The organism is Litorilituus sediminis (genome assembly GCF_004295665.1).
GTDB classification, from domain to species: Bacteria; Pseudomonadota; Gammaproteobacteria; order Enterobacterales; family Alteromonadaceae; genus Colwellia; species Colwellia sediminis.
The window spans coordinates 2,652,887-3,575,632 of record NZ_CP034759.1 but is presented as its reverse complement, the minus strand read 5'-3'; the positions used below and the strand labels follow the sequence as shown (position 1 = coordinate 3,575,632).

Sequence of the window (922,746 nt, the reverse complement as noted above, 5' to 3'; positions counted from 1 at the left end):
TAAGACATACATTACCTGATTTGAATATTAGGTGATGTATTTATCTCTCCGTCTTCAGTGATAACAGCGACACCACCGCTACAAGTTAATACAGCCAAGCTTCTTCCTTGCTCATTACGTACGAAGGATAATTCGTATCCAAATTTCCCTAAGCTACTAGCTGAAAACTTTTGCGCAAGTGAAAGCTTTTCCCACCAAACTGACTGCTCAGGCGCTTCTCGTCTACGCTCTAGCATTGGCTTTGCCTGTGGTTGCATTTTAATCTCCTAGCGACACTTATACCAATTGAATTAATTATTTCACTTGGTATTTATACTAATCTGCACCTTATCAAACTAAGTGTAGACTAGAATTTTTAAAAATAGGAAATAAAGCCAGAGTAAATATTTTGCCCAAAGCTGATGTCAACTTAGTAATTAAAGCTAAGCTATTGGTAAACTTTGAGAATTTTCTAACAGTTATATATAAAAATAAATGTTAAATTTTTGTGTATCACTACGCTGATAAGATAACAAAAGCCGTAGCATACATGCGCTCATCAGCAATTGAGATATGCCAAGAGCTAGCGCCAAGTGAAGTAGCAAGTTCTAGCGCACGCGATGATAATTGTAATTGTGGTTGTCCTGTCGGCAGAGAAACAATATCAAAATGTTGGAAGGAGACACCATCAGCAATACCACTGCCAAGCGCTTTTGCTGCAGCTTCTTTGGCTGCCCAACGCTTGGCAAGATATTGATCGGCGTGCTTAATAGACTGATAGTGAGCAAGTTCCCTCGGGGTTAATACGCGTTTTGCTAGTCGACTCTTTGCCGAGTCATTCATCTCGCGAATGCGACTTACCTCAACAATATCTGTGCCAATACCTATAACAGCCACTTAAGCCTCCTTAGTCACTTAATTCAATTGTTATTAAGCTCTTGCCTCTAACATTAAGCGTTTCATATCTCGAACGGCTTTATCTAAACCATCAATTGCCGCTCTAGCAATAATGGCATGGCCAATATTAAGCTCAATAATTTCTTTAATGGCAGCGATAGGTTTAACGTTAAAATAATTTAAACCATGGCCTGCATTCACTTTCAGCCCTTTACTGTGTGCGTATTCAATACCCTGCTTTAAACGTGCTAGCTCTGCTTGCTGTTCAGCTTCATTGCTAGCATCAGCATAATGACCTGTGTGAATTTCAATATAAGGTGCTTTACTGGCAATTGCCGCATCAATTTGCGCAGTATCAGCATCGATAAATAAACTTGCCTCAATACCTGCTTCAGATAAACGTGCCACCGCAGCAGTTACCTTATCTAACTGACCAACAACATCCAAACCACCTTCAGTGGTTAACTCCTCTCTTTTCTCTGGTACCAAGCAACAAAATGCTGGTTTTACTTTGCAGGCTATATCTAACATCTCATCTGTTACCGCCATTTCAAAGTTCATACGCGTATGTAGCGTCTCTTTTAAAACAAAGATATCTCTGTCTTGAATATGACGTCTATCCTCACGCAAGTGCACAGTGATACCATCTGCACCCGCATGCTCAGCAACACTCGCTGCATAGACAGGATCTGGGTAATTAGTGCCCCTAGCTTGTCTTAATGTGGCAATATGGTCCACGTTAACACCTAATAAAATATCGTTCATAATTAATCTCTTTTCTTATAATTTAGATAATCTAGCTAATGTAAACGCTTTAACGGCTCGATAGAAATAATTTTCGGCTATTTAAAGGTTTATTCCCTAATAGTTGCGCAATGACATGCCGCATAAGCCGCTTAAATGTTCGCTCAACTGCGTCATTACCTTGGAGTTCATTTGTGCTAATTTGCTCGGCAATCTGCTGCAAATGCTGTTTATCAAAGTAATTGGCTTGTGGTGAATTAAAGCTCTGGTGATATTGATAAATCGCAACAAAACCTTGCTCTGGAATATAAGAGAAAGCTATCGCTTCTTGCTCAAATACCGGCGAAAAATCAAATGATAAGCCAAGCTCATCGAGCAAAGCTAACTCAAATTGCCTTAAAACAGGTGCTATCGCCTGCTTTTGCGCTAACTTTACTAGCGTTTCACCATAGTGGTTAAATAGTACTTGGCAGTTTATACCATCAGTAAGTAACTTGATTAACAGCTCATTGATATAAAAAGCGCTGTAAAGGTGGTCTTGTTGTAAAACCAGTGATTTAGCGCTGCTTTCTATCTGCGAAATTTTCTTTAACGCTGATAAGTTTTTCAAACTGACCTTTAACGGCAAAAAGGGCTGTAATAAGCCCTTTTTAATCGATCGTTTTGACTGACCAACATAAACTAACGCAGAAACTTTACCGTCTTGCTCTGTTAATAAATCAACAAGTAATTGGTTATCACGATAAGGTCGACTATGAAGAACAAAAGCAGATTGTTCTACCATAAGCTACCCTGAATAATCATCGCCATAGCCTAAGCTACGTAAAGCGCGTTCATCGTCAGCCCAGCCTGATTTTACTTTAACCCAAGTTTCAAGAAACACTTTGCTTTCAAACAAGTTTTCCATATCTCGTCTTGCTTCTTGTCCTATGGTTTTTAATCGCTCACCTTTATTACCAATCACCATACGCTTTTGGCTATCTCGCTCAACCAACACCAGCGCATTAATATGGATAACACCTTTATCATCCATCTTAAATTGCTCTATTTCTACCGTAGTTGAATAGGGTAATTCATCACCGGTAAAACGAATTAACTTTTCACGAATAATTTCTGATGCCATAAAGCGGCTTGAGCGATCGGTGATATGATCTTCAGGAAACCAAAAGCCTCCTTCAGGTAAAGCTGCCAAGCAAAGATCACGAATAGTATCGACACTATGGCCTTTGCTCGCTGAAATAGGCACGATATCTTTAAAATCATGCATGGCGGAAAGCTTTTGCAGATGCGGTAATAACTCATCTTTATCTGCAATATTATCTGTTTTATTGACCACTAAAATACAAGGTGCGCCGGAATTTTTTACCTTGTTCAGAACTAAATCATCATCAGCTGTCCACAGTGTTCCTTCAACTAAAAAGATCACTAACTCAACTTCACTAATTGAGCTACTGGCAGCGCGGTTCATTAAGCGGTTTATCGCCCTTTTTTCTTCTGAGTGTAAACCAGGGGTATCCACCAAAATAGCTTGCCTATTTGCTTCAGTTAAAATACCTAAGATTCGATGACGCGTTGTTTGCGGCTTTCGAGAGGTAATACTAATTTTTTGACCCAGTAACGCATTTAACAAGGTAGACTTGCCCACATTAGGGCGGCCAACAATAGCCACTAAGCCCGCATAAGAGTCAGCGTTATACTCATTTTCTTGACTCATTAAGATTTCCTCTTGTTACTTGCTTGTTCAATCAAGGCTAATATTTGCTCTGCTGCTGCTTGCTCTGCTTTACGTCGGCTAGTACCTTTGGCAATGACTTCATCAGCCATTACTTCGGTAAGACAGCGTACGGTAAATTGCTGATTATGAGACTGGCCAGTGGTATCGATGACTTCATAGCTTGGCAAAGCAATTTTTCGACCTTGCAAATACTCTTGTAATCTCGTTTTTGGATCTTTTTGTTCATTGCCAGGTTTAATGACGTTTAAACGCTTTTCAAACCAAGTGAGAATTAATCGCTTACAGTTAGTAATATCTGAATCTAAATAAATAGCACCTATGATGGCTTCAATAGCATCTTCTAAAATAGATTCACGTCTGTGACCACCGCTTTTTAACTCACCCGGACCTAAAATTAAACATTCACCTAAATTAAAGTCACGAGCTATCTTAGCTAAAGTAACCCCTTTAACAAGACTAGAGCGCATACGGGTTAAGTCGCCTTCATCATGAGAGGGAAACTTTTCAAATAAAGCCTCAGCAATAACAAAGCCTAATATAGAATCTCCTAAAAACTCTAGACGCTCATTATGACGCCCCTTAGCGCTGCGATGAGTAAGCGCTTGTAGCAATAATGATTCATCATTAAAGCTATAGCCAAGCTTCTTTGTTAGCCTTGCTAAATCATGTGGATTATTTTTCACTTTGTTACTCAGTTTAGTTTTCAATGAATTAGCCAAGTTAGTTGATAGCACCTAAACGCTCAAATCTCACCCCAGTTGGAATCCAACTAGGTAAAAAGCTATCGCTAGGTCTATCAAAATCAAAGCTCATCCATATAGCAACCGCTTCACCAACTAAGTTTTCCTCTGGAACAAAGCCCCAGAAGCGACTATCTAAACTATTATCTCGATTATCTCCCAAAACAAAGTAGCTATTCGCCGGCACAATAAACTCATCTGGTGCAGTACCTGCCTGTGGGAAGAAATGTCTTGTTCTCGGTAGGGTTTGACTATTATTTAAAATATTGAATTCTCTACCTAACATATTTGCTTGATATTGATTCATATCAGACTCAGCATCAGGTCCTTGGTATTTAGCAGTAAAATCATGAATTACTTGCGTATACTCTGGGCATTTAGCATCACTTTCTTGACAAGCAGGCTTAATGTAAAGTGACTTATTACGGTAAATAACTCGATCGCCAGGTAAGCCAATAACACGTTTAATGTAATCAATTCTCGTATCTTCTGGGTACTTAAATACCACAACATCACCACGCTCTGGCATGCCATTTTCATAGAACTTAGTACGAGTTACTGGGTCTTTTAAACCGTAATTAAACTTATTTACTAAAATAAAATCGCCGTCAAGCAAGGTAGGCATCATTGAACCTGATGGTATTTGAAAAGGCTCATATAAAAATGATCTTAAAATCAGCACAAAGGCTATAACAGGAAAAATTTGCACCGAAGTATCTACTAATGCAGATGGCTCAGAGAGCTTCTCTGCTACATCAGCAGGTAATTCACCTTGGCATTGGCTTTTAGCATCAGCTAGGTTTAACCTGCGCTGAGGTGCTAAATAAAGCTTATCCATCAACCAAACAATACCTGTTACAACAGTAATTGCGACTAAAATAATCGAAAAATATGCAGCCATAAATCCTTACTTCTCTAGTTTAAGCACAGCTAAAAACGCTTCTTGAGGTACTTCTACGTTACCTACCTGCTTCATACGTTTTTTACCTTCTTTTTGCTTCTGTAGTAGTTTCTTCTTACGACTAACATCACCACCATAACATTTAGCTGTTACGTTCTTACGTAATTGTTTAACCGTAGTACGAGCAATAACGTTATTACCTATTGCCGCTTGTATCGCAATATCAAACATTTGACGGTGAATTAGCTCTTTAAGCTTTTCTACCAACATACGACCACGAGAAACTGAGTTAGCGCGATGCGTGATCATCGCCAATGCATCAACACGATCGCCATTAATCATTACATCGACACGCACCATATCTGCCGCTTCAAAACGAACAAAATGATAATCTAAAGACGCATAGCCACGACTGGTTGATTTCAATTTATCAAAGAAGTCCATTACCACTTCAGCCATAGGTAGCTCGTACGTCACCGCGACTTGATTACCATGGTACATTAAGTCTTTTTGGATACCGCGCTTTTCAATACATAAAGTAATCACATTACCTAAAAATTCTTGTGGTACTAAGATGTTGGCTTGAACAATTGGCTCACGAATTTCATCAATATTATTAATTGCCGGTAAATCAGCAGGATTATCAATTGATAACACCTCGCCATTTGTACAAGCTATTTCATAATTTACTGTCGGTGCTGTGGTAATTAAATCAAGATCATATTCTCTGGCTAAACGCTCTTGAATAATTTCCATGTGCAGCATGCCAAGGAAACCAATCCTAAAACCGAACCCTAATGCAGATGAGTTTTCTGGTTCAAAAAATAGCGAGGCATCATTTAAGCTTAACTTATTGAGTGCGTCCCTAAAGTTCTCATAATCATCTGAGCTAATCGGGAATACACCAGCGTACACTTGTGGTTGTGCTTTTTGGAAACCAGGTAAAGGGGCATCAGTTTCTTTTTTGCTGATAGTGATGGTATCACCAACAGGCGCACCGTGAATTTCTTTAATACCAGCAATAATAAACCCTACTTCGCCTGTTTTTAATATACCGGTTTCAGTTTGCTTAGGTGTGAAAATACCCACCTTATCGATAATATGTGTCTGCCCCGTTGACATAACTAACATTTTATCGCCTTTTTTCACTTCACCATTCATAACACGAACAAGTGAAACAACCCCTTGGTAATTATCAAACCAAGAGTCAACAATAAGCGCTTGAAGGTTAGCATCAGGATCGCCGACAGGCGCTGGAATATTCTTAACGATTGTTTCTAATACATCGTCAATACCTATACCTGTTTTAGCTGAACAGGTAACCGCGTCTGTAGCATCAATACCAATAATATGTTCAATTTCTTCGCAAACACGCTCAGGGTCAGCCTGTGGCAAGTCAATCTTGTTTAAGATAGGTAAAACTTCCAAGTCCATCTCAATCGCGGTATAACAGTTCGCCACCGTTTGTGCTTCTACGCCTTGACCTGCATCAACTACGAGCAAAGCACCTTCACATGAGGCTAACGAGCGCGACACTTCATATGAAAAATCAACATGACCCGGGGTATCAATAAAGTTTAATTGATAAGTTTCACCATCTTGCGCTTTATAATCTAAGGTTACACTTTGCGCTTTAATGGTAATGCCGCGTTCACGCTCAAGGTCCATCGAGTCAAGTACTTGCGCTTCCATTTCACGCTCTTGCAACCCGCCACAGTGCTGAATCAAGCGATCCGATAAGGTTGATTTACCATGATCGATATGGGCAATTATTGAGAAATTTCGGATATTTTTCATACGAGGGAAGTTAAATAAAACAGGGTTAAATAATATAATGACGTGATTTTAACGAATTTACTGCGCTGGGGCTATCTTTTGTTCAGATATCTTTTGTAAAAAAGTATGCGCAAGCAAACGGCTGCCTAACATTAAGACAATTAATGATGAGGCAAAACTCGCAGAATTTTAGGCTGTAACGCTCGTGCTTTTTTACTATAAGACTGACGATATTTTGCTAGCCGATATCCTAAATAGCCGCCGAGTACGCCAACTGCCAATGCAATTAGTTCATGTTCAAGGACGTTAATCTCAACAAGCCATTGACCAATGGCCGAGAAAGTAAGCAAACCAAGCAATGGCATCAAATATACTTGTGCAGCACTTAGCAGCATATCGCCTTCTGTTATACCTAAAACGACACAGTCGCCAACCTTAACGTCTATTTCATTTCTCTTAACTTTAAAGGTTAATTTTTTACTGGGCAAGGCTTTCGCTACTTGTCCATTGGCACAACTATCTACTTGCGAGCAACCACTACAGGTACTCTTTATTTGGCTTTCTAAGATAACACTATCACCTTCTAGGGCGACTACATGCGCTATTTCTTCAGTCATGGCTTTTGCTCACTATTTGCATGTACAGGCACAACTGAAACAAGACCATTGGCAATTTTTTTCGCCGTATTTAAAGGTATTTTACCGACAACACTGACTTCAATAGCATTATTCACCTGATTTAAGACGATAGTTGCACCATCGTGAGCATATTCAAGCGGCCTTTGTTTATCTTCGCTGGGGTTAACATAAACTGAAATATCAACCAAGCCATCACTAAAGTGCATAAACTCAACCGCTTTTTTATTACTGTACATTCGATGTCGATCAACCTTAAGCGCAGTAAAACCATCTGGTAACCAGCTCGTTTGCCACATCAAGTTTGCTTCATGCTCTTTAACAGCAACAGCTTTTGGCAGCTCGGTTGCCTTTAGTTGTAGTAAATTCTCAGAAAGCGAATCTGTTATATCTAAATGAGTAAATTGTACTTGCTCTAATAACTTACCTTTACGGGAAATTATTGCCAGCTTCAGTAGCATGGCGCTGTGCTGATCTAACCACAACCAATAGCCAAATCTATGATTGTCTTTGGGCACGACACGAATAAGTTGCGCAGCTCGTCCTAAAACACGACTTCGACCAACGGAAATAAAACGGTAATTACTTTCTAATTCGGTAATATCTGAACTAAATATGGCGGGGATTGGACCCGTTAATGAGCTAGCATTAACCGAATAAACCTCTTGCTCTGGCTCAATGTAGCTAACAGTATTGCCCTTACGCAAGATATCTCGTCTAGGACCATTTAACCTAGCTAAAATTTCAAGCTCAAGGCTATTTTCATCTACGCCATGTAACCAGTGATAAGGCTCTGCTTGATTATTTTTAACCACAACAAAAGAGGTGTTGAAGTTTAATTGACGTAACGATTGTGATAAGCGCTCTAACCAAGCCTTGGCATTTTCGCTATCTGCCGCCAAAACATAGCTAGATGAGAAAAAACTACACAGAGCAAATAACGTGAGGAGAAATTTCATATAAACTCATTAGTTGATAAAAATTACCTAAGCTGAAGTAACAATTATCAACTAATCCAACATGAGAGTTAAACTATTTTTTTTCTAATAGTTCAGATGCTTTATTACCAGCGGTTAATTTAACTTGCTGTTGATGATCAGCAAGTAGCGCTTGAAAACGACGCTGTTGTTCCATCAGCTGCTCATTTTTCTTCTGGTTAGCAACTTGTTGCTGTAATTTTCTATTTACCTGTTGATTTTGACTGCTAGCGTTAAAGCTTACTGGGTTAGCAAACCCGGTTAATGGCATAGTTTGTACCACTTGATTTGGTACCATTGGGCTTTCAATGGTATTATTGGCACTGTTTTGTTGAACCCCAACAATCATAAGACCAGCTGCAGAAGCTGCAATAGCTACCTGGCCAAGCGGCTTAAATAATTTCACTACTTTTGCTTTAAAACGGTTTTCTGCTGAGATGACTTGGCTATTTTCAAGTTGATTATCTTGTTGTGGCGTTGCTTGGTTATCAAGGGTATTGTCTTCTGGGGAGTTATTTGCGCCAGCAGCATTAATAGGGGATAAAATCGTTGCTTCTTTAGCAATGGCATCTGCGATTTGTTCAGTTAAATCGAGCTGTAGTGACTGGGCAACTTCATCTCGCATAACATCGCCAATAAGGTGATAATTTTGCCAACTGGTGGCAAGCTCGTCATCTTTAAGTATTTCATCTATTGATAAATCAACCAACATTTCATCTTTCGAGGCTTGGTGATCATCAACCAATGATGACATACTCTCAAATTTACCTTCACTCATATCTTTAACCTTAAAACACCTTAAAAAAACACATTTCTAACAAGCTATTACTGCTCAATTATTTATTTTGCAATAATGGTCTTATCTTTTTATCAATTGCATCACGGGCTCTAAATATTCTTGAGCGAACCGTACCCACAGGGCATTCCATTATGGTTGCAATCTCTTCATAACTTAATCCTTCAAGCTCGCGAAAATTAATTGCCAACCTCAAATCTTCAGGTAAAGATTCAATGGTATTGAAAATAACCTGCTTAATTTCCGCTGTTAACAATACTTTTTCAGGTGAAGCATTTTCTCTTAATGCATCGCCACCATCGTAAAACTCTGCATCTTCTACTTCAACATCAGTGCTTGGCGGTTTTCTACCAAGCGCAACACTGTGATTCTTTGCACAATTTACTGCAATTCGATATAACCAAGTATAAAACGCACTTTCGCCCCTAAAGTTTGGTAAAGCGCGGTATGCTTTAATGAATGCTTCTTGCACAATATCAGGTACGTCACTGTGATTTTTCACATAGCGACTAACTAAATTTGCCACCTTATGCTGATATTTAGACACGAGTAAGTTAAACGCGTTTTTATCCCCGCGCTGTACTCGTTCAACCAGCTTTTGGTCGACATTTTGTTCGCTCATCCGAGCCTTACCTTCTGTAATTGGTATTTGCTTTACACTCATATTTTCCATTTGGCTCATCACAAACGCATCAAGTAGGACTACACATTTGCAAAAAAGTTCTGCCTTTTTTAAATTTTTTCTTGTTTTAGGTTAAATTCCCTAAATATGACAGCAATAATGCTACCCCAATATGTCAACACAGGGTAAAATTCAAGCCACTATCACTCTATATTATAGAATACCTGAAACGTGCCAACTTATAAATCAGCGAATATAAGCGAATAAGGTACGTTAACACTAGCGACAAATATATGACCCGACAAAATAATTGTGACGTACTGATCATTGGCAGTGGAGCCGCTGGCTTAACTCTTGCCCTACACTTAGCTAAAAATGCAGATGTTGTTATTTTAAGTAAAGGCCCGCTCAATGAAGGCTCGACCTATTACGCTCAGGGTGGTATTGCCGCAGTCTTTGACGAGAATGACAGTATTTCAGCCCATGTGCAAGACACCCTAATTGCCGGCGCCGGCCTTTGTGATGAAGAAACGGTTAACTACACCGCAGAAAATGCTAAAGCCTGTTTAGAGTGGCTAATTGAACAAGGGGTCACCTTTGATAAAGAGAAAGATAGTGACGGTGAAACAAGGTATCACCTTACCCGCGAAGGTGGTCATAGCCACAGGCGTATATTGCACGCTGCAGATGCTACCGGCCAAGCGATTCAAACAACCTTGGCAGATCGCGTTAAGCAACACTCACGCATTAGAATATTTGAACGCTACAATGCAATAGACCTTATTTGTGAAGGTAATGAAAACGATGGCTCAACTAAGCAATGTATTGGTGCTTATATTTGGAACAGAAACAGCGAAAAAGTTGAAAGCATCTATGCGCAAAAAACCATTTTAGCCACGGGTGGTGCTAGCAAAGTATATCAATACACCTCAAATCCTGACGTTGCCAGTGGTGACGGTATTGCCATGGCTTGGCGCGCTGGTTGTCGGGTTGCCAATATGGAGTTCAATCAATTTCATCCCACTTGTTTATTTCACCCTGACGCGGGAACATTCCTTCTAACCGAGGCATTGCGAGGTGAAGGTGCAAAACTCAGACGCCCTGATGGTAGTCGCTTTATGCCAAGCTTTGATGAAAGAGCAGAGTTAGCACCGCGCGATATTGTTGCCCGCGCTATCGATTATGAGATGAAACGTCTCGGTGCTGACTGCATGTACTTAGATATCAGCCATAAGCCAAGTCAGTTTATCAAAGAGCACTTTCCAACCATTTATGAGAAAACTAGGTCATTAGGCATAGATATTACCAAGCAGCCAATTCCTGTTGTACCAGCTGCGCACTATACCTGTGGTGGTGTTATGGTAAATCATCAAGGGCAAACCGATATTGCCCAGCTCTATGCAATAGGTGAAATGTCTTATACTGGCTTACATGGCGCAAATCGTTTAGCAAGCAACTCTTTATTAGAATGTTTAGTTTTTGCCCGCGCAGCCGCAATTGAGATTAGCAATAGCCTTAAAGTAAATAATCGCTATAAAAACCTACCAGAATGGGATGAGAGCCGCGTAACTGACTCCGATGAAGAAGTGGTTATTCAACACAACTGGCATGAGTTAAGACTCTTTATGTGGGATTATGTTGGTATAGTTCGTACAACTAAGCGCCTAGAGCGCGCTTTGCATCGCGTTGAACTGTTACAGCGAGAAATAGACGAATACTATCGCAACTTTAAAGTCAGTAATAATTTACTAGAGTTAAGAAATTTAGTGCAAGTAGCTGAGCTGATTATTCGCTGTGCAATGGAAAGAAAAGAAAGCCGAGGCCTGCACTACACGTTAGATTACCCTGACACGCTAACAGAATCTAAGGCGACCATTTTACAAAACAGTAGCAATGGTTAACTCCTACAGATTAGTTAAAAAATAATACCAATAGTTGCCAATAACTATTTTAGCTTTTGGCAACTACAAACTTCTAATAACTCGCACTAGCCTAGAGTAATTCTGTGCTGAGACACTGTCTTTAAAGATAAAGCCATTACGCCGCTGTTCTTGCCCGTCAGCCAAAGACACCTGAGCAACTAACCAACAGCCCAAGGCGCTAGCTCTGCTTTTATCCAACAATTGCATTGGCTTTGATACCTGTCCACGATTATCAATAAACTGGATACTGCCTTGAGTAGTCACCAGCATTCGATACTGAGGCTGCTTTGTATGAAAGCTATTCGCTAAATAGATATTTACCGCTATAACACTGAAAACAACCAATGCTATAGCTAGATGGAACAAGTAACTTGACGTTAAAATAAAGGTAATAATGGCAAGAGAAAACCCTGCGAATAAAACACAGTATTTTATTTTTGAGGTATATACAGCAATATTATACTTTGACGCGCTGCAATATATGCTGGACCATAGCGTTGAGTTCAGTGTCTTCACAGGTTTCATGTCCCATAAACCAAGCAAACAACTCAGGGTCTTGGCACGTTAATAGACGCTCAAATACACCTTGCTGCTCTGCAGGAAGATCATCGTATGCTTCATCAACAAAAGGAATAAACAGCACATCCAACTCTAACATACCGCGACGACATGCCCATTTTAGGCGCGCCTTATTTACTCCAGGTTTGTTTGATTCACTTTCATTTATATTTTCTTTTGCTGACATAAAGCACCATTACAGAATTAACACTAGCGCTATTCTAGCAATAACACCAGTTGTTTGGGTAGTCATGCGCTGCGCTAATAAAAAAATAGTTATGATTTAGCCGTTTTATCCTTGTTTTTGTCGAATACATCCCCATAAACTGCTACAAACATCAATTCAATTGGTCTCACTTTATGTCAATTTCCATTACGCAAGATTTACCGTCCCTAGCAGAGCTGCCTGACAGTTATTTAATGCAGCTAAATGATTACTCAGCCATATCACTATCTGGTGAAGAGCAAAGTAAATACTTGCAAGGGCAAGTAACCTGTGATGTTAATGCCAGTACAGAAAGCAGCCTTTTACACGGTGCTCACTGTGATGCCAAAGGTAAGGTTTACAGCGTATTTAGATTAATTAACCGCTCTTCTTGTCACCTTTTAGTACAACCTGAAGCCTGCCTATCTGAATCATTAGCAGCCCTACAAAAATTTGGCGTATTTTCAAAAGTTGATATCAGCAAAACAGAGAATTTAGCTTTTTATGGTTTAGCTGGAGATAAAAGTACTAAGGTATTGACTGAAAGCTTTACACAAATCCCTGATAGTTTAACGCCAGTAGTTCAACAAGATACAACAACGCTTGTTTATATTGCTGGTGATAGCCCGCGCTACCTTATCATTGACGAACAAGACAATATTGAGCACTTGCTTACTAAGCTTGCTCTACCTATATATTCACATAAAGTATGGCAATTACTTGAAATAACTCAGGGCTTCCCTGTTTTAACAAAAGAGGCCTGTCAGCAGTTCGTTCCACAAATGCTAAACTTACAAGCAATTAACGGTATTAGCTTTACTAAAGGTTGTTATTTAGGGCAAGAAACCGTTGCCAGAATGCAGTATTTAGGTAAAAACAAGCGCGCTCTATTTTCTCTTGCAGGACAGCTAACAGAAAAACTAAGCAGCGCTGATAGTTTAGAAAAACAACTTGGCGATAATTGGCGTAAAGCAGGTGAAATAACCACAAGCTATCAAGCCGACAATGGCAGCTGCTATATACAAGCAGTATTGGCTAATGATGATGAAATCACGTCATTAAGATTAAAAGCCCAGCCAAGTGCATTATTTACCGTTAAAGAGTTACCTTATTCTTTAACAACTGATCAGTAGAAATAAAGAATTTAACTTAAGGAAACTCCTATGAAAATTACCAATAACACAGTTGTAGTTATGCACTACGCCGTATCTGATAGCGAAGGTACATTAATCGACAGCTCTTATGATGGCCAACCTATGGCTATCATCCAAGGTACAGGCTACTTGATTCCTGGCTTAGAAAACGCCTTAGAAGGTCACCAGCAAGGTGATAAGTTTGAAGTTAGTGTTAGCTGTGAGCAAGCTTATGGTCCTCGTCATGACGAATACGTACAAACGGTGCCGAAAGAGGTAATGCAGGGTGTTGAAGAATTAGCGGTAGGTACACAGCTACGTGCGACAACCGATGATGGCGAACAAACGGTAATTGTTATCGATGTTACAGAAGATGAAGTAACCGTTGATGGTAATCACCCGCTTGCTGGCATTGACTTAAGCTTTGACGTTGAAATACTTGAAGTACGTGAAGCAACGGCTGAAGAACTAGAGCATGGTCATGTACACGCTGAAGGTGGTTGTGGTCATAACCACTAATTAGTCGGTAACGACAGGTCATACTTACAACTAAAAAAGGTGCTCCAAGCACCTTTTTTAGTTCTCAATACACTAACGCTATGATTAGTCTTTAAAATTATTAAACTGGAATGATTGGCTCAGGTCAGCTTCTTTTACTAAGCGCATTACGGCTTGTAAATCATCACGCTTTTTACCTGTTACACGTAACTTATCACCCTGAATCGCTGCTTGAACTTTCATTTTTTCAGCTTTGATCAGTTTTACAATTTTCTTAGCGACATCTTGCTCAATGCCTTCTTGAAAAGTCACATGCTGAGTAAAAGTTTTTCCGCTGTGATCGGTATTTCCTAACGACATCGCCTTGGCATCAATTTTACGCTTAGTTAATTGACTACGTAAAATGTCGCACAATTGCTTAACCTGAAAGTCACCTTCTGCTTTTATAATAACATTAGGTTTTTTCCACTCAAAGCTTGCTTCAACACCATTAAAGTCAAAGCGTCGGCTTAACTCTTTAGTCGAGTTTTCAACCGCATTACGTACTTCTTCTAAGTTAATTTCCGATACAATATCCATTGAAGGCATAATCAATCTCTTTCTAGTCTTTTCAATATGCCAGCTATTATACGCAAGCTTTAAGAGCGAGCAAGAAAAGTCATAAAAACCATGTTACCATTTAAGCAACATAATTAATTGCGGCCTGAGTTTTTTGAAAATTCGTCAGCCTTTTTGGCTTATTTCACTTGTTTTAGCTGTTTGCTTTATCTCTGTGGTAGTGGCGTTATCCCCTAACTTACTCAATATATTCACGAGTAATATTCGCTATCCACAAATTGATACCATAGGTCACTTTACCAGTTTTTTTATTCTCTCATGGTTAGTTCACTCTCTTATTAAAGTGCCACTGACAATCACAATCTTAACCTTAAGTTTTTACGGCGGATTAACTGAGCTAGGGCAACTTTATTTAGGTTTTAGAAATGGTGAGCTTATTGATTTTCTAGCTGATGTTGCCGGTATACTCTTTTTTGCCTTCACCAAATTAACTTACAGCTACCTAGTTAAGTTAACTCGACAAAAGAAAGCCTCAGCCAAGCACATTAATCTATCAAACTAAGACACTAAATGAATAATACAATGCAGAATATGGTAATTGTTGGTCAAGGTGCGATGGGCTTACTTTGGTACCACCATATTAATCAAGCGATAAAAAACAATAAACAAGCAAGCATAAATAAGCTGAGCTTACTCTCATCTAAACAAGACAAGCAAACACTTGATACCTACCAGTTTACCCCCTATCAAAGTAAAGCTAGCTTCACGGGTGATATCCACTATACGCTAGCAGCTGATATTGCCTGTGCAGATGTTTTTTTGTTATGTGTAAAGTCTTACCAAACCCTTACTACCATAAAGCAACTAGCCAATAAAACCGATAAACCAGCACTATTTATTTTAGCGCATAACGGTATGGGTACCTTTGAGCAAATTTCTAAAAAAGTACTATCTACACATGCATTTGCCGCTTTACTAACGACCCATGGCAGCCTTAAACAAGCGCCATTAACAATTAAGCACACTGGCTTAGGCGTTAGCGACTTTGGCTTTTTGCATAACAACAGTAAGATAATAACTAAAGAAGCCTACAACCAACTCATTCAACTACTTAACACCGCACTGCCAGAAGTCAACTTTCAGGAAAAAATAGCAGAAAAACAGTGGCTAAAACTTGCCATAAATTGTGCCATTAACCCGATAACGGCAATTCACAATATTCCCAATGGCGATGTTGGCAAAGCAATTTACCGCGAAGAAATAACGGCAATAATTACAGAAGTATGTGCCGTTGCCCATAAAGAGCACATAGTACTGAGCAGCGAGCAATTGCTAACAAAAGTATATGAGGTTGCCAAAGCAACGGCGACTAATTGTTCCTCTATGCGTAGCGATATCTTAGCTGGTAGAGAAACTGAGGTGGATTACATTAACGGCTATATTCACCGTTTAGGTAAGAAACACCATGTTGCCACCCCGCAAAATTCACTCATGTGGCAACAAGTAAAGTCGTTAAGCTAACAAGTTTACGGACGGTAAACCTTAACGTTATTAAAGCCGTTATCGTGTAAGTATAGCGCTTGCAGTTTACTCATCACGCCGTGATCACAATAAAGAAGATATTCTTTACTCATATCTAAATCACCAAACTGAGTCGCTAGCTTATAAAATGGGATGTGTTTTACATCAACGCCATCGATTTCCAGCGGATTTTCATCTTCTTCTTCTGGGCTACGAATATCAAGCACAACTGCGTTTTCAGCAATATGCTCTACTTGCTCAACTGCGCGCACTTCTTCTTCGGTTTCTTTACCTATATCACGAATATCTAATACGCGTGTTTCTGCAACAACCTTATCTAGAATAGTAAAATCGAAATTATCTTCTTCTGCTTCAACTTTAGATAAAACCGCTTTTACCGTTGGTTTCTTTGAAATAACACCACAGTACTCAGGAATAGTTTTCGCAAAATCTTCAGTACCAATATCACGTGCTATATCAATAATATCTTGCTTATCGTAAGCCGCTAGCGGTCTTAATATTAAGGTATCGGTAACGCGATTAATTACATTTAAATTTGTTAAGGTTTGACTAGAGACTTGCCCTAAACTTTCACCGGTAACTAAGGCTTGTATTTTTGCTTTTTCAGCTACTTTCGCAGCGGCACGCATCATCATACGTTTTAAGACAACGCCCATTTGGCCGTTTTCTACTTTCTCTAAAATTTCAGCAACAACAGGCTCAAAATCAACAGCAAAAAACTTCACTCGGTGTGATGCGCCAAACTTATTCCATAAATAATAACTCACCTGCTTTACACCAACCTCATGTGCAGAACCGCCTAAGTTAAAGAAACAGTAATGGGTACGAGAGCCTTTTTTGATCATTTGGTAGCTAGCAACACCAGAATCAAAGCCACCTGACATCAAAGATAAAACGTCTTCTTGCGTGGCAATAGGGAAACCACCTAAGCCTTGGTGACGCTCAGTTACAATAAATAGGTCATTATTTTTCACTTCAAGACGAATGGTTACTTCAGGTTTACGAAGCTGAACTCGGGCAGAATCAACCGCTTGATTTAAACCACCGCCAACATATTGCTCAATTTTAAGCGAGTTAAAGTCGTGGCTACCTGTGCGCTTAACACGAACACAAAAACTTTTATTTTCAATAGTTTTTGCATGAACAGCTAACGTTTTCTCAAAAATGTCATGTAAATCAGTAAAAGGAGTTTGTTGCACCTCTAAGAACATAGGTACGCCCGGAATACTTTTTAAAGCATCAACCAAACGTTCACGGTTTTCAGGACTATTGTCTTTAGTATTCACTTCAACATTATCCCAATTCATACGTGTAGTTACCTGCTCATCAACACGACGTAAAACATTCTTAATATTTGACTCAAGTATCTTAGTAAAACGTTTACGAACAGGGCGAGATTTAATGGTGATCTCTGCTTGAAGCTTAACGATAAATTTCATCGACGACTGACCTAACATGACAAAAAAATAATGGCGCGCATTATAGCAGAGAATAGCCAAGGGCTAGTAGTTAATTTAAACAATCAAAGGCAGGCATAAAAAAAGCGCCTGATAACTGAGTCATGAGGCACTTAATAATAATTAATTTACGATTAGTTAATCACTTCAATCGGCTCAGTTTCTTTTGCTTTACCTTGATTAATTGATATTTCAACACGACGATTACGACGTCTATTTAACGCATTAGTATTCGGCACTAATGGTCTTGTATCAGCGTGTCCAGCAACAATTAAACGTCTAGGATCAAATCCAGGTACTTTAATTAGCTCATGGGCAATGGCGACAGCACGTTTACTAGAGAGCTCCCAATTTGAACTAAATAACTCAGAATCAACACCGCGATTATCGGTATTACCCGACACCATAATTTCACCTGGAATGGTATTGAGTAACTCTCCAATTTCACGCATTATTGGCTTAAACTTAGGCTGTAAAAATGCAGATCCTGATGGGAAAGAACCATTCTCTCGTATACGAATAATAATTTGTTGTCCCAAAGACTCCAACTCAATGGCACCATCTTGAATTTGCTGCTCCATTTGTTCAGCAATCTTCTTCACCAGCTCGTTAACCTGCTCTTGCGCCGCATTCTCCATTTGCTCTTTTGCTTGCTCTAGTGCTTGTGCAGAAAGCGCATCTTCAGTGTTTTGCGATTGACCACCACGCTCGGTACCGCGCTGCTCTTGTCTACCACCAGCCGAGGTTTCATCACCCGCCTGAAATTCTAACATTTGCTGCGTCATTTCCATGGTTTGCTGCTGGATTACTTCTATTGGTGTTGGCTCTGGTTTGCCCGGCCTAAACTCTTGCGCAATAATACTGGTGCCTTTAGGGATATCTTTTACTTCAATTTTATTTTGTACACCAAAAGCAAATTTCATCGAACCGGCAATTTGCTTAAACTTAAGTACATCCATCTCAGAAAAAGATAGTAACAATACGAAGAAGCACATTAACAGTGACATTAAGTCAGCAAAGGTGCCCATCCATGCGGGAAGCCCAGGTGGTGGACACTTACACTTTTGTTGTTCAGCCATAGTTAGCGCTCCTACTCTTCAGTGGTATCGATTTTTCTCTTACCTTCAGCTAAGTAGTTTTTCAACAAGCCTTCAATAACACGCGGGTTTTGACCATCTTGAATACCAAGAACTGCATCAAGTACTAGCTCTTGGTTCATCTTTTCTTCTTCTAAACGCAGCTTTAATTTTGATGCTAAAGGAATGGCAACAACATTCGCTAAAAACGCACCATATAGCGTGGTTAATAAGGCAACCGCCATCGCAGGGCCAATTGATTTTGGATCATCCATATTAGATAACATGGCAACCAGACCAATTAGCGTACCTATCATCCCCATAGCTGGGGCAACATCAGCTAGCGCCATTAACATGCCAGCGCCTTTTTCATGACGCTCTGTGGTTAAGTTGATATCTTTTTGTAAAGTCGCTCGTACTACATCAGCATCATGACCATCCACCAACATATCTACACCTTTTTGCATAAAAGGGTTGGTAATTTCTGCTTCCTCTAAGGCTAAAAAGCCCCCTTTTCTTGCCGCATCAGCCATATCAACCGCTTTTTCAATAAGCTCTTCTGGCTTTTCAAGCTTAAACATAAAGGCTTTAACAATCACTTTACCAATACCGAAAAATTGCCCTAAGGTATAATTTGATAAAACAATGAAAATGGAGCCACAAAATACAATTAACACCGATTGGGTATCGGCAAACATCATAATGTCACCCGATAGCACCATTGCCATAATTAATAAACCAATAGCACCGAGAATACCTATAAGGGTTGCTAAATCCACAAAACTCTCCTAAACCACGAAATACTAACAGCCAATAAAAAGCATAGTACAATATGCTAAAACTATTCGCTATTACTTATATTGTCACTCTAAGCATATTATCGTCCATATACTCAATAACTTAACTGAAATCATAAAAAAAGCACTTAGTTAAAACAAGGACAATAAATATAGCACTGGTATTTGACCAATGACCTCAGCTAAGGTAAGTTTGCGCGCAGACATTAAATTCATTGGCAAAGCTAACTAAGCGGCATCAAAATGGCGAAAAAGAAACTCGAAAACCTATCATTTGAAGAGTCATTAACAGAACTTGATCAAATCGTACAAAACTTAGAACAAGGCGAGCTCAGTTTAGAAGAGTCTATGGCGTTATTTGAACGAGGTTTAGGGTTAAGTAAAGTCAGCCAAGAAAAGCTTCAAGCCGCAGAACAAAAAGTTCAAATACTGCTTGATAATAATGGCCAAGCACAATTGTCTACTTTTAAGACAAGTGAGAGTGAGTAATGACCAGGCTGAGCAACCATGCCAACATAGCTGAGCGAATTAATGCTTTTCTGCTAGAGAAATTAAACCAACTTGCCGTGAATGATGAAAAGTTACTTGAGGCAATGCGTTATGGACTACTTATTGGTGGTAAGCGCATGCGTCCCTACTTAGCTTACATCACTGGCGATATGCTAGCGGCAAATAGGCAAGATATTGACGCTGTAGCAGCGGCTTTAGAATGTATACACGCCTACTCATTGCTACATGACGATTTACCCGCAATGGACGATGACGACTTACGTCGAGGTCAACCAACTTGTCATAAAGCCTTTGATGAAGCAACCGCGATATTAGCTGGCGATAGCCTGCAAACCTTGGCCTTTGATATTCTAGCAAATCATGAATTTTCGCCTGAAATAAAGCCTAAGCAAATCAAACTCATTCAACAACTCGTTAATGCCTCTGGTTATCAAGGCATGTGTGGTGGCCAAGCATTAGATTTAGCAGCAACAGATAAGGCCATCAGTGTAACGCAACTACAGCACTTGCACTCTTTAAAAACAGGGGCTCTACTTGAAGCATCTGTGCTAATGGCAGCAGAATGCTCTAGCAAAACAACCGAGTCTGATAAAGCAGCGCTAAGTCAGTACGCACAGCTCGTCGGCTTAGCTTATCAAGTGCAAGACGATATTATTGATATCACTTCAACCGAAGAACAGCTTGGTAAACCGGCTGGCTCTGATCTAGAAGCGAATAAAAGCACTTACCCTGCATTACTTGGTTTACAGGGCGCACAAGAAAAAGCTCAGCAGTTATATCAACAAGCACTTCAAGCTTTAAGCACTTTGCCTTACAATAGTCAGTCTTTAGCTGAATTTGCTACTTTTATAGTCAAGCGTAGCCACTAAGCTAGACTTGAATATTTATTAATAGATAAAAAAACTAAGAAACCATGACAACAAACCTTGCTGATTACCCTTTACTTGCACAAATTAACTCACCAAAAGACTTGCGCAACATACCGCAAGCGCAATTAAGCCGTGTAAGTAACGAGCTACGTAATTTCTTGCTTAATTCAGTGAGCAAAAGTAGTGGTCATTTTGCTTCAGGTTTAGGCACAATCGAATTAACCGTCGCCTTACATTATGTCTATGATACACCGTTTGATCATTTAATTTGGGATGTTGGTCACCAAGCTTATCCTCATAAAATTATTACCGGCAGACGCGATCAATTACACACCATCAGACAAAAAGAAGGTTTACACCCTTTTCCGTGGCGCGAAGAAAGTGAATATGACACCTTAAGTGTTGGCCATTCAAGTACCTCAATCTCAGCAGCACTTGGTTTAGCAGTTGCCGCCGAAAAAGAAGGTAAAGATCGCAAAACGGTTGCCGTTATTGGTGATGGCGCAATCACTGCTGGTATGGCATTTGAAGCTTTAAATCATGCCGGTGATATCAACAAAGATATGCTGGTTATCTTAAATGATAATGAAATGTCTATCTCAGAGAATGTTGGCGCGTTAAATAACCATTTAGCAAAAATGCTCTCTGGCAGCTTATACACTGGCCTTAGAGAGGGCAGTAAACGCATACTAAAAAACATTCCACCCATTAAGGAACTCGCCAGCCGAGCCGAAGAGCATTTAAAAGGTATGGTTGTGCCAAGCACCTTTTTCGAAGAATTAGGCTTTAATTACATCGGCCCTATTGATGGTCACGATGTCAATGGCCTAGTGGATACCATCAAAAATATGCGTAGCCTTAAAGGGCCACAATTGCTGCATATAGTGACTAAAAAAGGTAAAGGCTACCAAGCCGCAGAGCAAGACCCAATTAAATATCATGCTGTGCCTAAGTTTAATCCTAGCGAGGTTAACTTGCCTAAAAGTAAACCTAGCTTACCTACCTACTCACAAATCTTCGGTGACTGGCTGTGTAAAACCGCTGAAGTTGATAAAGATTTAGTCGCAATTACACCTGCTATGCGTGAAGGCTCTGGCATGGTGGAATTTAGCCAGCGTTTTCCTGAGCAGTACTTTGATGTTGCTATTGCCGAGCAACACGCAGTAACTTATGCTGCCGGGCTTGCCATTGGCGGTCAAAAGCCTGTTGTCGCTATTTATTCAAGCTTCTTGCAACGTGGCTACGATCAACTTATTCACGATGTGGCTATTCAAAATTTACCAGTGCTGTTTGCTGTAGATAGAGCGGGTATTGTCGGCGCTGACGGTGCAACGCATCAAGGTAGCTTTGATTTAAGCTTTTTACGCTGCATTCCAAATATGGTTATTATGGCGCCTGCCAATGAGCGTGAGTGCCAATTGATGTTAAATACTGGCTATCAATTACAACAACCTGCAGTAGTAAGATACCCACGTGGTAGCGGTACTGGCGAATCACTACCGAGTATTGATGAGACCATTGAACTGGGTAAAGGCGTAGAAATACGTCAAGGTAAGAAAGTCGCCTTACTTAGCTTTGGCACTATGCTAAAAGAAGCTAATATTGCAGCCGACGCATTAGATGCTAGCTTAGTTGACATGCGCTTTGTTAAGCCGCTAGATGAATCCTTAATTGACGAATTAGCCAATAGCCATGACTACTTAGTTACCGTAGAGGATAATGCCATAGCAGGTGGTGCTGGCTCAGGTGTTAACGAATACCTTTTAGCGCAAGGTAAAGCCATTAAGGTATTAAATATTGGTATTCCTGATCAATTTATTAAGCACGGTACTCAAGAGCAAATGCATCATGAGCATGGCCTAGACGCTCAAGGCATTATTGATAAAGTAAATGCTTTTATAGCATAAGTTAATAATGCTTATTCAGACACGAAAAAGGCTAATGTACAGACATTAGCCTTTTTTATGGATAATTCGCAGGTATTGAACGATTAAAGCTTAGATATTCTTAACACTAATACTGTCATTAGCATTTAGCTTTTGTTCTGCTTCAAGCTTAGCTGCTGCTTCTCGCTCAAGCCTTGAAGAGCAAGGGTTATCGCAATCACATTCTTTTTCAATACCAACATCGGCCAAACCACCACAGCTACCGGCTAGCTCTTTCTTTTGAAAAATATACCCTACTGCCATGGCTAAACCAATCACAAGGAAAAAACCAAAGGTAATGATAAAAATTGTCATAAATTTACTGCTCTCTTATGTTGAAGCTTGCATTTATTACACAAAGCATGTGTATTTCAGGACAAAATGCTATTTCAAAAACTGCTTAAATTTTACCGTATATTGCTCGCTAAAGCCATTTTCTGTTTTAGAAATAAAATAAGCCGCTAAGTCATGCTTTTGCGCAAACGCCATACCTTGTTCTGCACCCATCACCATTAACGTAGTCGATAAGCCATCGGCCGTCATAGACGACGGGTGAATCACAGTAACTGAAACCAAGTTATGACGAATCGGTTTACCTGTATGAGGGTCGATAATGTGTGAATATCTCACGCCATCAGACTCAAAATAAATACGATAATCACCTGAGGTAGCAACCGCGTTATCTTTAGGAATAACCACTTCATGAACAGCTCTTTGCTGCCCTGTTGCATCTATAATCGGCTTCTCTATGGCAATAGCCCATAACTCACCAGTACTCTTGAAACCTTTAAGGCGCATCTCACCACCAATTTCAACTAAGTAGTGATTAAAACCATTTTGCTCAAGTAACTCTGCAACTACATCAACACCGTAGCCCTTTGCTGTGGTAGACAAATCAATTGCCAATTTAGGTAATTTCTTCGATAGCTGGTTACCAACCAATGATAAATACCCTAAACCGACCTTGGCTTTAGTTTCAGCTAATAGCGCCTCTGACGGTACTGTTTCAGGCCTGTGCTCTGGGCCAAAGCCCCATAAGTTAATTACTGGTCCTAAAGTGATGTCCAGCTTACCGGCGCTAATTTCACCCAATCGAATCGACTCAGCTAAAACACGCGCAAAGCCATCAGAAATCGTCATAGCTTCAGTAGAGTGCATTTTATTAAAAGTTGATATTTCCGATGTCGGGATATAAGTAGACATGGCTTGATTGACTTGCTTTAAGGCATCATCAATTTGCTGTTGCAGTTTTAAACTTTCAATCTGCTCAGCGGTTGAGACCACTTTAATATTATACGTCGTGCCCATAGTACGACCTTGCAATAACACTTCGGTTTTACCTGAGGTATTACTCGGAAAACAACCACTCAGCACAAAAGCAATTGCCAGTAGCATGATCAGTTTAAATTTTTGCATTGTTTACTATTCCATAAATTTTATTTATCTCAGTTAACTTGCCTCAAATTAACTAAGATAAATATCATCAAGTAGAAATAATAAAGACGACCTAAGTCGCCTTTATTTTATCATCTAACATATATTGTCGCTTAACGTAGGATGTTAGTTTCATTTCTAGGCGGTTGCGCGGAGTTGACGATAGTCAATGAGCACAACCAACAACGAAATTAAGCTAACAGACCAGTTGAAGGCAATATATTAGCCACCGAAGTCATCTAGAAGTATATTCTCATCTTCTACACCAAGATCTTTCAACATGCCAATTACAGCCGCGTTCATCATTGGAGGCCCACACATGTAGTATTCACAATCTTCTGGCGCTTCGTGATCCTTAAGGTACTGTTCATACAATACGTTATGGATAAAGCCAGTTAAACCGTCCCAGTTATCTTCTGGTTGCGGGTCTGATAATGCCACATGCCACTCGAAGTTATCATTTTCAGCCGCTAAGCCGTTGTAATCATCTTCATAGAACATTTCACGAAGTGAACGGGCACCGTACCAGAAACTCATCTTACGCTTAGACTTAAGACGCTTAAGCTGGTCGAAGATATGAGAACGCATTGGCGCCATACCTGCACCACCACCGATAAATACCATTTCATTATCAGTTTCTTTCGCGAAGAATTCACCAAATGGACCTGAAATCGTTACCTTATCGCCTGGCTTAAGGTTAAAGATGAATGAAGACATCTTACCTGCTGGCAAGTGAAGTTTTCCAGGAGGCGGCGTAGCAATACGCACGTTAAGCATAATAATGCCTTCTTCTTCTGGATAGTTCGCCATTGAGTAAGCACGTAGTGTATCTGTATCAACTTTAGATTCTACATCAAAGAAACCAAAGTGTTCCCAGTCACCACGATATTGCTCTTCAATATCAAAGTCTTTGTATTTAACATGATGCGGTGGCGCCTCAATTTGAATATAACCACCGGCTCTAAATGGTACTGACTCACCATCAGGAATAGCTAATTTAAGCTCTTTAATGAAAGTGGCTTTGTTATCATTCGAGATAACTTCACATTCCCACTGCTGAACACCAAAGATTTCGTCTTCTACTTCAATTTCCATGTCTTGCTTAACAGCAACTTGACAGGCTAAACGACAACCTTCTTTTGCTTCACGCTTAGTAATATGACTTTGCTCAGTAGGAAGAATATCACCACCACCTGAATGCACTTCTACGCGACACTGGCCACAAGTACCACCGCCACCACATGCTGAAGGAATAAAGATACCTTGATCAGCAAGTGCGCCTAATAATTTGCCACCCGCAGCAGTTGTCACTGCTTTTTCTGGATCGCCATTAATACTTATCGTAACGTCACCCGAAGAAACTAGCTTAGATTTAGCAAATAAAATCACTAAAACAAGTGCTAGCACTATCGCGGTAAACATCGATACGCCGAGAATAATTTCCATCGACCTTTCCTTTACACTTATTAAGGGTGTAACACTAAGGTGTTAGCATTACACCGACCAAACTTATAGGGAAATACCACCGAAAGACAAAAAGCCAAAAGCCATTAGTCCAGCAGTAATAAATGTAATACCTAAACCTTTCAAACCATCTGGTACATCAGAATACTTCATTTTCTCACGGATACCCGCAAGTAAAACGATTGCTAATGCCCAGCCGATACCAGAGCCAATACCGTAAACAACAGACTCACCTAGCGTTAAGTTTTTCGCTACCATGAAAGACACAGCACCAAAAATCGCACAGTTAACGGTAATAAGTGGCAAGAAGATACCTAGTGCTTGATATAAAGCAGGGAAGTATTTATCTAGTACCATTTCAAGAATTTGAACAAGCGCAGCAATTACCCCAATAAAGGTGATAAATGATAAAAAGCTTAAATCAATAGATTGTGTTGGATCTGTGATGCCTAACACACTATCTAAAGCACCAGGCGCTAATATTGCTTGGTAAATGATTTGGTTTGCAGGAACCGCAACACCTAATACCACAACAACAGCAACACCTAGACCAATAGCAGTATCAACCTTTTTTGAAACCGCAAGGAAAGTACACATACCTAAGAAAAAAGATAGTGCAATGTTTTCGATAAAAATCGTTTTAACTAATAGACTTAAATAATGTTCCATTACGATTAGTCCTTCTCAACTTGTTCTGGTTTCCATTGGCGAATCGCCCAAATAATGAAACCAATAATAAAGAATGAGCTAAATGGTAAAACTAATAAACCATTTGCTTGATACCAACCGTCATTTTGAATTAATGGTAAAATTTCGATACCGAAAAGCGTACCAAAACCAAATAATTCACGGAAGAAAGCTACAGTCATTAAGATAAAACCGTAACCTAAACCATTACCAACACCGTCCCAAAAGCTCACACCCGGTTTTTCTTTCATGGCAAAAGCTTCGGCACGTCCCATAACGATACAGTTAGTGATAATCAAACCAACAAATACTGATAGTTCTTTTGATAACTGATATGAGAATGCTTTTAACACTTGGTCAACCACGATTACCAATGAGGCAATAATTGCCATCTGTACGATAATACGTACGCTTGATGGAATATGGTTACGAATTATCGAAATAAATAAGTTTGAAAACGCAGTTACAAGCACAACAGCTAAAGTCATTACTAGCGCATTAGCCATAGAGCTAGTTACCGCTAGTGCAGAACAAATACCTAATACTTGTAGCGCGATAGGGTTATTATCAACAATAGGTTGAGTTAAAACCTTTTTTGCTTCAGATGACATTAGTTAACACCCCCTGCACGATATTTAGCAATAAAAGGTGCATAACCTTCTTCGCCAAACCAAAATTGTAGCGTACGTGTTACACCGTTACTGGTTAACGTAGCACCAGATAATGCATCAACACCGTGAATATCACCGGCTTTTGCACCACCTTTAACTAAGCTAGCTTTCACTTCACCTACACTATTGTAAATTTTCTTACCTGGCCATAATGCTTTCCACTTAGGGTTCATAACCTCTGCACCTAAGCCCGGAGTTTCCTTATGATCAGAATAAACAACGCTACGTACCGTATTTAGATCAGACTCTAAGCCAACATAACCGTACATTAAGTCCCATAAGCCTGAGCCCACGATAGGTAATACCACAGTGTCAACTTTACCTGACTCATTACGTACTAAGTAAACAACCGCATCATGAGAACGACGGTTAATACCAGCGATATCGTTTTTAGGCTTATCAGATTTTGTTAAGTCACGAGCATTACGACGCTCGTCAAATAACTCTGGGTTACCTTCAATAAAGTCACCTGAATCTAAATCAATCATTTTCGCTTCAACAAACTCAGCAAAGGTTGCTTTGATTGCTTTAGAGCTGCCATCTGTTTTTGCTAATAAACCAGAAGCTTCTAAAATTTTTGTTTGTTTATCTAACAGCTTATTCTCAATTTGTAGCGGTTTAAGCTGTACCGCAGCAATAGATACAAGCGCCGCACAAACTAAACATACAACCAGAACAAAACCAAGCGTTTTGCCGAATGTTTCTTTATTACTAGACATTACGTGCAAGCCTCCGTTTAATGTTGCCTTTAACTACAAAGTAGTCAAACAATGGAGCGAACAAGTTAGCGAATAAAATAGCTAACATCATACCTTCTGGGAAAGCAGGGTTTACTACACGAACTAACACCACCATAACGCCGACTAATGCACCAAACCAGTACTTACCAGTATTAGTGAAAGACGCTGAAACAGGGTCAGTTGCCATAAACATCATACCAAAGGCAAAACCACCAACAACTAAGTGCCAGTACCAAGGCATAGCGAACATAGCATTAGTGTCACTACCAATAGCATTAAATAACATTGAAGTAACAACCATACCAGCGAACACACCTAATACGATGCGCCATGAGGCAATACCTTTATAAAGGATGTAAGCACCACCAAGTAAGATTGCAAATGTAGATACTTCACCAACAGAACCTGGGATAAAGCCCCAGAAAGCATTCCACCAGTCAGCATTCATTGAGTAATCAACTAAACCTTGGCTAGCAGCACTTAATGCAGTTGCACCAGAGAAACCATCAGCAGCAACCCAAACAGCATCACCTGAAATTTCAGCTGGGTATGCGAAGAATAAAAATGCACGACCCGCTAATGCTGGGTTTAAGAAGTTTTTACCAGTACCACCAAAGATCTCTTTCGCAACAACAATACCGAAAGTAATACCGATAGCTACTTGCCATAATGGAATACTTGCAGGCAAAATAAGTGCGAAAAGAATTGATGAAACGAAGAAACCTTCATTAACTTCATGCTTACGCACAGCGGCAAATAATACTTCCCAGAAACCACCAACAGCAAAAGTTACAGCATAAATAGGTAGGAAGAAACAGGCGCCGTATAACATCAAGCTAAACCAGCCTGAGTCAGCCGTTAACGTACCACCAAGCATAGTGAACAAGTCTACTTGCCATGAGTTAGGTAAAGCATAACCAGCCGCTAATGCATCAACAGCTTGATAACCAATGTTATACATACCAAAGAACATTGCCGGGAATACTGCAAGCCAAACGGTAATCATAATACGTTTTAAGTCAATGCTATCACGTACGTGAGTTTTACCTTTGTTTACATAACCAGGTGTAAATAAACCAGTAGCTACCGCTTCATAAAGCGCAAACCACTTCTCGTGTTTACCGCCTTTCTCAAAATGCGGTTCAATATCTTCAATAAACTTTTTCAAGCCCATGTCTAACCTTCCTTCTCAATTGTGGTTAGGCAATCACGAAGATGCACTGTGTAATCTGTTTTGCCAGGGCAAACAAATGTACATAAAGCTAAATCTTCTTCGTCAAGCTCTAAGGCACCAAGTTGTTGCGCGCTGTCGGTATCACCGGCTACTAAGTCACGTAATAACAAGGTAGGTAAAATATCTAATGGCATAACACGTTCAAAGTTACCAATTGGCACCATGGCACGAGCACTACCGTTAGTAGTTGTTGTCATGTTGAATAACTTCTTAGGGAAGAAGTGAGACATAAAGGCACGTGTTACTGAGAATTTATTAGGGCCTGGGTACATATAGCCTAAGAATTCTTTATCACGGCCTTCAAGAATCAAGGAAACTTGTACGTGATAACGTCCTAAATAGCCATGAACAGCTGTTGCTGTAGCACCCATTAATAATGAGCCAGAAACAACACGTAATTCACCGTCAATCGCTTCACCAGCAGTTAACTCGTCAGTGCTAGCACCTAAAACAGTACGAACTAAACGAGGGTTTTTCGCTGCAGGACCTGCTAAAGAAATTACACGTGTATTATCAAGTTCACCAGTAGTAAATAACTTACCTACCGCGATAACATCTTGATAACCCATGTGCCAAACAAATTTTTCAGCACTTACTGGCTTTAAGAAGTGAATATGTGTACCAACTAGGCCGGCTGGATGTTTACCAGAAAACTCAGTAACAACCGCTTTACCATCTGTTGGGATGCTAGCACTTGGTGATTTGCCAACAAATACTTCACCTTCAGTTAAGCGAGATAACAAGGTTAAACCTTGTTTGAATGCTTCACTTTGCTCAGCTAAAACCACTGCTGGATCTGCTGCTAATGGATTAGTATCCATTGCGCTAACAAAAATCGCTTCAGGGGTGCTGTCAATCGCAGGAACCTTGCTAAATGGACGAGTTCTAAATGCAGTCCAAAGGCCTGAATCAACTAAGTTCTTCACTACGTCTTCACGAGCAATATTAGCTAATTCTGCTGCGGGATATGAAGCAAACGTTTCTTGCGCAGAGCCGTCAACTTCAATAACGACCGATTGCAATACGCGCTTTTCACCACGGTTAATTTCTTTAACAACACCGGCAGCTTGAGCTGTGTACTTCACGCCAGGATTTTTTTTGTCCTCAAAAATCACCTGACCTTTAGTAACGCGATCACCCACTTTTACAAACATGGTTGGACGCATTCCCACAAACTCTTCACCTAATGTTGCTACGGTTTTGATGGTCGGACCATCATGGATTACCTGCTGGGGAGCACCTTTAACAGGAACATCCAAGCCTTTTTTTATTGTAATCATAAACACTTGCACTACTTTTGATGGGAGTATAAAACCAGTTTGTTAGCTTATCTAATGAATATCGTCAAAATAACTTATTAAATATCAATTAGATAAAAGATAACTCACCGATTTCAGTGTATTTCAGTAAGTTTTAATTTTAATCAATAAGAAAAACCCATTGATTAAAAAAAGACCCACTGGCTCTAAGTTAAAATTTTCTGGCGCGAATACTAGCACAAAATGGCCTTTTTATTCTACGGTCAGACGAAACTTTTCATTACAATTTAGTAGAATAATTTAAATTTTGTTGTGCAAGATTAAAAAAAATATTCTTGTATATTTTTCTTTCAATCCAAATCGCTTATTTATAGCGCAAGATCAGCTAAAAACCCAAAATTGTATACAATAAAACCATGATTTAGACTGATTTATGGCTAAGCTTATGCAAGGATCTTTACTGATCAAGCTTTACTTGAATTAGATCAAACGACTGTCATTAGTTTTAATTAATCAAAAATTCCTTTGTGCTATAACACTAATACTTAAAATTAAAAATATTGAGATGCCTATGATTGAGCTTGATAAAGAAAAAATGTCCAGCGTTGTCGCCAGTTTTCAGGTGCCCGTTAAACCTGAAATACTGAGCGAAATACAGTCACGAATGGATGAAGAATACCCCAATATAGATGAAATAGCCCACCTCATTAGCAGTGATGTAGGTTTATCAGCCGCGATACTGAAAATTATTAACTCGCCATTTTATGGCATGAATAGACGCATTTCTGAGATAAAACAAGCGGTGATGATGCTGGGGCTCAATACCATCAACGCTTTAGTCACCGCGGTACTACTAAAATCATCTTTTCAAGGCAATGCCAGTATCTCTTTAGAGCGCTTTTGGGATGACGCCCTTGATGTGGCCAACGCAATGACCTTCATCGGTAGTAAAATTAAAGCCCAGATCCCTATTGAAATGCTCTACACCATAGGGCTATTTCACGACTGTGGTATTCCACTGCTCGCGTTAAAATATAATGACTATAAAAGTATTTTAATCGAGGCTAACAGCCAAGGTGTCAACTCAATCGCATTGGAAGAAAAAAACTACCGCACTAACCATGCCGTTTTGGGTTTCTATGTGGCCTCGTCATGGCATTTGCCCAAAGAAATCTGTCAACTCATCCTTCAACACCACGATGAAAACTACTTGCAACAACTTGATGGTAGCCAAGAGCAGTTAGCCTTTTCAGCACTTAAAGCGGCTGAAAACATGGTAGAGCGAGTAAAACGTTTTAAACTTGCGCCAGATTGGCATTATTTACAAACGGATGTATTAAACATCCTTGGTATTAGCCAGGAAGACTATACTGACTTAGAAGAAGACTTTAACGAGATTTTTTAAAAAATCTGACAAAAAAAGCCTCTTACAAGTAAGAGGCTTTCAGGTTTATAAATCTGATTGATTAAAACTTAAAGTAAGTTGTTAATTTCAGCTAACGGCGTTACATCGGCATCGTAATCAACACCATCAACATCAAAGCCGAATAACTTTAAAAACTCTCTATGATAACCAACATAGTCTGTTAGCTCATCAATGGTATCGGTATCAACGGTGTTCCAAATCTCAGTCACACGTTGCTGTACGCTATCTTCAAGCTCTTTATAGTTTTGACGAAAACGTCCTTGCTCATCAATGCGCGGAGAATCGCCATAAATATTTTCAATAAATAAATTCGCGATTTGCTCAATACAACCTTCATAAGTGCCATCAGCTTTCATCACTTTAAACATAGCTGAAATGTATAGTGGCATAATTGGAATCGCTGAACTGGCTTGAGTAACAACCGCATTAAGTGACGTAACACGAGCTTGGCCATTAAGCGCAGCTGTTGCTTGGTTAATCGCATTAGCTGCTCTGTCTAAATCTTCTTTTGCTTTACCGATAGTCGCTTTACCATAAATTGGCCAAGTTAACTCTTTACCTATATAAGTATAAGCAACAGTTTTCACACCATCCGCTAACACATCGGCATCTTTAAGGGCGTTCATCCATAATTCCCAATCAGCGCCACCCATAACATCAATAGTACCTTGAATTTCAGCTTCATTAGCTGCTTCAACAGATACTTCATCAATAACACGCTTAGAAGTGTTTAAGTTTTTAGTGGTTACGCTCTGGCCAATAGGCTTTAACGTTGAAGAGTAAACTTCACCCGTATCAGGATCAGTTCTGCGTGGTGAAGCTAGTGAGTAAACTACTAAATCAATTTTACCCATGTCAGCTTTAATGGCTTCAATAGCTTGTGCTTTTACTTCATGAGAGAAAGCATCACCGTTAATATTTTTAGCGTAAACACCCGCTTCATCGGCAGCTTTTTGAAATGCTGCTGTGTTATACCAACCAGCGCTGGCTGTTTTCTTTTCTGTTGGTGGCTTTTCAAAGAAAATACCTAAGGTTTTAGCGTTATGACCAAATGCTGCGGTAATGCGAGATGCTAAACCGTAGCCAGTTGAAGAACCAATAACCAACACATTTTTAGGACCATCTTGTGTAAACGTTTGCGCTTTTACATAAGAGATTTGCTCATTCACATGAGCTTCACAACCGACAGGGTGTGCATTTGTACAAATAAAACCACGAATTTTTGGCTTAATAACCATAAGAAAACCTTTTATTTTTGGCGCCAAGTTAACAGTTTGGCTAGAGAATAAAAAAATTGCTGCTAGTTTACCTTGCTTTTACACCAAAGAGGTACGAGCAGTTGATTATATCAATTAACAAAGTGTAAAAAATATTGATATAACAGGCAATCACTAGCACACCTTACTTAATCTGAACTCGGTTTAAGAGATAAATTAACATATTGAAATATAAAAAGTTATAAAAACATGTACTCTCTAGCTTGATAGTTTTACTTAATTCAAGGCAAATTTCGCGTCAATAGCCAGTCTATTGCAAGTAAATTTAACGCCGAAGTAAGCAAAAATAGCTGCTAGAGAGCTATTTATTAAGCCGAGCTTAGGTTACTTACCACCACCTAAACAATTTGGCGATAATGGCGTATTATCGGCGTAATAATCACGCCACTCCTTTTCTGTATAAGTGTGTAATGCCAAGGCATGAATATTATCTGATAACTCTTGTGCTAAAATAGCATTAACAGCGCGATGACGTTTTATTAAACGTTCACCTTCAAAATCTTTAGCAACAATAATCACCTTAAAGTGTGACTCACTGCCAGGTGGCACATTATGTTGATGACTTTCATTAACAACGTCTAAAAAGGTAGGGGAAAATGCAGAAAGCAGCTTCTGCTCAATGATGGCTTTAATAGTCATTAGGGTTCTCTAAACAAAATCTTTATCAAGGCTAATTCTAGCGCATTAAAATTTTTCTATCAGAAAAAACTCTGCTAGAAAAGCGAATAGCGATAAGAAAAAATGTAGAATTTTGTCTGCCAAGTGCCCTATCAAGTTATTAATATGGCACAATAGCATAAAATTTTTTACAGCTATGTTTTATGATCAGCCCATTTATAATCAAAGATAAAAACCTCTTCCTTTCACGATTTCCTGTGGCGCAAGTCAACAGAAGTTTGCAGGCTTGGGATGCCGCAGATGAATATCTCATAAACTATATAAATGAACAGCAACTCATCACGAATAATACTAACCTGGCAATTTTTAACGACAGCTTTGGTGCGTTAAGTTGTAACTTTTGCACAAGTGATGATTTTAACGGTCAAGTTTATAGCATTTCAGACTCTTATATCAGTCAACAGGGCATGCTCAATAACTTAGCGCAAAACAATCTTGATGCCAGTAATATTACCTTGCTAGATAGCTTAGCAGCGCTTCCTGAAAGCATTAACGTTATTCTATATAAAATCCCTAAAAGTAAGTCTTTACTTACTGAGCAACTCATCAAGATTAAAAACTCTGTAACCAGTGACACTGTCTTTATTGCTGCAGATCGCGCCAAAGAAATACATAGCTCAACATTAAAAATATTTGAAAAGTACTTAGGAACAACGACAACATCATTAGCGGTAAAAAAAGCGCGTTTAGTTTTTTGTCAGCTCAACAACAAACAGCGACAACAATCACCGTTCCCAACCCTTTGGCAAATTAACAACCCCTATCAAGATGGCGATTCAACTTTTAGCATAGCTAATCATGCCAATGTTTATTCTAGAGAAAAGCTTGATATTGGCGCACGCTACTTTATTGAAAACCTACCTAAGGTTAAAGAAAATAGCCAAGTGATTGATTTAGGTTGTGGCAACGGCGTCATCGGCTTACACGTATTAGCACAACAGCCTAGCGCCAAAGTTCGCTTTTTTGATGAGTCTTATATGGCGATCAACTCTGCTCAAACCAATATTACACATAATTTGCCGCAGCTCACTGAGCAATGTCAGTTTCAGCTCAATGATTGTTTAGCGGGTGTAGACAGCAATAGTGCTGATTTAATTCTCTGTAACCCGCCGTTTCATCAGCAAACGGCAACAACAGACCATATTGCTTGGCAAATGTTCAATGATAGCTTTCGGGTATTAAAAAAAGGCGGCGAGTTAAGGATCATAGGTAACCGCCAACTAGGCTATCACATCAAATTAAAAAGAATTTTTGGTAATGTTAAACTCATTGCCAGCAACGACAAATTTGTCACTCAATCTGCTATTAAACGATAACAAATATTCGAGACTAGTATTATGAAGCGTAACTTTATTTACTCCCTGTGTTTAGCCGCAACTTTAAGCGCCTGCTCTTCAGCACCAACTCATCTGATCGTGGCACCTGATCTTCAAGTAGCAGCCAGTAACCTTTATGCTGACAAAAGTGCCCAACTCAAAGTAACCGATATGCGTACAAGCAATCATATTGTACAAATCCTTAAACCAGGTGAAGCCGCAACAATTCTATCTTCTTCAGAGCGCCTAGAAAAAATTATTGAAAATACGTTACAAGATAATTGGCAAAAACAAGGCTTAACATTTAGCAACTTAGCTAATAATCAAATCGATATTAGTATAGAAAAAGCCATTATTAGCGTTGAACAAGCGACCATGAGCTACAACACACAAAGTGAAATTATTTTACAGGTGCGTATTAATAATGGCAGTCAAACCCTAACAAACACCTTCAAAAGTCGAGCAAATAGTGAAGGCGCTCTTAAAGCTGATATAGCTGTACTTGAAAGAGACTTTAACCAAAACTTAAACACCCTTTTACAGCAAGTCATGCAAAGCAAAGATATCAAAGCATTTTTATAACTTTAGGGAGAAAATTATGAAACAAGCAATCTTTTCAGCCATATTACTGTGTGTGCTAAGCGTTAGTTTTCAAAGCTTCGGACAAAACAAAGCCATTGACCCCACCAATATTTACCCACAAGTTAAACTAGAAACTTCCATGGGTACTATTATTGTCGAGCTTGACCGAGTTAAAGCGCCTATTACCGTAGATAACTTTCTCACCTACGTGGTAACCGGTGAATATAACAACACCATCTTCCATCGTATTGTTGAAGACTTTGTTGTACAAGGTGGTGGCTATGATAAAGACTTTATTGCCAAGAAAACCAATGACGATATCATTAATGAATCTGGTAACGGCTTAAAGAATGACATAGGCACTATTGCCATGGCCAAAGAGAGTCGCCCACACACAGCCAATCGTCAATTTTTCTTTAATGTTGCCGACAATACCAGCTTAAATCCAGGAAAACGTTGGGGCTATGCGGTATTTGGCGCAATTATTGAGGGAGAAGAAGTCTTAGAAGCCATGGCTAAAGTTAAAACGGATTATAATGAAGCGCTTGGTTGGGAAGATGTTCCCCTTGAGCCGATAATATTGATTAAAGCAACCTTATTGCCTGCGCAATAATAAAAGCATGATGTAGCGCAACTAAAAGTCCTTAAATCTAAATAATTTACATTTAAGTGACAAAATAAGCGGATTATTTTTTGACAAATAGTGCTTTTTCTATAATAAATTAAAGTAGCAATCGATAAGTATTTTCAAACTGATAATTTAGATTAAAACAATTTTAACTCGATAAGAATAAAGACTTTTTCATCGCTAATTTCATCAAATGATTCGATCATTTTTATACATCAGGACATAAGGAAAACGTTTATCAGGAAGCAGGGAGCATCCTAGGGGACTTCATGATAATTGAGCAGTTTATCAATAGCAAAATTACGCAAATGCACGCATATGTTAGCGCTGTCATTAATGAAGAATTACATTACACAGAATTAGATCAATTTATTTTAGACACTATGGCAGAGTGGACCTTATTAAAAGTAAGTGATGAAACACCACACTCTGCACAAGAAAGAGTTTTTTGGCACTTAATGCACGAAGTGAGCTTACATGGCGCAAAAGCATTAACACAAGACCTTTTCTTTAAAAGTGAAATGAATACTTGTTTAGACTTTTTCAAAGGAACGGGTAGTTATCCAATTGACTGTATTGGTTGGCGACCTATTGCCTAAATTTTATTTTGGGACTTCTGGTGGTGCTAAGTCTTTGATAAGCTAATGCCTAACTCTCTAACTCAAAGCAAATAGCCTCAATGCCAACTACCTCGTTTAAACAAGCTATTTTCAATAAGCGCATGCTTATTTGTATTTTCACCGGCTTTAGTTCTGGTTTACCGCTATTTGTTTTATACCAGCTTGTACCAGGCTGGCTTCGCTCTGAAGGGGTAAGTCTAACCGAGATAGGACTATTTTCCCTTATAGGTATTCCTTACGTGTGGAAATTTCTGTGGTCTCCACTAATGGATCGCTATTCATTTGATGGTTTCGGCAGAAGGCGAAGTTGGATGCTTAGTACGCAAATACTACTCTTAGTTGGTATCGCTTGTTTTGGATACATCAATCCTCTAGAAGATATTTGGTCAGTTGCCTATTTAGCAGCGGCCGTCGCCTTTTTTAGTGCCAGCCAAGATATTGTCCTTGATGCCTACCGACGAGAACTACTACCTGACAATGAACTTGGCTTAGGTAATTCCATTCATGTGCAAGCTTATCGGTTATCCGGCCTAGTACCTGGCTCACTCGCCTTTATTCTAGCAGATCATATAAGTTGGCAATCTGTTTACATGATAGTCGCCGCATTTATGATATTCGGTATTTTACTGACCTTGTTTATTCGTGAAATTGAAACTGAACATGCTGCACCAAAATCATTGCAAGAAGCAGTAGTACTACCTTTTAGAGATTTCATTCAAAGCAATGGCTTTAAAACCTCTGCTTATATATTAATGTTTCTGTTTCTTTATAAGCTTGGTGACAGTATGGCAACAGCACTGCAAACACCATTTTTTATTGATATGGGCTTTAGTAAAACAGAAATAGGTGTAGTAGCTAAAACATCATCACTTGTTGCCATGACCATAGGTTTAGCAGTAGGCGGCATAGTGATGATTAAACTCAGCATCAATCGCGCACTCTGGTTATTTGGCTTAGTACAAATCGTCAGTATTTTAGGTTTCGCTGCGTTAGCAGAAGTTGGTCATAACACTTATGCGTTAGCACTTGCCATGGGATTTGAATACTTAGGTGTTGGTTTAGGTACAGCTGCTTTTACCGCGTTTATTGCCCGAACAACTAACCCAGCCTTTGCAGCAACACAATTTGCGCTATTTACCGCATTAACGGCATTACCACGAACCTTTGCTAACGCAACAACAGGGGTAATTGTTGAACAAATTGGTTGGACTAATTTCTACTTTCTTTGCACAGCACTGGCTGTCCCAGGTATGCTAATGTTATTAAAGGTAGCCCCTTGGCATGAACCTAAAGACAATAAACCTATAGAGCAACACGCATGATCAGATTATTCTTTTTATTACCCATTCTAATGTGCGCGATTTGGTGGTGGTACTTAAACCAGCGAGGCTATACCGCTAAGCAAGGGCTTAAAGGCTACCTTTATATATTAGCCTTTAATACCATTATTATAGGCTTTTTTGCCTTAATGATATGGGTGACAAACTATTAGCAATTTTATACAAATATACAAAAATTGATTAAATATTGTTAAACTCCCATGGCTTTAATTTAAATTGTGATGACTTTTTCCTATGTTAATTGTTGACCAATCAGTATTAGATGATATCAGTAAAGGCTTTTCCGTTCCCGCACAGCCAAAATTGCTCCTTAAACTTTTAAAATTGATGGCTGAGCATGAGCCAGATATAAAAGAAATTGCCCACACAATAAGTCAGGATGTTGCCGTTAGTGCCGCAATTTTAAAAGCGATAAACTCACCTTTATATGGTTTAAGTAGAACGGTAACTGATATCCAAATGTCAGTAAACTACATAGGTTTATACGGCATTATTATGCTAGTTACCGGTAGCCTTATTAAAAAAAGCTTTGACCCTAAAAGCTGTAGCATTGAATTAGAGCCGTTTTGGCAAATGTCTACTGATGTATCGACTATTACGGTGTTATTAGGTCGACAATTTAAAAGTAATTTAGCTGCGGATAAGTTATTTAGTTTAGGTTTATTTCATGACTGTGGCGTGCCCGTTATGGCGATGAAATATAGCAATTACCAAGCAACGTTAGATAGCGCTATCACTGCACCTGAAACATCATTGATTGATTTAGAAGAAAATAACTACAAAGCTAATCACGCGGTTATTGGCTATTATGTCGCGAGCTCTTGGCGTTTGCCTAAAGATATCTGCCAAATTATTTTGCAACACCACGACAGGTACTTTTTGGATAGATTAGATAACTCTGACCTACAAGACTACTACGCAATCCTTAAATTAGCAGAACATATTGTGCACCTAAAATACCACGAAGTGCCTTCAGCAGACTGGGCATTTGTTCAAGATAATGTCCTTTATACCTTAGGAATTAAAGAATCAGGGCTTGATACCTTAATTAGTGATATGCAGCAAAAAATCTAACGAAACTTTCTCAGAGCGCTAAAAGTGAAGGTTATTGGTAAATTTTGCCCATGAAAGTAACAGTTGCCTAAAGTCATCTAAACCACAGCCTGCCACCTCATTTTGATCAATATTTATATGCTCTGAGGTAAACATATCAGGCAAAGGATCTGCGCCATTTAAGCTGGCATTAGTTTGAATGGCAATATCTTCATGATTAATTGCTACAGAGTATTCTTGACCTGTAATTAAAATTTCCGCTTGCTGACCTTTTTCAACTTGATCTATTGCCGTGAGTAATTGCGCCAATTTATCACAACTATGACCTACTTCGGTTTCAATCCACGGACCTATCACTTGATGTTCCAGCGAAAATTGCGCCCTTGCCTGCCCCGTTACTGCATCATGTATAAATTCATATTCCATCGTCTTTCCAAGCAGTACTTGTCTTACCTAAGTGTAGCAAAACTGCATTCAAATATGGTTAATTTCACCACCAAGTTAAAAATAAAATTACTGAGCTAACCACTCAACATTGAGCAATGTTTGCTTGCTATTATTCGCTTCAACGAGTACTTGTCCAGAAAAGCTATCAGACACATTGACAACGCCGACTCCTTTTGGTGTGCCCGTCATCACTATATCGCCATCTTCTAGGTGAAGAAATGTTTGCAGCTGGGCTAAAATATCCTCTGGCTTATACATCATTAGCTCAACGCCGCCGTGTTGTTTTAACTCACCATTAATAGAGAGTGATAAGCTAAGCCCTTTAAGTTGCTCACCAGTTAAATTTTCAATAGAGACAAACTGGCTAAACACTGCCGAACCATTAAATGCTTTAGCACGTTCCCAAGGTAAACCTTTTTTCTTTAAATTAGACTGTGTTGCGCGCTTGGTTAAATCTAACCCAAGGGCAACTGCACTAAACTTACCTTGCTGATATAAAAAGCATAACTCTGCTTCATAATGCAAAGCTTCGTTTAAATGCTGTGCTGATAAGCGAGATGAAATCGCTGAATTAGGCTTGAGAAAAACCACCATTTCATCGGGAATCTCATTCGCTAGCTCATGTATGTGCTCAACATAATTGCGACCAATACAAATAACCTTAGAGGGCTCAATACGCTGAGCTTGCGCTGACGAAGAAGATAACAATGATATAGCTTGCATGGTGTGCCTTTTTTATCTGCCAAAAAACAATAAGATCCTACCAGCTAACGTTGACAGGACAAGCTAATTTTTTTATCTACGGCAAAATAAAGGCGCATGGTTTTTATCATAATAAAAAGCAACCATAAAAACTCTACCAGTAAACTACAGGCAAACAGCCAATAAACACTTGGTGACAGTATCGCGCTAACGAGAGCCAAACATGAAAGTATATGAAGATAAAATAGCCAACTCCCATGTCGCTTATGCAAAAATTCATGCATATGCGGAATAAACTGCATGGCATTAAAGTCAATTAAGCAGCGTTGTTGCAAATGAGTGTAACTTAAAAAGGGCAATATTTTTAATAGCATACCCTGAATAACAGAAACCAAAAAACCAAAGATAAACAACGCGGTTAACAGCATGGTTTTCTTAAGCACCAGCACATTTAGCAAGGCTGACGATATTTCTAGTTCAGAGATAAAATATAAACAGCTTATTAATAACAAGATTATCGCGCTAAATTGCCAATATTGAATGCTAGTATCAGCGACCTTGCGCTTACGTTTGCCCAAAACATACAATAAACAGAGTGCAAACAGGGCATGTAAAATCATCAAAAGATAAAGAGCAAAGTCATACTGATAAAAAAGCAATAATATTGATAACAAAAATAGCCAAGGCAAACTCTTAGTAAACCAAGTAGGAAAGTTAGGGGCAACATGAAACATAGGCACCACCTGAAAGCTTACCGACATAAGTAGCAAACTAGCCCATGCCCCTAAGCCGAGTACTGCATGTATATTAGTAAAAAACTTATCACCACTAATAAAGTAAAAAGGCAGTTCTAAATAGCGAGAAATTAGCAAAAGCCCCATAATCACTAGGGCAAGTAACGCAGCTACAGCCAAACGAATGCCAATAATAATGTGACCTTGGCTTAACTTTTTTAACAATACTGCACACAGTGCAAATATATAAACGGCAAAGCTTAATGATAAACAAATAGCAGCAACACTATATAACCAAGCGCCATAATGTAGAAATGCTGCCATTAAGGCCAGCGTACCCAGACAGTGAAAAAGATGACAAAAGCTAGCAACTAGCCTAGGTTTACTAATACCAACACCGCCTATTACTGGTAATAATTGCAGCAACGCCCCCATCATTACCGACGTAATAAAACCTAAGGTAAAACCATGAGTAATACTGAGCATACTCGGCGTCCAACGACTCAACCACAATGATTCACCAAAGCTCAGCATAATCAATGCTGAGATGATAATAAAAATAGGCGCGGTAAAGAAAAATCGAAAAGGTAAGTCTATTGGTGGTAGTGCATTAAATGACAGAGAAGACAGGTTCATCAATCCTTACTCTGACATTGCTTTAAAATAAACTTGTCCATAACTTGTTGCAAACAAGGCTTGAAAATATAAAGCAAAATATGATTATTTTCGATTTGCTGACAATGATATTGCCAATTTGCTTGCCCTAATTTCTCATATAATGGAAACGGCTGCCTACTGTGTTTTACTTGCAAACACTGCTCAGGCGCTAATTGAGCCAATGACTTTAGAATAGCCGTCATCGGCTCTGGCGGAGGTAAGTCGCTAACATCAATTTGCACAAAATCAATCATAGAAACTCCTAAAACACTTTTTATGCAACGCTCACGCTAATTTTTTCAAGCAATTGCTCAGCATTACTTAAATGTTGCTGCATCATAGGATAAAGCATCATTTCTTCTTTCATATTATGCTGTTGCATCATTACCATCAAGGTTTCTGATAAACCTAAATACTCATCTTTTGCCTTAGCAGCTAAAGCATTATCAAGATCTTGCACTAAGGCACGCATTTGTTGATGTTCCATGCGCATCACTTGCGTTGGCCCTGCCGTCATTCCGGTTGCTTGCTCAAACTGTGGAAATAACAGCTCTTCTTCTTGGCTAAGGTGCTCATGCAATTCTTTTGCAAACGCTTGCCACTTAACTAAAGCAAGTGACCAATCTTCTGCAGCTACAGCACTTTCTGCTTCAGTAAAAACATCATCACACTCTCTATGCTTAGCTGTCATATATTCAGGTATAGAAGTCATAAAATTCCCTAAACTTGGCAGTTATACCAAGTGAAGTAATTGGTATTACGCCGATAAATACAAAGTAAGAAAATTATAAGAAAAGCAAGCAAACTTAGTTTTGACCTAAAATAATAAAGCGATATTTGCTAACAAAAACTAGCTCATTTATGCAAAGTGATACACATATGAGCAAACTGAAGGTAGAATAAAAAATCATCGTTAATTCAGTGTGGTAACAAGGTTCTGATTTATGCCCTTAAGCAAAGTGAAAGGTTTGAGTTTAAAAACCCAAATTTATGGCTTAGTTATTTTTCTAGGAATGCTATCTTTTATTGGCGCCTTGCTAGTCAGTGTTGATCACACCAAAGAATATTTAAATGAACAAATGAGCAGCCATGCTCAAGATACAGCCACCAGCTTAGGGCTTTCCATTGCGCCATACCTTGCCAGTGACGATATCATTATTGTCGAAACTATGGTGTCAGCTATTTTTGATTCCGGCTACTATGCCGCCATGACGCTAACAAGCACTGATGATAACAGCGTTATTTTGACAAGAGAGGCACCCAGTACAATAGAAACGGTACCTAATTGGTTTATCAACATGTTTAAGTTGACGCCACCAAGTAAAGAGAGCCAAATTAATACCGGATGGCGCATCGCCGCTAAACTCACAGTGACTAGCCATGCCGGTGTTTCTTATTATCAATTATGGCAATATGCCAGCAAAGCATTTATCGCCTTTGCTTTTATCTTAGTGATTAGTTTAGTGTTGGCTTACTTCATCTTAAACGCAGTACTTAAGCCATTATCTTTAGTAGAAAAACAGGCCATTGCGGTAAGTAAAAAGCAATTTACCATCAACCCTAAGCAGTCTTTTACCCGTGAGCTAAACGTTGTCGTTAACGCCTTAAACTCTATGGTTGAAAATGTACAAAAGAACTTTAATTCACTGACAGGGCAAGCAGAAAAATTTACCAAAGAAGCCTATTTAGACACCTTAACTGGCCTTGGCAACAGACGCGCTTTTGATAATCAATTTACCAGCCATTTAGAAGAAAGTGACGAGGCCTTAATTGGCACTATCGCTTTAGTTGAATTACCGTCATTACAAGGTGTTAACCAAAGTCGAGGTTACCAAGCGGGTGACTTATATGTGAATAATATGGTTAACCTGGTTCAGGAAAGCTTTAAAGACGTAAGCGACTTTAGTTTTTATCGTATTAACGGCGGTAGCTTTATTATTGCAATTGCGCAACCATTTGCCCTGTGTCAGCAAGATATACAAAGACTTTTAGAAGCCTTTAAGCAAAAAGAAGGTGATGATTACCCTAATGGTTTTGCTAAATTGGTTTCCACCTCCTATAACAAGTCAGATTCAGTAAAAAAACTACTGATGAACCTAGACACCCTGTTAACGGAAAAAGCACCTCAACAGCATGCGGAGCTTGCCAGTATTGCCGACAATAAGGGCTTATCGTTAGGTTTACAGCAGTGGAAAACGCTCATTAATGATCTTATTCAAAATGGCCATATCGCTTTTCTCAGTCAGCCTGTGCATCAATGTCAGCATGATAAAACCGCTATCAATAAGCAAAAGCCTTTATATAATGAATTATTAGCTAAGTTTTATTATGACAATGAAGTCATCCCAAACAATCAGCTATTTGCCATGGCTGAGCGCTTAAAGCTAACAGAGCAGCTCGATAAAAAACTTATTACAGCGGCCGCCAATCTAGTAAAAGATGATATGAGCAGCCCAATAGCCATTAACTTAAGCCAGCAGTCTTTATTAAGCACTAGCTTTTGCCAATGGTTAACAGGTTTTATCAATAACAATAAGCATTGCCAAGAACAAATCTACTTTGAAATCAACGAGTCTGCCTTACTTAAAAATATTACGCAAGCAAGCAAACACATTCACAGCTTTAAAGCACTAAATATTGGTATTTGTATCGAGCGATTCGGTACTAGCTTCACATCATTTAAATATATCAATGGCTTAGATCTTGATTACATTAAAATTGATGGTAGCTACATTCGTGATATTGAGGCAAATAGCGACAACAAGCACTTTATTCAAGCTGTAAACCAGATATGTCATGGCTTGGGCATAAAAGTAGTGGCCTGTCATATTGAAAATGAAAATACCTTAAATATCGTCAAAGAATTAGACTGTGATGCTGCTCAAGGTCAGTTTATTCAAGCACCTGAAGCATTAAATTGATGCATTAAATTGAGATTAAGGAATAAAGAGCGGCGTTTTAAGCTCTGTACTATTAAAGCGCGCTCTTAACTTATTCCAGCTTTTTAAACGGCTCGACTTACCCGCTAGCTTACCTTGCCCTTTCGCTTTACTTAACCACAGGCTTTCACCGTTAAAACTGTAAATAGGGATTAAGTCTTTTCGTTGATCCGCGGGGAGTATTTCTCCTTTAATATTATCAAGTATTAAAGGTACAGCATTAGGCTTAGGGTAGTATGCCAATACCATATGGTATTGATTAAGGCTAAGCGCCTTTACATACGTAATGCGCATCTTGTCTTCATTTACGCCCATTGACAGTAAACTAAAGTACTTGGCAATACTAAAATCTTCACAATCACCCGCATTAGCACCTAAAAACTCCAACGGCGTCGCCCAGTAATCTTTTTGCCCCCACAAAGGTGCATCATCAACAAAGTTCAGTAAATTGAAAAAGCGGTTAACACGAGAGAGTTTATCAAGATCGGTAACAAGCGAGTCATCATTAAGGACTTTTTGCCATGCCCTTAATCTAAGACCAGCTTTATCGCCGTATTTGTTGATAAGTTTTACTTCCAGCTTATCCCAGTCTAGCTTGTTGTGTTGATTCACTGCCAATAACGGCAAGATAATCATCAACACCAACATAAAAGCTAGTTTAGCGGGAAGTTTAACCATAAAAAGGCAGTTACCTTAGGTAAAATGGCAACTTAATAACCTCGCGTTGAGTTATAGCAATTCGGTTATATTAGTTGCCACATAGCATGTTAGTTATTTTCTGTACTATAAATGTTCCAGCGTAATAAATCTTCTTGTTTATTTATTTCAATATGAGCAACAACACGACGATTTAGGCTGTGATCGGTTTCATCACTTCCCTTAGCAACCAGCTTACTTTCCCCGAAAGCAACCGCCGAAAGCTTTGTTTTATCAACGCCGTACTCTGCTATTAAGGTATTCATCACGCTGTTTGCGCGTCTTTGTGATAATGCTAGGTTATACTCAGCTCGACCAATCGCACTAGCATGACCTTCTAATTCCACTTTTATGTCATTACTTTGCTTAATCGCATGAGCAAAGCTTGCTAACTCAGGCAAATAGCTCGCCTTAATCTCAGAAGAGTTATTATCAAACAGTAGTTGTAGATTAACTGAAACAACGTAAGTACGAACTTCGCCACAGCCATCATTATTAATTTCTGCGCCCTTGACCGTCTCAGGACATAAGTCTCGCATATTGATAACGCCGTCATTGTCATCATCAGCTAATCCAGGGTTCTCTTCTAGGTGATAACTAAGGTCTTTTTGCGCACAACCAGACAAGACAAAAATAGCCAACAAGCTGGCTAAGCTTAGCTTAAAAAAACGATTCATCATTACTTCTCACTCCACTGCTTAGGCTTATCAACTCTTAACGCGTCGAGTAAACGCCCTGTAGCCGCTAAAATACGAAACTGAGCGAACAACTGTGAATGTTCAACCGAGGTATAAGTTTTGCGTGCTTCAAACAACTCATTACTGGTATCAAGTAAATCAAGCAAACTACGCTTACCTAAGAAAAACTGCTCTTCATATATGCCTTGAGCCGCCTTTGCTGAGTCAACGTGCAATTGTAATAGTGGAAACTGCTTTTTCAAATACTCCTCTGCACGCCATGACAGCTTAGTGGTTTGAATAACTTGGCGCATTGATTGCGCATAAATATCTTTGCTTTGTTCTTTCTGATAGGCCGCCTTTAACTTATTGGCGCTATCTGAGCCACCTGAGTATAGGTTATAACGCATTCTCAACATCGCTGTTATATCTTCATTGTAACCACGAGTACCGTCGATATTATTGTTGTGCGAGGCGCCTAATTCTAAACTCAGTTTTGGGTAATAATTGCTATTACTTAATTCCAACTGCTGCTCTGCTGCTTTTACATCACTGTATGCAGATAACAGGATAGGATGATCACGCCTAGCTATGGTTAATGCCTCGTCCAATGTTTTTGGCAACAGTGCGTTATCAGATACCGGCCAGACTAAATCTTTAGGCGCTTTATCAACAACTTCGATAAAGCGACTTTCTGCATCTAATAGGTTGTGTTCAGAAGAAATAACATTCACTCGAGCTCTGGCTAATCTGCCTTCAATTTGTGATAAGTCAGCACTTGAGCCTAAGCCTTGTTCGACGCGATCTTTAATTTGTTCATATACTCTTTGGTGTTTATCAAAATTTCGTTCTGATAACTCCAGAATCTTCTGAGTTTCCATCACCTTTAAGTACACTTCTGCCACTTTCAGTGCCCGCTCTTGCGCTAATCCAAATAGAGCATACTGTGACGCAGTTGCTTCAAAACGGGTTCTTTCAACGTTATCCATAACGGCAAAACCATCAAATAGCTTTTGCCTAATTGATACCGACAATTCACCACGATCTAGCTCTCTTTTATCATCACCAACAATACGGGTTGTCGGGCTATTCGTTAACTCATAACCATAACCTGCTTGTAGGTCTACCGTAGGTAAATAGCCGCTTTGTGCCACTCTTACATCTTGTAAGTTTGCTCTATACAAGTGGAAAGCTTCCGCTATTTGAGGCTCAGTTATCAAAGTAGCCTCAACAGCTTGCTCTAACGATTGAGCAAAAGTGTTATGGCTAAACACTGTGCCAAGTAAAATAAATGCGCTTAAAACCTTATTGGTTTTTCTCGTGGTCATTACAGTTCTCTTTTGGTTTACATTATTACCTTTCCCGTAAAGCGCTGTTATGCGCTCTTAGGATAGGCTTTAATAAATATTCTAAAACGGTTTTTTTGCCTGTCATTACATCCACTGTGGCAGTCATTCCTGGAATAATTGGGAGGTTTTTATCTTTATCCTTTTTACTCTTTAAAAAGTTTTCTTTAGTGCGTACTCTTATTAGGTAATAACTATTACCCTCTTCATCTTCAATTGAGTCCGCACTAATATGTTCTAAAGTGCCATCTAAGCCACCATAAATGGCAAAATCATAAGCACTAAAGCGTACAACAGCATTTAAGCCGGGTCTTAAAAAAGCAATATCTCTAGGTGATACTTTAGCCTCAATTAATAGCTGATCTTCATTAGGGACAATTTCTAATAAATCCATCCCCGGCTGAATAACACCACCTTGAGTATTGATATTAATGGTTTTTATTGTGCCAGATACAGGTGATAATACCGAGGTTCTCGCCACTTTATCTTTTAAATTAACCTGCTTTTCCGATAACTGTGCTAGCTGCGCTTGCACCTTAGTTAAAGTTTCCTGGGTATCTTTTTGGTATTGACTAACCAATTCTTGACGCTTACCAATTGCCTCACGCAAGGCAGTTTTACTTCTAGGCAGGGCTAGCCTTGCCTCCTCAACCTCTTGCTGAAGCTGATTTATTTGCCTTTTAAGCTTTAAAAATTCTACTGGCGATATCACGCCTTTTTTGGCTAATGGTTCAGTTAATTTTAACTCTTCCAAGCCCAGTTCATAACTGGTACTGACATGCGTTAATCGAGACTCTATAGAGTCAATTTCTTGCTCTTTTTGTTCAATTTGATGATTCATTACCTTAATTTGTTGTGACAAATTACTGACATTGGCTTTAAAACCAGCAACCGCAGTACGGTAAATCCTCGGGTACTTCGCCTGATCTTCAGATGAGATATCTAGCGCTTGTTCTATTATTTGAAATTGTTCTTTCCAGTTAGCTCCGTTAAAGTCAGCCGACCACTGCACACTGGCAAGCTCAGCTCGTAAACGTGCCGACATCGCTTTAAGTAACATCGCCTCTTGTTGCTTTTCCCTAAAGTCGGCTAAAAATCTTGTATCATCTAAGCGTAACAGCTCTTGATTTTTCTTAACTTGCTGGCCTTCTTTAACAAAAATCTCGGCTAAAATGCCCCCTTCTAAGTTCTGCACAATTTGCACTTGTGAAGAAGGTATCACTTTACCATCACCTACCGTTACTTCGTCTAATGAGGCAAAACCTGCCCACAAAAGAAAACTAAAGCAAAAGCCACAAACAATATAAAGGACTAGACGAGATCTATATGGAGCAGCCGTTAGTAAAGCTGCATTAATATCGTCAATATAATTTAAATCTAAATCTGCTGACTTTTTCACTACAAACTCGCCTTAATTTGACCACTCTTTAATGCCGCTAATACTTTATCTGTTGGCCCATCGGCAACTAAGCGCCCTTTTTCCATAACAAGCACTCTATCGACTAAAGATAACATGCTCGCCTTATGGGTAATTAACAAAAAGGTTTTACTCTTGGTAATTGCCGCCAATTGCTTTTTCACTTGGGCCTCTGAGTAGTTATCCATATTGCTGGTTGGCTCATCCAAAATTAACATGGGTGGATTAAACAATAGCGCTCGAGCCAATGCCACGGCTTGACGTTGACCGCCGGACAAGTTTTGTCCGCGCTCACCAACTTGTTTATCTAGCCCTTCTGGGCTGCCATCAGTAAACTGACTCACCCCAGCAACTTTGGCTGCACGCATAATATGTTCATCATCAACATGCGGTACACCTAAAGTAATGTTGTCTCGAATTGAGCCATAAAATAAATTAACATCTTGCGCTAAACAACCAATTTTCTGACGTAAATCAGCCGGGCTAATTTGCTTGATGTCTATACCATCAACTCTTATTGCCCCTTCATTCGGCTGATAAAAGTTCATCAATAGCTTTTCAATAGAGGTTTTACCTGCACCAATTCGGCCAATAATGGCGACTTTTTCTCCCGCTTTTATTGAAAAGCTAACATTGGCAATGGCTGGCACTTCAGTATTTGGGTAAGCAAAGGTAACATTATCAAAAGTAATATCACCGTCAAAATGGTTCCTATGAAGGTAGCGATCCATATTCTCTGCCGGTAATTTCATTATTTCATCTAAGGTAACTAAGGCAGATTTTGCTTGGTTATATCGGGTAATAAGTAAAGCCACTTGTGAAAATGGCGCTAAGGCTCGACCACTTAACATAACCGCAGCGATCAGAGCTCCCATACTGATGTTACCTTCACTAATTTGATAAACACCTAAAATAACAATAAAGACTGTTGAAGCTTGCGTTAACAGGCTATTAAAAGTACCAACCGACGTTGCATACTTTTTCACCTTAATGTTCCAATTAGCTATATGACCAACAAGCTGCTCCCACTTAGATTGAAACTGACTCTCAGCACCAGTTTGTTTAATAGTCTCAACCCCTTGTAAAGACTCAACCAGATGAGCATTCTTTTGTACTGAGTAACGGCTGCCTTGCTCAACTTCAAACTTAATTTTATTCTTCATCCAAAAAGAAAAAATCAACATTAAAATAACCAAGAATACTGGCACCCAAGCTAAAGGCCCGGCGACAATCGCGATAATAATCATAAAGATCAGCGAGAAAGGCACATCAAGAATCGCGGCAATGGTAGCAGAAGTGATAAATTCCCTTATGGATTCAAACTCTTGTACTTGTTTAGCAAAAGCACCTACTGAAGCAGGTTTATAGCTTAAATTTAAATTGAGTACTTTTTCAAAAATCCGTGAAGATAACAGCAAATCAGACTTTTTCGCTGCTATTTCAAGTAAGTGGGCTCGCACCTCTTTTAAAACAAAATCAAAGAGCAGTAAAATAAACATGCCGATGGCTAATACCCATAAGGTATCTAACGCTTGGTTGGGCACTACCCTGTCATAAACATTCATAACAAAAAGTGGGGATGCCACTGCAAACAAATTAATAAAGAGAACTGCGAGTAAGACATCTTTATAGATAGGGGTTGAACGACGTAGCGTACTCCAAAACCAATGCTCATTGGTTGTTTTTAAGGTCTGCTTTGAGCGCTCATCAAAACGATAGCGTTTACGTACGTAAAAGCAATAACCAGAATACTCTTGTTCGAGTACTTCTTTATCAATGATATCGTGACTCGATGGTAGTTCAGGCCAAACTATTTGCAGCTTTTCTTTGGCAGGGTTTGACGGCTCATCTTCATCTTTAACATAAGATAGCAGCACACAAGCTCTACCATCTTTAAGTAATAATACGCAAGGTAACAATAACTTAGGTAATTCAGCAAGCGCCTTCTTTTCTAGCTTGCTCTCCATGCCGCCACGTAACGCAGCCCTAGGCATTAACTCTGGCGTTAACTTACCATTTTCCAGAGGCAAACCACTACTCATAGCATCTGCTGAGAAAGGCTTACCATAAAATTTAGACAAGAAAACTAAACAACCCAATAAAGGGTCTTTGTGGCGAATTTGCTGTTCCAAATCTTGCGCCAAATTACTTTGATTATGATTCATTAATTATTCTTTTATTAAAAACGACCTTATCAAGCATGCAATGAAACTTGATAAGGTCGTTAACAACTCACCTTAATCTACGTTTAATTTTGCTTCATCGAGCAACTTCTGAATAATCGCAGCATCATCTACAGCACCGTCAACTAAATTAACATCATTTAATTTGATGGTTAGATCGGTTGTGCCATTCTTATCTTTATCAACACTGATAAGGGTATTAGTGCCATCAAATGAGAAATGTAGATATTCAGCTAAGCTATCTGCACCATCAGTTTCACCGTTAAGTAAGTCTGATAGGTCTATGCTATCGCCATTACTAAATTTGGTAATAGTGTCAATGCTACCATCTGCTGCATCACTACCAAAGTAATATGTATCTGAACCACCATTACCTCGTAAGCTGTCACTGCCAGCGCCACCAATGAGTAAATCATCACCAGAGCCACCTTTTAAAATATCGTCTCCAGCAAAACCGTATAATACATCATTCCCTCCTGCACCACTGATTGTTTCACTTGCCGCACTTCCATATAAAACATCTGTTAAGTCAGTGCTTTGTGTATGAGAAGGGAAACCTACATTCACACTAAAGGTAGATGTTGCCGAATCGCCATCACCATCAGTAATACCAACAATAAATTCTTCAACATAATCTTGGCGACCATTTGAGTTTGTTTTTGCCGAATAAGAGTAAGTGCTATCATCAAAATTAATAGTTAATTCACCACCTTTATTGGTGTTAATGACTAACATGCCATTAGTCGCATCAGCAAGGGTATAAGTATTACCATCTATAGTGATAGATAAGGTTGCACCTTGGGTATCAGCACCTATATTGCTATTTCCAGCAATTAAATCGACAAGTAAATTACCTGTTTTCTCAACAGCAACGGTATTAAGTAAATAATTCGCCATATCACTTGCTGAGTGAACTAAGGTAGTTGCCGTATCAACACCATTCGCATGTGCAGCAATATCTAGGTATTGCGTAGGTACGTTACCAATTCCAATAGCAAAAGATTCATTAATATTGTTCTCTGCTAAGAAACGCTCCCAGTCATCTTCAAAATTCAAGGCTTTTTGCTGATAAGTTGGTTCACCATCAGAAATGAAGTAAGCATAGGTAGCGCCATTGTTATTTGGCGCAGAATAGTTATCAATTGCTGCCTGTAAGCCTGCCGCATAATCAGTACCACCATCTGGCGTAGTATAGGTATCTAGCCATTGCTTGGCATCAGCTAAATTTAACCACACTCCTTGACCACTCGTTGTAGTACTATATTCAAAGCCAACCAACTGCACATTGACAGAGCCAAGTTCATCATAAGCATCAAGTAATTGCTTAATAGCGTCAATGGCAACCTCCATTCTTGAAGTGTCATCAGAACTACTCATGTCGTAGTCCATACTGCCTGAGGTATCTAATACAATAATTAGATTAGTAATCTGCTCACCAAATTGAATAGATTGCATATCACCAGAAACACTTGGAGCATCATCAACAATGGCAATATTAAAGCTACCATCAACACTACCTTGTGAATTGGTTGCTTTCACCGTGATAGTATCGTTAATAATATCGCCAGAATTATGTGCTTGCGCAGCAGAGAGTTTATAGCTGTAGCTCACTTCACCTGTATTAGCATCAAAGCTAGTAATAGTAATAACACCTTCACCAGTATTGACAGAAACATTTCCTGCAGCTAAGTCGGCTGAAGTAATCGTTTGACCGGCAATTTCTAAACTGGTAATTCCACCACCAGAGACGAAGAAACTACCACTGGTATACTCAGAGCCAGAATTAGCATCACCATCAACTAAGCCTTGCTCATTAACAGTTCCATCCGTTAACAATGATAAGCTTGGCGCTTCATTGGAGCCAGTAACTAATATTTTTACTGTTGCTGTATCTGATTGTGCAGCACCAGCATTAGGTTGATCAGTAATGGTATAATCAAATATCACTTCTGTTGACTCACCATCATTCATTGCCTGTAAAGCCGCAGAAGGAGTAAAGACAATTTGACCGGCAACCAGTGTTGCAATGCCAACTACAACACCATTTTGCTTGATTTCAACACTGTCACCATTGCTAACCGCTTGCCCTTCAATATGGGTAACAGCAATTGGATCACCATCAGGATCATAGTCATTTGCCAGTACATCTACGGTGATTTGACTATCTTCATCAACAACCAGTTCATGGCCTGCTTCACCAGTCACAAATGAAACATTATCAAAGAATGCATCTGCATAACTGTCACTATCTGAGTTACTGTCATACATATGCATTTCTATTGTCGCAGTAACGGCACCAGCAGGTATGCTGTTTGAAATTTCATACCACTTCATCACACCAAGTTGAGTGATTTTTCCTGTCGAGAATTCGCCAACAATATCGCCATTGATATCTCTAAACACTACTTTTAATTCAGCTTCGTCTGAGCCCGAGGTTCCCAGGTCGCCAGAAAGCGTAAATTCCTCTGCTAAGCCTAAATTCACCGTTTGAGAAGAAACGACATGACTGCCAGAGCCATAAAAATAACTACCATTATCGGTACTTGAATTGCCCTCTATATACGAGCCATAACCTTCCTCGTAAAGAGAACCTCCAGTAACTTGCCAACCATTACCGCCCTCGGTTTCAGCGTCACCGTTAACAAGTAAATTATCTCCCCAAACAATAACGCCACTGCCTTCACCATCATTGCTTGCTATTGGCGAGTAATCATTTAAATCTGTTTCAGATAGGGTAACAGTAAACGATGTTGAGTTACCAACTGAGTCTGCAGCTACGACAGTATAAATACCGCTGTTTGCGCCTTGCTCAAAATCATTCACATGCGCTGCTACACCTAAAGCAGTGATACTGATTTGGCCATCATCATTAATTGCATAAAAACCATCATCAGATAATTGAGTACCATTGCTAAAAGTATAGCTAGCTACATCTATATTTAGCGCTAGCGTTGCTACCACAGCATCCGCCACTTGATTCTCTTCGTAGCTAAAGCTTTGATCGGCTACCGTTGGCGCGGTGTCATCAAGGTTAGTTTCACTTAAGGTTACTGTAATGGTGGTTTCATTACCCGCAGCATCGGCAGCAATCACGGTATAATCACCCGTGTTCGCGCCTTGCTCGAAATCATTGACTTCAGCTAACACACCGGCTGCCGTAATGGTGATCACGCCATTGTTATCAATTTGATAGTAGCCATCAGCTGATGTGGTGCTGCCATTACTGAAGGTGTAGCTAGCAACGTCAGGGTTATTTGTAAGCGTACCAACCACGGCATCTGCTACTTGATTCTCTTGATAGCTAAAGCTTTGATCCGCTACCGTTGGTGCCGTGTCATCAACATTAGTTTCACTTAAGGTCACGGTGATGGTGGTTTCATTACCGGCGGCATCGGCGGCAATCACGGTGTAGTCACCTGTATTCGCGCCTTGCTCAAAGTCATTGACTTCAGCAAGCACACCGGCTGCCGTAATGGTAATAACGCCATTATTATCAATTTGGTAGTAGCCATCAGCTGATGTCGTGCTACCGTTACTGAAAGTATAAGTCGCGACATCGCCGTTTGCGGCAAGCGTACCGACAACCGCATCCGCCACTTGATTCTCTTGATAGCTAAAGCTTTGATCGGCAACGCTTGGCGCGGTGTCATCAAGGTTAGTTTCACTTAAGGTCACGGTGATGGTGGTTTCATTACCCGCGGCATCGGCGGCAATCACGGTATAGTCACCCGTGTTCGCGCCTTGCTCAAAGTCATTCACTTCAGCTAACACACCGGCGGCGGTAATAGTGATCACGCCATTGTTATCAATTTGATAGTAACCGTCTTGAGAGGTTTGGCTGCCGTTACTGAAAGTATAAGTCGCGACATCGCCGTTTGCGGCAAGCGTACCAACAACGGCATCAGCCACTTGGTTCTCTTGATAGCTAAAGCTTTGATCGACAACCGTTGGTGCGGTGTCATCAACGTTAGTTTCACTTAAGGTCACGGTAATGGTGGTTTCATTACCCGCAGCATCGGCGGCAATGACGGTATAATCACCGGTATTCGCGCCTTGCTCGAAATCATTGACTTCAGCAAGCACACCGGCTGCGGTAATCGTAATAACGCCATTGTTATCAATTTGATAGTAGCCATCAGCTGAGGTCGTGCTGCCGTTACTGAAGGTGTAGCTAGCAACGTCAGGGTTATTTGTAAGCATACCAACAACGGCATCAGCCACTTGATTCTCTTGATAACTAAAGCTTTGATCGGCAACGGTTGGCGCAGTGTCATCAACGTTAGTTTCACTTAAAGTCACGGTAATGGTGGTTTCATTACCCGCAGCATCAGCGGCAATCACGGTATAATCACCGGTATTACTGCCTTGCTCAAAGTCATTGACTTCAGCAAGCACACCGGCTGCAGTAATGGTAATAACGCCATTGTTATCAATTTGATAGTAGCCATCAGCTGATGTGGTGCTGCCGTTACTGAAAGTATAAGTCGCAACATCGCCGTTTGCGGCAAGCATACCAACAACCGCATCCGCTACTTGATTCTCTTCGTAGCTAAAGCTTTGATCAGCAACGGTTGGCGCAGTGTCATCAACATTAGTTTCACTTAAGGTCACGGTGATGGTGGTTTCATTACCCGCGGCATCGGCAGCAATCACTGTGTAGTCACCCGTGTTTGCCCCTTGCTCGAAATCATTTACTTCAGCTAACACACCTGCGGCTGTGATAGTGATCACGCCATTGTTATCAATTTGATAGTAGCCATCAGCTGATGTCGTGCTGCCGTTACTGAAAGTGTAGCTAGCAACGTCTGGGTTATTTGTAAGCGTACCAACAACCGCATCCGCTACTTGATTCTCTTCGTAGCTAAAGCTTTGATCCGCTACCGTTGGTGCCGTGTCATCAACATTAGTTTCACTTAAAGTCACGGTGATGGTGGTTTCATTACCGGCGGCATCGGCAGCAATCACAGTATAATCACCGGTATTTGCGCCTTGCTCAAAGTCATTGACTTCAGCTAACACACCCGCTGCAGTAATGGTAATAACGCCATTGTTATCAATTTGATAGTAGCCATCAGCTGATGTGGTGCTGCCGTTACTGAAAGTATAAGTCGCAACATCGCCGTTTGCGGCAAGCATACCAACAACCGCATCCGCTACTTGATTCTCTTCGTAGCTAAAGCTTTGATCAGCAACGGTTGGCGCAGTGTCATCAACATTAGTTTCACTTAAGGTCACGGTGATGGTGGTTTCATTACCCGCAGCATCGGCTGCTATCACGGTGTAATCACCCGTGTTCGCGCCTTGTTCAAAGTCATTGACTTCAGCTAACACACCGGCTGCTGTGATAGTGATCACGCCATTGTTATCAATTTGATAGTAACCATCAGCTGAGGTGGTGCTGCCGTTACTGAAAGTGTAACTAGCAACGTCAGGGTTATTTGTAAGCGTGCCAACAACGGCATCTGCTACTTGATTCTCTTGATAGCTAAAGCTTTGATCGGCAACGGTTGGTGCGGTGTCATCAACGTTAGTTTCACTTAAGGTCACGGTAATAGTAGTTTCATTACCGGCGGCATCTGCGGCAATCACGGTATAATCCCCGGTATTTGCGCCTTGCTCAAAATCATTCACTTCAGCAAGTACACCCGCTGCGGTAATGGTGATCACGCCATTGTTATCAATTTGATAGTAACCATCAGCTGATGTCGTGCTGCCATTACTGAAGGTATAAGTTTCGACATCGTCGTTTGCGGCAAGCGTACCGACAACCGCATCAGCCACTTGATTCTCTTGATAACTAAAACTTTGATCGGCAACCGTTGGTGCAGTGTCATCAACGTTAGTTTCACTTAAGGTCACGGTAATGTTGGTTTCATTACCGGCGGCATCGGCAGCAATCACCGTATAATCACCCGTGTTCGCGCCTTGCTCAAAGTCATTCACTTCAGCAAGTACACCTGCGGCTGTGATGGTAATAACGCCATTGTTATCAATTTGATAATAACCATCAGCTGAGGTCGTGCTGCCATTACTGAAAGTATAAGTCGCAACATCGCCGTTTGCGGCAAGCGTACCGACAACCGCATCCGCCACTTGATTCTCTTGATAGCTAAAGCTTTGATCAGCAACGCTTGGTGCGGTGTCATCAACGTTAGTTTCACTTAAGGTCACGGTGATGGTGGCTTCATTACCAGCAGCATCAGCAGCAATCACCGTATAATCACCCGTGTTCGCGCCTTGCTCAAAGTCATTGACTTCGGCTAACACACCGGCTGCTGTGATGGTAATAACGCCATTATTATCAATTTGATAGTAGCCATCAGCTGATGTCGTGCTGCCGTTACTGAAGGTGTAAGTTGCTACATCGTTATTATTAGCTAGTGTACCCACCACGGCATCCACCACTTGGTTCTCTTGATAGCTAAAGCTTTGATCAGCAACGCTTGGTGCAGTGTCATCAACATTGGTTTCACTTAAGGTCACGGTAATGGTGGTTTCATTACCGGCGGCATCGGCAGCAATCACAGTGTAATCACCGGTATTTGCGCCTTGCTCAAAGTCATTGACTTCAGCTAACACACCGGCTGCTGTGATGGTAATAACGCCATTATTATCAATTTGATAGTAGCCATCAGCTGATGTCGTGCTGCCGTTACTGAAGGTGTAAGTTGCTACATCGTTATTATTAGCTAGTGTACCCACCACGGCATCCGCCACTTGGTTCTCTTGATAGCTAAAGCTTTGATCGGCAACGCTTGGTGCAGTGTCATCAACGTTAGTTTCACTTAAAGTCACGGTGATGGTAGTTTCATTGCCCGCAGCATCGGCAGCAATCACGGTATAATCACCAGTATTCGCGCCTTGCTCAAAGTCATTGACTTCAGCTAACACACCGGCTGCTGTGATGGTAATAACGCCATTGTTATCAATTTGATAGTAACCATCAGCTGAGGTCGTGCTGCCATTACTGAAGGTGTAGGTTGCAACATCGCCGTTTGCGGCAAGCGTACCAACAACCGCATCCGCCACTTGGTTCTCTTGATAACTAAAGCTTTGATCGGCAACCGTTGGCGCGGTGTCATCAACGTTAGTTTCAATTAAGGTTACTGTGATGGTGGTTTCATTACCGGCGGCATCGGCAGCAATGACGGTATAATCACCCGTGTTCGCGCCTTGCTCGAAATCATTCACTTCAGCTAACACACCCGCGGCGGTAATGGTAATAACACCGTTGTTATCAATTTGATAGTAACCATCAGCTGATGTGGTGCTGCCATTACTGAAGGTGTAAGTTGCTACATCGCCGTTTGCAGCAAGCGTACCAACAACCGCATCCGCCACTTGGTTCTCTTCATAACTAAAGCTTTGATCGGCAACCGTTGGTGCAGTGTCATCAACGTTAGTTTCACTTAAAGTCACGGTGATGGTAGTTTCATTACCCGCAGCATCGGCGGCAATCACGGTATAATCACCGGTATTCGCGCCTTGCTCAAAGTCATTGACTTCAGCTAACACACCGGCTGCTGTGATGGTAATAACGCCATTATTATCAATTTGATAGTAGCCATCAGCTGATGTCGTGCTGCCGTTACTGAAGGTGTAAGTTGCTACATCGTTATTATTAGCTAGTGTACCCACCACGGCATCCGCCACTTGATTCTCTTGATAACTAAAGCTTTGATCGGCAACGGTTGGCGCGGTGTCATCAACGTTAGTTTCACTTAAGGTCACGGTAATGGTGGTTTCATTACCGGCGGCATCGGCAGCAATCACAGTGTAATCACCGGTATTTGCGCCTTGCTCAAAATCATTCACTTCAGCAAGTACACCGGCTGCAGTAATCGTAATAACGCCATTGTTATCAATTTGATAGTAACCGTCTTGAGAGGTTTGGCTGCCATTACTGAAGGTGTAAGTTGCTACATCGCCGTTTGCAGCAAGCGTACCAACAACCGCATCAGCCACTTGGTTTTCTTGATAGCTAAAACTTTGATCAGCAACCGTTGGTGGTGTTACATCACCAGCTGCATTAACATTCAAAGTAACTGTGGCTGTATCTGTACCACCGTTACCATCGCTAATGGTATAAGTAAAAGTCACTTGACCATCAAAATTTGCTTCAGGAATATAAGTAACAACACCATTCACTAAGGTCACAGTACCATTTGCGGGTTGAGTTACCCCAGTAACCGTTAAAGTATCACCGTCTAAATCCGTATCATTGCCAAGCACATCAATCACAGTTGCGCCATCTGCTTCATTAATTGATACGATGTCATCTACTGCAACAGGGTCATTATTTTGTCCATTAACAGTCAAAGTAACTGTGGCTGTATCTGTACCACCGTTACCATCGCTAATGGTATAGGTAAAAGTTACTTGACCATCAAAGTTAGCTTCAGGAATATAAGTAACAACACCATTCACTAAGGTCACAGTACCATTTGCGGGTTGAGTTACCCCAGTAACCGTTAAAGTATCACCGTCTAAATCGGTATCATTGCCAAGCACATCAATCACAGTTGCGCCATCTGCTTCATTAATTGATACGATGTCATCTACTGCAACAGGGTCATTATTTTCTCCATTAACAGTCAAAGTAACTGTGGCTGTATCTGTACCACCGTTACCATCGCTAATGGTATAAGTAAAAGTTACTTGACCATCAAAGTTTGCTTCAGGAATATAAGTAACAACACCATTCACTAAGGTCACAGTACCATTTGCTGGTTGAGTTACCCCAGTAACCGTTAAAGTATCACCGTCTAAATCGGTATCATTGCCAAGCACATCAATCACAGTTGCGCCATCGGCTTCATTAATTGATACGATATCATCTACTGCAACAGGATCATCGTTTTGCGGATTAACATTCACTGTAACTGTGGCAGTATCTGTACCACCATTGCCATCGCTAATAGTATAAGTGAATGAAGTTTGACCTGAGAAGTTTGCATCTGGAATGAATGTCACTACACCATTCACTAAAGTAACCGTACCATTGGCAGGTTGAGTTACCCCGGTAACCGTTAAAGTATCACCGTCTAAATCAGTATCATTAGCAAGTACATCAATAACGGTAGCACTCGCATCTTCATTAATAGCTAATGAGTCATCTACGGCAATAGGGCCATCATTAGCACCATTTACGGTGACAACAATAGTATGAGATTGACCATCAATCGTTTGCACAGTAAAGGTTTCAGTAAAACTCTCACCTGCAGCCAAGTCTTGTACTTGACTTAAAGAGTTATCAATATTGTATTGCCAATTACCATCAGCATCGATTGTAAGCGTACCTAAGGTGTTATTGCTTACAACTGAGTTAGGATCAAAGGCAGCAACATCGCTCGCATCAACATCGGTTACCGTTAAATGGCCTGAAGTCGTTAATTGGTTTTGACCATTAACATTAGCATCTTCCGTTACTGAGCCAAGATCACTGTCACCAGCTTCTAGGCTGATAACAGAGACATCATCAACACCGTTAACTGTCACGGTAATTTCATGCGTTTGACCATCAATAGTTTGTACGGTGAAAGTTTCAGTAAAACTCTCGCCTTCATCTAGCGATTGAACTTGGCTTAAGCTGTTATCAATATCGTATTGCCAGTTACCATCAGCATCGATTGTTAACGTACCTAAGGTGTTAGTGCTTGAAACTGAGTTAGGCTCAAAGGCGGCAACATCGCTAGCATCGACATCGGTTACCGTTAAATGACCTGAAGTCGTTAATTGATTTTGACCATTAACATTGGCATCTTCGGTTACTGAGCCAACATCGCTATCGCCAGCTTCTAGGCTAATAACAGAGACATCATCAACACCGTTAACTGTCACGGTAATTTCATGCGTTTGACCATCAATGGTTTGTACGGTGAAAGTTTCAGTAAAGCTCTCGCCGTCATCTAGCGATTGAACTTGGCTTAAGCTATTATCGATATTGTATTGCCAGTTGCCATCAGCATCGATTGTTAACGTACCTAAAGTGTTATTGCTTGAAACTGAATTTGGATCAAAAGCAGCAACATCGCTAGCATCAACATCCGTTACCGTTAAGTGGCCTGAAGTCGTTAATTGGTTTTCACCATTAACATTAGCATCTTCCGTTACTGAGCCAATATCACTGTCGCCAGCTTCTAGGCTAATAACAGAGACATCATCAACACCGTTAACTGTCACGGTAATTTCATGCGTTTGACCATCTATGGTTTGTACGGTAAAAATTTCAGTAAAACTCTCGCCATCATCTAGCGATTGAACTTGGCTTAAGCTGTTATCAATATTGTATTGCCAGTTGCCATCAGCATCGATTGTTAACGTACCTAAGGTGTTCGTACTTGATACTGAGTTGGGATCAAAGGCAGCAACATCACTAGCATCAACATCGGTTACCGTTAAGTGGCCTGAAGTCGTTAATTGATTTTGACCATTAACATTAGCATCTTCCGTTACTGAGCCAAGATCGCTATCGCCAGCTTCTAGGCTAATAACAGAGACATCATCAACCCCATTAACTGTCACGGTAATTTCATGCGTTTGACCATCAATAGTTTGTACGGTGAAAGTTTCAGTAAAGCTCTCGCCATCATCTAATGATTGCACTTGGCTTAAGCTGTTATCAATATTGTATTGCCAGTTGCCATCAGCATCGATTGTTAACGTACCTAAGGTGTTAGTACTTGATACTGAGTTAGGATCAAAAGCGGCAACATCGCTAGTATCAACATCAGTTACCGTTAAATGACCTGAAGTCGTTAATTGGTTTTGACCATTAACATTAGCATCTTCTGTTACTGAACCAACATCGCTATCACCTTCAGCTAGTGTAATTTGTGAAAGGTCATCAGTGCCTTGAATTTCAATGGTGATTGTATGTTCAGTACCATCCACTGAAGTCACAGTAATGGTTTGAGTTAAGGTATCTTGTTCGCCAAGCGCTTGAATTTCAGCTAAGTCATTGGCTAGTTCAAATTGCCACTGACCTTGTTCATCAATGACTAAGTCGCCATATTGGCTTGTAATAGTTTCAGCAATAAATTGAGTTTCATCTGCGTTGGTATCAATAATATCAAGCTTGCCACTGATACTTGTTGCGCTATCTTCAACAACTATGCCCTGATCTTCACCTGATATAATCGCAGGTCTTGGTTCATTGTCATCAGACGAAGCGGCAATATTAGTTGCCGTTGTTGCTGCGTAGCTAGTGTCATAACCTGCGGTTACCGCAACTTCTTCAATAGTGGCATCCACTTTCGGAGAAATAGAAGAGCCTTGTCGCCCTGATTCGCCTGCGGCGGCTGCTTCAAATGTTTCTGCTGAGGTAGGATCAATACCTTGTTCAATTAATGCTTGTAGGTTTTCAATGTCGTCGTTATCTGTTGCTGTCGGATCTACACCCGCTAAGATTAAGTTTTGCAGTTGCTCTACATTGGCTTCTTCTAATACTAATACATCACCGGCAACTTCCTGTACATGAACTGTGGCACTATCGTTAGTATCCATAGCAATACAAGCAGCACAGGAAGAATCAACCGTTACAGGGCCATTATGTTCTTCAAATTGAACAACCGCTTTCGCTTGTTGCGAGGTAAGAATAATATCACCAGGGTTTACCTTATCCCCAACTTTTAAAGTACGCTTAATTCCTTCAGCAGTAATGATAGAAACGTTGCCAACAACAGAAACAACAACCCCAACTTCCACTAACTTAACTTCTTGCATGCTTAATATCCTACAACAACGAAAAACAGACGAATTTATTACATGTACATAGCGACAATCCTATCAATTTTCGCTGCCAAATTAAACAATTTAACAAAAAATTAAAGCTTTCCCACAAAAAAGTTAAGGATTTTAACAAAGTCAGTAAACCCCTTATAAAGCTTACTATTTAAAAATCTTTGCTTTTCTATCAACAAACAGTTCATAACCTCAAATTAACTTGATATTTACATTAAAGCGGCAAAATAACATATAACTGCTTATTAGCACTTGAACAAAGCGATTTTTAGAGGTTAGTATGGCGCTATTAGCAACTAACACATGAGCTTGCCATGAAAAAATTTATATACCTTATCTTGTCGTTTATTTTTACAACAACTGCCTATGCCTCAGATGTAGAGCACACAATCAATACCTTTAAAAAATCACCGCAAGTGGCAAAGTTTTTTAAAAACTCATATGGCTATGCTGTTTTTCCTACCATAGGAAAAGGCGGTGTTGGTTTAGGCGGTGCTTATGGCGAAGGTACTGTTTTCAAGCAAGGTAAGAAAACTGGCACAAGTACAATGACACAAGTTAGCTTTGGCTTGCAGTTAGGCGGCCAAGCATTTAGTGAAATTATTTTCTTCAAAGATAAAGCAACTTACTATGCCTTCACCAAAGGGAACTTTGAATTTAGTGCGCAAGCGTCAGCTGTGGCAATTAATGTCGGAGCGAATGCTCAAACCAGCACAACAGGTACATCGGCAGGTGCATCTGCAAGTTCAGATAAAAATAAGCAAAAAGGCTTTTACCAAAATGGCATGGCGACCTTTACTTATACCAAAGGTGGTTTAATGTATGAGGCTGCCTTAGGCGGACAAAAATTTAGCTTTACGCCGATAAAAAAATAGCAGCTTATTTGCTACTATGATGATAAGTATCGATAACCTCCCATGGCAGGTTATCGATACTTTTTGAAGATAAAACTACTTTGATTGCGCTTCAAAGCGCTAATTTAATGCTAATCTGCCAGCTTAACCCCTAATAACTGACGAATTGATAAGGTAATTTGTTCAATATTGTGTACATCATCTGGTGCGATAAAAATAGTATCATCGCCAGCTAAAGTACCAAGTATTCCTGCCGACTCCCCCATGCTGTCTAGCATACGAGAAATTAGCGGAGCACCACCTATCCCGGTTTTGACAATAATCTGCATATTATTGTGCTTAACACTTAACACTACTGATTCAATCGATTGCTTCGATTTAGGTACAGCTAACTCATCAGGCAGAATATAAATCATTTCATTGTTAGCATTACGTGTTTTTACTGCGCCAAGCTTTGATAAAAGTCTCGAAATTTTAGCCTGCGACATATTAACAAAGCCCTGCTCTGCCAAGGCATCCGCTAATTGCCCTTGCGAGCCATAACACTGCTCTTTCAACAACTTTTTAAATGCTTGCACTAAGTTTGATTCGTTTTGTTTTCGGCTACTGGTCATCTAGCTATTTCACATAATTCACGCTTAAAAAAGTCTATTCTACACTATTTGTTACTAATTAGGACAGCCTACATTGCTTGCTTGACTGTGTAAGGTATGTCGCGCAAAATTCATGGGGATTTGAAAGATTAACAATATAATAACATTTACTATTGAGAACTTTTCTATGAAAAAACTTACCAAGTTACTAATGTTACCTGCGTTAGCATTAGCTACAAATACCGCCACTGCCGATGAAGGCATGTGGCAACCTCACCAACTACCAAGTATTGCCAAGCAACTAACCCAAGCAGGTTTAAAGTTAAACCCTAATGATTTAACTGATTTAACTGGCTTTCCTATGGGCGCTATCGTAAGCCTAGGTGGCTGTACCGCTTCATTTGTTTCAGATCAAGGCTTAGTTGCAACTAACCACCACTGTGTCTATGGTTCAATTCAATACAACTCAACTGAAGATAATAACTTACTGAAAAATGGTTTCTTAGCAAAATCATTTGCTGAAGAAGTGCCTGCGACACCAGGTAGTCGCATTTATGTTACTGAAGAAATTACTGAAGTTACCGATTTAGTTAAAGCTGGCTTAAACGACAAGATGTCAGGTAGTGATCGTTACAAAGCCATTGATAAAAACTCTAAAACCTTAGTAGCTGAATGTGAGAACGATGATAGATATCGTTGTAGCGTGGTTAATTTTCACGGCGGCTTAGAATACTATTTATTTAAGCAATTGATGATCCGTGATGTCCGCTTAGTACACGCACCAGCAAGCAGTGTTGGCAAATACGGCGGTGATATTGATAACTGGATGTGGCCACGCCACACAGGTGACTATGGTTTCTACCGCGCTTATGTTGGTAAAGATGGTCAACCAGCCGACTTTAGCAAAGACAACGTACCTTACAAGCCTAAGCACCACCTGAAAGTAAACAAAAGTAGTGTTGATAACGGCGACTACATCATGGTGTTAGGCTACCCAGGTAGAACTAACCGTTACCGCACAGCTTATGAGGTAGAAAACACCTTTACTTGGACTTACCCGCAAGCGAAAGCTTACCGTGAAGAAATTATTGATTTAATTCATACACACTCTGAAGAAGGTAGCGATGCCCGTATAAAGTATGAAAGCACTTTAGCAGGCTTAGCTAACTACGCAAAAAACTATGGCTCGATGATCCACAGTTTCAACAAGGGTACTTTCTTTGAGCGTAAAAAATCGTTAGAAGCAAAACTTGCCAAGTGGGTAAATAGTGATAGCCAGCGTAAAGCTAAATATGGTGACGCATTATCTGGTTTAGACAAGCTATTAAAAGAAGATGATAAGCAACAAGCTCGCGACTTAATCTTAGGTTACATGCGTTACAACAAAATGTTATCTACAGCACAAAGATTACACCGCTTAGCTGTTGAAAAGCAAAAGCCTAACTTAGCGCGTGAACGTGGTTATCAAGAGCGTGATATTGCTCGCTTCGAACAAGGCATGAAATCTGTTGATCGCCGCTACGACGAGCAAATCGATAAAGAAATCTTAATCGCTATGCTAACGCATTACGTCGCTTTAGAAGGAAGTGCTCGCATCACAGCCTTTGACAAATTCTTTGGCTTAAGTGGTGTAACCGCGAAGAACTTTGATGAAAACGCGCTACGTAACAAGCTTGATAAAATGTACAAGAAAACTGAACTTGCCTCACAAGAGCAACGTTTAGCTTGGATGAATAAATCAGTCGCTGATTTTGAACAAAGCCAAGACCCATTTATCAAGTTAGCAGTAGCTAGCTTTACGGAGCGCAAAGCTATAGAAGATACCGCCAAAGAGTTATCAGGTAATATTCAAGCTTATCGCCCTAAATACATGGCGGCATTAATTGCCTACTTTAACGATAATAACTTACCTGTTTACGCTGATGCTAACAGCACACTGCGTATTACCTACGGTAATGTTAAAGGGTATGCACCACAAGACGGCATGGTAGCACTGCCTTATACCACGCTTGAAGGTATCGTTGCTAAAGATACCGGCGTAGCACCATTTGATGCACCGAAAAAGCAATTAGATTTAATCAACAAAAGATATTACGGTGGTTATGAGAAGCCAGCTATCGGTTCAGTACCTGTAAACTACTTAGGTACACTTGATATTACTGGTGGTAACTCAGGCTCACCAACATTAAACGATAAAGCTGAATTTGTTGGCTTAGTGTTTGATGGCGTATACGAAAGTATTATCGGTGATTGGGATTACGATACTAAATTAAACCGTTCAATTCACGTTGATGTGCGCTACATGCTTTGGGTTATGGAGTATGTTGATGGTGCTACCAACTTAATTGAAGAAATGGATATTGTTGAATAAGCATCCCCAAAATATAACAATAAAAATCCGGACTTAGCCGGATTTTTATTGTTAAGTGCATTTCAGCTTAACGCCGTAAACCAACTAACCTCAGTTACACACCCTTACTGGCAGCCAGCTTTTCTTCATAAGCCGCGATGAGTTGGCTATTTAACTCCATTAATTGCGCTGTCAGCGCTTCTTTTTGACGTTGTGCCGCTTCAGACTCATCTGACTCTAACTTAGCCAGTTGCTCTTTTACTTCGCGAATTTGCTCCTTTAATTGCTTTATGATTCTGTCATAAGGATCTAGGCTAGCTTCATCCGTTTCTTCGCTTTTGTTTGAACTCGAACGTAATTGGCTAGAAATCTCTTGTCCTAGCCTACGCTTTTCTTCTCGTAACTGCTCTTGCCCCTGCTCAGACAATTGCACTTTAATACCACTCTCCCTTTTGACTGACTGGGTACTTTCTTTTACTTGCTTTTCTTCGCTAACTTTTGCTGTCACAGCTGTGCTTGATGCGGCGCTTGCGAGGGAGTAGTTAGCTAAATATGATGTGCTACTAACATTATCCATAATGTAAAGCTCTTACTAAGGTGATGATGAGTTATATATCGGCTAATTAGTCATTCTCTTGAGTTTTTCTTAAATCACTATGGCGTGTACTCGACTTTTTTCTTGCCGGTTGTTCTATTACCGTTTCTATGGTTTTTTCTACCATAGGATCAGGCGCAAACATCTGGACAAGCAGGCCAAAAGCAACGGCAACTGAGCGGCGCTTTTTAGCAAAACTAATCAGCAGCTTTGCCAAAAAAGCAAACACACAAAATGCTAGCCAAGGGGCTAACGCCAAAAAGAAAAAATCCTGCATTGTTTTATTCCTAACATTACTAATAATCACAAAAATCACAAAGCGCACGCGCTAAGTCGCGTGAGCAAAAATTGAAGATGTATTAAGTTAGGGAGTGCTCTGGAGTCTCTAGAGGTGCTTGAAAACGTACGGGTAAGTCAGCTAGTTGATATTGACGGGTTTTTAATGAGGTAAAGACATCCGCTTGAACCTTGATGGCAACCAGTTGTTGCTGCCAATGTAATTGAGCTTGCTTTACCTGCTCATCAAACGGCAGAGTTAACTGGGCAATAAGCTGGCCAAGCAAGGTTTGCTGCGCTTGTTTTTGCTTTAGCCAATTAGCAAGGCTTACCTTTAATGGTGACTTATCTATACAATGAATAACTTCAACATTGTTTAGCTTGTTATCCGTTAAGGCTAAGCTGGGGTAATTTACTTGAACAAATGAGGCGACTGTCGCCGCCAAAGCAGGATTAACACTGAGAGAAACCAAAAGTACAATAACTATTTTGGCAATAAGTTGCTGCATTTTTCCCCTCATTCGTTAATTAGTTGCTTGTTTAGATACCATTAGAATGAGGGCAAGTTATATTTTTTCAAGAAAAAGCCTCAATCATTTGAGGCATTCGAGGCATTTGAGGCTTTTTCATTGAAACTCAGCATTATTAAGTCAAACTAATACTATACCTCAGTGATTGCTTGCCATTTAGCAATAGCATCTGGATGACAGTTTTTAGATTTAATATAAAGATTAAGCAACTGCAGTTCATTACTTTGCTTTTCTTCCACAGGGTTTGCTAAAACTTCAATTAAGGAAATACCATCAACATTAAGTGTTGTTAAGAAGTAATCACTAAAATCAGCCACGCTCTTACAGGTTGTACTTTGTCCTTGATACGCGGCAATAAGTTTATGAACGTCAAATTGTGCATCATTGCAGTGATAAATATCGCCATCACCGCTTTTACCTAAATGAAATATATTATTGCGCATATAAACAATCGTGACATTAGTCTGATCTTTTAAAAAGTGGATCAATTCATTTAACTGAAAGTGAAAACCACCATCACCAATAATAACCACCGCACGCTCTGTATCACCTAATGATTTTAACCGCTGTGCAATCACCCTAGCATAAGGTAAGGCTGTTCCCATCGCGCCATACCAAGGGTTAGTTAACCAGCTACGTCCTAACTGAGAGTCACGTACTTTTAAGCTATAACTGGCAAAATAGGAGTTACCCACTTCTGGCAAATACACTAAGGTTTTATCCGTTTGCTGCTGAATGCTATTTAAGGTATGCGCCAGATTATTAAAATCAATCTCTTCCGTTGAGCTCGCTGCTTTTTGCGCTTTTTCGGCATTAGCTTGGTAAGCAAATGGTTGAATATCACAAGTTAGTAACTGTTTAAAAATCTCTACTAAGTCTTTTTCCAGTAACGAGCCACCTTTTAGCAAGGTTTTATTGGCAAAACTTTCTATTTTATGAGTGCCTGTGGCAAAGGCAATATTACAATCTTGCGCGAAAATACTGGTAGCAACATCAATAACATAATCAACTTCTTTTTCAATATAGTCTCGACCTGATGTTTGCGTAAACACGCCATTATAAGCCCCTAGTGACAATGGCTCATATTCATCAAATAACCCTTTAGCAAACCAAGATGTTGCATAAGGAATATTAAATTTGTTAGCAAACTCAATAACTAATGCTTTTAAAATACTATTGTGTTTAAGCCTGTCACCTATATAGAGTATAGGTTTTTTAGCATGTTTTAGTTTATCAACAATACTTGCGACAACCAGCTCTGTACCGCCTAATATGTTACCGCCACAGCAAATATTATCTAAACTACTAGGTAACTTTAATGATTGCGTTTTAGCAAACACTTGATCTCTTGGTACTTCAATAAATACTGGTTGTTTATTTTTATAGGCTTCAGCAACAATCTGATAAAAACGCTGCCCGGCAATATTAGGGTGCCCTGCTAACCTTTGCCCTTGCAAACGCTCTACGCGCATGCCCAAAGCAGAAAACGCTTCTAAGGCATTATCATATTCAGCTTTCCAAGAAGCATTAGGGTGAATGGTGTGATGAATAGCCAGTTTATTTACCTCACTTTCTGCCGGAGCACCTGAAATAAATACCACAGGTAAACCTTCAGTAACCGCTAATGCCGCCGCACTTGTACAAGGCAAACTTCCGACCATATAGGTTGTTAAGCAAAAGCCCATACCATCGACTTCTGCTTGCGCACAGGCAGAAAAGCCAGCATGCATTTCATTACTCGATGGACAAATATCCAGATCTTTATCCAAAGCGGCAATTAAGTTTGCGGCAAAATCACCACCAACACCATAAATGTGCTTACCACCAAAAAAGCGAATGACTTCGCTCATTGCTTCTCCTAATGTTGGCAGCTGATCGCTGTAGGCTTTACCAAAATTCAATTCATATGACATAGATAACCCAATTCAAATGTTTTAACTGATGCGCTAACTTTAAAAGGGATGACAATATTGAAGATGATCGAGATCATAGTTTGTTAATTTGCCTTAAAAGCAAGCAATGTTTGGGTGTTAAGACAGTTTTACACTGTTTGTAAACAAGGCTTACAGGCCATAAAAAAGCCAGCGATGACTGCAACGCTGACTTTTAGTTTGAATTGAATGAAATGTTGAATTTCGGTTAGTTAGCCTCAGGTTTGCATAAGAAATAGTGCTAAACTTTTTCAAATAGCAAAACAAAGCGATCGGTTTTTCTACGCAGCTCAGGAGTAAATACCGATTGGGTATAATCATCAGCAAGGTTTTCTAACATATTTGAGCGCTTAATGAGCTTAAAGCCACGCTGCTCTAACTCTTTAATGGCAAAATCAACTTCTATGCGATGAAGAGTTTGCACATCACGAATACCCGAGTCTTTTTCTGCATTATGATCAATAACCAAGAGTTTACCGCCTGGCTTTAACGACTTGAGTACCTGAGGCATCACTACATCAGCGCTAAAGTTCCAGCCCGCTTGTTGAAAAAACATATCGTGAAAACCTAACACCAAAAAGGCACTATCATATTGCTGACTTTTAAGCTTAAGATCATCAGCTTCACTTAATAAATAATCAACATTCTTGAGTCGGTTATTAGCAAGTCGCTCATCTAAACTTTTCTTGGCATACGTTAGGTAAGCGTTCGGAATCTGCAAGGTTACCCGCCCTTGCTCTCCTACTGCTCGTGATAATAGCTCTGAGTAATAGCCGCCACCGGCCAATAAATCCAGCACCTTATCCCCTTGCTTTACTTGGGCAAATTGAATTATTTCAATCGGTTTTCTACCTGCATCTTGCGCCATATCACTAGCGCTACGGTTTGATAAATCAACGAAGGCAAAACTGAATGTCGAAGCACTGGCTAAGCCAAATAGCAAAAGGCTGGCGAATGTTTTAGCTAAAGTATTTTTTGTCATTATTATTGTCCTTGGCTATGAAAATTGCACAACAAATTAAACCAGGTTAATTTGTTGCTATAAGGACAGTCTATAACAAACTTTTATTTCAATGGCCGCTAAGATGTTTCAAGGTATGTAGCTAAAGCTTAACGTTCTCGAACAAAAGTACTTTTTACTAAGCTATTTAACAGCAGCTCTGACTTAACACAGCTAAATTTTAGCTTGTTAGTTAAACGAGAAAATAGCGGAATTCCACCGCCTAATAATACTGGAATGGTGGTGATAACCATTTCATCAATTAAATCTGCTTTGAGAAAATTTTGTATGGTGACACCGCCATCTATGTATAAGTTTTTAAAACCCGCATGATTTAAATTAGTGACAATATCTTTAATATCACCTTGTAGTAAGCTCGCTTTATCTTGATAGTCCGCTGGAAGTTGCTCTAGGGAATGAGATAAAACAAAAACAGGTTTACTATAAGGCCAATCGCCAGCAAAAGATGCAACTAACTCAAAGGTATTTCTCCCCATAATCAGCGCATCGACTCTTGCCATATGTTCGCTAAAACCTAAATCTGAATTACCTGGGTTATCAACTTCATGCAGCCAATCAACAGCATTATTTTCATCGGCAATATAACCATCTAAACTGGTGGCGATATAAACTATATTAGCCATAGTTAATTCCTGTATTTGCTCCTATATTTACCATTAATATCCAGTGACATAATTAACCTCAACTAGCTATAACCTCTTGACTTAGTTCGATTTAGCACTATTTATTATGCAAACCTGAGGTTATTAGAAAAATGCCTGTATACCCGTTTGCGCTCTACCTAAAATAAGTGCATGGACATCATGGGTGCCTTCATAGGTATTAACCGCTTCTAAATTCATAACATGACGAATAATATGAAACTCATCACTAATACCATTACCGCCATGCATATCTCTTGCTTGTCTTGCTATTTCAAGTGCTTTGCCACATGAGTTACGTTTTATCAACGATATTGCTTCAACCGCTAACTCATTAGCGTCCATTAGTCGGCCAACTTGTAAACAGGAAAGTAAACCTGTGCTAATTTCAGTTTGCATATCGGCAAGTTTTTTCTGGATAAGCTGAGTCGCGGCCAGCGGTTTACCAAACTGCTCTCTATCTAAGGTATATTGTCTGGCGCCATGCCAGCAAAATTCTGCAGCACCAAGTGCCCCCCAAGCAATACCGTAGCGTGCTTTATTTAAACAGCCAAACGGGCCTGATAAACCTTTAGCATGCGGCAACATATTCTCTTCTGGCACAAAAACGTTATCCATCACTATTTCGCCAGTTATTGATGCCCGTAATGAAAACTTACCTTCAATTTTAGGTGCCGATAAGCCAGCCATGCCCTTCTCTAAAATAAAGCCACGAATAACATCATCAAGTTTAGCCCAAACAATAAAGACGTCAGCTACCGGTGAGTTAGTGATCCACATTTTACTGCCGTTAACTTGATAACCACCATCAACCTTCACCGCTTTTGTTGCCATACTGGCAGGATCTGAGCCTGAATTAGGCTCAGTTAAACCAAAACAGCCAATAAACTCACCACTCGCAAGTTTGGGCAGATATTTCATTTTTTGCGCTTCGCTGCCGTAAGCATGAATAGGATGCATAACCAAAGATGATTGTACGCTCATAGCGCTGCGATAACCGCTATCAACACGCTCTACCTCTCGGGCAATTAAACCGTAACTTACGTAGTTTACATTAGCGCAGCCATACTTCTCTTCAATGGTTGCCCCAAGTAAACCAAGTTCGCCAAACTCTTTCATAATATCAACATCAAAGTGTTCGTCTCGGTTTGCCATTAAAATACGTGGCATCAATTTTTCTTGGCAATATTGATGAGCACTATCTCTTATTAAGCGCTCTTCTTCACTAAGCAAAGAATCCAATAACAAAGGGTCTTGCCAATTAAAGGCGACTTTTTTAGCTGATTTTGTTTGAGAAGAGGTAGTTGACATAAATATTGCCCTTGTTGACTGGCGAAACTATCGAGCCTGAAATAGTAATTGAAATCCCCCCTAAGTCAATTTAAAGCAGCCGACATCATGCGATAGAACAATAAATGCAGCAACATTGTCGCAAACAAACCTAAGCACTTCTTACACTTTCTTACCAAGCTCAGACAGTTTCTCGACATTTAGGTTACTGAAACAAACACCCCCTATCGGCAAAATATCGCTATAACCTAACGACACTAACTCGCACATTCAATACATCAGGGAAATTATGAATACTCTTAGCATATCAACACTAGCCTTTGCTATTAGCGCGGCTCTTCTTAGCCCACAAAGCTTAGCTCAATCTCAATCGAGTGACGGCACAGATAGCGGCAAAGGAAAAAAAGACCAAGGTATTGAAGTGATTGAGGTTACCAGTAGACGCAATCAAGCCAATACCGAAATGACCGAAGAAACAGAGTTACTGCTCAATGTAGCAGGTATTGGTGGCGATCCGCTGTCTGCGGTTTATAGTATGCCCGGCATAGTTTACGCGGGTGGCGATGCCGGTGGTGAGCCAGCCGTACGCGGCTCATCTCCCGAAGATAATGCCTTTTATATCGATGACATGCCGGTGGGTTATATTTTTCACTTATTTGGCGACAGTATTTTTAACGAAAACCTTATTCGTGACTTTCAATTACACCCTGCTGCCTTTGGCAGTGAATATGGCAATGCTACCGGCGGTATCTTTGACGTACAATTAAGAGATCCTCGCCATCAAGACATTACCACGACCCTTGATTTAAGTATGCTTAGAAGCGGCATTATGCTCGAAGGGGAAGTCACTGAAGATCAAGCCTTTTATCTATCGTATCGCCGTAGTCAAATGCATTTATTCTTACCAGAAGGCGAAGAAGATGAAGGCTATACCATATTTAAAGCGCCCATTAGTGACGACTATCAAGCAAAATATCAATGGCTAGCAGGTGATAAGCACAAGTTAACCTTTAGTGCGGCTGGGGCAAGTGATGTTGGCGGCGTTAATATTTCTGAGCAATCAGAAGCTGGTCGCATCGATCCTGACTCCATTGGCGATTTTAAAATGAAAACTAAGTTCGACAGTCAAAGCCTTTCTTGGCAGTACTTTGGTGATGAACAAAAAATTATGCACTTAGTCGCTGGTCATAATGTCGAAAAAACCGATGAGTATTTTGGCCAAGAACAATTTATTAAAATTGATGAAGAAGAATATAGCCTAAGGTTTTTCTATCAATTAGCCTGGTTAGAAAACCATAAACTCGGTTTTGGCTTGGATTACAACAAAACTGATGTTGACTATAGCTTTGATATCATTCCCTACTACTGTACTGATCACGATGCTGACTGTAACGAACAAAAAGGCGAACGAATTCAGGATAACACTAACTTAAGTGTTGAGAATATTGCCGTCTATTTAGATGAAACCTGGAACATTAACCCACACTGGCAAATGGTTTTAGGCGTTCGTGCTGAGCGTAATGATTACACCGAGCAAAGCTTTGTTCACCCGAGATTTTCACTCAGCTGGTTTACCACTGACAATCTCACCATTACCGCCAAAGCCGGTAGCTATAGTCGCTTCCCCGATATATCAACCGCACTAAGAAAAATCGGTAATCCGAAAATAAAATCACCGCAAGCTGAGCATTACTCGCTCGGCTTTGAATATCAAGTCACTGATTTATGGTTTACCAGTATCGATATTTATCATAAAGAATTAGGCGAGCTAGCACGCTCAGTTGATGAAGATGCAGATAATGCCGACTTGCGTTACACCAATGATTTATCAGGCAATGCCCAAGGGGTTGAGTGGGTAGTTAAACGCGAACGAGATAACGGCTGGTATGGCTGGGCATCACTGAGCTGGTCAAAAAGTGAAAGAACCGATGATATTACCAAGGTTACCAGCGAGTACTACTTAGATACCCCGCTACTGGCCAATGTAGTTGCCAATTATCAGCTGAACGAGCAATGGAACTTTGGTCTTCGCTTTACCCTGCGAAGTGGCGCCAAGTACACGCCTATTGTCGGCTTAAGGCAAAACCCAGATTATCCCGAGCACTACTTACCTAATTATGGCGAACTTAACTCGAAAACACTGCCTGTTTATCACAGATTAGATTTAGAGGCCAAGTATAGCACTCAATACTGGGGACAAAATGCCGAGTGGACCTTTGCAATGATCAATGCCATGGCACAGGAAAATATCTCTGGTTACTATTATGAGCCAAAAGATGGCGACAGCCCAGAAAACTACACTATCTCAGGAGAAGAAAATATTGGCATCTTCCCTTATATAGGTTTAAAAATGACCTTTTAGGCGATGCCTTAAGTAAGGCGCTTACATTTTTTAAACAATAAAGCAGCACGGGATAAAGCACGTTTTAGTTACATTGTGATAACATGTTGTCACTTTCTAACTAATAATACGTGCTCATGATCCGCAAAACATTACTGTCTATTATAGCTCCCTTGCTGCTGAGCTTTTTATCATTAATTTTTTGCCCTAACAGCTATGCAGAGCAAACCGAGCAAGCAAGCGACACAGCAGCTGAGCAAAACAGTAATGGCCCCGTTGTTAAAGATGAGTTTGAATGGCAATTTATTTTAGATCTATCCGTAGTATACGATCCGAAAATTATTGCCGGTATAGAGCAAGAAGATCCTTGGCACTATTTTATGCCGGGCGTGTTGGTTGATTTATCTTATAAAGGCTTTTTTTTACAAAGTAACCAACGCCGCTCTAACATGCTGTTTGGCGGAATTGAATTTGGCTATCAACTATTAGTTAAAGACAATTGGCAGCTAGATCTGATCGGTAAAGCCTATATGCAGGGCTATGATTCAGAGTCATTAATTGAATATGGCGGCGGCGATGAAGATCTTATTGAGGGCTTGCGCGAGCGAGATGGTACGGCAGGCATAGCGCTAAGATATTCCTATTATTTTCCAGATGCACTTTTCACCCTAGATTTAGCATCAGCTCATACCGGTGATGATGAAAATGGCGATCATGTGCAAGGCTTTATCTTTGATAGTTTCTATAGTTACTTACTACCCTATCGAAACTGGGACATTTATTTAGGCGCCGGACTCACTTATTACAGCCAAAATATAGTTGATTATTATATTGGTGTTAGCGCCAGCGAAGTCAAAGAAGGTAGACCTGAATATACCGCAGATGATGGCTTTCGTACCCAGCTAGAAATCTATGCACAACATCCAATCTCTGCCAATTGGTCATTTAATACCGGTATTACCCACAGCATCTTTTCAAGTAATGTAAAAGATAGCCCTATTGTCGACACTAATCACATTACTCAGGTAATGGTCGGGGTACTTTATGTATTCTAGTGCTGGCAAAGGATTTGCCTTATTAATACCCATATTTGCTTATCTTAGTCATAGCACTGTATGGGCAAATAGTCAGGTGCAAACTGACAATATGCCGTTAGCCGCGGCTTTAGCACAGGTAAGTAAAGATAAACAAGCAAAGCTTAATGATGTCAGCAAAGTTAACTTTGTCGCTCAACCGGCGCAATGCGTCACTCTGCGCCAAGGCAGGGATTGCTTTGCCAGCATACAACTAACTTGGCAAAGTGAAAACAGCCAAAGCATTTGCCTTTATCAGCAAGGTAAAGAGCAAGCATTAAAATGCTGGCAAGGTTTAACACGAGCGCAATATGCGCTTGAATTTGAATCAAATGAAAGCGTCATTTATCAACTAAGAACGCCGACAAACAGTCAAGTGATTGCAGAAACAGATATAACCGTCAGCTGGCTTCACAAGCGCACAAGTCGCAAACGTCGCTGGCGATTATTCTAACCGTAAAAGAGAAATTATTATGGCACATATATTATTGGTTGAAGATGACATAAGTTTAGCTACTTGGGTACGTGAATATCTACAAGAACAAGAGTTCACTGTGACTCATGTCGCCAGAGGCGATCAAGTAATGGATGTTATATTAGAGCACACCATAGATTTAGTGCTATTGGATGTCATGTTACCCGGCTTAAACGGCATCGAAGTATGTCGTTTAATTCGTCAGCATAAGCAACTGCCCATTATTATGCTGACGGCTCGCGCCGATGAATTTGATGAAGTTATTGGCCTAGAAGCCGGCGCTGATGACTATGTAATAAAACCTGTCAGACCAAGAGCCCTATTAGCAAGAATTAATAGACAACTTAGTAGCAATCAAAGCCAAACACATTCACCACAGGAATTAGTGTTTGGCGAGCTTTGTATCAATCAAGACGCTAAGCGGGTAACCTATCAAGGTAAAGAGATTGACCTGTCGACAAGTTTATTCTCATTCCTTAGCTATTTAGCAGAACGAGCTGGCACAGTGGTAGATCGTGATTCAGTATTTAAAGCACTGAAAAAGCGCGAATATGACGGCCAAGATCGCCGCTTTGATGTTATGCTGTCCACGTTAAGAAAAACCTTTAATGACGACCCACAAAAGCCACAGAAATTTAAAACGGTTTGGGGCAAAGGTTACTTATTTGTTAGTGATGCCTGGCAAGATAATACACAAAAGAGTGAATAAGTAACGTTTATGCGCGCACTGTATCTGAGTATTATCTTTACCGTATTAGGATCGCTGTTTTTTATTGGCTGGGGCCTAGACAAGCTTGCTGAATATGCTGAACAAACCCAAGAGAGCATACAAGATAGCTCAAGTGCGCTGGTCTCTATTTACCGTCAAGTCATTAACGGCTTCGTTGAAGAACTCAACTTAACGACTGAAGCAGATTTACCCGCGAAATTAACGCAATTAACCCAGCAGTATCAAGTCTCGGCAACCATAGTGCTGGCAGAAAATGTCGCACTGCCAGAATCGCTTGCTAAAGAGTTAAAACTAAAGGGTGGCCTACTGTTAGCGAGTGATCAACGACAATACTTGTTGGAAGAAATCAGCGCTTACCCCAAATACTTAGTACAGCTCAACTTACCTGCTGAGCCAGAGCACAATAGTCCATTTAATTTTATTTTAACGCTAGCGCTTTACTTAGGTATTTGTATTATTTTGATTTTATGGCTATTTCCTTTAACAAGACGCCTTTACTTACTTAATAGTGCAGCAGCAAAAATTGGTGCAGGACAACTCGACGCACGCATCAACCCCAGCCGTTTTTCTTATATAAAAATGCTAGAGAAAAGTTTTAATAATATGGCGGCGCAAATAGAAAAACTGGTGGCTGATAATAAAATTTTAGCGCGAAGTTTATCCCATGATATTCGCACCCCCATGGCTTGTTTACGTTTTGGTTTAGAGGCTGCAATTGACACCCCTAAGCTAGAAAAAAAGAACCATTACCTTAACCGTATGGATCATGAATTAACCCGCATGGAAGATATGACCAGCGCTTTTCTCGACTACGCCTCAATGGAGCGCCAAGCACTACACCTTAAAAAACAAAGTGTTGTGCTTGAGGAGTTATTACAATCTGTCATTTTTGATTGTCAGCCATTAACGCAAGACGATATTACCTTAGACTTAGTATCGCTTGTGCCTGATAATCTAACCTGCTCTCTCGACTACCATTGGTGCTATCGAGCCTTAACCAATTTAGTGTCTAATGCCATCAGCTATGCTCGTAGCCAAGTGTTGATAACCCTGTTTATTCGTCAAAAGAAAATTATCATCACCATAGAAGATGATGGCAAGGGTATTGCGCCAGATAAGCTAGATATTATCTTTACACCATTTGTAAAATTAGATGCGGAAAGACCAAGAGAGCATGGCCACTTTGGTTTAGGGTTAGCCATTTGTGCCAAAGTAATGCATTGGCACCAAGGCACTATCAAAGCCAGTGCCAGTAAACAATTTTCAGGGGCTTGCTTTACCTTAACTCTACCGAATAAATAATGCCTTACTACGCTAACCTAAGTAACGCTAGCCTAACTAACAGACAAAAATCATTCTCCCGACTCGCCTTGAGGGCTGCAAATAAAAAACTACTGCAATTCGCAATAAAAAAAATGTAGAATGTTGTAACAAACCATTGGGAGCGTAATAAGGTCTTTTAACCAACCTTGCTATCAGCCCTGCAAGAACAACCTCAATATAGATTTATAAAAGCAATAATATGGATAAGTTTAATTCATCAATTAGCCAGGATATAGCGCTACTATTAACGCACTATGCTTATGACTTTTCACAGGCAAGCATCTCACCATTAGGAAATGGCCATATCAACAGTACCTACAAGCTATCAACGCCAGAGCATGAGTTTGTTTTACAAAGAATCAATCATGACGTGTTTCCACAGCCAGTTGCACTATGTCAAAATGCCCAGCTGATTAATGATTACCTTGCTAAACAAAAGTTACTGAACGAGTATCCTTTACAGGTGCCAAAGCAATTATTAAGCAATGCTGGTGACAGCGCTGTCAAGGTTAATGATTACTACTGGCGCTTAATGGAGTTTATTCCTGAATCTCACACGCTTGAGCAAGTATCAACACCTGAGCAAGCAGCCTTGGTTGCCCAAGCATTTGCGCAATTTAGTTGTACTTTATCTGATTTTTCCGCTGAAAAATTAACCGTTATCATTAAAGACTTTCACGATATTCGCTTTAGAATGGCACAGCTAACACAAGCTGTGGCAGATGATCACTGTAATCGTTTAGCCCAATGTCAGTATTTGGTTGATTTTTGTTTTGAACAACAAGCATTTATCGAACAAGTTATCAGTATTAGTGACAAATTACCTGTGCATGTTACTCATAATGACACCAAGATAAACAACCTATTATTCTCACGTGCAAGCAATCAACCATGTGCTGTTATTGACTTAGATACCTGCATGCCAGGCCTACTAATGCATGACTTTGGCGATATGGTACGTACTTGCTGTAGTAATCTAGCTGAAGATGATACCAGTACTGAGGAAATGGAGTTAAATCTCGATATTTTTCAAGCGCTCATCATTAATTATCAAAATACCTTTGGCGATAAAATGACACCATTAGAGCGTGAAAGTCTTATTATTGGCGCACGTTTACTACCCTTTATTATTGGCACGCGATTTTTAACCGATCACCTTAATGGCGATAACTATTTTCATGTTAGCCGAGAGAACCACAACTTAGATAGAGCGATAAGCCAAATTCAACTATACAAGTTAGTAACACAAGCAGAGCCGAAACTACGCGAGCTTGCGCAATATCAATTAACCAAAGCTAGCTAGCTTACTACTTATCAACTTAGCACTGAGTTTGCGCAGTCAGTGCTAAAATATTCTGCTGAGCATCAACTAACTGCTGACTTACCAATTTACCCTGCTTTATCGCCTCTGCTAACGTTATATGGCACATAGCACTGTGCTGCTCAGCAATCATAATATTACTTTTGCTTGATATGAGTGCTTGTACTGCGGCAACACCCATTTTAGTCGCTAAAATCCTGTCTTTTGCCACAGGTGAGCCACCTCGCTGAATATGCCCTAAAACACAAGCGGTGCACTCTATTCCTTGTTGTTGCAATTGCTGTGCTAATGCCGTGGCGCCGCCTTGCCATAGATTTTCGGCAATAACAATAATATAGCTAGAATGACGTTCTTGTTGCGCTTGCTTTATTTCTTTAGCAATAGTCACTAAGGTTTGCGTGGCATGCTGCGGTGAAAAGTTTTCAAATGAAAGCACCTGCTCTGCGGCACAAGCAATACCAACATTAAAAGTGATATGGCCACTGTGTCGTCCCATAAGTTCAACAATAAAAGCGCGTTCAAAGGCATCTGCGGTATCACGTATTTTATCTATTGCCTCAATAGCAGTATTAACCGCTGTAGCAAAGCCAATGGTAAAGTCAGTACCAGCTAAGTCATTATCTATGGTGCCTGGAATCCCTATAACCTGACCTTGCCAATATGCTTGTAAGGCTATAAGGCCAGTAAAGGAGCCATCACCTCCAACGACCACTAAAGCATCGATATTTTCTGCAGCTAAGGTATCTGCAGCAGCTTGCAAGCCTTGCTCTGTATGCATTTTAGGACAACGGGCACTTTTTAAAATAGTGCCACCACAATGAATAATGCCATTAACATCAGCTAAGGTGAGCACTTTACTTTGCTGCACGTATTCAGGCTCAATTAAACCATTGTAACCGTGATAAAAACCAACAACGTCAATATGGTAATGATGTGCAGCTAAAACCACAGAGCGAATTGCAGCATTCATACCTGGTGCATCACCGCCACTCGTTAAAATACCAATACGTTTCATATTCGCTTTTGTCATACCTCTTCCTTTTGCCACAACAGACTTTTCTTTTTAATACACCTGACACTAATACCAAATTGCTATAATGCATTGCAAGTAACTATGTCCAACTTATTAGCTCGCGCATAAAAAAGCTGATAACACCTAAGGCACTATCAGCTTTTATCATCATGTTTAGATTTCAACTAGCTATAGGTAACTTTGACACTTAAGGTGAGGATCTTTTGTCCTTGATACTTTAACCAATAGTAAATGGCGGCAAATGCAGCTATAACAAGCATAATTGCTACGCTTGAGCTAACAGGTGAGCTGAAAAAAGTGCCCACTTGATAGCATAAAGTCGCTGTTAAATAAGCCAGAGTAAAACTCCATAGGGCTGCAAAACTTGCCCAACGGCTACCTACCTCACTTTTTATCGCCCCCATTGCCGCAACACAAGGGGTATACAGCAAAATAAATAATAAGTAGCTAAATGCGCCTAGCTTACCAGCAAAGGCTGCCTGCATAATATGGTAAGTACTAACCTCTACCTCTTGCTCTTGTGCAGCTACAGATAAATCACTAACTTCACCAACCGACATGCTTAAAGGATCTTCCGGTGCTATACCTAATAAATTCTCTTTAATTGTGCCAATGGCTTCATGCCAACTGTCAACTAGCGAAGGGGCAGACTCTTCTTCACCATCCTGCGGAGAATATAAATTATTAAAGGTGGCCACTAATACTTCTTTAGCAAAAATCCCGGTAATAATACCAACGCCAGCCTGCCAGTTCTCTTCTTTTACGCCTAACGGTGCTAAAACTGGCATTACCACTTTAGCTCCTTGGCTTAAAATCGATTGCTCACTGTCCTGATGACCAAACTGGCCATCGCTGCCAATAGAGTTTAAAAAGTTAAGCAAGCAAACCACGATAACAATTGTTTTACCAGCTCCAGTTACAAAGCCTTTAGTACGTTGCCAAACTCGTTTACTGATATCCATTAGGGCTGGTACTTCATATTTTGGCAGCTCCATTATATTTAATGAACTGCTACCTGCTAACACAGTTTTCTTTAATAAAAACCCGGTAAAAATAGCGGCGGCAATACCAATTAAATACAGTAAAAAGACTAAGTTTTGACCATTATCAGGGAAAAATGCCGCAGCAAATAATGCGTAAACAGGCAGTCTTGCCCCACATGACATAAAGGGTGACATCATCACGGTAGTGATACGCTCTCGCTCACTATCTAGTACTCGCGTAGACATGACTGCCGGTACAGTACAGCCAAAGCCAACAATTAGGGGAACAAAAGCTTTACCTGGTAAACCTATCTTTTGCATTACACTGTCAACAACAAAGGCAGCTCTAGCCAAATAGCCTGATGACTCTAATAACGACAAACCAATAAACAGGCAGGCAACAATAGGGATAAAGGTTGCTACTGTTTGTAAGCCGCTACCTAAACCTTCCACTATGGTGGTTATCCACGCAGGTAAATTTAACGGACTTAAAATATCTAAAGGATAAGCAACAAATAATGTACCACTGAGAATATCAAAGAAATCAATAAAGGCGCCGCCAACATTAATAGCAAACATAAACAGCAAATACATCATCAGTAAAAACACTGGAACACCAGTCAGCGGATGCAAAACAAAATTATCTAATTTATCAGAAAAGCTTGCAGACTCTGATTGCGAAGCCTTTGCTCTTGCCAGCATATCAGCGACATAATCATGACGAGCCTGAATACTTGATAGCTTCTCTTTGCTTTTAGGCGCTATGCTGGCATCTGTGTACAAAGGCTGGTTGTTAAGTGGTTTTCTGCCCGTTGCTTCTGATGTGATCTCACTTAACTGCTGCTGAACTTTACTTAAGCCCTGCTCCTTTTTTGCCGATATAGCAATAACCGGACAATTTAATTCCTGCGCCAACATATCAATATCTATCGATAAGTTATCTAAGTTATCAACTTTATTTAATACCACCAGCATAGGTACGCCTAACTCTAATAGCTGGCTGGTTAAATACAGTTGTCTTCTTAACTGGTTGGCATCAACCACGTTAATCAAACAATCAATATCGTTAGTTTGTAAAAACTCTTGTGATATGGTCAGGTCTTGGCCTTGTTCTGTATGCTGATTTAATGAGTTTAAGCCTGGTAAATCGGTCAATAAGGCGCTTTCACCAGCAATTGAACAAGCGTTTTTTTTGGCTGCAACGGTTACACCTGACCAGTTACCCACTTTTTGCTGACTAATATTAGCCTTAGTATCGGCGCCATCGCGTTGCAGGGCGTTAAATAATGTGCTTTTACCTGAATTGGCAAAGCCGACAAGAGCATAATGCTTGCAGCGAGTCATGAAATAAACCTATAGATAAAGAAACGGCTAAGCATCCACTTTAATTTGCGCAGCAATATCGCGCTGCAAACTAATTTTAGTGTTGTGTAAACGAAATGCTAAAGGGCCATTAAAAGGTGCTTTATGGGCAAGAGATACTTCAGTACGTAAAGCAAAGCCCTGCTCAAGCAGCTGAGCAGCAATGGCTTCATCGTCAGGTAAGGCGGCAATTTTTACGCGCGTATTTTTTGGCAAATCTGCTAAGGTCATAACTGAGCCCAATACAAACAGTGAATGAGAATTACTTTTGTTTGTATCATATCACTTTGTTGTCTTGAACAACAGCGCCTGCATTACACTTCCTTGATGGTGATCAAGCAAGTGTTCAACAACTCACAATAATTATCTTTGATAGAATATATAAGCGATACCGAAGCCAAAAGAGAAGTTGCTATTTTGTTTAACCAAGGGGCTATCAAGATACTCAGCGCCCGAATAATTATAATAGCGAGTAAAGCCGCCAAACCACCATTGGTTTAGTTTATAGGTTAAGCCAAATGAGATATCTGAGCCTGCATAACCACCATCGCTATCAAAGCTCGCTCTTTGCGCCGTAGCATATTGCTCTGGCACGCCGTAATAATAGTTTAAGTACCTATCATCAGAAAAGTTAACGTTAGCACGCACGGTAAACTCTATTTCGCCATTACCTGAAGGTAAAAAGCCTGATGGTAAAAGGCCGGCGAGTTCATTTTGTCTAAAAGCTTTTTGATAAGTCACGCTAGGGCCATATCGCCAACCGACATTGGTTAATGATTTAAAGTCGGTCGCGGTTGCTTTGCGCGTGAAAAACTCAGCATAAAAAAAGCTATCTTGCTGAGGATCACCCTGAAAATAGTATTTTATCGACGGGCCCAGCTCAAACACCCAATCTAAATCTGACATCCCAGCTCGTGCATCATTATCTTCGCTGTTAACCTTCACGCCTCCTGATGCAGAGACATCAAGATAAAAGTGATTATCTTGCCAAAGCTTACCTGTGAATTGATTTCTATCCACTTTAAAGTGTTCATCGCGATAGAAAACATAGGGTAAAGGTACGAGGTAAGCATCACTTTCATCTGAGCCTAAATATTGCGGAATTTGCATGGCAAATGCGCCGCCGCCAATTTCCAATTGACTACGCTTGCTAGTCGTTTTATTTGAACTTTGATTAGGCTCAGCAGCAAAACTACTTAAAGAGACAAGTACCGCGAAGATAAAGCCAAGAACTTTTAACATGACTCTGCTGTCCAACGCTTAAATATCAACGAAGTATTAATACCACCAAAAGCAAAATTATTATTCATCACATAATCGGTATGAATAGTACGCCCTTGCCCTGTAATGTAATCTAAATCACCACAGGCACTATCAACATCGGTTAAATTTAGCGTTGGAGCAAACCAATTATCTTGCATCATATGAATGCTTGCCCATGACTCAATACTGCCACAAGCACCTAAAGTATGCCCTAAATAGCTTTTCAATGAACTAATAGCAACCTTACCAAACACCTTTTCTGTTGCGGTTGACTCAGCAATATCACCTTTATCTGTCGCTGTACCATGGGCATTAACATAACCTATGTCTTTCGCAGATAAATCAGCATCAGCTAACGCCTGCTCCATCGCAACTTGCATAGTTTCAGCCGTAGGTTGGGTTACATGCATACCGTCAGAGTTACAACCAAAACCAACCAACTCAGCTAAAATGGTTGCGCCGCGTGCTTTAGCATGCTCTAACTCTTCTAAAATCAGCGTGCATGCCCCCTCACCAATAACTAAGCCATCGCGATTTTTATCAAATGGTCGTGGCGTTTGTTTAGGCGCGTCGTTTTTAATACTGGTTGCATATAAGGTGTCAAATACCGCAGCTTCTGTAACGCAAAGCTCTTCGGCACCGCCAGCCACCATAAGTTTTTGCTTACCATATTTAATCGATTCATAAGCATAACCTATACCTTGAGAGCCAGAAGTACAGGCCGAACTTGTGGTAATAACTCGACCTTTTAAGCCAAAATAAACCCCGACATTGACGGGTGCGGTATGCGACATCATTTGAATATAGCTAGTTGCCGTAACACCGTTCATGTTACCGTTTTCAAGCATTTGCCCAAATGATATTAGCGGCTCAGTTGAGCCAATTGACGAGCCATAAGCAATACCTGTGCGGCCATCAGTTAATGCTGGGTCATCAAGCAAATTGGCTTGCTCTAAGGCTAACTCAGTCGCTCGCGTTGCCATTAGCGATACTCGCCCCATAGAACGAACTTTCTTGCGCTTAAAGTGCTTAGGTTTTTCGAAATGGGTGACAGGCGCAGCAACTTTAGTGTTTAAACCATCCATTTTATGCCAATCGGGCATAAGTTGAACGGCATTTTCACCTTGCTCCAACGCTGAGCGAAAGGTAGGCCAATCGTCACCTAAAGCCGTTATAGCTGACATGCCTGTAACAACAACTCTATTCATTTTTGTTCCCGTAATTCACTACTATTGCCAACACTTCGCGGCATATTTACAACCAAGTTTTCGCGGCACAATTACAACCAAGTTAAATCAATGGCGCGATATTACCACTTAATTAATTAAGTTAAAAATGCCTTATACTAATTGCATTAATTAATTTTTGACTGGATTGACATGAAAGATAAAACATCAAGGCAAAATCCAACGGCCAAAGCCAGTAAAAGTGATCTTATTGAAATGCAAACAGAGTATGCTTTATTAAAAGCTATGCTTAAATCGAAAACGCTCGTAGCTATGCTACTGATAGGCCTGTCTTTATTTGCTGGCTTGATTTACTTTCTGATTAGTATGGCAAGCTAATGACAATGACAAGCTCTATTAAATATCACCTCGAGAGGAATAATTGTGAAACTCATTTATAGCAACGAAAGTATTCTCTTAGTCACTAATATGAAAAATCTCATCAAAAGCGCTGGTATAGAGGTGAACATACCAATTGAATTAACTATTTGATCATTCAGCGAGAGTTAAAAGGCTTATAGGCAAGGCATTGATTGCAGAGAATGGTTATTCCCTTGTCAAAATCAATAACACAGCATATATGCCTTTTAAACTCGCCCTTGGGAGCTTGTCAGGAAGATGATAATTTTACAAATTTCTTGGCTGGAGAATGACTACAGCGGCATAAATTTGCTTTATTCTCACCTCCCTGACATAGCTCTGAACTGGTCAAATAATTATTTCACTTGGTATCACTAAAAATGAATATGCTCATGGAGCTATTGGAGAAATAGCTGCGTTTGATACTTGGCCAGAACTTTGGCTAGTAAATGAGTCTGATTTGGCAGCGGCCAATGCTATTATTGAGTCGAGTAAACAACAAAGTAACAGCCAATGGCAATGCCAAAATTGCCAAGAGTTCAATGCTGATTCATTTGAATTATGCTGGCAATGTCAGCAAGAAAAACCATAATAACTTAAAAGCCAGCGTACTTTAAAAACCAAGGTACTTAAAAAACAAAGTTCTTTCTTACTAACATAACATAGGCAGTTAATTGCTTAACTGCGTCAATAAGTGAAGACTAAGCCATGCCACCGTTAACTGAAATCACTTGTCTGGTGATATAGCCTGCACCTTCTGACATTAAAAAGCTTACCGTATGCGCGACTTCTTCCGCTGAGCCAGCACGCTTTAACGGGATCATCTTTTTGATCTCATCCACAGGTAAATCATCTGTCATCCCGGTATCAATAAGCCCAGGTGCTACACAGTTCACGGTTATTTTTCGCTTAGCTAACTCAAGAGATAATGCTTTAGTTGCGCCAATAATACCCGCTTTAGATGCGCTGTAATTGACCTGACCACGATTACCAATTACGCCAGACACAGATGCCATAGTAACAATTCTTCCGCCTTGTCTCATTTGTACCATAGGCATCACTAACGGGCGTAAAACATTATAAAAGCCGTCTAAATTGGTGTGAATAACTTTATCCCACTCTTCATCCATCATTGCCGGAAACGCGGTATCTGCGGTAATACCAGCATTACAAACAACACCATAAAAAGCACCGTTATCAGCAACATCTTGCTCTAAAATCGCTTTAGCTGCCTCTCTATCACTGACATCAAATTGCAATAAATTTGCTTGTACGCCTAATGCCATTATTTCAGCTACCGTTTCTTTAGCTGCTTCAACACCTGAACGACAATGTACTGTGATATCAAAACCATCGTTTGCCAGTTTAACGGCAATGGCCTTGCCTATACCTTTACTTGAGCCGGTAACTAAAATACGTTTTGACATACTGATTGCTCCATTTACTCAGCATTTTTTGCTGTAGTGTTGTTGTTATTTTGTATTTATTGAATAAGTTATTGCTGCGCTAAAAAAGCTTCAGCATCGTTTGGTTGGAAAATATTGATTTTCGCTTGTGCTACGACCTCGTTGTCTTGCTCAACCTTACAATCAAACGCAGATAAGCCACTATCTTCAAGGTAAAGTTGCTCAACCGAGACAATAAGTTTGGCATCAAGCTTAAATTCACTGACATGTACCTTAAACTTTCTACTACTTACCAAAAAGCCAATCGAAACCTCGCCACCTTTATCTTTCTCATTGGCATTAGCAAATGCGGCAATACTTTGCGCCATATATTCAATCGCCACATGACTTGGCACGCTTTGCTTTGCTTGGTTATAAAAATTGCTCTTCGGGGTAATAGTTAACTGACAAACCGCTTTTTCATCGTCATAGCTAAGTAGTTCATCAATTAAAATCATCGGGTGATCGTGCGGAACCACCTGCTCTATTGGGTAAGTATTTTGTTTCATATCTCAATATTTATAATGTAAAAGACATCTAACTTAAGCCAAGCAATACACTGACATTATTGCCACCAAAAGCAAATGAGTTAGATAAACAGCTGCGAATAGGTGATGGCTTTCTCTGGCCAAGTGTTGTTAAATTTAATACTGGCATACTGTCATCTACAACTTGATCCCAAATATGTGGCGCATAATGATAATTATCTTGATTATCATCGCCTCCTAATAACAACCAACATAAACCGACTTCAGTAGCCCCAGCGGCACCTAAAGTATGACCATGCATGCCTTTGGTTGAGCTACAAGGTGTTTGCCTACCAAATACTTTATCAATGGCTAAGGCTTCCATTGCATCATTTTTAGGGGTTGCTGTGCCATGTAAATTAACATAGTCAACATCCGTAGCAGCAAACTTCGCTTGCGCTAACGCTGACTGCATTGCTGCAACTGCACCCTCGCCTTCTGGGTGTGGTGCTGACATATGATGGGCATCACTTGATTCACCCACAGCAAGCAACTTAACTCTACTAGGTTGTTTGCTGACAATAGCAATGGCGGCAGCTTCGCCAATATTAATGCCATCTCGATTAGCACTTGAAGGCTGGCAAATCCCTTGCGAGGTTGAACTTAGGGCATGAAAACCATTAATAGTCATGGCGCATATAGAATCAACACCACCAACAATCGCTGCATCAGCCATATCTGAATCAATCAACTCTTGTGCTGTTTTAAAGGCTTTTGCACTAGAAGAGCACGCCGTAGAAATAGTAAAGCACACACCACAAGTACCTAGCTCTTGGGCAATAAACTCAGCGGTATTATAAATTTCCTGCTGACTATAATGATAATGCCCTGGAAATTCCCCCTGCTGTTGAAGCTCTGCCATCGCAGATTCACCATCACTAATGCCTGAAGTACTAGTACCCATAACGATAGCAATACGGCTTTTCCCGTATTGATTTATGAGCGCTAAAGCCTGTGTTTTAATTTGTGATAACGCAGCTAATGCCAGTTGATTATTACGAGAACGCAAGTGTTTTGCTTTATCTGCTAATGAAGGCAATTCTGACTTCACACCAGCAACGGTAATATCACCTTCAAGTAATAAATCACTACGACGCGATAACCCTGCTTGGCTACCGGCAAGCAGGTTAGCCTTAATGGTTTTATTATCATTACCTAGTGCATTGACTAGGCCAAAGTCACTAATATAAAGTGCTTGTTTCATAAAATGCTCTTCTGTGTTTGAACTAGCTGCTTGGGTCTAGTATTCACTGCTCATAGCGATACGCTACTGGTATTACTGCGCTGTTAACTCAGTATCCGTTAGTCTTTTAATCTGTAAACGATAACCTATCGTTTTTTGCTCAAAGCTAACAACTTGCTCTTGATAGCGGATAATTATAATAACTTGTTCGTCTTGATAAAAGCGTCGTATTCTCATTCCATCAACAAAGGACTCATTAAAAGAAAACCCCGGTAATAGCGCTGTATTTACTGTAGTTGTAGGCCAATTAATAAGTTGCAAATCATGAATAACTTGCTGACCATCAAAATGAGTCGCGGCCGCCATGTCTGTATAAACCTTTTGGCTATCACTTTGCCAGTTAACTTGCGCCAAAGGAACACCGGCAAAGGTCATTGCCGCTAAATTAATACCTTGAGCTGTTAATTCGGTTTGAATTAACATGGCTTCATTACTGAGCTGAGCAAGTGCATGCGCTAAGTGGCTAGCGGTAAAAGCAAAATCAAATTGCTCAAGCCATAGTTTATTTTCTAATGCTTGTGGCACTGGCTGAAAGCGAATCACTCGTTGGCCATAATCCTTATTTTCATCCACTTTTTTAACGCTACAAGAAAACAATAAGGCCGTTAGCACTATGATGCTCAAAGTCTGCACTAAATTCACTAAGCTCGTTACCCTGGGCTGCTTCACTCAGTATGCTCCTTTGCTGGTCGCGCTTTACTCGCCGTTAAGGTGACTATCGGCGCAAAAACAAAGGTGATCAACACACCAACAAAAACAGTCAAGCCAAAACTATTAATCGCTGGCATCGAACTTAGCATTAAAATAGCAAAAACAAAGATAGAACTTAATGCTGACATTAATGTTGTTAAAGTGATTTTTTTACATAACCCATGCTCGGCATAAAACACCGAGTAATCCAGCCCCAAGGCTAGAATAAGTACGCCCGCAACAAGGTTAAATATATTTAAATGCCCCTGTAGCAAGAAGCTAATACTAAAGGCACATAGCAAAGCAAATACTGGCGTTAAAATAGCAATTAACGCGCGATTTAAACCATAGCGCCAAATAAACACAGCTAAAGCAGCAATAATAGCAGCGACAATAACCAGCAATAACTGCTGGGAAAACTGATTTAGTTGTTTGGAAATTTGACCTGTTTTATCAATAAAATAAACCTTATTGTCAGATTCTATTTCCGGCACTAGGCGTGACAATTTTTCACTGAGCAAACTTAACGCGCGAATATCTTTAATGCCTGATAACTTCACTATCGCATAATAGTTATCTTGTTTTTGAAACCACTGTGCTTGATAAACTTTTCCTAAAGGACTAGCGAGCCATGATTGCGGCAATAAAGGCGCTTGCTCTTTATTAAACTGCCAGTTAGCTTGAGCAAGCAACTGCCTAATTTGTTGAAAAGCGCCTTGCTCTAGCGCTGAATTGATCAAGGTTTGATTTTCTTGCTGACGCTTTAAGGAGGGCACAAACTGACTTACCGCTGAGTAAGCACCTAACTCGCCTTGTTCAATTAATGGTACTAAGGCATCCGTTAGTTGTTCTTCTAATTGCAATAACGACTGCTCAGAGTCAGAGCGAAGTAAAAAGTATTGTAAATCCCACTTTTGCTTGAGCGCCGCTTTAACCTCGGCCTCATTTTTTGCTAAATCACTATCAACTCGATAATAATCACGCACATCATCATCAATCACTAACTCAGCAGTATAAGCTAATATTAAGGCAAATAAAATAATACAAACGTGCTTAAAACGTAGAATGAATGCCACTAGCGTTTGCTGCATACCGTGAATAGCAAAAGCAATTTTAGGCAGTGGTTTACTTTTTTCACTGGCACCATCTAGCAGCGGGGCAACTAAAGGATAAAGTAGCAATACTGTTAACAAGGCTCCTAGCAAACCAAATAAAGTAAAAATGGCAATTTGTTTAAATAAAATAAAAGGCGCTAATAATAACAAGGCATAACCAGCACCTGTGGTGATATAGCCCATAGTTAAAGATGAAGTAATATTGGCTATAGGGTTACCCTGCTCAAGTTTAGCGTTCTGCTGACGATAGCGCATTTCGGTTAAAGCATGAAAACTGTAATCTGCGGCAATACCAATTAAGGTGATAGAAAAAACCAAGGCAATGACACTGACTTGCTGATAACAAATTGATAATGCTAAATAGCCATACAAAAAGCTAATAACAATCAGGGAGCTTGTCATTACCATAGCGATAAAACTACGATAAACCAGCGCCAGTAATAACAAGGTAGCTACAATTGAAATAGAGCCATATAACTGCATTTCACTTTGCCCGACTTGGCTCGCCTTACTGGTATAAAACATCGCTCCCGTATATAAAAAAGCCTCGCTATCTTGAGCAATAAGCTGATGAAACTGTGCGACTAATTGCTGAGCGGCATCAATGTTAATGCTAGCTTGACTGCTAACAAAGGAAACTAAAACAAAATACTCACCTTGATATTTAGCAACTAAATGCTCCTGCTCAAGTTGCAGCGCACCGCCAGTGGTTGCAGGTTGAGAAAGAAAATCCGCTAAAGATAAACTTGGATCTTGCGCAGCCGTTAAGGCAACTGCTTGGTTTGAAGGCTGGCTTAATAAAGCAAACTGATAAGCAAAAATGTCATCCTTATCACCTTGTAACAAACGCTGTTTAAACGCTCTGGTTATCACCTGATGCTGATACGGCTGATATTGTTCAACGATCTGTTCAAGCGTAGGAATTTCAGAAAACCTTACCTGTACACTATCTATTAACGGCAATGCCCGTAGTGACTGGGCAAATTCATCAGCCTTAGCAATCGCTTTATTGACCTCATTAGCACTAACCAACACGATTTGCTTATGGCTTGCTTGTTGGCTCACCCGCTCAGTTATTTGCTCAATCGGGCTTAATTTATTAGCTCGCTGTTTGGTTTCAAAGATCGATAATAAGTCAGCATTAAGGCTTAATTTCTCAGCCGATGGAGAAAATTGAATATAGAGTAAGGCTGCAACAACCAATAAAAATTGGCCCAGCCAAAGGTATGCTTTTTGCGATGAAGAAAAGTTAACAGCCTTAATCATAACTAGCCTAAGGAATTAATGCCGCTTGCTCCTTAGAGCTTAAGCTTGTCGCGGTAACTGACATATGTATATCTGTTTTATTGCCTTTTGCTTCTGTCAGATATATCCAGCGCTGGTACATATTTTCCTGATCTAATGATAAGCATAAAGATACCTGCTGAAATAGCTGCTTAAGCACATCAACTTTTGGCTTAATGGCTAAACACTGTTGGTTATTTTGCACGCTAATATTTGGTTCAATCTGCCAATTAGACTCATTGATATCGCCAGTAAATATTGTTGTAAGTACCGAGGTAATATCACTACTTTGCGCTATTTTTTGATAGGTATCAGCTAAATTTAATCGTCTAAAAATTGCCTGTGGTGTCAATAACAATTGCGAGAAAACTGGCTGCTCTCCCTGCCATAACGCTGATTCTTGATGAACGATAAAACTACCAGTAGAAACAATTGGCTGAGTTAGAAAGCTGAAATGCTTCGCTTGTTTAAACGTACCTTTACCTTGGCTTAGAGCAAGCTGTTTAATAAACGCTTGGTAAGTTAATGTACTTTGTGAGGTGTTGTGCTGAGCAATTTGCCCAGCACTTGCTTGCGCCGGTTTAAAAGGCAATAAAGCCAGATACAGCAAGACATGCGAAAGTGCTAGATATACAATTTTTTTCATAACAGCTTCCTTATCAAGCTATGGGTATTCATTAACCAAGCTGTTTAGTCACTTTATCAACAAATACACTAGGACTTTCAAATTGCATTTCTTCATTAGCAATATTAACAGCCACTTGTACGGTATGCGCTTTATTAAGTATCACGCTAGATTCAAGATCATACACTTCATATTCAATTTTCATGCGCGATTCATACTCAAGCAAATGAGCAAAAACACGTACCGTATTGCCAAACTTCGCAGAAGCAACATACTTTAAGCGCATATCAACAATAGGCCAAATATAGCCAGACTCTTCCATAGCTAAATAGTTATAACCTAACTTATCCAGCAATTCACAGCGTGCATCTTCAATATATTTAACATAATGACCATGCCAAACAACGCGCATAGAATCGACATCGTAAAACGGCACTTTGATATCAACAAACGCTGATATCAAAGCTTTTTTTGCCATTTTACTTGGCTTAATGTCAAACGACTCAGCAGGTTTAGTCATATAAAGACCAACGTTGTGTTTGAATATAAGCAACCGTTTGTCTTAATAGCTTGTCTGTTGGTCTATCTTCTTCAAGCAAATCAAAAAACTCGCTAATATCATCTATCATATTGGCAATAGCTGGTGTTAACGAGTCTTTATTTAACTCGCCATTTAGCATACGAATACGAATACCCTGCACTGACGCTAATAAGGTTGCTGCCAGTACTTGCTCAGTTAGCTCAAGTACGCGTAAACAATCACGAGCCGCAATCGTACCCATGCTGACTTTATCTTGGTTATGACACTCAGTTGAACGAGAGAAAACGCTCGCAGGCATAGTGAGTTTTAATGCTTCAGCTGTCCAGGCTGAACAACCAATTTGAATTGCTTTAAAACCATGATTAATAAAACGACGCTCAGCAGTTGCCGCACTTAAATTAGACGGTAAGCCGTGATTCATTTTAACATCAACTAAGGTGGCAATTTGTCTATCGGCAAGGTCGGCCAAGTTCGCCACACAGTTTTTCATCGAGTCCATTGCCATAGCAATATGACCACCATAGAAGTGACCGCCATGTAATACATGCTCGCCAATACCGTCGATTATTGGATTATCATTGGCGCTGTTTAATTCATTTTCAATCATGCTGCGCAGCCAAGGTAAGCTGTCTTCTAGTACACCAATAACATGTGGCGCACAACGAATAGAGTATCTATCTTGCAAGCGATGAGAATTGCGCGGATGTTCATGATGGTTTAAATCATTTTGCACCCGTTTAGCGACATTAATTTGTCCTGGGTGTGGTTTAACACTAAATAAAATATCATCAAAGTGATGGCTATTACCTTTAAGCGCTAAACTCGATAATGCCGTAATTCGGGTCATTAACTTTGATGCATATTGCGCGCGATCGTAAGCTTGACAAGCTAATGCCGTCATAACTGCCGTGCCATTCATAATCGCTAAACCTTCTTTAGGTCTAAGCTTAATAGGCTTTAAGCCTTCTTTTTCAAATGCTTCACCCGCATTAACGATTTCGCCTTGGTAATAAGTATCACGCTCACCAAGTAAGGTACCGGCAACATAAGAAAGTGGCGTTAAATCACCACTTGCACCAACAGAACCTTCTTCTGGAATAACCGGAACAATATCACGATTGACTAGTTCGACTAGTAGATTAAGTAAGTCCCAACTAACGCCAGAGAAACCTTGCGATAAAGATGCTAGGCGCGCAGCTAAAATCATCTTACCTTGCTCTATGGTAAAAAACTTACCTAAGCCACAGCCGTGAAAACGAGTTAAGTGCATTGGCAACTCTTCCACCAATGACATAGGCACTTCAACCGTACAGGAGTCTCCATAACCTGTGGTTACTCCATAGATATGGCCTTCTTCTTCTAAAAGCTTATCTAAAAAGGCAACACCTTTATCCACTTTTTCACAAAATTCAGCATCATCACTTAAGCTAACTTTAGCTTTGTTTTTAACGACACTTACAATATCTTCTATGGTTAATCGACCTTGACCAAAGACGATATTAGCTTGCTCTGTTGTACTCACTTACTTCTCCATATGATCTTGTGCTGATCAAAATGCTATCAGGCATTTCTACGGCCTGTAACTTTAATCCAGTTACTCTTCATTACCCTGAGGTTCAGGCTTTTTAACCGTATGCCAAAAATTAAAAAAGTTATACCATTGATAAGGGGCTAACTTTACATGTTTTTCTAAGCACTTAGCAAAGCGCTCAGTTAAATCTTTAAAATATGCTTGTCTTTCTTTACGTTTCACCTTGATAGGATCTGCTAACTTATCAATATAAGTACGGTATTTACCGTTTTCGTTTATACAAAACATGGTAAACACCTTACATTCCATAATACTTGCTAAGGCAAATGGCCCAACAGCAAAAGGCGCTTGCTCACCTAAAAACGGGGCAAAGTTAACACTATTTGGGTTATTAACCGAAGTTCTATCGGCAAATATTACCACCGATTCACCGTCTTCAATTTTTTGTTTTAACTTAATGGTGTCATCAGGACCAAAGTTATTGATATGAACAAAGTTCACCGCAGACTCAGCATTAACTTTTTTTAAGAAGTTATTAAACGACGGCGTGTGTTCATTATAGGTAATGACATTAAGTGGTCTTTTATTATCACCGCTACTAAAAATAGCGCGGCACACTTCCATATTACCTAAATGGGCACTGAAAATTACGCTGCCCTGTGCTTCTAACAATTCCTGATATGCCGCTTGGTTAACAATATCTATATCATCAATATTGACCTTGCCAAGCCAAGCATCAAATTTATCGACAATAGATAAACCAAATGAGAAAAACACCTTAAAGCCTTGGTTAAACTTAGCTAAGCCATTAAGTTTCGCTAAGCCCTGACTAGCATTGTAATTGGCTAAATAATACCAAGTGGCATGACGCGCTTCTCGGCCAGTAAGGTAAAAATAAAACATCACAGGTGTTAAACACACCTTAAAAAAGCCTTTACCGAACACCTTATAAACAAAGACTAAGGTTTCAATGCCAAGCATAGAGCCGCGCTCTTTAACTTTTGACCAATGCTGCTGTGAACTCATGTTACTTTCAACCTAAGTAGCTAGCGGCGAAAATTTACGCCATATTAATTTTGGTAAACGCCACAACATGCCGAAGAATAATCGAGTATGCATCAAAGAAATCAAGACGTTATCATCAAACACATGAAAATGAGAAACACCATTTTCTGGGTAATGCACTTTAGTGGCAATAAAGTGGATTGGCACATTTTGCCAATGCATTTTCACCATCACCTCAATATCAAAGTCCATTTTATTTCCCAAGCGAGTTTGCTTAATCAACTCACCATAAGCGCCTAACGGATAAACCCGAAAGCCACACATAGAGTCTTTAATCTCTGTCGATAATGTTTCAACATAAACCCAAAAGTGCGTTATAAAGCGGCCATAGTAGCGCCCTTTAGAAATACTCTCATCATAGATAGGTTGACCGCTAATCAGTGCCTTGGGCTGCAATAAAGAGGCAGATAACATGCGAGTAACATCATTTAAATCATGCTGACCATCTGCATCCACTTGCAGAGCATGGCTCCAGCCAGCATCAATAGCCGCTGCTAATCCTGTTTGTACCGCCGCGCCTTTGCCGCCATTTTGTTCACGCCTAATCAAGGTTACTAAGGCGTACTGCTGATCTATGTCTGCTAAGACTTGTTGCGTTACTTCATTACTGCCATCATCAACTAAAATAATCGGTAAACCAAAGGCAACCAGCTCAGCAATCGTTTGCGCTATCACTAAGTGATGATTGTAATTTGGAATAACAAAACCATAGTTAAAATGTGCAGCATTAAGTTGATTAGTTATCTCTACTAAGGTTTCACAAGAGAGTGCCATTAAGCCAATACCACCTTACCTGATGCATGCTGACCATGCGCTGAATGATAACTAAACGCAAATTTATTGTACTTTATTTGACTTAACTCTAGTGTTACTTGGTAATTTGGCCTAACAATATGTTGAAACTTCAAGGCATCAACACTTTGCAAAGTGCTGGTATCAACAGAAAAATATTCAGCTAAGTACTGCATAACCCAATCTAATTGAGCAACACCAGGCAAAATAGCAGCCTGTGGGAAATGCCCCTGAAAATAATATAAATTCTCGGGTATAGTTAGCAATAACTCAATACGCTGTTCGCTCTGAGTAAGCACACTAAGTTGAGGCTTATAAACGAAATCAGTCAAACAATGTCTCCAAATGCTTTTTATTTAGTTTTCCTTGGCTGTTAAAAGGCAGTTGCGTCAAATAGCGAAACTTCCTTGGGATAACAATCGCCTCGAAGTACTGTTTTAAATGCGCTTTAAGTAATCGATCAAACTTAAACTTTACACTTGTTGCAAGCGCTTCTTGGCCTGCCTCAGTTAATTCTACTACCGCCGCTAAAGTTCGTCGTTTATCTGCATCACCAACAACAAGAACATAGGCTTGTTCAACAAAGCTATGTTCAACTAAGCGCAGGCCAATTTCATCAAGTGAACAGCGCTTTTCTTCAATTTTGACAATTCTATCAGCACGGCCTAGCAGTTTAAATCTTTGTTTATCAAGTAGCTCAACTCTATCATCGGTTCGATACCAATGAGCGCTATCAACATAAGGAGATAAAATAGATAAACGCTGCTCGCTATCGTCGTTATGACATTGAATGGCAGAAAATACCTGCCATATATCATCATCAATGCTTTGACGTTGTCGCCAAGCAATACCACCGGTTTCAGTGCTGCCATACACTTCAATTGGCGTTATACCTAAACTTTGCTGCAAATCAATCGCCGCTTGAGCATTTAATGGCCCACCAGAGGAAAACAATACTGACAATTGAGATTTAATATCAGCTAAAACGTTATCAGCCAATAAGCGATGATAATACGCTGGGCTTGATATTAAACAAATGCTTGCATTTGGCGTTTGCTTGACCTGATGTACTAAGTGCTCTGGGTAAGCAAATGTTTTTAAATATAAATCTCGCCCTGCCCACAAAGGCCACAACAATTTAAACAGTAAACCATAGATATGTTGATGCGATACCGTCGCCATAACAATACAGTTATCAGCAAAATGCGCGGTAAATGTTTGCTCTAATTGTTCAACTTCAGTTACAAGTTGTCCGAATGATTTTTCAATCGCTTTAGCTTGTCCACTCGAACCTGAAGTAAAAAAGCTTATCTTACTGTGTAGATCAAATGACAGCTCATCATGACTGGTCATGTCAATACCAGCTAATTGCTCAATATCAAAGCGAGGGTAGTCTAAGTCAGTATCAGCTTCGCCATCAAGATCGCCAATAAAAATATCAGCATGTGCCATACATTGCTTAACTTGCAAAGGCTGACCGTTTGGCGGCAATATCAACTGTTTTTTCGCGGCAATTAAAGCAAAGAATAACAAAGAAAACTGATAACTATCTTCAACGAATAATAACCAACGCTGCTGATTTTGTTTGGAAAAAAAGTCGCGATAAGCAACAAGTTGTCGCTGCCACTGGGCAAAATCAACACCTTGTTCGATAAACTGACTTGATTGCTGGGGAAATTTCATAATATTAATTAGTTTCTATGCCTTACTAGCATTACGCCGCTTTATTCTTTTTCTTATCAAAAACTCTACTGCCATCAATAAAGCCATTAAAATATATGAAATCAAACCGTTGTACATTAACCATAAGGTTTGATCTTCATGGAAAATGGTCCAGGTGGCGATCAGCGCGTTTATTATAAAGTATACACACCAAACTTGGGTAACTTTACGCGTATATTTTACGCCATTGTCATCGAGTTGCTCTTGCCTGCTGGCAATGATCTGCACTACGCTCGGCGGCTTTACTAATGAATAAGCAAAAATGCTAAGAAAGCTTAAGCTGACAACAACCGGATAAAACTTTAATGCCAGCTCAGAGTTCGCAATAGCGCTATAAGCTAACAAGGCAAGTACGGTAAATAGCAATACATTTAAATGAGGTATTTTGCCTTGATATTTAGCTTGACTAAAATGTCTAAAAATAAATAACAAGGCAAAGAGGGCGGCTAATACACTGGGTTTTACATAGTGTAAGCCAAAATAGACAAGTACAGGGTAAGCTAGAAAGAGTAAAGCTATAATCGCATTTTTCATAAAGCTGTATTAACTGCGCTAATTAGCAATTAATTAGCTTGATTATTAACTCGTTGTTAATCAAGTAGCTTTTTAATCGCTACGATGACATCGTCTACTGTACGTACCTGTTTAAAGTCATTCGGCTCGATTTTTTTACCGGTTTTTTCTCTTAGTTTAACCACTAAATCAACCGCATCTATGCTGTCTAAATCAAGATCTTCATATAGGTTTGCATCTAAAGTAATATCTTCTTCGTCAACTTCAAAAGCATCGACTAAGATATCCTTTAACATGGCAAATAATTCGTCGTTATTCATCATTCACCCACTTAAGCGCGATTTTCAGCAATAAACTCACATAGAGTTTTCACTGAATAAAAGTGCTGTTTGCTGTCTTCTGAATTATTGTCAATCTTAACGTTATACGCTTTCTTAATGGCAACACCTAACTCTAGCGCATCGATTGAATCCAAACCTAAACCATCAACAAATAATGCATCTTCATAATCAATATCGGCTGGTTCAATATCTTCTAGATCTAAGGTATCAATGATCAATTGTTTTACTTCATCGCTAAGCGCATTCATTTTAAAAAATTCCTTAATTTACTTCTGGTCAGCTATTCTAGCTAGACGCCATAAATGACGTTTAGATTCAACCAACGTTTGCAGGTTATCGCTGTAATAAAAGGCTAAGAAGTCAAGCACTTGCATGCGTGCGCTTTCATTAGCTTCAGCACTATTTTCCTGCGGTATTTTTTCTTCAATAGCTAGTTCAAACACTGTCTGTTGTGACTGGTGATGACTTTCCTGCTCACTTTCAATTAATAGCGCACAGGCAATATCTAACTCATCTTGCTGTATATATTGCTGATATATCTCTGGTACTTTTGTTTCAGTAAACACCAATAAAATTTGTTTATAATCATTGCTGTTTAATTTACAAAGTGCATCTAAAAGCGCAGTGAAAAAAGTATCTTCACCCGCAGACACTGCCGACATTGGCGCCTTATTACCAGTATAAATACTAAATAAGCCACCAACGGCATTATGTACAGATAAACCAAACTGGGTCGGCGAAAGCACTTCTTTGCTTGCGACATCACTGATAAGTTTACTCGTTTTTGCTAAATCGCCATGGCGAGAGGCAAAAACACTCGGCACTGTCGTTAAACAATCATCAGCAGCCTCAAGCGCACAATGTAGCGACAACTTGGCAAACGGGCTTAAACGTCTACGTTGCATCGCTGGCATTTGCTTTAATGCCGGTAATTCTTGTGTTTGCGATAAAGATTGCTCGTGTTGAGCAAAGGCTTGCCAGTCTTGCGCTGTGGTAAGACCACCACCCCAAGCAACACACTTTTTAATGGTAAATCTCAACTAAATTACCCTTAATCGCTTTTGACACAAAAAATAAGATGGCAGATTTTACCTAAGCTAGAGCAGCGATTCAAGTGAAATAGCGCTTTTACTTTAGATTAAAATCTCGCATTTTAATTGCATAAGTGTGCAACTTAGTAAACTTTCTAAGCAAGTTACCTCACCTATCATATAATAGGGTTTACTGTTTAAGGTCGTTTTGATTTGGCACAAATATAAATCCAAGCTTGCTTACCTGAGATAAATTTTGCTTTAACACGAACATAATCATCAACCTCATAGGCATCTGACTGGGCTAGCTCTTCTGCGGTAATGTGAAAAATAGTCCCTTCTACTTTATCCGTTTGCTTGCCTGTGTACTTAACAATTGGATGAAAAGCCTTACCACTACTTGCCAACACTTGCGGGTCTGTTATTTCTACCTCAGACAACTCAAAGCCTATCAAGGTATCTAATTGCCCTGTTAATTTTCTGCCAAAGGTATCTTTTTGCACCTGCTCAAGCTGCAAAGTGCCATAAGAAAATAACTGCTCCATACTGTTTCCTATTATTTAAAAGTAACCTACAGATAAGTATCTTTAAACTTACCGTAATGAAAATAACCCCATTGCCCTAATCGCCTTAATGGCGCGAAGGGAAATTTAGGCAAAGGCGATTGATATAAAGGTAAATTTGGCACGGCTTGCCCAGCAACTTTTTCAGCTAAACGTTTACCCGCCTGAGCAGAAAAAGACACGCCGCTACCACAATAACCCATGGCATAAAAAACACTGCCGTCATCGTTTTGATATATATGCGGTATATCATCTAACGACATACAAATCCAACCTGACCACGCATATTGATAGTTAAGATTTTTTAATGCCGGGAAACTTGATTTCAGCACTGATAACAAGCGTTTTGGATAATAGGGATCATCTGCTTTCTTACCCGTTATCGCGCCCCGACCACCAAAAAGAATGCGATTATCAGGCAACTTGCGATAGTAATACTTCAACGCCCTAGTATCCATTACGACATTAGCGGTGAGCCAATTACATGCAGCAATTTGCTCATCAGTTAAAGGCTCAGTAACAATAATTTGCGAGAGTACAGGTAAGGTTTTACTTTCAGTTAAAGAGTGAAAGCCTTTTGGTGTATAACCATTAGTGGCAATCACCACCTTATCTGCGGTAACTATACCTTTAGGGGTTATTAATCTCTGCTTCTTGTTAACGGTTTGCCAATCTATAACAGGAGAGCTGGTATGTATTTTCGCCCCAGCAGCTCTTGCTAGCTGATGATAACCCCAAGCTAATTTTAATGGGTTTAAGCCAAAACCATCGTTAAAACGAAGGGCACCATAAGCATTTTGATCATCCATGTACTGCTGTCGTACCTGCGTTTGTGATAAACACTCTATATCGTAAGCAAACATATCCTGTTGTAGCTTAGCTTGCGCCTGCAATGCTCTATACATGCTTGGTTTATGAGCAACTTTTAAATAGCCAGGTGTTTGAACTTGGCAATCAATCCCCTCCGCAATCAAGGCATTAACGGTATCAACACCGGCACACATTTCCGCGTAAATACCGCGCATGACCTCCTCACCCCACTTAGCCTGCATGCTAGCGTAAGTTTTTCTACCCGATGACTTTAAAATAAAGCCAGCATTTCGTCCGCTACAACCCCAAGCGGTTTGATTCGCTTCAAGTACATGCGCGTTAATATGATGCTCTCTGGCTAAATGCAAAGCACAGGATAACCCGGTATAACCAGCGCCGATAATAGCAACATCAACACTGATATCCGTTGTGATAGCACCATCATCTTCAGGCGGTGCGTTATCGGGAGCTGACGATTGTAAAGCGGTTTCAGCCCAGTAACTATTTGGGTAAGCTTCACCATGACCAGGAAAAGCATGATGTAAAGGATCGTACATAGACACTCTTTAAACTATGTTAGTAAATGATTACCAAGATAAAATACTCTCAAAATAACCAGTTTTTACCATTAATTACTACTACAATTAATACAGTTATGGTACTTATATGAATAACAAACATATATAAAAAAAACAGACTAGCTCTAACTAAGCTAGCTAATTTGTCCCTGTTAAGATAAATCGTGATGAGAGCTATGTCTATGACAAATAAAGTTCGTAAAAGCAGCATATCTCAACGAATTTACTTTTTGTTGTCTTTATTATTGTGCCTAACGTTTGCCATACCAAGTTATGCCATTAATGCTCACCCGCCCTGGTTACAACAATCTTTCGATCAAGTCGATATTTTAGATAAAAAAGACCCTAAGCTCGCCCTAGACTTTGCGCAAAAGTTATTGGCAGAGAAGGGTGATAGTATGAGCGATTATGACAAAACGGCTTTATATGAACGCTTAGCGCGCTATTGTACCTATTTAGGCGAATTCACTTTAGGACAAGAGTACATAAAGCAAGGTTTTGCTTTAAAACCGGATCCTGCTAGCAGCATTGGTATCTCGCTCAAGTTATCGCAAGCAAGTATTCTCGATGAACTTGGTAACTCAGAGCAAGCGTTAAACCTCTACTTTGAAGCGGAACAACTGGCAAAAGATAGTGAAAACTCTAAGATGCTAGCTGATACCTACTCATACTTGGCCAATTCCTATTCATTAAACCACAATGATATCGAGGCGCTAAAGTATTTTCACCAAGCTTATTTGCTGTTGGAAAAGTTAGGCGATGACCTTGAACTAGCCTACCTAAAAGCGCAAATGGCAACCTCTTACTCTTTTATCAATGATGATGAAAAAGCCATATCGCTTGCAACCGAAGTTATCCAATACTTTTTAGCAAACGAATATTACTTCGATGCTTTATATGCACAAAGTGGCTTAGCCAATGACTATTTAAGGATGAAAGATTATCAACAAGCGGAAATAGAATTTAAAAAAGTTATTGAGCTAACTAAAAAGCTTGGTAAATCTGATTCAATCTACACGGCCTATATTGGTTTAGCCAAAGTCTACTTCCATCTAGAACAAAATGATAAGGCGAGATATTACTACCAACTCTATGAATCTAAAAGACACCAAGCACCGCCCCCTTATACGGTAATTCATGATGCAATTTTTGTAGCGCAAGTTGAATTAGCCGATGAAAATATAGATAAGGTCAAGCAAGCTATCAGTATAGCTGAGCAAGCATTAACAAAGTTTGAACAAGAAAAAGCCCTATCTTGGTACTCTTCTCTCTATGACCTTAAATCTAAGTTGGCTAAGCTGGAAAACAATTATCAAGCCGCTTATGAGTATCAATCTGAATATATTCGCATTAAGGCGCTCTATCATAATGAAGAACGTGAACGAGTGCGCTCAAAATACAAGGTCATGTTTGATACCGACCAAGCGCTACTTCAAAATCAATTATTAGAACGTGATAAGCAATTAGATAAAATTGCCTTAGAGAATGCCCAAAATAAGCAATGGCTACAGAACATTATTATTATCGTGGCGATTATCTTCGTAATAATTTTGAGTGCTTTTATCTACCGACAAGTGCGCACCAGTAAAACACTACATAAATTAGCGAACACAGATACTTTAACTGAGCTAGCCAACAGACGTTTTAGCTTTCTTTATGCTGAAAAAATGATGTCGTTGGCAATTCGTGAACAAGAAGATTTTGCCATTGTTGTTTTTGACGTTGATCATTTTAAGCAAGTTAATGATAAGTATGGTCATGCTGGAGGAGATATAGCACTGAAAGCCCTCGCCATAACTGCCAGTGAATATGTAAGAAACAAAGATATCTTAGGGCGTATTGGCGGTGAAGAATTCTTACTTGTCTTACCTAATACCTCTGCTAAACAAGCAACAGTAATCGCCGAACGAATACGCTTAGCAATTGCCAATAAAGTGCTAACAATTAATGAGCAACAAACCAATATTACCGCAAGCTTTGGTGTTGCCGAGCTCAGCGCAACACGCGCTAGCTTTAATCAATTATTTTATGATGCTGATATTGCCCTTTATCAAGCAAAAGAGAAAGGGCGAAATCAAGTGGTTGTTGCAACTAGCTAGCTGCAAACGTTAGATTAACAAAATATAGCAAATTACTGCGACTATGCTCGAAACTAAAATACTTAGTATTGCGCCTTCTTTTACCATATCTTGAATAGCAACCTCACCCGTACCATAGGCAATTGCATTTGGCGCAGTAGCAACTGGCAGCATAAAAGCACAACTTGCCGCCATAGCAGCAGGGATCATAAAGATAACCGGATCTAAACCAGCAGAGATGGCCGCAACCGCCAAAATTGGCATTAATAAAGTCGCGGTTGCTGTATTACTGGTAATTTCAGTTAAATAAGTGACCACCAAACAAATTGTTAGCATCATCAATATCGGCGATAAATCAGACAAAGAGGTTAGCCAGTCACCTAAAATACTACTTAAGCCAGATGCAGTAAAACCTTTAGCTATCGCGATACCACCAGCAAATAATAATAGCATTCCCCAAGGAATCGTTTTCGCCGTATTCCAATCGAGTAACTTACCACCTCGGCCATTAGGAACAAGAAACATAACAACTACAGCAAAAAGTGCCACTGTACTGTCACCCGCTATTGGCACATCTAATACACCAGACCAGCCACCAAACGGCTCTTTACGGGTAATCCAAGCTAAAGCCGTCAAACCAAAGACCCATAAGGTACGCTTTTCCTCAATACGCCAAGCGCCCAATTTAGGTAACTCAATGTTATGCTCTAATTTCACCTGTCGCGTTAACCAAAGTGCCATAACAGGTAATGAAATAAGCACCACAGGCACACCTATTTTCATCCAATTTAAAAAGCCAAACTCTTGTCCAGTATGTTCTTCATAAATACCAGCAAAAATAACATTCGGCGGTGTACCTATTAAGGTGCCTAAGCCACCAACACTTGCAGCATAGGCAATACCTAAAATTAACGCCACTTTCAATTTATCATTATCAATACGGCTTAAAATAGCTAAAGCCATTGGCAGCATAATCAAGGTGGTGGCAGTATTGGAAATCCACATACTTAAAAAACCAGCTGCCAACATAAAACCCAACACTAATCGTCGACCACTTGAGACACCAACTAAACGCACCATATAAACGGCAAGACGCTCATGAGCTCCGCTTTTTTCTAGCGACTTAGACAACATAAATGCGCCCATTAACAGCAAAATCACATGACTGCCTAACGAGGAGGCAACGGTTTTATGATCAACAATGCCAAACAAGGGCAATAATGCAAACAGCACCAACGAAGTTGCCGGAATAGGAATAGCTTCGCTAATCCACCAAACCACGGTCAGTAAGGTAATTGCCGCCGCTGCTGCGGGTTTTGCATCTAAACCAAATGAATTTAACAGAATATAAAAAAGAACGGCCAACAAAGGGCCAATTAGAATAAAGTGCTGACGGGTTATGCTCATTGTTATTATTATGTAAAGCAATTTAAGGTAAACGGCACTATAGCGCCATTTACCGGCAAACTACAAGCATCAGTTGTGCTTAATAAGCTCCTTAAAATCTACCTCTTGGGTCAACTTTTCCTTGGCGCCAAAGACAATACGGTGTGTACCATGACATCTAGCACAAGCTAACACGGCTAGCGTTCCTAAGTGCCTACCTTGCTCTTTGGCACTACCGCTACTGATTGCGGTTTTCAAACTTGCCATGGTTGCCTGCATAGTTTCATCTGGATATTCGCGTCTATCGCGTTTATGACAATCAACACAAGCTTCACCCAATATATTCATATTACCCTCAAGCTGAGAAAGCGAGCTAAGCGCAGCCTCTGTATAACCATCTTGTGAAAATATTTTCACTTGATTGACTTGCTTAGTTAAGGTGTTCATATGCGTTTTAAAGAGAGTATTATTATCGCCTAAGGTAATATTCGAAAAGTCAGGCGTTCGATACATAAGTGCAGTAATTGCTTGATAATCATTATGGCAAGTATCACAGGTTTCTTGAATCTGAGATAGCTGAGTTAATACGCCGTTATAATCTTGAGCTAAACCAGCATTTGCTAATGCTGTCATCGCGGGTATGTTTAATTTACTTTGCCATTGCGGCACCATGTCGGCAATTTTGCCGTAATGCTCACTTAACTGACCAATCCAAGCAAGTAAGTTCTTATCGTTTTGCACATTGGCATAGTGCTCTACCGCCTGCATTTCACGACGTAACTTAAACATATTATGTAGCCATTCATGGCGTTTGTTTTCTGGCTTATACCATTTAGCCAACTCTTTAGGCGGTGTCTTAACCAGTGTCACCTTGTCTTGATGAAAATAGACGCCAGCAGCAACTAGTGACAAAATAATAAGCTGTAGAATAACAAAGTAAAACCAACGCATATTCGCTCTCTAAATATTGGTGGGGTTTTTATGTAAGTATAATCAAAAATACTGTTATCACTTTGATCCGGCATAAAAAAAGCGCCATGAAGCGCTTAATCTTATAAAAATAACAGCAAAGTTGTCGCTATTACTACTCAGACCAAACATTAACCTGTTCATCGCTAGCAAAGTCATCACGCTGAGGTTGCACCACACAAAAGTTGTGACCACTTGGCGCCTGCATTACCGTCCAGCGCGGCATGACCTTAATCACTTTAGCACCTAGCTTAGTTAGACGCTTTACTTCCGCTTCGATATTATCGGTTTCAATATCAAGGTGAACGCGACTGGGGTGCGTTACTTTTTGAATCAAAATATGTGGTTGATTATTTGGTGTCTCAAGCTGGGCATAACGATCTTGCCATGCTTCATCAGCCTCTAGGCACGAATAACCAAGCGCCGACTGCCAAAATTGCTTCGCTTGCTCAATATCGTCTACCTTACTATCAATAACCAAGGCTGCTAATCGACTCTTGTGCATAGTATTTCCTTCAATTGTTCACCCTAATTTACCGGTATCAGACTATTAACATCCTTACCACCGAGAAAATTTTCTCTAGGTGTGTAATTTATCCAATCCGTTTGCTTGATAATCTTATGGTTGTTATCAAACTCTAATGTGATAGAAAAAAACCATGGCCCCATCGTTTCGCCATTATAACTAAAGCGATGAAAGTAGCCTTGTGTGATAACCGTATTAGCTTGGCTTGTTTGCTTACTTACAGTAAGAATATTATCTCCCTTAAGTAAAACAAACTCACCCCGCTGCCAATCTAAAAATTGTCTAATTTCAGTTTTTGATTGAGCGTGATGACCATAAACAACATCAATCAATTGAGCATGCTCAGCATAAAAACTCATAAATGTTACGAAGTCTTCACGCTTAGCGTAATGTTGAAAAAACTGTTGAGCTACTCGCGCGTTTTTATCACTGCCCGTACCAATATTGGCACAAGAACACAGTGATAATAGCAAGATAGCAATAAATACAATGCGCATTATTAGGCTAGTCAACTGAGGTATGATTTAAAGAGTAATTCCACACTTTATAGGTATAAAACACATAACCTAAACCAAAGGTGAGTAATGAAATTATCATCCACAAAATGACATGACCTAAATTACCAAACATATCAGTATGACAGGTCATTTGTCGGGCAACGCCACGCTCATCGATAATGAATGAACGATTAATGACAAACTTTGAAAAAGAGTAAGGGAAAAAGAACAAGGCTATACCAAACGTTATAACAACCAGTATAAACCACATAATCAAATGCCCCAAAATATCTATGGTGGCAACATCAGCTTGTACTCTCATATTTTATCCTTTTTGTTTATATTGTATGTATGTTTTTGTGCAACACAGCTTATGCTACACCTTGCTTTACATGTATTTGATAGTAACCATAAAAGCACAAAAAACCTGTCACTCCCCACAGTAAACTCGCTATAGCATTCGTTACTGTCACCATCTCAGGAGCAATGATAGGCGCAATTAAAAACATGCCACTTCGTACCATGCAAAGACCAGATAAACAATACATGGCAAGGGCAAGAAAGGGTAATCTTTTTATCACGTTAGCAGCAGATAACGCATACAAGGCGGCAAGCACAAATAATAAAGAAACTATGGTTGTTGCGACAGGTGCAAGCCAAGTGCCCGCTATGGCAGAGTCGACAATAAGTTGCGGCGCCATTTGTGCGCTATAGCACTGTGGGCCAAAATAAATACAAGATAAATGCGCTAACGCCGTTGCTGTGGCAATAAAAGCCACGATAAATAAGGAAAGAAGTCCTTTTGTCATGAATATTAAGTCCTTGTAGTGAATATTCTCAGCTTCACATAAGCTATATAAGTAACTTAAGCGCTGACGATTACATCATTTTACCGCCAATAATAGCATATCACTTTCTGTAAACATTAATTCTCTTTAGGGGTGATCTCGGTTAAGGATAATAGTTTATTTTCATTAGCAATTAAGATCTTATCGATATAATTGGCCGGACACTGTAAATCACTCACCCCTATAGCTCGATTTCTGCCAGTCGCTTTAGCAACATACAAGGCCTTATCTGCTAAGTTCATTAAATCGTCCAAATCATTTTTACTGCTCGCTTTATCTACTGGTACATAGCCAATACTGATAGTGATTTTTTGCGGTGTATCTTCAATAACAACAGGGGTTTGACTAACAAGGCGTAAAATACGCTCAATGACCACATCTACGCGTAAGTTTTCATTAGGAGGTAGCACAATAAGAAACTCTTCACCGCCCAGTCGCACAACATTATCGTTAAACCTTGAGTCTGTTTGCAGGTTCTTTACTAATTCTTTTAACACCTTATCACCAGCACTATGGCCAAAAGTATCGTTAAATGATTTAAAGTGATCAATATCGATTGCTACTAAATAACTGGTTTTTTTATTTAGGCTATTAGCAATAATTTTTTTACTAATAATTTCATTAAAGTAGCGGCGATTAAAACACTGCGTTAACGGGTCAAAATACAGCTGCCTATTAATTTCTGCTTTTTTCTCTTTATATTTTGCTAATAAGGTCCAGACAAACTTAATCAATATAATCATCAGTAAGGCTGCTAATAATAACACCCCAATTAATAACATTTGTCTATTTTCACTGAGTTGATCTTTTTGACTGGTCGCTTGGCTTAACTTTTGTTCGGCAATCACCTCATCATCTTGGCGAATATTCTCATAGGTCGAGATAAGCAAAGTTTGAATCGCTTTATTATCTCTCGTTAAGGTCGCTTCAATAAGTTGAGCATAGCTTTGGTTAGCTTGATAGCCGACCTCAGCTAAGTTAGCCAGATTTGCAATTTCTATACGCTGCTGCCACGCCTCTAATAGAGGATTTTGATAATTATTTACCTTAAGATAATCAACCGCATGAGTAAAGTTGGTATGACTTTCAGGTATTGCTCCTGTTAATAATTGATAATAGCTCTTTAACAGCAATACTTGGTTTTTAAGATAGACATCATCATATTCTTCACTATAGGTTTCTACCTTAGTGATAACAGCAAGCGCTTGCTGATATTCTTGCAACAAAAGCTGCAAATATGCCTTATCAAGTAAGACAAATTGCACAGAGCGGTGTGCATTAATGCGTTTGGTATCAACTTCTGCTTGGTTAAAATACGTTTTCGCTTCAGCTAAGCGGCCAAGCTTTACTAGGGTTTTCGCTTTATTGGTGTATAACTCTCCCTGATACCATTTATCTGATATTTTATCTGTGGCTTGCTGTGCTAATTCATTATGAGTTAATGCCTGCGGGTATTGCTTGGTTTGATAATAGAGCTCCGCTAATAATTGGTGTGTTGTTGCTAGCCTGTTAAAGTCTTGATTGGCTTTAGCAACCGTTAAGCCGACCTTCAGTGCTTTTTCAGCATTTTGATAATCATGAAACTGACTAAACATGCTGTAAATATTTAAGCTTATCCAATAACGCAGTGTTGCCAGCTCTGCTTTTTCAACAAAAAGAAAGGCCTTAAAGATGGCTTGTTGATAGTTACTGTCATTTTCATGAAAGCTGGCAACATTAGCTTCACAAAGCGCTGTTGCTGCTCTGACTGAATTATTCTTGCTGTGTATTGAAGAAAAAGAGCGTAAGTCATTCAATCGACTTTCAGCTAAGGTTGACGCAAGACCAGCTCTTAAAGCGCAGTCATAAGTCATAAACAAGGCTCGCTCTGCAGCCGTTGCTGTTGGAGTGTTTTTCAGCAAGGTATCCATTTTTTCTAAGATGGTAGATGTATCACCAGAGTACTCATTAGCAATACGATCCATTTCTAACTCTAGCACTGTAAACTTATATTGTTCCTGCGCCACAAGCTGAAAAGAAATTAATATTAAAAACCACTTAATTAAAAGTTTAATTATCATTACGACCTTATACTCCAGTAAAACTGACCTGGATAAAATTACAATCACAACCTAATTTAGCTTATCTCCATATAACTAAAAAAATTTACCATAGACAAAATAGCATATTGTATTCAGGCATTATTGAGCACAACATGGCTTAAAACAAGCTGTTTTTTGAACAGTTTAAACAATAAGTTACCCTGCAATAACTCATTAACAAAGCATCAACTTACAATTAACGATAAAGTACATTGATCTTCCGGTATGCTTTTGCAGTAAATCATTGAGGATTCTTACCAGGCAAAGCCTAAGACAAAAGCCTAGGACAAATTCCAACAAAACTTATACCCTAATGACCAACACGCTCTTGTTACTATTTTGTACCAAACAAACGAAAATGCCAGTTTTCTACCTGATTATTCTGCAATCGTTTAATAACATGTGCTTTCCAATTATCAGATAACTTCTCTTGTGCAAGTAAAGTTTCCAATCCCTCTCGGTTAAGTGGTTGATTAAAAAAGTAATCACACACTTGTTGTACTGAAAGCGCATGCTTTTCACGTGAAATAAGTACTAAATCAGTAGCTGGGTTCACTGCACCTGGCTTTAACACACGATACAACCAGCCACAACGACCTTGCTGCTGAATAGCTTCAGCAAAATCAGCTAGCCCCCATTGCTCATTTAACTTAAAGCAAGGTGATCTTGGTTGGCTTAGCTCAATTATCGCCTCGCCTAACTGATATTGATCGCCAATATAAACATTAGCCTCAGTCATACCATAACTACTAATATTCTCTCCCATGCCCGGAGCTAACCAGTCTCGTTTAGCATTAGGGTACTGTGCTTGCCAATGCTCATAGTGCTCAGCTGGATATTGATGCAGCGCTCTTTCTAAACCGCCATGATGACGATTATCAGCACATTCATCGCCTGCTAAGCCTAGCTTAGACAAATACAAGGTCTCAGCAACAGCCTGCTTATTGATGGCACTTGCTATTTGCCCGAGAGTACCAACTTTTCCTGTAAATAATCCTGCTATTTTTCCTGCTGCTGTCACAATACCTTTGCTCCTGTGTTGGTTATCATTTTATCTGCAAAAAACGCAGTATTAACGCCAATTAAATACGTCGCCACAGCGCTCGACTGATCATACGCGCTTTAGTCGGTAACTTCATGCGCGATAAGTTGGTTTTGATAATACCTTGGGTAAATCGCGTGCGTTTGCTGTAGTCAATATTAACATCTAATACAACAGGAATATTCTGTTTTGCTAAGGCTAAGGCTTGCGCTACTCTGTCATTAACTTGTTCATTATTTTCTATCATCAAATAATGACAGCCGGCCGCTTCCACCATAGCTTTAATTTTAATGTTCGCCATCTTAGTACAGGTTTTACGGTTATATGGGGTTTGCTGTGCTTGTGATATTTGCGCAAGCTCGCCATCACTAAACACAGTAAAAATAGCGCCCAGTTGTCTATCGCTCGCGGTAAATAGTTCGGTATAACTCATTAAAAAAGCGCCGTCACCAATAATGCCTATCACTTGCTTATCAGGGTTAGCCAGCTTAGTGCCAATAACCGCTGGGGTAGCATAGCCCATACAGTTAAAATCAGTAGGACTAAAAAAGTGTTTAGCTTGATAACAAGGCATTAACTCTGCAGTTAAAAAGGTATGATTACCATCATCAGCAATAACAAAAGCATCATCCTCAATACTGTTTCTTAACTCATTAAAAAATACCGCCGGATTAACCTTATCTTTACTATCGTGCTCAAGCCACTCTTTCTGGTAAGCTAATTTATCTTGGGCAATTTGTTTGGCGATATCAGCCGGTTTTTTCACAATATCGCTATCAGCTAATAAGCGATTAAGCTCTGCCAGAAGCACCTTAGCATCACCAGCCATAGCAAGCTTAGCAGCATAATTGGCATTAAATACATTCGGGTTAATATCAATATGAATCAGGTTTTTCGGCACTTTAACGCCAAAACTACCCGTAGCAATTTCCGCAAAGCGCGTACCAACAGCAAGCAAGCAATCACACTCGGCAAAAGCATTACTTGCCGCTGGCACAGCAGCAGGGCCAAAGCCCATACCTGTATGCATAGGATGTTTGCCGCTAAAAGCACTTAACCCTTGTAAGGTGGTAGCAACAGGCGCATTCAGTAAGCTGGCAATTTGCTCACTTTCAGCACTTGCTTCAACAGCGCCCCAACCGAGAAAAATGCCCGGATTTTTAGCACTCGCCAATAAGTTAGCAGCCTCAGCTAATTCTGCTTGATAATGCGCTACCACACTGGCATCAGCAGCCAGCACACTAGGCTCAAATATAGGTAAATGGGAAACTTCTCCTTTATCTAGTTGCAAATTCACAGGGATCTCAACAAATACAGGGCCTGGCTCGCCAGAATTGGCTAACAGATACGCCTCAAATAGCGTACTAACAACCTCTTGGTGAGACGTCACTTTATAGGTTTTTTTAGTGATTGGCGCCATCATGGCGTGTTGATCCATATCGTGCAGTTGATAATCAAAATGAGAGTCTGTACGCACGCCCCCTGTAATCACCAACATGGCAATACCATCAAGCGATGCTTCGGCAATCCCACTAGCGGCATGGGTCGCCCCTGCCGCAGGTACAATCACTAAAGTGCCCGTGCTATCGCTACTTCGACTAATAGCATCTGCCATAAAAGCGCCATAGCCTTCGTGCGTTACAAGTACAGGCTCAATAGAATCTGAATTTTCCAGCTCATCATAAATTTCTGTATTATGCACACCAGGAATTCCAAAGGTATGACTGACATTAAGCTGCTCTAAGGCGTATCTTACTAACCATGCTGCTGTTTTTTTCATAGCGACCTCTTTTAGTTGTTTTTATTTGCTTGGCTATTTGCTTCACTTTTTGCTTCAATTATAGCTGCGGCGGCATTTTGAGCCGTTAAAATACAGCCAGATAAAAACGTGCCTTCTAATGAGCGTTTACCACTTGCGCCGCCTCCGCCAAAGCCTGCGGCTTCACCAACACAATATAAGTGCTCGATAACCTCGCCTTGCTGATTAAGTACTTGGCTCGATAAGTTAGTTTGCACACCGCCAAGACTTTTACGACTGATAAGCTGTAAACGAATGGCAATTAATGGCTCCGACTCTTTTGCTAAAATGGCTTTAGGTTTACAAGTACGTAATTTATCGGGTCGCCACTGGCGGGCATGACGAATTCTTCTTAACTGATCGTCATTTTCTAAACCTGAGTTGATTTGTTGATCATAGTGATTTACTTCATTTGCCAAGGTGTCATAAGCAATATAACTAGCATCAGTCTTAGCATTCATCTGCTGACATAAAAGCTCAAGGTTATCGGCACAAACAAAATCATCTGATTCAGCGACCAGTTGCTTCACTAAGCGATGATTCCCCAGCAATAGCTCTTTTAATAAGGTAAAGAATTTTTTATCTCGAATTGCAGGGTTATGCTGCGAGCCAGAAACGGCTAGCTCTTTCGCGGCAATTTTCCAGTTGAGGATTTGCCAAGTCCAAGGTTTTGCTTGCCTTGCCACTTGCTGGCACATGTAATTAGTATCAAAGCCGGTAACAAGCGGTACTGGCCCTATACGTTTACCGCTATGATCTAACCACAAGGCAGATTTACACGGGATCAAACTTAAGCCATGACCTTCAAACTCTGCTTGTGGGTGCTTGATTCCCGCAGCATAATTCCACATATCATCAAGACGAGTTAAGTTACTACCAATCGATGCTAAATGATCATGTAACTTACCATCTGATAACGGGTTAGCACCATTGAGTAAGCTTTCTGGTGCTTTACCCCAAGCTTTACACCAATTCGCTTTTACTCGCTCAGTGCTACCATTAATGCCACCACAGGCAATGACTAAGTCTTGGCAATGCATAGCAAAGGGATCACTTTGATTTTTTTCATCCATAATAAGTGCGCCAACAACACGCGCTTGCTCAATGATTGATGAAACAACTTTATGCTGATGAAGAAAGTGCAGCTTTTTAGTTGCTACATAGGGTGCTAGCTTAGCTAAAATGGTTTCAATTAAATGCCAGCCCGTTCCCCAAAGTACGTGGTATCTCGGCATTGAATTACCTGGGGTATACAAACCGCGCTCGACCCAGTTTACTGCCGGTAAAAAGCTCAATCCTAAATCTTTTAGCCACAGATAAACCTTTTGATAATTATTATCTGCGTATTCTTTCGCCCATGCCTTTGGCCAGAAATCATCAGCAGTAAACTCAGCAAAACTATGCCAGTCTTTTAATAACACACTCGGGTTATCGGCTATCGACATTTTCTGCTGCTCTTGGGTTTGACAAAGTGCCATGCCACCAAACGCCCAACGCGCTAAGCCGCCAATGCGCTGCGGCGTATCTCTATCGACAATACAAACCTGTTGACCCGCTTGTAATAACTCTAGTGCTGTCACTAAACCGGCGATACCGCCACCCGCAATTAATGTATCGACTCGTTTCACTGTCATAATCTACACCTAATAGTTATCAATGAATTGAGTTTGTGCTATTCAAATCAACCTGACCATGGTAAAAATTACCTAATAGCGTTTCCTTTGTGAGTAACACATTGATCAATAAACAGCTCAGCATAGATGAATTTATCAGCCGACTTTATTGCAAAGCCGCGAGCATTCCGTTAGAAAACTTCTCCGTGTGGGCATTAGATTTATTACAGCAAGTGGTGCCATTTGATGGTGCTATTTGGGCAACAGGTCATGTTGCCACCGAGCAATTTCATACCCATACCTGTGTTGATGTTTCACCTGAGTTATTAACTAAACTCAAGCAACATTTGGCTATTAATCCGATTTTTCCAACCTTACTAGAGAACAAAGGCAAAGCCATTGATATGGCAGATGTTATTGAAGATAAAGACTTTTATCAATCTAAGCTCTATTTACACTGCTTTAAGCCTTTTGATATTGAAAGAATTCTCAGTTCCATTCACTTAGATGAGCGCAGTGGTATCTTCACCTTGCTCACCCTATATCGCTTTGATCGCAATCACAATTTTACCGAGCAAGAAAAGCTACAGCAAAACCAGCTGCTATTTCACTTACTTAAAGCTGCCTCGCATAGGCAAATTATCGCTCTTAGCGAGACTGAATCAAGTAGTGAGGCAAAGCAAGTAGCAGAGAAAAAAGGAGTTGCTAGTGCGCTATGTGATAGCCATGGCATATATCATGCGGTTGAGGCGAGCTTTCTCGATTTAGTTAAGCCGTTAGGTGATGGCAATGAGCAAGCGTTACCTTTTACCTTAGCGGATAAAGCCAGTGAGTTCACCATTGGTAACCTGCACGTAAGTGTACAAAAAAACGCAGATTTATTTCGCCTTACCCTGCGTAGTAAAAGTCTGATAGATGATTTAACCGCAAGAGAAAAACAAGTGGTGGCTGGCATTTGCCAAGGCAGCACTTTTAAACAAATTGCCAAGCAACTTGAAATATCTCCCTCAACGGTATCAAACCACCTTTACCGTATTTACGATAAGTTAAACATTAATAGCCGCAGTGAGTTAGTTGCTTTAGTGCAAAGTAACTAACCCAGCTCTTAAATTAAACTCAAGAAAGTTACACTTGAGGCGCAATTAAATACGCATGACAAGTAAACTGCTCTGCTTGCTGTTGCCAGTGCACTAACAAAGCATAATCAATCAAGTTTAAATTAAGGTCTTGCTCAATAAGCAAACGGGTACGTTCAAGTGCTTGCTCACTGGCGCCGTTAAATAAATTAACGCCTTCCACATTAAATTGCTTAGCAATATAAAAGTTTGCGGCATTACCTACGGTCGAGATAAAATCAAACGGTCTAATATCGTGCCCTTGCTCTACCGTTTCCACTAGCGATTGTAGCAGCTCAACAGAAAGGTAATCGGCAACACCATAAAGCCCTAGCTGTGCTTGGGCAAGCGGTTTAACTTGTTCGCTATTACTATTGCTGTTATTAGCAAAATATACCTCAACCTCTTCACTCGCTAACAATTGCGCCGCTGCTTGCAAGGCAATTAAGGTAAAGCTATCCATGCGTCTTACTTCAAAACCTGTTATCGCTTTAACTTGTTTGCGAATAGCTTTATTTGTTTCATCACTTGCATAACTTACACACGTGCTCGCTAAAATTGATGCGCTATTCTTTATCGCGTCTTGTTTATTTGCTCTGTTTTTTTCCGCGCTTTTACAGTCAGTGCTTTCGCGGTCAGAGCTATTACAGGTAGCAGCATTTAAATGCTCAACCACTAAGGCGGCATTATTACCACCAAAACCACAGTGGTTTAGCAAAATATAACGAATATCAGTAAATGATTGGCCACTATTAGCTAATGGTACTAAAGGGTTTAACTCGGTATGTTGATAATGCGCTTGAGGCATCATATTTAAATCGATAAGCTGATTTAAAATTGCAAGCTCTAATGCACCACAGGCACCTAAGGTATGCCCTACATAAGGCTTTAGTGCTAAGGTATTGATTCTATTTTGAAATAAGCTATTTAATGCCTGTGCTTCTGCCTGATCACTGGCAGGTGATGCTGTACCATGCGCCTTTATTAGGTCTATATCACTTAACTTAACATCAGCTAAAGCGACAGCTTGTTCAATCACCTGCGCGATTTTATCGCCATCTTCTTGAGTTGTCGTTAAGCTATAGGTATCACAAGAAGAATAGCCTTCAAGTAAGGCAAGCTTTGCTTTCGTAGCGTTAATTTTTTTAGCTTTCGATAACAATATTGCGCCAACACCTTCGCCGAGCACCATACCATCACGAGATGGGCTAAAAGCAAATAATCCTTGCTTGGAGAGTAATTCTAATGAATCAAAGCCTTTTAGGGTCAGTTGATTATAAAACTCACAACCAATCACTAAGGCCTGCTTTATTTTATCGGCTTTAATTAAACGATTCGCATAAAGCAAAGCATTAGCGCTAGAAGTACAAGCGGTATTAAAGGTGTAGTGCAGCTGGGCAAATGCATACTTAGCCCGTAAGTGCTGATTAATATGCTCAAGCGGGTTTAACCAAATCGCCTTGCTTGCATCACTTTCAATACAACCTATATCGAGTGATGACGAACCTAAAAAAAGACAGGTATTGGCTAATTGCTCGGCGTCCAAGGCAAGTTTTGCAATAATCTTATCAATAACATGCGTTAATAATTGATAAATACGTTGCTCGCTTTCATTTAGCGGTGCTAGCGGTATTGCTTGATAAAAACATGATAAAGGCGCGCTAAGGCGATTAAGCTGTTGTGCCTTGGTAAAATCACTTATATCTGTAATTTCCTCACCTAAAGCACTTAAGCTAGCACTAGCGTTCACATAAACTTTCGCCATGGTGTCATTCGCCGAAGCAGTCATATTATGCCTGCTTCGCAAGGATCAATTGCGCTATGGTATCAACCGACTGTAAGTGCTTACGTGACTCCTTTGAGCCTTCAATGCTAATGGCAAACTGCTTCTTTAATACCAAAGACAGTTGCAATGCGTCTAAAGAGTCAAGCGCAATGCGAGATTTACGACCAAACAATGGCTCTTCGTCTAAGATATCTTCTGGCTCAAAGTCGTCTTCTTTATCGCATTCTTCAACAATTAACTGCTTTATCAACAAGGTTAACTGCGCTTTACTTAATGAATTAATGTCCACAATCACATCCTAATAATGAAAATACTACCAATCTAAACTTGTTCGCTTTAGCTCCACGACAAGTTATTGGTTTTATGATTAAAAATGGCTAATGCTGCGATATAGCATAAACCGCCAAAGCCAAGTAATCGCAATAAATACGGTAATGCTTGGGCAAAGTTTTCTCCGCCAAGGCCAAGCTTAAGTAATTCAGCCGACCAATACATAGGGGAGTAATTTGCTATTTGCGCTAAGGCCTCTGGCATAATATCAATTGGCACCATAAAACCACTTAAGGCTGCCAGTAATATATTAATACCGCCACCAAGCACTATGGCTTGTTCATAGGTATTAACAATAGACGCCATTAAAAAGGCAAAACCTATGGCTGCAAAAATAATAAACAGTGCTGAAAATAGGTAGAGTAATGGCCCATGAATTGCCAATAGGGCCTGTTCCGTTAACCAAGGGACAAACAACAAACCAACAGCAGATAACAACAGCCACTGAAAAACACTAACGACACCGTACGATAACGCTTTATTAAAAAAATAGGCTTGGTTGGTAATCGGGTAGGTTTGAATACGTACTAAGGTGCCATTATCTTTTTCTTTAATTAAGGTGGTTGAAATAGGTAAAACAATAAAATAAATACCAAAAATCAACCAAGATGGAATGCTATATAAGGTCGGTGCCGCAAAGATTTGCTGCTCTTGTTGCTGAGTTAATAAATGATCAACACTGGCGCTATTATTTACTAGGGTAACTTTTTCAGCTAAGGATAACTCTTCATCAAAGTCACCTACATCTTGCATATAAGCATGTAATTTTAATTTTGAAATAGCCACCTTAACTAATTCAACCACCATGGCGCGGGTTTGTGGTGATAGTTCATCGCTATAGCTTAAGGTGATAGCGCCACTGCCTTGGCGCATTAACAGGTTATCTTGAAAACCTTGCTCTATGGTAAGACTGGCATCAACCGCATCCGCTTGATTGACCCGAAAACCACTGGCCTCTAAATAGGCAGCTAAAAGGGCTTGGCTGCTTTCACCTTCAGCAGAGCTAAGCTGTAAGTTAATTTTCTTCACCAGATTATCTTGCTGCTCGCCCATAGCTAAGGTCATGATAATCATAAAGGTTATTGGCAGTAACAAGAGTACGGCTAAAGAGTGCAAGTCATTCGCTATGATAATGGCTTCTTTTTTAACGCTTTGAATTAACATGCCACATCCTTACTCGACTGAGTGTTTTTATAGGCATCAAAGTACAATTGATCAATGGAATTTTGCGCAAAGTGTAAGCTTTTAATACTACTCATATCTTGACTAACTATCTGCATTATCTGTTGTAACTGACTAATATCAGCCACCTTAAGCCGTAAATGTTGCTCATTAGATGAATCCTTTTCAGAGGCAGGGCTTGCCGCTGAGTTTAGCTGAGCAATAAAACTGGCATTGATTTTATCAGCAAAAAACTCAAGGTTAATTTGCATATTCTGTCTTTGGTTATTGCTAATATCTGTTACGGCAATCGCCTTACCTTGCTCAAGTAAAATAATGTCATCACATAACTGTTCCACTTCATTCAACATATGCGAGGTATAAATTAAGGTTTTACCTTGTGCTTTTAATTGCTCTAATAAATCAACAATATCTTGGCGAGATACTGGGTCTATACCTACAGTTGGCTCATCAAGAAAAATAACTTCCGGGGATTTACTTAACGCGATGGCAATATTTAATCTGCGTTTATAACCACCGGAAAGACTGTCAGCTTTTTGTTTGGCAACATGCGTTAGCTGACACTGATTCAATGCCTGTTCTAACAATTGCTTTTGTTTTTTCCGATTAGGCTCGCTAATAGCAATAAAATACTCTAAATTTTGCTTAATACTCAGCTCAGGATAAAAGGCATATTCTTGTGGAATAAGGGCAACATACTTTTCAATACTTGCCTGCCAAGATAGCGGCTTTTCATCAGCTAAAGAAGCAAAGTCAACTTGGCCCTGCTCAGCCTTTAATAAACCACATAATAAAGAGATTAACGTTGATTTACCTGCGCCATTGGGGCCGATAATGCCTAAACACTGGCCGCGTTTAATATCAAGCGAGACTTTATTTACCGAATAATAATCATTATTTGGGTATTTAAACGACAAGTCTTTCGCGTGAATAATACTGGTGTGATTTAGCTTGTTTTCTGATTGCACATTTATGTCCATGTTTATCTTTATATTATTAGTGCTAATTGCGCAGCTTGGTAAATAGCGCGCTCTGCATCTAAACCACTGGCATCGAGCGCACCACCAATTAAATGGCAAGGTTTATCGTTAATAAACTGCGCTAAACTATTTTCTTCAGTTTGCCCTGTGCAATTTATAATATGATCAACCGCTAATAGGCGCGGCTTACCTTTGACTGAAATATGTAAACCTTGTTGATCAATTTTTTCATAGCTGACGCCAACCATCATTTTCACTTGTTTATTTTTTAAATGCTGACGATGAATCCAGCCAGTGGTTTTACCTAAGTCAGTACCGGGTTTACGCAAACGCCTTTGCAGCATAGTAATTTCTCTCGCGGCAGGGGTAATTTGTTTGGCAACCAAACCGCCCGGGTGAGATAAAGACAAATCAATGCCCCACTCTTGGGTAAAGCTTTCTTTTTCATCAGTTACGCTAGCTGGTTCTTGGCTGTTATCAGATAAATACTGGGCAACATCAAAACCAATACCACCAGCACCGATAATGGCAACTTTATTACCCACCTTAACTTCACCTTGTAACACTTGCTCATAGCTCAGCACCTTACCTGCAGCTATTGCCTGTTCAATACCGAAAATATTAGGAATACGCGGATTAACGCCCGTAGCTAAAATCACTTCGTCAAAGCTTGCTAAGTCATCTGCTGACACCGCTTTATTTAGCTGTAATGTCACCCCAAGCTGGCTTAAGCGTTTATTAAAATAACGGATTGTATGTAAATACTCACTTTTACCAGGCACTTTGCCTGCTAAATTAAATTGACCACCAAGCTTGTTAGACTTTTCAAATAAGGTCACTTGATGACCTCGCTCAGCGGCATATTTAGCAAAGGCTAATCCTGCTGGCCCTGCGCCAACAACAGCAAGCTTTTTAACTCGATTTGCTTTAACAAAATTCATCTGAGTTTCGTTACAAGCTCTTGGATTTACTAGGCAAGTAGCCGTTTTTCTAACAAATATTTTATCTAAGCAGCCTTGGTTACAGCCAATACAGGTATTAATCTCATCTGACTTATCCGCTATCGCTTTATTAACAAATTGGCTATCAGCTAAAAAAGGTCGCGCCATAGAGACTAAGTCCGCTTTATCGCTAGCAATTATCGACTCGGCAAGCTCAGGGGTATTAATGCGGTTACTGGTAATAACGGGTACACTCACTTGCTGTTTTAAATTTTCACTTAGCCCAGAAAAATAACCCGCTGGCACATTTGCTGCTATGGTAGGCACACGCGATTCATGCCAACCTATGCCAGTATTAATAATATTGACGCTGAGTTTTTCTAGCTGTTTTGCTAACGTCAGTACTTCATCACGGCTTGCGCCTTGTTCAACTAAATCAATGAGTGATAAGCGAAAAATAATCAAAAAATCATCGCCCACGCCTTGTCTTGTTTGTTTGACAATTTCCAAAGCAAAACGCATACGATTTTCAAAACTACCGCCCCATTGATCTTGCCTTTGGTTAGTCGCCTTAACTAAAAATTGATTAATCAAATAGCCTTCTGAGCCCATGATCTCAATGCCATCGTATCCTGCTTGTTTAGCAAGCCTAGCGCTATGGACAAAATCATTTATTTGCTCAATGACTTCGTCATGAGCAAGCGCTCTTGGTGAGTAAGGGCTTATTGGCGCCTGAATAGCTGAGGGCGCAACCTGCTCTGGCACATAGGCATAACGACCCGCATGTAAAATCTGCATACAGATTTTACAATCATACTGATGAACAGCTTGGGTGATCAGTTGATGATCTTTTACATCTTGTGCTGTTTGCATTACTGCACGGTTTGGCGCCAGCATACCGCTGTTATTTGGCGAGATACCGCCGGTAATAATTAAGCCAACGCCACCTTTAGCTCTTTCTTGGTAGAAAGCCGCCACCTTTTCAAAACCACGTTCAGTTTCTTCCAAGCTCGTGTGCATAGAGCCCATAACAACTCTATTTTTTAGCTGGGTAAAACCTAAATTGAGTGGTTTTAGTAAATGAGGAAAAGGCATAAAAATACACAGACCTTAAAAGTATTGCCTAGATAAAAGTAAAATAACTCAACACGCTAGCGTTATAATTGACGGAATAAAAACCGAGCTAGACTAGCAAATATAGGGGTTAGGTGCAAAAACTATCAACAGTTTAAAACTAAAGTAATGCTCTTTAGTCACGTTTTCGTCGTTGACGCTTATTGTTCATCTTGACTTTCACTGTGCTGATATTTTGCCAATTCACACAAGCATCTAGTGGTTTGGGCATACCTAGCATTAAATTAGGATTATTAGCAAAGGCCGTTGGCTCTTTGGGCACACCGTTACTGGCATAATCTAACTGACCATTATTGTTTAAGTCTTGATAGGCGCGAAAAATAACCTCACTGCTTGCCACAGCAGCTAAAGGCAAGTCGACAGTATTGTCTGTAATAGCTACTTGTCCTTGGCTAAGTAAAGTCAACTCATTCCAACCATGCATATCATCATCTGGGCAAGCGAAAAGTTGGTAATGCAATTGCCCTGAAACATTTTTAATTCTGTCAATCTGCACTTGCATTAGTGCTTGCTGAGTCACTTTTTCCTCTTCAGTACTTGCCAAAGCTGCTTGGTGAAACATGTTGAGAAAAAGCAAAGTTACGTAGAGAAATTTCATTAAAAACCCTAACTTTGTGTAATGGTAATAGTTCCCATTTTAAGGGAATAACGTATAATACCCCACTCTTTTTTTACTTGGATTGTTTAAGTGCGCAAAGTTCTTGTTATTAATTATTCGCAAACGGGTCAATTAACACGTATCGTCAACGCTATCATAGCGCCCATGCAAAAAAGCGACGAGATTGAGCTTGAGTACTTAACGGTTAAACCAAAAGAAGATTACCCTTTTCCTTGGCCATTTTTCCGTTTTTTTCATGTTTTTCCTGAAACAGTAAAAATGACCCCACAAGCCTTAGAGCCAATTGACAGCAATATTGTTAATAACGCTGATGATTACGATTTAATTATCCTTAGTTATCAAGTGTGGTTTTTATCACCATCAAGGCCTATTTCTTCATTGTTACAATCAGATGAAGCCAAGAAAATTTTTAAAGACAAACCTGTTGTTACCGTGATTGGCTGTCGTGGTATGTGGCTAAACGCACAAGAAAAAGTAAAAGGGTTATTAAATCAATTACAAGCAAAACTGGTAGATAATGTTGCCCTGATTGATGATTGTGGCGCAGCATTTAGCTTTTTAGCAACACCACTTTGGATGTTTACTGGCCGCAAAAAATCTTATAGCTGGGTACCTAAAGCTGGCGTGAGTGATGAAGATATTGAAAACTCAAGCCGCTTTGGTGATGCCATCAAAAACCGTTTACTCAGTGATAACAGCAAAATCACCGAACCAATGCTGAAAGGTTTGTCTGCGGTAAAAATCAATGAAAAGCTTATTGCTAGTGAACGTGTTGGCAGTCACAGTTTTCGCATCTGGAGTAAACTACTTAGTGCTCTAGGGCCACAAAACTCAATACGTCGAAGTTGTGGCCTTACTGTCTATGTGTTATTTTTGCTGACCTTGATTTTAACGGTTGTGCCAATTTCTGCACTGATCAAAAAACTCATCAAACCCATTACCCAAAAGCGCACCAATGCGCAAAAGGCATACTTTGCCGAGCCTTCTGGAGAGTAGTTGTACACCATGGAATTCAAAGCCTTAGAAAACGCTGTTTATATTAATAATTTAAGTGCTGTTATGCCCAATGATCCTGTCAGCAATGCTGATATGGAAAAGGTTTTAGGTCAAGTAGGCGGACAACGCTCTCGAGCTAAATCAATTATTCTTCGTAGTAACCAAATTAAATCGCGTCATTACGGTATAGACCCAGAAACGGGTGAATTCAATTATACCAATGCTCAGCTTGCCGCAGAAGCGGTAGAAAAGCTGTTACCTTCAGCATCAGAATTGGCGCAAATTGATACCTTAGTAGCCAGTACTTCACTCCCTGATCAAAGCCTGCCAAACCACGGCGTTATGGTACATGGCGAACTAAAAAATCCGCCTTGTGAAGTCATTTCAACCTCAGGTATTTGCTTATGCGGTGTTACAGCATTGAAGTATGGTTACATGGCAATCAAAGCAGGTGAAAGCAAAAAAGGTGTGGTGGTTGCCAGTGAGCTGGCTTCAAGCGTGATGCACGCCCGAAATTTTACCGGCGAGAGCGACTATAAAATCAAGCAACTGGAAGCTAAGCCAGAGCTTGCTTTTGAAAAAGATTTTTTGCGTTGGATGTTATCAGATGGCGCAGGTGCTGCATTACTCTCTAACGAGCCATCGGCCACAGGCTTATCACTAAAAATTGATTGGATAGACGTACTCTCGTTTGCTAACGAACTAGAAGCCTGTATGTACGCAGGTGCAGAAAAAGAAAACGGACAATTAAAAGGTAGTGCTTTTTATTCGAGCCAAGAACGTGAGCAATTGTCATTATCAGCGATTAAACAAGATGTAAAATTGCTTAATGAAAACATTGTTAAAGTCACTGTAGAAAAAGCCCTTAGCCAAATCGCTGCTAAACGAGATATTAAGCCGGAAGATTATGATTTCTTCCTACCGCATTATTCATCAGGCTATTTCCGCGAGCGCTTATTCCAAGGCCTGCAAAATATTGATTTTGAAATTCCATTTGAAAAATGGTTTACCAATTTACCAAATAAAGGCAATACCGGCTCAGCCTCTATTTTTATTATGCTTGATGAGCTTTTCCACAGTGGTAACTTAAAGCAAGGACAAAAGCTACTGTGTTACATTCCTGAAAGCGGTCGCTTTTCAAGCGCCTTTATGCAACTTAGCGTGGTGTAATTATGGATAAAAAAGACGTTCCACAAGATAACAGTGCTACCTACCAAGGGCAAAAAAAGCTCATTTATGCGGTTGATGAATCAGGGCATTATCAAGGCGTAACCTCAACTGGTTGGGAAGTTGAAAGTTTTGCCACGCAAATGGCAGTAGACGAGCTGCAACAGCAAAGTGATGAAGCCTTAATCAAAGCACAAAATGGTGAAGTATCATCGTTAGCTTACCATATGTTAAGACTTCGCTTTGACCTAGTATCGCTTGCACAAACTACTGGCTTTTTTCAATGGCAAATTAAGCGTCATTTAACGCCAAAAGTGTTTGCTAAGCTTTCAGATAAAAAGCTTGCCATCTATGGTGATGTCATGAAAATGACCATAGCTGAGCTTAAAAGCCTGCCAAACCATAATGATTCAACTAACTAACTCAACTAACTGAGCCACGCCTAAGCTAACAGCCTATGAAAGATATAATTATTGATATTAAACACCAGCAATCATCACACTGTGAAACCGGTGTTGTTTCCACTTTATTGCGTAGCAAAGGTTTAGATATTTCTGAGCCTATGGCGTTTGGTTTATCCTCTGCAATGACCTTTGTTTACCTTCCTATGGTAAAAATTGGTGGCTTACCGTTAATTGCTTATCGTATGCCGCCAAAGGCCATTATAAAGTCTGTATGTAAAAAACTTAATATTGAGCTGGAAACCCGTAAGTTTTCTGATCAAGCAAAAGGCATGCAAGCCTTAGATGATGAATTAGCCAAGGGTAACTTAGTTGGCCTGCAAACCTCAGTGTATTGGTTGCCGTATTTTCCTGAAGATATGCGTTTTCATTTTAATGCTCATAACCTGATTGTTTACGGTAAAACAGCGCAAGGTAACTACTTAATCAGCGACCCTGTATTTGAACATGTAGTAGAATGCCCGGCAGAAGACTTACAACGCGCCCGTTTTGCTAAAGGCGCATTAGCTGCTAAAGGCTTAATGTACGTAGTGCGTAATGTACCTAAGCAAGTTGATTTAACACCGCACATTTATGCTGCCGTTAACAAAACAGCCAAAATGATGAATGGTTTATTATTACCTTTCTTTGGTAACAAAGGCATCAGACACTTAGCGAAGAAAATCAATAAACTTACAAAAGAAAAGCCTAAATATCAAAAGCTTTTTCTTGGTAATATCGTGCGTATGCAAGAAGAAATTGGTACTGGCGGCGCAGGTTTTCGCTTTATGTTTGCCAGCTTTCTTGATGAAGCAGCCAAGCTAACTGGTGATAAACAACTTCAAGCCGCGGCTAAGCAAGGCACTGAGGTAGGTGATAATTGGCGTGAATTTGCTATGGATGCGGTATTATTTTGTAAAAAGCGTAAAGATTTAAGCTTAACTCAAGTCTCTGAAAAGCTTATTAGCTGTGCCGACCAAGAAAAATCGCTAAGAGAAAAGCTGCTATCAATAAAAGCAGCTTAGGCTTCAGTAAACAATTAACAATAACAGCTAAGCTCAGTGTCGTTGCACTGAGCTTTTTTTATTGTTATTGCTAACCCGCTTTTAACTGCTCGATAATCTTTTCTGCTACTGCCGCTGACGACACATAATTTTGTCCTGTGATCACCCGACCATCCACTTCAACATGCACTTTGTTTCGAGCGCTAAAGCGAAAATCACCGCCTCTGTCTTCAATGGTTTTTTGGATCCAAAATGGAAATTGCTTAAAGTATGCCGCCTCTTTGTTTTCATACTCATCTGGGTAGCCACTAATGCGCTTACCGGCAACCAAATATTGACCATCTTTAGTTTTTAGATGCGCAATGCCTGCCGTACCATGACACACAGATGAAATAATGCCCTTGTGCTGTTCGTATATTTCCATGGATATTTGCTGTATCAGCTTATTATCAGCAACACCATACATGGCGCTACTACCACCAACATAATGCACTGCTCGATACTTAGCAGGCTCAATATCCTCTGGCTTTTGAGTATTGGCTAAGGCATACATAAAATCCTGATCATAAATATACTTTTTATGAAGTGGCTCAGAGGTATTAATGTAAGCTAGCGGTACCGCGCCACCTTGCGGACTAACAAAATCAACCGTATATCCTGCCGCTTTAAAGGTATCAAAGGCATTAACAATTTCTGAAAAGCTAGCCCCTGCTGGCTTATTCAAATTACCATGAAAATGAGCATTCGATAAGATGAATAGTATCCGCTTACCGTGATGATTACTGGTTTCGCTCGTCGCTGTTTTGCTGATAATTTGCCATTTGTTATCAATGTTTTTCAGCAAAAATAAATCGACATAACGAAGACCTTTTGTCGGTATTAAAATCTCAGCCTTGGCGGTGGCAACATCGCCAACATAATCAATTGCCAAAATCTCACCAATACGGCCATTAAACTTGCCCGCTTGGGCTTTAGTAAACCAACTGGCATATTCATCTACTGGCACTTGCCAAAAAGGCACATCAGCTTTTGCCAGTAATAAATGAGCCTTAGGATGGAAGGCGCGCTTAATTTGCGCAGCTTGATTATAAGAAGAGCCATTTAGATAATCATTCAGGGCGACACGTATCGCTTTGTCGTGTGACTGACCGTAAGCTGAAAAAATGGATAAAAAATTCATTATTCCAGCAATAAAAATTAGCAGTTTAAGTTTAGCTTTCATTGGTACTCCAAATTAATTTTCTTTAATTTGCAGCAAGCCTAACCTGCTACACTTTGCTAAACAGCCAGCAATTATAATCTCGCACTACGAAATTATAATTTCGCATAACACATCTTTTAATTTACTGATTTTCCTTACGATATTTAGCAGGTGTTTTTTCCGTAAATTTTTTGAAGGTGCTATAAAAGGTTGATTGAGAATTAAAGCCACAACGCTCAGCAATTAACTCCATCGTTAATCGGTGTTCACTGATTAATAAATTTTTTGCCTCTTCAATACGAAAGCTATTTATATAGTCAGCAAACGATGATTTAACATTATCATTGAGTAACTGCGACAAATAAGGCACCGATACCCCTAAGCGTTTCGCTAGCATAGGCAAGGTCAAATTGGCATTTTTGAACAACTGCTGCTCTTGCATCATAGCATCTAATTGTTGCAATTTTTGCTCGGCTTCGTTGGCCGATATTTCCTTATTTGCATACTTCTTTGTTTGTTGCTCTACCGCTTTACTTTTAATGGTAAAGGTTAATAACCCAGTTAAATAAAGAATAAATGAAAATGATAAAGCACCAACAATGTATGAGGTATAAGACGCGGTAAAATAAGCCAGCCAAATAATGATGTTACCGATAAAAACACTCAACAACCAAATATCTTGTTTATTACGCGCTTTTTTAGCCGTTAAGCCTTTAAAAAATGGCATTAACAGCCTGGCAGACAATAAAATATAAAGCAGCCAAATGTAATTAATGAACCGATAAAATACGCCCCATAAGGCTTCATTATCTTGGTAGGGGTAAATAAAACCAATAAGCAAACTAGTGCTGGCTAATAAAGCTATGTGCAGCTGCCAAGGTAGCGGCTGCTTAGCCAATTGCTGCATCTTGCTAGCACAATAGAGAAATAGAAATGGTCCGATAAAAAAGCATGCCGTTAAACCAACTTGCAAAATCACCTTGTCTATTTCTGGATTAAAATAAAACAGTACTGACTTCAATATCCTAACACTGAACATTAATAACATCAGCGCTAGAAAACGATTCGCTAAGTTCACCGGTTTAGTGAAAAAAAAGTACGCTGATATTAAAAAGCCATTAAGCGCACCAAGCGCGCTCAACATCAGTAACAACTGGCTATTGATAGTCATTGTGATGGTTTACACCTAGATGCTAGCGCTGCTATTTGCATTAGTTAACTTAGTTTCACCATCAGGCTGTGATGCTCTGTAACTCGATTTAACACCTGAGTAACCAAGCTGAGTAGCAAAAATCGATAATAAACAATAACCAACAAAGTAATAAAAGCCTTGTCCTATTGCTGATAATGTTTGACTTGATATCAGTAAATCAATTTTAAAACCAAATAATACCAGCTGCTGACTTGAAGCGGTTTCCGCATGATTTGTTGACAGCACAGCCAACAATACCGCCACGACAAAGACATCAGCCATTGACCATTTACCAATGGCACTAACAAAGCGATAAATGCTGCGTTCAAGCTGAGTATTACGCTTAAAATAAGCCAATGTGATCAGCATAGATTTAAATATTGGAATACAAATAGAGAATAGAAATATCAAAGCAGCAACCAGTATTCTCTCATCTTTATAAAGTTCTTCTACTGTTTGCAGTAAAGACAATTGCTTAGCAAATAAATCAGTATTTAAACTGGCATTAGCCACTTGTGCTGTCATATCCATGCTCAAGGAAAACATTGGCAGTAAGATACCCGGAATAAAAAGCCCAATGGCGACAAGATTTAAAAAGAAGCCTAAGTGTTTTTTCATCATATTTATGTATTAGTCAAAATTTCTCTGCATTATCTGACATAATAACCTATCAGCTCAATGAGTAATTTAGCGGCTGTAAATTTTGCTTACAAATACTCTTTTAGGTAAAAGCTTCTCAATACCTTTTGCTTTAACTACTTGCCTGAAGAAAGAATGACTCTAAAGTGTTATTTAACTCTCGTACTTGCTTTGACACGTTTTCTGGCTGTAAGGGCGGAATTTCAATCTCATTTGCCATAATTTCAGCGGCAAATTGCGCCTTTCTCTCTGGCACTTGATACCAAGATTCAGACTTGGTTAAGGTTGATGGAACTAAGGTAAGTAACACTGTGGTTAACTGCAAAGGCTGATTTTCATTAGCATTACAACGCAAGGCAATATTAGCGGCGCCACGTTGGAACTTTAACTTTTTGCCTGGTGTAGTACGGGTACCTTCGGGGAAAATAATTAAGTTATTACCTGCTGCCAGTGATGCTTGGCAATCCACCAATAAGCCCTCAGGATCAGCATTACTAATATAGCCAGTATTTTTCACCACGCCACGTAAAAATGGGTTTTTAAATAAATGCGCTTTCACCACACAGTCAGCATTTGGAATAATAGAAATCAGCACAACAACATCAATTAAGGACGGGTGATTTGCCAAGACCAGATGGCCATTTAGCGCTTTAAGTTGTTGTGCCTTGGCTAAATCAAATTCAAATATGCGACACCAAGCCATCAAGCCAATAAAAAATTTAAAGGTATAGTGCACCGTTTTACGGGCAAGCTGCTTTTTTTTATCTTGATCGCGAATAAGTAATTTTTGCAGCGGGAAAACAAACAGGGTTAAAAACACGCCACCTAAACCAAACATGGCAAAACAAAAACCTGTCGCTAATATACGCCAGAGATGATTTAGAGTTTTCAACATAGGATTACTTAAGAATTTTTATTATAAAACAAGGTGCTTACCGCAATGGCTGAATATACTACCTAAATAGCTAGGCTAAGCAAATGATTAATCATAGCTTATGAAAATAAATCAGCAATATCAGCCCAGTGACATAAATATACTGAGTTAATGCTTCCTGCTTGACTGGCGACAATACTGATATCATATAAGGCATCCTCATCTGGCAGTGAAAACACTCCACTGCAGGTCTGATAAAGCATTAGCCTTGATGCGGTATTTTGCGCCAATAAATCTGCCACCCCTTGCTTACTTGCTTTCGCTAATGCTTCTTTTAATGTCCATAAACGATAAAAGGCACTATCACCGGCTTGCTTAACTAAAGCGCTTTCAAGGGGATGATAAAAATGCTCAGCCAAGGTCAATATATCTCGCTTAGCCTTATATTTTTCAATATCAACCCCGACAGCAAACGACTGAGTTGACAAATATAACAGAACATAACCTCCGCTATGACTAAGGCAGATATTAAGCGGTAATGCTTGCTTAGCGTAAACAAGCTGTAAGCTTAATGTTTGTTCATCAAAGTAAACCTGAAAATCGCTTAATGTTAGATGGTTAGCCAGTGACTTATGCTGTCGTAAAAAACACAAAGCAAAAGATTTTATCAATAAACGGCTGGTGACAAACTCCTTTTTCGCCTGAATCGCCCTGCGAGCTGAAAATGTTGCATATTCTGCTGCTTGCAAGTGCTGCTGTGCTAATGCATTTGCTTGGCTGATGCTAAGCGTGTTGGCATTAACCAACAAACACATGGTTTGTTGCGCTTTCATTAAGCTTTCAAGATCTTGAAAGCTAGCGTCAATGGCTAATGTATTCGCTAAAGTTATCTGCTGCAAAGGGGTAGCTGCTTATCTAATTAGTGTGCCTAGCTTAGTTTTTTTAAGCAAAAAAAACCACCTATAAGCAGGTGGTTTTTAATTTATCTTAACGAAGACAATAACTAAGCAGTGACTGTTTCAGCCTTATCTTGCTCAACTTGTTTTTTCTTTTTCCGAGAAAACAAAGAGCGTATATCTTCAATAATCAAGTACAAGCAAGGGATCAAGCCTAAAGTCACTATAGTGGCAAACAATACCCCGAAAGATAATGACACCGCCATAGGAATAACAATTTGCGCCTGCATACTGGTTTCAAAGAAGATGATAGGCACTAAACCAATAAAGGTGGTTAATGAGGTGAGCAATATCGCACGAAAACGCTTAGTACCGGCATGAATAACGGCATCCTTTATGGTTTCTCCCCGTTTTCTGGCATTATTGACATAATCCACCATAACCAGGGAATCATTTACGACAACACCTGCCGCCGCCAGTATCCCCATCACAGAAAGGGCATTTAAATCCATGCCTAAAATTAGGTGACCAAATACTGAGCCAATAATACCAAATGGAATAACCACCATAATCATCACAGCTTGTGAGTAAGACTTTAATGGAATCGCCAATAACGAGAATATCACCATCAAGGAAATAGCAAAATCACGCAATTGATTGTTAATGCTATCCATTTCCTCTTGGATGCTACCTGTAACTTCACTCTTAACCAGCGGGAATTGACGCAGTAATTGCGGAATAAAGTTATCACGAATATCGTTAGCCACTTTAAATGGCTCTACTTGTTCAGCGTCAACACTCGCCCAAACATTAATGGTACGGTTACCATTTTCACGTCGAATACGCGTAACACCATCGGTTAAGATAATATCGGCCAACTCAGACAGCGGTAGTTCAGCACCATTTGGCGCTTGAATCATGACATCGTCAACATGACCGACAGAGCTACGCTCAGCTTGCGGGTAACGTACCATAACTTTAATTTCTTCGGTATCACGTAAAATACGTTGCGCCTCTAAACCATAGAAGCTGTAACTAACTTGTGATGCGATATCCGCTAAAGTTAAGCCCATTGAATAAGCCAATGGTTTTAACTCAAACTGTACTTCTTTAGCGCTAGTTTGACGTGAGTCATTAACATCACCCACCCCTTTTAGTGAGTTAAGCTTAGCTTTAAGCTCTTTCGCTGCTGCAAGTAACTGGGCATCGTTTTGAGACTCTAGTCTAAAGGCAATATCACCATCATCACGACCACCACCAAATAAATTATCACTGATGGTTAATGACTTAACGCCCGGGTAATTAGGTATCGCATTACGCCATTTATCCGCTAACTGGAAAGTATCCATAGCACGTAATTCAGGATCAACTAACTTCACCATTACCTGACCACTGGTGCGACTTTGTAAGTCCACCTGCATATCAGAGATCATGCCATTACCATGCTCAGCTTCAATTTCTTGGTCAATGCGATATAGTACATTTTGAATATTTAATACCGCAGCTAAAGTCGCCTTTTCTGAGGCATCTATGTTCATTTCCACTGAAATACGAGGGAAATCGTGTGGAATTTTAGGTTGACCGATAAAGCGCACCATTCCACCTTGGAAAAGTCCGGCACTTAACAGCATGATGCTAATAAAGAACATCAATACACCATAACGATATTTAATACACACAGTTAAACTTGGACGATAAACATTATCAATGAAACGTTTTAATGAACCATCAACTACGGCACGTAATCTATCTAATGGATTTTTAGGGTTGAATTTTTTCACCTTCATTTGCGCTAAATGCGCCGGCAAAATTAATTTTGACTCTATTAGTGAGAAGATCAGACAAAATACCACAACAAAACCAATGGATTTACTAAAGGCTGCTCCGGGATCATTATCAAGCACAAATGGTAAAAATACCGCGATAGTAGTTAATACGCCAAAGGTTGCCGGCATAGCGACACGCTTTACACCACGAATAACATTATCGACACTATGACCACGTTGCTCGATTTCATCATGGGCACTTTCCCCCATAACTATGGCATCATCAACAACAATACCTAGTACTAAGATAAAGGCAAACAAGCTGGTAATATTAATGGTGACATTAACGAACTCCATTGGCATAACCAATAAAGTACCTAAGAAACAAACAGGTAAGCCCATCATTACCCAGAAGGCTAATCGCACACGTAAGAATAACGCTAACATTAAGAAAACCAGCACAGCACCACTTTTCATGTTATCCATCATCATATCGAGACGACCTTCAAGGTAGTAGGTCATATCAACCCAAGTCTCTAACTTGACACCTTGTGGTAATGCTTCAGATTTCTTTTCGACAAACTTATTAACAACAGCAGCAACATCAGTGATGCTTTGGTTTTCCGCCGCGCCAATAAAGAAAGTTACTGAGTTCTTACCATTAAATTTAGAATACTGTAGGCCTTCTTCGAAACCATCTATGATGGTTGCTAAATCACCTAATAAGATTTTAGTACCATCTTCTAAGGTCACTACTGGGATCTGTTCAAATTCATGACCGCGATAAGCTTGCTCTTCAACACGTAAGTTAATATAGCCATTTTCCGCGCGAATTTGCCCTGCTGACATATTACGCGAGTGACCTCGTACCGCTTCAGCAACATCCCTAAAGCTAAGATCGTACTCACGTAGCTTATCTTTACTCACTTCAACTGAGATTTCATAGCTTAAGCCACTAAAAAACTCTGAAACATTAATTAAGGGTAATTGTTGAATTTCATCATGAATCTTACGCCCTAATTCCTTAAGCTCTATATTAGATAAGTCGCCATATAAACTAATATACATGACTTCCTGACGATACTTTTCGCGCTCAACCTTGATACGTTCCATACCTTCAGGGAAGGTTGAAATTGAATCGATCGCCGATTTGACTTCCTCTAGCACTAACTGAGGATCATAATCAGTATCAACCTCAAACCAGCCATTAGAGTAGCCACGATTTGAATAGGTGATTACTCGCTTTAAGCCTTGAATAGACTCTAACGCTTCTTCAATTTTTATGGTGATCCCTTCTTCCACCTCTTGTGGTGCAGCGCCAGGATAAGGCGCAGCATAAGAAATCCAGTTAATTTTAACCTGCGGGAACATTTGTTTATTAATGGTGTTAATGGTTAAAAAGCCACCCACCAAAATAAATACCATTAATAAGTTTGCCGCAATACTATTGCGAGTAAACCAAGCGATAAGGCCTTTATTGGTATCTATATTATCAATATTATTGCGATTTAAATTTTCAGCATCATTTAAATCATGCTGTGATTTATCAGAAGTGCTCATCCCTACTCTCCTGAATCATTGTTAGCGACTTGTGTTTCACTTGATTGCTCTTCAGAGCTTTCTTGTTGTGTTTCTTCACCTGCTAACGCTAGTTTCATGCCATCAATAGGGTAATCTAATGCTGATATAATTAACTGATCACCATCAGCTAAACCATTAGCAACAATAACATTACTACCTTGCTGGCGAATAACATCAATCGGCGCATAATGTAATTTTGATTCAGCATCTAATAAGGCAACCTTACCATCAACCACTAAGTAACGAGGAATAACACTTGCTCGTGCCACTTGAGTGCCAACAATTTCAGCATTAACGTAACTACCAAAACGAATTGGCGCAATGTCACTGTTTGAGGCTTGTAATCGATAAGGATCATTAATTTCAGCAACCAGATAACTCATACGGCTCTTGTTATCAACAACACCTTCGCTGCGAGCAATTTGTGCTTGCCACTGGGTTGCTTTACCAGCAAAAACACCATTTAAATGCACATTAGCTTGTTCGCCTTTATTCACCAAAAATTGCAATTGGTTATCGGCAACCGGTAAACGCACTTCAGCAACTGCGGTTCCTAACACATGACCAATGCGTGTGCCAGTAGTTACAAATGAGCCTAAACCAATATCTCGGCTATCAATCATGGCATCATATGGCGCTTTAATTTCCGTTCTTTCTAAATTACGCTCAGCTCTTAAAATTGCCGCTTGCGCTGCCTTAACACGTGCTAACTCTTGTGCTAATTGTGGCTTACGTAAACTCAATTCAGTTGGCGAGCTATCAGTAATTTGCTTCCACTCACGTTCAGCAACCTTACCTTGTGCAACCTCAGTTTCTAATGCCGCTCTTGCCGTAGCCATAGTTGCTTGAGCATCAATCAAGGCAGCTTGATAATCACTCGGATCAATACGTGCTAAGAGTTCACCTTTTTTAACAAAACCACCGCGAACAAAAACATCGCTCAATTCAACAATTTGGCCACTCACTTGCGCAACCAACTGGGTTTCATATTTAGGTTTAACAATACCGTATGAACTAACCTCTAAGGTCATTGGCGCTACTGAAATATTTTCAACAGCAACGATAGGTGTATTATCTACTTTAGGCTTTTCTTCTGGTGGTTTTCTCATACTAGAGAAACCAATCATGGCGGCAACACCGACGCTTAAAATGACAATAGGTATAATTATTTGTTTTTTTCGAGCCACTTTTCTAATTCCCAAGACAAAGTTTAGACAAGAGTGTCATATTAATACTGTGTAGAATAACGAATTATTAGTTACATGTATTAACAAAGATGTAACGCAGTATTACAAAATATAGGCCAAAACTAAGACCGTTATTTTTCTAACCTAGAATCCTCACAATATTCACATAAAAATCATAAACTTAAATAATATTTATTTTGAAACATTTTGCAGGATTATTTCACCACTAAGGTGAAATAAATGTGAAATTAGTCGATTTGACCAATTAATTACACTTTTTATCTTAGTTCTTTGTTAATTTAACCACTCGCACTTGTATTTCAATCGAATAGCAATAAGCTAATAATTAAGCTTTCAACCGAGGTGATTATGTTTACCAAGTTAAATCAATTTTTTAGTCAACTAGCCGCCGACTCTCAGCCTAAGCAAAATGAAGTCTCATTAGAAATAGCGTGTGCCGTGCTTTTATGTGAAGTGATGCGCGCAGACAGTGCATTTACTGAAAGTGAGCAAAATAAAGTCGCGCAATTACTAATAAAACAGTTTTCCTTAACTGAGCATGAAGTTGATGAAATACTGCAACAAGCAGTCAAGTTGAGTGAAAACGCCAGTGATTTCTACCAATTCACTTCGCAAGTAAATCAACATTACACTTTAGAGCAACGTATTGAAATTGTTAGCTTACTTTGGCAAGTTGCTTATGCTGATGGTGAGCTTGCCAGTATTGAAGAACACATTATTCGCAAAATAGCTGATTTACTGCATCTTCGCCACAGCGAGTATATTGCCACCAAAATCAGCGCTCAATCGCACTATGAAAGAAAATAACTCGCTTTTGCTTATCGCTCGCATGTCAATTTAAGTTACAATAACGCTAGATTTTCTTCTTTGGCTGTATCCATGACACATTCTATCGCAACAACAAATCCTGAAATTGGTAAAACCTGTACATTAAGCGTAGTCGCAATAGCAGATAATGGTGCTTACCTAGATGCAGGTAATTTAGGTGAAATCTTACTACCAAATCGTTATGTGCCTGAAAACTGCCAAGTTAATGACCCTGTTGATGTGTTTCTTTATCTCGACTCTGCTGATCGCTTAGTGGCGACAACACAAAAGCCTTTAGCTCAAGTGGGAGAATTTATCTCTCTTAAAGTCGTGCAAGTAAACAAAATGGGCGCCTTTTTAGATTGGGGCTTACCAAAAGACCTACTAGTACCATTTAATCAACAACACAAAAAGATGGAAGTAGGCAAATACTATCTTGTTCGAGTGTTTTTAGATCAGCGCACTGAGCGTATTGCCGCATCGAGCAAAATTGATAAGTTTATTGACATCTGGCCTGGCGAATATCAAGAAGGTCAGCAAGTTAAGCTTACTATTGGCGGCAAAACAGACCTTGGCTTTAAAGCCATTGTCAATGATTTACACTGGGGCTTGTTATATGACAATGAAATATTTCAGCCACTTAGAGTTGGTAGGCAAATTACCGGCTATATAAAACGAGTTCGAGAAGATGGACGCTTAGATCTGATGCTCACCCGCCCCGGTAAAGGAAAAGTTATCGACTTCAGTGATAAGCTTATTGCATACTTACAAGACAATAATGGTTTTAGCCCATTGCACGATAAAAGCTCTCCAGAGCAAATAAAACAAATTTTAGGGGTAAGTAAAAAGACCTTTAAAGCCACGGTTGGTAATTTAATGAAAAAAGGAATTCTGCAAATAGAGAAAAACGGTATTAAACTGAAATAAATGCTACGCAATTTACTTTTACCTTTACTTTTATTTAGTTGTTTAGTTGTACAGATACCTCAACAGGCATGGGCAGTTAAGGTCACTTATATTGCCGATACCAACCAGCTAACCAGTTATTGGCAAAAAGTCTACGACATTGCTAATGCCGCCGCACAAGACTTAGATATAGAGCTGACTTTAATTGAAGGTCAGGGTCATCGTATATTACAAGCAAAAATAATCGAAGAAATTAGCAAACAAACCAACAAGCCAGATATGTTGGTTTTTATGGGCCATCAAGAAAACGCCCGACAAACCTTTGCGCTATTAGAGCAAGCAAAAATCCCCTTTATTACCTTATCAAACTTTGAAGCTAGCAATGAAAACAACCAAGGTAATAAGGTGGGCTTTCCTCAAGAAACTTTCAAATACTGGCTAGCGGAGCATTACGATGATCATGCCCAAGGAGCCTATAAATTACTTGATGAACTCATTAAGCAGGCACGAAAAGTACAGCCAGAAAAACCACTTAAAGTACTTGCCATACAAGGTGATTTCAGCTCTCAAGCGCGGCAAAAGCACCAAGGCATACAACAAAGATTAGCCAAAGAAAATCAAGTGATATTGGTACAAGAAATCGTCTCTTACTGGCAATACACTACCGCTAAATCACATTTTAAGGCGCTATATCAGCGTCATAAAGGCGTAGACATTGTTTTAGCCGCATCTGATACCATGGCGATTGCCGCAATGGAAGGCGCCAAAGAGTTAGGTTTAACCCCGAATCAAGATATTTTTATCGCGGGTTTTGATTGGAACACTCGCGCAATGAGAGCAATAAAGCATGAGCAGTTAGCTGCATCAGCAGGTGGCCATATGTTTAGCGTGGCTTGGTTGTTAGTAAAAATATATGATCACTTTAATCATCATGCTGTGTTTTATTCAGGCAAGCAAAAACCAAGTAGCCAATTTGATATTATCAATTTTAAAAATCTACAAGCATTTGAACCATTAGCCTACGAAACTGACTTAGATAAAATCAATTTCTACTGCTTCAGTAAAACCTATACTCAACAAGCTGAATATAACTTCTCAGTTAACGCGCTACTCACGCAATTAGCAAGAACATCGAATGCTAACTGCGTAAGTAAAAGCGAGTAATCACGAAGTATCGCAATTAAATTAAAAGCTGCCTCGAATACCTATACTAAAGCTTCTACCCGGCAATGGCGCAACATCTTTTAAAAATGATGAGTGAACGCGCGCGTTCTCATCAGCCAAGTTTAAGCCTTTTAGGTAAACAACAAAGTCATCACCTAAACCATCAACATAATAGTTAAAATGAGCATCAACCATAGTATAACCGTCGGTTTCAGTTTCCAATGAAGCCACATCATCTTGTTTAAAGTACTGACTAACACTGAGCTCGGCATCATAGCTTTCTGCTTGATAATTTAATAGCGCCCCTAAGCGCATTGGTGGAATGCGCGGTAAGTTAGCATTTTCACCTGCTTCTACATCGGTAAGTTTGGCGCGAATATAATCAGCAAAAATAGTTGCTTTAAGTGGTGATGAAATTTGGTAAACCAATTCTGCTTCAACACCATATAACTTAGCATCATCTTGCTGATAGCTTAAAATTGGTAAACCTTCTTCTTCACCTTCATGCTCGTCTTCGTGACCTGCCTCATGGTCATGCTCATCAACAAAGGTTAATCCAGTGTCTTTTTGGTAGTAATAATCATCAACCTGATTATAAAAAGCACTAACAACAAAACCAAAGTCCCCTTCAAATTTACGCCAAGTAATATCAAAGTTTACCGAGGTTTCAATCGCAGGCTCTTGCTCTGCTAATTCAACATGAATTTCATCACCTTCTTGCTCAACCGTGAACATAGCACCAACTTCAAAGGTATTTGCCCCGATATGCGGGCCAAATGAGAATAACTCTGCCGCAGATGGTGCCCGTTGAGAAAATGCGGTTGATAAGCCAATGTTATAGCCCGGCGCGTAATCCCACACTAAACCAACAGAGCCACTAATCGGTGTAAATGATTGCTTATCAAATGATACTAACTCTTGATGATGAACATCCACTTCATCATGTCCGTGGCCGTCATGCTCTTCTTCAAAGCCGATTAGCGTATCATCAGCTTCAATATCTACTTGTTCAACACGTGCACCCAATTGCAATAACACAGGGCCAAAATGGCGCTCCTCTAACCAAGCCAATGCGACTGTTTGCGATTTAGATGGTGGCGTAAATGCCTCATCACCTAAAGCTTTAAAGTCTGACTGTTTAAAGTGAAGGGTCCAAGCCCCCTGCCAGGCATTAAAATCTCTATGATAGATATCTGCTCTAGCTTCATAGCTTTGATTTGTGAAGGTTGTACCAACAAGGCCAGCTTCAATTTCTTGGTGCTGATAATCGGTATAGGCCAGCTTAGTCGCGAGTTTATTAATAAAATTACCATCAAAGTTCAGCTCACTTAATAGCTGTAATCTGTCTTGTTCCATTTTGGCATAAACACTTTCTTCATGTTCCTCATGGCCTTCGTGTTCATCATGCTCGTCTTCATCGTGCTCTTCATGGCCGCCATGACTATGACCTGGAATGCCATATTCTCTTTCCATGCGGCCGTAAGATAAGCCAACAAAGCCATTATCAAGTAAATAGCTGCCACCTAAGGTAAAACCATGCGATTGCGATGCGCTATTTTCTAAACGGTTAGAAGAAGCCTCATGCTCTTCGTGTTCTTCATGTTCCTCGTCATGATGTTCTTCATCGTGATGCTCTAGCTCTGCTGGGCCTGCTAGCTTGTAGTCTTTGCTGTCTCGCCAGAAGCCATCTACATGAAATGCAAAGTTATCTTGACCAGTTGTTAAATTAATAGCGCCCTGATTTTCATTGGCAGCATCGTTATACTGTAACAGCCAATCTGCTTGGAAATCATTGCTCGTTGGTACGCGTTCATCAACCACGTTAACCACGCCGCCTATAGCACCGCTACCATAAAATAAGGTTGCCGGGCCGCGTAACACTTCAATTTGGCTAGCAGTACTTGCCTCTGCCGCCACTGCGTGATCTGGGCCAACACGTGAGGCATCCCCAACATCTAAACCATTTTGAGTAATTAAAACGCGAGGACCATCTAAACCACGAATAATTGGTGTGCTAGCTACACCACCATAGGCACTAGAGTGAACACCCACTTCATTTTTTAAGGTGTCACCTAAAGTTGATGCTTGCTTCATTTTTAATTCATCAGCGGCAATAACATTTACCGGCAAAGCCGATTCAATTGATGATGAATGTAATGGCGTCGCATGCACATCAATTACTTCCATAACCGAAGGTGCCAAGACAATGGTGACATTATCAATATCATCACTGCCAATAGTTAATTCAGTATTTTTATGACTATAATTTTGCGCGCTGGTATGTAGCTCTAGCTGTCCTTTTGCTAAGTTATCAAAAACAAAACGTCCATTTTTATCCGTTACAAGCTGTATTTTGTTGCCATCAATGCTAACAACAGCGTTACTAATAGCTTGTCCCTGTCTATCGACCACTTTACCCGAAACTTGCTGGGCCATAACTGCTTGCGTAAATAGCACACTGGCAGCCGATAAAGTCACCGCGCTAGAACGAAGTAACTGAGTAATAATATTCTTTTTTGCTCTCATAGGAGCGACACTGCTCATCGCAGCAGTATTTTTTGACGATAAAAACATGATTGTTCCAATAATTTTCAAATAGTACAGCAACCCCTCCTAAAGACACTTAGCTTAAGGAGTGAGTAAATTTAAATAACCTCAGCTTCACATAAGCCATGCGTTTCTAGCAGCTATTTTTACTGACTTCTTCGTTATTTTGAAGTGAAATAGCTAGCTATTCCTACTTCAAAAAGCCTTGAATTCAGACAAAAATATCTAGCTAGAAATCAAAAAAGATAGGTAGCCTATTGATTAGGTTTGGCGCTATTTCTTATGCAAACCTGAGGTTAGATAACAAGAAAATTATTGACCGGTGGTGCTCTAAGTTGGGCTAAACCATAATAAGGTGATTGAAATACTTCACTTAACGCTGTTTCACTGCTATCAAAACTAACGATAACCACAGCTAATGCTATGCTTGAAGAAGTGACTGCAGAATCTAACCCTTGATGGCAAACATGACACTCTTGTAAGCCATTACCAGCAGAATATTCAGATACATGATGGCTATGGAGTAAAAAGGCACAGAAAAACATCATCAGTGTGAATACACTAATGATTTTAAAACCCTTACTCTCTCTTAGGCTGATAGTCATCATAACGGGTGTGATAATATAACACCACCTTAGCGTATTCAATAGTCTTTATATGCTTAAGTTTTCTAAGCTAGTCTTCGCATAAAACCACAATTAGCGCTAAGCTTATAACTGTTGATAGCCTTAAATTATCAATAAAATCATACCCTAATTTACTCATGGACTTTACTAGGATCAGCTATGATAACTAATACTAATAAGCTCAAGCTGGCAAAATTATTAGCAGTAAATGCAATAATTTTTACCTTTTTTATCAACAAATCGTGTTTTGCTGAAAGCTTTAGCGCTAAACGTGCAGGTCAAGGCTTTACTAATATCACTCAAGATTTCACCTCATCTTTAAGTAATCCGGCACTTTTACCTAAGTTCGATCGTGATGACGATGCCTTCTTTTCACTTAACTTAGGCATTATGGGTTCTGATAAATATGAGGTTATTGATAACAGTGAAAATATTGCCATGAATTTGCAGCAACTTGCTGATGACATCAACAGTCTAAATATCGACCAAGCAATAAGTTTGGATGACTTTGCTCATCACAGCGATGATTTAAATCAGCAAGTAGATAAAATTGTGACTGATTTAACCGCCATAGACCAAAAGGTAGTTAACACGCAAAATGGCATTAACTTTCAAGTGATTATTCCAAATAAATATCTAAGCTTTGGTTTATTCACCAACCAATATGGTCGCGTTGGCGGTGCGGTTGATTATGTTGAAACCGATGAAATTTTGTTACGTGAAGCTATCAACAAAGGCTACTTAGATCTCAATGATGTGAAATCTTCAGCACGAGGTATTGGCTACTCCATTGTTGAGGCAGGCATCATGACTGGCGGCTCAGTTGCAAGCAACAAGCACTATGATGTCAACGCAGGCATGAAAGTAAAATACCAGCGCATCGACTTATTCTATAACAGAGTGAATATCAGTGAGTTTGATGAAGATGAATTTGATTTAGACAATGAAGAAAACTTAACTAAAAAATCAGTTACTAATTTTGATCTTGGTCTCTATATTAGTTGGGGTGATGAACGTCAATGGCATGGCGCCATCGTGACCAATAATATTATGTCGCAACAAGTAGTACACCAAGAAAATAATCTGACTTTTTCATTAGAAACCAGCTCAACCTTAGGCTTTAGTTATCAAGTTGACTGGCTAACAGTGGCTACGGAAATCGACCTAACCGATAGGGAACACTTTGCCAGCTTAGCCGCATCAAAGTATGCCAGTGTTGGCGCAGAGTTTCGCGCAGGAGAAGACTTTCAACTTAGATTAGGTTATCGCGCTGATTTAAATGATGTTGATGCCAACATTATTACCGCCGGTATTGGCGTTTCACCTTGGGATGTGTTTTCTGTGGATATCGCTGGCTTTATCGGCGAAAAAGACACCTATGGTGCAGCCATTGAGTTTGGTCTAAAAATCTAAAAACGTTAGCGACCTAAACAAAAGCACGCTAATCGCGTAATGCCGATCAGTTAAGGCAAAAAAGTTTGGGGATCAATTGAACGATCCCTACAATATGTAAGAATCCGATAAATAAAGTTTATCGGATTTTTTTATGCGCTTTGAAAGTGAACTTGCTACAGCCTTTAGTTCTTGTAATACCTTCCACACCTTTGAGAAATACGCAGAGTTGCTCTCCCCTGAGTTGATTAAACAAGGCTTTAAACAAGCTGGCGTCGCCACAATTAGAAAAAGGCGCCTACCACTTGAAACCGTGCTTTGGTCAATTATCGGTATGGCACTATATCGTCAGAAGTCGGTTTGGGATATAGCCACTCAGATGGATATCATGTTGCCTGATAAAAAGCCATTAGTGGCACCAAGCGCACTGGTTCAAGCAAGACAAAGGTTAGGCGCAGATGCCGTTAAAGAAGTGTTTAAAGTGATGGCACAGCATGGTTATGAATCGAACCAGTTTGAAACATGGGCGGGCTTGAACCTGCTAGCCGTTGATGGTGTCGTATGGCGAGTCGCCGATACTGCTGAAAACCACAAAGTATTTGAAACGCAAAGTAACCAGCATAGAGAAAATATTTATCCTCAAATCCGTATGGTTTGTCACATGGAAATTACGAGCCACCAGCTAATCAACAGCGTATTTTCAGGTTACCGAACTAATGAAATGAAATTAGCAGAAGGGCTAATAGAAACGACACCAGATAATACATTAACTATCTTCGATAAAGGCTATTACTCGCTTGGTTTGCTCAATCGATGGCATCAAGCAGGAGAACAAAGACACTGGATGATACCAGCTCGTAAAGACTTAAATTACGATGTCATCCAGAGTTTGGGCAAGAATGATAAACGTATTCGGTTAACAACAACGCCTCAAGCTCGTAAAAAATTTAATGACCTACCAGAACATATTGAAGCCAGATTAGTGAGTAAAAAAATTAAAGGTAAAGAGTACCGTATTCTGACCTCAATGGTCGACCCAATACGCTTTCCAAGCGAAGAAATGGTTGAGTTATACCGGTATCGCTGGGAAATAGAATTAGGCTATCGAGAGATGAAACAATCGCTACTTAACAGCGCTTATACTTTAAGAAGCAAGCGACCAGATATGATTGAACAGGAGTTATGGGGACTCCTTCTGTGCTACAACTTGATAAGGCAAGGGATGACAGCGGCAGCAAGAAAGCTTAATAGCACTTGGCCTAATCAGCTTAGCTTCACGAGTTGCTCAATGGCAATTACTCAGTTCTTTGCCACATTGCCTCTGTCTAGCCCTGGCAATATTCCCAAACACTATGAAGCTTTACTGACACAAATGACTTATTTTAAATTACCAGAGCGGCGTGAAGAGAGGCAATACCCAAGGTGGGTTAAGGCAAAACCCCAAAGGTATCCAAGGAATACAAAAAATGCCAATCAGCTTAACTGACTGGCATTACGCTAATCGCGTGCTTTTATTGCTTTAACATACAAGTGTCATTACAGCTTAAAGTAATTGGTAAACACTTTATATAATTCCGTCCCTTGATTTACGCTTGCTGAAGCAAAATGCAAAATAGGGATAACATCATCATCTAGTGATATGTAATGTAAAGGGTCGCCATCACCATAATTATCCATACGTAAAATCCGCGCTAATGGCTGACCAGCAGTTAATGGCTCACCAAAAGGTGCGAGAAAATCAATCATGCCCCCCATTGGCGAGTATAACGCCTTATAGTCTTTTAAATAGCAAGCATAGCGAGTCATTTGTTGCGGTGTAAACTCAGTATCTGCTACCACGCCCTTATATTTCAAATAACTTAAGATACCTAAGGCATCTTGGTGAGCTACATCTAAATCAATTTGCTCTTGTGAGCCTAATTCGACGGTAAAGCTCTCTTTATTAAATAAGCCCTGCCCCATAGTAAAAGGACGACCTAAGTTTTGATAAGCTTGCTGCAACTGCCACCAAGGACAAAATGTTGCTTCATCCATAGCGCCGTCAAAAATATTCGGTATTAAAATCGTATGAGGAATATCAAAATAACTAGCGCTTGCTTGTGCATATTCAGGGCAGTATAAATGCTTACTCGATATTGGCCCCGTGTGTAAATCTAGCACCAGATCCGCTTGATGGGCTAAACGTTGCAACTGATAAGCAATACGTTGCCCCGTGGTTAGACCGTAAATATTGTGATCTAACTTTTGCTCAATCTCATCCAGCATAAGCTGTTTGAATTTAGCTTCAATAGCCTCGTCACTTTCATCAATATTTTCTTGCGCAAAAGGCTCAATAACCCCTTGATCAAAATGGTACATTCTATTCCAATTCACCCCTGTAATTGGGTCAAATCGGCCTAAGGTGTACTCACCATTTTTATGATTACAAGCAACGGGATTGGCATAAGGCACTAAGGTTATATTGCTGTTAATATCACAGCGTTTAAGTAGCTCCAGTAATTGAAATATTACCGCATTGCCTTGTACTTCAGCGCCATGCATATTTGCTTGAATATAGACACTCGGCCCCTCAGATTGCTCTGCTTTAAAGGAGTACACAGGTACGGTAAGCTTAGCGCCACTGGCCATTTCACCTACTGACATAACAGTTTTAGTAAAATTATTATTAATACTCATGGTAAATTTCCACTACATCTTACAGGGTTATAACTAAGCTAAATAGCTTGTTGCCGATTGCGCGACTCTCACTACGGACAGCTGCTCATTTTCAATGACATATTCAGCGGCTAACTGATGACATAAGAAAAACGGCATACTTTCTGTAAAGCCATAAGCACCGCAATAACCAAAAACTAATTGATCACCAACAACAACATCTTGTGGCAATGCCAAGTGACCCAGTTTATCCATACTGGTACAAAGCGGGCCATGCAAATCAAAGTGCTCAAGCTCAGCACTGGATTGTCGAAGCAACTGCACAGGGAATGGCTGATCAGTTATTGCTGGGCGTAATAAATGATTGATACCTGCTGCTAACACCAGCTGCTCTTGCTGGTAATTCACTTTTCTATCAACAACAGGAACAACATAATAACCACATTCAGCCACGGCAAAACGCCCTAGCTCAAGCCACAACTCTTCCACGCCAGCTTCTGATTTAATCTTGGCTAAATCATCGACAATTTGTTGCCATGAAAGCGTTTTACCTTCACCTAAATAATCAATGCCTAAGCCACCACCTAGGTCTAAAACTTTTAGTGACATACCTATGTCATTCGCTAAAGCCACTAAAGGCGGTACCATTTGCGACCACAGTGAAAACATTTTTTCATTACTGAGCATATTGCCCCATTGAAAAATATGTAAACCACAGATATCTAACGCAGGGAAGTCTTTAACCTGCACGCTTTGCCACTGCTCAACTGACAAGCCAAATGGCGTCAGACTATTACCGCCTAACGGGTTTTTCTCGCCTTCTTGCCACTGAAGCTGCACGCGAAGCAAGACCTTAATTGGCAAAGCCGTGTTATGACTACGGTTATAGTCTTGCACTACTTCATGTAACCAAATGAGCTGGTTTAAACTTTCAACAACAAAAGTTTGCACACCTTGGTTAACAAAGTCAGTTAACTGGGCCTTAGATTTTGCCGGCCCAGTATTTAATACTCTATTAGCTGGCACGCCTTGAGCCAATACTTGTGACAATTCACCCGAGCTTGCTACATCAAAGTCAAAGCCTTCACTGTCCAAGGTTTGAATTATCTTTGAAAGCGGATTTGCTTTAACAGCGAACCATAACTTCACCACATCTTGCTGTTGTAGTTTGGCTAAGTGCGCTTTTAATGCATCAAGTTGATACACAAAATAAGCCTGCTCATGCTCTGGAGAGTCATGCGCAGCCAATAATGGCAATATGCTCTTGTCTAACCAATCTGGAGTTGTTGTCATGGTATTGTTAACCTCTTCTATCGTGCAAACCAATAAGAATCAGCGTTAGTCAACTAACGTAAAATTGATTCTAACTCTAATGCGGCATCACTTTTTTCATCGCGATACTTAACAATTAGAGCACAAGCCATATTTAAACCTTGGCCTTGAGCCCAGTCACCTTGTACTGGTCGTGTGCCCGGAACAACAATGGCATTTTCAGGAATTTCAGCACCTTTAGGGCGCATCTCCTGGTTAACACAGTCATAAACAGGCACAGATTTAGATAGCGATACGCCCGGAGCTAACACGGCGCCTTTCTTAACAACAATACCTTCAACAACGACAACACCAGCACTTAAAAAGGCATTATCTTCAATAATCACTGGGCTAGCGCCTACCGGCTCTAACACACCACCAATTTGCACAGCAGCAGACACATGAACATTCTTACCCACTTGCGCACATGAGCCAATCAGAGCATGGCTATCAACCATAGTACCGCTATCTACATAGGCACCAACATTGATATAAGCAGGCGGCATAATAATGACGCCAGGTGCTACGTAAGCACCAGCTCTTACTGAAGAACCACCAGGAACAAGTCGTACATTATCGCTTGGTGTAAACTGCCTTGCCGGTAAGTTGTTTTTATCAACAAAGCCTTGGTAGTTTTCAGAAAATGCGACATTTTCACCTGCTTTAAATGCCGCTAATATGCCTTCTTTTACGGCAACATTTGCTTGCCAATTGCCTGATTCATCTTGGTTAGCCGCGCGTAATGTGCCTGCTTCTAACTGTGCTAATACATCTTGCCAGTTCATAAAATACTCCAATATTCAATTTCTTAATTTAATAAAGCTTCTGAGCCTGCTGTTGTCGGCACAGATAAATGAGGGTTGTTGGTTTGCTCGCTTGCTAGCCATTGATTAATTTGCTTGTCAAAGTCAAGCAAGGCTGCTGTCTCCGTCAGCTCTTCGTGCGTCAAAGGTGCGCGCAAAACAGGGCTATTGATCACGCCTTGTTGGTGCATAAGCACTTTGACAGGAATAGGATTTGCTACAGAAAAAAGCGCCGCTACCGCGTTATTCCATAAAGGAAATAGCTGATAAACCTGTTCAGGTTTACGGTTTAAACAAATATCGACATAGCGATTCGTCGCTTGCGGCCAAGCATTAGCGCAAACAGAAACTAGCCCTTTAACGCCAGCCGGCGCTAAATAAGGCATCATGGCATCTTCACCGCTAAACAATGCGATATCTGGACAGTGCTGCTGGTAAGCCAAAAAGGTATTGATATCACCACTGGCTTCTTTCATGGCCCAACAATTTTCATGATGCTGTAGTTGTTTGATAGTGCTGATTGGAATATCGACACCACTACGTGAAGGTACGTTATAGAGCATACATGGGAAGTTGGCAGTATCAAGTAAGCGCTCAAACCACTGCTGCTGACCTAAAGCGCCAGGCTTGGCATATAGCGGACTGCCAAGTAGATAGGCATCAATGGTAAGCTCGTTACACTGTTCTATCCAGCGAACTTGTTCAGCTAAGTTATAACCACCTACAGCCACCATGATGGGTGTGTTTAGCCCTAATTGACAGACAAAACTGACAATGGCTAACTGCTCATCATAATTAAGCGCCAAACCTTCGCCTGTGCTACCTAATAACAATATACCATTGCCAGCTTGCGCTTGTTCAGAAGCAATAGCTTTCAAGCTAGCATAGTCAATTTCACCGTCTTGATTAAAGGGCGTAACTAATGCTGTCCATAAAGCACATTGATTTGCTCGTACAATACGAGCAGAGATTGAATTATTTTGATTCATTACTCTCGAACTCAAATAAAACCACAACGGCTAGTTGTAGTTGCGTTAGTTCGGAGAGTTCTAGGCGTTTACAAAGAAGAGCAACATCGCCACAGAAGAGCGAAGGCTGCCTGATAATGCAAAGGCCAGAAGCTCTCCACTCAAATGCCTCAACAGGCAATAGGTGACAATTGTTGGGATTCAGCCCACTATTCTTAACTTACTTAAGAATAAACAACCGACAAAAACAGTATCAAACCTTGCTTTTGCCTCGGCGTTAATCCCCCTCATTATCACTAACAGAGTTTGATCTCTGTGTTTTCTCCTTAGAGAAAACAGCAATAACTACCTGGTTAACGCTCCTCTTCTGACCCCTTTTAGCTTATTCGTTATTTAACTAAGTAACTTAGCTAACCAACAAATAAGTAATAATAGGGACGAGCGCTATTTAATCACTTTTTGCATACAAGTTCAATGTCATTTACGTTAAAAGTTCACGCGGCTTGTTTAGTAAAGTCGCTTTCAGGTAGAATGCTTTCTTCTATCTTATGATGAACGCGAATGCGTTTACCTCAATGAATTTCTAGGTTTGGTATGGCTAATTTTTCAGCTAGCATGAGTAATGCAAGTCAAGTTTTAATGCGAAATACACAATGGCTAGCAGGGCAAAAGCCGCTTTTTGTCAATATGCCTGAAGATGGCTTTATTGATGCTTATCTGCAATTAAATCCCCAAAGCCATATCAGTTGCTTTAATAGCAACTTTATTGATTATCAAGCTATTCAGCATAAGCATCAAAGTAAGCCGCAAAACAAGGTGAGCTCACAATTTTCAGCGGTTTATCAAAGTGATATAACACATGATTTAGTCATTATCGCTTTTCCTAAAAGTAAAGCTGAGCTGGCTTTTACCTTGGCAATGATAGCGCCACATATCACAGAACAAACAAGGATATTATTTGTTGGCGAGAAAAAAGGCGGCATACAATCGACCCTAAAACTGACACAACACTTTATAACTAATGGCCAAAAAATCGATGCCGCACGCCATTGCATGCTTTTTGCGGGTTTTGCTCAAGCTGAAGCATTAGAAAAACCATTTAACTTAGATGATTGGTTTAAAAAATACCCGCTAGAAATAGATGATATAAAGCTTACTATCGCCTCTTTGCCCGGAGTATTTAGTCAACAAAAACTGGATGTTGGCACTCAGTTATTGCTTAACAATTTACCTGAAGATATGTGCGGAAAAGTGCTTGATTTTGGTTGTGGTGCTGGGGTTATCAGTTGCTTTATCGGCAAAAAATTCACTGATACCAAGTTATCCTTATTAGATGTCAGTGCACTAGCGCTGACTTCGGCAGAAAAAACACTGCAATTAAACGACCTTACAGGAAATGTCTTTGCATCCAATAGCCTGTCCAATGTAACAGAAAAATACCAACATATAGTTTCAAACCCACCATTTCACCAAGGCTTGAAAACCCATTATCAGGCAACGGAACAATTTTTAGCGGGTATTAAAAATTATATGGCTAAACCAAGCGATATCACTATTGTTGCTAATAGCTTTTTACAATATCCACCTATCATGGAGCAGCATATTGGCAAAACAAGCACTCAAGCTAAAGCAAACGGCTTTAGCATTTATCAGGTGAAGTGTTAAGACGGGTTTAACTTCTAGGCTGGTGACGTGTTCACAAATGTCTTGGCCTTGTATAAATGCGCATTAAATTAGCGGAAAAGCAATCTCAAAAAATCAACTTATCTTAACGATAAACTAAAGATAAAGGTTGAATTATTGAGCTTTTTCAACAATCATCAAGGTATGACTTATTTCTCACAATGTTGCCTTGGTCAAAGCAAATAATGCCACAATTAGCCAAAATTAAATCTCTGCGCAGTTTATTGCTTAACTCAATTATTGGGTTAGTCGTGTTATCACTACTAATTACCTCAATTGTCTTAATTCAAAAAAGTCAGCAGCATGAAAATAAATTTATTGAGCAAGAAACCTTATCTTGGGCTAATTACCTTGCTAAGCAAAGTGCGCCTTTTTTACAAGATAACAATGATAAAACCCACAGCGAACTCAAAGAAGATTTAAAAAGTCTCATCATCACGCCACTGATTAATCGTGTGCATGTATACAGCATAAGCGAAGATAACAGCGCTGAATTTTTCACCAGTTACAACAAGAATCATAATTTCCCGGCCATCAAAGATAAAACCGATGAAATTGACCAGCTAAGCCAATTTCGCTACCAAGAAACCTACTTAGAATTGATGGTAAAAATAACCAGTCAAGATAAGCTATTAGGTTATCTATATATTCAAGCAAGCTTAAATAGCAGCAAATCACTGGTAAACCGATTAAGTTATTTAGCCATTTCTTTAACTGTCGCCGCGTTAATTATTGCCTTGTTATGGGCAATGTGGCTGCATAGAAAAATGCACGAACCCGTTGTTGAAGTAATTGAATCAATTCAGCAAGTGTCACAAAGCAAAGACTACAATATTCGTGTTAATAATCAGATATATAAAGAATTTGATATCTTAGCTCAAAATATCAATATATTACTGAGCAGAACACAAAAACACATTAACAAAATCGAAGATGCACACCAGCACGCCTTGCTACAAAACGATGAGCTGAAGGAAAAAGTAAACTCGCGAACTGATGCTTTAAAAGAGTCGAATCAGGAGTTGCTGTCAACACTCGAGAAGCTGCACCAATTCCAGGGGCAATTGGTTGAAACTGAAAAGATGGCATCGCTTGGTGATATGGTTGCCGGCATTGCCCATGAAGTAAACACTCCTATTGGTTTAGGTGTTACCGCCTCGAGTTTGCTCTCTGATAAACTCAATGAAATTAAAGCAGCCTTTGAAAGTAAAACACTCAAATCTAGCCAATTGAAGAAGTTCTTAAATGATGGTGAAGAAAACGTTGCCATTATTTTTCGTAACCTAGAAAGAGCAGCCAAACTCATTTCTAGTTTTAAAAAAGTAGCGGTAGATCAATCCAGCGCAGAAACTAGAACCTTTAATGTTCGCGAATTAATGGAAGAGATCTTACTTACCCTAGCAGCGAAGTTAAAGTCTGCCAATGTCACCTATCACTTAGACTGCCCTAGTGACTTAGTGGTTACCAGTAAACCCGGACCAATAAACCAAATATTGATTAACCTGATCCTCAACTCTATTTACCATGCCTTTGAAGGTGTAGACAATGGTGCTGTTGATATTAAAGTGATGAGCTTAAGTGATCAGCTACATTTAAACTATAGTGATAACGGTGTAGGTATAGATGAAGGTATCAAAAGCAGAATTTTTGAGCCCTTTACCACAACCAAGCGTGGCTCAGGCGGTAGTGGCTTAGGTATGCACTTAGTATATAACCTAGTAACACAAGCGCTTGATGGTCATATCAGCGTCGACAGTGAGTTAGGACAAGGTGTTAAGTTTGATATTACCTTCCCTGTAGAGCTCGTTTCAGATCAATAAAGCCATAACTAATCTACTGACTTAATTGTTTTTTTAACATGACTTAGCTACCATAGTTAAATAAATGTTAATAAGTACTGGCACAGCCAGACTAACCCAGGTGAACTGTCAAAATGGAAACTTACCAAATTCTTGTTGTTGAAGATGAAGATGTAACACGCTTTAACTTACGCAATCTATTTGAAGCTGAAGGCTATCAGGTCTTTGAAGCGACTGATGGTGACACCATGGAAAGTGAGCTTGAAAAAAACAACATCAACCTGGTCATTATGGATATCAATTTACCCGGCAAGAATGGTCTTTTACTTGCTCGAGAGCTGACAAAAAACAAAGATTTAGGCTTAATCTTCCTAACAGGTAGAGACAGTGATATTGATAAGATCTTAGGTTTAGAAATAGGTGCAGATGACTACTTAACTAAACCTTTTAATCCGCGTGAATTAACCATTAGAGCGCGCAATATTTTAAGCCGCATTGGTCAAAATAAAACCGAAGCACCACAAAGTATCATTACTTTCAATCAGTGGACTCTCGATGGTAACTCGCGTCAAATGACCAGTCCTACAGGTGAAGTGATTGCCATTCCTCGCGGCGAATACCGCGCATTAAATTTACTGATTCAAAATGCCGGCAAAATTATTTCTCGCCAAGAGTTAATTAAAGAAATGACAGGTAGAGATTTACGCTCAAATGATAGAACGGTAGACGTAACCATTAGAAGACTGCGTAAACACTTTGAATCTGTTGAGAACTCGCCAGAGCTAATTAACACCATTCATGGTGAAGGTTACCGCTTTGTTGGCACCTTAGATTAACACCTAACCACCTAACCATTAAGGTAGCTCGCAAGCTACCTTAAATTAATTCAAGTTCGCTATGATTGCTCAGCTAACCATTGGCTAAATGCTGTCATAGCTTGTTGATTACCTGCTTGCAAATCCTGCAACAATTGCGCTTTTTCCTGCTGCGTAGCTGTAATTTTTTCTAGTACAACCAGCTGCTTATGAAGCTCGACTAAACCGACACTTGCTGCTGCACCTTTCATTTTGTGGCAGTGCTCTTGCCAATCTTTTGCATTATCTGCTAATTGCGCTTTTTCAATATCCGCCAAATAAATCGCCACTTGTTGTGAGTACAACGCAAACATTTTCTCAACGGTCGCTTTTCCTAAGCTATCTAGATATCCCTGCAATAATTCAACATCAAGCAAAACTACAGTTTGTGCTGTCATAATCACCTCTTAACAACGACGAAATAAGCAAACACTGTACATAAAATCACTGACAACAACAAGCACACTTATCTTAGCGGGCGTGTTTATCTTTATTTAATTATGCAGCTAAGAGATAAAATCACTTGTTAACTTCATAGCCTTTAACCCATAAGCTTTGTAGGGGTACTGATGTTTTTAACCCGTTAAATTGTTTTTACTATCGTTATACGTCAACAATAATTATAACGATAATGATCCGCATCAAAAAATAGGCTAGAATATGCGCCCTTAGATTTACGTATTGCTGATTCTTAGTCAATTTCAAGCGACTCAACCAGCAATATATTAATATTATTTAGTTTAAAGCGGAGTCGTAATGCCGACATCAATGCCAGATATTGCCAACCATACCACAGCCCAAACAGAGGGAGCACTTGATTGGGTCGGCATGAGTAAAATTGAAATGCCAATTATGCTTGCGTCAAAAGGTGAAAATGATCGTATGGTTTCGACTCACATTGATGCCTTTGTTAATCTAAAAGACCCGCAAGCAAAAGGCATACATATGTCTCGCTTGTATCTTATACTAGATGAGCTTTCCACCAGCAATACCTTAAGCTATCAAACGCTAGTCAGTGTGCTTGATAGCTTTGTTTCTAGCCATGATGATTTAAGTGATCAAGCCAAAGTGGAATTTAACTTTGAGTATCACTTAAGACGTAAATCACTTATAAGTGGTAAAGAAGGTTGGAAAGCATACCCAGTTAAGCTAACGGGTTTATTAAATCAAGGTAAGCTCACTATTGAGCTTAGTGTTGAGGTGCGCTATTCATCTACTTGTCCATGTTCTGCTGCCCTATCACGACAATTGATCCAACAAGCGTTTCAGCAAAAGTTTTCAGGCAGTGAGCAAGTTGCTTTAAATGATGTCCATGAATGGCTAGGAACCAGTGAAGGTATTGTTGCAACCCCACATTCACAACGCTCAATTGCTGAAGTAAAAGTAAAGCTTAACAACAGCCTAAATGAGTTTCCTATTACAGAATTAGTTAATTTACTTGAAGACGCATTACAAACCCCAGTACAAGCAGCTGTTAAACGTGAAGATGAGCAGGAGTTTGCACGCTTAAACGGTCAGAACTTAATGTTTTGTGAAGATGCTGCCCGTCGGGTTCAGCATTGCCTAAATCAAAATGAACAATATGATGATTTCTGGCTACGAATAAATCATTTAGAATCTCTGCACGCACATGATGCGGTAAGCATCACCACTAAAGGCATTTCAGGCGGATATCAGCCCTAATATCTAAGTGATTTAACGTTTAAACAAATTTATCTAAAACCAACGGCATCTGCTGTTGGTTTTTTTATACCTAAATTTTGCCAGTAGTATCGGCTTCTACTAATATTAAGCAAAGATAAACATGGCCTAATAAGAACAACACTGTTGTTTATCTTACCTGTTAAACAATATCACTGCTCACACATCATAAAATGAATAAATATTGAATATTCCATTTATTTATATCAGCAAGCAAAATGTAATAAAATTCCAAAACCTTTTCACTTTATTATCATCAAATACTCCTAAAAAATATCATAACCATTATAAATCATACAATTAAAGCTGTTGGATATTTTTTATTTTGATAAAGACACCAAAAAACATGAAAATAAATTACGAGCAAAAGCTCTATTTTAATTGACCTTTTATTAATAACTGGGTAATGTTGAAATTTCCACTTATAGCAAAGAAGATTAATTATGCACTTTTATCGAGCCTTTATTCTTCTTTCTCTGTCCTGTAGCTATAAATGGCATAAGAAACTAGAACTAAATAGCTAGTTTCAATAAGGAAAGAGCAAGGTAACTAATACAGTGTTAGGCAATGCTAAAAACAACATAATAAGCACAACCTAGCCCCTTGTTAAACCACCCTTCTCAGGCTACGAGTTATCCTACTCATCTTTGCCTGTGTATTGGGGAGCACCATTAATACAAAGCGATGCCTCATGCAGTTTAATATCGGCATCCATCGACTCACTTTGTACGGTAAGTGAGCCTAGAGAGGAGATTACAATGCAGCTTTATGATCATAGCGTCCAAAAAGACAACTGTGGTTTTGGTTTGATTGCCCATCAACATGGAGAAACCAGCCATAAGCTAGTAAAAACCGCTATTTCAGCGCTTGATCGCATGCAACACCGTGGTGGTATTGCCGCAGATGGCAAAACTGGTGATGGTTGCGGTTTATTGCTGCAAAAGCCTGATAGCTTTTTCCGCGCAGTTGCCGAAGACAACGGCTGGAAGCTAGGTAAGAAATACGCTGTAGGCATGGTTTTCTTAAATACAGATCCCATTGAAGCTGCTTTATCAAAAAAAATACTTGAAGAAGAATTAGCCAGCGAAAGCCTAACATTAATTGGCTGGCGCGAAGTGCCAGTAGACACCTCAGTGTTAGGTGAAATAGCCTTAGGTAATTTACCTAAAATAGAGCAAGTATTCGTTGATGCTCCTCCGGGTTGGCGTAATCGTGATTTAGAGCGCCGCTTATATATGGCACGTCGTCGCGCTGAAAACCGCATTACAGATGAAAAATTCTATGTCGCGAGTTTATCTTGCTTGGTAACCATCTACAAAGGCCTAATGATGCCAGTAGACTTACCAAACTTTTACCTAGATTTAGCTGATATTCGCATGCAAACGGCTATTTGTGTATTCCACCAAAGGTTTTCAACCAATACTTCACCACAGTGGCATTTGGCACAACCATTCCGCTATCTAGCGCACAATGGTGAAATCAATACCATTAATGGTAACCGCCAGTGGAGTCGTGCCCGTACCTATCGCTTTAAATCACCTTTATTACCCGATTTACAAGATGCCGCTCCTTTTGTTGGTCAAACTGGCTCAGACTCCTCTTCATTAGATAATATGTTAGAGCTATTTTTAGCTGGCGGCATGGATTTATACCGCGCCATGCGTTTATTAATGCCACCTGCTTGGCAAAATAACCCACTAATGGATGATGATTTACGTGCCTTTTACGAGTTTAACTCTATGCACATGGAGCCGTGGGATGGCCCAGCCGGTGTGGTAATGACCAATGGTCGCCACGTAGCCTGTAACTTAGATAGAAACGGCCTGCGTCCGGCACGTTATGTTATTACCCGTGACGGCTTTATCACCTTAGCCTCTGAGGTCGGTATTTGGGATTACGGCGAAGATGAAGTCGTGGAAAAAGGTCGTGTTGGCCCAGGCGAAATGCTGGCAATCGACACTTATACCGGCAAGCTATTTAACTCTAACGATATAGATAATGACTTAAAAGAGCGTCACCCTTATCGAGATTGGTTAAACAAAAACATTCGCCGTCTCATTCCGTTTGATGAGTTAGAAGCAAACCTTATTGGTACCCGCGTCTTTACTGATGAAGAAATGGCGCAGTTCCATAAAATGTTTAACTATAGCTATGAAGAAATAAACCAAGTTATTAAAACCTTGGCAGAAAATGGTCAAGAAGCGACTGGCTCTATGGGTGATGATACGCCAATGGCAGTACTTTCTTCCCAGCCGCGCACTTTATATGACTACTTCCGTCAGCAGTTTGCTCAAGTAACTAACCCACCAATCGATCCATTGCGTGAGCGTTATGTTATGTCATTAGGCACCTGTATTGGCCGTGAGCATAATGTCTTTAATGAAACCTCTGGTCATGCTGATCGTATGCTATTTTCAACGCCTGTACTAATGTACACAGGCTTGAAGCAATTACGTGATTTAGATCCTGAACATTACCGCTCAGACACGCTGACACTCAACTATGATGCTGAAGAAGGTTTAGAAGCCGCCATACGTCGACTTTGTAATGAAGCAGAAGATCTGGTGCGTAACAAAGGCACGGTAATACTGGTGCTATCTGATAGACAAATTCATCCGGGCTTATTGGTGATTCCAGCGGCTATGGCCGTTGGTGCGGTACAAAAACGCTTAGTTGATCAGCAACTTCGTTGTGATTCAAATATTATTGTTGAAACCGCATCAGTGCGTGATTCACATCAATATGCGGTATTACTTGGCTTAGGTGCAACCGCAATTTATCCATACCTTGCTTTTGAAACTATTGAACAACTCGTAGATCAAGGGCAAATTACCATCAGCGCCCGTGATGCTATCGTCAATTACCGTGAAGGTATTAACAAAGGCTTATTAAAAATACTGTCAAAAATGGGTATCTCAACCATAGCAAGTTACCGCTGTGCCGGTCTTTTTGAAGTAGTAGGCTTAAACGATGACATTATGGAGCTGTGTTTTAGCGATTTACCAAGTCGTATTAAAGGCGCAAACTTTAAAGATATCGAGCAAGATAACATTAACCTAGCGCGCAAAGCTTTCTTACCTCACCAAAAGATGAGCCATGGCGGTCTATTAAAATATGTCCATGGTGGCGAGTACCATGCCTTTAACCCAGACGTGGTTAACTATTTACAGCGTGCGGTACAAAATGGTGAATACAGCGACTATCAAAAGTATGCCGCTGAGGTAAATGAGCGCCCTATCGCTATGCTGCGTGATTTACTTAAATTTAAAGCAGATACCAAAGCCATCAATATTAATCAGGTTGAAAGTGAAAGCGACATGTTTAAACGCTTTGACTCTGCCGCTATGTCAATTGGTGCATTAAGCCCAGAAGCACACGAAGCCTTAGCTATTGCCATGAACCGTTTAGGTGGTTTTTCCAATTCAGGTGAAGGTGGTGAAGATGAGCGCCGCTTCGGTACGGTGAAAAACTCTCGTATCAAACAAATTGCCTCAGGTCGTTTTGGTGTGACACCACACTACTTAGTTAATGCTGATGTCTTGCAAATTAAAGTCGCGCAAGGGGCAAAACCAGGTGAAGGTGGCCAATTACCGGGAGATAAAGTATCGCCGTTAATTGCTAAGCTACGTTACTCTGTACCTGGCGTCACCTTAATTTCGCCACCGCCACATCATGATATTTATTCAATTGAAGATTTAGCTCAGCTAATTTTCGATTTAAAACAGGTCAACCCAAAAGCGGTTATTTCAGTCAAACTGGTATCAGGCCCAGGCGTTGGCACCATAGCATCTGGCGTCGCGAAAGCTTATGCTGATTTTATTACCATATCAGGTTACGACGGTGGTACTGCTGCTAGCCCATTAACATCAGTAAAATACGCAGGTTGTCCTTGGGAATTAGGTTTAGCAGAAGCACATCAATCATTAGTGGCCAATGGTCTTCGCCATAAAGTTCGCTTACAAGTTGATGGCGGTTTAAAAACCGGTGTCGATATAGTTAAAGCGGCAATTTTAGGTGCGGAAAGCTTTGGTTTTGGTACTGCGCCTATGGTTGCGCTAGGCTGTAAATTCTTACGAATTTGTCACTTAAATAACTGTGCAACAGGAGTTGCCACGCAAGATGATGTCTTACGTGAGCAATTCTTTAAAGGCTTGCCTGATCAAGTAATGAACTACTTTAAGTTTATTGCCCGCGATGTCCGTGAAATTCTTGCTAAGCTAGGTGTTGAAAGCCTAACGGATATTATTGGTAGAGTGGATTTACTTGAACAAGTTGATGGCATTAGCGCTAAACAACAAAAACTAGATTTATCACCTGTGATTGCACCAGTTGTTGCCGGTGAAAATACCGCTTTACATCAAACAGAAGAAAACACTGCTTTTGATGAAGGCCAGTTAAATCAACAAATTTTATCCGCTACGAGCGATGCCGTAGCACACAGCAGCGGTGGCGAATATAGGTTCACGATTCAAAATACCGATCGCTCTGTTGGCGCTACTTTATCAGGTGAAATTGCCCGACATCATGGCGACCAAGGTATGGCGGCCTTCCCTATTACCTTACACTTTAACGGCACCGCCGGACAAAGCTTTGGTGTTTGGAATGCTGGCGGCTTACATATGATCTTAACGGGTGATGCCAACGACTATGTAGGTAAAGGCATGACTGGCGGTAAGCTAACCATCAAGCCACCACGCGGTGTTGAGTATCAAAGCCATAAAACCATGATTATGGGTAACACCTGTTTATACGGTGCAACAGGCGGAAAATTATATGCTTGTGGTCGCGCTGGTGAACGTTTTGCTGTGCGTAACTCTGGCTGTCACGCCGTTGTTGAAGGTACAGGTGATCACGCTTGTGAATATATGACAGGTGGTGTGGTAACTATCTTAGGTAAAATCGGCGTTAACTTTGGCGCAGGTATGACAGGTGGTTTCGCTTACGTACTGGATGAATTAGGTGATTTAGATGTGCGCTTAAATAAAGAATCTATTGAAATCTTGCCTATTGATGAACTTGCTATTCACCAGGAGCACCTGCGTGGAATTATCAATCAGCACTTTGAAGAAACGGGTAGTTTACGCGCGCAAGAAATCTTGCATGATTTTGATAAATTCGCGCCGCAATTTAAGCTAATTAAGCCAACAGCTACCGATGTGAAAACCTTATTGGGCCATCGTAGCCGCTCAAGTGCTGAACTTCGCGTTCAAGCACAGTAATTGGTAAGTTGAGAACAGAGGAAAAAGATAATGAGCAAAAATGTTTATCAATTTATTGATGTAAAAAGAATTGAGCCGGCGAAAAAGTCTATTGAAGAGCGCAAAATCAACTTTGTTGAGATTTACCAGCCGTTAGGAAAAGAGCAAAGTATTGGTCAGGCTGATCGTTGCCTAGATTGTGGTAACCCCTATTGTGAGTGGAAATGTCCTGTCCATAACTATATTCCACAATGGTTAGAGTTAGTCACCGAAGGTAAGATTTTTGAAGCGGCTGATTTATGTCATCAAACCAATAGCTTACCTGAAATGTGTGGCCGTGTTTGCCCACAAGACAGGTTATGTGAATCAGCTTGTACCTTAAATGATGAATTTGGCGCAGTAACCATAGGTAATATTGAAAAGCACATTACCGATACAGCGATTAAACAAGGCTGGAAGCCTGATTTATCCCATGTGGTTAAAACCGGCAAACGTGTTGCTGTAATTGGTGCCGGCCCTGCTGGTCTTGCTTGTGCTGACGTATTAACCCGCAACGGTGTTGATGTCGTTGTGTATGATAGACACGCACAAATTGGTGGCTTGCTCACCTTTGGTATTCCATCATTCAAGTTAGAAAAAGATGTTATTCAAACCCGCCGTGAAATATTAGAAGGCATGGGTATAGAGTTTCGTTTAAATACTAATGTTGGCACAGATGTAAGCTTTGCCGATATTAGCGATGAATTTGACGCGGTGTTCTTAGCCTTAGGTACATACAAGGATATGACTGGCGGCTTTGAGCATGAAGGCGCAGCTGGTGTCTATAACGCCTTAGATTTTCTTATTGGTAATACCCAAAAGCTGATGGAAATCACCAGCGAAAACTCTAGTCAAGCTAAGCCATACGTTAACTTTAGTGGTAAAAAAGTGGTGGTACTTGGTGGTGGTGATACCGCCATGGACTGTGTGCGTACCTCTATCAGACAAGGGGCAACCGAGGTGACTTGTGCTTATCGTCGTGATGAAGCCAACATGCCAGGCTCGCCTCGCGAAGTGCAAAACGCCAAAGAAGAAGGGGTGAACTTTGAATTTAACCTACAGCCGCTTGATATTGCCGTTGATGACAAGGGTAAAGCCATTGGCGTTAAATTCGTGAAAACCCAACTAGGCGCACCAGATGCCAATGGCAGACGCAACCCTGAGCCAATTGCCGGCTCTGAATTTGTGATGCCAGCAGATGCCGTGGTAATTGCCTTTGGTTTCTTACCTAGCCCACCACAATGGATGATAGATGCCGGTGTTGAACTTGACCCGAAAGGTCGTGTTATCGCCAAAGACAATACAGAGTTTGCCTTACAAACCAGCAAGCAAAATATCTTTGCCGGTGGTGATATGGTACTCGGCTCAGACTTAGTGGTTACCGCTATTGACCAAGGCCGCAAAGCTGCGATCGGTATTTTGGATTATGTTTTAACGCCCTAGCCTAGAATACGGATAAAATAAAAAGCTGATAATTAAAACTTATACCAAGTGAATTAATTATCAGCTTTTTTAATGAAAATAATCTACTTTCTATTTACGTTCATAAACACAAAAATCTAGTTGGTAAGCATTTTTCTCATCGCTATCGCGCACTTCGCTGCTAACTTTTTGCCAGCTGCCATCATCATAATCAGGAAAACGGGTATCCCCCTCAATGCTTGCTTTAATATGGGTGATGTAGAGCCTTGTCGCCGCAGGTAAACAATGCTTATAAATAGCACCGCCACCAATAACCATGATCTCTTCAACATCTTGCACTAGTGCCAAAGCTTGCTCGACTGAGGTTACCGTATCAATCCCCTCTTTTTGATAGTTTTCATCGCGTGAGATAACAATATTTCTACGCCCCGGTAGTGGTCTGCCGATTGATTCATAGGTCTTTCTGCCCATAATAACCGGCTTACCTAAGGTAACCTTCTTAAAATAAGCTAAATCAGCAGGTAAGTGCCACGGCATATCATTGTCTTTACCAATCACGTTATCATCTGCAGTTGCCACTATCATGGATAAAATGGTCATGGTTACTCCCTAGTTATTCTTTTCATTAAAAAAGGCTGCGATTAAGAAAATCACAGCCTTTTTATTATATCTTGCGGTTACTGACGATATTCAACTTCAACGTCGTAATCGTCTTCATCCCAATCATCGTCATCTAGATCATCGCCAAAATCATCCATGGCATCTTGATGATAGCTATCCCATTTGAAATCAACGGCTTTTTCTTCAACCGTTTCAGCTTCTTCCTCAGGTAGCTCCTCAATAAAGGTCATCAGTTTTTGGCATAGTTCTTCAGTACCCATTTTATTATATGCTGAGATACTATAAACCTCACCTTGCCAATCTAAACCTTCAATGATCGACTTCGTTAATTGTTCTGCTTCTTCTTCCAGTAAAAGATCCAACTTATTGAAAACGATCCAACGCGGCTTACCTGCTAACTTGTCATTGTGTTGCTCTAACTCACTGATAATGGTTTTAGCATTCTCTAGTGGGTCTGAGCCATCCACCGGCATCACATCAATTACATGCAATAAAATACGACAACGTTCTAAGTGCTTTAAGAACTGAGTGCCTAAACCCGCACCGTCTGCAGCACCCTCAATAAGACCTGGGATATCAGCAATAACAAAGCTGCGCTGTGAGTCTAAACGTACTACACCTAAGTTTGGTACTAAGGTGGTAAACGGATAATCCGCTACTTTCGGCTTGGCAGCAGAAACACTGCGAATTAAGGTTGATTTACCTGCATTCGGTAAACCAAGCAGGCCAACATCTGCTAGTAATAATAACTCTAGCTTGAGGTTGCGAATTTCACCCGGCGTACCATCGGTTTTTTGTCGTGGCGCACGGTTAGTACTACTTTTAAAACGCGTGTTACCTAAACCATGCCAGCCACCTTTGGCAACCATCAGCTTTTGCCCTTTCTGGGTTAAATCGCCAATTTGCTCGCCTGTATCTTGGTCAATGGCGCGGGTACCCACAGGTACTTTTAGATACAAATCGTCGCTACTTTTACCGGTACAATTACGGCTTTTACCGTTTTCACCACGTTTAGCACGATGAAATCGCTCAAATCTATAATCAATTAAGGTATTTAAGCCTTCGTCAGCAATTAAATATACATCGCCGCCATCACCACCATCGCCGCCATCTGGGCCGCCAAATTCAATATATTTTTCTCTTCTAAAACTGACACAGCCGTTGCCGCCATCGCCTGCTTCAACTCTGATTTCAACTTCATCAACGAATTTCATGGTGTTTAAACAACCTTAATTTGTTAGTACATTAACCTGTACTAGTATAAACGATTTAGATCTGATACCAAATGATCTAAATTAATTAATCACAAGCCAAACTTAAATGATCTTATATGCAAAAAAAAACCTCGCTAAGAAGCGAGGTTTTTATCAAATCTATCTAAATATTAGTCAGCGATGATGCTAACGTATTTACGATTCTTTGGACCTTTTACTTCAAATTGAACTTTACCGTCAGATAAAGCAAATAAAGTGTGATCTTTACCGATACCCATGTTGTTACCAGCGTGGAACTTAGTACCACGTTGACGAACAATGATGTTACCAGCTAGAACTGATTCGCCACCGAAACGCTTAACACCTAGGCGTTTGCTTTCTGAATCGCGACCATTTCGTGTACTACCTGCAGCCTTCTTATGTGCCATGTCAAAATGCTCCTAATTAGCCGTTAATACCAGTAATTTTCACTTCAGTGAACCATTGACGATGGCCCGCTTGCTTGCGTGAATGCTTACGACGTTTGAACTTAACAATAGTAACTTTGTCTGCACGACCTTGGTTTACCACCTCAGCTACTACTTTACCACCAGCAACGTAAGGTGCACCTACGTTGATGTTATCGCCATTAGCGATCATTAATACGTTATCAAATTCTACTGTTGCGCCTACTTCAAGCTCTAGCTTTTCAAGACGAACTGTTTGCCCTTCGGTTACACGATGTTGTTTACCACCGCTTTGGAATACCGCGTACATAGCTACTCCGTAATGCGTCGTTTACTTATAAATATAAAGTTTTTTGACGCTAAATTTAAAAATATAGGGCGCGAATTCTACGCGAAGATGGCAGATAGGGCAAGTACAAATACGATGATTTTTCTGTTTTTTCCAATTTTTATTATTTTCCTTAACAGAATTAAAACAAAGCGTCGACAAAACTTCTCTCAGAGTAATTTTAGTGTACACTTTGCCTCATATTATACAGTTTAAAGAAGTTGGTTTCTATTTAATCGTTATGGATGTAAAAGCAATACAAGCATTAGCACAAAATGATATGAGCGTGGTTAATGATCTTATTTATGATCAATTACAATCAGATGTCGCTTTAATCAACCAGTTAGGTATTTATATCGTTAACGGCGGCGGTAAAAGAATGCGCCCCATGCTGACAGTTTTAGCGGCAAGTGCATTAAATTATCAAGGTAAAGATCATTGTGCGATCGCCGCGATCATAGAGTTTATCCATACCGCTACTTTACTACACGATGATGTTGTTGACGAGTCAAATATGCGTCGTGGTCGTGAAACGGCCAATGCCCTATTTGGTAATAGCGCCAGTGTATTGGTCGGTGATTTCCTTTACACACGCTCTTTCCAAATGATGACCAAGCTAAATAATATGCGCATTATGGATATTTTATCTGATGCCACTAATATTGTTGCTGAAGGTGAAGTTTTACAATTAATGAATTGTAATGATCCTGATACCACCGAAGAAAGCTATATGCAGGTTATCTACTGTAAAACAGCCAAACTATTTGAAGCTGCCACACGATTAGCTGCCGTTGTTGCCGATCAAGATGAAACCATTGAAAATGCCATGGCTGATTACGGCAAGTATTTAGGCACAGCTTTTCAACTTGTTGATGACATTATGGATTACACTGCTGATGCCAAAGAAATGGGCAAAAATGTCGGTGATGATTTAGCTGAAGGTAAACCAACCTTACCGCTACTTTATGCCATGAAGCATGGTAATGAACGCCAAAAACAATTAATTCGTGATGCCATAGAACATGGCAATGGTATGGATCATTTAGATGAGATCCTACAAGCCATGGCAGAGACAGGATCGTTAGTGTATACGCAAAAGCAGGCTGAAATTGAAGCGGATAAAGCCATAACAGCGCTGAATGTATTAGCTGATTCTGAATATAAGCAAGCATTGATATCACTGGCACATATTGCCGCAAATCGCAGTGCATAATACTTTCAATTAACATGCCCTTTATATAAAGCGAGGTTAATTAGCCTCGCTTTTTTGATCTACATCAACACCGACTCTAATTAATTTCTCCATGATGATTTGCCAAGTCGATTGATTTTTAATCAGGCTATACTTAGTAATGAATCAAACAAATTTACAATGATAATAAAATCGAATAATGGAGTGGTAGATATGGCGTTAATAGAATGGTCCGCAGAACTCAGTGTTGGCATTGACAGCATAGATCAGCAGCATAAAGAGCTCATGAATATAATCAACCGATTAGATGAAGCCATGAACAATGGTGACTCTATTGAAGTACTTCGAAAAACCTTTACCGACCTAACTCATTACACGCAAAAACACTTTGCCTACGAAGAAAAGCTCTTTAACTTACATGATTATGAAGGCGGCACAGAGCACAAGCGTCAACATGACGAGCTAATCGTCCAGCTAATTGAATTAAAAGAGAAGTTTGATCATTACCAAAAAGAAAAGCTTACCGAACAAGTGATGGCATTCTTAAAAAACTGGCTTACCTATCATATTTTAGAAACAGATAAAGCCTATAGTGAGCATTTACAAGCACAAGGGGTTAATTAACAAACCTTGTCGGTTAAGTTAATACTTGTTGGTTAACTTAGAGATAAAAAAAGCGCATTGCTGATATCAGCAATGCGCTTTTTTGTATAAGGCTTTAGGGCTTTTGCTAGCGCAAATTAGCTAGCCATAAAGTCAACACCTTCTTGGATGTCTTTGTTTAATGTTTCAAGCATGTCATCTTTTGCTTTTTGTTCGAAAGCACTTAGCTCGCCATAAGATAAGATTTCTTCAACACCACCTTTACCTAAACGCACTGGGTGTGCGAAGTATGGTGCGTCACCGCCTTCAACTTCAACGTAAGCGTAATCAACAACGTCTTCACCTTGTAAGCCTTTCACTAAAGACATACAGAAACGCGCAGCTGCAGCGCCCATAGAAAGTGTCGCACTACCGCCACCAGCTTTAGCGTTAACAACTTCAGTACCAGCATTTTGAATACGTGGTGTTAAGGCAGCAACTTCTTCATCAGTAAAGCTAACACCTTCAACTTGTGAAAGAAGCGGTAAAATTGTAGTACCTGAGTGACCACCAATAACAGGAACTTTCACTTCAGAAACATCTAAACCTTTAAGCTCAGCAACAAATGCTTCAGAGCGGATAACATCTAATGTGGTTACACCAAATACACGGTTTTTATCGTAAGTACCTGCTTTTTTGAATACTTCAGCAACAATCGGTACAGTGCCGTTTACTGGGTTAGTGATGATACCAACTAAAGCTTTAGGACAGTTCTTCACAATGCCTTCGGCTAATGTTTTGATAATACCAGCATTAACATTAAATAAGTCAGCACGATCCATACCAGGCTTACGTGGCATACCAGCTGGAATTAACACGATATCTGCATCTGCTAGCGCAGCATCTAAATCATCACGACCAAAACCAGCTACATTTACCGCCGTTGGGATGTGTGATAAATCAACAGCAACACCTGGAACTACTGGCGCAACATCATATAATGATAAGTCAGAGCCTGCTGGTAATTGAGTTTTTAGAAGTAATGATAATGCTTGACCAATACCGCCAGCGGCACCTAAAACTGCTACTTTCATGTGATTTCTCCGAAATTTAGTGGGGTTAACCTGCAATTATTGCTTTACTCAAGACAAAACTTGAGTAAATACGTAAAAAATTTGTTGCGCAAAAGATATAGTATAAGCAAGTAAAAAACAATTATTATTAACTTGTCATGCGATAACGTATAATAAATTTAAATACGCGACTTAAAAACTCAACTTTAGTATTAATTTTCAACAAATGAGGCTATTTGGATCAATTAATGATGATCTAAAGCGCTAATGTATAAAAATGAATACTCGATGTGTAGTAACAATCATTAAAAATAAAGCAGCGTTTTAATAAAACAACAAGTAAAGGTTTAAATTTTAGAATATGAGTGGTCAACAAAAGCAAGAAGCATTAGTACAAGCATTTAAAGACTTACTAAAACAAGAGCAATTTGGCTCACAAGGCGAAATTGTTGATGCCTTAAAGGCAAGTGGTTTTGATAACATCAGCCAATCAAAAATATCTCGCATGTTAAGCAAATATGGCGCAGTGCGAACACGTAATGCTCGTCAAGAAATGGTCTATTGCTTGCCAGCCGAGTTAGGCGTACCGACAGCACAAAGCCCGTTAAAACAGCTGGTATTAGAGATTGAACACAATGATGTTATGATCATCATTCAAACCAGCCCAGGTGCTGCACAACTTATTGCCCGTTTACTTGACAGTTTAAGTAAAAGCGATGGTGTATTGGGTACTATTGCTGGTGACGACACTATTTTTATCGCGCCAACCGATGTCAGTAAAATAAAAGAAACCATCAATAAGCTCGAATTACTTTTCTCAAAAAGTCTAAGCTAACAGCTAGCTTTGCTCATCAGCTAAGTTAATTACTTGGCTGATGCTTTGATAAAGCACCTGTTCAGTGACAGGTTTTGAAATATGTAAGTTCATGCCAACCGCCAAACTACGTTGTTTATCTTCTGGTCTGGCATGAGCTGTCATTGCAATAATAGGCAAGTGTGCAAAGCAAGGTTGCTCACGTATCTTAGTCGTAGCCGTTAAGCCATCCATAATTGGCATTTGAATATCCATTAGCACCACATCAAAGCTATCTTCAGTTAAAATATCAAGCGCACTTTGACCATTATCTGCAATGGTAACGCGCGCAGCCATTTTAATAAGTAACTCTTTGGCAACCAATTGGTTTACTAAGTTATCTTCAACCAACAAGATATTAACTCCAGCTAGAGTCGCTTCACTACTTTCTGATACTTCCCTTGTTGAGCTAATATTTTCCTTATTAACTTCACTGTGCTCTATTGCCGCTTGCTGACTATCAAAATCTCGAGAACTCTCTCTAACCGTGTCTTGGCTTATTTTTTTAGCACTAGTCTTACTTGCTAACTTAGCAACAAGCTGATCAAGCGAAAATCGATATAAAGGCATATCAAGTAAAATATAAGGCATCGCTAATGCTTCAAGTAATTCACTCACCTTAGGCGTTAACTGAGTCATTGTTGGCTGACAAAGCGCTAATAAACGTATACTGTTATCTGTCAGTAAGTTTTGATAGAAATCTTCAGTTAATTGTTCTTGATTTACGAGCAACACCCTAGTGTTATTATCACTAAGCTCACTTGGCGCTTCTCCCTGTGACAGTGTCTCAAGCTGCCAATTGTAATTAGGTAAGTTATCAATAAATGTCTGAGGTAAAACAGGTAAAGCTGAACATAAAGTAACCTTATCAACCTGCTGGTTATTACTTACAGCAACGACCTTAAAAGGTAATACAAAGCTCAGCTCACAGCCCTTACCCAACTCACTGGTTAAGTTAATTTCTCCCCCCAGCAACTTAATAATTTGCTGACAAATAGACAAACCTAAACCTGAGCCACCATATTTTCGAGTCATGGACTCATCCGCCTGACTAAAAGCCTGAAAAAGATGACCTTGCTTCTCTTTAGCTATGCCAATGCCGCTATCTAGCATGCGAAAACGTACTAGTGTATTGTCAGTACCTGAGGCAATGCTATCTATGCTTAGCTTAACAAAACCTTGCTCGGTAAATTTTATCGCATTGTTAAATAAGTTCGCGATAACTTGCACTAAACGCATTTCATCACTAATCACCTGATAAGGCACATCAGCAGCAAGCTCAATCTCTAAACTCACTTTATCGCTATCAACATTAGCAATATTGAGTTTAACGGCTTTATCCACCACCTCGGCCAAATCTACGGTTTCTTTTGAGATCACCATTTTGCCCGCTTCAATTTTAGATAAATCTAATAGTTCATTGACTAAGTGCAATAACGTTACTGACGCGGTTTGGGCATTGTGTAAATAATGAGCCTGGCGCGAATTAAGCTTGGTATGACTTAACAAGTCCATCATGCCTTGCATCGCATTTATCGGCGTTCTAACTTCATGACTCATGTTGGCAAGAAATTGGATTTTTACTTGGTTAGCATATTCCGCTTGGTTCTTGGCTTTTTCCAGCGCCTTTTGTGTCGCTTGCTGCTTAGTTACATCCCGTAATATGGTAATGGTCCCTAGTACTTGACCTTGCTCATTAATAAATTGTCCACAAAATCCTTGGTAAATATAATCACCTGCCTCTATTAATGCTTGTTGCGGGTAAACATCATCACTGCTGGCGTTTAAATAATTAATTTCTTTCGCTAACGCCCTTGGCATAAAAGTCACTGCTTTTTGCCCTAACATATCTTGCTCTTGGTGCTGAGTTAATCGCTCAAAGGCTTGGTTACAACCTATCAATAAACCATTAGGATCATTAAAGACAATCAACTCAGGAATGGCATTCATAACTGAGCGAAGTAAGACATAATCTCGTTGATGCTGAGCACTGGTCTCTTGTAGCGCTTTGGTTTTTTCAATGACCCGGCTATCCAAGACATCATTTTGCTCTTTTAATTGCAGCAATAAACTTCTGTTTTGCGTAAATATATCTTCAACTACTTGAAACCAATGCAGCCAATCAGCGGTTGGTTTTACTTTGCCAGGATCACCCTCTGCGCAATATTCAATATGACGAATAAATTCAGTGGTCGGCTTAATAAATGTCCGTCTTGTCATGGCGTTTACTAGCATCAAAAAGGCTAATAAACCAATAAATAACATGGCAAAAATAAATAAAAAGCGATTGATTAACGGCTGGGTAAAATCATCATATGACTGATACTTCAGCAAAGTCCAACCATTGACTTCTAATGCTTGCTTCTCAATTAACCAATTCCCTAAACGGATAGAATCCCCTAACTGCGCTAAATTTAAAGCACTTAAATGGTTTAATGATTCCGGCACTAACTCCTGCCAAGAAGCACGATAACTAAGCGGCTCTCTACCTAAACGCTTAAACAGTAAAATATGATTCTCTTGGTTATAAAGCACTAAGCCTTGATTGGCTTTGCTTAACTCAGGCAAACTTCGATGTAATCGAGCTAAGTTGATATCAATGACGATTGAGCCAAGCAACTTGCCTTGATAAAACACGCCTTTGCCTAAGGAAGCATTCATACCACTACCAGCAGAGTCTAAATAAGGCGGAGACCATAACAAGCGATTAGTTTCTTCGGTTAACTGCTTCAGCGCAGTATTATGAGGGTTTGAGAGCATTTCAGTATTAAACTGCCATATATCCCTATCAACCCAAGGGTATAAACCAACAAAGTTTTGATAAGAGACATAATAAAACCACGTAGCTTCTTCAATCACTTTTTGCGCCGACATAAAGGCGGGCATTAGCGCATTTGCCATGGCAATTTCAGAACGTTTAAGCTCATTAAACTGTGATAGTTTCCCTATACCAGTAATATTCCCCGTAAGACGCTTCCCCTGCACTAATACGTCATGGTTACGTTTAGATAAATAAAAGGACTCGCCATCTTGTAATAACGGCGGAGAATAATTTGGCAATGCTTCGGGCGTTGCTAATAAGTATTGAGCATACTCTTGAATTCCGTTTACTGCCTGTACACTTTTTAATAATATGGCATTTAGCTGCGAAGCATCTTGCGCTAATTCCGCAAGTCCTTGCGCTTTATGCTCAGACAATTCGTTATAGTAACGAATAGAAGCGACACTTAAGGCAATGAGAATAATAACAACAAAGGTAATGACAACGGCAAAATTGTATCGTCTAAAAACCGTATTTTTTGTTGCTTGATAGAACACTATGCTTGCCTATGCCAAAAATAAATGAAGTGTGTTGGGGTAATAACTTAAATGACTCACCGACAAGAGACAAGCAAAACTGCTACAGGCAGTGAATATGCTATTTAGCTCGGTTTAATCGCAATAATTTGCGCAATGGCTTGCTTAGTATCATTTTGTTCATTATCAACAACCCCTTCGTAATAATGTAAAATATTCCAATCAGCAAATTGCGCTTTTAACTCCTGAGGTTTTAATAAAAAGTCAGGATTAGTTGGCCGACCATACTGTGCTTGCGCTTGGGTAAAGGTTTCATAAACAATAGCACCGCCAGGTACTATCGCTTGCTTAATTTGCGGAAATAATGCTCGGTGCAAATAACGAAACACCACAATAGCGGCAAATTGTTTTGCTGCTAAATCAGTAAAATTTTCCTGCTCAAAATCTACAGACCAAAACTTAGCATAGTCTCGACTTTCCTGATATTGCTCAGTCAACAATTGCTGTTTAATTTGCGCTAAGCTCTCTAGGTTTTTATCAGCAAAAACAACATCATGACCATTATCTAGCAAGCACAAACCATTGCGGCCAGTCCCGCAAGCTAAATCTAAAATAGGTAAATCATCAGAAAGTGGCGTTAAATACGCTAAACTTTGCATTAACAAATCACTCGCTTGCATCTTCCTTTACCCCTTAATATCGTGAATTGATTTAACTTTTTTAAAGTGCAGAAATGAATAATAACGCACTGAACTTGGCGCATGAGAAATAATTCCTGAAAGGATAATCATACTAATAAAAAAGTGCCAAGCATATTGTGGATAGATAAAAACCGCTACAAGTAAAACAAGCTTAATATACATAACCAAAGCACGTACTTGTACAAACCAAACAAGATTAGATAAGGCCTCAAGCACAAGTAAGCCAACACCTGTAATTATAGTAATAAACCAATAATGCACTTGAGCTTCACCGATAAGCGCATAAGAAAATACCCCAGCGACACCAACTAAATGACACGTTCTTAAGAGTATTTTTAGCCAGCGTTTGCCCGTAAAGGGTGGAATAAGTGCATGATTTGATTCAGCCAATTATCTCGCCTTTAGTTTTTAACTGAGTTCAGTGTAAAAAACCAAAAAGCCATTGTCAAAGCTACTGAATCACTACCAGCTCACCGTCTGATAATCGTTCAGCGCCACGCACAGCAACTTGATCGCCATGACTCAGCTCTCCGGTAACTGATACGCGTTCTTTATTTCCTCGACCAACTTTGACCTGTATACGAGTCACTTTATTGTCTTTAGCTACTTTCACCACATAGGTGCCATCTTTTCTCAATATCAATGCATCTCTGTGCACAGTAATGCTCTCCACTGCACTTTGTGTTGGTACAGTTACGCGCACTAATTGACCTGCTGCCCAATGCTTATTGAACTGACTTGGAATGATTAACCTAACTTCAAAGGTTTGTGAGCGCGGATCCGCTCTGGGTATTTTCGCATTTACCACGGCCGCAATATGCTTACCATTGGCAGTTACAGTGAGGGCATCACCTTTATTAACATAAGCTAAATATTTAATCGGTATATATAAACGCGCTTCTAAGTTTTGCGTATCAAGCAGCTTAACCAGTTCATCACTGCGATTCACATCTGCGCCTGCGCGCACTAAACGCTCTGTTATCACGCCAGCAAAGGGCGCTGTAATTGTCGCTCTAGCAAGCTGATCCTCAATTTGTTTTAACTTAAGCTGAGCGATTTCTAAATCTGCACTTGCCAGCTCGTATTCAGAGCGGGTTTGATCTAATTGAAACTGCGACGTTGCTTTGGTTTGATTTAATCTTTCTAATCGAGATAACTCATTTTTTAAGTAGGCAAGATTAATTTGCTCACGTTTAATTTGGGCTAATTGCTCGGCTTGACGTAATTGCAAAGGCACTAAATCCATTTTCACCACGACATCACCACGGGCAACATAATCACCCGGTTCAACAACAAAATCGAGCTTACCACTGACACCTGCGGTAATAGGAATATGCGAGCGACTATAAAGTGTGGCATTAAGATCTGTAGTAGCTGCCAGCGACATTTTAATGACTTTATCCACTTTCACAGGCTTTGCCGCAGGTGCTTGTGCCATAACAGGCATAATATTGATACTGCTAATTAAACTGATAAAAAAGCACAGAAAACCTAACTGAGTTTGCTTAAAAAACATCATATCTCCTAATGATTGCTTACGCGTAATGTCTGCTCTTCTGGGGTAATATTGACAATACTTGCAAGAGGTTTATTACTCGATTTTTGCGAAAAACGCAGCAAGCTTGGAAACAATATTAAGGTAAAAATAGCGCTGATGGTCATGCCACCAACAATAACGGTTGCTAAGCCGCGATAAATCTCACTACCTACCCCAGGCATAAGCATTAATGGCAGCATGCCAAACAAGCTAGTTAAGGTACTCATATATACAGGCCTTGCACGAATACGAATAGCTTGTGCTACCGCATTGCAGCGCGATAAACCACTTAGCTCAGCTTGTCTGGTTTGATCAACCAATAAAATGGCATTATTCACCACTAAACCAAGTAGAATAATAAAACCTATCATGGTTAATAAATCGAGCGACTGGTAGGTAAACAGGTTCAAAATACTTAAACCTATTACACCACCCGCAACAGCAAGTGGCATCACTAACAGTACTAATAAACTGTCTTTGGCTGATTTAAATAAAGCCGTCATTAATAAGAATAAAATAACTAAGGCTAAGATAAAATTTTTCACCATATCAGATATAGCTGACGCCATTTTATTAGCATTGCCGCTTAACATAATGGCGGCACTTTCTGGCAAATTTTCTGTCATCACAGGGATGATTTTCTCATTCAGTAGTGCTATTGCTTCCTCAAGTGACATATCCGCAGGCGGTGAAACCTGAATACTGATAGTACGTCTGCCATCAACTCGCCTTAATTGCGTAGGACCTGCCGTACGCGTGATTTCGGTCAACTCACCTAACGTTTGGCTACCAGCAATAGGTGAGTAAATAGGTAGTGAGGCAAGCTCATCTGGCGTATCCCATTGCTGACCACGTAAAATAACATTAACCCTGTCATTACCATCAAAATACTCGCCAATAAACAAGCCACTGGTGTATGCACGTACGGCATTGGCAACATCGCGACGGGTCAGTCCTGCTTGCGTAATACGTTGATCATTAGGAATTAAATTCAGCTCTGGCTCAGCTAAACTTAAACTTGGCATCGGGAATGCTGTAGTATTTGCCATCTGGCTATTAATTTCATCGATACCAATTTGTGCTACTTGCATTAAGGCTTCAATATCAGTGCCGTTAATATCAATATCAATAGTTCGGCCATTACCACCGCCAGAGACATTAATCATTGAACCACGAAATAAGAACACTTGTGTATCAGGTAAGCCTGATAACACTTCTTCTCTCACCACCTGCATTAACTCTTCTACGCGGGTCGGATCATCTGAGTATATAAAGCCCCCTGTAGAGCCAGCACCATAAGAATAAAAATTATAACTTTTGATTTTCGGCGACTTTTCGCCTGATAAATAGGGGGCTAATCGCTCTTTCACCAAAATAGCCATTTCATGCTCAATAAAGTCAACATTGCCACCAGGCGGCATATTTAAGCTATAGAAAAAACCATCAATTGGCGCACGCGGCATAAAATCAGTTTTAGGCAACAACATAAGGGTAACGGCTATCGAGCCACCGAGTAATAAACTTACCCAAGTAATACGCTTAACACGCGAGTTAGTTAAGCGCATAACAAACTTAGTTAAATGTTGCCAATAATGTTCATAAGGGTCGGCATCATTGACATTTTTTAGCCAGTATTTACTGGCAATAGGCAATACGGTTATCGCTGCTAGCAAAGAGGAAATAACGGCAATAGACAAGGTTAACGCCAAATCAGAAAATAACTGCCCTTCAACACCTTTCATAAACAGTATTGGTAAAAATATCGCCACACTGGTTGCGGTTGAGGCAAACAAAGCACCAGTGACCTCTAATGTGCCTTTTAGTACGGCTTTATGATTTTCAAAGCCTTGGCTTTTAAGGCGAACAATATTCTCTTGCACAATAATCGCGGCATCAAGCACTAGACCAACAGAAAAAGCCAAACCCGCTAATGAGATAACATTTAGCGTGCGGTCAAAAACCGTTAAGGCAACAAAAGCCACCAATAAGGAGATGGGGATTGTTGTTGCAATAATTAAGGTATTTCGCCAGCCCCGCAAAAATAGCCATAAAATTACCAGTGCCAACAACACACCTAGGCCTAAATTTCCTTTCACCAGCTTTAAGGCATTTCGAATATGCACAGAAGAATCAAAGCTCAAGTCTATAGTTAGCCCTGCCGCTTTAAGTGGCCCTTCATTAAGCTCTTTAATGGCGATATTAATTTCATCCATTAAAGCAACCGTATTGGCATCACTTTGTCTTTTAAGGGTGAAATAGTACGAAGGCTGACCACTACGTAAGTTAAAACCAAAGCGATCCACTAAGGTATTTTCTACCTTAGCTATATCTTTAAGATAGATAGGTCTGTCACCACTATAGCCGATAATCATTTCAGCTAAGTTCTCTAAGCTATATTGACCGGAAAAGCGTACAGTATATTGGCGTCGACCAACATTAGCCGTACCACCCGAAACATCATTAGAGCGAGAAATAGTTGAGCTAATATCACCGATAGATAACCCCAATGATGCAGCTCGTACGGGGTCAAATGTTACCCGTAACTCTCTTGGCCTGTGGCTGGCTAAATTAACTTGCCCCATACCGGGAATACGGGCAAATCTTGGCTGAACAACATCTTCAATTAACTTTTGGTATTGGCCTAAATCTTCTACCGGGTTATCAGGCAAAGTTTTAATCATTAACGAAGCGGTATTTGGACCACCTCGACCACCACCAGCAGAAACCACAGGCTCAAATGCATCGAGTGGTAGCGGCGGCGCTTGATTAAGGTTATTAATAACATCAAGCATGGCCTTTTGCATGTCCGCGCCAACATCAAAGGTTAAGGTGATATCACCAAAGCCTTGACCAATACTGGTGGTTACTTTAGTCACCCCTTGGGTATTTTTTACGACATTTTCAATTGGCTCAATGATCACCGACTCAAGCTCAGCAGGGGCAGCGCTTCGCCAGCCAGTAAAAATACTAATTTGTGGTTGCTCTATATCTGGCGTTAACTGTAAAGGCAGCTTAAATATACTCAGTAAACCAAACACCATAACAAGTGCAACAATGACAATAACTGCAGCGGGATTTTTTAACGCGGTACGCGTGTAATTCATACGAGTTTCTCAGTCCGTTTATTGATATTAAGCTTTCCCTAATGCTCAAATTTTTAGCATCAAAAACCCCAATGTTAGTCAAGCGGAAAGCTTGCCAAAAGTATAGGTAAGATATCTTTAAAAATGAAAGTTAATTAGGCAGCTTAACAAGAAAACACGACAGAGTGTCTAAGAGAAACATAGTGTTACATTTCTTTAGGTAAGATTGTGATAGTACGTAAGCATTAATAGGCTAACGCTAACGCTTACGCACTTAAATGCAGATTAGATTTTAATGAGAATATCATCTAACTCAAAGCGAGATTTAGGTAAGTTAGCATTAAAGTCATCTTCTTCATGATGGTAGCCAATAGCCAAAGCAACATCACATTGATATCCCGCTAGCTCATCAGCAAACTCTTTATTTACTAACTCAGTATCAATGCCCTCTAGCGGCGTTGCATCAATTTTAAGACGAGCCAAAGCATGCAAGGTATTGCCTAAAGCAATATAAGTTTGTGCCTTGGTCCAGCTACTGGTATCACCATCTGCTGCTGTATTTTGCTCGGCAAATAAAAATACCGCAGAGGCCGTTTCTTTCTTTTCTTCTGTTAGGCGTTTATCAGCAATACTTTTATCGAGTACTTTTTCAAAATCAGCCCGAGTGTATTTAGGGTTATAGGCAAATAAAATAATGTGCGAGCTATCAAAAACATGTGGCTGATTATAATGATGCATACGAGCAAAAGTACTATCCATTCTTGCTTTGGCCTCATCACTTTCAAGTACAATAAATTTCCAAGGCTGAGAATTTATTGATGAGGGCGATAGCCGCATTGCTTCAAATAAAACCGCAAGATCATCTGCCGAGACTTTGCGACTGGCATCATACTTTTTGGCAGTATGTCGCCATTGTAAATCCTTAATAATAGGGTGCTTCATGTTGGGGCCTTTTATAATTCAAACTTGCGTTTAATTTTTGCCTATACTGACACGCTCTTAACTTGGTAATCAAGCTTGTTTAGCTTTTTTCTACTGTTTTAACAATTGATAGGCCTTTGCCCAAAACTGGCTCGAGATCATATTAATCGCGTTAGATTCGGCATTGATGAGTACGGCAAAGCCAATGCCTAAACTGGGTGAGTAACCAATATCAGCTCGAAAGCCTGCCACCCAGCCTGAGTGATAAATAATCGGCGTATCTTGAAATTGATATATACGCCAGCCATAGCCGTAATGCGCATCAGTTAAGTATTTACGCCAATGCCTTCTACGCAAATCTTTTTTGGTTTTGATTCTTGGCGTGGTCACTTCATTAAGCAAGTTGTCTGACAGGACACTGGGATTATGCCCAAGGTTAGCAATAAGCCATTTTGCCATATCATTGATGCTAGCATTCACACCTGCTGCGGTTGCCACCTTATAAAAATCAGGTTCTACTTTCACTGTGCGCCACACATAGCGTTTAATGTGTTTACCTTGCTTATCTCGCTTGCCAGTATTAACGCGCTTTCTCAATATATGTGGCTTAGCGGTATTCTCTTGCAGTAAAAAAGGCTCAATACCCACTGATGCGGTCATCATATTAAGCGGCGTAAACACTCTATCTTGCAACAGCTGTTCGTAACTCTTTTCTTGACTTGATTCAATTGCCGGCTGCAATAAACCATAAGCAATATTTTGATAACCATAACAATGTTCTGGCTGACAAATGGGTGTTACGCGCTCAAAACGTTTAACAATTTTTTCCATGCTCCAGTTTTCATGCAGTAAATTATCATAAGCATTAGGCATTAAACCGGTGGAATGGCTAAGCAAATGCTTTAACTGTATTTTTTGCGCAGCGCCTTGAGTCGCTAATTCAAAATGAGGGACATATTTAGTGATAGGGTCTGATAAATTTAAACGTTGCTCTTGAGATAGCATAGTGGCAAGGGTGGAAGCAAACGTCTTAGAAACTGACGCTAAACGAAATACAGTATTAGCATCAACATGACGAGTTTTCGCCTTATCAGTATGACCAAAGGTTTCCAATGCAACAATACTATCTTGCTCAACAATAACGTAAGCAGCGCCAGGAATACTGTATTTTTTCAGCTCTTTAGCGACGGTTTTCTCAAAAGATTCATTAAGATAAATAAGCGGGCTAGCATGTATTGATAAGGAGACAATACAACTTAGCAAAACAACTAAGCGAACAAATAACATACTAGCAGCTCGTATAGGAAAAGCCGGATATTCTAACGATCCTTAAAAATATTTCAATGCGCAATAAGTCGACTTATCTTGCTAGACCATAAGATAGCAAACTAGCAATCTCAGCATTTTCATTTCAGCCGTTTAAGGGTGCTAGTCAACTAGAGAGAATTAATTAGCTGGCGTTAGCACGTTGCGCAGTAATTCATTCATTTTACGCCATTCATCTTTGCTGATAAGTGCATCTAACTGTTGCGCGCCCACAAAATGGGCATAAGCAAGCTTAGCAATTAAATTAGCTCCGTCCTTATTAGGTAACTGAGGCGCAATAATCAATTCCAAATATTCAACACGCTTTTCATCCACCTGTTGCACAAATTCAGCAACAGTAGCATCTGTTTGTGCCCATGCACGAAATGCTTTTTCAGGACCTGTTTCTGCAGCTAATGTTATAGCATCTAATGCCGCACTTCTTTGCGGCAAAGATGCTATATGCTCGACCTGCGCTATAATATCTTGCGTATTCTGTTGCTGCCAAAAGGCTAATAACTGCTGAATGTAATCTAGTCTATTATTAAAATGATGATAAAAGGAGCCTTTAGTTACCCCTTGGTATTTACATAAAATATCGACCTTTAAACTGTCAGGACCTTGTTCCGTAAGAATGGCTAAACCTGCGCTTAACCATTCTTCTTTTGTTAGCTTCATGCAACGGCTCTTTGCTGTATACCTCTAAAATTATCGAGCACAATAACAACTCCTTGCGGCAGAAACAACCAAGCACCAGAGGCAGGCAATAAAATGCAGGTCACGCCACCAAGTAAAATAAAGCCATAGCCAAGTACATTGGGTAAAGGTTTCTTAAGCTGCTGTAACCAAGCGTGCATTAAATACCCCAACAGCATCCAGAAAAAGCCCACCAATAAAAACCATAAAATGGCACTGCGATCAAACTGAATACCTGCGCTAGACTCTATGGTGTTAAACCAACCATCTTGATGAATACCAAGTAAAATGGGCCACGCCATAATAAAGCCGATTAGATTGTGAATTACGCCAGTTAAGATTAAATAAATACCACTGTACTTTGACCAAAAAATCATTGTTTACTCCTTGTGTAAATTACATACCATACGGTACGGTATGTAATTTACAGAAACGAATCATAAAGATCAACAAGGATCATTCGATAGCAACAGACTAGGGGTTGTTGATCTTTGCTGTACATATCTTGTTCAGCAGTACATCGGTAGCCACATTAACATAAATGCCAGCGATACCATGCTGGCATAATTCCTTCCTAATTTATCATATCTCGTTGAAATAGCTCTAAAATGCTTGATTCTCGCAAATGCATTTTCAACCAAATGACGATATTTGTATAAGCACCAATCCATGCTTGTTTTATCTATGTCTTGTCCGTAATTACGTTTGGCAATAACCGTTACCCCGCCCAGCTCTCGAACAAATTTGCGAAATGGCTCACTGTCATACCCTTTATCACAAACTACGGTATTTACATCATCTAACTGCGCTACCAAACTTTCTGCATGAACGATGTCGTGTCGTTGACCTTCTGATAGCTCAAAGCAAATTGGCAAACCACCACTATCCACTGCCAAGTGAATTTTAGTTGAATTTCCCCCTCGACTTTTTCCTATTTGTTCAGAATTGTCAGTAGCAGCCCCTGTACTGTGTTGGTGTGCTCGAACTATAGAACCATCAAGAAAGACCCAATCATAATCTGAAAGTTTGGCTAACTCATTGAATAGCATATTCAATAAGCCTTTCTTCGACCACAAATTAAAGCGACGATAAATGCTACTCCAGCCGCCAAACTCTGTTGGTAAATCGCGCCACGGGATGCCTGTTCTCAGTCGATATAATATCCCCTCAAACGTCATTCTGTGTTTTGGTTTGTTGTATATGCGGCCAGTGCTCTTCATTACTTGAAGTAGCTTTAACCACCGCTTATCAGTTAGCATTAGTCTAGGCATGGTATTGAGTTGTTAGTTTACTTTTGGCGAAGCAAATTATAACGCTTTACCATGCCGCTCAAAAAACACTCGCGAAAGATCAACAGCCCCTAACAACACAAACAAAAAAGCCAACTCAATTTGAGCTGGCTTTACAGTTAATCTCTTTACGGCTGATTTTTACAAGTTTTCTTCAGCAAACGATGCTAAGCGACTCCGCACTACACCATTTAAATTTATGGTTGCCGAGCCAGGGAAGTCTTTAAATCGTTCGACGATGTAAGTTAAACCTGAAGTAACAGCGGTTAAATAGTTACTATCGATTTGCGCTAAGTTACCACTACAAATTAATTTTGTGCCTTCACCACAACGAGTAATGATGGTTTTTAATTGCGACGCAGTTAAGTTTTGACACTCATCCAGTAGCACTAAGGCATTTTGAATACTACGGCCACGCATAAAGTTTACCGACTTAAACTGAATGTTAGCCTTATCCATAATGTAATTTAAGCTACCGTGCATGTTTTCATCTTGCTGATGCAGCACTTCGAGCGAATCAGTGATTGCCGCTAACCAAGGCGCCATTTTTTCTTCTTCCGTTCCCGGTAAAAAGCCAATTGATTCGGCAATTTCTGGCGTGCTGCGAGTAACAATAATTTTATCGTACAAGCCACGCTCTACCACTTGTTCAAGCGCGCTAGCAAGTGCTAGCAAGGTTTTACCACAACCAGCAGGGCCAGTAAGAATAACAAGATCAATATTAGGATCTAACAAAGCATCCATCGCCATGCCTTGGTAAATATTTTTAGGCTGAATACCCCAAGCATTTTTACCCATTAAGCGCTCATGGCTTAAATCAAGAATCGATATTTTTTCATCATCAAAACCCGTCACTTTTGCGGCAAAGTGCTCACCTTCATCAATAAGGTATTCATTAATATAAGTTAACGGCAAGGTATCTCGATCAATTAAGTGGGTAGTGTTTCGGCCTTCTGTTTCACTTTCACAAGCAGTTACTTGTTGCCAAAAGTCTCCTTCAAATCTATGGTAGCCTTTGGTTAAGAACTTCACATCATCAATTAATTGGTCGGTTCTATAATCTTCAACATGCGCAAGACCTGCTCCCTTAGCTTTCAGGCGCATATTAATATCTTTAGTTACTAATACAATTTTCTTGTTGGGATTTTTCTTTTGAATATATAATGCCGCATTAATAATGCGATTATCATTCTCGTTAAATGATAAGATCTGTGCGGTTTGCTCTAAGGCATAATCATTGATAATAGATAAACAGCCACTTGGGTGTAAATCATCATTTTCGGGCAGTTTCACACCGGCAAGCACTTGCTCTGGTGTAGCATTGCTTAAGGTATCTTCTAAAGCCCGAATGGCAACACGCGCATCTCGACTGACATCTTTTCGTCTATCTTTTATCGAATCAAGCTCTTCAAGTACCGTCATTGGCACAACAACGTCATGTTCTTTAAAAGATAAAAAGGCAAAGGGTTCGTGTAAGAGGATGTTGGTATCTAGTATGTAGATGATGGACTGTTCGTTTGCAGGGGCAGATGGCGCGGTTTCATTATTCAAATTCTTTTCAGCCATAAGCAATCTCCGTGATTAGCTGGTAAACATTGACCGATTTTCCTAGTCAAAAGAATGTACACAAGAAAATAAAAACATAAAAAATATAAGCTTATAAACTTCAACCTCCACTATAAGTATAGCGTATTACAATTTTATGACTAAGTACTACAACACAGTAACACCTTCATAATTACACTAAAGCTAAACTTTACTTGCCTACAGTCTTTACATTGCCAGCTTATACCTAAGCTGGCAAGGACTATTTTTTGGCAAATTTAGTTAATTTTTTGATGATCACTTCTATGATTAGGAGTACTATAGCGCCCCCTTTTTATCCATGCGATAAATACGGTTTTTAATAATAGTGTTATAAGTAGTTGGAGAATATAGTCTATGCCATTTCAGCCCGGTCAACGTTGGATCAGTGACAGTGAATCAGATCAAGGATTAGGCACCGTTACGGGTGTTGAGCATAGGTTCGTCAATATTGTATTCACAGCTACTGGTGAGTCTCGTCAATATGCTAAAGACAATGCGCCATTAACCCGAGTCATGTTTAATACTGGTGACATTATTCCAAGCCATGAAGGCTGGATGCTTAAAGTCAGCTCTACCAGCGAAAGCCACGGCTTATTAACTTATCACGGTGTGCGCCAAGATACGGGTGAAGAAACCTCACTAAAAGAAGTGATGATAGATCACTTCATTAAATTTAATAAACCACATGACAGATTACTCAACAGCCAAGTTGATCGCTTAGATTGGTTTCGTTTACGCAAAGATTGCTTGCAACACCAATACCAGCAACAACAGTCAGATTTAATGGGCTTAACTGGTGGTCGTGTTAGCCTTATTCCTCATCAACTTTATATTGCCGATGAAGTAGGTAATCGCTTTGCTCCTCGTGTTTTATTGGCTGATGAAGTGGGCTTAGGTAAAACCATTGAAGCTGGCCTTATTATTCACCAACAATTAGTTAGCGGCCGAGCCAAACGAGTATTAATTATTGTTCCTGAATCATTGATGCATCAATGGTTGGTAGAAATGCTACGTCGCTTTAACTTAAAGTTCAGCATTTTTGATAATGATAGATGTGTTGAAACTGCTGGCGATCAATACGTTGATGGCAAAGCTTTAAACCCATTTAGCACAGAACAACTGGTGTTAGTTAACCTTGACTTTATTACCGACAATCCAGAATGGTATGAGGCCATGATCAGCGAAGACTGGGATTTAATGGTAGTGGATGAAGCGCACCACTTAGGCTGGCAACAAGATGCGCCAAGCATTGAATACCAATGTGTAGAGCAATTAGCACAAGTGATCCCTGGCGTGTTATTACTGACGGCGACACCCGATCAATTAGGCCATGAAAGTCACTTTGCTCGTTTACGCTTACTTGATCCAGACAGATTCTATGACTATCAAGCCTTTATTGAGGAAGAGTCCCACTACAGTGAGGTTGCTGATGCCGCCAATGCGCTAGTTGAAGGTGAAAAGCTTAACCAAGAGCAAGAAAATACCCTTACGGCGCTATTAAAAGAGTCTGATATTAGTGAGCAATTAACACAGCTTAATGATAGTGACGAAAGTGTGCAAAAAACAACACGTTCACAACTACTGGCACAACTGCTTGACAGACACGGCACTGGCCGTATTCTTTTTAGAAACTCTCGTAACACTATCAAAGGTTTCCCAGCAAGACAATTACTGCCTACGGCATTAGAAATGCCAGAGCAATACCAGCAAAGTCTTAACGACTTTATGCTAAGTGATTGCCCAGAAACACTGGTTAACTCTAAGCAAGCAAAAACCGTGTTCACACCTGAAATTCTGTTTGCTTTAGAGCACCAAGTTGATAACTGGACTGACTTTGACCCGCGCGTTAACTATCTAATCGATTTATTAAAATCCCTTAATAAAGAAAAGCTACTGGTTATTTGTGCACATGCGCAAACCGCTATCGATTTAGAAGCAGCACTTCGTGTTAAAGAAGGCATTCGCTCAGCAGTATTCCACGAAGGCTTATCAATTTTTGAGCGTGACAGAGCTGCTGCATATTTCGCTCAAGATGAAGACAGCGCGCAAGTACTACTATGCTCTGAAATTGGTAGTGAAGGTCGTAACTTCCAATTTGCTCATCATTTGGTTTTATTTGATTTACCAAGTAACCCTGACTTACTAGAGCAACGCATTGGTCGTTTAGATCGTATTGGTCAAACTGAAATTATTCGTTTGCACGTACCTTATTTTGATAATTCACCACAATCACTGCTGTTCAACTGGTATCACCAGGGTATGCAAGCTTTTGAACATACCTGCATTACAGGCCGTGTTGTCTTTGAAGCCTTTGGCAAGCAATTACTCTCATTAGCGTTAAGTGGCGAGCAAAGCTCAGCCAAGGCAGAGCAGCTTATTCAGGATAGTTTTGATAAGCATTTAGCAATCAAAGCAGAGCTTGAATCAGGTCGAGATAAGTTATTAGAGCTTAACTCTTCAGGACAAGGGCGCGCCCATGAATTGGTCGAGCAAATTGCTGATGTTGATAGACAAATTGATTTACCTCAGTTTATGTTTCAAGCGCTAGATGTATTTGGCGTGCAACAAGATGATAAGGCAGATAATGCAATCGCCCTAAACCAAAGCGAGCACATGCTAAATAGCAACTTCCCTTACTTACCTGAAGATGGCACCACAGTTACCTTTGATCGTGACACCGCTTTAGTCAATGAAAACTATCAACTACTAACATGGGATCACCCTATGGTTCGCGGCGTGATGGATTTAGTACTCAGTGATGACATAGGTAACGCCAGCATCGGCTTATTGAAAAATGAAGCCTTACCTGTAGGTACGTTTTTCTTAGAGTGTCTATTCACCGTTGAAGCAACAGCGCCAGAGCACTTACAGTTAGGTCGTTATCTACCAACAACGCCAATTCGTATTTTGGTTGATAAAAATGGTAATAACCTTGCTGATAAGGTCAGCGAAGCTGCTCTTGATAAACAGCTTACGCCAGTTAAAAAGCAGATGGCCTTGCAACTGACCAAAGCATTGAAAGCCCAAATTGGCCCATTAGTGACCAAGGCAGAAGCGCATGGTGAAAAACACATTGCCCAAGTACAAGAAAAAGCCCTAGCGAGCATGCAGGAAAAGTTAACGCAAGAGCACCAAAGGTTAACCGCATTAAAAGCAATTAACCCAAGTGTTCGTCAAGCAGAATTAGACTTTATTTTGCATCAGCAAGAAGAGTTAACTCACTATATTGATAAAGCACAACTAACCTTTGAAGCTATTCGCATGATAGTCGTTACTCACTAGGTTTAATAGGAACTAACCAGTGCCGGCAAACCCTGACTTTATTTATCAACCACCGATGACGCCTTATCTTGATATCATCTATCAGGATGATGATATTGTCGTGATAAATAAAGCCAGTGGCATTTTAACCGTGCCAGGGCGCTTACCTGAGCATAGAGATTGTGTAGAAACACGTGTGCAACGAGTTTTACCTAGCGCGACTATTGTGCACAGATTAGATATGGCCACCTCGGGCATTTTGATCATGGCACTAAATAAAGCTGCTCATGTGCGCATTAGCCAACAATTTGAAAAAAGAAAAACACAAAAGCGTTACATTGCACGGGTGTTTGGCTTGGTACAACAGCAAGCAGGCAGTATTGACCTGCCGCTTATTTGTGACTGGCCAAATAGGCCAAAACAAAAAGTAGACCATGAAAACGGCAAAAAAGCGTTAACTCACTACAAAGTACTGAGCCAAAATAACACTAGCAGCTTAGTTGAGCTTTCCCCTGTGACTGGCCGCTCTCATCAGCTTAGAGTGCACATGCTCTCCCTTGGCCACCCCATTCAAGGGGATAAACTTTATGCCACAGGTGAAGCGCTAAATAGTAGCCCTAGACTACAACTACATGCGCAAGAGCTATCCCTTTATCACCCTGTTAGCAATGCTGCTTTGCACTTTGTCGCTCCCTGCCCGTTTGACTAGATGTATTAAACCTATGCTCAAGTTCTAGCTCAGGTTTATGAAGAAAAGCGTTACCAAGGCATTTAAGTTTGCTGATTTGCTGTCGATAAATTCATTAGTATCTGATAAACCTTGATATATGCTAAGTAAACAGTAAGGTTAATACATCTGAATAAGCTTAGTTCAAAAATTATAGGAATCTGTGTGAGCATTCAAACGGCTGTTATTATTTGTATTATTACCTTGCTAGGTTTTGCTGCCAATACTGTGCATGGCCAACAAAGTGAGCCTGAGAAAACACCCGAGACGACTCCCGCAAGTAATGCAGCCCCTGAGAGCACAAATAAGTCTGAAAATACCGATGGCATTGTTATGCCAATCCCACGCATTAAGCAACAAAAACAGGATATAAATCATTATTTGGCGAAAGAAAAAGTATCACCAATTTTAGCCGGCCCTGATGATTACCTCACCATAGTCAATAGATACACAAGCGCAAACAGTAAAGGCGTTGCCATTTTATTACCTGATTGGCAGCAAGGGGCAACCAACCCTAAAGCCATACACTTTTTACAAGAAAGTTTACCAAGTCACGGCTGGACTACGATTACGGTTCAGCCTGACAATAAACCGGCAAACTTTCCCTCAAGCGCTATTGATTCAAACGAGCAAATTGAAGCAGATAAAGCAACAATTCAAGCCTATAAAACTAAGTTAAGCACTATGTTTAAGGTATTAATGACGAAAGCAAAAGAGCACCCAGGCGTTGTGCTAGTTATTGCTCAAGGAAACCATGCGGCTATGCTAGTGGATTTAATCGACAATGAGCAAAATGAAGCAGCAAATGCCCTTATCATGCTAAGTAGCTTTTTAGATGCTAATCCGAGTCAACAATCTGCTATTAATAACGCCTTTGCCCAGCAAGTGGCTCAAAGTGAATACCCTATTTTTGATGTCTTATTAAACTATGATCACCCTTTAGCGATAACAGGTGCAAAAGAGCGATTGATGTATGCTAAGCAGGAAATGAAAGTCTATTACCGACAAAGGCAACTCAATAATAGCAACACAGGTTATTACCCTGAAAAAGAGTTAATCAGACAAATAAATAGCTGGCTGCGCGCTATTGGTTGGTAGTTAACACAACAAACATAAACACTTATCGCAAGTTAAGCTATGCTTAGTAAATGATAATATCAATTGAATTAACTAGTTAATCATGCCAAGGGAATTACTTTACTTGATATTACTCAAGGGATTTGATTTTTTAACTTTCCAAATGAGTATTCCGTATGACAGCTAATGCCGATTCCACCATAAAAAAAATCCCATTAAGCCAACTAAAACCTGGCATGTATGTGTTATCTGTGATCAGTAAAGACAAAACAGTCACAGTTAAAACTGAAGGCTATATACGCTCAAAAGAGAATATAAATAAACTCAAAAAAGCCGGAATAACCCACCTAACAGTCGACCCTAGCAAGGAAAAGCAAGCAGAAAAAATAGATAAAATACTACCTGATATTAATACCTCGCTAAAAGACAAAGCTAAAAACAACAAAGCCAAGGGGGTATCACTAGATCAAGAAATGAAAAAGGCCAACAAGCTTTATGATGATGCCAAAAGCCTACAGCACAAAATTTTAACGAGTTTAGGTGAACAAAAAACCATTGATATCTCTGAGGCGAAAGCATCAACCGATGCCATAGTCGAATCAATATTTTGCAATCAAGATGCATTAAGCTGCATGACAAGGCTAAGAATTAAAGACGAATATTTAGTCGAACATTCGCTGAATGTTTCTATCTTAATGACCATTTTTGCTAAACATCTAGGCTTTGAGCGCAGTTTAATTGAAGACTTAGCGCTTGGTGCATTTTTACATGATATTGGCAAAGTACTTATTCCGCCTGAAGTACTACATAAACCGGGCAAGTTAACCGAACAAGAATACCAAGTCATTAAGACTCACGTTAATTTAGGTATAGATGTCTTAAAAGAAAGCCCTGAGTTACCAGAGATAGCACTAGAAATTGTCAGGCAACATCACGAGCGACTCGATGGCAAAGGTTACCCCAATCAAATAGCTGCTGATGACATTAGCCAATATGGTCGCATGATTGCCATTGTTGATAGCTATGATGCTATGACAGCGGAAAGAGTGTACAAAGCAGGCATGCACCCTATCAAAGCTTTTAAAATATTAATGAAAGAATCACCAAACAGCTATGATAATAACTTAGTAGAGCAGTTTGTAAATTGCTTAGGCATATACCCTATAGGTACCTTAGTAAAACTCACCAGTGGTAAATTAGGACTTATTAGCCAACTCAATAAAAGCAAACCATTACAGCCATTTATACGTGTGTTTTATAACACGCGTCTTAATCAAGCTATCGCCATGGAAGAGCTTGATTTAAGCCAAGCGAAATACAAAGATCAGATCGATTGCTGTATTAGCCCCGATGAATTCAATATTAACTTATTACGCTTTTTTAAAGCAGCGTTTATCAATTAAACCCCGCCTTTGCTAGGTCTTTTTATTTATTATGCTTATTAATTAAATCGTACGCTGCCTGAATATCTTGCGTTTTTTGTTTAGCACTTTCCATCATTTCTGGCGGTAGACCTTTAGCAATCAATTTATCTGGGTGATGCTGCGACATTAACTTCTTATAAGCCTTTTTGATATCCTTCATCGGCGCCTCTTTACTCACGCCCAGCACCTTATAGGCGCTTTCTAGTTGCGTAGCACTGGCAGGTGCAGAGCTTGAATGACCGTAACTTTGGCCACCTTGTTGATGAAAAGCCGCACCAGCAATAATCATTTCCAGTAAATTATCTAACTCTCTGGCAGAATAGCCTAAATATTTTGCTATGGTATGTAATACTGCGCGCTCGTGTTTATCTAACTGACCATCAGAAAATGCCACTTGAATTTGAATTTCTAAAAACATTAATAGCAAATCATGGCGATTGCCCATTAAACGTTTAAATTTACGCAGCCGCTCTTTTAATGGAAAGTTAAGTGATTTACCTTCACGAAAAGCATCTTGAGCTTGTTGTTTAAGCTCATTAGTTAAACCCAACTTATTCATGTAAGCGCTAGCAAAAGCAATTTCATGGCTAGTAACTTGCCCTTTCGCCTTAGCGACATTGCCCATCACAGAGAAGGTGGTATAAAAGAAGGCCGCCTGACGAGAAACATCATCTTCTTTGCCAGCTGCTATGCCATCAAAATCAAAACCCCTGCCTTTATCAAATAAATGACCAAGCCATGTTCCAATTAGGGCGCCAATAATAGTTTTACTTAACATAAAACCAAAAATAAACCCGAGTATTTTTCCCCAAAAACGCATAGTAAAACTAACCCATTAACATTTAAAACTTGGCTTGCAGCCAATAAATCAACACGACTGAACGAAATAAAATTGCGCAACTAATCCTGACAGATTAGCACGATTAAAAAAATTGCTATATCATAATGCAATTAGCCGTTAAAATGCTTGATTCATCATCATAAAAACTAAAATTATAACCATTTTCGCTTATTTTTCGGACATTAAATGTTTTTTTCCCGACAATCATTGTTGATTATCTCCTTTGTCAGCACATTAATTATTTTTTCAGATGAATTATTGGCAAATAATCATGAATTAAAAAGCCAAGGGCCAGCTACTATGCCGATGCTCTGCCCTATCCCAACCTATAAAGAAATAGCTACCGGTAGAGCAAATGTTACTGATGACACCATTAACATCTTCTCAAAGTACGCCAGTATTGAACGAGATCTCATCACGCAATTTAGTGGCGGCGTTACCTTAATTGATAAAAGCCAGAAAATATTAGCCGATGAACTGGCCTTTAATCGCTTATCTATGGAACTAAAAGCCATTGGTAATATCCACTACCAAAGCAATAATATTAATATCTTTGCCGACGCACTAAGCGCGAGCAAAGCTCAAAACTCAACCACCATGACATCGGCGTCCTATCAACTTGATGGCAACCCAGGTCATGGTAGTGCGGCACAATTATTGGTAACCACTGACGGCCAATTAAATTTAATCGACTCAACCTTTACCACCTGTTTAGATGAAACTCCGGATTGGCAAATAAAAGCCAGTGAAATTAACTTATCCGCAACAGGTGATTTTGGTGAGGCTTATCATGCACAATTTCGCGTTCTTGATGTACCGGTTTTATATATTCCGTACTTCTCGTTTCCAGTTTCGCAAAAGCGTACTACGGGCTTTCTCTACCCGAAAATATCAAGTTCTAGCAACTCAGGTTTAGAAGTAGAAACGCCATTTTACTGGAATATTGCCGAGAATTATGATGCGACCATTACACCGCACTATATGTCTAAGCGCGGCCTACAACTACAAACAGAATTTAGATATTTAGTCGGCTTACAAGCAGGCCAAATCGATATTGAGTATTTAAATAAAGATAAAGCCTTAAAGGCAAATGACGATCCAAGATATTTAGCTCGCCTTCAACACGTTGGTACCTTTTCTGATAACTTCCGTGCTTATGTTGATTACACCACCATGAGTGATGATAACTACTTAGTTGATATTGGTAGTCGCCAATACAACTCAAATGATGCCTACTTATACCAAATTGGTGAACTGGCCTATTTCGGTGAAAACTGGCAAACCACATTTAAATTACAAGATTTCGAGGTTTTAGGTAATCACCAACCCAGCTATAAAACACTACCTCATATTGAAATTGCCGCCCAACAACCACTCAACTTTCTTTCAAGTCAGTTAGAGTTATATTCTGAGTTAAGTAGCTTTCAATCAGCAGAAGAAAACCAAGTTGAGGCAAATCGCTATCACGTTGAAGCAGGATTAACCTTGCCAGTATCAACACCAGCCTGGTTCTTTAACTCAGAGCTGCGTTTAATGCACACCTATTACCAACAAGATAATATTCAGTTAGGTAGTGACTTAGAAGATACGGTACAACGAACCTTGCCTAAAGTACGTTTTCACGGTGGCATTAATTTTGACCGCCAGATGACAGCATTTGGTAGCAACTACCGCCATACTTTTGAGCCACAGCTTCAGTACCTTTATATTCCAGATAAAGATCAAAGCAATATTGGCTTATACGATACAACCAATTTACAAGATGACTTTAACGGTTTATTTAGAGACAGACGCTTTAGTGGTTTAGATAGAATTGCTGGTGCAAATCAATACACTTGGGGTATCACTAGTAGAATTTTAGACGAGTCTAACCTAGAGGTCTTTCGCTTAAGTGTAGGTCGCATTCAGTACCTTTCTGAGAATGAAAAGTCGCAAGACAGTGAGTTATTAAACCTTAGCAGCACAAGTTTCGCCCTTGAAAATCAAGAATCATCGGTTGCTGCTGACGTGTTTTATCGTATCAACCATCAATGGCAAATAAGCGGTGACATTCAATATAACACGCAAGAAAACTTCACCAACAAAGGCCAAGTGAACCTAGATTATCAATTTAACAAATATAACACAGTTCAATTGAACCATAGATATGCACGCAATGTCTCAGGTAATAGCCTTGAACAAGTTTCTTTACTAACCAGTGTTGCTATCAACACCAATTGGGCGTTTGTTGGTCGCTTAACACAAGATTTAAGACAAAGCCGTAGTCTGGAAAGCTATGCAGGTTTTCAATATGAAAGTTGTTGTTGGGCAATTCGCTTAGCTTATCATCGTCATATTAATTCAAACTTAGACGATGAAGACTTTATCAATGAAAACCGCGATGAATTTGATAGTGGAATTATGGTACAGTTCATTATTAAAGGGCTTGATGGCAAACAATCTGCAATTGGTACACAGGAAATGTTTAACGACAGTATATTTGGTTATAAACGACCATATTACTTAAACAATTAGCCTTGCCTAGCAGCTTAACCTATTAAACAAGAAGATATAATATTCACATGAAAAACTCAGTTAAAATTTTAGCCTTAGTCAGTTCACTTATTGTTGGCACATTGACACCCGCTCATGCTGATGAAGCGCTCGTTGATCGCGTTGCTGCCATAGTCAACGGTGGCGTTGTCCTTGAGTCAGAAGTTGCTGGCTTACTGGCAAGTATCAAGCAACAGGCAAAGCAAAATAACCAAAGCTTACCTTCTGATTCTGCGCTAAGAACACAAGTTATGGATAAACTCATCAATGATAGTTTATTAATTCAAATGGGCGAACGTATGGGTATACAAGTTAGCGACGCGCAACTTGATCAAACCATTGCCCGTATGGCACAAGACAATAAATTATCAATAGAACAATTTCGCCAGAATATTATTGCCGATGGTACTAACTATGAAGTATATCGTGAAAGTATTCGTACCGAATTAATCGCAGGTGAAGTGCGTCGCAACAGTGTTGGTCGTCGGGTATTTGTTTCTCCGCAAGAAATCGATAATCTACTTTCGTTAATGAAAGAACAAACCAATAACGACGTAGAATATAACTTAGGCCATATCTTAATTGAGTTTCCAGCAGACCCTACGCAACAAGATATGGAAGATGCCAAAACTCGCGCCAATAAAGTAATTGAGCTATTAAATAATGGCTCAAACTTTGCCAAAATTGCCATTGCTTCTTCTGGTGATGCCAATGCCCTTAAAGGGGGTGAGTTAGGTTGGAAAAATATTAACGAGATGCCAACCCTGTTTGCCGATTTAATTGATGGCAAAGCCAAAGATACCGTAGTAGGACCAATTCGTACCGGCCTAGGTTACAGTATTGTCAAAGTACTGGATATTCGCGGTAGACAAGTAGTAGAAGTAGAAGAAGTCAGAGCAAGCCACATTCTTATCGAACCTTCAATAATTTTAAGCGATGATAAAGCAAAAGAGTTACTACAAGGCTTATTAGAGCAAGTTGAAGCTGGTGAAGCTGACTTTTCAGAATTAGCTAAAGAACATTCTGATGGCCCTACCGCTATTCGCGGTGGTGATTTAGGTTGGGCTGACCCCAAAAGCTATGATCCTGCCTTTAGAGATGCCTTAGCAAGCATGAAAGTGGGTGAATATCATAAGCCATTTCGCTCTTCATTTGGCTGGCATATTATTCAATTAAACGACAGACGTATGATAGATGCCACTTCACAAATGAATGAGAAGCGAGCGTACCAAATTTTACACAGCCGAAAGTTCGGTATTGAAAGTGCACGCTGGATGAAAGAAACCCGTGACGAAGCGTATATTGAAATTTTTGAACAGGATGAAAAGTAATGACTAAGCGCATTGCTATTACCCCCGGCGAACCTGCTGGCATAGGCCCAGATCTCGTCATAACCATTGCTCAGCAAGCTTGGCCTGTTGAAATGGTCGTCGTTGCCTCAAAATCACTGATGTTAGCAAGAGCCAAGCAATTATCTCTGCCCCTTAAGCTAATTGATTACGATGCAACTAAACCTGCACAAGCACAAGCAGCAGGCAGTATTACCATCTTAGACGTTGAACTTGCTGAGCCATGTGTTGCAGGTGAACTGAACAGCAATAATGGTGCGTATGTCGTCGAAACATTAAGAGTTGCCAGCGATAAAAATATCTCAGGTGAGTTTGATGCCGTTGTTACAGGACCTGTACATAAAGGTTTGATCAATAAAGCTGGCATTGCATTTAGCGGACACACAGAATACTTTGCTCATCAAGCAAACTGTAGTGATGTTGTTATGATGTTAGCGACTGAAGGCTTACGTGTTGCTTTAGTCACAACCCATATACCGCTTGCTTATGTATCAAAAGCGATCACCTTTGAGCGCCTACAAAAAGTCACTCGCATTCTCCATAAAGACTTAAAAGATAAGTTTGCCATTGAGTCACCGAAAATCTTTGCATGTGGTATTAATCCTCATGCAGGTGAAGGTGGGCACTTAGGCCGAGAAGAAATTGAAGTAATGGAGCCCGCATTTGCTGAACTCAGAGCTGAGGGCATAGATATTGTTGGTCCGCTACCAGCTGATACTATTTTTCAGGAAAAATACCTTGAACAGGCCGATGCCATATTAACAATGTACCATGATCAAGGCTTGCCGGTATTAAAATACAAAGGTTTTGGCGCTTCGGTTAATATCACCCTAGGTCTACCTTTTATCAGAACCTCTGTGGATCACGGTACCGCGCTCGAGCTGGCAGGCAGTAATCAAGCTGATTCAGGTAGCTTTATGGAAGCGATAAAAAACGCCATTAAATTAGCCAACAATAGTTAATCGACTCACAATAGCGATTAAAATCGTCAGACTATACTAACTGACATAATGCAAAAATTTAGAGTAGCAAGGTATGAGCAGTAACGCCCATTTAGGCCATCAGGCCAAAAAACGATTTGGCCAAAACTTTTTACATAATGATGCCATCATTAGCAGTATTGTCGATGCGATTAACCCTGAGCCTAATGAAAGCTTAATTGAAATTGGTCCCGGCTTAGGAGCGCTAACAGAGCCTGTTATTGAGCGTGCTGGTAAGCTATCGGTAGTTGAATTAGATAGAGATCTGGCACATCGTTTACGTCATCACCCATTTTTAGCGCCGCATCTAACCATTTATGAAATTGATGCACTCAAATTTGATTTCGCTAAATTAGCTACGGATGACAAGCCATTAAGAATTTTTGGCAACTTGCCGTACAATATTTCCACGCCACTGATTTTCCACCTACTAACCTTTAAAGATAAAGTACAAGATATGCACTTTATGTTGCAAAAAGAAGTGGTAGAACGTATGGCTGCTGGTCCTGACTGTAAAGCCTATGGCCGTTTATCTATTATGACGCAATACCAATGCCAAGTTGTGCCTGTGATGGAAATAGGCCCAGAAGCATTTAAACCTGCGCCTAAAGTTGACTCGGCTATTGTGCGACTCATCCCACATAAAGAGATCAAAAACCCGGTAAAAGATATTAATGCTCTTAATACGGTATGTTTAACGGCCTTTAATCAACGTAGAAAAACCATACGTAATAGCTTTAAAAACCTGATAACTAGTGAGCAGTTAACGAGTCTAAATATTGATCCGAGTTTACGCCCTGAAAATTTATCTATCGATGACTATATAAAACTAGCGAATTTTATCGTCGATAACCCACCTGCTGTGCCTGAGTCAAAAGCGAAAAAACGTGCAGCCAAGCATTTAAGTGAATAACAGAGCCTGTGGCATATTATATTGTTGGTGATATTCAAGGCTGTTTTTCAGAGCTAAGTGCATTATTAGCGCAAGTGAATTTTGATCGCCAACAAGATACCCTTTACTTTGCTGGCGATCTTGTCGCTCGCGGCCCTGACTCACTTGCAACACTCAGGTTTGTTAAAAGTTTAGGCGCTCGCGGCAAAGTAGTGCTAGGTAATCATGATCTACATCTACTTTCCGTTTATGCTGGTATTAAAAAAGTAAAAGCAGCAGACAAACTTGATGAGTTACTCGCAGCTGATGACATCAATGAACTGATGACATGGCTCGCCCAACAACCACTTATTCAAAAATTGCCGACCTCAGATAATGAGCATGCCTATTTAAGCCATGCTGGTTTATCTCCTCAGTGGCAAATTAAAGAAGCCCTAACACAAGCAAATTTAGCTCAGCAAAAGTTACAATCACCACAAAGAGACTATTGGCTCAAGCAAATGTATGGTGAGCAACCCAATAACTGGTCAGATGCACATAACGATATTGAAAAGTTTCGCTACACCATCAATTCACTCACTCGCATGAGATATTGCTTTGCCGATGGTTCACTCGAATTTCTGCAAAAATCAGCCCCTAGTACATTAATAAATCAGTCTAACCCAAGCCAACTGACGCCTTGGTTTAATTTAACTAAACTACCTGATGATCATTATTGGTTATTTGGCCATTGGGCATCACTCATGGGCAAAACTCATAAAGCTAATATGCTTGCGCTAGATACAGGCTGCGTTTGGGGAAATTACTTAACCATGTTACGCTGGCACGACAAAAAAGTATTTATTGAAACAGCTCATAAAAAATAAACTAAAAGGCAATAAAACCTGTATCTTAAGGTGAAAAAGCAGTTTAGCTTGTTATAATGAAGAAATAATGCTTAATATAATTCAATAATTGTCGATATAATTTGGCATTAGTTAAAAATAACTATAAGTATTCAAACGCATAACAATAACGCATTGGCTTTAAATCAATTGGTGGTATCTATGAATCTAACTGTAGCTAGGAAAATTATTGGTGGTTTCACCATAATTTCACTATTACTTGTAATAACCAGCGTATTTTCTTACAAAAACTTTAGTACTATCAATGACTCCACTAGTCAACAAAATGAACTGGCTATCCCTACCTTAAAAGCCAGTAACAAATTAGCCATTGAAATTAGCCAGCTGAGTAAATTGGCTCTAAAAGGCTACTATCAAAGTGATTTAACTAAACTAGCGCAAGAATTAGCTGAATATAAACGTATTGAGCAAATGTTTTCCAAAGAGTTAGCGCAACTCAAAACTATTGTCGCTCAAGAAAATAATCTACTTAGTAACCTAAAGCGCGTAGATAGTGAATTTAAAGTATTTAACGAATCTTCTCTCGGGGTTTTTGAAAACCACAAGCTTAGTATTGAACAGAAAAACCTGTTAGATGGAAAAGTCGATTCATTAGAAGAAAAAGCTGATGACACTGTGATGCTATTACTTGATCTGGCTGATCATGATTTAGCAGATACTAAACTACAACGAGCTATTAGCTTAAGTGAGCAGCTTGAAAACCAGTTTAACGCCTTAGTATCTTCTACATTTGAATACAGAGACACCTTATCTGACTCCACTGCTGAATTAATTGAAAGTGAGCTTAACTTTAGCTTAACCGAAGCGCAAAAGTCCCTTGAAGAAATCCTAGCTGAACTAAATCAACATAATGTCGATGATATTTCAGAAGAAATTAGCTCTACTTTGGCAGACATCCAAGACTTACTATCAACGTCAACGGGTATTATTGCTCATAAACGTGCGCAATTATCAGCAAATCAAACAGCGGCAGAACTATTAGCAAAAGAAGAGCTTAGTGCAACTAAGGTAAATGAAGTACTAAACAAACAAGTTGAATTAGCGAATCAAACGACGATTGAAGCGACTAAGTTAGTGGAAAAATCAGTGAGTGATGGTACCAGTCAAACAATTACCATAGTGATTATTTCTATTGTTATTGCAGTGTTTATTGCACACCGTACTCTTATCAGCATTATTCGCCCACTAGCTAGAGTAAATGACATGCTTAAAGTAGTCGCTTCTGGTGATTTATCTCGTAAGCTTGATGACAGTGGTCATGATGAATTTGCCCAGCTTTCAGCTAACTGTAACTCACTTATCGAGAGCTTACGTACCCTAATTCAAAGTATTGTGAGTCGTTCAACTCAATTAGCTGCCGCGGCTGAGCAAACTTCTGCGGTAACCTCGCAAAGTACCAGTGCGATTGAAGAACAACGTAACCAAGTTGAACAAGCTGCCTCTGCGACAACCGAAATGAGTAGCACTTCACAAAGCGTATTATCGAGTGCCAATGATGCCTTAGGTGAAATTAAGCATGCTGATGATGAAGCAGAGCGCGTGAAAGTCATTTCAGAGCGCAATCGTCATACTATCGAAGAGCTGGCAGGAGAAGTTGATTCAGCCGCACAGGTTATCAACCAATTACAACAAGATAGTGCCTCAATCGGCGGTATTTTAGATGTAATTCGAGGTATTGCAGAGCAAACCAACTTACTTGCCTTAAACGCCGCAATTGAGGCCGCACGTGCTGGTGAGCAAGGTCGTGGTTTTGCCGTAGTTGCTGATGAAGTAAGAACATTGGCAAGTAGAACACAAGAGTCTACATCAGAAATTCAAACCATGATTGAAGCACTACAATCAGGTGCAGGTAAAGCCGTAACCGTCATGGATACTGGTAAAGCAAAAGCAGCTGATTGTGTTCATCAAAGTGAAGAAGCAGACAGAGCACTTGAAACTATTACCCATGCTGTACATGAAGCCTTTGATCGAAGTTCACAAATTGCTACCGCAGCAGAAGAGCAAAGTGTTGTTGCCCATGAAATTAGTGAAAACCTAGAATCAATTGTTGCCATTGCTGAGCAAACGACTGCTGGCTCTCAACAAACCGCTTCATCAAGTAGTGAAGTAGCAAAACTTGCTGAAGAACTACAACAATCGGTACAAGAGTTTAAGTTATAATTGCAACCTAGGTGTTAACCTCTTATAAGCCCGCACTTCAACTGCGGGCTTTTTTATGCATAGCAGCTAGCACGTTTTCATTGACATAAAAGCATCAAGCTATATAATCCAGTGGCTTGAAGTTAGTTTTATATTGTTGTACACCATTTCGTTGTAAATATTTTTAGATATATCGCACGTCCTGATTTATAAGTAATAGCAACTCTTTTTAGCAAACCGCTTTTTGTTTGCACCTTTCAGTTAGCTAATTGAATTTCAAATATTAAGCACATTACTCAATAAATTTAATAGGATAGAATTATGTCTACTACTACTGGTACAGTAAAATGGTTTAACGAAGCAAAAGGTTTTGGTTTCATCGAGCAAGAAAATGGCCCAGATGTTTTCGCTCACTTCAACGCTATCGTTGGTGAAGGTTTCAAAACACTTGCTGAAGGTCAAAAAGTTGAATTCACAGTTACTGATGGCCAAAAAGGCCCTCAAGCTGAGAACATTGTTGCGCTTTAATCAGCCACTAAATGGCTAATCAAGGCCATATGAATAATAAAAAAGACAAGCAATACGCTTGTCTTCAGACTGATGACAAAGTCCTAGACAGTAGTCTAGGACTTTGATCTAATAAAAACATGGAAAATTACAAAAATTAACCATGTTAAGAGAACCTTCCCCGCAACAACATGAACTCGAAATGGTCACGCTAGACCAGTTAGTTCCAGCCAACCATCTAGTTCGTAAACTCGATAAGTATATTGACTTTGAGTTTATTCGAGATGAAGTCAAAGACTTATATTGCACTGATAATGGTCGTCCTCCGGTGGAGCCAGTCCAGCTATTTAAAATTATGCTACTTGGGTACTTATTTGGTATTAAAAGTGAGCGCCAAATCATCAAAGACATCGAAGTAAATGTCGCGTATCGATGGTTTCTCCGCATGGGGCTTACCGAGAAAGTTATCGATGCCTCAACACTTAGTCAAAATCGTATTCGTCGTTTCAATGGCACAGATGTATTTGAACGTATATTTAATCACATCGTCCAACAAGCCATTAAACATGGTCTAGTTGGGGGCAAAGCCTTATTCACCGACAGCACACACTTAAAAGCAAACGCCAATAAACGAAAGTTCACCAACAAGCTCAAACCCGTCTCAACCAGTGCCTATATTAAGCAAATCAACAAAGCTGTGGAGGCAGACCGTAAAGCGGCTGGAAAAAAGCCACTCAAGGATAAAGGCTATTGTGAGATAAAGCGGAATAAGGTAAGTAAAACCGATAGTGATAGCGGTTATATGCACCGAGATGAAAAGCCAAAAGGTTTTTTCTACCTAGACCACAGAACCGTAGATAACGACTATAACATTATTGTAGATACGCATATTACGCCAGGTAATGTCCACGATTCTCAACCATACATTGCTCGCCTTGATGCCATTGAAAATCGCTTTGCACTATCCCCTGAATTTGTTGGTATTGATGCAGGCTACTTCACAGCGCCCGTCTGTTTTAATCTGGAACAACGTAACATCCAAGGGGTGTTTGGTTACCGTCGTCCTTCACGAACGAAGAATGCCATTAAGAAAAAGCACTTCAAATACGACGAGAAAGCAGATACGTATACCTGCCCGCAAGAGCAAACGTTAATCTACTCGACCACCAGTCGAGAGGGTTACCGAGAATATCATTCTGACCCCAAGGTATGCGTTAATTGCCCTCAATTAAAAGATTGCACTAAGAGTAAAAGTCATAAGAAAGTGATAACACGCCACGTAATGGCTGCGAGTCAAGATCGGGCTAATGAATTTCGCTTAACAAGCCTTGGTAAATACCTTTACAAACGACGATGCGAAACCGTTGAAAGAAGTTTTGCTGATGCAAAGCAACACCATGGTCACAGGTATGCAAGATACCGAGGTAAGCATAATGTTCAAATGCAAGCATATATGGCTGCGGCAGCACAAAATATGAAGAAGATAGCAATGACGCTATCAAATATTCCCCAAATAATGGCAATCTAAAAAGGATAGCCCTTTAAAAGCTCAATTCGAGACATTAACACGCCAAATAGGGAAGATAAGCCCCAAACAAGTCCAGAAAAACCAAATAAAATAGAAAAGACGTGGCTAGAAAAATATCGAGATCGCAGCCTACGGCTGCTCATAAAAGACAAACCCCGAACAGAATGACGGGGTTTGTCAGTAATCTGAAGACAAGCAATACGCTTGTCTTTTTTGATTAAGCAGCAATAACACCCTGGCAATGTAACTTTTCGCTAAAACACCATAGCAGCACCTGGGCTTAAAATTGAAAGCATATCAAGACGCTCTAAATCACAATAATCTACCGCTTGAGCCAAAGTATTAACATCAAGATTGAGTTCATCTAATAGTGTTTTATCTATTAGCTCATCATATTTGCTCGACTTAATCACATGAGTTTTAGTCATCACTCTTTTGGCAATATAAAGCAACTGGGTTTCCACATTATACTGGTTTACATCATCAACATCTTGATACCTTATAGGTGCAAATAAACCATAAGGTAATTGCCAAAGTTTAAGTAATTCAGCTGAACATTCACCGAAAGTAAAACCTAAAACTTCACGTTGCTTTTGCCAAGGTGGCTTAGCGGTATCACTAGAAACACACTCACCAATCAATTTTGGTGTTATCTGTAAAACCACCAACTCACCTAAGTTGTGTAATAAGCCTAGAATAAACAATCGCTCTGCATTGGCTACATTTAAATGAGTGCCTAAAAACTTAATCAACAAGGCGCAATCAACACTTCTTAACCAAAAGTAATCTAGGTATTTTGAATTGGCATCAATTGCCTTAAAAGCTTCTGTGGTAAAGTAAGCAATCACTAAATTATAAACCTCGGTAATACCGAGTACTAAGACAGCCTTAGAAATCGTATCGATTTTACCGGGATAATTAAAGAAAGAGCTATTGGCGAGCTTAAGCACTGTCGCCGCCAAAGCAGGATCTAATAATATAACATCTGAGATATCATCTATAGTTGATGACTCATCATCAATTAACTCTTTAATACGAATAAAGGAGTCTGATAAAACAAAAATATTACTCGCTTTATCAGCGTATGTTTCAGCATTCATAACCTATGGATCCTACGTGGCGTTTTTGTTTAAACACTTCTTATTTGAATGAATTAGCCGCAACGAAAAGTTAAAGCCGTCAAAGCCTTACATTAAAGGCTGCTAGCTACCATAACTCACTCAATGTTTAGTATAGCTTACTGTATTATATTCGAATTAATATTCTACCGATATTTGATAGGAACTAAATTTTCGCATATTTATTACGCCATTATCGAAAATCAGATACTGACCTTTTATCCCCAACAACACACCTGAAACTAAAGCCGTTTTATCAAAGTTATATGATGATATCTTTGTTAAGTACTGCTCAACAGGATAATTAATTTCAGTCACTGGTTCATCCAGCTCAACAAAGGCATCTTCACCATAGGTTAATTTCAGCTCAGCAAGCTTAGTTGCAATCTCTGGCTTTAGTCTTTCAGCTTGAGCTTTTAAATCAATTGGCTCTGCAACACCTTTTAGCATAGCGCGCCAGTTGGTTTTATCATTAATGAATTCGGCCAAAGCTACTTCTACTAATCCAGATTGCAAGCGAGTGCTTACTTTAAATATTGGTAAAGCTTGAGTTGCCCCTTGATCAATCCAGCGTGTTGGTACTTGACTATGACGAGTAATACCGACTTTTAATCCAGAGCTATTCGCTAGATAAACAAAATGATCTATCATGCAATGCTTTTGACCCCACTCAGGCTCACGGCAGGTACCAAGGTGATGATGGCAAGTTTCAGGCTTCATTATGCACATATCACACTGCGCTAACTTGGTCATACACGGGTAACAAAAACCTTGTGAATAACTCTTCTTGGTTTTCTTGCCACAGTGCTTACAGGCGATGGTACCAGTAAAATGCAAACTCAATTGCTTACCTATTAACGGGTTCAGGGCAATTAACTGCTTTTGCTGTCCTTCATTAATAGCGGCTAGCGGCAATTGATACTGCACTTGATTAGTTTCATCTAGCTTAGCTACGAGTTTCTCTATAGATCCTACTTCACTTACAAACATATGCTCTCTTTTTTTGCATGATTAACATTGGCTAATCAAAATCTGATGGTTAAAATTTTACTTTTTGTCGACTCTGTTTTACTTGCTTTCGGTTGGCTTTTTGCAGTAAACGCCGCTTAACTGATGCCTTAGTTGGTTTAGTCGTCTTACGTTTTTTCACGGTCTTATTTGCTGCTTTGATCAATTGCCCTAGCTTTTCTATGGCATCAAGGCGATTCTGCTCTTGACTACGTGAACCTTGAGCTTTAATTACCACAACTCCCTCTTTAGTAATACGCTGATCACTAAAGGCCAGTAAACGTTCTTTATAAACATCTGGCAAACTGGATTTGTGAATATTAAAACGAAGGTGTACCGCAGTTGATACTTTATTAACATGCTGACCGCCAGCACCTTGGGCTCTTATTGCCGTTATCTCTATTTCATCACTTGTCAGGACAACATTGTGTGATATAACTAGCATAGCTTTACTTCTACTCTTATATTTTTAAATTAACTATGTCAGATAACTGGTATGTTTACCTAATGCGTTGCAGTGACAACAGCCTATATGCAGGTATCACTACTGATTTAACACGTCGCCTCAATGAACATAATAACAGTAAACTTGCTGCCAAATATACTCGAATTCGTCGCCCTGTCAGCTTAGCTTATGCTGAAAGTAGCGAAAATCGCAGTTTAGCCAGTAAAAGAGAGTACCAATTACGTAAACTCAGTAAAGCCAAAAAAGAGCAACTAGTTGCTGACTATCTTGTCCAAGTAGAGAAATTAAAACCAAGCTAGTGGTCTGCTGAGTATTAATTTAAGTGTGTTTTTTTCGATTTAGCAGCGAACTACTGTTAGAATGCTGCGTTTTTGTTAAAAATTGAAGTTAGAAATTACTATGTCTACAGAAAACCTGACCACGCAAGCGATGTTCATAGAAAAATACTGTGCTATTGATAGCAACCAAATTAGCTTCACTCGCCAACAAGGCAGTGACTTTGCTAAACAAGTAGCCGACGACTTTAACCCACTGCACGATATTGATGCAAAAAGATTTTGTGTTCCGGGTGATTTGTTATTTTCTATCATAATTGCCAAATCAGGTTTACATAAGAAAATGACCTTTGACTTCTCAGGCATGGTGAATGACAGCGTTGAACTGAACTTTCCAAATGAAATAACTGATAGCGTTGATATCACTGACAATAATGGCAAAACTTATTTAAGTGTCAGCGCTAGCGGAGAAAAGACCCACTGCCCAGCACTTATCAATGCCCTAACCAAAGCCTATGTTGATTTTTCCGGCCATACCTTCCCAGGCATCTTGGTTAAGCTCATGGCTGATAATGAAGTTATGATCAACCCAGCTCGACCTATGATCATGTACCAAAGCATGTCGATAGATCTTATCGATATTAATATTGATTCACTGGAATTAAAGCTGGCAGAAACCAGCTTAACAATCGACGGAAAACGTGGCGATGCTTGGTTAGAGTTTGATTTAATTTCCAATGGAAAACATGTAGGACATGGAAAAAAACATATGCTACTTAGTGGCTTACGTGCCTACGAGCAAGAAAGCATTGACGCTATGGTTGAGCAATACCGCCAAAGTAAATTGGCTTACCAAGCTTAGTTGCGCAGATACAAATAATTAATCAATTTGCTATCACTCAGGTAAATACACTTGCTCAAACGCCAACCTTTGCTGCTGCTTATTTTCACTGCAATAAGCAAAAACAGATAAATTTTTAGGCTTATGACATTTGCTTGGTCGCTGATAAAATCGCAGCCAAGCATGTTTTTTCTCCCCTTGGTAAGCCGTTTTCACTTGAATATTACTGTTATTCACAAAGGGGGAATCATTTATTTTAATTACCTGATAGTTTTTCTTCCTTGATTGGCTAGTGTTAACGAGCTTGGCCTGGCTTTTTTTCTTAGACGATTGACTCAGTTTCTTGCGCTTTTCTCTACCGTATGAAGGGTTTTCACACTGCCACCACTTCTCTCTTGCTTTATCTTCTCGCTGGCGCAAACTTTGACCACGCTTATTAGAGTAACCTGCACGTTGCTGCGCCTGAATATCATAGAGTTTTTGTTTAAGTGCCTGACATCGCTTTTTAGCATGAGCTGAAGAAATAAACATAACAGTACACATAAGCACTGCGATTAAATGCATTAATCCTTGTTTCATAATAGCCATCCTTGCCATATAAAATCCCTTAGATGTATTTCATTGTAGTCTATTATTAATAGCATGCAGTTGTATTTGCTTAAGTAAATACCTTAAACCCTCTTAATTTAAGTAATAAGGATGTTACTTATGAACACCATAATAAAATTTTCGCTACTACTATTAATTAGCTTACTGTCAACGTCGTTATCGGCAAAGGAAAAGCCCGCAATTCAGCATGCTATTCACTATGGCGATATCAATCAAAACAGCTTTGAGATACAAAATTATCTGGTCTCTGAAAAGTTAGATGGCATGCGTGGTTACTGGAATGGCAGCCAGCTTTTAAGTCGCCAAGGAAACCCAATTAATGCCCCAGCATGGTTTACAAAAGGCTGGCCCAATACCGCCATTGATGGCGAGCTTTGGATTGCGCGCAATACCTTTGAACAGCTTATCTCCTGTGTAAAACAACAAGCCGCAAACGAAACGCCAGCAAGCAGCTGTTGGTCAAAGGTAAAGTTTATGATGTTTGACTTGCCGCAAAGCAGGAAAACATTTGCCCAACGATATAAACAAATGCAAGCCATCACTCAAGAAATCAAGTCACCGTATTTATATTTTGTTAAGCAGTACCGATTAGCAACGATCAATGAACTAGAAACTAACCTTAAGCACATCATAAACAAGCAAGGTGAAGGGCTTATGCTTCATTTAGCCAAGGCTAAATATAAATCAGGGCGAAATTCAGCACTCATAAAAGTAAAAAAACATCAAGATGCTGAAGCAACTGTCTTAGCTCATATTCAGGGCAAAGGAAAATATCAAGATGTCATGGGGGCACTTTTAGTGCAAACCAGCGATGGTCTTCGCTTTAAAATTGGCACAGGTTTTAGTGATTTTGAACGCAAATACCCACCAGAGATAGGCAGTATTATTACCTTTAAATACAATGGTAAAACAAAAAATGGCATCCCTAGATTTGCTCGGTTCTGGCGTGTTAGAGAAACTAGTAACAAGAGCTAGTAACTTGAAAGATAATGGTTAAACGGCATCGTTTTCGCTAAGGCAATATTTGCGTATAATGGCATAGTTTTCCTTTTAACTGTTTAAGACTCTATGCTCTCCTATATCTCAGCTACTGATTTTTCCCAATGCCAGCGTTTATTTCATGGCAGAGGACACGCTTATCCCAACCTTGCGCATGTGAATGTCGACTGGTTTGCTCCGGTTATTCTGATCACCTTATATCAGGAAGTAGCGCAAGACTGGCTAGAAAGTCTAGCTCAAGAGTTAAAAGAAAGAGTGCCACCATGTCGCTCTGTTCAAGTGCAGTTTCGCTGCCGTAAATTTGCGCCCACGCAAGTCCTGCTTGGCGAAGCCATTGAACAAACTGTGGTAGAAGAACAAGGACAAAAATACAACATTAGCTTTGCTAAAGCACAAAACTCTGGCCTGTTTCTCGATATGAGAAATGGCAGGCAATGGCTAAAAGCCAATGCCAAAAATAAAAACATTTTAAACCTCTTTGCTTATACCTGCCCTTTTTCTGTTGCCGCGATTGCAGGTGATGCTCAGCAAGTCGTTAATATTGATATTAGCAAGTCATCGTTAAGCAAGGGCAGAGAAAATCATCGCCTTAACAATCACCCGCTTGACAAGGTAAGGTTTGAAGGGGTTGATATTTTTAAGTCAAATAGCCGCATTAAAAAGTATGGCCCTTATGATGTTATTATTTCTGATCCACCGACATTACAGTTTGGCAGTGTCAATATCGTCAAGGACTACGCAAAAATTATCAAAAAAGTGCCGCAATGGTTAAAACCCGGTGGACAAATTATGCTGTGTTTAAACTCACCTGACTTAACAGAAGAGTTTATCCATGAGCAAGTACAATTACACTGCCCTGAGTGCCAATTTGAACAACAAATTTTTCCACCTGAGGTATTTAAAGAAGCTCATCCAGGCAAAGGCTTAAAGGTCCTTATTTTTACTTATTTGCCCAAGCCTGAATAAAGCGTTTGCCAGTATCACCACTGACCTCACTTGTTTGAAAAATTGTTCTATACTCAAATATTAGTAGCCTTGTAGCATCGGCTACTTTTTCAACTTTATCGTCATAGTAACTCAAACAAGAGCGCCTGTTATGACAGCAAACGATGCTGAAATAGAATACTCAATCTACCGTTTATTTGAAATAACACCAACTCCCATAGTGCTATCCTATCCAGATGGCAAATTGGAGTATGTTAATCCGGCATTAAAAGCCATGTTAGGCTACCAAGATGATGATATATATGAAGATGACGTTGTTATTACCTATCTTGACGATATTCATCTCAACAAAAAAATTCGCCAACAACTGCTTGAAAAACCCTTTACCCCGATACAGATAGAAAAGCGCTATCAACATAAACTAGGTCATGCCATATACACGCAATTAAATATTGTCGCGCAAGCGAATGAGCAAGGCATAGTTAAGCGCTATATCGCACAACTTGTCGATCTTACTTCGATCAAAAAGCTCGATGCCGCTGAAATATTACTTAATCACTTAGTGAACCAATCTAATGACGCCATTTATGTTGTCGATCCTAAGTTTGGTCAATTTCTAAACTGCAATGAACTGGCACATCGTCGCTTAGGATACAGCAAAGACGAGTTACTTAAACTATCGGTAGCAGACATTCGAAGCGATATAGAAAGACCCGAGCACTGGCAAGCATTTATCGACAAAATCAAAGCAAAAGGCAGCCTGATTATCGAATCAGAACATGTTCGAAAAGATGGTACTAGTTTTCCTGTTGAAGCCAATATTAGTTTTACCCATCATCACAATAGTGATTATTTATTGTCTATTGTCAGAGACATTTCACGCAGAAAACAAAAAGAGCGAGAGGCAATAGAGCGCTCCAATTTAGACCCATTAACTAAACTCCCCAACCGGCGAATACTAGAGAAAAAGTTAGAGGAAATGTTTGCTAAGGCAAAGGCTAAACAAAGTATCATCGCTTTTATGTACGTAGATCTAGATAACTTTAAGCAAATTAACGACAACTTTGGTCACTCTATAGGGGACGATATTTTAGTCGGAACGGCAAATCGTTTAAAAAACTGCGTACGTCAATCTGATATCGTTACTCGCCTAGGTGGCGATGAGTTTCTCATTGTGATGAGCAATATCGACAAGGAAGCTTATGTTGAAGTTATGGCCGCGAAAGTACTAAAAGAATTTGCCAGTCCATTTAAAGTGCAAAAGCAAATGATTCAGGCTGATGCCAGTATCGGAGTTTCAATTTACATGAATAACAATAATGATGCCCATACCTTAATACAACTAGCTGATGAAGCCATGTATCAAGCTAAAAAGCAGTCAGGCTCATCTGTTTACTATCTTTAAACTAGCCATAAAAAAGCGACCTTAATCAGCCGCTTTGTTAAGAAAATCAAGTTAAACTAAAAACCAAACAAGCTATAACCAAAAAACTTAATAGCCACGGTATTAATAAAGATCAGTAAAACAATCACCGGAATAAAAGTCCCTAAAGAGAAATTAATATACTTCTCAACCCAAGAGCCAGCATAGCTTTCATTACCTACACTTAACTCCTCTGATAATTGCTTTTTCTTCCAGCGATAACTAACAAAAACACATAATAAAAAGCCATTTAACGGCAAAATAGTGTCGTAAAACACATCATAAATGACATCGAAGAAAGACTTACTACTGCCAGCATAACTGGTAAATTCAGTAAAAAATGACACCATGCCAAATGAGGTCGTGGCAAATAAGGTTAAAACACCTGCGGTAAAAGATAAGTAAAATAGCGCTTTCTTACGGCTTTGCTTTTTCTCGGTCACTAAATACGATACTGGCACTTCAATAATAGATACCAGTGAAGTTATCGCAGCAAAAAAGACTAAGACAAAGAAGAAGGTTGCCACCGCACTTGCGCCAACATAACCAATTGAGCTTTGCAGGGCTAAAAATATTTTAGGTAAGAAAGTAAAAATTAAACTTACCGAGCTATCACTTAACTCGCTTGGATTAACATTAGGGTTAAAGGAAAACACTGCAGGTAAAATCATTAAACCGGCAATAAAGGCGACCGCAGTATCAGTAATAGCCACTAATTTAGCTGAGTTAGGAATATCCGTTTGGCGATTAATATACGAGCCATAGGTAATTAAAATACCCATACCTAAAGATAGAGAGAAGAACGCCTGCGATAATGCGCCATTAACCACACTTGGCGTAATTTTACTAATATCTGGCACTAAGAAAAACTCAATACCAGCAAAAGCATTATCTAGTGTTAACACAAAAACTACCATCACCATTAACATAATTAATAATGAAGGCATCAATATTTTCGCCGCTTTTTCTATGCCGTCTTTAACGCCCGCAACCAGGATAAAGTTAACAATACCTGCGACAACCATCATAGCGACAAATAAATATGGGCTATTAATAAACTCACCAAAGCCCGCGCCACTAGCCAAGTAATCTAATTGTCCGCCAACCGTGAGTGCGATATAACCAAAAATCCACACCGTTAATACCATATAAAAAACGGCTATCATAAAAGGTGTAAGCACGCCTAAAAAGCCAGCAGCTCCCCAAAATGAACTGCCTTGGCTTAACGCTTTATAGGCACCTACTGGCTCTTTTGCCGTTTTTCGCCCAACCGCCATTTCAGCAATCATCACTGGCAGACAAATCAAAAAAACAAACAAGGCATACATGATTAAAAACGCGCCACCACCATTTTTGGCAGCATTGACGGGAAATCCGACTAAATTACCTATACCTACCGCAGAGCCTGCGGCAGCTAATATAAAACCGATGCGTGAGCTAAAATTCTCTCTAGGTGCGGCCATAAGCTTCCTTCGTTATAATTATTTTATTTATTAAATTTGCTTAGCTCTCGATGCTAGCAAGCTTTATCGCACTTGTCTTGCCTGAGTTATAATTTTTTGTCTAGCAAAATGTAAACAAGTTTATGATTTAGTAAAGAGTTTAGGATTCATCATAGTTAAAATGGCTGATGCTTCTGTATTAGCACAATCAGCCACATGATTAAGATCGTCAGCAGTAACAGATAAATTTTTACATATATCAGCATCGATTACCTCATCAAAATCAAACTCATCTTGGTGACTGTCAATGAGGGCTAATCTTGATGCTAAATTTAATACTTTGACATCTTTATTAATTTGAATCGTTTTCGCTTCGTTAAAGTGCCTGATAGGTAAAATAATTTTCTCAGGTATTTGCCAAATCTTGAGTAACTCGGCAGAAATGTCTGTGTAGGTAAACCCCAATGCCAGCTCTTGCAGTTGCCATGGTAAATTGTCTTGACTGTACTTTTCACAGCGCTGCGCCACTTCTGGCGTAATTTTAGCCACTAAAAGCTCACCAAAGTTTTGCAATAAGCCGGCAACAAATAAACGTTCAATATCTCGAATGCCGACATGAATTGCTAAATATTTACTCGTTAAGCCACAAAAAACACTCATACGCCAAAAGCGCTTTAAATCTATCGCTTGATTTGCAAAGTGCTTAAAGGCCGACGCTGCCACATCAACCAGCATCATATTGTAAATAGCTTGCGTACCTATAATGGTAATGGCGCGAGAGATAGTACTAATTTCTCCAGGAAAACTATAAATAGCACTATTGGCTATTTGTAGTAAACGTGAAGTCATTGACGGGTCAACACCGATAACATCAGCAAAGTCGGCAATCTCTGAGCTATCATCTTCCATTAAGGCTTTTACTTTAAAGCAGGCGTCAGGTAAGGCAAATGAGCCATTAGCTTGCAGTGCGTATTCGTGTGCGTTCATCTATATCCCTTAAATTAGTCTATTTAATCAATTATGTAGCTTTCGTCTGATTAATCAAATGGTACGCCACTATCTTGTTTAATATGTTCAGTTACCATGTAAGTTTGCGTTTGTGAAATAGAAGGTAAAGCAGATACTTTTTCAAGCACTAAACGATAACTTTCCATACCACCAAAGCGAATTTTAAGTAAGTAATCATAGCCACCGGCGATTAAATTACACTCCACCACTTCTTTAATTTTAACCACTTCATTTTTAAACAGTTTAAATACATCTGTGGTGGTTCTATCTAAGGTCACCTGAATAAAAGCTGTCATGCCGTAATTAAGCTTACTGGCATTTAAAAACGCACCATAACGCTCAATATAACCTTCAGCTTCAAGCCGTTTTACTCTATCTAAGCACGGACTAGCACTTAAATTCACTTTCTTGGCTAAATCGACATTAGAGATGCGGCCATTTTCTTGTAGCGTAGACAAAATAACTTTATCGATACGATCTAAGGGTTTTATTTTGTTATTTGACATTTTTTTACTATTAAATTCGACATAAATCGACTTGATGGGTAATTAATACTGGCACACAATTGAGATAAAAAAAAGCGAACATCCTAAGATGCTCGCTTTTTCAATACATTAACGTATTAATTAGTTGATAATCTAACTAAATAATTACTCGTCTTCTTCTACTAAAGTCATTAACGATGTATTACCACCTGATGCTGTAGTATCAATACTGATGGTTTTCTCTGTTAATAAACGCTGAATTAAGTTGTCAAAGTATTCAGATGAAATCACAGGTAAAATTGCACCTTGACGTTGTGCTAGTCTGTCACTCATATAATGCTTAGTTTCACAGTGGCTATCAACAACAACACCAGCAAGGGTTGGGTGAGCTAACATAGTATCTAAATGGCTAAGCTTGGCCACTTGTAATACACCTTTACCAGCACCAGTAGCAACAAACTTATCTCTAAAAGCAATCGCCTCATCGTAAAATAAATCTGAAACCACAGTAACGACAGTATTACCTGTTGCAAGTGCCGTTACAATTGACAATACCCAGAAGTGGAAAGAAACATTTTGATCCGCGTAACAAATCACAATACCACGGTTTTCCAAGTAGATGATGTTAGATTCACCTGTTGGACCTGGTAGCTCAATTGGCTTTTTCATGTGTTTTTCAATGTTAATTAACTGTGCACGTGATGCCGCTAAAGTACGGTTTAAGTCATCCGCTAAGTCATCAACAATTTCTACATGAGCAATTTTTGCAAGCAACTGACGAATACAAGAAATACGGGTATTTAAATCAGTTAAACGCCATTCTTTTTCCGCCCACTCGGCTTTAGTCATGATCTGTGTTGCTTCATGCTTAGCCGCACTATCGCCAGTAAAGGCAACTGCATGTTCAGCTAAGGTTTTAGTCTTAGTTTCAACTGGCGTTGCTTTTTCTTTAACAAGACGAGTTAAGTAGTTTGGACCACCCGCTTTTGGACCTGTACCAGATAGGCCACGGCCACCAAATGGTTGTACACCAACAACAGCACCAATCATATTACGGTTAATGTAAATGTTACCCGCACGTGATAATTTCGCCAGCTCAACCGCTCTGTGCTCAATACGAGTATGAATACCCATAGTTAAACCAAAGCCTGTGCTATTGATTTTATCAATAACACTTTCAATCTCTTCGCCTTTAAAACGGACAACGTGTACACAAGGACCAAAGACTTCATTCTTTAACACGCTAATATCATCAATTTCATATAAGCGCGGCGCAAAGAAGTAATGATCATTACCCGCGACTTCTTCCGAAATAGGGCATTGATAAACCAATTTACCGTGAGATTTCATGTAATCAGCATGGGCATTTAAGGCATCTAAGGCTTTTTGGTCAATTACCGGGCCAACATCGGTACTTAAATTTGCAGGATTACCTACGTGTAATTCAGTTAAAGCACCTTTGATCATATCAACCACTTGATCAGCAATATCTTCTTGGATGAACAATACACGCAATGCTGAACAACGTTGACCAGCACTTTGGAAACCTGAAGAAATGACATCATCAACCACTTGCTCAGGTAGTGCTGTCGAGTCAACTACCATACAGTTTTGACCACCAGTTTCGGCAATTAATGGCACTTGATCGCCGCCACGCTCTGCAAGGGTTTGTGAAATACGTGTACCTGTTTCTGTTGAACCAGTAAACATCACCGCTTGCACGCGAGGATCAGGAATAACAACACTACCTACCTGGCTACCGCGAGCAATAACCGCTTGCACAACATCTTCTGGTAAACCAACTGATTGCATTAACTCAATTGTACGTAAAGCAATTAAGCTGGTTTGCTCAGCAGGTTTTGCCAATACGGTATTACCTGTAGCTATGGCTGCTGCTACTTGACCTAAGAAAATCGCTAATGGGAAGTTCCACGGGCTAATACAAAGTACAACACCACGAGCTTCTAAGCGCTCATCTTCATTTAACTCAATAGCGCGCGCTGCATAATAACGACAAAAATCTACCGCTTCACGTACTTCATCAATACCATCTTGGGCAACTTTACCAGCTTCTTTAATACATAACGCGATAAGCTCTTCAGAGTGACGCTCTAAGACATCACCAACACGATTTAATAAGTCAGCACGCTCTTTTACATCTGTTTTTGACCAAGTTTCAAAGGCAACTTGTGCTTTATCAATTTGCGCTTGCATTTCTTCGCTAGTTAAATGCGTTTGATAACCAATAATCTCGCTGTGGTTCGCTGGGTTCTTAACTGGGTTAGCTCCTTCAGGAACATCATTTTTGTTTAATAGATTATCAACAAACCAGTTATCCAATGCCGCTTTTAATGGCGTAATTTCATTGATATCCGTTAAGTCTAAACCTTTTGAGTTATCACGCTCATCGCCAAACATATCAATTGGCATAACAATTTGGTTGTTGTATTTCTCTTTTAAGCGTTGCGTCTTCTCAACCGGATCTTCTAACAATGACTCTACTGGTTGTGTTTCATCAACAATGGCATTTACAAATGATGAGTTAGCGCCATTTTCTAATAAACGACGTACTAAATAGGCAAGTAAGTCTTCATGATGACCAACAGGTGCGTAGATACGACACTGAATGCCTTCTTCGCGAACAATTTGATCATATAGTGAATCACCCATGCCATGTAAACATTGGAATTCAAAGCCTTCTTTATCATCGCCTGCAAGCTCAACAATGGTTGCTGCCGTATATGCGTTATGGGTAGCAAATTGTGGATAAATGCTATCGCGATAGTCTAATAATTTGTTCGCACAAGCATGGTATGACACATCAGTTGATGATTTACGGGTAAATACAGGGAAATGCGCTAAACCATCTTTTTGCGCATTTTTAATTTCAGTATCCCAGTATGCACCTTTAACTAAACGCACCATCATCTTACGATCAACACGTAATGTTAGCTCGCGTAACCAGTCAACCACGTGAATAGCGCGTTTTTGGTAAGCTTGCAGTGCAATACCAAAGCCTTGCCAATCACCTAAGTCGCTATCAGAAAATACCGCTTCGATAATATCTAATGATATATCTAAACGCTCTGATTCTTCAGCATCCACAGTTAAACCAATATTAAAGGCTTTTGCTTGTAAACAAAGTGCTTTTAATTTTGGTACTAACTCTGCCATAACGCGCTCTTTATGGGTGAACTCATAACGCGGGTGAATAGCAGACAGCTTAACTGAAATGCCTGGCGTTTTACGCGGGTCATTTTTACCCATACCTTTACCAGCAGCTACTTTACCAATTTCATCAATGGCATCTTGGTACGACTTAAAGTAGCGCTCAGCATCTTTCATGGTGCGCGCACCTTCACCTAACATATCGTATGAATATACGTAGCCAAGTTGCTCTTTTTTCGCTGCACGTTCTGTGGCCGCGGTAATGTTTTCGCCCATAACAAACTGTTTACCCATGACTTTCATGGCATAGTTCATTGATTTACGAATAACAGGCTCACCTAAGCGACCGACCGTTTTCTTTAATAAACCAAATCTGTCTTGGTTACGCTTATCAGCATAGCCAGTTAATGAACCCGTCACTAATAAGCCCCATGATGAGGCATTGACAAATAATGAGTCACTTGAGCCTAAGTGAGAGCTCCATTGCCCTTGAGAAATCTTATCGCGGATTAATTCATCTTGTGTTTCTTTATCTGGTACACGTAATAGCGCCTCAGCTAAACACATCAGCACCACACCTTCTTCTGATGAAAGTGAGTACTCGTTTAGTAAAGCATCAATAGCACCATTACCTTCTTGGTCTTTACGTATTTGTAAAACCATTTTGCGCGCTCTTTCCCACGCTCTACTACGTGCACTTACATTCACTTCAGCAACAGGTAAAATATGATCAACGGCGACATTTTCGTCAATGCGATAAAACTCGCGAATCTTCTGACGAATTGGGCAGTCAGTCTGTAATGAACCAGTAAATAACATCTAAATTTCCTCAATAGCAAACAGTTCAAACCAAGCAAGGTTGGCGTCCTGTAATAGTTATAGTTGATATCTATAAGAATAACTAACCACTAAGTGGTTAACTGATAATATACAATGTGTGGGCGAATTCTAGATAAAAAACCACAGAATGTGCTGGGTTTTTTCGGGATTTTACACTATTTTACGCGGAGAATTGCAATAATCACCATATAAAATACTGCAACTTTTGAGCAATTACTTTAATGAAGAGAAAACAATCAACTAGAAATACTAGCCTAACTTGGCTTTTAAATAACTGGCGCAGTCACTTGCTGACATAGGTTTAGCAAAGTAATAACCTTGACCATAATTACAATCCATTTGCTGCAATAATTCTGCGTCGGCTAAGTTTTCAATGCCTTCACCTACGGTTGCCATATGTAAATTAGTGGCCAAATCAATAATGGTTTTAATAATGGCTTGGTGGTTATCATGCTCATGGACATTATTAATAAACGAGCGATCTATTTTAAGTACATCAATAGGAAAACGATGCAAATAGCTTAAACTCGAATAGCCTGTACCAAAATCATCAAGCAATATTTTAACGCCCATTAACTTTAATGCCTGCATATTAGCTAAGACGATATCGGTGTTTTCTAATAACGCCCGCTCTGTTAACTCTATACGTAGGCTTTCAGGCTTTAAGCCAGTATTCTGTAATATTTTCGCAATATCATCAGGTAAGCTAGGACTAAAAAAGTGCTTACAAAATAAATTACAGCTCACATAAATAGCGCTATCGTTGAAGGCTTCTTGCCATTGTTTTATTTGCTGACAAGACTTTTCAATAATTTGTAAATCAATCGCTTGAATTAAATCTGTCTCTTCAGCTAGCGGAATAAAATCATTAGGGAAAACAAAGCCACGCTTGGTGCTTTGCCACCTAGCTAAGGCTTCAAAACCTTTTAACCCTTGATTATCAAGACGCAAGATAGGCTGGAAATAAGGCTGAAATTCTTGCCACTCTATCGCTTCACGAATATCTGCTTCTAAGCTCAGCGCATTTTGTACTTTTCTGTGCATGCTAGCATCAAAGACTTCATAACGACCTTTACCACTGTCTTTGGCATGGTACATGGCGGTATCGGCATCTCGCAGCATAAGATCGGCATTATCATAGCGATCATCACTAAATAATATGCCGATACTGGTGCCGGTGAACACCAGTTGGTTTTCTATAGTAAAAGGTTGCTGTAAAAATTCAGTAATGCGTTTAGCAATATCAAATGCTTCTTCTTTAGACTCTAAGTCTTCAATCAAGACGACAAATTCATCACCACCTAAGCGGGCAACCGTGTCTTTATCACGCACCATAGATTGCAATTCAGCCGCGATTATTTTTAACAGCATATCGCCGGCGTGATGGCCCAAACTATCATTGACCACTTTAAAGCGATCTAAATCGAGAAATAGCACCGCAAATTCAAACGCTGGTTTGCGCTTTTTACAGGCAATGGCATGATTAAGTAAATCAATAAATACGGTACGGTTGGGTAAGCCAGTTAAGCTGTCATGCGCTGCGGTATGCTTGAGTAACTTTTCAGCTTGTTTACGCTGACTGATCTCTTCTTCTAAAGCTAAGGTTCTTAGTTTAACCTGTTGCTCTAGTAGCTCATGGCTTTGTCTTTCAAATTCAGCTAATTCACGACGTTTAATGGCAGCCGATACGTGATTAGATACAAAGTTTAATAAATCAGCATCTTGTTGGTTATAGCTAACTTTTTCACTATAACTTTGAATCACCATAACCCCTAAAAGCTGACCTGAGTATATAAGAGGCACACCTAACCATGAATGGGTTGAATCTTGTGGTTTTGCCGTTTTACCTTGTTGATATAGCGCCAGCATTTCTTGATAAGAGAGCAGTAGACTTTGTTTACTACGCAACACTAATTCAGAATAGCCATTTGCTAGCTTTCTCGGCTTGAATTCATCGGCTAAATTTTCTGATTTTTCATCAACATAATAAGAAAAGTTAAGCATTTCATTTTCTTTATCATACTTAGCAATAAAGAAGTTAGTGGCGTTAATTAACTGACCAACAATATTATGGACATTAGCGTAGAACTCATTGATATCGAGCTCAATTTCATTGGTTAATTCTGAAATACGATAAAGTGATTCTTGCAATAACTCAGATTTTTCACGCTCCCTAATTTGCGCCATTAGCTCTTTAGTGCGCGAATTCACCGCATTTTGCAGTCGCTGCTGATCTTGTAAACGCACCATAGCACTCACGACATGCTGTGCCGCAAAGGTTAACATATGTAAATCTGGCTCAGTATAACGGATACTTTCCGAGTAACTTTGTACCGCTATCACCCCAATAACTTCATCATTGTGCAGTAAAGGTACACCTAACCAGTCAGTTCCGCGTGAACCAAACGACTTGGTTTTATAGTTATCACGTAATTGCTTTTCTAATGATGGCGTCACTAGTAGCGGTTGTTTCGACTCGATCACTAAGTTAGTAAAAGAGCCTTCAAATTCCTTAAAGTCGATAACCCCTTCTGGGCGTTCATCTTTTTCATCAACGTAATAAACGAACTCTAAGGTATCAAAGGTTTGATCGTACAAAACAATATACAAGTTTTCTGCCGTCATTAATGAGGCAATGGTACGATGTACTTGAGGATAAAAATTAATAAGCTGATCACATTCTTGCGATAGCTGATTTAGATGAAAAAGCGCGGTATATCTTGCTTGAAGCTCTTGGTTTTCTTGCTGTAACTGGGCAAATGCTTTAGCTAACTCTGTGACATCTTGTGGCTTACCGTTGCTATCATTACAACCAGTATCAGCTTGTTGAATCCCAGCTTTTGTCATAAAAATGCTTAATTGAAAATGAAAATTTAACTACTATCTTTGCATAATGACCGCTTATAGTGAAAAAATCCACTAATCCTGATAAAGATTAGTGGAATATACAGTATAACTGAACAGGGCCGCTTTATTGCTGCGCTTCTCTTTTTACTGCTTCTCTATACTCTTTGGCTTTGTGTTTATTGCCACAAATTGCCGCTTGTTGATCATCACGGTAGTAACGAATATCAATACAGTCATTTTGATAACGACGCTCTAATTCAGTGCGAATGATCGGCTGACCTTTGGCATTAATGATTTTTTTGTGCAGTGCCTGACACTGCTGAATTTGCTCTGAGGCTAAGGTAATGTCTTCACAGGTATTTTCTGAGCTTGAGCATGCGGCTAATACCGTCACTGAAAAAGCGGCTAAAAAGAATGGTTTTATCATTTGAGAGTTCACTTTCATGCAAGAATATCATTATTATTAATAACATCATTATACGCAAACCAACCTAAGATGCGAGTAATACCAATTGAATTAACTATTTAATCATTCAGCGAGAATTAAAAGGCTTATAGGCAAGGCATTGATTGCAGAGAATGGTTATTCAGGAGAATATGCTCCTGCATTCTCTAATAAGCTGCATCCATGCAGCGTCCTTGTCAAAATCAATAACGCAGCATATGAGCCTTTTAAACTCGCCCTTGGGAACTTGTCAGGAAGATGATAATTTCACAAATTTCTTGGCTGGAGAATGACTACAGCGGCATAAATTTGCTTTATTCTCACCTCCCTGACACAGCTCTGAACTGGTCAAATAGTTATTTCACTTGGTATAGGTGTTAAATACTGTATCTTTCGTTTTAAAATATATCTGCAACTTCTTGCTCTGTTAGCAATCTACTTTGCCCCTCAGGTAATAGTGGGTCAAGCTGCAACTGCCCTATCGCTTGACGATGCAAAGCAACAACAGGGTTGCGAAAACGACCAAACATACGCTTAATTTGATGATATTTGCCTTCAACTAATCTCACTTGAGCTTGGTACTCATTGATAATTTTAAGCTTGGCTGGTTTAGTGATGATATCTTCATAGGCAAAGTGCATTCCACCAGCAAAAGCACTAATATAATCAGCGGTTATTGGCTTAGCTAAGGTAACCAGATAACGCTTTTCTACTTTACTTTCAGGCAAGGTGAGCGCTTCAGACCAACGGCTATCATTAGTAAGTAACACTAAGCCTGAGGTATTTAAATCTAAACGGCCAACAATGTGTAAACTTGCTTTATCTTGGTGATCTAATAAATCAATCACGGTTTTATGTTGCTCGTCTTTGGTAGCACAAACAACACCAACAGGTTTATGCAACATAAGGTAAATTGCGGTATTTTGCTGCAAAATAATGTCATCAAGACTCACTACTGAAAACTTATCAATAATTTGCTCAATGCTAGTGGCAAGGTCACCATCCACTTTAACACGCTTTTGCGCAAGCAATAACCGCACTGATTTTTTATTATAATCAGTATGTTTAGCTAAAAAGCGGTCCAAGCGCGAACGACTAATTGACATAAGAATAGATAAAACAGGTGGCTCAAATTGGCGTAAGGGCATGCTTGGCAGCAATTTCATTAAGCACTTTTGTTAATTTCATCTGTAGTAAGCCAGCAACAAGTGGTGGTTTTTCTTGCATAAGCCCTGCCTCTTTGTCCGTTAATGCAACATAGTATTGCAGCGGCTCAGAGTCTAACACCGTTAAATAAAAAACATCATCACTTAAAAATGTTATTGCCGACGAACTTTCACTTTGTAACACCTGCACCTTGTCATTAAAGCTTATGGCACTTTCAATAAACAATTCAATCGATAAAATCGCCTCTTCATCACCAAACCAATTTGCAGTTAAGGCATGAAAATTCAGTTGCGCTTCAAGCTTATTTACTTGTGAGTGAATCTTGGCAAACTGTGCTCTCAGTTCATCGTTTGCTTTTAATCTAATGGGCAATTGCTCTGTCATCTTTTTACCCTTGTATCAAAAACGATAGCCAATTTGCATCATAAACTGCTGCCTATCACTAAAGGCAAAATTCGTTTCCGCAATAACCGCCCATTCTTCGGTAATGTTCCACTGTGCCCCCAGTAAATAATTCACAGGGGAGCTAGTATGCTGATCTATGACTACCGCTAAGTCAGTACTAGGTATTTTCACGTTGATCACTTGCTCTATATCTTGCTTCATCGCGCCAACCCAGATTTGCCCCTGAAAAATGCCCACAGCACCATTCCAACCTAATCTTGCTGAATACACGGTTTGCTGAGTCTTTTCTACGGCAATATTAATATCAGCCTCTGAATAGTTAACATCAAACATACCGAAAAAGTCACCGTAACCACCAGCAACTGTAGTGCCATAACCTAACACGGTACCGTTAAAGCTCAATGATGTTGGCACATCTGTCGCATTAACATGACAAGCCCCAGGTGCAGGACCTTTATAAGGTAAATTAATACTGGCACAGCGATTAGCATTTAAACCACTGCCAACGCCTGAAACAATAAGTAATGGTGTCGGTAAATCAAAATCAAAGTCTAGTTCTAACTCGGCCTTGCCTTCAGTACGACCAACTAAGCCGTAAATATTCCAAAAAGGTAAAATCCAAGCATCAAAGCGTAAATTAAAGGTGGTATCAGACACTTCTAAATTTTTTGCCGTGATACTGCCGTCAATAAAATCATTTATTTTGTCATCTTCTTTACCATCAAGCGCTAAGCCTATTTTTGATACGGTAAAAGGTTGCTTTTGCGTTAAACCAACAACAGAGATGCCAAAAGGCAAAGGCAATAGATAGCCTTCTTCGCGTGCTTCTTTACCCCATATAGGCAAAAAGTCTGACCAACGATTTCTTGGTGGCAAAGCTTTTTTATTGACCGGCTCATAACCGATACTCGATACCGAGTTTTGCCTTTGTTCTACCTGAACCTCATAGCTGTTATCTGTGCTTTTTTGTGATTGGCAATAAGCTTGGCATTGAGATAACTGCTTAGCATCTTGAGCAACCTCTTCTGTGCTTTGCTTAATTTGCTTAGTTTGCTGCGCTTGCTCATTTTGGGCTAATGCAGCAGCACTTTGTAATAACAATAAGACAGTGCTATATCTTACCAAGCCATTCATAAATTATCCTTTAAGCTTAGGAATTGTAAGTAATAGCAATAATATCAATAATAGCGAAATACAACTACAAGCTTTTGTTATTAAATAACTTACTAGGGGCTGTTAACCTGTGTTGATTATTGCCCGTAACTTTGCTGTTGAGCGAGATGATTAATATCCCCACCTTTTTCAGCCAGTAGTGTTAACAGTTCTTCTGGGGGGACAGGTTTACTAAACCAATAACCTTGAATTTCATCGCAATGCAGCAATGTTAAAAAATCAACATGGCTTAGCTCTTCAACACCTTCAGCAATCAATGATAAACCAAGACTTTTTCCTAACGAAACAATAGTTTTAACAATGGCTTTATCATCGTCATTATTGTGGCAATCGCGAATAAATGATTGGTCAATTTTTAATTTATCAATAGGAAAACGCTTCAAGTAAGATAATGACGAATAACCTGTTCCAAAGTCATCAATCGACATTTGCAAACCAAAAGACTTAAGCTTATTTAAAACCGCCAAGGTGTTGGCTTCGTTATGCATAAACACCCCTTCAGTGATCTCCAGCTCTAAATTAGCTGCTGGTAAACCCACTTGAGATAATACACTTTGTACTGTGTTGCAAAATTGTGGATGACTAAATTGTCTTGGCGAAACGTTAACCGCGACGATAATATCGTCATAACCCAATTCAACTAACTGTTTGGCAAACACACACGCCTGCTCTAATATCCACTGCCCTATGGGTACAATCAAACCAGACTGCTCAGCTAATGGAATAAACTCCGCCGGCGATACAATTGCGCCATCATGCTGCCACCTAACTAAGGTTTCAATACCCGTCACTCGCTTGCTGGCAAGTTCTAATTGCGGCTGAAACACTAAAAACAGCTCTTTATTGGCTAGTGCATGTCTTAGTTTATCGGTTAAATCATTATTTCGCTCTATACCTTCAATAAATGCTGGGTCATATATTGAGAAGTTCTCATGTTCACTTTGATTGGCTACGACCAATGCAAGGTGAGCACATTTAATTAATGTATTTCTATCATCACCATGAATAGGAAAACAGCTATAACCAAAATCAAGTTCAATAAAGAACTCACCACTTGCGGTGATAATAGGCTGTTCAGCCACAGCAGTTAAGGTCATGGTTAACTTTTGCAAAGCTAAGCTACTAATATTCTTAGCGCACAATAGCGCAAATTGTCCTTCAGCAACTTGATAAAAGCGTACCCCTGACGGCAGCGCATGGGCTAATATATCAGCCAGCTCGACCACTAATGTCGCTACCGACTCTCCGCCTAGGCTACTGACTTTGTTTTCATAATCACGAATAGCCAATACACCTAAAGAAAACTTATCCCCTTTGCTTATCATGCCATCAATATCTTGGTTAAATTTATATTGATTGGGTAAGTTAGTTTCTTGATTGTAAAAAGCTAAATGATTTACTTTTTCTTCTGCCAGCTTGCCTTCGGTAATATCTTTAATATGAATATCATAAGCATCTATCTCTTCATGCCAATAGATACTAATTTGCAAAATCCGCGCTTTAATACTTTGCTCAATCACTAAGGTATGATCTTGCTGCTGACTCACGGCTTGCCTTAACGATAAAAAATTACTTGGCAATAAATGCTCTGTATCATCTTTATGGTAACCTACGCGCACTAACAGTTTGCCACAAGCTGGGTTGGCAAAAACTACCTCACCTAAATTGTTAACGCTTAAGATGGGATTAGGGTTTTGTTGTGAGAATAAAGCTAACCGAGTATTCTTTGCCTGCGTTAAAATGTACTGACGGATATGCCATGAGACCACACCAGCAATCAAAACAATCGCAACACCATAACTTAACACCAACCAATGAGATCTCGCCATTTGCGTTAAGGTAGCACTATGACCTTCTGCCACGGTTTGTTGCGTTTGTTGTTCAATTGACTTTAATGTCGGCAATAACTGAATACGAATAGCTGATACTTGACTCAAGATTTCGCGCATATCATCCCAATTATCTTCATTTAACTGCATCGCCTGATAAAACTCTGCAAAGAGCCGTTCAATAGTTTGCTGACCTTTAGCGATAATTTTCGCTTCTTCTTTAAAGCGCGGCTGCGCTAAAATGGCAGCAAAGTGCATATTAAACACTTGCTTTATCTGTTGAGATGATTGTAAAAATACCTCATTTTCTTGTGAGCGATAATACTCGTAAATAATGCGTTCTTGCTCACTTAAATCGGCAATCAATTCACTAATGCTGATCAAAATAGGAATACGATGTTCAACTAAGTCAATGGCATTAGATTTTACTTTAGCGCTGGAGTGATAAACGATAAAAGATAAGGCAAGCCCCATTACAATAGCGATGGCGGCTAACAAAGATGCGCGTAATAAATAAGGTGTGGTGATAGACTTCATGGCTTTATAATTGTTCCCTTTCTTTAAATGGACACGCATAACCTACAAAAAATTACATGGATAAATTAACTCCATGAAAAGAGTAAAGTTGTTAGGCTAATTAATTGCAAACTTTTAACTAAATAAATTTACATTTTATAAGCGCTATACTATTGATATAGTTACTTTAACAGGAAATCGAAATGACAGAAGTACCTTCGCCCTGCGTTAGAAATTGTTGCTTAAACGAAAGCGACATTTGTTTAGGCTGTTTTCGTAGTTTAGACGAAATTATCGCCTGGGGTAGTGCGTCTATAGCCGATAAACAAGCAACTTTAGCTGCCGCAAACGCGAGAAAAATAGCGCACCAAGCTACGCGAGCTTCTTTCAACAAAAAACATAGATAATTCCCCTCATCTGATAAGATTACCAGCAATAAACATAGAGAGCATAACACTGTGATAGACGTAATAATTTTAGCCTTGGCTTTAAGCATGGATGCCTTTGCCGTGGCAATTGGCCTAGGCTCAAAACGCCTTAAACAAACCTCCTCCCTCGCTATAATTACCGGGATTTATTTCGGTATTTTCCAAGGTGCTATGCCACTTGTCGGCTATTTAGCTGGCAAAGGCTTACTCGGCTGGCTGAGCCATTATACTCCTTGGGTTGCCTTTATTTTGTTAACACTCATTGGCGCGAAAATGATCTATGAATCAATGACCACAGGGATAGAGCAAGACATCACCAAAATTAGCCATAAAATTATGCTGATGCTAGCCATCGCCACCAGCGTGGATGCCATGGCGGCAGGTTTTTCTCTTAATTTATTAACCGTTAATGTTTTTATTGCTGCTGCTATTATTGCTTTTACCACCTTTAGCGCCAGTGCTATTGGGGTATTTATAGGCGCAAAAAGTGGCACTTGGCTAGAGCATAAAGCTGAGCTACTCGGCGGTATTGTCTTAATAGTCATTGGCCTAAAATTACTATTAATAAGTAGTTAACCTGATCTCGGCTTAATAAATAGCTCTCTAGCAGCAACTTTAACTTATTTCGGCGTTAAATTTACTTGCAATAGGCTGGCTATTGACGCGAAATTTGCCTTGAATTAATTGCTCAAGCTAACCCCGGTTGACCTTTGTTGCTATTTAAACAAAGATAAACACACTAGTATCAACTACTGCAATTAATGTACATGACGCTTAAGATAAGCTTAATCAGATAAAACACTAAGGAGAGAAATCATGCCACATCATGAAAAGCTCAACTATGTTGAGTTTCCAGCAAAAGATTTAAACGCCACTAAACAATTCTTTAAGCATGCTTTTGGCTGGAACTTTGTTGATTACGGCCCAGAATATACTGCATTTTCCGAGCAAGGCCTTGATGGTGGTTTTTATCAAGCTGAGTTATCGTCAACGACAGCCAATGGCTCGGCTTTATTAGTGTTACTTAGTAATAATTTAGAAACCAGCTTAGAAAAAGTAAAATTAGCCGGTGGTGAAATCTGCCAAGAGATTTTTTCATTTCCCGGCGGACGACGCTTTCATTTTATCGAACCAAGCGGTAATGAAATGGCGGTGTGGTCAAAAAGCTAGAAAGATAACGATAAATAACGAAAAGCAGCTGAGACAGCTGCTTTTGTTAAATTCACTTATCAGTGACCATATTGCTATTAGTGACTAAATTAGTGGCTATGTTGCTTACTAATATTATCCCCTTGGCTATTATAAAAACCAGTGGCCTTATGCTCAACAAAGCCCTGATTGATCATCTTAGCTAGAAAGGGATCATTTTCATTGTCACCAATATCGGCATAATCTGTAGCGCGGTAATCACTTAACTTAGCAATATAATCAGCAATATGCTTTTTATTTACCTGATAATTCACTAATTGCCATTGGGCAACTTTTTCATCACCACGAAATACTTGGTAAGAAGTCACTAAAGACCATTTTGGCAACCAAGTTAATTGATAGCTATAGTCACCTTGAGTTAAAGCACGTTGCTGACTTTGCTCGCAGCCGGTTCCTGTTTCTTTTACCACAACCATATTATTAATGAAGTCGCTATTAAGTAGTTGGTACTTACTTTGCCAAGAAATCTTACTGCTTAGCTCATCAGCCTGATATTCAATCACCCGTTGATTATCAGGAAAAAACCGATTCAACATTAAGCGATTATTGGCTGTTTTAGTCCACCAATCGCCATAATGACTGTCAGGGTACATATGCACCACCTGATTATTATAACGATGCAAAACAAGCTGCTGCTTGTTAAAGCTCTGGCCTTTATCATGAGCATGCTCATGTGTATGGCTATCATGCCTTGTATGTGAATCTGCTACTCGCTGGCTAATCTCATAATTTGCGCTTAAGTACAGTTTATCATTTGCACAACTTTGTGCCTGTGCACTACTAGCAAGCAAGGCGCTACCTAGAGTGAATGCTAATGTCATTAAGTTTTTCATAATTCTTCCACAAAAAGCGGTATATCCATCCTTTTGATATACCGTAAACCCTACTAATTTAACCTAGCTTCAGCTTTTGTTGTTAATGCCGCAGCGTGGTTAATGATATGGAAAATAAGGCTTTGCTCATTGGTTCCTGTCACTAAATGACTGCCTGGACCCATGGCATAAACACCAACATCTTCACCGGCATGCGTTTCAGAACTTCTTGGTACGAGTGCTTCTTGGTGGAAACCAGGCGCGGTAGTATCAATCGCGCTTAAGTCTTGACGAGTCGATACAATCTCATGGTCATAACCAACATCAGCATCGGTTTCCGCACCTAAGTTCTTAAAACCACGACCATTGGTATAACCTAAGGTGGTATACGGTAGGTTATCTTTCGCAAGCGTCGGTTCAGTACTACCAACACCAACCACTTTACCTAAGATAGGATTACCACGCTTAGGGTAGCCAGCAATGGTAAATACATGGCTATGATCAGCAGTAACGATAATAAGCGTCTCCTCTGGATTAGTGCTATCAACCGCCGCTTGTACCGCTTTAGCAAATTCAACCGTATCAGTTAAGGCGTTATAAGCACTGCCAGCGTGATGACCATGGTCAATACGTCCTGATTCAACCGTTAAGAAAAAGCCTTGCTCGTTATTATCAAGCACATCAATGGCTTTTGCTGTCATTTCACTTAAGCTTGGCTCACCAGCTAAATCATTGTGGCGATCAGCTTCATAGTGCATATGTGACTCATTGAATAAACCAAAAACACGCTCAGCGTTATCAGCATTAATAGCGTTAAAGCTTGCTTTATCAATTACATAGTTACCCATAGGGTAGCTTGCTTGCCATTCAGCCGTTAAATCTCGACCATCAGTACGGTCACCTTCAACACTACTTGAAGCGTCAGCACTGTTAAAGGCGGCATCTTTTGGTAAGAAATGACGACGACCGCCCCCCATAACCACTTCAATACCATCAACATCAACACCGGCAAAGCGTGCTTCTAGGTTAGCTTCAAAGTTAACTAATTGAGAGGCAATGTCTTCACAGCCTTGAGTCACTGCTTCAGCTGGCATATCTGAGATATCTTCCCAGTTTCTATCGGCTGATTTTGCGTACGTTGCCGCAGGTGTTGCATGGGTAATACGTGCTGTTGAAATAACACCAGTAGACTTACCAGCAAGTTCGGCAAGCTCTAGCGCACTCAACATTTCATTACCGGCAACGCTGGCACAATTACCACGCTCAACCGCTTCGGCAACACCTAAAACGCCGATATCTGTTTTTACCCCAGAAACAATTGCCGTCATAGTACCAGCTGAATCTGGCGTTTGTGCATCAACGTTATAAGTTTTTGAAAAGCCTGAATACGGAAATTTATCAAAACTTAATTGATACTCTTCACCGCTGCCACCTAATTGTTGACCCGCTAAAATACGAGCCGCGGTAACGGTAGAAATACCCATACCATCACCAACAAACAAGATAACATTCTTGGCTTTACCTGCGGCATTAACAATGGCATCACTGTTAGTGACTGCTTTTGCCATTTCTTTTTGTCCAGCATCAAACCAAGCATTGGTTACCGTAGCATTCACCCCTGCACCACTTGCTTGGGTTAACGTAGGAGAACAAACATACTCGCTGCTAGCCACTTCATCGCTTTCTAATGTGCCATTGCTATTGGCATCAATGCCAGAATCAATACGAACACCTGAGTTTAAGCAGTTTTCATTACCCACAGGTACAAAGGTTTGCTTCACTAAACTGGTTAAACCATTACTACCATTTGCGCCATCAATACCATTATCACCGTCATCACCAGTACAACCAGCTAAGGCAACAACCACAGATAAAGAGATTAAATTTAATTTTTTCATGAGGTACTCCTAGTTGTTAGCCATTAAGCCAAGTGATTTATTGATAATATGGAAAATAACACTTTGCTCGATAACACCTTGGCTTAAGTGCGCGCCAGGGCCAGAAGCATGTAAAGCAACATCTTCACCCGCATGTGTTTCTGAGCTGGTTGGGATCAATGCTTCTTGGTGATAGCCTGAAGATTGGGTATCTACTTGGCTTAAATCTTGACGACCAACAACAGGATCATCGTTATAAGTTGCATCAGCATTAGTTTCATCACCTAAATTACGGTAACCGCGACCATTGGTGTAACCTAAGGTGGTATATGGCATATCATCACTTGCTAGTGTTGGCTCAGTTTCACCAACGGCAACCACTTTACCTAAAATTGGGTTACCACGTTTAGGGTAGCCAGCAATAGTAAATACATGACTGTGATCAGCAGTGACTAAAATTAAAGTTTCTTCTGGATCGGTATTATCAACCGCCGCTTGAATTGCTTTAGCAAACTCAACCGTATCTGTTAAGGCGTTAAAAGCGCTACCAGCATGATGACCATGGTCAACACGACCTGACTCAACCACTAACATAAAACCTTTGTCGTTATTATCTAATACATCAATCGCTTTGGTGGTGATCTGAGTAAGCGAAGGCTCACCCGCAATATCATTTGCTCTATCCGCTTCATATTGCATATGCGATTCATTAAATAAGCCAAACACCTTGCTCGTGCTACTTGCATCTAAAGCATCAAAACCAGCTTGGTCCATCACGTATTGACCTTCAGGGTATTGCGTTTGCCACTCAGTCACTAAGTTACGACCATCAGTACGGTCACCTTCAACTGAGCTTGCTGCATCAGCACTATTGGCTGCTTCATCTTTTGGTAGGAAATGACGACGACCACCGCCCATGGCAACTTCAATACCATCAACATCAACACCAGGGAATCGTGCTTCTAAGTTTTTCTCAAAGTTAATCAATTGCGAAGCGATATCTTCACAGCCTTGAGTAACCGCTTCTTCTGGCATGTCAGAAACATCTTCCCAGTTTCTATCGGCTGATTTTGCATAGGCCGCTGCTGGTGTTGCGTGCGTAATACGCGCTGTTGATACCACACCTGTGGCCAAACCTTTAATTTCAGCTAACTCTAATGCGGTAACTAATTCATTGCCAGCAACTGAGTTACAGTTACCACGTTCAGCTTTTTCGCTAACACCCAGCACACCGATATCTGTTTTAACACCCGACATCATAGCCGTCATGGTACCGGCTGAATCTGGTGTTTGCGCATCAACGTTATAGGTTTTAACCTGTGCAGAATAAGGGAACATTTCAAAGCTTAAGTAACCTTCTTCCCCTGAGTTTCCTTTCATTTGACCATCTAAGATACGGGCAGCAGTTAAGGTTGAAACCCCCATACCATCGCCAACAAATAAGATGACATTTTTTGCCTTGCTCTTATTCACTTGCTTAGTTTTATTGGTCACGGTTTGCTGTGCATTGCTAAACCACTGGTTATCTGTTTGCACTTTCGGCAATACTGCAGACGCAGCCACCGAAGAGAACAAAAGCGTTGATAATGCTGAAGCTGTAACCCAAGGTGAGTTCATAGCGCTTTCCTCTATTGATTATTGTTAAATTTATATATTTTTAATGTACATTTCTTAGCCAACAGAAGAATTAGAACCATCTGTAAACTAAGGATTTTTTAGGCAGGAAAATGCTAAAAACTCTTGATGACAAAAAGATTTAACAAGTATGACCAGTTGATGAAAGATTTATAGCAAAAAGATGACAATCACTGTCATAGTCTCAATATTCACAAACGAACAAATCCGAACATGAGTTATTTAAAAGCGAACAAACGATAGGGATAGATAAGGCGCAAAAGCACACAAACCGTTGATAAATAGCATCTTTTACTTTTGGCACGGTAATTTCATTGTGAAGCGATAAGTCTCACAACTTAGTCATTACAATGAAAATAGAATTAGCTCCCAACAGAAACCTGAAAAAAATCTTTGCCCTGAGTGCTTTTGTATTACTGCTTGGTTATGCAGGCTATGCGGTTAGCTCAAAAGCCAACAAAGCGATACCTTTATCGCAACTTAGCTTTGAACAAGTAAAACAAAGTGATTTAGATATTTACACCAATGCCTATGGCGAATTTGCTTCTGCTAAAGAAAGGCTTTTAACCGCTCCAGCCCAAGGAAAAGTGGCAGAAATACTAATACGCCCTGGTACTAAGGTGACTGAAGATACCGTTATTTTGCAACTGGTTAACCCGAGATTAGAGCAAGAAGTTAATGCCGCAAAAGGCGAGCTTGCCCAACAGCTTGCGCAATTAGAAGCCTTTAAATATGAGCAGCAAAATGATCGCTTAAACTACCAAGGCAGAATTGCCGACATTGAAGCAGAAATAGAGCGAGCACAATTAGAACTATCAGTGAATGAAGATTTATTAACCTTAGGTGTTTCTTCAAAAATTGAGCTAAAACGCGCCAAGTTATCAGTAAAACAAGAAACCAAAAAGCTTGATTTTGAAAAGAAAAAGTTTGCTCAGTTTACTGAAATGCAAAGCTTTCAATTAACGCAACGCAATATCACCATTGAGCAACAACAAGCTCAAGTTGCCCTATTAGAGCAGCAGCTAGATGACATGAAAGTTAGAGCTGGCATCAGTGGCTCATTGCAAGAATTAGATATTGAATTAGGTCAAAGTGTACAGTTAGGGCAGTCATTAGCCAAAGTAGGTAGTGATAAAGAGTTAATCGCCCGCATTCGCTTACCACAAAACCAAGCAGATCAAATAGATATCAATGCCCCTGTGATTATCGATACACAAAAAGGTTATGTAAAAGCTCATATCAGCCGCATTGAATCTGTGGTAACTAACGGCACAGTGTTAGCCGAAGCCGTTTTAGATGAAGCCTTAACATCAAATGCTCGCCCAGCGTTATCAATATCAGCTCAAGTATTTGTTAAACATCAACAAGCAGCAACACATATTCAACAAGTTCCCGGATTAAGACCCCGCAGTAAACAAGCGGTATTTATTCGTAACAAGCAAAATGAACTTGTACAAAGACAAGTCACCTTTGGCGACTTATCCAATGACCAATTATTAATTCAAGCAGGGCTGAATACGGGTGAAGAGATTGTTAGCTCAGATATCAGTAATTATCTTGCTTATCAAACATTAACAGTGGTTGAGTAAATAAACACTTAACCTTTACTATATACCTATAACAACGCAAAGGATGACCCGATGAAAAACGTCGTTACCATGAACAATATTCATAAACGCTATGATGGCCAACAAATAGAAACCCATGCTTTGCAAGGTGTTTCTTTAGAAATAAATCAAGGTGAATTTGTTGCCATTACCGGCCCGTCAGGTTGCGGTAAATCAACGCTACTGTCGATTATGGGCTTAATGGATAGCGCCAGTGAAGGTGAATATCAACTGGCTAATATCACTACATCGGGCTTAAAGGTTGATCAACGCACACAAATTCGTAATGAACATATTGGTTATGTTTTTCAATCATTTAACCTAATTGATAACTTAACCGTGTTTGAAAATGTTGCCCTGCCACTAGAACACAGAGGTTGTAAAAAAGCAGAAATAAAGCAACGTGTTGAAGAGGCATTAACTCACGTTGATATGCTACATCGCCAGCACTACCGCCCTAACCAGCTATCGGGTGGTCAACAACAACGTATCGCTATAGCTAGAGCCTTAGTAGGCAAGCCTGATCTTATATTAGTGGATGAGCCAACAGGTAACCTTGATAGTAAAAATGGTGACCAAGTCATGTCTTTACTTGAGCAGTTAAACAAAGAAGGTTCAACCATAGTCATGGTAACGCACGATAGCCGTTACTCCCGTTGTGCTAGTCGCCAAATTCAACTGCTTGATGGTCAAATCGTTGCAGAAGTTAATACTGACAAGCAAGAGAAGCTAGAAGGTGCAGCATGAGTTTATTTAACAAAGCACTAAGCCAAGGGGTTGCCCGTATTTTTGCCTTACCTAGGTTAAGTATTCCGCTGATTTTAACCTTAGGCCTTACTTTAGGGGCTGTGTTAAGTGTTATCGCCATTTCATCAAGCCTACTGATGAAGCCATTACAAGGAGTACCTAACGAAGCAAACTTACAAACCTTTGAATATCGTTTTAAAATGTCTGACACCTTAAGTGTTTCCTACTGGAACATGAACCGTTTAGTCGCCTTTAGTGAACGCTTTAAAGATTTAGGCGAATGGGCAGGTATTACACCTTCAGAGCAAGATGTGGTTATTAATAATACCACCTTTGCTACCACACGTTACGATGCTTCCAGCAATATTTTATCTATTCTAGGCAGCCGCTTAATTCACGGTGATGATGTCACTATCGCCTCACCTGAAAAATATGTTTGGATTTCACAGAGTCTTTGGCAACAAGCCTACGGCGGCGCTAAATCTGCCATTGGCAAGCAGTTAACCATAGCAAATCAAAACTTTATTATTGCGGGTGTTATTGAAGATGTAATGGCAGTAAAAAGTAATCAAGCATTGCTGCCACAGCAAGTATGGTTTATCGCTAACCTTGAGCAAGTACAGCAGCAAACCGATAATGTTGGCGCTATTCGTAATGAGATTGATTTTCTTATTTTAAAATCTGCTAATGGCCAAGCAAGGCTACCAACTTTAGAACAAGCCAATGAATGGCTGACCGATTACGTCAGTAGCAACCTTTCTGGCGATCAAGTACAAATGTTTTTGGACTTTTTAAATAGTACAGACAAAGTTGCTATTGGCAGTAACTATCGCAGTAACTTGCTTGGTGAAACTGAAACCATGATCATCGCGCTTTTCTTTGCGGTAATTGGTTTATTGCTAATGGCAAGTTTAAACCTACTGAATCTATTTATCGCCCATTACCAAGGCCGCACTAAAGAATTTGCAATTCAAATTAGTTTAGGCTCTAGCTTAAACAAAATGCGCTTACTGGTGCTGTTAGAAAACTTACCTAGCTTTATTTTAGCGGCTATTACCGGCTTACTTGTTGCAGGCTGGGCACTGAAAAGTTTACCGCTTATCGCAGGCGATAGTTTACCTATGATAGATACTATCAGTATCAATACCACAACCCTTGTTGCCTCGATTGTGATCATTTTACTGTTAAATATTTTATTTAGTGCTTTAGCCTTAGTAGATATAAATAAGCAAGCACTTGCTAACAATTTAAACAGTAGTGGTAAAGGTATTCAAGCACAAAGCAATCAATGGCTTAGCCGTATGTTGATGGTTATTCAACTATCAATAGCATCTGTTTTGTTAACCGCTTCAGTCATGGTAGCAATGCAAAGCTATCAAGCAGTATACCGAGATCTAGGTTATGACATAGGCAATAGTTATAATATTTCTTTGTCTATTACCGATGATAAATATATTGAGCAACTTAATGATTTTGACTCATACCAAGCAAGTGAAACTAATCAGTTATTAAAAGACTTAAGCGCAATGGTTGAAGCCACTGTTGCCGATAGCAAGGTTGTAGTGCCAGATTACGGGCCAATTTCTGCGTCACTGCAAGTGAATGCTTTTAGCAATAGTAATAACGGCGGCCAGCGGGTAGTGCACCAAGTGAGAAGTTTAAGTGCGACACTATTCTCCAACTTTAATATTCCTTTTTTAGCTGGTAGCAACTTAACCCAAGCTCAAATTGATAATGATGAAGACAGAGTGGTGATTGATGCCAATATGGCAAAGTTGCTGTACCCTAACTTGAGCTTAGACGAAGTGATTGGCAAAACTATTGCTGTTAGCCCTAACCCTGAAACACCTCCAGTTATCATCAATGGGGTTGTTGCCAATACAATTAGCCAAACGGGTACCTCAAACCCATTAACCTTGCCAGCATTATATTCACACCGTATTCGTATTGGTGGCAATGTGCAGTTAACTGTGATGATGCCTCAGGGTAAAACACTGACAGAAGCCATGTTAGCTGATGAGTTAAAGCGCCAATTTCCACGCTTAACTAACTTGCAAGTAAGCTCATTACAAGAAATTTGGGGCATACAAACCTTAAATCAACGAGTGAGTTTATGGGTAGTATTAACCATGACAGCACTGACGCTATTTTTAGCGGCTATTGGTGTTGCCGGTTTAACGCAAATGACCACCAATCATAGAAAATATGAACTGGCAGTGCGCATGGCAACGGGCGCTAAACAATCACGCCTGGTTAATTTCATCCTAAAAGATGCCTTAACCATGCTGATATTAGGTTTAGGCTTAGGCTTTATTGTCGCGGTTTTCACCTACCAAAATTTAAGCCAAACCTTAACTATGCTGCCTGATTTTAACTGGTCGGCCATGATGGCTTTAGACAGTGCACTTATTGCCATCGTTATTCTCTCTGTCATAATGCCTGCATGGCGAGTTATTCGTAGTGATCCTATGAAGGCATTACGACAAGAATAGCGTTTCAGGTTTAACCTTAAGGGGTTATTTGCTTAACCCCATATATGCAACAAAAAGGGATATGGGTTACTCATCTCCCTTTCTGTATTTTTACGAGATACCCAATTATGTCCAATGCCACTATATTAATCGCCGATGACGATGAGGATATTCGCTTAGCGCTTAATTTACTGCTTAGCAGCGAAGGCTACCAAACGGTTGAAGCCAGTAATAGCAAAGAAATTACCATCACTGCCAATAACCAAAAGCCTGATCTTATCTTACTTGATATGAACTTTAGCCGAGATACCACCAGTGGTCAGGAAGGTTTAGCGATTCTAGAGCAGCTTGCGCCACTTAACATTCCTATCATTTTGATGACTGCCTGGGGCTCTATTGAGCTTGCGGTACAAGGCTTGCGACAAGGAGCGGTAGACTTTATTGAAAAGCCATGGAACAAACTCAAGTTACTCAACAGCATTAAACAACAACTTAATAGCGCTACATTAAATCAGCAAAACCAAGGCTATAGGCAATTACTGTCAACCGAGCACAGTAAACCTTGGTTAGCTCAAGCCAAAAGCATGCAGGCCATTGAAGCGATTGTTGAACAAATTGCACCAACCGATGCCAACGTGTTAATACTCGGTGAAAATGGTACGGGTAAGTCATTACTGGCCGAGCGCATTCATCAGTTATCGCAACGTAAACATGCACCACTGATTTCTGTCAATATGGCCGCTATTCCGGATAATTTATTTGAAAGTGAATTATTTGGTCACCAAAAAGGCGCCTTTACCGACGCCAAACAAAACCGTGTTGGTCGCTTTCAGCTTGCCGATAAAGGTACGCTATTTTTTGATGAAATCGGCTCTCTGCCGCTTTCTTTACAACCTAAATTACTACGTGTTTTAGAAACAGGTCAGTACGAGGTGTTAGGTTCAAGTCAAACACAAACCGCCAATGTCCGTTTAATTAGTGCCACCAATGCAGACCTAAACAACTTAGTGCAAGAACAAGCCTTTCGCCAAGATTTACTGTACCGCTTAAATACCATGGTGATCACTCTACCACCGCTTAGGGAACGCCTTGAAGATATTGAGCCACTGGCAAACAGCTTCATTGACAAGTTTTCAGCCAAATACCAAAAAACCGCGGCTAAGCTGAGTGAAAGTGCGATAAAGCAACTAAAACAACACCAGTGGCCCGGCAATATTCGAGAATTAAGCCATGTCATTGAACGCGCGGTATTACTCACATCTAGTGATGAAATCAGCCCGCAAGCATTACTTATTGAAAGCAATCAAAATCAAGTCAATGCCGTGACCTTACAACCATTAGAGGTTGCTGAACAACAACTGATTGAAAAAGCCATGTCGGTATGTAATGGTCAAGTCAGTGAGGCAGCAAAAATTCTTGAAATATCAAGGAATGCTTTATATCGCCGCTTAGAAAAGTTCAATATCAGTTATGAGTCGTAAGTTATGAGTGACGCCCGCAAAGGCATAATACAGCGTATTTCTAGCAAATTAAGTCATGAGCAATGGCTTATTCTTGCCTTGACTAGCCTAGTTATTATCATACTTAGCCTTAGCGGCGCATTACTTTATACCTTAAACTGGAGTAAGCTAGCCATTGCCACTTCAGTATTTTTTCTTTGTTACCCGCTTATTTGGTGTGCTTGGCGCAGTTATCACTTTTGGCGAGACACCATAATGCAGCTCACCACGTACACACAAATACTTGGTGAAGGAGAAACTAACTTACGCTTTAAGCCGCAGCATCAAGATAACTTACTGGCAGAGTTACAACGAGAAATAGCACAATTAGCCAGCTCTCATAGTGCTAAACAAAACCAAGCACAAACCATGGAAAGCTTACTCAGCCATATTCTTGATTCCTGGCCAATTCCCGTGTGTTTATTTGATGAAAACAACCTATTGCGCTATCGCAATTCAGCCATGAAAGAGCATATGCAACAACCTATGCTGCTTGGCACTAGCGCCACAGATTTAGGTTTTCAACTGACTAATGATAAATTAAGCCATACTCACTTTGCCCATCAGTGGCAATGTCAAAGTATTAGTTACTTATTTCAAGGCAAGCGCTGCCATATATTTTCAGCTTTAAATATTTCCAAGCCTTTAAATCAACAGCAAAGCACCACGCAAGCCAACTTAATTCGCGTACTAGCCCATGAGCTGAGAAATTCATTAACTCCCATGGCCTCTATGGCAGATACGTTATTAAGTACACAAAACTATAACCAACAACAAATAGAGCTAGTATTAAATAGAATACAACAACGCAGTAACCGCTTACTTAGCTTTATTGAGCAGTACAGCCAACTTAGTCAACTACCAACACCTAAATGCACTTGGTTCAACTTCAGCGACCTTATCGAAGAAGCCAAGGCGATGACCTTAGATAAGTGCCAAGTAAACATTCAAGGAAATAACCAATGTTATGGTGATAACCAACAATTGGCCCAGATATTTATTAATCTTTTTAAAAATGCTCAAGAAGCCTGCACGCAAGATACCTGTATTATCGATGTCAGTATTTATTATCAAAACAATGAACAAGTCATTGAAGTGACTGATAATGGCCCAGGCTTTGCCAACTTAGATAATGCACTTACGCCCTTTTACACCACCAAAAGCCAAGGCTCAGGCATTGGCTTATCTCTTTGTGCTGAAATTACCCGTAATCACGGGGGGGAACTTAGCCTAGTTAACTTAGCTGATAGCGGAGCACGAATTACCATGACTTGGCCGATAGACAGCCATGCTAAGCCTTAATACTAAATTAAGCGATAAAAAGTAAATTACTTGTAATAAAAATTCTTAATTAACGACTATAGACAGTAACTAGTAATTCGTTATGAAGGTATTAACATGAAAATAATCATCAGACTTATCTTAATCGCAACCATTGCCATAGCCAATTATATTGGTTTTATCAGCCAGAATTGGACGCTAGCTATCGGCATTAGTGCATTATGTTGCCTAGGGATTTTAGCTACATTGAAACCACGAAAAAGCTGTAAAATAGACAAAGCCTCAACCTCAGTGATAGCAGCCAGTGCTAGTACTACATTTTTTGGAGATGGTAATTGATATAAAAGTTATTGAATACACTTCTTTTTAGCCATGACTTTAGCAGTCAAACTACAAAAGAAATTCAATATGCTAAGCTAGTCAAAACTCAAGTAAATTATACCTGCATCAATCACCTATCAGCGGTGGTTTAATCACGAAATATTTATTTAACAATTTCACAAGCGTAAGCATGAAGCCAAACTTCTGCTTGGTATGACGACGAGAAAAAAACACAACCGTATCTGTTTCAGGGGAAGTATAGAGACACTGGTCTATTCGCCCAGACTTATACAGGTCCCCATCATCAAAAACAGCATCCCATTGATATAAAGCCTAATACTTAGTAACAATTAAATAGTAGCAGTTTTATTACGATAGCCATATGTTATCGGCTCTACCTAGTAAATATAACAATGTGAAGCGCATGCGATATCAAAGGTGTAATACAAAAGCCACATGCAACGCTTAACCCAAGCTTAAGGACAACAATGGTAACTCAACACAAAAAATTAGAAACACTTGGTTTTATCTTGGTATTGCTAATGGTACTACTGCAAGGGTTCTATGGTATCTTTGCTTATATTGAGCCTGCTAACTTCGCCGACATCAGAGGCACAGCCTTGATATCAGAAAGTGACCAAGACTGGGTAAAAATATATGGTTCACGCACGATATTCATCACCTCTATATTAGCTTATCTGCTTTATAGCCGAAATTTTGTCATATTAATGTGGTGCGCGCTACTAGGCATAGTAATGCCAGTATCAGATGCACTACTGGCATACAACGCAGAGGCAGCAACTAAAGTGATAATCAAACATTTAGCTACCATTATTTATCTATTACTAACCTATTTCGTCTTAAGGCGAATAAACAGCCAAATAAAGTCAAAACATCAATGAAGTTAGATAAAGTTACCGATAAAGCAGAAATAAAAAAGTACATAACATTACTTTATAGCGAACTCTTTGGTGCTTCATCAATACCTACTGATGAAGCATTCGAACAAATATTCGCTCAATTAGATAATCCAAATAATCCACATGAAGCCTATACCTTAGTTGATGGCTCAACAGTGATCGCCTTTTTTACTTTAGTAGAATCCTTTGCCATTTTTGCCCAGGGAAAATACGGTATAATCAATGAGCTATGGGTTAATCAGGCTTATAGGTCACAAGGTGTTGGCCAAAAGGTTATCAGTGAGATTTGTAACATAGCGCGTCAGCGCCACTGGCAAAGAGTAGACGTTTCCGCGCCAGCAGATGCTAAATGGGATCGTACCTTCAGCTTTTACCAGAAAAATGGCTTTACCTTTACGGGTAGAAAATTAAAAATATCTCCCTAATATTAGGTACTTGCGCAAATGCACCTCATTTACATGGGTTAAGCATGATAATAATCCGAGAATTTCAACCGGGCGATGAAGCAAGCCTAAGAGCACTCTTTTATCAGACAGTTAGGCATATTAATCGTAACGATTATTCGCAAGCGCAAGTAGAAGCTTGGGCACCTGACGAATATGATGATAAGCAATGGTCTGCGCGTATTCGTGCCTTAAAGCCCTTTATTGCCACCATAGACAATAACCTTGCTGGTTATGCTGACCTACAAGATGATGGTTATATCGATCATTTCTTTTGCCATAAAGACTACCAAGGCATGGGCGTAGGTAAAAGCTTAATGCAGCAGATAGTTAATTCAGCCAAGGCACGCAAGATAACCAGACTGCATGCGCAGGTTAGCATCACAGCAAAACCATTTTTCCAGCACTTTGGTTTTCAGCAGATAAAAGCCCAACAAGTTGAAATTCGCGGGCAAGTATTAACAAACTATGTCATGGGAAGGCTGATTTAACTGGCGTATTAACAACTGACTTGCAATCACGCTTTTGTCGAAAACTTTATACTATGTCTGACTTATCTTCCCGTATTAAAATTTGATTGTGTTACATCAACTCCCCTAAAAGCCCCCCGCTCCTCCAAGCTATAGATTAAAAACAGCGGGAATTGAAGATAAACTCATAATCGCTTTTCATCCCAACTGGATATATCTTGATTAAATGTAACTGCACCAGAAAACATTTCTTGCATATTGATTACAGAGCTTATATCCCAATTACCAATATCTTGATTGAAATTTCTTGCACTTTTAAACATATAAGCCATGTTGGTTACTGAGCTGACATTCCAACTGGAGATATCTTGATTGAATTTATCTGCATTAGAAAACATTTCCTGCATATTGGTTACAGAACTTACATCCCAACCACCAATATCTTGATTGAACTCATCCGCACTTGCAAACATCAGTTTCATATTCGTTACTGAACCCACATTCCATGTAGCAATATCTTGGTTAAATTTTTTAGCATGAGAAAAAGCAGCCTGCATATTAATTACTGAGCTAACATTCCAAGCACTAATATCTTGATTGAAATTCCTTGCATTTATAAACATATATGCAATGTTTGTGACTGAACTTACATCCCAAGCGCTAATATCTTGGTTAAACTTGAAAGCATGAGAAAACATCCCTTTCATATCTGTGACCGAACTCACATCCCAAGAACCAATATCCCGATTAAAATCTCTGAGGCTACTAAAAAGTTCGACCATATTAGTTACTGAGCTAACATTCCATGCACCGATATCTTGATTAAATTTAGAAGCGTAAGCAAATAACTCTTGCATGTTTATTACTGAACTAACGTCCCAACTTCCAATCTTTTGATTAAACTCTAGCGCATAATAAAACATTCTTTTCATATTGGTCACTGAGCTAACATCCCAAGTGCTAATATCTTGATTGAATGTACGAGCGTTATCGAACATCTGCTGCATATTTGTTACTGAGCTAACATCCCAAGCGCTAATATCTTGGTTGAATGTACGGGCATTACTAAACATCTGCTGCATATTAGTCACTGAACTAACGTCCCAAGCGCTGATATCTTGGTTAAATGCACTAGCGCCATCGAACATCTGCTGCATATTTGTTACCGAGCTAACATCCCAAGCATTTATATCAAGATTAAATAACTTTGCATCATTAAACGCTTTCTCCATATTCGTTACAGCGGATAAATTCGGCGAATCTATTGCTTGGCTAGTCAAATTGCCACATCCAGCAAAAGCCTGCTCAAAAGATAACCAAACTCCATCTCCCCACTGTTTAATAGTCAGTAACTTATTGCTATCAGATGATTGGGAATACTCAAAATATGTTTGAGGAAAAGATCCACTAATACTTACTTTATATATGCCTGGTTTAGCATAGCTATGAGTATAATCGCCAGTTAAATTATGACTTGAACTACCATCACCCCAATCAACACTATAGTCGTAAGAAGAAAACTTTGGATTAGTAGTAATAGTGATTTGATGATCAGAGCTTCCCCCCTCATTATCTGTTTTCCAGGTAGTTATAAATGGTCTTTCTTTTAGTAGGCTTATTACAGCAACAAAGAATAGAGAAATAATAGAGATGAACAATACTGCTTTGAACAGTTTTAAATAAAAAATTGACGATAGGTAAAACAATTGAGATGACTTCATTAAACATCCTTGAATAATGGTTTCTAAAATAAATAAAAGCTTTTACATAAAATACAGTTCTAAATTCATTAATTGAGTATTAAATACGTATACCCAATAACTGATGCTCACAATTCAAATAAAAACAGCGAATCAACCTCTGCTTAAATGCAGGTTAAATATCTTTAGATGCAAATGACAGAACTATTGAAGTCTACTAAATACACCTGTTCATTCATACCGATTTGTCAGGTGAAGCTATTTTTTTCATCGATACTACAAAAATCGAGCATAAATCATAGCGTAAAAATACTCACATCAATATTCATCATGCCTTGTATACCAAGGACTGTAGCCAGCATCAGGTAAAAGTCAGGAAAAAGTCATGGATAAATCATGTATTCGACCTTCATTGCACTATATTCCTCTGACATACAACTCATAACAAGGTCGAATACATGCAAAACAAAACATTTCCACTATTAAAATCACTCTGCTTTTCTGCGTTTTTATTATCGCTGACAACTGCATGGCAAGTGAATAGCGCTGAGCCGAAATTGCCTTTATCCATAATTTATGGCGGCATAGAAAACAATAAAAAAACCCTATTTATGACTGATGAAAAAGGAATTAGGCAAGTCAAGGTGGGGAATTCGCCGGACATCTTAGCGATTGGTTACCCGTCAGTTTCACCTAACGGTAAACACATTGCTTTTTATGGTAAGTACGATAAATATAAAACTTGGTCTATTCATACCGCAGATATCAATGGCAAAAACATAAAACGTTTAACTCATGTTAAGCATGTATGGGACAGCGCGCCTACTTGGTCTCCTGATGGTAAAAGCATTGTCTTTGCTAGAGAATATACAGCTGAAGATGGCACACCTCAGGAAGAAATGTGGTTAATGAACCCCGATGGTTCTAACAAGCATAAAATCCCGCACTTACAAGGGCGCTCACCTGAATTTATGCCTGATGGACGACTGCTATTTCAAACCATCGCAGGGCCGAGTCAAATCGCTATTGCTAATATTGACGGAAGCAACATAATCCAGCTTACTAACGATAAAACTAAGAGTATATCGCCAAAAATATCGCCAGACGGTAAACAAATTGCGTACGTTGCCAATCGAGATGGCAACCAAGAAGTGTACATTATGGATATTGATGGCACTAACAATAAGCGACTGACCAAAAACTCGATTGCTGATTGGGGGCCAGTGTGGTCTTTAGATGGCTCAAAGGTATTATTTTCATCACAAAATGTTCATGGTTTTTATGATATTTATAAAGTGAACAAGGATGGTTCAAACATTGAAAAAGTGCTTAAAAATGGCTCTCAAGCGAGAAGTTTATTTCACGTTAATAGTGAGCATTTGGAGCAACAAGTTAAACAAAATACTGCTGTGTTAATCAAACAGTAACGCCGTTTTAAGCGGCAAATTGCAGCTGGCTAAAATAAGTGAGGCACGAACAAAAAGCCAACTGTAATTTGTCGGAGTTGAAAACCTTTGTTATGTCGTTAACTCTAATGTCATTAATTTGGAATAATCCCCATAACTCGGACAAATTAACGCATTAGGTATAACTTTAAATCCAAACTTAGCCCAAAACATATCTGATCCTTGAACAGCTACCAAAAATATTTTAGCGAAGCCCTGTGATTTGGCCTTATCTATCAAGTTAGTTACTAAGTTCTTAGCTATACCTTTGCCTCTTGCCTCTCGCGCTAAAGCCAAATCATGTAAATATAGATTTATGCTATTTGTAATCTGGATATTTTCATGTAACTTAGGTGGTACTTCACTCGCCCATGGGTGGGCTAATAGATAAGCTAAAATCTTATTGTCATTATTTAAATAAACTGCACAAGTATTGGGGGATGAAATCCACTTACTTTTAAGTACATTTATATCTTCAGGTAATATATCGGTATAAGCCTCTTCTTGAATTTTTAGAATACTATTCCACGAATTTTCTGAAATTAAGCTAATAGACATAATTAATCTCCTGAGACCAGCGCCGTATTCAGCGGCTTGTCCGCTGTAATGTCTTGATACTTATTGAACCTTCTCCCCGAAGCTTAGCGAGCAGCTAAACTTCAAGGCGACAAAACCAAAAGGAGAAAGCTCAATGAAATTCTACACCAAATTACATGATTTTTATTGTGGGATCGACCTACATGCGCGAATTCTTTATGTCTGCATCTTAAATCATCATGGTGAAAAGGTACTTCATCAAAAAATTAAAGCAGAGCAAACCTTACTAAATCAGCTTATTGCACCTTATCTTGGCAATATCGTTGTCGGTGTTGAATGTATGCACCGCTGATACTGGGTCAGTGAATGGTGTGAGCAACAGGACATTGATTTTGTCCTCGGTCATGCGCTTTATATGAAGGCGATTCATGGCGGTAAAGCTAAAAATGACAAAATCGATTCGTATAAAATTGCCTGCTTGCTTAGAGGAGGGAATTTCCCACTCGCATATAACTACCCACAAACCATGCGCTCAACTCGCGACCTATTGCGCAGAAGAACTAAGTTAGTACGTCATGGTCCACAAGCTTAAAGCGCATATTATTAATACCGACAGTCAATACAATTACCCTGCACTTGAGTTGCACATGAAGAATCGTTTACACCTTGGCTGAGCCTGAAACTAACTGAACATGGCTAATAGGCTGAATCATTCGCTTGAATAGTGATAGCAAAGGTTAACCGATAACTGTCTAGTGCCCCAACATGGCTAAAGGATTAAACATGTTGGCAGTGATGAGATCACACTAAGAGAGCCTCAATATGTGTTTGTCGTAAATGATTTTAACGACTAACTGACAGAGCGAAGTAATTGGTTTTGTTGATTGAAAAAATTAGCTGTCTAACGGCAGCTAAAAAAATAAATTTATCTTTCCAGTTATAAAGCAGCTTCGTTGTAATGCCTAACGAGTTAGCAGCTTCGGTTACGCTATAACCTTGTTCTGTAACGAGCTTTACAGCTTCTTCTCTGAACTCATCTGTATATTTCCTTGGTTTTCTTCTTTGCGTCATTTTCACACCTTTATTGTTGGATTAATTATCCTTCATAAAAGTGTGCGGTGCTATTAAATCAGATCAACTCTTGCCTATTGACGGGAAGAAGGTTCATATGTGTTTATTGGGGTAATTGCTCATATGATTTGATGTTTTCTAACCCACAATCCCAATTTGCACGACTAGATGTAAAAATATGTGCATTGGCTTTAATTGATATATCTTGATTGAGACTACCCGCAGGAACAACGAGTAATTTATCATTCATTTGCAAACTTGGTAACGCAGAACCACAGTTAGAACAAAAGCTTTTAATGTGCCTAGTTGAAGGTAATTCATAAGTTTTTATTTTTTCTTGGCCAGATTGCCATACGAGCTTTGCTACAGAAGAAAATAAATTTGAAGCATGCGCTGAACCTGTATCTTTTTGGCAATACTTACAGTGGCAAAGATAAAAGCTTTCAAAATCCCCATCGATTTCAAAATTAACTTCACCACATAGACAAGAACCTGATACGCTCATTCAGTTTGTATCCTCTCTTCTTCATACCAACGGTTAGCTTAAAGGGCTAATAATGCATGGCTATAATCGTGAGGAACGAACGTCAGCCATGCGTTAGACGTCCACACCTTAAACGGCTTGTTAGTGAGCTATTGTGCAATATTTATCAGAGTACTGCATAAAATTAGCTTGATATTTATTTAGCAATAACGCTCTTAATTTGGCCGAGAGTTCTTGGGCAAAAACTTTACCTTTGTGTTCTTTATCGTAAGTTGCGACCGAAAAACAGTCTTTATTTAGGACATTGTTTACCAGAAACTCATATCCGTTCTGATTTTTATATGCTGCCATCATAAAATTTGCTTTTTTATCGGGTAGCATGCCTTCGCCACCTTCAGATGTTTTTTCAAAATCCTCTGTAATAGAGAAGTTATCTAAAACAGCCATTAATTCTGACTGATCTGGTCAAGCTAGGCCGCACACTTTCTCCTTACACTTTCAAACTCGATTGGCGACATATCGTTTAAGGTCGTATGTAATCGAACTGAGTTATAGTATTTGATGTATTTTTCAACATCGATTTTCATGCTTTCTCTTGTTAAGTGATAAACATTTAATAGCCATTCATTTTTCAAGCTTCCGAAGAACCTTTCAACTACAGCATTATCTAAGCAAGCCCCACAACCACTCATGGATGGTGTAATTCGATTAGCCCATAGCTGAGCTCGATAGCGCTTGCTGGTATATTGTGAACCTCTATCGCTATGGAATATTAAGCCTGCTTTGGGTTGGCGTAGGTTAATTGCCATCTGCATAGCTCTCATTGTTAAATCAACGGTCATACGCTTACTTAAAGCCCAACCAATAATACGGCGAGAATGTAAATCCATTACTACAGCTAGATACATCCAGCCTTGGTGAGTTCTCAAGTAAGTAATATCACCAGCCCACGTTTGGTTAGCGCTAGCTGGATTAAACTTACGCTTAAGCAAATTATCTGCAATAGCATGACTATGCTTTCGCATGGTCGTCACTTTGTAAGCTACTCGTTGTTTTACTTGTAAGCTGAGTAACTTCATCAAACTTTTTACTCGGAAAATTCCAATATTAAAACCTTCTTTGCGTAGCAGCTTCATCAAGGTTCTGGCACCAGCACTGCTTCGGCTATCATCAAATAGTCGCTTTATACGACGATATAGTCTTAGCTCATCTGGTGTGATGATTTTAGCTGGCCGCTTAAGCCAAGCGTAATAGGCTGAGCGACTCACTTTTAAAACATTACATAGCGCACTGATTGGAAAGCGCCATTGCTGCTCTTTAATATATTCGAACTTTACTTCATTTCTTTCGCAAAGAAGGCGCTGGCTTTTTTTAGGATTTCACGCTCCATTAGCAAGCGTTTGTTTTCTTTTCTAAGCTTAACCAGCTCAGCTCTTTCATCTTTACTTAATGTTTCGCCTGAAGCTTGCTTAGCAAATTTATCTTTCCAGTTATAAAGCAGCTTCGTTGTAATGCCTAACGAGTTAGCAGCTTCGGTTACGCTATAACCTTGTTCTGTAACGAGCTTTACAGCTTCTTCTCTGAACTCATCTGTATATTTTCTTGGTTTTCTTCTTTGCGTCATTTTCACACCTTTATTGTTGGATTAATTATCCTTCATAAAAGTGTGCGGTGCTATTAAATCAGATCAGACTTAGTTAACCCCTCAACCGAGAAGAAAAAACCATCTACAGCATAATGAGTCTCTCTACTGCATGAAGATAGAATTGAAATTAAACAAATTATCAATAGAACTCGCATACTTCCCTTGCTCACTAACGGTTAGCTTAAAGGGCTAATATACGTGTTGTGGCAGCTCGCTGCCAACGTATATTAGTCCTTTCTTTAAAGCTTTTGTTATATTTTGGGAAAACTAATAAGAGAGATCAGTTTAAGTGCTTGAGTTTTATTAAACTCTCCACCGATGTGATAAATAAACTCTTTTCTAGTAGTATTTAATATAAAGATCTCATCAAATGATCTGGTGGTGCTAATCAAAGTGTAAACCCTCCAGTCACCGTAACTTAATTCAGAAATATCTTTCACAGATTTTAATTCATGAACCTCAAAAGCAGTTTTAATATCAAACCTTTCTGTACCGTTCGCGAGAGCAGAAAAGTACTCTGTTAATGTTAAGTTGTACTTTAAATGTAAGTTCCCATTAACATTTTCTGCTAATTGTTTCATGAAAATATATTCATTGTTATCGTAAATCAATGACATAGATGGCAAGTCAGAATTCATTACATTAACAGAGGAAACATTATTTTTTTGCAGACAAAATTTTAACAGGCTAAATTCAAGCCAATATTTATCATTACATGAGCTAGCTGGAAAACTGTTGGCACATGCAGTAAACGAGAATATAGAAATAAAAAATAATATATTTCTTATCATTATCACTAGACTCCCATAGATGCCAACTTTAAAGGAGACTTAAATTGTAAAATAGCTTTCTTGGCACATGTTAGGGATTGCCCTTCCTCCAGTTGCCTTAACACACTTTTTGTAAAGTTTTTGGCTACCCAAGCAATAGTTGCTCGCCCTCCAGTTGGTCTTGGAACCCAATTTAATGCAGTAGTGCATTTTTGTGTTTCCAAAATCATTTTTCCAAAAACCTCTGCTACTTTTTGGTTTGCATCTCCCGTAAATTTAATATTAAGACCTGCACCTTTATAAAATGCATTGATTGCTTCTTTTACTGCTAATTGTTCGTTCATTTTGAACTCCTTTTCTTTTGATTTAAATATAACACCCGCATCATGCGGCTGATAATAGCTTGCTAAAATGTGCAACGAAGCGAAACTGAGCCAACTGTTACGAATCCGCCTTTAACGCTTTGTTATATTTTTAGTACTTTATTTTCGAGAGAATACTTAATAGCTCTTTGCTGCTAAATTCACCTGTAACTTGATAAACAATATCGCTTCCTTTTTTATTTAAATATATTCTATCGTAATCAACATTACTTCCTATTATGACAAAGGCATATAAATTTCCATTGCTATAAACGGATAGCTTATTTTGAGAATTTATATCAAATGCCGATTTGATAGCACTGAAGTTATCTACATCTATATCCTCACTATACAAGCCCATAAAAAATTCATGAACGGTAAGCCCCAACTTTTTATGTAAATTAGATATTGAGATTTCTGGGGGATTCAACCCAATTGACAACTCTAGACCGTCTTCTTTGATTATCGCAGTAGTTGAACTTATACCTAGAAGATTTACTTCTTCTATTTTTTGTTTCGACACACAAAACGAAAGGTCAACCACTCTTATGCTAAAATAATTACCATTACATTTAGTGCTTGGTAACTTCAATATTGGATTTGCAAATATTGAATGTGACGTCATTAATAAAATGATAAATACACCAATTTTCATAGCTTATTGCCCCATCGATGCCATTTGTAAGTCCGTACGGAAATTTCTAATCACGACTTTTGCACAAGTTAATGATTGTTTATCACTTAATTGGCTAAGTATTCGTTGAGTAAAGTTTCTTGCAACCCACGAAATTGTCGCCTTACCGCCTGCTGGCCTTGGAACCCAATTTAATGCTGACGTGCATTTTTGAGTTTCAAAAACCATTTTTCCAAATACTTCTGCGACCCTTGGGGTTACAGTGCCACTAAATTGTAAATTTAAACCTGCCCCTTTATAAAAAGCATTAATGGCATTTTTAACTGCTGCTTGTTCCTTCATATATGTTCTCCTTGGTTTGATAAAAATATAACACCCTGATAAATGTTTGGCTAAACTTGTATAACGAAGCGAAACCGAGCCAAACTTTACACAGTCCCGCTTGAACAGCTTGTTATACGTAATTTTTATAAAGCATCATCTTCCATTGCCGCTATTGCGCTGTTGCATTGTTCTTCATTTGTAAACGAATAATCGACGGCTAAATATCCAGCACTTTTGCTAGAGGGTTTTGCAGCCATTGCAATGGCTGCAAGGTTATTTTTTAAAGTCGCCTTTGATTCAGCATCCCAGATAGCAAATAAATAACGTTCCTTTTTGATTAAGCCCATCATCCAGTCATTTGGCTCATTCCAAATACTGCCTGAAAGTAACATATCGGTAACTTTACTAGAGCCGTAGGCTTTTTCTAGTTTACCTTGTAGGTTATAGAACGAAGATTTTAACTCAACCCCATAGGTGCTAGTTGATATATCTTTACCTATTGCTTTGATGTAACAAAGCCCTACATCAGGTGCAACTTGGACAATATAAGTATCAAACAACGAATGAGGTTTTGGAACTGAAGATACAGAATATTTGCCTGGAGCAATTTGCTTTGCCTCTCCTCCAATATCTTTCAAAGACATTCCCATTTCCAACCCGAAAGGACCAGCAGCATTTGCAGCACTAGATAGTGCTAATGATAGTAATAACGCTTTTGTAAATTTCATTTTAATTCAACTCCATGTGATGATTATTCTTTTGCGTATAACGCTTTGCTAAGCGGCAATAAAATTGTTGGCTAAAATTAGCGAGGAACGAGCAAAAGCCAACTGTTTTTTGTCCGTTTAAGCAACTTGTTAACTCTCGACTTATATTAACTGATTAAAATCAATTTGATAGCCTGCAGATTTCATTTCCTTGGCAATATCAATTTGCCAATCCTTGTCACTAATATAAACGATACCACTTATATCATTTGGAAGCTCAATTGAACCTTCTACTAAAGGAGCAACATTACTTCTACCTAGTTTGCCAATTAAATAGCCATGTTCAAAGACAACATTTTGCCTTGCTCTAAAATTAAGTTCGCCACTCTCTGCAGATGACTTAACATTACCTAAATCATCTGGAGTATATAGCACAACACCAAAGCTGACTTCATTAGAATATTGCTCAATTTTTTCAATTATAGTCATACCTTTACTTGCTTTTTCATGTAGTACAATTGCTTCAAAACCAAGTTTTTCAATAAAACGAGCTACTTTCTCTTTCGACTCACCATCATGACCATGAACAATAAAAACTTTATTTTTTAGTTTACTTTGTTTGTTATTATCTTGAGCTAAATTTTCTTTAATCTTAGGTGTCGTGGCAACCTCATATTCGTCGTTTTGAATATCCAAGATCAATGAATCTAGATAAGAAAGTATTGTGTCACCGTCCTGTCTCCAAAAGTGTTGAGCATCACTTTCAAGGCTTCTTTGAGCAAAGTAAACAGACCGATTTAATTTTGAATTTAATCTCGATGATTCTCCAGCTAGCTCTTCATCAAGGAATTGACCAAATTTACGTCGCCATGTGTTAAAGCGATCCCTACCGTAAGCTCTTCCTCTAGTTTCAAATGCTTCAAGAACCTCTCCAGTTAAGCGATCTTTAAATGCAGTGATTGATTCGATAATTGAAGTTTTATCCATGATTGATCCGTAAAGAGAGTTAACAGTATATTATGTAGACTTCTCAGTAATGTCCGCCTACTTTCATCCTCTTAATTTAACAGGAAAGTTAAAAGATTCAAATCGTTAAGTGTTCTCTTTGTGGTTGATACCGGCTGTTCAGGGGGATTACTGAAAATTCATAGTAATATCCCACTGAATGACTGCTATTTAATTGCTATAAAATGCGCCTACTAATTGCAGGTGTAAGAAGTGACTTTCCACTGAACGAGCCTGATGCGAATATATGTGGGATTTCCAGCGTAGTTTCCCCGAAAAAACGGTTAGAAATAGTCGACACTGAGCTTTGCCAATGGCAAGTAAAGCTTGATGAAAAGGTCACGCCAAAATTAGGTGATATTTCTCGACTGTGCAAACTTTAACTAATTATTTAATGGAAAAGCATCTTTAAATAACATACTAACCACTTATGCTTGGCTAAACCTCTAGTGTGAAAACCCTATGGTTTAGCCTACTGCTCTTTAGAAAATGTAAGATAGGCTCTTGTTACAGGAATGGCAATTTGCGAAATTAATGCAGTGCCCCATAGTAGATTACCAACAAGTGCAGGTACGTAAGGTAATACCAACAAGGTTGCTAACGCCAAAGCCACACCAAACATGCGTACTTTAGCGGTTGCAAACCTGTGAGCTATACGCGCTTCGATGTTGTATTGAATCCACAGCAAACAAAGTAAGTAAGATGCAAGCCCAAGACAACCTATAACGCCGTACTTAAGTGGGTACGGGTCCCAAAAGCCTACTTTCACTTCACCTGCAAGTGCAACACCCACCATAACAGCAGAAAGCATAAGGAACAAATGCGCTAACCACCAGTTCACTAGCGTCCATTTTTCTTGGTTTTTAGGTTTGCCATTACCGACAAAGTCGAAGTAAATCCAGCAATGAACAAATACGGCGATACCACCAAAGATAAAGTTAAATAATACTTCGGGGGTGACTTTATATACCCCTTTTTCTGACAGTGTAATCACTAATTTAAAAAAGCCTTCTCCTACCACGATTAATAAAAGTAACGCAAAGCGCTCCGACATATGGCCTAATCGAGGCAAAAACCGCTTACATTCGAGAACGCCAATTTTAGGCAGCATATACAGTAATTGAATAGACAAAATGGCCAGCGCGAATAAAACAAAGCTGTATGGTGCAGGTAAAAAAGCGCTTATGGCAAAGACAATAGCAAGGATAAAGAAATTCCGACTTACGGTACGTGACAGCACAGTCGCTTCAACACCTAGCCTATTTGTTCGATGATATAAGTAGGCGGTTATCATCCTATTAGCTGCATAGGCTAATGCGAAATAGAGCCAACCTTTACCTAACACATGAGGAATTGATGCTGCCATCACCATTGCAGTAACAATTTGGCAAGACATGATTAATCTGTGCTTTACGTCAGTGCTGACATAAAGCGAGTTAAATACGCTGGAGTCGGCCCATGCAAACCACACGGCAATAAAAAGCCCTACAAAGGCTAGAAAACCATCCACGCTTAAGTGGTCACTTAAAAAATTACCTAACAAGAAGATGATGACCACATGGATCAAATCATAAAACAACTCTACCCAATGTACATGGTCATGCGCATCTTCATGATCTAAGTGGTGCTTTGGTAATCGCCACATTGGATGGTTTTCTAATGGCATACTATTTCTCCGGCTTTTCCCACGCATAAGCTTTCATCGCCTCATCTACGTCTGTATGGGTTAAGGCATTAGTGAAGTTAGAAATGAGTTTAGCAGCCAATCCCGTCAATACTTCTAGTGCTTGGCGTTTGCTATAACCTGCGCTTAAAAATGCATTTAACTTGTCATCGCCGATATGGCCTCTAGTGTCCAATAGTGCTTTAGTAAAATCATGAAGCGCCTGAAGTTTTGTATCAGGTAGTTCAGTTCCATTTCTTAAAGCATTAATAACATCATCAGGCATGTTAGCTGACTTCATCATCCAAGTATGACCAGGCACACAATAGTGGCAATTATTTTCAAAGTTTGACGTCATAAATACCACTTGTTGCTCAAGCGGAGTAAATGTTGTCTCTTTCATAAAGCTGGTAAATGTTTGGTTGTACGTTTTATAGGTTGCTGGCGCTTCAGCTAAGATTTTATGAAGGTTAGGAATCATGCCAAAGCCAGCTAAAGATTGCTCCATTAACGGCTTTGATTCTTTAGGTGCCGTATCAGGCTCGTAATAAGTAAACATAATAACTTGTCTCTATTTTAAATATTAAGGTAGTAATGCGATATGAGCAGATTCAACGTTCGCGTCTTTTACAAATGTATTACTCGCTACCACTCGCTAGTAGAGTCTTTCTCATCACTACTTATGCATACCACGAATAGGGTAATTGTTATCTGGGTTGCGTATCCAACCTAAGCCACTGATTAAAGACTGAAGCTCTGGTCTGACAAACGGGTTATTGGAAATATCCACTACCTGTACTTTACCGTCACGATTAACGACAAAAAGTCCCGGCTCAGCAAATGGATGATCTGTCTCTTGTGGCGATCTGGGATCAGATATATACAAGCCAAGCTTTTGCATTTGTTCAACGGTCAAGCCATAAGCGATAGGGAAACTCACATCAAGTCTTTCCATATGACTTGCTAGTTGTTCCTTGCTATCGCCTGAGACGGCGATTAAATCTACGCCTGTTTGTGCGAGTAAGCTTTTCGCGCTTTCCAATTGGTTCAGGTACTTTGTACAAAGAGGGCAATGCTGACCTCTATATACAACAACCATTTGCCAATCTAAGCCATTTTCAGGTGTGGATAGTGTTTTCACATCACCGTTTAATAACTTGGCTTCAATATTGGGAAAATAAGATCCAGCGTGAAGTTTATTGGTATATTCAATGCTCATCTTAGCCTCCTAAAAATGTTTGTTAATGTGGTTTTCAAAGCGTTTGAAGTCATTTTCAACATCAGCATTTTTCATCACATCGAAACAGGCAAAGCTTTCCATTGCTTTCATGCCAAAAAACTTAAAGTTCATGTGCATAGGGAACATTAAATCGTCGATTGATTTACCATCAAAAAACTCATCTTTATCATTAAAAGCTTCTTCTGGCGCATTAAAGGTAAGCGACATCATGTATTGGGTATTCGTTAACGTGCCGCCCATGCCATAATTTTTCTTAGGTGCGTCTTCACTACGGCCGTCACCAACACATAATGCGCCCCCCATACCTGCAGTATAGACTTCATCCATATATTTCTTAAATGACCAAGGACCCCCCATCCAATTACTTGGTGATTGCAGCAAGACAACATCTGCCCATTGATGATGTGCTAATTGCTCTTCAACATCATACTCATCGCTCATGGTAACTACGCGAGTGTGGTAACCTTTACCTTCAAGCATGGTTACTGCTTTATCAACTAAGGCAGCATTTAGCTTACCTTCTGAGAATGGGTAGTATTGGTGGGCATTAATAATTAATACCTTCTTTGGCTCAGTAGTGCTCATAAAATCACTCCAAAATAAATGTCAGTAAAAATAAGTAAGAGAAGCACTCTCTCACTCAACCAATATGTGGTATATTTTAGTTACCTGAAGTGTATTATCAATTAGTATACTTTTAGTAACCTAGTAGTTTTGTAAGGAGAAGTAATGGAAAGTGTTGTAAAAACAGATAGTAAAGGTAGAAAAAAAGTTTTAAACGCATGCACTGAACCTTGCGCTATTGAAAAAGGTATGCGTTTAATTGGCGGAAAGTGGAAAGGCTCGATTATTTATCATCTTAAAGATGAGCCTGTACGATTTAATGACTTAACTCGTATGCTTGGCGGTGCTAGCAAAAAAATGGTCGACCAACGCCTAAAAGAACTAGAAAGTGAGGGAATGGTTCTTAGAAAAGTGATAAGCGATAGGCCTGTTGCTGTAACTTATGAGTTAACCGATTTTGGTAAAACCGCACTGAGTATTTTAGATGAGCTAAGGGTTTGGTCAGAATCCCATCAAATATAGTTGAGAATACTTGATTGATAAACTTATTGTTTGCGCTAAGATTAAGCTAACTACTCTCTTTAAATTAATCAAAAATATGCACTATATATTGAGGTTATTTATTTACCTGTTATCCATGCTGCCCATCAATTTAATCGCAATGGATATTAATATTAGTGCAGCTCATTGGCCAAACTACACAGAACAAGATGGCAAAGGAATTTATTTAGAACTGATATCAGCTGTCTACCCAGATGATAAGTTAACTTTTGATATTAGTAGTTTTGCTAGAGCCAAAAGACTGTTCAATCAAAATAAATCAGATATTTTAGTGGGTGTTTATATGGATGATAAAAATGAGCTCAAGCAGGTGCTATACCCAAAATTCCACATTGATATCGATGCGCCAATCATAGCCATATACAACCCTCTGTTCAATAACATAACGACAAAAGACGATATCCAATTTAAAACCGTCAGTTGGTATGAAGAATATAGTTTTAACAAATATCTGCCCAACAATATTACTCAATATCTGTTTAAAGACCTAGATACAGCATTTAGCCTTTTAGAGAAAGGAAGAACAGATGTTGTGGTTGACTACAGGCACAATTTAAAAGAAAAACAGTTAGCCATATTCAAAACCATCACACTCACTTCGAACAAGCAGTTATTTATTGTTTTTAAAGATAATAAAAAAGGACACGAGCTAAGTAGGCAATTTGAAATTGCCATGCCTAGGCTAAAGTCATCTGGATTTCTACAAGAACTGTACGGCGCTAACTATCATTTAGCTAAGTTCAGGTGCATTAGTTCAAGCAACTGCCAGTGAGCAATTAACCATAGATATCATCAGCCGATAATAACTAAAAGTAATTAAATAACAAAACTACTCTCTTCTATCGATAAAGCATATTCTCTAAATTCCATATCGGCTTTTAAAATATGTTTAGCTAGCCAGTTATACAAGAAAATGCCAATTTTATGATGTACATCGGCATCATAATCCTCAAGTTTTTCCTGAATAAGTAAAAACTTTTTCCTTAATTCATCATGCTTTTTCACATGCTCAGTCGTGTTTGGGTAATTAATTTGTCTTAACAAGTTTTCTTCACAATCAAAATGTAAATCGATATAAGCGCTTAAGCTTTGAAACAATGCCAAAGCGGCTGACTTTCCTTCTTGATGAAAAAATTCATTAATCATAGAAAACAACATTTTATGCTGTTCATCTATTTCATGATTACCTACGCTATATTCAGGTAACCACCTGATATCTCCCGTTGCTGGATCCGGTTGCTGATGTATCACATGTGCTGGTTCTTTCACGGCTTTAGCAACACTTTTTAAAATGGCACTTTTCTTCGAGGGTTTAACTAAATAGCCACTTAACCCAAGAGGTATCCACTGTTTTAATACCGACTTATCTCGCTCATGGGTATAAGCAATAACAGGGACATTATTTTCTATTTTTCTTAGATGTCTAGTAACATCTAAGCCGCTAACATCAGGCAAATCGTAAGCTAATAACACAACATCAGGTTTGAATGCCTCAATTTGGCTGATGGCTTCTCGCCCCCGATTAACAAGCAAATACTTAAATACAGTTTCAGCAAAAATCTCCTCAATAACGCGAGAAAATAAATCTGAAGGCTCTGCGATTAATATTTTATAACTTGCAGACTTACTGTGTTCATCAGATAAGGCTTTTGGGTTAACCCCTAATGCGCTTTTACGTTTGGGGGCATGATAACTTTCAATATTTTGCTTAAGCGATTGATTATTGATTTTTAGCTCAATCAACTGTTCTACAATAGAATCAATACTTTGACTAACGCTATCATTCATTTCATTAAGACTAATACCGGCAATATTTTGCAATGCGGCTTTCGTTTTTCCTGCATCTTCTAGCTTATTTGCAGCTTCAACAATATTGTTCTCGCACTTTTGCACTTGATGCTGAAAAGAGCGCTTTAATGCAACGCCATGTTCAATACATGAGGCTAGTTGCTCCTCTCCACCTTCAATAAGCCGCTCAATGCTGTTATTTTTATGACTCTCTATTATTTTCAACTCATGCAGTAATACCAGCTTTAATCTAAATGGCTCATTTAACGGATTAATAATGGCATAGTTATCAAATAAGCCATTTTCACACGCTAAATAAGCACAGGCAGTTTCCCGGTTATTAATTAATAATATCGCGCTATGCGGGGCAATGTTCTGCTCGTATTCTTCAAGGTACTCAATATAAAACTCAATAGTGCTTTTCACATTGTTAGAAGATAGCAAAACCACTTTCGGCTTCATTTCAACAATGTCATGCAGTGTGTTGGTGTCGAACTTATAGGTTTTAAAATTAAGCTCTAGTGACATTATCTGCTCTATAGCAGACTCTACACTGTCTTTATCTTGATAAATCATCACCACATCAGGCTGATTAGCGCTAATCATATGCTTCATTTTTCTCCCCAAACTTAGATAGCTGACATTCCTTATGATAATTTGTTAACCATAATTCAAACTGCTCGGCTGGTAAGGGCTTGCTATAAAAGTATCCTTGCTGATTAAAGCAGCCTAACTTAGTTAACTTTTTAGCCTGTTGCTTAGTTTCAACCCCTTCAGCAATAAGGCTGACATTAAAGGTTTTTGATAACAGTATTAACGCCTGAATAATCGCTTCATCTTTTCTAGAGTAGACAATCCTATTAACAAAGCACTTATCAATTTTAACGTTATCAATAGGCATATTTTTTAAGCGCTGCAAAGAAGAATAGCCAGTGCCAAAATCGTCAATCGCTACTTTCACTCCAAGCCCTCTAATAGCTGATAATATTGGACTATGATGACAATTACCTTCAGAAAAAACTGACTCGGTAACTTCTAGTTCTATGGCATCACCAGGGATCATCTCTTTAATTAACGTTTCCCTTACCTGGGCAAGTAGATCATTGCGTTCAAACTGCCTTAACGACACATTAATAGCCATAATGCCAGTAAAAATATTATTAATGCGCCATTGCCTTAATTGCTTGCAGGCAGTTTCTAAAACAAAACTTCCTAGCTCTTTAATGGCTCCGCTTGCTTCTGCTATCGGTATAAATAAATCTGGCCCTATCATGCCTTGAGTCGGGTGATTCCAGCGTAGTAAACATTCAATGCCGTACACTTCATGAGTTAGCGTATTAATTTGTGGTTGATACCAGACTTCAAAATTCTTATTTGCTATGGCAGTAGAAATTTCTGCCTCTAACTCAAGTCGTTGGGTGATCTTCGCTTTTTCTCTTGCATCGAATAAGCTGTAATGATTACCGCCTGAGTTTTTTACTTTCGACATGGCGACATCAGCAAAAGAAATCAGCTCTCTAATATCATAAGAATCTTTAGCAAACTGACTTACTCCAATACTGATACCTATCTTAAATTCACCAAATTTAGTTTGAAAAGGCGCTTCAAAAAGCAATAAAATTTGTTGGCATATTTTGTCTATATTACTTAGCGCCTTTTCCCCCTCAATAACGACAATAAACTCATCACCACCGCTGCGGGCAATTAAATCATTATTACGTAACTTAGCTTCAAAGCGCTGAGCCACCGATTGCAGCAGGGCGTCACCTACATCATGGCCTAAGGTGTCATTGATAACTTTAAAGCGATCTAAATCACAAAAAAGCACGGCAAAATGTACAGGTGAACTATGATGGAGTGAGCAAAGGTGTTTTAACCGTTCAAACAATAGATAACGGTTAGGCAGGCTAGTTAAAGAGTCATGATAGGCTTGAAAATGTCGCTCTTCTTCTGTTTTTTTGCGCGCACTAATATCTGTGAATTGCGCAATATAATGAGTTATATGCTGATGCTTATCTCGGATAGAAGAGATATTTAACCACTCAGGATAGATATCACCATTTTTTCGTTTATTCCAAATTTCTCCTTGCCAATGGCCTTTAGATTTTAGCTCGCGCCAAAAGCTTTGATAAAAATACTTATCTTGTTTACCAGAATTAAGAATAGCAGGCGTTTTGCCTATCACCTCAAGCTCAGTGTATCCGGTAATTTTGTAAAAACTATGATTAACAGTCTGAATGATGCCGTCAGCATTAGTAATTACAATTGCTTCATTTGACTGATTAAAAATTTGCTCAGAAATAGAAAAGCTAAATTTCGCTTGTTCAGGCAAATTACTTACCTTAAACACTAATAAAATATACGCCTTTTGTGCTATTTGTTGAGTAAAGAAACATACCTCAACGGGTAGTTTATCTGCATCTTTTCTTGTTAAACTGGAGAAGTAATGTCCAAATGCAAAACCTTTGCTTTGGCTTTTAAGTGTGGTTAAAAAGTTATCATCTAAAAAGGTAATATTTTCGTTTAATAATTCTGCCCGATTAAAAAAGCTCATAGCAAGCAGTTGCTGATTTATATCAACAATATTATGTTCTGCATCTATGGTTACTACACCAGCTGATAACTCTGCTGCTACGGCAGTACTAAGTAAAGACATGGCTTACTATTCCTTTAAGCGAAGAATTATTATCATCTCCTTAAATTAATAGCAAAAATATCTTATTTTTCAACCTTACTTACCCCAAGGATTAGCAGGTTTATTTCCCCAAGGGTCAGCTTTGCCAGCATTTTTTTCTCTGGTTTTCTTTGCACGTTTAAGGCGCAAGTTTTCCGCATCTTCCAAACTTAACTCTCTTGGCTCACCTACCTTTTGGTGCAGTGGCACAATGCGATCACGCGGTGGCAGTTCAAATTGCTTGCTATCAGCTTTAGGTAAGCTTTTGTATTGATACATATAAAAAGCTTCTACTTTTTCTTTCGCCCATTCCGTTTTCTTCAAAAACTTTAAGCTGGAAGCAATACTTGGCTTGGTTTTAAAACAATTTAAATTTAAGTATGCATACAAGATTTCCCAACCATAATGAGCCACCATTTGTTTTAAAACGTCTTCTAAACTGACGCCATGTAATGGGTTATTCTTATATACTTCTTCACTATGTTTCATCTTGCTACTCAGCTCACCAAAATTTTGCTCATTATAAGTTTTAGCAAGGTTAATAGATAGCCGTTTTGCTCACCCTGCCATAATTTTGCCTGATTTGCGCTTAACATTGCCATAATGCCGTCAGTCGCAAGGCCAAGTTGCTTGTTTTAATTCTCTGAACCAACTTAAGGAGAATTATTGTGATACGGCCAATAGCAAAAGAAAAACCTTCAATTTACCACGACTCTTTTTATCGTTATAAAAAAAAGCGCTCCCCCTTGATATGGCTTATTGTCATTATTCCTGCCATTGTTTTTGCAGTGCTATTTATCAACTCAAGTTCAGCGTCTGAGTTTCGCCAAAACTCGCAAACGAAACAGGCAATACTCAATGAGCTAACAAGTGGTCAGCTACTACTTGGCTCAGCAAGTGATGCTCATTCGGCATTATTAGTTAACTCTGATGCTAAATTCGATATCAATGGGCTAGTTGCAACAGTTACCCTGACTCAGTCTTTTATTAACCCAAACAACACTCAGCTAGATGGCTTATATGCCTTTCCCTTACCTGATAACGCCGCCGTTAATTACCTTCATATACAAATTGCTGATCGCATTATTGAAGGTAAGATTATGGAAAAAGCGCAAGCAGTGGCCGCTTTTCAAAAAGCGAAAAAACAAGGCAAAAAAGCCAGTTTGCTAGAGCAGCACAGAGCAAACTTATTCACTAATAAAATTGCCAATATTGCCCCTCATGAGCAAATTACTGTCACTATCAAGTATTTTCAACATATTGATTATGCTGATAATACTTTTAGCTTACGTTTCCCTATGACATACACGCCGAGGTATCAACCACTCGATGCCAGCATGACATTATCAACACCATTACCTGCTTTTTTTAGCAATAAAATTAAGCAGGTACCAGGTAATATCAGCCTAAAGGTCAGCTTAAATGCTGGTGTTGAATTGCAAGCAATAAAGAGCCCATCGCATGCAATTAAACTCACTAACATTGAAAATAGCGAACAGGCATCTTCCCCCTTCCCAGCCTCACAAATAACACAAGTTAACGTAGGAAACGTGCAAGTCCCTATGGATAAAGATTTTATTTTGCAATGGCAAGCTACACCTAGCAATGAGCCAAGATTAAGCGTGTTTAAAGAGAAGAAAGATAATGCCATTTATGCGCTGGCAATGTTAATACCACCGACGCAAACCAATGCCTATTCCATCGCTGATTTTGCCGAGCAAGCAACGCAATTTCCCCGAGACATTACCTTTATTATTGATACCTCTGGCTCTATGCAAGGCGCTTCAATTGAGCAAGCTAAGCAAAGTCTATTCTTTGCCTTAAAAACCTTAGCGCCAACCGATAGCTTTAATATCATCGCCTTTTCATCGCGCTTTCAACAAGCGTTTAACAGCACGGTTATGGCAAACCAAGCCAATATTTATCACGCCAGAGAGTTTATTCATAAGCTCAACGCCAACGGTGGAACGCAAATGTATCAACCACTGGCACAGGCACTGCAAATGCCATCCGCCGCAGAACAAACAGCCAAAGCGATTAAGCAAATTGTCTTTATTACCGATGGCGCCGTCAGTAATGAACTGGATTTATTTCGCTTATTACATCAAAGCCGAGATATTCCACGACTTTTCACTGTCGGTATAGGCGCTGCGCCTAATGGCTTCTTCATGCGTAAAGCAGCGGAGTTTGGTCGCGGTAGTTATACCTACATAGGCAAGGTAACCGAAGTGAAAGAGAAAATGTCAGCCTTGCTTGGCAAGATCACTCAGCCCGTATTAAAAGATATTAAGCTGCAATTTCAGCCCTTACACTTAGGCTCAATTGAACAATACCCAAAAAAGATCCCTGATTTGTACCAAGGTGAACCATTACTTATCACCTTTAAAAGCGCATTAATGCCCAATAGCATGCAAGTATTTGGCGAGCAAGCAAACTCACCTTGGCATCAAGAGCATAGCTTTGCAGAGCAAAAACAAAGCTTAGGTATCACGCCAATTTGGGCGCATGCCAAAATTGAAGAATTACTCGACAGTATAGTCACCGGCACACCACAAGAGGTAGTGAAACAACAAGTGATTGCTACATCACTGAGTCATCAAGTGCTATCGCCCTACACTAGCTTTATTGCTATTGAACAAACACAGGCACAGTCAGATGAAAACACAACGAACGCTAAGAGCAAAGCTAGCAATAAAAAGGCAACACCCGTACCGCAAACCGCCTTAGATTGGCAACCTTCGTTATACGCGGGACTGCTTATGTTGCTAATTTCTATGGTAATGCAAGCAAGGCGCAGTATCGCCATCAGTAAAAAATCTTCAGCGGCGAACAAAGGCACGCTATGACACGCATTAGCCTACCGCTATGCCTAAGCGCCCTGGCATTGAGCTTAGTACTTTATAGCGCTTGGTTACCAGCTAAGGCTTGGCTAGCCCATGCGCTAATAAAACATAGCTGGCAGCAAAAACAACGAGAAGGCGGCCAATTCAAGCCTTGGCCTTGGGCAGATATGCATGCCATCGCCAGCTTAAAGCTTGCCAGACTCAATCAAGAAATCATTGTTTTACAAGGCGCAGATCCCAGCAGTTTAGCGTTTTCAGCCGGGGCAATGCATGGCTATAGCGAACTAAACCGTCATTCACCTGTGGTCATTGCTGGCCACAAAGACAGTCATTTTAGTTTTTTACAGGACATACTTATGAAAGATGTTATTTCTTTAACCAATGCCAAAGGCATCAATCAGCTTTACCAAGTAGAAAACATCGATATTATCGACACAGCTGATACCGATATTGTCTTGGCAGAGAACCAGCCGAACCTCATCCTTATCACCTGTTACCCTTTTGACAGCTCAACCGCTGGCGGCACAATGCGCTATGTTATAACTGCTAAACTATTAGGTGAATCAGGATAAATAAGCCCTGAGCTCGGTTTAATAAGCCCTGAGCAATTAAGGGCTCAGGGCAATACCACTAGAATTGATAAGCGATTGGCTCATTACCATCCCAAGGTATGATGGCAGCGCTACCATCAGCTTTGCGAATTTCAATACTAAATTGCTCGCCATCACGTTTTGAGCAAATATCAAAATTTTCGCCAAAGGCTTGTATCTTGCGCAAACACATTTGGTTCCACGTACTTGGCAAATAAGGTGCTAACTTAAAACGTTTAAAGCCAGTTGGCTCAATACCAAAGATACCTTCAGTCACCACACGGGCATACAGTGCACTTTCTGCCGATAAATGACGCTGATCCCCTTCAGGCCAAGCTTCTACCGCATAAGGTACATGCTCGCCTAGTAAACGTTTACGTGAATAGTATTTAAAATAGCGCATGGCGGTATCAGTTTCTTTGGCAGCAAAAATACCGCGAAAGGCATAAAGCGTAGCTCTATCCCAAAAAGTTTTGTTACCTGCTTCACTATAAATGCCATCGGCACTCCATAAATGTTCAGATAACACTGCCGCAAGCGTGCCTTCTTTACGATCAAACACGCCAAAAGAAAATGGTAGCGCTATCCAGGCACGTAACTTGTCATTACCTTGATAATATTGATAGGTTTCAAAACCTTGCACAGTCGCAGCAAAATAGCTATTTATAGCTTGTAACAAAGCTGCTGCTCTTGCTTGATAATCATTTGCTTTGCTATCGTTGCCTAGTTCTTGATGTACATAACTGCCTGATATTAAAGCGCCATAAGTAAGCATATTAGTACTTAAATTAACATCACCCGCTGGAAAACGTCCTTCTAATTCATCACTATCTGAGGCAATAACGCCCTCTTCGGTTTGCTGAGCAAAACTGTAATCAATACACCAATCAATTAACGGTACTAAGGCTTTTGCTTGAACTTTATCAGCTCTTGCAAGGGCATAGCGACTTGCGCCATAGGCTATCATGGCGCAATCACCGCGATCACCGGCACCATCCCAAATATCTGTGCCTTCAGCAATAATTGATGATGGAATATATTTACCTTCATCATTCATAAAGCGAGCAAAGTGGCGGAAACTATTTATGGCAGATTCATTACCATTAACATCACCTAAAAACGGGAAAAACGGATTAATGTACTCAGCCTGATCATTCGCCCAAATCGCCGCATAATAACGACCGCCACCTGGGCCGTGCATCAAGCCACCTTTGGTATTATAAATACTTTCAGCCGCTCTAATTTTGGCGAAACTAAACATATTATTAAGAATAGGATCTGGCGTTTCTAACTGAAGTTTACTTTGTAAACTGGCAAGATAAGCACGACGATTTTTAATTTCAATATCACTATTAATATCTCGGCTTTCCCCTTGCTTAATGGCTAAATACTGGCTGTTAACTTGAATACTTTCCCCAGGGGCAAGTTCAAACGCGCCCGATTTATCCGATTGAGCAATAATACTGTAGCTGCCGTAAACACCTTTATCTGCGGGGGTTTTCACTAAGTAGTTCAGGCTGCCAATGCTTAGCTGTTGTCTTTGCTGACCCCAGTTGGTAAAAGTGAGCTGTTCTATTAACGCCGGCTTTGTTGTACTCGGTGACAAGGTTCGCGTTAAGGTGACCTCATTGCTTAACTCACCCACTAAGGTTAATACGCCATCAAACGAGACTTGCTTTAAGGTTTCTTGCGCAATAATTTCTCCGTTGAGGGATATTTGTGGCGATACTTCAATAGGAAAATCATGAATTAAACTAGCATGAGTATCATTAGGAATGGTACGCAGCATAGGCCAAACCAACTTACGCTTTAAGGTGAGTTTGCCAGCACTGTCACTACCATAGTAAATAATGGCAGAAACACGTTCACCACTGAATTCAAGATGATCTTGATGACTATCAGATACTTGCCAGTTAATCTCATTACTTGATAATTGCCAGCGATCACTCAAGGTATCTGCCAAGCTATCTAAGTACTCAGACTTTACGCTTTCATTGACTTTTTCTTGTACTGGTTGTTGATCTTGCGCACATGAAAACAACTGGCTGGCAATAACAACAGCCAAGGCGGCTCTTAACATCATCTCTTCCTCACATTAAAACCTCGGGTTAGATTTAATGTATAAAGAGTAACCGAGCAATACTTATTATAAAGTCACTAAAGCTTCTTAAAAAATAAGCAAATAAGAAAATAGTTAGCTTAAAAGAGTACACCTTATAATTTAAGTTAATAGCCTGATATGACTTATAGTATTTATATGGTCAGACTTAACGCTGACAGCGGTTTTTTAATTTATCTTTGTTTATAACTGACATTTCAAGCATTGATGTGTCAGCTATTTTTCTGCATGAGTTTGTCGAAATCGAATATCAAACTGCAAACTTATGACTTTTTGAACTAAAAACGCTTCCTTGCAGGTCTATACTGTCACCTTATACATCAATGAATAATTTAAGATGACAGCAAGCAAAAATAATCTAGTCCTAGGGCTAATCGCCATTTCAACCATGCTACTAGGATTAAGCGTGCTACTTATGGGGCATCATAAGCAGTTATTATTAACCACAGATTTCTACCACCTAACAAAACTATTAAGTGGCAATGCCTTTAGTTATCTAGCTGGAGCTATATTTATATTTTGTGCTCTGCTAAGTATCATGTGCATAAAAAAACCTGAGTTAAACAAAGCTTTAGCCGTGTTACTTATTATAATGAGTGCAGTGCCATTGTTGAGTTTATTCTCTGCCAGCATGTGGATTGAATCTTTAGGTGGTTTTCCAGTCATAGGCTCAGGGCAAGGGGTAATAAAATACTTTGCTTTACTATCCATAGGTATCTTACTTACCAGCAATAAGCTGGCAAATAAAAGCCAACAGTGGTTAGCTATTTTGCCTGTGGTTATTGTGCTTTTGTGGATTGGCGGCATGAAATTTACCGCGCTTGAAGCAAAAGGCATAGAGGATTTAGTGCAAAGTTCACCCTTAATGTCATGGATGTACCTATTGTGGGATGTACAAACCACCTCAAACATTATTGGTGTTTACGATATTATGGCACTGCTGTTATTAATTGCTGCTATCTACAAGCCAAAATTACTCTGGCCAGCATTGTTGATGTCTGGTGCTGTTTTCGTAGTAACCCAAACCTTCTTAATCACTTGGTCTGGTGCTCTGTCTGCTGAAACTCTACTCTCTACTGGCGGGCACTTTTTAATCAAAGATTTATGGTTTATTGCCAACCTTATTATGTTTTATCAGCTAAACCGACAAGGTCTGACTAACAAGGCTAGCAATTAGCCATTGTAAATAAGTGGCTACAGTTCAGGTAACACTATTGATACTGCTTAAGTGCCAACTGCCATAAGCAGTCCTGATCAAGCTCAGTGATCAGTGCTTGCAAGTGACTAAAGATAGCCCGTTGAGATTTAGGCACAAGTACGCGTCGATTATAGCTATCATGCGGCTTTTCAGATAAATGAAAGGTATTTCCCAAGGCTGAGCCTTTTACTAAGTAATCATACATAGAGCGGCCAATAATAGCGGCATCAACACGCCCTTTAGTTAACATAGTTAATAGCGCTGCTTCACCCGCGGTATCGACACGACTCACCTTACCGCCAGCCACTAACTCATTAATACCTGCGTAATAAAAGCCGCGAACACCCCCTATCACTTTGCCCTTTAATGAGTCAGGTGACTGATATTCTAGTGGGGTTGCTTTTAATGAGACAATTTCATCGCGGTCGGTAAATACCGTGCTGGTCCACAGATATTTTTGTTCAGCTTTATCCTTAAACCACTTAGGATTCACGCCTAACAAAATTCCTGGCATCTCATCTCGCTGTAACATGGCTTCAAGGCGCTTTCTTGGTACAAAAGCTAACTCAAATTGATAATTATCGCTCAGCTTATTTAACTGACGAACAAAATCAAAATACAAGCCAGTTTGGTTATCAATATCAATAATCAAAGGAGGCTGCAGATGATACGCATAAACCGTCATTTTAGCTTTAGCTTGAGCTGCAAATGCCGTAGGACAAAGCAATAAAAAAATTAACCAGTACTTTACCATAGAGTCCTACAAGCGAAAAAAAGAGAAAAGATATTACCCTACTAATTAAAAACAAAATTTATAAGATAAGCAAGGTGATAAGCTATCACCTTGCTTATCTTACACCAATTGAATTAACTACCAAGTGCCAATTAAAGTATGATAGTCACTAGCATAGCGCGTGTAATCTAACGCTTGTTGATGATGATCTTGCATATAATTAGCAAAGCTTTGCGCAAACACCCATGAATAGTTAGTCGAAAAACTTTCCCCTGAGTATTTACCATGCATAGCCGAAAACAAGCCTTTAATATTAGCTAAGCCTGAATTCTCATGAATATAAGAATAAGCTAAGCCATAGTGTTGGTACGCTTCACTGGCATCGCCATATTCATCAGAAAATGAATTGACCGATAACGGCTCGTAATTAGCATGTTGCGACTTACTTGCTACCGTTTGACCACTTAAATAAACTGCTTGGCCTTCTAACAACCAGCGAGGTAAGTGGCTAAAGGTGTATGGTGAGCTAGTATATGCCATTTGAATAGTATGAATAAGCTCATGAACGACCACTTGTTGCGGATTTTGACGACTAAACACCGACGGAGCAGAGAAAGAAATACCTAAATTAGTACCTTCACCCCAGCCAATATTTGAGTTGTTATTGGTTAAGCACACATAAATTTTATCTTGATAAATAGCCTCATCTATACTCGATACATAGGGTAATTTGGCATTAAAATGTGCTAATGCTGCTTCTTGTTCAGCGCGAGATAACTTAACAAACTCTGCATATAAATAGTTTTCCAATGGCCGTGAATCACGGCTTTCCATCGGCTGAAAATAACTTCGATCGGCCCATAAATCAAAATCATTTGGCAGAGTCATATTAACTAAGTATTCAGAGGTAACTGCCAGCTCACTTTCATCGCTGGCAATTTGATTAATCCCGTCGACAATCGACAACAATTGTTCATCTTGACTTAAGCTAGCGTAGTTTTGAGGCAAAAGCGCAAGTAACTCTGAGTGATATGAGTTAACGCCTGAATTGTTTATATAAACCAAAGCACGTAATTGCCCTTCAACATAGCTTTTATCTTGCTCAGTTAATGTACCTGCGCTCACCATTTCGGCATACACATAAATATGGGGATTGAAAACTCGCTGCTTTTCAATAGAGCCGCTGGCCATTGAAAGAAAAGCGTTCACCACAAGTGGGGAATATCTTTGCCTGCTATCAAAATATTCACTATTAGAAATGGTAAATGCCGAAGTTGCCGCTTTTAGCCCAGTTTCAACCCACTGTGCCGCTTGGGTAAAATCACTTTCGGGCAAGGACTCTTGACCATAAATTAATGCGTTGTCCGTTTCGTAATAGCGGCTATTAGCATTATTGGCACAATGCTCGCCATTCCAACCAAAGTTTTGCGGCGCATTGGTATTGTTATAAAAAATACCGGTTTGATTGGCATCTTTAAATGTACCAGCGTACTCACTTGGCGTCAGATCAGGCAAGTTAGCGTCGCTTGAAGAGTCATCACCGCCGCCGCTACCGCCACAAGCACTTAGCAATGAAACCAACACACAAGGTAAAACTTTATTTAAAGCAAAGTGTCGCATGAATACTCCTTAGACTACATGCACTTCTTATGAGGAGTAAACAACATAGTAATTTTTAATAAGTATTACAAGCGATTATCTTATACCAAATTGATTAAGTATTTGATCATTTAGCGAGAGTTAAAAGGCTTATAGGCAAGGCGCTAATTGCAAATAATGGTTATTCAGGAGAATATGCTCCTGCACTCTCTAATAAGCTGCATCCATGCAGCGTCCTTGTTAAAATTAGCAACGCGGCATATAAGCCTTTTAAACTCGCCCTTCGGGAGTACAAGAATAACATAATAACTGCACAATATTTATTTGATGTAGAACGACTATATCTTCATAAATCTTGTTTGTTCTGATGCTATTCTTGTAACTCTAAGTGACTAAATATTTAATCAAATTGGTATGACAGAACAAACGTACAAAAACAAATCAATTATGCCATAAACAATATTTGTAGCTGATTAATGGTATTGCTATCAGCAAACAAGCTACAGCCAAGATGCTGCGTAAATTAATGCCGCTTGTAACACTAACACAGTTGCAAAAGCACTTTTTAATACCTTGTTTTTAATATCTGTCATGATTACTCCTTTACTGCATTAACCTTTATCGCAATTGATTAAAAGGGGTTAATGCTATCTGTCTAACTTAGGTTGACTAGAGCAAGCCTTATACCAAAAACTCAACGCATTGATTTATATAAATAAAATAAAAAGCCACTCAGTTAAGTGAGTGGCTTTTAGTGAATTTGACTAGCTATTGGTGAATTTAATCACTACTTTTACGCGAAAGCTTTAGCTGATAGCAGTTTTGTCCGCTCGCTAAATACTTGGCTTCAAAAGGCGTTAATGCTGGCTCTTGCGAGTCACTCTCATGCTCAACTAAGCTAATATCACCCAATAAACCAACCTGACCTGCCGCTTGTTGAAACTCCTCTAGGTACAAGCGCCAATTACTGCGTAATATCAGCTGTTGGCCTATGCTGGTCATTTGCGGGAACACTGCACTGCCATGCCAGCGACGTTGAATATGCTTCGACTTTGGCCAAGGATTTGGATATAAAATATAGTGTTTGCTTACTGGCCAGTTAGCCGCTTTAACCAAACGATAAAAATCATTCAAATCAGCGCGCACCAAGTGATAATTATCAGCCTGGTAACTATCGGCATGTTGATGATCTTCGACATTGCGGTTAATACGATGTGCTGATTTATCTACACCAATGACCAAGCCGTTTGGATTTTGCTTAGCAAGTAAACGCGTACTTTGACCAACGCCACAGCAAGCATCCAGTATCACTTCACCTTGAGGATTTTTCGCCAAAAATGCCTGTACTAAGGCATTCATTTCATCAAAAGCTGCTTGCGTATGTGCTTGGTAGGGCTTTTTAAATTCATGACTTAAATGTTTTGCGACAATTTCATCTAACTTTTCATGTATACCGGGTTGATTGGTAACAATGGCCTTTGAATCACCCAACATATCATTGCAATCTTGCGAACTCATATTAACTTCTTAACCCTATACCTTTGTTAATTAATACCATAGCCGTAACAAACAAGGTCACGATAAAAAAGCCAATTACAGCAAATGCCGTAACTAAATTGACATCAGAAATCCCCAAAAAGCCATACCTAAAGGCATTAACCATATAAACAATCGGGTTGGCTTGCGAGACACCTTGCCAAAATTCGGGCAATAAACTAATCGAGTAAAACACTCCGCCTAAATAAGTTAATGGCGTTAAGACAAAGGTTGGAATAATAGAAATATCATCAAAACTGCCAGCAAAAATGGCGTTAATTAAACCGCCTAAAGCAAAGGTTGCTGAGGTTAAACTGACAGTAGCAATAATAACCCAAATATTATGTACTTGAATATCAACAAACAATAAAGACACTAAAGTAACAATGAGGCCAACTAGCATGCCACGGCACATACCGCCACCGACATAACCGGCAACAATCACCCAATTTGGCACAGGCGCAACCAGCATTTCTTCGACGTTACGCTGCCACTTTGCACTAAAAAACGATGAAGCCACATTAGAATAAGAGTTAGTGATCACACTCATCATAATTAAGCCGGGCACAATAAACGACATATAATCAAAGCCGCCCATTTCACCAATGCGCTTGCCAATTAACGAGCCAAAAATAACAAAGTACAAACTAATGGTAATGGCCGGTGGTACTAAGGTTTGTACCCAAATACGCATAAAGCGATGAATTTCTTTATGTAAAATACTTTTTAAAGCGATGCTGTTATTCATTTAGGCTGTCACCTCTTGTGTTGATGATTCAGCGGCTTGTTCATTAATCAGGTTAACAAACAAGGCCTCTAAACGATTACTTTTATTGCGCATACTAAGCACCTCTATGCCTTGCTCTGATAACTGAGTAAACACCTGATTTAACGCTTGGTTTTTATTTAAATCTACTTCTAAGGTGTGATCATCAAGTAAGCGCGATTCAACACCGCTTAACGTCACCTCCCCTTTAACGGGCACTAAATCTAAGACAAAGGTTTCAGTGTCTAATTGCGCAAGTAAGCCTTTCATGGTGGTGTGCTCAACAATTTTACCGCCATCAATAATGGCAATATTTCGACACAGCATTTCTGCTTCTTCCAAATAATGAGTCGTTAAAATAATGGTAATACCTTGCTTGTTTAATTCACGTAAGAAATCCCACATAGCGCGGCGTATTTCTATATCAACCCCCGCCGTTGGCTCATCTAAAATCAGCATTTTTGGCTCATGCATTAAAGCACGGGCTATCATTAAACGACGCTTCATACCACCTGATAAAGCGCGCGCAGGTTCGTTACGTTTATCCCATAACTCAAGCTGCTTTAGGTATTTTTCAGCACGTACCATAGCGGTTTTTCTATCAACGCCATAATAACCTGCTTGGTTGATTAGTATTTTAGTGAGCGGCTCAAATTGATTAAAGTTAAATTCTTGCGGCACTAAACCAATACAGCTTTTCGCCTTATCAAGTTCAAGGTCTATATCATGGCCATAAACCTTAACCTGACCTTGAGTTTTATTAACTAAAGAAGTTATCACACCAATTGAAGTTGATTTACCAGCACCGTTTGGCCCAAGCAAAGCAAAAAAATCTCCTTGCTGAACTTTAAGCTCAATGCCTTTCAGTGCCTGAAAACCGCCTTTATAAACCTTCTTTAAGCCGCTAATTTCTAACGCATAGGTCATAGTTTTACCTGATACAAAATAACTAAGTGGACTCTTAATATGGAGTCAATGCAGATAATTTCAATAGCGAGCAAATGATAATTGCTCACACCAAATAACCATCTATCAGAAAACTCAGGCTATTCATCGACTATGCTTATAGCTGCTCTTGTGCCAATTAAGTATACAATTTATAGTGCTTAGCAAAATAATCACCTAGGGTACGCCCTCATTATTGCTTACCTAAGTTAAAGCAGCTAAAGGAAAATGCATGTTTACCAATCATCTGAAGAAATCTTGCGGCAAATTATTTATTGTCAGCGCATTAGCTTTACCGCTTGTTGCCTGTAATACCTTACCAAACCAACAAAATACCGTAGCAGAAAAAAATCAACCGCTAACCTTAAAAAGCATTTATCAAGACAAAGCCTTTAAATCGGATCGCATAGGTCAAATTCGCTGGTTAGAAAAAGGCGATGGTTATTTAGCCGTTGAAGCCAGTAAAAACGGTGAAGGCGAAGATATTGTTCAATACAATGCCAGCACTTTAGCACCGCAAGTATTGGTTACCGCGAAACAGTTAACACCTGCTGGGGCAAGCGAAGCACTGACTATTGATGACTATGCTTTTTCTAACGATGGCAACAAACTGTTAATTTATACCAACAGCAAAAAAGTTTGGCGCTCAAACAGTCGTGGCGATTATTGGTTATATGATCTAAAAAGCAACAAACTCGTGCAATTAGGCGGCAAAGATGTACCCGCTAGCCAGTTAATGTTTGCTAAATTCTCGCCAGATGCCAGCAAAGTTGCCTATGTATTGCACAACAACATTTATGTGCAAGACTTGAGCTCAATGCAAGTCACTCAACTAACCGACAGCGCCGGCAATGGCATTATCAACGGTGTCTTTGATTGGGTTTATGAAGAAGAGTTTATTATTCGTGATGGTTTTCGCTGGAGCCCAAACGGCAAGAAGATAGCTTACTGGCAGCTAGATACCAGCGGCAGTAAAGACTTTATTATGATCAATAATACTGATTCTTTATACCCTACCCTAACCAAGTTCCCTTACCCTAAAGTCGGCGAAACCAACGCTTTGGCAAACGTAGGTATTGTCGATATAGCCGACAAGCAAACCACGTGGGCTAAGCTGCCAAACAATTCACGCAATATGTATATTCCACGCATGAATTGGTCAGGTAATAGCGAAGAAGTACTGGTTCAGCATGTTACCCGCAAACAAGATATTAATCGCTTGTATCTAACCAATGCAGAAACCGGCAATAGTAAGCTTGTTATTACCGAGCAAGAAGAGCACTTTCTTGACTTCTTTGATGATGCCCGCTGGATAAACAATGGCAAAAACTTTATCTGGACCAGCGAGCGCAGCGGCTGGCGTCATCTGTACAATATCTCACGTGATGGCAAAACTGTCATAAACTTAACCAAAGGTGACTTTGATATTACTGACATTAAAGCCGTTGATGAAGAAAATGGCTGGCTGTACTTTATTGCCTCGCCAGATAACGTTGCCCAGCGCTACCTATATCGCAGTAAATTAGACGGCAGTTTAAGTAATCAACGCGTCACGCCAAAAGAATATGCTGGTTTTAACCGTTATCAAATGTCCAGTGATGGTAGCTGGGCCATCCATAGTCACTCAAGCTTTGCTACACCTACATCAAAATATTTAGTGAATGTATCCGCTAAGCCGAATAGCCGGCACCAGAAAAAGCACACCTTAATGACTAATGAAAAGCTTAACGCTAAATTAGCCAAAATGGATGTAGCGCCAACAGAGTTTTTCCAAGTTACAGCGCAAGACGGTGTCGTGTTAGATGGCTATATTACTCGCCCAGCTAACTTTGACGCCAGTAAAAAATACCCAATTCTTTTCTACGTATACGGTGAAGCTTGGGGACAAACGGTACAAGATAAATGGCGCGGCAATGCCTTTATTTGGGATCAAATGCTAACTCAGCAAGGCTTTATCGTGGCATCAATTGATAACCGCGGCACTCGCGCACCAAAAGGTCGTGACTGGCGTAAATCAATTTACGGTGGCGTTGGCATTTTATCATCACGGGATCAAAGCGATGCTTTAAAAGCCATGGCAAAACGTTGGTCTTATATTGATACTGACCGTGTTGGCATTTGGGGACATTCAGGCGGCGGTTCTATGACTTTAAACATGCTGTTTAGATACCCTGAGCAATATCATGTCGGTATTTCATCAGCCCCAGTTGCCGATCAATTACTGTACGATACCATCTACCAAGAGCGTTACTCTGGCCTGTTAGAAGATCACGCTGAAGGTTACAAGCAAGGCTCACCAATCACTCATGCCCATAACCTAAAAGGTGAATTATTACTGGTACACGGCACAGGAGATGACAATGTACATTACCAAGGTGCAGAACGATTAATTAACGAATTAATCAAACACAATAAGCAGTTTGAGTTTATGTCGTACCCTAATCGCAGCCATAGCTTGCGTGAAGGCGAAGGCACTACCTTGCATTACAAAACCATGAAAACTAACTTCTTTAAAGAGCACTTATTAGCTAAATAATACCTACCACAAAATACAAAGAGCAACCTATATTGGTTGCTCTTTGCTATAAACCTTAAATCATTAGTCCCTGCTAGCAGCCATTTTTATCGAAACATTTCCTGACAAAAAGCAGATTGCACTTTATCTTAATAGCGCGAAGAATTGTCAGCCAAAAGCAAAATCAATCGGAATGATAATATGATAAAAACAATACTTTTTTGCTCCGCGATACTTCTTACTACAACGAATGTTCACGCAGTACCCAAAGCTGCAACCAAAGCTGATTATGATAACGTACTGCAGTCATACGTCGACAAAGATGGTCCAGGTGTGGCGGCTATTGTTAGTCAACATGGCAAGGTACTTTATAAAGGTGCCCGAGGCATGGCAAACATAGAGCATAATATTCCATTAGAAACTGATAGCATTTTCAGATTAGGCTCTATCACCAAACAGTTTACCGGCGCCGCCATTATGATGCTGCACGAGCAAGGTAAGCTATCAATTAAAGACGATATTCATAAATATGTGCCTGACTTTCCAACAGAAGGCCAAGTAATAACCATTGAGCATCTATTAACCCACACCTCAGGTTTAGCAAACTACACCGAAGACGAACATGTATGGAATAAGCTAATCCCAACAGCAACAACATTAGATGAGATGCTAATTGAGTTTGCCAAACACCCAATGCCACTAAAAACTGGCGAAGCCATGCGCTATTCCAACACAGGTTACGTATTGCTAGGTAAAATCATTGAAGTAGCCAGTAAACAAAGCTATGCCGACTATATAGAGCAACATATTTTTGCCAAATTAGGCATGAAAAACAGTATGTTCGGTGGCACTCAGCTTATCGCTAACAGAGCCAGTGGCTATAGCTTAGCAGATGGTGAAATCGTTAACGCCTCGCCAATCAACATGATGTGGCCACATGCTGCTGGTTCATTGCTTTCAACCGTAGATGACTTGAACATCTGGTATAGCGCTCTAAAAAGTGGCAAGCTTATTTCCAAAGCAGGTTACCAGCAAATGATCACACCTTTTACCCTGAACGACAACACTAGCTCTGATTATGGCTATGGCTTAGGTTTTTACAAAGTGAACAAATATAATGCCATAGGTCACGGCGGCGGTATTCATGGCTTTGTAACCAACGCATTTTATTTACCAGAAAAAGATTTATATGTCGCTGTATTAAGCAATACTGATGCTGGCTCACCGGGGGATATAGCATTACTTCTTGCCGCGAAAGCAGTTAACATTGATGTACCAGAGTTTAAGGAAATTAAACTTTCTAAAAAGAGTGCCAAGCACTTACTAGGCAGCTATGCCGTATCAAATGATTCAAAGCGTGTTATTGGCTATGAAGATGGCAAGTTCTTCTCGCAACGTGATGGCGGTCACAAGTGGTTAATCAAGCCAATGTCTAACAATAGCTTTTTCTATGATGCCAGCTTGTCATATTTTACTATTGATAAAAACGATAAAGGCGAACAAGTTATGAACTTTTATAGTGGTCTAGCAACCACACCAAGTGTTGCCATTAAAACAAAATAACTCGCTGTTTAATTAAATTTTAACTCATAAATAAGGGCTGCTAGTTACAAAACCAGCAGCCCTTTTTTCATATTGGTAGCAGCTTAAATCGCAGTAAAATAACTAAGTCATTATTTGTTAGAGAAGTTGTTAGGAAATTTCAGCTGCTGTATTTCTCGCCACGAAATCAATTTAATGCCTTGTTCTGCTAGCATCTTACTTAGCTTAGGATCACTAACATAATCCATATCTCGTTGACGCCACTTCGCGCCATAATCATTATCTCTGCCCGTGGTTGAAATCATATCTTCATCATCATAACCGAGATGAAAGGTTACTTGGCTTACCTGAGCAGGCTTAGTATTTACCACGAGCTTATCATAGGCTTGATGCCAATCTTTAGCGGCTGTATTTCCTGTAACAAACAAATAACTGTCTAAGCCATAATCCTGCTCATTAAGTAGCGCCATATATTGAGCATTGCCGGCTATAAAGTTAAGGGAAATAACTGCTGGTAATTGATAAGCTCTTGCTAGCTTTAAATAAAGCGCAAACAAATCGGCATTTTGAAACAGGGCAGCCATATGGGTATCAATATGACTCGGTTTAATGCCTGCCTCTAGCGCTCTTTCGATTTGCGCTGTAATCTCCTTCTCCACCTCATCTAATTTGGCATGTTTTACAAAGTCAGCGGTATTTGCATAGAAATAACCCTGCTCATTCAATAAGCTTGGTATTTCTTTTTTCGATAATACGCCGCCCCAGCGCATTTGTGGCCACTCTGAAGTAAACGTAAGATGTATGCCTAAGTCAAATTGAGGATTCTGCTTAGCGTAACTCGCATAATCAACAAACTTAGGCGCCGGCACCATAATACTGGCGGAGTTGATATAGCCATTCTCAAACGCTGCTTTCACCGCGCTATTAGTAGAAGCATTTAAGCCAACATCATCCGCATGTAAAATCAGTAATTTATCCTGAGCTTTATAGCCCAACTGCTCTATTACGTTCACAGACTTGGCAATTGGCTCTGCAGATAGAGGCTGAATAAAGACAGCACCCAAACATAAACACACACTAGTAACATTAAATACTCGAGATAACTTGCCTGTGATTAAATCCATATACTTACTAATATCCTGACATTTAACTTCTATAATTGCCCAATGCCTGTTAATAACCAACAAGCTCAGCATAGCCTAAACCATTAAAGCCGCCAGAGGCTTTAACGCGCCCTTCCCAGTAAGGAATTGTAAGCTGATTACGAGAGTCTTTAGTGATGGTTTCTAAAATAATATCATCTCGATTAGGCAAACTAGCGCGCCACTTACTTGGGTATTTTTGGCCTTCTAAGCTAACTGTTTCAAGTACAGCTAATGTGATATCTTCTCTGGCTATCGCGCTTGCTTTACCATCAGGTGCGATTTCTGTAGCGCTACAATAATCATACCCCTGATCACTACCACGAATACAAAATAGCATTAAACCTTGCTCGCCTGAGGCCTCATCAACCAAGCTAAACCAATCCCAGCCGAGCTGACTTTTATCCAATAAACTTGCCGACCATTCTCTGTCATACCAAGCATTACCCGTTACCTGATATTCTTTACCAGCAAAGGTAATTGCGCCCTCTACCTTTAAAAAAGGATAACTAAAATAATAAGATGCATGACCACTTTCAGTTTTTTGGCTATAGCCATTATCTCCGTGCAAGGTCATTGGGCTATCGCCGAGTGTTAAGTTAACGGCAAAGTTATCTTCAACAGCGCTTAAATTCAGTGGTAAAAACGCCTGGCCTTGGCTTTTTAACTGCCAATCATCAATAGCAGCAGTAAATGGCGCAGTTACTACCTTGGCTTGATTAGCACGAGCAAGGCCACGTTCAAAGGCAACATGAGTTTGCTGGTGCTGAATAGCAAAGTGAGCAAAATAAATATTATTATCCCACCATGTTGAAGCAAGCGTGCTTGGCATTAACGTACGAAATAACGTCCATTGTACGCCGAAGGTTTCACCGGTATCGCTTTGTAAGTTTGCTGTGATATACCACCACTCAATCCCCTGTGCCTGATGAATACCATGGTCTTGCGGAAAAACTAACTTAGCGCCAGGTTTAACCGCTGCACCACTTGCCATTTGAAAAGCCGTAGGTGCGCTTTCTTGTTGTGCTGGCTGACAAGCAACTAACATCAAAATAGTAATAAGCAAGAACCATAGCTTGAGTAAACTAGCCTTTAACATCTTAATACTCCCCCTGCACGCGAATAAGCTTTCTTACCGGAAGATAAGCACAGACTACCGATACAAGCACTAAGGTTAAGCAAGTAAATACTAAGGTGGCTAAATCTAAGCTAAAGTGAATTGTCCAGCCAAAGGCAATCGGCATAACAAACTTTAATAAGGCAAAGCCTAAAGCAAAACCGAGCGGCACAGCAAACAAGGCAGTAAAAAATACCACACCAGCAGTTTGTAATAACTTCATAATTAATAACTGCTGCCCAGTTACCCCTAAGTTACGCAGAATAACCAATTGCTTTAATTGGTTAGCACTTAAGCTTAATAAGCTAGTACATAAGCTCAGCAAAGCGATAGCGAGAATAAAGCCATTAAGCGCTTTAGTAACAACAAAGGTGTCATCAAATAAGGCATTGGCATATTGTTTAAAGACCTTGTTGGGCATAATTTGCGTGCTATCTTGGTTAAATTCACCGACTAAGCGTTCAGTAAATTTCGCCACGCTTTCATCTGTTTTTAAACGAATGGAATAGCCATAAGGTTTACTATTTAAACCCGCTTGTTTAAGGCGTTGCTCTAAGGTGAGCAAAAACATGCTTGGATTACCATAGTCATAGAAAAAGCCAGTAATTCTACAACTAAACTGTGTGGCATTTTGAGTGAAAGTTACCTCGCTACCAAGGGCAATACCAAATTTAATATAACTTTGCTCATTGGCAAGGCAGCCGTTATTGGCAAAACTAGCCACACTGGCAACACCGCCTGCTGTTAGCGAAATATGCTGATAATGCTTAGCGCTATCACCAAAGCTGGCTAATTGCGCGGGTAAATTATTTAGCTTACCTTCGCTTTGAGTATAAACACTTAATAGCGCCACTTCTGGCAAGGCAGATAATTCATTTCTTAAGGTGTGATTAAGCGTTTCTGAGCGCAAATAAATATCGGCACTTAACTGTTTTTCAAGGTGGGCATTTAGGGTATTGCTAAAACTTTTCACCATAATTTGCATACCAATAGCACTGCCAAGTGCCACCAAAATAGCAATAATGGCAATATGTAAATCTTTGATATGAAAGCGCGTATCGGCATGTAACCACTGATTAAGCGGATTATTCAATTTAAAAGGAATAGCAACCAGCGCAGACAACGCCTTAGGCACTAATAAAATAAATAACAGCAATAAGGTAAAACAAAGCAGTAAGGCTTGAAATTCACTCGCGGCATAGTTAACTAACCATAATAGCGCTAAACCAGTTGCCACCAACATGCCATAAAATGCCCACTGACCTTTATTGGCAAGGTACTTAGCTTGAGCGATTAAAATTACCGCTAAGGCGAACATATTTAAGGCAAAGCCGAGTAAGACATTGCCCCATTGCCAGCTAATAACCAAGGCTTTATCTAACTGATACAGGCCAACCAAGGTGCGGTTTACATCTAACACTAAGGCATTGGCAATAAAGTAACCGCCTGCCGTGCCTAAAAGCGCAGTAACGGCACTAACAGCAACGAGCTCAATGGTTAAACTTAATTGAATACCTGACTTACTACAGCCAAGTAAATGCATTTGCGTCAGCAGTTTTTTACGTGCGGTTAAGGTAAGTTTTATCGCATTAAAACTTAAAAAAGCGGCAACAATATAACCTAGCATGGCAAGCGCAGTTAAATTAAAAAAGAACGCTTGCGAGAGCACATCAAACTCTTGCTGCTCAGCATCAACTAGCTGCGCCCTGCCTGCGAGTAATGTTTCTATCTGGCTAAGTTGCTGCTCACTTAGCTGTAACAATTCAATAAAGCTCAATTGCCCGTTTGCTGATAACAAGTAATCAGCATTGGCAAGATCGGTTATCGCCCAAAGGCCGATATCATCAACTAAGTGAATATCTGGCTGTTGCTGGCCTTTGTTTAGTTCAAATTCAAGCTGTTCACCCGCCTCATTAAATAATCGACTAGCAAATTGCGCATCAACTAACAAACTGGTTAACGAAATCAGACTATTAGAGGTGCTATTGCTTTGCTCTTCTTGCTTTTGTAATTGACTATTTTGCGAATGCTTTGGTTGTGACTGACTAAACCACAATAAGGTATCAACCCCTTGAATTGATAAGGTACGCCCAGCCTTAGTTTTTAATTGTCCCCGTAGCACAGGCTGTGCATTGGTAAAACCTTGTCGCCTTAACTCTAACCACAACTCGCCAGCAATATACTCTTCACCCGTTAATGGTTTAATTAGATGACTAACAGGGTTAGTCATTAATGCCGAAGATTCTTGATAGCGAGATTTTGCCTCTTGGTTAAGCCCTGCAATCGCCGTTAGCAAGGCACTGCCTAAACTAAAGCCCAGAATAAAGAGCGCCATTAACCAAGGGTGGCGACGATAAAAAGCAATATGGCTGGCAAGTATTAGTTTAATTTCGTTAGTCAAAAAGGCCATCTCGAAGCACTTTTACTTGGTCAAAATAATCCGTTAATTGCTGACTATGGGTTACCATAACCAAGTTGATTTCACGCGCTTTACAAAGCTTTGTTAGTAACTCGACTACTTGATGAGAGCGGGTTTGATCTAAATTGCCGGTTGGCTCATCAGCAAAAATAATTTGTGGCTTATTTAACAACGCCCGAGCAATACCAACACGCTGCTGCTCACCACCAGAAAGCTGATGCGGTAAAGCGTTTAATTTTTGGCTTAAACCTAATGAGTCAACCAAAGAATCAAATTCAGTAGCCGCTTTACCTGCGTAATTCAACTTGTGCTGAAAAAGAATATTTTGTTTAACCGTTAAGCAATCAAGCAGTTGATATTGCTGAAATATCAAACCAATTTTACGACGATACAAAGCGAGCTGTTTATCGTTTAACTGGGTTAATTCTTGATTATTAACATTGACCGAGCCGCTATCGGCTTGCAATAAGCCTGCAAGAATATGTAAAAAAGTGGTTTTTCCTGAGCCGCTATCCCCCAATAAGGCAAGGTGCTGCGCGGCAGGAACAGATAGGTTGAGCTGATTTAAAATATTGTGTTTACTATCGCCATCGGTGCGACTAAAACACAAATCCTTAACTTCAATCACGTTAACTCCTTGTTTCAAGGAGCTTAGTTTAACGTGATTGATTAGGGTTTACTAGGTAGGTGCAAACCAAATATCAACCTAAGATTTCTCTATAACCAAGGTTACTTTTTTAGTTTCATCATGATTATAAGCTTGCGCTCACATTATCACGCTCTACCTGTCTTTATATAAGCAATAGTTTTCTTTGCATGATCTTGTAATAAACCTTTGGTTGAACCAACAGCCTTGTTATTTTCAGAAATTACTCTAAATTTTGAAACAGCTTCGCCTGAAGATTTATCGTAAATGACAACTTGGGTGACAACATAGTCAGAGCCAGCAAACACACCTAACATTGCTCTTTTAGCACCATGTCTTACGTTATAGCTAGTGAAAGTAATATCAAGTAACTTATTCGCTACATTCTCATTTAGCTTTGATTCCGCCAAACTTTTACCAATTTGTTCAGAAAAGATCGCAAGAGCATTTTCTTTAACCTTCACTTTCTGTGAAATTTTATACTCAAAAGAATCAGCTGACGTTGGCATATATGGCTGAGTAATAAACATCCGTGGAGCAGCACAGCCACTAATTACTAATGAAATCAAAAGTAAAAAAACTGCATTTCCATATTTCATAAATAAATATTCCTTGTTCGTAATCGTAGATAAAATTGAAATTAACTAAAATGTGGTTTTTCCTGAGCCGCTATCACCCAATAAGGCAAGGTGCTGCGCCGCAGGAACAGATAGGTTGAGCTGATTTAAAATGTTGTGCTTGCTATCGCCATTAGTGCGGTTAAAACACAAACCTTTAACTTAAATCACACTAACCCCTTGCTTTAAAAGAGCTTAATTTAACGTGATGTATTTGAGAAAGCTACGAGTAAATTAGAAGTGAATGTTGGAAACAGTCTAAACTACCACAGCTAATTCACCAAGTTACTTTATAAATCTATGTATGAAAAATATAAACTATCGCCGCACATATTTTTAACGTCAGCGACAGCCAACTTCCATAAACTACTAAGCTGAAGCTTTACTTACATAACCTTTGTCGATTAACCACCACTCAGGTGCCCAAGACGTTCCGCCTGACTCTCCATCATACGGGTAAGATCTCTTAAGTTTTTCAAGCACTTCTTTATCTTGACCAAACCTCAATAACCAATACCCGAAATATGTTTTAAAATTAATGTGTTCCCCGATTTTATGGGCACTATTATCCATTAAAGATCGATAATAATGACCAATTGATACTAGGATATTACCTAATATTTTATCTTGCTCTGAATCACTCTTTAGAGCAGCATATCCATAGTTTTTAATTGCTTCTTTATCTATTTTACAACGAGTTAATTGCTCAATATGCTGTATATCAGAGTCACTGGAAATATTAGCAAATAGTAAATCCCAAAGTTCAGGAACTAGCTCATCTTCAACAGCACAATTAGCGATTACTGTCTTAATAATATCTGCATGGGCATCAATAAAATATGGATTTAAGGGTATTTCTTGCTTTTGTTCTTTGTTTTTTTGCTTCAAATCGAAGTAATCACGAAACCCTTTTTCTTGAGCAATTTCGTCTAAACATTGACAATGCTTTTTCTCAGGTGAGCTTTTTTGTAATTGCTTTGCTTTTTTCTTAACATGTACTATTAAATTTTGGTGTTCTGTAGGCATATCGTTCTCCTCACTTCCATCGATTTATGTGCACCCCTCACCATACTCAATGGTAGAAAAAAACGTTAAATTCGGAATTTTGGTTCTCTGAGAGATTTGCCTTCGGGGTGGGCTGGCATCCATGAAACACCGACGGCAATTATTGCGCCTTTTTGCTGAGGGTGTCAACATTTTATTGACTAGACTTGAACTCCCTTAAAGTTTCAATATCAGAACAGTCAAATAGCTCTCTTTAACAGTACCAGTGTATAATTATTAAATTATATAAATTCAATACTTCATCTTACTAACTATTAAATTCATTCCTATATACCTGCTTCCAACTCTTCACTCAAATACTGATAAAAGTCTTCACGCTTGCGTAACACTTCACCTTTCAAACGCTTCATGAGTATCGGGTAAAAACTTTTGAACTAATTCTGTTTGCGATAATTGATCTGAGTAATTGCCAACACAGAAACATAGCTCACAGTTTCTCAATTTGAGCATATTAGCCATGTTCGAATTGCCTCTTAATACGTCTATCAATGCTTTTTTTGATTCAATATGCAGGTCAAGCTCATTATTAAGCTTAACCTTTGGATTATCCAAAGTTATGCTTTCAAGATAATCAAACAGAATGGGCTTGCTGGGTTTTCTTATGGTTACCATCATTTTTTGTCTATCGTGTTTATTCCATTCATCAGAAAGCTCTCTGACACTGTCGAAATAATTATCTGAAGCTTGGCTGTTTGCTGACCAATATATAGGATTATCTTTTGTTACCCAGATTTCAAAACCATTATTTAACAGTAATTCCGAACTAAATTGAAAAAGAACAGGGCCGTAATGATTCTGGCGACAGAAGTGTTGATGTAAGTCAGTGGTATCCAGAAATATATCGTCAAAAACAGCAAACTTTTTGTCTATATCATCTGATTGCTGAGGTGTTTGATACAAGCCTTGCCTTTCAATATACTCGCGTGAAAGTAAGCCACCTTCTTCAATAAAAGTCATTGACGTGGCAACTGTATTAGCATGGTAAAGGCTCGTTATATTGTTACTTTTTAAAAACTCATATAACTTTCGGTTATCCAACTTCATTTTTAAATCCACTTAATTACAATTTCTATTTGATGACTTAGATTGGTTTTTACACAGTAGCTACCGTCAAATATCCACATCCAACTCTTCACTCAAATACCGATAAAATTCTTCTCGTTTGCGTGGTACTTCAATGGTGGCACAGGCAGCATCTAAGGCATCAATCGCCGCTTGTTTGCTGATAATGCCGGCTTCAACTTTAGGTAAAAGGTGTGTGGTGTAGATGTAACTTAATTCGTTATAGCTGCCATTTTGGCCGCAAGAAACCACAGCAGCATCGCCGTTTTTGGCAAAATACACGTCTTCGTAATCGTATTTGTCGTTAATCTCTTTAATCGACTCTGGACGTTCTAGTAACTTGTTAATCAATGACATGTACATGCCTTGTAACGATTGAAAAACACGAATATGAGCTCGTTTGCATAATAAATTTCCTAACTGCATGGAAAACAACTTATTAATATTGATGGATCTTTAGGTTATTAAAACCTCACAAGTTTGGGCTTGGTCAACGCTAACCAGTGTTACTTGATAATTTAACTTAAACCTAACAACTTGGCTGTTGCAGGCATGACACAAAGGGGCAATGTGTTCACCTGCAACAGCCGGATTGTCAATAATTGCACCTAAGGTAGGTACTTGCAGACAACCATATACGGAACAATAAGGCGGCCAAGTAACACCTGAAAAGACGAGCCAGTGGTCTTTCCATGTACCACTACTGCAGGCTCTATCAGACTTACCTGGTTTAATCTTCCAACCTGTTACTACTGCTTTTGTCATTAGGTTTGTAAAACCATTTGAGCGATCTGTCGTAAAACAAAACTATACGTATTTGCAAACAAAACACCATTACACGGCATTACAAGCATGTTGACATTGCTGTTATCAAGAAAACTTAGGCTGAGAATCTAGGGAGTTAAAGATGACACGTCATGACAGCACATCCCTTATTACATCATTACTTTAAAGCTGTTTAATATTTACTCATTTAGCTAGTACTTTGTTAAACAAATACTTTTCAAGATAAAAACACACCAAGCAAACAAAGCACATTCACAAGCCAGTACTTGTAATGCGTTGTCATGGTTCAAGCAGACTGAGCTTATTAAGTTTCTGTTCGATTCTCGCGTGAATTCATCCTGAATTTCGCCTTTACTGAATAGGAACCACTATGAAAAATACCTTAAAAGTACTTTCTATCGCGTTGGCATTTACCGCAAGTATTTCTCTGCCACAAGCGCATGCTGAATCATCTACTAGCATGTTAATCAGCCTAGCTGAAACTAAGCCAGCTTTGGTAGAGCAACTAAACAACCTAGCGCTAACCGATGCTAAGCTACTCGCGCAATTATTAACTTTGTCGGAGTCTAAACCTGAGCAATTACAACGTTTATTGGATTTAAAAGCGCAAGACCCAACCGCGTTTGAGCATTTAGTGACCATAAAGCAAGCCGAAGCTAAACAAAAGCAAGGGGAAGTTGGTGAGAATGGCACCATTAGCGACGGTGGTGTGATTAGAACCTAATTGTTACATCGCCCAGTATTAGCGTGGCTATCCATCAATTTTTTAAATTGAGCTTCACGGCATAATGCGTCAAACCAAGGAAGGTTATACCAAACAGCTCCGACATTATTTTTTAATGCCACTTTAACATGATGGATAGCCGAAGATTTTTCATTTAACAAGCTATAAACCAAGGCGGAAGCGTAAGACACCTCCCCGTTATCAGAAGTCAATTCCTGCGCTTTATTTATCGTTGCTATAGCTAAGTCAGCTTGCCCTAATTGCGCGTACGCCTGCGCTAAATTGGTGAGATATTTCACCTCATTTTTACCAACTAACAAGCTTACAACTTGTTGATAATGAGATTTAGCCAATTGCTTATCGCCCATCATCATTTCAATATCAGCCAAATTCAACAAGTTAAAAGGATGCTTAGGAGCTTTTGCTAATGCTTTTTGCGCAAACTCTAATGATTTTTTATATTGCTTATTTAATGCGTACGCCAAAGCCAAGTTAGTTAAATCACTGCTTTGAGGATTAATGTTAACAATAGCCTGATAAGCCGCTATTGCTGATGCCAGCTGACCTTGCAACAGCCAAATATTAGCCTGTAACCTTTTACCTTTAATGTTATTAGGGTATTGCTTTAACAGGCTTTCAATGGTCTTTTCCGCCTCACTCAACGCCCCCATACGCCAATAACTAAAAGCGCTGTTGTAGAGCAAACTTAAACTAGGTCTAAGCTTGTAAGCATCGGTGTAGGCTTGTGCTGCTTTGTCATAATGTCCGCTGCTAAAATGCATATAAGCTTGCTGCTCTAGTATTAGCAAAGCATCTGCACCGCGATGCTTTGCCTCGGTAATTTGCTGCTGAGCGACGTCCATTTGCCCTAGATCTGACGCCAACCAAAACCTATCAATCGCTTCATAGACGCTGTAGCGATATTCAGGTGGTGCATTTTGTAGCAAGCTATCAAGTTGCTGTAGATATTTTTTGTCTCGTGAATCTAGGTATAAGTCTAATGCGGTATCTCGATATAAGGCATAAGCGGCATACAAATAGGGCGACCTTGTTAAAAGCTCAGCAAGTTTAGATAAGCTGTGTTCATTATATTGTCTTTGCTCTTTTATCTCGTGGTAAAGATTAATATAACGCTGATAGTCTGATTCTTTTATTGGCTTTTGTAGTAAACCCGCTTTATTTACTGCTAACTCTTTGGCAAACAAAGCAGCAAATTGCCCTTGGCTGGCACTGTACATAACGCTAAATTTCTCAATAAGTAAAAACCAATGATTCTCGGCACTAACCGATAAGTGTTCAGCATTATTTGGTCTGCTAGTTAACCGAGCAAAACGAACGTTACAACGATTAGTATCACACTCTAACGAGGTGGTAATAAGGTCTGATGCCCCTAGTGCTTGTTTAAGCTTAGCTAAATTGTCACCGAGCAAAGCGGTTGTTGCCATGACTTCTCGCTGCGAGATCAAATACATGTTTTTAGTATTGATAACCGCTTGGCGCATGGCATCTTCAACTGTTGATAACACCAAAGCTTGTTGCGCTGCAGGCATAGCAGAGTTTTCTATCAGCCTAGGCTTTAAAATAGCCACATGCTTGTTGTCGCTCTCATCTTGGCTGACAAAGTAAAAGGCAAACAACACCAACAAACACAGTAAACAAGCACCCGAGAATAACTTAATCGCGCTAAAGCCATGCTGCTTTTTCGTTATTGGCTCGGGCAAAGGTAAAGTCGCTTGCTCACTGTCTAGGTTTTGCTGCCACTGCATTAATATATGGCCTAATCTATTTTCTATCTCCGCTGCTGTTAACGTGCGCTTTGCAACAGGCTTAACCAGCATTGCCATTAATAAATCGGTTAATGCAGCAGGCGCATCACAGAGCAAGTTTTTTGCATGTTCCGGCACTTGCTGACAAATACGCTCTGCCACTTGGTTTGCTGAGCCTTGACCAAAAGGATGACTGCCAACGAGTAATTGATAAGCAATAATCCCCAATGAGAAGATGTCTGTTCTATAATCGAGTGCTTGTCTTGCAATATGCTCTGGCGACATATAAAACAAACAGCCATAACCAGCGCTACTGTCAGACTCAATACCTTGCTCCTGACCTGCCAAACGCGCAATACCAAAGTCAGCTATTTTTAGCTGCCCTTGCTTATTAATTAAAATATTACTTGGCTTAAGATCACAATGAATAATGCCATGTTGATGTGCTGCTTTCAGACCAGATGTTAATTGCCGTAATAGCTCAAGCTTTTCAACCATAGATAACTGGTTTTCTTTTTGATACTGGCTTAGCGATTGGCTATGAAAATATTCCATAACCAAAGCAGCTTGGTTATTTTGTTCATAGACATTGTAAATTTGAATAATATTAGCGTGACTTAATCGCGCTAAAATACGCGCCTCAGCTAAAGCATGCTCAAGCGATTGCTCGCCAGATAAAGCGGTAAGCTCTTTAATGGCAACTTGTCGTTCTAGTTTGTTATCTTGGGCAAGGTAAACCTTACCCATACCACCCTCGCCCAATAGGCGAATTTTACTGTACTGCCCTTGCATATTAACCATGCAGTACCGTTAGCGACGCTTTACCTTGGCCTCGATTAACAATAAGTTCATTACCTTTGTAAATCCTAAAAAAGCTGCCAGCAAAACGAATTCTTCGCCCTTGACGCTCAATCAATTCATCACCATCGCAGGCACCGCCAAGTATCTGCCTAAATTGCTTTTTCGCTCGGCACACATGGGTGTTAAACAAAGAGATATCATAGCCTAGCTCCTGCGCTAAAATTTCTGGTAATACCCAGCCTTGATCGCATTCAGCTAAGCCCTTTCTAGCATCACTATCGCGATACCTCGCAAGGTTTAAGGTTAAATAATGATGAGCATTGTTCGACAAGGAGTGCTGTTCATCTAAGGTGGTGATATGCAGCTCAGTGTTTTCTTCATCTAAACTGAGGTTAAAGCGATACTTAATTTGGCTAGCTAACAACTTAGGTTTTGATAATTGCAGCGTCTGTTCGCTTTGGCTATTGAGATTAATTTGCCAATTTTGTTCGCTAAAACGTAGCGTGTCTAAATCATTCACTGGATAGGCATGACCGTTAGCATCGTCTATAAACTCTTTATACCACTGCCCTTTACATTGAGCATAAAACAGCACTATTTCTGGCTTGTCTTCATTGGGCAATAAGTTGTAATCCGTTAATATAATAGGTGCTTGGCTTGTTTGCTGAGCGCGCTCATCAAGTGCTAATAACATATTTTGCGGTGGTGCTAAATCAGCTACCTTCATGCCATAAGTTTCACCTGAGGCAAAGGTAACTATATCGCCGAGCTCTAGCTTGCGGAAGGTGTCTTTTAGCAACTTTTCATTATTTACCCAAGTGCCATTATGACTAACATCGCGAATAAACCATTGCTGTTGAAACCATTCAATAACGGCATGTACCCTTGAGACTTCTGGGGCACTAATCACAGTATCTGCATTAGTCGCTGACCGACCAATACAGTGATAGGCATTTAAATACTTTAAAATGGTCGAGGTTTCGCTTAAATCTAAAATAGCAGCCATATAAACAACGTATGCAAGTGATGTTACTAACAGTAAATATATCAAAGCATTGAAAGACAAATTGTATAAAATTACAAGAAACTCATATAAAAAAGATTTTTTGTATGAATGTCATCCTAGCATAACGCGGCTGTAAGGTTGTTTGTTTTCGCGCAAATAAAGCTTGTTCACAGACTTATCTAATCAAAGCATTTTGCCTATTTAACAACCAGTTAATAGCTATACAAACCGCCAAAGTTAATTTTAAAGAAATTAGCAAAAGTAATATTCAAACACCAGTATCTAGCTAACAGAAGAAAGTAAACCACTAAGTAACGGTTAATACTAGCTAAATTCATGAAGGCTTATCAAAGCAATAAGGTTTTCAAACAAGAACGATGACAAGCAAACTACGACAATTATCAATCAAGTCATTTTACTGCGTCAAAACAAGGTTTTTACTAGTCTTCATGCTACAATTTGTCTTATCTAGGTTGTAACTTTTCAGATTTATCATGGCTAAAAAAGCGCTCACTATTCATGAAAAAACCATCTTTGACGGTGTCTTTACCAAATATTTTTTAAAGTTTATTTTCTCTATCTGGTTCAAACTGGCTGGCTGGAAAATTTGCCAACCAACACCTGAAGGTGCAGGAGTAACCATTGCCGCGCCACACACCTCCAATTGGGATTTTATTTACGCACTTGGTGCGGCTATTTTGCAAGATGTGAAAATTTACTTTTCCATTAAAGATAGTTTATGCAAAGTACCGGTATTAGGTTCATTTTTAATGTATCTTGGCGCTATCCCGATCGATCGCTCACCTAATGGTGCTGGTCAAGTTGAACAAATTAAAAATTTCATTAAAAGCCAAAAACTCAACCGAGTGTTTTTCTTATTTACGCCAGAAGGCACACGCAGTGGCGTACAAAAATGGAAGACAGGCTTTTATCACGTTGCTCAAGGCTGCGATTTACCTATTTTTCTTGCCAAGGTTGATTACCTAAGTAAAGAAGCCGGTGTATTCCATACCTTTTCCTTAACCGGTGATAAAGACAGTGATATTCAAGCAATGCAGGCTTCTTACAAAAGCATTCAAGGTAAATTCCCTGATGAGCAATTCCCTGAATACACGGGCCAAATGCCTGAGATTAATGAAACCGAAGCAGCAATTATTCGCGCCATGTATTCTTTTAAAGGCGTAGCCACTAAAATGGAAATCACTGCCAAGGCTAAGCTAGGTGAACTTTCTACTTCTATGCTGGACTTTCTTATTGAAAAAGGTTTACTTGAAAAGGCTAAGCTTTTAACGGAAAAGAATGAGCCAACTTATCAGTTAACCTTTGCTGGTCGCGGCTGCTTCTTACATTTAACGCCACGTGCCTAAAGCAAAATTCTTGCTGCAATTCATGCATAAAAAAAGCGCTAATCGCAGTATGTGATTAGCGCTTTTTATTTAACCTGGCTGAGGTTACTGTTAACTATCTTTTCTCAACAAACACCACAGACGATAAAGGTGCAATACTAAAGCCTTTATCCGTTGCCTTGCTTTGTTTTAATAGCGTATCTTCACCTTGCTGTTGAATCGGGTGAAGCTGATAACTCGCTGCTGACTCATAAGCAAAGAACTGCGCTTTATCGCTAGTATTAAAGATAACCATAATACGCTGATAATTATCATCAACGGCCTCACCTTGGTTATCATCTAGTTGCATCACTAACAAGCCAAGTTGCTGCGCTTTACCTTGGTTTAAAAAGGCAATTTTCTCCAATACTTGTTGTTCGCTGGTTAGCCTAAATAAAGGTGAGCTCATGCGAATAGCTAACATGTCTTTAAAGGCCTTGCTAGCAAAAGCAATATCTTCACTAGTTACCTGATCGCGCCCTTGATGACCTGCCATAACTTCCTGTATTAGCGGCCAATTCTCCTTATCTTTTACCGCGGGTGGTAAGCCAACATTGTAATAATTATTTTGCTTAGAAAAATCGACACGGTTAAACCAATCGCTGTAATCATAACTATCACGTAGGAATGACTTAGAGCGCATAAATTCGCTACCCATATGTAAGAATGGAATACCTTGGGCAAACAGCGCGAATGACAGGCTTTGCACATGCATACGCACACGATTTTCTGTGGTTACATCAAAGGCTAAACGATACTGGCTATTATCCCAAAGCGTTTGATTATCATGTTTTGACACATAGTTGATGGTATCAGCAGGATCTAACGCATAACCCGTTGGTTGGTCGCCATAAGGAATATCTTTACCTAGCACAGCTTCACCCTGGGCATTCTCTAGTGGGTAATTAACTAAGTTGCCAGCCAAACCAATACGCAGTTGATCCATGCGTAAATGATAGTCAGCCAAACTTTGCTTAGCGTCAGCTCGCTCATTTGGCTGCATTAATAAGCCATTGCCTATGCCTTGGCTATCACGAGTATTATTTCCACCTCCGCGAACTGCGTCACGCAATCTATCGGTAAAGGTACCTATTTCTGTGCCGCCTAATTCCAGTTGGCTTGCTTGAGTAAATTGACTGTTATTAGCCACTTCACCAAAATTCCAACCTTCCCCATAAAAGTAGGTATCACTATCAACTGCTCGCACCGCTTCGCGCGCTACCAGCATAGCTTGTTTGGGTTGATGACCCATTAAATCAAAGCGGAAACCATCAATTTTATAATCACGCGCCCAAACCACCAGTGAATCAGTCATAAGCTTAGCCATCATCACACGTTCGGTTGCGGTATTATCACAACAGGTAGATTGCTCAATTGCCCCTGTAACTGGATGCAACCTGTGATAGTAATGTGGCACGATTTTATCAAGCACAGATTTATCTTCTAAGCCTGATTGATAGGTATGGTTATAGACGACATCCATTATCACCCGAAAACCTAACTCATGTAGGTTTTGCACCATCTCCCTAAACTCAACAATACGTGCTTTACCTTGTGGATTTAGCGCGTAACTACCTTCAGGCACAGTGTAATGGAAAGGATCATAACCCCAGTTAAAGTTATCTACTTCACGTAATTCACTCACTAACTGCTGTGCTTGACTACCACTAACATCAAAGCTCTCTAATACCGTTTTAAGTGACGTTTGAGAAGAAACGTTATTATCACTACATACGCTGGTATTTGGCGCTATAGTACATACTTTTTCAATACTGTCATTGAGGGAAATCGCTTGACTGATATCTTCATTGACCGTGCCAATATCAAAGGTCGGCAGTAAATGTACCGTATTTAAACCGGCATCACGCAATGATAATAAATGCTTCATGCCATAGGAGTTTTGTTCACTAAAGGCTTTATATTTTCCTTGGTAGCGGCTATCTGATAACGCAGTGTCATCTGAGCTGAAGTCACGAATATGGGTTTCGTACAATACATGATCTTCTGCATTATTAATCGATGGAATGTTATGTTGTTGCCAGTTGCTAGGTTGAGTGTCTGCGCTATTTAAATCAACCACTTGTGAGTACTTACTGTTCACTGACAAACTCAATGAATAAGGATCTGTAGTAACTAGAGTTTCAACTTGCAGACTGATTGGGTGATAGACAGTAATTTGATATTGATAATAAGCGCCATTTAGTGTTTTATCACCGACAACAGACCATACACCAGTCGTGTTATCTTCCACCATGGCAAGTTTTGCCGGGCTTGCCGGGCTTAAATCATCATTAAAAACTAATAGCTCAACCTGTTGTGCTGTAGGCGCCCATAATTTAAAGCTAACTCCTTGAGATGTAATAGTTGCGCCTAAGTCGGTTACTTCATTGGCATCATCTTTACCTTGGGTGTACAAGGCATCAATAACCGCGCCAGTTTGTAACCAAGAAACCTGCTGGCTTTGTTGTGCTTTATCTAAGCCGACAACCATTAACTGCTGCTTTAACCATGCCTTAGCCTGATTCGCGGACAAATTCATTTTATAGGCCTGAAAGTCAGCCAAATGTGGGAATTTCTTGGCTAAATGCTCAGGTAAATCTGTAGCAATTAAGGTTATGGCATCATAAGCATCAGGGTTGGCATTAACCAGCTGATACAATAACTTAGTTTGCGACTTGGGCAGCACTAATAACTCTGGCGTTAACCAATGAGCAGCACTATCAGATGCCTGTTTAACATAGTCGCTCACCATAGCGGCATTCGCTTGCTGGCTCGACAATGAGCTCTGCTCAGCTTGATTATTATCACCACATGCTACAAGCCCTGACACAAACACTAAGGCTGAAGATAAGGCGGCAATACGATACAAGGAAGAAGGTTTTGTCATAATGAATTTTCTTTAAATACTCATAAATACTACGTTACTTGCTAACGTCATGGAAAAGAACTTATTTTGTCATTTTGCATACGTATTCACGTACACATTCACGAACTAAAGCCCTAGCTCAAACACAAAAAAAGCTTGTTGAAGTGTAACCTCAACAAGCTTGTTATAAATTCACCAAATGATTAGGGCTGACATTGCTGAATAATCAAACTGCCAACATTAGCACCACGCGCTGGGTTAGCCTCATTAAGTGTCAGTAAGAAACTGTAACTACCTGCTGCTAAACTAGTTTGATTATTGGTGGTACCTGCGTCGTTATAGGCCACTTGATAATTAACGCCAAGTTCAAGGTTTTCAGTATTAATGTCACTGCCCCCTTGTGCTTGTGCCCATAATTGCGTTGTCCAACTACCATCATCTGAGGCAAGTTTAAACTGCATATCGCCGTCAAAATTAGCCACAGCCTGATAGGTATTATTCCCCTTGTAGTGAAGTCGATAGGCTTCATCAGCGCCCCAGCCAGAATGATCGCCCCGCACATACAGTTGACCACCGCCAGCAATAGCAAATGGAATATCATCATTTGAATCAGTGAGTGCAGCACAATCTACTGTTAGCGCAACACTGGTTAGTGATAGCACAGGCTTATCTTGTGATGCATCTAAGCTAAACTGATAACTAGCATCACTTGCTGCAACAAAGGTTAAATTACCGTTATCATTAGTGATGCTAATGCTGCCAGAGGCTAAGCTAATATCATCAAAACCTAAATCAAGTGCTATGGCATCTTGTGAGGTGATTCTAAAGCTTTGGCTACCTGCAGTTAAATCAATCGCTAAGTCATAAACGCCATTACCTTGATAAGTAAAACTATGCTCTGGCAATAACTCATTGTCTAACCAGCTCGACATACTGCCACGTAAGTACAAGCTAGTATCACCATAAGGAGCAACATCTGGTGCATCTCGGGTTACATTTGCTGCTAATCCCGCCCCTTGACTAGCACCTTGTTTTTTAACAAATACCGCGGTTGTTAACGCTGGCACAGTGAAAGCGCCATCATTTAAACCTTGAGTGAAACTCGCCATTTGCACATTAGCATCAGCAGAGTTTTGTTGAATGCTATGTAGCTCAAAATCAGCGGCGGTTAAGATACTGTGAGTTTGTTCGCTATCTGTGCCGTTAATTACCACCACAATAGCATCGTATTTGTTATCTAAATCAGTTAAACCAATACCATCATCTAAGCTCATAACAATTAAACCTGGCGTTTGCTTACTACCCGTATTGTGAAAGCCAAGTCTATCGATTACATCTTGTGCTGTGGTTAATCTAAACAGTTTGCTATCAGCACGAATGGCTAAAAACTCGCTAAATATTGCCGATGAGAAGTCAATATCATTAGCGAATACTGTCGTTTGGTTATCGGCAATTAAACTACCGATAGTTGACCACTTGCCTTCGTTATCTTGGGCAAGCGGCAAGCCAACATGCCAGTTATTTCTTTGCTTAGTAAAGTCGACTTTGTTAAACCAGTCGCCAGCATCATAGCTGTTTCTATCCATCGACTTTGAGCGAATTAAATCACCGCCCATTTGCAAAAATGGAATACCTTGGCTGATTAGCGGTATGGTTCCCGTAATATTCTGTATTCTTACTCGCTGCTCTCGAGATGTACCGCTTTCAATGCCGTACTGTAGCTGATCCCATAAGGTTTCATTATCATGTTTTGATACGTAATTAATAATGTCAGCAGGATCTTTGCCATAGGAAGCATGGTTAGCAAAATCACCACCTTTCTTGAGAGTATCGCTTCTATCTTGTAGCAAGTAATCAGCAAGCGTGCCTGCTAAGCCTAAACGTATGGTGTCTTGATTATTTAAATTAGCAGATGAGGCAAAAAGTGACGCACTGCGAATTACATCACGCGGTCTATCATTAAAAGTACCCACTTGTGAGCCTGCCATATTCAGTTGATGCGCTTGCTGATAACCTTGCTCACTACGTTGCCAACCTTCGCCATAAAAGTAGTTATCAGCATCAATTGCTTGTACTGCATCACGTGCTGACAAGATTGATTCAACAGAGTTGTTACTCATGATATCGAAGCGGAAGCCGTCGAACTTATAGTGCTGAGTCCACAGCACCAGTGAGTCAGCCATCAGCTTATCCATCATGCGATGCTCTGGCTCAGTATCCTGACAGCAAGTCTCATTAAATACTTGCCCTGTAGTTAAATCGCGACGGTGATAATAACCGGGCACCACTTTATCAAGTACCGAGTTATCCCATAAACCTGATGAGTTAGTATGGTTGTAAACCACATCAAGCACTACGCGTAAACCCATTTCATGTAGCGCTTGGTTCATGGCACGCATCTCTTTAATTCGAGCAACACCATCAGGGTTCGATGCATAGCTACCATCAGGGGCAGAGAAATGCTTAGGATCATAACCCCAGTTAAAGCTATCTAGGCCGCGCATGTCTTGAACTAAGGCTTGTGCCTCACTTGAGCTAGCATCGTAACCTTTTAAGACATCATGCAAAATGGCGCTATGGCTTTCGCTAGTACAAACACCAGCGCTACTATTTAATGCGCATAAATCAGCCACTGTATCGGTTAAATTAACTACTTCGCTGTCATCTTCATTAATGCTGGCAATATCATTTGCTGGTAACATTTGAAAATGCGTTAGCCCAGCTGCCACCAGAGATTTAAGGTGCTGCACAGGTGCAGAGTCCGCTTCAGTAAACGCCATATACTTACCGCGATTGGCCGCGCTGGTACTGTCATCTAAAATACTAAAATCGCGAATATGCCCTTCATAAATGACCGCATCTTCGGGATTAGCAATACTAGGTATTTGATGGTTATCCCAATTTTGTGGCTTTAAATCGGCATCATTTAAGTTAACAAACTGCGAATAGCTACCATTGGTTGATAAAGATAGCGAATAAGGATCGGTTGTTTGAATGGTTTCAAATGCTTGATTTTGTGGGTGATACGCTAGCAACTCGTAACGATAAAACAATCTATCATTGCTCTTTGGCAGGCTAACAGACCAGATGCCCGTGTCGCTATCTAGGCTCATGGCATGTGTTGTTTGTAGCGTTTTATCCGAGTTATACACCTTTAATGAAACTTGCTGAGCGGTTGGCGCCCAAACATTGGTGGTGATGCTGGTATCAGTGTAAACAAGGCCTAGGGTCGCTTCATCGGCGTCATTGCTGCCTGACGTATATAAATCATCGATAACACGCGGAGTTTGTACATAAGTAGCAGCGAGCACTTTATCACTCGCATCATAAGCGATTGCCAATAATTTGCCGGTTAGCATTTGCTTTGCTTTGTCAGCTTGCGCGCTTGTTGCAGTAAAGGTAGATAAATCGCTATATCGCGGCATGCCTAAGGCAGTGGCGCTGTTATTAGTTTGTGGTAAAAATTCAATAAAATTATCACCGGCAATGCCAGTTTCACCGTCAAAACCTAGCTCATCTGTTGGCGCGCTATAAACACGTACTTTACTGACGGCATCTGAGCTATTAACTTGCCAAAACACTGTCTCTAATCTTGCCCAATGTGCAGCAGTATCGGCAATTAAAACGCCACTAGGGTATAAGGTCGCTTGGCTGTAGAGCTCATCAATACCTGATAATGTCCAGATCATACGATCGCCACTGAGATCCGCCTTGTGATCAATACCACCTAAGTCTTTTTCATCACCTTTATGCACAATAAAGTTCGCGCAATCACTATAATCTGCTTTTAAGTCAATCAACCAGTAAGCACCGTAGTTAGTATCAATGCCCGATTGCGCCTGACCTGTTGCCCAGTCTGTGCCGCCATCACTGGCAAAATCAGCATAGCTATCACACTCGTTGTTATTCCATAAGTGTAGAATCCAACCATCATAATTAGCATCAGGTCGATTATAAAAGATCACTAATTGCTTATCGCCGGCAACCACGGATGGCTCAGGTAGAGCGGTATCATCAATTAGTTCAAAGTTAGTGCTTGCCTTAGCATTGGCATTACTAGGGTCAGAAACCGTTAAGCTAGCGGTATATTCACCGTAGGCAGGATAAGTTATTGAGCTAGAAGTTGTCGCACTGCAATCAGCAATTTCAATATCCGCTTGGCCATCTCCAGAAGATAATACGCATGACAAGGCATCATTATCACTATCACTAACTTGCCAAGTAAAGTTAACCGTTAAGGCTGAATTATCATCTGCCGTAGCAGAAAAACTAGCTATGGTTGGCGCATTATTACTCGGTGCTGGCGGTGTAACTGGGTCTGTACCACCATCGCCTGAGCCGCCCCCGCCACACGCTGCTAAAGTGAGTGTAAGCGCGCTTGAAATGAATACCTTAGTAACACTTGTCGTTATCTTCACAACTTTATCCTAATTGTTATTATCGTTGTTTTACAGCAACAAAAAGTAATCACTTACTTACAGTAACTGTAAATATATTATTCAATCATGCTAGCGCTTTGTTTAATTGCTGAACAGTGATTACATACGTATTCAATACAGTATTTTCTTAATGATTTTCAGGCATAAAAAAAGCCCTACCTTTAGGTAGAGCTTTTCACTTGGTATACGCTAGTACTTTCTAGTGATTTTCTATCAAAACTTGAAACTACTTAGCTGTCACTGTCATGGTTTTTGTTAAACCATCTTCAAAAGCAAAGATGTAAGTACCTGCTGGTAAATCAATGCCAATGTTATTGTTAGATATAGCTAACTCTAACGGCACACCAAGCTCAACTTTAGTTCCTGCTACTTCAACACCGTAATTATAGCCTAAAGATCCGCCCCAACCTTCGTCAGCTACTTTAAATTGACCAACACCAGAGAATGTTACTTCAATAGAGTAAGTACGTGATGCTTCTGCTGTGTTGGCGTCATTAGAGGCAACAAACATTAACTGGTTGGCATCAGATGCACTCCAATTAGTAATATCACCAAGCAAATACAGTGGTGCTTCAGATACTTTGACAACAGGGTCTGCGCCATCAAAAATTACTTCAAATTTATAAGACGTTGACTTAGCAACAGTCACACGCATGTTGCCGCCATCATCAGTGACCGCAATTGAGTCATCGGCAATAGTTACCTCATTAAAACCTAGATTAACAGTGCCCCAAGTTTCATCAGCAAATTTAAAGGCGTGATTACCACCCGCTTCTAAGCCGTATAATACGCTGTAGCTACGCTCATCAGCATTCCACTTGATTTCATCTGTCGCAGGAGACGACCAACCGTTAAGTGAGCCACGAACATACACAGGCGTTGTGCCAAATGGTAATGCTGGTTTAACTTCTATGGTCGGCATTTCTGGATTAGATAAGTCTAATACAAAATCATATTCAGCAGCACTTGCTGGTGTAAATGACAAGGCACCACCGTCAGCAACTAAGGCTAATGGTACACTTTGCGTGATGACATTATCGTTGCCAATGGCGCCTACTGCAAAACCTGCTGCTTCATCAGCAATGGTGAAGCTGTACTCTTCGGCCATTAGGGCTTTTCTGATTACGTATAAACCTTCACCGCTATATGTAAGCTCAGTGGTTTCACCCGCCATAGTAATTGCAGGGAATGCCGCTACTGGCACTTGATTAATAGTTAATTCAACAGCAGTTGGATCAGCAGCATTAACTAAGAATTGATAAATCTCTTCTTCTGCCATTTCCACCGACATATTTTGACCAACGCCAGAGCCAACAGTCATGGTAATTGTTTTGCCAACACCTGATTGCTCGCCACCTTTAATGCTACCGAAGCTTGCTGGCTCAGACCAAGATTCATCAGCTACTTTAAATTGATGGATAACAGTACAATCATCACCTTCACAATCAGTATCGTACAAGTAGTTTAAGCGGTATTGACCATTACCAGTGTATTCAAACTTGGCATCTTCTGGCGCTTTCCAATCATTAAAACCACCTTTAATGTAAAGGTCAGTTTCTTCTGGGTTAAACACGACAACACATTTAGAGGCAATATCAATTTGACCTACACCTACTGCTACCGTGTCATCTGGACAAACCAAGGCTTCACCTAAACATTGCTCACCTGACTCGTCAGCTGCCATACCCCAACCACAGGCTTTAAAACCAGAAGACGCTTCTGCGCCTAAATAAGGGTGTTGGTTAATCAGTAATAAGCCATCTAATGCGTTCGCAGGGAAGTCATCATGAGCGAAAGCATTCTTATCTAAGTTATGAAAAACCACATTACCTGATGGGCCAATTGGCATAACTAAGTCATTATCAGAGATTTTTTTACCTTCGGCGGTATCATTAAAAATGATATTACCGCAATTTGAATGACCTTCAACTAAGTGTAATTTCCAGTAATGACCATAGTTATCATCAATACCTTTGTTTTTATTGGCATAATCCGAATTCGATCCCCAGTTTGATAAGGTATCCTTTTGATAGGCAGTACAATCATCATTATTCCACGTGTGTACTACCATATTTTCATATAACGCAGAGTTATCTGCACCAGTGACATGATTTTTATGACGATAAAAAGCGATTGCTTCATCAGGACCTGCAGTCACAATTGGATCTGGTACACCTAAGATAGGATTTAATTCAGGTACGATACATTCATAAGTGCCCGTTTCATCAATCACTTTATAATTTGGACACGATAATGGTGGCGTGTAGCAAATTTCTTCACCATCCATTTCTGGCGTTGTTGCGTTTGCAGAACGTTCAATACGCTGAGACGGGCCTAAATAGTTTGCTGGAGGAATAGCGGCGAACCAAGCTTCAAACCACTCATCAAAGCCTTCACCGTAAATAACGTCTTGGCCTTGTTCAATTTTAAATGCGCGCGCTTCTTCTTTAGCTATCGCTTGGCGCTCTTGCTCTTCTAGCGTTAAGCCTAAAATGGCGTATAAATCTAAGCTTTGATATTTAAATTCTGCTTCCCAAGCAGCTTCATCCCAATCATCCCCTTGCTCTGCTTCAGCGGCTGCTTTTGCCTCTGCTTTAGCTGTAGCTAAATCAGCATTTTCTTTATCGGTAAGAGGGTATGAATCAGGACTGGCAATTTGCACTATATCAGGACTTTTACACCATAAACCTACTTCTTCAAATACGTCAGTAATTTCAGGCTGCTCTGCATCACTGCCACAGCCAGTAAGCACTGTACTTACGGCCATAACAGACCCAAGCATGAGGGTCGTTAAATTATATTTCATGAGTTTATAACTCCATAACTAGTTGTTTTTAGTTTATGTGTATATAAGTTTTGTGCTTACCCATTGTTTTGGTTGATTTTATATAACCAAAATTACTTCGCTGCCTAAGTAGGGTGCTACATTTTGTTACCTAGTATTCCGATCGCAGGGGCTGTTGGCCTTTAGAGGTTTGCTTTTGCAACAGTCTACTTGCTGTTATTTCAAGGCATTGCAAGTGTAATGTGGTTTTCCACATCAACGAGCAATAACGCTGAAATAATAACAAGTAGGCGTTGCCCTTCGGGTTCAATTAAAAATCATTTCTTTTTCGTTGCTCGCTATTTGCATGGATTACCATGCTACATAGCAAGCGCCTTAAACAAATGAATTTTATCTTGAACAAAAACTAAACCTATAAAGAACAATAGCCCCTAACTTTTAGTAACATCAATAAAGCTACACAAAGAAGTCTACTATGTATATATAGCAAAACGTCTGAATAGCCATGAATACGTATGCAAACCTATGCAGGGTTATGAATACGTATGCATTTAACTATTGCTTGTTTTTTGAGTAACAAGTTTTTACACTTAATTTGCTTGCCTAGAAAAATAAAAATAAATACCAATTAAAACAATACGATAGTGTATATAATAATTAAATTCCGATAATAAAAAACAGCAATATTAATTGCGACAATGCAGAAACATTTAGCATAAATACAAACTTGTATTTATTAAGGAATACACATGAAAAACTTTAATCTCAGTGCACTATCCATTGCGCTTATGATAGGTGGGATTCAGCTTGCTGCAGTACCAAACTATGCTTATGCTGCTGAAGCAGATGCCGCCGCAGAACAAGCCAAAAAAGATAAAGAAGAAGCTAACATCGAAGTCATCGAAGTTACCGGCTTTAAAGGCAGTGTAATCAAATCCCTCAATACCAAGCGTTTCTCAGATACCGTTGTTGATGCCATATCAGCTGATGATATCGGCGGCCTACCCGACGTATCAATTGCTGACTCACTAACGCGCTTACCTGGTGTTACCTCAGTACGTATTGACGGTCAATCAAGTGAATTAAACGTTCGTGGTCTTTCAGGCGGTTTTGTTTTCTCAACCCTAAATGGTCGAGAAATGGTATCTACCAGTGGCGGTCGTGCCGTACAATTTGATATTTTCCCATCTGAGCTGGTCTCACAGGCACAAGTATATAAATCGCAAAAAGCGTCATTAATCGAAGGTGGTATTGCTGCAACCATTAACCTAGAAACAGCCAATGCCCTTGATAATGAAGAAGATCACTCATTCCGCGCATCACTGCACGGCAACTATAATGAAGCCGCGGCTGATAATAATGACTCAGATACCTTTGGTCGTCGTTTAACCTTGTCTTATCAAGGTAAATACTTAGAAGATACCTTAGGTGTAGCGGTAGGCTGGGCAAATATGTTCCAACCAACGGTATCAAGCCGTTTTGTAAACTACCAATTTGATAAAAAAGAGAATTTTTCTCAGGCCTACAATGGGGCTCCAGAGGAAATATACCTGTCTTCAGGTTTTGAAATTAACGAACGTGGCGGTGAAGATAAGCGTGATGCTTTTGTTTTAGCATTAAACTACGAACCACGTGATGATCTAAGATTCCAAGTAGATGGTTTCTATTCTAAGTTTGATTCTGAAAAATGGGATCGCGGTTTACGTGTTTCAGGCATTAATAATATTGCAGAGCCTGGGTCAACCTTATTAATTGATAACCCGCTGATGGTGGGTGACGCCATAGTGGGTGGTACAATTTACCGCGATCCAGATGGCTCAGCTGTTGCTCCTCCATTCCCTGGCGCATCGAAAGATCTTAATGTTCAAACCCAAGCGGATGACAACACCACAGAAAGTGAAATGAAAGCGTTTGGCTTTAACGCCGAATGGGATATTAGTGATGATTTACTGATGTCTGTTGATATTTCTCACTCTGAAGGCAACGAGACCTACAAAGATCAGGTTATGCGTATGGCCTACTTTGACGACTCAAGCGTAGAATACCCAGTTATTGATGATAACATTATTCTTAGTTACCAACTTAATGGCCTGAATAACCCTTATATAGAGTTTAATCAAGATTTTACCGACACTGCCCACATGATGGTAACCAGTGCTGAATCATACCCGCACATTGAATCAAATTCATCTGATGCTATTCGTGTTGATTTTGCTTACCAACTTGAAAGCGATATTTTCTCATCATTAGAGTTTGGCGCACGTGCCTCACAGCGTGATTATGAACTAAGCCGTGGTCGCTTCTTATATGGTACAACTGACTTTAAGATGCGTAATGGTCAATACATTACTTTTGGTACAGATGCCGATGGTAATACCATTATTGTTGATAGCTTTAATCCGTTCCCATTAAATGACAGTAACTCTTCTGTTACCACTATCGGTGGTGATTTATCGGGTATGCCAAGTTTCTTAACGGTAGATAACAATGCCATTTTAGATGCATGGATCCCAAATGTAGATCGCACGCCAGTGAGAACATGGGAACACGACTGGACCATGACCCAAGGTAATTTGGTTGAAGAAGATGTACTGGCAGCCTACTTACAAGTAAACCTAGATACCGAAGTTTTCGGTTTACCGTTAACGGGTAATATTGGTGTTCGTTACGTACATTCAGAGCAGTACAGCACAGGTTTAGTCAGCGTTGGCACTGACAATGGTGACCCAATTGCTGATGACTTAGGGGTGATTAACAGTAACTGGCAGCGTAAGAAAGTTGGCGGCAGTTATAGCGATGTATTGCCATCACTTAACTTGAACTTCGGCTTAACGGATAACGATCAACTACGCTTTGCTTATGCCAAAGTAATGTCTCGTCCTGATATGCCTAAAATGGCTAACAGCGGTAACTTTGACTGGGTTGAAGACAAAGATGTAGGTCGTTATCAAATTAACCTAGACAGCTCAACTAGCCCGTTCTTACGTCCGTTTTATGCGCATCAGTTCGACTTATCATTTGAGCACTACTTTACTGAAACTGACGGTGCCTTTGTTTTCGCTATTTGGTACAAAGATATTGAAAACATGGTAGGTGATGGATTTGAAGATGACTTCGACTACGCCGCTGCTGGTATTGAAGTACCACCAACACCTGAAGACAAGCTATACGACCCAGCGACAGGTGAGTTAATTGATTATGCTAACGGTACCTACACGTTTGCAGATAATAATGCTGATGCCGGTTATATGCGCGGTGTTGAAATTGGCTATACGCAAACCTTTAACTTCTTACCAGGTTATTTATCTGGTTTAGGTGCTAACGTGAACTTCTCTTACACAGACAGTGAAATTGAAGTGGAATCAAAAGTACCAGGTGAAGATGGCGCGCCAGCCCCAATTGAAGGTTTATCGCCACGTGTTATCAGTGCAACCTTATTCTACGATTGGGAAGAGAAGTTTAGCGCACGCATTAGCGGTCGTTACCGTAGTGCTTACTTAAGTGAGCAAATTGCTATTGGTAGTGCGCAGTCTGCTTACTTTGAAGAAGAAACCATTATTTCAGCGCAAATGTCTTACAACTTCACAGAGAACTTCCAAGCTGTAGTTTCTGTTGATAACTTAACTGACGAACCAAATATCTCTTACTTCGGTGATACCTCGCGTACCGGTACCATTCAGTATTTTGGTCGCACTATTTACTTCGGTGTTAACTACTCAATGTAATACGCTAAAGTAAAGAAAAATAACAAAGTGTCTTGGGAAACTAAGGCACTTTTTTTATTTTAATACATTGAAAAACTTTATAAATGCTTACAAATTTTGTCGTAAAATTGTAGCACCTTATCAAATGAGTCATTAAGATAATGCTTTTCATTAGCTAAAAATCAAACCCTGCTAAAACTAAAAGATATCAAAATGAAAAAAATTGCCTTACATAAAACAGACTCTCAAACACTGATAGATTCTAGCCGCCTAATATACGGCTGTATGCGTATCTCGGGTGATAATACTCAAGCCGATAAAGTGAAAGGGAAACAAGCGATTGAGGCAGCGCTAGCCGCTGGTTACAACCACTTTGATCATGCTGATATTTATGGCGGCGGCCAGTGTGAAAGCTTATTTGGCGAGTTACTAAAACAAACACCAAGTTTGCGAGATAACATCATCATTACCTCAAAAGCAGGTATTAGACGCAATCCTCAGCATTATGATTTTTCTCATGACTACTTAACTCAAAGCGTTGATAACTCGTTAACTCGGTTAAATACTGACTATTTAGATTTATTCTTATTACACAGACCAGATTATCTGTTTAATGCCGAGCAAGTCGCTGATACCTTCAAACAGCTAAAAGCCAGCGGTAAAGTAAAACACTTTGGTGTCAGTAATTTTAAGCCGTCACAAGTTACCTTATTGCAATCGGCGATGGATGAGCCATTGTTGGTGAATCAAATTGAAATCAATATTCACAATATTTCCAGTCTGTTAGATGGTACTTTAGATCAATGTCAACAGTTAGGGATCACCCCGATAGCTTGGTGCCCGTTAGGCGGAGTTGCCTACCCTGCCTGGGGAAATACCTTTACCGCAGCAGATGAGAAGAGAATAAGTGTCGAAATCAATAGACAAGCTGAAAAGTACCAATGCCAAGCTTGGCAAGTTATCTTAGCTTGGTTATTAAAACATCCAGCAAATATCAGCCCTATTATTGGCTCAACCACGCCTGAACGAATCCAAGCAGCCACAGAGTCACTAACCATAGAGTACAGTCATCAAGATTGGTATCATTTACTTGAAGCAAGAAATGGTTACCCACAACCATAACTCCCCAACAAGGATAAGCAACCAATGAAACTGATTTACTTAACAACTTTGCTAATTACGCTGGCAGGATGCAGTGTTAACAATCAGGTTGAAACCATTCAACCTGAGCAGTCAGTCGTTAAGTATCAAAAGCAAAGCTTAGAAAATAACGATCCTCGCTTTAGCAATCTATACCCAGGTGAAAAAAGTTACCCAATAACCTGTGAAAAGGATTGCTACCCTGAATCGCCACTTGTTGTTTGTAAAAGCCCAGCTGAGAACTGCAGCTATACTGGCAAGCAATTTAGACCTAAACTTGCCACAGACTTTAAGGTGCGCTGGCTAGGTCATGCGAGCTTTTACATTGAGAGCAACGATGGCAGCAGCTTCTTATTTGACCCTGTCAGCGAGCAATTTGATTGGCCGGTGAATTGGGCCTTTAGATTAAGCGCCGGCTTTAATCGCCAACCTGGCGCATGGCCGACACAGCAACAAGTTGAAAATGTTGATGCAGTGATGTATTCACATATTCACTATGATCATTTTAATAAAGATGACATTGCCTTAATTGGTAATAAGCCTGAATATCTCGTACCGCTTGGTTTTGCCGAACACTTTCAGCAAGATGGCTATAAAGTCAATGAAATGACTTGGTACGCTGCAAAAACTATTGGTGAAACCACAGTTCACTTTGTACCAGCCCATCACTTTAGTAGCCGTATTTGGCTGCCTTATCTCTATGAAGATAATAATAAATCACTGTGGGGTGGTTGGGTTATTGAACATCAAGGTAAGCGATTATTTTTTGCCGGCGATACTGGCTATTCAAAACACTTTACGGATATCGCCAAAACTTATGGCGAAATGGACGTGTGTTTATTACCTATTGCATCATATCACCATAACGAGCATGGCAAATGGTATCGCTATGTACACACTACCCCAGAAGATGCATTAGTTGCGGCAAAAGATCTTAACTGTAAAGTGATGATCCCTTGGGGCTATGGCAATGCAAGCTGGAAAATGGGCGATCATAGCTCTCACTCTGCCTTGCTACGCTTATTACACATGCATAAAACGGTAAATCCAGACCTACCTTTATATATTCTTAACGAAGGTGACGAGATCCATTTATAGATCCAAATATGACAGTTATATTACATTTTGTTATATCAGGTTCTCTGCCTGATATACCTCAAACTTATAACGAGTAAATAAAAACTAATTATCAATAATTTATACTGGCTAAGCGAATAGTTTTAGCTTAATAATCGCAGCTATATTCACGCCTCAGGCATAGCAAAATAGTATACAAAATGCACAATTAGCTAGATCCTAGCAAAATTTCATGTTACAAACAGTTAACGCAAATTCAAGGATCATTTAATAATAACGCTTAAAAACTGTCCAGGAAGGCATAGTAAAAGCCACGCTGTAATATAACTATAATAACTATGCACAATGAATTATCTGCTGATCTTGCCCCGTTTAAAGGCATAATATTAAGCTTAGTATCCTATGCTAACCATCATAAGCTAGATACCTTAATTGAAAAGTTGACCCCCAATGTCAAACATGCTGTCCGCTTTTTGATAAAAATGGAAATTAAGCGCATTGCTAAGCCCTGCACCTTAGTTATGGACTTTCGTTCCATGTTTTCTCACTGCGAGCCAGTGCAGCACAATGAGCAATGTCATTATCTAGATAAAACCTCTAAAAAGGCCTTTTTGCAAAGCGTTAAACAAAACCAAGACAACTTTTGCGTTTACATGTACAACGAGCTTACGGAGAAGGCTAAGCATCGCTATTTAACTAAACAAGCTAAGCAAGGTGACGAAGCTCAAAGCATAAAAAGCTCCCTCAATATCGCGGTTGCCAATGCAATTAATTTAAGTAACCAAAACTATTTTCATGAAGAGCCTGAGAGCTTTCATTCTCAATACAAGGTATTTACCTATGATCCTTTAGGTATGTCTGACAATGGCAAGCGCAGCTTAGGCATTACCGTAACGCTAACCGAACTAAGCTTAAATCAATGTGTACTCAAGTCTGCTATTAACATTCCAGATATTGTTAATGATGAGCTATTTCTTTGGTTCTACCAGCACGACGAAAGATTAGAGTTCGAACCCGAGATCACTTTAGCCTACAAAGTGATAAAGCAAGAACAAGAGCACGGCCATTATATTTACCAGCTTAGTTTAGCCAATCAAAATACTAAGGATATGTTGAGCTTGCTATCACGTTTACAGCAACAAAAGCATATTGCTAATGAGCCGTATCGACAAAAACAAGTAGAGCCGTTAATTGACTCTGTTATGGCAAAAAGCCATGAGCAATTTCTCACCTCAAGAATCAACGACATCCCATTAATGTGCGCTAAATTTACCTCTGGCTGGCGACCTGACAGTGGCTTATATACCCAAGCTAATAAGCAGCTGTGGCAGTTTTTCAGCCAAGAGGATGATCTTGCGCCATTTTCACGCTTATTTGGCTATGAAAAACTTCAGCAAGCACTCGATAATAATCAAAGCTTTGACGATTACGCTTATATTTTAAAACATCAATATGCAGACAAAACGCAATATTTAATTATTTGGCAACAACAGTTAGAACAAGATAATAAAGCCAGAAAATTACTACAAAAGCACTTTTTAAATGGCAACTATCGCTATATCAGACTAACAATCAATGCCATAAATGCCTTAGAAGATGCCTATTTACCTAGCGCAGTAGCAAGCTCAATGAGCTCAGCCATGGCCTTTATGAATAGACCCTTGTGTAAAGCAACAGCTAAGTCTTTAAAAGCATACAACCACTTAGCTGTGATAGCGGATATTACCGAGCTTAACAATACCCTTTCCATTGCCGAGCAATTAAAAGTAAAAGAGCAACCATTACATGAAGTGGCGGCAATCAAATGTTCTAAAGAATTTGTTATGCCACGCTTGCAGCGTAAATCACAAATGAAAAAGATCAGGCTTGATTTAAACGATGCCCGCCGAGAAGAGCGCTTTGATTTAGCCTTAGATGTGGTCGTGACCCGATATGGTAGCCAGCCTTGTAGGATAAAAGGTAAAACCAACAATATTTCTTCGCGCGGCCTATCGATTAACTTAACCAAGCCACTGAAGTACAAAGCAGGTGAAAATATCGCCCTTACCTTACGTGTTCCTGATAACATATGCCAACCTGAAAAACTGATATCGCTTGATAATCAAGCCTATCAATTACTTGGTGGCAGCGACACTCACTTAAGGTTAGTCATTAATGGCCTTGAACGAAAACACCAAGCTTGCCAGTATTTGCGCAAGTTGATCTTTCATCATCTTGATGATTTAAAACTCTCTGGCGCTAAGGCTAATGAAATTTACGGCATGTCAAAAGCACTGCGTAATATCTATTGTCTGTGCCGTTTTTTATTCACCAAGACAAACGCCAATGGTATATCAACTCATTTGCCTTAAGTGATAATTCACAGTTCCCATCACTAGGTAATGGTGATGCCTGCGCACAAGAAATGCTTATTAAGCTGATTAACCAAGAAAAGTTTCGCGATTATTGTTTATTAAAACTCAACAAAATTGCTAAAAAAGAAGATTTTAATGTTTTTTACATGGTCACTGTGCCCCATGATAATAGCCAAGATAACGATACATTATTCTGGCTAGGGGATTTAGAGCAGCTACAGCAATCAGGCAAGCTTAACGATATTATGAAAAAGATATACTCATTAGGCAGGCCAACAGTATTGCGTGTGCAGATTTCTAAACCACAGGGAATTTTTGCCAAAGGCTTTATTGATGAATTGCACTACTTACGCAAAATATCGCCAAATAATGCCAATGAGTTGATTCAAACCATAGAACAGGTGTCAGGTATTGGCGAGGTAACTGATCATACCGAACAAGTGTTAGCGCTATACAATAGCTACTTCGCCAAAAAATCACAGCAAAACCTTGCTAAAGCGGGTTAGCAAGGCAAAGCAGGGTAAGATTTTACTTTAAGGTAAACAGGTAAGTAATAAGGTTCTTATAATCTTCAATAAAGTTATCTTGGTTTAATGATTTAGCGTTAATTGCATACTTGCCATTAACAACAAAGGTAGGTACGCCACCAAGGAAACGGCCTTGGCTTAACTTATCTTGAATTTTCTTGTTACGCTTGGCTTGGCTAACAATAGAAAAACTCTTCATGCCTTTATCAAATTTAGCGCCATCACCACCTGCGGCAATAAATATCTTACGCACATCAGCTTCACCGGTAATAGGCTTTCTTAGTGTTTGAATATAGTTAAATACTTCTGCATTGAATTTTTTATCTAGGTTAAATTTCTCTGCGATAATGGCCGCTTTACTTAACAGAAACTGAATCTCAGGTGAAGCACCGCGCATAAAATCAACATGGGTTTTAGTTAGTTTAGCGCTCGGTGGAAGAACTTTCTCAAAGTCAGGTAAAATAGACTCAAATTGACGACAAGCAGGACAATAATACGAAAAGTATTCACGTAACTCTGGCTTTTTCGTTAACTCACCTGGTATTACTTTATAGTGCTTACCTTCAACATAATCAGCAGCATTTGCCGCAAAAGGTAAAGCAATAATAGTTAACAGGGTTATTAAAATTTTCTTCATAGTTCACTCTTTATTGTGATGTGCAAAAATAAATTGCCATGGATAGTAGCACTAATTATTTGCTCTGATAATGCTAGTCGATAACAAAAAGGTAAAAACTTGTTACCTTTAACGATTAGCGACTTAATCTCGCTGCGATACTTTGCTGTAGTGCCGCTAACTCGTTAAGCCTAACGATATAATCATCAACATGACCATAACCTGAACAAACATTTTACCAGTTAATGGCTTTCACTGGCTTAGAAAATATTCCTGATGACATAAAAAATATCCTTATATGCAACGCTTAACTTAATTAAGTATCGAGCATATAAGGATATTAAGGTTTAGTCTATAACAGCTGCTGACACGCTAATGTAGCGCTCAGCTGTGAAACTTTACTGTTGTAGATACAAAGAAAAACTTAAAGGCGCAATGGCTGCTTTGCTAGAATCATCAGATGACTGATGCACTAAAACAAAATCACCTTGTGCAGCAATAAAATCAAGCTTTTGCATTTGCGTTGACGTATTAAATACCACCAACACATTTTGCTCTTTATCTTGGCGACTAATAGCAAAAATACCTGGCTTATCTTGCGCATATAAAGTTTGCTGCTGACCAAAACGTAAGGCTGGATAGTCTTGATATAGCTGAGCGTACTGGGCTATTTCTAAATAAAACGGATGGTTAATATCAAAGTTATCATCGGCCGTGGTTTTATCTGTCGCGAGTAAATCATCATCGTTATAGCTAGCAACTTTTGACGGCATCATATCTTGGCGAGAAGCCTGATCGCCACCATCACCAACAAAACCTTGCTCATCGCCGTAGTAAATTACCGGTACACCACGGGTAAAAAAGATCATGGCATTAGCCAATGACTGACGCTGTATTTGTGCTTGCTCAGAGTAGTTAAAATCACTCTTGTGTAACGAATATGCGAAGCGCCCCATATCGTGATTACCAGTGAAATTAACTAATTGATTGGCATCATTGGTTTCACTGGTATAGAGATGATCTTTAGCAAACAGCTTAGCAAGTTCATCTGTGCCTTGTTGTTTTACCAACACCTTTTCAATGGTACTTTGCAAAGCGAAATCTAGTACCGAAGGAAGTTTTGCTTCACGAGTGAAGACGCTTAAGGCTTCTGGCTCAAAGCTATATACTTCACCAAACATTAAAAAGTTATCTATGCCCTGCTTTTTCGCATGAGCCATTAACGCCGGAGAAAACTGCTGCCAAAATTCAATATTAACGTGCTTAACGGTATCAATACGAAAACCATCAGGCTTAAATTCATCAATAATATCTTGGTAGATTTTGATCATGCCATCAACAACGCGCTTATCTTCGGTTTTGATATCATCAAGACCAGAAAAATCGCCATTGAGGGCACTTTCGCCTTGCCAGAAAGAATCACCTTGGTTGTGATATAAATCGATATCATTTAACCAAGCCGGTGTTTTAAGCTGTTCATTACCTGCTGGAATTAAGGGGGTATAACTGTCACCTTTAGCCAGTTGCGCCAGTGACTTATATGGGCAGCTATCACCTTTTACCAACCAGCCTAAACCGTCTTTACCGTGACATTCTTCATACTTAATAACGTCTGCGGTATGGTTAGTAATAATATCGAAAAATACTTTCATATTGCGCTGATGTGCTTGTTCAATAAAGTACTTTAACTCGGCATTACTGCCTAAATGTGGGTCAATTTCGGTAAAATCTAAAATCCAATAGCCATGATAACCAGAACTGCCGGTTTGCACCGCTTGGTTACGTAGAATCGGCGTAAGCCAAATGGCGGTGATGCCCATATTATCTAAGTAATCTAACTTTTTAGTTAACCCGGCTAAATCACCGCCGTGATACATACCTTTATGGCTGACATCTAAGCCACCATGAGATAAGGCACGTTTTTTATCATCAGCCTTAGCGCCTAAATCATTAGATTTATCGCCATTATAAAAACGATCAGGTAAAACAAAATAAAAGACTTCATCTTGGAACGAGCGCTCAGCGTACGGAGCCAAACTCGCTGCTTTTGCTTGTTTAACCGCATCAGAGTGATCATGCGCAAGGCTCGATGCTGATAGCAGCAAGGCTGAATAGGCTAATGCTGTTACTATTTTTTTAGTTATAAACGTCATTAACACATCCTCAATTAACTGGACAATTTACCATAAAAACTGGCAAAGGCTGGCAGTAATAACTTGTCTGCTTCAATACTTGCAGTCACTAATTGATGCTCAGTTAAAGCTGTTATCTGCTGCTCATTCATTTGCAATGAAGATAAGGTTAACTGCTGTGCTTTATCTGATAAGTTAAAACAAACAACAAGTGTTTCATCTTGATAGCTGCGCGTAAATGCCAAGATAGGCTCAGGACAATCAAGCAATTCTATATCACCGTATAATAAACTCGGGTGTTTTTTACGCCATTGATTAAAGTGACGGTAACTATTTAAAATAGAGTCCACTTGTGTTTCTTGCACATCAACGGCTTTGTCAGCATGCTCTGCTGGTACAGGCAACCAAGGCTTAGCTTGACTAAAGCCAGCATTAACTTGCTCTTTATGCCAAGGATGCGGCGTACGACAACCATCACGTCCTTTAAACTGTGGCCAAAAGGTAATACCGTATGGGTCTTGAATGTCTTCATAGGCGATATCAGCCTCAGTTAAGCCCAACTCTTCACCTTGGTAACTACACACACTACCGCGCAATGAGGCAATCATAGCAAATAACATTTTAGCAAATTCGCCTTGTTGATAGCCGCCCCAACGGCTTACCACACGTTGAACATCATGATTTGAAATCGACCAACAAGGCCAACCATCTGAAACACGCGACTCAAGTGAGCTAACCACTTGCTTTATATAGCCAGCAGTAAAATTATCGGTTAATAAATCAAAGCTATAACCCATATGCAAGCGATGATCGCCCTGGGTGTATTCAGCCATAGTTTTTAGTGAATCTTCAGATGAAATTTCCCCTAAAGCCACAGTGCCTGGGTACTTATCTAATAAGGCACGGATTGATTCAATAAAGCCTAGGTTTTCATCTTGGGTATTATTGTAGTAGTGATACTGGTATGCATAAGGATTCTTCTCATCAAAACCAATACTTTGTCTTAATTCTTTTGGTTTTGCTGGGTTATCACGTAGCTGGGCATCATGAAAACAGAAGTTAATTGCATCTAAACGGAAACCATCAACACCGCGCTTTAACCAAAATTCAACATTATCTAATACTGCTTGGCGAACTTCTGGGTTATGGAAGTTTAAATCTGGCTGACTTGATAAAAAGTTATGTAAGTAATATTGCTGACGACGCGGTTCCCATGTCCAGCCTGTACCACCAAAAATTGATAACCAGTTATTTGGCGCTGTGCCATCTGCTTTAGCATCGGCCCACACATACCAATCTGATTTATCGTTATCTTGGTCTTCTCGACTTTCTAAAAACCACTGGTGCTGATCTGAGGTATGACTTAGCACCTGATCTATCATGATCTTGATACCTAAAGCGTGCGCTTTTACCACCAGCTCATCAAAGTCAGCTAAAGTGCCAAAAATTGGGTCAATATCGCGATAATCACTAATATCGTAACCAAAATCTTTCATTGGAGATTTAAAAAATGGCGAAATCCATATTGCATCAACACCTAGGCTGGCAATGTAGTCTAATTTAGCAATGATACCGGGTAAATCACCAATACCGTCATGATTTGCATCATTGAAGCTACGCGGATAAATTTGGTAAATAACAGCGCCACGCCACCACATTTGTTCACTCATTTAGAAACCCCAGTATTATTTGCTAGGTATCAGCTAGCTGTACCCAATTATTCTTGTCTTTAACCTTGTTAGCTTATCTAGGGCGTATTTATCTTTGTTTAATAATTCAGCTGAGAAATAAAATCCCTTTAATCAAGGCAAACGTTGCGCAGTTTAGCCAGCTAAATTAGCAACTTTTAACGCAGAGTAAATGGATTTTAGCCTCAGCCCCTAGGGCAATGGCTATTTTTAACACTAGCGGCATTAGTATTCACTCATTTGGAACAACCAAACGGCGTTCATACTGCTTTGCTATTGATAAAAATAGCTCATTGCTGAAAATATCAACAAAGGTCAACACGCCCTAACAAGGCTGTAAAAAGAATACGCAATTAAAATTACCGGTAACAGCCTTTGCATACGTATGCATGGCTTTTCCCACAAATTACATACGTATGTATTACTTGCAACTAATGACTCATTCCACATAAACACTTTGCATACGTATTCAAGATATCACTGCAAGCGGTCTGGGGTTATTATCAAGCAGTTAATGACATTATATAAGGGTAATGCTTTGTTGTATTTTGCTATAAGAAAATTCGCCTTGTTAATCAAAAATATCTTTTTAATCAGTGCTTTTGTTGGAGCCTTTAGTGCTTGGGCAACCAGCCAAAGTAACCATTATCTCAGCCACAAAGTAACCGATCAGCAAGTTATAATTGCCACTAAACAGGCGCAAGTTACTCTAACTAGTTATGGTCATGGTATTGAGGTGCATTACCAAGATAATGATAAAAAAACTTCCACGCTGCCATCGTTTGCCATTAAAGAACAGGCAAAACGCCAAGCATTTACCTTAAGCAGTGATAAAGATTCATTAACCCTTAAACAAGGTAACTTAAGCGCAATTGTCACAAAACAGCCATTTAGCATACGTTATTTACACAATAATCAGTTATTAGTTGCTGAAGAAGCAGGATTTCTATCAGAAAAAGCCCTTGCTAGCCACACTCAAGACAAACAAGCATTAGCGTCACTTAGCCACGGTTTTCGCTTTAAGCTCAAGCAAAGCGAAAAGCTTCTTGGTACTGGCGAGCGTGTACTAGGTATGGACAGGCGCGGACATCGCCTGCCGTTATACAACAAAGCACATTATGGCTACACAACCGAATCTAGCCAAATGAACTTTTCTATTCCGGCGGTTATGTCTTCTAATAAGTACATTTTATTATTTGATAACTCAGCTAAGGGCTGGCTTGATTTAGGTAAAACCGAGCAAGATATCCTACAATTTGAAGCCGTTGGCGGCCGCGCTTCTTATATCATCTTTGCTGGAGAAAATTACCCTGAGCTGATTAATAATTACGTTAATTTAACTGGCAAACAGCCAATGCCACCGCGCTGGGCACTAGGTAGCTTTGCCTCTCGCTTTGGCTATAGAAATCAGCAAGAAGTGCTGAGCACAGCAAGTAAGTTTTTAGATTTAGATATCCCACTTGATGCCATTATTCTTGATTTATACTGGTTTGGCGCAGACATCAAAGGTCATATGGGCAACTTAGCCTGGGATAACAACACTTTTGCTGAGCCAGAGAAAATGATTACAAAACTGAATGAGCAAGGGGTTAAAACGGTATTAATCACTGAGCCTTTTATCTTAAACAGCTCTAAACGCTGGCAAGAAGCTGTGGAGCAAAACGTTTTAGCTAAAGCAGCTAACGGCGAGCCTAAACGCTTTGATTTTTATTTTGGCAATACCGGGTTAATTGATATTTTTAATCGTGACGCCACCAGCTGGTTTAATAAAATCTACACAACATTAGCTGAGCAAGGCGTTGCAGGCTGGTGGGGCGATTTAGGTGAGCCTGAAGTGCACCCTAGCGATACCTTACACACCTTGGATGATGGCACAGTTGTCAATGCCGACGAAATTCACAATGCCTATGGTCATCAATGGGCTAAAATGCTTTATGAAAATCAATCAGCCCACCAGGCCAATAGCCGACCTTTTATCTTAATGCGCTCTGGCTTTGCCGGCTCTCAACGATACGGCATGATCCCATGGACAGGTGATGTTAGCCGCTCTTGGGGCGGGCTAAAACCGCAAGTTGAGCTCAGTTTACAAATGAGTTTATTAGGTATGGGCTACACTCACTCAGATTTAGGCGGCTTTGCTGGCGGGGAAGAATTTGATCAAGCCCTGTACATTCGCTGGTTACAATACGGCGTCTTTCAACCAATATTTCGCCCACATGCACAAGATAACATCGCCTCAGAAGTGGTTTATCACGACAAAAAAACGCAAGATATTTTGCGTGAATTTATTAAGCTCAGATACCAATTATTACCTTATAACTACACGCTAGCCTATGAAAATTCAACAACCGGCATGCCGTTAATGAGGCCACTATTTTTTGAAGATGAAACTAACTTAAGCCTAATTAATAACAGCCACAGCTACTTATGGGGGGATGCTTTCTTAGTAACTCCTGTCGTTGATGAAAAGCAAAAATCAGTGAGTGTTAACTTACCACATGGCGTATGGTTTGATTACTTTACAGGTAAACGTTACCAAGGTGAGCAAAGTATTCAATTAACGCCAACACTTGCCACTTTACCTGTATTAGTCCGTGCAGGTGCTTTTGTTCCCATGATTGATAGCATACAATCTACAAAGGATTACAGCAGTGAAAAGTTGACTCTGCACTATTATGCCGATAGCTCGGTAAAACAAAGTGCTGGCAAGATGTTTGAAGATGATGGCAAGAGTCGAGACAGTATTGCTAATAATCAATATGAATTACTGCAATTTGCTGCCAAGCATATTGATGATGAGCTTTCGATTGCCCTGTCTCAGCAGGGCGACTATGCAAGCAGGCCAAATGCGCGAGAAGTCACCTTAGTTATTCATCATTTAGCGAGCAAACCCGAAAAAGTAGTGAGTCAGCATATCACTATGAAGGTAAGTGACAATAAAGTAAGTAAGGCTTATTGGAATAATAAAAATAACACATTGTCGGTGACTTTCACTTGGCAGCACCAACCAATGACTTGGAAAATAAAATAAATGACAACCCCTAGTACACAACAGCCCGTTAACCTCATTGCCGATATTGGCGGAACGAATATCCGCTTGGCTTTGGCTGATATCAACCACAGTGATAAGTTTACCGACTTACAAACCTTTCGCTGTGCAGATTATGACAGTTTAGCCGATGTTATTAGCCAGTATATCGCCAGTAAAAACCTACAAGATAGCCAGATTAACGCCTGCTTAGCTATCGCATGCCCGGTAGATGATGATCTAATTTCTATGACTAACTTGCCTTGGCAGTTTTCCCAGCAAGCGTTAAAAAAGCAATTAGGCTTAAAGCAGCTGACGCTAATTAATGATTACACTGCTATTGCCATGGCTATCCCCTTGCTTAAAGCAGAGCAAAAAGTACAAATTGGCTCAGGCGAAGCAACCGCTAACAAACCTATTTCAGTGTGCGGGCCTGGTACTGGCTTAGGTGTGGCTAACTTAATATCAGTAGATAACAAGTGGCACTGTATTAGCGGTGAAGGTGGTCATGTCGATTTTGCCCCGGTTGATGCCATAGAAATTGAAGTCCTTGCTTATTTAAAAACCAAAAAAAGCCGAGTGTCATACGAGCAACTCTTATCTGGCTATGGCTTAGAGCAGATATATCAAGCCTTGATGTTTATTCAACATGGTAAGGAATGCGATAAATTAACGGCACAAGAAATTAGTGCTAATGCCATCAATAAGTATTGTGCGGTTTGCCAACAAAGCTTAACCATATTTTGCCAAGTACTCGGTAGTTTTGCCGGTAATCTTGCTTTAACACTCAATAGCCAAGGCGGTGTATATATTGCTGGTGGCATAGTTCCGCGCTTTATCGATTATCTAAAAGCAAGTCAGTTTAGAGCCAGATTTGAAAGCAAAGGCCGTTTGTCTCATATTCCTAAACAAGCACCGACGTATGTTATCACCGAACAACAGCCAGGTTTGTTAGGTGCAGCGGCTTATATTCTGCAATCGTGATTGAATACGATTGAATACGTATGTAATAGATAGCTGTTAATTGGCAGAATTAGTATATTGAGGAGATTAGGCGGTTTACGATGTTAGCCTCCTGAGACACACTATGTTTGATTTTTTGCCATCCTCTTTTGGCATAAGCACTCTAAATCCTTAGGTTTGGAGTGCTCTTTTATCAAACACTCAACAATTATTATAAGAGTTAGATGTTATGACCACAGCAAGCAAAAACCAATCTAAACCGCGTCTTAGTTTTTGGCAAATTTGGAATGTGAGTTTTGGCTTCCTGGGCGTTCAATTTGGCTTCGCGCTGCAAAACGCCAATGCCAGTCGAATATTGTCGGATCTCGGCGCAGATTTACACTCACTCTCACTGTTTTGGCTAGTTGCCCCTGTGATGGGCTTAATTATTCAGCCGCTTGTTGGTTCAGCATCAGATAAAACCTGGAACCGCTTAGGTCGACGCACGCCCTATATTCTAGCCGGTGGTATAGCAGCCGCTATTGGCATGACATTAATGCCAAATTCAGCAACGCTGGCAAACTTTATAACACCACTTATTTTTGGCGCCATGATGTTAGCCATTATGGACGCTTCATTTAATTTAGCATTTCAGCCATTTCGCGCTTTAGTTTCTGATATGGTGCCAGCCGAGCAACGCAATATCGGCTATTCAATTCAGTCTTTTTTAATCAATATCGGCGCGGTACTTGGCTCTATTTTACCTTTCGTGCTTACCAATGTAATTGGCCTTGAAAACACAGCAGAAGCCGGAAAAGTTGCGCCATCAGTCATTTGGGCGTTTTACCTTGGCGCTTCGGTAATGCTCGGCTCTGTGTTATGGACAGTATTTAGAACCAAAGAGTATGCACCTGGTACTAACGGTTTAGCGCAACTTGATAGCCAGCAAAATAATTTAACTATTTGGCAAAAGCTCTGTGGATTTTTTGCCCTAATGAAAACCATGCCAAGCACCATGAAGCAACTGGCTATTGTGCAATTTTTCTCGTGGTTCGCACTATTTATTATGTGGGTTTATACCATGCCAGCCATCAGCCAACATATTTGGGGTGTAGAGGCAAAATGGTTTGATCCAAGCTATTTAGCGTCTGTTAGTCATATTCCAGCAGACATTGCCGCAGCTAAAGGTACCGCGGGCGATTGGGTCGGCATTATATTTGCTGCTTACTCATTATTTGCCGCTATTGCCTCATTGTTTTTAGCCAAAGTAGCCAACAGCATTGGTCGTAAACTTACCTACTCACTATCTTTACTTGCTGGCGGCATAGGGTATTTATCGATTATGTTTATGCAAAACCCTGAGCCAACGCTGGTAAACCTATTTATTACCCAAATTGAAGTGCCAAAAGGCGCGGTATCATTATTCTTACCTATGGTAGGCGTGGGTATCGCTTGGGCAGCAATATTGGCTATGCCATATGCAATATTAGCAGGCTCATTACCAGCGAAACAAACCGGCGTTTATATGGGAATTTTTAACTTTACCATAGCAGCACCACAAATTATTTCCGGCATTTTCGCTGGTTGGATATTAACGTCGGTATTTAACAATCAAGCCATCTATATCATTATGCTTGCAGGTATCGCTATGATATTGGCAGCAGCATCAGTATTTTTTGTTAAAGAAGGTGTAGAGCAACCAAGCTCAGCAACAGCTAAAGCCTCTGCCTAACTAAACTTATTTACAGCAAATTTCTGACACTAAAAAAGGAGTTATCCGCCAAGATAACTCCTTTTTAATTTTGCCAACCAAAGGTTACTAGCTTCCACAAGACTTTCGAATAACTAACTCTGGTTTTATCTGGGTAGTTTTTGTTGATTCTCCGGCAATTAAATCCAGTAGGCTATCAACCAGTAATTCACCAGCTAATTTGGTATCTTGTTTTACCGTTGTTAGTGGTGGAAAGGTAAAACTCGCAATAGCAATATCATCGAAGCCCACCACAGCCACTTGCTCTGGTATGCTAATACCGTGCTCTTGTAGTGCGCGCATAGCACCAATGGCAATAAGATCACTGGCTGCACAAATGGCATCAAACTCCTGCTTAGATTCAATTAATTTACACGCAGCTTTATAACCGGCATCTTCGGTATAAAGGGCATTAATTTGCATGCTATCGATTACAGCCAAGTTGGCTTCTGTTAACGCCTGACAATGACCTTTATAGCGTTCAAAAAATTCTGGTGCGTGGCTTGAAGCACTACCTAAAAATGCTAATTTATTATAGCCTTGTGCAATAACGTGCTCAGTAATTTCCTTGCCACCTTGAAAGTTATCACAACCAATTGACACTAAAGGCAAGTTTTCTACTTCTGCGCCCCAACGAACAAAATGAGTACCCTGCTCAGTTAATTGCACTAGTTTTTCTTCAAAATCAACAAAGTCGCCATAACCTAGTAAAATTAAGCCATCAGCCTTGTTACTGTCTTCAAAATCAGCGTGCCAATCATTACTGGCTTGCTGAAAAGAAACCAATAAATCATAACCTTTTTGTGCACAAGCACGGGTAATACTACCTAGCATAGACAAAAAGAACGGATTAATTGCCGAGTCATCATTGGTGGGGTCTTCAAACAGCAATAAAGCAATGGTATCACTTTGCTGCGAACGCAAGTTACTGGCGTTTTTATCTACCTTGTAATTCAACTCTTTCGCAATTGCTTGGATTTTTTCTCTGGTTGCAGCATTAACTAAAGGACTATTTCGCAATGCACGAGATACGGTTGATTGAGAAACGCCCGCTTGGTATGCAATATCAAATGAGGTAGCTTTTTCTTTCACAGTGTCACATCCAAAACAATAATATTAACAAGAATATACTTGCTCGAATTAGAATGAAAGTAACAAATGCAAAAAAGCCAGAGCGATAATGTAAACACTCTGGCTTTTTAGCAATGCATTTTATCAACTAGCTTAAAACATAGAGCCAATTTCTAATCGAACCATACCTAAACTTAAATCTTCAGAATGACTTAAATCTGTCCACGTTTGCTGGTAGCTAGCACGAAAGAACATGCTGTTATCTAACTCGTAACGAACACCTGCGGCAACATTATAGCTAACACGTGAATCACTATAAGTGTTTTGATAACGCTCACAAATATAACCCCACCATGGATCCCACCAGCAAATTTCAGTGGGTGGACCATCGGCAATATTACTGTCAACAAAGCTCCAGCCAAGGCCAGCTTGAACAAAAGGAGTAAATTGCTCAGCCATTAAGTTATAAACAATATTGAACTGACTTTGATAAATATTCATCTTGTGATCAATTTCATATTCATCACCGTCATCTTCAATCAAGGTTGCTTTATAATCAGGCGTTACTGAAGCGAAATCAAAGTTTAGCAATATATGAGGATTTAAGTTATAGCCTAAAGTGAAACCCCAGCCAATATCACTGTCTAAATCCAGTTGCGAGCCATTTTTACCGTCAACATCGGCAGACAAGCTATTAAGCAATTGAAAACTGGCTTCCCAGCGTCCATCACGTTTAGTGTAGTTAGCTAGGCTATCAAAGCTCATACTTGAAAGCATTAACCCTGTTAGTAGCGCAAAGCCAAAAACTTTTTTCACTATCATCACACCCTCCCTTGATTAAAATATGACTAATTACTTCGTTGCGCGTGAAACGTACTCACCTGAGCGCGTATCTATTTTCACTTTTTCACCAATTTGGACAAATAAAGGTACACGTACTACCGCACCTGTAGTTAACGTTGCTGGCTTACCACCTGTACCCGCAGTATCACCTTTAAGACCTGGATCAGTTTCAACAATATCAAGTTCAACGAAGTTAGGCGGGGTAACTGAAATAGGCGTGCCATTCCATAAAGTAATTGTACAAATATCACCTTCAACTAACCATTTTACCGCATCGGCAACGGCTTTTTCTTCTGCGCCAATTTGCTCAAAGGTATCGTTATTCATAAAGTGCCAGAACTCGCCATCAGCATAAAGGTATGCTAATTCAACGTCCATTACATCAGCACCTTCAACAGATTCGCCTGATTTAAAGGTTTTCTCTAATACCTTACCAGAGACTAGCTTACGAATTTTAACACGGTTAAATGCTTGGCCTTTACCCGGCTTTACTAATTCATTTTCTAGAATGTTACACGGTTCGCCATCAAGCATGATTTTTAAACCAGCTTTGAACTGGTTAGTACTGAAATTAGCCATAAATGTACTCTTTTTTTATTAATTGGATCTCTGTTGCGGTATCATTCACATATCACGATAGTCGTAACCGAAAAATTGCACAGAGACGATAAATTGAATTTAGAATTGCCGCAGATAATACCCCAAATAGAAAATAATTTGCACACTTCTTGGCAAAAAGATTTAGCAAATGTAGTCACAGATCCTAAAGTGCTACTGCAAATGCTAGATATTGAACCGAGCGATTATCTACAGCATTTTAAAGCCCGCAAGCTCTTTCCAGTTCGAGTGCCTATTTCATTTATTAAACGCATGAAAAAAGGCGATATTAATGATCCTTTATTAAAACAAGTGATGCCATTAGCTGATGAATTTGTGGTAACACCAGGATATAGCACTGATCCGCTAGAAGAACACGACACAGTCGCGGAAGGTTTACTGCATAAATACAACAATCGGGTACTAATGATAGTTAAATCAGGTTGTGCGATTAATTGTCGCTATTGTTTTCGACGCCACTTTCCCTATCAAGATAACAGCCCCAATAAAAAGCGCTGGCAAGCCGCATTAGCTTATATTGCAAACAATTCAAGCATAGATGAGGTAATTTTCAGTGGTGGCGACCCGCTGATGGCCTCAGATGAACACTTAACCTGGTTAGTACAACAGATTGAAGCAATTGCCCATGTTAAGCGTTTACGTATTCATACACGCTTACCTGTGGTGATGCCTAGCAGAGTTACAGAAACTTTAGCGAATATGCTAAAACAAAGCCGACTTAAAGCCACTATTGTTTTACATGTAAATCATCCAAATGAATTAAATGAAGAGTTTGCCCAGGCGATAGAGCCCTTGCGCGCCGCGCGCATTCCACTATTTAATCAAAGCGTGCTTTTAAATGGCGTAAATAATGACGCTAAGGTACTAATTGCCCTAAGCCAGCAACTCTTTGATATTGGCATTCAGCCTTATTATTTACATTTATTTGATCCCGTACAAGGGGTTGCCCATTTTGATGTTGACGAACAGCAGGCAAAAGAGATTGCCACTGAAATGATGGCGAACTTATCCGGTTTTCTAATGCCCAGGTTAGTACGGGAAATTGCCGGAGAAGCTAACAAAACCCCAATAAATCTGGCATAATCGCCACAAATTTACCGACAGCAGAGTAATCATGAGTAAGGCTATTGAACAACAATTAATAGAAAATATTTCTATTATCTTAAAAAAATCACTAAGTGCTGATGCCACCTTAGCTGATTTACGTGAACACAAAAAAGCAGGCTTTGAAGCGGTATTTAAAAAAGATGCGGGCTTTACTTGCAGCTCCAACACTTTTCAACCTTATGTTGAAGAAGTTGCCAACGACTTAGTTAAATGGCAGCAAAGCCATGATCAACAACTACTTATCGCTTTAGTGAAAAAAATTGAGCAACTTTTTACCGTACTAGGCAATTTAGAAAAAAGCTACAGCCAAGAATAACGCTTGGCTGCTTCCCTTATACGCTAAGCTATAAGCTTGCTAAGCTACGCTCAGACACTACTTGTAATTGACAATGGTGCTGCTCTAGCAAGCTTAAAATGGTTAGATTAAGTTGATTAATTTCATTTAAGTAGGCATCAAAGTCTGTAGTTTTCACATAAGCAAGAATATCTAACTCTAAGCCCATTACCGTATAAGCTTTAAAATGCACTCTAAGTGGTTCATCGGCAATATTTTCTGCCGCGAGTAAATGCTGTTTTAACGCTTGTAAAAAATTATCTATATTTTCTCTTTTACAATCGGGCGTTAGCATTAATTTAGGTCTAAAGGCGATTTTTTCTCGCTCAGAAAAGTTCTCGATATCCATATCAATAAACTTGGCATTGGCAACATAAATCACGGTACGCTCGAGCGTGCGAATTCTGGTTGAGCGCAATCCGATTTCTTCAACAACGCCATAGCTATTGCCAAAGCGGCAGAAGTTACCAATTTTCACCGGTGCCGAGGTATACAAAGTAATAGCACCAATAATATTTTCTACGGTTTTTTGCGCTGCCAATGCCAGCGCTAAACCACCAATACCTAAACCAGCCAGTAAGGTTGAAGCATTAAAACCTAAGTTTTCTAACCACATCAGGCTAGCAACGACCAGGATAATTAATTTAGCAACCGTACCAGCAGGTCGTAATAAATAGACGGCTAATGGCTTATCTTGAGCAACAAATTTTTCCGCTAAAATCACCTTAAGCAAGTCAACAAAGCGAAAGAATACCCAGCACCAAGCAATAATTAAGGTGGTTGCTCCTTCCATTACCGCACGAACCGCAACGGTGACATTGGTGTCATCAATAAGCTGTCGTGCAATAATAATAGCAAGAAGAAAGGCTACCGGCCCTTGAATAAAGGCTGCGGTATCTTTAGAAAGGGTTGAATGTACGCGTTTAATCGCTCTTACAAATAACCAAGTAAAGACAACCGAGGCAAGGTAAGTGCCAGCCAACATCACCAAGAAATACAGCCATTGCCAAAGCATTACCCCGAAAAAATCCACTGCGGGTAAGCTTTTTGCCAAAAACTCGCCTAAGGCAGAATAAGAATAAGCTTGAAAAAGATAAGGAATTTTTTCTACGGTCGCATTAGATATTTTCCAAATACGCACTTTATCTTTTTCTCTTGGTACACGCTGCAACAAGACATTAAGTTCAGTGTCTTCACCAACTTTTACCTTACCAATCAATTCTCGATACGAAGGTAGGCCATCACGCAAATCTCCTAAATGTTGATCGCTGATGCTAGTTAAATCGACCCATAAGGTACGTTGAAACACCACATAAAGCTGGCGCGCTAACTCTTCTTTGCCAACCGCTAAGGTTTTTTCAGAAATATTGCGATAATCGAGATAATTTGTCGCTAGCTCTACATCACCAGCACGCATTGCCAATAAGTAACCCGCTATCGCACCGCGCGGTTGGCCGCGTTCAAACTCATCTATAGGCACGGAACTATCATCACTGCTAGCAGCCTCTTGCAAGGTTTGCTCTGACTTTTCTTTTTGCTCAATAATCTTTTTAACTGATACATCTTGCTGATCATTCACTTGCGTAGCATTGAGTGCAAATGCACATAAAAGTACAGCAATAAAACTAAACAAGGTAAGCAAGTTTAATGAACACTTTTTCATCAATAAAAATCCCTTTCAAAATCTAACAGGGTGGATAGCGCATGCTAAAATAATAACGTCAGATGTAACTGTTACAGAATTAACAGCTGTTGTAAATTTCAGCCATAAAAAAAGCCGCATAAAATGCGGCTTTTCAATGTTATAACAAGCAATTACTTCTTAACAATTAAGTCAGCGAAGGTTTCTTCAAACCACTCATCTAACATACGCTTTTCATAGCTTAAAGACTGATTGCGGTATTTTAAATTAGATTTGCGCATAAAGTTCATATCTTTCACCACCACAGTATCCGCTTTGATTTCTTTGCCATTAGCATCAACTAACTGATATGAGAAGTTCATGCGAGGAAAGTACAAATCTTTCAATATACGAGTACGATTAATACCTGCAGCATTTGTATCACCTGCTAAATCAACATCAGTTACCACTATTTTTAACACCTGATCTTCAGGTAAACTTTCAGCCATTTTAGCAAAGTGCTTTTCAAAATTTTTGAAAGTACGCTCTCTAAAGCTTTTACGGCCCTCATCTCCTGAGTCTATATCTCGGTAACTTTTATAATCTTTCCACTCAACTTCACTGGTTGCAGCAGTAACAGTTGGCGTGATTAATAACGTTGATAGAACTACAGCTAAAATAGAAAATGATTTATTCATGGCAAAATCCTCTTTTAATGTTTACAACTCTATTAGACCTGATTTATCCGTCTTTATTTGCACATTTATGTAATTTCAATGTATTAATTTGTAGCGTAAAACTGTTTTAACACACTAGCAACTATATTTTCCGCCCTTTGCTTTCTCTCTTCTTTGCTTATATCAAGATGAGCAAAACCTTGTACAGCACCACGCCAAACTCTTTTCCCTGTCAGTGCATCTTCAATGTAAATTAAAAAACTGCCTTTTTCTAAACCATCAGACTCAGGCAAGCCAGGTGAAACGCCAAATTTTTCATTAATGGTTTCATCAGGCAAATCATCTGTTAAAGCAACACCAAAGCCAACATGAAACTTTACTTCGCCAGCCAAAGGTTTTGATATAAAGCCATGTTGTTCTAAATCAGCGACAATCGCATCAGCATACAGCTTATAAATAGCTTGGGTTTGTGCCGGCTTTAATGAGGTCTCTTTCACATATTTAGGCGCTAATGAAAATTCACTGCCCTGTGCATAAGATACTGGAATATCGCGCACACTAGATATAGCTAGCTTACTTTGCTGAGATAGCGACTCTTGTGGCACTTGCACACAGCCGACAAGTAAAGTAGCAAGCACTACAGATAATGTAATATTTTTCATAAAATTGCGTCCTGACAATAAGTTACTTTGCTTCATTAACCTGAACTCGGTTTAAGAGATAAGTTAACAGTTTGAAATATATAGTTAGTATGCACATCTACTCTCTAGTTTGATAGTTTTACTTAATTCAAGGCAAATTTCGCGTCAATAGCCAGTCTATTGCAAGTAAATTTAACGCAGAAGTAAGTATAAGTAGCTGCTAGAGAACTATTTATTAAGCCGGGCTCAGGTTCATTATACTGAGTTAAATGTAGCAAGATAATACATTTCGTCATAAAACTGCAACGCTTTGTTATTAAGCTATGCGCCAAGTTAGTAATCATAGGAATGTGACCAATATGAAAAAGGTGTTCACTGGCGCTTGGCAAGCAAATAATGCAGATTTAAACCAAGCTTTAACTAAGTTAGCGAAAATAGCTGAAATTGACTTTGAAATCGAAATATCTATCGACAAGATGTTAAAGGAAACCAATTACCGCGAGCTTGTTCTCAGTGAGTTATCACAACTTGGTCATGATGAATTAAACACCATTATACATTGGTTAAACTCTCCAGCTGCCAGTGAGCAGTCACCAACAGCGACAACAAGTAAATTACCGTTACTGTTATCGGCTATCGCCTGTATTGCGGTGGTTATTTCGGTTGTTTTTTTCTTTTTACCTCAACAACAGCAACTAGAAACTATCGCACAACAAACGCCTGCTAATACCGTAAAAACGGTAGCAACTCAACCAGCTGTAGCTCCGCAAGACACCGCAATTAAAAAGCCTGAAATAACTGAAAAGACTAAACAGAAGCTACTGTTTCGCCTACACGGCTCAAACACTATAGGTGAAAAATTAGCACCTGCATTGCTTGAAGGCTACTTAAAGCAACAAGGTATTATAGATTTCACCTGGATTCAGGGTGATAGCCCAGTTGAGCGCCAACTAAGCTATCAACAAGGCAATACTAATTACTTTATCGAGCTACATGCACATGGTTCAAGCACCGCTTTTGCTGATCTTAGTATGGATAAAGCCGATATAGGTATGGCTTCAAGACGAATCAAAGCAAAGGAAATTACCGAACTACAAGCTAAGCTTGGGACGTTAAACAGTGTCGGTAATGAGCATATTATCGGTTTAGACGGATTAGCCGTTATCGTTAATCAAAATAACCCTATCAAGCAGCTTTCTAGCGCTACACTGGCAAAAGTTTTTTCTGGCGAGATTAACAATTGGTCACAACTTGGCGGCCAAGATCAAGCCATCACTATATTTTCTCGTGATAAACACTCGGGTACTTGGGACACTTTCAAAAACCTAGTACTTAAAAAGCATAATAAAAAACTCGCCAGTAACGCTGTGCGCTTAGAGTCTAGCTCAGAGCTTTCCACGCGTGTTTCACAAAACGAAGGCGCTATTGGCTTTATTGGCTTAAATTACGTACTTCATAACAAAGCACTGGCTATTTCGGCGGCAAAAAATACTGCGGCAATATTCCCAACTCGCTTTACCATAGGTACAGAAGATTACGCCTTAGCTAGACGTTTATATTTTTATACGCCAACCAGCGCTTCTAATACCGTAAAGAGTTTTGCCCAATACGCTATCTCTGCGCAAGGACAAGACATAGTGGCTGCAACCGGATTAATTTCTCAAAACATTAAACTAGAAGAAACCTATCCACGTAACGATGCGCCTGAACGCTATAACTATTACGTGAAAAATGGCAAGCGACTATCACTTAACTTTCGTTTTGACTATGCCACTAAAGATTTAGATAACAAGGGTAAGCGTGACTTAGAGCGTTTAGTTAGCTTTATGGAGCAACATCAAGGACGCAGAATTGCCCTACTTGGCTTTTCTGATAGCGTAGGCGCTCAATTAAAGAACCAAAATTTATCGCTAAGTCGAGCTAAGTCAGTTGAGCTCGAACTGACCTCGCGCGGAATACCTGTGATGGCGGTTGAAGGCTTAGGTGAAGCTTTACCTATTGCAAATAACAACACTGAAGCAGGTCGAAAACGCAATCGTCGTGTAGAAGTTTGGTTGCTTTAATATTTTTGCAATATTACCCCAATACAATAGGCGCATCAGTTGCATTATAGGGATAACAAAATGTTTAATTTATTATCAAATCAAATTCACTTAGTTGAGCATTTAAACGCGTTAAACGAACAAGAGTTAGCGCAAGCAAAAGATAATTTAGAACAGCTTGTTTCCTTACTTAGCGTGCCAGCAGCTAAATTGCTAATGAATCGCAAAGCAACTGGCAACATGCTAGCGCAACATTGTGAGCTGGCTGAAAATGTCAGCTCAATCAGTGAAATATTGCTCAGTAAAGACGCGTTAATTAATCAAATTAATCAGCTGTGCTTAACTGAAGCAGTTGTTGTCAGAGATACCTTTGAAAATTGCCTCGAAGTGATTACTAGCCAAGTAACTATCACTAGTCAAGTAACAACTGCTAGTCATCAAGCTATCCCAGCTCAAGAAGCTACAGCGCAGATTAGCAACAGAAAGCCATTAACAGAGCAAGCTACAGCTGAAGTTACAGTCATCAAGCCGTTAAATAAAAATAACGTTTCACCAATTCGTTTAGGTGAAATAAAGCAACGTTTAGCGCAAGCCGTTGAAACCGACAACCATCAAAAGCAAGCGGTAAAAGCTAAGCTTAACGGCCTACTCAAGCCACAAAGTGATAGCATCAGCACGCCTTTACCTAAGCAAGCTTAACACCTCAATATTTTACTACGACAAAATAACTCACCGAGAAAATAACCTAATAGCCTTATCAATATTTAACCGATAAGGCTATTCATTAGACAAATCTAGTAAAAAACTCCCAAAAACTAAGCTAATCAGGCTATATTGAAGTAACATGTGCCAGCAAAACACATGTACTTTAACCTCGTACGAAATTACGTCTTGGACAAACTATCAATGAAACGACTAAAGCAACTAATGCTGTTAGGTACTCAAGATATGGTGAAATCTAATGCTGAAAAGCTCAAGATCACTAACTTGGTTGCCCTAGTAACTTGTGTCATTGCTTCCCTATATACCAGTTATTTTTATTTTGTTTTAGGGCAAAACAAACTTACTTTGCTTAATATTGGCTTTGTTTTTAGCTACGGCATCACTTTATATCTGTCAGCGAAAGGCTTTGTCTGTGCAGCAAAAAGCTGGTTTCTCAGTGTGCTTATGGTGCATATATTTATTCTCACCTTAGTGGTGTTTACACCCGCAGCTGGCTTTCATTTTTATTACTTACTTTTACCGCCCGGCGTATTATTACTATTTGAGGATAAAGATAATTTAGCCAAGAACACCTTAATGTTCACTGGCGTTGTACTCTTCTTTATTTGCGACTTATTGGGTAATAGCAGCCCATTAATAGCATTGACCGCAGATGCCGAAAAGGCACTTTTTCTTTCTACCATTTTCGTAGTTATGGTAGAAGTTTACTTTATTATGCTAATTTTTAGCCGAGCTATCGCCCGTAATGAAGCAAGGCTGCAGGAGCTAGCAACCCTAGATGTATTAACCGGAGTAAAAAATCGCCGTAGTTTTATTGAGCTAGGTGAAGCCCTTATTGCCAGAACTCAACGTTACCAAAGACCTTTGACACTATTACTTTTCGATGTTGATCACTTTAAACGTATTAATGATACTCACGGACACCTCATAGGAGATAAAGCCCTTAAAATCATCGCTCAAACGCTTGAAAAAAATCTACGTAGCAGCGATACCATCGCCAGATACGGTGGCGAAGAGTTTGTAGTGCTATTACCTGAAACTAAATCTGGCGAAGCAATAAAGTTAGCAAATCACTTAATTGATAAAATTCAGCAAGTTAACATTAATATTGACCAAGATACTAGTATTCATTGTACCGTCAGTATTGGCCTAGCTGAATTCAATGAGGCAACGCCATCACTTATGGCACTGGTGCATTGTGCTGATATTGCCCTTTATCAGGCTAAAAAACTAGGGCGTAATCAAGTTGTCACTTATACAGACAGGTTTGAAGATAGCATTAAAACTTGCTGATCTTTTTAAAACTTGTTGCGCCTTCTTGCAACAAGCTAGGCATAGCTAGCCTGCACTCCGTTCTCAACAATCTTCGCCCCCACTTGATAATGCGAATCATTCTCGATATCATCACCAAATATCGGTAAGTGAATAAAAATCACTCACCTTGTGGCCAACAACAATGCAGGGAAAAGTCATGAATACAGGCCAAATCGAACAAACTGCTAATGCTAAGCTAATACTTAAAGAAAAAATATTACTGCGCTGGCGGTACTTTTTTCCTGTAGTTATTGTAGCACTCATTATGGCGCCAACAACACGCTCACTCACATTCAGCGTGATCAGTGATGCTTTTTTTCAAGTAGGTGTTTTTGTACTGGCAACGTTAAGCCTTTATCACCTAGTCGCAGGTTATTTAGCTAAAAAACCAAGTATTCCGCTAGCAAAACAGCCTATCACTCAAGTAGGCTTTGCTGCTTTTTTGGGAGCAATTCCTGGTTGTGGTGGCGCTATCATAGTCATAACACAGTTTATTCAGGGGAAATTTAGCTTTGGCTCAGTTGTTGCTGTGCTAACCGCGACCATGGGGGATGCCGCTTTCTTGCTGATTGCCAGTAAGCCAGTCGATGGCCTAGTGTTAATAGCAATCAGTGTTACCACAGGTACTATAACAGGCTATGTAATCGACCTATGCTTTGGCAGAGATTACTTACGTGTTGAACCACAATCTAACTCCCAACAACATTATGCTTGTAGCAGTAATACAGTCGAAGCAGCTACCTATCTCTGGAAGATTATATTAATACCCGCCATGGTTATTTCACTATTATATGCTTTTCAAATTGACCCTAACGAATTCCTTGCTTTACCTGAAGGTACAGTAGAGTTTTTTGGTGGCATTTTTGCCCTAATTGCCATTATTACTTGGGCTAAAGCAAAAACAAACGCTAAGAATCAATATCAAGAATTTGTTGCTGAACAGCAAAAAAACTGTGATAGCAATTGGTTTTCTTGTGCGGTGCAAGATACAAATTTTGTCTTAACGTGGGCCGTGGCAGCATTTGTTATGTTTGCGCTACTCAATCAGTTTAGTGGTTTTGATTTAGCCATATGGTTTCATCAATATGCAAGCTTCACCCCTTTTGCTGGTGTGCTAATTGGCTTACTACCGGGCTGCGGACCACAAATTATAGTTACTAGCTTATATATTCAAGGCGCAATTCCATTTTCAGCCCAATTAGGAAACGCCATTTCTAACGATGGCGATGCCTTGTTTCCGGCAATTGCCTTAGCACCAAAAATCGCTATTTATGCCACTTTATTCTCTACCATTCCGGCATTGATAGTTGCCTATGGCTACTTTTTCTTGTTTGAATTTTAATACCAAGTGAAATAAATATTATCTTTACTAAGACAAGGCTTAGTAATATCAACAAAATTTGTCTAACCTTTGAATGATATAAGAAAAATACGTTAAAAAGGTGATTTGACGTGAAATACAATATTAAGCAATGGACTAATACTTTTTTTACTCTCGTGTTGCTACTCAGCATTATTAATATATCAATCTTTTTATACGGCCAACACAAAGATCAAGAAAGTGAATATTGGATTATTCATACCCATACTGTGATTCAAGTTAGTACTGAATTACTAAGTTATCTTAAAGATGCCGAAACAGGCCAACGAGGTTTCTTGCTCACCAATGACACTCACTATTTAGCACCATATAATTCCGGCATTACTGATGCATTAGCCACACTTGAGCAACTTAAAGAGTTAACAGCTGACAATCCTGCTCAACAACAACGTTTAATAAAGCTCAAAACCCTTATTGATGCAAAGTTTACCGAGTTACAACAAACCATAGATTTAGCCAAGCAAGGAAATCACAGCAAGGCACTTAACCTAGTAAAAACCGACCTTGGCAAAAATATTATGAATAACATGCGTCAGTTACTTGCCGAGTTTGTCGAGGTAGAGCAGGCATTACTTAAACACAGAAGTGATTATCATCAATCCTTTAAAGTTCAAAGTCGAAACATTAATTTTGCCACTATGGTTATTTTAATTGTCACCTTATTATCCATGGCCTTTTTCCTTAGAAGAAAAGTGATACATCCTATAACCACCTTGAGCCAAAACGCCGTAGATTTTAGCCAAGATTATAAAACCATACAGAGCCAAGAAAGCAACCTAGAGGAAATACAACAACTATCAACAGCCTTTAAAAGCATGAGTGAAGATATCAGTTACTCTATGCACACTTTAACAATTCAAAAAAGTCTGTTAGAAAAAGCTAACAATGCCAAAAGCGATTTTTTAGCCAATATGAGCCATGAAATACGCACACCAATTAATAGTATTTATGGTGGTTTACAGCTATTAAAACAAAGACAATATACAGAGAGTCAGGAATATAAAGACTTAGTCAATCAATCCTTATTTGCTTGTAAATCACTGTTAACCATAATCAATGATATTTTAGACTTTTCCAAAATAGAAGCAGGAAAACTCAAGCTAGAATCAATTCATTTCAATTTTGAAAAAATCGTCAATCAACTTATCCAAACGCTAACATCTGAAGCAAACCACAAAAACATAAAGCTTCAGGCGATAAGAGACGACAACTTTATTGATGGTTGGTTAGGCGACCCGGTAAGAGTTCAACAAATATGCCTGAACTTATTATCTAACAGCGTAAAATTCACCCCAAAAGGCTCAGTTGAATTACGTTATGGTACGGTAGAATTTGCTCATAGAAATTGCCTACATATTCAAGTGAAAGACACAGGTATAGGTATGTCGCCCGACGCTTTAGCTAGGTTATTTACGCGCTTTGAACAGGCTGATAATTCAATCACAAGAAAGTTTGGTGGCACAGGCTTAGGTGTTGCTATAACCAAACAATTAATTGAGCTTATGGACGGCACACTGCAAGTAAACAGTGAGCTAAATAAAGGCACAGAATTTAATATTTACCTGCCGCTAGAGCAAAATCAAACTACAAGCGTTGATGAGCAAGAGCTTAATAACATAAAAGTACCAAATTTAGCTGGCGTTAGCCTTGTCTTAGCAGAAGATAACCGAATTAATCAGACCATATTTAAGGCCATGATGAAAGATAGCCAAGCAAGGATTTATATTGCTAATAACGGCGAAGAAGCGATAGCACAAACTAAATTACATTCACCGGAACTTATCTTTATGGATATTCAAATGCCAATAATGGATGGCATAAGTGCATTTAGGGAAATAAAAAAACACTGGCCGCATATTCCAGTTATTGCCTTAACCGCCAATGTAATGGCGTCTGATATAAAACAATATAAAAGCGAAGGTTTTCACAATTATTTAGCTAAACCCATTGAAGTAAGCAAGCTGTATGGTTTCTTAACCCGCTACATCAATACTTAATCTCAACATCAACCATTCGCTAGCAATACAAAAACGGCCAATTAATGCTGAACATGGCCAGTAATTAATAATCACTACTTAGACAAATACGCCATAGCTTGTTCTAAACCATTCACTGTCATCGGATACATATGCTCCTCAAGCAAGTCTTTGGTAATATCAATACTTTGGGTGTACCGCCAATGGGCTTGCGGCACAGGGTTTATCCAAGCAACTTTATCAAAGCTATCAGTTAAACGTTTAAACCAAGTAGCTCCTGACTCTTCATTCCAATGTTCAACGCTGCCACCAGGCATGACAATTTCATAAGGCGACATCGAGGCATCGCCAATAAAAATCACCTTATAATCGCTGGTAAACTTATGCAAAATATCGGTTAAAGGAATGCGCTCTTGATGACGCCTAACATTGTTATGCCAAACAGACTCATAAATAAAGTTATGGAAATAATAATATTCCATATGCTTAAATTCAGAGCGGGCGGCTGAGAACATTTCCTCACATATTTGCACATAAGGGTCCATCGAACCACCAACATCAAAAAATAGCAGCACTTTAACGGCATTATGACGCTCTGGTACCATTTTTAAATCAAGATAACCGGCATTATTGGCTGTACTGCGAATGGTGTCATCAACATCCAGCTCTTCATTGGCACCAGTACGGGCAAATTGACGCAATCTTCGCAAGGCAACTTTAATATTACGTGTACCCAGCTCAATATTGTCATCTAGGTTTTTAAAATCACGGCGTTCCCATACTTTCACGGCACGTTTATGACGGCTGTCACCGCCAATTCTTACCCCTTCAGGGTTATAGCCACTATGACCAAAAGGCGATGTTCCCCCCGTGCCTATCCACTTATTGCCACCTTGATGTTTGGCTTTTTGTTCCTCTAAGCGCTTTTTCAGAGTTTCCAGTAGTTTTTCTAAGCCACCTAAAGAGTCAATTTTTGCCTTTTCTTCCTCACTTAGCTGCTTGATTAATTCAGCTCTAAGCCAGTCTTCTGGAATTAACGCTTCAATAATGTCATCAATATTCGCTAGCTCAGTAAAACATTGTGAAAAGGCTCTATCAAAGCGATCAAAGTACTTTTCATCTTTGACTAAAATAGTGCGACTTAAATAATAAAATTCATCAATATCAGCAAACACTAAATGCTGTTCTAATGCCGAGATTAAATCCAGTAACTCTTTAATGGTTACTGGGATCTCATGCTTTTTAAGCCCTTGAAAAAAATTGATTAACATTAACGCTGCTCACGTCGATGCATAAAAGCTAAACGCTCTAACATATGCACGTCTTGCTCATTTTTTAATAATGCGCCATACAGCGGTGGAATGGCCTTTGAGTTATCTCGGTTTTTCAAAATTTCATCAGGAATATCATCCGCCATTAACAGTTTTAACCAATCAATAAGCTCAGAGGTTGAAGGCTTTTTACGTAAGCCATTTATTTCACGCACTTCAAAGAAAATATCTAAGGCTTCGTTCACTAAATTCAATTGAATATTCGGGTAATGAACGTCAATGATCTGCTTCATGGTGTCGCGATCAGGAAAATTAATAAAATGGAAAAAACAGCGGCGTAAAAAAGCATCAGGTAACTCTTTTTCATTATTACTGGTAATAATAATAATAGGTCTATGCTTAGCTTTTACCGTTTCACCCGTTTCATAAACAAAGAACTCCATCTTATCCAGCTCCACCAATAAGTCATTGGGAAACTCAATATCAGCTTTATCAACTTCATCTATCAGTAAAACTACTTGCTCGTCTGATTGAAATGCTTGCCACAACTTACCTTGGCGGATGTAGTTATTAATATCATGTACCTTGTCATCACCCAGTTGTGAATCTCTCAGTCTAGACACGGCATCGTATTCATATAAACCTTGTTGTGCCTTAGTGGTCGACTTAACATGCCACTGAATTAAGCGCATGCCTAAAGAAGCGGCAACCTCCTCAGCCAGTAAGGTTTTACCGGTACCAGGTTCACCTTTTATCAACAAGGGTCGTTGCAAGGCAACCGAAGCATTTACCGCCATTTGTAAATCATCCGTTGCGACATATTTGTCAGTGCCTTTAAATTTCATAAGCTCACTATCTATCTTCTTATAACTGATAGCAGCATAACTGGTTGTACCATTAAGTACAATGCACTTGAGAAACACTTAGCAAAGTTATTTATCACTCTATCGCTAATGTTCCAGCTAAAGATCTAGAGACACACAAACACATTTGCCTGCTGATTTTTTCTGTTTATAGCAAATTGATTAAGTGCTTGAGCATCCTTAAAGCACAATTGATCTATACTGCATCTTACCTCGTATTAATAACTAATGTTTAACACAGGTAGTGCAAATGAAAGTAACAACACGACTCGTTTGCTTGGGATTTTTTCTAGCAATGTTAACAAGTAGCCAATCTTTTGCTGGTGACATTACATTCGATGCCGTTGAAAGCAAACATTGGCTCACCGTAAATGATAATGTAATGGGCGGAATATCGTATAGCCACTTTACTTATCATCAAGGTTATAGCACTTTTTCAGGTTACCTATCGCTTGAAAACAATGGCGGTTTTGCCTCAGTTAGACGTTTAATTTCTCCTGATTTTTCTGCTGCAAGTAGCATAAAATTAATCATTAAAGGCGATGGCCGACGCTATCAATTTCGCTTAAAAACCCATAATTTATATGAAGGTGCGGCTTATGTAGCCGAATTTACAACAACACCTAACCAATGGCAGACAGTGCAATTTTCAGAAGCTGACTTTTCTCCACGTTATCGCGGTAAAGCCCTTTCCTCAATGCCTGCGCTAAACTTCTCCGATGCCATGCAAGTGAGTTTGCTGATCGCTGATAAGAAAGCAGGAAAATTTAAGCTCAGCATAAAATCAATCCAGCTTTTACAATCAATATAATGAATGCTATCTCACCTAAAAAATTACTTCATTCAAAATGGACAAGCGTTCATCCTCGCAACAAAGAAAAGCACTTTACCGTAATCACGGTAAAATTTGACCATGATATGAAGGTCGAACTATGTGAAATTCAAGCAATCTTTACCAACAGAATTCAACAAATAAACTGGCGTGAATTAAAAAATTCACACCAATGGCAGCAAGGCTGGCGCTAACAAGCACGCTTTTTCTCTCCTACTCTTACCTACACAATTCAGCTTAGCAATTAAAAATGTGATACTATCACACAAATTTTATGTTACAGTATCACATCAAGTATATTGCAAAACAGCTAAAACCAAGAAAAATTAGCATCGATAATTATTACAAAATAACAAAACTATGAATAATTTAGCCATCAAAGATCAACCTGAATTAACTCAAGTCACCGCCAGCAAGGCGGTATTTTCTGAGCATGCCAGCAAGCTAACTGACATATATCAAGACGATGTTAAGCTCATTGTTTGGCAAAACAATACACCAAAACAGTTAACGCAAATAGCGCAAGCGCTAATTAACCAACGCCCTCACCTTAAAGCGGTACTGACAGTCACGCCAGAAAATTGTTTCACTCAACTCAGCGAGTATTTAGCCGATTTAGAAGATAGTCATGAGCTATGCAAACACATTAGCTTACTGGTTGATATGTTTTGCACCTTATTTGAGCTTAAAGGCGCAGGGTTACGTTTAACGGCATTAGATAGACCTATGTGCCCTAAATTTCATGTTGATAAAGTGCCTTGTCGATTGATCACTACCTTTGTCGGTAGCGCGACACAATGGCTAAGTAATGATGTTATCGATAGAACGAAATTAGGTAAAGCAAGTACCGGCAAAACCGATGCCGAATCAGGCTTATATCGAGACAACAAGGATATCCAGCAACTCAATGCTGGCGATATTGCCTTAGTGAAAGGTGAAGGCTGGATAAATAACGAGGGTGCTGGCTTAGTGCATCGCTCCCCTGAGCTTGCCGCCGATGAGAGTCGCTTATTGCTAACACTAGATTTTATTGATTAACAGCATGAAGCTTGCACACCAAAATAGGGACATAAATTTACTTATGAATAACTTAACTGAGCATTTATGCGCTGCTGAGCAACAATGCCTGCAACATGGCGGTAAACTGACCGAAAAACGAAAATACGTTTTATCTATTTTACTTCAAGCAGATAAAGCGCTTTCAGCCTACGAAATAATCGAAACCTATAATACTGAATGTAATGAAAAAATGGCGCCAATGTCAGCCTACAGAATACTCGAATATCTCGAACGTATGCATTTAGCTCACAAAATAAATCTTGCCAATAAATTTGTTGCTTGCGCGCATATTGGTCATCAACAAAATCACCATGCCGCGCAATTTTTATTTTGCCAACAATGTCAAAAAGTAACAGAAATGCCAATGAGCACAAATGTCTATCAAGAGTTAACCAATGAAGTTGAACAATCAGGCTTTCAGTTATGCTCAGAACAAATCGAATTGACTTGCCTTTGTCAGGCATGCCGATAACAGCACAAATCACATATATTGCAAAACTAAGGTTACACCATGAATTTTAATTCCCTTTTTATCGACAAACTTGCCATTAGCATTTCTGGGCTCTGTGTTGCTCACTGCCTGTTATTTCCGGTATTAGTAGCTTTATTGCCGAACTTATTAAGTTTAGGTATTGACCCTGAATTTTTTCACCAATGGATGATAATTTTCGTTATTCCTACCAGCATTTTTGCGTTAACCTTAGGCTGCAAAAAGCACGGCCGCATTACCATTATTGCCACAGGATTAGTTGGCCTGAGCTGCCTATTATTAGCGTTTGCTTTAGGTGCAAATCTTTTAGGTGAAGTGGGTGAGAAACTGCTCACCCTAATTGGCGGGCTAATTATTGCCTATGCACATTTCAACAATTACAAATCATGCCAGCACCATGACAAATGCGCGCATTAAATTACTGATACTAACATTTAGACAACTGAATTATTCTCTATGAGCAATGAAAAAATTATCGCCGTACCAACCAATATTATTACCGGCTTTCTCGGCGTAGGAAAAACCTCAGCCATATTGCATTTACTTAAGCAAAAACCGAATCATGAAAGGTGGGCAATACTTGTTAATGAGTTCGGTGAAATCGGCGTAGATGCAAGCCTAATGCAAGGTAGCTTAGCTGATAATAATGACGTTTATATTCGCGAGGTGCCGGGTGGCTGTATGTGTTGTGCATCAGGTCTGCCGATGCAAATTACGCTGAATCAATTACTGACAGAAGCGAAACCGCATCGACTGCTTATTGAGCCGACAGGCTTAGGTCACCCAAAAGAAGTACTGCAAGTATTATCAAACCAATATTACCAAGAAGTCCTAAGTTTAGAGAAAACCATCTGCTTAGTTGATGCCAGAAACTTAAACGATCAGCGCTATCACCAGCACCCAACCTTTAATCAACAGTTAGAGATTGCCGATATTATCGTCGGTAGTAAGCTTGATCTATACAAAGCAAACGAGCAAAGCCAACTAACCGACTTTATTCAAACAAAAGCGCTCTCGCCTGAAAAAGTAGACTTTATCGAACACGGTCAACTGCCGCTCGCTTGGTTAGCAGGCAAAACGAGTTTCAACGTGTCAAATAAATCAGCGCACAAGCATCAGCCAAGAACAACATCAATAGCGCCAACACCACTTCCTAAAGAGGGCTATATTCAGGCGACTAATCAAGGTGAAGGTTTTCAAAGTATTGGCTGGCGCTTTGCTCCGAGTAAACAATTTAACCGCAAAGAACTACATAGCTTTTTAAGTACAATCAAAGCAGTGCGCATCAAAGCAGTTTTTATCACCCCTGAGGGCATTTTTGCCTACAACACCCTTGATAATGACCTAGTTGAAATCGAATTAGATGAATGCAATGAAAGCCGCATTGAAATTATTTGCCATGACATTGATGAAAGCTGGCAAGATACTTTACTCAACATCGTGATTAGCAATTAGCAAACGCTAAACAGCCTGTATTAGCATAACCCCTAACTTTTTAATCAGCCAGAAATATCAGGTGATTAATGGGACAGTTTAATGTTTTTTTCGAATGGTCAGTAAAACTTGATTCGATATATTGAATCAGTACATCCATCGCTTAACTTAGACGTTTCAACGAGACTGACTCGAATATTAAGGCAAAAATCGTTAAAGTGATGGGCTTTTGCCCAAGAATAACTAAATAATTTAAATCAATAAGTAGCTTAATTCCTATGAAAAACTCCATTATTTCAGCATGTTTATTGACTGTAGCTTTAGCTTCATCTGTTCATGCCTCTGCAATCAAGCAGACTAAAGGTGACTTTGAAGATAAGTTTCGTCAACTTGAAGAGGTGTTACCAACGCCTAACGTATATCGCAATGCCTCAGGTGAACCAGGCGAGCGTTATTGGCAGCAGCAAGTCGATTATAAAATTAAAGTGTCACTTGATGAAAAGCTGCGCCGAATTAACGCTACTGAAGATATTCGCTACCAGAATAATTCGCCCTACCGTTTAAAGTATTTATGGGTACAGTTAGATCAAAACCGTTTCAAAGATGATTCAATTGCTAATATGGCAAATAACTTTGGCGGTATGGGGCGTCGTGGTCCTGTCAATACGGTTGGTGATGCCAACACAGCCACTAAATTAAACCTAAATGAATTACGTGCTATGCACTTTAAGGCTGATAATGAATTAGGTTATGAAATTAAAGCAGTTAAAGACAGTCGAGGTAATAAATTAGCCTTTACTGTGGTTGGCACGCAAATGCGTATCGACTTACCTAAGCCGTTAAAATCAGGTGACGATATTGATTTCACTATTGATTTTGCTTTCAATATTGTTGAAGAGAATGCCGTATCTGCCCGTTCTGGCTATGAAAAATTTGACGATGGCAACGATATCTTCTTGCTTGCGCAATGGTTCCCGCGCCTACACGCCTATACAGATTACGAAGGCTGGAATAACAAAGAATTTTTAGGCCGTGGTGAGTTCACTTTAGAGTTTGGTAACTATGAAGTTGAAATAGACGTACCGGCTGATCACATCGTTTCTTCTACCGGTGTTTTAAGCAACCCGAAAGACGTACTCACTAAAACCCAACGTAAACGTTTAGAAAAAGCAAAAACAGCCAAACGCCCTGTCTTTATTGTGACTGAAGAAGAAGCCTTAGCAAACGAAAAAGAAGGTACTAACAAGCGTAAAACTTGGGTGTTTAAAGCAGAAAACGTACGAGATTTTGCTTGGGCTTCATCACGTACCTTTATTTGGGATGCCAAGGGTTACCAACAAGGTGGCGATAAAATGCCACATGTAATGGCGATGTCTTTCTACCCAGTTGAAGGTGGCGACTTATGGAAGAAGTATTCTACCGAATCGGTTATTCACACCATGGAAGTCTATTCACGTTTTTCATTTGATTATCCTTACCCGACAGCGCAATCAGTGAATGGCCCTGTGGGCGGTATGGAATATCCGATGATCACCTTTAATGGCCCACGTACCGAGTTACAAGATGACGGCGACCGTACTTATTCACAGGCAGAAAAGCGTTTCCTTATCGGGGTCGTTATTCATGAAGTAGGACATATCTACTTCCCTATGGTCGTTAACTCAGACGAACGTCAATGGACTTGGATGGACGAAGGTTTAAACAGTTTCCTTGACGGCGTAGCAGGACGTGAATGGGACCCAACTATCCCTTGGGGCGTTGAGCCGCGTGATATTACCGGCTATATGAAATCGCAATACCAAGTGCCGATTATGACGCAATCTGACAGCATTTTACGTATTGGCCCTAATGCTTATACTAAGCCTGCTGCAGCACTTAATATTCTGCGCGAAGTTATCTTAGGGCGCGAATTGTTTGACTTTGCCTTTAAAGAATACGCTGAACGTTGGATGTTTAAACGCCCTACGCCATCTGACTTTTTCCGTACTATGGAAGAAGCCTCAGGTGTTGATTTAGATTGGTTCTGGCGTGGCTGGTTCTACTCTACCGACCATGTTGATATTTCTATCGATAAGGTTTATCAAATGCGCTTAGACACCCATAACCCAGATATTGATTTTGCTCGTTTACGTGATATTGAAAATGATAAGCCATCATCACTGTTTGTTGAACGCAACAAGGCAGAAGGTAAAGAGTTATGGGTTGATCGCAACCCAGATGTACGTGACTTTTACGATGATAACGATCGCTTCACCGTAACTAACAAAGAGCGCAACAAGTATCAGAAATTCCTTAAAGATTTAAAGCCTTGGGAACGTGAAACTTTAGCGCGCGCCATTGAAGAAGATAAAAACTACTATGTATTGGAGTTCTCTAATCTAGGCGGTTTAGTTATGCCAATATTACTTGAGCTAACTTACGCTGATGGCAGCAAAGAAAACCAGTATATTCCTGCTGAAATCTGGCGTCGTTCGCCTAAGCAGGTACGCAAACTGATTGTTACCGAGAAAGGTAAACAATTAGTCAGTGCTGTGGTTGATCCAGGTTGGGAAACGGCTGACGTAGATGTAGAGAATAACCATTACCCACGTCAGATCATTCCATCGCGTATTCAAGCCTACAAAGCGAAGAAGAGCAAAGACAAAGTTAAGCGCGATATTATGCAAGATATCAAAACTAAGCTTAAAACTGACGATAAAGAAGCGAAGGATAACTAATGGCTAAGCACCTGTTATTACTCTTAATAGGCTGTTTAATGGTGTTGGCAAATCCAGTGTTTGCCCACCAACAAAAAGCCGCTGAAACTACGGTTTTATTTAATAAGCGCTCTGGCCACCTTGAGGTAATGCATCGTTTTTATTTGCACGACACCGAACATGCGGTGCAAAAATTATTTGATAAACATGCTGATATTATTAGCTCAAATAAAACCCAGCAGCAATTTGCCGATTATGTTGCCAAGCAATTTCTTGCCCGCACTTTGGCTGATACAGCAATAACCTTAAATAGTGTCGGTTATGAAGTGGAAGGTAAGTTTTTCTGGGTCTATCAAGACGCTAAGCTACCTAACGAATTAAAAGGTATTAAGCTCTATAACGGCAGCCTACGTGATCTTTGGCCGACGCAAATTAATATGGTAAATATTGAAGGTAAAGGACAAGTAAAAACCTTGTACTTTAGCGATAATAAAGATTGGTTAATCAGTACGTTTTAATAGGCTAATAAGTTATTAAGAGACAACAAAAAAGAAGGGAAATCCCCTTCTTTTTTTTGGTCATCACTTGGCTAGCTTAGCACTATGTTTTATGCAAACCTGAGGTTAAAGAAATACTACTTTTTCTTAATAAAGTCTTTAATTTCTTTTACAGACTTAAATCTCTTATAGCCTGACGCTTCTAACTCTGCATTTACACACTGCAAAATTGCATTTTCTGTATTTTCTTCACCTTGAGCATATTCAACACAATACGCATAAGAGTCTGCAACAAAATCTACACTCACTACTTCTTCTTCAGCCATCACAGTCGTACTCATTAGGATTAAGGCTAATAAAATATGCTTCATACACATATCCTTCTTATATTGTTATTCATTACTTGCTTCTACAAGCTTGTGAAAATTAATCTTGTTATCGCTTGAAGTAAAACTAAAAAATATTATCGGTAAGATAAAAAATTTATTCGCGTCAAAAATGAAAACAAAAAAAAGTAAAATGGCAGCAACTTTCTCTATAAACTTGAGGCAAAACAACAACACTTACTCGCATAATGGCTAAGCTAGTATCATCCCGCATCCCATAGCTAACCGGCACTGAAGCGTATATGAGTAAAAAGCCAGATCGCAGCACAGCAATGAAAAATCTTATTGCAGCAGTGCGCAATGATTTCCCCTTCAATGAGCCAGATGCCAATATCTGTGGCATCTCCTGTATCGGCTGCCCCAAAAAATTACTTGAAATTGTTGATACTGAGTTATGTGACTGGCAAGTAAAACTTGAGGATAATATTACGCCAAGCTTTGGTGAAATCTCTCGACTGGCAAAACTATGTAAAAATGTTAGACGCGGCTTAAAACGCAACGGCTTGGTTGAATAATGGAAAAATCAATCTTTGCTAGCATTATACCAAGTGAAATAATTATTTGACCGATTCAGAGCTATGTCAGGGAGTTGAGAATAAAGCAAATTGATGCCGCTGTAGTCATTCTCCAACCAAGAAATTCCTGAAAAGATGGCTCATAGCAACGGCATGTTTTAATTGTAATTTTTAAAAGAGCCTAAGATAGGCTCTTTTGCTTTTATATTAAAGCTTTTATCAATAAACAAGCTTATCTTAGTTATTAGGCTGACAACCTTTACTAGCCATTCATTATCATATGCACCCATATACTGGCGCCATAACCTAAGGCAATTGCTGGCGTCCATTTTAAATGGCTGAAAAAGGTATATTGACCTCGCGCCTGCCCCATTAAGGCGACCCCCGCTGCTGAGCCGATTGATAATAAACTGCCACCAACACCTGCAGTTAAGGTAACCAATAGCCACTGCATATGTGACATATCAGGATTCATGGTTAATACCGCAAACATAACCGGAATATTATCAACAATGGCTGACAAAACTCCCACCAAAATATTGGCATTGGTAGCGCCCAACTCGCCATACATATAGCTAGACGCAAGACTTAAATAACCTATAAAACCTAAACCACCAACAGCTAAAATAACACCATAGAAAAAGAACAGCGTATCCCATTCAGCATGAGCAATTTTAGCAAAAACATCAAAGTCATATTCATTGTCTTGAGAGCCTGGAGGATTCTCACTGCCGTGCGTCCAAGCTTTTGATTTTTGGCGCAGGTAATAACCATAAAACTTCAAATACGCTAGACCCGTCATCATGCCAAATACGGGCGGAACATGAAGAAAGTTGTGAAAACTTACCGCAGTGATAATAGTAAGTATAAACAAGCCAACAATAGTCAAACCGCCATACTTCATGGCTTTTGTCGATGTTTTTGCTGCTGGCGGAATACCTTGCGGTAAAGCAAATTGCATTATCATTGCTGGGATAACAAAGTTAATCACAGCAGGAATAAAGAGTGAGAAGAACTCAATAAACTCTATAATGCCTTTTTGCCAAACCATTAAGGTGGTGATATCACCAAAGGGGCTAAATGCACCACCGGCATTGGCAGCAACAACCACATTCACACAAGATGTCGCGACAAAACTCGGTTTACCTTTACCTACAGCTAAAATGACCGCGCACATAATAAGTGCCGTTGTTAAATTATCAGCAATGGGTGAAATAAAGAACGCCAGAATACCTGTTAACCAAAACAAGCTGCGGTAGCTAAAACCTTTTGCCACCAAATAATTACGTAAAGCTTCAAACACGCCGCGCTCTAACATGGCATTGATATATGTCATGGCAACAAGTAAGAAAAAGAATAGTTCAGTGTACTCAAGAAAGTTATGTCTTATTGCCACTTCAACACTATGAGGCTGTCCCATACCGCTATAAACTAAGGCAATCAGAAACCAAATAATGCCCGCTGCTAAAATAACAGGCTTAGACTTTCTCAGGTGCAGTTTTTCCTCCAAAATAACTAAGATATAGGCAAGTGAAAAAACGCCTAGCGCGACAGGACCGAGCCAGTGATTTGTTAAATCGATGGTATTTGCCACGCTTTGTGATGCCTGCGCATAAAAAGGCATAGACAGGCCTAACACTAGGCCTAATAAATATTTCATTAAGATGTCTCCAATAAATAACGTTACTTTTTAATTTTGTAAAACGATTATCAACGGATTTCTCTGACACAAAAAAGATGCACAGCCAAAGGGCACAACAAAACCTTAAGTGATGAGCGAATAGTGCAATATGTGATTGAAAATACCGTTGAAATTATTGCGGTGGAGCGCGTATTAAATTACTTGAAACATCATGACTAGCCAGTTGTAGCTGCCATAATCTGTTGTTGAAATCACTTAGTGATAACGGTGGAAATGTGAAGGAAAAGGTAAGAAAGTCACAGTCGCTAGGTTCGCAAGATAAGTTATCTACCGAGTTACTTTGCCCTTCGCTAGCCACAGCCATTTTTACATCTGAAAATAGCTCGCTATAGCTATTCTTATCTGCTGCCGTTAGCGCGCTAGCATGTAAAAATAAGCAAAGTAATAAAAACTCTAGTATCGCTTTCAACTGCAAGTGCTCGATAAAGTGCTAATGGGCTTAGCCATGCTTTTAACTATGACATAACGCTTGGTATGAAGTGATACCAAGATGCAGTATTATCACGCTAATCGCCCAGTGATGCAATGAGTTCCTGTCGAGTATTCTCAAGAGTAGGGTCAGACTTATCAGTCAAGTTCGGGTGCCTTAATCTTACTTTCGCGAATGGCATTAAGCTTAATTTCTCTTTGCGTTACCAAGTGCTTTTTCGCCAAATTAGCGCCAAGTCGATAACCAACATAAGCAACCAATATCCAAGCAATAAAGTTTGGCGTATCAAACACATCTGGCCAATAGGTAAACCAAATAGCCGCGGCAACCATATTTTTAATAGCATCAACAAACATATTAATTAAAGAATCTAGGGTAAATAAGGCGGCAATATCATGCCAACCAGTCACCCCCAGCCAAAAGTTGCTAAATTGCAGTAACTCGATGATGATAAAAGTTAATAGTGCCACTAAACCATAAAAGCCGCCGCCAAAAGATATCCATTTCGAGTGAAAATAGCGTAGCTCTTTTTTGTTCTTTCTCGATAAACTGACATATTCTTGATTATGCTTTTTAAAAGCATCTTCTATGGCGATATCTGTTGTTAAATAGCCATTTTTATAGGCGTAATACATCATAACAAAGCTAAATGCGCCAACTGGGATGCCTACAAACAAAATAGCTTTAATGATATCAATTAGCATTTTTACACATCATCCTAATGGGTCGAATTAAACCAGTGTAATCGATAGAGTTGATAAAATATAGCCTGCACAGCAAGTAAGGTGTAGCGCAGCAACTAGCCTTGCCACAGTACTACTGATGACAACGCTTAATTTCATCAATCACCGCATTAGCTAACGGTGATATGGCATGATTTTTTGATGAAATAAGCACTACAGGAATTTGGTACGAGTATTTCTCTGGCAAAATTGATCGAAACAAGCCTTTATCAACCCAATGGTTGGCATAATGCTCAGGCAAATAACCGATAAACTCACCTGACAAAATAAGATGAGCAATGCCCTCATCGTGATAAGCAGTGGCCGTATTTTGGTAATTCAAGCCATCGTTACGTACTTCTTTATCGCGCATATAATTACTGGTGATCACTTCCGATGTTTCAAGTAACTTAGCTATTTGTGATGGCTGACAATTAAATAACGGGTGTCCTTGGCCGCAATATAAGTAATTAGTTTCATTATGCAGAGGGTAATACTCTAAACCACGTAAATGATGGCGACTCACGCCTAAACCGACCAAAGATCGACCATTAGCGACAGCAGTCTCCACTTCTCGCGCTTCACATACATTGATATCAAACTGAATGTTATCGCCTTTGGCTTTAAGGGATGAGATAACTTTAGCAATACCGCAACGAGGATCACTGACTAAAGTATCGATAGTGGCAATCGTTATTCGCCCTGACAATTCATTTTTTGCACTCGCTACAGTACTCGCAAAAGCCTCGCATTGCTGTAATAGCTCAAGCGATGCTTGATAGGTAACTCGCCCAGGCTCAGTGAGCTCAAAGCCACTTCTGCCACGTTTACACAACTTAACGCCTAAACGTACTTCTAAGTCCGATAAATGCGAACTTATGGTCGAACGACCAATATTTAAGCGCGATTCCGCGGCAGATAAACCGCCACATTCCACAATTGCGACAAAAATACGTAATAAGCGTAAGTCTACGTCATGAATCTGCATACTTTACCCGCCCTATAGTTTGATAAAACCGGAATGAATTACGATAATTATGCATCTATAAAACATCTAGAACAAGCTAGAATAAATAAATCATAAGTAAAGCATACAGATTTTAGGAGCATTAAGATGACCTTTAACTATGGTATTGACCATCTAGATGTTGATATTGTCAACGGTATTGCCAGTGGCGATATCAAAGCAGAACTAAGCCAAGAAGCAATAGATAAAATTAATACTAGCCGAGCGCGCGTTGAAAAAATGGCTGCCTCAGACAAAGCCGTTTATGGTATTAATACTGGCTTTGGCCCACTATGTGATACGCAAATTACCCCAGAAGAAACCAATCTTTTACAAAAAAACCTGTTAATCACCCACGCGGTTGGTGTTGGCGAGCCGATTGCCAAAGCGATTTCAAAATTAATGCTTATCACTAAAGTACACGCATTAAGCCAAGGTTTTTCCGGTATTCGTCTTGAAACCGTGCAAAGAATGTTAACCTTTATTGAGCTTGACCTAATTCCAGTAGTGCCAGAGCAAGGCTCTGTAGGCGCATCAGGTGATTTAGCACCACTTTCTCATTTATTCTTACCTTTATTAGGTGAAGGTGAGTTTTGGCTTACTAAAGCAGGAGAAGGCGATAAAATTGTACCTGCTGCGCAAGCACTAAAAGAACACAACCTGGAGCCTATGGAGCTGCACGCCAAAGAAGGCTTAGCATTAATTAACGGCACGCAATTTATTTTATCGCATGCCATTACTGCCTTAACTAAAATGCGCTACTTACTTGATTTAGCAGATTTAACTGGTGCTATGAGTATTGAAGGTATGCAAGGTAGCGAGCAACCATTTAGAGCGGAATTACATGCCACTCGCCCATTCGTGGGTAACCTTGAAGTAGCAAGTCGCATGAGAAGCTTCTTCAAAGGCTCACAAAATATGGCAGCTCATGAAGAATGTGATCGCGTACAAGACCCATACTCACTGCGCTGCATTCCACAGGTACACGGCGCTTCACGCAATGCCTATAACCACTTAAAAGAGCTTACTGAAATTGAAATGAATTCAGTAACCGATAACCCCATAGTTATCAGCGCTGAAGAAGCTATTTCTGGTGGTAGTTTCCACGGTCAACCACTGGCAATGGTGCTAGATTACGCTTCAATTGCGGCAGCTGAGCTAGGTAATATTTCTGACAGACGTTGTTACTTATTACTGGAAGGTTTACACGGTTTGCCTCGCCTACTCACTACCTCTGGTGGTTTAAATTCGGGCATGATGATCCCTCAATATGCTACCGCAGCTTTAGTAACAGAAAACAAATCACTATGTTTTCCACCATCGGCTGATAGTGTGCCAACCTCTATGGGTCAAGAAGATCATGTCTCTATGGGTAGTATTTCTAGCCGTAAACTTAACCAAATCTTAGGTAACTTAGAGAAGATTTTTGCCATTGAACTAATGTACGCGGCACAAGCAATTGACTTTAGACGTCCAAACAAGTGCTCAGAGATTATTGAGCAAAACTTTGCCATTATCAGAGCAAAAGTCGCTAAGCTAGAAGAAGATAGACTACTCAAACCAGATATTGATGCCATTATTGCATTAGTTAAATCACAAGCCTTCAATGTTAATGTAAATGCCGACGCCGCTGTAGACTAAGGGGAGACTTTTATTATGGAAACCGTATTAAACTTTCAAGCACAAATAAAACAGGGTATCCCAAGCGAGTTACCAGCAGCAAAACCGTACCCTGCTGATGCTAACCGCGCGCCAAAACGTAAAGATATTCTTAGCGTTGAAGAAAAGCTATTAGCAGTACGAAATGCACTACGTTATTTCCCTAAAGCCTGGCATCAAGAGTTAGCAGTGGAATTTGCCCAAGAGCTTAAAGATTTTGGCCGTATTTACATGTATCGCTTTAAGCCAAGCTATAACATGAAAGCGCGCTCAATTGCCGATTACCCTGCAAAGTGCCAACAAGCTGCTGCCATTATGCTAATGGTTGATAACAACTTAGATCCAGCCGTCGCTCAGCACCCTGAAGAATTAATCACTTATGGCGGTAACGGTGCCGTGTTCCAAAACTGGGCACAGTACTTACTAGCGATGAAGTATTTAAGTGAAATGGAAAGCGACCAAACTTTACATATTTACTCAGGTCACCCTATGGGCTTATTCCCATCATCTGTTGATGCTCCACGTGTGGTTGTCACTAACGGTATGATGATCCCGAACTACTCTCAGCCAGATGATTGGGAGAAGTTTAACGCACTAGGTGTTACTCAATACGGTCAAATGACTGCTGGCTCATTTATGTACATTGGCCCGCAAGGCATAGTACACGGCACCACCATTACGGTAATGAACGCATTCCGCAAGGTGTTCGCAGCCCAAGGAAAGAAAGATGAATCACCGAAAGGTAAAATCTTCCTTACCGCAGGTTTAGGCGGCATGAGTGGCGCACAACCTAAAGCGGGTAATATTGCTAACTGTATTACCGTGTGTGCAGAAGTAAATGCTCATGCTGCAACTAAGCGTCATCAGCAAGGTTGGGTTGATGAACTTATCGATAATATGGATGAGCTAGTTGCCCGTGTTCGCACAGCTCAAGCCAATGAAGAAGTCGTGTCTATTGCTTACATAGGTAACGTAGTTGATGTTTGGGAAACTTTTTACGAGCAAGAGATTTTCGTACACTTAGGCTCAGACCAAACCTCGCTACATAACCCATGGTCAGGTGGTTATTACCCGGTTGATATCTCTTATGAAGAGTCAAATCGACTAATTCGTGAACAGCCAGAATTATTTAAAGAAAAAGTACAAGCAACGTTAAGACGTCATGCTGACTCAGTGAACAAGCATGCTGCCCGTGGTACCTACTTCTTCGATTACGGTAATGCCTTCTTACTTGAAGCATCTCGTGCTGGTGCTGAAGTAATGAGCGATAACGGTATTGATTTTAAATACCCGTCATACGTTCAAGATATTTTAGGCCCTATGTGCTTTGACTATGGTTTTGGTCCATTCCGCTGGGTATGTGCTTCAGGTAACCCTGATGATTTAGATAAAACCGATGCTATCGCCGCACGTGTGTTAGAAAAAATCATGGCTGATTCACCTGAAGAAATTCAGCAGCAAATGCAAGATAACATCACCTGGATTAACGACGCTAAGCAAAACAAGCTCGTTGTTGGCTCGCAAGCACGTATTCTTTACGCCGATGCACAAGGTCGTATGGAAATTGCCAAAGCCTTTAACGATGCCATTAACGCCGGCGAAATTGGCCCTGTTGTGCTAGGTCGTGACCATCACGATGTTTCAGGTACAGATTCACCGTTTAGAGAAACATCTAACATTTACGATGGCAGCCGCTTTACCGCCGATATGGCGATTCACAATGTTATTGGTGATAGCTTTCGCGGTGCTACTTGGGTATCAATCCACAATGGTGGTGGCGTTGGCTGGGGTGAAGTTATCAATGGTGGCTTTGGTATGTTACTTGATGGCTCAGAAGCTGCGGAGCGTCGCTTAAAATCTATGTTACTGTTTGACGTAAACAATGGTATCGCCCGTCGTAGCTGGGCACGCAATGAGGAAGCAAACTTTGCCATTAAACGTGAAATGCAGCGTACACCTAAGTTAAAAGTCACTTTAGCGAATCTAGTTGAAGATGATATTTTAGATAACTTATCTTTCTAGTCAGTTAAGCTTATAACTTGCTTTAGAGCTAGCCTTGTTATTTAGGCTAGCTCTTGTATTTTCCTGACTTTCCTTTCGATAAAGCTAAGAATACAGTCTACTCACAAAAACTCTGAAATGTTCTTTGTGGACTCCCTTAGGCTCTACCCCCCTTTTATTCACTTTTATCTGCAGTTGAGAGTACAAACCATATGACTTCCTCCTGTCATGACACAAGAAGTCGAACATGTTTTGCCCGGTTGGTAACTACCAACATAACTATAGTTGCCCACATAATCCATATAATTTTGAAAGTCTACATAGTGCCCAGGACCTACTATTGAGAATTGACCTGTGGCTTCTGATTTCAATGCAGGGATATTATTATTCGCGCAATCTCTAGCAGCTGAGATATCAAAGCCACTTTTATTTGAATTAATCGTTACTTTAACCCATGAACCATCATTAAAGGGCAGTGTCACTAATTCTTTCTTTAAAAATTTGATACCTAAATTCCCACTAATAAACTTAGCGTCAACTCCTACTTGTAAACTGTCAACCGTAGCGGAATAAGACGATTTATGCATTTGATAGTTATGATTTTGCCCAACCAAGGCATCAAAAACATTATTCCTATAACTACTATTACTCATAAAGTTATATGCATTATTACCTGAGCTGTTTTCACAATTACTAGTAGCGTTAGTGTAGCTTGTTGCATTTTTGGTTATTGTTTGAGGAATCCCTGCAATACTGTCTAGTGGAATAACTAGACCAGGGTAACTTGCTTTGAGGTTACCAATAAACGTATTTTTATACTGAATCGTGTCATTGAAGTAATCTGCAACATTGTTTGGCAAACTACGTTCCTTTGCTGTCACCACTTCAATTTCATCGTCTTGTATTTGAAGCCTAACATCATAGACTTTAATAGTTGAGGAAACAGTATCTAAAACGGCAACGGTAGAATTTCTAATGACATCCTCTGCTTTGCTTTTCATTTGTTGAGCAGAGCAATTATCACATTGTTTGATATATAAAGGTAGTTGAGTCGCGTTTACATGCGCAGCAAATAAAAAAAATGCCAGCAGGCCAGTATAAATGAAGAGTTTTTTCATAATTAATTCCTTTTAATTTTTTGATTACATCATTGTATCGACGATATCTAATCATAAATATATATCATAATCAATTTCTATATGAGTAAAAAATCTCTATATAAACTCTTTTTGACAAAAAGCGCCGTTAACTCTAGCTATTTATCATGGTGTTTTTTTATTACTTATCCACGAAACAGCGATGGCAGCCAAAACGCAATAAGTATCAATACCGCATATGTTGATATGCCATTTTCGAGCAAATGAACAGATAAGAGTAAGCAAGAACAAACTGCAATAAGGAAATAAAACACCTTATACTTGCATAAGAGCAAAAGCTCTATATACTGCGCAATTTTTACATATGGATATCACTCACATGACACGATTTAACCTATCAGCTATCACGCTTGCTGCTACTGCGGCACTTTCATTAAGCTTTACAGCCGTTGCCGAACAACCACTAGCCAAAGATTTAGTTGGCAAATTTTATGGCGGCGGTCACTTAATGCACATTAAAACAGACAATGAGCGTTTAATGACCGACGATTTACGCTCAGATGTCGACCATGGCTCAGGCTTGGGCGCAGAGTTTGGTTACCGCTACAGTGAAGCGCTAGAGTTTCGCTTTGCCCACAGCGAAATAAATTTAGTAAAAGAAAATGGCGGCTTTAAAGAGCCTGATGCCTCAGCAACAGCTTTTGATGTTTTATATTTTCTAAATAAAGAAAACTTCTATCTAATGAGTGGTTTAAACTCAATGGATATAGTTGATAGAAAAACCTCAGTAAACTTAGGTGCAGGTTATAGATATCACTTAACTAACAACGCCGCTCTTTACTTTGAAGGTAAAACTCACTACCAATTCTCAGAGCACTTTACTGACTATACTGCTCAGCTAGGCTTTATCTACTTTTTTGGCGAAAGCAAAAAGTCAGCACCAGCAAGCAAAATAGCGCCAGTAGCCGTTGTTGCAGAGCAAGCGAGTGCTCAAGTAATAGATAGCGACAATGATGGTGTAGCCGATAATAAAGATCAATGCGCCAACACGCCTAAAAACGATAAGGTAGACAGCGATGGCTGTACTGTTTTCACTCAAGAGAACTTAAGAATTCAACTTTTAGTGAATTTTGATAACAACAAAGCTGAAATCAAGCCAGAATACTTTAATGAAATTAAAGAAATGGCTGACTTTATGAAAACTTACCCGCACACTAAACTGGTAGTTGAAGGCCATACCTCATCACAAGGCTCAGCAAAACATAATAAAAAGCTATCACAAGCTCGTGCCCAAGCGATTGTTAATAGATTAACCCAAACGCATGGCATCAAAGCAGAGCGTCTATCTGCTGTAGGTTACGGTGAAGCGCGTTTATTAAATACAGCTAACAGCAGCCAAGCCCACAGTGAAAACCGTCGTATTGAAGCGGTTATCGAAACAACACGAAAAGTTGCTATAAAACAGTAATTATTTCGCTATAAAAAGCCTCAACACTTATGCTGAGGCTTTTTCTTCTGTTCAGCCATTCGCCACTAGCTTACGCTTTCACTGATTAACACAGCTCTTTAATTACTTACAACTACATCACCTAAAGACTGTTAGCCAATCCCTTAGAACTAGCTTCAGCTTTAACGCCATCATTTCTGCTTTGCTTTAGTTGATAACTATTCAACAACAAATATTCAACAACAAAACCTAGCTTATTTATCGACGTAATGAATTTGTTACAAATTAGTTGACTAAATATGCTCACTAGCTGAATTAATACCAACAACAAAGTGTTACTATATAACATTATGGTGATTATCTAATTGCCAAAAAAATTACAACCTTATAATAATAAAGGGAATATCAATGCAAAAAATAAAGTACGCTTTGTCTGCTTTAGCCTTGCTTTGCACGTCAGCGCATGCTGATAAAAGCGAAGAATGGTTCCTACATAGCAGCATTTCGCCCGACGGCAAAAAAATCGCTTTTTCATATAAAGGTGATATTTACACAGTTTCAGCAAAAGGTGGCACAGCAAGACCATTAACCCTACATAGTGATTGGGATGGTCACCCTATTTGGTCTCGTGATGGTAAAAGCATTGCCTTTGCCAGTGATAGAAATGGCAACTTAGACGTATATTTAATGCCAGCAACAGGCGGTAAAGCCAAGCGCTTAACCTATCATTCAGCACATGATATCCCACAAGATTTCAGTAAAAACGGCAAAGAAGTATTATTCACTTCTGCTCGCCAAGACTCGGCTGCCTCAACCTTATTTCCAACATCACGCTTAACAGAAAGCTATACGGTTTCTGTGAAAGGTGGCACACCGTCGATGTTGTCAACCATCGCCAGCTCAGAGCTGCAATACTCGCCAGATGGCAACAAACTACTTTATCGTGATGAAAAAGCCTATGAAAACCAATTTAGAAAGCATGATGTCTCAGCGTTTGCGCGCGATGTCTGGCTTCACGATTTAAAAACCGGCAAACACACTCAGTTAACTACGTTTGCAGGTGGCGATCACAACCCAGTATGGCAAGATAAAGACACTTTCTACTACACCAGTGAAGAAAAATCTGGCGCATTTAATGTCTGGCGTTCAGATTTAGACGGTGACAACAAAAAGCAAGTTACCAAGTTTAAGCAACACCCGGTACGCAGCTTATCCATTAGCGACAAAGGTACACTAGCCTTTGTTCACCATGGCAGCATTTATACGCAAAAAGGCAATAAGCTAAACCACGTTGAAATCAATATCGCTAACGATATTCAAGAAGATGAATTATTGCCTAAATCATTAGGTGGCAAAATTAGCGAATACTCAGTATCGCCTGATGGTAAAGAAGTCGCCTTTATTGCCCGCGGTGAAGTCTTTGTTGCCAGCACAGAGTTTAAAACCACACGAGCCATCACTAACACACCACAGCAAGAGCGCTCAGTGTCATTTCATAAAGATGGCAAAACCTTACTCTATACGGCCGAACGCAATGGTCGTTGGGGTTTATATGAAAGCTCTATCGTTAATGATGACGAGCCATATTTCTTTGCTGCTACCACATTAAAAGAAGAGGCTGTTCATGTAGCCGATACCGACAGCTTCCAACCTGTGTATTCTCCAGACGGTAAAAAGATTGCCTTTTTATCTGGCCGCGATGAAATTCAAGTATTCAATCGCGAGACTAAAAAAGTCAATGTTGCCCTTGGTAAAGAACACAACTACTCATATGCAGATGGCGATATCAGCTTTGCCTGGGCACCCGATAGCTATTGGATGACCGCAGACTACGCGCCAAGAAGTCGCTTATTTATCACCAATGTTGGCGTATTCCCATCTGATGGCTCAAAACAGCCGGTAGATATCAGCCTATCTGGCTACAGCGATGGCGGTCCTACTTGGCACACTGATGGTGAAGCCGTGCTATGGTTTAGTACCCGTTACGGTCAACGAGATCATGGTAGCTGGGGACGTGAAGCTGATGTTATGGCAGCGTTTTTAACGCAAGATGCTTATGACAAATTCAGCATGTCTAAAGAAGAATATGCCCTACATAAAGAGCTAGAAAAGAAAAAAGAAGAGAGCGAGGCAGATAAAGAAGGCTCTGATAAAAAAGAGAAGGCGAAAAACGGCAAAGACAAAAAAGATGCTAAAGAAGAAGTTAAAGAGCCAGTTAACATAGCGTGGGATAATATTGAACGCCGCACTGCTCGCTTAACGGTTCATGCATCAGACCTTCGCGATGCCTACCTAACCAAAGACACCAAAGAGTTGTACTACCTTGCTCGTTTCGAGAAGGGTTATGACTTATGGCGTCATAACATTCGCGAGAAGAAAACTGAGCTTATCGCTAAGTTAGGTGCTCGCTCGGTTAGCATGTCATTTAGCGACGATGAAAAGCAGTTATTCGTACTAGCTGACGGCACATTAAAGCAAGGTAAAGTTGGCAAAAAAATCACCTTAAAACCTATCAGTGTTAACCCGGTAATGCAGCTTAAAACAGCGCAAGAGCGAGCGTTTATGTTCGATCACAGCTGGCGCATCATTAAAGATAAATTCTACCGTGACGACATGCATGGCATCGATTGGGATGACATGGGCGACTCATACCGTAAGAAGCTAAACGCTATCGGCCATGGTCGTGATTTTGCCAATATGTTTGCTGAAATGACTGGCGAATTAAACGCCTCTCATATCGGCTCATCTTATCGTCCGAAAAAACAAGCACATCATGATGCTACCGGTCGTTTAGGTTTATTCTTTAACAACAGCAGCGACTTTGAAGTTATTGAAGTATTAGCAAAAGGCCCTTTTGATAAAGATAATAGCGCAGTCAAACCTGGCGTTAAACTAAAAGCAGTGAATGGCGTTAAATTAACGAATACGCAAAACCTACATCAATTACTTAACCATAGCGCTGATAAACGCGTGAGATTCACCTTTGAATCAGCTGATGGCGACAGCTTTGATGAAGTGGTTAAACCAATTCGCTCTACCAGTAATTTAATGTATGAACGTTGGGTGGCCTCACGCGAAGCCTTGGTTGAAGAGCTGTCAGGTGGTCGATTAGGTTATGTGCACGTACGTGGTATGAATGATCCAAGCTTTAGAGCGGTATACTCACGCTTATTAGGTAAGCACTTTGATAAAGAAGCTGTGGTGGTTGATACTCGCTTTAACGGCGGTGGTTGGTTACACAACGACTTAGCTAAATTATTAAGTGGTAACGAGTACTTCACTATGCACGTACGTGGCCGTAAATACCACGGTGACCCATTAGATCAATGGAACAAACCTTCAGTATTAGTGATTAACGAAGGTAACTATAGTGACGCACACGCATTTGCCTATACTTACGATGAACTTAATTTAGGTGAAATGGTGGGTATGCCAGTACCAGGTACTATGACCGCAGTATGGTGGGAAACCGGTATTTCTGGTGATTTCCGCGCTGGTGTACCACAAGTGGGTATGAAAAATACCAAAGGCGAATACTTGGAAAATAACCAAACCATGCCAGATCACTTAGTGAAAAACGACCCTGAATCAACCGCTAAAGGTCGCGATAAGCAAATCGAAAAAGCCGTTGACGTATTACTGAAAAAATTAAAGTAGTAAGCGAGTAAAACTGCTTAGAACGATTAAAAGCCGCATCTATCAATGCGGTTTTTTTCACCCTAAAAGAATTTCCACAAAAAAAGCCTCAATATTTCTACAGAGACTTTTTTAAGAATATCTGAGCTGACTTAAAGATCAGCTTTAGGTCAAGACACAAAATCATTGATGCAGCTATAAAGAGGGCGTTCAGAATTCTGTGTCAGCCTAAATTGCTAAATATCTAGCACGCCATCTAATCTACCTTCGAAGTGGATGGCTAATTGCGACAATGTCAGGTTCCAACTGCGGATTGGCATTGTCCATTTCTTCGAAGCATTCAATATGCCCGCATACAATAATTTCATCAAGCTATTTTCATTCGGGAATGCGCCTTTAGTCTTGGTTAATTTCCTAAACTGACGATGTACAGCTTCAATAGCGTTGGTGGTGTAAATGGCTTTGCGCACGTAATCTGGGTACTTGAAGTAAATCGATAAATTAGCCCATTTGCGACGCCAAGACTCAATTACGATTGGGTATAGACTACCCCATTTAGCCTCAAGTTCATCCAATGCAGACTCGGCAGCATCTTTGGTAGCTGCACGGTAAACAGGTTTTAAGTCAGCCATGAATGCCTTCTGGTGCTTTGAAGCAACGTACTTCATCGAGTTCCGAATTTGGTGGATTACACATTGCTGTACTTCGGTTTCAGGATAGATAGTGCCAATGGCTTCAGGGAAGCCTTTAAGCCCATCAACACAGGCGATTAAAATATCGGATATGCCACGATTGTGTAAATCAGTTAACACTGATAACCAGTAGTTAGCACCTTCGCTTTCTGACACGTATAGGCCGAGCAGCTCCTTACGGCCTTCGATATTAATACCGAGCACGGTGTAAACTGCCTTACTAACATAACGGCCACTTTCCTTGATTTTATAGTGGATAGCATCGAGCCAGATGAACGGATACAGCGTATCAAATCCAAGCGCTTCGGCTCTTGGATTTTTTTATGCACTTGTTCTGGTGTTTTCATGCCTAAACTTAAGTGCGGCCTCTTTTCATTATATATCTGAATTGACTCCTGAACGAGTTGCCTAAGCTCATGGATAGTATTGCAGTCATATATAAGGAATTCTTGTTTTAGAATACCGTTTACTCGCTCTGCTAATGCATTTTGATAGCAGTCATAGCCATCTGTCATCGATGAGAGTATCCCGTTATTAAAGAGCTTAGCTTTATAATCGTAAGCACAATACTGAAGCCCCCTGTCTGAGTGGTGTATTGCTAAATTTTGATAGACGCGATTATTAATGGCCCTGGTTAGTGCTTTCTTAACATCACTTGTTTCCATCTCATTACTTAACTCATATCCCATAATCTTTCGGCTATATGCGTCTGTAACAAGTGATAAATAGTGAATGCCTTGACTGGATTTTAAATAAGTGATGTCGCTAACAAACACCTGCTCAGGCGCACTTGCCTTGTGCACCTTGAGTAGGTTCGGCGATGATTTCATCCAATGCTTACTATGCGTTGTTTTGATAAATGACTTTATTGGTGGTACCAATAATCCATGCGTTCGTAAATAATCAAACAAGCCGTCGCGCCCCAGTTTTATTTGCGCTTCCTCTAGCTGTGGTTTAATCAATTTGTACAGCTTTTTACCACCAACTCGTGGCATAAACTTGCGCCAGTACATCACATGCGCTTTTACGGGAGCAAGCTCTATCGCTCGATGCTTGATACGTTTAATTGCTTGGTAGATACCTTGTGGGGAACGCTCAAATACCCGGCATATACGCGCTAACTTTTGGCCTGCTTTTTCTTTGGTTTCCCAGATACTTCGGATAAGTACTTTTTTCTTAAACTAGCTCCATGCTCATTATCCATAATATCGACCATTCGATTTAACACGAGATTCTTAATGCGCTCATCTTCAAGCTCTCGCTCTAAGCGTTTGATTTTCTGGGCGGGTGTTTCTTTTGATTTAGGCATATCGCGCATATAAATAGCTTTAGACCAATCCAACTTACCATGCTTTCTTAGCCACACTAAGACAGTACTTCTACCTTGTATGCCATAGTGCATTTGCGCTTGCTTGTAAGTAAAATCGCCTTTTTCTACCTGCTCCACAACTGATAATTTAAAGCCTAAAGTATAGTCGCGTTGCGTACGTTTAACTCTTTTGTTGTTTGAAGTGCTCATAATAAAGCCCTAAAAGTGTAAACACATTTCAGGACGGGACATATGTGAGCTAACCGATAAACTCACTTGATTTAATTAGTTTTACAGATAAAACAATTGCAGTTTGTGCTACACTGCCCTCAGTTATCAAATGCGCTGCTTAAGGAATCAACATTGGAAAAGTACGAAGAACTTTTAGTCTCTATTCGTAAAGTAATCAGAGCAATTGATTTGCATTCTAAGCAATTAAATAAATCATCAGGTTTAACTGGCCCGCAGTTACTCATTATGCAGGAAATCGCCAGAATAAAAGGAGTAACAGCAAGCCAAATAGCGAAACAAATTAACTTAAGCGCTGCAACTGTAACAAACATTCTTGATCGATTAGAAAATAGAGGATTAATCACTCGCGTAAGAAGTGACAACGACAAGCGTCGAGTCAGTTTATTTTTATCAGAACAAGGCAAGGTCTCATTAATTGATGCGCCACAACCGCTGCAAGAACATTTCATTCAAAAATTTTGCAGCTTAGAACCATGGGAGCAATCACTATTATTATCTTCAATGCAGCGCATTGCCTCTATGATGGATGCCAACGATCTTGATGCTGCTCCAGTATTGGAAATAGAGCCGATGGATAAAAGTGCCGAACAAACAACAAAAAGCCCTGCTAAATAACCTCAGTTTCACATAAGCCATGCGCTTCTAACCATTATTTTTACTGATTTATAGGTTATTTTTCAGTGAAGTAACCTGCTATTCCAACTTTAAAAATCTTTAAATTCAGACAAAAATATCTAACCAGATCCCCCTGTAACCTATTGATATTTAAATCTTAATAAATAATCACTTTCTTTTATCAGCACCAGATATATTACCTATTTTCTAATAACAGAATTACCTCCAACAAACAAAATTAATTTCACCACTACTAATTAGAGTTCAAATTAAATTAATTCAAACTAGCTAAAAAAAGCCAAAAAAATGGCTTTGTAATATCATAATTTGGAATTTTGAACATTTAATCACCATATGATATAGTTAGAACTCAAACCATTTAAAAGGTAATGACAATGGAACACTATATATGCGAAACATTGGATGAGCTCGCACAAAAAATTGATGCCGTTTATGTTGAAGACCGTAAAGCACAAACGCTTAGGTTTGAGAGTGTCGGTAATGCAGAGCTTTCCTCATTTGTGCCATTTATTAAACAACATGCCTACAAAAAAGATATTAAAAAACTATCCGTCAAAGTATCAGAAGCACAGGCAATTTACTTCTTTCAACATGGTTTCAAAATCGAAGCATCAATCTTGGCTTACTATGGATTACAAGACGCTATTTTTCTGGTCTATTTCTTAGATGATGACACAAGCCAAATAAATGAAAGGCAAAATGAAATTATAGACAAGGCTCTGGCACTGCAAACTAAAGCTATTGATGTGACTTACCCAGAAAAAATCGAGATCACACCAGACGCTAATATTGATAGTCCTCAGCTCAATAATGACCAAGTCATTAGCTTTTCAGGTCGACTTAAAACAAGCGAAAATGATGATGTCATGGTATTTAACGCAAGCAAAAATAATGAAGTGATTGCTTCAGCCACAGCGCAGTACAACCCTGAAGACAGTGCAGTAGAGTTTGCAGCCTTTATGGTTAACCTTGGCGAAGATATCCATACAGTGATTAGCGCACTTATCAACTACATGCAAATGCATTACCGTGCTAAGGGCTGTGAAACGGCATTTACTATCGTAAACGCCAACAGTTTAACCATTAATAGTGTTTGTGCTGAAAACCAATTTGATTTTGGCGGCACATTAAAAAATGAATCATTTATCGATGGCAAGCTAACCCACTTAAACACATGGTTTAAAAGACTTTAATTATTATGAATTTTCCTGACATTTTAGATATTAAAGCAGTAAAAAATCATATTGCGATAAATGAAGCAGCATTTAATCGCACATTTTTCGACACTAAAATTGAACAACTACAGCAGCAACGAGCGCAATTGTTTAATCATTTATTGGTTGCATTATGGCAAGCATTTAACTTAGATAAATGGCAAGACTTATCTCTTAATGCTGTCGGCGGTTTTGGCCGACAAACCTTACACCCTAAGTCTGATATTGATCTGTGTATTCTGTCAGATAAAACGCTTAACAAAACTCAAGAGCAAGCTATTTCACAGTTTTTAACTAAGTTGTGGGATTTAGGTGTCGATATTGGTTACTCGGTTAGAACCGAAAAAGAAAATATTCAAGCTGCACGTTGCGATGCCACCATAGCCACATGTTTGCTTGATATTCATACTTTGTACGGCAATAAGCAACATGCGCAAAACATTCTTACGCTACTATATTCAGATAAAATAACCTCCAGCGCTGATTTTTTTACCGATAAGGTTGCTGAACAAGAAGCTCGCCACAACAAAGCCAAAAACACCGCATTGTATCTAGAGCCAAACATGAAGAATAATCCGGGTGGCATGCGTGATGTACAAACAATCATTTGGATAGCCCGAAAGCACTTTCACGTTGATGACGCAGAGTCTTTAAAGCAACTTGGTTTTCTGCAACCGGATGAATATCAAGAATTACTTGAAGCCTATCAATTCATTTGTCGAATACGTTGGGCGCTGCACGTGGTCGCGGGTCGAGCCACTGAAGAATTATTATTTGAGTACCAAATAGAGGTTGCCAAATTTATGCAATTTGGTCACGGCGACAATGCACAGCTTGCGGTTGAAAAAATGATGCGCCAACTGTTCAGAGCAATGACCCGTATTCGCGAGCTTAATCAAATGATGTTACGAATAATCGAACGGAGAATATTTATTGAACCGAAAGCACTTAATAACAAAATCGATTTAAACGAGCATTTCTTCATTGTTAATCACATGATACAAGCTAAGTATGATGAGGTATTTTTAAATAAAGCCAATGTGCTGACCTTATTCCATCTGATTGCACAGCACAGCGAAATAAGAGATATTGCCCCAGAAACCTTACGATTGCTGAGACAAACCAGGCGCAGTTTATTAGGGGAACTGCAAGACTACCAAGCCTGTAGAACCGAGTTTATAGCAATTTTGCGTCATAATAATGGCTTAAAACGCGCCTTTAGTTTAATGCATCGCTACGGAGTTCTGGCATCGTATTTTCCCGAGTGGAAATCAATTGAAGGCCAAATGCAGTTTGATATTCATAACGCTTATACCGTCGATGAGCATGCCTTTAAATTATTACAATGTGTTGATGGCTTTAGCGATAAATCAGCAAACAAAAAGCTGATCTCAAGCATCTACCAAGAGAAAAAACTTAAACTTATTTTAACCGTAGCTGGCTTGTGCCATGACTTAAGTGGTAAACAAACGCACGAAGCCAATGAATTCAGCGCCATGTACGCTAAAGAATTTGCCCAGCTGCATGATCTTAAGCGATCAGAAGTTGAGTTAATTTATTGGTTAGTGGATAACCAAGACTTATTGATCAGTACTGCTCAATCACGAGACATTCAAGATCCCGAGGTGATTCGTACCATAGCTAAACGCATCAGAACAGAAGCTAAATTAAACGCGCTTTACTGTTTTACCGTGGCAGATTTAATGGCAACTAATGATCAATGCTGGAACGAATGGCAAGAAAGCTTACTAAATGAATGGTATTTTTCACTGCGTAAAGCACTAAATGATGGCATTGAAAATGTGTTTGAGCAGCGTATTGTGATTCGCGAAAACAAGCAAGAGTCACTTGAGGCATTAGTTGAATCAGGTATTCCAGAACATGAAGTGATGTCACTTTGGTCTGTATTTCCCTCAAGCTTTTTTAGCAATAATCAAGTTGAAGAAATCGTCGAATTTAGCCAACAAATATTGACAAAGAATAAACAAGCACACCTTGCCACCCTGTCACAAAACCCTAATTTAGAGTGCAATAATCTGCTAGTTTACTCACCTGACAGGAGCATGTTATTTGTTGATCTTTTTAACTGCTTATCAGCGCTAAAAGTTAAAGTGAAAGAAGCGCAACTCTATAAGACCAAAAGCGGCAACGCGCTCGAAGTTATAAAAATTCTAGACTATAACGATGAGCCAATTACCGACACATATCGAGAACAGCGCGTTATTTCATGCATTAATAAGGTGTTAACCAGTGAACAGCTTAATGATAAACCTGATAAACCTAAAGAGCCGAAACACTTTTCGACCTTTGAAAATTCGCCTGACATTGATTTTCTACCCACGCAGAAATCTAGCAGAACACTATTAAAAATTAGCGCGCTTGATAACCCGCAGTTTATTGAAAAGATTTGTGAAGTATTTCGTAAAAAACAACTTACTGTTCATTCAGCAAAAATAACCACGATTGGTGAAAGCGCCGAAAACGTATTCTCAGTTTCAACCATTGATAATGAAGTGATGACAGAGCAAGACAAACAAGAACTATCTGAACTGCTCATTGATAAAATAGCCTAGGTAAATATATCATTAGTTACTTGGCTAGCCAGTTTATGGTGTCCCATTTTCCGCCAAGATAGCACCGACACTTTAATTTAGCTATATGCGAAGTGGACAATTGGCCACAAAAAAGCCTCAACATTTCTGCTAAGGCTTTCTTAAAGGAGATATGAGCTGACACATAAGCCGGGTTTTGTCGTGGACAATCATTCGTCTAGGCCTTAAATCGCTTTAAGGCTCAAGCAACCTACCCGGTTTCCGCGCGAGCCACGCGTATACTATTTAAAGTAATGAAACCCTATTTGGTCTTGCTCCGGGTGGAGTTTACCCTGCTGCGAACTGTTACCAGTCGCCCGGTGCGCTCTTACCGCACCCTTTCAGCCTTACCTGTTCCATCACTTATAAATAAGCGCGGTCATCGGCGGTCTTCTCTCTGCTGCACTTGTCGTCGGCTTGCGCCGCCCAGGTGTTACCTGGCACCCTGCTCATTGGAGCCCGGACTTTCCTCCCCTCTATCTGTCTACCCTTTGTCGAAACATTGGGCACAACGATAAAGCAGCGATTGTCTGGTCAACTCAGCGCGCATTCTAGCGGAATGCTTAGCGCTAGCCAAGTAAATTGTGCAATGATAAAAATGAACAATAAAGCTTAATAGGATTATTTAAGCGACAAAGCAATATCATATAAAGCATTTTTCTTCACGCCGTGTATTTCTGCGGCAATGGCACAGGCTTTTTTCGGCTTCATTTCGGCTAATAATAACTTTAAGGTATTAATGGCTTGTGGTGGAATATCATTAGCATCCGCTTTATAGCCTTCAATTATGAGTACCATTTCACCTTTAAGCTGATTGGCATCTTGCTCAAGCCAGATAAGAAAATCATCGGCTTTATCTGAATGTATGGTTTCAAAGGTTTTGGTTAATTCTCTGGCTATCACTAAATAACGCTCACCACCTAAGGTTGACACGATATCTTTTACTGTATCAATCGCTCTACGCGGGGCATCGTAAAACACCATAGTGCGCTCTTCATGCTGTAAAGATTCAAGCACTGCTTTTCGTGCGCCTGATTTAGACGGTAAGAAACCTTCAAAACTAAATCTATCTGTTGGCAGGCCTGCAACAGACAAAGCGGAAATAGCGGCACAAGCCCCCGGTACAGGAGATACAGGTAAACCTAGGCTTCGACAATGCCTTACAAGATGAAAACCTGGATCACTAATCAGTGGTGTTCCTGCATCAGAAACCAAGGCAATACTTTTTCCTTCCTGCAATAAATTGGCAATATGCTCTTGTCGTTGCCTTTCATTATGATCATGCATCGACATGGTGGAGTTCTTGATAGAAAAAGCAGACAACAGCTTGCCAGTATGGCGAGTATCTTCACAAGCAATTACATCAACCTGTGATAAAACATCAAGCGCGCGTTGGCTAATATCTGCTAGGTTTCCGATTGGTGTGGCGACTATATATAAGGTGCCGGAATTAACGCTAGTTTCATTCATTTATCTTACTTCACTCGATTTAGTTGAGACCTTAACAGATGACGTTTATTATAAACCCATATTGATAGCAAATAGCACGGATTTATTCATTGTGGCACTAACAAAATTCGCCTCCTCTTCCATAAACTCATCTTACAAGCGCAAATTACCACAAGCATTTACTCAAGCTCATAGTTCGCTTTGCCTGTTAGTCATGGTTATGCTGATTATTTTTTCTCTAGCAAGCTGTAGTACTAAGCCAGTTAAAAAAGTAGAAAAAGAGTCTGTACAGCAAGAACTACCTAAAGAAGAAGTTGTCACAGGAGAAAGCAGTTTAGCCAAAGCGGCAGAATTACCTATAGAGCAAGCGGGACTTCAATTGCTAGAGTCCAGCCAGCTATTTTTAGCAGAGCAAAACTACAATAAGGCACTGTGGTTAGCAGATAAAACTATCACGCTTTTTTCGGCAGACCATAGCAATTACCAAATTACCCAGGAACTAATGCTAGTTAAAGCAGCGAGTTTATTAGCGTTAAACTATATAGAGTTAAGTTATCAACAGTTAAAAGCGATTGCACAATATACCGCTGATAGGGAGCTATTACTGCCTTTAGCTTATTATCAAACGTTAAGTTCGGTATTGAGCGCTAAATCTTGGCCTGTTGAAGCACTGCAAGCAGATCTGCACGCATTTTCATTAAATACCGAGCAATCAAAGGAACAAGCCTTAGCAGCTGTCAATGTACTGTGGAATAAACTGCAAAGTTTATCAACATGGCAATTACAGGCGCTAGAAAAAATGCCTGCGCCTTATGCTAAGGGCTGGTTACAGCTGACCAAATACGCGCATAAATTTGGTAGCGACAATGCTCAATTACATCGCTATATAGAGCAATGGCAAAGGCAATTTCCTACGCATCCTGCTACACCAATTGCTCAGCAATTACTAGCAACAAACCTAACTAAAAAGCCAGTAGAGCATATTGCCGTTTTACTACCATTAACGGGTAAGCAGCAGGCTGCAGGTATTGCTGCACAGCAAGGGGTATTAGCTGCCTATAATGGCGATGAATTTAAGAAACTGCACTTTTTTGATACTGCACAGCTTAATTGGCAAACGTTACAGCAAGATTTAGCCGCGCTAAATATCGACTTTGTTATTGGCCCCTTATTAAAAGCAAACGTTGCCCAGTACTTAGCTTTAACAGCCAACCTTGATGAACAAGCAAGTGTAGATAAAGATGGCGGGACAACAGCAATCCCTAGCATTATTTTAAACTTACCAGGGCAAGAAACATTGAAAGCTCACCAAGTGGCTTTATCAATGCGCCCTGAAGATGAAGCAATTCAAGCAGCGAGCACCTTAAGTCAAAGCAACTATAAACAACCTATTGTTTTAAGCCACCAAGATGCGGTGAGCAAACGTATTGCCAACGCATTTACCAATCAGTGGCAACTCATGACAGGACAAAATATAGACATTGTTTATTTTGCTAAAGGTAAAAAAATGCAGGCGAACCTTAAATCAAGCTTAGACGTTGATGTTAGCCAAGAAAGAATTAACGAACTCAAAAGCAGAGTAAAACAAACGATAAAATCGGAAACCCGCAACCGACGCGATATTGATATGATTTATGTGGTTGGCTCACCGAAACAAACGCGGCTGGTTAAACCTTATATTGATGTAAATATCAGCCCATTTGCCTCTGTTATCCCGGTTTATGCAAGCTCTCGCAGCCATAGCATCAAAAACGATAACAGCAGTAGTCGTGATTTACACGGCCTAACCTTTACTGAAATTCCTTGGTTATTAGCTTCAGAACAGCAAAATCAAGCACTGGCTCAAGTCAGCAAACAGCTTTGGTCTAAACGCAGTGATAGCTTACATAGAATTTTTGCCATGGGCTATGACAGTTACCACTTGGTAGAAAATATCACCTTAATGCAACAAGCACCTTATATCAGGCACTACGGGCAAACTGGTGTGTTAAAACTAAATGACGATAATATCTTAACCCGCAGTTTATTATGGGGTAAGTATCACAATGAAGGAGTGAAAGAAATTGCCATGGACTAGGCTATTTAGCAAAAAAGACTTAGATATAAACACAGAGCAATCCACAAGAAAGATAGGCGAGCAAACAGAGGCAATTGCCAGTGATTACCTAAAATCACAAGGGCTAAGCTTAATTGAAAAAAACTATCACTGTCGTGGTGGCGAAGTTGATTTAATCATGCAAGAGCAAAACACACTCGTCTTTGTTGAAGTAAAGTATCGCCAATCAACAGGTTATGGCGGCGCAGCCGCGGCAGTTTCAGCTGCTAAGCAGAAAAAAATTAAACATTGCGTAACATTTTACCTGCACCAAAAGGGATTAAATGAATATAATACCCCTTGTCGACTCGATGTCGTCACTTTAGAAGGCAATTTAAAAGAACCTCATATTCACTGGTTTAAAAATGCGTTTTAACAAATAACAATAAAAATTATCAAGTATATTTCGTCTTCTCTTGGAGTTCATCAAGCCATGTTAGAGCAAATTAAAAACAACTTTACTGAAAGTATTCAAACTCAAATTGCCGCCAGTGAAATGCTTGCTTCATCCATTGAACAAGCCGGTATGGTTATTGTTCAAGGTCTATTGGGTGGCAATAAAATCATTGCCTGCGGTAACGGTGGCTCAGCAGGCCATGCACAGCACTTTAGTGCTCAATTACTCAATAAATATGAAACTGAGCGCCCTAGCCTACCTGCTATTTCATTAAGTAGTGACAACTCAACCATTACTTCCATTGCCAATGATTATCAATATGATGAAGTGTTTTCTAAGCAAATTCGGGCTTTAGGAAATAACGGTGATGTTTTACTTGCCATCTCAACCAGTGGCAACTCAACCAATATTATCAAAGCGGTTGAAAGTGCTGTTTCTCGTGATATGCCCATTATTGCGCTAACGGGTGATGACGGTGGTGATATTGCCGGTTTACTGGGTGAAAATGATGTAGAAATACGGGTACCTTCTGCACGTACTTCGCGAATTCAAGAAGTTCATCTCATTGTATTACACTGCTTATGCGAAATTATTGATACCACTTTATTTCCCCAAGGAGAGTCTTAAATGTTAGTAACAACCCTTAGCGGTAAAAAAGCCAAACTAGCAGCATTATTAATGCTTGTGGCCACATTACAAGGCTGCGCAGTAGCTACCGTTGCCGTAATTACCGTTGGCGCCACTATGGCAACAGACAGACGCACTATTGGTAAACAAGTGGATGATCAAACCATAGAATTTACCGCCCATAATGAGTTAGCAAAGCAAAAAGCATTATCAGAAAATACTAATTTACATGTGGTTAGCGTTAATGGCTCGTTATTAATTGTCGGTCAAACACCCAATACCTACCTTAGAGATCTTGCCGTTAAAACTGTCGGAGAGGTGCAAGGCGTTGTTAGAGTTCATAATCAAATACGTATTAGCTCAACTACATCAGTTACCACGCAAACTAATGATATTTGGCTAACCTCTAAAGTTAAATCAGCCTTATTTGCCAGCGATAAAGTTAACGTGAAAGATATTAAAGTGGTTACTGAAAATGCCGAAGTCTTTTTAATGGGCTTAGTATCGAAAGCAGAAGCTGACGCTGCTGTTGATATCACCAGAAATATCAGCGGCGTTAATAAAGTATTTAAGGCTTTTGAGTATATTTAACCTCAGCTTCACATAAGCCATGCGTTTCTAGCAGCTATTTTTACTGACTTCTTCGTTATTTTGAAGTGAAATAGCTAGCTATTCCTACGTCAAAAAGCCTTGAATTCAGGCAAAAATATCTAACTAGAAATCAAAAAAGATAGGTAGCCTATTGATTTGATTAGGTTTGGCGCTATTTCTTATGCAAACATGAGGTTATTTAAATTTAAGTAAATAAAACTTAATTTTAGACACAAAAAAGCCCCTGAATGAGATTCAGGGGCTTTTTAATGCGCATTAAAAATGATTATTTGATCACTTTTAAGCTAGCTTTACTTTTGCTCTTCTTTTTAGTTGAGCTATCAGCCTTGCTGCTTTGTTCTGTAGAAGAAACACTACTTAAGCTTGCTTTAGGCTTTTTCGTTACTTCTTCCAGCGCTTCTTGCTCTTCTGGCGGGTGTTCAATAGGCAGTGATGTACCTGCGCCATTTTCTTTCGCGTAAATGGCACCAATAGCGCCATATGGCACGGTAATATGTTCAAGCTTGCCACCAAAGCGAGCGCTAAACTCGATGGTGTCTGAACCCATAACAATATGACCAACCGCAGAAGATGCAATATTTAGGACTATTTGTCCATCAGCGACATAATTCATTGGCACAAGCACACCATAGACATTGACATCAACAACAATGTAAGGTGTCAGCTCATTATCTGAGATCCAATCATAGAAAGCCTTAACTAAATAAGGCTTGTTCGAACTCATTGAAGCAAGGCTTGAATCTGTCATTATGCTGGACTACCAAAACGTAATTCACGCTCAGCTTCTGTTAATGAAGCTTGGAATGATTCACGCTCAAATAAGCGAAGCATATAGGTTTTCAGCTCTTTTGAACCTTGACCTGCTAACTCAATGCCAAACGCTGGTAAACGCCATAATAATGGTGCTAAGTAACAGTCAACTAAGCTGTACTCTTCACTCATAAAATACGGTGCTTCATTTAAGATAGGAGCTACACTTAATAAGCTTTCTTTTAGCTCTTGGCGTGCTTTTTCAGCTTCTGTTGCAGAGCCTTTTAAAATGGTTTCAGCTAACGAGTACCAATCATTCTCAATACGGTGCATCATTAAGCGGCTGCGACCACGAGAAACAGGATAAACAGGCATCAATGGTGGATGCGGGAAGCGCTCATCTAAGTATTCAATAATGATCTTAGCTTCATATAAAGCCAATTCACGATCAATTAAGGTTGGTACTGTCCCGTATGGGTTCAAGTCCAATAGATCTTCCGGTAAATTCGCTAAGTCAACTAAGTGAATATCTACACCTACGCCTTTTTCCGCCAACACAATACGTGCTTGATGGCTATACATATCATCAGCATGTGAGTATAAAGTCATCACTGAACGTTTGTTTGCTGCTACGGCCATAAAGCCTCCTATTCCAACAATTCTTTAATTTACAATTCTAAAAACTAACAAAGGGCTATTTGATAATTTATATCAAATAGCCCTATCAATACTTTAGCTTAGCGTACACAAATTCTAGTGTACGTCTCTCCAGTATTCTTTCTTCAAGAAGTAAGAAATAACAAAGAAGATAAAGATAAAGATTAATACTTTATAACCTAAGCTCTTACGCTCAAGTTTATTCGGCTCACCAACATACTCTAAGAAGTTAGTTAGATCGCGTACTACTTCATCATACTCTTCTGCTGTTAAGGTACCACCTTGAGCTGGTAATAGTTTACCATTTTCATCGATAGTGCTGACACCTTGTAAGTCTTGTAATACATGCGGCATACCAACATCTTTAAATAAAGTATTGTTTACGCCAAATGGACGAGACTCATCAATATAGAAAGAACGTAAATACGTGTAGATCCAATCTGGGCTACGTAAACGCGCTTCTAAGGTTAAGTCAGGTGGCGCAGTACCAAACCAAGCAGCCGCTTCTTTCGCTGGCATAGTGTTGGTAATGTGATCACCTACTTTCTCACCTGTGTACATGTACTCAGCTTTACCTTCTTCCTCTGAAATACCTAAATCAGCAAAAGTGCGGTTATAACGTTGGTACTGTAACTGGTGACAACCTAAACAGTAGTTGATATAAGTTTTAAAGCCACGCTTTAACGACTCTTTATCGGCTAAATCATTATTTGCTGCATCTACAGGTAGTTTAGGACCAGCAGCAGAGACTAGTAATGGTACTAGTGCGAAAATCGCAATAATTAACTTTTTCATTATTTACAAACCCTCTCTGGCACTGGCTTAGTGTTCTCATTCTTACTGTAGAACCATAAAGCAACGAAGAAACCAAAATAACCAAAGCTTGCAATAGTACCAACTAAGTTAGCGGTTGGTGTTGCAGGCATAGTACCTAAAATACCTAGTACGATGAAACAAATAGCAAATTGGATTAGGTTAAGTAAATGAACTTTAGAACGATATCTAACAGATTTCACTGTACCACGGTCAAACCAAGGTAAAGCAAATAACATAATAATCGCACCGAACATGGCTACAGCACCTAATAACTTATCAGGTACAACACGTAAAATGGTATAGAAAGGACCAAAGTACCAAACTGGTGCAATGTGCTCAGGCGTTTTCAAACCATTTGCTGGTTCAAAGTTTGGCGCCTCAATAAAGTAACCACCACCTTCTGGAGCAAAGAACATTACCCAACAGAAGAAGAATAAGAAGAATGCTACGCCCATAATATCTTTAACTGAGTAGTATGGGTGGAACGGAATCGCATCAACAATATCGTACTTATCTGAATATTGTTTGTGGAATTTAAATTTGCTTAATTCTTCCGGCTTAACACTACCTTTTTTCTTCTTAATCTCAACACCTTCTGGGTTGTTAGAACCTACTTCATGTAGCGCAAGGATGTGTAAGAACACAAGAATAACTAATACTAATGGTAAAGCAATAACGTGTAATGCAAAGAAACGGTTTAAGGTAGCACCAGAGATAACATAGTCACCCTTGATCCAAATCGTTAACTCTTCACCAACAACAGGAATAGCACCAAAGAGCGAGATAATTACCTGTGCGCCCCAGTATGACATATTACCCCAAGGTAATAAGTAACCCATGAAAGCTTCAGCCATTAATACTAAGAAAATTAGCATACCGAAGATCCACAATAATTCACGCGGCTTTTGGTAAGAGCCGTACATTAAACCACGCATCATATGCAGATAAACTACAACGAAGAACGCAGAAGCACCTGTAGAGTGCATGTAACGTAATAACCAACCGTAATCAACATCACGCATGATGTATTCGATTGACGCGAAAGCACCATCGCCTGATGGTTCATAATTCATGGTTAACCAAACACCAGTTAGGATTTGGTTTACTAGTACTAGCATGGCTAATGAGCCAAAAAAGTACCAAAAGTTGAAGTTCTTTGGTGCTGGGTATTGAGCTAAATGCTTGTTCCAGCAGTCTGTTACAGGTAAACGCTTGTCAATCCAAGCCATAAAATTAGCAAACATTAGGCATCTCCCTGACCAACACCTACTAATAAGGTGTCTTCATTTGGAAACGAATGCTCAGGAACCATTAAGTTTAATGGTGCAGGAACCCCTTGGAATACTCGGCCTGCCATATCAAACTTACTACCGTGACATGGACAGAAGAAACCTTGGCTAACGCCTTCAACAAATTGATCAAAGTCGCCATTGTGATGTGTTGGAGCACAACCTAAGTGAGTACAAACACCTAGAGCAACCATGAACTCTGGTTTAATTGAACGATACGCGTTAGTAGCATAGCTAGGCTGTTGCGCCATCTCAGAATTAGGATCACGCAATTGATCATCGTGCTTCGCTAAATCTTTTACTGTCTGCTCTGTTCTACGCACTACGTAAACAGGTTTACCACGCCATTCAGCACGGATTAATTGACCAGGCTCTATTTTGCTTACATTGACTTCAACTGGAGCACCCGCAGCTTTCGCACGCGCACTTGGATTCCAGGAACCAATGAAAGGCACAGCCACACCGACAACACCAGCACCACCAACAACTGCCGTAGCAGCAGTTAAGAAGCGACGGCGGCCGTTATTCACAGGCACATTGCTCATTCATACTCTCCAACTAAGACACTAACCAAACAATTATTTTTTTGTACTTACTTCAAAAAACACGAGCAAAAATAAGCACAATATTTGTTTTAATTAGCTCAAATTCATACCTAGCGGTATATCGATAAAAAAATTTTTCTGATCATAAAGAAATACCCCCTTTTTTACAAGGCAAAAAGGCCGCTAAGTACACTAAATACCGAAAAAAAATGAAATCGTTTTATCGAAAAGATTTTCTTGTTTGCAAGTGGGAATAATTACTATTTCAATGCCACTGAAAATGTATAGATTAAAGCCGTAATACAGCAGGGGTAACAGTTTGAATTTTTGATTATTTTAGGGTTGGATGCGTAAAGCATAATCTCTTTTAATTAGATGCTTTATTTCAGCCATAAAAAAAGCCGACACAAGGTCGGCTTTTTGTACATATATTCGAAAAGAATATTAACGTTTTGAGAATTGTGGACGTTTACGCGCTTTGTGTAAACCAACTTTCTTACGTTCAACTTTACGCGCATCACGAGTAACGAAACCAGCTTTACGTAGGTCACCACGTAATGTTTCATCGAACTCCATTAATGCACGAGTAATACCGTGACGAATTGCACCAGCTTGACCAGAAATACCACCACCAACTACAGTGATGTTGAAGTCAAACTTCTCTAGCATGTCAACTAACTCTAATGGTTGACGAACAACCATACGAGCCGTTTCACGACCAAAGTATACAGAAATGTCACGCTTGTTAATTGTGATTGCACCGTTACCAGCTTTCATGAACACACGAGCAGTAGAGCTCTTGCGACGACCAGTACCGTAATATTGATTATCAGCCATTGTCTACAGCTCCAAAAGTTGTGGTTGTTGTGCAGCATGCTTGTGCTCTGGGCCAGCATACACTTTAAGCTTGCGGTACATTTCACGACCTAAAGGACCTTTAGGAAGCATACCTTTAACAGCAAATTCAATCGCACGTTCTGGTGCTTTATCAATTAACTTTTCAAAGCTAATTTGCTTAAGGCCACCAGGGAATTCAGTATGCGAGTAGTAAATTTTACCTTTCGCTTTGTTACCAGTAACACGTACTTTCTCAGCATTAACAACAACGATGTAATCGCCTGTGTCTACGTGAGGAGTGTATTCTGGCTTGTGCTTACCGCGTAAACGGCTAGCAATTTCAGTAGCGATACGACCAAGAGTTTTATCTTCGGCGTCCACTAAGAACCATTCGCGTTGTACGCTTTCTGGTTTAGCTACAAAAGTTTTCATTAAAAAACCCAATTTTAAAAATGTTACTTAAATAACAAACAATCTATTGATTATTTGTCGGTTAAAAAGACTACGCAATTGCCCCTTCGAGCATCGAGTCCAGCGCCCATATTTACTGACAATTCATTAATTATGCTTAATGAAATTAATCAAAAATAATAGACATTTGTAACGTAGGGAGCGCGGATTATACAGAATAACTTAACTAAGATCACGCACATTTTTTAATCTTTTGTGATTTATTTCATATTAATCCTATTCATATAAAATCGCGCCAAAATATAAGATTTACATCTATTCCCATTAATCTTTTTATTTGTGCGATATCTGAATTATGTTAGTTTAAAGGCAGGAGTATTTTAACTGAACATATCAGTTAAACACTGAAATAAACAAACAATGGATACTATGTTTTACAACTATTACAACACCATAATGCGAAATACGGGATTTGATCATAAAATTAATCAGTTTTTGCACTTAAACATTCCAACAAAAAACAACAACTATAAAATCATTGAATTCGGTTGCGGAACAGGCGTAACAGGGCTAACTCTCCTGCAAATTTTTCCTCAAGCAAATTTGGTCTCTACAGATATAAAAAGCCACTTTCTTGAAAAGCTCGAGAAAAACATAGATAAATTAAATGTTAATAGTGAGCGAATAAGTATAGGTGTTTCAGATATTTCTCAACCTCACGTGATTACACTTGCAAATGGAGAAAAAATAGTTCAAGTAAAGGAAGAGTTCGATTTTATATGTGCAGGCGCCAATATTGGCTATGGCGACAATCCGAAAGTATCGATAGAAAAGCTATACGAAATGCTAAAGCCTGGTGGCTCAATTTTGAATTTAGAAATGAATTCAAAATTTTGGGGGCGTTCTATCTCTGCACTATATAACTATGAGATCATTCCAGAAGAGATATTTTCAAATCTTGCATCAAAGCTGGGCGCAGAGATCACCATAACTAAAGTGCCTCTAAAGTTTTTTCCTTTAAACTTAACGCGCACTTTTATTCAAATAAAAAAACCTAAATAAAGCCATATAGGCTTGAATTTTAGTAAGTTATCATCCTCTACTGTACCTGCAAAACAAGGTTAAATACTTAATGCTACATAAAAAATTACTGCCATTTTTAATTTTGTTATCTATGCTGGCGTCGGCAGGCATCTATTTCTTTAATAATTATTCGCTCAAGCTGGTCGTTACACATACACTATTTTGTCTCGCCATTTATTCCTTATGTGCTGCATACACTAAACTCTATGATTCATTTAATGTGATTAATAACTCACCACTATTTAAATCACTCTTATTTGCTTTAGCTTCCACTATATTAATTTTCCTTTATACGGGAAACGCCATTAGCAATTACTTTTGGAAAGCAAATTTGAATCTAAATTTAATTAATCGAATGCTGGAACATTATTATTATCTTAAACCTCTTATGACAGGTTTAATTATGATAGTCATTCCTTTCATTGTTTATATTGTAGTTTTATGCGGCTACATAAGAATATTTAAGTCAATGCGAAAGCCAAATTATAGCGCTAAAAAAGCGGCTTTCTATTACCTCTCAATTTCCTTAATTATTTTTATTCAATTATCAAGTTCAAATATAAGTCGTTCAAAAAATGACCTTAAGGAGTATTTTGTTGGTGAAATGTTCGTAGATCTTATATCAGAATATACAGATCCCCATTTAGATTATGTTAATGATGCCGGTGGCATTAAAGATGAAGTAGCGCAATCACTAGACTATGTGACACAAAGCGAAGAAAATATCGATTATAGTAAGAAAAATATTATCATGATTGTCGTAGACTGCCTCCGAGCCGATAGGTTACAAAGCTATGGTTACCACCGAGATACTACGCCTTTTATTAATAATTTAATTTCACAACACACAAGCCATCAAGTAAAGCATGCTTTTGCTTTATGTGACGAGTCCAAATGCGGAATTCGCTCAATTTTAACATCACGTAATATTGAAGCACAAAATTCACTTGAGTCGAGCCAAAATAGTTTACACCAAAAATTGAAAGACAACGGTTATCAAGTTAATTTTCTACTTAGCTCAGATCATGCGTTTGGCGGCCTTAAACGGGTATACTATCCAAATGATTTCTACCTAGATGGTATAGGGTTTGATGCCTACCCGTTGAATGATGACAGAGGCTTGATATCAGTTTTAGAAAAGTGGCCAAACTATAATGGCAGTCCAAATTACTTTCATTTTCATTTATTTTCTGCACACGAAGCTGGAATATCTTATGGCAAATATTTAGGTAAAGGTGTACATGGCATTAAACCAGGTTTTCTACAAGGTGAACCAATCGAGGCTAGATTTTCCACCACTGATGCCTCTAGTGAGCAACTCAAACATGATGAAATGGATAACGCTATTTATCAAGCTGATTTAATTATTTATCGCATCCATACGCTACTAAAGCAGAAAGGTTACATTGACAATGCTTTGATTATTATTACAGGCGATCATGGTCAGGGATTAAATGAACATGGCTACTACGGCCACATTAAAGGGCTTTATAACGAAAGTCTACGTGTACCATTGATGATAATTGATACAGCTAATAATTCATTAAATTTAACAGAAAGCAATTACGCCAATCAACACGATATTGCACCAACCATTGCAGATATAGTCAATATTGCAAAAGCTCCTACTTGGAAGGGAAAATCATTACAGCAACAAAAATCAGGGGTAACTATTACTACCCATGTTATTCCTAATCGCTCCGCATCGTTTGCTAAAACTATTTATAATCCTAGTGATGGCAGTCTATTTAAATACATCTTTTTATCAAAATATAATGGCTTAACAGAAAGTAGATACCTCTTTAACTTAATTGACGATCCAAAAGAAGAAATTAACCTCTTAAAATTAGCTAACCCAAAAGTCGATTGGCATAATTTTATTAAACAGCATCAACTTGATATTAAGTAGATTTGAACTAGCTATATTTCTGCTCAATTAAAAACCAAAATATGTATTGAACTGACAAAAAGTAAAATATATGCAAATAAAAGTTAACTTGACGTTAAGAATGCGTTATAAACATGCTGCTTATTGAAAAATCAGCAAAAAAATAAAAAAAATACGCAACAAAGTTTTACATTTGTAAAAAATTGTCGCAGTATTAAATCAGCCCCCGTAAAAAATAATGGAAATATTAATTATGAAAAATTTACAACAAATGAAGAAATCAGCTCAAAAGGGTTTCACGTTAATTGAATTAATGATCGTTGTTGCGATTATTGGTATTTTAGCATCAGTTGCCTTACCTGCCTATCAAGATTACACGGTACGTGCGCAAGTTACTGAAGGTGCTGTTGCAGCAGCAGCCTTACGTACTGGTGTAGTAGAAATGTTTGGTACGGATGGTCTAGCTGGCATCGGTCGCTATAAAACAGAAATTGCAAACGATCAGACTAATATTAAGACTAATAGAATAAATGGAGCGACTATCGGTGATGAGGGTCAGGTGACCATAGACTTATCACTTATTAAAGGTGTGGATACTGGTAAAGAGATGCTTCAATTTGTTCCAACAATAAATGGTAATCCGTTAAGTGATACTAACATAACAGGTAGTGTTGAATGGGACTGTAAAGGCACAGGCACTACTATTGAAAAACGTTTCTTACCCGCTGAATGTAGATAACTCTTTATTCTACATAAACAAAAAGCCCCTGAGGGCTTTTTGTTTATCCCCCTTAATTTACCTATATAAATTTTCTCAATATCTGCCTATTCATTACGAACGCCAGTACCGTATAGTAAACGTAAATATCAAATCCTTATGTGCTTTTACCTATTTATAAGTTACACTCAGATGTAGTAATACAAATTTATAATTTCCAAAAGGTTATCTCTAAGACAATGAAAGGAAGCCATCAACAATCGAGCGTTTTCTCTGCGCTTGCCAAACAAAATCTTGTTCCGTTAGAGATGGCCGACGAGATTTGGGCAGACTTTGCCGATAAGAAAAAGCCCTTCATACGCTACTTAGTTGAAAATAGAGACATAGATGCTCAGCAAATCGCAAAAGCATTATCTAAAAACTTTGGTTACCCACAAATACAGCTTTCAAGCTTTGATACCAGCTTAATTCCTGAAGGCATCCGCAACGAAAAATTAATTACTAAGCACAATGCTCTGCCATTATATTTACGCGGCAAAGTGCTATTCGTTGCCATGTCAGATCCAACCAACTTGGATGCCTTAGAGGAAATACAATTTAACACTGGCTATAGTACAGAGCTTGTTCTTTGTGATGAGCCGAGCTTACAAGCTTGCATTGAAAAAGTACTAGAAGATGAAAGTGATGCCCTTGATATCAGCGATATTGATTCAGATGAACTTTCTGGCTTAGATGTACAAGAAACTAAGCAAGAGGAAAGTTCCGTTACTGGTGAAGACGATGCGCCCATTGTTGTCTTTATCAATAAAATACTGTTAGATGCGATAAAAAAAGGCGCTTCCGATTTACATTTTGAGCCTTATGAAAAAGCCTTTCGTATCCGTTTTCGTGTTGATGGTATATTAACTGAAATTGCAAGACCTCCTGTTTCACTTGCAGCGAGAATGGCTGCTCGCTTAAAGGTTATGTCAAAGCTAGATATTGCCGAACGCCGAGTGCCACAAGATGGTCGTATTAAGCTAGCGCTATCGCAAAAAAAATCAATAGATTTTCGTGTAAGCACCCTACCCACTATGTGGGGTGAAAAAATCGTAATGCGTATTTTGGACTCTTCTAGTGCCATGCTAGGTATTGATATGCTCGGATATGAAGCCGATCAAAAAGCCATTTATATGGACGCATTAGCACAGCCTCAAGGTATGATTTTAGTAACAGGGCCTACCGGTTCAGGTAAAACAGTATCACTTTATACCGGTTTAAATATTCTAAACACCCCAGAGCGCAATATTTCCACCGCAGAAGATCCAGTCGAAATTAACTTGGAAGGTATCAACCAAGTACAAATTAATACCAAGGCGGGTTTAACTTTCCCAAGTGCACTACGCTCTTTCTTACGACAAGATCCAGATATAGTTATGGTTGGTGAGATTCGTGACTTAGAAACCGCCGAAATTGCCATAAAAGCAGCGCAAACTGGTCACTTGGTTTTATCTACACTACATACCAACTCAGCAGCGGAAACTTTAACCCGTTTACTTAATATGGGCGTTCCATCCTATAATGTTGCTAGCTCAGTTTCTATTATCATTGCCCAACGTCTTGCCAGACGATTATGCCCACAATGTAAAGGAGAAGAAAATTTATCAGAAGCACAATTAAAAGAGCAAGGTTTCCCTGAAGATAAATTATCAGAAATCACCTTATATAAACCTGTAGGCTGCACTCATTGTACTAATGGTTATAAAGGTCGTGTCGGTATTTATGAGGTCATTGAGATAACACCGACCATAGCAAGTATTATTATGGAAGGTGGCACCTCTCTTGATATAGCTACTCAGTGCCAAAAAGAAGGCTACAATAACTTAAGACAATCTGGCCTAGTTAAAGCGATGAATGGTATGACTAGCTTAGAAGAAGTAAACCGTGTCACAAGTGGTTAATTACCTTATGTTAATTCACTAGCCATAATGCGGGATTTAAGGTAAGTTTACAGCAAATGGATTAATCACTTTCAACTAGCTATTATTTAATAATATCTTAAAAGAAATATAATTGACTAGGTACCAATATGGCAGTATCAGCAAAAAAAGCCGCAAATAAACCCAAAGAACTCGATGTTTTTATCTGGAATGGCGTAAATCGCAAAGGTAAGAAAATAAATGGTGAGCTTCCTGCCAATAATATTATCGAACTAAAAGCCCAGCTTAGAAAACAAGGAATCACGCCAAGTAGGGTAAAGAAAAAGCCTAAGCCTTTATTTGGCATTGGCGGTGGCGACAAAGCTATAAAGCCTGCCGATATTGCTGTTATTACCAGACAAATAGCTACCATGTTGGGTGCGGGTGTACCATTAGTGCAAAGCATTGAAATGATAGGCAAGGGACATGATAACGGTAATATGCGCAAACTTTTGGCAGAAATTGGTACTAAATTGGCCTCCGGTATACCACTATCTGACTGTTTAAGAGAACATCCTAAATACTTTGATGATTTGTATTGTGACTTAGTCGCCTCTGGTGAACAATCTGGTGCTTTAGAAACCATCTACGGCCGAATTGCTACGTACAAAGAAAAAGCAGAAGCGTTAAAAGCAAAAATTAAGAAAGCCATGACCTATCCTATCTCAGTCTTAGTCATTGCTGCCATCGTCACCTCAATTTTACTTATTTTTGTAGTGCCTGTTTTCCAAGATATTTTCAATGGATTTGGTGCTGAACTACCTGCATTTACCTTATTAGTTATTGCCATATCAGAATTTATGCAGGCGTATTGGTATATGGGTCTAGGGGCTATATTTGCCTTTATATATCTATTTAAGCGAGTTCATCGAAGCAATCAAAAATTTAGAGATAACGTTGATAAAGCTATCTTGAAATTGCCTGTTTTTGGCGATTTATTGGAAAAAGCTGCTGTTGCTCGCTATGCACGAACTTTATCAACTACCTTTGCTGCCGGGGTACCGCTGATAGATGCTTTGGAATCTGCCGCAGGAGCCTCTGGCAATGCCGTTTTTCGTGATGCCATTTTAGAAATTCGTAATGAGGTAGCCTCAGGTATGCAAATGAACTTAGCGATGCGTAACTCTAGCATTTTCCCTGATATGGTTATTCAAATGGTAGCAATAGGTGAGGAGTCAGGTGCAGTAGATGATATGCTATCTAAGGTAGCTAATGTGTATGAAGCAGAAGTAGACAATGCTGTTGATAACTTAACCGCATTATTAGAGCCTATGATTATGGCTTTCCTTGGTGTAGTAATTGGTGGGCTTATCATTGCAATGTACTTACCTATCTTCCAAATTGGCTCTATTGTTTAATATCAACTCCTTATTGAGGCTATATTTGCTTTTTACGCTTATAGCCTCATTATTCGACTTCAATTTCAAGAAGGCTTTCCGTGTTTAATTTCTCGTTTTTAAATGACATTACTGAACTCTTTCAACAGTCACCCGCCTATTTTTATGTTTCAATTGCCTTACTTTCCCTTTGCATCGGTAGTTTCTTAAACGTGGTTATCTATCGTTTACCGAAAATGATGGAATATACCTGGTACCATGAATGCCGCGACTTTTTATATGATGAAGTTAAAGATATTAAGCCTAAAGAAATGCAAGAAGTCACCCTCTCTAAGCCAGATTCAACTTGCCCAAGCTGTGGACATAAAATCAGATATTACGAAAACATTCCTGTATTAAGCTGGCTATTTTTAAGAGGTAAATGTAGCCAATGTAAGACTAAGATTTCAGCGCGCTACCCCATAATAGAAGCAACAACCACTGTTTTAAGCCTTGTTATCGCTCAACATTTTGGTGTTAGTGCACAAACATTTTGGTTGCTGATTTTAACTTGGTGTTTAATTGCGCTTACTATGATTGATTTTGATCATATGTTGCTACCTGATCAAATCACCTTACCGCTATTATGGCTTGGTCTATTACTAAACATTAATGAAACCTTTGTCCCCTTGCAAGATGCAGTAATTGGTGCCGCAGCTGGTTATATGAGTTTATTTAGCGTTTTTTGGCTATTTAAATTACTGACAGGCAAAGAAGGTATGGGCTTTGGTGATTTTAAACTTCTTGCTGTATTTGGTGCTTGGGCAGGCTGGCAATTACTGCCTTTACTTATTTTAATGGCCTCAGTTGTCGGCGCTATAATAGGTATCGCGCTTATGGTTTTCAACAATCATAAAAAAGAGCAAGCAATTCCTTTTGGTCCTTATATAGCCATTGCTGGGTGGATAACCATTCTTTGGGGTGAAAGCATTTGGTCTTGGTATTTGCTCCAACTTGGCGGCTAAGGTAATACTCTAATGTCAAACCTCATTATAGGACTTACAGGTGGTATTGGCAGCGGTAAAACCACTGTTACCAATATGTTTCAGGCTTTAGATATAGATATTATCGATGCCGACATTATCGCTAGAGAAGTTGTCGCACCAAACAGTTATGCACTAGAAAAAATTGTTGAACACTTTGGTAATAATTATTTAACAGAGCAAGGCCAATTAAATAGGGCTAAGTTACGCTCTACCATCTTCTCAAGTCAAGATGCAAAACAGTGGCTAAACAACCTACTTCACCCATTAATTCGCGATGAAATAATTAAACAAACTAAAGCAGCAAACAGTAATTACTGTATTTTAGTTGCACCTCTTTTGGTTGAAAATAATTTATTACATTTAGTCGATAGAGTTTTGGTGATAGATGTAGAAGAATGTACTCAGCTAAAAAGAACCTTAGCACGTGATACTAGCTCCGCTGATGAAATAAAAGCCATCATGGCAAGCCAAGCATCCAGAGAGCAGCGCTTAGCTAAAGCAGATGATATTATTAATAATGATGGCGACAACCTTGCTCAAGTTCAGCAGCAAGTTAGTGAACTTAATACAACTTATCATACTTTGGCAGCGAAGCTTTAATCACATAACACAGTACTGCCTAAAAGATAAACAATAAAAAGGTCGCCATTTTTGTGCGCAATGGTTAGTATTAACAAAAACAATAATTTGAGTTATTAAAGTAATTTACGATGTCATCAGTTTTATATGAACACCCTCTTAACGAGCGTATCAGAAACTACCTAAAATTAGAGCAGCTATTTGCTTTGACATCTCACTGTATTAACAAGCAAATTACTATTAATCATCAAGTTTTCTTTAATTCATTGTTTGCTATTCAAGATACCCTAGAACGTAACGACGTCAGAGGCGATTTAATTAAAGATCTTGAAAAGTTAGAGCAAAGCTTAGTTATTTGGTCTAAAGCCCCAGATATAGACACCACAGCGCTTGAAGAGAACTTAGCGCAAACAGTAAAGCTCATTGGTAAACTAAAAATCTCAACGCCAAATTGGTATCAGCTAAAAGAAGATAAGTTTCTTGCCGGCTTGAAGCAGCGCTTTGCTATTCAAGGAGGTAGTTGCTCTTTCGATTTACCACAATTGCAATTTTGGTTGCATCAAAGTGAAGAGCAATTAACAGAAGACGCCACACAATGGTTAACAGCATTAAATGAAATAAATGACTCGCTAACCTTGGTACTTAGATTTGTTCGTCAACGCGCTGATTTTGAAACGATTGAAACTGATAGTGGCTTTTATCAGGATAATGGCGAAGGACTCTTATTATTGAGAATAAAGCTGCCAACTCATTGTCCTTTTTATCCTACCGTAAGCGGTAATAAATACCGCTACTCTATACGCTTTATGCTACCTTGCCAGCATACTGGTCGACGATATTCTAACCAAGCAACCAGCTTTCAACTAGCTCGCTGTTAGAAAATAGCCTTAATAAACGATATAATAATAGCTATCACTAATTATTACCGCTATACATTATGACACTAACCGTATCTTGCCCTACCTGCCAACAACAAGTCACTTGGCATGAAAAGAGCGAATTTCGCCCTTTTTGTAGTAAGCGCTGCCAATTAATCGACTTAGGCGACTGGGCAGAAGAAACCCATAAAATAAGCCAGCCAATGCAAAGTCATACTCCTTTAAGTGAAGACATGATAGATGCACTAGAAGATGAATTTTTACTTAACAACAAGTTCTTTGTCGAGCCTGAATAACCTTCAATTATTGAGCGCTACTTAAGGTCTCTAAAATAGCCTTGTTAGCTGCGGGTAAGTCTAACTCATGTAACTGGGCTAACGTAAACCAAGCCTGTTGCTGTCCTTCTTGTGCTGTAGGCTTACCTTGATAATTATCAACAAGAAAAACATCTAAGCACACTTTTTTATCGCCATAATCATGCATGATTTCAATTAACGGCTGACAAGATAAAACCTCTATCGCCACTTCTTCTTTTAACTCTCTAGCAAGCGCTTGTGCCACAGTTTCATTCGCTTCAACCTTACCGCCGGGAAACTCCCACTTACCGCCTTGATGAACATGTTGGTGGCGCTTGGTTAAAAAGTACTGCTTAGCTTCTTGCTCAGTTTCTTGCTCTGTTTGCTGGCTGCAAATTACACCGACAGCGACATGAACCGTTTGCGTCATTATTAACTCCGTTTTTCCAATAATTTAAAGCATAAAAAAAGCTGCCGTAAGTAGGCAGCTTTCTAGTAAACAACATTAAGCTAGCTTAACTTACCATGACATTGCTTATATTTCTTACCTGAGCCACATGGACATGGCTCATTACGACCAACACGTGGCATTTGCGGCTTATCGCTCACTGCATTAGTAGACTCATGCTGGAAGTCTTTAGGTACTTCCTCTGCTTTTCTATGTTGCTCTTCTACCGCTTCCACATCTGATTCAGCACGAATTTGCACTTTAGATAAAATACCTACCACATCAAATTTTAAGTTATCTAACATATCAGTAAATAACTCAAACGATTCACGCTTATATTCCTGTTTAGGATTCTTTTGTGCATGAGCACGTAAACCAATACCTTGACGTAAGTGATCCATCGCAGATAGATGATCTTTCCAATGTGAATCAAGGCTCTGCAGCATAACAGCTTTCTCAAACTGTCTTAATACTTCAGGGCCCACTGCTTCTTCTTTTTCTTTATATGCTTGCTCAAATGCAGCAATAATTTTCTCACGTAAAGTTTCTTCATGAAGTTTTTCATCTTCCTCAAGCCACTTTGCGATAGGTAAATCTGTAGCAAACTCACCTTTTAGCTGATCTTCTAAACCACTTACATCCCACATTTCAGCTAATGATTGTGGTGGAATATGTTGATCTATAATGCTATTGATTACATCACTACGAATAGCAGCTACTACTTCAGCAATATCTGACTCATCAAGTAATTCATTACGTTGCTCATAAATAACACCACGTTGATCATTGGCAACATCATCATACTCAAGTAACTGCTTACGCATATCAAAGTTTCTACCTTCAACTTTCCGCTGAGCATTTTCGATACTACGTGTCACCCAAGGGTGCTCAATGGCTTCGCCACGTTCCATGCCCAATTTACGCATCATATTTGAAATTCGCTCTGACGCGAAAATGCGCATAAGTGAATCTTCCATGGATAAGTAAAAACGTGTTGCGCCTGGATCACCTTGACGGCCCGAACGGCCACGTAGCTGATTATCTATACGACGAGATTCATGGCGTTCAGTGGCAATAATTTTTAAACCGCCAAGAGATTTAACGCGCTCATGATCAATTTTCCACTGCTCTTTTACTTTCGCAATTTGCTCTTCGGTAGGATTATTTAACTTCGCGATGGCAGCATCTAAATTACCGCCTAAAACAATATCAGTACCACGACCCGCCATGTTCGTAGCTATAGTTACCGCACCTTCTTTACCGGCTTCGGCAACAATTTCTGCTTCTTGTTGGTGGAACTTAGCATTGAGCACTTTATGCTTAATCTTAGCTTTCTTTAAATAGTTCGATAAAAATTCTGAGGTTTCAATGGCTATGGTACCAACTAATACTGGCTGACCACGCTCGACACAATCTTTGATATCTTCAAGAATTGCTTCAAATTTCTCTTCTGCTGTAAGGTAAATCAAATCTGCCATATCATCACGAATCATGGCTCTATTGGTTGGAATAATGACTGTTTCCAAACCATAAATATGATTAAACTCAAACGCTTCTGTATCAGCAGTACCTGTCATACCTGACAGTTTTTCATAGATTCTAAAGTAGTTTTGGAACGTTATTGACGCTAATGTTTGGTTTTCATTTTGAATAGTTACACCTTCTTTTGCTTCAACGGCTTGATGTAAACCTTCTGACCAACGACGCCCTTCCATTGTACGACCTGTGTGCTCGTCAACAATAACAATCTCACCATCCTTAACAATATAGTCGACATCTTTTTGGAACAACTTATGTGCTCGAAGCGCAGCCATGACATGATGTAACAAGGTAATGTTTGCTGCAGAGAAAAGCGTATCACCTTCCTTAAGCAAACCTTTTTCAGTCATGATCTCTTCAATACGAACTTGACCACGCTCTGTTAAATAAATCTGCTTAGCTTTTTCATCAATGGTGAAGTCACCCTCAACAAAGTCTGCCGACTGACCAGTATCTGCGTCTTTATCTTCTTCGCTTTGTACTTCTAATGTCGGTACTATGGTATTAATGCTCTTGTATAATTCAGAGCTATCTTCAGCCTGGCCAGAAATAATCAGCGGTGTACGCGCTTCATCAATTAAGATTGAGTCAACTTCATCGACAATGGCAAAATGTAATGGTTTTTGTGCGCGTTCATTCGGTGAAAACACCATATTATCGCGAAGATAATCAAAACCAAATTCATTGTTAGTACCGTAAGTAATATCGGCTTGATAAGCAGCTTGTTTTGCCTGTGTAGATAAACCTGGAATATTACAGCCAACCGTTAAACCTAAAAATTCAAATAAAGGACGACTCCAATCGGCATCACGTTGCGCAAGGTAGTCATTCACAGTAATAACATGAACACCTTTACCTGTTAACGCATTTAAATAAGATGGTAGCGTAGCTGTGAGTGTTTTACCTTCACCGGTACGCATTTCAGCAATTTTACCGTCATTTAACACCATACCGCCGATCATTTGTACGTCAAAATGGCGCATACCAAAAACACGCTTGCTTGCTTCTCTAACAACCGCAAATGCTTCAGGTAGTATCGACTCTAAAGTATCACCGTTTGCTAAACGCTCTTTAAATTCTGCTGTTTTTGCCTTTAACTCTTCATCACTTAGGGCTTCAATAACCGGCTCTAGTGCATTTATTTTTTTTACTTCTTTGCGCATTTGCTTTAGTAATCTGTCATTGCGACTACCAAACATTTTTGTTAACAAGTTTACAAACATCTTTTTTAAACCATTTATTGAATTTACTACGTGGAACTCATTTCCATCGATTGTGAATATTATGACTAAATTATTTTTTCTTTGCTTTGCGATAAACGTACTTTATCGGATTTATCTGGGTATTATTTCTTAAAATTTCATAGTGAACATGCGGGCCAGTTGAACGGCCTGTACTGCCCATTTTTGCTATTATTTGTCCTTTAGTTACCACGTCGCCCACTTTAACTAAAATAGTTTTATTATGGCCATAACGGGTTTTGTAACCATCACCATGATCAATTTCAATAAGCTGACCATAACCATAACGCTTGTCAGCCCAACTTACCACGCCCGCACCCGTTGCAATCACGCCTGTACCTTCTTTACCTGCAAAATCAACTCCCTTATGCATGGTAGGTCTTCCATGAAAAGGATCTTTACGCATACCGTAATAAGAAGACAACCAACCTTTTACAATAGGGCGGCCTGATAAATACAAACTATTTTCTATATGGTGACCAAAGTTGAGAGATTCAAGCATTTGCAATTGTTTTTCTTCATGCCTTAATTGATTTTCAAGATCAAGGGTATCAGCTAATAGCTGAGTCATTGATTTCTTTTCAACGTCACTTGGACTAATGGCAGGGCCACCACTTGGTGGTAGTTGAGAAAAGTTAAATTCTTTTTCCGGAATATTAGCATCATCAGCCAAACGCTCTCCCAGAGCATTCAATCTCAATACTTGACTTTGTAACTCAGCAAACTTAATAGTCAGCGCTGCTATTTGTTGCTCTTTTGCTAAAGAGTTTGATGCAGCTATTTGCTGCTGTTCCATGTTACCTGTTGAGCTAGGCACTGGCTGTATTTCATTAGTACTCGCATGATACTGCGATTCAAATTGATTCATCGGCATCATCAGGTGCACAACAAGCCCAGATAGCAATGCAAACACCACAACAGCCGATAGCCAATGCGCTTTCTTAAGCTGCATTGAAAATCTAACATTTTTTCCTCGGTATAGTAGTGTTAAACTCATAGTTAACTTAGTGACTAATCACTTCTTAATTTTTGGCTGTATCTTTGGGGAAGTATTTATGGCTCGAAAGCCAAAAAAACCACTGAATATGACGACGCTGCTGCAATCGACGACAGGCACTTTGGCACATATTCAGGCAAAAACCAACTCTTTGACGATATTAGCCGACATTGTACGACAAATTTGCCCTGATTTACCAGAAGAGGTATGGCATATTGCTAACTTTCATCAGGAAACCTTAGTAATTGAAATAAAATCTCCCGTGTGGGGACAAAGATTACAATTTGAACGCAATAGGATATGTCAGCAGCTAGCACAACAAACGCATGGAGAACTCAGTAAAATAGCCATTAGAGTCAACCCTAAGGGCTTTGTTGCCGAGCAAAAGCTGCAAACTAAGGCGAGTCAACAGTCACTAAACCAAACGGCTCAAAGTGAATTTAGGCCAAATAAACAAGCTGGCGAACATTTTGCTGAGATAGCGCAAACAGCGCCGAAAGGCTTAAAAGAAAAGCTAGAGAAATTAGCGCGAGCGGCTAAAAACAAGTAATAGCCTGTAAAATACAGGTAATAGCCAGTAAAACTGGCTCGCTACAAAAACGAAAAAAGCCAAGTAACAACTTGGCTTTTTAATAGGGATCGAATATCTAGCTAACGGTTAAAATGCCGCCACGTTAATTTCTTGATACTCAATAGGTGATTGCACATCACCTTCATACGTAACCCATTCCCAAGCATCTTCACGCTTAAACACTTCTCTAAGCAACATGTTGTTAAGACCATGGCCTGATTTATAAGCGTTTAACTCACCTAAAATGCTTGCACTACCCATATATAGATCACCGATAGCATCTAAGATTTTATGCTTAACAAACTCGTCATCATAACGAAGTTCATTCTTGTTAAGCATACGGTATTCATCTAATACAATCGCATTTTCCAAACTACCACCTAATGCCAGATTATGTGAGCGTAAAAACTCAATGTCTTTCATAAAACCAAAGGTTCTAGCACGGCTAATTTCTTTAATAAAAGAACAGCTAGAAAAGTCCATGGTCATGGTTTGACAAGTAGCAGCAATCACAGGGTGATCAAATTCAATAGCAAAATTAACTTTAAAGCCTTCATAAGGCAGTAACTCTGCCCATTTATCACCTTCTTCTACTCTAATTGGCTTTTTGATACGTAAAAAACGTTTCGCTACGTTTAAGGTTTCAATACCAACAGATTGAATAAGGTAAACAAAAGGTAAAGCACTGCCATCCATAATTGGGATTTCAGGGGCATCAACATCAATAATAAGATTGTCGATACCTAAACCTGCAACTGCAGATAATAAGTGCTCAACCGTAGAAATTTTTACATTTTGCGGGTTAACTAAACAAGTACATAAGGTTGTTTCACCAACTGCTTCAGGTGTTGCTTTAATATCAACAACTGGATCTAAATCAACACGGCGAAAGATAATACCGGTGTTTGCTGGCGCAGGACGGAGAGTGACCTGCACTTTTTCACCTTTATGTAATCCAACACCTACGGTTGATACGCTATTTTTTAATGTACGTTGCTTAATCATATTAGCCTCGCTTCAATCCAATATATTTCGCCAGCGCTTAAGCGCATACTAATCTAAATGCGATACAAATCAACACTCTTCAGACCAGTGCGTTTTGACGGGCGCACAATATATCAAAAAAAACTAAATAAATCAAAACCTATAGCAAATCACACTAACTTACCTAGTATTTTAATTCTTTGTTTCCTTTGTCAGCATACTATCACTAACTTGTAACTTTCTACGGTTACTTTGTCGTTATTTTGTAAGAATTTAAATTAGTCCGCTTGCTTTCTTAAAAACGCCGGAATATCTAAATAATTATCTAAATCTGCTGCTGCTACCTTCTGGACATTGCTATCAGTCATAGTCACAGTTTCAGTTACTGGCTGAGATTGCGGCGCTGCTGTTGGCGTATAATCAGCGCCAACTACTTTCGCCTCAACCGCAGGCATAGGGTTCACTAAAGTAATATCAGGCTTAACCTCTGCACCAATACCTGTAGCAACAACAGTAACACGTAACTCTTCAGTCATTTCAGGATCAATAACTGCACCGACAACAACAGTGGCATTTTCTGAAGCAAATGCTTTTACCGCATTACCAACGGTTTCAAACTCATCAATGCTGATATCCATACCCGCAGTAATATTAACTAAGATGCCACGCGCACCAGCTAAATCAACATCTTCTAGTAATGGACTTGAAATTGCAGCTTCTGCCGCTTCTTCAGCTCTATCTTCACCAGAAGCAATACCTGAGCCCATCATAGCTGTGCCCATTTCAGACATCACCGTGCGAACATCAGCAAAATCCACGTTGATTAAACCAGGACGTGTAATTAATTCAGCAATACCTTGAACAGCGCCAAGTAAGACATTATTTGCCGCTTTAAAGGCATCTAATAAGCTTGTACCTGGTCCAAGTACTTTAAGTAACTTTTCATTAGGAATGGTAATTAATGAGTCAACATTTTTACCTAAGAACTCAATACCTTGATCGGCATAGTTCATACGCTTTTTTCCTTCAAATGGGAATGGCTTAGTCACTACAGCAACGGTCAAAATACCCATTTCTTTAGCAACTTCAGCAACGACAGGTGCTGCACCAGTACCTGTACCACCGCCCATACCAGCAGCAATAAAGATCATATCAGCACCTTCTAAGGTTTGTCTGATAGTTTCTCTATCTTCTTCTGCCGCACAACGACCAATTTCTGGGTTTGCGCCAGCACCTAAGCCTTTAGTTACATCAGCACCAAGCTGCAAAGTAACATTAGCAGATGAATTACGCAGCGCCTGAGAATCAGTATTTGCCGTAATAAATTCAACACCTTCAATAGTTTGCGATACCATATGCTCAACAGCGTTACCGCCACCGCCACCGACACCGATAACTTTGATTACCGCCTCTTCGTTATGATCTTCCATCAATTCAAACATTTTCTCTCTCCGTTTTCACTTAACAATTTGTTTTACTCAATACTAAAAAACTCGGTTTAAAATTCGCCTTTAAACCAGGCGTGAATGCGCGACCATAAATCGCCGACACCTTCACTTTTATTCTTTTCATTACTCTCTAAACTACTTGCCTGCATACCATAGTGCAGTAAACCAACCACAGTGGCGTAACTTGGATCATTGACATATTCCTTAAGCCCCTGCACAGCCAGTGGGTTAGCAATACGCACAGGCATCTGAAAGACTTCTTCAGCAAACTCAACCACACCTTCCATTTTTGCCGTACCACCTGTTAGTACATAACCCGCGGCAATTTGATCTTCTAAGCCAGATTCACGTAGCTCTTCTTGAATCAGTTCAAATAACTCATGATATCTAGGCTCGACCACCTCAGATAATGTATGACGAGACATAGAACGAGCTGGACGACCACCAACGCTCGGTACATCAATATTCTCTTCCATACTGACCAATTGCTTTAATGCACAGGCATATTGCACTTTAATATCTTCAGCATGACTCAGTGGCGTTCTAAATATTTTCGCTATATCACTAGTAACTTGATTACCGGCAACAGGAATAACCGCAGTATGGCGTAAAGCACCGCCAGCAAAAACTGCAATATCCATAGTACCGGCACCCATATCAACCACACAGATACCTAGCTCTTTTTCATCTTCAGTTAATACTGCATAGCTTGATGCTAAGGCAGAAAAAATCAGCTGATCTGCTGATAAATCACAGCGTTCTACACACTTAACTAAGTTTTTAGCCATATCATTGGCACAAGTGACAATATGTACTTTTGCTTCCATACGTACGCCAGACATGCCAATAGGGCTCTTAATGCCCTCTTGCACATCAATACTGTATTCTTGCGGCAGTACATGTAGCATTCTTCTCTCTGCTGAAATAGGAACAGAGCGCGCAGTATGAATGACGTTATCTACATCTTCTTGAATCACTTCTTTGTCATTGATTGGCACCATGCCATTTTCATTTTGACAACTGATGTGCTTACCTGAAATACCTAAATAGATTGAACTGATCTGGCAATCTGCCATTAGTTCAGCTTCATTAATGGCACGTTGAATCGATTGAATTACCAAATTCAAATCATTTACACCGCCTTTGTCCATACCTCGCGCAGGCTGATTGCCAACACCAACAATACTTAATTGATTGTCAGGTGTAATCTCACCGACGGCGACTGATATCTTCGATGTTCCGATATCTAGCCCTACGACTAATTTCCTTTCTGCTGCTTTAGACATTTAGGTTTTTCTCTTGCTCTTTAACTTGCTGCTGCATACTAGTTGTTTCTATAGTTTTCCACCCGACAGCCAATCCGGTATCATACCGCAAATCAATATAATCAACTGCCTGATTTTTATCTTTTTCTGTTTTAATTTGTGCCTTGATCAAAGAATAAGCATCCATAAATCTTTGCACACGCTCTACTCTTTCTTCACGCCCTAAATTTAGGGTAACGCCATCACTTAAGGTCAGTTGCCATGAAAAACGCTCACTTAGCACCAACTCATCAATTGCCAGTGCTTTATACTCCAGTAAATCACTTAAGTTACTGTAATTTTCTAACGCCAATAACTCCGAGCCTTCAGGGCCAAAAAATTGCGGAATATGATGAGCAATCCTGCTGATATCCGCTTGAAATGCTTTACCAAACTGATTCAATAAAAAGTCACCATTCCACTGAGCTACCGGTGTTTGATCGACAACATATATTTTCAATTCATTAGGCCACTGCTTTCTTACCGCAACCGAATAAACCCATGGCAATGCTAAAACTTTCGCTTGAATATCATTAACATTGACCTTAAAAAAATTACCTAAATCAATACTGTCTATTGCCGTAATAACATCGCTACGTGTACTGTAGGGCATCTCGCCAGAAACCACGATAGAGCTTACTGGCACACTTTCTTGCCCTAAAAAGCGCTGACTTAACCACCAACTGGCACTAATCAAGCTAAAAAGCACAATAAGAAAAAACGCTAAGCCTAAGCCAAACGTCCAAGCAGGTGCTTGATTCGTTTCGCTGTGCTTTTGCTCTGTCTTATCTTGCTTTGCCATAGTTAATCACCAGCTAAATAGCACTTAATAATAAAATGCGCTCAACCAAGGCTTTAAAGCTAAGCCCATATTGTTTTGCTGCTTTAGGCACTAATGATGTTTCCGTCATACCTGGCACAGTATTAACTTCTAATAACTGCCATTCGCCACTTGGTTGACGCATTAAATCTACACGTCCCCAACCTTTAGCACCCGTAGCTCTAAATGCTTTTAATGCCAAGCCTTGAATCGCTAATTCATCTTTTTCATCTAAGCCACATGGGCAATGATATTGCGTTGAATTTGATTGATATTTAGCTTCATAATCATAAAACTCACGTGGCGTTTCCATATGAATCGCGGGTAAAGCCTCATCACCTAAAATACTTACCGTATATTCAGGGCCATCAATCCAAGCTTCTAATAGCACTTGCTCATCAAAACCAAATGCCTCTGTTAAAGCATTACCTAATTGCTCTGCGGTTTGTGCCTGCGCCATGCCAATGCTAGAACCTTCATTGGCAGGTTTAACCATAACTCGGCCACCTAATGAAGACAGCAGCTCGGTTAATAACGTGGCATCATCTACTCGCTCTTCAAAACTAGTTTTATCTACAACTTTAAAGGCAGCGGTAGGTAACTCATTGGCAACAAAAATCTGTTTACTACGCACCTTATCCATAGATAAAGCCGAACCAAGCACATTAGAGCCGGTATAAGGCAAGCCCATATACTCAAGCGCGCCTTGCAAACAACCATCTTCACCACCACGACCATGTAAGGCGATAAATACCCTATCAATACCTTGTTGAGTAAGTTCAGTTAACGAAACAGCCTTGGTATCAAACAATTCAGCGTTATAGCCTGACTCGATTAAGCCTTTCGCAATCGCCTTACCTGAATTTAAAGACACCTCTCGCTCTGCCGAGGTACCGCCGTATAAAACGGCAATTTTTTCTTGTTTTAACTGGGCAATTTTATCTTGACTAAACATTAGCTATCCTGCCCTCGTAACAAGCTATGCTCTGATAAATTACGGGCTACAGCGCCAATGCTACCTGCGCCTTGCGTGATAACCATATCATTATCTTTAAGTTGAGCTGCCAACAGCTCAGGTAATTTATCAACATCGCTGACGTAAATTGGTTCAACTTGACCACGTTGACGAATTGAGCGCGCCAAGCTTTTACTGTCTGCCGAAGGTACACTCGCTTCACCAGCGGCATACACATCAAGCAAGAACAGGCAATCAACTTCAGATAGCACTTCGACAAAATCTTCGTATAAATCTCGGGTTCTAGAGTAGCGATGTGGCTGAAAAACCATAACTAAGCGCTTATCAGGCCAACCCGCTCTCATGGCTAAAATAGTTGCCTTTACCTCGCTTGGGTGGTGACCATAATCATCAACTAAAACCATGTTGCCTGCTGGTGTCGATAAATCTGCCAATTGCTCAAATCGACGCCCTATACCAGCAAAGTCAGTAAGAGCCTGACAAATGGCTTCATCACTAACTCCTTCATCTTTGGCTACAGCTATGCCAGCTAGAGCATTTAAAACATTATGTTGACCAGGTAAATTCACGCTCATATCAAGTGGCGCTTGACCATCTATCTCAACAGTAAAGTGGCTAATGCCACCTTGTTGCTGATAGTTGACTGCGCGAATATCTGCATCTTCAGAAAAACCATAAGTAATCACCTGACGACTAATTCGAGGTAAAAGCTCGCGAACTACCGGGTTATCAATACAAACCACCGCTAAACCATAAAAAGGTAAGTTATGTAAGAACTCAATATAAGTATCTTTTAACTTTTCAAAATCCCCTTGATAGGTTTCCATATGGTCTGCATCAATATTGGTGATCACCGCAACCATAGGTTGTAAATGCAAGAATGACGCATCACTTTCATCTGCTTCAGCCACTAAATAGCGGCTACTACCTAAACGGGCATTAGTACCAGCGCTGTTAAGCAAACCGCCAATGACAAAGGTAGGATCAAGCTGCCCTTGCGCAAAAATACTGGCGATAAGGCTGGTTGTCGTGGTCTTGCCATGGGTACCCGCAATAGCAATACCATGACGAAAACGCATTAACTCAGCTAACATTTCTGCGCGACGTACAACCGGAATACGTAACTGTTTTGCCGCAATTAACTCAGGGTTATCCGCGCTAATGGCGGTAGAAACGACAATCACGCTTGCCTGCTCAACATTCGCGCTGTCATGACCAATAAATACCTTAGCCCCCAAGGCAGTTAAACGCTTAACCACTTGGTTTTCACCTATATCTGAGCCAGATATTTGGTAACCTTCATTAAGCAATACTTCTGCTATACCGCCCATACCGGCGCCACCAATGCCAACAAAGTGAATGCGCTTAACTCGGCGCATTTCTGGCACTTTGCTAGTATGGTGACCAGATATGTTGTTATTTGTAAGTGATTGCTTTGTCATCATTTCTCTTTCTTTTTTATTTAATGCGAATTAATCGCTGACAAAAGTTTGCTACTTTTTGCGTTGCATCTTTATCTGCCGCTAAACAAGCTGCTTTTGCCATATCTTTTAAAGTATTTTCATCAGCAAATAACTCACTTATTTGCTTAGTTAAGCTTTCTTTGGATAGCTTACTTTGGGCGATTAACTTCGCCGCACCGCGCTCAACTAAAAACTGCGCATTTTTTGTTTGGTGATCATCGACCGCATGCGGTAAAGGAATAAATATCGCAGGCGTTGCAGCCATTGCCAATTCTGATACGGTAAGCGCACCAGCCCGACAAATCACAATATCAGCCCATTGATAAGCAAACGCCATATCATCGATAAATTCAGTTACCTGCACCTTACCTGTATCAATATCAGCACTATCATAATTAGCCTGTACATCAGCTAAGTTACCTTTTCCGGTTTGATGCCAAATACAGTAGTCCTGCGCTTGTTTTGCTAACTCGTTATATACAAACGGCAAAGTGTTATTGAGTACTTGAGCACCTAAGCTACCGCCAACAACTAATATGTTTTTTGTCTCGTGCCTCGCTTTAGTCTCGCCCTGGTTACCTATGGCAGAGCGCAGCGGATTGCCAACCACTTCAACAGTAACTTTTTCACTTAACTTGCCAGCAAAAGCCCCTGGAAAGGCACTACAAACCACGGTAGCGATACGAGCCAATAAGCGATTAGTTAAACCGGCAGCCGCATTTTGCTCATGCAAAACGACTGGCTTACCCATTAGCCAAGCAGCAATGCCACCGGGACCACTTGCATAACCGCCCATGCCTAAGACAACATCAGGCTGCACGCTTTTAATGACTGAAATTGCCTGCCATAACGACTTAGCCAATTTAAATGGCATGATCAGTAAATCAATGATTTTCTTATTTCTTAAACCTTTGATATCAATAAAAGAAATATCATAACCATGCTTAGGCACAATTTGCGCTTCCATTCGCTCTGCAGTGCCTAACCAGTGTATATTCCAGCCTTGTTGCTTTAACTCATCAGCTACAGCTAGCCCTGGGAAAATATGTCCACCTGTGCCACCGGCCATAACCAGTAATGTTGGCGCTTTTACTGTCATGATTTGCGCCCCTTTCTCTTAGTACTGGTTGCCTGAATGCTTTGTAGGCGAATTTCATGATCAATACGAATAAGCAATACAAGGGCTATGGTCATAGTAATCATTGAGCTGCCACCATAACTGATCAGCGGCATGGTTAAACCTTTCGTCGGCACTATACCGGCACTAGCGCCAATATTTACCGCCGCTTGGAAACACATCCAAATTCCAATGGCATAAGCTAAGAAACCTTCAAAATACTTCTCTTTTGATAGTGCCTTTCGCCCTAAATTAAGCGCTTTAAAAACAACAATCATACTTAAAATAAGTACCAGTAAGATCCCAACAAAACCAAACTCTTCAGCGAGTACTGCCATAACAAAATCAGTATGAGCTTCAGGTAAATATTCCAGTTTTTGAATACTATTACCTAAGCCTTGTCCAAAAAGCTCACCGCGACCATAAGCCATTAATGACTGTGTTAATTGATAGCCACTACCAAAGGGATCTTGCCATGGATCTAAGAAGCTCGTAATACGACGCCAACGATAAGGCTCAAAAATAGCTAACATAGCAAGTAGAAAAACACCCACCGAGGCTAAACCTATAAATTGCCACAATTTAGCGCCAGCTAAGAAAAGCAAGCCAAAGGTAGTCACAAACATAACAATGATGGTGCCTAAGTCTGGCTGTAAAAGTAATAAACCAGCAAGAATAGCAAAGACAATAAGAGGTTTAATAAAGCCTTTTAAGTTCTCCATCACTTGGTCACGACGACGTACTAAATATGCAGCTAAATAACAGAAGAAAAATAATTTAGCTGGCTCTGCAGCCTGTACTGTTATTGGCCCTAAAACTATCCAACGAGTCGAACCATTGACTGAACGACCAATAATTAATACCGTCACAAGCAATAAAATAGCAAAGCCAAGTAAGTAACTACTATTACGTTGCCACCACGACATAGGAATTTGCAATGCCACACCAGCAATACCCATACTCAGCACTATGTAAATACCGTGACGAATAACAAAGTGGAATGGATTATTAAATAACCTTTCAGCAACAGGCATAGATGAGGTTGCTACCATCACCAAACCTGTCATATACATGATCAAGCCTAAGACGACAAAACTGCGATCAAAGGTTTCATTGCTATTATTTGACGGTGTAAATACCTGATACAACCATTGTGGTACTTGCGGCAGAGTTACTTTAGCGGCGACAGTCATTAAGCACCTCCCGCCACAGCATGAACCAAAGCAATATACTTATCACCGCGCTCCATATAATTCTTAAACATATCAATGCTAGCGCAAGCTGGTGATAATAAAACCATATCGCCTGCTGTTGCTAGCTCGTGTGCTTTAGCAACAGCATCATCTAAGCTTTCAACTAAAGTGCCACCTAGTAATTCAACAATTTGACTGCCATCTTTGCCAAGAGCAATCACCTGAGCGCCTGATTCATTAATTGCTTTTGATAGCGGGCTAAAATCAGCGCCCTTGCCTTCACCACCCAGTATCAAAATCAGCTGGCTGTCTGCTGCTTTAGTTTGTGATAAACCATTAATTGCCGCTAGCGTAGCACCAACATTGGTTGCTTTAGAGTCATTAATCCAGGCAATGTCATCATTGGTCTCAATCAGTTGGCATCTATGTGCTAAGCCTGAAAAACCTTTTAAATTCTCCACCATGGCAGATAAAGACCAACCGGCACTATAGCCTAACGCCAATACCGCTAAATAATTTAACGCATTATGCATTCCAGCTAGCGGCAACTTATCTAGTGGTATAAGCATTTGCTCACCAAACCTTAAGGCTTGTTCACCTGCTTCACCAGCCACGCCAAAATTACCTACTGTAGGTTTATCAGAGCCAAAACTAATCATTTGTTGTGAGCTATCTAAAGTGACAGTCGCTTGATCATCTCGATTAATCACCGCAATTTTAGCCTGCGGGTAAATACGCTGCTTAATGGCTTGATAATTAGCCATGGTTTTATGTCTATCTAAATGATCATCACTTAGATTAAGCACACTGGCAGCAATAGCCTTCATGCTATTCATTGTTTCTAGTTGGAAACTCGACAACTCCAAAATAACAAGATCGGGTTGACTACTGTGTACCATATCTGTCGCTTGCTCTGGCATCAGTAGATCAAGCACAGGCTGACCTATGTTACCGCCAAGCTGGGCATTTTCCCCCAGTACTTTAGCTAAATAAGCCAGCATAGATACCACGGTTGATTTGCCATTCGAGCCTGTCACCGCCAAAATAGCCATAGGATTTACTCTGGCATTATTTACCTGACAAAATAACTCAACATCACCAATAACTTGGCAACTATCGTTAATCCAACTATGGATACCACTGCTGTGTAAATCTATACCTGGGCTGGCAATAATAAGGTCAGCTAAAGCGATACTTTCTTGGCACCAACAGCCAGTAACAAGTTTCGCATGACTAAAATCTTGCTGAAAATTAGACTCGCTATACTGACCCGCTGCAAAAGGCTTTTCTCGACTGTCATTCACAGTAAAAGAAAGCCCTTGTGCGTGTAAATAGCGAGCACAGGACAAACCTGTTAGTCCCGCGCCTAACACGACAATACGCTTATCTTTTAATGTTGATAACAATGTCATTACTTTATAAAGACCCTAATTAACGTAACTTCAAGGTAGCTAAACCGACTAAAACTAACACAATAGAAATAATCCAAAAACGGACTATAACTCTAGGCTCTGGCCAACCCTTAAGTTCATAATGGTGATGTATTGGCGCCATACGGAAAATTCGCTGGCCGCGCATTTTGTAAGAGCCGACTTGCAAAATAACTGACATGGTCTCCATTACGAAAACACCGCCCATAATAAATAGCACTAGCTCTTGTCGCACCAATACCGCAATTACACCTAATGCAGCACCAAGGGCAAGCGAGCCAACATCCCCCATAAAAACTTGAGCTGGGTAAGTGTTAAACCATAAAAAGCCAAGACCTGCGCCAACTATGGCTGTACATACCACAACCAACTCACTGGTAAGCGCAATATGGGGAATATTCAAATAGCCAGCAAAATTTACATTACCAGTTACATAAGCAAACAAGGCAAAAGCACCGGCAACCATAATGGTCGGCACTATCGCTAAACCATCTAAACCATCAGTTAAATTCACTGCATTAGAGGTTCCGACAATGACAAAGTAAGTCATCACTACGTAAAAAATGCCTAGCTGCGGTAATACATCTTTAATAAACGGGATTAAAAGCGCGGTTTCTTCTGGCGATTGAGCATACCAATATAAAAAGAAAGCTGTCGCTAAGCCGGCGATTGTTTGCCAAAAGTATTTCCATTTAGCAATAAGCCCTTTAGAGTCTTTGCGAATCACCTTGCGATAATCATCAACAAAACCGATTAAACCAAAACTCACGACAACAAACAGTACCACCCAAACATATACATTGGTTAGGTCAGCCCAAAGTAATACGCTAGTTACAATCGAAGCTAATATTAAAATGCCTCCCATAGTCGGTGTCCCCGACTTAGAAAGATGGCTTTCAGGGCCATCATCACGCACTGTTTGTCCAATTTGCATTGTTTGCAAATAACGAATCAGCTTAGGGCCAAAATAAAGTGAAATTAACAGTGCTGTTAACGTACTGATGATAGCGCGAAACGTTAAATATGAAAAAACGTTAAATGCTGAATAAAATTGAGTTAAATACTCACCTAACCACAATAGCATTATGAAATTTCCTCTTGGCTCTGGGTATTTTTGGCCTGTTCGAACCAAGTAATAATTGCTTGTGCAACCTTTTCCATATGAGCACTACGGGAGCCTTTTACTAAAATGGCTACCTCCTGCTCAGTATTTTCTAGTACGCTGTTTAACAACGAAAATAACGCTTTAAGCAAACAGTCACGCTGGTTAAAATGTTGACCTTTCGCCAAATCATTATTCGCATTGAAGCCATCACTGGCACTTTGACTTAATACGCCTAACGTCAGTAGATGCTCTATATCTAATTGCTGAGCAAACTCACCGACTTCTTGATGATAACTTCTCGCCTCACTACCAAGCTCGCCCATATCTCCTAAAATCAAAATGGTTTTACCTGGGTAGCTAGAAAGTAACTGAGCCGCCGCCTTGGCTGACTCAAGGTTGGCATTGTAGCTATCATCAATTAACTTAACGCGACTTGCCAGTTGATGAAGGTTTAAGCGACCTTTTACAGGCTGCATTTTGGCAAGACCTAAACGAATATCTTCTAAGCTTGCGCCAAACTCCAGAGCAATACTGGCTGCAGCAACAGCGTTACAAACATTGTGTTTTCCTGGGATATTTAACTTAATCTGACAATTACCTTGATGCGTATGTAAGGTAAAATCTGCGCAGCCTAGTTCATCTAAGCTAACATCACTGCTATAACAATCTGCTTGGTTAACACAAGAGAAAGTACGTGTTGTCTTTCCTTCCAAGCGCCATTGCCATTTATTAGTATATTTAGTGTCTTGGTTGTATAAGGCAACGCCATTATCACCTAAGCCAGAGAATATTTCGCCTTTTGCTCTTGCTACACCGCACAAATCACCAAAACCTTCTAAATGGGCGGCGGCAATATTATTAATTACCGCAACATCAGGCTTAACCAAACCTGTGGTATAGGCAATTTCCCCCATATGATTTGCGCCCATTTCAATCACGGCAAAATCATGAGAGTTATTCAAGCGCAATAGGGTTAAGGGTACACCAATATCATTGTTAAAATTTCCTAGTGTGGCTAATACATTACCTAGCCTTGATAAAATAGCAGCCACCATTTCTTTCACTGTGGTTTTACCGCTACTGCCAGTAATACCAACGGTTTTTGGTGCTACTTGCTGCTTCACATAGGCAGCAATCTCACCTAAAGCAATTCGGGTATCAACGACAACAAGCTGAGCAACATTAGCTTGTGCAAGTGCTGACTCTGCTTTTGCAACCACAACCACTTTACAGCCTTGTGCTACGACTTGTGGTACAAATCGCTGAGCATCAAAATTTGCACCTTTTAGCGCCAAAAATGCCGTACCTGCATGCTCTGTTTCATTACAATCAAAAATACGGCTATCGGTCACTAATTCTGTTACTGACAAGCTAGCAAGCGACTTGTCGCCTACAAGTGTTGCCTGTGTAACATCCATTAGCTCTTGCACTGTTAAAGTGATCATCGTTTGACCTCTCCAGTATGACTTTGATTATGTTGCATAATGTCTTGATAGTACTGCTCAACAATAGCTCGTTCGTTATATGGATATTTTTTATTGCCTAAAATAACGTAATCTTCATGCCCCTTACCTGCGAGCAGCACCACATCGCCCTCTTGTGCCTTAGCTAGTGTTGATAAAACCGCAGTTTTTCTATCTAAAATAACACTGACTTGCTCACTACCGTCTAGGCCAGTTAACATATTATCGATAATGCTTTGCTCTGATTCAGTTCTAGGATTGTCATTGGTTAATACTAAATAGTCAGCGTTATCAGCTGCAGCTTTTGCCATTAGTGGGCGCTTACCTTTATCTCGATCACCACCACAACCAAAAACGGCATAAAGCTTACCTTGACAGTGTTTTCTACAGGCAATTAATGCTTTTTCTAGGGCGTCTGGGCTATGGGCGTAATCAACGACCGCAGTACATTTATTATCAGCAGCAAAAGCTTCCATTCGACCGGGAATAGCAACCAAGTTTTCAACCGCATTTGCTAGCAAGGCTAAAGTTTGCCCTTGTTTTTCAGGTGCGCTTGCTAAAACAACAGCAATAGCAGCAAGTAAATTCTCCACATTAAATAGCCCTAACAGTGGGCTGTTTATGGCAATGTCACCTAAGTGGGTTGCCAATATAAAACGAGTGCCTTGATGATGAGGCTCTATCGATTTTGCTTGTAGGTAATATTTATGTTGCGCGATATCTTCATTCAGACCAAATAGCCATAATTCTTGCTCTGCAGGCCAAGTATTTAACCACTGTTTAGCTTGGTCATCATCACCATTCACTACGGCTATTTGCTGATCATTACCAACAAATAAAGCACGTTTTGCTTTAGCGTAATTTTCCATTGAGCCATGATAATCAAGATGATCCCGACTTAAATTAGTAAAGACCGCGATATCAAATAGCTCACCGGTAACCCGTCCCTGTTCAAGGGCGTGCGATGACACTTCCATCGCAGTATGAGTGTAATCTTGTTGAGCAAACTGATAAAACAATTGATGTAATTCACTGGCACTGGGTGTTGTATTAGCGAGCTCTTTTAAGTTACCTACCGCGCCAGCACCATTTGTACCAATCACAGCGCATTGTTCTGGTGAGCTACACTGTTGCGCTAAGGCATTAATTAGCTGTGCAACTAATTGGCTAGTACTGGTTTTACCATTGGTTCCTGTGATACCAATCATAGTCATAGCGCTTTGCGGACTTTGATAATAAGCTTTAGCTAAAGCAAATAAATGCTTGTTAAGTTGGTAAAAATGAATAACTGCAGCTTGCTCCATACTGGCCTGTTCAACTAAGCCGTGCTGCTCTGGGCTTTCGCACTCAGCCAACACCATAGATGCTCCGCTTTGTATAGCAGATTCAATAAACTTACGGCCATCTAAGCTATGACCAATCACAGCACAAAAAATATCTCCGCATTCTAGTTGACGACTGTCATTGACTAAATGCCCACAACTTTCTGTCACTAAGGCATACTGGTGACAGTCAATTGCAAAACTTGTTAATGCTGAATAAATATTCTTAGCGGCTGGCTTATGCATCATGGCCTCCGTTATGACTTTTTGGAGTTTGCACTGCCATATTGCTTGCATCTGGGGCAATATTTAGCACCCTAAGAGCACCTTTCATCACTCTAGAAAATACCGGCGCTGCCACTTCGCCGCCGTGGTACAAATCACCACCGGGATCATTAATGACAACGACAACCACTATTTCAGGGTTGGAAATTGGTGCAATACCAGCAAACAGGCCAACATAGTCGTTACCATAACCACCAGGCACCGCTTTAAATGAGGTGCCCGTTTTACCACCAACTCGATAACCTTCAACTTTGGCTCTAGGTACATGGTCGTCAACTACTGCTTCTAGCATGTTGACAATAGCTAAGCTATTTTCTTTAGAAAAAATGCGCTCACCTTCTGAAGGCTTGTCTGTTTTGACAATAGATAATTCACGTTTAACACCACCATTAGCTAACGCAGAATAAAAACGCGCTAATTGCAACGGGGTGATCGCTAAACCATAACCCCAAGATAGTGTCGCCAATTCAAATTGCGACCAACGCTGGCGGTCATGCATCATGCCAGTACTTTCACCAACCAACTCCGTGCCGGTATCTTCGGCAAAACCAACATCGAAGAACTTATCTAGCAAGTAATTTTTCGGTACAGATAATGCCAATTTGGTAGTGCCCATATTAGATGAATGAATCAAGATTTCTTCAATCGATAATTCACCACGGTTAATTGGATCACTGACCCTTCTGCCGCCTAAACGCATCCAGCCTGGGCTAGTATTAATTACGGTATCAGCCTCAGCTGAACCAAACTCTAGCGCTGTTAATGCCGTTAACGGTTTCATGGTTGAGCCGGGCTCATAAATATCAGTAATTGCTCGGTTTCTAAATCTATGTAGTGCAGTATTACGTCTATTATTTGGGTTATATGATGGGCTATTGGTCATCGCCAATATCTCGCCGGTATGAGCATTAGCAACAACCACTGAGCCTGATGCTGCTTTAAACGCCTGCACAGCCCCTTTAAGCTCTTTGTAGGCTATGGCTTGAATACGTTGATCTATGCTTAAAGTGATATCTTGAGCGTGCTCTGCTTCTTCTACCGATAAGATCTCAATTTTTCTGCCCTTGGCATCTTTTCTAAAGCGTTTTGCACCACCTTTACCTGTGAGTAACTGATCATACAAACGCTCGATACCTTCAATACCTTTATCGTCAACATTAGTAAAACCAACTAAATGTGCGCTGATTTCACCGGCCGGATAAAAGCGTTTAGACTCTTTACGTAAATGAATACCTGGTATCTTCAATTCTTTTATGTAATTAGCCATTGCTGGCGATATTTTTCGCTCTAAGTAAACAAAGCGCTTTCTTGAATTTTTTACGATACGAGTAGTTAACTCACTTATATCTTGATCGAGTACATCTGCCAAGGCTTGCCAGTGCTCCGTCATTGCTAGAGCATTGTTATCCATAATAATCTTAGGATCAGCCCATACCGTTTCTACAGGGACACTGATAGCAAGCTCCGCACCATTGCGATCAACAATTGAGCCGCGCTGCACACTATCTGCATGAACACGAAGTGAGCGCATATCCCCTTGCTTTTTCAACATTTCAGGCTCAATAACCTGAATATATGCAGAGCGAGCCATAAGGCCAAGATAGATCAAAGCCACAACCACAAGCACCAAGTAATAACGCCAGGCAGCGGTACTTGGTTGACTTGTTTTGTTACTTCGATTTGTAGCAGTTTTCTTGCTCACACTCTTGGTCACTTTTGGTTACTTATTCACTTAACCTAACCAAGCGTTTGCTATGGTAGGCTGATAATTACTTCTGATTTACTGTCTGGGCGCTTCATATTAAGCAGCCGCTTAGCTTTACTTTCTATCTCGCTATGTTCTGCAAGGCTATTTTGTTCTAATAATAAGTTTCGCCACTCAATATTTAATTCATCTTTTTGACTTAACAATACTTCCAATTCACTGGTCGTTTGGCGATTTACATGGGTATAGTAAATTACCGAAAACGCCGAAATAACGACTAAAATCAACAATATATAACTAAAACTGTATCTAACTATATCTTGCCAAATATCAAAAACTAGCGCAGCCCTTCGCACCGCCATAACAAGTTACTCAACTGGCCTAGGTAAGCGCTGTGCCACTCGTAAAACGGAACTTCTCGAACGCACGTTTTCTTCTACTTCTGCCTTGCTTGGCTTTTGTTTTTTGCCAATTAGCTGTAATTTTTTGCCTTTATTTAACTCTTCATCACTAATAGGTAAACCACGCGGTACTTTTTTAGCCTGCGAGTGTTTTTTCATAAACTGTTTTACTAAACGATCTTCAAGCGAGTGAAAGCTAATAACGACTAAACGACCTTGCTCTGCTAAAACATCAAGCGATGCGGCAAGTGCTTTTTCAATCTGCTCAAGCTCGCTATTGATATACATACGAATCGCTTGAAAGCTACGTGTTGCCGGATGCTTTTTAATTTCACGCTGTGGTGCTGTTTTTTTAATAAGCTCAGCTAGTTGGCTTGTTCTTAGCAAAGGGGTTTCTTCTCTGGTATCAACAATAGCGTTTGCTATCCGCCAAGCGTGTTTTTCTTCACCAAAGGTTTTTAATACCCAACTAATATCTTCAACATCTGCTTGTGCAAGCCACTCTGCCGCTGTTTGCCCACGACTAGTGTCCATGCGCATATCAAGCGGACCATCTTTCATAAAGCTAAAACCACGCTCAGCTTCATCTAATTGCGGGGAAGAAACGCCTAAGTCCAATAAAATGCCGTCTACTTTGCCGCTAATATTATGTTTATCAGCAATACTCTGTAAGTGAGCAAAACCTTGGTGATCAATATGAAAACGAGCATCATCGGCAAATTTTTTAGCCGCAGCAATTGCCGTAGGATCTCGATCAATTGCAAATAAGCGCCCTTGCTCTGAAAGCCTAGATAAAATCACAGTCGAGTGACCGCCACGACCAAAAGTACAGTCAATATAGCAGCCGTCAGCTTTCACATCTAAACCATCTACAGCTTCAGACAATAAAACCGATATATGAGACTTATCTAGTTCCATGTTGTTATTTTTATTACCTATTATTCGTTATATAACTTACAGTGATAAATCAAGCAGTCGTTCTGTCAGCTCAATTTCACCTGATTGTATTTTACTAATACCTTGCTGCATTTGCGCTTGCCATGCTGCTTCACTCCATATCTCAAACTTTTTCAGTTGACCAACCAACATGACGTTTTTTTCTAAGCCTGCATGAGTGCGCAACGGGCCATTAAGCAACAAGCGACCATTTTTATCCATATCACAGTCAGTGGCATTACCTAACAACACCTGCTGTAATAACCTTTCCTGAGGATCCATACTGGAAAGCTTACAAAGCTTTAATTCTATTTCTTCCCATTCAGGTAATGGATAAAGCAATAAACATGGGTGCTGAATATCAACAGTACAAACCATCTTGCCTTGGCAATCAGCAAATAGCTCTTCACGATACCGCGTAGGGATCGTGATCCTATTTTTGCTATCAAGCGTTATTGCGCTAGTGCCTCTAAACATGAAGGTTGTTTCTTACTTTTTTGTTGTTTATTTAAACAAAAGTGATTAGCTGCTGATCAAAGATCCACAATTTCCCACTTTTTTCCACATTGATACAGTTTAGTGAACAAAGCAAGGAGATGTCAAGCAGATAATCCGGAAAAGGGGCACGGTTAAGCAAGGCATAAGACCAGTAAAATTAAGGCCTTCAAGGAAGTTTATGAATTTGTGGAGTTTTGTGGAACATTACAACAAAAAAGTGGCGAGAAAATAGTTATTTGTGGCTAATTTTTTCAAAATTTACTATCAGTGTGTCATAACAGGTAGTCATTTGCCCAAAACCTGTCACTTAAAGTATCTCCTGTAAAAACAAAAAGCCTAACAAGGATCTGTTAGGCTTTGATTATACGTGTTGTCATCGTTAATTATAAGGTTATTTTTCGCTAAAATAACTCATCACTGATATCAAAAACACTATCAGCGCCAGATCTTGCCAATGCAATTAAAGAGATCCGTCTAGGTAATAATCGCTTAAAGAAATAACGTGCTGTATGTAATTTACTTTGATAAAACTCTTCACTTATCTGCTCACTGGCAAGTACAACTTGCGCCATTTTTGCCCATACAAAAGCCATTGCCGTATAACCAAACACATGAAGGTAATCATTGGCACTTACGCCTAGCTCATCAATATTGTCTTGCGCTTTGCTGAGCAATTCCAAAGTTAGATCATTTAGATCTTCCAAGGCATCAGATAAAGGCTTAACAAACTCTTGCATGCTATCTTGGTGCTCAACCGATTCAATAAACTCTACCACTTCGTTATAAAAGGTAGTGAACATAGCGCCTTTAGAGCCTGCAACTTTACGCAATAGTAAGTCCATTGCTTGAATACCATTAGTGCCTTCATAAATTTGCGTAATACGGGCATCCCTAACTAGCTGTTCTTGCCCCCACTCTCTGATATAGCCATGTCCACCAAAGACTTGCTGACCTGTAACTGTATTCTCAAAGCCTAAATCAGTGAAAAAGGCTTTAGCTATCGGTGTTAGTAATGCTGATAAAGTCTCGCCTTTTGCTTGCTCTTCTCCTTCAGCATAGGTGGCATAGTCAAGCTGCATAGAGATATAGGTAGACAATGCTCGTGAGCCTTCATTGAGCGCTTTCATGTTAAGGAGCATACGACGAACATCACCATGCACCATAATTGAATCGGCTGTCTGTTTAGGGCTTTTGGCACCAGTAAGGGCGCGTCCCTGCTGTCGATCTTTCGCGTATTCCAAAGCATTTTGATATGACTTAACTGCCGCACCTAAGCCTTGAATACCAACACCTATACGTTCAAAGTTCATCATGGTAAACATGCAAGCTAACCCTTTATTAAGCTCGCCAATCAGATAACCTTGTGCTCCATCAAAATTCATAACACAAGTCGCCGAAGCATGAATCCCCATCTTGTGCTCAATTGAGCCACAACTTACATTATTTGACTCAGCTAAGCTGCCATCATCATTGACTTTAAACTTAGGCACTAAAAAAAGTGAAATGCCACGAGGGCCAGCAGGAGCATCAGGCAACTTGGCTAAAACTAAATGAATAATATTCTCTGTTAAGTCATGCTCGCCGCCAGTGATAAAGATTTTATTACCTGAAATATCATAGCTGCCATCATCGTTTGCTACTGCCTTAGTTCTGATAATGCCTAAATCAGAGCCAGAATGTGCTTCCGTTAAGCACATAGATGCAGCCCATTGGCCCGAATACATTTTCGTTAGATATTTTTCTTTTAACGCTTCACTACCGTGTTTTGCCAAAGATAATGCTGCGCCAGCGGTAAGAGATGGATATAAAGCAAAAGAAATATCAGCACTACACAACATTTCTTCATGCATTGCGGTCAGCATTTTTGGCATGCCCATACCGCCATAGTCAACATCACCACCTAACGCAGGCCAACCACCTTCAACATAGGTATTAAAGGCTTCTTTATAACCAGGTGCGGTAATGACTTTACCTGCATCATAACGAACCCCGGTTTCATCCCCCTGACGTGCTATTGGTGCAACTTCTTGTTCAGCAATTTTGGCACACTCTTGTAAAATAGCTTGGGCAGTATCTTTATCAACTTGCTCTGCAAGTTTTGGTAATTTTTGCCAAATGTCATCAGCTTTAAAAACCTCAAATAATAAGAAATCCATATCAGCTAATGGAACTTTATACTCAGCCACAATTATCTCCTCAACAAAAAACAAACATCCAATTAAAACACCTGTTTGAATATACCCTAACAACGAAGAAAGTAAAGTGATTTCCTCGAACTTAATATGCGTTGTGATAACAGGTACGATTAAAAAGAGTTAAATAATCAGTGTAGCTAACATAAAAAATTAGCGTTAATATGAAGTTATAATGAAATTATCAGGAGCATTAACACTATGCTAGCAAAGCGCTCATCATATGCTGATAAGTTTGCTCTACTCTTCATCTGTGTATTTACGCTTGCTCTTATCTGTGCGCCAGTCAAAGGCAAACAAATCAGCTTTAATAAAAAAGCGACCGATACTGGTTATCAATTTTCCTATCAATGGCTTGATATTAATAACAACACACAAGCCATGAACTTTACCTTATCAAACAAGGCGCTTTTTCAGCGATTTAGAGAGCTAAAACCCTATCAAGCCAACTTTGCGAGAAAGGCAATTATTCGAAAAATAAAAAAAACTGTTCAGCAACAACCAATACCTGGTGTGCAAGTACAATTTAAACAAGTTAATAACGACTTCACCATAGAAGTGCTAGGTACTGATAGCGATAAGGTTAATCAGGCCTATCAGCAACTTGCTCAGCTTGAGCAGCAAGCAAGGCAAGATTATTTCAACGAGAATTACTATCAAGCTTTTACCAATCACGATCAACAAACAGGAATAAAAGTTGATCACGTCAGAATCGCAAATGGCAACGTGATGGATTTAAAACCACTAAAACCTACTATTTTAGAAAAAGCTTCAATTCAAAACGTACGAGAAGTAACAAACTTTGTTCTAGGTTTTGTTCAAAGTATCCCTTATGCAACCTTAGAAAATAGATTAACCTCATCAGGGGCAGGCTTTAATCCACCATTAAAAGTATTGTGGGAAAACCAAGGTGATTGCGATAGTAAAATGACATTAACGGCGGCATTACTTCGCTCATTAATGCCTAGAATAGAAATGGCTTTCGTCTTTATTGATCAGCATGCTTTTATTGGCATTGCTATACCAGCAAATGCAGGTGAAACCAGCGTAGAGTATCAAGGTATAAATTACTTACTGGCAGAGCCTACTGGCCCCATGCTGTTACCCTTAGGTAAGTTAGCACCTGAGTCTGAGTTAGCTATTAATCAGGGGCGTTATGTAATAGAAACCTATCATGCTGCTATTACGGTTTTATCCCCTGAAAATGATGACAGCTCAAGCAACTAAACTGAGCTTGGCTTGGCTTGGCTTGGCTTGGCTTGGCTAAGATTAAGATTCTTTTTCCAATTCAGCTAAAAAGTTTAAGCTTGGCGCAAAAAAAGCAGCGCCCGTTTCTGCTTGTGTATACTTTAATAGATGATCAACATTGCCAGATTCATCACCATTAATCATGCTATTAAGCATAGTTTCAAATGGCTCTGGTGAATGACAATAAGAAACAAACATCAAGCCTTTTCGCTTTATATCACCATAAGGCATACTTTGTCTTAATATTTCAATACTCTTGCCGTGCTCATCTTTTAAGCTAGTACGCTTGGTATGTGCGGTAAGCGCTTTATCTTCACTGGCATATTCAATATTATCAACCTTGGTTCGACCATAAACATCCTCTTGTTCGCGCTCAGTAATCGAATTCCACAAAACTAAATTGTGTTGATACCTTTGAATATGTAAATAGCTGCCACCAGTAAAAAGTTCATCTTGCTCTGGGGTAACTAAGGCAACTTCTCTACGGTGAATACCTTGTGGATTTTCAGTACCATCAACAAAACCGGTTAAGTCTCTGCCGTCTAAAAAACGAAATGCTTGAGTTTGTTCCATTAGCTCAACACTATCACCCAATAACTGACAAACTTTTGAACTAACAATATGGTTTACATCAGCACGATCACTACGTATTTCAACATAGATATCGAAGCTTGTGGATGGCGCAACCCTATCATCACTATCCATTGCGGGAAAAGGCCTTAACTGCAAAGGTCGTGCCTGAGGGTAAAATTCATCCCAATAATTAGCACCAATAGCAACCACACCAATTAAATTTGCTTCAGAAAATTGCTCGGCATAATTATCAAATAATGTTGGTAAACGAGACACTGCTGCACGAATAAAGGCGTTTCTATCATCAAGCGCATTAAACAATAAATAACTGCCATGCAAATTAGGCTCAGCACAAATGCCAAATTGTTCTCTAGCCATTTGAAATCCCATAGTAAAATGTTGTTATTACTTTATTGTACACAAATTAATTAGCTTTGGCTTGCTTCTCAGTAGCTAGTTTGCTCAAGGCGCTAATCAGTAATAATTAGATAACCTGCCACAAGCCTTGATCATTTTTACACATCAACTCTTTAAGGGTTTCTTTCTGCCCTTTAAAGTGATTAATAAAGGTTAATTCATGGCAGGGCTGTTTATCACGGTGCTTTAAATTACCTTTTAAAATACGACCACGATTACCTGTTTCCACGTTTTGCCAAATAGTTTGACTTTGCGCCTGACTCTCTAACAGCGCTACGGCATGTTCTTGAATTAAGGTAACATCAGTTGCGGTTAAATATTTTGCTGATTTAGACTTAGAGTCAACAATACCCGTCAGGCCAGAAACCACTTCAAAAGGTAAGGAGATAACCCCTTTAAAAAAACCTGACACTAAGCCACTACTGGTTTCTTTACCTAGGGTTTTAGCATCAGCAACTATGTGTTCAACGCGCGTTAAATATTGGGGTATATCTTGGCGAGCATGTGCCAACTCTTCAATATACTTTTGTGAATGAGGTCGCCACTTAGCCACTTCAGCAGTAGTTGCTTGTGTTGTTAGCACGACATCATCAACAAGCTGATAAATCTGTGGTAATTGTGTTTGCACATTAGCTACTTGCTGCTCTATTTTTTCTAATTGACGTAATAATTGTGGAATATGACTTGAGTAGCGCTGACTTTCTGCCAGCACTTGTTCAACAACTGGTAAGGTATCTTGCACTTGGGTTAAAATCGCTGGCGTCTGCTTGGCAACAAGCTGACGAACTTGAGAAATTTCCTCTCTTATTAAAGCAACTTCTTCAGTAATGCTCTCTACTTTCGGGCTTATATCATCAACCAAAGTGATAATTGCCGGCAGCTCGCGAGTAAAACTCAATATCGCATACGCTAAATAAGCCATTGCTAGCGCTAAAAGTAACTGCGATATAGACAAAGATTTCATTAGCTAGACTCACCCTTGGCTTTATGTTCAATAACACTTATTTCATCAAACAAACATGATAATAAGTCTTGTATAGTCGCAAGCTCTGCTGCTGTTCGCTCAGGCTGACCTTTTAATTTTAGCTCTAATTCCCTCGCTAATTGACTTAATTCAACATAGCCAAACATTTGCGCTGCACCCGCTATTTTATGCACTAAACGCCCTGCGGCATTATAGTCTTTGGCCTCAGTGCATTGCTGTAAAAGTGCTCTATCTTGCGATAAATTTTGCGTAAACTCATTAGCTAAATCAGCTAGTTCAACTGTGGCTAAGCGCTGGCTAAGTTGTACATCACTATACTTATCAAGTTGATAATATTTTCTGATCACCGAGATAAACTGCTCTCGTTCAATAGGCTTTTTCAAGTGGCCATCAAAACCCAAAGACATATAATGTTCAATTTCATGTGACATTGCATTGGCTGTAAGGGCATAAATAGCACCTTGATAACCAAGACTTCGCAATTTTGTCAGCGCCTCAATACCATCCATTTCGGGCATTTGAATGTCTAGCAGTAATAACTTGGCTTGGTGCTCAAGCGCCAATTCAACCGCCTGAATGCCATTGCTAGCTGCAATAACCTCTAAGCCTATACTAGATAATAATCGAGCGATTAAGCGACGGTTATCATAATGATCATCAGCCAAAATGATCTTACCTGAAAATAAGCCAGCTTCCTCTTCAAGCGAATCTTGCTTAGCCTCTTGATAATGTGTGAATTCAGCAGCAAATTCACTTTGCTGACATGGTAATGTTAATTGAAATTTACTACCTGCTGCTAACTCACTTTCTACTCGAATACTACCTGACATAAGCACAGCCAGCTGATTTGATAAATACAAACCTAACCCTGAACCGCCAAAGCGACGACTTATACTATTATCAGCCTGACTAAACAGTTCAAATATATGTTCAATTTGCTCTGCACTCATGCCAATACCAGTATCAATTACCTGTACATACAGCTGGCCTTGTTGCCATGAGAAAGTTAACTTAACTTCGCCGTGTTCAGTAAACTTAATTGCGTTCGCACATAAGTTGATCAGGATTTGCTTTAATCTAAAACCATCAATATTAAGGTAAAATGGCTTAACTAGGTTTTCTTCAACTGTAAATAACAGTCCTTTTCTAACGGCCTGATCTTTAAAGATGTCCACTAAATCATTAATAATGCAGTGTAAGTTATATTGCTTAACTTCAAGCTCTAACTTGTTTGCTTCAATTTTACTTAAATCTAAAATTTCATTAATAAGATGTAATAAATGCAAACTATTGCCGTGAATAATATCAACTTCATGTGCCAAGTCATTCGGCTCAACATCACCGGATATAATGGCTTCTGCTTGTCCGACAATAGCAGTTAATGGAGTGCGAATTTCATGACTCATATTGGCCAAAAACTGGCTTTTTATTTGATTCGCTTGTTGCAGCTCCTTAGTTAAAGCCTCTAGCTCCAAGGTACGCTGAGTCACTCTAGCCTCAAGCTCTTTAGTAATTCTAGCTTCAAGGTGTCTGCGATACATAAGAAAAGTAAGTACTAACAACAAAACTAAAGCAATTAAAATAAACTTACGTTGCTGCTCAGCTTTGGTTAACTGTAATTGCTGCAACTTTTTATTTTGCTCTAAACGAAAAACCTGCTGTGATAACTGCTCTGATTCAAATCTGGCCAAATGCTCATTCAGCATAGCGTTTGTGGCATTGTGTTTTTCATTCTCGTATTCATTAAGGTTTTTCGAGGCTTGAATATAGTTTTGTTGAGCCGCCATAATCAAAGCAGACCAAGCCAAGTTATCCGTATGTAAGGACTTATAATTGAGTTTACTGGCAACCTGTGTAGATAAGGTGATATTTTCTAGAGCTAGCTGAAGCTCTCCTTGATAAAAGTAGGCTTTAGCCAAACTTTGCAATGCGCCAGCATAAGCTCTTTGATGGCTAATTTCTTTACTTAACTCAATAGCTTGTTTAGCGTAATCTATGGCTAAATCAGCTTGTTGCAATTCATTAAAGACTTCTGAAATATTATGAAGCTGAGAGGCGGTATTAAATTTATCACCGCGCTGTTGAAAATACTTAAGCGCATTCATAACATGCTCTTTGGCAAGCTCATACTGACCAGAGTCCTTATAAGCTACCCCCAAATCTGCTCGCGCGGTTGCCACACCGTGCTCATCACCCAATTCATTGCGCTTGATAATCACTTCTTTAAGCATATTGATAGCGATATCAAAACGCTTTAAGTTAATATGCAAAGCGGCAATGTTATAGCGAATATCAATCTTATCCATATCATCGCCATAAGCCTGATATAAAGGCTCAGCTTGTTGATAACTTTCTAGTGCTAATGTGCTATTGCCTGTAGAGCTATACACCAAAGCGATATTATTATGTAAGTTTGCTCGGCTGATGGTGTTATCAGCCAATGCTTGCTCAGCTAAGTCAACCGTTTCACTTAAATTCTGATAATACTGTATCGACAGCTGATAATAGTTCAGTGCCTGCGCATACTCGCCTAAGAAGTAATAAAAAATACCAAGTAGTTTATTTGCCTGGGCCAGTTTTTCCGCGAGATTATTTTGCTGCGCTAACTTTGCCGCTTGTAAGGTAGGCGCTATCGCGCGGTGATAATCCGTTTGAGCAAAAAAGAGTTTACCTTGCTCAATCAGTAGAGTATAACGCTGCGCTGTAGCTAATTCATTTGAAGATAACAGTTGCTGAAGCTGAGTAATCGCCAGGCTTTTATCAGATATCTCAGCAATTTTCGCCAACTCAGCTTCAATATCTAGCTGATTATTTTCGGCTGCTACTTGGCTAGGAAAATACAGCCAAATAAAAAGAGCACAGAATAATAACGGTTTAAATCGTTCCATCGTCAACAATCCAAAACTGAATTGTTCTCATCACCCAAGAACATCAACAGCCGCGTAGTAGAGTTTTAAGTACTTATAGCATTAATTACCTTATAAAAAAACTCCTTGATTTGACAATAGTCGCTTTTAGTTAAAGTTGATATTATGCCACCGTTATTAGTATTAACTTAGCCAGCTGAAGAAAGTGGCTGGGCAAGCTCTCGATTTACCCTAGCTAAATATTCCAAGCGCGGTCAAGTTTACACTGGCAGCTTCAGTACTATGATCTGCTATAACAAGTTAAAACCAGTAGACGAATGCTACCTATCAGGCAATGTTAGAATCAAGTTAACACTTAGTAAATAACAGAAGATAACCGCAACTTTTCGACATTTCGCTACAATTAGGTAACATAATCCCCTTGCCAGAGACTAATACAAGATTTAACATGCCTGCACATTAATTTAACCAAGACTATGTCATTCAACGCCCATGTTAAAAAAAGTAATCTCTAGTTTATTATGCTGCTACAGCCTTGTCTCACTGAACAGCGCTCAAGCAACCATCGTCGAATTTCAAACTTCTCAAGGTAACTTTCAGGTAAACCTATTTGATCAAACAACACCTATTACCGTAAATAACTTTCTAAATTACGTTAATGAGCAAAGTTATACCAATAGCCTGATTCACCGAGCTGTACCCGGTTTTGTAGTACAAGGTGGTGGCTTTGAATTTGCCGGTGATTGGCCTTTAAGCTCATTAGCAAGTAATGGCGCAATTAATAACGAACCTGTGTACTCAAATGTTAAAGGCACCATTGCCATGGCCAAGCTTGGTGGCATTGTCAATAGTGCTTCAAACCAATGGTTCTTTAATTTACAAGATAACAGCAATAACTTAGACACTCAAAATGGTGGTTTTACTGTTTTTGGCCAAGTTATCGGTGATGGTATGGCCGTGCTTGAAAAAATTTCAGCATTGCAATTATGTAACAACAATGGCTTAAACGATATTCCTATGGTTGATTACACTAGCCAAGAATGTACAGATAAAGCGGTTCCTGGTTTAGAAAACTTTGTTGTAGTTGAACAAATTACTATTGTTGACTCTTCTGAGGTAACAGATGCCGATTTAACTAAGATTGAAAACACCTTAATTGATCAAGTCACTCCACCAACGCAACCTGAGCCAAGCTCTGGTGGTGGCGCTATGTATTGGCTGTTAGCTTTACTAAGCTTGCCTTTATTGCGAAAAAAATAAACAAGTAAAAGACAAAAAGCAGCCTAGGCTGCTTTTTCTTATATTAGCAATGAAGCATTAAACTCAAGTAAATTCAGGGTATGCTTCCATACCACAGTCTGCTTGATCAACACCGCTATACTCATCTTCAGCGCTAACGCGAATACCAATGATCTTTTTCAAAGCAAACCAAACAATAAAGCTAGTTACAAAAACCCAAGCAAAGATGGTAGCAGCACCAATTATCTGACCAACAAAAGTAGAGCTAGTATTGGTAATTGGCACTATCAATAAGCCAAACAAACCAACCACACCGTGCACTGAAATAGCACCAACAGGATCATCAATACGCAGCTTGTCTAACGCTAAAATAGACAAAACCACTATCACACCAGCAATGGCACCAAATAATGTCGCCTGAATAGCTGTCGGCGTTGAAGGCTCTGCGGTAATTGCCACTAAACCTGCTAGCGCACCATTTAATGTCATGGTTAAATCTGCCTTTTTAAACAAAACTTTAGCAAAAATAAGTGCTGATACAGCACCGGCAGCAGCTGCAGCATTAGTGTTTAAAAATACCATAGCAACTGAGTGAGCATTAGCAATATCACCAAGCTTTAACACTGAGCCGCCATTAAAACCAAACCAGCCCATCCATAAAATAAATGTACCTAAGGTAGCAAGTGGTAAATTAGCACCAGGAATCGCATTAATTTTACCATCTTTAGTATATTTACCTTTACGAGCTCCCAGTAATAACACACCGGCTAGTGCTGCAGCAGCACCTGCCATATGAACAATGCCTGAGCCAGCAAAGTCAGAAAAGCCTAAATCAGCGAGCGTATATAAGCCAAACACCGCATTTCCGCCCCAAGTCCAACTACCTTCCATTGGATAGATAAAAGCGGTCAACACAACAGTAAAGGCTAAAAATGCCCAAAGTTTCATACGTTCAGCAACAGCACCAGATACAATTGACATGGCCGTTGCCACAAAGACCACCTGGAAGAAGAAATCAGATGCGGCAGAGTAAATTGCACTGCCAGTAAAACCATCTTCGCGCGCAGAAAAATCTGCTAAGACTTTACTTGGGTCAACAGTCTCGATACCTGATAAAAATACCCCGCCACCATACATGATGTCATAACCTATGGTTAAATAGGCAATACACGAAATAGCGTACAATGCGACATTCTTCGTTAAAATTTCTGTGGTATTTTTTGCTCGAACTAAGCCGGCTTCTAACATAGAAAAACCAGCTGCCATCCACATAACTAAAGCACCACAAACCAAAAAGTAGAAGGTATCCATGGCGTATTGAAGTTGAAAAATATTTTGTTCCATAATACCTCCTAATTAAATTGCTTCAGCATCTTGCTCGCCAGTACGAATACGAACCGCTTGCGCTAAGTCATAAACGAAGATCTTGCCATCACCTATTTTTCCGGTATAGGCCGCCTTAGCTATAGTATCGACTAAGCGTTGAACAACATCATCATTGACAGCAATTTCTAATTTAACCTTAGGTAGAAAGTCCACCTGATATTCTGCGCCACGATACAGCTCAGTATGTCCCTTTTGGCGACCAAAACCTTTCACTTCACTAACAGTGATACCTTCAATACCAATTTCCGATATCGCTTCCCGCACATCGTCTAATTTAAATGGCTTTATTATTGCGTTTATTATTTTCATTTAGACCTCTAATAACATGTTCAATCTGACTGATATAAACAATACAATTGACATGCCAAAAGAAAATAAGGCTATTAATCAGCCAGTTAAGAGTTAGAGTGACGTAGTAAAAGCTGAGGTTGCACCAAAATGGCGCACAATAAGATATGGCTGTTTATCGCTGGTGCACTTGTACTAGTCACCAAAGCAGAAATTGAGTTTAGCTGATTAAGTTTGCGAACTTTGGTAGGGGTGACGCATATGCTGACGATATTGTATTACACAGTTTTTGCCATTATGTTTTGCCTGATACAAGGCTTTATCTGCTTGCGCATATAAATTTTCACTATCAGGTGCCGTGTCACTACGTTGGGCAACACCGATACTTAGGGTGACTTTAACCGCTTGTTTGTGTTCATCAGTAAACTCGTGCTCTGCCACTTGGCTAACAAGCCTATTGGCAATATCCATCACTTGATTAATATCTAAACGCGATAAAATGCACATAAACTCTTCACCGCCAATACGCCCGAGCACATCTTCACTTCTAAAAGTTTTTTGAGCAATATCAGCAACTTCTCGAATGACATAATCACCAAAAGGATGACCATAGCGATCGTTAATCAATTTGAAATCATCAATATCAATTAACAGCACAGCAATACTACCGCGACTGCCAGACGAGTTTATTAAAAAACGATCTAAATAATTAAAAATATAACGGCGATTGAATAACTTAGATAGTGGGTCTATCACAGATAAAGCTTGAATCTTTTCATGGCTTTTACGCTGCATCACCAAGACAAAGGCAGCAAAAATAACTAATATACCCGCCATAATAATAATATAGCTTTGTAGCTGATTTTTTTGCTCTTGCTGTTCAACCTGAAGCTTTAACACTTTGGCTCTTTGTTTGAGCAACGAGCTTTCCACACCTTGTCGCTCCATTTCCAAATTAGTTCTAAGCTTTGCTAAGCGCTCAGATGACTTAGCTTCTAATAAAGCGTTATTCTTTTCATGATAAGCCAATAATAACTGATAGGCTTTATTGCCATCACCTTGAGCAAAAGCCAAGCTTGATGCTATTTTATCGACTTCAATTTGCCAGCGCGTATTAGTCAGCTCAGGCAATTGCGCAAAGATATCACTAGCGCGCTTTAAGGCTTGTTCAGCTTGTTCCAGTTCATTTAAAGCAATAAGGCACTGCGCCTTGCGCTTTAATAACTCAGCATCATAATCAATCAGACCATCTAGCTGCAGTGCTCTATCAATAACAATAATTGCCTGCTGGCAGTCGCCTTTTTCGGCATAAGACATACCTAAGCCATAATCAGCAAAATACAATATTTCACCACTGTGAAATTGACTAACCACTTGTCGATATTTTTTATAGTATGCAATTGCTTTATCGTACTTCTGCCAATAACGAAATGTTGCCGCTAAACCATTGTAAGCTTCTGCGGTATAACTTGGATAATTTAATAATTGATAGCTTTTTAATGCTTTTTGATAATACTCAATAGATTTGCCATATTCTTGCATATAGCCATAAATCGCTCCGTATACTTCATTAATGGTTGCGATTAAAAACTCATCATTAAGAGCAAAAGCGTCAATATAAGCCGCCTGCATATCTGACAAAGACGCCTCATAGTGTTCAGTTAAACTAAGCGTATATGCTAACTCTTGCTTAGAGCGAATAAATAAGTAAGATAAATTTTCCGCTTTTGCTTGCTCAAGCGCTAAAGTGAGTCGCTGTCTTGCTTCTTGATAGCGGCTTTCTTTTTGAAAATAAATCCCCAAAAACAAATTTACACTGATCACTTGTTCACTGCTAAAATCATCTTTGCTTGCATCGACAAGTAATTGCTCAGCGGCGGTTACTGTCTCAACATATTGGGGATATAAGTAAAGGAGGTGCTCTGCTTCAGCTTTTCGCAATAACCACCACAAATGAGTTTGCTTATCCATCGCTGGGTACGTATCTGGTAAAGCAACTAACTGCTGATAACTATGCCAGGGCTTTAAATAAATATTTTTACTGTAGTCTTTAAGTTCAACACCTTCAATCGTCACCTGCGCTTGTGCCATGCCCATAAACGAACATAGCCATAACAACACAATTAATTTATTTAGTATTGAGTTAAACAAAGATATTTTCATCCGTGATAAAAGCAGAGTTACAGCTAAACTAGCAAAATAAAACCAGTTGCTAGCCTAACAGCGATAAAGATTAATACCGTGAGCTTGACACTTAATAGTACACATTTTTAATGAGCATTACTTTAACAGTTTGCTCATAAAAAAACCTCTTCTTAGAAAATTTAATTTTTTGCCGAAATAGTTAAGTGACTTAGCTGTATTAGTATTTTAGCCCCGACAGTTAAACTCAAAAAATATCACTAACAAACAATAACTTAACTAAGACCCATGTTAAGAAACAATACTTATTTACATTTAGAGTATTAGTCTTGTTTTTAATTGCAGTTCATTTGTTGAATTAACTTTTTCGACTAAAGTAGTAGAAAAACTTGATGTATATCAAGTTAAATCATCTATTAGTTAACTTACTTTAACAACTTGATTTAAATCAAACTATCTTTGCTTGCGCGGTGCAAGAATCGACGCAGTTAGCGAAGCATGGTTACCAATAATAACAATAAAAACCGAATAACATATTTTTTACAAAACATGAAATTAGGATATTATTATGAAAACAAATGTAGGTAAATTTGCATTATCTCTAGTCGCTGCCTCTATTCTAGCAGCACCTGCAATGGCTGGCGAAACAGCACACGGTAAAGACATCACAGCCGCACTTTCAGATAGCAAAGTCAATGTAAACTTCCGCGCTCGTTATGAAGGCGTAGACCAAGATGGCATTGAAAAAAATGCTGATGCGCTCACATTAAAAAGCCGTATCACAGTAAAAACCGGTTCATACCAAAATTTCTCACTCGGTTTAGAAGTTGACAAAGTGCATGCCTTTGTTGATGACTATAACGTTCCTGGTGGCAGCAATGGCCAATACCCTGTAGTTGCGGATCCAGAAGGTACCGATGTAAACCAAGCGTTCGTAAAATATGCAAACAATGGTTTTAGTGCCATTGTTGGTCGTCAACGTGTTTTACATAACAACGAGCGTTTTGTTGGTGGTGTAGGCTGGCGTCAAAACGAGCAAACCTATGACGGTGCTCGTGCGCAATATAAAGGTAAAAACTTCGCTGTAGATTATAGCTATATTCACAATATCAACAGCATCACAGGTGGTAACGTTGGTGGTGACTTCCATTTAGTTAATGCTACCTACAAATTCAACAAGCAACACAAGGTTGCAGCGTTCACTTACATCTTAGATTACGACACAGCTCATGCTAACTCTAGCAGCACTTACGGTGGTCTTTATAACGGTAAGTTTGGTCCTGTTTTTGTTAATGCTAGCGTTGCTTCACAAAGTGATAATGGTGATAACCCAAATAGCTACACGGCTTTATACTTAAACGGTGAAGTAGGCTCTAAATTTGGCCCGGTTACTGTTTTAGGTGGCTATGAGTTATTAGGTAGCGATAATGGTGTTGGTTTTAACACACCACTAGCAACTAAACATAAGTTCAACGGTTGGGCTGATAAATTCTTAGGCACTCCTGGTAACGGTTTAGAAGATATTTACCTAACAGCTAAAGGTAAACTTGGCGGCGTAGCATTATCTGCTACTTACCATGACTTCTCATCTGATGAAGGCAGTGTTGATTACGGTGATGAAATCGATTTAGTTGCTAAATATGCCTTTAACAAAAACTACGGTGTATTAGTTAAGTATGCAGCTTACGGTAAAGGCGACAATGCAACAGCTCAAACTGATACCGACAAAGTATGGGTACAAATGACTGCTAAATTCTAAACACAGCAGTTAAAAGTAAATCATCTCCACTAAAAGTAAGAAGCTGGAACACACGCCGGCTCCTTACTTTTTTTATGCCTGTAAATAAAAGGCCTGCACAGTAATTGCCAGCCCTCACTAAAAACATTAGAATAGCCGCGCTTTTTTCTTGAGATGTATAGGTACTTAATTTGATTTTAATGATCGATAATTACGATTCATTCACCTTCAATTTAGTGCATTACTTTCAAGCACTAGGAGAAGAGGTTTATGTTTATCGCAATGATGAAATTAGTATCAAGGAAATAATCTCACTTGCACCAAGCTATTTGGTTATTTCACCTGGCCCATGTGATCCAGACAGTGCTGGTATTTCGCTTGATGTTGTTAAGCACTTTGCAGGAAAAATTCCTCTTTTAGGTGTTTGCTTAGGCCATCAATGTATCGCACAGTATTTTGGCGCAACCGTTGAAAAAGCCAAACAAGTGATGCATGGCAAAACCAGTGCTATTGAGCATACAGAAAAAGGCCTATTTGCCAACTTGCCTAAGCCATTAACCGTGACACGATATCACTCCTTAGTGGTAAATTCGGCAACATTACCCGACGAGCTAGAAATTAGCGCCTGGAGTCTTGATAATGAGGGTCAGTTTGATGAAATTATGGCGCTGCAACATAAACACCTGCCAATTTCTAGTGTACAATTTCACCCAGAGTCTATTTTAACTGAGCAAGGCGCACAACTTTTACAAAACTTCATTAAGGAAAATCAAGATTTTCCGATAAACTTAAAGAATCTATAGCAAAATACTGACGGCGCATATTAATTAATCTCTATGGAAATATTTCAAACCTCTGATTCTCTTTTATCTATCTATCGCCGCGCCATCAGCCTTGCGATAAGTAAAGACTATGCCGAACAACTTAGCGGCAAAGTAGATACAGTAGAGCACCAAGACAGTGAGCAAGAAAACCGCCGTAGAGAGCTACTTGATGTTGAAGTTCAAGCTCAGCAAGAAAAAATCATTGCCGATCATGGTGAAGCACACTTTCGCCAGCAAATCATGGGCACTTTTTATAATCAAGTAAATAGCCAAATTAATAGTGACTTTGATAATAAAGCGCACTTGTATCATAGTGTTCTAGGTATAGAAGATGCTGCGCCAACCATATTAGAAATGCTGGCCAAACGTGCTACCTCTATTAATAAAATTTACCCGCTAGCCGGCTCTTTAAGCTGGCTGACAAACGATTTAATTAATTTAGTCAATAAACCCCAGTACCGTAAAAGAGCTGATGTACAAGTAACCGACGGCAAGCTAGCCCTTAGCTATATAGGTTTAGATAACTTAAAGTTAGTTATGCCAACCTTTATTCTAAAACACTGGTTACCCAACAGCACTGCCCCTTATGGTTTAATGAAACGTAAGCTATGGAACGACAGTTTATCTGTAGCGCTGGCAGCAAAGGCGCTCGCTAGCGATAAAGACATGGACACCTTTAGTGCCTTTACCACAGGTATGCTATCAAATATTGGTCAGCTTGCTGTAACACGCTGTTTCCTTACCACCTTTCACGAAATGCATACCGCTGAGCTTAGAAAGGCGTATGACGATAAAGATAAACGCTTACATAATGTCTTAGTACAAATAGAAGCATCGCCTGATATTTTGCTAGAGCAAATTATTATGCGTAGTGCCAAATTATCTGCCGATTTAATTGAGCAAATGCATTTTGAACGCCTACAAATCACCGAAGCTGTGTTTGATTTAGCCTATGCACAAAGTATTGACAAAATGTGCCCTATTGCACAACTCGTGGCAAAAGCCAAAGCCTTTGTTGTTTTTCGCAGTTTAGCAAAAGATGATTTAATCGATGCAGATGAAACTAAAGCCTTACTTAGCAGCGTAAAATTATCACCCAGTGAAATTACCCTACTTAAAAAGAGCGATATCGATCACATTAAGCTGAATTTCAGCTAATATCGCTTCAAAATCGCAATTTTTAGCATTTTTTTTCTGATTATTTATGAAAAGCATAACTAATAGCCTTGATTTTCATCAAGCGCCTAGCCCTTAACAAATTCCCCTCATTGGCTAAATCTCATCCTATCTATAAATATTCAGTTAAAATGAATAAATCACCTCAAGCCTTTGTTTTATCTGGGCTTGAGCGTATTCAAACAAGACAAAACTGATTAAATCTGTCATAATGTGCGCCTATTTTTTAAATAGTTTAGTCCCAATCATTAAGCTTTAATGATTATTTTTTTACTGCTTTTTAACTATTGTCACAAAAATGCAGTAAGCTGTATTGATATTACTATTTAAAACTTTACCCACTTATTATTGAGGATTTTAAAATGTCAGAACATTTTCCTGTTGGTCGCGAATTATTTGATGATGTAATGGTGCCAAACTACGCACCTTCAGCGGTTATTCCAGTGCGTGGTCAAGGCTCTCGAGTGTGGGATCAACAAGATAGAGAATTTATCGATTTTGCTGGTGGTATCGCGGTAAATTGTTTAGGTCATTGTCACCCAGCACTTGTCAGTGCATTAAAAGAGCAAGGTGAGAAAATTTGGCACTTATCAAATGTTATGACAAACGAGCCAGCATTACGTTTAGCCAAAAAACTTGTCGACAACACTTTTGCTGACAAAGTTTACTTTTCAAACTCTGGCGCAGAGTCTAACGAAGCGGCATTAAAGCTAGCTCGTCGTTGGGCATTAGATGTTCACGGTGAAGAGAAATCACAAATCATTGCCTTTAAACAAGGTTTCCACGGCCGTACATTCTTTACGGTAACAGTTGGTGGTCAAGCAGCTTATTCTGATGGTTTTGGCCCTAAGCCAGGTGCAATCGATCACGCAGAATACAACAACTTAGATAGCTTAAAAGCACTTATCTCAGACAAAACTTGTGCTGTTATGATGGAACCTCTTCAAGGTGAAGGTGGTATCGTTTCTCCTACACCAGAATTTGTTAAAGGTGTGCGTGAATTATGTGATCAACACAACGCACTATTAATTTTTGATGAAGTACAAACAGGTATTGGCCGTTTAGGTAGCTTATATGCATACGAAGAATTAGGCGTAACACCTGATATCTTAACTTCAGCTAAAGGCCTAGGTGGCGGTTTCCCAATCGGCGCTATGCTAACGACTACAGATATTGCTAAGCACTTAAAAATTGGTACTCACGGTAGCACTTACGGTGGTAACCCATTAGCGTGTGCGGTAGGTGAAGCTGTTTTAGATACGGTAAACAAACCAGAAGTTTTCGACGCTGTTAAAGCTAAGCATCAGCTTTACGTTGACGGCTTAAATGCTATCAACGAAAAGTACAACGTATTCACAGAAGTTCGTGGTAAAGGTTTATTAATTGGTGCCGTATTAAACGAAAACTACCAAGGTAAAGCAAAAGACTTCTTAGTTGCAGCAATGGAAGAAGGTGTAATGACACTTGTTGCTGGCGCTAATATTGTTCGTTTTGCTCCTTCATTAGTGATCCCTGATGAAGACATTGCTGAAGGTTTAGCACGCTTTGAAAAAGCTGTTGCTAAATTAGCAAGCTAATCTCATTGCTTTAAGCTATTATTCATGCCCAATTACTTGGGCATGAATCCTCTTTTCCCCGCGGCACCCTTTGAGAGCATTTTATGATTATCGTACGTCCTATCCAACAAAGCGATTATGACGCTTTATATCGTATTGCTGTAGAGTCAGGTCATGGCTTTACATCACTACCGGTAAATGAAGAACTACTACGCAACCGTATTGCCCACACAGAAGAATCCTTTGCAAAAGATGTAACCTCCCCAGGTAATGAAGGCTACTTATTTGTTATGGAAGATACCGAAACAGGCGAAGTAGTTGGCACAAGTGGCATTGAAGCCGCTGTTGGTCTAGACGATGCATTTTATCATTACCACTTAGGCAAAGTTGTTCATAACTCACGCGAGTTAAACATTTACAATACGGTAGAAACCCTGTCACTTTGTAATGACTACACTGGTGCGACTGAAATTTGCACGCTATTTTTAAGTGAAAGTCACCGCAAGAACAACAATGGTCGTTTTCTTTCTCGTTTTCGCTTTTTATTTATTAGCGAACATCAAGAGCGCTTTGCTAATACCGTTATTGCCGAAATGCGTGGTGTTTCCGATGAAAATGGCCGTTCACCATTTTGGGAGTGGTTAGAAGAGCACTTCTTCTCTATGGATTTCCCAACCGCTGATTATTTAACTGGCATAGGTAAAAAAGTCTTTATCGCAGAATTAATGCCTAAATACCCAATTTACGTTAATTTACTCAGCAAAGAAGCACAAGCTGTGATAAACCAAGTGCATCCACACACTGTACCAGCAGTGCGTTTACTCGAAGCAGAAGGCTTCTCTCGCAGAGGTTATGTCGACATTTTTGACGGTGGTCCAACCGTTGAAGCTAACGTGCATAACATTAAAACGGTTAATCATAGTAAACGCTGCCAAGTCATTATTGGCGAAGTACAGTCATCAGAAAATTACATTATCTGTAATACTCAAGTAAGTAACTTTAGAGCAACACAAGCGCCAGTATCACTACGCGCAACGGCTGAGCAAGTGGTTATCAGTCAAGATGTTGCTAATGCCTTAATGGTTCAAGAAGGCGACTGGGTTCGTCTAGTAGCGAACTAGCACTCACTTACTGAATTTAGGAGCAAATATGTCAGAGCAAACACAATTTATTCAAGGTACTTGGCTAAAAGGCGAAGGACCATTATTTACTTCAACTAACCCTGCTGATAACCAAGTACTTTGGCAAGGCAATGCTGCATCTGCTGCGCAAGTAGATAGCGCGATCGCTTCAGCTCGCCAAGCATTTTATCAATGGGCAGATTTATCATTTGATGCCCGTTTAGCCATTGTTGAGAAATTTGCTGAAGTATTAGCAGAGCATAAAGAAGAACTCGCTGTTGCCATCGCCAAAGAAACCGGTCGTTTACTTTGGGAAACTCGCACAGAAATTGGCGCTATGATCGGCAAAGTTGGTATTTCAGTACGCGCATATAAAGAACGTACTGGTACAGTTGAAAACCCTATGCCTGGTGCTAAAGCCTATATTCGTCATAAGCCACACGGCGTTGTTGCTGTGTTTGGTCCATACAACTTCCCTGCACATTTACCCAATAGCCATATCACGCCAGCGCTATTAGCAGGTAATACCGTGGTATTTAAACCAAGTGAACTTACGCCGTTAGTTGCTGAAATCACTATGAAGCTTTGGCAAAAAGCAGGCTTACCAGAAGGTGTTATCAACCTAGTGCAAGGTGAAGTTGAAACGGGTAAAGCGCTAGCAAGTCATAAAGGTATTGATGGTTTATTCTTTACTGGCAGCTCGGCAACGGGTCACTTATTGCATCAGCAATTTGCTGGTCAGCCGGGTAAAATACTTGCCTTAGAAATGGGTGGTAATAACCCGTTGATTGTTAAAGATGTTGACGATGTCGATGCTGCTGTTCACGATATTATTCAATCAGCCTTTGTTACGACAGGCCAGCGTTGTACTTGTGCTAGACGACTATTTTTAGAAAACAATGCCAAAGGCGATGCCATTTTAGCGCGTTTAGTTGAAGTAACTAAACAAATTAAAAGCGGTGCTTATGATGATGAAGATGCTTTTGTTAGCTCACTTATCTCAGAAAAAGCGGCATTGGGCATGATAGCAGCACAACAAGAGCTGATTGATTTAGGTGGTACTGTGTTAGTAGAAATGCAGCACACACCAAATACTGGTTTTGTTACGCCAGCCATTGTTGAAGTCACTAATGTTGCTAACATTCCTGATGAAGAGCACTTTGGTCCGTTATTAAAAGTGTATCGTTACAGCGACTTTGACCAAGCAATCGAACAAGCAAACGATACCAGTTTTGGTTTATCTGCGGGTTTATTAAGTGATAGTGAAGACTTGTGGAACAAGTTCTTAACTCGCATTCGTGCAGGTATTGTTAACCGTAACCGTCCAACCACTGGCGCAAACAGTGCAGCACCATTTGGCGGTATTGGCGCAAGTGGTAACCACAGAGCTGGTGCCTACTATGCAGCTGATTACTGTGCATTCCCTATTTCATCTGTTGAAGTTGAAAAAGTTGCATTACCTGAATCACTAAGCCCGGGATTATCATTCTAATGACTACCAATACCTCATTAATTGATGCTGCTTCGGTAGAATTTACAGAAGCTTTTAATGCCTTTAAAGAAACCGGTGACTTTCTTGCGCTAACCCAGCCGTTCGAGCAAGGCTTAACCAACCAAGAGAATGCTGATTTAATGTTTTCTCTTGAGCAAGCAACCGCCAAGTTACTTGATACTGGGGTGTTAGTTATCGAGCCAAATGAGCTAGCTCAGCCATTAAAAAATATTGTTATTTCATCTGGCATTCACGGTAATGAAACCGCGCCAATTGAAATTGTTAACCAAATGCTTAAAGACATAGTACAAGGGCAGCGTAAAGTTGCTCACCGTACTTTATTCATTATTGGTAACCCCGTTTCAATGAATATAAGCAAACGTTTTTCTGTGGAAAACTTAAATCGCTTATTTTGCGGTAAATACAAAGATATTGCGCCTTGTTATGAAAAAGAGCGAGCAGAAAAATTAGAAAGCTACGTCAGGAATTTCTTTAACCATGTTGGTAGTAACTTTGCGCCAAATGCAGCAACAACCTATCACTATGATCTACATACCGCCATTAGGCCGTCAAAACATGAGAAGTTCGCTATTTATCCATATCAAGGTGACAAGCCTTGGGACAAAGAGCAACTTGCCTTTATGCGTGCCTGTGGCGTAAATACTATTTTATTTGGTCATGCACCCAGCGGCACCTTTTCTTACTACAGCAGCGCTAACTTCTCAGCGCATGCCTTTACGGTAGAGCTAGGTAAGGTAAGAGGCTTTGGTGAAAATGACATGTCTAAATTTGCCGATGCTTACAATACGCTTTCAGCCTTTGTTAGCAATGAAGATCTCAAACTAAAAGCATTTGATAATGCAGATTTTAACCTGTTTAAAGTCTTGGGCGATATCACTAAATACACTGACAACTTTAAGCTAAACGTTGCCGATGATGTCAGTAATTTTACTGACTATCCAGCAGGTACCTTATTAGCTGAAGATGAGCAAAATTACCAAACAAGCCATGAAGGTGAAAGCATTGTATTTCCTAATGCTAACGTTGGTATCAACCAGCGTGCGGCGTTAATGGTAATACCTTGCCAGCTATAAGCTAATTACACAAGCGTCATACTGGTCCGCTTTAACGACCGGTCATTAGTTAATCGCATCACACAAATATAGCGATTAACCACTGAAAAGAAGAGGAAACTCATGAGCAAAACTAAAGTATCAATTATCGGTGGCGCAGGCTACGGCGCAGCTGAATTACTTCGCCACTTAATTGTCCGTGACGATGTGGAAGTATTACGTGTTTCAAGTAAAGACTATGTAGGTAAAACTATTGGTCAAGTACACCGCTCTTTATTTGGCCTTGAGAAAACAGATTTAGTTATCCAAGACATTACGCCACAAGAATGTGTAGCTGGTGCCGACATTGTTTTCCTTGCTATGCCTCACATCATCACTGCTCGAGTAGCAATGGAGTTATTTGACACTGGCGTACGCATTATCGATTTATCAGGTGATTTCCGCCTAGATAGTTTAGATGACTACATTCGCGATTACGCACCAGAGCACCCATGTGCAGAGCGTTTAGGTACCTTCACTTACGGTATGCCAGAATTAAATGCTGAAGCGATTAAAACAGCACAGCACGTTGCTAGCCCAGGTTGTTTTGCTACTGGTATTGCGGTTGGTTTATTACCTTTAGCAAAAGCAGGTATTTTAGTCGATAGCAATGTACGCACTGTTGCTATGACAGGTTCTTCTGGCTCAGGCGTTCGCCCAATTGAAGGTACTCACCACCCAGTTCGTACCAACAACTTAAAAGCTTATAAAACATTACAGCATCAACACAGAGCTGAAATTTTACAAACGTTAGGTAAAGCGGGTGCAAGCAATACCTCATTAGACTTTATCCCAGTATCTGCGCCATTAGTACGCGGTATCTTAGCTATTTCTCAGTTAGATTTACCTGAAAACTTCTCTGAAGATGATATTCAAAAGCTATACGAAGAATATTATGCTGATCACCGTAGTGTAATCGTAATGCCACTAGGTCAAAGCCCTGAAGTAGTAGCGGTTAAGAACACTATTCGTGTAGAAGTAGGCATTAGCGTGCGTATTGATGAAGAAACAGGTAAGCGTACGCTGGCATGTATCTCAGCTATCGATAACCTAGTTAAAGGTGGTGCAGGTCAAGCGATTCAAAGCTTCAACCTAATGACAGGTAAAGATGCTTCATTTGGTCTTGACCAACCAGGCATTTGGCCATAAGCCAACTGAGTGAGTTAGATATGACTTCAGTATCAAAACGCCAACCAATTGCGGTAGTAAAAGTTGGTGGTGATGTACTACAAGGTGAAATAGAACGTAGCGGTATTGCCGCTAACGTTAAAGACCTTGTTGATGCAAACTGGCGCGTGATTTTATTACACGGCGGTGGTCCTCAGGTTAACGAACTACAAGAAAAGCATGGTTTAACGCCAAACAAGGTTGCTGGTCGACGTATTACCAGTGAAGCTGATTTACTGGTTGTTAAGCAAGCTATCTGCGGTGAGGTTAATGTGAGTCTTGCGCAAGAGTTACAGCACGTTGGCGTTAATGCCTTTGCTTGTAATGGTGCTTCAGGCAAACTTATAACTGCTACTAAGCGTCCACCTAGAGTGATGTCTGGTGCTGGTGATAAGCCAATTGACTTTGGTGAAGTGGGTGATGTAACTAGCGTTAATGCTGAGTTACTTGACAACCTAACAGAGCTAGGTTTAGTGCCTGTAATTGCCACATTAGGTGTTGAAGCAGACTCAGGTCGCATATTTAACATCAATGCTGATACCACTGTGGTACAGATTGCTCGCGCACTTAAGGCTGATTTGTTGTTATTAACTACGGCGATAGGCGCTATCTACCATGACTTAAGTCAGGAAGATACACGTATTGCTCAAGTTAATGCAGAGCAAGCTAAAGCGCTTATTGACGATGGTGTTATTCAAGGTGGTATGATCCCTAAAGTTGAAGAAGCCTTATCTGTGCTAGCCGATGGCGTAAAAAACATTGCCATAGTTGGCCCGCAAATTAAAGGCGCTTTCCTTGACGTTGCCACCGGCAAAGGCGATAAAGGTACACGTATCTCGTTAAAGTAGCGGTACACGGCTGCTAGCCCTTTTAAAGCACCTATGTCTATACCAAGGCACTAGGTGCTTTTTTATTGCTTTAAAACAATGCCAAGAGGCCAATAGCTGGTAAGCGCTTGTCAAAATATCTTCTGCAATGATATAAATTAATCATGATTTATCGAACAAATGTTCATATTTTCTTGATATTGTCGATAAACTAAAATAATACCAAGTGAATTAACGCTTTGCTCATTCAATTGGTATAAGTTACTGCTATACTCAATCTAGCATCCATAAATCTTCTAAGGGTCAAAGTTAATTAGTTATGGTTACAGACACTGAAGGATATATCCATATAATCGAATACCTTACCGAGCATTTAAGCTTATTTGAGCATTCTAATAACGCGGCTCAAAACTCAACATCTGTTATGGAATTAATAGAAATAGAGCTTAGTGAGCAAATCATTGCCGTATGCAGCCAAAACGAAAGTCTAAGTTTTAACGAGCGTAATGCCATTATTCGCGAAGTGGATGCTATTGTTTATGACTTGGAAGAAATTCTATCGGGCGTCATCAATAATCCAGTAACACCTGAACAAGCAAGCTTTATAAAAGAGTTTGCTGGCCTTATCAAAAACCTCTTTGATAATGTCATCAATAGTTTGCAATAAATATTACTTAACCGTGACCAAAACAACTAACGCTATGGCTTTCACTAGTGATCAAGCTCTGCCTTAGGTAGAATAATTGTTTCCACATTTTTATAGAGACTGAAACAATGAAAGCAACAGTAAAATGGCTAGGCGAAGAATTATTTATGGGCACCTCTGAAAGCGGGCACACCTTAGTGCTTGATGCCAATGGTGGCGCACTAGCTCCCAGCCCATTAGAAAATGTTTTACTCTCGCTTGGTGGTTGTTCATCAGTCGATGTAGTCAGCATCCTAAAGAAAACACGTCAGCAAGTAAGCAATTGTGTAGTAGAAATTACTGGCACTCGCGTTGATACAGTACCTAAGCTATTTAGTGACATTCACTTGCGATTTGTGATCACAGGTACGGATGTTGAAGCTAAACATGTAGAACGCGCTGTAGCACTTTCTGCGGATAAATACTGCTCTGTCGCCTTAATGCTCGCAGGCAAAGTCAATATTAGCCATGATTTTAAAATAATTAACGCTTAACCCAGGTTAATTGCTGGGAACAATTGTTGCGCTATTTGTTCCCAGTTTCGCATGCCAATACAGCTAGGAACTTGCTGCATAACAAAATTAATATTAGAAGCTTCCCTGACTAGAGCTAAAGCCATCATAGCATTCTGCAATTGATTCATATCAACTCCATCTATCAAACCATAGCTATTCAGCAGAGTTTTATAAAGTTCAGAATCACCTTGAGCCATAAAGCAAATAGGCGTCAAAATTTCAAGCCAAGGCCCATGGCAAAATAGCGCATCACCAAAATCCAGCACGCCAGTTAAGTGCCAGTTCCCCTGCTTGTGTTCAACCATAAGGTTTCCAGGGTGCAAATCCATATGAACAAACATGCTAGCTGCATCAGGCAAATCAGCTAAATGTTGCTCTACAAATGGCAGAACTTGCGCATACAATTCACTCGACAAATTATTTCTTTGATGCCTTTGCAAACAGTTTTCTTTAAGGGATTGCACATACTTATGCCAGCGTACTGTCAGTACTTTACTATCATGATTAGCTAATGCCCGTAATGAACGCATATAAGCCCCTAACTGCCTGATAATGAGCATCTTGTTATCCATTGTCAATTCTGGCCATAAAGAAGCTAAGCATGTACCAGGTAATTTAGACATCAAGATGTATAACCAGCCGTTGTGATCAGCAAATGCGATTATCTTTGGCCTATTTAATGGAAAATCTGACTTACTTTGCTTAAATAGCTCATCTGCGGCAATTTCTTTTTCGCCTTGATGCAACCAATTTGGCGGCACAATCTTAACTATATACCCTTGCTCAAATTCAAACAGGGCATTAGCGCCATCTGCTACCCGGCTCCATTCTCCTTCACCTAAGCGGTATTGGTTTTGAATGTTAACTAATAGAGGCAACCAAAATGCAAGTGGTTCATTGTCAATAATGTCACATGCTAGCTGATAGCTAGGGGATGAAGGTAATGCTGTTGTCATATTATTATCTACAAGGTAGGCTAAACATTACGATACAACTCGTATATCGCTGTTCTAATTATATCAATTAAGGTAATATTTTCATCTTAGCTATTTCTTACATATATAAATACATATGACTCCAAGTCAAGGTTATACACTTCCCTTCAAAAGGTCATTAAAAGGGCTTATTGCCCTCAGCTTACTACTAGCCTCTAATGCTGCTAAAGCCTACTCAAACAACAAGCAAGAAATCATTGAGGTTAATGCCATTGATTGGTGTCCGCAGATATGTATTGATAAAGAAAAACCAGGTTATATTGTCGAGCTAGTCGAACAAGTATTTAAAGATACTGAATATCAGCTAAGCGTTCAAATCTTTCCTTGGTCTAGAGCGATAAAAAATGTCAGTCAAGGAAAAGCAGATGCCTTGCTATCACCTGCTAAAAGCGAAGCGCCACATTTACTCTACCCAGAGACAGAAGTCGGTTTTCAGCAGATGTGTTTTTTCACACTGAAAGGCTCTAAATGGCAATATAAGGGTATTGATTCATTAAAAGGTATTCAGGTTGGTATTGCTAACGATACGTCAATAGAAGAGCTAAACGATTATGTCAATGCCCACCCTGAACAATTTCAGTTTCAACCTTACCACGAGCGCTATGTTAATCAGAGCTTAGCAAAGTTAGAAAAAGGTCGTATGGACACCTTTCTCTTTACTAAAAACACCACCAAATATGTATTAGCAAGTATAGGAAAAGCGGATAAGTACCGTATTGCCGGCTGTGTCTCTAAGGCGCCTATTTATATGGCCTTTACTCCAGCGCAATCAGATGGCGCGACTATGCTAAATATTATCTCGCTCTTTGATGAGCGATTAAAGAAACTGTACCAAAACGGCTACTATCAAAGGTTATTAGACAAATATAACCTTGGTGATTAACGCTAAGATTTAAAGGTCGCTCATCCAATCTAGCTGCTTGTTTGCTTGTGTCTTGCGTTCCATCAAATCACGAATAAGCGGTGTGAGAATTAACTCCATTGCTAAGCCCATTTTGCCGCCTGGTACAACTAAGGTACTGACGCGCGACATAAAAGAACCATCAATCATACGCAGGTAATACTGAAAATCGACGTTCTTTACTTCACGAAAACGAATAACAACAAAGCTTTCATCTAAGCTTGGGATCGCTTTGGCACTAAACGGGTTTGAGGTATCCACTGTAGGTACCCGCTGAAAGTTAATATGAGTACGTGAAAACTGCGGGGTAATAAAAGAGATATAGTCTTCCATACTACGCACTATGCTATCTGTTACCGCCTCTCGGCTATGGCCGCGCTTATTAGTATCGCGAATGATTTTTTGAATCCATTCAAGGTTTACAATGGGCACCATACCAATAAGTAAATCGACATGCTGGGCAACATTGTTATCTTTGGTGACTACGCCGCCGTGCAGCCCTTCGTAGTATAAAAGATCCGTGCCCTCACCTAACTCTTCCCAAGGGGTAAAAGTACCCGGCATTTGGTTATAAGGTACGGCTTCATCAAAGGTGTGTAGGTAACGTCGAGTTCTACCTTTACCATGTTCACCATAATCTTTAAATAAGCGCTCTAAGGCATCAAAATCATTGGCCTTATTACCGAAGTAGCTAATGTTAGTGCCAGCCTCTTTCGCTTTACGCTTTTCCATATCCATTTCTTGGCGTGAGAAGCGATGAAAGCTATCACCCTCAACATTAACCGATGTGATCCCTAATGTTCTAAAGATATGCTCAAATGCTGCGGTAGTAGTTGAAGTACCAGCACCTGAAGAACCTGTTACGGCAATAATTGGATTTCTAGAAGACATGGATATGAACTCAAATACGCTCAAGAATATGGAACAATTTATACGGGGAATTAACCTTTAGGTCAAGTGGTGTTAATTTTTCATTAACCATAAAAAAACCGAGCACATGGCTCGGTTTTTAATCAGAATTTAAGCAAAAGCTTAAGCTTCTTCTGTTGACTCTTCAACTTCTTCAGCAACTTCTTCAACTGCTGGGCGGTCTACTAATTCAACGTAAGCCATAGGCGCTTTATCACCAGTACGGTAACCGCATTTAAGAATGCGAGTGTAACCACCTGGGCGTTCTTGGTAACGTTCACCAAGTTCGCTGAATAAAATACCTACTACTTCTTTATCTTGTGTACGAGCAAACGCTAAACGACGATTTGCTACAGTGTCGGTTTTAGCCAAAGTAATTAATGGCTCTACAACGCGACGTAGTTCTTTAGCTTTAGCTACAGTCGTTTTGATAACGCCGTGCTTAACTAAAGAGCTTGCCATATTGCGGAACATCGCTTGGCGATGACTGCTATTACGGTTTAACTGGCGACCGCTATGACGATGACGCATAAGTTAATCCTTCTCTCAAACTATTAAAAATAACGATGACCGAACTAGTCGTTGTCAACAATGCTCTCAGGTGGCCAGTTTTCTAGGCGCATACCTAAAGACAAACCACGAGACGCTAAAACGTCTTTGATTTCAGTTAAAGACTTCTTACCTAAGTTAGGTGTTTTAAGAAGCTCAACTTCAGCACGTTGTACTAAATCACCAATATATTGAATTGCTTCTGCTTTTAGACAGTTAGCTGAACGAACTGTTAGTTCTAGATCGTCAACTGGACGAAGCAAGATTGGGTCAAACAATGGTTTTTCTTCCACTTGCTCAACTTCTTTAATATCACGTAATTCAACAAACGCATCTAACTGTTCAGCTAGGATGGTTGAAGCACGACGGATAGCTTCTTCTGGATCTAACGTACCGTTAGTTTCCATGTCTAATACTAATTTGTCTAAGTCTGTACGTTGTTCAACACGTGCAGAGTCAACATCATAAGCAATTCTTACTACTGGGCTGAATGAAGCATCAACTAACAAACGGCCAATAGCACGATCTTCTTCCTCGGCATCACGGCGCGCAGAAGCTGGAACATAACCACGTCCCATTTCAACTTTAATGCGCATGCTGACACTGCCTTCACCTGTTAAGGTGCAGATAACATGTTCTGGATTTGCAATAGTTACATCACCATCATGTTGAATATCAGCTGCCGTTACAGGGCCTTCACCAGACTTAGTTAAGGTAAGAACGGCTTCATCTTTGCCTTCTAAAATAACTGCAAGCCCTTTAAGGTTTAACAATATTTCGATGATGTCTTCTTGAACACCTTCTTTACTACTGTACTCGTGTAATACACCGTCAATTTCAACTTCAGTTACAGCACAACCTGGCATTGAAGATAAAAGAATGCGGCGTAACGCATTACCTAAAGTGTGACCAAAACCACGTTCTAATGGCTCTAAAGTTACCTTAGCACGACGAGCACTAACGGTTTCAATGCCTACTAAGCGTGGTCTAAGGAATTCGGTTACAGAACCCTGCATATATGTCCTCTCTTAAAGTGCAACTCTACTTAGAGTAAAGTTCAACAATCAACTGTTCATTAATTTCCGCAGATAAGTCAGCACGATCTGGAACACGTTTGAACACGCCTTCAAGTTTCTTACTATCTACTTCTAACCAGACAGGCTTCTCGCGTTGCTCAGCTAATTCCATTGCAGCGATAATACGCGCTTGAGACTTAGACTTTTCACGAACAGAAACCACATCTTCAGCTTTAACAGTGAAAGATGGAATATTAACTACAACGCCATTTACCACGATAGCCTTGTGGCTAACTAATTGACGAGCTTCAGCACGAGTGCTTGCATAGCCCATACGGTAAACTACGTTATCTAAACGCTTCTCTAAAAGTTGTAACAAGTTCTCACCTGTGTTGCCTTTTAAACGAGCAGCTTCTTTGTAGTAGTTACTAAATTGTTTCTCTAGAACGCCGTACATACGACGAACTTTTTGCTTTTCACGAAGTTGTACACCATAGTCAGATAAACGACCGCGACGTGCGCCGTGCTGACCTGGGATTGTTTCGATCTTACATTTAGTGTCAATAGCTCTAACACCGCTTTTAAGGAACAAATCTGTACCTTCACGACGGCTAAGCTTTAACTTAGGACCTAAATATCTTGCCATTTTCTTTCTCCAACTTTCCTATTAAACGCGACGTTTCTTAGGAGGACGACAACCATTATGAGGAATAGGGGTAACGTCAGTAATGTTGGTGATTTTAAAACCAGCAGCATTTAAGGCACGGATAGCAGATTCACGACCTGGACCTGGACCTTTAACGAACACTTCAATATTCTTCAAGCCAAACTCTTTTGCAGCAGCGCCAGCGCGGTCTGCAGCTACTTGCGCAGCAAAAGGTGTAGATTTACGTGAACCACGGAAACCTGAACCACCTGCAGTCGCCCAAGATAATGCATTACCTTGACGGTCTGTAAGAGTCACGATTGTGTTGTTGAAAGACGCATGGATATGAGCCATGCCATCAGCAACTTGTTTTTTTACGCGTTTACGCGTACGAACTGGTGTTTTAGCCATTGTCTAGTTCCTCTTACTTCTTAATTGGCTTACGAGGACCTTTACGTGTGCGCGCATTAGTTTTAGTGCGTTGACCACGTAGAGGAAGACTGCGACGGTGACGAATGCCACGGAAACAACCTAAGTCCATAAGACGTTTAATGTTCATTGAAACTTCACGGCGTAAATCACCTTCTACGGTGAATTTATCCACTTCTGCACGAAGCAAATCAATTTGAGCTTCGTCTAATTCACTGATCTTCGTTGATTCTGCGATACCAGTTGCTGCACAAATAGCTTTTGCGCGTGTTGCACCGATACCGTAAATCGCAGTAATGGCGATTACTGCATGCTTACGATCAGGGATGTTAATGCCAGCGATACGGGCCACTAACACATCTCCTATAAAAATTTAAAATTAATTGGTTGAAAAGCCCGTTAGGATACTCAACCAGACTCTTTTTCGCAAATCGAAGCGGCATTATACAGAAAAATCTGCATAATGCCAGTTCTAAAAGATTTAGCTTTCGCTTAGGTTAAAATTAACCTTGACGTTGTTTGTGCTTTGGCTCGCTACAAAGAACGCGAATAACGCCCTTACGCTTTACCACTTTACAGTTACGACAAATCTTTTTTACGGATGCACGTACTTTCATTTTATACTCCGTTAACTAAATCAGCCCGGCCTATCGGCCGTAACCTTTTAAGTTTGCTTTTTTAAGTACACTGTCATATTGATGAGACATCATATGCGTTTGTACTTGTGCCATAAAGTCCATGATTACAACAACAATAATCAGTAGTGAAGTACCACCGAAATAGAACTGAACGTCCCATGCTATCATCATGAACTCAGGAACCAAACAAATAAAGGTAATATACAACGCACCAGCTAAGGTTAAGCGTGTCATTACTTTATCAATGTATTTGGATGTTTGTTCACCCGGACGAATCCCTGGAATGAACGCACCTGACTTTTTCAAGTTATCTGCTGTTTCACGCGGATTGAAAACCAATGCCGTGTAGAAAAAACAGAAAAATATAATTGCTGCAGCTAACATCATTACATACAAAGGTTGACCAGGAGACATAGCACCTGACATACCTTGTAAGAAATCAGCAACTGGGCCGTCACCTTGTCCAAACCAGCTCGCAAGCGTGCCCGGGAACAAGATAATACTTGAGGCAAAGATTGGCGGGATTACACCAGCCATATTCACTTTCAACGGTAAATGTGTACTTTGTGCAGCAAACACCTTTCGGCCTTGCTGACGTTTAGCGTAATTGACAACGATACGACGTTGACCACGCTCAACAAATACTACTAAGAAAGTTACTGCAAATACCACAACGCCAATTAGCAATAATACTAATAAGTGCAATTCACCTTGACGCGCCATCTCAGCTGTCTGACCAACAGCTGAAGGCATACCAGCAACAATACCAGCGAAAATTATGATAGAGATACCGTTACCAATACCACGTTCAGTAATTTGCTCACCTAGCCACATTAAAAACATGGTACCAGTAACCAAAGAAACTACCGCAGTAAAGTAAAAACCAAAGCCAGCGTTAATAACAAGGCCTTGCATCATTTCCGGTAAACTTCTAGCAATCGCAATTGATTGTACTGTTGCTAGAACTAATGTGCCGTAGCGTGTGTATTGACTGATCTTACGACGTCCAGCTTCACCTTCTTTCTTAAGCTCTGCCATGGCAGGATGAACTACCGTTAGCAATTGCATAATAATCGAAGCTGAGATGTACGGCATAATACCTAATGCCAATACTGAGGCTCGCTCAAGTGCACCACCAGAGAACATGTTAAACATTTCTACAATGGTGCCCTTTTGTTGTTCAAAGAACTGAGCTAATACAGCGGCGTCAATACCAGGGATTGGCACAAATGAACCTAAACGAAGCACTACTAATGCTACGAATACGAACCACAATCTTTGTTTTAGCTCAGACAAACCGCCTGCGCCTGTACTTCCCTTTTGAGAAGCCATTCCTGGTGTAGCCATTCTGTATTATTCCTCGATTTTGCCACCGGCAGCTTCAATAGCTGCACGTGCACCTTTAGTTACGCCTAAACCGCGAACAGTGATCTTGCGAGTAATTTCGCCAGACAGCATGATTTTTGCTGTTTCAATGTTACGGCTGATTAAACCAGCGTCTTTAAGTGCGTGGATATCTACAACATCGCCTTCAATAAGGTTTAATTCATGTAAACGTACTTCAGCGCGAACTAAAGACTTACGTGAAGTGAAACCAAACTTAGGTAAACGTTGTTTTAAAGGCATTTGACCACCTTCAAAACCTGGACGTACACTACCGCCAGAACGAGACTTCTGACCTTTGTGACCACGACCACCTGTTTTACCAATGCCAGAACCGATACCACGACCGCAGCGTTTCTTAGCTTTCTTAGCGCCTGGTGCAGGGGATAAAGTATTTAAATGCATTATTAATCCTCCACCTTAACCATGTAGTAAACCTTGTTGATCATACCACGTACAGAAGGAGTATCTTCTAACTCAACTGTATGGTTGATACGACGTAAACCAAGGCCTTTTAATGTAGCTCTGTGCTTTGGTAAACGACCAATAGAGCTTTTTACTTGAGTTACTTTAACTGTTTTAGCCATGAGCAATTACCCCAAAATGTCTTCAACGCTTTTGCCACGTTTAGCTGCCATGCCTTCAGGCGAATGCATGTTCGCTAAAGCAGAAACAGTAGCGCGAACTACGTTGATTGGGTTAGTAGAACCGTATGCTTTTGACAATACGTTCTGAACGCCTGCAACTTCAAGTACTGCACGCATCGCGCCACCGGCGATGATACCTGTACCTTCAGAAGCTGGTTGCATGTAAACTTTAGAACCAGAGTGACGACCCTTGATAGGGTGCTGAAGAGTAGTACCCTTCAAGTCAACTGTTACTATGTTACGACGTGCTTTTTCCATTGCTTTTTGGATTGCAGCAGGCACTTCACGTGCTTTACCGTAACCAAAACCAACACGACCATTACCGTCACCAACTACTGTTAATGCGGTGAAACTGAAAATACGACCACCTTTAACCACTTTTGAAACACGGTTAACGGCGATTAGCTTTTCAGCCATATCACTTTGTTGTGAGTTTTCTTGATTATGATTAGCCATTATCAAACCCCTAGAACTGAAGACCAGCTTCGCGAGCTGCTTCTGCTAATGCTTTAACGCGACCGTGGTAACGGAAACCTGAGCGGTCAAATGCAACAGACTCAACGCCTTTTGCTTTTGCACGTTCAGCAATTGCTTTACCTACTGCAGCAGCAGCGGCAACATTACCGGTTTTTTCAATTGAACCACGCACTTCTTTGTCTACAGTAGATGCTGAAGCAATTACTTCAGAACCAGTAGGCGCGATTAATTGAGCGTAAATGTGACGAGGAGTACGGAATACAACTAAACGATTCGCACCCAACTCGCTGATTTTTGCACGAGCGCGTTTAGCGCGGCGCAAACGAGATGTTTTCTTATCCATAGTATTACCCTACTTCTTCTTAGCTTCTTTACGACGAACGTACTCATCGCTATAACGAATACCTTTACCTTTATAAGGCTCAGGCTTACGGTATGCGCGAATGTTCGCAGCGGTTTGACCAACTAACTGCTTGTCTGCACCTTTTAGTACAACTTCAGTTTGGCTAGGAGTTTCAACGGTAATTCCTTCAGGAATTGCATGGCTGATTGGGTGTGAAAAACCTAAAGATAAATCTAATGACTTACCAGCAGCTTTTGCACGGTAACCAACACCGTTTAAAATTAATGTTTTTACAAAACCTTTACTTACACCTTCAACCATGTTGTTGATTAAAGCGCGTGCAGTACCGGCTTGAGCCCAAGCTTCTTTGCTTTCTTCAGCTACAACAGTTTTTAGTTCGTTTTCTTCTTGAGAAACCTTAACTAAACCGTGAATAGTTTGAGAAAGTTCGCCTACTGGACCTTTAACTGTGATGTCTTGACCTGATAACGTTACGGTAACGCCAGCAGGAACAGCGACAGGTGCTTTTGCAACACGAGACATAGTTTTGCTCCTTACTCTACGAAACCGATGATTTCACCGCCAATACCCGCATTACGAGCAGCGCGATCTGTCATCAAACCTTTTGAAGTTGAAACAATCGCAATACCCATGCCAGCAAGAACTTTTGGCAGTTCTTCACAGCTTTTGTATACGCGAAGACCAGGACGTGAAACACGCTTGATCGTTTCAATTACTTCTTTACCATTAAAATACTTCAATTCAACAGTAAGCTCAGGCTTTACATCGCCTGCTACTGCGAAATCAGTAATGTAACCTTCTTCTTTAAGTAAGTTGGCAATTGCAACTTTTAACTTAGAAGATGGCATTGTTACTGCAACTTTTGCTGCAGATTGACCGTTACGGATGCGTGTAAACATGTCCGCGATAGGATCAGTCATCATAACCATTTACTCCCGTGAATTACCAACTAGCTTTCTTAAGACCTGGAACTTCACCACGCATAGTTGCTTCACGCAACTTGATTCGGCTTAAACCGAACTTACGTAAGTAACCATGTGGACGACCAGTAACATTACAACGATTACGTTGACGGCTACTTGATGAATCACGAGGTAAACTTTGAAGTTTCAATACTGCATCCCAACGCTCTTCTTCAGAAGAGTTTACGCTTGAGATGATTTCTTTTAACGCACGACGCTTTTCAGCGTACTGAGCTACTAGTTTAGTACGTTTTGCTTCACGAGCTTTCATTGACGCTTTAGCCATAACTCTACACCTTCTTCTTAAACGGGAAATTGAAGGCAGACAATAACGCATGTCCTTCTTCGTTGTTTTTCGCGCTAGTAGTAATAGTGATATCTAATCCGCGAATTTTATCGATTTTATCGTAATCGATTTCAGGGAAGATGATTTGCTCTTTAACGCCCATGCTGTAGTTACCACGACCATCGAATGACTTAGGGTTTAAGCCACGGAAGTCACGGATACGAGGAATTGAAATAGAGATTAAACGCTCTAAGAATTCCCACATACGCTCACCGCGTAGAGTTACTTTTGTACCAATAGGGTAGCCTTCACGAATTTTGAAGCCCGCAACTGATTTGCGTGCTACTGTCGTGATCGGCTTTTGACCTGAGATTGCAGTAAGATCATTTGTGGCGTGCTCTAATACTTTCTTATCAGCAATCGCTTCACCAACACCCATGTTAAGGGTGATCTTTTCAATCCGAGGGACTTGCATGACACTTTTATAACCGAACTTATTAGAAAGTTCTGCTACAACTGTATCTTTGTAAAAATCATGCAGTTTCGCCATCGTTTACTCCAATTATTAAACTAATTCGTTATCAGACTTGAAAAAACGTACTTTTTTGCCGTCTTCAAATCTAAAACCAACGCGGTCAGCCTTACCCGTTTTAGGGTTAAGGATAGCTACGTTAGAAACATGCAAAGGTGCTTCTTTCTCAACAATGCCACCAGGCTGCTGTAACTGAGGTACAGGCTTAGTGTGTTTCTTGATTAAGTTAACGCCTTCTACGTATACCTTGCTTTCTTCAACAAGCACTTTGGTAACTTTACCAGTTTTGCCCTTGTCTTTACCTGCAAGTACGATTACTTCATCATCACGACGAATCTTAGATGCCATTATCGTGACTCCTTATAGTACTTCTGGTGCTAGAGATACGATCTTCATGAACTTTTCAGTTCTTAATTCACGTGTCACTGGCCCGAAAATACGAGTACCAATTGGCTGTAAGTTTGCATTAAGCACAACAGCCGCGTTTTCGTCAAAACGGATGGCAGAACCATCTGTACGACGAACACCTTTCTTAGTGCGCACCACTACCGCAGTAACAACATCACCTTTTTTAACTTTACCGCGAGGACTTGCTTCCTTCACTGCAACTTTGATGATGTCGCCTATGCGTGCATAGCGACGGTGCGAGCCACCAAGAACCTTTATACATTGAACACGCTTAGCGCCACTGTTATCAGCAACATTAAGCTGTGATTGCATTTGGATCATTGATTTTGCTCCGCTGTTATCTTTTTTACCTGTAATTTTTACAGTAAAACAAAAAGATAAATTTAAATTCAAGGCCAAAAATTCGACCCGTCACTGCCTTTTAAGACTCCCACAAAGATTAGATTTCAACCATAAAAGCATCAATCCAATTTCAGCGGGCGCGAGATTATAACACCACTAATTCAAAAGTGATAGTTTAATTAGCTAAAAAATAATCAGTATTTTATCGGGGTTAAATAGCTAAGTGAAAGGTAACCGGACCATCGTTAACTAACTCAACTTTCATATCAGCAGAAAACTCTCCTGTTGGCACGGTAAAGCCCATTTCTCTAAGCTGTTTAGTAAAGAATTGGTAAAGTTGATTACTAAATTCAGGTTTGGCGGCAGTAGTAAAGCTTGGTCTCATGCCGCTATTAGTATCAGCAGCTAAAGTAAATTGCGACACCACTAAAATATCACCACCAGCTTGCTTGACGTTTAAATTCATTTTGCCATTTTCATCATTAAAAACTCGATAACCGGCAACTCGTTCAGCTAAGCGTTTTGCTTTCGCTTCGGTATCTTCAGGCTCAACAGCAAGTAACACTAACAAGCCATTATCTATCGCACCGATGATTTGTTCATCAACGGTAACACTTGCGCGAGTGACTCTTTGGATAAGTGCAATCATTATTTTTAACTCTCTTTTTCTTCAGTTGCAGGCTCAACGTCATTATATTCTTGTAAAGACACCGTAATCATCGCACCACCTAGCACAATTAACCAAGAAAGATATATCCACAGAAAGAGGATAGGAATCGTTGCTAATGCGCCGTAAATAGCCTGATAAGAGGGAAATGCCGTTAAATAAAGTGCGAAAACCTTTTTTGCCACTTCAAATAAAATAGCGGAAAAAATTGCGCCCGATAGCGCATACTTAAAAGGCACCACTTTATTAGGTACCGCCATATATAAAATAACAAAGGCAAAAATAGACGCTAATAGCGGCATAGAACGAACAAAAATATTGGTGATTCCTAATAAATCGTAATCACCAAGCGATACTAAAGAAACGATATAAGAGGTTAAGGCAATACTTGCACCAACAAATACAGGGCCAAGGGTTAACACCATCCAATACATTGCCAGTGACGTAATAGTGCGACGCTTTTCCGTTACTCGCCATATTCTATTTAAGGTTTTATCTATCGCGGATATCAATAAAATAGCAACAACAAAAAGAAAGATGATGGCAATAGCTGACATTTTTGATGCGTTACTGACAAATCCTGTTAAGTACTGCTGAACTACATCGCCTGCAGCTGGGACAAAATTTTGATAAACAAATTCTTCTACGGTTTTTTGCAATTCAGCAAAAAGCGGGAAAGCTGTCATAACAGATAACATGACAACCAATAGTGGCACTAAGGACATCAAACAGACATAAGATAAATATCCTGCAACCACGGGCAGCTGCTCTTGATTAAGCCGTTTAAGTAAGTAAGGGAAAAACCGCTTATGCTTTCGCCAAAATGCCAGCGAACCTTGAAAATTTATTAACTCCACTTTAAAACTCATAGTTTTTAACAATTATTTGATGTGCTAAGTCATCTGCTTAGTTTAAGATATCAACAATTCATTTACTAGCTAACTCAATTGCTAGTTAACATTAATTCGATATAAAAGAGGATTTTACCGGCAATTATTTTTGCCATTGTTTGCGTAGGTGGCTATGCCCTTTGGTATTTAGTTGTGCCTGGTATTATTGCGGCTATTTTTCATCTATGGGCAATTATAGATGCAGCGACTTATAAGAATAACTCGCCCCTGCAATAAATAATAGCTAGCAAATGGCTAGCTATTATCACTAACCAAAACGTGGTGCAGGAATAAACGCCACTTCTGCGTTGTCGTGTGCAACATCATTGTTTTCATATTGATTAATTTGTGCAAGCAACGCTGACAACTGCTGAATCTGTTTAGGATTCGCTTTACCTTGGCTAAAAATTTGACTTAACTCTTGTAGCTTCTTTAATTGTGCAGGAGACATAATGCAAATCCTTTTGTGTAGAATCTAATGCAAGGGCATTAGCTAAATTGGAAAAGCTAATAACTAGCTAACTAACACTCAAAGGATAGGTTAAAAAATGCACTCCTGCTGAAATTATTTAAGCGATAAAAGTAACAGAATATTAACTAATGATTGGTTTATTTTGCAATCAGATGAAAAAACAATCAGTTACTTGACCAAGAGGTTAAATAAATTGCAACACAGTAAAAATATCTGCTAAAAATTGCAGATATGTCTTACAAATATTGATTCAAATTTGTCGCTATTATTCCCCTTTGAATAGGTTAAAGACAAAAAAAGGGCTGATTGTTACTTCAGCCCTTTCATCTAATCAACTCACCGCAAAGTGTTTATGACTTGGGCGCTCTGCTTTCACGCTTACGGTCACTTTCTTTTAAGAACTTCTTACGAATACGAATGCTCTCTGGTGTTACTTCCACCAGCTCATCGTTATCGATAAATTCCAACGCTTGCTCTAACGACATTAAAATTGGTGGCGTTAAAATTTGCGCTTCATCAGCACCTGATGAACGAACGTTAGTTAATTGCTTACCTTTTAACGCATTTACCGTTAAATCGTTGTCGCGACTGTGAATACCAATAACTTGACCTTCGTAGATCTCTACACCGTGGCCTATCATCATACGACCACGAGATTGTAAGTTAAATAAAGCGTTAGTTAGTGCTTTACCTGTGGCATTAGCAATCATTACACCATTTTGGCGTTGACCAATATCACCACCTTTAAATGGACCATACTCAAAGAAAGTATGGTAAATCAAACCACTACCAGAAGTTAACGTCATAAATTCAGTTTGGAAACCAATTAAACCACGACTTGGCATGATAAAGTCCATACGAATACGACCAGTACCGTCTGGCGCCATATCGGTTAACTCAGCTTTACGGTTACCCATAGCTTCCATGATTGAACCTTGGTGCTGCTCTTCAACATCAATGGTTACTGTTTCATATGGCTCTTGCATTTCACCGTCGATTTCACGCACGATTACTTCCGGACGAGATACCGCAAGCTCATAACCTTCACGGCGCATATTCTCAATTAGAATACCTAAGTGAAGCTCACCACGACCTGATACTTTGAACTTATCAGGATCATCAAGCTGTTCAACACGTAAAGCTACGTTGTGTACTAACTCTTTTTCTAAACGATCTTTAATATTACGTGACGTTACATACTTACCTTCTTTACCACAAAATGGTGAAGTATTAACTTGGAAGGTCATAGTAACCGTTGGTTCATCAACAGAAAGCGCCGGTAAACCTTCAACTTCAGATGGACAACAAATGGTATCTGAAATTTTTAACTCACCAAGACCTGTGATAGCAATGATATCACCTGCTTTTGCTTCTTCGGTTTCATGGCGCTCTAAACCTAAGTAACCAAATACTTTACCCACTTTACCGTTGTGAATATTACCGTTTGCGCAATTAATCGTGACTTGCTGATTTGGCTTAACGCTACCACGAGTAACACGACCAACACCGATTACGCCTAAGTAAGAGCTGTAATCAAGTTGCGAAATTTGCATCTGGAATGGGCCATCAATGTCAGCATCTGGTGCTGGTACTTGATCAATAATGGTTTCAAATAATGGCGTCATATCGGTACCAACTTCACCTTCATCATGTGAAGCCCAACCGTTTAATGCAGAAGCGTAAACGACTTTAAAGTCTAGCTGTTCATCAGTTGCACCTAAATTATCGAAAAGGTCGAAGATTTGATCCATAACCCAATCTGGACGAGAGCCTGGCTTATCAATTTTATTAATAACAACAATTGGTTTTAAGCCTTGAGCAAATGCCTTTTGCGTCACAAAACGCGTTTGTGGCATAGGGCCTTCTTGGGCATCAACAATTAACAATACTGAGTCAACCATTGACATAACACGTTCAACTTCACCACCAAAGTCAGCGTGACCCGGAGTATCTACGATATTAACGCGGTAATCACCCCAGTTAATCGCAGTATTTTTAGCTAAGATAGTAATACCGCGCTCTTTCTCGATATCATTTGAATCCATCACACGTTCATCGTGATCGGCACGCGCATCTAAAGTACCTGACTGATCAAGTAATTTATCAACTAAGGTGGTTTTACCATGGTCAACGTGGGCGATGATGGCAATATTACGTAATTTATCTAACACAGGCTTTGCTCGCTTTTCGTGTTGTTATCAAAATTTAAACAACTAGGGCTATAAATGGGCGCGCATTATACAGGAAATTTATTAGTAAAGATATATTTTAAGCAGCGCGGCATTATCCAACCGTTAGCTCAGATAAATAAGCGCCGCTAAAACAAGCCAGCTTTACCTAGTGACTTGTTTAAATAAAGTTCGGTGACACTAATACTTAGCTGCTTGTTCTTCGCTAGGCAGACTCTGCTTGATAAATTCACGAATATCTTGATTTGATTGCTTTAAATCTTCACGACGTAAATACATCATATGGCCGCTTTCATAGCCTTTAAAGGATAAGCGCTCTTGCATTTGACCGCTTGGATCTAACTGCCACATAGTATATTTGGCATCAAAATAATTAGTCGCACCGTCAAAATAGCCAGATTGCAGCATAACCTTTAAGTAAGGGTTTTGCGCCATAGCTAAGCGTAAGTTTTCGCCGGTTTTGTTTTTACTACGATCCCACGGATGAACATTACCAAACATGTTGTACTTCAGATCTGTCTTATAACCCAACTCTTCACGTAGGTAATAGTTGATTGCCGGTGTAAAACTATGCAGCCATGAGGTTAACTCAGCATTATAATCAGGACGAGCGCCTGCCACCTTTTTATCTATGCCTAAATAGCGTGAATCTAAGCGGCCGATAGTTTTTTTACGATCCCTAAGAAGCTCTTTCCAGAAGAAGCTGTTATTAATATCAAGGTTATTATTCAATACCGCTTCTACCGAAAGCCCTGAATATTTAGCGACAGTTTCTGATATCACCTGCTTTTCTTCTGCACTAATAAAACCTCCTTTTGCAAGAGCAGGTAGGTATTCATTAACAGTGAACGACTCTACTTGTGAAAGTAAATCGTCAAGACTTAGTTGTTGCAAATCATCAGATAAAGCTTGGTGATACCAAGCAGCTGCGGCAAAATAGGGTAAACGATTTGCCGCTTTAACAGGGCCTTCACGTTTAATACCTATATCTGTTGGTGAGACTAAAATCACGCCATTGATATACATCCACTGTCTTTTTTGTAGCTCTAGCGCTAACCCTGAAACTCGCGTAGTACCATAACTTTCACCGATAAGGTATTTAGGAGAACGCCAGCGGTTGTTACGAGTAACAAAGGTAGAAATCCATTCAGCTAAATATTTAACATCAGCATTAACGCCAAAGAACATTTCCTTTTGCTTTTCTTTGCTTGGCATCTTGCCATCTTTATCAGGTAGCACTCTTGAATAGCCAGTATTTACTGGATTAACAAAGACAATATCGGCAACATCTAAAATAGAATAGGGATTGGTTTTAACACCATAAGGCTGTAGTGGATAACCTTCACTATCAACATTAAGCACTTTAGGGCCAGTATAAGCAATATGCATCCAAACGGATGCTGAGCCTGGGCCACCATTAAATGAAATCATTAGCGGACGTTTAGCGTTATCATCAATATCGCTACGCTGGTAATAAGTATAAAATAGGCTTGCTGTCGCCTTGCCTTCTTTATCCCAAACCGGTTGTGTACCTGTGGTTGCGGTATACTTTACCTTTTTACCATTAATTTTAGTGGTGTGCTTAGTCGTGTACTGTTTATCAACTTCAATACTTCGCTCATTGTTAGCTTTAGCAGTAAAGCTAAGCGTCAAAACAACCAGTAACAATGCCTTCGCCAATTTCATCTCTTGATTTCCTCTTGCTATTTAGGGCTAAAAATCACCAATCGCCATAGCTTATTGATGTGCTTGAATTTAGCGCTATGTCTTATGCAAACTTGAGGGTAACGAGAAAAATAGTGACTTCAAAGTACTATGCGCTCAAACGAAAGAAAAATACGTTCAACTGAGCTTAACGATTATCAGCCATTAGGCACTTTAAATGCACCTATCGCTTTTTCCAGTTGCTCAGCTAATTCCGCGACTTGCTGGCTATATGACTGCGTAGTTACAGATTTTTCACTGCTTTGACGACTAAGGTCAACAACAGCTTCAACATTATCATTAATATTTTTGGTTAAATCACTTTGATGATAAGCCGCGCTTGATATATCGCGACTAACACTATGAATTTGATTAATTGCATCACTAATTAATTGCTGTATTTCTAATAGCTGCTCAGTATCTTGTTGGCAATTAACCGCTTCTGATCTACCCGACTGTATATCCTGTACCGCTTGTTTCGTTTGCCTTTGCAGAGACTCAATCATTTGCTGAATTTCTCCGGCTGATTGTTGCGTTCTACTTGCTAATAATCGAACTTCATCTGCAACCACGGCAAAGCCTCGGCCAACTTCACCTGCTCTTGCCGCCTCAATGGCTGCATTAAGTGCCAGCAAGTTTGTTTGTTCAGAGATACTGCCAATGGTATCTAAAATACTGGTGATATTATTAGCTTCTTGCTCTAACGATGTCATAGTGCTGGTGGTATTGTCTAACACCTGAGTTAGCCTTTGCATACCTTGGCTAGCCTTGTTGGTGGTTAACTCTAATTTTTGACTATGAACTAAAGCACCCGTCATTTGCTCTTCAGCACCTTTAGCTTGTTGTTGTATTTGATCGGCACTTTCGGCGAGCTCATCTGTTTGCACATTGGTTTGTTCAATGGTGTGCTCTTGTTGAACTAACGAATCACTCACTTGCGATATTTGCTCACTTGATTGCCCGGCAGCTTGCAACATTAAGTGACTATTCTGTCGAATATTACCAATCAAACGGCACAAGTCTGCAACAACTAAGTTAACATTTTTAGCCACTTGCCCGTATTCATCTTCTGACTTAACCGTTAACTGTTGCGACAAATCACCCTTGGCAATCTGGGCTAAGGCGACATTAATCTCACTAAGCGATGCCGTCATTGCTCGAATTGTAATAAAGGCAATAACCACACCTAATATAAAAAGAATAATAAAAACTACAATGGTTTCCAAATTACCCTGTTCAACATTCGCCAAAGTATCTAGCTGTAAAGCCATTAGGTTGTCATCAACTGCCTGTAAAAAAGTATCGATAGTGGTAATGGCAATATTTATCTCTCGCTCTGCATCTTGGGCAGATAAAAGCAAACCTTGCTTTTGTTCCAGCTGAGATATTTTAATTTCGAACAAATTATTATCTAAGGTAAGGGCTGCTTTAGTACGAGCAAATTCTTCAACAAACATTTCAATTAATCCTTGGGTATCATAATCTTCCCCCAATCGAACTAAGTGGGCTTGCAATTGCTCAATATTTTCAATACCAATCGCCATTGTTTGTTGTGAAGCCTCTACCTCAGCAATATTATCAATAGCCAAAATGGTTTTGCTGGCATCAATAAGGTTGTATAAATAACCTTCTATTTGATTAGCCGAACCGACAATGGTATCAATTTGCCTTTGATTTTCACTGTCCTCTAAAAAGGATAAATCACCTAAAATAGCACTCGCTTCATCTAAGGTGATATATAAACTATCTTGTGTTTCATGGAGCAAGCTTGTTTTAGCAAGTTCTTGTTTACGAAACGCAAACATTGCCGCAACCGCTTGGCTATAAGCGTTATAAGCTTGAGTAAATTCATCAAGGTTTTTGATATTAGGAAAAGCACTAAGCAACTTAGATATAGCTAACAAATTTTCTTGCAAGATGACATCTTGAGCTTGGAAGTTTACCTGCAATTGCTCAATCGCCTGCTCATTCGGCAAGGTAGGTATTAGTGCCGCGGACTTTGCCTGTTTTAATATTTGTTTTTGCACAGCATTGCCATGCTTTTGTATCGGCAGGGCATAATTATCAACTTTCGCTGTTGCCGCCTCAATATCAGTTAAAATACCGATCGAACTGATACTTGAAAATAACAGCAGCAGTAAAATAACACTAAAGCCAATGGCCACTTTATGTGAAACCTTTAACACCATAAATAACCTCTGTTTAATGGCAATTTAATCAACACAGACAAACACTCAAAAAATAAGCTTTATTTCATTATAGACAATTACTTGTTTGACAAAGCGTAACACAAAAAAAACCGCAACCTAAAAGGCTGCGGTTTTTAATTTATCAACAATAAACTGTGATATTAAGCGGTTGCTTCGTTCTTATCTGTTACGAAGAAGCTTGCTAAGTAAGCGATTAAACCGATAAGGAAGAATACACCTGCAATTTCACGTAACCAGTAGAAGATAGCTAGTTTATCTTGAGTTGCCATAAAGCTTAATGCTTCGCCAGACTCAGGTAAACGTTGTAACCATACTTGTAAGATACCAGCGCCAGTTAAGAACAAGGTAATAAATACCATAGATACTGTCATTAACCAGAAGCCCCACATTTCAACAACTTGTGCACGGTTTGGCATTGCTTCACCGATGCCACGAATCTTAGGCATAGCGTAAGAGATAATTGTCATAACAATCATCGCATAAGCACCGTAGAATGCCATGTGACCGTGAGCTGCGGTAATTTGCGAACCGTGAGTATAGTAGTTAACAAATGATAATGTGTGTAAGAAGCCCCATACACCAGCACCTAAGAATGCCATTACCGCAGTACCTAATGCCCATAATGTAGCAGCTTTGTTAGGGTGTTCACGACGACGACGGTTAACCATGTTAAATGCATAAAGTACCATAGCGAAGAAAGGTAACGGCTCTAATGCAGAGAAGATAGAACCAACCCACTGCCAGTACTCAGGTGTCATTAACCAGTAGAAGTGGTGACCAGTACCTAAGATACCTGTAATTAAGGCCATCGCGATGATTACGTATAACCATTTTTCGATAACTTCACGGTCAACACCGGTAATTTTAATTAATACATAAGCTAAGATAGCACCCATGATTAATTCCCAAACACCTTCTACCCATAAGTGAACAACGAACCACCAGAAGAACTTATCTAATGCTAAGTTAGTTGGGTTATAGAAAGCGAATAAGAAGAATACCGCTAAACCAATTAAACCAGTCATCATTACCATGTTAATGGCAGTTTTACGACCTTTTAAGATAGTCATACCTAAGTTGAATAGGAAACCTAAAGCAACAACCACGATACCTAATTTAGTGATAGTTGGTTGTTCAAGGAACTCACGTCCCATGGTTGGCCACAACTCATTCATGGTGTAGTGAGCAAGAGTTGAGTAAGGAACTAATAAGTAACCTAAAATAGTTGCTACACCTGCCGCAGCGAAAATCCAGAATAAGGCGATAGCTAATTTAGGACTATAAAGTTCAGTTTCAGCTTCTTCAGGTACAAAATAGTATGCAGCACCCATAAAACCAAATAGTAACCAAACAATAAGTAAGTTGGTATGAATCATACGAGCAACGTTAAATGGAATTAAACCACCAACAATGTCACCTACAACGTATTGAAGACCCATTAATAAACCAAATAGAATTTGGCCGACAAACAAGGCTAGAGCAAAAACAAAATAAGGCTTTGCTACGGCTTGCGATTGATATTTTAATGTATTCACGGTAGTCACGCCATTAACCCTCTATGTTTGGTGGCCAATTATTGTCATCAAGCTCTGATGTCCACTTTAAGAACTCAGCCAGATCATCAATTTCTTGATCAGTTAAGTTAAAGTTAGGCATTTGACGACGACCAGGAATGTTTAATGGTTGAGCTTTCATCCAACCTGAGAAGTAGGCTTTAAAACCTGCTTCACCGCCACGGCGGTCATACACGTTGGCTAGCTCTGGCGCAAAGTATGCACCTTCACCAATTAATGAATGACAACCAACACAGTTGTTCACTTCCCAAAGCTCTTTGCCTCGCTCTACAGCTTCGGTAATGTTGTGTCGATTATCCCTTTTGGGCATCTCTTTTGTGGTATGAAAAGTCAAAGCTAGGAATATCATGAAGAAGAACACTGCTCCCCCGTAATATATATTCCTTGCCATGCCTTTAGTAAAGCTCTCTGACATGGTGTTTTTCCTTAATGAAATAATTCATGCAATAAGTATTAAAAAGCAAACAAATAATAGCTCGCTTACTGGGGGGCACTACTTGACTGAAATCAAGTTTCTACACAAATGTAAAAATTTGTTGCGTAAAAAATAAAATCTTTGCGCTACATCAAGTAAAAACAATTTAATTTTAACTAAAAAAACGCTTAACCCTGCTGTTTATAAGGGGATTTACCGCGATTTAAGCGGATATTTCATTACATTTTTTAAGGATAATAGACAGGTTTAACAAGAGCAGAATGTAAAACTCAGGCGAGAAAAGCCTGAGTGTATACAAATGAAAAGTGCTAATTTTGAGATTTAACGACAGTCACTTTACCTGTCATTTTAGGGTGCGGTCCACATTCATAAGGAAACTCACCTAAGTCATTAAATGAACGTTGATACGTTTCATCAGGAAAGAAATATTCCGGCTCTTCTTTATCAAGTTGCTTAAACCAGACATTATGATATTGACGCTTTTCTATATTCTTCCAGATCACAGTATCACCTTGCTCTATAGTGATCTCTGCTGGAATAAACTCTTTCTTATAAATTTCAACGACAACTTCTTTTGCCAAAACAGGCGTTGTCGATAAAACACTTATTAAAACAACACTTAATAAACTGCGCATAGTCACCTCAAATTAATCTTAGCGATCATATCAGAAATTAACTCCATTATTAGCAGATAAGTACTATAAATCAATTAGCTAACCTCAGGTTTGCATAAGAAATCGCGCAAACCTAATCAAATCAATAGGCTACCTATCTTTTTTGATTTCTAGCTTGATATTTTTTCTGAATTCAAGGCTTTTTCAAGTAGGAATAGCTGGCTATTTCACTTTAAAATAACGTAGAAGTCAGTAAAAATAACTGCTAGAAACGCATGGCTTATGTGAAACTGAGGTTAATTATTAATATCAGCCTTATAGAGATCAACTAACTGTTGCCACTGGCTTTCATTAAGAACAGATTGCGTATACTCATGACATCGCAATGTTCGCGCAGCTAAATCGGCGCGCGCATTGGCAACATCCGTCAGTAACTGCTGCACTTTTGCTGCGCTATCACCATTTAATGTTGCTAGTGTAATAGCGCGTTGTCCGCTAGTGATTATATTGGCAGCCTCAACCGCAGGTGCCATATTGTCAGCACGCCATTTCGCAAATGCTGCTACTTGCTCAGCTGTTAACTTTAATAGCTCAGCCTTTTTGACTAAATAAGGCATAAACATAGGAATAGGATTTACTTGTGCAACCTGCTTCATTGGGTTGGCAAAGGTAGATAGCGGTATAAATAATAGTAAGACAATAGTTAATAAAGGTTTCATGATAGCAATCCCTGTTTAAAATTCAGTCAATAGCGTATCAGTTATTACATTAGAAAACCATACATTAGAACAAGATACATTAGCAAAAATTAATTTAATGTTTACTAATAAAGTTATTTAACTTCCTTAATCTCTATCTCATTTTCTTTATACTTACCCGCAGGCCTATCCACTTCAAGCGCTTCTTTGCCATTTACCCACGCCAGCAAACCACCATCAGGGTTGGCTTTTTGCACAGAAGCACAAGCCGAGACACACTGCACACACTGAGTACAAGTAAATTTAGCGCGTTTCATATTGCGTGTCGGCAAACGCATTGGGCAAGCTTGATCGCAAGGTTTATAGCCATGCTCATTAATACAATCCCGACACGCTTTGGCGCGCTTACGATCAAACTTAATCACCATAGCCTTTTTATTGGCCATCCAAATTAAGCTTTGAAATAAGCCTAAAGCGCAACCGTATTTGCAAAATAAATGACGGGCAAAAATAAAGTCCGCGCTAAAAACAATGGTTGCCACGGTTATAAATAAGGCTGAGCCAAAGCCTAAATTAAAGTTAACTAGGTTGGTTAACAGTTCGGTCGGATTAACCAAATAGCTCACTAAGGCAACCGCCCAAACAAAGGCCATAGCAATAGCGGCTACAGCGACTATCACCCGAGGAATAATGCGCTTATTGGCAATGCTGGCTTTCTCCCAGATAGTGACACGATTAAGCTGCTTAAGCATTAAATCATTGACTAACTCAACCACAGAAAAGTGCGGACACAACCAACCGCAATAAATACGACCAAACTTCCATATCAAGACGCCAGTGATCGCCACAAAAGCCATACCAGGTAGTAACACTCGAGCAAAAATTTTAATGGCGGCATCAAGGCTATCGCCACCACCATATAAGATAGAATCAATGCTGATGGTCCAGGCATGACCAAATAATATGATATGCCCTAAATCAACATCATAGCGAAAAATATCTAAAAGCGGCGCGAACAAAAATAATGCAAAGAAGGCTACTTTGCTGGAAATACGCGCTTGTTGTAACGTCATAACAACACTCAATAAATCAACCAGAACACTATTAGTATAAATGCGATGAGACAAGCGCGTATTATTTCAGATCAGCATAAAGCGAATTTCCATGTTCAGCTGTTATTAAGCAAGGCTTTATTACAATTTTTACACAAAGTCTAACTTGTTAAATATAGGTAACAAGATAAGCTAAGATCATGATTACGACATATCGATACATTTGCTACGTCTTAGCAAGTTCAATACTATTAAGTGGCTGCTCGGCAACACGATTCAACGATCTTTTTTCTAGCTATTATCAGCAAATGCAGCCGGTAAAAACGGCGCAATCACAAGGAAAGTATCAACAAGCACTCAAGCTACTTCCAAATAGGTCTCAATCTAATAATGCCTACAACCTCAGCTTACTCGAGCATGGACGGCTGCAATTTTTGGCCAAGCAAATAAAACCAAGCCAAGATAGCCTAGCTCACGCTTACCAAGTAATCAGTGATGAACAAGAAAAAGCCAAAATTCAACTGAGTCGCGGTGTTGAAAATGCTGCTGCGATAGTCAGTAATGACAGCGCCACCCGTTATATTGTGCCGCCCTACGAACAAACCATGTTGCACAGTTACCAAGCGCTGAATTATTTAAGTGAAAACAAGCTATCGTCGGCCTTAGTTGAAGTAAGGCGAGCCAATTTAGTACAAGAGCAGGCATTAAGAAGCAATAATGCCAAGCTATATAAAGCTGAGCAGAATATGGCAAAGCATGGCGTCAGTATGAACTCGTTATCGAGTAAGTACCCAAGCATGCAAACAACCATTGGCGAAGTAAAAAACGGCTTTCAAAATGCATATACCTTTTACCTTTCCGGCTTATTATATGAAGCAGGCGGGCAAAAGAATGATGCCTATATTGACTATAAAAAAGCACTAGAAATATTTCCCGATAATAGTATTTTACAGCAAGAAGTTTGGCGCTTAGCTAACCAGCTAAGCATGGTCGATGACATCGCACGTTATAAACAAAGCTTTAATATTAACGAAAATGATCACAAAACCAATAGCGGCAACCTTATCGTAATTACCGAGCATGGCATTATTGAAAATAAAAGCGAATTTTCACTTAACCTACCTATTTTCACAAGCCATGATGATATGCGCTTTTATAGCTTTTCAGTGCCCACTTATAAAAACTATTTACGCAACTACGCGCCAGTATCAATCAACTATCAAGGTAAACATTATCAAAGTGAAGAAATTGTCAGACTACAATCTCTCGCCGCCTTTCAATTAAAAGAGCAAATGCCAGCAACCATAGCAAGACAAATTGCCCGTATTATCGCCAAAGAAGAAATTAGACAACAACTAAGCCGCAAAGGCGGTGATGTCGGAAATATATTAGCGGGACTCTACAATATCACCACTGAGCAAGCAGACACACGCAGCTGGAGTACGCTGCCCGATAAGGTAGAAATAATGAAGCTTGCTTTAGCGCCGGGTCAACACAAAATTGAGCTTGATATTGGCGGCGCCAAAAAAGCGGTCGAGGTAACCATTAACCAGCAAGCAAATACCTTGCTGTATGTAACGGCAATCGGCTCACAAAGCCAATTGCGGGTATTTAACTTATAGTGTTCACTGTCAAACAAGGATAATTCATATGCATATTAAACAGCTTATATTTGCCACACTCATTATGTTGGGGCTGGTTGCTTGTAAAAATGTTCCACCGGTAACTTCTGGCATAGGCACAGAGAAAATTGCTCATGGTCAGAATTATCAACAGCGACTTATTGTTGATAATCAGCAGCTAGCCTCGCAGCTCTTTATCAGCGATATAAAAACTAGAATGAATAACGATTTTCTTGAAGTGAATCTGGCACTCACAAGCAAATACGAAAAATCACTGGCACTACAATATCAGTTTAATTGGTTTGATAAAGACGGTTTTGTTATTGAATCAGGCAAGAATCCTTGGCAAGCATTAGAGCTGCACGGCATGCAAACCATCAATGTAAAGGGCTTAGCGCCGTCGAGAAATGCCGCCAGCTATAGCTTTTACGTACGTGAAGTAAATGAAAAATTTTACAAATTTTAGTCAAAATAAATTAAGGAAATTATCATGAAAAAACTTGCTTTAATTACAGCTATGACACTGGCAGTACTGGTTACTACCGGCTGTACTAACAAATCAGTTGTACGTTACGGAGATGCAAGCGCCGTTGAAACAACCGATATAAACTTTGGCTCAACCGATTTACAAAAAGTGGCCGGACAAATGACAGATTCACTACTGGTATCGCCTGTGGTGGGTACATTAACCGCTAACACCCGCCCTGTTATTTTTGTTGAAAGTATCAAAAATAAAACCAGTGAGCACATTGATACCGAATCAATCACTGACTCTATTTCCACTAAGCTGCTGCGCTCTGGCAAATTCCGCTTTGTTGATATGACACGAGTCGCAGCTGCTCGAGAGCAAATTCAGTATCAAAATACCGGCGGTATGGTCGATGCGAGTAAAGCGATTCAATTTGGTAAACAAGTGGGCGCTGAATATATGCTTTATGGCAACTTATCTAGCATAGTGAAGTCAAATAAAGATAAATCAGACGTCTACTATAAATTTACTTTACGTTTAATGGATTTAGAAAGTGGCTTAGTTGAGTGGGCCGATGAAACAGAAATCCGTAAAACCAAAGAAAAAGAATTTGTTAGCTGGTAGAAGTTATCATGAGAATTATACTAAACAGCATACTTTTTCTGGCATTAACAGGGCTTATTTCAAGCCCTGCTCTTGCTCAGTACGAAAGAAACAAAGCCGTTCCTGTTGAAAAGGTACTCTTTGGCAAAATCGACTCTGTTAGAAACATCAGCCAAGAAGAATTAGTTAACGATAGAAAGAATGGTTGGAAAACCTTTGGCGGCGCGTTAATTGGCGGTGTTATTGGTAATCAATTTGGTGGCGGAAGTGGTCAAGATATCGCGACCGTATTGGGTGCTATTATTGGTGGTAGCATTGCCCACAACAGCCAAAATAGTCAGCGTAAAATAATTCAGCGTATTGTTGAATTGATGATCACCACAAGTGATGGCAAACAGTATATGGTCATTCAAGACTTTGATCATAACATGGTATTCCAAGCTGATGATAAAGTGAGGGTTATCTATTTAAACAATGGCTATGTGCGAGTTGATAAGCAGTTTTAGGCTTATTGCTCGTAGGTAATATCGAGCATATTATACTTTTGCCTTAATTTTGCCAACTCGCCGCGTTGCACCATGTTATTGAATATCTTTTTAAATTGCTGTGTGGAGCTTTTATAACGGCTCTTATTTGATATTTGCAACCAAGGTGTTCGCTGTGAAACGACTAACGGTGGGCCAAAAAAGTCTTTTTTACCCGCCGTTAGCGCCGAGTTAATAAGAGGATCTAATGGGCCAATAACGGCATCAACACGACCCGCTGCCAACATATGAACAGCTTGATCAAAATCTTTAACTAAGTACTTATTAATTTGCTTATCATTATCTATCTGCTGATTAAATTGTGCTCCGCGCAAATAAGCTAATCGCTTACCTCTTAAGCTAGCTATATCAGCAAAATGAGTCCCTTTTACCCCAATAACAACATTTTTTAACGTCGGTAACGGTGCAATATAGGTTACGTAACCTTCTAGCTCTTGGTAGCGATACATTATAGTTATATCAGTTAAACCCACTTTTAACTCATGTACTATGCGAGCATATGGGTAAATTGCATGTTCAGCTTGTAAGCCTGACGTCTTAACGATTGAGTTAGCGATGTCATAATAAATACCACTCAGTTCTTGTCCTGAATTAATACCATAAGGTGCAATAGCTATAGTGCGTACTTGTACCTTATCAAGACTTTCTGCTTGAACAGTACACATCAATATCGATATAAAAAAGGCAAAAATATAATACCTAGCAGCACCAGAGGTTACTTGTTTATTATTCAAAAGCGACCAATCTCCTTTATTACCCATCATCTACAGAGCTAGGCTCTAAAACACATTCATTTTAGCTTTATTGCAATTAAGTAAAGTGCTTTAAATATAAGTGATTTTTATTACGCTAACCAGCTAAATAACTGCTAATATATACAGCCAAACTATAAGTCACTGTTACTTATGAGCCACTGTCATCTATGAACCACAGTAACCTATGAGTCAAAGCGCCATAGAACTATTCACCATATTACAAGCAACGAAGGCGGATAAAAAAGCTATTTTACGCTTTTACAAGCAACAGCATTACAGTGCCCGCTTTATCGGCTTAGATCATTGCTACTTTATCAAGCACCAAAATATTATTATTGCTTGTGTGATTGTATCTAAATTGACACAAGATAACCCACAATACTTAATGCACGCTTTATTTGTCGACAAAGAGTTTCGTCAGCAATCACTAGCCAGCCAATTAATTCAACATGTTACCAGCAAGCACTCACCACTTATTTGCTTTGCAAAGCAAGCGCTAAGCAAGCTTTACCTTATCAATAACATGAGAGCTATCTGCGATACACAAGCACAATCATCACTGAGCACAGCATTGCAACTAAGGTTTAACAGCTATAAAAATAAAGAGCCATCCTTAACTGTATTTGCTCTACCGTAAACTTCTTAACCTCGAACGCTTAACACTTTGCAACAATAATCACTTCACCTTGCTAATCTCCTTCATATAAAATGGCTCAATAGCATCATAAGTAAGAAGTTAACAATGAAAAAACAATATCTCATTTGGGACTTGCCGCTGCGTTTATTTCACTGGGGCTTTGCCACGACGCTATTACTATTATGGTTAACAGCTGAGCTAGGTACAGACTATATAGATTGGCATATAAAATTAGGCTACATAATTCTCGTATTGACCAGTTTTCGTATCTTTTGGGGGGTTGTCGGGCCAAAACATGCAAGGTTTTCTCAGTTTATGCCATCACCTAGCGCAGTAATAAATTACCTAAAAAGCCATAAATCAGTAGATGCCAAAGTTTATGCTGGTCATAACCCCATTGGCAGCATCATGGTGTTGCTGATGCTGCTATTAGTATTATTACAAGCAAGCAGCGGCCTTTTTGTTGATGATGAGGTGTTTAGCTCAGGACCTTATTTTAATGCCGCCGGCGCTAGCGTTGATAAAATCATGCGCATTATTCATTTAAATACCTTTGATTTTATCTTGGCAGCGATAGCGCTACATATAACGGCTATTATTTTTTATAAAAAAGTGAAAAAACAGAACTTAGCCAAAGCTATGCTTACCGGTAAAAAAGACGCTGAAAAATTATCTGCAGAAGATGAAATTTCTGGTTCACGCCTTGGCTTAGCACTTATTGTCTTAGCACTGTGCGTCGGCTTTGTTTATTGGCTTGTGGTAATAAATCCACCACCGATGGAAGAGTTCTTTTATTAGCGAGTATTTGTACGCTATACATAAACAACAGACATAAAAAAACAGCCATCAAAGGGCTGTTTTTTTGATCTCTAATTCAACAAGACATTAATCTTTTTTGAAGTCATCGTGGCAGCTGCCACATGTTTTACCAACACCGCCAATAGCACGTTTAATAGCTTTTTCGTCACCCGATACAACAGCTTTTTGTAATTGGCTTGAAGCATTAGTAAAGTCAGTGATCTTACCTTCAAGTTTTGCTCTGTCGGTCCAAACACTATCTAGCGCATCGGTTTTCACAGAAAATTTACGAGTATCTGTTTTCAGGTAATCACCTAACATATGTGAGAACTGCTCTAAACGTAAAGCATTTTTAGCAACAACCTCTTTATTTAGCGGGATTTTACCTTTAGCCATAGCGCCTAACGGCCCCATATTGCTCGCCATTAGTTGAAACATAGCTTTACGAAGCTCAGTTGCTTTTTCCGCATGCTTTAATGATTTAGCAGGTTGTGCCTGAGTGCTTACTGCAGCAACAGTGATAGCACAAGCGACAGCGACTTTTGATAATAATTTCATAGGACAAATTTCCGTTTTTATAATTAATTATTCGAATATAATAACTTAGAGCTAACAGCATTAACAACCGCGGTTATCTCAATTTAAGGTCAACTCATCGAATATCACTAAGCAATACTCGATGAGTCAAAGGGGTAAGTTACAAGAGATAAGTTAAGGTGCTCTATACAACACTCGCTTTAACATAGCTGAGCTAATCAGCATAAATAAAATCATCCAAGCAGCGCCACCGCCACTGCTGCTGGTAGGCTTAGGCTCTACAACAACATTCGGTGCAACAACCGTGAGAGTAATTGTCGCCGTAGAGCTAGCACCTCGATAATCGGTCGCGGTAAAACTAAAACTGAGTGAACCTGCTGTACTTGGCGCAACAAAGCTTGCTGTGCTTTGCTCTGCATCGGTAATAGTGACTTGTGAACCAGCAGTTTGTTGCCATAAAAAGGTCATATCATCTTTATCTGGATCAGAAACAGTCGCAATCAAATTGACGTTTTGATCGGTATTCACTTGGAAATTCTCACTTAACGAAATCACAGGTTCATGGTTTTGATCATCATCGGCAATATTTATCTCAATTTGCTCATTTATACCAATACGACTGCCGTCCACAGAAGTCAGTTGAATAGTAAAGCGCTCAGCGTCTTCTTCCTCACTATCATTAATGATATTAACCGAAATAGTTTTACCTTCACTGTCCCCATTTGCCCAACTTAACTGACCTGCTACTTGTTCGAAATCTTCGCCCGCTATAGCGGTATCGGCAATGCTTACATAATCCACCAAAAGCTCGCCAACGCTGCTACCAATTCGGTTTACTGTCACAACCAGCTGCTCATTTTGCTCAGCTACATCTAAGCTCGCCACAGCAAATGAAGCGGCACCATTATCTTCTTTACCCGCTAAATTGATAGTGACGTAACTGTTATCACCTAAGGTTGCCCCATTGGTTGGGTTATAAAGCCTGATGAAGAAAGATTCTGGCAGCTCCGCATCATCTAATTTCTCCGCAATAGCTGCAGTAATGGTTTTATCGGCATTATCATTGGCCTGCCAAACTAATGTACCATCAACCAAAGTAAAATCAGCACCAGCTTCAGCACTGCCAGCAATAACTTGATAACTCACACTGGCAGCATGAGTTAAATCTGTGCCATGACGACTGACATCAATACTCAAATCTACACCTTGCTCAGTGGCAATTTCTTTGGCGGCAAATGAGAACTGACCCACAGCAGAGCTTTTGGCATTATCTTTTAAGACATAAAGGCCGCTGTTAATATCACTAATTAAGATATTGCCTGAAGGAAGAAACGGATAAACACCCCAAGCGCCATTAAAGCTAGCACCATCACTTGGGGTATAGGTGTCAAAAAAGCCAACTTGCTCAGGTGTGCTTGGCTCGGTGATATCTAAAATGGTTAAACCACGCTCGTAGTTCGACATATAATAACGATTACCGCGCACATAACCATTGTGATCAATTGCTGATGTTGGCCCAGTCCACTGACCTACTTGCACTGGGTTGGCTAAATCTGCAATGGAAAAAATACGCACTGTGGTATTTAAGCCGCCACGGTACTCATCAAACTCATCATGAAGTAGCACATACTGATTATCATCTGTGCCCCAACCTGAATGCACATATTGAGCTGAGCTTGGTACATCACTGTAACTAACATCACCTAAACTCTTGGTATTACTTGGCTCGGTGATATTCCACAGCTTCATTTCTTTTTCATTGAAATCAACAAAAACAGTACAGCTCCCCTCACTAATGCCACATTGCTGCTGCGCTCGATCATCATTGATCACAATCGATGTACCATCGTGAGTGTAACCACTACCAAAGTACTTATTGCCACCTTGAGTTAAGGTTCTTGGGTCAGTTAGTGAATAACTTTGAAATGCGCCACTTAAATTATTTGCCCCTACTAACTGTAATGACGGTGTTTGCCCAGGGAGTGCCACATTTAAAGAATAATCAACATTAGAAATATAGATATTATGGGCGGTACTTACTGCTTTATTTTTCTCAACCACGCTAATGGTATTTGGCAGAGAGTTAAGATCAATTACCGTAACATAATCAGTTGCCCCTGAATTGCTGCCCTCAGTGGTGACATAAGCGTAGGCTTGCCATAAGTTCAAGCTTTGATCATAGTATTGATACACTTTTACATCACGCCAGCTCGAATTAACACCTTTGATAGTGCCCACTTCCACAGGATTGGTTGGCTCAGTTACATCAATGACTACTGTGCCATTAAGTAAGGTCATAATGGCGTATTCTCGGTTATTATTTAAATCAACATGTCCCCAAATATCGCTACCTGAGCCGGGTTTAGATGACATTTCAGACAAGGGTACATGAGCAAGTAAATCAACGTTATCACAAGAGAACACACCTGCTTTACCTTCTTGACAGATAACATCAGATTGACGCTGATTTAACTGCTGATAATCCGACAACATTTGCTTTAACTCATCTTGACTAGCCAGCGATTTACCATCAGCAAGTACCTTAAAACCTTTAGCACGTAAAAGCTCAGCCATCTCTTGGGGTACATTGGTTAAAGTGGTTACATTCGTTTGCGGGCTTTGCGACTGGTAATGATCAAAGCGGTTATAGCCGCCTGAAATAGGCACTAAGGCACTTTTTAAAAAGAACAGCTCTTCACTTGAATTGACTTTATATTGCCCCGCAGCAAGCAATACACTATCGCCCTTGTTCGCTTGTTTTACCGCATAAGCAATGGTTTTACATGGTCTTAATACGTTGTCACACTGACCAACATCTTTGCCGCTAGTGGAAACGAACCTTGATTTGTCATGCTCTGAATGACCATAAGCAAAATTAGCTATGCTTGCTATAAGTAACCCCATTAGGGCAAGGCGCTTTTCTATCATCTGACTTCCTATTAAAATCCACTTATGCACTAGACACTAAATAAAGTGTTAATTTTATGTTAACATTTGCTGATAAACTACCTTATAGCATACTATATACCGCAAATGGCAGTGCTTTTTGGATTAAATTATATGCGCAGTATTATAACTTGGCTTTTTTGTTGTATCTCTTTACTTGGCTGTAGCGAACAAAACACAGCTAAAATATCCATTAGCCCACAAGTAAACAACGCAGTATTTAACTGTCAGTCAGCCATTCAACAAGACAGTAAATCCTGGCAACTTGCCCAGTTATTTTTGTTTGCCCATAACATCAAATATCAAGACCAAGATAACAACTGGCACACGCTAAAACTTGCCGATAACAAGTATCAAAGCCAACAAGTAGCCCTTTTAGGTGTAGATTGCGAAGACACTGACGAGCAAAACTGGCAACTAGCTCTGCAAGACAATATCGCCACGGAAGATATGCAAGCAATCCGTATAACCATAGGTGTCCCTTTTGCTTTAAACCATGTCAATCCACTCAGCCAAGACAGCCCTTTAAATGTACCCAACATGTTTTGGGTCTGGCAAACCGGGCATAAGTTTGTTCGCATGGAAATGAATGCCAGTGATGATGGCTACTGGTTATTTCATTTAGGCTCAACTGGTTGCTCTTCTGCCAGTTCATTACGCGCGCCTAACTCACCATGCCTATATCCCAATACTTTTACTATTGATTTAAGCAAAGCCGCTAACCATCACTTTGAACTAGCAATCGACAGCTGGTTTCAAGGGTTAATCTTTGACGATGACAGCAGTTGCCAGTCACATAAAGACAACCCATATTGCCAACAAATATTTGATAACTTAAATATTAACTATACCGCGGTCGCGCAATGAAAAAGCCACTAATCATATTATTGCTGTTATTTCTTGCAAGCTGCTCGCAAGAGCATCAAGGTACGCCGTATCAATGGCCTGTTATTGATGGCTTTCCTAAACCGCAAGTACCAAAAGATAACCCGATGACGGTTGAAAAAGTTGAGCTTGGCCGACATCTTTTCTATGAAAAGCAACTATCATTCAATCAAAAGCAATCTTGTGCCGGCTGTCATCAACAAGATGTAGCATTTGGTGAAAGTATTCCAGTTTCCATTGGCTCTACAGGACAATATCACCGTAGAAACTCGCAAGCCTTAGTTAATGTTGCCTACAATAAAACCCTTACTTGGTCTCATGACGGTATAACCAGTCTAGAGCAGCAAATACTATTACCTATGTTTGGCGAAGACCCTATTGAGCTTGGCATTACCGGCCATGAAAATGAAATTCTTGCCCGCTTTAGGCAAGGTAAATATCCAGCACTCTTTGAGCAAGCTTTCCCAGGGCAAGCTATTAGCTATGAGAATATTGTTAAAGCACTGGCTAGCTTTGTCCGTAGCCTTATTAGCCTGAACTCACCCTTTGATCGCTACGCTTACTATGGCGAAGATGATGCTATATCTGCATCAGCCCTTAAAGGCATGGAGTTATTTTTTTCCGAACGCTTTGAATGCCACCACTGCCATGGTGGATTTAACTTTACCCAATCAACTAGCCATGAAAAACAACTCATTGATAGACGACCATTTCACAATACCGGCCTTTACAATAGCAAAGCCGAGCAAGGCTACCCGAAAAAAGATAAAGGCTTAGCAGAAATTACTACCTTAGCGCGAGATGACGGCAGGTTCAGAGCGCCAACGCTAAGAAACATAGCTAAATCTGCACCTTATATGCACGATGGTAGTGTTGCCACCTTAAGTGAAGTGTTAGATATTTATGCCGCAGGTGGCCGAGTAATAGTTCAAGGAGCTTATCAAGGAGATGGTAGAGCACACCCAGAAAAAAGCCAATTTGTGCGCAAGTTTGCTATGACAGCGCAAGAAAAAGCCGACTTACTCGCTTTTTTACATACCCTAACCGATGAAGCGTTTTTAACAAATCCTAACTTTGCTAAACCTAGCAACAAAGACAAATAAAAAAGGTATTGTCAGCTAAGCTGGCAATACCTTGATTTTAATCGTTGTTAAGTAGAACTATTTATTAAGTAAAATTACTTATTCAATTGAAATTGATACTCTTTTACTGGCTCAGCCCCTAATAAATGCTCAACAAAGTAATCCCAACGTTTACGAATAAAGTAATCACTGTCGTTTAAGAAATGATCTAAATTTGGGTAAATCATTAAATCAAAATCTTTATTAGCTTGTATTAACTTATCAACTAACTGAATAGTCGCAGCCGGGTTAACGTTATCATCTAACTCACCATGAGCGAGTAATAACTTCCCCTTAAGCTTGGCAACGCTTTCTGGGTTTAAATTAGTTTGCTCATCCCAATGTTTAGCAACAGGGTAGCCTAACCAAGTTTCATTCCAACCAGTTTTATCGGTTCTAAAATCATGATTACCTGATGCAGCCACACCCACTTTAAAGAAGTCAGCATGTCTAAACATCGCCTGTGCAGTATCATAACCACCGGCAGAGAAACCAAAAATGCCAACACGATTAACATCTAAATAACTGTGCTTGCTCGCTAACGATTTAATGGCATCAACGTGATCATCAACGCCACCCGCTAAGTTTTTATAAGCAACTAAATGGAAATCACGATCGCGCTTACTGGTACCGCGGCCATCCATTTTAATCACAACAAAGCCAAGCTCTGCTAACGATTGCGCTTGCTGAAAGTAAGTCCAAAAGGACTTCGGTGTAAAGAAGCCATGAGGGCCAGTATAAGTGGCATCAATAACTGGGTACTGCTTGTTTGCATCAAAATTGCTTGGTTTATACATCAAACCATACAACTTAGTTTTGCCATCATCAGCTAGCACTTCAAACGGCTCTGGTGGTTGCCAACCTGTTGCCATTAACTCAGTAACATCAGGCGTACCTAGAGTGGTAATCACTTTGCCATCAATGGTACTTCTTAGCTTAGTTGCAGGGACGGTTTGCGCATCTGAAGCAATATCAACAAAATAGTTAAAATCTGGCGAAATACGCGTGCTATGCTCTAATGGCTCAGGCGTTAATAACTGTTGGTTAGTACCATCAAGGTTCACCTTATATAGGTGACGAAAATATGGGTCTCTACCATCAATGCCGCCAGAGGCTTCAAAGTATAATTCACGCTTTTCTTTATCTAGGGCACGATAAACACGCACATAGCACTGACATTGAGTGATTTTGTTTTTCAGCTTACCCGTTGACAGCTCATATAAATAATATTGCTGATTACCATCACGCTGGCTTGTCCAAATGATTTCATCCGATTCAGGTAACACCCAAGCATCTTGCGCCCAAGGATCAATAAATTGCTCAGAGGTATCTTCAACCACTAAACGAACCTTATGATTCTCTGGATTGTATTCATGAAAACTCATACGCTTTTTCGCACGCGCTTGTTCATAAAAATAAAAGCGATTATTGTCTTCCCACCAGCCCCATATTGGGCCGCCATAATAGGTTTGCAACAATTTAGGTGCAGCAACCTTAGTTACTTTTTTGCTTGCCACATCAACCGAAATAATATCACCTTCCGGGGTATGCTTATCGCCAGCTAAAGGATAGTAATAACTATATAAACGAGGACGTAAACCATCTTCATGGCTTGCCTGAATTAAATGTAACTTACCGACTTTTTCACGATTCATACGATGAGTAAGCACGGTTTTACTGTTCGGTGCCCAGTAAACGCTTAATCTAGGTTCAGTAGAGCCAGGGCCTTTAGCATAAGATCTTTTCGGGCTTTCATTACGTACCGCATAGGGATAGCCTTCAGTACCGTCAAAAGTTAATTGTACCGTTTCTTTGCTGGCATTATCAGTTAAGTAGATATTCCAATCTTTCATTGAAAGCGAGTATTTACCATCCGGCGAAGAGTAAGCTGGTTTTTCATCTGTATCTTTATCAGTTTTTTGGCAGCTACTTACCTTAAGATCGCAAGTATAAGTTTGTTTTTGATAGCTAATAGCTAATGAGTTAGCCGTTAAATCAACTTCTTGAATAGCTAAAGAAAAGTTATCTTTGTCATCGTGCGATAATGACGCTTTAACTTTTTGATGATCAAACAAAGGCGCAACCGTACCAGATTCAGGTATCACCTTATAGTAGCTTTGATTACCAGCTTTATCTTTTTCACTAAACCAAAAGTGATTACCTTTGCCAATCCAGTTTGGCTCAACCGCCAAATTACGCACCATGTTTTTGACATTTTTAGGCAAGTACATTTCTGCACGTTGATAGTCGGCTTCAGTTACCTGCGGCTTATTCGCTCCAGCAGCGCTATCTTTTTCAACAACAATTGAACACGCACCTAAACTTGCACATGTTAATAACAAAACGGCATTTCTAACCATTGCACCCTCACAAATTATACAATCTACAATTATCATAATAACAAGTTATAACAATGAAGAAAGAAAAATCGGTGAGTGGCAATAAATCCACGATAAGAAGTTAGTACATGCAATAGCTAAGTACTTCTTTCTTTGTAATCCTCAATCTATCGAAAACATCTTACATAAGACTAGAATTAGCTGTGGCAAGTATTTAGATCCATGTTACGTGCAAAATATAGCTAACCTTTTTTCATAATGTATATGAGCCACATTCGGAAAATCACATAAAGTTATTCCGGTAGCAGCTTTTAAAATTCATGTAATGATTACCAAGCCAGTGAAGTTACTGAGCTTGATTTTAAACAAAATAAAGGAAAGGTTATGAGAAAAAAAACAAATACATGCTATTGCATTATTACCGCTAGCGCTGTTCTTACATCACATGCTAATGACTTACCAAATGGTTTTATAGATTTTGGTGACACAACTGTCCAAACGTCTCAACAATTAGAATGGCTTGATGTCAATTTAACCCGAGGTCGCAGCTACAATGATGTACTCGCTGATATCACTGATGCAGAAAATCAAACTACTGATAAATTCAATGCAGCAGAAGGATGGAGGTACGCAACCGAAGAAGAGTTTAAGAACTTAATATTTGAATGGTTTAGTATAGAGTTTTCCTCATATAGCTACAATGGCTATCCTTTTGGTAAGCGAGATGAGCCAATTGTAGAAAGCTTTATTTACACATTTGGAGATACATACCAATTATTTCTAAATAGTAAGAATCACAAATTTGCTGTTGCCCCGTACGGAGCTGGTGCAGTCAAAGGGATTATTGGAAGCTACAGAGGCTCTACTCATTGGAGACATTCTGTTGCTTTAATTAGCGATTCTGAATTAATGTATCGAGGTAGCAGCAATTTCTCACATGATAATGATGACATTGTCGGCTATCGAGAAACTCAAGCTGATATCAAATCTTATAACCACATAGGATCTTTTTTAGTAAGAAAAATAGAAGAGTAGAAAATGGTGGCCCCTCAGTGACTTGAACACTGGACCTACCGATTATGAGTTTTTATCTCAATAGTTCCTTGCTTAATTACCTGATTCCGCTAAAGTTAACAAAGTGCTGAAATAAAAGATAAAACCTCAACTTGGTCATTAACCTTCTTTAATTATTTTTGCGCTAAATTAATCTTTATGGCGGCCCATTGGCGGTCTATTTTTACATTAAACTTTAGACCGTCCGATCTGCATGGAGCAATCATGGATAATAAGTTCTCATTCATCAAATCTAAGCTTGAAGCAATCAAGCCAGAGAAGAGCAAGAAACGTTATTATGATACTCAAATATCAGAGTTAGTATTAATTGTTCATCCCTCAGGAAAGAAAAAGTTTACTGTTAGAAAAAAGCAAAGTGGAAAGGAATATAATGTTTCATTAGGAGAGTTCCCCACTATGACTATTGCTAATGCAAGAAAGCAAGCAATAGAAGAGCTAAATACAATTAATCAAGGTGTAAACCCTAATGCTAAACGTAAGCAATCAGAACTAGAACTTATAACACTAAATCAAGTATTAGCTGATTACTTTAAGCATAAGCCCTTGGCTCCGAAAACTGTTATTAGTTATCAATCTTTAATCGATAACTACTTTGATGATTGGAAATCAAAACCCCTCCTAAGCCTTCAAGAAGAAGATATAAAAACGATTCATCGGGAAGCTTCGGCCAATAGCAAATCTCAAGCAGATGGTGCTATGAGAGTCCTCAGGGCAATTTTCAACTTTGCATCGTTTGAATATAGAGACATTAACAACAATGCCATTTTCGAATCCAATCCAGTAAAAGTATTAAGTCACTTAAGATCTTGGAATAAAGTTGACCGAAAAACCTCAAGAATAAAACAGACTGACCTTAAGGACTGGTTTCATGCCATCAGAGAAACCAGAAAAAAAGCTGCTTTACACAGAAATAACTTTACCATTGGTGTGTGTGACTTTTTAGAAATATGTTTGTTAACAGGGCTACGAAAGCAGGAACTTCTTAACCTCACTTGGGATAGAGTCGACTTTAAAGAAAGGTCTTTTTATATTGATAAGACTAAGAACGGTGATCCACTTGAGCTGCCAATCTCAAGCTATATAGGAACAATCTTAAAGAGGCGAAAAGACGTTAGAAGTAACTCAACATTTGTTTTCGATGCTGATAATGAATTGGGGCAAATCAGAGAACCTAAAAAGGTCATAAAAAGTATAGTTGAAATGTCAGAAATCAATTTCACTTTACATGATCTTCGAAGAACATTTACTTCTATTGCTGAAAGTTTAAATATAGGTACTTATACATTGAAGCGGCTAACCAATCATAAAACTAAACGAGATGATGTTACTGCTGGCTACACGATACTAACGCCTGAAGAATTGAGAGAGCCAGCTCAACGGATAGAGGATAAACTCCTTATCCTTGCAGGAATAAAACAACAAAAAGATAATATTGATTTACTGTTAAACCAAGCTACATCAGAGCTAAGCGAAAAAGAAAAAAGAGAGTTGCTATTTAAATTAGCAGAAGTAAAACATTTAAAGAGTTTATAACAAATTAACTTTCGAGGTTAACTAAAACTACCTATAGTTTATACTGTTTATTCTTTTATTTAGTTCGCTGAAAAATAGACTCGTATAACTTTACAACAAAGAGGTAAAAAATGATAAGGAAGTTAACGTGCATAAAATATATACACTAAAAAGTGGCAAACCAGTTCAAAGTAAAATCAAAAAGCTATTTGGTACACACGGCATCGAGCTGTTGGATGAAGATAGGCTTGATCTGTTGAAAAAAGTCAATATTTTAGTAGATTCCAGCACTACAACTCAGTTTACAGAATCTCAAGGAACATCAAAATCTAGCACCGGAAGCATAGTAGGTAGGGCACTAGTAGGTGCTGCTGTTAGCGGAGGTTTAGGGGCTGTTGTGGGCGGAGTCACAGGAAAGAAGTCTCATGAAAGTAGTTCAGTTACAAAGGAATCAAAAAATTATGAGCTTACTTTAGAGTTAACCTTTTTAAATGAAAAAAAAGTTCATGCCATTGTAAAAGATATAGATACATATCATTGGTTATTGGCTTTTGTTGATATGAGTCCTTGGTCAGATGCCAAGATAAAGCAAGCAGAGAAAGAAGCCAAAGAATCAAGAGATGAAAATATACGCTTTTTTGAGCAAAGGCGCTTGATAAAAGACTATGAAAAACAGCGTAAATTAGAAAAGAGAAAGAATACACAAGAGATAATTAATAAATGTAAGAACTTTTTTAAATCTTTAGTTGGTTTAACAAATTACGAGTTAAAAGCAGGCATGTCTCCACATCAACTTAAAGTAATGAACAAGTTTATAGCAGCTGAAGGTTCGCCAAATGGAAATTCATCTAAATTCTGTGGGAAATGGTCTATTAACTTCTTGGCTGAAAACTTAACAAGTAATAAAAATAAAAATAAAGCTTTTTTGAAAAACAATTCCGATACAAACCCTTTTTCACATTGCCTTCTAGCCACAGAAAAATTTTGTGAGTTATCCTACATACAGAAAAATGCTGCATGGTTTAAGTTTTTAAATGGAGCTCAATTTGAATACTCTTTTGGAGTACAAGATGAGTTAGAGTACCGATTTTTCACTTGCTGCTCAGATATCATTGTTTGGTTGTCGTGTTTTAATGAGTTTATTGAAAAAGTATATAATGGACTTCCCACATATATTGATGCTAAAGATCAGCATAAAGTAGAACGAAACATTTTCCTCGAAACATTTGAGAATAATTTAAAAAATATAGGAAAAATATTATATTACATAGCGTGGAAAGATAACGGGGCGTACTTAGAGAGCTTTATTTATCTATCATCAGGCTTCAAGAAGCAGTATTCGGACTTACCTTTCTTGAGAGCAATTTTTAATCCTGTTAAAAAACGAGTTAGTAGAAAGTGTAAAAGTTGCAATTCAACTCAGTCATTTGTGCAAAGTAAATGTAGTAACTGTAATATTGAGCTTTTCAGAAGCCTGTTAAACGAGAATGATCCTATTATTGTTCTCTAATGTATGATGGAACTTATTAGGATCTACTTTGACAGAAACAGACAAGCTTAAAGACAAGTTTACTAATGGTTTGAGCAGTCAGCGCTTCATAGAAATATTTTCAACAATAGAGGAGTCAGGCCTTCAAGCTCTAGGAAAATCGAATACTACAACTCTACTATACCAATATAGAGATCCATCAGGAGAAGTTCTCGATATCTTTGCATTTAGACTCGGGCCAGCCCTCATTTCATTCCCAAGATCCTATTGGCTAAAACATAAAGCTAAACTCAATGGTTACCTAGCACAGTTTTCTGAGTTTGATAAACCAGCATTAGAAGGCTTCATCTCAACTTCACAATATTCTGCTGGTCAAGTTAAGATCACTCGAAACACTATTGAACAAATTTTAGCGATATGCACAGAAGTATGCCATACCCTCTCCACCATAGAGTAATACATTAATAACGGGATAATCGACCGTGTAAAATAGTGATCTTCTAATTAGAGTTTTTGTGGCAGTTTATTTCTGATTAACCTATTCAAAATGGCCTATATAATATTCTTTGTACTAACGAGGTACTTTGGTAAGCTAATTAAAACTCAAAAAAGGCTGATAAACCTTTTATATTCGTTTTTTGTAAAAAAGCACATTTTTTGCAATTTTTGATACCTACTAATGGTTAATATAATACAAGGAATTTACATGTATTTATTAGAAGTCAGAGCTAAAGTAAGTAACAAGAATCTAATAATCGAGCTACCTGATAACTTCTCCTTAGAAAACTATAAAGAAGTAAAAAATTACTCTGCAAAGACATGGCTTAGAGTTCTCAGCCAAAGAGCCATGCTATTAAACAGCATTATCAAATTCAATGAAATTGATTTCACTAAGAGTATTGATACTTTCAAAGTATCTAATACAGAGTTAGGACTATCAATAAGCTTTAAAACTCCTGACTTTATAACACCCCGCTTAGACTCCCCTATTATTTTTCCAAAAGGCGATAAACAATTTACATACGAAGAACTGAAAAGTGTTGGAGATATAGAGGAGGCGTTAAACCCTAGAATGAATTCTGTTGTATCTATAAATCGACACGCCAACCCCGAGGTACTGATAAAGGAACTAACCCAATACATCAAGCAAGAATCTCTTTGGTATAAGTCTATTAATAAAGTTAGTGGCAGAAGAACAAGAGGCTTTTATGGACCTGACAAATCATACGAAAGAGTGAATCAAACTCGCTTCAACCGTATAATCAACAAACATGCTTTTGATGACCTAGTAAACTACCAAGTATTGGCTTATATCGATCTAACACTTTACGCATTACTTAATAAAAAGAAATACGGAAATAAATTTTTAGACTCAATCCTATTTACTGAAGAAGATAGTGGGAACAGTCAGAATAAAAAGATAGAGAAAGTAACCCAACACATAGCGAACATAATATTGATGAAAAGGTTTATAACTGATCTAAACCATTCAACAGCAACCTCCCCCCAATAATTACCCCCCCATTAATTGGGACCCCCAGTTTTAGCAGTCATGGTTAACTATTTACATCAATTAAGCAGGAGTAAATAGTATGAATATCAATGAACAATTCTTAAAGCCCCAAGAAGTAGCAAATTGGATTGGCGTAACCGAAAAGACTTTAGCCGTATGGCGTAGTGTAGGTCGTTATAACTTGAAGTTTGTTAAAGTTGGCGGGCGTGTCCTATACCCACAATCAGAAGTGCTCAAGTTTCTAGAAAGCCGATTAATGTCTCAAACAGAATGATATCTCTCTTATCTATTAAGGGGGTATTAGTGTAATCGGTATAGGTAGTATAGCTATGAGTAGTATTGTTGATAGAAGAGCTAATAGAATTAGGTGTAGTTCTTCACAATCACAGCATCAAGAAGTATTTACAAAACCTTTGAGCTCGAGAAGGAGCCGTATAAGCATATCTGATATGTTTATTGATAAGTTTGTCTTCACATTTGATATATGCCCTGATAGACGCGCTCAAGCACTCAGAAACATTGGTTTTGATTTAATAGAAGATGTCGATGCAATCTTGAATAGGAGAAAGCCCACACGAAACAGTCGAGATGACCTTTGGTATACCGATAAAAGGTACGTTATTGATCTGATTTAATAGCACCGCACACTTTTATGAAGGATAATTAATCCAACAATAAAGGTGTGAAAATGACGCAAAGAAGAAAACCAAGAAAATATACAGATGAGTTCAGAGAAGAAGCTGTAAAGCTCGTTACAGAACAAGGTTATAGCGTAACCGAAGCTGCTAACTCGTTAGGCATTACAACGAAGCTGCTTTATAATTGGAAAGATAAATTTGCTAAGCAAGCTTCAGGCGAAACATTAAGTAAAGATGAAAGAGCTGAGCTGGTTAAGCTTAGAAAAGAAAACAAACGCTTGCTAATGGAGCGTGAAATCCTAAAAAAAGCCAGCGCCTTCTTTGCGAAAGAAATGAAGTAAAGTTCGAATATATTAAAGAGCAGCAATGGCGCTTTCCAATCAGTGCGCTATGTAATGTTTTAAAAGTGAGTCGCTCAGCCTATTACGCTTGGCTTAAGCGGCCAGCTAAAATCATCACACCAGATGAGCTAAGACTATATCGTCGTATAAAGCGACTATTTGATGATAGCCGAAGCAGTGCTGGTGCCAGAACCTTGATGAAGCTGCTACGCAAAGAAGGTTTTAATATTGGAATTTTCCGAGTAAAAAGTTTGATGAAGTTACTCAGCTTACAAGTAAAACAACGAGTAGCTTACAAAGTGACGACCATGCGAAAGCATAGTCATGCTATTGCAGATAATTTGCTTAAGCGTAAGTTTAATCCAGCTAGCGCTAACCAAACGTGGGCTGGTGATATTACTTACTTGAGAACTCACCAAGGCTGGATGTATCTAGCTGTAGTAATGGATTTACATTCTCGCCGTATTATTGGTTGGGCTTTAAGTAAGCGTATGACCGTTGATTTAACAATGAGAGCTATGCAGATGGCAATTAACCTACGCCAACCCAAAGCAGGCTTAATATTCCATAGCGATAGAGGTTCACAATATACCAGCAAGCGCTATCGAGCTCAGCTATGGGCTAATCGAATTACACCATCCATGAGTGGTTGTGGGGCTTGCTTAGATAATGCTGTAGTTGAAAGGTTCTTCGGAAGCTTGAAAAATGAATGGCTATTAAATGTTTATCACTTAACAAGAGAAAGCATGAAAATCGATGTTGAAAAATACATCAAATACTATAACTCAGTTCGATTACATACGACCTTAAACGATATGTCGCCAATCGAGTTTGAAAGTGTAAGGAGAAAGTGTGCGGCCTAGCTTGACCAGATCATTATCACACACAGAATTAATGTAGGGTTAGGACGAGAAGACAACCTTGTTCAAGATGACCCAACTAATTCATATAACTTGTTAATACAGCTTTCTCCTAGAGATTTAACTTGGAACTTTGTTAGGGTAAGCGTAAATCCAGACAAAACAGATTGGCCGCTTGTAGTAGAGCACTTAGTAGGTATTTTCAATGAGCCTATAAGGGCGTTACTAGATAGAAGTCGAATCACCTTGCTAGAAACAGCCTTCGATATTTATGGCGTACCCCATGAAGATTTATATGTCTACGGTATGCGTACCAACAAAACAACCGCTATTTTTGACGGGGGTAACAACTTCTATTTTGGAGTTCAAGGAGCACATAGAGTTTACGTGCATTATGATAAACGTAAGCATATTACTTACGATAACAGCAAAAGACCATTACAAGGTAGAGAGCCTCTACCCAATCAAAGTATATCAAGAATTGAAATACGACATAAAAGAGCTAACCAAGGTGAAGCAATTACTTTTCAAAATGCTGTTGAATTGCATAAGTACTTTAGACCAATCTCAATTTTTCATATCCCAAAAACAACTCAAGGTTTTACTGTTGAGGAAGGGCTACGCTTGAAGGTTGCCAAATATGAAAGTTTAATTGTTGCCACTAAGAAAATGCCAAGAAGACAAAAGGAAAACTTTATTGGAAAGTTAAAAAAATATCGTTTTTTTTTATTTAAAGACATTAACTTTGAACAGCAACTAGAAAGAGCTCTTTGTCGATTAATTGAAATTTAGATAACTAACTTCAGTATGTTCACCCTACTCACTATGACTTGATGCTTAAAGCACAATTTTACTTGGGTACTAATTGCTAGTTAAATAATGATTGTCTCTCTTGTGGCTATAAAAGAGTTACGCTGCATTGGTTCTCGATAATAAATTTCTAGTCTTAATAGGTGACAATGTGTTCTGTATGCGTCCGCCAGCATTATCAATTTCAGAGAAAAATAACCTCCAAACCTTTTTAAATAACTCATTCATATTTGCTGCACTGTAGGCTGGGGTGCTTGGCCATTCATGTAACCAGCGCTTTCCAATATATGAAAACAATTCAATGTTTGATGAACATACAAGTGAGGTACATATTTCGGCTGCTTCTTGCAGCTCTGCAAACCCCAACTCAATCTTCACTGCATCTTTGGAGCTGGGTAAATTCAATTTTATAGCATTTTTACCAGCTAACAACCCTGAACTATGTACTATAGCGTGCCGCATTTCGCATAATCTCGCAAACTCTTCCAGAGGTTGAACTAGTTGATTGTTTTTCTTTATTTCATAACCTATAAAATTTTTTAAATTATCAGTTATAGCTTTTTTATCTGAAAATGACGTATTTTCAAATGCTCCTTTCTCTATATTTCCGTACCCAAACCACGCTGTAGCTAAGTTAACTGTCTTTTGAGCACTTTTCTCCTTAGCCTTAGGGCATATAGCAATAATTCCAGACATAACTTCTCTAAAATAGTTCTCTGTACAGGAAATTAACCCAACTAGAACAAGAGATACAACATTGGCATGGCTACCAGCAAATGCAGGCGTAATAGCTGCTAATAATTCATTTCTACTTTTATAAAAAGAGTCTATTGGTGAACTTATTGCTTGTTGAGTATTTAAGTAATCCGAGATATTCCCCATAGAGACAGTTGATGCTGGTGCACTGACCGTTAATTTCCAGTTACTCATTAAGAAATATACTCCTCAGCTAAAGAAAATATCCTATCTGACCAAAACGTTCCTATTTGAGGTACAGACTTAAGTTCTTTGTAACCGATATCGTGAAGTATATCTCTTACTGTCCTTATACTAGAGTTCTCCTTTATTGCTGCTATTCGCGACTTAGTTAAAGACAATACTGAAATATCTTGATTAGCAATATTTTCAAAAATAGATGCTGCTTGCAAAGGGCTGCCACAACTAGAACAAAAGCGAGCCGAGTCTGAGGTGCGTGGTTCTCCGCAAGATTGGCATGGAGGTAGACTTAATTGTAGCTCCTCCTCAATGTTGTCTAATAATACATTTGAGTTTGTTCTAGTATATTCATGTGCATTTCTGCTCTCTAAAGCTGTGGCCAAATCTTCCGTTTTTGATGCTTTGGAAGCCATTAACGCGTTAGTATCTACTAGAGCTGCCAAGTTTATTAAATATAAATCAAAAACGCCTTTCTCGCCTTTGCTTAGAGGTTTTTTCTGACTTACTAATCCTGCGTATTGAAAGAACCCCATAATCTTTTTAAGTGGGGAACTTAATTCCTTTCGAATAGCCAATATTGCACTTTTTCTGTTGGGGGCCTTATCCTTATTGTAAGCTTTAATTAACTCTATCAAACCATCATAAACTTTATTACCTTCCGAAATATAACTTTTATAAGTAGGTAATTTATCTTCTAGAGAGGTGAACACAGTTGTTGTACTTTGAATACTCTTTTTAATTTGACTTAATACATGCCGCTTATTAAATTGAATTTTGTATTTATTTTCTCCATCCTCTTGATATACATTCCTTACCATATTCAACAGGTTTCTGGGTATACCAAAAGCGGAATAACAAATTATTTTAACTAACGCTTCATCTTTCAGTATTCTTTCATTTACATCGGAAGGCAGTCTGCGCTCTAACATAGAAAGCATAAACTTAAGGTAAGTGTCTGACTCAGGATCAATCCATGCGTTTACTTCCTCTGCATCATGCCCTAAATTAAATGTGGGTGAAAAATTTGTTACCCCCGGATAAATTGCAGCTTTAGGAGAAATATTTCGGGCTTTTATCTTCCTATAAAATTCAAAAAAATCTTTTTGTTGCTCATGTGAAAACGCATGTGCTGCATCGTCTAGTAGCAGAACACATCTTGTTTTCCCTGTAATGGACATTGCTTTATCAATTTCATTTTCCAAGTCATAAGTAGAAATAGACTCTAATTTTGTTTCTGCACGGTCTATTTCACCTAATTCTAATAAACTAATTAGCTTCACAACCTCATCTAACTTAATATTGAATCTAGCTTCAGTATCTACATTAAACTTTTTTAAACTCTCGTATATACCCTCATATAACTTTAAATACATCCATTGTGAAAACCAGAAACTACCATTAGCTTGCTTACGATATATTGGTTCTAATCTCAATGAAGACTTAAAGTTTACGTATACTGGAAATGCGCCATTCTTCCCTTTTCTACAAAGCTTATTGAACGCTTTAAGCATGAGTGTAGTTTTACCGCACCCACGAGGTCCACTTAGCAGTTTTGCGCCAGACTGAGTCAACTTCTTTATAATGATGGATTCATTGGGGTGCTCACTAGACCATTCAATAAAGTTTTGGGGCTTTATGTATTCAGCTTGCTCTATGAAGACGTTATCTAGTTCCATACTAAAATTAACTCTCTAAGGATTTATTTAATAATCCTATGACTTTACGATAATTTTAGCTCTTTTACACTATGAAATTTTCATGTGCTAGAATTTTGCTTAAGAAGATATCTGGAGTTAATTAAATAAGCTCTGTATTTAATTAATAGTGGCCCATAAGTGGCCCAGAAAATATATGTTTGTACTTACTTACTAGGAGAGTATTAAAATATGGTGGCCCCTCAGTGACTTGAACACTGGACCTACCGATTATGAGTCGGGCGCTCTAACCAGCTGAGCTAAGGGGCCATTGTACTTGGAAAGTACGCTTTAATAACACTATTTAGGGTAAACAGCTTTATCAAAGCGCGTGCAGTATAAGCATTTTTTAATTTGTTGTCACCTGATTCACTTTAAAATATTCGCTATTTTTTATCGATAGCCTATTTGTTGAGCAAGTCAGGATACAAGCAGTCTAAAAAGCGTAACTTAAGCCTACGGTAACTTCTGTTTGCACCCAAATATCACTTGAAATTGAGATCAAGCAATTGGCATCATCGCAGAAAATACTACTATCAGAATTAAAAAAGGTACCATATAAACGACCTGACATTTGCACGCTTAAATTTTCTGATAATGGCATTTTAGTCATTAAGCCTAAGTTCATTGAAAAACGTGTTTCGCTATCTAATCCGCTTTCTTTTGGTGAAAAGTGCGTAAAGCCTAACCCACCGGTAACAAATAAAGGCACACTACTTTGTGATACAGCAACATTACCGCCAATATGCGCATAAGTTATTGCAATATCATTATCGCTGGGCGAAAAGTCGCTGTTTTCTGAAAAGTTTGCGTTGTAATGGCTAAGCAGTAATTCACCTTGGCGCAATCTATCGTATGACCAAGCTGTAATCAAACCATAGCTAAGCTCTTCGGTTAATTTAACTCTTGATACTTGTTCATCCTTAGTGATATCAAAATCACCACCGAAGCGATAGCCAATAAATGGCGTGATTTCAAACTCATTCTTCTCTTTCGCAATGGCTGGCATAGCAACGGCTAATGACAAGCACACTAAACTTAATACGCGCATATTTCTTCCTTTATCGTTAACTGATAATGCGTTAGCTTGAGGGTAACACCTTTTATCTTGAAGTAGAATATTTAGTCGGTTTTACATAAAAAAAGCAAATCAGCGAACTGATTTGCTTTTTAAATTGAGCAAATTTAGTGGAGATTTACTCGCCGTCTAAGAAGCTCTTTAACTGTTCTGATCTTGAAGGGTGACGTAACTTACGTAATGCCTTCGCTTCAATTTGACGAATACGCTCACGGGTTACATCAAACTGTTTACCAACCTCTTCTAAGGTATGGTCGGTATTCATATCAATACCAAAGCGCATTCTAAGTACTTTAGCTTCACGAGCTGTTAAACCCGCTAATACTTCGTGAGTAGCACCTTTTAGGTTTTCAGATGTTGCTGAATCTACTGGTAATTCACCACTACCGTCTTCAATAAAGTCACCTAAGTGCGAATCTTCATCATCGCCAATTGGTGTTTCCATTGAAATTGGCTCTTTGGCAATTTTTAATACCTTACGAATCTTATCTTCAGGCATTACCATGCGCTCTGCTAATTCTTCAGGAGTCGGCTCACGACCCATTTCTTGTAGCATTTGACGTGAAACACGATTCAATTTATTGATAGTTTCAATCATATGTACCGGAATACGAATAGTACGCGCTTGGTCAGCAATAGAACGAGTAATTGCTTGACGAATCCACCAAGTAGCATAAGTTGAGAACTTATAACCACGACGATATTCAAACTTATCTACCGCTTTCATTAGACCAATATTACCTTCTTGGATAAGGTCTAAGAATTGTAAACCACGGTTAGTGTATTTCTTGGCAATTGAAATAACTAAACGTAAGTTAGCTTCAACCATTTCTTTCTTAGCACGGCGAGCCTTAGCTTCACCAATAGACATACGACGGTTAATGTCTTTAATGCCATGTACATTTAAGAAAGTTTCTTCTTCCACTTGGTTTAATTTGAAGATACAACGCTCAACGTCAGCTTCAACTTTAGCTAAAGCGGCTGAGTACGGATGACCTGCTGCTTTTTCCGCTTCAAACCAGTCTTTTGAGGTTTCATTACCAGGGAAAATCTTAATAAACGTCGTTTTCGGCATGCCAGCACCAACAACACAGTGCTTCATGATTAAACGCTCTTGTACGCGTAATCTATCCATAACGCTACGCATATTTTTAACTAACTTATCGAATAATTTAGGGATAAGTCTGAATTCTTTAAAGATTTCAGCAACAGTATCAATAGCGGCTAATGAATCTTTGTGGCCACGACCATTCTTTTCAATGATTTTGTTAGCATGTTCGTGCGCGGCACGAAGCGCGGCAAATTTTTCACGGGCTAATTCAGGATCTGGACCACTTTCCTCGTCGTCCTCACTTTCGTCACCATCTTCATCGTCTTCTACATCTTCATCGTCTTCGTCAGCTAAATCTTCTTTAGACAACTCAGAGCCAACATGGGTAGCGGCTGCAGCTACATCATCATCTTCAGCATCTGGGTCTAAAAAGCCAGAAATGATGTCAGTTAAACGTACTTCTTCAGCTTCATAGTTATCCCACATTTCCAACAAATAATTAATTGCTGGTGGATATTCTGAAACACTACGTTGTACTTCTTTAATGCCTTCTTCAATACGCTTAGCGATAACAATTTCGCCTTTGCGAGTAAGTAGTTCAACCGTACCCATTTCACGCATATACATACGAACTGGGTCTGTTGTGCGACCAATTTCACTTTCTACTGTGGCAAGCGCTTGCGCCGCTGCTTCAGCCGCATCTTCATCGGTATTGGCTTCACTCATCATCAAAGTATCAGTATCTGGTGCATTTTCAAATACTTGAATACCCATGTCGTTGATCATTCTTACAATGTCTTCAACTTGGTCAGAATCGATAATGTCTTGAGGAAGGTGATCGTTAACTTGTGCAAACGTTAAATAACCTTGCTCTTTACCTTTGGTTATTAACTCTTTAAGTCTAGATTGAGGGGCTTGATCCATTGACGAGTGTCCACCTGTATATTATAAAAATAGGATAGCAAATATGTACAAATTAGTGCGAGCTACATTGCACAATAAAGCCGAAAATTATAGCGAATTTTTTGTACGATTTCTAGTAATTATTCTTACCATTACGCTATCAGTTAAATTACGTTTTATCAGCGATTACATTAAGTATAGCAGCTCACAACTTAGCTAGAGCTAAGCATTTAAAAGTGCTTGCAGCTCTTGCTTTTCTGCAATTGTCATTTGTCCTGCACGTGCTTTTTGCAGTAAAACTTCTGTGCGTTGTTCAACAAAATCATTGAGTAATTTTTCGATACTATCGAGAAATACTTCTTCTGCGGCATCGGGTTCAACATGGTGTTGCCAGCACATCAATTTAGATAGCTGCACGCCATATTCTGTACCGCGAAAACTCTCCAGTATTTGCGAAGTTTTTACCTCAGGTCTTTGCAGACAAAGCTGCAATAACTGATTCAACAAGGCGATACCCGGCATGTCCAGTGGTTCTAGCACTGAAATATCAGGTAAAGCAGAAACTATATGGGGATGCTCTAGCAATAATGCAATAGCTAATCTTACCGGTGTTACTTTTGATTGTTTTTTCACCACCTTTCTTACAGGATTGGCATTACGCTTCTGTAATTCCAATAAGCGCTTTTCACTGCTCAACCCAAAGCGTGATGCCATTTCCTCATTCATTGAATTCTTAAGAAAACTATCAGGCATCTTTTGAATAAATGGTTGCAGCTTCTCTATTAATGCTACATTTTCTTCAGGACTATTTGTTGGGTTATCTTCTAAAAATTTATCAAACAAGAACTTCGACAATGGCATCGCGCTATCTAACATGCCTTCAAAGGCATGTTGCCCTTGCGCTCGAATAAGAGAATCGGGATCTTCGCCATCTGGTAAAAACACAAACTTTAACGAAAAGCCATCACGAATAAGCGGCAGTGCATTTTCCATCGCACGCCATGCTGCGTCACGACCTGCTCTATCGCCATCATAACAACAAATGACTTCTTTTACCGTGCGAAACAAGGTTTGCAATTGTTCATAAGTAGTTGAAGTACCAAGCGATGCCACCGCATAGTCAACACCATGTTGCGCCAAGGCAACTACGTCCATATAACCTTCAACAACCACTAAGCGGGTTAGTTGCTTGTTTGCTTGTTTCGCTTCATACAAACCATAAAGTTCTTGGCCTTTATGATAAATGCGTGTTTCAGGTGAATTTAAATACTTAGGTTTTTCATCGCCTAACACTCTACCACCAAAACCGATAACACGGCCGCGCTTATCACGGATAGGAAACATGATACGACCGCGGAATCTATCGTACGGTCGACCTTTATCACTTTCAATTGCCATACCCAAATCAATAAGCTGTTGATTAGCTTGAACTGAACGGCCAAATACCTTCATCATGCCGTCCCACGCATCGCTGATATAGCCCATAGCAAAACGCTTAACAACTTCGCCACTTAAGCCTCTACCTTTTAGGTAGTTAATAGCAACATCTTTATCTGGAGCCTGCTTAAATTGCTGCTGATAAAAACGACTGACTTGGTTTAATAGCTCATAATCATCTTGCTTTTGTTGATATACCTGCTGCTGCCTACGCTGTTCAGCAGGGCTGGCGTGATTTTCTTCTCGAACAACTTCCATTGAATAATGAGAAGCTAACTCTTCTACAGCATCAACAAAATCTAAGCGATCAAATTCCATCAAAAATGAAATGGCATTACCGTGCTCGCCACAACCAAAGCAGTGATAAAACTGCTTATCTTGACTTACGGTAAACGATGGACTTTTTTCATTATGAAAAGGACAGCAAGCTTGGTAATTTTTACCGGCCTTTTTAAGGGGAACACGACTATCAACTAACTCAACAATATCTGCTCGGCTAAGCAAATCATCAATAAACTGTCGAGAAATACGTCCGGCCATTACATTTGAACTCTAAAAAAGAAGAGGCAACATTCTACACAAACTCAAGGGAATAAAAAACCGCAAACACTGTCGTGATTGCGGTTTTTAAGAATAAATATTCGTGTTAATTTTAACTATTTAAGGCGGCTCTAACTTGGCCGCTTACTGCGCCCATATCAGCTTTGCCTTGCATTAATGGCTTTAACACTGCCATTACCTTACCCATGTCAGCCATAGAGGCAGCACCAGAATCTGTAATAGCTTTTGCAATTAATTCTTTAATTTCTGCTTCGCTTAGTGGCTGAGGTAAAAAATCTTCTAGCGCGGTAACTTCAGCAGCTTCTTTCGCTGCCAATTCGTCACGCCCGCCTTCAGTATACATAGCAATAGATTCTTTGCGCTGCTTAACCATTTTGGTTAACACGGCAATGATGTTTTCATCTGTTGCTTCAGTATTGTTATCAATTTCAGCTTGCTTAACAGCAGACAATGCCATGCGGATGACACCAAGACGTAATTTGTCCTTGGCTCGCATGGCATTTTTCATTTCATCTTTTAATTGAATTAAGAGACTCATATAAGCCCTATCTTCAAAAAGTTACTAAGGTAATCTTAGTACATGCGAACGCGACGAGCGTTCTCACGAGAAACTTTCTTAGCAGCACGTTTAACAGCCGCTGCTTTTTTACGCTTACGTTCCCATGTTGGCTTTTCATAACATTCGCGACGACGAACTTCTGAAAGGATACCTGCTTTTTCACATGAACGTTTGAAACGACGTAATGCTACGTCAAATGGTTCGTTTTCTCTTACTTTAATTACTGGCATGTTGCCTCTTACCTTAGTATGTATCTATATAAATCGATGAATGTCTTCGGCGTTAGTTACACTAAAAACACCTTAACTTCACCCGCTCTATTAAAAATGGGTGACGTATTCTACTGCTAACCACTAAGCATTGTAAAGATCATTTTATCATCAAATCACTATTTACACTGGTGAGCAAAAATACTTTAGGGTAAAATCTGCCAACTTAATTGCTACAGCTAAAGCACAAGCTTAGTGTGGCAATAGCAAGGTGCTTTATCACTTTGACTTTATTTATTGTTTGCTAACGAGAATTTATTTATGCGTATTTTAGGCATCGAAACATCCTGCGACGAAACTGGCATCGCCATTTACGACGAGGAACAAGGCATAATGGCGCACCGTTTATATAGCCAAATTGCTGTGCATGCTGATTACGGTGGCGTTGTACCTGAGTTAGCCTCTCGAGATCATGTACGCAAAACCATTCCGTTAATTAAGGAAGTATTAGCCGATGCCAAGCTTACTCCTCAAGATCTTGACGGTGTTGCTTATACCGCGGGCCCTGGTTTAGTTGGCGCATTACTTGTTGGTTGCTCAATTGGCAGAAGCTTAGCCTATGGTTGGGATTTACCTGCCGTGCCAGTACATCATATGGAAGGTCACTTGTTAGCACCTATGCTAGAAGATAAGGTACCAGAATTTCCATTTGTTGCTTTGCTAGTATCAGGCGGACATACCATGTTAGTACGAGTTGACGGTATTGGTGAATATAAACTGCTTGGCGAATCTGTGGATGATGCAGCAGGTGAAGCCTTTGATAAAACAGCAAAGTTATTAGGCTTAGATTACCCAGGCGGCCCTGCCCTAGCGAAAATGGCGGAGCAAGGCGTACCTGGCAGATTTAAATTACCACGACCTATGACCGACAGACCAGGGTTAGACTTTAGCTTTAGTGGTTTAAAAACTGCAGCTGGTACCTTAATTCGCCAAGAGTGCAAAGAGCTTTCACAAGCAGAGCAAGCACAAACATACGCCGACATAGCTCATGCCTTTCAACAGGCTGTGGTGGATACCTTAGCGATAAAATGTAAGCGTGCTCTTGTGCAAGAAAATTTAAATCGTTTAGTGATTGCTGGTGGTGTTAGTGCCAACACGAGTCTCAGAGAGAAGCTTGCCATAACCACCAAAAAACTAGGCGGAGAAGTATTCTACCCTCGCCCTGAATTTTGTACCGATAATGGCGCTATGATTGCCTATGCCGGCTTACAGCGCCTTAAGTCTGGTACATTAGATGAGCTCACCTTTAAAGCCCAACCTCGCTGGTCATTAGACAGTTTACCGCCAGTGAAATAAGCACTCTAGTTATAAAAGCGCTAGTTATACTCTAGCGCTTATAACTTTAAAACAAAGTTAAATTTTATGGCTAATTTTACTTTCTGTGCCATTAATTAACCGCGTTATATTGGCGTGATGACGGAAAATAATGAGCGCGCTTAACATCAGCGTTGGGTAAACATAAATAGGTTTGAGCAAATAAACATAAAGCGGCGCAACCGACACGGTAACAATGGCCGCTAAGCTTGAATATTTGCTGAATTTAACTACCAAAACCCAAGTAGCTATCAATAACGCTCCTAACGTTAACCCGATTGGCAGTAATGTTCCCAAAGCAGTAGCAACGGCCTTTCCTCCTTTAAAACCGAAGAAGATGGGGTACATATGCCCTAGGCAAGCAGCAACACCAATAAAACCTAAATATAAAGGCTCAATTTTCAAAAAATACGCTCCCCACACAGGAATAGTACCTTTTAGTACATCTAAGAAAAGCACTGTTGCCGCAGTGAGCTTATTGCTTATACGTAGAACATTGGTCGCGCCAGGATTTTTCGAGCCAGTTGTTCTTGGATCAGGCAAGCGCAAAAATCTGCATATTAAAATAGCACTGGAGATTGAGCCTATTAAATAAGCTGCAATAATCATGGCAAAGGTTAATAGCATCATTTTTGACAAAACATCCATTATTGGCAAAGAATTACGGTTTTTTAATATTCTATCTTGTAATCCGCTAGTTTTTCTACACCTAGGCAGGTAAACTCGCGTTTATTTTGTAACATTTGTGCTTATGCACCGAGTAAAAAGTAGTATGCATCATGGATAAGGTATTTATAAAAGGCCTTCGTATTCAAACCACCATAGGCTTTTACCAATGGGAAAAAGAAATTAAGCAAACACTGGTATTAAATATTGCCATGGGCTGGGATACCGCTCGAGCAGCTGAAAATGACGAGTTGGATAAAACCTTAGATTATGCTGAAATATCGCTCGCAGTTGAAAAGTTTGCCAACGAAAACCCCGTTGACTTAATAGAAACGCTAGCTGAACGCATAGCAAGTTTTCTTATGTCAACTTACCAAATTCCTTGGCTTAAACTGGCTATAGATAAACCAGGTGCTGTCCATAATACCGAAACCGTTGGTGTTGAAATTGAAAGAGGCCAGATAAGTTAATGGCGCAAATTTATATTTCGCTCGGTAGTAATATTGAGCGTGAATATCACATTAAGCACGGTATTATTTCTATAGCAAACGCCTTTGATATTGCCATAGAGGCTATGCAGCTTTCTTCACTATTTGAAAGTAAAGCTATCGGCTTTGACAGTGATAATTTTTATAATATGGTTATCGGCCTTGAGTGTGATATTTCTGTAGAAGAAGTGGCCAGCATGCTCAAAAAGATAGAAATTGCCCACGGCCGTACTCACCAAGATAAAAAATTTAGCCCGCGTACACTCGATTTAGACTTGTTACTTTATGATGATTTAATCATAGAAAAACCAGCGCAATTGCCAAGAGATGAGATTTGTTACAATGCTTTTGTTTTATGGCCATTAAGTGAACTAGCCCCGCAAAGCTTGCACCCAATACTTAAACAAAGCTACCAAGAACTCTGGCAGAGCTATGATAAATCGAGCCAGCAATTAGAAATTGTCGCCAACTGCTGGTAATAACCACACTGCAATAATCAAAATACGTAAAAGGACATTCACAGTAAATGAGCACCATTGAAATTATCATTTTGGCACTACTGCAAGGCTTAACTGAGTTTTTACCTATATCTAGCTCTGCCCATTTAATTTTGCCGTCACAATTACTTGGCTGGCAAGATCAAGGGCTCGGCTTTGACGTTGCTGTACACGTAGGTACACTTTTAGCCGTGGTACTGTATTTTCGAAAAGAAGTCGGCTCTATGGCGGTTGCTTGGTTTGGCACGGTAGGCATAGGCCCTGAAAAGAACACTCAAAACTTCGACGGTAAACTTGCTTGGTGGATACTCTTAGCAACTATTCCTGCTGGTTTATTTGGTTTATTTGGTAAAGATTTTATTGAAGAACACCTACGCTCAGCCCTTGTTATTGCTGCAACTACCTTACTGTTTGGCTTTTTACTTGGCTTTGCCGACATTAAAGCAAAAGAAAACACTTCCATAGAAAAGCTGGGGTTAAAAGGCGCTATGCTTATTGGTATTGCACAAGCAATCGCTTTGATACCTGGCACGTCGCGTTCCGGCATCACCATGACCATTGGTTTAATGCTAGGTTTAAGCCGTGAAAATGCCGCACGCTTTTCATTCTTACTTTCTATTCCTGCCATTGCTATGGCGGGAAGCTACCTAACATTAAAGTTAATCTTGTCTACCGAAGGCGTTGACTGGCAAGCTATTGCCTATGGCAGCCTACTCGCCTTTGCTAGTGCTTATGCCTGTATTCACTACTTTCTTATCTTACTTGATAAAATTGGCATGATGCCATTTGTTATCTACCGACTCATTTTAGGCGTAGGACTGCTATGGTTTGTACTTGCATAATCATAACTTGCCTACATATTAATACTATTATTGTCAGTTAAATCACCCAAGAGCGAATTTATTGTGAACCAACACATTGTCGAAATTACCTTAGATAACTTCCAACAGGTTATTGTAGAGCAATCAAAAGAAAAGCATATATTAGTCACTTTCTGGGCAGAACAAATCCCTGAAAGTATTGAGCTAAAAGACAAGTTAGCACAGAAAACTGCCGCCTTTTCAGACCATATCACCCTGGCGACTGTAGATTGTCAAAGCCAAGGCCAAATCGCACAACAATTTGGTATTCAGGGCTTACCAACGGCGGTACTGATTAAAGATAGTCAACCAGTAGACGGCATATCAGGGCCGCAAACCGATGAAACTATCGCTGCCTTTTTAGATAAGTACTTACCTAAACCGGAAGATTTATTACTACAACAAGCGCAACAAGCCTTAGCATCAGGTGATGTATCAACAGCCAATAAAGCAATAAGTGAAGCGTATCAATTAGCGGCAAATGACAACCGTGCTGATATAAAACTGGTACTAGCCGATGTCTATATTCAAACAGGAAAAACAACAGAAGCTGCCGCGTTATTAGATACCATCATGATGGTAGATCAAGATAGCTATTATCAAACCTTAATTGCTAAACTCGAGTTAGCTAATGAAGCGGCAAACTCACCAGAAATCCAAGCGTTGGAATCACAACTTGCAGCCAATAGTGACGATATCAGTGTAATGCACAAACTGGCAGCACAATATAATCAAGTAAATCGTAATGAAGAAGCCTTAGCTCTGCTATTTAAGCATGTTCAGCAAGGACCTAAAGAAGACGCTGACAGTAAAGCTAAAAGCAAAGAGTTGTTACTTGATATTTTAAAGTCATTACCAGAAGGCGACCCGCTTACTGGCAAGTATCGTAGAAAGCTATACACGTTAATGTATTAACAAAGTATCTGCTGTTAAAGTTATTTAAGAAGCCATTTTACTATTTACCACCCGACCACTAGCTAGCCTAGTGGTTTGCGGTAACCAAACACTGGTACCTGTTTGTGCCATTTGACCTATGCCTTGATCAAATATTTTTTCACCTACATAAGTTGAACGCTGTGGCCGACTAATTAAATAACCTTGAATGTAGTTAACCCCTAGCGATTTCAATAATTCAAATTGCTCTACTTGCTCAATCCCCTCTGCCACAACTTTAAGATCTAATTTACTGGCCATTTCAACAATGGAATGTAAGATTTTATTGTACTTTTTATTCTTCATCGCCTCTGATACAAACAGCTTATCAATTTAAGTACATCAACAGGTAAATTAGCTAAAACTGCAAGTGAACTAAAACCTGTACCAAAATCATCAATCGCAATTTTTACCCCTTGGCAACGCAGCTTTTCAAGCTCCTTTATCACCTCATCTGGCGCGTCGATAAAACAGCTTTCGGTAATTTCTAACATTAATGACTTAGCAGGTAGGCCAATTCGAGCAAGTGACTCCATCACCCAATCATGCAAAGGTTTATATTTAAGTTGAATAGCAGAAACATTGACGGAAATACGCGCGTTTCTCATGCCTGCGTTGTACCACGCCGCCATTTGCCGACAAGCTTCTTCTAAAATCCAATCGCCCAGCTCTAATATCAAGTTTGAACTTTCCGCTATTGGAATAAACTCATCGGGTGTAATAGTGCCTTCCACCGGGTGTTGCCAACGAACCAATGCTTCAAAATAGCTAATGCTACAGCCATCAACATTAATCACAGGCTGAAAGGTTAAAAAGAAGTTGTTGGAATCGATTGCTAAACGCATTTCATCAAGTAAGTAGTGATAGCGGCGCATATTCGCGCCCATTTCAGGAGAGTAAATACGATAAATACCACGACCATCTGTTTTGGCGCGATACATAGCGACATCGGCCATTTGAATTAGCGCATTAGGAGTAGCAGCACTATCAGGATAAATGGCAATACCAACACTTGCGCTAATTTTGATAGTTTTATTACCGAGAATAAAATCGTGCTCTAACTCTTGCAGCACATGCCTAGCAACATCAACCGCTTGCTCAGAGCTTTTCAATTCTTGAATAAAAATTGTGAATTCATCACCACCTAGCCTTGCTAAATTATACTCAAGTACGCTGGAGTCTTGTTGAAAGTTTAATTTTTGACGGCGAACAATTGAGCGTAAACGCTCTGCCACTTGAATTAACACTTCATCGCCAAAGGAGTGACCATAAGAGTCATTAACCTGTTTAAAGCCATCTAGGTCTATAAATAGTAGCCCGCTTTTTTGCTGTGCATCTGCCGATATTTTTATTTGCTTATCAATGTGTTCAAGAAAATTATAGCGGTCAATTAACTTAGTTAACTTGTCACAAAAAATATTCTCTTCCGCATTAAGGCGATAGTCTTTAGCAATCTGACCCAATGTATCAAGAGAATGATGTAGTTGCGATAAATTAGCAGAGCCAACGCGAACATTATCACTTACTTGATAGCTGGCAATAATATCATCAACTTTCGTGCAAATAGGCAAAAGTGCTTTATTCACTCTTTTCGTTTGATAGGCTGAATTAATCGCAATAGAGGTTAATGCCATAACCAGCAACGCCACAAAAGGGATAGTCATATCAATTACAGCGTTTGTTAACAAAGCCTCTAAAGTGATGATACTTGCTTGCTCACCATGGCGAGCAAACAACAATACAATATCATCTTGATACAAGTAACTTTGTGGCTGTAATAAAACACTGGTCAGTACTTTATCGTATTTGCTCGTACTTGTTAGGCTGGTTTGTTCAACTTGAGTAAGCTGATTATCTTGACTACTTTGACCTATAACTTTAGCAATGGAGGCAATCAGTAGCACATAAGTTAGTAATAAAAAACCGTGGTAAACAGTGCGGTAAATTTCCATGTTCTAACTTTAGCTTGCTCCATAAGAACACCCTGAAATGTTAATAACTTATGCTTAAGTGATCAGTACCATCAACTATAGTCGCTTATAAGTTAAATAACAAAACTCGAGGCAAAACAACTGTAAAAGAACGATTAAGGAAGATGCTCACTCGCTAAATAATCATGTGATTGCATTTCTTGTAATCGGCTTAAACAACGCTTAAATTCAAACGCTAATCGGCCACCACTATAAAGCTCATCTAATGGCTTTTCAGCTGACATAATGAGTTTGACATTACGTTCATAAAATTCATCAACCAAGGCAATAAAACGCCGAGTGGTATCATCAGTATCTACGCCCATTTGCTTAACATTCGCCATAAGCACCGTATGGTAAATTTGACTTATTTCCATATAATCACTTTGACTTCGTGCGCTTTCGCACAGTACAGAAAAATCAAAATGAACGACCCCATCTGAAGCAGCAATAGTGCGTAATTGGCGATTATTAATTTCTATATCAATATTTTGCTCACCCGGTTCACAAGATAATTGCCTAAAATAATGGGCTAAGTTTTCATCCGCTTTTTTATCTAGTGGATGATGATAAATTTCTGCTTGCTCAAGTGTTCGTAAGCGATAATCAACACCACTGTCTACATTAACAATGTCAGTATGCTGGTTAATTAACTTAATTGCCGGAAGAAAGCGCTCTCGTTGTAAGCCGTTGCGATAAAGTTCATCAGGAATAATATTGGATGTCGCCACTAAGGTAACGTTATGGGCGAACAGCTCTTCAAACAAGGTCCCCAAAATCATGGCATCGGTAATATCGGAAACAAAAAACTCATCAAAGCAGATAATACGTGTTTCACTGGCAAACTTTTTCGCAATTATCTTCAATGGATCGGATTGCCCTGAAAGGGCTTTTAATTCTTGATGAACACGGTGCATAAAGCGGTGAAAGTGCACGCGCATTTTTTCTTCAAAGGGCAAGCAATCATAAAAGGTATCTACCAAATAGGTTTTGCCACGGCCAACACCGCCCCAAAAATATAACCCTTTTATCGGTGCAATTTCTGGCTTGCTATAAACTTTCTTCCAACGATTTAGCACCTTTTTAAACCCTGATACGGCGACCGGTTTAACAAGTAAATCCTCATACAATCGCTGTAAATGCTTTACTGCATTTTCTTGAGCGGCATCGAAAAGAAAATCATCTTGTTGTAAATCTTGTTTATACTTAGCAATAGGAGAAAGCTTAATCATTTAACAACCATTGAATTAGTCGCGGCTAAACGCTTGAAAAAAGGAATTTTGCCAAAATATTACTCTATATCTCTATATATACCAAGAAACACAGAGTATAGTTACACTTAGGCAAAGTAAGGTTATCATTCTTTGCTTATTATATTTCCAATTACACTATAAAGGTACACCTATGAACGTAGTTTTAGCTCTAGCCCTTTTTATTATCGGCACCGCAGTAGGCTATTTTGCAAATCGCTTTTTTTCTACTTCAAGTCAAGCCCAACAGAAACTCGCTGAACAAGTCAGCAAAAGTGATGCTGCGTTAAACCAGTATAAACTTGATGTTGCAGATCATTTAGCTAGCTCTGCAAAGCTATTGGAACAAATGAATAACACTTGCCAAACAGCAATGAAGCAAATGGAAGAAAGCACACAATTATTGCAACAAGCGTCTCATCACGAAAGTGAACACTTACCTTTCTTCTCGCAAGAAACACAACAACAATTAGCACAAACAGCCAACTTAAGGCATCAAAAACGTAGCGATGCTGCAAGTGAACAAATGACTGAACCACCGTTAGATTATTCAAGTAGCCCTAGTGGCCTTTTTGTTGACAAGAAACAAACTGTTACAAATGCTGAGTAAGCGTTCAGGAACTTAATAAACACGTAAAAGTCTACCCTTAAGATTTTGCATTAACACAATGTTTAGGGATAGCTTTGCCATTTTGGCAAAGTTATCCGAGATTAAATTAAATTCTGCTGTTTTTAGGAGAACTCTTAAGTATGAAAAAATTATCTATTGTTATCAGCGCAGCCTTACTTTCCTCTTCTTTGGCCTTATCAAGCGCACCAGCTATTGCAGCATTTCCAAGTAGTGTCGACGGACAAGCCATGCCTAGCCTTGCTCCTATGCTAGATAAAGCAACACCCGCGGTTGTTAGCATTGCGGTAAAGGGAACTCATAAAGTTCAACAAAACGTTCCTGATGCATTCAAATTTTTCTTTGGTAATCGCGGACAAGGACAAGCCCCTGAAAGACCATTTCGCGGCTTAGGCTCAGGCGTTATTATTGATGGTGATGAAGGCTATATCGTAACCAATAACCACGTTATTAATAATGCCGATGAGATTATCATTACCTTAAAAGATGGTCGTCAGCTAGAAGCAACAAAATTAGGGGCTGATGAAGAAAGTGATATCGCGCTATTACAAATAAAAGCCGATAAACTAACAGAAATTAAAATAGCAGACTCTGATGACTTACGCGTTGGTGATTTTGCTGTTGCCATTGGTAGCCCATTCGGTTTAGGGCAAACCGTAACTTCAGGTATTGTGAGTGCGCTAGGTCGTAGTAACCTAAATATCGAAAATTACGAAGACTTTATCCAAACAGATGCCGCAATAAACAGTGGTAATTCAGGTGGTGCCTTAGTTAATTTACGTGGTGAATTAATCGGTATTAATACTGCAATATTAGGGCCTAATGGCGGTAATGTGGGTATTGGCTTTGCCATTCCAAGTAATATGATGCACAACCTAGTTAAGCAAATCATTGAGTTTGGCGAAGTCAGACGCGGTATTTTGGGTGTCTCTGGTCGTAGCGTAAACGGTGAAATCGCTAAAGCTATGGAGCTAGAAACCAGTCAAGGTGCCTTTATTGAAATGGTTGCTCCCAATTCTGCCGCTGCCGAAGCAGGCCTAAAAGCTGGTGATGTTATTACTAAGATTAATGGCAAAACTATTCGTAGTTTTAGTGAGTTACGCGGCAAAATTGGCTCTATTGGCGCCGATCAAAAAGTAAAATTAACTATTATCCGTGATGGCGAAGATGAAGTATTCACCGTCAAGCTTAAACAATCTCAAGGTAGCAATATTGCTGCAGCAAGTATTCATCGTATGCTTGAAGGGGCGAAGTTAGTCAATGATGAAGACAATAATGCCATTGTTATTGAAGAGATAGCGCCACAATCACCAGCACAAATCGCTGGCCTTAGAGAAGGCGACTTAATCACAGGTGTTAACCGCAAACGTATCAAAAACATTGTGCAATTGCGCGAATACTTAAAAGATAAAAAAGGTGTAATTGCCTTGAACATTGTTCGAGATAACCAAGCCCAATATTTAATGATTCGATAATTCGCAATCAATATAACTCTATAAACTGGCCAATTACTTTGAATATACCCTCAAGGTAATTGGCCTTTTTTATGGTACACTGAAAATAAACGTAAAATATAAAGGGTATTACCTTGAAACTGCTCGCTTTTCTTAAATATGTTGTTAATGCTCTCAGCTACGGAATTGTCTTGGCTATCGCCCTATTATTGCTCGTACCCGAGTTACGACCCAGTGGTAATTCCAGCCTGACTAATTTATTAACCAATCCAAACCAAGCCGAGCAAAAACCATTGTCATTTGCCCAGGCTGTTAGTAAGGCAAGCCCTGCTGTAGTTAACATCTATTCTGAAAAAATAGAAACAACCCCTCGATATGGCGGCCAACCACAAACAAGCACGCGCTTAGGCTCTGGCGTAATAATGGAAAGCCAAGGCTACATTTTAACTAATTATCATGTTATTCAGCAGGCCGACCTTATTATCGTGCTATTACAAAACGGTCAACGTTATCCTGGGGAATTGATCGGCTATGATATACCAACAGATCTTGCCGTGATCAAAGTGAACGCCAGCAACCTACCTGTTATTCCACAGCAAGTAAATCAACAATCATTTGCAGGAGATATTGTTTTAGCTATTGGTAATCCGTTAAATCTTGGTCAAACTGTAACACAAGGCATTATCAGTGCTACAGGTCGAAATGGCCTAAGCAACACCAGCTATTTGCAGTTTCTCCAAATGGATGCTGCTATTAATGATGGTAATTCTGGTGGTGCATTAATTAACACCAATGGCACGCTAGTTGGCATTAATTCGGCTAAATTCACCCAAACCAATATACAACTAAATATTCAAGGAATTTCTTTTGCTGTCCCCTACCAGCTTGCTTATAAAGTAATGCAGCAAATTATTGAAAATGGCAAAGTGGTTCGCGGCTGGTTAGGTATTTCAGCACGAGATTATTATACCGACGTTAAAGGCTTTGCCATTGAAGGTGTCACTGAAAATAGTCCAGCTCAAGCGGCAGGGATTCGCGTTGGCGATGTCATTTATCAAATTGGCGAACACCCTATTACCAGTATTAGCCAAGCATTAGATATCATTGCTGAGACAACACCAAATAGCGAATTAACCATTAAAATGTACCGACAAAGTAGGCCAATACAAACACAAGTAACTATAGTTGAGTTAGCTAATTAGCCGTAATTGTGTCATTTAGCACAGACAAAAAAGGCGAGCTTCACATGCTCGCCTTTTGCTTACTAGCATTTAATGGCTATGAATCTAAATTAGTTAAGTACTTAACTAAATTGTGAACGTCTTGCTCAAAGTTATTTTTATCTAATTCAGCAAAGTTAATGCGGTATTTGCCATTAACAAATATTGTCGGCACACCTTTAATTGCACCTTTAGCTGCTAAGGTATCTTGATTTTTCTTTAATGATTTCGCTTTATTAATAACACTAAAGCTTTTCATTAATTTATCAAATTTTTCACCATCAGCACCATTTAGAACAAAGATATTACGAATATCTTTTTCTGAGGTGATCACCGCACGCTGCACTTGCACATAATTAAATAATGCCGCAACTAATTTATCAGCCATATCCATTTCTTCAGCGACAACAATTGCTTGCGTTACCATGTGCTGCACTTTCGGACTGGCACCACGAAGAAAGTCAACATGATTACGCTCAAATGACACATCTGCTGGTAAGTTCTTTTTCACTTCCTGCATAAAAGGTTCAAACCGTAAACAATGCGGGCAATAAACAGAAAAGTACTCTCTTACCTCTTTTTTACTGCTCGCTTGCTCACTTACCTTAGTATATTGCTTACCTTCAACATAGTCATTTGCGCTAGCAAAACACGAAAAAGCTAACAAGGGCATAACTATAGCCACCAAATTTCGAATCATTTTTTTCATTATTTATTCCAAAGTTACTTTCGATTTATTTTATAGGATACCATTTAAAAACTATTTAAACTAAGCGCTGGTTGTTGTAAAGCTGATACTTGCTCTTTCAACATCAGTATCTGCTGCTCCCAATATTTTTCGCTATTAAACCACGGGAAATTACGAGGAAAGGCAGGATCTTGCCAACGTTTACATAACCAAGCCATATAGTTAACAACGCGCATACTTCTAAGCGATTCTATCAATAGAAGTTCCTTTGATTCAAATGAATAAAATTCTTCATAAGCCATCAATAAAGTGTCTAACTGCATAAGCTGTTGCTGACGATCACCTGAAAGCATCATCCATAAGTCTTGAATGGCAGCCCCTGTGCGGCAGTCGTCTAAATCAACAAAATGCGGCCCTTCATCACGCCACAAAATATTACCAGCATGACAATCACCATGTAGACGAATTTGTTTGTTCACTTGATATTGCTGTGTTGCCAAGTCGATTACTTGTGACAAAACAGTAAAGAACGCCTCATGCAGGCTTTCAGGTACAAAACCAGAAGCAGCTATCGTTTGTTGTGCTTGTATCAGCATTTCATCGGTAGTAAACGATGGACGGTGTATAAATGACTTCTTCGACGCTACAGCATGAATACGACCAATAAATCGCCCCATCCATTCTAACTGATCTAAATTATCCACTTCAAAAATACGCCCGCCACGACAAGGAAATACCGAAAAGTGATAACCTTGATGCTCAAATAAGCTTTCACCATCACGTTTAAGCGGCGCTACTATTGGTAGTTCATGTTCTAGCAATTCAAAAGAAAAGTCATGCTCTTCTTGTATTTGCGCTAGCTGCCAACGTTGCGGTCGATAAAACTTGGTCACATACTTAACCAAGTTTTCATCGTGAAATTGATAGACGCGATTTTCGTAGCTGTTTAATGGTAATAAACCACTGTCGACACTAAAACCTTTACTTTCAAGGCCATCAATTATCACATCAGGTGATAATGAGGAAAAATCAAAACTTGCCATTAACGTTTATTAAAAAATCGGCTTTCTTGCTCGACTTTTACCTCTTCATCACCAGAAATTTGTTCAACGACAAAATGAATATCTGTCATATAACCTTTTAATTCATATGGGTCAACCGAAATACTAATAGGTAAAGTATAAACAGTTGCCGCTTCTACCATCACTTCTTGCTTACCATGCCACTGGGTATTTTCAATCCCCTTAACTGACAGTCGATAAGTATTATCTGTTTGTGACATATTAAGTATTTTTAAGGTGTAAACATTTTCAATTTCACCATTAAAGTTTTCTTTAGCAAGCTCAGTTCTGTCACGAATAATATCTAAAGTTAAAGGCACACGATTAACTACCTCTAACACAACCATGGTACACATAATCAAAAGCACCACAGCATAACCAATCAGTTTAGAACGAACTAAGTGAACTTTTTTACCGGCTAATTCATGTTCAGTGGTATAACGGATAAGCCCTTGAGGGTAATTCATTTTCTCCATTACGCCAGAGCAGGCATCAACACAAGAGCCACAGTTTATACATTCATATTGCAGGCCATTACGAATATCAATACCGGTAGGGCACACTTCAACGCACAAGTTACAATCGATACAATCACCTAAGCCCATGGCTTTATGATCTTGCTTACGTCCACGAGCACCGCGACTTTCACCACGCTCTTTATCATAAGCTACCGTTAACGTGTCTTTATCAAACATGGCTGATTGAAAACGCGCATAAGGGCACATGTGCATACATACGGTTTCACGCATCCAACCTGCATTACCATAAGTAGCAAAGGTAAAAAACGCCAGAATTGCCGCCATGGTAGCACTAGTATTAAAAGTAAAGACATTAACAAACAGCTCTTGCATTGGCGCAAAATAACCAGCAAAAGTCATTGCGGTAAATAATGAAAAAATAAGCCAAGCACTGTGTTTTAAAAATTTGCGGATAAACTTATTGGCACTCATGGGCTGTTTATCCAGTTTACGTCTTTGGTTAGCCGTACCTTCTATACGCTCTTCAAACCAAATAAAGATAAACGTCCATACGGTTTGCGGGCACATATAGCCGCACCAAACTCGCCCCATAAAGGTGGTAACAAAAAACAATAAAAAGGCGCTTAAAATAAATATCCACGCAAGTAAGGTAAGATCTTGCGGCCATAACGTCAGGCTCCACAAGGTAAAGCGCTGCTCAGCAATATCAAATAACACCGCTTGATGACCATTAAATTGTAGCCAAGGAAGCACTAAAAATATGGCAAAATAAACCATATTCATACGCTGTCTTAGACGCTGAAAAAAGCCTTGATTTCTACGCACATAAATTTGATCGCCCGGCTTATATCTTTCTCTATCTTTTTTCCTATCGCCATGAATTTTGACATTTTTGATAGGTATACGCTGCGATGAATCTTTAGATGAAGGTGCTGGTTTGTCGTCTGCTCTCACGATAAATCCTTGTTAAGCGAAAATTTATTAGCCAGGAAAATCTATAACAGTAATCGCCTAATATTGATGAATAATTTATTATGTTATAGTGGCTAATTAATATAACATAATAACCTAGTTAACATAATACGGCATATCATGAAGAATTTATTGATCTTAATCGTAGCTGCTGCAGTCTACTTGCATTTTTACCCGCAACCGGAAGTAACTAAGTTTTATAATGAGCAAGTAGAAGCAATAAAGGAGTTCTTTTCAGAGCACACCTCAACAAAAGTGCGCTTAAAAGCCGATAAAATCTATACGGATTTAGAGCCAAAGTTTAATCAGTTCTCGCTTAAAGAAATAGAGCGTTTAAAGGAAATTACCTCTTCTCGAACTCAAGTCAAAGTGTTCTACTTTGACATTTGTGAAACTAGCAAACGTGATCCGTCGTTCCATCCAAACAACGAAGACCTGGTTTGCCAAGCTATAAGCAAATACCGCCAATACTTTTAGCGCTCATCGAACATGAGCGCGAGCAAATAGCGTTATGACTTTTCTGTCAACCTAGCCAATAAGGCAGCAAAGTCTGATTCACTTTGCTGCTGACAGTGATGGTGTTGCCCTTTAATAACCCATTCACCATTTACCATCACATCTTGAATTGGATTTTGCTGACTAGCAAAAATAACACTATCTAATAAGTGCTGATTATCATTAGCAAATAACGACATTTTACTGTTATCAAGTACTAATAAGTCTGCCTGCTTACCAACTGCTAACTCACCAAGGTTACTGCTGGTACTTTGTGCGCCACCTAATGCAGCCCGTTGCCATAAATTTTGACCGACAGAAGCTTGCTCACTGGTAGCCAAAATTGCGCGCTGTTGCTTAATTAATCTTTGCGCATATTCTAACCAACGTAATTCTTCAATGGGGTTTACCGAGATATGGCTGTCAGAGCCGATAGCAAAGGTACCTTGCTTAGCGAGAAACTCTGTCGTTGGAAAAATACCATCACCTAAGTTGGCTTCAGTTGTTGGACAAATACCAGCAATGGCTTCACTAGCAATAATACCTTCCACTTCTTCATCATCAATATGAGTCGCGTGAATTAAGCACCAGTGCTTATCTAACTCAGCATTATCAAGTAACCACTGCACAGGTCTTTTTCCATAATGCGCTAGGCAATCATCAACTTCTTTTTGCTGCTCGCTAATGTGAATATGAATGGGTGCCTTTTCATCTAAAGAACGAACGTGCGCAACCGCAGCATTTAAAGAATATTTATCTACGGCTCTTAACGAATGTGGGGCAATACCAACATTGGTATTGGTAAACTCAGTACTTAACTCAAAACAGTCTGTTACTAATTGATTAAACTGTTCCAGCGAGTTAATAAAGCGCTTTTGTCCATCAACAGGAGGCTGTTCGCCAAAGCCACTGTATTGATATAATACTGGCAATAATGTTAAACCAATACCAGACTCATGCGCGGCATCAAAGATAGCTTTTGCCATAGTCGCCAAGCCTTGATTAGTTTGCTCTTTGGCATAAGTGCTACCATCAATATCATGGTGTAAATAATGAAATTCAGCCACACGTGTGTAGCCCATTTTTAACATTTCAATGTAAAGCTGCTTAGCAATTGTTTTAGCATCATGCGAAGAAAGCTGCGCTAAAAATTGGTACATTACTTTGCGCCATGTCCAGAAACTATCTTGCCCCTCACTGCCTTGTTCACTAAAGCCAGCAAAAGCGCGTTGAAAAGCATGAGAGTGACAATTAACCATGCCGGGAATTACTACACCACTAGCAACAACGGCATCAGCTAATTTACCTGCTTCAATCGCTGTGATAAGGCCGTTTTCAATAATTAAGGTTTTATCTTCAGCCCAGCCATCAGCCAAAAGAATATTTTGTACGTATAACTTCATTTTATCTACCTTATTACGATTTAGCGTTAGCAAAGTCAGCCAAGCAAGTAACAAACTGCTGCAATTTCACCTTCACTTGCTCAGCTTTTTGCTGATTATATTGATCACTAGGCTCATCCATATAAGTATATTGAGAAAGTTCTAGCTGAATGGCATGGATACCCTGTTCTGGTTGCCCATAAGCTCTGGTAATATAGCCCCCTTTAAAGCGACCATTAACCACTGAGCTATAAGGAGACAAATCAAGTGCTGACACCTTATCAATGAGTGCCTGACTACAACTTTGTCCATCGGCATTACCAAAGTTGAAATCTGGTAATTTACCAGCAAAAAAGCGCGGCACATGCGACAAAATAGAATGTGCATCGAGCAAAACAACCCGTTCATATTGCTGACGCATATCAGCCAAGGTATCAGCTATAGCCTGATGATATGGTTGCCAATAATTCTTAATTCGGCGCTGAATTTCAGCTTCATTCGGTGATTTTCCATCTAAATATAACGGACTTAAATCGAATGCTGTCGTAGGACACAACTCGGTGCTATTCGCTCCTGGATATAAATTCACACCCGATATATCTCTATTTAAGTCAATCACATAACGGCTATATTTAGGTATTATGGTGGCAATTCCCATTGCTTGAGCAAAGTCATATAGTTTATCCATATACCAGTCAGTATCAGGAACTAATTTGGCTTTTTCTGTCATCGTACTGGCAATATCATCCGGTATTAATTGCCCGTTATGCGGCATACTTATTAGCATACCTATTTGCCCTTGGGTTAACTGATAACTTATATTCATTGCCCTCACCTAATTGTATATACAACTTTAATGTTAATTTATCACGTGCAGATTAGTTATCGCAAGCCAATTGTAAAATTAACTAAAAAGCACAGTTTAAATCGAATAAAGCGATTAAACTAAGCAATTTAATTCACTTTATTATAGTGAAATACTCAGCCATACTTAGTCCATATTAAGTTTATACGTTTTAACAGGAGTTTCTTATGTTTACAGATAAAACTGGCGAAAAGGTTCCTTCAGTTACCTTCCCTATTCGAGCTAACGATAACTGGATAAAGCGCGATAGTGATGAGATTTTCGCAAACAAAACCGTTGTCGTCTTTTCTTTACCGGGTGCCTTTACACCAACATGCTCTTCAAGCCATTTACCACGTTACAATGAATTAGCGCAAAAGTTTTTCGATAATGGCGTCGATGAAATTTGCTGTATTTCAGTAAATGATACCTTTGTTATGAATGCGTGGGCAAAAGATCAGGATGTAGAACACATTAGTTTAATTCCTGATGGCAATGGTGAATTTACTAAAGGTATGGACTTATTAGTAGATAAAAAAGCACTTGGTTTTGGTCAGCGTAGTTGGCGTTACGCTATGCTAGTTAAAAATGGCGTTATCGAAAAAATGTTCATTGAGCCAGACCTACCGGGCGACCCATTTGAAGTATCTGATGCTGATACCATGCTGAATTACATCAACCCTGAAGCTACGCAAAAGAGTGAAATCACTATGTTCAGCAAACCTGGCTGTAGCCATTGTACAAAAGCAAAAGCTTTACTAGCAGAGCAAGGGCTAACGTTTGAAGAAATTGTTGTTGGTAAAGACATTAGCATCTCAGGTATGCGCGCGGTAACTAAGGCAGATACTACCCCACAAATATACATCGACGGTGTTCATATTGGTGGTAATGACGAGCTAACTAAGCATTTGGCTTAAACTTATTTAGTGACCCTAGCGCAAACTAGGGTCACTAAATTTATTTTCAAGTATGTTAAAATACGCTTTTGCTTACTCTAAAAACATAACTTATGGATAACCAACCCTATAACCCTCTGCATGGTATTACCCTTAAAACTATCGTGACCGAGCTAGAAGCTTACTTTGGCTTTGACGCCTTAGGTAAAGAGATAAACATTCGCTGCTTTACCCATGATCCCAGCATCAACTCCAGTTTAAAATTTTTACGTAAAACTCCTTGGGCGCGTGAAAAAGTTGAAAAACTGTATATTAAAAACAAACATCGCATTGCGCAAAGCAAACAGTAATAACGGCAATAGCATTCGATATAACCGATTGGTCAGATATATAGCCAGACAAGCTATTAAATAAATGGCAATTGCTTTGAAAATACACAAAGATAATATTATTTTTCAGTAACTTTATCTTATGAAATCGTCAACTCAATATATTTTAACTTGGCAATGTCCTGATAGTTCCGGTGTACTTGCCAAAGTATCTCAGTGCCTTTTTCAGCACGGCGCCTTTATCACTGAAACATCTCAATACAGTGATCCTTACAGTGAAACCTTCTTTTCGCGCATCGCCTTTGACGATAGAGATTTTTCCGGCACTATCGCCGCTTTTTCCGATGCCTTAGATACTTTAGCGCAGCAATTGTCTATGCAGTATCAACTACGTAAAAAAAATGAAGTACCTAATATCGTCATCGCGGTATCAAAAGAAGATCACTGCTTAGTCTCGCTGTTAACTAAGTGGAAATCAGGTGCGCTGCCGGTAAATATTGTTGCCATTGTTTCTAATCATCAAGATTGCCAAGCCTTAGCCAACTGGCATCAAGTGCCTTTTTATCATTTGCCCATCACAGCAGAATCCAAAGCGCAACAAGAAGCCAAAATGTTAGCCGTATTAAATGACTGCAAAGCTGATTTACTTGTTCTTGCTCGCTATATGCAAATTCTCTCGGATGATATGTGTCAAAAGCTGCAAGGCAAAGCGATTAATATCCATCATTCCTTTTTACCTAGTTTTAAAGGGGCTAAGCCTTATCATCAAGCACATGCTCGCGGAGTTAAAGTTATCGGCGCGACGGCACATTATGTCACTAGCGATCTCGATGAAGGACCCATCATAGTACAAGAAGTTAAAGCCATTAATCATAGCTACACCATAGAGCAAATGGTTCATATGGGGCATGACATCGAAGCAACGGCACTAAGTCACGCGGTACGTTTTCATGCCGAACAACGGGTATGCTTAAATGGCGCAAAAACAGTCATACTCGCTTAAGCTGTAACGACTGCTTTACAGCCGTCAAGCCATGCTGACGTATGAGCAGATAACAAAATGGTCGCAAAATTAGTCTCCAATATTATTTTATGAGTAGAATAAACTGATAAATGCACTGAAAACGATTTAAAAAAAGAAGCTCTGCATATGATTAATATTGAAAAAATCCATCATGTCGCTTACCGCTGTAAAGACGCCAAAGAAACCACACAGTGGTACAAAGATAAACTGAATATGGACTTGGTTTTAGCTATTGCTGAAGATGAAGTACCGTCAACAAAAGCGCCCGATCCATACATGCATATCTTTTTAGATGCGGGCGATGAAAACGTGCTGGCCTTCTTCGAGTTACCTAACTCTCCAGATATGGGCCGAGATGAAAATACACCAGCCTGGGTGCAGCACATTGCCATGCGTGTCGCGAGTGTTGACGCGCTAATTGCTGCAAAAGCAGAGTTAGAAAGTAAAGGCGTAGATGTTTTAGGGCCAACCAATCACGGGGTATTTAAATCAATCTACTTCTTTGACCCTAACGGTCATCGCTTAGAGCTTGCCGCCAACACAGGTACCCCAGAGCAATATAAAGAGCTTAATAGTGTCGCCCAAGACATGATAGAGGAGTGGTCTCAAACCAAACGTGCTCCTCGTCACGCTGCTTGGTTACACGAGCAAGACTAACCCAGCTCAACACTAAAAAAGGCACCTAGGTGCCTTTGCTGTTTTCCTAGCCCCAGGTAGCCTCAGGCTTACTAGTTCTCACACGTTTACGCGCTATAGCGAGCCCTTAGTTGTTTAACCGCGGTCACCATATTATCTAAAGCTAATTTAGTTTCCTGCCAGCTACGGGTTTTTAAACCACAATCAGGGTTTACCCATAAACGTTCAACAGGCACATATTGTTGTGCTTTTTCAATTAATGCCACCATCCAATCCACTTCTGGCACATTTGGCGAGTGAATATCATAAACCCCTGGCCCTAAATCATTAGGATAAGCTTGCTCTTCAAAGGCATCAAGCAAAGCCATATTAGAGCGTGAGGTTTCCACCGTTAACACATCGGCATCAAGGGCAATAATCGCTGGTAAAATATCATTAAATTCTGAATAACACATATGGCTATGAATTTGCGTATGCGAAGGTGCTTTGGCAGCCGACAAGCAAAATGAGGCTGTCGCCCAAGTTAAGTACTGCTGCCACTGACTTTGTTTTACTGGCATACCTTCACGAATCGCTGGCTCATCAATTTGAATGATCTGAGTACCATTAGCGACCAAATCTTCCACTTCATCGCTAATTGCTAGCGCAATCTGCTTTGCTACTTGCTCACGCGGAATATCATCTCGAACAAACGACCAAGACAAAATAGTTATTGGTCCTGTCAACATGGCCTTTACTGGCTTATCCGTCAGTGACTGTGCATAGTTAATCCACTCTAACGTCATCGCCTGTTTACGACTAACATCAGCAAAAATAATCGGCGGTTTTACACAACGAGAGCCATAGCTTTGCACCCAAGCAAATTGAGTAAAAGCAACCCCTTCAAGTAATTCGCCAAAGTATTCCACCATATCATTACGCTCAGCTTCACCATGCACGAGCACATCTAAACCAATCTGTTCTTGCTTTTCAATTGCTTGACGAATTTCTTGCTGAATTAACGTTTGATATTCATCCAAACTCAACTCATTTCTACGCCACTTTGCTCTGACTTGACGGATATCGCCGGTTTGCGGGAACGAGCCTATTGTCGTTGTCGGTAGCAAAGGTAACTTCAACGCTTGTTGCTGAAGGCGTTTACGCTGTTCAAAGCTATCTTTACGGCTAAAATCTGCTGCTGTTAAGGCACTAACACGCTTTAATACTTCTGGGTTATTAATGCGCTTAGAGTTCGCACGAGCAACTGCAGGGCTTGAATAAAGCGCAATCTCATCAGTATTTTCATCCACTAAAGCTTGCTTTAATAACTGTAGCTCCCGACATTTTTGTTTAGCAAAGGCAAGCCATGACTTAAATTCAGCGTCTAGTTTGCTTTCCTGCTGAAGATCGACCGGCGAGTGTAATAACGAGCATGATGGCGCTAACCATAACCGCTCACCTATGGCTTGATAAATAGGTAGCAAGGTTTCATAGATTGACACTAAGTCAGCCTTCCAAATATTGCGACCATTGATAACACCCAACGAGATAACCCAGTGGCTTGGTAGCTGAGCAATAACAGCGCTAATATCGATTTTTTCAGCAACCGTATCTAAGTGAATACCATCAAAATCTAGCACTTTAACAAGCGAGATATGATGTTCTATTGAAGCAAAGTAACTCGTTAATAGTAATTTTAGCCCACCTTTATTCAGCTGTTGATAAGCCAAGGTAAAAGCATTTTGCCACTGCTTATCTAACTCTAAGCCCAGTACAGGCTCATCTAGTTGCAGCCATTCAACATTCGCTTGGCTTAAACTATCTAGCACCTGCTGATATCGCGCTAGCAAATCCGGTAGCAAGGCTAGCTTATCTTCTTTATCCACAGTGCTTAAATATAAATAGCTAATTGGCCCCAATAGCACGACTTTTCGCTTATCAGCAACCGCTTTCGCTTCTTCTAAATGTGCCAATAATTGCTCTGTGTTGACCGCCATATCGTTAGTCAGTACCGCAGTACTTAATTCCGGAACAATATAATGATAATTAGTGTTAAACCATTTGGTCATATCACTGGCGGCACATTGGCAACCACTGGGTGCTTGACCACGACCGACACGAAACTCAAGATCTAAGCGATTGTTAACAGCATGCTTATGTTTAGTAAAGCGCTCAGGTAACAAACCTAATAGCAGGCTAGTGTTAAGCACATGATCATAATGGGCGAAATCACCAACGGGCAGCCAGTCAATGCCAGCATCAGCCTGCAATTGCCAATTGCTTCGACGCAATTGCTGACAGCTTTGTAAAAAATCGGCTTGAGAAATATCTCCGCGCCAGTATTGCTCTAAAGAAAACTTTAATTCGCGCTTAGCACCTATGCGCGGAAAACCTAAATTATGAATTTGCATGTTTTGCTCCAAATCTATTATCACTATCGCCAGCAACTTGTTGGTCAAGCTGACTATTAATCACCAAAAAAACAAATAGACGTCTAGATGTTTATACGGTTATACTCTAAAAAACCACTGATTTTGGCAAGCGCAAAGAATTCAACAAGGACTTGAAAAAAATTCATTATGTTTGAACTTAAACATTTAAAAACGCTGACAGCATTAAAAGAAACGGGCAATATCAAGAAAGCGGCAGCTAAGCTTTTTACCAGCCAATCTGCCTTGTCACATCAAATCAAAGATCTTGAACAACGTCTTGGCGAGCCTTTGTTTATCCGTAATACCTCGCCGGTAGAGTTTAGTCACGCAGGCCAAGTGCTACTTGATTTAGCCAAAGAGATATTTCCAGCGATTACAAATGCAGAGCAAGTACTTAAAGCACCAACTAAACAAGCGCAAAACCTTAAGCTTGCCATAGCCTGTCACGCTTGCTTTCAATGGTTGCTGCCCATTAGCCAGCAATTTTCTCAGCAACACCCTGCGCTTGCGATTGAATTTCTCGACGATGACTTTCAGCAACAAGCACTGTCAGCAGATATTTTATTTACCGATTATCAGCAACAGGAAGATAACTATCTATATCAAGAGATTGGTCAATTTGAAGTGATTGCCGTATCGGCATTAAATGATTCAGCCCTAGGCAGTAAATATGATTATGTTGAAGCAGAGCAGTTTAAATCCGTCACCTTGCTTACCTATCCTTTGCCAAATAAACAACTAGATATCTTTCAACTATTTTTAACGCCAAAAGGCATTACTCCTGCCAAAATAAAACAAGTTAATAACAGCCATGTTATGTTGCAAATGGCGGCGGCAGGTATGGGCGTTGCCACCTTGCCCGATTGGCTCGTCAGTAGCTTAAGCCAACAAGCGTTACTGACAAGGAAACGCTTAGGCGAAGCTGGCCTATACAAAAAGCTCTACGCCAAATATCAGGCAAACAACCGACAACGCGACATCATTGAACAGCTTATTCCACAAGTAATAGCCGCCTTTAAGCAATTGTATGTCGTTTAACTAAGTGATAGCGTTAGCGAGTTAGCAACCAGGAAGAGAAAGATTCATGTGGCAGCAAAAAGAAATACAAATTAAAGCCAAAAAGCGAGGTTTTCACCTTATTGATAATGAGCTTATGTCGCAATTACCACAAATTCACCAGCTCAAATGTGGCATATTGCACCTGTTTATAAAACACAGCTCGGCTTCGCTAACTATTAATGAAAATGCCGACCCAACAGTGCGTTCAGATATGGAGGCGCACTTTAATCACTTTGTCCCAGAAGATGCTCGCTATTATCAACACACTTATGAAGGCAGTGATGATATGCCAGCGCATATTAAAGCCAGCACCTTAGGTAGCAGTGTCACTATTCCTATTAGTAACGGTCAACTAAATTTAGGCATTTGGCAAGGTATTTACTTAGGTGAGCATAGAAACCACGCATCCAGTCGCACTATAGTGGTCACCATCAATGGTGAATAAATAAAAAAGCACGTTTGCCAAACAAACGTGCTTTATCATTCAATCTTAATTAATTTTAGAAGAATTAATACTAGGGCGTGTTGACCTTTGTTTAATAATTCAGCTGAGAGATAAAATCCCTTTAATCAAGGCAAAAGTTGCGTAGTTTAGCTAGCTAAATCAGCCGCTTTTAACGCAGAATAAAGGGATTTTAGCCTCAGCCCGAAGGGCAATGGCTATTTTTAACACTAGCGGCATTAGTATTCGCTTATTTGGAACAACCAAACCGCGCTCATACTGCTTTGCTATTGATAAAAATAACTCATTGCTGAAAATATCAACAAAGATCAACACGCCCTAATCACTAATCTTCTTCTAATACATGCGGACCAGCATAATTATCAAAGCGAGAGAATTGACCTTGGAAGGTTAATGGTACGCGACCAATAGGCCCGTTACGTTGTTTACCAATAATAATCTCCGCCATGCCTTTAAATTCACTGTCATCGTGATAAACCTCATCACGATAAATAAACATAATTAAGTCAGCATCTTGCTCGATTGAACCCGATTCACGTAAATCTGAGTTTACTGGACGCTTATCGGCACGTTGCTCCAAACTACGGTTTAACTGAGAAAGCGCAACTACAGGCACTTGCAGCTCTTTTGCTAAGGCTTTAAGTGAACGTGAAATTTCAGCAATCTCTAAGGTACGGTTATCAGAAAACTGCGGCGCACGCATTAACTGAAGGTAATCAATCATGATCATGGAAATGCCGTCATTATCCCGATGAACACGTCTTGCTCTCGAGCGCACTTCCGTTGGGGTTAGGCCTGCAGCATCATCAATAAACATTTTACCGTTTTCAATTAACAGCCCCATGGTTGATGATAGTCTTGCCCAATCTTCATCATTTAATTGCCCGGTACGAATTTTAGTTTGGTCAATGCGACCAAGCGATGCCAGCATCCTCATCATAATTTGATCTGAAGGCATCTCTAAACTAAAAATAAGCGCTGGTTTACCTGCAGTCATAGCGGCATGTTCAGCTAAGTTCATGGCAAAGGTTGTTTTACCCATAGAAGGACGAGCGGCAACAATAATTAAATCTGAAGGCTGTAAACCTGCGGTCATTTTATCTAAATCGGTAAAACCAGTAGAAACCCCAGTAACACCACCTGATGGCGTAGTACACAGTTTTTCAATTCTATCTACGGTTTTTTCTAATACCGAATGAATGCTTTCAGGGCCTTCTGATTTATTGGCACGCTTTTCTGCAATGGCAAAAACCTTAGTTTCTGCTAAATCGAGTAAATCAGCACTACTGCGCCCTTGGGTATCGTAACCAGCTTCGGCAATTTCATTGGCAACGCTGATCATCTCGCGAGTGACCGCACGTTCACGAACAATATCAGCATAAGCAGTAATATTGGCGGCACTTGGCGTGTTTTTCATCATCTCAGCGAGATAAACAAAACCACCGGCATCTTCAAGTTTTTGATCGTTTTCTAATGCTTCAGATAAGGTAATTAAATCAACGGGTTCGCCCAGCTCAATTAAGGCACCAATCGTTTCAAAAATTAGTCGATGTGAGCGACTGTAAAAATCTTCAGCAACGGTTTTTTCAGCAACGCGATCCCAGGTTTCATTATCAAGTAATAAACCACCTAATACGGATTGCTCAGCTTCAAGCGAATGAGGAGGGACTTTTAATTCGTCTATTTGTTTATCTTTAATAAACTGTTTTTCTTTGGCAAATTTACCTGGCTTTTTATCTGCCATTTACAGAGCCCTTACTATGCAATGATACAATCAAAAAAGGGCTTTACTTTAGCATCTTTTCGACATGGAGAATATGAAAAAGATGCTAAAGATTTATGCGGATATATATGAATTACTTAGCTAGCACTTTAATTCTGCCACTGACACTGTTTGCACTTACGGTGGCATTACCATCACCAACCTGGAAAGACAACTTAGCTCCGGGGCCGTACTTAGGGCGCTCAGCTTTGTCATTGGTAAGTTTATTGACAATATCACCGCCAACATTTGACACTAATCTAAAGCTTGCATCTATATTATTTTGAAACTCAAAGACTAGCTCACCACTAACACTTGACGACTTGATCAGGCCTTTATCAGCCAAACTTAATTTAGTTTCGATATCACCGCTAACGGTTGATGCTCTTAGTTCAATCACTTCTGCTAAATTAAGCTCAACATCACCTGAAACATTATTGACATAAACCTCTGGTGCTTTCGAGGTTAACTCAACTTCACCACTAACAGATTGTAGCTGCAAACGGCCATTAGAGTTTTGATCTTTAATATCACCACTAATGGCAGATAAGGAAATTTTGCCATTTAAATCTAGGCTAGTAATATCACCACTGATACTGCTTAACTCAATATTGCCTGTAATATCAGTAGCTTCAATATTACCACTAACCGTTTTCGCTTCAACGCCACCATGTAAATTACTGACATTAATATCACTTGATATACCCGATAAAGTAACACGCAATTCTTTAGGTGCATGAATAATTAGCTCAGAGCCAGAGGAAGACCAACGCTCTACATTGGGATATTCAACTTCAATAAAGATTTGTGCACCTCGACGCTCAAAAATTAAGCCTTCCGCTTTATCATCTAAGGTTCCTTCAAGGCTGACATTATCTTTATTCCAACCAACAACCTTAATTAAGCCGCTATGGTTATCAACACTAATATTGGTAACATCGTCTGCTGATAAGCTTTGTGATATTTTTTCACTCGCGAGTGATACTGAGCTTGCTAACAAACAAGAAAGCACTAATACTGGCGAAAATAATTTGCTAAATGTGTTCATAAAAACCTCTTTTTTGAGATACAAACAATCACGAGATCATTTGTAGATAAATCTGTTAAATATTTTGTAATTGTGGACGATATAACTGCTGAATTAACTTCAGCTCTTGCTGCTGAGTAAAGTCTAATAAGTTCAGCAAATCCATATTGTTAGCATCATTCTCTAACGCTTTAGTAATTGATTTTCTCGCTGCTGCTAACTTCTCTAGTTGCACTTGCATTTCTGCCGGTAACTGCGACATATCTGGCTGACCAAAACTCACCAACATGGCTTGCTTTTGTTGCAAAAAGTTATCTTGCATCAGTGTAACTAAGGCAACTTGTGCTTGCTCTGATTGCCCAGAGCTTGCCCCGCCTTGCTGTACCAATTGTTGCTCTGCTTCATTAGGCGCTATGGTCAACCAAGTAACTAATACAGCAGCAAGCAAGGATGCCGCCCACACACTCGGTACAAATACGTTACCTTGTTTTGTTATTTGTTTTTTACCTTGAGTCGCCTTTTCTATGCCCGCCCATAAGTCTCGCTCTGGCGTAATTTCTTTTGGTAATTTATCAATCTGCTGTTGCAGCTCTTTATCGGTAATTTCGTTAACCATGGCAATTTTCCTCAGTTTGTGCTTCTGTTAGCCATTGTTTTAATAATGTTTTTGCTCTGTGGTATTGAGATTTACTCGAACCAACCGCCATTTTCAGCATGCTAGCTATTTCCTCATGGCGATAACCTTCGACAGCAAACAACACAAAAACCAATCTCGCTCTTTCAGGTAAGCGAGCTATATGTTTATCTAGCTCAGCTAATTCTGAATCATCTGATAAAGCAACACTCTGCTCGGTAACATTATCTTGCTGATCTTCAATACTAAAAATACGCTGCAACCAGGTTTTATGTTTACGTAAGTGCCCCAAGACCACATTGGTCGCGACACTGTGCAGCCAAGTACTAAATTTACTCTCGCCACGGAAGTTATTAATTTTTTGCCATAACACCACAAACACTTCTTGGCATACATCTTCCGCGCTACTTTTATCTGCAAGCATACGCCAGCACAGTGCATAAATTTGCTTATGGTATTTTTCATACAACTGATGAAAAGCAGTTTGCGAACCATGCTTGGCTTGTATTATCCACTCATGTTCTTGCCAGTTCTGCTCAGGGTTTGCAACAAAACGCTGCTGAGCATCAATCACCTTATTCGTGTCCAAATGATGTTCTCTTATCGTTATTTGTAAATCACTAACATGCTGTTATTAAGTGAGATGCGCGCTGCCAAGAAAAGGTTTAAAGAAAGTGAAATAAAAGTACCGTTATTTTTCTTAAGCTAACACTCGCCTCAATACTACCTTATTTTAAAGTTTTATTAACATATTGTTACTTTTTGTAGTTTACTCTTAGCAACCGTTTTACCTACACTGAATAGGTTTTTATAAGTGAAGTATTGAATTAAACGAATACAGCGAATAAATAAAAGTAAAACCAAATAAAAGTAAAACTAAAAAATAGAATACAGAGGAAGATAGGGAACCATGATGAAATTAACTAGCCTGTCACTGGCGGTAACCATAGCGTTATCTGCAAGCCAATTAGCCATTGCTGCCGACGAGGAAAAGTCCAAGGATAAAGATAAAAAAGCCGATAAAACTATCGCACAAATGATAGAAAAGAAAACCGCCACCGAAGGTTTGTTTAACTTCTATCAAGATAAAGAAACTGGCGACACTTTAATGTTGCTCAAGGAAACACAATTAGATACACCATACCTTCACTTTGCTCACACAGTTGACGGTTTATCAGATGCAGGTCATTTTCGTGGCGGTTACCGCGGCGTTAAAGTCATTGAATTTAGACGCTACTTCGATCGTATTGATGTAGTAACAAAAACACCTCGTTACCTCTTTGATGAAAACAACCCTATCAGTAAGGCCAAAGATGCCAACATTAGTGAAGCAGTGCTTGCTAGCCTGAAAATTGAAAAAGAAGAAGACGGTCAAATTGCGTTAAAAGTAAATAAACTGTTCTTAAGTGAATCACTTCATAAAGTATCGCCTTGGGCACGAGCTAACGATAAAAATGCCAAGAAGCGCTTTAAAGTTGGCAAGATGAATAGCAAGAAGTCTCGCATCTTAAGTAAACGTGCTTACGATAACAATGTTGATGTTGTTGTTGATTATGTATTTAACAATGACAACCCAAGTGTTTACGGCTCAAGAGCGGTTTCTGATCCGCGTTCAGTATCAATAAAACTACAACACTCGTTTGTTGAATTACCTAAAGGTGATTTCACACCGCGCTTTGACGATGCTCGTGTTGGTTACTTTACTCATCAATACGACGATATGACTTCAAGCGAATGGGCACCTTATCGTGATGTTATTAAACGCTGGAATCTAGTAAAGAAAGACCCAAGTGCTGCAGTATCTGAGCCTGTTGAGCCTATTGTTTGGTGGATTGAAAATACTACCCCTCATGAATGGCGCGACACCATTAAAGAAGGTGCGTTAGCATGGAACTCAGCCTTTGAACAAGCGGGCTTTAAAAACGCGATTCAAGTTAAAGTACAGCCAGATGATGCTGATTGGGATGCCGGTGATATCAACTACAATGTGCTACGTTGGACTTCATCGCCACAGCCACGCTTTGGTGGTTACGGGCCATCATTAGCTAACCCGTTAACCGGGGAAATGCTAGGTGCCGATATTATGCTTGAATATGTATTCATGAAAAATCGTTGGATTTATAACAGCCTATACAGCCAAGGAGCTGCTAGCCTAGGTTTAAACAACGATGAACATATCAGCCCTGATGGTCAAGAACATTTTAATTGCAGCGCAGGTCATGAGTTACAACAAGGCTTCTTACTTGGTAATGCCATGTCAGCAAGTAATGACATTGAAAAGCAAGCATTATTAAAAGAAGGCTTACGCTTCTTAGTGCTTCATGAAGTAGGCCATACATTAGGCTTAAACCACAATATGAAAGCCTCTATTTTGTGGAATGAAAAAGAAATTCACGACAAGTCGGTAACTCAAGGTGTGCTAACTGGCTCGGTAATGGATTATGCGCCAATCAATGTTGCCCCTAAAGGCCAAACACAAGGGGATTACTTCCAAACTGAGCCAGGTCCTTATGATGTTTGGGCAATTCAATATGGTTATACAACGGCACTAGCAGACCCTGCACAAGAAAAACAACGCATGGAAAAACTACTTAGCCGTTCAAGTGAAAAGGCGCTAGCCTTTGGTAATGATGCCGATGATATGCGCGCACCAGGCCGCCACATTGATCCTCGCATTATGACAGGTGATTTATCTTCAAACCCAGTTGCTTATGCTGTTGATCGCATGACATTAATTGATGGCCTATTAGCAGAGCTTAAAGATAAAACCGTCCAAGAAGGTGAGTCTTACCAGCAACTACTAACTTCAGCTAACTCATTGTTTGGTCAGTATCGCCGCCAAGCACAAGTGATTTCTCGCCAAATTGGTGGTGTCTATATTGAGCGTAGTTATGTTGGTGATGGCCAGGAAACGCAACCTTACACACCTGTACCTAAAGCAAAGCAAGTTGAAGCAATGCAAGCCTTAACTCAGCATGTTTTTGCTCCAGATGTTTTATCATCAATGCAGCCGCTTTATAACTATATGCAGCATCAACGTCGTGGTTTTAACCATTATGGTAAAAACGAAGATCCTAAAGCGCATGACATGATTCTAAATATGCAAAAATCAGTATTAAGCCAAGTACTTCACAAAAATGTACTTAAGCGTATTTCTGATACTAGCTTATATGGTAATGAATACTCGTTAACGCACATGTTCAATGACTTAACCGCGGCTATTTTTGTTGATAGTAAAAAAGCAACGTCATTAAGCCATAATATTCAAATTGAATATGTAAATCGCTTAATAGCCATAGCTGGCGTCAAGGCCAAATCAAGTTACGATAACTTGGCGAAAACCGCTGCCCTTGGTCAGTTAAACAACATCTTAGATAATGCCTCATCAATGGGCTTTGGCAAGAATGACACTACCAAAGCACACGATGCCTACATTAGCTTGATGATTAACAAAGCGTTAAAAGTTTAATTATTTCGCTATCAAGCAAGTAATGATAAAGCACAGCTGTTTATTCGGCAGTGCTTTTTTATTGACTGTTACAAAGCTAAAAAAACAGAAACAAAAAAAGCGCCTATTGGCGCTTTTCTTCGTTTTATACTTTGGTTGAAGTGCTTACTTCTTACCAAGAGCACCAAAACGCTTGTTGAACTTGTCAACACGACCACCAGTCTCAGCAGCTTTTTGCTTACCTGTGTAGAACGGGTGACATTCTGAACATACATCTAAGTGGATGTCAGCAGAACGAGTTGAACGAGTTGTAATTACGTTACCACAAGAACAGTTAGCCTTGATCTCAACGTAGTTAGGGTGAATACCTTCTTTCATGGGAACCTCTATCTCTTTCGAGCATTGGGCGTATCGCCACCTAGTCACTTTTATCAGCCAATTAAATGAGCAATAAAATGCTAAGCACCATACGTAGTTAAAATTAATGGGGGCGAATAATAAATGATCACTGTTATGACTGCAACAAAAATCACCACGAAAGCTAACTTTTTTCACAAATTCTGCTTATCAACAAATTGCTACTTGGCAGCATGACCTTGAACAGTCAAAATAGCATTAATTTCAACTTAACCTTATCTGCCTATCTCGTGAGTGATTGTTATATACAAGTTGCCATTCCTGTCCCTATACGGCAGTTATTCACCTATACCCTGCCAATATCACTGCAAAGCCCAACAATAAAAGTAGGGGAACGCGTACTAGTGCCCTTTGGCAATCGTCAGGTCATTGGCATTGTTATTGACATATCACAGCAAAGTGAATTTTCAGCAGATAAAGTGAAACCTGTTTTAAACCGTTTACATGATAGCTTTCATTTAAGTAAAGACTTAGTAACGTTTTTACAGCTTTGTTCACACTATTATCATCACCCCGTTGGTGACGTCTTTCAGCAAGCCTTACCGGTATTACTAAGACAAACTGAGAAAACTGATCTGAGACCTCCTATGCTCTGGCACGCTAAACAAGCGATAGATGAGCAAGCGCAACAGATAAAACGTGACAAGCTAAGCAAAGCACCAAAGCAGTTAGCACTGTTAACCTTAATTGAAAAACACCAAGGCATAAGCTGGGCTGAGTTACGTACTCTTGGCTATAGCAAAGCACAGTTAAATGCCTTAGTAACAAAAGAGCTTATTGAAGAAAAGCAGCAAGTTTTGCAGCTATTTAACTGGCAAAGCTCAATGTTTAACCAAGATAACAAGCTAGTGCTTTCGCCTGAACAAGCTGTGGTAGTTAGCGCTATCAACCAAAGCCAAGCGCAATTTGCTTGTCATCTAATTGAAGGGGTTACTGGCAGCGGTAAAACTGAAGTTTATTTGCAAGTAATGGAGCAAACATTAGCCAGAAGTAAGCAAGTGCTGGTTATTGTGCCGGAAATTGGTTTAACCCCACAAACCTTAATACGCTTTGAACAAAGATTTAATGTACCAATTTGCCTGCACCACTCTGGCTTAAATGACAGCGAAAGATTAGATACTTGGCTAAATGCTCAGCAAGGCAACGCAGCTATTGTTATTGGTACGCGCTCAGCGGTATTTGCGCCGCTACATCAATTAGGTTTGATCATCATAGACGAAGAACATGACAGTTCATTAAAGCAGCAAGATAGTTTTCGTTATCATGGCCGCGATATTGCCATTTTAAGGGCTAGGCAGTTAAATATTCCTATTGTGCTTGGTAGCGCAACGCCTAGCTTAGAAACGCTACAAAACGCCTTGTCAGGAAAATATCACTATCACCAACTTAAAAACCGCGCAGGTAAAAGCAAGGCCGCCAAAATAGCACTGATTGATAATAATCAACAGCAAATGGAATACGGTTTATCTGGCAGTTTAAAACAAGAGATTAGCCGAACCATTGAACGTGGTGAGCAAGTATTACTATTTTTAAACCGACGAGGTTACGCTCCCGCGATAAACTGTCAAGAATGCCATTGGATAGCCGATTGCCAACGCTGTAATAAGCCATACACACTGCACCAAAAACAACAACTGCTTATTTGCCATCACTGCGGTAGCCAAAAGCGTATTCCTCCTCAGTGCCCAAGTTGTGGCAGTGTGCGTATTGCACCATTAGGTCAAGGCACTGAGCAGTTAGAGTCTCGCTTGGAAGAATTATTCCCCGAGACCAGTATAGTGCGCATTGACAGAGACAGTACCCGAAAAAAAGGCGAATTAGCAAAGCTACTGCAAGAAGTGAATGATAAAAAACATCAAATACTGGTTGGTACCCAAATGTTAGCAAAGGGACATCATTTTCCTGATGTCACCTTAGTGGCAATTCTGGATGTTGATGGCGCATTATTTAGCTTTGACTTTAGAGCCAGCGAGCATATGGCGCAACTTTTAGTCCAAGTTGCCGGCCGTTCAGGGCGTGCCAGCAAACCTGGTAAGGTACTGGTGCAGAGTAATTTTGTTGATCACCCCTTACTACAAGATTTAGTGCACAATGGTTATCAACACTTTGCTCGTCAGGCATTAACGGAACGTAAGCAAGCCTTACTGCCGCCTTTTAGCTTTCAAGCGCTCATTCGAGCAGAAGCTAACTATCCATCTTATCCGGAAAAGTTTTTACGCTCACTAACCGAGCACAGCTTTGAACAATGTGAACTGGCAGGCCCGGTACCTGCGGCCATGGAAAAAAAGGCCGGTAAATATCGTTATCACCTGATAATTCAAGCAAAATCACGTAAATACTTACACCAAGCGGTTTTATCTATATTAACACTCGCTTTACAGAATGATTTGCATAAGAAGGTTCGCTGGAGCGTGGACATTGACCCGATAGATCTTAGCTGGTAACAATTGTAACGGGAAAAAACCGATATCAACCTGTTTTTTTTATTCTACTCAGTTAAAATAACGACAACTTTGTGTCACTGTACTTTGCGTTTTTCATGCCTAATCACGATTATATTTCCCGCACACCAGCAAAAAAGAAAAAGAACTCTCGCGCTAAGAAAAAAACAGCCAATCAAGCGCCTGCTTTCAGCACTAAAAATAAAGCAATCTCAGTATTAGTCGTATTGTTACTGGCAGCATTTGCCTACGGTTTATGGGCGCTAAAGCATAACCCAGAAACTAAAAACCCCATAGTAACTACACCAGCAGTTAAAGCCTCGACCTCTAAAACGCTAGAAAAATCTAAATCGCTGCCAAAACCACCAAAAGAAAAGTGGACTTATGTTAAAGATCTAGAAAATAAAGAAGTGGAAGTAGGTAAATACGAAGTACAACAAGGTGGGCCATACAAGATGCAATGTGGCTCATTTAAAACACAAAAACAAGCTGAGGTACTAAAAGCCCGTATCGCATTTGCAGGATTAGAAGCTGTTATTCAGCCATCAACAGGCAAAAATGGCACTTGGTATAAAGTGGCTTTAGGGCCATACGCCAAAAAACGTGATGCCGAGAAAGACAAGCACAAGCTAAAACGTAATAACGTGAACTATTGTCAAATATGGTTATGGAAATAATTAGCACTTGTCCTTGAAAAGTTAACAAGACCCCCAATTAAATAATCATTAAAAGATGGATATATGGCACCTGTGTGCCTTATCCACATAGATAAATTTATTTGAGGTTTGTTGTGACTACGATAGTTTCAGTTAGACGTAATGGCAAAGTAGCCATTGGTGGCGATGGCCAAGTTTCCCTAGGTAATACAGTAATGAAAGGCAATGCACGTAAAGTGCGTCGCTTATACAATGATAAAGTACTTGCTGGCTTTGCTGGTGGCACTGCTGATGCATTTACCTTGTTTGAGCGCTTTGAAAGCAAGCTAGAGCAGCACCAAGGGCATCTTACCAAGGCAGCGGTTGAACTAGCGAAAGATTGGCGCAGTGACCGCGCCCTAAGAAAACTCGAAGCATTACTTGCCGTAGCCGATGAAACCGCATCACTTATTATTACCGGTAACGGTGATGTTGTTCAGCCTGAGCATGACTTAATAGCCATTGGCAGTGGCGGAAACTTTGCCCAATCTGCGGCGCTAGCACTACTTGAAAATACTGATTTGTCGGCGAAAGAAATTGTTGAAAAGTCACTGACTATTGCCGGCAACATTTGTGTGTTTACCAACCTAGAACACACCATCGACGAGCTATAATTGAGCTGATAAAATTATTTGTAAATAAGAATACCTTTGCTTGTATAAACAAAAATACCAGCAAATTTTGAGGAAAAAGACCATGTCAAATATGACACCACGTGAAATTGTTCATGAACTAGATACGCACATTGTTGGTCAAAGTGATGCCAAACGCGCTGTTGCCATTGCACTTCGCAACCGCTGGCGTCGAATGCAGCTTGATAAAGCACTACGCACAGAAGTTACGCCAAAAAACATTTTAATGATAGGCCCAACCGGTGTGGGTAAAACAGAAATTGCCCGCCGTTTAGCAAAACTTGCCCGTGCACCTTTTATTAAAGTTGAAGCAACTAAGTTCACTGAAGTGGGCTATGTTGGTAAAGAAGTAGAAACCATTATTCGTGACCTTGCCGATATGGCAGTGAAAATGGTCAAAGAAGATGAAATGGAGCGGGTAAAGCACTTAGCCGAAGAAGCGGCTGAAGAGCGCATTTTGGATATTTTACTGCCGCCAGCTCGTGATGGCTTTGGCAATGAAGAGCAAAGCGAAAACACCAGCACACGTCAAACTTTCCGTAAAAAACTACGTGAAGGCAAACTAGACGACAAAGAAATCGAATTAGACTTAGCCGCGCCGCAATTAGGTGTTGAAATCATGGCGCCACCGGGCATGGAAGATATGACTTCGCAGCTACAAAACATGTTCCAAAGCATGTCGAGCGATAAAACTAAAAAGCGTAAGTTGAAGATTAAAGATGCCTTTAAAGCGCTATGTGAAGAAGAAGCCGCGAAAATTGTTAACCAAGACGATATTAAGCAAAAGGCCATTGATGCCGTAGAGCAAAACGGCATTGTCTTTATTGATGAAATTGACAAAATTTGTAAGCGCGGTGACAGCTCAGGCCCGGATGTATCTCGTGAAGGTGTACAACGTGACTTACTACCATTGGTAGAAGGCTCAACAGTAAGCACTAAACACGGCATGATAAAAACAGATCATATCTTATTTGTTGCTTCAGGCGCTTTCCAAATGGCAAAGCCGTCTGATCTGATCCCTGAGTTACAAGGCCGTTTACCTATTCGTGTTGAGCTGCAAGCATTAAGCTCAGATGACTTTGTCCGTATTTTAACGGAACCATTTGCATCGTTAACCGAGCAATATACCGCGTTATTGGCTACCGAAGGTGTTCAAGTTGAATTTAGCCAAGACGGTATAAAAGCGATTGCAGAAGCCGCATTCCAAGTAAATGAAAGCACTGAAAACATTGGTGCTCGCCGTTTACACACTATGATGGAGCGTTTAGTAGAAGATCTATCCTTTAATGCCGATCAACGCCAAGGTGAAACCATTACTATCGATAAAGACTACGTTGAAAGCACTTTAAACAATGTCGTTAAAGATGAAGATTTAAGTCGCTTTATTTTATAGTTTGAGGCTAATTCATGACTATTCATAGTTTTACCATTAATTATGTCAATAGCTACGTTCAGGTTAGCTTGAGCGATGGCAACTATACTTATAACTTACCCTTTGAGTATTTAAGAGTATTTTCGCCGCAGCAGCCCAAAGCAGCGCCTAATCAAATTAGCCTAGTAACGCATAAAAAGCTGGTAAAAGTTGTTGCTATTGAAAGTGTTGGTAAACACGGCGCGAGAATTAGCTTTGATGACCAGCATCAAGCTATTTATAGTCATGACTATTTAATGCAATTAGCTCAGCAGCAAGAGGCTAATTGGCAAGAGTATCTGAGCGCTTTACAAGAAAGTGGTCACTCTCGCGAAGCCATGATTGATATTAAGCCAGTGTAGCTAAGCGACACTTTTTTAAATTAAGCACATAAAAATGCCCAGCATCGCTGGGCATTTTTTATTACTCGAATTAGTAGTGTATAGACTTCAGCTAAAGCGTTTTAAACATTAAAGCGACTTACTTCCTGATGTAACACATCTGCTTGTTGTGATAACTCTTCACTCATATGTTCATTCTGTTTAGCCGATGCGGCTGATTGCTCAGTAACATCACGAATCATAACAACATGTTCGTTCACTTCAGAAGCTACTGCGCTTTGTTGATGAATCGCCGTAGCAATAGCGCTGTTCATATCCATAATTAGCGCCACATCTTGAGTTATTTCATCTAGCATAGTACCAGTAGAGCTTGCTTGCTCAGCGCTTTCTTCACCTTGCTTACGACACGTTGCCATTAAGGTAACAATTTCTTGAGTACGGTTTTGCAATAAGCCTATGATGGTTTCTATCTCTTGAGTTGAGTCTTGCGTTCTGCTGGCAAGCGTTCTTACTTCATCGGCAACTACGGCAAAACCTCTACCCTGCTCCCCTGCACGGGCAGCTTCAATTGCGGCATTTAATGCCAGTAAGTTGGTTTGCTCAGCAATACCGCGAATAACATCAAGTACGGAGGCAATGGTAATGCTCTCTTTCTCTAGCTCTTTAACAACGTTTTCAGAATCTAGCAGTTTTTCAGATAATTGACCGATTTTATCAATTGTTTGTTCAACACCTGATTTACCTTTCTCAGCATTAGTATTGGTTACTTCCGCCTTATGAGCAGCTTCTTGGGTATTTGAAGCAATTTCTTCAACGGTTGCCACCATTTCTGTTACAGCAGTAGCGACCAAGTCTGTTTGCTGCATTTGCGTCTCAACACCTTCATTGGTATTGTAAATATTTTCAGTCAAATTACCTGTGGCGGTGTTTAATGTTTCCACAGAATTATTTACTTCAATAATTAGCTTTCTAAAGCTCACTAACATTTGGTCAAAAACAACTGCCATTTCAGCTAGCTCGTCATTACCACTTGTTTCGACTTCATGTGTTAAATCATTTGTGGCAGCAATTTTTGACATAGTCTCTTTTAAACCGCTAATACGAGATAAAATGCTTTGGCTGATAAACCAGGCTGATATCAAAGCAATAGCAAGTACTACTATAAACAAGCTATAAGCTAAGGTGCTAACAAACTGGACATCATCGATTACCGCCTGTTCACTTTTACTAATAACCGTTTTCATTTGGCTGTCAACTTGATGTACCGTTGCACGCATTTTACCTAACAGACCTGATTTAGCATCATAGCCTAGTTCTTTTTGCGCGCTCACTAAATTTAAAAAGGCGCCTTTATACGCTTGTGTTAGCTGTAATAGCTGTGCTTTATCCTCACCAGAAAAGCCACTTTGCTCAATACTGCTATTAAGTTTGTCAACATTGCCTACTAACCTATCAACGTACTTATCATCCAAACGCAACATAAAATCTTTTTCATTACGTCTTAACTGTAACATTTGGCTTAACAGCAAGTAGTCTTGATCACCAATTAAAGACTCAACATTATGTACAGCGGCTCTTAACTGGCCGTATAAACCATCTTTAGAGTGCAAACCAATGTTTTGTTGCAGAGTAACTAGCTCTTTAAAGTGGGTATCATAATCGCTAAGGATTTTCTTTAAATTGTTAAGTTCTGGCATGGTTAAGCCGACCTGAGCAAAGTCTTGCTCTAACGCATTAACATTTTGCTTTAGCGCTGCCATATTTTTCTTGAACTTATCAAAGTACTTAAGATCTTTACGTGCCAGAAAATCCTTTTCATCACGTCTAAGCTGCAATACTGAGCTTTTGATATTACCGATATCATTGGCAATGGTAATATCATGCTGCAGTGAGTTACTCTCATAGTTAAGTAACAGCAACATTAATACCATAGCCACAACTAAAATAGTGGTGTTAGCAATGAGTTTGTGTTTTATCAACATATAGCAGGACCTTTAAACAATAAAAAGAGAGTATACGAGTAACTAACCGCCTTCCTTGCGTTTGCTCCGTTACTATGTACAAAGTAGTTACTTAACTTAGTTATTATAGCTGCAATTAAGCGTTTGCAATAAATTATTTATATTAATAATATGATTAAAGTCATTGTTGCGTAAAACTTTTTTACAACACTAACAATCTAATTATCGACAAGCATTTAAATAAGTTTAGCAATAAATAACTGAACTGTTGGTATTAAGAAGGTTTGGTAAAATACTGCTGTAGCTGTTCATCTGGTATTGGCTTATTAATGTAATACCCTTGTACCGCGTCACAACCTAAATGTCTTAACACATTCAGTTGTTCTTCTGTTTCAACACCTTCAGCAAGTACGCGCTTACCTAAGCCATGCGATAGCTCAACCATAGACTTCACTATTGTTAGATCAGAATCATTACTGGCGACTTCGGTAATAAAACTGCGATCTATTTTAATTTTATCAATAGGCAGCTTACGTAAGTAGGCGAGTGAGGAGTAACCAGTACCAAAGTCATCAATAGAGACTTTAATGCCCATATTTTGCAGCTTCACTATGGTGTTCATTGCTTGCTCAATATCTGTCATCACCACATTCTCAGTAATTTCTAATTCAAGATATTTAGGTGGTAAGTTATATTCTTGTAATAGTGACTGAATATTAGTGACTAGCTGGCTATCTTGAAATTCGACCGCGGTAATATTAACGGCAACAACTATGCGTCGATGATATAATTCAAACCACTTGGCGTTATATTGGCAAGCTTTCGCTAAAATATAACGGTCAAACTCATTATGAAGCCCTATGGCTTCCATATCAGCTAAAAAGTGCACTGGCAATAACAGCCCCTTTTCAGGATGTTGCCATCGCACAAGCGCCTCAACACCTTCTAATTTATTGGTTAATAAATTAAGTTGCGGCTGAAAATACAAAACAAACTCATCATTGGCTAGGGCTGCTTTAAGCTGTTTTTCCATGATTAATAAATGTCGACCTTGTGCCTGCATACCATCTTCAAAAGCAACAGAAGCAAGGTGATTTGTTTCCGCATGATGCAAGGCTAAGTTTGCTTTTTGTAATAAATCTTCAGCATTGCTTGCATGCTCAGGATAAAAGCAATAACCAACACTGGCTTGAATATGAATATCTTGCTGGTTATAGATAAAGGCTTTATTGATTAATTCATGAATATGTTTGGTCGCTCTATCCACGTGAGATAACTGCTCAAACTCCATGACAAACATAAAGGAGTCACCACTTAATCTACCAACCGCTTGCGGTAAAAAAACACTATTGGTTAGTCTGTTAGCGATTTCTCCAAGAATATAATCACCCACTTTTAAACCATAGGTATCATTAATAAATTTAAATTGTTTTATATCGATTAAAAAAACCGCTAATTTAGTGCGAGCTTTCAAGGTAGTCACCATAACTTCAGAAAGCCGCGCCATAACCTGCTCTCTGTTTAACGCACCGGTTAATGAGTCATGCTTACCAAGGTATTGTGCTCGATTAATGGCATTAATAGCCGCAAACCTTTCAGCCCCCTGCATCCATACCAATAAAATAAAACCAAGCACAATTTGTGCGGCAACATCAAAGTAAAGTAGCACTTGCTCTAGCTGCCTGAACCATTGCTCAGTGAGGGCTAAAATAGATAAAAATGAATGCGACAAATATCTCAAGCCAATAACAAGCGCAAAGCACAATAATAAGGTGCTAGAAAAATGGCGTTTTTTATCAACAGCAAGAAAAAAAGATAAACCAATAAAACAGCAACCAAAAATAAAGCTTGGCAAACTCACCGTTAAATAAAAGTGATTAAAGGTTTGTTGATCATCAAAAGCATACAGACTCGATGTCATAACAGTAAAAGCAGCTAAGCTGAGTATCGCTATAACAAACTGGCTAATGCTAGGTTTAAAGTTGCTTCGAGCATTATAAATACCCACGAATAAGAAAAGTAGCGCAACAAACTGAGTTAATTTAAAACTTGCTGATACAACCAGCTGTGAAACTGCATTGGAAAACTCGCTAGAAATAAGCGGGGTGAGTGCTATAACATAATAACCTAGCGTTATCGAAGTTAAGCCCAACAGCCAATACTTTACATAGCGGCGCTCGAAGGTACGATAGTACATGTAAAAGATAAATGACAACACTGAGAAAGCTATTGCTTGAGTAAGAAACAACATAGCTTTTGGCTGTAACAACTCTGTCATACAAATATGTTAACTATCGATAAGGTTGTACAACTATTAAAGAGTTTTTTGTATTTAAATACAAGTATTAACTGAATATTTACTTAGCAACCTCACAAACAAATCACTAAATAACAATTCAAATCAAGCTCAGCTTAGAGTGATGATATTAATGGTTTTATTTTATCGACAACTCTATATACTGAAAGGTGACAATTTATCGCCAACTAAGAGAAAAACCATGCAATATAATACTTCTGAGCTCTGTGATCTTTATGCTGATCTTGTTGATGTTGTAGACCCTATATTTAGCAATTATGGTGGCCGCAGTTCTTTTGGCGGCAAAGTAGTCACTTTAAAGTGCTTTGAAAGCTTAGGTTTGATTGAGCAAATTATTGCTGCTGACGGCACAGGCAAGGTATTGGTTATCGACGGTGGCGGTTCAACTAGACGAGCAATTATCGACAGCAAAATTGCACAAGCTGCCGAATCCAATGGCTGGGAAGGCATTATATGCTATGGCAGTGTCAGAGATGTAGATGCCCTTGAAGATATAGATATAGGTATTCAAGCCCTAGTTTCTATCCCTGTAGGTGCTAACGATCAAGATATTGGTGATGCCGATGTTGCCATTAATTTTGCTGGCGTAACTATATTACCTGACGATCATATTTATGCCGATAACACAGGCATTATATTATCTCCTGATGCGTTAGATATCGAATAGCAGCGTCAGCTTTATTAGTTTGGTTTAGCTTCAGGGTGCTGGCTAAACCAAGCATTAAGCCATATTTCTAGTTCATCTCGTACCACACCACGGTTGATTATCAGCCCTTGCATTAGCTCTCCGCCCATGGCTTTATAAGCAGCAGATGCTTCATGGTTGTCAATATGAGTACCAATTAGTTGAATTTTCATGCTACGACTCAGTGTCACTAAAGCATTAGTTATGGCTTTATCTACTCGATTTTCACTATCATTTCTTAAATGCTGGCAATTGATTTTAATTTGCTGAACAGCGGTTTTACGTAGATAACGTAACGACTCATAGCTACCAGAGAAGTTATCTATTGCCACGCGAACACCAAGCGACTTTAACTGATCAATAGTTCTTTTTGCCTGCTCAGCTGAATCAACAATAACTTGTTCAGAAAGCTCCATGATTAGCTGTTTACCACTAACGCCACTTAGCTTAATTTGCCCTTCAATAAAATCGACCAAATCCGCTTCTAATAAAGACTGGCTCAATATACTGATAGCAACAGGCTGAGTTAAACCTTGATTATTTAACACAGCTATCACTTTAAACGCTTCAATTATCATTTGCTTAGTCAGTAAATAAATATCACCGCTATACTCAGCAATACGGACAAAATCGGCTAACTCCTTAGGCTTTTCTGCTTGTTCGTACCAATGCACTTTAATTTGAAAGCCAACTAGCTGATTATTGGAGATATTAACCTGCGGCTGAACATACCAAAATAAATTTTCATCACGTATATCTTGGTGTATTAATTCCATGCGAGATAACTGTTGTTGCGTATGCAACAAGCTAGCATTATCAAAATAGAAAATTTGTTTTTGTTGTTGAATTGCGCTGAGCAAAGCATCTTCAGCATGAGAAATAAGCTCAGCAACGCTATGGCCATTATGCCCAGAAATGGCAATACCAAAAGCGAGTTCAAAGTTTAATGAAAAACTCTTAAAACTCATTGCTTGAGGCACGCTAGCGGCAAGCTGCTGACAAATATCATCGAGTACATGGTGATCATCATGCTGGGCTTGGCTAAGATCAACCACCATTAAAAAATGTAAGCTTTGCATGCGCGCAAGGCGAATTGGTTTTTGCTCATTGGAAAAGTTAAGTAAGGCTTGATTGTTCGCTAACTTCTGTGACAAAGCATATGCCAGCTGTAACAATAATATATCTGAATTATGATGCCCTAATATGCTATTTACTCGCTGAAAGTTAGTAGGCTTTATGGTGACAACAGCAAAACGACGTTCATTGCTCTGCATTAACGCTCGGGAAAAAACTTTTTGTGCTTGCTGAGCCGTAGGTAAATTAGTAGCAGGATCATGAGTAAACAAGTATAAGTCGTCGGCACTAATAGTATCACTGCCCCCTTCCTCAGCCCCTGTGCGAGCTAATTTTTTTCTGAACAACAAGAGCAAGACAACTGCCGCGAAAAAACCTAAAACAAAAGCGATGATAACGCCAGAGCTAGTAAACTGAGTGCTATTTGCTAACGCGGGGAAAGGCAGGTATAGCCACAGTAATAGCAAAGCAAGTTTACTTTGACACAGTAAAGCAAATTTAGTTATCAAACGATTAAAACAGCTCATATTCAATCAACGTCTAGTTAAGATACTTAGCTAGAGTAATCAATATAAGCTGTTTTGTACAGAAACCCCGTTTATAGCAAGAAAATACCGTCAATGTTTTATAATTTGAACTTAGCCAATTGAACATTTAACTCGTAAGCTAGCGACAGTAAATGCTCACTAATTTCTTTACCACGAATGGCATCTTCACTAGATTTCTCTGCGACATTACTAATATTAACGACATTCATATTAATTTCATCTGCGGCAAGGTTTTGCTGCTTAGCAGCACTAGATATTTGACAATTTAGCTCATCAAGCTCTTGAATTTCACCACTGATATCCACTAATAAATTAGCGACATTGGCAACATCATCCGCTTTTTCATTGGCTTGCTGGCTTACTGAATTCATCGAATCTACCGCGCCTTGTGCGCCTTCTTGTAAGCTACTAATGGTGACATTGATTTGCTCAATTGACTCACGTGTACGCGTTGCTAAAGAACGTACTTCATCGGCAACCACGGCAAAGCCTCGCCCTTGCTCTCCCGCTCTAGCAGCTTCTATCGCGGCATTGAGTGCAAGTAAATTAGTTTGCTCTGCTATTGCTGTGATGACTTCTAAAACAGTACCTACTTCATGGGTTTTATTACTTAACTCAGTGATCATTTCAGTATTATCAATCACGCGATCTCGTAACTCATTAATACCAACTTTAGCCTGCTCTACTAAAGCTAAACCTTGTGAAGTTCGCTCATTCGCTGAAACAGATTTATCTGCAGCACTTTGGGTATTTTGCTGTACTTCATTAGCCGATGCATCTAGCTCATTGATTGCCGCCGCAACCGAATCCGTACCATTTTTTTGCTCTAATACCGCACTACGGGTTAATGAGGAAATCTCATCAACATGCTTTGCTGACTCAATTAACTGCTCGGTTGCCCCTGAAATAGAAATAAAACTGCTTTTAAATTTCGCCATCATGCTATTAAGTGCTGAACTTACCGCTCCAAGCTCATCATGATAGTTCACTTTAATTTCTTTATTTAAATCTAGGTCTTTCTCTACCGCCAAAATAGTATTGCTTAAACGCTTTAAGCGCACAAAAATCAACTTTTTAAGCGTATAACTCAACAAGACAAAACTAATAATGGTGATAATAAGTTGTAGCAGTGTCGCTTGCGTGATTGAGTTGGCAATATCTTGATCAACTCTTGATAAATCATAAGTAACTTTAACAGCACCAAGCACTTCATTTTCATCAACTTGATGACAGGTAAGACAGTTAGTTCCGCGATAATCTTTACTGGCGCGAATAGGCAGTATAAAACTCATCATGCGTTTACCATCTTGTGTAAACTGCTGAAATGCCTTTTCGCCCGCCAAGCCTTGACGCTCAAATTCAGAGGTAGCTGCTTGATCATCATGACCATTGCCAAAGACTTTATTTAACGAGGCTGCTCGTAACACTCTTGCCTCAACAATGTCATCTTGGCTTAACATCTTATCTTGAATTAACTGTCGATTAGCAATGGTTCCGGTTAACATCATGGTATTAACTGAATCAAAGTAATTTAGTGCTAAGCTCTCTAAGTTTCGCTCAACAAAATGTTCAGCTAACTGCTTTTCATCATTATAAAAAAAGAAAATAGTTGTACTTAAAAAGATAACGCCGATTAGCGCTAAAGCGGCATTGATTTTCTTTGCTAAAGATAGCTGCTTAAACATAATAACCTCAGGTTAATATCATGGTCTTATTTCACACCTTGCCTTATTCGCACTTATGTAATTGGCATTAGTTTTGGCTGAAATAAGCGGCAAAAAGTCGATTTTATTCTATATGGCTTTGCCTCGAAAAAGATAAAAACTTTAACCTTTTTTGATCTAAAACGTAAAAAGCCCTGACAAAAGTAGGGCTTTTAAAATTATCAAGCTATATAAGCCAGCAAGGTGACAGGTAACAGCAACTTATTTGCTATTATTGCTCAAAATAAAACTTGTTGCGCTTATTATCATAGTTGCCAACTTCATTCATAGTTTCAGCATCATATAAACGGCCGTTGATCATAGTATAAATAACACGATCACTGATACGGATATCTTGGCTCATATCACCGTCAACTACCACTAAATCAGCAAGTTTACCTGTTTTAATTGAACCAATTTGTTTTGCTAATCCTAATGTTTCTGCTGGTGACATAGTGGCGGTGCGCAGCGCTTCAAGCGGTGTCATACCACCTTGTGCCATCATCCACATTTCCCAATGCATTGCTAAGCCTTCGCGCTGACCATGACCACCTGAGTTAACTTTTAAGCCTAAGTCCTGCATTTCTTTAGCGACTGTCGCCACATTAATATGGTTATAGTGATGATGAGGCGCTTTAGGTCTGCGCATCGCTCTTGGCTCTAATACCTCACTTGGTACATATTGACTCAACCTAGGATGCAACCAAACATCAGTTGTGTCATACCAATAATGTTCTCCCCAAATACCGCCATAAGCGTAATGCCGATCAGTTAAGGCAAAAAAGTTTGGGGATCAATTGAACGATCCCTACAATATGTAAGAATCCGATAAATAAAGTTTATCGGATTTTTTTATGCGCTTTGAAAGTGAACTTGCTACAGCCTTTAGTTCTTGTAATACCTTCCACACCTTTGAGAAATACGCAGAGTTGCTCTCCCCTGAGTTGATTAAACAAGGCTTTAAACAAGCTGGCGTCGCCACAATTAGAAAAAGGCGCCTACCACTTGAAACCGTGCTTTGGTCAATTATCGGTATGGCACTATATCGTCAGAAGTCGGTTTGGGATATAGCCACTCAGATGGATATCATGTTGCCTGATAAAAAGCCATTAGTGGCACCAAGCGCACTGGTTCAAGCAAGACAAAGGTTAGGCGCAGATGCCGTTAAAGAAGTGTTTAAAGTGATGGCACAGCATGGTTATGAATCGAACCAGTTTGAAACATGGGCGGGCTTGAACCTGCTAGCCGTTGATGGTGTCGTATGGCGAGTCGCCGATACTGCTGAAAACCACAAAGTATTTGAAACGCAAAGTAACCAGCATAGAGAAAATATTTATCCTCAAATCCGTATGGTTTGTCACATGGAAATTACGAGCCACCAGCTAATCAACAGCGTATTTTCAGGTTACCGAACTAATGAAATGAAATTAGCAGAAGGGCTAATAGAAACGACACCAGATAATACATTAACTATCTTCGATAAAGGCTATTACTCGCTTGGTTTGCTCAATCGATGGCATCAAGCAGGAGAACAAAGACACTGGATGATACCAGCTCGTAAAGACTTAAATTACGATGTCATCCAGAGTTTGGGCAAGAATGATAAACGTATTCGGTTAACAACAACGCCTCAAGCTCGTAAAAAATTTAATGACCTACCAGAACATATTGAAGCCAGATTAGTGAGTAAAAAAATTAAAGGTAAAGAGTACCGTATTCTGACCTCAATGGTCGACCCAATACGCTTTCCAAGCGAAGAAATGGTTGAGTTATACCGGTATCGCTGGGAAATAGAATTAGGCTATCGAGAGATGAAACAATCGCTACTTAACAGCGCTTATACTTTAAGAAGCAAGCGACCAGATATGATTGAACAGGAGTTATGGGGACTCCTTCTGTGCTACAACTTGATAAGGCAAGGGATGACAGCGGCAGCAAGAAAGCTTAATAGCACTTGGCCTAATCAGCTTAGCTTCACGAGTTGCTCAATGGCAATTACTCAGTTCTTTGCCACATTGCCTCTGTCTAGCCCTGGCAATATTCCCAAACACTATGAAGCTTTACTGACACAAATGACTTATTTTAAATTACCAGAGCGGCGTGAAGAGAGGCAATACCCAAGGTGGGTTAAGGCAAAACCCCAAAGGTATCCAAGGAATACAAAAAATGCCAATCAGCTTAACTGACTGGCATTACGCCATAAGCGACACCTAATGTTGGCGTATACGCCATATCAGATTGCGACCAAAGCTGCTTAATATCATCATATACTTTTGCCGTCGGTATTGAGTGTTCCAAGGTTGTATGACCATCAACCACCATAGTTAAATTATGCTGAAGTAACGAACCACCTTCAGGAACCACGAGCATTTCTAATTCTCTGGCTGCCTGGATAAATTGCTGACGTTGATTTCGACGTGGTTGGTTATAACTTTTTACACTAAAAGCGCCAGCCGCTTTTAATCGCTCAACGTGAAACTTAGCATCATCTAAACTATCAACATGCGATGTATAACCGGGAATAGTTGCACCATATAAAATGGTGCCCGTTGAAAACAACCTTGCTGCGACAATTTTGCCTGCCTTTTGCATTTCACTGGCAGCAAAAAACTCTGTGGTATCGTTTGATGGGTCATGAATACTGGTTACACCGAACGTTAAGCCGGCATAGTTTTCCCAGTTTTGCTGTGGAATGATCTCATCACTTGCTTGTGCGCCGTGCGCATGCGCATCTATCAAGCCAGGAATAATACTCTTACCAGTAATATCAATGACTTTAGCCGCTTTAGGTATACTAATTTCATCTCTAGCTGCGACAGCTTTAATAACATTTCCTTCAACAAGTACAACACCATTATCAATGATTTGCTCGCCTTCCATAGTGATCACTTTGCCACCAACAAAAGCAAGCATACCTGAAGGCTTATCTACTTTTTGCTGATAACTCAGATCTGTAGTTGCCACTTTGATCTCAGCTTGTTTTTCTTGTCTGTTTGCTGTTAATGAAAAAGCATCAGCAATATTTGCCTGATAAAGATTTGCCCCCAAACTCCAATACAACTGCTGTGAATTATTATGCCAATTGATACCTTCGCCTGCACGCGTTGATAACTGAACTACAGGTAAGTTTTTCGCATCTGGGCCAATATCAATGACACTGCCACGTTCAATAAAAGGCGTAACAAAGACTTTAAAGCGCTCGGCAAAGGCTAAATATTTACCATTCGGGGCAACGCGATATTCTGTCGCTAACTTGCCTTGATAAAGCACATGTTCTGTCTTTTTGATTAAATCAATTTTCACTAACTGAGGCACTTCAGCCGCACGAATAACATATAGGGCTTTATCATCAGCACCATAATGAGGCTGAACACCAGACTCTGTTACTAAGCTTGCTTTGCCGCCTTTTTTCTCACCTTTACTTGAAACGGTATAAACGCCTGTTTTGAGATTCCAATCAGGGTTAAGAATACTGCCACCAGCAACTTTACGATAAGTTATGGTTTTACCATCAGGCGAAAAGCGCGGTTCTATGTATTTACCAGGCTGGCTTAATAATGGTTTTCCTTTGCCACCTCGCGCTGAAACCACGCGAATTTGCCCTTGCTCTTCATCGTGCCAAGTTGCGTAAACAATCTTCTTACCATCTCTTGAAAAGCTAGGGTTTAACTCAAAATGATTTGATTGTTTGGTTAAACGCTTAGGCTGACCACCTGATAATTTACGCGTGTAAATATGACCCATAGATTCAAAGACAACACGCTTACCATCTGGCGAAACCTTAACATCACGCAGCATTTTACTGGTAAAAGACTTTTGCTCTATATGCTGTTCAAAAGCCAGTGCTTTTTGAATTTTCTTATCCGTTTTCACACGAAAGTCAATGGTAGATACCTGTTGATTATCTAAAGTTAAGCGTTTTATCTTGCCATCATCCCAAAACACTAAACTCTTGCTATCAGGAGTCCAAGCAATGGTTGGATAAACACCATGTATAGCCCAAGTTTCTTGCATATCCCTTTCAAGTTCTTGATAGATTTTAGTTTCTTTACCACTGGCTAAATCATATAAATATAGGTTTGATTTAAAATCATCTCGACTAATAAACGCTAAATACTTGCCATCAGGAGATGGTGTCGGCCTAATAGCACCACCTTTACCCGAGATTACTGTAGTGATCTTTCCCGTAGCTAGCTCAAGTCGCTTAATTTTATATATGCCTTTGATTGAGTCTTTGGAATAGTGAAAGGTTTTGCCTGGCGTGGCATCATGCGAGAAATATACGTATTTACCATCATGAGAAAAGCTCGCTTCGCCTAAATCTTTCTGATCGTTACTGCGTTTAGTTAACTGTACACCGTCGCCACCTAATTTATGGTATAGCCACACCTCACCAGCACCTAAAGAACGTGAGCCGGTATAGTGCTTGCGGCCTAGTAAATAGTTACCGTCTGGCGACCAAGCGGGGCTATTAAGTAAACGAAATGTTTCTTTCGACACTGGTTTAGCATTTGCGCCATCACTATCCATCACCCATAAGTTATCACCGCCCCCTTGATCAGAGGTAAAAGCGATACTTTTACCATCCGGGCTAAATCTTGGCTGCATTTGCCATGCAATATCTGTCATCAGTGGTTTAGCTTCACCACCTGTTATCGGTAAGGTATAAATATCTCCCAATAAATCAAACACAAGGGTGCGACCATCTGGGCTAACATCAAGGTTCATCCATGTACCTGTTGTGACATCTATTTTAGCTGTGACAAAATCGCCTTGTGGCGAGTTAACTGACCAGTCAGCCACTTTTTCTTTATTGGTGCTTTTATTCGCTTCATCCGCTGAAACAGGGTTAATATAAGAGGTACTAGCGACAATAAGCAGAGTCGATGCCAGTAAATGTTTCGAATAACGTGTCATGGATAAACCTTTTAGTGATAGTGATTAGCTATTATTTGCTGCTTCTTTTAGCAACACTTGCCTTCGCTTAAGCTCGTTTGCTGGCATAGTGGGGGTATGATCTTTTTCATGTAGAACCAGTAACGCCTCCACTAAACAAATATAACCATTAAGGTTATTACTTGCCCACAAGCGCTTCATGTTCTTCTCACCTTTCATTAAAAAGCTGACAAACTGCTTAAAATCTTTTGGATCGTGATTATCAAAACACTTTTGCGCTATGCCCTTTAAGCGACCTTTGCCCTTTAAGCATTCTCGAAAGATGATGGTATAATTATTGATTAATGGACTGATTAATTCACAGTATTGAATCAGCTGATCATTTTGCTGAATCTGCGCTCGCTCTTTTAATTGCACTAAGCGATTTTTAGCAAACTCTTCATAGCGCCCGGCAATCAAGGCCATAGAATCTACCAAACCTTTATTTTCCTTTTTTGTCGCTGCACTATCCCTCTTTTGCGTCAACACAAAGCGTTGTAATTTTTCTGCTCGAAAGAAAAAGTAAACACTAATACCAACAAAAAGTGCCGTAATGGCCAAGACAAAAAACATCATGTCTCCTAATGGTTATTTATTCACTAAGTTGAGCTAAAAAGATATAAGGGTCGATATCTTTGAAAGCTGGTGACTTCAAAGAGTACTGACATGTTAATGAAAAGTCACCTAAACTTGCGAAAAACCTACTTTGAATTGCTTGCGATAGTTTAGCGGCTTTGTCACTTACTTCAGATACTTTTTGATGTTCAAAAATAAGTAAGTACTCACCTGGGTTTAACAGCCCGGCAAAATCATATTCATCAATATTTTCATTGATAATTCTGGCTATATCATCAGAAACTTCATTGATTATTGATTTTTTATTAAACCTAAAAGTTAATTCTTGCCAATTATCGACTGATATATACATTACCGTAATCGGAAATTGAAATTGCCTCGCCTTCTTATAAACCAGCTGATAAATATGCTTAGTTTGCATAGGCTGAACCAAAAAGTTTTTTGGCCTTTCCATATCTAAATAGACAAGATTATGTCGACTTGCTCGTAACCTAAGATAAAAGCTAACCGCAGTAATTACCAGCAGAATCACAGCGGCAACTAAGCTAATAATAATTGATTTTTGTTTAGCGAATTTGCCAGTAAAACTTGCCGACAATTCACTTTCTTGTGCCAGTTTTACCGCAATTTCTCGGGTTTGCTGTTCTGCTACGCTATGAAATTGCTCATGTTCATGACTGCTATCACGGTGATAAAATTGATGCAGAGAAGACTTCGCTAACTTATCACTGGTTAATAGCCTTTCTTGTAGTTGCCCGTATTTAATTTGCCATAAGTAGGCTTTGTCACTATCACCTTGTTGATAGTACATGTTCGCGAGCATTTGATAATAGTCTTTGTAACCTTTGCTTAATGACTCATGCTCAATAAGCGGCATTGCTTCTATTAACAAGGCATTAGCCTCTAGCTCACGCTTGCTGGCAAAATAAACTTTCGCTAGTGTAATTAAAGCTTTAGCGTAATCTAAATTAAGGTTTCTCTGCTTAAAAACGGTCTTTGCAGCGAGCAACGCCTGCTCTGCTGGCGCTAATTCTCCTTGCTGATAAAGTGTTCTGGCTAAACCAACGGATGCTCTGGCAACACTGATAGGCGCCTGTTTTTCTTCGGCATACTTTCTTGCCTCCCAAAAAGCATTATAAGCATCGTCATATTTGGCAGTAAAAAGATACGCATTACCCAATTGCAGATACGTTTGATCAACATTTGCCATACGCGCTAAATCAAATCTAAGCTTTAGCACTTTAAGCTGAATAGTTAATGCTGTTTGGTAATCGCCAAGGTAATGATAGGCATTTGCCAAAATAGTTAGTAACTCAATTTGCTCAGAAAATACTGGCTCTTGAGCAATACCTTGCTCCACTTCCTGCAAATCTAGTAATGCCTTGTTAAAATCAGCCAACATGACATAGGCAACACTACGATAACTTAAAGCGAATAAACGAAATTTAATATCAACATCTTGTTCGCTCAAACTTACAGCATGCTCTGCTGTGGTTAACAACAAATTATATTGCTGTTTATTCATATAAAGCCGCGCAAGCTTGAGTGCTAAACACAAGCTGACCTCTTTATCTAAGGTTTTCACCGCTAAACCATCTTGAACAAATTGCAGTGCTTTTTCAGTATCACCTATATTGGTCGCGACATCGGCAAGCAATAAATACAATTTGGCAATAGTGTCACTTGGGTATTGATGTCTATTTGGAATAATGCGCTTAGAAAGTTCAGTCACTTCTTGGTAATCTAATAATTCATAATTACTTTGATTTAACCGCTGAACCTGTTCAATTAACGCTTCTTGTCTAGGCTCTTGTTGAGCATGTGCTAATGAAAGGCATACATTTACCAGTAAAAAACTGGTAAAAATAGCAAAAAAACAACTTTTTTTTATATAAAAAAACACTTTCAAAACAATACTCTACTAAAACATTTAACGGTGATTTAACTTAATTAACTTATTGTAAACTTTTTTTTAGTTTACAAGCCCTTCGGTTGATCTATAATGATTTTGAGCTGCTAAAGCTCGACAAGGGCAAACCTAGTGAAAACTAGCGACGCAAAGTTACCGGTCTAATGGGAAACCTATGATAGCGGAACTACCAAATTTAGATATAGTGGGGGCTTATCTTTACTTGCTGGCCTTCTATCAGTTTTCTGCCGATATCTTTGCGCGCCTTCCCTTCTTACTCATGTGCTAACTCCTGTTTCCTTAACTGTTCTTCTATGTAGCTATCAATCACTTTTTCTAACATAGACAAGGGCATAGAGCCATGCTTTAACAATTGGTCATGAAACTCTCTTAAATCAAATTGATTACCTAATTGCTGCTCAGCTTTATTACGCAATTGCTTTATTTTTAACTCGCCAATTTTGTATGACAGTGCTTGTCCAGGCCAAGAAATATAACGGTCTATCTCTGTTTTCACATTGTGTAATGATAAAGCCGTATTACTGGCTAAAAAGTCCATCGCTTTATCTCGAGACCAACCTTGACTATGCATACCGGTATCAACAACAAGTCGACAAGCTCGCCACATTTCATAGGTTAATCGACCAAAGTTATGATAAGGGTCGCTATACATACCCGCTTCAATGCCTAAATACTCAGAATATAATCCCCAACCCTCACCAAAGGCTGAAATGTAAGTGCGATTACGAAATTTAGGGACATTTTGCATTTCTTTAGCTAACGCAATTTGCAAATGATGCCCAGGTACCGCCTCATGTAAAGTTAACGCAGTAAGCACATAAAGCGGTCTGCGATCAAGGCGATAGGTATTAACCCAATAATTACCAGGTTGATCATCACGCGCAGCACCTGAATATCGACCCGTTGTATACTTAGGGGCAATGTTTTCCGGCACAGGCATTACGCCATAAGGTGTTCGTGGTAATGTTTTAAATAACGGCGGTAATTTTGCATCCATTTGCTTGGCAATATAAGAGGCTTCCTTTATCAGCTCAAGTGGAGTTTGCGCATAAAATTGCGGATCTGTTCTTAAAAATTGCACAAATTCGGCGAAGCTACCGGTAAAGCCAACCTCTTTGATAACGGCCTCCATTTCTGCGCGAATACGTTTCACCTCTTGCAGGCCTTGTTGGTGCACTTGCTCTGCTGTCATAGGTAAGGTTGTATAGTGCTCGACGCGATTTTGATAATAACGTTCACCATTTGGCAAGGCACTAGCAGCAATGTTTTTACGTGCTTTAACCTGATATTTATTTACCATAAAGTCATAATACTTTTGGTAGACAGGCATAACTTGACTAGATAACACTTGCTTTGCTTGTGCCTGCAGCTGACGTTGTACTTGGGGTGAAACAGAGTCATGCATAGCTAAAAATGGCTGATAGTAACCACTTGAGGTGACATCATCTTTAATATAAGCCAAGATAGATTGCTCAAATCCTGCTAACACTATCTGAGGTTGAGTTATCCCTTCCTCAATACCTAGCTCCATCCACGCCATTTGCTGATCAAAATAATGAGGAATTGCGTTAAGGCGAGCGATATAGTCAATATAGTCCTGTTCACTTTTAAAATGAATACGACTGCTGATATTGGCAATCCAAACATGAAAACCAGATTCAGCCGTTAATGGCATATAGTGTTCTTTATTTAGATAACCATCTATTTCATTTTTTAAGCTGTAAGTCAGCACAGACCAATTAATCTGATTTTCCTGCGTTAATTTATCTTGGTCTATTGTCATCAACTCTGTATATATTGCTAAATTAGCCTGATAAGCTTTTTCTAATGCTTTTGGAGAAAGATCCGGTAACTTTGCGTTATTGCCCCCCACTTCTGGGAAATGAAATGGGCTTGCCTGTTGGTAAACTTGCTGATGTTTAACAATAAGCTGCTGTAATAGTTGATCTGCAGAGTCATAGGAGTGAGCATCAGAGCTATTATTTGTTTGGCTACAAGCCGCAAGTGACAATATAAGCAAGAGTTGAAAAAAAACTTTCATTAAGATATTCCTATTTTAAAAGTGCTCTTACTCTAACAAATCGGCTATAAATTGAAAGCTTACAGCGAAACGAAACTGCTAGCTTTTTTGTGTCATTACGTTCTTATAACCATGATGTGATTTTTTTGCATACAATGTAACTTAAATGTACTAGATATTTTGCTTTTGATCCGAGAGAATAGGTTTGCCCTATAGAAGTGAATAAGTAACCTAAATGAAGTATCACGACTCTATAAATGAAGCAGAGCAGCTTATGGCGCTTTGCGTTGAGCAATTAAAACAATGGTGCTTACCCATAAGCCCCATCAATTATGCTGTCTGTTACGAATACCAGCAGCGCTGCAATAACAGTTTAGTACAGCAAGTTGAACAACAAATAACTAACAAGGGTAAACTTGATGGCTTTTTTATGGAGTCTGTGTTCAAAGAGCACGTACTCGCGCAAAGCCAGTTTAGAGATGAAATTATTTTCGATCTTAATAATTTACTGTCAATTGCACGTCACAGCAATGCGCAATCATCCTCTTCTGCGCAACACCTTATTACCGAGCTTGATGACAATATTCCTCAATTACGCTCTGTTGATAAAAACCAAGTTAATGAAGCCATAGAAGCCATTCAACTTGCTAGCCAAGCATTTAAACAGCAACAAGCGCATATCGCCCAGCAATTAAAACAAGTAGAACAAGAAAATAAAGCGCTGGCAGATGAGCTAGCCAAGGCGAGACAGGAAATCTATTTAGATCCAGTCACAGGCTTATTTAACGAAAAATCTGTTGCTCAACACATAAAACAGTGGCGCGCGAACAATGAAAACTGTCAGGTTTTCGCCATTGTTATTAAAGTAAATAAGTTCAATGACTTTGTTGATAATTTTGGCGCACTGTTAAGCGATGTTATTATTGCTAAAATCGCCCATAAGGTTGCCAGTTATGTTGATAACAGCGGTTTACCTATTCGAGCAAGCTATGACGAGTTTGTTTTACTTTTACCTGATATTGATTTAGCCGTTGCTAAAGAAATAGGAAAAAAGGTAGTGCAAGGCGTTGATAAGTTGCGCTTTGTTAGTTCAAAATCAGAAACCAAGCTGCCGAAAGTAACTATAAACTTCACCGCGAGTGAGTTAACCAATGGCGAACATATCAACCAGCTACTGCAACGCACTCGACAGTTATTAAGCTAATTATTCTTTAAAGAAGTGTTCTCGATAAACTTTAAGCTCAGCAATAGATTCTTTAATATCATCTAAAGCCAAATGAGCGCCTGTTTTAACTACCTTATCTAATACTTCAGGTTTCCAGCGACGGGCTAGTTCTTTAACGGTACTGACATCAAGGTTTCGGTAGTGAAAGTAATCTTCAAATGTAGGCATATACTTATTAATAAAACGCCTATCTTGCCCTATGCTATTACCACACATAGGAGATTTTCCTTTTGGCACGTATTGTTCAACAAAGCGAATCGTCTTTTCTGTTGCCTCAGCTAAACTAATATCACTTTCACGACAGCGCTGAGTTAAACCTGATTTACCATGATGCTCTACGCACCAAGGACTCATATTATCTAACACGTCATCACTTTGACTAATAGCAAAAACAGGACCTTGCGCAAGAATATTAAGTTGGCTATCAGTGACTATAGTGGCTATTTCTAAAATAACATCCACTTCAGGCTCTAAACCTGTCATTTCTAAATCAAGCCAGATTAAATTTGAATCGCTACAGGTCATAACCTTCCCTTAAAAGTGCCAGCATATACATTAAAAATATCACCTACCGCATGGGCTATTGCCTCAGGTAAATGCCGCCTATGAAAAACCATTCTAGACTTGGTATAATACTGTAGATATTACTAGGATGATATTCCTTTCGCTAGTAAGTTATAATAATTTCTACGTTCAAGTATGGCACAATTGATCCGTCAATGCGCCGTTCAAACAATAGGGTAAGCTTAATAACATGGTTAATCTTCGTGGCTAAGGCCAAAAAACTGACTAAAGGTCAGCTTAGGCGAATAAAAGCCAACCAAGACAAAAAGTTACGCAATCAGGGGCAAAAAAGCTCTAAGCATAAGTCAGAAAAAATACAGTGGTTGGATAATGAGTTAGGTGAACCGCAAACCGGTGTCATCATCAGTCGCTTTGGTCAACATGCCGATGTAGAAGCAGAAGATGCCAGCATTCATCGCTGCAATTTAAGACGCTCCATTGACTCATTAGTTTGTGGTGACAAGGTATTATGGCGTGAAGGTAAAAAAACTCAGCATAGTGTCACGGGTATCATTGAAGCTGTTCACGAGCGTGATTCTATGTTGTCACGTCCCGACGTTTATGATGGCCTTAAACCCATTGCCGCCAATATCAGCCAAATATTAATCGTCTCTTCGGTATTACCGGCCTTTAATAGCGACATTATTGACCGCTATCTAGTCGCAGCAGAGCAAACAGGTATCACGCCAGTTATTGTATTAAATAAGACTGATTTACTAACCGAGCTTGATGAAAGCGAACAGCAAGAAATAGAAGCGCAATTACAAATTTATCGTGATATTGGCTATCAAGTACTCTATGCAAGTAGTAAAGCCAGTGAGGGTATAAGCGAGTTAAAGTCGCAGCTGTCAGCGCATACCAGTATTTTCGTTGGTCAATCAGGCGTCGGCAAATCAACTTTAGTAAATGCTCTTATGCCAAATCTAGGTTTATTGACCCAAGAGGTATCTGAAAACTCAGGCCTAGGTCAACACACCACAACCGTAGCGCGTTTATATCACTTTGATGACGGTGGCGATCTAATCGATTCTCCCGGCATTCGCGAATTTGGTTTATGGCATTTAACCCCAGAGCAAGTCTACCAAGGCTTTATCGAGTTTGAACCCTTTTTAGGGCTATGTAAATTCAGAGACTGCAAACACCAAACAGATCCTGGCTGTGCGCTTGTCGAAGCAAGTAACAATAACAAGATTACCGCCAAAAGATTAACGAGCTTTCAAAGAATTCTCGCAAGTTTAGGCGAAAATAAACTTACATCACGTTTTAACGATTAAGGAAAACTGAGTGTCTTCACAAAATACTTTAACAGACAAAATTAAAATTGCTCTTCAGTACATCATGCCTAAGCATGCTATTTCACGCTTAGTTGGCAAGCTTGCTGCGGCAAAATTAGGTTGGTTTACCACCAAAATCATTAATGCTTTCATTAAGGCTTACGGCATTAATATGAAAGAGGCCAAGCTAAAGAATGCCAGCGACTTTGCCACCTTTAATGACTTTTTTACTCGTGAATTAGAAGATGGCGCTCGAACAATAGATAACGATGAGACAAACCTTTGTTACCCTGTTGATGGTGCCATTAGTCAACAAGGTGATATTGTCGATGAACAATTAATCCAAGCAAAAGGCTTCAACTATAGTCTTACCTCACTGCTTGGCGGTGATAAAAAAACAGCCGAACCTTTTGTCGGTGGAAAATTCTCATGTATTTACCTAGCACCAAAAGATTACCATAGAATTCATATGCCAATTGCGGCAACACTGCGAGAAATGATTTATGTGCCGGGTGATCTTTTTTCGGTAAACCCTCTTACCGCACGCAATGTACCCGACCTTTTTGCTCGCAATGAACGTGTCGTTGCTATTTTTGATACCGCAAAAGGCCCTATGGCAATGGTGCTCGTTGGTGCAACTATCGTTGCTAGCATAGAGACAACATGGGCCGGTACGATCACACCTCCAGCAGGTAAAGATGTATTTAGATGGCACTATCCAGCCTCAGGTGTTGAAGCCATCACCTTTGAAAAAGGCGATGAAATGGGCCGATTTAAATTAGGCTCAACGGTTGTGACAACTTTTGCACCAAACATGGTAGCAGAATTCGCAAAAGGCGCAGGCCCAGGTACAGTAACTCGACTAGGTGAATTATACGCTAAGTTAGCAAACTAATCGTTGCAAGCTGGCTTGTAAATTCAATCACAATCGCAGCGAAATAATAAAAAGGTTGCTCATTTATTCAACACGAGATACGATTAAGTTCGTATCTTAACAATTATTCACAATTTTTGAGGCTTATTAATTAGGCCTCAGGGCTTGTATTAGCTCACAATCCGAACTAAGGAAAATTAAATGGCGCGTGATAATTCTGCTGTTAAGCCGACAGAGGCTGAATTAACATTACTCAATGTGCTTTGGCAAATTGGTCCTGCAACCGTTAGACAAATACACGAAGCTGTTAGTATTAACCAGAAAACTGGCTACACCACAGTATTAAAAATTCTACAAATTATGCATGAGAAGGCCTTGGTTATTCGTGACGAAAGCAACCGTGCTCATGTATATGCAGCAGCTAATAGCGAAGTACACACACAAAGCTCTTTAATTAAAGATTTGATTAGCAAGGCGTTTGGTGGTTCAACATCAAAATTAGTTATGCGCGCCATTGATGACTCAACGAGTGCCAAAGAAATTGACGATATTCGCCAGTTACTTAATTCACTAGAAAAATAACAGAGCCTAGATACTGTTTTTTATGCTTGAGCAATTATTCACTAACCCCTACTTATATAGCTTAGCGCTAACGCTATTGCACTTTTTGTGGCAAGGCTCATTAGTGGCGCTCGCTCTTAAGTCGCTTTTAGTGGTAATTGATAAAAGCAAATCTCAACTAAGATATGCACTGGCTTCATTGGCTATGCTAGCTAACTTAGTTATCGCTAGCATTACCTTTTTTGTTGTTTTTCCAAGCGAAAAAATTTCTACTGCTGCGGCAAATAGTCATTTACCCTTAACCACCTTAGTAAATGAGCTACGCCAAGATAGTACCTTATTAAACTATCAAGAGTTACTACCTTCCATTTTAGCTTACTCGCTACCTTATATTGCCCTGCTATGGTTAGCTTCGGTATTCATTTTGGCAAGTAAATTAGTTATCGAAGTACACAGTGTTAATCGTTTACCAAAAAATGCCAAAGTGCTGCCTAGCGATGACCTGTTAGCGCGTTTTAACGAACTAGCAAAGCAAATTAATTTAACAAAAGCGCCTAAACTACTTATTTCATTGCATGTTGACGTACCTATGGCAATAGGTTGGTTAAAGCCTGTAGTGTTATTGCCAGCAAGTATGGTGACAGGCTTAAATTCAGCGCAGCTTGAAATGTTAATGCTGCACGAACTCGCACATATACGTAGACATGATTATTTAGTTAACTTTATTCAATCGATTATTGAGTTATTGTTTTTCTTTCATCCCGCAGTGAGTTGGGTTGCAAAACAAATGCGTAATGAACGTGAGTACTGTAGTGACGACATTGCCGTAAAACACTGTGGTGACCCCATTGCTTATGCTCACACATTAACAGATACCGCATCACTTTGCGCCAATAGACATCAACATACGATACCAAGCATGGCAATGGCTGCATCTGGCGGTGATCTTAAGCAACGTGTACTGCGTTTAGTCGATCACCACTGCGCCCCTAAAAACGATACAAGTAAATTTTTAGCGAGCATTACCATTGTCTTAACTCTGTTTATTATTGCCAGCCAGCAATTAATGCAACTCCCGCTGTCTACGCAGTGGGAAAACAGTCTTGATTGGTCATCAAACAATGCTAATTTCCAACACAATACAAATCAGCCAGTTCAATCACAGCAGCAACATAGCGCTGATTTAGCCAATGATTCAATTGCTCTGCAACTACTTAGCAAGCCAAGCGAAGCAAACAAAGAGTTAGAATCAAGCAATGAACAAGTTACCACAAAGCAAGCTAGCAATAAGTTAACTGACTCGATGGAAGCTGAAAAACTATCTTCATCTGTTGTTTCAGCGAACAAAGCGCCAGCTGTTGTACCTGCAAAGCTTGAACTGGCACCTGAAACATCAGTACCAGCTAAAGAGATTACCACCTCAACGCTAGTTAACACTAATACTCAGCAGCAAGAGCTAGCAGCTAAGCACAATATAATCACTGAAGATGCTGTCGCGGTTGAGCAAAATAAACCTGCCTTTATCAAGCAAAAAGCAAGTTCAACCGAGAAGTTAATTGCCACTAGCCAAGCTGAAATCGAACCTGTATTAAGCGCACAAAACAATGACATTGAAGTCAGTTTAAATAACAAATCAACCGGGTTTAGCAACCCATATCAAGCGCAATTAGATGAGTTAAGTCGTGAAAATACCACCTATATTGCCTCAAATTTAAACAATGTTGTTAAAGATATATACGCCCCCGTTAAAAGAAATACGGTCGCAGCCCCTGTAAGACTAGAAGCCAAACCAATCAAAATGGAAGACCCTATTTATCCTAGCTTAGCGAAAAGAAAGGGAATAGAAATAGAAGTTAAAGTTAACTTTACTATTGATGCCAATGGTAGAGTTAAAAATATTCAGTTTGCTTCACAAAACCGCGTAAACTACTTTAAAAATGCCATTCGCTCAGCTATGCGTAAATGGCGCTTTCTACCTGCAACTGTTGATAGCAAAGCGGTAGAAAGCCAAATGTCAAAAATATTCTCTTTTAGCTTACACGGCTAAATCGCCCTGCTTAACTACTTTTTTTAGCACGCTTTTGCTTTCTTTTTTCCATAAATGATTGCCATTGCTGTTTTTGCTCAGCGGTTAACACCTGATAAATGGCGTGTCTGGTTTTAGCCTTGGTTAATGCAGCTTGCGCTAGACTAGGTTGATAGGCGTTATACAGCGCAGTATAGGCATGCTCATCAAACACATCTGCTTGAGATAGTGTTTTCATTTCACTACGAAATTGTTTTAATGAGTCACGTAAAGCCTTATTTTGCTCTTTGGCAGCGAGTCTGATCGCTTTCATTTCTTGCTTTTGCGTATCAGTTAACTGTAGATGTCTAGCCATTTTCTTAAATACACTTTTACCTTTAAAAAACTCGCTTTCATAACTGGCAATATGCCTGTCGTTGCCCCCTCGAAAGTCTCCGTCAGCCATTGAACTAGCTGAAAACACTAGAGCTAAACAGAAGCTTGTTGCAATCATTACTGGTTTTACTACATTGAGATTATTCATAACCTTTCCTCACGAAATTAATAACGATATCCAGTATAGAAAAATCAATGCAAAGAAGTGCAAAGCCAATGTAAAGATTGAGTAAATTTACAATTAAAGCCAGCGTTTTATTTAGCAACAGTTTACAATGCCACTAATACCAAGTGAAATAATTATACGCGAGGTACCTATGAGCGATAAACGTATTTTACTGATTGATGATGACCACGACTTAGCCGATTTGTTAAGTGCTTATTTATCTGCAAATCACTTCACGGTCGATTGCTGTTTTGACGGCCAGTCGGGGCTTAAAAAAGCCTTTTCCCATGAATACGATCTTATCTTACTTGATGTTATGATGCCCAAGCTAAACGGCTTTGAGGTACTTAAAGCACTTGGTAGTCAGTTTAAGACTCCGGTATTGATGCTAACAGCAAAAGGGGATAATAATGATCGTGTTTTAGGGCTAGAATTAGGTGCTGACGATTACTTAGCCAAACCATTTCACCATCAAGAACTGCTAGCTCGCATCAATGCCATTCTAAGACGTATTGCCATCACCAAAGAACACCAAGGCGAGCAAACGCAAGAGCAACTTTTACAAGCAAACGGCATAGTCCTAAACCATGCAACTAGGCAGGTAACTTGCCAAGAAAACTTACTAGAACTAACCAGTACAGAATATCACGTGCTCACACTACTTATGCAACAACAAGGCAATATTGTCAGTAAAGAAGTGCTTTCTGAACAAGTGTTAGGACGAAAGTTAGCCATGTTTGATCGCAGTATTGATGTACATGTAAGCAACATTAGACGAAAAATTTTACCTTTTAGCCAAGAAGAAAAAATCAAAACCGTCAGAGGCGCTGGCTATATTTTCCTCCCTGGAGAAAGCCAGTGAGTGCAAATAAAATAATCAAAGCCCTATCCTCTTTTAATATCAAACTTTTCTTTTGGTTTTGGTTAGTTGCGCTTATTTCTATCTTTGGCACGCGTTATATATCACAACAAATCCTTTTTAATAGCAATGCAGCCATTACAGCCAAAAGCGTCCACACAGGTGATTTAAAGCAGCTGACTAGGTTAGAAAGAGTTATCAGACAAGCTAAGGTGAAATCTATTGATGCACTCTTCTCTTTGCCAATAGAGCGACACACTAAATACAATATTTGGCTAAAAAAGGTAAATGACTCAAATATTGAAAGTTATCAACCAGTGCCTGATAAACCAATGCGCGCGATTAAGAACTACATACTCAGCAATGGTAACAATGTGGCAATTGAAACCACGCTGTTTGCGCATACCCGCTTAACTGGCCCTATCAATGTCAGCTTAAACAAAACTGATTACCAAATTTATGTTTCGAAAAAAGCCCCCAGAGGACACTTTCGTAAATTTGTTCAGCGCTTACCTAGATGGGCAGCCATCATCATTCCCTTGTCTATCAGCTTCTTTTTATGCTGGTTACTTGCTCGCTCTATCAGTAAACCAATAGCGAAAATAAAACAAGCAACAACGTCTATAGCCAAAGGTGAGCTTTCTACCCGGGTCACAGGACTTGAAAAACGTAATGATGAGCTAGGTGAACTGGCTGCTAGTTTTAACCAAATGACCAGCAAGTTAGAGCAAAATGTCGGAGCTCAACAAAGGTTACTCGGTGATGTATCCCACGAACTTCGTTCACCATTAACACGCTTACAAATGGCCTTAGCACTAGCACAGCAAGCAGAATCTGATAATAAAGTTCGCGATGGCTATTTTGAGCGCTGTCAGTTAGAAATAAGCCGCTTAGATCAAATGATTGCTGATGTGTTAGCCTTGTCACGTATGGAAAATACCGTACAAACGCTGCAAATAGAAAACTTTAATTTAGTCGCTTTAATCAACAATATTATCGCTGATGAACAGTTTATCGCTAACCAAAAGCGCATTAAATTGCGCTTGCATGCGCCAAAAAATATTAATATCAGTGCAGACTCCGGCTTATTATCAAGCGCGATAAGTAACTTATTATCTAACGCCATTAAATACAGCGATGAAGACAGCACAATAGACATAAAGCTGGTTGCAAATAAAGATACTGTATTAATATCAGTGAGCGATTCTGGGTGTGGCGTACCACAAGAATCTATCGAGCAGCTGTTTAATGCCTTTTATCGCGTGAATGAAGCAAGAGATAGAAATACCGGCGGCATTGGTCTTGGCCTAGCCATAGCCAAACAAGCTATTATTGCCCATCAGGGTAAAATTTATGCTAAAAACAATCTTGACCCGCAGTCAAATGTCACTGGCCTTACCGTAACTATTGAACTTCCACTGAAAGCCATTTAAAGTTAATTGAATTAACCAGTTAGACAGGAAGACAAGATGCCAAACAACAGGCAATTTACCACTGAGCAACAGCTTACTGAACGCTTGGCAAATGAAATTGCACTTTTTTGGCAGCAAGGACACTTTAATCACTTCCATGGTGAAAATGGCGTAGATATTCATTATGGCTACTTCACTCAGCAACAAACTCGGCCAAATTTAATTATAGTGCCTGGGCGCTGCGAGGCTTATTTAAAGTATAAAGAGCTCTGTTACGATCTATTCCAACAAGGCTTTAATATCTTTATCTTAGATCACCGAGGTCAAGGTTTATCAGGGCGTATGCTTGATAACTGGCAAAAAGGTTATGTAGATGATTTTCAAAACTATGTATTAGATTTAGATAACTTCATTGAGAATATCGTTAAAATACAAAGCCCTCAGGATAACTATATACTCGCCCACTCTATGGGTGGCGCTATCGCGACCAGATATTTACAATACCGAGCAGATAGCATTAAAGCCGCTGTATTAGCTTCACCTATGCTAGGGTTTAATGTTGGTAAGGTGCCAGAAAAACTTGCGGAAAACCTGATAAATCAAGCAGAAAAGCTAAATCAGTGGCTAGGCGCTAAACCTTGGTATTTTTTAGGGCATAAAAACTTTATTGCCACGCCTTTTAAAGATAACTTGTTAAGTCACTCACAAGTTCGTTATCAAAGCTATCTCGATTTATATCAACAAGAAAAGCACCTGCAACTCGGTGGTGTTACGGTAAAATGGCTAGTTGAAAGTGTTAAAGCACAAGAGCTTATTTTTCAACAACTCGCCGCAATTACTACGCCAGTACTCGTGCTCCAAGCCAGTAAAGATATTATTATTAAAAACCAAGCACAAGATGAGTTTTGCCAGCAACTAAATCAAATCAATGCTGATTCTTGTCCTGATGGCAAAGCTATGGTCATTGATGGTGCATATCATGAGTTGTTTTTTGAAATAGATAGCTATAGAAACCTAGCGCTTAATCACACCCTAGATTGGATTGAAAAACACCAGTAGCACTAATCTAAGCTCAGCTTTACTCAGCCTGTATTTCTAGCTGTTATATTCTTGCTCAGCATGCCCTTTACGCACAACAGAGCTTGGGTCATGATGAATAAATACTTCGCACGGGGCAAGATCATGGCAAATTTGTTCTTCTATTTCATCACCAATACGGTGTGCTTCAAATAAAGATAAATCATCATCAAGTTCCAGATGAAACTGAATAAAACGTTGCGCTCCAGATTGTCGCGTTCTTAACTCATGCAAGCCTTTAGCATATTGGTGAGACAAGACAATAGCAGTAATTTTTTCAAGCTCTGCTTCGTCTAAGCCCCTATCCATCAGTTGGTTAACACTTTGATAGATAATTTGCCCTGCACCAAATAATAAATAGAGCGCCACAGCTATGGTAAATGCGCCATCAGCGTATATCCAAATACTCTGACTTAAGATAATAGCCGCCAGCACACCTAAATTAAGCAATAAATCAGATTGATAATGTAATGCATCACCACTGATGATAATGGAGCCCGTTTTTTCAATAACAAAGCGCTGAAAAACAACAAGTGCCAGCGTTAAGATAATAGCAATCACAGTCACCCAAATAGCAACTTCGCTGTGTATTATAATTTGCGGGTTAACTAACCTTGAAATACCACTAAAAATCAAAATAATAGCAGAGCCTGAAACAAAAGCTGCCTGCACTAACCCGGCTAAGCTCTCCGCTTTACCATGACCAAAACTATGCTCTTTATCAGCAGGGGCTAAGGCAAAGCGCAAAATAATAACATTCATCAAAGAGGCGAATAAATCCAGTAAAGAATCAGTGGTTGACGCTAGCATGGCACTAGAGTCTGTTTTTAACCAAGCATAAAGCTTAATAACAACTAAGGTTAACGCTATGCTCGTAGATACAATTGCTGCTAACCTGACCCAAAAAGCATAATCATCATTTGAGATTTTATTGTTTGCCATTGCTTCGTCCTAGTCCCTGTTCAATTCATATCACTGAGATATAAAACTCATTATTAATCATATTAGTATAGAGGAAAATCACTGGCTATGTATCGTCAAATGAAGGCGCTTCGCCAAGCTAACTTTCTCTTATGCTGCTCGCATATTTATCGCGCTAGGGTACCATACCAATTGAATTAACTATTTGCTCATTCAGCGAGAGTTAAAAGGCTTATAGGCAAGGCATTGATTGCAGAGAATGGTTATTCCCTTGTCAAAATCAATAACACAGCATATAAGCCTTTTAAACTCGCCCTTGGGAGCTTGTCAGTAAGATGATAATTTTACAAATTTCTTGGCTGTAGAATGACTACAGCGGCATCAATTTGCTTTATTCTCACCTCCCTGACATAGCTCTGAACTGTTCAAATAATTATTTCACTTGGTATAATAGTGGCAAACTTTCAACCAGCACATTGCTTATGCTTGACGTAGTCCTGTTTCAACCTCAAATACCACCCAATACTGGTAACATTATTCGCTTATGCGCAAACTCTGGCTTTAGATTACACCTAATTGAACCATTAGGCTTTGATTTAGATGATAAAAAGTTAAAAAGAGCCGGATTAGATTACCATGAATTTGCCGCAGTAAAGCGCCATAAAGATTACACCGCCTTTGTAAAATCAGAGCAACCAAAGCGTGTGCTGGCAATTACCACCAAGGCAACAAATTATTATGGTGATGTTAAATTCAGCCAAGGTGATTATTTATTATTTGGCTCAGAAACCAGTGGTTTGCCTGAAGAGGTACGTGCGCAAATTCCTGATGAAGATAAAATAAGAATTCCTATGCTTGAAGGGAGTCGAAGCATGAACTTATCAAATGCCACCGCAGTTATTGTCTATGATGCTTGGCGACAATTAGGCTTTGTAAACGCAGTTTAAATAATAAATAACAAGGCAGTTATTCGTATTTTTTATCACGAGATAATAAATCGGCAGCTGCCAATTTGGCACTTTTAGCACAGTAAAGCACTTGATAAACCTGTTCTATTATTGGCATTTCAACATGGTTGCGCTGTGCTAGCATATATACTTCTTTAGTGTTTCGATAACCTTCAACCACTTGGCCGATATCAGCCATCGCTTGCTCAACCTCAATACCTTGCCCTAAAGCTAAACCAAAACGTCGATTTCTCGATTGATTATCTGTACAGGTTAAAACCAGATCTCCTAATCCAGCCATGCCCATAAAGGTTGCTGGCTGAGCATCGAGTGCCATACCTAACCGAGTCATTTCAGCTAAACCACGTGTGATCAATGCCGTTCGCGCATTAGCACCAAAGCCAATACCATCAGCAATACCTGCCGCAATCGCGATAACATTTTTAACCGCACCGCCTAATTGCACGCCAATAAAATCTTTATTGGAGTAAACACGAAAACGCTTTTCACAATGGAGTAAATCAGAAAGCTCAGCAACAAAGTTATCATCGGTTGAAGACAAGGAAATTGCGGTTGGCAACCCTGCAGCCATCTCTTTAGCAAAGGTTGGCCCAGAAAGCACGGCTAAAGAAACCTTTTCTCCTAACACTTTGCGAGCAACGGTTTGCAATAAATCACCGCTATCAGGATCTAAACCTTTAGTTGCCCAAGCAATCTTAGCTTCAGCCTTAAGCATAGGCTTAATTTGCTTTAACATATCACCAAAGGCATGACTTGGTACAACAATCAACACCTTATCGCTGGCAGATACAGCCTGCTTTAAATCTTGGCTTAGCGATAATTGCTCAGGAAAGGGGCAACCAGGTAAATACTTGCTATTTTCCCGTTCAGCAACCATATCTTGCACATGATTGCTATCTCTACCCCAAAGTAAGGTTTCATGACCATTTCTTGCTAAACAAATAGCTAACGCGGTGCCATAAGAGCCCGCACCCAGTACGGTAATTTGTGCAGAAATCGTCATGAAAAACCTATTATATTAGTGCGTTTCTGAGCTTTCAGGCATATTTGCTTGCGCCTGTGCTTGTGCCGCTTGTTGTTGTACGTATGATGCGTATAAACCTTCAAAGTTTACTGGCGCTAAGTTAATTTGTGGGAATGAACCACGGTTAACTAAGCTAGCCACAGTTTCACGCGCATATGGGAATAATGTTGTCGGACAGAAAGCGCCAATAGTGTGCGCTAATTGTGCTTCAGGAAGATTACCAATGGTGAAAATACCTGCTTGTTGTACTTCAGCTAAAAAGGCTGTTTGACCTTCAACTGTTGCCGTTACTGTCACAGACAATACTACTTCATACGTGTCTTCAGCTAACTTAGTAGAACGAGTATCTAAATCTAACTTAACTTCTGGCTGCCAGTCTTTTTGAAAAATGGCTGGTGAATTAGGCGTTTCAAAAGAAACATCTTTTGTGTATACACGTTGAATAGCAAATTGTGGTGCAGATTCTTGTGCTGCGCCTTGTTCTGTTTGGTTTTCTTCAGCCATTATGGCCTCCTATCATGTTAAATTTTTTCAGCTCAAGCGGTTGCTTGCTCTGACAATAAAGAGTCAAGCTGCTGCGCCATTTCTAGTTCTACGAGTTGGTCGCAACCGCCAATGTGTTTATCATTAATAAAAATTTGTGGCACAGTATAACCGCCTTGACTACGGGAAATCATGACATCGCGCAACTGTGCATCAAAATCTATTTTGATTTCTTGGTACGCAACTGATTTTTGCTCTAGCAATGCCTTGGCACGAATACAATATGGGCAATATGCCTTAGTATAAATTTCTACTTTAGCCATGTCTGTTACCTGTTAATTAAACTGCTATTATTTCTTTACAGGTAAGCCTGCGCCTTGCCAAGCATTCATGCCACCTTTAAGAATGCTTACCTTAGCAAAACCTGCTTTATGTAAATCATTAGCTACTTTGCTGGCAGTAATGCCAGCAGCACACACTACAATGATGGGATTGTCTTTATGCTTTTCAAGGCTAGTGAAGCCATTTTCTGTGATTTTCTCGTTAGGCAAGTTTATCGCATCTAATATGTGGCTAGCTTTATATTCCTTATCTGAACGAATATCTACAGCAACACCTTGCTCTCTATTCATCAAGAAAGTTAAGTCTTGCGGGCTGATTTGTTTCACCGGCGACAGCTTGATTTTAACTGTAGTTACAATAATCATCACAACAAGTGCAACCCATACAGCACTTAATACGGCATTTTCGCCAGCAAAGGTAATAAATTGTTCCATAAATAAAGACCACTTCTTCTTGGATTTTTGAATCGGCACATTATACCCAAGTATCACACAAATGCGAGTTTAACCCCCAAGCAAAGCCACTAAGCTAAAATTCCGTATTTTTATTGATAATTTCTAGTCATAACCAAAGCAAGCAACAACAAGCTTCGCGCACTGTAGAAGTAGCCTTGAAACATTTCTTTGATGAATAAGCTAAAGCGAGCGTGTACAATAACGCCACTTTTCTTAAAAACTCATATTGAAACATAACAGGAACGACAAATGGCGAACAAAAAATCTATGGTGCTATTAATTTTAGATGGTTGGGGCTACAGGGAAGACAGTACAGCTAATGCTATTTATAAAGCGAACACGCCAGTTTTAGATAAGCTAACTGCCAAATATCCTAATATGTTAATCAATACCTCGGGCATGGCCGTAGGCTTACCCGAAGGACAAATGGGTAATTCTGAAGTAGGCCATGTTAATTTAGGAGCCGGTCGTATTGTTTATCAAGACTTTACTCGCATCACTAAAGCGATTGAGGATAACAGCTTTTTTGAAAATAAAGCCCTTTGCAACGCGGTAGAAAAAGCAGCAGCAAATCAAGGCGCGGTACATATTTTTGGTTTGTTATCACCTGGTGGTGTACACAGCCATGAAGATCATCTATTTGCCATGATAGACCTAGCCAAACAGCAAGGCGCTAAAAAGATTTATTTGCATGCCTTTTTAGATGGCCGCGATACACCACCACGTAGCGCTAAAGCATCACTAGAAAAAGCGCAAGCAAAACTTAACGCTGTATTTGCCGATGAAAGCCAAGGCGAAGCGCAAATTGCATCAGTTATTGGTCGCTACTATGCCATGGATAGAGATCAACGTTGGGAACGCGTTGAAGCAGCCTATAATTTAATGGTGTCTGGTGAAGCAGAATTTAACTACGACAATGCAGTTTCGGCATTAGAAGCAGCCTATCAACGCGATGAAAATGATGAATTTGTTAAAGCAAGTGCTATTACGAATGCACAAGGCGAAACCATTAAAGTCAATGACGGTGACGCTTTAGTTTTCATGAATTTTAGAGCCGATCGCGCCAGACAGTTTACCCGTTGCTTTACCGAAGCAAACTTTGATGGTTTTCAACGTAAGCAAACACCAAAACTTGCTGACTTTGTTATGTTAACGCAATATTCAGCAGATATTGAGACAAGCTGCGCATTTGCGCCAGAAGAGCTAAACAATGTCATGGGTGAATGGCTAGCTAAACATAACAAAAGCCAATTACGTATTTCAGAAACTGAAAAATATGCTCACGTTACTTTCTTCTTTAGCGGTGGTAAGGAAGATACTTTTGCAGGTGAAGAGCGTATCTTAGTGCCCTCACCTGATGTAGCCACTTATGACTTACAGCCAGAAATGAATTCGACTTTGCTCACGGATAAATTAGTTGCCGCTATTGAAAGTGGCAAATATGATTTTATTGTCTGTAACTACCCTAATGGTGATATGGTTGGTCACACAGGTGATTTTGAAGCCGCAGTCAAAGCATGTGAAGCAGTAGATAGCTCGATTGGCAGAGTTGTGGCAGCATTAGAGAAAGTTGGTGGCGAATGTTTGATCACAGCTGATCACGGTAATGCCGAACAAATGCTTGATGAAACTTCCGGACAAGCTCATACTGCTCATACATGTGAGCCTGTACCGCTAATTTATGTAGGTCGAGATGCACAAGCTGCAACAACGGGTACCTTAAGTGATATTTCACCAACCTTGTTGCATCTTATGGGGTTAGAGCAACCTGCAGAAATGACCGGCTCAACATTAATGACGATTAAATAATAACAATACTAAGAGCTCGTTAATTTATGACTTTATTTAGCTGTAAGCCTTTATCACGCAGCTTTAATTTGTTCACCGTATGCAGCATTTTACTATGCTGCATACTGCTGAATTTTTCGCAAGCGCTTGCCCAACAAGTAAGCGCAAATGAAAAGGCACAACAAGAGAATAAAGCTAAACTAAGCGACGTTCAAAAAGCCATTGCTAAGCAAGAAAGCAACATCTTCAATACCAACAAAGCCAGAGCCAAATTAGAAAAGCAATTAAAGCAAGATGATTTAGCCATTGCCAAAGTAGCTAGAGCCATAGTTGAAATTGAAAAAAAACAAAAGGCAAGCACAGAGCAAATCAAGCAATTAGGCAAAAAGAAACAAAAACTTACCAAGCAAAAGCAACAGCAAGAACAACTCCTCGCGAAGCAACTACGCTCAGCTTATAGCACAGGTCAGCACGACTATCTAAAATTACTGTTAAACCAAGAGCAAAGCGAAAAAGTACAACGCACAGTCACTTATTACCAATACCTCAATAAAGCACGCATTGAGGAAATTGACAAGTTTCAGGCTACTATCGCAGAGCTTTTGCAAATTACCAGCCAGCACCAAGAGCAAATAGAGCAACTTGAGCAGTTAAAACTTGAACAAAATACTCAAGAGCAAAAACTTAAGAGCACTAAGGCTAAACGTAGTAAAACCTTAGCTAGCTTAGGTAAAAAGTTACTATCTAGTCAGCAGCAGTTAGCCAAGCTTAAAGCGGAAGAAAACAACTTAAACCAAGCTTTACAAAAGCTTACTGCGCTTATTCAAGCAGAAATCAGCTTAACAGGCTTAAGCAAGCTTAAAAATAAACTCTCTTGGCCAGTAAAAGGACGCATCACCAATCGCTTTGGTACACGTAAGCAAGGTTACCTAAAATGGAAAGGTGTTATGATGTCTGCGCCCCTTGGCAGACAAGTTCACACCATCCACAATGGTACGGTATTATTTTCTGATTGGTTAAAGGGTTATGGTTTACTTACTGTGGTTGATCATGGCAATGGCTATATGAGTCTCTATGCTCATAATCAAACGTTATTAAAGTCAGTAGGTGATAGAGTAGAAACTGGCGAGCCAATTGCCTTAGTTGGACAAAGTGGTGGTCAATCACAATCAGGGCTATATTTTGAAATTCGCCACCGGGGTAAAGCTGTTAACCCAAAACATTGGTGTAAATAAACAATAGACAGCAAGCTATGTTTAGAACTTAAGGCATTCATTTTTAACAAATGCTATGCTTATTATTTATCTCATTATTTTATATAAGAAAAATTATTATCGTGCCTAATTATATTTTCTCATTCGTATTCACTGGTATTTTTTCTATCAGTTGTGTCCATGCCGCCTCTAAAGTAGCCATAGTTATTGATGATATGGGCTATCGTTACACAGATAAACATGCCCTTAAGCTGCCAGGAGAGATCACTTACTCGATTCTACCGCATACCACCTATGGTAAAAAACTGGCGTTAAAAGCCAATGCCCAGCAAAAAGAGGTACTCTTGCATATTCCCATGGAAGCAGAGAATAAAAAGCGCCTGGGCCCTGGTGCTTTAACAAGTGAGATGAATGCCCAACAAATCGAGCAAAGCTTAGCGGCATCATTTGCCGAAATTCCTTTTGCTATCGGTATCAATAACCACATGGGTAGCCACTTAACTCAGCAATATCAAGCCATGGCATGGACGATGAGCTACTTAAAAGAACACCAATTGATATTTTTAGATAGTAAAACCAGCCCAAACTCGCAAGCGGAACAAGCGGCTATAGATTTAGGTGTTCCTGTACAGTCTCGCCATGTATTTTTAGATAACCATTTAGATAGCCAATACATTGCTAAACAATTTCAACAGCTAATTAGGCACGCACAAAAGCATCACCTAGCCATTGCTATTGCTCATCCGCACCCTGAAACAGTTGCCAGCTTAACGTCATTAATACCTACCTTAGCAGAGCACGATATTGAGCTAGTACCACTGTCTACGCTTTATGAAAAAAGCAGCATTCATACCGCAAGCTTAGCAAGTGACTAACCCTAACTAGCAAGCAAGTAAAATACTAAAAACTAATATTATTTTCTCGCAATAATTGTCGTAAGTACTTGACCGGTATTGCATAAGTAATACCACTGGGTTTACTGATAACGGCTTCTTTGGTTTCCTGAACAAACACTTTGTTAATAACGCCTAGCACTTGTCCAGAATTAACATCGTACATTGCACTGCCGCTATTGCCGGGGTAAGCAGTTGCATCTAGTTGATAGACCAAATAAGGGTTACGCATATTTTTCAGCATTTTTAAACTGATTTGCTCAGCAGATACTGCAGGCACTACCGTAGGGGTAACGCTAGCAATAATTCCTCGATGAGTGACCGGATAAAGCCCTAACACAGCCCCAATGGGAAAGCCCGTAAAAGCAATATAACTTCCATCAGCAATAAAGTCATCGCCCGCTAATTTAAGTGCCGGTAACGGCGAACCAGCTAATTTTAAAACAGCGAGATCATATCGCTTTGACGTTGCCACAATACTCGCTTGCCTGACCTTGGCAGATTTTCCTGAGCCAACAAACACCGCCATTTTTTGTAATAATGATGGATCTAGCTCTTCGGGTAAGACATGCGCATTAGTTACCACATATTGACCATTGCCAATAACAAAACCAGTACCACGTAGAATATTTTGCGGCCTGCTCGTTGGGGTGTGCACACCGATACCAACAACCGAAGGTTTAACTTTAGCAACCACATCACTTAGCTGCGCTTGAGCCGTCGCAGCAAACACCAGTAAAAGTATCGTTATAAAGCGGTTAAAAGCTGTCATCTTCGTTCCTTATCAAGAGCATAACTAAGCTCTCACACTAACCAATTGAATTAATTTACCTTAGCTGTTTCGCAAAATAAGCAATTTTGTCCATACTTAATAGCAATACATGCTTTGCGCTTACTGCTCAAGTTTACAAAGCAGCTAAGCATAGCGCAAAAAATAATAATACATTTTTCTATAACCAACTGAGTGCTTAATTTAGGGGGAGGATATGACAAGATCTATTGTGCCTATTTTCGCCGGCGGCGGTACACGTTTACCCGCTCACCTAGGAGTGCTTAAAGCGTTAGAGTTACTTAATATTAACTTTGACCACTTAGTAGGTGTTTCCGGTGGCAGCATTATAGCCAGTTTTTTTGCCTCAGGTATGCCGCTAAATGAAATAAAAGCCATAGCATTAAAAACCAACTACCATCAGTTTAGAGAGTTCTCATTACTCAAACTTATTCGCCACGGCGGTTTAAGCTCAGGCGATGAATTTGAACGTTGGGTTGATAAGCACTTAGAAGGAAAAACCTTCGCTGAGCTAAACCACAAACTGCACATAGTCGCCACTGACGTAACCCATGGTAAACCAGTGATCTTTGATGTTGAACGCACGCCAGACATGAAGGTTTCACAAGCGGTGCGCTTCTCTATGTCAATTCCACTTGTTTTTAGCTTTAAGCCCTTTGGCAATAGTATTATGGTAGATGGCAGTATTCTGTCTGAAGATGCCTTACATCGAGATTGGGATCATCATGGCACCCCCGTTTTATGTTTCCGCCTACGTGGCGAGCATGAATACGATCAATTAAATGTTAACGGATTCTTTCCGATTTTTAATTATGTCACCTTACTAATTCGCACTTTTATGACGACCATTTCGCGTGAATATATCAACGATAGCTTCTGGCATAACACCATAGTGATTAATATTGGCGAGTACTCAGCCGTTGACTTTAAAATGACGAAAGAGCAAAAGCACGAACTCTACAAAATTGGCTTTCAAACAGCAATGGAAGTGATCCCAATAAAAATCTCGAATCAAAGTTAAAAAAACCAAGTAAATTAACGAGTAATGTTTAATCTTCCTTGCTTCAAAGTAAGGTTACTTGCCATAATAGCGCTTGATAACTTTGCTAATACCAATGTCAGGATGATTCATGCTTAGCTGTGTTCACGACTTGCTCATACAAAGCGCCTTACAAAGGCCTAATGCAGTTGCTGTACAAATAAAAGATGCTGCAATTAATTATCAAGATTTACAGCAACAAACTTACACTGTAGCGAAAGGCTTTCTTGCTTTGGGGCTAAAAGCTGATGAGCGAGTGGCTATTTATTTACCTAAAGTTGTTGAAAATATTCAAGCATTACTAGCCTGCTCATACACGCATAGTATTTTTGTCCCCATTAACCCAGTACTGAAATCACCACAAGTACAGCATATTGTTGATGACTGCCAAGTCAAAATCATCATTACCAATAAAGCTAGATTACAGGCAATTAAATCATTGTTAGCAAAAAACTCTAGCCTAGAAGTTATCCTAGTAACAGACGCTAACGAAGAAGAGCTGCAGGCATTTACCCAAACTAATGCCATTAAGCAAAGGCTGTTAACTTGGCAAGCACTCTTAATACTAGCCAATGAAACTGGTCATGCAATAAAGACAAATAGTGCCAGCAGCAAAGATACTGCGGCTATTTTATATACCTCTGGCAGCACCGGCAAAGCCAAAGGGGTTATGCTCAGTCATCACAACCTAGTGCTTGGTGCTCAGTCGGTTGCCCAATACTTATCTTTAACAGAGCAAGATAAAATACTGACAGTATTACCCTTAAGCTTCGATTATGGTTTAAATCAGCTACTTTCATGTTTGCTCGTTGGTGGACAATGCATCTTATTAGATTATCTATTAGCAAATGATGTCATCAAAGCCATTAACAAACACCAAATCACCGGTTTAGCTGCAGTTCCACCATTATGGTCGCAACTAGCTAAAGCTCGCTGGTTAGATGCCAGCTCAGTTCGCTATTTTACTAACTCAGGCGGCGTGCTTAACACCTCAGTGCTAGAGCAATTGCGCAAGGTTATGCCCAATGCTGAGCCTTATTTAATGTATGGTTTAACAGAAGCATTTCGCTCAACCTACCTAGCACCTAACATGCTAGATAAAAAGCAGGGCTCTATGGGCAAGGCAATCCCCCATGCCAAAGTGCTGGTACTAAGAAACGATGGCAGTGAGTGTGATGACGACGAAGTAGGTGAATTAGTGCATTTAGGCCCCTTAGTTAGCCAAGGCTACTGGCAAGATAGCGCAAAAACAGATGCCAAATTTAAACCGGTTGCTAAACACCTTTGCCAAGAATTTTTATGCAACAAAGCAGTTTTTTCAGGTGACTTGGTCAAGCGCGATAGTGACGGCTATCTATACTTTGTCTCTAGAGCAGATGAAATGATCAAATCATCAGGCTATCGTATTAGTCCAACAGAGATTGAAGAGCAACTAAGCCAAGCAGAATATATTAATGAGCTGGTCGCGTTTGGCGTACCTGATGAAGAGCTTGGTCAAGCCATTATGGTTGTTGCCAGTAGCACAGTTCAAGAAAAAGCCAAAACAGAATTACAAGAAGCGCTGTTAAAGCAAGCAAAAATAAGCTTACCTAACTATATGCTGCCAAAAGAAATTATCATTCTGGATGAATTACCCAAAAATGCTAATGGCAAAATTGATCGCAGCAAATTAAAGCAAGGCTATTACAGCCAATACACACATTCTTGATGATATTTGTCTAACCAAAAGAGACCAATTTATGAGTACTGACAAATCGTTAACAATAGAGCCAACTATCTTTAGTCAAGAGCAGCATGTGCTTAAGATAGGTAAGCACTTAGTGAGCAATATTGACAACATGTTAGGTAGCACACCTTTTTATGCCTACGATAAAGACAAAATTATCGCTCGCACTCAGCAGCTAACCAAGATATTACCTAAACAAGTAAAGCTACACTATGCCATTAAGGCTAACCCCTACCCAAGCCTAGTTCATTTACTATCTGATTATGTTAGTGGCTTTGATGTTGCCTCAAAGCAAGAGCTTTTACTGGCACTGCAAACCAAAATAAAACCGGAGCACATCAGCTTCGCTGGCCCTGGAAAATCACTGGCAGATATTCAGGCAGCAATAATCTCAGGTGTAACCTTACATATTGAGTCTGAAACAGAGCTTGCTAGAGTGATTGAAAGCGCCAAATCTTTAGCTATTTGCGCCAATATTGCTTTACGCGTTAATCCCAAGTTTGAGCTCAAGGCCTCAGGTATGAAAATGTCTGGTGGTGCTAAGCCTTTTGGTATTGATGAAGAAAATATTGGTGCAATCATCAAGGCGCTGCCTGCGCAATATATAAAGCTACGCGGCTTTCATATATTTTCTGGCTCACAAAATTTAAATGCTCAAGCAATTATCGAATGCCAAAAACAAACTTTTGCCTTGGCTAAACAATTAATCGACATAAGTAAAAATACACTCAATGAACAGCTAGATTATATTAATATCGGTGGCGGCTTTGGCGTCCCGTACTTTAAAGCAGAGCAGCCATTAGCTACGGATAAAATAATGGCCAATTTAGCAGAGCTTATCGCCTTATATAAAAGTACATTACAAAATACTCAAATAGTGCTGGAGCTTGGTCGATATTTAGTGGCAGAGGCGGGTGTTTATATTTGTAAAATCACTGACATAAAACACTCAAGAGGGACAAAATATTTAGTGTGCGATGGCGGCTTGCATCATCATTTAGCCAACTCAGGCAATTTTGGTCAGGTAATTCGTAAAAACTACCCGGTAGCGATTGCCAACAAAATGGCAACATCATTAGCAACAGAAGAAGTTAGCGTTGTCGGGCCACTGTGCACACCGTTAGATATTTTGGCGGAAAAAGTAACATTGCCCAAGGCTGATATAGGTGATTATTTTGTTGTTTTTCAATCGGGAGCCTATGGTGCAAGTGCCAGCCCGCAAGGTTTTCTGAGCCAACCAAAGCTGAGTGAAATACTGTTATAGCAACAATATTAAATTAAGCTAGCTAAAATTACGGCTATCTGTGGCAAACAGCTATAATGGTATTAGCAACTTGAGTAACATGATTGTTGCCATAACTTAATTAAGATGGAATTAAGATGAATTGGAATAAGCGGCTGCTAGAAACCCCTATTATTGGGGATTTAACAAAAAAGATTGCCTCAATTAAAGCAAGTAGAGAAGCGCATAGTATTGCCGATCACTTTACACAGTTTTTGCAGCCTCAAATAGCAACCGACCAAACCTTAAGAAACGAAGTCTTCAAAATTCGCCACAATGTCTATTGTGAAGAGCTCGCTTTTGAAGAAGTAAGAGACGATGGTCAAGAAAAAGACGAATTTGATGAGCAATCAATTTTTTCACTTATCAAGCATAAACCAACGGGAACCTTTACTAGCTGTGTGCGATTAGTTACCGCCAGCGGTCCTGATGAAAAACTTCCCATTGAAAAGTATTGCTTAGACTCAATTACCAATACTGACTTAAGCCCTGAACGCTTTAATCGTGCTGAAATAGCAGAAATTTCTCGTTTAGCCGTAAAGTCTGATTTTAGACGTCGTAAAAGCGATCAATTTAAAGGCTCAGGTACAGGTGTTATTAGTGAAATAAGCTACTCTGAAACCGAGCTGAGGTGTTTTCCATTTATCGCTATTGGCTTATACATGGCTGCGGCAACCATGGGCATGAATACTGGCATTCGACATGTCTATGTCATGATGGAGCCAAGATTAGCTCGCAGTATGAAATTTATCGGTATTACTTTTCAACAGCTTGGCGCCCCTGTGGATTATCACGGTTTAAGAGCTCCTTATTATATCAACCCTGATATTTTTATGAGTAATCTCTCCCCTGGCTTTCGCAGCCTATATGACACAATTGAAAAGGACATCTGCGTACAGCTAAGAGAATTACAGTTAATGTAACTTATCTGCACAGCCAATCTTGATGGAGTCTCCATGTCAGAGCAATTACTCACACTATTAACTGGTGTATTATCAAAAAACGCCTGTATTTCAACAGAGCCAGAAGTACTGGCAATGTACCTTCAAGGCACTGAAGGGCTTGAAAATTTTCAAGAAAAGAAACGTAATATTTTTGCCCTCATAAAGGTAAGTAAGCAAACAGATGTCAAAGCTGTTTTAACCTTAGCAAATGAGCTGTCAGCAAATAGCGAACTGCGCTTTACTTTATACCCAGTAAGCACAGGGAAAAATTGGGGTTATGGCACAAGTCAACCTGCTGAAATCGGCGAACATATTATTCTACTCGACCTCAGCTTACTTAATAATATTAGCTACTTTGATGAAGAGCTAGGTTTAGTAACGCTAGAGCCGGGCGTAACTCAACAGCAACTCAGTAATTTTCTCATCGAAAATGACTACCCTTATATGGTTCCCGTTACTGGTGCTGGCCCAGATTGCTCTATATTAGCGAACGCATTAGAGCGCGGCTATGGCATAACACCTTATACTGATCACTTTAGCGCTGTTAATAGCATTCAAGGTTATTGGGCTGATGGCAGCTGTTTCCAATCTGCGGTAAATACCTTAGATCAAAGCACTGAGCAAGTCGTTGATAAAACTTATAAGTGGGGCTTAGGCCCATATTTAGATGGGCTTTTTACGCAATCAAGTTTTGGCGTAGTAACACAAATGACCATTCGCCTTGCCAAAATAAAACCCGCGTTTACCTCATTTTTTATCCAGCTTGCTGATGATGAGCTTATGGAGCAAGCCATACCGCTTATTAGGAAAACCCTGCAAGATTATGAAGGCATTGTCGGCTCTATCAACCTGATGGATCAACGTCGTGTTTTATCTATGTTTGCTAAGAACCCTAATGGTAATGAGCAACACAAGGTCATGAGTGATAGCGATGTCAAACAATTGGCTAAACAACAGCAAACCCCGAGCTGGACTATTGTTGGTAGTATTTACGGTAGTAAAAGCGTGGTAAAAGCCGTTAAAACAGAAATCAATAATCTCTTTAAGCAAATTCCCTGCAAGCGAATTTACTCAACTAGCCCTGTGCTAGTGGTAGTAAATAAGTTTATTAACGCCTTACCTAAGTGGTTAGTCAAGCGAGTGGCTATATTAACTATGATTGCTCAACAAATGGACTCGTTTGATAAGGGTAAGGCCATCATGTTAGGTAGACCTAACAAAGTTGCCTTAAAGCTTGCCTACTGGCGAAACCCTGAAAGTGAGCAACTAGACCCTGAAGAGCTATCACCAAGTAACGATAACTGTGGCTTACTTTGGTATGCCCCGTTGATCACTATGAAAGCCTCGATCATGCGAGATTATGTGAATTTTATCCGTACGACTTGCCCTAAATACAACATCGAGCCTTTTATCACTTTTACCAACTTAAAGCATGATTGCGTTGATAGTACCATTCCAATTGTCTTTGATTTAACCAACCCAAAGGCGGTTGAAGATGCTCATAATTGTTTAAAAGAATTAGTCACTGAAGGTCTTAAAAAAGGTTTTGTCCCTTATCGATTAAACATAGATCAACAGCAATGGTTATTGGATAAAGAGCAGCCGTTTTGGCAAACAGTAAACAAACTAAAACAAGTACTAGATCCAAATGCTGTATTAAGCTTGGGCAGATATAACCCGAAATAAACAAGAAAAATAACCATAAAAAAAGAGCAACAAATAGGTTGCTCTTGTTATTAAATAACCTGAGGTTAAATAGCTTTAGCTATTATGCATCAGCACGAATGCGCGTAATGTCAGCACCAAGTGCTTGCAGCTTATCTTCTATGCGTAAATAGCCACGGTCGATATGATAAATTCTATCAACTTGTGTTGGTGATTTAGCAACTAACCCTGCAATAACTAGGCTAGCTGATGCTCTTAAATCAGTCGCCATAACCTGCGCACCATGAAGCTCTTCAACACCTTTAACAATAGCGGTATTGCCCTCTAAAGAGATATCTGCCCCCATACGTTGCAACTCTGGCACGTGCATAAAACGATTTTCAAAAATGGTTTCAATTACCGTCGCAGTACCTTGAGCTAACACGTTCATGGTCATAAACTGGGCTTGCATATCAGTTGGAAATGCTGGGTGTGGCGCAGTACGAATATTTACCGCTTTGGCCGGAGCTGACATTGAAAGTTCAATCCAATCCTCACCTGTCGTAATTTTAGCACCGGCTTCTTGTAGCTTGCTTAATACCGCTTCAAGTGAACTTGGATCAGTATTTAAACATTTAATATGTCCTTGAGTTACCGCCGCAGCAACAAGGAAAGTGCCTGTTTCAATGCGATCTGGCATAACACTATAATGCTCGCCATTTAACTCGCTAACACCTTCAATGGTTAAGGTATCAGTACCTGCACCAGATACTTTTGCCCCCATACCATTAAGACAATTGGCTAAATCAACAATTTCTGGCTCACGGGCAGCATTTTCAATCACGGTTGTACCTTCTGCTAAGGCTGCCGCCATCATAAGGTTTTCAGTACCGGTAACACTGACAGTATCCATAAAGATATTGGCACCCAATAAACGACCTTGCTTTTTCGCAACAATATAACCATTCTCGACTTCAATCTCAGCGCCCATCAACTTCAAGCCCTGAATATGTAAATCAACTGGTCTAGCACCAATAGCACAGCCGCCAGGCAATGACACTTCAGCATGTCCCATTCTAGCAAGTAAAGGGCCTAACACTAAAATAGAAGCGCGCATGGTTTTCACCAGCTCATAAGGCGCTCGACACAATTCAATGGTGCTAGCATCAATAGATAATTTATCATCAGCTAACCATTGGGTTTTAGCACCTAATTGTCCTAATAATTTAACCGTGGTTAAAATATCATTGAGCTGGGGAACATTAGAAAAAACTATTGGGGTTTTCGACAATAATGCTGACATTAAAATAGGAAGTGCGGCGTTCTTAGCCCCTGAAATAACAACTTCACCGCGTAGTGGTTTACCACCAATAACTTTAAATGCGTCCAAAATAACTTACTACTTACTAAAAAATTAAAAATACCGACCTAGTATACACAAAAGATAAAAAATCTGTAGTTTGCTTTAGTCAAACTAACCGTTGAGCATTTTATCTCGTTGCCATTGTGCTTTAGTAAAGGTTTTTACTGATACAGCATGAATAGTACCGTTTTGTATCACTTCAGATAACGGAGCTAATACCGTTTGTTGACGCTTTACTCGAGATAGTGTTTCAAAGAAATCACCAACGGCAATAATGGCGCATTGTGAGCCGTCAAACTTCACTTTTAGTTCATCTAGCTCTAAGGCATCATTAATTAGTTTTTCAACTAAAGCTTCAATTTCATTAATTTCCAATTTACTCTCCTAAAATACTACTTTTGTGGTGCCATTTATACTGGCAATAAACCTTGCACACCACTGAGTTCAATTAATTTATCTAATTTTTTTGGCAAACCCTGAAAGGTTAGCTGGCAGTTATGAGTAGCCGCTTGTTCTAATAGCAAAAATAACCAAGCTAATCCGGCGGTGTCAACATGAGTTACTTGGGAAAAGTCCAATTCAACCGCATTATGGCTAAAGACACTTTTCAACTCTTTATTAGCAACCTGCATAACCGTATGCCGCGTTAATTCTCCGCTAACATTTACATTGCTGCCATTCACAGCAAAAGTTACACTTTTCACCTGTTAGCCCTGCCCAGCACTTTTATTAGCCGCTGGTGCTGATTCTGTTTTCTTTTTATCTTTAAAAACAATATCACGCTCACTTTTCTTTCTTAGCATTTCGGTGACATAAGGCAGGCCTTTTTGTCTGATAATACTACCTAACTCGGCTTGCTTAGAGTCAAGCAGGCTAACACCTTCTGCGACCATATCATAAGCTTGCCATTGCTTAGTTTTCTTACTTTTACGCACTTTAAACGATACATCAATATCATCTCTGCCCGGCATAATCACTTTCGTATCAACGGCAACGATTTTCTTATCGGCAAAATCACGCTCAGGCGCAAACTCAACAAGCTGATTATCATATAAGGTAAAAACCTGTGCATATGAAGTCACTAAATACTCACGAAAAACTGGCACAAAAGCACGTCTTTGCTCATCTGTTGTCTTTTTAAGATGCTTACCTATTACTTTAAATGCTGAATACTTGTAGTTGATATAAGGCATCAACTCTTCACGGACAATATTTTTTAATATGTTTGGATTAGCCTGAATCGCTTTTTGCTCATCAGCAAAACGTTTAAAGGTAAGGCCTGCTACTTCTTTAATCATTAAATATGGGTTAGTTTTGTCAACAATCACTGTTGGTGTTGAACTACTTACCGCTGTGCTTGAGCTAGATTGAGCCATAGCACCATGAGCAAAAGTCATAAGCACTATGGCAATAAGTGCTCGGGGTTTAGCTAACAATTGCATTACATTTCTCTTTTTTTTGCTATTCATCACCACTTCCTTGGCTAAATAAAAACTGACCTATTAACTCTTCTAAAACTAATGCCGGCTTAGTGTCTTCAATAAAGTCCCCTGGCTGCAATGTATCTAACGATTCATCAATAAAGCCCGGCTGCAAACCGACATACTGCTCACCAAGTAAGCCTGAGGTTAATATGGCCACTGATGTCGCTTCAGAAAAGTTATTATATTGAGTATAGATCTTTAACGTCACTACTGGCGTGTAATCTTCTTCATCTAATGAGATATCACTAACTCGACCAACAACCACACCGCCAACTTTAACAGGTGAGCGCACCTTTAAGCCGCCAATATTGTCAAACTTAGCCAATAAATCATAACTTGCCCCATTGCCAGAAATACCCGTATTTGCAACCTTTAGCGATAATACCAATAAGGCAAGAATACCCAAAGCCACAAAAAGGCCGACCATTAACTCAATTTTTTTTGACACCATGTCATTCACCAAAACTTAAAACAATCACTGTTAACCGCATATTATATGTAGATGTTGACTTATTTAGTAAACATCAATGCCGTTAAAATAAAATCTAAACCTAATACTAATAACGAAGACTGGACAACCGTTGCAGTGGTTGCTCGGCTAATGCCTTCCGACGTTGGCTCACAATCGTAGCCTTTATAAACAGCTATCCAAGTCACCACAAAAGCAAAGACAACACTTTTAATGACACCGTTCATAATATCTTTATTAAAGTCCACTTGATCTTGCATAACAGACCAAAAAGTACCGCCATCAACACCTAACCAGTCAACCCCCACCAAATGAGCACCTAAAATACCCACCATAGAAAAAATTGCCGCTAATAAAGGTAAGCTAATAAAGCCAGCCCAAAAACGTGGCGCAATCACCCGACGTAATGGATCTACCGCCATCATTTCCAAACTAGATAACTGCTCAGTTACTTTCATTAAACCAATTTCAGCGGTAAGAGCTGAACCTGCTCGACCAGCAAACAGTATAGCGGCAACAACAGGGCCAAGTTCTCTTAATAACGATAAGGCAACCATAGGACCTAAGCTGGCTTCTGCACCATAACCAACCAAAATAGTATAACCTTGCAGCGCCAGTACCATGCCAATAAAGGCACCTGAAACGACCACAATAATCAGTGACATGACACCAACACTATAAAGCTGTTGCATCAATAATGGCGTACCTTTACGAACATTAGGTACATGCGTTAGCGATGAAACTAACAATAATACCGCACGCCCTAAGCCACTGATTAAGGCAATGGTGTGCCTACCTAAACGAATTAATTGCTGCATCATTTGCCTCCCTTGCTGCCTGATTTAATCATTTCACTACCATATTCAGGAGCAGGAAAATGAAATGGCACAGGACCATCAGCTTGACCTTGAACAAACTGTTTTACCAGTTCAGATGAATCTTGCCTCACTTGTTCAGGTGTACCTTGACCGATAATTTTTTGCTCAGCAACAATATAAATATAATCAGCAATACTCATCACTTCTGGCACATCATGGGAAACAACCACAGAAGTTAAACCTAAAGCATCACTTAAAGCGCGAATAAGACGAACAATCACCCCCATAGAAATAGGATCTTGTCCTGCAAACGGCTCATCATAAAGAATTAATTCTGGATCTAATGCTATCGCTCGCGCTAAGGCGACGCGGCGCGCCATACCGCCAGAAAGCTCACTAGGATGAAGATGTCTTGCGCCACGTAAACCAACTGCCTCTAACTTCATCAGCACTATTTTTTCAATTAATGCTTCCGATAAATCAGTATGCTCTCGAATAGGAAAGGCGATATTGTCGTAAACACTCATATCAGTAAAAAGCGCACCACTTTGAAACAACATACTCATGCGCTTTCGTGTTTCGTATAACGCCTTGCGAGATAACTGTGGAATATTGTTGCCAGCAAAATAAATATTGCCGCTATCTGGCTTAAGTTGGCCACCAATCAACCTGAGCAAGGTGGTTTTACCTATGCCACTAGGGCCCATAATTGCGGTCACTTTGCCTTTAGGTATGCTTAGGCTAATATTATCGTAAATAACCCGTTCACCGCGATTAAAGGTTAAGTTTTCAATTTCAACTAAATTGGCTGAAGTATCCGAATTTATCATGTGTGTAACGTCAATGTCTTATAGCGGCGCTGTAGAGGTTATTCAATTGTTGTCGATTTTACCTGAGCAACAACAATTGTTCATTAGAAATTCTTCAATATACCTAGAATAAATGTAAGAAAACTCTTCTCAATTGTAAGTAAGTGATCATTTTTAATGGTTTGACTGTCTAAAAGTAAGGCAAAATAAGACTTTTTTTACTAACAAAGCATTAAATACTTTTTTTTTGGTTCACAACCAGCGACAATTTACCCTTGTACCAATGAGAATTGGTATCCTTTGCGGAGTAATACATGTTAGAACAAGTTTTTATTTTAGTCGTTGCCTTAGTCGCACTAGTATGGAGTGCTGACAAATTTGTCTTTGGCGCCTCATCACTAGCACGTAATCTTGGTGTTTCACCTATGATTATCGGCCTAACCATAGTTGCTATGGGATCTTCTGCTCCTGAGATGATGACAGCAGCAACCGCTTCATTACAAGGCTCGCCTGATCTAGCTGTAGGTAATGCTATCGGTTCCAACATCACCAATATTGCCCTTGTTTTAGGTATTACAGCATTATTACAACCCTTATCCGTGTCATCACAAACCGTTAAACGAGAAATACCGTTAATTCTCATTATTTCGGCATTCGCCTACTGGATACTACTCGATCAACACTTTAGTTTCCTTGAAGGAGTTGAGCTGATGATAGGCTTTTTTATTTATATCATTGCTCTACTTGTTATTACCTTAAGACGCACTAAAGATAAACCAAGCGATGACCCTTTAGTGATTGAAGCAGAACAAGAAGTGGCAGAAGCCGTCGATATGAAACTATCCATTATGTGGTTAGTTGTCGGCGTGATCATTTTACCTATTAGCGCTAATTATTTAGTTGACTCATCTGTCTTTATTGCTAAAACCTTTGGCGTCAGTGATTTAGTTATTGGCCTCACCATAGTTGCCATAGGTACAAGTTTGCCAGAGCTAGCGGCAAGCATTATGAGTATTTTGAAAAAAGAAGATGACTTAGCGCTAGGCAACATTATTGGTTCTAATATTTTTAATATTTTAGCGGTTTTATCATTAGCGGGTGTTATTGCCCCAGGCAATATTAATGCGCTGGCCTCAACACGTGATGCCCCTTATATGCTAGGTGTCACCTTATTACTCTTTGTACTGTGCTTTAGTCGAAAGTTTGGTTACTTTAGAATTACTCGCGCCAAAGGTGCATTGCTATTACTGAGCTTTGTTGCTTATCAATTTTTACTTTTTGGTCAGTTAAATAATAACTAAGGTTGGTTTTTACTATGCATAACTTTAAACAGCTCGGCAAAAATGTCATCAACATTGAGCAAAAAGCCATTGCTGACTTGCTGCAATACATTGACGATAGCTTTGAGCAAGCCTGCCAACTTATGTATCAATGCCAAGGTCGCGTTATTGTTATCGGTATGGGCAAATCAGGCCATATTGGCGGCAAAATTGCTGCCACCTTAGCCAGTACGGGCACACCTGCATTTTTTGTTCATCCAGGTGAAGCCAGTCATGGTGATTTAGGCATGATCACCAGTGATGATGTTGTCTTAACAATTTCTAATTCTGGTGAAACAAATGAAGTACTGGCAATCATTCCGGTAATTAAGCGCATAGGTGCCAAATTAATCGCCATGACAGGTAATACAGAATCAACATTATCTCAATTAAGCGATACCCATGTTTGCATTAACGTTGCTGAAGAGGCATGCCCATTAGGCTTAGCCCCAACATCAAGTACCACGGCAACCTTAGTCATGGGTGATGCACTCGCGGTAGCTCTACTTAACGCCAGAGGCTTTACCGCCGATGATTTTGCCCTATCGCATCCGGGTGGTAGCTTAGGCAAGCGATTATTATTACGCTTAAGTGATATTATGCATCAAGGGGATAGACTACCTGTAGTGCAAGAATCAGCGCTTATTAAAGACGCGCTTGTTGAAATGTCGCTAAAAGGCTTAGGCATGACCGCGGTTGTTAATAATGAAAATACTCTAGTGGGTTTATTTACCGATGGCGACTTACGCCGTATTCTCGATGCCAAAATAGATATACATCAAGATAATATTGCTAACGTTATGACCAAATCTCCTTGCACCGCAAGTGATGAAATGCTGGCAGCGCAAGCGCTAAAAATTATGGAAGACAAAAAGATTAATGGTTTAATTATTGTTAATGATAAGAACCAACCTGTTGGCGCAATGAATATGCATGATTTACTTAGCTCTGGGGTACTTTAATGAATACCTTATATGGCAATGTGCCACAAGAAGTACTAAATAAAGCCAAAACGATTAAATTGCTCGTGTGCGATGTCGACGGCGTTTTTTCTGATGGCAGAATTTATTTAGGTAATGATGGCGAAGAGCTAAAAGCCTTTCACACAAAAGATGGTTTTGGCATTAAAGCACTTGGTGCTAGCGGTGTTGATGTTGCCATTATCACCGGCAGAAATTCAGCCATTGTTGCTAATCGGATGAAAGCCTTGAATGTAAAACATATTATTCAAGGGCAAGAAGATAAATTACCGGCACTACAAGCATTAGCAGAACAGTTAAACTTAGCAACGGATGAAATAGCCTATATAGGTGATGACGTACCTGACTTACCCTGTATTATGGCATGCGGCTTAGGTATTAGTGTTAACGATGCTCATCCGCAGGTAATCAACAATGCTGATTATATAACCTTTACCCGTGGTGGTTTTGGTGCTGTACGTGAAGTATGTGATTTAATCATGCAATGCCAAGGTAGCTTGGCACAAGCAGCGGGCGCTAGTATATGAACCGCTTGTACAGCTTAGCATTATTTGTTTTATTCTTAAGTGCCATAACCTATGGCATTATCGAATGGCGTAGTGCTTTAGTTGAACAGCAAGATGTTATCGATGATGAACTTTCACCTGATTTTATTGCCGAAACCCTAAAGAGTAATATTTATACCGATGCCGGCCAGCTTTCACATACCATTGAAGCTGATCGCATGGAACATTACTCTAGCTTAGCGGTAACCCACTTTGAACTGCCGAATTATACCTTGCACCCTAAAGACAATAGCGAGCCTTGGCAGTTAAGTGCAAACGAGGCAACACTATACAAAGACAATAGAGTAGTGTTAAATCATCGGGTACGATTAAAAGCTACTGATATAAATAGCATTGTAGAAGAAATACATTGCAAATATTTAGAACTGGATTTAACCACGAATATAATTAGCTCAGAGCAAACCGTCATGGTGCTAGGCAAAGATTTTACCATGTATGGCTCAGGTTTGATTATAGATCTCAACACTAAACAAATGACATTAACTGAGCATGTACGCACAATTTATAAAGAGAATCATGAACAATCGCTTTAATACTTCAGCTTTACTAGTGAGCTTATGCTTATTAACAAGCGCTGCCCTTAGCACAACAGCACTGGCTGCGAAAAAAGATCTAGAACAAGAGATTACCATCAAATCTCAACGACAAGCTGCTGACTTAAAAAACAAAATAGCTAGTTACCTAGATGATGTAAAAATCAGCCAAGGCTCGATTTCAATTACCGCTGATATTGTGCAGGTATTCAGTGATAAAGACGATAAAAGTGCTAAAAAAGCTGACATTTATATCGCCAAAGGCAAGCCAGCGGTATTTCAACAGCAACTTGAAGATGGCAGTTTAATTAGCTTACAGGCAGATGAAATAAAATATCAGCCTGAACTTAATACCATTACAGTTTCGGGTAATGCTTTGGTCAAACAAGCTGGTAGTGAAGTAAGTGGTAGTAAAATCACCTACAACACCTTAAGCGAAAAGCTAGAAGCTGAAAGTAATAACAACGAAACTGTTACGACTATTTTGCAGCCCAACGTCATTAAAAAGCAGCAAGCCAAGAAAGAAAAGCAAGACAAAGAAGGCGACAATAGTGACAAGCAATAGCTCATCAGCGCACAATAGTAAATCAACACTGATTGCAACGAACCTAGCCAAGTCTTACAAGAGTCGTCAGGTAGTTAAAAGCGTTAGCTTGCAAGTAGAATCAGGGCAAATTGTTGGCTTACTTGGCCCTAACGGTGCAGGAAAAACGACATCCTTTTATATGATTGTCGGCTTAGTGCCCAACGATCATGGTCAAATTATTCTCAATGATCACGATGTAACACTTGCGCCAATGCATGAAAGAGCTAGGCAAGGCATAGGCTATTTGCCGCAAGAAGCCTCTATATTTAGAAAGCTCACCGTGACTGAAAATATTATGGCTATTTTACAAACGCGTAAAAACCTTTCTAGCCAAGAAAAGTCTGAAAAGTTAGAGCACCTACTTGAAGAATTTAATATCTGTCATATAAAAGATAACTTAGGTATGAGCTTATCTGGTGGTGAAAGACGTCGTGTGGAAATCGCCAGAGCGCTGGCAGCTGATCCAGAATTTATCCTATTAGATGAACCATTTGCTGGTGTTGACCCAATTTCGGTTGGCGACATCAAAAAAATCATCATACACTTAAAGCAAAGAGGCATAGGGATTTTAATTACTGACCACAATGTTAGAGAGACATTGGACGTTTGTGAACACGCTTATATTGTCAGTCATGGAGAAATAATCGCAGAAGGCAATGCAGATCAAATTCTTGCTAATCAGAAGGTAAGAGATGTATACCTTGGCGAACAATTCACGCTATAGTTAGCAATGTAAAGTGTGACAACAAGAATTAGAATATAAGATTAGGAAAAAGTAACACCTAGATGCGCCCTACACTACAGCTCCGTATTGGACAACAATTAACAATGACTCCACAACTGCAACAGGCAATAAAACTGTTGCAGTTATCTACGTTAGAGTTGCAACAAGAAATCCAAGAAGCGCTTGAAAGTAACCCCTTGCTTGAAATTGAAGAAGGCCAACAAGGGGAAGTAAATTCCGAGCAGAATAACTTAGAAGAAGCGTTTTCCGCAGAAGCTAGCTCAGATATTACCAGTAGCAAGGATACAGATGAAGCCATTGCCAGTATTGATGAAATCAGCACGACTGAAGCCATGGAGAAAAGCGATATTCCTGAAGAGTTAAACATAGATACCACTTGGGAAGAAAGCTATAGTGCAGGCGTATCAAATACAGGCGCTGTCAGCAGTCCTGCAGATGATTATACCTATCAAGGGGAAACCACCGACTCTATTCAAGATCACTTATTATGGCAAATGGAGCTAACTCCATTTACAGATACCGATAAAACTATCGCAACAGCTATCATAGAAGCGGTTGATGATGCTGGTTACTTAACGGTTTCCAGCGAAGATATTCTTGAAAGTGTCGGTTTAGAAGACATTGAACTTGATGAAGTGGAAGCGGTATTAAAACGCATCAATATGTTCGACCCTATTGGCGTTGCCGCACGCTCAATTCCCGAATGTTTAACCATACAGCTAAATCAATTTGATCCTGAGACCCCTTACTTAAAAGAAAGTAAGCAAATCATTAACGATCATATTGATTTATTAGGCAATCGCGATTATCGCCAATTAATGCGTAAAACTAAGCTTAAAGAAGATCAACTACGCGAAGTTATGCGCTTAATTCAAAGCCTTAACCCTAGACCTGGCGATGCCGTCATTAAAAGCGATGATCAATACGTTATCCCTGATGTATCAGTTGAAAAGAAAAATGGTCGCTGGGTTGTTGAGCTTAATTCAGACACAGCACCTAAACTGTCTATCAATCAGCAATATGCTGCCATGACTAAAACTATGAAGTCTTCAACTGATGGGCAATTTATTCGCGCTAATTTACAAGAAGCGAAATGGTTCATTAAAAGTTTAGAATCACGCAACGATACCTTACTTAAAGTATCGAACTGTATCGTGCAAAGACAACAAGGCTTTTTAGAGCACGGCGAAGAGGCTATGCGCCCTATGGTGCTTAATGATATTGCCGAAGCCGTTGATATGCATGAATCGACTATTTCCCGTGTTACCACACAAAAATACATGCATACGCCAAGAGGTATATTCGAACTAAAATATTTCTTCTCAAGTCATGTTAGCACTGAAAATGGCGGCGAATGCTCATCTACAGCCATTCGTTCATTAATTAAAAAGCTGATACTAGCCGAAACACCAGCCAAGCCATTAAGTGATAGTAAAATGGCTGATTTACTTGCTGAACAAGGCATTAAAGTAGCGCGACGTACCATTGCCAAGTACCGAGAGTCTTTGGCAATCCCACCGTCAAATCAACGTAAAAGTTTATTGTAGAACACTAATTCAAAAACAAAAAAGGATACGACTTATGCAAATTAATCTTTCAGGTCATCATGTTGAACTTACCGACTCATTACGTGAATACGTCAATACAAAATTTGCCAAATTAGAACGTCACTTTGATCAAATTAATAACGTTCACGTTATTCTAACTGTAGAAAAACTGGATCAAAAAGCAGAAGCAACGGTACATATGAAGGGTGGTGAAGTATTCGCGTCTTCTGTAAATGCTGATATGTATGCCTCAATTGATACCTTAGTAGATAAGCTAGATCGCCAAATTCTTAAGCACAAAGGTAAAGTAGCGAGTCACTAATTCCTTTCTTATTTAAACTATGAAATTACAAGAAATTCTTTCACTGAACTGCACATCCTGTGCAGTTCCAGTGACAAGCAAAAAGCGCCTATTAGAACAAATTTGTCAGCTTGCAGCCGTTGAAATAGGCAATGCTGATCCAAGTGACTTACTCGATAGCTTACTTGATAGAGAAAAAATGGGTAGCACAGGCATTGGCAACGGTATCGCTATTCCACATGGTCGCTTGAGCAATAGTCATAAAGCGGTCGCAGTACTTATTACAACCGAAAAAGCGATCGATTTTGACGCCATAGATAACCGCGATGTTGATGTCTTTATCAGCCTATTTGTACCAGAAGATAGCTGCCAAGAACACTTAGAAACCTTGCAATGTATTGCAAAACTGTTTAGTAATAAACAAACTATTAAGCAAGTGCGCAAATGCTCAAACGATAAGCAGCTATATGACCTTATCCAGCAAGCCAGTTAAATTAAATTGCTATTACTAACGGTATTAGTACAGACTAATCAAGTAAATACAGGCATATCTTGCTATGAAATTAATTATTGTTAGCGGCCGTTCAGGCTCAGGAAAATCAGTTGCGTTACGGGTGTTGGAAGATCTCGGCTATTATTGCGTTGACAATATTCCAGTCAATTTACTACCGGCCTTAACTCACACTGTTATTAACGACTATGAAACTGTCGCCGTTAGCCTAGATGTGCGTAATTTACCTAACGATCCACAAGATATTCCCGAAATTATCGGCTATTTACCCAATGCGGTTAATGTTACCACTCTGTATTTAGATGCTGACGATAATGATTTAATTCGCCGTTTTAGCGAAACACGACGCTTACATCCTCTTATCAAAGAAAATATCGCCTTAGATCAAGCTATTGCTCTAGAAAGAAAGCTGTTAGAGCCTATTTCAACCAGTGCCGATCTCTATATCAATACCAGTCAATTAAGCCCACACCAACTGGCTGATTTAGTTAGAGAACGGATATTAGGTAAGAAAACTGGCTCTATGGTGTTAGTATTCCAATCATTTGGCTTTAAGCATGGTATTCCCGTTGATGCCGATTATGTTTTTGATGCCCGCTTCTTACCTAACCCGTTTTGGGAAAAAGACCTTAAAGGAAAAACAGGGTTAGATCAGGGAGTAAAAGACTTTCTCGCCAGCCAGCCGATAGTGACTAAATTTGTCTGGCAAATTAATAGCTTTATGATGACTTGGTTGCCTCACCTTGAACGTAACAATCGCAGTTATGTCACCATTGCCATTGGCTGTACCGGTGGCAAACATCGCTCTGTTTATATTGCTGAATTACTCGCCAGCAACTTTAAAAAGGAACGTGACGACATTCAAAGTCACCACCGAGATATAGATTTAAAGTCAACCTAGCTTAGGAAAAAGTGTGATGACAAACCAAGTGAGCCAACAAGTTACTATTTGCAATAAGCTAGGATTACACGCTAGAGCGGCAACTAAACTTGCCCAGCTAAGTCAGAGATTCAGCTCAGTTATCACATTAGAGCTTGATGGCAAACAAGCAGATGCGAGCAGTATCATGGCACTTATGCTGCTCGCTGGCGGTAAAGGAAAAACCGTGAATATTACTGCCCACGGCGAGGATGCCGAGCAAGCTCTCACGGAAATATGCCAATTAATTTCAGATAAATTTGACGAAAGCGAATAGCCCCTTCGAACAAAAAACCGCCTTGCAGCATTAGCCAGCAAAGAAAAATGCTGATAAAACCACAGACTTACGATAAACTTAAGCTCAATACCAAGTAGCAGCAATCACAGGATATTTCGATTGCTAAACCTGTTTCCTTTTCCGTTACAGCAACGCCTTAGTTGTTATTAATAAACAGAGTCGCTATGCCAGAAACTACAGAGCAAGAATACAATCAGCAAAGACTACAACAAGTTAACGAAGCACTTGGTAGTGGTATGTTTGTCTATGTGCGTAAATTATTACAGCACATGCCAGCCTATGATCTTGCTCTTATTCTCGAATCTTCACCCGCTAAAAGCAGACCCGTACTGTGGCAATTAATTGATCCAGACTTTCACGGTGAAGTACTAGAAGAGCTTAATGAAGAAGTTCGTAAAGGCATCTTAAAAAGTATGCGTCCGGAAAAGCTGGCTGCTGTTGCAGAAGGCATGGACGTTGATGATTTAGCTGAAGTCCTTAGAACACTGCCTGATAGTGTCTACAAAGAAGTACTCAACTCGATGGACTCACAAGATAGAAGTCGAGTAGAAGCTGCACTATCGTATGAGGAAGATACCGCTGGCGGTATCATGAACACCGACACAATTACCTTGCGTCCCGATGTTAGTGTTGATGTGGTATTACGTTACTTACGTTTAAAAGGTGAACTGCCTGAATCAACCGATTCATTTTACGTGGTTGATCGCAATAACCACTTTATTGGTGCCGTTTCCCTAGCCGCCATAGTGACGGCAAAGCCTGAAGTTATTGTCTCTACTCTTATTGATGATGAGGTAGAGGCGGTACAAGCAGATATGACCGAGCAAGATGTCGCACAGCTATTTGAACGTCATGACTGGTTTTCCGCACCTGTTATCGATGAAGAAGGCCATTTATTAGGTCGTATTACCATAGATGATGTTATCGATATTATCCGTGAAGAAGCTGAACACTCCATGATGAGTATGGCGGGTTTAGATGACGAGGCCGACACCTTTGCCCCAGTAATTAAAAGTACTAAACAACGCTCACTCTGGTTAGGTGTTAACTTAATCACAGCTTTAATGGCTGTAGCAGTAACCAGTATGTTCGAAGAAATTTTCGCTCAGCTAGCAATTCTTGCGGTATTAAACTCATTAGTACCTAGCATGGGTGGTGTTGCCGGCAATCAAACCTTAACCTTAGTTATTCGTGGTATCGCCTTAGGACATGTTGGTGAAAGTAATGCTAAAGCACTGTTAACTAAAGAGGTTGCTATAGGATTTCTAAATGGCATTATCTGGGCGGTACTGATTGCCAGTGTGGTCGCACTATGGAAGCAAGATTTTATGCTTGGTGGAATTATTGCCTTTGCCATGCTGATGAACATGACAGCCGCAGGCCTTGCTGGGGTAAGTATTCCGCTTATTCTTAAACGTATGAATATTGATCCTGCCCTAGCTGGCAGTGTCATCATCACCACAGTAACCGATGTTGTTGGTATCTTTGCCTTTTTAGGTACTGCCAGCCTATTGCTAACCTAGCAAAAGCTTTATTAGGCTAAGCCGTTATTCACTTATAACCTGCTCAGCCTAACTAAGTAACCTGAGCTAGGCTTAAGTACTCTATCTACTAATGACCTGCCACTTGCATTTCATCAATTAAAATTGAACCTGTTCTTATGCTGCCACGCATATCTACATCTGAGCCAACCGCAACAACACCTTTGAACATCTGCTGTAAATTACCTGCAATAGTAATTTCACTTACAGGGTAAGCAATCTCGCCGTTTTCTACCCAAAAACCTGCAGCGCCTCGTGAATAATCACCATTTACCACATTAACGCCTTGGCCCATAAGTTCAGTTACCAATAAACCTGTACCCATGGTTTTTAACATGGCATCGAAATCACCTTGGTGTCCCTGTGCAGCCACTAACCAGTTATGGATACCACCAGCATGACCTGTGGTTTGTAAACCAAGTTTTCGCGCCGAATAGCTAGTAAGTAAATAGGTTTGCAAACAGCCCTGCGAGATAATTTCTCTATCTTTAGTCAGCACACCTTCATTATCAAAAGCGCTACTAGCTAAGGCTTTAGTAATATGTGGCCTTTCACTGATATTTAAAAAGTGCGGGAAAATATCTTTACCTAAAGCGTCAAGTAAGAATGATGATTTTCGATATAAATTACCACCGCTTATGGCCGCAATTAAATGTCCCCAAATACTGTTGGCAATATCAGCACGAAATAATACCGGCACTTTAGCTGTGGTTAACTTTTGTGCATTTAAGCGCGACAACACCTCTTGTGATGCCTTAACACCTATTTGTTTAGCGCTATCAAGCAAAGTGAAATCACGATTCACGCTATACGCGTAATCTCTTTGCATATCATTGTTATCACTCGCTATCATAACGCAGCTTAAACTGTGGCGTGAGCTTGGGTAACTCACTAACTGCCCATGGCTATTACCATACACTTTAAAGCCAACAAAGCTGTCTAAACTCGCGCCATCCGAGTTGGTGATACGCTTATCAACAGCAAGTGCACTTTGCTCGCACTCGGTTGCCAATGCGATTGCTTGCTCAGTTGTTAATTCATGCGGGTGATACAAATCTAAGTCTTGCGGCTGCATCGCCAATAAATCTTTATCGGCTAAGCCAGCACAGTCATCAACAGAAGTATACTTAGCAATATTAACCGCCGCTTGTACAGCCTGTGCTAATGCCTTTTCTGACAAATCAGCGCTCGATGCACTACCTTTTCTACCCTGTTGATAGACAGTGATCCCTAAAGCACCATCGTTGGTAAACTCAACATTTTCTACTTCCCCCATACGGGTGCCAACACTTAAGCCTTGTTGTTTACTCATAGCGACTTCCGCGCCATCAGCCCCTAAGCGCTTAGCTAAGTCGAGTACTGTGGCAACACGCTCTTCAACTTTGCCTATTTGCTCAGTTAATTGATCTTGTTCTTTGCTTAATGTGGTCATATTTCGTCTACTTATTACTTACTTTTCGTCAGATTTAGCATGTTGCAGCAATAGTGATATAATTGCGTTTTATCCTAAAAACATGCCAGTACTATTATTATGCCCCACTCAGCAAACGATATCGACGACTTAGAGCAAGAATTAAAAAGTAAAACCGAAATAAAACGTGAAATGCACGAATTGCAAGCCTTTGCCCAGAAGCTTGTGGAAATGTCAAAGCACCAACGTAGTCGTCTACCTCTATCTGACGATCTTAAAGAAGCCATGGTTGTTGCAGATAAAATAACCAATAAGCATGAAGCGCTACGTCGCCACATTCGCCATATCGCCAAAATATTACTGGAAACAGATCTAGCTCCCATCCATCAAGCACTTGATGTTATGGCAAATAAACATCAGCAAGAAACAGCCAAGTTTGTTCGATTAGAAAGCCTACGTGATGAACTGATTGAAAAAGGCTCTACCGCCATTGAAGCGCTATTATCAGAAAACCCCACCATGGAAAGACAAAAATTAAGGCAATTAGTCAGGCATGCCAGTAAAGAGAAGAAAGCAGAAAAACTCGGCAAACATTACCAAAACTTATTTGCTTACCTAAAAGAAAACAGCTAATAATTATCATTAAAAATACAAGCAGTAAAAGGAATACTATGGCAACAATCAAAAAAATGACTGGCTTGTTGATTGCTTTGAGCTTACTTTCAATGTCAGCTCAGGCATTACAACCACCAACAAAAGAACAGCTAGAAAAATACAAAAGCCAAGGTATTTTAAAAGAAAAAATTAGCAAAGCTAAAGCTTACGGCAACCATAAGCCCAAAGCTGGCCTAAGCCAATTAGCTCATCAGAAAGTAAGTAAAGCTGCTGGATATAGCAATTATGCTGGCCCGCAAATAACTCCTTGGGATAATGGCTTTGCTAGCCATGGTACACAAAAAACTTTTACCTTGCTGCTCGCCTTTGAAGATGCCCCTGCGCCTGAGCATCAATCAAAAGAGGTTATTTATAATCATATTCATGGTGATGGCGATCCTGCTAGATATCCTAATGAAAGCCTCACTAACTTTTATAAGCGTTCCTCATACGGGCAGCTTACCATAACGGGTGATGTACTTGATTGGTACACCACGCCATATCCTCGTGACGAAGTCGTTAGCGAGCGAGATGTGATTAAAGAAGCGCTGCAATATCATGCTAATCAAGGCGTAGATTTTAGCCAGTATGATAACGACGGCGATGGTGATATCGACTACTTCTCAGTTATCTGGACAGGTGAAGTTGGCGAATGGGCCTCTACTTGGTGGGGTCATCAAACCTCGTTATACGATCCTGACTTTAAACTATCAGGAAAAACCTTTGGTACGTACTCATGGCAATGGCTAAGTTGGGATAACGCCAATGATGATTTTGACCCACAAGTGCTTATTCATGAAACTGGCCACGCACTAGGCTTACCAGATTACTATGATTATGATGTCGATGTAGGCCCAGCGGTTGAAATTCCAGTTAATGATATGATGCGTAATAACTTGGGCGATCATAACTCATTTTCGAAATTCTTATTAGGCTGGATTACCCCTAAAGTCGTTGGCTCTGGTTCAGAAACCATTAGTTTAGCACCATCAAGCACCAGTGAAGATGCTCTCATCATCATGCCAGAGCTTACCTTAGACAAAGGCTTAAGTGAGTATTTTGTTGTTCAGCACAGAGATAGAGAGTTAAACGATACTCATATGAGTAGCGCTGGCTTATTAATATGGCACGTAGACGCAACCTTAAAATACGGTAACTTTGAATTCAACAATAGTTATAGTGATCACCATTTAATCAGATTGTTATCGGCCAATGAAAACCACTATTATCTAAGCGAGCACGAACTAACAACGCTAACAACACCGAGTAGCCAAAGTTACAGAGATAGAAATCAAGCAGTCGAAATTACAGATATAACCCGAACAGATGACACTTATACCTTACAAGCAAGTATTGTAAATATTCCACAGGTGTCACTTGAAGGTATCGAGTATTTACAAAGTATCAATCAACTAGACAGTATCAGTGTCTCTGTTAACTCTGTAGAGACGGTAACTAAAGTCGTACTTTCACTCAATGATACTGTACTTGCTGAAGACTTTCAGGCCCCTTATGAATTTGATATAAGTACAACAAGCATCGAACCAGGTAATGTAACTATCAAGGCAGAGGCTTTTACTGCCATTGCTAAAGGTAGCAGCTCAGTCACAGCATTAAAACTACCCGATGAGCCTAGCTTAGTCGTTGTTAACTTGGCATATATGCCACAGCTTGAAAATACTTTGCATAACTTTATTAAGCCTATAACAAGCTTTGATGATATACCTTTAGTTTCACCAGCAGATGCTCCAGCCATGTTTATTGTCGATCACGATTACGAAATATTGTCTGATGAGCAAGCAAGTCGTATTCAAGACTACATTAACGCTGGCGGTCATTTATACTATGAGAACCTTGAGTGGTATTGGGATCGCGACTTAGTCAATCAAAAAGTTAGCTTTCTTGGCGTTGAAGCAACAGGGCAATGGTCACAATCGATTACGGCTATTTCTGGCGCAGAAGGTTCGATTGTTGAAGGTTTAACATTCCAAGCTCCAGAAGAGTATTACCTTTTTGCAGAAGTAAAAGGCTTAGATGGTGAAGCCAACGCAAAACCTTTATGGACTGGTGATGATGGTAACTTCAGTAACACTGCCGCGAATCAAATAGGTACAGCCAAAATTATTGCCACCTCGGGCGCTTTTTCCTGGTTACCATCTGATCTAACCATGACAGTGATGGCAAAATACCTTGATTACTTTGGTTTAGACAGTAGCACTAAACCTATGTCAATATCAGTTGGCGCACCTGAAATAACCACAATTGAAGAAGCCAATACTGAGGTTGACTTTACCATTAGCCGATTATTTGATGATGGCACCGATTCAAAAGTTAATATTGCCATAACTTCTGAGCATGCTATTGCAGGTGTTGATTATCAAGCACTCACCTTTGATACCATCAGCTTCGCCAGCGGTGAGTTAACTAAAACTGTGACCGTTTCTTTATTGGATGATTTTATCGTTGACGGCAATAAAGTGCTTAGCCTCACTATTTCAGGTGATAACCTTGATGAATCAACTCAATCATCAGCTGATATTACCATCACAGATAATGAGCATCGCGGTTTAGTTCAATTTAAACTTAGCAACGTGACTGTTGCTGAAAATGCAGAAACTATCACGGTTTTAGTTGAGCGAATTGATGGCATTGATGATGAGCTGAGCTTTGCAATTAATACCACAGATGTCAGTGCCAAAGCTGGACAAGATTATATCGCGATTAATGAACAAGTAACCTTAACCCAAGGGCAAGTCGAATTCACGGTTACCTTTGATATCATTGACAACAATGTTCACAACGCAAACAAAACCTTTACCCTGTCATTAACCGGCGAGCATATTGCCGATAATGACATGATGACAGTCACAATCATAAATGATGACGCTGCCCCAGTAACAGAAACAAGCTCATCTTCTGGCGGCGGCTCGAGTGCGCTTATTACCCTGCTACTTTTAATCGCAAGTTGCTTAAGAACAAAGCCGTACTAGGCAATACTAGGCAAGCTAAGCTCAGTCTTAATATGACATAGCACAAACAAAAATGGCGATAAGTACTAACTTATCGCCATTTTTTATATCTCTTTGCTTATCAAATACTAAGCTAATACTGTATACCAGCCCATTAACATAGGCAGTAATGGAAATGCCACTAAGGCTGCCAAAATCATAAATAAGTGACGCTTTGATGAGCTATCTTTGAATTCTTCGTTTTGTGACATCTTTATTTTCCTATACAGCAAATTGCCCCTAAGGGCTTAAAAGATGCGCATCATACCGACAATTCATCAAAATGAACAGTTTTTTTGATCTAGATCAATAGAATTATTGGTGCTTATTTATCGTGTTATTTATATCTCTTTGACTTTCAATATCTTAGCAAATAAGAAAACTTTTACTTTATTGAGTACCACCAACGGTCATTTCATCTACTTTTAATGTTGGCTGACCAACACCAACTGGTACACTTTGCCCATCTTTACCGCAAACACCCACACCAGCATCAAGTTTAAGATCATTACCGACCATGCTTACCTTCTTCATGGCATCGGGACCACTACCAATTAACGTCGCGCCTTTAACTGGTGAAGTAATTTCACCATTTTCAATCAAATAAGCCTCTGAGCTAGTAAACACAAACTTACCTGAGGTAATGTCAACCTGACCGCCAGCAAAATTAGGCGCATAAATGCCCTTTTTCACTGACTTAATAATATCTTCAGGGCTAGACTCGCCTGCCAACATATAGGTGTTTGTCATTCGCGGCATAGGCAAATGCGCATACGACTCACGTCGGCCATTACCTGTTGGCTTCACTCCCATTAGGGCGGCGTTTTGCTTATCTTGCATATAGCCTTTTAGAATACCTTTCTCGATCAGAACATTGTATTGACCCGGCGTACCTTCATCATCAATAGAGATTGAACCACGTTTATTGGCTAAAGTACCATCATCTACTATAGTACAAAGCTCTGATGTTACCTGCTGCCCTACTTTACCCGAGAACGCTGATGAGCCTTTGCGGTTAAAGTCACCTTCTAAACCATGGCCTACCGCTTCATGTAATAATACCCCCGGCCAACCTGCACCTAATACCACAGGGAAAGTTCCCGCTGGCGCATCAATCGCCACAAGGTTCACTAAAGCTTGGCGCACAGCCTCTTCAGCAAACGCTAAATAACGAGCTTTGTCGTTTTCAACTTCAAAGAAATAGCTGTAATCAGTTCGAGCACCACCGCCAGAACTAGCACGTTCACGCTTGCCATTTTCTTCCACTAATACTGAGCAATTCAATCTAACCAAAGGCCGAATATCTGTGGCAAACGTGCCATCTGATGCTGCAACTAATATTTTTTCATAGACGCCAGATAAACTGACAATAACTTGTTTAACCCGCTTATCTACGCTGCGAGCATGCGCCTCTACTTCATGCAGTAATGCTATTTTTTGCTCTTGGCTTAAGCTGCCTAATGGTTCAACTGATTGATACACTTGTATTGGCGAGGTACGTGAAAAGGCTTTTACCTTAGCACCTTCACCACTATCTGCTATACCTTTAGCAGCATCTGCGGCTTTTTGCAGTGCTTGCTCGGAGATATCATCTGAATAAGCAAAACCGGTTTTTTCTGCGGTAATTGCCCGCACACCAACACCACGTTCAATATTGTACGAGCCTTCTTTGACTATGCCATCTTCTAATACCCAAGATTCATGTAAGCTTGACTGAAAGTAAAGATCAGCAAAGTCTACCTTTCTAGTCATCATACTAGCTAAGGTATTTGTTAAAATTTCATCATTAATTTGGCTTTCAGCCAATAGCGATTGCTCGACACTATTCATTTAGTATTAACTCAACTTCTAATAAACAGGCTTAATACAACTAAGCCTTGCCTAACTTTGATTTCAGCGGCATACGTTGACGTATTCGCTCCACTTCTTCTTCTCGATATATACTACTTACTTGGCCTTCACCTTCTTCAAGGCAAGCCAATACTTCTCCCCAAGGGCTAATAATCATTGAGTGCCCCCAAGTTTCCCTGCCATTAGCATGCACACCTTCCTGTGCTGCGGCAATAATATAAGCCTGATTTTCAATGGCTCGCGCTTGCAGTAAGGTTTGCCAATGCGCTTTACCAGTAACACGTGTAAACGCTGCTGGTACTGTAATTATGCGCGCACCTTTTGCTGCCAGCTCTTGATATAAAATAGGAAAACGCACATCAAAACATACAGATAAGCCTATGGTGGCAAATTCAGTTTCTAAAACTTCAACCGACGTCCCCGCTTTGGTAAAACGAGATTCTAAATAGCTTTTCTCGCTATCTTCTACCTCTACATCAAATAGGTGTATTTTATCGTATTGAGCAAGCAGCTCACCGGTAGGCGAAAACACACAACTTGAATTAGTAAACTTATCCGTTTCTTGACAGTAAATAGGGATAGTACCAGCAACCAAATAGACATTAAAACGCTTAGCCAAATCAGAAAGCGATGCTATAAGGCCACTTTCTGCCATATTGGCTTTCGCTAAGGTTAATTGCTCACTATCTTTGCCACCAAAAAATAAACAGCATTCAGGTAAAACCACCAAATGGGTGGTATCAGCTGCCTGCTCCTGAGACTCAGTAAGTAACAGCAGTTGCCGACTAATTTCAGCTAAATTGGCATCAACATCGGGCACTGAGCACATTTGAATGGCGGTTAACTTAACCATGATTTACTTGCTCCGCAGGTATAGTAAAAAGGGTTGCACCATCAAGTAATGGCTCAGTAGACTTATCTGTTTCTATAGCCCCTTCATACTGCTGTAAATGACTCTTTTTCGGCGATTCTTTTTTATCGCCTTGCTGGCTGTCATCGAGTATTTCCGGTGTTTTACTACGACCAACCCTAACCTCTTTAGTCTTACGTTCTACTTGCTGGAAGTTAGGCTCAGAAACGCTACCGGTTAATTCAAATTTAAATTCAGAAACAACTTGTGATTTGATCACCTGATCTATGGCAACCCCCGCCAAAAATGTTACCGGGTTGAGTGTCGCAATCCAGGCTAGCACAGGTAAACTTGAGGTAAGATTAGGCTTATAAGACATTTTATAATCCAAAAGTCCTGTCGATAAATCAGTACTACCTGTCATATCTAAGTTACCAGCAGTACCATTCATTTTAGTTCTATCTGTATAGAGAATACCCTGCTCTATATGATATTCACCCTTAATATCACTGTAGAACATGCCATCACTAAAAATATCTCTAAAGTCTAAAGTTAATTTACGCACTAAAGATTGCAGACTTAAAATAGAGAAAATTCGCGCTTTATCACTAACATCCGCCAAATAGCCATCATCAATACGAACATTAAAAGCACCATATAAAGCTTTCACATCAAAATCATGCGGCCCACCTTGCCAATTTAAGTTAAAGTCTAGCTTGCCGCCACTGTCTCTAATAATTGACTCATAGCCCAATTGGTTTAGTTCATACTCAATATTATCAACCGAAACATCGCCTTGTAGTGCAGTTGTTGAGCTTTGCGCATTCATATGCCAATCACCGGTAAATGCGAGCTGTGCTTGCTCTCTTTGCGCATTAAACTGCTTAATTTGAATTTTTTCCTCGTTAACTCGTTCAATCGCAAGATCCACTTTACCAAAATCTAAGGCATCTATTTGGCAGCGATCACAATGTAGGCGTAGCGGCGGTATATTGGCAAAAACGACTTTATTATCAACCTCAGGTTTAAGATTCGTAGCAGTATCACTCTGACTTTCATCATTTGATAAATCTTGTGAAGTTAAGTGAATAAATTCAGCATTAATATCGAGCCCTTGCTTATGCCAATCAGGATAAAACTTTAACTGGCTTCGGGTCTCTGTCGCATTTAATTGCAGCAACCACCAATCCGTTTTATCCAAGAGGTTAAAGGAAATGTTACTTAGTTGTTGACCAAAAATTTCCATCTGCTCTATGGTGCCACGAATTCGCTCAGGTTTAGCAAATAGTGGCTTATCTAATATCGGCTGTGAGTCATTGTTTGATGCAACACTTGTCGTGCTAGGCTGTGAAACCGTATCGGTAATATCGCTTAACAGTGGTTGCCAATAAGCAAAATCTGCCCTATCGAGTTTGGTGGTAATATGGAAGCCATCCATAGGCAGCAGCATTTCTTCATTACCTAGCACTAAATGAGCACGAGAAAAACTGGTGCTTTCATGATCTAAAATACCAAAAAAGCTTAAATCATCTGCTAATTGAGCGGTAATTTTTGACTGTGCTAATTGCCCTGTTACTTCAACCTGAAACGGCTTAGTTTGCTCAGCTGTTTTGCCATAAGGGGCTGGTAGATTTAACTTGGTATTTTCAAACTGCGAACTTAAGTCAAACTGATATGAAAAACCTCCTTGGTGGTGCTGATGTAGTGATAATGCCCCCTGCCATGGTAATTCGCCGTCGGCATATTTTTTCAGTAAAGGAGGAACATGGGCTTGCCAGTCATCAGCTTGCCAATTCGCTGTTATTTGAATATCTGTATCGTAATAAGCTTCTTTATTAATGCCGTTAACCACAAGTTCAAGCGGTAAATCATGCCAAGTAAGCTGCAAATCTTGTGTGCTAATTTTATCATTGGCAAAGCTTAAACTGCCGTTTACCTTGCTAAAGTCCATACGCGGTGCTTGCAGTGCCACATCATTATCGGCGAAATGTATCACACCGCTTGCCAATACTTGCTCGGCATCATTTAACGGTAAGTTCAAATCAAACTTACCTGACACATCACCGGCAATTTGCAGCTGATCTAACACGCTACCGACACTATCTTTAAGCGGGCTAGCTAGCATAAGATCATGCACTAAATTAGCGCCTGACGGTTTTATATCTGCGGCAACCGTGAGTATTTGCTCATTACCTAAATCATCTATGGCAGCTCGTACACCAGTGACATCTAAGCCAGAAAGCTCACCAGCTCGGCCTGTTATCAACATAGAGTTATTGGTAAAGTTTAAGTTAGCGTCAAACTGAGTAATGGCCGGCCAATCACTGGCAAACTTAAATGTGCTATCGGTTAATTCAGCATCAACAACAAAAATACCGCTGCCATCAGTAAATGGAAAATGCGATAAAGGACCATTAACCAAGACTGCCGCTTGCTCAATGTTCCCTGAAACTAAAGCCTCATTTAAATAGCCAACTAAATCATCACTCATTAAATTTAGTGGATAATAATGCCCAGCTAAAGCGGCATTACCGCGAGTAATATCTGCCAGTAACGCCATAGTTGTTTCACCTTCAACAGGTGCGTCTACTTTCACTTGCGCAGCAAAGCTTAATTCTGTTGAAACAATATCTAAGGCATCAACACGAAGTTGCCAGCCCTGGTCATTAAAAGCAACATCCAACGTTGACGATAACGATTGATACTGAATTGGCGCAACAAAAATATCACTAAAATCAAGCGCACCATTTTCGCCATTAACGGCAACAAACAACTGCTGTTGGTTATAACTTAACTTACCCGACAGGTTACTCATGCCAGGTATGCCATTGCTATAATCGTTAGAGGCTTGGCTAAAGTCGGCTAAAAACTGCAAGTCACCATCAGCATAATTAACATAAGTATCATTTAGTTGCCCCGTTAAGGCTAACTGCGTTAGCATTTTCCTTTGTTCGGGCTTACTAGTGAATAAAGGTGAAAGCTGGCCAACAAACGCCAAATCAATTGCAGAGAGATAAGCACTATAGTCACTGGCCTTTTTGCTTAGCATCACTTTAAGCTTTTGCTCTGGTTGCTCATTAAACTGTAACGATAGAGGGGTTGAAAATAACTTAAGACTTTGCTCCTCTCTGCCTTTAACCAGCAGCAACTGCCCTTGGCCTAGCTTCAAACTCTGCGATTCTTGCTCAACTTGCCAGTGAATACTGTTCTCGGGCAACTCAACTTGTAATCTATCAATGGCACTATCAGTGACATTTAACCAAGCGGCAAAACTAATATCAGACTTAGTTTTATCATTATCTATTGCTAAAACACTATCTAACCACGGCGTTATATCTAAATGATTTGCTTGCAAATATACTTGCCCTGATAGCTCATCACTTTGACCACCATGCAGGTTTATTTTTAACTGGATATTATTTGAACTTAAACCATTAACAACTACGCTACCTTGCGCTTGGTGTAAGTCGCCCGTGTTTAACCAATTCAAGGTATTAATATGAAATTTACGTGCTAACTGTTTGTTTCGAACTACGATTTGACTGTTTAAAATTGAAAATTCATTTAAGCGATTCAAAAATAAATTAACTATGCTATCAAAGCTTTCTGCTTGGTTCACTGTAGCGCTTGTCGCAGCAGAGCTAACCTCAGCATCACTTTGCCATAGTGCTTGTTCCACATTAACTTTGGCACCTGTAATGATCAAGTTACTGGTCACTAAGCGTTGCTTAGTTAACGAGCCCCAAAAATCAATTTTAGTTTCTAATTCTTGGATAGAGACTGACGCTTGCTCTGTTTCAAGTAAGATGACATCTTTAGCCACTAAACTAGGGCCAAATCGTTGCCATGTCATAGACAAGGAACCAATCTGGACATTGGTGCCGTTACGGCTATTGACATAGTTTTGCAAGTCGCTGCGATAATTCTCTACATAAGGTAGAAGTAAACGAAAAGCACTGAGCATCACAGCAACCATAACCAAGAATATGGCTATGGTTTTATAAAGGCGATTAAGCCATTTATTTGATACGCTGCTAATACTCATAATTACTTGCTATAAAAACCTTACTTTAATTAGATAAACTTTAACGTCATTGATTCATTACATCATGACAACATCAAATTGCTCTTGGCTATACATGGGCTCAGTTTGTACTTTAATCAGCTTGCCAATAAATACTTCCACTTCACCTAAATTATGATACTCATCGTTCACTAAAAATTCACTGACCGCAGGCGATGCATAAACAATAAATTTATCCGCGTCATGGGCACGATTAACACGCACAATTTCTCTTAAAATTTCAAAACAAACGGTTTCTACTGTTTTTAAATTACCTCGACCCGTACACACAGGACACTCATCACACAATACATGCTCTAAGCTTTCACGAGTACGCTTTCGGGTCATTTCTACTAACCCTAATGACGAAAAGCCTTGGATACTATATTTAACCTTATCCTTACTCATCGCCATATCTAAGCTATGCAACACGCGCCTTTTATGATCATCGTTATGCATATCAATAAAGTCAACAATGATGATGCCACCAAGATTGCGCAACCTTAGTTGCCTTGCAATAGCCTGTGTTGCTTCAATATTGGTACTAAAAATAGTGTCTTCTAAATTGCGATGACCAACAAAGGCGCCAGTATTAATATCTATGGTAGTCATGGCTTCAGTTTGATCAATAATAAGATAACCGCCTGACTTTAATTCTATTTTTCTATGCAGTGCTCGCTGAATTTCTCGCTCAACGGAGAACAAATCGAAAATGGGTCGCTCACCCGGGTAATATTCTAATAACGGCGTTAATTCTGGTACAAACTCTTGCGTGAACTCACTTAATTGATCATAAGTTAATTTAGAATCAACGCGAATACGCTCTAATTCAATACCAACAAAATCACGTAGCACTCGTGATGACAAAGGTAAGTCTTGATATAAGGGTAACTTGGTTTGTTTGCGCAGTTTACGCGCTAACACCTTTTTCCACACTCGGCGTAAAAACTCAGCGTCATGTTTTAACTCTATTTCACCTGCGCCCTCACCAGCAGTACGGACAATAAAGCCCTGCTCTTCGTCACAATATGGGCTAACAATTGTTTTAAGTCGTTTGCGTTCTTCAATATCTTCAATACGCTGTGATATACCAGCATGGGTGGCATTAGGCATAAGCACTAAATAGCGTGACGCTATGGTAATATCTGTCGTTAAACGGGCACCTTTTGAACCTAAAGGATCTTTAACCACCTGCACCATGAGATACTGACCTTCATGAACTAAGGAGCGAATATCCGGCGCTTGCTCAGTTTCTTCATTTAAAATCAGTTTGGTATTGATATCAGATGCATGTAAGAAGGCGGCTTTATCTAAATTAATATCAACAAAAGCGGCCTGCATACCAGGTAAAACACGAATGACTTTACCTAAGTAAATATTACCCACAATACCGCGCTTAGCTTCTCGCTCGATATGCACTTCTTGTAATGAGCCATTTTCTATTAAAGCAACACGCGTTTCGCTTGGGGTCACATTAATTAATAATTCTGCCGTCATTTGCTTTACCTATAGCTCGTCTAATAAGAAACACGTTTCAACTAGCGAATACATTATTTGATTAATTTATCGGCATTTGTGCCGTTAAGCCTGCTTGCGTTAACAATGCTTTGGTTTCTACCAAAGGTAAGCCAACAACAGATGAATAACTTCCCGAAATAGATGTTATAAACTGTCCCGCCAACCCTTGAATAGCATAAGAGCCGGCCTTATCTTGCGGCTCGCCTGTTTGCCAGTATCGCTGCATTTCTGCCAATGTTAGCGTTCTAAAAGTCACTTCTGTGCTCACTAACTTAGCTACCGTTAGCCCGTCAGCAACTAGAGCAACCGCAGTTAATACCTGATGTGTTTTACCTGACAACAAGGTCAAGGTGGCAATACAGTCTGCTTCATCTTTAGGTTTGCCGAGTATTTTTCCTTGGCAAACCACACAAGTATCAGAGCCTATAACTAAACTATCGCTTGATTGCGACAGTAAAGCAAAGCAATGTTGCGCTTTTTGTGTTGCTAAACGTTGCACATAATCTGCCGGAATTTCATTTGCTAACGGCGATTCATCAATATCAGCCGCTAACACATCAAATTCATAACCAAGCTGACTCAAGAAAGCTTGTCTTCTTGGCGACTGCGATGCCAATACTAGTTTTTTACTCATCATTACTTAATCTTAAAGTGGCGGCGAACACGACGTAACAATAAAAATACCCAAGGCCACAAAATAACACTAGTGATCACAGGGTAAAGATAACTGGTTAAAAACACCGCGTCTGTTAAAAAACGTTGCAGCCAAAATACTAATAAATGATAAAGCGCCGCTAAAACACCAATAATCAGCGCTTGCTGCCATACGGAAAAATTACGGATTTTCTGGAAGTTAACGACAACAATATAAACAGAGAGCGCCATTGCTGCAGCATGTACACCTAATACCGAGCCCAATAACACATCGAGAATAAAGCCCATAAACCAAGCCGTGATAATATTGATTTTATTAGGCAGAGCTAAGCACCAATACACTAAAACAATCAAAACCCAATCAGGTCTAAAGGCATCAACACTCAGTGGCATAGGCATAATACTTGCCATCAGTGCTATCAATAAGGTAAAAACAATAATGATACCGTTATGAGAAAACACTATTTACCTCCCGCTGCTGATTTGGGAGAAAAAATGCTGCTGGGCTCTTCTTTTGAGAGTAGCAATAAATAACGTAAGCGATCTATTTGCGCCACAGGACGAGAATAAACTTTAACAAACTCACGGGTTTCATCATCACTGACATGAGTTACTCTGGCAACCGGATAACCTTCAGGATATTTACCGCCAAGTCCCGAAGTAACAAGTAAGTCACCTTCTTGGATATCTGCGCTATGTGGAACAAAATTGTGCGTTAATAAATCAATTCTACCTGTACCTGAGGCCACCATGCGCAAACCATTTCGTTCCACACGAACGGGCACGGCGTGCGTAACATCAGTCATTAAAATTACGCGTGAACTGCGGGCACCGACATGAAGTATTTGGCCGACTATGCCCTGCTCATCTAACACAGGCTGCCCTTCATAAACACCATCACTGGCACCGCGATTAATTAATACTTGATGAGTATAAGGATCACTGTCTACCGATAAAATTTCAGCAAACATTTTCTTAATGTCAGGACGGATTGGCGATGCTAATAAAGCACGAAGTCGAGCATTTTCTTGCTTGATAATATCAAGCTGCATACCTTGTTCGTGAAACACCAACTCATTTTTACGATAGGCTTCATTTTCCGCCATTAATTGTCGGCGAGTTACAATATTTTCTGCTGCCCAAGAAAGCATTTGCTTAGGTGCATTTGCCATATACTGCAGCGGGCTCACCAGTGATTGCAAATAACCACGCACGACATCAAAGCTCGACATTTTGTGATCAAAAAATATCAAAGCCGCAGAACAACACAGCACCAAGATAAGTCGGTGCTGTGGTGATGGTCCATGTTTAAAAATTGGATTCATAGGAGAACTAGAATGGCCGTTTGTCAGTTAAGTACCTAAAATAAAATACATTATCTAAACTGCTAAATTTTCAAAGTTATTCAGTTCTAGTACGAGGCAAAGGCACGGAGTTGGCTTTTGCCAATGAGTACCTTTAACGAAGTAATAGAGCTAAATAACAAAGAAAATTTATAGTTTTTATTCGTAGGAGAACAAATCTCCCCCATGCATATCAATCATTTCTAGCGCTTTACCACCGCCACGTGCCACACAGGTTAATGGATCTTCAGCAACAACAACTGGAATACCTGTTTCTTCCATTAATAAACGATCTAAATCTTTAAGTAGTGCACCACCACCGGTAAGCACCATACCGCGCTCAGAAATATCTGACGCCAGCTCAGGTGGCGATTGCTCTAAGGCAACCATAATGGCACTAACAATACCTGTTAATGGCTCTTGTAATGCTTCTAAAATTTCATTGCTGTTTAGTGTAAAGCTGCGCGGTACACCTTCCGCTAAGTTACGGCCACGTACTTCAATTTCAATTAATTCTTCACCTGGGTAAGCGGAACCAATTTCATGCTTAATACGCTCAGCGGTCGCTTCACCAATAAGGCTACCAAAGTTACGACGTACATAGTTGATGATAGCTTCATCAAACTTATCACCACCAATGCGTACCGATGATGAATACACCACACCGTTAAGTGAAATAATGCCTACTTCAGTAGTACCACCACCAATATCAACAACCATAGAGCCCGTTGCTTCTGATACTGGCATACCTGCACCGATTGCCGCCGCCATTGGCTCATCAATTAAGTAAACTTCACGAGCACCAGCGCCCATGGCTGATTCTCTAATGGCACGACGTTCAACTTGTGTAGAACCACAAGGAACACATACTAATACACGTGGACTTGGACGTAAAAAATTATTACTGTGCACTTGTTTAATAAAGTGCTGAAGCATTTTTTCAGTAACAAAAAAGTTAGCTATAACACCATCTTTCATTGGGCGAATGGCTTCAATATTACCCGGCGTACGACCCAACATTTGCTTTGCAGCAACACCAACAGCAGCAACACTTTTAGAGCCACCTGAGCGGTCTTGACGAATAGCTACTACAGAGGGTTCGTTCAATACTATGCCTTGTTCTTTGACATAAATAAGAGTGTTTGCAGTTCCTAAATCGATGGATAAGTCGTTAGAAAACATGCCGCGTAATTTTTTAAACATAGGGTCGAAATATCCTTAAAAATGGCCAATTAAGTAGTGATAGCAATAAAGCAAATCACAGATCGAACAATCATACCTTAGTATTAGGCTAATGTGTTGCTTTTTTTATAAGAAATCCGCCAAGAGATAAGGAAAATGAGGAAATTTTGTCAGTAAAAATTTCAGTTGATAAAAAAGGCAACTTTTCAGTGCAAAATTGCCTTATCGTTTGAAAGTACCAAGAAATTATCGGCTCACTTCTCGCTGATAAATAATGCGATCATTACCACGATAAGTTCCAAAAGTGGCAATTGCCCATGGGTTTTCGGTAAAGCTTCCATTACCGCTCCAATCAAACTTGAGCCAGTCATAAATATTATAATTAACCCGTACTTGACCCGTATTGCCGGCACCTGGCGCTTTAATGACAATAGCACGGGTTAAGCCATTAGGAGGGTCAAGCACTTCAACAAAATTACCAGTGACTGCTTCTATATCGCTAGCACTAATACCAGGTTCATTTGGAAGACCATAGCTGACATTAGCACTGTTATACTGACTGCAACTATCGGTATCTGCTAGTAAATAATTACCATCCTTAAAATATTCAACAGACAATTCTTGCGGTAAAGGAGAGGTCTCTGGGCCATAGCTGTTGGCCAGGTTTGCTCTGCCAAAGCGCACTTCGACCCCTGTTGGCTCTAGGGTTAATACCGGAACAGCTGGATTCTCAGGCACAACCCCATCTTCATCTGTAATCGCATTAACCAATAAATCAATATCTGACGTAATTAAGTTTCGTTGTGCATTTAGTACATGCTCATAAAAATAATTATCTTCATCTTTATAGGTTACGGTTATCACGCCCTCGGCTTCATTTTCCTGTAAATATTTGGTAGAAATTTTATTAATATTAGCTTCAATAGCTAATTGATTGCCTAAGCTACCGAGATTGTTAACAATATCGCTATCCAAAGTAGGGGTCACGCGTTCAATACTTGTTTCCACAAGCTTCATAAAAGCGCCAGTGTAGTTTTGCGTGACATTAGCACCGTTCTTTGACATAGCCGTAATGGTAAAACTAGGATTATCATTAATACCATTTCCATAACGAATAGCACCGATACTATTATCACTTTGCTGCTTCTGGCCTACATAAGCAAATGGCAGAGTTGGAGGATTGATATCGCAATAAACGGCGAGTGCACCATCATTCTGTGCTAAATCAAAATAGGCAGGAATAAAACGGCCAACATTTTGTACTTCACCAAATACATTACCTGCGCCAAGGTAATCACCACTATTAGAACCAACACCTTCAATTTCAGTGTTTAATTGAATGATACCGACTTCACTGTAATTAAAATCATTGGTGACAACACTATTGGCGAATGTGTTCGATTGCTCTGCGGTTAATATTCCCTGCTGTCCACCCAAGGGTAATTGTAATGTGTGAGTGGTAGTTAACGATTTAGCATCAAAGTGATTAGCAGTGGCGTTGCCTGTAACGGCAGTTAAATCATCAGGAATGCCATTATTATCAGTATCCTGACCATTTGCCCACTGTACTGCAGTTGCTGTCATCTTAAAGGTATCACCAGCGACTTTAAATTTACTACCATCTGGATCTAGTGCATATGCATCACCCGCATTGCTATCAGCAGAAAAGTCCAACTTAAAAGCAAAAGGCTTTTCAACAAAAGCATTGGAAGATGTCTGTAAATTAAGCGTTTCTTTATTTCCTTGCGAATCTTCTACCTCAACTAGCTTTTGAGCATTCAAAATTAATTTGCCTGCATCAGGGTAAGTTAATGAAAAATAGGCTGTTGAGTCAGCAGAAAATCGTAAACTATGTGAAGCTGCAGTCTGAGTAAGCAGCTTATCTGCGCCATTGTTGGTTAGCGTTAAATTACTAGAGCAGGCGCTACTGTCACCGTGACAGGTATAAGACAAGTTCACAGGTACATCAGCACCATCTGGAAATAGCCCAACACAAGCCCCGGTTGAATCATCTGTTTTTACCGCTTTCAGATACAAGTCTCTTGCATTGTAACCAGTATCGGATGGCTTACCAGATATTTGGTGTGGAATACCATCACCTAAGGCATTATTGATAACAAAACCAGCATCTCTAAAATCTACATTACAGGGGGAAGTAGTCGAGTTTCGACACGAATAGGCCTGACTTAAGCTTAACGCGGCATTACCCGCTGTAGTATGAACATAGTCTGTAGTTACACTACCACCTGAGAAGGTAATATTGCCCTTACTGGTATTGTTAACTAACAGCTCTACGGTAAATTCATCGGTATTTAACGTACTACAACTTGCATCCGCACATGCCCTGATAACAATATTATCCGCTTCACAAGTTAAGCCTTGCTCATCTAAGGTGTCAATTTCAAAGTGATCTATATAAATAGTACACGGATGCGTGTCTTGATAAACCGCATTCGTTTCTCCTGAATTAAGGGCATAGTCATAGATGCGTACTTCATCAATACGACCATGAAAATATCGACCAGGGTGGAATTGATCTTGACCTATCTGGATTGGGTCATTGTTAAGCACTAAGCTACCCGAGTAAGTTCGCGCGCCCCTATCAACACCATTAACATAAATAACTTGCTGACCATCTTGATACGTAATCGCTATGTGATACCAATTACCTGGGGTGATATTGGCGCCACTGCTAGTATATGAATTGGTTTGCCACCACCAGTTAATTTCCCCTTGTGGGGTAAGATGAAATTCATAATTTTCATCTTTAGACAAAATGGTCATAAGATCTGAGCTAGGTAAACTCTCAGGGTATACCCATGCGGAAACAGTTAACTGCTCTTCTAAATCAAAAGCAGGATCATCAGCAATGGCGACATAGTCATCAATGCCATCAAAAACACCATAACCACAAGTACCCGGATTCCCCACTCTGGCTGGTTCACTGCTTTGGGTATTCGCGCCATTAAATGCCTGCCCATGGAAATTAGCAATTTGATCTAGCACTTCACCACTAGCACCCGACCAATTTATTTCGTCCATGCGCCACTCAGCAATAAGGTTCTTTTCACAGCCAGTATCATCATCACGATCCGCTTGAATTTCTGCTTGCGAAAGCACGCGATTATAAATGCGTACTTCATCATAATTGCCAAATGAAGAATAAGGTGAAGCAATATTTGAATTGCCTGCTTGGGTATAGTCAGAAGAGTTGTCACCAAAAACAATCGGCAGTAACTCCCCCATAGCGCCATTGGTATTACGGGTTTGTTGACTCACCAAGTTGCCATCAACATAAATGGCAAAGCTATTATTAACGTAATCCCAAGTTACCGTAAGGTAATACCAAATATCGGCGCTGCGATTATAATTAAGCGGCTCTATAATGTTAAAGTCACTATCAACAGAGTCTTCAAAAGCAAACTTCAAGCGGCCATCTTGCTGAATTTCAAAAACAAAATATTTATCAGTTTGGTTGCTGCCTGCGCTGGCGTCAAACAATACCCGCTCTTGCCCCTGATCCCAATCTATACGGCTTTGGAACCAAAAACTAATGGTGCCCTGTAAGCCGATATTGTCATTAACATCTAGCGGCGACCTAAAAGAATCGGTAATAGCGTTCGAGTCATTCCAGCTCTCGCTTTCAAAACCGCGACAATATTTACCATCTGGGGTTGATAAACCACCAAAGAGGTTTGCTGCATGGTTATCTAAGCCACTAGTATCATCAATTTGTGTTGAAAAATCAGTTTGCTCAAATTTATACAGAGCTAATAGCGACTGACAAACAACCGGCGCTCTCGCTGTGCCATCATAATTATTCTGAGCAAGCTGATTATTGTATAGGGTTTGAATTGCACCTGCCGACAGCACGCCATCAAAGACCATAAATTCATCTAAAGGTGCTCTAAAGCCTTGTGGGCTACTGCTATTAACCTGATCAAAAGAAGTGGCAATATATTTTAAAGTACCCGCAGGCACGCGGTTAACAGAGTCTACCTGCACACCATCTATATAAAGCAATGTTTGTCCGGCGTTGTATACAAGCGTAAGGTGATGCCAGTTATCATCTAAGCTGGCAAAAGAATAGCTACCATTGCTAGCGTTACTGCCATCATATACGCCCCATCGCCAACTATTGCTACGATCTAAATATAATAAATCGCCACCCGATGCCATTGCCCCTAGCACAAAATAATCATTACCTGTTGTCGCGGTTGGCTTTTTAAACCAAGTGCTGACACTATAAGATGATGGCAGCGGTACTGAGGTATCTACATAGTGTTGATCATCAGTGATTTGCGCAAATTTTTCTATTTGCCCAGCATCAGCAGTATTTAAGCCATTCATCGCTGTGCCAGCATAGTTGCCAACAGAGTCAATTACCTCATTAGCAGCGCCAGTATATGAACACTCGTCAAAGTGAAAGTCTAATATTGGCGTGACAGTAGCAGCACCATTATCACACATACCATTAAAATCAGCGGCAGCTATTGCATCATCATCATAATCGATATCAGCACTCGGCGTGGTGCTGAGTGCACCTTCCGCGGCCACCGCGCCATTAATTTCAACCTTACCTGTGATAGTGATTGAGCCAGTTGCATAGATAATGGCATTAATTTCCGTATTGCCACCACTAATTCCACCACTGATAGCCATACTGCCATTAACGATAATGATCAAATCTTCAGGGTTGCCGCCAACGTTAATTTTTGCATTAGTCCAACTAGCGCCATTGGCAATATAGAGCCTAGCTGTAGTTTCAGATACAGGCGTTGAGCTAACGGTAATTATTTGTTGGCTGTACCAGCTTAAATGTTGGCTATCGCCCAAGGGGATATGATCTGGATTCGTTAAATACCAATCTGCACCAGTAAATGGTGGCACATTAATAAATTCAAGCCCTTTATTAGCTAAATTGTCATTAGTAGCTCCTGGGAAAATATCTAAACAAGCCGCTCCATAAGCAAGGTTGGTCAGTATCGATGCGAAAACTACTAAGAAAATACCCACAAAACGAGTTAACATTATAAATTCCTCGCTTCAACTTGTAGTGTACGGGAACTACGGACAATACCGATACTTTCAGAGTCAATAGCACTGCTGCCACAGTCTCCTTGACTAACAAAACGATAATAACTCTCTCCTGGAGCAGGAGTGCTATAAGCTATGCAGGTAACATGAGCCCAGCAGTGCTTCAAGCCATCAACTGCGCTTAAATCGTAACTAAAATCGGCCGGGCATGCCTGTGGGTTTGGCGTATTAAGCGGAAAGGTTTTTTGTAGGTGCGCTTGCATGCCAGCATTGGCCGCCATTAAGGCACGAGTCCCTATCACTTCTTGAGCAATAGTTTCACTACTGGTGGATAATATTTTCACTAAGGCGCTACCAAGAAGCATTAAAACGATCATCACAAACAAAGCTAGCATCAAGGCACTGCCTTGTTGCTTTACTAAAGACTGCTTTTTCGGCTGTAAATACATCATGCTTTACTACTTTTACTATACAAATCAGTGCTATTAATCACTGATATTAAAGGTAACCTTATGCCGCCACTTTAGCAAGAATAGTCCAATAGGCTTGCTAACTATTAAGGTACATTATTAATATGAATGTTGTTATCAAAAACAACGCTTTCATTGCCACTGTCTCTAACAAATTTTAGCTTTATCTGCACCACAGCATTTCGCTGTAACGTTGCATGTTGTAATACAAACGCAGGTATTCCGCTATTATCCAACGATTCTGCCATTAAAGATTTCGCCATGCCCACGGTGTTAGGCAGTATTTGAACCTGATTAAAGCCATAATTCGCATATCGATACATGTTAGCGCCGTTATCTTCTATGCAAAATGATACTGGGCTATTAAAAATATAAGCACGATTTGTCGGTGAGTGTTCACTAAAAGCCTGATTATTATTTAAAGTGATGGTTCCGACAGCACCTGCTGGCGTATAACGCGCCATAGCAAAGGTTTTAGCATTGGCTGGCAAATAAATATCATTACCGTTAGGCAAAATAGGGTAAACGCTGACAAAGTCATTACAACTACCGTCGGCACAAACATAATTATTATCGTTATTATCGATAATACGAATAACGCTTAAGTCAGTACGCGGCGCTTCAGGCGTTACGGCAATATCAGTATAAATGGTGCTAGCAATCGTCGGGACAAACTCTAAACACTGATGAGTACTTGTGCTAAGAACACGTATGCTATTAGGTACAGCATTTCTGACTTCACGATTTAAACGTTCAATGGCAAAGCGAGCGCTAGAAAGCAGTTCATCACGCTCGCTCACATTGACATAAGTTTGTGTGCTTAAAGTAATAAAACCAGCAATACCAACCGCCATAACACCTAAGATAATAATAACAACAATCATCTCCATTAGTGTAAAGCCAACGACTAACATGGCTCGGCATGAACTCAAGGTAAGGGCTGAACGTGGGGTGAATCTAGGTGGCAACATCATTAAAAATTCGTCTTATAGGTAGCAAAGTCAATTGGTGTGCCCAATGGCGTGGTAACCGTGACGGTAATTTTTTTTGCTAACAAATTCCCCTCAGCATTAGGACAGTTCCCTAAGCCTAAGTCACACCCAGCATAAACCACGGTGACCGCCACTTTAAAATTGCGATAACCTGCATCTAAACCATCATCAATCGCATCACTATTCGATGTATAGTTATGAAAATCATCAACATCATTGAATAAGTTACGATTTGTTTCTCCCGGCTCTGCCCCTAATGCTACAGAACAAGGGTTAACAATAGCATTAGGCTCACCACAACGAATTCGACCTCCCGCCATATCAGAATTATGATCAAAGGCGCGGCTGGTAATATCATTTAAATAACTTTGCCCTAACTCTGCCGCTTTAATTTGTAAAAGGTTATCAGCACTTTGCTCTTCAGTCGGCGCAATCAAGGTAGACACTATGGCTAAAGAAATTGAAAGCACAACAATACCGATTATGATTTCAACTAAAGTAAAACCGCTTTGTTTGTTAGACAAGGAGCACTTAATTCGCATGAATATAGCCCTCAGCTTCAATGATAATTTCTAATGTTTCTACTGCACTTGTTACTTCAATGGTGCAACCTCCATCGCAGTCACCTAGCGGACGCCCCATCCAATCAAAGGATACTAGCGCAGGCTTAGCTGCCCCTTGTACAGCAAAGCTAATCTCATAGCGAGAATCTACTTCATGGCCGGTAATATCTTTGTCTTTATCCCAACCACTATTAAATGTACGCTCATTACAATTTAGCCTGTCAGGTACACCATATTTTCGGTCATCAAAAACAATATGGTGGCAATAAGGCCTTTCATTTACAGTGCCTTTATCGACTGCAGTTAAATCAGTTTGCTGCATAGCTCGCTGTTGCGTCAGGCGAAGTGCCGAAATAAGTTGTGCTCTGTGAGTGTGTGCCTCGTAGCTCGCCGTGCCGCCAAATTTAGGTAAAACGTTCACAGCAAGAATCCCTATCAAAATAATGACAGTCACTAATTCAATTAAAGTAAAACCGCGTTGGAGATTCATATGCTTACAAACAGAAGATAATTAATGTTATTTTTAGCAAAATAAAGCACTTAAAGCAAAAAAGGAGAGCATAAGCTCTCCTTTTTATTCATTCAAGTAATTTTATTAACTACACTCATTTACTGCAATTACTGGCTTAACACCAACACCAGTAGAAGTAGTATAAGTTACACTACAATCATCATTTAAAGCTGGTGTCCCTGGAACAGTAGTCGCTAAATAAATACCAACAGCATTATCCGCCGCAAACTCTACATAAACAAATTCAGTGGTTGGGTTTGCAGCATTAGCAGCAATATCAATATCAAGAGCGTTAGCTATTGAACCCGCTGTGATAGGTGCCGGAGTAGTTGTATCAAATGGTTCGGCAATTGGGTAACCAAAAACTGTAGCAATTGCATTATTCGTTGCATCAATTGGAACTGCTTTAGTTCCGGTTCCGTCTGATTCATTACCAGCAATTAATGACTTTGAGTACACTAAAGCTGTCGAGCTTTCTATAGCCGCTTTTACACCTTGAAGAGTAGCTGTTCTAGCATCATCTTGTAGATTAATAAACTTAGGCGCCGCAGTTACCGCTAAAATACCTAAAATTACAATAACAACAACTAATTCAATTAAGGTAAAACCTTGTTGTGCTTTATTTTTTACTGAATACTTCATTTTACTTCCTATCAATACGCTTAAAATTCAATTTGACTCATTAATAAACCAACTTGGCTATTAAGAATTGTTAATATTTATAATGACTTGACTATTTGCAGCATTATACGTGAAGTTATTACCAATACCGATATCGCCTGATGGCGTAAGATAATTGCCGCTAGCGTCTTTATTTAGAGTCTCTTTCAAATAAAAAACACAACCAGTAAAGGTTTGAGCTGTGCCTGTTGCGTCGGTCAGCGAAACAGTAGTGGTATCTGCTAGGTAATTGATATTTTGATCAGGGTCATTCAAGTCACCTATAACTGATGAAATACTCGCAGGTTGAGCAAAAACGCCATTCCATACATCAATACAACGTGCATTGTTCATGTTAGCACTCGCTACATTTGCGTCGTCAAAACCTACCGGATATCCCTCTCTAACACTCTTAGGGTTTGCAGCTGTCGGAGTTGTTAGAGCAAAAAATGAGCCATCATAATCAACACGATTAACATCATTTGCCGATGGGCGACCTTCTGCTTCCCATTGCGCTCTAACTAATGAAACACCAGTAGCAAAGCCCCCCGCTACACCTTCAATATTGGCTTCTTTGGCTTGATCGGTTAAATCAAGAAACTTAGGTATAGCAGTAACCGCTAAAAAGCCTAATATTACTACAACAATCACTAGCTCTATTAAGGTAAAGCCTTGTTGTTTACCTTTCACGCTTACGCTATTTTGAACATTCATTCTCATTAGAACCTCACTAAGCTTGCTAAATCTTTCTTTAAAACATTGTAACAAGGATTAAAGTTTTTCGTCACTGATTAAATTACCATAATGACCATAAATAACAATTTAAATCAAATTATTAGCAAGCATTAACACAATTGTGCAGATACAGTCATATTCACCTGCTTACTTTTTAATATTAGCTGTTATTTCACTGTTTGCGCCAACTCGTGACACCGCTATTCATTTTGATATATCTTACTCACCTTGCCTGTGCCAGTAAAATAATCAAAGTATTGCCCTGAAGATAGTAAGTAGCGACAATGATGAAATTCATCTGCACTGCCTTTTTGTATTTCTACCACAGCAATAGACATTTTCATTAACGACAAGGGGGTCTGCATAGTTTGTTGCCAAATATTATGACAAGCAGAACTACCACCATGACTTGGCTCAGCATCTAGCCAGCCTAATTTATTCACTGTGATTCTTTGCTTATCCTTTTGATTTAACTGCGCTAAGTAAACAAGCTTTGGCTTGCCTGCCATCAACCATTGCGCATGTACCGCCAGCACAGTAGCATTAAAATTTTGCGCTATATTATTAAATCCTGCGCTAGCAACCTGCTGCTCTTGCTTAAAAAAGTAGTAGATAAAAATCGCCATAAGTGACGCCATCAATATAACGATGACGATAAACTCTGCCAATGACTTTTCCCGTTTTTCAACATTATCTGTCATAACATCTTTAAAGCACTGTCACTACTTTCCTTGCATTGCTGAGGCCATATCCCACATAGGGGTAAAAATACCTAGCGCTAAAATAAGCACCATAATGGCAACAACAATCAATAATAATGGCTCTATCCTTGCTGTTAGCGTACTTAAATCGTAATCCACTTCACGCTCGTAATAATCGCCGACTTCTTTTAATAAATCATCAACACGGCCTGTTTCTTCACCAACGGCAATCATTTGCAATACCAAAGGCGTAAACAAGGTGCTGGCAATAGCTGAGCGCAGTAAGCTTTCGCCACTTTCTATCGCCATACGCATAGCAACGATTTTATCTTTCATATAGCTGTTATCAACAGCATCAGCCACTAGATTTAAGCCAGATGTCATGGGCACACCTGCGGTCAAGACAATACCAAAACTATGAGAAAAACGCGCCAATATCGAGCGCTCAATAATATTGCCTATAATAGGAATTTTAACTTTGCGTTTATCCCATTGATAACGCCCTTGCTTAGTTTTTAGAGATTGCTTAACCGCAATAAACACTAACACTACCGCCATTAGCATATAGGGCCAGAAGTTAATAAAGAAGTTGGAACTGGCAATTAAAAAACGTGTCGCTAAAGGCAGTTCCGCGCCAAGTTTTGAGAACATATTGGCAAAGGTTGGAATAACAAAAATATTTAAAATCACCAAAGCTGCTGATAAGGCAATAACCACCATAGATGGATACCTTAACGCGGTTTTTATACGCTTTCGCGTGGCCTGCTCACGCTCTAAATAAACCGTCAGTTTATTAAATGACTCATCTAACTGACCGGTATTTTCACCAACATGAATCAAAGAAACAAACAAAGAGTTAAATATTTTAGGGTGTTGGTTCAGGGCTGAAGACAGTGCATAACCACCTTCAAGCTGCTTACCTATATCGGCAAGTGCTTTTTTTAATGGCGCAGAATTACTCGACTCTGACATGCCATTTATCGCTCTAAGAATAGGTACACCAGAGCGCATTAGTGCGTACATTTGTCGACAAAATATAATCATTTCATCTAGCGTTACCCGTGATAAGCCCAGTAATTCACTGACATCAAGATTAGCTGCGCTGCCACCGCTTTCCTTGGCCTGAGCTATAGAAATAGGGGTAATGTTTTGTCTAAATAGCTGCTCAGCAGCGGCAGTAGCACTAACGGCTTCGACCTTGCCATTAACTTGGCTGCCACTAACGTTGCGACCTGTGTACTTAAAAGAAGGCATAAGTTAGACGCACTCCTGACAATAACGATAAGTAAATAAGTTAACTAACATCAACTGTCTCAACTAATCGTAGTACTTCTTCAACTGTGGTGATACCTTGCTCCGCATAATCAAATGCTGCTAAAGCTAAAGGTTTAAAGCTTGGGTTAGCTTTTGATAACTCGGTGAACGCTTCACTGTCGTCACGCTTTAATGCCGCCATCATACCTTCATTCATTTCCAGTAGTTCAAATACACCAATTCGGCCTTTATAACCCGTATATTGACATGACTGACAACCAGTACCTTTAACAAATTGTGCTTGCTGTGCTTTGTCACCGGCTAGATTTGTTAACCACAAAATTTCTTGAGAGTCTGGCTGATGCGGCTGCGCACAGTTATCACACACTCTTCTAACTAAGCGCTGGGCGATAATAGCCCGTAGTGAACTACCGACAAGAAACCCAGCAGCGCCCATATCAATCAGCCTTAAGGCGCTGGTAATGGCATCATTAGTATGCAGTGTTGATAATACCAAGTGACCTGTTAAGGCACCTCTTAAGCCAATTTCCACCGTTTCTTGGTCACGCATCTCACCCACCATCATAATATCGGGATCTTGACGAAGCGCGGTTCTTAAGACACTGGAAAAGGTTAGATTAATTTTCGGATTAACCTGCACTTGGTTAATGCGCGGTAAGCGATATTCTACCGGGTCTTCCACCGTGATAATCTTCTTGCTGGCTTCATTAAGCTCACTCAACGCGGCATATAAAGTAGTGGTTTTACCGCTACCCGTTGGCCCTGTTACCAGCACCATGCCATGCGGACGCGTTATTTGATGACGCACCCGAGCAATTAAGTCTTCCGGCATACCCGTTTGATCAAAAGATAATAAGCCTGCAGATTGATCCAACAAACGCATAACCACTGACTCACCATATTGTACTGGCATAGTCGAAATACGAACATCAATACTGTGTCCGCTAATTTGAATATTAAAGCGACCGTCTTGCGGAATACGTTTTTCAGAAATATCTAAGCCTGCCATCAGCTTTAAACGTAACACCATGGCTGAGGCAATTTTATTCTCTTTTAAAATATTTTCTTGTAATACACCATCGATACGTTGGCGAATACGTAATTGCGACTCATCTGGCTCAATATGAATATCTGAAGCGCGCATTTGCACGGCATCTTCAAAAACTGACTGTAATAGCTTACCAACGGTAGCATCACCCGTTTCATCAACAAATGAGGTTGATAAATCAAACTCTGAGGTTTCTTGGTACTCTTCTTCTAATTGGCTAGCAAAAGATTCAATATCTGCCGTTCTACGATATAAACCATCAAAAGCTTCAAACAATTGCGATTCCATAACAACCGCGAGTTCTAAGCGCTTAGGAGATAACATGACTTCTAGTTGATCTAAGCCACTTAAATCAGCCGGATCACTCATACCAATAACGACTGAGTCACCCTTATCTTCAATAATCAATGCCCGTAAACGTCTTGCATGTACTTCAGGTAATAAGGCGGCAACACTCGATGGAATTTGTCTTTGGCTAATATCTAAAAACGGAACATCCAGCTGCTGAGCCAAAAACTGTAGCAGTTGACGTTCAGAAAGATAACCCAGCTCAATCAGGGTATCACCTAGCTTGCGCCCCGTTGACTTTTGGCTATTAAGCGCCTGCATTAACTGTTCATTAGTGATGATATGCTCATGTACCAGCAAATCACCTAGACGCATTTTTAATTTTGGTGCTGCCATATTTATTCTCCTAGCGCCTTAATTCTTTGCTCTGCAAATTCAGCCGATGAGGCGGTTAACCCTGATTTTAGCAATGCTGCTTTATAGGCCTGAATTGCTAAAGGAAATTGACTGGTTTTATCATAAACTATAGCCAAGCCTAATGGCCAACGACCACTACCTGGCTGCATTTTTTCCAATAACTTATAAGCATCAATGGCACTTTGCCATTGTGAACTTTGCTGGGCTACATTGGCCAACATCACCTGATATTCAACATCTTCTAGCTCAGCTAAAGGTAATAAGGTTTGGTATGCTAAAGTTGCTTGTTGCTGTTTTAAGTGAACTTGCGCTTTCATCACGCGCAAACTTTTATCTTGTGGATACAAGGCAATACCTTGTGATAATAAATTACTGGCTTTTTGATAAGCTTTACGACCAAACCATAAGGCAGCGAGCTTTTTTCTCGCCTGAATATGGTTAGGTGAAATAATTAAGATGTCTTCCAGCCTTTGCTCAGCTTTGGCAATATCTTTAGCCGCTAAGAGTTCCTCTGCCTGCGCCATTTTTTGCGTAACAAGCTCTTCAGCCGTTAATTGCCGCCTAGATACTGACATTTTTGCCACAGGTTTAGCTGTGACTTGCAACTCTTGCTCTTTGCTAGCTGGGGTAACTTGTGCGTGGTTCACCACAGAATTAGTGGCTTGCTGTACTTGCTTAACTGCCACCTTATTTTCACTCACTGGAGGTTTTACCGCTGACTGCTCGCTTGCTTGAACTGGAGGAAATTGTGCTTTACTTAGCTCACGCCTTGGCATATTTTTCGCCGCCATTTGCTCTGCAAACGCTTCTTTATCAGTACTGCTATTCTCAATAACTTCTTCTTTACTTGGTAATTTAGCTGTAGCTTGCTCTTTATTTTCAATCACCTTAATTGGCGTGCTTTGCTGTGAATTGACACTTGTTGAGATAGCTGCTGGCCTAGCTTGATTTTGTTGTTTCAACGCTGAGTTTTCATTGAGCAATTGCCAAATATAAATACCAACGGCATTGACTACTAACAGAACCAAAACCGTATAAGCAACCACTTTTACTGTCGATGTTTTTTCAGGCACGGCAATAGGCGCAGCATTGCCCCCACCCTGTTCAGGAGAGCGCTGCTCTAGATCCTTAAGCATTTGATTAATAACGCTCATTAAAGAATTCCTATGAAATATGTAGTGACAATAGCCAAAATAACGAAAGCAATACCGGCTAGCATTAGCTGTTTTAAGCTTGGTTTACGGGCAATTCCCTCTGTATCAGCAATAGCCGCAGATAAATGTTTACGCGTCATCTGATATTGACCTTGACCATAACTAAGCATCAACATTTTATGACAGAGAATATTAACTAGCCGTGGAATGCCCTGAGATACTTGTGTGATTTTCTTACACAAAGATTGCGAAAATAAACTCGCCCCTTTATAGCCAGCAACTTGCATTCGGTGCTGAATATAATGCTGCACCTCTTTAACATTCATCGCCCGTAATTTATATGAAAAAGTGATACGCTGTCTTAACTGGCGAAATTGCTTTTCATTTAAGCGCTCATCTAACTCAGGTTGAGCAAATAATACCACCTGCAATAGCTTACGCTTTTCAGTTTCTAAGTTGGTAAATAAGCGCAGCGCCTCTAAACTTTCTGCTGGTAGCGCTTGTGCTTCATCTAAAATCAGCACAACAGAGTGACCTTGTGCGTGAAGCTCAAGTAAGCGATTTTGAATACGTTGCGTTAACAGCTGTGCAGACATACGCTGTGCTTGTTTAACGCCTAATTCAACGGCAACAGCTCGTCGTAACTCGTCAGGATTTAAATAAGGATTAGGGATATAGGCAGTAACAAAATGCTCAGGTATTTCATTGAGTAGTTTTCGACAGAGCAAGGTTTTACCCGTGCCGACTTCACCAACCACCTTGATAAAACCTTCACCCGTTTTTAACGCTGTCATTAACACAGCAAGAGCCTCATGATGAGGCTCCAAACCAAGAAAAAAGTCTGTATTAGGTGTTAACGTAAAAGGTAACTCTCTTAAACCAAAATGGTATAGGTACATAAGCGATCTTTGTTGATAACTTCTCTACATTTAAATTAGTAACTACTCACTTTCTTCAGGAAACCACTTATCAAGTAGCTGTCTTGCTTCTTGCAATTGGTTTTGCCATGTATCAACACCAACAACAACAGGCTTGAGTAATATGACCAGTTCACGCTTTTGCGAGGTTTCACTTTTACTTTTAAATAACTCGCCAACAAAAGGAATATCGCCTAACAGCGGCGTTTTTGATTCTTGATCTATAGTGTAAGTTTCAATTAAGCCACCAATAACAACGATTTCACCTGACTTAGCACGAATAATAGTATCTGACTCACGAACACTACTTTGCGCAAGTGGTAGAATCAGCTCTTGGCTACCCAGTTGAATACTCTTATTTTGTTCATCAGTAAGTGTTACAGACGGGTGAACATGTAAAACCACATCACCACTTTCATCTATCTGCGGCGTTACATCTAAAGCAATACCAGAGAAAAATGGTGTTAAAGTCACTTCTGGTGTTGTCGTGGTTGCCGTGCCTGTCGTGGTAGTACTTGAAACTTCAGTAACAAAGTATTCATCTTCACCGACTTTAATCACTGCTTTTTGGTTATTTGTTGCGGTAATACGTGGGCTAGACAGTACTTGTACATTGCCTTGAGTTTGCAGTAACTCAATGACGCCACTAAAATCGGGGCCTGAAAAGCTTAAGCTAGTTGCACCGCCAATGGCTGATGAAATCGGGTTACCAGTAATAGAGCCGTTAGTTTGAAAGGTAAAATTAGTATCACCTATGCTGCCAAGCACTTCCTGCCAGTGAACGCCCTGCTGGTAGTCATCATTTAAGGTCACTTCCATAATTTTCGCTTCTATGATGACTTGGCGATGCAGATGAGTTTCTGTGTCATTGATAAACTTCTTAACGGCATTAATTTCTTCAGGCAAACCACGCACAGTAACTAAACCTGCTTGCGGAGAAACAATCACCGAGCGTCCGCCTTCTGTACCAACAAATGCCGTTAAGGTTTCTTTTAACTCAAGCCAAAAGTCTGATTCATTTTCGGTATAAATATTAATACCGCTCGTTGTACTTTGACTATTGGAGTTATTGCTATTGCGGTTATTACTGTTACGGTTATTACCGCCTTGACTATTATTGTTATTATTTCCGCCCGAATTAGGATCGTTTTCAGATACGCCGCCTGAGTTGATGCTGGTACTTGATGTACCAAAACGTTTTAAAAATAAGTAGTTTAAAGCGATGGTTTCGCTGCGAATACCTGAAGGATAAACTTGGATAATGTTATTGTTTTGACGAATATCAAAACCGTAAATATCTTGCACCACATCGAGCGCTTCAAATAAAGTAACATCGGTTAAGCTTAAGGTAATTTGACCCGCAACTTCTGGGTGAATAGCAATGCTATAAGGTGAGCCTTCAACTAAAGCAGTGAAAAAGTCTTTTGCTTCAACAGCAGTTGCGGCAACTTGTAACCTTTTCTCCGCTAATAGCCCTTGCTTGGCTTCAGACATACTTTGCTGCATTAACTCTTGCTGAACAGAGTTAGGCACTTGCGTTAATGGTTTCGGCGCATTAAGGCTTTTAGTATCGACAATAGCTTGATTTAAACCATCTTTCATATCATCAGGTTGTGATGGTACTGATTGGCAACCAACAAGGGAGAGTACTAAACCAGAAAATAACAAACTCAACTGAAATTTTTTCATCACTAAATGTTTATTTATCATTGCTTAATAGCCAAATATTTAATTATTTTTTAATACTGACGCTTTAAATACATACAGTTTTAAGCGCTCTGTTTCACTTCGCAACACCACACTATCGTTATTAACCGCAACTAAGCGATACTGACCAATAGTGTCCAATGGCTTTAATATTTTGCCATTAATGACTGCTGTATGGATTCCTTCACCATGGATAATTGACTCTAAAATCAACTTATCTTCCAGATTGGCTACTTGTTTTGCCGAGCCTTTGCCAAAGGGGCTGGTTGGATCGACATTAGCCATTGCAGGATAAACCTGTAAGGCAATAGCAGCACAAAGTAGTAACTTTAAGTTAAACACCAACAAAGTCCTCCTTAGTACCTAAGCTATATATCTCAATAGTTAGCTCATTCATTGGGTACTCTGTTAAGGTAAAGTTAAAATCTTTCCAGAAAAACTTCCACTTTAACTTCTCTAACTGCAACAAGTAATCTCGAAGATCAAAGTAACTACCTGATAATTTAATTTTAATACCATGCTTGTATAAATTTAATCCTGCAGCTTCAGCATCTATTGTTGGTAGTTGTGACGATGGCTGCTGACCTGAAGCCACACTGGTATTGCTTTCTGGCACTAAGTCTTGTTGAGCTAGCAACGGCTGGGCGCCAATTAACTCAAATGACATTAATGACACTTTAGGCTCTACTTTTAATAGCTCCATCAAGGCGAAACGCATTTGAATTGGATCGATTAATTCTGACGTTAAGGTTAGTAGCTTTTCATCAACAACAGCCATTTGCTGCTCTAACTGAGCTATTTGATCTCGCGTTGCCTTGTTCGGATCTTTTTGCAAGGCAATTTGATATTCATTAATTGATAATGCTAAGTTGCGATTATCTGATTCCATAGTCGCTATTTGCTTAGCTAACTGAGTATTTTGCAATGCGGTTGCATCAATAAAAGCGTGGTAAATAATAAAATAAACGGCAACTAAGCCCGTAAGCAATATTAAATACTGCTCTCTAGCTGTTAGCGTTAGGTATTTCTCACAATAGTGTTGCCACTGTTTATTCATTGTCACTTTCCTCTACTGATGATTTAGAGCTGACAACAAACTCTGTCATATCTTGTTCATTTTTTGATAATTTAAAGTGAACGAATGATTTGCCAGAAAGTAGCACTGAATTTTCAAAACCAGCAAGCCAAGCAGGTACGGCTTCTGGTGCTTTTGCCAAACCAGTAAAACTCATATCATCATTATTAATATGAATTTCTTTTAGGCGAATATCTTGATGGTGCATGGCCGATAACTCTTCCATCGCTGCGGCAAAACCAGTAACGAAAGTTCGACTAGGATCGGTTAACTTATCATGTAAGGCATGCTTATGCTTCATTAATAAGGTCATCACTGCCAGCTTTTCAGCAAGATGACTATCAACGCGGCGAGTTGCTATTTGCTGCTCTAACTCGTTAGCGCGCGCTTTCGCCTTATCATAATCTTGCTTAACTATGCTATGTTGATTGCTTAACTGGGTAGCTTGGTAGTGTGTGAAAAGCGCCCACACCAGCATAATAACAAACGCTACACCCCAAACAGCAACAACCCTAGGCAGCGTAACCAGTACTTTTTCTGGCAACAACTCAGGCTGCAATAAATTAATGCTATGTTTAGCTGACATTAGCTGCCTCCTGAACATGGCTTAATTCACTGGCAGCGTGTATTGCAGCCATGCTAGCACCAATGACAGCGCCATATTCTCTTTGCTCATGATATGGCTGAGGTAAATCAAGTAAGGTTACTGGCACATTGGTATTTTCAGACAATTTTCTGGCAACAAAGCCTTCAAGCGCAATAGGCAATAACACTTTGATTTCTTTAATTGGCGCTTGCTTTAGCTGACGCTCAAAATAATCGGTAGAGCGTTGTATCTCTAAACTCAAGGCATCGATAACGGAAAAGCTTAATTCTTCTTCCGTTTTATTAGCGATTTGCGCAAAGCCTCTGAGTCGACGATGAAAGTATATTTGCCCTTGCTTTACTATCATCAAGACAATTTCTTCATTTGGCTGTTGGCATACCAATAGGCAAGCATCTGGCTGTACAGGGAGTAAATTTTTAAAGGCAAACTCTTGTGTAATGATACTTTCTAACGCTAAACCGGCCTCAGTAATACTTTGCACTAGCTGTTTCAGTTCTTTTAACGGCGCACAAACAACGTTAAGTTTCTCTTTACCCGCCATAATTGGTGCATCGTAATAATCTAACACCATGTTCTCTGGTGCTATGGTTACTAGATCTTTCACCTGCCACTTTAACGCGCCATGTAGTTCAGCTTCAGGCACGCTTGGCTTGTCTATTTGCACTACTTGTGATTGTTGCTCATTAATAATCAAATGAACTTTGCCAGATAAACTTAACTCATCTTGTAATGAAGCTATCGTTTGCTCATAACTTTCAGCAACTAAAGCCGAGCTATTAAAAACCGCTTTTTCATTATCGTGCTTATCTAAGCTGACGGGGATTGAACAGAGTGTAAGCGCATTTTTTTGCAAGGCAATACCAATACTTTGGTTACTTTGCTTAGCTGAGAAGATATTTGTTATGCGTGTTAATAGTGACATGTATTGTTATTTTTTATTTAAATAAAAGAAGTATCTAAAATAAACACTTATCTAACATTATCCTCTATTAATGCTAAGGTGCAAGTTTTTTAAAGGGAATAAAAAAAAACACCGCATTTGTTATCATAAAATAACAAAAAACGGTGTTTTATAACTATCGTCAAGCAAGCTAGAGGCTTGCTAGCTGATATTAAGCTTCAGCGATAACAACAACTTTGATGCTAGTGTCAACATCAGTGTGTAAGTGAATAGCGATATCGAATTCACCTGTTTCGCGGATTGAGCCATGTGGTAAACGTACTTCAGCTTTAACAACTTCTACGCCAGCTTCAGTGATCGCATCAGCGATATCACGAGTACCAATTGAACCAAATAATTTACCTTCGTCACCCGCTTTTGAAGCGATTGTAACTTCTGCTAATTCAGCTAGTTTAGCAGCACGAGCTTCTGCAGCAGCTAAAGCTTCAGCTAATTTAGCTTCGATTTCAGCGCGACGAGCTTCAAAGTGCTCAACGTTTGCTTGAGATGCAAAAACTGCTTTACCTTGTGGTAATAAGTAGTTACGTGCATAACCTGATTTAACAGTTACCTTGTCACCAAGGCCGCCTAATTTGGCGATTTTGTCTAGAAGAATTACTTCCATTATAAACCCCTTATTAGCTTACTTGTGTAAGTCGGTGTATGGTAACAATGACAAGTAACGCGCACGCTTGATAGCACGAGTTAATTGGCGTTGATATTTAGCAGCAGTACCAGTGATACGGCTAGGAACAATTTTACCACTTTCAGTGATATAGTTTTTTAACGTAGCGATATCTTTGTAATCGATAGAGCTAGCGCCTTCCGCTGTGAAGCGGCAAAACTTACGACGTCTAAAAAAACGAGACATGGAGTTCTCCTCATATGATCTAGCTAGCCAAGCTGAGCTAAATCTAATTAATCATTTCAATTTGTTGGGCATGTAACACTAAAAGCGGATTTCCGTTTCTAGATTCGTGACGATTAATAAAACCTGCCACTTTTACTAAACTGCCCGCAACTAATTCACGAGTTAAGTGTGATAATTCACCTGTTGCGACAACCTGTATCCTGACAAATGCTTGTCTGTTCATACCCGCTTCACTTTGAATAGACCTATGGTCTATGGAAAACTGGCTATGATGGATACCTGCTGGGCTGGTTGACTGTTTCGGGGTTTTCACCACCTCACCTGTCAACACTAGGCTATTCTCTGCTAGAGCTTCTTGCATTGCAGTCACTCTAAAAAAGAAACATCACAGGGTGCTTATTCTTCGCTAGCAGCTTCTTCAGAAGTAGCTTCTTCAGCTTGAGCTGGCTCAGCAGCAACCTCTTTCTTAGCTTCGCGACGGTCATCTTTAGCAGCAGCCATAGGTGATGCTTCAGTTACCGCGTCTTTAGTACGCATGATCATGTTACGAATAACAACATCGTTATAACGGAAAGAAGTTTCTAATTCATCAATAACTGATTGAGGCGCTTCAATGTTCATAAGAACATAGTGTGCTTTGTGTAGTTTATTGATTGGGTATGCTAATTGACGACGACCCCAGTCTTCTAGACGGTGGATTTTGCCTTCAGCAGCATTGATCAAGTCTGTATAGCGCTGGATCATACCTGGCACTTGTTCACTCTGATCAGGGTGAACCATAAATACGATTTCGTAATGACGCATTACGAGCTCCTTATGGGTTGTAGCCTCAAAATCTGGCTCAGCCAACACCAGTGTAGAGGCAAGGAACAAAAAGTTCAGGCTGAATTAAGGAGGCGTATTATAGGGAAAGCTTGCTTAGAATGCAAACAGATTAAACGCCTAACGAATCTTGGAAAATATTAGTTACCAAAGGGCTTACAAGCGCTCCATTCAGGTGCTGTCTTGGCTAAAGCTAAGGAGGTGAATTATTTTATGAACTTTATATGGCATTTTCTTTGCAATTTTATGACTTAGCTTCTAGGTTAAATGATGGGTGTATAATCATTATACAGTGCAAGGAGACATTACATGCCCTCACGGACGCTTTCATTACGACACAAGCTATTAATCTTATTAACTGCGGTGATCCTTGGACTATTATTATTACTTTTCTCGACTAACTACTTTTCCTACCAGGTCAAACAGCTAGAACAAGCGAAAAGTACCGTACAACAAATTGATATTACTGCCTTGCAATTAAGGCGCAACGAAAAAGACTTTCTCATACGTAAGTTGCCTAAATATTTAGACAAGCACCAAGGTAATTTTAATCAACTCAATAGCCAACTCGACTTACTGTCTGAGCTTAACCAGAGCATTGATATTGACTTACCCATTAACCAGTTAAAAAAGAGTTTTTTAGAGTATCGCCAGCAATTTATCGCCTTAACGCAAACCATGACCACTAAAGGCCTTGATAAAGACGCGGGCTTATATGGCAAGTTACGCCATGCCACACATGAGCTTGAAGATATCTACAAAGCCATTAATGATACCAGCCTGCAAGTGACCTTGTTATCAATTAGACGCCATGAAAAAGACTATATGTTACGCCATGATAGCAAATACCTAGATAAACTCGCGCAGGAGTTAGCGACACTAAGGCTCAACTCACAACAAATAGCTAATACCCGACAACTGATAGACAACTATCAAAAAGCGCTGAATGCTTATGTTACCATTGACAAAAAGCTCGGCTTAAGCCAAGAAGAAGGTATTCGAGGTAAAATGCGTGCTGCCACTCATAAAGCTGAATCACTTCTAAAGCAGACCGTTGCAGAAACAAATACTTATATCGAAAAACAAGAACGCCAAACCTTTTGGCTTTCTATCACGATTTTCCTTATTATTTCAACAGCTTTATCAGTATTTATCTTTAAATTAATTAACATTATTATCTCGCCAATCAAAACAGCCGTTAGCAATATCGAAGACATTATTGCCAAACGAGATTTTTCCAAGCAAGTCATTAAAGAAACTGACGATGAATTTGGTCAGGTCATTGACTCAATGAATAACTTCATCAAGTTCACCCACAAAATTAACAATGCTGTGGAAGAGCTGCGACAAGTCAGTAATGCCGTAGAGCAAAGTGCGCAATCAACACAAGCGAGTCTAAACCAGCAAATGCTTAAAAGTGAGCAGGTTTCTACCGCCACCATTCAACTCGATGCCTCAGTGAATGAAATTGTTAAAGGTACGGAAACAACACGCGAAACCAGCAACCTTATTGCTGAGCAAGCTAATGCAGGTAAACAGCAACTCCATCAGCTCAATCAATTTTTAACACAAAGCAGTAATGAACTAGTCAGCTCAACTGATGATATTTACGCTCTCGATAAAAAATGTCGTTCAATTAATAGCTTTATTGAAGAAATCCGCGGCATTGCTGAGCAAACGAATTTACTGGCGCTCAATGCTGCCATTGAAGCCGCACGAGCTGGTGAACAAGGTAGAGGCTTTTCAGTGGTCGCTGATGAAGTGAGAACGCTGGCTAATAGAACACAAACGTCAACCGAGCAAATTACCGCCATCATAACTGAGCTTCAAGCCATGACAGTCAATGCCGTCACCCGTGTTAACCAATGCCGAGAAGGCAGTTTAGCAAACCTTAAGCAAGTGGATAAATCTACCCTTACCCTTAGCAGCATTATTAATGAAGTCAGTTCTATTCAAGCAATGACCGCCAATATCGCCACAGCAGTAAAAGAGCAAAGTATTGCCATTCATGAGATAGCAGAAAATATTACTGAAATGAAGGACGATAACAGCCATATGTTAAGCCAAGCGCAACAAAGCCTGAGCACTTGCGCTTTAGCCAATGAAAAAACTCTGACGTTGTTAACTTATAAATTATCAACCAGCTAAGTTTAGTTTTTAGTTTTTAATTTTTAATTTTTAGCTAGGCAGATGCTCTTTTATGGGAGCATCTAAACCTTATCTACTGAGCTTCAGTGTCAGATATATTAATTAACAAGGCGCTGACGTACTATTTCAAATAGGCAGATACCAGTAGCCACCGACACATTTAAACTAGAAACGCTACCTGCCATAGGTAGTTTCACTAATTGATCGCAATTTTCTCGGGTTAATCGACGCATACCTTTACCCTCTGCGCCCATGACTAATGCCATAGGACCTGACAGCTTAACATCATAAAGACAAGTATCTGTTTCACCCGCAGTACCAATAATCCAAACACCCATTTTTTGTAATGTTTTCATGGTACGCGCTAAATTAGTAACTTGCACTAAAGGCACAGTTTCCGCAGCGCCAACGGCTACTTTTCTTACCGTAGCTGTGATCTTGGCAGCATTATCTTTTGGAACAACAATAGCGTGTACGCCAGCAGCATCAGCATTACGTAAACAAGCACCTAAATTATGCGGATCTGTTACGCCATCTAAAATCAGTAAAAATGGCGAAGTATTATTACGCTCTGCTTGAGCAATAATATCATCTAAGTCATTTTCGCTTAATTGCTTGCCTTGTTTGACCCGGGCAACAACACCTTGATGTTGCTCACCCTTACTCTTATCGTCTAACACCTTACGGTTAACCATTTGTGCCGGTAAGCCATACTTACGAGCCAAATTAATTATTGGCATTAAGCGTTCATCTTCTCTACCTTTAAGTAGCCAAATTTCGATAAAACGCTCTGGTGCTGCCTTTAATAATGCATTAACAGCATGAATGCCAAATACTAATTCTTCATTTTTTGCCATGATTTTTCCTGCGCGCGACCAATGTCACTATCATTCTTATTTAGATTGTTTCGTCTTTTTACGAGCATTTTTACCCGGGCGCTTTTTGCGTTCACTGCGCTTTTTAGCCTTGTTTTTCTCTTTTTTAGGTTTAGCTTTTTTAGCGCCTGGCTTCTTGCCTTTAACAAAAGGCTCAAGTTCTCCAGACGACTTACCCGCTTTTTTCGGCTTTTTATTCGCTGTTGTCTTAGTTGCTTGTCTGGTCTTTTTTGCTCGACTAATTAAGCCGGCTAAAGCAAGGTCAATTTTTTTCTCATCAAGGTTAACCGCGGCAACTTGCACACTAACAACATCACCAACACTGTATTTAACGCCGGTATTTTCTCCGGTTAAACACATACGGACATCGTCATAATGATAAAAATCTCGACCCAGCGAGGTAATATGTACTAAGCCTTCTATGTGTAAGTCTTGCAAGCGAACAAACATACCAAAATTAGTGACTGTCGCGATAACACCGGTAAAAGTATCACCGACGTGATCTTGCATAAACTCACACTTTAACCAATCGGCAACATCGCGTGTTGCTTCATCGGCGCGCCGCTCTGTCATTGAGCAATGTTCACCTAACTCAATAACCTCTTCTAATGAGTAATCATAGCTACCAACATTCGCTTGCTCTATTTGACTCAACTGTTCACTCTCTTTGGCTTGCTCAATCAATATCGCTTTAATCACTCGATGCACAACTAAATCAGGGTAGCGTCTGATGGGTGAGGTAAAATGACTATAAGATTTTAACGCTAAACCGAAATGACCTAAGTTATCACTTTGATAAACCGCTTGGCGCATTGAGCGAAGTAGCATAGTTTGAATCAGCTCTTGATCAGGTCGCCCTGCTACTTTCGCTAAGATATCGCAATAATCTCGCGGCTCTGGCTCTTCTTTCGCTGGTAATGTAATGCCTAGCTCAGCAAGATAAGTGACAAAGTTATTATATTTATCTTCACTGGGCTTATCGTGCACCCTAAATAAACCAGCCTTATCGTGTTTTTCAATAAACTTGGCCGTGGCGACATTAGCCAAGATCATACATTCTTCAATAATTTTATGAGCATCATTACGAATAAGTGGCACTATGCTTTCAATTTTTCGCTGCTCATTAAATAGGAAGATTGACTCTTGCGTTTCAAAAGCAATAGCACCGCGTTTTATTCTGGCATCACTTAATGCTTGATACATTAATTCAAGCTGTTCAAGATCGGCAACACGGTCTTGATACTGCTCTCTTAGTGTTTCATCGCCAGCTAAAATCGCCGCTACCTTGGTGTAAGTAAAGCGTGCGTGAGAGCGCATTACCGCAGGGTAAAATTGGCTACCTGAAAGATTACCTGCAGCACTAACCGTCATTTCACAGACCATGCAAAGTCTGTCGACATCAGGGTTTAATGAGCATAAACCATTGGACAGTTTTTCCGGCAACATAGGAATAACTTGGCTTGGAAAATAAACCGAGTTACCACGTGATATCGCTTCATCATCTAAAGCACTTTTATGTCGAACATAATGACTCACATCAGCAATGGCTACCCATAAACGCCAACCGCCGGATTTTTTTGGCTGACAATAAACGGCATCATCAAAATCACGGGCATCTTCACCATCAATTGTCACTAAGGGAAGGTCTCGTAAATCTTTTCGAGCTAACTTAGCGCTTTCTTCTACTTCATCACTAATTTGCGTTAATTCAGCCTGCACTTGATGAGAAAACTGGTGTGGCAAATCGTGCGCTCGTAGGGCAATTTCAATTTCCATTCCCGGTGCAAGATGATCACCTAACACTTCAGTTACTTTGCCTATGGCATTTGAGCGTTTCGTGGGTCTTTGCAGTAACTCAACCACCACCATTTGTCCATGGCGCGCACCTAATTTTGCCTTAGGGTCGATAAGAATCTCCTGTTTGATCTTATTATCTTCAGGAACAACGACACAAACATGGTGATCAACATAAAAGCGGCCTACTATCGGCGCTTTTCGCCCTTCGACGACATCGAGAATTTTAACTTCTTTACGGCCTTTTCTATCAGTTCTATCAACCAAAATGGCTTGAACAATATCACCATGAAATACCCGCTGCATTTCATGGGAAGACACGTAGAAATCTTTACCGCGTTTATCTGTTACCTTGTCATCATCAGGAGCAAAGAAACCAAAACCATCCCTATGACCAATAATTTTGCCGGTAAGTAGGCTATTTTTTGCCGGTAAAGCATATTGTTTAAATTTATTGAAAACGATTTGCCCTGAATTTTCCATGGCTCGCAAACGACGTTTTAAGCCAATAAGCAAATGCTCGTCTTTATAGCCTAATGTTTTTACTAAAGCATTGAATGTCGGAGGAGGAGAAGACTTTTCAATAAGAGATAATAGCAGCTCTCGGCTGGCAACAGGCTGCTCATACTTTTCTGCTTCGCGCTTGGCGTGTGGGTCTTGTAGTGTCAAAATCTAGCTTCAATGCTTATCAATGTCTAGCAGCAGTATAACATATTGATGGCACAATAAATCTAATTGATATTAATTAAGCTAAAGCCAAGGCCTAGACATAAGTTAATTAGTATAATCAGTCTTTTTCGCTTGCTCTATCACCCGAGCTGGCATTTTCGTTGCCAACTGAGTAAGCAAATTAGCAATTTGCTTATGGGTTTTCTTATCATCGGTTACGGCATGATGTAGCTGGGAATACAATGCGGGGTAATCAAGCGGACTTCCATACCCCTGATGATAAAGCTTAGCTAAGCGCATTTGCGCAGCAAGGTTATTTAATGATGCCGCTGTTTTTAAATAAACAATGGCTTTGTCGATATCCACCTGCATAAATTTGCCAATATGATAATAACGACCTAATTGCTCTAACCCTTCCGCTAACCCTTGATCGGCAGCTAGGCGCATAAAATAAAGACCTAACTCAACATCTTTTTTTACACATACGCCGTAAGCAAGCATATCACCCCATAAGAATTGGTACGAAGGCATTTTTGCTTTGACAGCACGCGCTTCAATATCTTGAACTAACTGACACTCATCTAAAACAACCTGACCTAAATGTTTATTCTCTTTTATTAAATCAAGTAACTGGTCATCAGTATAAATTTGTACCGCCTGCAAGTTTTTTTGAAAACCATACGCTGGCGATAACATAAAAAGAGCTATTAAGCCTAAAATGAAAAAACGCATACTTATCCTATATACTGCACGAAAAAATACCGCACAAAATAATCTATAACCAAACAACTCAGTTGATGAACAATCAAACCGTCAACTTTATATCGGCACGTTAGCAAAAAAATTAACTCTATCACTCCATGCAAATATTAAGCACGAAACAAGCCAATAATGATATCCGTAGACATAAACCTAGCTAAAATTAAATTTATTGTACCTTAGTCAAATAATAGCTAGTATGAAATTAAGCGTATCTCCATAAATTAGCGTGCTTTGAGCAGTTCATAGCAAATACACCCAAGTAAGGCACGCACAGTATTAAAGAGTATTTTTACGTGATTAATTATCACAACGGCGCTATTACATGCTAAAAGAAAAAAAAATAACTGAATTAAACATAGGCGACTTCGTGGTAAAAATAGCAAGCCAATCAGGAAGCTATAAATTAACCGCATCAGGTCATATAAAAAATAGTGCTGTTATTAATAACCTGAAAAGCAAACAGGTGCACAGCGTTATTGTTGATACCAGCAAAGCAAAAGCCGCTGAAAATAAATCAAAAAAGCAAATTGTTACTGAACAAGTAAAACAAGCTCAAGCAATATTCAAGCAATCAAAAGTCATTCAAAAAAAGCTCTTTGATGATGCTTTAAGTGGCGCCACTATAGAGTTAGGTCCTGTGGTCGATGTGACCAATAAATCTATTGATGCCATCATAGAAAGTCCTGATTCTCTTGCCTGCATAGTCAATATTCGCGCCAAAGATGAATACCTTTTAGAGCATTCCGTTGCCGTTTCCGTGTACATGACCTTATTCGCCCGCTATCTAGAAATTGATCGCGACATTATAGAACAACTGGCTATTGGCGCCTTTTTACACGACATAGGTAAAATTAAAATTCCTGATAGTATTTTAAATAAACCCGGCAAACTGACCGATGAAGAATTTACTATCATGAAAACTCACGCCAACCACTCCATCGACATCATTGAAAAAACACCTGGTGTATCAGAGTTAAGCCTTGAGGTTGCAGCACTCCACCATGAAAAACTCAATGGTCAGGGTTATCCTTTCCGCATTAAAGGGGAAAACATTAGCCAGTATGGTCGTATGATTGCCATTTGCGACATTTTTGATGCATTAACGGCGAATCGTGTCTACAAAGACGGTTTTCCCCATAGCAAAGCCTTTGCTATTTTACGTGAGCTTGCCCAGCAAAATCATTTAGATGCCTCACTAGTAGATCACTTTATTCGTTGTGTTGGCGTATTTCCGGTCGGCTCTTTGGTTCAGCTTGAATCTAAAAAGCTTGCGCTGGTAAAACAACGCAATGAAGGTGATCCAACAAACCCGAAAGTGCATTCATTTTATAGTGTGCAATTAAATCAATACCTCAATACCCAAGAAATAGATTTAAAAGCCAGTGATGATTTTATCGTTAAAGGTGTACGCGCAGAAGAGTTCAATCTCGATATGAACCAAATCATTGAAATGCTTATGATGGATGGATAATTATGGACAATTCAGCACAGCAGCTAGCCAAGTTATTGGAAAATTCACGCGCTAATGAGGCAATCGCACAAAAGCTATTTGAAATAGAAACAGAAATATTAGCCTGCAATTCCAGTAACGAATTACTGCAACAACTACTTAATGCCATTAAAAATAAATTTTCTCTCACTAATATTGCGCTATTACTTATCGAGCCAACACCAATTAACCATCTAATAAAAGCCAGCGTGCAATCCAATTGGCATCAACAACACTGTTATAGTGTCAAAGCAGACGAACTATCAACCTGCCACCCCAAGGGCAAACCCCTGCTAAGCAATCAATTAACTCAGTTAAACAATATTATTCCTGAGCATTTATTAGATAACGCGCAATCTATTGCTCTAATTCCCTTAACCATGGAAGGAAAACTATTCGCAAGCTTATTACTTACTGATGCCAATAAGCAAAGATTTCACGATAACTTAGGTACATTTCACCTTGAGCAACTCGCGGTAAAAACCAGCCTATGTTTAGCAAATGTACTCATACGTGAGCAGCTCGAGTATATGGCTAATTATGACCGATTAACTGGTGTCGCTAACCGCAGGCTGATGGAAGTGAGTATTCAAGAGGAGCTCAACAGGCAAAAGCGCTATAATACGCCATTTGCGCTATTGTTTATTGATTGCAATAAGTTTAAACAAATAAACGATACTTATGGACACGACTGTGGCGATCAGGTGCTCACCTATGTTGCCACACAAATACAAACCCTGATTCGAGATAACGATAAGTGTTTTCGCTATGCGGGTGATGAATTTGTCGTAACCTTATCAGGACAAAACTACCAGCAAGCCTTGCAGGTAGCTAAAAGGCTAACGGAGTATTTTCAGCAACACCCTATGCCTTACAATAATACTGCCTTACCCGTTACCATTAGCTGCGGCGCCGCAGCAAGCGATGGTAAAAAAACCATGGCAGAGTTACTAAAACAGGCGGATGAGCAACTCTATTTACACAAAAAGGTACCTCAGACTTAAACTGCACATGCTTAAAAATACAAAAAGCCCGCTAAACTCAATTAGCGGGCTTTTTTAATGGTGATAAAACCGTGTTAGGCAGCAGTGCTAACCGTTTGCTTGTTGCTTTCTTGTTTAAACTGCAAGGTAGCTTGCTTTTTCTCTTTACGCACATCTCTTAGTGCTAACAAACACGGCGTTAATACTAAAGTTAATATCGTCGCGAAAGCTAAACCACCGGCAATGGCAGTCGCAAGTTGTGTCCACCATTGTGTTGATGGCGCGCCAAAAACTATAGTGCGCTCAAAGAAGTCTAAATTAACCTGTAATACCATAGGTAATAAGCCCAGTATGGTGGTAATAGTTGTTAACATAACAGGGCGTAAACGCTGTGCACCAGTTCTTAAAATAGCATCGACAACCTGATAGCCTTCTCGGCGCAAGACATTATAGGTATCTATCAAAACAATGTTATTGTTAACCACAATACCCGCAAGCGAAATAACACCTATACCGCCCATAACAATACCAAACGGTTTTTGTACAATAAGCAAAGCCAAGAACACGCCTACCGTTGAGAACACCACGGCACTTAAAATCAATAACGCCTGATAAAAGCTATTAAATTGAGTAACTAAAATCATTGCCATAACAAATAAGGCAACGGCAAAGGCATTCACTAAAAACTCTTGTGATTCTTGCTGATCTTGGTTTTGCCCTTTTACCGCAATCTCAACGCTTGGGTGAATACCTAAACTTGGAAACTGCTGCTCTAATTTAGGTAATTCACGTAGTAATTGCGCTCCTGGAATCAAGTCTGCCTGAATAGTCACCACGCGCTTAGCATCAACACGACGAATGGTATCAACCTTTTGTGCGGCTTTACGTTCAACAAAACTGCCAACAGGCACTAAACCTGATTGTGTCTTTAATCTTAAGCTATCTAAGCGATTGATATTACGCTTTTCTTCAGGAAAGCGAACACGAATATCAAGCTCATCATCAACATCATCAGGTCGGTATTCACCTAACTTCAAGCCATTGGTGACCATTTGTACACTTGAGCCAACTAAGGCAGCATCAGCACCATAAGTTGCCGCTAAATTTCTATCAATAACTAACTGCCACTCAATTCCGGGCTTAGAGCCAGTATCTTCAATCGAAGTAAATTGACCATTAGCTTTTAACGCGTTTCGAATAATGATGACAGACTCTTGTAACTTATCAGGAAAGCGCGAACTCAATTCAATTTTTAAATCTTTACCGCTTTGTGGCCCTGCTTCATTCTTACGCACTTCAATTTCTACGCCCGCCAAATCAGCAGTACTTTGATGAATATCTTCAATAATCTCATTAGCAGGACGTCTTAGTTGCCAGTTAACAAAGTTAACTCTAAAGGTTCCCACTTGGTCTGTGCCACCTGTGCGAGTATATAGCGTCTCAACTTCTTCAAACGGCAATAAGCGTTCTTCAATTGATAGCATAATGGCATCTTTTTCTTTAATTGATAAATCACCATGCGAGCGCACTACCATAGTGGCACTTTCAGGTTCAACCTCAGGGAAAAAGATCACCCCTAAGCCAGAGTTACCGTATAAATAAATAACCGCAACGGCTATGACGCAAGTACCCATAACTATCTTCCAAGGGTGCTTTATTGCCGCTGTTAACACGTTAATATATTTACCGGTAAAGCCTGTTAATTTCGATAAATCACCTTGCTCGGCACGCTCTACTTGCTTTTTCTCATTGGCACTTATTGCTCGCGCCTTACCAAATACCGTACCTAAGGTAGGCACAAAGACCAATGCCATTGCTAGTGATGCTGTTAATACCGCGATCAGAGTAAAAGGTAAGTACTTCATAAACTCACCCATAATACCCGGCCAAAACATTAACGGCGCAAATGCCGCGAGTGTTGTTGCCGTTGAGGCAATAATCGGCCAAGCCATACGTTTAGCCGCTAAGCTGTAGGCCACTTTACGCGAGCGACCTTCATTCATTTCCCTGTCGGCAAATTCAGTCACTACAATCGCGCCATCAACCAACATACCCACAGCCATAATTAAACCAAACAGTACAACAATATTCACTGTCATACCTGCCATAGCGATAACTAAGATACCCGTTAAAAACGCGCCAGGAATAGCAAGGCCTACTAGCATAGCAGTACGCGTACCTAGTGCCGCAATAATGATAATGACAACTAACAATACCGCAGAGAAAACGTTGTTTTGCAAATCAGTTAAGGTTTCTTTAATTTCATCAGATTTATCGCCGACATAATCTACTTCCACATGATTCGGCCACTTTTTACGGTGTTGTTCAACAATCTCTTTTACCTGATTCACGGTATCAATGATGTTTTCACCAGAGCGCTTTTTAACTTCGAGTGACACAGAGCGATGACCGTTTAAACGGGCAAAGCTGGTAGGATCTTTATAAGCACGGCGTACCGTTGAAACGTCTTGGAAGGTAATAACGCGATCACCTTCTACTTTTATTGGTAATTCTAATAAGTCTTGAATGTTCTCAAATACCGAAGGTACTTTGATTGCAAAGCGCCCTTTACCTGTATCCATAGTACCTGCTGGTACTAAGCGGTTATTACGCTCAACTAAATTGTAGATATCATTTTGATCTAAACCGTAGCTTTCCATTAATAACGGATCAACTAAGATCTCAACCATGTCTTCACGGTCACCACCGATATCCACTTCCAGCACTTCATGCATGCTTTCAATTTTATCTTTAACCGAGCGCGCTAAGGTAATCAAACCACGCTCAGTAACAGGGCCTGATAAAATCACGGTAACTGCCGCTTCTTGGTTAGCCATAGTCACTTCATGAACTTCAGGCTCTTCTGTTTCACTTGGCAGTTTAGCTTTGGCTAAAGTCACTTTATCACGTACATCTGCCAGTGCTTCTTTTGGGTCTAAGCCAGCAACAAATTCAAGGGTGACAGAGGCATGACCTTCACCAGCATTTGAACGCATTTCTTTAATACCAGCGATGGACTTTAGCTCATTCTCCATCGGCCTAACCAACATGCGTTCGGCATCTTCAGGCGATATACCATCGTGAATTAAGGATACGTAGATAATAGGAATGGTTATATCTGGGTTCGATTCTTTGGCAATATTTGCGTAAGTAACCGCACCCGAAATTAACAGCAACACGAATAGCATCAAGATAGAGCGAGTACGCTGTATAGCTGCATCAATAAGCGTTAGCATAGTGGCTCCTATAGATTGCTGCTTGCTGTGCTAGCATCACTAGCGGCAGAAGACTTAGGCTGCTTATCGTCAGCAAAAATTGCTTCAACCTTATCGCCATGGCGAACAAAACCTTGCCCTAAGGTGATGATATCACTTTGATTGCCTAGACCTGTTAACCAAACACCATCGCTTTCACTTTTTACAATATCAATTGGCGTGAAGGTTACTCTGTTGTTATCTACTGATTTTACGCCGATATTACCTAGCTCATCTAGAGCAAGTAAGGCCGGTGATACTTTAATGGCAGGAATCTTCTCTAAAGCAATGGTTAGTTCACTACTTAATCCAGCCAGTAATTTACTGTCTTTATTCTCTATTGCCACTTCAATTTTAAAAGTATTGGTTGCGTCATTACCGACACTGGCAATGTAACGTAACTCTCCTTGAGCCGTTTGCTTATTCAACAAACTGACCTGAGCCTTTTGACCAATAGATAATAAGTTGATTTGATTTTCGGTAACATGCGCGCGGACAATAAGTGGGTCTAAATCTGCAATCATGGCAATATCATCACCAGAAGCTACATAATCACCTACTTCTACATACCTTGTATTGAGTACACCAGAAAATGGTGCTCTAATCACAGTATTAGCAATATCTAACTCTAGGCGCTCAATCTCTGCTTTTACCGCTTCTAAGTCAGCAAAGGCTTGTGCTAACTGCACTCTACCTTGATAGCCTTTTTCATTCAGCTTTAACACACCTTGATATTCAATTTCTCTTTGCTTAAGTAAAGCCTTGCTGCGGGTTAATTGCGACGGCAAATCATTTAACGCAATTTGCGCAATAATTTGTCCTTTTTCGACGCGGGAGCCCCGTTTAGCTGATACTTCAACTATCTTACCACGTACCTCAGCTTTTAACGTGGTAACACGATCAGGCTCAGTACGACCGTAAAGCTCAACGGTACGAAAAACATCTTGGGCATGGTGAGTTTCAACTTTTACTTGTGCTTTAACCGCTTCTTTGCTTTCTTGTCCATTGCTATCAGCATCTTTGGCGGTTGCATTACTGCCAGATGCCATCCAAAGCACTAAAGTTAACGCAATGATAATGGCGATTATATATGGACGCTGTTCAAGCCAGCGCATATTTAAGGTGAATTTAGTCATAATAGCTCCAAATATATTACGACTATGGTAACTTTTTTGTAAACCAAAGAAAAAAGTTTACTTGCAACAAATTGTTTAAAAAATGTAGATTTTTATACTAACTAGTCAATTTTACCGCTACTCATTAAAAACAAAGCAGCCTTTGCCTTTATTTTTGGCTTGATACAAGGCGAAATCTGCGCGCTCGAGTAAATTATCAATATCAAAAGTTTCGCCCAAGTGACGAGCGATACCAATGCTAACTCCTACACGTACGCTTTGCTCTTGAAACTCTATCGCTTGTGAAATTGTCGCGACCACTCTATTAAGTAAATTTTCCAAGTTAGCTGTAGAAATGGGATTACCGATAAGAACAACAAATTCATCCCCGCCAAAGCGAGCAACAATATCATGACGACGAAAACAGTCTTGCAAACGTTTGGCAATCACTTTTAAAACATGATCCCCACAAGCATGACCAAAGTTATCATTCAGGGGTTTAAAGCCATCAAGGTCTAAAAAGGCTACTATCGCCTCTACTGGCTCTCGCTTACTTTTTGAAGCAAGCATTTCCATTTGATCAACAAAGTACTGACGATTATACAACTTAGTTAAGCCATCATGAAAAGCCAGCTCTTTTAGCTGTTGTTCAAGCTCTTTACCTTTGGCTATCTCTAACTGCAAGCTTGATAAGGTTTGCTCTAATTCAGCTGTTCGCTCTGTTACTTTCTCTGCTAATTGCTCTTTATGTCGTTCAAGTTCATGTAGTGTTTGATTAAGCTCGGTATTTTGCCTAAATAGAAATAACGCTGCGGCAATAACATTGCTAATCAAGGTTAAAACATCAATATCATGTTGCTCATACTCTTCACTGCTGCGATAAGATTGAATAACAAAACTACCTAAATATTCCCCCTGATGAATAAGCGGAAAACACAACCATTGTTCTGGTACCGTACCTAAAACTTGCACCTCTCCTTGTTCACTTAAACGACTAATTTGCTGCTTAGTTAAGCACACCACCTGCTTTTTCTTGATGGCATACATAGTCAGGGTTTTAAATAGTTTTTCCAGCGGGACAATGTTTAATTCCTCAATAGAGATATCATCTTTGACATCACGGTAATAAGGAAAATTAACATAGCGTTTTGAAGCACTGACTAAGACAACAAAGAAGTTTTCTGCATATAACACGGAGCGCAAACTCGTATGAATGGAGTCTAATAACTTATAAGTACTGGTGCTGGTTCCTAAATAGGCAAATATTTCGCGCATAAAAGCGATTGTAGATGAGTTACTATTATCTACCATAGCTTCTCCATTTCAAATTAAGCAAAACAGCAAAACTTTTTAACTATAGCAGATATCCGATACTGGTTACTTCAAGGTAAATTATTTCAAGGCAAATTAATTCAAAGCAAAATAAAATAAGCGCTTAAACGAAAAACACCGGCTAATTAGCCGGTGTTTTATAAAACTTAAGTGATACAGCTTCTATATCGAGAATGACGAACCACAGCCACACGTTGTGGTTGCATTTGGGTTATTTACCACAAAGCGGCTACCTTCTAAGCTTTCTAAATAGTCTACTTCGCCATCAACTAAATATTGTAAGCTCATAGGATCAACCACCATAACGACGCCTTGCTTTTCTATGGTCATATCACCGTCATTAACCTTCTCATCAAAGGTAAACCCGTATTGGAAACCTGAGCAGCCGCCGCCTGTTACATAAACACGCAACTTTAATTCAGGATTTTCTTCTTCAGTGATCAAAGATAATACTTTTGATGCAGCAGCATCAGTAAATTTGATCGGTAACTCAGGACTAGACATGGCTCTACTTTAAAATCGACTAAAGGTTATACTTACAGACTAGTAATTATCTTAAACCTGAGTGATTTTATCAAGTATTATAATTTTTCATCTAGCTGCCAGGCAAAAGACTTATCTAATTTAAAGTACTTTTGCCAGCGGGCTTTAGGTAAAGTAGCACTAACAATAATCTGTTCAGGGATAAAGTTTTCTGGCAAAGTAAGCTCGCCTGAAATAATCTGAAAATATTGAAAATTAAAAGATAACTGTTTTTTAGTTAATGAAGCGACTTCTGATAACTTAAGCTGAGTAGGTTTATTATCTAAACTGCCGGCAATAACAAGGTCAATAAAACCTTTAGTATGCCTACGTTTTAATTGCTGCTGAACTAACGCCACTTGAAATTGATAATGATGAGGGCTTTGCGTGGCTATAACTTTAACATTATCTATCACTAAGCCATCAGCTTGCTTTTCCGGTGCCATCACTTTTTCATAAAACGCTAGCTGCTTTTTATCTTCATAATGTTCTTGTGCCGTCTGTTTAAGCATTTCTTGTGCTTGCTGATTGGCCATTTGTTCAACAGTTAATTCAACTTCTAAGGTATGAATTCGCTCTAATAACTTGGCTTGTTCTTCATATAAAGCGTCAAGGCGACTTTGCTGCTGATTAAGCTTTGCCGCTTGATGTTGATGATAATAATTACCAAGGCGATAACCAACAAACAGACATAAACTAATCAGTAAAATTAAAAACAGCGCTGACTTAAAAGGTCCCAACCTTTGTACGACAACATTAAGATTTATTTTTGCTAACCAATTCATTTGTAAAGTACAATAATCCTATAAGTTAAATGTAATACTCTATATTTACCTACTAGATGATATCAATCGCGGCAATTCGAAAACATTTGGCTTTGCCAAAAACGTCCTGGCAAATATGTTTGTTAGCCATTCTGGGTGGTTGCGCTTCAGCATTGTTAGTGGTTTTGTTTACGCTGACCATAGAACAAATTCAGCAGCTCTATTTAACAAAACGCGATAACTATAACAGTTTAGATTCCATAAGTCGTTTTGATTTACCCATTCTTGGCTCCTTAGTTATTTTATTTATTGGTTGGCTTACCGGATACAAATACCTAAGAACAGGTATTCCTTTTGTTTTACATAGACTAAAAGTTGCGCACGGCATCATCCCATTTAAAAATACCTTAAACCAATTTTGGGGCAGCGCTGTCGCCTTAGCATCAGGCTTTTCTGTTGGCAGAGAAGGGCCAGCGGTACATTTAGGTGCAGCATGTAGCAGTTATGTTGGCCATTTATTAAAACTTCCCTATAACAGTATTCGCACGCTTTGTGCGTGTGGTATTGCCGCAGGCATTGCCGCCACCTTTAATACCCCTATTGCTGCGGTGATTTTTGTTATGGAAGTTATTATGCGCGAATACAAAATTCACATTTTTATTCCCGTTATGTTAGCCGCCATTATTGGCTCATTAATCACCCAGTCTATCTTTGGTGCTAAGCATGAATTTGAGTACTTTAGCACTATCACCTTAGGGCATGGTCACTATTTTTCCTTAATTATTTTAGGTGTATTTCTTGGTATTTTAGCTGCGCTATTTAATAAATATTTAGTTTTGCTTGTTAAGCACAGCACTAATCTACATATCATTCCGCGCTTTATGATGGCGGCTTTTATAACTGGCAGCTTAGGCTACTTAATTCCTGGTGCTATGGGTACAGGCACTAGTGCGATTGATTTTTCTCTAGCCAATCACTGGCAACTTGGCTTATTACTTAGCTTATTAGCGGCAAAAATTATCATGACCATGACAGCGCTTGGCCTAGGTATACCTGGCGGCATTGTGGGTCCGGTTATCGGTATTGGTGCAATTGCAGGGGCATGCGCAGGTGTTATTGCAACGCAAGTACTCCCTGGCAGTAACTTAGCGAGCGATTATATATTAATGGGTATGGCTGGCTTTATGGCGGCAACCTTAAATGCCCCCTTAGCGGCATTATTAGCGGTTGTTGAATTAACCGGGCAATTAGAAATTATAGTGCCAGCCATGATAGTTATTACGGTTGCCAGCGTTATTACCAAGCAAGCCTTTAATAATCGTTCAATTTTTACGATGCAACTTGATGTTCAAGGCTTGATTTACCACAAGCCGCCCATCGAAGAAGCCTTGCAAAAAATTGGCGTGCTAGCGGTGATGAAAGAGAAACTCAATATTCTGACTAACGCCAGCGAGCGCTCTATTGCTGGTGAAGTAGTCAGCACACCTGCTGATACGTTAGTCATCAATAAAGTGATATCAAACAAAGAATCATCTGGCAAAAACACGTACTATTGGGCTGAATTTGACGCTGATGTACCATTAGTCTCACTGCCTGAGACAAAAAATAGTCATGGTCACAAAGAATCGGAAGTGGAATATAAGTTTGACGGTAAAATGCAACTTCATCAGCTTATACCATTATCCAACCAAGCAACCTTGGCTGAGGCTTATTTAGCCCTGGTAGAGCAACGTTGTGGCGGTGTTTATATCTACCAAGAAAATATTGATGACATTATCGGCGTTGTTACATTTGAACAACTAAGATACTACCTAGTTGAAGGAAAATTAATTTAATGAGCGCATTTTTACTCAGTAACATTTTATGGCTGAAAGCATTTCATGTGATTTTTATGGTTGCTTGGTTTGCTGGCATTTTTTATTTACCTAGATTATTTGTCAATCACGCTGAAACCAAGTCAAAAGAAGTTGCTGAGCAATTAAAAGGTATGGAGCGACGTTTACTTTATTTTGTCACCCCTTTTGCCATTTTTACCTTAGTTTTAGGCTTAGCGCTTATTCATGCCTATGGCGCTGATTGGTTTGCAGCAGCTAAATGGCTACACATTAAAATCACCTTAGTTATCTTGTTATTTGTTTATCACGGCTACTGCTTCAAGCTGGTGAAAACCTTTGCTCAAGATAAGAATACTCGTTCAGGAAAGTTCTACCGTATCTTTAATGAAATTCCAGTAATTATCTTATTTGCTGTCATTATTTTGGCTTATGTTAAGCCTTAATTAAAGGTGAGGATATACACATGCTACCACTGTATTATGGCTATTTAGTCTTTCAGCTTTATTTAGTCTTTGGTATCTTTTTTAAGGTCAGTATTTCTGCCTCTGCGGTGTTTTTCTCCGTTATTGTCTTTTTTATTTGGACCTTTATGCCCATCTTAGGTTACGCCTTAGCCAAACTGCTTGGCGCCAAGGGAGAAAACAGCCCTAAAATACTCTTTGCTATTGGCCTGATTATAGGCTTAGTAGAGCAAGCATGGTTCTACTTTAATATCAGCATTCGCGATCAATCTAATATCAGCACTTTTATTGTTTTTCTGCTCTTTTTTGCCGTTGCTTTTATCTCATTTCCCCAAAAAGCATCAACGCCTCTTCGCAGTACAACCGCCTAACCCTTAAGATGACGCAAAACAATTTTGCGTCATCTTAGTTGTAAGAAAACATATCTAATAATTCTCAACTTTCGCCTATTGTGCTATATTCTGGCAAATTTTTTTAACCTGTTACCAGGCGCTAATGCGACGGGTATAACATTTCTTAGGCTCATTAAGATGATGAAATTCCAAGGCAGTCATATACTGTCAGTCTCTCAGTTCGATCGTGATGCTATCGCTAAAATTCTACAAGTTTCAGCGCAAATGGCGCCCTACGCCTCAAGACAAAAGCGTTGTCACGTGCTTGATGGCGCGATTTTAAGCAACCTATTTTTTGAACCTAGCACCCGTACTCGTGTTAGCTTTGGCACCGCATTTAACTTACTCGGCGGTTTTGTTAGAGAAACCGTAGGCCAAGAGAATTCTTCTTTAAGTAAAGGCGAGTCACTTTATGATACCGCGCAAGTAATCAGTGGCTATTCTGATGTTATCGCTATGCGTCACCCAAAAATGCATTCCGTTGAAGAATTTGCTCAAGGTAGTACTGTGCCCGTTATTAATGGCGGTGATGGCGCTAATGAGCACCCAACACAAGCGCTGCTTGATTTATTCACCATACAATCTGAAATGATGCACTATAACAAAGGGTTAGACGGCTTAAATATTGTGCTTATGGGGGATTTAAAGCACGGTAGAACGGTACACTCTTTATCTAAACTATTGATTTTATACAATAATGTTAAAGTCACTATGGTGTCACCAAAAGCATTGCAAATGCCAGATAGCGTGATTTCAACCTTAACTAATGCAGGCCATGAAGTGGTGATTACCGAAGAAATGGCCGGTAATTTAAAGTCTGATGTTATTTACCAAACTCGTATTCAACAAGAACGTTTCGCCAGCAAAGATGAAGCCGATTTATACCGTGGTCATTTCAGTTTAAATCGCAGTATTTATAAACAATATTGTCAAGAAAATACCGTAATTATGCACCCGTTACCTAGAGATTCACGCCCAGAGGCGAACGAGTTAGATACCGATCTTAATGACTTAGATAATCTTGCCATCTTCAGACAGGCGCAAAATGGTGTATTAGTGAGAATGGCACTATTTGCTTTAACTTTAGGTGTTGAAGATCAATTAACGCAATACGAAAAGCCAGTAAACTGGTACACAAACAAAATGATTAAATAGCGCCTGCTTATAGCATGCGCTATTTTATCGCACGATTAACTCATAGAGAACCAAGAAGCTTATTATGAATAAATCAGAACAATTATTTACTCAAGCACAAAAAATTATCCCAGGTGGGGTTAACTCACCTGTTCGCGCTTTCAATGGCGTTGGCGGTAACCCATGCTTTATTAAGCGCGCAGAAGGCGTTTATATTTATGACGCTGATGATAAAGCTTATATCGATTATGTTGGCTCTTGGGGTCCAATGATTTTAGGACATAACCATCCAGCAATTTTACAAGCCGTGATGAATACTGCACAAAATGGCTTAAGCTTTGGCGCACCAACTGAATTAGAAATTACCATGGCAGAAAAGGTACGTGAACTTGTACCGTCAATGGAATCTTTACGTATGGTAAGCTCTGGTACTGAAGCAACAATGAGCGCTATTCGCTTAGCCCGTGGTTACACAGGTCGCGACAAAATTTTAAAATTTGAAGGTTGTTACCATGGTCATGCAGACTCTTTACTAGTTAAAGCAGGCTCAGGCGCATTAACTATGGGTGTACCTAACTCTCCAGGTATTCCAGCAGACTTTGCTAAACACACCTTAACGGTAAGCTATAACAACCTAGACGAAGTTAAAGAAATCTTTGCCAAATACGCAGAAGAAATTGCTTGTATTATTGTTGAACCAGTAGCAGGTAATATGAACTGTATTCCACCTGTTGCAGGCTTCTTAGAAGGTTTACGTGAAGTATGTAATCAATACGGTAGCGTACTTATTTTTGATGAAGTGATGACAGGTTTCCGTGTTGCTTTAGGTGGCGCACAAGCACACTACAACATCAAACCTGACTTAACCACCTTAGGTAAAGTTATTGGTGGTGGTATGCCAGTAGGCGCTTTTGGCGGTAAACAAGAGATTATGGATTATATCGCCCCGGTTGGCCCTGTTTATCAAGCAGGTACCTTATCAGGTAACCCAATTGCTATGGCAGCAGGTTTAGCGGCATTAAATGAATTATCACAAGGTGATAAGCATGAGCAATTAAGCGCAGCAACAGAAAAACTTGCTATGGGCTTTAAAGCAGCAGCAGAGCGTAATGGTGTTAGCTTAAGTATTAACTATGTTGGTGCTATGTTTGGTTTCTTCTTTACTGATGAAGAGCAACCAATTTCAAGTTATCAGCAGGCAACTGAATGTGACGGTGAGAAGTTCAAACAATTCTTCCACTTGATGTTAGATGAAGGGGTTTACTTAGCGCCATCAGCGTTTGAAGCAAGCTTCTTATCTACTGCACATACCGATGAAATCATCGAGAAAACACTCGCTGCCGCAGATAAGTGCTTCGCACAGCTTTAATAGCAAATCAAAAGAGCTGTTAGCCTGCTAGCAGCTCTTGCTCTAACCAATCGACACCATCTTGCCAGCCAAAATTCAAGCCAGAAAAAACCTTTAAATTCCAGCCATCAAGTTGGCGCAACTTGTTCATTTCATCCACTTTCTTGGTAGCCTCATCATCGTAACTAATCACCGCGATGGCTTTAAGTTTTTCATGAGAAGCTATGGTTAGTTTGGCTTCAAAGGCATAATCATAGCGATTAATTTTATTCACCAAGACAGCAAAATCATCATCAAATAATTTGGCTAAAAAATCTTCATATTCCTCAGCCATTTCCATCGATATTTCTACGCCAGCATCAACAATGACTTCAATAATATTGTCTTTAATAAGGTTAATGGTGGCAAAACTTAACTTATACTTCATATGAGCCATCCCTAGTAGTTACCAAAACAAGGTGTTCAGCTTATGTACTATAGTTGCTATGATATTTACACGCCAAATTTAGTGCAGGTAATGGTCAAATAATTGTACTGACACTGTTTCACCCGCACTTACATGACCCTGCTCGCTTGCTAAAACAATAAAGCAGTTAGCTTGCGCCAAACTCGACAATATTCCTGAGCCTTGTGAGCCAGTTGATGCCACCACAGTCTCGCCTTGCTCATTCACCGACAAGATGCCACGCTGAAAATCCATACGTCCTGGTGATTTACGTAAATCACTCACGCATTTCACTTGTAAACTGGTACGCGTTAGCGGCTTGGCGTTTTGCATTTTCGTTAAAGCAACCAGCGCTAATTGATGGAAAGTAACTAATGCTGAAACCGGGTTACCCGGCAAACCAAAAAATACGCTATTAGCTAACTTGCCAAAGGCAAAAGGCTTACCTGGTTTCATGGCAATCTTCCAAAAGCCAATTTCTCCCAATTCATCTAATACTGTTTTGGTATAATCTGCATCACCAACAGAAACGCCACCTGAAGAAATAACCGCATCAGCTTGTTTATCAGCACTAACAAAGACGTCAGTAATTGCTGCTAAATCATCTTTAATAATGCCAAAATCAATCACATCAACATGTAATTTTTCTAACATGGCTGAAAGCACAAAACTGTTACTTTCATAAATATCGCCTTCGCTAAGCGCTTGCCCAGGCAGCTTTAATTCATCACCCGTAGCAATTAAAGCGACTTTTAATTTACGATAAACTGTTACGGTGGCAACACCTAGCGAAGCTAAAACACCAATATCAACGGCGCTAATTCTATGGCCCTTTTCTAGCACTTGCTGGTTTATTTGAATATCTTCACCAGCTTTGCGCACATGAGAGCCAAGTTGCTTGTCTTTTAGAAAAGTTATTTGCTCACCATCGACCTGACAGTTTTCCTGCATTTCCACGCTATCACAGCAATCAGGCATTTTCGCCCCTGTCATAATGCGAATACATTCACCCGGCTGACAGTCTCCCTGATACGGCGAGCCAGCCATTGAGCGACCAACGAGAGTCAATGTTTTACTCTTTGCTAAGCTAGCCAGTGAAAACGCATAACCATCCATTGCCGAATTATCATGTGGCGGCACATTTAATGGGCTTAATACCTTATCTGCCAACACATAATTTAAGGCGTCTTTAATGGGTAATTCTATGGTTTCTGTAATCGGCGTAATTTGCTCAAGCATACGCGCTAAAGCATTTTCAAAAGGCAACAAGCCTGGGGCTGAACAACAATCAGACATAAGATGCTCGCTTAAACTATAGTTGTAAAAATAATGGCGCTAGTATCGCCTAATTACCCCTATAAAGAATAGTGATTTAAAATTTAATTCTTTGATATTGATCAAAGTATCGATTTCAAAAGAAATTATCATTTCTCTCCTAAACTAATATATACTTATTTAAAAGTATTTTTACACCGAAGCTTCAATAGCTACCCTAAGTAACGTTTTATTTAGCATGCTATTTTAGCCGTAAGTAATAATGTATTACTTACCAGGGTTAACAAGGAAACGCGTTAGTCTCCCGGCATTTGGAAAGGTGAAATGTTAACAGATAACTTTGGTCGTAGGTTTAGTTACCTACGTCTGTCTATTACCGATGTATGCAACTTCCGTTGTAATTATTGCCTACCTGATGGCTACGAATGTGATCAGCCGCGCGATTTTTTATCTTTGGCTGAGATTACCCGTTTAAGCAAAGCGTTTGCCCAACTAGGCACGGAAAAAATCCGTATAACGGGCGGCGAACCGGCGCTTCGCAAAGATCTACCTGAAATTATTAATATCTGTAAAAGTACCGCAGGTATTAAAAAAGTTGCTTTAACCTCAAATGGCTTTAAGTTGCCAGAGCATTTGCCACAATGGTTAGATGCCGGCATTGATGCCATCAACATCAGTATTGACAGTTTAGACCCTAGACAATTTCACGCCATTACTGGTCATGATAAGTTACAAACCATTTTAAAAGGCATTGATATGGCTTTAGCTGATGGCAGTACTCAACTTAAAGTGAATACGGTATTAATGCGTGAATACAGCGGTAAAGATATTCAATCATACTTAGACTGGATAAAAGACACACCGATCACTTTGCGCTTTATAGAATTAATGCAAACTGGTGATAATCAGGAATTTTTTGACGCGCAGCATGTTCAAGGCTCTCGTATTAAGCAAAACCTGATATTAGATGGCTGGTTACCTGTTATTCAGAATAAATCAGCAGGCCCTGCACAAGAATTTTACCATCCTGATTACCAAGGCAAGATTGGTCTGATCATGCCATATTCCAAAGACTTTTGTCATAGTTGTAACCGCCTGCGCGTTAGCTCTAGCGGCAAATTACATTTATGTTTATTTGGTGATCAAGGCTTATCATTAAGGGAGCAACTTCAGCAAGATGACTTAGTTCCTTTACAAGAGCGCATTGTTTCTTTGTTGGGTGATAAAAAAGCAACACATTTTCTTCATGAAAAACTAACAGGTGCGACTAAGCACTTAGCCATGCTAGGTGGATAATATAATGAGCTTTTCCCATACTCATTGCTTAGGCGTTGTCCTTGCTGGTGGTTTATCTTCTCGTATGGGGCAAGATAAAGCGCAATTGCTTAGACAAAAACAAGCCATGCTCGATTTTTCCAAGCAGTTGCTTATCGACTCAGGCATTACTGATGTAGTGGTTAGTGGTAATAGTCATGATATTCCAGATGTAGTGCCACAAGCAGGCCCCGTTGGCGGTATTTACAGTGTGTTATCGCACTATAGCCAACAAGATAAACCTAAAGCTTTACTGATTTTACCAGTAGATTTGCCACTAATGACGGCAACAGCACTAGAAAAACTGCGCTTAGCAGGTGAGCTTAGCCAAAAAGCCACTTATTTTACAGATAGCCAAGGTGATGCCCATAACATTCCCTTGTATTTACCGAATAGCGCCCTGCTTGAACTTTTTTTAGCTAAAGCATTTACGCAAACGGGCTGTGAAGAGAGTCAAATAAAAAGTAAAAAGTTTGGCCCTTCTATCAAAGCGCTACTGAAAAATATTCCCAGCCAAAGCCTGCCTGTCAGCAAGCGTTTTGCGCAAACTAACATTTTATTTAACAGCAATACTCCGCAAGATTGGCAACAAGCACAGCAGTGTTTTAACCAACTTAGCATGTAAAAAAGGAAAACCTTATGTCAGCACATGGTGGCAAATCATTTATTCCATTAAACATTGCGGTACTTACCGTATCAGACACACGTACAGAAGCAAACGACACTTCAGGGCAAGCCTTGGTTGAGCGCTTAACTGAAACGGGTCATAAGCTTGCTGAAAAAGCCATTGTAAAAGATGATGTCTACCAATTGCGCGCTATTGTCTCAAAATGGATTGCAGACGAGAACATCAACGCTATTATCTCAACTGGTGGTACTGGCTTTACTGAACGCGATAACACGCCAGAAGCACTAATGCCGCTATTTGATAAAGCCGTTGAAGGCTTTGGTGAAGTATTTCGTCATGTGTCGTTAAGTGAAATTGGTACATCTACCATACAATCTCGCGCTTTTGGCGGCATAGCGAATAAAACAGTGGTGTTATGTGTACCAGGCTCAACCAATGCCTGTAAAACCGCCTGGGACAAAGTAATTAAAGAGCAACTTGATGCCAGTCATCGTCCTTGTAACTTCGTACCACACTTAAATATTAGCGCTGAGCAATGTGAGACTCGAAACTAATGACGCAAGCAAAGCAAACTCCTGAGCTAAGCCACCTTAATCAACAAGGTGAAGCGAACATGGTTGACGTTACCGAAAAAGCCATGACATCACGCACTGCAACAGCGCAAGGTTTTATCAAAATGAATGACGAAACCTTTGCCTTAATTACCACAGGTAAACATAAAAAAGGTGATGTATTTGCCGTCGCTCGCATTGCAGGTATTCAAGCGGCGAAGCAATGTAGTAACTTAATTCCGCTATGTCACCCGTTAATGCTCAGCAAGGTACAGGTAGATTTCACCCTTGATGAAGAAAATAACCAGGTAAAGGTTACTAGCTTATGTCGTCTTACTGGGCAAACCGGCGTAGAAATGGAAGCATTAACAGCCGTTTCAGTAGCCTGTTTAACCTTGTTTGATATGTGTAAAGCCGCTGATCCTGCCATGGAAATTCACGGCATTAAGGTATTAAGCAAAGAAGGTGGTAAGTCAGGTAGCTGGCAAGCCAACAACTCATAGCTAGGTAATACAGATGATTAAAGTAGTTTTTTTTGCAGCACTTCGAGAGCAACTTAACTGTGATGAGTTATCTCTTGATAGCGCTGATATAGCAACCATTGCCGATGTTAAACAACAGCTCGTAGCTAAAGGCGAATTGTGGCAGCAAGTGCTTAATAACGGCTCGCTACTTTGTGCCGTTAACCACGATATGGTAGATAGCAATCATAGTGTTAAAGCAGGTGATGAAGTGGCTTTTTTCCCTCCGGTAACTGGTGGTTAATGCCATGGCACAAGTTGAAAGTATGGAAATATCTATTCAAACACATGACTTTAACTTAAGTGAAGAAGTCGCCTTACTAGAACAAGACAACGCTATTGACGGCGCCGTAGTAACCTTTACCGGCAGAGTCAGAAACCAAAATAATGGTAATCATGTTACTGGGCTGACGCTAGAACATTACCCTGGCATGACGGAAAAGTCCCTTGCTAAGATTATTGCCATAGCAAAAGAGCGCTGGAATATTGGTCGCGTTAAAGTGATTCATCGTATTGGCGAACTTAATATTGGTGAACAAATTGTTTTTGTTGGTGTCACCAGCAAACACAGACAAGATGCCTTTGCCGCCAATGAATTCATTATGGATTATTTAAAAGTACAAGCGCCATTTTGGAAAAAAGAACGCACCAATAAGGGCGAAATGTGGCTAGATGCTAAAGACAGCGATCAAAATAAAGCCCAGCAATGGGATTAACTACACCCCAGCTGTTTATGATTAACATATCAAAGGAACCTCAGTGCTTACCACACAAGAACAACTGAAATACTCCCGCCAAGTAATGCTCAACAAAATTGGCGAACAAGGGCAATTAGCTTTACGTAATGCCAAAGTACTTATTCTTGGTGTTGGCGGCTTAGGTAACCCCGCCAGCTTATACCTTGCTGCCGCAGGAGTTGGCACCTTATATCTTGCTGATGGTGATAATATTGAAGTGAGTAATCTGCCAAGGCAAATTCTATTTAATGAGCAAGATATTGATAGCAATAAAGCCGATACTGCCGCAGAAAAACTCAGTGAGCAATTTCCAGATACAAGCATTGAAGCCATAGATGATATGCTAGATAAAGAGCTATGCGATTACTATTTGCCGCAAGTTGATTTGGTTTTAGATTGCTCTGACAATATTCAAACGCGCTACCTTATTAACCAAGCCTGTATCGAGCATAAAGTCCCTTTAGTTGTTGGTGCTGCTACAGGCTTTGACGGCCAACAACTTACTGTAGACCCTAGAGATGAAACAAGTGCTTGCTATCACTGTCTGTTTCCCGCCAGTGAAAAAGCGCCAGCCAATAATTGCCAAACCATAGGTATTATTGGCCCGGTACTCGCCATGGTTGCAGGCATGCAAGCACTGCAAGCCATTAAGTTATTAACCGGCAATAATGCGCAAATTAATCAATTAAATTTGTTAGATGGCTTAGCTAACCGCTGGCAACAATTTACCATGAAAAAACAAGCTAATTGCAGCGTGTGTGGTCATTAGCGCGAATAGCTTAATCTATAACGCCAAGAGAAAATTGACAGTTAGCACTACTAAGCATTAATTCTGTGCCTTTTTCCGTGCTAACTTCTGTTGCTGCTTCTACCCACTGGTAATAGACATTACGATGTACTTTTGCCAGTAAATTACGCCTAACCGTAACGTATAAATCGCCCTGCTCTGTAACAATTAAAGGGTGCTGAGCATCAAGCACAAACTCATCAGCTAAATTTGTTTGTACTATCATATTTTCTTTGTTTTCATCCCATTGCCATTGAGTTAGCACAAAGGGGGCATCAACCACTTTAATTTTGACTTTCTCGACTGGCGTCACTAAAAAATAGTCATCGTTATGCTGACCTTCTTCTCTAATAAGCACAGAAGCAAATAATTTAACTAATGACATACGCTTAAAAATAGTACCGCTATAGAACCAATCCCCATTGGCTTTGATTTCGATATCAATCTCTCCGCAATACGGAGGGTACCATGACTCAACAGGTGGCAACTTTTGTGACTGGTTAGCAAGTTGCTGACTAATTTTTTCTAATGACATTCAAAGTAACCAAAGATAAAAAGGCTGGTAAATAAAAGTATATAACCTCAGGATTTGAAAAGCAGTAATAACAAGCAAAGACTGTCATCAGCTAAAACTGTACAATTGCGCATCAATATTTCAGCACAATTAAACTTTATTGCCTAATAAGCACATAAATAGCCAACTTTTGCTTGTCAAAAGACAATAAAATGCAATACAATCCCCGCGCTGATAATTCACAGCACCTTTGTACAACAAGTACACCTCAGTGGTGGCTATAGCTCAGTTGGTAGAGCCCCGGATTGTGATTCCGGTTGTCGTGGGTTCAAGTCCCATTAGCCACCCCATTATTTTCTTCCTCAGAAAAATTCGAAACAAGCTATCAGACTAATAAAATTAAGCGATACAGTTTATTCCACTGGCTTTTTTATACGTTCAATTTTTAATGTTCAGGCAAGTTAGAGATTTATTTTATTTCTTAACCCCTATTTTCTTACTGGACAGTCAAGTTATGCGAATAAACCTCCGATAAAAAACATATTTATCCAATATACTCAATAACATAAACACAACCAATACAGTGGCAGCCACTTACGTATAAAACAGAGAGAGAAGTTTGACAAGAAGTAAAAACTGCGTATAATTTACTGCAACAGAGCCAAATCCCCTCCCAGCCTAGCGTTGGTGACGGTTTGGCCTTTATTTTTCCAACCTCCATATAATCCCTTCATGGAAGATAAACCAGACGTAAAGCCATTCAAAGAATATGATGAGTTAATCACTCTTCTTTTAGATCGTGGGATGACTATTAAAAACAGAGAGCGTGCTAAACGTAAAATAGCTCAAGTAGGTTACTACAGATTGTCTGGCTATTGGTATAACTCTAGGATCTATAAGCAAGTAGATTATAAGACTCGCGAATTTGAAAGTAACTTCAGAAAAGGGGTTACGTTTGACGATATTTTTAGCCTATATATTTTTGATAAAAAATTACGACTAGAAATAACTGATGCTATAGAGCGCATTGAAATATTCTTAAGAACAATAATAGCTCACGAGATTGGGTGCATCTCGCCCATTGCTTATTTAGATAAAAAGCAATTCTCCAGAGACGCTTTCAAACCAGAAAGCAAAATCCCTAAATATGATGAATGGCTAGAAAAGCATGACTCTTTAATAGAGCGTAGTAAAGAAGAATGTATTATTCATCACAAGAAGACAGGAAAGAAGCTACCTTTATGGGTTGCATGTGAAGCATGGGATTTTGGCACTTTATCAACATTTTATAGTATGCTGAAAGGGAGTAACCAAGATTTAATTTGCGCGAGAATAGGAATTGATAACCGATCTGTTCTCGATAACTGGTTAATAAACATAAACGGATTGAGAAATAGATGTGCTCATCATTCTCGCCTATTTAATAAACAAAATCCTCGGAGATTAAAAACCCCGAGGTTGGGGTACTTTAATACGTTAAACCTAGGGGAAGAGGAAAAAACAAAGCTTTATGGTTTGCTTTCCGTAATTTGGTTTTTGCTAACCCGAATAGCAACTAACTCTAATTGGATATGCAGAGTGGCTGATTTAGTAGATAGTATGCCGACTGTTCCTGGTGCATCGATTCACTCGTTAGGGATTAATACGAATAAATTTCCTAGACACAATATCCAAGCCTTAAATCAAAGCAATGACATAGCTGTAGACGTAGAAGGTGATAACTTATTTATTACCACCGATAATATAAACGATGTACTAGATAAGTTATCAAGTTTTGATTTTTCGAAGCAGGATACAGAACTTCTTAGTGATCTATCTGAAAAGCTATTAGAGATCGCGGAGAATGTAGAAAATAATATTTCTTAACTTTCATCATTTAATACCATATTTTAAGCTCACTGTTTCACTGTGAGCTTAAATATACTATCTCATACTTGGCAGTACCCATTTTTCCTCTCAATGAGAGTTATTATCACTAAAATTTAATGCCAAGTGCTGTGTCTAATATTTTGTGTAGTTACTACTTATCATATGCTCTATTAACGCTAACCAACACAAGATCAAAACAAATAAAACAACCACTTAAATATTAAAATTAAAGATAACCGTAACTTATAGCCTGTTAGCATTTCAAGCACTGAGTGTTATTCCTGCACATTTCACATAACCGCATGTTTTTATCTGTACGATAAAAACAATTTGCTGTACCAAATGCTCTGATACACTTACATTACTATCTCTGTATTGGCATGGTAATAAACAGTGAAAAAGCTAAAAAATATCTCCACAGAGCTAAGCACAATTGACGACACCTTATATCAGTGTGTTGCCAATATAGACATCCTAGATGCAATTGCTCCCAAAAACTATCAGTCAGAAAAGGCATTGTTTTTTGAGAAAAAATGTAGCGCTAACCCTAACTTTGCCTACAAAGAAAATAACATTGCTTTATTTGAAAAGAAGCGAGCTCTGTTCAATATTCCTATTGAGAAAATACGCAACAAGCAGCTATATCGTTTATATAGTGAAGTGATACAAGCTTACATTGATAAGTTAGATCAATTCCGGCATATAGGACATCCAGAGTTTCTGTACGATTCATTGCGTTACTATGGTGAACCCAGTCAAGGTGAATTAAAAAATGCTAGCTATCTTTTACATATCACCGCTGGTTACCAAGGCGTCTCTAGTGAGCATGTAGCTATTGAAGATATTCAGCGTTATTTCGAGAACTTTGCTGATGCCAATCAATACCCACTTAACCTCACTATTGAAAAAGGCATGATCGCCAATGCCTTAGTGTCTGGCGAACAAGTAAAGATCAGTGACAATGCAAAACTTAGCAATATTCAATTAAAAGCCTTGGCACATCATGAGTTGGGGGTGCACTTAGCAAGTACCTTAAATGCACAAGCTCAGCCGCTAAAAATTTTACGCTTAGGCTCTCCCGTCAACACCACCACACAAGAGGGCTTGGCGATGCTATGCGAATACTTGGCTGGTTTTATGACATTTGAGCGCTTAAGAACACTGGCATTAAGGGTAATAGCGGTTAATTCTATGATTACTGAAAAAGACTTTAAGCGTACCTTTAATTTGTTAATTGAAGAGCACCACGCAGAAGCAAACCAAGCCTTTGCCATATGTGCTAGAGCATATCGTGGCGGTGGTTTTACCAAAGACTACCTGTATTTAAAAGGGTTTCAGCAGGTACTTGCTGCATATCAAAGTAAGGTAAATATCAAAAACTTACTGTGCGGCAAGGTGTCATTAGAACAGCTATCCTTAGTTGATAACCTGATCGGGCAAGGCTACTTTATCGCCCCGAAATTTATTAGCCCTGCAATTCGTAGACCTAGCACTACCGATCCTGTTTTAAAATTTATTGTTAGCGCAATAAAGTAGTAATCTCTGCTCTGTAATAATTACACTTTCAATATAAAGTAATTATTGCCAAATAATGGTTTTCTCTGGTGAGATAGACGTCACTAAACGCATGGCTTTAGCATTAAGTAACGCGCCGGGATCTTCAAACAATGATTCCATAAAGGTTTCAGAATCTGAGTCTTGCGCGCCATAGACACCAAGCCAAGCATTACGTTGAGTATTCTTTGCCGCATAAAGGCACTTATCAGCTATCTCTATCACCTGCTCCCAAGTTAAATCTGGTTGGTATTTTTGCACAAAAGGAAAGCAGGCAAAGCCAATAGAGCAGGTTTGTCGTAACACTATTTTATCAATAGCAAAATGATAGTTTTCTACACTTTTACGAATACGCTCCGCTAATTTAGGTGCTTGTTCACGTTGAGTAAAACGAGCAACAACAAGGAATTCTTCTCCGCCCCAACGAATAAGATAATCTGACTCTCTAAATATTTTTAACAAAACCTCTTTTATCGACATAAGAATAATATCGCCAGCCTTATGACCATGGGTATCATTAACCGCTTTAAAATGATCTAAGTCTATTAAGAAAAACACCATATCATCTTTAGTTGGCATAGCTTGGCGCTTATCTTGCTCCCAACTTCGATATTCACGCATGGTTTTGTCTATATCAGCACCAATTTGTTTAAGCAAAAAGTGCCTGTTTTTTAATCCTGTTAATTGATCCGTTACGCTAACTTCTTCTAATCTTTTATATGAAAGTTTTAACTCGTTTTGCGTACTGATCAGCGCTTTATTGCTTGCATCTAGCTGCTGCAATTTATCGGCATTATCAACGGCAATTGCGGCATAGGCAGCAAGCGCTTGCATCATTTTTAATTGTTTCTCGCCATATACTTGTGCTTGATAACTTTGTACCGTGATAATGCCGACAATATTTTGCTTAATAGTTAATGGCACATAAATATATGAGCAAGGTTTTTGCATAAAAGCGCCGCCTTCCATTTCAAAGCCCGACTCTGGCTCTTGTAAACCAATATGATCAATATAATTATCAAGCTCTAAATCTGCATCTTTAATTAAAACGGACTGATTATGGCTGATACTCCAAACAGCAAGCTGGTCTTTATCTTTCATAGAGCGCTGATAAGGCTTTAACCTAATGCCATTTTCCACCGCCAGCTCTATATCAATAACCCCTTGTTCTTCGCGATATAAGCCAATACCAAAAATATCGACCTGCATAAGACGCTGGCTGTGCTCAAATAACTGCTCTAATACCAGATTCAAATCTAGCGTAGCGGTAATATCTTTCCCTATCTCACTTATTGTGGCTAAGTTTTGATGGGCTTTTTCTAAATTTTTAGTTTGTGCTTTTACTTGCTCTCTTAGCTCGTGCTGCTGTCTTGCCAATTGATTAACACGTAATAAATAAACAACATAAGCAATACTCAACAAAGTGATTAGTACAACCAATTTAAAGGCAAATGTTTGATACAAGGCAGGTTCAACAACAATTGCTAAACTCAACTGTTTATCACTCCATTCACCTAAATGATTACTGCCTTTAAGTTGTAATTGATATTCTCCTGGGGCTAAGTTGGTATAAGTTACATAACGATTGTCAGCATCACTATAAATCCATGTTTCATTATAACCTTTGAGCTTATAGGCATATTTATTTTGCCTTGGAATCGCATAGTCAAACGCGGTAAATTCTAAGCTAAACCCCTGCATACTTGGCGTTAAAACTAATGGCGACTCAATGGCTCGCTTTTTACCATCAACTTTCAACTCTGTTATCGCCAAAGGCGGCTGATAACTCTTCGGATTAAATAAGCTAGGAGTAACTACCAATACGCCCTTTGTGCCACCAAATAGCAGCTGACCATTACTTGCTTTAGCATGTGAATTTGTCCATACAGTGCCTATGTCGGCACCATCGGCTTGACTGATAGCCCAATGCTGCCATGTATTTGGGTTAAAGGTATGCCACTGTGTCCAAATATTACCTTTTTCATCTTCCTGTAAATTGCCGCCCAAATATAAACCCGGTTGTTGCAATTTATCACTCGCTGATTCGAAAATAGCGTGACTGCCATTATGAGTTATTAATAGATCTAAACCTTTTGCCGTATCAACCCATAACCTTTGCTTTGAGTCCACCAATAAACCAGAAATTTGATCACTCGATATACTCGAAGAAATCAGCGGATCATGGTTGAACCTTATTAACTCCCTGCTACCTTGCTTTAAAAAATATAAGCCTTTATGCGTCCCTAGCCACAAATCACCTTGACCATCAACGACCATAGTATTAACTCTGGCTTCAAAGGGAGCTCCTTGATACAAATACCCTGTGGTTAACTTAGTTTCATCATTAACACTAAATAGCCCGAAATGTGTGGCAACCCATAAGGTTGAATCATCCATTAATAATTGATTAATCACAGGCCACGTTTTTTGCTCAGTATGGCTTACTGCCGTTAATGAGAAATCATCTAAAGATAATAAGTAAAGTCCGTGCTCAACACTTGCTAACCATACTTGATGTTCATTACGCTGCGCTAAGCCAGAAATAATACCAAGTCCTTTTCCCGTCGTGGTAACTTGCTCTGTACCAAGGTTGGCAATACGTCGATAATTACTATCGAGTATATCAACGCCACTACCGCCGGTTCCGATTAACCAACGGCCATCAGTTAACTGTAATATTGCGTGAATATCAGGATTTGATAAGCTATAAGCTCGTTTCGGACTATGCTGTAACACCCGAAAAGCTTGCTGCGATACATTATGCCGATTTAGACCTCCTCCCCAGGTACCTAACCACAATAGCCCTGACCTATCTATCATCAAGCGAGAAACACTATTAAGGTTAATAGAAGATGCTATAACAGGGTCATGTTGGATTACTTCAACAACTGTTAATGTCTTGGTATCGATAACATTAACACCGCCCCCCAATGAAGCTGCCCATATACGTTGCTGGCTTGGTTGTACAAATGAAAAAATCCACGGGTGTGAAAGCAAATGCTTACTCGCGTCGCCCGTGGCGATATGTACTATTTCTTTACTACTGGTAGAATATACATAAATGCCGTGCCCCTTAGTTCCAAGCCATAATCTACCCTCTAAATCTTGATAAATAGCTTCAATACTAACCTGTGCAAGCGCACCAACCAGCACAAGTTGTTTGCTCGCTAAATCAAAGTAATATAAACCTTTGCGACTCCCCACCCATAAACGATTATGCTTATCATGCAATAAGCTTTGTAGTTTACTTTCCAGTAAATTATTGTCATACACAACAAAGCTTTTACTACCAGGCGCTAAATAATTTAAACCATTACCGGTAGCAAACCACATACCACCCTCAGGGTCAGCAGTAATGGCCTTAATTTGATTGCTCGAAATAGAAGCTTTCACATCAGGTTGGTGACGATAGTGATAAAACTTGTCTGTATTCGGATCTAAAACAGAGACACCATCGTTCATGGTGCCAATCCAAATTTTATCATCCTGACTCTGGTATATAGCACGAATATAGTCACCACCGATCGAATTACTAGTCTGGCTTTGGTACTTATACAAGCGATAACGATAGCCATCATAGCGAACCAGGCCTTGCTGAGTACCAATCCAAATAAAGCCCTGTTTATCTTGTAAAAGCGCTGTAACAACACCGTGCGGGATAGCGTATTTATCACCTATGGTTTCAAAGGCGAGGTCACCACCTTGCTTAGCCACACTCAGTAAAGGCAAGAAAGTTAAAAATAAAAAGACATAAAATCGAGGTTTTAAAAAAGACACATCGAGCCCAAAAGCAAAAATTAAACGTATTTAGTTTTAAATCATCCGTGCTTTTAGTGCGATTGATGAATACCTGAAGCTGCTATCTCAAGCACTAGTAACTAATCCTTAGCTAATTATAGGATAAATATCTAAATAGTTATTTTAAAAGCCAGGTAGTTTTAAACCGCTACGGCTAACTTAGCATAGCGGTTTATTTGCTTAATAGCCGATCCATTAACTTGAGGTTTACTAACTTTATTTACTCTTATTTACTGACCGCTAACATAGCGGCAAAGCCAAAAAACATTGAGCCCATTATACGGCCCAAGCGTCCGCCATTTAGCAAGGGTAATAATCTTGCTTTAAAGTTATAACCAATCAAGGCATAAAGAAATGTGAATAAAAATGCGTTAACTAAACTTGTAGATATTAATAACGTAAGTTGCGGTAAAAGAGCAGCCTTGAGATTCAAGAACTGAGGAAATAAGGCAGTGAAGAAAACCAAAGCTTTGGGATTACTTAGTCCCAGTAATAAGCTCTTTTTATACAGGTGCTTACTTGAAGGCGTATTGGTATTTTCTTGGATTAATGACCAATTCCCCTTACTACGCCACATAGATATACCAATATGAATAAGGTATAGACAACCTAACACTCTAATAAGTTGATACGCCCACTCAGAGGCCAAAAAGATACTACCTATACCTGCAGCTGATAATATCGCAAGTATGAATATTGCAGTGACATGACCAAGCACCCCAGAAAGCGCCTTGCGACGACCAAAATTAAGACCATTACTTGCCGCTAATACAGCGGAGGGGCCAATGCTAACCGAAGCAACAATAGAAACACTCAGGTAAATAAGATAGCTTGATAACTCCATACTAGGTATCTCATAACAAAAGGGGCGAGATAATAGCATGCTCTCAGCTAATATGAACCTTTAACTTGCAGCTTGTTGATAATCATCAAACATTATCGGATTCTTTCAACTACCAAGATTTTCGTGGCTTAAATTTACGCTCGGGTTTATCAGAATTAAGCTGGTTATAACGCTTAATCTGGCTATTCTTACCCATAAGAATTCGAATCTGATAATATGACTCTCTAGCTAAAGCCATACCTGCACTGCCGAACCACGACTTATTATATAGCTTTTTAACTCCTGCCACAGAGTCTGGCGATTGCACTTTTAACTCTTGCGCCAACGCTATTGCTTGCTCTTTAGCATTTTCACTGCAAATACTAGCTAAACCTAAGGCAACAGCCTCTTGCCCTGAAACTTGCTCACCAGTCATAGCCAATCGCTTTGCAACATCTAGGTTTAATGACTCACGCACAGCTAGCGAACCGCCCATATCAGGAATTAAACCCCATTTCGCTTCCATAATCGCTAAAGAAGCATTTGGCTCAGTTATGATAAAGTCAGCACCCTGGGCGATTTGTAAACCACCACCCCAACAACGCCCATGAATAGCTGCGATAACAGGTACTGGCAACGAACGCCACCCAGTTGACACGTATTGAGCTAAATTTGCCTGCCAAGGCAGCCACTTGAATAACAGCTTGAGCGGTGCAGATTTAGATTTCATTACAGATTTAACATCTAATCCTGAACAAAAATCTTCTCCTGCCCCAGCAATAATCACCGCCCGTATATTACGATTACGATGCAACCTCTTAATCACATCTCGTATTGCATAAAACATTGCCATATCTAACGCATTATGTTTATCAGGACGTTCTAGCGTAACAAAAGCAATTTGCTCTTTTATCTCAACAGTAAGACGATCATTAATATGTTCTTTCGACATGGCATTTAATTTCCAGATAAACAGGTAGGACCAGATTAACTTAGTATTAATCTCCTGTCGAGTAACTACATATGAGAATAGCTAGATAACTACTTTAAACTTGTGAAATCAAAGAAATAGGAAACCAGATAGCAGAAAAGCAAAAAGCCCGTAACGTATGTTACGGGCTTTTCTGTTATTTTTAAAAACAGTGGCGCTTAGCGATGTCCTACTCTCACATAAAGAGACAACACCCACACGCTATCACCTTCGGCGCTATCGTATTTCACTTCTGCTTTTCTTAGGTATTGCGAATGGGATGAGTGGCTCGCCATCTTCAATTAAAGCTAGGGGCAGCTTAATCAGTGATAATTAACTAAGCTTATCTGTTTTTTATATCCCCAAACGCAGAAAAGCAAAAGGCCTGACACTTTCGTATCGGGCTCTCTTTAATTAGACGCTTAGCGATGTCCTACGCTCACATAAAGAGACAACAGCCACACGCTATCAACTTCGGCGCTATTGCATTTCACTTCTGCTTTTCTTAGGTATGGCGAATGGGATGAGTGACTCGCTATCTGCAATTAAAGCTGGGAGCAGCTTAATCGGCGATAATTAACTAAGCTTATCTGTTTTTTAAACCCCTGAACGCAGAAAAGCAAAAAGCCCGTAACGTATGTTACGGGCTTTTCATAATTAGGCGCTTAGCAATGTCCCGCTTTGCTCTCATATGGGCTTCTCGTGACATAATCCACACTACCATCGGCGCTATTGCATTGCACTTCTGCTTTTCTTAGGTATGACGAATGGGATGAGTGGTTCTATATCGATAATATTCAACCTCGACATTAAACACTAGCTTGTCTGCTTATTAAATTCCTGAACGCAGAAAAGCAAAAAGCCCGTAACTTGTGTTACGGGCTTTTCTTAAATAGGTGCTTAGCAATGTCCTACTCTCACATGGGAACTCCCACACTACCATCGGCGCTATTGCATTTCACTTCTGAGTTCGGAATGGGATCAGGTGGTTCTACAATGCTATTGTCGCTAAGCAAAAAAGGACAATCTCGAAAACTTAATATAAATCTTTAACTCTTGTAACTTAGTGCGTGATGTTCATCAGCTTCATACACAAAACCACTTAGGCGTTGTATGGTTAAGCCTCACGGGCAATTAGTATCAGTTAGCTCAAGGCCTCACAACCCTTACACACCTGACCTATCAACGTCGTAGTCTCCAACGACCCTTTAGGGGACTTAAAGTCCCAGTGAGAACTCATCTTAAAGCCTGCTTCCCGCTTAGATGCTTTCAGCGGTTATCAGTTCCGAACGTAGCTACCGGGCAATGCCATTGGCATGACAACCCGAACACCAGAGGTTCGTCCACTCCGGTCCTCTCGTACTAGGAGCAGCCCTCTTCAATTCTCAAACGCCCACGGCAGATAGGGACCGAACTGTCTCACGACGTTCTAAACCCAGCTCGCGTACCACTTTAAATGGCGAACAGCCATACCCTTGGGACCGACTTCAGCCCCAGGATGTGATGAGCCGACATCGAGGTGCCAAACACCGCCGTCGATATGAACTCTTGGGCGGTATCAGCCTGTTATCCCCGGAGTACCTTTTATCCGTTGAGCGATGGCCCTTCCATACAGAACCACCGGATCACTATGACCTACTTTCGTACCTGCTCGACGTGTCTGTCTCGCAGTTAAGCTGGCTTATGCCATTGCACTAACCGTACGATGTCCGACCGTACTTAGCCAACCTTCGTGCTCCTCCGTTACTCTTTGGGAGGAGACCGCCCCAGTCAAACTACCCACCAGACAGTGTCCCCAACCCGGATTACGGGCCTAGGTTAGAACATCACGCATACAAGGGTGGTATTTCAAGGATGGCTCCACCATATCTGGCGACATGGTTTCAAAGCCTCCCACCTATCCTACACATGTAGGAGCAATGTTCACTGTCAAGCTATAGTAAAGGTTCACGGGGTCTTTCCGTCTAGCCGCGGGTATACGGCATCTTAACCGCAATTTCAATTTCACTGAGTCTCGGGTGGAGACAGTGTGGCCATGATTACGCCATTCGTGCAGGTCGGAACTTACCCGACAAGGAATTTCGCTACCTTAGGACCGTTATAGTTACGGCCGCCGTTTACCGGGGCTTCGATCATGAGCTTCGCAGAGCTAACCCAATCAATTAACCTTCCGGCACCGGGCAGGCGTCACACCGTATACGTCATCTTTCGATTTTGCACAGTGCTGTGTTTTTAATAAACAGTTCCAGCCACCTGGTTACTTCGACCGACTTCAGCTTAGGGAGCAAGTCCCATCACCATAGTCGGCGTACCTTCTCCCGAAGTTACGGTACTATTTTGCCTAGTTCCTTCACCCGAGTTCTCTCAAGCGCCTTAGTATTCTCTACCTAACCACCTGTGTCGGTTTGGGGTACGGTTCCTATATATCTGACGCTTAGAAGCTTTTCCTGGAAGTATGGCATCAACAACTTCTGCTCCGTAGAGCATCGTCTCGTATCTCAGTCTTAGAATCCCGGATTTGCCTAAGATTCCAACCTACGTACTTTCACATGGACAACCAACGCCATGCTTGTTTAGCCTGCTCCGTCCCTCCTTCGCAATATATAGAAGTACAGAAATATTAATCTGTTTCCCATCGACTACGCGTTTCCGCCTCGCCTTAGGGGCCGACTTACCCTGCCCTGATTAACATGGGACAGGAAACCTTGGTCTTTCGGCGTGGGGGTTTTTCACCCCCATTATCGTTACTCATGTCAGCATTCGCACTTCTGATACCTCCAGCAAACCTCTCGATTCACCTTCAACGGCTTACAGAACGCTCCCCTACCACTCAAAATAAATTTTGAATCCGCAGCTTCGGTGCATAGTTTAGCCCCGTTACATCTTCCGCGCAGACCGACTCGACTAGTGAGCTATTACGCTTTCTTTAAAGGATGGCTGCTTCTAAGCCAACCTCCTAGCTGTCTATGCCTTTCCACATCGTTTCCCACTTAACTATGACTTTGGGACCTTAGCTGGCGGTCTGGGTTGTTTCCCTCTTCACGATGGACGTTAGCACCCACCGTGTGTCTCCCGGATATCACTCACTGGTATTCGGAGTTTGCAAAGGGTTGGTAAGTCGGGATGACCCCCTAGCCTTAACAGTGCTCTACCCCCAGTGGTGTTCGTCCGAGGCTCTACCTAAATAGATTTCGGGGAGAACCAGCTATCTCCCGGCTTGATTAGCCTTTCACTCCGACCCACAAGTCATCACCGCATTTTTCAACATACGTGTGTTCGGTCCTCCAGTTGATGTTACTCAACCTTCAACCTGCCCATGGGTAGATCGCCGGGTTTCGGGTCTATACCCTGCAACTAAACGCGCAGTTAACACTCGCTTTCGCTACGGCTCCCCTAATCGGTTAACCTTGCTACAGAATATAAGTCGCTGACCCATTATACAAAAGGTACGCAGTCACCCTCGAGGGGCTCCCACTGCTTGTACGTATGCGGTTTCAGGTTCTATTTCACTCCCCTCACAGGGGTTCTTTTCGCCTTTCCCTCACGGTACTGGTTCACTATCGGTCAGTTAGGAGTATTTAGCCTTGGAGGATGGTCCCCCCATGTTCAGACAAAGTTTCACGTGCTCCGTCCTACTCGATTTCACGGTAAGTTTGTTGTCGTATACGGGACTATCACCCTGTATCGTTGTCCTTTCCAGAACATTCTACTAACTTACAAACCGCTTAAGGGCTAATTCCCGTTCGCTCGCCGCTACTAAGGAAATCTCGGTTGATTTCTTTTCCTCGGGGTACTTAGATGTTTCAGTTCTCCCGGTTTGCCTCTTTATGCTATGTATTCACATAAAGATACTGTCTTATGACAGTGGGTTTCCCCATTCAGAAATCCTAGGTTATAACGGTTTTTATCACCTTACCTAGGCTTATCGCAGATTAACACGTCTTTCATCGCCTCTAACTGCCAAGGCATCCACCACATACGCTTAGTCACTTAACCATACAACCCTAAGTAGTCTTAGTAGACCTTGGTGACTAAACCAAGGCAATTGTAAAGTCTGACATTTTCACGCACTTTCACTTAACTTTCGTTAAAGTGATGAGTTACTTGAATAAGAGTTAATAGTCTTTCAACTATTGGTCTAAATGATTAAGGAATACATCATTTAGCTATTGTTGGTATTTATACTTATGTGATTGAAGCGCGACACTTCGCACACCATATAAATACCGGGTATTTATATCAGCTTTCCAGATTGTTAAAGAGCGTCAAACTAGCGCACATTCGGCTAATTCGTGGTTAAAAAAACCAAATTTAAAATAACTTATGAAGCTTAGTTTAAATTTGGCTTTTCTTTACGCTGAAGAAATTGGTAGGTCTGGGCAGACTTGAACTGCCGACCTCACCCTTATCAGGGGTGCGCTCTAACCAGCTGAGCTACAGACCTATCATGGTTATGCTCTATCTAACTTTTCGGCGTCAGTCTCACCCTGCCTTTAATCAGGAATGGGTACGTTCTAACTAGCTAAGCTAAACAAAACAAGTTTCTTCTCATTTTTGTCATCATACAATTTGTGTGAACACTCAACAAAGCATTGTTTTACTTCAAGATAAGGAGGTGATCCAACCCCAGGTTCCCCTAGGGTTACCTTGTTACGACTTCACCCCAGTCATGAAACACAAAGTGGTGACCGTCCTCCCGAAGGTTAAACTAGCCACTTCTTTTGCATCCCACTCCCATGGTGTGACGGGCGGTGTGTACAAGGCCCGGGAACGTATTCACCGTGGCATTCTGATCCACGATTACTAGCGATTCCGACTTCATGGAGTCGAGTTGCAGACTCCAATCCGGACTACGACGTACTTTGTGGGATTCGCTCCACCTCGCGGTATTGCTGCCCTCTGTATACGCCATTGTAGCACGTGTGTAGCCCATCCCGTAAGGGCCATGATGACTTGACGTCGTCCCCACCTTCCTCCGGTTTATCACCGGCAGTCTCCTTAGAGTTCCCGCCACTACGCGCTGGCAAATAAGGATAGGGGTTGCGCTCGTTGCGGGACTTAACCCAACATTTCACAACACGAGCTGACGACAGCCATGCAGCACCTGTCACTGCGTTCCCGAAGGCACAATTCTATCTCTAGAAAATTCGCAGGATGTCAAGGGATGGTAAGGTTCTTCGCGTTGCATCGAATTAAACCACATGCTCCACCGCTTGTGCGGGCCCCCGTCAATTCATTTGAGTTTTAACCTTGCGGCCGTACTCCCCAGGCGGTCAACTTAGCGCGTTAGCTACGCCACCCACTGCTCAAGGCAACAGACGGCTAGTTGACATCGTTTACGGCGTGGACTACCAGGGTATCTAATCCTGTTTGCTCCCCACGCTTTCGTGCCTCAGCGTCAGTATCTGTCCAGGTGGCCGCCTTCGCCACTGATGTTCCTTCCAATCTCTACGCATTTCACCGCTACACTGGAAATTCCACCACCCTCTACAGTACTCTAGTTTGCCAGTTCAAAATGCAGTTCCAAGGTTGAGCCCTGGGCTTTCACATCTTGCTTAACAAACCGCCTACGCACGCTTTACGCCCAGTAATTCCGATTAACGCTTGCACCCCTCGTATTACCGCGGCTGCTGGCACGAAGTTAGCCGGTGCTTCTTCTGTAGGTAACGTCACAGATGTTGAGTATTAATCAACACCCTTTCCTCCCTACTGAAAGTGCTTTACAACCCTAGGGCCTTCTTCACACACGCGGCATGGCTGCATCAGGGTTTCCCCCATTGTGCAATATTCCCCACTGCTGCCTCCCGTAGGAGTCTGGGCCGTGTCTCAGTCCCAGTGTGGCTGATCATCCTCTCAAACCAGCTAGAGATCGTCGCCTTGGTGAGCCATTACCTCACCAACTAGCTAATCTCACTTGGGCTAATCTTTAGGCAAGAGGTCCGAAGAGCCCCCCCTTTGGTCCGTAGACATTATGCGGTATTAGCAGTCGTTTCCAACTGTTGTCCCCCACCTAAAGGCATATTCCCAAGCATTACTCACCCGTCCGCCGCTCGACGCCGAAGTACAAGTACTTCTCGTTTCCGCTCGACTTGCATGTGTTAAGCCTGCCGCCAGCGTTCAATCTGAGCCATGATCAAACTCTTCAATTAAAAAATCGTTTGTGGAGCGTCCCTTATAAAGAAACGTTCCTGCTCAATGAATTCTGTCGTGATACCAACTCGAAAGTTGATATCGCATTACATATATAAGTATACTTTCGTATAAATAAAGTATCTGTGTGACATTCATCAAAGTGCTGTTTTACGTCTTTACTTAAAAAAGTAACGACTTTTGTAAAACCAACATCAATGTGAGTGCCCACACAAATTGCATGATAACTAATTGTTAAAGAATCTCTTGCGAGAAGATATAAATCGCATTCGTTTATACCTGATGCTTCGTAAGCTTTGCCCCGAAGCGGATGCGCATTGTACGCTTCCTAGTTTTGATGTCAACGTTTTTTTTAACTTATTTCAAATTAATTTTTAACGTTTTCTTTGCTGTTTTGCTATCAACTTGGATAACTAAACTTGTCAAAACTAACTTCTTAAGTCTCCCTGAGAAGTGGATGCGCATTTTAGACACTTTCGCAAAAGGATCAAGCACTATTTTCACTTTTTTGATCGTTCGATGAATATTCACTCAATCAGTGCAAAAATGCTTCATAGGGGGATAGTTTTTGGTGTTTTTTAACCTGTTAAGAAGAACTATTCAGAATAATTTCACTATTTTGTACATTTATCCTCAAATATTGCATAAATTTTACGCTTATAGTTGCACTATACAAAAAGCTAAGTAACATAGAATTGCAATTCGTGTTTTTACATGCATTGAAACATGTTCATATACAGCTCAAACAAAATAATAATTAATTAGGTATTCATTATGAAATCTCCGCAAATTTTAACAGTAATCATTGCTGCTGTTTTTGCAATTATCGCTTTTATTCTCGCAAGTGCTGTTGCGCTAAGCCCTATTCTTACTGCAGGCTTAGTTTTTGTTAGTGCATTTATTGCACCTTTAATAGGCACTTCAAATTCAGCCCAAGCCAGCTCATCTAGTAATGCTTCAAACGGTGATGTGAAAACATTATACGTTGGCAACTTACCTTATCGAGCCAACGAAACAGTAGTAAGAGAGTTGTTCGCTACATACGGCTTAGTGCATTCTGTTAGATTAATGAAAGATAAGCATACAGGTAAACGCCGTGGCTTTGGTTTTGTTGAAATGGCAGCAAACGATTTAGACAAAGCTATTAATGCTTTAAACGACACTGAATTTCAACAAAGAACGTTAAAAGTTAGAGAGGCTAAGGAGCGACCTGAAAGGGTTGACAGTAACCAAGGTAGTTAGCCACATAACAAAGTAACAACGAGAAGCCATATATTTATGGCTCAGATTACTGACAAACCCCGTCATTCTGTTCGGGGTTTGTCTTTTATGAGCAGCCGTAGGCTGCGATCTCGATATTTTTCTAGCCACGTCTTTTCTATTTTATTTGGTTTTTCTGGACTTGTTTGGGGCTTATCTTCCCTATTTGGCGTGTTAATGTCTCGAATTGAGCTTTTAAAGGGCTATCCTTTTTAGATTGCCATTATTTGGGGAATATTTGATAGCGTCATTGCTATCTTCTTCATATTTTGTGCTGCCGCAGCCATATATGCTTGCATTTGAACATTATGCTTACCTCGGTATCTTGCATACCTGTGACCATGGTGTTGCTTTGCATCAGCAAAACTTCTTTCAACGGTTTCGCATCGTCGTTTGTAAAGGTATTTACCAAGGCTTGTTAAGCGAAATTCATTAGCCCGATCTTGACTCGCAGCCATTACGTGGCGTGTTATCACTTTCTTATGACTTTTACTCTTAGTGCAATCTTTTAATTGAGGGCAATTAACGCATACCTTGGGGTCAGAATGATATTCTCGGTAACCCTCTCGACTGGTGGTCGAGTAGATTAACGTTTGCTCTTGCGGGCAGGTATACGTATCTGCTTTCTCGTCGTATTTGAAGTGCTTTTTCTTAATGGCATTCTTCGTTCGTGAAGGACGACGGTAACCAAACACCCCTTGGATGTTACGTTGTTCCAGATTAAAACAGACGGGCGCTGTGAAGTAGCCTGCATCAATACCAACAAATTCAGGGGATAGTGCAAAGCGATTTTCAATGGCATCAAGGCGAGCAATGTATGGTTGAGAATCGTGGACATTACCTGGCGTAATATGCGTATCTACAATAATGTTATAGTCGTTATCTACGGTTCTGTGGTCTAGGTAGAAAAAACCTTTTGGCTTTTCATCTCGGTGCATATAACCGCTATCACTATCGGTTTTACTTACCTTATTCCGCTTTATCTCACAATAGCCTTTATCCTTGAGTGGCTTTTTTCCAGCCGCTTTACGGTCTGCCTCCACAGCTTTGTTGATTTGCTTAATATAGGCACTGGTTGAGACGGGTTTGAGCTTGTTGGTGAACTTTCGTTTATTGGCGTTTGCTTTTAAGTGTGTGCTGTCGGTGAATAAGGCTTTGCCCCCAACTAGACCATGTTTAATGGCTTGTTGGACGATGTGATTAAATATACGTTCAAATACATCTGTGCCATTGAAACGACGAATACGATTTTGACTAAGTGTTGAGGCATCGATAACTTTCTCGGTAAGCCCCATGCGGAGAAACCATCGATACGCGACATTTACTTCGATGTCTTTGATGATTTGGCGCTCACTTTTAATACCAAATAAGTACCCAAGTAGCATAATTTTAAATAGCTGGACTGGCTCCACCGGAGGACGACCATTATCAGTGCAATATAAGTCTTTGACTTCATCTCGAATAAACTCAAAGTCAATATACTTATCGAGTTTACGAACTAGATGGTTGGCTGGAACTAACTGGTCTAGCGTGACCATTTCGAGTTCATGTTGTTGCGGGGAAGGTTCTCTTAACATGGTTAATTTTTGTAATTTTCCATGTTTTTATTAGATCAAAGTCCTAGACTACTGTCTAGGACTTTATCATCAGTCTGAATCCAGCATTTGCTGGATTTTTTTTGTCTGTAATTTGATGTTATAGCACTTGTGTAAGCTAAGTAAAATAATCCGGTTTTCATTACAATGCCAATAAAAGTAATGCCTAGAGGATATAATGTGTAATTATGAGCTATTTAGCTAGTCTTACCAGATAGTCAAGTGTTTTGGGTGTATAATAGCCGCGAAAATAGTGGCTATTAAGCAAATTAATATGAAACCTGATTAGGTTAAGGTTACATTGTTTATAGCTTACAGAAATTTTATATAGTGAAATGGGCTTGGAATGCCTAGGTTAATTGCAATACCATACAAATATAAAAATAATAGCTTAACGTTAATAAGCATATTGTAACGACACTAAATATTGAATTAACAAATTACAAACTCGACAACAAACGCATTAGGAAAACACCATGACCGACTTTCGTCAGCAAGCTTTGGATTACCACGCTTTACCCAAGCCAGGAAAAATAAGTGTTGAATTAACAACACCAGCAGAAACCAGTGAAGATTTGTCTCTCGCGTACAGCCCTGGTGTTGCTGAGCCGTGTCGTGAAATCGCTGAGAATCCAGATAATGTCTACAAGTATACGGCGAAAGGCAATACGGTAGCTGTTATTAGTAATGGCACTGCTGTATTGGGCTTAGGTAATTTAGGTCCTATGGCGTCTAAGCCTGTGATGGAAGGTAAAGCATTACTGTTTAAGCGTTTTGCAAATATTGATTCATTTGATATTGAAGTGAAGCATAAAACGGTAGAAGAGTTTGTTAATACAGTAGCTAACATTGCAGATAGCTTTGGTGGCATCAATTTAGAAGATATTAAAGCGCCTGAATGTTTTGCTATCGAAAAAGCGTTAATCGAACGTTGTAAAATCCCTGTTTTTCATGACGACCAACATGGTACTGCTATTGTTACGGCCGCGGGTTTAATGAATGCACTAGATATTCAAGGTAAAGATATTAATCAAGCAAATATTGTTTGTCTTGGTGCCGGTGCAGCAGCGATAGCTTGTATGGAGTTATTGATCAAATGTGGTGCACAGCGTGAAAAAATTTACATGCTTGATTCAAAAGGCATTGTTCATACACGTCGTGATGATCTAAACGAATACAAAAAACTATTTGCCAACAATACAGATAAGCGCACATTAGATGATGCTATTACTGGTGCAGATGTTTTTGTTGGTGTATCTGGTCCTAATCTATTAAGCGCAGAACAAGTAAAATTAATGGCAGATAACCCAATCGTATTTGCTTGTTCAAACCCTGATCCAGAAATTAAGCCAGAGCTTGCACTTGCAGCCCGCAGTGATTTGATCATGGCGACGGGTCGTTCAGATTATCCAAACCAAGTAAATAATGTATTGTGTTTCCCATTTATTTTCCGTGGTGCGCTTGATGTGCGTGCACGTACTATTAATGATGAGATGAAAGTTGCAGCTGTGCACGCAATCAGAGCGTTAGCTAAAGAGCCAGTGCCTGCTGAGGTGTTAGCGGCAAGTGGCACAGCTGAATTAACCTTTGGTAAGGATTATATTATCCCTAAGCCAATGGATTCTCGTCTATGTGCAGCTGTGGCTAAAGCGGTAGCACAAGCTGCGATTGATTCTGGCGTTGCTGCTCTAGAAATGCCTGAGAATTATATGGAATAAAGACTAGGTCGACGTTAAAAAATAAAGCCATGGTGTCATCAGCCATGGCTTTTTTGTTTGTGCTAAATTGACAGGCGCGATTTTATCGCTAGTTTCTACACACCAGTGGTTGCATAAATTTAGTGACAATGGCTTGTTCATCAACGAATTGTACTTGATAAAGCACCTGATAATTTCCTTCCTTTATTTCATCCACTCTTTCACCTGAAAGTAACTCAACTAATTCAGGCGTGGTATTACTATGGCCAACCACAAGTGCATTTTCTCTATTTTGCTTTAATTGATTAGCGACTTGAAAAAGAAAGCGAGGATTATAGTTTTTAATAGACTTTTTTTGCGCTGTAGCAATGGGTAATGCGGTTTGCATGGTTCTTTGAAAGCTGGTGCTATAAACACTCTCAAGCTTAGCATCAGATAATATAGTAGCTAGTTGTTGCGCACGAACTTTTCCGCAGCGTGTTAGCGAAGGGTTTTTATCTTGTTGGCCGTTTTCCTTTTCAGCATGTCGGGTTAAATAAATACTAAAGTTATCAGCTGCGACGGGTCCCACAGACAATAACATTGCAACAGAAATACATATACTTTTGTATGTCATGACGTTTAATTACCTATTATTGTTGTTAGCAGTATATTTTTAGTACAAATTATTGTAACGAATCAATTTGCTTTGGCAATAGCTCTGACCAGTTAAATAATAACTATTCAGCAACTTTATATTAACATAATGAAGGAAAAGAGAAATTAGGGCAGCGCTTGCTACCCTAGTGTAGGGTTAAAATAATCTGTTTAAGCCATTTAAGGCAGCAACACGGAAGGCTTCTGCCATAGTAGGGTAGTTAAATGTGGTATTAACAAAGTACTCTATGGTATTGCCACCATCTTTTTGTTGCATAATGGCTTGACCAATGTGGATGATTTCAGCAGCATTTTCACCAAAGCAATGTATACCTAGAATTTCTTTGGTTTCGCGGTGGAATAAAATCTTCAAAGAACCAACCAAACTATTGGTTATTTGCGCTCTTGCCAAATGTTTAAACTGTGATCTACCCACTTCATAAGGAATTTTAGCTTCTGTCAGCTCTTGTTCGGTTTTACCTACTGAACTAATTTCTGGAATGGTATAAATACCGGTAGGAATATCTTCAATTAATTTAGCGGTACTTTGCTTGTCAATCATTGCTGATGCAGCCAACCGGCCTTGGTCATAAGCAGCACTAGCTAAACTTGGGTAACCAATAACATCACCAACAGCATAAATATTTTCAACTTCAGTTTGATAATGATCATTCACTTTCAATTGGCCGCGACCATCTGCTTTAAGCCCTGCATTAGCCAAGTTAAGATCTGCGGTATTGCCTGTTCTGCCATTTGCAAACAATAAGCAGTCGGCACGCATTTTTTTACCTGACTCTAAATGTACAATAACGGCATCATCTGTTGCTTCAACTCGCTCAATTTGTTCACCATGTCGAATAACAACGCCATTGTTCCATAAGTGATAACTCAGTGAGTCTGACATCTCATCATCTAAGAAAGAAAGTAAACGGTCGCGGGTGTTAATTAAATCAACTTTAACGCCTAAGCCTCTAAATATTGACGCGTATTCACTGCCAATGACACCAGCACCATAAATAATGATTGAGCGCGGATCGTGTTGTAATGAAAGAATAGTATCTGAATCATAAACGCGAGGGTGATTAAAATCGATATCTGCTGGTCTGTAAGGGTGAGAGCCGGTAGCAATGACAATTTGTCGAGCGCTTAATTTTTCTAAAGAACCATCATCCTTAACAATTTTTAGTGTATTGCTATCAATAAAAGAGGCTTCGCCAACAATGTGTTCAACTCTATTTCTATCATAGAAACCACTGCGTAGTTGTACTTGTTTACGTATAACCGAGGCAGCGTGTTTTAAAATGTCTGGAAAGGTAAGATGCTTAGCTTTTTCATGACCACGAAATAGTGGGTTTGAATTGTAGTCGATTAATCTACTGACACTTTGACGTAACGCTTTTGAAGGAATGGTTCCCCAGTGCGTACAGCCACCACCAACATCTTTATAGCGCTCAACTATGGCAACTTTCTTATACTTCTTGGCAAGCTCCATTGCAGTACCTTCACCGCCTGGGCCGGTGCCGATGATAATGACATCATAATCATAATTAATATCGGTGTTTTTTTTCTGTTTGCTTGATTTTGTCAAAAGTCATACCTCAAATCCTACATGTACAAAAATTCTAGCAGGATTTGAGTATAAGTTAACTGTTTTTAAACAAGGTTTGCTGTCATTGTTTGCCAGCAACGTTGTTGTGCTATTAACTTTTCTTTCATCTCGTGGTATTGCTTTAATAACTCAGAGTTTTCAACCTCTGACTTTACTTGTTGTCGTTTTGCTTGTAGCAAATCTCTTTTAATTTGGTAGTAGTCATTTACGCGAGCAATCAAGTTGTCGTACTCTTGCTGTAAACGACGCAGCATTTTTTCTGCCTCAGGGTGGTTAATAAGTTTCTTTTTGCTGAGTTTTAAGGTCATGGCTAAACGCATTTTTTCAATTTTATCTTCAGGAGCTGTTCTTAGCTTTGATGTTAACCCTAACCATTGGCATGATTTGATTAACCACTTGGTTGGATCAAACTGCCACCAGCGAATGCCATTGCGGTAATCGTTCTCAAAAATATGATGATAATTATGGTAGCCTTCACCGAAGGTTAGTAAGGCTAGTATGCCATTATCTCTCGCTGTGTTCTTATCTGTGTAGGTTTGTTTACCCCATATATGTGCTAAAGAGTTAATAAAAAAGGTTGTGTGATGGCTCAGTACCAAACGTAAAAAACCAGCAAGTAATAAACTATTGATTAGGTCGCCATGCCATAAGCCAAAGGCTATCGGTATACCGAAGTTAGTGATTAAGGCAAGTGCTACGTAATACTTATGCTGCCACATAACTATATTGTCTTTTTGTAAGTCACGTGCATTTTTATAGTCGTGATATCTGTGCGCTTGGTACTCTCGGCACATCCAGCCAATATGAGAATACCAAAAGCCACGTTTTGCCGAATAAGGATCAATGTCATTATCATCTACATGCTTATGATGAATACGATGATCAGAAGACCAATGCAATATGCTGTTTTGTAATGCAAACGCGCCGCCAATAGCGAAAATTAAGCGTAAGCTCCAATGTGCTTGATACGTACGATGAGACCAAAGGCGATGATAACCTGCGGTAATTGACATGCCGCAGTAGATAAAACATAGTAAGGCAAACAGTATTTCGGTCATATCAAAGCCGACGGTATAGGCTCTATAAGGTACTGCAATGGCAGCAACTAAAAAGGTAATAGTGAAAATGGCGACATTGAGCCAAATTATTGCAGGTTTTTTCATTTACATTCCAAAGACGATTGCATGATTTAAATTTTAGTGTACACGTGTACGCTGTTATAGTTTAGCTTGCAACTCTGACCAGTCAAGTCTATTTGTCGTTTTCTCGAAAATATGTCAGGCGCTGACATTAGTGCTTAATTGCCGTATTATAATGATAGCTTTTTTTTTCCTGAGTATTTGAAATGAGTGGCGTTAGAGCACAACAAAAAGAAAAAACTCGCAGACAGTTAATTGATGCCGCGTTAAATCAATTAAGCGCCGAGCGTAGCTTCTCTAGTTTAAGTTTGCGTGAAGTAGCAAAAGAAGCTGGTTTAGCACCAACATCGTTTTATCGACATTTTACCGATATGGATGAACTTGGCTTAACCTTAGTGGATGAAGCTGGCTTAACATTACGTCAATTAATGCGACAATCTAGGCAGCGTATAGCTAAAGGTGGCTCTGTTATACAAATTTCTGTTTTAACTTTTATGGAGTTTATTGAAAGCAACGGTAATATTTTTCGATTATTACTACGAGAACGCTCAGGTACCTCATCGGCATTTCGTGCCGCAGTTTCAAGAGAAATTCGTTATTTTACCTTAGAGCTGTGTGACTACCTTCAACAGGCAAACCAACTAGATGCGGATATTGCTTATTTACAAGCCAATGCTGCGGTAACTATTGTTTTTAGTGCTGGCTCAGATGCGTTAGATGTTGATGATAAAAATGAACGTGAGCAACTCGCTACTCGAACCATTCAACAGCTAAGGTTTATTGCCCGCGGTGCGGCTGATTTAAGTAACAGACGCAAGGCGGGCAAAGAATAAAGGCAGTAGTATTGAGCGTGTTGATCTTTGAGGTATAAAGTTTGTTCGAATTAAACGCAATTTAATCGCGGCGTCTCGATTGCTGTATAGTTATTCTATATAAAATCGTGACAACAAAGAGTAAATTGCGTTTAAACGAATCGACAAGACAGCGGCTATTGAGCATTTTTACTGCGTTATCGCCTATTTATGTAGAATAACCACATTTCATAGGCTCTGCCTTGTATAAATCCTCAATAGACTGCTGCAAAAATATACAGCAAAGGTCAACACGCTCTAGTTTTTACGGGTTAAAACAACGCCCGTTTCTACGTGATCTGTATAAGGAAATTGATCAAAAAGGGCGAACTGTTCAATGTTGTGGCTTTGAGTCAGTTGCCTTAGATTGTCTTTAAGTGTGTGTGGATTACAAGAAATATAGATAATTTTGTTGAAACGACTTACTAATTCAACACTGTCAGGATCTAACCCTGCCCTTGGTGGATCAACTAATACAGTATCATAGTTATACTGACTTAAATCAAAACCTTCTAATCGGCGAAATTGACGTTCGCCATTCATGGCTTGGCTGAACTCTTCACTGGACATACGGACAATATCGATATTGGTCATATTATTAGCTTTGATGTTAACTTGTGCTGATTTAACAGACGTTTTTGAGATTTCTGTACCAAGTACACGAGCAAAGTTTTCAGCCAAGGCAATACTAAAGTTGCCATTACCACAGTATAACTCGATTAAATCACCACCAACATTTTGCGTAGCTTCTTTTGCCCACATAAGCATTTTTTCATTTACGTGAGCATTTGGTTGAGTAAAGCTATTTTCTACCTGTTGATAACTAAGTGTTTTATCACCCACTTGCAATTTTTCAGTCACATAGTCTTTATCAAGGATTATCTTTTGCTTTTTCGCGCGGCCAATAATATCAACAGGAGCAATACTTGTGAGCTGCTGTTTTAGCTTTTTAGCGTAATCTTGCCATTCATCTTCTAATGGTTTGTGATAAAGCAAGCTAATTAATAATTCACCACTTAACGTTGCTAGAAAATCTACTTGGAAGAGTTTATAGCGCAATACTGGTTTGTCCTTTATTTCAACCAATAATGCTTTCATAGCGGTATTAATTAGTTCACAAGCTACTGGAAATTCATCTACGCGAAACTTTTGCTTGGTTTCGCTATTAAACATAATGTAGTAAAGATCGTCTCCCTCATGCCATACGCGAAACTCTGCTCGTTGGCGATAATGCAATGGCGCAGAATTAAAAATTTCTGCTGCTGGTAGCTTAAATTCACTAAATAATTCTGCCATATCGCGTTCTTTTTTCGATAATTGCGTTTGATAGTTATCTGGATGGATATGACTAAACATATTAATACCTTTAATGGTGTTGACCACTTGCTAAAATTTAAGAGGGCAAATTTTACTCGCAGATGTGACTTTGTCTAGGCTTTTATGGTGTTTTACTTACTCAAGTAAAAGTAATTGAATGAATTCAGAGATATAAAGATGAATGAAATTTTAAGCTTTGCGCATATTTTAGATATAAAAAAAGCCATAAATATATGGCTCAGACTGATGACAAAGTCCTAGACAGTAGTCTAGGACTTTGATCTAATAAAAACATGGAAAATTACAAAAATTAACCATGTTAAGAGAACCTTCCCCGCAACAACATGAACTCGAAATGGTCACGCTAGACCAGTTAGTTCCAGCCAACCATCTAGTTCGTAAACTCGATAAGTATATTGACTTTGAGTTTATTCGAGATGAAGTCAAAGACTTATATTGCACTGATAATGGTCGTCCTCCGGTGGAGCCAGTCCAGCTATTTAAAATTATGCTACTTGGGTACTTATTTGGTATTAAAAGTGAGCGCCAAATCATCAAAGACATCGAAGTAAATGTCGCGTATCGATGGTTTCTCCGCATGGGGCTTACCGAGAAAGTTATCGATGCCTCAACACTTAGTCAAAATCGTATTCGTCGTTTCAATGGCACAGATGTATTTGAACGTATATTTAATCACATCGTCCAACAAGCCATTAAACATGGTCTAGTTGGGGGCAAAGCCTTATTCACCGACAGCACACACTTAAAAGCAAACGCCAATAAACGAAAGTTCACCAACAAGCTCAAACCCGTCTCAACCAGTGCCTATATTAAGCAAATCAACAAAGCTGTGGAGGCAGACCGTAAAGCGGCTGGAAAAAAGCCACTCAAGGATAAAGGCTATTGTGAGATAAAGCGGAATAAGGTAAGTAAAACCGATAGTGATAGCGGTTATATGCACCGAGATGAAAAGCCAAAAGGTTTTTTCTACCTAGACCACAGAACCGTAGATAACGACTATAACATTATTGTAGATACGCATATTACGCCAGGTAATGTCCACGATTCTCAACCATACATTGCTCGCCTTGATGCCATTGAAAATCGCTTTGCACTATCCCCTGAATTTGTTGGTATTGATGCAGGCTACTTCACAGCGCCCGTCTGTTTTAATCTGGAACAACGTAACATCCAAGGGGTGTTTGGTTACCGTCGTCCTTCACGAACGAAGAATGCCATTAAGAAAAAGCACTTCAAATACGACGAGAAAGCAGATACGTATACCTGCCCGCAAGAGCAAACGTTAATCTACTCGACCACCAGTCGAGAGGGTTACCGAGAATATCATTCTGACCCCAAGGTATGCGTTAATTGCCCTCAATTAAAAGATTGCACTAAGAGTAAAAGTCATAAGAAAGTGATAACACGCCACGTAATGGCTGCGAGTCAAGATCGGGCTAATGAATTTCGCTTAACAAGCCTTGGTAAATACCTTTACAAACGACGATGCGAAACCGTTGAAAGAAGTTTTGCTGATGCAAAGCAACACCATGGTCACAGGTATGCAAGATACCGAGGTAAGCATAATGTTCAAATGCAAGCATATATGGCTGCGGCAGCACAAAATATGAAGAAGATAGCAATGACGCTATCAAATATTCCCCAAATAATGGCAATCTAAAAAGGATAGCCCTTTAAAAGCTCAATTCGAGACATTAACACGCCAAATAGGGAAGATAAGCCCCAAACAAGTCCAGAAAAACCAAATAAAATAGAAAAGACGTGGCTAGAAAAATATCGAGATCGCAGCCTACGGCTGCTCATAAAAGACAAACCCCGAACAGAATGACGGGGTTTGTCAGTAATCTGAATCCAGCAAATGCTGGATTTTTATTTGAGAGAGCAATTAAAGCTTAAACAAATGGATTCACTTTAATAATTGTCTCTACACGATCTGGACCTGTTGAAATAATATCGACAGGAACGCCAGTAATTTCTTCAATACGCTTAATATAAGCTAAAGCGTTTTCAGGTAGTGCATCAACTGATGTTGCACCTACAGTGCTTTCTTTCCAACCTGGCATTTCTTCATAAACAGGTGTTATTTTTTCATAACCTTCTGCTGCCGTTGGTGGCACAGTAATGACATCACCAGATTCTGTTTTGTAGCCAGTACAGATTTTCAACGTCTCTAAACCATCTAGTACATCAAGTTTAGTTAAACAGAAACCAGTAATACTGTTTACTTGAATAGCACGATGCATAGCAACAGCATCAAACCAACCACAACGACGTTCACGACCCGTTGTTGCACCAAATTCATGACCAACCGTACCTAAATGGTTACCGATTTCATCATTTAATTCAGTTGGGAATGGACCAGAGCCAACACGGGTTGTATAGGCTTTAGTAATACCTAATACGTAATCTAAGTTGCGCGGACCAAAACCACAACCTGTAGCAACACCACCAACTGTCGTGTTAGAAGAAGTCACATACGGGTAAGTACCGTGGTCGATATCTAGAAGGGTACCTTGCGCACCTTCAAACATAATAGACTCACCGTCTTTACGCGCTTGATCTAAGATTTCAGAGATATCAGCTGTCATCGCTTTGATGATATCGGCTACCGCCATGGCATCAGCCAACACTTCTTCATAGTTAACTGGCTCAACTTTATAGTAGTTAACCAATGAGAAGTTATGGTATTCAACGATTTCTTTAAGCTTAGCTGCAAAAGATTCTGCACAGAATAAATCGCCAACGCGTAAACCACGACGTGCAACTTTATCTTCATAAGCTGGACCAATACCACGACCTGTTGTACCAATCGCTTTATTGCCACGTGCTACTTCACGGGCTGCATCAAGTGCATTATGGTATGGAAGAATAAGTGGACAAGCATCACTGATTAGTAAGCGTTCACGAACTGGAACACCTCGCTCTTCCAACATGGTAATCTCAGCCATTAACGCTTTAGGGCATAAAACTACGCCATTACCAATTAAACATTTTACGTTATCACGTAAAACACCTGATGGAATTAAATGTAATACTGTTTTTTCACCGTTGATAACAAGTGTATGGCCGGCATTATGACCACCTTGATAACGAACTACATATTTAGCTTTGTCGGTTAGTAAGTCAACAATCTTACCTTTACCTTCATCACCCCATTGGGTGCCTAGAACTACTACGTTTTTGCCCATGTTTACTATGTCAAAAGAAAATTAGGCGGGGATTTTAGCAAAAATCAAATATGAGTCCAAGCAAAAATAGCGCATTTTTTCTTCGTTGAAAAAATGCGCAATAAAGTGAATAGCTTATTGAAAAGTTTTTTATGCTCTAAGGATGGAAAACTAATAACCCCAAGGAGCTTCTGGTACTTCAATCGGTTTAGTTAAATCAAAATCAACACGAAATTCTCGCCCTTGACGAACTAAACGATAAGTAAATTTATCCGGATAGATAAACATTTGCCACGTATTACCAACCGATTGCGGAATACCTTGGGCAATAAACAGCTCTTTCGAGTATTGATCAGCAGGGAATGATTGCGCTTGTGGCCAACCAGCGTCAACCGTGTGACCACCGTACATGGTCGATTCATCATAACTACCATCTTTATGGCGATGATCATGTTTTAACGATAAACCCGAGCCGGTTTTTGTAATAATCCAGGTTCTTGAAGAGTCAGTACCAACGTGAAAAGGAATTTGTAGCTGGCTATCACTACATTTACGCACATGCATGACTAACGTTTTATTAGCGAAGCTATCGCTTTGCGAATTATCTACCGTCACTTTACCTTGATAAGCTTTACCACAATGTTTAGCAATACTACTAAAAAAGCTATCATGGCTAGCAATAGATACAAGGGGAGCTTCTTTGCTATAGGCTACTGTGGTAATCAGTAGCATAGGCAAAGACAGTAAGCGGACTAAATTAACTTTCATTCTCTATGTCTCCTTTACAAAAAAGCCAGCATAACGCTGGCTTTTAAAGTCTAATATGTAGTGATGTTACTTAGCTTTTGCACCATCTTTTAAATAGTGGAAGAAATCACTATCTGGTTTAACAACCATAACATCATTTTTGCTGTTAAAGCTTTTTTCATAGGCTTCTAGGCTACGGTAAAAGCTGTAAAATTCTGCATCTTTCTTATAAGCATCCGCATAGACTTTAGCAGCAAGGGCATCACCTTCACCTCGAATAGTAAAAGCATTCTTTTGCGCTTCAGCTAGCATTACCGTGACCTTAGCATCAATAGTGGCGCGAATGATTTCGGCCTGCTCTTGACCTTGAGATCTATGCTCTTTAGCAACCGCTGTACGCTCAGCACGCATACGGTCATAAATCGAGTTACTCACCTCTGTTGGTAAATTGATTGCTTTCACTCGCACATCAACTACCTCAATACCTAGTTCTTCACGACTACTGCTGGTACTTTCTAACGCTTGAGTCATAAGATTTGAGCGATCACCTGAAACTATCTCTTTAATGGTGCGGTTACCAAACTCAGTACGTAAACCATTATTCACTTTTTGCTTTAATAGCGATCTAGCAGTATCAACATCGCCTGAAGTACGTAAATAGTAGGTTGAAAAGTCAACTATTCGCCATTTAACAAATGAGTCAACCATCAAGTCTTTTTTCTCTGCGGTAACAAAACGATCTGGTGCTTCATCCAAGGTTTGAATACGTGCGTCAAGCTTTTTCACTGATTCAATAAATGGAATTTTAAAGTGTAAGCCAGGCTCAAATACCATCATTTCATCAGTAGCTGAGTCACGCTTAATCTTTGAGAATTGAAAGACAATGCCACGCTGACCTTCATAGACAATAAAGACCGACGACACCACTAAAATAAATAATAACGATACAATTGCAATGGAAAAATTTTTCATTGATTAGTTTCTCCCACTGTTAAATCTATCTGAACGACCCGAAGTAGAGGTCGATGGCGAAGTATTTATACTTGTTGTCGGTTGAGTAGCTGGCGTGTAGCTCTGTGTTGTCGTGCGACCTGATGACTGTTGACCAATAATTTTATCTAAAGGCAAGTACATCATATTATTTCCACCTTCAACATCTACCATAACCTTACTCGTATTACTATATACTCGCTCCATGGTTGCTAAGTATAAACGCTGACGTGTCACTTCTGGCGCCGCTTTATACTCAGGTAAGATTTTCTCAAAACGAGCTACCTCACCTTGCGCATCTAAAACCGTTTGCTCTTTATAAGCAATCGCTTCTTGTTCCATACGCTTAACTCGACCACGCGCTCTTGGCTCGATACCACGTGCATAGGCTTCCGCTTCACGAATAAAACGAATTTCATCTTCTTGTGCAGCAATAGCATCATCAAAAGCATCTTTTACTTCATTCGGCGGACGAGCATCTTTGAAGTTAACATCAACAATAATTAGACCTAGACTATAAGGTTCAATGATTTTTTCTAGCTCTTGCCAAACGGATTGACGAATCTGCTCACGACCACTGGTTAAAATATCATCCATTTTTGCATGACCAACCACGTAACGTAAAGCACTATCAAGGGATTCTCTCAGACTTTGATCGGCATCGGTAACACTAAAAATATAGTTACGTGCATCAACAACACGATATTGAATTTGCATATCAACACGAACAACATTTTCATCTTGCGTTAACATAAAGCCCGAAGCGGGTAAGTCTCGTGTACTTTGCATATCAACAGGAATGATACGTTCAATAAAGGTCCACTTCCATCTTAAACCTGGCTCAACCGTACCTGAGTATTGACCAAAGCGTAAAACTATACCTCGTTCCGCTTCTTTAATGGTATAGAAGCCACTAAACGCATAAACAATTAAGCCAATAATTAATAAAATGGTGATGCCAATGCTTGAAAAGCTCTTTCCTGAACCACCTTGGCTTGTTTTACCACCAAATATTCCGGTCACTTTTTTTCCTAGATCATTTAGTAATTCATCTAAATCAGGTGGCCCTTGATTTTTACCACCTTTGTTTTTCCAGGGGTCATTGTCATTATTCCCCGGTTCATTCCAAGCCATGTTGTTCTCCAGTAAAAATTTGGCAGTTTGCACTACCCTATCAATGTAAATATTTTAGTTAACTAAGCAAACTTAACTAACCTTCAACAAACTTTTCTATATCAGTGTATTCTGTTTTTAACAGCCTATTCCATTCTCGCACTGGCAATTTAATATCTAAATGGCAAAAGCCAGCATCATCATAGTGCTCTTGCTTAATACAATTAAGCTTGTATAACTCACCACGAAGCTTACCTTCGTTTGGTGGAATGGCTAATAAATGATTAACAACTTGTGTACCTAAACGTTCCGCTAATGCTTCAAATAAAAGCGCCATACCTAGATTTTCCTGTGCAGATACCCAGACTCTAATCGGCATGCCGTTATCATCACGGTCAATTCTTGGCTCTATATTCTCTAAGTTATCAATCTTATTGCAAATAACCAACTGAGGTACATCACCTGCTTCAATTTCCGTTAGCACGTGCTGCACTTCATCAATATTCTCAGTGCGCCTATCGTCCGCTATATCAACAACATGCAACAATAATTCTGCTTCTCGTGTTTCTGTTAATGTTGCTTTAAATGCTGCGACTAAATCATGCGGTAAATGGCGAATAAAGCCTACAGTATCAGCGAGAATGACACGACCTACACCTTCTAACTCAATTCTACGTAACGTAGGGTCGAGGGTGGCGAAAAGTTGGTCTGCTGCGTAAACTTCTGCTTTTGTTAATAAATTAAATAAAGTGGACTTTCCTGCATTGGTATAACCCACTAAAGATAAAGTAGGTAGCTCAGCCCTGCTACGCGCTCTACGCCCTTGCTGTCGCTGAACTTCCACCTTCTCTAAGCGTTTACGTATATTGATCATACGCTCGCGCAATAAACGTCTATCCGTTTCTAACTGAGTTTCACCTGGTCCACGTAGACCAATACCACCCTTTTGTCTTTCTAAATGCGTCCAACCACGAATAAGGCGACTACTAATATGACGTAGTTGCGCCAACTCTACTTGTAACTTGCCTTCATGAGTTCTGGCCCGTTGGGCAAAAATGTCCAAGATCAGCGTTGTTCTATCAACCACACGACATTGACAAAGGGCTTCAATATTTTTTTCTTGTGAAGGAGTTAAACTGTGATTAAACAAGATAACGTTGGCATCAAATAATTTAACAGCTTCAGCAATTTCTTCAGCTTTACCACTACCAACAAAATACTTAGGATGCGGGGTATTACGCTTGCCAGAAACAACCGTAAGCTCATTTACACCAGCAGAAGACACCAACATTTTAAACTCGTTTAAGTCTTCACGCGTAGTTTCATCAGGAAAATCAAGGTGAACAAGAACAGCCTGTTCACCAGCTTGGTAACGATCAAACAAATGCGTTAAACCCTAAAAACAGTTAACACAAGTTTAGCTTTAGACATCAGATGATAAATCATGCTCTGCTTGGCTTGGTGTAGGGGCTGTATTAACAGCTCTAGCTGGCACAACTGTAGAGATAGCGTGCTTATAAACCATTTGACTGACAGTATTTTTCAGTAATATCACAAACTGATCAAATGATTCTACTTGTCCTTGTAGCTTAATACCGTTAACTAAATAAATTGCAACAGGAATGCGATCACGACGTAAAGCATTCAAAAATGGGTCTTGTAAAGATTGCCCTTTTGCCATTATATGGTCCCTTTTATTATTATGTAAAAATATAAAATTAAATAAAAATGCGTATTAATACAACTGATACAACGTTTAAAGGAACGCAAATTCTTTAAACTAATTCACAACATACCTGTATAAACACAAGTCTCAAAACTAATTATACATCAATATATTGATAATGCTTTATATTTGCTCATGCAGATAACAAATACTATTCAGCTGCCTTAATCTTAGACAAGACAACCGACAAATTTCTTTCATCGCCGGTATTTAGCCAATGTAAATCCGGCCATTTCCGTAACCAAGTCAACTGGCGCTTTGCCAATTGCCTTGTCGCGCAAATACCTTTAAATATCATTTCGTCGTGGTCACACTCTCCATTGAGATATTGCCACATTTGCCTATAACCAACACAGCGTATTGACGGCATACTTTCATCTAAATCGCCGCGTTGATAAAGCTTTCTTACTTCATCTTCAAAGCCTGAGGCAACCATTTGCTCAAATCGCAAGGCAATCCTATCATGCAATTCACTACGCTCTTTTGTTGTTATAGCAAATTGTAAAACATTACCTTCCAGCTTATCACCCTTTATTTGAGATAATTGTGTCAAAGTGTTGCCAGTGAGTCGAAATACTTCTAATGCTCGGGTAATACGCTGGCTATCATTGGCATGTATACGTTCACCAGCTTGCGGATCAACGGCCAATAATTCTTGATGAAGTGCCGGCCAACCTTGCGCTTTCGCCTGTTGTTCAATTTCAGCGCGGATATTGTCATCGGCCTCAGGTAAGGGCGAAATACCTTCAAGTAGGCTTTTAAAGTACATCATAGTACCACCAACAAGTACGGGAATTCGGTTATTCGCTCTGCTATTTGCGATTTTTTCCAAGGCATCACGGCAAAAATCTGCTGCAGAGTAACTTTCACTGGCATCGCGTAAATCAATAAGGCTATGCGGATACTGAGCCAGCTCTGCTTTTGTTGGTTTCGCTGTTCCTATATCCATATGCTTATAGATAAGCGCGGAATCAACACTAATAATATCGCAAGGTAAAACATCTGCTAGCGCCATTGCTAAAGCAGTTTTACCAGATGCTGTTGGTCCCATAATACAAATAACGGGAGGCTGCTTTGCTGTTTCTTTGTCTGACACTAATCTAGACTCTTATCAGATTAAACCAATTGGTTAAATTATTATAATTGCTTGATGAAAGATGTAAGGTCAACCTCAATGGAATTCAAGTGCAAATTCTGACTAAATTGTTCATTAAAGGTATTTTTAGCCATTACAAGTAAACTATTTGCTTGCTCATCTGAATACTCATCTGCTACCAATGCATGCGCTATCGCCGCAATCATATCGGCTTCACCATAATTTTTACTAGAATCATCACCATGATTAGCCATTAATGATTCAATGATACTAGTAAAACTCGAGTTAACATCTTTTTCTCTTAATAAGGCAGGAAACTGTCTTATTTGCACTCGATTATTACTAAGTAACTGACACGCTATGCCAGCTAATGTGAGCAGCTCTTGAGCCTGTTGCACTGTCTCATATTGCGCTGCGCTAACTGATATCATCACAGGTAACAACAAAGGCTGACTAACCAAACCTGAGCTCTCTTGCTGCCAGCTTTGTTGCACTCGTTTACTGTGTATATTATGGGCGAGTTTACCAAGAGACAGCAGGCGTATTTGCCCTTTATCTTGATATAACGCATAGCTAGGCGGCTTTAAAATAAAGTCAAACTCCCTAGTTATTGTCGCAGATAGGTTAGTTACTGCGTCACTATCAAGCGCAACCTGGTCACTGACGCCTGTCGCCACTGATGGTGTTGACATTAGTTGCTGATAATTTGCTACCGCACTTGAAGATACACTGCCTTTGCCTTGCGTATAGTTATAAGCAGATGCCCCTGATTCACTTACATTCGAAGTTTGCTTAATAGGGGTAATATACGAAGATTGCTGATGCTGAACACTATCAATATGGTGCTGCCTTTCACGTTGAGCATAATCATACTCTCGCACAGGCTGCACCTCATTACTTTGCTCCATTTGATTAACTGAACTTTGTGCAACTAACGATGGTGTTAGCTCACTTTGTAAGGCCTGCTGACATACCGAGAAAATAAAGTCATGAACATAACGGCTTTGATGAAAACGTACCTCGTGTTTAGCCGGGTGAACATTCACATCTACATCAGCATGATCTAACGTTAAAAATAAGACAAAAGCAGGGTAAGCGTCATGTGGCAATAAATCTGCGTAAGCTTGCCTAATTGCGTGATTTATCAACTTATCACGCATCATTCGACTATTTACATAGCTATAGCAGAGATCATTTTGGCTTCGGGCAAAGCTTGGCTTAGCTAACCAACCCGTTAAGGTCATATTGTCATGTTGACACTCTACCTCAATGGCATTATCAATAAATTTTTGCCCGCACACCATAGCAACGCGCTTAGCGTATTGTGCTTGATTTGTGGCTAAGCGGTATTGACGAATAAGTTTACCATTGTGGGTAAGTGTAAAACTGACATCAAAACGGGCTAAAGCGATACGACGGATAACCTCATCAATATGATGAAATTCTGTTTTTTCTGTTCTTAGAAACTTACGACGCGCAGGTGTGTTAAAAAATAAATCTAACACTTCAATACTGGTACCATCAGGGTGAGCAGCAGGTTTAACACTAACCTCCATGTCACGACCTTCGGCTGTTGCTTGCCATGCGGTTGCTTGTTCTTTGGGTTTAGACGTTAAAGTTAAACGGGCAACCGAGCTAATACTCGCTAACGCTTCACCACGAAAGCCTAGGCTATTAATCGCTTCTAAATCTGATAAATCTTTAATTTTACTGGTGGCATGACGACTCAGTGCTAAGGTTAATTCTTCCTTAGCAATGCCACAGCCATTATCAGATATGCGAATTTTTTTAATGCCGCCTTTTTCAACTTCAATATGCACATTGGTTGCCCCGGCATCTAAGCTATTCTCTATTAGCTCTTTAATTACTGATGCTGGGCGCTCTACTACTTCACCAGCGGCTATTTGGTTAGCCAAACGCGCTGGTAATATTGCAATTGTCATGATTGAGGATACCTGTTTTTAGGTGAGGCTTATCCCGCTCGCGGGATTTTCAATGTTTGCCCTATTTTTAGAGCATTGTTTTTTAAGTTATTAGCAGACTTTATTTGCGAAATGGAAATATTATAACGTTGCGCTAGTACCGAAAGTGACTCACCACTTCTGACTTTATGCTTTTTATAACCAATTGACGCAAAATAAGATCCTGCCAGCGGGTTATCTAAAAAATAGTTTTTTATGCCAGTGTGAATTGCACTTGCTAAGCGCTGTTGATGCTTAGCCCAAGTTAAATTCTTTTCTTCTTTATGGTTAGAAATAAAACCTGTTTCAACCAAAATGGAAGGGATATCTGAAGATTTTAACACAGCAAAGTTACCACTTTGCGGGGTTTTCTTATGCATTTTAGTAATTTTTTTCAGTTCTTTAATAACATTATTTGCAGCACCAAAACTCACCCCTAATGAGTGTTCTTTGCTCATATCGGCAAGCGCTAAAGCAAGATGACTGTCTGATGTATTTTTAATAACGCCGCCACCGCCGCCAAGTAGCTCAGATTTTTCTTCTCGATTTAGTAGCCAACGTGCTAATTCAGATTCGGCTCGTTTTTTCGTTACAACCCAAACAGATGCGCCATGAGGCTCCGGAGTTCTAAAGGCATCGGCATGAATTGAGACAAGAAAATCAACATTACCTTCACGTGCTAAGCTAGTACGACGATTTAAATTAACGTAATAATCGCCAGTACGTATCATCACCGCCTTCATGCCTTTTTCTTGGTTAATTAGCTTTTGCAAACGTTTGGCAATGGCTAGGGTAACACGCTTTTCGTAGGTACCTTTATGACCAATTGAGCCAGGATCTTCACCACCATGGCCAGCATCAATACCAATAATAATATCACCTAAGTTTTGCTTAGGTTTAGAGATAATAGTTTTACTACGGTTCTTATCATATAAGTCAATAACTAAGCGATTACCATATTGGCCAGCAGGCGCTAATGGGAAAACGGTTAACTGATATGAGTTAACAAGTTCAAGCACTAAACGTGTTGTGCCCTTGTTCTTAGCAGTACTGGTACGAATGCGCCTAATACGCGGGTCATTCTCCGCGAGATTTTTTAAAGCAACACTGTTTTTAGTGTTAGCAAAGTCAATGACTAAGCGATTTGGGTTGCTCAGAGAAAAGTATTTATATTCTGGCTTGTTTTTAACATCGAAAACGATTCGAGTATTTTCAGGGGCTGGCCAGACACGAATACCATCAATACTATTAGCTGCCTTAACTTGCAGTGTAATACCTAGCAATAGCGGAAAAAGCAAAAAAGATATCAACAGCGATATTTTTTGCTCGCGTATAACCCCTTTTAACATTAACACCTACCTCTGTATAACCACATCTTTAGCTTACACTAGCCACTAAAACAAATAAATGTCTAAAAAACCGCCTTAACGATAATACTTCTAGCTACCATTTTCACTAGCCAGTTTAGCTAAAACACTTTCCCCAAGCTCTGTACACGCGTGCAGTGTAATCACTCTTTGTTCGTCTTGATAAGCCATATTAATGATGACATCAGCACTAGCCAATAAACCGTTGCCTTTTTCAGGCCACTCAATAAAGCAGACGCATTGACCATTAAAATAATCACGAATCCCCATAAACTCTAGCTCTTCAGGATCAGCCAGACGATATAAATCAAAATGATAAACGCGATACGGCGATAACTCATAAGGCTCAACGAGAGTATAGGTTGGGCTTTTCACATTGCCTTGATGACCTAAGCCGCGCACTACGCCACGCGTTAATGTCGTTTTGCCAGCACCTAAATCTCCGTTTAAATAAGCAACAAATGCTTGCTGGGATAATGGCTTATTGTGATGTAATAAGGCTTGAGCTATGTGATTGCCCATAGTAACTGTCGCCGACTCATCAGCTAAAAGGAATTCTAATTTTTTCATGCTTTTCTTTAAATCAATAAATATCTAGCCAGTCGATTAACGATTGACTAACTTTTGTAATTCGACAAATAAATCACTTGCTAGCATACCACGAGGTCCTGTTTTCTCGGCCAATATATCCGCAGCATAGCCATGAATAAATACAGATAAACAAACCGCATAAAAGGTATCGTCTGTTTGCATGCAAAGCGCGGCAATAATACCACTTAATACGTCTCCCATGCCACCTGAGGCCATTCCTGCATTACCCGAGCTATTAATAACAGTGCATTTGCCATCGGTTATTACTGTACCAGCACCTTTAAGCACGCAAATCGCGTGATATTTTTGCGCGATTTTATTGGCACTCTCGATTCTGTTAGCTTCAATATCTGCAGTATCACAGGCAAGTAAGCGAGCCGCTTCCTTGGGGTGCGGGGTCAAAATTAATTTTTCAAAATCATGACTAAGTTGATTGTCTCTTGCGAGTAATGACAGCGCATCAGCATCTATCACTATAGGCTTAGCATAACTAGTCTCTTGCGTGACGACTTGCCGATATAACTGCTCAGCCCATTCATTATGACCTAGACCTGGCCCTAACACTATCGCCTTAGCATGAGTCAAAGCGTTTGATTGTCTGAGCGAATCAACATCAGTTGCTGACATCATCAGCTCAGGACGACCATTAAATACCAAGGCTTGATTACCTTCATGGCAACAAACACTCACTAAGCTTGCACCACAGCGCAGCGCCGCTTCACTGGCAAGACGAATAGCGCCAGGCATACCAATGTTGCCACCAATGGTGACTAACATACCTATACTACCTTTATGGCTTGTATTTAGACGTTTAGCCAGTAAAGGTACTGTGGAATCTTCATCATCAAAATGTAAGCGCTGCCAATAGACTGACGTGGCAACTTGTTGTGAAAAAGCTGCACCTAAACCTAAGTTAGAAAGTTTGAGCTGACCAACAAAATTAGCCGCTTGCCCCGTGAGTAAACCAGATTTAAGGACAATGAAAGTAACGGTAACATCAGCCATAATTGCCTGAGTTACTAACTTACCAGCAGAAACAGCGCCCGTTGTTGCGCAAAGGCCTGAAGGCACATCAATACTCAATACAGGAGTTGAGCTGTTATTAACCTCAGCAACCAATTGAGCAATATTCTCAGGTAAGCTACCATGAAAACCAATGCCAAACAGTGCATCAACAATAATATCTGCCTCATTATGGATAAGCGCTGCTAAAGAAGAGCTATCATCAAGCAGATTAATAACCGTAATATCACCCGCCACAAGCATTGCTTGATACGCTCTCGCCGCATCCCCTTTTAACTCTTCAGGTATACAAGTAAGCAGTACCGTCACCTTTAAACCAGCCTTTTTAGCAAGCGTGGCAACAATAAAACCGTCACCACCATTATTTCCTTTACCTGCTAATACCAAAACATGCTGTGCGCTAGGCCAATGCGCAATTAAATGAGTAAATGCAGCTTGCCCGGCTAGCTCCATCAAATGAAACATAGCGAGGTTTTGACTTTGCGCAACTTTCGCCTCATTTTCTAGCACTTGTTTTGCGCTATATACTGATGTTAACCAGTCAGTGTGTGGTAAACTTTGTAATAACTTCATTGCAACACTCATCACCTAGATCTAGTAATCAATTTTAATAAATATGACAACAACTGCCATTAACTATCAAGAATTAGCGGAAAAAATCAAGCGCTGGGGACAAGAGCTAGGTTTTTCTCAGGTAGGCATTAGCGATATAGACTTATCAGCACACGAGCCTGCTTTTTTACGTTGGCTTGAACAAGGCTATCACGGCAATATGGATTATATGGCACGTCATGGTTTAATGCGAACACGTCCTGATGAACTTGTGCCGGGTACACTCAGAGTGATCAGTGTAAGGCTCAATTATTTACCACAAAATGCCCAGTTTTCGAAAATATTAAAAGATAAGAATTTGGCTTATATCAGCCGGTACGCACTCGGTCGTGATTACCATAAATTAATGCGCAAGCGCCTACAGCAATTAGGACAAAAAATAGCTCAACATTGCCAATCATTTAATTGTCGCCCTTTTGTTGACTCTGCCCCCGTACTTGAAAGACCCTTAGCCGAAAAGGCGGGATTAGGTTGGCAAGGAAAACACACGTTACTGCTTAACAAAGAAGCGGGTTCATGGTTTTTTCTTGGGGAGCTTTTTGTCGATATTCCCTTACCTGTGAGTCAAAATGACTATGCCATTAATGCCAGTAAACACAGCGACGAGACAGTGCGTAGCAATGATTGTGGCAGCTGCGTTGCCTGTATCAAAATTTGCCCGACAAAGGCGATTGTTGAGCCGTATGTTGTTGATGCTAGACGCTGTATCTCATACTTTACTATTGAATCGCCAGAAGCCATTCCTGTTGAGTTACGCCCTTTAATGGGCAATCGTATTTATGGCTGTGATGATTGCCAACTTATTTGCCCTTGGAACAAGTATGCCAAGCTGACTGAGCTTGAAGATTTTCAAGCCAGAGAAAATCTTGATCATGTTTCACTATTAAGCTTATTTGCATGGACAGAAGAGTATTTCTTAAATAAGTTGCAAGGCTCACCCATTCGACGAATTGGCTACCAAAGCTGGTTACGAAATATTGCTGTCGCCTTAGGTAATGCCCCCTATAGTGAAGATATAGTGACAGCATTAAACAGCAAACAAGATGTGGCCAATGATATGGTAAAAGAGCATATTTCATGGGCGCTAGAACAACAAATGATAAAACGAGCAGCAATAGCCGCTGAGCAGCAATCACAGTCAGCTAATCACAGGTTGACTTTACGCCTTATTCGCTCAATTGAAAAAGGTCTGCCAAGAGATGCTTAGCAGCTGCTCATTATCACTATAAAGCCGCCGCGAATTTCTTTAGCTTAACGGTTTCTGCTTTCGTTTTACTGAGTAGTTTCTTAATTAAAGCTTTATTTTCTCGGCCATCACCACTAGCCAGTAGTGTTAACCAATGAATTGATAACTGCTTTAATTGATTAGCCGCTAAAATTCTCGCGTCATTATGAATACACTCAACCGCATTCTGCGCTTTAGTCCACTGCTGTTTAGCCATTGCCTTAGCTAATTTACCGACATTTAATTCTATATTGTCTAGGTAATCATCTAACATAAATAATGCTAATTCTACATTGGCTTGGTGCTTTATATAGCGCTCAAAATCTAAGGCGTCAGTTAATGACTCACTTGCAGGTGATAAGCTCACTGTGGCGGTATTAGCAGCATGCTCAGCCATTGTTGCCGAATCAACCGCTGTTAATGTTTTATCCGCTTGCTTTTGCTCTTGGCAAATAAGCCATGGTGATAAAAGCTCGCTAAGCTCTGCTAAATCACCATCAATGGTAAACTGCCCAGTTCGCCAATGCTTTGTATTTTTAGCTGCTTGCAAGCACTGCTTACTGACAACAAACACGCCGCGTAACAAAGCGTTATTAGGCGTAGTAGCATCAAGGCAATAATATGAATTAGCATCGATATCAAACTCAGTTAATAACAAGCTATATCGACCCGTTCGCCAAAGTTGTCGCATCCTAGATTCATTCACAGCCAACTCAGCATGTAAGCCAAGCCAGGTTAAATAAGCAAGTAACTTATGGTGAATTGCCGGTTCAGTTACACCCAGCAATACACTATGCGGCCCGCTATGATATATCTTGTTTTGCCAAGCTTGAGGAATAAACCGAGTGATGTCTGTTCTTGCCAGTAATTGGCTAAAGTTATCCTCACAAGTTTTATTGCTAGCAACAACAAGCTCTTCACTCAACGCCTGCTCAGAAGCCGTAGCTAGTGGCAACTCGATAGTTAGCTGATAGCCGTTATCAAGTAATGATAATAACGGCACTTCACCATGAAGTTGTTGTAATAGCACATTGAAGGAAGTAAGTAAGCCCGTACTATCCTGATCACCAGCTTGAAGATCTTGCCAACATTGCGGCAGTGCAACTTGCTTTTGCTTAGTGACAACCTTAGCAAGCAGCTGGATGATTTGTTGACCGCGACGTTTATCTTTAAGCTTGACCTCAAGCTTGAGTTTGGCGTTACTCTGCTCCAACAGCAATAACTGTATATAAGCTCTAAGAAAGTTTGCTAGCAGCACATCATCCACTTTGATGGCAGGAATAATTTTATCGCTTATAGAGACACTCGCTTGATTATCTTGCCAGAGATACTCTTGTGATAAATTAAATAAACTAGCATGTATTAAACTAACCAGATTAACATCAGTTAACGCTAAACTATGCCCTGCGCTGCGTAAACTAGTACTATATTGCCATTGGCTAAGTGTTGCATCTATGTAGCGTAGTTGTTGCTTGCTCGCAACTTGATTAAGCGTTTGGCTGGATTTTTTCTGCTCATCAGCAGCAGTTATTATCATAGTAGTAATGGCTTGCCTCAGTTGCGTAAAGAGGCCTTTATATTCAGATAATAATGCTTGAATACGCGCTTGCTGCTCTTGATCTCCTGAACTAACTTGCTGCTGTAGATAAGTATTTTCGTCCGATAATCGAATAAGCTCTTTTGCTTGCTCATTTAGCTTAGCAACACTTGCGTCTAGCTCTTCTTGAAGATGTGCTTGCTGATTAAACCTTGTCACGACACCTGTTAACTGCTCTACCTCTAAGCAGAAGTGAGCTTGTTGTTCAGTGTCTTTGCCATGAGCTTTTCGCTCAACACATGCCACAAGCTTTTTAAGAGAAGCTTGCACTTTTTGATAATATAGATAAAGCAACAGTAACAGTGAAAAGAGTTGCACAAATATCAACACAGTTAGCAGCCTTGATAATTGCTCTGCGTTTATCTCTATGCCATAACTTGTTAACCACAGCTCAATTGGAGTTGCCTGATTATTATTAGTGCTAACCGGTAACTGTTGTGATACTTGCTGTGCTTTTTCTTTAATCGCTGCGAGCTGCTCTTTATATTGACTTGCTAAACGTAAGTAACCTTGCCATTTCGCTAATGCACTTTGCTCAGTGTAAAGTAACTCATTTAACCGAGTGAATTGCTTGAAAAGCTCTGGATGGCTTTCTTGAATTGAGACATCTAATAACTCAATCTGTTTAGTGGCATTGGCTAACATTACCTTGATTATCTCAAAGCTTGCTTTGGAACTATTTAAAGACAGGCCTTCAACTGCAACAAGGCTTTGCTGTATAAGTGGCGTTAATAAATTAAATTGATTTGCTTTTATAAGGCGAGTGTCTGCCGACTCAATACCTTGATTAACTAATTGAAGTTGCCGCAAAACAGCTTGCTTGAGAGCATCATTACGTTGACTATGTAATTGTATACGACGCGCCAACTTGGATAACCTTTGGATTTCTGCAAGCTGCACTTGAAAAACAGCTCTTTCGGCGGTAGATAATAAGGGAAGTGACTTGGTTGCCGTCAAGCTAGTTTGGTGTGAGCTAAGCAGTTGCTCGCCATCTTTTGCCGATAATGTTTTATCAATGGCATCCGTCATCTGACGAAAGGCATCATTATAGTTTTGCTTAGCTTCAAGCTGATAAAGCTGCTGTGTTGTTAGCCCTTGCTGCCATTTACCTTGGAAGAACTGCAGCGCTACTGTCATAACAATTAAAATAGCAAGAAGAAATACCGCTAATAAATAGCCAAAATGCAGTCGCAATAGCGGGGTGTTATTAATATTATTGTTTTTTTCTTTCTTATTTACAGTTACTTGTTTGGTAACGTCATTCATAGTTAATGGCTTAATTAGACATTCATTCCCTTACTTGCCATTTTATACTAAGCAATCACCAATAACAGCTAGATTAAGACTTATTTTTACTTACCCAGGCCCACTCCATTTGGCAAACAATTGGCTCAAGTTTACTTTCATCTGTGATAACTACAGGTACTGTAACACTGCCTTTTTCATCTGTTTCAATTTGAGCAACCTGCTCAGCAGTTAAGCTTGCTTTTGCTTGTAAAGCTCCTTGCATACGACGCTGATAACTTATGGTCATGGTCTTTAATAAAGGCAGCTTGTTATCTGGCACATTCATACCAAAAACAATACCTGTTGCTGATTCAGCTAAAACTGCCGCGGCTACAGCATGTACTCCACCAATATGGTTTTGCACCTTTTTAGCATTCTTTAAGCTAAGGTAGCTTTCAAATTGATCTAACTTTTCAATTCTTATCCCTGTTGTACCAGCAAATTTCACCTGACTTGAAAATAACTTGCTTAGTAAAAATGATCGTAACGCCTTTGGCGCTCGGTTGATTTTTTTTACTATTGAACTAAATCGATTTGCCATGTTAACCCTTGCTCGTAATTAATCACAAATCTAAGCATTGTTATACATACTGGTCAGACCTTCAAGCATTATCTAAGTAAGACTGTCTTGGTGCGCAATAACAGCAATTAGCTTTTCTATTGAAACCTCAGAATAAACAGCTATACCATTTGCGCTGAGCACTTGACTACAAACCCCTTGACCATTAATTTTTCTGCCGGAGAAAGTACCATCATATATCAACTGACTACCACAAGAAGGGCTAGACTCTTTAAGTAAAGCAAACTGAATATTATGGTTACGGCACACCGCCAAAGCATGCTCTGCTCCTTGCAAAAATGCTCTGGTTACATCCTTACCATCACAGGTTAATACCTTACCTGTCTCACCTTGAATCTCGGCAGGGCTGCGCGGTACTGATAAGCCACCACTGACTTCAGGGCAAACTGGCACCAATCTATTTTGCTGCTGCCACAAAGCAATCACAGGATGATTTATTACTTTAGCTTGACCATCATAACGAACTTTATTTCCCAAAAAGCAGCTACTAATGAGAATTTTACAGTAGGGCTTATTCATCCCTATCTACCATAATGTCATCAAGCAATGCTGGTAAGTTATTACTACTATGGTGATCCTCACCATCAATCCAGCAAGACTGGCTATAAAAATCAAAATGTAAAACAAAATAAAATTGCTGTTGCCATGTGATGCGTATTGATTCCCTATCTGCGCCAATGAGTTTTTCTACTATCTCAATATCATTGGATAAGCTCACGATAACTGATAATAAATCCTCTATATCCTCTTGATACCAAGTATTTAACCAGCCAATCACAATGACATCATCGAGTAAGCGGATTGACTGTATTGATTTTTTATCTATAACGGACAAAACAACGACCTTTTCTCTAATTTATACGTATTAACACCATTTTACACGCATATGAAAAATATAGTATTACAAGGTTTAGGGTAAAAACTCTAACAAAACTTTGATGTTAATCAGAACTACTGCAAAAAAAGAGGACAGCTGACATTTATTTTCATATACTGGGCAATAGTATTTTACCAAGTAACACCATCGGCGTTGTAGGTGTTATTAATGTCCGATATATAAAGAGAGTGATTATTATGAAAAAACTAGTGCTTGCTGTTGCAGCAACTGTTGTTATGGCTTCACCTGCATATGCTGGTGATGCTGCTGAAGGAAAGAAAAAATCAACTATGTGTGCAGCATGTCACGGTACTGACGGTATCTCTATGGTTCCTATGTATCCTAACCTAAAAGGTCAAAAAGAAGCGTATTTAGTTAAGCAACTTAAAGACTTTAAATCAGGCAAGCGTAATGATCCTACTATGAAGCCTATGGTTATGGCGCTTACAGATGCAGATATGGAAAACCTTGCTGCTTTCTACGCCAATATGAAATAAGCAGTGCTTTCTGCTAATAATAAACCACTCATTTGAGTGGTTTTTTATTGCCTTTTTTATAATCAAGGCAAAAAAAAAGCCTCACTAAGTGAGGCTCTTAACAAACTAAAGAATAACTAAAAATTAAGCTTTCTTACGACGTTTAGCACCAGCTAAACCTAATAGACCTAAGCCTAAAATAGCTAAAGTGCTTGGCTCTGGAATTGTGTTACCGTTTGCTAAACCATTTGATGAACCGTACAAACCTTGGAAAATTACATTTGAACCAAAGCGAACATCAGAGCCTAATAACTGAGAGTCAGTATCAAAGTGATATGCAGCTGCACCACTAGTTACATCCCAAATTGAATCAATTGAACCCGCTGCTGGTGTAAAGCCTGCACCTTCTTGTAAAGATTTAAAAGATAGACCTAAAAATAAAGTACCATCTAAGGCATTGTTTGCATCAGCCTGACCTTGGATATTAGCATAATCAAAGTCTGCAGAGTCATCAAAATAAATATTGAAGTAACCTGAAGCTGCTGATGCTGCTAAATCAAATAGAGAACCATCAGTTAAGTCACCATCAAAAACTAAACCACCGAAGCTAAAAGTTAACTCACATGTAGCACACACAAATGGGCTTGTTGCAGCTGATTTGCCGTTAAAGGTAGTGATCTCACCAATACCTTGTAAAACAGAACCTACTGTACCTGGAACAACGGCATTGATATCAGTAGTACCTGGCGCAGATCCAGGAGGGTTTACATACCATTGAGTAAAATTCCCTGAAGAAATAAAGTCATTGGCTGTTAATGAAGCGAAATCTGGATCCCAAGTAACGCCACCAATAGTAATCTCATCTGCTGAAGCTGAAAAACCAGCTAAGGCCACAACCGATGCTGCGACTATTTTCTTAAATGTATTCATTTTTCATCCTTAAAGTTAACTAATGCTGTTAATCAATGTTTATTAGATAAATTAAATTTTTACTATTGCCAATAAAGCATCATCCATGCCAACATTAAAAAACACCAGCAAAACAACATCTTAATAAAAAACAAAGTCATCTACTTATCAAAGGTGTAAAATAGTCTGACAACACTAAAGTGCAAATTATACTGAGTTAATTTTGCGAATGCTCAAGGTGCTTTAAGGCACTATCTAGGTGATCTTTCACTGCTTTATCCTGTGAACCCGCCGCAATCGCCCGCTGTAAATAGTCAATAGCCTGCTTATATTGCTTGTCTTCAGATAAAATCACGCCATAACTCGCTAAAATAGCAGAATTCTCAGGCTGTACTTTATAGGCTTTCCCTATGTTTTCTAGTGCTTGAGTCATTTGCCCTAACTTATATTGATTCCACGCCAAGTTATTAAGAATTAAAGGATCTTTAGGTAAAAAATCATGCAGTATCTGGTAGTGTTTTACCTTCTCAGCTCTTTGCTCATTACTGAATAACTCAATTAACAATAAACGTATTTTGACATCGCTAGGCTGACGCACTAAATATTCTTCAAGTAGTGCTACAGCTTCTTGCGCTTGGCCATTAAACTTCAATGCCCTTGCCAATCTAACGGCATTAACGCCATTTGCTTCGCCCTCATACAAAGAGGCATATGACTCTATGGCCTTAGCATAATCTCGCTCATATAGTGCTATATCACCCGATGCGGCATCAAGTAAGCTGTGCTGTACTTTCTGCTCTTGTAATGTTGTTAATACATTTTTCGCTTGTGCCACTTGCTTACTCTGACTGGCAAAATAAGCATATAAAATTAATGCTCGAGTATTCTCTGGGTAAAATTCAAGCAATTGCTGACTTACCTGAAATGCTTGTTCGATATTATTGAGCATTTCAAAACTACTCATATAACGTAGATTCAAAATGTAATGAGAATTATCGAGCACTAACCCTGATGCATAAGCTTTGTTAGCAAGATTGAATGCTTTTTGTTCTAGATAATTATCACCCAAAATTAACCAATACGCTGGCGTTGTAGCAAGGTTTTCAGCTTTAGCTTTTAATACGCTTTGTGCTTTATCCAATTGATTATTATGTTTATATATTTGAGCTAAGGTGATGATTTGCTCTATGGTTTTTTCATCAGGTAAAGTCTCAAGATAGTGAATAGTCTTTTCCGCATAATCAGCTACCGTAGATAATTCTATCAAAGCAGCCAAACCACCTTTATGGTTTGGTGAAAACTTTAATAAATCATGCAATTGCATAAAAGCAGATTCGTATTGCTCGGTATGAATAAAAAGTTGTACTAAGCTATATATGCTACCAATATCACTTGGTTTAGATACTAAGCTTTGCTTAAATTTTTCAATAGCCAATTCAGGCTTTTGCTTAGCGATATGGATATGACCATAAATCTTGTCTGCTAAATGTGCATCATCTTCCTGAGCTTGAAAACGTTCTGCGATCTCCGCTGCTTTATCATATTCAGCAAGTTTTATGTATTCTAGCGCTAATCGTAGGTCAACATCTGATAGTTGCAGCGTTAATAAACTAGCATTTTCAATAAGTGCTATACCAGCTTTATTATCACTAGCTAGCATGCTTAAACCTTCATTGGCTAGGCGTATCGCTTCTTGTTCTTTGATAGCAGACATTTCACTGTTTTTTGCTAGGTCATCCAGCAAAGCAATATCTTCAAACCTAAAACCTTCAAGCTCATTTAACTGTACATTCTGCTTGGTTTCATAACCCAATTTAAATCGAGTAATCAATAATAACTTAGTAATTGGATGATCCGCTGAAAACTTATGCTCAACAACATTCAAATGTGCATATGTTTGCTCAATATCATTTAAATGGTATGAACTTACACCTGCAATAATTCTTGCAAAAATATCATCACTTTTTTGAACAAAAACTTTATCTGCAAAGGTTCTCGCTTCAGCGAAGTTCTTATGTTGAAACTCGATTTGAGCTTTGTATAGCAGCGCTGTAGGTGACTCGGGAAAAACAGCCAGCAACTCAGCTACATAGTCATTTGCCAACTGATACTGCTTAGCTTTTATTAAACTCTGCGCTTTAAAAAATTTAACGGTATGATCAAACGGTAAGTCTTCAATATAAAGAGAAAAAGCCTTAACCGCCTGCTCGTAATCACCACTGGCATAATAAGCATGACCTTGAAGCAAGAAGGCTTCTGCCATTTCACCATGTTGATTAATAAGCGAATTAATAACAGGGAACACCTTGGTATACTGCTTGTCACTGTACAGCGAATAAGCTTTTGCAAGCTTGCCATAGTCACTATTAGCATTGATAGAGACGGCTTGTGCAAAATAATCTAACGCTTGCTCAGGCTGTTTATTTGATAAGGCACTAATACCTGCATAAGTTAGAATTTTAATATAGTCTTGATCTGGCAAGTCATCACTAAGCGCAAATAACTTAGCAACGTCTTCAGTGTTATTAAGCTTTACTTGGGCTTTAAATAATAGCGGGATAACGGCTGATGATTCCAGCCCTAGGCTCATCGCTCGTTGCAACTCTTTTTCAGCAAAAACAAAGTTACCTTGCTCCATATATGCTTTTGCCAATGCTAAGCGCGCAGCCGCACTTTTACTATCTAGCTTTACCGCATTTTTGAACTCTATAATTGCACTCGCATAATCACCTGCTGCGATATGTGTTTGGCCACTAGCAATATATTGTTCTACTGATTGCTTTTCTGAACAGGCACTCACAGAAATAGCTAAGGCAATAGCTAAACTAATTACAGATACTCTCATCAAATCAATTCCTTTTAACGGTAATTATAATTCGGGGGGATAACGGCAAGTTTAACATTAAAAAGGGGCTAAATAACTAGCCCCTTTTTAACATCTTTATAGTTTACAGCTTAGCGAGCAAAGCATCTTTTTTCTCTTGCTGGGCATTTGTTTTTGGCTGTAGCGCACTTAATAAGGTTTTAGCTTCATTGTTACGGCTATTAGCTATCAAAGCTTCAATATAGTTAAGTTCAATATCAACATCCTTACCATTAGCCAGCTCATTTGCTCGGGTCGCTTGCTTCAATGCTGCACGTTTATCACCTTTTTTCAGCAAGATCTTGCCATAGGTATCGACAACATTAGCAATCTGTGGCGCTAGCTCCATCGCTTTTTCAGCATGCTCAAATGCTTTATCAACCTCTCCTTGCTCTAAATATAACCAAGCCAAGTTATTATTGGCAACAACATTGCGTGGCTGTTGTTTGGCAATTTCAGTATATGCAGATATGGCCTTGTTTTTATCATTATCTAAATAAAGCCCTGCTAACATAGTTTTTATACGTGCATTTTCTGGCTCTTTTTGTAAATGCTTTTCCAGTACCTGAACGGCTTTACCTTTGTCATTATCACCAAGGTAAGCGGCAGTTAAATACACGGCATTCTGACTGCTAGGATAAGCAGTATAAAAGCTTTCTAACTTAGGCACTGCTTGAGTATACTTTCGCTCTAGCAGCATAATGCGGCCTAACAAACCTTTCTTCAAATTATCATTAATATCTGTCAGTGCTAGTTTATTGTAACTTTGCTTAGCTTGTTCTATTTGTTTGCTATTTAATAGCAGCTGCATTTTCACTAACTGTAATATTAAATTATCAGGGTGATAATCAAACGCTCTATTCACGACGATTAAGCCACGATCAAACTTTCTTTGTCCGGCATAAAAATCTGCCAATAAAACTACAGGTTCGATATGGTATGGATTAGCTTTTAGCCATTTTTCAAACGTGGATTGCACCTGACTGGCATCTTGTTTTTGTCGATAAACCAAAGACAACAATTGCCAATAACGTTTAGGCAGCTTACTCTCATGCTCAAAAGCCTGTAAAACGCTTATCGCCTTGTTAAGTTCGCTCAAAACAATCAATGCCTCACTATAGAGCATCGCCTTTGGAATATTCTTTTTATCTTGGTTATAAGCATCAGCTAATTTTTCTAGCGCCTGTTCATTTTTATATATTCCAAAGTAATGTCTAAGAACCTTGTTATTGTATGGGTACAAGGCGATAGCTTGCTCAGCACGCTCTTTACTTAAGGTTTCATTTTTTTGCAAACGAGCTATTCTTAACTGCTCCGTTATCGCAAAAACATTGTTTTCTTCTATTGCTAAACTTTTTTGTAACTGCTGCTCAGCTTGTTGAAACTCCTCAAGCTTAATATGAATACTAGCCATCAAGTTAAAGCCTCCAGCTTTTTCTGGGTACTTCTCTTGCCACTTATTAGCAATAGTTTTGGCTTGTTCAATATCATTCGCTTGTAAAGCGGCAAAAGCTAAAGCTAACTCTGCCTCTATAAACTCAGGGTTTAGCTGTACAGCATCTTTTAAATCTTGAATACCTGAAGGATCGTTCATCATCAACTTCAAAATACCTTGCCTAGCATTTTGATTAGCATCTGGCTGTGCTAGCTGATTACTACGTTCAATTAGCTTTTTAGCTTCATTCGTTGCCCCTAGCTCTAATAACTTAAAGCTAACCGAAGAAAGAAACTGTACATCATCTTCATTCTCAGCATCAAAATCACCTAAGGTAGCGCTGATTTCATCCACTAAACCAAGTTCTAACTGACTTACAGCCAACATTCGTCTTGCTTGATGCTCTGTAGGTAAATAATTGACAATGGTTGATAAGTGATGATGACTTTGTTCCCAGTTTTTCAAATGAAAAGCACTAGCGCCAGCGACTAACTTCAAATTAAACTGATTAAAATCTGCTGATAGCGCTTGCTCAGCATGTTCACTGGCCTTTTTATAGTCTTGCTGCTGAAAGCGTGCCATGGCTTTAATATAATGCGCAAATGGCTGACCGCTTATACTGGCAAGAATGGCATCAGCATATTTCTCCGCTTCTAGGTACTCTCCCGCTTTTAATAAAGCGTCCGCTAACAATAACTGCACCACACCAGAACGAGGTTGTAGCTGTTGGTATTGTTTAAAGCTCTCACTGGCTAAGAGATAATTTTTCATTAGCGTAGCCACTTGCCCTTGTAGCATAAGTACATCTGGCAAATTACTATCAATGGTTAAAATGCGGGTGACTAAGGTTTGTGCTTGTTCAAAGTTATTCTCTGCCAGTTGCACATAAGCTTGAGCTAACATGGCATAAACGCCTTGCTCATTAGCATCGTTAGCAATTTCGGCACTTGCTTTGGCTAGCGGTATATCTTCTAAGCGCAGAGCAGCTAAGGTTTTATAAGCAAAATACTGGCTTTGCTCAACAGAGGAAAGCACTTGAGCTGCATCAGTTAATGCCAAAACGTCTGCATCTGCATCTGTTAAAATATAGGCTCTTGCTAACAGTGGTAACACTTTATTGTCAGCATACTTCAATGTTCTAGCGCGCTCTAATTCTTTCACTGCGGCTAAACCATCACCTAATTCTAAATACAGCTTACCTAGTAGAAATCGTGCCTCAGCATTTTTTGTATCAAGCTTAATTGCATTTTTTAGTTCTATAACGCCTTCATTCACTTTATTTTCTGATAAATATGTTTTGGCATTACTAAGATGACCTTCTACCGTTTCTTTTTCACTACAGGCAGATAAGGCTAATAGCACACTTAAACACACTGATGCTTTAACAAATTTCATTCTACTTTTCCTTAGTAATTATGCTCTTAGTTTCTTTTACTTTCTTTTATTTTAATTATCAATTATAAGATGATAAATAACAAAAAGCCCACTAGTTTCATTAGTGGGCTTTATCGCTATGCTCGAGTATTTAGCAGCGGCGTATTCACTGATAAGTTACTATAACACTCATGGTCTGTAACCAATATTAAGACATCGGCCCAATTGTCGATATCAGCAATCGTGTCATATTTTGTACATTGCCAACTTTGCACAAAAGGATCGTGATAGCCTACAGCTAAACCTTGTTGTTCAAAATAACTCAATATTGCGTCTGCCGGAGATTCACGACAGTCATCAACATTGGCCTTATAGGCAACACCCAAAATACCCACTTTCTTATGCTTAAGCTCAGTTGAGCCAATAGAACTTGCTAATAAATCAAGCGTTTGTTTAGCTACAATAGCAGGTCGATTATCATTAATTTCACGTGCTAAGCGAACAAATTCACCGGCTTTGGTATTTTCAACTAAGAACCAAGGGTCAATAGGAATACAATGACCACCAACACCTGGGCCAGGCGTTAATACATTAACCCTTGGGTGACGGTTCGCTAAACGAATCACTTCATAAACGTCAACATCAAGCTCTTTACAAATTTCCGATAACTCATTGGCAAAAGCAATGCCCACATCTCGTGAAGTATTCTCAACCAGCTTAATGCACTCTGCCGTTGTAAGATTAGTTAAAAATACCTCGCCTTTAACAAAGCTTTGGTAAATTGTTTTTACTTTTTGCTGTGCCTTAGCACTTGTTGCGCCAATAATGCGATCATTATGAACCAACTCATGCAATGTTTGCCCAGGAATGGCTCTTTCCGGACAGTGAACAACATCAATCGCTAAACCTGCTTGTTCAAATCTTTGTGCAACAGCTAAACTTGTTTGCGGTGAAATAGTCGACTCGACAATCACGGTTTGACCGTCTTTAGCAACTTTTGCGATAGCATCTACCGCACTGAACACATAACTGCGATCACAGCTATTACCTTTATGAGGTGTGGGTACAGCAACTAAATAGGTATCACTTGATGGAATTTCAGTACTTGCGCTTAAAAAGCCTTGCCCGACAACTTTACTAATTAACTCAGGCAAACCTGCTTCATCAAACGGACATTGCGCCGCATTAATTGCCGCCACCTTTTCACTATTTAAATCAACACCTGTAACCTTATAACCTGCTTCAGCAAGCAAGCTGGCAATCGGTAAGCCCATATAACCCATGCCAACAACGGCAATGGTTTCATTTTTAGCGATAATTTCTTGTGCTAAAGTATTGGGTGTAGAGCTAGTAATAATGTCTAGAATAAGTTCAGCGACATGGCCGTCACCAAAAGGATTATTCCACGATAACTTCTCACCATTAGCTAACACTGATAACCATTTATCTGCAGCTGCCAATGCTTTATCAGCATCGCGACCCACTAATACATTTGCGCCTACTTCAATAGACTCGGGTCTTTCAGTATTTTCACGTAAGGTAATACAAGGTACGCCAAGTAAACAGGCTTCCTCTTGAATACCGCCAGAGTCAGTTAAAATAAGCTGTGCATGTTTTTGTAGTTGGATAAAATCCATATAGCCAACTGGAGGAATTAGCTTTAAGTAGCTAGGAAGCTCAATGCCAAACTCTTTTAATTTTGCCTGCGTTCTCGGATGAATTGGCCACACAATGGTTTGACTATATTTAGCATGTAACTTATCGAATAAGGCTAATAATTCCATTAAGTTAGCAGAAACATCGACATTCGACGCTCTATGAGCGGTAACCAAGAAAAAGTTACCTGGCTCAAGTGATAAATCAGCCAAAATTGAGCTGGTATTGGCAGAAATCTCTAAATGTTGAAATAAAGAGTCTGATACCGTATTACCAACAGTAAAGATTTTATCGCTGTCTATACCTTCTTTTGCCAAAATAGCATGCTGATTAGGACCAACCGCAAATAAGTACTCACTCATATGGTCAGTTAAAATACGGTTGGTTTCTTCCGGCATAGCTCTATCATAGCTACGTAAACCTGCTTCTATATGGCCGACTTTAATACCTAGTTTTGACGCGGCTAAAGCACCAGCTAAAACTGTATTTGTATCCCCTTGAACTAAAACCACATCTGGCTTTTCTTCTAATAATATCGGCTCCATTTTAATAAGAATATTACCGGTTTGATTGCTATGCAAACCCGAGCCAACACCAAGGTTATAATCAGGTAGAGGTAAATTTAGCTCCTTAAAGAAAATACTGTCCATCTCTTCAGAATAATGCTGATTTGAATGAATGATAAAGTAGGCTATTCCACGATTTTGACACTCTCGAATGACAGGTGCCATTTTGATTATTTCTGGCCTAGTACCAACAATAATCCCTATTTTCATTTTTTATCCTTAAAGGTGCTGTAGTTAAAATTTAGTCGATGATTGCAATTGTAAATCAAATTAACTCAGAAGTAACATTTTTAACTTAATTTCACCATTACAGAGCAAAATTTAAGCGAAAATATTTGTTATTAGTGATAGCAACTTTTGTTCTTCATCTGCCTGACTAAAAGTATGATCAGCTAACTTTACCGTATGCTGCTGCACTAAACGGCTTGCTACGGCATCTTGCCAATGATGATTACTTTGACAGAGCACTCTAAACTCATCAGCAGTTAAATCATTACCGCTAAGAATGATATGACTATCGCCATTAAACGTCACTAAGCCTTGTAGCATATCATCAACAAAGCTGGTGCTTGTTGCTGAGCTTGAACGAACAATGTTGCTGTATTGTTTTATTTCTTTACCTGACTGCGTGACATTAACTTTACCGGTAAAGAACTTTTTCCAAAAATCTAAGCTTGTTAAGCGTTTAAGATAATAAGAGCCTAAAAACATCTTGGCTTGAGTAAGCTCTTGCCTAACCCAAGGATTTAATAGAAATACTCGTTCAATACGGGCGTCTTGCTTTTGCTTTAAGTAGAGCAAAATTGCCGAAGCGGCATCACATAACCCCAGTAGCGAGAAGGCGTTAATGTCAGGATTACGTTTAGCAAAGCAGCTAAGCGCCGCATCAATGTCTGCTTGAATATCGGTAAATTGAGTTACCTCACCTTCACTATCACCTGCGCCAGTGTAATCAAAACGAAAGACATGAACTCCTTGCTTTGCCAACGCTCTGGCAAGGTGAACAAATAACCTATGACTACCAACACGGGTTTGCGGACCGCCAACAACAAGTACTAAGCCTTGGCTACTTTTCTCAAGCGCTTGATGCTCTATTGCGACTAACTGCTTATTTCTACTGTAAAAAACAACACCTTGTTCAATCATATTCAGCTCCGCATTGAGCATTTAAAGCAAAAGCGCCATGCAAGTAAGTTAGTAGTTGCTGTGACACTAGCAATTCAGTCGCCAGCCAAAACTTTTCATCGCTAAGTGTTGTTAACTGTATTTGCTTGGCACTAGCTTGCTGTAGCGCATCGTATTGCTTTTGCCTGCCTTGCGTTAACTCTGTATTGGCTGCAAGCCATTCAAGCCATTCAACATCGGCTTGGCATTGAGATATGTGGCCAAGCACCTGCTTTGCTAACTCATCAAGCAAGGAATGAGTCATGGTATAGCCAGCAATAGTCATTAATGAGCCTGTACACGTATCGTTTGAGTTAGACTTTTCTTTCTGCAAATCTTTAGCAAGCGCTAAACGTTTAAATTGCTGGACAAAACGTTTACCGTTTAACTCAGGTTGCCATAATTGCACACTATCAACCATGGCTAACATGTCATCAGTTAATAACAGCGCTGCTGATAAAGACAAAGATAATGTTATCGGCTTGTCTGATACTTGCCTAAGTTCACCTAATTGTTTGATGATATCTTGTTGCCAAACTGACAAGCTGGCATCAGCCAACTGACCTTGACTATCTCCTGTGCCATAGTGATCAAAGACAATACTTTGATAACCACTATCGTAGCTGGCAATAGCAGCTTTAGTAACCATATGACGTGTATTATTTGCCTGCTCAAATAGAGGCGCAACAAATAGTAAATGACCGTTAACAGACGCAGGCGTGCGAACTAAACGAAATAACTGACCTTTATGCCCTGAGTAAAACTCTACATGCATATTAATCATTGAGCTTAACCAAGTCTTGCCTGCACTAATTGAGTTAAACTGGCGACAGAAGCAAAGTGTTCACCAGTAATATCTTCATCATCAAACTCAATATCAAACAGCTCTTCCATTTCGCCAATTAAGGTTACAATGGCCATAGAGTCAAACTCGGCAATTGCGCCAACCAGCTCAGTATCAGGCGTCCAAAAGTCCTGACCATAGCTAGGTATTATCTGATTAAGCGCTTGCGTTAGCTGCTGTGTTATTTGTTCTTGGTTCATCTAAGTTATTAATCCTTTATCTGAGAAAATAAGCTTTTACTTTTGGTAATAAAACCTTCCTTAAGGCAAGCAAATTACCATAAATGGTCTGGGCATTAAAAAATTGATATGTCACTCTGCTTCTTAATTTAGGCAACCAATCTTTTTTATAAGCTTCACTGCCCATACCAAATTCAATTTCATTAACCTTATCGCATGATAATACGTGCTCTGATAATGCCATAGAAAGCAAAGAGCCAACTGAATAATCTTGGTATTGAGGAATATAAGCGAGCTTAAAAATTGAAGCTACTTTTACTTGAGCACTTTCTTGCACAAACCAAATTTGTGCGGCCACGGCAATATTATCAACAAATAATAAACCTAAACGCAGTTTACCTTGCTGCGCGGCATGACGACAAACATAGTCGATAAAATCAAAACTGTACTCATCAGCTTTCCAACTTTGCTGATATATACTTTTATAATGAATAAAAGCAGCAGCTAAATCACTTTCTTGAGTAATAATATCAATGTGATAACTATGCTGCTTAGCTAATTTTTTTGCTTTGCGCTTTATGGTATTTTTTAACTGGCTTGGTCGCTGTTGATAATACTGCTCAAAAGAGCTTAGCTCATTCAAATAAAAATTATCAGATTGAGCAAATAGCCTGCGATAACCAATATTGTCTTGCCCATTGCTAAGTGCTTGCGCTAACAAACTTGTGCTATCAATAGGCCCTAAAGACAAGCTTTGCCATTGATTTTGCTGAGTAATACATTGCAATAGTGAAGGTAATTTTTGCTGTGCTTCTTTACTAAAAAACAGTGGCTCAGTTACGGTTGAATAAAAACTAGTTAAAGAGCTAATTGCTTGTCCTCGGTGCACTAATGGCCAAGCAATGAGTATAATGTCTTTGTTATCTGACTTTTTAAATAAGCAGTGTACGATAACATCGGCACCTTCAGCCAACATATAGCTTTCACTCGCCAGCAACCAAGGCAAACTCAACTCGTAATAGCGAGGTTGAGCTATCTCTGCACTATATTGCTTAACAAACTCAGCTAAGCTAAATTGCTGGTATAAAGTTGCCATATTTAAAGCCAGTTGCGCTAATGCCTTTTACTAAGAGCTAACAAATACTAAGACGCTAACAAAATCTTTAAAATTTCAGCCGTTTTCTCTTCCATCAGCGCCTGATCAGCTTTCGCCTCAACATTTAACCTCACCACTGGCTCAGTATTGCTTGAGCGTAAATTAAATCGCCAGCTATCAAACTCCATACTAATGCCGTCAGTTTCATCAATTACCACGGCTTGATGTTGGTAAGATGAAAATACGCGCGCAATAGCCGCTTTCGGGTCAGCTAATTTATTGTTGATCTCACCAGATGATGGATAAGCCGCGATTCTTTCTTTCACTAGGCTTGATAAGGTTTGTTTACGCAAACACACGAGTTCAGCAATAAGTAACCAAGGGATCATGCCGCTATCACAATAGAAAAAGTCTCTAAAGTAATGATGTGCACTCATTTCGCCACCGTACACGGCATCTTCAAGGCGCATGCGCTCTTTAATAAACGCATGACCCGTTTTACTTTGTATTGCCTCGCCACCTGCTTGCTCAACTATATCTATGGTATTCCAAGTCAAACGTGGGTCGTGAATCACTTTAGCGCCAGCAGTTTTTGCCAAGAAGTTCTCAGCTAATAAACCAACAATATAATAGCCTTCAATAAACTGACCTTGCTCATCAAATAAGAAACAACGATCAAAATCACCATCCCAGGCAATGCCCATATCAGCCCCATGCTCTAAAACAGCATCACGGGTGGCCGCTCTATTTTCAACTAATAAAGGGTTAGGAATACCATTTGGGAAATTACCATCAGGCTGATGGTGAATTTTGATAAATTCAACCGGTACATCAAGTGAAGCCAAGGCAGCTTCTATTGCATCTAATGCCGGGCCCGCAGCGCCATTTCCAGCATTAACCACCAATTTAAGCGGTTTAGTTCTATGCTTTAAGTTATCAACATTAATATAGGTTAATAAGTGCTCTGTATAAGCTTGGCTAATATCATGCTGGCTGATAGTGCCTTTATTTGTTACCTCAATAAACTGGTTACTTTCTGCCAAAGCTTGAATATCAAATAACCCGGTATCGCCGCTAATTGGCTTAGAGTTTTCACGTACTAGCTTCATGCCGTTATAATCAATCGGATTATGGCTTGCGGTAACAACAATACCGCCATCACAAGCTAAATGACTGGTGGCAAAATAAATATGCTCTGTACCTGCCAAGCCTAAGTCAACCACATCACTACCGCCGTCTACTAAGCCTTGTGATAATGCTTGCTTTAATTCTTCGCTAGTCAGGCGAATATCACCACCAACAACGACTTTCTTAGCTTGTGTATGTTGGGCGAAGGCTCTACCTATGCGATAGGCAACGTCAGTATTTAATTCTTCGCCTAACTTTCCACGAATATCATAGGCTTTAAAACAGGTGATTTTTGATGAGGTCATAACTAGTCCGTTAAGTTGAAAGATGAAAGCGGGTTATTCGCCAAGTTTGGCTTCTAGTTCTGCAATTTTAGCTTCTAATTCGCTAAGCTTTGCCCGCGTTTTAATCAGTACTTGTGTTTGTACGTCAAACTCTTCTCGTGTTACTACATCTAATTGCGACAATTTACGCTGCAATACCGTTTTTGTTTTATCTTCAATATCATTAGCAACAGATTTCAATCCTGGCGGAATAGCGTCAGTTACTTGCTTCGCTATTTCTTCAATTTTCTTTGCATTAATCATAATAAACCTTAAGCAATTCGCTAAAGCTGTATTGTAACGGTTTTGCCCGCGACTAAAAACAGGTAAAATCGCCGGCGGAAAAATTAATCACAATAAGTTATCACATGGCAATGAAACTCAACCCCGGACAAAATGAAGCAGTAAAATACGTCAGCGGCCCATGCCTAGTACTTGCGGGTGCTGGCAGTGGCAAAACAGGGGTTATTTGTCAAAAAATCGCGTACCTTATTCAAAAGTGTGATTACAAGGCTCGTAATATTGCTGCGGTAACCTTTACCAACAAAGCAGCACGAGAAATGAAAGAGCGTGTTACCAAAATGTTAGGGCGCGATCTAACCCGTGGTCTTACCGTATCGACCTTTCACTCGCTGGGTTTAGATATTGTTAGAAAAGAAATTAAAACCTTAGGCTATAAACCGGGCTTCACCTTATTTGATGATCAAGACACCTTAGCATTACTAAAAGAGCTTACTATTGACGAGCTTGATGGCGATAAAGATTTACTCAGTAAATTGCAAAGCATGATTTCCAACTGGAAGAATGATTTACTGCTACCCGACGGGGTATTAAAAACAGCTTCAGATGCTGATACTGCCGAATACGGTGAGTTTTATCGTAGGTATCATCAGCACATGAAAGCCTATAACGCCTTAGACTTTGATGATCTTATTCTGATTCCGACTTTATTATTAAAAAATTACCCAGAAGTACGCCAACGTTGGCAAAAGAAAATTCGCTACTTACTTGTTGATGAATACCAAGATACCAATGCTAGCCAATATGAGCTAGTACGCTTAATTACCGGCGAGCGTGCACGCTTAACCGTAGTTGGTGACGATGACCAGTCCATTTACTCATGGCGCGGGGCAAAACCAGAAAACTTAGTATTACTAGGTAAAGATTTCCCGCAATTAAAGCTAATTAAGTTAGAGCAAAACTATCGCTCAAGTGGCCGAATCTTAAAGTGTGCCAATATTCTTATTGCCAACAACCCGCACGTGTATGACAAATCACTGTTTAGTGAACTCGCCTACGGACCTGAGCTAAGAGTAGTACAAGCGAAAAATGAAGAACATGAAATTGAGCGTGTTATTGGCGAGTTGATTGGTCATCGCTTTATGAATAGAAGCCAATATAAAGACTACGCCATTTTATACCGGGGTAATCATCAATCGCGTTTATTAGAAAAAGCGCTAATGACCAATCGAATCCCCTATAAAATCAGTGGCGGCACTTCTTTTTTCTCACGAGCAGAAATTAAAGACATCATGGCATATTTACGTGTATTGGTGAACCCTGACGACGATAACGCCTTTTTACGTATCGTTAATGTACCTAAGCGAGAGCTAGGGCCGGCAACATTAGAAAAACTCGGCAACTACGCAAATAGCAGACAAATTAGTATGTTTGCCGCCAGCTTTGAGCTGGGTTTAGAGCAGCATTTAACAGGTCGCGGCCTGCATAAGTTACAAGCTTTTACGGCCTGGTTGGTGGAAACTGCTGACAATGCCGAGCGTGGTGATACCGCAGCAGTTTTACGCTCCATGATCAGAGAAATCAATTATGAAGATTTCCTCTATGACAGCTCACCAAGCGCTAAAGCTGCTGAAATGCGCATGAAAAATGTTACTGAACTATTTAGCTGGGTCACGCAAATGTTAGAAGGTAGCGACGATGAAGAGCCAATGACGCTACCCGAAATTGTCACTCGCTTAACACTGCGCGATATGATGGAGCGTAATGAAGAAGAAGACAGTAGCGATCAAGTACAACTAATGACATTACATGCGTCAAAAGGGCTAGAGTTTCCTTTTGTTTTCCTTATTGGTATGGAAGAAGGTTTATTACCGCACCAAACCAGCATTGATGACGGCTGTGTTGAAGAAGAACGACGATTAGCATACGTTGGTATTACTCGTGCTCAACGTGAGTTAATATTCACTTACGCAAGAGAACGTCGCCAGTTTGGTGAGATTGCTCGTACTGAGGCAAGCCGTTTTCTACATGAACTGCCACAAGATGATTTAAACTGGGAGCTAGGTCAAACTAAGAAAAAGACCGACCAAGATAAAGCGCAAGCCAATAAAATGGGTATTGCCGACATACGCGCAAGATTGGCTGCGGCGAAAAAGTAGCTAGCTGCCGCCAAGAATAGCGTTATTTTTTTAACGCTAAAACGGTAAACACTAACGACATTGCGCCCGATAGCAGCGCTAAGGCAGCATGTTGCTGACCAAATAACAGTACCGTAGCAACAGTAAAACCTGATGCTAATACACCAAAGACTAATTTTTGGTTATTAGCTGCCTGTTGTTGATTTAGCAAAGCCAATAGCTGTGCTTGTTGATGCTGATTTTCCTTGCCAGCTTTTAAATAATCATAAACAAGATCGGGTAATTCAGGCAGTTTTTCGTTCCAGAACGGTAGGTTTTCCTTCACTTTACTGAAAACAGCCTTAATACCCATTTGCTCTTTCACCCAATTTTCTAAAAAGGGCTTGGCCGTTTGCCATAAATCTAGTTGTGGATAAAGTTGTCGACCTAAACCTTCAATATAAAGCAAGGTTTTTTGTAACAACACCAACTGCGGCTGAACTTCCATATTAAAGCGACGGGCAGTATTAAATAAGTTTACCAGCACTTGGCCAAAAGAAATTTCTGACAGAGGTTTATTAAAAATAGGCTCACAAACCGTGCGAATAGCAAATTCAAATTCATCAACACTGGTATTAACAGGCACCCAACCCGAGTCAACGTGTAGTTGCGCTACTTTGCGATAATCTCGATTAAAAAAGGCAACAAAGTTTTCTGCTAAGTAGCGCTTATCTTCTCTATTTAAGGTACCAACAATGCCGCAATCTATAGCAATCCATGTCGGATCTGCCGGATTGGTTGCATCAACAAAAACATTGCCCGGATGCATATCAGCATGGAAAAAGCTATCGCGAAATACTTGCGTAAAGAAAACCTCAACACCGCGCTGAGCAAGTAGCTCCATATTAGTACCAAGTTGATGCAAAGTATCAACTTCACCAACACCTATACCGTAAATACGCTCCATAACCAGCACATTTTTATGGCTAAACTCACTATAGATTTCAGGTACATACAATACTTTGTCGTATTCACTTCCCTGAGAGAAATTGCGCTTTAATTGAATCGCATTAGCAGCTTCTCGATTTAAATCGAGTTCATCTAATATGGTTTTACGATACTCGGCAACAACTTCCTTCGGGCGCAATCGTTTACCGTCTGGCAACCAACGGGCGACAACGCTGGCAAATAGCGACATGACTTTAATATCAGCCAGTATAGTTTTCGCTATATTTGGCCTAAGTACTTTAATAACAACATCTTTATCTACGCCGTTATCAGTAAAGGTTGCGGTGTGAACTTGAGCAATTGACGCCGATGCAAGTGGTTGTATATCAAACGCTTTAAAATGCAGTTCAAATGCTTGCTGGCCTATGGCATGAATAATTAACTGCTTAGCCGCTTCGCCATCAAATGGCGTTACCCTGTCTTGTAATAAGGCAAGTTCATCGGCAAATTCTGGCGGTAAAAGATCACGGCGTGTAGACAGCATTTGGCCAAATTTAATAAACACAGGGCCAAGCGACTCAATCGCTAAGCGAAATCTTTGTTCAATAGGTTTATCTTTGTGTTTATTGCGTAGCCAGAAAATACTGTGGCGAGCAGCTTTGGCGTACCAAGGCAGGAATTTCGCAGGCACCATCTCATCTAAACCAAAGTGTAGAAAAGTTTTTACGATTTGATAAAGACGAACACTACTCACAAACGCTCCTATTTTTGCGGTTTTACTTAATTTTAATTTAGCTTAACTTAGTCATTAACGCGTTGATACGCTGTTCGACATCACTTACTTGCTCAGCGATTTGATCAACCGCTTGCGAAAATTGCCTAATTTCGACACTGCTTGCCACTAGCCGTTGCTCATAAACGACATATTCCGCCACATCGGCTTGTATAGTTTCGCTAGTATTTTTAAGCTTTTTTGTAATTTTATTACCAAATGTCGTGAGCTTATGGGTAGGAATATCACCTATGTGGCTGGCTAATTCTGACTGCCAATCAATTTCTATTCCCTCAATTAGTTGCGCAAACTGCTGCGCAACTTTAATGTCACCAATGACATCTAATTTATTGTCTTTTATCAGCTGAGTTAATTGTTGCTCAGCTTTAAGTTTTCTCAAGGTTGCAATACTGGTGGTAATTAAACAATCACTATTATCAGTGTAGGTATGACATAGCACCTTATCTTGACTTACTGTAAAACTGAGGGAAAAAGGCAATTCAGCTAACGATACCGCCAGTGTTTTTTGCTGTAAGTCTGCCAAGTTCACTGGCTGGCTTGTATGGCGCAATGCCTTATTAATAATGAGCTCAAGCGTTGCAGTAAACAACTGAGGCAACATGGCAAAATCAGTTACTTGCTTAATAAACTCAGCCATAATCGTTAAAACTTATAACCTTTATGTAAGGCAACAATACCACCCGTTAAATTTTTATAACTGGTTTGTTCAAAACCAGCATTTTTCATCATCTCTTCTAACGTGTCTTGATCTGGATGCATTCTGATAGACTCAGCCAAGTACTGATAACTATCACCATCTTTTGCTACTAATTCACCCATTTTTGGTAAAATATTAAATGAGTAAAAATCATAAGCTTTATTGAGAATTTCATGCTCAGGTTTAGAAAACTCTAACACCAGTAAGCGACCACCTGGCTTTAACACAGAGTAAATTGAACGTAGCGCTTTATCTTTATCGGTTACGTTACGAAGGCCAAATGCAATAGTAACAATATCAAAGGTATTTTCTTCAAAGGGTAAATACTCGGCATTCGCTTGCACATATTCAATGTTTTGTACTAAACCGCGGTCTCTTAATTTATCTCGACCAACATTAAGCATTGAGCTATTAATATCAGCAAGAATAACCTTACCGTCTTTACCAACTAACTGAGAGAACTTTGCTGTTAAATCACCGGTACCGCCAGCTAAATCAAGTACTTTATTGCCAGGACGAACACCACTGGCATCAATAGTAAAGCGCTTCCATAGGCGATGAATACCAAACGACATTAAATCGTTCATCACATCATATTGCTTAGCAACAGAATGAAAAACACCCGCGACCATGGATACTTTTTCATCTTTGTCTATTGTTTTATAACCAAAGTGAGTGGTGTTACTTTGCTCACTTGCATCCGTGTGTTGTCGATTATTTTCAATATGATTTTGATCTGTAGAGGCCATGTTGTTTTCACTCAAAGCTATAATTGCCGATAGTCTATCGTATCAAGGGGCAATCACCAAACACCGGACTTGTTTTTCTTGATCTAAATTCAGTTTAAGGCAAAGAAATTTTTCAGAGAAAAAGATAAGAATGTAAAAAAACAACCAAAATGAAATAAAATTACAAAAATTACTTGCATGAATAGAGCAGCTACTCTATACTTCTCTTCGTTCCCTTATGTGGACGCTTGTTGTAATAATTGAATATTCTAGCTTTCCTCATAGCTAACTCACCGGTAATGAAAATTACCGGTTTTTTTTGGCCAAAATTCACCTAAGTTCTTCTAACATGCAATAAATACCATGATTGACTTAAGTCTAATTAGCGAAGCGATTAATTCAGTCTATACTGAAAGTGGCTAATAAAAATACAACAATGTTATTTAGAGTTCATTTCAGTGCTGCATGAATCTCAATAATAGAAGGGACACTCATGAAATTTTCCGATCTTTCTTTTAAAAAAAAGGTAGTTATTATTCTGGCTTTACCTATTGTTGGCTTCCTGTGGCTAAGCATATCTGCGATTTCAAAGGGTGTAGTAACCAGCAAAGAAATGACTACCATTACAGAGCTTACACAACTGTCGGTTGTTTACAGTGAATTAGTACACGAATTACAAAAAGAGCGCGGAATGACCGCAGGTTATCTTGGCTCTAAAGGAAAAAAGTTCTCTAATAAGCTCACTGCACAGCACAGCAACACAGATCAAAAGCATCAAGCAAAACGCCAGTACTTAAGCAACAACAGCTTTTCATTAACAAAAATACAGACGCTAAACAGCGCCATTGAGCAAGAGTTACAACGCCTGAATGATGTTCGTCGCCAAGTAAAGTCGCTTTCTATTCAAACCAGTGAAGCCATTAAATATTACACTAATTTAAATGCCAAGCTGCTTAGTGTTGCCGCTTTAAATGCTGAAGTAAGCTCTAATGCAGCCATTACCCAAGCAACCGTCAGCTACTACAACTTTTTACAAGGTAAAGAACGAGCTGGCATTGAACGAGCAGTGCTCAGTAATACCTTCTCTGCAAATCAATTCTTACCTGGTATGTTTGTAAAGTTTATTAGTTTAGTGACTGAGCAAAACACCTACTTTAACAACTTTATTAGCTTTGCCAGCGCCGAAAATAAAGCCTTTTTTGACTCTGCATTAAGCCATGATGCCATTGCCGAGGTAGAAAGGCTGAGAAATATAGCCAAAGCTAAAAACAATGATTTCAATATTGATAGTGAGTACTGGTTTAGTCAATCAACCGCACGAATAGGCCAGCTTAAAAAGGTTGAAAATCAATTAAGTGATGCACTCCTACAACTAGCACAAACAAAACAAAGCAGTGCGTTTAAATCCATGGTTTTCACTATAGTGGTCAGTGCCAGTATTTTACTGATCGCGCTACTGGTTAGTTTCTTCACCATTCAAGAGTTATCTAAACGAGTTACCGATCTCACCACGTTAATGACAAAAATTAGAGATGAGAATGATCTTAGTGTGCAAAGCCAGCTACTGGGCAAAAGTGAGTTAGGTAAAATTGCAGGTGCGCTTAACTTAACATTGCAAAAATTTTCCGCGGCTATTACGGAAATTTCTAACTCCAGCATAACCTTAGCAGCTGCGGCTGAAGAAACATCACAAACGTGTCAGCACAATTCACAGTCGATGCAGGAACAACAGCAAGGCATCGCCCTCATCGCCACCGCCGTGGAAGAGTTATCTGCAACCGTTCAAGAGGTTGCCTCAAATACGCAAAGTACGGCAAATTCTGCCAGAGAAGCTGACGAGCAAACCAAGAATGGACTGGAAGTTGTCCAGCAATCTTATCAAGCAATTGAAGTGCTTGCGCAAGACATTGACGGCTTAGCTAGACAAATCAATAACTTGCATGAAAGTAGTAGTAACATTACCAATGTTGTTGATGTCATTAAGTCAGTGGCTGAACAAACCAACCTATTGGCGCTAAATGCTGCAATAGAGGCAGCCAGAGCTGGTGAACAAGGACGCGGCTTTGCCGTTGTTGCCGACGAGGTACGCACGCTAGCTCAACGCACACAAGAATCAACGTCTGAAATTGAAAGCTATATAACGGCCTTACAAAATGATGCTAATGCCGCCTTTAGTGTTATTGAGAGTAGCCAAGAAAAAGCTGATTCAGCAGTACGCCATTCAAAATCTGTCGAAACTGTGTTAACCGATATAACCAGTTCAGTAAGTAGTATATTTGCCATGACAGAACAAATTGCCACGGCAATAGAAGAGCAAGCTGTGGTAACTCAAGATGTCGCACAAAATGTTGTTAATGTCGAACAAAAATCGATGGAATCAACCACAGGAGCCAGTCAAATAGCATCAACGGCGAAGGAGCAAGCAGAACTGGCTTCCAACTTACAAGATATTGCCAGTGCCTTTAAAGTTTAATCACTATTGCGTTATTTTACATACCTTTGATGGATGTTGCGCACCTAGGTGACAGGTGCGCTACCAATTCGTTAGCTGCCAAGATACAGCATAAAAGCAAGCAGTGTAGCGAATACTAAACTGGGTAAAATAAAGAAGTTGCGCATAAACTTATGCACCGAAAACTGAGTTAACAAACAAGCCAAGGGTAGTAATACCAGCACAAAGTGACTAAAACCAAGTAAATAAATCATCACTAAAGCCAGCAAAATACTAATGAACAGCGCAGGTAATACATCGAATAAATAACGTACTTTTCTATCACTAGAGAAATTAGCTAAATAATAGTGATAACTGTGATGAAATTTCTCATTATCAAATTGCTGCGACCCTAGAATAATCGACACTAACCAACAAACAAATACTTGCACAAAATCAGCCGCAGTTTGCTCAACTTGGTATTGCACATAAACAATTAACACCAATATCAGTACGCAAGTAACTAGGCGGAATATGCCACTGCTTGGCTTACTTCTTAAAGCAATAAAACGTAATTGCCAGTAACTTGTTAGGCTAGCCGTGTTACTACCATGTGAACTAGGCCAAGGTACAAGATCTGAGAAAAAAATAGCCGCTAACATAGTAAGATTCATCGTAGCTGCGCTAAATATATTCAATGGCATCATAAGCAACAGCGCCACAGGTAAAGTCACTAAGGAAAACCAAGCAAAACCCGTTTTTGTTACCGCCAACCAAGCTATCGCAATTGCCGCTAGGGCAAAGCTAATAAAGTGCACATTAGCCAACACAGCTTGCCAATTAGGCAAATACGCTAATAACGCTAACGGCGCTAACAGCAATAAATTACCTGCCATACAGGTAAGTAAAATACTGGCAAGTTTACTGCTGAAAGTTGATTGTGGAACACTGGCTAAATAATGCTGATATCTGCTTGCTATAACAGCCTTACGCTGAATACGCACCAGCAAATATAACAATGCCAAATAAAACCATTGATAGATAACACGCTCAACTAAACTGGTATTAATATCAGCAATGATACTCAGGCATAACAGTGGCGTTAGTATCAATATAGGCAAAGCTAAGTACAACATTAATAACAAGAATGTCATTAACTGTTGTAAAGATGCTAGTAATTGCTGCAATTCATCACTATAAATTCGCCAGCGTAAATTCAGGTAACTAATCATTATCGCCTAACTGCAGCAAATTAATTTGCCTATAATGGCTATTATCGATAAAGCAAGCCTCATGGCTAGTTACAATCAAGCAGCCGTTATAACGCTGTAAATACGCTAATAGCCACTCTCTACTGAGCTTATCTAAGCCTGTAGTAGGCTCATCCAACAATAGGTATTTAGGCTGATGACACAAAGCCAATAATAAAGATATCTTCTTCAAGCTGCCTAATGATAAACCCTTAATAGGTTTAGTAAGCTGCTTAGCAAAATGCAGAGCCTTGATAAGCTCCTCAGGAAAAGGGCAACAGAATTGCTGGCAGTGAAAGTCTAGCAACTGCTTTGAGGTGAGAAATTCAGGTAAAACAATTCTATCTGATGAAATACCAATATCAAATCTAACGGCTTTATCCGTAACAGGCTTTTTATCAATTAAAATTTCACCAGAGCATGCTGGCTCTAAGCCGGCGGCAAGTAATAATAGCGTTGTTTTACCACAACCATTTTCGCCAACAATGCAATATTTTTGCTGACTAAACTGCAAATCAAGCTCAGAAAAGACCTGATGACCTAAATACGACTTACTCAGTTTTATAATCTCAAGCAACTGATTTTCCATGAGTTTAAAAAATATTAATGATACTATGCAAAACAATAACGCTGGCAGCAACGACAAAATTGTGACATTTATTGTCGAAGTATTTATTGCGCTAGCAAACTAAATGCTTGATATTAAAAACTGCTAAATGGTAGACATATAACAATAAAAGTAGAAACTTAGCAGCGAAAACAAGCACGATAAAAGCAGCTATAAAAATAGTTATGACTTAAAGAAAATATCAACGTATTATTCACCTTACATTTCTATTTCGCCGAATATCTTTATGCAACAGCCTGAGCCTAGCCTGCAAACCATAGATAATTATAACGACGAGCAACGTTTAACTTATCTGATCCAACAAATTCTCAATCATAATGAAGTATGGTTACTTACCGATGAACACGGCTGTGTGATGCTAAATACTGAAGATGAAGATTGTGTTCCCGTATGGCCATCAAAAGTACTTGCTCAAGCTTGGGCAACAAGCGAATGGCAACATTGCCAAGCTCAGGCTATTTCACTCAAAGACTGGCAAAACAAGTGGACACCCGGACTTATTGAGGATGATTTAGCCATAGTGGCTTGTCCGAATTCCCAAGAGCAAGGCATTATTCTCGATCCACAGGAATTAGCTGACATGCTAGTAAAAGCAGCTAATAAGCGACAAAGAAAACAGTAATACCAAGTGAAATAAAAAGGCCTATTAGCACATACGCTAATAGGCCTTAAAATATCAACGGCAAGGCTTAGCTTTGCTTAACCTTTGCAATCCATTCATTGACGCGGCGATCTAATATAGCCAATGGCATAGCGCCACCACCAAGAATGGTATCGTGGAAACCTCGAATATCAAACTTATCGCCTAGCTCTTTCTCAGCATGTGCTCTTAATTCTAACATTCTCAGCATGCCCACTTTATAAGCTGTTGCTTGACCCGGCCAAACTAAATAACGACGAACTTCTGATTGAATTGCTTCTGCTGAAATCGGCGTTTTCTCTTTAAAGTAAGTAATGGCTTGTTGCTCGGTCCAACCTTTGGCATGCAAGCCAGTATCAACCACTAAGCGAACAGCACGCCATATTTCATTCACTAAACGGCCAAAGTCAGAGAAATCGTCTTGGTAGCCCCCCATTTCTTTAGCAAGTAATTCGGCATATAACCCCCAGCCCTCAGCATATGCAGTAAAGCTTGCTTGGGTTCTAAATTGCGGTACTGATTCAAGCTCCTGAGCTATAGATATTTGCATATGATGGCCCGGACTACCTTCATGATAAGCAACACCTTCCATTTCATTCTTAGGCATAGCTGTCATATCTGATAAGTGAGCGTAATAAATACCTGGGCGCGAACCATCCGGCGTACCAGGGAAGTAATGCTGAGCACCACCATCTTGCTCTCTAAATGGCTCAACACGCTTAACGATTAAATCAGCCTTAGGCAAAATGCCAAAATAATTTGGCAGTTGCTCAGTGATTTGCGCTAGGTACTTTTCTGTTTCATCAATATAGGCTTGGCGGCCTTCATCTGTATTAGGGAAAAAGAACTGTTCATCGGTTTTAACAAAAGTAAAGAATTCTTGTAACGAACCTTCAAAGCCAACTTTATCTTTAATTGCTTCCATCTCTTTGGTAATACGGGCAACTTCAGTCAAACCAATTTGATGTATTTCATCTGCTGTTAAGTTAGTTGTTGTCGATGCTTTTAATCTAAAATTATAATAATCTTTACCATCAGCTTGCTGACCAACACCAGTGGCATTTTCTTGCGTGTTTACTATATCTTTTTCAAACCATGCAATGAGTGCCTGATAAGATGGCAAAAACGCTTCTAATAATGCCGACTTAGCTTGTGCTTGCAAGGCATCTGCCGTTGCTTGATCAATTTTTTCCGCCTCAAGCAAGGCGTTAGTTTTACGCTTTACATCAGCCCATAAAGGCGAGTCTGTTTCAGATTCAGTAAACGGCGCGCCAGTAATAATGGCTTGTGCTTGCTCTATTACCCCTTGATAAGCAAATTTTGGTGGCCGAATGCCATTTTCTGCACGCTCTTGTGCTCTCACCAATAGAACTGAAATCGCTTTAGCTATACCTGCGATACGGGCATTATAGGCCTGCATATCGCTTTCTTGCTCAACCTTATGAAAGTTAATCAAAAATTGAGCAGCAAAAGCTTGAATACCCTGCATTTGCGTAAATACATAACCACTATCGCTAAACTTCTCACCCTCTTTAGCTTCATGATATTGATGCATCCAAATATCATATGAGATCTTAGCTTCATCATCTAACTTGTTATAATCAAAGCTAGTTTCAAGCTCTTTAGCTGTCGCTGCTTGCCATGCGAGTTGTCGCTTCTCTTCTGCTCGCGACATATCATCTACTTTATCGTACTGTTCTTTACGGCCAAGGAAGGTCAACATCATTGGGCTCATTTGTAATTGCTGTTCATATTTGTCAGCAAACCACTGATTCAAGCGCTCACTCTCTGTTTGACTTGTCACAGAGCTTGCTGCTTGCTCCACAGCCGGAGAGTTAGCCTGATTAGAGGTTGTTTCAGATGGCTGGCAGGCCGCCAGCACACAAACTGCCGTGATTGAAAGTGCGGTACGAAGTTGTCGCATGTTATTTCCTAAATTGTAGTTATTATCTCCGTAAAATTAACCTGTGGTGCTGATACAGTCAATTCAATGGATTGTTTCAAAATATTACTGAGCATGTTTGCTTGCCTAGCTTGTTAATCAATAACAATCAAATGCCTGCCAAGCTAGATTCTCATCCGCTAGTCTCTTATACTCTCCTATAGTTAACATTGAAATAACCTTTGATTAACCTTAAAAAGGCTAGTTCAGCAAAATAGGACACATCATGAAGGGACAAATACATCACATTTTCTATGCTTTCATTATTATGAGCATGGCTCTGTTATTGCAATCTTGTGGCAGTTCATCAGATGACAGAGTATTTTCTATTTCAGCAGATACTTCCTCTGCCAGCTTTAGTAATGAGGTAGCACAAGAGTCCAGCGACAGTGTCGCTATTAAGGTAAATTTTGTTGGTGATGGTATTTTAGTGGGCTTCCCGCCTGAAACGTCTCCTGTGCCATGGCTTACTTATCGTGCAGAAAATGTCACCGACAGTTCAGCGACCATCCACTTAGAAGTCATTAATGCGAACAGATTACCGCCTGACAGTTATCAAACTAAAATTCGCATCGCGACAACCAATAACGATGCGACTAAATTTGCCGAAACTGAAGTTGATGTTAGTTTATTGGTATGGCAATTAACTACTGATACAGACAAACTCAATTACAGTGCAACATTAGGTGACAGCGAGCTTGCTAGCCAAACAATTTCAATCACCAGTAAGCAGAACGACTGGCTGGCATCAACAGATGCCAACTGGCTAACCTTAGATACTCATTCAGGCTCAGGCGATGGGGTAATTACCGTCTCAGCAGACCCAACAGGCTTTGTCGAATCAGGCGTACAATCGGCTAAAGTTATTCTCACTGAAGCCACGAGCGGCGATAGTAAAACCATTGACGTTGATTTAGCCCTAGACAATATCTACTTTTACACTGACAAACCCAGTATTGCCTTAAGCAAAACCATGACTGTGAGCTCACTCGATGAAACAATCACTATTAAAAACGTTGGCGAAAATCAATACCCTTGGCAAGCAGCAACTGATGCACCTTGGCTAACGTTAACACCGATTAGCGCTACACAATTACGTATTCAAGCTGATAGCGATATAGCAGCAAGTAATGCCATAAGTCATGCCGAAATTAACATATCGGCCGTTGATGACATGGCAGTCATGGCACAAACCATTCAGGTTAGCTTATTTAACAGTGAGCAAGAATTTAGCAACCAAGTACTAGAGCCACTTAATGTTGCTGATGATGCTATGGTGAGTTCACCAAATATGCCCTATTTCTATATTGCCCATAAACATAATTTGCTTACCTATCATCAATACAGTGGCGAGCTTATTTCAACCCTTGCAGTATCACCAGAAAATTCTCTCTTAGAACAACTCATTATCCATCCAACTGGCGAATATCTTCTGGCTAAAGCATTAGTTACGACAACCACAGAAAATGGCAGCACAAAAGAAACTATTCATAGATATAGAATTACCCTTGCAGATAACAGCATAACTGAAATTACAGACGCCAATATTCAACTTGAGCCTCTTGCCATTATTCCGATTTCAGGGCGCTACTATGTCATCACCCAAGCATTAGAGTTCGCCAACGAAAACTTACAGCGACTATTCTGGGATGGCGCTAATGCCTTTGTTACCTCCAATATTGATATTGCCAAACAAGCAAACACGCTATTCGCCCTAAACCCTAATGCTGGAACCTTCAATCGTTATACCATGCAAGCGAACGATTTTGGTGAACTAGCCTTAACCGCTGAACTAACACATGAATATCGACCAGAATCCTTAGCAGAAGGGCAAGTGATCCGTGACTTTACCGTTAGCAATGATGAAAGTCAGTTGTACTTAATTAGTGATAACAGCGAGTGGCTTAGCTTTGATGGCAGTAACTTTACCGATAACGGTTTATTAGAAAGCAATGAAAATGTTGTCAGCTTGTTTATTGTTAAAAGTAATGATGATTTACCACATTATGTGCGCATTGACCCAAGTGTTGCTGATGGCTTTTATGTAGATAAATATGATAACCAGCAAATGATCACTTCAACCACGTTAACCCAAGGTAGACAACCTAGCAGTGTACAGTTAACACAAGATGGTCAACGTATCATACTCAATGTTAATAGCGCCGCAACACCTGAACTAGACAGCAGGGTAGAGTTAGTCAATATAGAGCCATAGTGCGATAAGCCAGTAGAGAACCAGAAAGTTTAATGGTTCTCTGCTAAATTATTAACAAGGGTAGCCAGAAACAGGAGCACTCGTGTCAAAGCTTGCCGTAATTAGTTGGCTGTTATTATTCCTATATTGCGCTAGCGCAGCGGTTATTGCAAAACCATCAGAAAAGCTACAACAGTACTACCTTACCTTTCCACCCTATTGGCAAGAGCCTGGCGAAGACTTTTTAGGATTACACTACCGCCTAGCGCAAAAGGTTTATCAGCATGCTGGGCTTGATGTGGTATTTGTTCACGTGCCCTACCAACGTATGCAGTTTCAGATAGAACAAGGAAAAGTCGCCTTTATCAATTACGGTGAAATTAAAAGCATTAACACCGAAGATATTTTACACATTTGTGTGCCGCCAACAAAAGTCACCTTAAGGGTTTATTATCTTAAAGATGAACTTCCTCAACTCACTAAACCTGACGATTTTAATGGGAAAAATATTATTATCTTGCATGGTTTACCATTAGGGGAATATGAAAGCTTAAAAAGCAATCCGCAAATAACCTTTATGCGACCTCGAACAATAGCAGCCGCTTTAAAAGGCTTATATATAGGTCGTGGTGACTATCTCATTGTATTTGATAACCTAATGACAAATGCAAACTTAGCGAATAATCACCATGACTTAAGCAAGCTAAAAAGCTACCCACTTTATACTTTGTTAGGCTACCCAATCACCACGCCTAAGCGCTACCCCAACGGCAAAGCGATTTGTCAAAAAGTACGACGTAGCTATAATGCTTTAGTGGCTGATGGTGTTATTGATGAAACGAACAAAGTACTTAATATCGATATCAATTATTTACAGCGCTAAATATCGATATCAATCATCTACAGCGCTAAAAAATAGACGACTGCGATATAGTAGTTATCGCTTCAAGTACTTTCATGCCAATAAAAGAATTCCCTTTACTATTAAGCTTTGGGCTCCACACAGCAACACTATAATGTTTCGGGTGAATGGCAATAATACCACCACCAACGCCACTCTTACCCGGCAAGCCCACTGTAAATGAAAACTCACCGGCTTCATCATAAAAACCACATAACTGCATAATGGCGTTTATTCTCTTTGCTTCAATACTAGAGACAACCACTTCACCTGTCAGTGGGTTAACACCATTATCAGCTAAATACATAAAGGTTTGCGCCATTTCTTGGCAGGTCATTTCAATAGAACAAAGATAACAATACAAATCGAGTACAGTCTCTATATCGTTGTCAATATTGCCAAAATCTTTCATCAAGTGCGCTAAGGCATTATTACGGTAACTGGTACGCTTTTCAGATTCAGCAACCGCAGGATCAAATGACAACTTAGCATTACCACTTAATGCTCTAATGAATTTTAGCAGCTCAGATTTTGGCTGCCGATACTCAGAAATCAGTACATCACAAACAACAATAGCGCCAGCATTAATAAAAGGGTTACGTGGTCTACCCTTTTCATATTCAAGCTGAACAAGTGAATTAAAAGCACTTCCTGATGGTTCAACACCTACTCGTTGCCATAAACTATCACCTCGTGCTTTCAATGCCAGTGTAAGAGATAACACCTTGGCAATACTTTGAATTGAAAACTTTTCGCAGGCATCTCCTACGCTATAGTGACTTTGTTCACTATCTATTAAATGTATGCCTAATTTGTTGGCATCCACCTTGGCCAGCTGTGGAATATAGGTTGCTACTTGACCACTATTTTCAAGGCCTGTCATTTTATCAAACACCTGCTCTAAAATAAGCTGGTAGTTAATATGCGCTTTATTTGTCATTGGCGTACGTTCAAGGTTCAACTACTAACGCCATAATAGGCAGAAACAAAATCACGAAACAAGAAAATTCGACTAAAGCGATAATGTAAAATGTCGACAATAATCCTATAATACACCTTATTTAGCGCGTCTTTTTCTGTACATGAAAGCTATTCTTTTCTTATTCACTATCATTACCACACTCTACATACCTATTACGCATGCGCAAACCAGTATTACCCTAGCAGTAGAAAACAGTTGGCCCCCTTATGCAGACCAAAACGGGAATGGCATATCAAAACAAATCTTGCAAAAAGCTTTAGCTCATCAAGGAGTACAAGTTAGCTTTGTCACTGTACCTTATGCGCGCGCATTACACCTGGCAGAAATAGGTAAAGTTGATGGCGCTTTTAACGTCACTAAACAAGCAAGTACCCTGAAAAAATTCACCTTTGGCCAAGAGCCAATTTTGATCGCCTCAGCCTCTTATTATTACTCGCAAAATACCCGCTTTGACTATAAATCGGTTGCCGATATTCCTTCAGGTACTTCCATAGCTGTGATTCTCGGTTATGAGTACGGCGATAAGTACGAACAGCAAAGGCACAGATTTGATGAAGTAAAAGTCTCTAGCCAAGAACAAATAATCAAACTACTACGCAGTAATCGTGTCGATATGGCTATTATGTTTGACGAGGTTGCCAGTTATTACCTAAAACAAATGCAATTATCCGAGCAAGCGATTAGTAAGGGACACATTAATCATACCAGTGATATTTATGTTGCCTTTAACAAAGAAAAAGCCTTAGAAGATGTGATCAAAAAGCTCGATAGCGGCCTTAAAGCAACACGTTCTTTAAACAAGTAGCTAATGCAATTGCTGTAAATACTAGGGATTTGGTAAGAGTTCCGATTATGGCTAGTACCACAATAGCAAGGGACTATAATCGTTATCAATTACTCTTTGTTTTTACTGAATCTTATACCCCATGATACTAGATAGAAAAATATGTCAAAAAGCACGCTTATCTCGAGATGCACGATTTGATGGCAAGTTTTTTACCGCAGTAAAAACCACCGGAATTTATTGTCGTAGCATTTGCCCAGTTTCCCCGCCCAAAGAAGAGAATGTCAGTTATTTTGACTCTGCGATTGAGTGCGCACAAGCAGGCTATCGCCCTTGTTTGCGCTGTCGACCTGATAGCGCGCCAAACTCCCCGGCTTGGAAAGGCGTTAATGCGACTTTAGACAGAGCCTTAGCCTTAATTGATCAGGGTTGTTTACAGGAGCACTCACTCGCCTACTTAGCAGAGCGCTTAGGCATTAGCGATCGATATTTACGACAACTGTTTAAACGACACTTAGGTACATCAGCAAAGAATTACGCCCTTTATCAGCAATGCCTATTTGCCAAACATTTATTACACCAAACCAAGCTACCTATTACAGAAATAGCACTAGCCAGCGGCTTTGACAGTGTCAGGCGCTTTAACGATTGCTTTAAAAAACAATTACAGCTAACGCCTTCACAACTAAGAAAATCAACTCAGGCAAGTGATAACAAAATTACTGTAAAGCTTTACTATCAACCGCCTTACAATTGGCCGGTAATGCAGGCAACCCTAGCAGCTCGTGCCATTGATAAGCTTGAATGGTGCACTAAAGAGAGTTATGGCAGAAGTTTTACTTGGCAAAACAGTCATGGTTATTTCACCGCAACTCACCTAGCTGAGCAAAATTGTTTTGAAGTTAACATAGTTATCAGTGAAATATCCCAGCTAAAAGCAGTCACTCATAATATTAAACGTATTCTCGATCTCAATGCCGATTTACAGCATATTGAAAGCGACTTAAAGCACTGCTTACCAAGCACCTTTACCTTCAACTCTGGCATTCGCTTACCGGGCATCTGGCAGTTATTTGAAGCAGGAGTTAGAGCTATTCTTGGCCAACAAATATCTGTTGCTGCAGCGCGCACGTTAGTGAGTCAATTAGTTGATAATTTAGGTGAGCCCTATGGTGATATGCGACTTTTTCCTAGCCCACACGCCATTGCTAACAGTGACTTAGCCTTTTTTAAAATGCCGCAAGCGCGTAAAAACACCTTAAAAAACCTTGCTAACTTTTATCTAGAGCATCAAGATAATAGCGAGCCACAGCAATGGCTAGCATTAAAAGGCATTGGCCCGTGGACAGTCAATTATGCACAGATGCGTGGCTTAAGTGATCCCGATATTTTTCTTGGCGCTGATTTAGGAGTAAAGAAAGCCCTTGCGCAAAGTCATCATGAGTTTTCTCCTGAGCAAGCTGCTCCTTGGCGAAGCTATTTAACCTTCCAACTTTGGAGCCAACTATAATGTTTATTGATTATTTAGAAACCCCACTTGGGCTCATGGAGCTTACTGCCAATGATGACGGCTTATGCCAAGCCATCTTCTGTGGCGATAACATTAAAACTATCAATGCCAATCAAGTTACTAAAGATAGCCAACATCAGTTACATGAATATTTTGCTGGCAAAAGGAAAGCCTTTGACTTGCCGCTAGCACCAAAGGGAACTGCCTTTCAACAACTTGTTTGGCAGCAGCTTGCTAATATTCCTTATGGTGAAGTCTATAGTTATGGTGATATTGCCAAGCTAGTTAACAAACCTAAAGGCTCGCAAGCGGTTGGCGGTGCCAATGGTAGAAATCCTATTTCAATCATAGTGCCATGTCATCGTGTTATTGGCGCAAATGGCAGCCTTACTGGCTATGCTGGCGGCATAGAACGTAAACTTTGGTTACTTAATCATGAAGGCGCTAAGCTAAACATAAATGACCAACAGCAAGCGCTTAACTTAGCTGAGGTTATTCATACTCGACAAAGTAAAACTGAGTTTTTAGTGTAACAGCGCTGTTTGCTTGGAAACCATCAACACAACAGAGAATCAAAAGCCTTCTGTTAGCGCTCAATAAGTCATCACTTGATCATTTTTTCAAATCCGTTACAATTTCATTCGAATGATATTCGAATGAAGTTTCAATTACAGAGATTACTATGGCACCAGCACCTAAATTTAGCCCACAAGAGCAAGAAAAGCTTATCTTCTGCGCGGCAATTAAAGCAATTGAACAAAGCAGTTTATTGGATTTTTCCATGTCAGCTATCGCTAAACTCGCGGGGCTTTCTATGGGGTCTGTGTATAAGTTTGTTCAATGTAAAGAAGATGTACTTATCGCGCTTGCGACAAAAATGTATCAAGAAAGGCAGCGAGTGTTTAAGCAAGTATTATCACTGCCACTGACTACGCCGGAGCGTATTATTGCCATCAGTCTTTTAGATTTTTCCAAAGTGCAAATGTATACCTTTGATGATCAACTCGAAAGCATAGTTAATACCAATGCCATGATGAAGCGCTGTTCGCCACGCTGGCTAGAGCAAATGATTGCTTGTGGTCAGGTTTGTGAATCTACCTTTCATCAATTTTTATTATCAGCCGCCGCCTCAGGTGAACTCATCTCAGGTAATAAAGATATTGAAGAAATAAACCTTGCCACTTGGTCTTTAGCAGTAGGTTACTTTAAAACCGTACGTGTTCATCAATGTTGGCATGGTGATCTTGATGCTGAAGAAGTGCTAACGGCATTAGCACCAGATAATTTACACATAAAAACTATGCAACGATTAGTTAACAGTTATGACTGGCAAACTAAAGTCAGCAATGACGATATTATTCGCACCTGCCAGTGTTTAGAAAATGCTGGACTAAGATAAAAAACGACTAACATTAATAGAGAGCAAAAATTCACCTATTTTTACCTCAAGCAACATAAGTTTGAGAACTCAGTTTAAGGATACAACATGAAATTTACCAAATGGCTCATCGTCATTATTGCTCTAGCTAGCATCATCTTTGGCTTACATAGCTATAAGGCATCACTAAAAGAAAGTGCCAGTGCACAAGCAGCCAACATGCCTGAGCCTTCTGCTACAGTAAACTCAATTGCCGTAAGTACCGTTAGCTTTCAAAAAACGGTGCAAGTAAGTGGTGAAATTCAACCATTTAAATATTTAAGTTTAACCAATGAAATGGCAGGTCAAATAACGCGTTTAAATGCTCCGTCAGGCAGCATAGTCAATAAAGGCCAAGTGTTAGTTGAACTAGATCACCGTGATGAAGCAGCACGCCTTATTGCTGCTAAAGCCAACTTAACCTTAAATGAGCAAACCTTAGCGCGTTATATTAAGCTGCATAAAAACCGTGAGATCAGCGAAGAAAGTGTCGATCAAGCGCGTGCTGCCGTTGATATTGCCAAATCAGATATCGCCGTGCTAACCACTGCTATAGCTAAAAAAACCTTAGTTGCCCCGTTTACCGCCAAAGTGGCTATTCATAGCTTAGAAGTCGGTCAATATTTAGATAAAAACAGTCAAGTATTAGCGCTAGTTGGCATTAATGATTTTACTTGGATTGATTTCAACCTTCCGCAGGTTTACCAAGAGTTATCATTAGGCGAAACCGTACAGATCAAACCAATGAATCAAGAAGCTGTATTTGATGCTGAAATCATTGCCATTGATCCACAATTATCAGGGCAATCACGTCAGTTAAAATATCGCGCACAAGTACCAACAAAAACACTGGCGTTAAAACCTAATACCTTAGTTAGCGTTATAGCCCCCATTGCCGAGCAAGAAACCGTTATTGCCGTACCTGATTTAGCTATCAAACGCGATGCCTTAGGTAACTACGTATTCTTACTGGAAGAGGCAGAACAAGGTAGCTTTAGAGCTAAACCTGCCAAAGTAACACTAGGTGAACGCCAAGGCGATCAAGTGATGATTGTTGATGGCTTAAGCGCAGGACAAGTTATCGCCAGCAAAGGCGCATTTAAACTATTTCCTGGTATGAAGGTATTTGTTGCCAACAATGAAAGCAGCACAGTTGCTCAGCAATAAGGGAATATAATGCAAGAAAATAAACCCTCAATTATGGACATCTTTGTGCGACGCCCAGTCGTTGCCATTGTTTTGTCGATTATTATCTGTATTGCGGGCATCTGGTCAGCAAGTAAAATTCCGGTACTGCAATTTCCCAAAATTGAAAGTGCGTCACTGGTTATCGATACCTACTACATAGGTGCTTCAGCGGATGTTGTACAAGGCTTTATTACCGAGCCTATTGAGCGTGTTGCAGCCACTGTACCAGGCGTAGAATATGTTGATTCCACTAGCACCTCAGGTAGCAGTAAAGTCACTGCGTGGTTAAAGCTAAATGAAAACAGTACCTTAGCCTTAGCAGAGCTAACAGCGCGCTTAAGCCAAATCCGCTATGAATTACCCTCTGGCTCGCAAGATCCTGTGGTTTCGGTAAGTCGCGCCGATAGACCTTTTGCCGTGTTCTACTTAAATGTTCATGCCAATGGTAATGATTTATCACGTATTACTGACTATTTAACCAGACAAGTTAACCCTATTCTTAACGCGATTGAAGGGGTACAACGTGTTGGCATTGAAGGTGCGCGTACGCCAGCAATGCGCGTATGGTTAGATGCACAAGCCTTAGCGGTATTTAACCTAAGTGCTAGCGATGTCTACCAAGCCTTAGCGGCCAATAACACCATAGCCACTATGGGTTATGTAGAAAATGATAGACAAAAGATTGATATTGTCGCCAACACACAATTAAGCAGCGTTGAAGAGTTTAAACAGTTAGTTATCAGTGAGGTAGATGGCGCTAATATCTACCTTAAAGATGTCGCTACCGTTAAGCTTGCCGCAGAAGACTCTAACGTTACCGCCAGATTAAACGACAATGATGCTGTGTATATTTCTATCTGGCCGCTGCCGGGTGCCAATGAAATTGCTATTGGTGATCGACTATATAAAAAGGTTGAAGAGCTAAACCAGTCGCTGCCTCAAGGTATTAGCATTGATTTTGCTTACGATGGCACCCTATATATGCGTGATGCCCTACAGGAAATCTTCACTACCTTAGCTGAAACCGTGATATTAGTCGGTATTGTGGTATTAATGCTAATGGGCTCATTCCGCAGCGCCCTAGTGCCCTTAATTACTATACCTATTTCTATTTTGGGCGCGATAGGCGCTATGGCAATGATGGGCTTTTCATTAAACTTACTGACGGTATTAGCCATTGTATTATCGGTTGGCTTAGTGGTTGATGATGCTATTGTTGTGGTTGAAAACGTTGCTCGCTTAATGCGACAAGGCATGTCTAAGGTTGATGCTGCTCTGATCAGCTCTCGCCAGCTACTAGTGCCTATTATTTCTATGACACTTACGTTGGCTGCGGTATATGCACCTATTGGCTTCTTATCAGGTTTAACCGGCGTACTCTTTAAAGAATTTGCCTTTACCTTAGCCATAGCGGTCATAATTTCAGGTATTGTTGCCATCACCTTATCACCTATTATGAGTGCTTATGTCTCGCCAAGAGGTGGACAAGAAGGCTGGTTAACAAGAAAAGTTAATCATGTTTTTGATGATGTTCAAAAAGCCTATGGCAAACTGTTAACGCACATTTTTAGGTGGCAGGGACAAGTGTTCTTAGTGGCACTTGTGGTTTCATTGCTAACCGTGCCTTTTTACTTAGATTCAAAGAAAGAGCTAGCGCCAATAGAAGATCAAGCTGGCGTGATGTTTGTTATTCAGTCACCGCCAGATTCATCACTTGAATACAACGTTGGTCAAATGGGGCCTGTGGTTGATAGCCTAAGAGAAATTGAAGGCGGTAAGCAAATCTGGCAAATTATCTTTGGCTCAGGTGGCTTTGGCGGCTTAGAGTTAGTAAAAGCAGATGAGCGTGACTTTAGCGCGCAATCCTTAGTGCCAACAATTTACGGTAAATTAGCGCAAATTCCAGGCCTGAATATGCTACCTATTTTACCGTCATCATTGCCTAGCTCAGGTCAATTTGAAGTGGAAATGATCGTTAAATCTTCAGCATCTTACGATGATATGAAGCAATATGCCGATCAACTTGTTGGTGCTGCTTTTGGCAGTGGCCAATTCCTCTATGCTGATACCGATTTAAAAATTGATTTACCTCAGGTAGAGCTGCGCTTAAATCGCGAAAAAATTGCTGATTTAGGCATGAACGTCGGGCAAATCAGTGAGCAGCTAGGCATATTACTATCAAACAACTTTGTTAACCGCTTTGATGCTAGTGGTAAAGCTTATCGCGTTATCCCAATTGTTGATAATGACGTACGCAGTAAAACCGAAGCAATATTGTCACTGAATATCAAAATGCCATCAGGTGAGTTATTGCCAGTATCTGCCGTTGCTGATTTACACTGGAAAACAGTACCGCGTCAGTTAGGCACATTCGCTCAGCAAAGCGCCTTTAGAATTTACGGTGGTGTTGCTGCTGGTTCAAATAAAGAAGCCGCGTTATCAGCCATTGAGCAAGCCGCTAAAGATATTTTACCGCCGGGCTACACCATTGATTATGCCGGTGAATCACGTCAACTACGTAAAGAAGGTAATACCTTAATTATGGTATTGGCAGTATCTTTAGTGATTGTTTTCTTGGTATTAGCGATTCAATTTAACAGCTTTAGAGACCCACTAGTGGTGCTACTTGGTTGTGTACCATTAGCATTATCAGGTGCGCTCTTAATCCCTTATGTTGAGCTAACCACTATTAATATCTATTCACAGATTGGCTTAATCACCTTAATCGGCTTAATTGCCAAAAATGGTATCTTAATCGTTGAGTTTGCTAATCATGCGCAAGAGCAAGGTGCAAGTAAACTAGCGGCGGTTACAGAAGCGGCAACAACTCGTTTACGCCCTATCTTAATGACCACAGCGGCGACCATTTTAGGTCACTTCCCGTTAGTGTTAGTTACCGGAGCTGGTGCAGAAGCACGTAATAGTATTGGTATTATTCTCGTGGCTGGTATGTTCATTGGTACTATCTTTACCTTATTTATACTACCTAGCTTCTACTTACTACTTGCAGAAAAAAGGCAGAAATTAGTGGCAACTGAGCCAACAATACCAGCGCCAAGTTTGCCGGTATAAACAGCTCCTAACAACACCTAACATAAAGCACCTAACATAAAGCACCTAACATAAAGCACCTAAATACAGGTGCTTTTTTCTGGCTAAAAAAAGGCCACAGCAAGCTGTGGCCAAAAGAGGAAGCGAACATCCAAGATGCAGCCTCTGCCTAAAACATGTTAGTTAAAAATATTTAAGATCCTATTTACCTTTATTTAATCATTCAGCTGATGGATAAAAACTCTTTAATCAAGGCAAAAGTTGCGCAGTTTAGTCTGCTAAATCAGCCACTTTTAACGCAGAGTAAAGAGGTTTTAGCCTCAGCTCTAGTGATCATGCCCTTCTTCAGCAGCAATACCTAACCAAGCAGCCTTGCCTGCTTCAAAATCTAAATGCATATCGTGGATCACTGCACCTTCAGCTAAATCAACCGTTAATACTTCATGCTCATGAACGATATAAACTAAATCATCAACTTTCGATGCGATAATCAGTGGTTTCGCGTCTTCAGCAATTTCTTCAAATACCTCAATACGCTTTTCCAACTGCCAACCTTCTTCTGCTGCATATAGGTTTAATTTACCTGTATTATCAAGCATTAACATATGTTCATTATGACCATCAAAACCATAGCTTAGATAACTAATATCTTCTTCTGGTTGCCATTCAAACGGGGTAATTTCGCCATGGTCAACATCCACTAAGAATACGCCGCCTCTTGATAAACCAATCATTAGTGGGGACTCTGGGCTACCTTTTAACGAACCAATACGCACACCTTCTGGCATAGAGTCTGGATTGGCTAATTTGCTAGCAGTGAATAGCTCACCATCTTGTTCAATTACAAGCACGCCATCACCACAAGCAAAAGCAATGTGATCTTCGGTTTGGAAGCTACCGTGTAACGCAGGACAAGTTTCTTCAAAAACTTGTTCTTGATGGAAGTGGTCGCCGTGCATCTCAAGTAACACTACTTGCTCTGGCAGGCTGCTTTCCGAGTTAGCATCACGTAAGGTTGTTAACACAAAATCACCACGAATTTCCGCAGTACCATGCATATAGGTATCAAAACTATGGTGAGCGATAATGCTGCCTTCACTGATGCTTTCATCGCTGAGTACACTTAAACCAGCGACTGCGCCACTGTCTTTATCGCCATCAAAAAAGAAGGCTGTTGTTTCACCGCGAGGTACATAATGCGTTGGTTTTACATCGGTTAGCGTAAAGCTGGTCAAACTAGGCGCATCTTCATGCTGATCGTAATGGTCACCATGTAACTCTTGCCATAAGCCACCATCAACAAACTCAACCAAATCATTACTTCTGTGTACTGCGACTGCATATCTATTTTCAGGGCTGCTGTATAGGTACTCGGCTGGGTGCGTTAAGTTAATCGTTTCAATGAGCTCATTTTCTTCAAGATCATAAATGTACAACAATGGTTGCTCTGAGTCTGAAATAGCTAATCTACCATGAGGTAATTCTTCGTCATGCCCATGGCCTGGATCTGGCGTGATAGTTGGATCTTTTTCAATAATTGTGGTTTCACTGCCGTTACAGCCCACTAAATTTAAGGCGGCTATAGCAAGCGCTATGCTTGATAGTGATGAGTGTTTCATAATTTTCCTTGTTGAAATTTTCTGGTAATTTTTATCTATAAATTGTGATTAAAAAGAGCCGCGAATGCCCAAGGCAAAAGAGCGGCCTGGCAATGGCGTCAAGTCTTTCAAGAATGAGGTATGTACTTGTGCATATTCGTCAGTTAAATTGCTGCCTTTCAGATAAAGCGCCAAATTATGTGCGCCAAAATCAAAGTAGTAATTTATGTTGGCATCAACCAATAAGTAACCATCAGTGGCTGATTCAAATTCAGCAACATGGTCTTGGTCGAAATACTGAGTAAATAACAAGTCAGCCGATAGGTTATTGCTCTGATACTTAAACTCTGTGGCAATGCGCGCCGGCGGTGTCCTCGGTAATTCTTCACCAGAAGTTAAGCGAGCACGAATTAAGTCACCTTGTACTTTCCAAGCAAAGCTATCAGAAATTTGCCAAACCACCTGTGCTTCAAAGCCATGTAGCTCGACATCTTCTGCGGTAAACAAATATAAAGGTAGGGTGTGAGCAATTTCTTCTTCACCGCCATGGCTACCGTGATCATGACCGCTGTGATCATGGCCATCACCTGCTGATAAACCTGTCGCTTGTTGATAATAGTAATCATCTATTTGGTTATAGAAGGCATTGAAAATAAAGCCAAAGTCACCTTTAAACTTACGTAAGCTAATATCAATGTTATTGGCGGTTTCTAAGACGATATCTTCATCAGTTAACCCTATATACGGATGATGATCTGCCGACTCATACTGTTTAAATAAAGCCCCTACTTCATAAGTGCTTGTACCTATGTGAGGGCCGAAAGATAATAATTCTGCCGACGATGGCGCACGCTGCGAACGTGAAATAGACACGCCTAGGTTATAGCCGTCGGTAAAATCCCAGACTAAGCCAGCAGAAAGACTGGTCGGGTTAAAGACATGGGAAACATCAAAGTTACGTACCACTTCGTCACCACCATGATGGTCGTGATCGTGGTCGTGACCATCATCATGTTCTTCTTCAAACTCTAACTCAGGTAACCTAACGTTATTGGCAGTAATTTCAGTTCTTTCAATACGTGCACCTAATTGTACTAAGACATTGCCAAAGTGACGCTCTTCCATCCAAGCCAAGGCAATAGATTCCGTATCTGAAGGCGGTGTAAATGCTTCAGCACCTTGCGCGGCAAAGTCGTTTTGCTTGTAATGCACGCTAATGCCGCCACGCCAGTGCCAAAACTCCTGATGTAATAACTCTATTCTTGCTTCATAAGATTCATTTTCAAAGGTAGTGCCTACCTGATCAAGCTCTAACTCACTATGGTGATAATCTGTATAAGCAAACTTAGAATTTAGTGACTTTATCACACTGTTATCAAAATCTAATTCACTGAGTATTTGCCATCTTTTTTGTTGTAAGTCAGCAAGTACGTCAATATCTTCATCACCATGGCTATGCCCTGGAATACCATACTCTTGCGTTAAGTCTTGGTAAGAAAAACCAACATAGCCTTGTTCAACTAAGTAACTCGCGCCAACGGTAAAACCGCTTGATTCTGATGCTGAATTAGCAACCTCATCAACACCATCTTTTTCAGGAATTTCATAGTTTTTTGCATCTCGCCAAAAACCATCAAGGTGCAATGCAAAGTTATCTGTTCCTGTATTGATGCTACCTGAAGCTTGTGACTGGTCATTAACGGTATCTTGTTGCAGCAACCATTCACCCTTGGTTTCATTGCTAGTAGGTACTCGCTCATCGACTACATTGACGACACCACCAATAGCACCGCTACCGTAAAATAGCGTTGCCGGACCACGTAGTACTTCTAAGCGCTCACTGGTTGACACTTCCGTTGATACCGCATGATCAGGACCAACACGCGATGCATCACCAGCATCTAAACCATTTTGAGTTACTAACACGCGTGGTCCATCTAAACCACGAATAATTGGCGTACTAGCAACACCACCATGAAAGTTACTGTGAACACCCACTTCTTTACTTAAACTATCGCCTAATGAGTTAGCTTGTCTCATGCGCAGCTCATCACCTTGTAATACGGTAACAGGTAAAGCAGATTCGATATTTGAGGTATGGAAAGGCGTAGCAACAACATCGACAATCTCGATGGCTGACTTATCTAGTGAGATATCAAGTGTATTACTTTGATTTTGTTTAACATCGAGTTTGACACTTCGATGAACATACTGCTCTGCCGCAATGTGTAGCTCGTAGTGGCCAGGTGGAACATCTAATAAAAAATTGCCGTTTTTATCTGTGATAACTTTGGCATTTGCGCCCATAACTTTTACGGTTGCACCGGCTACTGCGTTGCCCTGTGCATCCTTTACTCGCCCAGATATTTGATCAGCAAATACCTCACTTGTGCCTAATACAGCACTAAGTACACCCGCAAGTATTGTTAACTTTTTCATTTTTTCCCTTACTGTTTTATTTTGTGACAATATCACATTTCGCAAGATGTTATATTATCACAATTACAAAGACAATAGGGTTTGTTAACTTTTTGTTATTTATTTACCAAGCTATAAATTTCATTTATAAATAAATGCCTTAAATGCGCAGAGCCATAAAAGCTATCAATAGGCTAAAAAGATATGAATATAGATAACGAAAAAACTGAAGATATAGATGGCATAAGCAAAGTTATCTATAAAGCATTTGAAAACCACCCTCACCATCAAGCGGGCGCACTGCCAACAGAGCATCTCATTGTTGAAAAGCTGCGCGTACAAGGTGCATTAAGCCTTTCTTTGTTAGCCAAGATTGATAATGAAATTGTTGGTCATATTGCTTTTTCACCTGTAGAAATTTCAGGTAAAGCACTGAAATGGTTTGGCTTAGGGCCAGTATCTGTTGCTCCGAATATGCAAGGGCAAGGTATTGGTAGCAAACTTATTAATGAAGGGATAAAGCAGCTAAGAGCACTTGGAGCAAAAGGTGTGGTATTACTTGGCGAGCCTGAATATTATAGGCGCTTTGGTTTTAAAGCCTACCCGCAGTTAAGCTATGCGGGTGTGCCAGCAGAATATTTCCTGGCGCTAGCCCTAAAAGACACACCATTGCCCTCAGGTGAAGTAAACTACCACAAGGCCTTTACTTAGCTCGTATTTGTACGATCAGCCTGCACGGTATTGTCAAAATCACGCCTGATTATTTCTGACAAAACGTTAAGATCAACGTCTGCCAGCTTATTAATATACAGACAAGCCACCGACCGCTTGTACTTTCCCAGTTTGGCATATAGCTCTGCAGCGCCTGCGAATTTATCACCAAGGTAAAATGCCAGATTAGCTTTTCTTGGTGAAAAGCCTACTGCCAACATTGTACCCTCTCTGCCGCTATCATACTTATAGTGATACCTGCCAAAACCTATAATAGATGACCCCCACATTATCGGGGCTAATGAGGTAATTTTTTTAAATAGCTCAAGAGCAACTAACGCATCTTCACGACGGCGCTTATTTTCAACTGTAGCAATAAACGCTAACGGGCAAACTGATGTAGGTTGGGTTTTGTTTTCTGTCGCCATGCTTACTACCTTTTCACCTAATTTGTCTTTAATCTGCTAACTATAGTAAAAATTCACTCAGTCAAAGCAATAATTTTTGCCATGCTGGTAACAAGTTTATTTGCCGAGTTCAAAGGTTCTGGATATCTTAAAAAGCGCTATATTGTTAAAGCAGCTAAAAAAGCATTAGCAAAATGGCAATACGCACCAAAGCAAAACTTCAAAGAAAGTTATGAAGTTATTTTTGAATTTAGCGCTGAGCAAAACTAATACTAAGCGATATTAATCAACATGAGTTTTTATACAAATAACAGTTGGCTTTTGCTCCTGCGTCGGTTATTTTAGCCAACCATTTTTTGCCCATTATTGTGGGCTTTATATTTAAAGGGCTCAGCAATTGTTAAGCTATCGTCACTCATTTCATGCAGGTAATTTTGCTGATGTTATTAAGCATATAGTTTTAGTGGAAATTCTTGAACATCTTATTAAAAAGGATTCTCCATTTGATTATATCGACACTCATTCTGGAGCTGGCATTTACGACCTTTGGAATCCTGATTCGCAGAAGTTACAGGAATATACTGAAGGTGTTGGGAAATTAGATTTTAATGAACTCCCTGAGCTTGAAAAGTATTACCAAGTTATACGCTCCCTTAATAAATTTGACGCTATAGATATCTACCCAGGGTCGCCGTCTATCGCCAATTTTTATCTTCGACGCCAAGATAGAGGGTGGTTGTTTGAGCTACACCCAAAGGATTACGATCTTTTAAGCAACAACTTTTCCGACAAAAAAAATATGAGAGTTCACCATAAGGACGGATATGACGGTCTTAATGCATTGGTTCCACCAATCAGTAGGCGGGGTCTTGTTTTAATCGATCCATCCTATGAGATTAAATCTGAATACCACTTGGTAATTGACCGTGTAATTAAGGCACATAAAAAATTTAGCAATGGCATTTATGCCATTTGGTATCCTGTTGTTGATAGGCACTCCATTACAAGAATGGAGGAAGAACTAATTAAAAGCGGCATCAGAGATATTCAACGATTTGAACTGGGTATATCTGATGACTCATCACAAAGAGGGATGACGTCTTCAGGGATGATCGTAATAAATCCTCCATGGAGGCTCTTCGAAAAGATGTCTCAGCTGCTTCCTAAGATTGCCTCTATAATCACACAAGTTAACAGGCCTATTTACAAATGTGAGATCATAGTCGATGAGTAACCTGTTATCAGACTATATAAATATCAAGAGAATTAATCGTGATTCGCAATAATTTGGCATTGTTAGTTACAAACAGCGCAACAGATAATGAGCTTACGACTTGCCAAAAACACGGTGCAGGCAGCTAACAAGAGACTATGGCGTCAATAACTTATTTTAAGTCTTAGGCGCTTGGCGCCAATATCATCAGATAAAACGGCCGATAAAGCAGTTATTGCCCCTGCACCTTTGCCTATGGCTGAAGTGCAAATTACAGCGCTGGCCAAACTTAGCAAACCTGACGTTAAACTAATGCCCATTCATAAGGAGTTACCAAAATATAGCTATAACTCACTACGTGATAAGCAATATGGCGAGGTTCAACTTAAGTACCACATCACAGAAAAAGGCAAAGTCACTAAGGTATCTGTGATAAACAGCACGGTAAATAGAGAATTCACACAAGCAGCTAAAAAAGCATTAGCAAAATGGCAATACGCACCAAAGCAAAACTTCAAAGAAAGTTATGAAGTTATTTTTGAATTTAGCGCTGAGCAAAATTAATACTAAGCGATATTAATCAAAATAGGTTTTGATGCATAACTCGTAGCCATTCAGATTAATGCTGACAGTATTAATTTTTTACGAGTTGGTAATTGGACAGTAAAATCAATTTTAACAATTTGATTTATTGAGTTTTTCTGTTAATTTAGAGCGATGAACGTAGACGGACATTACTGAGAGGTCTACATAATATACTGTTATGTTTGAGTCAGGTATGGACGAAGATTTAAAGAAAAAAGTAGATATTGTGGTAGGGGTAAGCCGCCTAGCCGGTGGGACATTGATACTTGTTGGTAGTATTTTGGTATTTGTTTTTACTCAAGCCGCGCTAGACCCAAATGCTTCCATTGAAATCAATGGTGTTCCGACTAAAGACCAAACAGACAAAATTGTGGCAGCAATTTTTACGGCATTATTTCCATTAATAGGTCTGTTCCTATCTTTTACACCAGCAAAGCTACTTGATAAGTGGGCAGCAAAAATTATTGGCCGTTTGAGTTAATCTCAAACATAACAACCCAATCAAGGACGGGACTGCTAACGCTTGGCTCAGTTCCACTTCGTTACACAGTTTAGCCAAGCATTATCAGCCCCTTAGTAGGGCATTATGTATTCATCAAAGGATTGGCTCTAGCATTGAGTATCTTAGAAAAAACTAAATTTAAGGTTTATTTGGTACAAGTTACTAAAGGTTTCAAACTAGGGCTTTTAATGCTAATCCCAATGGTATTGGTTGACTATTGAAGCGGTGATTTTGACGGTGAAGATCTGTTATTTTGGTTATTGTTCACGTTAGGAACAATACCTGTGTTTATCTTCATGACGTTAGCTTATGCTTTACTCGAAATTACAGAACTCCATAAGTTTACACGAAGTCTCATTTGGTCTTTCACAAGTTCAATTGTCATAGTAGCGCTTATTGCATTGGTCGGTTTTTTCGAACCACCCTTTATGGAGTTTACAGAATATACTCGTAACGTTGTATTATTCACAGTACCTCTAACAGCAATATATTATCAATTACCTTGGAAAGAAGAGTATTAAAAAGAATACATAACAAGCTATTAAACAAAGTCAAAATACAGTTGGCTTTAAGCAATTTCGACATAAATTGAAGTTACAATAACAAATAAGGAAATATTAATGCGTTTTGGACTATTAAGTGTTTATATTATTTTTTTCTCATTTTCAGCTTTTTCTCAAGATGAAGAATACCTCAAGCAGGTGCAGCAGCTAGATTGGAAAGGTGTCGCTGACAGTTATGATATTGCTTCCAATGATGCAAAAATTACAATTACTGAAAATGAATACTTAGTTTTAGGGAAGGATGCCCATAAATTAATGCTTCTTAACGAAGGGCATGATGGCTTCAAGCCAGACGCTGTAAAACTTAAAATTCATGTCGATGAATCTGAATCTACTACAATTTATCAGCGGAACGAGATAGGCTTCGTAAAAATGGATGATTGGGAAGAAAACATTGATTCTGATGAGATGTTAGCAGAAATTATACAAGGCACAGAAGAAACCAATAAAATACGAGCTGAAGGTCATGCCAAACTATATATAGACGGTTGGTCACAGACTCCTTTTCTAGATAAAGAAAACTCAATCATTTATTGGGCAATTAACGGGCATACAAGTGACAACAGACAGTTCGTCAACGCTAAGGCATTGAAACTAGGAAGAAAAGGTTATACGGAAGTTATTTGGGCTGGTTCGCCAGAACAGTTTACTAATGCCGAGGCTGTATTGGAGCCTGCTTTAGCGAGTTACACATATAATGAAGGCTTTCAATATGATGACTTTATGCCAGAAACAGACACTGTTGCTGCAATGGGGGCTGGCGCATTAGTTTATAAGCTTGCAACAGGTAAAGCAGCTGTGAAAGCAGGCTTTTTAGCCGCTGCTGCTATTTTTGCTAAAAAGTTCTGGTTTATCATATTTATACCATTCGCTTATGGTTGGAAATGGATTAAACGTAAATTCTCGAATAAATCAGAATAAGCAGCTAACAAATTGCTCAAGTTCGTTCATAAACTCACTGGAACAATTAACAGTTGGCTTGGCGCTTCGCGCAAGTATAGCCAACAACCAATTACCCTTGGCAAAATGTTGGTTGTCAAAATGGTATCTGGATGCTGAAACAAATTAGAAAAGCTATGTTTATTTTGGCTATTGTTTTTTTCGCTCTAATGTTCATTCTGAGTTATTTAGAAGAAAATCATTTTGCGCTTTTGGCTGTAGACTTAGCAATTATTTTTTGGGGAGCTGAGAAATGCCTCTGTTGGTTTCTAGGTGAAAGGATATCTATAGCTAATCAAGTTGCAATTCCTCAAGATGCTCCTAAAGTTCTAAGAACAGTAGGGCTTTGTTTTGGTGGCTTTGTTGTTGGCTATGGAATTTTTGACATAGCTGAGAGGCTTACAACATAACAAGACACTGCATTACGGTTCACCAAAGCGATCACATCATTTGCGGTGCAAATCGCCTGCCCGAACTTGGTTTACATACTAGCAAAACATTATATGCAAAGGGAGTTTTGTGAATAATTCAAAGTTTTTTTTTACAAATCTAGTTTTAATCACAGCTCTATTGATCGTGATTAGTACTTACATTGCTTTATATGCTGACAGTATAGCGGTTATAACAGGTTATTTTATTGCAGCAGCAATAATTCCAGTACTAATCACATTGGTTGCTTCATACGCTTTATTTAAGGTAACAAAGCAAGATTTAAATTCAAATAAACGGTATCTTATTTTTGCTGTACCAATCACGTCAGTAGTGTGTTTGCAATTATTGGTATACTGGACGATACAATATGGATAACATTTATGTAATTTGCATATAATAAGTTGTTTAATTTGGACTTTCTATAGTCTGCTCAGTTCCGCTTCGCTTCACATTTTAGCCAACGTTTACTCCTCGCTTGATGCGGCATTACATTAATTCACAACGATACGGATAGTATGAAAAATGAAAATTAGAACCTGGGTAGTTTTATTGCTCACCACCTCTTTAGCTAGTTGTATTAATACGACAAAAGATAGCGAGTTTAATTCTAAAGACTCTTGGGAAGAGCTTGAAAGTGTGCTTAAGCAACAATACGCATATTTAGATCGCCCTAACTTGAATGTTCAAGAGGTATTTACTGAGTTCAAGGCTCGAGCTTTAGCGACCAAAAGCAAACAAGAGTTTGCAGATGTCAGTCAAATGCTCTTACGCCATTTTTACGATCCCCACTTAAACCTTGGCCCCTATGATGAAAATGACTTTAGTGTGTTTCCAACAGGCTCAGATATTAGCGCAACGTACAAAAATAATATGTTCATTATTGAAGATATCAAGGCTGATGGCGCTGCCGATCTTGCTGGTATTCAACCAGGCGCTGAAATCATAACTATCGATAATTTACCGGTAAAACAAGCGGTTGAAAAAGTGTTTGGTAAAAAGCTTGAGCAACTCTCGTTGGAGCAAATTAACTATGGCGTTAACGTTAGTTTAGGTGGTTATCGAAACAAACAGCGGATAATTAAGTTAAAAAATCACGACCAATTCAAAACCTACCAATTAGCGGCAAGTTATGAATGGCTTAATGCAATGAAAAACGGTCCAACCGTAACTTATAAAAAACTGAATGACATTGGATATATTCGGTTTAATAACTCACTCGGTAATTCGAAAACTGTTAACGCTTTTAAAGAGGCTATCAGTGCCTTGTCGGCAACTAATGCGTTAATTATCGACCTTCGAAATACGCCAAGTGGTGGCAATACCGGTGTTGCGGAACCAATATTGGGGCACTTTGTTGACAAAAAAACAGCCTATCAACGTTATCAAACGCAAGAAAATGGTATTTCATACCAAGAGGCCCACATGGAAACCGCGTATGTTGAACCCAATATGCCTTATTACACTCAGCCTTTTGTTGTCTTAGCTGGTCGCTGGACCGGCAGCATGGGAGAAGGGATGACAATTGGCTTAGATGCAATCGGTGCGGTAACGGTTATCGGGGCTCCTATGGCTGATCTTTTGGGGGGCATTAAAACGGTCAAACTGGTTGAAAGTGACACCTGGATAGAGCTTGGATTTGAACGGCTATATCACGTAAATAATACCTACCGAGAAGACTTTGAACCTCATATCATGATTAGTCCTGCTGATCGGGATGTTAATGGTAATGACCCTGCCTTATCACGAGCTCAACAGTTTCTTAATGAACTCGTCGTAGACTCAATGTAACCAGGCAATCTTGTCGGAATCGCTACGCTCTTTGCAAATTGCGGCGTAGCCCCAGTACCTTTACATATATTTTTTGTCAGTCAAAAGGATTGAAATGCTTTACCTAATATTCACTATTGTTCTTTGTTTTCTTGGTGTCTTTACGTTTATACCTAAATTTAACAGTATTATAGAGCGACACAGTGTAGGTATTAATTTTTTTCTCACTCTTATTGCGACATTAGTTGGTGTTCTATTAGCTATATCTATTACAAATTACGAAGCGAAACAAAAAGAAAAACAAGATGTTATTAAACTTTTAAAGTCATCTATCTCTTCAGTAGAGACGTGTTATGAATATAGTGAAGAATTAATAGAATATTTTAATAAATTGCCAAAAGAAGATAAGTTGAGGGTTGAGTTCTATGTAAAAAATCCACCACCATACCCAGACTATTTAGACACTTTCTTAATGCAAAATATAGTTAGCAAAAATTTATCGGAGACAACATTAAGTGAGCTAAACGAATACTTAATCAACCTTAAAAGAAGTCGTGCATTTAATGCGCCTTTATATCTCAAGGTTTTAAAGCAAACATTAAAACTCTTAGAATTAGAGGTAGCGTATCAAAAAGGTCACATTAATGAAGCTCAATTGGATATAGAGTTAAGTGCACTAAATAGCATTTTAACGACTACAGGCACATAACACATATGAACCTTCTCAGGTCAAGTAAGCATAACAAATATCAGTTGGTTTTTGCTCCTGCATCGCTTATTTTAAGGAACTGATATTTGCCCATTATTGTGGGCGTTACATGCACGGGTAAGCTTATCTAACATTTCAAGCTTAAATATAAGGAAATAGAAAATGGCTAAATATAATTTTATTGTAAGCATTGCACTTCTATTATTTGTAAATGATGCCGTCGGTGGCACAAATGATAAAGATGCGATTTGGCATTCAGTTCACAATAATTCTTACCGCACAACGGAAGAAATCAAGCGAGATGAATTTCGTAACCCAGAACAGGTGTTACGTTTTTTTGGAATTAATGAAACATCTTCTGTAGGTGAAGTCGCACCTGGGGGCGGTTGGTATACCCATATACTTGCACCTTTATTAAAAGATAAAGGAAGGTATGTGGGGTTGCAACACAATCCTGCTTACTATGGAAAGTGGCCTGACTGGGCAAAAAAGCTTTCTGCCTATCCGGAGAAAATAAAAAATGAACAAAACTTATATGGGAATAATGCGATTGGTACTTGGTTACCAGCCGTTGAAGGCTTACCTGTAGAGGCGGCGTCGTTAGATGTTGTTTTTATCGTGCGGACAATGCATAACTGGCAAAATCAAGGAAGGCTAGAAAATGGGCTCAAGCAATCTTGGCAAATATTAAAAAACAATGGTGTTTTGGCCATAGTGCAACACAGAGAAGATGAAAGTTCTAAAAGCGATCGTGAAGCTGCTTCGAAACGTGGCCGTTGGAAACAATCAGATCTTATCAGTGTAATTGAATCATTTGGCTTTAAATTAGTCGCGAGCTCAGAAATAAACGCTAATCCTAAAGACACCAAAAACTATGAGAAAGGCGTTTGGACATTACCTCCAAGCCTTGCGCTGAAAGAAAAAGACAAAGAGGTTTACACAAAAATTGGTGAATCTGATCGTATGACTCTTAAATTTGTTAAAGTTTCATCATAAGTAGTAGAAATATAAATACAGCAATATGTAGTGCGCATATAAGGCATTGCATTGCGGACGTTGTTACTCCAACTAAAAAATAGGATAGAAATATGTCAGATAGCATTGCAACTTTTTTTGAAGCTTGGCAAATACAGGAAAGCGAGCCAAGGCTTGCTAAGATAAATAGCGCAGTAACAGAAAACATACAGTACGCTGACCCTCGAACACCTGAAACGCTAAATGGTATTGAAGCATTAAATAACTATGTAGCTATGTTTAGTGCAAATGCTCCCGGCTGGTCAGCCAAAGTGGTTAAAAGCGATACCATATCCAAGGTTACACGTGTCACTGTTGCTTTCGAGGGTTTAGGTCCAGATGGTTCACATCAAGTTCAACTCGGTCAATACTTTGTCGAAAAAGACAAAGACCTAGTATCCCGAATGGTGGGATTTGTCGGCACTGGAGAGCAAAATTAGCTTTACTATGTCTATTGCGGCATATTTAATCTATAAAGATATGGAACTTACTGATTTAAAAGCAATAGTTACAAAGCTAGACGAAAATCGCAGCTAAAAAATTGCTCAAATTCGCTTGTTAAATCACTAAGATAATTTTCTGCTAGCTTTTGCTCCTTTGTCTTTTATTTTCATCGGTTATTATCAGCCCAATATTGGGCATTATACGTTACTGTTAATACAAGAGGTGTTGCCACTATGATCACATGTTATGTCAGGTATGTAATTGATCCCAAGAAAGTAAACGAATTTGAAAAGTATGCGAAGATGTGGATACCTCTGGTTAAAAAGTTTGGCGGGATACATAACGGCTACTTTTTACCTTCTGAGGGCGCCAACAATATCGCATTAGCACTATTTTCATTTAATAGTTTGTCTGATTATGAGGACTATCGAATTAAATCTCTCAGTGATGCAGAGTGCATTAAAGCATTTGAGTATGCCGATAAAGTTGATTGTATTGTTAGCTATGAACGTAGCTTTTTTAGACCCGTTTTTAATTAAAGCTATAAACGCAAACTAAGTGTTCTAAACAAAAAGTAGTTGCCTTTCCTCAAGCGAAGCTTAATAACACAACTCCACTATGGCACATTCGCTAGCGATAAATGCCAAGTGGGGAGTCCATATCATTCGTTATGCTTTTACCTAGCCTCAATCAGCTCGATACTGTAACCATCTGGGTCTTCAATAAATGCAATTATTTCTCTGTTATCAAATTGCACCGGACCAGGCTCTCTTGTTATTTTACGCCCATTTCTTTTAGTGAATGACAAAATTGATGAATATCGGTTACCGCGAAAGCTAGATGTCCAAAAGCATCACCCTTGTCATACTTTTTCTCATACCAGTTATGCGTCAATTCAATTACAGTTGAGCTTGATTCTGCTTCAAAGCCTAAGAAGGTAAGTGTGAATTCTCCCTCTGGATAATCAACCTGTCTTAAGGTTTTTAGAGCAAATAATTCGGTATAAAAAGCAAGTGAACGCTGAAGGTCACTCACTCGAAGCATCACGTGTAAAAATTGCAGCACTTGATTAGTATTTTTCATATTATTCCTCCTGAAAACGCCCTTTAGCCTGAGCAGGCTAAAGGGCTTAGGCTGCAAACTAGCTGGCCTGTTGTATTGCTTCACCAAGTTCCTCATTTGTATAGGCTTTACCTGCAATGCCCCAAAGTCCTTCTACGGCATAAACGGCATTAACCCATATTGATTCCTTGTCAATTGTTCCCCCGGTATGAGTAAGCACAATGTCGGTGACTTCTCGTACAAAGCTATCTTTTTGTGCTTGACTGCCAAACGTAAATGAGGGCACTCGTAGTTCAACAATAGCTAGAGGGGACGGTTTTAACCCCGAAAATGTTAGTTCGCTATCCATAAATACCACCTCGCCAACAATATTTGGCAGCATGAATCGATTATCACTGATTTGGTGATTATCTAGAAAAGCCTGCCCAACGGCTTGATGCATCTTTTGAGCGTTTTCCTTAGTAATAAGTCCTTCAGTAATGATGATTTGAATTGGCATGTTATTTCTCCATAAATTAATGAGTTGATTTTAATGTGTAGTGATCACTATATTTAGTATAAATAGTGATCGCTATTTATTTCAAGTAAAATATAATGATCATTATCTATAATTTTTAAGGTTGGCTAATGAGAGCTTCTAAAGAACACATGAAAAAGGTACGAGGCCATATACTGGAGTCGTCTGAACAAGGCTTTCGTGAAGAGGGTTACAGTGGCTTGGGAATTAATGGTCTGGCAAAACGAGCGGGAATGACATCTGGTGCCTTTTATGGTCACTTCCAATCAAAAAACCAAGCATTTCATGAGGTTGTAAAAAAAGGAATGAATGACTATATTGATACCCTCACTCAGCTTGAGCAACAGTATCAAGACGATTGGCCTCAACAGTTTTTGGATTTCTATTTAAGTTTAGAGCATATGGATGATCTTGAGCACAGTTGTGTAGTTCCAGCACTTTCAACAGATGTAATGCGCTCAGATGAAAAGACAAAGAAGTTATTTTCAGAGCAGCTTGAGCAAATTGTGGCTCAAATGAGTACGGGGTTAGTTAGCAGAGATAGAACCAGTGCATTGGCTTTGGTATCGCTTCTAGCAGGCAGTGTGATGATCGCACGATGCAGCTCATCTCGAAAACAATCTAAAGAAATACTAGAGTCTGCACGCACTTTGGCAAACTCTCTTGTTTTCAAAGAAAAATGAACATAACAAATCAGTCAATTTACGCCTTCGGCGTTGTACACATGGAGATAGCGAATGAATTTATCTTTTCACATAAATTTCGATGGTCGTTGTGAAGAAGCTTTTCAATTTTATCAAAAGAACTTGGATGCTGTCATTGGCCCATTACTTACTTATAAGGACTCTCCTGCTTCAGAAAATGTAGCAAACGAATGGCAGAATAAAATTCTCCATGGAAGTATCTCAATTGGTAATATTGACATAGCAGGCACTGATACCGTCATAAACGAGTATGAGAAACCAGCAGGATTTTGTCTGCTGCTCAGACTAGCATCTGAGGAGAGGGTAAAATCACTATTCGAGATATTTAAAGAGGGTGGCGAGGTTATTTTGCCACCTCAAAAAACTTTTTGGTCACCTTGTTATGCCATAGTGACTGATCGCTTTGGCGTACCTTGGAAATTTAACTGTGTAATATAACAAACTGTTTAACAAAGCAATAATTGTTGATTTTTGCTGCTGCCTTGCTTATTTTAAGCCACTGATATTTGCCCATTATTGTGAGCGTTATATGTTCATAAATTTTAGAGTATCGATTTGCCATTGACATTTTAATTAAGCTTGGACATATTATGTCAATAAGGGGTTCATAATATATTTTCACAAGGAAGGAGTCTATGATGACTAACGTGCACAAAAATACTATTTCATTTCTATTAGGTAGTTCTTTTGCTTACATCTTTATTTGGTTATCTGGTGTAGTTGCAGCTATGCCTGTTCCAGAGTTTCTTCAACCATATAACGAATTCGTAGTTCCCTACTATTCCAATACCTTAATCGTGTTATTTGCTTCAATATTATCTATCATTATTGTCTTAATTGTACGTAAAGCTTTTACTTTCATCTCTAAGCAAAACATATTTTATTTTGCTCTACCAATAGTTTTATTCTTAGTCTCTATATTTGTCTTTTTAAACTTTGCTATAGCACCGCTAATGTATGCGGCAATTCCGACCTTGCTAGTCGCTTTAATATTCAGCAGTGGCGCACAAAAAGCATAGTAATTATCACAATAGTTAACTCTCCTATTGAATAATATTCACAACAATAAAATCCAAAAGGAAATTTAATGAATTTCACGGCACTTTTTGTCCAAGCATTACTTTGGCTAACCGTGGCCGCATCACCAACATTAATCGGCGTTATCATTGGTTTTTTACTTGGTTTACAAGCAGGTGAGCTCTACAGCTTAAGGGTACCTATGTGCGCTGCCATTGGTTTTATTATTGGTGGCCTTTGGGCGGAAAGAATAAGAAAAACAACGGGTTTATCTACCTTTTTAGGCAGATTAATTGCTATGTCAGAGTTTAAAGATAAAAATTAACCCCCTCATTGAGCTATTAAGCTAAAATATCGCGGCAATTATTGTTTGCTCAATGCAAATATAATTAAACATATCAGCCTCATATACGACAAACCTAGCTATATCGGAGAAGTTAATGACATTTGAACATTATATCGCGCTATTTATCACCATGTTTGTTGTTGCTATTGTGCCTGGCCCTGCGTTTTTGGCTATTGCTTCTGCCTCAGCTACTGAAGGCTTTAAACGTGGCATATACATGACATCTGGCTTACTTCTAGCTGACTATGTTTTTATTATACTGGCACTATCTGGCTTATCTTATGTGGCAGAGCTGTTAGGTGAAGCTTTTGTATTAATTAAGTATTTGTGTGCCGCTTACCTACTATGGATAGGACTATCGCTAATACTGGCTAAAGCAACAAATACAACGGAACAAGCACCAGAGAAAAGTAAACACACTGCTATTTTGGCAGGTTTTTTACTTACTTTAAGTAACCCAAAAGCCATTATATTTTATGTCGCATTATTCCCTGCCTTTGTTGATATCAACAGCATAACGTTAATCGATACTCTGGGAATTATGATATGCGCAACCTTAGCATTTGGTAGTGTTAATATCACTTTAGCCTACACCACAGCAAAGGCCAGCCAGTACGTTTGTTCGTCGAGTAAGTCAGGTATTATGCAAAAATGCGCAGGCCTAGTCATGGCAGGTACTGGCTTAACAGTTGCCGCAAGAGCATAACTAAAGGTAAAAACAATATATTGCACTTTCGCTTAAAAGCCTTTTAAAATAGCGGCGTATTCCCTTTAGAGACCATTATGTTTAAAGCGCTTACCAATATTCTCGTTATTATCACTATGCTCGCAGCGTTTTTTGCTCAAGCATGGGCGAGTAGTAGTGCTTTACCTTGTCAGTCTTTATTAACTGAGCAGCCGTTTAGTCTGATCAGTGAGATACCTTCTGCAAGTATCGATACGCTAGCTGCGCAAAACACCTTATCAGCTGAAAGCGAAGATGATTGCTGTGATATTGACTGCTGCACACTCGATTGTTTATGTCTTGCCAATGGCTGTATTTCTTTTGCTTATTTAAGTAATACCATTGGCGGCGCTGCGGTAATGGCTTGGCAAGAAAACTCCTATCTGCAAGATGTTGAGCAAGCTAAATTCATTGTCAGCTCCTTATTTCGCCCTCCCATTGTTAACTCATAAAAGCTAAGTGCGCCCAAAAGCGCACAATGATCCCATTAACAAAAACTCAGTACTAAGGTGCTGTACTTTTCTCAAACATTTTTGAGGTTAACAATGCGTAAACACGCGATAAATTCTGCGTTAGCAATTTTGCTAATGCCAGCACTTGCACAGGCAAGTGAAAATGACCATGATCACCATGACGAGCACGGTCATCAAGACAAAGAAAACATTGAAAAGATTCAAGTGAGAGCTTCTCGTTTAGGGCGAATTGTCACTGAATCAGCGACACGCACCGAAATCATTAACGGCGAAGAAATCCAAGAAAAAGCCTTAATGCGACCGGGTAATATTTCCATGCTGGTTGCAGAAACAGGCGGCGTGCGCGTACAAAACACATCACCAGCGTTAGGTAACGCTAATATTCGCTTACAAGGTTTATATGGTCGTTACACCCAGCTTCTCAGTGACGGCTTGCCTTTATATGGCGGTCAAACTGCATCTATTGGTTTATTGCAAATTCCACCAACTGATTTGGCTAATGTTGAAATTATTAAAGGCTCGGCATCATCACTTTATGGTGGCTCAGCGCTAGGCGGGGTTATCAATCTAATTTCTCGGACACCCTCAGATGAATATGAAGGCGAAGTGTTAGTCAACGCAACGTCAAAAAATGGTCAAGATGTTACTTCATACTTTGCTGCGCCAGTAGCTGACTCATTAAGTGCCTCAATCACTGCTGGGCTACATCATCAAGAACAGCAAGATTTGGATGACGATGGTTGGCTTGATATGGCAGGTTATGAGCGTGCCAGTGTACGTCCACGTTTTTATTGGCAAGGCGATAGTGGTGCTAACCTTTATATGACCTTAGGTGTGATGACAGAGCAGCGAGAAAGTGGCACTTTAGCTGATGCTACTTTACCTGATGGTAGCCAATACCCGCTTAATCAGGAAACATTGCGCACCGATGTCGGCTTTATTTATGATCAGCCACTAGGCGAAGAAATGAATATCAATATTCGCGGCTCGGCCATGAATCAAGATCACCAGCATGTCTATGGCGCAATACTTGAAGATGATAACCACGAAAGCTACCTGATTGAGTCAAGCCTATCTGGTTATACTGATGACATTGCTTGGCTGGTAGGGGCAGCATTTCAAAAAGATCAATATACTTCAGATAGTTACGCCGAGTTTAATTACCATTACCAAGTGCCCGGCTTATTTACTCAAGTTGACTATGACGCCAGTGAGCAAGTGTCTATGTCGTTTAGTGCTCGCTCCGACTGGCACAGTGAATATGGCACACAAGTAAGCCCTAGAATTTCATTACTCTACAGCCCAGAAAACTGGATTATTCGAGGCGCATACGGTCAAGGCTATTTTGCGCCAACCCCTTTTATTGAGGATTTAGATGAAACAGGCCTATCGCGACTGGCACCATTAGAAGATCTGAAAGAGGAGCAAGCATCAACCGCTTCACTAGATATCAGTTATATTCAAGGTAGTGTTGAAACCAGCATGACCTTATTTGCCTCAGATATAGATAATGTTACTGAGCTAGAAGAGATTAACCCTTTGGATAACTCAACAGATAAACAAGTGCGCATCGTCAATGCCAGTGGCATGAGTGAAATTCGCGGCGCTGAATTATTAATGCGTTATCGCTGGCACGATATTAAATTTACCGGCAGTTACCTTTATACCGATGCCACTAAGGAAAGTGATAATGGCTTAAATCGTGTACCCATTGCGCTAACACCTGAGCATTCAGCAGGTCTTGTTGTGATGTGGGAAGAGCACGGCAGTCACTTATTAGGCTTTGAAGCTTATTATACTGGTACACAACGTCTTGAAGATAATCCGTATCGAGATAAAAGTAAGGCCTATTGGCATTTAGGCTTATTGGGGCAGATAACCTTTGGCCGAATCAGTTACTTCTTAAATGCTGAAAACTTACTTAATGTCAGACAAACCAAAGAAGAGTCTTTGCTTTTACCTGAGCAAGCAGCAAGTGGTCGCTGGACAACCGATATCTGGTCAAGAAACGATGGTTTTACCGTCAATGCCGGTATCCGCGTGCAGTTTGGTGATTAACTCGATGAGCGCTTAATAATATCAAAATCACTTTATCAATTAGGTTGTAGCTATGGCTGCAACCTAACTCAATTAATCCGATAAAATAAGCTCTGCCACTTCTTTTTTGGCAGTAACGCGAACATTGAGCAGCAGCTGTTGTTGATTAACATCGCTAATAGAATCAATTTTTTCCGGCAGCGTCGCTAAGCTAGTCAATGTGTCTTGGTTTAAATCATACGACCATAATTGCCGTTCATCGTTTATGCCATAAATAACATTATCTTTAATAATAAAGCCACGGTCGCTGCCTTGGTTAATTAATGGCTCAATCAATTGTGCTTCAATTGCGCCAGGCTGCCAAAACCTATCCATTTGATCGGTATATATTAATCGGCCATCAGCAGTTTTAGCCGCTCGCTTTACTTGCTTATCGGTAAGCAGCTTATAGTCAAGGCTATTCAAATTAACTTCCGCTAAGGTTAATACGCCATTAATTCGCGCCTGAACTAATGCGGTATTTTCATCACTTTGCCATTGAAATAGCTCAATAATTTGATGCGCAAACGGAAAAACCTTAGTGCTGCCATCTAAGTTTACTTGCACAAGCACATTAATTGCATTGACCAATATACTCTGACCATCAGCAGCCCAGTCTAAGCCACGAATATAAGTGTCCATGGGCAAGTTAGTCAGCTGCCTTAAATTTTCACCCTCAGCTAGCCAAATTTGATCTTCTCCTGAGCGATCAGATCTAAACGCGATAAGTTCACCGTTAGGTTGAAATCTTGCTTGTTCTTCAGCCAAAGTTGAACGTGCTTTTATTTGATAGCCTGATTCAGTAACCACTATTGGCTGTGCTGATTTCGCCAGCTTTGCTATTGGCAAGACCGCAATATCACTATCCCAACGCCCTTTGATAACTAGCATGCGCTTACCATCTGGATGAAAAGTTGGCGAGCCCATTGGCTCATCTAACGGCAAATGAATTTTATTGACCTTACCATCAAAAGACAGGGTAAATAATTGTCTACCTGTACTAAACACCAGCAAATTACTTAGCGGTGTAAAGTTAGGAAAAAGCAGTCTACCTCGAGCTATTTCATCAGGATATTCAATTAGTTCACTAGAAAGCAGCTGACCTTCTGGGGTTAGCTTTTCAATATAATTTAAACCATCAGCATGAATACTAGTTAAAGCAATCAGGTTATCTTGAACAGAATAGTCATAATCAATAAAGTTACCGTCTGTGCGCGCATAAATAACATGACTTTGATTATCTGCGATTGAGTAATTAACCAGTTGCCAGCGATTCGCCGCTTGTTGCATCACAAGAATATTATTATTGTTTAACCAAGTGGGTCGCTTAATTCTTGAATTTTTACATGCCATCAAAGACTGTGGTGCTTGTGGCGATTTTAACGCTGCTTCAAAATCTAAAGTCATCAGGTTATAGCAAGTCTTTTGCTCAATAGGTTTAATACAGCTTTCTGATTCAATGAATGTCAGCTTTTTGCCATCTGGAGAAAAGCTATGGCGACCATAAACGCCCATTTTCGGGGTCAGTTGCGTTTCTTTTTGAGTCTTAATATTTTTTGCCCAAATATTACTTTCAATACAGAGTTTTTCTGAATAGCGCGAAAAGACAATATATTCACCATCAGGCGAGTAAATAGCAGCAAATTCTTTATTATCCGTAGCGGTAAGGGCGCGAATTTGTTCAACGGGTAAACTAAATTTCGGTGTTGAAGGCGCATAATTCACGGCCATAATAGCGAGAATTATGATAAGGCCAACAAGGCTAAATAAGGTGGGCTTTGATAGCCAAAACTTATGACTAGTTTTTCCATCAACAGCAGGAGTATTGTCGCTATTTTCGCTGTTAGTTTCATCTATATGGGCTATTTGCTCAGCTGCTTGTTGATGACTTTCAGTCTCTTCTGCTGCGACAACTTCACGCTTATTTTGCCAGAGGACATCGCACTCTAGGCTATAACCTTGCTTGGCATGGGTCTGAATATAAACCTGCCCTTTGCCATCATCACCGAGCGCCTTTCTTAATTGGGCAACACTACGTTGCAAAGTATTAGGCGAAACAACGGTATCAGGCCAAACCTTGTCGAGCAATTCATCGTAGCTAACCACACGGCCTTGATTTTCTGCCAAATAAGTCAGTACCGCCAAAGCTTTTGGCGCCAATGTTTGCGATTGCTGATTTTGGCTAATTTGATTTCGGGATAAATCAATAAAAAAACCACCAATCCAATATTGCTCTGACATAAAACCTCTGTATTGCCTAATAAATACTGCTAAAAAGCAGGCTAAATAACCTGAAAAACCTTAGCACAAGCTGCTGACGCAGCCAAAGTTAACTTTGTAACAAGCTGATAATGTTAGGCTTTTAAATCACCAGCTAGAATTCAGCTAAAAGTCAGCATAACGTCAAGCTTTTTACTTTCTATTGATTAAAGTGAGCCTAAAAACAAGGCTAATTGAAGAATAACCCAATAGGAATAAAGATGAAATCAGCTATCGCCGTAATAACGCTACTGCTTACTATAACAAGTCACAGTTATGCTAAAGAAACGCTACCAATACTAACAGGCCCTTATGTTGGTCAAACGCCGCCGGGTTTAACACCTAAAGTATTCGCTCCTCGAGATCGCACCCCAGAGCAGCGCGATCATAGCGGCTTTTTTTCACCCGATATGACGGAGTTTTACTTTACCCGCAGAAATAACACCGATGGTAAATGGACACTTATCAGCTATAAGCTTGAAAACGGAGCATGGCAAGAGTCTGTTGTTGGCGCAAGAGTAGGACGACCAATTTTATCTCCTGATGGCAAAATCATGCATTTAGGCAAACACTATATGCAGCGCACCGCTACTGGCTGGTCAGAAATTAAAAGCCTAGCCGCGCCTTATGATGCTATTCGCATTATGCGTTTAATGTCATCTATCTGCTCACGGCACATACTACTTTGATGAGGCAAGTCAATCTGGCCCTATTAGTTATGCGCGCATAGTCAATGGCAAACGTGAACAACCTAAAGCGGTTGAAATTGACTTTGGCGAATGGAACGCACACCCCTTTATCGCACCTGATGAGTCATATTTGATTTGGGATGAGCAAGACGATAAAGGCTATGGCCGTGCTGATTTATTTATCTCATTTCGTCAAGATGATGGCTCTTGGGGTGCAGCTATTAACTTAGGTAATGAAATAAACACCGAAGCATCAGAAAACGGCGCAATAGTAACACCTGATGGTAAATACCTTTTCTTTAATCGATACGTTAACGATCAAAATGCGGGTATGCACTGGGTAGACGCTCAGATAATCGAAAACTTGAGAGTTAAATCGCAAAGCAAACATAACAAGACGCTAGCCTCACATAGGGAGTAACTCATGAAAAAAACTATCACTGCAAAACTAGTAATCACGTTAACACTATTATTTACTGGCAATAGTTATGCTCATGCTGGCTTCCCTGTTGTCAAAGGTTCTTATTTTGGTCAAAAAACACCAGGTAAAGTAGCTGAGCCTTTCGCGCCTGGCATTATTTCTCAGGCACGCTGGGATGGTGAAGGCGTGTTTGCTCCCGGTATGAAAGAGTTTTACTTCACCAGAATGGATGATAACTACAAACGCCGAACAGTTATCGGCTTTAAACAAGAAAATAACATTTGGACTAAATTTGTCGAATTTCCACGTATTGGCGAAATTGGCTTCTCCAGTGATGGCACTCGAATGTTTATGGCAGAAGGCTATAGAGACAGAACGGCATCTGGTTGGTCAGAGCGTAAAAGCCTTGGCAGCATGTTTGCTCGTAAAGACTGGGGCATTATGCGCCTATCAACGTCTGCTCAAGGTACTTATGTGTTTGATGATTATAAAAGTAATGATGTCATCCGCATATCAAGACTTAACAATGGTAAACGCCACGCACCAGAGCTGATGGATGAAGTAGTTAATACCGGTAAATGGACGGCACACCCTTTTATTGCCCCTGATGAAAGCTATCTTATTTGGGATAGCGAACGACCAGGCGGTTATGGCGATACAGATCTCTACATTCGATTTAAAGGTGATGATGGCTCATGGGGCCAGGCTATTAACATGGGTAAAGCGGTTAATACTAATAAAGCAGATTATTTCGCCAGCGTAACGCCTGATGGTAAATACATACTGTTTAACAGAGAAATTGATGATAAGGGTAATACCGATATTTATTGGGTGGATGCTAGCATTATTGCAACTCTTAAGGCTAAATCTAAAGCTCAACCTACACTTGCTGCTCATAAGGAATAAGCAATGAAAAAAGCGCTATTTTCCTCAATGACCTTCGCTTTATCACTTTTAATTAGCGGCAATAGTTATGCTCAGCAAGCATTTCCTCTATTGAAGGGTCCTTATCTTGGCCAAAAGCCACCTGGTTTAACTCCAGAAATATTTGCCCCAGGCCTTATTTCAATTGCAGGTAGATCAGAATACGGTATGTCGTTTTCTCCTAACTTAGAGGAAATGTATTTTACTACTCAAACAAAATACGGCGTACCAGCCCATATTTACTTTTCAAAAGTTAAAGATAACCAATGGACAGCATTTGAAAAAGTGAATTTTACCCAAGGTGAAAAAGCTGGAGAAATGGAGCCCAATGTCAGTGATGACGGCAATCGCATATACTTTACCGCTTATAATGCTGACTTTACCGACACTAAAATTTGGTATGTGAATCGTCAGGGGGATGGTTGGAGTAAAGCAATAAAGCTTGCTTCACCAGTGAATGATGATGAAGTGATGACCTCTACACTGTCAAAAAATGGTGATCTTTTTTATACCAATTTATCCAAAGGCTTCAGTACTTACTACTCTTTAAGAATTAATGGTAAATATTCTAAAGTTAATAAAGCCGATATTAACTTTGGCGCTCACGCTTTTATCTCACCCTCGCAAGATTATTTAATCGTAGATGCGAAAAATAGAGAAGATGAAACCAGAAAAGATGCCGATTTATACATTTACTTTAAACAGAAAGACGGCACTTGGTCTGAGCCGAAAAACCTTGGTATGGAAGTTAACTCAAGCTTTGATGAAACCTTTGCTACAGTAACACCCGATGGTAAATATCTGTTTTTTAGCCGACGTACTGAAGATGGCGAGATATTAGATCTGTATTGGGTAAGTACAGAAGTGATAGAGAGGTTAAGAGCGAAAGTGTAGTGCCTAGGTTAATGACCTTGTAGCATGGCTTGAAGTAACTTGGCTTCAAGCCATGTAGCCTGTTAAAGCGATGTCACCCCCTGCATCAGGAGCCAATAGATAATAGTGTGCTCAGATATCGGTAACTTAGCACTATATTTATCCGTTTCGTCCTAAAAGCTTTTCTAACTTTTGCTCCGCTACTTTATCATCTAATGATAGCGCCTTATATTCATCAACAAGCTTTGTTAAGTCTGAATTTTTTCACCACGAAAATATTCAATATTTCGCTCTATTTTCTTCAAAATTTTGCTTAAGCTAACATCATCAAGCAATGGAGTATCTTCTTTGCCAATAAACAGGTTGTTATCTTGCGGGAAATTCACAAAGTAACGTAAACCACGCTTACCTTCACCTGACGGGTACAGCAAGCCATTACCAACTAATGATTTTAAATCCCTCGTTGCGGTTGCTGGTGGCGCACCAGTAATGGCTCGATATTTTTCATTAGTTAAACCATCACGCACAAAGCCATCAGCGCCTACAGTGAAGATTTTTTTCATCACCTTCTCTTGGCGTTGGTTGAGTTTGACCTCTCCATATTCAGCCCAAAACTTTGATTTTTGCAATACAAATTCAACGGACTCAAGCGATTTATCTTGCGAAGCTCTGACTAGCTCAACAAACCATGCTATCCACTCATTAATTTGTAAGCCAGCATTAGTATTTCTAAGCTGCTGATAATACTCGATTCGATTAGTATTAATCATGCTCGACATGCTAAAAAGCGGAGGTCTCGAAAAGTCTTGAAATAACGCATGCTCGGCTATGGCTCTACCAACACGGCCATTACCATCTTGAAACGGATGAATAGCAACAAACCATAAATGAGCAACTGCTGCTTTTATAGGGCCTGAACAATTGGTGCTGTTATACCACTGTATAAAAGCATCCATTTCATGTTCAACCTCAGTGCGATTATTACCTGGTGCTTTGTAGATGATTTCACTGTCGCCGTATATATCTTCTCTTATTACATCAATGGGCGAGTCTCGATAATCGCCTTTAGTAATGGGGTTTACATAATAATCTTCACTACCGTGTAATAGCAAGGTGTGCCAATGACAAAGTAAGGTTTTAGACATAACGCTTTTAATGCTCTTGCGCACATCAACAAGCATCGCCGCAATGCCTTTTTCTTTAGGGAAATAACCACCGCGCTCAGGCTCTTTTAAGCCTAGAAAACGAGCAACCGATGAGCGCACCTCTTCACGGTTAAGTTTTTCACCTTCAATGGCACTGGTGCTTAATGCTTCTTCCACCAGTAAGTGGACAAATGCATCGTTATGGTCATTTGACGGTATTTGCGATAATGCCCCTTCAATGCTGTAGGCTTTTTTCGAATATTCGCTGACACTTGCCTCAAAGCGTGTCACATCATATTCAAATTGAGGCCAATTTTTTTGTTGCCAATGATACATGTAATTTAAACTCCTGTTTGTTATAAATCATTATATAGCGAATTATGATTTAAAAATCCATCTTTTATGAATCATATGGAGAGTAATTTTGAGCAGGGTTGAATTATTATTAATTATTACTAACCTGCTTTTTGCGTCTCCATGGCTCAAGAGGTAGCGTAAAGTATCGCCATGGAATCAAAACAATATTAAATAAAATGCGGTTAATTCTCGTTGTTTGTTCTACCAATAGCCTCATTTAAAAGTAAAGTGAGGCTAAATGGACTTGATATTATTCTAACTCTTTTATTTTCTCTGTAGAAAAGAATTGATATAGGCTTGGCAGAACAAAAAGCGTTAACAAGGTTGCTGTAATTAGCCCGCCAACAATAACACTCGCCAGCGGCCTTTGAATTTCTGAACCAACGCCACTTGATAACAGCATAGGAATTAAACCCAGTGCGGAAGTAATAGCCGTCATAAGCACAGGGCGTAATCTAGAAGTAGCGCCATCAAATATAGCTTCTGTTGTTGCTAAGCCACCTTTGACACCTTGATTAATGCTTTCCACCATAACAACACCATTAAGTACCGCTACGCCAAACAAGGTAATAAAACCAACAGAGCTTGGCACGGAAAGATACTGACCAGAAAGGTATAGCGAAAATACCCCACCAATAACGGCTAATGGAACATTGAGTAAGATAAGCATAGCTTGCCCAACAGAGCCAAAGGCAAAATAAAGCAGTAATGCTATCAAGGCCAAGGATAAGGGCACGACCACAGCAAGACGCTGTTGTGCCCGTTGCTGACTTTCAAATTGACCACCAATTGCTACTGAATAGCCTGCTGGCAAGTTTACCTCAGCAGCTATCGCTGCCTGAATATCTGCAACCACACTTCCCATATCACGGCCTTGCACATTCGCTTGAATAACAACTCGACGCTGGACATCATCTCGTCTAACCTGTGGCGGGCCAGACTCAAAAGACACAGAGGCAAGATCACCAATTCGCAGCCAAGCTCCTGTAGGAGATTGCAGCCTGATATCAGCTATGGCTTCACGATTCGATCTAAATTCCTTCTCTAGGCGCACGTAAATATCATAACGTTCGTTACCATTGATAATTTGACCTGCTTCAACACCACCAATTCCGTCTTGAACCACGGCCATAACATCAGCAACCGATAAACCATATCGCGAAAGCTCAAGCCTATTTGGTGCAATAACCAGTTGAGCTTCACCAGCAATTTGTTCAAGGGCAACATCTTTAGCACCCTCAATTGATTTGATCACAGTTGCTATTTCTTGACCTTTATTTGCTAAAACCTGCAAATCAGAGCCAAATAATTTAATGGCAAGTTGTGCCTTAACACCTGACAACAACTCATCTACGCGAGTCGCAATAGGTTGTGAGAAATTAAGTAGCAGCCCTGGAAACTCAGCTAATGAGCGCGCCATTTTATTCTGTAGCTCATAGCGGTTAGATGCGCTCGTCCATTCTGAAATAGGCTTAAGACCAATATAAATTTCAATATTGTTCACAGGCTCAGGGTCACCACCAATCTCTGCTCGACCAATTCGACTCAAGGCGTACGTCACTTCAGGAAAAGCCATTAGCTTTTCTTCCAACACAGGCGCGACCGATAAAGCAGTGTCTAAGCTAGAGGAAGGCGCCAATGTAACCCTTAGATTAATCGTGCCCTCTTCTAACTCTGGCACAAACTCAGTACCAATTTGTGGAAAAACAACTGCTGCTGAAGCAACCAGTGTTAAAGAGACAAAAACAACCAAGTTAGTGTGTTTTAAAGTGATTTTTAATGACTTTCGATACAAAATATCGATAGGTTTTAACAGCAAACTTTCCCTTGCTTTTATCCCTTTGTTAAACATGAAAGTAGCAAGTGCAGGAACAATAAATAAAGCCACAACAATAGCTGACACCACAGCCAGCATAATGCTGATAGCCATTGGCTGAAATAATTTTGCTTCTACGCCCTCAAAACTGAACAAAGGCGTAAAAACCACCAGAATAATGGCAGCAGCAAAAAAGATCGGCCGAGCAACCTCTTTACCAGCGACTTTTAACTTTTGCCTTACTTCATTACTCGCGTTATTTCTCACTTCATCGCTATCGCTCTCTTGCTGTTTATTTAGGTGCTTAAACATGTTTTCCACCATAACAACAGAGCCATCGACTAACATGCCAATAGCCACAGCGATACCGCCAAGTGACATTAAGTTAGCTGATACGCCTAACCAAGCCATCACCATTAAGGCAATACCAATAGAAATTGGGATGGAAATAAGCACTAAAAATGTCGCGGTTAAATTCATTAAAAACAGCGCCAGTACTATGGCAATAAAGATAAAAGCTAAAGTCAGCGCTTCCACAACGGTTGCCACCGCTTTTTCAATTAAATCTGCTTGATCATAAAAAGGCTCAAATCTTACCCCGTCAGGTAATGCCTGATTGATAAGCTGAGTTCTGGCATTAATACCGTCTATCGTCGCTTTGGTATTCGAGCCCATGCGCTTTAATACAATGCCAGATACCACTTCACCTAAGTTTTCAACCGCGCCATTATCCGCCTTGCGTGTCATAGTAACGGCTCCTTGTCTGATCTCAGCACCAAGTTTTACGTTAGCAACATCAGACACGGTAACTACTACGCCATTAAGTGTTTTCACTGGCACTTGCTGGATATTGGCAATACCTTTGTCACCACTGGCAAACCAACCCGTTCCTCGAATAACTAGCTGCTCTTGGCCACGGTTCATATACCAGCCGCCAACGTTAGCATTGTTGCTTGCAAGCGCTGCGACAACATCTTCTTGAGTTAACTCATAAGACAATAGCTTGGAAGGGTCGACATTGACCTGATATTGACGAACATTACCACCAAATGACAATACGTCCGTGACACCGTCTACAGGCATGATGAGTAATTTAATAATCCAGTCGTTCAAACTTCTTAGCGCCATTGAGTCATACTTGCTTGTATCATCTGAAATCAGCAGATATTGAAATACTTGCCCTAAACCTGAAGTGTTAGGACCCATCTCAGGTGTGCCAACCCCAGCGGGTATAAGCTCTTTCGCCGCTTGTAAGCGTTCAAACACTAATTGCCTGGCAAAATATATATCGGTTCCCTCTTTAAATACGACGGTGACACCCGACAAACCCGTTTTTGATATAGAGCGCACTTGTTCTACATCTGGCAATGCGTACATCACAGCTTCAATAGGATAGGTTATCAGTTGCTCTACTTCTTCAGCAGCTAAACCTGGCGCCTCGGTATTAACGGCGACTTGAACATTAGTTACGTCTGGAAAAGCATCTAAATTCAACTTAGGTAGCGTTATAATGGCACTTGCTATCAAGGCTATTAGCGCTATTAATACCAGCAGCCTGTTGTGAATAGACCAATCAATCATTCGATTAAACATGGCTGGCCTCCTTAATGATTGTGCGGATCAAATCCGCCCTTAGCTATCTCAGAGGCGACAAAAAATGCACCACGGGTAACGACTTTCATACCAGATTCAACGCCGAATACTTGTCTATATTCGCTAAAGGCTTGGCCTGTTGTCACTTCAATCGCTTTGAATTTATTTGGCTGTTCTTCAATAAACACTGTCCAGTCGCCATCGCTACTCCTTATCAGTGCTTCTTCTGGTACAGCGATGACGTCACTGCTTGACTCGAACTGAAAATAGACCTTCACAAACATACCTGAATGAAGTTTATGTCCATTGTTAGTAACCGACAGCCTTACTGTTCTGGTTCGAGTAATGGGGTCAATTGTGTGAGCTTCTTGTATGACCTTGGCTTGGTATTTGACACCATTTAAATCAATTAGGGCAGGACTGCCAAAGACTAAATTTAATTCTTTATTTGCCGGAATACTGGCTTCTACCCAAAGATCGGTCTCATCAGCAAGCAGCATAATCGTTTCACCTGCCTCAATACGTTGCCCCTGCATAAAGTCATCTTGCAAAACAACACCTTCTCGCTCAGCAACAAGCGCGTATTGTCCAAAGGTAGAGCTATCTTGCTGGGATATCTTTTCAATCGCCTGTGTAGTTAAACCAAAAGCAACCAACTTACCATAGACACCTTTATAAATGTTTTCAGCTTCAACAAGCGTGCGTTCACTTATGTTATTACGACCTAGCTTGTTCGCTCGCTGCCAGTTAGATGATGCAATCAAAAAGTCAGCTTGTGTTTGCGCCATAGTTTCACTAAACAAGGTAACCAACTTTTGCCCAGTTTTTACATGTTCACCTAAGCTGGCATGGCGATTAATAACCACAGAGTCTGTACGGGGCGAAACAAGGTAACTCTTATAGCCATTGGCTTTAACTTCGCCTGGAGCATAAACCGTATTGATGTGTTTCTTTGCAAACACGGCATTAACTTTAATGCCTGCTAATTTAATTTTTTCCTGACTTAAAGAAACGCCTTGTTCATGCTCTTCTTGTGCTGCTGAACGTTTCTCAGGATTATTGCCTTTATCAGCATGATCATGGCCTACTGCTTTAATGGGCTTTGCAACGTCATGCAAATGTTCATCGTGGCTTGTGTTATGTTGGCTATCACTAGCCGATGTTGTGTTTATCGAAAACACAGCAAAAATAATCACTAAGGCTATGCCTGTGATTTGAAAAATATTATTCATATATGACTCTTAACTTTTATTAAACCAAATTGTATTAGCGTAAAAACGCACTGTATGGAGTAAAGTTAAGCGATAGGTGGCCTGTAAAGCCTGTTGGAAATACCAAGAGGCAACAAAGTCAATTTGTTGAAGTTATTTGAGTGATGTAAAGATAGGTTAGCTGCAAATGCTTTTACCAAAATCCAACTGCTATGATTGCCATTACAGTGACCACAATGGTGGCAGTCATCCATATCGTGTTCTTTATCATTTTCGAGTTGGGGAGCATGATCCCTCTGGTGATCATGAATGGTTTGCAGATGCTCAACGTCTAACTGATGAGTTTCCATGCTCGCAGATACGGCAATAAACGATTGTAAAATAATCGATATTATCAGCAGTATTTTTACAGCAAGGTTAGTATTCAAAGTGCTTTTCTCTTGGTTAGACGAATGTAAGATAACAAATTTGTCTGTACAAATCTAAGGGCAATTTGCAACATTAATGTTAATCAATTGAAATAATGCTTTATCTCAATGAGAAAGAAATTCGCTGTTTTTGGGATCGATTAGACGGGCAAACGTTTATTTACTGGGTAAATTGAAAGCTAAGCCAAAATGCAGTAATTTTACTTTAAGTATTTATGCTTATTGAATAAATGGAATTATGAAGAAATTACTATTACTTATTTTGATTGTCAGCTTTGGAGGTCAAGCCTTTGAAGTTGAAGACATCAAAATCAATGCTGCCAACTTGCCAATAGGTAAACACATCCGCTTTGAATGGCTAAGTATGCCTACGATGGTGTTAAAACCAAGCAAAGAGCAAATCAAATCAATACAGCGCAATACTAACAAGGTAACTGTAGAAAACCTTAAAAATTCATTCCGAAGCTTTGCAAAAACTAGCGGTAATCGAAAAGCGACGATCTTGTATCAACCTACCGTTACAGCACACAAGAATGACACATTAGTTCATTCATACCCCATTATTGTTTTGGTCGGCATCAACCCAATGCGAGGTTGTGCACTTAGTGCTGATTATGAAGGTAATGTTTTAATTGACCCCTGTAGCCAGACATTATTTTCACTAGATGGTAGACCTATTACGAATAACGGTGAGCTTGCATCTGTAATATTTATACCCGAATACTCAATTGAAGGGAACCAACTCACTATTAAGGCTCCAAAAGTTGATAATGTAATTGACTTCTCGCCTAATATTTTAGCTTCTGATTTACCCACTAAATCAAAGCTATTCGATGCAATTTCATGGGATAAATTAGACGTTGTTAAAACGCTAATTGAAAAAGATAAAAGCCTTCTTTCATCTACAACCTCAGTCGGTTGTAACTTGGTACACTTGGCCTCTTCTAAATCTAAAGAGCTGTTGTCATACCTAATAGATAAAGGCGTATCCACAACAAAAGTTTGTAATAATCGATATACGCCAATTATGCTTTCTATGATGGTAGGAAAGCATGAAAATGCCTCTTTCCTACTAAATCATGGAGCCAAGATTAACGCTTATTGCGAAAATGAACAGTGTGCAAAGTCATTACTAGACTACTTGGAGTATGAGCAGGGCTATTCGCCAGAATATTCAGCTGAATTGATAGAAAAAATTAATATTGGAAGGCTAACTCAATAACTTATCGGAGAGTGGCTTCCAATTACGCTTTGCTTTTATTTTTTCGAAATAATACTTACGAGCTAACTCTGAGTCACTATGTTTTTTCAGCAAATAAAGTAACTAATCTAATATCTTCTGGCATAACATCGTGTGCAGTCTTTTTAAAGCTGCAGGAAAGTTGCTGCGCTGAATTATCTTTCATGATGAGACACTTTTAAGTTTATACCATTAAGGCTAGTGAACTTATTTTAAACAACAAACATGATTCTATTGAGTATAAAAACATTGCTATTTCATGGAGGTATGAGATAAATGTAAAATTATGGTCGTTTGAGTTTAAAGGAAATTTCATAGTGAAAGATAAGGAAAAGATTGCATTATTTATTGATGCTGATAATGCACCTGCCGCCAAAATAGACATCATACTTTCTGAGCTTGCCCGATATGGTGTTGTTAATATTCGCAAAGCCTATGGAAACTGGAAAAGTCCATGTATTAAACCTTGGGAAGATGTTTTACACGAATATGCTATCCAGCCCATTCAACAATTTGATTTAACCAAAGGCAAAAATGCTACTGACATTGCGTTGGTTATTGATGTTATGGATACCCTATATACCAAAGATGTCGACACCATTTGTTTAGTTTCATCTGATTGTGACTTTACCCCCCTTGTTACACGAGCACTAGCCGATGGCAAGTTTGTCATTGGCTTTGGAGAACGAAAAGCGCCAGCAGCTTTCGTAAATAGCTGTTCAAAGTTTCTTTATCTTGACGATATTGAAGCAGAAGAAAAAACAATACAAAAACGTAAGCCAAGTATTAAAAGTGATACAAGGCTAATGAATATGCTTCGTCAAGCAATAGAAGCATCGGAAGAAGATGATGGATGGGCACAGTTAGGGCCTATTGGTAAGCATATTTCAAATCATGCATCTTTTGATCAACGAAATTACGGCTTTAAAAAGCTTAGTGATTTATTTGCCGCTATTGATTTATTTGAAATGAAGCAAACTCATGGCTCCGCAACATGGGTAAGAGATAAGAAAAAGGTAAAACAAAAGGAACTTAGTCAATAATGATATTTGGAATTGATGTAAAAGTTATTACGGCTTTAATAGCATTACTCGGGGTTCTGCTAGCTTCAGCTTTAAGTGCTGGGGCTTATTTCTATAAGGTAAAAGCAGAGGCAAAAAAAGTGCTAGAAAATCACTCTATTACTTATTCTAGATCAGATATTTTATTCTGACTTCATAGAAGATTTTAGTGAAACATTTATGTATGAGTTGGTTTATTACATTAATCGGATTCACAATTTAGAACTTTAAACTTTCTCGTCGCATGGCACATTTCTGATAATTTGTAACGCTCCACATATAACAACCCCATCACCAATTGATCCAGATCAACCAAAATAGAGTAAGTACTTTAAAAAGACTTTACAAAGCTAGAGTTGTTGCTCTACAATGATTTTGTTCTTAAGCGAACACTTATTGTAATAATTTTGAAAATTCTAGCTTCCCCATAGCTAACAGGCCGATATCCATCTAGTACATAGATAATGTTATCGGCTTTTTTATTGCCTTCATTTCTGGCTACTGATTGCTGACAGCAATAATTAGCAGTGCTAATTCTCAAACTATAAAAACTTTACATAACAAACAATTACTAAACTAATAATATTATATTACATGCTGTTGCAAACAGTAATAATTTGCATTAAGATCCGCATCGTTTTTTTAACTTACCTTTGATTATTAAGCGAACCACAATGAACAAGTCTAAATTAGCGCTGCTTATCCCGTTATTATTAACCTCGACCAGCTATGCACAAAGTTACTCGCAAACCGACGCCCCTGATGAAACCGATGTTGAACGCATAGTAGTGACGGGCAGTCGAATTGTAGAAAGTATTGATGAAGTACCGGCCACTATCACCATAATCACCCGTCAGCAAATTGAAGCTCAGTTAAAAGTGTCATCAGAGCTACAAACCATGCTAGCTACATTAGTTCCTGGTATGGCACCAAGCACAGGTACATCAAGTAACTCAAGCCAAACCTTACGTGGTCGCTCACCGCTAGTAATGATAGATGGCGTACCGCAATCAACACCGCTAAGAAATGGTGCCCTAGGCATTAGAACCATAGATGCCAATTCAATTGAACGTATTGAGGTCATCAAAGGTGCAACCTCAGTGTACGGTAATGGCGCAGCAGGCGGTATTATTAACTACATCACTAAAAGGCCAAATGGTGATAGCGCAATAACTGGCGAAGTAAGCCTATCAAGCCGTTTTAGTGCGGTAGAGTTTGAAGACAGTGCCGGACAACGAATTGAAGGCATGATGAATGGTCAAATTGATAACTTTAGCTATGTTGCCAGCGCTAGTTACGAAGAGTATGGCTTACAAAAAGATGCTGATGGTGATGTAATTGGCCTTAAATACGGGCTTTCTGATGCCGTTATGCAAAACTACTTTGCAAAATTGGGCTATCAATTTACCGACGATATTTCCATGCAGCTAGTATTCAACCATTATGAATCAGAGCAAGACAGTGACTTAATGGATGTTGTTGGTAGCGTCAATACTGGTGTAAAAACCTACGCCATTAGAGCGCCAGAAGGCACTGATGCTCCGGGCGAGCCTCAAGGGCCGAATAATCAGAATATTATGCTTAAATATACTGATGAAGAAATTTTTACCAACACGCAATTAGTGGTTGATGCCTATGCGCAAGAAATTGAAAATATTTTCTTTTTCTCTTATGTACTAGCCAACTTAGACGAAGGCTACACTGGCGGGCAATCATTAATTAAGTCAGATAAAAAAGGCTTACGTGCCACCTTAAATAGCCAAGTAGAGTGGGATAATCTCGAAGCTACTTTTATTTACGGTATTGATGCCTTAAACGATAAAACCTCACAACCGCTGGTTGATGGCCGCATGTGGGTGCCTGAAATGGATATGGAAAACCTTGCCGGCTTCTTACAAACTAAGTGGGTCTTTGAGGATGACTTTATTATTAAAGCCGGTGTGCGCCGTGAAAACATCGACTTAGTGGTCAATGACTACAGCACATTAAAACTGTGCAGAACACCAGATACCTGCTCTGTGCCTGTAGATGTGGTTGGTGATACCCTAGAATACAGTGCTACTACCTACAACTTTGGTATTCGTTACAATTGGCAAGCATACTTCCAGCCATTTGCTAATTACTCGCAAGGCTCAGATATTTCAGATATAGGTCGACTACTACGTACGGCAACAGTAAATGATATTGCTGATATTCACACCGAAGCGTCTATTATTGATAACTATGAAGTTGGTTTTACCTCTGTGTTAGATAAATTCCGTATGGAGTTCTCTGCTTATAGAAGCACATCAGAGCTAGGTACTACCAACAAATATGATCCAGCCACAGGTGTTTATATGCCTGTAAGAGCACCGCAAGAAATCTATGGTTATGAAGCGCTAGCACAATACACGTTTAGCAATGACCTTGATGTCACAGCAACTTATGCTTGGGTTGAAGGTAAAGACACAGCTAATGATGTTTACCTAGGTGCAAAGCAAATCAGCGCACCTAAAGGTACCATTAATGTCAATTGGTCACCCGTTGACGAAGCAAACTTAAGTTTAACTTACTTGTATGTTGGCGATCGTAAGCGTTTCGATAAAGTAGATGGTGAATACGTTGGTGATAAAGGACCGATTGATAGCTATCACGTTGTCAATGTTAGCGGTCATTACAACTTTGCACAAAACTGGGATGCTTTTATCGGGATTGAAAACTTGTTTAACCAAGATTACTACCCAGCAAAATCTCAAGCTTATACCTACTCTGGCTACAATGTGAAAGGTTTAGGTACTTCGGTAAATTTAGGTATTAAATACCTATTCTAATCAAGCTTAAACGCTTAACTCTTAAGGTATCTCATAGAATACGCTGTGGGATACCTGCTTTTTTACTAATCTATTGAGTATTACCTTGTTCAAGTTAGCTTTGCGCCGTATTCATTTGTTTCTTGCTCTTGTTGCAGGCTTTTTTCTGATTAGCTTAAGTATTTCTGGTGCATTACTTATTTATGCCAAAGATATCCAAGCACTAGTAAACCCACAGTATTGGCGAGTTGACCCTAGCTCGCAGCAACAGCCGCTGCCACTGAGCGCTTTGCTTAATCGTATTCAACAACAAAGCGATGAAAAAATACATTTAATCGAACGCAGTGAAAACCCTGATGAGGTATGGCAAGTCCGCTTGGTTAATAAAGCATACCTTAACCTCAACCCATACACAGGTGAAGTCCTACTCAAGCACAACTTTTACGATACCTTTTACGGCTTTGTTATGGCATGGCATCGCTGGCTAATATTTCGCGATGACCAAGGCAATCGCCCTATGCAATTATGGATGTCTATCGCCAGCTTATTGTTGATGATAGAGCTAGTCATTGGCATTATTCTCTGGCTTAAACCTAAGCATCGTCTCAAGCGTTTAAAAGTACGTTGGCAAGCAAAAAATAAAGTGCGCTTTCATCAGCTGCATTTATGTTTAGGTGCATTTTGCTGCATACCACTAGTGTTGATTGCCTTTTCGGGTATGGCCTTTTATTGGCAAGATGCCTGTAAAAGCATTATTGAAGCCGTAACCTTAGATACTATAGTTAAAAGACCCAAGCCGCCTGTTTTAGTAAAGCATGCATCGAGCGCTAATAATGCCATCACTATACCCGCTCAGCAGTTAGATAGAGCTTATCAACAAGCTTATGCCGCACTGGCATCGGGCCAAGTATATCGCATTTATATGCCGCAAAAAGACAATGAGCCCTTGGCACTAAGGATAAAAATGCCCGAAGAAACGCATGGCTACAGCTGGAGCTGGGCAGATCCTTATAGCGGAGAGCAATTAGCGCATTTTGATGCCTCACAATTATCTATTGCCAGCCAAGTATGGCACTTTAAATATAAGTTCCATATTGGTGACTTTATTGCCTGGCCGGTTAGCCTTCTCTGGCTGTTTTTCAGTTTATTGCCCTGCTTTTTTGTCGCATCGGGATTGTATTTATACTGGCAACGTAAAGTGTAAGCAGTTAAACAACATTTTTAGATAACAAATTTAATCAACTGACCACTTGCTCTAATCATTCGCTTTGCATAGCATGGCTACAAACGTCAGAAAAACCGATTCACTATGAAGCACAGCAATGTCGAACAAACCGCCCTTTGGTTTGCGGCCATTATCAACTTAGTTATGGCCTTCTGTGGCTGGCTAGCATTTTATTATTCTAATGCTCAAGCAATATTATTAGATGGCAATTATTCATTTATCGCCTTTATTGTCACCTTAATCGCGATACGTATTTCCGCAATAAAAGCAAAACGAACAAAAACCTTCCCGTATGGGCAATATGTTTACGAATCACTGTTCTCGCTTTCAAAAGGCATTATGATTATTGGCGTACTCTCAATGGCATTAACCAGCAATATCTCGAGAATATTTCACTACATAAATGGCGAACAATTATCGGCACTCAATACCGATATCATCTTAATATATGCGGTCGCTATGGTGGTGTTATGTGCTGGTTTAGGACTTTTTTGCCAATATCAGAACAAAAAAATAAACTACACTAGCTCAATATTACGTGCTGAATTTGCTGGCGCTAAAATTGATGGCGCCATGTCATTAGCACTTGGTCTCGCCCTGTACGCTATTAGTTTTGTTGCCATAGAGGGCTCTTTCGGCTTTTTACACTATATCGGAGATGCCATACTGGTTAGCATTCTGGTGTTACTGCTGAGCAAAGAGCCTTTTGTGCTGGTGCGAGATTCATTTGTTGAGCTGGCAGGGGGCACATTACAAAATCAGCAAGATAGAGAGCATATAGAGGCGGTACTCAATCAACACTTTAAGCAAGAGCAACTCATAAAAGATAGCTTTATTTCCAAAACGGGCAGTAGTTATTTGATCGCCGTCTATATCAGTGGCAAGACATTAGAAGCCATGGGGCAACAAAAGCTTAACGACATTCAAACACAAGTGAAAGCCGCACTTAATAAGCGCTACCCCAATACCATTTTGGAGATTATTTTAACCTAAATTAACCTAAACTCTAGTTAGCCTTATGCAATTTAGTTGCGTAAGGCTTAGCCCTAGTGCTTACTTAACCTAAGCTCGGCTTAATTATTCATTTTCAGTGAACGGCTTAGTTTTTTCACTAAGAAAAACTTCAGCTAATGGCATCGAAACCTTGGCAAAATCCCAGAAAACATCGGTATTGGCATTAATATTAACAGCAATCGCCATATGATATTTAGGTATCACCATCAACCAACTTTGTGCGCCACGTGACACTCCACCATGATTAGCAAAAGTTATTTCACCAATGTCATCACTTACCTTATAACTAATCACCCGCCAGCCGATTGAATAGCCATTAGGGGTTTGTTCACCATTTGGCAACACCTGTGGTGTCCAAAAGCTATCGCGTGTCGCTGATGAAATATAGCTCTCATCTAGCATGCCCATGCCTAATTTAACTAAATCGGCAGAGGTTGAAATAAAACCGCCACCAGCTAATCTATGGCTTAAATCCACATCACGCCAAGGTCTAACTTGGCTACTACGACCTTCATCATTCCAGTAAAAAGTCGCTAGTTGATCATTATCATCAACATGAAACTCTGCCTTAGTCGCTTGCATATTAAGCGGCGAAAACACCTGTTCTTGCATATAGGTTAAGAAGGACTTTTTCGCTGCATCTGACATGACAGCACTAAGTAATACTGTACCTAATGAAGAGTAACTAAATTGACTGCCGGGCTTGAACAGTAAATCGCTACCATCAAACACGCTAACGGCATCGGTAACGTTTTCATAACGCGTTGCTAATGAAATGGTTCGATAAAAACCTAAATAATCATTATTTTCAAAATAATGGGGTAATCCTGCGGTATGAGAAGCAAGCTGTCTTGGGGTAATGTCTCGCCACTGCTCATTCGGTAAAGCCACTAAGTAATTTGCGATGGTGTTATCTAAATCCAATTGACCAGCATCAACTAAGCGCGCTAAGCCAGTAGCGGTAATGGCTTTAGAGGTGCTACCTACACGAAACTGAGTGTTCGTTGTTACTGGCGTTTTCTTGTCGATATCTGCCCAACCAGCAGCACCAGCCCAAACAAGGTCGCCATCAACAGCAACAGCGGCACTAATACCCGGCGCATTTATGCCAGTTCTATGCTTATCGATTAACGCTAAGGCAATATTGCCAGCTTGTTTGTAGTTATCACTGGTTAAATGCTGAGTAACATGTGACTCTTGTGGCAAGTCGATAAACTGATAAAAAGGTAAAAATGCAGCTTTACCTTTATGCGCCATAGCTTGATAAACAGGCCAAGCAAAATAAACAACTAAGCTTAATATCACCGCTATACTAAGCACGATTTTTTTAGTTTTTGACATAGTTCTTTTTCCTAGAATGAAATTGCCTTGATACTAGGAAATACAAGCGATGAAAGCTTATCGATTATGAAAAAATCTGATCATTTTTGAAATTGATCGCGAAATTCTTTCGGTGATTTACCCGTTTGTGCTTTAAATGCGCGATTAAAAGTGGCAACAGAGCCATAACCCAATTCCAGAGCTATGGTTAATATAGGTTTTCGTAACAAGTTAGCATCTTGAAACTGTTCACAGGCAGCAGCGATACGATAACTATTCAAATAGGCAGAAAAGTTTCTAAAACCCATATGCTTATTTATCATTTCCCGCAACTGATGCTCTGGTGTATTTAGTTTCTGTGCCAAAGCTGAAATTGTTAGCTGGCTTTCAGAATAAAAGCCGCTCTGCATTAGCTGAGTTAATTGTTGGTGCAAACCTTGAAATACTACAGGTATTTCCTCTGTACCCTCATCACTGTTAGTAACCTTAGCAGGGACTTCTGTAAATTTATCTAAAAACAGCAGGATGATAAAAACAGAGGTGGAGATAAAAATCGCTAAGGCATTAATAAAAGTAAATATTGCCGAGCCGCGAATACTGGCATCAGCCAGCTCAAGTACCACCAATACCAATAGATACAAGCAGGTATAAATCACCATAATTTTTCTGGCATTTCTTCTGGCATCCACAAGGTCATCGGCATAATCTTTGATGGTTAAAACAATAAGATGAACTAATACCACAAACTCAAGTAGATGATTTATTTGATGAAACGCGCCTCGCCCCTGTAGATAGCCAAAAAAGTACAGATACCAAACCAAGGCTAACGCCAATAGTACTTGGCTAATTGCAGAGGAAAATTGTTTTGGTAAAGCGTCGTTAAATAGTAAATACGCCAAGCACCATAATAGATAGGGGCCTATTTCAACAAAAAATAAGAAAGCCCCGCGCAGCACGCCGTAATAGTCATCATCAATAGGCGCGGTTAATAATAAATAACTGGATAGGCATAAGCAGACTAAGGCGATTAAGTCAGACTTTAATGGCGGCGATTTAACAAGAAAATATAACGCCAGAACGACCAGCTGACCTAGGGTTACAAAGCGTAAGAATAGATCAACTAGTTCTAGCGTCGAGATATGCATCAATAAAAAACCTTAAGGCTATTGCTCCACTGCTTCAGCTGGCTCAAGTTCATCACCTTGAGCAAACCAATTACAAATCAGTGCTTCCGCTTGATCCGCCCCAGTGCGTTTTAATGAAGAGAAAGCTTGCACTTTAATATCAGCATTTAAAGGGGCTAATACTTTTTTCACCTTAAGCACCTCTGCACTACGCTTACCTTGAGATAATTTATCCGCTTTAGTCAGTAAGGCTAATACTGGTAAGTCGCTATCTGCCGCCCACTGAATCAAATCCATATCTAAATCTTTTAATGGGTGGCGAATATCCATTAACACTACTAAACCTTTTAAGCTTTCACGCTTTTGTAAGTATTCACCTAAGGCCTTTTGCCACTTCTTTTTCATTTCCAGTGGTACTTTAGCAAAACCATAACCAGGTAAATCAACCAAGCGTTTGTTTTCAGCTATTTCAAAAACATTAATCAGCTGAGTTCGTCCCGGGGTTTTACTGGTTCTTGCTAAGCTTTTTTGCTTAGTCAAAGTGTTTAATGCGCTTGATTTTCCTGCATTAGAGCGACCAGCAAATGCCACTTCAATGCCGCTATCAGCAGGTAATCGACGAATGTCTGGCGCACTAATGGTAAACTTAGCTTTTGATAACAGAATATTTGCAGAGGACAAGTGACTATCTCAATAAAAAAATAAAGCGCTATTATAACTTTTTTCTTATGGTTTTCTTATTTTTTCTTAAATCTTAAAAGAAATCTTATGAAATATGATGTTTTTCTGGGGATTTTTTCATTGGCACTATTACACAATGAGCAGATTAGTGTAAAATGCCGTCAGGTTTGAACTACTTTTTTATCATTTTTTAATTAGATAATAACTATACTTGTCCAAAAGCGTTATCTAATTAATGACAAGCAGAGAGCAACTCAATGAAAAAAATTATCTTTTCGCTTATTTTAGCATTAGGTCTAGTGAATGCTGCACAAGCAGCACAAGGCGATGCCGCCGCTGGTAAAGCGAAAGCAGCATCTTGTGGTGCCTGTCATGGTCCAGCAGGTATCAGTGCTATGGATTTATACCCTAATATTGCTGGTCAAAAAGATGTTTACATTATCAAGCAATTAAAAGATTTTAAGTCAGGCGCTCGTACTGACATGATGATGGCACCTATGGCGGCAAACTTAACTGAGCAAGACATGGCTGACTTAGCAGCTTATTTTTCTTCATTACCAATGGCAACAGCAGAAGAAGCGCCAGCAGCTGATGGTTCAGCAGCTCCTGCGGCTAATGCAGCGGCTCCAGCGGCAGCAGTAGTAACCTCTTCTCCAGCTGCGGCAATTTACCAAGGTGATATTGCTGCTGGTAAAACAAAATCGGCTATGTGTGCTTCTTGTCACGGTGTCGATGGCAACAGTGTAGTTCCTATGTACCCAAGTTTAGCTGGTCAAAGTGCTAACTATATTGCTAAGCAATTAGCAGACTTTAAATCAGGTTTACGTAACGACCCAGTAATGGCTGGCATGGTTGCAGCGTTAACTGAAGAAGACATGAATGACTTAGGTGCTTACTTTGCTGTACAAACGCCAAAAACTGGCACTGGCGAAGGTAGCACACTAGGTCAGAAACTATACTTTGGTGGTGAGCCAAGCCGTAACATCACAGCATGTGTTGCTTGTCACGGCGTGAAAGGTAAAGGTATGGCGCAAGCAGGTTTCCCTGCAATTGCAGGTCAAAATGCTGAGTACTTGAAGAAGCAACTTACGACTTTCCGCGATGGTAGCCGTGGTAACGATAACAACCAAATCATGCGTAACATCGCTATTAAGTTATCTGATGCTCAAATTGATGAATTAGTTAAATACATGTCTTCACTATAATAGTGACAACAAACAATCTGAAAAAGCAGCGTTGAACGCTGCTTTTTTTTGATCTTTTTCCCAAAAATAAGCGTAAAATCTTACATTATTAATACAAGTTTACTATTGTTTACCCTGATAAAGCAGGTAGGCTAAGCACCTTAATTAACTAAAGCAAACGCTATGGATAACCGTCTGAATACCAAACATATTGTTGCTTGTCATTTATGTGATGCCTTATACGATAAGCCACATTTAAAGCAAGGACAAACCGCTAAGTGCAACCGCTGTGGCAGCACTTTGGTTGAGCGTAAGGTTGATTCTATCAACCGTAGCTTTTATTGGTCTATCGCAGGCATTATTTTACTTGCGCCCGGCATTTTACTGCCCATTATTGGCGTTACCTTAGCTAAGCAATATCATCATGCCTCATTACTCGATTGCGTTGTGGTGCTGATTGAGCGTGGATTCTTTATGATAGCCACCTTGCTGTTTCTGTTTGCTATTGCCGTACCTGTAGTGCGTTTGTTTGGCGCTTTTTATATTTCTTTTAGCTTTAAATACAATCGCCTAAAGCCGTCCATGCTAAATTTCTTTCGTGCTTATCATCATTTAGATAACTGGGCCATGCTGAATGTATTTATGCTGGGTATTGTCGTATCCATGTATAAATTACTAGATGATACTGAATTAACCATCAACCTTGGCTTATTCTCTTTTACGCTGTTTTTGATCACGTCGACTATGGCATCGACCACGCTAGATCAAGACTACATTTGGGATAAATTAGAACGTGAGTTCATTGATGACGACAGCTAAGCAAAATGGCCTTGGCTTGTGCCCTAAATGCCATAAGGTAAACAAAATAGAATCAGAGCCGCAACAATGCTCACGCTGTCATGGCTGGTTTTATCCGCGTAAACGCAATAGCATTCAATACACCTTAGCCTGGAATATTGCCGCGTTATTATCCTTCATTCCTGCGAACCTGTACCCCATTATGATCATCTACTCTTTGGGTATTGGCGATGAATCAACAATACTTTCTGGCATAGGGCAATTTGTTGATCAAGGCTTATACCCTATTGCGGTAATTATATTTACCGCCAGTATTATAGTGCCGCTAGTAAAGATAGCCGGACTATTTCTTTTGGTGTATAAAGTGCAAACAGGTGTACGCTTAAAGCCAGATAAACACAGTAAGCTCTATCATGTATTAGAATTTTTAGGTCCTTGGTCAATGCTTGATGTATTCGTCGTTGCCCTACTCGTAGCTGTGGTAGAGTTAGGCATAATAACATCCGTTGCCGCAGGGCCTGCAATTAACTATTTTACCTTAACGGTTATTTTTACCATGATTGCAGCCAATAGTTTCGACCCAAGGCTTTTATGGGACAAGAAAGAAATAAACGATGACATGTTTAAAGGAAAACAATGACAAGCGACAATTCTCCCTCATCTAATCACAGTGAACTCAATAGCGCTGAAGTTGTACCAAGGCAAGGTATCTCGATTGTTTGGTTTGTGCCTTTTATCGCGCTTATTTTCGGTGCTTGGTTAGCCGTTAAGGTTATTTCTGAGCAAGGTACGTTTATTACCATAGAGTTTGAAAATGGCGCTGGCATAGTGCCAAAAAAAACCGAAGTACGCTACAAAGGCTTAGTTACCGGTTTAGTCACCAAAGTAACACCTTCTGATGACTTACAAACGGTTATTGCCGAAGTGGAGATGTCAGATAAATTTACTAATTATTTAACCGAAAATACGCTATTTTGGTTGGTTAGTGCTGACATTTCACTACAAGGTGTCTCTGGCTTAGATACGCTAATATCAGGTAGTTATATTAATATCATCCCAGATACTGGTGAAAATGCCGAAAGCCAAGATCACTTTGTTGCTTTAAATGAAGCCCCCGCATTAGATATGTCAACACCGGGCTTACACTTAACACTACAAACTAACGTATTAGGCTCAATAAGCGAAAACTCGCCAATCACCTTCAAGCAAATTCCTATTGGTTATGTAACTGGCTATCGCTATGACGATAATTCAAAAAAGATTGATATCAACGTATTTATCGAACAAGAACATGCTCATTTAATTAAGGAAAACTCACTATTTTGGAATACTAGTGGCATTCAAGTAACCGCCTCGCTTTCCGGTGGTTTAAAAGTAAATACCGACTCCATTGCTTCAATTATTGCCGGTGGTATTGCCGTAGACACCTTGAGCTATCAAGAAGATAAGCCCAATGTAAAAAATGGCCATCACTTCCCACTTCATCCTGATTTTCAGTCAGCAGAAATGGGCCATGAAGTTGAGCTAACGCTCGATTGGAACTCAGGTATTGATAACAACGCCGCCATTTTATATCAAGGTTTAACCATAGGCTCTATTGAGTCTATCTCAAGAATTGATCCTGCTAAGCGAAAAATTATTGCCAAAGCAAAAGTGAATCCGCGCGTTGCCCCTTATTTAACGGATCAGTCTCAGTTTTACCTAGTTTCACCAAGCATAAGTTTAACGGGCGTCTCCAATGCTAAAACACTGTTAACAGGTACTTACATTAGTATTAGACCTTCTCTTGATGGTAAGCCACGTAATAAATTTAAAGTGTATAAAAACAAGCCGCCGTATAAATATAGTGAGCCAGGTTTACACTTAGTACTTAAGGCAAGCGATAGAAATTCACTACAAATTGGCAGCAATATTTACTATAAGCAACAGCAAGTTGGTAATGTGCAAGCAATTGAAACGCTATCACCAGCAGAGCATGTAATTCATATCCATATTAAGCCAGAGTTTCAGCACTACGTAACCGCTAGCAGCCATTTTTACAATGCTAGTGGCTTGAAAATATCTGCCAATTTACAAGGCATAGAAGTTGCCGCTGAATCATTGCAAAGTATGCTAACCGGCGGTATTGCCTTTATTAATCATCAACCAGATAGCAGTAGCGCAACACCTGAAAAAGTCGCCAATGGCGAGAGCTTTATTTTATTTAACAATGAAAAATTAGCCAAACAACGCATTAGCTTTACCTTATCAACCTCAATTGATACCGAAGTAAGTACTAACACTCGTTTATTATATCGAGGTGAAGAAATTGGCACTGTGCACGAGGTAAATATAGAGGCGGATAGCAAAACCTTAAGTGTTGGCCTATTACCTGAATATCAGCATATTTTAACCAGCAACACGCAATTTTGGTTGGCAACAGCCAATTTAAGCTTATCAGGTGCAACCGATACCAATGCACTATTTGCCGGCAGTTATATAAGCTTTCATATGGGTGAAGGTGAAGCGCAAAGACACTTTACGCTATTAACAAGCCCGCCGGCTAAAAAAGCCAGCGCCAAAGGCTTACAACTGACCTTAGTAACCGACAGTGCCAATGTTGCTACCGCAGGCAGTGCCGTCAGTTATCGCGGGATTAAAGTAGGTCAAGTTGACAATGTTAGTCTAGATAAACACCAAGATACTATTTTGCTAAATATCACCATAGACGAAGAACATAGCGACCTGATCAAAGCAAATACCCGCTTTTACAATGCTAGTGGCATCACCTTAAGTGGTGGCTTAGGTGACTTTGTTGTCAAAACCGAATCCATTGATGCCATTTTACGTGGCGGTATCAGCTTTTATAATCCTAAGAACACCGGCCAAGTACAAGATATCAAGGTAAATGAGCTGGATAGATTCTCATTGTTTGATCACTTTGACCATGCTGAACAAGCGGGCTTGGCTATTAAAGTGCATTTCAACGATTTCTCGGGCTTAAAAGCAGGCACTAAGGTTATCTATCAAGAGCAAGAAGTTGGCACGATTGAAAGGCTAATATTTACTCAAGGTACTGTCGGCGTTACTGCGCTGGTATTGCTTAATGATCACGGTGTGCAATACGCCAAGCAAGGAGCTAAGTTTTGGAAAATAGAGCCAGAAATTGGTTTAGTTGGCTCAAAAAACGTTACCGCTATATTAGATGGTGCCTTTATTGGCTTATTACCAGCACCTGCAAACTCTGCTGAGCAAATTCAAACCGAGTTTAGCGCCCTTGAGTTGCCACCAACTGTAACTGAGTTGCCATACGGCTTAAATATTAAATTAACCAGTCACCGCTTAGGTTCAATCAGGGTTGGTAATCCTGTGCTGTATCGTCAAGTTAAAGTCGGTAAGGTAATCGGCATAGATTTATCAGCGACTGCTGATACCGTAGATGTGTATATCAACATAGCTAACCGCTATGCGCCACTTGTTAAGCCTAACAGTAAGTTCTGGAATACCAGCGGGGTAAGCATAGAGGCCGGTATTTTCTCTGGAGTTAATATAGATTCTGAATCAATTGAAACCCTTATCGCGGGTGGTATTGCCTTTGCCACGCCAGAGCAAGACAATGAAACTAATGCTGAACCAACACTACCGAGTAATTTTATATTGCACCAAGCCTTAGATAGCGATTGGTTAGAGTGGCAGACTAAAATTTCCCTCGACAAATAGTACTGATCGCCCTTGATAGCAGCTGAGCCTAACACTCAGCTGCTCACTTTAACCACTTAAGCTGAGCTTACTTATATAAGCGCCTTTCCACGACAAACAGCATTAAGCCACTAACAAACAAAAACACACCAACCACCTGCAACCAAGCATTAATTGCTCTTGGTTTTTGTAGCGAATGCTCTTTTCTGTATAAGCGTTTACCGCCATCAACTTCCTTAACAAAAAGTTGCCCAAGGTTTTCTTTAATTATCAGCGCATGCTCATCGCTACGCGCATTCATTTCTATCGACTTTTTTCGCCTTAACTCATCTCTAACATTTCTATCCTTGCTATCAATCAAGTTCCTCCAACGGCTAAATACGTCATTCGGCTCACCCGCAAGTACTACCCCATAAGATTTATATTCATACATCTTCTCACTAAATACCTGCTTACTAAAACCGATATAAAACAAGGTAACCGCCATAACAATAAAGGCGCTGGCGCTATAAAGTAAATTACGCTGCTTAGCTAACTTATTAGCCTGCAGTTGTTTAACAAATTGCTCAATATCAGCAATCATCATCAAATTAGCTTTGATATAACTTTGCTCTAAACCGTGCAGTACTTGCTCAACCGATACCGAAAATGCGCTAAGCATTTTTCTAAAGACCTCATTTGACGGCAGTGATTTATCATTTTCTAACTTTGATAAATACGATTGTTCTATTCCGGCAATTTCAGCTAATTCAGGCTGGCTTAGTCCTTTTTCCATTCTAAGTTGTTTAAATTTCTCACCTAAAGTCATCTTTCTTCCTTTATATTATTTTCTATACAAAGCGCCGGCTGCTTTGTAGTTAAGTTCAACGATTACGCTTGCTAGTACTAGGGCATGTTAACCTTTGTTCAGTAATTCAGCTGAAAGTACCTACAAAGGTCAACATGACCTCATGTATTCTTGGTTATTCCTAGAATAATAACTAGTTGAATATCGATGAATATTATCGACTATTGCTGAAATTACTAGCATCACCAGTAAAACAGCGCAGTTTTTGAACAAATAAAGCAAATACCACCACAAGGCATATAAAATTAAAGCCCTTATGCAGGGCTTAGTAAGATGGATACTTTATGGAATGAAGATTTAACCAATGTTTTTTCTATGCAGCGCCCAATAGGTCATACCTACCAATACGGCACCACCAATTATATTACCTAGCGTGACAGGAATTAAATTTTTGATAAAGAAATTGCTCAAGGTAAGCTCAGCAAAATCTGCTTGCGTGTAACCTATTGCTAGCCAAAATTCTGGACCTGCAAAGTTTTGAATGACAATCCCCATAGGTATCATAAACATATTTGCAATACTGTGCTCAAAGCCACAAGCAACGAACATGGCGATAGGCAAAATCATCACCATAATTTTATCGGTTACGCTGCGACATGAGAATGTCATCCATACAGCTAAACACACCATTAAATTACACAATACCCCTAAAGCAACCGCCTGAATAAAACCATGCTGTACTTTATGTTGTGCGATTTTTAAGGCATTTAGCCCCCAAGCACCGTCGGCCATAAGGTGTTGATTAGCTAACCAAATAATAAGAACAAAAAGCATAGTGCCAACCATATTACCTAGATAAACCACCAACCAGTTACGCAATAACTGCATACTGCTAATACGGTTACTGGCTCGCGCTATCGTCGTTAGCACCGATGAGGTAAACAACTCGCCACCACAAATAACCACAAGAATTAAGCCGATACTAAAGGCTAATCCGCCCACTAACTTTGCCATACCAAATGGCATATCGCCTGCGCCAATAGTGACTGTGGTATAAAAAACAAAGGCAATAGAAATAAATACCCCTGCGGTAATGGCTAAGTAAAAAGCTTGTAATGGATTCTTAGTCGCTTTAACTACACCTAACTCTTCTGCTTTTTCTGCCATAGCCTGCGGCAGCAATGGGTCAAAAGGATTCATTTCTACTTTCATCGACATTCTCATTTTGTCTTTAAATCTAATTTAGCTCGCAAGCCTTGGATGGAGGGGGATAATAATGAAGTGCATAAAAAATACAATAGCTCAACGGCACAAATAACACACAGAGTCAGTTAAAGCTTGATCTACATACTTATTAACCTGATGTGATGGTCTCCTCCCTAATTCGGCATTTAAGTGCCATGATTGAATTGCATACAATCAAAACGGGAGAAGACCAGATGCAGATTACAACAATTGGTATAGATATAGCAAAAAACGTATTTCATGTGGTGTGCTGTAACGCTAAAAATAAAATAGTCCGTAAGAAAGCCGTCAAACGTCGGGAACTGCTCCATTATGTGACAAACTTACCAAAAAGTATTGTTGCCATGGAGGCATGCTCTACTTCCAACTACTGGGGTAGAGAGATTGCCTCATTAGGACATAAGGTAAAGCTACTTCCTGCTCAACATGTAAAAGCGTTTTTAACAGGAAATAAAAATGACTACAACGACGCATATGCGATTGTTGTAGCTTCACAGCAGGCACATATTAAAGCAGTGCCAATAAAAACCATTGAAGAGCAGGATAATCAGCTTATTCATAAGGTCAGGGAATTAGCGATAGGGCAAAGAACAGCCTTATCTAATCAAATTCGTGGGTTACTGCTTGAATATGGAGTTAGCATTAAACAAGGCATCAAAAATTTACGCAAGGACGTTGTTGATTTATTAGATGAGACATCAAGCTTAAGTAGTACATTTAGGCAAGTATTAGCTCAGTTATATAGTCAGCTAGTGCACTTGGATAAAACTATTAAACAATATGACGAGCATATTAAGAAACAGGTAGCAAGTAATGACGCTTGTCAGCGTCTACAGACTATCCCAGGAGTTGGTCCAATAGTCGCTAGCGGCTACTACAATGAGGTTGGTAATGGTAGACACTATAAAAGAGGACGAGATGTCTCGGCGTCACTTGGTTTGGTGCCACGTCAGCATAGTACTGGCGGTAAAGACATATTACTTGGCATAAGCAAGCGGGGAAATCGCTATCTGAGATATCTTCTAGTACAAGGTGCTAAAGCAGTCGTCTCAAGAGCGAAAAATAAAACAGATAAGCTTAGTCAGTGGATAAATCGAATCGTAGCAACACGAGGACATAACAAGGCTTGTGTTGCCTATGCCAATAAAATGGCAAGAATAGCTTGGGCTATAACCGTTTCAGGGGAAAGTTACCAAGCTTTATAGAAATACTCTTCAGCGAATTGCGAAGGTAAATGGGTAGATGATTAAACAGGTCAAACCGGCATATTGAAAACCTGTCGAGCTCAGGGGTAGTAAAATACCGACAACCTGATAAGGACAATATGCGCGATTTACATCTAGGTCAGGGCAAATAAATTAAGTGCTCATAAACAGACCGAATATATGACAGCAAACCTGTCCCTGTTATCACCTAATAGACCTTGCAATACGGGAGGAGACCATATATGAGCTCGGCTTAATTAGGCTTGCAAAAGGCTTGCCCTTTCCTTTAAATATCAACAGTAATGAAAATCATTATCGTTTATTTTGTTTAATTCAGGTATTATAGCTTTTTTGATATGGGGAAACTGAACATGATGAAAACACTTCTTTGCCTAGCTAGCTTACTGGTTTTAACTGCCTGTAACCAAACAGATAGCAGCACGAATACAACCGAGACATCAACGAAGGCACTGCACACCTTTAACCAATATAAAAAGGACGCAATAAATTTAGTCTCATTAATTGAAGATAAGGCATCTGATAAAGACATTATTATTCAATCTGCTAATTTGGTTAAGCAATCCCAAACCATTATCAGTGCATTTAAAGAGAAACTTCCGCAATGTCAGGAGTATCTGACAGCGGTAAGTTCAGCAGCAACAATTATTCCGTCACTACCATTAGCAGAGATAGAAACTGATTATCATGCCGATGGTAAACTACCTAAACTCAACGATGCGAATTGCTATCATGCCAAAGACTTATTAGTACACCCTGCAACCGTTCAAGCTATCGCAGCAATTGGTATTACAACGCCAGAGCAACGTGAAGATGCTAAAGGTGAAATTGTTGAAGTTATTGAGCATTTCTCACAAGTTGAGCAGGCTTTTAAAGGTTAATACAGCCACAAAAGTACTATTCAAATAGAAGAACAGGTACAGCCAATAAACTACAGCGCATTAGCGCTGTAGTTTTTAGTCTAGCTGCGACCTAAAACCGCCAACTCTTTCTTCGCTAAGTAATTATCCATTTTAGAGCGCAATAATTTATACAAAAGAATTGAGCCATCAATTTCCGCTTTACGGTTAGTTAAGCTTTCAATATTCAAGCCTAGCGGTAAATCGTACGGCATTACCGCATCAAGTATTTGCTGCAAACTATTAACGCAAAACTGAATCGATTCATGCAGCGGATTTTTAGCATTTAGAATACGTAAGCTAGTGGCTTCTGGCACATTCACACCTAACCACTCAATAAACTCTAATGTTTTCTCACTACCACACGGAGAAAAAGTTAAAATTAACCGTTGTGGTTTCAAGCCTTGACGTTGACACTCAATGGCATAACGGGTCAATAAATCAATGGTTGCTTGCGGGTTATAAATCGCTTGTGAAATAAAAAAACTACAACCTTGTTTATGTTTCGCGATTAAACGCTCGTGCTCATTTCTTTTACTGGCGTGACGCTCTGCTATGGTTACCCCACCAATAAAGAACTCATGTGGGTTATCTACCAGGGTTTTGTAGGCATCTGCTAGAGGTAAAGATATTTCATTGTTAACTGAAGGGCTGCCAACAAGCACGACATCTTTTACGCCGTATTCTTGCCATGCCTCATTTGCCCACTGGTTAAAATCATCACTATTAGACTGCACGACACTTTTATAGGTGATCACAGGCCTAGTCGACTTTTTATTTAATAACGAAGAATAAACCCTAGAATCAAGCGTCGATTTAAACGGAAAAGGTCTAGGTTTGTTAATGCGAGAGTTTTCATCTTGAATGTCATAAACAATCAAGCCATCAAAGTCGATATCGCTAACACGATCAAGTAACTTATCAGCAATTTCATCCACTTGATCTAATGGCGTATCACTTTTGGGTGGTGTAGTACCAATAAAGTAAACCCCTCGATAAATATCGTTATATCTAACTTGTAACTCTGATTGTGCAGTCAAAATGTTCTTCCCATGTTTTAGCTAGATTACGACACCTAGATGTTTAGACGTCTATATGTTTATACATCCTGTATTATTTGTCAACCATCAGAAGTGACAATAAGCTCAGTCAAAATTAAATATACTTTATACCCATGAGTAACAGCCAATATTTTATTCATAATTCAACCAGTTACCAAGAAGAGCAATAAAGGCAAGATAACGAAAATAAATAATTTATTAGTTTTACTACTATAGACCATGGTCAAAACTCTATTAGCTTAGAGTTCGCTTAGTTAAAAGCTACCAGGCATAAAAAGGAGCTAATGATTAACGATGGCGGGATTTAACTGCAGTCATTAGCCTGCAGAAAAGCGCGCTGACACTGCTGGCAAATACAGGCTTTACCTTTAAGGGGCTCTGGCACTTTATCTTTTAGTTCTTCTGGCATTTCAGCCTGCATGCACCAGCAAGATGAGGCGCTTGCTACCTGACAATTATTTTTCTGCTGACATAATGGGCATAAGCTTTCATCAACTGACACGCTGTTATTCATCGATATAACTCACTATTAATAAATGCACGGCTTAGCTGGTTATATAATGCCTCTACCGATAATTTGTCATTGATATGCTGATATAAACTAGTGTGTACCTCTGCTTTAACACGCTCTTGTTTCTGACATTGTTGATAGCACAAATTCACAGGCCTAATAAGCTCATCAAGCAGCACATCAATTAATATAAACGCTTGTGCTAAAACCACCTTACCGCCGCCTTTTTTCAATACAACTCGCTGGGCGGTACCAACAATTTTTTTACCGTTGATATTAAGGTTATAGTCACCATCACAATACGAATGTTCAGTTGCATGCGCCTGACAAGCAATACCTAAGTCAGCAAAAAATGCCGTCAGTACCGTACATAAGTTTTCATAGGCTTGAGTAATTGAATAAGCTTGCTCACTCGGCCAAGTATACATATGAGATAAGTTAATCACCCCCGGACATTGCGGCACAGGGGCACCACCAGTTTTGCGTGATAGTATTTGCCAACCAGATTCAGCCAATGTTTGCGCTAACTCTGGCGATTCAGGCCACTTATTACCAGCAGGTAATACCAAGGTCGGCTTATCTGCCTGCCACAGCATTAAACATTGATTTAACTCTCCCGTTTGTACCTGTTTTAGCAGTTGTGTTTCTTTCGCGAACACATCGGCAACCGAGGTTGCTTGGTAGCGTAATAACTTATTTTTATTCTTGCTCATTCACTTGTTCACTACTTAAGTTAAGCCTTTGATACTGCATACATTATATGCATTTTATCGATTACAATTTTTAACAGAATATCTTGGTAAATACCTAGCTGAATTGCTGCTTAGTGTAGCATACTGCGACCATAATCTAAGGGCGAAAAATCACAACTTACTTTACCTAATTAATGCACAAAACAGACTTTATTAAACAAGAGCAACTATACCAAGGGACATGATTAAAAAAGACAAACGGTATCAATTTTAGCTCTTTCGCTAAGCCACTATAAAGTAAGCGCAATAATCCGAGATGAACAGAATATTTAATAAACTTAAGGCAAAAATATGAATAAAAATACCTTTCCTGCAATTGTTGCAGCAACATTAGTACCGCTAGCGGCGAACGCAGCTAGTGATCACAGCACAGTCTCTGATGAATACATAGCTAAACAGCGTGCTATGCTGGAAAAGAACACCGATGGCAAAGGCTTTGGCCCGCAGTCTCCGCGCAATATCGATACCTTAAAAGGTAGCAATGCTCGTATCTTCAACCAAGCACCTAAGTATCAAGATATGAACCTATGTAATATTCACTTCCACAAAAATGCCGAACATCAAGGCGGTGAATTTAATAAATACGCGGGCAATGGTGACGGTGCTGGCTTTCAAACCGGCTTTGTTTACTCAGGAAAGCTAACCGCAGCTGAAACGAAAAAAGTTAACCAAGAGATTTGTCCTAGCAAACATGGCGGCCTGCACCCAGGTGATACCATTGAGCTGCATTACGTGCATACCAGCGCACAAGTTAATCCGGGACCAACATTAGGCGCCTGTTTAAGTGACGCTATTATGAACCCGCAATTGCGTGTTGAAACTCAAGTTTATGTACTAGTAAACGACAAGCATGCTCTCGATTTTAGTGAATTAACCAAGCACGCTGTCGTTAATGGCAAGCACCAAGCGGTGAATATCCCTAATAATACCGGTACAGCAATTCAGTATGCTGGCTCTACTACTGGCCCAAGCTATAACGAGAAAGGTTCACCACTACAAGTCTCTTGGAGTGTTCGTCCAAAAATTGCCAAAGTGAATATCGAAACTGTCGGTAAGTGGTGCCAGGGTAATACCTTTAACGAAGATCATGCACATGGTGTACGTAACTTAGTGACTAATCCTAAGTTATTATCATCAATGTAAGTCACTAAAACAGTAACAAGGAGTCATGCAATGCCTTGTTACTGTTTACCTTGTTTGAGATTGCGCCGGCAAAAATACTATTACAGCTCTTCTTTACTAAACAGCTCCATTAAACCGACCAAGGCTCCAAACAGCACGGCCCCTACCGGCCAAACTATCCAAGTAACGGCCCAATTCATGGTCCACAAGCTCCAGCCTAAATAAATGGTTACCAATAAAGGCCAATAAAACGCAGCCAGCTTTTCTGCACGTTTAGCGCGTCTGCTCTTTTCTGAGTTAAGTGAACAGTCTTTTAAAATATTGTTGTAAGCATCATACTCAGCGGATACGGGTGAAATAATAAAAACACCAGCAGCAATTAAAATAAATAACACGATAAGCATCAACATCATTAATTCTTTACCGTCAAAGAATATATTTGCCAGCATTAACGGCACAAAACTAATGATAAATAAGAAAATACCTATCGATAGTCGACGATTATAAGTTGCTCTAAACTTTGTTAACTTATCTTGAAAAACACTATGTACGCCATAAGCTAACTCAAACGACTCTTCATCAATTAACGAAGTCTGTTCTTCATATTGATTAGTCTTAAGAAAATTACTCACCGCAATAGCAACCATAACTAAAATACAAACAATACCAAGCGCTGCTGCAATATCATCAGTGATATTTAGGCGATTTGTTTCAGCCATAGCTAAAAAGAAAAATAGCGGTACCACCGAGCAAATGCATAATATGACACCTTTAGTTACCAAGGCTGACACTTTCAATTTATTTGCTACATACTCGCTCGCCTGCTCCATTGATACTTGCTTAAGATTGCTAACCTTAGTTTCTTGATTAGGCTGACTAACTTCCTGTTCATCCTTTAATAAATAATCTGTGGTGACATCAAAAATTTCTGCGAGCTTAATAATTCTATTTAAGTCTGGAATGCTATTGGCACTTTCCCATTTTGAGACAGACTGCCGAGAAATATTCATTTTTTCGGCTAATTCTTCTTGTGACCAGCCAAGCTGCTTTCGACATTTGATAATTTTTTCTGCTAGTATCATTACATTCATCTCTTCAGGTTTTATTGAGCCTTAAGCTTAGGAAATCATGCAGTTGCAAGCTATCAAGCGAGCTTGTAATTTTGTCAACCAGCAGTTGCATTTGGCGGATTATTGCTCAATTTAGCGATTTTTTTGTTGTGCGGCAACTAAGATATGAAATGAAAACTGTAAAATTTAGCCAAGCTAAAATGAGAGTTTTTTTATCAAATATTGACCATGAAAAGCCGGAAAAAATGCACTTTTAACTAGCGCTATTTGCATAAAAATAGCAAATTACTCCAGTTAAAAGTTAGTTTTATTAGGCATCTTCTTCGTGCATTTGACCATCAATGAGCAAGGTTTCTTCTGCTACTTTTTCATCATGCTTAGCCAAACGATAACTACCGTTAAACATATATTCTAAAAAAATACGCTCACCAGCTTTTGCCTGTAAATGGCTTAATACTTCTCCCGGTAATTTCACACCAAAGCCATCACCTACTTTCTCAATTGTTAATTCAATCATAAAGCACTCGCTTAGTTATTAAGTAACTCGTGCTTAAGTTACTTAAATGATCATCCATTAAGTATAGTAGTCAACAATAAGCACACAAGTGAGCGTTTACTTCAGTGTGCGTAACTAGGTTTTATTGATACAAACTTGTAACTGAGCAACCGCCTGCTCAGGATCGTCAGCATGAGTAATGGAAGTCACCACGGCAATACTTTCAACCCCAGTTGCTGCCACAAGTGGCGCTCTTGCTAAGTTAATACCGCCGATAGCGACCACAGGGATTTGCTTGGCTTTATCATTCGGCCTTAATGTCAGCACTTGCGCAAGATTATCTAAACCCTGAATCTGTCCTGTCATATCTTTAGTGCTGGTAGGAAAAATAGCGCCAATAGCCAAATAAGAAGGTTGTAATTGCTGCGCTAACAAGAACTCATAACAGCCATGGGTGCTAAGACCTAAACGAATACCAGCGCGTTGAATTTGTGCTAAATCAGCAGCCATTAAATCTTCTTGACCAATATGAACGCCATAAGCACCGTATTTAATGGCTAGCTGCCAATAGTCATTAATAAACAGACGAGTATTATAGTCTTTCGCTAATTCCACCGCCTGAGCGATAACCTGCTCTAATTCATCTTCTGGCAAGTTTTTCACCCTCAGCTGAATAATTTCCAGCCCTAATGGCAATAACCGCTTAAGCCATGCTAATGAATCGATTACCGGATATAAACCTAACTGCTTGCCGTTAAGGTTGAGTGACTTAAAGGCAGGTAAATCATGATATTGCCGATGAATATCATCAACAACTTGCGGAAAGTCCTCACTACTATGCGGCCAGCCAAGCTGTTCAAACGCGCCGTAATATTGATGTTGCTTACTAGCACTTAAGTCAACACTCGCCTTTAAGCCTTGATTAATAAAAGCTTTCGCTAAGGTAAATGCATCACGTACTAAATAACCTAAGGCTAAAAAGCTGGCAAGCGCTGTGGCAAAACTACAACCACCGCCATGACTATAATGACTATCAATTCTTGCTGAAGATAACTGATAACTGATGGCTTGATGTAGCTTATCTTGATTGTCTTGCTTGATTTGATTTAACTGATGATAACAATAATCACTGCTTACCCCTTGCTGCTCGCTATGGCCGCCCTTAACAATCACGGCATTAATGGCAAAAGCCTGATAAATACGCTGGGCTAATTGCTTTGACTCGCTAATATCATCTAGCTGCGCCAAGGCTTGCGCTTCAGCTAAATTAGGGGTAACGATATCAACTACTTTTAATAAAGGCGTAAGCTCGTTTAAGGAAAGGGAATGAAAATTGCCTCCCACACTAGCCTGACCAACAGGATCATAAACCACGATAAGGCCATTAACTTGCTGCTTTAACGCTTTAATTGCCTGCGTTAGCCAAACCACTTGTTCAACATTGGCCACTAAACCTATTTTGATGACCGTAGGCGATTTATCTTCTATCAACACCTCATATTGCTGCTGCAAAATTTCAATTGAAACCGGGTTAACCGCAAGCAGTTGAGAAGAGTTTTGCGCGGTATTGGCCGTAATTAAACTACACACCTCAACACCTAAGCCGTGCCCGGTTTTAATATCTGCCGCTATACCTGCGCCACCCGAACAGTCACTGCCTGAAATTGTCCAAATAATAGCTTTTTGCTTTATCGTCATTATTGCTTTTGTCTATTGTTAAATCTCAAAAATAAATAGCTTAAAGGCTAAGTTAGTTAACGATAATGCCAGGCGAATACGCGCAGCCTAGTGCACTAGGTGAGCATATTCAACGCAGCAGTAACGTTAAATAACGACGCATTTACTAGCTATTTTGGTGCCAGAAAGGCGTATCTAGGGTGGGCGTTGACGGATGCGCCGTTTGCCTTTGCTCCATCACGCCAGCTACATAACCTAGCTCACCCGCTTGTAATGCTTGAGCAAACGCTTTTGCCATCATTACCGGGTTATCCGCTAAAGCCACGGCACTGTTTAATAGCACGCCATCATAGCCCATTTCCATCGCCAAACAGGCATCTGATGGTTTACCTATACCGGCATCAAGAATCAAGGTAGCCTCAGGTAGCCGCATACGTATGGTTTCAAGGTTGTAAGGGTTCATTAAACCTTTACCCGTACCAATAGGCGATGCCCATGGCATAATCACCTGACAACCTAAATCATACAATCGTTGGCACAATACTAAGTCATCGGTACAGTAGGGTAGCACTTTAAAACCATCGGCTAATAACTGCTCAGTGGCCGTGATTAACTCGATGGGATCTGGCTGTAAGTTATAGTCATCACCAATGACCTCAAGCTTTAGCCAATCGGTTTGAAAAATCTCTCGGCTCATTTTTGCTAAGGTTACCGCTTCTTTAGCCGATTTACAGCCAGCAGTATTTGGCAATAGCTTGCCATTGGTTTGCGCAACAACGTCCTGTAAGTATTGCCAAATTTTTTGACCTGAGTTTTCTGCTGGGTTTTGCCTTTTGAGCGACAAAGTCACTACTTGTGAGCCACTGGCCAAAATAGCTTGCTTCATAATTTCAGGTGACGGATATAAAGCACTACCAATCAGTAATCGGCTATTTAACTGCTCACCATAAATTGTTAACGACATAATTTATTCTCCACGACTATTTTCTATAGCCAGTCTCTAGGGCGTGTAGACCTTTGTTTAATAATTCAGCTGAGAGAGAAAATCCCTTTAATCAAGACAAAAGTTGCGTAGTTTAGCTAGCTAAATTAGCCACTTTTAACGCAGAGTAAAGTGATTTTAGCCTCAGCCCGAAGGGCAATGGCTATTTTTAACACTAGCGGCATTAGTATTCACTTATTTGGAACAACCAAACCGCGCTCATACTGCTTTGCTATTGATAAAAATAACTCATTGCTGAAAATATCAACAAAGATCAACACGCCCTAAGTAATCAGTTAGCCACCTTGAATAGGCATCAGTACATCTAGGCTATCGCCATTGTTTACTTTCGTTGTCTCATAGGCATCTTTACCAACAAAATCGCCATTTAAGGCAACAGCAAAGGTCGAGTGCTGCGGCTCAATAAAATATAAATCCAGCGCTGCTGACACAGTAATGCTGGTTTCGTGGCTTAGCGCATAAGCTTTGCCATTAATGTGAAAATTCATAATCTTACTTCTTATTTATCTAAGCTAATCGGCTACTTAACCGTCACAGGCATTAAGTCACTATAAGGTAACTCAACTTCATTATTATTGGAGATATTGTCAATAACCGCCAACACTTGCGCTAACACCACAGGAGCAATTAAAAAGCCATGACGAAATAAACCATTGACTTGCACTAAGCCTGATTGCTGAATAATCTTCGGCTGATTATCGCTAAAGGCTGGTCGGCATTGACTAACATGCTGACGAATATTCGCCTCAGCAAAGCCCGGATGCACGCTATAAGCAGCACTTAATAACTCCATGGCCGATCGCACTGTCATGGGTGAATCATCATCACTTTCAATTTCGGTAGCGCCGACCACATAAAAACCTTTACCTTTAGGCGCAATATATAATTGATACCTAGGGTGCATTAAGCGTATTGGTCGAGTAAGGTGGACATCGGGGGCAAATAGCTGAAATAATTCACCACGCACGGCACGTAAATCAGGTAAAGGTGCGGCATCTGCATTGGCGTGCTTGTTACTAGCCCCCGTACCACGACAATCAATGACTAAATCAAACGGCTGGCTCTTAGCTACTCCGCGCTGTTGATAACTTACAACTTGCCCACAGCCATCAGCATGAATACCGACAACTTTAGACTCAGTTAACCAATCAAAGTCAGCATTTTGCCCTTCTTGCATTAATTGCTTAGCTAAGGCCACCAATAAGCGACGATTGCCTAACTGGCCTTCTTGCGGTAAATACAAGCCCTGATTAAAGCTTCTGCCAAGCTCTGGCTCTAATTCCAGTAACTGGCTACGATTAAGCTGATGACTTGGCTGCTGTGGATAATTCATCTGTAAGTGACGAACAAAGCGCTGATAATCACCTTTATCTTGCTCGTGGCTAACCATAATGGCGCCCGTTTGCTGGAAAATGGTGTACTCATCTAAACTATCTAGTAACTTAGGCCACATAGCTAGCGACTTAAAGCCCATAGCCACAATGTTTGCTTCACAATGTAAAGATTCACCTAATGGCGTTAATAAACCCGCCGCGGCATAAGCAGCACTTTGATGCGCATCTTTGTTGTCTTGATCAAACAAGCAAACGCTATGCTGCTTGTCTCGAATTAAAGATAAAGCTAGCAAACGGCCCATTAAACCCGCGCCAACAATGGCTATTTTCATATCATTGCCTTCATCGCTAGCATATCAGCAAACGCTGATATGCTAGCGCTTACTCGAAGTTACTTAGCGGTATGGTAAATTTCACTACCGGTTGCTTTAAATTCAGCAGACTTTTCCTGCATGGCCTGTTCAATGGCTTCATCCGACGTTAAAGTCACGGTTTCATCAAGTAATTGAATTTTAATAGCGTTTTTATCCAGCTCTGCCGCGTAATCACGTACTTCTTGCGAGATTTTCATCGAACAGAATTTAGGACCACACATAGAGCAGAAATGAGCAATTTTACCTGACTCTTGCGGTAAGGTTTCATCATGATAAGCACGTGCTGTTTCTGGGTCTAAACCTATATTGAATTGATCATACCAACGAAACTCAAAGCGCGCCTTACTCATGGCATTATCACGAATTTGTGCGCCTGGGTGGCCTTTGGCTAAATCGCCCGCATGTGCTGCCAGCTTATAAGTAATTAAGCCTTCTTTTACGTCTTCTTTATTTGGTAAGCCTAAGTGCTCTTTAGGGGTTACATAACACAGCATGGCACAGCCGTACCAACCAATATTAGCAGCACCTATACCTGAGGTGATGTGATCATAACCTGGAGCAATATCTGTCGTTAGTGGCCCTAAAGTATAAAATGGCGCTTCACCACAGTGCTCTAATTGCTCTTCCATATTCGCTTTAATCATATGAAGCGGTACATGGCCTGGACCTTCAATGATAGTTTGTACGTCGTGTTTCCACGCTATTTTAGTTAGCTCACCTAAGGTTCTTAGTTCAGCAAATTGCGCTTCATCATTAGCATCAGCGACTGAGCCTGGGCGCAAGCCATCACCTAATGAGAAGGAAACATCGTATTGTTTTAAGATTTCACAAATATCTTCAAAGTGGGTGTATAAGAAGTTTTCTTTGTGATGCGCTAAACACCACTTGGCCATAATTGAGCCACCGCGAGAAACAATTCCAGTGACACGTTTTGCTGTCATAGGTACGTAACGAAGTAACACACCAGCGTGAATAGTAAAGTAATCAACACCTTGCTCTGCTTGCTCAATTAAAGTATCGCGGAAAATTTCCCAAGTTAAGTCTTCAGCAACACCATTTACTTTTTCAAGTGCTTGATAAATTGGTACAGTACCAATTGGCACAGGCGAGTTACGTAAAATCCATTCTCGAGTTTCGTGAATATTACGACCTGTTGATAAATCCATCACAGTATCTGCGCCCCATTTGGCCGACCATACTAGCTTTTCAACTTCTTCTTCAATGCTTGAAGTTACCGCTGAGTTACCAATGTTGGCATTCACTTTAATTAAAAAGTTACGACCAATGATCATAGGCTCACTTTCAGGGTGATTGATATTGTTTGGAATAATGGCACGACCGCGCGCTACTTCATCACGGACAAACTCAGGGGTAATTTGCTCAGGAATGCTAGCACCAAACGACTCACCTTTATGTTGCTGAAGTAAAATTTCATCTTTCACTTCTTGGCGCTTTAAGTTTTCACGAATGGCAATGTATTCCATTTCTGGTGTGATAATACCTTTTTTCGCATAGTGCATTTGCGTGACATTTTTGCCTGGCTTAGCACGACGTACTTTCGGTAAGTGTTCAAAGCGAAGGTGATCTATACCTTCATCGGCAAGACGCTGCTGTGCATATTGCGAAGTATTTGATTCTAGAAAGTCGATATCATCGCGGGCATCAATCCAGGTTTCCCGTAAACGAGGAATACCTTTGTGCACATCGATTTCTACATTTTCATCAGTGTAATAGCCAGAAGTATCATAAACGCATAGCGGCTCGTTTTTCTCATAAATAGGGTTTTCTTTTGTGCCGCCAACTAAGGTATCAGTTAAGGTAATTTCACGCATACCCACTTTGATATCGTGTATTTTACCTGGAACATAGATTTTCTTTGAATTTGGGAAAGATTGATCCGATACGTTTTTTAAAAAGGCTTCTGCCGCTTCACGCTTTTCACGTCGCGTTTGTGGCTTGCTCTGTTGAGATGAATGGTTGTCTTGATTATTCGCTTGGTCGCTCATGGTCGCCCCTGTTTTTAAAGTTTTAATATTTAAAAAATAGGCGGAGTTTTGCAAAATGAAGAAGCAGCAAACCTGGGTAAAATGAACTAATAGTGTTTGCTCTGTCTTGTTCCCTACGCAGATATTAATCTGTTCAGGTACTACGGATCCCGCTTACGCGATCTCAGCCTTTGGCACTCCGACAAGTGTGTATATGTCCGTATAACAACAGCAAACTAAATTGACATTGGTCAAGGACAATACCAGCTGATTCTAACGCGCACAACTGTGCCTAGCAAGCAGTAATCTAGTGGTGCGAGCAGTGTCATGATAAATTAATAAAAGTTAAACACGTGTTTAACTGGTTTTTTGATCGCGTATAACTAGTTTTTTGATAAAAATGTGCGCTAGAATAAATTTTCGCTTAATTAGAATAAAGGACTCATCTTGATCACCGTAATTTCTCCTGATTACTTTAAAACTATTCCTTGGAAAAATGGCTTAGGTAGTACCACCGAACTTGCCATCAGCTCAGGAGGTAAATTAGATGATTTTGCTTGGCGCTTAAGTATTGCCACAGTAGATAATAATGGCGTTTTCTCTGACTTTTCCGGCTATCAGCGCGATTTAGTTTTAATAGCTGGCAAAGGCATTACCCTTGAACATGATGGCAAAAGCACTGATAACTTAACTAAGTTACTTGATGTTGCCCACTTTGATGGCGGCAGCAAAACGGTTGGCACCTTAAGCCATGGTAGCATTAAAGATTTCAATATCATGACTAAGCAAGGTCATTACAGCGCCAAGGTGAACACTTATACCAATAAGCAAGTCGTTACTATGCCAGCACAGAGTGAGTTGGTTTTTGTTTATAGTCTTTCTAGCTATTGCCAAGTATCTCAAGCAAGTTTAACCACCAGCGTGCCAACAGGCTCACTCGCACGTATTGATAATGATGAACACCTCAGTAAGCATGACATCAGCATAAGCGGTGAAAACATGATCGTTATTGAGCTAACAAAAGTAACATAACTTCCAGTGTAGTGAGCTTTTGCTCGCACAATATATAAAACCTAAGGTACATAACCTCAGGTTTGCATAAGAGATAGTGCTAAATTCAATTCATCAAAAAGTTATAGCTATTTGTGATTTCTAGCTAGATAATTTTGTCTGAATTCAAGGCTTTTTGAAGTAGGAATAGCTTGCTATTTCACTTAAAAATAACGCAGAAGTCAGTAAAAATGGCTGCTAGAAACGCATAGCTTATGCGAAACTGAGGTTACACAATAATGAATAAAAACAACACCCTAGTATTTGTTGGCTTAGCTATCGGCTTTATAGCCTCCACCTTAGTTAAGCCTTACCCTTTGAGCTGGTTAGTAAAAATGCTACCTATTTTGTTACTTATCACAGTAACTTGGCAGCATATTAAGCAGGGCAATAGCCATAACAGTGCTAAATTTTTTCTCTTTGGTCTAATCTTCTCTGTTTGCGGCGATTTTATATTAGACTACAACCGCGATGGCTGGTTTGTATTCGGCTTAGGCTCTTTCTTTATTGCTCACCTTGGCTATCTTGCCAGTTTAAAACCCTTTAACTTCCAGCAAAGCAGCCTTAAAAAAGGCTTAATATTAATTAGTTATGGTGGTTTTGGCGCAGTAATGTTTATGCTACTAGTTGATGGCCTAGGGGAGTTATTTATTCCTGTTTTTGCCTATATGCTGGTGTTACTACTCATGGCATTAGCTACGGTTTTCTCAAGTAAATCAAACCTTTGGTTAATCGCTGGTGGCATTAGCTTTGTCATATCAGATTCATTGATTGGCTTTGATAAATTCAACAGCGAAATTTATCAAAGTCAATTATGGGTTATGGCAACATATTACTTTGCTCAATTCGCGCTAGTTAAAGGCTATTTGCTCTCTTCAAGTAACGCACCTCAAGAGTAATTAACAATGTGCGGTCGCTTTGGCGTATCAAATAGTATTGTTACTAGGGTAAGCGAGTTATTTAATACGCCTTTTCAGGTAGAAGATAATCTAAATCTCAGCCCAAGCCAGCATGTTGCCTGTATCTCGCCTAGTGCTGATGGTTACCAGCAAACGAACGCCCTTTGGGGCATCAAACCAGATTGGTCTAAAAAGCTTATTATTAATGCTCAAAGTGAAACTGTTAAGCAAAAGCCCACCTTTAAGAATGCCTTTGCTCAGCAGCGCTGCCTAGTACCTTGTAACGGTTGGTATGAATGGCGTACCGAGTCAGGTAAAAAAGTAAAATACTACTTCGAACATGCTGATAAGCAGCCTTTATATATGGCGGGTGTGTTGTTTGCCAGTGAGCGCACAGAGCTAGTTACACTAACAACAACGCCAAACCCTAAATGCAGTCAATACCACAAGCGTATGCCAGTATTTGTTTACCCTGAAAACACCGACTTTTGGTTTAACGCTAAGGCAGAGCAATTATCACCACTGCTACTGCCTATTCATGAAGATACTATTTGTGTGACAAAAAGTGATTAGGCAAAATTCGCTAATGGCTACCTGATACGAGCTGAGTTAATTGCTCCACAATCTTTGCCTTATCTGAAAAATCAGTAAATCGATAAATTTCTTTGCCGTCTTTGACAATTAATAAGCTTGGTATATCCATCACCTGAAAATGATGAAAGTAATCATTATTTTCATCAATTTTAACAGCATAGTTTTGCTGGTATTTTTTTGTAAAGGCCGCTAGCTCTGCACTCCCTGTCCATAACCTAGAAACTAAACCTTGCCATGCAATGACATCAAATTGTCTTGATAAATCATTGATGGCACTCATAGCCAGTACGCATTGTTTAGCCACTGCTGGGCGTACTGATTCTAAATACCAATCACACCAAGTCGCACTAAAAAATATTGCCTGATGGCCATCATCTTTGACTAGTTTAAGCGCCGCAGTATCAGTTGAAAGCGTATTACTTGCTAATAATGCAAGTGGTTTATCTTGAGTGATTAAAGCGAGTTTATTATCTAGCACCTTGTCGGCCTTATGACCTATATGCACTAGGTTCATTTGGCGATCAAACAACAGGTGATATGGGGTTCCAATTAAATTAAAGGCTTTTGCTAAATCACCCTTGCTATCTGTTGCCATCTTCATGGTTAAGGAAAACTCTTGCTTAACCTTAGCAACATCTTTAGCTGTATCGTTTAAACCTAAGTTAATGGCAATAACTTGCAAATCATCAGCAAACTGCTCGGTAGCATGTTGAAAATGAGGCATTTGCTGCATACAAGGTTGACACCAAGTCGCCCAAAATTTCAGATATACCGGCTTATTACCTTGATATGTTTTTAAACTAACCACCTCACCTGAGTCTAACTTAATCGGCATAGTTAGTAGCTCATCGGGTAAATTAGTGCTTTTCGCCGTGAAAACAGTCATTAAGCTCGCGATAATAACAACTGCACAAATCATTCGTGACATCATATCTTCTCCTGATAACAGATCTAAAGCCGCTATAGCATACTGAAAACTATCACTATCGAAAGTGGAGTTATTGCCTTATATTAGTGAATATAATTCATGAGTTATTAGCATTATGGACAAAATAAGAAGCCTAGGCTTGTTTATGTCGGTGGTGGAATCAGGTAGTTTTGCCGCAACAGCAAAAAAGCATGCCACAGACCCTTCAACGGTCAGTAAAGCCATTAAACGCTTAGAGCAACAACTAGGTTTGCAGTTATTTCATCGCTCCACGCGCAAATTAAGCCTGACAACTGCCGGAGAAAAGTATGCCAAAACCGTTGGCAGCTTGTACCAACAAATTGAACATGCTGAAGAAGATATAAAAGCAGAAAACAATAGCGCTAGCGGCAAGTTAAAAATCAACTTGCCTATCTCTTATGGGCGAAATTATGTCATGCCTATGCTGTGCGAGTTTTCTAAACGCTACCCTGATATTCACTTAGATATCAGTTTTAATGATGAATACATTGACATGATTGATGAGGCAATCGATGTCTCTATTCGCAGTGGTACTTTATCCGATAGTAGGCTAGTTGCCCAAAAACTTACACCGATGGAATTTATCATTTGTGCCAGTAAAGCATTAATCGCTAATCGTGATATTAAAGTGACACAGCAAAGCTTATCTAGATTTCCTTGGCTACAATTTAGGTTCAAACAAACAGGTAAAATCATGCCAATCCATTTCAATTTTCAAGGCAAAGCTTTACAGGTTTCACCGCAAAAAACGACTATCGTTGATGATGGCGAAAGCATGATGGAATTATGTAGTGCCGGCCTTGGTTTAACCTTAATGCCGCATTTTACAGCGAAAAAGTTTGTCTTAAACGGCAATGTTGATGTAATTGCCAAAGTGGATGATTTTGCCAATTCCGGAATTTTTATTGTCTATCCCAAACGAGAAAATTTACCGAAAAGAACCCAGTTGTTGATAAACTTTATTAAAGACAGCCTTAAGAATATGGGTGAATCGCCTGAAAATACTTGGCTAACCACAATAGTATTAGCGAATGGCTTGCCGAATAACAACAATACTTAAATTAGACTTTAAACTATGACGACAACTGACAGATTCATTCCCTATAAAAAACAAGATATTATCACCATGTGCGCGCAAGAACTAAACGGCACAGTTTGTGATAAATCCTTCCAGCAATTTTGTCAGCTATTAGCCAGCGTTATTCATCACGATTATCATGATTTACTTGAATCGTTAAAAAACGATTACGCGCCATTTGACCCCAACGCAGATACCAGACAGTTAACAGCAATCACAGAAACTGAGAAAGCGAAACGACAAAAAGGCTTTGCCAATAATTTTGCCAAAGTGCTAAACGCCGCTAATTTTGAGCAAATTACCGAACAAGATTTACAAGATGCCCTGCATGAAGAGTCACTCTTTAAAGTGCGCTTGGAAGTAGAGTTTGATGACTTTGAGCAAGTGGTGTTTTATCGTCGCGGTGAATCGACAAAATCAGAAACACTGCGCTCATTTTGGGGGTTAAGAAAGCAAACCATTAACTTCACTAATTATGATCGCGTTGCAGTATTTATCACTTTCAAAGATAAACAGCACTTTGCCAATAAAAACAAACTACCACTTGGCTTTGAGCCAGGCGCAACCATAGTAAAACTATTTCAAAACGTGCCGAAAGCAGATTTAGAAATGCTCTTTCCCAACAGTGAAGTACGCATGCGCCCGATAGATAAAATTATTATCGGTGGCTCTGCACTTGTTGGCGGCATCGTGGTATTAGTCACTAAATTAGGCGCATCGATATTACTGCTGGCAGCTTTACTGGCTTTTTGGCTTGGCTGGCGACAAGAAACCGTTGAAATGACCCAGCAGCACTTTATTTCTTTTGCCATTGGCATGGGGGTATTTGGCAGCTTTATTTTCAAAGAATGGAGCAAGTTTAAAAACCGAAAAATTAAATTTATGAAGGCTCTTTCCGATAACCTGTACTTTAAAAATTTAGATAACAATGCCGGCGTTTTTCATACCCTGATAGATTCTGCCGAAGAGGAAGATTTTAAAGAAGCGCTATTAGCTTACAGCTTTTTATTAAAAAATCCTGAAGGTTTAAGCGCTGAAGAACTCGATAAGCAAGTTGAAGCTTGGTTTGCTAGCCAATACCAATGCCATTTAGATTTTGAAATATCAGACGCGCTAGATAAATTAACTAAAATGAAGTTAGTTAAGCAAACTGAGCAAGGTTATCAGGCGGTTTCGCTTGCAAAAGCCAAACAAACATTAGATTGCTACTGGGATAACATTTTCACTTATAATTCATAAAATTAGATTACAGTAGAGTATGATACTTTACTGAAAAACAAGGGAGTTAACACGATGAATAATCTTAACGAAATGACACTATTTTTTGGTTGGTGTAGCCTTATCAATATTGGTATTTTGATGCTTACCACTATCTCCCTTACTTTATTTCGCACTAGCATCAGCAAAATTCACGCAAAGCTGATGCAGGTTGAAGAAAAAACTTTACCTAGCTTATATTTCAACTACTTAGCAAACTATAAAGTGCTGATTTTAGTGTTTAATTTAGTGCCCTATCTGGTATTAAAAATGATGGCTTAATTTGGCAAATAAAAAAGCCCCTAGCAATCGCTAGAGGCTTTTATGGGAAGTAGGTATATCAAGCTAATCTGGTAGTTTTTCATCCAGCGCCTTTAAAGAACGCAAGAATAGACCAATACCACCAATAGCCAACACTAAAATCACAATTAAATCAAAAGAGCTCATGGTACGAAATGAAAAACGTAGTGATGAGATAACACCAAAAATTAGCGCAGCCACTGAGCCGATAGATAGCAGCCAACCTAAAATGTTTTTACTGTTATAGAAAATCAGGCCAACGCCAAACATAAACGGAATAAGTATCATACCGCTAGTAATATTATAGCTGCCACCCATGGCAGAAAAGCCATACAAACGCATGCCCATACCAAAACTAGAAGATACGGTAATGGCATTTAACAACATATAAAAGCCACCACACATCATAATTAGGCCAATAAAAAACTGACCAAAACCACCCGAAGTACCGCCTGCACCTTTCATAATCATTCCTTTTCTTTCATGTTTGTTCTAATAACTAAATGCTGATTTATATCATATAGACATTAATTAACTATTGTCACTATAAATGCTATAAAATCAGATAACTAGGCAAGATTAAATTTAATGATTTCTCAAATTTAATATGCTAGTTTTGCTCATCAGTGCAATATTTCTTACTATACGCCTTTGACATAATATGTCAAAGGCGTATAGTAAATACTCAGCAAACATTTTTGCACATAGTGGTTATTCACTATCAGTTTTAAGGACGAACTATGGAACAAATGTTAACGGTCGCCAGCCAATTTCCCACTTTAATTTATTCGGTTTTACTTGGCATTGTTGTTGTTTACTGGCTAGTAGGTTTATTAGGACTTATTGATTTAGACTTTGCTGGCGATAGCGATATTGATGTCAGTGGCGACGCTGACGCAGATATTTCTGTTGGCGGACTAACAGGCCTACTGCTTACCTTTGGCTTAACGGGTGTGCCTTTTACCTTAGTGATCAGCATTATCATATTAATTTGCTGGTTGATTAGTATCTATTTACAGTTTTATATCTTAGATTGGCTGCCAGATGGCATTCTTTACTACTTAGCAGGTCTCGCCAGTACGGTAGTGATCTTTTTTATCTCTTTACCAATAACCGGTGTAGCAATTCGCCCGCTAAAAGGTATGTTTGCCAGCACAGAAGCCGCTAGCAGTGATCACCTTGTCGGTAAAGATGCCACCATAGCTACCAGTACAGTAAATGAAACCTTTGGCCAAGCACGGGTATTTAATGAGGGCGCAGAATTATTATTAGATGTACGTTGCGATCCGGAACACACCTTAAATAAAGGCGATAAGGTTTTGGTTATCAAATATTTACCCGATAGCCACACTTATATCGTTGCTCCCTATTCACTTTAATTATTTGAAAATTGAATGTAATTAAGTCACATCAGCTGACGAATGTTTTTAACAAGAGGAAATTAACATGGTAATGGAACCCCTTTATTTAGCTATTGGAATTGGCGTACTTTTCGTCTTTTCACTGTTAATCATGATCGCTAAGTTTTATAACAAAGTAGAACAAGGCCAAGCACTTATCATTAACAAGCTCAGAGCAGAGCCAGAAATTAGCACCACTGGCGGCATGGTGATCCCGGTAATTCATAAAAAAGAAATTATGGATATTTCTACCAAACGCATGATGTTAGAACGTAAAGGTCGCTCTGGCCTTATCTGCCAAGATAATATTCGCGCAGATATTATTATTACCTTTTATATTCGCGTTAATGAAACCAAAGAAGATATTTTACGCGTTGCTAAACAAGTAGGTTGTGAGCGTTCTTCTTACCCAGAAACGCTACAAGAATTATTTGAAGCTAAGTTTTCAGAAGCGCTAAAAACTGTCGGTAAACAGCTTAATTTTACTGAGCTGTTCACTCAACGAGATAGATTTAGAGACAAGATTAAAGAAGTGATTGGTCAAGATTTATCTGGCTATGTACTTGAAGATGTTGCTATCGACTTTTTAGAGCAAACTTCGATTAATGATTTAGATCCAAATAACATTATGGATGCTGAAGGTATTAGACGCATTACTGAGTTAACCGCACAGCAAAGTGTTGAAACTAATGATTTAAAACGCCAAGAAGAAATTCGCATTAAACGCCAAGATATTGATGCTGAAGAGAAACGCTTAGAGCTAGAGCGTCAACTAGCCGATGCTGAAGCCAAGCAAGCACGTGAAATTGCCACCGTAAAAGCACGCGAAGAAGCAGAAACTGCAAAAATTGTTGAAGAAGAACGTGCTAAATCTGAACAAGCACGCATTGAAACTGAACAAACGGTTGCTGTTGCTGAACAAAATAAACAACGTGAAGCGGATATCGCCGAGCAAAACCGCTTAAGAGCCGTTGCCATTGAAGAAGAAAAAGTAACCCGCGCGCGTCAAATCGAAGAAATCGATCGTCAAAAAGAAGTGGAAACTCTACGCATCGACAAAGAAAAAGCGCTAGAAATCGAGCGTAAAAATATTGCCGAAGTACAAAAAGAGCGTATTGCTGTTGAGAAGAATGTCGCCGAAGAAGAGGAGCGCATTAAAGATTTACGCGTAGTCTCTGAAGCGAATCGTCAAAAAGATGAGCAAGTTATTCGCGCACAAGCAGAAGCGGAAGAAGCCTTAGTTAAAGATATTGAGGCAGCAAAAGCACAAGAACAAGCGGCTGAATATACCGCTAGAAAAATGCAAACCATTGCCGAAGCTGAACTTAAAGCCGCTAGTAAACAAGCTGAGTCGAAGAAAATTCTAGCTGAAGGTGAACAAGCAGAAGCCGCCTCAAAAGGCCTTGCCGAAGCACAAGTCACCTTAGCTAATGCTGATGCCAATGAAAGACAAGGCGAAGCAGAAGCGAAAGCGCTAGAGCTTAAATTAACCGCCGAAGCCAAAGGTATTGAAGAAAAAGCCCTTGCTGAAGCCACGGGTTTACGCGAGAAACAAGAAGTGCTCAATGCTATGTCTGAGCAAGCGCGTGAGTTTGAAACTTTTGGTTTACGTTTAAACCAAGAGCGTGAGTTAACTTTAGCGAAACTTGATAACAGCGTTGATTTAGCCGAGAAACAAGCGGATGTCTTAGCAACCGCCTTAGCCGAAGCGAATATCAATATTATGGGTGGCGACGGTGAATTCTTACGTCAATTTATGAAGTCTATCACTGTTGGTAAGTCTATTGACGGTTTAGTTGATGAAAGCGATACCGTAAAACGCTTATTTAAAGATCACTTAGCAGGCGATCGCAACATTATGGATGATTTAGGTGGCGTACTTTCAGGTGCTGCGCAATCTAGCGAAACCCTAAAGAACTTCAATATGGCAAAGCTACTGTCGACGTTAAATAACGCCGATGAAACACAAAAAGGTGCCCTAGCCAGCCTATTAAATTTAGGCAGCGAGAAAGCATCTGAAGTGAAGTAACCAGAGGTTAAGTAGTAAGTCTAAAAATTTAAGTAGGTTCTGTGCTATCAGAAATTTTCTGATAGCACGCAAGTTTTATGGAGTCTCGCATGACAGATAAGGAAAATGTCACCAATAACGCCGTTGCCGAAGGTGGTTCATATGAACTGATTCAACGCCGTTTATCCGCGTTAGGTAGTGATCTTAATAAGCAGATCAAGCAGTTAAATGAAGATCGTATAAACACCTTTGGCTCAACCGATATGAGCGTAGATGCACGGGTTAGAGTGCGCACTGAACATAACTGTGTCGCTAGAGATATTGCCGCCATTGGTGATACGTTATTGTTTGGCTACAACGTTTTTCTTGGCCTAAAGCGCAATATCACAGTGGCTGATGTTTTTAGCTTACACCAGCTAAAAGATAACCAAGGGGAAATCGACATTGTTGACTTGCCCATGGCGGGTAGCTTTCTTGAGCACCCAGATTTTGTCCGCGATTTTGACGAACTTTATACTTACTATAAAAAAACCTTTTTATCCCACGTTTACCGCCAAGGCAGTAAAGTTTTTGCCGTTTTTCAAATCGGTGAACGCCTTGATGATATTCGGGTATTTCGTTGGGGTATTGATGCTAATAACCAAGTGTCTTATATCGATAACCGCGGTGAGCGCGATATAAAACAACCAGAAAACTTTGATTTTGAGTGGCAAAAAGTTTCGCGAGAACAACAAGAACAAGGCAAACATCCACACTTTAATTTATTTGATACCTTATTTGTTGAAGCCATAGGTGGCTCAATTACCTTAAAAGTAGAAAATAATACGGAACAAGGCCAAGGTATTTACTCCGAACCAGTTGAAGATGAACATCAATCTCTTGATGATGCTGACATTCACTACGCAAAAGTTGGCGAATTAATTTTATTAAAAATTAAGCCTTATCGTGAAGAACAAACTCGCCATTTAATTTTCAATTGCAAAACTCTGCAGGTATTAAGGCAAGACGCTATTGAGCACGCTTGCATTCAACTACCTGAAGATCACGGCATTATTTTCCCTGGTGGCTATTATCTGCAAAATGGTGAACACAAAAGCTTTGAAGACAACGCGGAAGACCTGCAATTACATCGCTTTGTTAAATCACCTAATGGTGAAGACTTTCTCTATATTTTTTACGAACCAAACGAAGGCCAATACGCGCTCTTTGCCTACAACTTAATTACCCGTACTCTGCAAAACCCTATTTATGGTCATGGGCAAAGTTTATATAACAATGGCCGCGCCGTGGTGTTTAATGCCGAGTCTGAGCCATCACGCGTACACGCCATGCAAATTTGGAAAACGCCATTTTGCAGTGAAGAATACGCCAGTAACCAACCAAGCGATAACAGCTTCTTTGGTAAAATAGGTAACCCTGAGTTAGTCCGAGGCATCTCTGACTTATACAGTGTAGTTAAACTTATTTCGGTGCAAACACCGAGTAGCCAACACTTCAACGATCTCGTTAAAGAATCGCGACAATTATTCGATAAGTATCACTGGTTAAATGATAGCGAGCTGGCGACACTACAAGACTTGATTAAGCAAGTAGTAACCACCTCAGAGCTTATACTGGATGAATTTGAGAAAGTTGCCAGTATTAAGCAAGCCTCTGACGCGACTATGCAAGCTGCCCAGCAAAAGCTAGCGCGCGTAACAAAAGAGCTAAAACAGCCCAACTTCAGCACAGCAACACAATACGTTGATAGCCTAACGGAACTGGCACAATTTAAAGGTGAGCTAATCTCACACAAAGAGCTGCGTTATGTTGATATTAGTGAAATCGAGGCGATGGCAGCAAGCCTTGAACAGCTCAATAAAGACTTAAGCCAAGCCACTGCTGACTTTCTCCAACAAGACAAATCGTTAGCGCCATACCAACAAGTCATTACTGATCTTGAAGCTAAAATCAGCGCCAGTGATTCAATTTCTGCATTAAAACCTGTGCGCACCGCCATAGAAGAGCTGGTAGCCGGTTTAGAGCTGTTAAACCACACCATGTTGTCGTTAGAAATTGAAGACAGCCGACAAAGAACACGCATCTTAGAAGATATTTCTTCAGTATTTAGCCAAGTAAATCGCGTTAAAGCGAGCGCTGATATTGCCGCCAAAAGTGTCGGCAGTGAAGAAGCGCGTGCCGAATTTGGTGCCCGCTTTAAATTACTGGGCCAAAGTGTCACTAGTGGCCTAAACGCCAGTGATACTCCGCAAGCCTGTGATCAACAGCTATCGCAAGTGCTGATCCAACTGGAAGACTTAGAAAGCCAATTCAGTGACTATGACGAGTTCTATCAGGAAATACTAGCGAAAAGAAACGAAATATACGACAACTTTGAACAGCATAAGCAACAGCTTATGGATGCCCAGCAGCGCCGCTGTTTAAATTTAATGACCGCCGCCGAACGTATTATTGAAGGCATAGTTCGCAGAAGTCAGTCTTTTAATGAGCAAGACAAGCTCAATAGCTACTTTGCTGGCGACCCTATGATTGCCAAGTTAAGGCAAATCATTACTCAGCTGAGAGAGCTAGACGATAACGTTAGAGCGGATGATATCGAAGCTCAGCTAAAAAATGCTAAAGAACAAGGCGTGCGCTCACTACGCGATAAAACCGACATTTACTCTGCCGATGGCAGCCTAGTAAAAATAGGTGATCATCAATTTTCGGTGAACCGACAAAAATTAGAGTTAACCCTGCTGCCGCGCGATGAACAAATGGTGCTGCATATCAGCGGTAGTGAGTATTTTGAAAGCTTACCTGCTGATGTATTTTCCGGCACCGAACACTTGTGGCAACAAGAGTTAATTTCGGAGTCTGATAACGTTTATCGAGGCGAATACTTAGCGGCGAGTATTTTATTTTCTGCTGAAAAAGCGGGTAAGTCAGCACTCGATAAACTGAAAACTGCACTGAAAGAAAACACCTTACTCGATATTGTTAAAAAGGCGGCAGAGCCAAGATATCAAGAAGGCTATGATAAAGGTGTTCATGATGCTGATGCTGCACTCATTCTTGAACAGCTATTACCGCTAAGAGAATCTATCGGCTTACTGGCTTATCCTGCGGCGGAACGTCGCTTAGCGCTATGTTTCTATAAAGAGAGTTTAGATAATGACCAGCAAGATGATTTATTGCGCCGCTGTCATAACCTACATTTAATGACGGAAACCTTTGGTGATAACCAACTGCGCCAACAACTTACCAATGAATTAACGAAAGAGCTAACTAATTATATTGACCAGCAGCCTTGGTTAGCTTGTGATGCCTGCTTAGCAGCAAGTTATCTTTTACAAGAGCTAGCCTTAGCGGAAAGTAAATTTATCGTTAAGGCACAAAGTATTACCTTAGCCGAGCAGCTTACTAATCAATTAAAACACAAAAGCTTACAACAGCAGATAAGCCAAGCATTATCTGCCTGCACATCACTCGAACAAAAAATGCAATTGCACTATGCTTGGCTCGAGTCCTATATCTCGCATCATGAGTTAGCAACGCATCAAGATGTCTTGATAGAGGCAGCAAGCTACCTTACCTTTGCCGATAATTGTCAGTTTTATGCTTCCGAGGCGAAAACCGATTGTCTGGTTACAGGCTTATTGGGCCAACACGCAAATATTACAGAGCAAACGCTAGCTATCAACTACCAAGACTTTGTCAGCAAATTGCGTCAATTTAGTCAGCAGCAAGTCCCCGCTTTCAAAGCATTCCATCAACTCAAACAAACCATCTTAACTGAGCAAAGAGAGCGGTTAAAATTAGCAGAATTTAAGCCAAGCGCATTATCATCTTTTGTTCGTAACAAGCTGATAAATGACGTCTACTTCCCTATTATTGGCGCTAACCTCGCTAAACAGATTGGTGCAGCAGGTAACAATAAGCGCTCTGATTTAATGGGTCTTTTATTACTTATTTCACCGCCGGGCTATGGTAAAACCACCTTAATTGAATACGTTGCCAGCAAACTAGGTATGACCTTTGTTAAAATTAATTGCCCTTCCATTGGTCATGAACAAGTGTCGCTAGATCCAGCACAAGCCAATAATTCAACGGCTAAAAATGAAATTGAAAAAATCAATTTAGCTTTTGAAATGGGCAACAATGTTATGCTTTATCTTGATGATATTCAGCACACTAACCCAGAGTTCTTACAAAAGTTCATCTCCCTTTGTGACGGCTCACGTAAAGTTGACGGTGTCTTTAATGGGCAAAGTAAAACCTATGATATGCGCGGTAAAAAGTTTGCCGTTATTATGGCAGGTAACCCCTACACGGAGTCAGGCGAAGCTTTCACTATTCCAGATATGCTTGCCAACCGCGCCGATATCTACAACCTAGGTGATACCTTAAGTGGTCGCGAGCATGAATTCTCTTTAAGCTTTATTGAAAACAGCTTAACCAGTAACGCTTATATCGCGCCGCTGGCAACCCGAGATATGGATGACTTATATAAGCTAGTCAGTATGGCTGATGGTGAGCCTATTGCCTCAACTGAACTAAAACATGGTTATTCGCAAGCAGAAATCAACGAAATCATTGCCGTTATTCAGCGTATTCGTAAGATTCAGCAAACAGTGTTAGTCGCCAATGAGCAATATATTGCCTCAGCAGCACAAGATGATAAATACCGTACTGAGCCGCCATTTAAGCTGCAAGGTAGTTATCGCAATATGAACAAGATGGCTGAAAAAGTTGTGCCTGTGATGACAGATGAAGAGATTGAGCAATTAATTGCCGATCACTATCGTGGTGAAGCGCAGACCTTAACTGTTGGCGCTGAAGAAAATCTACTTAAACTAGCGGAGCTAAGAGGCAGACAAACCCCAGAGCAAAAGGCACGTTGGCAGCAAATTAAAGACGATTTTGTTCGCCATCAAAGCTTAGGTGACAGTGATAATCCTATCGCCAATGTAGCTAGCCAAATATCGCTATTACAGAAAGGTTTAAATCACATTGGCCAAGCGTTACAACAGCCGCAATCTGATGCCCTTGCAACCCTGAATAAAACCATTGAAAACTTAAAGCTTGAAGTTAATCTGGATAAAAATGATCACTCAGATATGGAGCAAACCTTAGCGCTATTTTCTAAGAGTTTAGAATCATTATTAACTCCGCTAATTTCATTACTAGTGAGCACTAAAAATGCTGATATGGAAATTATCGACACATTGAAAAACCTCAACGTGAATAGTGACAATAGCAGCCAAAGTAGCGAGTCTCATATTATGAAAGTCAGCAGAGAGTTAGCTCGGGAAAGAAAAAATAACTCTGATGAGTTAATTGCTGAAGAGTAGAATCAAGGCTAGAAATAAAGGGCACGGTTCACTGTGCCCTTTATTTAAGCTAACAATGTCTCTTTGTTTATAGCTATAGCACCTAATAAATAATTAGTTATGTTAATCAATAACTAGCATTTATTTCATACAGATAATCCTTTAAAATACATTTTAAAGCTCTTGCTCTAAAACATTAACTAAAAGGATTTTGTATGCACCTTAAAACTATCTCATTAATTTCAATTTGCAGCTTAATAACCGCCTGCGGAGGTGGAGGAAGCTCAAGTACTACACCAGATAACAGTAACTCAGGCACCAACACATCAAATACTTTATCATTGGTTGCCAAATATAAAGATGCCTGTGGAAATGAAGTGCTAGCAAGCGATGCCGCACTATTGATTCATAACGAAGATTACTCAAACAAAGAAATTATCACTGCAGATCAAAATGGTAAATTAACCTACCAATCAACCAACTCAACGCAAACAATTTCAATTGTTATGCCTGGACAAAATAAAGTAGGTAATATTACCCCTATCAATATAGCGACTTTTATTGATTACCCTATCAAGGATATGGGCGAGTTCATTGACTATACATATGAAACTGATGCCTGTTCATGTCAAACATTTAATTTACAAGTTAGTACTCCCGCGAGAGCAAACGATATTGGACAGGGAAAAATATTTGGCATCGAAGGCGCCGCAAATATATCAAGCTATAGGGGGCAAAATCATTTCGATAACTTTATGGTTTGCAAAAAGCAATCTGGAGACTGGCCTCTAGTTTCAACGATAATCAATTTCGATTCACCCAGTGAATCCTTTGCTGCCTATATTCCTGATATTGCAAATACCACTGTAATTAATGCTGAAAATCAGGGAAAGATTGTTGATATTAGCACTAATGATTACAGTGCTAATAAACGAGTTACAACTGTAATAAATGAGTTAAATTCATTAAGAAGTTATACCTTTGACTCATCGCAAAATGTCTATGCTTTTGAGCACAGCGATGTAAAATATTACGATGTTTCAGCCTACACGGTAGACTTTATGTACCAATTCCCTGAGGTAGATGAAGCAGTTTTTATAAAATCATCAACAAACAACACTACAGATATCGATAAGTCATTTGATCTTCCTATACCAGATATTGCTGCCGACAAGTTACTCGATATTCTTATTAGTGACTCAGGTCATTATGATCTTTCTCAATCAGCCTCGTTAGATTACATGGCAGTAGGTCTAAATGCATTAAGCGCTGGTGAAGATATATTAAATTGGACCGTAATCGCGCCAGCATCAGGTCAAGTACCTCAAATCGAAAATATCGATATTTCCAACTTTATTTCCGATTCAGCACTAGAATCAGCTACCGATGAAATTGAATTAACAGCAATCACTAAAAGTTTAAGTGGTATAGATGGCTATCAAGACTATCTTAGCAGTAGAGCATCTTTACCAATATTAGAATTTACAAAAGAAAAGGCTAAGGCGTCAGAGTCCGCTTTTCTCAGTATCACGCTTAATAACGCAAGTTTGCAAGGATTAAGTAACCTACCCAATAGTTCGCAAAAAATTAAAGCATATGCTGCAAATAAATTCTTAATTACTGCAAATAACTAATGTTGGAAAACAGTTTAGTATGTACTACTAAAGTTAAAGGGCACGGTTCACTGTGCCCTTTATTTAAGCTAACAAAAATCAAAAACGAATACCTACCGAATAGCCAGCGACTTTTTATATTCAAGTACCGAAGCTAAGTAAACTTGTTCAGATATTTCATTACCAAAACACCGGGTATGAATAAACTTACCATGCTCTTCATAAACGCTTGAATTATAGAGGATATATTTAATGCCGTTTTTGCCATATACCATGGCAGGGAAGTTAGTAAACGGCTCAAACCTTGCCAAGCGCGTCATCATATCTTGAAGGCAAGTTTTATCAAACTGAAACTCCGAGACATGGTGACCGACATACTCTTCTTCACTGTAGCCTAATATATTTAATTCATGTTTATTGGCATATTTGATAATACCGTCGGGAGATACCGCATGAATACCAATATTAGAGTTTTCAATAAAATCTAATGGATCTTCTTTAAACACTACAGTTATGCTCCAAGTATCTCACTTAGCTTTGAGTATATTCAATATTATTACTTTGGTAAATTTTCCCGCAGCAATACATTGATTAAACTCACTTATATCGATTTGATTATAGCTTTCAGAAAATAAAAAGGGCACAAACAGTGTAATGCCAGTCAGTTAAGCTGATTGGCATTTTTTGTATTCCTTGGATACCTTTGGGGTTTTGCCTTAACCCACCTTGGGTATTGCCTCTCTTCACGCCGCTCTGGTAATTTAAAATAAGTCATTTGTGTCAGTAAAGCTTCATAGTGTTTGGGAATATTGCCAGGGCTAGACAGAGGCAATGTGGCAAAGAACTGAGTAATTGCCATTGAGCAACTCGTGAAGCTAAGCTGATTAGGCCAAGTGCTATTAAGCTTTCTTGCTGCCGCTGTCATCCCTTGCCTTATCAAGTTGTAGCACAGAAGGAGTCCCCATAACTCCTGTTCAATCATATCTGGTCGCTTGCTTCTTAAAGTATAAGCGCTGTTAAGTAGCGATTGTTTCATCTCTCGATAGCCTAATTCTATTTCCCAGCGATACCGGTATAACTCAACCATTTCTTCGCTTGGAAAGCGTATTGGGTCGACCATTGAGGTCAGAATACGGTACTCTTTACCTTTAATTTTTTTACTCACTAATCTGGCTTCAATATGTTCTGGTAGGTCATTAAATTTTTTACGAGCTTGAGGCGTTGTTGTTAACCGAATACGTTTATCATTCTTGCCCAAACTCTGGATGACATCGTAATTTAAGTCTTTACGAGCTGGTATCATCCAGTGTCTTTGTTCTCCTGCTTGATGCCATCGATTGAGCAAACCAAGCGAGTAATAGCCTTTATCGAAGATAGTTAATGTATTATCTGGTGTCGTTTCTATTAGCCCTTCTGCTAATTTCATTTCATTAGTTCGGTAACCTGAAAATACGCTGTTGATTAGCTGGTGGCTCGTAATTTCCATGTGACAAACCATACGGATTTGAGGATAAATATTTTCTCTATGCTGGTTACTTTGCGTTTCAAATACTTTGTGGTTTTCAGCAGTATCGGCGACTCGCCATACGACACCATCAACGGCTAGCAGGTTCAAGCCCGCCCATGTTTCAAACTGGTTCGATTCATAACCATGCTGTGCCATCACTTTAAACACTTCTTTAACGGCATCTGCGCCTAACCTTTGTCTTGCTTGAACCAGTGCGCTTGGTGCCACTAATGGCTTTTTATCAGGCAACATGATATCCATCTGAGTGGCTATATCCCAAACCGACTTCTGACGATATAGTGCCATACCGATAATTGACCAAAGCACGGTTTCAAGTGGTAGGCGCCTTTTTCTAATTGTGGCGACGCCAGCTTGTTTAAAGCCTTGTTTAATCAACTCAGGGGAGAGCAACTCTGCGTATTTCTCAAAGGTGTGGAAGGTATTACAAGAACTAAAGGCTGTAGCAAGTTCACTTTCAAAGCGCATAAAAAAATCCGATAAACTTTATTTATCGGATTCTTACATATTGTAGGGATCGTTCAATTGATCCCCAAACTTTTTTGCCTTAACTGATCGGCATTACACAAACAGTGCCCTTTACTAATCAATATATTAATACTCGTTAGAAAGTACCTCGAATACCAACAGAATATCTAGGGCCAGTCTCAGTGATGTCTAAATATTGATTGCTATATTTTGCTGTCGTTATATAAAGCTCGTTGGTCACATTAATGCCCTCAAAAAATACCGTGAGGTGTTCATTAATATCATAACTACCGCTGATATCGACTTGCGCATAATCATCAACATAGTGACCATCTCGCCATGACTCTGGTTTAGACTGCATAAAGCGATCACGCTGGTTCCAAGCGACACGTAACTGAATGGCGTCTTTTTCATAAAATAAAATTAAATTGGCTGAATCGCCTAAACCAATTAACGGTAACGGGTTATCTGCCTCATCAGCCGTTGATTCACTATCAACAAAAGTTTTATTGGCAATGATGCCTAAGCCATCAAAAGGTGCTGGCAAGCTAGTAAACATATGCTGAATAGCAAGCTCATAGCCTTCAATATCCGCTTGATCTGAATTAACTGGTCGTGAAATTCTATAGTTATAAGTACCGCTTGGCACAGTCACTTGTTCTTCAACTTCTTCTGTTGATAAGTAACCATCAACATCTTTTTGAAACATAGCGATTGCGGCATAACTACCTTCATCGTAATACCATTCAATACCTAAATCTAAGTTCTTCGACTCAAATGGCATCAATTTCGGGTTCGAACCCCAGCCCGTTAGCTGAGTGACATCACCACCACCATAACCTGACTCAGGCGACATTTCATCCAGTTCAGGACGAGTAATGCTTTTAGAATAGGCAAAACGAGTGATTAAGTTCTCCATCACTTCCAATTTAGCGTTAATGCTAGGTAGCCAATTATCATAATCATGCTTAACCGTTACAGGTGTATAATCATCCCCTTCAACGGCATTAACGAAACCTGGCTTACCTTCTGATGGAATAAGATCAAGTAAAGGTACGGCAAAACCATTCGAGGTGCTATCAGTTTTAACATAACGTAAGCCTGCGGTAACTGACCAAAGCATATTGCCAATTTCACCCTCTAAATAGGCATCAGTATAAAGAGCAAACAGCTTTTCATTGATTTCATAGTTCCATGGTACAGCATGCATGGTAAAACCATCATTATCATCAAGTAACTGCTGAACCCCTGCTGGATCATCCAATTGGGCAACCACATCCGCAGAGGTGATATAGTCAAAAAAGTCTTCAGAATTAAATGTTAACCATGATTGTTCAGGTGCACCTGAGCCGCCCGATAAGAATCCATCGGCATCATACACTGAGAACATATTCTCAGGCAGCCAAATAGCTGCACTATTATCACCCCAAGTCCACGGCAATGGGCGAGTGGTTCTTAGTCGGGTGCTCGCTAAGGTTCTATCCGATGTCATAGTACCAAAGCCAATTTTATATAATGGTCCGGCTTCAACCATTAACTCAGCATCAATTTTTGCTTCTAAAACATCATCTTCACGAATATAACCAAAGCGCTCACCCCAGCCAGCTTTTAAGCCAGATGCCGAGTTGTTTCTATCAAAGGTTAATTGTGGTAGTTGCGCACCAGAGCTACGATCATAGGTATAATCACCTGGGCGAGAGGCTACCGTGTCTGTTGTACCACGTTTAGGATCTGATTTAGCTTCTGAGTAGGCTACATCAAAGCTTAGGTTTAAATCTGAGTTAACATCCCATGCGGCATTAAATCCTAAGGCGAGCAATTCATTACGAGTATCAGACTGACGTACTAGTACGTCACTGTTGCTGCCCTTGCCCATAGATAATTTCACCAAAGTACCGTTATCATCCACTTCAACATCGGTAAGTTGATCTTTGGTAAACCAGTGAGCAAGAATATCTTGACGGTACTCAACATCATACTGTGAGTAGAGTGCATCAGCAGTAAACTCCAGATTATCACTAGGTTTATATTGCAAAACTAAATTTGCATTAGTGCGTGTTCTTTCTTCTGATTGCGCAATTTGGTCATAATTTTGTGGAAAATAAATATCGTCGTAATAACTGCCATCATCCATGGTCAGATCTGTATGCCAGTAATAAGCCGTATTGGCACTATCGTAACGGCTTTTACGTTCATTGTGCGCGAAAGAAAACAGTACGCCAAATTTATCATCTTCTGTGGTATTGCTGATCAATCCGGAAAATTGCGGCGCCACTTCTCCTGTCATCTCATCGTACTGTGCTTTAGCAGTACCAACAGCTTTAAAGCCTGGAATATCAAAAGGTTTGAATGTAGTTACATTGACCGTTGCGCCAATAGCCCCTTCTTGTAAATGTGCCGCCTGAGTTTTAAACACTTCAGCACCGCTGATAAGTTCAGAAGCAAAAATATCAAAACTAAAGGCTCTGCCACCACTGGTAGTCGCTAAGGTTCGGCCGTTAAGTAGAACAGAAGTAAACTCTGGCCCCATTCCCCTAACCGTTATCAATTGCCCTTCTCCACCTTTGCGATCTATGGCAACACCAGTAATACGCTGTAATGATTCGGCCACATTTTGATCAGGGAATTTACCAATATCCTCTGACGTGATTGCATCAACTATTGTGTCTGCTTCTAGCTTAATATCTTTGGATTTAATCAAGCTATCTCGTATACCCGAGACGACAATAACTTCCACTTCATCTTTATTTTCTTCTGCTACCGCCGAGTCGGCGGCTAAAGATGCTGTTGATAAGCCAAGGTTAAGCATAACTAACGAAGATAGATATCCTAGTTTAAAGTGTTTCTTATTATTCATTTCTCTTTTCCTAGTGTGCTTGTTTTAGTATTGATAACATTGCATACAGATTGCAATATAAATTATACAATATCATTTATACTACAAATAATACAGATATGTAAAATTGAATTATCAATTCATGACGGAGTTACCAAGGAAAAATAAAGTAATCTATTGAAAATTAAGTGGAATTAATATCTTGTTCAGATGAAGAGCATATCGAAGTAGTCGGCGTTCAAGCCATTTCTGCCTGCAGATAATATCTACCCATGCAGGTAACAGCGTTTTTAACTTATTTTGAACATTGGCTAAATACGCAAATAACCAACACATAAAGCTTAATACTTTGTTACATCATGCAGTGTTATTAATAAGCATCTTTATTTATGATTTCACTCTATTAAACACGAATCATTAATACGAATATTAGGAATAAAATCACCATGCTAAAAAAAATATGGCCAAGCGTTTTCTGTTTTACTGCGTCGCTACTAGCATATTTTAGCTACCATATTATCGGCGTATCTATTGATAAGGATGGCTATTTACGAGAGCCGTTTTTTTTAATTCCAACTTCAATGCTGTTTGCGGTATTAGGAACAATGTTGTTGCTCTATTACCTCTATAGCAATAAACTCAAGTAAGCAGCATTAGCGATTCACTTAAGTATAAACGCCGTCTAAAACGTCAATATTATTTTTAGTTTTTCCTTTAAGCTGCAAAACTTTTATGTCTATCGAGATGCAAGTCTATTGAAATTATCATCAATTGAGCGTTTTACTTATTTTAACAATTCACTGAATCTAAAACCTACAAACAGTCTATTTATAAAACAAATACTTGTCATTAAGTACAGTCTGTATATACTAACAGTACTACTGTGTATATCTACAGGAATAACTTTATGGAAAATTTGCGTCCATTAACAACAAGACAACAGCAGATTTTTGATTTAATCAAAGAAAAAATTCACGATACAGGCATGCCACCAACACGTGCTGAAATTGCCGAGTTTTTTGGTTTTAAGTCAGCCAATGCTGCTGAAGAGCATTTAAAAGCACTTGCCAAAAAGGGCTATATTGAAATGCTCGCAGGTACCTCCCGCGGGATTCGCTTAGCTGAAGAATTGATAGAAGAAGAGGGCTTACCCTTAATTGGTCGCGTTGCCGCTGGTGAGCCTATTCTGGCGCAAGAGCATGTTGAAGATCATTACAAAATGGATGGCACACTATTTCATCCTGCTGCTGATTATCTCTTACGAGTCAATGGTGAAAGTATGAAGGATATCGGTATTATGGATGGCGATTTATTGGCTGTTCACCAAACTACCGATGTTCATAACGGCCAAGTGGTTGTCGCCCGAGTGGAAGATGATGTCACCGTTAAACGCTTTAAACGTGAAGGCAACATTGTTTATTTGCACGCTGAAAACGAAGCCTTTGAACCAATCAAAGTAGATTTAGCTAGCCAGCAGTTTAATATTGAAGGTATTGCCGTAGGTATAGTACGAAACGGCAACTGGATGTAATAAGCACAGTTTTCTATTACACCAATTCTATTAAGCCAAGTAGTCACTTTTGTGACGACTTGGCTTTTCATTTCATTCGATGCTCAATTGTCATCAAGTCTTACTTTTTGTTAACTATCTACAGTAATAGCGTCAATAATTCCCTTCAATAACATATTTTTTTCAAAAATTTTTTTTATCTACAAACTCAGGGTTTAAGCCTTACACAGCAACACTTAGAGTTATTACTCCATTGAATTGATTGGCTTTTTTTTAAACTATATCCTATAAACTTATTGACCTAGATCAAAATTTAGGCAATGCTAAAAACAGCATAGAACAAAAAATGACCACAAAAAGAATAAAAAGACGTCAATATGCTAATACAATCCTTTCAGATTACTATTGCTCATTCACGTCGTTAATTTAATAAATAAAAATTATAAAAATTAACAGATATTCAGTCCAGTGAGCCGTGATTTACATTGCTGCATTTCTGTTTCTAACACTATACCTATGGGTAGTAGAGGCAAGGAGATGTCTAGTGAGAAGACGTAACCTAGTATGGCTGATATTAGTAAGCATTTTTGCTAATTCAGCTTGGGCAGATTCAACCATAAATCTGACCAAAGGGGTCACCGCCATCAGTAATGAAGTCTATGGCTTGCATATGATGGTATTGTATATTTGTATTGCAATTGGCATCGTCGTTTTTGGCGCTATGTTTTGGTCAATTGCCTTTCACCGAAAATCAAAGGGCGCTAAAGCTGCAGACTTTCATGAAAGCACCAAGGTAGAAATCCTCTGGACGGTTATTCCGGTCATCATTTTAATTGCCATGGCTGTTCCCGCTACCAGCACACTGATTGCTATGGAAGACAACTCCAATTCTGATATTACCATCCTAGTTACTGGCTCACAGTGGAAGTGGCATTACAAATACTTTAACGAAGACATAGAGTTTTACTCTGTCCTATCAACACCTCGTGCTCAATATGAAAACCAACAGGGTGAAGGAGAAGCCAAAGGTGATAATTACCTACTTGAGGTTGATAAATCTTTAGTCATTCCCGTGAATAAAAAAGTGCGTTTTCTACTCACTTCAGATGATGTCATTCATTCTTGGTGGGTTCCTGCTTTTGCCGTTAAGCAAGACGCCAACCCAGGCTTTATTAATGAAGCTTGGACTAAGGTAGATAAACCCGGTATTTATCGCGGTCAATGTGCTGAACTATGTGGTAAAGATCATGGCTTTATGCCGGTTGTTGTTGAAGTAAAATCAGAGGCTGACTATCAAGCATGGCTTACTGAGCAACACCAACTTATTGCCGATGCCGCAGCCGCAGAAAAAGCCTCACTCACGGCGACAGCGTCTATGGATGAACTAATGCAGTTGGGCGAAACAACGTATACCGCCCATTGCGCAGCGTGTCATCAACCTTCGGGCCTAGGTTTACCGCCAGCTTTCCCTGCCTTAAAGGGTAGCCCAATAACCACTACTGGCTCAGCAGCTGCTCATATTGATATTGTCTTTAACGGTAAAGCAGGCACAGGTATGCAGGGCTACGGCAAGCAATTAAGTTTAAAAGAAATTGCCGCAGTTGTAACTTACGAGCGTAATGCTTGGGGCAATAATACCGGCGACACTGTGCAAGCCGCCGATGTACAGGCAGCTACCGCAGGTGGTGAAACTGAAACGACCAGCACAAGCAGTGATGAACAAGCCACAACACCTACTGCTGAAGTTGAAACTGAACAAGCAAGCGAAGAAGATCTCAGCAAAGTTTACACCCTAGAAGAATTAATGACACAAGGTAAGCAAATTTATGACACTAACTGTGCTGCCTGTCATCAAATCAACGGTAAAGGTGTACCACCGGCATTTCCTGCGCTAGATGGCGGGCCAATCGTTACTGGCGACATCAGTAAACATATCGATATGGTTGTCAATGGCAGCAAGAAAAACCCAGCAATGGCAGCCTTCTATCCCATGCTAAGCAAAAGCCAAATTGCCGCTGTTATAACCTACGAGCGAAATGCTTGGGGTAATAAAACTGGCGACATAGTTCAACCTGCAGATGTTGATGCTGCAAGCGCGAAGTAGGAGAATAAAATGACTACCGACGTACTTAACGAGCAAGAGCAGCACAACACCGAAGATCATGACCACCATGATCACAAAATGACAGGTATCAAACGCTGGCTATATACCACCAACCACAAAGATATCGGCACGCTTTACTTATGGTTTGCCTTTATTATGCTGCTGATTGGTGGCGCACTAGCCATGGTAATTCGTGCCGAGCTATTTCAACCTGGCCTGCAAATTGTTGAACCTGACTTCTTTAACCAGTTAACCACAACCCATGGCCTAATCATGGTGTTTGGCGCCATCATGCCAGCGTTTACTGGTTTTGCTAACTGGATGATACCTATGATGATAGGTGCGCCAGATATGGCATTACCTAGAATGAATAACTGGAGCTTTTGGATACTGCCATTTGCTTTTGCTATCTTGCTGTCATCATTCTTTATGGAAAGTGGCGCACCTAACTTTGGTTGGACCTTCTATGCACCACTATCAACCACCTACTCGAATGGCAGTACCGCATTTTTTGTCTTTGCCGTTCATATTATGGGGATTTCTTCGATAATGGGCGCGATCAATGTCGTTGTCACCATTATGAACATGCGTGCCCCTGGTATGACTTATATGAAAATGCCACTGTTTGTCTGGACATTTTTCATTACCGCTTACCTATTGATTGCTGTTATGCCGGTACTGGCAGGCGTGGTCACTATGCTATTAACCGACACTTACTTTGGCACCAGCTTTTTTGATGCTGCTGGTGGTGGCGATCCAGTGATGTTTCAGCATATTTTCTGGTTCTTTGGTCACCCTGAAGTCTACATTATGATTTTGCCAGCCTTTGGTATTGTTTCAACCATCATTCCAGCATTTTCACGCAAACGTTTATTTGGCTATGCCTCTATGGTTTATGCCACCGCATCTATTGCTTTACTGTCATTTATCGTTTGGGCACACCATATGTTTACCACAGGTATGCCGCTTTTCGGTGAGTTATTCTTTATGTACTGCACTATGCTAATTGCCGTACCTACCGGGGTAAAAGTATTTAACTGGGTAGCCACCATGTGGCGCGGCTCATTAAGCTTTGAAATGCCAATGATGTTTTCCATCGCCTTTGTCATTTTATTTACCATAGGTGGCTTCTCTGGCTTGATGTTAGCGATGACGCCAATAGATTTTCAGTATCATGATACCTATTTTGTTGTCGCACATTTCCACTATGTTTTAGTCACTGGCTCACTGTTTTCTATGTTTGCCGGTGCTTATTATTGGCTACCAAAATGGACAGGCCATATGTATAACCACACCTTAGCTAAATGGCATTTCTGGTGCTCTATTATTTCAGTAAACCTACTGTTTTTCCCTATGCATTTCCTTGGCTTAGCCGGCATGCCAAGACGTATCCCAGACTATGCCCTGCAATTTGCAGACTTTAACAAATGGGTCAGTATTGGCGGCTTTGCCTTTGGTTTATCTCAGCTGATTTTCCTTGCCTTGGTTATTAAATGTATTCGCGGTGGCGAAAAAGCGCCAGCCCGCCCATGGGATGGCGCAAAAGGCTTAGAGTGGACAGTGGCAAGTCCTGCGCCTTACCACACCTTTAGCACGCCGCCAGCAGAAATTGAGCAAGAGAATCACTAGCATGAGTAATAGCGAAGAGCTGCACAGCAAACATCAAAACACAGTAAAAAAATTACTGCTGGTTGTAGTAGGCATGTTTGCTTTTGGCTTTGCTTTAGTGCCACTTTATGATGTTTTTTGTGATATCACAGGCCTAAACGGTAAGACCAATACCGTAGCAGCTCAACAAGCAACCGACGGTGTTGATACTTCACGAACCATCACAGTGCAGTTTATTACTCACAAAGCAAAACAAATTCCTTGGCAATTTAAGCCAATGATTCAAGAAATCAAGGTGCACCCTGGCGAAACTAAATTCGTTAAGTTTTACGCTAAAAACCGCGCTAGCTATGACATTGTTGGTCAAGCCGTACCTTCAGTTTCTCCGGGTATTGCTGCCAATTACTTTCAAAAAATTGAATGCTTTTGCTTTACCCAGCAACCACTAAAAGCGGATGAAGAAGTAGAAATGGGTCTACAGTTTTACGTAGATATTGATCTCCCTAAAGAAATCAATACCTTAACGCTATCTTACACCCTTTACGATATCAGCAACAAAGTAACCTCTTAACTAAGATATACCTAGTTAAGCGGTAAAGGAACGGACATGACAACGAAACAATACGAAAATTATTACGTACCTAGTCAAAGTCATTGGCCTATTGTCGGTGCCATTGCCTTATTTTTGATAGCTGTTGGTGCAGGCAATTACGTCAGTGATTTAGATTCTGGTGAGTCAGGTTTTGGCGGCTATTTATTATTAGCAGGCATTGCTTTAATTATTTACATGATGGTTGGCTGGTTTAGTGATGTTATTAATGAATCTATGGCAGGCAAGTATTCACATCAAATGGACAACTCATTTAAGCAAGGGATGAGTTGGTTTATTTTTTCAGAAGTCATGTTCTTCGCCGCATTTTTTGGTGCTTTATTTTATCTACGCATTTTTTCTGTCCCTTGGCTTGGTGGCGCAGGCAACAATGCTGAAACAGCAGCGGTTTTATGGCCTGACTTTAGTGCCGCTTGGCCTTTACTTAAAACACCAGGTGGTACAGAAACTACCGCTATGGGCTGGTATGGCTTACCACTGATAAATACTATCTTACTATTAACCTCTTCTTTTACTGCTCATTTTGCCCATAACGCTTTACTTAAGAACGATCGCAGTAAATTAAAGCTGTGGTTAGCCGTAACTATCGTTTTAGGTTTAGCCTTTATTTACCTGCAAGTACTGGAATATGCCCATGGTTATTCTGAAGAAATGCGCTTGTACCTAACCAGTGGCGTATATGGCAATAGCTTTTATTTACTTACTGGCTTTCATGGCATGCACGTTACTTTAGGCTGCATTATGTTAATTATTATGTTCTTTAGAGTATTAAAAGGACATTTCACTGCTGAAAATCACTTTGCCTTTCAAGCCGCTAGCTGGTATTGGCACTTTGTCGATGTGGTTTGGGTATTACTATTTATTTTCGTCTACATCTTATAAATGGGAGGCATAATTGCCTAAACAAGCCAGTGTTAACAGCCTAGGTATTAAACTTGGTTGGTTGATTTTCACCAGCCTAGTTTTTCTTGGTTTATTAAAACTGTCTCACTGGCAATACTCAAGGGCAATTGAAAAGCAGCAAAGGCTCGACAAAATAGCACGCCTTGAGCAATCAGAGCCTTTAGCGCTTTCAGGCCTTAACAACTTAAGGCAAAAGCGAGATGAAAATATTAACGACTGGCCAGTAACTGTTAGCGCTCGCTTTAACAATCAGCTTGTTTTTTTATTAGATAATCAAGTACATCAAGGCCAACTAGGTTATCGCGTTTTGCAATTAGCCATTAATAAGCAACATGCAGTACTGGTTAATTTAGGCTGGCTAAAAGGCAGTATTGATAGAAGTAAATTACCATCAATTACCCCGATAGAGGGCAGCCTTAACTTTCATGGCAATATTCGCATTGTCGAACAAGGTATCAGCTTACAAGCACAAGACTATAGCCAAGTAACATGGCCACTTAGAATTCAGCAAATTGAATTAAATGAAATTGCTAAGCTTATTAAAGGCACTATTAATGTGCCTTTGCTGCCTTTTGTCATTTACCTCGATGAAAATGAGCCTTTTGGCTACAGCAAAAACTGGCAGCCCATAGTAATGCCTCCAGAAAAACACATGGGGTATGCCGTGCAATGGCTAGCACTCGCCATAGCGTGGTTAATATTAATGGCTTGGGTGAGTGGTATTTTACGCTACCTAACCCTAGTACTTTTTGCTAACACTAGCGACCAAAAGGGCGAGTATGAACACACTTTCAGTAAAAAATGAGCAAGTAAATACTGGTAGCTCCAAACGTACTTTCGTAATGATGCTGGTCGTTTTCACCCTACCCATCATTCTCGCCAAGCTAGCATTGCAATTTAAATGGTTAAATTATGGCGTAACCAATAAAGGTCAGCTTATAGAGCAAAACATTACCCTTGAGCAGTTAGGCATAAAGACACAAGATGCTAAGAATCACTGGCTGTTAATCGTCAACTTACCTCAAGATTGTGCAACTCATTGCCAGCAAATAATGCAAACGGTATACAACACTTATGTTGCCTTAGGTAAAGACAAACCTCGTAGTAAGCCACTTGCTTTAATTCCCGCCAGCTATACAGGCGAGCAAGAAAACAAACTTAACCAACAGGGCTGGCTTTACAGCCAAACGACTGTTAGTGCCAATAATCAGTTAAGCACAGACAATGTTTATATTGCTGACCCGCTTGGCAATATCGTCTTATCTCATACCATACCTATGCAAAGTGAAGGCTTCGCCTTATTTGGCAAGCAAATACTTGCTGATATGAAGAAACTACTTAAGTACTCTAAGGTTGGCTGATATGGAAAATAATCTCGCTGCGACTAACAAAACAATTAATCTGCAACGCTTGGTTCTAGTGAGCTTACTGCTGGCGATATTGGTGATCGGCTTAGGGGCTTATACTCGTTTAACTCATGCTGGCTTAGGTTGTCCCGATTGGCCTGGTTGTTATGGCCTTATTGATGTGCCACAAACGCCTGAGCAGATCCAAAAAGCTGAACAAGCCTTTCCCGAACGCCCTGTAGAGCCAGAAAAAGCATGGAATGAAATGATTCATCGCTACTTTGCTGGCTCATTAGGGTTATTTATTCTCACCATAGCGATAATTTCCTTTAATTTAAGGCAACGAGGTTTACCGTTTAAGCTGCCATTATTTCTTTTAGCCCTAGTTATATTTCAAGCTGCTTTAGGTATGTGGACAGTAACGATGAAGCTTATGCCCATTGTGGTTATGGCTCACCTATTAGGCGGATTTACCACCCTATGTTTATTGTTTTTGTTATACCTTCGACTAGCCAATAGCGCATCAACTAAGCCTAGCCCTAACAAACGTTATATGACATTAGGCATTATTGGCATCGCAATACTAGCGGGGCAAATCGCTTTAGGCGGCTGGACATCAGCAAATTATGCGGCGATGAGTTGTGTTGAACTCCCCATATGCCAAGGAGATTGGTCTAAGCAACTGTCCTTTAAAGAGGCCTTTGAATTAATTCCACCTAAAAAAGACAGTTATGAGTTTGGTCACCTACCTCATGAGGCAAGAGTTACCATTCATATTAGCCACAGGTTTGGCGCTATCATCACCAGTATTTATTTACTCTACTTAGCAACTGCAGTTATTCGTCAAAACACAAACATAAAGGCACAACAATACGCTAAAGCACTCTTGATTATATTATCGCTTCAGGTGCTACTGGGTATCAGCAATATATGGTTCACCTTGCCCTTATCCATTGCCGTTGCTCACAACCTCGTGGCCGCTTGCCTTATGCTTTGCTTAATCGCGTTAACCTTTCATCTGGTCAAAGTACCAGTAAGAGAAATTAACCCTATCCGTGGGAGTATTAAATATGGCTAATACACTAAATAAGCAACTTGCTACTGTTGATGTCACAGAGCAAGCAAAACCGCTAGCCATCCTATCTGAAGTGAGAAAATGGCGCGCTTATTACCAAATGACCAAACCAAGAGTCGTTGCACTGTTAGTCCTTACTGCCTTGGTAGGCATGAGTTTATCTGTACCTGGTGGCTTACCTTGGCAAATATTAATTCCTGCCATGTTAGGTATAGGTTTACTTTCTTCAGCTGCTGCTGCGCTGAATCATATAATCGATAAAAAAATCGATGCTGTGATGGGCAGAACGCACAATCGCCCGCTACCTCAAGGACAAGTGAGCAGTAAAAACGCCATCATATTCGCTATCAGCATTGCTGTACTTGGTTTTGTCTTGCTGTATGCCCTAGTAAATCCGCTCACAGCTTACCTTACCTTTGCTGGCTTAGTGGGTTATAGCTTTATCTACACCTTATATTTAAAAAGAGCAACACCACAAAATATTACTATTGGCGGCCTAGCTGGTGCTATTCCACCTTTACTGGGTTGGACAGCGATGACCAATGAAATTCACGGTAATGCACTATTACTGGTACTGATTATTTTCACTTGGACACCACCGCATTTTTGGGCATTAGCCATACATCGCAGAGATGACTATGCCAAGGTTAATATTCCTATGTTGCCAGTAACCCATGGCATTGAGTTCACTAAAACACAAATTCTGCTCTACACCGTATTACTCTTTGTTGTCTGCTTACTTCCTTATTTAGTCGGCATGAGTAACTGGCTTTATTTACTTGGTGCTTGCGCCTTAAACTTAGGCTTTTGCTGGTATGCGTGGCAACTCAAGTTTAACGCCAACAGCGACACTGCTTTTGCTACCTTTAAGTACTCTATTGTGCATTTAATGTTGCTGTTTATTGTCTTGTTGTTTGATCACTACTTGTTACCTATGCACTAAGCATTAGCCAAATAAGGGTAAGCCACATATGAATAAATTTGTTGTCATTCTTTTAAGCCTTATTGCCTGTAGCTCTGGTGCTATAGGCTTTCATTACTTAACTAAACCGGCACAGCCTGAATTTGCCCTGTACTACCAACCGAGCCGTTCATTGACAGCATTTAATTTAAACGACCAATTCGGTCAGCAATTCTCCAAACAAAGCTTACAAGATAAATGGTCCTTTGTATTTTTAGGCTACACCTCATGTCCTGACGTGTGCCCTACTAGCTTGCAAAGCCTTAACTTTATTTATGCTGACTTAAAAGCAATAAATCCAAATAGCCAAGTGTTATTAGTTACTGCCGATCCCAAACGAGACAGCCAGGAAAAGCTGGCTCAGTATATCGCTTACTTTAATGAAGAGTTTATAGCGCTTAGAGCAGAGCATGATGAGCTATTTCCATTTACGCGCAGCTTAGGCTTAATGTATAGCATCACTGAAGAAAGCGACCCGCAAAGTCATGGTCACTATCAAGTAGATCACAGTGCTTCCTTAGTGCTTATTAATCCTGATGGCAATATTGCAGCAATATTTAAACCCGAACAAGCATTGGGGCAAATTCCCCAGGTAAATACCGATAAGCTATTAAGCGACTATAAGAAAATAGTCGTCTTGTATGAAAGTTAAGAGCGTTCTGCTCGCTATAGCGGGTACCACTGGCCGTTTGGCTTTAAAATAAACCAAGGCTTTGAATACCAGTAATATCGACCCGGTTTGCTGATACTTGCTGCAGTACAATTACAGCGCACCCGACCACTAGGTAAATCCTTAGAGAAGGTAATTGAGAAGGTATTATCATCTAACCAATTAACGTTCTGCTTTCCTAAACCTGAAATATAACAACTTAATTGCGATTTATAAAAGTCATCGGTTGCTACGGTAAAAGTCACACCTTTACTTTGCTGATAAGGGAATATTGTTTCGGCATCTTCATCGGCTAAGCTAATGGTAAAAGGTAATGAATTTAACTTGTCACGTAAGCTAGTGATTTTATCGTAGGGCTTAGAGGCAGGAAATCTTGGCATGCTCGTGGTATCAGTTGTTAAGCCAATAGCGCCAGATTGCTGTGAAAAAGCAACAAAGTCATGTTGCTTCACCCAAGCTTGAATAGCTGGTGTGTATTCACCGTAAGGGTAAGCATAATATCGCCACGACTGCCCGGTTTTTTCTGTCAATATCTGTTCAGCTTTTAATAACAAAGTAGATTGCTTAGCTAGCCAATCCTTTTCGCTGATACCATCAGGAATGCGCGCTAATGAGTCATGTTCAAAACCATGATTAGCCAGAATAACGCCTTCATCACCTAACGTCTTAAGCTGTGCCCATGACAAATAAGGAGATGATGCTCTATTTTCATAACGGTCAATAATGCCCGGATTAACAAAAATAGTATAAGGAAAATTAAATTTATCTAAAATTGGCTTAGCTTGGGTTAACACATCGATATATGCATCATCAAAGGTAATGGCGACAGTTTTATCGGTAAGCGGCTGCTGACCTTTTACACCATCAACAATAGATGACAGCGGCACGACCTTAAAACCATTATCTTGTAGATATTGTAAATGCGCTTCAAACTGACTTGGGTCAATACTGGTACTCGCTGGCGTCTCACTACTTACATGGTGATATTGCAAGACCACGGCGGCAAAACTAAGGGAATGGAAAAAAAATAATAAGAGTGCGAAAAGGCGAGCCGTCATGATAATTTTCTCTTCTCATGGCTGAGGTTTAGGGAATAAGGTAAAATACTCTTTTTCGTGCTAATTGCCTAGCTGCAAGGGTAAATTTCTTGTCTTTATTTTCCGATCTTGATCAACATAAGCGCTTATTCGCCTTAGCCTTACCTATGATCTTTTCCAATATCACTGTGCCATTATTAGGCTTAGTTGATACTGCTGTTATCGGCCATTTATCGCATGCCTACTATTTAGGCGGTAGCACAGTCGGCGCAATGATTATTACCTCGGTTACTTGGCTATGTGGCTTTTTACGTATGTCGACAACAGGTCTGAGCGCGCAAGCTTTTGGTAGCCAAGATAACAAGCAAAACCTTATGGTACTTTTTCGAGGTATCGGTATTGCCTTTATACTCGGCTTACTGCTGATTTTAATACAATCTCCTTTTATCAATATCGCCTTGCAGTTATCTGGTGGCTCAGAGCAAGTACAATTTTACGCCCGCCAATACAGTGAAATTCGCGTGTGGGGCTTTCCTGCGGCGTTAGCTAATTTAGTTATGTTAGGCTGGTTACTGGGTAATCATCAAAGTAAAGCGGTGATGTGGTTACTTATATTCACCAATCTCACCAATATTTGCTTAGACTTTTTATTTGTTTATGGCTTTCAGTGGCAAGTGCAAGGGGTAGCATTAGCAACATTAATCGCAGAATATTCTGGGCTAACTCTAGGCTCAGCCCTTATTTATAAACAACAAAAGCAACAAGTTCATCAAGCCTTAAGTAAGTTATCTCAGTTACTAAAATCACTATTCGAACCAAGCTCAATGCTTAGCTATTTTAAGCTCAATCGCGATATTCTTATTAGAACCTTATGCTTAGAGTTATGTTTTATTTTTATCACCTTTCAAGGGGCAAGGTTAGGTGACAATGTGGTGGCTGCGAATGCCATTTTAATGAACTTTTTGCTGCTTATTTCCTTTGGTTTAGACGGCATAGCGAATGCGACAGAAGCTATGGTGGGTAAAGCAAAGGGCGAGGGGAACAACAGTGAGTTAAATAACACTGTCAATATTGCCTTATTATGGAGCCTTATTTTTGCCTTGGCTTATTCGCTACTGTTTGCCTTCGCTGGCAGCTGGCTATTATCATTAATTTCAGACATTCCAAGCGTAATAGCATTTGCCGAGCAATATCTATTCTGGATGATATTACTACCATTATTCGCTTGTTGGTGCTTCTTATATGACGGCGTTTACATTGGCTTAATGCAAGCTAAAGCCATGCGTAACAGTATGATTATTGCAACCTTTGCCTGCTTTTTTCCATTATGGTTTATGCTGCAAGGCTTAGGTAATCATGGCTTATGGGCAGCTTTTTCATTATTTATGCTAGCACGAGGGGTAACGCTTGCTTGGCACTTTCACTACAAAGTAAAAGCGCGTGAGTCACTCAATAATCTGAGCCAAGGTTAACTGCTGTTAACAAGTAGTTACTTTATTCTGGTTTTTTATTTTGTGGCTCTAATTTTAAGCTTGGAATGCTGGTTCCCCCTAAAGCTTTACAAACCACACCGACAGCAAAACAAAAGAAGGTAATAGCCCCCATAGCGGCTTTGTATTCTGCTTCAACAGAATTACCATAAATCAAGGTAACCACAATACCAATGGCAGCACATAGAAAACTCAAGTTAGCGATGACTAAGGTTATTTTTTGCCACAAGCGTTTTGGTGGGTGTCTAACAGGTAAATGATGTGCTGGGGTTTGCTCTGACATAAAAATAAAGCCTTGCTGTAAAAATATAGACAAAGTTTAGCACGCAATAGGGTAACTGGCTTGATACCTGTCAACAATTTCCCATTAACCCTGAGTATAAATGTAACTTACTGTGACTAAATGTAATCAGCTTTATGCCATGACGACATTTTCTTGAGCAACGCAGCAAACAATACACCACAGCACAAACCTAGTACGTTGGCCAACATATCTAACCACTCACCATAGCGATTAACATAAGGCTGAATTAACTCAATTGCGCCACTAAATAGCGCAAACGCTAATGCGATATATAACCAACCTTTCGGCTTTTTCAATGCGGTGGGTAACATCAACAAACCATAAGCGATGAAATGGTGCGTTTTGTCTGTACCTGGTACAGCAGGTAATGACTGAGCAGGCCACAGTGATAAGGTAGCAATGCAAACCAAGATAAATATAGTCAGGCTCAGCCAGTACTTTTCGATTAAAGACATGTTAATACTTATGACATGTTAATACTTATGACGATTTAAGATTTGCAGCCAACGATTAGCAAAGATACCGAGATAGCCCCAAGCGGCAATAAGGCAAGCGATAGCAAGCAAGGCTAGGCCGACAACTTGCCATAGATGATGATAAAAATAGCCAAGTGCAATAAAGCCGAGCGATAAAACAAAAAGGCCAAGACCCCGCAAAAAAATTTGTAAACTTCGCTGTGGGTTTTGACCTAGTTTTTCCAGCAGTGACTTCATGGCACTCTTTCTATCACTTAATATTTGTATCAATTAATAATAAGAGTGATCGCCACGTTGGTGTTCAGTCGCATCTTTAACACCTTTAATTTCATCACCCATTAATTCTACCAGCTGTCTTTCAATGCCATCTTTAACAGTGACATCGATTTGTGCACAACCATTACAGCCACCACCAAATTGTAGTACCGCATAACCATCATCTGTTATTTCTACTAAAGTACATTCACCACCGTGACCAGCTAACTGAGGGTTTACTTCAGCTTGCAAAAAGTAGTTTACTCGTTCAAATAAAGGCGCATCATCTGCCACCTTGCGTAACTTAGCATTCGGCGCTTTAAGGGTTAGCTGAGAGCCCATTTGATCAGTAACAAAGTCAATTTCAGCTTCTTCTAAAAAGCTTTTGCTATCGCTATCAACCATGGCTGAGAAACCATTAAATGGTAATTCTAAATCATCTGGCTCGACCGCATCAGGTGGGCAATAAGAAACGCCACACTCAGCTTTTGCTGTACCCGGATTAACAACAAAAACGCGAATATGTGTACCTTCCGCTTGTTGCGAAAGTAATTTTACAAAATGCGCTTGGGCACTTTCTGAAATACTGATCATGATAAATAGACTCTCTTTGCTCTCTCAGGCTAATGCATACCTGACTATTTTACTCAAGTATGGTTATTTTACTCCTCTATCTGTGCTGTGTCTATGAAACTAACGATCTTCTCTTCGCAAATAAATCCACCTCTAGAGTACTTTTAGCAATGATTTTTCAGCATTTCTTTGTTATTTTATCGAACGTTAATATATGAGGTTTTTATGAAACTGCTACGCACACTACTATTGGTTGGTTTTTTATCGTCTTTTAGCGCACTTAACGCAGCGCCAGTAACTAATTACTTACCTGAAAATACACAATACAGTCAGCAAATTCCAAAGCCAAGTAGTGTTTTAGGCTTTGAAGTAGGTCAGCGCCAAATAAGGCATGAGCAATTACTAAGCTACTTTTATCAACTAGCACAACATAGTGATCGTATTCAGCTAACCACTATGGGTGAAACAGCACAGCATAGAGAGCAACTACTGGTTAGTATTTCCAGCCCTGAAAACCTGAAGAAATTACCCAATTTATTAAAGCCAAATAACGAAAAAACTGCTCTTAACACCAACAAGCCACTCATTGTATGGCTAGGCTATAGTGTTCATGGTGATGAAATTAGTGGCGCCAATGCTGCCTTGGTGGTTGCCTATCATTTAGCGGCAAGCCAAGAACAAAGCATGCAAGAGTTACTAGCTAACACCATTATCGTGCTTGAGCCTAGTATAAATCCTGATGGTATGGATAGATTTGTCAACTGGGTGACAACCTTTGGCAACACAACAAATAACCCAGATGCAAATCATATTGAGCACCATCAACACTGGGTAACAGGCCGAACCAATCATTATTGGTTTGATTTGAATCGTGATTGGCTGCTTGTAACTCAACAAGAAACCCAGAACAGACTAAAGTATTTTCATCAATATAAACCGCATGTAGTCGGCGATTTTCATGAAATGGGACACAACAGCAGCTATTTTTTCCAACCGGGTATTTTGAGCCGAACGCACCCATTAACACCTGCTGAGAATGTTTCACTAACATCAGATTTAGCTAAGTTTCATGCGCAAGCTCTCGATCAACAAGACAGATTATATTACAGCGAAGAAAACTTCGATGACTTCTATTATGGTAAGGGTTCAACCTACCCAGATATAAATGGCAGTATTGGTATTTTGTTTGAGCAAGCCAGCTCTCGAGGTATGCAGCAACAAACGGTTAATGGTTTACTCACCTTTGAAGACAGCATTAGAAATCACGTTTTAACCTCGTTATCAACCATAGCAGGTGCTTGGCATAATAAAGACAAATTACTGCAATATCAGCACAACTTTTATCAAGATGCCTACAAATTAGCGAAAAAAGAAAAATTTACCGGTTACTTATTGCATGAGCCTAAAGACAATTTTAGGTTACAGGCATTACTAGAAAAGTTGGCGCAACATCAAATCAATGTTTACCCACTAACTGAAGATTTTGAACATAAAGATAAAGTTTATGGTAAAGACAGCAGCTTTTATTTACCGCTTGCCCAACCACAATATCGCTTGATTAAAGCTTTGTTTAATCAACAAACAAACTTTAAAGATAATACCTTCTACGATGTTTCTGGCTGGACCATGCCACTGGCAATGAATATTGAGTTTCAACGCCTTAATCGTAGCTGGGGCTTAGAAATAGCTAAAACACCATGGCAAAGCTCACCCCAGGATAAGCCAAGCAATATTGATCAGTTATCCTACGCTTATGCATTTGAATGGCAGCATTTTCTTGCACCTAAACTATTAAATACCCTGTTAGCTCAAGGGATCAAAGCAAAAGTGGCACGCAAACCGTTTACAAGCATGATCAATGGCCAACAAAAACAATTTAACAGCGGCACTATTATTGTGTTAGCAGGTATTCAGCAAGCTACTGATTGGCGTGAAAAGTTAGTTAAGGCAAGTCAGCAGAGCAATATCGAGTTATTTAATCTTGCTACAGGTTTAACTGTTAAAGGCATTGATTTAGGTAGTAGCACCTTTAAACTAATTAAACAGCCAAAAGTATTAATGCTAGGCGGACAAGGTATTTCACAATATGAAGCAGGTGAAGTGCGTTTTTATCTCGATAAAATGCTTAATATCCCTGTTTCAATCAGCAATTACAACCGCTTGAGTTCGCTTGATTTAAGCACATACAGCCACTTGATTTTAGTTAACGGAAATTACGATAAGCTATCAGAAAAAGACGTGACAAAAATCAAAGGCTGGATAAAGCAAGGCGGTACTATTATCGGACAAAAGCGTGGGGCTAAATGGCTTGCAAAACATGAAATTCTCGCAGCAAAATTTGCTAGCCGAGAGCAGATAAATCAACTTTTCGATGAAGAAGGCTTAACTTATCAAGACAAAGAATCACTCGCTGCTCGTAAACGCATTGCCGGTGCTATTTTTGCAGCCCAACTCGACACCTCTCATCCATTAGCTTATGGCTATCAAGAAAGGTTATTACCTTTATTCCGTAACAGTACGCTAATCATGGAGCAACCGAAAAAGGCCTTTATTACCCTAGCCCAGTACACGCCAACACCATTATTGAGCGGCTATACAGATCAAAACTTGGTTAATCGTTTAGCGCATAATGCCGCTATAGTCGCCCATAATTATGGTGAAGGCCGCGTTATCGCGACCAGCGACGTACTTGCCTTTAGAGGTTATTGGTACGGTAGCGCGAAAATACTCGCCAACAGCTTATTCTTTGCTCAAGCCTTTAGTGCCAATACCAAATAACTTAGGCTAGCATTTTTGGGGTAGGGAAATACACACAGTTACTAATGTAACCTTTTCCACCCCAGCCCGTTTTAACACAGCACTAATTTCTGATGCCGTACTGCCTGTAGTAACAACATCATCAACGATTAGCACATGTTTGATGCCATCAGCTAGCGGCTCTCGTAAACAAAATGCACCGCGCAAACTGGTTCGTCGCTCTGCGCCCGATTTACCTACTTGACTAGCATTTTGCTTTACTCGCTTCAGCAAATGTGTGCCATAAGGCAGCTTAGCTTGTTGAGCAAATTCTTTTGCCAGCAAATGCGCCTGATTATAGCCACGTTGTTGCCATCGACTGACATGAACAGGTACAGCGACAACTAAATCAACTGGTTGCGTGACATCGAAATAAGCATATTTAAGCCACTCTCTCGCCAATAACTTAGACAAAAACCTAGCCAATTGAAAACGACCTTGATACTTAAATTGTTTTAACCAAGTATCAAAAGGATAAAGATACGGTGAGAGTACAAATAATCGATCAAACTGACATTTTGGCAAGGCTCGCTTTACCGCAGGCCAAGACAGTAAATCACCTTTTATTTTCTCTTGCTCGAATAAGGCAAGATCTGCCAAACAATACCGACAAATAAAGCCCATGCTTGAACATTCATCCCGCTTAGTAGGATAAATTTCTTGCAAGCACAAATCACAACTACCCAAGTGTGTAACTAGCTTAGCTACTCGAGCTAATCCTTTATTTACTAACGCTAACCATTCCATTGTAGGCAACCTTTTTGTACACTAACGCCTTTATAAATAAGGCATTAAATTAAGCATGGCAGAAAGCTTAGCATTTACCAGTACCCTGACAGAAAACGCCCCCTCAACAAACAAAATCCCCATTGTATTTATTCATGGCTGGGGCTTAAATTCAGGCGTTTGGCAGCCATTATTAACTAAGTTAGCGAGCCAAATAACCAGTAACTTTGAGCTGATAACCATTGATTTACCTGGCTTTGGCAATAGCAATCAAGTAGCAATTGAACCTTATAATTTGCAAAATATTGCTAAGCTAGTTGCCACTACCATTAACAAACCTGCCATTTACTTAGGTTGGTCATTAGGCGGTCATATCGCCTCAACAATCGCATTAACTATGCCAGAACAAGTACTTGGCTTAATCACTGTGGCAAGTTCACCTTATTTTGTTGAGCAAAATAGCAATGAAAAATGGCCTGGCATTAAAGCCAATGTATTAGCAGGCTTTCATCAGCAACTTTCCGTTGATACTGAAAAAACCATTACCGGTTTTTTAAAAATACAAGCCATGGGTAGCCCACATATTCGTCAAGACCTTAAGCAAATTACCCAGTTGGTTATGAGCCAACCATTACCAACTAAAAGCACCTTGGATGATTCATTAAAACTATTAGAAACAACAGATTTACGTAGCCAACTTTCTGAGATATCTGTGCCGTTTTTACGTTTGTATGGAAAAAATGATAGCTTAGTGCCTAAATCCATTGCCGATAAAGTGACAGATTTAGCACCTAACAGTGACTCATATATATTTCCTCAAGCATCACATGCACCTTTCATTTCTCATGCTGATGATTTTAAAGAGGTTTTATCTCACTGGTTAACAACTAAATTTAGTAACAAAAATTAACGATTGAAAAGTTAAGATTAGATTTACTTTTAAGCCATTTTGGTTAATAATTAGACAGTAAAGATTTGAACTTTGAGGGCTATTTCTATGGAAATTCAATCTGCCTTTAATACTGGTGTACAAGGCTTTCAAAATGCCAGAGAGAGCGCTGAACAAGCAGCTGCCGATATAGTTGCCAGTACTAGCCTAAGCAATACTGACAGTCAAAATACAAGCGGTGCTGAAACCAACACTGAAGTAACAAATCAAGTGGCAACCAATACTGAAGTGCCTGATTTGAATCAGTCTATTGTCGATTTAAAAGTAGCAGAGTTTCAAGCTAAAGCTTCTGCCGAAGTTATCAAGAGCGCTGATGATAGCTTAGGGACTTTATTAGATGTAACAGCCTAACACGCTGTTACTGCCTAGCAGTGTCACTATGAATATCACCCCGCACGTGCCAACACTTTCCCTTCCTACGGTGGCTAACCCTCCGACTGAAAGTCTGCGTCGTGAAAATCACCAACGAGAAGTAATAAGCCAAGTTGCCGCTACCAATCAATCGGCAGCAGAAAAAGGTGTCGCTTCAGACAAAGAGCGAGCGAGAACCCCTGCGCAAACCAATGAACAAGTTGATTTTGCCAACCTAAGAAAGCAAGCTGAGCAAGAAGCAAGCGCTATCAGTGGTGAACGAGAGCACGGCAACTCAGAGCATAATGAGCATGCCGATCATCAAGGCGAATTCAACCAACACGAAAAAGAAGCAGAACAGCAAAAACAGGCTGAAGAGCAACAAGCCATAGCTGATGAAAAGATAATTTCTGAGCTAAAACAGCGTGATCAAGAAGTTAAAACACATGAGCGCGCTCATGCCACTATAGGGGGCACAGCAACGGGTAGCCCCTCGTATACATACGAAGTTGGTCCTGATGGTAAAAAATACGCGGTCAGTGGCGAGGTTTCAGTAGATTTATCCGTTGTCCCCGGCGACCCAAAAGCCACCATAGCTAAAATGCAAAAAATTCATGCTGCGGCTTTAGCGCCTATTAATCCTTCAGTACAAGATACCCGAGTAGCAGCCAGTGCAGCGCAAAAAATTCTTGATGCACAAAGCGAGTTATTATCGCAAAACAATGATATAGCATTAGACAAAGCTGAAAGCCCTGTCAGTAATAATAGGCACTTTAGAGAAGAACAGGGTGTTAATCAGGCTTCTCTCGAGTTTGATCAACTAATCAACCAAACCATAGCAGCACAAGAGCAAATTGCACCTGAGCAAACCAAGCCAAACACTGCTATTGAAGTAAATTCTGCTGAGCAAATCATTCCTCAACAGTCATTAGAAGTACAACAACGCGCTAATCGCATTGAAAGTTTTTATCAAGACATTAGCCAAGCTTATGAAAAGCCGGCTAATTATCAATTTGAATTAACCGCCTAATTAAGAAGCTTCAAGCGCTTGTTGATATTTCTGCTGATACATCTCTCGCGCTTTTAATAAATCTTCTTTCGCTACTTCTGTAGTGTAAGGTCTTAAAATAACTAATATTTTTAAAACGCCTTGATAGAAAACAGAATCATTTACTTCACTTACAATGGTTTGCGTTTGATAAAAGCTCACCCAAAAAGTATTGATAAGACGTAACAAGCTAACAATATCAGCCAGCTCATCATCTTCAAAAGCAATAATATCTGCATCCCTTAAAGCCAATAACAACTCTTTAATGCGTTGTGCTATGGTGTGTTGCACCTCAACATACTTTTCTCTCAGTGACGGGCTTTTATCAAGCAATACCGGCAAGTTGCTATAGAAGAAACGAAACTTCATCGTCGTTTGTGAAACAGCATCCATATACAGAATAAGTGCATCCAATGGTTTTACATCGGCAGATATTTTTGGCAACGCCTCTAATAAAAGACTGCGCGCATACTCTTCATAAATAGATAAAATAATGTCTTCTTTATTGCGAAAATGATAATACAAGTTACCCGGGCTAATAGATAAATGAGCAGCTATATGATTGGTCGTTACATTACGCTCTCCTTGCTCGTTGAATAATGCAATACTGGCTTGAATTATCTTGTCACGGGTTTTCATGCTAACTACTTCTATCTCTTTATTAATTAACTGGCAATCTAGCTATGATACTATCAAATTTCATTAGATATAAAGCTTTTTGAGTAAATACTTTAAGCTTTTTTATGATTATTTATTCATTTACTAGCATTTCAAATTATCACTACGTAACTTTATCGCTGGCAAATATGTATTGCACTTGGTATATCAGCTAACGCAGATTACAATATAAATATCATTACCTTAAACTAACAACCACCATGACTATTAAAGCAATTTATCCCGGCACTTTTGATCCTGTCACCAACGGCCATAGCGACTTGATTATTCGTGCCAGCAAATTATTCAGTGAAGTTATTATTGGCGTTGCCTCTAGCCCGAGTAAACAACCAAGGTTTGATTTAGCTAAACGCGTTGCCATGTTAGAGCAAGTCACCAAAGATTTAGACAATGTAACTGTTGTTGGTTTTAGCGGATTATTAGTCGATTTTGCTAAGCACCATCAAGCCAAAGTACTGATTCGTGGCTTAAGAGCAGTATCCGACTTTGAATATGAATTTCAGTTAGCAAATATGAACCGTAGATTATCGCCAGAATTAGAAAGTGTTTTTCTCACTCCTGCAGAGGAAAACTCGTTTATTTCCTCTACGTTAGTTAAAGAGGTTGCGCTTCATCAAGGCGATGTAAGCCAATTTGTTCACCCTGTTGTTAAAGCAGCACTTGAACAATCAAGCTAATACCAATTTGGTTAAATATTTAGTCATTTAGAGTTACAAGAATAGCATTAAAACAAACAAAATTTATGAAGATATAGTCGTTCTACATCAAATAAATATTGTGCAGTTATCATGTTATTCTTGAACTCCCTAAGGGCGAGTTTGAAAGGCTTATATGCCGCGTTGCTAATTTTAACAAGGGAATAACCATTCTTTGCAATTAGCGCCTTACCTATAAGCCTTTTAATTCTCGCTAAATGAGCAAATACCTAATCAACTTGGTATAACAGCCTTAGATTAAGGCTGTTGACAAACAGGGCAGAAAACTGAGCTTCTATTGGCTTGTCGTATTTCCTCTAGTGGCGTTTGACAACAAGTGCAGGCCTGCCCGACACGTCCATAAACCAATAGCGACTGGGCGAAATAGCCTGGTCGGCCATCTGCTTGAGTAAAATCTTTCAAGGTTGTGCCACCTTGCTTTATCGCAGCAGCGAGTACTTCTTTAATGATCTCAGTTAACTTGTCCAGTCGTTGACAACTGATAGTGCCCACCGGCGCAGTAGGCAAAATACCTGCTTTAAACAAAGCCTCATTCGCATAAATATTACCAACACCAACCACGACATGATTATTCATTAAAAAGGTTTTAATCGGCACCTTACGGTTTTTAGCTTTGTCAAAAAGATAACCGGGAGCAAACTCATCTGATAGTGGCTCAGGACCTAATTTAGTTAATAACCCTTGCTCATCTTGATGCTCTGCCAACCAAAGTACCGCACCAAAACGTCGTGGATCGTTTAAACGCAGCGCCTTACCATTCGCCAAAACCAAATCAAAATGATCATGCTTAGCAACCTCAGTATCTTTATCAATAACACGAACGGTGCCAGACATACCAAGATGTAGTAATAATGTTCCTGAATCAAATCGCAATAACAAGTATTTAGCACGGCGCTCAATGGCATTAATAGTTTTACCTACGATAGTGCTGACTTCAGCAGGAATAGGCCAACGTAACTGTGCATTACGAACAATCACATTAGCTACAGTTTGTTGTTGTAAGTGTGGCGTAATACCTAAACGGCATACTTCTACCTCGGGTAACTCTGGCATGGCAAGGGGTCAACTTATAATTGAGTAATAGGGATTAACTGCTTAGCGATGGCTGCTGGAAAGGCAAGCCAAGTATCACTGGCATGTTTATATATCAGTAGTTGGTCGGTTAAAGGGTATAAAGTAAATTGCTGCCTTTGTTCATTGGCGGCAATATCTATTTGCACTAAAACTCCTTTACTTTCATCTATAATCACATCACTTGCTTGAACCAAACCGCTAGCCTGTTGCCAGCTAAACATCAACTGCTCTACATGTTGGTCGGTCAAGCTAAGTAACACACCTTTGCCTGTATGCTGCCAACTTCGCCCCACTCTTTCAAATAGCAGCTGCTTATCATCTGCCGTTTTAATCACTAACGCCAAAATAACACTGTGCTCAGGCAATAGTAATTGTTGCCCGGCATTGGCTTGGTTATCACTGTCTGAGAACAACTTATCATTGGTGGTGTTGATGATAATAATGATAATCATCACTGAAAAAATAATAACGTTGTTCCAGCCTGTTCTTGATAGTTTCACTTACTTTTCCAATAAACTGATATACAGCCATGATACTGAAATTTTGGCAATAAAAAACCCGGTAGAGACCGGGTTTTTAGTAAAGCTAAATTAATTACTTAATTTTTGCTTCTTTATACATTACGTGCTTACGAGCTTTTGGATCAAATTTTTTGATTTCCATTTTCTCTGGCATAGTCTTTTTATTCTTATCAGTAGTATAAAAATGACCTGTACCTGCACTAGAAACTAAACGAATTTTATCACGCATGATATTCTCCTAGTAAGTACTTAAACTTTTTCGCCACGGGCACGAATGTCAGCTAATACTGCATCAATACCTTTCTTATCGATAATACGCATTCCTTTCGGAGTTAAACGTAATTTAACGAAACGATTTTCGCTCTCAACCCAAAAACGGTGAGATTGAAGGTTTGGTAAGAAACGACGACGTGTCGCGTTTCTTGCGTGAGAACGGTTGTTCCCTACGACTGGCTTCTTGCCGGTTACTTGGCAAACTTTAGACATTTGAGTCACTCCAAAATTAATTTCAGCTCGAGCTATATTTCCCCAAGACCGTCGCCTCGGGATCCTGAAAAAGGTGGCATATTATAGTGAAAGTAATCAATTAATACTAGCCTTAATGTAAAATTTGTATAAAGACATGTAATGGCAAACAATTTCAATAACTTACCACAATACACATAATAAAAAACTCACCATTTAGGTGAGTTTTAGGCTAATAAATGGCTACTTCATGAATAAAAAGCCAGCAAAAAAGTCGTTTTTAATCGACTTTCGACTGTAGTAATTTCTTCAGTTGCTCAGTTTGCTCTTTATTACAAAGCTCATCAATTAAAATTCGCAATATATGAGATTTTGCTAAATCTGATTCTGCTGATAATTCATGTAATTGGTTGATAGCATCTTCACTTAAGGTAAATGTCGCTCGTCGAAATGGTTTATCACTCTTAGACTTACCTTTGGTTCTTTTACGAGACTGCTCTACTTGCTTATGCTCAGCTTCTTTGAGCTCAATAAAGCGCTTCGCTTCAGCAATCGCTTCTTGTAAATTTAGTTTTTGTTCTGATTCTGCTCCCGCCACTGTGGTGACGATTTTTGGTTTACCTTTAGCGTAGTTTTCAGCATCTGAGATAAACTCATCTATGGTGAAATTCTTCTTCTTCGCCTTGCCATCCTTGGTTTTCTTTAAATCAGTTAAACTCATGTGAATTATCCGGTTCCATTGCTAATAGCTCTTCTGCAATAGCAATCATTTCAGCTGCCGCTTTACCTGTTGGCTCATTCTCAATAACGGATGAACCTTGTTCTTCACTGTCATCATAAACATTACGATTATAAGTCACCGCATTAAGCACATTAATACCATAGGAGCTACATACTTCTTTTGCTTCTAAAATACGATTTGCTTGGTTAGGCAATGAAGGGCATTGAGTAATGACAAAAGATGCCATCATCTTAGGGTTAACCATTTTACAAGTACTCAGCATATCTTCCATATGCGGTACTGTTTTCAAATCTCGGCGTTTTGGTCTAAGAGGAATAATAACGTGATCAGCAACCGACATAGCAGCACGTAAGGCTAAGTTATCCTGACCACCACAATCTACTATGACATAATCATAATGCTGGCCTAAACTGAGTAAATCATTGCGAATTTTACCGTATAACTGAATACAGTTAATAGCAGGTAAAGAGGGATCAGCATTACGCGCTTGAATCCAGTCAGAAGTAGTGCGCTGAGGATCACAGTCAACCATTAATACAATTGCTTTTTTATTGCTGGCAAAATACACGGCCAAATTCTGTGCCAGACAGCTTTTACCACTGCCGCCTTTTTCACCACCCACTAATATCATCATATCCTTTCTTCCTTACTGCTGAAATTTAAAGCTTGTCTAAGCTAATTGTAGTTCAATTCCAGTTAATTTTTTTATTAAGGCTATAACCTTGCTTATACAAGCAAACTAAACATTATTTTAATTTGTTGCTTCTAATTTAATTGCAATTTCAAACCAGCCGCTATCTTGTTTAATGCATCGTAAAACCTTGCCATATAGCTTTTGACTATTAGTACTGGCCGACTTAAAGACAACGGTTACTTCAGTATTTAAAGCAATGGCAACGTCACAATCTAAACGTAGCCCGCCACGAGCAAAGTCTAAACAGGCAATTTTTTTACGCTGTTCTCGGCCACTTTCGTCAGTCCAAGTAATATCAATTAGCTCTTTTTCCATGTCCAATCGAAATGACTTACGGCGTTCCAACTCATCTCCACCATTTTCATTCATCAGCTTTTCCTTTGTTCATTAAATACCCTACCTAGTACTTAAAAGTAACTGCCATTTTTAAATTAATCAACTAATTAGTCGCGATAATTTCACCATGTTCAGCAAAAGAATAGCATTGATGCCCAGCAACAATAATATGATCTAATACTCGTATATCAATCAGTTGCAATGCCTGAACTAACTTGTCAGTAATTTGTTTATCAGCAATGCTGGCCTGCGCTACACCTGAGGGGTGATTATGAGCAAGAATGACAGCGCCCGCCTGATATTTTAATGCCTGCTCTATGACAACCCGAGGGTAAACCGCGGCTGCATCAATAGTGCCAAAAAATAAACGTTCAAATTTAATGACTTGATGTTGATTATCTAAATAAAGTAAGCAAAAAATTTCTCGCGTTTCAAAGCGAAGTTGCGCAAGCAAATACTCCCGCGTGGCATGAGATGAGGTTAATACTGTCTGTTGTTGTAATTGTTCTGCCAAACAACGTTTAGACATTTCTAAACAGGCTTGCAGCTGTACATACTTAGCCGTACCTAAGCCATTTCTAGCACAAAAATCATCGTGCTCTGATTGAAATATTGCGCCAATGCTGCCGAAACTTTGCAGTAGCTGTCTTGCTAAATCAACAACATGACAACCGCGCACACCAGTTCTGAGAAAAATAGCGAGTAGTTCAGCATCTGTTAGTGCTTGTGGCCCTTGTTGCAAGAGCTTTTCTCTCGGTCTGTCATCAGCAGGCCAGTCTTTAAGCATAAGTGTTGATTTAACTGAGTCATCTAACATAAGCGCTTCCTTGCGTTTAAATAAGTTTTTCTTGGTTGGTATTTTTCAATAAAGACAATAAATGTTATCTTAACGACCATATTGTTATTTTAAGATTAGCAGCTTATGCAAATTCTTCAGGACAAAAAGATAGTACTTGGTATTACTGGTGGTATTGCTGCCTATAAAACACCAGAATTAGTCCGTCGATTAAAAGATCAAGGTGCCGATGTTCGCGTTGTTATGACCGATGGCGCTAAAGCCTTTATTACCCCGCTCACCTTGCAAGCTGTATCGGGGCATCAAGTCTCTGACAGTTTATTGGATACCCAAGCTGAACTTGCCATGGGCCATATTGAATTAGCGAAATGGGCTGATTTAGTACTGATTGCCCCAGCAACTGCGGATGTCATTGCTCGCATCAGAGCAGGCATGGCGAATGATTTATTAACAACGCTTTGTTTAGCAACAAGCGCCCCTATCGCCATAGCGCCAGCAATGAACCAGCAAATGTGGCACGCTAAAGCTACCCAAGAAAATATTGCAGCTTTAACAGCGTGGGGAATGCACATTTGGGGACCAGGCGCTGGCGAACAGGCTTGTGGCGATATAGGCTTAGGGCGAATGCTTGAAGTTGAAGAATTGGTCAACCTCACTAGCGACTTTTTTGCCGACAAATACCTCGAAAATCAACACTGGGTAATTACCGCCGGTCCAACACGCGAGCCTATCGATCCGGTGCGCTATATCTCTAATCACAGTTCAGGAAAAATGGGTTATGCCATCGCTCGCGCAGCACTTAGCGCTGGCGCTAAAGTCACGTTAATTTCAGGTCCTGTTGCCCTTGAGGCGCCAATAGGTTGTCAACTTATTCAAGTGACCAGTGCTGATGAAATGCACCAAGCAGCACTGGCACAAGCGACTGATTGCACCACCTTTGTTGCCTGTGCAGCAGTAGCAGACTACAAAGTGGCTAATATTGCCTCTGAAAAAATTAAAAAAACCAATGATGCCATGCAACTGGCTTTAGTTAAAAATCACGATATTGTCGCTGATGTAGCACAACTTAAAGATAAGCCTTTTGTTGTCGGCTTTGCCGCTGAAACTCAAGATGTTGAACACTATGCCCGTGGTAAGTTAATGCGAAAAAATCTCGATTTAATTGCCGCCAATGATGTCGCTAAAGAAAACCAAGGCTTTAACAGTAATGACAATGCCTTAACCGTATTTAGTAGCATAGACAAAACTGAAATCCCACTCGCTAACAAGCAACAAGTGGCCAAACAATTAGTGGCATTAATTAATCAACATTACCAACAGAAGCACAAAGTTAACAGCTAGTACTTACTATTTATTTAAATCAGACAACCCGATAGAGAATCTATTTAAAATGAGCGCTAATCCAAAGAAAACAGCTAAACCAAATCGCAAACAACAAATATTAGAATGCTTAGCTTTGATGTTGCAAACTAGCCCAGGTGAGCGTATTACCACAGCAAAGCTAGCAGCAGAAGTAGGTGTTTCTGAAGCCGCTTTATATCGTCATTTTCCGTCAAAAGCTCGCATGTTTGAGGGCTTAATAGACTTTATTGAAGAGTCAATCTTCTCAAGAATTAACCTAATTCTTGCCGATCATAAAGAAACCTTAGTGCGTTGCCATCATATTTTACATGTACTGCTAGTGTTTTCAGAGCGCAACCCAGGCATTTGCCGTATTCTATCTGGTGATGCTTTAATGGGTGAAAATGAACGCCTACGAGGTCGCGTACATCAGTTTTTTGAAAAACTAGAATCACAATTTAAGCAAGTATTGCGTGAGCGCAAACTACGTGAGGGTAAAACCTTTACTATTAGCGAGCAAGCATTAGCTAACCTATTAGTTGCCTTTGCTGAAGGTAAAATAAGCCAATATGTACGTTCTGGCTTTGAAAAAATGCCAAGTAGCGATTTTAATGAGCAATGGCAATTCTTAATGGCGAGTAAATAGCAATACGCTATAAAAAACCAGTAAACATAACTATACAATTATTGACGACACTTTTATCAGCCTCAATTCCCATTTGAGGCTGCAATTCGATAAGCTAGCTATCGAATTACGCACCGTTCGAGGAAACCAGATGAGCACACTGTCACAGTTAAAACCTGCCAGTCTTTGGCAATTATTTGAAAAAATTTGTAGCATTCCACACCCTTCAAAACACGAGCAACAAATCTCGTTATGGATCCAAGAGTGGGCAAAAGAATTAGGTCTGAGCATTAAAGAAGATGCTGTAGGTAACTTATTTATCAAAAAGCCAGCTACCGCCGGCATGGAAGATCGCAAAGGTATTATTTTACAAGCACATATGGATATGGTGCCGCAAAAAAACAATGATACCGAACATGACTTCCTTACCGATCCGATCAAACCTTATATCATCGAAAGTGGTGACTGGGTAACCGCTGAAGGCACGACCTTAGGGGCAGATAATGGCGTCGGTTTAGCATCAGCACTTGCTGTTTTAGCCAGTGACGATATCCCACACGGTCCTTTAGAAGTTCTAGTGACCATAGACGAAGAAGCAGGTATGTCTGGCGCGTTTGGTTTAGAAGCAGGCTGGTTAGATGGTGAGATCTTAATCAACACTGACTCTGAGCAAGAAGGTGAAGTGTACATGGGCTGTGCTGGCGGTATTGATGGCCAAGCAGGCTTTGAATTAAGCTTTACTGATGTACCAAGTGACTACCAAGCATTTAACTTATCTATTTCAGGTTTAAAAGGTGGACACTCAGGCGTTGATATCCACACTGGCCGTGCCAATGCCAACAAATTACTTGTGCGTTTCTTATTAGATGCAAGCAACGAGTTTGACATTAGCTTAACTGAACTAAATGGCGGCAGCTTACGCAACGCTATTCCACGTGAAGCAAACGCCAGTTTTGTTGTACCAAAAGCCAATGTAGCCGCATTAAAAGAGGCTTTAGCACAGTATTTAGCAACAATAAAAGCCAACCTTGGCTCGGTTGAGCCAGATATTGATATGTTATTAATCTCACCTGAAGATTTCGAGCAATGTTGGACGAAAGCCTGCCAAGCAGCAATTCTTCGTGCGCTAAACGCTTGTCCAAACGGTGTTATCCGTATGAGTGACGATATTGAAGGTGTAGTAGAAACCTCATTAAACTTAGGTGTTATTAACACCCGAGGTAAGAAACTAAATGCTTTAGTACTTATTAGAAGCTTACATGATGACGGTCGCTTAGAAACTCAACGCACAGTTCAGTCGGTATTTGAGTTAGCTGGCGCTGAGATTAAATTCTCAGGTGCTTACCCAGGCTGGAAACCAGATACCAATTCAGCCATAATGAAAACGGTACGTGATACTTATCAGCAATTATTCGATAAAGTACCAGCCGTGATGGTTATTCATGCCGGTTTAGAGTGTGGTTTATTTAAAACCGCCTACCCTGAATTAGACATGGTTTCTATTGGTCCAACAATCAAATTCCCGCACTCACCTGATGAGAAAATTGAAATTGCCACCGTTGAGCAATACTGGCAATTACTGATTGCGGTATTAGCAAACGCACCAACTAAAGCTTAATTAATTACTTAAAAGCATATTAGGGCGAAACCACCACTCGGTTTCGTCCTAACTCCTTCGCCTGATAAAGTATTTGATGAGCAAATATTTTAATAAAAGCAAATCAATATGTTACTTAATTATCAGACTTTTTATCTATAACATAAACAACAAAGCAAAGAGGTATCAGTATGATTAAATAATAAATTGATGAAAAATATAACGGGATAGCTCCTTGAGGATCATTATTTAATTTCACTACATCAATATATTTATAACCAAGCCAGACTACGTACGATACTTGGCTAATCAACAGCATCACTTGTGCTTTATTCTTTCTTAGTTTTAATATAAGAAAATGACTTATCGCATGAGGAAAGGAAAATAGCCCGCATACAAAAAAGAACCCACTAAAACTGTCCGTAATTGCAAATACATAGATAATAATAATTATCCAGATAGCGGTAGCAATACTACTGTTATATCTATTAATCCATTTAAAAATAAAAGGGTTCACTAAAAGTACCTATTTTATTAAAGTCGATTTTTGAAATAACCTATCAAACATATTCTCCTGATATTTCATTTTTCTATATAATTGAATGCGTTCATAAGCAGAAGGATCTGAAACACTATTAATTAAATTATAGGTATAGTAGCTTATTCCATATGATTGATTTATGTTTCCATAGGTACTATAAAACCAATCTAAATACTCTTTGTTATTTCCGTATAAAGTTACATAATAAGCAAGGTTTTTCCCTAAATATAAGTCATTCTTGATAGACGGAATTGTTTCAATCAAATAATTGGTTAAAATTGCATTTCCCGTAATAATTGAAGCAATTACATCTAAGCGGTATAACTTTATATGGTTGATATCTTTTTTTATATAACGATGCAGTTCCTTATCAATGAGCAATTTTTCATAAGCTAAATAACCTCCTTTTTTCACATACCCTAATTGATTATCATCTAATAAGTAGTAGTCATTCGCCTTTTCTAAATAATTAACTTTAAATTTCGATAATTCTTTAGTGAGTGCCCGGCGCATATAAACCTCAGCCACTATTGGATTAATATTCTGTATGCACTTAAGTAAATCTTTGGATGGACAAGAATCTTTAGCTTGCTTTATAACATCTGCTACTTCTCCTTGTTCAAGTGTCCAATCATTGAAGTTTTGACATGATCTAAAATAGATGTACTCTGGATTGTTAATGGGCTTTTGATTGAATTTCACTATATCATTCTGTTGTTCTACATATTTCTTTATATATTCTTCAAAATCAATCATATCAGAGAACATTAAGCGAGATTCAATACTCAAGTCCAATATGTTTATCAAATCGCCCAAATATAGCTCTCCACCATTACTTAAAAATTTATTTAATAAGCGCTTGTTGTTTTTAGCAACTGCAAAGTTACCAATATTCAAACTCTTGCTATCGTACGAAATACCAATTTGATTTACGTCCCTTCCTGATGATAGATACATATCAAATACGGATATAGACTGTGGATTAGATTTAAACCGTAACTCCCAATACTTTAATGACTCTCTAAGACCTGAAGCTATTAATCGATCCGTAATTTCTGGCTTAATATTATTTAATAAAGCAAAATCGAGAGCATTCATTTGTTCTCCCATCATACTAAAATGCATTGGATATGAACCAGCTAAAGCTCCTTCAAGATACTTTTCTATGCCATGAATTTTAACAAGCTTCCTTATCTCAACAATAGACACAAGATCCTCTATATGTGGGCTAGAGCTTCGAATATTTCTATAGTTGCCAAGAATTTTACTATAAGGTGAAAAAAAATCTGTCCCAACGTAATTTAGGCACTCGCTTGCAGAAGCGTTAATATGTATAGATAAATATAAAAAAATAGAAATTATAAAACTTACTGCATTACGTATTAACATACTTTAGCTTCCAACTCCTGCCAAATTACGCACTTTACATCAGCTTGAGCAGGTTCGTAAAATAATGAAGCTGGTACGAGATCGACCATACTATAATACTCATTAGCAAAGTTCATGCACACTGTTTGGTCTGTTGGGTGTGAATAATCAGATAAACAGATTGCCTGCATATCAACTTGAAAATTTAAATCACAGGCTCCCTTATCCGAATTGACTGTCGTATAGCACAAATCATGTCCATTACAGGCACTAATAAAAACACTATCCCACATACCACCTGCTCCTCCAGAAGAACAACCATTCGGAGATAAATCAATAGTCCCTTGGCAATCTTTAGGTTGCTTATCCATAAGTTGCGCGCATCTTGCTCGTAAATCTCTTCCATAATATCGTCATCTTGCTCATCCCAATCGCTCCAGTTTCCCGAAGTAATTCCGATAGCAGAAACAGCATAGCTAACTGACATGCGTTACCCATGAACGGATATGCGTTCTATTGCAAAACAGCTTGACGTATAAAGAATGAATAAAAGTGCGGATAAAATTAGAAGTAGTAACTTTGAATTTAACATATGAGTCCTTTCGTTTAATTGTTTTTTACATAATTATTACATTTATATTTCATCTTTTTGACATTTGTCAATATAATTTGAGTAAAGCTAACCAAACTACTGTAATTCTGATGTTTAATGCTAAAGCTTAATTAATTGCTTAAAAGCATATTAGGGCGAAACCACCACTCGGTTTCGTCCTAACTCCTTGGCCTGGTAAAGCAGATCATCGGTTGCTTTATATACCTGTTCAAATGAGGTGTTATAGTGCGGCTTAATTAATGACAGTCCCGCTGATATGGTAATTCGCTCCACAACCCCTTGGCTGATATCTAATTGCTCAACCGCATGCCTAATCTTCTCTAGCAAGGCAATGGCGCTAACATCATCTTTTGGCTTATATAATAAAGCAAACTCTTCACCACCGAGTCGAAATAACACATCATCAGAGCGCTTCATGGTCTCTTGCAGTAGCTTAGCTAAAGCAACTAAAGCGGCATCGCCTGCTGGGTGACCAAATTTATCATTGTGCATTTTAAAATGATCTATATCGATAATTGCCAATGCCAATAACTCTTTGCTGCGCTTAGCACTATTGATTTTTTCAACTAAGGTTTCATTAAAGTGGCGACGATTATGTAGCCCTGTTAAGGCATCTGTCTTAGTCATTTTTTCTAGTTTTAATTGCGTGGCATGCAACTTTTTAAAGGTTCTCGCTATCAACAGCTCAGCTAAGTAAGCAAAAAATAAAGTAAAGAGTGAAACAAAAGCAAAGCGAACATACTCTAGCGAGCTAATACCCTCTCCTAACCACTTCGCTAATACAGCCAGTAAGGTCAGCAAAAATATCCCTGAAATCGCTAAACCTTTCTTATGACCGTACAAAGACATAATTAAATAGATAAAGAGAAATGACCAAATGGGCGTATAACCTTGTCCCTGATTAATATACACAATCAGGAAAATGCCCAAACACATAACAACGGCTATAGCGTGAACAATATGCTTTTTATTACTTTTAAACAGAAAAAAGGTCAGAAACAGCGCGGCAAGTAAGCCTAAATTTGTGTAGAAAATAGGTAAGCTACTAAAAAAGAAATTACTTATGGTTAAGGTAATTAATAAGAAAAATGAAAATAAGATAACAAAATTGCCCGTTACCTCTTTTCGATAAGAACTACTACCAATATCCTTTTCTAGCAAAAGGTAACCTTTAAGCCAAGTTTTCATTCAAGCTACCTTTTCAACAGCAAACATCCATAGCGACTAGCTTACCATAATTTATACTGATGTCTTAACCACCTGCACAACATTGACGATAAAGTATGATGATAAACAAATAAAAGCTAATCAAAACGGCTTACACTGGTAGACATAATATAAGCAAACAGACAGCACAGCCATGATAGATTTTGAATTATTTACCTTAGCTCGCGCAATTCATGTACTTGCTATTGTCCTATGGATTGGCGGTGTCGCCTTTATTACCACAGTGTTATTACCCGCTATTCAAGCACTCAACTCAGATGAAGAGAAGATTGCCCTATTTGAACGACTTGAACATAAGTTTTCATGGCAGGCAAAAGTGACCACATTAGCAGCGGGTATTTCAGGGTATGTTATGTTGGAGTTTCTTAACGCTTGGCAACGTTATCTAGATGCGAGCTTTTGGTGGTTACACTTAATGACCTTAGTATGGTTTATCTTTACCTTAGTGTTATTTGTTTTAGAGCCGCTATTTTTACACCGCTGGTTTATGCAACAAGCACAAGCTAACCCACAAAAGACCTTTAGCAAAATTCTCAATATGCATAGGTTATTACTGGCGCTGAGCTTACTTGCTGTCTTTGGCGGTGTAGCAGGTGCCCATGGCTACCTCTAGTTAAGAGATGCTTTAACTGTGCGAGCTCAATTTCCACAAACCTTGATCTAGAACATGCAAATAAGAATTATTCGCAACAAATGTATTTATTAAGATAACTTTTCTGTACAATTTTTAACAAATGATAATTATTCGTATTTAAATTTTGTATAGAGGAATTCCCTGTGAATATACCTAGCTACCCAACTCTTATTGCCCTCGCCGTTTGCACAACATTATCTAATACAGTATTAGCTGATACCCCTGAAGCGCCATCTGTTGACCAAACACTTGATCTTGAAACCATTACCATTACAGCAACACGTACCGAGCGACGATTAATGGATAGCCCACTATCATCTTCTGTGATCACCAGTGAAGAAATAGAAAAAAGTGCCGTATCAAGTTTATCGGATTTACTGCGCGACGTACCTGGTATAGAAATTTCAGATGCTGCAACAGCAGGTATGAAACGGATCCGCATTCGCGGTGAGTCATCAAGACGTGTTGCTATTTTAATTGATGGTCAAGAATTGACTGACCACTCTACCTATGGCGCCCCTTTGTTACTCGACCCTGCCATGGTAGAGCGCATAGAAGTTATACGCGGTACTGGCTCAGTGTTATATGGTCAAAAAGCGCTTGGCGGTGTGGTTAACTTTATCACTAAAAAAGGCGGCGATGAGCCAATTCAAGCCAACTTAAGCGCAGGTTATGACTCGGCAACACAAGGGACTCAATATAGTGCCTCTGCATACGGTGCGCTAGGTGATTTTGATTATCGCTTATCTTGGTCTGATAACGATCACGACAACCGCGAAACGGCAGAGGGAGAGCTAGATGAAACCAAGTTTGCTAATGACAGTATCATGGCCTACGGCGCTTATAACTTAGGCAATCATACTGTTGGCTTAAGTTATGACCAATATAATATGAATTCTGAAATTGCTACCGGTATGCCTGGCTTCATGTTAGATATGCCAAAGCGTGATAGAGAAAAAGTTGGCGGCTTTTATCGCGTGGAAAATATTTCCTCTACTTTAAGTAAAATCCAATTAGATGCTTATACACAAACGGTAGATCGTGAATTTGTACAACATATGGAAATGGCTATTCCTGCACGCTCTGGCGGCATGATTGACATGGTGGTTGATACACAAATCAATGAAGATTTAGAAACCACTGGCTTTAATGGTCAATTTGATTTTACGCTAGGTAAAAGCCACTATCTAATTGCTGGCTTACAGTACATCAAAGATGACGTCATTAAAAACACCAATAATCATACCCTTATGTCTAAGCCTATGCCAGCACCTATGCCAACCATAGTATTAAGTGATACTGACATAACGCATGTAGAAGAAGCATCACTAACAACGCAAGCACTTTACTTGCAAGATGAGTGGGATATCACTAAAGACTGGCTAGTTACCTTAGGCGCACGTCACTACTGGGTTGAAAGTGAGCTTGTAAGCTCAACACGAGGTTTGCATGCCGGTACAAGTGATGACAGTGAACTAGTAGGCTCTATTGCGACCAACTTCTCAATTAGTAAAGATCAAAACATACGCGCTGTAGTATCTCAAGGCTATGGTTATCCGACACTTTTACAAACAGCTATGGGCGCTACCGCTGCCGGCACCTACATTAACCCTAATGCTGAATTAGAAGCTGAGAAATCAATTAACTACGAACTAGGTTATCGCTTTCGCAATAACAATTTCGTTTTAGATACCACAGCATTTTACACTGATGCCGATGAATATCTAACAACCATTGCCTGTAGCGAAACTCAATATAACTGCGTAACTCCAGCAAGGGATGATATTTATGTTAATGCCGACAAGGCTACTAGCAAAGGTATTGAGCTCGATGCTGCCTTAGACTTTTCACAATTTAACATTTACGCCAGTGCCACTTGGTCTGATCGCGAAACCACAATGGCTGACTTCACTACAGATAAAACTGGTTTACCTAGCTTATATGGTCGCGCTGGCTTTAAATTCTTTGGTGAACACAATCTACTCGGCAACTACTGGTTTGATGCTTATGTACGCGCCGCGAGTGACGCGCAAGAGCAAGAAAGTGATACTGGTGATATCAGCCATTATGCAGGCTGGGGCACGGTTAACTTAGCCATAGGCACACGTTTTGGTAAAAACGACATGATGCTACTAAGTCTTGAAGGTAATAATTTAACCGACAAAGCTTATACACCGGCTTCTGAATCATTACTTGCTGCAGGACGCAGCATACAGGCTAAATTCTCTATTGAGTTTTAGGGCATGTTGACCTTTGTTGATATTTTCAGCAATGAGCTATTTTTATCAGTAGCAAAGCAGTATGAACGCAGTTTGGTTGTTTCAAATAAGTAAATACTAATGCCGCTAATGTTAAAAATAGCCATTGCCCCTTTTTCTTTTAAGGTATTAGGGCTGAGGCTAAAACCCCTTTACTTTGCGTTAAAAGCTGCTGATTTAGCTGGCTAAACTACGCAACTTTTGCCTTAATTAAAGGGGTTTTATCTCTCAGCTGAATTATTAAACAAAGATAAACACGCCCTGAGCCAAGGTCCTTTAACTGCCCAGTTAGCTTATTGAGCTTAAGCTTGCTGGGCAAGCCATCTGAATTATCAACTGTGAAAAAATCAAAACTCTCTGGTAAGTTACACAAAATATTAGGCTTAGTGCTAATACCATTACTACTGTTATTTACTATCAGTGGTATCGGGCTTAACCACCCAAGCATTATTGAATCCTTATCTGTGCCAGTTAAAAGCCTACCAAGTAATTACCATTTCAAAAACTGGAATCGCGGCGCTATCCAAACCGTGGCGCAAATAAGTGATAACGAGCTCTATGTTGCCGGTAAGAATGGCTTAGCCAAGCTCACCAACAATCGTTATCACGCGATAGAAAACCCACTGGCAAACAAACCTTGGCACAATTTTATTTATAGCCTGTATTTTGATAAAGCAACCGAGCAGCTTTTTGTCGGTAGCAGAGACGGCTTATTTCGCTACAACATTGCTAACAGCGCTTGGCATTATTACCCAAGCACACAAGGCCAGCGCATTGTCTCAATCGGACAAGATGCCAGTAATCACCACATTATCGCTGTCGCTAATCATCAACTTTTTCAACTCAGCCATGGCAATCAAGATAGCATCAGCCATCTGAATATCAAGTTAGCCGACAGCCAGCAAGAAGTGCCATTATTTCGCTTTATCTTCGCCATGCATAGCGGTGAAATTTGGGGCATATTTGGCATTTTATTAATGGATTTAGTCGCGCTTGCTGTAATTTACTTTAGTTTAAGTGGCTTGTACTACTGGTTATTTCCCAAGCTAGTTAGGCGCAAACTACTGTCGAGAAAAAGCAAAATTAAGGGTGGCCGACTATTTCGCTGGTTAGCCAAGAACCACAATAGCTGGGGTCTAGCACTGATGCCATTATTACTTATCAGTGGCGCAACAGCCATGGTAATGAGACCACCCGGCCTCATTCTAATAGCCTCAAGTGCTTCACCTGTGGCCGTTTATTCAAGCCATGGTAACACTAACATTCCCTACAAAATTACCAAGGCCGCCTTTGTTAATGAGCAATTGATATTGCTCACCGATGATGGTGTTTTTTCAGGTAAAGCCAAACCCGAGCAAACCTTTAACCCTATTGAGTTTTCTGCGCCAATACATGGTATGGGCGCAACACTTTTTCAACCACAAAACAACGGCAACCTGCTTATAGGTTCGTTTAGTGGTTTATTTTCATGGCAAGCGAGTGATAACAGTTATAGCGAAGTGACCTTAGCCGAACAAAGCAATGGCTTAATGCCCATGGCAGTGCATCAAAGTGGCGATGACGTCATTGTCTTTGATTATTTTCGTGGTAAGTTATTTGCTCAACACAAGCAATTCCCCGCTATGCCAAAAAGTATCAATGACAGCGCTGAAATGGCTTTGTGGAACTTCTTTTTTGAGTTGCATAATCTGCGCATTTTTCAACATTACATCGGCAATTTTTACTTATTGCTATTGCTGCTGGCTTCGCTAGCCTTTGTTGTCGTTTCCATTACAGGTACCATCCAGTATTTACGAAAAAAATAACCACTATCAATAGAAATTATTACCTTGACTAACTAATTATCTTGCTTAGCTAATCCCTTAAAGGTACTGATTCTGCTATTTTTTTAATGGGGATTGTTATTCGTTATTTTTCCGTTAGAATGGAGTGAGGTTTATTAAGGAAGTACGTAATGATTCAGCCCGAAAAAATAATAATAGCTGACGATCATCCTTTATTTAGGCAAGCACTGTTAGGTACATTAAAAGCCAAGTTAAGCTACACCAATTGGCTAGAAGCGCAAACTATCGCTGAGCTTGAACAATTGTTGGATGAAAACAATGATAGCGATCTACTCTTGCTTGATCTTAATATTCCTGGCGCACATGGCTTTAACACCTTAATTCATGTACGTAACCACTTTCCACAAATCCCTGTTGTTATTGTTTCTGCTCACGAAGATCACGACACCATTAGCAAAGCTATGGGCTATGGCGCGGCTGGCTTTATTCCAAAATCAACGCCGGTTGTTGACATCTACAATGCCATTATCACCATACTCTCAGGTGATGTTTGGTTACCAGCATCCTTTCAACAAGCACAAGTTAATGATGCCGACAGTGACATCGCTGAACGTGTTGCCAGTTTAACTCAGCAGCAATATAGAATTTTAATGATGTTCGCTCAAGGTATGCTCAATAAACAAATTGCTTATGATTTAAACGTTTCAGAAGCAACAATAAAAGCACATGCTACCGCCATTTTTCGCAAACTAAACGTACGTAATAGAACGCAAGCTGTGATTGCCATTGGTCAGTTAGATCTACAAGAAACCGGTTTCGACTCACAACAGAAATAAGCCCAATTAGACCATTACATTTCTCTTCAACCTAGCTTACAGTTTCTAACAAAGCCGGCTAGCTTACTAACAATTGTATTACTGAATTGAACCTAGCTGTTCGCTAAATTTGTCCCTAGAAATTAACGGGACATATTTACATGAATATTTTTCAAACTGTTTTTGCTAAAGCTGCTAATCAATGGCCAGATAACATTGCGCTATGTGTTGAACAAAAGCAATTTACCTATCAAACCCTCTTACAGCTTAGCCTTAATTGGGCGAGCCAAATAAACGATTACAATCCAGCGCAAGCACCTATTGCCATTTACGGTGGCAAGCAGTGGCACATGTATGCTGGCATATTGGCAATTTTAGCCACTAAAGCTAGCTATGTGCCTTTAAGCAACGAGCAGCCTGTTAATAGAACTAATAGCATTTTAGCGCAGTTAAACTGTCAAGTTTTACTGGTGGCCGAAGGTGAAGATATTGATGAACTGCTACAACAACAGCAAAACAAGCTAACAGTTATCTACTTAGGGGCAGATAAGCCAAACTGGCTAAGCAAGTTAAGCCTGCACACTATCATCACCCTAGATAGCGAAAAAAAGCTAAGCCCTCGAAAACAGCAGAGCTTACAGAGCAACAAAGACAACCGTTATGCCTATATTATGTTTACTTCAGGTAGTACAGGTACGCCAAAAGGTATTGCCGTCAGCAAAAAAAATCTTATTTGTCATCTAAAGCGTCTCGACGAAATACTGGACATTAAACCCTATGATAGAGTCAGTCAGTTTTTCGCCCTTAATTTCGACTTATCAGTACACGATATGTTCAGCTGTTGGCAAAAAGGCGCGGCCTTATATGTGCTACCTAAACAGTACACTATGTACCCAAATCAGTTTATCAAGCATAACGAAATCACGGTTTTTTCTGCGGTCGCCTCAGTTTTATCCTTTATCGATAAGTTAGGAAAATTAACCCCAAATGAGTTGCCCAGCTTACGACTTAGCTGTTTTGGTGGCGAGAAACTGTTAACAGCACAAGCAGCAAAGTGGCAAGCATGTGCGCCCAATAGCAAAGTCATTAATTTATACGGGCCAACTGAGTGCACCATTACCGCTAGCTATTATGATTTTTCAGCCGCTGCGCTAATGCCCAGCAGTGCTTCTGTGCCTATTGGTAAGCCGCTACCTGGCTTAATAACACGATTGCTTAAAGACGATAAACTAGTCAATGAAAAGCATACCTTAGCCGAACTTTATATTGCTGGCGATCAAGTGGTTGATGGCTACTGGCAAGACACAGCAAAAACTGCACAAGCTTTTGTTTATCTAGAAGATAATATTCGCTACTACCGCACGGGAGACATTGTCTACCTCAACGACAACAATGAACTGGTTTTTCATGGCCGTAGCGATTTTCAGTTTTCCATAAATGGTTATCGAGTTGAAGCCGGTGAAATTGAAAGCGCCATCCTAAGCTTTGCTGATGTAATTACTTGGTGCACGGTAAAAGCCCTGAATGATCCGCAAACGCAGCAACAGCAAATTATCGCCTTTATTGAAGCCAGCAAAGCGCTTGATACCGAGCAGTTAAAGCAATTTTGCCAAACCAGATTACCACATTACATGCTACCAGATAGCTTCATATTAACTGAAAAATTGCCAAGAAATATCAATGGCAAAGTCGATATCAAAGCATTGTCGCTAGAACTAAACAACAGCGCTACATTAACTAAGGAAGACTACCATGCCTGTATATCAAACCGTACTTGAGTTTATTCAAAGTAAAAGCAACAGTGCCAACGTCAATGTCACAGACAAGCTATTAAACAATATCAAATCTTTTGATTTTATGATGCTCATTATCGAGCTAGAGCAAAAATATAATATTGAGCTGCCATTTGAACAAGCCGCAGCAGATAACCTCTCACAAATTAACCATTTTATTCATTGGGTAGAACAGCATTATGAAAACCAGCGCACCTGCCACGGTTAATGAGCAAACTTGGCGAAGCAAACTGCAAACCAAGGTGATTGATATGATCTTAACGTTTATCAAAAGCAGACGCAGAACAACTCGCGCCACATTAATTCGCGCGTTAGGTAAAACGATTTTCCGATGCGCGAAAAAAACACGTAACAGAGCGATTAAAAATATTGCCAATGCTTTACCTGAACTATCAATAGCACAAGTTAGTGCATTAGCAGAAAAAGCATACGCTAACTGTGCATTCGGAGTCATGGAGTCATTCTGGTTAGAACAATTGGAGCCGGAAATTTTTTGTGATGAAGCTACGCTACGTATTTTACAGTCAGGTCAAGGCGCTTGTATCGCCACTATGCACCTTGGCTGTTACGATGCCGTACCTGTAGCAGTACAAAAACTTGCCAATCAATCTGTTACCCTCACAGATATTCCCAGTTTTATTGAGCAAGGTGAAAGCCACTATCAAAAGGGTAATATTATCGCCATAGATAAAAACTCCTCATCCGCTTTTAGTGAGCTGCTAAAAAGTGCCCGCAATAATGCTTATATCTCTCTACACAGTGATTTATGGGCTAATGAAGTAAGCGTTGATTTCTTTGGGCAAACAACCAAAGCACCAGCTGGCGTCGCTCTGCTTTCTGCCATCAGCAAAAAGCCGTTATTATTAGGCTACGCCGTATATCAAGAAGACACTCGCATAAAAGTCTTCTTTGAAACCATTTATCAATTTGACGCACCACACCCAAATAACAGGGAAGCGAAAACGCCAGAGCAATTAATGCAAATAATTCATCAGCGCTTTGAAGACATCATTAAACAATACCCAGAACAATGGTATTGGTCATATAAACGCTGGCGCTAAAGTTATGAATACTCATCAAATTAATAATCGGCAACTGTTAGCAAGATTATTCACTTACTACCAAAATCATAAAAAGCTGATACTGATCGCCTTTATTGCTCTGTGCTTATTTAGCTTAATTGATGCTGGCATGATCTACTTTGTAAAACCTTTGATAGACGAAGGGCTCGCCAAGGCAAATAGCCATACCTTACAACTGGGTGCAGCTTTAGTTATTGCCATCTTCTTATTGCGCGGCCTTGCCAGCTTTGCCGCTAACTACACCATAGGCTATATGAGTAGTCGCATTACCTATACCATACGCCAGCAAGCGTTCGAGAAATTACTCTGCTTACCTATGCAGTTTTTTGATCGCTATAACCGCGGACAACTTATCGCCAAACTCATTTATGATACTGAGCAAATTTCTCAAGCGATTTCCAAAGCGGTTGTCGTTATCATTCGCGAATCGGTCATCATTATCGTTTTACTTGCCATGATGCTTTATAACAGCTGGCAACTTACCGCTATTTTTTTACTCGTTGGCCCGATTATCGCGGTAATTATCAGCAGAGTAGCCAAACGCTTTAAAAAGATCAGCGCCAACTTACAAACTCGTATGGGTGAGGTAACTAAAACCAGCGAACAAGCCATTTTAAACCAGCAAGATATTCTATTACTTAACACCGCCGCACAAGTTAGCCAGCAATTTTCGCAAACTAACCACCACAGCCGCCAACAAGCAATGAAGCTGATTGCCACAGCAGCACAAAGTAACCCCATTATTCAGCTGATTGCCTCATTGGCCATTGCTGCGGTATTACTACTCGCAAGCTTTGAACAAGTGCTAACTGAGCTAACACCGGGAACCTTTACTTTAGTACTTATCTCAATGGGCTCACTGCTTAAACCCCTTAAACAATTAAGCAATGTTAATCAGCATCTACAAAAAGGCCTAGCTGCCGCCAACAGCTTATTTAATTTACTTGATGAACAAGAGGAAATAGATCAGGGCAGCAAGGAATTAACAGGCCAGCATTTTAGCATTAGCTTTCGCTCACTAAGCTTTAGTTATCCCAAGGAAACAAAGCAAGCTATCACTAAGCTGTCTGCTAAATTAAGCGCAGGCACAACTACTGCGATTGTTGGCGAGTCTGGTAGCGGTAAAACCACCTTGTCGCACTTGTTATTAAGGCTCTACCAAGCACCTAAGCAAAGTATCTTTATTAATAATATCGCCATAGAAGAGTTCAGCTTATCATCACTGCGAGCACAAGTTGCTTTTGTCTCGCAAAATATCGTCTTAATTGACGATAGCATTGCCAATAATATCCGCTTTGGCTGTCATCGAAATATCAGTAATGACGAATTAATTCAGGCAGCAAAAGCCGCCAATGTGCTCGAGTTTAGTGACAACTTGCCTTTAGGGTTAGACTCGCAAGTTGGTGAGAATGGTCGCTTACTATCAGGAGGACAAAAACAGCGTATCGCCATTGCCAGAGCATTTTTGCGTGATGCCAATATTATCATTCTAGATGAAGCAACTTCAGCGCTAGATAATAAATCAGAGCAAGTAGTACAACAGGCATTTAAGCGCTTAGCTAAAAATAAAACTATGCTGATTATCGCCCATAGGCTATCTACCATAGCAGATGCCGATAATATTCTAGTGCTAAAAAAAGGTCGCCTGATAGAGCAAGGTAATCACCAAGAGCTAGTTAAGCAGCAAGGCAATTACTGGCAACTCTTTTCTCGTGAGCAAAACACTAATACCAAGTGAAATAATTATTTAAATTAACTATAACCAACATAATCTGCTTGTAGTTTTTTCGCCAGCATAGCGCTCATCATGGCACGCAGCGCTGCTGGCTTAACTAACTTGCGCATATAACCAACATCATAGCTTTTCGCTTTTTCCTCTATGCCAGCTTCTGTGGTTGCGGTAATTAAAATCGCTGGCAAACTATGATGACATTGGCTACGTAAATCTTTGATCAGGGTTAAACCATCAGCTTGTGTACCGGGCGGCTCACCTGCTTGATAGCCCAATTGATAATCCACCAGTAAAATATCAATATCATTTTTATGGTTGGCAAACTCTGCCAGCGCGCTATCGCGAGAATCAGCCGCTAAAATATTACATTGCCAAGCAGAAAGTAACTCCACCATACCACTGAGTACATCAGGATCATTATCTATACAAAGCACGGTAATATCCTTCAAGGCAACATTAAAGGCAGGATTAGTCGCCGGCAGTACCTCATTTACAGGTAACGCCTGCTCAACATAAACAGAAAACTTACAGCCCTGAGTTGCTTTCGATTTTAAGCTTAAGCTGTGCCCTAATAATTGCGCCAAACTTTGCGTAATATTCAAGCCCAAACCTAAACCTTGTCCTGATTGACTATTGGCAGAGTCTAACTGGGTAAATTGTTCAAAAACCATCTCTTGTTTTTCTGTTGGAATACCCGGGCCATTATCTAGCACCTGAATAATCACCTGATTATCAAACACACGTGCGCCCAGTAATACCTTACCTGGGCTGGCATAACGAAAGGCATTACCCACTAAGTTTTGAATAATGCGACGCAATAAATGTCTGTCAGAGTTCACCCAAACCTTAGTGGCCACCAAGCGAAACTCTACTTGCTGCTCTTCAGCTAAGGCAGCAAATTCTTGTGCTAAATCATCAAATAACTCATTTAAGGCAAATGGCTGCTTATTCGCTTTAATATTGCCACTTTCTAAACGCGCTATTTCCGCCAAATCGGCCAATAAATCATTAGCCGCTTTTAACGAGCGATCAATATTATCCACTTGCCTTTGTTGATTATCCGTTAAGCTACCTTGCTCTGTCAGTGCTGAAGTAAACAATCGCGCCGCTTCTAACGGCTGCATTAAATCATGGCTACAGGCCTTTAAATATTGGCTTTTCTTTAAGTGTGCTTGTTCTGCTTTTTCATGCGCTCTCGCTAAGGCTTCATTGGTTTTCGCTAAGGTTAACGTGCGCTCATAAACTCGCGTTTCAAGATCTAAGTTAGCTTCTTTTAACACCTGCTCCGCTTGTCGATAAGCGGTAATATCAGAGAACAGCATAACGAAACCACCGTCTGGTAGCGGGTTACCTTCAATACGTATAGTTAAGCCATTGGCTTGCTGTCTTTCTGAATTATGCGGGCTACCTTTGCGTAAGTATTCAAGACGTTTATGTACTTGCTCATCAATATCGCCAGTGCCACATAAACCACGCTCAACATTATGACGAATTAACGCTTCGATGGGGCTGCCAACATAAATCAGCTCTTTGGGGTATTCGAATAAGTCTAAATATTTTTTATTCCAAGCAACCAATTTTAGGTTTTCATCCACAATGGAAATCCCCTCACTGGCATTTTCTATCGCACTTTGCAGTAAGTTTTGCGAAAACTGCTGACGTTGGCTAGACGCCTCTTCCACCAGCACCGCCAGCTCATCAAGGGCGATATCTCTGCCTTCAAGGGCAGAAGATAATACCAAGCGAGCTGAAGATGCCCCCATGACTGTCGCTAAGGTGTTTTCAGTATGTTGCAGTAATAACTGATTGTAGCCGGCATTACCTAACTCTTTCTTATTATGCGACGATAAAAACAAGCTAAAGCTCGATTTAGCCTTATCAATACCAACAAAACGTGACGCTAGTAGTTCTAGCTCTTCAACATCAATTTGCCGTTTCTTTTGTGCTTTAGACAGGGTTGGCGATTGCCATTCTAAGAATAATGAGGCCTGTACTCGCTCTTGCACGCTTTGGCGACTAATTTGTGATAGCGCCCACATAACAATAATATTCGCCGCTAAACTAAATAAGGTTGCCGTGGTTTTAACAGGTAAGAAACCTTCGGCAAACGGCGAAGCAAATAAACCAAATTGCGGTAAAAAGTTTAAGCTAAGCCATAAAATAAAGCCGACCAAAATACCGGCATAAACCCCCATTAGGCTAGCGCGTCGCCAATAAAAGGCAGCAATTAAAGCCGGCGTTAACTGAGCAAAAGCGCCAAAGGCGACCTCACCCATTGAAGACAGGGTATCGGGCGAAGCCATAACAAAAACGCTATAACCGAGCAAAATAACCATCAAAGCTAATAATTTTCGAATATTAAGCAAGCGTTGACGGAAATTATCATAGTCTGTTTGCGCCACTTTTTGTCTGCGATAAAGCAATGGAAAAACAATTTCATTACTGAGCATGGTACTTAAGGCAATCGCAGAGATGATCACCATAGAGCTGGCCGCAGAAACCGCCCCTAAAAAGGCAAATAGAGTTAACCAAGTTTGCTCACCAACACTGGGTAAGAACAGAACATACGCATCAGAGGGGACACTGTCGGCTAATAACAAGTGCCCAGCTAAACCTAACGGCGCAGCAAAAAATGCAAATACCAGTAAGTAAAGTGGAAATACTCGGCGACTTAACCAAGTATCACGTTGATCTTTTAACTCCACCACCATGACTTGAAATTGACGTGGTAAGGATAAAAAAGCCGCCATCACTATCACTAGCATGGCTAACATGGCCGCGAGTTTATCTATGGTTAACTGCTGCTCTAACAATTCGCTGGCATTGGCTTGTTGCCAAATATCCATTGGTGAATCAAACAAGACAAAACAGACAAATAAACCGACAGCTAAAAAGGCAAATAGCTTAACCACAGACTCAAAAGCAATCGCCAACATCACACCTGGGTGGCGCTCAGTAACATCAATATTGCGAATACCAAAAACAACGGTAAAACCTGCCAGCACTAAGCTAACCACTAGGCCTATATGCCAACTATTTAAACTGTGATCTACCTGTAATTGTTGAAATGAATACACCATAGCTTTGAGCTGCAAAGCGATATACGGCATAGTGCCCACTAATGCTACTAGCGTGACAATAATGGCTAAATTATGCGACTTACCAAAACGCGCCGCCAATAAATCCGCAATTGAGGTTAAATTTAATTTTAAACTGACGCGAATAATGCGCTGAATAAAAGGCCAAGCAAACAAAAACAGTAAAATTGGCCCTAAATAAATCGGAATATGGGAGAGAAAATTACTCGACGCTTGCCCGGTCGTCCCTAAAAAGCTCCATGAAGTACAATAAACACCTAAGGTTAAGGCATAAATCATACTTTGGCTTTTCTTTGCCAATTGATGGCGGTATTTATCTCCTAAAAAAGCAATTAAGAATAGTAAGCCGATATAGGCCAAACTCAATAACACCAATTGCCAATTTGGAAACATAGTAACTCACTAGAAAGTAATATAAAAAATAACCACTAAGCTCCAATATACCTAAGCAACTAGACAATAAAAAGATTCTTACTAAATTATTTGTTAAACTAGCGCGCAACCAAGGGGTGCACCGTCATTAAGACCACTTTATGATGACCGGATGCTGAGATACATACCCTTTGAACCTGAGCGAAAAACTCTGATTATATTAAGTTTTTTGGCATAGGGATGGTTGCTGATTAGTCATTTTAGTCTAGGTGATACATCCCTTTGCGCTCAAGCTCGCACTTTTATTTTGATGAGAACCTTATGACATTTTGCAAATCAGCCATTTGCCTAGCAATAACAGCTGGCTTTATCTCTTTACCTGTACTTTCTGCTACCGATTCCCAAGATGACATCGAAGTCATTACCGTGAGCAGCGACTTTCGCCAGCAAAGCTTACAAACTATTCCTTCATCTATGTCAGTATTAACTACTGCTGATATTGAGCAACGTAACGCACAGCATTTAGAAGAGTTAATCGCGGTCAGCCCGAATGTTAACTTTGCTAGTGGCTCACAGCGAGCAAGATATTTTCAAATTCGTGGTATAGGTGAACGCAGCCAGTTTAAAGAGCCGATCAACCCTTCTGTCGGTATGATTATCGATGACGTTGATTTTACTGGCATAGGCTCTATTGCAACATTATTTGATGTCAGCCAAGCAGAAATCTTTCGTGGCCCACAAGGTACACGCTTTGGTGCTAACGCCTTAGCTGGCATGATAAATGTGCAAACGAATGCGCCAACCGAAGACTTTGAAGGCGCTATCAAGGTAGATATGGGTAACTATGATAGCTACGGCTTAGGTGTCGCCTTATCTGGCCCAGCAGCCGATACAGTAAACTATCGCTTAGCCATGAATAAACACGTAAGTGATGGCTACATTAATAATATTCATCTAGATCGTGATGACACCAACAATCGCGATGAATTAAATATTCGCGGTAAACTCGCCATTGAAGCAAGTGATGACTTAACAATCGACTTAACCGGCTTCTATTTTGATTTTAACAATGGTTACGACACTTTCTCGTTAGATAATAATCGCGATACCTATTCAGACAATCCAGGTTTCGATAACCAAGAAACCATGGCCTTAGCTGCAAGGTTCACCTATGAAGGGTTTGATAACTTTTCATTGATTTCTATCTTAAGTGCTGCCGACTCTGAACTCGCCTATGGTTATGATGAAGATTGGGCGTTTGGCGAGTACGAGTGGCGCTCAGATGAGCCTGAATATCAGCCTGATCCTTGTATCACAGCAACTGGCTGTTTAGCTGAGTTCGATGGTTACTCATCAACCGATCATTACTATCGTGATAAAAGCACACAAACCATTGAGTTAAGAGCGCTATCAAAAGCGGGTAGTGAGTTATTCAACGGCACTACTAACTGGGTTGCTGGCCTTTACTTTAAACAAGATGACGAAGATTTATTAAGGCAATACACCTACAATGATGGTGATTTTAATTCTAACAATTCCAGTACTACTATCGCAGCTTATGGCCAGCTTGATAGCCGCTTGTCAAAACAGTTAACCTTAACCACAGGTCTACGGGTGGAAAATAGACAAGCGGATTATAAAAACTCAGACAGCTTTAACGAAGAAGCTGACGATACCATGGTGGGCGGTAAAATTGTTTTATCTTACCAAGCATCAAAAGACAGCTTATGGTACGGCTCTATTAACCGAGGTTATAAAGCCGGTGGTAACAACACCGATGGCCGCTTAGCCGATCAATTTCGCAGTTTTGCACCAGAATACTTAACCAACTATGAGCTGGGTTATAAAGTTTCTTTACTTGATAATAACGCGCAAATTCGTACCGCCGTGTTCTATATGGACAGAACCGATATGCAGGTGAAAAGCTCACAAACTATCGTCCGCGAAGACGGCAGCACTGAATTTATTGAGTTTTTAGGTAATGCCGCAACCGGTAAAAACTATGGTCTGGAAATTGATGCTAGCTGGCAAGTGAGTGACTCAGTTGATGTTTATGGCGCATTAGGTTTACTTGAGTCAGAGTTTAATGACTATGTTGATGCCAAAGGCAACTCTTTAAACAACGAAGAGCAATCACACGCACCTGCTTATCAATTTAATATTGGTATTAACTACCAGCCAACTGAATATTGGTTATTTAATATCTCGGTTGATGGTAAAGATGAATTCTACTTCTCAGATACCCGTTACTATTACGGTGACAGAATTAGCAAAGACGATTTAACCTCTGAATCTGTCGCATTACTGAATGCTTCAGTGGCTTACTTACAAGATAACTGGCAAGTAAAACTTTGGGGCCGTAACCTAACCGATGAAGATTACGCCAACAGAGGCTTTTATTTCCCTAATGACCCACGCGATGGCTATACTGCAAAACAGTACACGCAATTATCTGAGCCATTAGTATTTGGCGTAACCTTTGATTATCAATTTTAATAGGGTGATCTAATGAACATCTCCATTGAATTAAGTTTGTATCCGCTGGCAGAGCAAGAGTTTAAGTCTGAAATCTGGGCTTTTATTAAACGATTACGTCAAGTTGACGGTTTAAAAGTCGTCACCAATGGCATGAGTACACAAGTGTTTGGTGACTACGACTTAGCCGTAAAACACGTAATGCAGGAAATCAAGCTAGTCCATGAAAAGCTTGATGCTGCGGTATTTGTTTGCAAATTTATTAATGGTGATCGTTCACATGTAGAAGCGGAAAGTTAATGCAAGCATTACTAAACTATTTCATTAACTTACCCTTGCTAGAGCTAACTGCCATGCTGTTAGCGCTAGCTTATGTAATTTTAGCGGCTAAAGGCTCTTTATGGTGCTGGCCAGCCGCATTTATTAGCACCGCCTTGTATACCTATATTTTTTACGACGTATTGCTTTTAATGGATAGCGCCTTAAACGGCTATTACTTAGTAATGGCCGCCTATGGTTATTGGTGCTGGCAGCAAAAGCCTAACAATAGCAATGAAAGTGAATCAGCAATAACCATAGTTTCTTGGCAGCTCAGTTGGCATATTAAAGCTTGTTTGATCTTAGCGGTAATAGCCTGTGCACTAGGCTATTTTATGGCGAATTACACGCCGGCGGCCTTTCCTTATTTAGATACCTTCACCACAGTTTATGCGGTATTTGCCACTTACTTAGTCACGCAAAAAGTACTCGAAAACTGGCTGTATTGGATAGTGATCGATCTAGTGTCTATTTATCTTTATATCGAAAAATCACTGCTACCAACCGCAGTACTTTTTATTATTTATGTTGTCATTGCCGTATACGGCTACCTAACATGGCGCAAACAATATCAGCACAAGCAAGTGCCATTAGCATCAACACCTGTCGTTGAAGGTTAGTGAGTGAACGAGTCAGCAAAATCCTTAACACAACTGCAAAAGCTCAGTTGTTTTACTGATATAACGCAGATAGAGGCAATAACTACGGGTTTAAGCCAACCAAGTTATCGTGTCTGTGCTGATGACAAAGATTATTTTGCTAAGTATGTTGGCCAGCAATACCTAAGTGACGAAGTTGCCATTAGCCAAATAAGCGCTGATGCCAATTTAAGCCCGAGTATTATTTATTGTGATAAACACTGGCTCATTAGCGACTATATTGATGGCCAAGATTTAGGCCATACAAGACTCGCGATTGCGGATAAAATAGCTTGTGCGCTTAAATTAATGACCCGTTTTCATCAACTTGCTGTTTCTTGTGAAACACTTGATATAACAACCATCTATAACGGCTTAATCAAGGCACAGGCAAACAGCTATAGTTCAGCGCAGCTAGCAACTTTTCAACAATTAATGGCAATAATCAAAAGCCATACAGACATTAACAGCGAGCTAGTTAGCTGTCATGGCGACTTAAACTTTAATAATATCTTAATAGATAAAGCCAGCCGCAGCTGGTTAATCGATTTTGAGTGTAGCTGCAAAGCACCAGCCGAGTTTGATATTGCCATGTTAATTGCAGTGAATGAGTTGCCAGTAGAGCAAATTGCAGCTATTAGCACACAGTATCAAGAGCAAAATCCGCCAGCAAAACTCAATCAACAAGTCATTCACTACTTTTTACTGTTTAGCTATTTAATCAATGGCTTGTGGTATGAAAATAAACGCCACACTGAACAGGCATATCAGCAGAAATTTGCCGCGTTAGCTAAAAGGCAATGGCAGCAGTTACAGCGCTTGCTAATAACAATGGAACTAGCCTTAGATAGCTCCATATTCACTGGATGATATTAGAGCTTACTTAACCGTTTGCGTGTAAAATTCTGAAATGTATTGACCGCCCTTAATCTTAGCAATCAACCTCAATTTATAACTATCACCTTTGTTACTGGCTACATTTCTTAAATGGGTAGGGCTTTGCCAATAATACGGGCTTTTCTGCATGCCCAGCGGGTATGGTGTCATTTTATCACTTTGATCCACCAAAAATAGCGTCGCGCTATCAAGTGGGAAGGTAGAATTAATTTCTGTAACACCAGCCTTATCTGAAACATTAATCTTAAACTCACCTGAAGCTAAGATACAGTTCTGATTAATAACATCACAATGTCCTTCAGGGCTTAGCTGAACAACCTTGGATTGTTGCGCTTCATTCTCTTTATAAAAGTCAGCGCCAATAAAACCTAAGATAGCTAAAAATGGTGCCACCATAAAGGCAAGTTTAGTATGTCTATTCATAAATGATTTCTATTATCTAGGTTTGAGTATCACAATGATAACCCAAGCTTTTTTAATAAAAAAGGCTAGACAACTTGAGTACATCGTCGTCTAGCCTTGTGGGAGCTGCTTACTTAGTGCTTAAGCAACTAACATAGCTTTTTCTAGTGATCGTGCGCAGCACCAGCACCTGTTGGAATACGCATATTCTCAACTAAGTCTTGAATGTGATCTGGCGCTGGTGCAGTCATCTTAAGGATAGCGAATGCTACACCGAAGTTCACTAGCGCACCCACGGCACCAAAGGCATTTGGTGAGATACCGAAGAACCAGTTTGCACCCATGTCACCTAAGAATGACGTACCTGGGATAAACATAATACCTTTGTGTTGGAATACGTACAACATAGTTACACCGATACCAGATATCATACCCCAAACCGCTGCTTGACCTGTCATCTTCTTAGAGAAGATACCCATCATTAACGCCGGGAAGATACTTGATGCCGCTAAACCAAAGGCTAATGCAACCGTACCGGCGGCAAATCCAGGCGGGTTCATCCCCAGATAACCGGCAAACAGTATTGCGATGGTCATGGTTACCCGACCTGCTAATAGCTCATTTTTCTCTGACATATCCGGTACAAAGACCCCTTTCATTAAGTCATGAGATACCGATGAGGATATTGCCAATAATAAACCAGCAGCAGTTGATAGTGCGGCTGCTAAACCACCGGCTGCAACAAGCGCAATAACCCAGTTAGGTAAGTTCGCGATTGCAGGGTTAGCTAGTACCATAATGTCACGGTCAACTTTAACCATTTCATTCGTTTCAGCATTGGCTGTGTACTGAACTTTACCGTCGCCATTTTTATCTTCAAACTTTAATAAACCAGTTTTTTCCCAATCTTTAAACCACTGTGGACGCTCGTCATAAACAAGGTTCTCACCAGCAGCAGGTTCGATTGTGTTCATAAGATTGAAGCGAGCCATTGCACCAACAGCTGGAGCTACAGTGTAAAGTAATGCGATACAAACTAAGGCATAACCAGCAGACTGACGTGCCGCTTGTACTGAAGGTACAGTGAAGAAACGCATAATTACGTGCGGAAGACCCGCAGTACCAATCATAAGTGACATAGTATAAGCGAACATATTCAATGTACCGCCCATATTAGCCGTGGTGTACTCTTTAAAGCCTAAATCAGTAACTACCATGTCTAACTTATCAAGTAAGTAAACACCGCTACCATCAGCTAAAGTAGAGCCTAAACCTAATTGTGGAATTGGGTTACCTGTTAATTGTAATGAGATGAATACAGCTGGAATTGTGTAAGCAAAAATCATTACTACATACTGAGCGATTTGCGTATAAGTAATACCTTTCATTCCACCAAGTACGGCATATACCCAAACAACAACCATACCAATCACTAGACCTAAGTCATAGTCAACTTCTAGGAAGCGAGAGAAGGCAACACCAACACCTTTCATTTGACCGATTACATAAGTTACTGAAGCAATGATTAAACATACAACAGCCACAATACGAGCAGTTTTAGAGTAGTAACGATCAGAAATGAATTCAGGAACAGTGAACTTACCGTGCTTACGCATGTAAGGAGCAAGTAACATGGCTAGTAATACATAACCACCAGTCCAACCCATTAGGAATACAGAGCCACCGTAACCTAAGAAAGCGATAAGACCTGCCATTGAAATGAATGACGCCGCACTCATCCAGTCAGCACCAATTGCCATACCGTTTTGGAATGGTGTAATACCGCCACCCGCTACGTAGAAATCACTAGTAGAACCGGCGCGAGCCCACCAAGCAATACCAAAATATAACGCGAACGTGCCAAAAACTGCGATGTAGGTATAAAGTTTTAACTCATCCATCTTTAGCCCTCCGAGTGATATTTTTTATCAAGTTTGTTCATTTTGGCACCATACCAAAAGATCAAACCTAAGAATGAATAGATAGAGCCTTGCTGTGCAAACCAAAAACCAAGTTTGTACCCTCCTAAGCGAATTGCATTTAATGGTTCTACCAGAAGTAGACCTAAGCCAAATGAAACCGCAAACCAGATTGCAAGACAGATAAAGATCAAGCGCAGGTTTTCCTGCCAATATGCTTCTTTATTTTCCACAATAGTCTCCTAGCGACATAGCGTTGTTTTATTATTTTTACGCTGTTTATAGTAATAATTTTGTAGTTGAAGCCTGAATATAGATTTTTGCCTAGCTAAACTGCAGTAACAAAAATCCATATGCACCTTCGACTATCAACTACCCTAGCAAGCTTCATTTGAGGCGGGTATTAAACTTTAGTCTAGATCCCAGTTTAAGTAGTGATTTGCTCATTGTTAAACCTAAATGAAACGCCCATTTTTACTAGCTTAACGGCTTTTCAAGGGTCAAGGCTGATAAACAACTGCAACTTTAGTCTAAAAGCGACGAATAACACTTGCTAATAAATCGACAAAAACGCTAAATTAACAGAGTCACTCACTCGTTAGGCGTACGAGAAAATGGATACAGAACTTTCTGAAATCACAACATTTATTCAAAGCATTCCTCCTTTTGATAGTTTGCCAAAGCAAGTACTGGCACAACTTGTTCGCGAGCTAAACATTAATTATGTACGCAAAAATGAACTGCTACCGCCACAAGGCATTAATGAGCCTAGGTTATACATACTGAGAAAAGGCGCCATTAGCTGTTTATCGGCCAATAATGAGTTAATTGCCAAGCTTGGCGAAGGTGATTTATGTACCGCGTTTTGTAGTGAAGAAATAGCTCAACACGATGGTATTAGCCAAGTACAAACTGACGAAGACAGCTTAGTGTATAGCGTAGACACGCAAATTCTCAGCAATATTGGTGAAAAGTTTCCCAGCATCAGCGACTTTTTCAGTCATGATTCTGCCCAACGCTTAAAAACCAAAATGTCTAAAGTTAACGAAGAGGCGATTTTAGCGTCAACGTTAATGAATACCTCGGTAAGCAACTTCTATCATAGCCCAGTTGCCACCATTGAAAGCAAAGCAAGCATTCAACAAGCGGCGATTCAAATGACTGAGCAAGGCTTTTCTTGTTTAGTGGTCGTTAATGGCGAAGAGCCGGTTGGCATTATCACAGATAAAGATATTCGCCGTCGCTGCGTCGCCCAAGGTTTAGCAATCACTAACGCCATCAGTGACATCATGACCGCGAATATGAGCACCATAGATATTAAAAATAATGCTTATGATGCGCTAATGACCATGACAGCAAAGCACATTCATCATTTACCAGTGACTAAATATGGCCGCTTAGTGGGCATGGTGACGGTAACAGATCTCATTAACAATGAAGGTCATAACGCCATCAACCTCTCAAGCATTATTCATAAAGCCAATAGCATTGAAGAGCTGAAAGAAATCAGTAACTTACTGCCAAAATTACAAATACGTTTGGCTAAGCTAGGTAGCAGTGCTGATCACGTCGGTAAAAGTGTCAGTGCCATCACTATGGCATTTACCAAACGTCTTATTGAAATGGCAGAATATAAGTTTGGTCAAGCGCCTGTGCCTTATGCCTGGCTAGCGGCTGGCTCACAAGCAAGGCAAGAGCAACTGGCTCATTCAGACCAAGATAATGCCATTATTATTTGCGATAGCATGAAACCATACGATGATGCTTGGTTTGAAAGTTTAGCCAACTTTGTTTGTGATGGTTTGGCTGAATGTGGCTTTATTTATTGTCCCGGCGATATTATGGCCACCAATAGAAAGTGGCGACAACCTAAAAAAATCTGGCAGCAATATTTTAATGGCTGGGTTGATACGCCAAGCCCGAAAGCGTTATTAAATTGCAGTGTCTTTTTTGACTTAGATACCATCTATGGTGATAAATCTTTACTAGACGACGTTAAAGCCGTGGTACTGAAAAAAACGCAAAGCAGTACCTTGTTCCTCGCACACCTGTCAAAAAATGCCTTAGGGCTTAGACCGCCACTGGGCTTTTTCCGTGATTTCGTTCTTAAACAAAATGGCAAGCACAAAGCCACGCTTGATTTAAAACACAATGGCATAGCGCCGGTAGTAGATTTGGCACGCATCTACGCACTAGCTGAAGGTATTAGCGCAGTTAACACTATAGAGCGCATTCAACAAGCCGCAGGCACGCCGTCACTCACGCGCGCTTCCGCTGAAAACCTAATTGATGCCTATGAGTTTTTGGGCATGCTTAGAGTAGAGCATCAAGCAAAAGCACTGATACGTGGCGAAAGTGCCAATAACTATTTATCACCAAAAGAAATATCAAAACTGGAGCGTGAACATTTAAAAGATGCCTTTAAAGTGATAAAAACCCTGCAAGATGCTAGGCAGTCGAGCTTTTAATCATGAGCAGCGCGATAGCAAACTCGCCTTTATTTAACTGGCTACTAGGCTATGAAAGCAAACGTAAGCAGTTACTCAAAAAAGCCCCCGACGGTGCGTTAAAAGACTTTTTATCAGTGCCCTTTCCCGATCTGAAAACCCCGATATCTCGCTTACCGATTTTATCGGTAGACTTTGAAACCACAGGTTTAGATGCGAAACAGGATAAATTACTCAGTGTTGGCTTTGTCGAAATTGAAAAACAGCAAATTAAGCTAAACTCCTGCTATCACCAAATCATCAAAACCAAAGCACAATTAAAAGAAAGTAATGTTATTATTCATCACATTACCGATCAGCAAAAAGATCAGGGTGAAAAGCTACGTATTGTCGTTGAAGCCTTACTAAAAGCGCTTACTGGCAAGGTAATGCTGGTACACTTCGCCCGCATTGAAAAACAATTCTTACAACAAGCATGCTTTGAACTTTATGGCTTAGTACCCACCTTTCCCATTATAGATACCTTAGCCATTGCCAAACGCAAACTTGATAAACGAGATGTTGCTTACGACCCTTCTGAGCTTAGGTTATCAAGCCTACGTAACCGCTACCAATTACCTGAACACCACGCCCATAATGCCTTAAATGACGCCATAGCTACCGCTGAATTACTGCTTGCTCAAACCAGTAAAAATCAGCAAAAACACACCTTGTTACTGAAAGATATTTTGCTCTAGTCACTCTTCTGCAAAAAATTTGTTAAATTATCTCCTTGCTGACAAACTCCCAAGGCCGAGTTTAGGTTAGTCAATGTAAGCTAAGCTTTATAAAAAGATAATTTCTTATCAAACCAGATTAAATCGATAAATAAATGCCGTAAATTCGCTTTTTATCCGGCAATCTTAGGTTACAATCAAAACATTCATTACAGCAGCAAACAAAGGAAACCCATGAGCCATCTATTAAATGCCGATACCACAGGTACCCCGCTGACAATTTTAGAAAAGGCTAACTATGATAACTGGTTAGCAAAACAAGATGATTTTAGCCAAAATTGGTTAACAAAAACCGGCTTTTCCAGCCAAGGTCTCGCCTTATTGCCAAAACAAAATGGCGACTTAGCGCAAGCCGTATTTGTTGTTGATGATGCCAGCCACTACTTTGCTTGTGGCGATTTAATTACCCAGTTGCCTGAGGGCCAATATTTGCTACAGGCTGACGAGGCACATCATCAAGCCATTTGTTTTGCTTGGCTAATCGGTGCTTACCAGTTTGACCGTTACATCAATAAAAAAGCCGAAAAAGCACTACCTGTATTAGCAGTAGGTAAGCAAGCACTGGTTGATAGCGCAAGTAAATACGCTAGCGCAACAAGCTTAGTTCGTGACTTAGTTAATACACCAGCAGCCGACATGATGCCAGAAGACTTAGCCCACGCTGCCCAAGATTTGGTTGATGAGTTTGGCGGCGAAGTTAAACACATTATTGGCGATGACTTATTAACACAAAATTACCCAACCATTCATGCAGTAGGCCGAGCCAGTGTCCATGCACCACGCCTGATTGATTTAACTTGGGGCGATAAAAAACACCCTAAAGTCACCTTAGTAGGTAAAGGCGTTTGTTTTGATAGTGGTGGTTTAGATGTTAAGCCTGCTGCCGGCATGCGTAACATGAAAAAAGATATGGGCGGCTCAGCGCATGTACTTGGTTTAGCGCAACTTATTATGGCGCATAAACTACCTATCTGTTTACGCGTACTTATCCCAGCGGTAGAAAACGCTGTATCAGGTAATGCCCTTCGCCCAGGCGATGTTGTGGTTACTCGTAAAGGCATCAGTGTTGAAATTGACAATACCGATGCTGAAGGTCGTTTAGTTATGTGTGACGCCCTTGCTGAGGCTGAAAATGATAACCCAGAGTTATTAATTGATTTTGCCACCTTAACCGGCGCTATGCGTGTCGCGTTAGGCACAGAGTTACCAGGATTTTTCTCTACCAGTGACGACGTTGCCAACGGTATCACCTTAGCTGGTAGTAAAATTACCGACCCGGTATGGCGTATGCCATTGTACAAACCTTATCGTGACTTACTAAAAAGTACCGTTGCCGATATGACTAACTGTGCCACAGTACCTTTTGGTGGTGCGGTAACCGCAGCATTATATTTACAAGATTTTATTAATGAAGGCACTGATTGGGTTCACTTTGATGTTATGGCCTTTAATATTCGTAAACAATCAGGCCGCCCATTAGGCGGTGAAGCATTCGGGATTCGAGCGGTATTTGATTATTTAAATCAACGATTTGGTTAATTAGCCAAAACTACCTTATAAATCAAAAGCCTGCTAATCCACATGCAGGCTTTTTTAATTGCCAGCACTTGTATAATTGGTAGCAAACTCCTGATTAAAATAGCGGGTAAACACAGCGACATCTGCTGGTGTTAAATGACGCACATGTGCCTGATAAAAAGCTTCACTTTGATATAGATCTTTTAGCAGGGTGTTAACATAATCAATAAACTTCTGTCCTATTGCCGATTTATTGCACGCCAAATAACCAATAACATAATTTTTCGAACCCTTAATACTAACCGAGTTTACATTAAGTGCTCTAGGGTGTTTTCTTAACATCATGGTAACTTCTGCGGGGTACTCAATAATATAATCAACGCGATTATGGGCCAACATTTCAAATGCGGCCTGAATATAGCTTTGACCTGACAGCACATAGAGGTTTTTCTCGGCGATTTCACCCACCTGTTGGTCAAGTATATCCCCGTATGAACGACCGCGGCTCACTAATAAAACGTTTTCAGGTTTGGCTAAGAATAAATCATGCAAAGAGTTTAACTCGCCTGTTGAATCTATCAGGGTTGGCTCTATCGCTTGGCTAGAATATAAACGTAAACCAACAAACAAGTTAACTGGCAAACTAAAGAGATTCTCTTTGATTCTGGTAGCGTTCTTTAGGCGGTTAGCAATGCAATAGTTGTCACCAGATGTCATTAATTTTTCAATACGACCAAGCGGTGTGTACTGCAACCTAATGTCATACTGTTTTATTTTCGCTAATAACAAATTGTTGGTATCAGAGTCGATATTATCAGCCCTAGGTTGACGAAAATTCTTCACATAATTTTCATCATCTGAAAGCCAAATAATCTCCTGCCGCTCACTTGCTAGGCTGGCGAAAGAAATTAAGATTAATAGGTAAAAGATTACCTGATGCATAACCTACCTCGTTATGCTTTGAACAGATCAAAACGCGAATCCTTCACCAAAATGATAGTTAAAAGCATTGATGCATTTAGTTATCACCAATTATAGATAGATTTTGAAAAATTTCTTTTTAAGAATAGCTACTGCTCTTTCGAGCTTGTTTACTGCTGATACTTTTGATAAATCTTATCTATAACACCATTTTCAAGTAACTGAGTGATAACACTATCGACTTCATCACGCAGCGCTTTGTCTTTAAACGCCATATGGCTATATACATCTTGCCATATACGGTGCACAGTAAAATCAGTTTGTTTCATATCGGTTGTCTTGGCATATTGCTTTCGCTTTAGGTCATACAAAAAAATACTGATATCACCAACACGCACCGCTTTTTCCCCTGAAACAAGTAAATAGGTGGTTTCTTTTGGATGCGCATGTTCGCTGTAATTGGCATTAGTCATCGCCATCGCTTTATAGTCAGCGCCCAACAACTCTGTAGCACCTTGATAAGCCGCAATAGAAAGTGACTGCAAATCAGCAACTGACGCTATGCTAAAATTATCTTTTTTCCTAGTCACCGCGACATCTTGATAACGAAAAATAGGCTTAGATAAATAACCTTTTACATCAGGGCCAGCAAAAATATTACAGGCAACATCAAGACGTTTACCGCTATTAATTTCATGCAATAATCGGTGATTACTCATAAAAATAAAACTAGGTGAATAATCGGGTAGCTGAGCAAAAATAGTTTTTGTGATTTCTAAAAATAAGCCACTTTGCTCATGTTCAATAAAAAAAGGCGGGAAATTACCAACACCTATGTGTAGTGTTTTTTGGGCGTGAGCAACACTTGATAGCATAACCAATAAAGCAAAACATAAATGAAGCGTTATTTTTATCATTATCTAATAAAGTGCCTGCAATATACTAAAAGCCAGTACCTTAATACTAGGCCTATTAGCTAGCAAACTTCAACAAAAAATAACAATGACATCTGCTAAAAAGCGTAATATTAACGATAAAATGTCGGCATTTAGCTCTATTTAATCTCGATTTTCTCTCCATTCATCGACTTTGATAAAAAACGCTGTTGGTTTGCAAGGCAAAAACACATAAAATCGAGCAGTAATACTAGGATTTCCCCTTGACCATTTTGCTCAGCAATACTGAACAAAATTTGGTTTCTCTGTAGGACTTAGATTAGGAATAAACATGAATCTGAAATTAAAATCTATCAAGCAAGCGTTAGCTATTAGCCTTGGCTTGCTTAGTTACTCAGCCATTGCTGCTGAAAACACCATAACCCATGAAAACTTAGCCACGCTACAAAGTGTTGGCCAAGCACAGGTTAGCCCTGATGGTGAAAACATTGCTTTTATTCGCTCTGTGCCACGTGAATTGTATGTTGAAAAAGACGGTAAAAACTGGGCTGAGTTATACCTAGTTGATGATGAAGGTAAAGAGCGTCCGTATATCACAGGTAAAGTAAACATTCGCAGCATTCAGTGGTCTGCCGACGGTGATTACATTTACTTTTTAAGCAAAATGAAAGGCGATAAATTTACTAGCCTGTACCGCATCGCCGAAGACGGTGGTCAAGCACAAAAGTTTATCTCATTAAAAGGCACTAGCATCAATAGCTATACCTTAAGTGAAGATAACAAGCAGGTTGCTATTTTAGCAAAAAAAGCCAAAGACAAATCAGTTAAGAAATTAAAAGAGCTCGGCTTTAAAGCTGAAGTCTATGAAGAAGATTTAACCAACCAACACTTATATGTGGTTGATTTAGCCGACGCGGCAACTAAGTTAACGCCAGAAGCATGGAATATTGAAAACTATGTTTCAGACGTACACTTTTCACCTGATGGTGAAACCTTATTGGTAAAAACACAACCAACAGCACTCATTGATGACAAATACATGAAGTCACAATGGCATATTGTTGACGCGAAAACACAAGCAGTTAAAACATCATTTGCTACTGAAGGTAAATTGGGTGCTGCTGAGTTTTCTTACGATGGTCAATACATTGCCATTTTAGGCGCACAAGATAAGCACGACCCTGCCACTGGCCGTTTATATTTAGCCGAAAGCAAAACAGGTAACATTAAAGAGTGGATTCCTAATCACTTAGGTCATATTGCTGATTTTGAGTGGGCAAATAAGCGTAATGAATTGTTCTTTATCTCAAATATTGGTACCGACTCTATTGTTGCTAAAGTTAAGCCTAGCCTGACCAAGTACAAGAGTATTGTTAAACCAGGCAAATTCATTGCGGCAAACTTAAGTGTTTCTGATTCAGACAAAACCGTTGTTTTACGTGGTAATACCGCTAAGCACCCTAACGAAGTCTTTATGCTTCGTGGTGGCAAGTTCAAGCAAACACGCTTAACTAATTCAAACCAATGGTTAGACGATGTAAAATTTGCTAAGCAAGAAAGCATTACCATTAAAGCACGTGATGGCGTAGAAATTGGTGGTGTATTAGTTTACCCATTAGATTACGACAAAGGTCAGCGTTACCCACTTATTATGTCGGTACACGGCGGCCCTGAAAGCCATGATAAGAATGGTTGGTTAACCGCTTATTCTCGTCCGGGTCAACTAGCGGCAGCGAATGGTTACGCAGTATTTTATCCAAACTACCGCGGTAGCACAGGTAAAGGTGTTGACTACTCTAAGCTAGGTCAAAATGACTATGCAGGTAAAGAGTTTGATGACTTAGTTGATTTAAAAGATCACTTAGTAAAAATTGGTTTAGTTGATGAGAAAAAAGTTGGTATTACTGGTGGCTCATACGGTGGCTATGCTTCAGCTTGGGGCGCAACTAAACTGACTAAACACTTCGCTGCTAGTGTCATGTTTGTTGGTATTGCTAACCAATTATCTAAGTTTGGTACTACAGATATTTCTAATGAAATGCACTTAGTACACGCTCGCTCTTACCCTTGGGAGAAGTGGCAGTGGTACTTAGAGCGCAGCCCAATTTACTGGGTTGAACAATCACAAACACCACTATTAATTATGCACGGTAAAGATGACCCACGTGTGCACCCGGCACAATCAATGGAGCTTTATCGCTACATGAAGGTACGTGGCAAAACAGTACGTTTAGTTTACTACCCAGGTGAAGGTCATGGTAACCGCAAAGCCGCGGCAAAATATGATTACAGCTTACGTTTAATGCGTTGGATGGATCATTACTTGAAAAATGACGGTAAAGAAATGCCTGCGCATGAATTACCGCACAAAGCTAATTTAAAAGCGAAAAAAGAAAGCTAGAGAACTAGTTACTTTATCTTAACAAAGCTGCCAACTTAGGCAGCTTTTTTATTGTCTGCGCGTATGCTCTCCATAATAGCCATTGCATCGACTATGGCATGACTGAGCAAGAAATCACATTGCCAAGCACGAAAAATTCACCTATGCTTTCGCCCTCAAATAATTCTTATTTTCAATCGGGTATATGATTAGATCTTTATTTATTTTAGCTTTTTTGCTTGTCTCAATAGCCAGCTTTACCAGCCAGGCTAACCCATTTACTTTAGGCGAGAGGGTTGAAATTAACTCAAAACTACTCGCACAAAAACGGCAGTTACAAATACTATTACCGGAAAACTACCACGCTCACTTAAATGCAAGCTACCCGGTCATCTATTTGATGGACGGCGACTATAACTTTTCTGGTGTCGCTGGCATGCTGGACTTACTAGCCAACAAGGGGCAACGTATTCCTGATGTCATCGTCGTTGCTATTAGCGACAAAGGCACTGACAGTTATCACAAGTTCACAACACCCGACAGTATAGCGACACCAAGGGATGACAAAGTAATAGGTCAAGCCAAGCTATTCTTGTCTTTCTTAACCGATGAGGTACAACCCTTTATTGAGAAAAAATACCGAACCAGCCCACATAAAAGCATAGTAGGCCATTCTATGGGGGGGTTATTTGTATTAAATGCACTGATTGAACAGCCTACTTCATTTAATAACTACATTGCCATTAGTCCATCGGTATGGCTTGGCGATAACGCCATAGTTAAAAGGGCAGAAAGCAAACTTAAGATCAGTGATGATAAGCCAGTTTCACTATTTTTATCATTAGGTGATGAAACTCGTATGGGCCAATATGACTTACTGAACTTTTTAGATGTCAATCAACCGGCAAACCTAAATTGGTCGTTTAGCCATTACGACGATGAAAATCACAACTCTGTTGGCCTAATTGCCTTGCGTAATAATTTAAAAACGCTATTTAATGCTTGGTATATCCCAGAAAAACAACTGGCTAAATTTGATTCTGCTACCGATATCATCGGCCACTACCAACAAGTAATGGATGAGTTTGATTTTCAGCAAAGCATACCCAAAGCTGCTATTAAGGCGGCTATACGCATGCATTACAAAGCAGGCTTAGTGCAAGAATTGCCTAATTTCATTCAGTATGCCAGCGAACAATTGCCAGCAAGTAAGCAAGCCTTTATTGCCATGCAAGCAAGCTATGCAGGCCACTTTGACTCCCCCAAAACAGCGTTAGCACTACTTAAAGCCGTTGAAGTCGAGTTTAAACACTCCATCGAACATATAAAAGCCATTGCTGGGGTTTATGAACAATTAGCGGATATGACTAGCGCACATCACTATTACCAACGGGCGTTAGTGGTAGCGAAACAACAAAAAGCACAACAGTGGCAAGTTAATATTCTCCATGCCAAAATAGCTGCTACAGATAAATAACAGCGCTAACTCAACAAGGTATTTTCGTAGCATGCTCAACTAACGCGGCGAAAATACCGAGCATAAAGACACTATGGATCTACAAATAAAGTGGTTAAAAGACTTTTTACAGCTTAGCCAAAGTTTGAGCTTTTCTGATGCGGCTAATATGCGCCATGTTAGTCAGCCAGCATTTAGCAGACGTATTCAAAGCTTAGAAAACCACTTAAACTGTAAACTTGTGAACCGGCTTTCATCACCGATTCAATTGACAGCACAAGGTGAGTTATTCGCCCAAACCTGTCAGCAAGTACTGACAACACTTGAGCAAGGTGTTAGCCAGATAAACCCAACGCTCGCCGACAAACAACAAGTTAAATTTGCTGCCACCCATACTTTGGCAACCGGTGTATTCCCTGCGCTGCTTGAGCATATTAATCAGTTTTCTAATAACATTTCCTGCAAATTACATATTGCCGATGCCGACGACTGTGTCGACTTATTAAACTCACAACAATGTGATTACCTATTAGCCTTTACCGATCCGCTATTAAATAAATATCAGCAAGATTCACTGTTATTAGCGCAAGTCAAATTACTACCAGTATGCAAAGTCGATAAACAAGGTCAGCCGCTTTATCATTTAGATCAAAAGCAAGCAGAGGCGATTCCTTACCTTGCCTATCAACAAAATATATTTTTGGGTCGCTCAGTTGCCCAGGTTATTAAACAAAATCGCCAACAAGCAAAACTCGTTAAGAATATTGAATCTTCCATGGCTGATGGGCTTAAAATGATGGCGTTAAAAGGTCTTGGTGTCGCTTGGATCCCAGAGTTTAGTTTACAAAGTGAAATCGATAACCAGCAGCTTATCGTATGTGGTGATGAGCATTGGCACAGCCAACTCGAAGTTCGCCTATATAGAAAGCAACAAACCACACCCGCATTTAATTCATTGTGGAACTCTTTAGCAAAAATCAAGCTGTAAGGGCAACATAGCGACATTATGCACTTTTTGCATACCCGTTAATTAAAACAGCATTGGCGTCATAATCCATTTATATTTACCTTATCGGCAAATTTTACCGAGACGCCCAAATGACAACAAAAAATACTCGCATCGAACATGATTTACTTGGCTCTATGACACTCAGTAATGAGCATTATTACGGCATTCAAACGCAACGAGCCATAGATAACTTTCAATTATCACCGAATAAGTTACAAGACTACCCTGAGCTTATCCAAGCGTTAGCTATGGTTAAGCACGCTTGTGCTCAAGCCAATGAGCAACTGAATTTACTAAGCCACGAAAAAGCACAAGCAATTACCAGTGCCGCCAAGCAAGTAATTGCCGGTAATTTTAATGACAGTTTTCCCATTGATATGATTCAAGGCGGTGCAGGCACTTCAACCAATATGAATATCAATGAAGTGATTGCCAATATCGCTTTAACCGATATGGGTCATGAAAAAGGTCAATATCAATTTATGCACCCTAACTCTGACGTCAATATGTCGCAATCAACTAACGATGTTTACCCTAGTGCGGTGCGCTTATCCATACTGCTAAAGCAAGCGCCTTTATTAGCGGCAGTAACTGAGCTAATGGATGCTTTTGACAATAAGGCGGAGCAATTCTCAGACATTATCAAGCTGGCGAGAACGCAATTACAAGATGCCGTTCCTATGACCTTAGGGCAAGAGTTCAAAGGTTTTGCTTCCACCCTCAAAGAAGACATTAGATTACTCGAATCTATGGGGGAGTTATTAAAAGAAGTCAACCTTGGCGGTACAGCAGTAGGAACAGGTATCAACACTCAAAAAGGTTATGCCAACTTAGCGGTAAATGCCCTAGCAGACATCACTGATATGCAATTTAGCTTAGCTGAAGATTTAGTTGAAGCCAGCTCAGATATGGGCGCTTTTGTTATTTACTCAGCCACGTTAAAACGCTTAGCCATTAAGCTCTCTAAAATTGCCAATGATCTACGTTTGTTAAGCATGGGGCCTCGTGCTGGTTTAAGTGAAATTAATTTGCCTGCCAGACAACCCGGTAGCTCAATTATGCCAGGCAAGGTAAACCCTGTAATACCTGAAGCGGTTAGTCAATGTGCCTATCAAGTTACTGGTAATGATGTTGCGGTATCAATGGCAGCTGAAGCAGGCCAATTACAGCTGAACGCCATGGAGCCGCTTATTGCCGTAAATATTTTAGAGTCCATGAGTATACTCACCAAAGCCAGCACTATGTTTACTAAGTTATGCGTTCAAGACATCAGTGCCAATGAAGCGCGCTGTAAAGACTTGCTCGATAACAGCTTAGGTTTAGTGACGGCGTTAAACCCATACTTAGGTTATGAAGTATCATCACAATTAGCGAAAACCGCTTTAACTACCAACACATCACTGATTGATTTAATTAGAGAGCAGCAACTGTTAACCGAGCAGCAATTGACCGACATTTTCCAAGTAAGTAAAATGACGCAACCTAGCTAACTTTCAGCTAATTAACACGAATATCAAAGAGGTCACTAAATCGACATGCCCCGCTCTGAGTCATTCACCCTTGGCCTCTTTCATGTCACCCCTGAAGCAAATAACATACAATTTGCCAACGAAGACAGCATACAAATACAAGCCAAAATCATGGAGGTTTTGGTTTATTTAGCGCAAAGTTACCCTAAGCTGGTAACCCGAAATGAGCTGATCGATACCGTTTGGCAAGGTAACTACCCTGTCGGCGAGAAAGCGCTCACCAATGCCATTTGGCGATTACGACAAATTCTTAAAGCCGATGGTGACTCGCATATAGAAACCGTACGCAAAAGTGGTTACCGCCTATTGCTTGCGCCTAACTATCAGCAAGAAACACCGAGCAAAGAGGCTAAAAGTAAGGCTAATTTTTTAACAACCAAGCTAATAGCAGCAACGGCACTGCTACTAAGCTTTAGTATTGTTATCATCAGTTACCTCAATCAAGATAGCCAGCGCCATATCGAAAACCTCACTGCCGATCCCGGTAGAGAGTTATATCCGGCCATTTCTCCTAACGGTAAACACTTAGCTTATTTATGGCGAAAAATAGGTGAAACACCCAACTTGTATGTAAAAGATCTACAGCAGCCAGATTTGCCCGCGAAACAAATCACCTTTAGTGCTGACATTGAAGCATCGCCGACATGGAGTAAAGGCGGCGACAGCCTCTTTTACACTAGTCGTTCATGGGATAATAGTCGCTGCCAAGTGATCCGTTTAAGCCTTGCGAAAGCTCAACGTCAAGTGCTAGCTAACTGTGCCACTAAGGTAAAAGCTGAGCTCGCCTTATCAAGTAAAGGCGATATCCTTGCTTTTACCCATCACACGAACGCACAGCCCTTGCCGGGCATCTACTTTTTAAACTTAAATGATAACAAGGCAAAGCCACAGCGATTTTCCTGCTATCAAGCATGTCAGTATCAAGATAGGCGTTTTGCTTTCTCACCCAATGATGACTACCTTGCAGTCACTCGACGTGTAGAAAAGCTCGTTGAGAATATCTTTCTTATTGATCTAAAAACTCAAGACAGCCAACAGTTGACCTTTGGCGAAGCCGATATTAAAGGCTTAGTATGGCATCCAAGTGGTGACAGTATTGTCTTTTCTGCAGAAAAGTCAGATACCAGGCAAGGTTATCGTGTTTTTATCAAAGACAAACACATCACTGAGTTAGCCGTAACTGGCTTTAGTTATCCTAACACTGTGCCCAATAGTCTTGATATGGTTTATCACCACTGGCAAGTTAAAAGTCATTTATCATCGCTTGCTCTTGGCAACGAGACACCAGCAGCGCCCTTTCCACTGCTACAATCAAAATTTAGCTATCACTCTCCTGACCATTCAGCAAAGGCCAAGCAAATCACCTTTGTTAGCAATGAATCTGGTCATCACGAAATCTGGCTGGCTGATCAAGATGGCGGACAAAGACAACAGTTAACCACGCTAAAAGGGCAAGTCTCTTTTCCTCAGTGGTCAAATGACGGTCAGCATATTGTTTTTCTCGCTGGCAAAAAACAAACCTTAGCCAATGAAATTGTCGTGGTAAATGTTGCCACTAAGCATATTAAACGCTTAACCACTCAATTTGATGCCCACTTTAGACCGCAGTGGTCTTATGACGATAGCGCTATTATTGCCGTTGCCTCAAGCAACAACCAACATCATTTGCATCGCTTTGAATTAAGCAGCGATACCAGCACTGAACTTATCAAGGAAGATATATTAATTGCTCAGCAAGATGCCGAGCAAAGAATTTGGTTTACCCGCGCTAATAGCCAAGGCTTATGGTTATTTCAAGCAAATAAAGATGGCGCTAACATCAGCCAAGTGCTAAGCAACACTGAGTTTAATAATAGCTATAATTGGACTGTTTCAACACAGGGCATTTACTTTCAAGCAGACTACTTAAATCACCATACCTTAAACTTCTACGCTTTTGCCACAGGGCAAGTGCAGTCTCTGGTTAAATTACCCTTACGAACATTAAACAAATATTCAGCACTATCGCATATTGAAAAGCAAAACTTACTGATATTTTCACAAGCTGATTTTCCACAAGTTGATATTAAACGTTTATCCGATCCTACATTAAATTAGCTTAACTAACACTAGCTTAATACCTGAACTTTAAAGCAATAAAAATAAAAGCTTACCACTAAAGTCTAGTAGTTTTCGGCTACATTTTATTCACACAATAATGTTATTCTCACAGTGACCTTACCCTTCATAAACGAGTTAATGGCGGAGAAAGTATTATGTCTACTCGTAACAGTAAAGCCTTGTTTATTGCCCTACCCATGGCACTAGCCATTGCTATTATCACCTATATTGCTAGTTATGTTATCGGCTCAAAAACTTTAGTGGCGACTATTATTTTTATCATTTCAGCTGCGGCTATATTTATCGTATGCCGCCAGCTATTAACTGCAAAGCTCAACAGCACAGCGCAAGACAATCAAGCCAAGCCAAACAAGGCTTATGCTGATATAGGTAATAATATTGTTAATAAAGCCAGTGAGTTAGCAATAAACTCTGCTGAAGTTAGCTACTTTCTTGCACAATTAAGCGCAGCCATAGAAAAATCCAGCCAAGATGTTGATCGCCTGGCAACAGCAGCTGAACAAATGTCATTAAATAGCAAACAAATCAATGACAATGCTACCTTAACTTCAGAACAAACCAGTCAAGCAATGACCGCTAGCTCAGCAAGTTCGGCTCAGTTAACCGATAATATTGCCATTGTGAATATGCTTAATGAAGCCGTTAACAACGCCTCAGAAAAAATTCAATCATTAACGGTGAAAGCACAAGAAATACAAAGTATTACTGATGTTATTGACGGCATTTCAGGGCAAACAAATTTACTGGCACTCAATGCCGCTATTGAGGCAGCGCGAGCTGGCGAGCAAGGCCGAGGCTTTGCCGTGGTTGCTGATGAAGTGCGAGCACTTGCTGGAAAAACGGCTGATGCCACCGCACAAATTGGCGACATGTTAAAACAAATTAGCGATGAAACCAGTGAAACCACCACGGTTATGGGGCAAATCGTTGAGCAAACCGATAATGTTGTCTCAACCATGACTGACTTATCCCAAAGCTTTAAGCAAATTGATGCACTAATGACAGAGTCATCCTCTGCTAGTAAACAAATCAGCCATGCTTTAGCTGAGCAAGATAATGCCGCAGAAGAAATATCAGCCTCTGTGGGTAATTTGCACGACTTCTTAATTGCAAAAAGTGAACAAACCCAAACGGTATCTACTCAGGCAGCCTCTTTATCGCAAAGCACAGAATCTATATTTGTTGATATTTCTCACTTTGAAAGTAGCAACCTTATTATGACCATGTGTCAGCAAGCACAGCAAGCGGCAGCGCAAGTATCAGCATTGTTCGAGCAAAGCATACAAGATGGCAAAATTAGCCAACAAGCTTTATTCAATTTTTCTTATCAAGTGTTGGGTAATAGCGAACCGAAAAAATACACCACTAGCTTCGATTCCTTCACCGATAAATGCTTACCCGATATTCAAGAGCCATTACTCAATCAGTTTAGTGAGATGATATACGCAGGCGCGGTTGATAAAAATGGTTACTTCCCAACCCACAACAAATGCTTTTCTAAGCCATTAACCGGCAACCCTGAAGTCGACATAGTAAACAATAGAACTAAGCGAATTTTTGATGATCCAACAGGCATACGTTGTGGCAAACACACAGAAAAATTCTTGTTACAAACCTATAAACGAGATACTGGTGAGGTGATGCATGATGTTTCCTCCCCTATTTTTGTTGCAGGCAAGCACTGGGGCGGTTTCCGTATAGGCTTTAAAGCCAAATAAGCAAACGCTAAGCTGCGTTTGCTCAGATATTCACCGACTAAAGTCTATACAAATTAGCCAATAATTTAGACTTAGGTCTAATATCCTTAACTAAGCTTTGCCTCTAACTTATTAACTCGTAAGTACAAAAAACAGTCATAAAGCTGTCACCCTTACAAAATAACATAATAATTTTCTAACTTGCCCAGCAGCAAAGAGGCACTAAGACCTTAAGGCAGGTTAACTATATAGAACGACAATAAGTGTTTAATTTACAATAAAAAATCATCCTATGATAAGCCGATATACCTTAAGTACCTCGCGCATAGGAATATTTAAAAATGGGGAATAATAATGTTAAAACGTTCAGGATTTAAAACTAAAAAGCTACTTCTAGCAACTAGCCTATTAGCAGTAACATCTGCAGCCAACGCCGGCTATACCATTAAGTTAGACGATGATAATAAAATTACCTTTGGCGGTTATATCAAAGCAGATGCCCGCTATGTTGACGGTAATATTGCGGCAACAGATTACTGGTATGGTGGTGGTACTGTACTTCCTGAAAGCCAGTCAAACTTTGGCATTTCAGTGAATGAAACTCGTTTTAACACTAAATATGTACACGGCGATGTTACTGGCTTTATTGAAATGGACTTTTATGGTGATGCCGTTGCCGGTGGTGGTAACGAAGTCATTTCTAACTCATCTAAGCCACGTTTACGCCATGCCTTTATTAAGTATAAAGATGTACTGGTTGGTCAAACCTGGACAACCTTCCAAAACACCAGCTCACTTGCCGAAGCTGCCGACTTTGGTGGTCCTTTAGTGGCATCTGCCTTTATCCGTCAAGGGCAAATTCGTTATACCTTAGGTGGCTTACAACTTGCGATTGAAAACCCAGAAAGTTATGGCGGCTATCGTGGTGACAAAACCACAAGAGATGACTCAGTGCCTGATTTTATTGCCAAATACACCTTTAAAGGTGACTGGGGTAACGTGTCAATATCAGGTTTAGCGCGCCAATTAAAAAGTGTAACCAACCAAAGTGAATCTGCTTTTGGTTACGGTGTTGCAGGTCGCATTAAAACCTTTGGCAAAGACGATTTTCGCTTTCAAATCCATGGTGGTAACGTTGGTCGCTACGTTGGTGTAACAGCATCAACAGATATGGTTGGCGAAGAAGCCGAAGACACTACATCAATTATGGTCGCTTACCGTCACTTCTGGACTGAAGATATGCGTAGTTCAGTGTTCTACGGTAATACCCAAACAGACTTAACTGACAGAGATCGTTCACACTGGGGCGTAAACATCTTTAAAAACTTTACCAAGCAATTATCGTTTGGTTTAGAGGTAGGTAACTTTGAAATGGCAGAATCTGATGCCGATTCTGATTACGTGCAGTTATCTGCTAAATACGTTTTATAGTGTGCTGATTAGTACAACCAACTTGCGTTAGTTGACCTCATTTTGAGGTTGTTTCGGGGAAGCATTTGCTTCCCCTTTTTTTATTCAAGCGTCATACCCCTTACCATTGCGGCTTACAGTGATACTGCCCCTTTAATAAAACCAATAACCTTTACAATATTTAATATGTAATTCAATTTCTTAGCCAACTTTCCTTGCGAAATAAAAACAATTGAATAATATTGATCAATATCGGTTTTTACTTTTATTAGCATAGGTTTAAGTAAAAATCTGTACTAGACTGAACTACTATCGGTTGTAATTTGAGGTTGCTATGAATTTTTTAAGGAAATATACCATCCAGCAAAGGCTTGCCATGTTAGTAGGCTTTATCATTTTAGCTTTAATCGCCATTGACAGCTTTACCTTATCTGATGGTTATAGATCTTTGTTAAACCAGAAAAAAACAACTACCAATGAACTGGTTGATACCGCTTATTCTGTTATTGAGCACCATTACAAACTACAACAAGAGGGTACGCTTTCTAAAGACCAAGCTCAGCAACGCGCTTTAGAGGTCATTAAAAGCCTAAGATACGATAGCAATAATTACTTTTGGGTGAATGATTACCAACCTACCATGATCATGCACCCAATAAAGCCCGCGTTAGACGGTAAAGACTTAACAGGTATTAAAGATCCTGATGGCACTCAATTATTTGTTGAGTTTGTTAAAGTTGCCGATGCCCAAGGTCAAGGATTTATAAATTACAAATGGGCAAAACCAGGTTTTGATGAGCCAGTCGATAAAATTGGCTTTGTCAAAGGCTTTAAGCCATGGCAGTGGATTGTTGGCTCAGGCACCTACCTAGACGACATTGATGCCACTTTTGCTAAACAACGTAATTTGCTTATCATTGAAAGTGTTGTTATTGCGCTTATTATTATTGCTATTAGCTATGTTATTGGTAAAAGCATTTTACTACCGACCCAGGCCGCTTCTGCTTTAATGCGAGATATTGCTCAAGGAGAAGGGGATTTAACCCGTACCTTAGATAATACCGGCCAAGACGAAATTTCACGCTTATCAGGCTATTTCAACCAGTTCACCGCAACCATGCGTCAATCATTACAAGATGTCGCCAATAACTCATCACAAGTGCTAGATCAATCTGAAGCCGTAGCCGCCGCCAGCCAAAGTGCTCAAGCATTAACCCAACATCAAAATGACGTCACCACACAAGTTGCCACCGCAATGGAAGAGATGACCTCACAAATAAAAGATGTCAGTAATAATGCCAATTCTGCCGAACAAGCGGCCAATGATGCCAGAGAAAATACCTCCTCAGGAAAAGACGTTATTTCACATACGATTAACCAAATGCAATCACTGTCGAGTAATATTGATGGCGTAAGTCAGGTGGTCGCCAGCTTAGCAGAAGAAAGCGACAATATTGGCTCAGTACTTGATGTAATACGTGGCATTGCCGAACAAACAAACTTGCTGGCGCTAAATGCTGCGATAGAAGCAGCACGGGCAGGAGAACAAGGTCGAGGCTTTGCTGTTGTTGCCGATGAAGTTCGCACCTTAGCCAATAGAACAGAGCAAAGTACTAATGAAATTCAGCAGATGATCCAAAAGCTGCAAACAGGTGCTCAAGAGGCAGTATCCGCAGTAAAAATCAGCCAAGATATTTCTATGCAAACGGTAGAGCAAACCAGTAAAGCTGATGATTCATTAACTGAAATTGATCGTTTGATGGAAGTAATCTCTGATATGAATACTCAAATAGCGCGCGCTACCGAGCAGCAAAGCCAAGCGGCTGATGAGGTAAATTTACGTATTAATGATCTATCAGGTATGGCTGATGAGTCCTTAGCCACAACCGAGCAACTTGCAAATACCAGCCAGCAATTAAAAATTAGTAGTAATGGCATGTCTGAAGTGGTTAATCGCTTTAAGTTTTAGGCAAAAAAAAGCCAGTAGCAAAAGCTACTGGCAAACCATCAAAAATTTTAAAATCGATTGACTCTGGAGAGTCCCAAAGAGGTAACTTAGTGGCTATGTGTCCTGGAGCATAACCACTAAGCGTCCTTGCTTTACTGTTAATTATCACAACTGAGAGAGCATTCACTTGTGCTAACCAACGAAAGAAATGATAATCATTCTCATTACTGTTGTCAACGGTTATCTGAAATTAATTGATAAATTTTTTATGCTGTTTTTACACTGCGAAAACAAGCGTTTGTTATACAGCCTATACACTTAAATCTCTGCGTTCTAATTAATTCTTAACGAGTGCGTTAACTGCAAATTACTCTATTCAGATTAACAGTAGCTGTTTGTTGCCTATTAAAAAGTAAATAGTAGCAGCTAATAGATGAATACCTACCACCAAGGATAAGATTTAAGACAAATTTCAGGCAAAAAAAACGCCAGTAGCTAAAAACTACTGGCGAACCATCAAAATTCTTAAAATCGATTGACTCTGGAGAGTCACAAAGAGGTTACTTAGTGGTTATGTGTCCTGGAGCATAACCACTAAGCATTGTGCCTTGCTATTGGTTATAACAACTGAGAGAGCATTCACTTGTGCTAACCAACGAAAGAAATGATAATTATTCGCATTACCTTTGTCAACAATTAAGTTGATTATTTTTTCAACTTGGCAAAAGCATCAGCAAAAGCATTACCCATAGCGGCATTTTCTAGCTTGTTAGCTTTCGGCTTAGCCGCAGGCTTTTGATGAGCCTTGCCTTTATTTTTATTAGCTGCTGGCTTAGCTTTATTCGCCTTAACCGGCACAGCTTCATCTAATCGCATTGTTAAGCTAATACGGTTACGCGAGGCATCAACCTCAGTCACTTTAACTTTAACAATATCTCCCGCTTTCACCAGATCGCGTGGATCACTAACAAACTTATCGGTTAATGAAGAAATATGCACTAAGCCATCTTGATGCACGCCAATATCAACAAAAGCACCAAAGCTGGCTACATTAGAGACTACCCCTTCTAATACCATACCCAATTCTAAGTCTGCGATGGTGCTTATACCGTCAGCAAACTGAGCAGTTTTAAACTCAGGTCTAGGATCTCGGTTAGGCTTTACTAATTCATCAATAACATCTTGTACGGTTACTTCACCAAAGCTATCACAAGTTAAGCTACTAATATCAAGCGACTTAAGTTGTTCACTATGATTATATAGTTCAGCAACGCCAATATTTAATTGGCTAATGATTTTTTCAACCACAGGATAGGTTTCTGGATGAACTCCCGATTGGTCAATAGGGTTATCACCTTGAGAAATACGTAAAAAACCTGCCGCCTGTTCAAAGGCTTTTGGCCCTAAGCGCGCGACTTTCTTCAATTGCTTGCGATCAGTAAAGCGACCATGGGTATCTCTATAGCTAATAATATTTTTCGCCATGGTTTTATTTAAACCTGACACACGTGTTAATAGCTGTGCTGAAGCACTGTTTAAATCAACACCAACAGCATTTACACAATCTTCGATAACATCATCTAAGGTTTTACTTAATTGGCTTTGACTGACATCATGTTGGTATTGACCAACACCAATCGCTTTCGGATCAATTTTCACCAGCTCAGCGAGTGGGTCTTGCAGCCTTCGAGCAATTGAAACAGCACCACGTAAGGACACATCTAACTCTGGAAATTCAGTTGCAGCAAGCTCAGAGGCCGAATAAACAGAGGCGCCTGCTTCACTGACAATAATACGTTTAGGCTTATTATCTTCAACTTGTGCTATGGCTTCTGCCACTAACTTGTCACTTTCACGAGAGCCAGTACCATTACCAATAGCCACTAACTCAACTTTAAATTGACGAAAGACATTAACCAGAGTGCGAATTGATTTTTGCCAATGATTTTGCGGTGCATGAGGGAAAATCGTTGAGGTATAAAGCAACTTACCTGTGGCATCAACAACGGCGAGTTTACAACCTGTTCTCAAGCCAGGGTCTAGCCCTAAGGTTACTTTCGCCCCCGCAGGTGCCGCCATTAAGACATCGCTTAAATTACTTGAGAACACTTTAATCGCATCAAGTTCAGCCTGTTCTCTTTGCTTAGTTATTAACTCATTCGCTAGGCTAACACTAAGTTTTGACTTCCATGTGGTTTGAATGACTTTCGTTAAAAATTCAGCTGCCGCTTGTTTAGTGAGATGCCAATTAAGGTGTTCTAAAATTAGCTGCTCGGCACTCGAGCTATGTTGTGACGCTTGACCGGGATCTACATCTAAATTTAACTGTAAAATGCCTTCATTTCGTCCGCGCAACATAGCTAACATACGATGCGAAGGCACTTTAGTTAGTCGCTCACTGTGGTCAAAATAGTCTCTAAATTTAGCAGACTCTTTCTCATTCTCCTTACCTTTAACCACTCGGCTAGTAATATGACCTTGCTTAGCAATGTGCTTACGTAGTTTCTGTAATAATTTAGCATCTTCACAAAAGCGCTCAGCCAAAATATAACAAGCACCATCAAGCACAGATTTAACATCAGCAAAACCCGCATCACTATTGATAAATGCTTGTGCCTCTTGTTCAGGCAATAATTGCCAATTAGCAATCAATTTATCTGCTAACGGCTCTATGCCCGCTTCAATGGCGATTTTACCTTTGGTTCTACGCTTAGGTTTAAAAGGTAAATAATAATCTTCTAGTAGGGTTTTGCTATCGGCATTATTAATTAATTCGGCTAACTCATCCGTTAATTTATTTTGCTGCTTAATGCTAGTTAAAATCACTTGTCTACGCTCATCTAACTCGCGTAAATACGTTAAACGTTGTGCCAAATGGCGCAGGTGATTATCATCTAAACCTTGTGTCGCTTCTTTTCGATAGCGAGCAATAAATGGCACAGTTGCCCCTTCATCTAACAAAGCGATAGCAGTAGAAACTTGTTGGATTTTAACATTGAGTTCTTGAGCAATTTGCTCGGCAATTGGTTGCATTAACTAATCATTCCTGCAAAGTTGGATATGCCATTAAAGGCCCATTTAATATATAGCCAAGATCATATCAGAAAAATTCGTTATCCCTAAACTTAGCTACAACTAAAACATTATTCTTTGCTATTATGAGCTCTGCTTTATTTGTCGCGCTAGAAATTACATGAAAAGATCAAATTACATTACCCGTGCTGGCTGGGATCGCTTAGATCAAGAGCTTAAATTTTTATGGAAAGAAGAAAGACCACGCATTACCCGCTCTGTTAGTGAAGCCGCAGCCTTAGGTGATAGAAGTGAAAACGCTGAATATATTTATGGCAAAAAACGCTTACGTGAAATTGACCGACGAGTACGCTTTTTAGTGAAACGCACCGAAGAACTGACCATTGTTTATCCTGATCCGCAACAAGAAGGTAAAGTATTCTTTGGGGCTTGGGTTACTTTAGTTAATGAAGCTGATGAAGAGGTGACTTATCGCCTAGTTGGCCCAGATGAATGGGATGTTAAACGCGGAGAAATCAGTATTGACTCGCCCATGGCACGTGCCTTACTTGGCAAAGCCGTAGATGATGAAGTCGTTGTTAAAACACCTGAAGGTGAGCGAGTTTTTGACATTATTGCTATTCGTTATAAATAACAACAGCTAGAAATCAAACTGCACACCTAAGCGTAAATTTACACCGCGCATATAGTTATCACCATCTAATGTCACCGTATCTAACGTGGTTGCCACATCAAGGTTAATAAATTTCATCATGGTCACACCTGCATTTAAATAACCCAGCTTAGTACCAGCTAAATTACGACTCATACCAAAACGGACACTAGGTAACCACCAACTATCAGCGGCATAGCCTGCGGTTAGTGTAAACCACTGATATCTATCACGCATAGGGTCTTCCACCGGGTTAGCATCTAGTTCAGCATGCAAACTCCATTGCCTGTTTTGTGTAAATATGCCTGCTTCGAGTTTGACTTGTCGCTGCATGGTGAATTCTTGGTGATGATCAAATTTACGCAAAATATCAGTTGAATCAACGTCAGTTCTATCAAGCTCAGGGTATTTGTAGGTATGCTCAAACACATTGCTGACTGAAACCCCCAATTGATATTGAGAGGCCGCCCAAACTAGCCCGAAATCAATATCAAAGCCATTTCTATAAATATAATTAGCATCTTTAATATCTTGGAAAATGGCTTCTGCATCGGTAATGTCACCTAAACGCGCGGTAACATTGGTTAAACCAACACGATAAAAAGTAGGCTTAACTCCCCAATATAATGAGCCTTGCTCACTGTTATGCGCTAATTTACTGTATGCCAGTGAAAACTCAGCAATCTTGGTCGACTTAACCAATAACACACTGTCGTTATCAAAGGTTAACCTGACCTTGTTATTTGCTGGGTTATAGTACAAGGTAATACCAGCCGATAAATCTAACGCTTGAATATCATCATCTTCGCTAAAATCTGGAATTGTACTTATTGCCGATCTCGCTTGTTCACTATCAAATTCTATCGCCTCAAACAAACCGACAACTTTAGCATTGCCTTTAAAGCCCATGCCTAACAATAAAGTACCACCGTATAAATCTTCATTAAGGACAAAACTAGCATTACTGGTTGCTTCTGCCTTGCCGTATCCTTCAGCAGCAATTAAAGCTAATAAACCCGCAGCACTAACCACTTGATCTTTTAACACATCAACCCTGTCTTCTAGTTCTGGGTATTCATCAAGTAAGTCCTGCCATGTGTAACCAGGTAAAGGTTGCTCTGGTTTAGGTGGCAAATCAGGTTGCTCACCACCATCTTCTGGCGGCTTAAAAGCATTAGAAATTTCATCAATTTTAGCGAATAACTCATCTAAGTCGCCGTACTCAAGCCCAGCACCTATTTCAATGATGCCACCTGTCATCACATGAGGATCTTTGCGCTCAACAATAAGTGCCGCAGCCGCAGGGTTACCGGCACTAGATAATGATTTTTGTGAGTAATTTAGGCTGGCACTTTTTGGCTGTATACCCGCGCAAACTTTGGTAAACGGCGCAAAAGCCGTTAAGCATGCTAAAACGGCTGCGGGTAATAATCGGCGTGACGATTGATATCTATACGGCATAACCTAGTCATTGAGAAAAATGTGTTGAATCTTTGTACTATTATCACCAAAGCTAAGGCGTGGTACAACAGCCTTAGCACAGATAATTACACTTCTATTACAAGTTTATTTGACCTCAGGTTATTTAATCAAGCGACTTCTAATTGGCACTTGGCAAACATCTAATACTGGCGGTGGCTTATTATAGAAAAACTCGCCGTTTCTAGCGCGACGCTTTTCCAGGCGCTCTACAAACGCTGCTGATTGTGTATCTTCCACTTCAATGATAATGCGATCTTTTTTCGGCACATCCGCCATTAGCTGCATATTAACAATGCTGGTGTGTTCTCTACTATCAACAGCATACTCACCTTCAATGCTCGTAGTACGTTGAATCGCTTGCACATGTTGCATGCCGTACACCACACGACCAAAAATAGTCATAATCTTGTCTAAATAGCGTGGCGCTTGACCAATAACAACATAAAAATGGCTCGAAGCAGAATCAGCTTTATTTTCTCTGGCCATAGCTAATACACCAGGACAATGCGTCAACCAGGCTTCACCTTTTGTGCCATCAAGGTGTTGAGCAATAGCAAAACCATCTTTAAAACCGGTTTGCTGGGCAAATAAATCATTATCCTGCACTTTGGTGAATGACCATTTGTCATCAATTGGCCAATGGCTTTCCATCGCTAATATAGGTACTGACTTATCTTTTTCACTACCATCTTTAGGACCTGCTTGGGCAACAAAACCATCAATAACTCGGTAGAATTTAGTGCCATCATAAAAACCTTGTTTGACTAGTTCGCTAAACTGACGAACATGATTGGGTGAAAACTGCGGTGCTAATTCAATAACCACTTTGCCCTGTGGCAAGGTCAGTAATACGGTATTTTCTAATGACAATTGTCGCCATTGCTTATCGTTTGCACCACAAGCAGTAACAAAGATAAGACTGGCAAAAACCACTAATTTTCCAACAAGTTTTTTCATTTCTAGGCACCAAAAAATCAAATCTGCTCCAAATCCGCCCTAGTTAAGCAAATTAATTTGCCATATACCAGCACTTATAGATTTTTGTTACTATAGCCGCCTTGCACAGCTCAGAGCCACTTAGAGAGAATCATGAACAAAAGTTTAATCACCAATGCCCTCGCTTTTATTCTTACCTTGCTAGGTTACACACTTGCTCAACCTATTTTATTTACTATAGGTTTATTTGCCCTGTCTGGTGCCATCACTAACTGGCTAGCCGTGCATATGCTATTTGAAAAAGTTCCTTTGTTATATGGCTCGGGGGTAATTCCAGCCCGCTTTGAAGACTTTAAATTAGGCATACGTCAATTAATGATGGAGCAATTCTTCACCCAAGAAAATATCGATCGCTTTTTGTCAGATAGCTCAGGAAAAGCAAGTAGCATTGATTTAACCCCTATCATAGATAAAGTCGACTTATCACCCGCGTTTGATAATTTAGTCTCAGTGATCGAAGGCTCTTCTTTTGGTCCTATGCTCGCTATGGTTGGTGGCACTGAAGCAATAGAGCCGATGCGTGAGCCTTTTATTGAAAAAATGCGCACTTCAGTACAAGACATCACCAGCAGCGAACAATTTAGCGCCTTACTGCGCGAAGAGTTAGAGCAACCAGATATCATTGCTGGCATGCAAGAAAAGGTCAGTGATATTATCGAAAAACGTCTTAATGAGCTCACACCCAAATTAGTCAAAGAAATCATTCAAGCTATGATCAAAAAGCACTTAGGCTGGCTGGTTGTTTGGGGCGGCGTTTTTGGTGGTGTTATTGGCCTGATTGCTGGTTTACTCAATCAATAAAGCTTGTCAAACCAGGGCAAAATAACCTAGGCTAACGTAAAGACCTTAAAATAATGGCAAAAAAGAGGTAGGGTTAATGACGTTAACTTTGCAGTTTGTAAGTATTAAAGTTATCACCCTACTTTGTTGTGCCATATTGATCACGCCGAGTTATGCCAAGCAAAACATCACGGTACTCGTGCCTAACTTCCCCCCGTATACACAGCAAATTAATGGCAAACTTTCAGGTATTGGTATTGAGCAAGCCAATAAAGTATTTGCTCATGCTGGACTAGCAGTCACTTACCGCTTTTTGCCAAACTACGCAAAAGTTATTCATGAAATTAAGCATAACAGAGGAGATGCCTTCTTACTCGCCTCGCAAAATGACGAAAGGGATCAGCTAGCTGAGCTATCATATCCGCTTGTCACCAACAAATGGTGCTGGTATTTACCTAAAAATACCACGCTCTCACCAGAGCAGCCAAGCTTTAAATCTACTGCCACCATCAGCAGTCACTTTAATACCAACACCCACAAGTGGCTTAGTAAAAATAATTATATTGTTGAGGCGGTAACCGACATTACTCGATTGCCTGAATTACTGCTACGTAAACGCATTGATGCGGTTTTTTTAGCCGAGTTAGTATTTGAAAAAGCCATTAAAGAAAAAGGACTCGCGCTATCACAGTTCAAAAAAATAGTTGCAGTGGAAAAACCATTCGGTATTTACATCAGTAAAAAGTACCTAGAATCCTCCCCTGAGACATTAAAAAACATAAATAAATCAATTCTCACCATTAAGGCTCAGCAAAAACCTACACAAGCAAACTAGCTAAAATAGCAGCGCTAATATTCACACCAATATCTTGAAAAACAAACACGGGTAAATCACCAAGAAAAAATAGATAAAATTCATCTTAATTATTACATTAAAACGCTTTAATTTTGTCCTCACTTTAGGCTATGCTTGAACATTACGAATTAGGGTAGTTATTCTAATTTTTGCGAGGGCGCAAATTTTAGCAACTTCCCACCTAACAAAAGGTAAACTTCTGTCATGTTTGGTAGTTTAAAGGCTTTGCCTGCCGATCCAATTTTGGGATTATTGGCTAAATATAGAAAAGATGACAATCCAAATAAAATCGATTTGGGTGTTGGTGTCTACAAAGATGAATCAGGCCATACGGCTGTGCTTAATTGTGTTAAAAAAGCTGAGCAACACCGCATCGATACCGAAGACAGTAAAGTTTACATTGGTCCAACTGGCTCAGACCTTTTCAATGATGAAATGGCTAAGCTAATTTTTGGCGATCATAAAGTATTAGCTGAAAATCGTGCCCGTACTATCTCTACCCCAGGCGGTACAGGTTCATTACGTGTCGCAGCAGAATTTATTAAAACCTGTAAGCCAGGTGCAACTATTTGGGTAAGTAACCCAACCTGGGCAAACCATACTGGTTTATTTGAAGCAGCGGGTTTAACTGTTAAAACTTACCCGTATTACGATTACGAAAACAAAAACTTAGACTTTGACGGCATGTTAGCTGCGCTTAAGCAAGTTTCCAGCGATGATGTCGTGTTACTACACGCCTGTTGTCATAACCCAAGTGGTATGGATTTAAACCAAGAACAGTGGCAGCAAGTTGCTGATGTGGCAAAATCAGTTGGTTTTACCCCGTTAGTTGATATGGCTTACCAAGGTTTTGGTGCTGGTTTAGATGAAGATGCTTACGGTCTTCGTTTAATGGCTGACAGTGTAAAGCAAATGATTGTTTGTAGCTCTTGTTCAAAGAACTTTGGTTTATACCGTGAGCGTATTGGTGGTTGTACTATTATTGGTGAATCTAGCATTAGCGTAGATATTGCTCACTCTGTATTACTTTCTGTAGTGCGTGTAATTTACTCTATGCCGCCAGCACACGGTGCAGCAATTGTCGAAACCATTTTAAGCTCAGAAGAGTTACGTAACGAATGGTATGCCGAGCTAAAAGAAATGCGTGATCGTATTAACGGTAACCGCCAACTCATTGTTGATAAGCTAGTGGCTAACGGCGTTACTCGTGACTTTAGCTTTATCACACGTCAAGCGGGTATGTTCTCTTTCTTAGGTATTACCCCAGAGCAAGTACAGCAATTACAAGATGAATACAGCATTTACATGGTTGGCTCTAGCCGCATGAGTATTGCTGGTATTGCTAATAGCAATGTTGATTACTTAGCCGAGTCAATTGCTAAAGTACTTTAATCGCTAACCAAACAACTAGCGTTAAAAATCAAGCTGAGCTTTTTTTATTCTAATAGAGTAAAATATCGCTCAGCTTTTTTATTGGCTACAATTTCTCCTGCCAATACCTTTTTTATCGCAAGCAATATTAAGGAAATATCGTGTCAGTTACCGGTAACCTATTTATTCTTTCTGCGCCAAGTGGTGCAGGGAAGTCAAGCTTAATCAAAGCGTTACTTGAGCAAAACAATAGCTCAAGAGCAATGCAAGTGTCGGTCTCTCATACCACACGTGATGCACGCCCTGGCGAAGAGAATGGCGTACATTATCATTTTGTTAGTGTTGATGAATTTAAAGCGCAAATTGAACAAGGTGCTTTTTATGAACATGCTGAAGTATTTGGCAATTTTTACGGCACATCAGAAGCGGCAATTGATGCCCAATTAGCACAAGGTATTGACGTATTTTTAGATATAGACTGGCAAGGTGCACAACAAGTACGTGCGAAAAAGCCCGAAGTTACCACCATCTTTATTTGTCCACCATCAAAGCAAGAGCTAGAAAACCGCCTACGCGGTCGTGGTCAAGACAGTGATGAAGTCATCGCGGCACGCATGGCAAAAGCCCAGGCTGAATGTTCGCATTATCACGAGTTTGATTACATCATTATCAATGATGATTTTCAGCAAGCCTTGTCTGAACTAAACACCATAGTTAACAGCAAGCGCTTAACGCAATCTCAACAAGCTGCCCAGCATCAAAAACTTTTAGCTGATTTAGTGAGCTAAAGTTATCATTGTTAGTAAAATTTAACCTGTTTTCGTTGCAAATTTACTGGCTAGCGCTTGCTTAATTAGCGAGCGAACAGTAAACTACGCAACTATTTTATTAGTTGGAGTGACCAAATGGCTCGCGTAACAGTTGAAGATGCCGTAGAGAAGATCGGTAATCGTTTTGATTTGGTGTTAGTTGCATCACGTCGTGCTCGTCAAATAGCTACGGGCGGTAAAGATCCATTAGTTGAAGTTGAAAATGACAAACCAACTGTAATTGCTTTACGTGAAATTGAAGCTGATTTAATTTCTACCGAAGTAATGGATAACTCTGAGCGCCAAGAACAAATTGAACAAGACACAGCAGAATTAGACGCTGTAGCAGCAATTGTTGGTGGTCAACAAGACGAACTAAGCTAGTTTAACGCTACTACGTAGCGCCTATAAATTTAGCGAAAGCGCGTACCTTAGCTCTGTTTTAAACAACAGACGAGATACGCGTTTTTTATTGCTTTGCATTTAGCAAAAATGCCGCGTATTCTAACGTATATACTCGAATTTATTAATGATTTGGAGTGATAGGTGTACCTATTCGAACCGTTAAAAGAAATAAGCTCTTCTTACCTGTCAAAAGTACAAATTGATTTATTAAAGCATGCCTATATTGTGGCAAGAGATGCCCATGAAGGACAAATGCGCTCAAGTGGTGATCCTTATATCACCCACCCAGTAGCCGTTGCCATTAATTTAGCCAAAATGCATCTTGATCATGAAACCTTAATGGCAGCCTTACTTCATGATGTTATTGAAGATACTGAAGTCACCAAAGATGAGCTCGCTGAATTATTTGGGCATACCGTCGCCGAGCTAGTTGAAGGCGTAAGTAAGTTAGACAAGCTAAAATTTGATAACAAAGAAGAAATGCAAGCGGAAAACTTCCGTAAGATGGTCTTGGCTATGGTGCAAGATATTCGCGTTATCTTAATCAAGCTTGCCGATAGAACTCACAATATGCGCACGCTAGGTTCTTTAAGACCGGATAAACGCCGTAGAATTGCTCGTGAAACTTTAGATGTGTATGCGCCAATTGCTAACCGCTTAGGTATTCATGATATTAAAAACGAGCTGGAATTATTAGGCTTTGAAGCCTTATATCCTATGCGTTCACGAGCACTAAAATCAGCAGTAAAAAGTGCTCGCGGTAATCGAAAAGCCATTGTTAATAATATTCAGGAAGAAATTGCCGCACGCCTTGAAGAAAGTGGCATTAAAGCGCAAGTATTAGGCCGTGAAAAGCACCTTTACTCTATCTACCGTAAAATGCAAAACAAAGAGCTAATGTTCAATGAAGTCATGGACATTTACGCCTTTCGCGTTATCGTTGAAGACAGTCTCGATAACTGCTACCGCGCATTAGGTGCTGTACACAACCTCTTTAAGCCCATTGAAACTCGCTTTAAAGATTATATTGCCATACCAAAAACCAATGGCTATCAATCATTGCATACTTCACTTATTGGCCCGCACGGTATTCCGGTAGAAATTCAAATTCGTACCCAAGATATGGATCAGATGGCTGATATGGGGGTTGCTGCGCACTGGCTATACAAACAAGCCGGTGATGACACAGGCACAACCGCACAAATGAAAGCCAGACGCTGGATGCAAAGCTTACTTGAGCTACAACAAAGTGCCGGTAGCTCATTTGAATTTATTGAAAATGTTAAATCAGATTTATTCCCTGAAGAAATCTATGTGTTTACTCCTGAAGGTCGCATTATTGAACTACCTATGGGCGCAACTGCGGTAGACTTCGCTTATGCAGTACACACTGATGTCGGCAATTCTTGTGTTGGTGTTAAAGTAGATCGTAAACCTTACCCACTTAGCCAACCGCTCGACTCTGGGCAAACTATTGAAGTTATTACCTCAGCCGCAGCAAGACCCAATGCCACTTGGTTAAACTTCGTTGTTACCGCCAAAGCTCGTTTAAAAATTCGCACCTATTTAAGATCACGCGAGAAAGATGAATCACATGCGCTTGGTTTACGTTTATTAAGCCACGCCTTAGGTAAAACTAAATTAGAAGACATCAGCCAAGAAAAAATTGATGAAGTAGTACAAAAAAGTGGCAACAAAAGCTTTGACGAACTGATCACCAATATTGGCTTAGGTAATGCCTTAAGTATTGGTATTGCCCGTCAATTAACCAATGAATTTACCGAAGATACCATAGATATCACCCCGAACCCTTCAAAAGCGAAAATGCCAATTAAAGGTACTGAAGGCATGTTAGTAAGCTATGGTAAATGTTGTCGCCCAATTCCTGGGGACTCTATTTTAGCTTATTTAAGCCCAGGTAAAGGCTTGATGGTGCATCAACACGGCTGTCGTAATATTAAAGGTCATGAGCAAGGCAGCTTATTCCCAGTAAAGTGGGATAGCGATATCGATCGTGAATTTATTGCCCGTTTGCGTGTCGAGATTGTTAACCACCAAGGCGCACTTGCATTGCTAACTAGCGTTGTCGCTAAATGTGGCTCTAATGTGCACAACTTAAACTCAGGTGAAAAAGATTCTGGCTTATACGTTATTGATATGGAAATAACCTGTCGAGATCGTATTCATTTAGCTGATATTATTCGTAAAATTAAAGTGATGGTTGATGTTCAGCGCGTCATCCGTAACAAATAAACAACAAGCAGTAGGAATTACTATGAAAAGCATTATTTCAACAGACAAAGCGCCAAGCGCCATTGGTACATACAGCCAAGCAGTAAAAGTAAACAACACCGTATATCTATCAGGTCAAATTCCACTTGTGCCTGAAACTATGGAAGTCGTTGAAGGTGGCTTTGCTGAGCAAACTGAGCAAGTATTTAAAAATCTATCTGCAGTATGTGAAGCAGCTGGTGGTAACATCAACGACATGGTTAAAGTAAACATTTTTATGACTGACTTAAGCAACTTTGCCACCGTCAATGAAATCATGTCTAAGTACTTTGAACAGCCATACCCAGCACGTGCTGCTATTCAAATTTCTAAATTACCAAAAGACGTTGATATTGAAATTGACGGTGTAATGGAATTGCCTAGCGTAAACTAAAATATTCGTTTTGAATAAAATTTACGCTGCATTGTCGTCACTTTTCGTCCTATTCACTTATACAGATAAGCTCATGGACTCAAAGTTTGACGGCTTTGCCTAAATATCATTCATTTAGAATATTAACTGCTCTTATTTTTAAAAGATTACTGTCATGACACCAGAAAGACTTGAACGCATTAATACTATGCTAGATAAACGCCAGCCAGATTTAACCGTTTGTATGGAAGGCGTTCATAAACACCATAACCTAGCTGCCGTTGTTCGTACCTGTGACGCCATAGGTGTTAGTGATGTTCATGCGGTGTGGAAAAGTGAAGAAATGGAAGTACGCGGCGGCAGTGCTGCCGGTAGTCAAAATTGGATTGATGTTCACAACTATCACAACACAGCCGATGCCATCGCAGCATTAAAAGCCCAAGGCATGCAAGTACTGGTAACCAACCTATCAGATACCGCCGTTGACTTTAAAGAAATTGATTACACTAAGCCTACCGCTATCATTTTAGGGCAAGAAAAGTTTGGCGCCTCAAAAGAAGCGTTAGCATTAGCAGATCAAGATATCATTATCCCTATGGTTGGCATGGTGCAATCATTAAACGTTTCCGTTGCCTGTTCCGTGGTTCTATATGAAGCGCAAAGACAACGACAACTTGCTGGCATGTATGACAAACCAAGCCTGAGTGAAGAGCGCCGTCAACGGGTATTATTTGAAGGTGGTCACCCTATCTTTGCTGAAGCCTGTCAACGTAAGGGCTTGCCTTACCCTGCCATAGATGAAAACGGCCAAATTGTTGCCGACGAAGCTTGGTGGCAAAAAATGCAAATGAATAAAGATGCTTGGCAACATATTGACGACTAAGCAGGTAAATTCAATTTTATGGCAACAGAGGCGTTAACCAAGTTATCACAAATTGCTTTAACTAGCCTTAAAGGGGTTGGCCCAAGTTTGGCGGCTAAACTTGATAAAATTGGCTTACACTCTGTTCAAGATCTACTCTTTCATCTACCACTAAGATACGAAGATAAAACCCGTGTTACCACCATACGGGATTTATTGCCCGGTATGTCAACTAATATCATTGGTGAAGTCACCAGCAATCAGGTGACTCAAGGCAAGCGCCGTATGTTAGTGGTTACCGTCAACGATGGTACTGGCAGCATTCAACTGTGTTTCTTTAGCTTTACCGCTAGTCAAAAGAATAACCTTAGTTTAGGCAAAGCGATTCGCTGTTACGGTGAAATAAAACGTGGTCCAAGGGGCTATCAAATTGTTCACCCTGAATATAAAGCGCTTGATCAAGACAATCCATTAACGCCAGTAGAAGAAACCTTAACCCCTGTCTACCCAAGTACCGATGGTTTAAGACAAGTATCACTGCGCAGCTTAACCGAGCAAGCATTAGTAAGATTACAGCGCGGGCAAGTTGATGAGCTACTACCTGCACACCTTTTCGATGAGCCTTATAGCTTAAGTGATGCTTTAACTATCATTCACAGGCCACCGCCTGATACTTCAGTTGAGCAACTAGAGCAAGGTAAGCACCCAGCACAACTACGTTTAATAAAAGAAGAGTTGCTCGCCCATAATTTAAGTATGCAAAAGCTAAGGCAAAACAGTGATGTGCATGATGCCCTTGCTTTACATGGCGATGATAAAATTACCCAAGCCTTTTTAGACTCATTACCCTTTTCACCAACGGGTGCGCAATCACGTGTGGTGAAGGAAATAAAAGCCGATCTAGCTAAAAACCACCCTATGATGCGTTTAGTACAAGGTGATGTCGGCTCAGGTAAAACCTTAGTTGCCGCCTTAGCGGCATTAACTGCAATTAGCCAAGGTTATCAAGTGGCCTTAATGGCGCCGACAGAAATATTAGCAGAGCAACACGCCATTAATTTTCAAAATTGGTTACAACCATTAGATATTAACGTTGGTTGGTTAGCTGGCAAAACCAAGGCTAAAGCAAGAAGAGAAGCACTTACACGTATCGCCAGCGGTGAAATGCAAATGGTGATTGGCACGCACGCACTATTTCAAGATGATGTTAGCTTTCATAAGCTGGTATTAATTATTATTGATGAGCAGCATAAATTTGGTGTTCATCAACGCTTATCGCTAAGAGAAAAGGGCGTTTTTGATAATTACTATCCGCACCAACTTATCATGACAGCTACGCCTATTCCGCGTACCTTAGCCATGACAGCATATGCTGACTTAGATACCTCGGTAATAGATGAATTACCACCGGGTCGAACGCCTATCAATACCATAGCGCTACCAGATAGCCGCCGTGATGATGTTATCGAACGTATTAGACAAGCATGCAGTGAAGATAATCGCCAAGCTTACTGGGTGTGTACGCTGATTGAAGAGTCGGAAGTGCTACAGTGCCAAGCCGCCGAAGATACCGCGCAGTACTTACAAGCACAACTGGCAGAATTAAAGGTTGGCTTAGTACATGGGCGTATGAAGCCGGCGGAAAAGCAAGAAATTATGGATGCCTTTAAACAAGGCGACTTACACTTACTTGTCGCGACAACGGTTATCGAAGTTGGTGTTGATGTGCCTAATTCCAGTTTAATGGTGATTGAAAACCCTGAGCGCTTAGGATTAGCCCAATTACACCAGTTACGTGGTCGGGTTGGTCGTGGCTCTATCGCCTCGCATTGTGTGCTTATGTATAAAGCACCACTTTCAAAAACCGCCACTAAGCGCTTGGCTGTACTTAGGGAAAGTAATGATGGCTTTGTTATTGCCGAGAAAGACTTAGAAATACGCGGACCAGGCGAGCTACTAGGTACAAGACAAACAGGCTTAGCTGAGCTAAAAATTGCCGATTTGGTCAGAGATGGCTACCTGATTAGTGATATTCAGCAGAAGGCTTATTTACTTGCGCGCCAACAGCCACAAACGGCACAAGCCTTAATCCAACGCTGGCTAGGCAATAAAGAGCAGTATTCTAATGCTTAGCTAAATCGTGCTTACTATAACTAAGCCAGTATTTTGGCGAAATAAATGCTTAAGGCTATAGTTAAATATTATTAGCTTTATTTTAAGAGCACTTAAATGAAACTACTTACCCTCAGTAATAAACTAACGGAATAGGGTGATTAAAATGAGGCTTATCTTAGCTATCTATTTACTCATCTACTTAATATCTAGCCCGAGCTTAGCAAACGAAACTAGCCTCAAGGTCAGTTATTTTAAGGATGGCACTGAATACACCGTCTTAGGAGAAAAAACCGCACAAGGCTATCGTTTTAACGCTGACTCTAACAAAGTACTTAATCTGGCAACATTAAATTGGCCGCCTTATATTAGTGAAGAAGTCTGTAATAAGGGCTGGGTATTTCAGCTAACCGTAGCACTGTTAGTTAGCAAAGGTTATCAGGTCAATATTCACTTTTTCCCATGGGCTCGTTCGGTAAAACTTGTCGAGCAAGGCGATATGGATATTTTATTTCCTGAATACTTTATTGAGAGTTCAGCACCATCTGATGTTATTCAAGGGAAAAAGCGCCGCGAGTTATTAGCGCTATCTAATCGCTTTACTGGCGGTGAATTAGCCTTATTAAAACGTAAAGGCGATCCCTTCCAGTTAGAGCCTAATTTAAGCAACCTGAAAGGGAAAATGATTGGCGTTGTTCGTGGCTATCAAAATACACCAGAATTTGATGCCATGATGGACAGCGACCAGTTTTCTACCATAGATGCTGTTGATGAATTGCAACTAATGAAGTTATTAGTGGCCAAACGTGTGCGCTTAATTGTTGGCGATCCAGAAGTGTTTAATTTCAGCGTTAATTACTCAGAGCTTTCTAACCGTAATAAACAGGCGCTGCTTAACGGCGTAGAACAAGTAAAACCTGCGTTAAAATACAATCACTTATATTATGCTGTCAGCAATAAATACCCTAACTGGCATACCTTGCTTGATGATATCAATTTAGCTTTAATTGAATTTAAACAAAGTGGTGAAACAGATCGCATAGTTAACTTAGGTAGTGGCTGCGAACTCGACTTCTAGCATGGTAAAAACTGAAGATAAAAAAAGGCTGCCCACGTTATTCCTCTCCGAGAATAAGTGCAGCAGCCAAACATGAAACACGCGATGTAATCGGGAAAACCACCACGCATTATATATGACCATTAATTGTACAATTTAGTTTCAAATAATTTGAAGGTTAATGTGCTTCATCCCAATTATCACCCATGCCTGCCTCAGCAATTAAAGGCACGCTAAGCTCAGCAGCGTTATTCATTAATTCAACCAGCTTTTGCGTGGTCTCTTCCACTATATCTTGATGAATTTCAAAGATAAGTTCATCATGCACTTGCATGGTCATTTTTATTCTATCGTCTGCTTGCTCTTGTAACCAAGTATCAACTGCTAGCATAGCTTTCTTAATAATATCAGCCGCTGTACCTTGCATTGGGGCATTGATAGCAGCACGCTCTGCGGCCTTTTTACGCATACCATTGCGGGCATTAATATCAGGTAAATATAAACGTCTACCATAAATGGTTTCTACGTAACCTTGACTACTCGCCTGTTCACGCGTTTCTTCCATATAAGTCAAAACACCCGGATAGCGCTTAAAGTACATGTCCATATATTCTTGCGCTTGATTACGACCTATATGTAATTGCTTAGCTAAACCAAAAGCTGACATACCATAAATCAAACCAAAGTTAATCGCTTTAGCGCTACGACGTTGTTCGCTAGTTACTTGATCTAGCGGCACAGCAAAAATTTCCGCCGCGGTGGCTTTATGGATATCTTTACCTTCACTAAAGGCTGTCACTAGCCCTTTATCATTAGATAAATGCGCCATAATGCGCAATTCAATTTGCGAGTAATCTATCGCCACTATCTTATGATCTTTTGGCGCGATAAAGGCTTGACGAATTTTTCGCCCTTGTTCGCTACGAATTGGAATATTTTGTAAATTTGGCTCTGTCGACGATAAACGCCCTGTCGCAGTAACTGCTTGATGATAAGAAGTATGTAAGCGACCACTTCTGCTGCTAACCATTAATGGCAGTTTGTCGGTATAAGTAGACTTCAATTTACTTAAACCACGATTCTCCAATATCACTTTCGGTAATGGGTAGTCTAACGCCAACTCTTGCAACACTTCTTCAGCAGTTGATGGCGCCCCTTTAGGCGTTTTTTTGATGACCGGAATCTTTAAATCTTCAAAGAGAATTTTTTGCAACTGCTTAGGCGAACTTAGGTTAAAGCTTTGTCCAGCAAGGTTATGTGCTTCAATTTCTAACGCAGCTAATCTTTGCCCTAGGCTTTGGCTTTGCTCTGCCAATAAATCGCTATCAATTAATACGCCACCTTGTTCCATACGTGCTAACACTGGCAGTAAAGGCATTTCAATGTCATTAAATACCGCTAATTGCTCTGATAATTGCTCAAGGGCAGGGAATAAAGCTAAGTGTAACCTTAAGGTAATATCAGCATCTTCTGCGGCATAGTGTCCTGCTTTTTCAATATCAATTTGATTAAAGGTAAGTTGTTTCGCGCCTTTACCTGCAATATCTTCAAAGTGAACGGTTTTATGATCTAAATACTTCTCTGCTAACGCATCCATATTGTGGCGCGTGGCAATACTGTTAAAGCAATAAGACTCAATCATAGTATCAAAGGCAATACCTTGAACCTCAATATCATAATGACTTAATACATTAATATCGTATTTAAGGTTCTGACCTATTTTTAATATTTCAGTACTTTCTAATAGTGGCTTTAACTGTGCTAACACCCAATCACGTGATAATTGCTCTGGTGCGCCAACATAATCATGAGCAACCGGCACATAAGCCGCCTTGCCTGGTTCGCAAGCAAAAGATAAACCAACCAATTCCGCTTGCATGTAATCAATACTGGTGGTTTCAGTATCAAAGGCAAAACGTTTTGATTCTTTCAATTTAGCTAGCCAGGTTAGAAATTCGTCTTGATTATAAATAATCTGGTATTGAGTTTCGCTAACCTCAACTGCCTGTACTATCACTTCATCACTAGTACTTGCTTTTGCTTGTTTTGGTTTAGCTTTACTTGTTTCTTGTGGCTCAGAATCAGAACTCCCTGTTAGCTCAGCTAATAAGCGTCGTAATTCAAAGGTCTGATATAGCTCAGTCAACTTTTCAACATCAGCTGCTGTTGGTTGCAGTTGCTCAGCAGTTTGCTCAAGCTCTACATCACATTTAATGGTCGCTAATTGATAAGACAAGGGCAACTGCTCAAGGGCATCACGTAGATTCTCACCTATTTTGCCTTTAACTTTGTCGGCATTAGCAATCACACCTTCAAGCGTGCCATGCTCTGTCAGCCACTTTACTGCGGTTTTAGGGCCACATTTTACAACACCTGGTATGTTATCGACTTTGTCACCCATTAACGCTAAATAATCAATAATTTGCTCAGGTTTAACGCCAAACTTCTCAATAACACCGTCAACATCAAGTTCTACATTAGTCATAGTGTTGATCAAGCGAACATGCTCTGTGACTAATTGCGCCATGTCCTTATCACCAGTTGAAATAACCGTTTCTATACCTTGCTCACTGGCTTGTTTTGCTAGTGTGCCAATAACATCATCAGCTTCTACGCCAGGCACAACCAGTAAAGGCAAGCCCATGGCTTCAATAATTTCATGCAGCGGTGCAATTTGGCTACGTAAATCATCCGGCATGGGTGGCCTATTTGCTTTGTACTCTGGGTACATATCACTTCTAAAGGTTTTACCTTTAGCATCAAATACCACCACAACATTACCGTTTGGGTAATCTTTTTTTAAGCTGCGGATCATATTAAGTACACCCGTAATTGCCCCGGTTGGCTGGCCACTGGCCGTTGATAACGCCTGCAAGTAAGGAACGTGATATGCCCTGAATAAATAAGAAGAACCGTCAACTAAAATAAGCGGTGATAGGTTTGCTGAATTTGACATAAGAGAGAGCTAAATTTATTAAAAATGACTAGAAGTGATAAGCATGCCACAAAGCAGGGTCTGCCACCACTTTCTTCGCTTGCTTTATTAAGCCTGCCTGTGGATAACCTTGTGAACAGGCACAAAAAATCGCCAAAATAGATTTTAACTCTATTTTGCTTATTTTGTTTTATCACTATGATTTAGTTAGAAAAATACATGTACCTATGTCCTTCGGTACTTATTTTTTTTATTTTTATTTAGTGTGGATAAAAAGTATTATCCGCGTCATTCTTGATTGGGTAAAAAGTAATCAACTGAAAATAACGAGCTAAGAGATTATCAGAATTGGCTGTGATTACCAGCGTATTATTAAACTTTTTTTAAAGAAAAATTACAGCTGCAAATAACAAAAAAACATAAGCGAGTAATACTAGTATCTAGCAACTGTTCAACCAGTCAGATGAAATTAATAGTGAAAGTTTTCTTAATAAACTTTATTTTTTAGTAGCGATAAAGCTAGCCTTAAAATTGACAGCTAGCCGTTACCCCGCTACCTTTAGCGCTTAATAATAAATGCTCTATGACGGAGCCAAAATACTTGCAAGGAGTTATTCAATGTACAAATACGCCAAACTAGCCCTATTATCAATCGCACTTAGTCCTGCCGCTTTTGCTTATGACAACCATAAAACCAGCATGCCACAATCAGTAGCACCAGAATCAGCGCAAGCTTATATTATTTCACCAAAAGATGGCGCCACTGTCAGTGAAACTTTTACGGTAAAGTTTGGCTTAAAGAACATGGGCGTTTCACCTGCTGGCTTGAAAAAGAAACACACAGGCCATCATCATTTATTAGTTGATGCCAAAGAGTTACCACCGTTAGATCGCCCATTAGGCAGTGATGTTAAGCACTTTGGCGGCGGACAAACTGAAACCCAATTAACATTACCTAAAGGTGAGCACACTTTACAGCTAATCTTAGGTGATCATATGCATATACCACATAGCCCAGCTGTGGTTTCTGAAAAAATTACCATTACAGTTAAGTAAAGATATATACAAATCCACTTAAAGAAGTGTGCTAGCACACTTCTTCTTTTAAGCGCTGACGAAGTTGACTCGGTGTGACAGCAAACCAACGTTTAACAGCACGATTAAAAATACTCGGCTCAGCAAAGCCACAAGCATCACTGACCTGAGCAATACTTAGTTCATTATCTGCCAACAAGTTTTGTGCTAGCGCTATCTTTTCTTGCTCTACTAGTTCTCTAAAATTTGTCCCTTGCTGCTCAAGTAAGTCCTTTAACTGCCTGGCAGAAAGCTGACAATGTTGCGCGACATCTTCTAAAACAACATGACCTGAACTCAGCTGCGCTTTAATAAACTGGCCAGCAGCCACAACCACTTCTCTTTGAGCAATATAGGATTTCAAGCTTTTTGCCTGGGCTTGCAAAATAGAATTAAGTTCTTCATTTGCATAGCGAATTGAGTGCGATAACAAGCTAGTATCAAACTTTAAAACATTTTTTTGTGCAGAGAATTTCAGTTTACTGTCAAAAAGCGCTTTATGCATCGTAATATCGTCAGGCTCAGGGTGGGTGAAGTTAACCTCTTTGATATGCCAAGCCCGACCAAGTAAATCTTGTAGCCAATGATGAATCAATAACATGGCATATTCCGCCTGGTGCCTAAATTCTTGATTCGTGCACACAGAAAACTCAAACTCCATATGACACTCTTGCGCAACTTTTTTAACGCTAATTGCGCTACTATCACAAATAAACCATTGATATTTAACAATAGCATCCATAACATCTTCAAAGGTTTTACAGCTCATCACCAAATATGTCAGCATAGTCTGGGAAGTAAGCGGTGTCGCATCCGCTAAACGTAAACCAATATTTTCATCTTGACCATGCTCGGTAAACCATTGCCAAGCGGTTGTAATGGCATCTAACGGCAACCTCACTTTTTCGCTAGCACTTTGCCGGCTTTCATTTGGCAGTAATGCTAATAAGCTTTCAATAGGTAAATTTAGTTTTTTTGACGATTCAATCAGCATATTAACAATGATGTTCGAAGATGATAAAGAAGGAGAAAATTTCATCAATACAAAACCTTACAGTGGATTTTATACAGTATACCCAAACTAAAGCTATTAATGAATTGACTTTTTAGACAGTTTTTGGGCTTTGTAAAGTCTACCGAGTTATTGCTGCTCTTTGCTAACCTATTCAGGTAAATAAGTTTTATTAACATTGGACGTTTTTATGATTTGTCATCATAGTCGAATACTGATTGTCGGCGCAGGTATTGCCGGCTTAGCAACATATCTAGCATTAAAACTTAAAGGGCTAAACGCTGACATTATTGAAAAGCACTCTCAGCTAAGCTCTGAGGCTTTAGGCCTACTACTCACCTCGAATGCTGTCGAAGCAAGTAAAGAACTAGGCATATACGCACAACTGAAAGAACAAGCTTTTATTGTCAATAGCATTCAATATCGCGACGAAAAAAATCGCCTATTAATGGATTTCTCCAAAAACAAGCACTTCCCGGAAAGTGCCGAATTTTTATCTGTGCATAAAGCACAGATACTTAACTCATTGGCAGACTGGCTACCAGAAAACGCTATTCAATTTAATCTCGCTATAGCGGAAATAAAAACCAAAAGCCAAACTACACAGGTTACTTTTACCAATGGCGAGCGTAAAGATTACGATTTAGTGATTGCTGCTGATGGCATCAACTCCTATGTACGTCAGGAATTCTTTAAGCAATCTAGTCTTGTTGACAGTGGTCTTTACTGTACACAGTTGATCCTACCTAAGCCTGTAACTATGCTTCAGGCAAACTACTTTATTGGTAAAGGCCGCGCAGCATCATTACTACCAATTGATAACAATCTACTATATTGCCCATTTGTTTTTAATCAATCACTTATAAAAGAGCATAAACAAGCACTCCCATTAATTAACCAACTCTTTGGTCATTTTAAAGGAAAATTAGCCGATGTTTTACGACGTATAGATAGCAATAGCCAACTGAGCCCTATCACACCATATAAAAGCCTTAATATGAATAGCTGGGTTCATCACAATACGGTATTAATTGGCAATGCAGCTCACACCTTAATACCAACACAACCACAAGGGGCAGCAATCGCGCTAGAAGACTCTGTAGTATTAGCCGACTGCTTAGCCAACTGTGATAACGTGCCATCGGCTCTAAATTCATACCAAGTAAGACGATTTTCCCGTGTTAAGTCGGTGCAAATGGCAGGAGAGCAACGTTTGAAGGCAATTCAACTCAGTCGCTCGAAAGTGGGGCAAATTTTAGTAAGAAATATGATGAAGTTTAATGGTGAAAGACGCTTAAAGAAAGATTGGGCCAAGCTCATATTAGCACCAGCGTAAGCGGCAACATTAATAGCAATTTTATTATCACTTAAACTTCAGGACGCTTTATGTTAGACAAACGCAATTACCGTCGCATGATTAGAACTTTTTGTATCTATGATGTGATCGCTTTATTACCTATGACTATCCCGCTTGCCAACGAACTGCATATTGCCACGCTTGCCCATATTAATGTACTTTTAGGTGGTCAATATTGGCTTGAACCCCAGCTAATCGATCTTATGTTTATTCAGATGTTAGGAATATTAGGTGTAGGCTGGGCTTATTGGCGCTGGCAACATGCTAATAATATTCACTTAGGCCGATTTGAAGGCTACTTAAGGTTGGCTTTCTCTCTGACCTTGATTCAATATAGCCTCACTGGTGCTTACCCACTACTACTTATTTTTGCGGTTATTGACGCTATAGCCACCGTACTACACTTACTGCCCATCAAAACTGACTTAAGCTCAAGCCCCATCAAAAGTACCTTTGATAAACTTGATAGCTACCGCATTTAATGAAAAGCCAGTGCTAAGTGCACTGGCTTTTCTTTACACTGTCAATCATTACTAGTTAAAACTGATAATTCAGTGATACATAACCGCGTTGACCAACCGTGTCATAAGTAAATACATCAGTATTGGCATCATTCCAAGAAGTTAAATATGGCGGTTCTTTATCAAATAAATTATCTATGCCCGCTGAAAGGTATAAGCTATCAGAGTAGCTCCATTTCAGCTGTATATCATGATAAGTAACGCTCGGTACAGAACGACCAATTGGACCACCACCGTTTTCATCATCCGCTTCACCAATGTAGCGAATACTATAAGCGAATTGCCAAACATCAAAACTTGCCGTTAAGTTAAGGTTTGATTTCCACTCGGCGAAGCTACCACGATCTGCAGTGATTTTACCCAGTAGCTCTTCTGTTTCCGCGCCGGCAAAAGCAGTATTCTCATGGGTAAGTAAATGTGTGGTATTCCAGTTTGCTCCAAATAATACCGAATCAAACTGCGCCTTATAACTGACATTAACATCAACACCAGCAACTTCTTCGCTAGCAGCATTCATTGGACGCTTTAACAATGAGGTGACTTGTTTGTTTACTGGATCACGCTGAAAATTATTACAATAGGCCTGATAGGCTACCGGATCGCTATAACATAAACGCAACATATTTGAGCCTGCAACCGAGTTAATGGCATTATCAATTTCAATATCAAAGTAATCTAAGGTAATTGATAAATCTTCCGCAAAGCCAGCTTGCCACACCATACCTAAGGTAAAGGTATCAGCCGTTTCTGGCTCTACTTCTGGGTTACCACCGACACCTGTTTTAATGGTTGAACCTTGTTGAGCAAAGTCAGCTGGCACGCCATCTGCGAGGCAATTTTTTAAAATAGTACCTGTAGCGCCATCACAAGGGTCAATAGTGATAAGGTTTTCGGTATTAGTGCCACCAAAAAGCTCTGTGATAGTTGGCGTTCTAAACGCGGTTGATTTTACCGAGCGTAACATAAAATTATCAGTAACTTGCCACGTTAAGCCAAGTTTATGAGTGGTATCTGAGCCAAAGGTTGAGTAATCCGAATAACGTAGCGCTACTTCTGCATGTAAGCTTTTTGCCCACGCTTTATCACTAATGATAGGAACAGCAAACTCAACAAAAGCTTCATTTACATCATAACTACCTGAAATTGGGTCTTCTTCACCATTTAAATGCGCAATAGCATCAGGTGTTCGCCAGCCTTGCTCTTTTCTATGCTCAACGCCTGCAGCAAAAGATAAGTAGCCATCACTTAACGCCATCAAATCACCATTAAGCTGAGCTTGAAATGCTTGCATTTCGTTACCACCGCTGCCTTCACGTTGGTAGGTTACGTAATCAAGTACCTGGGGTGATAGCTCATAAGCGCCAAAATAATCACCACAAGGAATAGCGGCATCAGCAGCCACACTACACACTGAAGCATCTAAGGTTTGTTCTACCCGCTCATCATTCATATCGTAACTCCAGCCATCAATGCCGGTATTACGCCCGTAGCTGTAACTTAACAGCCATGACCAATCATTTGGCAAGACACCTGTTAGCGCTAGGCTAGACTGCAAGGTATTGGTTTCTTGATAAAATTCTGGATCCGCCACTTCAACATTTCGGCGGCTTTTCAGCACGAGATCTTGCCCTGTCGGGTTATAAACAAAGTCTTTACTAACGCTGATATTTTTGAAACTACGCGGCGTCACTATTTGGCTAGATTGTCGATTGGCATAAATCACTTCAGCTGAAAGCTTAACATCATCATTAATATCGTAATTAAGCATAGAGGCGATATTCAAGCGCTTCATTGGGCTATAAGAATTTAACGATTCAAACCAGTTATAGCCATGTTTAGCATTGCTGTAGGCTTCATAACTATTACCATCACCATTAGGATCTTGGTTAAATTGCACTTCAGAGCCATCAGCTAAACTAGCTCGACCACCTATAGTACGGCCTGAATAAAAACACTCCAGCTTGCCATCTTCTTCGGTTAACGGACAAGTATTACGGGCAGATTGTAAAACGCTGCCATTATCAACATAGTTAATGTTTAAAATAGCATTACCACGATCAAAGTTACCACCTAACAACAAGTTAGCTTCTTTGTTTTTACCATCACCTTCAGCTGTCATACCGCCTTTAGCAGAGAACTCGCCACCAGAAAAAAACTGCTTAGTGATAATATTAACCACGCCAGCAACGGCATCAGCACCGTAAATGGCAGAAGCACCATCGGTAAGCACTTCAATACGCTCAATGAGTGCCACAGGGATCATGTTTAAATCTGGGCTGTCATTGGCACCAGTACCGCCAGCAACGAGGCGACGACCATTAAGCAAAGTTAAAGTACGTTTGATACCTAAGCCGCGTAAGTTAATTTGCGCGGTGGCATAACCATTACTTGTCCAATAGGCGTTGGTGGCATTACCCGCAGGGCCCGCCGATACGGTAAGTTCTTGCAACAATTCTTCAACATTAGATAAGCCTGACATAGCAATATCGGCAGCTTCAATAACAGTGACTGGGCTTGCCGATTCTAAATCAAGGCGTTTAATTTTTGAGCCAGTCACTTCAATACGTTCAATTGACTCTTCTTGTGCAATGGCAGGTGTAGCAATGGAGAGAGCTGCTGCACAGCTAAGGAAAACTCTAGATTTTTTATACATCATATTTCACACTTTTTATCTAAACAACGAAATCCGTCGTAGTATATGTGCAAAGTAATGAATAGCCGTGCGACATTAGGTCGCACTTTGGCTAATGCTTGATATTTGTTAACGGTTATTTGATGTAAATCATATGTTTAAAGGTGATATTTCAACCTTTGTGACTGACCGAAAAATTAATGGATAAAAAAAAAGCAACTATGATGATCATAAGTTGCTCTTAGCATTTATCTATAGGCACACATTAACTGTGCCATATTTGCGGTTCGGTTTAAGTGAGGGTTACAAACTCTTCAGCCGAAGTTGGATGAATCGCCACAGTATTATCAAAATCAGCTTTAGTCGCGCCCATTTTCATGGCAACGGCAAAGCCTTGTAATAATTCATCACTGCCAAAGCCTATGCTGTGAATGCCAACAATGCGCTCTTCTTTACCCACGCATATCAGCTTCATACGAGTAGGATCTCTATGCTCTTCTGTTATCGCTTGGTATAAAGCGTTAAATTGCGACTTATACACTTTCACCTGCTCTTCACCATATTCAGCAATAGCTTCTTTTTCCGTTAAACCTACCGTGCCGATAACCGGGTGGCTAAATACTACCGTAGCAATATCGTTATAATCTAAATGCTCATAAGGTTTATTATTAAATAAGCGCTCACATAAACGTCTACCTGCGGCAACAGCCACTGGTGTTAACTGGGCACGGCCTGTGTTATCACCAACAGCATAAATACCCTCAACCTTAGTGTTTTGATACTTATCGGTGGGAATAAAGCCACGCTCATCTAATTCAATACCTGCTAAATCAAGATTGATATTATCTGTCGCCGGCTCGCGACCTATTGCCCATACCAGCTTTTCAACAGGGCCTATGGTGTTGCCGCTAGTTAGGTGTACCATTAAGCTGCCATCAGCGAGCTTTTCGATACGCTCAGGTGTACTGTGATTATGTAAAGTTGGGCCATGCTTTGCCATTTGCTCAACTAGGGTGTCACTTAACATGTCATCAAAACCACGTAGTGGCTTTTCTTTACGCACCAATAAATGAGATTCAGTACCTAAGGCATGAAAAACACCAGCAAGCTCTACGGCAATATAACCAGCACCTACCACAGCAACTGATTTAGGTTGTTCTTGTAAGGCAAAAAAGCCATCAGAATCGATACCATATTCCGCCCCTTCAATATCAGGGATGGCTGGTCTACCACCTGTGGCAATAGTAATATGATCAGCGGTATAGCGAGTGCCATCAACTTCTACCGTGTTCTTATTAACAAACTTAGCAAAACCTTGAATAACAGTGACTTGGTTAGCATCAAAGCCACGCTGATAAGCAGCATGAATTCGCTCAATATAGGCTTCTCTGTTTTTGACTAAACGTGCCCAGTCAAACTCAGCTACTTTTGCATTAAAACCATAGTCATGGGCATATTTTAGTGCGTCACTTATTTGTCCGGCGTACCACATGGCTTTTTTCGGTACACAACCCACATTGACGCAGGTACCGCCAATATATTTTGCTTCGATAACCGCTGCTTTTTTACCTAGCTTGGCAGCTCTATTTGCCGAAGCAATACCACCACTACCAGCACCTATGGCTAAATAGTCAAAATGTTGAGTCATAATTCTTTTCCGTTGCTTGTAATATGTTTTATATGGGTACAGCACATACGCTATTCAAGTTAGTATTCAGTTATACCAAGTTAATTAAGTATTTGATCATTTAGCGAGAATTAAAAGGCTTATAAGCAAGGCGCTAATTGCAAATAATGGTTATTCAGGAGAATATGCTCCTGCATTCTCTAATAAGCTGCATCCATGCAGCGTCCTTGTTAAAATTAGCAACGCTGGGTATAAGCCTTTTAAACTCGCCCTTTGGGAGTTCAAGAATAACATGATAACTGCACAATATTTATTTGATGTAGAACGACTATATCTTCATAAATCTTGTTGGTTCTAATGCTATTCTTGTAACTCTAAGTGACTAAATATTTAATCAAATTGGTATTAAAGAGTAGGCGTGGTGTTTACTTCGGTTTTGTTTATTTGAATACCACGTAAAACATCTGTCTCTTCAATCGGCTTTGAATACAGGAAGCCTTGAATATAATGACAGCCTTTATCGACTAAATATTGCAACTGCTGCTCAGTTTCAACGCCCTCAGCAATACAATGCATATTTAGTCGCTCTGCCAGTACCAAAGTAGTATCAACAATGGCTTCATCGGCATCACTCTGACCTATGCCAGAGACAAAGCTACGATCAATTTTAATAACATCTAGCGGTAAGTTTTTTAAATAAGATAATGACGAAAAACCCGTACCGAAGTCATCTAAGGCGAGGGTCACCCCTAGTTCAGCTAATGCTCGCATCGAACTAATTGCTTTTTCTGGCTCAGAAATAAAAGCACTTTCGGTTACCTCTATTTTCAAAGCATTGGCTGGTAAATCAAATTCTTTTAATAATTGCTCAACATAGCCAACAAAGGAGTCTTTAGCAAAATGTTGCGCAGCAAGGTTTACCGATAAATATAGGTCATTTCTATGTAATAACCATTGCTTCAATGCTTTAATGCCACGATGCAAGGCAGCCTCAGTCATAGGCACAATCAAACCAATTTCTTCGGCAAGTGGAATAAAGTTATTCGGAGTAACAAGACCATCAGGGGCATGCCAACGTAACAGTAACTCAAAGCCTACCGCTTTACCTGTATGGGCATTAATTATTGGCTGATAGTAATTAACAAACTCATCATTTTTTAGAGCGAGCTTTAACTTAGATTCTTTTTCCAGTCGCGCTTTGGCTTCAACATTCATTTGCGCAGTAAAAAATTGGAAGGTATTTCGTCCAAGTTGCTTGGCGTGATACATAGCAACATCAGCATTGCGTAATAATAAATCAGAACTAGTCGCATCTTCTGGATACAAGGCAATGCCAATACTCGCCCCAACACTGACGGTGTTGTTATATAAAACTATCGACTTACCAACACTATCAATTACTTTCTGCGCAATATGGCTTAATTGATTGTTATTACTAAACGACTCTAATAACACCACAAATTCATCACCACCGATGCGCGCTACGGTATCATCTTGTCTTAATACTGAAGTTAATCTTTTAGTAACCTCTTTAAGTAATAAGTCGCCATAATCATGGCCTAATGAGTCATTTATCTGTTTGAACTTATCTAAATCTATAAAAAATAGCGCAATAGAACGATTATTTCTTTCCGACTGATCGATAGCATGCTTAATACGCTCTAATAATAACGAACGATTAGGTAGGCCTGTTAAATGATCATAATTTGCTAACAACCTTAATTCTTGCTCAGCAGTTTTTTGCGCACTTATATCTGTTAGCACCAAAATATAGTGTAACGCCTGATTGTAGTTGTTCTTGCCAACACTAATATTCACAATAACATGATATTGCTCACCGTCATTATTAGTAATTAGCTCCTCTCCGCGCCAACTATCGCCATAACATAGCGACTTCAGTAATTGCCGATAAAAAATTAACCTTGCCTGGTCAATACCAAGAATATCGGCTTGAAAGGCAAATTCTTCCCCTTGCCAACCAAAGACATCGCGCATGGACTGATTTGCGGTAATTTTTGAAATCCCTTCATCAATAATCAAGACCCAATCCTTGGTGTATTTAAAGGCGTCACCGTAATATTGCGCGCGCTCCTCATTAGCACGTGTTTCGGTAATATTAGTGTAAGAGCCAGTTATTCTTATTGGTTGACCTGCTTGATTAAGGGTGACAATCTTGCCTAAATCTTTATACCAAAGCCATTGGTCATCATGAGACTTTAATCGATAGGTACAGGTAAAGTTTTCATCTTGTTTCGCTCGTTCAATAAAGGCGCGCCACTGACTAGTAAATAATTCTTTATCGTCAGGGTGAATCAAATTAAGGTGTTCAGCAAAAGGATAAAAAAGCGCTTCGTTGGCATAACCTAAATCTGATGAAATCCTTTTACCAAACATTAAGTCATTTTCTGCCTGCCAATCCCATACTTCACTATTACTACCTGTTAGCGCCAATTGTAATCTGTTCTCTCGATACTTCACTTGCTCATGAGCATCCAACAATAATTGCTGTTGTATCTGACGACGGCGATACCAAAACGCTATCACTGAAAAAGCCAACATAAAGTAAAGAATATAGGCCAAAGGAGAACGCCACGGCGGATAACTAACCTGAAAAGTAAGATAGATAGCATCACTGAACTCGCCGGTTTCCGGCTGTAATGCCCGTACTTTTAATTGATGAGTACCAGAAGGTAAGCTAGGAAAGGTAATATGACTTTCTGTGGTTTGCGGATAATTAACCGCTTGATTACCCACTAATCGGTAATCATAAATAATATTGTCATTATGAATATAGGAAAATGTTGAGAAATCAATACGAATGCCAACATCATCATAACGCAAAGGTATAGTGTCATCACTTGCAAAGTTCAGTCGTTCAGGCAAGTTACGCGACAATACTTCAATATCAGTCACTTGCACATGAAAGCCAGTGCGGGTGTTTTCTGCTAGCAATTTAATCGGCTCAAATATACTCACCCCTTCCATAGAGCCATAAGCTAAGCGCTGATCTTGTAGCTTAGTATAAGCCCCAGCATTATATTCTAGCGCAGCAAAGCCATGCTTAGGGGTAAACTGGCGTATATGTAAATTTTCTGGGTTAAGGGTAAACAAGCCTTGATGAGTTGCAAACCATAAATTGCTAGCCTCATCCGCCATGACGCCATAAACATTATTATCAATAATAGAATTGCCGGTATGAAAAAAGTGTTTTAGCTCGTAGCTCTTAGCAGACAAACCAATCAAACCTTTCCCTGAAAAAGCCAACCATAGCGTGTCACCTAATAACTGCCAGGAATCAATATAGGTCCACTCGGTTTCGGCAATATCTGGGTGCTGATACAACGGCTTGGCAACTTGATTGTCAGTATCATATTGCCACAAGGCATTATTAGTAGAAAAAAGTAATTGCTGTGAGTCGGGCAGAGTTCCTAATATGTGCCAGATGATATCTTTACCAAATTGTGAGTTGAGCTCATGTAATTCATCCAGTTTGCCAGTCACTAACGAAATGTTAATTAACGATTTATCATCTAAATACCAAAGGCGCTGCTGCTCATCTAAATAAATTGCATAAGCACTACCTGCTAACCTTTGGTTAATTTGATCTGAAAAGGGTAAATCGATTAACTTTTGCGTGGCAATATCAAATAAAAACACACCAACAGATGTGACTAACCAAAGCCGTTGCTGCTCATCTTCAACAATTTGCACAATATCACTGGCATTATAAACTGACTTAGTTTCTGTCCTGACTAAAAAATGCTTAACCTCTCCCGAGGTTAAATCAATACGATTCAAACCATTCGCTGTTGCCACCCAAAGGGTATTATCATCACCTTTTTGCTGATGAACATGGCTAACAATATTATTACTTAAACTGTTAACGCCATAACGCTTAAAGCGATAATTTTTCACTAAAGTTCGCTTAGAGTTCCAAGTAAATACTCCCAGTGAATTTGAACCCAGCCAAAATGTCCCTTGGCGATCAATTAACAGCGAAATAATAGTATTGTCGGTAATATGCTCTGAGCCATCGGCTAAACCAAACAGAAATTCGCTGCTATTATCACTAAGATTGACAACAGATAAGCCCTTATCGCTACTGATATAAAGTGCATCTT

General features: G+C 39.8%; 795 protein-coding genes, 3 tRNA genes, 3 rRNA genes, 1 other RNA gene, 10 pseudogenes and 4 riboswitches (1 of these 816 running past the window's edge). Of the genes and pseudogenes, 356 read left to right on the top strand and 456 right to left on the bottom strand.

The window, feature by feature from the left end:
- Positions 1-11: 11 nt before the first annotated feature.
- The 12 genes from EMK97_RS15885 to rpoE form a co-directional block, all read right to left on the bottom strand.
- Positions 12-257, bottom strand: a complete 246-nt coding sequence (locus EMK97_RS15885) for a hypothetical protein (protein WP_130603770.1) — start codon at positions 255-257, stop codon at positions 12-14.
- A gap of 238 nt (positions 258-495) precedes the next feature.
- Complete coding sequence (acpS, locus tag EMK97_RS15880) at positions 496-822, bottom strand: holo-ACP synthase (protein ID WP_246028949.1); 327 nt, start codon at positions 820-822, stop codon at positions 496-498.
- A gap of 87 nt (positions 823-909) precedes the next feature.
- Positions 910-1,641 carry a pyridoxine 5'-phosphate synthase gene (gene pdxJ / locus EMK97_RS15875; RefSeq protein ID WP_130603768.1) on the bottom strand — a complete coding sequence of 244 codons (732 nt, stop codon included), beginning with the start codon at positions 1,639-1,641 and terminating at the stop codon, positions 910-912.
- Between the two features lie 49 nt (positions 1,642-1,690).
- Positions 1,691-2,404: a DNA repair protein RecO gene (gene recO, locus EMK97_RS15870; protein ID WP_130603767.1), complete on the bottom strand. Its 714-nt coding sequence runs from the start codon at positions 2,402-2,404 to the stop codon at positions 1,691-1,693.
- A 3-nt stretch (positions 2,405-2,407) separates the two neighbouring features.
- Entirely contained in the window at positions 2,408-3,334 is a 927-nt protein-coding gene (gene era, locus EMK97_RS15865) for a GTPase Era (protein WP_130603766.1), read from the bottom strand.
- Positions 3,334-4,038: a ribonuclease III gene (rnc, locus tag EMK97_RS15860; protein ID WP_130603765.1), complete on the bottom strand. Its 705-nt coding sequence runs from the start codon at positions 4,036-4,038 to the stop codon at positions 3,334-3,336. The genes era and rnc overlap by 1 nt, the downstream gene beginning before the upstream one ends.
- A gap of 37 nt (positions 4,039-4,075) precedes the next feature.
- Positions 4,076-4,996 carry a signal peptidase I gene (lepB, locus tag EMK97_RS15855; RefSeq protein ID WP_130603764.1) on the bottom strand — a complete coding sequence of 307 codons (921 nt, stop codon included), beginning with the start codon at positions 4,994-4,996 and terminating at the stop codon, positions 4,076-4,078.
- Positions 4,997-5,002: 6 nt separating this feature from the next.
- Positions 5,003-6,793 (bottom strand): translation elongation factor 4, encoded by a 1,791-nt coding sequence (lepA, locus tag EMK97_RS15850; protein WP_130603763.1) that lies wholly within the window; start codon positions 6,791-6,793, stop codon positions 5,003-5,005.
- A 140-nt stretch (positions 6,794-6,933) separates the two neighbouring features.
- Positions 6,934-7,389 (bottom strand): SoxR reducing system RseC family protein, encoded by a 456-nt coding sequence (locus EMK97_RS15845; RefSeq protein ID WP_130603762.1) that lies wholly within the window; start codon positions 7,387-7,389, stop codon positions 6,934-6,936.
- Positions 7,386-8,366 carry a MucB/RseB C-terminal domain-containing protein gene (locus tag EMK97_RS15840; RefSeq protein ID WP_130603761.1) on the bottom strand — a complete coding sequence of 327 codons (981 nt, stop codon included), beginning with the start codon at positions 8,364-8,366 and terminating at the stop codon, positions 7,386-7,388. Before EMK97_RS15840 ends, EMK97_RS15845 begins: the two co-directional genes overlap by 4 nt.
- Positions 8,367-8,439: 73 nt before the next feature.
- A complete protein-coding gene (locus EMK97_RS15835; RefSeq protein WP_130603760.1) occupies positions 8,440-9,162 on the bottom strand; it encodes a sigma-E factor negative regulatory protein in 723 nt (240 codons plus the stop codon).
- A 58-nt stretch (positions 9,163-9,220) separates the two neighbouring features.
- Positions 9,221-9,802, bottom strand: coding sequence for an RNA polymerase sigma factor RpoE (gene rpoE / locus EMK97_RS15830; protein WP_130603759.1), 582 nt, complete (start codon positions 9,800-9,802; stop codon positions 9,221-9,223).
- A 293-nt stretch (positions 9,803-10,095) separates the two neighbouring features.
- On the opposite strand from rpoE, the gene nadB reads away from it, so the two are divergent.
- Positions 10,096-11,703 (top strand): L-aspartate oxidase, encoded by a 1,608-nt coding sequence (gene nadB, locus EMK97_RS15825; protein ID WP_130603758.1) that lies wholly within the window; start codon positions 10,096-10,098, stop codon positions 11,701-11,703.
- A gap of 63 nt (positions 11,704-11,766) precedes the next feature.
- Here the strand turns inward: nadB and EMK97_RS19420 are convergent, their stop codons facing one another.
- Positions 11,767-12,249 carry a protein YgfX gene (locus EMK97_RS19420; RefSeq protein WP_342774603.1) on the bottom strand — a complete coding sequence of 161 codons (483 nt, stop codon included), beginning with the start codon at positions 12,247-12,249 and terminating at the stop codon, positions 11,767-11,769.
- A complete protein-coding gene (locus EMK97_RS15815) occupies positions 12,182-12,469 on the bottom strand; it encodes an FAD assembly factor SdhE (RefSeq protein WP_130603756.1) in 288 nt (95 codons plus the stop codon). The genes EMK97_RS19420 and EMK97_RS15815 overlap by 68 nt, the downstream gene beginning before the upstream one ends.
- A 173-nt stretch (positions 12,470-12,642) precedes the next feature.
- Between EMK97_RS15815 and ygfZ the strand changes: the two genes are divergently transcribed.
- Together ygfZ and EMK97_RS15805 are read left to right on the top strand one after the other, a co-directional pair.
- Complete coding sequence (gene ygfZ / locus EMK97_RS15810) at positions 12,643-13,620, top strand: tRNA-modifying protein YgfZ (RefSeq protein ID WP_130603755.1); 978 nt, start codon at positions 12,643-12,645, stop codon at positions 13,618-13,620.
- Between the two features lie 30 nt (positions 13,621-13,650).
- Positions 13,651-14,139: an FKBP-type peptidyl-prolyl cis-trans isomerase gene (locus EMK97_RS15805; RefSeq protein ID WP_130603754.1), complete on the top strand. Its 489-nt coding sequence runs from the start codon at positions 13,651-13,653 to the stop codon at positions 14,137-14,139.
- An 84-nt stretch (positions 14,140-14,223) separates the two neighbouring features.
- Here the strand turns inward: EMK97_RS15805 and EMK97_RS15800 are convergent, their stop codons facing one another.
- Entirely contained in the window at positions 14,224-14,706 is a 483-nt protein-coding gene (locus EMK97_RS15800) for a YajQ family cyclic di-GMP-binding protein (RefSeq protein WP_130603753.1), read from the bottom strand.
- Positions 14,707-14,830: 124 nt separating this feature from the next.
- Between EMK97_RS15800 and EMK97_RS15795 the strand changes: the two genes are divergently transcribed.
- Positions 14,831-15,238 carry a VanZ family protein gene (locus EMK97_RS15795; RefSeq protein WP_130603752.1) on the top strand — a complete coding sequence of 136 codons (408 nt, stop codon included), beginning with the start codon at positions 14,831-14,833 and terminating at the stop codon, positions 15,236-15,238.
- 8 nt (positions 15,239-15,246) lie between these two features.
- A complete protein-coding gene (locus tag EMK97_RS15790) occupies positions 15,247-16,197 on the top strand; it encodes a ketopantoate reductase family protein (protein ID WP_246028812.1) in 951 nt (316 codons plus the stop codon).
- 5 nt (positions 16,198-16,202) lie between these two features.
- Here the strand turns inward: EMK97_RS15790 and thiI are convergent, their stop codons facing one another.
- The 3 genes from thiI to pomA form a co-directional block, all read right to left on the bottom strand.
- Entirely contained in the window at positions 16,203-17,657 is a 1,455-nt protein-coding gene (gene thiI / locus EMK97_RS15785; protein WP_130603751.1) for a tRNA uracil 4-sulfurtransferase ThiI, read from the bottom strand.
- Positions 17,658-17,809: 152 nt separating this feature from the next.
- The gene (locus EMK97_RS15780; protein WP_130603750.1) at positions 17,810-18,754 is read right to left on the bottom strand and encodes a flagellar motor protein MotB; all 945 of its coding nucleotides are present in this window, start codon (positions 18,752-18,754) and stop codon (positions 17,810-17,812) included.
- 11 nt (positions 18,755-18,765) lie between these two features.
- The gene (pomA, locus tag EMK97_RS15775; protein ID WP_130603749.1) at positions 18,766-19,530 is read right to left on the bottom strand and encodes a flagellar motor protein PomA; all 765 of its coding nucleotides are present in this window, start codon (positions 19,528-19,530) and stop codon (positions 18,766-18,768) included.
- Between the two features lie 261 nt (positions 19,531-19,791).
- Here pomA and EMK97_RS15770 point away from each other — a divergent pair, with 261 nt between their 5' ends.
- The 3 genes from EMK97_RS15770 to dxs are packed head-to-tail and all read left to right on the top strand — an operon-like array spanning position 19,792 to position 22,834.
- A complete protein-coding gene (locus tag EMK97_RS15770; protein WP_130603748.1) occupies positions 19,792-20,037 on the top strand; it encodes an exodeoxyribonuclease VII small subunit in 246 nt (81 codons plus the stop codon).
- Entirely contained in the window at positions 20,037-20,927 is an 891-nt protein-coding gene (gene ispA, locus EMK97_RS15765; protein WP_130603747.1) for a (2E,6E)-farnesyl diphosphate synthase, read from the top strand. Before EMK97_RS15770 ends, ispA begins: the two co-directional genes overlap by 1 nt.
- A 44-nt stretch (positions 20,928-20,971) precedes the next feature.
- Complete coding sequence (dxs, locus tag EMK97_RS15760) at positions 20,972-22,834, top strand: 1-deoxy-D-xylulose-5-phosphate synthase (protein ID WP_130603746.1); 1,863 nt, start codon at positions 20,972-20,974, stop codon at positions 22,832-22,834.
- 90 nt (positions 22,835-22,924) lie between these two features.
- Here dxs and nqrM read toward each other — a convergent pair whose 3' ends face one another.
- The 8 genes from nqrM to EMK97_RS15720 form a co-directional block, all read right to left on the bottom strand.
- Entirely contained in the window at positions 22,925-23,167 is a 243-nt protein-coding gene (gene nqrM, locus EMK97_RS15755; RefSeq protein WP_130603745.1) for a (Na+)-NQR maturation NqrM, read from the bottom strand.
- A gap of 69 nt (positions 23,168-23,236) precedes the next feature.
- The gene (locus EMK97_RS15750; RefSeq protein WP_130603744.1) at positions 23,237-24,268 is read right to left on the bottom strand and encodes an FAD:protein FMN transferase; all 1,032 of its coding nucleotides are present in this window, start codon (positions 24,266-24,268) and stop codon (positions 23,237-23,239) included.
- Between the two features lie 240 nt (positions 24,269-24,508).
- Complete coding sequence (gene nqrF, locus EMK97_RS15745; protein ID WP_130603743.1) at positions 24,509-25,732, bottom strand: NADH:ubiquinone reductase (Na(+)-transporting) subunit F; 1,224 nt, start codon at positions 25,730-25,732, stop codon at positions 24,509-24,511.
- Positions 25,733-25,795: 63 nt separating this feature from the next.
- A complete protein-coding gene (nqrE, locus tag EMK97_RS15740) occupies positions 25,796-26,419 on the bottom strand; it encodes an NADH:ubiquinone reductase (Na(+)-transporting) subunit E (protein WP_130603742.1) in 624 nt (207 codons plus the stop codon).
- A gap of 5 nt (positions 26,420-26,424) precedes the next feature.
- A complete protein-coding gene (locus EMK97_RS15735; RefSeq protein ID WP_130603741.1) occupies positions 26,425-27,048 on the bottom strand; it encodes an NADH:ubiquinone reductase (Na(+)-transporting) subunit D in 624 nt (207 codons plus the stop codon).
- On the bottom strand, positions 27,048-27,827 hold the full coding sequence (locus EMK97_RS15730) for a Na(+)-translocating NADH-quinone reductase subunit C (RefSeq protein WP_130603740.1): 780 nt from the start codon (positions 27,825-27,827) through the stop codon (positions 27,048-27,050). The genes EMK97_RS15735 and EMK97_RS15730 overlap by 1 nt, the downstream gene beginning before the upstream one ends.
- Positions 27,820-29,022 (bottom strand): NADH:ubiquinone reductase (Na(+)-transporting) subunit B, encoded by a 1,203-nt coding sequence (locus EMK97_RS15725; protein WP_130603739.1) that lies wholly within the window; start codon positions 29,020-29,022, stop codon positions 27,820-27,822. The genes EMK97_RS15730 and EMK97_RS15725 overlap by 8 nt, the downstream gene beginning before the upstream one ends.
- 2 nt (positions 29,023-29,024) lie before the next feature.
- Entirely contained in the window at positions 29,025-30,362 is a 1,338-nt protein-coding gene (locus EMK97_RS15720) for a Na(+)-translocating NADH-quinone reductase subunit A (RefSeq protein ID WP_130603738.1), read from the bottom strand.
- 550 nt (positions 30,363-30,912) lie between these two features.
- Between EMK97_RS15720 and EMK97_RS15715 the strand changes: the two genes are divergently transcribed.
- Complete coding sequence (locus EMK97_RS15715) at positions 30,913-31,746, top strand: HDOD domain-containing protein (protein ID WP_170176785.1); 834 nt, start codon at positions 30,913-30,915, stop codon at positions 31,744-31,746.
- Between the two features lie 68 nt (positions 31,747-31,814).
- On the opposite strand, the gene fabV is transcribed toward EMK97_RS15715, so the two are convergent.
- Complete coding sequence (gene fabV, locus EMK97_RS15710; protein WP_130603736.1) at positions 31,815-33,005, bottom strand: enoyl-ACP reductase FabV; 1,191 nt, start codon at positions 33,003-33,005, stop codon at positions 31,815-31,817.
- A gap of 363 nt (positions 33,006-33,368) precedes the next feature.
- A complete protein-coding gene (gene bolA / locus EMK97_RS15705) occupies positions 33,369-33,683 on the bottom strand; it encodes a transcriptional regulator BolA (protein WP_130603735.1) in 315 nt (104 codons plus the stop codon).
- A 182-nt stretch (positions 33,684-33,865) separates the two neighbouring features.
- Here bolA and EMK97_RS15700 point away from each other — a divergent pair, with 182 nt between their 5' ends.
- The 7 genes from EMK97_RS15700 to EMK97_RS15675 all read left to right on the top strand — a co-directional run bounded on the left by EMK97_RS15700 (position 33,866) and on the right by EMK97_RS15675 (position 39,282).
- Positions 33,866-35,038, top strand: coding sequence for a methyltransferase (locus EMK97_RS15700; RefSeq protein WP_130603734.1), 1,173 nt, complete (start codon positions 33,866-33,868; stop codon positions 35,036-35,038).
- 21 nt (positions 35,039-35,059) lie between these two features.
- Positions 35,060-35,620: a YajG family lipoprotein gene (locus EMK97_RS15695; protein WP_130603733.1), complete on the top strand. Its 561-nt coding sequence runs from the start codon at positions 35,060-35,062 to the stop codon at positions 35,618-35,620.
- 16 nt (positions 35,621-35,636) lie between these two features.
- A complete protein-coding gene (locus tag EMK97_RS15690; RefSeq protein ID WP_130603732.1) occupies positions 35,637-36,233 on the top strand; it encodes a peptidylprolyl isomerase in 597 nt (198 codons plus the stop codon).
- 284 nt (positions 36,234-36,517) lie between these two features.
- Positions 36,518-36,847, top strand: coding sequence for a hypothetical protein (locus EMK97_RS15685; RefSeq protein WP_130603731.1), 330 nt, complete (start codon positions 36,518-36,520; stop codon positions 36,845-36,847).
- Between the two features lie 80 nt (positions 36,848-36,927).
- Entirely contained in the window at positions 36,928-38,190 is a 1,263-nt protein-coding gene (locus EMK97_RS15680) for an AmpG family muropeptide MFS transporter (protein ID WP_130603730.1), read from the top strand.
- Positions 38,187-38,360, top strand: a complete 174-nt coding sequence (locus tag EMK97_RS19065; RefSeq protein WP_170176784.1) for a hypothetical protein — start codon at positions 38,187-38,189, stop codon at positions 38,358-38,360. The genes EMK97_RS15680 and EMK97_RS19065 overlap by 4 nt, the downstream gene beginning before the upstream one ends.
- Before the next feature lie 82 nt (positions 38,361-38,442).
- Positions 38,443-39,282, top strand: a complete 840-nt coding sequence (locus EMK97_RS15675) for an HDOD domain-containing protein (RefSeq protein WP_130603729.1) — start codon at positions 38,443-38,445, stop codon at positions 39,280-39,282.
- Positions 39,283-39,300: 18 nt separating this feature from the next.
- Here EMK97_RS15675 and EMK97_RS15670 read toward each other — a convergent pair whose 3' ends face one another.
- From EMK97_RS15670 to EMK97_RS15650, 5 genes are all read right to left on the bottom strand, one after another.
- Positions 39,301-39,687 (bottom strand): YacL family protein, encoded by a 387-nt coding sequence (locus EMK97_RS15670; protein WP_130603728.1) that lies wholly within the window; start codon positions 39,685-39,687, stop codon positions 39,301-39,303.
- An 87-nt stretch (positions 39,688-39,774) separates the two neighbouring features.
- Positions 39,775-40,431 carry a fumarylacetoacetate hydrolase family protein gene (locus tag EMK97_RS15665; protein ID WP_130603727.1) on the bottom strand — a complete coding sequence of 219 codons (657 nt, stop codon included), beginning with the start codon at positions 40,429-40,431 and terminating at the stop codon, positions 39,775-39,777.
- Positions 40,432-40,475: 44 nt separating this feature from the next.
- The gene (locus tag EMK97_RS15660; protein WP_130603726.1) at positions 40,476-41,780 is read right to left on the bottom strand and encodes a hypothetical protein; all 1,305 of its coding nucleotides are present in this window, start codon (positions 41,778-41,780) and stop codon (positions 40,476-40,478) included.
- Complete coding sequence (locus EMK97_RS15655) at positions 41,780-42,055, bottom strand: DUF2249 domain-containing protein (RefSeq protein ID WP_130603725.1); 276 nt, start codon at positions 42,053-42,055, stop codon at positions 41,780-41,782. The genes EMK97_RS15660 and EMK97_RS15655 overlap by 1 nt, the downstream gene beginning before the upstream one ends.
- Positions 42,056-42,075: 20 nt before the next feature.
- A complete protein-coding gene (locus EMK97_RS15650; RefSeq protein ID WP_130603724.1) occupies positions 42,076-42,513 on the bottom strand; it encodes a hemerythrin domain-containing protein in 438 nt (145 codons plus the stop codon).
- Between the two features lie 256 nt (positions 42,514-42,769).
- Between EMK97_RS15650 and EMK97_RS15645 the strand changes: the two genes are divergently transcribed.
- A complete protein-coding gene (locus EMK97_RS15645; protein ID WP_170176783.1) occupies positions 42,770-44,722 on the top strand; it encodes a bifunctional diguanylate cyclase/phosphodiesterase in 1,953 nt (650 codons plus the stop codon).
- Positions 44,723-44,737: 15 nt separating this feature from the next.
- On the opposite strand, the gene EMK97_RS15640 is transcribed toward EMK97_RS15645, so the two are convergent.
- From EMK97_RS15640 to EMK97_RS15615, 6 genes are all read right to left on the bottom strand, one after another.
- Positions 44,738-45,388 carry a transglutaminase-like cysteine peptidase gene (locus EMK97_RS15640; protein ID WP_130604516.1) on the bottom strand — a complete coding sequence of 217 codons (651 nt, stop codon included), beginning with the start codon at positions 45,386-45,388 and terminating at the stop codon, positions 44,738-44,740.
- A 119-nt stretch (positions 45,389-45,507) separates the two neighbouring features.
- Positions 45,508-46,116 (bottom strand): OmpA family protein, encoded by a 609-nt coding sequence (locus EMK97_RS15635; RefSeq protein ID WP_130603722.1) that lies wholly within the window; start codon positions 46,114-46,116, stop codon positions 45,508-45,510.
- Complete coding sequence (locus EMK97_RS15630; protein ID WP_130603721.1) at positions 46,116-47,441, bottom strand: TolC family outer membrane protein; 1,326 nt, start codon at positions 47,439-47,441, stop codon at positions 46,116-46,118. The genes EMK97_RS15635 and EMK97_RS15630 overlap by 1 nt, the downstream gene beginning before the upstream one ends.
- A gap of 25 nt (positions 47,442-47,466) precedes the next feature.
- Entirely contained in the window at positions 47,467-48,858 is a 1,392-nt protein-coding gene (locus EMK97_RS15625) for an HlyD family type I secretion periplasmic adaptor subunit (protein WP_130603720.1), read from the bottom strand.
- The gene (locus EMK97_RS15620) at positions 48,858-51,041 is read right to left on the bottom strand and encodes a type I secretion system permease/ATPase (protein WP_130603719.1); all 2,184 of its coding nucleotides are present in this window, start codon (positions 51,039-51,041) and stop codon (positions 48,858-48,860) included. Before EMK97_RS15620 ends, EMK97_RS15625 begins: the two co-directional genes overlap by 1 nt.
- 72 nt (positions 51,042-51,113) lie before the next feature.
- Complete coding sequence (locus EMK97_RS15615) at positions 51,114-62,783, bottom strand: VCBS domain-containing protein (protein WP_130603718.1); 11,670 nt, start codon at positions 62,781-62,783, stop codon at positions 51,114-51,116.
- Between the two features lie 332 nt (positions 62,784-63,115).
- Between EMK97_RS15615 and EMK97_RS15610 the strand changes: the two genes are divergently transcribed.
- Positions 63,116-63,676, top strand: coding sequence for a lipid-binding SYLF domain-containing protein (locus tag EMK97_RS15610; RefSeq protein ID WP_130603717.1), 561 nt, complete (start codon positions 63,116-63,118; stop codon positions 63,674-63,676).
- A 110-nt stretch (positions 63,677-63,786) separates the two neighbouring features.
- On the opposite strand, the gene argR (EMK97_RS15605) is transcribed toward EMK97_RS15610, so the two are convergent.
- Entirely contained in the window at positions 63,787-64,269 is a 483-nt protein-coding gene (gene argR, locus EMK97_RS15605) for a transcriptional regulator ArgR (protein ID WP_130603716.1), read from the bottom strand.
- Positions 64,270-64,435: 166 nt separating this feature from the next.
- Between argR (EMK97_RS15605) and EMK97_RS15600 the strand changes: the two genes are divergently transcribed.
- Complete coding sequence (locus tag EMK97_RS15600) at positions 64,436-66,619, top strand: S46 family peptidase (protein WP_130603715.1); 2,184 nt, start codon at positions 64,436-64,438, stop codon at positions 66,617-66,619.
- A gap of 94 nt (positions 66,620-66,713) precedes the next feature.
- On the opposite strand, the gene EMK97_RS15595 is transcribed toward EMK97_RS15600, so the two are convergent.
- From EMK97_RS15595 to EMK97_RS15565, 7 genes are all read right to left on the bottom strand, one after another.
- Positions 66,714-67,175, bottom strand: coding sequence for a hypothetical protein (locus EMK97_RS15595; RefSeq protein WP_130603714.1), 462 nt, complete (start codon positions 67,173-67,175; stop codon positions 66,714-66,716).
- 46 nt (positions 67,176-67,221) lie between these two features.
- Complete coding sequence (locus tag EMK97_RS15590; protein ID WP_130603713.1) at positions 67,222-67,470, bottom strand: hypothetical protein; 249 nt, start codon at positions 67,468-67,470, stop codon at positions 67,222-67,224.
- 82 nt (positions 67,471-67,552) lie between these two features.
- Complete coding sequence (locus tag EMK97_RS15585; protein WP_130603712.1) at positions 67,553-67,978, bottom strand: hypothetical protein; 426 nt, start codon at positions 67,976-67,978, stop codon at positions 67,553-67,555.
- Between the two features lie 152 nt (positions 67,979-68,130).
- Entirely contained in the window at positions 68,131-69,912 is a 1,782-nt protein-coding gene (locus tag EMK97_RS15580; RefSeq protein WP_246028810.1) for a thiamine pyrophosphate-dependent enzyme, read from the bottom strand.
- A 259-nt stretch (positions 69,913-70,171) separates the two neighbouring features.
- Positions 70,172-70,912, bottom strand: coding sequence for a class I SAM-dependent methyltransferase (locus EMK97_RS15575; RefSeq protein ID WP_130603711.1), 741 nt, complete (start codon positions 70,910-70,912; stop codon positions 70,172-70,174).
- Between the two features lie 128 nt (positions 70,913-71,040).
- Positions 71,041-71,574: a dihydrofolate reductase family protein gene (locus EMK97_RS15570; protein WP_130603710.1), complete on the bottom strand. Its 534-nt coding sequence runs from the start codon at positions 71,572-71,574 to the stop codon at positions 71,041-71,043.
- Between the two features lie 123 nt (positions 71,575-71,697).
- A complete protein-coding gene (locus EMK97_RS15565; RefSeq protein WP_130603709.1) occupies positions 71,698-72,903 on the bottom strand; it encodes an acyl-CoA dehydrogenase in 1,206 nt (401 codons plus the stop codon).
- A gap of 268 nt (positions 72,904-73,171) precedes the next feature.
- Here EMK97_RS15565 and EMK97_RS15560 point away from each other — a divergent pair, with 268 nt between their 5' ends.
- The 6 genes from EMK97_RS15560 to EMK97_RS15535 all read left to right on the top strand — a co-directional run bounded on the left by EMK97_RS15560 (position 73,172) and on the right by EMK97_RS15535 (position 80,127).
- A complete protein-coding gene (locus EMK97_RS15560) occupies positions 73,172-75,244 on the top strand; it encodes a TonB-dependent receptor plug domain-containing protein (RefSeq protein ID WP_130603708.1) in 2,073 nt (690 codons plus the stop codon).
- Positions 75,245-75,360: 116 nt separating this feature from the next.
- Positions 75,361-76,278 (top strand): MipA/OmpV family protein, encoded by a 918-nt coding sequence (locus EMK97_RS15555; protein ID WP_130603707.1) that lies wholly within the window; start codon positions 75,361-75,363, stop codon positions 76,276-76,278.
- Positions 76,268-76,750 carry a DUF3019 domain-containing protein gene (locus tag EMK97_RS15550; protein ID WP_130603706.1) on the top strand — a complete coding sequence of 161 codons (483 nt, stop codon included), beginning with the start codon at positions 76,268-76,270 and terminating at the stop codon, positions 76,748-76,750. The genes EMK97_RS15555 and EMK97_RS15550 overlap by 11 nt, the downstream gene beginning before the upstream one ends.
- A 19-nt stretch (positions 76,751-76,769) precedes the next feature.
- A complete protein-coding gene (locus EMK97_RS15545) occupies positions 76,770-77,480 on the top strand; it encodes a response regulator (protein WP_130603705.1) in 711 nt (236 codons plus the stop codon).
- A gap of 9 nt (positions 77,481-77,489) precedes the next feature.
- Positions 77,490-78,803: an ATP-binding protein gene (locus tag EMK97_RS15540; protein ID WP_130603704.1), complete on the top strand. Its 1,314-nt coding sequence runs from the start codon at positions 77,490-77,492 to the stop codon at positions 78,801-78,803.
- Positions 78,804-79,023: 220 nt separating this feature from the next.
- Entirely contained in the window at positions 79,024-80,127 is a 1,104-nt protein-coding gene (locus EMK97_RS15535; RefSeq protein ID WP_130603703.1) for a phosphotransferase enzyme family protein, read from the top strand.
- Between the two features lie 16 nt (positions 80,128-80,143).
- Here the strand turns inward: EMK97_RS15535 and EMK97_RS15530 are convergent, their stop codons facing one another.
- From EMK97_RS15530 to EMK97_RS15510, 5 genes are all read right to left on the bottom strand, one after another.
- Positions 80,144-81,175: an ATP-dependent 6-phosphofructokinase gene (locus tag EMK97_RS15530; protein ID WP_130603702.1), complete on the bottom strand. Its 1,032-nt coding sequence runs from the start codon at positions 81,173-81,175 to the stop codon at positions 80,144-80,146.
- Between the two features lie 167 nt (positions 81,176-81,342).
- Positions 81,343-83,505 (bottom strand): ferrous iron transport protein B, encoded by a 2,163-nt coding sequence (feoB, locus tag EMK97_RS15525; protein WP_130603701.1) that lies wholly within the window; start codon positions 83,503-83,505, stop codon positions 81,343-81,345.
- A gap of 27 nt (positions 83,506-83,532) precedes the next feature.
- A complete protein-coding gene (locus EMK97_RS15520) occupies positions 83,533-83,754 on the bottom strand; it encodes a FeoA family protein (RefSeq protein ID WP_130603700.1) in 222 nt (73 codons plus the stop codon).
- Positions 83,755-83,886: 132 nt separating this feature from the next.
- Positions 83,887-84,765 carry a MipA/OmpV family protein gene (locus EMK97_RS15515; protein ID WP_130603699.1) on the bottom strand — a complete coding sequence of 293 codons (879 nt, stop codon included), beginning with the start codon at positions 84,763-84,765 and terminating at the stop codon, positions 83,887-83,889.
- Entirely contained in the window at positions 84,759-85,994 is a 1,236-nt protein-coding gene (locus EMK97_RS15510; protein ID WP_130603698.1) for a beta-ketoacyl-ACP synthase, read from the bottom strand. Before EMK97_RS15510 ends, EMK97_RS15515 begins: the two co-directional genes overlap by 7 nt.
- Positions 85,995-86,165: 171 nt before the next feature.
- Between EMK97_RS15510 and EMK97_RS15505 the strand changes: the two genes are divergently transcribed.
- Both EMK97_RS15505 and EMK97_RS19375 read left to right on the top strand, forming a co-directional pair.
- Entirely contained in the window at positions 86,166-86,351 is a 186-nt protein-coding gene (locus EMK97_RS15505; RefSeq protein ID WP_130603697.1) for a hypothetical protein, read from the top strand.
- Between the two features lie 481 nt (positions 86,352-86,832).
- The gene (locus EMK97_RS19375; protein ID WP_281274929.1) at positions 86,833-86,964 is read left to right on the top strand and encodes a hypothetical protein; all 132 of its coding nucleotides are present in this window, start codon (positions 86,833-86,835) and stop codon (positions 86,962-86,964) included.
- A 109-nt stretch (positions 86,965-87,073) separates the two neighbouring features.
- Here the strand turns inward: EMK97_RS19375 and fabG are convergent, their stop codons facing one another.
- From fabG to EMK97_RS15410, 18 genes are all read right to left on the bottom strand, one after another.
- The gene (gene fabG / locus EMK97_RS15495; protein ID WP_130603695.1) at positions 87,074-87,799 is read right to left on the bottom strand and encodes a 3-oxoacyl-ACP reductase FabG; all 726 of its coding nucleotides are present in this window, start codon (positions 87,797-87,799) and stop codon (positions 87,074-87,076) included.
- Between the two features lie 68 nt (positions 87,800-87,867).
- A complete protein-coding gene (locus EMK97_RS15490) occupies positions 87,868-88,326 on the bottom strand; it encodes a hotdog family protein (RefSeq protein WP_130603694.1) in 459 nt (152 codons plus the stop codon).
- A gap of 28 nt (positions 88,327-88,354) precedes the next feature.
- A complete protein-coding gene (locus EMK97_RS15485) occupies positions 88,355-89,548 on the bottom strand; it encodes a beta-ketoacyl-[acyl-carrier-protein] synthase family protein (RefSeq protein WP_130603693.1) in 1,194 nt (397 codons plus the stop codon).
- Between the two features lie 72 nt (positions 89,549-89,620).
- Positions 89,621-90,256, bottom strand: a complete 636-nt coding sequence (locus EMK97_RS15480; protein WP_130603692.1) for a DUF3261 domain-containing protein — start codon at positions 90,254-90,256, stop codon at positions 89,621-89,623.
- Positions 90,253-92,658, bottom strand: coding sequence for an MMPL family transporter (locus tag EMK97_RS15475; RefSeq protein ID WP_130603691.1), 2,406 nt, complete (start codon positions 92,656-92,658; stop codon positions 90,253-90,255). The genes EMK97_RS15480 and EMK97_RS15475 overlap by 4 nt, the downstream gene beginning before the upstream one ends.
- Positions 92,659-92,665: 7 nt before the next feature.
- Positions 92,666-93,322: a LolA-like protein gene (locus EMK97_RS15470; RefSeq protein WP_130603690.1), complete on the bottom strand. Its 657-nt coding sequence runs from the start codon at positions 93,320-93,322 to the stop codon at positions 92,666-92,668.
- Between the two features lie 31 nt (positions 93,323-93,353).
- Entirely contained in the window at positions 93,354-93,821 is a 468-nt protein-coding gene (locus tag EMK97_RS15465) for an acyl-CoA thioesterase (RefSeq protein WP_246028809.1), read from the bottom strand.
- Positions 93,814-95,364 carry an HAL/PAL/TAL family ammonia-lyase gene (locus EMK97_RS15460; RefSeq protein ID WP_130603689.1) on the bottom strand — a complete coding sequence of 517 codons (1,551 nt, stop codon included), beginning with the start codon at positions 95,362-95,364 and terminating at the stop codon, positions 93,814-93,816. The genes EMK97_RS15465 and EMK97_RS15460 overlap by 8 nt, the downstream gene beginning before the upstream one ends.
- Positions 95,365-95,436: 72 nt before the next feature.
- Positions 95,437-96,399, bottom strand: a complete 963-nt coding sequence (locus EMK97_RS15455) for a lysophospholipid acyltransferase family protein (protein ID WP_130603688.1) — start codon at positions 96,397-96,399, stop codon at positions 95,437-95,439.
- Between the two features lie 12 nt (positions 96,400-96,411).
- On the bottom strand, positions 96,412-97,212 hold the full coding sequence (locus tag EMK97_RS15450; RefSeq protein ID WP_130603687.1) for a glycosyltransferase family 2 protein: 801 nt from the start codon (positions 97,210-97,212) through the stop codon (positions 96,412-96,414).
- Positions 97,212-97,562, bottom strand: coding sequence for an ApeI family dehydratase (locus tag EMK97_RS15445; protein WP_130603686.1), 351 nt, complete (start codon positions 97,560-97,562; stop codon positions 97,212-97,214). The genes EMK97_RS15450 and EMK97_RS15445 overlap by 1 nt, the downstream gene beginning before the upstream one ends.
- The gene (locus EMK97_RS15440; RefSeq protein ID WP_130603685.1) at positions 97,555-98,913 is read right to left on the bottom strand and encodes an AMP-binding protein; all 1,359 of its coding nucleotides are present in this window, start codon (positions 98,911-98,913) and stop codon (positions 97,555-97,557) included. Before EMK97_RS15440 ends, EMK97_RS15445 begins: the two co-directional genes overlap by 8 nt.
- Positions 98,914-98,928: 15 nt before the next feature.
- On the bottom strand, positions 98,929-99,486 hold the full coding sequence (locus tag EMK97_RS15435; RefSeq protein WP_130603684.1) for a COG4648 family protein: 558 nt from the start codon (positions 99,484-99,486) through the stop codon (positions 98,929-98,931).
- 56 nt (positions 99,487-99,542) lie between these two features.
- Positions 99,543-99,788, bottom strand: coding sequence for an acyl carrier protein (locus EMK97_RS15430; RefSeq protein ID WP_130603683.1), 246 nt, complete (start codon positions 99,786-99,788; stop codon positions 99,543-99,545).
- Between the two features lie 8 nt (positions 99,789-99,796).
- Entirely contained in the window at positions 99,797-100,054 is a 258-nt protein-coding gene (locus tag EMK97_RS15425; protein ID WP_130603682.1) for a phosphopantetheine-binding protein, read from the bottom strand.
- 18 nt (positions 100,055-100,072) lie between these two features.
- Positions 100,073-100,846, bottom strand: a complete 774-nt coding sequence (locus tag EMK97_RS15420) for a beta-ketoacyl synthase chain length factor (RefSeq protein ID WP_130603681.1) — start codon at positions 100,844-100,846, stop codon at positions 100,073-100,075.
- Between the two features lie 188 nt (positions 100,847-101,034).
- Complete coding sequence (locus tag EMK97_RS15415; protein ID WP_130603680.1) at positions 101,035-101,382, bottom strand: gamma-glutamylcyclotransferase family protein; 348 nt, start codon at positions 101,380-101,382, stop codon at positions 101,035-101,037.
- A 26-nt stretch (positions 101,383-101,408) separates the two neighbouring features.
- Positions 101,409-102,767, bottom strand: a complete 1,359-nt coding sequence (locus EMK97_RS15410; protein ID WP_130603679.1) for an NAD(P)/FAD-dependent oxidoreductase — start codon at positions 102,765-102,767, stop codon at positions 101,409-101,411.
- A gap of 203 nt (positions 102,768-102,970) precedes the next feature.
- On the opposite strand from EMK97_RS15410, the gene EMK97_RS15405 reads away from it, so the two are divergent.
- Positions 102,971-104,887 (top strand): tetratricopeptide repeat-containing diguanylate cyclase, encoded by a 1,917-nt coding sequence (locus EMK97_RS15405; protein WP_170176782.1) that lies wholly within the window; start codon positions 102,971-102,973, stop codon positions 104,885-104,887.
- A 9-nt stretch (positions 104,888-104,896) separates the two neighbouring features.
- Here the strand turns inward: EMK97_RS15405 and EMK97_RS15400 are convergent, their stop codons facing one another.
- From EMK97_RS15400 to EMK97_RS15355, 10 genes are all read right to left on the bottom strand, one after another.
- On the bottom strand, positions 104,897-106,273 hold the full coding sequence (locus EMK97_RS15400; protein ID WP_130603677.1) for an SLC13 family permease: 1,377 nt from the start codon (positions 106,271-106,273) through the stop codon (positions 104,897-104,899).
- Positions 106,274-106,342: 69 nt separating this feature from the next.
- Complete coding sequence (locus EMK97_RS15395) at positions 106,343-107,203, bottom strand: multiheme c-type cytochrome (RefSeq protein WP_130603676.1); 861 nt, start codon at positions 107,201-107,203, stop codon at positions 106,343-106,345.
- Between the two features lie 133 nt (positions 107,204-107,336).
- Positions 107,337-107,726, bottom strand: coding sequence for a VOC family protein (locus EMK97_RS15390; RefSeq protein ID WP_130603675.1), 390 nt, complete (start codon positions 107,724-107,726; stop codon positions 107,337-107,339).
- A 23-nt stretch (positions 107,727-107,749) separates the two neighbouring features.
- On the bottom strand, positions 107,750-108,244 hold the full coding sequence (locus EMK97_RS15385; RefSeq protein ID WP_130603674.1) for a hypothetical protein: 495 nt from the start codon (positions 108,242-108,244) through the stop codon (positions 107,750-107,752).
- Positions 108,245-108,251: 7 nt separating this feature from the next.
- Entirely contained in the window at positions 108,252-108,566 is a 315-nt protein-coding gene (locus tag EMK97_RS15380) for a DUF6693 family protein (protein ID WP_130603673.1), read from the bottom strand.
- 49 nt (positions 108,567-108,615) lie between these two features.
- The gene (locus tag EMK97_RS15375) at positions 108,616-109,053 is read right to left on the bottom strand and encodes a hypothetical protein (protein WP_130603672.1); all 438 of its coding nucleotides are present in this window, start codon (positions 109,051-109,053) and stop codon (positions 108,616-108,618) included.
- Between the two features lie 116 nt (positions 109,054-109,169).
- A complete protein-coding gene (locus EMK97_RS15370) occupies positions 109,170-111,152 on the bottom strand; it encodes a GGDEF domain-containing protein (RefSeq protein ID WP_130603671.1) in 1,983 nt (660 codons plus the stop codon).
- 355 nt (positions 111,153-111,507) lie between these two features.
- Positions 111,508-112,194: an MOSC domain-containing protein gene (locus EMK97_RS15365; protein WP_130603670.1), complete on the bottom strand. Its 687-nt coding sequence runs from the start codon at positions 112,192-112,194 to the stop codon at positions 111,508-111,510.
- A gap of 61 nt (positions 112,195-112,255) precedes the next feature.
- A complete protein-coding gene (locus EMK97_RS15360) occupies positions 112,256-113,995 on the bottom strand; it encodes a thiamine pyrophosphate-binding protein (protein ID WP_130603669.1) in 1,740 nt (579 codons plus the stop codon).
- A gap of 11 nt (positions 113,996-114,006) precedes the next feature.
- Positions 114,007-115,647 (bottom strand): FAD-dependent oxidoreductase, encoded by a 1,641-nt coding sequence (locus EMK97_RS15355; protein WP_130603668.1) that lies wholly within the window; start codon positions 115,645-115,647, stop codon positions 114,007-114,009.
- An 89-nt stretch (positions 115,648-115,736) separates the two neighbouring features.
- Here EMK97_RS15355 and EMK97_RS15350 point away from each other — a divergent pair, with 89 nt between their 5' ends.
- Complete coding sequence (locus EMK97_RS15350) at positions 115,737-116,723, top strand: helix-turn-helix transcriptional regulator (RefSeq protein ID WP_246028808.1); 987 nt, start codon at positions 115,737-115,739, stop codon at positions 116,721-116,723.
- Between the two features lie 28 nt (positions 116,724-116,751).
- Here EMK97_RS15350 and EMK97_RS15345 read toward each other — a convergent pair whose 3' ends face one another.
- The 6 genes from EMK97_RS15345 to EMK97_RS15320 all read right to left on the bottom strand — a co-directional run bounded on the left by EMK97_RS15345 (position 116,752) and on the right by EMK97_RS15320 (position 123,692).
- Positions 116,752-118,530 (bottom strand): beta-ketoacyl synthase N-terminal-like domain-containing protein, encoded by a 1,779-nt coding sequence (locus EMK97_RS15345; RefSeq protein WP_130603667.1) that lies wholly within the window; start codon positions 118,528-118,530, stop codon positions 116,752-116,754.
- Between the two features lies 1 nt (position 118,531).
- A complete protein-coding gene (locus tag EMK97_RS15340) occupies positions 118,532-118,816 on the bottom strand; it encodes an acyl carrier protein (RefSeq protein WP_130603666.1) in 285 nt (94 codons plus the stop codon).
- Between the two features lie 47 nt (positions 118,817-118,863).
- Positions 118,864-120,021, bottom strand: coding sequence for an ABC transporter permease (locus tag EMK97_RS15335; protein ID WP_130603665.1), 1,158 nt, complete (start codon positions 120,019-120,021; stop codon positions 118,864-118,866).
- Positions 120,015-121,019 (bottom strand): ABC transporter ATP-binding protein, encoded by a 1,005-nt coding sequence (locus EMK97_RS15330; protein ID WP_130603664.1) that lies wholly within the window; start codon positions 121,017-121,019, stop codon positions 120,015-120,017. The genes EMK97_RS15335 and EMK97_RS15330 overlap by 7 nt, the downstream gene beginning before the upstream one ends.
- Positions 121,020-121,027: 8 nt before the next feature.
- Positions 121,028-123,055 carry an NADPH-dependent 2,4-dienoyl-CoA reductase gene (locus tag EMK97_RS15325; RefSeq protein ID WP_130603663.1) on the bottom strand — a complete coding sequence of 676 codons (2,028 nt, stop codon included), beginning with the start codon at positions 123,053-123,055 and terminating at the stop codon, positions 121,028-121,030.
- Positions 123,056-123,209: 154 nt separating this feature from the next.
- Entirely contained in the window at positions 123,210-123,692 is a 483-nt protein-coding gene (locus tag EMK97_RS15320; protein WP_130603662.1) for a DUF2141 domain-containing protein, read from the bottom strand.
- A gap of 90 nt (positions 123,693-123,782) precedes the next feature.
- Here EMK97_RS15320 and EMK97_RS15315 point away from each other — a divergent pair, with 90 nt between their 5' ends.
- Genes EMK97_RS15315 through darH form a run of 4 tightly spaced genes read left to right on the top strand, consistent with a single transcriptional unit; the run spans position 123,783 to position 127,341 of the window.
- Positions 123,783-124,709, top strand: coding sequence for an NADPH-dependent FMN reductase family protein (locus EMK97_RS15315; protein ID WP_130603661.1), 927 nt, complete (start codon positions 123,783-123,785; stop codon positions 124,707-124,709).
- A 9-nt stretch (positions 124,710-124,718) separates the two neighbouring features.
- Positions 124,719-125,879 carry a beta-ketoacyl-ACP synthase III gene (locus tag EMK97_RS15310; protein WP_130603660.1) on the top strand — a complete coding sequence of 387 codons (1,161 nt, stop codon included), beginning with the start codon at positions 124,719-124,721 and terminating at the stop codon, positions 125,877-125,879.
- 2 nt (positions 125,880-125,881) lie between these two features.
- Positions 125,882-126,298, top strand: coding sequence for a DarG family dialkylresorcinol biosynthesis protein (locus EMK97_RS15305; protein WP_130603659.1), 417 nt, complete (start codon positions 125,882-125,884; stop codon positions 126,296-126,298).
- A gap of 35 nt (positions 126,299-126,333) precedes the next feature.
- Complete coding sequence (gene darH, locus EMK97_RS15300; RefSeq protein WP_130603658.1) at positions 126,334-127,341, top strand: BtrH-related acyltransferase DarH; 1,008 nt, start codon at positions 126,334-126,336, stop codon at positions 127,339-127,341.
- Between the two features lie 70 nt (positions 127,342-127,411).
- Here the strand turns inward: darH and EMK97_RS15295 are convergent, their stop codons facing one another.
- The 7 genes from EMK97_RS15295 to EMK97_RS15265 form a co-directional block, all read right to left on the bottom strand.
- Complete coding sequence (locus EMK97_RS15295; RefSeq protein WP_130603657.1) at positions 127,412-128,542, bottom strand: nuclear transport factor 2 family protein; 1,131 nt, start codon at positions 128,540-128,542, stop codon at positions 127,412-127,414.
- A 121-nt stretch (positions 128,543-128,663) separates the two neighbouring features.
- Positions 128,664-129,692 carry a helix-turn-helix domain-containing protein gene (locus EMK97_RS15290; RefSeq protein ID WP_130603656.1) on the bottom strand — a complete coding sequence of 343 codons (1,029 nt, stop codon included), beginning with the start codon at positions 129,690-129,692 and terminating at the stop codon, positions 128,664-128,666.
- A 15-nt stretch (positions 129,693-129,707) separates the two neighbouring features.
- Positions 129,708-130,331 carry a paraquat-inducible protein A gene (locus EMK97_RS15285; RefSeq protein WP_130604512.1) on the bottom strand — a complete coding sequence of 208 codons (624 nt, stop codon included), beginning with the start codon at positions 130,329-130,331 and terminating at the stop codon, positions 129,708-129,710.
- A gap of 133 nt (positions 130,332-130,464) precedes the next feature.
- Complete coding sequence (locus EMK97_RS15280; protein ID WP_130603655.1) at positions 130,465-131,247, bottom strand: lysophospholipid acyltransferase family protein; 783 nt, start codon at positions 131,245-131,247, stop codon at positions 130,465-130,467.
- A 98-nt stretch (positions 131,248-131,345) separates the two neighbouring features.
- On the bottom strand, positions 131,346-132,125 hold the full coding sequence (locus tag EMK97_RS15275; RefSeq protein WP_130603654.1) for a 4'-phosphopantetheinyl transferase family protein: 780 nt from the start codon (positions 132,123-132,125) through the stop codon (positions 131,346-131,348).
- A gap of 104 nt (positions 132,126-132,229) precedes the next feature.
- Positions 132,230-135,448, bottom strand: a complete 3,219-nt coding sequence (locus tag EMK97_RS15270) for an efflux RND transporter permease subunit (RefSeq protein ID WP_130603652.1) — start codon at positions 135,446-135,448, stop codon at positions 132,230-132,232.
- A 2-nt stretch (positions 135,449-135,450) separates the two neighbouring features.
- Positions 135,451-136,656: an efflux RND transporter periplasmic adaptor subunit gene (locus EMK97_RS15265; protein WP_130603650.1), complete on the bottom strand. Its 1,206-nt coding sequence runs from the start codon at positions 136,654-136,656 to the stop codon at positions 135,451-135,453.
- 369 nt (positions 136,657-137,025) lie between these two features.
- Between EMK97_RS15265 and EMK97_RS15260 the strand changes: the two genes are divergently transcribed.
- The 3 genes from EMK97_RS15260 to EMK97_RS15250 all read left to right on the top strand — a co-directional run bounded on the left by EMK97_RS15260 (position 137,026) and on the right by EMK97_RS15250 (position 139,554).
- Positions 137,026-137,484 carry a tellurite resistance TerB family protein gene (locus tag EMK97_RS15260; RefSeq protein ID WP_130603648.1) on the top strand — a complete coding sequence of 153 codons (459 nt, stop codon included), beginning with the start codon at positions 137,026-137,028 and terminating at the stop codon, positions 137,482-137,484.
- Between the two features lie 72 nt (positions 137,485-137,556).
- Positions 137,557-138,411, top strand: coding sequence for a CvfB family protein (locus tag EMK97_RS15255; RefSeq protein WP_130603646.1), 855 nt, complete (start codon positions 137,557-137,559; stop codon positions 138,409-138,411).
- Entirely contained in the window at positions 138,412-139,554 is a 1,143-nt protein-coding gene (locus tag EMK97_RS15250; protein WP_130603644.1) for an ABC transporter substrate-binding protein, read from the top strand.
- Positions 139,555-139,575: 21 nt separating this feature from the next.
- On the opposite strand, the gene EMK97_RS15245 is transcribed toward EMK97_RS15250, so the two are convergent.
- A complete protein-coding gene (locus EMK97_RS15245; protein WP_130604511.1) occupies positions 139,576-142,080 on the bottom strand; it encodes a TonB-dependent receptor in 2,505 nt (834 codons plus the stop codon).
- Positions 142,081-142,397: 317 nt separating this feature from the next.
- Positions 142,398-142,649 carry a hypothetical protein gene (locus EMK97_RS15240; RefSeq protein ID WP_170176780.1) on the bottom strand — a complete coding sequence of 84 codons (252 nt, stop codon included), beginning with the start codon at positions 142,647-142,649 and terminating at the stop codon, positions 142,398-142,400.
- A gap of 237 nt (positions 142,650-142,886) precedes the next feature.
- Here EMK97_RS15240 and traF (EMK97_RS15235) point away from each other — a divergent pair, with 237 nt between their 5' ends.
- Together traF (EMK97_RS15235) and EMK97_RS15230 are read left to right on the top strand one after the other, a co-directional pair.
- The gene (gene traF / locus EMK97_RS15235; RefSeq protein WP_130603640.1) at positions 142,887-144,140 is read left to right on the top strand and encodes a conjugal transfer protein TraF; all 1,254 of its coding nucleotides are present in this window, start codon (positions 142,887-142,889) and stop codon (positions 144,138-144,140) included.
- Positions 144,141-144,273: 133 nt separating this feature from the next.
- Positions 144,274-145,605 (top strand): IS4 family transposase, encoded by a 1,332-nt coding sequence (locus tag EMK97_RS15230; protein ID WP_130599454.1) that lies wholly within the window; start codon positions 144,274-144,276, stop codon positions 145,603-145,605.
- A gap of 50 nt (positions 145,606-145,655) precedes the next feature.
- On the opposite strand, the gene EMK97_RS15225 is transcribed toward EMK97_RS15230, so the two are convergent.
- From EMK97_RS15225 to dapA, 4 genes and pseudogenes are all read right to left on the bottom strand, one after another.
- Positions 145,656-146,795, bottom strand: a complete 1,140-nt coding sequence (locus EMK97_RS15225; protein WP_130603638.1) for a succinylglutamate desuccinylase/aspartoacylase family protein — start codon at positions 146,793-146,795, stop codon at positions 145,656-145,658.
- Positions 146,796-146,828: 33 nt separating this feature from the next.
- Positions 146,829-148,067, bottom strand: a complete 1,239-nt coding sequence (locus EMK97_RS15220) for a PLP-dependent decarboxylase (RefSeq protein WP_130603636.1) — start codon at positions 148,065-148,067, stop codon at positions 146,829-146,831.
- A 53-nt stretch (positions 148,068-148,120) separates the two neighbouring features.
- Positions 148,121-148,870, bottom strand: a complete 750-nt coding sequence (locus tag EMK97_RS15215) for a 2,3,4,5-tetrahydropyridine-2,6-dicarboxylate N-succinyltransferase (RefSeq protein ID WP_130603634.1) — start codon at positions 148,868-148,870, stop codon at positions 148,121-148,123.
- 98 nt (positions 148,871-148,968) lie between these two features.
- Positions 148,969-149,877 (bottom strand): annotated as a pseudogene (gene dapA, locus EMK97_RS15210) (4-hydroxy-tetrahydrodipicolinate synthase); the annotation flags it as partial.
- 121 nt (positions 149,878-149,998) lie between these two features.
- Positions 149,999-150,231: riboswitch (Lysine riboswitch) on the bottom strand.
- 219 nt (positions 150,232-150,450) lie between these two features.
- On the opposite strand from dapA, the gene EMK97_RS15205 reads away from it, so the two are divergent.
- The 3 genes from EMK97_RS15205 to arcA all read left to right on the top strand — a co-directional run bounded on the left by EMK97_RS15205 (position 150,451) and on the right by arcA (position 154,174).
- Entirely contained in the window at positions 150,451-151,521 is a 1,071-nt protein-coding gene (locus tag EMK97_RS15205) for a methyltransferase (protein WP_246028807.1), read from the top strand.
- A 203-nt stretch (positions 151,522-151,724) separates the two neighbouring features.
- The gene (locus tag EMK97_RS15200) at positions 151,725-153,359 is read left to right on the top strand and encodes an ATP-binding protein (protein ID WP_130603630.1); all 1,635 of its coding nucleotides are present in this window, start codon (positions 151,725-151,727) and stop codon (positions 153,357-153,359) included.
- Positions 153,360-153,472: 113 nt separating this feature from the next.
- Positions 153,473-154,174, top strand: coding sequence for a two-component system response regulator ArcA (gene arcA / locus EMK97_RS15195; RefSeq protein WP_130603628.1), 702 nt, complete (start codon positions 153,473-153,475; stop codon positions 154,172-154,174).
- A gap of 59 nt (positions 154,175-154,233) precedes the next feature.
- On the opposite strand, the gene EMK97_RS15190 is transcribed toward arcA, so the two are convergent.
- A complete protein-coding gene (locus tag EMK97_RS15190) occupies positions 154,234-154,590 on the bottom strand; it encodes an Hpt domain-containing protein (RefSeq protein WP_130603626.1) in 357 nt (118 codons plus the stop codon).
- 358 nt (positions 154,591-154,948) lie between these two features.
- Between EMK97_RS15190 and folE2 the strand changes: the two genes are divergently transcribed.
- The 3 genes from folE2 to EMK97_RS15175 all read left to right on the top strand — a co-directional run bounded on the left by folE2 (position 154,949) and on the right by EMK97_RS15175 (position 162,573).
- Positions 154,949-155,875 (top strand): GTP cyclohydrolase FolE2, encoded by a 927-nt coding sequence (folE2, locus tag EMK97_RS15185; RefSeq protein WP_130603624.1) that lies wholly within the window; start codon positions 154,949-154,951, stop codon positions 155,873-155,875.
- A gap of 776 nt (positions 155,876-156,651) precedes the next feature.
- A complete protein-coding gene (gene gltB, locus EMK97_RS15180) occupies positions 156,652-161,112 on the top strand; it encodes a glutamate synthase large subunit (RefSeq protein WP_130603622.1) in 4,461 nt (1,486 codons plus the stop codon).
- Positions 161,113-161,142: 30 nt separating this feature from the next.
- Positions 161,143-162,573 (top strand): FAD-dependent oxidoreductase, encoded by a 1,431-nt coding sequence (locus EMK97_RS15175; protein ID WP_130603620.1) that lies wholly within the window; start codon positions 161,143-161,145, stop codon positions 162,571-162,573.
- 90 nt (positions 162,574-162,663) lie between these two features.
- Here the strand turns inward: EMK97_RS15175 and folA are convergent, their stop codons facing one another.
- From folA to rplU, 4 genes are all read right to left on the bottom strand, one after another.
- Positions 162,664-163,152: a type 3 dihydrofolate reductase gene (folA, locus tag EMK97_RS15170; RefSeq protein ID WP_130603618.1), complete on the bottom strand. Its 489-nt coding sequence runs from the start codon at positions 163,150-163,152 to the stop codon at positions 162,664-162,666.
- Between the two features lie 77 nt (positions 163,153-163,229).
- The gene (gene cgtA, locus EMK97_RS15165) at positions 163,230-164,387 is read right to left on the bottom strand and encodes an Obg family GTPase CgtA (RefSeq protein WP_130603616.1); all 1,158 of its coding nucleotides are present in this window, start codon (positions 164,385-164,387) and stop codon (positions 163,230-163,232) included.
- A 170-nt stretch (positions 164,388-164,557) separates the two neighbouring features.
- Positions 164,558-164,815, bottom strand: coding sequence for a 50S ribosomal protein L27 (gene rpmA, locus EMK97_RS15160; protein ID WP_130603614.1), 258 nt, complete (start codon positions 164,813-164,815; stop codon positions 164,558-164,560).
- Positions 164,816-164,831: 16 nt separating this feature from the next.
- Complete coding sequence (gene rplU, locus EMK97_RS15155; protein WP_130603612.1) at positions 164,832-165,143, bottom strand: 50S ribosomal protein L21; 312 nt, start codon at positions 165,141-165,143, stop codon at positions 164,832-164,834.
- Between the two features lie 259 nt (positions 165,144-165,402).
- On the opposite strand from rplU, the gene ispB reads away from it, so the two are divergent.
- Both ispB and EMK97_RS15145 read left to right on the top strand, forming a co-directional pair.
- Complete coding sequence (gene ispB, locus EMK97_RS15150) at positions 165,403-166,374, top strand: octaprenyl diphosphate synthase (RefSeq protein ID WP_130604509.1); 972 nt, start codon at positions 165,403-165,405, stop codon at positions 166,372-166,374.
- A gap of 192 nt (positions 166,375-166,566) precedes the next feature.
- Positions 166,567-166,977, top strand: a complete 411-nt coding sequence (locus EMK97_RS15145) for a bacteriohemerythrin (protein ID WP_170176779.1) — start codon at positions 166,567-166,569, stop codon at positions 166,975-166,977.
- 116 nt (positions 166,978-167,093) lie between these two features.
- On the opposite strand, the gene mdh is transcribed toward EMK97_RS15145, so the two are convergent.
- Positions 167,094-168,029, bottom strand: coding sequence for a malate dehydrogenase (mdh, locus tag EMK97_RS15140; RefSeq protein WP_130603608.1), 936 nt, complete (start codon positions 168,027-168,029; stop codon positions 167,094-167,096).
- 340 nt (positions 168,030-168,369) lie between these two features.
- Here mdh and argR (EMK97_RS15135) point away from each other — a divergent pair, with 340 nt between their 5' ends.
- Entirely contained in the window at positions 168,370-168,843 is a 474-nt protein-coding gene (argR, locus tag EMK97_RS15135) for a transcriptional regulator ArgR (protein ID WP_130603606.1), read from the top strand.
- 3 nt (positions 168,844-168,846) lie between these two features.
- Here argR (EMK97_RS15135) and EMK97_RS15130 read toward each other — a convergent pair whose 3' ends face one another.
- The 11 genes from EMK97_RS15130 to EMK97_RS15075 form a co-directional block, all read right to left on the bottom strand.
- Positions 168,847-172,179, bottom strand: a complete 3,333-nt coding sequence (locus EMK97_RS15130; RefSeq protein WP_130603604.1) for a PAS domain-containing hybrid sensor histidine kinase/response regulator — start codon at positions 172,177-172,179, stop codon at positions 168,847-168,849.
- A 104-nt stretch (positions 172,180-172,283) separates the two neighbouring features.
- Positions 172,284-172,838, bottom strand: a complete 555-nt coding sequence (locus EMK97_RS15125; protein ID WP_130603602.1) for a class I SAM-dependent methyltransferase — start codon at positions 172,836-172,838, stop codon at positions 172,284-172,286.
- 6 nt (positions 172,839-172,844) lie between these two features.
- Positions 172,845-173,249, bottom strand: a complete 405-nt coding sequence (locus tag EMK97_RS15120) for a hypothetical protein (protein ID WP_130603600.1) — start codon at positions 173,247-173,249, stop codon at positions 172,845-172,847.
- A gap of 61 nt (positions 173,250-173,310) precedes the next feature.
- Positions 173,311-174,378: an efflux RND transporter periplasmic adaptor subunit gene (locus EMK97_RS15115; protein WP_130603598.1), complete on the bottom strand. Its 1,068-nt coding sequence runs from the start codon at positions 174,376-174,378 to the stop codon at positions 173,311-173,313.
- A 5-nt stretch (positions 174,379-174,383) separates the two neighbouring features.
- A complete protein-coding gene (locus EMK97_RS15110; RefSeq protein WP_130603596.1) occupies positions 174,384-177,500 on the bottom strand; it encodes an efflux RND transporter permease subunit in 3,117 nt (1,038 codons plus the stop codon).
- A gap of 264 nt (positions 177,501-177,764) precedes the next feature.
- Complete coding sequence (locus EMK97_RS15105) at positions 177,765-178,421, bottom strand: NAD(P)H-dependent oxidoreductase (RefSeq protein ID WP_130603594.1); 657 nt, start codon at positions 178,419-178,421, stop codon at positions 177,765-177,767.
- Positions 178,422-178,511: 90 nt separating this feature from the next.
- Positions 178,512-179,687: a serine hydrolase domain-containing protein gene (locus EMK97_RS15100; protein WP_130603592.1), complete on the bottom strand. Its 1,176-nt coding sequence runs from the start codon at positions 179,685-179,687 to the stop codon at positions 178,512-178,514.
- A gap of 159 nt (positions 179,688-179,846) precedes the next feature.
- Positions 179,847-180,383: a TetR/AcrR family transcriptional regulator gene (locus EMK97_RS15095; RefSeq protein WP_130603590.1), complete on the bottom strand. Its 537-nt coding sequence runs from the start codon at positions 180,381-180,383 to the stop codon at positions 179,847-179,849.
- A complete protein-coding gene (locus EMK97_RS15090; RefSeq protein WP_130603588.1) occupies positions 180,380-180,778 on the bottom strand; it encodes a DUF6463 family protein in 399 nt (132 codons plus the stop codon). Before EMK97_RS15090 ends, EMK97_RS15095 begins: the two co-directional genes overlap by 4 nt.
- Positions 180,779-180,910: 132 nt before the next feature.
- The gene (locus EMK97_RS15085; protein WP_130598256.1) at positions 180,911-181,672 is read right to left on the bottom strand and encodes an IS5 family transposase; all 762 of its coding nucleotides are present in this window, start codon (positions 181,670-181,672) and stop codon (positions 180,911-180,913) included.
- A 159-nt stretch (positions 181,673-181,831) separates the two neighbouring features.
- Positions 181,832-183,256 (bottom strand): PhoH family protein, encoded by a 1,425-nt coding sequence (locus EMK97_RS15075; RefSeq protein WP_130603584.1) that lies wholly within the window; start codon positions 183,254-183,256, stop codon positions 181,832-181,834.
- Between the two features lie 375 nt (positions 183,257-183,631).
- Here EMK97_RS15075 and rapA point away from each other — a divergent pair, with 375 nt between their 5' ends.
- The 4 genes from rapA (at position 183,632) to EMK97_RS15055 (ending at position 189,745) form a co-directional block, all read left to right on the top strand.
- Complete coding sequence (gene rapA / locus EMK97_RS15070; RefSeq protein WP_130603582.1) at positions 183,632-186,559, top strand: RNA polymerase-associated protein RapA; 2,928 nt, start codon at positions 183,632-183,634, stop codon at positions 186,557-186,559.
- Positions 186,560-186,614: 55 nt separating this feature from the next.
- A complete protein-coding gene (locus tag EMK97_RS15065) occupies positions 186,615-187,247 on the top strand; it encodes an RluA family pseudouridine synthase (protein WP_130604508.1) in 633 nt (210 codons plus the stop codon).
- A 183-nt stretch (positions 187,248-187,430) separates the two neighbouring features.
- Positions 187,431-188,363, top strand: coding sequence for a DUF3530 family protein (locus EMK97_RS15060; protein ID WP_170176778.1), 933 nt, complete (start codon positions 187,431-187,433; stop codon positions 188,361-188,363).
- A 155-nt stretch (positions 188,364-188,518) separates the two neighbouring features.
- Positions 188,519-189,745 (top strand): cyclic di-GMP phosphodiesterase, encoded by a 1,227-nt coding sequence (locus EMK97_RS15055; protein ID WP_130603578.1) that lies wholly within the window; start codon positions 188,519-188,521, stop codon positions 189,743-189,745.
- A gap of 22 nt (positions 189,746-189,767) precedes the next feature.
- On the opposite strand, the gene djlA is transcribed toward EMK97_RS15055, so the two are convergent.
- Positions 189,768-190,586 (bottom strand): co-chaperone DjlA, encoded by an 819-nt coding sequence (gene djlA / locus EMK97_RS15050; RefSeq protein WP_130603576.1) that lies wholly within the window; start codon positions 190,584-190,586, stop codon positions 189,768-189,770.
- Between the two features lie 207 nt (positions 190,587-190,793).
- Between djlA and lptD the strand changes: the two genes are divergently transcribed.
- The 8 genes from lptD (at position 190,794) to EMK97_RS15010 (ending at position 201,439) form a co-directional block, all read left to right on the top strand.
- Complete coding sequence (gene lptD, locus EMK97_RS15045; protein ID WP_130603574.1) at positions 190,794-193,121, top strand: LPS assembly protein LptD; 2,328 nt, start codon at positions 190,794-190,796, stop codon at positions 193,119-193,121.
- A 47-nt stretch (positions 193,122-193,168) separates the two neighbouring features.
- Positions 193,169-194,470: a peptidylprolyl isomerase SurA gene (surA, locus tag EMK97_RS15040; RefSeq protein WP_130603572.1), complete on the top strand. Its 1,302-nt coding sequence runs from the start codon at positions 193,169-193,171 to the stop codon at positions 194,468-194,470.
- On the top strand, positions 194,470-195,450 hold the full coding sequence (pdxA, locus tag EMK97_RS15035) for a 4-hydroxythreonine-4-phosphate dehydrogenase PdxA (RefSeq protein WP_130603570.1): 981 nt from the start codon (positions 194,470-194,472) through the stop codon (positions 195,448-195,450). The genes surA and pdxA overlap by 1 nt, the downstream gene beginning before the upstream one ends.
- 73 nt (positions 195,451-195,523) lie before the next feature.
- Positions 195,524-196,381: a 16S rRNA (adenine(1518)-N(6)/adenine(1519)-N(6))-dimethyltransferase RsmA gene (gene rsmA / locus EMK97_RS15030; protein WP_130603568.1), complete on the top strand. Its 858-nt coding sequence runs from the start codon at positions 195,524-195,526 to the stop codon at positions 196,379-196,381.
- An 8-nt stretch (positions 196,382-196,389) separates the two neighbouring features.
- A complete protein-coding gene (locus EMK97_RS15025) occupies positions 196,390-197,226 on the top strand; it encodes a symmetrical bis(5'-nucleosyl)-tetraphosphatase (protein WP_130603566.1) in 837 nt (278 codons plus the stop codon).
- Between the two features lie 180 nt (positions 197,227-197,406).
- A complete protein-coding gene (locus EMK97_RS15020) occupies positions 197,407-199,425 on the top strand; it encodes a HAMP domain-containing methyl-accepting chemotaxis protein (protein WP_130603564.1) in 2,019 nt (672 codons plus the stop codon).
- A 300-nt stretch (positions 199,426-199,725) separates the two neighbouring features.
- The gene (locus EMK97_RS15015) at positions 199,726-199,932 is read left to right on the top strand and encodes a cold-shock protein (protein WP_033092258.1); all 207 of its coding nucleotides are present in this window, start codon (positions 199,726-199,728) and stop codon (positions 199,930-199,932) included.
- Between the two features lie 142 nt (positions 199,933-200,074).
- The gene (locus EMK97_RS15010; protein ID WP_130598330.1) at positions 200,075-201,439 is read left to right on the top strand and encodes an IS1182 family transposase; all 1,365 of its coding nucleotides are present in this window, start codon (positions 200,075-200,077) and stop codon (positions 201,437-201,439) included.
- Between the two features lie 254 nt (positions 201,440-201,693).
- On the opposite strand, the gene EMK97_RS15005 is transcribed toward EMK97_RS15010, so the two are convergent.
- From EMK97_RS15005 to arfB, 3 genes are all read right to left on the bottom strand, one after another.
- Positions 201,694-202,539, bottom strand: a complete 846-nt coding sequence (locus tag EMK97_RS15005; protein WP_130603562.1) for an HDOD domain-containing protein — start codon at positions 202,537-202,539, stop codon at positions 201,694-201,696.
- Positions 202,540-202,695: 156 nt separating this feature from the next.
- The gene (locus EMK97_RS15000; RefSeq protein ID WP_130603560.1) at positions 202,696-203,547 is read right to left on the bottom strand and encodes a DUF2797 domain-containing protein; all 852 of its coding nucleotides are present in this window, start codon (positions 203,545-203,547) and stop codon (positions 202,696-202,698) included.
- Positions 203,548-203,596: 49 nt separating this feature from the next.
- Entirely contained in the window at positions 203,597-204,010 is a 414-nt protein-coding gene (gene arfB / locus EMK97_RS14995; RefSeq protein WP_130603558.1) for an alternative ribosome rescue aminoacyl-tRNA hydrolase ArfB, read from the bottom strand.
- A gap of 35 nt (positions 204,011-204,045) precedes the next feature.
- On the opposite strand from arfB, the gene EMK97_RS14990 reads away from it, so the two are divergent.
- Together EMK97_RS14990 and EMK97_RS14985 are read left to right on the top strand one after the other, a co-directional pair.
- The gene (locus EMK97_RS14990; protein ID WP_130603556.1) at positions 204,046-204,330 is read left to right on the top strand and encodes a GIY-YIG nuclease family protein; all 285 of its coding nucleotides are present in this window, start codon (positions 204,046-204,048) and stop codon (positions 204,328-204,330) included.
- 100 nt (positions 204,331-204,430) lie between these two features.
- Positions 204,431-205,168: a DUF3581 family protein gene (locus EMK97_RS14985; RefSeq protein WP_246028806.1), complete on the top strand. Its 738-nt coding sequence runs from the start codon at positions 204,431-204,433 to the stop codon at positions 205,166-205,168.
- A 33-nt stretch (positions 205,169-205,201) separates the two neighbouring features.
- On the opposite strand, the gene EMK97_RS14980 is transcribed toward EMK97_RS14985, so the two are convergent.
- Positions 205,202-205,726: an SH3 domain-containing protein gene (locus EMK97_RS14980; RefSeq protein ID WP_130603554.1), complete on the bottom strand. Its 525-nt coding sequence runs from the start codon at positions 205,724-205,726 to the stop codon at positions 205,202-205,204.
- Between the two features lie 129 nt (positions 205,727-205,855).
- Here EMK97_RS14980 and EMK97_RS14975 point away from each other — a divergent pair, with 129 nt between their 5' ends.
- The 3 genes from EMK97_RS14975 (at position 205,856) to EMK97_RS14965 (ending at position 209,105) form a co-directional block, all read left to right on the top strand.
- A complete protein-coding gene (locus tag EMK97_RS14975; protein ID WP_130603552.1) occupies positions 205,856-206,731 on the top strand; it encodes a DNA ligase in 876 nt (291 codons plus the stop codon).
- 93 nt (positions 206,732-206,824) lie between these two features.
- Positions 206,825-207,721: a class I SAM-dependent methyltransferase gene (locus tag EMK97_RS14970; protein ID WP_130603550.1), complete on the top strand. Its 897-nt coding sequence runs from the start codon at positions 206,825-206,827 to the stop codon at positions 207,719-207,721.
- A gap of 130 nt (positions 207,722-207,851) precedes the next feature.
- On the top strand, positions 207,852-209,105 hold the full coding sequence (locus EMK97_RS14965) for a sensor domain-containing diguanylate cyclase (protein ID WP_130603547.1): 1,254 nt from the start codon (positions 207,852-207,854) through the stop codon (positions 209,103-209,105).
- A gap of 56 nt (positions 209,106-209,161) precedes the next feature.
- Here EMK97_RS14965 and EMK97_RS14960 read toward each other — a convergent pair whose 3' ends face one another.
- The 10 genes from EMK97_RS14960 to EMK97_RS14915 all read right to left on the bottom strand — a co-directional run bounded on the left by EMK97_RS14960 (position 209,162) and on the right by EMK97_RS14915 (position 224,469).
- The gene (locus EMK97_RS14960) at positions 209,162-210,586 is read right to left on the bottom strand and encodes a sodium-dependent transporter (RefSeq protein ID WP_130603545.1); all 1,425 of its coding nucleotides are present in this window, start codon (positions 210,584-210,586) and stop codon (positions 209,162-209,164) included.
- A 120-nt stretch (positions 210,587-210,706) separates the two neighbouring features.
- Positions 210,707-211,552 carry an HDOD domain-containing protein gene (locus tag EMK97_RS14955; protein WP_130603543.1) on the bottom strand — a complete coding sequence of 282 codons (846 nt, stop codon included), beginning with the start codon at positions 211,550-211,552 and terminating at the stop codon, positions 210,707-210,709.
- A gap of 50 nt (positions 211,553-211,602) precedes the next feature.
- The gene (locus tag EMK97_RS14950) at positions 211,603-212,079 is read right to left on the bottom strand and encodes an Lrp/AsnC family transcriptional regulator (RefSeq protein WP_130603541.1); all 477 of its coding nucleotides are present in this window, start codon (positions 212,077-212,079) and stop codon (positions 211,603-211,605) included.
- A gap of 144 nt (positions 212,080-212,223) precedes the next feature.
- A complete protein-coding gene (putA, locus tag EMK97_RS14945) occupies positions 212,224-216,045 on the bottom strand; it encodes a bifunctional proline dehydrogenase/L-glutamate gamma-semialdehyde dehydrogenase PutA (RefSeq protein WP_130603539.1) in 3,822 nt (1,273 codons plus the stop codon).
- Between the two features lie 270 nt (positions 216,046-216,315).
- Positions 216,316-218,913 (bottom strand): sensor domain-containing diguanylate cyclase, encoded by a 2,598-nt coding sequence (locus EMK97_RS14940; protein ID WP_130603537.1) that lies wholly within the window; start codon positions 218,911-218,913, stop codon positions 216,316-216,318.
- Between the two features lie 124 nt (positions 218,914-219,037).
- Positions 219,038-219,358, bottom strand: a complete 321-nt coding sequence (locus EMK97_RS14935) for a hypothetical protein (RefSeq protein WP_246028805.1) — start codon at positions 219,356-219,358, stop codon at positions 219,038-219,040.
- Between the two features lie 398 nt (positions 219,359-219,756).
- On the bottom strand, positions 219,757-220,464 hold the full coding sequence (locus tag EMK97_RS14930; protein WP_130604505.1) for a pseudouridine synthase: 708 nt from the start codon (positions 220,462-220,464) through the stop codon (positions 219,757-219,759).
- Between the two features lie 22 nt (positions 220,465-220,486).
- Positions 220,487-220,909: a hypothetical protein gene (locus EMK97_RS14925; RefSeq protein WP_130603535.1), complete on the bottom strand. Its 423-nt coding sequence runs from the start codon at positions 220,907-220,909 to the stop codon at positions 220,487-220,489.
- 15 nt (positions 220,910-220,924) lie between these two features.
- Positions 220,925-222,064, bottom strand: a complete 1,140-nt coding sequence (locus EMK97_RS14920; RefSeq protein ID WP_130603533.1) for a hypothetical protein — start codon at positions 222,062-222,064, stop codon at positions 220,925-220,927.
- 116 nt (positions 222,065-222,180) lie between these two features.
- Positions 222,181-224,469 carry a putative bifunctional diguanylate cyclase/phosphodiesterase gene (locus EMK97_RS14915; protein ID WP_170176777.1) on the bottom strand — a complete coding sequence of 763 codons (2,289 nt, stop codon included), beginning with the start codon at positions 224,467-224,469 and terminating at the stop codon, positions 222,181-222,183.
- A gap of 182 nt (positions 224,470-224,651) precedes the next feature.
- Here EMK97_RS14915 and EMK97_RS14910 point away from each other — a divergent pair, with 182 nt between their 5' ends.
- The 3 genes from EMK97_RS14910 (at position 224,652) to EMK97_RS14900 (ending at position 226,046) form a co-directional block, all read left to right on the top strand.
- Positions 224,652-224,855: a DUF1289 domain-containing protein gene (locus tag EMK97_RS14910; RefSeq protein WP_130603529.1), complete on the top strand. Its 204-nt coding sequence runs from the start codon at positions 224,652-224,654 to the stop codon at positions 224,853-224,855.
- A gap of 51 nt (positions 224,856-224,906) precedes the next feature.
- Complete coding sequence (locus EMK97_RS14905; RefSeq protein ID WP_130603527.1) at positions 224,907-225,452, top strand: manganese efflux pump MntP; 546 nt, start codon at positions 224,907-224,909, stop codon at positions 225,450-225,452.
- Between the two features lie 240 nt (positions 225,453-225,692).
- On the top strand, positions 225,693-226,046 hold the full coding sequence (locus EMK97_RS14900) for a VOC family protein (protein ID WP_130603525.1): 354 nt from the start codon (positions 225,693-225,695) through the stop codon (positions 226,044-226,046).
- A gap of 89 nt (positions 226,047-226,135) precedes the next feature.
- Here the strand turns inward: EMK97_RS14900 and EMK97_RS14895 are convergent, their stop codons facing one another.
- The 3 genes from EMK97_RS14895 to EMK97_RS14885 are packed head-to-tail and all read right to left on the bottom strand — an operon-like array spanning position 226,136 to position 230,391.
- Positions 226,136-226,918 (bottom strand): hypothetical protein, encoded by a 783-nt coding sequence (locus EMK97_RS14895; RefSeq protein WP_130603523.1) that lies wholly within the window; start codon positions 226,916-226,918, stop codon positions 226,136-226,138.
- A 53-nt stretch (positions 226,919-226,971) separates the two neighbouring features.
- The gene (locus EMK97_RS14890; RefSeq protein WP_130603521.1) at positions 226,972-228,795 is read right to left on the bottom strand and encodes an alkaline phosphatase family protein; all 1,824 of its coding nucleotides are present in this window, start codon (positions 228,793-228,795) and stop codon (positions 226,972-226,974) included.
- Positions 228,796-228,804: 9 nt separating this feature from the next.
- Entirely contained in the window at positions 228,805-230,391 is a 1,587-nt protein-coding gene (locus EMK97_RS14885) for an alkaline phosphatase (protein WP_130603519.1), read from the bottom strand.
- Between the two features lie 368 nt (positions 230,392-230,759).
- Here EMK97_RS14885 and EMK97_RS14880 point away from each other — a divergent pair, with 368 nt between their 5' ends.
- The 9 genes from EMK97_RS14880 to EMK97_RS14840 all read left to right on the top strand — a co-directional run bounded on the left by EMK97_RS14880 (position 230,760) and on the right by EMK97_RS14840 (position 240,189).
- On the top strand, positions 230,760-231,998 hold the full coding sequence (locus tag EMK97_RS14880) for an efflux RND transporter periplasmic adaptor subunit (RefSeq protein ID WP_130603517.1): 1,239 nt from the start codon (positions 230,760-230,762) through the stop codon (positions 231,996-231,998).
- 51 nt (positions 231,999-232,049) lie between these two features.
- Positions 232,050-232,763: an ABC transporter ATP-binding protein gene (locus EMK97_RS14875; protein WP_130603515.1), complete on the top strand. Its 714-nt coding sequence runs from the start codon at positions 232,050-232,052 to the stop codon at positions 232,761-232,763.
- The gene (locus tag EMK97_RS14870) at positions 232,760-235,255 is read left to right on the top strand and encodes an ABC transporter permease (RefSeq protein WP_130603513.1); all 2,496 of its coding nucleotides are present in this window, start codon (positions 232,760-232,762) and stop codon (positions 235,253-235,255) included. The genes EMK97_RS14875 and EMK97_RS14870 overlap by 4 nt, the downstream gene beginning before the upstream one ends.
- Positions 235,256-235,362: 107 nt before the next feature.
- Entirely contained in the window at positions 235,363-236,715 is a 1,353-nt protein-coding gene (locus EMK97_RS14865; RefSeq protein ID WP_130603511.1) for a sigma-54-dependent transcriptional regulator, read from the top strand.
- A gap of 3 nt (positions 236,716-236,718) precedes the next feature.
- Complete coding sequence (locus EMK97_RS14860) at positions 236,719-238,035, top strand: sensor histidine kinase (protein WP_130603509.1); 1,317 nt, start codon at positions 236,719-236,721, stop codon at positions 238,033-238,035.
- Positions 238,036-238,131: 96 nt separating this feature from the next.
- Positions 238,132-238,353 (top strand): hypothetical protein, encoded by a 222-nt coding sequence (locus EMK97_RS14855; protein WP_130603507.1) that lies wholly within the window; start codon positions 238,132-238,134, stop codon positions 238,351-238,353.
- Between the two features lie 470 nt (positions 238,354-238,823).
- The gene (locus EMK97_RS14850; RefSeq protein WP_130603506.1) at positions 238,824-239,237 is read left to right on the top strand and encodes a DUF4267 domain-containing protein; all 414 of its coding nucleotides are present in this window, start codon (positions 238,824-238,826) and stop codon (positions 239,235-239,237) included.
- The gene (locus tag EMK97_RS14845; RefSeq protein ID WP_130603504.1) at positions 239,234-239,680 is read left to right on the top strand and encodes a GNAT family N-acetyltransferase; all 447 of its coding nucleotides are present in this window, start codon (positions 239,234-239,236) and stop codon (positions 239,678-239,680) included. Before EMK97_RS14850 ends, EMK97_RS14845 begins: the two co-directional genes overlap by 4 nt.
- Positions 239,681-239,724: 44 nt before the next feature.
- On the top strand, positions 239,725-240,189 hold the full coding sequence (locus EMK97_RS14840) for a GNAT family N-acetyltransferase (RefSeq protein ID WP_130603502.1): 465 nt from the start codon (positions 239,725-239,727) through the stop codon (positions 240,187-240,189).
- A 164-nt stretch (positions 240,190-240,353) separates the two neighbouring features.
- Here the strand turns inward: EMK97_RS14840 and EMK97_RS14835 are convergent, their stop codons facing one another.
- The gene (locus tag EMK97_RS14835) at positions 240,354-241,889 is read right to left on the bottom strand and encodes a BspA family leucine-rich repeat surface protein (protein ID WP_130603500.1); all 1,536 of its coding nucleotides are present in this window, start codon (positions 241,887-241,889) and stop codon (positions 240,354-240,356) included.
- A gap of 437 nt (positions 241,890-242,326) precedes the next feature.
- Between EMK97_RS14835 and EMK97_RS14830 the strand changes: the two genes are divergently transcribed.
- Entirely contained in the window at positions 242,327-243,295 is a 969-nt protein-coding gene (locus tag EMK97_RS14830) for a TolB family protein (RefSeq protein WP_130603498.1), read from the top strand.
- A 90-nt stretch (positions 243,296-243,385) separates the two neighbouring features.
- On the opposite strand, the gene EMK97_RS14825 is transcribed toward EMK97_RS14830, so the two are convergent.
- Entirely contained in the window at positions 243,386-243,871 is a 486-nt protein-coding gene (locus tag EMK97_RS14825) for a GNAT family N-acetyltransferase (RefSeq protein ID WP_130603496.1), read from the bottom strand.
- 133 nt (positions 243,872-244,004) lie between these two features.
- Here EMK97_RS14825 and EMK97_RS14820 point away from each other — a divergent pair.
- Positions 244,005-244,506 (top strand): annotated as a pseudogene (locus EMK97_RS14820) (IS110 family transposase); the annotation flags it as partial.
- Positions 244,507-244,774: 268 nt separating this feature from the next.
- Here the strand turns inward: EMK97_RS14820 and EMK97_RS19245 are convergent.
- The 10 genes and pseudogenes from EMK97_RS19245 to EMK97_RS14770 form a co-directional block, all read right to left on the bottom strand.
- A pseudogene (locus tag EMK97_RS19245) lies at positions 244,775-244,921 on the bottom strand (transposase); the annotation flags it as partial.
- A 103-nt stretch (positions 244,922-245,024) separates the two neighbouring features.
- Positions 245,025-245,426, bottom strand: a complete 402-nt coding sequence (locus EMK97_RS14810) for a GFA family protein (RefSeq protein WP_130603492.1) — start codon at positions 245,424-245,426, stop codon at positions 245,025-245,027.
- A 120-nt stretch (positions 245,427-245,546) separates the two neighbouring features.
- Positions 245,547-245,852, bottom strand: a complete 306-nt coding sequence (locus tag EMK97_RS14805; RefSeq protein WP_130603490.1) for a hypothetical protein — start codon at positions 245,850-245,852, stop codon at positions 245,547-245,549.
- A 23-nt stretch (positions 245,853-245,875) separates the two neighbouring features.
- Positions 245,876-247,029 (bottom strand): IS3 family transposase gene (locus tag EMK97_RS14800; protein WP_130598651.1). Its coding sequence is split into 2 segments (ribosomal slippage): positions 245,876-246,771 and positions 246,771-247,029, totalling 1,155 coding nucleotides; the frame shifts between segments, so codons are not numbered across the junction.
- Between the two features lie 272 nt (positions 247,030-247,301).
- Positions 247,302-247,841: a hypothetical protein gene (locus EMK97_RS18955; RefSeq protein ID WP_145963112.1), complete on the bottom strand. Its 540-nt coding sequence runs from the start codon at positions 247,839-247,841 to the stop codon at positions 247,302-247,304.
- A gap of 5 nt (positions 247,842-247,846) precedes the next feature.
- Positions 247,847-248,164 carry a hypothetical protein gene (locus EMK97_RS14790; RefSeq protein WP_130603486.1) on the bottom strand — a complete coding sequence of 106 codons (318 nt, stop codon included), beginning with the start codon at positions 248,162-248,164 and terminating at the stop codon, positions 247,847-247,849.
- A 130-nt stretch (positions 248,165-248,294) separates the two neighbouring features.
- Positions 248,295-248,837, bottom strand: coding sequence for a hypothetical protein (locus tag EMK97_RS14785; protein WP_130603484.1), 543 nt, complete (start codon positions 248,835-248,837; stop codon positions 248,295-248,297).
- 3 nt (positions 248,838-248,840) lie between these two features.
- Entirely contained in the window at positions 248,841-249,158 is a 318-nt protein-coding gene (locus tag EMK97_RS14780) for a hypothetical protein (RefSeq protein ID WP_130603482.1), read from the bottom strand.
- Positions 249,159-249,283: 125 nt separating this feature from the next.
- The gene (locus EMK97_RS14775; RefSeq protein ID WP_130603480.1) at positions 249,284-249,868 is read right to left on the bottom strand and encodes a hypothetical protein; all 585 of its coding nucleotides are present in this window, start codon (positions 249,866-249,868) and stop codon (positions 249,284-249,286) included.
- Between the two features lie 141 nt (positions 249,869-250,009).
- Complete coding sequence (locus tag EMK97_RS14770; RefSeq protein WP_130603478.1) at positions 250,010-250,834, bottom strand: TIR domain-containing protein; 825 nt, start codon at positions 250,832-250,834, stop codon at positions 250,010-250,012.
- Between the two features lie 203 nt (positions 250,835-251,037).
- Here EMK97_RS14770 and EMK97_RS14765 point away from each other — a divergent pair, with 203 nt between their 5' ends.
- Positions 251,038-251,235: a hypothetical protein gene (locus tag EMK97_RS14765; RefSeq protein ID WP_130603476.1), complete on the top strand. Its 198-nt coding sequence runs from the start codon at positions 251,038-251,040 to the stop codon at positions 251,233-251,235.
- A gap of 89 nt (positions 251,236-251,324) precedes the next feature.
- Here the strand turns inward: EMK97_RS14765 and EMK97_RS14760 are convergent, their stop codons facing one another.
- The 4 genes from EMK97_RS14760 to EMK97_RS14745 form a co-directional block, all read right to left on the bottom strand.
- On the bottom strand, positions 251,325-252,518 hold the full coding sequence (locus tag EMK97_RS14760) for a low temperature requirement protein A (protein WP_130603474.1): 1,194 nt from the start codon (positions 252,516-252,518) through the stop codon (positions 251,325-251,327).
- Position 252,519: 1 nt separating this feature from the next.
- Positions 252,520-253,074: a carboxymuconolactone decarboxylase family protein gene (locus EMK97_RS14755; RefSeq protein WP_130603472.1), complete on the bottom strand. Its 555-nt coding sequence runs from the start codon at positions 253,072-253,074 to the stop codon at positions 252,520-252,522.
- A 117-nt stretch (positions 253,075-253,191) separates the two neighbouring features.
- On the bottom strand, positions 253,192-253,734 hold the full coding sequence (locus EMK97_RS14750; protein ID WP_130603470.1) for a peroxiredoxin-like family protein: 543 nt from the start codon (positions 253,732-253,734) through the stop codon (positions 253,192-253,194).
- A gap of 9 nt (positions 253,735-253,743) precedes the next feature.
- Entirely contained in the window at positions 253,744-254,340 is a 597-nt protein-coding gene (locus EMK97_RS14745; protein ID WP_130603468.1) for an NAD(P)H-dependent oxidoreductase, read from the bottom strand.
- 144 nt (positions 254,341-254,484) lie between these two features.
- On the opposite strand from EMK97_RS14745, the gene EMK97_RS14740 reads away from it, so the two are divergent.
- Together EMK97_RS14740 and EMK97_RS14735 are read left to right on the top strand one after the other, a co-directional pair.
- Positions 254,485-254,841: a winged helix-turn-helix transcriptional regulator gene (locus EMK97_RS14740; RefSeq protein WP_130603466.1), complete on the top strand. Its 357-nt coding sequence runs from the start codon at positions 254,485-254,487 to the stop codon at positions 254,839-254,841.
- 10 nt (positions 254,842-254,851) lie between these two features.
- Positions 254,852-255,652, top strand: a complete 801-nt coding sequence (locus EMK97_RS14735) for a type 2 periplasmic-binding domain-containing protein (RefSeq protein ID WP_130603464.1) — start codon at positions 254,852-254,854, stop codon at positions 255,650-255,652.
- 44 nt (positions 255,653-255,696) lie between these two features.
- On the opposite strand, the gene EMK97_RS14730 is transcribed toward EMK97_RS14735, so the two are convergent.
- The 3 genes from EMK97_RS14730 to EMK97_RS14720 all read right to left on the bottom strand — a co-directional run bounded on the left by EMK97_RS14730 (position 255,697) and on the right by EMK97_RS14720 (position 259,831).
- Positions 255,697-257,283: a bacteriohemerythrin gene (locus tag EMK97_RS14730; RefSeq protein ID WP_130603462.1), complete on the bottom strand. Its 1,587-nt coding sequence runs from the start codon at positions 257,281-257,283 to the stop codon at positions 255,697-255,699.
- On the bottom strand, positions 257,267-259,324 hold the full coding sequence (locus EMK97_RS14725) for a sensor domain-containing protein (RefSeq protein WP_130603460.1): 2,058 nt from the start codon (positions 259,322-259,324) through the stop codon (positions 257,267-257,269). Before EMK97_RS14725 ends, EMK97_RS14730 begins: the two co-directional genes overlap by 17 nt.
- Positions 259,325-259,399: 75 nt before the next feature.
- Entirely contained in the window at positions 259,400-259,831 is a 432-nt protein-coding gene (locus EMK97_RS14720; protein WP_130603458.1) for a VF530 family protein, read from the bottom strand.
- A 179-nt stretch (positions 259,832-260,010) separates the two neighbouring features.
- Between EMK97_RS14720 and EMK97_RS14715 the strand changes: the two genes are divergently transcribed.
- Entirely contained in the window at positions 260,011-262,188 is a 2,178-nt protein-coding gene (locus tag EMK97_RS14715) for a marine proteobacterial sortase target protein (RefSeq protein WP_170176776.1), read from the top strand.
- The gene (locus EMK97_RS14710; RefSeq protein ID WP_130603454.1) at positions 262,185-262,757 is read left to right on the top strand and encodes a class GN sortase; all 573 of its coding nucleotides are present in this window, start codon (positions 262,185-262,187) and stop codon (positions 262,755-262,757) included. Before EMK97_RS14715 ends, EMK97_RS14710 begins: the two co-directional genes overlap by 4 nt.
- Before the next feature lie 58 nt (positions 262,758-262,815).
- On the opposite strand, the gene EMK97_RS14705 is transcribed toward EMK97_RS14710, so the two are convergent.
- Positions 262,816-264,858, bottom strand: coding sequence for a hypothetical protein (locus EMK97_RS14705; protein ID WP_246028804.1), 2,043 nt, complete (start codon positions 264,856-264,858; stop codon positions 262,816-262,818).
- Positions 264,859-265,231: 373 nt separating this feature from the next.
- Between EMK97_RS14705 and EMK97_RS14700 the strand changes: the two genes are divergently transcribed.
- Positions 265,232-266,071, top strand: a complete 840-nt coding sequence (locus EMK97_RS14700; RefSeq protein ID WP_246028803.1) for a DUF417 family protein — start codon at positions 265,232-265,234, stop codon at positions 266,069-266,071.
- 34 nt (positions 266,072-266,105) lie between these two features.
- Here EMK97_RS14700 and EMK97_RS14695 read toward each other — a convergent pair whose 3' ends face one another.
- The 5 genes from EMK97_RS14695 to EMK97_RS14670 form a co-directional block, all read right to left on the bottom strand.
- Positions 266,106-266,846 (bottom strand): substrate-binding periplasmic protein, encoded by a 741-nt coding sequence (locus EMK97_RS14695; RefSeq protein ID WP_130603452.1) that lies wholly within the window; start codon positions 266,844-266,846, stop codon positions 266,106-266,108.
- Positions 266,847-266,963: 117 nt separating this feature from the next.
- The gene (locus EMK97_RS14690) at positions 266,964-268,445 is read right to left on the bottom strand and encodes a gluzincin family metallopeptidase (RefSeq protein WP_130603450.1); all 1,482 of its coding nucleotides are present in this window, start codon (positions 268,443-268,445) and stop codon (positions 266,964-266,966) included.
- A gap of 759 nt (positions 268,446-269,204) precedes the next feature.
- A complete protein-coding gene (trmB, locus tag EMK97_RS14680; RefSeq protein WP_246028802.1) occupies positions 269,205-269,942 on the bottom strand; it encodes a tRNA (guanine(46)-N(7))-methyltransferase TrmB in 738 nt (245 codons plus the stop codon).
- A 1-nt stretch (position 269,943) separates the two neighbouring features.
- Entirely contained in the window at positions 269,944-270,708 is a 765-nt protein-coding gene (locus tag EMK97_RS14675; protein ID WP_130603448.1) for an ABC transporter permease, read from the bottom strand.
- The gene (locus EMK97_RS14670; protein ID WP_130603446.1) at positions 270,709-271,653 is read right to left on the bottom strand and encodes an ABC transporter ATP-binding protein; all 945 of its coding nucleotides are present in this window, start codon (positions 271,651-271,653) and stop codon (positions 270,709-270,711) included.
- Between the two features lie 250 nt (positions 271,654-271,903).
- Between EMK97_RS14670 and EMK97_RS14665 the strand changes: the two genes are divergently transcribed.
- Positions 271,904-274,207 (top strand): S9 family peptidase, encoded by a 2,304-nt coding sequence (locus tag EMK97_RS14665; protein ID WP_130603444.1) that lies wholly within the window; start codon positions 271,904-271,906, stop codon positions 274,205-274,207.
- Positions 274,208-274,387: 180 nt separating this feature from the next.
- Positions 274,388-275,749 (top strand): serine hydrolase domain-containing protein, encoded by a 1,362-nt coding sequence (locus EMK97_RS14660; RefSeq protein WP_130603442.1) that lies wholly within the window; start codon positions 274,388-274,390, stop codon positions 275,747-275,749.
- 110 nt (positions 275,750-275,859) lie between these two features.
- Here EMK97_RS14660 and EMK97_RS14655 read toward each other — a convergent pair whose 3' ends face one another.
- From EMK97_RS14655 to EMK97_RS14610, 10 genes are all read right to left on the bottom strand, one after another.
- The gene (locus EMK97_RS14655) at positions 275,860-276,852 is read right to left on the bottom strand and encodes a polysaccharide deacetylase family protein (protein ID WP_170176775.1); all 993 of its coding nucleotides are present in this window, start codon (positions 276,850-276,852) and stop codon (positions 275,860-275,862) included.
- 49 nt (positions 276,853-276,901) lie between these two features.
- A complete protein-coding gene (locus EMK97_RS14650; RefSeq protein ID WP_130603438.1) occupies positions 276,902-277,969 on the bottom strand; it encodes a lipocalin-like domain-containing protein in 1,068 nt (355 codons plus the stop codon).
- 1 nt (position 277,970) lies between these two features.
- Positions 277,971-280,397: an ABC transporter permease gene (locus tag EMK97_RS14645; RefSeq protein WP_130603436.1), complete on the bottom strand. Its 2,427-nt coding sequence runs from the start codon at positions 280,395-280,397 to the stop codon at positions 277,971-277,973.
- Positions 280,381-281,034 (bottom strand): ABC transporter ATP-binding protein, encoded by a 654-nt coding sequence (locus EMK97_RS14640; protein ID WP_130603434.1) that lies wholly within the window; start codon positions 281,032-281,034, stop codon positions 280,381-280,383. Before EMK97_RS14640 ends, EMK97_RS14645 begins: the two co-directional genes overlap by 17 nt.
- Positions 281,035-281,180: 146 nt before the next feature.
- Positions 281,181-281,651, bottom strand: a complete 471-nt coding sequence (locus EMK97_RS14635) for a DUF4410 domain-containing protein (RefSeq protein ID WP_130603432.1) — start codon at positions 281,649-281,651, stop codon at positions 281,181-281,183.
- A gap of 45 nt (positions 281,652-281,696) precedes the next feature.
- The gene (locus tag EMK97_RS19445) at positions 281,697-281,822 is read right to left on the bottom strand and encodes an ATP-binding cassette domain-containing protein (RefSeq protein ID WP_425462175.1); all 126 of its coding nucleotides are present in this window, start codon (positions 281,820-281,822) and stop codon (positions 281,697-281,699) included.
- Between the two features lie 216 nt (positions 281,823-282,038).
- Complete coding sequence (locus EMK97_RS14625; RefSeq protein WP_130603430.1) at positions 282,039-282,695, bottom strand: hypothetical protein; 657 nt, start codon at positions 282,693-282,695, stop codon at positions 282,039-282,041.
- 369 nt (positions 282,696-283,064) lie between these two features.
- A complete protein-coding gene (locus tag EMK97_RS14620) occupies positions 283,065-283,778 on the bottom strand; it encodes a hypothetical protein (RefSeq protein ID WP_130603428.1) in 714 nt (237 codons plus the stop codon).
- A gap of 66 nt (positions 283,779-283,844) precedes the next feature.
- Positions 283,845-284,153, bottom strand: coding sequence for a hypothetical protein (locus tag EMK97_RS14615; RefSeq protein WP_145963111.1), 309 nt, complete (start codon positions 284,151-284,153; stop codon positions 283,845-283,847).
- Between the two features lie 99 nt (positions 284,154-284,252).
- Positions 284,253-284,561, bottom strand: coding sequence for a hypothetical protein (locus EMK97_RS14610; RefSeq protein WP_130603424.1), 309 nt, complete (start codon positions 284,559-284,561; stop codon positions 284,253-284,255).
- A gap of 391 nt (positions 284,562-284,952) precedes the next feature.
- Here EMK97_RS14610 and EMK97_RS14605 point away from each other — a divergent pair, with 391 nt between their 5' ends.
- A complete protein-coding gene (locus tag EMK97_RS14605) occupies positions 284,953-285,306 on the top strand; it encodes a hypothetical protein (protein WP_130603422.1) in 354 nt (117 codons plus the stop codon).
- Here the strand turns inward: EMK97_RS14605 and EMK97_RS14600 are convergent.
- Together EMK97_RS14600 and EMK97_RS14595 are read right to left on the bottom strand one after the other, a co-directional pair.
- On the bottom strand, positions 285,303-287,873 hold the full coding sequence (locus tag EMK97_RS14600; RefSeq protein ID WP_130603420.1) for a serine/threonine-protein kinase: 2,571 nt from the start codon (positions 287,871-287,873) through the stop codon (positions 285,303-285,305). The two genes, EMK97_RS14605 and EMK97_RS14600, sit on opposite strands and share 4 nt — an antisense overlap.
- Positions 287,866-288,879, bottom strand: coding sequence for an FHA domain-containing protein (locus tag EMK97_RS14595; protein ID WP_130603418.1), 1,014 nt, complete (start codon positions 288,877-288,879; stop codon positions 287,866-287,868). Before EMK97_RS14595 ends, EMK97_RS14600 begins: the two co-directional genes overlap by 8 nt.
- A 494-nt stretch (positions 288,880-289,373) precedes the next feature.
- On the opposite strand from EMK97_RS14595, the gene EMK97_RS14590 reads away from it, so the two are divergent.
- On the top strand, positions 289,374-290,246 hold the full coding sequence (locus tag EMK97_RS14590) for a 1-acyl-sn-glycerol-3-phosphate acyltransferase (protein WP_130603416.1): 873 nt from the start codon (positions 289,374-289,376) through the stop codon (positions 290,244-290,246).
- A 94-nt stretch (positions 290,247-290,340) separates the two neighbouring features.
- Here EMK97_RS14590 and pulA read toward each other — a convergent pair whose 3' ends face one another.
- From pulA to EMK97_RS14575, 3 genes are all read right to left on the bottom strand, one after another.
- Positions 290,341-293,151, bottom strand: coding sequence for a pullulanase-type alpha-1,6-glucosidase (pulA, locus tag EMK97_RS14585; RefSeq protein WP_130603414.1), 2,811 nt, complete (start codon positions 293,149-293,151; stop codon positions 290,341-290,343).
- A 182-nt stretch (positions 293,152-293,333) separates the two neighbouring features.
- Positions 293,334-297,548 carry an alpha-1,6-glucosidase domain-containing protein gene (locus EMK97_RS14580; RefSeq protein WP_246028801.1) on the bottom strand — a complete coding sequence of 1,405 codons (4,215 nt, stop codon included), beginning with the start codon at positions 297,546-297,548 and terminating at the stop codon, positions 293,334-293,336.
- 247 nt (positions 297,549-297,795) lie between these two features.
- Positions 297,796-300,336, bottom strand: a complete 2,541-nt coding sequence (locus tag EMK97_RS14575) for a hypothetical protein (RefSeq protein ID WP_130603412.1) — start codon at positions 300,334-300,336, stop codon at positions 297,796-297,798.
- A gap of 767 nt (positions 300,337-301,103) precedes the next feature.
- Here EMK97_RS14575 and EMK97_RS14570 point away from each other — a divergent pair.
- The 5 genes from EMK97_RS14570 (at position 301,104) to EMK97_RS14550 (ending at position 309,135) form a co-directional block, all read left to right on the top strand.
- The gene (locus tag EMK97_RS14570; protein WP_130603410.1) at positions 301,104-304,079 is read left to right on the top strand and encodes a TonB-dependent receptor; all 2,976 of its coding nucleotides are present in this window, start codon (positions 301,104-301,106) and stop codon (positions 304,077-304,079) included.
- A gap of 192 nt (positions 304,080-304,271) precedes the next feature.
- Complete coding sequence (locus tag EMK97_RS14565; RefSeq protein WP_130603408.1) at positions 304,272-305,180, top strand: aldo/keto reductase; 909 nt, start codon at positions 304,272-304,274, stop codon at positions 305,178-305,180.
- 24 nt (positions 305,181-305,204) lie between these two features.
- Positions 305,205-306,296, top strand: a complete 1,092-nt coding sequence (locus EMK97_RS14560; RefSeq protein WP_130603406.1) for an MBL fold metallo-hydrolase — start codon at positions 305,205-305,207, stop codon at positions 306,294-306,296.
- A gap of 317 nt (positions 306,297-306,613) precedes the next feature.
- Positions 306,614-308,626, top strand: a complete 2,013-nt coding sequence (locus tag EMK97_RS14555; RefSeq protein WP_130603404.1) for a PilZ domain-containing protein — start codon at positions 306,614-306,616, stop codon at positions 308,624-308,626.
- The gene (locus EMK97_RS14550) at positions 308,569-309,135 is read left to right on the top strand and encodes a hypothetical protein (protein WP_130603402.1); all 567 of its coding nucleotides are present in this window, start codon (positions 308,569-308,571) and stop codon (positions 309,133-309,135) included. The genes EMK97_RS14555 and EMK97_RS14550 overlap by 58 nt, the downstream gene beginning before the upstream one ends.
- Positions 309,136-309,157: 22 nt before the next feature.
- Here EMK97_RS14550 and EMK97_RS14545 read toward each other — a convergent pair whose 3' ends face one another.
- The 3 genes from EMK97_RS14545 to EMK97_RS14535 all read right to left on the bottom strand — a co-directional run bounded on the left by EMK97_RS14545 (position 309,158) and on the right by EMK97_RS14535 (position 313,574).
- On the bottom strand, positions 309,158-309,793 hold the full coding sequence (locus EMK97_RS14545; RefSeq protein WP_130603400.1) for a thiol:disulfide interchange protein DsbA/DsbL: 636 nt from the start codon (positions 309,791-309,793) through the stop codon (positions 309,158-309,160).
- A gap of 377 nt (positions 309,794-310,170) precedes the next feature.
- On the bottom strand, positions 310,171-311,925 hold the full coding sequence (locus tag EMK97_RS14540) for an alpha-amylase family glycosyl hydrolase (protein ID WP_130603398.1): 1,755 nt from the start codon (positions 311,923-311,925) through the stop codon (positions 310,171-310,173).
- A gap of 14 nt (positions 311,926-311,939) precedes the next feature.
- Positions 311,940-313,574 carry an alpha-glucosidase family protein gene (locus EMK97_RS14535; protein ID WP_130603396.1) on the bottom strand — a complete coding sequence of 545 codons (1,635 nt, stop codon included), beginning with the start codon at positions 313,572-313,574 and terminating at the stop codon, positions 311,940-311,942.
- A gap of 532 nt (positions 313,575-314,106) precedes the next feature.
- On the opposite strand from EMK97_RS14535, the gene EMK97_RS14530 reads away from it, so the two are divergent.
- The 3 genes from EMK97_RS14530 (at position 314,107) to EMK97_RS14520 (ending at position 319,294) form a co-directional block, all read left to right on the top strand.
- On the top strand, positions 314,107-316,623 hold the full coding sequence (locus tag EMK97_RS14530; RefSeq protein ID WP_130603394.1) for a TIM-barrel domain-containing protein: 2,517 nt from the start codon (positions 314,107-314,109) through the stop codon (positions 316,621-316,623).
- Positions 316,624-317,604, top strand: coding sequence for a glucokinase (locus EMK97_RS14525; RefSeq protein ID WP_130603392.1), 981 nt, complete (start codon positions 316,624-316,626; stop codon positions 317,602-317,604).
- 208 nt (positions 317,605-317,812) lie between these two features.
- A complete protein-coding gene (locus tag EMK97_RS14520) occupies positions 317,813-319,294 on the top strand; it encodes an MFS transporter (RefSeq protein WP_130603390.1) in 1,482 nt (493 codons plus the stop codon).
- An 87-nt stretch (positions 319,295-319,381) separates the two neighbouring features.
- On the opposite strand, the gene EMK97_RS14515 is transcribed toward EMK97_RS14520, so the two are convergent.
- The 3 genes from EMK97_RS14515 to efp form a co-directional block, all read right to left on the bottom strand.
- Positions 319,382-320,404 carry a LacI family DNA-binding transcriptional regulator gene (locus EMK97_RS14515; protein ID WP_130603388.1) on the bottom strand — a complete coding sequence of 341 codons (1,023 nt, stop codon included), beginning with the start codon at positions 320,402-320,404 and terminating at the stop codon, positions 319,382-319,384.
- A gap of 132 nt (positions 320,405-320,536) precedes the next feature.
- On the bottom strand, positions 320,537-321,205 hold the full coding sequence (locus EMK97_RS14510; RefSeq protein WP_246028800.1) for a porin family protein: 669 nt from the start codon (positions 321,203-321,205) through the stop codon (positions 320,537-320,539).
- Positions 321,206-321,235: 30 nt separating this feature from the next.
- Positions 321,236-321,805: an elongation factor P gene (gene efp, locus EMK97_RS14505; RefSeq protein WP_130603386.1), complete on the bottom strand. Its 570-nt coding sequence runs from the start codon at positions 321,803-321,805 to the stop codon at positions 321,236-321,238.
- Positions 321,806-321,943: 138 nt separating this feature from the next.
- Between efp and epmB the strand changes: the two genes are divergently transcribed.
- A complete protein-coding gene (gene epmB, locus EMK97_RS14500; protein WP_130603384.1) occupies positions 321,944-322,927 on the top strand; it encodes an EF-P beta-lysylation protein EpmB in 984 nt (327 codons plus the stop codon).
- Between the two features lie 31 nt (positions 322,928-322,958).
- Positions 322,959-323,267, top strand: coding sequence for a hypothetical protein (locus EMK97_RS14495; RefSeq protein WP_130603382.1), 309 nt, complete (start codon positions 322,959-322,961; stop codon positions 323,265-323,267).
- Between the two features lie 28 nt (positions 323,268-323,295).
- Here EMK97_RS14495 and EMK97_RS14490 read toward each other — a convergent pair whose 3' ends face one another.
- From EMK97_RS14490 to EMK97_RS14480, 3 genes are all read right to left on the bottom strand, one after another.
- Positions 323,296-324,948, bottom strand: a complete 1,653-nt coding sequence (locus tag EMK97_RS14490) for a mechanosensitive ion channel family protein (protein ID WP_130603380.1) — start codon at positions 324,946-324,948, stop codon at positions 323,296-323,298.
- A gap of 152 nt (positions 324,949-325,100) precedes the next feature.
- The gene (locus tag EMK97_RS14485; protein WP_130603378.1) at positions 325,101-325,604 is read right to left on the bottom strand and encodes a DUF3016 domain-containing protein; all 504 of its coding nucleotides are present in this window, start codon (positions 325,602-325,604) and stop codon (positions 325,101-325,103) included.
- Positions 325,605-325,687: 83 nt separating this feature from the next.
- Entirely contained in the window at positions 325,688-326,245 is a 558-nt protein-coding gene (locus EMK97_RS14480; RefSeq protein WP_130603376.1) for a DUF4136 domain-containing protein, read from the bottom strand.
- A 338-nt stretch (positions 326,246-326,583) separates the two neighbouring features.
- Here EMK97_RS14480 and EMK97_RS14475 point away from each other — a divergent pair, with 338 nt between their 5' ends.
- From EMK97_RS14475 to EMK97_RS14455, 5 genes are all read left to right on the top strand, one after another.
- Positions 326,584-328,287: a substrate-binding domain-containing protein gene (locus EMK97_RS14475; protein WP_130603374.1), complete on the top strand. Its 1,704-nt coding sequence runs from the start codon at positions 326,584-326,586 to the stop codon at positions 328,285-328,287.
- A 60-nt stretch (positions 328,288-328,347) separates the two neighbouring features.
- Positions 328,348-328,965 (top strand): hypothetical protein, encoded by a 618-nt coding sequence (locus EMK97_RS14470; RefSeq protein WP_130603372.1) that lies wholly within the window; start codon positions 328,348-328,350, stop codon positions 328,963-328,965.
- Between the two features lie 207 nt (positions 328,966-329,172).
- Positions 329,173-330,282 carry a GGDEF domain-containing protein gene (locus EMK97_RS14465; protein WP_170176774.1) on the top strand — a complete coding sequence of 370 codons (1,110 nt, stop codon included), beginning with the start codon at positions 329,173-329,175 and terminating at the stop codon, positions 330,280-330,282.
- A gap of 178 nt (positions 330,283-330,460) precedes the next feature.
- Positions 330,461-331,645, top strand: a complete 1,185-nt coding sequence (locus EMK97_RS14460; RefSeq protein ID WP_170176773.1) for a putative manganese transporter — start codon at positions 330,461-330,463, stop codon at positions 331,643-331,645.
- A gap of 110 nt (positions 331,646-331,755) precedes the next feature.
- On the top strand, positions 331,756-333,681 hold the full coding sequence (locus tag EMK97_RS14455; protein WP_130603366.1) for a CHASE3 domain-containing protein: 1,926 nt from the start codon (positions 331,756-331,758) through the stop codon (positions 333,679-333,681).
- Positions 333,682-333,755: 74 nt separating this feature from the next.
- On the opposite strand, the gene EMK97_RS14450 is transcribed toward EMK97_RS14455, so the two are convergent.
- On the bottom strand, positions 333,756-334,931 hold the full coding sequence (locus EMK97_RS14450; protein WP_130603364.1) for a vWA domain-containing protein: 1,176 nt from the start codon (positions 334,929-334,931) through the stop codon (positions 333,756-333,758).
- A complete protein-coding gene (locus EMK97_RS14445) occupies positions 334,931-335,776 on the bottom strand; it encodes an AAA family ATPase (protein ID WP_130603362.1) in 846 nt (281 codons plus the stop codon). Before EMK97_RS14445 ends, EMK97_RS14450 begins: the two co-directional genes overlap by 1 nt.
- 313 nt (positions 335,777-336,089) lie before the next feature.
- On the opposite strand from EMK97_RS14445, the gene EMK97_RS14440 reads away from it, so the two are divergent.
- The 8 genes from EMK97_RS14440 to EMK97_RS14405 all read left to right on the top strand — a co-directional run bounded on the left by EMK97_RS14440 (position 336,090) and on the right by EMK97_RS14405 (position 342,823).
- The gene (locus tag EMK97_RS14440) at positions 336,090-336,605 is read left to right on the top strand and encodes a CIA30 family protein (protein ID WP_170176772.1); all 516 of its coding nucleotides are present in this window, start codon (positions 336,090-336,092) and stop codon (positions 336,603-336,605) included.
- Positions 336,605-336,820, top strand: a complete 216-nt coding sequence (locus EMK97_RS14435) for a TIGR02450 family Trp-rich protein (protein ID WP_130603358.1) — start codon at positions 336,605-336,607, stop codon at positions 336,818-336,820. The genes EMK97_RS14440 and EMK97_RS14435 overlap by 1 nt, the downstream gene beginning before the upstream one ends.
- A gap of 166 nt (positions 336,821-336,986) precedes the next feature.
- On the top strand, positions 336,987-337,664 hold the full coding sequence (locus tag EMK97_RS14430; protein WP_130603356.1) for a DUF1826 domain-containing protein: 678 nt from the start codon (positions 336,987-336,989) through the stop codon (positions 337,662-337,664).
- A 43-nt stretch (positions 337,665-337,707) separates the two neighbouring features.
- Positions 337,708-338,157, top strand: coding sequence for a Fur family transcriptional regulator (locus EMK97_RS14425; protein WP_130603354.1), 450 nt, complete (start codon positions 337,708-337,710; stop codon positions 338,155-338,157).
- A gap of 39 nt (positions 338,158-338,196) precedes the next feature.
- A complete protein-coding gene (locus EMK97_RS14420) occupies positions 338,197-338,592 on the top strand; it encodes a MerC domain-containing protein (RefSeq protein ID WP_130603352.1) in 396 nt (131 codons plus the stop codon).
- A 39-nt stretch (positions 338,593-338,631) separates the two neighbouring features.
- Positions 338,632-339,630 (top strand): CobW family GTP-binding protein, encoded by a 999-nt coding sequence (locus tag EMK97_RS14415; RefSeq protein ID WP_130603350.1) that lies wholly within the window; start codon positions 338,632-338,634, stop codon positions 339,628-339,630.
- 257 nt (positions 339,631-339,887) lie between these two features.
- Entirely contained in the window at positions 339,888-342,326 is a 2,439-nt protein-coding gene (locus tag EMK97_RS14410) for a M1 family metallopeptidase (RefSeq protein WP_130603348.1), read from the top strand.
- Complete coding sequence (locus EMK97_RS14405) at positions 342,326-342,823, top strand: DUF6702 family protein (RefSeq protein WP_130603346.1); 498 nt, start codon at positions 342,326-342,328, stop codon at positions 342,821-342,823. Before EMK97_RS14410 ends, EMK97_RS14405 begins: the two co-directional genes overlap by 1 nt.
- Before the next feature lie 116 nt (positions 342,824-342,939).
- On the opposite strand, the gene EMK97_RS14400 is transcribed toward EMK97_RS14405, so the two are convergent.
- Positions 342,940-343,173, bottom strand: coding sequence for a hypothetical protein (locus EMK97_RS14400; protein WP_130603344.1), 234 nt, complete (start codon positions 343,171-343,173; stop codon positions 342,940-342,942).
- 257 nt (positions 343,174-343,430) lie between these two features.
- Here EMK97_RS14400 and EMK97_RS14390 point away from each other — a divergent pair, with 257 nt between their 5' ends.
- A complete protein-coding gene (locus EMK97_RS14390) occupies positions 343,431-343,703 on the top strand; it encodes a hypothetical protein (protein WP_130603340.1) in 273 nt (90 codons plus the stop codon).
- A 262-nt stretch (positions 343,704-343,965) separates the two neighbouring features.
- Here EMK97_RS14390 and nhaD read toward each other — a convergent pair whose 3' ends face one another.
- The 4 genes from nhaD to EMK97_RS14370 form a co-directional block, all read right to left on the bottom strand.
- Entirely contained in the window at positions 343,966-345,363 is a 1,398-nt protein-coding gene (gene nhaD, locus EMK97_RS14385; protein ID WP_130603338.1) for a sodium:proton antiporter NhaD, read from the bottom strand.
- Positions 345,364-345,517: 154 nt separating this feature from the next.
- Positions 345,518-345,814 (bottom strand): hypothetical protein, encoded by a 297-nt coding sequence (locus EMK97_RS14380; protein ID WP_130603336.1) that lies wholly within the window; start codon positions 345,812-345,814, stop codon positions 345,518-345,520.
- A gap of 158 nt (positions 345,815-345,972) precedes the next feature.
- A complete protein-coding gene (locus EMK97_RS14375) occupies positions 345,973-346,539 on the bottom strand; it encodes a hypothetical protein (protein WP_130603334.1) in 567 nt (188 codons plus the stop codon).
- A 112-nt stretch (positions 346,540-346,651) separates the two neighbouring features.
- Positions 346,652-347,545, bottom strand: a complete 894-nt coding sequence (locus EMK97_RS14370) for a LysR family transcriptional regulator (RefSeq protein WP_130603332.1) — start codon at positions 347,543-347,545, stop codon at positions 346,652-346,654.
- A gap of 126 nt (positions 347,546-347,671) precedes the next feature.
- Here EMK97_RS14370 and hutH point away from each other — a divergent pair, with 126 nt between their 5' ends.
- Positions 347,672-349,204, top strand: coding sequence for a histidine ammonia-lyase (hutH, locus tag EMK97_RS14365; RefSeq protein WP_130603330.1), 1,533 nt, complete (start codon positions 347,672-347,674; stop codon positions 349,202-349,204).
- Positions 349,205-349,219: 15 nt separating this feature from the next.
- Positions 349,220-351,244: a urocanate hydratase gene (locus EMK97_RS14360; protein WP_130603328.1), complete on the top strand. Its 2,025-nt coding sequence runs from the start codon at positions 349,220-349,222 to the stop codon at positions 351,242-351,244.
- Between the two features lie 164 nt (positions 351,245-351,408).
- Here the strand turns inward: EMK97_RS14360 and EMK97_RS14355 are convergent, their stop codons facing one another.
- Positions 351,409-352,341 (bottom strand): hypothetical protein, encoded by a 933-nt coding sequence (locus tag EMK97_RS14355; RefSeq protein WP_130603326.1) that lies wholly within the window; start codon positions 352,339-352,341, stop codon positions 351,409-351,411.
- 358 nt (positions 352,342-352,699) lie between these two features.
- Here EMK97_RS14355 and EMK97_RS14350 point away from each other — a divergent pair, with 358 nt between their 5' ends.
- Positions 352,700-353,788: an OmpA family protein gene (locus EMK97_RS14350; RefSeq protein WP_170176771.1), complete on the top strand. Its 1,089-nt coding sequence runs from the start codon at positions 352,700-352,702 to the stop codon at positions 353,786-353,788.
- 387 nt (positions 353,789-354,175) lie between these two features.
- Positions 354,176-357,424, top strand: coding sequence for a S41 family peptidase (locus tag EMK97_RS14345; protein ID WP_130603322.1), 3,249 nt, complete (start codon positions 354,176-354,178; stop codon positions 357,422-357,424).
- A 215-nt stretch (positions 357,425-357,639) separates the two neighbouring features.
- On the opposite strand, the pseudogene EMK97_RS14340 reads toward EMK97_RS14345, so the two are convergent.
- Positions 357,640-358,386: pseudogene (locus tag EMK97_RS14340) on the bottom strand (IS256 family transposase); the annotation flags it as partial.
- Between the two features lie 26 nt (positions 358,387-358,412).
- Positions 358,413-359,614 (bottom strand): annotated as a pseudogene (locus tag EMK97_RS14335) (IS3 family transposase); the annotation flags it as partial.
- Positions 359,615-359,767: 153 nt separating this feature from the next.
- On the opposite strand from EMK97_RS14335, the gene EMK97_RS14330 reads away from it, so the two are divergent.
- The 3 genes from EMK97_RS14330 to glnD all read left to right on the top strand — a co-directional run bounded on the left by EMK97_RS14330 (position 359,768) and on the right by glnD (position 364,079).
- The gene (locus EMK97_RS14330; RefSeq protein WP_130603320.1) at positions 359,768-360,271 is read left to right on the top strand and encodes a MarR family winged helix-turn-helix transcriptional regulator; all 504 of its coding nucleotides are present in this window, start codon (positions 359,768-359,770) and stop codon (positions 360,269-360,271) included.
- A 395-nt stretch (positions 360,272-360,666) separates the two neighbouring features.
- On the top strand, positions 360,667-361,485 hold the full coding sequence (locus tag EMK97_RS14325) for a hypothetical protein (protein WP_130603318.1): 819 nt from the start codon (positions 360,667-360,669) through the stop codon (positions 361,483-361,485).
- 5 nt (positions 361,486-361,490) lie between these two features.
- A complete protein-coding gene (gene glnD / locus EMK97_RS14320; RefSeq protein ID WP_130603316.1) occupies positions 361,491-364,079 on the top strand; it encodes a [protein-PII] uridylyltransferase in 2,589 nt (862 codons plus the stop codon).
- 148 nt (positions 364,080-364,227) lie between these two features.
- Here the strand turns inward: glnD and rnpB are convergent.
- Positions 364,228-364,639: RNase P RNA component class A (rnpB, locus tag EMK97_RS14315), an RNA gene on the bottom strand.
- A 79-nt stretch (positions 364,640-364,718) separates the two neighbouring features.
- Complete coding sequence (rsmI, locus tag EMK97_RS14310) at positions 364,719-365,567, bottom strand: 16S rRNA (cytidine(1402)-2'-O)-methyltransferase (protein ID WP_130603314.1); 849 nt, start codon at positions 365,565-365,567, stop codon at positions 364,719-364,721.
- 91 nt (positions 365,568-365,658) lie between these two features.
- Here rsmI and EMK97_RS14305 point away from each other — a divergent pair, with 91 nt between their 5' ends.
- From EMK97_RS14305 to EMK97_RS14290, 4 genes are read left to right on the top strand one after another with little or no spacing between them, the layout of a single operon-like run.
- Positions 365,659-367,623 (top strand): penicillin-binding protein activator, encoded by a 1,965-nt coding sequence (locus tag EMK97_RS14305; protein WP_246028799.1) that lies wholly within the window; start codon positions 365,659-365,661, stop codon positions 367,621-367,623.
- Entirely contained in the window at positions 367,610-368,017 is a 408-nt protein-coding gene (locus EMK97_RS14300) for a YraN family protein (RefSeq protein ID WP_246028798.1), read from the top strand. The genes EMK97_RS14305 and EMK97_RS14300 overlap by 14 nt, the downstream gene beginning before the upstream one ends.
- 57 nt (positions 368,018-368,074) lie before the next feature.
- A complete protein-coding gene (locus EMK97_RS14295) occupies positions 368,075-368,665 on the top strand; it encodes a phosphoheptose isomerase (RefSeq protein WP_130603312.1) in 591 nt (196 codons plus the stop codon).
- The gene (locus tag EMK97_RS14290; RefSeq protein ID WP_130603310.1) at positions 368,666-369,256 is read left to right on the top strand and encodes a BON domain-containing protein; all 591 of its coding nucleotides are present in this window, start codon (positions 368,666-368,668) and stop codon (positions 369,254-369,256) included.
- 286 nt (positions 369,257-369,542) lie between these two features.
- Here the strand turns inward: EMK97_RS14290 and EMK97_RS14285 are convergent, their stop codons facing one another.
- From EMK97_RS14285 to rplM, 7 genes are all read right to left on the bottom strand, one after another.
- Entirely contained in the window at positions 369,543-370,025 is a 483-nt protein-coding gene (locus EMK97_RS14285) for a ClpXP protease specificity-enhancing factor (protein WP_130603308.1), read from the bottom strand.
- Positions 370,025-370,666 (bottom strand): stringent starvation protein SspA, encoded by a 642-nt coding sequence (gene sspA / locus EMK97_RS14280; RefSeq protein ID WP_130603306.1) that lies wholly within the window; start codon positions 370,664-370,666, stop codon positions 370,025-370,027. Before sspA ends, EMK97_RS14285 begins: the two co-directional genes overlap by 1 nt.
- A 114-nt stretch (positions 370,667-370,780) precedes the next feature.
- The gene (locus EMK97_RS14275) at positions 370,781-371,479 is read right to left on the bottom strand and encodes a cytochrome c1 (RefSeq protein ID WP_211342249.1); all 699 of its coding nucleotides are present in this window, start codon (positions 371,477-371,479) and stop codon (positions 370,781-370,783) included.
- A complete protein-coding gene (locus EMK97_RS14270; protein ID WP_130603302.1) occupies positions 371,479-372,744 on the bottom strand; it encodes a cytochrome b in 1,266 nt (421 codons plus the stop codon). The genes EMK97_RS14275 and EMK97_RS14270 overlap by 1 nt, the downstream gene beginning before the upstream one ends.
- The gene (gene petA / locus EMK97_RS14265; protein ID WP_130603300.1) at positions 372,744-373,334 is read right to left on the bottom strand and encodes a ubiquinol-cytochrome c reductase iron-sulfur subunit; all 591 of its coding nucleotides are present in this window, start codon (positions 373,332-373,334) and stop codon (positions 372,744-372,746) included. Before petA ends, EMK97_RS14270 begins: the two co-directional genes overlap by 1 nt.
- A 444-nt stretch (positions 373,335-373,778) precedes the next feature.
- Positions 373,779-374,171, bottom strand: coding sequence for a 30S ribosomal protein S9 (rpsI, locus tag EMK97_RS14260; protein WP_130603298.1), 393 nt, complete (start codon positions 374,169-374,171; stop codon positions 373,779-373,781).
- Between the two features lie 3 nt (positions 374,172-374,174).
- Complete coding sequence (gene rplM / locus EMK97_RS14255; protein ID WP_130603296.1) at positions 374,175-374,603, bottom strand: 50S ribosomal protein L13; 429 nt, start codon at positions 374,601-374,603, stop codon at positions 374,175-374,177.
- Between the two features lie 399 nt (positions 374,604-375,002).
- On the opposite strand from rplM, the gene EMK97_RS14250 reads away from it, so the two are divergent.
- From EMK97_RS14250 to yacG, 10 genes and pseudogenes are all read left to right on the top strand, one after another.
- A complete protein-coding gene (locus EMK97_RS14250; RefSeq protein WP_130603294.1) occupies positions 375,003-375,644 on the top strand; it encodes a class I SAM-dependent methyltransferase in 642 nt (213 codons plus the stop codon).
- Between the two features lie 70 nt (positions 375,645-375,714).
- Positions 375,715-377,574, top strand: coding sequence for a sulfatase-like hydrolase/transferase (locus EMK97_RS14245; protein WP_130603292.1), 1,860 nt, complete (start codon positions 375,715-375,717; stop codon positions 377,572-377,574).
- 250 nt (positions 377,575-377,824) lie between these two features.
- Positions 377,825-377,954 (top strand): annotated as a pseudogene (locus tag EMK97_RS19440) (pilin); the annotation flags it as partial.
- 38 nt (positions 377,955-377,992) lie between these two features.
- A pseudogene (locus tag EMK97_RS19435) lies at positions 377,993-378,292 on the top strand (pilin); the annotation flags it as partial.
- Between the two features lie 218 nt (positions 378,293-378,510).
- The gene (gene pilB, locus EMK97_RS14235) at positions 378,511-380,211 is read left to right on the top strand and encodes a type IV-A pilus assembly ATPase PilB (RefSeq protein ID WP_130603288.1); all 1,701 of its coding nucleotides are present in this window, start codon (positions 378,511-378,513) and stop codon (positions 380,209-380,211) included.
- 128 nt (positions 380,212-380,339) lie between these two features.
- Entirely contained in the window at positions 380,340-381,587 is a 1,248-nt protein-coding gene (locus EMK97_RS14230; RefSeq protein WP_130603286.1) for a type II secretion system F family protein, read from the top strand.
- Between the two features lie 80 nt (positions 381,588-381,667).
- Complete coding sequence (locus EMK97_RS14225; protein WP_130603284.1) at positions 381,668-382,570, top strand: prepilin peptidase; 903 nt, start codon at positions 381,668-381,670, stop codon at positions 382,568-382,570.
- Positions 382,571-382,582: 12 nt separating this feature from the next.
- Positions 382,583-383,191: a dephospho-CoA kinase gene (gene coaE / locus EMK97_RS14220; RefSeq protein WP_130603282.1), complete on the top strand. Its 609-nt coding sequence runs from the start codon at positions 382,583-382,585 to the stop codon at positions 383,189-383,191.
- Positions 383,192-383,301: 110 nt separating this feature from the next.
- Positions 383,302-384,048, top strand: coding sequence for a cell division protein ZapD (gene zapD / locus EMK97_RS14215; RefSeq protein ID WP_130603280.1), 747 nt, complete (start codon positions 383,302-383,304; stop codon positions 384,046-384,048).
- Positions 384,049-384,107: 59 nt separating this feature from the next.
- A complete protein-coding gene (yacG, locus tag EMK97_RS14210) occupies positions 384,108-384,344 on the top strand; it encodes a DNA gyrase inhibitor YacG (RefSeq protein WP_130603278.1) in 237 nt (78 codons plus the stop codon).
- 7 nt (positions 384,345-384,351) lie between these two features.
- On the opposite strand, the gene mutT is transcribed toward yacG, so the two are convergent.
- From mutT to EMK97_RS14195, 3 genes are all read right to left on the bottom strand, one after another.
- Entirely contained in the window at positions 384,352-384,774 is a 423-nt protein-coding gene (mutT, locus tag EMK97_RS14205; RefSeq protein ID WP_130603276.1) for an 8-oxo-dGTP diphosphatase MutT, read from the bottom strand.
- Between the two features lie 80 nt (positions 384,775-384,854).
- A complete protein-coding gene (secA, locus tag EMK97_RS14200; RefSeq protein WP_130603274.1) occupies positions 384,855-387,554 on the bottom strand; it encodes a preprotein translocase subunit SecA in 2,700 nt (899 codons plus the stop codon).
- 70 nt (positions 387,555-387,624) lie between these two features.
- On the bottom strand, positions 387,625-388,569 hold the full coding sequence (locus EMK97_RS14195) for a M23 family metallopeptidase (RefSeq protein ID WP_130603272.1): 945 nt from the start codon (positions 388,567-388,569) through the stop codon (positions 387,625-387,627).
- A gap of 58 nt (positions 388,570-388,627) precedes the next feature.
- On the opposite strand from EMK97_RS14195, the gene EMK97_RS14190 reads away from it, so the two are divergent.
- Positions 388,628-389,119 carry a DUF721 domain-containing protein gene (locus EMK97_RS14190; RefSeq protein WP_130603270.1) on the top strand — a complete coding sequence of 164 codons (492 nt, stop codon included), beginning with the start codon at positions 388,628-388,630 and terminating at the stop codon, positions 389,117-389,119.
- Between the two features lie 108 nt (positions 389,120-389,227).
- Here EMK97_RS14190 and lpxC read toward each other — a convergent pair whose 3' ends face one another.
- The 17 genes from lpxC to EMK97_RS14105 form a co-directional block, all read right to left on the bottom strand.
- The gene (lpxC, locus tag EMK97_RS14185) at positions 389,228-390,145 is read right to left on the bottom strand and encodes a UDP-3-O-acyl-N-acetylglucosamine deacetylase (protein ID WP_130603268.1); all 918 of its coding nucleotides are present in this window, start codon (positions 390,143-390,145) and stop codon (positions 389,228-389,230) included.
- Between the two features lie 257 nt (positions 390,146-390,402).
- Positions 390,403-391,566 (bottom strand): cell division protein FtsZ, encoded by a 1,164-nt coding sequence (ftsZ, locus tag EMK97_RS14180; protein WP_130603266.1) that lies wholly within the window; start codon positions 391,564-391,566, stop codon positions 390,403-390,405.
- 56 nt (positions 391,567-391,622) lie between these two features.
- Entirely contained in the window at positions 391,623-392,858 is a 1,236-nt protein-coding gene (ftsA, locus tag EMK97_RS14175; protein WP_130603264.1) for a cell division protein FtsA, read from the bottom strand.
- The gene (locus tag EMK97_RS14170) at positions 392,851-393,678 is read right to left on the bottom strand and encodes a cell division protein FtsQ/DivIB (RefSeq protein WP_130603262.1); all 828 of its coding nucleotides are present in this window, start codon (positions 393,676-393,678) and stop codon (positions 392,851-392,853) included. Before EMK97_RS14170 ends, ftsA begins: the two co-directional genes overlap by 8 nt.
- 13 nt (positions 393,679-393,691) lie before the next feature.
- Positions 393,692-394,651, bottom strand: coding sequence for a D-alanine--D-alanine ligase (locus EMK97_RS14165; RefSeq protein WP_130603260.1), 960 nt, complete (start codon positions 394,649-394,651; stop codon positions 393,692-393,694).
- A complete protein-coding gene (murC, locus tag EMK97_RS14160) occupies positions 394,651-396,114 on the bottom strand; it encodes a UDP-N-acetylmuramate--L-alanine ligase (RefSeq protein WP_130604497.1) in 1,464 nt (487 codons plus the stop codon). Before murC ends, EMK97_RS14165 begins: the two co-directional genes overlap by 1 nt.
- 16 nt (positions 396,115-396,130) lie before the next feature.
- Entirely contained in the window at positions 396,131-397,234 is a 1,104-nt protein-coding gene (gene murG / locus EMK97_RS14155; RefSeq protein ID WP_130603258.1) for an undecaprenyldiphospho-muramoylpentapeptide beta-N-acetylglucosaminyltransferase, read from the bottom strand.
- Positions 397,231-398,445 (bottom strand): cell division protein FtsW, encoded by a 1,215-nt coding sequence (gene ftsW, locus EMK97_RS14150; protein ID WP_130603256.1) that lies wholly within the window; start codon positions 398,443-398,445, stop codon positions 397,231-397,233. Before ftsW ends, murG begins: the two co-directional genes overlap by 4 nt.
- Positions 398,445-399,857, bottom strand: coding sequence for a UDP-N-acetylmuramoyl-L-alanine--D-glutamate ligase (murD, locus tag EMK97_RS14145; protein ID WP_130603254.1), 1,413 nt, complete (start codon positions 399,855-399,857; stop codon positions 398,445-398,447). The genes ftsW and murD overlap by 1 nt, the downstream gene beginning before the upstream one ends.
- A gap of 19 nt (positions 399,858-399,876) precedes the next feature.
- On the bottom strand, positions 399,877-400,959 hold the full coding sequence (mraY, locus tag EMK97_RS14140) for a phospho-N-acetylmuramoyl-pentapeptide-transferase (protein ID WP_130603252.1): 1,083 nt from the start codon (positions 400,957-400,959) through the stop codon (positions 399,877-399,879).
- Entirely contained in the window at positions 400,959-402,425 is a 1,467-nt protein-coding gene (locus EMK97_RS14135; RefSeq protein WP_130603250.1) for a UDP-N-acetylmuramoyl-tripeptide--D-alanyl-D-alanine ligase, read from the bottom strand. Before EMK97_RS14135 ends, mraY begins: the two co-directional genes overlap by 1 nt.
- The gene (locus tag EMK97_RS14130) at positions 402,422-404,014 is read right to left on the bottom strand and encodes a UDP-N-acetylmuramoyl-L-alanyl-D-glutamate--2,6-diaminopimelate ligase (RefSeq protein ID WP_246028797.1); all 1,593 of its coding nucleotides are present in this window, start codon (positions 404,012-404,014) and stop codon (positions 402,422-402,424) included. The genes EMK97_RS14135 and EMK97_RS14130 overlap by 4 nt, the downstream gene beginning before the upstream one ends.
- The gene (locus EMK97_RS14125; protein ID WP_130603248.1) at positions 404,004-405,752 is read right to left on the bottom strand and encodes a peptidoglycan D,D-transpeptidase FtsI family protein; all 1,749 of its coding nucleotides are present in this window, start codon (positions 405,750-405,752) and stop codon (positions 404,004-404,006) included. The genes EMK97_RS14130 and EMK97_RS14125 overlap by 11 nt, the downstream gene beginning before the upstream one ends.
- 50 nt (positions 405,753-405,802) lie before the next feature.
- A complete protein-coding gene (gene ftsL / locus EMK97_RS14120) occupies positions 405,803-406,117 on the bottom strand; it encodes a cell division protein FtsL (protein WP_130603246.1) in 315 nt (104 codons plus the stop codon).
- A 6-nt stretch (positions 406,118-406,123) separates the two neighbouring features.
- Positions 406,124-407,074: a 16S rRNA (cytosine(1402)-N(4))-methyltransferase RsmH gene (gene rsmH, locus EMK97_RS14115; protein WP_130603244.1), complete on the bottom strand. Its 951-nt coding sequence runs from the start codon at positions 407,072-407,074 to the stop codon at positions 406,124-406,126.
- 36 nt (positions 407,075-407,110) lie between these two features.
- Entirely contained in the window at positions 407,111-407,569 is a 459-nt protein-coding gene (gene mraZ / locus EMK97_RS14110; protein WP_130603242.1) for a division/cell wall cluster transcriptional repressor MraZ, read from the bottom strand.
- A 422-nt stretch (positions 407,570-407,991) separates the two neighbouring features.
- Positions 407,992-409,776 carry an acyl-CoA dehydrogenase C-terminal domain-containing protein gene (locus tag EMK97_RS14105; protein WP_130603240.1) on the bottom strand — a complete coding sequence of 595 codons (1,785 nt, stop codon included), beginning with the start codon at positions 409,774-409,776 and terminating at the stop codon, positions 407,992-407,994.
- A 207-nt stretch (positions 409,777-409,983) separates the two neighbouring features.
- Here EMK97_RS14105 and EMK97_RS14100 point away from each other — a divergent pair, with 207 nt between their 5' ends.
- A complete protein-coding gene (locus tag EMK97_RS14100; RefSeq protein ID WP_246028796.1) occupies positions 409,984-411,009 on the top strand; it encodes a hypothetical protein in 1,026 nt (341 codons plus the stop codon).
- 42 nt (positions 411,010-411,051) lie between these two features.
- On the opposite strand, the gene EMK97_RS14095 is transcribed toward EMK97_RS14100, so the two are convergent.
- The 3 genes from EMK97_RS14095 to EMK97_RS14085 all read right to left on the bottom strand — a co-directional run bounded on the left by EMK97_RS14095 (position 411,052) and on the right by EMK97_RS14085 (position 415,893).
- Complete coding sequence (locus EMK97_RS14095) at positions 411,052-411,981, bottom strand: Dyp-type peroxidase (protein WP_130603238.1); 930 nt, start codon at positions 411,979-411,981, stop codon at positions 411,052-411,054.
- A 106-nt stretch (positions 411,982-412,087) separates the two neighbouring features.
- Positions 412,088-412,984 (bottom strand): hypothetical protein, encoded by an 897-nt coding sequence (locus EMK97_RS14090; protein ID WP_130603236.1) that lies wholly within the window; start codon positions 412,982-412,984, stop codon positions 412,088-412,090.
- Positions 412,984-415,893, bottom strand: a complete 2,910-nt coding sequence (locus EMK97_RS14085; RefSeq protein WP_130603234.1) for an ATP-binding protein — start codon at positions 415,891-415,893, stop codon at positions 412,984-412,986. The genes EMK97_RS14090 and EMK97_RS14085 overlap by 1 nt, the downstream gene beginning before the upstream one ends.
- A gap of 471 nt (positions 415,894-416,364) precedes the next feature.
- Between EMK97_RS14085 and EMK97_RS14080 the strand changes: the two genes are divergently transcribed.
- Complete coding sequence (locus EMK97_RS14080) at positions 416,365-417,132, top strand: peptidylprolyl isomerase (RefSeq protein ID WP_130603232.1); 768 nt, start codon at positions 416,365-416,367, stop codon at positions 417,130-417,132.
- 63 nt (positions 417,133-417,195) lie between these two features.
- Here the strand turns inward: EMK97_RS14080 and EMK97_RS14075 are convergent, their stop codons facing one another.
- The 3 genes from EMK97_RS14075 to EMK97_RS14065 all read right to left on the bottom strand — a co-directional run bounded on the left by EMK97_RS14075 (position 417,196) and on the right by EMK97_RS14065 (position 420,936).
- Positions 417,196-418,455 (bottom strand): ammonium transporter, encoded by a 1,260-nt coding sequence (locus EMK97_RS14075; RefSeq protein WP_130603230.1) that lies wholly within the window; start codon positions 418,453-418,455, stop codon positions 417,196-417,198.
- Between the two features lie 12 nt (positions 418,456-418,467).
- On the bottom strand, positions 418,468-418,806 hold the full coding sequence (gene glnK / locus EMK97_RS14070) for a P-II family nitrogen regulator (RefSeq protein ID WP_130603228.1): 339 nt from the start codon (positions 418,804-418,806) through the stop codon (positions 418,468-418,470).
- Positions 418,807-419,013: 207 nt separating this feature from the next.
- On the bottom strand, positions 419,014-420,936 hold the full coding sequence (locus tag EMK97_RS14065; RefSeq protein ID WP_170176769.1) for a tetratricopeptide repeat-containing diguanylate cyclase: 1,923 nt from the start codon (positions 420,934-420,936) through the stop codon (positions 419,014-419,016).
- 559 nt (positions 420,937-421,495) lie between these two features.
- Between EMK97_RS14065 and EMK97_RS14060 the strand changes: the two genes are divergently transcribed.
- From EMK97_RS14060 to EMK97_RS14010, 11 genes are all read left to right on the top strand, one after another.
- Positions 421,496-422,686 carry an alginate export family protein gene (locus EMK97_RS14060; protein WP_130603224.1) on the top strand — a complete coding sequence of 397 codons (1,191 nt, stop codon included), beginning with the start codon at positions 421,496-421,498 and terminating at the stop codon, positions 422,684-422,686.
- Between the two features lie 170 nt (positions 422,687-422,856).
- Entirely contained in the window at positions 422,857-423,468 is a 612-nt protein-coding gene (locus EMK97_RS14055; RefSeq protein WP_130603222.1) for an anthranilate synthase component II, read from the top strand.
- A 33-nt stretch (positions 423,469-423,501) separates the two neighbouring features.
- A complete protein-coding gene (locus EMK97_RS14050) occupies positions 423,502-424,647 on the top strand; it encodes an HDOD domain-containing protein (RefSeq protein WP_130603220.1) in 1,146 nt (381 codons plus the stop codon).
- Between the two features lie 380 nt (positions 424,648-425,027).
- Complete coding sequence (locus EMK97_RS14045; RefSeq protein WP_130603218.1) at positions 425,028-426,242, top strand: aspartate aminotransferase family protein; 1,215 nt, start codon at positions 425,028-425,030, stop codon at positions 426,240-426,242.
- An 83-nt stretch (positions 426,243-426,325) separates the two neighbouring features.
- Positions 426,326-427,342, top strand: a complete 1,017-nt coding sequence (gene astA, locus EMK97_RS14040; RefSeq protein WP_130603216.1) for an arginine N-succinyltransferase — start codon at positions 426,326-426,328, stop codon at positions 427,340-427,342.
- 28 nt (positions 427,343-427,370) lie between these two features.
- Positions 427,371-428,834 carry a succinylglutamate-semialdehyde dehydrogenase gene (gene astD, locus EMK97_RS14035; protein ID WP_130603214.1) on the top strand — a complete coding sequence of 488 codons (1,464 nt, stop codon included), beginning with the start codon at positions 427,371-427,373 and terminating at the stop codon, positions 428,832-428,834.
- On the top strand, positions 428,834-429,928 hold the full coding sequence (gene astE / locus EMK97_RS14030; RefSeq protein ID WP_130603212.1) for a succinylglutamate desuccinylase: 1,095 nt from the start codon (positions 428,834-428,836) through the stop codon (positions 429,926-429,928). The genes astD and astE overlap by 1 nt, the downstream gene beginning before the upstream one ends.
- Before the next feature lie 102 nt (positions 429,929-430,030).
- Complete coding sequence (gene argC, locus EMK97_RS14025; protein WP_130603210.1) at positions 430,031-431,095, top strand: N-acetyl-gamma-glutamyl-phosphate reductase; 1,065 nt, start codon at positions 430,031-430,033, stop codon at positions 431,093-431,095.
- A gap of 20 nt (positions 431,096-431,115) precedes the next feature.
- On the top strand, positions 431,116-431,961 hold the full coding sequence (gene argB, locus EMK97_RS14020) for an acetylglutamate kinase (protein WP_130603208.1): 846 nt from the start codon (positions 431,116-431,118) through the stop codon (positions 431,959-431,961).
- Positions 431,962-432,259: 298 nt separating this feature from the next.
- Entirely contained in the window at positions 432,260-432,607 is a 348-nt protein-coding gene (locus tag EMK97_RS14015; protein ID WP_130603206.1) for a DUF3802 family protein, read from the top strand.
- A gap of 107 nt (positions 432,608-432,714) precedes the next feature.
- Positions 432,715-433,119, top strand: coding sequence for an OsmC family protein (locus tag EMK97_RS14010; protein ID WP_130603204.1), 405 nt, complete (start codon positions 432,715-432,717; stop codon positions 433,117-433,119).
- Here EMK97_RS14010 and EMK97_RS14005 read toward each other — a convergent pair.
- Complete coding sequence (locus EMK97_RS14005; protein ID WP_130603202.1) at positions 433,116-434,096, bottom strand: aminoglycoside phosphotransferase family protein; 981 nt, start codon at positions 434,094-434,096, stop codon at positions 433,116-433,118. The two genes, EMK97_RS14010 and EMK97_RS14005, sit on opposite strands and share 4 nt — an antisense overlap.
- A 115-nt stretch (positions 434,097-434,211) precedes the next feature.
- Here EMK97_RS14005 and EMK97_RS14000 point away from each other — a divergent pair, with 115 nt between their 5' ends.
- Complete coding sequence (locus EMK97_RS14000; RefSeq protein ID WP_130603200.1) at positions 434,212-435,018, top strand: substrate-binding periplasmic protein; 807 nt, start codon at positions 434,212-434,214, stop codon at positions 435,016-435,018.
- Positions 435,019-435,027: 9 nt separating this feature from the next.
- On the opposite strand, the gene EMK97_RS13995 is transcribed toward EMK97_RS14000, so the two are convergent.
- From EMK97_RS13995 to EMK97_RS13855, 29 genes are all read right to left on the bottom strand, one after another.
- Complete coding sequence (locus tag EMK97_RS13995) at positions 435,028-435,927, bottom strand: phosphoribulokinase (protein WP_130603198.1); 900 nt, start codon at positions 435,925-435,927, stop codon at positions 435,028-435,030.
- A 141-nt stretch (positions 435,928-436,068) separates the two neighbouring features.
- Positions 436,069-436,476, bottom strand: coding sequence for a 50S ribosomal protein L17 (gene rplQ / locus EMK97_RS13990; RefSeq protein WP_130603196.1), 408 nt, complete (start codon positions 436,474-436,476; stop codon positions 436,069-436,071).
- 44 nt (positions 436,477-436,520) lie between these two features.
- Positions 436,521-437,510, bottom strand: a complete 990-nt coding sequence (locus tag EMK97_RS13985; RefSeq protein WP_130603194.1) for a DNA-directed RNA polymerase subunit alpha — start codon at positions 437,508-437,510, stop codon at positions 436,521-436,523.
- 25 nt (positions 437,511-437,535) lie between these two features.
- On the bottom strand, positions 437,536-438,156 hold the full coding sequence (gene rpsD, locus EMK97_RS13980; protein WP_130603192.1) for a 30S ribosomal protein S4: 621 nt from the start codon (positions 438,154-438,156) through the stop codon (positions 437,536-437,538).
- A 21-nt stretch (positions 438,157-438,177) separates the two neighbouring features.
- Positions 438,178-438,567, bottom strand: a complete 390-nt coding sequence (gene rpsK, locus EMK97_RS13975) for a 30S ribosomal protein S11 (RefSeq protein ID WP_070375058.1) — start codon at positions 438,565-438,567, stop codon at positions 438,178-438,180.
- A 13-nt stretch (positions 438,568-438,580) separates the two neighbouring features.
- On the bottom strand, positions 438,581-438,937 hold the full coding sequence (gene rpsM, locus EMK97_RS13970) for a 30S ribosomal protein S13 (RefSeq protein WP_118959319.1): 357 nt from the start codon (positions 438,935-438,937) through the stop codon (positions 438,581-438,583).
- A 151-nt stretch (positions 438,938-439,088) separates the two neighbouring features.
- Positions 439,089-439,202, bottom strand: a complete 114-nt coding sequence (gene rpmJ, locus EMK97_RS13965; RefSeq protein WP_130603190.1) for a 50S ribosomal protein L36 — start codon at positions 439,200-439,202, stop codon at positions 439,089-439,091.
- Between the two features lie 30 nt (positions 439,203-439,232).
- The gene (gene secY / locus EMK97_RS13960) at positions 439,233-440,570 is read right to left on the bottom strand and encodes a preprotein translocase subunit SecY (RefSeq protein ID WP_130603188.1); all 1,338 of its coding nucleotides are present in this window, start codon (positions 440,568-440,570) and stop codon (positions 439,233-439,235) included.
- Between the two features lie 6 nt (positions 440,571-440,576).
- Complete coding sequence (rplO, locus tag EMK97_RS13955) at positions 440,577-441,011, bottom strand: 50S ribosomal protein L15 (protein WP_130603186.1); 435 nt, start codon at positions 441,009-441,011, stop codon at positions 440,577-440,579.
- 2 nt (positions 441,012-441,013) lie between these two features.
- Positions 441,014-441,193, bottom strand: coding sequence for a 50S ribosomal protein L30 (rpmD, locus tag EMK97_RS13950; protein ID WP_130603184.1), 180 nt, complete (start codon positions 441,191-441,193; stop codon positions 441,014-441,016).
- A gap of 6 nt (positions 441,194-441,199) precedes the next feature.
- The gene (rpsE, locus tag EMK97_RS13945) at positions 441,200-441,709 is read right to left on the bottom strand and encodes a 30S ribosomal protein S5 (protein WP_130603182.1); all 510 of its coding nucleotides are present in this window, start codon (positions 441,707-441,709) and stop codon (positions 441,200-441,202) included.
- Between the two features lie 10 nt (positions 441,710-441,719).
- Complete coding sequence (gene rplR, locus EMK97_RS13940; protein WP_130603180.1) at positions 441,720-442,073, bottom strand: 50S ribosomal protein L18; 354 nt, start codon at positions 442,071-442,073, stop codon at positions 441,720-441,722.
- Between the two features lie 9 nt (positions 442,074-442,082).
- Positions 442,083-442,616 (bottom strand): 50S ribosomal protein L6, encoded by a 534-nt coding sequence (gene rplF, locus EMK97_RS13935; RefSeq protein WP_130603178.1) that lies wholly within the window; start codon positions 442,614-442,616, stop codon positions 442,083-442,085.
- A gap of 11 nt (positions 442,617-442,627) precedes the next feature.
- Positions 442,628-443,017, bottom strand: coding sequence for a 30S ribosomal protein S8 (gene rpsH / locus EMK97_RS13930; RefSeq protein WP_425462174.1), 390 nt, complete (start codon positions 443,015-443,017; stop codon positions 442,628-442,630).
- A 19-nt stretch (positions 443,018-443,036) separates the two neighbouring features.
- Positions 443,037-443,342: a 30S ribosomal protein S14 gene (rpsN, locus tag EMK97_RS13925; protein ID WP_130603174.1), complete on the bottom strand. Its 306-nt coding sequence runs from the start codon at positions 443,340-443,342 to the stop codon at positions 443,037-443,039.
- A gap of 4 nt (positions 443,343-443,346) precedes the next feature.
- Complete coding sequence (gene rplE, locus EMK97_RS13920; RefSeq protein WP_130603172.1) at positions 443,347-443,892, bottom strand: 50S ribosomal protein L5; 546 nt, start codon at positions 443,890-443,892, stop codon at positions 443,347-443,349.
- Between the two features lie 15 nt (positions 443,893-443,907).
- Positions 443,908-444,222, bottom strand: a complete 315-nt coding sequence (rplX, locus tag EMK97_RS13915) for a 50S ribosomal protein L24 (RefSeq protein ID WP_130603170.1) — start codon at positions 444,220-444,222, stop codon at positions 443,908-443,910.
- A 12-nt stretch (positions 444,223-444,234) separates the two neighbouring features.
- Entirely contained in the window at positions 444,235-444,603 is a 369-nt protein-coding gene (rplN, locus tag EMK97_RS13910; protein WP_130603168.1) for a 50S ribosomal protein L14, read from the bottom strand.
- Positions 444,604-444,835: 232 nt separating this feature from the next.
- Positions 444,836-445,273, bottom strand: a complete 438-nt coding sequence (gene dtd, locus EMK97_RS13905) for a D-aminoacyl-tRNA deacylase (RefSeq protein ID WP_130603166.1) — start codon at positions 445,271-445,273, stop codon at positions 444,836-444,838.
- A gap of 5 nt (positions 445,274-445,278) precedes the next feature.
- Positions 445,279-446,160, bottom strand: a complete 882-nt coding sequence (locus EMK97_RS13900) for a virulence factor BrkB family protein (RefSeq protein WP_130603164.1) — start codon at positions 446,158-446,160, stop codon at positions 445,279-445,281.
- A gap of 289 nt (positions 446,161-446,449) precedes the next feature.
- Complete coding sequence (locus tag EMK97_RS13895) at positions 446,450-446,632, bottom strand: hypothetical protein (protein WP_130603162.1); 183 nt, start codon at positions 446,630-446,632, stop codon at positions 446,450-446,452.
- 371 nt (positions 446,633-447,003) lie between these two features.
- Entirely contained in the window at positions 447,004-448,824 is a 1,821-nt protein-coding gene (gene typA, locus EMK97_RS13890) for a translational GTPase TypA (protein ID WP_130603160.1), read from the bottom strand.
- A gap of 198 nt (positions 448,825-449,022) precedes the next feature.
- A complete protein-coding gene (locus EMK97_RS13885) occupies positions 449,023-450,528 on the bottom strand; it encodes a S10 family peptidase (RefSeq protein WP_130603158.1) in 1,506 nt (501 codons plus the stop codon).
- A gap of 176 nt (positions 450,529-450,704) precedes the next feature.
- Positions 450,705-452,735, bottom strand: a complete 2,031-nt coding sequence (locus EMK97_RS13880; protein WP_130603156.1) for a methyl-accepting chemotaxis protein — start codon at positions 452,733-452,735, stop codon at positions 450,705-450,707.
- Positions 452,736-452,896: 161 nt separating this feature from the next.
- Positions 452,897-454,291, bottom strand: coding sequence for a cbb3-type cytochrome c oxidase subunit I (locus EMK97_RS13875; protein ID WP_130603154.1), 1,395 nt, complete (start codon positions 454,289-454,291; stop codon positions 452,897-452,899).
- A gap of 13 nt (positions 454,292-454,304) precedes the next feature.
- Complete coding sequence (locus EMK97_RS13870; protein WP_130603152.1) at positions 454,305-454,745, bottom strand: c-type cytochrome; 441 nt, start codon at positions 454,743-454,745, stop codon at positions 454,305-454,307.
- 329 nt (positions 454,746-455,074) lie between these two features.
- Positions 455,075-455,401 carry a cupredoxin domain-containing protein gene (locus tag EMK97_RS13865; protein ID WP_130603150.1) on the bottom strand — a complete coding sequence of 109 codons (327 nt, stop codon included), beginning with the start codon at positions 455,399-455,401 and terminating at the stop codon, positions 455,075-455,077.
- Between the two features lie 275 nt (positions 455,402-455,676).
- Positions 455,677-456,099, bottom strand: coding sequence for a hypothetical protein (locus EMK97_RS13860; RefSeq protein ID WP_130603148.1), 423 nt, complete (start codon positions 456,097-456,099; stop codon positions 455,677-455,679).
- A 113-nt stretch (positions 456,100-456,212) separates the two neighbouring features.
- Positions 456,213-457,151, bottom strand: a complete 939-nt coding sequence (locus EMK97_RS13855; protein WP_130603146.1) for a 4Fe-4S binding protein — start codon at positions 457,149-457,151, stop codon at positions 456,213-456,215.
- A 179-nt stretch (positions 457,152-457,330) separates the two neighbouring features.
- Here EMK97_RS13855 and EMK97_RS13850 point away from each other — a divergent pair, with 179 nt between their 5' ends.
- Genes EMK97_RS13850 through EMK97_RS13835 form a run of 4 tightly spaced genes read left to right on the top strand, consistent with a single transcriptional unit; the run spans position 457,331 to position 460,330 of the window.
- Positions 457,331-458,752 (top strand): COG3014 family protein, encoded by a 1,422-nt coding sequence (locus tag EMK97_RS13850; RefSeq protein ID WP_211342246.1) that lies wholly within the window; start codon positions 457,331-457,333, stop codon positions 458,750-458,752.
- Between the two features lie 28 nt (positions 458,753-458,780).
- The gene (locus tag EMK97_RS13845; RefSeq protein WP_130603144.1) at positions 458,781-459,218 is read left to right on the top strand and encodes a YcfL family putative periplasmic lipoprotein; all 438 of its coding nucleotides are present in this window, start codon (positions 458,781-458,783) and stop codon (positions 459,216-459,218) included.
- A gap of 24 nt (positions 459,219-459,242) precedes the next feature.
- Complete coding sequence (gene lpoB, locus EMK97_RS13840) at positions 459,243-459,845, top strand: penicillin-binding protein activator LpoB (protein ID WP_130603142.1); 603 nt, start codon at positions 459,243-459,245, stop codon at positions 459,843-459,845.
- Between the two features lie 8 nt (positions 459,846-459,853).
- Complete coding sequence (locus tag EMK97_RS13835) at positions 459,854-460,330, top strand: outer membrane lipoprotein (RefSeq protein WP_130603140.1); 477 nt, start codon at positions 459,854-459,856, stop codon at positions 460,328-460,330.
- Between the two features lie 2 nt (positions 460,331-460,332).
- Here the strand turns inward: EMK97_RS13835 and EMK97_RS13830 are convergent, their stop codons facing one another.
- Positions 460,333-461,103, bottom strand: coding sequence for a substrate-binding periplasmic protein (locus tag EMK97_RS13830; protein ID WP_246028795.1), 771 nt, complete (start codon positions 461,101-461,103; stop codon positions 460,333-460,335).
- A 205-nt stretch (positions 461,104-461,308) separates the two neighbouring features.
- On the opposite strand from EMK97_RS13830, the gene EMK97_RS13825 reads away from it, so the two are divergent.
- Positions 461,309-461,761: a GNAT family N-acetyltransferase gene (locus EMK97_RS13825; RefSeq protein ID WP_130603138.1), complete on the top strand. Its 453-nt coding sequence runs from the start codon at positions 461,309-461,311 to the stop codon at positions 461,759-461,761.
- Between the two features lie 105 nt (positions 461,762-461,866).
- On the top strand, positions 461,867-462,559 hold the full coding sequence (locus EMK97_RS13820) for a cytochrome b/b6 domain-containing protein (RefSeq protein WP_130603136.1): 693 nt from the start codon (positions 461,867-461,869) through the stop codon (positions 462,557-462,559).
- 87 nt (positions 462,560-462,646) lie between these two features.
- On the opposite strand, the gene EMK97_RS13815 is transcribed toward EMK97_RS13820, so the two are convergent.
- Positions 462,647-463,117 (bottom strand): c-type cytochrome, encoded by a 471-nt coding sequence (locus tag EMK97_RS13815; protein WP_130603134.1) that lies wholly within the window; start codon positions 463,115-463,117, stop codon positions 462,647-462,649.
- Positions 463,118-463,270: 153 nt separating this feature from the next.
- Positions 463,271-466,024 (bottom strand): choice-of-anchor B family protein, encoded by a 2,754-nt coding sequence (locus EMK97_RS13810; protein ID WP_130603132.1) that lies wholly within the window; start codon positions 466,022-466,024, stop codon positions 463,271-463,273.
- A gap of 132 nt (positions 466,025-466,156) precedes the next feature.
- Here EMK97_RS13810 and EMK97_RS13805 point away from each other — a divergent pair, with 132 nt between their 5' ends.
- Positions 466,157-466,909 (top strand): MbnP family copper-binding protein, encoded by a 753-nt coding sequence (locus EMK97_RS13805; protein WP_170176768.1) that lies wholly within the window; start codon positions 466,157-466,159, stop codon positions 466,907-466,909.
- A complete protein-coding gene (locus EMK97_RS13800; RefSeq protein ID WP_130603128.1) occupies positions 466,906-468,030 on the top strand; it encodes an MbnH family di-heme enzyme in 1,125 nt (374 codons plus the stop codon). Before EMK97_RS13805 ends, EMK97_RS13800 begins: the two co-directional genes overlap by 4 nt.
- 74 nt (positions 468,031-468,104) lie before the next feature.
- On the opposite strand, the gene EMK97_RS13795 is transcribed toward EMK97_RS13800, so the two are convergent.
- Positions 468,105-470,408, bottom strand: a complete 2,304-nt coding sequence (locus EMK97_RS13795) for a S9 family peptidase (RefSeq protein ID WP_170176767.1) — start codon at positions 470,406-470,408, stop codon at positions 468,105-468,107.
- Positions 470,409-470,771: 363 nt separating this feature from the next.
- On the opposite strand from EMK97_RS13795, the gene EMK97_RS13790 reads away from it, so the two are divergent.
- The 8 genes from EMK97_RS13790 to EMK97_RS13755 all read left to right on the top strand — a co-directional run bounded on the left by EMK97_RS13790 (position 470,772) and on the right by EMK97_RS13755 (position 478,606).
- Complete coding sequence (locus tag EMK97_RS13790; protein ID WP_130603124.1) at positions 470,772-471,422, top strand: hypothetical protein; 651 nt, start codon at positions 470,772-470,774, stop codon at positions 471,420-471,422.
- Positions 471,423-471,665: 243 nt separating this feature from the next.
- Positions 471,666-472,994 carry a tyrosine-type recombinase/integrase gene (locus tag EMK97_RS13785; RefSeq protein WP_170176766.1) on the top strand — a complete coding sequence of 443 codons (1,329 nt, stop codon included), beginning with the start codon at positions 471,666-471,668 and terminating at the stop codon, positions 472,992-472,994.
- 127 nt (positions 472,995-473,121) lie between these two features.
- Entirely contained in the window at positions 473,122-474,483 is a 1,362-nt protein-coding gene (locus EMK97_RS13780) for a hypothetical protein (protein WP_130603120.1), read from the top strand.
- Positions 474,484-474,511: 28 nt separating this feature from the next.
- Positions 474,512-474,919 (top strand): hypothetical protein, encoded by a 408-nt coding sequence (locus EMK97_RS13775; RefSeq protein ID WP_130603118.1) that lies wholly within the window; start codon positions 474,512-474,514, stop codon positions 474,917-474,919.
- A 249-nt stretch (positions 474,920-475,168) separates the two neighbouring features.
- A complete protein-coding gene (locus EMK97_RS13770; protein WP_130603116.1) occupies positions 475,169-475,975 on the top strand; it encodes a DUF6387 family protein in 807 nt (268 codons plus the stop codon).
- A 79-nt stretch (positions 475,976-476,054) separates the two neighbouring features.
- The gene (locus EMK97_RS13765) at positions 476,055-476,249 is read left to right on the top strand and encodes a helix-turn-helix domain-containing protein (RefSeq protein ID WP_246028794.1); all 195 of its coding nucleotides are present in this window, start codon (positions 476,055-476,057) and stop codon (positions 476,247-476,249) included.
- A gap of 414 nt (positions 476,250-476,663) precedes the next feature.
- Positions 476,664-477,817, top strand: a protein-coding gene (locus EMK97_RS13760) for an IS3 family transposase (protein WP_130598651.1) whose coding sequence is annotated in 2 segments (ribosomal slippage) — positions 476,664-476,922 and positions 476,922-477,817 — 1,155 coding nt in all. Because the reading frame shifts where the segments join, the coding sequence is not laid out codon by codon here.
- 90 nt (positions 477,818-477,907) lie between these two features.
- Positions 477,908-478,606 carry a hypothetical protein gene (locus tag EMK97_RS13755; protein ID WP_130603114.1) on the top strand — a complete coding sequence of 233 codons (699 nt, stop codon included), beginning with the start codon at positions 477,908-477,910 and terminating at the stop codon, positions 478,604-478,606.
- Between the two features lie 117 nt (positions 478,607-478,723).
- Here the strand turns inward: EMK97_RS13755 and EMK97_RS13750 are convergent, their stop codons facing one another.
- The 8 genes from EMK97_RS13750 to rpsU all read right to left on the bottom strand — a co-directional run bounded on the left by EMK97_RS13750 (position 478,724) and on the right by rpsU (position 487,073).
- Positions 478,724-479,554 (bottom strand): hypothetical protein, encoded by an 831-nt coding sequence (locus EMK97_RS13750; RefSeq protein WP_130603112.1) that lies wholly within the window; start codon positions 479,552-479,554, stop codon positions 478,724-478,726.
- Entirely contained in the window at positions 479,554-481,236 is a 1,683-nt protein-coding gene (locus EMK97_RS13745) for a hypothetical protein (protein WP_130603110.1), read from the bottom strand. The genes EMK97_RS13750 and EMK97_RS13745 overlap by 1 nt, the downstream gene beginning before the upstream one ends.
- A 211-nt stretch (positions 481,237-481,447) precedes the next feature.
- Positions 481,448-481,524: transfer RNA gene (locus EMK97_RS13740), tRNA-Ile, on the bottom strand.
- Positions 481,525-481,690: 166 nt separating this feature from the next.
- Positions 481,691-482,305: an outer membrane protein gene (locus EMK97_RS13735; protein ID WP_130603108.1), complete on the bottom strand. Its 615-nt coding sequence runs from the start codon at positions 482,303-482,305 to the stop codon at positions 481,691-481,693.
- A 145-nt stretch (positions 482,306-482,450) separates the two neighbouring features.
- Complete coding sequence (gene rpoD, locus EMK97_RS13730; protein ID WP_130603106.1) at positions 482,451-484,307, bottom strand: RNA polymerase sigma factor RpoD; 1,857 nt, start codon at positions 484,305-484,307, stop codon at positions 482,451-482,453.
- 201 nt (positions 484,308-484,508) lie between these two features.
- Complete coding sequence (gene dnaG, locus EMK97_RS13725; protein ID WP_130603104.1) at positions 484,509-486,263, bottom strand: DNA primase; 1,755 nt, start codon at positions 486,261-486,263, stop codon at positions 484,509-484,511.
- Positions 486,264-486,375: 112 nt separating this feature from the next.
- A complete protein-coding gene (locus EMK97_RS13720) occupies positions 486,376-486,822 on the bottom strand; it encodes a GatB/YqeY domain-containing protein (protein ID WP_130603102.1) in 447 nt (148 codons plus the stop codon).
- Between the two features lie 35 nt (positions 486,823-486,857).
- Positions 486,858-487,073, bottom strand: coding sequence for a 30S ribosomal protein S21 (rpsU, locus tag EMK97_RS13715; RefSeq protein WP_076420232.1), 216 nt, complete (start codon positions 487,071-487,073; stop codon positions 486,858-486,860).
- A 300-nt stretch (positions 487,074-487,373) separates the two neighbouring features.
- Here rpsU and tsaD point away from each other — a divergent pair, with 300 nt between their 5' ends.
- Positions 487,374-488,408 (top strand): tRNA (adenosine(37)-N6)-threonylcarbamoyltransferase complex transferase subunit TsaD, encoded by a 1,035-nt coding sequence (gene tsaD, locus EMK97_RS13710; protein WP_130603100.1) that lies wholly within the window; start codon positions 487,374-487,376, stop codon positions 488,406-488,408.
- 57 nt (positions 488,409-488,465) lie between these two features.
- Here tsaD and plsY read toward each other — a convergent pair whose 3' ends face one another.
- Entirely contained in the window at positions 488,466-489,056 is a 591-nt protein-coding gene (plsY, locus tag EMK97_RS13705) for a glycerol-3-phosphate 1-O-acyltransferase PlsY (RefSeq protein ID WP_130603098.1), read from the bottom strand.
- Between the two features lie 149 nt (positions 489,057-489,205).
- Here plsY and folB point away from each other — a divergent pair, with 149 nt between their 5' ends.
- From folB to EMK97_RS13685, 4 genes are all read left to right on the top strand, one after another.
- The gene (gene folB / locus EMK97_RS13700) at positions 489,206-489,562 is read left to right on the top strand and encodes a dihydroneopterin aldolase (RefSeq protein ID WP_130603096.1); all 357 of its coding nucleotides are present in this window, start codon (positions 489,206-489,208) and stop codon (positions 489,560-489,562) included.
- Complete coding sequence (folK, locus tag EMK97_RS13695; protein ID WP_130603094.1) at positions 489,562-490,059, top strand: 2-amino-4-hydroxy-6-hydroxymethyldihydropteridine diphosphokinase; 498 nt, start codon at positions 489,562-489,564, stop codon at positions 490,057-490,059. Before folB ends, folK begins: the two co-directional genes overlap by 1 nt.
- Before the next feature lie 47 nt (positions 490,060-490,106).
- Positions 490,107-490,919 (top strand): undecaprenyl-diphosphate phosphatase, encoded by an 813-nt coding sequence (locus EMK97_RS13690; protein ID WP_130603092.1) that lies wholly within the window; start codon positions 490,107-490,109, stop codon positions 490,917-490,919.
- Between the two features lie 63 nt (positions 490,920-490,982).
- Complete coding sequence (locus tag EMK97_RS13685) at positions 490,983-491,852, top strand: tetratricopeptide repeat protein (RefSeq protein ID WP_246028793.1); 870 nt, start codon at positions 490,983-490,985, stop codon at positions 491,850-491,852.
- Between the two features lie 24 nt (positions 491,853-491,876).
- Here EMK97_RS13685 and EMK97_RS13680 read toward each other — a convergent pair.
- Positions 491,877-493,504: pseudogene (locus EMK97_RS13680) on the bottom strand (putative bifunctional diguanylate cyclase/phosphodiesterase).
- Positions 493,505-493,956: 452 nt separating this feature from the next.
- The gene (gene zapE, locus EMK97_RS13675) at positions 493,957-495,072 is read right to left on the bottom strand and encodes a cell division protein ZapE (RefSeq protein WP_130603090.1); all 1,116 of its coding nucleotides are present in this window, start codon (positions 495,070-495,072) and stop codon (positions 493,957-493,959) included.
- Between the two features lie 172 nt (positions 495,073-495,244).
- Here zapE and EMK97_RS13670 point away from each other — a divergent pair, with 172 nt between their 5' ends.
- The 3 genes from EMK97_RS13670 (at position 495,245) to EMK97_RS13660 (ending at position 498,374) form a co-directional block, all read left to right on the top strand.
- The gene (locus EMK97_RS13670) at positions 495,245-495,700 is read left to right on the top strand and encodes a Z-ring associated ZapG family protein (RefSeq protein ID WP_130603088.1); all 456 of its coding nucleotides are present in this window, start codon (positions 495,245-495,247) and stop codon (positions 495,698-495,700) included.
- 140 nt (positions 495,701-495,840) lie between these two features.
- Positions 495,841-497,193, top strand: coding sequence for a Do family serine endopeptidase (locus EMK97_RS13665; RefSeq protein ID WP_130603086.1), 1,353 nt, complete (start codon positions 495,841-495,843; stop codon positions 497,191-497,193).
- Positions 497,194-497,363: 170 nt separating this feature from the next.
- Positions 497,364-498,374 (top strand): trypsin-like peptidase domain-containing protein, encoded by a 1,011-nt coding sequence (locus EMK97_RS13660; RefSeq protein WP_246028792.1) that lies wholly within the window; start codon positions 497,364-497,366, stop codon positions 498,372-498,374.
- Positions 498,375-498,450: 76 nt separating this feature from the next.
- Here the strand turns inward: EMK97_RS13660 and EMK97_RS13655 are convergent, their stop codons facing one another.
- The 3 genes from EMK97_RS13655 to ccoG are packed head-to-tail and all read right to left on the bottom strand — an operon-like array spanning position 498,451 to position 501,574.
- Positions 498,451-499,101: a thiol:disulfide interchange protein DsbA/DsbL gene (locus tag EMK97_RS13655; RefSeq protein ID WP_130603082.1), complete on the bottom strand. Its 651-nt coding sequence runs from the start codon at positions 499,099-499,101 to the stop codon at positions 498,451-498,453.
- A gap of 44 nt (positions 499,102-499,145) precedes the next feature.
- Entirely contained in the window at positions 499,146-500,123 is a 978-nt protein-coding gene (locus EMK97_RS13650) for a serine/threonine protein kinase (protein ID WP_130603080.1), read from the bottom strand.
- Entirely contained in the window at positions 500,123-501,574 is a 1,452-nt protein-coding gene (gene ccoG / locus EMK97_RS13645; protein WP_130603078.1) for a cytochrome c oxidase accessory protein CcoG, read from the bottom strand. The genes EMK97_RS13650 and ccoG overlap by 1 nt, the downstream gene beginning before the upstream one ends.
- Before the next feature lie 138 nt (positions 501,575-501,712).
- Here ccoG and EMK97_RS13640 point away from each other — a divergent pair, with 138 nt between their 5' ends.
- The gene (locus EMK97_RS13640) at positions 501,713-502,069 is read left to right on the top strand and encodes a hypothetical protein (RefSeq protein WP_130603076.1); all 357 of its coding nucleotides are present in this window, start codon (positions 501,713-501,715) and stop codon (positions 502,067-502,069) included.
- Positions 502,070-502,101: 32 nt separating this feature from the next.
- On the opposite strand, the gene EMK97_RS13635 is transcribed toward EMK97_RS13640, so the two are convergent.
- Together EMK97_RS13635 and hutG are read right to left on the bottom strand one after the other, a co-directional pair.
- On the bottom strand, positions 502,102-503,490 hold the full coding sequence (locus tag EMK97_RS13635; RefSeq protein ID WP_130603074.1) for a formimidoylglutamate deiminase: 1,389 nt from the start codon (positions 503,488-503,490) through the stop codon (positions 502,102-502,104).
- 13 nt (positions 503,491-503,503) lie between these two features.
- Positions 503,504-504,295: an N-formylglutamate deformylase gene (hutG, locus tag EMK97_RS13630; protein WP_130603072.1), complete on the bottom strand. Its 792-nt coding sequence runs from the start codon at positions 504,293-504,295 to the stop codon at positions 503,504-503,506.
- A gap of 206 nt (positions 504,296-504,501) precedes the next feature.
- Here hutG and EMK97_RS13625 point away from each other — a divergent pair, with 206 nt between their 5' ends.
- From EMK97_RS13625 to EMK97_RS13610, 4 genes are all read left to right on the top strand, one after another.
- Positions 504,502-505,230: a glutathione peroxidase gene (locus tag EMK97_RS13625; RefSeq protein WP_130603070.1), complete on the top strand. Its 729-nt coding sequence runs from the start codon at positions 504,502-504,504 to the stop codon at positions 505,228-505,230.
- Positions 505,231-505,322: 92 nt separating this feature from the next.
- On the top strand, positions 505,323-505,559 hold the full coding sequence (locus EMK97_RS13620) for a VF530 family protein (protein ID WP_130603068.1): 237 nt from the start codon (positions 505,323-505,325) through the stop codon (positions 505,557-505,559).
- A 121-nt stretch (positions 505,560-505,680) separates the two neighbouring features.
- Positions 505,681-506,541, top strand: coding sequence for a formyltetrahydrofolate deformylase (purU, locus tag EMK97_RS13615; RefSeq protein WP_130603066.1), 861 nt, complete (start codon positions 505,681-505,683; stop codon positions 506,539-506,541).
- 147 nt (positions 506,542-506,688) lie between these two features.
- Positions 506,689-507,219, top strand: coding sequence for a VOC family protein (locus EMK97_RS13610; protein ID WP_130603064.1), 531 nt, complete (start codon positions 506,689-506,691; stop codon positions 507,217-507,219).
- An 86-nt stretch (positions 507,220-507,305) separates the two neighbouring features.
- Here EMK97_RS13610 and metE read toward each other — a convergent pair whose 3' ends face one another.
- On the bottom strand, positions 507,306-509,588 hold the full coding sequence (gene metE, locus EMK97_RS13605; RefSeq protein WP_130603062.1) for a 5-methyltetrahydropteroyltriglutamate--homocysteine S-methyltransferase: 2,283 nt from the start codon (positions 509,586-509,588) through the stop codon (positions 507,306-507,308).
- A 168-nt stretch (positions 509,589-509,756) separates the two neighbouring features.
- Between metE and EMK97_RS13600 the strand changes: the two genes are divergently transcribed.
- Positions 509,757-510,647 carry a LysR substrate-binding domain-containing protein gene (locus EMK97_RS13600; protein WP_130603060.1) on the top strand — a complete coding sequence of 297 codons (891 nt, stop codon included), beginning with the start codon at positions 509,757-509,759 and terminating at the stop codon, positions 510,645-510,647.
- 46 nt (positions 510,648-510,693) lie between these two features.
- Positions 510,694-511,113 carry a secondary thiamine-phosphate synthase enzyme YjbQ gene (locus tag EMK97_RS13595; RefSeq protein ID WP_130603058.1) on the top strand — a complete coding sequence of 140 codons (420 nt, stop codon included), beginning with the start codon at positions 510,694-510,696 and terminating at the stop codon, positions 511,111-511,113.
- A gap of 343 nt (positions 511,114-511,456) precedes the next feature.
- On the opposite strand, the gene dnaB is transcribed toward EMK97_RS13595, so the two are convergent.
- The 4 genes from dnaB to EMK97_RS13575 all read right to left on the bottom strand — a co-directional run bounded on the left by dnaB (position 511,457) and on the right by EMK97_RS13575 (position 515,143).
- The gene (dnaB, locus tag EMK97_RS13590) at positions 511,457-512,875 is read right to left on the bottom strand and encodes a replicative DNA helicase (RefSeq protein WP_130603056.1); all 1,419 of its coding nucleotides are present in this window, start codon (positions 512,873-512,875) and stop codon (positions 511,457-511,459) included.
- A gap of 112 nt (positions 512,876-512,987) precedes the next feature.
- Complete coding sequence (locus EMK97_RS13585) at positions 512,988-513,941, bottom strand: DUF4097 family beta strand repeat-containing protein (protein WP_130603054.1); 954 nt, start codon at positions 513,939-513,941, stop codon at positions 512,988-512,990.
- Between the two features lie 55 nt (positions 513,942-513,996).
- Positions 513,997-514,536, bottom strand: coding sequence for a hypothetical protein (locus tag EMK97_RS13580; protein WP_246028791.1), 540 nt, complete (start codon positions 514,534-514,536; stop codon positions 513,997-513,999).
- Complete coding sequence (locus EMK97_RS13575) at positions 514,529-515,143, bottom strand: RNA polymerase sigma factor (protein WP_211342245.1); 615 nt, start codon at positions 515,141-515,143, stop codon at positions 514,529-514,531. Before EMK97_RS13575 ends, EMK97_RS13580 begins: the two co-directional genes overlap by 8 nt.
- 324 nt (positions 515,144-515,467) lie before the next feature.
- Between EMK97_RS13575 and EMK97_RS13570 the strand changes: the two genes are divergently transcribed.
- A complete protein-coding gene (locus EMK97_RS13570; RefSeq protein WP_130604489.1) occupies positions 515,468-518,023 on the top strand; it encodes a zinc-dependent metalloprotease in 2,556 nt (851 codons plus the stop codon).
- Positions 518,024-518,167: 144 nt separating this feature from the next.
- On the opposite strand, the gene rpmE is transcribed toward EMK97_RS13570, so the two are convergent.
- Entirely contained in the window at positions 518,168-518,380 is a 213-nt protein-coding gene (rpmE, locus tag EMK97_RS13565) for a 50S ribosomal protein L31 (RefSeq protein WP_130604488.1), read from the bottom strand.
- A 218-nt stretch (positions 518,381-518,598) separates the two neighbouring features.
- On the opposite strand from rpmE, the gene priA reads away from it, so the two are divergent.
- The 5 genes from priA to EMK97_RS13540 all read left to right on the top strand — a co-directional run bounded on the left by priA (position 518,599) and on the right by EMK97_RS13540 (position 523,960).
- Positions 518,599-520,863, top strand: a complete 2,265-nt coding sequence (gene priA / locus EMK97_RS13560; RefSeq protein ID WP_246028790.1) for a primosomal protein N' — start codon at positions 518,599-518,601, stop codon at positions 520,861-520,863.
- A gap of 95 nt (positions 520,864-520,958) precedes the next feature.
- Positions 520,959-521,537: an SPOR domain-containing protein gene (locus EMK97_RS13555; RefSeq protein WP_130603048.1), complete on the top strand. Its 579-nt coding sequence runs from the start codon at positions 520,959-520,961 to the stop codon at positions 521,535-521,537.
- Positions 521,538-521,650: 113 nt separating this feature from the next.
- A complete protein-coding gene (gene hslV, locus EMK97_RS13550) occupies positions 521,651-522,169 on the top strand; it encodes an ATP-dependent protease subunit HslV (RefSeq protein ID WP_130603046.1) in 519 nt (172 codons plus the stop codon).
- An 82-nt stretch (positions 522,170-522,251) separates the two neighbouring features.
- Positions 522,252-523,580 carry an ATP-dependent protease ATPase subunit HslU gene (gene hslU, locus EMK97_RS13545; RefSeq protein WP_130603044.1) on the top strand — a complete coding sequence of 443 codons (1,329 nt, stop codon included), beginning with the start codon at positions 522,252-522,254 and terminating at the stop codon, positions 523,578-523,580.
- A 14-nt stretch (positions 523,581-523,594) separates the two neighbouring features.
- Complete coding sequence (locus EMK97_RS13540) at positions 523,595-523,960, top strand: gamma-butyrobetaine hydroxylase family protein (protein ID WP_130603042.1); 366 nt, start codon at positions 523,595-523,597, stop codon at positions 523,958-523,960.
- Positions 523,961-524,061: 101 nt separating this feature from the next.
- Here EMK97_RS13540 and EMK97_RS13535 read toward each other — a convergent pair whose 3' ends face one another.
- Positions 524,062-525,921 carry a methyl-accepting chemotaxis protein gene (locus tag EMK97_RS13535; protein WP_130603040.1) on the bottom strand — a complete coding sequence of 620 codons (1,860 nt, stop codon included), beginning with the start codon at positions 525,919-525,921 and terminating at the stop codon, positions 524,062-524,064.
- A gap of 253 nt (positions 525,922-526,174) precedes the next feature.
- The gene (locus EMK97_RS13530) at positions 526,175-528,178 is read right to left on the bottom strand and encodes an EAL domain-containing protein (protein ID WP_130603038.1); all 2,004 of its coding nucleotides are present in this window, start codon (positions 528,176-528,178) and stop codon (positions 526,175-526,177) included.
- Between the two features lie 220 nt (positions 528,179-528,398).
- Between EMK97_RS13530 and rraA the strand changes: the two genes are divergently transcribed.
- On the top strand, positions 528,399-528,884 hold the full coding sequence (gene rraA, locus EMK97_RS13525) for a ribonuclease E activity regulator RraA (protein WP_130603036.1): 486 nt from the start codon (positions 528,399-528,401) through the stop codon (positions 528,882-528,884).
- Positions 528,885-528,898: 14 nt separating this feature from the next.
- Here the strand turns inward: rraA and EMK97_RS13520 are convergent, their stop codons facing one another.
- From EMK97_RS13520 to EMK97_RS13510, 3 genes and pseudogenes are all read right to left on the bottom strand, one after another.
- Entirely contained in the window at positions 528,899-530,503 is a 1,605-nt protein-coding gene (locus tag EMK97_RS13520) for a GGDEF domain-containing phosphodiesterase (RefSeq protein ID WP_130603034.1), read from the bottom strand.
- A 98-nt stretch (positions 530,504-530,601) separates the two neighbouring features.
- Entirely contained in the window at positions 530,602-532,209 is a 1,608-nt protein-coding gene (locus EMK97_RS13515; RefSeq protein ID WP_130603032.1) for a methyl-accepting chemotaxis protein, read from the bottom strand.
- A gap of 250 nt (positions 532,210-532,459) precedes the next feature.
- Positions 532,460-532,984, bottom strand: a pseudogene (locus EMK97_RS13510) (amidohydrolase family protein); the annotation flags it as partial.
- Positions 532,985-533,081: 97 nt separating this feature from the next.
- Here EMK97_RS13510 and EMK97_RS13505 point away from each other — a divergent pair.
- Positions 533,082-534,413 (top strand): IS4 family transposase, encoded by a 1,332-nt coding sequence (locus EMK97_RS13505; protein WP_130599454.1) that lies wholly within the window; start codon positions 533,082-533,084, stop codon positions 534,411-534,413.
- Here EMK97_RS13505 and EMK97_RS13500 read toward each other — a convergent pair.
- The 4 genes from EMK97_RS13500 to EMK97_RS13485 form a co-directional block, all read right to left on the bottom strand.
- Positions 534,406-537,144, bottom strand: coding sequence for a PD40 domain-containing protein (locus tag EMK97_RS13500; protein ID WP_130603028.1), 2,739 nt, complete (start codon positions 537,142-537,144; stop codon positions 534,406-534,408). The genes EMK97_RS13505 and EMK97_RS13500 overlap by 8 nt on opposite strands.
- A gap of 24 nt (positions 537,145-537,168) precedes the next feature.
- The gene (locus EMK97_RS13495; protein ID WP_246028789.1) at positions 537,169-537,738 is read right to left on the bottom strand and encodes a hypothetical protein; all 570 of its coding nucleotides are present in this window, start codon (positions 537,736-537,738) and stop codon (positions 537,169-537,171) included.
- 16 nt (positions 537,739-537,754) lie between these two features.
- On the bottom strand, positions 537,755-539,647 hold the full coding sequence (locus EMK97_RS13490) for a tetratricopeptide repeat protein (protein WP_130603026.1): 1,893 nt from the start codon (positions 539,645-539,647) through the stop codon (positions 537,755-537,757).
- A 112-nt stretch (positions 539,648-539,759) separates the two neighbouring features.
- Positions 539,760-539,842, top strand: a riboswitch (cyclic di-GMP riboswitch).
- 79 nt (positions 539,843-539,921) lie between these two features.
- Positions 539,922-541,709, bottom strand: coding sequence for a DUF885 domain-containing protein (locus tag EMK97_RS13485; RefSeq protein ID WP_130603024.1), 1,788 nt, complete (start codon positions 541,707-541,709; stop codon positions 539,922-539,924).
- A 214-nt stretch (positions 541,710-541,923) separates the two neighbouring features.
- Here EMK97_RS13485 and EMK97_RS13480 point away from each other — a divergent pair, with 214 nt between their 5' ends.
- Positions 541,924-542,892 carry a GGDEF domain-containing protein gene (locus EMK97_RS13480; protein WP_130603022.1) on the top strand — a complete coding sequence of 323 codons (969 nt, stop codon included), beginning with the start codon at positions 541,924-541,926 and terminating at the stop codon, positions 542,890-542,892.
- Here the strand turns inward: EMK97_RS13480 and orn are convergent, their stop codons facing one another.
- Positions 542,893-543,438, bottom strand: a complete 546-nt coding sequence (orn, locus tag EMK97_RS13475; RefSeq protein WP_130603020.1) for an oligoribonuclease — start codon at positions 543,436-543,438, stop codon at positions 542,893-542,895.
- A gap of 242 nt (positions 543,439-543,680) precedes the next feature.
- On the opposite strand from orn, the gene rsgA reads away from it, so the two are divergent.
- The 4 genes from rsgA (at position 543,681) to EMK97_RS13455 (ending at position 548,233) form a co-directional block, all read left to right on the top strand.
- Positions 543,681-544,751, top strand: coding sequence for a small ribosomal subunit biogenesis GTPase RsgA (gene rsgA / locus EMK97_RS13470; protein WP_130603018.1), 1,071 nt, complete (start codon positions 543,681-543,683; stop codon positions 544,749-544,751).
- A 64-nt stretch (positions 544,752-544,815) separates the two neighbouring features.
- Entirely contained in the window at positions 544,816-545,646 is an 831-nt protein-coding gene (asd, locus tag EMK97_RS13465; RefSeq protein WP_130604486.1) for an archaetidylserine decarboxylase, read from the top strand.
- Positions 545,647-545,826: 180 nt separating this feature from the next.
- Positions 545,827-546,207 (top strand): BlaI/MecI/CopY family transcriptional regulator, encoded by a 381-nt coding sequence (locus EMK97_RS13460; RefSeq protein ID WP_130603016.1) that lies wholly within the window; start codon positions 545,827-545,829, stop codon positions 546,205-546,207.
- Positions 546,208-546,229: 22 nt separating this feature from the next.
- The gene (locus tag EMK97_RS13455) at positions 546,230-548,233 is read left to right on the top strand and encodes a M56 family metallopeptidase (protein WP_130603014.1); all 2,004 of its coding nucleotides are present in this window, start codon (positions 546,230-546,232) and stop codon (positions 548,231-548,233) included.
- Positions 548,234-548,243: 10 nt separating this feature from the next.
- Here EMK97_RS13455 and EMK97_RS13450 read toward each other — a convergent pair whose 3' ends face one another.
- Positions 548,244-548,735 (bottom strand): Spy/CpxP family protein refolding chaperone, encoded by a 492-nt coding sequence (locus tag EMK97_RS13450; RefSeq protein ID WP_130603012.1) that lies wholly within the window; start codon positions 548,733-548,735, stop codon positions 548,244-548,246.
- Between the two features lie 169 nt (positions 548,736-548,904).
- Between EMK97_RS13450 and EMK97_RS13445 the strand changes: the two genes are divergently transcribed.
- Genes EMK97_RS13445 through EMK97_RS13435 form a run of 3 tightly spaced genes read left to right on the top strand, consistent with a single transcriptional unit; the run spans position 548,905 to position 552,083 of the window.
- Positions 548,905-549,615, top strand: coding sequence for a response regulator transcription factor (locus EMK97_RS13445; protein ID WP_130603010.1), 711 nt, complete (start codon positions 548,905-548,907; stop codon positions 549,613-549,615).
- Complete coding sequence (locus EMK97_RS13440; RefSeq protein WP_130603008.1) at positions 549,612-551,045, top strand: ATP-binding protein; 1,434 nt, start codon at positions 549,612-549,614, stop codon at positions 551,043-551,045. Before EMK97_RS13445 ends, EMK97_RS13440 begins: the two co-directional genes overlap by 4 nt.
- Before the next feature lie 36 nt (positions 551,046-551,081).
- Complete coding sequence (locus EMK97_RS13435; protein ID WP_130603006.1) at positions 551,082-552,083, top strand: alpha/beta fold hydrolase; 1,002 nt, start codon at positions 551,082-551,084, stop codon at positions 552,081-552,083.
- A 36-nt stretch (positions 552,084-552,119) separates the two neighbouring features.
- Here EMK97_RS13435 and EMK97_RS13430 read toward each other — a convergent pair whose 3' ends face one another.
- Positions 552,120-553,043 (bottom strand): cation diffusion facilitator family transporter, encoded by a 924-nt coding sequence (locus EMK97_RS13430; protein WP_130603004.1) that lies wholly within the window; start codon positions 553,041-553,043, stop codon positions 552,120-552,122.
- A 461-nt stretch (positions 553,044-553,504) separates the two neighbouring features.
- Here EMK97_RS13430 and trmL point away from each other — a divergent pair, with 461 nt between their 5' ends.
- A complete protein-coding gene (gene trmL, locus EMK97_RS13425) occupies positions 553,505-553,969 on the top strand; it encodes a tRNA (uridine(34)/cytosine(34)/5-carboxymethylaminomethyluridine(34)-2'-O)-methyltransferase TrmL (RefSeq protein WP_130603002.1) in 465 nt (154 codons plus the stop codon).
- 19 nt (positions 553,970-553,988) lie between these two features.
- Here trmL and gpsA read toward each other — a convergent pair whose 3' ends face one another.
- From gpsA to EMK97_RS13405, 4 genes are read right to left on the bottom strand one after another with little or no spacing between them, the layout of a single operon-like run.
- A complete protein-coding gene (gene gpsA / locus EMK97_RS13420; protein ID WP_130603000.1) occupies positions 553,989-554,993 on the bottom strand; it encodes an NAD(P)H-dependent glycerol-3-phosphate dehydrogenase in 1,005 nt (334 codons plus the stop codon).
- Between the two features lie 15 nt (positions 554,994-555,008).
- On the bottom strand, positions 555,009-555,518 hold the full coding sequence (gene secB / locus EMK97_RS13415; protein WP_130602998.1) for a protein-export chaperone SecB: 510 nt from the start codon (positions 555,516-555,518) through the stop codon (positions 555,009-555,011).
- 32 nt (positions 555,519-555,550) lie between these two features.
- Positions 555,551-555,820: a glutaredoxin 3 gene (gene grxC, locus EMK97_RS13410; RefSeq protein WP_130602996.1), complete on the bottom strand. Its 270-nt coding sequence runs from the start codon at positions 555,818-555,820 to the stop codon at positions 555,551-555,553.
- 27 nt (positions 555,821-555,847) lie between these two features.
- Positions 555,848-556,273, bottom strand: a complete 426-nt coding sequence (locus EMK97_RS13405) for a rhodanese-like domain-containing protein (RefSeq protein ID WP_130602994.1) — start codon at positions 556,271-556,273, stop codon at positions 555,848-555,850.
- A gap of 270 nt (positions 556,274-556,543) precedes the next feature.
- Here EMK97_RS13405 and gpmI point away from each other — a divergent pair, with 270 nt between their 5' ends.
- From gpmI to EMK97_RS13390, 3 genes are all read left to right on the top strand, one after another.
- Positions 556,544-558,103 (top strand): 2,3-bisphosphoglycerate-independent phosphoglycerate mutase, encoded by a 1,560-nt coding sequence (gpmI, locus tag EMK97_RS13400; protein WP_130602992.1) that lies wholly within the window; start codon positions 556,544-556,546, stop codon positions 558,101-558,103.
- Positions 558,104-558,129: 26 nt separating this feature from the next.
- Positions 558,130-559,317: a murein hydrolase activator EnvC family protein gene (locus EMK97_RS13395; protein ID WP_130602990.1), complete on the top strand. Its 1,188-nt coding sequence runs from the start codon at positions 558,130-558,132 to the stop codon at positions 559,315-559,317.
- Positions 559,318-559,418: 101 nt separating this feature from the next.
- Positions 559,419-560,171 (top strand): divergent polysaccharide deacetylase family protein, encoded by a 753-nt coding sequence (locus tag EMK97_RS13390; RefSeq protein ID WP_246028788.1) that lies wholly within the window; start codon positions 559,419-559,421, stop codon positions 560,169-560,171.
- Positions 560,172-560,196: 25 nt separating this feature from the next.
- Here EMK97_RS13390 and EMK97_RS13385 read toward each other — a convergent pair whose 3' ends face one another.
- Positions 560,197-560,961: a S1 family peptidase gene (locus EMK97_RS13385; RefSeq protein WP_130602986.1), complete on the bottom strand. Its 765-nt coding sequence runs from the start codon at positions 560,959-560,961 to the stop codon at positions 560,197-560,199.
- A gap of 214 nt (positions 560,962-561,175) precedes the next feature.
- Between EMK97_RS13385 and EMK97_RS13380 the strand changes: the two genes are divergently transcribed.
- From EMK97_RS13380 to EMK97_RS13360, 5 genes are all read left to right on the top strand, one after another.
- The gene (locus tag EMK97_RS13380; RefSeq protein ID WP_130602984.1) at positions 561,176-562,000 is read left to right on the top strand and encodes a patatin-like phospholipase family protein; all 825 of its coding nucleotides are present in this window, start codon (positions 561,176-561,178) and stop codon (positions 561,998-562,000) included.
- Between the two features lie 109 nt (positions 562,001-562,109).
- Positions 562,110-563,726 (top strand): acyl-CoA ligase (AMP-forming), exosortase A system-associated, encoded by a 1,617-nt coding sequence (locus tag EMK97_RS13375; RefSeq protein WP_130602982.1) that lies wholly within the window; start codon positions 562,110-562,112, stop codon positions 563,724-563,726.
- 31 nt (positions 563,727-563,757) lie between these two features.
- The gene (locus EMK97_RS13370) at positions 563,758-565,008 is read left to right on the top strand and encodes a pyridoxal-dependent decarboxylase, exosortase A system-associated (RefSeq protein ID WP_130602980.1); all 1,251 of its coding nucleotides are present in this window, start codon (positions 563,758-563,760) and stop codon (positions 565,006-565,008) included.
- Positions 565,009-565,124: 116 nt separating this feature from the next.
- A complete protein-coding gene (locus EMK97_RS13365; protein ID WP_130602978.1) occupies positions 565,125-565,949 on the top strand; it encodes a PEP-CTERM/exosortase system-associated acyltransferase in 825 nt (274 codons plus the stop codon).
- Between the two features lie 33 nt (positions 565,950-565,982).
- Positions 565,983-567,656, top strand: a complete 1,674-nt coding sequence (locus EMK97_RS13360) for an FAD-binding protein (RefSeq protein ID WP_130602976.1) — start codon at positions 565,983-565,985, stop codon at positions 567,654-567,656.
- An 82-nt stretch (positions 567,657-567,738) separates the two neighbouring features.
- Here the strand turns inward: EMK97_RS13360 and murA are convergent, their stop codons facing one another.
- The 7 genes from murA to mlaF all read right to left on the bottom strand — a co-directional run bounded on the left by murA (position 567,739) and on the right by mlaF (position 572,578).
- Complete coding sequence (gene murA / locus EMK97_RS13355; protein ID WP_130602974.1) at positions 567,739-569,004, bottom strand: UDP-N-acetylglucosamine 1-carboxyvinyltransferase; 1,266 nt, start codon at positions 569,002-569,004, stop codon at positions 567,739-567,741.
- Between the two features lie 84 nt (positions 569,005-569,088).
- The gene (locus EMK97_RS13350) at positions 569,089-569,352 is read right to left on the bottom strand and encodes a BolA family protein (RefSeq protein WP_130602972.1); all 264 of its coding nucleotides are present in this window, start codon (positions 569,350-569,352) and stop codon (positions 569,089-569,091) included.
- A gap of 35 nt (positions 569,353-569,387) precedes the next feature.
- Positions 569,388-569,681 (bottom strand): STAS domain-containing protein, encoded by a 294-nt coding sequence (locus EMK97_RS13345; RefSeq protein WP_246028787.1) that lies wholly within the window; start codon positions 569,679-569,681, stop codon positions 569,388-569,390.
- Positions 569,682-569,684: 3 nt separating this feature from the next.
- On the bottom strand, positions 569,685-570,446 hold the full coding sequence (locus EMK97_RS13340; RefSeq protein ID WP_130602970.1) for an ABC transporter substrate-binding protein: 762 nt from the start codon (positions 570,444-570,446) through the stop codon (positions 569,685-569,687).
- Positions 570,439-570,912 carry an outer membrane lipid asymmetry maintenance protein MlaD gene (gene mlaD, locus EMK97_RS13335; protein ID WP_130602968.1) on the bottom strand — a complete coding sequence of 158 codons (474 nt, stop codon included), beginning with the start codon at positions 570,910-570,912 and terminating at the stop codon, positions 570,439-570,441. The genes EMK97_RS13340 and mlaD overlap by 8 nt, the downstream gene beginning before the upstream one ends.
- 59 nt (positions 570,913-570,971) lie before the next feature.
- The gene (mlaE, locus tag EMK97_RS13330; RefSeq protein WP_130604484.1) at positions 570,972-571,748 is read right to left on the bottom strand and encodes a lipid asymmetry maintenance ABC transporter permease subunit MlaE; all 777 of its coding nucleotides are present in this window, start codon (positions 571,746-571,748) and stop codon (positions 570,972-570,974) included.
- Positions 571,748-572,578 carry a phospholipid ABC transporter ATP-binding protein MlaF gene (gene mlaF, locus EMK97_RS13325; RefSeq protein WP_130602966.1) on the bottom strand — a complete coding sequence of 277 codons (831 nt, stop codon included), beginning with the start codon at positions 572,576-572,578 and terminating at the stop codon, positions 571,748-571,750. Before mlaF ends, mlaE begins: the two co-directional genes overlap by 1 nt.
- Positions 572,579-572,871: 293 nt before the next feature.
- On the opposite strand from mlaF, the gene EMK97_RS13320 reads away from it, so the two are divergent.
- From EMK97_RS13320 to mgtE, 12 genes are all read left to right on the top strand, one after another.
- A complete protein-coding gene (locus EMK97_RS13320; protein ID WP_130602964.1) occupies positions 572,872-573,858 on the top strand; it encodes a calcium/sodium antiporter in 987 nt (328 codons plus the stop codon).
- A 14-nt stretch (positions 573,859-573,872) separates the two neighbouring features.
- Positions 573,873-574,838 (top strand): KpsF/GutQ family sugar-phosphate isomerase, encoded by a 966-nt coding sequence (locus EMK97_RS13315; protein WP_130602962.1) that lies wholly within the window; start codon positions 573,873-573,875, stop codon positions 574,836-574,838.
- The gene (gene kdsC, locus EMK97_RS13310) at positions 574,838-575,383 is read left to right on the top strand and encodes a 3-deoxy-manno-octulosonate-8-phosphatase KdsC (RefSeq protein WP_130602960.1); all 546 of its coding nucleotides are present in this window, start codon (positions 574,838-574,840) and stop codon (positions 575,381-575,383) included. The genes EMK97_RS13315 and kdsC overlap by 1 nt, the downstream gene beginning before the upstream one ends.
- Positions 575,380-575,955 carry an LPS export ABC transporter periplasmic protein LptC gene (lptC, locus tag EMK97_RS13305; RefSeq protein ID WP_130602958.1) on the top strand — a complete coding sequence of 192 codons (576 nt, stop codon included), beginning with the start codon at positions 575,380-575,382 and terminating at the stop codon, positions 575,953-575,955. Before kdsC ends, lptC begins: the two co-directional genes overlap by 4 nt.
- Positions 575,939-576,520 carry a lipopolysaccharide transport periplasmic protein LptA gene (gene lptA, locus EMK97_RS13300; RefSeq protein WP_130602956.1) on the top strand — a complete coding sequence of 194 codons (582 nt, stop codon included), beginning with the start codon at positions 575,939-575,941 and terminating at the stop codon, positions 576,518-576,520. Before lptC ends, lptA begins: the two co-directional genes overlap by 17 nt.
- On the top strand, positions 576,507-577,265 hold the full coding sequence (gene lptB / locus EMK97_RS13295; RefSeq protein WP_130602954.1) for an LPS export ABC transporter ATP-binding protein: 759 nt from the start codon (positions 576,507-576,509) through the stop codon (positions 577,263-577,265). The genes lptA and lptB overlap by 14 nt, the downstream gene beginning before the upstream one ends.
- A 62-nt stretch (positions 577,266-577,327) precedes the next feature.
- Entirely contained in the window at positions 577,328-578,833 is a 1,506-nt protein-coding gene (locus tag EMK97_RS13290; RefSeq protein ID WP_130602952.1) for an RNA polymerase factor sigma-54, read from the top strand.
- Positions 578,834-578,867: 34 nt separating this feature from the next.
- Positions 578,868-579,155 (top strand): ribosome hibernation promoting factor, encoded by a 288-nt coding sequence (gene hpf, locus EMK97_RS13285; RefSeq protein ID WP_130602950.1) that lies wholly within the window; start codon positions 578,868-578,870, stop codon positions 579,153-579,155.
- A 19-nt stretch (positions 579,156-579,174) separates the two neighbouring features.
- A complete protein-coding gene (gene ptsN / locus EMK97_RS13280) occupies positions 579,175-579,627 on the top strand; it encodes a PTS IIA-like nitrogen regulatory protein PtsN (RefSeq protein WP_130602948.1) in 453 nt (150 codons plus the stop codon).
- A 64-nt stretch (positions 579,628-579,691) separates the two neighbouring features.
- Positions 579,692-580,546, top strand: coding sequence for an RNase adapter RapZ (gene rapZ / locus EMK97_RS13275; RefSeq protein WP_130602946.1), 855 nt, complete (start codon positions 579,692-579,694; stop codon positions 580,544-580,546).
- Between the two features lie 16 nt (positions 580,547-580,562).
- On the top strand, positions 580,563-580,841 hold the full coding sequence (locus EMK97_RS13270; RefSeq protein WP_130604483.1) for an HPr family phosphocarrier protein: 279 nt from the start codon (positions 580,563-580,565) through the stop codon (positions 580,839-580,841).
- Between the two features lie 185 nt (positions 580,842-581,026).
- The gene (mgtE, locus tag EMK97_RS13265; protein ID WP_130602944.1) at positions 581,027-582,385 is read left to right on the top strand and encodes a magnesium transporter; all 1,359 of its coding nucleotides are present in this window, start codon (positions 581,027-581,029) and stop codon (positions 582,383-582,385) included.
- A gap of 88 nt (positions 582,386-582,473) precedes the next feature.
- On the opposite strand, the gene pmbA is transcribed toward mgtE, so the two are convergent.
- Positions 582,474-583,835, bottom strand: coding sequence for a metalloprotease PmbA (gene pmbA / locus EMK97_RS13260; protein ID WP_130602942.1), 1,362 nt, complete (start codon positions 583,833-583,835; stop codon positions 582,474-582,476).
- Positions 583,836-583,934: 99 nt separating this feature from the next.
- On the opposite strand from pmbA, the gene yjgA reads away from it, so the two are divergent.
- Both yjgA and EMK97_RS13250 read left to right on the top strand, forming a co-directional pair.
- Positions 583,935-584,447 (top strand): ribosome biogenesis factor YjgA, encoded by a 513-nt coding sequence (yjgA, locus tag EMK97_RS13255; RefSeq protein ID WP_130602940.1) that lies wholly within the window; start codon positions 583,935-583,937, stop codon positions 584,445-584,447.
- Positions 584,448-584,485: 38 nt separating this feature from the next.
- Positions 584,486-587,458 carry a M6 family metalloprotease domain-containing protein gene (locus EMK97_RS13250; RefSeq protein ID WP_130602938.1) on the top strand — a complete coding sequence of 991 codons (2,973 nt, stop codon included), beginning with the start codon at positions 584,486-584,488 and terminating at the stop codon, positions 587,456-587,458.
- A gap of 107 nt (positions 587,459-587,565) precedes the next feature.
- Here the strand turns inward: EMK97_RS13250 and EMK97_RS19365 are convergent, their stop codons facing one another.
- The 30 genes from EMK97_RS19365 to rpsF form a co-directional block, all read right to left on the bottom strand.
- The gene (locus tag EMK97_RS19365) at positions 587,566-587,688 is read right to left on the bottom strand and encodes a hypothetical protein (RefSeq protein ID WP_281274927.1); all 123 of its coding nucleotides are present in this window, start codon (positions 587,686-587,688) and stop codon (positions 587,566-587,568) included.
- Between the two features lie 178 nt (positions 587,689-587,866).
- Positions 587,867-589,306, bottom strand: coding sequence for a metalloprotease TldD (tldD, locus tag EMK97_RS13245; protein WP_130602936.1), 1,440 nt, complete (start codon positions 589,304-589,306; stop codon positions 587,867-587,869).
- A gap of 40 nt (positions 589,307-589,346) precedes the next feature.
- The gene (locus tag EMK97_RS13240; protein ID WP_130602934.1) at positions 589,347-590,180 is read right to left on the bottom strand and encodes a carbon-nitrogen hydrolase family protein; all 834 of its coding nucleotides are present in this window, start codon (positions 590,178-590,180) and stop codon (positions 589,347-589,349) included.
- Positions 590,173-594,222, bottom strand: a complete 4,050-nt coding sequence (locus tag EMK97_RS13235) for a YhdP family protein (protein WP_130602932.1) — start codon at positions 594,220-594,222, stop codon at positions 590,173-590,175. The genes EMK97_RS13240 and EMK97_RS13235 overlap by 8 nt, the downstream gene beginning before the upstream one ends.
- Positions 594,223-594,279: 57 nt before the next feature.
- Positions 594,280-595,737: a ribonuclease G gene (gene rng, locus EMK97_RS13230; protein WP_130602930.1), complete on the bottom strand. Its 1,458-nt coding sequence runs from the start codon at positions 595,735-595,737 to the stop codon at positions 594,280-594,282.
- A 61-nt stretch (positions 595,738-595,798) separates the two neighbouring features.
- Complete coding sequence (locus EMK97_RS13225; RefSeq protein ID WP_130604482.1) at positions 595,799-596,392, bottom strand: Maf family protein; 594 nt, start codon at positions 596,390-596,392, stop codon at positions 595,799-595,801.
- Between the two features lie 2 nt (positions 596,393-596,394).
- Positions 596,395-596,874, bottom strand: coding sequence for a rod shape-determining protein MreD (gene mreD / locus EMK97_RS13220; RefSeq protein WP_130602928.1), 480 nt, complete (start codon positions 596,872-596,874; stop codon positions 596,395-596,397).
- Positions 596,874-597,737, bottom strand: coding sequence for a rod shape-determining protein MreC (gene mreC, locus EMK97_RS13215; RefSeq protein WP_130602926.1), 864 nt, complete (start codon positions 597,735-597,737; stop codon positions 596,874-596,876). The genes mreD and mreC overlap by 1 nt, the downstream gene beginning before the upstream one ends.
- Positions 597,738-597,914: 177 nt before the next feature.
- The gene (locus EMK97_RS13210) at positions 597,915-598,958 is read right to left on the bottom strand and encodes a rod shape-determining protein (protein ID WP_130602924.1); all 1,044 of its coding nucleotides are present in this window, start codon (positions 598,956-598,958) and stop codon (positions 597,915-597,917) included.
- A gap of 225 nt (positions 598,959-599,183) precedes the next feature.
- Complete coding sequence (locus tag EMK97_RS13205; RefSeq protein WP_130602922.1) at positions 599,184-603,968, bottom strand: LamG domain-containing protein; 4,785 nt, start codon at positions 603,966-603,968, stop codon at positions 599,184-599,186.
- Complete coding sequence (locus EMK97_RS13200; protein ID WP_130602920.1) at positions 603,968-604,426, bottom strand: pilus assembly PilX N-terminal domain-containing protein; 459 nt, start codon at positions 604,424-604,426, stop codon at positions 603,968-603,970. The genes EMK97_RS13205 and EMK97_RS13200 overlap by 1 nt, the downstream gene beginning before the upstream one ends.
- A gap of 104 nt (positions 604,427-604,530) precedes the next feature.
- On the bottom strand, positions 604,531-605,418 hold the full coding sequence (locus EMK97_RS13195) for a PulJ/GspJ family protein (RefSeq protein WP_130602918.1): 888 nt from the start codon (positions 605,416-605,418) through the stop codon (positions 604,531-604,533).
- Positions 605,418-605,960 (bottom strand): type IV pilus modification PilV family protein, encoded by a 543-nt coding sequence (locus EMK97_RS13190; RefSeq protein WP_246028786.1) that lies wholly within the window; start codon positions 605,958-605,960, stop codon positions 605,418-605,420. The genes EMK97_RS13195 and EMK97_RS13190 overlap by 1 nt, the downstream gene beginning before the upstream one ends.
- A 7-nt stretch (positions 605,961-605,967) precedes the next feature.
- Positions 605,968-606,489: a pilus assembly FimT family protein gene (locus tag EMK97_RS13185; RefSeq protein ID WP_130602914.1), complete on the bottom strand. Its 522-nt coding sequence runs from the start codon at positions 606,487-606,489 to the stop codon at positions 605,968-605,970.
- Between the two features lie 105 nt (positions 606,490-606,594).
- Positions 606,595-607,152 (bottom strand): type II secretion system protein, encoded by a 558-nt coding sequence (locus tag EMK97_RS19360; protein ID WP_130602912.1) that lies wholly within the window; start codon positions 607,150-607,152, stop codon positions 606,595-606,597.
- 60 nt (positions 607,153-607,212) lie between these two features.
- Positions 607,213-607,890, bottom strand: coding sequence for a type II secretion system protein (locus EMK97_RS13175; RefSeq protein ID WP_130602910.1), 678 nt, complete (start codon positions 607,888-607,890; stop codon positions 607,213-607,215).
- Positions 607,891-608,105: 215 nt separating this feature from the next.
- Complete coding sequence (locus EMK97_RS13170) at positions 608,106-608,606, bottom strand: hypothetical protein (protein WP_130602908.1); 501 nt, start codon at positions 608,604-608,606, stop codon at positions 608,106-608,108.
- A gap of 21 nt (positions 608,607-608,627) precedes the next feature.
- Positions 608,628-609,860 carry a type II secretion system F family protein gene (locus EMK97_RS13165; protein ID WP_130602906.1) on the bottom strand — a complete coding sequence of 411 codons (1,233 nt, stop codon included), beginning with the start codon at positions 609,858-609,860 and terminating at the stop codon, positions 608,628-608,630.
- A gap of 40 nt (positions 609,861-609,900) precedes the next feature.
- The gene (locus EMK97_RS13160) at positions 609,901-611,613 is read right to left on the bottom strand and encodes a GspE/PulE family protein (protein ID WP_130602904.1); all 1,713 of its coding nucleotides are present in this window, start codon (positions 611,611-611,613) and stop codon (positions 609,901-609,903) included.
- A 2-nt stretch (positions 611,614-611,615) separates the two neighbouring features.
- Entirely contained in the window at positions 611,616-612,788 is a 1,173-nt protein-coding gene (locus EMK97_RS13155) for a tetratricopeptide repeat protein (protein ID WP_130602902.1), read from the bottom strand.
- Complete coding sequence (locus EMK97_RS13150) at positions 612,788-613,687, bottom strand: ExeA family protein (RefSeq protein ID WP_130602900.1); 900 nt, start codon at positions 613,685-613,687, stop codon at positions 612,788-612,790. Before EMK97_RS13150 ends, EMK97_RS13155 begins: the two co-directional genes overlap by 1 nt.
- Positions 613,688-613,729: 42 nt before the next feature.
- A complete protein-coding gene (mshL, locus tag EMK97_RS13145) occupies positions 613,730-615,415 on the bottom strand; it encodes a pilus (MSHA type) biogenesis protein MshL (RefSeq protein ID WP_130602898.1) in 1,686 nt (561 codons plus the stop codon).
- 18 nt (positions 615,416-615,433) lie between these two features.
- The gene (locus tag EMK97_RS13140; RefSeq protein ID WP_246028785.1) at positions 615,434-615,754 is read right to left on the bottom strand and encodes a hypothetical protein; all 321 of its coding nucleotides are present in this window, start codon (positions 615,752-615,754) and stop codon (positions 615,434-615,436) included.
- Positions 615,747-616,469, bottom strand: a complete 723-nt coding sequence (locus EMK97_RS13135; RefSeq protein ID WP_130602894.1) for a hypothetical protein — start codon at positions 616,467-616,469, stop codon at positions 615,747-615,749. The genes EMK97_RS13140 and EMK97_RS13135 overlap by 8 nt, the downstream gene beginning before the upstream one ends.
- Positions 616,462-617,073, bottom strand: a complete 612-nt coding sequence (locus tag EMK97_RS13130) for a PilN domain-containing protein (protein ID WP_170176765.1) — start codon at positions 617,071-617,073, stop codon at positions 616,462-616,464. Before EMK97_RS13130 ends, EMK97_RS13135 begins: the two co-directional genes overlap by 8 nt.
- Positions 617,063-618,016, bottom strand: coding sequence for an MSHA biogenesis protein MshI (locus EMK97_RS13125; protein ID WP_130602890.1), 954 nt, complete (start codon positions 618,014-618,016; stop codon positions 617,063-617,065). The genes EMK97_RS13130 and EMK97_RS13125 overlap by 11 nt, the downstream gene beginning before the upstream one ends.
- 190 nt (positions 618,017-618,206) lie before the next feature.
- The gene (rplI, locus tag EMK97_RS13120) at positions 618,207-618,659 is read right to left on the bottom strand and encodes a 50S ribosomal protein L9 (protein WP_130602888.1); all 453 of its coding nucleotides are present in this window, start codon (positions 618,657-618,659) and stop codon (positions 618,207-618,209) included.
- An 18-nt stretch (positions 618,660-618,677) separates the two neighbouring features.
- The gene (gene rpsR / locus EMK97_RS13115) at positions 618,678-618,905 is read right to left on the bottom strand and encodes a 30S ribosomal protein S18 (protein WP_130602886.1); all 228 of its coding nucleotides are present in this window, start codon (positions 618,903-618,905) and stop codon (positions 618,678-618,680) included.
- A gap of 43 nt (positions 618,906-618,948) precedes the next feature.
- Positions 618,949-619,266 carry a primosomal replication protein N gene (priB, locus tag EMK97_RS13110; RefSeq protein WP_130602884.1) on the bottom strand — a complete coding sequence of 106 codons (318 nt, stop codon included), beginning with the start codon at positions 619,264-619,266 and terminating at the stop codon, positions 618,949-618,951.
- Between the two features lie 35 nt (positions 619,267-619,301).
- On the bottom strand, positions 619,302-619,709 hold the full coding sequence (gene rpsF / locus EMK97_RS13105) for a 30S ribosomal protein S6 (protein WP_130602882.1): 408 nt from the start codon (positions 619,707-619,709) through the stop codon (positions 619,302-619,304).
- A 327-nt stretch (positions 619,710-620,036) separates the two neighbouring features.
- On the opposite strand from rpsF, the gene EMK97_RS13100 reads away from it, so the two are divergent.
- Positions 620,037-621,875: a methyl-accepting chemotaxis protein gene (locus tag EMK97_RS13100; RefSeq protein ID WP_130602880.1), complete on the top strand. Its 1,839-nt coding sequence runs from the start codon at positions 620,037-620,039 to the stop codon at positions 621,873-621,875.
- A gap of 98 nt (positions 621,876-621,973) precedes the next feature.
- On the opposite strand, the gene rlmB is transcribed toward EMK97_RS13100, so the two are convergent.
- The 3 genes from rlmB to EMK97_RS13085 all read right to left on the bottom strand — a co-directional run bounded on the left by rlmB (position 621,974) and on the right by EMK97_RS13085 (position 625,945).
- Positions 621,974-622,732: a 23S rRNA (guanosine(2251)-2'-O)-methyltransferase RlmB gene (rlmB, locus tag EMK97_RS13095; RefSeq protein ID WP_130602878.1), complete on the bottom strand. Its 759-nt coding sequence runs from the start codon at positions 622,730-622,732 to the stop codon at positions 621,974-621,976.
- A gap of 36 nt (positions 622,733-622,768) precedes the next feature.
- The gene (rnr, locus tag EMK97_RS13090) at positions 622,769-625,213 is read right to left on the bottom strand and encodes a ribonuclease R (protein ID WP_130602876.1); all 2,445 of its coding nucleotides are present in this window, start codon (positions 625,211-625,213) and stop codon (positions 622,769-622,771) included.
- Between the two features lie 105 nt (positions 625,214-625,318).
- Positions 625,319-625,945, bottom strand: a complete 627-nt coding sequence (locus EMK97_RS13085; protein ID WP_130602874.1) for a tetratricopeptide repeat protein — start codon at positions 625,943-625,945, stop codon at positions 625,319-625,321.
- A 352-nt stretch (positions 625,946-626,297) separates the two neighbouring features.
- Here EMK97_RS13085 and EMK97_RS13080 point away from each other — a divergent pair, with 352 nt between their 5' ends.
- On the top strand, positions 626,298-627,446 hold the full coding sequence (locus EMK97_RS13080) for a cyclic di-GMP phosphodiesterase (RefSeq protein ID WP_130602872.1): 1,149 nt from the start codon (positions 626,298-626,300) through the stop codon (positions 627,444-627,446).
- Between the two features lie 2 nt (positions 627,447-627,448).
- Complete coding sequence (locus tag EMK97_RS13075) at positions 627,449-628,468, top strand: sensor domain-containing diguanylate cyclase (protein WP_130602870.1); 1,020 nt, start codon at positions 627,449-627,451, stop codon at positions 628,466-628,468.
- 74 nt (positions 628,469-628,542) lie between these two features.
- Here EMK97_RS13075 and EMK97_RS13070 read toward each other — a convergent pair whose 3' ends face one another.
- From EMK97_RS13070 to EMK97_RS13050, 5 genes are all read right to left on the bottom strand, one after another.
- Positions 628,543-631,683, bottom strand: a complete 3,141-nt coding sequence (locus EMK97_RS13070) for an efflux RND transporter permease subunit (protein ID WP_130602868.1) — start codon at positions 631,681-631,683, stop codon at positions 628,543-628,545.
- An 8-nt stretch (positions 631,684-631,691) separates the two neighbouring features.
- Complete coding sequence (locus EMK97_RS13065; RefSeq protein WP_130602866.1) at positions 631,692-632,837, bottom strand: efflux RND transporter periplasmic adaptor subunit; 1,146 nt, start codon at positions 632,835-632,837, stop codon at positions 631,692-631,694.
- A 117-nt stretch (positions 632,838-632,954) separates the two neighbouring features.
- Complete coding sequence (locus tag EMK97_RS13060; RefSeq protein WP_130602864.1) at positions 632,955-634,127, bottom strand: sensor domain-containing diguanylate cyclase; 1,173 nt, start codon at positions 634,125-634,127, stop codon at positions 632,955-632,957.
- 183 nt (positions 634,128-634,310) lie between these two features.
- Positions 634,311-634,652 carry an iron-sulfur cluster insertion protein ErpA gene (gene erpA, locus EMK97_RS13055; RefSeq protein ID WP_130602862.1) on the bottom strand — a complete coding sequence of 114 codons (342 nt, stop codon included), beginning with the start codon at positions 634,650-634,652 and terminating at the stop codon, positions 634,311-634,313.
- A gap of 77 nt (positions 634,653-634,729) precedes the next feature.
- On the bottom strand, positions 634,730-635,455 hold the full coding sequence (locus tag EMK97_RS13050; protein WP_130602860.1) for a DUF6776 family protein: 726 nt from the start codon (positions 635,453-635,455) through the stop codon (positions 634,730-634,732).
- A 119-nt stretch (positions 635,456-635,574) separates the two neighbouring features.
- Between EMK97_RS13050 and EMK97_RS13045 the strand changes: the two genes are divergently transcribed.
- The 5 genes from EMK97_RS13045 (at position 635,575) to hemL (ending at position 640,625) form a co-directional block, all read left to right on the top strand.
- Positions 635,575-637,269, top strand: coding sequence for a chloride channel protein (locus EMK97_RS13045; RefSeq protein WP_246028784.1), 1,695 nt, complete (start codon positions 635,575-635,577; stop codon positions 637,267-637,269).
- Positions 637,269-637,712: a protoporphyrinogen oxidase HemJ gene (gene hemJ, locus EMK97_RS13040; protein WP_130602856.1), complete on the top strand. Its 444-nt coding sequence runs from the start codon at positions 637,269-637,271 to the stop codon at positions 637,710-637,712. The genes EMK97_RS13045 and hemJ overlap by 1 nt, the downstream gene beginning before the upstream one ends.
- 20 nt (positions 637,713-637,732) lie before the next feature.
- Positions 637,733-638,101, top strand: coding sequence for a hypothetical protein (locus EMK97_RS13035; RefSeq protein ID WP_130602854.1), 369 nt, complete (start codon positions 637,733-637,735; stop codon positions 638,099-638,101).
- A gap of 159 nt (positions 638,102-638,260) precedes the next feature.
- Entirely contained in the window at positions 638,261-639,277 is a 1,017-nt protein-coding gene (locus EMK97_RS13030) for an aspartate carbamoyltransferase (RefSeq protein WP_130602852.1), read from the top strand.
- A gap of 64 nt (positions 639,278-639,341) precedes the next feature.
- A complete protein-coding gene (gene hemL / locus EMK97_RS13025; RefSeq protein WP_130602850.1) occupies positions 639,342-640,625 on the top strand; it encodes a glutamate-1-semialdehyde 2,1-aminomutase in 1,284 nt (427 codons plus the stop codon).
- A gap of 19 nt (positions 640,626-640,644) precedes the next feature.
- Here hemL and EMK97_RS13020 read toward each other — a convergent pair whose 3' ends face one another.
- Both EMK97_RS13020 and moeA read right to left on the bottom strand, forming a co-directional pair.
- Positions 640,645-641,031 carry a hypothetical protein gene (locus tag EMK97_RS13020; RefSeq protein ID WP_130602848.1) on the bottom strand — a complete coding sequence of 129 codons (387 nt, stop codon included), beginning with the start codon at positions 641,029-641,031 and terminating at the stop codon, positions 640,645-640,647.
- A gap of 78 nt (positions 641,032-641,109) precedes the next feature.
- Positions 641,110-642,345 (bottom strand): molybdopterin molybdotransferase MoeA, encoded by a 1,236-nt coding sequence (gene moeA, locus EMK97_RS13015; protein WP_130602846.1) that lies wholly within the window; start codon positions 642,343-642,345, stop codon positions 641,110-641,112.
- Positions 642,346-642,507: 162 nt separating this feature from the next.
- Positions 642,508-642,662: riboswitch (molybdenum cofactor riboswitch) on the top strand.
- Between moeA and moaA the strand changes: the two genes are divergently transcribed.
- The 7 genes from moaA to EMK97_RS12980 all read left to right on the top strand — a co-directional run bounded on the left by moaA (position 642,649) and on the right by EMK97_RS12980 (position 646,844).
- On the top strand, positions 642,649-643,620 hold the full coding sequence (gene moaA, locus EMK97_RS13010; protein ID WP_130602844.1) for a GTP 3',8-cyclase MoaA: 972 nt from the start codon (positions 642,649-642,651) through the stop codon (positions 643,618-643,620). It overlaps the preceding riboswitch by 14 nt.
- A gap of 4 nt (positions 643,621-643,624) precedes the next feature.
- Entirely contained in the window at positions 643,625-644,263 is a 639-nt protein-coding gene (mobA, locus tag EMK97_RS13005) for a molybdenum cofactor guanylyltransferase (protein WP_130602842.1), read from the top strand.
- Between the two features lie 14 nt (positions 644,264-644,277).
- Positions 644,278-644,820 (top strand): molybdenum cofactor biosynthesis protein B, encoded by a 543-nt coding sequence (gene moaB, locus EMK97_RS13000; protein WP_130602840.1) that lies wholly within the window; start codon positions 644,278-644,280, stop codon positions 644,818-644,820.
- Entirely contained in the window at positions 644,820-645,320 is a 501-nt protein-coding gene (gene moaC / locus EMK97_RS12995; RefSeq protein WP_130602838.1) for a cyclic pyranopterin monophosphate synthase MoaC, read from the top strand. The genes moaB and moaC overlap by 1 nt, the downstream gene beginning before the upstream one ends.
- 13 nt (positions 645,321-645,333) lie before the next feature.
- The gene (gene moaD, locus EMK97_RS12990; protein ID WP_130602836.1) at positions 645,334-645,582 is read left to right on the top strand and encodes a molybdopterin synthase sulfur carrier subunit; all 249 of its coding nucleotides are present in this window, start codon (positions 645,334-645,336) and stop codon (positions 645,580-645,582) included.
- A 4-nt stretch (positions 645,583-645,586) separates the two neighbouring features.
- On the top strand, positions 645,587-646,054 hold the full coding sequence (gene moaE / locus EMK97_RS12985; RefSeq protein ID WP_211342243.1) for a molybdopterin synthase catalytic subunit MoaE: 468 nt from the start codon (positions 645,587-645,589) through the stop codon (positions 646,052-646,054).
- 43 nt (positions 646,055-646,097) lie between these two features.
- A complete protein-coding gene (locus EMK97_RS12980) occupies positions 646,098-646,844 on the top strand; it encodes a HesA/MoeB/ThiF family protein (RefSeq protein WP_130602834.1) in 747 nt (248 codons plus the stop codon).
- Between the two features lie 10 nt (positions 646,845-646,854).
- Here EMK97_RS12980 and EMK97_RS12975 read toward each other — a convergent pair whose 3' ends face one another.
- Positions 646,855-647,397 (bottom strand): DUF1285 domain-containing protein, encoded by a 543-nt coding sequence (locus EMK97_RS12975; RefSeq protein ID WP_130602832.1) that lies wholly within the window; start codon positions 647,395-647,397, stop codon positions 646,855-646,857.
- Positions 647,398-647,650: 253 nt separating this feature from the next.
- Between EMK97_RS12975 and EMK97_RS12970 the strand changes: the two genes are divergently transcribed.
- From EMK97_RS12970 to EMK97_RS12960, 3 genes are all read left to right on the top strand, one after another.
- Positions 647,651-647,726, top strand: a tRNA-His gene (locus tag EMK97_RS12970).
- 382 nt (positions 647,727-648,108) lie between these two features.
- Positions 648,109-649,242 (top strand): Abi family protein, encoded by a 1,134-nt coding sequence (locus EMK97_RS12965; protein ID WP_130602830.1) that lies wholly within the window; start codon positions 648,109-648,111, stop codon positions 649,240-649,242.
- Positions 649,243-649,638: 396 nt separating this feature from the next.
- On the top strand, positions 649,639-650,781 hold the full coding sequence (locus EMK97_RS12960) for a flavohemoglobin expression-modulating QEGLA motif protein (protein WP_130602828.1): 1,143 nt from the start codon (positions 649,639-649,641) through the stop codon (positions 650,779-650,781).
- Between the two features lie 42 nt (positions 650,782-650,823).
- Here the strand turns inward: EMK97_RS12960 and EMK97_RS12955 are convergent, their stop codons facing one another.
- The 7 genes from EMK97_RS12955 to EMK97_RS12925 form a co-directional block, all read right to left on the bottom strand.
- On the bottom strand, positions 650,824-654,576 hold the full coding sequence (locus tag EMK97_RS12955) for a ligand-binding sensor domain-containing diguanylate cyclase (RefSeq protein ID WP_130602826.1): 3,753 nt from the start codon (positions 654,574-654,576) through the stop codon (positions 650,824-650,826).
- Positions 654,577-654,823: 247 nt separating this feature from the next.
- Complete coding sequence (locus tag EMK97_RS12950; protein ID WP_170176764.1) at positions 654,824-655,441, bottom strand: LysE family translocator; 618 nt, start codon at positions 655,439-655,441, stop codon at positions 654,824-654,826.
- A 109-nt stretch (positions 655,442-655,550) separates the two neighbouring features.
- Positions 655,551-656,372 (bottom strand): crotonase/enoyl-CoA hydratase family protein, encoded by an 822-nt coding sequence (locus tag EMK97_RS12945; protein ID WP_130602822.1) that lies wholly within the window; start codon positions 656,370-656,372, stop codon positions 655,551-655,553.
- A gap of 916 nt (positions 656,373-657,288) precedes the next feature.
- Positions 657,289-657,403: ribosomal RNA gene (rrf, locus tag EMK97_RS12940) — 5S ribosomal RNA — on the bottom strand.
- A gap of 100 nt (positions 657,404-657,503) precedes the next feature.
- A 23S ribosomal RNA gene (locus EMK97_RS12935) occupies positions 657,504-660,386 on the bottom strand.
- Positions 660,387-660,757: 371 nt separating this feature from the next.
- Positions 660,758-660,834 (bottom strand) — tRNA-Ile (locus EMK97_RS12930).
- 164 nt (positions 660,835-660,998) lie between these two features.
- Positions 660,999-662,539, bottom strand: a 16S ribosomal RNA gene (locus EMK97_RS12925).
- Together the 16S, 23S and 5S rRNA genes with 1 tRNA gene alongside form the textbook arrangement of a ribosomal RNA operon.
- Before the next feature lie 775 nt (positions 662,540-663,314).
- Between EMK97_RS12925 and EMK97_RS12920 the strand changes: the two genes are divergently transcribed.
- A complete protein-coding gene (locus EMK97_RS12920) occupies positions 663,315-663,782 on the top strand; it encodes an RNA recognition motif domain-containing protein (RefSeq protein ID WP_130602820.1) in 468 nt (155 codons plus the stop codon).
- 230 nt (positions 663,783-664,012) lie between these two features.
- Here EMK97_RS12920 and EMK97_RS12915 read toward each other — a convergent pair whose 3' ends face one another.
- Entirely contained in the window at positions 664,013-665,377 is a 1,365-nt protein-coding gene (locus EMK97_RS12915; RefSeq protein WP_130598330.1) for an IS1182 family transposase, read from the bottom strand.
- A 494-nt stretch (positions 665,378-665,871) separates the two neighbouring features.
- Here EMK97_RS12915 and EMK97_RS12910 point away from each other — a divergent pair, with 494 nt between their 5' ends.
- On the top strand, positions 665,872-667,113 hold the full coding sequence (locus EMK97_RS12910) for a malic enzyme-like NAD(P)-binding protein (protein WP_130602818.1): 1,242 nt from the start codon (positions 665,872-665,874) through the stop codon (positions 667,111-667,113).
- An 88-nt stretch (positions 667,114-667,201) separates the two neighbouring features.
- Here the strand turns inward: EMK97_RS12910 and EMK97_RS12905 are convergent, their stop codons facing one another.
- The 3 genes from EMK97_RS12905 to EMK97_RS12895 all read right to left on the bottom strand — a co-directional run bounded on the left by EMK97_RS12905 (position 667,202) and on the right by EMK97_RS12895 (position 670,500).
- Positions 667,202-667,708, bottom strand: a complete 507-nt coding sequence (locus EMK97_RS12905) for a SixA phosphatase family protein (RefSeq protein WP_130602816.1) — start codon at positions 667,706-667,708, stop codon at positions 667,202-667,204.
- Between the two features lie 177 nt (positions 667,709-667,885).
- The gene (sthA, locus tag EMK97_RS12900) at positions 667,886-669,316 is read right to left on the bottom strand and encodes a Si-specific NAD(P)(+) transhydrogenase (protein ID WP_130602814.1); all 1,431 of its coding nucleotides are present in this window, start codon (positions 669,314-669,316) and stop codon (positions 667,886-667,888) included.
- A gap of 65 nt (positions 669,317-669,381) precedes the next feature.
- Complete coding sequence (locus EMK97_RS12895; RefSeq protein WP_130602812.1) at positions 669,382-670,500, bottom strand: acyl-CoA desaturase; 1,119 nt, start codon at positions 670,498-670,500, stop codon at positions 669,382-669,384.
- A gap of 182 nt (positions 670,501-670,682) precedes the next feature.
- On the opposite strand from EMK97_RS12895, the gene fabR reads away from it, so the two are divergent.
- A complete protein-coding gene (gene fabR, locus EMK97_RS12890) occupies positions 670,683-671,309 on the top strand; it encodes an HTH-type transcriptional repressor FabR (protein ID WP_130602810.1) in 627 nt (208 codons plus the stop codon).
- A gap of 276 nt (positions 671,310-671,585) precedes the next feature.
- On the opposite strand, the gene trmA is transcribed toward fabR, so the two are convergent.
- Positions 671,586-672,683: a tRNA (uridine(54)-C5)-methyltransferase TrmA gene (gene trmA / locus EMK97_RS12885; protein WP_130602808.1), complete on the bottom strand. Its 1,098-nt coding sequence runs from the start codon at positions 672,681-672,683 to the stop codon at positions 671,586-671,588.
- A gap of 277 nt (positions 672,684-672,960) precedes the next feature.
- On the opposite strand from trmA, the gene EMK97_RS12880 reads away from it, so the two are divergent.
- Positions 672,961-674,325 (top strand): IS1182 family transposase, encoded by a 1,365-nt coding sequence (locus EMK97_RS12880; RefSeq protein ID WP_130598330.1) that lies wholly within the window; start codon positions 672,961-672,963, stop codon positions 674,323-674,325.
- Positions 674,326-674,557: 232 nt separating this feature from the next.
- Here EMK97_RS12880 and EMK97_RS12875 read toward each other — a convergent pair whose 3' ends face one another.
- The 11 genes from EMK97_RS12875 to EMK97_RS12825 all read right to left on the bottom strand — a co-directional run bounded on the left by EMK97_RS12875 (position 674,558) and on the right by EMK97_RS12825 (position 687,019).
- Positions 674,558-675,853, bottom strand: a complete 1,296-nt coding sequence (locus tag EMK97_RS12875) for an adenylosuccinate synthase (RefSeq protein WP_130602806.1) — start codon at positions 675,851-675,853, stop codon at positions 674,558-674,560.
- A gap of 150 nt (positions 675,854-676,003) precedes the next feature.
- Positions 676,004-676,564: a hypothetical protein gene (locus EMK97_RS12870; RefSeq protein ID WP_425462196.1), complete on the bottom strand. Its 561-nt coding sequence runs from the start codon at positions 676,562-676,564 to the stop codon at positions 676,004-676,006.
- Between the two features lie 102 nt (positions 676,565-676,666).
- Positions 676,667-677,551 (bottom strand): protease modulator HflC, encoded by an 885-nt coding sequence (gene hflC / locus EMK97_RS12865; protein WP_130602802.1) that lies wholly within the window; start codon positions 677,549-677,551, stop codon positions 676,667-676,669.
- 3 nt (positions 677,552-677,554) lie between these two features.
- Positions 677,555-678,703 (bottom strand): FtsH protease activity modulator HflK, encoded by a 1,149-nt coding sequence (gene hflK / locus EMK97_RS12860; protein WP_130602800.1) that lies wholly within the window; start codon positions 678,701-678,703, stop codon positions 677,555-677,557.
- A 76-nt stretch (positions 678,704-678,779) separates the two neighbouring features.
- On the bottom strand, positions 678,780-680,066 hold the full coding sequence (gene hflX / locus EMK97_RS12855; RefSeq protein WP_130602798.1) for a ribosome rescue GTPase HflX: 1,287 nt from the start codon (positions 680,064-680,066) through the stop codon (positions 678,780-678,782).
- A 39-nt stretch (positions 680,067-680,105) separates the two neighbouring features.
- Entirely contained in the window at positions 680,106-680,363 is a 258-nt protein-coding gene (hfq, locus tag EMK97_RS12850; protein ID WP_130602796.1) for an RNA chaperone Hfq, read from the bottom strand.
- 196 nt (positions 680,364-680,559) lie between these two features.
- Positions 680,560-681,459, bottom strand: a complete 900-nt coding sequence (gene miaA, locus EMK97_RS12845; RefSeq protein WP_211342313.1) for a tRNA (adenosine(37)-N6)-dimethylallyltransferase MiaA — start codon at positions 681,457-681,459, stop codon at positions 680,560-680,562.
- A gap of 86 nt (positions 681,460-681,545) precedes the next feature.
- The gene (gene mutL / locus EMK97_RS12840) at positions 681,546-683,447 is read right to left on the bottom strand and encodes a DNA mismatch repair endonuclease MutL (RefSeq protein WP_130602792.1); all 1,902 of its coding nucleotides are present in this window, start codon (positions 683,445-683,447) and stop codon (positions 681,546-681,548) included.
- 29 nt (positions 683,448-683,476) lie between these two features.
- Positions 683,477-684,814, bottom strand: coding sequence for an N-acetylmuramoyl-L-alanine amidase (locus EMK97_RS12835; protein ID WP_130602790.1), 1,338 nt, complete (start codon positions 684,812-684,814; stop codon positions 683,477-683,479).
- Between the two features lie 90 nt (positions 684,815-684,904).
- Positions 684,905-685,402: a tRNA (adenosine(37)-N6)-threonylcarbamoyltransferase complex ATPase subunit type 1 TsaE gene (gene tsaE, locus EMK97_RS12830; RefSeq protein ID WP_130602788.1), complete on the bottom strand. Its 498-nt coding sequence runs from the start codon at positions 685,400-685,402 to the stop codon at positions 684,905-684,907.
- A gap of 36 nt (positions 685,403-685,438) precedes the next feature.
- Positions 685,439-687,019, bottom strand: coding sequence for an NAD(P)H-hydrate dehydratase (locus tag EMK97_RS12825; RefSeq protein ID WP_170176763.1), 1,581 nt, complete (start codon positions 687,017-687,019; stop codon positions 685,439-685,441).
- A 43-nt stretch (positions 687,020-687,062) separates the two neighbouring features.
- Between EMK97_RS12825 and queG the strand changes: the two genes are divergently transcribed.
- Positions 687,063-688,265 carry a tRNA epoxyqueuosine(34) reductase QueG gene (gene queG / locus EMK97_RS12820; RefSeq protein ID WP_130602784.1) on the top strand — a complete coding sequence of 401 codons (1,203 nt, stop codon included), beginning with the start codon at positions 687,063-687,065 and terminating at the stop codon, positions 688,263-688,265.
- A gap of 16 nt (positions 688,266-688,281) precedes the next feature.
- Here the strand turns inward: queG and EMK97_RS12815 are convergent, their stop codons facing one another.
- From EMK97_RS12815 to EMK97_RS12800, 4 genes are all read right to left on the bottom strand, one after another.
- Complete coding sequence (locus EMK97_RS12815) at positions 688,282-691,146, bottom strand: hypothetical protein (RefSeq protein WP_130602782.1); 2,865 nt, start codon at positions 691,144-691,146, stop codon at positions 688,282-688,284.
- Between the two features lie 73 nt (positions 691,147-691,219).
- Positions 691,220-691,708, bottom strand: coding sequence for a DUF4442 domain-containing protein (locus EMK97_RS12810; RefSeq protein ID WP_130602780.1), 489 nt, complete (start codon positions 691,706-691,708; stop codon positions 691,220-691,222).
- A 72-nt stretch (positions 691,709-691,780) separates the two neighbouring features.
- Positions 691,781-692,266 carry a 2-thiouracil desulfurase family protein gene (locus tag EMK97_RS12805; RefSeq protein ID WP_130602778.1) on the bottom strand — a complete coding sequence of 162 codons (486 nt, stop codon included), beginning with the start codon at positions 692,264-692,266 and terminating at the stop codon, positions 691,781-691,783.
- Positions 692,259-692,582 carry a DUF3630 family protein gene (locus EMK97_RS12800; RefSeq protein WP_170176762.1) on the bottom strand — a complete coding sequence of 108 codons (324 nt, stop codon included), beginning with the start codon at positions 692,580-692,582 and terminating at the stop codon, positions 692,259-692,261. The genes EMK97_RS12805 and EMK97_RS12800 overlap by 8 nt, the downstream gene beginning before the upstream one ends.
- A 239-nt stretch (positions 692,583-692,821) precedes the next feature.
- Between EMK97_RS12800 and EMK97_RS12795 the strand changes: the two genes are divergently transcribed.
- A complete protein-coding gene (locus tag EMK97_RS12795) occupies positions 692,822-693,121 on the top strand; it encodes a c-type cytochrome (RefSeq protein ID WP_130602774.1) in 300 nt (99 codons plus the stop codon).
- A gap of 123 nt (positions 693,122-693,244) precedes the next feature.
- Here EMK97_RS12795 and EMK97_RS12790 read toward each other — a convergent pair whose 3' ends face one another.
- The 10 genes from EMK97_RS12790 to ubiK all read right to left on the bottom strand — a co-directional run bounded on the left by EMK97_RS12790 (position 693,245) and on the right by ubiK (position 706,901).
- On the bottom strand, positions 693,245-694,030 hold the full coding sequence (locus tag EMK97_RS12790; protein ID WP_130602772.1) for a PEP-CTERM sorting domain-containing protein: 786 nt from the start codon (positions 694,028-694,030) through the stop codon (positions 693,245-693,247).
- 196 nt (positions 694,031-694,226) lie between these two features.
- A complete protein-coding gene (prsT, locus tag EMK97_RS12785; protein WP_145963109.1) occupies positions 694,227-696,854 on the bottom strand; it encodes an XrtA/PEP-CTERM system TPR-repeat protein PrsT in 2,628 nt (875 codons plus the stop codon).
- A 103-nt stretch (positions 696,855-696,957) separates the two neighbouring features.
- Positions 696,958-699,702, bottom strand: coding sequence for an XrtA/PEP-CTERM system TPR-repeat protein PrsT (gene prsT, locus EMK97_RS12780; protein ID WP_130602768.1), 2,745 nt, complete (start codon positions 699,700-699,702; stop codon positions 696,958-696,960).
- 116 nt (positions 699,703-699,818) lie between these two features.
- Entirely contained in the window at positions 699,819-702,113 is a 2,295-nt protein-coding gene (wecB, locus tag EMK97_RS12775) for a non-hydrolyzing UDP-N-acetylglucosamine 2-epimerase (RefSeq protein WP_130602766.1), read from the bottom strand.
- 111 nt (positions 702,114-702,224) lie between these two features.
- Positions 702,225-703,049, bottom strand: coding sequence for a hydrolase 1, exosortase A system-associated (locus tag EMK97_RS12770; RefSeq protein ID WP_170176761.1), 825 nt, complete (start codon positions 703,047-703,049; stop codon positions 702,225-702,227).
- Positions 703,042-703,851: a hydrolase 2, exosortase A system-associated gene (locus EMK97_RS12765; RefSeq protein WP_130602762.1), complete on the bottom strand. Its 810-nt coding sequence runs from the start codon at positions 703,849-703,851 to the stop codon at positions 703,042-703,044. Before EMK97_RS12765 ends, EMK97_RS12770 begins: the two co-directional genes overlap by 8 nt.
- Before the next feature lie 5 nt (positions 703,852-703,856).
- A complete protein-coding gene (locus EMK97_RS12760) occupies positions 703,857-704,111 on the bottom strand; it encodes an acyl carrier protein (protein ID WP_130602760.1) in 255 nt (84 codons plus the stop codon).
- Between the two features lie 16 nt (positions 704,112-704,127).
- Complete coding sequence (locus tag EMK97_RS12755) at positions 704,128-705,186, bottom strand: GNAT family N-acetyltransferase (RefSeq protein ID WP_130602758.1); 1,059 nt, start codon at positions 705,184-705,186, stop codon at positions 704,128-704,130.
- Between the two features lie 47 nt (positions 705,187-705,233).
- Positions 705,234-706,619, bottom strand: a complete 1,386-nt coding sequence (locus EMK97_RS12750; protein ID WP_130602756.1) for a phosphohexomutase domain-containing protein — start codon at positions 706,617-706,619, stop codon at positions 705,234-705,236.
- 33 nt (positions 706,620-706,652) lie between these two features.
- Entirely contained in the window at positions 706,653-706,901 is a 249-nt protein-coding gene (gene ubiK, locus EMK97_RS12745; protein ID WP_130602754.1) for a ubiquinone biosynthesis accessory factor UbiK, read from the bottom strand.
- 110 nt (positions 706,902-707,011) lie between these two features.
- Here ubiK and rep point away from each other — a divergent pair, with 110 nt between their 5' ends.
- Positions 707,012-709,036 carry a DNA helicase Rep gene (gene rep, locus EMK97_RS12740; protein ID WP_130604480.1) on the top strand — a complete coding sequence of 675 codons (2,025 nt, stop codon included), beginning with the start codon at positions 707,012-707,014 and terminating at the stop codon, positions 709,034-709,036.
- 22 nt (positions 709,037-709,058) lie between these two features.
- Here rep and ubiB read toward each other — a convergent pair whose 3' ends face one another.
- The 3 genes from ubiB to ubiE are packed head-to-tail and all read right to left on the bottom strand — an operon-like array spanning position 709,059 to position 712,181.
- Positions 709,059-710,696: a ubiquinone biosynthesis regulatory protein kinase UbiB gene (ubiB, locus tag EMK97_RS12735; RefSeq protein WP_130602752.1), complete on the bottom strand. Its 1,638-nt coding sequence runs from the start codon at positions 710,694-710,696 to the stop codon at positions 709,059-709,061.
- A gap of 37 nt (positions 710,697-710,733) precedes the next feature.
- Positions 710,734-711,372: a ubiquinone biosynthesis accessory factor UbiJ gene (locus EMK97_RS12730; RefSeq protein WP_130602750.1), complete on the bottom strand. Its 639-nt coding sequence runs from the start codon at positions 711,370-711,372 to the stop codon at positions 710,734-710,736.
- A gap of 5 nt (positions 711,373-711,377) precedes the next feature.
- Complete coding sequence (ubiE, locus tag EMK97_RS12725) at positions 711,378-712,181, bottom strand: bifunctional demethylmenaquinone methyltransferase/2-methoxy-6-polyprenyl-1,4-benzoquinol methylase UbiE (protein ID WP_130602748.1); 804 nt, start codon at positions 712,179-712,181, stop codon at positions 711,378-711,380.
- A gap of 472 nt (positions 712,182-712,653) precedes the next feature.
- Here ubiE and EMK97_RS12720 point away from each other — a divergent pair, with 472 nt between their 5' ends.
- Positions 712,654-714,633, top strand: a complete 1,980-nt coding sequence (locus EMK97_RS12720) for a methyl-accepting chemotaxis protein (protein WP_130602746.1) — start codon at positions 712,654-712,656, stop codon at positions 714,631-714,633.
- A gap of 71 nt (positions 714,634-714,704) precedes the next feature.
- Here EMK97_RS12720 and EMK97_RS12715 read toward each other — a convergent pair whose 3' ends face one another.
- Both EMK97_RS12715 and EMK97_RS12710 read right to left on the bottom strand, forming a co-directional pair.
- A complete protein-coding gene (locus EMK97_RS12715; protein WP_130602744.1) occupies positions 714,705-715,823 on the bottom strand; it encodes a DUF6136 family protein in 1,119 nt (372 codons plus the stop codon).
- Positions 715,816-716,418 (bottom strand): ABC transporter ATP-binding protein, encoded by a 603-nt coding sequence (locus tag EMK97_RS12710; protein ID WP_170176760.1) that lies wholly within the window; start codon positions 716,416-716,418, stop codon positions 715,816-715,818. The genes EMK97_RS12715 and EMK97_RS12710 overlap by 8 nt, the downstream gene beginning before the upstream one ends.
- Before the next feature lie 277 nt (positions 716,419-716,695).
- Here EMK97_RS12710 and EMK97_RS12705 point away from each other — a divergent pair, with 277 nt between their 5' ends.
- A complete protein-coding gene (locus EMK97_RS12705) occupies positions 716,696-717,091 on the top strand; it encodes a DUF2750 domain-containing protein (RefSeq protein WP_130602740.1) in 396 nt (131 codons plus the stop codon).
- Positions 717,092-717,158: 67 nt separating this feature from the next.
- On the opposite strand, the gene EMK97_RS12700 is transcribed toward EMK97_RS12705, so the two are convergent.
- On the bottom strand, positions 717,159-719,033 hold the full coding sequence (locus EMK97_RS12700; RefSeq protein WP_130602738.1) for a DUF885 domain-containing protein: 1,875 nt from the start codon (positions 719,031-719,033) through the stop codon (positions 717,159-717,161).
- Between the two features lie 244 nt (positions 719,034-719,277).
- Here EMK97_RS12700 and EMK97_RS12695 point away from each other — a divergent pair, with 244 nt between their 5' ends.
- Both EMK97_RS12695 and EMK97_RS12690 read left to right on the top strand, forming a co-directional pair.
- Positions 719,278-721,266, top strand: coding sequence for a BACON domain-containing protein (locus EMK97_RS12695; RefSeq protein WP_130602736.1), 1,989 nt, complete (start codon positions 719,278-719,280; stop codon positions 721,264-721,266).
- 82 nt (positions 721,267-721,348) lie between these two features.
- Positions 721,349-722,128: a type 2 periplasmic-binding domain-containing protein gene (locus EMK97_RS12690; protein WP_130602734.1), complete on the top strand. Its 780-nt coding sequence runs from the start codon at positions 721,349-721,351 to the stop codon at positions 722,126-722,128.
- Positions 722,129-722,153: 25 nt separating this feature from the next.
- On the opposite strand, the gene EMK97_RS12685 is transcribed toward EMK97_RS12690, so the two are convergent.
- Complete coding sequence (locus EMK97_RS12685) at positions 722,154-723,107, bottom strand: glutaminase (RefSeq protein WP_246028783.1); 954 nt, start codon at positions 723,105-723,107, stop codon at positions 722,154-722,156.
- A 121-nt stretch (positions 723,108-723,228) separates the two neighbouring features.
- Between EMK97_RS12685 and EMK97_RS12680 the strand changes: the two genes are divergently transcribed.
- From EMK97_RS12680 to EMK97_RS12655, 6 genes are all read left to right on the top strand, one after another.
- Positions 723,229-723,933 carry a substrate-binding periplasmic protein gene (locus tag EMK97_RS12680; RefSeq protein WP_130602732.1) on the top strand — a complete coding sequence of 235 codons (705 nt, stop codon included), beginning with the start codon at positions 723,229-723,231 and terminating at the stop codon, positions 723,931-723,933.
- Positions 723,934-724,054: 121 nt separating this feature from the next.
- The gene (locus EMK97_RS12675; RefSeq protein ID WP_130602730.1) at positions 724,055-725,422 is read left to right on the top strand and encodes a DNA-3-methyladenine glycosylase 2 family protein; all 1,368 of its coding nucleotides are present in this window, start codon (positions 724,055-724,057) and stop codon (positions 725,420-725,422) included.
- Positions 725,422-725,955: a methylated-DNA--[protein]-cysteine S-methyltransferase gene (locus EMK97_RS12670; RefSeq protein ID WP_130602728.1), complete on the top strand. Its 534-nt coding sequence runs from the start codon at positions 725,422-725,424 to the stop codon at positions 725,953-725,955. Before EMK97_RS12675 ends, EMK97_RS12670 begins: the two co-directional genes overlap by 1 nt.
- Before the next feature lie 149 nt (positions 725,956-726,104).
- Positions 726,105-726,821 (top strand): TetR/AcrR family transcriptional regulator, encoded by a 717-nt coding sequence (locus tag EMK97_RS12665; RefSeq protein ID WP_130602726.1) that lies wholly within the window; start codon positions 726,105-726,107, stop codon positions 726,819-726,821.
- Between the two features lie 87 nt (positions 726,822-726,908).
- A complete protein-coding gene (locus EMK97_RS12660) occupies positions 726,909-728,006 on the top strand; it encodes an efflux RND transporter periplasmic adaptor subunit (RefSeq protein WP_130602724.1) in 1,098 nt (365 codons plus the stop codon).
- 9 nt (positions 728,007-728,015) lie between these two features.
- Positions 728,016-731,099 (top strand): efflux RND transporter permease subunit, encoded by a 3,084-nt coding sequence (locus tag EMK97_RS12655; protein WP_130602722.1) that lies wholly within the window; start codon positions 728,016-728,018, stop codon positions 731,097-731,099.
- Between the two features lie 305 nt (positions 731,100-731,404).
- On the opposite strand, the gene EMK97_RS12650 is transcribed toward EMK97_RS12655, so the two are convergent.
- Together EMK97_RS12650 and EMK97_RS12645 are read right to left on the bottom strand one after the other, a co-directional pair.
- Entirely contained in the window at positions 731,405-732,697 is a 1,293-nt protein-coding gene (locus EMK97_RS12650) for a hypothetical protein (protein ID WP_130602720.1), read from the bottom strand.
- 48 nt (positions 732,698-732,745) lie between these two features.
- Positions 732,746-735,115 (bottom strand): TonB-dependent receptor, encoded by a 2,370-nt coding sequence (locus EMK97_RS12645; RefSeq protein WP_130602718.1) that lies wholly within the window; start codon positions 735,113-735,115, stop codon positions 732,746-732,748.
- A gap of 183 nt (positions 735,116-735,298) precedes the next feature.
- On the opposite strand from EMK97_RS12645, the gene EMK97_RS12640 reads away from it, so the two are divergent.
- Positions 735,299-735,805, top strand: coding sequence for a GNAT family N-acetyltransferase (locus tag EMK97_RS12640; protein WP_130602716.1), 507 nt, complete (start codon positions 735,299-735,301; stop codon positions 735,803-735,805).
- On the opposite strand, the gene EMK97_RS12635 is transcribed toward EMK97_RS12640, so the two are convergent.
- Complete coding sequence (locus EMK97_RS12635) at positions 735,802-736,233, bottom strand: DUF1801 domain-containing protein (RefSeq protein ID WP_130602714.1); 432 nt, start codon at positions 736,231-736,233, stop codon at positions 735,802-735,804. The two genes, EMK97_RS12640 and EMK97_RS12635, sit on opposite strands and share 4 nt — an antisense overlap.
- A gap of 81 nt (positions 736,234-736,314) precedes the next feature.
- On the opposite strand from EMK97_RS12635, the gene EMK97_RS19060 reads away from it, so the two are divergent.
- The 11 genes from EMK97_RS19060 (at position 736,315) to EMK97_RS12585 (ending at position 744,919) form a co-directional block, all read left to right on the top strand.
- Positions 736,315-736,482: a hypothetical protein gene (locus tag EMK97_RS19060; protein ID WP_170176759.1), complete on the top strand. Its 168-nt coding sequence runs from the start codon at positions 736,315-736,317 to the stop codon at positions 736,480-736,482.
- 127 nt (positions 736,483-736,609) lie between these two features.
- Complete coding sequence (locus tag EMK97_RS12630) at positions 736,610-737,446, top strand: 23S rRNA (adenine(2030)-N(6))-methyltransferase RlmJ (RefSeq protein WP_130602712.1); 837 nt, start codon at positions 736,610-736,612, stop codon at positions 737,444-737,446.
- A 171-nt stretch (positions 737,447-737,617) separates the two neighbouring features.
- Positions 737,618-737,989: an energy transducer TonB gene (locus EMK97_RS12625; protein WP_130602710.1), complete on the top strand. Its 372-nt coding sequence runs from the start codon at positions 737,618-737,620 to the stop codon at positions 737,987-737,989.
- Positions 737,990-738,203: 214 nt separating this feature from the next.
- Positions 738,204-738,491, top strand: coding sequence for a hypothetical protein (locus tag EMK97_RS12620; protein WP_130602708.1), 288 nt, complete (start codon positions 738,204-738,206; stop codon positions 738,489-738,491).
- 641 nt (positions 738,492-739,132) lie between these two features.
- Entirely contained in the window at positions 739,133-739,996 is an 864-nt protein-coding gene (locus tag EMK97_RS12615) for a DUF2167 domain-containing protein (RefSeq protein WP_130602706.1), read from the top strand.
- Between the two features lie 131 nt (positions 739,997-740,127).
- Positions 740,128-740,424 (top strand): hypothetical protein, encoded by a 297-nt coding sequence (locus EMK97_RS12610; protein ID WP_130602704.1) that lies wholly within the window; start codon positions 740,128-740,130, stop codon positions 740,422-740,424.
- Between the two features lie 544 nt (positions 740,425-740,968).
- Complete coding sequence (locus tag EMK97_RS12605; protein ID WP_130602702.1) at positions 740,969-742,234, top strand: S41 family peptidase; 1,266 nt, start codon at positions 740,969-740,971, stop codon at positions 742,232-742,234.
- 94 nt (positions 742,235-742,328) lie between these two features.
- A complete protein-coding gene (locus EMK97_RS12600; RefSeq protein ID WP_130602700.1) occupies positions 742,329-742,922 on the top strand; it encodes a hypothetical protein in 594 nt (197 codons plus the stop codon).
- Between the two features lie 162 nt (positions 742,923-743,084).
- On the top strand, positions 743,085-743,918 hold the full coding sequence (locus EMK97_RS12595) for a class I SAM-dependent methyltransferase (RefSeq protein WP_211342242.1): 834 nt from the start codon (positions 743,085-743,087) through the stop codon (positions 743,916-743,918).
- A 92-nt stretch (positions 743,919-744,010) separates the two neighbouring features.
- Positions 744,011-744,376 carry a hypothetical protein gene (locus EMK97_RS12590; RefSeq protein ID WP_130602698.1) on the top strand — a complete coding sequence of 122 codons (366 nt, stop codon included), beginning with the start codon at positions 744,011-744,013 and terminating at the stop codon, positions 744,374-744,376.
- A gap of 237 nt (positions 744,377-744,613) precedes the next feature.
- Positions 744,614-744,919, top strand: coding sequence for an NIPSNAP family protein (locus tag EMK97_RS12585; protein WP_130602696.1), 306 nt, complete (start codon positions 744,614-744,616; stop codon positions 744,917-744,919).
- A 137-nt stretch (positions 744,920-745,056) separates the two neighbouring features.
- On the opposite strand, the pseudogene gloA reads toward EMK97_RS12585, so the two are convergent.
- Positions 745,057-745,463, bottom strand: a pseudogene (gene gloA / locus EMK97_RS12580) (lactoylglutathione lyase).
- 58 nt (positions 745,464-745,521) lie between these two features.
- The gene (locus EMK97_RS12575) at positions 745,522-745,941 is read right to left on the bottom strand and encodes a tautomerase family protein (protein ID WP_130602694.1); all 420 of its coding nucleotides are present in this window, start codon (positions 745,939-745,941) and stop codon (positions 745,522-745,524) included.
- Positions 745,942-746,069: 128 nt separating this feature from the next.
- Here EMK97_RS12575 and EMK97_RS12570 point away from each other — a divergent pair, with 128 nt between their 5' ends.
- The 7 genes from EMK97_RS12570 (at position 746,070) to EMK97_RS12540 (ending at position 751,281) form a co-directional block, all read left to right on the top strand.
- Positions 746,070-746,642 (top strand): TetR/AcrR family transcriptional regulator, encoded by a 573-nt coding sequence (locus EMK97_RS12570; protein ID WP_130602692.1) that lies wholly within the window; start codon positions 746,070-746,072, stop codon positions 746,640-746,642.
- A 54-nt stretch (positions 746,643-746,696) separates the two neighbouring features.
- On the top strand, positions 746,697-747,101 hold the full coding sequence (locus EMK97_RS12565) for a VOC family protein (protein WP_130602690.1): 405 nt from the start codon (positions 746,697-746,699) through the stop codon (positions 747,099-747,101).
- A 197-nt stretch (positions 747,102-747,298) separates the two neighbouring features.
- Positions 747,299-747,682: a hypothetical protein gene (locus EMK97_RS12560; protein WP_130602688.1), complete on the top strand. Its 384-nt coding sequence runs from the start codon at positions 747,299-747,301 to the stop codon at positions 747,680-747,682.
- Positions 747,683-747,750: 68 nt separating this feature from the next.
- On the top strand, positions 747,751-748,005 hold the full coding sequence (locus tag EMK97_RS12555; protein WP_130602686.1) for a hypothetical protein: 255 nt from the start codon (positions 747,751-747,753) through the stop codon (positions 748,003-748,005).
- A 115-nt stretch (positions 748,006-748,120) separates the two neighbouring features.
- Positions 748,121-748,732: a LysE family translocator gene (locus EMK97_RS12550; RefSeq protein WP_130602684.1), complete on the top strand. Its 612-nt coding sequence runs from the start codon at positions 748,121-748,123 to the stop codon at positions 748,730-748,732.
- Positions 748,733-748,809: 77 nt separating this feature from the next.
- The gene (locus EMK97_RS12545) at positions 748,810-749,202 is read left to right on the top strand and encodes a hypothetical protein (RefSeq protein WP_130602682.1); all 393 of its coding nucleotides are present in this window, start codon (positions 748,810-748,812) and stop codon (positions 749,200-749,202) included.
- A gap of 93 nt (positions 749,203-749,295) precedes the next feature.
- The gene (locus tag EMK97_RS12540; protein ID WP_130602680.1) at positions 749,296-751,281 is read left to right on the top strand and encodes a TonB-dependent receptor plug domain-containing protein; all 1,986 of its coding nucleotides are present in this window, start codon (positions 749,296-749,298) and stop codon (positions 751,279-751,281) included.
- Between the two features lie 72 nt (positions 751,282-751,353).
- Here the strand turns inward: EMK97_RS12540 and EMK97_RS12535 are convergent, their stop codons facing one another.
- Positions 751,354-753,540 carry a winged helix-turn-helix domain-containing protein gene (locus EMK97_RS12535; RefSeq protein ID WP_130602678.1) on the bottom strand — a complete coding sequence of 729 codons (2,187 nt, stop codon included), beginning with the start codon at positions 753,538-753,540 and terminating at the stop codon, positions 751,354-751,356.
- A gap of 239 nt (positions 753,541-753,779) precedes the next feature.
- On the opposite strand from EMK97_RS12535, the gene EMK97_RS19220 reads away from it, so the two are divergent.
- From EMK97_RS19220 to EMK97_RS12520, 4 genes are all read left to right on the top strand, one after another.
- Positions 753,780-754,247: a hypothetical protein gene (locus EMK97_RS19220; RefSeq protein WP_246028782.1), complete on the top strand. Its 468-nt coding sequence runs from the start codon at positions 753,780-753,782 to the stop codon at positions 754,245-754,247.
- A 130-nt stretch (positions 754,248-754,377) separates the two neighbouring features.
- Positions 754,378-754,668 (top strand): hypothetical protein, encoded by a 291-nt coding sequence (locus EMK97_RS19215; RefSeq protein ID WP_246028781.1) that lies wholly within the window; start codon positions 754,378-754,380, stop codon positions 754,666-754,668.
- 3 nt (positions 754,669-754,671) lie between these two features.
- Positions 754,672-755,574, top strand: coding sequence for a TolB family protein (locus EMK97_RS12525; protein WP_130602676.1), 903 nt, complete (start codon positions 754,672-754,674; stop codon positions 755,572-755,574).
- A gap of 3 nt (positions 755,575-755,577) precedes the next feature.
- Complete coding sequence (locus EMK97_RS12520) at positions 755,578-756,486, top strand: PD40 domain-containing protein (RefSeq protein ID WP_130602674.1); 909 nt, start codon at positions 755,578-755,580, stop codon at positions 756,484-756,486.
- Between the two features lie 227 nt (positions 756,487-756,713).
- On the opposite strand, the gene EMK97_RS12515 is transcribed toward EMK97_RS12520, so the two are convergent.
- The 4 genes from EMK97_RS12515 to EMK97_RS12500 all read right to left on the bottom strand — a co-directional run bounded on the left by EMK97_RS12515 (position 756,714) and on the right by EMK97_RS12500 (position 763,015).
- On the bottom strand, positions 756,714-757,946 hold the full coding sequence (locus tag EMK97_RS12515; RefSeq protein ID WP_246028780.1) for a Fic family protein: 1,233 nt from the start codon (positions 757,944-757,946) through the stop codon (positions 756,714-756,716).
- A 271-nt stretch (positions 757,947-758,217) separates the two neighbouring features.
- Positions 758,218-761,376 carry an efflux RND transporter permease subunit gene (locus tag EMK97_RS12510; RefSeq protein ID WP_130602672.1) on the bottom strand — a complete coding sequence of 1,053 codons (3,159 nt, stop codon included), beginning with the start codon at positions 761,374-761,376 and terminating at the stop codon, positions 758,218-758,220.
- Between the two features lie 11 nt (positions 761,377-761,387).
- Complete coding sequence (locus tag EMK97_RS12505) at positions 761,388-762,608, bottom strand: efflux RND transporter periplasmic adaptor subunit (RefSeq protein ID WP_130602670.1); 1,221 nt, start codon at positions 762,606-762,608, stop codon at positions 761,388-761,390.
- 65 nt (positions 762,609-762,673) lie between these two features.
- A complete protein-coding gene (locus EMK97_RS12500) occupies positions 762,674-763,015 on the bottom strand; it encodes a hypothetical protein (RefSeq protein ID WP_130602668.1) in 342 nt (113 codons plus the stop codon).
- Between the two features lie 238 nt (positions 763,016-763,253).
- On the opposite strand from EMK97_RS12500, the gene EMK97_RS12495 reads away from it, so the two are divergent.
- From EMK97_RS12495 to EMK97_RS12475, 6 genes are all read left to right on the top strand, one after another.
- Positions 763,254-764,237, top strand: coding sequence for an ankyrin repeat domain-containing protein (locus EMK97_RS12495; protein WP_130602666.1), 984 nt, complete (start codon positions 763,254-763,256; stop codon positions 764,235-764,237).
- A gap of 335 nt (positions 764,238-764,572) precedes the next feature.
- Positions 764,573-765,298: an NYN domain-containing protein gene (locus EMK97_RS12490; protein WP_130602664.1), complete on the top strand. Its 726-nt coding sequence runs from the start codon at positions 764,573-764,575 to the stop codon at positions 765,296-765,298.
- Positions 765,298-765,468: a hypothetical protein gene (locus EMK97_RS19055; protein ID WP_170176758.1), complete on the top strand. Its 171-nt coding sequence runs from the start codon at positions 765,298-765,300 to the stop codon at positions 765,466-765,468. The genes EMK97_RS12490 and EMK97_RS19055 overlap by 1 nt, the downstream gene beginning before the upstream one ends.
- A 522-nt stretch (positions 765,469-765,990) precedes the next feature.
- Positions 765,991-768,126, top strand: coding sequence for a TonB-dependent receptor (locus tag EMK97_RS12485; RefSeq protein ID WP_130602662.1), 2,136 nt, complete (start codon positions 765,991-765,993; stop codon positions 768,124-768,126).
- Between the two features lie 85 nt (positions 768,127-768,211).
- A complete protein-coding gene (locus EMK97_RS12480; protein WP_130602660.1) occupies positions 768,212-769,309 on the top strand; it encodes a PepSY-associated TM helix domain-containing protein in 1,098 nt (365 codons plus the stop codon).
- A gap of 105 nt (positions 769,310-769,414) precedes the next feature.
- A complete protein-coding gene (locus EMK97_RS12475) occupies positions 769,415-770,323 on the top strand; it encodes a cation transporter (protein ID WP_130602658.1) in 909 nt (302 codons plus the stop codon).
- Between the two features lie 84 nt (positions 770,324-770,407).
- On the opposite strand, the gene EMK97_RS12470 is transcribed toward EMK97_RS12475, so the two are convergent.
- The 3 genes from EMK97_RS12470 to yihA form a co-directional block, all read right to left on the bottom strand.
- The gene (locus EMK97_RS12470) at positions 770,408-771,685 is read right to left on the bottom strand and encodes a serine hydrolase domain-containing protein (protein ID WP_130602656.1); all 1,278 of its coding nucleotides are present in this window, start codon (positions 771,683-771,685) and stop codon (positions 770,408-770,410) included.
- Between the two features lie 80 nt (positions 771,686-771,765).
- Positions 771,766-772,809, bottom strand: coding sequence for a helix-turn-helix domain-containing protein (locus tag EMK97_RS12465; RefSeq protein ID WP_246028944.1), 1,044 nt, complete (start codon positions 772,807-772,809; stop codon positions 771,766-771,768).
- An 18-nt stretch (positions 772,810-772,827) separates the two neighbouring features.
- On the bottom strand, positions 772,828-773,469 hold the full coding sequence (gene yihA / locus EMK97_RS12460; protein WP_130602652.1) for a ribosome biogenesis GTP-binding protein YihA/YsxC: 642 nt from the start codon (positions 773,467-773,469) through the stop codon (positions 772,828-772,830).
- A 257-nt stretch (positions 773,470-773,726) separates the two neighbouring features.
- Between yihA and EMK97_RS12455 the strand changes: the two genes are divergently transcribed.
- The 4 genes from EMK97_RS12455 (at position 773,727) to EMK97_RS12440 (ending at position 779,150) form a co-directional block, all read left to right on the top strand.
- A complete protein-coding gene (locus EMK97_RS12455) occupies positions 773,727-774,674 on the top strand; it encodes a c-type cytochrome (RefSeq protein WP_130602650.1) in 948 nt (315 codons plus the stop codon).
- A 162-nt stretch (positions 774,675-774,836) separates the two neighbouring features.
- A complete protein-coding gene (locus EMK97_RS12450) occupies positions 774,837-775,472 on the top strand; it encodes a paraquat-inducible protein A (protein WP_130602648.1) in 636 nt (211 codons plus the stop codon).
- On the top strand, positions 775,447-776,091 hold the full coding sequence (locus tag EMK97_RS12445) for a paraquat-inducible protein A (protein ID WP_170176757.1): 645 nt from the start codon (positions 775,447-775,449) through the stop codon (positions 776,089-776,091). Before EMK97_RS12450 ends, EMK97_RS12445 begins: the two co-directional genes overlap by 26 nt.
- Complete coding sequence (locus EMK97_RS12440) at positions 776,088-779,150, top strand: PqiB family protein (protein ID WP_130602644.1); 3,063 nt, start codon at positions 776,088-776,090, stop codon at positions 779,148-779,150. The genes EMK97_RS12445 and EMK97_RS12440 overlap by 4 nt, the downstream gene beginning before the upstream one ends.
- Before the next feature lie 67 nt (positions 779,151-779,217).
- On the opposite strand, the gene EMK97_RS12435 is transcribed toward EMK97_RS12440, so the two are convergent.
- Positions 779,218-779,937 (bottom strand): helix-turn-helix domain-containing protein, encoded by a 720-nt coding sequence (locus tag EMK97_RS12435; protein WP_130602642.1) that lies wholly within the window; start codon positions 779,935-779,937, stop codon positions 779,218-779,220.
- A gap of 336 nt (positions 779,938-780,273) precedes the next feature.
- Complete coding sequence (gene focA / locus EMK97_RS12430) at positions 780,274-781,128, bottom strand: formate transporter FocA (RefSeq protein ID WP_130602640.1); 855 nt, start codon at positions 781,126-781,128, stop codon at positions 780,274-780,276.
- A 227-nt stretch (positions 781,129-781,355) separates the two neighbouring features.
- On the opposite strand from focA, the gene EMK97_RS12425 reads away from it, so the two are divergent.
- Together EMK97_RS12425 and EMK97_RS12420 are read left to right on the top strand one after the other, a co-directional pair.
- Positions 781,356-782,366, top strand: coding sequence for an IS110 family RNA-guided transposase (locus EMK97_RS12425; RefSeq protein ID WP_130600077.1), 1,011 nt, complete (start codon positions 781,356-781,358; stop codon positions 782,364-782,366).
- A gap of 371 nt (positions 782,367-782,737) precedes the next feature.
- Positions 782,738-783,265, top strand: a complete 528-nt coding sequence (locus EMK97_RS12420) for a hypothetical protein (protein WP_130602638.1) — start codon at positions 782,738-782,740, stop codon at positions 783,263-783,265.
- 80 nt (positions 783,266-783,345) lie between these two features.
- On the opposite strand, the gene EMK97_RS12415 is transcribed toward EMK97_RS12420, so the two are convergent.
- The 3 genes from EMK97_RS12415 to EMK97_RS12405 form a co-directional block, all read right to left on the bottom strand.
- On the bottom strand, positions 783,346-784,323 hold the full coding sequence (locus tag EMK97_RS12415) for a methylenetetrahydrofolate reductase (RefSeq protein WP_130602636.1): 978 nt from the start codon (positions 784,321-784,323) through the stop codon (positions 783,346-783,348).
- A gap of 325 nt (positions 784,324-784,648) precedes the next feature.
- Entirely contained in the window at positions 784,649-784,858 is a 210-nt protein-coding gene (locus EMK97_RS12410; protein WP_130602634.1) for a cysteine-rich CWC family protein, read from the bottom strand.
- Positions 784,855-785,568, bottom strand: a complete 714-nt coding sequence (locus EMK97_RS12405) for a lipoate--protein ligase family protein (protein WP_130602632.1) — start codon at positions 785,566-785,568, stop codon at positions 784,855-784,857. The genes EMK97_RS12410 and EMK97_RS12405 overlap by 4 nt, the downstream gene beginning before the upstream one ends.
- Positions 785,569-785,898: 330 nt before the next feature.
- Here EMK97_RS12405 and EMK97_RS12400 point away from each other — a divergent pair, with 330 nt between their 5' ends.
- Entirely contained in the window at positions 785,899-786,750 is an 852-nt protein-coding gene (locus EMK97_RS12400; RefSeq protein WP_130602630.1) for a delta-class carbonic anhydrase, read from the top strand.
- Positions 786,751-786,830: 80 nt separating this feature from the next.
- On the opposite strand, the gene EMK97_RS12395 is transcribed toward EMK97_RS12400, so the two are convergent.
- The 7 genes from EMK97_RS12395 to thiC all read right to left on the bottom strand — a co-directional run bounded on the left by EMK97_RS12395 (position 786,831) and on the right by thiC (position 794,689).
- Complete coding sequence (locus EMK97_RS12395; protein ID WP_130602628.1) at positions 786,831-787,811, bottom strand: helix-turn-helix domain-containing protein; 981 nt, start codon at positions 787,809-787,811, stop codon at positions 786,831-786,833.
- A 298-nt stretch (positions 787,812-788,109) separates the two neighbouring features.
- Complete coding sequence (locus EMK97_RS12390; RefSeq protein WP_130602626.1) at positions 788,110-788,316, bottom strand: hypothetical protein; 207 nt, start codon at positions 788,314-788,316, stop codon at positions 788,110-788,112.
- A 114-nt stretch (positions 788,317-788,430) separates the two neighbouring features.
- Positions 788,431-789,993 (bottom strand): thiamine phosphate synthase, encoded by a 1,563-nt coding sequence (thiE, locus tag EMK97_RS12385; protein ID WP_130602624.1) that lies wholly within the window; start codon positions 789,991-789,993, stop codon positions 788,431-788,433.
- A 145-nt stretch (positions 789,994-790,138) separates the two neighbouring features.
- Positions 790,139-790,936 carry a thiazole synthase gene (locus EMK97_RS12380; protein WP_130602622.1) on the bottom strand — a complete coding sequence of 266 codons (798 nt, stop codon included), beginning with the start codon at positions 790,934-790,936 and terminating at the stop codon, positions 790,139-790,141.
- Positions 790,937-791,250: 314 nt separating this feature from the next.
- Complete coding sequence (thiS, locus tag EMK97_RS12375) at positions 791,251-791,463, bottom strand: sulfur carrier protein ThiS (RefSeq protein WP_130602620.1); 213 nt, start codon at positions 791,461-791,463, stop codon at positions 791,251-791,253.
- Between the two features lie 32 nt (positions 791,464-791,495).
- Positions 791,496-792,641 carry an FAD-dependent oxidoreductase gene (locus EMK97_RS12370; protein ID WP_130602618.1) on the bottom strand — a complete coding sequence of 382 codons (1,146 nt, stop codon included), beginning with the start codon at positions 792,639-792,641 and terminating at the stop codon, positions 791,496-791,498.
- A gap of 59 nt (positions 792,642-792,700) precedes the next feature.
- Positions 792,701-794,689 (bottom strand): phosphomethylpyrimidine synthase ThiC, encoded by a 1,989-nt coding sequence (gene thiC / locus EMK97_RS12365; protein ID WP_130602616.1) that lies wholly within the window; start codon positions 794,687-794,689, stop codon positions 792,701-792,703.
- A gap of 93 nt (positions 794,690-794,782) precedes the next feature.
- Positions 794,783-794,880: riboswitch (TPP riboswitch) on the bottom strand.
- Positions 794,881-795,115: 235 nt separating this feature from the next.
- Between thiC and EMK97_RS12360 the strand changes: the two genes are divergently transcribed.
- The 3 genes from EMK97_RS12360 (at position 795,116) to EMK97_RS12350 (ending at position 797,190) form a co-directional block, all read left to right on the top strand.
- Positions 795,116-795,700: a HutD/Ves family protein gene (locus EMK97_RS12360; RefSeq protein WP_130602614.1), complete on the top strand. Its 585-nt coding sequence runs from the start codon at positions 795,116-795,118 to the stop codon at positions 795,698-795,700.
- A gap of 257 nt (positions 795,701-795,957) precedes the next feature.
- Positions 795,958-796,617: a lysoplasmalogenase gene (locus EMK97_RS12355; RefSeq protein ID WP_130602612.1), complete on the top strand. Its 660-nt coding sequence runs from the start codon at positions 795,958-795,960 to the stop codon at positions 796,615-796,617.
- A gap of 6 nt (positions 796,618-796,623) precedes the next feature.
- Positions 796,624-797,190, top strand: a complete 567-nt coding sequence (locus tag EMK97_RS12350) for an SOS response-associated peptidase (protein WP_130602610.1) — start codon at positions 796,624-796,626, stop codon at positions 797,188-797,190.
- 10 nt (positions 797,191-797,200) lie between these two features.
- Here the strand turns inward: EMK97_RS12350 and EMK97_RS12345 are convergent, their stop codons facing one another.
- The gene (locus EMK97_RS12345; protein WP_130602608.1) at positions 797,201-798,142 is read right to left on the bottom strand and encodes a redoxin domain-containing protein; all 942 of its coding nucleotides are present in this window, start codon (positions 798,140-798,142) and stop codon (positions 797,201-797,203) included.
- 112 nt (positions 798,143-798,254) lie between these two features.
- On the opposite strand from EMK97_RS12345, the gene EMK97_RS12340 reads away from it, so the two are divergent.
- From EMK97_RS12340 to EMK97_RS12330, 3 genes are read left to right on the top strand one after another with little or no spacing between them, the layout of a single operon-like run.
- Positions 798,255-799,220: a LysR family transcriptional regulator gene (locus EMK97_RS12340; RefSeq protein WP_130602606.1), complete on the top strand. Its 966-nt coding sequence runs from the start codon at positions 798,255-798,257 to the stop codon at positions 799,218-799,220.
- Between the two features lie 15 nt (positions 799,221-799,235).
- Positions 799,236-800,477: a TMEM143 family protein gene (locus EMK97_RS12335; protein WP_246028779.1), complete on the top strand. Its 1,242-nt coding sequence runs from the start codon at positions 799,236-799,238 to the stop codon at positions 800,475-800,477.
- A 54-nt stretch (positions 800,478-800,531) separates the two neighbouring features.
- On the top strand, positions 800,532-800,777 hold the full coding sequence (locus EMK97_RS12330) for a DUF6868 family protein (RefSeq protein ID WP_130602604.1): 246 nt from the start codon (positions 800,532-800,534) through the stop codon (positions 800,775-800,777).
- Between the two features lie 63 nt (positions 800,778-800,840).
- Here the strand turns inward: EMK97_RS12330 and EMK97_RS12325 are convergent, their stop codons facing one another.
- Positions 800,841-801,260 (bottom strand): hypothetical protein, encoded by a 420-nt coding sequence (locus EMK97_RS12325; RefSeq protein ID WP_130602602.1) that lies wholly within the window; start codon positions 801,258-801,260, stop codon positions 800,841-800,843.
- 275 nt (positions 801,261-801,535) lie between these two features.
- Between EMK97_RS12325 and EMK97_RS12320 the strand changes: the two genes are divergently transcribed.
- From EMK97_RS12320 to EMK97_RS12305, 4 genes are all read left to right on the top strand, one after another.
- Positions 801,536-802,174: an OB-fold-containig protein gene (locus EMK97_RS12320; RefSeq protein ID WP_130602600.1), complete on the top strand. Its 639-nt coding sequence runs from the start codon at positions 801,536-801,538 to the stop codon at positions 802,172-802,174.
- A 67-nt stretch (positions 802,175-802,241) separates the two neighbouring features.
- Positions 802,242-804,224: a hypothetical protein gene (locus EMK97_RS12315; RefSeq protein ID WP_211342241.1), complete on the top strand. Its 1,983-nt coding sequence runs from the start codon at positions 802,242-802,244 to the stop codon at positions 804,222-804,224.
- A gap of 89 nt (positions 804,225-804,313) precedes the next feature.
- Positions 804,314-809,536, top strand: a complete 5,223-nt coding sequence (locus EMK97_RS12310) for a DNA repair ATPase (RefSeq protein ID WP_170176756.1) — start codon at positions 804,314-804,316, stop codon at positions 809,534-809,536.
- Between the two features lie 194 nt (positions 809,537-809,730).
- Complete coding sequence (locus EMK97_RS12305; protein WP_130602596.1) at positions 809,731-811,149, top strand: hypothetical protein; 1,419 nt, start codon at positions 809,731-809,733, stop codon at positions 811,147-811,149.
- 92 nt (positions 811,150-811,241) lie between these two features.
- On the opposite strand, the gene EMK97_RS12300 is transcribed toward EMK97_RS12305, so the two are convergent.
- The 3 genes from EMK97_RS12300 to EMK97_RS12290 all read right to left on the bottom strand — a co-directional run bounded on the left by EMK97_RS12300 (position 811,242) and on the right by EMK97_RS12290 (position 815,978).
- The gene (locus EMK97_RS12300) at positions 811,242-811,634 is read right to left on the bottom strand and encodes a PAS domain-containing protein (RefSeq protein ID WP_130602594.1); all 393 of its coding nucleotides are present in this window, start codon (positions 811,632-811,634) and stop codon (positions 811,242-811,244) included.
- Between the two features lie 155 nt (positions 811,635-811,789).
- Entirely contained in the window at positions 811,790-813,121 is a 1,332-nt protein-coding gene (locus EMK97_RS12295) for an IS4 family transposase (RefSeq protein ID WP_130599454.1), read from the bottom strand.
- A gap of 136 nt (positions 813,122-813,257) precedes the next feature.
- Complete coding sequence (locus EMK97_RS12290) at positions 813,258-815,978, bottom strand: TonB-dependent receptor (protein ID WP_130602592.1); 2,721 nt, start codon at positions 815,976-815,978, stop codon at positions 813,258-813,260.
- Positions 815,979-816,403: 425 nt separating this feature from the next.
- On the opposite strand from EMK97_RS12290, the gene EMK97_RS19430 reads away from it, so the two are divergent.
- The 11 genes from EMK97_RS19430 to EMK97_RS12235 all read left to right on the top strand — a co-directional run bounded on the left by EMK97_RS19430 (position 816,404) and on the right by EMK97_RS12235 (position 826,726).
- Positions 816,404-816,604, top strand: a complete 201-nt coding sequence (locus EMK97_RS19430; RefSeq protein ID WP_130602590.1) for a DUF3955 domain-containing protein — start codon at positions 816,404-816,406, stop codon at positions 816,602-816,604.
- A 269-nt stretch (positions 816,605-816,873) separates the two neighbouring features.
- Positions 816,874-817,488, top strand: a complete 615-nt coding sequence (gene lexA, locus EMK97_RS12280) for a transcriptional repressor LexA (RefSeq protein ID WP_130604476.1) — start codon at positions 816,874-816,876, stop codon at positions 817,486-817,488.
- A gap of 523 nt (positions 817,489-818,011) precedes the next feature.
- Positions 818,012-819,571 (top strand): cytochrome c oxidase subunit II, encoded by a 1,560-nt coding sequence (gene coxB, locus EMK97_RS12275; RefSeq protein WP_130602588.1) that lies wholly within the window; start codon positions 818,012-818,014, stop codon positions 819,569-819,571.
- Positions 819,572-819,580: 9 nt separating this feature from the next.
- On the top strand, positions 819,581-821,200 hold the full coding sequence (ctaD, locus tag EMK97_RS12270) for a cytochrome c oxidase subunit I (RefSeq protein WP_130602586.1): 1,620 nt from the start codon (positions 819,581-819,583) through the stop codon (positions 821,198-821,200).
- Between the two features lies 1 nt (position 821,201).
- Positions 821,202-821,750 carry a cytochrome c oxidase assembly protein gene (locus EMK97_RS12265; protein WP_130602584.1) on the top strand — a complete coding sequence of 183 codons (549 nt, stop codon included), beginning with the start codon at positions 821,202-821,204 and terminating at the stop codon, positions 821,748-821,750.
- Positions 821,751-821,786: 36 nt separating this feature from the next.
- On the top strand, positions 821,787-822,671 hold the full coding sequence (locus tag EMK97_RS12260) for a cytochrome c oxidase subunit 3 (RefSeq protein WP_130602582.1): 885 nt from the start codon (positions 821,787-821,789) through the stop codon (positions 822,669-822,671).
- A 13-nt stretch (positions 822,672-822,684) separates the two neighbouring features.
- Positions 822,685-823,497: an SURF1 family protein gene (locus EMK97_RS12255; RefSeq protein WP_130602580.1), complete on the top strand. Its 813-nt coding sequence runs from the start codon at positions 822,685-822,687 to the stop codon at positions 823,495-823,497.
- On the top strand, positions 823,472-824,053 hold the full coding sequence (locus EMK97_RS12250; protein ID WP_130602578.1) for a hypothetical protein: 582 nt from the start codon (positions 823,472-823,474) through the stop codon (positions 824,051-824,053). Before EMK97_RS12255 ends, EMK97_RS12250 begins: the two co-directional genes overlap by 26 nt.
- Before the next feature lies 1 nt (position 824,054).
- Positions 824,055-825,116 carry a COX15/CtaA family protein gene (locus tag EMK97_RS12245; RefSeq protein ID WP_246028778.1) on the top strand — a complete coding sequence of 354 codons (1,062 nt, stop codon included), beginning with the start codon at positions 824,055-824,057 and terminating at the stop codon, positions 825,114-825,116.
- Positions 825,109-826,056: a heme o synthase gene (gene cyoE / locus EMK97_RS12240; RefSeq protein WP_130602576.1), complete on the top strand. Its 948-nt coding sequence runs from the start codon at positions 825,109-825,111 to the stop codon at positions 826,054-826,056. The genes EMK97_RS12245 and cyoE overlap by 8 nt, the downstream gene beginning before the upstream one ends.
- 28 nt (positions 826,057-826,084) lie before the next feature.
- Positions 826,085-826,726, top strand: a complete 642-nt coding sequence (locus tag EMK97_RS12235; protein WP_130602574.1) for an SCO family protein — start codon at positions 826,085-826,087, stop codon at positions 826,724-826,726.
- Positions 826,727-826,740: 14 nt separating this feature from the next.
- Here the strand turns inward: EMK97_RS12235 and EMK97_RS12230 are convergent, their stop codons facing one another.
- Positions 826,741-827,802, bottom strand: a complete 1,062-nt coding sequence (locus tag EMK97_RS12230) for a polysaccharide deacetylase family protein (protein WP_130602572.1) — start codon at positions 827,800-827,802, stop codon at positions 826,741-826,743.
- Positions 827,803-827,891: 89 nt separating this feature from the next.
- Between EMK97_RS12230 and EMK97_RS12225 the strand changes: the two genes are divergently transcribed.
- Positions 827,892-829,253 carry an MATE family efflux transporter gene (locus EMK97_RS12225; protein WP_246028777.1) on the top strand — a complete coding sequence of 454 codons (1,362 nt, stop codon included), beginning with the start codon at positions 827,892-827,894 and terminating at the stop codon, positions 829,251-829,253.
- A 22-nt stretch (positions 829,254-829,275) separates the two neighbouring features.
- On the opposite strand, the gene EMK97_RS12220 is transcribed toward EMK97_RS12225, so the two are convergent.
- From EMK97_RS12220 to nfuA, 4 genes are all read right to left on the bottom strand, one after another.
- On the bottom strand, positions 829,276-829,554 hold the full coding sequence (locus EMK97_RS12220) for a hypothetical protein (RefSeq protein WP_130602570.1): 279 nt from the start codon (positions 829,552-829,554) through the stop codon (positions 829,276-829,278).
- Positions 829,555-829,670: 116 nt separating this feature from the next.
- Positions 829,671-830,030 carry a VanZ family protein gene (locus tag EMK97_RS12215; protein WP_130602568.1) on the bottom strand — a complete coding sequence of 120 codons (360 nt, stop codon included), beginning with the start codon at positions 830,028-830,030 and terminating at the stop codon, positions 829,671-829,673.
- An 18-nt stretch (positions 830,031-830,048) separates the two neighbouring features.
- The gene (locus tag EMK97_RS12210) at positions 830,049-830,288 is read right to left on the bottom strand and encodes a hypothetical protein (protein WP_130602566.1); all 240 of its coding nucleotides are present in this window, start codon (positions 830,286-830,288) and stop codon (positions 830,049-830,051) included.
- 33 nt (positions 830,289-830,321) lie between these two features.
- Entirely contained in the window at positions 830,322-830,900 is a 579-nt protein-coding gene (gene nfuA, locus EMK97_RS12205; RefSeq protein ID WP_130602564.1) for a Fe-S biogenesis protein NfuA, read from the bottom strand.
- A gap of 204 nt (positions 830,901-831,104) precedes the next feature.
- Between nfuA and EMK97_RS12200 the strand changes: the two genes are divergently transcribed.
- Complete coding sequence (locus EMK97_RS12200; protein ID WP_130602562.1) at positions 831,105-833,657, top strand: M14 family zinc carboxypeptidase; 2,553 nt, start codon at positions 831,105-831,107, stop codon at positions 833,655-833,657.
- A gap of 6 nt (positions 833,658-833,663) precedes the next feature.
- Here the strand turns inward: EMK97_RS12200 and EMK97_RS12195 are convergent, their stop codons facing one another.
- Positions 833,664-834,422, bottom strand: coding sequence for a ComF family protein (locus EMK97_RS12195; protein WP_130602560.1), 759 nt, complete (start codon positions 834,420-834,422; stop codon positions 833,664-833,666).
- A gap of 55 nt (positions 834,423-834,477) precedes the next feature.
- Here EMK97_RS12195 and bioH point away from each other — a divergent pair, with 55 nt between their 5' ends.
- The 3 genes from bioH to EMK97_RS12180 all read left to right on the top strand — a co-directional run bounded on the left by bioH (position 834,478) and on the right by EMK97_RS12180 (position 836,731).
- Entirely contained in the window at positions 834,478-835,311 is an 834-nt protein-coding gene (gene bioH, locus EMK97_RS12190; protein ID WP_130602558.1) for a pimeloyl-ACP methyl ester esterase BioH, read from the top strand.
- 87 nt (positions 835,312-835,398) lie between these two features.
- On the top strand, positions 835,399-835,701 hold the full coding sequence (locus EMK97_RS12185; RefSeq protein WP_130602556.1) for a hypothetical protein: 303 nt from the start codon (positions 835,399-835,401) through the stop codon (positions 835,699-835,701).
- A 28-nt stretch (positions 835,702-835,729) separates the two neighbouring features.
- The gene (locus EMK97_RS12180; RefSeq protein ID WP_130602554.1) at positions 835,730-836,731 is read left to right on the top strand and encodes a putative metalloprotease CJM1_0395 family protein; all 1,002 of its coding nucleotides are present in this window, start codon (positions 835,730-835,732) and stop codon (positions 836,729-836,731) included.
- Here the strand turns inward: EMK97_RS12180 and EMK97_RS12175 are convergent, their stop codons facing one another.
- Positions 836,732-837,388, bottom strand: coding sequence for a TetR/AcrR family transcriptional regulator (locus EMK97_RS12175; RefSeq protein ID WP_130602552.1), 657 nt, complete (start codon positions 837,386-837,388; stop codon positions 836,732-836,734).
- Between the two features lie 239 nt (positions 837,389-837,627).
- Here EMK97_RS12175 and coaD point away from each other — a divergent pair, with 239 nt between their 5' ends.
- Complete coding sequence (gene coaD, locus EMK97_RS12170) at positions 837,628-838,104, top strand: pantetheine-phosphate adenylyltransferase (protein WP_130602550.1); 477 nt, start codon at positions 837,628-837,630, stop codon at positions 838,102-838,104.
- A 276-nt stretch (positions 838,105-838,380) separates the two neighbouring features.
- Here the strand turns inward: coaD and mutM are convergent, their stop codons facing one another.
- The 8 genes from mutM to radC all read right to left on the bottom strand — a co-directional run bounded on the left by mutM (position 838,381) and on the right by radC (position 842,792).
- Positions 838,381-839,196, bottom strand: coding sequence for a bifunctional DNA-formamidopyrimidine glycosylase/DNA-(apurinic or apyrimidinic site) lyase (gene mutM / locus EMK97_RS12165; protein WP_130602548.1), 816 nt, complete (start codon positions 839,194-839,196; stop codon positions 838,381-838,383).
- A gap of 14 nt (positions 839,197-839,210) precedes the next feature.
- A complete protein-coding gene (locus EMK97_RS12160) occupies positions 839,211-839,717 on the bottom strand; it encodes a hypothetical protein (RefSeq protein ID WP_246028776.1) in 507 nt (168 codons plus the stop codon).
- 94 nt (positions 839,718-839,811) lie between these two features.
- Complete coding sequence (gene rpmG / locus EMK97_RS12155; protein WP_044834320.1) at positions 839,812-839,967, bottom strand: 50S ribosomal protein L33; 156 nt, start codon at positions 839,965-839,967, stop codon at positions 839,812-839,814.
- Between the two features lie 20 nt (positions 839,968-839,987).
- On the bottom strand, positions 839,988-840,224 hold the full coding sequence (gene rpmB, locus EMK97_RS12150; protein ID WP_084692866.1) for a 50S ribosomal protein L28: 237 nt from the start codon (positions 840,222-840,224) through the stop codon (positions 839,988-839,990).
- Positions 840,225-840,483: 259 nt separating this feature from the next.
- On the bottom strand, positions 840,484-840,924 hold the full coding sequence (locus tag EMK97_RS12145; RefSeq protein ID WP_130602546.1) for a hypothetical protein: 441 nt from the start codon (positions 840,922-840,924) through the stop codon (positions 840,484-840,486).
- On the bottom strand, positions 840,911-841,579 hold the full coding sequence (locus tag EMK97_RS12140) for an AAA family ATPase (protein WP_130602544.1): 669 nt from the start codon (positions 841,577-841,579) through the stop codon (positions 840,911-840,913). The genes EMK97_RS12145 and EMK97_RS12140 overlap by 14 nt, the downstream gene beginning before the upstream one ends.
- Before the next feature lie 117 nt (positions 841,580-841,696).
- Positions 841,697-842,008 carry a PilZ domain-containing protein gene (locus EMK97_RS12135; protein ID WP_130602542.1) on the bottom strand — a complete coding sequence of 104 codons (312 nt, stop codon included), beginning with the start codon at positions 842,006-842,008 and terminating at the stop codon, positions 841,697-841,699.
- A gap of 70 nt (positions 842,009-842,078) precedes the next feature.
- Positions 842,079-842,792, bottom strand: coding sequence for a RadC family protein (gene radC / locus EMK97_RS12130; protein WP_130602540.1), 714 nt, complete (start codon positions 842,790-842,792; stop codon positions 842,079-842,081).
- 105 nt (positions 842,793-842,897) lie between these two features.
- On the opposite strand from radC, the gene coaBC reads away from it, so the two are divergent.
- From coaBC to EMK97_RS12115, 3 genes are all read left to right on the top strand, one after another.
- The gene (gene coaBC, locus EMK97_RS12125; protein ID WP_130602538.1) at positions 842,898-844,112 is read left to right on the top strand and encodes a bifunctional phosphopantothenoylcysteine decarboxylase/phosphopantothenate--cysteine ligase CoaBC; all 1,215 of its coding nucleotides are present in this window, start codon (positions 842,898-842,900) and stop codon (positions 844,110-844,112) included.
- 49 nt (positions 844,113-844,161) lie between these two features.
- A complete protein-coding gene (slmA, locus tag EMK97_RS12120) occupies positions 844,162-844,758 on the top strand; it encodes a nucleoid occlusion factor SlmA (RefSeq protein WP_130602536.1) in 597 nt (198 codons plus the stop codon).
- Between the two features lie 130 nt (positions 844,759-844,888).
- On the top strand, positions 844,889-846,355 hold the full coding sequence (locus tag EMK97_RS12115; RefSeq protein ID WP_130602534.1) for an aminoacyl-histidine dipeptidase: 1,467 nt from the start codon (positions 844,889-844,891) through the stop codon (positions 846,353-846,355).
- Between the two features lie 505 nt (positions 846,356-846,860).
- Here the strand turns inward: EMK97_RS12115 and EMK97_RS12110 are convergent.
- The 3 genes from EMK97_RS12110 to EMK97_RS12100 all read right to left on the bottom strand — a co-directional run bounded on the left by EMK97_RS12110 (position 846,861) and on the right by EMK97_RS12100 (position 850,044).
- Positions 846,861-848,264, bottom strand: coding sequence for a hypothetical protein (locus tag EMK97_RS12110; protein WP_130602532.1), 1,404 nt, complete (start codon positions 848,262-848,264; stop codon positions 846,861-846,863).
- On the bottom strand, positions 848,258-848,614 hold the full coding sequence (locus EMK97_RS12105; RefSeq protein WP_130602530.1) for a phospholipase A2 family protein: 357 nt from the start codon (positions 848,612-848,614) through the stop codon (positions 848,258-848,260). The genes EMK97_RS12110 and EMK97_RS12105 overlap by 7 nt, the downstream gene beginning before the upstream one ends.
- Positions 848,615-848,985: 371 nt before the next feature.
- Positions 848,986-850,044, bottom strand: a complete 1,059-nt coding sequence (locus EMK97_RS12100; protein ID WP_130602528.1) for a GGDEF domain-containing protein — start codon at positions 850,042-850,044, stop codon at positions 848,986-848,988.
- A 172-nt stretch (positions 850,045-850,216) separates the two neighbouring features.
- On the opposite strand from EMK97_RS12100, the gene EMK97_RS12095 reads away from it, so the two are divergent.
- The 8 genes from EMK97_RS12095 to msbA all read left to right on the top strand — a co-directional run bounded on the left by EMK97_RS12095 (position 850,217) and on the right by msbA (position 860,187).
- Positions 850,217-850,696: a hypothetical protein gene (locus EMK97_RS12095; protein WP_130602526.1), complete on the top strand. Its 480-nt coding sequence runs from the start codon at positions 850,217-850,219 to the stop codon at positions 850,694-850,696.
- Between the two features lie 164 nt (positions 850,697-850,860).
- Complete coding sequence (locus tag EMK97_RS12090) at positions 850,861-852,957, top strand: TonB-dependent receptor plug domain-containing protein (RefSeq protein WP_130602524.1); 2,097 nt, start codon at positions 850,861-850,863, stop codon at positions 852,955-852,957.
- Positions 852,958-853,313: 356 nt separating this feature from the next.
- The gene (locus tag EMK97_RS12085) at positions 853,314-854,780 is read left to right on the top strand and encodes a PepSY-associated TM helix domain-containing protein (protein ID WP_170176755.1); all 1,467 of its coding nucleotides are present in this window, start codon (positions 853,314-853,316) and stop codon (positions 854,778-854,780) included.
- A 149-nt stretch (positions 854,781-854,929) separates the two neighbouring features.
- Entirely contained in the window at positions 854,930-855,595 is a 666-nt protein-coding gene (locus tag EMK97_RS12080; RefSeq protein WP_130602520.1) for a response regulator transcription factor, read from the top strand.
- A gap of 140 nt (positions 855,596-855,735) precedes the next feature.
- A complete protein-coding gene (locus EMK97_RS12075; protein WP_130602518.1) occupies positions 855,736-857,352 on the top strand; it encodes an AMP-binding protein in 1,617 nt (538 codons plus the stop codon).
- Positions 857,327-857,575: an acyl carrier protein gene (locus EMK97_RS12070; protein WP_130602516.1), complete on the top strand. Its 249-nt coding sequence runs from the start codon at positions 857,327-857,329 to the stop codon at positions 857,573-857,575. Before EMK97_RS12075 ends, EMK97_RS12070 begins: the two co-directional genes overlap by 26 nt.
- Entirely contained in the window at positions 857,547-858,428 is an 882-nt protein-coding gene (locus tag EMK97_RS12065) for a lysophospholipid acyltransferase family protein (RefSeq protein WP_130602514.1), read from the top strand. The genes EMK97_RS12070 and EMK97_RS12065 overlap by 29 nt, the downstream gene beginning before the upstream one ends.
- A 4-nt stretch (positions 858,429-858,432) precedes the next feature.
- The gene (msbA, locus tag EMK97_RS12060) at positions 858,433-860,187 is read left to right on the top strand and encodes a lipid A export permease/ATP-binding protein MsbA (protein WP_130602512.1); all 1,755 of its coding nucleotides are present in this window, start codon (positions 858,433-858,435) and stop codon (positions 860,185-860,187) included.
- Between the two features lie 14 nt (positions 860,188-860,201).
- Here msbA and EMK97_RS12055 read toward each other — a convergent pair whose 3' ends face one another.
- Positions 860,202-863,672 (bottom strand): hybrid sensor histidine kinase/response regulator, encoded by a 3,471-nt coding sequence (locus EMK97_RS12055; RefSeq protein WP_130602510.1) that lies wholly within the window; start codon positions 863,670-863,672, stop codon positions 860,202-860,204.
- Between the two features lie 300 nt (positions 863,673-863,972).
- On the opposite strand from EMK97_RS12055, the gene EMK97_RS12050 reads away from it, so the two are divergent.
- From EMK97_RS12050 to EMK97_RS12035, 4 genes are read left to right on the top strand one after another with little or no spacing between them, the layout of a single operon-like run.
- Entirely contained in the window at positions 863,973-866,147 is a 2,175-nt protein-coding gene (locus EMK97_RS12050) for a TonB-dependent receptor (protein ID WP_130602508.1), read from the top strand.
- A 12-nt stretch (positions 866,148-866,159) separates the two neighbouring features.
- Positions 866,160-866,426: a hypothetical protein gene (locus EMK97_RS12045; RefSeq protein ID WP_130602506.1), complete on the top strand. Its 267-nt coding sequence runs from the start codon at positions 866,160-866,162 to the stop codon at positions 866,424-866,426.
- Complete coding sequence (pnuC, locus tag EMK97_RS12040) at positions 866,426-867,064, top strand: nicotinamide riboside transporter PnuC (RefSeq protein ID WP_130602504.1); 639 nt, start codon at positions 866,426-866,428, stop codon at positions 867,062-867,064. Before EMK97_RS12045 ends, pnuC begins: the two co-directional genes overlap by 1 nt.
- A 3-nt stretch (positions 867,065-867,067) precedes the next feature.
- The gene (locus tag EMK97_RS12035) at positions 867,068-867,952 is read left to right on the top strand and encodes a phosphotransferase (RefSeq protein WP_130602502.1); all 885 of its coding nucleotides are present in this window, start codon (positions 867,068-867,070) and stop codon (positions 867,950-867,952) included.
- Positions 867,953-867,961: 9 nt separating this feature from the next.
- Here the strand turns inward: EMK97_RS12035 and EMK97_RS12030 are convergent, their stop codons facing one another.
- The 3 genes from EMK97_RS12030 to EMK97_RS12020 all read right to left on the bottom strand — a co-directional run bounded on the left by EMK97_RS12030 (position 867,962) and on the right by EMK97_RS12020 (position 870,533).
- Positions 867,962-868,402, bottom strand: a complete 441-nt coding sequence (locus EMK97_RS12030; protein WP_130602500.1) for a hypothetical protein — start codon at positions 868,400-868,402, stop codon at positions 867,962-867,964.
- A gap of 143 nt (positions 868,403-868,545) precedes the next feature.
- On the bottom strand, positions 868,546-870,282 hold the full coding sequence (locus tag EMK97_RS12025) for a sodium:solute symporter family protein (RefSeq protein ID WP_130602498.1): 1,737 nt from the start codon (positions 870,280-870,282) through the stop codon (positions 868,546-868,548).
- Between the two features lie 2 nt (positions 870,283-870,284).
- Entirely contained in the window at positions 870,285-870,533 is a 249-nt protein-coding gene (locus EMK97_RS12020) for a DUF4212 domain-containing protein (RefSeq protein ID WP_130602496.1), read from the bottom strand.
- Between the two features lie 381 nt (positions 870,534-870,914).
- On the opposite strand from EMK97_RS12020, the gene EMK97_RS12015 reads away from it, so the two are divergent.
- The 3 genes from EMK97_RS12015 (at position 870,915) to EMK97_RS12005 (ending at position 875,062) form a co-directional block, all read left to right on the top strand.
- Positions 870,915-872,768: a putative nucleotidyltransferase substrate binding domain-containing protein gene (locus EMK97_RS12015; protein ID WP_130602494.1), complete on the top strand. Its 1,854-nt coding sequence runs from the start codon at positions 870,915-870,917 to the stop codon at positions 872,766-872,768.
- A 2-nt stretch (positions 872,769-872,770) separates the two neighbouring features.
- Entirely contained in the window at positions 872,771-873,484 is a 714-nt protein-coding gene (locus EMK97_RS12010) for an exonuclease domain-containing protein (protein WP_130602492.1), read from the top strand.
- Positions 873,485-873,697: 213 nt separating this feature from the next.
- Complete coding sequence (locus tag EMK97_RS12005) at positions 873,698-875,062, top strand: leucyl aminopeptidase family protein (RefSeq protein WP_130602490.1); 1,365 nt, start codon at positions 873,698-873,700, stop codon at positions 875,060-875,062.
- A gap of 54 nt (positions 875,063-875,116) precedes the next feature.
- On the opposite strand, the gene EMK97_RS12000 is transcribed toward EMK97_RS12005, so the two are convergent.
- Positions 875,117-875,983, bottom strand: coding sequence for a hypothetical protein (locus tag EMK97_RS12000; protein WP_130602488.1), 867 nt, complete (start codon positions 875,981-875,983; stop codon positions 875,117-875,119).
- A 149-nt stretch (positions 875,984-876,132) separates the two neighbouring features.
- Positions 876,133-876,879: a substrate-binding periplasmic protein gene (locus EMK97_RS11995; RefSeq protein ID WP_130602486.1), complete on the bottom strand. Its 747-nt coding sequence runs from the start codon at positions 876,877-876,879 to the stop codon at positions 876,133-876,135.
- A 310-nt stretch (positions 876,880-877,189) separates the two neighbouring features.
- On the opposite strand from EMK97_RS11995, the gene EMK97_RS11990 reads away from it, so the two are divergent.
- The 8 genes from EMK97_RS11990 to EMK97_RS11955 all read left to right on the top strand — a co-directional run bounded on the left by EMK97_RS11990 (position 877,190) and on the right by EMK97_RS11955 (position 890,429).
- A complete protein-coding gene (locus EMK97_RS11990; RefSeq protein WP_130602484.1) occupies positions 877,190-879,259 on the top strand; it encodes a S9 family peptidase in 2,070 nt (689 codons plus the stop codon).
- Positions 879,260-879,443: 184 nt separating this feature from the next.
- On the top strand, positions 879,444-880,715 hold the full coding sequence (locus EMK97_RS11985; RefSeq protein ID WP_130602482.1) for an alpha/beta hydrolase: 1,272 nt from the start codon (positions 879,444-879,446) through the stop codon (positions 880,713-880,715).
- A 73-nt stretch (positions 880,716-880,788) separates the two neighbouring features.
- Positions 880,789-881,682, top strand: coding sequence for a LysR substrate-binding domain-containing protein (locus EMK97_RS11980; protein ID WP_130602480.1), 894 nt, complete (start codon positions 880,789-880,791; stop codon positions 881,680-881,682).
- Between the two features lie 110 nt (positions 881,683-881,792).
- A complete protein-coding gene (locus tag EMK97_RS11975) occupies positions 881,793-883,193 on the top strand; it encodes an aspartate ammonia-lyase (protein WP_130602478.1) in 1,401 nt (466 codons plus the stop codon).
- Between the two features lie 45 nt (positions 883,194-883,238).
- Positions 883,239-885,329 carry a winged helix-turn-helix domain-containing protein gene (locus tag EMK97_RS11970; protein ID WP_130602476.1) on the top strand — a complete coding sequence of 697 codons (2,091 nt, stop codon included), beginning with the start codon at positions 883,239-883,241 and terminating at the stop codon, positions 885,327-885,329.
- Between the two features lie 158 nt (positions 885,330-885,487).
- On the top strand, positions 885,488-887,071 hold the full coding sequence (locus EMK97_RS11965) for a methyl-accepting chemotaxis protein (RefSeq protein WP_130602474.1): 1,584 nt from the start codon (positions 885,488-885,490) through the stop codon (positions 887,069-887,071).
- Positions 887,072-887,404: 333 nt separating this feature from the next.
- Positions 887,405-888,481, top strand: coding sequence for a DcaP family trimeric outer membrane transporter (locus EMK97_RS11960; protein WP_130602472.1), 1,077 nt, complete (start codon positions 887,405-887,407; stop codon positions 888,479-888,481).
- A gap of 313 nt (positions 888,482-888,794) precedes the next feature.
- Positions 888,795-890,429, top strand: a complete 1,635-nt coding sequence (locus EMK97_RS11955) for a methyl-accepting chemotaxis protein (protein ID WP_130602470.1) — start codon at positions 888,795-888,797, stop codon at positions 890,427-890,429.
- Positions 890,430-891,113: 684 nt separating this feature from the next.
- On the opposite strand, the gene EMK97_RS11950 is transcribed toward EMK97_RS11955, so the two are convergent.
- Positions 891,114-893,441 (bottom strand): Tex family protein, encoded by a 2,328-nt coding sequence (locus EMK97_RS11950; RefSeq protein WP_130602468.1) that lies wholly within the window; start codon positions 893,439-893,441, stop codon positions 891,114-891,116.
- Between the two features lie 160 nt (positions 893,442-893,601).
- On the opposite strand from EMK97_RS11950, the gene greB reads away from it, so the two are divergent.
- Positions 893,602-894,075, top strand: coding sequence for a transcription elongation factor GreB (gene greB, locus EMK97_RS11945; protein WP_130602466.1), 474 nt, complete (start codon positions 893,602-893,604; stop codon positions 894,073-894,075).
- A 6-nt stretch (positions 894,076-894,081) separates the two neighbouring features.
- Here the strand turns inward: greB and traF (EMK97_RS11940) are convergent, their stop codons facing one another.
- Complete coding sequence (gene traF, locus EMK97_RS11940; protein WP_130602464.1) at positions 894,082-895,554, bottom strand: conjugal transfer protein TraF; 1,473 nt, start codon at positions 895,552-895,554, stop codon at positions 894,082-894,084.
- Between the two features lie 120 nt (positions 895,555-895,674).
- Positions 895,675-896,532 (bottom strand): peptidylprolyl isomerase, encoded by an 858-nt coding sequence (locus tag EMK97_RS11935; RefSeq protein WP_130602462.1) that lies wholly within the window; start codon positions 896,530-896,532, stop codon positions 895,675-895,677.
- 132 nt (positions 896,533-896,664) lie between these two features.
- Between EMK97_RS11935 and EMK97_RS11930 the strand changes: the two genes are divergently transcribed.
- The 10 genes from EMK97_RS11930 to EMK97_RS11885 all read left to right on the top strand — a co-directional run bounded on the left by EMK97_RS11930 (position 896,665) and on the right by EMK97_RS11885 (position 907,488).
- Positions 896,665-897,372, top strand: a complete 708-nt coding sequence (locus tag EMK97_RS11930) for a DUF445 domain-containing protein (RefSeq protein WP_130602460.1) — start codon at positions 896,665-896,667, stop codon at positions 897,370-897,372.
- A gap of 76 nt (positions 897,373-897,448) precedes the next feature.
- Positions 897,449-898,186, top strand: coding sequence for a substrate-binding periplasmic protein (locus tag EMK97_RS11925; RefSeq protein WP_130602458.1), 738 nt, complete (start codon positions 897,449-897,451; stop codon positions 898,184-898,186).
- 225 nt (positions 898,187-898,411) lie between these two features.
- Positions 898,412-899,599: an amino acid aminotransferase gene (locus EMK97_RS11920; RefSeq protein WP_130602456.1), complete on the top strand. Its 1,188-nt coding sequence runs from the start codon at positions 898,412-898,414 to the stop codon at positions 899,597-899,599.
- A gap of 137 nt (positions 899,600-899,736) precedes the next feature.
- Positions 899,737-900,366, top strand: coding sequence for a guanylate kinase (gene gmk / locus EMK97_RS11915; protein ID WP_130602454.1), 630 nt, complete (start codon positions 899,737-899,739; stop codon positions 900,364-900,366).
- A gap of 117 nt (positions 900,367-900,483) precedes the next feature.
- On the top strand, positions 900,484-900,771 hold the full coding sequence (gene rpoZ, locus EMK97_RS11910) for a DNA-directed RNA polymerase subunit omega (RefSeq protein ID WP_130602452.1): 288 nt from the start codon (positions 900,484-900,486) through the stop codon (positions 900,769-900,771).
- Between the two features lie 162 nt (positions 900,772-900,933).
- Positions 900,934-903,045, top strand: a complete 2,112-nt coding sequence (spoT, locus tag EMK97_RS11905; RefSeq protein WP_130602450.1) for a bifunctional GTP diphosphokinase/guanosine-3',5'-bis pyrophosphate 3'-pyrophosphohydrolase — start codon at positions 900,934-900,936, stop codon at positions 903,043-903,045.
- A 22-nt stretch (positions 903,046-903,067) separates the two neighbouring features.
- A complete protein-coding gene (locus EMK97_RS11900; RefSeq protein WP_130602448.1) occupies positions 903,068-903,457 on the top strand; it encodes a RidA family protein in 390 nt (129 codons plus the stop codon).
- A 154-nt stretch (positions 903,458-903,611) separates the two neighbouring features.
- On the top strand, positions 903,612-904,319 hold the full coding sequence (trmH, locus tag EMK97_RS11895) for a tRNA (guanosine(18)-2'-O)-methyltransferase TrmH (RefSeq protein WP_130602446.1): 708 nt from the start codon (positions 903,612-903,614) through the stop codon (positions 904,317-904,319).
- An 18-nt stretch (positions 904,320-904,337) separates the two neighbouring features.
- Positions 904,338-906,431 carry an ATP-dependent DNA helicase RecG gene (recG, locus tag EMK97_RS11890; RefSeq protein WP_130602444.1) on the top strand — a complete coding sequence of 698 codons (2,094 nt, stop codon included), beginning with the start codon at positions 904,338-904,340 and terminating at the stop codon, positions 906,429-906,431.
- Positions 906,432-906,576: 145 nt separating this feature from the next.
- Entirely contained in the window at positions 906,577-907,488 is a 912-nt protein-coding gene (locus EMK97_RS11885; protein ID WP_130602442.1) for a substrate-binding periplasmic protein, read from the top strand.
- 157 nt (positions 907,489-907,645) lie between these two features.
- Here the strand turns inward: EMK97_RS11885 and polA are convergent, their stop codons facing one another.
- Positions 907,646-910,423, bottom strand: a complete 2,778-nt coding sequence (gene polA / locus EMK97_RS11880; RefSeq protein ID WP_130602440.1) for a DNA polymerase I — start codon at positions 910,421-910,423, stop codon at positions 907,646-907,648.
- A 597-nt stretch (positions 910,424-911,020) separates the two neighbouring features.
- Between polA and EMK97_RS11875 the strand changes: the two genes are divergently transcribed.
- Positions 911,021-911,458 carry a DUF4399 domain-containing protein gene (locus EMK97_RS11875; protein ID WP_130602438.1) on the top strand — a complete coding sequence of 146 codons (438 nt, stop codon included), beginning with the start codon at positions 911,021-911,023 and terminating at the stop codon, positions 911,456-911,458.
- Positions 911,459-911,489: 31 nt separating this feature from the next.
- Here EMK97_RS11875 and EMK97_RS11870 read toward each other — a convergent pair whose 3' ends face one another.
- On the bottom strand, positions 911,490-912,515 hold the full coding sequence (locus EMK97_RS11870; protein WP_130602436.1) for an AraC family transcriptional regulator: 1,026 nt from the start codon (positions 912,513-912,515) through the stop codon (positions 911,490-911,492).
- Between the two features lie 163 nt (positions 912,516-912,678).
- On the opposite strand from EMK97_RS11870, the gene EMK97_RS11865 reads away from it, so the two are divergent.
- Complete coding sequence (locus EMK97_RS11865) at positions 912,679-913,824, top strand: FAD-dependent monooxygenase (RefSeq protein ID WP_130602434.1); 1,146 nt, start codon at positions 912,679-912,681, stop codon at positions 913,822-913,824.
- A gap of 50 nt (positions 913,825-913,874) precedes the next feature.
- The gene (locus EMK97_RS11860) at positions 913,875-914,327 is read left to right on the top strand and encodes a hypothetical protein (protein ID WP_130602432.1); all 453 of its coding nucleotides are present in this window, start codon (positions 913,875-913,877) and stop codon (positions 914,325-914,327) included.
- 55 nt (positions 914,328-914,382) lie between these two features.
- Here the strand turns inward: EMK97_RS11860 and EMK97_RS11855 are convergent, their stop codons facing one another.
- The 3 genes from EMK97_RS11855 to EMK97_RS11840 all read right to left on the bottom strand — a co-directional run.
- Positions 914,383-917,022 (bottom strand): TonB-dependent receptor, encoded by a 2,640-nt coding sequence (locus EMK97_RS11855; protein WP_246028775.1) that lies wholly within the window; start codon positions 917,020-917,022, stop codon positions 914,383-914,385.
- A gap of 268 nt (positions 917,023-917,290) precedes the next feature.
- Positions 917,291-918,646: a glutathione-disulfide reductase gene (gene gorA, locus EMK97_RS11850; protein WP_130602430.1), complete on the bottom strand. Its 1,356-nt coding sequence runs from the start codon at positions 918,644-918,646 to the stop codon at positions 917,291-917,293.
- Between the two features lie 384 nt (positions 918,647-919,030).
- On the bottom strand, positions 919,031-922,746 hold the 3' portion of the coding sequence (locus tag EMK97_RS11840; RefSeq protein ID WP_246028774.1) for an EAL domain-containing protein. It continues 856 nt past the right edge of the window; the window shows 3,716 of its 4,572 coding nt (coding positions 857-4,572); the start codon falls outside the window, past its right edge; its stop codon occupies positions 919,031-919,033.

What these genes read in the sequence shown, in the direction of transcription:
- EMK97_RS15885 (WP_130603770.1), bottom strand. Translation starts at nt 257, where the DNA reads ATGCAACCACAGGCAAAGCCAATGCTAGAGCGTAGACGAGAAGCGCCT.
- acpS (WP_246028949.1), bottom strand. Translation starts at nt 822, where the DNA reads ATGAATGACTCGGCAAAGAGTCGACTAGCAAAACGCGTATTAACCCCG.
- pdxJ (WP_130603768.1), bottom strand. Translation starts at nt 1,641, where the DNA reads ATGAACGATATTTTATTAGGTGTTAACGTGGACCATATTGCCACATTA.
- recO (WP_130603767.1), bottom strand. Translation starts at nt 2,404, where the DNA reads ATGGTAGAACAATCTGCTTTTGTTCTTCATAGTCGACCTTATCGTGAT.
- era (WP_130603766.1), bottom strand. Translation starts at nt 3,334, where the DNA reads ATGAGTCAAGAAAATGAGTATAACGCTGACTCTTATGCGGGCTTAGTG.
- lepB (WP_130603764.1), bottom strand. Translation starts at nt 4,996, where the DNA reads ATGGCTGCATATTTTTCGATTATTTTAGTCGCAATTACTGTTGTAACA.
- lepA (WP_130603763.1), bottom strand. Translation starts at nt 6,793, where the DNA reads ATGAAAAATATCCGAAATTTCTCAATAATTGCCCATATCGATCATGGT.
- EMK97_RS15845 (WP_130603762.1), bottom strand. Translation starts at nt 7,389, where the DNA reads ATGACTGAAGAAATAGCGCATGTAGTCGCCCTAGAAGGTGATAGTGTT.
- EMK97_RS15840 (WP_130603761.1), bottom strand. Translation starts at nt 8,366, where the DNA reads ATGAAATTTCTCCTCACGTTATTTGCTCTGTGTAGTTTTTTCTCATCT.
- EMK97_RS15835 (WP_130603760.1), bottom strand. Translation starts at nt 9,162, where the DNA reads ATGAGTGAAGGTAAATTTGAGAGTATGTCATCATTGGTTGATGATCAC.
- rpoE (WP_130603759.1), bottom strand. Translation starts at nt 9,802, where the DNA reads ATGAGCGAACAAAATGTCGACCAAAAGCTGGTTGAACGAGTACAGCGC.
- nadB (WP_130603758.1), top strand. Translation starts at nt 10,096, where the DNA reads ATGACCCGACAAAATAATTGTGACGTACTGATCATTGGCAGTGGAGCC.
- EMK97_RS19420 (WP_342774603.1), bottom strand. Translation starts at nt 12,249, where the DNA reads ATGAAACCTGTGAAGACACTGAACTCAACGCTATGGTCCAGCATATAT.
- EMK97_RS15815 (WP_130603756.1), bottom strand. Translation starts at nt 12,469, where the DNA reads ATGTCAGCAAAAGAAAATATAAATGAAAGTGAATCAAACAAACCTGGA.
- ygfZ (WP_130603755.1), top strand. Translation starts at nt 12,643, where the DNA reads ATGTCAATTTCCATTACGCAAGATTTACCGTCCCTAGCAGAGCTGCCT.
- EMK97_RS15805 (WP_130603754.1), top strand. Translation starts at nt 13,651, where the DNA reads ATGAAAATTACCAATAACACAGTTGTAGTTATGCACTACGCCGTATCT.
- EMK97_RS15800 (WP_130603753.1), bottom strand. Translation starts at nt 14,706, where the DNA reads ATGCCTTCAATGGATATTGTATCGGAAATTAACTTAGAAGAAGTACGT.
- EMK97_RS15790 (WP_246028812.1), top strand. Translation starts at nt 15,247, where the DNA reads ATGAATAATACAATGCAGAATATGGTAATTGTTGGTCAAGGTGCGATG.
- thiI (WP_130603751.1), bottom strand. Translation starts at nt 17,657, where the DNA reads ATGAAATTTATCGTTAAGCTTCAAGCAGAGATCACCATTAAATCTCGC.
- EMK97_RS15780 (WP_130603750.1), bottom strand. Translation starts at nt 18,754, where the DNA reads ATGGCTGAACAACAAAAGTGTAAGTGTCCACCACCTGGGCTTCCCGCA.
- EMK97_RS15770 (WP_130603748.1), top strand. Translation starts at nt 19,792, where the DNA reads ATGGCGAAAAAGAAACTCGAAAACCTATCATTTGAAGAGTCATTAACA.
- ispA (WP_130603747.1), top strand. Translation starts at nt 20,037, where the DNA reads ATGACCAGGCTGAGCAACCATGCCAACATAGCTGAGCGAATTAATGCT.
- dxs (WP_130603746.1), top strand. Translation starts at nt 20,972, where the DNA reads ATGACAACAAACCTTGCTGATTACCCTTTACTTGCACAAATTAACTCA.
- nqrM (WP_130603745.1), bottom strand. Translation starts at nt 23,167, where the DNA reads ATGACAATTTTTATCATTACCTTTGGTTTTTTCCTTGTGATTGGTTTA.
- EMK97_RS15750 (WP_130603744.1), bottom strand. Translation starts at nt 24,268, where the DNA reads ATGCAAAAATTTAAACTGATCATGCTACTGGCAATTGCTTTTGTGCTG.
- nqrF (WP_130603743.1), bottom strand. Translation starts at nt 25,732, where the DNA reads ATGGAAATTATTCTCGGCGTATCGATGTTTACCGCGATAGTGCTAGCA.
- nqrE (WP_130603742.1), bottom strand. Translation starts at nt 26,419, where the DNA reads ATGGAACATTATTTAAGTCTATTAGTTAAAACGATTTTTATCGAAAAC.
- EMK97_RS15735 (WP_130603741.1), bottom strand. Translation starts at nt 27,048, where the DNA reads ATGTCATCTGAAGCAAAAAAGGTTTTAACTCAACCTATTGTTGATAAT.
- EMK97_RS15730 (WP_130603740.1), bottom strand. Translation starts at nt 27,827, where the DNA reads ATGTCTAGTAATAAAGAAACATTCGGCAAAACGCTTGGTTTTGTTCTG.
- EMK97_RS15725 (WP_130603739.1), bottom strand. Translation starts at nt 29,022, where the DNA reads ATGGGCTTGAAAAAGTTTATTGAAGATATTGAACCGCATTTTGAGAAA.
- EMK97_RS15720 (WP_130603738.1), bottom strand. Translation starts at nt 30,362, where the DNA reads ATGATTACAATAAAAAAAGGCTTGGATGTTCCTGTTAAAGGTGCTCCC.
- EMK97_RS15715 (WP_170176785.1), top strand. Translation starts at nt 30,913, where the DNA reads ATGATTGAGCTTGATAAAGAAAAAATGTCCAGCGTTGTCGCCAGTTTT.
- fabV (WP_130603736.1), bottom strand. Translation starts at nt 33,005, where the DNA reads ATGGTTATTAAGCCAAAAATTCGTGGTTTTATTTGTACAAATGCACAC.
- bolA (WP_130603735.1), bottom strand. Translation starts at nt 33,683, where the DNA reads ATGACTATTAAAGCCATCATTGAGCAGAAGCTGCTTTCTGCATTTTCC.
- EMK97_RS15700 (WP_130603734.1), top strand. Translation starts at nt 33,866, where the DNA reads ATGATCAGCCCATTTATAATCAAAGATAAAAACCTCTTCCTTTCACGA.
- EMK97_RS15695 (WP_130603733.1), top strand. Translation starts at nt 35,060, where the DNA reads ATGAAGCGTAACTTTATTTACTCCCTGTGTTTAGCCGCAACTTTAAGC.
- EMK97_RS15690 (WP_130603732.1), top strand. Translation starts at nt 35,637, where the DNA reads ATGAAACAAGCAATCTTTTCAGCCATATTACTGTGTGTGCTAAGCGTT.
- EMK97_RS15685 (WP_130603731.1), top strand. Translation starts at nt 36,518, where the DNA reads ATGATAATTGAGCAGTTTATCAATAGCAAAATTACGCAAATGCACGCA.
- EMK97_RS15680 (WP_130603730.1), top strand. Translation starts at nt 36,928, where the DNA reads ATGCCAACTACCTCGTTTAAACAAGCTATTTTCAATAAGCGCATGCTT.
- EMK97_RS19065 (WP_170176784.1), top strand. Translation starts at nt 38,187, where the DNA reads ATGATCAGATTATTCTTTTTATTACCCATTCTAATGTGCGCGATTTGG.
- EMK97_RS15675 (WP_130603729.1), top strand. Translation starts at nt 38,443, where the DNA reads ATGTTAATTGTTGACCAATCAGTATTAGATGATATCAGTAAAGGCTTT.
- EMK97_RS15670 (WP_130603728.1), bottom strand. Translation starts at nt 39,687, where the DNA reads ATGGAATATGAATTTATACATGATGCAGTAACGGGGCAGGCAAGGGCG.
- EMK97_RS15665 (WP_130603727.1), bottom strand. Translation starts at nt 40,431, where the DNA reads ATGCAAGCTATATCATTGTTATCTTCTTCGTCAGCGCAAGCTCAGCGT.
- EMK97_RS15660 (WP_130603726.1), bottom strand. Translation starts at nt 41,780, where the DNA reads ATGAACCTGTCTTCTCTGTCATTTAATGCACTACCACCAATAGACTTA.
- EMK97_RS15655 (WP_130603725.1), bottom strand. Translation starts at nt 42,055, where the DNA reads ATGATTGATTTTGTGCAAATTGATGTTAGCGACTTACCTCCGCCAGAG.
- EMK97_RS15650 (WP_130603724.1), bottom strand. Translation starts at nt 42,513, where the DNA reads ATGACTTCTATACCTGAATATATGACAGCTAAGCATAGAGAGTGTGAT.
- EMK97_RS15640 (WP_130604516.1), bottom strand. Translation starts at nt 45,388, where the DNA reads ATGTTGGTGTTGATGATTATCTTGCCGTTATTGGCAGTGAATCAACAC.
- EMK97_RS15635 (WP_130603722.1), bottom strand. Translation starts at nt 46,116, where the DNA reads ATGATGAATCGTTTTTTTAAGCTAAGCTTAGCCAGCTTGTTGGCTATT.
- EMK97_RS15630 (WP_130603721.1), bottom strand. Translation starts at nt 47,441, where the DNA reads ATGACCACGAGAAAAACCAATAAGGTTTTAAGCGCATTTATTTTACTT.
- EMK97_RS15620 (WP_130603719.1), bottom strand. Translation starts at nt 51,041, where the DNA reads ATGAATCATAATCAAAGTAATTTGGCGCAAGATTTGGAACAGCAAATT.
- EMK97_RS15615 (WP_130603718.1), bottom strand. Translation starts at nt 62,783, where the DNA reads ATGCAAGAAGTTAAGTTAGTGGAAGTTGGGGTTGTTGTTTCTGTTGTT.
- EMK97_RS15610 (WP_130603717.1), top strand. Translation starts at nt 63,116, where the DNA reads ATGAAAAAATTTATATACCTTATCTTGTCGTTTATTTTTACAACAACT.
- argR (WP_130603716.1), bottom strand. Translation starts at nt 64,269, where the DNA reads ATGACCAGTAGCCGAAAACAAAACGAATCAAACTTAGTGCAAGCATTT.
- EMK97_RS15600 (WP_130603715.1), top strand. Translation starts at nt 64,436, where the DNA reads ATGAAAAAACTTACCAAGTTACTAATGTTACCTGCGTTAGCATTAGCT.
- EMK97_RS15595 (WP_130603714.1), bottom strand. Translation starts at nt 67,175, where the DNA reads ATGGATAATGTTAGTAGCACATCATATTTAGCTAACTACTCCCTCGCA.
- EMK97_RS15590 (WP_130603713.1), bottom strand. Translation starts at nt 67,470, where the DNA reads ATGCAGGATTTTTTCTTTTTGGCGTTAGCCCCTTGGCTAGCATTTTGT.
- EMK97_RS15585 (WP_130603712.1), bottom strand. Translation starts at nt 67,978, where the DNA reads ATGCAGCAACTTATTGCCAAAATAGTTATTGTACTTTTGGTTTCTCTC.
- EMK97_RS15580 (WP_246028810.1), bottom strand. Translation starts at nt 69,912, where the DNA reads ATGTCATATGAATTGAATTTTGGTAAAGCCTACAGCGATCAGCTGCCA.
- EMK97_RS15575 (WP_130603711.1), bottom strand. Translation starts at nt 70,912, where the DNA reads ATGACAAAAAATACTTTAGCTAAAACATTCGCCAGCCTTTTGCTATTT.
- EMK97_RS15570 (WP_130603710.1), bottom strand. Translation starts at nt 71,574, where the DNA reads ATGGCTAATATAGTTTATATCGCCACCAGTTTAGATGGTTATATTGCC.
- EMK97_RS15565 (WP_130603709.1), bottom strand. Translation starts at nt 72,903, where the DNA reads ATGTCAACTACCTCTTCTCAAACAAAATCAGCTAAAAAAGTCGCCTTT.
- EMK97_RS15560 (WP_130603708.1), top strand. Translation starts at nt 73,172, where the DNA reads ATGAATACTCTTAGCATATCAACACTAGCCTTTGCTATTAGCGCGGCT.
- EMK97_RS15555 (WP_130603707.1), top strand. Translation starts at nt 75,361, where the DNA reads ATGATCCGCAAAACATTACTGTCTATTATAGCTCCCTTGCTGCTGAGC.
- EMK97_RS15550 (WP_130603706.1), top strand. Translation starts at nt 76,268, where the DNA reads ATGTATTCTAGTGCTGGCAAAGGATTTGCCTTATTAATACCCATATTT.
- EMK97_RS15545 (WP_130603705.1), top strand. Translation starts at nt 76,770, where the DNA reads ATGGCACATATATTATTGGTTGAAGATGACATAAGTTTAGCTACTTGG.
- EMK97_RS15540 (WP_130603704.1), top strand. Translation starts at nt 77,490, where the DNA reads ATGCGCGCACTGTATCTGAGTATTATCTTTACCGTATTAGGATCGCTG.
- EMK97_RS15535 (WP_130603703.1), top strand. Translation starts at nt 79,024, where the DNA reads ATGGATAAGTTTAATTCATCAATTAGCCAGGATATAGCGCTACTATTA.
- EMK97_RS15530 (WP_130603702.1), bottom strand. Translation starts at nt 81,175, where the DNA reads ATGACAAAAGCGAATATGAAACGTATTGGTATTTTAACGAGTGGCGGT.
- feoB (WP_130603701.1), bottom strand. Translation starts at nt 83,505, where the DNA reads ATGACTCGCTGCAAGCATTATGCTCTTGTCGGCTTTGCCAATTCAGGT.
- EMK97_RS15520 (WP_130603700.1), bottom strand. Translation starts at nt 83,754, where the DNA reads ATGACCTTAGCAGATTTGCCAAAAAATACGCGCGTAAAAATTGCCGCC.
- EMK97_RS15515 (WP_130603699.1), bottom strand. Translation starts at nt 84,765, where the DNA reads ATGTTAAAAGTTCTTGGCTTTATCTTCGCGGTACTTGTCTCTTTAAGT.
- EMK97_RS15510 (WP_130603698.1), bottom strand. Translation starts at nt 85,994, where the DNA reads ATGAATAGAGTTGTTGTTACAGGCATGTCAGCTATAACGGCTTTAGGT.
- EMK97_RS15505 (WP_130603697.1), top strand. Translation starts at nt 86,166, where the DNA reads ATGAAAGATAAAACATCAAGGCAAAATCCAACGGCCAAAGCCAGTAAA.
- fabG (WP_130603695.1), bottom strand. Translation starts at nt 87,799, where the DNA reads ATGTCAAAACGTATTTTAGTTACCGGCTCAAGTAAAGGTATAGGCAAG.
- EMK97_RS15490 (WP_130603694.1), bottom strand. Translation starts at nt 88,326, where the DNA reads ATGAAACAAAATACTTACCCAATAGAGCAGGTGGTTCCGCACGATCAC.
- EMK97_RS15485 (WP_130603693.1), bottom strand. Translation starts at nt 89,548, where the DNA reads ATGAAACAAGCACTTTATATTAGTGACTTTGGCCTAGTCAATGCACTA.
- EMK97_RS15475 (WP_130603691.1), bottom strand. Translation starts at nt 92,658, where the DNA reads ATGATTAAGGCTGTTAACTTTTCTTCATCGCAAAAAGCATACCTTTGG.
- EMK97_RS15470 (WP_130603690.1), bottom strand. Translation starts at nt 93,322, where the DNA reads ATGAAAAAAATTGTATATCTAGCACTTTCGCATGTCTTGCTGTATCTG.
- EMK97_RS15465 (WP_246028809.1), bottom strand. Translation starts at nt 93,821, where the DNA reads ATGACTAAACCTGCTGAGTCGTTTGACATTAAGCCAAGTAAAATGGCA.
- EMK97_RS15455 (WP_130603688.1), bottom strand. Translation starts at nt 96,399, where the DNA reads ATGAGTTCACAGCAGCATTGGTCAAAAGTTAAAGAGCGCGGCTCTATG.
- EMK97_RS15450 (WP_130603687.1), bottom strand. Translation starts at nt 97,212, where the DNA reads ATGGCACTCTCTTGTGAAACCTTAGTAGAGATAACTAATCAACTTAAT.
- EMK97_RS15440 (WP_130603685.1), bottom strand. Translation starts at nt 98,913, where the DNA reads ATGAAATTTCCCCAGCAATCAAGTCAGTTTATCGAACAAGGTGTTGAT.
- EMK97_RS15435 (WP_130603684.1), bottom strand. Translation starts at nt 99,486, where the DNA reads ATGAAAAATGCGATTATAGCTTTACTCTTTCTAGCTTACCCTGTACTT.
- EMK97_RS15430 (WP_130603683.1), bottom strand. Translation starts at nt 99,788, where the DNA reads ATGATGAATAACGACGAATTATTTGCCATGTTAAAGGATATCTTAGTC.
- EMK97_RS15425 (WP_130603682.1), bottom strand. Translation starts at nt 100,054, where the DNA reads ATGAATGCGCTTAGCGATGAAGTAAAACAATTGATCATTGATACCTTA.
- EMK97_RS15415 (WP_130603680.1), bottom strand. Translation starts at nt 101,382, where the DNA reads ATGGAGCAGTTATTTTCTTATGGCACTTTGCAGCTTGAGCAGGTGCAA.
- EMK97_RS15410 (WP_130603679.1), bottom strand. Translation starts at nt 102,767, where the DNA reads ATGTACGATCCTTTACATCATGCTTTTCCTGGTCATGGTGAAGCTTAC.
- EMK97_RS15405 (WP_170176782.1), top strand. Translation starts at nt 102,971, where the DNA reads ATGACAAATAAAGTTCGTAAAAGCAGCATATCTCAACGAATTTACTTT.
- EMK97_RS15400 (WP_130603677.1), bottom strand. Translation starts at nt 106,273, where the DNA reads ATGAGCATAACCCGTCAGCACTTTATTCTAATTGGCCCTTTGTTGGCC.
- EMK97_RS15395 (WP_130603676.1), bottom strand. Translation starts at nt 107,203, where the DNA reads ATGCGTTGGTTTTACTTTGTTATTCTACAGCTTATTATTTTGTCACTA.
- EMK97_RS15390 (WP_130603675.1), bottom strand. Translation starts at nt 107,726, where the DNA reads ATGCACAAGAGTCGATTAGCAGCCTTGGTTATTGATAGTAAGGTAGAC.
- EMK97_RS15385 (WP_130603674.1), bottom strand. Translation starts at nt 108,244, where the DNA reads ATGCGCATTGTATTTATTGCTATCTTGCTATTATCACTGTGTTCTTGT.
- EMK97_RS15380 (WP_130603673.1), bottom strand. Translation starts at nt 108,566, where the DNA reads ATGAGAGTACAAGCTGATGTTGCCACCATAGATATTTTGGGGCATTTG.
- EMK97_RS15375 (WP_130603672.1), bottom strand. Translation starts at nt 109,053, where the DNA reads ATGACAAAAGGACTTCTTTCCTTATTTATCGTGGCTTTTATTGCCACA.
- EMK97_RS15370 (WP_130603671.1), bottom strand. Translation starts at nt 111,152, where the DNA reads ATGATAATTAAACTTTTAATTAAGTGGTTTTTAATATTAATTTCTTTT.
- EMK97_RS15360 (WP_130603669.1), bottom strand. Translation starts at nt 113,995, where the DNA reads ATGAAAAAAACAGCAGCATGGTTAGTAAGATACGCCTTAGAGCAGCTT.
- EMK97_RS15355 (WP_130603668.1), bottom strand. Translation starts at nt 115,647, where the DNA reads ATGACAGTGAAACGAGTCGATACATTAATTGCGGGTGGCGGTATCGCC.
- EMK97_RS15345 (WP_130603667.1), bottom strand. Translation starts at nt 118,530, where the DNA reads ATGACTGCTTCGGCGAATGACACCATGGCGAAAGTTTATGTGAACGCT.
- EMK97_RS15335 (WP_130603665.1), bottom strand. Translation starts at nt 120,021, where the DNA reads ATGTTAATTCAAAGCGTTAAAAAAGAAGCCATTATCATAGCGAATGAC.
- EMK97_RS15330 (WP_130603664.1), bottom strand. Translation starts at nt 121,019, where the DNA reads ATGGACATAAATGTGCAATCAGAAAACAAGCTAAATCACACCAGTATT.
- EMK97_RS15325 (WP_130603663.1), bottom strand. Translation starts at nt 123,055, where the DNA reads ATGCCTTTTCCTCATTTACTAAAACCACTCAATTTAGGTTTTACCCAG.
- EMK97_RS15320 (WP_130603662.1), bottom strand. Translation starts at nt 123,692, where the DNA reads ATGAAATTTCTCTACGTAACTTTGCTTTTTCTCAACATGTTTCACCAA.
- EMK97_RS15310 (WP_130603660.1), top strand. Translation starts at nt 124,719, where the DNA reads ATGGAATTCAAAGCCTTAGAAAACGCTGTTTATATTAATAATTTAAGT.
- EMK97_RS15305 (WP_130603659.1), top strand. Translation starts at nt 125,882, where the DNA reads ATGGATAAAAAAGACGTTCCACAAGATAACAGTGCTACCTACCAAGGG.
- darH (WP_130603658.1), top strand. Translation starts at nt 126,334, where the DNA reads ATGAAAGATATAATTATTGATATTAAACACCAGCAATCATCACACTGT.
- EMK97_RS15295 (WP_130603657.1), bottom strand. Translation starts at nt 128,542, where the DNA reads ATGAAAGCTAAACTTAAACTGCTAATTTTTATTGCTGGAATAATGAAT.
- EMK97_RS15290 (WP_130603656.1), bottom strand. Translation starts at nt 129,692, where the DNA reads ATGACTATCAATAGCCAGTTGTTACTGATGTTGAGCGCGCTTGGTGCG.
- EMK97_RS15285 (WP_130604512.1), bottom strand. Translation starts at nt 130,331, where the DNA reads ATGAAAAAACACTTAGGCTTCTTTTTAAATCTTGTCGCCATTGGGCTT.
- EMK97_RS15280 (WP_130603655.1), bottom strand. Translation starts at nt 131,247, where the DNA reads ATGTTGAAAACTCTAAATCATCTCTGGCGTATATTAGCGACAGGTTTT.
- EMK97_RS15270 (WP_130603652.1), bottom strand. Translation starts at nt 135,448, where the DNA reads ATGAGCACTTCTGATAAATCACAGCATGATTTAAATGATGCTGAAAAT.
- EMK97_RS15260 (WP_130603648.1), top strand. Translation starts at nt 137,026, where the DNA reads ATGTTTACCAAGTTAAATCAATTTTTTAGTCAACTAGCCGCCGACTCT.
- EMK97_RS15255 (WP_130603646.1), top strand. Translation starts at nt 137,557, where the DNA reads ATGACACATTCTATCGCAACAACAAATCCTGAAATTGGTAAAACCTGT.
- EMK97_RS15250 (WP_130603644.1), top strand. Translation starts at nt 138,412, where the DNA reads ATGCTACGCAATTTACTTTTACCTTTACTTTTATTTAGTTGTTTAGTT.
- EMK97_RS15245 (WP_130604511.1), bottom strand. Translation starts at nt 142,080, where the DNA reads ATGAGAGCAAAAAAGAATATTATTACTCAGTTACTTCGTTCTAGCGCG.
- EMK97_RS15240 (WP_170176780.1), bottom strand. Translation starts at nt 142,649, where the DNA reads ATGATGTTTTTCTGTGCCTTTTTACTCCATAGCCATCATGTATCTGAA.
- traF (WP_130603640.1), top strand. Translation starts at nt 142,887, where the DNA reads ATGATAACTAATACTAATAAGCTCAAGCTGGCAAAATTATTAGCAGTA.
- EMK97_RS15230 (WP_130599454.1), top strand. Translation starts at nt 144,274, where the DNA reads ATGCGCTTTGAAAGTGAACTTGCTACAGCCTTTAGTTCTTGTAATACC.
- EMK97_RS15225 (WP_130603638.1), bottom strand. Translation starts at nt 146,795, where the DNA reads ATGAGTATTAATAATAATTTTACTAAAACTGTTATGTCAGTAGGTGAA.
- EMK97_RS15220 (WP_130603636.1), bottom strand. Translation starts at nt 148,067, where the DNA reads ATGACAACAACTCCAGATTGGTTAGACAAGAGCATATTGCCATTATTG.
- EMK97_RS15215 (WP_130603634.1), bottom strand. Translation starts at nt 148,870, where the DNA reads ATGAACTGGCAAGATGTATTAGCACAGTTAGAAGCAGGCACATTACGC.
- EMK97_RS15205 (WP_246028807.1), top strand. Translation starts at nt 150,451, where the DNA reads ATGGCTAATTTTTCAGCTAGCATGAGTAATGCAAGTCAAGTTTTAATG.
- EMK97_RS15200 (WP_130603630.1), top strand. Translation starts at nt 151,725, where the DNA reads ATGCCACAATTAGCCAAAATTAAATCTCTGCGCAGTTTATTGCTTAAC.
- arcA (WP_130603628.1), top strand. Translation starts at nt 153,473, where the DNA reads ATGGAAACTTACCAAATTCTTGTTGTTGAAGATGAAGATGTAACACGC.
- EMK97_RS15190 (WP_130603626.1), bottom strand. Translation starts at nt 154,590, where the DNA reads ATGACAGCACAAACTGTAGTTTTGCTTGATGTTGAATTATTGCAGGGA.
- folE2 (WP_130603624.1), top strand. Translation starts at nt 154,949, where the DNA reads ATGCCGACATCAATGCCAGATATTGCCAACCATACCACAGCCCAAACA.
- gltB (WP_130603622.1), top strand. Translation starts at nt 156,652, where the DNA reads ATGCAGCTTTATGATCATAGCGTCCAAAAAGACAACTGTGGTTTTGGT.
- EMK97_RS15175 (WP_130603620.1), top strand. Translation starts at nt 161,143, where the DNA reads ATGAGCAAAAATGTTTATCAATTTATTGATGTAAAAAGAATTGAGCCG.
- folA (WP_130603618.1), bottom strand. Translation starts at nt 163,152, where the DNA reads ATGACCATTTTATCCATGATAGTGGCAACTGCAGATGATAACGTGATT.
- cgtA (WP_130603616.1), bottom strand. Translation starts at nt 164,387, where the DNA reads ATGAAATTCGTTGATGAAGTTGAAATCAGAGTTGAAGCAGGCGATGGC.
- rpmA (WP_130603614.1), bottom strand. Translation starts at nt 164,815, where the DNA reads ATGGCACATAAGAAGGCTGCAGGTAGTACACGAAATGGTCGCGATTCA.
- rplU (WP_130603612.1), bottom strand. Translation starts at nt 165,143, where the DNA reads ATGTACGCGGTATTCCAAAGCGGTGGTAAACAACATCGTGTAACCGAA.
- ispB (WP_130604509.1), top strand. Translation starts at nt 165,403, where the DNA reads ATGGATGTAAAAGCAATACAAGCATTAGCACAAAATGATATGAGCGTG.
- EMK97_RS15145 (WP_170176779.1), top strand. Translation starts at nt 166,567, where the DNA reads ATGGCGTTAATAGAATGGTCCGCAGAACTCAGTGTTGGCATTGACAGC.
- mdh (WP_130603608.1), bottom strand. Translation starts at nt 168,029, where the DNA reads ATGAAAGTAGCAGTTTTAGGTGCCGCTGGCGGTATTGGTCAAGCATTA.
- argR (WP_130603606.1), top strand. Translation starts at nt 168,370, where the DNA reads ATGAGTGGTCAACAAAAGCAAGAAGCATTAGTACAAGCATTTAAAGAC.
- EMK97_RS15125 (WP_130603602.1), bottom strand. Translation starts at nt 172,838, where the DNA reads ATGCAAGCGAGTGATTTGTTAATGCAAAGTTTAGCGTATTTAACGCCA.
- EMK97_RS15115 (WP_130603598.1), bottom strand. Translation starts at nt 174,378, where the DNA reads ATGATGTTTTTTAAGCAAACTCAGTTAGGTTTTCTGTGCTTTTTTATC.
- EMK97_RS15110 (WP_130603596.1), bottom strand. Translation starts at nt 177,500, where the DNA reads ATGAATTACACGCGTACCGCGTTAAAAAATCCCGCTGCAGTTATTGTC.
- EMK97_RS15105 (WP_130603594.1), bottom strand. Translation starts at nt 178,421, where the DNA reads ATGAAGCACCCTATTATTAAGGATTTACAATGGCGACATACTGCCAAA.
- EMK97_RS15100 (WP_130603592.1), bottom strand. Translation starts at nt 179,687, where the DNA reads ATGTTATTTGTTCGCTTAGTTGTTTTGCTAAGTTGTATTGTCTCCTTA.
- EMK97_RS15095 (WP_130603590.1), bottom strand. Translation starts at nt 180,383, where the DNA reads ATGAAGCTAACAAAAGAAGAATGGTTAAGCGCAGGTTTAGCCATTCTT.
- EMK97_RS15090 (WP_130603588.1), bottom strand. Translation starts at nt 180,778, where the DNA reads ATGATTTTTTGGTCAAAGTACAGTGGTATTTATTTAATCTTAACTGGC.
- EMK97_RS15085 (WP_130598256.1), bottom strand. Translation starts at nt 181,672, where the DNA reads ATGCCTAGACTAATGCTAACTGATAAGCGGTGGTTAAAGCTACTTCAA.
- EMK97_RS15075 (WP_130603584.1), bottom strand. Translation starts at nt 183,256, where the DNA reads ATGGCTGAAAAGAATTTGAATAATGAAACCGCGCCATCTGCCCCTGCA.
- rapA (WP_130603582.1), top strand. Translation starts at nt 183,632, where the DNA reads ATGCCATTTCAGCCCGGTCAACGTTGGATCAGTGACAGTGAATCAGAT.
- EMK97_RS15065 (WP_130604508.1), top strand. Translation starts at nt 186,615, where the DNA reads ATGACGCCTTATCTTGATATCATCTATCAGGATGATGATATTGTCGTG.
- EMK97_RS15055 (WP_130603578.1), top strand. Translation starts at nt 188,519, where the DNA reads ATGACAGCTAATGCCGATTCCACCATAAAAAAAATCCCATTAAGCCAA.
- djlA (WP_130603576.1), bottom strand. Translation starts at nt 190,586, where the DNA reads ATGCGTTTTTGGGGAAAAATACTCGGGTTTATTTTTGGTTTTATGTTA.
- lptD (WP_130603574.1), top strand. Translation starts at nt 190,794, where the DNA reads ATGTTTTTTTCCCGACAATCATTGTTGATTATCTCCTTTGTCAGCACA.
- surA (WP_130603572.1), top strand. Translation starts at nt 193,169, where the DNA reads ATGAAAAACTCAGTTAAAATTTTAGCCTTAGTCAGTTCACTTATTGTT.
- pdxA (WP_130603570.1), top strand. Translation starts at nt 194,470, where the DNA reads ATGACTAAGCGCATTGCTATTACCCCCGGCGAACCTGCTGGCATAGGC.
- rsmA (WP_130603568.1), top strand. Translation starts at nt 195,524, where the DNA reads ATGAGCAGTAACGCCCATTTAGGCCATCAGGCCAAAAAACGATTTGGC.
- EMK97_RS15020 (WP_130603564.1), top strand. Translation starts at nt 197,407, where the DNA reads ATGAATCTAACTGTAGCTAGGAAAATTATTGGTGGTTTCACCATAATT.
- EMK97_RS15015 (WP_033092258.1), top strand. Translation starts at nt 199,726, where the DNA reads ATGTCTACTACTACTGGTACAGTAAAATGGTTTAACGAAGCAAAAGGT.
- EMK97_RS15010 (WP_130598330.1), top strand. Translation starts at nt 200,075, where the DNA reads ATGTTAAGAGAACCTTCCCCGCAACAACATGAACTCGAAATGGTCACG.
- EMK97_RS15005 (WP_130603562.1), bottom strand. Translation starts at nt 202,539, where the DNA reads ATGAATGCTGAAACATACGCTGATAAAGCGAGTAATATTTTTGTTTTA.
- EMK97_RS15000 (WP_130603560.1), bottom strand. Translation starts at nt 203,547, where the DNA reads ATGTTTGTAAGTGAAGTAGGATCTATAGAGAAACTCGTAGCTAAGCTA.
- arfB (WP_130603558.1), bottom strand. Translation starts at nt 204,010, where the DNA reads ATGCTAGTTATATCACACAATGTTGTCCTGACAAGTGATGAAATAGAG.
- EMK97_RS14990 (WP_130603556.1), top strand. Translation starts at nt 204,046, where the DNA reads ATGTCAGATAACTGGTATGTTTACCTAATGCGTTGCAGTGACAACAGC.
- EMK97_RS14985 (WP_246028806.1), top strand. Translation starts at nt 204,431, where the DNA reads ATGTCTACAGAAAACCTGACCACGCAAGCGATGTTCATAGAAAAATAC.
- EMK97_RS14980 (WP_130603554.1), bottom strand. Translation starts at nt 205,726, where the DNA reads ATGAAACAAGGATTAATGCATTTAATCGCAGTGCTTATGTGTACTGTT.
- EMK97_RS14975 (WP_130603552.1), top strand. Translation starts at nt 205,856, where the DNA reads ATGAACACCATAATAAAATTTTCGCTACTACTATTAATTAGCTTACTG.
- EMK97_RS14970 (WP_130603550.1), top strand. Translation starts at nt 206,825, where the DNA reads ATGCTCTCCTATATCTCAGCTACTGATTTTTCCCAATGCCAGCGTTTA.
- EMK97_RS14965 (WP_130603547.1), top strand. Translation starts at nt 207,852, where the DNA reads ATGACAGCAAACGATGCTGAAATAGAATACTCAATCTACCGTTTATTT.
- EMK97_RS14960 (WP_130603545.1), bottom strand. Translation starts at nt 210,586, where the DNA reads ATGGCCGCACCTAGAGAGAATTTTAGCTCACGCATCGGTTTTATATTA.
- EMK97_RS14955 (WP_130603543.1), bottom strand. Translation starts at nt 211,552, where the DNA reads ATGAACGCACACGAATACGCACTGCAAGCTAATGGCTCATTTGCCTTA.
- EMK97_RS14950 (WP_130603541.1), bottom strand. Translation starts at nt 212,079, where the DNA reads ATGTCAAATAACAAAATAAAACCCTTAGATCGTATCGATAAAGTTATT.
- putA (WP_130603539.1), bottom strand. Translation starts at nt 216,045, where the DNA reads ATGTTATTTACTGGTTCATTACAGACTGACTGCCCAATTCGTCAGAAG.
- EMK97_RS14940 (WP_130603537.1), bottom strand. Translation starts at nt 218,913, where the DNA reads ATGACAAAAGCTGGGATTCAACAAGCTGATACTGGTTGTAATGATAGC.
- EMK97_RS14935 (WP_246028805.1), bottom strand. Translation starts at nt 219,358, where the DNA reads ATGAAAGTGAACTCTCAAATGATAAAACCATTCTTTTTAGCCGCTTTT.
- EMK97_RS14930 (WP_130604505.1), bottom strand. Translation starts at nt 220,464, where the DNA reads ATGTCAATTAGTCGTTCGCGCTTGGACCGCTTTTTAGCTAAACATACT.
- EMK97_RS14925 (WP_130603535.1), bottom strand. Translation starts at nt 220,909, where the DNA reads ATGACAGAGCAATTGCCCATTAGATTAAAAGCAAACGATGAACTGAGA.
- EMK97_RS14920 (WP_130603533.1), bottom strand. Translation starts at nt 222,064, where the DNA reads ATGAATGGCTTGGTAAGATATAGCACTGTCTTATTGTTATTACAAAGT.
- EMK97_RS14915 (WP_170176777.1), bottom strand. Translation starts at nt 224,469, where the DNA reads ATGAAGTCTATCACCACACCTTATTTATTACGCGCATCTTTGTTAGCC.
- EMK97_RS14910 (WP_130603529.1), top strand. Translation starts at nt 224,652, where the DNA reads ATGACAGAAGTACCTTCGCCCTGCGTTAGAAATTGTTGCTTAAACGAA.
- EMK97_RS14900 (WP_130603525.1), top strand. Translation starts at nt 225,693, where the DNA reads ATGCCACATCATGAAAAGCTCAACTATGTTGAGTTTCCAGCAAAAGAT.
- EMK97_RS14895 (WP_130603523.1), bottom strand. Translation starts at nt 226,918, where the DNA reads ATGAAAAACTTAATGACATTAGCATTCACTCTAGGTAGCGCCTTGCTT.
- EMK97_RS14890 (WP_130603521.1), bottom strand. Translation starts at nt 228,795, where the DNA reads ATGAAAAAATTAAATTTAATCTCTTTATCTGTGGTTGTTGCCTTAGCT.
- EMK97_RS14885 (WP_130603519.1), bottom strand. Translation starts at nt 230,391, where the DNA reads ATGAACTCACCTTGGGTTACAGCTTCAGCATTATCAACGCTTTTGTTC.
- EMK97_RS14880 (WP_130603517.1), top strand. Translation starts at nt 230,760, where the DNA reads ATGAAAATAGAATTAGCTCCCAACAGAAACCTGAAAAAAATCTTTGCC.
- EMK97_RS14875 (WP_130603515.1), top strand. Translation starts at nt 232,050, where the DNA reads ATGAAAAACGTCGTTACCATGAACAATATTCATAAACGCTATGATGGC.
- EMK97_RS14870 (WP_130603513.1), top strand. Translation starts at nt 232,760, where the DNA reads ATGAGTTTATTTAACAAAGCACTAAGCCAAGGGGTTGCCCGTATTTTT.
- EMK97_RS14865 (WP_130603511.1), top strand. Translation starts at nt 235,363, where the DNA reads ATGTCCAATGCCACTATATTAATCGCCGATGACGATGAGGATATTCGC.
- EMK97_RS14860 (WP_130603509.1), top strand. Translation starts at nt 236,719, where the DNA reads ATGAGTGACGCCCGCAAAGGCATAATACAGCGTATTTCTAGCAAATTA.
- EMK97_RS14855 (WP_130603507.1), top strand. Translation starts at nt 238,132, where the DNA reads ATGAAAATAATCATCAGACTTATCTTAATCGCAACCATTGCCATAGCC.
- EMK97_RS14850 (WP_130603506.1), top strand. Translation starts at nt 238,824, where the DNA reads ATGGTAACTCAACACAAAAAATTAGAAACACTTGGTTTTATCTTGGTA.
- EMK97_RS14845 (WP_130603504.1), top strand. Translation starts at nt 239,234, where the DNA reads ATGAAGTTAGATAAAGTTACCGATAAAGCAGAAATAAAAAAGTACATA.
- EMK97_RS14840 (WP_130603502.1), top strand. Translation starts at nt 239,725, where the DNA reads ATGATAATAATCCGAGAATTTCAACCGGGCGATGAAGCAAGCCTAAGA.
- EMK97_RS14835 (WP_130603500.1), bottom strand. Translation starts at nt 241,889, where the DNA reads ATGAAGTCATCTCAATTGTTTTACCTATCGTCAATTTTTTATTTAAAA.
- EMK97_RS14830 (WP_130603498.1), top strand. Translation starts at nt 242,327, where the DNA reads ATGCAAAACAAAACATTTCCACTATTAAAATCACTCTGCTTTTCTGCG.
- EMK97_RS14825 (WP_130603496.1), bottom strand. Translation starts at nt 243,871, where the DNA reads ATGTCTATTAGCTTAATTTCAGAAAATTCGTGGAATAGTATTCTAAAA.
- EMK97_RS14810 (WP_130603492.1), bottom strand. Translation starts at nt 245,426, where the DNA reads ATGAGCGTATCAGGTTCTTGTCTATGTGGTGAAGTTAATTTTGAAATC.
- EMK97_RS14805 (WP_130603490.1), bottom strand. Translation starts at nt 245,852, where the DNA reads ATGGCTGTTTTAGATAACTTCTCTATTACAGAGGATTTTGAAAAAACA.
- EMK97_RS18955 (WP_145963112.1), bottom strand. Translation starts at nt 247,841, where the DNA reads ATGATAAGAAATATATTATTTTTTATTTCTATATTCTCGTTTACTGCA.
- EMK97_RS14790 (WP_130603486.1), bottom strand. Translation starts at nt 248,164, where the DNA reads ATGAACGAACAATTAGCAGTAAAAGAAGCAATCAATGCATTTTATAAA.
- EMK97_RS14785 (WP_130603484.1), bottom strand. Translation starts at nt 248,837, where the DNA reads ATGAAAATTGGTGTATTTATCATTTTATTAATGACGTCACATTCAATA.
- EMK97_RS14780 (WP_130603482.1), bottom strand. Translation starts at nt 249,158, where the DNA reads ATGAAGGAACAAGCAGCAGTTAAAAATGCCATTAATGCTTTTTATAAA.
- EMK97_RS14775 (WP_130603480.1), bottom strand. Translation starts at nt 249,868, where the DNA reads ATGAAATTTACAAAAGCGTTATTACTATCATTAGCACTATCTAGTGCT.
- EMK97_RS14770 (WP_130603478.1), bottom strand. Translation starts at nt 250,834, where the DNA reads ATGGATAAAACTTCAATTATCGAATCAATCACTGCATTTAAAGATCGC.
- EMK97_RS14765 (WP_130603476.1), top strand. Translation starts at nt 251,038, where the DNA reads ATGCGCCTACTAATTGCAGGTGTAAGAAGTGACTTTCCACTGAACGAG.
- EMK97_RS14760 (WP_130603474.1), bottom strand. Translation starts at nt 252,518, where the DNA reads ATGCCATTAGAAAACCATCCAATGTGGCGATTACCAAAGCACCACTTA.
- EMK97_RS14755 (WP_130603472.1), bottom strand. Translation starts at nt 253,074, where the DNA reads ATGTTTACTTATTACGAGCCTGATACGGCACCTAAAGAATCAAAGCCG.
- EMK97_RS14750 (WP_130603470.1), bottom strand. Translation starts at nt 253,734, where the DNA reads ATGAGCATTGAATATACCAATAAACTTCACGCTGGATCTTATTTTCCC.
- EMK97_RS14745 (WP_130603468.1), bottom strand. Translation starts at nt 254,340, where the DNA reads ATGAGCACTACTGAGCCAAAGAAGGTATTAATTATTAATGCCCACCAA.
- EMK97_RS14740 (WP_130603466.1), top strand. Translation starts at nt 254,485, where the DNA reads ATGGAAAGTGTTGTAAAAACAGATAGTAAAGGTAGAAAAAAAGTTTTA.
- EMK97_RS14730 (WP_130603462.1), bottom strand. Translation starts at nt 257,283, where the DNA reads ATGAAGCATATGATTAGCGCTAATCAGCCTGATGTGGTGATGATTTAT.
- EMK97_RS14725 (WP_130603460.1), bottom strand. Translation starts at nt 259,324, where the DNA reads ATGTCTTTACTTAGTACTGCCGTAGCAGCAGAGTTATCAGCTGGTGTA.
- EMK97_RS14720 (WP_130603458.1), bottom strand. Translation starts at nt 259,831, where the DNA reads ATGAAACATAGTGAAGAAGTATATAAGAATAACCCATTACATGGCGTC.
- EMK97_RS14710 (WP_130603454.1), top strand. Translation starts at nt 262,185, where the DNA reads ATGACACGCATTAGCCTACCGCTATGCCTAAGCGCCCTGGCATTGAGC.
- EMK97_RS14705 (WP_246028804.1), bottom strand. Translation starts at nt 264,858, where the DNA reads ATGATGTTAAGAGCCGCCTTGGCTGTTGTTATTGCCAGCCAGTTGTTT.
- EMK97_RS14700 (WP_246028803.1), top strand. Translation starts at nt 265,232, where the DNA reads ATGACAGCAAGCAAAAATAATCTAGTCCTAGGGCTAATCGCCATTTCA.
- EMK97_RS14695 (WP_130603452.1), bottom strand. Translation starts at nt 266,846, where the DNA reads ATGGTAAAGTACTGGTTAATTTTTTTATTGCTTTGTCCTACGGCATTT.
- EMK97_RS14690 (WP_130603450.1), bottom strand. Translation starts at nt 268,445, where the DNA reads ATGCGACACTTTGCTTTAAATAAAGTTTTACCTTGTGTGTTGGTTTCA.
- trmB (WP_246028802.1), bottom strand. Translation starts at nt 269,942, where the DNA reads ATGAGTTCGCAAGATTGCAATGATATGTTGGGTGATTCAAAGGCCATT.
- EMK97_RS14675 (WP_130603448.1), bottom strand. Translation starts at nt 270,708, where the DNA reads ATGAATAACAGCATCGCTTTAAAAAGTATTTTACATAAAGAAATTCAT.
- EMK97_RS14670 (WP_130603446.1), bottom strand. Translation starts at nt 271,653, where the DNA reads ATGACCTATGCGTTAGAAATTAGCGGCTTAAAGAAGGTTTATAAAGGC.
- EMK97_RS14665 (WP_130603444.1), top strand. Translation starts at nt 271,904, where the DNA reads ATGTTTACCAATCATCTGAAGAAATCTTGCGGCAAATTATTTATTGTC.
- EMK97_RS14660 (WP_130603442.1), top strand. Translation starts at nt 274,388, where the DNA reads ATGATAAAAACAATACTTTTTTGCTCCGCGATACTTCTTACTACAACG.
- EMK97_RS14655 (WP_170176775.1), bottom strand. Translation starts at nt 276,852, where the DNA reads ATGGATTTAATCACAGGCAAGTTATCTCGAGTATTTAATGTTACTAGT.
- EMK97_RS14650 (WP_130603438.1), bottom strand. Translation starts at nt 277,969, where the DNA reads ATGTTAAAGGCTAGTTTACTCAAGCTATGGTTCTTGCTTATTACTATT.
- EMK97_RS14645 (WP_130603436.1), bottom strand. Translation starts at nt 280,397, where the DNA reads ATGGCCTTTTTGACTAACGAAATTAAACTAATACTTGCCAGCCATATT.
- EMK97_RS14635 (WP_130603432.1), bottom strand. Translation starts at nt 281,651, where the DNA reads ATGAAATATGGAAATGCAGTTTTTTTACTTTTGATTTCATTAGTAATT.
- EMK97_RS14625 (WP_130603430.1), bottom strand. Translation starts at nt 282,695, where the DNA reads ATGCCTACAGAACACCAAAATTTAATAGTACATGTTAAGAAAAAAGCA.
- EMK97_RS14620 (WP_130603428.1), bottom strand. Translation starts at nt 283,778, where the DNA reads ATGAAGTTGGATAACCGAAAGTTATATGAGTTTTTAAAAAGTAACAAT.
- EMK97_RS14615 (WP_145963111.1), bottom strand. Translation starts at nt 284,153, where the DNA reads ATGTCATTGATTAACAAGTTACTAGAACGTCCAGAGTCGATTAAAGAG.
- EMK97_RS14610 (WP_130603424.1), bottom strand. Translation starts at nt 284,561, where the DNA reads ATGACAAAAGCAGTAGTAACAGGTTGGAAGATTAAACCAGGTAAGTCT.
- EMK97_RS14605 (WP_130603422.1), top strand. Translation starts at nt 284,953, where the DNA reads ATGAAAAATACCTTAAAAGTACTTTCTATCGCGTTGGCATTTACCGCA.
- EMK97_RS14600 (WP_130603420.1), bottom strand. Translation starts at nt 287,873, where the DNA reads ATGGTTAATATGCAAGGGCAGTACAGTAAAATTCGCCTATTGGGCGAG.
- EMK97_RS14595 (WP_130603418.1), bottom strand. Translation starts at nt 288,879, where the DNA reads ATGGCTGCTATTTTAGATTTAAGCGAAACCTCGACCATTTTAAAGTAT.
- EMK97_RS14590 (WP_130603416.1), top strand. Translation starts at nt 289,374, where the DNA reads ATGGCTAAAAAAGCGCTCACTATTCATGAAAAAACCATCTTTGACGGT.
- pulA (WP_130603414.1), bottom strand. Translation starts at nt 293,151, where the DNA reads ATGACAAAACCTTCTTCCTTGTATCGTATTGCCGCCTTATCTTCAGCC.
- EMK97_RS14575 (WP_130603412.1), bottom strand. Translation starts at nt 300,336, where the DNA reads ATGGCCGTAAGTACAGTGCTTACTGGCTGTGGCAGTGATGCAGAGCAG.
- EMK97_RS14570 (WP_130603410.1), top strand. Translation starts at nt 301,104, where the DNA reads ATGAAAAACTTTAATCTCAGTGCACTATCCATTGCGCTTATGATAGGT.
- EMK97_RS14565 (WP_130603408.1), top strand. Translation starts at nt 304,272, where the DNA reads ATGAAAAAAATTGCCTTACATAAAACAGACTCTCAAACACTGATAGAT.
- EMK97_RS14560 (WP_130603406.1), top strand. Translation starts at nt 305,205, where the DNA reads ATGAAACTGATTTACTTAACAACTTTGCTAATTACGCTGGCAGGATGC.
- EMK97_RS14555 (WP_130603404.1), top strand. Translation starts at nt 306,614, where the DNA reads ATGCACAATGAATTATCTGCTGATCTTGCCCCGTTTAAAGGCATAATA.
- EMK97_RS14545 (WP_130603400.1), bottom strand. Translation starts at nt 309,793, where the DNA reads ATGAAGAAAATTTTAATAACCCTGTTAACTATTATTGCTTTACCTTTT.
- EMK97_RS14540 (WP_130603398.1), bottom strand. Translation starts at nt 311,925, where the DNA reads ATGACGTTTATAACTAAAAAAATAGTAACAGCATTAGCCTATTCAGCC.
- EMK97_RS14535 (WP_130603396.1), bottom strand. Translation starts at nt 313,574, where the DNA reads ATGAGTGAACAAATGTGGTGGCGTGGCGCTGTTATTTACCAAATTTAT.
- EMK97_RS14530 (WP_130603394.1), top strand. Translation starts at nt 314,107, where the DNA reads ATGACATTATATAAGGGTAATGCTTTGTTGTATTTTGCTATAAGAAAA.
- EMK97_RS14525 (WP_130603392.1), top strand. Translation starts at nt 316,624, where the DNA reads ATGACAACCCCTAGTACACAACAGCCCGTTAACCTCATTGCCGATATT.
- EMK97_RS14520 (WP_130603390.1), top strand. Translation starts at nt 317,813, where the DNA reads ATGACCACAGCAAGCAAAAACCAATCTAAACCGCGTCTTAGTTTTTGG.
- EMK97_RS14510 (WP_246028800.1), bottom strand. Translation starts at nt 321,205, where the DNA reads ATGATAGTGAAAAAAGTTTTTGGCTTTGCGCTACTAACAGGGTTAATG.
- efp (WP_130603386.1), bottom strand. Translation starts at nt 321,805, where the DNA reads ATGGCTAATTTCAGTACTAACCAGTTCAAAGCTGGTTTAAAAATCATG.
- EMK97_RS14495 (WP_130603382.1), top strand. Translation starts at nt 322,959, where the DNA reads ATGAGTAAGGCTATTGAACAACAATTAATAGAAAATATTTCTATTATC.
- EMK97_RS14490 (WP_130603380.1), bottom strand. Translation starts at nt 324,948, where the DNA reads ATGAAAAAGTGTTCATTAAACTTGCTTACCTTGTTTAGTTTTATTGCT.
- EMK97_RS14485 (WP_130603378.1), bottom strand. Translation starts at nt 325,604, where the DNA reads ATGAATAAATCATTTTCTATTTTAGCTGTAGTTCTATCAACGTTATTA.
- EMK97_RS14480 (WP_130603376.1), bottom strand. Translation starts at nt 326,245, where the DNA reads ATGAAAAATATTACATTATCTGTAGTGCTTGCTACTTTACTTGTCGGC.
- EMK97_RS14475 (WP_130603374.1), top strand. Translation starts at nt 326,584, where the DNA reads ATGAAAAAGGTGTTCACTGGCGCTTGGCAAGCAAATAATGCAGATTTA.
- EMK97_RS14470 (WP_130603372.1), top strand. Translation starts at nt 328,348, where the DNA reads ATGTTTAATTTATTATCAAATCAAATTCACTTAGTTGAGCATTTAAAC.
- EMK97_RS14465 (WP_170176774.1), top strand. Translation starts at nt 329,173, where the DNA reads ATGAAACGACTAAAGCAACTAATGCTGTTAGGTACTCAAGATATGGTG.
- EMK97_RS14460 (WP_170176773.1), top strand. Translation starts at nt 330,461, where the DNA reads ATGAATACAGGCCAAATCGAACAAACTGCTAATGCTAAGCTAATACTT.
- EMK97_RS14450 (WP_130603364.1), bottom strand. Translation starts at nt 334,931, where the DNA reads ATGTTAATCAATTTTTTTCAAGGGCTTAAAAAGCATGAGATCCCAGTA.
- EMK97_RS14445 (WP_130603362.1), bottom strand. Translation starts at nt 335,776, where the DNA reads ATGAAATTTAAAGGCACTGACAAATATGTCGCAACGGATGATTTACAA.
- EMK97_RS14440 (WP_170176772.1), top strand. Translation starts at nt 336,090, where the DNA reads ATGTTAACAAGTAGCCAATCTTTTGCTGGTGACATTACATTCGATGCC.
- EMK97_RS14435 (WP_130603358.1), top strand. Translation starts at nt 336,605, where the DNA reads ATGAATGCTATCTCACCTAAAAAATTACTTCATTCAAAATGGACAAGC.
- EMK97_RS14430 (WP_130603356.1), top strand. Translation starts at nt 336,987, where the DNA reads ATGAATAATTTAGCCATCAAAGATCAACCTGAATTAACTCAAGTCACC.
- EMK97_RS14425 (WP_130603354.1), top strand. Translation starts at nt 337,708, where the DNA reads ATGAATAACTTAACTGAGCATTTATGCGCTGCTGAGCAACAATGCCTG.
- EMK97_RS14420 (WP_130603352.1), top strand. Translation starts at nt 338,197, where the DNA reads ATGAATTTTAATTCCCTTTTTATCGACAAACTTGCCATTAGCATTTCT.
- EMK97_RS14415 (WP_130603350.1), top strand. Translation starts at nt 338,632, where the DNA reads ATGAGCAATGAAAAAATTATCGCCGTACCAACCAATATTATTACCGGC.
- EMK97_RS14410 (WP_130603348.1), top strand. Translation starts at nt 339,888, where the DNA reads ATGAAAAACTCCATTATTTCAGCATGTTTATTGACTGTAGCTTTAGCT.
- EMK97_RS14405 (WP_130603346.1), top strand. Translation starts at nt 342,326, where the DNA reads ATGGCTAAGCACCTGTTATTACTCTTAATAGGCTGTTTAATGGTGTTG.
- EMK97_RS14400 (WP_130603344.1), bottom strand. Translation starts at nt 343,173, where the DNA reads ATGAAGCATATTTTATTAGCCTTAATCCTAATGAGTACGACTGTGATG.
- EMK97_RS14390 (WP_130603340.1), top strand. Translation starts at nt 343,431, where the DNA reads ATGAGTAAAAAGCCAGATCGCAGCACAGCAATGAAAAATCTTATTGCA.
- nhaD (WP_130603338.1), bottom strand. Translation starts at nt 345,363, where the DNA reads ATGAAATATTTATTAGGCCTAGTGTTAGGCCTGTCTATGCCTTTTTAT.
- EMK97_RS14375 (WP_130603334.1), bottom strand. Translation starts at nt 346,539, where the DNA reads ATGCTAATTGATATCATTAAAGCTATTTTGTTTGTAGGCATCCCAGTT.
- EMK97_RS14370 (WP_130603332.1), bottom strand. Translation starts at nt 347,545, where the DNA reads ATGCAGATTCATGACGTAGACTTACGCTTATTACGTATTTTTGTCGCA.
- hutH (WP_130603330.1), top strand. Translation starts at nt 347,672, where the DNA reads ATGACCTTTAACTATGGTATTGACCATCTAGATGTTGATATTGTCAAC.
- EMK97_RS14360 (WP_130603328.1), top strand. Translation starts at nt 349,220, where the DNA reads ATGGAAACCGTATTAAACTTTCAAGCACAAATAAAACAGGGTATCCCA.
- EMK97_RS14355 (WP_130603326.1), bottom strand. Translation starts at nt 352,341, where the DNA reads ATGAAAAAACTCTTCATTTATACTGGCCTGCTGGCATTTTTTTTATTT.
- EMK97_RS14350 (WP_170176771.1), top strand. Translation starts at nt 352,700, where the DNA reads ATGACACGATTTAACCTATCAGCTATCACGCTTGCTGCTACTGCGGCA.
- EMK97_RS14345 (WP_130603322.1), top strand. Translation starts at nt 354,176, where the DNA reads ATGCAAAAAATAAAGTACGCTTTGTCTGCTTTAGCCTTGCTTTGCACG.
- EMK97_RS14325 (WP_130603318.1), top strand. Translation starts at nt 360,667, where the DNA reads ATGGAACACTATATATGCGAAACATTGGATGAGCTCGCACAAAAAATT.
- glnD (WP_130603316.1), top strand. Translation starts at nt 361,491, where the DNA reads ATGAATTTTCCTGACATTTTAGATATTAAAGCAGTAAAAAATCATATT.
- rsmI (WP_130603314.1), bottom strand. Translation starts at nt 365,567, where the DNA reads ATGAATGAAACTAGCGTTAATTCCGGCACCTTATATATAGTCGCCACA.
- EMK97_RS14295 (WP_130603312.1), top strand. Translation starts at nt 368,075, where the DNA reads ATGTTAGAGCAAATTAAAAACAACTTTACTGAAAGTATTCAAACTCAA.
- EMK97_RS14290 (WP_130603310.1), top strand. Translation starts at nt 368,666, where the DNA reads ATGTTAGTAACAACCCTTAGCGGTAAAAAAGCCAAACTAGCAGCATTA.
- EMK97_RS14285 (WP_130603308.1), bottom strand. Translation starts at nt 370,025, where the DNA reads ATGACAGATTCAAGCCTTGCTTCAATGAGTTCGAACAAGCCTTATTTA.
- sspA (WP_130603306.1), bottom strand. Translation starts at nt 370,666, where the DNA reads ATGGCCGTAGCAGCAAACAAACGTTCAGTGATGACTTTATACTCACAT.
- EMK97_RS14275 (WP_211342249.1), bottom strand. Translation starts at nt 371,479, where the DNA reads ATGAAAAAGTTAATTATTGCGATTTTCGCACTAGTACCATTACTAGTC.
- EMK97_RS14270 (WP_130603302.1), bottom strand. Translation starts at nt 372,744, where the DNA reads ATGTTTGCTAATTTTATGGCTTGGATTGACAAGCGTTTACCTGTAACA.
- petA (WP_130603300.1), bottom strand. Translation starts at nt 373,334, where the DNA reads ATGAGCAATGTGCCTGTGAATAACGGCCGCCGTCGCTTCTTAACTGCT.
- rpsI (WP_130603298.1), bottom strand. Translation starts at nt 374,171, where the DNA reads ATGGCTGATAATCAATATTACGGTACTGGTCGTCGCAAGAGCTCTACT.
- rplM (WP_130603296.1), bottom strand. Translation starts at nt 374,603, where the DNA reads ATGAAAACTTTTGTAGCTAAACCAGAAAGCGTACAACGCGAATGGTTC.
- EMK97_RS14250 (WP_130603294.1), top strand. Translation starts at nt 375,003, where the DNA reads ATGGATACTATGTTTTACAACTATTACAACACCATAATGCGAAATACG.
- EMK97_RS14245 (WP_130603292.1), top strand. Translation starts at nt 375,715, where the DNA reads ATGCTACATAAAAAATTACTGCCATTTTTAATTTTGTTATCTATGCTG.
- pilB (WP_130603288.1), top strand. Translation starts at nt 378,511, where the DNA reads ATGAAAGGAAGCCATCAACAATCGAGCGTTTTCTCTGCGCTTGCCAAA.
- EMK97_RS14230 (WP_130603286.1), top strand. Translation starts at nt 380,340, where the DNA reads ATGGCAGTATCAGCAAAAAAAGCCGCAAATAAACCCAAAGAACTCGAT.
- coaE (WP_130603282.1), top strand. Translation starts at nt 382,583, where the DNA reads ATGTCAAACCTCATTATAGGACTTACAGGTGGTATTGGCAGCGGTAAA.
- zapD (WP_130603280.1), top strand. Translation starts at nt 383,302, where the DNA reads ATGTCATCAGTTTTATATGAACACCCTCTTAACGAGCGTATCAGAAAC.
- yacG (WP_130603278.1), top strand. Translation starts at nt 384,108, where the DNA reads ATGACACTAACCGTATCTTGCCCTACCTGCCAACAACAAGTCACTTGG.
- mutT (WP_130603276.1), bottom strand. Translation starts at nt 384,774, where the DNA reads ATGACGCAAACGGTTCATGTCGCTGTCGGTGTAATTTGCAGCCAGCAA.
- secA (WP_130603274.1), bottom strand. Translation starts at nt 387,554, where the DNA reads ATGTTTGTAAACTTGTTAACAAAAATGTTTGGTAGTCGCAATGACAGA.
- EMK97_RS14195 (WP_130603272.1), bottom strand. Translation starts at nt 388,569, where the DNA reads ATGAGTTTAACACTACTATACCGAGGAAAAAATGTTAGATTTTCAATG.
- EMK97_RS14190 (WP_130603270.1), top strand. Translation starts at nt 388,628, where the DNA reads ATGGCTCGAAAGCCAAAAAAACCACTGAATATGACGACGCTGCTGCAA.
- lpxC (WP_130603268.1), bottom strand. Translation starts at nt 390,145, where the DNA reads ATGATTAAGCAACGTACATTAAAAAATAGCGTATCAACCGTAGGTGTT.
- ftsZ (WP_130603266.1), bottom strand. Translation starts at nt 391,566, where the DNA reads ATGTTTGAATTGATGGAAGATCATAACGAAGAGGCGGTAATCAAAGTT.
- ftsA (WP_130603264.1), bottom strand. Translation starts at nt 392,858, where the DNA reads ATGTCTAAAGCAGCAGAAAGGAAATTAGTCGTAGGGCTAGATATCGGA.
- EMK97_RS14170 (WP_130603262.1), bottom strand. Translation starts at nt 393,678, where the DNA reads ATGGCAAAGCAAGATAAGACAGAGCAAAAGCACAGCGAAACGAATCAA.
- EMK97_RS14165 (WP_130603260.1), bottom strand. Translation starts at nt 394,651, where the DNA reads ATGTTTAGTCAAGATAAAATTGCCCAGTTAAAACAAGAAAAAATTGCC.
- murC (WP_130604497.1), bottom strand. Translation starts at nt 396,114, where the DNA reads ATGACAAAGCAATCACTTACAAATAACAACATATCTGGTCACCATACT.
- murG (WP_130603258.1), bottom strand. Translation starts at nt 397,234, where the DNA reads ATGACAGTAAAAGCGCCAACATTACTGGTTATGGCCGGTGGCACAGGT.
- ftsW (WP_130603256.1), bottom strand. Translation starts at nt 398,445, where the DNA reads ATGACTGTCGCCGCTAAAGTAACTCTGCCGCAAGTACCACAATGGTTG.
- murD (WP_130603254.1), bottom strand. Translation starts at nt 399,857, where the DNA reads ATGACATTGTTATCAACATTAAAAGATAAGCGTATTGTCGTGTTAGGC.
- mraY (WP_130603252.1), bottom strand. Translation starts at nt 400,959, where the DNA reads ATGCTATTGTGGTTAGGTGAGTATTTAACTCAATTTTATTCAGCATTT.
- EMK97_RS14135 (WP_130603250.1), bottom strand. Translation starts at nt 402,425, where the DNA reads ATGATCACTTTAACAGTGCAAGAGCTAATGGATGTTACACAGGCAACA.
- EMK97_RS14130 (WP_246028797.1), bottom strand. Translation starts at nt 404,014, where the DNA reads ATGATGCATAAGCCAGCCGCTAAGAATATTTATTCAGCATTAACAAGT.
- ftsL (WP_130603246.1), bottom strand. Translation starts at nt 406,117, where the DNA reads ATGGCGGTGCGAAGGGCTGCGCTAGTTTTTGATATTTGGCAAGATATA.
- rsmH (WP_130603244.1), bottom strand. Translation starts at nt 407,074, where the DNA reads ATGGAACTAGATAAGTCTCATATATCGGTTTTATTGTCTGAAGCTGTA.
- mraZ (WP_130603242.1), bottom strand. Translation starts at nt 407,569, where the DNA reads ATGTTTAGAGGCACTAGCGCAATAACGCTTGATAGCAAAAATAGGATC.
- EMK97_RS14100 (WP_246028796.1), top strand. Translation starts at nt 409,984, where the DNA reads ATGCTAGCAAAGCGCTCATCATATGCTGATAAGTTTGCTCTACTCTTC.
- EMK97_RS14095 (WP_130603238.1), bottom strand. Translation starts at nt 411,981, where the DNA reads ATGGCTAGAGAACAATTTGGCATTTGTGCTGAGCCTAATTTGCATGGC.
- EMK97_RS14090 (WP_130603236.1), bottom strand. Translation starts at nt 412,984, where the DNA reads ATGAAATCTTTGTCTATATCGCAGTTACTTTTAGCGCTAGCAATGGCT.
- EMK97_RS14085 (WP_130603234.1), bottom strand. Translation starts at nt 415,893, where the DNA reads ATGGAACGATTTAAACCGTTATTATTCTGTGCTCTTTTTATTTGGCTG.
- EMK97_RS14080 (WP_130603232.1), top strand. Translation starts at nt 416,365, where the DNA reads ATGTTAAAAAAAGTAATCTCTAGTTTATTATGCTGCTACAGCCTTGTC.
- EMK97_RS14075 (WP_130603230.1), bottom strand. Translation starts at nt 418,455, where the DNA reads ATGGAACAAAATATTTTTCAACTTCAATACGCCATGGATACCTTCTAC.
- glnK (WP_130603228.1), bottom strand. Translation starts at nt 418,806, where the DNA reads ATGAAAATAATAAACGCAATAATAAAGCCATTTAAATTAGACGATGTG.
- EMK97_RS14060 (WP_130603224.1), top strand. Translation starts at nt 421,496, where the DNA reads ATGAAAACAAATGTAGGTAAATTTGCATTATCTCTAGTCGCTGCCTCT.
- EMK97_RS14050 (WP_130603220.1), top strand. Translation starts at nt 423,502, where the DNA reads ATGGAAATATTTCAAACCTCTGATTCTCTTTTATCTATCTATCGCCGC.
- EMK97_RS14045 (WP_130603218.1), top strand. Translation starts at nt 425,028, where the DNA reads ATGTCAGAACATTTTCCTGTTGGTCGCGAATTATTTGATGATGTAATG.
- astA (WP_130603216.1), top strand. Translation starts at nt 426,326, where the DNA reads ATGATTATCGTACGTCCTATCCAACAAAGCGATTATGACGCTTTATAT.
- astD (WP_130603214.1), top strand. Translation starts at nt 427,371, where the DNA reads ATGTCAGAGCAAACACAATTTATTCAAGGTACTTGGCTAAAAGGCGAA.
- astE (WP_130603212.1), top strand. Translation starts at nt 428,834, where the DNA reads ATGACTACCAATACCTCATTAATTGATGCTGCTTCGGTAGAATTTACA.
- argC (WP_130603210.1), top strand. Translation starts at nt 430,031, where the DNA reads ATGAGCAAAACTAAAGTATCAATTATCGGTGGCGCAGGCTACGGCGCA.
- argB (WP_130603208.1), top strand. Translation starts at nt 431,116, where the DNA reads ATGACTTCAGTATCAAAACGCCAACCAATTGCGGTAGTAAAAGTTGGT.
- EMK97_RS14015 (WP_130603206.1), top strand. Translation starts at nt 432,260, where the DNA reads ATGGTTACAGACACTGAAGGATATATCCATATAATCGAATACCTTACC.
- EMK97_RS14010 (WP_130603204.1), top strand. Translation starts at nt 432,715, where the DNA reads ATGAAAGCAACAGTAAAATGGCTAGGCGAAGAATTATTTATGGGCACC.
- EMK97_RS14005 (WP_130603202.1), bottom strand. Translation starts at nt 434,096, where the DNA reads ATGACAACAGCATTACCTTCATCCCCTAGCTATCAGCTAGCATGTGAC.
- EMK97_RS14000 (WP_130603200.1), top strand. Translation starts at nt 434,212, where the DNA reads ATGACTCCAAGTCAAGGTTATACACTTCCCTTCAAAAGGTCATTAAAA.
- EMK97_RS13995 (WP_130603198.1), bottom strand. Translation starts at nt 435,927, where the DNA reads ATGTCTTCTAGAAATCCAATTATTGCCGTAACAGGTTCTTCAGGTGCT.
- rplQ (WP_130603196.1), bottom strand. Translation starts at nt 436,476, where the DNA reads ATGCGTCATCGTCATAGCGGTCGCCAGTTAAACCGTAATAGCAGTCAT.
- EMK97_RS13985 (WP_130603194.1), bottom strand. Translation starts at nt 437,510, where the DNA reads ATGCAGGGTTCTGTAACCGAATTCCTTAGACCACGCTTAGTAGGCATT.
- rpsD (WP_130603192.1), bottom strand. Translation starts at nt 438,156, where the DNA reads ATGGCAAGATATTTAGGTCCTAAGTTAAAGCTTAGCCGTCGTGAAGGT.
- rpsK (WP_070375058.1), bottom strand. Translation starts at nt 438,567, where the DNA reads ATGGCTAAAACACCAGTTCGTACGCGTAAACGCGTAAAAAAACAAGTT.
- rpmJ (WP_130603190.1), bottom strand. Translation starts at nt 439,202, where the DNA reads ATGAAAGTACGTGCATCCGTAAAAAAGATTTGTCGTAACTGTAAAGTG.
- secY (WP_130603188.1), bottom strand. Translation starts at nt 440,570, where the DNA reads ATGGCTACACCAGGAATGGCTTCTCAAAAGGGAAGTACAGGCGCAGGC.
- rplO (WP_130603186.1), bottom strand. Translation starts at nt 441,011, where the DNA reads ATGCATTTAAATACTTTATCCCCTGCACCAGGCGCTAAGAAAGCTAAG.
- rpmD (WP_130603184.1), bottom strand. Translation starts at nt 441,193, where the DNA reads ATGGCTAAAACAGTTAAAGTAACTCAAGTAAAAAGCTCTATTGGTCGT.
- rpsE (WP_130603182.1), bottom strand. Translation starts at nt 441,709, where the DNA reads ATGGCTAATCATAATCAAGAAAACTCACAACAAAGTGATATGGCTGAA.
- rplR (WP_130603180.1), bottom strand. Translation starts at nt 442,073, where the DNA reads ATGGATAAGAAAACATCTCGTTTGCGCCGCGCTAAACGCGCTCGTGCA.
- rplF (WP_130603178.1), bottom strand. Translation starts at nt 442,616, where the DNA reads ATGTCTCGTGTTGCAAAAGCACCTGTCGCTGTTCCTGCTGGCGTTACC.
- rpsH (WP_425462174.1), bottom strand. Translation starts at nt 443,017, where the DNA reads ATGATGACTGATCCTATCGCGGACATGTTTACACGCATCCGTAACGGT.
- rpsN (WP_130603174.1), bottom strand. Translation starts at nt 443,342, where the DNA reads ATGGCTAAAGCGTCAATGAAAGCTCGTGAAGCAAAACGTACTAAACTA.
- rplE (WP_130603172.1), bottom strand. Translation starts at nt 443,892, where the DNA reads ATGGCGAAACTGCATGATTTTTACAAAGATACAGTTGTAGCAGAACTT.
- rplX (WP_130603170.1), bottom strand. Translation starts at nt 444,222, where the DNA reads ATGGCATCTAAGATTCGTCGTGATGATGAAGTAATCGTACTTGCAGGT.
- rplN (WP_130603168.1), bottom strand. Translation starts at nt 444,603, where the DNA reads ATGATCCAAATGCAATCACAGCTTAATGTTGCTGATAACAGTGGCGCT.
- dtd (WP_130603166.1), bottom strand. Translation starts at nt 445,273, where the DNA reads ATGATTGCACTTATCCAAAGAGTCACTCGCGCAAGTGTTACCGTTGAT.
- EMK97_RS13900 (WP_130603164.1), bottom strand. Translation starts at nt 446,160, where the DNA reads ATGAGTTTTAAAGTGGAGTTAATAAATTTTCAAGGTTCGCTGGCATTT.
- EMK97_RS13895 (WP_130603162.1), bottom strand. Translation starts at nt 446,632, where the DNA reads ATGTCTCCTGCACAATTAAAGAAGCTACAAGAGTTAAGTCAAATTTTT.
- EMK97_RS13885 (WP_130603158.1), bottom strand. Translation starts at nt 450,528, where the DNA reads ATGAAATTGGCGAAGGCATTGTTACTGGTTGTTTTGACGCTTAGCTTT.
- EMK97_RS13880 (WP_130603156.1), bottom strand. Translation starts at nt 452,735, where the DNA reads ATGGTGTTAAAGGTTTCACATAAAGTGGCCATTGGCTTTAGTGTTATT.
- EMK97_RS13870 (WP_130603152.1), bottom strand. Translation starts at nt 454,745, where the DNA reads ATGTCAGAGAGCTTTACTAAAGGCATGGCAAGGAATATATATTACGGG.
- EMK97_RS13865 (WP_130603150.1), bottom strand. Translation starts at nt 455,401, where the DNA reads ATGCGCAGTTTATTAAGTGTTGTTTTAATAAGTGTTTTATCGACAACG.
- EMK97_RS13860 (WP_130603148.1), bottom strand. Translation starts at nt 456,099, where the DNA reads ATGAAACCTTTATTAACTATTGTCTTACTATTATTTATACCGCTATCT.
- EMK97_RS13855 (WP_130603146.1), bottom strand. Translation starts at nt 457,151, where the DNA reads ATGACGTTACAACAAGCGCGTATTTCCAGCAAAGTAGCCTTCTTTGCA.
- EMK97_RS13850 (WP_211342246.1), top strand. Translation starts at nt 457,331, where the DNA reads ATGATTACGACATATCGATACATTTGCTACGTCTTAGCAAGTTCAATA.
- EMK97_RS13845 (WP_130603144.1), top strand. Translation starts at nt 458,781, where the DNA reads ATGCATATTAAACAGCTTATATTTGCCACACTCATTATGTTGGGGCTG.
- lpoB (WP_130603142.1), top strand. Translation starts at nt 459,243, where the DNA reads ATGAAAAAACTTGCTTTAATTACAGCTATGACACTGGCAGTACTGGTT.
- EMK97_RS13835 (WP_130603140.1), top strand. Translation starts at nt 459,854, where the DNA reads ATGAGAATTATACTAAACAGCATACTTTTTCTGGCATTAACAGGGCTT.
- EMK97_RS13825 (WP_130603138.1), top strand. Translation starts at nt 461,309, where the DNA reads ATGAGTCAAAGCGCCATAGAACTATTCACCATATTACAAGCAACGAAG.
- EMK97_RS13820 (WP_130603136.1), top strand. Translation starts at nt 461,867, where the DNA reads ATGAAAAAACAATATCTCATTTGGGACTTGCCGCTGCGTTTATTTCAC.
- EMK97_RS13815 (WP_130603134.1), bottom strand. Translation starts at nt 463,117, where the DNA reads ATGAAATTATTATCAAAAGTCGCTGTCGCTTGTGCTATCACTGTTGCT.
- EMK97_RS13810 (WP_130603132.1), bottom strand. Translation starts at nt 466,024, where the DNA reads ATGATAGAAAAGCGCCTTGCCCTAATGGGGTTACTTATAGCAAGCATA.
- EMK97_RS13805 (WP_170176768.1), top strand. Translation starts at nt 466,157, where the DNA reads ATGCGCAGTATTATAACTTGGCTTTTTTGTTGTATCTCTTTACTTGGC.
- EMK97_RS13800 (WP_130603128.1), top strand. Translation starts at nt 466,906, where the DNA reads ATGAAAAAGCCACTAATCATATTATTGCTGTTATTTCTTGCAAGCTGC.
- EMK97_RS13795 (WP_170176767.1), bottom strand. Translation starts at nt 470,408, where the DNA reads ATGGTTAGAAATGCCGTTTTGTTATTAACATGTGCAAGTTTAGGTGCG.
- EMK97_RS13790 (WP_130603124.1), top strand. Translation starts at nt 470,772, where the DNA reads ATGAGAAAAAAAACAAATACATGCTATTGCATTATTACCGCTAGCGCT.
- EMK97_RS13785 (WP_170176766.1), top strand. Translation starts at nt 471,666, where the DNA reads ATGGATAATAAGTTCTCATTCATCAAATCTAAGCTTGAAGCAATCAAG.
- EMK97_RS13770 (WP_130603116.1), top strand. Translation starts at nt 475,169, where the DNA reads ATGTATTTATTAGAAGTCAGAGCTAAAGTAAGTAACAAGAATCTAATA.
- EMK97_RS13765 (WP_246028794.1), top strand. Translation starts at nt 476,055, where the DNA reads ATGAATATCAATGAACAATTCTTAAAGCCCCAAGAAGTAGCAAATTGG.
- EMK97_RS13750 (WP_130603112.1), bottom strand. Translation starts at nt 479,554, where the DNA reads ATGAGTAACTGGAAATTAACGGTCAGTGCACCAGCATCAACTGTCTCT.
- EMK97_RS13745 (WP_130603110.1), bottom strand. Translation starts at nt 481,236, where the DNA reads ATGGAACTAGATAACGTCTTCATAGAGCAAGCTGAATACATAAAGCCC.
- EMK97_RS13735 (WP_130603108.1), bottom strand. Translation starts at nt 482,305, where the DNA reads ATGCGCGTATTAAGTTTAGTGTGCTTGTCATTAGCCGTTGCTATGCCA.
- rpoD (WP_130603106.1), bottom strand. Translation starts at nt 484,307, where the DNA reads ATGGATCAAGCCCCTCAATCTAGACTTAAAGAGTTAATAACCAAAGGT.
- dnaG (WP_130603104.1), bottom strand. Translation starts at nt 486,263, where the DNA reads ATGGCCGGACGTATTTCTCGACAGTTTATTGATGATTTGCTTAGCCGA.
- EMK97_RS13720 (WP_130603102.1), bottom strand. Translation starts at nt 486,822, where the DNA reads ATGAGTCTCTTAATTCAATTAAAAGATGAAATGAAAAATGCCATGCGA.
- rpsU (WP_076420232.1), bottom strand. Translation starts at nt 487,073, where the DNA reads ATGCCAGTAATTAAAGTAAGAGAAAACGAACCATTTGACGTAGCATTA.
- tsaD (WP_130603100.1), top strand. Translation starts at nt 487,374, where the DNA reads ATGCGTATTTTAGGCATCGAAACATCCTGCGACGAAACTGGCATCGCC.
- plsY (WP_130603098.1), bottom strand. Translation starts at nt 489,056, where the DNA reads ATGATGCTATTAACCTTTGCCATGATTATTGCAGCTTATTTAATAGGC.
- folB (WP_130603096.1), top strand. Translation starts at nt 489,206, where the DNA reads ATGGATAAGGTATTTATAAAAGGCCTTCGTATTCAAACCACCATAGGC.
- folK (WP_130603094.1), top strand. Translation starts at nt 489,562, where the DNA reads ATGGCGCAAATTTATATTTCGCTCGGTAGTAATATTGAGCGTGAATAT.
- EMK97_RS13690 (WP_130603092.1), top strand. Translation starts at nt 490,107, where the DNA reads ATGAGCACCATTGAAATTATCATTTTGGCACTACTGCAAGGCTTAACT.
- zapE (WP_130603090.1), bottom strand. Translation starts at nt 495,072, where the DNA reads ATGATTAAGCTTTCTCCTATTGCTAAGTATAAACAAGATTTACAACAA.
- EMK97_RS13670 (WP_130603088.1), top strand. Translation starts at nt 495,245, where the DNA reads ATGAACGTAGTTTTAGCTCTAGCCCTTTTTATTATCGGCACCGCAGTA.
- EMK97_RS13665 (WP_130603086.1), top strand. Translation starts at nt 495,841, where the DNA reads ATGAAAAAATTATCTATTGTTATCAGCGCAGCCTTACTTTCCTCTTCT.
- EMK97_RS13655 (WP_130603082.1), bottom strand. Translation starts at nt 499,101, where the DNA reads ATGAAAAAAATGATTCGAAATTTGGTGGCTATAGTTATGCCCTTGTTA.
- EMK97_RS13650 (WP_130603080.1), bottom strand. Translation starts at nt 500,123, where the DNA reads ATGGCAAGTTTTGATTTTTCCTCATTATCACCTGATGTGATAATTGAT.
- EMK97_RS13640 (WP_130603076.1), top strand. Translation starts at nt 501,713, where the DNA reads ATGAAGAATTTATTGATCTTAATCGTAGCTGCTGCAGTCTACTTGCAT.
- EMK97_RS13635 (WP_130603074.1), bottom strand. Translation starts at nt 503,490, where the DNA reads ATGAAGTTATACGTACAAAATATTCTTTTGGCTGATGGCTGGGCTGAA.
- hutG (WP_130603072.1), bottom strand. Translation starts at nt 504,295, where the DNA reads ATGAATATAAGTTATCAGTTAACCCAAGGGCAAATAGGTATGCTAATA.
- EMK97_RS13625 (WP_130603070.1), top strand. Translation starts at nt 504,502, where the DNA reads ATGTTTACAGATAAAACTGGCGAAAAGGTTCCTTCAGTTACCTTCCCT.
- EMK97_RS13620 (WP_130603068.1), top strand. Translation starts at nt 505,323, where the DNA reads ATGGATAACCAACCCTATAACCCTCTGCATGGTATTACCCTTAAAACT.
- purU (WP_130603066.1), top strand. Translation starts at nt 505,681, where the DNA reads ATGAAATCGTCAACTCAATATATTTTAACTTGGCAATGTCCTGATAGT.
- EMK97_RS13610 (WP_130603064.1), top strand. Translation starts at nt 506,689, where the DNA reads ATGATTAATATTGAAAAAATCCATCATGTCGCTTACCGCTGTAAAGAC.
- metE (WP_130603062.1), bottom strand. Translation starts at nt 509,588, where the DNA reads ATGCAAATTCATAATTTAGGTTTTCCGCGCATAGGTGCTAAGCGCGAA.
- EMK97_RS13600 (WP_130603060.1), top strand. Translation starts at nt 509,757, where the DNA reads ATGTTTGAACTTAAACATTTAAAAACGCTGACAGCATTAAAAGAAACG.
- EMK97_RS13595 (WP_130603058.1), top strand. Translation starts at nt 510,694, where the DNA reads ATGTGGCAGCAAAAAGAAATACAAATTAAAGCCAAAAAGCGAGGTTTT.
- dnaB (WP_130603056.1), bottom strand. Translation starts at nt 512,875, where the DNA reads ATGGCAGATAAAAAGCCAGGTAAATTTGCCAAAGAAAAACAGTTTATT.
- EMK97_RS13585 (WP_130603054.1), bottom strand. Translation starts at nt 513,941, where the DNA reads ATGAACACATTTAGCAAATTATTTTCGCCAGTATTAGTGCTTTCTTGT.
- EMK97_RS13580 (WP_246028791.1), bottom strand. Translation starts at nt 514,536, where the DNA reads ATGGTTAACGAAATTACCGATAAAGAGCTGCAACAGCAGATTGATAAA.
- EMK97_RS13570 (WP_130604489.1), top strand. Translation starts at nt 515,468, where the DNA reads ATGAAATTAACTAGCCTGTCACTGGCGGTAACCATAGCGTTATCTGCA.
- rpmE (WP_130604488.1), bottom strand. Translation starts at nt 518,380, where the DNA reads ATGAAAGAAGGTATTCACCCTAACTACGTTGAGATCAAGGCTAACTGT.
- EMK97_RS13555 (WP_130603048.1), top strand. Translation starts at nt 520,959, where the DNA reads ATGCCTAATCACGATTATATTTCCCGCACACCAGCAAAAAAGAAAAAG.
- hslU (WP_130603044.1), top strand. Translation starts at nt 522,252, where the DNA reads ATGTCAAATATGACACCACGTGAAATTGTTCATGAACTAGATACGCAC.
- EMK97_RS13540 (WP_130603042.1), top strand. Translation starts at nt 523,595, where the DNA reads ATGACTATTCATAGTTTTACCATTAATTATGTCAATAGCTACGTTCAG.
- EMK97_RS13535 (WP_130603040.1), bottom strand. Translation starts at nt 525,921, where the DNA reads ATGTTGATAAAACACAAACTCATTGCTAACACCACTATTTTAGTTGTG.
- EMK97_RS13530 (WP_130603038.1), bottom strand. Translation starts at nt 528,178, where the DNA reads ATGACAGAGTTGTTACAGCCAAAAGCTATGTTGTTTCTTACTCAAGCA.
- rraA (WP_130603036.1), top strand. Translation starts at nt 528,399, where the DNA reads ATGCAATATAATACTTCTGAGCTCTGTGATCTTTATGCTGATCTTGTT.
- EMK97_RS13520 (WP_130603034.1), bottom strand. Translation starts at nt 530,503, where the DNA reads ATGAGCTGTTTTAATCGTTTGATAACTAAATTTGCTTTACTGTGTCAA.
- EMK97_RS13515 (WP_130603032.1), bottom strand. Translation starts at nt 532,209, where the DNA reads ATGTTTAAGCAGCTATCTTTAGCAAAGAAAATCAATGCCGCTTTAGCG.
- EMK97_RS13505 (WP_130599454.1), top strand. Translation starts at nt 533,082, where the DNA reads ATGCGCTTTGAAAGTGAACTTGCTACAGCCTTTAGTTCTTGTAATACC.
- EMK97_RS13500 (WP_130603028.1), bottom strand. Translation starts at nt 537,144, where the DNA reads ATGACACGTTATTCGAAACATTTACTGGCATCGACTCTGCTTATTGTC.
- EMK97_RS13495 (WP_246028789.1), bottom strand. Translation starts at nt 537,738, where the DNA reads ATGATGTTTTTTGTCTTGGCCATTACGGCACTTTTTGTTGGTATTAGT.
- EMK97_RS13485 (WP_130603024.1), bottom strand. Translation starts at nt 541,709, where the DNA reads ATGAAAGTTTTTTTTCAACTCTTGCTTATATTGTCACTTGCGGCTTGT.
- EMK97_RS13480 (WP_130603022.1), top strand. Translation starts at nt 541,924, where the DNA reads ATGAAGTATCACGACTCTATAAATGAAGCAGAGCAGCTTATGGCGCTT.
- orn (WP_130603020.1), bottom strand. Translation starts at nt 543,438, where the DNA reads ATGACCTGTAGCGATTCAAATTTAATCTGGCTTGATTTAGAAATGACA.
- asd (WP_130604486.1), top strand. Translation starts at nt 544,816, where the DNA reads ATGCCTAAGCATGCTATTTCACGCTTAGTTGGCAAGCTTGCTGCGGCA.
- EMK97_RS13460 (WP_130603016.1), top strand. Translation starts at nt 545,827, where the DNA reads ATGGCGCGTGATAATTCTGCTGTTAAGCCGACAGAGGCTGAATTAACA.
- EMK97_RS13455 (WP_130603014.1), top strand. Translation starts at nt 546,230, where the DNA reads ATGCTTGAGCAATTATTCACTAACCCCTACTTATATAGCTTAGCGCTA.
- EMK97_RS13450 (WP_130603012.1), bottom strand. Translation starts at nt 548,735, where the DNA reads ATGAATAATCTCAATGTAGTAAAACCAGTAATGATTGCAACAAGCTTC.
- EMK97_RS13445 (WP_130603010.1), top strand. Translation starts at nt 548,905, where the DNA reads ATGAGCGATAAACGTATTTTACTGATTGATGATGACCACGACTTAGCC.
- EMK97_RS13435 (WP_130603006.1), top strand. Translation starts at nt 551,082, where the DNA reads ATGCCAAACAACAGGCAATTTACCACTGAGCAACAGCTTACTGAACGC.
- EMK97_RS13430 (WP_130603004.1), bottom strand. Translation starts at nt 553,043, where the DNA reads ATGGCAAACAATAAAATCTCAAATGATGATTATGCTTTTTGGGTCAGG.
- trmL (WP_130603002.1), top strand. Translation starts at nt 553,505, where the DNA reads ATGCTTGACGTAGTCCTGTTTCAACCTCAAATACCACCCAATACTGGT.
- gpsA (WP_130603000.1), bottom strand. Translation starts at nt 554,993, where the DNA reads ATGACGATTTCTGCACAAATTACCGTACTGGGTGCGGGCTCTTATGGC.
- secB (WP_130602998.1), bottom strand. Translation starts at nt 555,518, where the DNA reads ATGGCTGAAGAAAACCAAACAGAACAAGGCGCAGCACAAGAATCTGCA.
- grxC (WP_130602996.1), bottom strand. Translation starts at nt 555,820, where the DNA reads ATGGCTAAAGTAGAAATTTATACTAAGGCATATTGCCCATATTGTATT.
- EMK97_RS13405 (WP_130602994.1), bottom strand. Translation starts at nt 556,273, where the DNA reads ATGGAACAATTTATTACCTTTGCTGGCGAAAATGCCGTATTAAGTGCT.
- gpmI (WP_130602992.1), top strand. Translation starts at nt 556,544, where the DNA reads ATGGCGAACAAAAAATCTATGGTGCTATTAATTTTAGATGGTTGGGGC.
- EMK97_RS13395 (WP_130602990.1), top strand. Translation starts at nt 558,130, where the DNA reads ATGACTTTATTTAGCTGTAAGCCTTTATCACGCAGCTTTAATTTGTTC.
- EMK97_RS13385 (WP_130602986.1), bottom strand. Translation starts at nt 560,961, where the DNA reads ATGACAGCTTTTAACCGCTTTATAACGATACTTTTACTGGTGTTTGCT.
- EMK97_RS13380 (WP_130602984.1), top strand. Translation starts at nt 561,176, where the DNA reads ATGACAAGATCTATTGTGCCTATTTTCGCCGGCGGCGGTACACGTTTA.
- EMK97_RS13375 (WP_130602982.1), top strand. Translation starts at nt 562,110, where the DNA reads ATGCTTAGCTGTGTTCACGACTTGCTCATACAAAGCGCCTTACAAAGG.
- EMK97_RS13370 (WP_130602980.1), top strand. Translation starts at nt 563,758, where the DNA reads ATGAGTACTGACAAATCGTTAACAATAGAGCCAACTATCTTTAGTCAA.
- EMK97_RS13365 (WP_130602978.1), top strand. Translation starts at nt 565,125, where the DNA reads ATGAATTGGAATAAGCGGCTGCTAGAAACCCCTATTATTGGGGATTTA.
- EMK97_RS13360 (WP_130602976.1), top strand. Translation starts at nt 565,983, where the DNA reads ATGTCAGAGCAATTACTCACACTATTAACTGGTGTATTATCAAAAAAC.
- EMK97_RS13340 (WP_130602970.1), bottom strand. Translation starts at nt 570,446, where the DNA reads ATGAATAGCAAAAAAAAGAGAAATGTAATGCAATTGTTAGCTAAACCC.
- mlaD (WP_130602968.1), bottom strand. Translation starts at nt 570,912, where the DNA reads ATGGTGTCAAAAAAAATTGAGTTAATGGTCGGCCTTTTTGTGGCTTTG.
- mlaE (WP_130604484.1), bottom strand. Translation starts at nt 571,748, where the DNA reads ATGCAGCAATTAATTCGTTTAGGTAGGCACACCATTGCCTTAATCAGT.
- mlaF (WP_130602966.1), bottom strand. Translation starts at nt 572,578, where the DNA reads ATGATAAATTCGGATACTTCAGCCAATTTAGTTGAAATTGAAAACTTA.
- EMK97_RS13320 (WP_130602964.1), top strand. Translation starts at nt 572,872, where the DNA reads ATGTTAGAACAAGTTTTTATTTTAGTCGTTGCCTTAGTCGCACTAGTA.
- EMK97_RS13315 (WP_130602962.1), top strand. Translation starts at nt 573,873, where the DNA reads ATGCATAACTTTAAACAGCTCGGCAAAAATGTCATCAACATTGAGCAA.
- kdsC (WP_130602960.1), top strand. Translation starts at nt 574,838, where the DNA reads ATGAATACCTTATATGGCAATGTGCCACAAGAAGTACTAAATAAAGCC.
- lptC (WP_130602958.1), top strand. Translation starts at nt 575,380, where the DNA reads ATGAACCGCTTGTACAGCTTAGCATTATTTGTTTTATTCTTAAGTGCC.
- lptA (WP_130602956.1), top strand. Translation starts at nt 575,939, where the DNA reads ATGAACAATCGCTTTAATACTTCAGCTTTACTAGTGAGCTTATGCTTA.
- EMK97_RS13290 (WP_130602952.1), top strand. Translation starts at nt 577,328, where the DNA reads ATGCGCCCTACACTACAGCTCCGTATTGGACAACAATTAACAATGACT.
- hpf (WP_130602950.1), top strand. Translation starts at nt 578,868, where the DNA reads ATGCAAATTAATCTTTCAGGTCATCATGTTGAACTTACCGACTCATTA.
- ptsN (WP_130602948.1), top strand. Translation starts at nt 579,175, where the DNA reads ATGAAATTACAAGAAATTCTTTCACTGAACTGCACATCCTGTGCAGTT.
- rapZ (WP_130602946.1), top strand. Translation starts at nt 579,692, where the DNA reads ATGAAATTAATTATTGTTAGCGGCCGTTCAGGCTCAGGAAAATCAGTT.
- EMK97_RS13270 (WP_130604483.1), top strand. Translation starts at nt 580,563, where the DNA reads ATGACAAACCAAGTGAGCCAACAAGTTACTATTTGCAATAAGCTAGGA.
- mgtE (WP_130602944.1), top strand. Translation starts at nt 581,027, where the DNA reads ATGCCAGAAACTACAGAGCAAGAATACAATCAGCAAAGACTACAACAA.
- pmbA (WP_130602942.1), bottom strand. Translation starts at nt 583,835, where the DNA reads ATGACCACATTAAGCAAAGAACAAGATCAATTAACTGAGCAAATAGGC.
- yjgA (WP_130602940.1), top strand. Translation starts at nt 583,935, where the DNA reads ATGCCCCACTCAGCAAACGATATCGACGACTTAGAGCAAGAATTAAAA.
- EMK97_RS13250 (WP_130602938.1), top strand. Translation starts at nt 584,486, where the DNA reads ATGGCAACAATCAAAAAAATGACTGGCTTGTTGATTGCTTTGAGCTTA.
- EMK97_RS19365 (WP_281274927.1), bottom strand. Translation starts at nt 587,688, where the DNA reads ATGTCACAAAACGAAGAATTCAAAGATAGCTCATCAAAGCGTCACTTA.
- tldD (WP_130602936.1), bottom strand. Translation starts at nt 589,306, where the DNA reads ATGAATAGTGTCGAGCAATCGCTATTGGCTGAAAGCCAAATTAATGAT.
- EMK97_RS13240 (WP_130602934.1), bottom strand. Translation starts at nt 590,180, where the DNA reads ATGGTTAAGTTAACCGCCATTCAAATGTGCTCAGTGCCCGATGTTGAT.
- EMK97_RS13235 (WP_130602932.1), bottom strand. Translation starts at nt 594,222, where the DNA reads ATGAGTATTAGCAGCGTATCAAATAAATGGCTTAATCGCCTTTATAAA.
- rng (WP_130602930.1), bottom strand. Translation starts at nt 595,737, where the DNA reads ATGACGGCAGAATTATTAATTAATGTGACCCCAAGCGAAACGCGTGTT.
- EMK97_RS13225 (WP_130604482.1), bottom strand. Translation starts at nt 596,392, where the DNA reads ATGAGTAAAAAACTAGTATTGGCATCGCAGTCGCCAAGAAGACAAGCT.
- mreC (WP_130602926.1), bottom strand. Translation starts at nt 597,737, where the DNA reads ATGAATCCAATTTTTAAACATGGACCATCACCACAGCACCGACTTATC.
- EMK97_RS13210 (WP_130602924.1), bottom strand. Translation starts at nt 598,958, where the DNA reads ATGTTTAAAAAATTACGCGGCATGTTTTCTAACGACTTATCCATCGAT.
- EMK97_RS13205 (WP_130602922.1), bottom strand. Translation starts at nt 603,968, where the DNA reads ATGTTAACTCGTTTTGTGGGTATTTTCTTAGTAGTTTTCGCATCGATA.
- EMK97_RS13200 (WP_130602920.1), bottom strand. Translation starts at nt 604,426, where the DNA reads ATGATGTATTTACAGCCGAAAAAGCAGTCTTTAGTAAAGCAACAAGGC.
- EMK97_RS13195 (WP_130602918.1), bottom strand. Translation starts at nt 605,418, where the DNA reads ATGATGTTGCCACCTAGATTCACCCCACGTTCAGCCCTTACCTTGAGT.
- EMK97_RS13185 (WP_130602914.1), bottom strand. Translation starts at nt 606,489, where the DNA reads ATGAATCTCCAACGCGGTTTTACTTTAATTGAATTAGTGACTGTCATT.
- EMK97_RS19360 (WP_130602912.1), bottom strand. Translation starts at nt 607,152, where the DNA reads ATGAAGTATTCAGTAAAAAATAAAGCACAACAAGGTTTTACCTTAATT.
- EMK97_RS13175 (WP_130602910.1), bottom strand. Translation starts at nt 607,890, where the DNA reads ATGAGAATGAATGTTCAAAATAGCGTAAGCGTGAAAGGTAAACAACAA.
- EMK97_RS13170 (WP_130602908.1), bottom strand. Translation starts at nt 608,606, where the DNA reads ATGACAGATAATGTTGAAAAACGGGAAAAGTCATTGGCAGAGTTTATC.
- EMK97_RS13165 (WP_130602906.1), bottom strand. Translation starts at nt 609,860, where the DNA reads ATGCCTTCTTTTAAGTACACAGGTCGCAACGTTAGTGGCAGCCAAGTT.
- EMK97_RS13160 (WP_130602904.1), bottom strand. Translation starts at nt 611,613, where the DNA reads ATGGCAGCACCAAAATTAAAAATGCGTCTAGGTGATTTGCTGGTACAT.
- EMK97_RS13155 (WP_130602902.1), bottom strand. Translation starts at nt 612,788, where the DNA reads ATGAGCGTTATTAATCAAATGCTTAAGGATCTAGAGCAGCGCTCTCCT.
- EMK97_RS13150 (WP_130602900.1), bottom strand. Translation starts at nt 613,687, where the DNA reads ATGTACCTATACCATTTTGGTTTAAGAGAGTTACCTTTTACGTTAACA.
- mshL (WP_130602898.1), bottom strand. Translation starts at nt 615,415, where the DNA reads ATGATAAATAAACATTTAGTGATGAAAAAATTTCAGTTGAGTTTGTTA.
- EMK97_RS13135 (WP_130602894.1), bottom strand. Translation starts at nt 616,469, where the DNA reads ATGAATAAACAGTGGCAACACTATTGTGAGAAATACCTAACGCTAACA.
- EMK97_RS13130 (WP_170176765.1), bottom strand. Translation starts at nt 617,073, where the DNA reads ATGTCAGCTAAACATAGCATTAATTTATTGCAGCCTGAGTTGTTGCCA.
- EMK97_RS13125 (WP_130602890.1), bottom strand. Translation starts at nt 618,016, where the DNA reads ATGTCACTATTAACACGCATAACAAATATCTTCTCAGCTAAGCAAAGT.
- rplI (WP_130602888.1), bottom strand. Translation starts at nt 618,659, where the DNA reads ATGGAAGTAATTCTTCTAGACAAAATCGCCAAATTAGGCGGCCTTGGT.
- rpsR (WP_130602886.1), bottom strand. Translation starts at nt 618,905, where the DNA reads ATGTCTCGTTTTTTTAGACGTCGTAAGTTTTGCCGCTTCACAGCGGAA.
- priB (WP_130602884.1), bottom strand. Translation starts at nt 619,266, where the DNA reads ATGCAAGAAGCTCTAGCAGAGAATAGCCTAGTGTTGACAGGTGAGGTG.
- rpsF (WP_130602882.1), bottom strand. Translation starts at nt 619,709, where the DNA reads ATGCGTCATTACGAAATCGTATTTATGGTTCACCCTGATCAGAGTGAA.
- EMK97_RS13100 (WP_130602880.1), top strand. Translation starts at nt 620,037, where the DNA reads ATGCCCTCACGGACGCTTTCATTACGACACAAGCTATTAATCTTATTA.
- rlmB (WP_130602878.1), bottom strand. Translation starts at nt 622,732, where the DNA reads ATGGCAAAAAATGAAGAATTAGTATTTGGCATTCATGCTGTTAATGCA.
- EMK97_RS13085 (WP_130602874.1), bottom strand. Translation starts at nt 625,945, where the DNA reads ATGCGTTTTTTCATTTTAGGCTTAATAGCTCTTTTTATGTTATCGCCA.
- EMK97_RS13080 (WP_130602872.1), top strand. Translation starts at nt 626,298, where the DNA reads ATGCTAAAAGAAAAAAAAATAACTGAATTAAACATAGGCGACTTCGTG.
- EMK97_RS13075 (WP_130602870.1), top strand. Translation starts at nt 627,449, where the DNA reads ATGGACAATTCAGCACAGCAGCTAGCCAAGTTATTGGAAAATTCACGC.
- EMK97_RS13070 (WP_130602868.1), bottom strand. Translation starts at nt 631,683, where the DNA reads ATGCTAACGCTTATTGATGCAGCTATACAGCGTACTCGCTCTATCTTG.
- EMK97_RS13065 (WP_130602866.1), bottom strand. Translation starts at nt 632,837, where the DNA reads ATGACTAAATTCACCTTAAATATGCGCTGGCTTGAACAGCGTCCATAT.
- EMK97_RS13060 (WP_130602864.1), bottom strand. Translation starts at nt 634,127, where the DNA reads ATGGTAGATAATAGTAACTCATCTACAATCGCTTTTATGCGCGAAATA.
- erpA (WP_130602862.1), bottom strand. Translation starts at nt 634,652, where the DNA reads ATGTCTAGTCCTGAGTTACCGATCAAATTTACTGATGCTGCTGCATCA.
- EMK97_RS13050 (WP_130602860.1), bottom strand. Translation starts at nt 635,455, where the DNA reads ATGAATTGGTTAGCAAAAATAAATCTTAATGTTGTCGTACAAAGGTTG.
- hemJ (WP_130602856.1), top strand. Translation starts at nt 637,269, where the DNA reads ATGAGCGCATTTTTACTCAGTAACATTTTATGGCTGAAAGCATTTCAT.
- EMK97_RS13035 (WP_130602854.1), top strand. Translation starts at nt 637,733, where the DNA reads ATGCTACCACTGTATTATGGCTATTTAGTCTTTCAGCTTTATTTAGTC.
- EMK97_RS13030 (WP_130602852.1), top strand. Translation starts at nt 638,261, where the DNA reads ATGATGAAATTCCAAGGCAGTCATATACTGTCAGTCTCTCAGTTCGAT.
- hemL (WP_130602850.1), top strand. Translation starts at nt 639,342, where the DNA reads ATGAATAAATCAGAACAATTATTTACTCAAGCACAAAAAATTATCCCA.
- EMK97_RS13020 (WP_130602848.1), bottom strand. Translation starts at nt 641,031, where the DNA reads ATGAAGTATAAGTTAAGTTTTGCCACCATTAACCTTATTAAAGACAAT.
- moeA (WP_130602846.1), bottom strand. Translation starts at nt 642,345, where the DNA reads ATGTCTGATTGTTGTTCAGCCCCAGGCTTGTTGCCTTTTGAAAATGCT.
- moaA (WP_130602844.1), top strand. Translation starts at nt 642,649, where the DNA reads ATGTTAACAGATAACTTTGGTCGTAGGTTTAGTTACCTACGTCTGTCT.
- mobA (WP_130602842.1), top strand. Translation starts at nt 643,625, where the DNA reads ATGAGCTTTTCCCATACTCATTGCTTAGGCGTTGTCCTTGCTGGTGGT.
- moaB (WP_130602840.1), top strand. Translation starts at nt 644,278, where the DNA reads ATGTCAGCACATGGTGGCAAATCATTTATTCCATTAAACATTGCGGTA.
- moaC (WP_130602838.1), top strand. Translation starts at nt 644,820, where the DNA reads ATGACGCAAGCAAAGCAAACTCCTGAGCTAAGCCACCTTAATCAACAA.
- moaD (WP_130602836.1), top strand. Translation starts at nt 645,334, where the DNA reads ATGATTAAAGTAGTTTTTTTTGCAGCACTTCGAGAGCAACTTAACTGT.
- moaE (WP_211342243.1), top strand. Translation starts at nt 645,587, where the DNA reads ATGGCACAAGTTGAAAGTATGGAAATATCTATTCAAACACATGACTTT.
- EMK97_RS12975 (WP_130602832.1), bottom strand. Translation starts at nt 647,397, where the DNA reads ATGTCATTAGAAAAAATTAGTCAGCAACTTGCTAACCAGTCACAAAAG.
- EMK97_RS12965 (WP_130602830.1), top strand. Translation starts at nt 648,109, where the DNA reads ATGGAAGATAAACCAGACGTAAAGCCATTCAAAGAATATGATGAGTTA.
- EMK97_RS12950 (WP_170176764.1), bottom strand. Translation starts at nt 655,441, where the DNA reads ATGGAGTTATCAAGCTATCTTATTTACCTGAGTGTTTCTATTGTTGCT.
- EMK97_RS12945 (WP_130602822.1), bottom strand. Translation starts at nt 656,372, where the DNA reads ATGTCGAAAGAACATATTAATGATCGTCTTACTGTTGAGATAAAAGAG.
- EMK97_RS12920 (WP_130602820.1), top strand. Translation starts at nt 663,315, where the DNA reads ATGAAATCTCCGCAAATTTTAACAGTAATCATTGCTGCTGTTTTTGCA.
- EMK97_RS12915 (WP_130598330.1), bottom strand. Translation starts at nt 665,377, where the DNA reads ATGTTAAGAGAACCTTCCCCGCAACAACATGAACTCGAAATGGTCACG.
- EMK97_RS12910 (WP_130602818.1), top strand. Translation starts at nt 665,872, where the DNA reads ATGACCGACTTTCGTCAGCAAGCTTTGGATTACCACGCTTTACCCAAG.
- EMK97_RS12905 (WP_130602816.1), bottom strand. Translation starts at nt 667,708, where the DNA reads ATGACATACAAAAGTATATGTATTTCTGTTGCAATGTTATTGTCTGTG.
- EMK97_RS12895 (WP_130602812.1), bottom strand. Translation starts at nt 670,500, where the DNA reads ATGAAAAAACCTGCAATAATTTGGCTCAATGTCGCCATTTTCACTATT.
- fabR (WP_130602810.1), top strand. Translation starts at nt 670,683, where the DNA reads ATGAGTGGCGTTAGAGCACAACAAAAAGAAAAAACTCGCAGACAGTTA.
- trmA (WP_130602808.1), bottom strand. Translation starts at nt 672,683, where the DNA reads ATGTTTAGTCATATCCATCCAGATAACTATCAAACGCAATTATCGAAA.
- EMK97_RS12880 (WP_130598330.1), top strand. Translation starts at nt 672,961, where the DNA reads ATGTTAAGAGAACCTTCCCCGCAACAACATGAACTCGAAATGGTCACG.
- EMK97_RS12875 (WP_130602806.1), bottom strand. Translation starts at nt 675,853, where the DNA reads ATGGGCAAAAACGTAGTAGTTCTAGGCACCCAATGGGGTGATGAAGGT.
- EMK97_RS12870 (WP_425462196.1), bottom strand. Translation starts at nt 676,564, where the DNA reads ATGCTACTGATTACCACAGTAGCCTATAGCAAAGAAGCTCCCCTTGTA.
- hflC (WP_130602802.1), bottom strand. Translation starts at nt 677,551, where the DNA reads ATGAAAAATTTTTCCATTGCAATTGTATCGTTATTATTTATTTTAGTG.
- hflK (WP_130602800.1), bottom strand. Translation starts at nt 678,703, where the DNA reads ATGGCTTGGAATGAACCGGGGAATAATGACAATGACCCCTGGAAAAAC.
- hfq (WP_130602796.1), bottom strand. Translation starts at nt 680,363, where the DNA reads ATGGCAAAAGGGCAATCTTTACAAGACCCATTTTTGAATGCTTTACGT.
- miaA (WP_211342313.1), bottom strand. Translation starts at nt 681,459, where the DNA reads ATGGGACCAACAGCATCTGGTAAAACTGCTTTAGCAATGGCGCTAGCA.
- mutL (WP_130602792.1), bottom strand. Translation starts at nt 683,447, where the DNA reads ATGACAATTGCAATATTACCAGCGCGTTTGGCTAACCAAATAGCCGCT.
- EMK97_RS12835 (WP_130602790.1), bottom strand. Translation starts at nt 684,814, where the DNA reads ATGTTAAAAGGGGTTATACGCGAGCAAAAAATATCGCTGTTGATATCT.
- tsaE (WP_130602788.1), bottom strand. Translation starts at nt 685,402, where the DNA reads ATGAAAAAATTAGAATTCCTTTTAGCTGATGAGTCGGCGACAGTTACT.
- EMK97_RS12825 (WP_170176763.1), bottom strand. Translation starts at nt 687,019, where the DNA reads ATGAAGTTATTACAAAGTTTACCACACACTGACTGGTTAACATCAGTA.
- queG (WP_130602784.1), top strand. Translation starts at nt 687,063, where the DNA reads ATGACAACAACTGCCATTAACTATCAAGAATTAGCGGAAAAAATCAAG.
- EMK97_RS12815 (WP_130602782.1), bottom strand. Translation starts at nt 691,146, where the DNA reads ATGAATGACGTTACCAAACAAGTAACTGTAAATAAGAAAGAAAAAAAC.
- EMK97_RS12810 (WP_130602780.1), bottom strand. Translation starts at nt 691,708, where the DNA reads ATGGCAAATCGATTTAGTTCAATAGTAAAAAAAATCAACCGAGCGCCA.
- EMK97_RS12805 (WP_130602778.1), bottom strand. Translation starts at nt 692,266, where the DNA reads ATGAATAAGCCCTACTGTAAAATTCTCATTAGTAGCTGCTTTTTGGGA.
- EMK97_RS12795 (WP_130602774.1), top strand. Translation starts at nt 692,822, where the DNA reads ATGAAAAAACTAGTGCTTGCTGTTGCAGCAACTGTTGTTATGGCTTCA.
- EMK97_RS12790 (WP_130602772.1), bottom strand. Translation starts at nt 694,030, where the DNA reads ATGAATACATTTAAGAAAATAGTCGCAGCATCGGTTGTGGCCTTAGCT.
- prsT (WP_145963109.1), bottom strand. Translation starts at nt 696,854, where the DNA reads ATGAGAGTATCTGTAATTAGTTTAGCTATTGCCTTAGCTATTTCTGTG.
- prsT (WP_130602768.1), bottom strand. Translation starts at nt 699,702, where the DNA reads ATGAAATTTGTTAAAGCATCAGTGTGTTTAAGTGTGCTATTAGCCTTA.
- wecB (WP_130602766.1), bottom strand. Translation starts at nt 702,113, where the DNA reads ATGAAAATAGGGATTATTGTTGGTACTAGGCCAGAAATAATCAAAATG.
- EMK97_RS12770 (WP_170176761.1), bottom strand. Translation starts at nt 703,049, where the DNA reads ATGATTGAACAAGGTGTTGTTTTTTACAGTAGAAATAAGCAGTTAGTC.
- EMK97_RS12765 (WP_130602762.1), bottom strand. Translation starts at nt 703,851, where the DNA reads ATGATTAATATGCATGTAGAGTTTTACTCAGGGCATAAAGGTCAGTTA.
- EMK97_RS12760 (WP_130602760.1), bottom strand. Translation starts at nt 704,111, where the DNA reads ATGAACCAAGAACAAATAACACAGCAGCTAACGCAAGCGCTTAATCAG.
- EMK97_RS12755 (WP_130602758.1), bottom strand. Translation starts at nt 705,186, where the DNA reads ATGGCAACTTTATACCAGCAATTTAGCTTAGCTGAGTTTGTTAAGCAA.
- EMK97_RS12750 (WP_130602756.1), bottom strand. Translation starts at nt 706,619, where the DNA reads ATGACCTCATCAAAAATCACCTGTTTTAAAGCCTATGATATTCGTGGA.
- ubiK (WP_130602754.1), bottom strand. Translation starts at nt 706,901, where the DNA reads ATGATTAATGCAAAGAAAATTGAAGAAATAGCGAAGCAAGTAACTGAC.
- rep (WP_130604480.1), top strand. Translation starts at nt 707,012, where the DNA reads ATGAAACTCAACCCCGGACAAAATGAAGCAGTAAAATACGTCAGCGGC.
- EMK97_RS12730 (WP_130602750.1), bottom strand. Translation starts at nt 711,372, where the DNA reads ATGGCTGAGTTTATTAAGCAAGTAACTGATTTTGCCATGTTGCCTCAG.
- ubiE (WP_130602748.1), bottom strand. Translation starts at nt 712,181, where the DNA reads ATGGCCTCTACAGATCAAAATCATATTGAAAATAATCGACAACACACG.
- EMK97_RS12720 (WP_130602746.1), top strand. Translation starts at nt 712,654, where the DNA reads ATGAAATTTTCCGATCTTTCTTTTAAAAAAAAGGTAGTTATTATTCTG.
- EMK97_RS12715 (WP_130602744.1), bottom strand. Translation starts at nt 715,823, where the DNA reads ATGATTAGTTACCTGAATTTACGCTGGCGAATTTATAGTGATGAATTG.
- EMK97_RS12705 (WP_130602740.1), top strand. Translation starts at nt 716,696, where the DNA reads ATGCAACAGCCTGAGCCTAGCCTGCAAACCATAGATAATTATAACGAC.
- EMK97_RS12700 (WP_130602738.1), bottom strand. Translation starts at nt 719,033, where the DNA reads ATGCGACAACTTCGTACCGCACTTTCAATCACGGCAGTTTGTGTGCTG.
- EMK97_RS12695 (WP_130602736.1), top strand. Translation starts at nt 719,278, where the DNA reads ATGAAGGGACAAATACATCACATTTTCTATGCTTTCATTATTATGAGC.
- EMK97_RS12680 (WP_130602732.1), top strand. Translation starts at nt 723,229, where the DNA reads ATGAAAGCTATTCTTTTCTTATTCACTATCATTACCACACTCTACATA.
- EMK97_RS12675 (WP_130602730.1), top strand. Translation starts at nt 724,055, where the DNA reads ATGATACTAGATAGAAAAATATGTCAAAAAGCACGCTTATCTCGAGAT.
- EMK97_RS12670 (WP_130602728.1), top strand. Translation starts at nt 725,422, where the DNA reads ATGTTTATTGATTATTTAGAAACCCCACTTGGGCTCATGGAGCTTACT.
- EMK97_RS12665 (WP_130602726.1), top strand. Translation starts at nt 726,105, where the DNA reads ATGGCACCAGCACCTAAATTTAGCCCACAAGAGCAAGAAAAGCTTATC.
- EMK97_RS12660 (WP_130602724.1), top strand. Translation starts at nt 726,909, where the DNA reads ATGAAATTTACCAAATGGCTCATCGTCATTATTGCTCTAGCTAGCATC.
- EMK97_RS12655 (WP_130602722.1), top strand. Translation starts at nt 728,016, where the DNA reads ATGCAAGAAAATAAACCCTCAATTATGGACATCTTTGTGCGACGCCCA.
- EMK97_RS12650 (WP_130602720.1), bottom strand. Translation starts at nt 732,697, where the DNA reads ATGAAACACTCATCACTATCAAGCATAGCGCTTGCTATAGCCGCCTTA.
- EMK97_RS12645 (WP_130602718.1), bottom strand. Translation starts at nt 735,115, where the DNA reads ATGAAAAAGTTAACAATACTTGCGGGTGTACTTAGTGCTGTATTAGGC.
- EMK97_RS12640 (WP_130602716.1), top strand. Translation starts at nt 735,299, where the DNA reads ATGAATATAGATAACGAAAAAACTGAAGATATAGATGGCATAAGCAAA.
- EMK97_RS12635 (WP_130602714.1), bottom strand. Translation starts at nt 736,233, where the DNA reads ATGGCGACAGAAAACAAAACCCAACCTACATCAGTTTGCCCGTTAGCG.
- EMK97_RS19060 (WP_170176759.1), top strand. Translation starts at nt 736,315, where the DNA reads ATGCTGGTAACAAGTTTATTTGCCGAGTTCAAAGGTTCTGGATATCTT.
- EMK97_RS12620 (WP_130602708.1), top strand. Translation starts at nt 738,204, where the DNA reads ATGGACGAAGATTTAAAGAAAAAAGTAGATATTGTGGTAGGGGTAAGC.
- EMK97_RS12615 (WP_130602706.1), top strand. Translation starts at nt 739,133, where the DNA reads ATGCGTTTTGGACTATTAAGTGTTTATATTATTTTTTTCTCATTTTCA.
- EMK97_RS12610 (WP_130602704.1), top strand. Translation starts at nt 740,128, where the DNA reads ATGCTGAAACAAATTAGAAAAGCTATGTTTATTTTGGCTATTGTTTTT.
- EMK97_RS12605 (WP_130602702.1), top strand. Translation starts at nt 740,969, where the DNA reads ATGAAAATTAGAACCTGGGTAGTTTTATTGCTCACCACCTCTTTAGCT.
- EMK97_RS12600 (WP_130602700.1), top strand. Translation starts at nt 742,329, where the DNA reads ATGCTTTACCTAATATTCACTATTGTTCTTTGTTTTCTTGGTGTCTTT.
- EMK97_RS12595 (WP_211342242.1), top strand. Translation starts at nt 743,085, where the DNA reads ATGGCTAAATATAATTTTATTGTAAGCATTGCACTTCTATTATTTGTA.
- EMK97_RS12590 (WP_130602698.1), top strand. Translation starts at nt 744,011, where the DNA reads ATGTCAGATAGCATTGCAACTTTTTTTGAAGCTTGGCAAATACAGGAA.
- EMK97_RS12585 (WP_130602696.1), top strand. Translation starts at nt 744,614, where the DNA reads ATGATCACATGTTATGTCAGGTATGTAATTGATCCCAAGAAAGTAAAC.
- EMK97_RS12575 (WP_130602694.1), bottom strand. Translation starts at nt 745,941, where the DNA reads ATGCCAATTCAAATCATCATTACTGAAGGACTTATTACTAAGGAAAAC.
- EMK97_RS12570 (WP_130602692.1), top strand. Translation starts at nt 746,070, where the DNA reads ATGAGAGCTTCTAAAGAACACATGAAAAAGGTACGAGGCCATATACTG.
- EMK97_RS12565 (WP_130602690.1), top strand. Translation starts at nt 746,697, where the DNA reads ATGAATTTATCTTTTCACATAAATTTCGATGGTCGTTGTGAAGAAGCT.
- EMK97_RS12560 (WP_130602688.1), top strand. Translation starts at nt 747,299, where the DNA reads ATGATGACTAACGTGCACAAAAATACTATTTCATTTCTATTAGGTAGT.
- EMK97_RS12555 (WP_130602686.1), top strand. Translation starts at nt 747,751, where the DNA reads ATGAATTTCACGGCACTTTTTGTCCAAGCATTACTTTGGCTAACCGTG.
- EMK97_RS12550 (WP_130602684.1), top strand. Translation starts at nt 748,121, where the DNA reads ATGACATTTGAACATTATATCGCGCTATTTATCACCATGTTTGTTGTT.
- EMK97_RS12545 (WP_130602682.1), top strand. Translation starts at nt 748,810, where the DNA reads ATGTTTAAAGCGCTTACCAATATTCTCGTTATTATCACTATGCTCGCA.
- EMK97_RS12540 (WP_130602680.1), top strand. Translation starts at nt 749,296, where the DNA reads ATGCGTAAACACGCGATAAATTCTGCGTTAGCAATTTTGCTAATGCCA.
- EMK97_RS12535 (WP_130602678.1), bottom strand. Translation starts at nt 753,540, where the DNA reads ATGTCAGAGCAATATTGGATTGGTGGTTTTTTTATTGATTTATCCCGA.
- EMK97_RS19220 (WP_246028782.1), top strand. Translation starts at nt 753,780, where the DNA reads ATGAAATCAGCTATCGCCGTAATAACGCTACTGCTTACTATAACAAGT.
- EMK97_RS12525 (WP_130602676.1), top strand. Translation starts at nt 754,672, where the DNA reads ATGAAAAAAACTATCACTGCAAAACTAGTAATCACGTTAACACTATTA.
- EMK97_RS12520 (WP_130602674.1), top strand. Translation starts at nt 755,578, where the DNA reads ATGAAAAAAGCGCTATTTTCCTCAATGACCTTCGCTTTATCACTTTTA.
- EMK97_RS12515 (WP_246028780.1), bottom strand. Translation starts at nt 757,946, where the DNA reads ATGTATCATTGGCAACAAAAAAATTGGCCTCAATTTGAATATGATGTG.
- EMK97_RS12510 (WP_130602672.1), bottom strand. Translation starts at nt 761,376, where the DNA reads ATGTTTAATCGAATGATTGATTGGTCTATTCACAACAGGCTGCTGGTA.
- EMK97_RS12505 (WP_130602670.1), bottom strand. Translation starts at nt 762,608, where the DNA reads ATGAATAATATTTTTCAAATCACAGGCATAGCCTTAGTGATTATTTTT.
- EMK97_RS12495 (WP_130602666.1), top strand. Translation starts at nt 763,254, where the DNA reads ATGAAGAAATTACTATTACTTATTTTGATTGTCAGCTTTGGAGGTCAA.
- EMK97_RS19055 (WP_170176758.1), top strand. Translation starts at nt 765,298, where the DNA reads ATGATATTTGGAATTGATGTAAAAGTTATTACGGCTTTAATAGCATTA.
- EMK97_RS12485 (WP_130602662.1), top strand. Translation starts at nt 765,991, where the DNA reads ATGAACAAGTCTAAATTAGCGCTGCTTATCCCGTTATTATTAACCTCG.
- EMK97_RS12475 (WP_130602658.1), top strand. Translation starts at nt 769,415, where the DNA reads ATGAAGCACAGCAATGTCGAACAAACCGCCCTTTGGTTTGCGGCCATT.
- EMK97_RS12470 (WP_130602656.1), bottom strand. Translation starts at nt 771,685, where the DNA reads ATGTCAAAAACTAAAAAAATCGTGCTTAGTATAGCGGTGATATTAAGC.
- EMK97_RS12465 (WP_246028944.1), bottom strand. Translation starts at nt 772,809, where the DNA reads ATGCATATCTCGACGCTAGAACTAGTTGATCTATTCTTACGCTTTGTA.
- EMK97_RS12455 (WP_130602650.1), top strand. Translation starts at nt 773,727, where the DNA reads ATGAAAAAAATTATCTTTTCGCTTATTTTAGCATTAGGTCTAGTGAAT.
- EMK97_RS12450 (WP_130602648.1), top strand. Translation starts at nt 774,837, where the DNA reads ATGGATAACCGTCTGAATACCAAACATATTGTTGCTTGTCATTTATGT.
- EMK97_RS12440 (WP_130602644.1), top strand. Translation starts at nt 776,088, where the DNA reads ATGACAAGCGACAATTCTCCCTCATCTAATCACAGTGAACTCAATAGC.
- EMK97_RS12435 (WP_130602642.1), bottom strand. Translation starts at nt 779,937, where the DNA reads ATGACTTTAGGTGAGAAATTTAAACAACTTAGAATGGAAAAAGGACTA.
- focA (WP_130602640.1), bottom strand. Translation starts at nt 781,128, where the DNA reads ATGAAAGTAGAAATGAATCCTTTTGACCCATTGCTGCCGCAGGCTATG.
- EMK97_RS12425 (WP_130600077.1), top strand. Translation starts at nt 781,356, where the DNA reads ATGCAGATTACAACAATTGGTATAGATATAGCAAAAAACGTATTTCAT.
- EMK97_RS12420 (WP_130602638.1), top strand. Translation starts at nt 782,738, where the DNA reads ATGATGAAAACACTTCTTTGCCTAGCTAGCTTACTGGTTTTAACTGCC.
- EMK97_RS12410 (WP_130602634.1), bottom strand. Translation starts at nt 784,858, where the DNA reads ATGAATAACAGCGTGTCAGTTGATGAAAGCTTATGCCCATTATGTCAG.
- EMK97_RS12405 (WP_130602632.1), bottom strand. Translation starts at nt 785,568, where the DNA reads ATGAGCAAGAATAAAAATAAGTTATTACGCTACCAAGCAACCTCGGTT.
- EMK97_RS12400 (WP_130602630.1), top strand. Translation starts at nt 785,899, where the DNA reads ATGAATAAAAATACCTTTCCTGCAATTGTTGCAGCAACATTAGTACCG.
- EMK97_RS12395 (WP_130602628.1), bottom strand. Translation starts at nt 787,811, where the DNA reads ATGATACTAGCAGAAAAAATTATCAAATGTCGAAAGCAGCTTGGCTGG.
- EMK97_RS12390 (WP_130602626.1), bottom strand. Translation starts at nt 788,316, where the DNA reads ATGATTGAATTAACAATTGAGAAAGTAGGTGATGGCTTTGGTGTGAAA.
- thiE (WP_130602624.1), bottom strand. Translation starts at nt 789,993, where the DNA reads ATGACGATAAAGCAAAAAGCTATTATTTGGACAATTTCAGGCAGTGAC.
- EMK97_RS12380 (WP_130602622.1), bottom strand. Translation starts at nt 790,936, where the DNA reads ATGTCGTTAACAATTTATGGTGAGCAGTTAAATAGCCGATTACTGATT.
- thiS (WP_130602620.1), bottom strand. Translation starts at nt 791,463, where the DNA reads ATGAATTTTCACATTAATGGCAAAGCTTATGCGCTAAGCCACGAAACC.
- EMK97_RS12370 (WP_130602618.1), bottom strand. Translation starts at nt 792,641, where the DNA reads ATGAAAATAGCCATTGTTGGCGCGGGTTTAATGGGCCGTTTGCTAGCT.
- thiC (WP_130602616.1), bottom strand. Translation starts at nt 794,689, where the DNA reads ATGAGCGACCAAGCGAATAATCAAGACAACCATTCATCTCAACAGAGC.
- EMK97_RS12355 (WP_130602612.1), top strand. Translation starts at nt 795,958, where the DNA reads ATGAATAAAAACAACACCCTAGTATTTGTTGGCTTAGCTATCGGCTTT.
- EMK97_RS12350 (WP_130602610.1), top strand. Translation starts at nt 796,624, where the DNA reads ATGTGCGGTCGCTTTGGCGTATCAAATAGTATTGTTACTAGGGTAAGC.
- EMK97_RS12345 (WP_130602608.1), bottom strand. Translation starts at nt 798,142, where the DNA reads ATGATGTCACGAATGATTTGTGCAGTTGTTATTATCGCGAGCTTAATG.
- EMK97_RS12340 (WP_130602606.1), top strand. Translation starts at nt 798,255, where the DNA reads ATGGACAAAATAAGAAGCCTAGGCTTGTTTATGTCGGTGGTGGAATCA.
- EMK97_RS12335 (WP_246028779.1), top strand. Translation starts at nt 799,236, where the DNA reads ATGACGACAACTGACAGATTCATTCCCTATAAAAAACAAGATATTATC.
- EMK97_RS12330 (WP_130602604.1), top strand. Translation starts at nt 800,532, where the DNA reads ATGAATAATCTTAACGAAATGACACTATTTTTTGGTTGGTGTAGCCTT.
- EMK97_RS12325 (WP_130602602.1), bottom strand. Translation starts at nt 801,260, where the DNA reads ATGAAAGGTGCAGGCGGTACTTCGGGTGGTTTTGGTCAGTTTTTTATT.
- EMK97_RS12320 (WP_130602600.1), top strand. Translation starts at nt 801,536, where the DNA reads ATGGAACAAATGTTAACGGTCGCCAGCCAATTTCCCACTTTAATTTAT.
- EMK97_RS12315 (WP_211342241.1), top strand. Translation starts at nt 802,242, where the DNA reads ATGGTAATGGAACCCCTTTATTTAGCTATTGGAATTGGCGTACTTTTC.
- EMK97_RS12310 (WP_170176756.1), top strand. Translation starts at nt 804,314, where the DNA reads ATGACAGATAAGGAAAATGTCACCAATAACGCCGTTGCCGAAGGTGGT.
- EMK97_RS12305 (WP_130602596.1), top strand. Translation starts at nt 809,731, where the DNA reads ATGCACCTTAAAACTATCTCATTAATTTCAATTTGCAGCTTAATAACC.
- EMK97_RS12295 (WP_130599454.1), bottom strand. Translation starts at nt 813,121, where the DNA reads ATGCGCTTTGAAAGTGAACTTGCTACAGCCTTTAGTTCTTGTAATACC.
- EMK97_RS12290 (WP_130602592.1), bottom strand. Translation starts at nt 815,978, where the DNA reads ATGAATAATAAGAAACACTTTAAACTAGGATATCTATCTTCGTTAGTT.
- EMK97_RS19430 (WP_130602590.1), top strand. Translation starts at nt 816,404, where the DNA reads ATGCTAAAAAAAATATGGCCAAGCGTTTTCTGTTTTACTGCGTCGCTA.
- ctaD (WP_130602586.1), top strand. Translation starts at nt 819,581, where the DNA reads ATGACTACCGACGTACTTAACGAGCAAGAGCAGCACAACACCGAAGAT.
- EMK97_RS12265 (WP_130602584.1), top strand. Translation starts at nt 821,202, where the DNA reads ATGAGTAATAGCGAAGAGCTGCACAGCAAACATCAAAACACAGTAAAA.
- EMK97_RS12260 (WP_130602582.1), top strand. Translation starts at nt 821,787, where the DNA reads ATGACAACGAAACAATACGAAAATTATTACGTACCTAGTCAAAGTCAT.
- EMK97_RS12250 (WP_130602578.1), top strand. Translation starts at nt 823,472, where the DNA reads ATGAACACACTTTCAGTAAAAAATGAGCAAGTAAATACTGGTAGCTCC.
- EMK97_RS12245 (WP_246028778.1), top strand. Translation starts at nt 824,055, where the DNA reads ATGGAAAATAATCTCGCTGCGACTAACAAAACAATTAATCTGCAACGC.
- cyoE (WP_130602576.1), top strand. Translation starts at nt 825,109, where the DNA reads ATGGCTAATACACTAAATAAGCAACTTGCTACTGTTGATGTCACAGAG.
- EMK97_RS12235 (WP_130602574.1), top strand. Translation starts at nt 826,085, where the DNA reads ATGAATAAATTTGTTGTCATTCTTTTAAGCCTTATTGCCTGTAGCTCT.
- EMK97_RS12230 (WP_130602572.1), bottom strand. Translation starts at nt 827,802, where the DNA reads ATGACGGCTCGCCTTTTCGCACTCTTATTATTTTTTTTCCATTCCCTT.
- EMK97_RS12220 (WP_130602570.1), bottom strand. Translation starts at nt 829,554, where the DNA reads ATGTCAGAGCAAACCCCAGCACATCATTTACCTGTTAGACACCCACCA.
- EMK97_RS12215 (WP_130602568.1), bottom strand. Translation starts at nt 830,030, where the DNA reads ATGTCTTTAATCGAAAAGTACTGGCTGAGCCTGACTATATTTATCTTG.
- EMK97_RS12210 (WP_130602566.1), bottom strand. Translation starts at nt 830,288, where the DNA reads ATGAAGTCACTGCTGGAAAAACTAGGTCAAAACCCACAGCGAAGTTTA.
- nfuA (WP_130602564.1), bottom strand. Translation starts at nt 830,900, where the DNA reads ATGATCAGTATTTCAGAAAGTGCCCAAGCGCATTTTGTAAAATTACTT.
- EMK97_RS12200 (WP_130602562.1), top strand. Translation starts at nt 831,105, where the DNA reads ATGAAACTGCTACGCACACTACTATTGGTTGGTTTTTTATCGTCTTTT.
- EMK97_RS12195 (WP_130602560.1), bottom strand. Translation starts at nt 834,422, where the DNA reads ATGGAATGGTTAGCGTTAGTAAATAAAGGATTAGCTCGAGTAGCTAAG.
- bioH (WP_130602558.1), top strand. Translation starts at nt 834,478, where the DNA reads ATGGCAGAAAGCTTAGCATTTACCAGTACCCTGACAGAAAACGCCCCC.
- EMK97_RS12185 (WP_130602556.1), top strand. Translation starts at nt 835,399, where the DNA reads ATGGAAATTCAATCTGCCTTTAATACTGGTGTACAAGGCTTTCAAAAT.
- EMK97_RS12180 (WP_130602554.1), top strand. Translation starts at nt 835,730, where the DNA reads ATGAATATCACCCCGCACGTGCCAACACTTTCCCTTCCTACGGTGGCT.
- EMK97_RS12175 (WP_130602552.1), bottom strand. Translation starts at nt 837,388, where the DNA reads ATGAAAACCCGTGACAAGATAATTCAAGCCAGTATTGCATTATTCAAC.
- coaD (WP_130602550.1), top strand. Translation starts at nt 837,628, where the DNA reads ATGACTATTAAAGCAATTTATCCCGGCACTTTTGATCCTGTCACCAAC.
- mutM (WP_130602548.1), bottom strand. Translation starts at nt 839,196, where the DNA reads ATGCCAGAGTTACCCGAGGTAGAAGTATGCCGTTTAGGTATTACGCCA.
- rpmG (WP_044834320.1), bottom strand. Translation starts at nt 839,967, where the DNA reads ATGCGTGATAAAATTCGTTTAGTTTCTAGTGCAGGTACAGGTCATTTT.
- rpmB (WP_084692866.1), bottom strand. Translation starts at nt 840,224, where the DNA reads ATGTCTAAAGTTTGCCAAGTAACCGGCAAGAAGCCAGTCGTAGGGAAC.
- EMK97_RS12145 (WP_130602546.1), bottom strand. Translation starts at nt 840,924, where the DNA reads ATGAGTTTAACTGATTTAAAGAAAACCAAGGATGGCAAGGCGAAGAAG.
- EMK97_RS12140 (WP_130602544.1), bottom strand. Translation starts at nt 841,579, where the DNA reads ATGATGATATTAGTGGGTGGTGAAAAAGGCGGCAGTGGTAAAAGCTGT.
- EMK97_RS12135 (WP_130602542.1), bottom strand. Translation starts at nt 842,008, where the DNA reads ATGAATGAAAATGGTGGAGATGAGTTGGAACGCCGTAAGTCATTTCGA.
- radC (WP_130602540.1), bottom strand. Translation starts at nt 842,792, where the DNA reads ATGTTAGATGACTCAGTTAAATCAACACTTATGCTTAAAGACTGGCCT.
- coaBC (WP_130602538.1), top strand. Translation starts at nt 842,898, where the DNA reads ATGCAAATTCTTCAGGACAAAAAGATAGTACTTGGTATTACTGGTGGT.
- slmA (WP_130602536.1), top strand. Translation starts at nt 844,162, where the DNA reads ATGAGCGCTAATCCAAAGAAAACAGCTAAACCAAATCGCAAACAACAA.
- EMK97_RS12115 (WP_130602534.1), top strand. Translation starts at nt 844,889, where the DNA reads ATGAGCACACTGTCACAGTTAAAACCTGCCAGTCTTTGGCAATTATTT.
- EMK97_RS12110 (WP_130602532.1), bottom strand. Translation starts at nt 848,264, where the DNA reads ATGTTAATACGTAATGCAGTAAGTTTTATAATTTCTATTTTTTTATAT.
- EMK97_RS12105 (WP_130602530.1), bottom strand. Translation starts at nt 848,614, where the DNA reads ATGGATAAGCAACCTAAAGATTGCCAAGGGACTATTGATTTATCTCCG.
- EMK97_RS12100 (WP_130602528.1), bottom strand. Translation starts at nt 850,044, where the DNA reads ATGAAAACTTGGCTTAAAGGTTACCTTTTGCTAGAAAAGGATATTGGT.
- EMK97_RS12095 (WP_130602526.1), top strand. Translation starts at nt 850,217, where the DNA reads ATGATAGATTTTGAATTATTTACCTTAGCTCGCGCAATTCATGTACTT.
- EMK97_RS12080 (WP_130602520.1), top strand. Translation starts at nt 854,930, where the DNA reads ATGATTCAGCCCGAAAAAATAATAATAGCTGACGATCATCCTTTATTT.
- EMK97_RS12075 (WP_130602518.1), top strand. Translation starts at nt 855,736, where the DNA reads ATGAATATTTTTCAAACTGTTTTTGCTAAAGCTGCTAATCAATGGCCA.
- EMK97_RS12070 (WP_130602516.1), top strand. Translation starts at nt 857,327, where the DNA reads ATGCCTGTATATCAAACCGTACTTGAGTTTATTCAAAGTAAAAGCAAC.
- EMK97_RS12065 (WP_130602514.1), top strand. Translation starts at nt 857,547, where the DNA reads ATGAAAACCAGCGCACCTGCCACGGTTAATGAGCAAACTTGGCGAAGC.
- msbA (WP_130602512.1), top strand. Translation starts at nt 858,433, where the DNA reads ATGAATACTCATCAAATTAATAATCGGCAACTGTTAGCAAGATTATTC.
- EMK97_RS12055 (WP_130602510.1), bottom strand. Translation starts at nt 863,672, where the DNA reads ATGTTTCCAAATTGGCAATTGGTGTTATTGAGTTTGGCCTATATCGGC.
- EMK97_RS12050 (WP_130602508.1), top strand. Translation starts at nt 863,973, where the DNA reads ATGACATTTTGCAAATCAGCCATTTGCCTAGCAATAACAGCTGGCTTT.
- EMK97_RS12045 (WP_130602506.1), top strand. Translation starts at nt 866,160, where the DNA reads ATGAACATCTCCATTGAATTAAGTTTGTATCCGCTGGCAGAGCAAGAG.
- pnuC (WP_130602504.1), top strand. Translation starts at nt 866,426, where the DNA reads ATGCAAGCATTACTAAACTATTTCATTAACTTACCCTTGCTAGAGCTA.
- EMK97_RS12030 (WP_130602500.1), bottom strand. Translation starts at nt 868,402, where the DNA reads ATGAATAGACATACTAAACTTGCCTTTATGGTGGCACCATTTTTAGCT.
- EMK97_RS12025 (WP_130602498.1), bottom strand. Translation starts at nt 870,282, where the DNA reads ATGGATGAGTTAAAACTTTATACCTACATCGCAGTTTTTGGCACGTTC.
- EMK97_RS12015 (WP_130602494.1), top strand. Translation starts at nt 870,915, where the DNA reads ATGGATACAGAACTTTCTGAAATCACAACATTTATTCAAAGCATTCCT.
- EMK97_RS12010 (WP_130602492.1), top strand. Translation starts at nt 872,771, where the DNA reads ATGAGCAGCGCGATAGCAAACTCGCCTTTATTTAACTGGCTACTAGGC.
- EMK97_RS12005 (WP_130602490.1), top strand. Translation starts at nt 873,698, where the DNA reads ATGAGCCATCTATTAAATGCCGATACCACAGGTACCCCGCTGACAATT.
- EMK97_RS12000 (WP_130602488.1), bottom strand. Translation starts at nt 875,983, where the DNA reads ATGCATCAGGTAATCTTTTACCTATTAATCTTAATTTCTTTCGCCAGC.
- EMK97_RS11995 (WP_130602486.1), bottom strand. Translation starts at nt 876,879, where the DNA reads ATGATAAAAATAACGCTTCATTTATGTTTTGCTTTATTGGTTATGCTA.
- EMK97_RS11990 (WP_130602484.1), top strand. Translation starts at nt 877,190, where the DNA reads ATGAATCTGAAATTAAAATCTATCAAGCAAGCGTTAGCTATTAGCCTT.
- EMK97_RS11985 (WP_130602482.1), top strand. Translation starts at nt 879,444, where the DNA reads ATGATTAGATCTTTATTTATTTTAGCTTTTTTGCTTGTCTCAATAGCC.
- EMK97_RS11980 (WP_130602480.1), top strand. Translation starts at nt 880,789, where the DNA reads ATGGATCTACAAATAAAGTGGTTAAAAGACTTTTTACAGCTTAGCCAA.
- EMK97_RS11975 (WP_130602478.1), top strand. Translation starts at nt 881,793, where the DNA reads ATGACAACAAAAAATACTCGCATCGAACATGATTTACTTGGCTCTATG.
- EMK97_RS11970 (WP_130602476.1), top strand. Translation starts at nt 883,239, where the DNA reads ATGCCCCGCTCTGAGTCATTCACCCTTGGCCTCTTTCATGTCACCCCT.
- EMK97_RS11965 (WP_130602474.1), top strand. Translation starts at nt 885,488, where the DNA reads ATGTCTACTCGTAACAGTAAAGCCTTGTTTATTGCCCTACCCATGGCA.
- EMK97_RS11960 (WP_130602472.1), top strand. Translation starts at nt 887,405, where the DNA reads ATGTTAAAACGTTCAGGATTTAAAACTAAAAAGCTACTTCTAGCAACT.
- EMK97_RS11955 (WP_130602470.1), top strand. Translation starts at nt 888,795, where the DNA reads ATGAATTTTTTAAGGAAATATACCATCCAGCAAAGGCTTGCCATGTTA.
- EMK97_RS11950 (WP_130602468.1), bottom strand. Translation starts at nt 893,441, where the DNA reads ATGCAACCAATTGCCGAGCAAATTGCTCAAGAACTCAATGTTAAAATC.
- greB (WP_130602466.1), top strand. Translation starts at nt 893,602, where the DNA reads ATGAAAAGATCAAATTACATTACCCGTGCTGGCTGGGATCGCTTAGAT.
- traF (WP_130602464.1), bottom strand. Translation starts at nt 895,554, where the DNA reads ATGCCGTATAGATATCAATCGTCACGCCGATTATTACCCGCAGCCGTT.
- EMK97_RS11935 (WP_130602462.1), bottom strand. Translation starts at nt 896,532, where the DNA reads ATGAAAAAACTTGTTGGAAAATTAGTGGTTTTTGCCAGTCTTATCTTT.
- EMK97_RS11930 (WP_130602460.1), top strand. Translation starts at nt 896,665, where the DNA reads ATGAACAAAAGTTTAATCACCAATGCCCTCGCTTTTATTCTTACCTTG.
- EMK97_RS11925 (WP_130602458.1), top strand. Translation starts at nt 897,449, where the DNA reads ATGACGTTAACTTTGCAGTTTGTAAGTATTAAAGTTATCACCCTACTT.
- EMK97_RS11920 (WP_130602456.1), top strand. Translation starts at nt 898,412, where the DNA reads ATGTTTGGTAGTTTAAAGGCTTTGCCTGCCGATCCAATTTTGGGATTA.
- rpoZ (WP_130602452.1), top strand. Translation starts at nt 900,484, where the DNA reads ATGGCTCGCGTAACAGTTGAAGATGCCGTAGAGAAGATCGGTAATCGT.
- EMK97_RS11900 (WP_130602448.1), top strand. Translation starts at nt 903,068, where the DNA reads ATGAAAAGCATTATTTCAACAGACAAAGCGCCAAGCGCCATTGGTACA.
- trmH (WP_130602446.1), top strand. Translation starts at nt 903,612, where the DNA reads ATGACACCAGAAAGACTTGAACGCATTAATACTATGCTAGATAAACGC.
- recG (WP_130602444.1), top strand. Translation starts at nt 904,338, where the DNA reads ATGGCAACAGAGGCGTTAACCAAGTTATCACAAATTGCTTTAACTAGC.
- EMK97_RS11885 (WP_130602442.1), top strand. Translation starts at nt 906,577, where the DNA reads ATGAGGCTTATCTTAGCTATCTATTTACTCATCTACTTAATATCTAGC.
- polA (WP_130602440.1), bottom strand. Translation starts at nt 910,423, where the DNA reads ATGTCAAATTCAGCAAACCTATCACCGCTTATTTTAGTTGACGGTTCT.
- EMK97_RS11875 (WP_130602438.1), top strand. Translation starts at nt 911,021, where the DNA reads ATGTACAAATACGCCAAACTAGCCCTATTATCAATCGCACTTAGTCCT.
- EMK97_RS11870 (WP_130602436.1), bottom strand. Translation starts at nt 912,515, where the DNA reads ATGAAATTTTCTCCTTCTTTATCATCTTCGAACATCATTGTTAATATG.
- EMK97_RS11865 (WP_130602434.1), top strand. Translation starts at nt 912,679, where the DNA reads ATGATTTGTCATCATAGTCGAATACTGATTGTCGGCGCAGGTATTGCC.
- EMK97_RS11860 (WP_130602432.1), top strand. Translation starts at nt 913,875, where the DNA reads ATGTTAGACAAACGCAATTACCGTCGCATGATTAGAACTTTTTGTATC.
- EMK97_RS11855 (WP_246028775.1), bottom strand. Translation starts at nt 917,022, where the DNA reads ATGATGTATAAAAAATCTAGAGTTTTCCTTAGCTGTGCAGCAGCTCTC.
- gorA (WP_130602430.1), bottom strand. Translation starts at nt 918,646, where the DNA reads ATGACTCAACATTTTGACTATTTAGCCATAGGTGCTGGTAGTGGTGGT.